General features: G+C 66.8%; 779 protein-coding genes, 11 tRNA genes and 6 pseudogenes (2 of these 796 only partly in view). 361 read left to right on the top strand and 435 right to left on the bottom strand.

The window, feature by feature from the left end:
• Together GQ674_RS07600 and GQ674_RS07605 are read right to left on the bottom strand one after the other, a co-directional pair.
• A protein-coding gene (locus GQ674_RS07600; RefSeq protein ID WP_159496569.1) for a discoidin domain-containing protein crosses the window boundary here: on the bottom strand, positions 1-1537 show its 5' end (the start). 1580 nt of this gene lie to the left of the window's left edge; 1537 of the gene's 3117 nt are visible here — the first part of the coding sequence; its start codon is at positions 1535-1537; the stop codon falls past the left edge of the window.
• 115 nt (positions 1538-1652) lie between these two features.
• A complete protein-coding gene (locus GQ674_RS07605) occupies positions 1653-2552 on the bottom strand; it encodes a LysR family transcriptional regulator (RefSeq protein ID WP_159496570.1) in 900 nt (299 codons plus the stop codon).
• A gap of 83 nt (positions 2553-2635) precedes the next feature.
• Between GQ674_RS07605 and GQ674_RS07610 the strand changes: the two genes are divergently transcribed.
• The 6 genes from GQ674_RS07610 to GQ674_RS07635 all read left to right on the top strand — a co-directional run bounded on the left by GQ674_RS07610 (position 2636) and on the right by GQ674_RS07635 (position 8864).
• Positions 2636-3415, top strand: a complete 780-nt coding sequence (locus tag GQ674_RS07610; RefSeq protein WP_159496571.1) for an NAD(P)H-dependent oxidoreductase — start codon at positions 2636-2638, stop codon at positions 3413-3415.
• A gap of 97 nt (positions 3416-3512) precedes the next feature.
• The gene (locus tag GQ674_RS07615) at positions 3513-4286 is read left to right on the top strand and encodes an APH(3')-II family aminoglycoside O-phosphotransferase (protein ID WP_236546220.1); all 774 of its coding nucleotides are present in this window, start codon (positions 3513-3515) and stop codon (positions 4284-4286) included.
• 139 nt (positions 4287-4425) lie between these two features.
• Positions 4426-4953 carry a DUF3592 domain-containing protein gene (locus GQ674_RS07620; protein ID WP_159496573.1) on the top strand — a complete coding sequence of 176 codons (528 nt, stop codon included), beginning with the start codon at positions 4426-4428 and terminating at the stop codon, positions 4951-4953.
• Between the two features lie 80 nt (positions 4954-5033).
• Positions 5034-6245 (top strand): hypothetical protein, encoded by a 1212-nt coding sequence (locus tag GQ674_RS07625; protein ID WP_159496574.1) that lies wholly within the window; start codon positions 5034-5036, stop codon positions 6243-6245.
• On the top strand, positions 6242-8449 hold the full coding sequence (locus tag GQ674_RS07630) for an ATP-binding protein (protein ID WP_159496575.1): 2208 nt from the start codon (positions 6242-6244) through the stop codon (positions 8447-8449). The genes GQ674_RS07625 and GQ674_RS07630 overlap by 4 nt, the downstream gene beginning before the upstream one ends.
• A gap of 115 nt (positions 8450-8564) precedes the next feature.
• A complete protein-coding gene (locus GQ674_RS07635; protein ID WP_159496576.1) occupies positions 8565-8864 on the top strand; it encodes a hypothetical protein in 300 nt (99 codons plus the stop codon).
• Here the strand turns inward: GQ674_RS07635 and GQ674_RS07640 are convergent.
• The 4 genes from GQ674_RS07640 to GQ674_RS07655 form a co-directional block, all read right to left on the bottom strand.
• Positions 8857-9294, bottom strand: a complete 438-nt coding sequence (locus tag GQ674_RS07640; protein ID WP_159496577.1) for a GNAT family N-acetyltransferase — start codon at positions 9292-9294, stop codon at positions 8857-8859. The two genes, GQ674_RS07635 and GQ674_RS07640, sit on opposite strands and share 8 nt — an antisense overlap.
• Positions 9295-9407: 113 nt before the next feature.
• A complete protein-coding gene (locus GQ674_RS07645) occupies positions 9408-9941 on the bottom strand; it encodes a tail fiber protein (protein ID WP_159496578.1) in 534 nt (177 codons plus the stop codon).
• 51 nt (positions 9942-9992) lie between these two features.
• Positions 9993-10526, bottom strand: coding sequence for a tail fiber protein (locus GQ674_RS07650; protein WP_159496579.1), 534 nt, complete (start codon positions 10524-10526; stop codon positions 9993-9995).
• 13 nt (positions 10527-10539) lie between these two features.
• Positions 10540-11043: a tail fiber protein gene (locus tag GQ674_RS07655; protein ID WP_159496580.1), complete on the bottom strand. Its 504-nt coding sequence runs from the start codon at positions 11041-11043 to the stop codon at positions 10540-10542.
• Positions 11044-11208: 165 nt separating this feature from the next.
• Here GQ674_RS07655 and GQ674_RS07660 point away from each other — a divergent pair, with 165 nt between their 5' ends.
• Together GQ674_RS07660 and GQ674_RS07665 are read left to right on the top strand one after the other, a co-directional pair.
• Positions 11209-18171 (top strand): putative Ig domain-containing protein, encoded by a 6963-nt coding sequence (locus GQ674_RS07660; protein WP_159496581.1) that lies wholly within the window; start codon positions 11209-11211, stop codon positions 18169-18171.
• Positions 18172-18308: 137 nt separating this feature from the next.
• Positions 18309-19328 carry an aminoglycoside phosphotransferase family protein gene (locus GQ674_RS07665; protein ID WP_236546221.1) on the top strand — a complete coding sequence of 340 codons (1020 nt, stop codon included), beginning with the start codon at positions 18309-18311 and terminating at the stop codon, positions 19326-19328.
• A 65-nt stretch (positions 19329-19393) separates the two neighbouring features.
• Here GQ674_RS07665 and GQ674_RS07670 read toward each other — a convergent pair whose 3' ends face one another.
• The 7 genes from GQ674_RS07670 to GQ674_RS07700 all read right to left on the bottom strand — a co-directional run bounded on the left by GQ674_RS07670 (position 19394) and on the right by GQ674_RS07700 (position 25880).
• Positions 19394-20263: an EamA family transporter gene (locus tag GQ674_RS07670; RefSeq protein WP_159499308.1), complete on the bottom strand. Its 870-nt coding sequence runs from the start codon at positions 20261-20263 to the stop codon at positions 19394-19396.
• Positions 20264-20313: 50 nt separating this feature from the next.
• Entirely contained in the window at positions 20314-21363 is a 1050-nt protein-coding gene (murB, locus tag GQ674_RS07675) for a UDP-N-acetylmuramate dehydrogenase (protein ID WP_159496583.1), read from the bottom strand.
• Positions 21360-22415, bottom strand: a complete 1056-nt coding sequence (locus GQ674_RS07680; RefSeq protein ID WP_159496584.1) for a quinone-dependent dihydroorotate dehydrogenase — start codon at positions 22413-22415, stop codon at positions 21360-21362. The genes murB and GQ674_RS07680 overlap by 4 nt, the downstream gene beginning before the upstream one ends.
• 9 nt (positions 22416-22424) lie before the next feature.
• Positions 22425-23195 carry a class I SAM-dependent methyltransferase gene (locus GQ674_RS07685; RefSeq protein WP_159496585.1) on the bottom strand — a complete coding sequence of 257 codons (771 nt, stop codon included), beginning with the start codon at positions 23193-23195 and terminating at the stop codon, positions 22425-22427.
• A 7-nt stretch (positions 23196-23202) separates the two neighbouring features.
• Positions 23203-23487 carry a DUF4190 domain-containing protein gene (locus GQ674_RS07690; protein WP_038688720.1) on the bottom strand — a complete coding sequence of 95 codons (285 nt, stop codon included), beginning with the start codon at positions 23485-23487 and terminating at the stop codon, positions 23203-23205.
• 87 nt (positions 23488-23574) lie between these two features.
• Positions 23575-24348: an SDR family oxidoreductase gene (locus GQ674_RS07695; RefSeq protein WP_159496586.1), complete on the bottom strand. Its 774-nt coding sequence runs from the start codon at positions 24346-24348 to the stop codon at positions 23575-23577.
• The gene (locus GQ674_RS07700; protein ID WP_159496587.1) at positions 24348-25880 is read right to left on the bottom strand and encodes an aldehyde dehydrogenase family protein; all 1533 of its coding nucleotides are present in this window, start codon (positions 25878-25880) and stop codon (positions 24348-24350) included. Before GQ674_RS07700 ends, GQ674_RS07695 begins: the two co-directional genes overlap by 1 nt.
• A gap of 186 nt (positions 25881-26066) precedes the next feature.
• Between GQ674_RS07700 and kdsA the strand changes: the two genes are divergently transcribed.
• A complete protein-coding gene (kdsA, locus tag GQ674_RS07705) occupies positions 26067-26912 on the top strand; it encodes a 3-deoxy-8-phosphooctulonate synthase (protein WP_159496588.1) in 846 nt (281 codons plus the stop codon).
• 28 nt (positions 26913-26940) lie between these two features.
• Here the strand turns inward: kdsA and galE are convergent, their stop codons facing one another.
• Entirely contained in the window at positions 26941-27972 is a 1032-nt protein-coding gene (gene galE / locus GQ674_RS07710) for a UDP-glucose 4-epimerase GalE (RefSeq protein ID WP_159496589.1), read from the bottom strand.
• A gap of 325 nt (positions 27973-28297) precedes the next feature.
• Here galE and GQ674_RS07715 point away from each other — a divergent pair, with 325 nt between their 5' ends.
• The 10 genes from GQ674_RS07715 to GQ674_RS07760 all read left to right on the top strand — a co-directional run bounded on the left by GQ674_RS07715 (position 28298) and on the right by GQ674_RS07760 (position 40250).
• Complete coding sequence (locus GQ674_RS07715; protein ID WP_328803876.1) at positions 28298-29782, top strand: undecaprenyl-phosphate glucose phosphotransferase; 1485 nt, start codon at positions 28298-28300, stop codon at positions 29780-29782.
• Between the two features lie 141 nt (positions 29783-29923).
• Positions 29924-30358: a low molecular weight protein-tyrosine-phosphatase gene (locus GQ674_RS07720; protein ID WP_159496590.1), complete on the top strand. Its 435-nt coding sequence runs from the start codon at positions 29924-29926 to the stop codon at positions 30356-30358.
• A 60-nt stretch (positions 30359-30418) separates the two neighbouring features.
• Positions 30419-32632 carry a polysaccharide biosynthesis tyrosine autokinase gene (locus GQ674_RS07725; RefSeq protein ID WP_159496591.1) on the top strand — a complete coding sequence of 738 codons (2214 nt, stop codon included), beginning with the start codon at positions 30419-30421 and terminating at the stop codon, positions 32630-32632.
• Between the two features lie 192 nt (positions 32633-32824).
• A complete protein-coding gene (locus GQ674_RS07730) occupies positions 32825-34105 on the top strand; it encodes an oligosaccharide flippase family protein (RefSeq protein ID WP_159496592.1) in 1281 nt (426 codons plus the stop codon).
• Entirely contained in the window at positions 34102-35490 is a 1389-nt protein-coding gene (locus GQ674_RS07735; RefSeq protein WP_159496593.1) for a Coenzyme F420 hydrogenase/dehydrogenase, beta subunit C-terminal domain, read from the top strand. The genes GQ674_RS07730 and GQ674_RS07735 overlap by 4 nt, the downstream gene beginning before the upstream one ends.
• The gene (locus GQ674_RS07740; RefSeq protein WP_159496594.1) at positions 35487-36602 is read left to right on the top strand and encodes a polysaccharide pyruvyl transferase family protein; all 1116 of its coding nucleotides are present in this window, start codon (positions 35487-35489) and stop codon (positions 36600-36602) included. Before GQ674_RS07735 ends, GQ674_RS07740 begins: the two co-directional genes overlap by 4 nt.
• Complete coding sequence (locus tag GQ674_RS07745) at positions 36599-37243, top strand: glycosyltransferase (protein ID WP_159496595.1); 645 nt, start codon at positions 36599-36601, stop codon at positions 37241-37243. The genes GQ674_RS07740 and GQ674_RS07745 overlap by 4 nt, the downstream gene beginning before the upstream one ends.
• A complete protein-coding gene (locus GQ674_RS07750) occupies positions 37243-38022 on the top strand; it encodes a WecB/TagA/CpsF family glycosyltransferase (protein WP_159496596.1) in 780 nt (259 codons plus the stop codon). Before GQ674_RS07745 ends, GQ674_RS07750 begins: the two co-directional genes overlap by 1 nt.
• On the top strand, positions 38019-39011 hold the full coding sequence (locus GQ674_RS07755; protein WP_159496597.1) for a glycosyltransferase: 993 nt from the start codon (positions 38019-38021) through the stop codon (positions 39009-39011). Before GQ674_RS07750 ends, GQ674_RS07755 begins: the two co-directional genes overlap by 4 nt.
• A gap of 93 nt (positions 39012-39104) precedes the next feature.
• The gene (locus GQ674_RS07760; RefSeq protein WP_159496598.1) at positions 39105-40250 is read left to right on the top strand and encodes a hypothetical protein; all 1146 of its coding nucleotides are present in this window, start codon (positions 39105-39107) and stop codon (positions 40248-40250) included.
• Between the two features lie 157 nt (positions 40251-40407).
• Here the strand turns inward: GQ674_RS07760 and GQ674_RS07765 are convergent, their stop codons facing one another.
• The 6 genes from GQ674_RS07765 to GQ674_RS07790 form a co-directional block, all read right to left on the bottom strand.
• Entirely contained in the window at positions 40408-42585 is a 2178-nt protein-coding gene (locus GQ674_RS07765) for a YjbH domain-containing protein (RefSeq protein WP_236546222.1), read from the bottom strand.
• Positions 42582-43352, bottom strand: coding sequence for a capsule biosynthesis GfcC family protein (locus tag GQ674_RS07770; protein WP_159496599.1), 771 nt, complete (start codon positions 43350-43352; stop codon positions 42582-42584). Before GQ674_RS07770 ends, GQ674_RS07765 begins: the two co-directional genes overlap by 4 nt.
• 3 nt (positions 43353-43355) lie before the next feature.
• Complete coding sequence (locus GQ674_RS07775) at positions 43356-44036, bottom strand: YjbF family lipoprotein (RefSeq protein ID WP_159496600.1); 681 nt, start codon at positions 44034-44036, stop codon at positions 43356-43358.
• Position 44037: 1 nt separating this feature from the next.
• Positions 44038-45147 carry a polysaccharide biosynthesis/export family protein gene (locus GQ674_RS07780; protein ID WP_159496601.1) on the bottom strand — a complete coding sequence of 370 codons (1110 nt, stop codon included), beginning with the start codon at positions 45145-45147 and terminating at the stop codon, positions 44038-44040.
• 82 nt (positions 45148-45229) lie between these two features.
• The gene (locus tag GQ674_RS07785) at positions 45230-45574 is read right to left on the bottom strand and encodes a hypothetical protein (RefSeq protein WP_159496602.1); all 345 of its coding nucleotides are present in this window, start codon (positions 45572-45574) and stop codon (positions 45230-45232) included.
• A gap of 99 nt (positions 45575-45673) precedes the next feature.
• Complete coding sequence (locus tag GQ674_RS07790; RefSeq protein WP_159496603.1) at positions 45674-46234, bottom strand: phosphatase PAP2 family protein; 561 nt, start codon at positions 46232-46234, stop codon at positions 45674-45676.
• 127 nt (positions 46235-46361) lie between these two features.
• On the opposite strand from GQ674_RS07790, the gene GQ674_RS07795 reads away from it, so the two are divergent.
• Both GQ674_RS07795 and GQ674_RS07800 read left to right on the top strand, forming a co-directional pair.
• Positions 46362-46438: transfer RNA gene (locus GQ674_RS07795), tRNA-Arg, on the top strand.
• A gap of 443 nt (positions 46439-46881) precedes the next feature.
• Entirely contained in the window at positions 46882-47919 is a 1038-nt protein-coding gene (locus tag GQ674_RS07800; protein ID WP_159496604.1) for an acyltransferase, read from the top strand.
• Positions 47920-48572: 653 nt separating this feature from the next.
• Here the strand turns inward: GQ674_RS07800 and GQ674_RS07805 are convergent.
• Together GQ674_RS07805 and GQ674_RS21495 are read right to left on the bottom strand one after the other, a co-directional pair.
• Complete coding sequence (locus GQ674_RS07805; protein ID WP_159496605.1) at positions 48573-49679, bottom strand: alpha/beta hydrolase fold domain-containing protein; 1107 nt, start codon at positions 49677-49679, stop codon at positions 48573-48575.
• 437 nt (positions 49680-50116) lie between these two features.
• On the bottom strand, positions 50117-50287 hold the full coding sequence (locus tag GQ674_RS21495; RefSeq protein WP_201290229.1) for a hypothetical protein: 171 nt from the start codon (positions 50285-50287) through the stop codon (positions 50117-50119).
• 148 nt (positions 50288-50435) lie between these two features.
• Between GQ674_RS21495 and GQ674_RS07810 the strand changes: the two genes are divergently transcribed.
• From GQ674_RS07810 to GQ674_RS07845, 8 genes are all read left to right on the top strand, one after another.
• On the top strand, positions 50436-51599 hold the full coding sequence (locus GQ674_RS07810; protein ID WP_159496606.1) for a zinc-dependent alcohol dehydrogenase: 1164 nt from the start codon (positions 50436-50438) through the stop codon (positions 51597-51599).
• A 13-nt stretch (positions 51600-51612) separates the two neighbouring features.
• Positions 51613-52578, top strand: a complete 966-nt coding sequence (locus GQ674_RS07815) for an acyl-CoA dehydrogenase (RefSeq protein ID WP_236546223.1) — start codon at positions 51613-51615, stop codon at positions 52576-52578.
• A complete protein-coding gene (locus GQ674_RS07820) occupies positions 52566-53324 on the top strand; it encodes a PIG-L family deacetylase (protein ID WP_159496607.1) in 759 nt (252 codons plus the stop codon). Before GQ674_RS07815 ends, GQ674_RS07820 begins: the two co-directional genes overlap by 13 nt.
• Entirely contained in the window at positions 53321-53908 is a 588-nt protein-coding gene (locus GQ674_RS07825; RefSeq protein ID WP_159496608.1) for a class I SAM-dependent methyltransferase, read from the top strand. The genes GQ674_RS07820 and GQ674_RS07825 overlap by 4 nt, the downstream gene beginning before the upstream one ends.
• Entirely contained in the window at positions 53905-54627 is a 723-nt protein-coding gene (locus GQ674_RS07830) for a glycosyltransferase (RefSeq protein WP_159496609.1), read from the top strand. The genes GQ674_RS07825 and GQ674_RS07830 overlap by 4 nt, the downstream gene beginning before the upstream one ends.
• A complete protein-coding gene (locus GQ674_RS07835; RefSeq protein WP_159496610.1) occupies positions 54627-54896 on the top strand; it encodes a PQ-loop repeat-containing protein in 270 nt (89 codons plus the stop codon). Before GQ674_RS07830 ends, GQ674_RS07835 begins: the two co-directional genes overlap by 1 nt.
• A 176-nt stretch (positions 54897-55072) precedes the next feature.
• Positions 55073-55522 carry a PA2169 family four-helix-bundle protein gene (locus GQ674_RS07840; protein ID WP_128097293.1) on the top strand — a complete coding sequence of 150 codons (450 nt, stop codon included), beginning with the start codon at positions 55073-55075 and terminating at the stop codon, positions 55520-55522.
• Positions 55523-55676: 154 nt separating this feature from the next.
• Entirely contained in the window at positions 55677-55964 is a 288-nt protein-coding gene (locus GQ674_RS07845; protein WP_128097292.1) for a hypothetical protein, read from the top strand.
• 4 nt (positions 55965-55968) lie between these two features.
• Here the strand turns inward: GQ674_RS07845 and GQ674_RS07850 are convergent, their stop codons facing one another.
• Both GQ674_RS07850 and GQ674_RS07855 read right to left on the bottom strand, forming a co-directional pair.
• On the bottom strand, positions 55969-56451 hold the full coding sequence (locus tag GQ674_RS07850) for a GNAT family N-acetyltransferase (protein WP_236546224.1): 483 nt from the start codon (positions 56449-56451) through the stop codon (positions 55969-55971).
• The gene (locus GQ674_RS07855; RefSeq protein ID WP_159496611.1) at positions 56448-57269 is read right to left on the bottom strand and encodes a hypothetical protein; all 822 of its coding nucleotides are present in this window, start codon (positions 57267-57269) and stop codon (positions 56448-56450) included. The genes GQ674_RS07850 and GQ674_RS07855 overlap by 4 nt, the downstream gene beginning before the upstream one ends.
• Positions 57270-57389: 120 nt before the next feature.
• On the opposite strand from GQ674_RS07855, the gene GQ674_RS07860 reads away from it, so the two are divergent.
• From GQ674_RS07860 to thrC, 5 genes are all read left to right on the top strand, one after another.
• A complete protein-coding gene (locus tag GQ674_RS07860) occupies positions 57390-58112 on the top strand; it encodes an AraC family transcriptional regulator (protein WP_159496612.1) in 723 nt (240 codons plus the stop codon).
• A 72-nt stretch (positions 58113-58184) separates the two neighbouring features.
• On the top strand, positions 58185-59132 hold the full coding sequence (locus GQ674_RS07865; protein WP_159496613.1) for a DMT family transporter: 948 nt from the start codon (positions 58185-58187) through the stop codon (positions 59130-59132).
• 353 nt (positions 59133-59485) lie between these two features.
• Positions 59486-62002, top strand: coding sequence for a bifunctional aspartate kinase/homoserine dehydrogenase I (gene thrA, locus GQ674_RS07870; protein WP_159496614.1), 2517 nt, complete (start codon positions 59486-59488; stop codon positions 62000-62002).
• Complete coding sequence (locus GQ674_RS07875) at positions 61999-62931, top strand: homoserine kinase (protein WP_159496615.1); 933 nt, start codon at positions 61999-62001, stop codon at positions 62929-62931. The genes thrA and GQ674_RS07875 overlap by 4 nt, the downstream gene beginning before the upstream one ends.
• A 34-nt stretch (positions 62932-62965) precedes the next feature.
• Positions 62966-64255: a threonine synthase gene (thrC, locus tag GQ674_RS07880; RefSeq protein WP_159496616.1), complete on the top strand. Its 1290-nt coding sequence runs from the start codon at positions 62966-62968 to the stop codon at positions 64253-64255.
• Between the two features lie 504 nt (positions 64256-64759).
• Here thrC and GQ674_RS07885 read toward each other — a convergent pair.
• Positions 64760-65512, bottom strand: coding sequence for a helix-turn-helix domain-containing protein (locus tag GQ674_RS07885; RefSeq protein ID WP_159496617.1), 753 nt, complete (start codon positions 65510-65512; stop codon positions 64760-64762).
• Between the two features lie 139 nt (positions 65513-65651).
• On the opposite strand from GQ674_RS07885, the gene hisS reads away from it, so the two are divergent.
• The 15 genes from hisS to GQ674_RS07960 all read left to right on the top strand — a co-directional run bounded on the left by hisS (position 65652) and on the right by GQ674_RS07960 (position 79590).
• Positions 65652-67049 (top strand): histidine--tRNA ligase, encoded by a 1398-nt coding sequence (hisS, locus tag GQ674_RS07890; protein ID WP_159496618.1) that lies wholly within the window; start codon positions 65652-65654, stop codon positions 67047-67049.
• Positions 67046-67339 carry a hypothetical protein gene (locus GQ674_RS07895; RefSeq protein WP_236546225.1) on the top strand — a complete coding sequence of 98 codons (294 nt, stop codon included), beginning with the start codon at positions 67046-67048 and terminating at the stop codon, positions 67337-67339. Before hisS ends, GQ674_RS07895 begins: the two co-directional genes overlap by 4 nt.
• Positions 67340-67508: 169 nt before the next feature.
• Positions 67509-67835, top strand: coding sequence for a YerC/YecD family TrpR-related protein (locus GQ674_RS07900; protein ID WP_159496619.1), 327 nt, complete (start codon positions 67509-67511; stop codon positions 67833-67835).
• Between the two features lie 13 nt (positions 67836-67848).
• Positions 67849-68760, top strand: coding sequence for an ATP phosphoribosyltransferase (gene hisG, locus GQ674_RS07905; RefSeq protein WP_137189353.1), 912 nt, complete (start codon positions 67849-67851; stop codon positions 68758-68760).
• Positions 68761-68771: 11 nt separating this feature from the next.
• Entirely contained in the window at positions 68772-70067 is a 1296-nt protein-coding gene (hisD, locus tag GQ674_RS07910; protein WP_159499320.1) for a histidinol dehydrogenase, read from the top strand.
• Complete coding sequence (gene hisC / locus GQ674_RS07915; RefSeq protein ID WP_159496620.1) at positions 70064-71155, top strand: histidinol-phosphate transaminase; 1092 nt, start codon at positions 70064-70066, stop codon at positions 71153-71155. The genes hisD and hisC overlap by 4 nt, the downstream gene beginning before the upstream one ends.
• Entirely contained in the window at positions 71152-72225 is a 1074-nt protein-coding gene (gene hisB / locus GQ674_RS07920; RefSeq protein WP_137189355.1) for a bifunctional histidinol-phosphatase/imidazoleglycerol-phosphate dehydratase HisB, read from the top strand. The genes hisC and hisB overlap by 4 nt, the downstream gene beginning before the upstream one ends.
• Positions 72222-72824 carry an imidazole glycerol phosphate synthase subunit HisH gene (gene hisH / locus GQ674_RS07925; RefSeq protein ID WP_159496621.1) on the top strand — a complete coding sequence of 201 codons (603 nt, stop codon included), beginning with the start codon at positions 72222-72224 and terminating at the stop codon, positions 72822-72824. Before hisB ends, hisH begins: the two co-directional genes overlap by 4 nt.
• On the top strand, positions 72821-73555 hold the full coding sequence (gene hisA / locus GQ674_RS07930) for a 1-(5-phosphoribosyl)-5-[(5-phosphoribosylamino)methylideneamino]imidazole-4-carboxamide isomerase (RefSeq protein WP_159496622.1): 735 nt from the start codon (positions 72821-72823) through the stop codon (positions 73553-73555). Before hisH ends, hisA begins: the two co-directional genes overlap by 4 nt.
• Positions 73549-74325: an imidazole glycerol phosphate synthase subunit HisF gene (gene hisF / locus GQ674_RS07935; protein WP_128097247.1), complete on the top strand. Its 777-nt coding sequence runs from the start codon at positions 73549-73551 to the stop codon at positions 74323-74325. Before hisA ends, hisF begins: the two co-directional genes overlap by 7 nt.
• Positions 74315-74938: a bifunctional phosphoribosyl-AMP cyclohydrolase/phosphoribosyl-ATP diphosphatase HisIE gene (gene hisIE / locus GQ674_RS07940; protein WP_159496623.1), complete on the top strand. Its 624-nt coding sequence runs from the start codon at positions 74315-74317 to the stop codon at positions 74936-74938. The genes hisF and hisIE overlap by 11 nt, the downstream gene beginning before the upstream one ends.
• 88 nt (positions 74939-75026) lie before the next feature.
• Entirely contained in the window at positions 75027-76625 is a 1599-nt protein-coding gene (locus GQ674_RS07945) for a calcineurin-like phosphoesterase family protein (RefSeq protein WP_159496624.1), read from the top strand.
• Between the two features lie 171 nt (positions 76626-76796).
• The gene (locus GQ674_RS07950; protein ID WP_159496625.1) at positions 76797-77801 is read left to right on the top strand and encodes a glucokinase; all 1005 of its coding nucleotides are present in this window, start codon (positions 76797-76799) and stop codon (positions 77799-77801) included.
• Between the two features lie 56 nt (positions 77802-77857).
• Complete coding sequence (locus GQ674_RS07955) at positions 77858-78856, top strand: N(4)-(beta-N-acetylglucosaminyl)-L-asparaginase (RefSeq protein ID WP_159496626.1); 999 nt, start codon at positions 77858-77860, stop codon at positions 78854-78856.
• A 2-nt stretch (positions 78857-78858) separates the two neighbouring features.
• On the top strand, positions 78859-79590 hold the full coding sequence (locus GQ674_RS07960) for a copper homeostasis protein CutC (RefSeq protein WP_159496627.1): 732 nt from the start codon (positions 78859-78861) through the stop codon (positions 79588-79590).
• Positions 79591-79752: 162 nt separating this feature from the next.
• On the opposite strand, the gene GQ674_RS07965 is transcribed toward GQ674_RS07960, so the two are convergent.
• A complete protein-coding gene (locus GQ674_RS07965; protein WP_159496628.1) occupies positions 79753-82842 on the bottom strand; it encodes a TonB-dependent receptor in 3090 nt (1029 codons plus the stop codon).
• Between the two features lie 616 nt (positions 82843-83458).
• On the opposite strand from GQ674_RS07965, the gene GQ674_RS07970 reads away from it, so the two are divergent.
• From GQ674_RS07970 to GQ674_RS07995, 6 genes are all read left to right on the top strand, one after another.
• Positions 83459-85924, top strand: a complete 2466-nt coding sequence (locus GQ674_RS07970; RefSeq protein ID WP_159496629.1) for a GH92 family glycosyl hydrolase — start codon at positions 83459-83461, stop codon at positions 85922-85924.
• Positions 85925-86029: 105 nt separating this feature from the next.
• A complete protein-coding gene (locus tag GQ674_RS07975; protein ID WP_038692249.1) occupies positions 86030-87076 on the top strand; it encodes a LacI family DNA-binding transcriptional regulator in 1047 nt (348 codons plus the stop codon).
• A 68-nt stretch (positions 87077-87144) separates the two neighbouring features.
• Positions 87145-88431 (top strand): L-fucose:H+ symporter permease, encoded by a 1287-nt coding sequence (gene fucP, locus GQ674_RS07980; RefSeq protein WP_236546282.1) that lies wholly within the window; start codon positions 87145-87147, stop codon positions 88429-88431.
• A 7-nt stretch (positions 88432-88438) separates the two neighbouring features.
• Positions 88439-89434 (top strand): carbohydrate kinase, encoded by a 996-nt coding sequence (locus GQ674_RS07985; RefSeq protein ID WP_159496631.1) that lies wholly within the window; start codon positions 88439-88441, stop codon positions 89432-89434.
• Complete coding sequence (locus GQ674_RS07990; RefSeq protein ID WP_159496632.1) at positions 89431-90624, top strand: AGE family epimerase/isomerase; 1194 nt, start codon at positions 89431-89433, stop codon at positions 90622-90624. The genes GQ674_RS07985 and GQ674_RS07990 overlap by 4 nt, the downstream gene beginning before the upstream one ends.
• Before the next feature lie 88 nt (positions 90625-90712).
• The gene (locus GQ674_RS07995; protein WP_159496633.1) at positions 90713-93385 is read left to right on the top strand and encodes a glycoside hydrolase family 2 protein; all 2673 of its coding nucleotides are present in this window, start codon (positions 90713-90715) and stop codon (positions 93383-93385) included.
• 129 nt (positions 93386-93514) lie between these two features.
• On the opposite strand, the gene mtnC is transcribed toward GQ674_RS07995, so the two are convergent.
• From mtnC to GQ674_RS08020, 5 genes are all read right to left on the bottom strand, one after another.
• Positions 93515-94213: an acireductone synthase gene (gene mtnC, locus GQ674_RS08000; RefSeq protein ID WP_159496634.1), complete on the bottom strand. Its 699-nt coding sequence runs from the start codon at positions 94211-94213 to the stop codon at positions 93515-93517.
• A gap of 3 nt (positions 94214-94216) precedes the next feature.
• Positions 94217-94780, bottom strand: coding sequence for an acireductone dioxygenase (locus GQ674_RS08005; RefSeq protein WP_159496635.1), 564 nt, complete (start codon positions 94778-94780; stop codon positions 94217-94219).
• Positions 94781-95006: 226 nt separating this feature from the next.
• Complete coding sequence (locus GQ674_RS08010) at positions 95007-95642, bottom strand: methylthioribulose 1-phosphate dehydratase (protein WP_137189368.1); 636 nt, start codon at positions 95640-95642, stop codon at positions 95007-95009.
• Between the two features lie 763 nt (positions 95643-96405).
• A complete protein-coding gene (locus GQ674_RS08015; protein ID WP_159496636.1) occupies positions 96406-97833 on the bottom strand; it encodes an amino acid permease in 1428 nt (475 codons plus the stop codon).
• Between the two features lie 66 nt (positions 97834-97899).
• Complete coding sequence (locus tag GQ674_RS08020) at positions 97900-99378, bottom strand: amino acid permease (protein ID WP_159496637.1); 1479 nt, start codon at positions 99376-99378, stop codon at positions 97900-97902.
• A 183-nt stretch (positions 99379-99561) separates the two neighbouring features.
• Between GQ674_RS08020 and GQ674_RS08025 the strand changes: the two genes are divergently transcribed.
• Positions 99562-100143 carry an NUDIX hydrolase gene (locus GQ674_RS08025; protein WP_201290230.1) on the top strand — a complete coding sequence of 194 codons (582 nt, stop codon included), beginning with the start codon at positions 99562-99564 and terminating at the stop codon, positions 100141-100143.
• Between the two features lie 81 nt (positions 100144-100224).
• On the opposite strand, the gene serA is transcribed toward GQ674_RS08025, so the two are convergent.
• Positions 100225-101466 (bottom strand): phosphoglycerate dehydrogenase, encoded by a 1242-nt coding sequence (gene serA / locus GQ674_RS08030; protein ID WP_128095852.1) that lies wholly within the window; start codon positions 101464-101466, stop codon positions 100225-100227.
• A gap of 186 nt (positions 101467-101652) precedes the next feature.
• Between serA and GQ674_RS08035 the strand changes: the two genes are divergently transcribed.
• From GQ674_RS08035 to GQ674_RS08045, 3 genes are read left to right on the top strand one after another with little or no spacing between them, the layout of a single operon-like run.
• Complete coding sequence (locus tag GQ674_RS08035; RefSeq protein WP_159496638.1) at positions 101653-103041, top strand: FAD-binding oxidoreductase; 1389 nt, start codon at positions 101653-101655, stop codon at positions 103039-103041.
• 59 nt (positions 103042-103100) lie between these two features.
• Positions 103101-103400: a DUF2388 domain-containing protein gene (locus GQ674_RS08040; protein WP_128095854.1), complete on the top strand. Its 300-nt coding sequence runs from the start codon at positions 103101-103103 to the stop codon at positions 103398-103400.
• On the top strand, positions 103400-105217 hold the full coding sequence (locus GQ674_RS08045; protein ID WP_159496639.1) for a DUF4105 domain-containing protein: 1818 nt from the start codon (positions 103400-103402) through the stop codon (positions 105215-105217). Before GQ674_RS08040 ends, GQ674_RS08045 begins: the two co-directional genes overlap by 1 nt.
• Here GQ674_RS08045 and GQ674_RS08050 read toward each other — a convergent pair.
• The gene (locus GQ674_RS08050) at positions 105195-106259 is read right to left on the bottom strand and encodes an ATP-binding protein (protein WP_159496640.1); all 1065 of its coding nucleotides are present in this window, start codon (positions 106257-106259) and stop codon (positions 105195-105197) included. The two genes, GQ674_RS08045 and GQ674_RS08050, sit on opposite strands and share 23 nt — an antisense overlap.
• On the bottom strand, positions 106259-107005 hold the full coding sequence (locus tag GQ674_RS08055; protein WP_159499324.1) for a response regulator: 747 nt from the start codon (positions 107003-107005) through the stop codon (positions 106259-106261). Before GQ674_RS08055 ends, GQ674_RS08050 begins: the two co-directional genes overlap by 1 nt.
• A 24-nt stretch (positions 107006-107029) precedes the next feature.
• On the opposite strand from GQ674_RS08055, the gene GQ674_RS08060 reads away from it, so the two are divergent.
• The 4 genes from GQ674_RS08060 to GQ674_RS08075 all read left to right on the top strand — a co-directional run bounded on the left by GQ674_RS08060 (position 107030) and on the right by GQ674_RS08075 (position 113374).
• Entirely contained in the window at positions 107030-108304 is a 1275-nt protein-coding gene (locus GQ674_RS08060) for an efflux RND transporter periplasmic adaptor subunit (protein WP_236546226.1), read from the top strand.
• A gap of 731 nt (positions 108305-109035) precedes the next feature.
• Positions 109036-112149: a multidrug efflux RND transporter permease subunit gene (locus tag GQ674_RS08065; RefSeq protein WP_159496641.1), complete on the top strand. Its 3114-nt coding sequence runs from the start codon at positions 109036-109038 to the stop codon at positions 112147-112149.
• 1 nt (position 112150) lies between these two features.
• Positions 112151-112540, top strand: coding sequence for a nuclear transport factor 2 family protein (locus tag GQ674_RS08070; RefSeq protein ID WP_159496642.1), 390 nt, complete (start codon positions 112151-112153; stop codon positions 112538-112540).
• A 99-nt stretch (positions 112541-112639) separates the two neighbouring features.
• Positions 112640-113374 (top strand): MliC family protein, encoded by a 735-nt coding sequence (locus tag GQ674_RS08075; protein ID WP_159496643.1) that lies wholly within the window; start codon positions 112640-112642, stop codon positions 113372-113374.
• Between the two features lie 189 nt (positions 113375-113563).
• Here GQ674_RS08075 and yeiP read toward each other — a convergent pair whose 3' ends face one another.
• From yeiP to GQ674_RS08105, 6 genes are all read right to left on the bottom strand, one after another.
• Positions 113564-114130 (bottom strand): elongation factor P-like protein YeiP, encoded by a 567-nt coding sequence (yeiP, locus tag GQ674_RS08080; RefSeq protein WP_128098065.1) that lies wholly within the window; start codon positions 114128-114130, stop codon positions 113564-113566.
• A gap of 66 nt (positions 114131-114196) precedes the next feature.
• Entirely contained in the window at positions 114197-114967 is a 771-nt protein-coding gene (locus GQ674_RS08085) for an SDR family NAD(P)-dependent oxidoreductase (protein WP_159496644.1), read from the bottom strand.
• Positions 114968-115045: 78 nt separating this feature from the next.
• Positions 115046-117613: an EAL domain-containing protein gene (locus GQ674_RS08090; protein WP_159496645.1), complete on the bottom strand. Its 2568-nt coding sequence runs from the start codon at positions 117611-117613 to the stop codon at positions 115046-115048.
• A complete protein-coding gene (locus tag GQ674_RS08095) occupies positions 117610-118503 on the bottom strand; it encodes a hydroxymethylglutaryl-CoA lyase (RefSeq protein WP_159496646.1) in 894 nt (297 codons plus the stop codon). Before GQ674_RS08095 ends, GQ674_RS08090 begins: the two co-directional genes overlap by 4 nt.
• A 191-nt stretch (positions 118504-118694) precedes the next feature.
• The gene (locus GQ674_RS08100; protein WP_159496647.1) at positions 118695-119081 is read right to left on the bottom strand and encodes a VOC family protein; all 387 of its coding nucleotides are present in this window, start codon (positions 119079-119081) and stop codon (positions 118695-118697) included.
• 10 nt (positions 119082-119091) lie between these two features.
• Positions 119092-119880 (bottom strand): enoyl-CoA hydratase-related protein, encoded by a 789-nt coding sequence (locus GQ674_RS08105; RefSeq protein ID WP_159496648.1) that lies wholly within the window; start codon positions 119878-119880, stop codon positions 119092-119094.
• Positions 119881-120004: 124 nt separating this feature from the next.
• Here GQ674_RS08105 and GQ674_RS08110 point away from each other — a divergent pair, with 124 nt between their 5' ends.
• From GQ674_RS08110 to GQ674_RS08120, 3 genes are read left to right on the top strand one after another with little or no spacing between them, the layout of a single operon-like run.
• Complete coding sequence (locus GQ674_RS08110; RefSeq protein WP_128098063.1) at positions 120005-120259, top strand: FeoA family protein; 255 nt, start codon at positions 120005-120007, stop codon at positions 120257-120259.
• Positions 120256-122115, top strand: coding sequence for a ferrous iron transport protein B (feoB, locus tag GQ674_RS08115; RefSeq protein WP_159496649.1), 1860 nt, complete (start codon positions 120256-120258; stop codon positions 122113-122115). The genes GQ674_RS08110 and feoB overlap by 4 nt, the downstream gene beginning before the upstream one ends.
• Positions 122115-122369, top strand: a complete 255-nt coding sequence (locus GQ674_RS08120) for a DUF6587 family protein (protein WP_159496650.1) — start codon at positions 122115-122117, stop codon at positions 122367-122369. The genes feoB and GQ674_RS08120 overlap by 1 nt, the downstream gene beginning before the upstream one ends.
• A gap of 343 nt (positions 122370-122712) precedes the next feature.
• Here the strand turns inward: GQ674_RS08120 and GQ674_RS08125 are convergent, their stop codons facing one another.
• Together GQ674_RS08125 and GQ674_RS08130 are read right to left on the bottom strand one after the other, a co-directional pair.
• Positions 122713-123294, bottom strand: coding sequence for an NAD(P)H-dependent oxidoreductase (locus GQ674_RS08125; protein ID WP_159496651.1), 582 nt, complete (start codon positions 123292-123294; stop codon positions 122713-122715).
• Positions 123295-123347: 53 nt separating this feature from the next.
• Positions 123348-123749 carry a MerR family transcriptional regulator gene (locus GQ674_RS08130; protein ID WP_159496652.1) on the bottom strand — a complete coding sequence of 134 codons (402 nt, stop codon included), beginning with the start codon at positions 123747-123749 and terminating at the stop codon, positions 123348-123350.
• 206 nt (positions 123750-123955) lie between these two features.
• On the opposite strand from GQ674_RS08130, the gene dapB reads away from it, so the two are divergent.
• The 5 genes from dapB to GQ674_RS08155 all read left to right on the top strand — a co-directional run bounded on the left by dapB (position 123956) and on the right by GQ674_RS08155 (position 130897).
• On the top strand, positions 123956-124696 hold the full coding sequence (gene dapB / locus GQ674_RS08135; protein ID WP_159496653.1) for a 4-hydroxy-tetrahydrodipicolinate reductase: 741 nt from the start codon (positions 123956-123958) through the stop codon (positions 124694-124696).
• Positions 124697-124977: 281 nt separating this feature from the next.
• A complete protein-coding gene (carA, locus tag GQ674_RS08140; protein ID WP_159496654.1) occupies positions 124978-126108 on the top strand; it encodes a glutamine-hydrolyzing carbamoyl-phosphate synthase small subunit in 1131 nt (376 codons plus the stop codon).
• Between the two features lie 148 nt (positions 126109-126256).
• On the top strand, positions 126257-129499 hold the full coding sequence (gene carB / locus GQ674_RS08145; protein WP_159496655.1) for a carbamoyl-phosphate synthase large subunit: 3243 nt from the start codon (positions 126257-126259) through the stop codon (positions 129497-129499).
• A gap of 8 nt (positions 129500-129507) precedes the next feature.
• On the top strand, positions 129508-129972 hold the full coding sequence (gene greA, locus GQ674_RS08150) for a transcription elongation factor GreA (protein WP_026069738.1): 465 nt from the start codon (positions 129508-129510) through the stop codon (positions 129970-129972).
• A 4-nt stretch (positions 129973-129976) separates the two neighbouring features.
• Positions 129977-130897 (top strand): phosphoglycerate mutase, encoded by a 921-nt coding sequence (locus GQ674_RS08155; RefSeq protein ID WP_159496656.1) that lies wholly within the window; start codon positions 129977-129979, stop codon positions 130895-130897.
• Positions 130898-130948: 51 nt separating this feature from the next.
• Here the strand turns inward: GQ674_RS08155 and GQ674_RS08160 are convergent, their stop codons facing one another.
• On the bottom strand, positions 130949-132019 hold the full coding sequence (locus GQ674_RS08160) for a DUF1176 domain-containing protein (protein WP_159496657.1): 1071 nt from the start codon (positions 132017-132019) through the stop codon (positions 130949-130951).
• A 135-nt stretch (positions 132020-132154) separates the two neighbouring features.
• On the opposite strand from GQ674_RS08160, the gene recJ reads away from it, so the two are divergent.
• A complete protein-coding gene (gene recJ / locus GQ674_RS08165; RefSeq protein ID WP_201290231.1) occupies positions 132155-133933 on the top strand; it encodes a single-stranded-DNA-specific exonuclease RecJ in 1779 nt (592 codons plus the stop codon).
• 36 nt (positions 133934-133969) lie between these two features.
• On the opposite strand, the gene GQ674_RS08170 is transcribed toward recJ, so the two are convergent.
• On the bottom strand, positions 133970-135028 hold the full coding sequence (locus GQ674_RS08170) for a DUF1176 domain-containing protein (protein WP_159496658.1): 1059 nt from the start codon (positions 135026-135028) through the stop codon (positions 133970-133972).
• 138 nt (positions 135029-135166) lie between these two features.
• Here GQ674_RS08170 and GQ674_RS08175 point away from each other — a divergent pair, with 138 nt between their 5' ends.
• Together GQ674_RS08175 and GQ674_RS08180 are read left to right on the top strand one after the other, a co-directional pair.
• Positions 135167-138088 carry a VIT domain-containing protein gene (locus GQ674_RS08175; RefSeq protein ID WP_159496659.1) on the top strand — a complete coding sequence of 974 codons (2922 nt, stop codon included), beginning with the start codon at positions 135167-135169 and terminating at the stop codon, positions 138086-138088.
• Positions 138089-138216: 128 nt separating this feature from the next.
• Positions 138217-139092, top strand: coding sequence for a LytTR family DNA-binding domain-containing protein (locus GQ674_RS08180; protein WP_159496660.1), 876 nt, complete (start codon positions 138217-138219; stop codon positions 139090-139092).
• Positions 139093-139150: 58 nt separating this feature from the next.
• Here GQ674_RS08180 and GQ674_RS08185 read toward each other — a convergent pair whose 3' ends face one another.
• On the bottom strand, positions 139151-139897 hold the full coding sequence (locus tag GQ674_RS08185; RefSeq protein WP_159496661.1) for a M48 family metallopeptidase: 747 nt from the start codon (positions 139895-139897) through the stop codon (positions 139151-139153).
• 204 nt (positions 139898-140101) lie between these two features.
• Between GQ674_RS08185 and prfB the strand changes: the two genes are divergently transcribed.
• From prfB to GQ674_RS08205, 4 genes are all read left to right on the top strand, one after another.
• A protein-coding gene (prfB, locus tag GQ674_RS08190) for a peptide chain release factor 2 (RefSeq protein WP_102100629.1) occupies positions 140102-141227 on the top strand; the annotation gives its coding sequence in 2 pieces (ribosomal slippage) (positions 140102-140176 and positions 140178-141227; 1125 coding nt in all).
• 126 nt (positions 141228-141353) lie between these two features.
• Positions 141354-142871, top strand: coding sequence for a lysine--tRNA ligase (lysS, locus tag GQ674_RS08195; protein ID WP_038688552.1), 1518 nt, complete (start codon positions 141354-141356; stop codon positions 142869-142871).
• Positions 142872-143068: 197 nt separating this feature from the next.
• Positions 143069-144208, top strand: coding sequence for a two-component system response regulator (locus GQ674_RS08200; protein ID WP_038688550.1), 1140 nt, complete (start codon positions 143069-143071; stop codon positions 144206-144208).
• 544 nt (positions 144209-144752) lie between these two features.
• Positions 144753-146927 (top strand): response regulator, encoded by a 2175-nt coding sequence (locus GQ674_RS08205; protein ID WP_201290263.1) that lies wholly within the window; start codon positions 144753-144755, stop codon positions 146925-146927.
• 12 nt (positions 146928-146939) lie between these two features.
• On the opposite strand, the gene GQ674_RS08210 is transcribed toward GQ674_RS08205, so the two are convergent.
• The 3 genes from GQ674_RS08210 to acnA all read right to left on the bottom strand — a co-directional run bounded on the left by GQ674_RS08210 (position 146940) and on the right by acnA (position 153010).
• Entirely contained in the window at positions 146940-147809 is an 870-nt protein-coding gene (locus GQ674_RS08210; RefSeq protein ID WP_128098049.1) for a crotonase/enoyl-CoA hydratase family protein, read from the bottom strand.
• 526 nt (positions 147810-148335) lie between these two features.
• Entirely contained in the window at positions 148336-150012 is a 1677-nt protein-coding gene (locus GQ674_RS08215) for a long-chain fatty acid--CoA ligase (RefSeq protein ID WP_128096851.1), read from the bottom strand.
• Between the two features lie 241 nt (positions 150013-150253).
• Positions 150254-153010: an aconitate hydratase AcnA gene (gene acnA, locus GQ674_RS08220; protein ID WP_159496663.1), complete on the bottom strand. Its 2757-nt coding sequence runs from the start codon at positions 153008-153010 to the stop codon at positions 150254-150256.
• A 287-nt stretch (positions 153011-153297) separates the two neighbouring features.
• Here acnA and GQ674_RS08225 point away from each other — a divergent pair, with 287 nt between their 5' ends.
• The 4 genes from GQ674_RS08225 to GQ674_RS08240 all read left to right on the top strand — a co-directional run bounded on the left by GQ674_RS08225 (position 153298) and on the right by GQ674_RS08240 (position 157118).
• On the top strand, positions 153298-153522 hold the full coding sequence (locus GQ674_RS08225; RefSeq protein ID WP_038688544.1) for an AbrB/MazE/SpoVT family DNA-binding domain-containing protein: 225 nt from the start codon (positions 153298-153300) through the stop codon (positions 153520-153522).
• A 7-nt stretch (positions 153523-153529) separates the two neighbouring features.
• The gene (locus GQ674_RS08230) at positions 153530-153928 is read left to right on the top strand and encodes a type II toxin-antitoxin system VapC family toxin (protein WP_128096849.1); all 399 of its coding nucleotides are present in this window, start codon (positions 153530-153532) and stop codon (positions 153926-153928) included.
• Between the two features lie 61 nt (positions 153929-153989).
• Entirely contained in the window at positions 153990-156575 is a 2586-nt protein-coding gene (gene acnB / locus GQ674_RS08235) for a bifunctional aconitate hydratase 2/2-methylisocitrate dehydratase (protein ID WP_159496664.1), read from the top strand.
• Positions 156576-156758: 183 nt separating this feature from the next.
• Complete coding sequence (locus GQ674_RS08240; protein WP_159496665.1) at positions 156759-157118, top strand: energy transducer TonB; 360 nt, start codon at positions 156759-156761, stop codon at positions 157116-157118.
• Between the two features lie 322 nt (positions 157119-157440).
• Here GQ674_RS08240 and GQ674_RS08245 read toward each other — a convergent pair whose 3' ends face one another.
• From GQ674_RS08245 to GQ674_RS08275, 7 genes are all read right to left on the bottom strand, one after another.
• Entirely contained in the window at positions 157441-158511 is a 1071-nt protein-coding gene (locus GQ674_RS08245) for a chemotaxis response regulator protein-glutamate methylesterase (protein ID WP_159496666.1), read from the bottom strand.
• The gene (gene cheD, locus GQ674_RS08250; protein WP_159496667.1) at positions 158508-159104 is read right to left on the bottom strand and encodes a chemoreceptor glutamine deamidase CheD; all 597 of its coding nucleotides are present in this window, start codon (positions 159102-159104) and stop codon (positions 158508-158510) included. Before cheD ends, GQ674_RS08245 begins: the two co-directional genes overlap by 4 nt.
• Complete coding sequence (locus tag GQ674_RS08255) at positions 159101-159964, bottom strand: CheR family methyltransferase (RefSeq protein ID WP_128096848.1); 864 nt, start codon at positions 159962-159964, stop codon at positions 159101-159103. Before GQ674_RS08255 ends, cheD begins: the two co-directional genes overlap by 4 nt.
• Before the next feature lie 54 nt (positions 159965-160018).
• A complete protein-coding gene (locus GQ674_RS08260) occupies positions 160019-162289 on the bottom strand; it encodes a methyl-accepting chemotaxis protein (RefSeq protein WP_159496668.1) in 2271 nt (756 codons plus the stop codon).
• 346 nt (positions 162290-162635) lie between these two features.
• Complete coding sequence (locus GQ674_RS08265) at positions 162636-165005, bottom strand: methyl-accepting chemotaxis protein (RefSeq protein WP_159496669.1); 2370 nt, start codon at positions 165003-165005, stop codon at positions 162636-162638.
• Positions 165006-165101: 96 nt separating this feature from the next.
• Entirely contained in the window at positions 165102-165485 is a 384-nt protein-coding gene (locus tag GQ674_RS08270; RefSeq protein ID WP_128095882.1) for a hypothetical protein, read from the bottom strand.
• 153 nt (positions 165486-165638) lie between these two features.
• On the bottom strand, positions 165639-166130 hold the full coding sequence (locus GQ674_RS08275) for a chemotaxis protein CheW (RefSeq protein WP_128095881.1): 492 nt from the start codon (positions 166128-166130) through the stop codon (positions 165639-165641).
• A 526-nt stretch (positions 166131-166656) separates the two neighbouring features.
• Between GQ674_RS08275 and GQ674_RS21720 the strand changes: the two genes are divergently transcribed.
• Positions 166657-166785: a hypothetical protein gene (locus tag GQ674_RS21720; RefSeq protein WP_268893881.1), complete on the top strand. Its 129-nt coding sequence runs from the start codon at positions 166657-166659 to the stop codon at positions 166783-166785.
• On the opposite strand, the gene GQ674_RS08280 is transcribed toward GQ674_RS21720, so the two are convergent.
• The 60 genes and pseudogenes from GQ674_RS08280 to GQ674_RS08575 all read right to left on the bottom strand — a co-directional run bounded on the left by GQ674_RS08280 (position 166782) and on the right by GQ674_RS08575 (position 236853).
• Positions 166782-167561, bottom strand: a complete 780-nt coding sequence (locus tag GQ674_RS08280) for a flagellar brake protein (protein ID WP_159496670.1) — start codon at positions 167559-167561, stop codon at positions 166782-166784. The two genes, GQ674_RS21720 and GQ674_RS08280, sit on opposite strands and share 4 nt — an antisense overlap.
• Positions 167562-167737: 176 nt before the next feature.
• On the bottom strand, positions 167738-169978 hold the full coding sequence (locus tag GQ674_RS08285; RefSeq protein WP_159496671.1) for a methyl-accepting chemotaxis protein: 2241 nt from the start codon (positions 169976-169978) through the stop codon (positions 167738-167740).
• Between the two features lie 711 nt (positions 169979-170689).
• Positions 170690-172672, bottom strand: a complete 1983-nt coding sequence (locus GQ674_RS08290; RefSeq protein WP_159496672.1) for a chemotaxis protein CheA — start codon at positions 172670-172672, stop codon at positions 170690-170692.
• A 57-nt stretch (positions 172673-172729) separates the two neighbouring features.
• Positions 172730-173095, bottom strand: a complete 366-nt coding sequence (locus GQ674_RS08295) for a response regulator (RefSeq protein WP_159496673.1) — start codon at positions 173093-173095, stop codon at positions 172730-172732.
• Positions 173092-173400, bottom strand: coding sequence for an STAS domain-containing protein (locus tag GQ674_RS08300; protein ID WP_128097726.1), 309 nt, complete (start codon positions 173398-173400; stop codon positions 173092-173094). Before GQ674_RS08300 ends, GQ674_RS08295 begins: the two co-directional genes overlap by 4 nt.
• A 226-nt stretch (positions 173401-173626) precedes the next feature.
• On the bottom strand, positions 173627-174991 hold the full coding sequence (locus tag GQ674_RS08305; protein ID WP_159496674.1) for a chemotaxis protein CheW: 1365 nt from the start codon (positions 174989-174991) through the stop codon (positions 173627-173629).
• Positions 174988-175770 (bottom strand): ParA family protein, encoded by a 783-nt coding sequence (locus GQ674_RS08310; RefSeq protein ID WP_159496675.1) that lies wholly within the window; start codon positions 175768-175770, stop codon positions 174988-174990. Before GQ674_RS08310 ends, GQ674_RS08305 begins: the two co-directional genes overlap by 4 nt.
• Positions 175771-175934: 164 nt before the next feature.
• A pseudogene (motD, locus tag GQ674_RS08315) lies at positions 175935-176765 on the bottom strand (flagellar motor protein MotD); the annotation flags it as partial.
• Position 176766: 1 nt separating this feature from the next.
• The gene (locus GQ674_RS08320; RefSeq protein WP_159496677.1) at positions 176767-177507 is read right to left on the bottom strand and encodes a flagellar motor protein; all 741 of its coding nucleotides are present in this window, start codon (positions 177505-177507) and stop codon (positions 176767-176769) included.
• A 113-nt stretch (positions 177508-177620) separates the two neighbouring features.
• Positions 177621-179429: a chemotaxis protein CheA gene (locus GQ674_RS08325; RefSeq protein WP_159496678.1), complete on the bottom strand. Its 1809-nt coding sequence runs from the start codon at positions 179427-179429 to the stop codon at positions 177621-177623.
• Positions 179430-179433: 4 nt separating this feature from the next.
• Positions 179434-180048 (bottom strand): protein phosphatase CheZ, encoded by a 615-nt coding sequence (locus GQ674_RS08330; RefSeq protein WP_159496679.1) that lies wholly within the window; start codon positions 180046-180048, stop codon positions 179434-179436.
• Positions 180048-180440, bottom strand: coding sequence for a chemotaxis response regulator CheY (gene cheY / locus GQ674_RS08335; RefSeq protein ID WP_038688505.1), 393 nt, complete (start codon positions 180438-180440; stop codon positions 180048-180050). The genes GQ674_RS08330 and cheY overlap by 1 nt, the downstream gene beginning before the upstream one ends.
• Before the next feature lie 16 nt (positions 180441-180456).
• Entirely contained in the window at positions 180457-181203 is a 747-nt protein-coding gene (locus GQ674_RS08340) for an RNA polymerase sigma factor FliA (protein ID WP_038688503.1), read from the bottom strand.
• Positions 181200-182087: a MinD/ParA family protein gene (locus tag GQ674_RS08345; protein WP_038688502.1), complete on the bottom strand. Its 888-nt coding sequence runs from the start codon at positions 182085-182087 to the stop codon at positions 181200-181202. The genes GQ674_RS08340 and GQ674_RS08345 overlap by 4 nt, the downstream gene beginning before the upstream one ends.
• Complete coding sequence (flhF, locus tag GQ674_RS08350) at positions 182074-183816, bottom strand: flagellar biosynthesis protein FlhF (protein WP_159496680.1); 1743 nt, start codon at positions 183814-183816, stop codon at positions 182074-182076. The genes GQ674_RS08345 and flhF overlap by 14 nt, the downstream gene beginning before the upstream one ends.
• Before the next feature lie 154 nt (positions 183817-183970).
• Positions 183971-186052, bottom strand: a complete 2082-nt coding sequence (gene flhA, locus GQ674_RS08355; protein WP_201290264.1) for a flagellar biosynthesis protein FlhA — start codon at positions 186050-186052, stop codon at positions 183971-183973.
• A gap of 23 nt (positions 186053-186075) precedes the next feature.
• Entirely contained in the window at positions 186076-187206 is a 1131-nt protein-coding gene (gene flhB, locus GQ674_RS08360) for a flagellar biosynthesis protein FlhB (RefSeq protein WP_159496682.1), read from the bottom strand.
• A gap of 55 nt (positions 187207-187261) precedes the next feature.
• A complete protein-coding gene (locus GQ674_RS08365; RefSeq protein WP_159496683.1) occupies positions 187262-188629 on the bottom strand; it encodes a hypothetical protein in 1368 nt (455 codons plus the stop codon).
• Positions 188626-194928 carry an AAA domain-containing protein gene (locus GQ674_RS08370; RefSeq protein WP_159496684.1) on the bottom strand — a complete coding sequence of 2101 codons (6303 nt, stop codon included), beginning with the start codon at positions 194926-194928 and terminating at the stop codon, positions 188626-188628. The genes GQ674_RS08365 and GQ674_RS08370 overlap by 4 nt, the downstream gene beginning before the upstream one ends.
• 4 nt (positions 194929-194932) lie before the next feature.
• Positions 194933-195592 (bottom strand): 4Fe-4S single cluster domain-containing protein, encoded by a 660-nt coding sequence (locus GQ674_RS08375; protein WP_159496685.1) that lies wholly within the window; start codon positions 195590-195592, stop codon positions 194933-194935.
• Positions 195589-197421, bottom strand: coding sequence for an AAA family ATPase (locus GQ674_RS08380; protein WP_159496686.1), 1833 nt, complete (start codon positions 197419-197421; stop codon positions 195589-195591). The genes GQ674_RS08375 and GQ674_RS08380 overlap by 4 nt, the downstream gene beginning before the upstream one ends.
• Positions 197422-197490: 69 nt before the next feature.
• Entirely contained in the window at positions 197491-199635 is a 2145-nt protein-coding gene (locus GQ674_RS08385) for a bifunctional diguanylate cyclase/phosphodiesterase (protein ID WP_159496687.1), read from the bottom strand.
• Between the two features lie 176 nt (positions 199636-199811).
• Positions 199812-200603, bottom strand: coding sequence for a flagellar biosynthetic protein FliR (gene fliR, locus GQ674_RS08390; protein ID WP_159496688.1), 792 nt, complete (start codon positions 200601-200603; stop codon positions 199812-199814).
• Positions 200604-200609: 6 nt separating this feature from the next.
• Complete coding sequence (locus GQ674_RS08395; RefSeq protein ID WP_038688486.1) at positions 200610-200879, bottom strand: flagellar biosynthetic protein FliQ; 270 nt, start codon at positions 200877-200879, stop codon at positions 200610-200612.
• 1 nt (position 200880) lies between these two features.
• Positions 200881-201666, bottom strand: a complete 786-nt coding sequence (fliP, locus tag GQ674_RS08400) for a flagellar type III secretion system pore protein FliP (RefSeq protein ID WP_038688484.1) — start codon at positions 201664-201666, stop codon at positions 200881-200883.
• Between the two features lie 2 nt (positions 201667-201668).
• The gene (gene fliO, locus GQ674_RS08405) at positions 201669-202088 is read right to left on the bottom strand and encodes a flagellar biosynthetic protein FliO (RefSeq protein WP_201290232.1); all 420 of its coding nucleotides are present in this window, start codon (positions 202086-202088) and stop codon (positions 201669-201671) included.
• Complete coding sequence (gene fliN / locus GQ674_RS08410) at positions 202085-202420, bottom strand: flagellar motor switch protein FliN (RefSeq protein WP_128097107.1); 336 nt, start codon at positions 202418-202420, stop codon at positions 202085-202087. The genes fliO and fliN overlap by 4 nt, the downstream gene beginning before the upstream one ends.
• On the bottom strand, positions 202417-203424 hold the full coding sequence (gene fliM / locus GQ674_RS08415) for a flagellar motor switch protein FliM (RefSeq protein WP_038688480.1): 1008 nt from the start codon (positions 203422-203424) through the stop codon (positions 202417-202419). The genes fliN and fliM overlap by 4 nt, the downstream gene beginning before the upstream one ends.
• A 9-nt stretch (positions 203425-203433) precedes the next feature.
• Positions 203434-203967 carry a flagellar basal body-associated FliL family protein gene (locus tag GQ674_RS08420; RefSeq protein ID WP_181406296.1) on the bottom strand — a complete coding sequence of 178 codons (534 nt, stop codon included), beginning with the start codon at positions 203965-203967 and terminating at the stop codon, positions 203434-203436.
• Positions 203968-204285: 318 nt separating this feature from the next.
• Positions 204286-205437: a flagellar hook-length control protein FliK gene (locus GQ674_RS08425; protein WP_159496689.1), complete on the bottom strand. Its 1152-nt coding sequence runs from the start codon at positions 205435-205437 to the stop codon at positions 204286-204288.
• Positions 205437-205895, bottom strand: coding sequence for a flagellar export protein FliJ (gene fliJ, locus GQ674_RS08430; RefSeq protein ID WP_038688476.1), 459 nt, complete (start codon positions 205893-205895; stop codon positions 205437-205439). Before fliJ ends, GQ674_RS08425 begins: the two co-directional genes overlap by 1 nt.
• A gap of 3 nt (positions 205896-205898) precedes the next feature.
• Positions 205899-207281 carry a FliI/YscN family ATPase gene (locus GQ674_RS08435; RefSeq protein ID WP_038688474.1) on the bottom strand — a complete coding sequence of 461 codons (1383 nt, stop codon included), beginning with the start codon at positions 207279-207281 and terminating at the stop codon, positions 205899-205901.
• Positions 207278-207916 (bottom strand): FliH/SctL family protein, encoded by a 639-nt coding sequence (locus GQ674_RS08440; protein WP_159496690.1) that lies wholly within the window; start codon positions 207914-207916, stop codon positions 207278-207280. The genes GQ674_RS08435 and GQ674_RS08440 overlap by 4 nt, the downstream gene beginning before the upstream one ends.
• Entirely contained in the window at positions 207913-208899 is a 987-nt protein-coding gene (gene fliG / locus GQ674_RS08445) for a flagellar motor switch protein FliG (RefSeq protein WP_038692227.1), read from the bottom strand. Before fliG ends, GQ674_RS08440 begins: the two co-directional genes overlap by 4 nt.
• 16 nt (positions 208900-208915) lie before the next feature.
• Positions 208916-210559, bottom strand: coding sequence for a flagellar basal-body MS-ring/collar protein FliF (fliF, locus tag GQ674_RS08450; RefSeq protein ID WP_159496691.1), 1644 nt, complete (start codon positions 210557-210559; stop codon positions 208916-208918).
• 12 nt (positions 210560-210571) lie between these two features.
• Positions 210572-210934, bottom strand: coding sequence for a flagellar hook-basal body complex protein FliE (gene fliE / locus GQ674_RS08455; RefSeq protein WP_038688468.1), 363 nt, complete (start codon positions 210932-210934; stop codon positions 210572-210574).
• Positions 210935-211358: 424 nt separating this feature from the next.
• Entirely contained in the window at positions 211359-212849 is a 1491-nt protein-coding gene (locus GQ674_RS08460; RefSeq protein WP_159496692.1) for a sigma-54 dependent transcriptional regulator, read from the bottom strand.
• Entirely contained in the window at positions 212846-213223 is a 378-nt protein-coding gene (locus GQ674_RS08465) for a response regulator transcription factor (protein WP_159496693.1), read from the bottom strand. Before GQ674_RS08465 ends, GQ674_RS08460 begins: the two co-directional genes overlap by 4 nt.
• A 14-nt stretch (positions 213224-213237) precedes the next feature.
• Positions 213238-214647 carry an RNA polymerase factor sigma-54 gene (gene rpoN, locus GQ674_RS08470; protein WP_159496694.1) on the bottom strand — a complete coding sequence of 470 codons (1410 nt, stop codon included), beginning with the start codon at positions 214645-214647 and terminating at the stop codon, positions 213238-213240.
• Between the two features lie 262 nt (positions 214648-214909).
• The gene (locus GQ674_RS08475; RefSeq protein ID WP_038688461.1) at positions 214910-215542 is read right to left on the bottom strand and encodes a response regulator transcription factor; all 633 of its coding nucleotides are present in this window, start codon (positions 215540-215542) and stop codon (positions 214910-214912) included.
• 118 nt (positions 215543-215660) lie between these two features.
• Positions 215661-216251 carry a PilZ domain-containing protein gene (locus GQ674_RS08480; RefSeq protein WP_137189423.1) on the bottom strand — a complete coding sequence of 197 codons (591 nt, stop codon included), beginning with the start codon at positions 216249-216251 and terminating at the stop codon, positions 215661-215663.
• A complete protein-coding gene (locus GQ674_RS08485; RefSeq protein ID WP_159496695.1) occupies positions 216248-216556 on the bottom strand; it encodes a hypothetical protein in 309 nt (102 codons plus the stop codon). Before GQ674_RS08485 ends, GQ674_RS08480 begins: the two co-directional genes overlap by 4 nt.
• Positions 216556-216972, bottom strand: a complete 417-nt coding sequence (gene fliS, locus GQ674_RS08490) for a flagellar export chaperone FliS (protein WP_038688455.1) — start codon at positions 216970-216972, stop codon at positions 216556-216558. The genes GQ674_RS08485 and fliS overlap by 1 nt, the downstream gene beginning before the upstream one ends.
• A gap of 133 nt (positions 216973-217105) precedes the next feature.
• A complete protein-coding gene (fliD, locus tag GQ674_RS08495) occupies positions 217106-218488 on the bottom strand; it encodes a flagellar filament capping protein FliD (protein WP_159496696.1) in 1383 nt (460 codons plus the stop codon).
• 451 nt (positions 218489-218939) lie between these two features.
• The gene (locus tag GQ674_RS08500; protein WP_159496697.1) at positions 218940-220115 is read right to left on the bottom strand and encodes a flagellin; all 1176 of its coding nucleotides are present in this window, start codon (positions 220113-220115) and stop codon (positions 218940-218942) included.
• Positions 220116-220194: 79 nt separating this feature from the next.
• The gene (locus tag GQ674_RS08505; protein ID WP_159496698.1) at positions 220195-221352 is read right to left on the bottom strand and encodes a flagellin; all 1158 of its coding nucleotides are present in this window, start codon (positions 221350-221352) and stop codon (positions 220195-220197) included.
• Between the two features lie 87 nt (positions 221353-221439).
• Complete coding sequence (locus GQ674_RS08510; RefSeq protein ID WP_159496699.1) at positions 221440-222636, bottom strand: flagellin; 1197 nt, start codon at positions 222634-222636, stop codon at positions 221440-221442.
• A 72-nt stretch (positions 222637-222708) separates the two neighbouring features.
• Positions 222709-223875, bottom strand: coding sequence for a flagellin (locus GQ674_RS08515; RefSeq protein WP_159496700.1), 1167 nt, complete (start codon positions 223873-223875; stop codon positions 222709-222711).
• A 712-nt stretch (positions 223876-224587) separates the two neighbouring features.
• Positions 224588-225790, bottom strand: coding sequence for a flagellar hook-associated protein FlgL (gene flgL / locus GQ674_RS08520; RefSeq protein WP_159496701.1), 1203 nt, complete (start codon positions 225788-225790; stop codon positions 224588-224590).
• Positions 225787-227667, bottom strand: coding sequence for a flagellar hook-associated protein FlgK (gene flgK, locus GQ674_RS08525; RefSeq protein ID WP_159496702.1), 1881 nt, complete (start codon positions 227665-227667; stop codon positions 225787-225789). The genes flgL and flgK overlap by 4 nt, the downstream gene beginning before the upstream one ends.
• Before the next feature lie 8 nt (positions 227668-227675).
• Positions 227676-228899, bottom strand: a complete 1224-nt coding sequence (flgJ, locus tag GQ674_RS08530; RefSeq protein WP_159496703.1) for a flagellar assembly peptidoglycan hydrolase FlgJ — start codon at positions 228897-228899, stop codon at positions 227676-227678.
• A gap of 1 nt (position 228900) precedes the next feature.
• Positions 228901-230085, bottom strand: coding sequence for a flagellar basal body P-ring protein FlgI (locus GQ674_RS08535; RefSeq protein WP_159496704.1), 1185 nt, complete (start codon positions 230083-230085; stop codon positions 228901-228903).
• A gap of 7 nt (positions 230086-230092) precedes the next feature.
• Positions 230093-230785 carry a flagellar basal body L-ring protein FlgH gene (gene flgH / locus GQ674_RS08540; RefSeq protein WP_159496705.1) on the bottom strand — a complete coding sequence of 231 codons (693 nt, stop codon included), beginning with the start codon at positions 230783-230785 and terminating at the stop codon, positions 230093-230095.
• A 23-nt stretch (positions 230786-230808) separates the two neighbouring features.
• The gene (gene flgG / locus GQ674_RS08545) at positions 230809-231594 is read right to left on the bottom strand and encodes a flagellar basal-body rod protein FlgG (protein ID WP_038688435.1); all 786 of its coding nucleotides are present in this window, start codon (positions 231592-231594) and stop codon (positions 230809-230811) included.
• A gap of 106 nt (positions 231595-231700) precedes the next feature.
• Positions 231701-232453 carry a flagellar basal body rod protein FlgF gene (locus GQ674_RS08550; protein ID WP_137189434.1) on the bottom strand — a complete coding sequence of 251 codons (753 nt, stop codon included), beginning with the start codon at positions 232451-232453 and terminating at the stop codon, positions 231701-231703.
• Between the two features lie 32 nt (positions 232454-232485).
• Positions 232486-233709 carry a flagellar hook protein FlgE gene (gene flgE / locus GQ674_RS08555; protein ID WP_128097572.1) on the bottom strand — a complete coding sequence of 408 codons (1224 nt, stop codon included), beginning with the start codon at positions 233707-233709 and terminating at the stop codon, positions 232486-232488.
• Positions 233710-233741: 32 nt separating this feature from the next.
• Positions 233742-234425: a flagellar hook capping FlgD N-terminal domain-containing protein gene (locus GQ674_RS08560; protein WP_128097573.1), complete on the bottom strand. Its 684-nt coding sequence runs from the start codon at positions 234423-234425 to the stop codon at positions 233742-233744.
• Positions 234426-234451: 26 nt separating this feature from the next.
• Complete coding sequence (gene flgC / locus GQ674_RS08565; RefSeq protein ID WP_038688429.1) at positions 234452-234859, bottom strand: flagellar basal body rod protein FlgC; 408 nt, start codon at positions 234857-234859, stop codon at positions 234452-234454.
• Between the two features lie 3 nt (positions 234860-234862).
• Entirely contained in the window at positions 234863-235258 is a 396-nt protein-coding gene (gene flgB, locus GQ674_RS08570; RefSeq protein ID WP_038688427.1) for a flagellar basal body rod protein FlgB, read from the bottom strand.
• Positions 235259-235902: 644 nt separating this feature from the next.
• Positions 235903-236853: a chemotaxis protein gene (locus GQ674_RS08575; RefSeq protein WP_159496706.1), complete on the bottom strand. Its 951-nt coding sequence runs from the start codon at positions 236851-236853 to the stop codon at positions 235903-235905.
• 105 nt (positions 236854-236958) lie between these two features.
• On the opposite strand from GQ674_RS08575, the gene flgA reads away from it, so the two are divergent.
• The 4 genes from flgA (at position 236959) to GQ674_RS08595 (ending at position 239674) form a co-directional block, all read left to right on the top strand.
• A complete protein-coding gene (gene flgA, locus GQ674_RS08580; protein ID WP_128096652.1) occupies positions 236959-237609 on the top strand; it encodes a flagellar basal body P-ring formation chaperone FlgA in 651 nt (216 codons plus the stop codon).
• A gap of 109 nt (positions 237610-237718) precedes the next feature.
• Positions 237719-238021, top strand: a complete 303-nt coding sequence (flgM, locus tag GQ674_RS08585; RefSeq protein WP_128096651.1) for a flagellar biosynthesis anti-sigma factor FlgM — start codon at positions 237719-237721, stop codon at positions 238019-238021.
• Positions 238018-238356, top strand: coding sequence for a flagellar protein FlgN (locus GQ674_RS08590; RefSeq protein ID WP_159496707.1), 339 nt, complete (start codon positions 238018-238020; stop codon positions 238354-238356). Before flgM ends, GQ674_RS08590 begins: the two co-directional genes overlap by 4 nt.
• Positions 238357-238450: 94 nt before the next feature.
• Positions 238451-239674 carry an ATP-binding protein gene (locus tag GQ674_RS08595; RefSeq protein WP_159496708.1) on the top strand — a complete coding sequence of 408 codons (1224 nt, stop codon included), beginning with the start codon at positions 238451-238453 and terminating at the stop codon, positions 239672-239674.
• A gap of 249 nt (positions 239675-239923) precedes the next feature.
• Here the strand turns inward: GQ674_RS08595 and GQ674_RS08600 are convergent, their stop codons facing one another.
• Together GQ674_RS08600 and GQ674_RS08605 are read right to left on the bottom strand one after the other, a co-directional pair.
• Positions 239924-241681, bottom strand: a complete 1758-nt coding sequence (locus GQ674_RS08600) for an EAL domain-containing protein (RefSeq protein WP_159496709.1) — start codon at positions 241679-241681, stop codon at positions 239924-239926.
• Positions 241682-241683: 2 nt separating this feature from the next.
• Positions 241684-243789, bottom strand: coding sequence for a PAS domain S-box protein (locus GQ674_RS08605; RefSeq protein ID WP_159496710.1), 2106 nt, complete (start codon positions 243787-243789; stop codon positions 241684-241686).
• A 153-nt stretch (positions 243790-243942) separates the two neighbouring features.
• Between GQ674_RS08605 and GQ674_RS08610 the strand changes: the two genes are divergently transcribed.
• Complete coding sequence (locus GQ674_RS08610; protein WP_159496711.1) at positions 243943-246735, top strand: bifunctional diguanylate cyclase/phosphodiesterase; 2793 nt, start codon at positions 243943-243945, stop codon at positions 246733-246735.
• A gap of 678 nt (positions 246736-247413) precedes the next feature.
• Here GQ674_RS08610 and GQ674_RS08615 read toward each other — a convergent pair.
• The 8 genes from GQ674_RS08615 to GQ674_RS08650 all read right to left on the bottom strand — a co-directional run bounded on the left by GQ674_RS08615 (position 247414) and on the right by GQ674_RS08650 (position 252914).
• Complete coding sequence (locus GQ674_RS08615; RefSeq protein ID WP_159496712.1) at positions 247414-247869, bottom strand: hypothetical protein; 456 nt, start codon at positions 247867-247869, stop codon at positions 247414-247416.
• On the bottom strand, positions 247857-248384 hold the full coding sequence (locus tag GQ674_RS08620) for a crosslink repair DNA glycosylase YcaQ family protein (protein ID WP_201290233.1): 528 nt from the start codon (positions 248382-248384) through the stop codon (positions 247857-247859). Before GQ674_RS08620 ends, GQ674_RS08615 begins: the two co-directional genes overlap by 13 nt.
• A gap of 17 nt (positions 248385-248401) precedes the next feature.
• On the bottom strand, positions 248402-248620 hold the full coding sequence (locus GQ674_RS08625) for a hypothetical protein (RefSeq protein ID WP_159496713.1): 219 nt from the start codon (positions 248618-248620) through the stop codon (positions 248402-248404).
• A gap of 203 nt (positions 248621-248823) precedes the next feature.
• Complete coding sequence (locus GQ674_RS08630) at positions 248824-250014, bottom strand: methyl-accepting chemotaxis protein (RefSeq protein WP_159496714.1); 1191 nt, start codon at positions 250012-250014, stop codon at positions 248824-248826.
• 225 nt (positions 250015-250239) lie between these two features.
• On the bottom strand, positions 250240-250854 hold the full coding sequence (gene hflD / locus GQ674_RS08635) for a high frequency lysogenization protein HflD (RefSeq protein ID WP_159496715.1): 615 nt from the start codon (positions 250852-250854) through the stop codon (positions 250240-250242).
• Positions 250851-251990, bottom strand: a complete 1140-nt coding sequence (gene mnmA, locus GQ674_RS08640) for a tRNA 2-thiouridine(34) synthase MnmA (protein WP_159496716.1) — start codon at positions 251988-251990, stop codon at positions 250851-250853. Before mnmA ends, hflD begins: the two co-directional genes overlap by 4 nt.
• Positions 251987-252448 carry an NUDIX hydrolase gene (locus GQ674_RS08645; RefSeq protein WP_159496717.1) on the bottom strand — a complete coding sequence of 154 codons (462 nt, stop codon included), beginning with the start codon at positions 252446-252448 and terminating at the stop codon, positions 251987-251989. The genes mnmA and GQ674_RS08645 overlap by 4 nt, the downstream gene beginning before the upstream one ends.
• Before the next feature lies 1 nt (position 252449).
• Positions 252450-252914: a hypothetical protein gene (locus tag GQ674_RS08650; protein ID WP_159496718.1), complete on the bottom strand. Its 465-nt coding sequence runs from the start codon at positions 252912-252914 to the stop codon at positions 252450-252452.
• Between the two features lie 82 nt (positions 252915-252996).
• Between GQ674_RS08650 and clpS the strand changes: the two genes are divergently transcribed.
• Positions 252997-253329, top strand: coding sequence for an ATP-dependent Clp protease adapter ClpS (clpS, locus tag GQ674_RS08655; RefSeq protein ID WP_159496719.1), 333 nt, complete (start codon positions 252997-252999; stop codon positions 253327-253329).
• On the opposite strand, the gene GQ674_RS08660 is transcribed toward clpS, so the two are convergent.
• Complete coding sequence (locus GQ674_RS08660; protein ID WP_159496720.1) at positions 253326-254147, bottom strand: APH(6)-I family aminoglycoside O-phosphotransferase; 822 nt, start codon at positions 254145-254147, stop codon at positions 253326-253328. The genes clpS and GQ674_RS08660 overlap by 4 nt on opposite strands.
• A gap of 139 nt (positions 254148-254286) precedes the next feature.
• Between GQ674_RS08660 and clpA the strand changes: the two genes are divergently transcribed.
• On the top strand, positions 254287-256566 hold the full coding sequence (clpA, locus tag GQ674_RS08665) for an ATP-dependent Clp protease ATP-binding subunit ClpA (RefSeq protein WP_159496721.1): 2280 nt from the start codon (positions 254287-254289) through the stop codon (positions 256564-256566).
• Between the two features lie 112 nt (positions 256567-256678).
• Here the strand turns inward: clpA and GQ674_RS08670 are convergent, their stop codons facing one another.
• From GQ674_RS08670 to trxB, 5 genes are all read right to left on the bottom strand, one after another.
• Positions 256679-257050: a hypothetical protein gene (locus GQ674_RS08670; protein ID WP_159496722.1), complete on the bottom strand. Its 372-nt coding sequence runs from the start codon at positions 257048-257050 to the stop codon at positions 256679-256681.
• 220 nt (positions 257051-257270) lie between these two features.
• On the bottom strand, positions 257271-257489 hold the full coding sequence (infA, locus tag GQ674_RS08675) for a translation initiation factor IF-1 (protein WP_005409596.1): 219 nt from the start codon (positions 257487-257489) through the stop codon (positions 257271-257273).
• A 190-nt stretch (positions 257490-257679) separates the two neighbouring features.
• Positions 257680-258414, bottom strand: coding sequence for a leucyl/phenylalanyl-tRNA--protein transferase (gene aat / locus GQ674_RS08680; protein WP_159496723.1), 735 nt, complete (start codon positions 258412-258414; stop codon positions 257680-257682).
• Positions 258411-259541 carry a GNAT family N-acetyltransferase gene (locus tag GQ674_RS08685; protein ID WP_159496724.1) on the bottom strand — a complete coding sequence of 377 codons (1131 nt, stop codon included), beginning with the start codon at positions 259539-259541 and terminating at the stop codon, positions 258411-258413. Before GQ674_RS08685 ends, aat begins: the two co-directional genes overlap by 4 nt.
• 108 nt (positions 259542-259649) lie before the next feature.
• Positions 259650-260621 (bottom strand): thioredoxin-disulfide reductase, encoded by a 972-nt coding sequence (gene trxB / locus GQ674_RS08690; protein WP_159496725.1) that lies wholly within the window; start codon positions 260619-260621, stop codon positions 259650-259652.
• Between the two features lie 267 nt (positions 260622-260888).
• Here trxB and GQ674_RS08695 point away from each other — a divergent pair, with 267 nt between their 5' ends.
• From GQ674_RS08695 to GQ674_RS08720, 6 genes are all read left to right on the top strand, one after another.
• Positions 260889-263255, top strand: a complete 2367-nt coding sequence (locus tag GQ674_RS08695; RefSeq protein WP_159496726.1) for a DNA translocase FtsK — start codon at positions 260889-260891, stop codon at positions 263253-263255.
• A 145-nt stretch (positions 263256-263400) separates the two neighbouring features.
• Positions 263401-265356, top strand: coding sequence for a DUF3857 domain-containing protein (locus GQ674_RS08700; protein WP_201290234.1), 1956 nt, complete (start codon positions 263401-263403; stop codon positions 265354-265356).
• A 113-nt stretch (positions 265357-265469) separates the two neighbouring features.
• Positions 265470-266108 (top strand): outer membrane lipoprotein chaperone LolA, encoded by a 639-nt coding sequence (lolA, locus tag GQ674_RS08705; RefSeq protein WP_159496727.1) that lies wholly within the window; start codon positions 265470-265472, stop codon positions 266106-266108.
• 313 nt (positions 266109-266421) lie between these two features.
• A complete protein-coding gene (locus tag GQ674_RS08710) occupies positions 266422-267723 on the top strand; it encodes a replication-associated recombination protein A (RefSeq protein WP_236546228.1) in 1302 nt (433 codons plus the stop codon).
• Positions 267723-268121, top strand: a complete 399-nt coding sequence (gene crcB, locus GQ674_RS08715; protein ID WP_159496729.1) for a fluoride efflux transporter CrcB — start codon at positions 267723-267725, stop codon at positions 268119-268121. Before GQ674_RS08710 ends, crcB begins: the two co-directional genes overlap by 1 nt.
• An 88-nt stretch (positions 268122-268209) precedes the next feature.
• The gene (locus tag GQ674_RS08720; RefSeq protein WP_137189459.1) at positions 268210-268482 is read left to right on the top strand and encodes a hypothetical protein; all 273 of its coding nucleotides are present in this window, start codon (positions 268210-268212) and stop codon (positions 268480-268482) included.
• Here GQ674_RS08720 and GQ674_RS08725 read toward each other — a convergent pair.
• From GQ674_RS08725 to GQ674_RS08740, 4 genes are all read right to left on the bottom strand, one after another.
• Positions 268475-270769, bottom strand: coding sequence for an ATP-binding protein (locus GQ674_RS08725; protein ID WP_159496730.1), 2295 nt, complete (start codon positions 270767-270769; stop codon positions 268475-268477). The genes GQ674_RS08720 and GQ674_RS08725 overlap by 8 nt on opposite strands.
• Positions 270766-271392: a response regulator transcription factor gene (locus GQ674_RS08730; protein WP_159496731.1), complete on the bottom strand. Its 627-nt coding sequence runs from the start codon at positions 271390-271392 to the stop codon at positions 270766-270768. The genes GQ674_RS08725 and GQ674_RS08730 overlap by 4 nt, the downstream gene beginning before the upstream one ends.
• A gap of 182 nt (positions 271393-271574) precedes the next feature.
• Complete coding sequence (locus tag GQ674_RS08735; protein WP_236546229.1) at positions 271575-272456, bottom strand: LysR substrate-binding domain-containing protein; 882 nt, start codon at positions 272454-272456, stop codon at positions 271575-271577.
• Between the two features lie 70 nt (positions 272457-272526).
• Positions 272527-273495 (bottom strand): YafY family protein, encoded by a 969-nt coding sequence (locus GQ674_RS08740; protein ID WP_159496733.1) that lies wholly within the window; start codon positions 273493-273495, stop codon positions 272527-272529.
• Positions 273496-273615: 120 nt separating this feature from the next.
• Here GQ674_RS08740 and GQ674_RS08745 point away from each other — a divergent pair, with 120 nt between their 5' ends.
• Both GQ674_RS08745 and GQ674_RS08750 read left to right on the top strand, forming a co-directional pair.
• Entirely contained in the window at positions 273616-274221 is a 606-nt protein-coding gene (locus GQ674_RS08745) for a glutathione S-transferase family protein (RefSeq protein ID WP_159496734.1), read from the top strand.
• A 144-nt stretch (positions 274222-274365) separates the two neighbouring features.
• Positions 274366-275811, top strand: coding sequence for an amidohydrolase family protein (locus tag GQ674_RS08750; protein ID WP_159496735.1), 1446 nt, complete (start codon positions 274366-274368; stop codon positions 275809-275811).
• Between the two features lie 57 nt (positions 275812-275868).
• Here GQ674_RS08750 and GQ674_RS08755 read toward each other — a convergent pair whose 3' ends face one another.
• Positions 275869-276456, bottom strand: coding sequence for an NAD(P)H-dependent oxidoreductase (locus GQ674_RS08755; RefSeq protein WP_159496736.1), 588 nt, complete (start codon positions 276454-276456; stop codon positions 275869-275871).
• Positions 276457-276532: 76 nt separating this feature from the next.
• Between GQ674_RS08755 and GQ674_RS08760 the strand changes: the two genes are divergently transcribed.
• From GQ674_RS08760 to GQ674_RS08790, 7 genes are all read left to right on the top strand, one after another.
• Complete coding sequence (locus GQ674_RS08760; protein ID WP_159496737.1) at positions 276533-277141, top strand: TetR/AcrR family transcriptional regulator; 609 nt, start codon at positions 276533-276535, stop codon at positions 277139-277141.
• Between the two features lie 275 nt (positions 277142-277416).
• Positions 277417-277605, top strand: a complete 189-nt coding sequence (locus GQ674_RS08765; protein ID WP_038692209.1) for a hypothetical protein — start codon at positions 277417-277419, stop codon at positions 277603-277605.
• Positions 277606-277790: 185 nt separating this feature from the next.
• Entirely contained in the window at positions 277791-278795 is a 1005-nt protein-coding gene (locus GQ674_RS08770; protein ID WP_159496738.1) for an alpha/beta hydrolase-fold protein, read from the top strand.
• A 128-nt stretch (positions 278796-278923) separates the two neighbouring features.
• The gene (locus GQ674_RS08775) at positions 278924-280300 is read left to right on the top strand and encodes an ATP-binding protein (protein ID WP_159496739.1); all 1377 of its coding nucleotides are present in this window, start codon (positions 278924-278926) and stop codon (positions 280298-280300) included.
• Positions 280301-280346: 46 nt separating this feature from the next.
• A complete protein-coding gene (locus tag GQ674_RS08780; RefSeq protein ID WP_159496740.1) occupies positions 280347-281393 on the top strand; it encodes an ABC transporter substrate-binding protein in 1047 nt (348 codons plus the stop codon).
• Positions 281390-282433, top strand: coding sequence for an iron ABC transporter permease (locus GQ674_RS08785; protein WP_159496741.1), 1044 nt, complete (start codon positions 281390-281392; stop codon positions 282431-282433). Before GQ674_RS08780 ends, GQ674_RS08785 begins: the two co-directional genes overlap by 4 nt.
• Positions 282430-283197: a heme ABC transporter ATP-binding protein gene (locus tag GQ674_RS08790; protein WP_159496742.1), complete on the top strand. Its 768-nt coding sequence runs from the start codon at positions 282430-282432 to the stop codon at positions 283195-283197. Before GQ674_RS08785 ends, GQ674_RS08790 begins: the two co-directional genes overlap by 4 nt.
• Positions 283198-283382: 185 nt before the next feature.
• Here GQ674_RS08790 and GQ674_RS08795 read toward each other — a convergent pair whose 3' ends face one another.
• Positions 283383-285584: a TonB-dependent siderophore receptor gene (locus tag GQ674_RS08795; protein ID WP_159496743.1), complete on the bottom strand. Its 2202-nt coding sequence runs from the start codon at positions 285582-285584 to the stop codon at positions 283383-283385.
• 258 nt (positions 285585-285842) lie between these two features.
• On the opposite strand from GQ674_RS08795, the gene GQ674_RS08800 reads away from it, so the two are divergent.
• The 4 genes from GQ674_RS08800 (at position 285843) to GQ674_RS08815 (ending at position 291182) form a co-directional block, all read left to right on the top strand.
• Entirely contained in the window at positions 285843-286595 is a 753-nt protein-coding gene (locus GQ674_RS08800; protein WP_159496744.1) for a hypothetical protein, read from the top strand.
• A gap of 431 nt (positions 286596-287026) precedes the next feature.
• The gene (fusA, locus tag GQ674_RS08805) at positions 287027-289069 is read left to right on the top strand and encodes an elongation factor G (RefSeq protein ID WP_159496745.1); all 2043 of its coding nucleotides are present in this window, start codon (positions 287027-287029) and stop codon (positions 289067-289069) included.
• Between the two features lie 425 nt (positions 289070-289494).
• Positions 289495-290415 carry a M14 family metallocarboxypeptidase gene (locus GQ674_RS08810; protein ID WP_159496746.1) on the top strand — a complete coding sequence of 307 codons (921 nt, stop codon included), beginning with the start codon at positions 289495-289497 and terminating at the stop codon, positions 290413-290415.
• 11 nt (positions 290416-290426) lie between these two features.
• Positions 290427-291182, top strand: coding sequence for a helix-turn-helix domain-containing protein (locus tag GQ674_RS08815; protein ID WP_159496747.1), 756 nt, complete (start codon positions 290427-290429; stop codon positions 291180-291182).
• A 47-nt stretch (positions 291183-291229) separates the two neighbouring features.
• Here the strand turns inward: GQ674_RS08815 and GQ674_RS08820 are convergent, their stop codons facing one another.
• The 3 genes from GQ674_RS08820 to GQ674_RS08830 form a co-directional block, all read right to left on the bottom strand.
• Positions 291230-292771 (bottom strand): sulfite reductase flavoprotein subunit alpha, encoded by a 1542-nt coding sequence (locus GQ674_RS08820; RefSeq protein WP_159496748.1) that lies wholly within the window; start codon positions 292769-292771, stop codon positions 291230-291232.
• Positions 292771-293199: a PAS domain-containing protein gene (locus tag GQ674_RS08825; protein WP_159496749.1), complete on the bottom strand. Its 429-nt coding sequence runs from the start codon at positions 293197-293199 to the stop codon at positions 292771-292773. Before GQ674_RS08825 ends, GQ674_RS08820 begins: the two co-directional genes overlap by 1 nt.
• 178 nt (positions 293200-293377) lie before the next feature.
• Positions 293378-293908 carry a hypothetical protein gene (locus GQ674_RS08830; protein ID WP_159496750.1) on the bottom strand — a complete coding sequence of 177 codons (531 nt, stop codon included), beginning with the start codon at positions 293906-293908 and terminating at the stop codon, positions 293378-293380.
• 371 nt (positions 293909-294279) lie between these two features.
• Between GQ674_RS08830 and proP the strand changes: the two genes are divergently transcribed.
• The 6 genes from proP to GQ674_RS08860 all read left to right on the top strand — a co-directional run bounded on the left by proP (position 294280) and on the right by GQ674_RS08860 (position 300196).
• Positions 294280-295767 carry a glycine betaine/L-proline transporter ProP gene (proP, locus tag GQ674_RS08835; RefSeq protein ID WP_159496751.1) on the top strand — a complete coding sequence of 496 codons (1488 nt, stop codon included), beginning with the start codon at positions 294280-294282 and terminating at the stop codon, positions 295765-295767.
• A 169-nt stretch (positions 295768-295936) separates the two neighbouring features.
• A complete protein-coding gene (locus GQ674_RS08840) occupies positions 295937-298231 on the top strand; it encodes a GH92 family glycosyl hydrolase (protein ID WP_236546285.1) in 2295 nt (764 codons plus the stop codon).
• 129 nt (positions 298232-298360) lie between these two features.
• A complete protein-coding gene (locus GQ674_RS08845; protein WP_159496753.1) occupies positions 298361-298699 on the top strand; it encodes a type II toxin-antitoxin system prevent-host-death family antitoxin in 339 nt (112 codons plus the stop codon).
• Positions 298700-298702: 3 nt separating this feature from the next.
• Complete coding sequence (locus GQ674_RS08850; protein WP_159496754.1) at positions 298703-299332, top strand: hypothetical protein; 630 nt, start codon at positions 298703-298705, stop codon at positions 299330-299332.
• A gap of 118 nt (positions 299333-299450) precedes the next feature.
• A complete protein-coding gene (locus GQ674_RS08855; protein ID WP_159496755.1) occupies positions 299451-299873 on the top strand; it encodes a host attachment family protein in 423 nt (140 codons plus the stop codon).
• Entirely contained in the window at positions 299870-300196 is a 327-nt protein-coding gene (locus tag GQ674_RS08860) for a thioredoxin family protein (protein WP_159496756.1), read from the top strand. The genes GQ674_RS08855 and GQ674_RS08860 overlap by 4 nt, the downstream gene beginning before the upstream one ends.
• Before the next feature lie 34 nt (positions 300197-300230).
• Here the strand turns inward: GQ674_RS08860 and GQ674_RS08865 are convergent, their stop codons facing one another.
• Together GQ674_RS08865 and GQ674_RS08870 are read right to left on the bottom strand one after the other, a co-directional pair.
• Positions 300231-300884 (bottom strand): YcxB family protein, encoded by a 654-nt coding sequence (locus GQ674_RS08865; RefSeq protein ID WP_159496757.1) that lies wholly within the window; start codon positions 300882-300884, stop codon positions 300231-300233.
• Complete coding sequence (locus GQ674_RS08870) at positions 300881-302104, bottom strand: MFS transporter (RefSeq protein ID WP_159496758.1); 1224 nt, start codon at positions 302102-302104, stop codon at positions 300881-300883. Before GQ674_RS08870 ends, GQ674_RS08865 begins: the two co-directional genes overlap by 4 nt.
• A gap of 211 nt (positions 302105-302315) precedes the next feature.
• On the opposite strand from GQ674_RS08870, the gene GQ674_RS08875 reads away from it, so the two are divergent.
• Positions 302316-303680 carry a hypothetical protein gene (locus GQ674_RS08875; protein ID WP_159496759.1) on the top strand — a complete coding sequence of 455 codons (1365 nt, stop codon included), beginning with the start codon at positions 302316-302318 and terminating at the stop codon, positions 303678-303680.
• Positions 303681-303687: 7 nt separating this feature from the next.
• Here the strand turns inward: GQ674_RS08875 and GQ674_RS08880 are convergent, their stop codons facing one another.
• The 6 genes from GQ674_RS08880 to GQ674_RS08910 form a co-directional block, all read right to left on the bottom strand.
• Positions 303688-306582: a type 2 lanthipeptide synthetase LanM family protein gene (locus tag GQ674_RS08880; protein ID WP_159496760.1), complete on the bottom strand. Its 2895-nt coding sequence runs from the start codon at positions 306580-306582 to the stop codon at positions 303688-303690.
• 83 nt (positions 306583-306665) lie between these two features.
• A complete protein-coding gene (locus GQ674_RS08885; protein WP_159496761.1) occupies positions 306666-306872 on the bottom strand; it encodes a DUF6229 family protein in 207 nt (68 codons plus the stop codon).
• Positions 306873-307367: 495 nt separating this feature from the next.
• Positions 307368-308954 carry an SDR family oxidoreductase gene (locus GQ674_RS08890; RefSeq protein WP_159496762.1) on the bottom strand — a complete coding sequence of 529 codons (1587 nt, stop codon included), beginning with the start codon at positions 308952-308954 and terminating at the stop codon, positions 307368-307370.
• A 304-nt stretch (positions 308955-309258) separates the two neighbouring features.
• Entirely contained in the window at positions 309259-310644 is a 1386-nt protein-coding gene (locus GQ674_RS21600) for a hypothetical protein (protein ID WP_236546231.1), read from the bottom strand.
• Between the two features lie 239 nt (positions 310645-310883).
• A complete protein-coding gene (locus GQ674_RS08905) occupies positions 310884-312548 on the bottom strand; it encodes a fatty acid--CoA ligase (protein WP_159496763.1) in 1665 nt (554 codons plus the stop codon).
• Positions 312549-312572: 24 nt separating this feature from the next.
• On the bottom strand, positions 312573-314411 hold the full coding sequence (locus GQ674_RS08910; RefSeq protein WP_159496764.1) for a 3-hydroxybutyrate oligomer hydrolase family protein: 1839 nt from the start codon (positions 314409-314411) through the stop codon (positions 312573-312575).
• A gap of 88 nt (positions 314412-314499) precedes the next feature.
• Between GQ674_RS08910 and GQ674_RS08915 the strand changes: the two genes are divergently transcribed.
• Entirely contained in the window at positions 314500-315174 is a 675-nt protein-coding gene (locus GQ674_RS08915; protein ID WP_159496765.1) for a response regulator transcription factor, read from the top strand.
• Between the two features lie 7 nt (positions 315175-315181).
• On the opposite strand, the gene GQ674_RS08920 is transcribed toward GQ674_RS08915, so the two are convergent.
• The 4 genes from GQ674_RS08920 to GQ674_RS08935 form a co-directional block, all read right to left on the bottom strand.
• The gene (locus tag GQ674_RS08920; RefSeq protein ID WP_159496766.1) at positions 315182-318514 is read right to left on the bottom strand and encodes a PAS-domain containing protein; all 3333 of its coding nucleotides are present in this window, start codon (positions 318512-318514) and stop codon (positions 315182-315184) included.
• A 69-nt stretch (positions 318515-318583) separates the two neighbouring features.
• Entirely contained in the window at positions 318584-319069 is a 486-nt protein-coding gene (locus GQ674_RS08925; RefSeq protein WP_159496767.1) for a MaoC family dehydratase, read from the bottom strand.
• A complete protein-coding gene (locus GQ674_RS08930) occupies positions 319066-319944 on the bottom strand; it encodes an alpha/beta hydrolase (RefSeq protein ID WP_159496768.1) in 879 nt (292 codons plus the stop codon). The genes GQ674_RS08925 and GQ674_RS08930 overlap by 4 nt, the downstream gene beginning before the upstream one ends.
• A gap of 11 nt (positions 319945-319955) precedes the next feature.
• The gene (locus GQ674_RS08935; protein ID WP_236546233.1) at positions 319956-322154 is read right to left on the bottom strand and encodes a TonB-dependent receptor; all 2199 of its coding nucleotides are present in this window, start codon (positions 322152-322154) and stop codon (positions 319956-319958) included.
• A gap of 157 nt (positions 322155-322311) precedes the next feature.
• On the opposite strand from GQ674_RS08935, the gene GQ674_RS08940 reads away from it, so the two are divergent.
• The 3 genes from GQ674_RS08940 (at position 322312) to GQ674_RS08950 (ending at position 326143) form a co-directional block, all read left to right on the top strand.
• Positions 322312-323715, top strand: coding sequence for a GntP family permease (locus GQ674_RS08940; protein WP_159496769.1), 1404 nt, complete (start codon positions 322312-322314; stop codon positions 323713-323715).
• 87 nt (positions 323716-323802) lie between these two features.
• Positions 323803-324807 (top strand): PHB depolymerase family esterase, encoded by a 1005-nt coding sequence (locus GQ674_RS08945; protein WP_159496770.1) that lies wholly within the window; start codon positions 323803-323805, stop codon positions 324805-324807.
• Between the two features lie 211 nt (positions 324808-325018).
• Positions 325019-326143 (top strand): serine hydrolase domain-containing protein, encoded by a 1125-nt coding sequence (locus GQ674_RS08950; RefSeq protein WP_236546234.1) that lies wholly within the window; start codon positions 325019-325021, stop codon positions 326141-326143.
• A gap of 30 nt (positions 326144-326173) precedes the next feature.
• Here GQ674_RS08950 and GQ674_RS08955 read toward each other — a convergent pair whose 3' ends face one another.
• Entirely contained in the window at positions 326174-326452 is a 279-nt protein-coding gene (locus GQ674_RS08955; RefSeq protein ID WP_159496772.1) for a hypothetical protein, read from the bottom strand.
• A 244-nt stretch (positions 326453-326696) separates the two neighbouring features.
• Here GQ674_RS08955 and GQ674_RS08960 point away from each other — a divergent pair, with 244 nt between their 5' ends.
• The gene (locus GQ674_RS08960; protein WP_236546235.1) at positions 326697-326963 is read left to right on the top strand and encodes a hypothetical protein; all 267 of its coding nucleotides are present in this window, start codon (positions 326697-326699) and stop codon (positions 326961-326963) included.
• Positions 326964-326996: 33 nt separating this feature from the next.
• On the opposite strand, the gene GQ674_RS08965 is transcribed toward GQ674_RS08960, so the two are convergent.
• Positions 326997-328028 carry a LacI family DNA-binding transcriptional regulator gene (locus GQ674_RS08965; protein ID WP_236546286.1) on the bottom strand — a complete coding sequence of 344 codons (1032 nt, stop codon included), beginning with the start codon at positions 328026-328028 and terminating at the stop codon, positions 326997-326999.
• Between the two features lie 406 nt (positions 328029-328434).
• On the opposite strand from GQ674_RS08965, the gene GQ674_RS08970 reads away from it, so the two are divergent.
• From GQ674_RS08970 to GQ674_RS09005, 8 genes are all read left to right on the top strand, one after another.
• Entirely contained in the window at positions 328435-331566 is a 3132-nt protein-coding gene (locus GQ674_RS08970; protein WP_159496774.1) for a TonB-dependent receptor, read from the top strand.
• 65 nt (positions 331567-331631) lie between these two features.
• A complete protein-coding gene (locus GQ674_RS08975; RefSeq protein WP_201290236.1) occupies positions 331632-332390 on the top strand; it encodes a SapC family protein in 759 nt (252 codons plus the stop codon).
• Positions 332391-332411: 21 nt separating this feature from the next.
• Positions 332412-333413 (top strand): cupin-like domain-containing protein, encoded by a 1002-nt coding sequence (locus tag GQ674_RS08980; protein ID WP_159499340.1) that lies wholly within the window; start codon positions 332412-332414, stop codon positions 333411-333413.
• Positions 333414-333465: 52 nt separating this feature from the next.
• Positions 333466-334956, top strand: a complete 1491-nt coding sequence (locus GQ674_RS08985; RefSeq protein WP_236546236.1) for a tryptophan halogenase family protein — start codon at positions 333466-333468, stop codon at positions 334954-334956.
• A gap of 65 nt (positions 334957-335021) precedes the next feature.
• Positions 335022-336515: a xylulokinase gene (gene xylB, locus GQ674_RS08990; protein ID WP_159496776.1), complete on the top strand. Its 1494-nt coding sequence runs from the start codon at positions 335022-335024 to the stop codon at positions 336513-336515.
• Positions 336516-336560: 45 nt separating this feature from the next.
• Entirely contained in the window at positions 336561-337895 is a 1335-nt protein-coding gene (xylA, locus tag GQ674_RS08995; RefSeq protein ID WP_159496777.1) for a xylose isomerase, read from the top strand.
• Between the two features lie 47 nt (positions 337896-337942).
• Positions 337943-339352: a sugar porter family MFS transporter gene (locus GQ674_RS09000; protein WP_159496778.1), complete on the top strand. Its 1410-nt coding sequence runs from the start codon at positions 337943-337945 to the stop codon at positions 339350-339352.
• Positions 339349-341913 carry an exo 1,3/1,4-beta-D-glucan glucohydrolase gene (locus tag GQ674_RS09005; protein ID WP_159496779.1) on the top strand — a complete coding sequence of 855 codons (2565 nt, stop codon included), beginning with the start codon at positions 339349-339351 and terminating at the stop codon, positions 341911-341913. Before GQ674_RS09000 ends, GQ674_RS09005 begins: the two co-directional genes overlap by 4 nt.
• A gap of 17 nt (positions 341914-341930) precedes the next feature.
• Here the strand turns inward: GQ674_RS09005 and GQ674_RS09010 are convergent, their stop codons facing one another.
• Positions 341931-342986, bottom strand: coding sequence for a LacI family DNA-binding transcriptional regulator (locus GQ674_RS09010; RefSeq protein WP_159499344.1), 1056 nt, complete (start codon positions 342984-342986; stop codon positions 341931-341933).
• 126 nt (positions 342987-343112) lie between these two features.
• On the opposite strand from GQ674_RS09010, the gene GQ674_RS09015 reads away from it, so the two are divergent.
• The 8 genes and pseudogenes from GQ674_RS09015 to GQ674_RS09045 all read left to right on the top strand — a co-directional run bounded on the left by GQ674_RS09015 (position 343113) and on the right by GQ674_RS09045 (position 356532).
• Positions 343113-345206 carry an alpha-glucuronidase family glycosyl hydrolase gene (locus GQ674_RS09015; RefSeq protein ID WP_159499346.1) on the top strand — a complete coding sequence of 698 codons (2094 nt, stop codon included), beginning with the start codon at positions 343113-343115 and terminating at the stop codon, positions 345204-345206.
• A 32-nt stretch (positions 345207-345238) separates the two neighbouring features.
• The gene (locus GQ674_RS09020; protein WP_236546238.1) at positions 345239-347215 is read left to right on the top strand and encodes a sialate O-acetylesterase; all 1977 of its coding nucleotides are present in this window, start codon (positions 345239-345241) and stop codon (positions 347213-347215) included.
• Positions 347215-348912 (top strand): glycoside hydrolase family 43 protein, encoded by a 1698-nt coding sequence (locus GQ674_RS09025; RefSeq protein WP_159496780.1) that lies wholly within the window; start codon positions 347215-347217, stop codon positions 348910-348912. Before GQ674_RS09020 ends, GQ674_RS09025 begins: the two co-directional genes overlap by 1 nt.
• 8 nt (positions 348913-348920) lie before the next feature.
• The gene (locus tag GQ674_RS09030; RefSeq protein ID WP_201290267.1) at positions 348921-351581 is read left to right on the top strand and encodes a glycoside hydrolase family 3 protein; all 2661 of its coding nucleotides are present in this window, start codon (positions 348921-348923) and stop codon (positions 351579-351581) included.
• A gap of 10 nt (positions 351582-351591) precedes the next feature.
• Positions 351592-353055 (top strand): annotated as a pseudogene (locus GQ674_RS21760) (MFS transporter); the annotation flags it as partial.
• Positions 353056-353088: 33 nt separating this feature from the next.
• On the top strand, positions 353089-354054 hold the full coding sequence (locus GQ674_RS21765) for a glycoside hydrolase family 43 protein (RefSeq protein WP_328803883.1): 966 nt from the start codon (positions 353089-353091) through the stop codon (positions 354052-354054).
• Positions 354044-354898 (top strand): aldose epimerase, encoded by an 855-nt coding sequence (locus GQ674_RS09040; RefSeq protein WP_159496782.1) that lies wholly within the window; start codon positions 354044-354046, stop codon positions 354896-354898. Before GQ674_RS21765 ends, GQ674_RS09040 begins: the two co-directional genes overlap by 11 nt.
• 242 nt (positions 354899-355140) lie before the next feature.
• Positions 355141-356532, top strand: a complete 1392-nt coding sequence (locus GQ674_RS09045) for an aldehyde dehydrogenase family protein (RefSeq protein WP_159496783.1) — start codon at positions 355141-355143, stop codon at positions 356530-356532.
• Positions 356533-356730: 198 nt separating this feature from the next.
• Here the strand turns inward: GQ674_RS09045 and GQ674_RS09050 are convergent, their stop codons facing one another.
• The 4 genes from GQ674_RS09050 to GQ674_RS09065 all read right to left on the bottom strand — a co-directional run bounded on the left by GQ674_RS09050 (position 356731) and on the right by GQ674_RS09065 (position 366913).
• On the bottom strand, positions 356731-356991 hold the full coding sequence (locus tag GQ674_RS09050) for a hypothetical protein (RefSeq protein ID WP_159496784.1): 261 nt from the start codon (positions 356989-356991) through the stop codon (positions 356731-356733).
• The gene (locus GQ674_RS09055; protein ID WP_159496785.1) at positions 356988-365699 is read right to left on the bottom strand and encodes a glycoside hydrolase family 94 protein; all 8712 of its coding nucleotides are present in this window, start codon (positions 365697-365699) and stop codon (positions 356988-356990) included. Before GQ674_RS09055 ends, GQ674_RS09050 begins: the two co-directional genes overlap by 4 nt.
• Positions 365700-365804: 105 nt before the next feature.
• Positions 365805-366587 (bottom strand): SDR family oxidoreductase, encoded by a 783-nt coding sequence (locus tag GQ674_RS09060; RefSeq protein WP_159496786.1) that lies wholly within the window; start codon positions 366585-366587, stop codon positions 365805-365807.
• Positions 366584-366913 carry a nuclear transport factor 2 family protein gene (locus tag GQ674_RS09065; protein WP_159496787.1) on the bottom strand — a complete coding sequence of 110 codons (330 nt, stop codon included), beginning with the start codon at positions 366911-366913 and terminating at the stop codon, positions 366584-366586. Before GQ674_RS09065 ends, GQ674_RS09060 begins: the two co-directional genes overlap by 4 nt.
• A 99-nt stretch (positions 366914-367012) precedes the next feature.
• Between GQ674_RS09065 and GQ674_RS09070 the strand changes: the two genes are divergently transcribed.
• Positions 367013-367927, top strand: a complete 915-nt coding sequence (locus tag GQ674_RS09070; RefSeq protein WP_159496788.1) for a LysR family transcriptional regulator — start codon at positions 367013-367015, stop codon at positions 367925-367927.
• 386 nt (positions 367928-368313) lie between these two features.
• Here GQ674_RS09070 and GQ674_RS09075 read toward each other — a convergent pair whose 3' ends face one another.
• The 9 genes from GQ674_RS09075 to GQ674_RS09115 form a co-directional block, all read right to left on the bottom strand.
• The gene (locus GQ674_RS09075; protein ID WP_159496789.1) at positions 368314-368508 is read right to left on the bottom strand and encodes a hypothetical protein; all 195 of its coding nucleotides are present in this window, start codon (positions 368506-368508) and stop codon (positions 368314-368316) included.
• Between the two features lie 248 nt (positions 368509-368756).
• The gene (locus GQ674_RS09080) at positions 368757-369452 is read right to left on the bottom strand and encodes a VIT family protein (protein ID WP_201290268.1); all 696 of its coding nucleotides are present in this window, start codon (positions 369450-369452) and stop codon (positions 368757-368759) included.
• Between the two features lie 123 nt (positions 369453-369575).
• The gene (locus GQ674_RS09085) at positions 369576-370955 is read right to left on the bottom strand and encodes an ATP-binding protein (RefSeq protein ID WP_159499354.1); all 1380 of its coding nucleotides are present in this window, start codon (positions 370953-370955) and stop codon (positions 369576-369578) included.
• A gap of 17 nt (positions 370956-370972) precedes the next feature.
• The gene (locus GQ674_RS09090) at positions 370973-371647 is read right to left on the bottom strand and encodes a response regulator transcription factor (RefSeq protein ID WP_159496790.1); all 675 of its coding nucleotides are present in this window, start codon (positions 371645-371647) and stop codon (positions 370973-370975) included.
• Between the two features lie 24 nt (positions 371648-371671).
• Positions 371672-372286 carry a hypothetical protein gene (locus GQ674_RS09095; protein WP_236546287.1) on the bottom strand — a complete coding sequence of 205 codons (615 nt, stop codon included), beginning with the start codon at positions 372284-372286 and terminating at the stop codon, positions 371672-371674.
• A gap of 34 nt (positions 372287-372320) precedes the next feature.
• Positions 372321-373157, bottom strand: coding sequence for an SDR family oxidoreductase (locus GQ674_RS09100; RefSeq protein WP_159499357.1), 837 nt, complete (start codon positions 373155-373157; stop codon positions 372321-372323).
• Entirely contained in the window at positions 373157-373831 is a 675-nt protein-coding gene (locus GQ674_RS09105; RefSeq protein WP_159496791.1) for an iron-containing redox enzyme family protein, read from the bottom strand. The genes GQ674_RS09100 and GQ674_RS09105 overlap by 1 nt, the downstream gene beginning before the upstream one ends.
• Complete coding sequence (locus GQ674_RS09110) at positions 373828-375324, bottom strand: AMP-binding protein (RefSeq protein ID WP_159496792.1); 1497 nt, start codon at positions 375322-375324, stop codon at positions 373828-373830. The genes GQ674_RS09105 and GQ674_RS09110 overlap by 4 nt, the downstream gene beginning before the upstream one ends.
• Entirely contained in the window at positions 375321-376001 is a 681-nt protein-coding gene (locus tag GQ674_RS09115) for a thermostable hemolysin (protein WP_159496793.1), read from the bottom strand. The genes GQ674_RS09110 and GQ674_RS09115 overlap by 4 nt, the downstream gene beginning before the upstream one ends.
• Before the next feature lie 414 nt (positions 376002-376415).
• On the opposite strand from GQ674_RS09115, the gene GQ674_RS09120 reads away from it, so the two are divergent.
• Positions 376416-377147 (top strand): hypothetical protein, encoded by a 732-nt coding sequence (locus GQ674_RS09120; RefSeq protein ID WP_159496794.1) that lies wholly within the window; start codon positions 376416-376418, stop codon positions 377145-377147.
• Between the two features lie 118 nt (positions 377148-377265).
• On the opposite strand, the gene GQ674_RS09125 is transcribed toward GQ674_RS09120, so the two are convergent.
• Both GQ674_RS09125 and GQ674_RS09135 read right to left on the bottom strand, forming a co-directional pair.
• Positions 377266-377529 carry a DUF3653 domain-containing protein gene (locus tag GQ674_RS09125; RefSeq protein ID WP_159496795.1) on the bottom strand — a complete coding sequence of 88 codons (264 nt, stop codon included), beginning with the start codon at positions 377527-377529 and terminating at the stop codon, positions 377266-377268.
• Positions 377530-377883: 354 nt separating this feature from the next.
• A pseudogene (locus tag GQ674_RS09135) lies at positions 377884-378632 on the bottom strand (serine hydrolase domain-containing protein).
• 229 nt (positions 378633-378861) lie between these two features.
• On the opposite strand from GQ674_RS09135, the gene GQ674_RS09145 reads away from it, so the two are divergent.
• A complete protein-coding gene (locus GQ674_RS09145; RefSeq protein WP_159496798.1) occupies positions 378862-379428 on the top strand; it encodes a hypothetical protein in 567 nt (188 codons plus the stop codon).
• 9 nt (positions 379429-379437) lie between these two features.
• Here the strand turns inward: GQ674_RS09145 and GQ674_RS09150 are convergent, their stop codons facing one another.
• The 8 genes from GQ674_RS09150 to GQ674_RS09185 form a co-directional block, all read right to left on the bottom strand.
• The gene (locus GQ674_RS09150) at positions 379438-380571 is read right to left on the bottom strand and encodes a hypothetical protein (protein ID WP_159499359.1); all 1134 of its coding nucleotides are present in this window, start codon (positions 380569-380571) and stop codon (positions 379438-379440) included.
• Between the two features lie 73 nt (positions 380572-380644).
• Positions 380645-381112 (bottom strand): hypothetical protein, encoded by a 468-nt coding sequence (locus tag GQ674_RS09155; protein WP_159496799.1) that lies wholly within the window; start codon positions 381110-381112, stop codon positions 380645-380647.
• Between the two features lie 4 nt (positions 381113-381116).
• Positions 381117-381716: a hypothetical protein gene (locus GQ674_RS09160; protein ID WP_159496800.1), complete on the bottom strand. Its 600-nt coding sequence runs from the start codon at positions 381714-381716 to the stop codon at positions 381117-381119.
• Entirely contained in the window at positions 381717-382205 is a 489-nt protein-coding gene (locus tag GQ674_RS09165) for a hypothetical protein (protein ID WP_159496801.1), read from the bottom strand.
• Positions 382206-382258: 53 nt separating this feature from the next.
• Positions 382259-382729, bottom strand: coding sequence for a hypothetical protein (locus tag GQ674_RS09170; RefSeq protein WP_159496802.1), 471 nt, complete (start codon positions 382727-382729; stop codon positions 382259-382261).
• 192 nt (positions 382730-382921) lie between these two features.
• Positions 382922-384304: an aldehyde dehydrogenase family protein gene (locus GQ674_RS09175; RefSeq protein ID WP_159496803.1), complete on the bottom strand. Its 1383-nt coding sequence runs from the start codon at positions 384302-384304 to the stop codon at positions 382922-382924.
• 35 nt (positions 384305-384339) lie between these two features.
• Positions 384340-385995 carry an acetolactate synthase large subunit gene (locus tag GQ674_RS09180; protein ID WP_159496804.1) on the bottom strand — a complete coding sequence of 552 codons (1656 nt, stop codon included), beginning with the start codon at positions 385993-385995 and terminating at the stop codon, positions 384340-384342.
• Between the two features lie 198 nt (positions 385996-386193).
• On the bottom strand, positions 386194-386784 hold the full coding sequence (locus tag GQ674_RS09185) for a hypothetical protein (RefSeq protein WP_159496805.1): 591 nt from the start codon (positions 386782-386784) through the stop codon (positions 386194-386196).
• 260 nt (positions 386785-387044) lie between these two features.
• On the opposite strand from GQ674_RS09185, the gene GQ674_RS09190 reads away from it, so the two are divergent.
• The 4 genes from GQ674_RS09190 (at position 387045) to GQ674_RS09205 (ending at position 391723) form a co-directional block, all read left to right on the top strand.
• Positions 387045-388193 (top strand): SPFH domain-containing protein, encoded by a 1149-nt coding sequence (locus GQ674_RS09190; RefSeq protein ID WP_159496806.1) that lies wholly within the window; start codon positions 387045-387047, stop codon positions 388191-388193.
• 21 nt (positions 388194-388214) lie between these two features.
• Positions 388215-389552, top strand: coding sequence for a TFIIB-type zinc ribbon-containing protein (locus tag GQ674_RS09195; protein ID WP_159496807.1), 1338 nt, complete (start codon positions 388215-388217; stop codon positions 389550-389552).
• Positions 389549-389800 (top strand): hypothetical protein, encoded by a 252-nt coding sequence (locus tag GQ674_RS09200; protein ID WP_159496808.1) that lies wholly within the window; start codon positions 389549-389551, stop codon positions 389798-389800. The genes GQ674_RS09195 and GQ674_RS09200 overlap by 4 nt, the downstream gene beginning before the upstream one ends.
• 270 nt (positions 389801-390070) lie before the next feature.
• On the top strand, positions 390071-391723 hold the full coding sequence (locus GQ674_RS09205; RefSeq protein ID WP_159496809.1) for a tyrosinase family protein: 1653 nt from the start codon (positions 390071-390073) through the stop codon (positions 391721-391723).
• A 78-nt stretch (positions 391724-391801) separates the two neighbouring features.
• On the opposite strand, the gene GQ674_RS09210 is transcribed toward GQ674_RS09205, so the two are convergent.
• On the bottom strand, positions 391802-392233 hold the full coding sequence (locus GQ674_RS09210) for a GFA family protein (RefSeq protein ID WP_201290238.1): 432 nt from the start codon (positions 392231-392233) through the stop codon (positions 391802-391804).
• A 137-nt stretch (positions 392234-392370) separates the two neighbouring features.
• On the opposite strand from GQ674_RS09210, the gene pip reads away from it, so the two are divergent.
• The 15 genes from pip to GQ674_RS09285 all read left to right on the top strand — a co-directional run bounded on the left by pip (position 392371) and on the right by GQ674_RS09285 (position 403442).
• Positions 392371-393336 carry a prolyl aminopeptidase gene (pip, locus tag GQ674_RS09215; RefSeq protein ID WP_159496810.1) on the top strand — a complete coding sequence of 322 codons (966 nt, stop codon included), beginning with the start codon at positions 392371-392373 and terminating at the stop codon, positions 393334-393336.
• Between the two features lie 169 nt (positions 393337-393505).
• Complete coding sequence (locus GQ674_RS09220; protein ID WP_159496811.1) at positions 393506-394162, top strand: hypothetical protein; 657 nt, start codon at positions 393506-393508, stop codon at positions 394160-394162.
• Positions 394163-394262: 100 nt separating this feature from the next.
• Positions 394263-394862 carry a DNA-3-methyladenine glycosylase gene (locus tag GQ674_RS09225; protein ID WP_159496812.1) on the top strand — a complete coding sequence of 200 codons (600 nt, stop codon included), beginning with the start codon at positions 394263-394265 and terminating at the stop codon, positions 394860-394862.
• A 269-nt stretch (positions 394863-395131) separates the two neighbouring features.
• Positions 395132-395434, top strand: a complete 303-nt coding sequence (locus GQ674_RS09230; protein ID WP_159496813.1) for a hypothetical protein — start codon at positions 395132-395134, stop codon at positions 395432-395434.
• Between the two features lie 405 nt (positions 395435-395839).
• A complete protein-coding gene (locus GQ674_RS09235) occupies positions 395840-396130 on the top strand; it encodes a RebB family R body protein (RefSeq protein ID WP_159496814.1) in 291 nt (96 codons plus the stop codon).
• A gap of 36 nt (positions 396131-396166) precedes the next feature.
• A complete protein-coding gene (locus tag GQ674_RS09240) occupies positions 396167-396436 on the top strand; it encodes a RebB family R body protein (protein WP_159496815.1) in 270 nt (89 codons plus the stop codon).
• Positions 396437-396465: 29 nt separating this feature from the next.
• Positions 396466-396735, top strand: coding sequence for a RebB family R body protein (locus GQ674_RS09245; protein WP_159496816.1), 270 nt, complete (start codon positions 396466-396468; stop codon positions 396733-396735).
• Between the two features lie 55 nt (positions 396736-396790).
• Positions 396791-397063 (top strand): RebB family R body protein, encoded by a 273-nt coding sequence (locus GQ674_RS09250; RefSeq protein ID WP_159496817.1) that lies wholly within the window; start codon positions 396791-396793, stop codon positions 397061-397063.
• Between the two features lie 64 nt (positions 397064-397127).
• Positions 397128-397364, top strand: a complete 237-nt coding sequence (locus GQ674_RS09255) for a RebB family R body protein (RefSeq protein ID WP_159496818.1) — start codon at positions 397128-397130, stop codon at positions 397362-397364.
• Positions 397361-397939: a RebB family R body protein gene (locus GQ674_RS09260; protein WP_159496819.1), complete on the top strand. Its 579-nt coding sequence runs from the start codon at positions 397361-397363 to the stop codon at positions 397937-397939. The genes GQ674_RS09255 and GQ674_RS09260 overlap by 4 nt, the downstream gene beginning before the upstream one ends.
• A gap of 39 nt (positions 397940-397978) precedes the next feature.
• Positions 397979-398326: a hypothetical protein gene (locus GQ674_RS09265; RefSeq protein ID WP_159496820.1), complete on the top strand. Its 348-nt coding sequence runs from the start codon at positions 397979-397981 to the stop codon at positions 398324-398326.
• A 20-nt stretch (positions 398327-398346) separates the two neighbouring features.
• Positions 398347-399414 (top strand): hypothetical protein, encoded by a 1068-nt coding sequence (locus GQ674_RS09270; protein WP_159496821.1) that lies wholly within the window; start codon positions 398347-398349, stop codon positions 399412-399414.
• Positions 399415-399602: 188 nt separating this feature from the next.
• Positions 399603-399932, top strand: a complete 330-nt coding sequence (locus GQ674_RS09275; RefSeq protein WP_159496822.1) for a hypothetical protein — start codon at positions 399603-399605, stop codon at positions 399930-399932.
• Between the two features lie 35 nt (positions 399933-399967).
• Entirely contained in the window at positions 399968-401479 is a 1512-nt protein-coding gene (locus GQ674_RS09280; RefSeq protein ID WP_159496823.1) for a hypothetical protein, read from the top strand.
• Between the two features lie 4 nt (positions 401480-401483).
• Complete coding sequence (locus GQ674_RS09285; RefSeq protein ID WP_159496824.1) at positions 401484-403442, top strand: DUF4135 domain-containing protein; 1959 nt, start codon at positions 401484-401486, stop codon at positions 403440-403442.
• 57 nt (positions 403443-403499) lie between these two features.
• On the opposite strand, the gene GQ674_RS09290 is transcribed toward GQ674_RS09285, so the two are convergent.
• The gene (locus tag GQ674_RS09290) at positions 403500-405008 is read right to left on the bottom strand and encodes a helix-turn-helix domain-containing protein (RefSeq protein ID WP_159496825.1); all 1509 of its coding nucleotides are present in this window, start codon (positions 405006-405008) and stop codon (positions 403500-403502) included.
• Positions 405009-405244: 236 nt separating this feature from the next.
• Here GQ674_RS09290 and GQ674_RS09295 point away from each other — a divergent pair, with 236 nt between their 5' ends.
• From GQ674_RS09295 to GQ674_RS09340, 10 genes are all read left to right on the top strand, one after another.
• Positions 405245-405937: a DUF3348 domain-containing protein gene (locus GQ674_RS09295; protein WP_159499363.1), complete on the top strand. Its 693-nt coding sequence runs from the start codon at positions 405245-405247 to the stop codon at positions 405935-405937.
• Positions 405938-405947: 10 nt separating this feature from the next.
• Complete coding sequence (locus tag GQ674_RS09300; RefSeq protein WP_159496826.1) at positions 405948-408509, top strand: DUF802 domain-containing protein; 2562 nt, start codon at positions 405948-405950, stop codon at positions 408507-408509.
• Positions 408506-409153, top strand: coding sequence for an OmpA family protein (locus GQ674_RS09305; RefSeq protein WP_159496827.1), 648 nt, complete (start codon positions 408506-408508; stop codon positions 409151-409153). The genes GQ674_RS09300 and GQ674_RS09305 overlap by 4 nt, the downstream gene beginning before the upstream one ends.
• The gene (locus GQ674_RS09310) at positions 409143-409802 is read left to right on the top strand and encodes a DUF2894 domain-containing protein (protein ID WP_159496828.1); all 660 of its coding nucleotides are present in this window, start codon (positions 409143-409145) and stop codon (positions 409800-409802) included. The genes GQ674_RS09305 and GQ674_RS09310 overlap by 11 nt, the downstream gene beginning before the upstream one ends.
• Positions 409803-410108: 306 nt before the next feature.
• Entirely contained in the window at positions 410109-410408 is a 300-nt protein-coding gene (locus GQ674_RS09315) for a hypothetical protein (RefSeq protein ID WP_236546240.1), read from the top strand.
• 95 nt (positions 410409-410503) lie between these two features.
• Positions 410504-413254, top strand: a complete 2751-nt coding sequence (mgtA, locus tag GQ674_RS09320) for a magnesium-translocating P-type ATPase (RefSeq protein ID WP_159496829.1) — start codon at positions 410504-410506, stop codon at positions 413252-413254.
• Positions 413254-413991, top strand: a complete 738-nt coding sequence (locus GQ674_RS09325; protein ID WP_159496830.1) for an MgtC/SapB family protein — start codon at positions 413254-413256, stop codon at positions 413989-413991. Before mgtA ends, GQ674_RS09325 begins: the two co-directional genes overlap by 1 nt.
• A gap of 84 nt (positions 413992-414075) precedes the next feature.
• Positions 414076-415134 carry an ATP-binding protein gene (locus tag GQ674_RS09330; protein WP_159496831.1) on the top strand — a complete coding sequence of 353 codons (1059 nt, stop codon included), beginning with the start codon at positions 414076-414078 and terminating at the stop codon, positions 415132-415134.
• Positions 415127-415762, top strand: coding sequence for a response regulator (locus GQ674_RS09335; RefSeq protein ID WP_159496832.1), 636 nt, complete (start codon positions 415127-415129; stop codon positions 415760-415762). The genes GQ674_RS09330 and GQ674_RS09335 overlap by 8 nt, the downstream gene beginning before the upstream one ends.
• Positions 415763-415903: 141 nt before the next feature.
• On the top strand, positions 415904-417472 hold the full coding sequence (locus GQ674_RS09340; protein WP_159496833.1) for a thioredoxin family protein: 1569 nt from the start codon (positions 415904-415906) through the stop codon (positions 417470-417472).
• A 620-nt stretch (positions 417473-418092) separates the two neighbouring features.
• Here the strand turns inward: GQ674_RS09340 and GQ674_RS09345 are convergent.
• Genes GQ674_RS09345 through GQ674_RS09375 form a run of 7 tightly spaced genes read right to left on the bottom strand, consistent with a single transcriptional unit; the run spans position 418093 to position 427740 of the window.
• On the bottom strand, positions 418093-418854 hold the full coding sequence (locus tag GQ674_RS09345; RefSeq protein WP_159496834.1) for a 2,3-dihydro-2,3-dihydroxybenzoate dehydrogenase: 762 nt from the start codon (positions 418852-418854) through the stop codon (positions 418093-418095).
• The gene (locus GQ674_RS09350; RefSeq protein ID WP_159496835.1) at positions 418851-422798 is read right to left on the bottom strand and encodes a non-ribosomal peptide synthetase; all 3948 of its coding nucleotides are present in this window, start codon (positions 422796-422798) and stop codon (positions 418851-418853) included. The genes GQ674_RS09345 and GQ674_RS09350 overlap by 4 nt, the downstream gene beginning before the upstream one ends.
• On the bottom strand, positions 422795-423061 hold the full coding sequence (locus GQ674_RS09355) for a phosphopantetheine-binding protein (RefSeq protein ID WP_159496836.1): 267 nt from the start codon (positions 423059-423061) through the stop codon (positions 422795-422797). Before GQ674_RS09355 ends, GQ674_RS09350 begins: the two co-directional genes overlap by 4 nt.
• Positions 423058-423693, bottom strand: a complete 636-nt coding sequence (locus GQ674_RS09360) for an isochorismatase family protein (RefSeq protein WP_159496837.1) — start codon at positions 423691-423693, stop codon at positions 423058-423060. The genes GQ674_RS09355 and GQ674_RS09360 overlap by 4 nt, the downstream gene beginning before the upstream one ends.
• Positions 423693-425345 carry an AMP-binding protein gene (locus GQ674_RS09365; protein WP_159496838.1) on the bottom strand — a complete coding sequence of 551 codons (1653 nt, stop codon included), beginning with the start codon at positions 425343-425345 and terminating at the stop codon, positions 423693-423695. The genes GQ674_RS09360 and GQ674_RS09365 overlap by 1 nt, the downstream gene beginning before the upstream one ends.
• Positions 425345-426544 (bottom strand): isochorismate synthase, encoded by a 1200-nt coding sequence (locus tag GQ674_RS09370; protein ID WP_159496839.1) that lies wholly within the window; start codon positions 426542-426544, stop codon positions 425345-425347. The genes GQ674_RS09365 and GQ674_RS09370 overlap by 1 nt, the downstream gene beginning before the upstream one ends.
• Positions 426541-427740: an MFS transporter gene (locus GQ674_RS09375; RefSeq protein ID WP_159496840.1), complete on the bottom strand. Its 1200-nt coding sequence runs from the start codon at positions 427738-427740 to the stop codon at positions 426541-426543. The genes GQ674_RS09370 and GQ674_RS09375 overlap by 4 nt, the downstream gene beginning before the upstream one ends.
• A 267-nt stretch (positions 427741-428007) precedes the next feature.
• On the opposite strand from GQ674_RS09375, the gene atpC reads away from it, so the two are divergent.
• The 6 genes from atpC to GQ674_RS09405 all read left to right on the top strand — a co-directional run bounded on the left by atpC (position 428008) and on the right by GQ674_RS09405 (position 434664).
• Entirely contained in the window at positions 428008-428469 is a 462-nt protein-coding gene (gene atpC, locus GQ674_RS09380) for an ATP synthase F1 subunit epsilon (RefSeq protein WP_159496841.1), read from the top strand.
• A gap of 27 nt (positions 428470-428496) precedes the next feature.
• Positions 428497-430002, top strand: a complete 1506-nt coding sequence (locus GQ674_RS09385; protein WP_159496842.1) for a DASS family sodium-coupled anion symporter — start codon at positions 428497-428499, stop codon at positions 430000-430002.
• 401 nt (positions 430003-430403) lie between these two features.
• Positions 430404-432776 (top strand): ribonucleoside-diphosphate reductase subunit alpha, encoded by a 2373-nt coding sequence (locus GQ674_RS09390; RefSeq protein ID WP_236546242.1) that lies wholly within the window; start codon positions 430404-430406, stop codon positions 432774-432776.
• A 56-nt stretch (positions 432777-432832) separates the two neighbouring features.
• Positions 432833-433873, top strand: a complete 1041-nt coding sequence (locus GQ674_RS09395; protein WP_159496844.1) for a ribonucleotide-diphosphate reductase subunit beta — start codon at positions 432833-432835, stop codon at positions 433871-433873.
• A 7-nt stretch (positions 433874-433880) separates the two neighbouring features.
• Positions 433881-434360 carry a flavodoxin gene (locus GQ674_RS09400; RefSeq protein WP_159496845.1) on the top strand — a complete coding sequence of 160 codons (480 nt, stop codon included), beginning with the start codon at positions 433881-433883 and terminating at the stop codon, positions 434358-434360.
• Complete coding sequence (locus GQ674_RS09405; protein ID WP_159496846.1) at positions 434332-434664, top strand: thioredoxin family protein; 333 nt, start codon at positions 434332-434334, stop codon at positions 434662-434664. The genes GQ674_RS09400 and GQ674_RS09405 overlap by 29 nt, the downstream gene beginning before the upstream one ends.
• A 170-nt stretch (positions 434665-434834) precedes the next feature.
• On the opposite strand, the gene GQ674_RS09410 is transcribed toward GQ674_RS09405, so the two are convergent.
• Positions 434835-435146: a DUF3817 domain-containing protein gene (locus GQ674_RS09410; RefSeq protein WP_159496847.1), complete on the bottom strand. Its 312-nt coding sequence runs from the start codon at positions 435144-435146 to the stop codon at positions 434835-434837.
• Positions 435147-435281: 135 nt separating this feature from the next.
• On the bottom strand, positions 435282-436043 hold the full coding sequence (locus tag GQ674_RS09415) for an SDR family oxidoreductase (RefSeq protein WP_159496848.1): 762 nt from the start codon (positions 436041-436043) through the stop codon (positions 435282-435284).
• Positions 436044-436146: 103 nt separating this feature from the next.
• Between GQ674_RS09415 and GQ674_RS09420 the strand changes: the two genes are divergently transcribed.
• The 4 genes from GQ674_RS09420 (at position 436147) to GQ674_RS09435 (ending at position 440045) form a co-directional block, all read left to right on the top strand.
• A complete protein-coding gene (locus GQ674_RS09420; protein WP_159496849.1) occupies positions 436147-437058 on the top strand; it encodes a LysR family transcriptional regulator in 912 nt (303 codons plus the stop codon).
• A gap of 157 nt (positions 437059-437215) precedes the next feature.
• Entirely contained in the window at positions 437216-437992 is a 777-nt protein-coding gene (locus GQ674_RS09425) for a DeoR/GlpR family DNA-binding transcription regulator (protein WP_159496850.1), read from the top strand.
• A 7-nt stretch (positions 437993-437999) separates the two neighbouring features.
• Positions 438000-439148: an MFS transporter gene (locus GQ674_RS09430; protein WP_159496851.1), complete on the top strand. Its 1149-nt coding sequence runs from the start codon at positions 438000-438002 to the stop codon at positions 439146-439148.
• A gap of 69 nt (positions 439149-439217) precedes the next feature.
• A complete protein-coding gene (locus GQ674_RS09435; RefSeq protein WP_159496852.1) occupies positions 439218-440045 on the top strand; it encodes an isocitrate lyase/phosphoenolpyruvate mutase family protein in 828 nt (275 codons plus the stop codon).
• A gap of 6 nt (positions 440046-440051) precedes the next feature.
• Here GQ674_RS09435 and GQ674_RS09440 read toward each other — a convergent pair whose 3' ends face one another.
• Together GQ674_RS09440 and GQ674_RS09445 are read right to left on the bottom strand one after the other, a co-directional pair.
• The gene (locus GQ674_RS09440; RefSeq protein ID WP_159496853.1) at positions 440052-440372 is read right to left on the bottom strand and encodes a multidrug efflux SMR transporter; all 321 of its coding nucleotides are present in this window, start codon (positions 440370-440372) and stop codon (positions 440052-440054) included.
• Entirely contained in the window at positions 440369-440740 is a 372-nt protein-coding gene (locus GQ674_RS09445) for an SMR family transporter (protein WP_159496854.1), read from the bottom strand. The genes GQ674_RS09440 and GQ674_RS09445 overlap by 4 nt, the downstream gene beginning before the upstream one ends.
• Before the next feature lie 251 nt (positions 440741-440991).
• Between GQ674_RS09445 and GQ674_RS09450 the strand changes: the two genes are divergently transcribed.
• Positions 440992-441855 (top strand): LysR family transcriptional regulator, encoded by an 864-nt coding sequence (locus GQ674_RS09450; RefSeq protein WP_159496855.1) that lies wholly within the window; start codon positions 440992-440994, stop codon positions 441853-441855.
• A 106-nt stretch (positions 441856-441961) separates the two neighbouring features.
• Here GQ674_RS09450 and GQ674_RS09455 read toward each other — a convergent pair whose 3' ends face one another.
• From GQ674_RS09455 to GQ674_RS09470, 4 genes are all read right to left on the bottom strand, one after another.
• Complete coding sequence (locus GQ674_RS09455) at positions 441962-442882, bottom strand: M14 family metallocarboxypeptidase (RefSeq protein ID WP_159496856.1); 921 nt, start codon at positions 442880-442882, stop codon at positions 441962-441964.
• 69 nt (positions 442883-442951) lie between these two features.
• Positions 442952-443605, bottom strand: a complete 654-nt coding sequence (locus tag GQ674_RS09460; RefSeq protein ID WP_159496857.1) for an SDR family oxidoreductase — start codon at positions 443603-443605, stop codon at positions 442952-442954.
• Between the two features lie 63 nt (positions 443606-443668).
• Positions 443669-444340 carry a class I SAM-dependent methyltransferase gene (locus tag GQ674_RS09465; protein WP_159496858.1) on the bottom strand — a complete coding sequence of 224 codons (672 nt, stop codon included), beginning with the start codon at positions 444338-444340 and terminating at the stop codon, positions 443669-443671.
• Positions 444341-444399: 59 nt separating this feature from the next.
• Positions 444400-444864 (bottom strand): cupin domain-containing protein, encoded by a 465-nt coding sequence (locus tag GQ674_RS09470; protein ID WP_159496859.1) that lies wholly within the window; start codon positions 444862-444864, stop codon positions 444400-444402.
• Positions 444865-445052: 188 nt separating this feature from the next.
• Here GQ674_RS09470 and GQ674_RS09475 point away from each other — a divergent pair, with 188 nt between their 5' ends.
• The gene (locus tag GQ674_RS09475) at positions 445053-445946 is read left to right on the top strand and encodes a LysR family transcriptional regulator (RefSeq protein ID WP_159496860.1); all 894 of its coding nucleotides are present in this window, start codon (positions 445053-445055) and stop codon (positions 445944-445946) included.
• A 135-nt stretch (positions 445947-446081) separates the two neighbouring features.
• Here GQ674_RS09475 and GQ674_RS09480 read toward each other — a convergent pair whose 3' ends face one another.
• Both GQ674_RS09480 and GQ674_RS09485 read right to left on the bottom strand, forming a co-directional pair.
• Positions 446082-447059 (bottom strand): zinc-binding dehydrogenase, encoded by a 978-nt coding sequence (locus GQ674_RS09480; protein WP_159496861.1) that lies wholly within the window; start codon positions 447057-447059, stop codon positions 446082-446084.
• Between the two features lie 89 nt (positions 447060-447148).
• The gene (locus GQ674_RS09485) at positions 447149-447922 is read right to left on the bottom strand and encodes a hypothetical protein (RefSeq protein ID WP_159496862.1); all 774 of its coding nucleotides are present in this window, start codon (positions 447920-447922) and stop codon (positions 447149-447151) included.
• 330 nt (positions 447923-448252) lie between these two features.
• Here GQ674_RS09485 and GQ674_RS09490 point away from each other — a divergent pair, with 330 nt between their 5' ends.
• Positions 448253-449077 (top strand): alpha/beta hydrolase, encoded by an 825-nt coding sequence (locus GQ674_RS09490; protein ID WP_159499365.1) that lies wholly within the window; start codon positions 448253-448255, stop codon positions 449075-449077.
• A gap of 530 nt (positions 449078-449607) precedes the next feature.
• On the opposite strand, the gene GQ674_RS09495 is transcribed toward GQ674_RS09490, so the two are convergent.
• The 7 genes from GQ674_RS09495 to GQ674_RS09525 form a co-directional block, all read right to left on the bottom strand.
• Positions 449608-451239: an MFS transporter gene (locus GQ674_RS09495; protein WP_159496863.1), complete on the bottom strand. Its 1632-nt coding sequence runs from the start codon at positions 451237-451239 to the stop codon at positions 449608-449610.
• Positions 451233-452528 carry an alginate export family protein gene (locus GQ674_RS09500; protein ID WP_159496864.1) on the bottom strand — a complete coding sequence of 432 codons (1296 nt, stop codon included), beginning with the start codon at positions 452526-452528 and terminating at the stop codon, positions 451233-451235. The genes GQ674_RS09495 and GQ674_RS09500 overlap by 7 nt, the downstream gene beginning before the upstream one ends.
• Positions 452507-454351 (bottom strand): amidohydrolase, encoded by a 1845-nt coding sequence (locus GQ674_RS09505; protein WP_201290239.1) that lies wholly within the window; start codon positions 454349-454351, stop codon positions 452507-452509. The genes GQ674_RS09500 and GQ674_RS09505 overlap by 22 nt, the downstream gene beginning before the upstream one ends.
• A 107-nt stretch (positions 454352-454458) precedes the next feature.
• Positions 454459-454884: a DoxX family protein gene (locus tag GQ674_RS09510; RefSeq protein WP_159496866.1), complete on the bottom strand. Its 426-nt coding sequence runs from the start codon at positions 454882-454884 to the stop codon at positions 454459-454461.
• Positions 454885-454886: 2 nt separating this feature from the next.
• The gene (locus GQ674_RS09515) at positions 454887-455543 is read right to left on the bottom strand and encodes a hydrolase (RefSeq protein WP_159496867.1); all 657 of its coding nucleotides are present in this window, start codon (positions 455541-455543) and stop codon (positions 454887-454889) included.
• Between the two features lie 25 nt (positions 455544-455568).
• Complete coding sequence (locus tag GQ674_RS09520) at positions 455569-455955, bottom strand: AraC family transcriptional regulator (RefSeq protein ID WP_159496868.1); 387 nt, start codon at positions 455953-455955, stop codon at positions 455569-455571.
• Positions 455956-456033: 78 nt separating this feature from the next.
• Positions 456034-456393, bottom strand: a complete 360-nt coding sequence (locus GQ674_RS09525; RefSeq protein ID WP_159496869.1) for a hypothetical protein — start codon at positions 456391-456393, stop codon at positions 456034-456036.
• A gap of 104 nt (positions 456394-456497) precedes the next feature.
• On the opposite strand from GQ674_RS09525, the gene GQ674_RS09530 reads away from it, so the two are divergent.
• On the top strand, positions 456498-459518 hold the full coding sequence (locus tag GQ674_RS09530; protein ID WP_159496870.1) for a sensor histidine kinase: 3021 nt from the start codon (positions 456498-456500) through the stop codon (positions 459516-459518).
• A complete protein-coding gene (locus tag GQ674_RS09535) occupies positions 459515-460177 on the top strand; it encodes a response regulator transcription factor (protein WP_159496871.1) in 663 nt (220 codons plus the stop codon). The genes GQ674_RS09530 and GQ674_RS09535 overlap by 4 nt, the downstream gene beginning before the upstream one ends.
• Positions 460178-460189: 12 nt before the next feature.
• Here GQ674_RS09535 and GQ674_RS09540 read toward each other — a convergent pair whose 3' ends face one another.
• Positions 460190-461383, bottom strand: coding sequence for an MFS transporter (locus GQ674_RS09540; protein ID WP_159496872.1), 1194 nt, complete (start codon positions 461381-461383; stop codon positions 460190-460192).
• A gap of 98 nt (positions 461384-461481) precedes the next feature.
• On the opposite strand from GQ674_RS09540, the gene GQ674_RS09545 reads away from it, so the two are divergent.
• The 3 genes from GQ674_RS09545 (at position 461482) to GQ674_RS09555 (ending at position 464211) form a co-directional block, all read left to right on the top strand.
• Positions 461482-462429: a LysR family transcriptional regulator gene (locus GQ674_RS09545; protein WP_159496873.1), complete on the top strand. Its 948-nt coding sequence runs from the start codon at positions 461482-461484 to the stop codon at positions 462427-462429.
• A gap of 151 nt (positions 462430-462580) precedes the next feature.
• Positions 462581-463852: an Nramp family divalent metal transporter gene (locus tag GQ674_RS09550; protein ID WP_236546243.1), complete on the top strand. Its 1272-nt coding sequence runs from the start codon at positions 462581-462583 to the stop codon at positions 463850-463852.
• Positions 463853-464028: 176 nt separating this feature from the next.
• A complete protein-coding gene (locus tag GQ674_RS09555) occupies positions 464029-464211 on the top strand; it encodes a hypothetical protein (protein ID WP_159496875.1) in 183 nt (60 codons plus the stop codon).
• Between the two features lie 210 nt (positions 464212-464421).
• Here the strand turns inward: GQ674_RS09555 and GQ674_RS09560 are convergent, their stop codons facing one another.
• Positions 464422-464817, bottom strand: a complete 396-nt coding sequence (locus tag GQ674_RS09560; RefSeq protein ID WP_159496876.1) for a MerR family transcriptional regulator — start codon at positions 464815-464817, stop codon at positions 464422-464424.
• A 157-nt stretch (positions 464818-464974) separates the two neighbouring features.
• Between GQ674_RS09560 and GQ674_RS09565 the strand changes: the two are divergent.
• Positions 464975-465728: pseudogene (locus GQ674_RS09565) on the top strand (class I SAM-dependent methyltransferase).
• A 36-nt stretch (positions 465729-465764) separates the two neighbouring features.
• On the opposite strand, the gene GQ674_RS09570 reads toward GQ674_RS09565, so the two are convergent.
• The 7 genes from GQ674_RS09570 to cyoA are packed head-to-tail and all read right to left on the bottom strand — an operon-like array spanning position 465765 to position 472264.
• Positions 465765-467258: an MFS transporter gene (locus GQ674_RS09570; protein WP_159496877.1), complete on the bottom strand. Its 1494-nt coding sequence runs from the start codon at positions 467256-467258 to the stop codon at positions 465765-465767.
• Between the two features lie 10 nt (positions 467259-467268).
• A complete protein-coding gene (locus GQ674_RS09575) occupies positions 467269-467835 on the bottom strand; it encodes an SCO family protein (RefSeq protein WP_159496878.1) in 567 nt (188 codons plus the stop codon).
• The gene (locus GQ674_RS09580; RefSeq protein ID WP_159496879.1) at positions 467835-468338 is read right to left on the bottom strand and encodes a copper chaperone PCu(A)C; all 504 of its coding nucleotides are present in this window, start codon (positions 468336-468338) and stop codon (positions 467835-467837) included. The genes GQ674_RS09575 and GQ674_RS09580 overlap by 1 nt, the downstream gene beginning before the upstream one ends.
• Positions 468335-468676: a cytochrome o ubiquinol oxidase subunit IV gene (gene cyoD, locus GQ674_RS09585; protein ID WP_128095403.1), complete on the bottom strand. Its 342-nt coding sequence runs from the start codon at positions 468674-468676 to the stop codon at positions 468335-468337. The genes GQ674_RS09580 and cyoD overlap by 4 nt, the downstream gene beginning before the upstream one ends.
• Entirely contained in the window at positions 468673-469311 is a 639-nt protein-coding gene (cyoC, locus tag GQ674_RS09590; protein WP_159496880.1) for a cytochrome o ubiquinol oxidase subunit III, read from the bottom strand. Before cyoC ends, cyoD begins: the two co-directional genes overlap by 4 nt.
• The gene (gene cyoB / locus GQ674_RS09595) at positions 469308-471287 is read right to left on the bottom strand and encodes a cytochrome o ubiquinol oxidase subunit I (RefSeq protein WP_159496881.1); all 1980 of its coding nucleotides are present in this window, start codon (positions 471285-471287) and stop codon (positions 469308-469310) included. Before cyoB ends, cyoC begins: the two co-directional genes overlap by 4 nt.
• A gap of 2 nt (positions 471288-471289) precedes the next feature.
• Entirely contained in the window at positions 471290-472264 is a 975-nt protein-coding gene (gene cyoA, locus GQ674_RS09600) for a ubiquinol oxidase subunit II (RefSeq protein ID WP_236546244.1), read from the bottom strand.
• 190 nt (positions 472265-472454) lie between these two features.
• On the opposite strand from cyoA, the gene GQ674_RS09605 reads away from it, so the two are divergent.
• Positions 472455-473822, top strand: a complete 1368-nt coding sequence (locus GQ674_RS09605) for a PLP-dependent aminotransferase family protein (protein WP_159496882.1) — start codon at positions 472455-472457, stop codon at positions 473820-473822.
• A 25-nt stretch (positions 473823-473847) separates the two neighbouring features.
• Here GQ674_RS09605 and GQ674_RS09610 read toward each other — a convergent pair whose 3' ends face one another.
• Both GQ674_RS09610 and GQ674_RS09615 read right to left on the bottom strand, forming a co-directional pair.
• Positions 473848-474117: a hypothetical protein gene (locus GQ674_RS09610; RefSeq protein WP_159496883.1), complete on the bottom strand. Its 270-nt coding sequence runs from the start codon at positions 474115-474117 to the stop codon at positions 473848-473850.
• A gap of 97 nt (positions 474118-474214) precedes the next feature.
• Complete coding sequence (locus tag GQ674_RS09615; protein WP_159496884.1) at positions 474215-474595, bottom strand: helix-turn-helix domain-containing protein; 381 nt, start codon at positions 474593-474595, stop codon at positions 474215-474217.
• Between the two features lie 86 nt (positions 474596-474681).
• On the opposite strand from GQ674_RS09615, the gene GQ674_RS09620 reads away from it, so the two are divergent.
• Both GQ674_RS09620 and GQ674_RS09625 read left to right on the top strand, forming a co-directional pair.
• A complete protein-coding gene (locus tag GQ674_RS09620) occupies positions 474682-475746 on the top strand; it encodes an SDR family oxidoreductase (RefSeq protein ID WP_159496885.1) in 1065 nt (354 codons plus the stop codon).
• Positions 475747-475878: 132 nt separating this feature from the next.
• Positions 475879-477201 carry an acetamidase/formamidase family protein gene (locus GQ674_RS09625; protein WP_159496886.1) on the top strand — a complete coding sequence of 441 codons (1323 nt, stop codon included), beginning with the start codon at positions 475879-475881 and terminating at the stop codon, positions 477199-477201.
• An 18-nt stretch (positions 477202-477219) separates the two neighbouring features.
• Here the strand turns inward: GQ674_RS09625 and GQ674_RS09630 are convergent, their stop codons facing one another.
• Positions 477220-478206 (bottom strand): MDR family oxidoreductase, encoded by a 987-nt coding sequence (locus tag GQ674_RS09630; protein WP_159496887.1) that lies wholly within the window; start codon positions 478204-478206, stop codon positions 477220-477222.
• A 180-nt stretch (positions 478207-478386) separates the two neighbouring features.
• Here GQ674_RS09630 and GQ674_RS09635 point away from each other — a divergent pair, with 180 nt between their 5' ends.
• Positions 478387-478992 (top strand): TetR/AcrR family transcriptional regulator, encoded by a 606-nt coding sequence (locus tag GQ674_RS09635; protein ID WP_159496888.1) that lies wholly within the window; start codon positions 478387-478389, stop codon positions 478990-478992.
• 105 nt (positions 478993-479097) lie between these two features.
• Entirely contained in the window at positions 479098-479790 is a 693-nt protein-coding gene (locus tag GQ674_RS09640; protein ID WP_159496889.1) for a type 1 glutamine amidotransferase domain-containing protein, read from the top strand.
• A gap of 77 nt (positions 479791-479867) precedes the next feature.
• On the opposite strand, the gene GQ674_RS09645 is transcribed toward GQ674_RS09640, so the two are convergent.
• From GQ674_RS09645 to GQ674_RS09675, 7 genes are all read right to left on the bottom strand, one after another.
• Positions 479868-481181, bottom strand: coding sequence for a sorbosone dehydrogenase family protein (locus GQ674_RS09645; RefSeq protein ID WP_159496890.1), 1314 nt, complete (start codon positions 481179-481181; stop codon positions 479868-479870).
• Positions 481178-481594, bottom strand: coding sequence for a DUF2231 domain-containing protein (locus GQ674_RS09650; protein ID WP_159496891.1), 417 nt, complete (start codon positions 481592-481594; stop codon positions 481178-481180). Before GQ674_RS09650 ends, GQ674_RS09645 begins: the two co-directional genes overlap by 4 nt.
• 116 nt (positions 481595-481710) lie before the next feature.
• Complete coding sequence (locus tag GQ674_RS09655) at positions 481711-482184, bottom strand: hypothetical protein (RefSeq protein ID WP_159496892.1); 474 nt, start codon at positions 482182-482184, stop codon at positions 481711-481713.
• Between the two features lie 87 nt (positions 482185-482271).
• Positions 482272-482466 (bottom strand): heavy-metal-associated domain-containing protein, encoded by a 195-nt coding sequence (locus GQ674_RS09660; protein WP_159496893.1) that lies wholly within the window; start codon positions 482464-482466, stop codon positions 482272-482274.
• Positions 482467-482556: 90 nt separating this feature from the next.
• Positions 482557-483045: a Cu(I)-responsive transcriptional regulator gene (gene cueR / locus GQ674_RS09665; RefSeq protein WP_159499369.1), complete on the bottom strand. Its 489-nt coding sequence runs from the start codon at positions 483043-483045 to the stop codon at positions 482557-482559.
• A gap of 124 nt (positions 483046-483169) precedes the next feature.
• Positions 483170-483712 (bottom strand): hypothetical protein, encoded by a 543-nt coding sequence (locus GQ674_RS09670; protein ID WP_159496894.1) that lies wholly within the window; start codon positions 483710-483712, stop codon positions 483170-483172.
• A 137-nt stretch (positions 483713-483849) separates the two neighbouring features.
• On the bottom strand, positions 483850-484197 hold the full coding sequence (locus GQ674_RS09675) for a hypothetical protein (RefSeq protein ID WP_159496895.1): 348 nt from the start codon (positions 484195-484197) through the stop codon (positions 483850-483852).
• A gap of 252 nt (positions 484198-484449) precedes the next feature.
• Here GQ674_RS09675 and GQ674_RS09680 point away from each other — a divergent pair, with 252 nt between their 5' ends.
• The 4 genes from GQ674_RS09680 (at position 484450) to GQ674_RS09695 (ending at position 489442) form a co-directional block, all read left to right on the top strand.
• Entirely contained in the window at positions 484450-486237 is a 1788-nt protein-coding gene (locus GQ674_RS09680; RefSeq protein ID WP_159496896.1) for an FAD-binding protein, read from the top strand.
• A 103-nt stretch (positions 486238-486340) separates the two neighbouring features.
• The gene (locus tag GQ674_RS09685) at positions 486341-488257 is read left to right on the top strand and encodes a DUF885 domain-containing protein (RefSeq protein ID WP_159496897.1); all 1917 of its coding nucleotides are present in this window, start codon (positions 486341-486343) and stop codon (positions 488255-488257) included.
• 87 nt (positions 488258-488344) lie between these two features.
• Positions 488345-488740, top strand: a complete 396-nt coding sequence (locus GQ674_RS09690) for an OsmC family protein (RefSeq protein ID WP_159496898.1) — start codon at positions 488345-488347, stop codon at positions 488738-488740.
• A gap of 114 nt (positions 488741-488854) precedes the next feature.
• Entirely contained in the window at positions 488855-489442 is a 588-nt protein-coding gene (locus GQ674_RS09695; protein ID WP_159496899.1) for a fasciclin domain-containing protein, read from the top strand.
• A gap of 218 nt (positions 489443-489660) precedes the next feature.
• Here GQ674_RS09695 and GQ674_RS09700 read toward each other — a convergent pair whose 3' ends face one another.
• The 3 genes from GQ674_RS09700 to GQ674_RS09710 form a co-directional block, all read right to left on the bottom strand.
• Positions 489661-490536 (bottom strand): OmpA family protein, encoded by an 876-nt coding sequence (locus tag GQ674_RS09700; RefSeq protein WP_159496900.1) that lies wholly within the window; start codon positions 490534-490536, stop codon positions 489661-489663.
• 97 nt (positions 490537-490633) lie between these two features.
• A complete protein-coding gene (locus GQ674_RS09705) occupies positions 490634-495061 on the bottom strand; it encodes a YadA-like family protein (protein ID WP_159496901.1) in 4428 nt (1475 codons plus the stop codon).
• A gap of 223 nt (positions 495062-495284) precedes the next feature.
• Positions 495285-496280 carry an AraC family transcriptional regulator gene (locus GQ674_RS09710; protein ID WP_159496902.1) on the bottom strand — a complete coding sequence of 332 codons (996 nt, stop codon included), beginning with the start codon at positions 496278-496280 and terminating at the stop codon, positions 495285-495287.
• A 787-nt stretch (positions 496281-497067) separates the two neighbouring features.
• Here GQ674_RS09710 and GQ674_RS09715 point away from each other — a divergent pair.
• The 14 genes from GQ674_RS09715 to GQ674_RS09780 all read left to right on the top strand — a co-directional run bounded on the left by GQ674_RS09715 (position 497068) and on the right by GQ674_RS09780 (position 511223).
• On the top strand, positions 497068-497274 hold the full coding sequence (locus GQ674_RS09715; protein ID WP_137189614.1) for a Flp family type IVb pilin: 207 nt from the start codon (positions 497068-497070) through the stop codon (positions 497272-497274).
• A 104-nt stretch (positions 497275-497378) separates the two neighbouring features.
• A complete protein-coding gene (locus GQ674_RS09720) occupies positions 497379-497924 on the top strand; it encodes a prepilin peptidase (RefSeq protein ID WP_159496903.1) in 546 nt (181 codons plus the stop codon).
• A complete protein-coding gene (locus GQ674_RS09725; RefSeq protein WP_137189616.1) occupies positions 497921-498409 on the top strand; it encodes a pilus assembly protein in 489 nt (162 codons plus the stop codon). Before GQ674_RS09720 ends, GQ674_RS09725 begins: the two co-directional genes overlap by 4 nt.
• A 31-nt stretch (positions 498410-498440) precedes the next feature.
• Positions 498441-499472 carry a Flp pilus assembly protein CpaB gene (gene cpaB, locus GQ674_RS09730; protein WP_159496904.1) on the top strand — a complete coding sequence of 344 codons (1032 nt, stop codon included), beginning with the start codon at positions 498441-498443 and terminating at the stop codon, positions 499470-499472.
• Between the two features lie 111 nt (positions 499473-499583).
• Positions 499584-500861: a type II and III secretion system protein family protein gene (locus GQ674_RS09735; RefSeq protein WP_236546288.1), complete on the top strand. Its 1278-nt coding sequence runs from the start codon at positions 499584-499586 to the stop codon at positions 500859-500861.
• Between the two features lie 24 nt (positions 500862-500885).
• On the top strand, positions 500886-502172 hold the full coding sequence (locus GQ674_RS09740; protein ID WP_236546246.1) for a fimbrial protein: 1287 nt from the start codon (positions 500886-500888) through the stop codon (positions 502170-502172).
• On the top strand, positions 502157-503509 hold the full coding sequence (locus tag GQ674_RS09745; protein WP_159496906.1) for a CpaF family protein: 1353 nt from the start codon (positions 502157-502159) through the stop codon (positions 503507-503509). Before GQ674_RS09740 ends, GQ674_RS09745 begins: the two co-directional genes overlap by 16 nt.
• 2 nt (positions 503510-503511) lie before the next feature.
• Positions 503512-504462, top strand: coding sequence for a type II secretion system F family protein (locus tag GQ674_RS09750; protein WP_159496907.1), 951 nt, complete (start codon positions 503512-503514; stop codon positions 504460-504462).
• Positions 504459-505409: a type II secretion system F family protein gene (locus GQ674_RS09755; RefSeq protein WP_159496908.1), complete on the top strand. Its 951-nt coding sequence runs from the start codon at positions 504459-504461 to the stop codon at positions 505407-505409. Before GQ674_RS09750 ends, GQ674_RS09755 begins: the two co-directional genes overlap by 4 nt.
• A 5-nt stretch (positions 505410-505414) precedes the next feature.
• Positions 505415-506272 (top strand): tetratricopeptide repeat protein, encoded by an 858-nt coding sequence (locus GQ674_RS09760; protein WP_159496909.1) that lies wholly within the window; start codon positions 505415-505417, stop codon positions 506270-506272.
• Positions 506269-506703: a DUF3613 domain-containing protein gene (locus GQ674_RS09765; protein WP_159496910.1), complete on the top strand. Its 435-nt coding sequence runs from the start codon at positions 506269-506271 to the stop codon at positions 506701-506703. The genes GQ674_RS09760 and GQ674_RS09765 overlap by 4 nt, the downstream gene beginning before the upstream one ends.
• A 4-nt stretch (positions 506704-506707) precedes the next feature.
• A complete protein-coding gene (locus GQ674_RS09770) occupies positions 506708-508876 on the top strand; it encodes a TadG family pilus assembly protein (RefSeq protein WP_159496911.1) in 2169 nt (722 codons plus the stop codon).
• A gap of 137 nt (positions 508877-509013) precedes the next feature.
• Positions 509014-509700, top strand: coding sequence for a DUF2968 domain-containing protein (locus GQ674_RS09775; protein ID WP_236546248.1), 687 nt, complete (start codon positions 509014-509016; stop codon positions 509698-509700).
• A 161-nt stretch (positions 509701-509861) separates the two neighbouring features.
• On the top strand, positions 509862-511223 hold the full coding sequence (locus GQ674_RS09780) for a serine hydrolase (RefSeq protein ID WP_159496913.1): 1362 nt from the start codon (positions 509862-509864) through the stop codon (positions 511221-511223).
• 11 nt (positions 511224-511234) lie between these two features.
• Here GQ674_RS09780 and GQ674_RS09785 read toward each other — a convergent pair whose 3' ends face one another.
• From GQ674_RS09785 to GQ674_RS09885, 21 genes are all read right to left on the bottom strand, one after another.
• Positions 511235-511744, bottom strand: a complete 510-nt coding sequence (locus tag GQ674_RS09785; protein ID WP_159496914.1) for a hypothetical protein — start codon at positions 511742-511744, stop codon at positions 511235-511237.
• Positions 511745-511881: 137 nt separating this feature from the next.
• Positions 511882-512337, bottom strand: a complete 456-nt coding sequence (locus GQ674_RS09790; RefSeq protein ID WP_159496915.1) for a GNAT family N-acetyltransferase — start codon at positions 512335-512337, stop codon at positions 511882-511884.
• A 171-nt stretch (positions 512338-512508) separates the two neighbouring features.
• On the bottom strand, positions 512509-515238 hold the full coding sequence (locus tag GQ674_RS09795) for a TonB-dependent receptor (protein ID WP_159496916.1): 2730 nt from the start codon (positions 515236-515238) through the stop codon (positions 512509-512511).
• Positions 515239-515936: 698 nt separating this feature from the next.
• Positions 515937-516701 (bottom strand): SapC family protein, encoded by a 765-nt coding sequence (locus tag GQ674_RS09800; protein ID WP_128095839.1) that lies wholly within the window; start codon positions 516699-516701, stop codon positions 515937-515939.
• 138 nt (positions 516702-516839) lie between these two features.
• Positions 516840-517727: a hypothetical protein gene (locus GQ674_RS09805; protein WP_159496917.1), complete on the bottom strand. Its 888-nt coding sequence runs from the start codon at positions 517725-517727 to the stop codon at positions 516840-516842.
• A 40-nt stretch (positions 517728-517767) separates the two neighbouring features.
• A complete protein-coding gene (locus GQ674_RS09810) occupies positions 517768-518553 on the bottom strand; it encodes a CDP-diacylglycerol diphosphatase (protein ID WP_236546250.1) in 786 nt (261 codons plus the stop codon).
• 128 nt (positions 518554-518681) lie between these two features.
• Complete coding sequence (locus tag GQ674_RS09815) at positions 518682-520379, bottom strand: DUF2235 domain-containing protein (protein ID WP_159496918.1); 1698 nt, start codon at positions 520377-520379, stop codon at positions 518682-518684.
• Positions 520380-520448: 69 nt separating this feature from the next.
• A complete protein-coding gene (locus GQ674_RS09820) occupies positions 520449-520955 on the bottom strand; it encodes a hypothetical protein (protein ID WP_159496919.1) in 507 nt (168 codons plus the stop codon).
• 46 nt (positions 520956-521001) lie between these two features.
• Positions 521002-521859 carry a DUF4123 domain-containing protein gene (locus tag GQ674_RS09825; RefSeq protein ID WP_159496920.1) on the bottom strand — a complete coding sequence of 286 codons (858 nt, stop codon included), beginning with the start codon at positions 521857-521859 and terminating at the stop codon, positions 521002-521004.
• Positions 521860-521862: 3 nt separating this feature from the next.
• Positions 521863-524652, bottom strand: a complete 2790-nt coding sequence (locus GQ674_RS09830) for a type VI secretion system Vgr family protein (protein WP_159496921.1) — start codon at positions 524650-524652, stop codon at positions 521863-521865.
• Between the two features lie 141 nt (positions 524653-524793).
• The gene (locus GQ674_RS09835; protein WP_201290240.1) at positions 524794-525426 is read right to left on the bottom strand and encodes a decarboxylase; all 633 of its coding nucleotides are present in this window, start codon (positions 525424-525426) and stop codon (positions 524794-524796) included.
• A gap of 55 nt (positions 525427-525481) precedes the next feature.
• Positions 525482-526084, bottom strand: a complete 603-nt coding sequence (locus tag GQ674_RS09840) for a hypothetical protein (protein WP_159496922.1) — start codon at positions 526082-526084, stop codon at positions 525482-525484.
• An 8-nt stretch (positions 526085-526092) separates the two neighbouring features.
• Positions 526093-528276 carry an SH3 domain-containing protein gene (locus GQ674_RS09845; protein ID WP_159496923.1) on the bottom strand — a complete coding sequence of 728 codons (2184 nt, stop codon included), beginning with the start codon at positions 528274-528276 and terminating at the stop codon, positions 526093-526095.
• Positions 528269-529678, bottom strand: coding sequence for a hypothetical protein (locus GQ674_RS09850; RefSeq protein WP_159496924.1), 1410 nt, complete (start codon positions 529676-529678; stop codon positions 528269-528271). The genes GQ674_RS09845 and GQ674_RS09850 overlap by 8 nt, the downstream gene beginning before the upstream one ends.
• Positions 529679-529680: 2 nt before the next feature.
• Positions 529681-530274 (bottom strand): hypothetical protein, encoded by a 594-nt coding sequence (locus tag GQ674_RS09855; protein WP_159496925.1) that lies wholly within the window; start codon positions 530272-530274, stop codon positions 529681-529683.
• Positions 530275-530276: 2 nt separating this feature from the next.
• Entirely contained in the window at positions 530277-532997 is a 2721-nt protein-coding gene (locus GQ674_RS09860) for a type VI secretion system Vgr family protein (protein ID WP_328803877.1), read from the bottom strand.
• Positions 532998-533267: 270 nt separating this feature from the next.
• Positions 533268-534959, bottom strand: a complete 1692-nt coding sequence (locus GQ674_RS09865) for a DUF2235 domain-containing protein (RefSeq protein ID WP_236546251.1) — start codon at positions 534957-534959, stop codon at positions 533268-533270.
• Between the two features lie 199 nt (positions 534960-535158).
• Positions 535159-535632, bottom strand: coding sequence for a DUF3304 domain-containing protein (locus GQ674_RS09870; protein ID WP_159496927.1), 474 nt, complete (start codon positions 535630-535632; stop codon positions 535159-535161).
• 131 nt (positions 535633-535763) lie between these two features.
• Positions 535764-536249 carry a DUF3304 domain-containing protein gene (locus tag GQ674_RS09875; protein ID WP_328803878.1) on the bottom strand — a complete coding sequence of 162 codons (486 nt, stop codon included), beginning with the start codon at positions 536247-536249 and terminating at the stop codon, positions 535764-535766.
• Positions 536250-536345: 96 nt separating this feature from the next.
• Positions 536346-537239 carry a DUF4123 domain-containing protein gene (locus GQ674_RS09880; protein WP_159496929.1) on the bottom strand — a complete coding sequence of 298 codons (894 nt, stop codon included), beginning with the start codon at positions 537237-537239 and terminating at the stop codon, positions 536346-536348.
• On the bottom strand, positions 537236-540031 hold the full coding sequence (locus GQ674_RS09885) for a type VI secretion system Vgr family protein (protein ID WP_159496930.1): 2796 nt from the start codon (positions 540029-540031) through the stop codon (positions 537236-537238). The genes GQ674_RS09880 and GQ674_RS09885 overlap by 4 nt, the downstream gene beginning before the upstream one ends.
• A gap of 233 nt (positions 540032-540264) precedes the next feature.
• Between GQ674_RS09885 and tssA the strand changes: the two genes are divergently transcribed.
• Positions 540265-541329: a type VI secretion system protein TssA gene (gene tssA, locus GQ674_RS09890; RefSeq protein WP_159496931.1), complete on the top strand. Its 1065-nt coding sequence runs from the start codon at positions 540265-540267 to the stop codon at positions 541327-541329.
• 20 nt (positions 541330-541349) lie between these two features.
• On the opposite strand, the gene GQ674_RS09895 is transcribed toward tssA, so the two are convergent.
• The 6 genes from GQ674_RS09895 to GQ674_RS09920 form a co-directional block, all read right to left on the bottom strand.
• On the bottom strand, positions 541350-542126 hold the full coding sequence (locus GQ674_RS09895) for an OmpA family protein (protein WP_159496932.1): 777 nt from the start codon (positions 542124-542126) through the stop codon (positions 541350-541352).
• 2 nt (positions 542127-542128) lie between these two features.
• The gene (gene tagF / locus GQ674_RS09900; RefSeq protein WP_038688038.1) at positions 542129-543112 is read right to left on the bottom strand and encodes a type VI secretion system-associated protein TagF; all 984 of its coding nucleotides are present in this window, start codon (positions 543110-543112) and stop codon (positions 542129-542131) included.
• Entirely contained in the window at positions 543109-546855 is a 3747-nt protein-coding gene (gene tssM, locus GQ674_RS09905) for a type VI secretion system membrane subunit TssM (protein WP_236546252.1), read from the bottom strand. Before tssM ends, tagF begins: the two co-directional genes overlap by 4 nt.
• A 14-nt stretch (positions 546856-546869) precedes the next feature.
• Positions 546870-548189, bottom strand: a complete 1320-nt coding sequence (locus GQ674_RS09910) for a hypothetical protein (protein ID WP_159496933.1) — start codon at positions 548187-548189, stop codon at positions 546870-546872.
• Between the two features lie 164 nt (positions 548190-548353).
• Positions 548354-548614, bottom strand: coding sequence for a PAAR domain-containing protein (locus GQ674_RS09915; RefSeq protein WP_128097823.1), 261 nt, complete (start codon positions 548612-548614; stop codon positions 548354-548356).
• Positions 548615-548719: 105 nt separating this feature from the next.
• Entirely contained in the window at positions 548720-549598 is an 879-nt protein-coding gene (locus tag GQ674_RS09920; RefSeq protein WP_159496934.1) for a M15 family metallopeptidase, read from the bottom strand.
• 50 nt (positions 549599-549648) lie between these two features.
• Here GQ674_RS09920 and GQ674_RS09925 point away from each other — a divergent pair, with 50 nt between their 5' ends.
• Positions 549649-550560 (top strand): hypothetical protein, encoded by a 912-nt coding sequence (locus GQ674_RS09925; protein WP_159496935.1) that lies wholly within the window; start codon positions 549649-549651, stop codon positions 550558-550560.
• A gap of 56 nt (positions 550561-550616) precedes the next feature.
• On the opposite strand, the gene GQ674_RS09930 is transcribed toward GQ674_RS09925, so the two are convergent.
• Entirely contained in the window at positions 550617-551561 is a 945-nt protein-coding gene (locus tag GQ674_RS09930) for a DUF6708 domain-containing protein (protein WP_159496936.1), read from the bottom strand.
• A gap of 71 nt (positions 551562-551632) precedes the next feature.
• Entirely contained in the window at positions 551633-552652 is a 1020-nt protein-coding gene (locus GQ674_RS09935) for a DUF6708 domain-containing protein (RefSeq protein WP_159496937.1), read from the bottom strand.
• Between the two features lie 191 nt (positions 552653-552843).
• Here GQ674_RS09935 and GQ674_RS09940 point away from each other — a divergent pair, with 191 nt between their 5' ends.
• Both GQ674_RS09940 and GQ674_RS09945 read left to right on the top strand, forming a co-directional pair.
• Positions 552844-553902 carry a hypothetical protein gene (locus GQ674_RS09940; protein WP_159496938.1) on the top strand — a complete coding sequence of 353 codons (1059 nt, stop codon included), beginning with the start codon at positions 552844-552846 and terminating at the stop codon, positions 553900-553902.
• Positions 553903-554004: 102 nt separating this feature from the next.
• Entirely contained in the window at positions 554005-554202 is a 198-nt protein-coding gene (locus tag GQ674_RS09945; protein WP_159496939.1) for a hypothetical protein, read from the top strand.
• A 573-nt stretch (positions 554203-554775) separates the two neighbouring features.
• Here GQ674_RS09945 and GQ674_RS09950 read toward each other — a convergent pair.
• From GQ674_RS09950 to GQ674_RS09960, 3 genes are read right to left on the bottom strand one after another with little or no spacing between them, the layout of a single operon-like run.
• The gene (locus GQ674_RS09950) at positions 554776-555852 is read right to left on the bottom strand and encodes a DUF6708 domain-containing protein (protein ID WP_159496940.1); all 1077 of its coding nucleotides are present in this window, start codon (positions 555850-555852) and stop codon (positions 554776-554778) included.
• A gap of 8 nt (positions 555853-555860) precedes the next feature.
• The gene (locus GQ674_RS09955) at positions 555861-556820 is read right to left on the bottom strand and encodes a DUF6708 domain-containing protein (RefSeq protein ID WP_159496941.1); all 960 of its coding nucleotides are present in this window, start codon (positions 556818-556820) and stop codon (positions 555861-555863) included.
• The gene (locus tag GQ674_RS09960; protein WP_159496942.1) at positions 556802-557872 is read right to left on the bottom strand and encodes a DUF6708 domain-containing protein; all 1071 of its coding nucleotides are present in this window, start codon (positions 557870-557872) and stop codon (positions 556802-556804) included. Before GQ674_RS09960 ends, GQ674_RS09955 begins: the two co-directional genes overlap by 19 nt.
• Before the next feature lie 732 nt (positions 557873-558604).
• Between GQ674_RS09960 and GQ674_RS21725 the strand changes: the two are divergent.
• Both GQ674_RS21725 and GQ674_RS21730 read left to right on the top strand, forming a co-directional pair.
• A pseudogene (locus GQ674_RS21725) lies at positions 558605-558832 on the top strand (sulfatase modifying factor 1); the annotation flags it as partial.
• A gap of 109 nt (positions 558833-558941) precedes the next feature.
• Positions 558942-559130 (top strand): SUMF1/EgtB/PvdO family nonheme iron enzyme, encoded by a 189-nt coding sequence (locus tag GQ674_RS21730; RefSeq protein WP_268893885.1) that lies wholly within the window; start codon positions 558942-558944, stop codon positions 559128-559130.
• Positions 559131-559327: 197 nt separating this feature from the next.
• Here the strand turns inward: GQ674_RS21730 and GQ674_RS09970 are convergent, their stop codons facing one another.
• The 13 genes from GQ674_RS09970 to GQ674_RS10030 form a co-directional block, all read right to left on the bottom strand.
• Entirely contained in the window at positions 559328-560296 is a 969-nt protein-coding gene (locus tag GQ674_RS09970; protein ID WP_159496943.1) for a DUF6708 domain-containing protein, read from the bottom strand.
• A gap of 74 nt (positions 560297-560370) precedes the next feature.
• Entirely contained in the window at positions 560371-563106 is a 2736-nt protein-coding gene (locus GQ674_RS09975; RefSeq protein ID WP_159496944.1) for a T6SS effector BTH_I2691 family protein, read from the bottom strand.
• Entirely contained in the window at positions 563093-563938 is an 846-nt protein-coding gene (locus GQ674_RS09980) for a DUF4123 domain-containing protein (RefSeq protein WP_159496945.1), read from the bottom strand. The genes GQ674_RS09975 and GQ674_RS09980 overlap by 14 nt, the downstream gene beginning before the upstream one ends.
• Positions 563939-563941: 3 nt before the next feature.
• Positions 563942-566683 carry a type VI secretion system Vgr family protein gene (locus tag GQ674_RS09985; RefSeq protein WP_159496946.1) on the bottom strand — a complete coding sequence of 914 codons (2742 nt, stop codon included), beginning with the start codon at positions 566681-566683 and terminating at the stop codon, positions 563942-563944.
• A 219-nt stretch (positions 566684-566902) separates the two neighbouring features.
• Positions 566903-567256, bottom strand: coding sequence for a hypothetical protein (locus tag GQ674_RS09990; RefSeq protein WP_159496947.1), 354 nt, complete (start codon positions 567254-567256; stop codon positions 566903-566905).
• A 25-nt stretch (positions 567257-567281) separates the two neighbouring features.
• Entirely contained in the window at positions 567282-570032 is a 2751-nt protein-coding gene (tssH, locus tag GQ674_RS09995; RefSeq protein WP_159496948.1) for a type VI secretion system ATPase TssH, read from the bottom strand.
• Positions 570033-570103: 71 nt separating this feature from the next.
• Positions 570104-571195 carry a type VI secretion system baseplate subunit TssG gene (gene tssG / locus GQ674_RS10000; protein ID WP_159496949.1) on the bottom strand — a complete coding sequence of 364 codons (1092 nt, stop codon included), beginning with the start codon at positions 571193-571195 and terminating at the stop codon, positions 570104-570106.
• Entirely contained in the window at positions 571159-572994 is a 1836-nt protein-coding gene (tssF, locus tag GQ674_RS10005; protein ID WP_159496950.1) for a type VI secretion system baseplate subunit TssF, read from the bottom strand. Before tssF ends, tssG begins: the two co-directional genes overlap by 37 nt.
• A gap of 1 nt (position 572995) precedes the next feature.
• Positions 572996-573487, bottom strand: coding sequence for a type VI secretion system baseplate subunit TssE (gene tssE, locus GQ674_RS10010; RefSeq protein ID WP_159496951.1), 492 nt, complete (start codon positions 573485-573487; stop codon positions 572996-572998).
• Between the two features lie 139 nt (positions 573488-573626).
• The gene (locus GQ674_RS10015) at positions 573627-574124 is read right to left on the bottom strand and encodes a type VI secretion system tube protein Hcp (protein ID WP_038687991.1); all 498 of its coding nucleotides are present in this window, start codon (positions 574122-574124) and stop codon (positions 573627-573629) included.
• A gap of 140 nt (positions 574125-574264) precedes the next feature.
• Positions 574265-575758 carry a type VI secretion system contractile sheath large subunit gene (gene tssC / locus GQ674_RS10020; protein WP_159496952.1) on the bottom strand — a complete coding sequence of 498 codons (1494 nt, stop codon included), beginning with the start codon at positions 575756-575758 and terminating at the stop codon, positions 574265-574267.
• 3 nt (positions 575759-575761) lie between these two features.
• Positions 575762-576262 carry a type VI secretion system contractile sheath small subunit gene (gene tssB / locus GQ674_RS10025; protein WP_159496953.1) on the bottom strand — a complete coding sequence of 167 codons (501 nt, stop codon included), beginning with the start codon at positions 576260-576262 and terminating at the stop codon, positions 575762-575764.
• A 36-nt stretch (positions 576263-576298) separates the two neighbouring features.
• The gene (locus tag GQ674_RS10030; RefSeq protein WP_185753497.1) at positions 576299-576922 is read right to left on the bottom strand and encodes a tetratricopeptide repeat protein; all 624 of its coding nucleotides are present in this window, start codon (positions 576920-576922) and stop codon (positions 576299-576301) included.
• Between the two features lie 302 nt (positions 576923-577224).
• Between GQ674_RS10030 and tssJ the strand changes: the two genes are divergently transcribed.
• The 8 genes from tssJ to GQ674_RS10070 all read left to right on the top strand — a co-directional run bounded on the left by tssJ (position 577225) and on the right by GQ674_RS10070 (position 587002).
• Positions 577225-577785: a type VI secretion system lipoprotein TssJ gene (gene tssJ, locus GQ674_RS10035; RefSeq protein ID WP_236546289.1), complete on the top strand. Its 561-nt coding sequence runs from the start codon at positions 577225-577227 to the stop codon at positions 577783-577785.
• Positions 577786-577971: 186 nt separating this feature from the next.
• A complete protein-coding gene (gene tssK, locus GQ674_RS10040; RefSeq protein WP_038687986.1) occupies positions 577972-579306 on the top strand; it encodes a type VI secretion system baseplate subunit TssK in 1335 nt (444 codons plus the stop codon).
• On the top strand, positions 579303-580097 hold the full coding sequence (icmH, locus tag GQ674_RS10045) for a type IVB secretion system protein IcmH/DotU (protein ID WP_181394032.1): 795 nt from the start codon (positions 579303-579305) through the stop codon (positions 580095-580097). Before tssK ends, icmH begins: the two co-directional genes overlap by 4 nt.
• A 353-nt stretch (positions 580098-580450) precedes the next feature.
• Complete coding sequence (locus GQ674_RS10050; protein WP_159496955.1) at positions 580451-583315, top strand: type VI secretion system Vgr family protein; 2865 nt, start codon at positions 580451-580453, stop codon at positions 583313-583315.
• On the top strand, positions 583312-583821 hold the full coding sequence (locus GQ674_RS10055) for a hypothetical protein (RefSeq protein ID WP_159496956.1): 510 nt from the start codon (positions 583312-583314) through the stop codon (positions 583819-583821). Before GQ674_RS10050 ends, GQ674_RS10055 begins: the two co-directional genes overlap by 4 nt.
• 11 nt (positions 583822-583832) lie before the next feature.
• A complete protein-coding gene (locus tag GQ674_RS10060; protein WP_159496957.1) occupies positions 583833-585737 on the top strand; it encodes a TIGR02594 family protein in 1905 nt (634 codons plus the stop codon).
• Positions 585727-586473: a hypothetical protein gene (locus GQ674_RS10065; protein WP_159496958.1), complete on the top strand. Its 747-nt coding sequence runs from the start codon at positions 585727-585729 to the stop codon at positions 586471-586473. The genes GQ674_RS10060 and GQ674_RS10065 overlap by 11 nt, the downstream gene beginning before the upstream one ends.
• Positions 586457-587002, top strand: coding sequence for a hypothetical protein (locus GQ674_RS10070; RefSeq protein ID WP_159496959.1), 546 nt, complete (start codon positions 586457-586459; stop codon positions 587000-587002). The genes GQ674_RS10065 and GQ674_RS10070 overlap by 17 nt, the downstream gene beginning before the upstream one ends.
• 13 nt (positions 587003-587015) lie before the next feature.
• Here the strand turns inward: GQ674_RS10070 and GQ674_RS10075 are convergent, their stop codons facing one another.
• A complete protein-coding gene (locus tag GQ674_RS10075) occupies positions 587016-587510 on the bottom strand; it encodes a DUF1543 domain-containing protein (RefSeq protein ID WP_159496960.1) in 495 nt (164 codons plus the stop codon).
• Positions 587511-587616: 106 nt separating this feature from the next.
• Here GQ674_RS10075 and GQ674_RS10080 point away from each other — a divergent pair, with 106 nt between their 5' ends.
• Positions 587617-587937: a hypothetical protein gene (locus tag GQ674_RS10080; RefSeq protein ID WP_159496961.1), complete on the top strand. Its 321-nt coding sequence runs from the start codon at positions 587617-587619 to the stop codon at positions 587935-587937.
• An 81-nt stretch (positions 587938-588018) separates the two neighbouring features.
• On the opposite strand, the gene dld is transcribed toward GQ674_RS10080, so the two are convergent.
• The 7 genes from dld to GQ674_RS10115 all read right to left on the bottom strand — a co-directional run bounded on the left by dld (position 588019) and on the right by GQ674_RS10115 (position 595332).
• Positions 588019-589746: a D-lactate dehydrogenase gene (dld, locus tag GQ674_RS10085; RefSeq protein ID WP_159496962.1), complete on the bottom strand. Its 1728-nt coding sequence runs from the start codon at positions 589744-589746 to the stop codon at positions 588019-588021.
• Positions 589743-590903 carry an FMN-dependent L-lactate dehydrogenase LldD gene (gene lldD / locus GQ674_RS10090; protein WP_159496963.1) on the bottom strand — a complete coding sequence of 387 codons (1161 nt, stop codon included), beginning with the start codon at positions 590901-590903 and terminating at the stop codon, positions 589743-589745. The genes dld and lldD overlap by 4 nt, the downstream gene beginning before the upstream one ends.
• Positions 590904-590908: 5 nt before the next feature.
• Entirely contained in the window at positions 590909-591673 is a 765-nt protein-coding gene (gene lldR, locus GQ674_RS10095; RefSeq protein ID WP_159499380.1) for a transcriptional regulator LldR, read from the bottom strand.
• A 39-nt stretch (positions 591674-591712) separates the two neighbouring features.
• The gene (gene lldP, locus GQ674_RS10100; RefSeq protein ID WP_159496964.1) at positions 591713-593371 is read right to left on the bottom strand and encodes an L-lactate permease; all 1659 of its coding nucleotides are present in this window, start codon (positions 593369-593371) and stop codon (positions 591713-591715) included.
• Positions 593372-593556: 185 nt separating this feature from the next.
• Positions 593557-593994: a VOC family protein gene (locus GQ674_RS10105; protein WP_159496965.1), complete on the bottom strand. Its 438-nt coding sequence runs from the start codon at positions 593992-593994 to the stop codon at positions 593557-593559.
• Positions 593991-594449: an MgtC/SapB family protein gene (locus GQ674_RS10110; protein ID WP_159496966.1), complete on the bottom strand. Its 459-nt coding sequence runs from the start codon at positions 594447-594449 to the stop codon at positions 593991-593993. Before GQ674_RS10110 ends, GQ674_RS10105 begins: the two co-directional genes overlap by 4 nt.
• A gap of 124 nt (positions 594450-594573) precedes the next feature.
• Positions 594574-595332, bottom strand: a complete 759-nt coding sequence (locus GQ674_RS10115) for an SDR family NAD(P)-dependent oxidoreductase (protein WP_159496967.1) — start codon at positions 595330-595332, stop codon at positions 594574-594576.
• Positions 595333-595541: 209 nt separating this feature from the next.
• Here GQ674_RS10115 and GQ674_RS10120 point away from each other — a divergent pair, with 209 nt between their 5' ends.
• Positions 595542-596639: an alkene reductase gene (locus GQ674_RS10120; protein WP_159496968.1), complete on the top strand. Its 1098-nt coding sequence runs from the start codon at positions 595542-595544 to the stop codon at positions 596637-596639.
• A 99-nt stretch (positions 596640-596738) separates the two neighbouring features.
• On the opposite strand, the gene GQ674_RS10125 is transcribed toward GQ674_RS10120, so the two are convergent.
• Together GQ674_RS10125 and GQ674_RS10130 are read right to left on the bottom strand one after the other, a co-directional pair.
• Positions 596739-598613 carry a hypothetical protein gene (locus GQ674_RS10125; RefSeq protein ID WP_159496969.1) on the bottom strand — a complete coding sequence of 625 codons (1875 nt, stop codon included), beginning with the start codon at positions 598611-598613 and terminating at the stop codon, positions 596739-596741.
• Positions 598614-598826: 213 nt separating this feature from the next.
• Positions 598827-600722, bottom strand: coding sequence for a CocE/NonD family hydrolase (locus GQ674_RS10130; RefSeq protein ID WP_159496970.1), 1896 nt, complete (start codon positions 600720-600722; stop codon positions 598827-598829).
• Between the two features lie 193 nt (positions 600723-600915).
• Between GQ674_RS10130 and GQ674_RS10135 the strand changes: the two genes are divergently transcribed.
• The gene (locus tag GQ674_RS10135) at positions 600916-601299 is read left to right on the top strand and encodes a hypothetical protein (RefSeq protein ID WP_159496971.1); all 384 of its coding nucleotides are present in this window, start codon (positions 600916-600918) and stop codon (positions 601297-601299) included.
• Between the two features lies 1 nt (position 601300).
• On the opposite strand, the gene GQ674_RS10140 is transcribed toward GQ674_RS10135, so the two are convergent.
• Both GQ674_RS10140 and GQ674_RS10145 read right to left on the bottom strand, forming a co-directional pair.
• A complete protein-coding gene (locus tag GQ674_RS10140) occupies positions 601301-601690 on the bottom strand; it encodes a DUF4440 domain-containing protein (protein ID WP_159496972.1) in 390 nt (129 codons plus the stop codon).
• Positions 601687-603042 carry an MFS transporter gene (locus tag GQ674_RS10145; RefSeq protein WP_159496973.1) on the bottom strand — a complete coding sequence of 452 codons (1356 nt, stop codon included), beginning with the start codon at positions 603040-603042 and terminating at the stop codon, positions 601687-601689. The genes GQ674_RS10140 and GQ674_RS10145 overlap by 4 nt, the downstream gene beginning before the upstream one ends.
• A gap of 107 nt (positions 603043-603149) precedes the next feature.
• On the opposite strand from GQ674_RS10145, the gene GQ674_RS10150 reads away from it, so the two are divergent.
• Positions 603150-604046, top strand: a complete 897-nt coding sequence (locus tag GQ674_RS10150) for a LysR family transcriptional regulator (RefSeq protein WP_159496974.1) — start codon at positions 603150-603152, stop codon at positions 604044-604046.
• 114 nt (positions 604047-604160) lie between these two features.
• Here the strand turns inward: GQ674_RS10150 and GQ674_RS10155 are convergent, their stop codons facing one another.
• The gene (locus tag GQ674_RS10155; RefSeq protein WP_201290241.1) at positions 604161-606980 is read right to left on the bottom strand and encodes a glycoside hydrolase family 3 C-terminal domain-containing protein; all 2820 of its coding nucleotides are present in this window, start codon (positions 606978-606980) and stop codon (positions 604161-604163) included.
• A 269-nt stretch (positions 606981-607249) separates the two neighbouring features.
• The gene (locus GQ674_RS10160; protein WP_159496975.1) at positions 607250-607693 is read right to left on the bottom strand and encodes a helix-turn-helix domain-containing protein; all 444 of its coding nucleotides are present in this window, start codon (positions 607691-607693) and stop codon (positions 607250-607252) included.
• Positions 607694-607768: 75 nt separating this feature from the next.
• Here GQ674_RS10160 and GQ674_RS10165 point away from each other — a divergent pair, with 75 nt between their 5' ends.
• The 5 genes from GQ674_RS10165 (at position 607769) to GQ674_RS10185 (ending at position 614897) form a co-directional block, all read left to right on the top strand.
• On the top strand, positions 607769-608956 hold the full coding sequence (locus GQ674_RS10165; protein WP_159496976.1) for an MFS transporter: 1188 nt from the start codon (positions 607769-607771) through the stop codon (positions 608954-608956).
• A gap of 176 nt (positions 608957-609132) precedes the next feature.
• On the top strand, positions 609133-609750 hold the full coding sequence (imuA, locus tag GQ674_RS10170) for a translesion DNA synthesis-associated protein ImuA (RefSeq protein WP_159496977.1): 618 nt from the start codon (positions 609133-609135) through the stop codon (positions 609748-609750).
• A gap of 9 nt (positions 609751-609759) precedes the next feature.
• Positions 609760-611175 (top strand): DNA polymerase Y family protein, encoded by a 1416-nt coding sequence (locus tag GQ674_RS10175; RefSeq protein ID WP_159496978.1) that lies wholly within the window; start codon positions 609760-609762, stop codon positions 611173-611175.
• Entirely contained in the window at positions 611172-614273 is a 3102-nt protein-coding gene (locus GQ674_RS10180; RefSeq protein WP_159496979.1) for an error-prone DNA polymerase, read from the top strand. Before GQ674_RS10175 ends, GQ674_RS10180 begins: the two co-directional genes overlap by 4 nt.
• A 117-nt stretch (positions 614274-614390) precedes the next feature.
• Positions 614391-614897: a hypothetical protein gene (locus GQ674_RS10185; RefSeq protein ID WP_159496980.1), complete on the top strand. Its 507-nt coding sequence runs from the start codon at positions 614391-614393 to the stop codon at positions 614895-614897.
• Here GQ674_RS10185 and ptsJ read toward each other — a convergent pair.
• Entirely contained in the window at positions 614864-616186 is a 1323-nt protein-coding gene (gene ptsJ, locus GQ674_RS10190; RefSeq protein WP_159496981.1) for a transcriptional regulator PtsJ, read from the bottom strand. The genes GQ674_RS10185 and ptsJ overlap by 34 nt on opposite strands.
• 89 nt (positions 616187-616275) lie before the next feature.
• On the opposite strand from ptsJ, the gene GQ674_RS10195 reads away from it, so the two are divergent.
• From GQ674_RS10195 to GQ674_RS10210, 4 genes are read left to right on the top strand one after another with little or no spacing between them, the layout of a single operon-like run.
• Positions 616276-617055 (top strand): YggS family pyridoxal phosphate-dependent enzyme, encoded by a 780-nt coding sequence (locus tag GQ674_RS10195; protein WP_159496982.1) that lies wholly within the window; start codon positions 616276-616278, stop codon positions 617053-617055.
• A complete protein-coding gene (locus tag GQ674_RS10200; protein ID WP_159496983.1) occupies positions 617052-617786 on the top strand; it encodes a glutamine amidotransferase in 735 nt (244 codons plus the stop codon). Before GQ674_RS10195 ends, GQ674_RS10200 begins: the two co-directional genes overlap by 4 nt.
• Complete coding sequence (locus tag GQ674_RS10205) at positions 617783-618031, top strand: hypothetical protein (protein ID WP_159496984.1); 249 nt, start codon at positions 617783-617785, stop codon at positions 618029-618031. The genes GQ674_RS10200 and GQ674_RS10205 overlap by 4 nt, the downstream gene beginning before the upstream one ends.
• Before the next feature lie 49 nt (positions 618032-618080).
• Positions 618081-618521 (top strand): hypothetical protein, encoded by a 441-nt coding sequence (locus GQ674_RS10210; RefSeq protein WP_159496985.1) that lies wholly within the window; start codon positions 618081-618083, stop codon positions 618519-618521.
• 17 nt (positions 618522-618538) lie between these two features.
• Here the strand turns inward: GQ674_RS10210 and GQ674_RS10215 are convergent, their stop codons facing one another.
• Positions 618539-619435: a LysR substrate-binding domain-containing protein gene (locus GQ674_RS10215; protein WP_159496986.1), complete on the bottom strand. Its 897-nt coding sequence runs from the start codon at positions 619433-619435 to the stop codon at positions 618539-618541.
• A gap of 99 nt (positions 619436-619534) precedes the next feature.
• On the opposite strand from GQ674_RS10215, the gene GQ674_RS10220 reads away from it, so the two are divergent.
• Positions 619535-619735 carry a hypothetical protein gene (locus GQ674_RS10220; RefSeq protein ID WP_159496987.1) on the top strand — a complete coding sequence of 67 codons (201 nt, stop codon included), beginning with the start codon at positions 619535-619537 and terminating at the stop codon, positions 619733-619735.
• Positions 619736-619773: 38 nt separating this feature from the next.
• On the opposite strand, the gene GQ674_RS10225 is transcribed toward GQ674_RS10220, so the two are convergent.
• Complete coding sequence (locus tag GQ674_RS10225; RefSeq protein ID WP_159496988.1) at positions 619774-621960, bottom strand: hypothetical protein; 2187 nt, start codon at positions 621958-621960, stop codon at positions 619774-619776.
• Positions 621961-622096: 136 nt separating this feature from the next.
• Between GQ674_RS10225 and GQ674_RS10230 the strand changes: the two genes are divergently transcribed.
• Together GQ674_RS10230 and GQ674_RS10235 are read left to right on the top strand one after the other, a co-directional pair.
• Positions 622097-622576 (top strand): hypothetical protein, encoded by a 480-nt coding sequence (locus GQ674_RS10230; RefSeq protein ID WP_159496989.1) that lies wholly within the window; start codon positions 622097-622099, stop codon positions 622574-622576.
• On the top strand, positions 622573-623004 hold the full coding sequence (locus GQ674_RS10235) for a hypothetical protein (RefSeq protein ID WP_159496990.1): 432 nt from the start codon (positions 622573-622575) through the stop codon (positions 623002-623004). The genes GQ674_RS10230 and GQ674_RS10235 overlap by 4 nt, the downstream gene beginning before the upstream one ends.
• Here the strand turns inward: GQ674_RS10235 and GQ674_RS10240 are convergent.
• Positions 623001-623423, bottom strand: coding sequence for a RidA family protein (locus GQ674_RS10240; protein WP_159496991.1), 423 nt, complete (start codon positions 623421-623423; stop codon positions 623001-623003). The two genes, GQ674_RS10235 and GQ674_RS10240, sit on opposite strands and share 4 nt — an antisense overlap.
• 132 nt (positions 623424-623555) lie before the next feature.
• Between GQ674_RS10240 and GQ674_RS10245 the strand changes: the two genes are divergently transcribed.
• Positions 623556-624482 carry a LysR family transcriptional regulator gene (locus GQ674_RS10245; protein ID WP_159496992.1) on the top strand — a complete coding sequence of 309 codons (927 nt, stop codon included), beginning with the start codon at positions 623556-623558 and terminating at the stop codon, positions 624480-624482.
• 35 nt (positions 624483-624517) lie between these two features.
• A complete protein-coding gene (locus GQ674_RS10250; protein WP_159496993.1) occupies positions 624518-624892 on the top strand; it encodes a hypothetical protein in 375 nt (124 codons plus the stop codon).
• Here GQ674_RS10250 and GQ674_RS10255 read toward each other — a convergent pair.
• Positions 624797-625210 carry a helix-turn-helix domain-containing protein gene (locus GQ674_RS10255; protein ID WP_159496994.1) on the bottom strand — a complete coding sequence of 138 codons (414 nt, stop codon included), beginning with the start codon at positions 625208-625210 and terminating at the stop codon, positions 624797-624799. The two genes, GQ674_RS10250 and GQ674_RS10255, sit on opposite strands and share 96 nt — an antisense overlap.
• A 141-nt stretch (positions 625211-625351) precedes the next feature.
• On the opposite strand from GQ674_RS10255, the gene gstA reads away from it, so the two are divergent.
• Entirely contained in the window at positions 625352-625981 is a 630-nt protein-coding gene (gene gstA, locus GQ674_RS10260) for a glutathione transferase GstA (protein WP_159496995.1), read from the top strand.
• 37 nt (positions 625982-626018) lie between these two features.
• Here gstA and GQ674_RS10265 read toward each other — a convergent pair whose 3' ends face one another.
• Both GQ674_RS10265 and GQ674_RS10270 read right to left on the bottom strand, forming a co-directional pair.
• Positions 626019-626339, bottom strand: a complete 321-nt coding sequence (locus GQ674_RS10265; protein WP_128095708.1) for a hypothetical protein — start codon at positions 626337-626339, stop codon at positions 626019-626021.
• A gap of 87 nt (positions 626340-626426) precedes the next feature.
• On the bottom strand, positions 626427-626795 hold the full coding sequence (locus tag GQ674_RS10270; protein ID WP_159496996.1) for a hypothetical protein: 369 nt from the start codon (positions 626793-626795) through the stop codon (positions 626427-626429).
• A gap of 183 nt (positions 626796-626978) precedes the next feature.
• Between GQ674_RS10270 and GQ674_RS10275 the strand changes: the two genes are divergently transcribed.
• Complete coding sequence (locus GQ674_RS10275) at positions 626979-628103, top strand: histidine kinase (RefSeq protein WP_159496997.1); 1125 nt, start codon at positions 626979-626981, stop codon at positions 628101-628103.
• Positions 628100-628876 (top strand): LytTR family DNA-binding domain-containing protein, encoded by a 777-nt coding sequence (locus GQ674_RS10280; protein ID WP_159496998.1) that lies wholly within the window; start codon positions 628100-628102, stop codon positions 628874-628876. The genes GQ674_RS10275 and GQ674_RS10280 overlap by 4 nt, the downstream gene beginning before the upstream one ends.
• A gap of 99 nt (positions 628877-628975) precedes the next feature.
• On the opposite strand, the gene map is transcribed toward GQ674_RS10280, so the two are convergent.
• Both map and GQ674_RS10290 read right to left on the bottom strand, forming a co-directional pair.
• Positions 628976-629746 (bottom strand): type I methionyl aminopeptidase, encoded by a 771-nt coding sequence (gene map / locus GQ674_RS10285; RefSeq protein WP_159496999.1) that lies wholly within the window; start codon positions 629744-629746, stop codon positions 628976-628978.
• A complete protein-coding gene (locus GQ674_RS10290; RefSeq protein WP_038687903.1) occupies positions 629743-629955 on the bottom strand; it encodes a ParD-like family protein in 213 nt (70 codons plus the stop codon). The genes map and GQ674_RS10290 overlap by 4 nt, the downstream gene beginning before the upstream one ends.
• 137 nt (positions 629956-630092) lie before the next feature.
• Between GQ674_RS10290 and GQ674_RS10295 the strand changes: the two genes are divergently transcribed.
• Positions 630093-630473 (top strand): hypothetical protein, encoded by a 381-nt coding sequence (locus GQ674_RS10295; RefSeq protein WP_159497000.1) that lies wholly within the window; start codon positions 630093-630095, stop codon positions 630471-630473.
• Here GQ674_RS10295 and GQ674_RS10300 read toward each other — a convergent pair whose 3' ends face one another.
• The 8 genes from GQ674_RS10300 to GQ674_RS10335 all read right to left on the bottom strand — a co-directional run bounded on the left by GQ674_RS10300 (position 630474) and on the right by GQ674_RS10335 (position 640486).
• On the bottom strand, positions 630474-630902 hold the full coding sequence (locus GQ674_RS10300; protein WP_236546254.1) for a Rid family hydrolase: 429 nt from the start codon (positions 630900-630902) through the stop codon (positions 630474-630476). It abuts the gene before it with no gap.
• A gap of 111 nt (positions 630903-631013) precedes the next feature.
• On the bottom strand, positions 631014-631916 hold the full coding sequence (locus tag GQ674_RS10305) for a cation diffusion facilitator family transporter (protein WP_159497002.1): 903 nt from the start codon (positions 631914-631916) through the stop codon (positions 631014-631016).
• Between the two features lie 24 nt (positions 631917-631940).
• Positions 631941-634229 (bottom strand): Orn/Lys/Arg decarboxylase N-terminal domain-containing protein, encoded by a 2289-nt coding sequence (locus tag GQ674_RS10310; RefSeq protein WP_159497003.1) that lies wholly within the window; start codon positions 634227-634229, stop codon positions 631941-631943.
• Between the two features lie 21 nt (positions 634230-634250).
• Entirely contained in the window at positions 634251-635600 is a 1350-nt protein-coding gene (adiC, locus tag GQ674_RS10315) for an arginine/agmatine antiporter (protein ID WP_159497004.1), read from the bottom strand.
• Positions 635601-635651: 51 nt separating this feature from the next.
• Positions 635652-637064 (bottom strand): DcaP family trimeric outer membrane transporter, encoded by a 1413-nt coding sequence (locus tag GQ674_RS10320; protein WP_159497005.1) that lies wholly within the window; start codon positions 637062-637064, stop codon positions 635652-635654.
• 503 nt (positions 637065-637567) lie between these two features.
• Positions 637568-638398: a thiol:disulfide interchange protein DsbG gene (gene dsbG / locus GQ674_RS10325; RefSeq protein ID WP_159497006.1), complete on the bottom strand. Its 831-nt coding sequence runs from the start codon at positions 638396-638398 to the stop codon at positions 637568-637570.
• A gap of 40 nt (positions 638399-638438) precedes the next feature.
• Positions 638439-639239, bottom strand: a complete 801-nt coding sequence (locus GQ674_RS10330; RefSeq protein ID WP_236546255.1) for a TlpA disulfide reductase family protein — start codon at positions 639237-639239, stop codon at positions 638439-638441.
• Between the two features lie 179 nt (positions 639240-639418).
• Positions 639419-640486 carry a helix-turn-helix domain-containing protein gene (locus tag GQ674_RS10335; RefSeq protein ID WP_236546256.1) on the bottom strand — a complete coding sequence of 356 codons (1068 nt, stop codon included), beginning with the start codon at positions 640484-640486 and terminating at the stop codon, positions 639419-639421.
• A 220-nt stretch (positions 640487-640706) separates the two neighbouring features.
• Between GQ674_RS10335 and GQ674_RS10340 the strand changes: the two genes are divergently transcribed.
• From GQ674_RS10340 to GQ674_RS10380, 9 genes are all read left to right on the top strand, one after another.
• A complete protein-coding gene (locus tag GQ674_RS10340) occupies positions 640707-641105 on the top strand; it encodes a heavy metal-responsive transcriptional regulator (protein WP_159497008.1) in 399 nt (132 codons plus the stop codon).
• Between the two features lie 159 nt (positions 641106-641264).
• Positions 641265-641340, top strand: a tRNA-Ala gene (locus tag GQ674_RS10345).
• A 53-nt stretch (positions 641341-641393) separates the two neighbouring features.
• Positions 641394-641469: transfer RNA gene (locus GQ674_RS10350), tRNA-Glu, on the top strand.
• 155 nt (positions 641470-641624) lie between these two features.
• A tRNA-Ala gene (locus tag GQ674_RS10355) sits at positions 641625-641700 on the top strand.
• Positions 641701-641752: 52 nt separating this feature from the next.
• Positions 641753-641828: transfer RNA gene (locus GQ674_RS10360), tRNA-Glu, on the top strand.
• A gap of 120 nt (positions 641829-641948) precedes the next feature.
• Positions 641949-642024 (top strand) — tRNA-Ala (locus tag GQ674_RS10365).
• Between the two features lie 48 nt (positions 642025-642072).
• Positions 642073-642148, top strand: a tRNA-Glu gene (locus GQ674_RS10370).
• A gap of 230 nt (positions 642149-642378) precedes the next feature.
• Positions 642379-642454, top strand: a tRNA-Ala gene (locus tag GQ674_RS10375).
• A 48-nt stretch (positions 642455-642502) separates the two neighbouring features.
• Positions 642503-642578 (top strand) — tRNA-Glu (locus GQ674_RS10380).
• A gap of 147 nt (positions 642579-642725) precedes the next feature.
• Here the strand turns inward: GQ674_RS10380 and GQ674_RS10385 are convergent.
• A complete protein-coding gene (locus GQ674_RS10385; RefSeq protein WP_159497009.1) occupies positions 642726-643142 on the bottom strand; it encodes a GNAT family N-acetyltransferase in 417 nt (138 codons plus the stop codon).
• Between the two features lie 110 nt (positions 643143-643252).
• Here GQ674_RS10385 and GQ674_RS10390 point away from each other — a divergent pair, with 110 nt between their 5' ends.
• A complete protein-coding gene (locus GQ674_RS10390; protein WP_159497010.1) occupies positions 643253-644209 on the top strand; it encodes an SOS response-associated peptidase family protein in 957 nt (318 codons plus the stop codon).
• A 9-nt stretch (positions 644210-644218) separates the two neighbouring features.
• Here GQ674_RS10390 and GQ674_RS10395 read toward each other — a convergent pair whose 3' ends face one another.
• Positions 644219-644599 (bottom strand): response regulator, encoded by a 381-nt coding sequence (locus GQ674_RS10395; RefSeq protein WP_159497011.1) that lies wholly within the window; start codon positions 644597-644599, stop codon positions 644219-644221.
• Positions 644600-644723: 124 nt separating this feature from the next.
• Between GQ674_RS10395 and GQ674_RS10400 the strand changes: the two genes are divergently transcribed.
• Both GQ674_RS10400 and GQ674_RS10405 read left to right on the top strand, forming a co-directional pair.
• Positions 644724-644810 (top strand) — tRNA-Leu (locus GQ674_RS10400).
• Positions 644811-645183: 373 nt separating this feature from the next.
• Positions 645184-645813 (top strand): response regulator transcription factor, encoded by a 630-nt coding sequence (locus GQ674_RS10405; RefSeq protein ID WP_159497012.1) that lies wholly within the window; start codon positions 645184-645186, stop codon positions 645811-645813.
• A 24-nt stretch (positions 645814-645837) separates the two neighbouring features.
• Here the strand turns inward: GQ674_RS10405 and GQ674_RS10410 are convergent, their stop codons facing one another.
• Together GQ674_RS10410 and GQ674_RS10415 are read right to left on the bottom strand one after the other, a co-directional pair.
• Positions 645838-646506 (bottom strand): response regulator transcription factor, encoded by a 669-nt coding sequence (locus GQ674_RS10410; RefSeq protein ID WP_201290242.1) that lies wholly within the window; start codon positions 646504-646506, stop codon positions 645838-645840.
• 142 nt (positions 646507-646648) lie between these two features.
• Entirely contained in the window at positions 646649-649255 is a 2607-nt protein-coding gene (locus GQ674_RS10415; protein ID WP_159497013.1) for an ATP-binding protein, read from the bottom strand.
• Between GQ674_RS10415 and GQ674_RS10420 the strand changes: the two genes are divergently transcribed.
• Positions 649254-651578 (top strand): autotransporter outer membrane beta-barrel domain-containing protein, encoded by a 2325-nt coding sequence (locus tag GQ674_RS10420; RefSeq protein ID WP_159497014.1) that lies wholly within the window; start codon positions 649254-649256, stop codon positions 651576-651578. The genes GQ674_RS10415 and GQ674_RS10420 overlap by 2 nt on opposite strands.
• 142 nt (positions 651579-651720) lie before the next feature.
• Here the strand turns inward: GQ674_RS10420 and GQ674_RS10425 are convergent, their stop codons facing one another.
• From GQ674_RS10425 to GQ674_RS10470, 10 genes are all read right to left on the bottom strand, one after another.
• On the bottom strand, positions 651721-653550 hold the full coding sequence (locus tag GQ674_RS10425) for a methyl-accepting chemotaxis protein (protein ID WP_159499388.1): 1830 nt from the start codon (positions 653548-653550) through the stop codon (positions 651721-651723).
• 319 nt (positions 653551-653869) lie between these two features.
• On the bottom strand, positions 653870-656074 hold the full coding sequence (locus tag GQ674_RS10430) for a PAS domain S-box protein (protein WP_159497015.1): 2205 nt from the start codon (positions 656072-656074) through the stop codon (positions 653870-653872).
• A 226-nt stretch (positions 656075-656300) separates the two neighbouring features.
• Positions 656301-658667: a Tex family protein gene (locus GQ674_RS10435; RefSeq protein WP_159497016.1), complete on the bottom strand. Its 2367-nt coding sequence runs from the start codon at positions 658665-658667 to the stop codon at positions 656301-656303.
• Positions 658668-658947: 280 nt separating this feature from the next.
• A complete protein-coding gene (locus tag GQ674_RS10440; protein ID WP_128096186.1) occupies positions 658948-659163 on the bottom strand; it encodes a hypothetical protein in 216 nt (71 codons plus the stop codon).
• A gap of 176 nt (positions 659164-659339) precedes the next feature.
• Positions 659340-659789: a hypothetical protein gene (locus GQ674_RS10445; protein ID WP_159497017.1), complete on the bottom strand. Its 450-nt coding sequence runs from the start codon at positions 659787-659789 to the stop codon at positions 659340-659342.
• A complete protein-coding gene (locus tag GQ674_RS10450; protein ID WP_128096184.1) occupies positions 659786-659989 on the bottom strand; it encodes a PspC domain-containing protein in 204 nt (67 codons plus the stop codon). Before GQ674_RS10450 ends, GQ674_RS10445 begins: the two co-directional genes overlap by 4 nt.
• 46 nt (positions 659990-660035) lie before the next feature.
• Positions 660036-660407, bottom strand: a complete 372-nt coding sequence (locus GQ674_RS10455) for a YfeK family protein (protein WP_159497018.1) — start codon at positions 660405-660407, stop codon at positions 660036-660038.
• Positions 660404-661471 carry a class III poly(R)-hydroxyalkanoic acid synthase subunit PhaC gene (phaC, locus tag GQ674_RS10460; protein WP_159497019.1) on the bottom strand — a complete coding sequence of 356 codons (1068 nt, stop codon included), beginning with the start codon at positions 661469-661471 and terminating at the stop codon, positions 660404-660406. Before phaC ends, GQ674_RS10455 begins: the two co-directional genes overlap by 4 nt.
• Complete coding sequence (gene phaE / locus GQ674_RS10465) at positions 661468-662568, bottom strand: class III poly(R)-hydroxyalkanoic acid synthase subunit PhaE (RefSeq protein ID WP_159497020.1); 1101 nt, start codon at positions 662566-662568, stop codon at positions 661468-661470. Before phaE ends, phaC begins: the two co-directional genes overlap by 4 nt.
• 61 nt (positions 662569-662629) lie before the next feature.
• Positions 662630-663244: a phosphatidylcholine/phosphatidylserine synthase gene (locus GQ674_RS10470; RefSeq protein ID WP_128096180.1), complete on the bottom strand. Its 615-nt coding sequence runs from the start codon at positions 663242-663244 to the stop codon at positions 662630-662632.
• Between the two features lie 385 nt (positions 663245-663629).
• Between GQ674_RS10470 and GQ674_RS10475 the strand changes: the two genes are divergently transcribed.
• Positions 663630-664274 carry a class I SAM-dependent methyltransferase gene (locus tag GQ674_RS10475; RefSeq protein ID WP_236546257.1) on the top strand — a complete coding sequence of 215 codons (645 nt, stop codon included), beginning with the start codon at positions 663630-663632 and terminating at the stop codon, positions 664272-664274.
• A 52-nt stretch (positions 664275-664326) separates the two neighbouring features.
• Here GQ674_RS10475 and GQ674_RS10480 read toward each other — a convergent pair whose 3' ends face one another.
• The 3 genes from GQ674_RS10480 to GQ674_RS10490 all read right to left on the bottom strand — a co-directional run bounded on the left by GQ674_RS10480 (position 664327) and on the right by GQ674_RS10490 (position 666278).
• Complete coding sequence (locus GQ674_RS10480; protein ID WP_128096194.1) at positions 664327-664815, bottom strand: 8-oxo-dGTP diphosphatase; 489 nt, start codon at positions 664813-664815, stop codon at positions 664327-664329.
• A 60-nt stretch (positions 664816-664875) separates the two neighbouring features.
• Entirely contained in the window at positions 664876-665388 is a 513-nt protein-coding gene (locus GQ674_RS10485) for a DUF1249 domain-containing protein (protein WP_128096178.1), read from the bottom strand.
• 68 nt (positions 665389-665456) lie between these two features.
• Positions 665457-666278 carry a pyruvate, water dikinase regulatory protein gene (locus GQ674_RS10490; protein WP_038687857.1) on the bottom strand — a complete coding sequence of 274 codons (822 nt, stop codon included), beginning with the start codon at positions 666276-666278 and terminating at the stop codon, positions 665457-665459.
• Between the two features lie 144 nt (positions 666279-666422).
• Here GQ674_RS10490 and ppsA point away from each other — a divergent pair, with 144 nt between their 5' ends.
• Both ppsA and GQ674_RS10500 read left to right on the top strand, forming a co-directional pair.
• Positions 666423-668801, top strand: a complete 2379-nt coding sequence (ppsA, locus tag GQ674_RS10495) for a phosphoenolpyruvate synthase (RefSeq protein WP_159497022.1) — start codon at positions 666423-666425, stop codon at positions 668799-668801.
• A gap of 604 nt (positions 668802-669405) precedes the next feature.
• A complete protein-coding gene (locus GQ674_RS10500) occupies positions 669406-669870 on the top strand; it encodes a transposase (protein ID WP_159497023.1) in 465 nt (154 codons plus the stop codon).
• A gap of 825 nt (positions 669871-670695) precedes the next feature.
• Here the strand turns inward: GQ674_RS10500 and GQ674_RS10505 are convergent.
• The 9 genes from GQ674_RS10505 to GQ674_RS10545 all read right to left on the bottom strand — a co-directional run bounded on the left by GQ674_RS10505 (position 670696) and on the right by GQ674_RS10545 (position 680248).
• The gene (locus GQ674_RS10505; protein ID WP_159497024.1) at positions 670696-671808 is read right to left on the bottom strand and encodes an alkene reductase; all 1113 of its coding nucleotides are present in this window, start codon (positions 671806-671808) and stop codon (positions 670696-670698) included.
• A gap of 126 nt (positions 671809-671934) precedes the next feature.
• Complete coding sequence (locus GQ674_RS10510) at positions 671935-672801, bottom strand: EcsC family protein (RefSeq protein ID WP_236546258.1); 867 nt, start codon at positions 672799-672801, stop codon at positions 671935-671937.
• 61 nt (positions 672802-672862) lie between these two features.
• Entirely contained in the window at positions 672863-673432 is a 570-nt protein-coding gene (orn, locus tag GQ674_RS10515) for an oligoribonuclease (RefSeq protein WP_038687851.1), read from the bottom strand.
• Positions 673433-673534: 102 nt separating this feature from the next.
• Positions 673535-674059 carry a tRNA adenosine(34) deaminase TadA gene (tadA, locus tag GQ674_RS10520; protein WP_159497025.1) on the bottom strand — a complete coding sequence of 175 codons (525 nt, stop codon included), beginning with the start codon at positions 674057-674059 and terminating at the stop codon, positions 673535-673537.
• Complete coding sequence (gene mntR, locus GQ674_RS10525; RefSeq protein ID WP_038687850.1) at positions 674052-674510, bottom strand: manganese-binding transcriptional regulator MntR; 459 nt, start codon at positions 674508-674510, stop codon at positions 674052-674054. Before mntR ends, tadA begins: the two co-directional genes overlap by 8 nt.
• Before the next feature lie 113 nt (positions 674511-674623).
• A complete protein-coding gene (locus tag GQ674_RS10530) occupies positions 674624-675739 on the bottom strand; it encodes a hybrid sensor histidine kinase/response regulator (protein ID WP_159497026.1) in 1116 nt (371 codons plus the stop codon).
• Complete coding sequence (locus tag GQ674_RS10535) at positions 675736-676320, bottom strand: chemotaxis protein CheB (RefSeq protein WP_159497027.1); 585 nt, start codon at positions 676318-676320, stop codon at positions 675736-675738. The genes GQ674_RS10530 and GQ674_RS10535 overlap by 4 nt, the downstream gene beginning before the upstream one ends.
• Positions 676320-677144, bottom strand: coding sequence for a CheR family methyltransferase (locus GQ674_RS10540; protein WP_159497028.1), 825 nt, complete (start codon positions 677142-677144; stop codon positions 676320-676322). Before GQ674_RS10540 ends, GQ674_RS10535 begins: the two co-directional genes overlap by 1 nt.
• Entirely contained in the window at positions 677141-680248 is a 3108-nt protein-coding gene (locus tag GQ674_RS10545) for a response regulator (protein ID WP_159497029.1), read from the bottom strand. The genes GQ674_RS10540 and GQ674_RS10545 overlap by 4 nt, the downstream gene beginning before the upstream one ends.
• 152 nt (positions 680249-680400) lie before the next feature.
• Here GQ674_RS10545 and GQ674_RS10550 point away from each other — a divergent pair, with 152 nt between their 5' ends.
• From GQ674_RS10550 to GQ674_RS10560, 3 genes are all read left to right on the top strand, one after another.
• Positions 680401-681558 carry an ATP-binding protein gene (locus GQ674_RS10550; RefSeq protein ID WP_159497030.1) on the top strand — a complete coding sequence of 386 codons (1158 nt, stop codon included), beginning with the start codon at positions 680401-680403 and terminating at the stop codon, positions 681556-681558.
• A complete protein-coding gene (locus tag GQ674_RS10555) occupies positions 681551-681919 on the top strand; it encodes a response regulator (protein ID WP_159497031.1) in 369 nt (122 codons plus the stop codon). Before GQ674_RS10550 ends, GQ674_RS10555 begins: the two co-directional genes overlap by 8 nt.
• A 131-nt stretch (positions 681920-682050) precedes the next feature.
• Positions 682051-682293: a DUF1653 domain-containing protein gene (locus GQ674_RS10560; RefSeq protein ID WP_159497032.1), complete on the top strand. Its 243-nt coding sequence runs from the start codon at positions 682051-682053 to the stop codon at positions 682291-682293.
• Between the two features lie 8 nt (positions 682294-682301).
• On the opposite strand, the gene GQ674_RS10565 is transcribed toward GQ674_RS10560, so the two are convergent.
• Positions 682302-683285 carry a GAF domain-containing protein gene (locus GQ674_RS10565; RefSeq protein WP_236546259.1) on the bottom strand — a complete coding sequence of 328 codons (984 nt, stop codon included), beginning with the start codon at positions 683283-683285 and terminating at the stop codon, positions 682302-682304.
• A 251-nt stretch (positions 683286-683536) separates the two neighbouring features.
• On the opposite strand from GQ674_RS10565, the gene GQ674_RS10570 reads away from it, so the two are divergent.
• From GQ674_RS10570 to GQ674_RS10580, 3 genes are all read left to right on the top strand, one after another.
• Complete coding sequence (locus GQ674_RS10570; protein WP_159497033.1) at positions 683537-684751, top strand: MFS transporter; 1215 nt, start codon at positions 683537-683539, stop codon at positions 684749-684751.
• Positions 684752-684818: 67 nt separating this feature from the next.
• The gene (locus tag GQ674_RS10575) at positions 684819-685085 is read left to right on the top strand and encodes a CD225/dispanin family protein (protein ID WP_159497034.1); all 267 of its coding nucleotides are present in this window, start codon (positions 684819-684821) and stop codon (positions 685083-685085) included.
• 12 nt (positions 685086-685097) lie between these two features.
• Entirely contained in the window at positions 685098-687800 is a 2703-nt protein-coding gene (locus tag GQ674_RS10580; protein WP_159497035.1) for a UvrD-helicase domain-containing protein, read from the top strand.
• Between the two features lie 36 nt (positions 687801-687836).
• Here the strand turns inward: GQ674_RS10580 and GQ674_RS10585 are convergent, their stop codons facing one another.
• Positions 687837-688424: a DUF4124 domain-containing protein gene (locus tag GQ674_RS10585; RefSeq protein WP_159497036.1), complete on the bottom strand. Its 588-nt coding sequence runs from the start codon at positions 688422-688424 to the stop codon at positions 687837-687839.
• Positions 688425-688555: 131 nt separating this feature from the next.
• Here GQ674_RS10585 and GQ674_RS10590 point away from each other — a divergent pair, with 131 nt between their 5' ends.
• Positions 688556-689638, top strand: coding sequence for an alpha/beta hydrolase (locus GQ674_RS10590; RefSeq protein ID WP_159497037.1), 1083 nt, complete (start codon positions 688556-688558; stop codon positions 689636-689638).
• 134 nt (positions 689639-689772) lie between these two features.
• A complete protein-coding gene (locus tag GQ674_RS10595; RefSeq protein WP_159497038.1) occupies positions 689773-690681 on the top strand; it encodes a hypothetical protein in 909 nt (302 codons plus the stop codon).
• An 11-nt stretch (positions 690682-690692) separates the two neighbouring features.
• Here the strand turns inward: GQ674_RS10595 and GQ674_RS10600 are convergent, their stop codons facing one another.
• Both GQ674_RS10600 and xth read right to left on the bottom strand, forming a co-directional pair.
• Positions 690693-695465, bottom strand: a complete 4773-nt coding sequence (locus GQ674_RS10600; protein WP_159497039.1) for an ATP-dependent helicase — start codon at positions 695463-695465, stop codon at positions 690693-690695.
• Positions 695466-695485: 20 nt separating this feature from the next.
• Positions 695486-696280, bottom strand: a complete 795-nt coding sequence (xth, locus tag GQ674_RS10605; RefSeq protein WP_159497040.1) for an exodeoxyribonuclease III — start codon at positions 696278-696280, stop codon at positions 695486-695488.
• Positions 696281-696448: 168 nt separating this feature from the next.
• On the opposite strand from xth, the gene GQ674_RS10610 reads away from it, so the two are divergent.
• The 3 genes from GQ674_RS10610 to GQ674_RS10620 all read left to right on the top strand — a co-directional run bounded on the left by GQ674_RS10610 (position 696449) and on the right by GQ674_RS10620 (position 698677).
• Positions 696449-697192, top strand: coding sequence for an SOS response-associated peptidase (locus GQ674_RS10610; RefSeq protein ID WP_159497041.1), 744 nt, complete (start codon positions 696449-696451; stop codon positions 697190-697192).
• A gap of 104 nt (positions 697193-697296) precedes the next feature.
• Complete coding sequence (locus GQ674_RS10615; RefSeq protein WP_159497042.1) at positions 697297-697707, top strand: response regulator; 411 nt, start codon at positions 697297-697299, stop codon at positions 697705-697707.
• A gap of 10 nt (positions 697708-697717) precedes the next feature.
• On the top strand, positions 697718-698677 hold the full coding sequence (locus GQ674_RS10620) for a cation diffusion facilitator family transporter (protein ID WP_159497043.1): 960 nt from the start codon (positions 697718-697720) through the stop codon (positions 698675-698677).
• 13 nt (positions 698678-698690) lie between these two features.
• On the opposite strand, the gene GQ674_RS10625 is transcribed toward GQ674_RS10620, so the two are convergent.
• The 13 genes from GQ674_RS10625 to glgA all read right to left on the bottom strand — a co-directional run bounded on the left by GQ674_RS10625 (position 698691) and on the right by glgA (position 716421).
• Entirely contained in the window at positions 698691-700631 is a 1941-nt protein-coding gene (locus tag GQ674_RS10625; RefSeq protein ID WP_236546261.1) for a response regulator, read from the bottom strand.
• Positions 700618-701475, bottom strand: coding sequence for an ATP-binding protein (locus tag GQ674_RS10630; RefSeq protein ID WP_159497045.1), 858 nt, complete (start codon positions 701473-701475; stop codon positions 700618-700620). Before GQ674_RS10630 ends, GQ674_RS10625 begins: the two co-directional genes overlap by 14 nt.
• The gene (locus GQ674_RS10635; protein WP_159497046.1) at positions 701475-702491 is read right to left on the bottom strand and encodes an ATP-binding protein; all 1017 of its coding nucleotides are present in this window, start codon (positions 702489-702491) and stop codon (positions 701475-701477) included. The genes GQ674_RS10630 and GQ674_RS10635 overlap by 1 nt, the downstream gene beginning before the upstream one ends.
• The gene (locus GQ674_RS10640) at positions 702482-702883 is read right to left on the bottom strand and encodes an ATP-binding protein (RefSeq protein ID WP_128096431.1); all 402 of its coding nucleotides are present in this window, start codon (positions 702881-702883) and stop codon (positions 702482-702484) included. The genes GQ674_RS10635 and GQ674_RS10640 overlap by 10 nt, the downstream gene beginning before the upstream one ends.
• Positions 702880-703245: an STAS domain-containing protein gene (locus GQ674_RS10645; RefSeq protein ID WP_159497047.1), complete on the bottom strand. Its 366-nt coding sequence runs from the start codon at positions 703243-703245 to the stop codon at positions 702880-702882. Before GQ674_RS10645 ends, GQ674_RS10640 begins: the two co-directional genes overlap by 4 nt.
• A gap of 1 nt (position 703246) precedes the next feature.
• A complete protein-coding gene (locus tag GQ674_RS10650) occupies positions 703247-704107 on the bottom strand; it encodes an STAS domain-containing protein (protein ID WP_159497048.1) in 861 nt (286 codons plus the stop codon).
• A 213-nt stretch (positions 704108-704320) separates the two neighbouring features.
• The gene (glgX, locus tag GQ674_RS10655; RefSeq protein WP_159497049.1) at positions 704321-706438 is read right to left on the bottom strand and encodes a glycogen debranching protein GlgX; all 2118 of its coding nucleotides are present in this window, start codon (positions 706436-706438) and stop codon (positions 704321-704323) included.
• Positions 706435-706593 carry a DUF2934 domain-containing protein gene (locus GQ674_RS10660; RefSeq protein WP_159499394.1) on the bottom strand — a complete coding sequence of 53 codons (159 nt, stop codon included), beginning with the start codon at positions 706591-706593 and terminating at the stop codon, positions 706435-706437. Before GQ674_RS10660 ends, glgX begins: the two co-directional genes overlap by 4 nt.
• 11 nt (positions 706594-706604) lie before the next feature.
• A complete protein-coding gene (treY, locus tag GQ674_RS10665; protein ID WP_159497050.1) occupies positions 706605-709160 on the bottom strand; it encodes a malto-oligosyltrehalose synthase in 2556 nt (851 codons plus the stop codon).
• Between the two features lies 1 nt (position 709161).
• Positions 709162-711063 carry a 4-alpha-glucanotransferase gene (malQ, locus tag GQ674_RS10670; RefSeq protein WP_159497051.1) on the bottom strand — a complete coding sequence of 634 codons (1902 nt, stop codon included), beginning with the start codon at positions 711061-711063 and terminating at the stop codon, positions 709162-709164.
• Positions 711060-712799 carry a malto-oligosyltrehalose trehalohydrolase gene (gene treZ, locus GQ674_RS10675; protein ID WP_159497052.1) on the bottom strand — a complete coding sequence of 580 codons (1740 nt, stop codon included), beginning with the start codon at positions 712797-712799 and terminating at the stop codon, positions 711060-711062. Before treZ ends, malQ begins: the two co-directional genes overlap by 4 nt.
• Positions 712796-715036, bottom strand: coding sequence for a 1,4-alpha-glucan branching protein GlgB (gene glgB / locus GQ674_RS10680; protein ID WP_159497053.1), 2241 nt, complete (start codon positions 715034-715036; stop codon positions 712796-712798). Before glgB ends, treZ begins: the two co-directional genes overlap by 4 nt.
• Positions 715033-716421, bottom strand: coding sequence for a glycogen synthase GlgA (gene glgA, locus GQ674_RS10685; protein WP_236546290.1), 1389 nt, complete (start codon positions 716419-716421; stop codon positions 715033-715035). Before glgA ends, glgB begins: the two co-directional genes overlap by 4 nt.
• A gap of 699 nt (positions 716422-717120) precedes the next feature.
• Between glgA and GQ674_RS10690 the strand changes: the two genes are divergently transcribed.
• The 3 genes from GQ674_RS10690 (at position 717121) to GQ674_RS10700 (ending at position 722043) form a co-directional block, all read left to right on the top strand.
• Positions 717121-721038 carry a hypothetical protein gene (locus GQ674_RS10690; RefSeq protein WP_159497055.1) on the top strand — a complete coding sequence of 1306 codons (3918 nt, stop codon included), beginning with the start codon at positions 717121-717123 and terminating at the stop codon, positions 721036-721038.
• A 34-nt stretch (positions 721039-721072) separates the two neighbouring features.
• Positions 721073-721429: a VOC family protein gene (locus tag GQ674_RS10695; RefSeq protein ID WP_159497056.1), complete on the top strand. Its 357-nt coding sequence runs from the start codon at positions 721073-721075 to the stop codon at positions 721427-721429.
• A 137-nt stretch (positions 721430-721566) separates the two neighbouring features.
• Positions 721567-722043, top strand: a complete 477-nt coding sequence (locus tag GQ674_RS10700; RefSeq protein WP_159497057.1) for a hypothetical protein — start codon at positions 721567-721569, stop codon at positions 722041-722043.
• 58 nt (positions 722044-722101) lie between these two features.
• Here GQ674_RS10700 and GQ674_RS10705 read toward each other — a convergent pair whose 3' ends face one another.
• On the bottom strand, positions 722102-722392 hold the full coding sequence (locus GQ674_RS10705; RefSeq protein ID WP_159497058.1) for a hypothetical protein: 291 nt from the start codon (positions 722390-722392) through the stop codon (positions 722102-722104).
• 221 nt (positions 722393-722613) lie between these two features.
• Between GQ674_RS10705 and GQ674_RS10710 the strand changes: the two genes are divergently transcribed.
• The 12 genes from GQ674_RS10710 (at position 722614) to GQ674_RS10765 (ending at position 736720) form a co-directional block, all read left to right on the top strand.
• Positions 722614-722784 carry a CsbD family protein gene (locus tag GQ674_RS10710; RefSeq protein WP_081797188.1) on the top strand — a complete coding sequence of 57 codons (171 nt, stop codon included), beginning with the start codon at positions 722614-722616 and terminating at the stop codon, positions 722782-722784.
• A 227-nt stretch (positions 722785-723011) separates the two neighbouring features.
• Positions 723012-723443: a hypothetical protein gene (locus tag GQ674_RS10715; protein ID WP_159499396.1), complete on the top strand. Its 432-nt coding sequence runs from the start codon at positions 723012-723014 to the stop codon at positions 723441-723443.
• A 187-nt stretch (positions 723444-723630) separates the two neighbouring features.
• Complete coding sequence (locus tag GQ674_RS10720) at positions 723631-725670, top strand: TonB-dependent receptor (RefSeq protein WP_159497059.1); 2040 nt, start codon at positions 723631-723633, stop codon at positions 725668-725670.
• A 1-nt stretch (position 725671) separates the two neighbouring features.
• Entirely contained in the window at positions 725672-727090 is a 1419-nt protein-coding gene (locus GQ674_RS10725) for a PepSY domain-containing protein (protein WP_159497060.1), read from the top strand.
• A 111-nt stretch (positions 727091-727201) separates the two neighbouring features.
• Positions 727202-727897: a response regulator transcription factor gene (locus GQ674_RS10730; protein WP_159497061.1), complete on the top strand. Its 696-nt coding sequence runs from the start codon at positions 727202-727204 to the stop codon at positions 727895-727897.
• A gap of 22 nt (positions 727898-727919) precedes the next feature.
• On the top strand, positions 727920-729149 hold the full coding sequence (locus GQ674_RS10735) for a sensor histidine kinase (RefSeq protein WP_159497062.1): 1230 nt from the start codon (positions 727920-727922) through the stop codon (positions 729147-729149).
• Positions 729150-729250: 101 nt separating this feature from the next.
• On the top strand, positions 729251-729643 hold the full coding sequence (locus GQ674_RS10740) for a diacylglycerol kinase (protein ID WP_159497063.1): 393 nt from the start codon (positions 729251-729253) through the stop codon (positions 729641-729643).
• Positions 729644-729739: 96 nt separating this feature from the next.
• The gene (gene eptA / locus GQ674_RS10745; protein ID WP_159497064.1) at positions 729740-731425 is read left to right on the top strand and encodes a phosphoethanolamine transferase EptA; all 1686 of its coding nucleotides are present in this window, start codon (positions 729740-729742) and stop codon (positions 731423-731425) included.
• A 184-nt stretch (positions 731426-731609) separates the two neighbouring features.
• The gene (locus GQ674_RS10750; protein ID WP_159497065.1) at positions 731610-732824 is read left to right on the top strand and encodes an acyltransferase family protein; all 1215 of its coding nucleotides are present in this window, start codon (positions 731610-731612) and stop codon (positions 732822-732824) included.
• Between the two features lie 56 nt (positions 732825-732880).
• Positions 732881-734146 (top strand): MFS transporter, encoded by a 1266-nt coding sequence (locus GQ674_RS10755; protein ID WP_201290244.1) that lies wholly within the window; start codon positions 732881-732883, stop codon positions 734144-734146.
• Positions 734147-734163: 17 nt separating this feature from the next.
• On the top strand, positions 734164-735411 hold the full coding sequence (locus tag GQ674_RS10760) for an arsenic transporter (RefSeq protein ID WP_159497066.1): 1248 nt from the start codon (positions 734164-734166) through the stop codon (positions 735409-735411).
• A 106-nt stretch (positions 735412-735517) separates the two neighbouring features.
• Positions 735518-736720 carry a hypothetical protein gene (locus GQ674_RS10765; RefSeq protein WP_159497067.1) on the top strand — a complete coding sequence of 401 codons (1203 nt, stop codon included), beginning with the start codon at positions 735518-735520 and terminating at the stop codon, positions 736718-736720.
• A 103-nt stretch (positions 736721-736823) separates the two neighbouring features.
• On the opposite strand, the gene GQ674_RS10770 is transcribed toward GQ674_RS10765, so the two are convergent.
• From GQ674_RS10770 to GQ674_RS10785, 4 genes are all read right to left on the bottom strand, one after another.
• Positions 736824-737180, bottom strand: coding sequence for a YkgJ family cysteine cluster protein (locus GQ674_RS10770; protein ID WP_038687801.1), 357 nt, complete (start codon positions 737178-737180; stop codon positions 736824-736826).
• A 305-nt stretch (positions 737181-737485) separates the two neighbouring features.
• Positions 737486-738667 (bottom strand): MFS transporter, encoded by a 1182-nt coding sequence (locus GQ674_RS10775; RefSeq protein WP_159497068.1) that lies wholly within the window; start codon positions 738665-738667, stop codon positions 737486-737488.
• A 101-nt stretch (positions 738668-738768) separates the two neighbouring features.
• A complete protein-coding gene (locus tag GQ674_RS10780; RefSeq protein ID WP_159497069.1) occupies positions 738769-739674 on the bottom strand; it encodes a LysR family transcriptional regulator in 906 nt (301 codons plus the stop codon).
• A gap of 757 nt (positions 739675-740431) precedes the next feature.
• Complete coding sequence (locus GQ674_RS10785) at positions 740432-741241, bottom strand: OBAP family protein (RefSeq protein ID WP_236546263.1); 810 nt, start codon at positions 741239-741241, stop codon at positions 740432-740434.
• 484 nt (positions 741242-741725) lie between these two features.
• On the opposite strand from GQ674_RS10785, the gene GQ674_RS10790 reads away from it, so the two are divergent.
• Positions 741726-742223, top strand: coding sequence for a ferritin-like domain-containing protein (locus tag GQ674_RS10790; RefSeq protein ID WP_159497070.1), 498 nt, complete (start codon positions 741726-741728; stop codon positions 742221-742223).
• Between the two features lie 250 nt (positions 742224-742473).
• Here the strand turns inward: GQ674_RS10790 and GQ674_RS10795 are convergent, their stop codons facing one another.
• From GQ674_RS10795 to GQ674_RS10825, 7 genes are all read right to left on the bottom strand, one after another.
• Positions 742474-742863, bottom strand: a complete 390-nt coding sequence (locus tag GQ674_RS10795; RefSeq protein WP_201290245.1) for a hypothetical protein — start codon at positions 742861-742863, stop codon at positions 742474-742476.
• Positions 742864-742921: 58 nt separating this feature from the next.
• Complete coding sequence (locus GQ674_RS10800) at positions 742922-743413, bottom strand: TetR/AcrR family transcriptional regulator (RefSeq protein WP_236546265.1); 492 nt, start codon at positions 743411-743413, stop codon at positions 742922-742924.
• A gap of 131 nt (positions 743414-743544) precedes the next feature.
• On the bottom strand, positions 743545-744822 hold the full coding sequence (fabF, locus tag GQ674_RS10805; protein WP_159497072.1) for a beta-ketoacyl-ACP synthase II: 1278 nt from the start codon (positions 744820-744822) through the stop codon (positions 743545-743547).
• A gap of 36 nt (positions 744823-744858) precedes the next feature.
• Positions 744859-747924 carry an efflux RND transporter permease subunit gene (locus GQ674_RS10810; RefSeq protein ID WP_159497073.1) on the bottom strand — a complete coding sequence of 1022 codons (3066 nt, stop codon included), beginning with the start codon at positions 747922-747924 and terminating at the stop codon, positions 744859-744861.
• The gene (locus GQ674_RS10815; RefSeq protein WP_201290246.1) at positions 747921-749033 is read right to left on the bottom strand and encodes an efflux RND transporter periplasmic adaptor subunit; all 1113 of its coding nucleotides are present in this window, start codon (positions 749031-749033) and stop codon (positions 747921-747923) included. Before GQ674_RS10815 ends, GQ674_RS10810 begins: the two co-directional genes overlap by 4 nt.
• A gap of 62 nt (positions 749034-749095) precedes the next feature.
• A complete protein-coding gene (locus GQ674_RS10820; protein ID WP_159497074.1) occupies positions 749096-749725 on the bottom strand; it encodes a TetR/AcrR family transcriptional regulator in 630 nt (209 codons plus the stop codon).
• A 156-nt stretch (positions 749726-749881) separates the two neighbouring features.
• The gene (locus tag GQ674_RS10825) at positions 749882-750463 is read right to left on the bottom strand and encodes a TetR family transcriptional regulator (protein WP_159497075.1); all 582 of its coding nucleotides are present in this window, start codon (positions 750461-750463) and stop codon (positions 749882-749884) included.
• Between the two features lie 175 nt (positions 750464-750638).
• Between GQ674_RS10825 and GQ674_RS10830 the strand changes: the two genes are divergently transcribed.
• The 5 genes from GQ674_RS10830 to GQ674_RS10850 all read left to right on the top strand — a co-directional run bounded on the left by GQ674_RS10830 (position 750639) and on the right by GQ674_RS10850 (position 755534).
• Positions 750639-751736, top strand: coding sequence for an alkene reductase (locus tag GQ674_RS10830; RefSeq protein WP_159497076.1), 1098 nt, complete (start codon positions 750639-750641; stop codon positions 751734-751736).
• Positions 751737-751795: 59 nt separating this feature from the next.
• Positions 751796-752584, top strand: a complete 789-nt coding sequence (locus GQ674_RS10835) for an SDR family oxidoreductase (protein ID WP_159497077.1) — start codon at positions 751796-751798, stop codon at positions 752582-752584.
• Between the two features lie 26 nt (positions 752585-752610).
• Positions 752611-753474 carry an alpha/beta hydrolase gene (locus GQ674_RS10840; protein WP_159497078.1) on the top strand — a complete coding sequence of 288 codons (864 nt, stop codon included), beginning with the start codon at positions 752611-752613 and terminating at the stop codon, positions 753472-753474.
• Positions 753475-753537: 63 nt separating this feature from the next.
• Positions 753538-754539 carry an NADP-dependent oxidoreductase gene (locus GQ674_RS10845; RefSeq protein ID WP_159497079.1) on the top strand — a complete coding sequence of 334 codons (1002 nt, stop codon included), beginning with the start codon at positions 753538-753540 and terminating at the stop codon, positions 754537-754539.
• A 311-nt stretch (positions 754540-754850) separates the two neighbouring features.
• Positions 754851-755534: a hypothetical protein gene (locus tag GQ674_RS10850; RefSeq protein ID WP_159497080.1), complete on the top strand. Its 684-nt coding sequence runs from the start codon at positions 754851-754853 to the stop codon at positions 755532-755534.
• Between the two features lie 56 nt (positions 755535-755590).
• On the opposite strand, the gene GQ674_RS10855 is transcribed toward GQ674_RS10850, so the two are convergent.
• From GQ674_RS10855 to GQ674_RS10875, 4 genes are all read right to left on the bottom strand, one after another.
• On the bottom strand, positions 755591-755746 hold the full coding sequence (locus GQ674_RS10855) for a hypothetical protein (protein WP_159497081.1): 156 nt from the start codon (positions 755744-755746) through the stop codon (positions 755591-755593).
• Positions 755747-755901: 155 nt separating this feature from the next.
• Positions 755902-756357, bottom strand: coding sequence for a hypothetical protein (locus GQ674_RS10860; protein WP_159497082.1), 456 nt, complete (start codon positions 756355-756357; stop codon positions 755902-755904).
• 106 nt (positions 756358-756463) lie between these two features.
• Complete coding sequence (locus GQ674_RS10865) at positions 756464-757822, bottom strand: EAL domain-containing protein (protein ID WP_159497083.1); 1359 nt, start codon at positions 757820-757822, stop codon at positions 756464-756466.
• 584 nt (positions 757823-758406) lie between these two features.
• Entirely contained in the window at positions 758407-758661 is a 255-nt protein-coding gene (locus tag GQ674_RS10875) for a type II toxin-antitoxin system HigB family toxin (RefSeq protein WP_201290247.1), read from the bottom strand.
• 290 nt (positions 758662-758951) lie between these two features.
• Here GQ674_RS10875 and GQ674_RS10880 point away from each other — a divergent pair, with 290 nt between their 5' ends.
• The 5 genes from GQ674_RS10880 to GQ674_RS10895 all read left to right on the top strand — a co-directional run bounded on the left by GQ674_RS10880 (position 758952) and on the right by GQ674_RS10895 (position 767117).
• Entirely contained in the window at positions 758952-761090 is a 2139-nt protein-coding gene (locus GQ674_RS10880) for a TonB-dependent receptor (protein ID WP_159497084.1), read from the top strand.
• 8 nt (positions 761091-761098) lie between these two features.
• A complete protein-coding gene (locus tag GQ674_RS10885) occupies positions 761099-762229 on the top strand; it encodes a PepSY-associated TM helix domain-containing protein (RefSeq protein ID WP_159497085.1) in 1131 nt (376 codons plus the stop codon).
• Positions 762226-762351: a hypothetical protein gene (locus GQ674_RS21735; RefSeq protein ID WP_268893887.1), complete on the top strand. Its 126-nt coding sequence runs from the start codon at positions 762226-762228 to the stop codon at positions 762349-762351. Before GQ674_RS10885 ends, GQ674_RS21735 begins: the two co-directional genes overlap by 4 nt.
• A 687-nt stretch (positions 762352-763038) precedes the next feature.
• Complete coding sequence (locus GQ674_RS10890) at positions 763039-764877, top strand: sensor domain-containing phosphodiesterase (protein WP_159497086.1); 1839 nt, start codon at positions 763039-763041, stop codon at positions 764875-764877.
• An 86-nt stretch (positions 764878-764963) separates the two neighbouring features.
• Positions 764964-767117 (top strand): methyl-accepting chemotaxis protein, encoded by a 2154-nt coding sequence (locus GQ674_RS10895; RefSeq protein WP_159497087.1) that lies wholly within the window; start codon positions 764964-764966, stop codon positions 767115-767117.
• 138 nt (positions 767118-767255) lie between these two features.
• Here GQ674_RS10895 and GQ674_RS10900 read toward each other — a convergent pair whose 3' ends face one another.
• The 6 genes from GQ674_RS10900 to GQ674_RS10930 all read right to left on the bottom strand — a co-directional run bounded on the left by GQ674_RS10900 (position 767256) and on the right by GQ674_RS10930 (position 773867).
• Positions 767256-767933, bottom strand: coding sequence for a ChrR family anti-sigma-E factor (locus GQ674_RS10900; RefSeq protein WP_159497088.1), 678 nt, complete (start codon positions 767931-767933; stop codon positions 767256-767258).
• Complete coding sequence (locus GQ674_RS10905) at positions 767930-768505, bottom strand: sigma-70 family RNA polymerase sigma factor (RefSeq protein WP_159497089.1); 576 nt, start codon at positions 768503-768505, stop codon at positions 767930-767932. Before GQ674_RS10905 ends, GQ674_RS10900 begins: the two co-directional genes overlap by 4 nt.
• Positions 768506-768962: 457 nt before the next feature.
• Entirely contained in the window at positions 768963-770312 is a 1350-nt protein-coding gene (locus tag GQ674_RS10915; RefSeq protein ID WP_159497091.1) for an alpha/beta fold hydrolase, read from the bottom strand.
• Between the two features lie 105 nt (positions 770313-770417).
• A complete protein-coding gene (locus GQ674_RS10920; protein WP_159497092.1) occupies positions 770418-771122 on the bottom strand; it encodes a LytTR family DNA-binding domain-containing protein in 705 nt (234 codons plus the stop codon).
• Positions 771119-772225 carry a histidine kinase gene (locus tag GQ674_RS10925; protein ID WP_159497093.1) on the bottom strand — a complete coding sequence of 369 codons (1107 nt, stop codon included), beginning with the start codon at positions 772223-772225 and terminating at the stop codon, positions 771119-771121. Before GQ674_RS10925 ends, GQ674_RS10920 begins: the two co-directional genes overlap by 4 nt.
• 397 nt (positions 772226-772622) lie before the next feature.
• Positions 772623-773867: an MFS transporter gene (locus GQ674_RS10930; RefSeq protein WP_159497094.1), complete on the bottom strand. Its 1245-nt coding sequence runs from the start codon at positions 773865-773867 to the stop codon at positions 772623-772625.
• A 104-nt stretch (positions 773868-773971) separates the two neighbouring features.
• On the opposite strand from GQ674_RS10930, the gene GQ674_RS10935 reads away from it, so the two are divergent.
• The 3 genes from GQ674_RS10935 (at position 773972) to GQ674_RS10945 (ending at position 776062) form a co-directional block, all read left to right on the top strand.
• Entirely contained in the window at positions 773972-774937 is a 966-nt protein-coding gene (locus tag GQ674_RS10935; RefSeq protein ID WP_159497095.1) for an AraC family transcriptional regulator, read from the top strand.
• A gap of 420 nt (positions 774938-775357) precedes the next feature.
• Positions 775358-775789, top strand: coding sequence for an H-NS family nucleoid-associated regulatory protein (locus GQ674_RS10940; RefSeq protein ID WP_159497096.1), 432 nt, complete (start codon positions 775358-775360; stop codon positions 775787-775789).
• A gap of 78 nt (positions 775790-775867) precedes the next feature.
• Positions 775868-776062, top strand: coding sequence for a hypothetical protein (locus tag GQ674_RS10945; RefSeq protein WP_159497097.1), 195 nt, complete (start codon positions 775868-775870; stop codon positions 776060-776062).
• 265 nt (positions 776063-776327) lie between these two features.
• On the opposite strand, the gene GQ674_RS10950 is transcribed toward GQ674_RS10945, so the two are convergent.
• The 7 genes from GQ674_RS10950 to GQ674_RS10980 form a co-directional block, all read right to left on the bottom strand.
• Positions 776328-777083 (bottom strand): hypothetical protein, encoded by a 756-nt coding sequence (locus GQ674_RS10950; RefSeq protein ID WP_159497098.1) that lies wholly within the window; start codon positions 777081-777083, stop codon positions 776328-776330.
• A gap of 183 nt (positions 777084-777266) precedes the next feature.
• Positions 777267-778169, bottom strand: a complete 903-nt coding sequence (locus tag GQ674_RS10955) for a hypothetical protein (protein ID WP_159497099.1) — start codon at positions 778167-778169, stop codon at positions 777267-777269.
• A 392-nt stretch (positions 778170-778561) separates the two neighbouring features.
• Positions 778562-779473, bottom strand: a complete 912-nt coding sequence (locus GQ674_RS10960) for a hypothetical protein (protein WP_159497100.1) — start codon at positions 779471-779473, stop codon at positions 778562-778564.
• A gap of 179 nt (positions 779474-779652) precedes the next feature.
• Positions 779653-780078: a GNAT family N-acetyltransferase gene (locus GQ674_RS10965; RefSeq protein WP_159497101.1), complete on the bottom strand. Its 426-nt coding sequence runs from the start codon at positions 780076-780078 to the stop codon at positions 779653-779655.
• Between the two features lie 322 nt (positions 780079-780400).
• Positions 780401-781252 carry an MBL fold metallo-hydrolase gene (locus GQ674_RS10970; protein WP_159497102.1) on the bottom strand — a complete coding sequence of 284 codons (852 nt, stop codon included), beginning with the start codon at positions 781250-781252 and terminating at the stop codon, positions 780401-780403.
• Positions 781253-781261: 9 nt separating this feature from the next.
• A complete protein-coding gene (locus GQ674_RS10975; protein ID WP_159497103.1) occupies positions 781262-781588 on the bottom strand; it encodes a hypothetical protein in 327 nt (108 codons plus the stop codon).
• Complete coding sequence (locus GQ674_RS10980; protein ID WP_159497104.1) at positions 781581-782141, bottom strand: sugar ABC transporter; 561 nt, start codon at positions 782139-782141, stop codon at positions 781581-781583. The genes GQ674_RS10975 and GQ674_RS10980 overlap by 8 nt, the downstream gene beginning before the upstream one ends.
• Before the next feature lie 125 nt (positions 782142-782266).
• Here GQ674_RS10980 and GQ674_RS10985 point away from each other — a divergent pair, with 125 nt between their 5' ends.
• Entirely contained in the window at positions 782267-783184 is a 918-nt protein-coding gene (locus GQ674_RS10985) for a LysR substrate-binding domain-containing protein (RefSeq protein WP_159497105.1), read from the top strand.
• Between the two features lie 36 nt (positions 783185-783220).
• Here the strand turns inward: GQ674_RS10985 and GQ674_RS10990 are convergent, their stop codons facing one another.
• The 4 genes and pseudogenes from GQ674_RS10990 to GQ674_RS11005 form a co-directional block, all read right to left on the bottom strand.
• The gene (locus tag GQ674_RS10990; protein ID WP_159497106.1) at positions 783221-784735 is read right to left on the bottom strand and encodes a serine hydrolase domain-containing protein; all 1515 of its coding nucleotides are present in this window, start codon (positions 784733-784735) and stop codon (positions 783221-783223) included.
• Positions 784736-785715: 980 nt separating this feature from the next.
• Positions 785716-788100, bottom strand: coding sequence for a DEAD/DEAH box helicase family protein (locus GQ674_RS10995; RefSeq protein WP_159497107.1), 2385 nt, complete (start codon positions 788098-788100; stop codon positions 785716-785718).
• Positions 788090-790033, bottom strand: coding sequence for a site-specific DNA-methyltransferase (locus GQ674_RS11000; RefSeq protein WP_159497108.1), 1944 nt, complete (start codon positions 790031-790033; stop codon positions 788090-788092). Before GQ674_RS11000 ends, GQ674_RS10995 begins: the two co-directional genes overlap by 11 nt.
• Before the next feature lie 371 nt (positions 790034-790404).
• Positions 790405-791981: pseudogene (locus GQ674_RS11005) on the bottom strand (MobA/MobL family protein).
• 261 nt (positions 791982-792242) lie between these two features.
• Between GQ674_RS11005 and GQ674_RS11010 the strand changes: the two are divergent.
• Positions 792243-792569, top strand: a complete 327-nt coding sequence (locus GQ674_RS11010; protein ID WP_159497109.1) for a hypothetical protein — start codon at positions 792243-792245, stop codon at positions 792567-792569.
• 103 nt (positions 792570-792672) lie between these two features.
• On the opposite strand, the gene GQ674_RS11015 is transcribed toward GQ674_RS11010, so the two are convergent.
• Positions 792673-792879 (bottom strand): hypothetical protein, encoded by a 207-nt coding sequence (locus GQ674_RS11015; protein ID WP_159497110.1) that lies wholly within the window; start codon positions 792877-792879, stop codon positions 792673-792675.
• 1139 nt (positions 792880-794018) lie between these two features.
• Here GQ674_RS11015 and GQ674_RS11020 point away from each other — a divergent pair.
• Entirely contained in the window at positions 794019-794441 is a 423-nt protein-coding gene (locus GQ674_RS11020) for a hypothetical protein (RefSeq protein ID WP_236546266.1), read from the top strand.
• 292 nt (positions 794442-794733) lie between these two features.
• Here GQ674_RS11020 and GQ674_RS11025 read toward each other — a convergent pair whose 3' ends face one another.
• Positions 794734-795159 (bottom strand): BLUF domain-containing protein, encoded by a 426-nt coding sequence (locus GQ674_RS11025; RefSeq protein ID WP_159497111.1) that lies wholly within the window; start codon positions 795157-795159, stop codon positions 794734-794736.
• 859 nt (positions 795160-796018) lie between these two features.
• On the opposite strand from GQ674_RS11025, the gene GQ674_RS11030 reads away from it, so the two are divergent.
• The gene (locus GQ674_RS11030; RefSeq protein WP_159497112.1) at positions 796019-796696 is read left to right on the top strand and encodes a response regulator transcription factor; all 678 of its coding nucleotides are present in this window, start codon (positions 796019-796021) and stop codon (positions 796694-796696) included.
• Between the two features lie 49 nt (positions 796697-796745).
• Here GQ674_RS11030 and GQ674_RS11035 read toward each other — a convergent pair whose 3' ends face one another.
• Positions 796746-797258, bottom strand: coding sequence for a BLUF domain-containing protein (locus tag GQ674_RS11035; RefSeq protein ID WP_159497113.1), 513 nt, complete (start codon positions 797256-797258; stop codon positions 796746-796748).
• 557 nt (positions 797259-797815) lie between these two features.
• Between GQ674_RS11035 and GQ674_RS11040 the strand changes: the two genes are divergently transcribed.
• Together GQ674_RS11040 and GQ674_RS11045 are read left to right on the top strand one after the other, a co-directional pair.
• Complete coding sequence (locus GQ674_RS11040; RefSeq protein ID WP_236546267.1) at positions 797816-799615, top strand: sensor domain-containing phosphodiesterase; 1800 nt, start codon at positions 797816-797818, stop codon at positions 799613-799615.
• A gap of 604 nt (positions 799616-800219) precedes the next feature.
• Positions 800220-801800, top strand: coding sequence for a sensor domain-containing diguanylate cyclase (locus GQ674_RS11045; protein WP_159497114.1), 1581 nt, complete (start codon positions 800220-800222; stop codon positions 801798-801800).
• 220 nt (positions 801801-802020) lie between these two features.
• Here the strand turns inward: GQ674_RS11045 and GQ674_RS11050 are convergent, their stop codons facing one another.
• A complete protein-coding gene (locus GQ674_RS11050; RefSeq protein ID WP_159497115.1) occupies positions 802021-804285 on the bottom strand; it encodes a methyl-accepting chemotaxis protein in 2265 nt (754 codons plus the stop codon).
• A gap of 731 nt (positions 804286-805016) precedes the next feature.
• Between GQ674_RS11050 and GQ674_RS11055 the strand changes: the two genes are divergently transcribed.
• Positions 805017-807290, top strand: coding sequence for an ATP-binding protein (locus tag GQ674_RS11055; protein WP_201290149.1), 2274 nt, complete (start codon positions 805017-805019; stop codon positions 807288-807290).
• A gap of 82 nt (positions 807291-807372) precedes the next feature.
• Entirely contained in the window at positions 807373-807675 is a 303-nt protein-coding gene (locus tag GQ674_RS21605; protein ID WP_236546292.1) for a hypothetical protein, read from the top strand.
• 252 nt (positions 807676-807927) lie between these two features.
• Here the strand turns inward: GQ674_RS21605 and GQ674_RS11060 are convergent, their stop codons facing one another.
• Positions 807928-810165 (bottom strand): AAA family ATPase, encoded by a 2238-nt coding sequence (locus GQ674_RS11060; protein WP_159497116.1) that lies wholly within the window; start codon positions 810163-810165, stop codon positions 807928-807930.
• 681 nt (positions 810166-810846) lie between these two features.
• On the opposite strand from GQ674_RS11060, the gene GQ674_RS11065 reads away from it, so the two are divergent.
• The gene (locus tag GQ674_RS11065) at positions 810847-812247 is read left to right on the top strand and encodes a site-specific integrase (RefSeq protein WP_159497117.1); all 1401 of its coding nucleotides are present in this window, start codon (positions 810847-810849) and stop codon (positions 812245-812247) included.
• Between the two features lie 89 nt (positions 812248-812336).
• Here GQ674_RS11065 and GQ674_RS11070 read toward each other — a convergent pair whose 3' ends face one another.
• Both GQ674_RS11070 and GQ674_RS11075 read right to left on the bottom strand, forming a co-directional pair.
• Positions 812337-812918, bottom strand: a complete 582-nt coding sequence (locus GQ674_RS11070; RefSeq protein ID WP_159497118.1) for a hypothetical protein — start codon at positions 812916-812918, stop codon at positions 812337-812339.
• A gap of 137 nt (positions 812919-813055) precedes the next feature.
• Positions 813056-813358 (bottom strand): helix-turn-helix transcriptional regulator, encoded by a 303-nt coding sequence (locus GQ674_RS11075; protein ID WP_236546061.1) that lies wholly within the window; start codon positions 813356-813358, stop codon positions 813056-813058.
• 168 nt (positions 813359-813526) lie between these two features.
• Between GQ674_RS11075 and GQ674_RS11080 the strand changes: the two genes are divergently transcribed.
• From GQ674_RS11080 to GQ674_RS21615, 3 genes are all read left to right on the top strand, one after another.
• A complete protein-coding gene (locus GQ674_RS11080) occupies positions 813527-814303 on the top strand; it encodes a hypothetical protein (RefSeq protein ID WP_159497120.1) in 777 nt (258 codons plus the stop codon).
• A 66-nt stretch (positions 814304-814369) separates the two neighbouring features.
• Positions 814370-814684, top strand: a complete 315-nt coding sequence (locus GQ674_RS11085) for a hypothetical protein (protein ID WP_159497121.1) — start codon at positions 814370-814372, stop codon at positions 814682-814684.
• Entirely contained in the window at positions 814681-815028 is a 348-nt protein-coding gene (locus tag GQ674_RS21615; protein ID WP_236546062.1) for a hypothetical protein, read from the top strand. Before GQ674_RS11085 ends, GQ674_RS21615 begins: the two co-directional genes overlap by 4 nt.
• Positions 815029-815235: 207 nt before the next feature.
• Here the strand turns inward: GQ674_RS21615 and GQ674_RS11090 are convergent, their stop codons facing one another.
• The 4 genes from GQ674_RS11090 to GQ674_RS11105 all read right to left on the bottom strand — a co-directional run bounded on the left by GQ674_RS11090 (position 815236) and on the right by GQ674_RS11105 (position 818293).
• Positions 815236-815445 (bottom strand): hypothetical protein, encoded by a 210-nt coding sequence (locus tag GQ674_RS11090; RefSeq protein WP_159497122.1) that lies wholly within the window; start codon positions 815443-815445, stop codon positions 815236-815238.
• A 45-nt stretch (positions 815446-815490) separates the two neighbouring features.
• A complete protein-coding gene (locus GQ674_RS11095) occupies positions 815491-816972 on the bottom strand; it encodes a site-specific integrase (protein WP_201290150.1) in 1482 nt (493 codons plus the stop codon).
• An 83-nt stretch (positions 816973-817055) separates the two neighbouring features.
• A tRNA-Ser gene (locus GQ674_RS11100) sits at positions 817056-817145 on the bottom strand.
• A 155-nt stretch (positions 817146-817300) separates the two neighbouring features.
• Entirely contained in the window at positions 817301-818293 is a 993-nt protein-coding gene (locus GQ674_RS11105; RefSeq protein WP_159497123.1) for a LysR substrate-binding domain-containing protein, read from the bottom strand.
• Positions 818294-818418: 125 nt separating this feature from the next.
• On the opposite strand from GQ674_RS11105, the gene GQ674_RS11110 reads away from it, so the two are divergent.
• Positions 818419-819000: an NAD(P)H-dependent oxidoreductase gene (locus tag GQ674_RS11110; protein WP_159497124.1), complete on the top strand. Its 582-nt coding sequence runs from the start codon at positions 818419-818421 to the stop codon at positions 818998-819000.
• Between the two features lie 197 nt (positions 819001-819197).
• Positions 819198-819548: a ligand-binding protein SH3 gene (locus tag GQ674_RS11115; protein WP_159497125.1), complete on the top strand. Its 351-nt coding sequence runs from the start codon at positions 819198-819200 to the stop codon at positions 819546-819548.
• A 111-nt stretch (positions 819549-819659) separates the two neighbouring features.
• Here the strand turns inward: GQ674_RS11115 and serS are convergent, their stop codons facing one another.
• Entirely contained in the window at positions 819660-820940 is a 1281-nt protein-coding gene (gene serS, locus GQ674_RS11120) for a serine--tRNA ligase (RefSeq protein ID WP_159497126.1), read from the bottom strand.
• 133 nt (positions 820941-821073) lie between these two features.
• On the opposite strand from serS, the gene GQ674_RS11125 reads away from it, so the two are divergent.
• Positions 821074-821703, top strand: coding sequence for an energy transducer TonB (locus tag GQ674_RS11125; protein ID WP_159497127.1), 630 nt, complete (start codon positions 821074-821076; stop codon positions 821701-821703).
• A 157-nt stretch (positions 821704-821860) separates the two neighbouring features.
• Entirely contained in the window at positions 821861-822439 is a 579-nt protein-coding gene (locus GQ674_RS11130; protein WP_159497128.1) for an energy transducer TonB, read from the top strand.
• Between the two features lie 345 nt (positions 822440-822784).
• Here GQ674_RS11130 and aroA read toward each other — a convergent pair whose 3' ends face one another.
• The 4 genes from aroA to GQ674_RS11150 form a co-directional block, all read right to left on the bottom strand.
• Positions 822785-824098 carry a 3-phosphoshikimate 1-carboxyvinyltransferase gene (gene aroA / locus GQ674_RS11135; protein ID WP_159497129.1) on the bottom strand — a complete coding sequence of 438 codons (1314 nt, stop codon included), beginning with the start codon at positions 824096-824098 and terminating at the stop codon, positions 822785-822787.
• 112 nt (positions 824099-824210) lie between these two features.
• Complete coding sequence (pheA, locus tag GQ674_RS11140) at positions 824211-825404, bottom strand: prephenate dehydratase (protein WP_159497130.1); 1194 nt, start codon at positions 825402-825404, stop codon at positions 824211-824213.
• 51 nt (positions 825405-825455) lie between these two features.
• The gene (gene serC, locus GQ674_RS11145) at positions 825456-826541 is read right to left on the bottom strand and encodes a 3-phosphoserine/phosphohydroxythreonine transaminase (RefSeq protein ID WP_038687731.1); all 1086 of its coding nucleotides are present in this window, start codon (positions 826539-826541) and stop codon (positions 825456-825458) included.
• Between the two features lie 171 nt (positions 826542-826712).
• Complete coding sequence (locus GQ674_RS11150; RefSeq protein ID WP_159497131.1) at positions 826713-827513, bottom strand: FHA domain-containing protein; 801 nt, start codon at positions 827511-827513, stop codon at positions 826713-826715.
• A gap of 120 nt (positions 827514-827633) precedes the next feature.
• On the opposite strand from GQ674_RS11150, the gene GQ674_RS11155 reads away from it, so the two are divergent.
• The 3 genes from GQ674_RS11155 (at position 827634) to GQ674_RS11165 (ending at position 829802) form a co-directional block, all read left to right on the top strand.
• The gene (locus GQ674_RS11155) at positions 827634-827909 is read left to right on the top strand and encodes a polyhydroxyalkanoic acid system family protein (protein ID WP_159497132.1); all 276 of its coding nucleotides are present in this window, start codon (positions 827634-827636) and stop codon (positions 827907-827909) included.
• Between the two features lie 87 nt (positions 827910-827996).
• A complete protein-coding gene (locus GQ674_RS11160) occupies positions 827997-828497 on the top strand; it encodes a phasin family protein (protein ID WP_159497133.1) in 501 nt (166 codons plus the stop codon).
• Positions 828498-828767: 270 nt separating this feature from the next.
• A complete protein-coding gene (locus GQ674_RS11165) occupies positions 828768-829802 on the top strand; it encodes a restriction endonuclease (RefSeq protein ID WP_159497134.1) in 1035 nt (344 codons plus the stop codon).
• 125 nt (positions 829803-829927) lie between these two features.
• On the opposite strand, the gene hutC is transcribed toward GQ674_RS11165, so the two are convergent.
• The gene (hutC, locus tag GQ674_RS11170; protein WP_159497135.1) at positions 829928-830656 is read right to left on the bottom strand and encodes a histidine utilization repressor; all 729 of its coding nucleotides are present in this window, start codon (positions 830654-830656) and stop codon (positions 829928-829930) included.
• Positions 830657-830686: 30 nt separating this feature from the next.
• The gene (locus tag GQ674_RS11175; RefSeq protein WP_159497136.1) at positions 830687-832066 is read right to left on the bottom strand and encodes a formimidoylglutamate deiminase; all 1380 of its coding nucleotides are present in this window, start codon (positions 832064-832066) and stop codon (positions 830687-830689) included.
• 63 nt (positions 832067-832129) lie between these two features.
• Here GQ674_RS11175 and hutI point away from each other — a divergent pair, with 63 nt between their 5' ends.
• The 4 genes from hutI to hutU are packed head-to-tail and all read left to right on the top strand — an operon-like array spanning position 832130 to position 837409.
• Positions 832130-833329: an imidazolonepropionase gene (gene hutI / locus GQ674_RS11180; RefSeq protein WP_159497137.1), complete on the top strand. Its 1200-nt coding sequence runs from the start codon at positions 832130-832132 to the stop codon at positions 833327-833329.
• Between the two features lie 23 nt (positions 833330-833352).
• Positions 833353-834894 (top strand): histidine ammonia-lyase, encoded by a 1542-nt coding sequence (gene hutH, locus GQ674_RS11185; protein WP_159497138.1) that lies wholly within the window; start codon positions 833353-833355, stop codon positions 834892-834894.
• The gene (hutG, locus tag GQ674_RS11190; RefSeq protein ID WP_159497139.1) at positions 834891-835745 is read left to right on the top strand and encodes an N-formylglutamate deformylase; all 855 of its coding nucleotides are present in this window, start codon (positions 834891-834893) and stop codon (positions 835743-835745) included. The genes hutH and hutG overlap by 4 nt, the downstream gene beginning before the upstream one ends.
• On the top strand, positions 835742-837409 hold the full coding sequence (hutU, locus tag GQ674_RS11195) for a urocanate hydratase (protein ID WP_159497140.1): 1668 nt from the start codon (positions 835742-835744) through the stop codon (positions 837407-837409). The genes hutG and hutU overlap by 4 nt, the downstream gene beginning before the upstream one ends.
• A 151-nt stretch (positions 837410-837560) precedes the next feature.
• Here the strand turns inward: hutU and GQ674_RS11200 are convergent, their stop codons facing one another.
• A complete protein-coding gene (locus GQ674_RS11200; RefSeq protein WP_201290151.1) occupies positions 837561-837974 on the bottom strand; it encodes a hypothetical protein in 414 nt (137 codons plus the stop codon).
• A 185-nt stretch (positions 837975-838159) separates the two neighbouring features.
• On the opposite strand from GQ674_RS11200, the gene GQ674_RS11205 reads away from it, so the two are divergent.
• The 3 genes from GQ674_RS11205 (at position 838160) to GQ674_RS11215 (ending at position 841821) form a co-directional block, all read left to right on the top strand.
• Entirely contained in the window at positions 838160-838585 is a 426-nt protein-coding gene (locus tag GQ674_RS11205; RefSeq protein WP_159497141.1) for a hypothetical protein, read from the top strand.
• A 143-nt stretch (positions 838586-838728) separates the two neighbouring features.
• Entirely contained in the window at positions 838729-839529 is an 801-nt protein-coding gene (locus tag GQ674_RS11210; RefSeq protein WP_159497142.1) for a restriction endonuclease, read from the top strand.
• Positions 839530-839712: 183 nt separating this feature from the next.
• Complete coding sequence (locus GQ674_RS11215) at positions 839713-841821, top strand: TonB-dependent receptor (RefSeq protein ID WP_159497143.1); 2109 nt, start codon at positions 839713-839715, stop codon at positions 841819-841821.
• Between the two features lie 32 nt (positions 841822-841853).
• On the opposite strand, the gene GQ674_RS11220 is transcribed toward GQ674_RS11215, so the two are convergent.
• From GQ674_RS11220 to GQ674_RS11240, 5 genes are all read right to left on the bottom strand, one after another.
• Positions 841854-842399 carry a hypothetical protein gene (locus GQ674_RS11220; protein ID WP_201290152.1) on the bottom strand — a complete coding sequence of 182 codons (546 nt, stop codon included), beginning with the start codon at positions 842397-842399 and terminating at the stop codon, positions 841854-841856.
• 24 nt (positions 842400-842423) lie between these two features.
• On the bottom strand, positions 842424-842795 hold the full coding sequence (locus GQ674_RS11225; RefSeq protein WP_159497144.1) for a hypothetical protein: 372 nt from the start codon (positions 842793-842795) through the stop codon (positions 842424-842426).
• On the bottom strand, positions 842792-843592 hold the full coding sequence (locus GQ674_RS11230) for a hypothetical protein (protein WP_159497145.1): 801 nt from the start codon (positions 843590-843592) through the stop codon (positions 842792-842794). Before GQ674_RS11230 ends, GQ674_RS11225 begins: the two co-directional genes overlap by 4 nt.
• Complete coding sequence (locus GQ674_RS11235) at positions 843589-843969, bottom strand: VOC family protein (protein WP_159497146.1); 381 nt, start codon at positions 843967-843969, stop codon at positions 843589-843591. Before GQ674_RS11235 ends, GQ674_RS11230 begins: the two co-directional genes overlap by 4 nt.
• A gap of 79 nt (positions 843970-844048) precedes the next feature.
• The gene (locus tag GQ674_RS11240; protein WP_159497147.1) at positions 844049-844633 is read right to left on the bottom strand and encodes a TetR/AcrR family transcriptional regulator; all 585 of its coding nucleotides are present in this window, start codon (positions 844631-844633) and stop codon (positions 844049-844051) included.
• Positions 844634-844703: 70 nt separating this feature from the next.
• Between GQ674_RS11240 and GQ674_RS11245 the strand changes: the two genes are divergently transcribed.
• Positions 844704-845246: a thioesterase family protein gene (locus GQ674_RS11245; protein WP_128095977.1), complete on the top strand. Its 543-nt coding sequence runs from the start codon at positions 844704-844706 to the stop codon at positions 845244-845246.
• 9 nt (positions 845247-845255) lie between these two features.
• Here GQ674_RS11245 and GQ674_RS11250 read toward each other — a convergent pair whose 3' ends face one another.
• From GQ674_RS11250 to GQ674_RS11265, 4 genes are all read right to left on the bottom strand, one after another.
• Positions 845256-846026, bottom strand: coding sequence for an SGNH/GDSL hydrolase family protein (locus GQ674_RS11250; RefSeq protein ID WP_159499414.1), 771 nt, complete (start codon positions 846024-846026; stop codon positions 845256-845258).
• Between the two features lie 39 nt (positions 846027-846065).
• Complete coding sequence (locus GQ674_RS11255; RefSeq protein ID WP_159497148.1) at positions 846066-847124, bottom strand: CDP-glycerol glycerophosphotransferase family protein; 1059 nt, start codon at positions 847122-847124, stop codon at positions 846066-846068.
• A gap of 91 nt (positions 847125-847215) precedes the next feature.
• Positions 847216-848217, bottom strand: a complete 1002-nt coding sequence (locus GQ674_RS11260) for a glycosyltransferase (RefSeq protein WP_236546063.1) — start codon at positions 848215-848217, stop codon at positions 847216-847218.
• A 120-nt stretch (positions 848218-848337) separates the two neighbouring features.
• Positions 848338-849015, bottom strand: coding sequence for an HAD family hydrolase (locus GQ674_RS11265; RefSeq protein ID WP_159497149.1), 678 nt, complete (start codon positions 849013-849015; stop codon positions 848338-848340).
• Positions 849016-849146: 131 nt separating this feature from the next.
• On the opposite strand from GQ674_RS11265, the gene GQ674_RS11270 reads away from it, so the two are divergent.
• A complete protein-coding gene (locus GQ674_RS11270; protein ID WP_159497150.1) occupies positions 849147-850124 on the top strand; it encodes a hypothetical protein in 978 nt (325 codons plus the stop codon).
• A 19-nt stretch (positions 850125-850143) separates the two neighbouring features.
• On the opposite strand, the gene GQ674_RS11275 is transcribed toward GQ674_RS11270, so the two are convergent.
• From GQ674_RS11275 to GQ674_RS11290, 4 genes are all read right to left on the bottom strand, one after another.
• Positions 850144-852420, bottom strand: a complete 2277-nt coding sequence (locus GQ674_RS11275; protein ID WP_159497151.1) for a patatin-like phospholipase family protein — start codon at positions 852418-852420, stop codon at positions 850144-850146.
• A gap of 101 nt (positions 852421-852521) precedes the next feature.
• Entirely contained in the window at positions 852522-852845 is a 324-nt protein-coding gene (locus tag GQ674_RS11280) for a hypothetical protein (protein ID WP_159497152.1), read from the bottom strand.
• A 138-nt stretch (positions 852846-852983) separates the two neighbouring features.
• Positions 852984-855446 carry a prolyl oligopeptidase family serine peptidase gene (locus tag GQ674_RS11285; protein WP_159497153.1) on the bottom strand — a complete coding sequence of 821 codons (2463 nt, stop codon included), beginning with the start codon at positions 855444-855446 and terminating at the stop codon, positions 852984-852986.
• 134 nt (positions 855447-855580) lie between these two features.
• A complete protein-coding gene (locus GQ674_RS11290; protein ID WP_159497154.1) occupies positions 855581-855949 on the bottom strand; it encodes a hypothetical protein in 369 nt (122 codons plus the stop codon).
• A 91-nt stretch (positions 855950-856040) separates the two neighbouring features.
• On the opposite strand from GQ674_RS11290, the gene GQ674_RS11295 reads away from it, so the two are divergent.
• Both GQ674_RS11295 and GQ674_RS11300 read left to right on the top strand, forming a co-directional pair.
• The gene (locus GQ674_RS11295; RefSeq protein ID WP_159497155.1) at positions 856041-856817 is read left to right on the top strand and encodes a HipA family kinase; all 777 of its coding nucleotides are present in this window, start codon (positions 856041-856043) and stop codon (positions 856815-856817) included.
• Positions 856795-857184: a DUF3037 domain-containing protein gene (locus GQ674_RS11300; protein WP_159497156.1), complete on the top strand. Its 390-nt coding sequence runs from the start codon at positions 856795-856797 to the stop codon at positions 857182-857184. The genes GQ674_RS11295 and GQ674_RS11300 overlap by 23 nt, the downstream gene beginning before the upstream one ends.
• A 227-nt stretch (positions 857185-857411) precedes the next feature.
• Here GQ674_RS11300 and GQ674_RS11305 read toward each other — a convergent pair whose 3' ends face one another.
• The 8 genes from GQ674_RS11305 to ligA form a co-directional block, all read right to left on the bottom strand.
• Positions 857412-857864 carry a transposase gene (locus tag GQ674_RS11305; protein ID WP_159497157.1) on the bottom strand — a complete coding sequence of 151 codons (453 nt, stop codon included), beginning with the start codon at positions 857862-857864 and terminating at the stop codon, positions 857412-857414.
• A gap of 248 nt (positions 857865-858112) precedes the next feature.
• Positions 858113-860635, bottom strand: coding sequence for a membrane-bound PQQ-dependent dehydrogenase, glucose/quinate/shikimate family (locus GQ674_RS11310; RefSeq protein ID WP_159497158.1), 2523 nt, complete (start codon positions 860633-860635; stop codon positions 858113-858115).
• A gap of 225 nt (positions 860636-860860) precedes the next feature.
• On the bottom strand, positions 860861-863578 hold the full coding sequence (gene gyrA, locus GQ674_RS11315) for a DNA gyrase subunit A (RefSeq protein WP_236546064.1): 2718 nt from the start codon (positions 863576-863578) through the stop codon (positions 860861-860863).
• A 292-nt stretch (positions 863579-863870) separates the two neighbouring features.
• Positions 863871-864932 (bottom strand): S-methyl-5-thioribose-1-phosphate isomerase, encoded by a 1062-nt coding sequence (gene mtnA, locus GQ674_RS11320; protein WP_159497159.1) that lies wholly within the window; start codon positions 864930-864932, stop codon positions 863871-863873.
• A gap of 41 nt (positions 864933-864973) precedes the next feature.
• On the bottom strand, positions 864974-865618 hold the full coding sequence (locus tag GQ674_RS11325) for a DUF3011 domain-containing protein (RefSeq protein WP_236546296.1): 645 nt from the start codon (positions 865616-865618) through the stop codon (positions 864974-864976).
• Between the two features lie 225 nt (positions 865619-865843).
• The gene (epmA, locus tag GQ674_RS11330) at positions 865844-866788 is read right to left on the bottom strand and encodes an EF-P lysine aminoacylase EpmA (protein ID WP_159497161.1); all 945 of its coding nucleotides are present in this window, start codon (positions 866786-866788) and stop codon (positions 865844-865846) included.
• On the bottom strand, positions 866785-867270 hold the full coding sequence (locus tag GQ674_RS11335; protein ID WP_159497162.1) for a GNAT family N-acetyltransferase: 486 nt from the start codon (positions 867268-867270) through the stop codon (positions 866785-866787). The genes epmA and GQ674_RS11335 overlap by 4 nt, the downstream gene beginning before the upstream one ends.
• A 51-nt stretch (positions 867271-867321) precedes the next feature.
• Positions 867322-869784, bottom strand: coding sequence for an NAD-dependent DNA ligase LigA (ligA, locus tag GQ674_RS11340; RefSeq protein WP_159497163.1), 2463 nt, complete (start codon positions 869782-869784; stop codon positions 867322-867324).
• A 137-nt stretch (positions 869785-869921) separates the two neighbouring features.
• Between ligA and GQ674_RS11345 the strand changes: the two genes are divergently transcribed.
• Positions 869922-871028 carry a pyridoxal phosphate-dependent aminotransferase gene (locus GQ674_RS11345; protein WP_236546065.1) on the top strand — a complete coding sequence of 369 codons (1107 nt, stop codon included), beginning with the start codon at positions 869922-869924 and terminating at the stop codon, positions 871026-871028.
• Between the two features lie 274 nt (positions 871029-871302).
• Here GQ674_RS11345 and zipA read toward each other — a convergent pair whose 3' ends face one another.
• The 6 genes from zipA to GQ674_RS11375 all read right to left on the bottom strand — a co-directional run bounded on the left by zipA (position 871303) and on the right by GQ674_RS11375 (position 878274).
• Positions 871303-872034 carry a cell division protein ZipA gene (gene zipA, locus GQ674_RS11350; protein WP_159497165.1) on the bottom strand — a complete coding sequence of 244 codons (732 nt, stop codon included), beginning with the start codon at positions 872032-872034 and terminating at the stop codon, positions 871303-871305.
• Between the two features lie 48 nt (positions 872035-872082).
• On the bottom strand, positions 872083-875586 hold the full coding sequence (gene smc, locus GQ674_RS11355; RefSeq protein WP_159497166.1) for a chromosome segregation protein SMC: 3504 nt from the start codon (positions 875584-875586) through the stop codon (positions 872083-872085).
• A gap of 898 nt (positions 875587-876484) precedes the next feature.
• Complete coding sequence (gene rplI, locus GQ674_RS11360) at positions 876485-876937, bottom strand: 50S ribosomal protein L9 (RefSeq protein ID WP_128096425.1); 453 nt, start codon at positions 876935-876937, stop codon at positions 876485-876487.
• A gap of 151 nt (positions 876938-877088) precedes the next feature.
• Positions 877089-877319 carry a 30S ribosomal protein S18 gene (gene rpsR, locus GQ674_RS11365; protein ID WP_002804494.1) on the bottom strand — a complete coding sequence of 77 codons (231 nt, stop codon included), beginning with the start codon at positions 877317-877319 and terminating at the stop codon, positions 877089-877091.
• Between the two features lie 11 nt (positions 877320-877330).
• Positions 877331-877768: a 30S ribosomal protein S6 gene (rpsF, locus tag GQ674_RS11370; RefSeq protein WP_038687655.1), complete on the bottom strand. Its 438-nt coding sequence runs from the start codon at positions 877766-877768 to the stop codon at positions 877331-877333.
• 167 nt (positions 877769-877935) lie between these two features.
• On the bottom strand, positions 877936-878274 hold the full coding sequence (locus GQ674_RS11375; protein WP_038687654.1) for an iron-sulfur cluster assembly accessory protein: 339 nt from the start codon (positions 878272-878274) through the stop codon (positions 877936-877938).
• A 129-nt stretch (positions 878275-878403) separates the two neighbouring features.
• On the opposite strand from GQ674_RS11375, the gene asnS reads away from it, so the two are divergent.
• The 12 genes from asnS (at position 878404) to GQ674_RS11435 (ending at position 889535) form a co-directional block, all read left to right on the top strand.
• Positions 878404-879798 (top strand): asparagine--tRNA ligase, encoded by a 1395-nt coding sequence (gene asnS, locus GQ674_RS11380; protein ID WP_128096421.1) that lies wholly within the window; start codon positions 878404-878406, stop codon positions 879796-879798.
• A 23-nt stretch (positions 879799-879821) separates the two neighbouring features.
• The gene (locus GQ674_RS11385) at positions 879822-880127 is read left to right on the top strand and encodes a hypothetical protein (RefSeq protein WP_159497167.1); all 306 of its coding nucleotides are present in this window, start codon (positions 879822-879824) and stop codon (positions 880125-880127) included.
• Positions 880124-880438, top strand: a complete 315-nt coding sequence (locus GQ674_RS11390) for a hypothetical protein (protein ID WP_159497168.1) — start codon at positions 880124-880126, stop codon at positions 880436-880438. The genes GQ674_RS11385 and GQ674_RS11390 overlap by 4 nt, the downstream gene beginning before the upstream one ends.
• A 6-nt stretch (positions 880439-880444) precedes the next feature.
• A complete protein-coding gene (locus GQ674_RS11395; protein WP_159497169.1) occupies positions 880445-881080 on the top strand; it encodes an FMN-binding negative transcriptional regulator in 636 nt (211 codons plus the stop codon).
• 76 nt (positions 881081-881156) lie between these two features.
• The gene (can, locus tag GQ674_RS11400) at positions 881157-881819 is read left to right on the top strand and encodes a carbonate dehydratase (protein ID WP_159497170.1); all 663 of its coding nucleotides are present in this window, start codon (positions 881157-881159) and stop codon (positions 881817-881819) included.
• Positions 881820-881845: 26 nt separating this feature from the next.
• Positions 881846-882373, top strand: coding sequence for a 3-hydroxyanthranilate 3,4-dioxygenase (locus GQ674_RS11405; RefSeq protein ID WP_159497171.1), 528 nt, complete (start codon positions 881846-881848; stop codon positions 882371-882373).
• 725 nt (positions 882374-883098) lie between these two features.
• Complete coding sequence (gene kynU, locus GQ674_RS11410) at positions 883099-884376, top strand: kynureninase (protein ID WP_159497172.1); 1278 nt, start codon at positions 883099-883101, stop codon at positions 884374-884376.
• Between the two features lie 38 nt (positions 884377-884414).
• Positions 884415-885779 carry an FAD-dependent monooxygenase gene (locus tag GQ674_RS11415; RefSeq protein WP_201290273.1) on the top strand — a complete coding sequence of 455 codons (1365 nt, stop codon included), beginning with the start codon at positions 884415-884417 and terminating at the stop codon, positions 885777-885779.
• Positions 885779-887218: an exodeoxyribonuclease I gene (gene sbcB / locus GQ674_RS11420; protein WP_159497174.1), complete on the top strand. Its 1440-nt coding sequence runs from the start codon at positions 885779-885781 to the stop codon at positions 887216-887218. The genes GQ674_RS11415 and sbcB overlap by 1 nt, the downstream gene beginning before the upstream one ends.
• Positions 887215-887901 carry a DUF2461 domain-containing protein gene (locus tag GQ674_RS11425; protein ID WP_159497175.1) on the top strand — a complete coding sequence of 229 codons (687 nt, stop codon included), beginning with the start codon at positions 887215-887217 and terminating at the stop codon, positions 887899-887901. Before sbcB ends, GQ674_RS11425 begins: the two co-directional genes overlap by 4 nt.
• 5 nt (positions 887902-887906) lie before the next feature.
• A complete protein-coding gene (locus tag GQ674_RS11430; protein ID WP_159497176.1) occupies positions 887907-888893 on the top strand; it encodes an aldo/keto reductase in 987 nt (328 codons plus the stop codon).
• Positions 888894-888956: 63 nt separating this feature from the next.
• Positions 888957-889535: a DUF2939 domain-containing protein gene (locus GQ674_RS11435; protein ID WP_128096739.1), complete on the top strand. Its 579-nt coding sequence runs from the start codon at positions 888957-888959 to the stop codon at positions 889533-889535.
• Between the two features lie 74 nt (positions 889536-889609).
• Here the strand turns inward: GQ674_RS11435 and GQ674_RS11440 are convergent, their stop codons facing one another.
• The 3 genes from GQ674_RS11440 to GQ674_RS11450 all read right to left on the bottom strand — a co-directional run bounded on the left by GQ674_RS11440 (position 889610) and on the right by GQ674_RS11450 (position 896825).
• Complete coding sequence (locus GQ674_RS11440; RefSeq protein WP_128096738.1) at positions 889610-890557, bottom strand: 5'-nucleotidase; 948 nt, start codon at positions 890555-890557, stop codon at positions 889610-889612.
• Between the two features lie 79 nt (positions 890558-890636).
• Positions 890637-891407: an NAD kinase gene (locus tag GQ674_RS11445; RefSeq protein WP_159497177.1), complete on the bottom strand. Its 771-nt coding sequence runs from the start codon at positions 891405-891407 to the stop codon at positions 890637-890639.
• 441 nt (positions 891408-891848) lie between these two features.
• A complete protein-coding gene (locus GQ674_RS11450; protein WP_159497178.1) occupies positions 891849-896825 on the bottom strand; it encodes an NAD-glutamate dehydrogenase domain-containing protein in 4977 nt (1658 codons plus the stop codon).
• Positions 896826-897090: 265 nt separating this feature from the next.
• On the opposite strand from GQ674_RS11450, the gene GQ674_RS11455 reads away from it, so the two are divergent.
• From GQ674_RS11455 to GQ674_RS11465, 3 genes are read left to right on the top strand one after another with little or no spacing between them, the layout of a single operon-like run.
• Entirely contained in the window at positions 897091-897750 is a 660-nt protein-coding gene (locus GQ674_RS11455) for a TetR/AcrR family transcriptional regulator (protein ID WP_159497179.1), read from the top strand.
• A complete protein-coding gene (locus GQ674_RS11460) occupies positions 897750-899024 on the top strand; it encodes an efflux RND transporter periplasmic adaptor subunit (protein ID WP_159497180.1) in 1275 nt (424 codons plus the stop codon). The genes GQ674_RS11455 and GQ674_RS11460 overlap by 1 nt, the downstream gene beginning before the upstream one ends.
• Before the next feature lie 15 nt (positions 899025-899039).
• A complete protein-coding gene (locus tag GQ674_RS11465) occupies positions 899040-902213 on the top strand; it encodes a multidrug efflux RND transporter permease subunit (protein WP_128098238.1) in 3174 nt (1057 codons plus the stop codon).
• Between the two features lie 243 nt (positions 902214-902456).
• On the opposite strand, the gene GQ674_RS11470 is transcribed toward GQ674_RS11465, so the two are convergent.
• A complete protein-coding gene (locus tag GQ674_RS11470) occupies positions 902457-902750 on the bottom strand; it encodes a hypothetical protein (protein ID WP_159497181.1) in 294 nt (97 codons plus the stop codon).
• A 163-nt stretch (positions 902751-902913) separates the two neighbouring features.
• Entirely contained in the window at positions 902914-904062 is a 1149-nt protein-coding gene (locus GQ674_RS11475; RefSeq protein WP_038687618.1) for an acyl-CoA dehydrogenase family protein, read from the bottom strand.
• 148 nt (positions 904063-904210) lie between these two features.
• Here GQ674_RS11475 and GQ674_RS11480 point away from each other — a divergent pair, with 148 nt between their 5' ends.
• The 5 genes from GQ674_RS11480 (at position 904211) to GQ674_RS11500 (ending at position 911693) form a co-directional block, all read left to right on the top strand.
• The gene (locus GQ674_RS11480) at positions 904211-905140 is read left to right on the top strand and encodes a metalloregulator ArsR/SmtB family transcription factor (protein ID WP_159497182.1); all 930 of its coding nucleotides are present in this window, start codon (positions 904211-904213) and stop codon (positions 905138-905140) included.
• Between the two features lie 8 nt (positions 905141-905148).
• Complete coding sequence (locus tag GQ674_RS11485) at positions 905149-906258, top strand: homocysteine S-methyltransferase family protein (RefSeq protein WP_159497183.1); 1110 nt, start codon at positions 905149-905151, stop codon at positions 906256-906258.
• A 57-nt stretch (positions 906259-906315) separates the two neighbouring features.
• A complete protein-coding gene (metH, locus tag GQ674_RS11490; protein WP_159497184.1) occupies positions 906316-909000 on the top strand; it encodes a methionine synthase in 2685 nt (894 codons plus the stop codon).
• A gap of 90 nt (positions 909001-909090) precedes the next feature.
• Positions 909091-910284 (top strand): MFS transporter, encoded by a 1194-nt coding sequence (locus GQ674_RS11495; RefSeq protein WP_159497185.1) that lies wholly within the window; start codon positions 909091-909093, stop codon positions 910282-910284.
• Positions 910285-910358: 74 nt separating this feature from the next.
• On the top strand, positions 910359-911693 hold the full coding sequence (locus tag GQ674_RS11500; RefSeq protein WP_159497186.1) for an amidohydrolase family protein: 1335 nt from the start codon (positions 910359-910361) through the stop codon (positions 911691-911693).
• A gap of 498 nt (positions 911694-912191) precedes the next feature.
• On the opposite strand, the gene GQ674_RS11505 is transcribed toward GQ674_RS11500, so the two are convergent.
• The 5 genes from GQ674_RS11505 to GQ674_RS11525 form a co-directional block, all read right to left on the bottom strand.
• Positions 912192-912905, bottom strand: coding sequence for a DUF2058 family protein (locus GQ674_RS11505; RefSeq protein WP_159497187.1), 714 nt, complete (start codon positions 912903-912905; stop codon positions 912192-912194).
• Between the two features lie 13 nt (positions 912906-912918).
• Positions 912919-913158: a SlyX family protein gene (locus GQ674_RS11510; RefSeq protein WP_038687608.1), complete on the bottom strand. Its 240-nt coding sequence runs from the start codon at positions 913156-913158 to the stop codon at positions 912919-912921.
• Entirely contained in the window at positions 913151-914500 is a 1350-nt protein-coding gene (locus GQ674_RS11515; RefSeq protein ID WP_159497188.1) for a UDP-glucose/GDP-mannose dehydrogenase family protein, read from the bottom strand. The genes GQ674_RS11510 and GQ674_RS11515 overlap by 8 nt, the downstream gene beginning before the upstream one ends.
• 23 nt (positions 914501-914523) lie before the next feature.
• Positions 914524-915504 (bottom strand): FKBP-type peptidyl-prolyl cis-trans isomerase, encoded by a 981-nt coding sequence (locus GQ674_RS11520; RefSeq protein WP_128097064.1) that lies wholly within the window; start codon positions 915502-915504, stop codon positions 914524-914526.
• An 84-nt stretch (positions 915505-915588) separates the two neighbouring features.
• Positions 915589-916197 (bottom strand): glutathione peroxidase, encoded by a 609-nt coding sequence (locus GQ674_RS11525; RefSeq protein WP_159497189.1) that lies wholly within the window; start codon positions 916195-916197, stop codon positions 915589-915591.
• A 410-nt stretch (positions 916198-916607) separates the two neighbouring features.
• Between GQ674_RS11525 and GQ674_RS11530 the strand changes: the two genes are divergently transcribed.
• The 7 genes from GQ674_RS11530 to GQ674_RS11560 all read left to right on the top strand — a co-directional run bounded on the left by GQ674_RS11530 (position 916608) and on the right by GQ674_RS11560 (position 921177).
• Positions 916608-916862, top strand: a complete 255-nt coding sequence (locus tag GQ674_RS11530) for a hypothetical protein (RefSeq protein WP_159497190.1) — start codon at positions 916608-916610, stop codon at positions 916860-916862.
• Positions 916863-916864: 2 nt separating this feature from the next.
• Positions 916865-917227, top strand: coding sequence for a GntR family transcriptional regulator (locus tag GQ674_RS11535; RefSeq protein ID WP_019185943.1), 363 nt, complete (start codon positions 916865-916867; stop codon positions 917225-917227).
• Complete coding sequence (locus GQ674_RS11540) at positions 917224-918099, top strand: ABC transporter ATP-binding protein (protein ID WP_159497191.1); 876 nt, start codon at positions 917224-917226, stop codon at positions 918097-918099. The genes GQ674_RS11535 and GQ674_RS11540 overlap by 4 nt, the downstream gene beginning before the upstream one ends.
• A complete protein-coding gene (locus tag GQ674_RS11545) occupies positions 918096-919127 on the top strand; it encodes an ABC-2 transporter permease (protein WP_159497192.1) in 1032 nt (343 codons plus the stop codon). The genes GQ674_RS11540 and GQ674_RS11545 overlap by 4 nt, the downstream gene beginning before the upstream one ends.
• A 23-nt stretch (positions 919128-919150) precedes the next feature.
• Positions 919151-920038 (top strand): DUF4097 family beta strand repeat-containing protein, encoded by an 888-nt coding sequence (locus GQ674_RS11550; RefSeq protein WP_159497193.1) that lies wholly within the window; start codon positions 919151-919153, stop codon positions 920036-920038.
• A gap of 24 nt (positions 920039-920062) precedes the next feature.
• Complete coding sequence (locus GQ674_RS11555) at positions 920063-920659, top strand: hypothetical protein (RefSeq protein ID WP_128097328.1); 597 nt, start codon at positions 920063-920065, stop codon at positions 920657-920659.
• Between the two features lie 92 nt (positions 920660-920751).
• Complete coding sequence (locus tag GQ674_RS11560; RefSeq protein ID WP_159499418.1) at positions 920752-921177, top strand: hypothetical protein; 426 nt, start codon at positions 920752-920754, stop codon at positions 921175-921177.
• Between the two features lie 229 nt (positions 921178-921406).
• On the opposite strand, the gene GQ674_RS11565 is transcribed toward GQ674_RS11560, so the two are convergent.
• Positions 921407-922746, bottom strand: the 3' portion of a protein-coding gene (locus tag GQ674_RS11565; RefSeq protein ID WP_159497194.1) for a class II fumarate hydratase. It continues 76 nt past the right edge of the window; 1340 of the gene's 1416 nt are visible here — the last part of the coding sequence; its start codon lies beyond the right edge, outside the window; the stop codon is at positions 921407-921409.

Raw genomic sequence — 922746 nt, forward strand, 5'->3', positions numbered from 1 at the left:
GCTGCACGCGATAGGCGAGCGCGGCGGCGGCCAGGCCGTCGGCATCGTCGGCGTGCTGGGCGGCCGGAAGCGTGCCGGTGGCGATGGCCGTGGTGATCTCGCTGCTGCCTTCGTTGCCGAACGGGGCCGCACCGGCGGCATCGACCGGCGTCAGCGACTGCAGCAGCGGTCGCCCATTGATGCGCACCGCGCGGCCTTCGATGGCCACCTCGCGGATCGGCGACAGGCCGCCGTTCTGCCACGGCGGATTCATCTGCATCGGGCGTACGGCCAGCGTCAGCGTGCCCATCACCGGCGTAGCGCCGGTATTGCGCAGCCGATGGCGCACGAACGTGACCGGTTGGCCGCCGCGCTCGATGGCGAAGGTTTCGCTCTGCAGTTCCAGCCCGGGTTGCGGCGACCAGGTGGCCGACGGCATCGGTTTCCAGCCATCGCGCAGGGCGTGTTTCACCGGCGCTGCGGCGGCGCCGGCCGTGGTGCCATCGGCGTTGCGCCAGATCGGCTGTACCAGCGGCGCACCCTTGAACGCTTCAAGGTTGCCGTACTCGTCGAAGATCGATTTCTGCCGGCCGGCGTGCACGCCCACGGCGGTCCAGTAGGTCTGCTGCAGGTGCAGCGAGGTGGGGAACAAGGCGCGTTGCGCGCCGCTGGCGGCGACCTGGTAGCGCTTCATCGGGGTCATCACCGCGGCCGGGCCGAGCAGGCGCAGTCGCCCGATCCGCGGAGCATTGCCGGCCACGGTCAGGCGCAGTGCCTTCGCGGTCACCGGTGCGTTGCCGGCCAACCAGCTCTGGGTACGGCTGCCGGCCTGGAGGTCACCGGCCAGGTCGATCCAGCGGCCGGTGGCGTCCTGGGCCTGCAGGCGGGCGGCGCCGTGGCCGCCGGCCCAGTCCACTGCCAGCCCGGTGGTGGGCTGCGCGCGTGGCAGTGAAATGTCCAGCCGCGATTGCCCGCCGGTCTGCGCGGGAAGGGCAACGCTGGCCCCGCCCTGCCAGAGCGACGCCGCCTGGCCCGGATCGAGCCCGGCCACGCGTGCCGCCGCCGTGGTATCCAGCGGCTCCAGCTCGAAGATCGATACGCCCCAGTCGGAGGTCTTGTCCGGGCTGGCCAGGCGTAGATAACGGGCCTGGCGGGGCGCGAAGAACAGCGTTTCGATCCCGCCCAGCGAATCGCGCATGGTGTAGGCGGGCTGCCACTGCGTGCCGTCCATTGAGGTCTGCAGCGTGTAGCCCTCCGGGTTGGAGACGTCCCAGGTGATCCGCGCGCCGCCCAACTGGGCGGGGGCGCCCAGATCCACCTGGAACCAGTGGCCCGGGCTGAAGGCGCCGCCGGTGACCGTCCTTGGGTTGCCGTCGATCAGGTGGCTGACCGCCATCGCCGGCACCTGCTGCGAGGAACTGCTGGCCTGCCACTGGGTGCGGGGCGGCAGGTTCTGCGCCAGGCCGGTGGCAGCCAGCGCCAGTGCGGGAAAGAGCAGGGCACGGGCCAGATGGCGGGGCGCGGGCGGAAGAGTCCAGCGTTGAGCATGCAGCCGCATCGATGCGCTCCCGGTCAGCAGGCCCCAACGGCGGGGCAGGGACACGCTAGCAGGGGTTGTAATCGTTTACATGACGCGTCGCAATATCAGGGTTCGGCGATCGCGGGCGGCCGCATCACCCCATCGCGGCCACGATCTGCTCGCGCAGCCAGCGGTGGGCCGGGTCCCGGTGTACGCGCGCGTGCCACAGCATCACCATCTCGAAACCGGGTACATCGATGGGCGCCTCCACGGCCTTCAGCGCGGGGTCCTGCGCCACCAGCCGCGACGGCATCATCGCCACCAGGTCGGTGTGCAGAAGCGCGCCGCGCAAAAACAGGAAGTGCGGCACCGACAGCACGACGTTGCGGCGCGCACCTGCGTGCGCCAGTGCGGTATCGGTATTGCCGTGGAAGCCGCCGCCGTCGGGCGAGACGATCACGTGGTCGAGCGCGCAGAACTGCTTGAGCGTGGGGCGGCGCTTGAGCCGGGGGTGGTCGCGGCGGCCCGCCAGCACGTAGCGCTCCTGGAACAGCGGCCGATGGTGCAGGCCGGGCGGCGCTTCGGAGGTAATGTGGATGGCCAGGTCGATGTCACCGCGCTCGCACTGCGGCACCATCTGCACCGGCGCCAGGCCCACCACGGCCAGGCGCGCTCCCGGCGCGGCCTGACGCAGCGCTGGAAGCGCGGGCAGCACCACGGTTGTTTCGCCGAAGTCCGATGCCATGATCCGCCACGTGAGCCGTGCCTGGCCCGGGTCGAAGGACTGCATCGGCGCCAACGCGCGCTGCAGGGCCGCCAACGCTTCTGCCAGCGGGCCGCGCAGGGTGTCGGCACGTGCGGTGCTGCGCATCCCGCGCGGACCCGGCAACAGCAGCGGGTCGTCGAACAGCGCCCGCAGCTTGGCCAGCTGCACGCTTACCGTCGGCTGGGCCAGGTGCAGGCGTTCGGCGGCGCGGGTGACGTTCTGTTCATCGAGCAGCGCCTGAAGCGTCACCAGCAGGTTGAGGTCGACACGTCGCAGGATATTGTCCATGGCAATGCCTGGGATTGCGGGAATTCATTTCCACTATATCGGAACGCCACACACCATCACCGCATTCCCCCACTGGAGTGCCCATGAACGTCCTGATTGTCTACGCCCATCCCGAATCCACATCGCTCAACGGCGCCTTGAAGTCCTTCACTGTCGACCGTCTGCAGCAGGCCGGCCACTCCGTCCAGGTCTCCGATCTCTACGCCATGCAGTGGAAATCCCAAGTGGATGCGGATGACCATGTAGGCCGCGATCCTGCGCTTCCCTTCCACGCCTCGCTGGATTCGCGCCAGGCATTTACAACCGGCAGGCAGAGCGCGGATATCGCGGCCGAACAGGACAAACTGCGCTGGGCGGACGCGGTGATCCTGCAGTTTCCGCTGTGGTGGTTCTCGATGCCGGCGATCCTGAAAGGGTGGGTCGATCGCGTGTATGCCTACGGTTTCGCCTATGGCGTCGGCGAGCATTCCGACAGCCACTGGGGCGACCGCTACGGCGAGGGCGCCATGACCGGCAAACGCGCCATGCTGGTGGTCACCACCGGAGGCTGGGCGTCGCACTATGGTCCGCGCGGCATCAACGGCCCGATCGACGACGTGCTGTTCCCCATCCAGCACGGCATCCTGTTCTATCCCGGATTCGACGTACTCCCGGCGCATGTGATCTACCGCAGCAGCCGCGTCGATGCCGACTCTTACCCGTATGAGCTGGAAAAGCTGGGCGCACGCCTGGATGGCCTGGCCAGCGATCCAGTCATTGCCTACCGGCGCCAGAACGGCGGTGACTACCGGATTCCCGAGCTGAGCCTGCGCGATGAACTGGCCGTGGGCCAGACCGGCCTTGCGGTGCATATCGCGTCTTGAGCGACCGGCCGGCGGCACGTCCCCTTGCATTTCGTGTGGCCGGCCGCACGATGGACGTATGCCGCCATCCACGATCCTTCCGCACGACACGGGCAAGGTGCCTTTTCCGAACCCGTGGCGCGAGCGGCTGGCCGGGTGCCGCATCGACGCCGAGGCAATCGGCGCCTCGCGCGCGGATGTGTACCGTGTGCAGGGCGGGCGCGGCTGCGATGTCTTCATCAAACGCGAGCCGGCCGACGATCCCTTCGGTGAGCTGCACGATGAGGTCGCGCGCCTGCAGTGGCTGCAGACGCAGGGCATGGAAGCCGCGCAGGTACTGGATACGCACGACGATGCCAACGGGCGCTGGTTGCTGATGCGCGCGGTGCCGGGCCGTGACCTGGCCTCGTCACCGGACCTCGCCCCGCTGCAGGTGGTGCACCTGATGGCGGACGCCTTGCAGGCGCTGCACAGGCTGCCGACGGATCGCTGCCCGTTCGATCACCGGCTGCCGCATCGCCTGGCGGCGGCGCGGGCGCGGATGGAGGCCGGCGTAGTGGATGCCGAGGACTTCGACGACGCACGCGCGGGGCAGACGGTGGAGCAGGTCTTCGCGGCGCTGCTGGCGAGCGTGCCGACCCGGGCGGACCTGGTCGTCACCCACGGCGACGCCTGCCTGCCCAACCTGATGGCGGCGCAGGGGCGCTTCACCGGATTCATCGACTGCGGGCGGTTGGGCGTGGCCGATCGCCACCAGGACCTTGCGCTTGCCGCGCGCAGCATCGCCAGCAACCTGGGGGGACAGTGGGTTGCGCCCTTCTTTGCGCGCTACGGCACCTTGCCGGATACCGCGCTACTGGCCTTCTACTGTCTGCTCGACGAGTTCTTCTAAGCCTGCCCACTTGACGCATCGTCAAGTGCACGGCCCGGCAACGTGACGCACTGCGGGTTCCGTCGCCGTCCGCCGTTGCCCAGACTTTCCCGGTGCCAGCGCAGTTCCGCTGCTGGCGATGACATAACCGGGGCCTTTGATGATCAGTATTCCTGTGTCGGACACGTCGCACGCACGCATCCGCCGTTTCTCGCGCTGGCTGTGCGCCATCGGCTATGCCGTGCTGGCCCTCGGGTTCGCATGGACCGCGCTGAGCGGTCACCGCAACGCCGAGGCCATCCTCAAGGACGCGGTGACCGTGCAGGCACCGGTACAGCTGGATCGCATCGACGAGCACCGGCGCAAGGGCCGGGTCAGCCACGAATACCAGTTCCAGTACCAGTTCAACGTCGATGGCGTAGCGCACACCGGCACATTCACCACCAGCGAAGACAATGCCGCGCCGTACCTGGAAGAGGGCGCGCAGGTGCACGTGGCATATTCGCGGGCGCAGCCAGCGCGCTTCGACCGGCTCGAGCGGCTGCAGAGCCAGCAACGCCTCGGTGATGTACTGGGGCGGTTGTCGGTAGGGGTGCTGCTGCTGGGTGTCCTGGTCTTCGTGGTGTACCTGCTGCTGACACGCAAGCTGTTCGTGCCGCGTGCACCTGCCGCTGCAGCCGCACCTTGACCCCGGCCGTTACGCAGGTGGTTGACAGTGCAGGCGGCCACGGTAGGGTGGCCGCTTCCCCTCCGTTCTGGTCGCTTCCGATGGCTGTTCCCGCATTCGCCGAGCTGCTGTCGCGCCACATGCGTCGCATCCGCGCCAGTGCGGGGGGCGTGGCCGCCGAGATCGGCATCAGCCGGGAAGCGGTCAACAACTGGCGCTCGGGCGCGTCGCTGCCCAGCCGCCGCCACCGCGACCGGGTGCTGGGCTGCTGCAACTACCTGCGCCTGACCGAAGCGGAAAGCAACGCGCTGTTGTGTTCGGCCGGTTTCGAGCCCGAGTTCCCGGTGGAGCCGGCCGTCGCACTGCCCGTGCGCAACGCGACGCCGCCCACGGTGCTGCACCTGCTGGACCGCCTGCAGCAGTTGCGGCCTTACCCGGTCTGCCTGCTGCTGACCCAGGCGCACTGGGGACAGCCGCCCGAACGCGAGGCGATCCTGGCCGAGGCTGTCGCGCGCTATGGCCACGACCGTGTGCTGCACCTGCAGCCGCCGTTCCGGGCAGGGGAGGGCGACGAGGATTATTTCGCGCGGCTGGCCGAACAATGCGGGCTGGAAGGCGTGACCTCCGATGCCGGCTTTGAAGCGGCGCTGGCGCGCCGACTGCAGCAGCCCGGCAGCCTGTTCTGCCTGGTGAGCCGCTTCGAGCAGGGCGCAGCCGGGCCGCGCGATGTGCTGGCTGGCATCCTGCGCAGCCTCAGCGAGATGTACAGCGGCAAGCTGCACCTGTTGATCTGCGGTGGCGCAGCGCTGGCGGACCTGAAGTACCAGGGCGGCGACCTGTCGCTGCTCAACATCGCGGCCAGCGAGCAGTGGCCGGAGCTGGTCGTGGACGACCTGCAGCGCACTGCGCCCGACGTACCCGACTACCTGCTGGCGCGCGCGCTGCACCTCTCCGGCGGCCATCCACTGCTGGCCCAGGCCGCGCTCACCTTGTTGACCACGCCCTCGCCAGAGGCAGTGCTGGACGACGAGGCCGTGATCACGACCTTGTCCACCCATCCGCGGTTGTGGGAGGCGCTGCTGCCGGTGCTGCGTGAGGTCCACGCACGCGCCGCGATCGGCAGCTGGCTGGATCGCGCGCGGCTGGCGCCGGCGCGACCGTACTTGATCGACCCGCTGCTGCGCCAGCTGTATTGGGACAACCTGCTGGCGGTGCGCGTGCATGCCGACGGCGCGTGGCTGGAATGGCGATGCGACGCCGTGCGGCGCTGCGCACGCCACGTCATCGACAGCCTTGCCGAGCTGCCCGCATGAGCGCGGCGGGCGGCATGCTGCTGCGCTGGCGCACCTGGCGGCTGCTGCTGATCGCGGCCGCGACGTGGTTCATCGCCAGCCTGTTCGTGGCGCCGATGCTCAATCCCTGGGTGGCGTGGAAGATCACGCACGATGGCCAAAGCATGATGCTGATGCAGCGTGCCCGCATCGACACGATGTTCCTGCGCGAAGAAGCACAGGGCTATTGGGAGCGCGAAGGCGCATGGCCCACCGCCGTCGCCGTGCCGGGTGTGCATGATCCGGCCGAAGCGGTCGTGGTGGCCGAGGTGCCCGCACCGTTCGTGCTGCGGCTGCGCTTCACCGCTAAGTTTCCGGCCAGTGCGGGCCTGGCCGGCACCGCGCTGGACCACACCCTGGATCCTGCCAACGGACACTGGCGTTGCCAGCCGGGCACCCCGGCACCGCCCTCGCGCTGGCTGGCGCCGGACTGCCAGTCCAGCGCGCCCTGGACCATCATGGAATGGCTCTGCCTACTGCTGGGCATCACCGCGCTGTTGCTGATCGTGCTGGGCCTGATCTGGTTCCGCGCGCGCCCCGCTGTGGCCAGCATCCTGCATGCCCCGCGGCTATTGTTGCAGCAGCCCTTGCAAGCGCTGCCCGCACTGGACCGCCAGTTGGGCTGGCTGCGGCTGCGCGCGCGCGTTCTGGCGGACGTGGGCGTGGCCGGTGTGCGCTGGCGCGAAACCTTGCGCCACGTAGAGGCGCCCGCCGACGCCCAGGCTGCGCTGCTGGCCGCACGCATCGGCGCGGCGGATGCACCGGCGCAAGGCTGGACACTGCCCGGCTGCGTGCGTGAGTGGCGCCTGCCCGACACGCTGCCATTGGCGCTGGAGCGCCTCTGGGTGTACCTGCCCGATCCGGAGATGACCGGCGACGCCATCGTGCAGCAGCTGCGCGGCATGCCCAACGGCCAGGACGTGGTGCTGCTGGTCAGTCCGTCGCTGCAGGCCGAGCCGGCACTGATGGCCTACGCCGACGACCCGGCCAACCTCTGCGCCTGCCTGGACCAGGCGGCGCAGACCCGCTGGCTGCTGCAACCGGGCGCGGTGGCGTTGCTGGTCGCGCTGCTGGCGCGCCAGCTGAAGGTAACCCGCATATCGCCCTACCAGACCCATGGCGGCATCACCCGCCCGGCGGCGTTCTTCGGGCGTGAATCGTTGCTGGCGCGCGTGCTCAACCGGGAACCGGGCAACTACCTGCTGGTGGGCGGGCGGCAGCTGGGCAAGACCAGTCTGATGAAGGCGATCGAGCGACGCTTCGTTGGGCATCCGCACGTGCATTGCCGGTATCTGTCCCTGCGTGACCATCGCCTCGCCGTGCGGCTGGCTGTGGAGCTTGGCTTGCCCGAAGACACCGGCATCGACGTGCTGGTCGCGGCGATCTCGGCCAGCGCCGAGGGCCGGCGGGTGCTGCTGTTGATCGATGAAACCGACCTGTTCCTGCGTGATGAGGCCCAGCACGGCTACCCGCAGTTGTCCGCGTTGCGTGCCATCAGTGAAGAGGGGCGCTGCCACTTCATGCTGGCCGGGTTCTGGGATCTCTACGAAGCGGTGACACTGGATTTCGCCTCGCCACTGCGCAACTTTGGCGAGGTCATTCACGTGGGCGGGCTGGAAGACGAGGCCTGCCATGCGCTGGCCACCGAGCCTATGGCGCGGCTGGGCGTGCACTTCGCGGCGCTGGACCTGCCGCGTACGCTGGTGGCGGCCTGCGGTCGCCGCGCCAACCTGGTGGCGATCGTCTGTCAGCAGCTGCTGTCGCAGCTGGGGCGGGGCGAGCGGGTGATCGATGCCCGCCAGGTGCATGCGGCGCTTGGATCGGAGCCGGTGTTCGATGCGTTGGCCGGCTGGGCGCGGTTGACCCCCGACCCGATGGCGAACCGGATCGACCGCATCGTGGTGTATCGCCTGGCGTGCGCACAGTTGGGTCCGGGTGCAGAGCGCGGGGTTGCCCTGGAAGACGTGCTGGCCGACTTCGACGCGGCCGGCGTGGTGGTGGAGGCCGAAACACTGCGGCGCGCGCTGGCGCGGTTGCAGCTGGCGTATGTGATCCGGCGCGACGACAGCGGTGCGCGTTTCGTGTTCGCGGTGCCGCTGTTTGCCACGCAGTTCCAGCTGGAGGAGGCACGTGCGCTCCAGCAGCGCGAACTGCAGGCGCTGGCGTCGGTAGCGACGTCCACGTGACCGCGCCAGGCGCGGTTGCTTGCCCGCCGTGGCGTGTGCGCGAATGGTGTTCCGCCCGCGATGGCTTTGTGCAAGACTCATTCCCTGACCCCGGCGTTGCAAGGACGGAAAGCGCATGCAGTTTTTTGCCCTGGATAATTTTGCAGGACTGGTAAACCAGACGTTCGAGGTGGCACTGGGCGATGTGGGAAACACCTCGTTCGTACTGGTCGAGGCGCGCCCGTTGCAGCCGGGTGAGTCAATGCCCGGGCAGGTGCGCGCGCCCTTCTCGCTGCTGTTCCGCCACGAAGCGGCGATCGTGTTCCCGCAGAAGACCTATCCGATGCAGCATGCAGCGCTGGGAGAGTTCGGCATCTTCCTGGTGCCCATCGCGCGTGATCGCACCGGGTTCATCTACCAGGCACTGTTCAACTGAGTGCCTGGCGCATTGCCAGGCGCAGCGTGTCGCCGCCAACGCTGGTAAAGCCCAATCGCTGATACAGCCGAAGTGCGCCCGCATTCTCACGCAGCACGCTCAACTCCACGGCGTTGCACGCGCCATCCCGTGCCAGCTGCTGCACATGTGCAAGCAGGGCGGTGCCTACGCCCTGTCCACGCACCGCCGACAACAGCAGGATGTCGATGATGTGCAGCGTATCGCGGTCGGCATGCAGGTAGAGCCGGCCCAGCGGGCTGCCGGCGCGCTCCACGATCAGAAACGCCGCATTGGCGTAATGCCCGATGTAGTGGCGATGTTGCAGGTCGAACTGGCTGTCCAGAAACGCACGGCGTGCCACGTCCGGCCAGGGCACCGTGGCAAGCTCCGCCGCACGCGACTGGTGGTACAGGTCACGCATGAACGGCATGTCATGTTCCAGGGCAGCGCGCAGCGTGATGCCATGGGCGTGCAACGGCGACGTCGCCGCCACGGGATGTGGCAGCGACGTCGGGAAGCCCGGCAGTGATGGGTGGCCGGATGTCACGGACGTTGAGGGAAGATGCCCCTCAGCGCGATGCAGAAGTTCACCGTCAGGTAGGGCTGCCGGTTTTCGTGGGGCAGACTGCCACCGGCCACGCCCACCATCGACGGCGCGAAACCTGCGTTGGCCGGCGTGGCGTCGGCAAAGGGCGCTGTGGCGGTGGGAATGGTCACGGCGTCGCCTTGGAGCGGCGTTCCATGCAGCTTGGTTGCGTCTCGCTGTGCGTAAATGGTCACCGCATGGCTGTGCCGCGGCATCTCGCTTTCCAGCAGGGTAACGCTGGTAGTGCCAAACACCTCGCCAAGCGTCCGATCCGAGAGCGCAGGACCCTGGCCCTGTCCGCAGGCGGTGAACCCCTGCAGGTTGGGCAGTGCGAAGGTGGTCCGCCCATCGCCGCCGTAGTTGGTGCCAAGCAGCGAAAAGAGCGCTGTATTCTGGGAGATGGGCAGCAGTTGGCCGGCGCACAGCGCCCATTGAGCCGGCGCGAAGTCGAAGCCGAACATCTGGATTTCGCCGAGAAACTGGTCAGACATAAGTGGAATTCCCTGTGGATTTGCGGCAGTCCATGGTGGTCGTGCGCGGGCTCAACTCTGTGACGGATAAATGCCGAACAGGCTGATGCAGTACCGCAGGGTCAGTGTCGGCATGAGGTTGTCGTGGGGCTGGCTGCCGCCGCTGAACGACAGCATGGTTGCTGCCAGCCCGCGACTGGCCACGCCGTTGATGTCGCTGGTGTACATGGTGTCTCCGCTGATCCCACCCAGGACGGTGCTGGTCGATGGGGCCTGCGCGGAGGCGGCGGCGTCGGTGGCCACCATGGGGTGGCTATGGGCCGGCAATTGCGTCAGTTGCAGCGTCACGGTTTCGCTGCCTGCCACGCTGCCCAGTGCACGGGGTGTACCACCACCGGGCATGGTGCCCTGGTGCAGCGGCACACGGCCTCGCAGGTCGGGTACGGCGAACGTGTTGATGCCGTCCCCGCCGTAGGTGGTGCCGATGAGGTTGAACAGGACGTCGTACTCGGCAATCGACAGCAGTGCGCCATTGCAGTCCTGCCAGCCGACCGGGGCGAAGGTAAAGGGAAGCAGCCGGATTTCGCCGACGTAGGGATTGCTCATTGCAGGTCTCCGGTCAGCCGCGCGAAGGAAAAATGCCCGACAGCAACATGCAGAAATTCAGCACGCTGTAGGGCTGCATGTTGTCGTGCGCCTGGTTGCCACCACTGCTGGAAACCGTGGCGGGATTCAACGTCACCAGGTGCCCGTTTGCCGGGCCATAAAGTGGACTGCCGGCCTTCGCGTACAGGTTGTCGACCGGGTTGCGCGCGGTGCCATCGGCGCCGGTGGCGGCGGCAACATGCGTGTGCATGGGTATCTGGGTCTGCTGGAGCGTTACCGTTTCCACCCCGCCGAGGCTGCCGATCGGATTCTCTGGACTTTGCCCGACCGGAACCCGGCCGCGCATGTCAGGCAATGCGAACGTGGTCTGCCCATTTCCTCCAAATCTGGTGCCCAGCAGGCTGAACAATGCCTGGTTCTGGTTGATCGGCAGCATCGCGCCATTGCATTGCGCAGTTTGCCTGGGCGGAAACCCAAACGAGTAAATGACTATCTGGCCAAGAAATGAATCGGACACCGTGAATATCCCCTTTCCTGTACTACTCCCGCTCCTGACCCCGAGCGTGGCTGTACTGTTCATCAAACAGGACATACTTGACAAGTGCTGCCGCTGGTTACCTACTACGCCCGCCGGGGGGCGTTTTCGTGGGGAAGTGCGGCCCTGGTTTCAGGGGATAAACTCATGGCACAGGGAACGTGGGTCCAGCGCGCTGCGCTGGCCGTGGTGAATCAGCTGTCGGCATTCAAACTGCGTCGCGTCATTATATTGACGCCGCTGTGGATGGCGTTGCTGTGGTCGGCCAGCGTGCATGCGGCCAATTGCCCGGACATGGTGGTTCCCGATTCGCGTACCAACCCGTCCACCTCGCCCATGGCCTCCGGCGGCACCATCGTCATCGATGCAAGCCACTGCGACTCCTTCGGCGGCATCGGGGGCAGTGGCCCGGGAGGCAATCCGAACAACTACGCCACCCCCCACGGCCAGGTGAGCGTGAACCCGCTGACCAACCAGGTCACCTACACGAACAACGGCAGTGGCGCGCCGGTGGACAATTTCACCTTCAAGGATGACAACGGCGACATCATCAATGTCACGGTGAGCATCGGCGCCGCATCGTCGCCGATCACTGTCACGCCGGCCAACGCCCCCAAGCCGGTCATCGGTGCCAGCTACACGCTGTCCATGGGCAGCAGCGGCGGCACCGCTCCCTACGTCTACACCCTGGGCGCGGCGTCGCTCCCGCCGGGCATCACCTTCAGCAACGGCACCTTCTCTGGTGTCGCCAGTGGCGGCGGCACCTATTCGGCCACGGTGAATGTCACCGATGCAGCCAGCCTGAGTACCAGCAAGACCTATACATTCGTGGTGGACACCCCGACCATCACATTGCAGCCCCCGCCGACGATGACCGTGAACGTGCCTTACAGCCATCAGCTGGTCGGGCAGGGCGGAACGGCGCCGTACACCACATTCGCCCTGGACACCGGCAGCCTGCCGCCGGGCATAGCGTTGAGTGCCGCCGGCGTGCTGGCGGGCACTCCCACGGCAGTGGGCAGTTACGCCTCCTCCATCAGCGCCTTTGACAGCAGCACCGGCACTGGACCATATCGCAACGCAACGAGCTTCACGATGGTGGTCTCGGCGGCCCCGCCGATTGTCATCGCGCCCACGACGTTGCCAGACGCGGGCGTGGCCACTGCCTATAGCACCGCGCTGACCGCCACCGGCGGCAACAGCGGGCCGTATACCTATGCGGTGACCGCTGGCGCATTGCCCGCAGGTCTCACGCTGGGCACCACTGGCACCCTGAGCGGCACGCCGACCGCAGGCGGTACCTTCAATTTCACTGTGCGTGCCACCGACAGTGCCAGTAATACGGGGTCGAGGGCGTACGCGCTGGTCGTGTCCGCACCGACAATTTCAATTGCGCCCACCACCTTGCCCACGCTTACCCGCAACGCCGCCTATAGCCAGACCATTACCGCATCGGGTGGCACGGGGACGTACACCTACGCTGTTACTGCTGGCGCGACGCCGGTGGGCATCACGTTGTCCGGGACGGGCGTGCTGTCCGGCACGCCCACCACCGCAGGTTCCTACGCGTTCACCATCACGGCTACCGACAGCAGTACCGGCAGCGGCCCTTACACCGGCTCGCGTGCCTACAGCGTCACGGTGCTGCAGGACGCCCCGGTGCTCGGGCCGGCAACGCTGCCCGGTGGCATTGCCGGAGCTGCCTACGCCCAATCCCTCACGGTCACGGGCGGAGCAGGGGCGCCGTATACGTTTGCGATCGTCGCTGGCTCCTTGCCGAGCGGTCTGGCTTTGAACACCAGCACCGGGCAGATCTCCGGCACGCCCACCGCCGTAGGATCGTTCCCGGTCACGATGCAGGTCACCGATGCCGGCGCCTTCACCGGCCAGCGGGCGTATACGATCACCATCGCCCCGCCCGTCCTTGCCATCGCACCGTCGAGCGCGACGCTGAATAGTCCTTACGGGTCGGCCTTCAGCCAGACCTTCAGCGCCAGTGGTGGCACGGGCCCCTATGCCTATTCGGTCAGTGGTGCGTTGCCCAGTGGCCTTATCTTCACTCCGGCCACCGGCGTGCTGTCCGGCACGCCAACCCAGACGGGTACGTTCCCGATCACGGTCAGCGTGACAGATGCGACAACGGGCGCAGGCGCGCCGTACACGGCCAGCCGCTCCTATACGCTCAATGTGGCCGCGCCAACCATTGCGATTGCACCGTCGACGCTGCCCGCCGGCGCAGCGGGCTCCTCCTATTCGCAGACCCTGACCGCCAGCGGTGGCGTGGCGCCGTACACCTTCCAGGTCACTGCGGGCAATCTTCCGGCCGGCGTGTCGCTGTCGGCGTCCGGGGTGCTGTCGGGCACGCCGACCGCGGCCGGCACGTTCAACGTGACCGTGCAGGCCCGCGATGCCAACCTGCAGGCCGGTCAGCGCGCCTACGCCATCATCATCGCTGCGCCCACGCTGAGCCTGTCGCCGACAGGCGGCAGCACCCTGTCGGCTGCCTACGGCGTGGCGTACAGCCAGAGCTTCACCGCCGTGGGTGGCAACGGGCCCTATGCCTACTCCTTGAGTGGCGCAGTACCCGCGGGTGTGAGCTTCAACAGCAGTACCGGCACGTTGTCCGGTACGCCGGTGCAGACCGGGAGTTTCCCGCTGACCGTCACCGCCACCGACAGCAGCACAGGCGCCGGTGCGCCGTTCAGTGTCTCGGACAATTACACGCTGGCTGTGGCCGCGCCTACCGTCGTGATTTCGCCGGCGACGTTGCCTCCGGGTAGTGTTGGGATTGCGTATGCACAGACAGTAACGGCCAGCGGCGGTATAGCGCCGTATACCTTTGCCGTCACCGCAGGCGCGTTGCCGGCCGGCATGACGTTGTCGTCCGCGGGCGTTGTCAGCGGCACGCCCACGGCGGGCGGCTCGTTCAACTGGACCGTCACGGCCACCGACGCCGGCAGCATGACGGGCGCGCGCGCCTACACCATGACGATCAGTGCACCCACCATCGGCATCACGCCAACGACGCTGCCCAACCCCACCCAGGGCGCGGCCTACAGCGCGGCGCTGAGTGCCAGTGGCGGCACGGCACCGTATACCTTCAGCGTCGTCGCGGGTGCATTGCCCGTTGGCATGACCCTCAACAGTAACGGCACGTTGTCCGGCACGCCCTCCAGTGCAGGTCCGTACGCGTTCACCGTGGAGGCCACCGACAGCAGCACCGGGATCGGGCCGTTCACCGGCAGCCGTAACTACAGCGGCACCGTGCAGCCCGGCATTCCGGTGCTCAATCCGGCCACTCTGCCCAACGGGGCGATCGGTGCGGCGTACACGGCGACCTTGTCGGTGACCCAGGGGGCTGGCGCGCCGTATACCTTCAGCCTCGTGTCAGGCGCACTGCCCAACGGCCTCACCCTGAGCAGCGGTGGCGTGATTTCCGGTACGCCCAACACGGCCGGCTCGTTTAACGCCGTGGTGCAGGTGACCGATGCCGCCGCACAGGTCGGGCAACGCAGCTACACCCTCACCATCGGTGCGCCGAGCCTGACCCTGTCGCCGGCGGCAGGCGCGCTCAACGCCACCTATGCGGCTGCCTACAGCCAGACGTTCAGCGCAGGCGGTGGTATCGCGCCTTACACCTACGCCGTGACCGCGGGTACGTTGCCGAACGGGATGTCGCTGGCGGCGGCCACCGGTGCGTTGTCGGGCACGCCCACCCAGACCGGTTCGTTCGCGGTCACGGTGACCGCGACCGATAGCAGCAGTGGCACGGGTGCACCCTTCAGCATCAGCCAGAACTACACCGTGATCGTCGCGTCGCCCGCCATCGCCATTGCGCCGACAACGGTGCCCGGCGGCACCGTGGCGATTCCGTACACGCAGGCCCTGTCCGCTACCGGCGGCATCGCGCCGTACACGTTCGCGATCAGCGCCGGCGCGCTGCCGGCCGGCGTGAGTCTGTCCGGCGCGGGTGTGCTGTCGGGCACGCCGACGGCCAGTGGCACGTTCAACACCACCGTGACGGCCACCGATGCCAACGGCCAGAGCGGCGCACGGGCGTACTCCGTGCAGGTCGCTGCGCCCACCATCGTCGTGGCCCCGGCAACGCTGCCGTCGCCAGCGCAGGGCCTGGCCTACAGCGCCACCTTCAGTGCAAGTGGCGGCGTGGCGCCGTACAGCTTCTCGGTCACCGGTGCGTTGCCGCCGGGTCTGTCGCTGACCAACGGCGGCGTGCTGTCCGGGACGCCGACCGCATCGGGCACCAGCACGTTCACCGTGCTGGCCACCGACAGCTCGGGTGGGGCAGGGCCGCATACCGGCGCACAGAGCTACACGCTGAGCACGTCGGCCGGTCCGTCCATCGACCAGACCAGCGTGCCGGCCGCCACCGTGGGCAGCGCATACAGCACCACGCTCTCGGCCACGGGCGGCACCGCGCCGTACAGTTTCGCCCTGGTTTCCGGTGCGCTGCCTGCCGGCATCGTGCTCAGCAGCGGCGGCGCCTTCAGCGGTACGCCGACCCAGGCCGGCAGCTTCGCCGTCACCGTGCGCGTCACCGACAGCAATGGCATCACCAACCAGCAGGCCCTGATGCTTGTGGCCGGTGCACCGACGCTGGCGCTGACCCCGGCCGCGGGCAGCCTGCAGGCCGACTACGCGGTGGCCTACTCGACCCCCTTCGCCGGCAGTGGCGGCACCGCGCCGTACACCTACACCGCCACCGGTGCGTTGCCTGCCGGGATCAGCCTCAATGCAGCCACTGGCGTGTTGTCCGGAACGGCCACGCAGAGCGGCAACTTCCCGATTGCAGTAACCGTGACCGATTCCTCCACCGGTACCGGCGCACCGTTCCAGCGGATGCAGAACTACACGCTGGAGGTGGCCGCACCCAACCTGGTGGTAGCGCCGGGCAGCCTGCCCAACGCGGTGGTGGGCGCGGCCTACACGCAGACGCTGACCGCCAGCGGTGCGGTGGCGCCGTACACCTACACGCTGCAGGGCGGCAGCTTGCCTGCCGGGTTGCAGCTGGATGCGGCAAGCGGCGTGATGTCCGGTACGCCGGTCAGCGCCGGGAGCAGCACGCTGACGGTGCGCGCCACCGATGCCAATGGGCAATCGGTGGACCAGGCCTACACGTTGACCGTGGATCCGGCCCAGATCGTGATCGATCCGGCGGTGCTGGCCGCGCCGCAGGTGGGCCAGGCCTACCGGCATGCGTTCAGCGCCACCCGTGGCAACGGCAGCTACACCTGGAGCGTGACCACTGGCAGCCTGCCGACCGGATTGGCGTTGTCGGCCGACGGTGTGCTCAGCGGTACGCCCACCAGCATCGGCACCAGCACCTTCGTGCTCAGTGCCAGTGATGGGCAGAACTATCCCGGCACCCGCAGCATCACCCTGACCGTCAGCCAGGCGCAGGCCGTGGCGGCGGCGCAGACGGTGACGGTGCTGGCCGGCCAGACCATCACCTTCGATGCCACCACCGGTGCCAGCGGCGGGCCCTTCGACACCGCCGCCATTGCGGCTGCACCGGCCACCGGCAGTGCCAGCGTCGCCGGCCTGCAGATCAGCTACACGGCGCCGTTGGAGGCCCGTGGCACGGTTGGGTTCACCTACACGCTGGCCAACAGCAGCGGCGTGTCGGCCCCGGCGCAGGTGACGGTCACCATCAACCCGCAGCCGATCGCTGCCGCGCTCACGGCCAGTGGCCTGGCGGGCACCACCATCAGCGTGGAGCTCACCGAGGGCGCGCGCGGTGGCCCGTTCACCGCAGCCAACGTGGTGTCGGTGATGCCGGCCAACGCGGGCACGGCCACGGTGAAGGCAAGCGATGTCGGCTACCGGCTGGAGTTTGCCGCGGCCGGGGGATATGCCGGCGTGGCGCAGCTGGTGTACACGCTCAGCAACGCCTATGCGACCTCCGCACCGGCCACGCTAGCGGTGACCATCACCGCTCGCCCCGACCCGACCAAGGACGTTGAAGTGATGGGCATCCTGGATGCGCAGGCCGATGCAACCCGGCGCATGGCCAGCGGCCAGATCAACAACTTCCAGCGTCGTCTGGAAAGCCTGCATCGCGGCGGTGGCGACGGTTTCAGCAACGGCATCAGCCTGTCGTCGGCTTCGTCGGGACGGGCAGGGCAGCGAGGTAACCTTTCGGCGGTGGACCAGAGTCTGGCCGATTCCCTGCGCATGAACCTGATCGAGCCTGCAGCAGACCCGGCCGATGCCAGGGCCGGGGATGCCACCGGCGGCAATGGCGGCCTGCCCGGCGGCATTGCGGTGTGGACCGGCGGCGCGCTCAGCTTCGGCAATGGCAATAACCGCAACGGCCGCAGCTCGGCGGACTTCACCACGTCCGGCCTGAGCATGGGCGCAGACAGGCGCATCAGTGACAGGTTCGCGCTTGGCGCGGGCGTGGGCTATGGCCACGACAGCTCCGATGTCGGCAACAAGGGCAGCCACAGCAGTGTGGACAGCTACAGCGTGGCCACCTATGCCAGCTGGCGGCCGAGCCGCAACACCTACCTCGATGGCCTGGTGGGGTACCAATGGTTGTCGCTGGACGCGCGGCGCTTCGTTACAGGCAACGGCAACACGGTGCAGGGCAGCCGCGACGGACGCCAGCTGTTTGCCGCGCTGGCACTGGGCTACGAACACCGCAGCGAAACCCTGCTGCTATCGCCGTATGCACGACTGGACGTGGCCGACGCCACGCTGGACGGTTACACCGAGCAGGGCCGGGTGGGCGACACGCTCACCTATGACGAGCAGAAGCTGCGCACCAGCACGGGCAACCTGGGCCTGCGCAGCGAGTACCTGGTGCGCACCGACAGCGGTACCTGGTTGCCCGGCGCACGCATCGAGTTCCAGCGTGATTTCCAGGGCAGCAATGCGGCCACGTTGCGCTACAGCGACCTGCTGTCCGGGCCGGCCTATTCGGCGTCGCTGCGCGACCAGTCGCGCAGCCGCACGCTGCTCGGCATCGGGGCGCCGTTCCAGTCCACCTCCGGCTGGTTGTTCCGGTTCGAGTACCAGTTCCTGTTCGACAGCCAGGCGGGCGACGTGCAGTCGATCCTGATCGGCGCAGAGAAGAAGTTCCTGCCGTAACCCAACGCGCGCTGCCGTCCTGACGGCAGCGCGCAGCGGCGTGGTTCGTGATCGGTTGCGCTGTGCGCCGCCCGTGTTTCTGACATAGTGATGGCGTGTGCGTGCGACACGGCGGAGCGATGCTGCATCCTCAGGAATTGTCTTCTTCCCAGATTGGCGTGGCGTTGTCGCATGCATGGGGCGTGCAGGCCAACATGGTGGTGCAACGGCCGACCGGCGCCGATGCGGGCGCCACCGTGTACCAGGTGATCGCACGCGATGGCGCGCGCTGGTGGTTGAAGTGCCGGCGCTATGCCGTCGATGACGCCGTTTGGAAAGTGCTGCAGTACCTGCGCAACCAGCGCGGCCTGGCCGAGATCGCTGCGCCGCAGCCCACACGCGAGGGCGCGCCGGCCCTGCGCCTGGACGGCCTGCAATGGACGCTCTTTGCCTACGTCGAAGGCCAATCCGGGTTCGAATCGGCGCTGTCACAGGCGCAGTGGCGACGGTTGGGCGCGGTGCTGCGGCAGGTACACGACACGCCGTTGCCCGATGAACTTCGCGCCGGGCTGGCGCAGCCGGACTTCGATGACGACACGGCGGTGGAGCGGGTAGGCGCATGGCTGCATCGCAATGATGCGCGCTGGCCCGTGCGCGATGACCTCGCCGCTCAGTTCCTGCGCGCCTGGCAGCAGCATCGGCCACGTATTGGCGAGGTCTGGCAGCGCTGTGCGCAGCTGCGTGAGCGACTGCAGGGTCGTGCATGGGCGCGGGTGCTGTGTCATGGCGACCTGCATGCCGGCAACCTGCTGCTGCGTGCCGACCACGGGCTGTGCCTGATCGACTGGGACGACATGCTGCTGGCCCCGCGCGAACGCGACCTGATGTTCATCGGTGCGGGTGTGGGGGGGCGCTGGGGGCGCGATGACCCGCCGGGGTTCGCTGAGGGCTACGGCGCCGTGAGCATCGACCGCGACCGCCTTGCCTACTACCGGCATTGGCGCATCCTGCATGACGTGCAGGAGTTTCATGACCTGCTGCTGGAACCAGGTGCGGCGTCGCGCCCGCCGGCGCAGCGGCGCCAGGCCCTGCGCTACATGGAGGAGCAGTTTGCGCCGGGGAACGTGGTGGACAGCGCGACGCGCAGCTGGATGGCGGCCACCGGGCTGCCGGGGTAGCGCCACCCCACTGGTGGTTGTTGTGTGATCGGGATCGTTGGATGTCAGCCACCCATGGGGTGGCTCTACTCCCCTGGTTTGGCGCCGGCCGATGCGGCCTGCGAGGCGGCGCGCCGCACCAGTACCGCTTCACGATGGGCGATGTAGGCGTTGGCGCCCAGGATGATGCCGGCACCGATCACGGTCCAGCGGTCCAGGGTTTCGCCGAACAGCAGCCAGCCCAGCACGGCAACCAGCGGCAACTGCATGAAGCTGATCGGGGTCAGTGCCGAGACCTCGCCCAGGCGCAGCGCTCGCGTCCAGAGCAGCTGGCCCACCGTGCCGAACAGGCCCGTGGCAGCCAGCCACAGCCAGGCCATGCCGGTGGGCCACACCCAGAGGAACACGGCGGGAATCAGCGACAGCGGCACCCAGAACACGTAGGTGTAGAGCACCACGGCATCCGCGCTGTCCACGCGGGTGAGCTGCTTGATCTGGATCGCCACCAGCGAACTGAGTACCGCGGCCAGCACGGCCACCAGTGTGCCGGGGGAGAAGCTGGTCGAGCCCGGGCGCACGATGATCAGCACGCCGATGAAGCCGATGATCACCGCCGCCCAGCGTCGCGCGCGCACGGTTTCGCCGAGCCACAGCACCGCGGCGATGGTGACGAACAGCGGCGTGGAGTACGACAGCGAGATGGCCTGCGACATCGGCAGGTGGCCGATCGCCCAGAACGCGCACAGCATCGACGCCAGGCCGATCGTACTGCGCAGCAGGTAGCGCGGCAGCTGCTGGGTCTTCAGTGACGCGCGCCCCGGACGCAGCAGCATGGGCAGCAACGCCATCAGGCCGAAGGCGTTGCGGAAGAACGCCACTTCCTGGGTGGGCACCGAGCGGGTGGCGTAGCGGATGGCCACCGCCATCAGCCCGAACGCCAGCGTGCTGCCCAGCATCAACAGTGCCGCACGCAGGGGTGTGGGGGCAGGCAGGGCGAGTGGCGGTGTCACCACTGCGCGCCGATCAGGCGCGGCTCCGGTTCGATCGGGACGCCGAACTTTTCCAGCACCGAGGCCGAGATCTGCCGTGCCAGCGCCAGCAGCTGCTCGCCGGTGGCCGTGCCATGGTTGACCAGCACCAGCGCGTGGTGCGGCGACACGCCTGCGTCCCCCTCACGGTAGCCCTTCCAGCCACACGCCTCGATCATCCAGGCCGCCGACAGCTTGCGCCGGGTGTCCTGGTCGGCCGGGTACACCGGCAGGTCGGGGAAATGCTGCAGCACCACCTCCACCTGTTCCAGCGGCAGCACCGGATTCTTGAAGAAGCTGCCGGCATTGCCCAGTACGTCCGGGTCGGGCAGCTTGCGGCGGCGGATGTTGATCACCGCGTTGGCCACATCGGCGGCCACCGGCAATTCCACGCCCATCGCCTGCATCTCTTCCGTGATGCCGGCATAGCCCAGGCGCAGCGCGTGCAGCAAGGGTAGGCGCAGTTCAATCGCGGTGATCAGGTAGCGCTCCGGCATCTGCTTGAACACGCTGTCGCGGTAACCGAACTGGCAGGCCTCGGGATCCAGCCGGACCCACGCAGCCGTCTCGCGGTCCCAGGCTTCGACGGTCTGGATGAACTCGTCCACCTGCACGCCGTACGCGCCAATGTTCTGGATCGGGGAGGCGCCGGCCGTACCGGGAATCAATGCCAGGTTCTCCAGCCCGGACAGCCCGTTCTGCAGCGACCACATCACCAGCCCATGCCAGCTGACCCCGGCGCCGGCACGGACCACGGTGTGGTCGGCGCGGTGTTCCAGGATCTCGATGCTGCGGTTGGCAAACACCAGGACCGTGCCGTCCACGTTGCCGGCCAGCAGCACGTTGCTGCCACTGCCCAGCACCAGCAGCGGCGCGTCGGCGACCTGGGGCAGCGCCAGTACGTCCGGCAGCAGCGACGGGTCGTGCAGCTCCAGCAGCTGTGCCGCGCTTGCCTCCACGTGGAAGGTGTTGAGCGCCTTCAGCGATGCGTTCTCAGTCAGGGTCCAGGCAGGCATTGCGTCACTCATAGGGGGGCAACCGCACCGCGGCTGGGGGCCTCGCGGCGTCGGCGGATGGCTTCAACGCAGTCCTGCACCAGGGCCGGGCCGCGGAAAATCAGGCCGCTGTAGCACTGCACGAGGGCCGCACCGGCGGACATCTTGGCCACCGCGTCGGCACCGGACTGGATGCCACCGACGCCGATCAGCGGCATCGACTCGGGAAGGCGTGCGCGCAACCGGCGCAGCACCAGCGTGGACTGGCCCAGCAGCGGCGCGCCGGACAGACCACCTGCCTCCTGCGCGCGCGGATCACCGGCCACCGCACTGCGGTCGATCGTGGTGTTGGTGGCGATCACACCGTCCACCTTCAATTCGCTGAGCACGCGGGCGGCCGCATCGATGTCGCGGTCGCTCAGGTCCGGCGCCACCTTGACCAGCATCGGCACGCGCCGGCCATGCTTGGCGGCGAGGTTTTCCTGGCTGTCGCGCAGCTGCGAGATCAGCTGGCGCAGCGCCGTTTCTTCCTGCAGCTCGCGCAGGCCGGCCGTGTTCGGCGAGGAGATGTTGACAGTGATGTAGTCGGCCAGCGGATACACCTTCTGCAGGCAGTGCTGGTAGTCGTCGAACGCCTGCTCGTTGGGCGTGTCCTTGTTCTTCCCGATGTTGATGCCGAGCAGCCCGTGGCGGCGCTTGGCCCGTTCAACATTGCGCACCAGTGCATCCACGCCGAGGTTGTTGAACCCCATGCGGTTGATGATGGCCTGGTGTGCCGGCAGCCGGAACAGCCGCGGTTTCGGATTGCCTGCCTGCGGACGCGGGGTGATGGTGCCGATTTCGACGAAGCCGAACCCCAGCGCCAGCAGGGCATCGATGTGCTCGCCGTTCTTGTCCAGCCCGGCGGCCAGGCCGACCGGATTGGGGAACTCCAGGCCGAAGGCCTTGGTGGGCAGCGGTGCGATACGGCCGGCCAGCAGGGGCGTGGTGCCGGTGCGGTAGGCCATCTCCAGGCCGCTCAGGCCAAGGCCATGGGCGCGCTCTGCGTCGAAGGCGAACAGGAAGGGGCGGGCAAGCGAGTACATGGCGTTCTATCAGTCCAGCGTGCCGACAAAGGCACGGGTGTGGTATTCAAAGGCAACCTGGCCGTCCACGGCGTGGGCATCGAACAACTGCTGCAGCGCCTCCAGCATCGGCCCATGGCGCGGGTGGCCGACCTGGGGCGCGTAGGACGAGGACAGCAGGCGGCCGCGCAGGCCATCGAGGTCCATGCGCTGCACGTTGGGGAAGCTGGACAGGCCACGCAGGCCCGCACCGAACCAGGCACGCATGGCGTCGTCATCCTGGTAGCGCTCGGCGACCTGGGTGTAATCGGTGCCGAACTCCAGCAGCAGCTGTTCGTAGCCGATCAGGAACGGCGAGGCGTCCAGCAGGCGGGAATTCCAGAACACCAGCGCCATCCCACCGGGATGCAGGATGCGCGACCACTCGCGGCGCACCGCCACGGTATCGAACCAATGGAAGGCCTGGGCGGCAGCGACGAGGCCAACGCTGTCGTCGGCCAGGGTGGTGGCCTCGGCGGTGCCGTCGACCAGTTTCAGGCGCAGGTAATCGGGGGTCAGCCACTGCTCGGCGGCGGCGCGCATGGCGGCATTGGGCTCCACCGCGATGACCGGGTGGCCGCTGGCCAGGAACAGACGGGTGGAAATGCCGGTACCGGCGCCGATATCGGCGACCAGGGTTTCGGTGGGCACGCCGATATCGTGATGCAGCCAGTCCAGCAGGGCCGGCGGGTAATCGGGGCGGTAGCGAACGTAGTCGGCGACGCGGTTGCTGAAGCGTTCGGTCGAATCCGATGCACTCATGGGGACCTCACGATTGGGATGCGGCAAACAGGGCCAATCCACCGAAAAAGAGCACGAAACCCACCACCACCAGGATGCTGCCGATCACCGCCAGCCAACCCAGCACCAGTCCGGCGACCGCCAGGCCGTCGCCTTCCAGCGCCTGCGGCTGGCGGCGGATTTCCGCGCGCGCCATGTGGCCGGTGACGATGGCAATGAGACTGCCGAGAAACGGAAAGACCGTCCAGCCCACGATGCCCATGATCAAGCTGACTACGGCCAGCGAGCTGGTCTGTCGATAGGGCTGGTTCATCCGTTTCCTCCATGGCAGAGCGCCCATGATAGTGCCTGCGCCGGGATTAGCCCATCGGCGCGGGGCGGCGTGCACCCGGGCAGGGCCTCAGCCCATCAGGACCTGGCCACCATCGACGTTCAAGGTGTGGCCGGTGATCCATCGCGCCAGCGGCGAGCACAGGAACAGGGCGGCATTGGCGATCTCCTTCGGCTGCCCGAAGCGGCCGAACGGAATTTTAGCCAGCGTGGCGTGGTACAGCGCCGGGTCCTGTTCGCGGCGGCGGGCCCACAGGCCGTCCTCGAACTCGATCGAGCCCGGGGCGATGGCATTGACGCGGATACGCTGCGGCGCCAGCGCCAGTGCCTGGGAGGTGGTGTAGTGCATCAGTGCGGCTTTTGCCGCGGCATACGGGGCGGCGCCCGGTCGCGGTTGCAACGCGGCGATCGAGGCCAGGTTGAGGATGCAGGCATCGCGGGACTGCTGCAGCCAGGGCAGGGCCAGCCGCGAGGCGCGGACCGCCGCCATCAGATCGATGCCGAGGCTGGCTTCCCAGCCGGCTTCATCGTCGGCCATGCCGTAGCCGGTGGCGTTGTTGACCAGCACATCGATACCGCCCAGTGCGTGGGCGGCGTCGGCCAGCCAGCGGCCGATGTCGTCGAGCACCCCCAGGTCGGCCGATGCGGTGTGGATGTCCAAGCCCAGGGCCTGGGCATCTGTGCGCAGCGCAGCGAGCCCGGGCTCACCGCGGGCGCAGACCGACACGCGGGCGCCCGCCGAAGCGAACGCCAGCGCCATTGCCCGCCCGATGCCCTTGCTGCCGCCGGCCACCAGTACCCGGCGGCCGGTGAAATCCAGCGATGGGGCAGCGGGCGCGGGCATCACAGGTCGAACTTGATGCCCTGGGCCAGCGGCAGCGAATCGGAGTAGTTGATGGTGTTGGTCTGGCGACGCATGTAGACCTTCCACGCATCCGAGCCGGACTCGCGACCACCGCCGGTGTCCTTCTCGCCGCCGAACGCACCGCCGATCTCCGCACCGGACGTGCCGATGTTGACATTGGCGATGCCGCAGTCCGAGCCGGCAGCCGAGAGGAAGCGCTCGGCGACCTTCAGGTTGGTGGTGAAGATCGACGAGGACAGGCCCTGCGGCACGCCGTTCTGCATGTCGATGGCTTCGTCCAGGGTGCTGTACTTCATCACGTACAGGATCGGGGCGAAGGTTTCGTGCTGCACCACTTCATCGCTGTTCTTCAGGCCGGTGACGATGGCCGGCAGTACGAAGTTGCCGGCGCGATCGATACGGGTGCCGCCGGTTTCCACGGTGCCGCCGCTGGCCTTGGCCTTTTCGATGGAGGCCAGGAACTGCTGCACGGCGCCGTCGCTGTTGAGCGGGCCCATCAGGTTGGCCGGGTCGATCGGGTCGCCGATCTTGCCTTCCACCTGCTTGTACGCCTTGACCAGCGTGGCCAGCACGTCGTCATGGATGGATTCGTGCACGATCAGGCGGCGGGTGGTGGTGCAGCGCTGGCCGGCCGTGCCGACCGCGCCGAACACGATGCCCGGGATGGCCAGCTTCAGGTCGGCGGTTTCGTCCAGGATGATGGCGTTGTTGCCGCCCAGCTCGAGCAGGCAGCGGCCCAGGCGGTGGGCGACCTTCTCGGCGACCTGGCGGCCCACCTGGGTGGAGCCGGTGAAGCTGATCAGCGGCACGCGCTTGTCGGCCACCATCTTCTGCGACAGCTCGGTGCCGGCGTCATTGATCAGGAAGAAGATGTCCGGGAAGCCGGCGCCGCGCAGCGCTTCATTGCAGATGCGCATCGAGGCGATGGCGGTCAGCGGGGTCTTGTTGGACGGCTTCCAGATGCACACATCGCCACAGATCGCGGCCAGGAAGGAGTTCCAGGCCCACACCGCGACCGGGAAGTTGAACGCACTGATGATGCCGACCAGGCCCAGCGGCTGGTACTGCTCGTACATGCGGTGGCCGGGGCGCTCGGAATGCATGGTGTAGCCATAGAGCATGCGGCTCTGGCCCACGGCGAAGTCGGCGATGTCGATCATCTCCTGCACTTCACCGTCGCCCTCGGGCTTGCTCTTGCCCATTTCCAGCGCGACCAGCGAGCCCAGCGCGTCCTTGTGCGCGCGCAGTGCTTCGCCGCACAGGCGCACGGCTTCGCCACGGCGCGGGGCCGGGGTGGTGCGCCATACCTTGAAGGCTTCCTGGGCGCGGGCCACGATGGTTTCGTAGTCGGCGTCGGTGGTGGCGTGGACCTGGGCGATCGCTTCGCCGGTGGTCGGGTTGACCGGGGTGATCAGACCGGCGCTGGTGGCGGTGGACCACTCGCCATTGCCGAGGTAGGTGCCAGCGTTGGTCGCGTCCAGGCCGAGGGCCTTGAGCAGATCAGAGGACATGCAAACTCCTGTTGCGTATCAAAAAGGGCGCAGCCGCTGGCAGGGTGGGGGTGCGGCATGCAGAACGCGGATTTTAGCAGACCGACGCCATATGCCCGTACCCGGGCCTGGCACGCAGCCGCTAGAATGGGCCATTGACCCCAAGCGGCTTCGGTCGTGGTCGGTCGTCTTGCCCCAGGAGTCTGAATGAACGTTACCGTTGCGGAAGGTGTGGTGGTCGGCAATCGTCTGCCGTTCGTGCTGTTTGGCGGCCTCAACGTGCTGGAAGACCTCGATTCGACCCTGCGTGCGGCCGAGCACTTCACCACGGTTACCGCCAAGCTTGGCATCCCGTATGTCTTCAAAGCCTCGTTCGACAAGGCCAACCGCTCGTCGATCACGTCCTTCCGGGGCGTTGGCCTGCAGGAGGGTCTTCGCATCTTCGAGGAGGTCAAGCGTCGCTTCGGCGTGCCCGTGATCACCGACGTGCACGAGGTCGCCCAGGCGGCGCCCGTTGCTGAGGTCGTGGACGTACTACAGATACCCGCGTTTCTCGCGCGTCAGACCGACCTGGTCGTCGCGATCGCCGAGACCGGTCGCGCGGTCAACATCAAGAAGCCGCAGTTCCTCAGTCCCACCCAGATGAAGCACATCGTGTCCAAGATCCGTGAGGCGGGCAACGAGAACATCATTCTCTGCGAGCGCGGGGCACAGTTCGGCTACGACAACCTGGTCGTGGACATGCTCGGTTTCCGCGAGATGATCGAATCGACCGGCGGGCTGCCGGCGATTTTTGACGTCACCCACAGCCTGCAGCGGCGCGATGCCGGCAGCGAGGCGTCCGGTGGTCGTCGCCGTCAGGTTGCGGAGCTGGCGCGTTCCGGCATGGCCCTCGGGATTGCGGGCCTGTTCCTCGAGGCGCATCCCGATCCGGACCACGCCCGCTGCGACGGCCCGAGTGCGTTGCCGTTGGCTGCGCTGGAAGCGTTCCTGGGGCAGATCAAGGCCGTGGACGATCTGGTCAAGGGCTTCCCGGCGCTGGATATCGGCTGATCCGGACCCGGCAAGGGCGGCCCTGGGATCAGGGCTGCCCTTCTGCAGTGGCTGCCTGCTCCTGCGGCGAGTGCCCCGGAGACCAGTCGGGTGGGTCGCGGTGCCAGCGCCACGCGCTTTCGATGATCGGGGTCAGCTCCGTCCAGCGTGGTCGCCAGCCCAGCAGTTCGCGCGCCTTGGCACTGGATGCCACCAGTGAGGCCGGGTCGCCCGCACGGCGTGGGGCCATGGCGCATGGGATGGGGACACCCGCTACGGCTGCCGCCGCAGCGATGACCTGCTTTACCGAAAAGCCGCGGCCGTTGCCGAGGTTGAAGGCATGGGCGCCCTCCTGGTGCTTCATGAATTCCAGCGCCAATGCGTGGGCCTGGGCAAGGTCCTGGACATGCACATAGTCGCGCACGCAGGTGCCGTCGATGGTGTCGTAGTCGCTGCCGAACACCTTCAGTGGCGGCCCCTTGCCCAAGGCGGCACGCAGGACGTTGGGTATCAGGTGTGTTTCACACGCATGCGCTTCGCCGATCCCGTGTTCGGGCAGGGCACCGGCGGCGTTGAAGTAGCGCAGGGTCACTGAGCGAAGGCCGTACGCTGTCGCGGCGTCGGCCAGGAAGCGCTCGGCCATCAGCTTGCTGGCCCCATAGGGGTTGATCGGCGCCGTGGGGTGCTCCTCGTTGATCACGGCGGTGGCCGGGTGGCCAAACACTGCTGCGGTCGACGAGAAAACCAGCTTCTCCACCCCGTGCTGACGCATCGCCTCGAGGAGGTTCAAGGTGCCGGTAACGTTGTTGCTGTAGTAGCCATAAGGATCGGCGACCGATTCGCCGACCAGTGACCGCGCACAGAAGTGCATGACCGCGTCGAAGCGTCGCCCGTGGAAGGCCCGCTCAAGCGCTGCGGGATCCATCAGATCCGCTGTAATCAGTTCACCCCAGCGCACGGCTGCGCGGTGCCCAGTTGAAAGGTTGTCCAGCACCGTGACCCTGTGGCCATGTTCGGCCAACCATTGGGCCATATGGCTGCCGATGTAGCCGGCGCCGCCGCAGATGAGTACGTCCTGCAAAAGAGCTCTTCCTTGAGTGCTGGAGGGCGCCGGGCAGTTACCCGGGCGTGCTCGGATCGTGGGGGGGGGGATGTTAACAGACCGACTTGCCCGCTTTTCAGGGCCGGGCTCAAGGATGGCATGCGTCGTGACGAGCTTCTCCTGAAGCGGCAGGCGCGTGCCTTTCAGTCGGCCCCTGCACAAACCGTGCCTATTCAGGCAGCCGGCTTCGCAAACGGCGAGAAATTCCGCTAAGTTCCGTCACAATCTGGTTACAATACTTGATTGTGTGCGCGCAAGACGGCCGATACGGAGCCTTTGGCGTCGGCTCGTATCAGGATGCGGAATGAGTGCGGAGAAAAAGGAGCGGTACATGCTACAAGGATCTGTAGAAAGGCTGGCCGACACGGGTAGTCGGATTCGAGCGCGCCGCGGTGAGGCGAGAGCCGCGCTTGAGCTTGGGTTGCGTCTGGGCGACTTCCTGGCGGTGCCGGCGGCTGCTGTTGCCACCCATTTCCTGCGTTATGGATGGGCGGCCCCCACCCATGAGCAGAAGGTCATCTTTGGCGCGGTGCTGCTGAGCGCCATAGTGTGCTTCTCCATTGCCCCGATGTATCGAAACTGGAGGGCCCGGGGATTGCTGGCCGATCTCTGGATCCTGCTGATGGCGTGGACCTCGGTGTTCGCGCTGTTCTCCATGTACGCCATGCTGATCGACGTGGCCGACGCCGTGCCGACGCTTTGGCTGGTGGGCTGGTTCGGTGCCGGCCTGTTGGCCATGACCGGCGTGCGGGTGGTACTCAGGGTGCAGCTGCACCGGCTGCGTGCGCGCGGGCTGGACAGGGAGCGAGTGCTGTTGGTGGGGTTGCGCGCGCCCGCGTTGAAGCTGCATCGACTGCTTCACGGCAAGCCGGAGCTGGGCAAAGAGGTGATCGGTTACTTTGCCGGCGCCCACGACATCGCCGGTGGGCGGCGCAATGGCTGGCCGCATCGCTTGGGAGCGGTGGAGGATCTGCCGGCGTACATGGCGGCCCATGCGGGAGACTTTGATCAGCTGTGGGTATCCATGCCGATGGGCAGCGCCGTCCAGATCAAGGCAATGCTGAAGGACATCGAGCGGTTTCCGGTTCCCGTCCGGCTGATCCCCGATACCACCGGCCTGGGGGCATTGAATCCGGGCGTGCACGAGGTGGGTGGCGTGCCGATGATTGGCGTTCGCCAAGGCCTGGTGGACCAGAAATTCAAGCTGGGCAAGCGGATCGAGGATCTGTTCGTTGCCAGCATCGCCGTGGTGCTGCTTTCGCCGCTGCTGGCGTTGCTCGCTATCGGGGTCAAGCTGAGCTCGCCGGGCCCGATACTCTTCCGGCAGAAGCGCCACGGGTTGGGTGGGAAAGAGTTCTGGATGCTGAAGTTCCGTTCCATGCGGGTACACGCCGAGCACGGCGAAAAGATCACCCAGGCCACCCGCAATGATCCGCGGGTAACGCGGTTCGGCGCGTTCCTGCGCCGCTCCAGCCTCGACGAACTGCCCCAGTTCTTCAATGTGCTCGGCGGCAGCATGTCGGTGGTGGGTCCCCGGCCGCACGCCATTCAGCACAACAATCACTATCAGCGGCTGATCGAGCGCTACATGCACCGTCATTACGTCAAGCCGGGCATCACTGGATGGGCGCAGGTGCACGGCCTGCGCGGCGAAACCCCCGAGCTACGGTCGATGAAAAAGCGGGTTCAGTACGACATCGACTACATTCGCCGCTGGAGCCCCACCTTGGATGCACGGATCATCGTGATGACGGTCTTCAAGGTCTTTGGGCAGAAGTCAGCGTACTAGGGTGAGGGGCGAGTTGGTGGCCTAAGTCGATGATTTGATGAAAAAAACTGTGCCACTGCGTGCGTCGTGCGGTAACCTGTGCGACTGGCTGGGCGTCGTAGGCACGCTGTGGCCTGCGCGAATTGTTATGGAATCCAGGTAGTGTTCAAAAACATTCTTTTTGTGTGTGTCGGCAACATCTGCCGTAGCCCATCGGCCGAAGTGATGCTGCGCCAAGCCGTCGCCGGCAAGGACATCCACGTCTCGTCCGCGGGGCTCGGCGCACTGGTCGACCACGGCATCGATGCCACCGCGCAGGAGCTGTTGCTGGAACGTGGGTTGGATGGGGCGGCGCATCGCGCCCGTCAGATCAACGGTGCGATCCTGGGCTCGGCCGATCTGGTGCTGACCATGGAGCGCAAGCACGTCCGCCGCATCGCGGAAATCGCGCCCGAGGCGTCCGGCAAGACCTTCCTACTGGGCAAGTGGCAGCAGGACCGGGAGATTCCCGATCCCTACCGCCAGCAGCGCCCCGCGTTCGAGCACGTGTACAAGCTGATGGCCGAGGGCGTGGAGAGTTGGTCGCGGCATCTTTAATGCGCGCCTCTTGCACGTTCTATTGCCTTTAACCCTTTTTGCCTTGATGCCTATTCCCCCATGACAACTGATTCACGCAGTTCCGCGCAAGACGACAACGACGAGATTGACCTGCGGCAGCTGCTGGGCACGCTGTTGGACTACAAGTGGTGGATCATCTCCATCACTCTCGCGTTCTTCCTCGTGTCTGCGGCATACGCGCTGCTGGCAACGCCGATCTACCGCGCCGATGCGATCGTGCAGGTCGAGTCGAAGGTGCCGTCGCTTCCGGGGTTGGCGGATGTGAGCCAGTCGCTGGGCATGAGCGGCGGCGCGGCAGAAGCCTCCACCGAAATTGCATTGATCACGTCCCGGTCGGTCGTCGGCAGTGCCGTTGACGCCCTGAAGCTGGATGTCAGCATTGAGCCGAACCGTTTCCCGCTGATTGGCAATTATCTTGCCCGCAAGGCGGCAGCCAGGGATCCGGAGGCCTTGGCCGACGTGCGCTTTGGCATGCGTCGTTTCGGCTGGGGCGGTGAAAAGCTCGATATCTTCCAGTTTGACGTCCCGCGCGCGCAGTTGGCGCGCGAGATGACGCTCGTTGTCGGGGAGAAGGGCAGCTACGAGCTGCTGGACGACGATGGCAACCGGCTCTTGAAAGGGCGTGTCGGTGAGCCTGCAACCGGCGGTGGCGTGAAAATGCAGGTTGCCCTGCTCCGCGCGCATCCTGGCATGCGGTTTGACCTGATGCGTCAGCGCCATCTGACCGTCGTCAATGATCTTCAGCGCGATATCGGCGTCAGCGAGTCCGGCAAGGACTCCGGCATCCTCACCCTCGCGTATGAGAGCGCCGATCCCGTACTGGCACAGAGCTTCCTGCAGCAGGTCGCACAGGCGTACGTGCGCCAGAACGTTGAGCGCAACTCGGCCGAAGCGTCGGCCCAGCTGGCCTTCGTGAAAGAGCAGCTGCCGAACGTTCGCAGCCAGGTGGATGCAGCACAGAAGGCACTGAGTGCTTACCAGACCAAGGCCAATTCGGTCGACCTTACCCTGCAGACCAAGGGCCTGCTGGACCAGGAGGTTGCGGTCGAGACCAGCATCCAGCAACTGCGCCTGCAACAGGCCGAGATGGATCGAAAGTTCACCCGCGATCACCCGGCCTACCAGGCACTGATGCGCCAGGTGGGCGAGCTGGAAGGTCGCAAGAGCAATTTCCAGGGCCAGGTGAAGCAGTTGCCCGAAGCCCAGCAGCAGTTGCTGCGACTCACCCGCGATCTGCAGGTGAGCAATGAGATGTACACGGGCATGCTCAATCAGGCGCAACAGCTGGATGTGGCGCGTGCAGGCACGGTCGGTAATGTGCGCATCATTGATGCCGCAGAAGTGGATGCAACCACGCCGGTGAAGCCACGCAAGGCGATCGTGGTGCTGATCGGTACGGCGTTCGGCGCCTTCCTCTCTGTTGCCATGGTGTTGCTCAAGCAGTTGCTGAATCGCGGCGTGGAAGACCCGGCGCAGATCGAGGAGCTTGGGCTTCCCGTATACGCCTCCATCCCGGTCAGCGTGCAGCAGCAGGGTGACTCGGTGCGGGGCAAGTTCCGCGCGGATGGGAAGTTGCATCTGCTTGCGGTGAAGGATCCTGCCGACCTGGCCATCGAAGCCGTGCGCAGCCTGCGTACCAGCCTGCATTTCGCACGGCTGGAGGCCAAGAACAACATCGTCCTGATCTCCGGTGCCAGCCCGAATGCGGGCAAGACGTTTGTTTCCTCGAACCTCGCCGCTGTCATCGCGCAAGCCGGGCAGAAGGTCCTGGTGATCGACGCCGACATGCGCAAGGGCACCCTGCACAAGGCGCTTGGCACCACACAGACGCCGGGCCTGTCGGATCTGCTGGTTGGGAAGGCCGAGCGTTCCGAGGTCATCCGCACGCTGCCCGGCTTGGACAACCTGAGCTATATCGCCCGAGGCGACGTGCCGCCGAACCCGTCCGAGCTGTTGATGCATTCCAACTTCACGCGTCTGCTGGAAGAGCTGGCCCCGCAGTACGACATCGTCATTGTCGATACGCCGCCGATCCTGGCGGTGACCGATGCGGCAATCATTGCCCACCACGCTGGCACCTGCCTGATGGTGGCCCGTTTCGGGCTGAACCAGGCCAAGGAGCTTGCGCTGGCCAAGCGCCGCTTCGAGCAGAACAACGTCCGCATCAAGGGCGCGATCTTCAACGCAGTGCAGCGCCGCGCAACCGGGTACTACAGCTACGGGTACTACGAGTACAAGTCCACCTCTTCCTGAGGCGGTGGCGCGGGAGGCCGGGGTGCGCGCCCGGCCTGACCCACGCTGTGTCCGGCCCCGTTGCTGAGGCGATGGCGTTTCATCGGCGGCGGCCGGTACTGAACCAGGCAACTGCATGTCTGCGCGTTAGTCGCGGCATCCTCTCTGGCAGGGCCTTGCCCCGCACGCATACGCGGTTTGAAGTCATACACAATGAAACGTTCCATCCAGCACGTTTCCGTCATCGGTCTGTTCACCATCGTGGGCGCCGGGCTGACGTTCCTCACCCAGATACTCGCCGCGCGCGTATTGGGGCCGCGGGAGTACGGCATCTTCATGGCGGCGTTCACAACGATCAACATCGTCTCACCGTTGACTGCCTTTGGCCTCCAAGCGTTCTGGTTGAAGGTATTCGGGCGCGAAGGTTGGCATGCCATGCGCTGGATCCGCCCCACCTTCATGTTCTGCGCGTTGAGCACGGTCATCACCATTGCCGGCGTGGCGGCTTGGGCGCTAGTCGGGCTGGGTGTTGAAGACCCGACGGCCTGGTGCCTGCTCATCCTGTCCACGAGTCTTCTGGCCGTGGCCAGCATCGAGGTCGTCACCACACGGTTCCTGCTTGAGGAAAAGCCTGTTCCGCTGATGGTCTGGCAGACGTTGCCGCAGGTGGTCAGGTTCCTCGTGGTGGTCGGCGTTCTGTTGGCAGGGCAAGGTCTGGATGCGGTTACCCTGGCGTGGTTGTACGCGCTGGTGGGCGGTTTGCTGGTACTCGCCGGCATTCCGAACATGGTCGCGCTTGCGACCGGACGCATGGGCGTGGTCGGGCACGAGCGACCCACCGACCCGGTGGTTCTGAAGCAGCCGGGCATTCTGGCCGTGGCATCGGAGACCTGGGCATTCGGTCTGGGCAACCTGTTCTTCCTGGTCTACTTCCAGAGCAGCATTCTTTTCATCAGCCACCACCTGGGGCCCGAGGCTACTGCGACCTTTGGCGTAGCGGTCACCATCCTGGCCGCGCTGTACCTGCTGCCCACCACGATCTACCAGAAGCTGATGATGCCGCGCCTTCATCGCTGGGCATTCCAGGATCGGGCCGCGTTCCGCGCCGCTTATCGTGCCGGCAACAAGTACATGCTCCTTCTAGGGCTTGCCGCGGCGGCCTGTACGGCCCTGCTGGCTCAGTACCTGGTGCCCCTGTTGTTCGGCAAGGAATATGCGAAAGCCGCGTGGGTGCTCATGTGGCTTGCACCGTGCATTCCGATGCGCTTCGTTGCCACCAGTGCCGGTGCGATTCTCAGCACGGGCAACCTGATGCGGGTGAAGATCCGGATCATGGGGCTGGTAGCGGTCTGCAATCTCGTACTGAACCATCTTCTGATCAGCCGGTTTGGCATGCAGGGCGCAATCCAGGCTGCCATTGCGACCGAAGCACTGTTGGTGGGCCTGTATTGCTACACCGCCCACCGTTCATTCAGCAAGAGCGAGCCCGCATGAGCCAGGCAATTACACTTGGGCAGATCGTCAAGGGCGGCTACTGCGTTGGCTGCGGCGGCTGCGCAAGGGCGGCTAGCGGTGTGCAGATGTCCATCAACGACGTTGGCATGCCACAACCGTCCCATGCGGCTCTGGAATCACTGTCTGCAGCAACGTGTCCGTTCGGGACCGACAGGAATGAGACGGTCCTGGCCGAGGAGCTGTTCGGCGGGCTGCAGGGCATCTCGCATCATCCTTCGACGGGCTTCTACTCGGATTTGCATGCCGGCCACGCGATCACCGGGCCGCATCGTCTTTCGGGCAGCTCCGGCGGTCTCACCTCCTGGGTGCTTGAAGAACTGCTCACTCGTGGTGAGGTCGATGCGGTCATCCACGTCGGGCGTGGCGCCAGCGACGGCATTTTCGAGTACCTGATTTCCAGTTCAGTGGATGAACTGCGGACGCGGGTCAAGTCGATCTACTACCCCACGGGGTTCCACGAGGTGCTGGAGCAGGTGCGCGCCGATACCACGCGGACGTTCGCCATTACCGGTGTTCCGTGCCACATCAAGGCGCTGCGCCTGGCTGCCGAGACCGATCCGCTGCTGCAGGGAAAGCTCAAGTACTTCGTGGGTATTTTCTGCGGTCATCTCAAGTCGCGAGGCTTTGTGGAGTCGTTCGGGTGGCAGTTGGGCATTCATCCCGACGCGGTGAGCGATGTGGACTTCCGCGTCAAGGACACGTCCCGCCCGGCCAATGATTACTCGATCGAAGTACGGTCCAATACGAAGGTTGCGCGCACGGAGAACTTCCGGCTGTACGGCTCGGACTGGGGGCTGGGCCTGTTCAAGCCGCTGGCCTGCGATTTCTGTGATGACGTTGCCTGCGAGACCGCCGATGTTGTCATGGGCGATGCATGGCTGCCGGAGTATGTGAAGGACAGCCTCGGCACGAACGTGGTGATCGTGCGCCATCCTGTCATCGCAGCGCTGCTCGCGGGCGCGAGCGCACGGGGCGAAATTTCGCTTGATCCGATCGACCCCGGCAAGATCCACCAATCGCAGGCGGCAACCTTCCGTCATCGCAACGAAGGGCTCCAGGTTCGCCTTGCCCATATGGATTCGCGTGGCATCTGGCGTCCCCGTAAACGCGTCCAGGCCGGCGACGGTGGGTTGGAGCCCATGAGAAGGCGTCTTTACGTCACTCGCATGCGCCTTTCCCAGGTCTCCCACCGGGCCCTGAAGGAGGCCAAGCAAGGGGGCGGGCTTGGATGGTTCTTCCTGCGCCTGTTGCCTTACGACGTGCTTTACAACTATCAGAATGGCCAGCTTCTGCGCAGGACGTACCGTACGTTGCGGGCCATGCTGCAGTCCCTGGTCCTCCGACCCTTGAGGAAGAAATCATGACTCGCCGAATCGGCCTGCTCACCCTCCCGCTGCATTCCAACTACGGCGGTATCGTCCAAGTTGCGGCGCTGTATGCATTCCTGAGCGAGCAGGGATACCAGCCTATTCTGCTGCGCAAGGAGCATCACAAGGCGGCGTGGAAGTTGGCTGCCATAGCCGCATTGAAGCGCATTCCGGGCCAGAACATAGCCAACTATCGCAGCCAATTCCTCAAGCTGCGCAAGCACGCCGGCTTCATGCAGGCGTTCTTGCCGAACCAGTCCGGGGTCAGTCGTACCCCATCGCAGCTCGCTGCGGAAAGCGCGCGACTTGGTCTGGATGCCGTCATTGTGGGAAGCGACCAGGTGTGGCGATTGGATTACATCGACGACGGGGCTTACGACGCCTATTTTCTGTCGTTCCTGCAGAATTCGTCTGTGCGACGGATTTCATATGCCGCTTCGTTTGGTACGGACCAATGGGCCGATGATGGAAAGGTGGGGCAGGTTACACGGCTGCTTGGGGAGTTTGATTCGGTGTCGGTCCGTGAAGATTCGGGCGTCGCGCTTTGCGGGCAACGCTTCGCAAGGAAAGATGCGGTGCATGTGCTGGACCCGACGCTGCTTGTCGAGCGGGCGTTCCATGAACGTGTGATCCAGCAGTTGGCACCGGGAAACAGCGCTGGGGGCTTGTACGCCTATGTGCTTGATCGATCCGCAGCGAAGCAGGGCGTCATCGAGGCCGTCCAGCGGGCGCAGCAGCTGGCTACGGTGACCCTTGCCGAACCGGAGACGGATCTGGCCGGGTACGTGAATATCGGTCAATGGGCGCGCCGATTCCGTGACGCCGATTTTGTCGTGACCGATTCGTACCATGGCATGATCTTCTCGATCATCTTCGAAAAGCAGTTCGTTGCCATCGGCAACGCCGGACGTGGACTTACGCGCTTCAAATCACTTCTGGCAATGCTCGGCCTTGAAGACAGGTTGTGCGACGCCTCGGTCAGCCCAGCCTTCGGGGCGGTTGAGCTTGAACCGATCGACTACCAGCGTGTGAATCAGCGTGTCGTGGAGCTTCGGGAGCACTCGAAGGCGTTTCTGCTTGGGGCGCTAGCAAAGGAGCCCGTATCGTGATTCCAAAGACCATCCACTACTGTTGGTTCGGGGGCAATGCGTTGCCGCCGCTGTACAGCCGATGCATCGATACATGGGCGGAGAAGCTGCCGGGCTATCGCATCGTGCGTTGGGATGAGTCGTCCACGCAGTTCGACACCCCCTTCCTGCAGCACTGCCTGAAGAAGAAACAGTGGGCCTTTTTGTCGGACTATATCCGGCTGCGCGCCATCGCCGACGAGGGTGGCATCTACCTTGATGCAGATATTGAGGTTGTGAAGTCGTTCGATCCACTTCTGGGCCATGGCTGCTTCCTGGGTCTGGAGGCACCTGGCCGGCCCACCACCGGCGTCATCGGATCCGTCCCGGGGCACTGGTTGCCTCGTGAGTGCATGCGGCTGATCGATGAGCGCTTTGCTGCCCGAAAGCCTTACCTGATCGCCCCTGAAGTGGCGATGGCGTCCGTTGCTGCCGGTGATCCTTCGACAGTTTCGATCCTGTCAGAAGAGCACTTCTATCCCTACAACCCATACGACGCCAGTCGTCCGGTCAAGGAGCTGATGTTCTCGAGCATCACCGAGAACACGTACGCAATCCATCACTGGGGCAAATCGTGGCGCCAGAGCTTTGCGTCCCGCGCCCTGAAGAAACTGGGATTCTGATGGCGGGCACCTCTGAAGCGGTCGCAGCGCTACAGCAGCTGACTGCCCTGTTGGGGCGGCGGCACGATGACTGGCGTACGTTCAAGGCCTACGGCGAACGCGCGTTGTTGATCAGCTTCGTCAATCCTCATGCAGTCCGCATGACGATCGACCGGCCTGGCTACGCCTCTGATCTGGCTGGCATGGATGTGCTGCTGCCCGATGGAAACCTGCTTGCAGCAAGTGCGAGCCGGCAACTTGGCCGCGTTATCGCCCGTGAGTCCTTCGATGGCAATTCCCTGGCCCCCGAAGTGTTTGCTTTCTGCCGCACGCATGCGCTCAAGGTTGCGCTCGTTGGGGGTGTGGATGGCGTCGCGGAACGAGCGGCGGCAGTCTTTGCAACAGAGTTTGACGTGGATGTCGCGTACGCGCGCTCCGGATTCTTCAATGGCGAGGGCGATGTCCATGCGTGCTACGACAGGCTGCGTGCGTTGAACGTGGATGTTGTGATCTGCGGCATGGGCGCGCCCCATCAGGAGCGTTTCCTTCTTGGCCTGAAGAACTCCGGATGGACGGGGCTAGGATTCACGTGCGGAGGTTATCTGGACCAGGCCCTCGATGGCGGGGTGAAGTACTATCCGGAATGGGTGAACCGGTTCAATCTGCGTGCTCCCTACCGGCTGTTCCGTGAGCCGGGCCGCCTCTGGCGGCGGTACCTTATCGAGTACCTTCCCTTTGTTGTTGCGGATCTTCGCCTGCGCATGGCGCGCGGCCCCGCATTGCCTGGGGCTGAGCCGTGAGCCTGCTGTCCATTGTTGTGCCCGTTTACAACGGTGAGGCATATCTCGACGCCTTCGTCTATTCGGTGGCGCCGTTGATTGCCACCGGCCAGGTCGAGCTCCTCTTCGTGAATGACGGATCCACCGATCAGACCGGCCGCCTGCTGGATGAGATGGCGCTCCATCAGCCTTCCGTCGCGGTGCTGCATGTGCCCAATGGAGGCCAGGGCAGAGCCAAGAACATCGGCGCGCTGGCAGCTGTCGGGCAATATCTATGGTTTGTCGACGTCGACGACCTTCTCATCGTTGCATCCGCCCCTGCATTTCTCCTGCAGCTCGCGGGAGACGCCGACCTGGTGCTGGTTGGCTACGAACGTGTGGATGTGGACTCGGGGCGCTCCCTGGGCCAGTACCTGCCGGCCGTGCCCGGTATCGACGGCACGCCGGAGGAGATTGCGCGATTCGATGTCTATGGTCATAGCGCCTGGAACAAGATTGTCCGGCGCGAGCTGTATCTTCAATCCGGTCACGCGTTCCTTGAAGGTGTGATCCATGAGGATCTCGCGGTCGTGCCGCTTTGGCTGTCCCGCGCGAGGAAGATCACGTTTGACCGGCAGGTTCGCTACAGATACGGGGTGCGTGCATCGTCAAGCATCCACGGAAACTTCAGCCGCCACCCTGACCTGATCGTGGCACTGTCGCATCTGATGGACAATGGCGACCAGGATGATGCTCGCATCGGTCCCTCGATCATCAAAGAGCTGTTCTTCTACTCCTTGCCGCGCTATGCAGGTGGCTTGGGCAAGGGATGCTCCTGGGCGAGCTACATGCAGTGCTACAGGGATTCGATGACGATGTACCGTCGGATTCCGGCGGCGCGTCGCTCCCGGTTCACCGCCCAGTTTTCCCCGGCGTCCAGAATCTACATAGGTGCCACCGCGGCAGGCTGCTTCTTCCTGCCGCTGGTCGTTTCCCTGGCAAAGAGGGTGCGTGATGCGCGCAATGCCTGACCGCTCGAGCGCGAGCCTGTTTCAATGCTGTTACGCCAGCCGTGTTGCTGAGCTGTATCCAGAGGGATTTGTATGCGTACGTTGAGGGCGCGCTTGTCGGCGCGCGTATTCTTTTACTCTTTTCTGCTCATTGGGTTGGTCGGTCTATTCAGCCCGCTGTCCTACAACGTCCTTCCCGCGAACGCGATGTTTGAATGCGTGCTGCTGGTGTGTGCCGCCCTGATCGTAAAGATACCAAAGCGTTCGGTGATCGCGTTCTTCATCGGCTCCGTCCTCTATGTCGGCATATCGTATGTACTGATGCTGCTTTTCCAGCCGGCGCACATCCTCGATTTTGCCCAAGCCTACAAAGCGTTCTTCTACATCGCGCCGCTTTGCCTGTTCTTCGGTGCCAATGTGTTTTCGCGCTCATCCGCGGTGAAACTGCTGAAGTGGCTGCTGGTGATGTTCCTGGCCAAGTACGCATACTCGATTGCGTTGGATCTCACGCCGCGCATGGGGAGCAGGCCGGGTTTGTACGTTGAGAACAACTTCGAACTTATCTTCCTGATGCTGATGTTCTACATCCTCCGGAATGATCTCGGCCGACGGATGGTTCTCTGGTTTGCGGTGCTGGTGGCGATCATCGGCCTGTCCGGCTCCCGTAGCTCGGTGCTGGCGCTGCTGGTGCTTTTCTACGGCGTGTTCCTGAACCGCTTGACCCTGCGAACCTTCTTCTACATGGCCGGCCTGCTTGCGCTGGGAGGCGTGGCAGTGGCAATTTTTGTGCTTCGGTCCGACGGTGGGGGCATCCAGTCCATCGACCGCTACAACTTCATGATGGTGTTCTTGGGCGAGGTGGCGCATTGGCCCGCGTGGAAGTTCCTGCTGGGCAGCATGCCGCTGACCCCGCTGTCGAGCTATTCCTGTCAGAGCCTGTCCTACTATGAGGACCTGTTCAGTTTCTCCGGGGACGGCCACTGTTATTCGGTGATCCTGCACTCCTACTTCCTGAGAGCGGTGTTCGATCACGGCATTCTCGGCCTGCTGTTCCTGCTGACATTCATGGTGATGGCGCTGAAGAAAAGCGGCTACAGCCGTATCGAGGTGGTGGTCGTCCTCGGTATCGTATGCAGTTCGGCGTTGTCTGTTTCGGCGATGAACAGTGTGTTCGTCAGCCTGGCGCTCGCGCTCGCAATGGGCCTTCGCCGACCGATGGAGGCGCAGCCCCATGATACTCAGCCACTGCAGACCCAATAAGCAGCTCGCTGGAGGCTGCGAGACTCGCGCCTGCCGCCAGTGGTTCGAGCGCCGGTCACGCTATGCCGGCGCTCGCTGAGTCCGTCGTTCGTGCGAAGGGTTGTGCTGTTGTTGCATGGCGCTGGGGCAGGGTGGGACTGCCCGCCATGCGGCCGACTCAGTCGGCCGCCGACTTGATGTTGTCGTAGAAGAACCGCTCGTCCCGCTCGCCTGTCAGGTTGTACAGAGGGTACTTGCGATTGAGCATGGCGCCACCGTCGCGGATCAACGGAGCCCAGTTGATCGTGGCCTGAGAGCGCGTCGAACGGGGCAGTACCGTGTCGAGCGGAATGCTGAAGTAGATGCCCTTGTCGAAGCTGCCCTCGCCAAATTCGGCCGCCGACACGTTTGTCTTGGTCGCGTAAGCGCCCATGGTCATGCCATTGTCGAACACACGGGCCAGGTTGATCGTGGCGCCGTAGTCACCGGCCAGATAGCGCCCGGCCGAGAGCGATCCGACCACACGCTCCTTCGCGTCGAACGTGTAGTACAGCGTGGCATGGCCGGTGGTGATGCTGTAATCACGCAGTCCGAAATGCTGGTCATAGTCGCGCTGGCGCACGTAGTTCAGATTGCCGCCCACCGCCCAGCTTTCGCCCATGGGGCGGTAGAGCAGCTCACCGCCGACGCCCGCGTACATCCACTCCAGGTAGCCTGCATACGCCATGCCATAGATGTCGCGTCCGAGCCTGCGTGCAACATTGAGCTGCAGGTTCGGCATCATCACGTCCGACGTCGTGGAGTACTGGCGCAGGTCGGTGCGTACGCGCGGCAGGTTGCTGGGCGCGTCGAAGCGGAACTTGTCGTAGTTGTTGATGATGTCCGCGCTGACGGTGCCGGTCAGCCAGACATTGGGCCGGAAGAACACGCTGCCGCTGAAATTCGCTGCGACCTGGTAGAGGATGAAGCCGTCGGGACCGCCAAGGTTCTGGCGGTAGCCGATGCTGTAACCGCCGCCCCACGGCTTCTTGGCTTGGGTGTAGAGGACTTCGCGTTCAACATCGGCAGGCACGGAAACCTCGGTGCTGCGGCGCAGATCATCTTCGGTTGCACGCCCGTCCAGGTAGGCTTCAAAGGTGTCTTGCTTCATCGACGCATCGATGATCGGCATGCCCAGTCGCGTAGTCCGGAAGGTATACCAGTCGTATTCGCTGCCCACCTCGTTGCCCAGGATGCGTGCGGCGCGCCCCATGCCTTTTGCGTTGTGGTAGTAGTTGGCCTGGTAGCCGTCGATGTACAGTTCACTGCCGCGACGCGAGATCTGCTCGATGCGGAGACCGGCATTCTGGCGCAGTTGGCGGGCGACGCTTTCCCAATCGACTTCGGTACCTTGCGCCTGCGCATTTGCCACCGCGGACTGCGGTAGCGCATCCGGCTGTGTCGGGACGCGCTGTTTCAGCTTGACCGGCGCAGGGTCGAATGGCTTCGCCGACGAAGCGGCCTGCCCTGGATTGCCCCGGAACGTCAGCGAGAACATGGCCGCATCGCCGCGTTCCCACGCGGCAGCCAGTTCGATGTTCCGGTTCGGAACATAGACCAGGCCGACGTTGATGGGCGTGGACTGATTCAGGTTGTTCCTGCGGGGCTCGCGCTTGTAGTCATTACCGTCGTACTCCACCTTGAGCAGGAGCGCATCCCAGGGGGTTTGGTAGGTAATGCCGCCGAAGATGCCCACCGGCCCCTTGAACATGTTGCTGGCACCAAACTTGCCGGCGTCGTTGATGTTGCTGCCTGCGATGGGGCGGCGATCCTTGAAGCGATCATCAATCGCGCCAAGGGGGTTTGAGAAGTCCCCGCGGTTGCCGATGTAGCCGGTGGCCAAGCCGATGGAGGCATCCACCGGGCCAAAGTTCTTGCTGGCGACAAGATACTCACTGGAGAAGAAGCCGGTGCCGCCAAGGTCACGCACACCGAAGGCAAGGTCGGGTGTCCAGCGCGTTTCCTGCCAGAGACGGACCTTGAAATCGATCGACTTGTCCTTGTAGTTCTGGTCGCCGCTTATATCGGTTGAGCCGTAGCGGATGTTGGAGACGTTGATGTAGCGGAACGCACCCTCCAGCCAGGGAAAAGGCTGCATGGTTAGGTTGTAGCGGCTGTACGGTGAATTGTGCGAAGCAGTGAAGGCGATGTCGCCATCAGCCGCCATCCGTGCGGTGGGCGTCTGCAACAGTCCTACGCCGCCCCATTCACTCGCGGTGACGGGTGGTGCTTCCTGTGCATGGAGGCTGGCCGACAGGGCCAGCGCAAGCATCGAGAATGCAAGCGTCGTCGGACGCGTCGTCTTACGGCAGATCACGGTGTCAAAGCCTGTGTTGCGATGAACGCAGCAAAATCGGTGTTGAATGACGGGTCGACCTTGTTGATCTCGCGCTCGCGCAGGGGCACGTAGATGACCCCGCCCGGTGCAACCGTCTGGGGGTCGGCGCGGTTCCAGAGCGCGATTCCGATCCGCTGGACGACCATGTCCGGCTGGATGACAAACAGGTCGCTGGGGTCGGCCGCCTTCGTGATGGAGCAATCCCGAAGATAGTCGCGGGCATCGCGTTCGGGTTGGTGCGGCAACTCGCAGGCAGCGCCGACGGCACCCATAACGGTGATCGTCGTCGGACGGGGCGGAAAGTGTAGTTTGTCACCGGGCGCCAGCACCGGGTCTGCCATAGGTTGGACCTGCATCAGGCGTACATCCGTGGTTGCCAGAGGGACGCGCCCCGTGGCGTCGCGCGCGTCGATCCACTGCAGGAGTTGTTCGGCGACCTTCGCTATCTCCGGGCGTTTGTGGTCCTGGAGGTCGATGAGGTCGTGCTCGATACCCGCACGCAGACGCACCTGTTCAAGGCGATCGTGTTCGCGGAAAAGAGCGGCACCGGGCAGGTAGGCCTGGGTGCCAGGGCGCGCGGTTGCAAGCAGGCTCGAAACTCGCGCGCCTGTAGCGAGCGTGTAGTCGCCCGGTGCATGGACCTGTCCGTCGACACGGGCTATCAGTGATGCGGATTGTGCCATAGCCGTCCAGGTGGTGCACGACCACACAAGCCCTGTCGCCAGGGCAAGGAAACGCAACTGCATGTCTCAGTCCTTCGATGTCCGGTAGGGCTTGAGCTGAACCAGCTCAACCTCATAGTCCGGGCTCAGTTGTTGGCGGCTTTTCCAGATGAAGCCCGTCGCAGGATCGGCCCAGTAGATATTGTGGGCCCGCATGCCACCGTCGAGGCGTTCATCGAATCGGATCAGGTCGCGCTTGCGGCCCAGGATCTCCACCGACTCCAGCGGACCTCGTTGGACGGTGCCATGCGCCTGGACACCCATCCGGTAGCCGGGGATCCAGTCGTATTCACGCTGCACGGGCGCACTGCCTTGAAGGTGTGCAAGGTTGCTGAAAGGCGAGGGGCCAACGATACGCGAGTGGAGCTGGCGCCCATTGCCCGTTGTCCCCGTCAGCAGCCCGTTGGCATCGAGCTTGAACACGGCATGGTTGCCGGCATACCAGGTCTGCTGCCCTTCATCGACGAAGCCCAGCACCATAACGGCCGCCATGTCCGGCGCCTTCAGCTGTGCCTGTGGATAGGGCGTGGCTGCCACCTGCGCGGGTGTTGCCTGTACCCGACCCTGGAACAGCAGGCGGAACGAATCACTGGTGGCGCGGCTGCCCGTGGTGCAGCTGGCCAGCAGCATTGTGCTGGCCAAGGCGATGCACGACATCAGCACCATGGGCGCCTTGTGGCGCCGTGCGTGCACGTCAAAGGCTGCCATGTCAGTTGTTCCCGACTTCGCTCTCCGTGCGCGCAGCGGTATACAGGATGTTGCTGAACGGCAACAGCTGGTTCACGAAGCGATTCCAGCGGGTCACGCCTGCGGCACCGACGAAGACCACATCGCCAGGCTGCAGCATGAACTGGCTGCCGACGGCGAAGGCGGTGGGGGAACGAGCCTCAAGCTGGAACACGCGCGAGGGTATCGTCTGCAGGTCCTTGCTGCCGCGGATCACATAGACCGCATTGCCGTTCGAGGTTTCCTGGGTCAGCCCGCGGGCGCGACCCAGTGCCTGGTTCAGCGATACGTCGCCTGTGCGGAAGCTGTAAGCGCCCGGCAGATTCACTTCGCCGACAACGAAGATTTCTTTTCGGTCAAGGTACGGAATGAAGATCGAATCACCGTCCTTCAGGTAGAGCTGCCGGCCGCCATACTGCGTGGCGAGCGTCTCCAGGTTGACAGTGAAGGTGGCACCGCCGCGGCTCAGCTTGACGCCCGACAGGTCGGCCTGACTCGGGTTGAGGCCCGCCTGGCTGATCGCATCGGACAAGGTGAGGGGAGAGGTGCCCAGGGCAATGGGTGCGGAACGTTCCGCAGCGCCGGTCACCCACACGCGTTGGCTGCCGTAGTTGAGGATCGAGACGTCGACCTGGGGCGATTCGATGTACTGCGCCAGGCGGCGGCTGATCTCTTCGCGCAGCGCCATCGGCGTCTTGCCGCGGGCCTGCACTTTGCCGATGTAGGGATAGAACAGGGCGCCGTCGCTCTGCACCAGGCGGCCGGCAAGGTTGCCCTGCTGCTGGGAGCCGGCGGGGACGGTCAGCTCCGGGTGGTCCCAGACCGTGATGTACAGGACATCGCCCGTCCCGACGGTGTAATCGGCAGGCTGGTAATCGAACAGTTCGGGCGGAAGGACCTGCTCATCCTGCGTCGCGCGATCCATCGCGATGAGTTTTGGAGTGATGGTGACCATCTCCAGGGTGCGATCATCGCTTTGCCGGCCAGCCGATACATCGCTGTGACGCAGGTACTGTCCTGGCGCAAGCATGCAGCCGGACAGGGTGGCAGTCGCCAACAGGGCGACCGCAAGGCAGGTGAACTTCATGGTCATGTAGAGTCTGATTTTTCGGCGGGCATAAAAAACCCTCGCCAAGCATGGCCCGGCGAGGGCATGGATTCAGGCTTTGGCTAAATCAGCCGCCGGTGCCGCCGGTGCCGCCGGTACCACCAGTGCCACCGGTACCGCCGGTGCCACCCGTACCCGGGCCGCCCGGATCGGTGCCGCCGTTGTTGCCGCCATCGTCGTTCGAGCCGCTGGAGCTGTCGCCGCCAATGCTGTAGAGCACGGCGCCGGTAGCGATCACGCCGACGGTGGTGCCGGCGATGGCAGCGGTCGAGTAACCGGCAGCTTCGGTGCCAGCGATTTCAGCAGAGGTCGTGGTTTCGGTAGCAGCACCCGTCTGCTCAACCTGAGCGTCCTGGGCGAAAGCCGGGGAGGACAGGCCTACCAGGGCGATTACGGCAAGCATCTTCTTCATAGAACGGGTTCTCCTACTCCGTTAGGGGGTAATTCATCCCTATGATCACGGCTGAGCGCTTTTGATGTCAAGTCGCTGTGTGACCAGGGGACGGGTGGTTCAGTGGGGCGGATGCCCGGTGGCAAGCAGTAATAAGGTGTGTGGGCGCACAGTCCAAAGAAGGGTCAGGCAGACGCTGCCAACGGCCAGTGCGGCAGGGGTCCAGTACGGTCGGTGAAAATCGGCAGGAGCAGCGCCGCGGACTGCCCAGGCCGCGGCCAGCGCGCCCAACAGCCAGCCGGCGATGACTTCGGTCCAGGAGTGGGTATGCAGTGGCGGCCGGGATGCTGCTATGAGCGCGGCAAGGATCAGGCCGGATGCAGCAGCCAAGCACGGTCGCCGAGGGGTTGCGGTGGCGAACAGAACGGGCCACACGGCGGCGGAAAATGCGGCATGTCCGCTGAAGCCGGTGAACTGTGGTGACGTCAAGCCGATTCCCAGCCCCAGGAAGGCCAGCTTGCTCGTCAGCACAGCCGCACCGACAGCGCCAAGCCCCCATGACCATCGTCGATAGGGTGTCCTGCCATCCAGGTAACCAAGCAGCATCAACGTGACCGCAGCCGGAAGGAGCAATCGGCTGTCGCCAAGCAGGGAGAGGGCTCTCCAGAAGTAAGGATCCATGGACGGACAAATGCTGCGGGCAGGTGTGGGCACGGAAGGATAGGGGAGAAGCGGCCCCCCTACGTGTACGGTGGCCAAGCGGGATGGCCGCGTAGCCGATCACGCTGTATCCTTCACACCTCTTCCAGGCCCCGTAGCTCAGCTGGATAGAGCGTCCCCCTCCTAAGGGGAAGGTCGCCCGTTCGAATCGGGCCGGGGTCACCACAATCAAACGCTTGGGCCAGTGCATAGGGCGTTGTTGCTCTACATCGACAGATTCCCTTGTGATGTTGGCAAGGGCGCGCCTTTACGGTCGGGCCACGCGCAGGACACGTCAGACGACGTGGTGGAAAGTCAGATCAGGGCGGCACTGCAATGCCGTCATTCGTACGGTTCAGAGTGTGAGTTGACCCGCGCATCCGTCCGATACTCACATTCAATATCGCCCCCCCCAAAAAAACAATGAGTGGTCACCCGAAAGGAGCAAGGCCCATGTTGCAGGCGCGATCGACGTACAGCCTTTGAGTCTGTGGAAGCGGGCAAGGGACGATTGGGCGTTGCGAGCGACGTACGACCGAGTGGAAGGGCGGAGTGCAATTTCATGAGGCTGTGATTGCGCGTGTGGCAATCGTGCTATAAGACCGGCCTTCAAATGGCGTGGGCAGGCTGTGAGGAATCTCTACTGGGACGTGTGGAAGGGGCTCGCGATCGTCGCGGTGGTCGCCATACATGCGTGCGGCAGCGCACTGGCTTTCCCAGATGGGAGCGGTAACCATACGTTTGGCATCGTGCTGAGGCAGTTCATCAATTTTCCGGTGGCGCTGTTTGTCTTCCTATCGGGCATGTTCGCCCTTCAGGGAACCGCTTCCAGGAATTGGGTGGCCGGCATTCAAAGCAGGGTGAGGCGCCTGCTGGTCCCGTATCTCGTGTGGGCGGCTGTTTACACCAGTGCGAAGGCGCTCACGGGCAAGCTGGCTGTTGCGGATTTACCAGAAATGCTCGCAACGGGCACTGTGATTTCCGTCGGCTACTACGTGATCGTGATGCTGCAGATAGCCGTCCTCTCCCCGGTTCTCGAACGCTTGTCGTCAAACGCGCTCAAGCTGGCAATCCCGGTTTCCATCGTGGCGTCCGTCACGTTCACCTACGGTATCCGAACCATTGGATTTGATGGGGTTTGGTCGCAATTCCCCTACAACGCGCTGCCATTCTTCCTCTGGCTGCCCTTCTATCTGGCTGGGTTGGCATTTGGCCGGAGCGGACCGGCATTGTCCTCCAGCAACTGGCCGCTTTTGCTTGTGATGGGGCTTGTGTCGGCGGCGGCTTCCGTTGCTGAGGCATTCGTGTGGATTCCTGGCGCGGCAGACTTGGCGATATCACAGTTGAAGCTCTCTTCGATGATCACGTCCTTGTGCGTGTGCGCTATTGCGATTGCGCTGGCTCGCACGTGGACGCGGGTGAGCGGTTGGCGACGCATGCTGAGCTGGCTGGGGGCACGCAGCTTCTATTTTTACCTTTCGCACATGCTCGTACTTGGCGTCGTTCAAGCGGGACTGCGTCGAATCCCCGGTATGGAAGCCATGCAGCCTGCATTCGTGAGTGCAACTGTGATCATCACCATCACGTTATGCGCAGCCGGGGCGATTGGCTTCGAGTTTTTGGTCAAAGGCCGCAGAAATGCTCTGCGCTGGGTGGGGATAGCTTGACGCCTGCAGAGTGTTTACGGCAGTGAAACGTCTCCCTTGACGAGCCCTCCTCACAGCCGGCTCGATGGCGATACAGGCGGGTGCTGCGACTTGATAGCCAACGGACCCAAGTGCCCGCACCTTCCGTGAAAAGCTCGTTTCAACTGAAGACGGCGGGAGGCTATTCCCGCCTCCGCAAGATGTCCTCAAACACCACGCTGCTGATGGCCTGTCTCGCCTTGCAGCCTGGGCAGCGCATTGCAATGCCCCCGGGCACCGCCAGCAATGTTGATTCGTCCGCGGCAGTGAAGTGGTGGTTGCACTTGAGGCAAGACGCGGTCACGGACGTGACACGCGCTGCGCGATCGCTGGAGGGCTCGCGATCGCCAGCAACTTCAATCAGATGGAAGACACCGGTGGAGGACATCGTTGACTGACCCGTTGTCTTGTGAAGGAGTGGGGCAAGTACACCAGCGCACGTGTACTGCGCCGGTGTAGCCATGGTCAACGCCAGGTGTAGAGCGGAGTTCGCCCAGTTACCGCATCGAACGAATACCATGTTGCCCGCGTTGCAGCTCGCGGCCTGCCGGTATTCGCTGGCCGTCACGGCCCTGCGCTGACTACGACTTCTTCCTGCGCGCGGCGCGAACAGTCGTCGCCCATTGTCCTCGTGATCATCTAGTCGCAGCCGCCGCTGCGGGGGCAGGGTGGCTGGCGGGCAGCGCCGTCCCCAGGTGCCGCGCAAAAAACCTCGCCATCACCCGATACGCCTGCTGGCTTTCCGGCAGCTTGGCATCCAGATGGAACGCGTGCCCCAGACCCTCCCACACATGCAGGTCCGACACGCGCTCCAGGTCCACCAGCCGGCTGTGCATGTAGGACACATTGCTCAGCTCCGCCGCGCGGGTGCCGGTGATGAACAGTGTGGGCGGAAACTGCGCCAGCAGCGGTTCGTAAAACACCGGCGAAACCAGCGGGTCGCGGAAGTCCACGTCGCCGTAGTAGAGGTCCTCCATGATGGGCAATGTGCCGTCGGCATGGGGTAGCAAGGCGTCGTTGATCGCGGCCATGACGTAGCGCGAGTCGCCGCCGTAACGCGCATCGCCGCCCGCGCAGAACAGGCCGGCAGCGCCGGGCATGGGCAGCTTCTCCTTGGCGAACCAGGCCAGTGATTCGCCGGTGAGCACGCCGCCGGCCGAGCAGCCGAAGATGCCGATATGCGCGGCGGGCATCCGCGCCAACGCCGCCCGGTACACCGCTGCGACATCCTCGCTGGCGGCAGGGAAGCGGTGCTCGGGACCCTGGCGATACTCCACGGCAAGCACGGTCATGCCCGTCATCGCCGCCACCGGGATCGCCTCGAGCAGGCCCAGGCTGTCGGCGCGGCCGAACACGAAGGCGCCGCCATGCAGTTCGATCAGCAGGCGTCGGTTTGCGGGGTCAGCCGGTGCGCTCTGCGGCTGCACGCGCACCACCGGAATGCCGCCCCAGGTTTCGTGATGCAGCTCTACCGCGAAACGCTTGCGCAGTTCGGCGATCTCGCCATACGCCCACTGGTCGGCACCCTTGCGGATACTGTCCAGCTGCGCAAGGACGGCCGCATTGTCCAGCTTGGCCGTGGGATCACCATGGATCACTGCGCCGCGTACGCTGTCCTGCGCCTGCGGGCTGAGGTAAGGCGACACGGGCAATGCGAAGCTGGGCACCTGGCGGACACCCTCGGCAGGTGTTTCGGCGTGCGCGCCGGCAGCCAGCAGCAGGCACAGCGGAAACGTTGACATCCATTTCGAAACAACCATGTGCAGGGTCCACGCTGGGGGAATGCCGTACAGGATAGCGCCCGGCGTGGCCAGGTACTAAGGGTCACCCTCCCGATACGTGCACGGTGCCGTCGCCGGTTGTTTACGCGCCACCGGTGATGCTGTGTCACCCCATCCGTTGGAGCTACCCGATGAGCGTATCGCCGCATTCGCCGCCCGGCGCGCCCACTACGCCCACGCCAGGGTCGCCTGTTGCGCCGCCCGTGGAAGTACCGGTAAGCCCGGAACCGCCGGTGCAGGAGCCACCGACCGAAGCGCCGCCGCAAGGCGATCCTCCCGCGCAAACCCCGCCGCTGGAGGCGCCGCCTGAAGGCGATCCGGCCCCTGCATCGCCACCGGTGGAAGCGCCGCCCGCGCCGCCGCCTGGGCAGCAGTAGGCGCACAACGGGTGCGTTGACTCAGTCCCGCGACGGGGGCGCCTCATAGTCGGACGGGGTGACCTTGCCGTCGTCCTGTTCCGGCATGTCCTTGTCCTTCCACCGGGCGTCGTCATTGCGGACGGTGTCAGGCGTGAACGCCTTCTGCTGATCGTCTTCAGGCGTGCCGCGTGGGTGGGTGGGTGTGTTCATTCGCTGACGCCTGTGCGGGTGAAGTTGGAGCATCCTGCCGCCCGGGTGAACGTACCGTCGCTCCCCCTCAACATGGCGCACACGGTTGAGTCACCCCCCCCGTACGCGGTACGGCGTAGCAATGGTGCATCCCTCACTGGAGCAGCATATGCGCGCTTTGACCTACCACGGCAGCAAGGACGTCCGTGTCGACACCGTCCCCGATCCGGTGCTGGCGGCCCCCGACGACCTGATTCTGCGCGTGACCGCCACCGCGATCTGCGGCTCGGACCTGCATCTGTACCGCGGCAAGATCCCCGACCTGCACAGCGGCGACGTGCTGGGTCATGAGTTCATGGGCATTGTCGAAGAGGTTGGCAGCGGTGTGAGCGACCTTCGGCCGGGCGATCGGGTCGTGATTCCGTTCGTGATTGCCTGTGGCGCCTGCTTCCATTGCCGTCTTGCCGAATTTGCCGCATGCGAAACCACCAACAGCGGCAAGGGGGCGGCGATCAACCAGAAAGGTATCCGTCCGCCGGCGGCGCTGTTCGGCTATAGCCACCTGTATGGCGGCGTGTCGGGCGGGCAGGCAGAGTTCGTGCGCGTGCCCAAGGCCAATGTAGGGCCGTTGCGGATTCCTGACGGGCTGTCCGACGAGCAGGTGCTGTTCCTGTCCGACATCCTGCCCACTGGCTACCAGGCGGCAATCAATGCCGGGGTCAAGCCCGGCTCCAGCGTGGCGATCTTCGGCGCAGGGCCGGTGGGCCTGATGAGCGCGGCGTGCTGTCGCCTGCTGGGGGCGGAGACCATTTTCATGGTCGACCACCTGGCGTATCGCCTCGACTTCGCGCAACGCACCTACGGGGTGACGCCGATCGACTTCACGCGTGTCGATGATCCGGCCGAGTACATCGTCACCCAGACCAACGGACGCGGCGTGGATGCCACCATTGAGGCGGTTGGCTTTGAAGCCGAGGGCAGTGCGCTGGAAGCCGCGCTGACCACGCTGAAGGTGGAAGGCAGCAGTGGCGTGGCGATCCGCCAGTGCATCGCGGCCACGCGCCGCGGTGGCACGGTGAGCATTCCCGGGGTGTATGCCGGCTTCGTGCACGGCTTCCTGCTCGGCGATGCGTTCGACAAGGGCCTGACCTTCAAGATGGGGCAGACCCACGTGCAGAAATTGATGCCGGAGCTGCTCGACCATATCGCCGAAGGCAACCTGGACCCCGGGGTGATCGTCACCCACCGGATGCCGCTGGAAGAGGCGGCCAAGGGTTACGAAATCTTCGACCGCAAGCAGGAGGATTGCCGCAAGGTGATCCTGACGCCCTGAGATGGCCGCGAGGATGGAGAGGGCAATCCCCACTGCGGAATCACCCGCGTTGATACAGCAGGCGCGTGCATGGCTGGCCAGCCATCACGCATTGCCGCCACCGGGAGGAGGCGACACGCTGGAGCGCTGGCGGCACCTGGCGCACCTCGGCGCGCGGGACCTGTGCCTGGCCAAGGTGCTTGAAGCGCATCATGACGCCGAGGCGATTCTGCAGGAGCTGCAGGCGCCACCGTTGGCTGCAGGGCAGCTCGCTGCGGTATGGGCCGCCGAGGGGCCCGCGGCGACGCTGGCCTTCGATGCACGCAGCAGCACGTTGAGCGGCACCAAACCGTGGTGCTCGGGCGCCGGGTGGGTGGATACCGCGCTGGTGACGGTGCGGACAGACGGGAAATGCCGCCTGTACCGTGCAGATCTACGGGGTGCACGCATCCAAAGCGACGTGCAGGACTGGCAGGCCACCGGGATGGAGCGGATTCCCAGTGCCACCGCCCACCTTGACCAGGTGCCTGCCGTGGAAGTCGGCACCGCCGACGCCTACCTGCAACGACCGGGCTTCTGGCACGGCGGCGCGGGCATCGCCGCGTGCTGGTATGGGGCGGCGACGGCGCTGGCCGAGCCGCTGCGGTGCAGCGCCAAGGCAGCCGAACCGGGCGTGGTGGCTGCGTTGCTGGGGCAGGTCGATATGACCCTGTCTGCATGCGCGGCGCTGCTGCGTGAGCTGGCCGCCCGGATCGACGCGGACCCCACGCGCGCCCACATGACCGACGTGGTGAGGGTGCGCAGCGTGGTGGAGCGCGGCTGCGTGCAGACCTTGGACCTGGTTGCGCGGGCGTTGGGACCGGGGCCCATGTGCATGGACCCGGCGCACGCCCGGCGCTGGAGCGACCTGACCGTGTTCATCCGGCAGAGCCATGCCGACCGCGACTGGCAGCAGCTGGGCATGGACTGTCACCGGGAGGGGCAGGGATGGACGCTGTAGCGCGCCACATCACCGGTGGCGGCGTCACCGAGGCCCAATGGATGGCGTGCGACTGGCTGGCTTCGCTGCCGGCATCCAATGTCGCGACGCTGCTTGCCGACCATGCACGGCTGGTGGTGGTGTCGCCGCATCCCGATGACGAAGTGCTGGCCTGTGGTGGGCTGATGGCGCAAACGCAGGCGCTCGGGCTGCCGGTCGTGGTGATTTCCGTCACCGATGGTGAAGCCTGCTACCCCGGTCAGCCGGCGTGGCCGCCGCATCGGCTGCGCTGCGCGCGTCAGCAGGAGCTTGCGCGCGCACTGGGCTGCCTGGGTCTGGTCGATGTGGATCATCAAGCCTGGCACATCGGCGACGGTGAGGTGACCGGCAGCGAAGCCGCGCTGGACGCGCGCCTGCACACCGTGCTGCGCCCCGGCGATCTGGTGCTGGGGCCGTGGCGCCTGGATGCGCATCCAGACCACGAAGCGGTGGGCCGTGCCTGCGCGCGGGCCGCAACGTCGCGTGGCTGCGCGCTGCGCGAGTACCCGGTGTGGGGCTGGCATTGGCTGGATCCGCGCGACGCGCCGGGCGTCTGGACACCGGCAACACGGTTCGCGCTGAGCCCGCAGGTCCTGCAGCGCAAGCGCGCAGCCATCGCGCAGTTTTCGACCCAGCTGGGTTCCGTGGACGGACTGGACTGCGACCCCATCCTGCCACCGGCGGTATTGCAGCGTTTCGAACGCGCCTACGAGGTCCTGATCGGATGAACACAACCGCCTACTTCGACGCGCTCTACCAGCAGGAAGATCCGTTCGAGTACCGCACCCGCTGGTACGAGGCGCGCAAGCGTGCGCTGACCCTGGCCAGCCTGCCGCGGGACCACTACCTGCGGGGCTGGGAGCTGGGCTGCTCCAACGGGGTGCTTACCGCTGCGCTTGCGCCGCGCTGCGCGCAGTTGCTGGCCACCGACCTGAGCGAGCAGGCGGTGACGGCGGCGCGCCTTGCCTTGGCCAGGCACGTGCATGTGCGGGTCGAGCGCGCAGAGCATCCGCGGCAGTGGCCCGATGGCACCTTCGACCTGATCGTGTTCAGCGAGCTGGGCTACTACCTGGACCCGCCGACGATGCAGGCGATGGCGGCGCGGCTGGCTGCGTCGTTGGACACGCAGGGCGTGCTCGTCGCCTGTCATTGGCGTCCCGACTTCGCACAGGCGCGGTGCTCGGCGGAATTCGTGCACGCGCAGCTGGACGCGTTGCTGCCGCGAGCGTTCTCTTGGAGCGATGCCGACATGCTGCTGCAGGGCTGGTCGCGCGACCCCCGCTCGGTCGCCGCGCACGAGGGCCTGCGATGATCGCCGCAATCGTTCCGGCGCATAACGAGGAGCGTCTGATCGGCCCGTGCCTGCAGGCGCTGCAGTCCGCCGCGCGGCATCCCGGGCTGGCGGGCGAGGCGGTGGCGATCGTGGTGGCGCTGGATCGGTGCAGCGATGCGACGGCTGCGGTCTGCCGGCGCTTCGGCGTGCACGTGGTACGGGTGGAAGCCGGGTGCGTCGGCGTGGCCCGGGCCGTGGCCAGCGAGCATGCGCTGTCGCTGGGCGCGCGTTGGATCGGCTGCACCGATGCCGACAGCCGGGTGCCGGCCGACTGGCTGTGGCGGCAGGTGGCCTGCGAGGCCGGCGCCTTCTGCGGGGTGGTCAGCGTGGATGACTGGCTGGACTACGCGCCTTCGGTACGGCAGCAGTTCCTGCTTGGCGAGCGGGCGCAGGATGGACATCCCCATGTGCACGGCGCCAACATGGGATTCAGTGCAGCGGCGTACCGCGACAGCGGCGGCTTCCTGCCCCTGGCCACCGGCGAGGACGTCGCGCTCATCGATGCAATCCAACGCAGCGGCGCGCGGGTGGCGCGGCTGGCAGCGCCCCAGGTGGTGACCAGTGCGCGTCGGCACGCGCGGGCAAGCCATGGCTTCAGCGATTTCCTCAAGCGCCTTGAGCGCAGCATCGGCGATGCACCCGCATCTTCCGGTCTGGCGGTGTGCGCCACGGGCACCAAACCGGCGGGGGCGTGCTGATGGCCGCTATCGATCTGCTGGGGTGGGCTGCGACGGCGGTGCTGGTGGCGACCTTGTGGCGCCAGATCTGGAAGCAGTGGCGCGCCGACGATGCCCAGGCGGTATCGACGTGGCTGTTCATTGGCCAGATGACCGCCTCGGTGCTGTTCATTGCCTACAGCATCGCGCTGCATTCCTGGGCATTCGTGGTGACCAACAGCCTGGTGCTGGCCACCGCGATTGCAGGGCAGTGCATGGCTTGGATGAAGCGCCGACGCGCGCTGTCGTGACGGAGCAATCGCGCATTGAACACGCCGAACAAACAACTGTATTTCGCCGTGCATACCTCGCTGAATCGTGTGTTTTCAGTGTCACGCCGACTTCATCGGCGATGCGGAAAAGTGGACCCACCCAAGCACGGGCACCCCGCAGAAGCGGGCATCCCGACACCACAGGAGCATCACCAGTGACTACCGAAACCAAGACCACCCACACCTTGAACGACCTGATTGAAATCGCCCGCGACGGCAAGGATTTCTACACCGAAGCTGCGGGCAAGGTGAAGGATGCCGAACTGTCTGCGCTGTTCACCCGCATCGCCGGGGTGAAGGACGAACTCGTCCGCTCGCTCAGCGCCACGGTTCTGGCCGCCGGTGGCAAGCCGGCCGACCACGGCACGGTGGTGGGTTCGATGCAGCAGTTCTACGGCAAGGTCCGCGCCACCCTGGGCGACACTCAGTATGGCTATGTTGCCGAACTGGAAGAGTCTGAAGACCGTCTGCTGAAGGCGTTCAAGGACACCCTCACCGACAGCGACACCACCCCGGCTGCCCGCCAGGAAGTGCAGCGCTTGCTGCCGCAGGTGCAGGAATGCCATGCGGTGATGCGCGACCGCAAACATGCGATGAAGCACTGACACCTGGCAATACGGGCGCGTTGACCGGCGCCAGATGAACACGCGCACACAGCCCCGGGATTCCCGGGGCTGTCTGCGTAAGGGGGCCGGACGCCGCCGTACGGGGGGTGGGGATTTGGTGCATACTCGATCGAAAGGCCTGACTGGATCTGTTATGGAACACATGCGTTGGCTGACACTTCGGCTTGGCAACAATCAATCCATCGGACCGAAGGTGCTGTCGGACCTGTGGTCCAATGCCTGTGAAACGAATCAGTCGTCGGTGACCCGCGATACGATGCCGGGCAAGTCCACGTCCTATGCGCTGCATGCGCCGCTGTCGCTGGCCTACCCGAAGCGCGCCGAACTACGCATGCGCAAGCTGCTGGAAGAGGCGGGCTACACGTTCACGCTGGGCTCGCTCGCCGACCGTCCCGCACCGCAGCCGGTGCGCGCGCGCTGACCCATCACGGCGGCGAAAGCCGTCGCACCATGATGCGCACCGGAAACCCGCCGGCGTGCTGGATCGACTCCAGCGGTTCCCATCCCAGCCGGCGGTACAGGCCGCCATCGTCGGCTTCGGTCTGCAGGTACACCTCGCGCACGCCCTCGCTGGCGGCACGTGCCATCAGGTCGGCGATCAGCGCCTCGGCGATGCCCTTGCCGCGTTGCGTGGCATCCACGTACACGCCGCCCAGCCAGTGAAGACGTTCCGGGCGTTCCTCGCGTTCGTGGAACTTCAGCTGCGCGGCCGCGACAGGGCGGTCACCCTGCATCGCGATCAACAACATCGGCAGGGCGTCGGGCTGCAGGAATACCTCCAGCCGTTCGCATTCGTCGGCCAACGTCCTACCAGGCACGTGGTGTCCCCACTGCGCGAAGTACCAGGCCGCGACCTCCGGCAGCAGCTGGGGCCGGTCGCTCAACGTCACCCGGAGCAGGGCGGTCACGGCGCAGCCGGGTAGACGGCGAGGATCGCGCAACGCGACAGCGTGCGGTTGATGGGCGGTTCCGGCAGGGGCCCACGTTCGGAGATTGCGACCAGGATGGGGTCCACCGTGGGGATCACTTCCAGCCGGTCGCCCGGGTGCCCGCAGATGACGCCGGTATTGAAACCGGAATGGAAGCGTACCTGCGGCGAATGCACCAGCTCGCCGCAGGACGACGCCACTTCAATGACGTAGTGCCGGTGGCCACCGGAATAGCGCGGGTTGGTTTCCACGGTGAAGCCCTGCGGGCTTTCGCTCCAGCTGCGCACGTGGCGGGTGTTGAAGCAGTACGACGGTGAACCGCGGAAGGTGCGCCGATGCTCGGTGACATTCACCGTGCCCAGCGTAACCGGGCGCGCAACGCCGCTCTGCTTTGCGTGCTGTGCGAATTCGCGGCGGCTGATCCGGTCCACCGCGGTGATGGGGCAGGCTGTGTCGCCGGCAACGACCCGTTCATTGCCGGTGCCACAGACCCAGCTGTCGACAGCGGCAATGCGCGGGTCTTCGGCGGCGAGCAGTCCCGGGCAGGCGGCGCTGAAGCGCAGCCGCCACGGTGACTGGTCGCGATCCAGCAAGGTGATGCTGTCAGGGCTGCTCTGGTTCATTTCCAGAAGGCCCTTGGCGTCCATGCAGTGCGGGCCCGGCGCAGTGCGCGCGACGGACACCGGGGCAGGGGATTCGGCGTGGGCGGTGGTCAAGGGAAGACCCACGGCCAGGAGCGTGAGCAGGGTCGGAAACCGGCGGCGCTGTCGCGTAGGCAGAGTGGAACGGGTCGTCACGGCATGCACTCCTTGCTGACTGGACGGTTCCGACTATATCACCGGCCCGCACAGCCCTTGTTGCACCGGGGTCATGTGGCGCGCAGACTGCTTGTTTCCCGGTTCCGCGCGCTTATCGCCATGTTCACCGCTGCCTTCAACCTGCGTCGCTACGGTCGCACGTCCAGCGTGGACCGGCATGACTTCGCGCAATGGGTGGTGCCGCTGCAGGGCGAACTGGCCTTCGAGCTGGAGGGGCGCGGCGCACGCCTGGACGTGTGGCAGGGCGCGTTCGTGGCGCCGTCGGCGGGGCACGCGCAAAGCGCGCTGCAGGATGACCGCTTCCTGATCGTGGATTGCCCGGCCGCGCTGCTGGATGACGACACTCTGCAGTGCCTGGCGCAGCAGCCGGTGTTGGCGCTGCCTGCGCCGGTACGTGCGATGGCGCGCCGGGTCTGCGTGGCGGGCGCCGGGCAGATCGACGCTGCGGTGGTGGCACGCGAAATGCCGCTGCTGCTGCACGCATTTTCGCTGGCCGGCAGTGCGACGCGCCTGCAGGCGGTATGCGCGCGCATTGAACGCCAACCAGGACACGCGTGGCCGGTGGAGCGCATCGCGGCCGAGGTGGGCGTCAGCGTCAGCCGCGCGCATGCCTTGTTCCGCCAGGCATTCGGGTTGAGCCCACAGGCCTGGCTGAGCAGCTGCCGGCTGCGCTGGGCGCGCGGGCAGTTGGCCACCACCGATGCGACCATCGCCCAGATTGCCCAGCACGCTGGCTATTCCGAGCAGAGCGCACTGACCCGGGCGTTGCGTCGCGAATGGGGCATGAGTCCGGCCGAGTACCGGCGCCGCCAGCGGCAGTAGCCTGGGTCAAGATTGCTACCGCGCCGATGCCTACACTGGCGCCTTCTTTCCGGCAGCGGTGCACGCACGCAGATGAATCGATCGATGGGAGTGGGCATCGCCAACGGGATTGCCGCCGGTGCGCTGTGGGGCGTGGTGTTCCTGGCCCCGGCGATGCTGAGCCAGTTTGGCGCGGTGCAGCTCTCGGCGGGCCGCTATCTGGTCTACGGCCTGATCGCCGTGGTGCTGCTGGCGCCGCGTTGGCGCGACCTGCGCACGCGTATCGGCATCGCCGAGTGGCGCGGCCTGCTCTGGCTGAGCCTGGCCGGCAATCTGGTGTATTTCGTGCTGCTGGCCAATGCCGTGCAGTGGGCCGGTGGCGCGGCGGCCTCACTGATCGTGGGCCTGATTCCGGTCGTGGTGACGCTGGCGGGCGTGCGCGAGAAGGGCGCCGTGCCGCTGCGCAAACTGGCGCCCGCGCTGCTGCTGTGCCTGGCCGGCGTGGCGTTGGTGGGTTACGAGGCGCTGCAGGCCGAGCACGCGCAGGGTTCCACCGGCCGCCGCCTGCTGGGCCTGCTGTGTGCGCTGGGCGCGCTGTTTTCGTGGGCGGTCTATTCGATCGGCAACAGCCGCTGGCTGGCGCGGCGGGCAGACCTGTCCGGGCACGACTGGTCGCTGCTGACCGGCGTGGCGACCGGCGCGCTGGCGCTGTTGTTGGTGCCCAGTGCCTTCCTGCTGCCGAACGCACCCCACGCCGTGGTGGACTGGGGCTGGTTCTGGCTGATCAGCGCCGGCGTGGCCGTGGTGGCGTCGGTGCTGGGCAACGCGTGCTGGAACCGGGCCAGCCGCAACCTGCCGCTGACCCTGACCGGGCAGATGATCGTGTTCGAGACCCTGTTCGCGCTGCTGTACGGGTTCGCCTGGCAACAGCGATGGCCCACGGCGATGGAGACGGTGGCGATCGTGTGCCTGGTTTCCGGGGTGCTGATGTGCGCCCATGCACACCGGCCCCCACGTGCAATCACCGAACATGCGGGCTGATCGCGTTGGCGCAGCTGCATGGTCTCATTCGCAACCTTTTTGCCGACGATGCAGGCCGATCGCCCCCAGGTTGATTTTGCACTGCAACACTTGACAAGCCCCCCGGCGGCGTAGTTTTCTTGCCCCATGGTCTTCGTCCCCGCCACCGCCCAGCGCTGCACCTCCGCCCTCGCGGCCGGTCGAGCCGTGCCTGCGCAGACCACCGGTACCACCACCATTACCACCGTCACCACTCGCCTGGTGCGGCCCGTCGTCTTCGCGTAATTTCCGAAAACAACGGCCCCGCACCCGGAACAGGTTGCGGGGGAGCGCCTTCAACCTGACCCGATGCGGGGCCTCGAATCGAGGTCTTCATGTCATCCGTCGCCGTCCTGCCTGCTGTCGCTGAACCCGCTGCCCCCGGACTTCGGGCCGCCACCTCCACCATCGTGCATAAATTCGGCGGCACCTCGGTGGCCGATGCCGAGCGCTACCGCCATGTGGCCCAGCTGCTGCTGGCACGCGAGGAAGCGGTGCAGGTCACCGTGGTGTCGGCCATGAAGGGCGTCACCGATGCGCTGATCGCGGTGGCCGGTCTGGCGGCCGACGATGCGCCGCACTGGCGCGACGCGTGGCATGCATTGCGCGCACGTCATCGCGGTGCCGCGGTGGCGTTGCTGGGTGAGCACGCCGGCCTGACGGTGGAGTGGCTGGACGCCCGGTTCGACCACCTTGCCGAGGTTCTCGGTGCACTGGCGGTGATCGGCGAGCTGCCGGTGGAAGTGCTGGACCGGGTGCAGGGGCTGGGCGAGGTGTACTCGGCGCAGCTGCTTGGCCAGTACCTGCAGAGCCTGGGCGAGGAATGCGCCGTGCTCGACGCACGGGATGTACTGGTGGTGGATCGTGGCGAGCTGGGCGTGGACGTGGACTGGGTGCAGAGCGCACAGCGCCTCGCACGCTGGCGTGAGGCGCACCCGTCGCCGCGGGTGGTCGCCACCGGTTTCGTGGCCCGCGACCGCCGCGACCGCATCACCACCCTGGGCCGCAACGGCAGCGACTATTCCGGCGCGATCTTCGCAGCGCTGTTCAACGCCGACGAACTGCATATCTGGACCGATGTGGATGGCGTGCTCTCGGCCGACCCGCGCGTGGTGCCGGAGGCCGTGCAGCTGGACGCCCTCAGCTACGACGAGGCCTGCGAGCTGGCGTACTTCGGGGCGAAGGTGGTGCACCCGCAGACGATGTCGCCGGCGATCGAGCGCGGCCTGCCGATCATCATCCGCAACACCTTCAATCCCCTCCACCCGGGCACGCGCATCACCGCCGAACGGACCGTTGCCGGGCCGATCAAGGGCCTGACGCTGAGCCCGGACCTGGCCGTGCTGAACCTGGAGGGCACCGGTCTGATCGGCGTGCCGGGTACGGCCGAGCGGGTGTTCGCCTCGCTGCGCAACGCGCATGTGTCGGTGGTGATGATCTCGCAGGGATCGTCGGAGCATTCGATCTGCTGCGTGGTCAAGCAGGCCGAAGCGGCGCGCGCGCGCGATGCACTGCTGCAGGCGTTTGCCCATGAACTCAACCTTGGCCAGGTGCAGCGCGTGCAGCTCACCGACAACGTCAGCGTGCTGGCGGCAGTGGGCGATGGCATGGCCGGGCAGCCGGGCGTGGCCGCACGCCTGTTTGAATCGCTGGGGCGGGCGCAGGTCAACATCCTGGCGATCGCGCAGGGCTCGTCCGAGCGCAACATCTCGGTCGCCGTCGACAGCCGGCACGCCACCAAGGCGCTGCGCGCCGCCCATGCCGGGTTCTGGCTGTCACCGCAGACCTTCTCGGTGGGCGTGATCGGGCCGGGCAACGTCGGCGCGGCGCTGCTGGACCAGCTGCAGGCGGCGCAGTCGCAGCTGCTCGGGCGTGCCAACGTCGACCTGCGTCTGCGCGCGGTGGCCTCGCGCAGCCGCATGGTGCTCGATCAGCGCGGCCTGCATGGCGACTGGCGCAGCGCGCTGGCCGCATCGTCCGAAGCCACCGACCTGGACGCCTTTACCGAACACCTGTTGTCGGCCCACCTGCCGCATGCGCTGGTCATCGACTGCAGCGGCAGCGCCGAGGTGGCCGACCGCTACGCCGGGTGGCTGGCGGCCGGCATCCATGTGGTAACCCCGAACAAACAGGCCGGCGCAGGCCCGCTGCCGCGCTACCAGGCCATCCGCGAGGCGGCCGCCGCCAGCGGTGCGCGTTTCCGCTACGAAGCCACGGTGGGAGCCGGCCTGCCGGTGATCACCACGTTGCGCGACCTGGTCGATACCGGCGACGAAGTGCTGGCCATTGACGGCATCTTCTCCGGCACGCTGGCGTGGCTGTTCAACAAGTACGACGGGCAGGTACCGTTCTCGCAGCTGGTGGCGCAGGCCCGCGGCATGGGCTATACCGAGCCGGACCCGCGCGATGACCTGTCAGGCGTGGATGTGGCGCGCAAACTGGTGATCCTCGCGCGCGAGGCCGGGCGTGGCCTGAGCCTGGAGCAGGTGCAGGTGGAGAGCCTGGTGCCCGAGGCGCTGCGTCAGGCCGGGGTGGAGGAGTTCATGGCCGGGCTGGATGCGGTGGATGCGGTCTTCGCCGAGCGCCTGGCCGCGGCCCAGGCGCGGGGCGCGGTGTTGCGTTACGTGGCACGGCTGTCGCCCGAGGGTGCGCAGGTGGGGCTGGTTGAGCTGCCGGCCGGGCACGCGTTCGCGAACCTGCGCCTGACCGACAACGTGGTGCAGTTCACCACGCGACGCTACTGCGACAACCCGCTTGTGGTGCAGGGCCCGGGTGCGGGCCCCGAAGTGACCGCCGCTGGCGTATTCGCCGATGTGCTGCGGGTGGCGGTGGGCGAAGGAGCGCGCCTGTGAGTCGTGGTGATGACAACGTGGCACGGGCGTTCTCGCCAGCTTCGGTGGGCAACGCCGCGGTGGGCTTCGACATCTTGGGACATGCCATCGCCGGTGTTGGCGACACGGTGACGGTGCGCCGTATCGACGCGCCGGAGGTGCGCATTGCGGCCATCCGCGGCACCCCGTTCGCGCTGCCGCTGCACGCGCCGGACAATACCGCAGGTGCGGCGTTGATCGCGCTGCGCGAGGCGCTGGCCTTGCCGTTCGGATTCGAGGTGGAGATCGACAAGGGCATCGCGCTGGGGTCGGGCATGGGCGGATCGGCGGCGTCCTGCGTGGCCGCGCTGGTGGCGGCCAATGCGCTGCTGGACGCGCCGCTGTCGCGCAAGGCGCTGTATCCGTTCGCGCTGGAGGGCGAGGCGGTGGCCAGCGGCGGGCGGCACGGCGACAACCTGGGCCCGATGCTGCTGGGCGGGCTGGTGTTGAGCACGGCCGAGCGGCTGGTGCCGATTCCCGTGCCCGACGCCTGGCACAGCCTGCTGGTGCATCCGGAGGCCGTGCTGGAAACGCGCCGTGCCCGCGCGGCGCTGCAGGGCAGCTACGCGCTGGGCGAGTTCGTTGAACAGAGTGCCAACCTCGCGCTGGTGCTGAGCGGCTGCTTCACCGCCGATGCGTCGCTGGTGCGTGCCGGGCTGCGCGACGTGCTGGTGGAGCCGCGCCGCGCGGGATTGATTGGGGGCTTCCATACCGCACGTGATGCGGCGCTGGCAGCCGGTGCGATGGGGGCCAGCATTTCCGGTGCCGGGCCGAGCCTGTTCGCCTGGTTCGAGCGGCGCGACGCCGCGCTGGCGGCGCAGGCGGCGGTGCAGCAGGCCTTCGCCGACGCCGGGTTCGACAGCCAGGGGTGGGTCTCGCCCTTGAACGCGCCGGGCGCGCAGTTGCTGTGAGTGTGGTGTTTATTACTTTCTTCCAGGATGACCGATGAATTTCGTTTCCACCCGTCACACCGCACCGCCCGCCACGCTCAGCCAAGCCATTGCCGCCGGGCTGGCTCCCGACGGCGGCCTGTATGTTCCGGCGCAGCGCCCGCAGGCGTCAGCGTGGCAGCCGCAGGGCTCGCTGGCCCTGGATGCCGCCGCGGTGCTGGCACCGTACTTCGAAGGCGATGCGCTGGCACCGTACCTGTCCAAGCTGTGCGCCGACGCCTTTGATTTCCCCGCGCCGCTGCGCGCCCTGAGCACCCCTGGCGACCATGTGCTGGAGCTGTTCCATGGTCCCACCGCAGCGTTCAAGGATTTCGGTGCGCGCTTCCTGGCGGCCAGCCTGGCCGAGTTGCAGCGCGACCGCGAGCAACCGCTGACGATCGTGGTGGCCACCTCCGGCGATACCGGCGCGGCGGTAGCGGCGGCCTTCCACGGCCAACCGGGCATCCGCGTGATGGTGCTGTACCCGGATGGGCGCGTGTCGCCCCGGCAGGCGCACCAGCTGGGGTGCTTCGGCGACAACATCCACACGCTGCGCGTGGCCGGCTCATTCGATGACTGCCAGGCGATGGTGAAGCAGGCCTTGGGCGACCGCGAGCTGCAGGCCCGCGTGCCACTGAGTTCGGCCAACAGCATCAGCCTGGGGCGCTGGCTGCCGCAGATGAGTTACTACGCCCATGCCGCGTTGGAACACCACGCCCGTACCGGCAACGTGCTCAACCTGGTGGTCCCCACCGGCAACCTGGGCAATGCGATGGCCGCGCTGCTGGCCCGGGCGATGGGCCTGCCATTGGGGCAGGTCGCACTGGCCACCAACGCCAACGACGTGCTGCCGCGCTTCTTCCAGGGTGGCGCGTACCAGCCGGCGACCAGCGTGGCGACCCTGGCCAATGCGATGGACGTGGGCGCGCCGAGCAACTTCGAGCGGCTGCGCTGGCTGTATGCCGGCGACGATGCGGCGCTGCGCGCGGACCTGCACGTGGAGGCGGTGGACGATGCGGCGATCCGTGCAGTGATCGTGCGGCGCTGGGCACAGGCAGGTGAAGTGTTCTGCCCGCATACCGCCACCGCGGTGGCGGTGCTGGAGGCGTTGCGTGCCGATGGCATGCAGGGGGATTGGGCGGTCGCGGCGACGGCGCACCCGGCCAAGTTCGAATCGGTGGTGGAACCGTTGATCGGCCGGGCGCTGGACGTGCCGCCGTCGCTGTCGGCGCTGCTGCAGCGGCCGGCGCACGCGCAGCCGTGCGCGCCGGAATACGCAGCGTTACGCGAACGGCTGCTCACGTAGCGCCGGGCTCTGCCCGGCTGCTGTTCGTTCCGGGGTCATGATGTCTGATACAAGCCGGGCAGAGCCCGGCTCTACGCGCCAATCGCCGCAGTGGCTGCTCACGTAGCGCCGGGCTCTGCCCGGCTGCCGTTCGTTTCGGAGGTCATGATGTCTGATACAAGCCGGGCAGAGCCCGGCTCTACGCGCCAATCGCCGCAGTGGCTGCTCACGTAGCGCCGGGCTCTGCCCGGCTGCCGTTCGTTACGGGTGTCATGACGTCTGATGCAAGCCGGGCAGAGCCCGGCTCTACGCGCCAATCGCCGGAGTGGCTGCTCACGTAGCGCCGGGCTCTGCCCGGCTGCTGTTCGTTCCGGGGTCATGATGTCTGATACAAGCCGGGCAGAGCCCGGTTCCACGCGCCAATCGCCGGAGGGGCCGCTCACGTAGCGCCGGGCTCTGCCCGGCTGCCGTTCGTTCCGGGGTCATGATGTCTGATGCAAGCCGGGCAGAGCCCGGTGCTACCAGTTACTCGCCGGAAAGCGTCTGCAGTGCGGCTTCGTCGAGGATCTCGACGGTGTTCAGGTGGGGCAGGGCGATCAGGCCCTGCTGGCGAAGCTTGGTGAACGTGCGGCTCACCGTTTCCATGGTCAGCCCAAGGTGGTCGGCGATGTCGCCGCGGCCCATGGGCAAGGTCACGCGCAGGCCGTTGCCACCCAGGCGGGCTTCGCGGGCAGCCAGGCGGAGCAGGAAATCGGCCAGCTTTTCCGCCGGTTGCAGGCGGGCCAGCGACATGGCCGCGTCCTGCGCCGCGTCCAGTTCCTGGCAGGCGCGCTGCAGCAGCTTGCGCTCCAGGTGCGGGTAACGCGCACGCAGCTCTTTCATCTGTGGCAGCGCCACCCGGCAGACGCGGCTGTCGGCGATGGCTTCGATGTCGTAGCGATGGTGGTCGTTGCCACTCAGGCCCAGGTAATCGCCGGGCAGCACGAACCCACTGATCTGGCGGCGGCCGTCGGCCAGTGTCCGCACCAGGCGCAGCGCCCCGGCGGTCAACGTATAGACATGTAGGCGCGGTTCGCCGCTGCGGGCGAGGGTGGCGCCCAGCGCCAGCGGCTGGGACACGGTCACCCGTTCCAGCGCCAGCACTTCGTCGGGCGACAGCGCCGAGCACACGGCCAGATGACGTACCGAGCAGTGCAGGCAGTCGCGCAGCGGCGAGCAGCCCGGGCTGGCGGGATCTTCAACGGCGGAAAGGGCGGTACCGGAGTGGGGCCGGGTCATGTCGAACCAGGGAGCGGGGCCTGCTTATGATACTTCATGCGGCCATTGGCCCGGACCGGCGCGATCAGCGCAGCCCGGCGCGCCGGCTGCGGCTAGAATATGCACCACGCTCATCCCCCGATTCGCAGGAGTCCCGCAAGTGATCAAGCCCCGTACGCCGCCCGGCATCATGGAATTGCTGCCGCGCGAGCAGATCGCGTTCCAGCGCATGCTGGACGTCATCCGCCGCAACTATGAGCGGTTCGGGTTCCTGCCGGTGGAAACCCCGGTGTTCGAGCTGTCCGACGTGCTGCTGACCAAGTCCGGCGGTGAAACCGAGCGCCAGGTCTATTTCGTGCAGTCCACCGGCGCGTTGGCCAACGCCGCCGAAGCCGGCGACAAGGCGCTGCCCGAGCTGGCCCTGCGCTTCGACCTCACCGTGCCGCTGGCCCGCTACGTGGCCGAACACGAGCACGACCTGACGTTCCCGTTCCGTCGTTACCAGATGCAGCGCGTGTACCGCGGCGAGCGTGCCCAGCGCGGCCGCTTCCGCGAGTTCTACCAGTGCGACATCGACGTGATCGGCAAGGACACCCTGAGCACCCGTTATGACGCCGAAGTCCTGGCGGTGATCCATGCGGTGTTCGCCGAGCTCAGCATCGGCGCCTTCAGCATCCAGCTGAACAACCGCAAGCTGCTGCGCGGCTTCTTCGAGAGCCTGGGCGTGGCCGATGGCGAGCGTCAGCTCGCGGTGCTGCGCGAAGTGGACAAGCTGGACAAGCGCGGGCCCGACTACGTGCGCGAGACGCTGGTGGGTGAGGGCTTCGCGATTCCGGCCGAGCAGGTCGAGCGGATCCTGGCTTTCGTGGCGGTGCGTTCCAGCAGCCACGCCGACGCGTTGGCGCAGCTGGACGCGCTGCTGGCCGATCCGGCCGCCAGTGACACGCTGAAGGTGGGCGTGGCCGAACTGCGCGAAGTGCTGGAGCTGGTCAAGGCGCTGGGCGTGCCGGAAACCGCGTACTGCCTCAACTTCTCCATTGCGCGCGGCCTGGATTACTACACCGGCACCGTGTACGAAACCACGCTGACCGACCACCCGCAGATCGGTTCGATCTGCTCCGGTGGCCGGTACGAAGACCTGGCCAGCCACTACAGCAAGTCCAAGCTGCCGGGCGTGGGTATTTCCATCGGCCTGACCCGCCTGTTCTGGCAGCTGCGCGAAGCCGGCCTGATCGCGGGGATCGAAGACAGCAGCGTGCACGCGCTGGTGGCGCTGATGGACGACGCCAGCCTGCCGCAGTCGCTGGACATCGCCCGTCGCCTGCGCGCCGGTGGCATCAACGCCGAAGTGCAGATGGAGCCGAAGAAGATCGGCAAGCAGTTCCAGTACGCGGCCAAGGCCGGGATTCGCTTCGTGGTGCTGGCCGGTGACGACGAGCTGGCCCGTGGCGTGGTAGCGGTGAAGGACCTGCTGCGCGAGCAGCAGTTCGAGGTGTCGCGCGAGGAACTGGCCAGCACCCTGCAGGTGGAACTGGAGCAGGCCAAGGTCATGCCGTGAGGCGGCTGGGGGCGGCGGCAACGCTGCTGCTCCTGCTGACCGCGTGCCGGACCGATCCTGCGCTGCATAGCCAGCGGATCGGTCCGGGCCAGTACCGGCTGACGGTCGACCGCTGCCACGTGATCGACCGGGAGCAGTTGCAGCATGACCTGCGCGGGTTGGCCGGGCAGAAGTGCCCGGACGGGGCAGGGGAGCTGCAAGCCATCCAGTCCATCCCGAGCCGCCAGGGCAGCCTGTTCGGCGAGTGCCTGCGCAGCGGCGCCCTCCGCGCCGAGGTCAGGTGCCCGTAGGTACCGACCGCTGGTCGGTACGCCCTTGAACGCCCCACACCCCAAACAAGCGCCCGCTCAGCGGGCGTTTTTCGTTCCCGCCCTGAACCAACCCGATCCGGGCACCAATCCGGTTTGACCCTGCCCCTTCATTTGCGCTAATGTAATAGCACGCTATTACATTGATACGATGAAACTACGTCCCGCCCCCCGAGAAAAAGACGCCCAGGCCGATCTGGCCTGCCTGGCGGCGGCCTTCGCCGCGCTGTCCAGCCCCGAGCAGGTCACCGCGTTCCTGCGCGACCTGTGCACCCCGGCCGAGCTGGAGGCGCTGTCGGACCGCTGGAAGGTGGTCCCGCTGCTGCAGCAGGGCGTGCCGTACCGCGAAATCCACGAACTGACCGGCGTCAGCGTGACCACTACCGGGCGCGTGGCGCGTTCGCTGGAGCATGGCCACGGCGGCTATGCCGCCGCCATCGCCGTCACCGCCACGCCTACGCCCCCCGAATCCGAGTAAGAGAGCCTCCCCCATGAGTGCAACCCAGAACGCCCCGGCCCGTGACCGGCTGCGGATCGCCATCCAGAAGAACGGGCGGCTGGCCGAGCCGGCGCGCAGCCTGCTCACCGCCTGCGGTCTGAGCTGGCGGCAGAGCCGCGACAAGCTGTTCTGCTACGGCGAATCGCTGCCGGTGGACCTGCTGCTGGTCCGCGATGACGACATCCCCGGGCTGATCGCCGACGGCGTCTGCGATTTCGGCATCGTCGGCCGCAACGAGCTGGACGAACAGGGCGCCGCGCGCCGCCGGATCGGCCTGCCGGACGCCTACCAGGCGCTGCGCGGCCTGAATTTCGGGCAATGCCGGTTGATGCTGGCGGTGCCCGAGGAATGGGAATGGACCGGCGTTGAGCAGCTGGCCGGCAAGCGCATCGCCACCAGCTACCCGGCAATCCTGGCCGACTGGCTGGCCGCGCGCGGCGTGGATGCGCAGGTGGTGGAACTGTCCGGGTCGGTGGAAATCGCGCCGCGCCTGGGCACCGCCGACCTGATCTGCGACCTGGTCTCGAGCGGTGCCACCCTGGCCGCCAACCAGCTCAAGCCGGTGGAAACGCTGCTGGAAAGCGAAGCGGTGCTGGCCGGCCCGGTGAAGACCCCCGACGACGCCCGCGCCGGCCTGATGGCGATGCTGCTGCGGCGGCTGGATGGCGTGGTCAAGGTGCAGGACAGCAAGCTGCTGATGTTCCGTGCCGCGCTGGACCGGGTGTCCGAACTGACCCGGCTGCTGCCCGATGCCGACCCGCTGGTGCAGCTGCCCGACGACGGCGGCCACCTGCGCCTGCAGACCATGTGCCACGGCGCCTTGACCTGGCAGCGGCTGGAAGACCTGGAGCGCGCAGGCGCCCAGGGCCTGATGGTATTGAGCGTGGAGCGTTCGCTGGCATGAACCGTCTTTCGATGAATGTAGTGGAGTGGTCCACCCTGGACGCCAGCGCGCAGGTGCAGGCGCTGCAGCGCCCGGTGCAGGCCGTGGCCGCGCAGACCCGTGATGCGGTGGCCGGGTTGATCGCCGCCGTGCGCGCTGACGGCGACGCCGCGCTGCGCGAGATCAGCCTGCGCTTCGATGGCGTGGCCCCCGAATCGTTTGAGGTCACCGAGGCCGAGTTTGCCGCGGCCGAACAAGCCGTCCCGGCCGACCTGCGCCAGGCGATGGTCGAGGCGGCCGCGCGCATCGGCGTGTTCCACAAGGCCGGCATGAGCGAGGGCTATGCAGTGGACACCGCGCCGGGCGTGCGCTGCGAGCGCGTGGTGCGGCCGATCGGCCGGGTGGGCCTGTACGTACCGGCCGGCAGCGCACCGCTGCCGTCCACCGCGTTGATGCTGGGCGTGCCCGCGCAACTGGCCGGGTGCCGCGAAGTGGTGCTGTGCACGCCGCCGCGCAAGGACGGCAGTGCCGACCCGGCGGTGCTGGTGGCCGCGCGCCTGACCGGCGTGCACCGCGTGTTCAAGCTGGGCGGTGCGCAGGCGATCGCCGCGATGGCCTATGGCACCGACAGCGTGCCGGCCTGCGACAAGCTGTTTGGCCCCGGCAACAGCTTCGTCACCGAAGCCAAGCAGCAGGTGGCCCAGGACGGTGCAGCGGCGATCGACATGCCGGCCGGTCCGTCCGAAGTGCTGGTGATCGCCGATGCCGGCGCCAACCCGGCCTTCGTCGCTGCCGATCTGTTGTCCCAGGCCGAGCACGGCCCCGATTCGCAGGTGCTGCTGCTCACCGACGACGCGGCCCTGCTGGGCCGGGTCGACGCTGAGGTGCAGGCACAGCTGGCGCGTCTGTCGCGCAGGGACATCGCCACCCAGGCGCTGCAGGCCTCGCGGCTGATCCTGGTGGATTCGCTGGCGCAGGCCTTCCAGATCAGCAACCGCTACGCACCCGAACACCTGATCCTGGCCCTGCGCGACCCTCGCGCGTGGCTGGAACAGGTCGAGGCGGCAGGCTCGGTATTCCTCGGTGACTACACGCCGGAGGCGCTGGGCGACTACTGCAGCGGCACCAACCACGTGCTGCCCACTGCCGGTGCCGCGCGTGCCTACAGCGGCGTCAGCGTGGCCAGCTTCCAGAACATGATCAGCGTGCAGTCGGCCACCGCGCAGGGCATTGCCGCGATCGGCGGCTGCGCGCGCACGCTGGCCCGCGCCGAAGGCCTGGACGCGCACGAAAATGCGGTGGCACTGCGCATGCAGGTGGCCGCATGAGCGCGCCCGCTTCGGTGATGTCGCTGGTCCGTGCGGACCTGCAGGCCTTTGTGGGCTATTCGTCGGCGCGCAGCAGCGCGCTGGTGGGCGATGTATGGCTGAACGCCAACGAGTCGGCCTGGGCCAATCCGGCCGACAGCGAAGGTCGCGCGCGGCGCTACCCGGATCCGCAGCCGGCCGCGCTGCGTGCACGCTTGGCCGAGCTGTATGGCTGCGCGACCGAGCAGCTGCTGATCGGCCGCGGCAGCGACGAGGCGATCGACCTGCTGGTGCGCGCGCTGTGCGAGCCCGGCCGCGATGCGGTGCTGGTGACCCCGCCGGTATTTGGCATGTACGCGGTCTGCGCGCGGCTGCAGAACGCGCCTCTGCTGGAGGTGCCGCTGCGTGACGACGGCGATGCGCTCAATGCCGATATCGACGCGGTGATCGCCACCGCACTGGCCGGCAACGCCAAGCTGGTGTTCCTGTGTTCGCCTTCGAACCCGGCCGGCAGCGCGATCGCGCTGGAACAGGTGGAACGGGTAGCCACGGCGCTGCAGGGCAGGGCGCTGGTGGTGGTGGACGAGGCCTACGCCGAGTACGCCGCGCTGCCGTCGGCAGTCACGCTGCTGCCGCGTTACGACAATGTGGCCGTGCTGCGTACGCTGTCCAAGGCGCACGCGCTGGCCGCGGCGCGCATCGGCAGCCTGATTGCCGCGCCGGCGCTGATCGCGCTGCTGCGCCGCTGCCAGGCGCCGTACCCGATTCCCGGCCCCTGCGCCGAGCTGGCCCTGGCGGGCTTGAGCGACAGCAACCTGCAGCTCACCGCCTCGCGCGTGGAGCGCATCAAGGCCGAGCGCGGACGCCTGCAGCAGGCCTTGGCGGTGTTGCCCGGTGTGCTGCGCGTATATCCCTCGCAGGGTAATTACCTGCTGGTGCGCTTCACTGATGCACAGCAGGCCTTCGATGCGCTGCTGGCAGCCGGCGTGGTGGTACGCGACCAGCGCGCCGCGCCACAGCTGCACGACGCCCTGCGCATCACCATCGGCAGCACCCTGGAGAACGACCGTGTGCTCAGTGCGCTGGCCGCGCGGAGGGTAGCGGCATGACCCCCATCCTGTTCGTGGACCGCGACGGCACGCTGATTGAAGAGCCGGCCGATTTCCAGATCGACGCCTATGAAAAGATCCGCTTCGTGCGCGATGTGATCCCGGCGATGCTCAAGCTGCGCGATGCCGGCTACCAGTTCGTGATCGTCAGCAACCAGGACGGCCTGGGCAGCGAAGGCTACCCGCAGGCCAGTTTCGACGGCCCCAATGACCTGATGCTGCAGATCTTCGCCAGCCAGGGCATCGTATTCCGTGACGTGCTGATCGACGGCACCTGGCCGCACGACAACGCGCCCACCCGCAAGCCGGGCATCGGCATGATGCTGCCCTACCTGCAGGACCGCAGCATCGACTGGGCCCGATCGGGCATGGTCGGCGACCGTCCCACCGACATCCAGTTCGCCGAGAACATGAAGATCCGCGGCTTCCAGCTGCGCACCGAACAGTTCGGCGGGCAGTGGGACTGGAACGGCATCGCCCATGAACTGGCCGATGCACCGCGCCGCGCCACCGTGCAGCGCAACACCAAGGAAACCCGGATCCGCGTCGAGGTCGACCTGGACCGTACCGCCGAGCCGCAGACCCACACCGGGCTGCCGTTCTTCGACCACATGCTGGAGCAGATCGGCAAGCACGGCGGCTTCGCGCTGAGCGTGCAGGCCGAGGGCGACCTGCACATCGACGAACACCACACCATCGAAGACACCGGCCTGGCGCTGGGCCAGGCGCTGCGGGAAGCGCTGGGCGACAAGCGCGGCATCGGCCGCTACGGCTTCACCCTGCCGATGGATGAAACCCTGGCCAGCGCGGCGCTGGATTTCAGCGGCCGGCCGTATTTCGTGTTCGAAGGCGAGTTCAAGCGCGAGCGCGTGGGCGATATGCCCACCGAGCTGGTGCCGCACTTCTTCCGGTCGCTGTGCGACGCCGCCGGGCTCAACCTGCACCTGAGCGTGCGCGGCGACAACGACCACCACAAGGTAGAAGCGTGCTTCAAGGCACTGGCCCGCGCCCTGCGCCAGGCGCTGCCGCGCCAGGGCACCGCACTGCCCAGCACCAAGGGGGCGCTGTGACCGAGGTTGCCCTGATCGATGCCGGCGGCGCCAACCTGGGCTCGGTGCGTTATGCACTGGAACGGCTGGGCGTGGAGGTGCGGCTGGTACGCGATGCGAAGGGCCTGCGGGGCGTGTCGCGGGTGATCCTGCCGGGCGTGGGCGCGGCCCCGCACGGCATGGCGCGCCTGCATGCGCAGGACCTGGTGCAACCGCTGCGCGACCTGCAGGTGCCGTTGCTGGGCATCTGCCTGGGGATGCAGCTGTTGTTCGAGGGCTCCGAAGAGGGCCACGTGGAATGCCTGGGGCTGATGCCCGGGGTGGTCCGCCACCTGCACCCGGCCACCGGCATCCGCGTGCCGCACATGGGCTGGAACCGGCTGCGGCCGTTGCGCGAATCGATGCTGCTGGACGGCGTGCCCGAGCGCGCCAGCGCCTACTTCGTGCACAGCTATGCGGCGCCACTGGGCGAGCACACCGTGGCCGCCTGCGACCATGGCGGCCTGTTCGCCGCAGTGGTACAGCGCGGCCTGCACAGCGGCGCCCAGTTCCACCCGGAGCGCTCGGCCGCCACCGGTGCCCGGATCCTGCGCAACTTCATCGAGAACGAACCGTCATGAGTTTCACCGTCTATCCCGCCCTGGACATCCGCGAAGGCCGCGTGGTGCGCCTACTGCAGGGCGATTACGCGCAGCAGACCACCTATGGCGACGACCCGTTGCCGCGCGCGCAGGCATTCGCCGATGCCGGCGCCACCTGGATGCACCTGGTCGACCTGGATGCCGCACGCGCCGGCGGTTACACGCTGGCCCCGCTGCTGTCGGCGATTGCCGGCCAGACCGGCTTGAAGGTGCAGACCGGCGGCGGCGTGCGCTCGCGCGACGACGTGGCGCGCATTCTCGATGCCGGCGCTACCCGCGTGGTGGTCGGTTCGGTGTCGGTACGCGCGCCCGAGACGGTGATCGGCTGGCTGGCCGAGTTCGGCCCGGAGCGGCTGACCATCGCGCTGGATGCCCGCCAGGCCGACGACGGCCGCTGGCTGCTGCCCGTGCACGGCTGGACCGAGACCGCCGAAGACACCCTGGACGTGCTGGCAACGCGCTATGCGCAGGCCGGCATGACCCACCTGCTGTGTACCGACATCGCCCGCGATGGCATGTTGTCCGGCCCCAACATCGACCTCTACCAGCACCTGGCCACTCTGCTGCCGGGCGTGGCGGTGCAGGCGTCCGGTGGCGTGCGCAGCGCTGCCGAAGTGGCCGAGGCCAGGGCGGTGGGCTGCGGCGGCGCGATCCTGGGCAAGGCGCTGCTGGAAGGCCGCATGACCCTGGCGGAGGCGCTGGCATGCTGAGCCGTCGGCTGATTCCCTGCCTGGACGTGCGCGACGGCCGCGTGGTCAAGGGCGTGCGCTTCCGCGACCACGTCGACATGGGCGACATCGTCGAGTTGGCGCTGCGGTACCGCGACCAGGGCGCCGACGAGCTGGTGTTCTACGACATCGGCGCCAGCCCCGAAGGCCGTGCGGTGGACGTGGGCTGGATCGAGCGCATCGCGCGCCTGATCGACATTCCGTTCTGCGTGGCCGGCGGCATTTCCGACGTGGAGACCGCCCGCCGCGTGCTGTATGCCGGTGCCGACAAGATTTCGATCAACTCTCCGGCACTGGGACGCCCGGCGCTGATCGAGGAACTGGCCGACGCGTTCGGCGTGCAGTGCGTGGTGGTCGGCGTCGATTCGGTGCGCGAGGCCGACGGCGAATGGCGGGTGCGGCGCTTCAGCGGCGACCCGGACAAGACCCAGGCCGTGCCGGTGCGCACGCTGGACTGGCTGGTAGAGGCACAGCGTCGCGGCGCTGGCGAGATCGTGCTGAACTGCATGGACAGCGACGGTGTGCGCCGGGGCTACGACGTAGCCCAGCTGCGCCAGGCGCGCGCGCTGTGCCATGTGCCGCTGATCGCCTCCGGCGGTGCCGGTGAGATGCAGCACTTCGCCGACGTGTTCGACCAGGCCGATGTCGACGGTGCCCTGGCCGCCAGCGTTTTCCACAGTGGCGCCATTGCCATTCCCGCGCTCAAGCAGTTCCTGCGCGAGCAGCAGATCGAGGTTCGAGATGTCTATTGAAGTACTGCCGTCGCGCGAGGCGCTGGACGGACTGGAGTGGAGCAAGGGCGACGGCCTGCTGCCGGTGGTCGTGCAGGACGCCGACAGCCTGACCGTATTGATGCTCGGCTACGCCAACGCCGAATCGCTGGAGCTGACCCTGGCCACCGGCCATATGACCTTCTACAGCCGCAGCAAGCAGCGCCTGTGGACCAAGGGCGAGTCGTCGGGCAACGTGCTGGCGGTGGTGGCGGTGCGCGTGGACTGCGACAACGACACCCTGCTGGTGAGTGCGCGCCCGGCGGGCCCGACCTGCCATACCGGCAGCGAAAGCTGCTTCGACCAGGCCCCGGGCAACTTCCTGGGCCGTCTTGATGCATTCGTGCGCCAGCGCGAGCAGCAGCGCCCGGTGGGCAGCTACACCACGTCGCTGTTCGACGGCGAGATCCGTCGCATCGCGCAGAAGGTGGGCGAGGAGGGCGTGGAAACCGCGCTGGCCGGGGTGGCGCAGGACGATGCGGCGCTGCTGGGCGAGTCGGCCGACTTGCTGTTCCATCTGATCGTGTTGCTGCGGGCGCGCGGCTTGTCGCTGGCCGACGCGGTGGCCGTGCTGGCGGCGCGCCACGCAGGGTGAGCGCATGAATCGCGTTTAACGTCGGTGAAACGCGGCACAAGCGATGATGTGCCGCTTTACAATCACCCACCCCGAACGGACCGTCCCGATGACCCGCACTGCTGCCTGGCTGGCTTGCCTGCTGTTGACTACCGCACCCGCCCTGGCCGCCGAGGTGACCGTGACCGGCAAGGTCTACCAGGAACGCGACGGCAAGCCGGGGCGCGGACCGACCGACCCGGGCATGGCCGGGGTGCAGGTGTCCAACGGCGAGGTGATCGTGCGTACCGCCGCCGACGGCAGCTACAGCCTGCCGGTGCGCGACGGACAGACGGTGTTTGTGATCAAGCCCGATGAGTACCGTTTCCCGGCCGCCAGCAATGGGCTGCCGTCGTACTGGCGCCACTACGCACCGCAGGGCTCGCCGCGGCTGAAGTACGACGGTATCCGCGCCACCGGCAGCAACGTGCGCAACTGGGACTTCGCGCTGGAACCGGCCAAGGGCAGCGACGCCGCGCGCGCCGGGTTCGAGATGCTGGTCTTCACCGATTCGCAGACCGCCAGCCGGCAGGACATCGACTACTACCAGCGCGCCATCGTCGACCCCATCATCGGCAAGCATCCGGCACGGCTGGGCACCACGCTCGGCGATATCGTCAACGACGACCTGGACCTGTACCCGACCATCAACAAGGCCACCGCGCTGCTGCAGGTGCCGTGGTTCCACGTGCCGGGCAACCATGACCTCGATTTTGACGCCGGCGATGACCGCCACTCGCTCGACAGCTGGCGCGCGGTGTACGGGCCCGATACCTACGCGGTGGAAGAGGGCGGGGCCAGCTTCGTGTTCCTCGACGACGTGGTCTACGACCCTGCCGCCAAGCCGAGCTACGTGGGCGGGCTGCGCCCGGACCAGTTCACCTTCCTCGGCAACTACCTGAAGGGCCTGCCGCGCGACCGCCTGGTGGTGCTGGGCATGCACATTCCGCTGTTCGATGCCGCGCCCGGCCGCGAAACCTTCCGCCACGCCGACCGCACGCGCCTGTTCGAGATGCTCAAGGTGTTCCCCAACGTGCTGGTGCTCAGCGGCCACAGCCACACCCAGCAGCACTACTACCATGGCGCCGCCGAGGGCTGGCAGGGCAGCAAGCCGTTGCATGAGTACAACGTGGGCGCCGCCTGTGGCGCGTTCTGGTCGGGCGTGAAGGACAGCAGCGGCATTCCCGATGCCACCATGAGCGACGGCACGCCGAACGGCTATGCGGTGTTGTCGGTCAAGCCCGGCGGCGACTACGGCCTGCGCTACTACGTGGCCCGCGCCCCGGACGACTACCAGATCGCCCTGCACGCGCCCAAGGTGCTGCGCAAGGATGCCTACCCGGCGTGGGGTGTGTACGCCAATGTGTTCATGGGCCAGGCCGACACGCTGGTGGAGTACCGCGTGGACAGTGGTGCCTGGCAGAGCATGAAGCGGGTGGAGCAGCCGGATCCGCGCCTGCTGGTGGAGAACGTGGCCGACGACCAGGCCGAGCGCCTGCGCGGTTTCGATCGCTCTCCCGAAGCGACGCCGTCGCCGCACCTGTGGCGCGGCGCGCTGCCCACCAACCTGGCGGCCGGCGAGCACAAGGTGGAAGTGCGCGCGGTTCACGCCGATGGCCCCACCGCCTCGGCCAGCACCAGCTACCGGCTGCAGGTCGGCAAGCCTTGACGAGGTGCCTGCCGCGCACCGTGCAGCAGCTGCATACGCTGCTGTACGGCGCTACGTGCTTTGCAAACCCGGGCGATCGCCGAAAATCGCACCGGGTTATTCGACCCCAGCCAAGGCCTGCGAGTGAGCGTTGCGGTACCGTTTCCGGAGCATCCTCCGGCCCCGTCCGATGTGTCCCTGCTGACACCCGGTCGGGCATCGTCTGTTGAAACGCTGCTTGTCGCCGACGTCGGGGGAACGTTCGCGCGCCTGGCCGTGGCCGAACTGCGTGCCGGTCAGCCGCCGCAGCTGGTTGGCCTGCGCCGTTACAGCTGCGCCGCGTTTGCCAGCCTGGCCGCTATCCTGGCCGATTTCATCGCCAGCGCCGGGCAGCCGCTGGACAACGCCGTGGTGGCGATCGCCGGGCTGCTGGAAGGCGACCACCTGGTCAACACCAACCTGCCGTGGCCGGTGTCGGTGGCCGACACGCGCACCCAGGCCGGCCTGCGTTCGCTGGCGCTGATCAATGATTTCGAAGCGGTCGCCTACGCGATCCCGCATGTGCAGCCCGATACCTTGGTGCCGCTCAACGGCGAGCCCGAGGGCGGCTCGCGTTGGCCGGCGCTGGTGCTGGGCCCGGGCACCGGGCTGGGCGCGGCGCTGCGTTTCCAGGGCGGGCATCAACCGGTGCTGGCCAGCGAAGCGGGCCATGCCGCGCTTACGGCCGGCACGGAACTGGAACTGGAGATCCTGCGGCAGATGCAGCAGCGCTGGGCGCACGTGGACCAGGAGCGCATCCTGTCCGGCAGCGGCCTGATGAATCTGTATCCGTGTCTGTGCGGCCTTCGTGGCGTGGCACCCCAATGGAACACGCCCGAACAGCTGATCGCCGCGGCGCATCTGGGCGACGACCCGGTGGCGGTGGAAACGCTGGAGGTGTTCAGCGCATGGCTGGGCAGCCTCGCCGGCGACCTCGCCATTACCTTCGGTGCGCGTTCGGTGTACCTGGTGGGCGGCATTCCGCCGCGCATCGCGCATTTCCTGCACGCGGGCGGCTTCCAGGCGCGGTTCCTGGCCAAGGGTGTGATGGGCCGGGTGCTGGCCCAGGTGCCGGTGTGGCGGGTGGAACATGGCGAACTGGGCATGCTGGGTGCGGCGGTCTGGCACGCCGCGCGCCACGGACGCGCCGTGGCATGACGCTTCCGCCCGGTTGGCGGGCGGCTCGATGACAGATCTTGCAGGGAGTGGGTGGGATGACCGATCGCAGGCAGTTCCTCCAGGCCGGTGTGCTGGCCGCAGGCGCGCTGGCCTTGCCGCGTGCGGGCGCGCGGGCGGCCAGTGGCGCGCGGGTGGTGTCCACCTGGGACTTTGGCGTGGGCGCCAACCAGGCGGCGTGGAAGGTCTTGGCGGGCGGCGGCAGCGCACTGGACGCGGTGGAAGCTGGCGCGCGCTGGGCTGAAAGCGAGTTGTGCAACCCCACCGTGGGCCGCTGCGGCAATCCCGATCGCGACGGTGTGCTCAGCCTCGATGCCAGCATCATGGACGGCGATGGCCGCTGTGGATCGGTGGCGGCGCTGACCGACATCCTGCATCCGGTGTCAGTGGCACGCAAAGTCATGGAAAACACCCCGCACGTGATGCTGGTCGGGGAGGGAGCGCAGCAGTTCGCGGTGGCGCAGGGCTTCGAGCGCCAGAAGCTGCTCACGCCCGCCGCCGAGAAGGCATGGCGCGACTGGTTGAGGACCGCGCAGTACACGCCGGAGATCAACGTCGAGCGCCGCGGGCGTCCGGGCGACAGCAGCAACCACGACACCCTGGGCATGCTGGCCATCGACGCCAACGGCCGTCTGGCCGGTGCCTGCACCACCAGTGGCATGGCCTGGAAGCTGCACGGCCGCGTGGGCGACAGCCCGATCATCGGCGCTGGCCTGTACGTGGACAACGAGGTGGGCGGGGCGACGGCGTCGGGGGTGGGCGAAGAGATGATGCGCAACGCCGCCTCGTTCCTGGTGGTGGAGCTGATGCGCCAGGGGCGCTCGCCCGCCGAGGCCTGCCGCGAGGCGATTGCCCGGCTGGTACGCAAACGCCCCGAGGCCAGCAAGACCCTGCAGGTGTGCTTCCTGGCGCTGGACAAGCAGGGCCAGGTCGGCGCGTATGCGTTGCACCGCGGCTTCGTCTATGCGGTCTGCGACACCGATCGCCAGGACGACCTGCGTGATTCCGCCTCGGTCTACGCCAGCGAGCAGACCTGAGCATGGTGCGGCGGCTGCTGGAAATCGCCTCCAATTCGGTAGCCTCCGCGTTGGCCGCGCAGGCCGGCGGGGCCGATCGCATCGAGTTGTTCGACAACCTCGCCGAGGGCGGCACCACGCCGTCGTACGGCAGCATCGCCGTGGCCCGCGAGCGCCTGCGCATTCCGTTGTTCGTATTGATCCGCGCGCGCCCTGGTGACTTCCACTACGGGGCGCTCGAGGCGGAAATCATGCTGCGCGATATCGCCCACTGCCGGCAGCTGGGCTGCGATGGCGTGGTGATCGGCGCGCTGGACGCCGACGGCAACGTGGATACGGTGCTGTGCCAGATGCTGGTGTCGGCTGCCGGGCCGCTGCAGGTGACGTTCCATCGCGCCTTCGATGCCGCGCGCGACCTGCCGGCCGCGTTGGAACAGGTGATCGCCCTGGGCTGCCAGCGGGTGCTGACCTCGGGTGGCCAGGCCAGCGCGGAAGCGGGCGCGGACACATTGGCCGCGCTGGTGGCGCAGTCGAACGCACGCATCAGCGTGATGGCCGGCGCAGGGCTCAACGCACGCAACATCGCCGCGGTGGCCGCACGCACGGGGTGCGTCGAACTGCACGCGTCGGCCAAGGCCGCGCAACGTTCGGCGATGCGCCACCACAACCCGGCCCTGGTGGGTCTGTCGCCGGATTGGACCGTTACCGAAGCCGGCGAAGTCGCCGCGTTGCGCGCCGCGCTGGATGCGATCTGACGAAGTGACGGGTGCAGCCACCCATGGGTGGCTGCTCGGTAAACGTGCCCGCCGCGGGACGGAGTCGGCACTGTGCGCCACCACAAAAAACGGCAGCCACCTGTACCAGCGCGGCTGCCGTGGAGGACCGTTGCCCCGCCCGGAGGCGGGGGCGGGTGACGCCTAGAACTTGTAGTTCACGCCGAAGTACAACTGGCGACCGGTGTAGGTGTTGGAGATCAGGCGCGCGGTGGTGTCGTTGCCCAGGTTGATGCGCTGCTCGGACTTGGTGGCATTGAGCACCGAAGCGGTGAAGGTCAGCGCATCGGTGAAGTTGTAGGCCACGTTGAGATCAAGCTGGTCGTAGGGTTCGAAGTACTGACTCATGCCGTTGACCGGACCGCCCACCACTTCGCCGCGCCGGTTGTAGGAGGCGCGTGCCAGGAACGTCTCGTTCTCGTAGAACACGGTGATATTGGCCTGGTTCTTGGCGCTGCCCACCAGCGGCGACTCGCCGATGTTCTCGCCGTCCAGCACGATGGCGGCCAGGTTGGTGTCGTTGTAGGTGTAGTTGGCCTGGATGCCGAAGCCCCTGTCGAAGGTGTACTGGCCATACAGTTCCACGCCCTGCGAGACGCCGTCGCGGCCATTGGCCTGCGTTTCGTACTTCTGCACGGTGACCGTTTCGCCGCCCACGGTCATCTGCTGGTCGCGGATCACCGGCACGGTGAAGTTGTCGACGTTCTTGCGGAACAGACCGATGCCAGCCACCGCGCCGGGCTTGAAGTACCACTCCAGGCCGATGTCGACCTGGGTGGCCTCGAACGGTTCCAGGTTCTTGTTGCTGCCATGGCCGTACCAGCCGGGGGTGTCGGTGCCGCCGGCCACGCGGCGGTCGTTGCTGTACTCCTCGCTGATGTAGTTCAGCGCACCCGGTGCGGCGATGCTGGTGTAGCTGGGGCGGGCGATCACCTTGGAGGCCGCGCCACGCAGCACCAGGTTGTCGGTGATGTCCCAGGCGATGTTGAAGCTCGGCAGGATGTCGGTGTAGGTCTTCTCCAGCGAGGTGAACGCGTAGGTCTTCTCGCGCGCCAGGCCATCGGGCAGGCGCACGAAACCGCTCTGGCACACATACCCGGTATTGGAGCCGATCAGCGCACCAGCCGCCGGGTCATTGCAGTCCATCGGCGCGCCGGCTGCGTTGTCCTGGAAGTAGTCGTTGAACTTTTCCACCGAATCGCTGGATTCTGCGAACTGCTTGGTCCTGACCACGCGCACGCCGACGTTGCCGCGCACGCGCTCGGTGCGGAAGTTGGCCTGGAAGTAACCGGCAAAGACCTTCTCGTTGACGTTGTAGACGAAGTCGTCTTCCTTGCGGCTGTATGAGCCGCCGTACTTGTCGTTGAGGTAATCGATGTATGCCGGGTAGTTGATCCCCGGGAACACGTTGGCATTGAAGCCGCCGGTGATGTTGCTGATCGGGTTGGACAGGAAGAAGCCCGGCTGGGCGACACCGGCGGTGGCATCGCAGCCGGCCTGGTACCGGTTGTTGTCGTAGTCGGCCGGGTCCTTGCCCTGGCACACCCAGTAGGTGTTGCCGGTGTTGCGGTGCACGTCGCCATCGCGGTACTTGGCGCCGAACTGGATGGAGTCCAGCCAGCCGCTTTCAAACAGCTTGGTCACATCGGCCTGGAAGTAGCTCTGCTTGACCTCGGTCTGCATCCACGACGAACCGGTGGACCCGGTATCGATCTCGGCCACGCCGTTCATCAGCTGCTGCTGCAGGTCCGGCGAGAAGGTCACCGACGGAGTGCCACTGACATCCCACGCGGTGTACTGGTTGCCGGACTGCCACACGCCATCCACCTGGCGGCGCGGCTTGGCCGACATGCCGAAGTTCATCGACGGGCCGCCTTCGGACCAGGTGCGACCGCCGGTGAAGGAGGCCTTCCACAGCGGGCTGATGTCCCACTCAACGCTGAGGTCGGCGGTCTGCGAGAGTGCTTTTTCCTTGCTGTAGGTACCGGTCAGCTGCGGGGTGGGGATGGTGCAGTCATCCGGGCCCCAGCCACCCGGCGGCAGGCCGGCGGCCGCGGCCTGCTGTTCGCTGCAGTAATAGGTTTTGCCGGCCAGCTTTTCATACTCGGCACCGGTGACGATGCTGCCGCTGGGATCGAAGGTCAGCCCGTTGAGCAGGCGCCCGCCGGCCCAGTTGCCGTCCCCGTTGAAGCGGGCCAGGTTCCACTCGGGCACCTTGAGCATGTTCTGGGTGTAGTTGCCTTCCAGCTCGAAGCGGAAGTAGTTCGCGGTCAGGGTGAGGTTGTCGACCGGCTTGAACTGGAAGGTGAACTGCCCGCCGGTACGCTGGCGGTCTTCTTCCTTCACCGCGAAGTTCACCGAGGTGGGCATGAAGAACTCGCTGTAGTTGCGCCCGCTCTGGTCATTGAAGCCCGACTGGCCCCACCAGTAGTGGATGCCGTCCTGCAACTGCGGGGTGCCATACGCATTCACCGCATCGGTGCCGTTGCCGTACCACTGGTAGTCTTCGGTACTGGCCTGCATGGTGCGGCTGGTGCGCTTCTGCTTGGTTGCGCCGACCAGCACGCCGAAGCGCTCGTCCTGGCTGTGCCAGGAGTACAGCGCCGAGGCCTGGGGATCTACGTCGTGGCTGGTGTCCGAGGAGGTGCCTTCCAGGTTCACGTAGCCCGAGTTGGCTTCCATGTCCAGCGGCCGCCGCGTGTGCAGGATCACCGTGCCGCCGATGCCGCCTTCGTCCAGGCGCGCCTCGGGCGATTTGAACAGCTCGGCGCTGGACAGCATGTTGGCCGGCAGCAGGGTGTAGTTGAACGAACGGCTGGCTTCGTCGTTGGTCTCCGACGTGGCCACGTAGTTGCCGTTCAACTGGGTCAGGGTCAGGTCCGGATCCAGGCCGCGCACGCTCACGCTTTTGCCTTCGCCACCGCTGCGCTCGATGATCACGCCCGGCACGCGCTGCAGGGCATCGGCCACGTTTTTGTCGGGGAACTTGCCGACGTCTTCGGCGGTGATCACTTCGACAACGGCGTTGGCGTCGCGCTTCTGCTGCAGACTCTTTTCGATGGCGTAGCGATAGCCGGTGACGTTCACGCTGTCGAGCGTGGTGGCCTCCGGCGACGAAGCGGGGCTGGCCTGCTGTGCGAAGGCACTGGCGGGCACCATCGCGGCGGCGAACAGCGTGGCGGTAATGGCGGCCGACAGCGTGTCGCGGTTGCGCATGCGGGACATCTTGTTCATTCCACTCTCTCCCTCTCCTGGATTGAAACGGTGGCGATACGTTGTTGAATCGATCTAATGTTTTGGGAGAGCTGTTGCCAGCGCTGAGCTCCCGTGCGTCCCGCATGCAGCCTGGTGGGCCCCCACCCACCGCTCCGGCAATCGTGACCGTTTGAAGTTGGATCGATCTAAACGATTGGCGGGGAATTTTTAGCACGGGTTCGGCAGGGAAGCATGCTGCTCCGCAATATGGCCAAGGCCGGCAGGGAACCGGGCTAATGAGGTCGAAGGAGTGAAAACGTTTTCTTGCGCAGGACGGCGGAGGCGGGGCCGTTGGTCGATCCTCCCAACGTAAAAAACCGCTTCTGCTGGAACTGCAGGCGCCGGTGGAGGCGGGTTCTCGGCGCCAGGCTCTGCAACGACGGCCTTGGCCGCCCTCCTGGACGAAAAAACAGCTCGCCATGTTGCGCCGCAGAATGCATCCGCCGAAATCTCCGTGCTTTACTTGAATCGATCTAAATTCACGTCAACGTGGATCTGGACAGGTGCCAGCGGGGGAGTGGCTGGCACGCCATGGCGGGCATCCGCCGTGCCTTTTTCCGTCTGCCGTACCGACATCGACCCACAGGATCCACGCATGCGCCGACTGCCGTCCGTCATCGCCGTTACCCCCTTGCGCCGCCCACTGCCGCGCCTGGCTTGCCTGCTCGCGCTGGCCTTTGCGCCGGTACTGCAGGCCGCCGCCCCGGTCGCGCTGGAGCGCGAGGTCAACACCTTCATCGGCAGCAAGGATGACGGCAACACCTTCCCGGGGGCATCGGCACCGTTCGGCCTGATCCAGGTCAGCCCGATCGGCGAGCACTACGCCGGCTGGCGCTACGACGACCCGAAGATCCGCGGGTTCGGCCATTCGTTCCTGTCCGGGGCCGGGTGCTGGGAGCAGGGCGGCCAGGTGTCGGTGCTGCCGGTCACCGGCAGCATCGGCAAGGGCGGCGACTTCAACACCGACGATGCCAAGAGCTTCGACCACAAGCGCTACGCGTCCCCGTACACCCACGATGGTGAGATCGGCCAGGCCGGCTACTACAAGGTGCGCCTGACCGGCTACGGCGGCATCGATGCCGAAGCCACCGCGCGTACCCGTGCCGCCGCCGAGCGCTACACCTTCCCGGTCGACGCCGGCACCGGCCACGTGCTGGTCAACGTGGGCCAGGCCAACGAGCGCCATTCGGTGATCGGCAGCGTGATCGACGTGGTGGGCGATCGCGTGGTGGAAGGCAAGCTGGTTACCAAGAGCTTCTGCGGCGGCCACCAGTACACCACCTGGTTCCGTCTCGAGTTCGACCGCCCGTTCAAGGCGTTCGGCACCTGGGGCGAAGAAGGCGGCCTGGCCGGCGCGCGCCACCGCATGGAGGGCGAACAGAAGCCCAGCGGGGCCTGGTTGAGTTTCGATACCGGCAAGAACCGCACGGTTACCGCGATCAGCGCCATCTCGCACGTGGACGCAGAAGGCGCGCGCAACAACCTGCGCAGCGAGGGCATGCAGGGCGGCAAGCTGCTCGGCTTCGAGCAGATGCGCAGCCAGTCGCAGCAGCAGTGGCGCCGCGAGCTGGCCACGACGCGCGTGCAGGGCGGCACCCCTGACGACCGCACCGTGTTCTATTCGGCGCTGTACCACGCGCTGCTGCAGCCGCTGACCGGCAGCGATGCCGACGGGCGCTACCGTGGCTACGACGACGCGATCCATCGCGCCGACGGCTGGACCTACTACGAGTATTTCTCGCTGTGGGATACCTATCGCGCACAGAACCAGTGGCTGGCCCTGACCCGCCCGCAGGTGGCGCGCGACATCGGCCGCAGCCTGCTGGCCATCAACGAACAGGGTGGCTGGCTGCCGCGCTGGGGTTACGCCAATTTTGAAACCAACATCATGACCGGCGACCCGGTCACCCCGTTCCTGGTCGACCTGTGGCGCTTCGGCGCGCTGGCCGGGCGCGAGGGCGAGGCCTACACCGCGCTGCGTCGCAACGCCTTCGAGCAGCCGCCGCTGAACTCGCGGCATGCCGGCCGGTCGGGCAACCCCGGGTACGTGGACAACGGCTACGTCGCCTACGACCGCGCGTTCCCCTCCAAGGGCATGGACGTGGACCCGCACCACGGCGGCTCGGCCACGCTGGAATACGCACTGGCCGACTGCGCGCTGGCGCAGATGGCCGATGGCCTGGGCCACGCCGACGATGCCAGCACGCTGCGCGCGAGGGGCGGCAACTGGCACAAGTTGTGGGACCCGCAGGTGCGCGATGAGGAGACCGGCATGAGCGGCTTCCCGCGTCCGCGCATGGACGACGGCAAGTGGTACGTGCCGTCCGACGGCCTCTACAGCCCGCGCTCGCACCATGGCTTCCATGAGGGCACCGCGTGGCAGTACCAGTGGCTGGCGCAGCAGGACGTGCCGGGGCTGGTGCAGGCCATGCACGGCCGCGAACAGGCCGGCAAGCGCCTGGATGCGTTCTTCGCCTACGACGCGCTGGTGCAGTCGCCGCTGACCGCCGCGCGCAAGGAATGGGTGGTGGGCCCGTACAGCTACTACAACCAGTACCGCTACAACCCCAACAACGAACCGGACCTGCATGCGCCGTGGATGTACACGCTGATCGGCCAGCCGTGGAAGACCGCCACCGTGGTACGTGCCGCGCAGCAGCTGTTCACCAACGCCCCCAACGGCGTCACCGGCAACGATGACCTGGGCACGATGTCGGCGTGGTACCTGTTCAGCGCGATCGGCCTGTACCCGGCGGTGCCGGGCAGTGGCCAGTTCCTGCTGCATACCCCGCGCTTCACCCAGGTGGAGGTGGACCTGGGCACCGGCCGCACGCTGACCTTGGCCGCCGACGGTGCCGATGGGCGCACGCTGCAGTATGTGCAGGGCGTGCGCGTGGACGGCAAAGACCATGCCCCGGTGTGGCTGGACTGGACCCGGCTGCAGCAGGGCGGTCGCATCGACTTCGCGCTGGCTGCGCAGGCGCCCACCCGTGGCTGGGGCACCCAGGTCGACGCGCTGCCGCGCTCGTTCTGCGCTACCCCGGGGGCGGTGCTGGAATGAAGCGTTGCATCGGCGGCGGTCGCCATCCAGCTGCGTGCAGGGGCGCGGTCCGCTGGCCGATGCGATCGTTTACGCTTGCCGGATGACAAGGACCGGGCAGACACCATGAACGACAAGGTCAAACCAGCGGGCAAGGGCACGCGCGCCGTCACCGTGACCGATATCGCCGAAGCCATCGGCGTGTCGCGGGCGACCGTGTCGCTGGTGCTGCGTGGCAGCCCGTTGGTCAATGTCGACACCCGCGCCAAGGTCGAGGCCGAGCTTCGCCGCCAGCGCTATGTCTACAACCGGGGCGCGGCCAACCTGCGCCGCCGCACCTCGTCCAGCGTGGCCCTGGTGATCAACGACCTGTCCAACCCGTTCTTCGCCGAATTCGCCTCCGGGGTGGACGAGGCCCTGGGTGCGAAGGGTTTCGTGACCCTCCTGGGCAGCACCGGCGAATCGCCGCAGCGGCAGCAGGCGGTGCTGACCACGTTGATGGAACACACCCCGGCCGGATTGATCCTGTCGCCGGCCGAAGGCAGCGATGCAGCCGAACTGCGCCAGGTGCTGGGCTTCAACGCCAACGTCCTGCTGTTCAACCGCGAACCGCCGGGTGCCGACTGGGATTTCCTGACCCTGGACAACCAGCAGGGGGCCTACCTGGCCACCCGCCACCTGATCGAGCGCGGGCACGAGCGCATCGCCTTCTTCGGTGGCCATGCCGATTCCAGCTCCTGCCACCAGCGCCGGTTGGGCTACGCGCAGGCACTGGCCGAAGCGGGCAGGGAGCTGCACCCGGACTGGCTGATCGAGTCGGCCCCCAGCCGCCTGGAAGCGGCGGCGCGCAGCGAAGAACTGTTCGCGCGCGTGCCGGCACCGACCGCGGCGGTCTGCTACAACGACAGCGTTGCACTCGGGCTGATGCTGGGCCTGGCCTCGCGCGGGGTGCGCCCCGGCGTGGACTTCGCCGTCACCGGTTTCGATGATATCTCCGAAGCGGCGGTGGCCTTGCCGCCGCTGACCACGCTCACCGTGAACCCGCGCGAGCGCGGCCGCCAGGCGGCCGAACTGCTGCTGCAGCGCCTGGACCACCCCGACGCCGCGCCACAACGCACCGTGGCGCCCGTACAACTGCGCATCCGCGCCAGCAGCGGCCCGGTGGCCGCGTGATGGCGTTTCCCTTTACCTGCCCGCGCAACGAGGCGCGTACCTGAATGCCCATTTCTCCAACGCCCCGACTGCCTGCCTCGTCTTCGTCCGCGCCCGTGGTCAACACGCGCATGGCCCTGGCCGTGGCCACCACGATCTTCTTCATGTGGGGCTTTCTGACCTGCCTCAACGACATCCTGATCCCGCACCTGAAGGCGGTGTTCGAACTGAACTACGCCAAGGCGATGCTGGTGCAGTTCACCTTCTTCGGCACCTACTTCCTGATGTCGCTGCCGGCCGGGCGGCTGGTGGCGCACCTGGGCTACAAGAAGGGCATCGTGGCCGGCCTGGCCATCGCGGGCGTCGGCGCACTCGGCTTCTGGCCGGCCGCCGAACTGCGCGTGTATGAAGCCTTCCTGGGCGCACTGTTCGTGCTGGCCACCGGCATCACCGTGCTGCAGGTGGCGGCCAACCCGTACGTGGCGCTGCTGGGACCGGAACAGACCGCTTCGAGCCGGTTGACCCTGGCCCAAGCGTTGAACTCGCTGGGCACGGCGATCGCGCCGATCTTCGGCGGGCTGCTGATCCTCGGCAACACGGTCAAGAGCGCCGATGAGATCGCCGCGCTGCCCTCGGCCGAGCAGATCGCGTACCGCGTGCAGGAAGCGCAGTCGGTGCAGGGCCCGTACGTGGGCCTGGCGATCGCGCTGGCGCTGCTGGCCATCTTCGTTTACCTGTTCCGCCTGCCGGCGCTGACCGAAACCACCGAACAGGCCGACAGCGGCACGCATACCCTGATGGATGCGCTGCGCCACAAGCACGTGTTGTTCGGCGTGCTGGCGATCTTCTTCTACGTGGGCGCCGAAGTGTCGATCGGCAGCTTCCTGGTGAACTACCTATCGATGCCGTCCATCGGCGGCTTCACCGAGCAGCAGGCCACCCATTACGTGTCGGCGTACTGGACGCTGGCGATGATCGGGCGTTTTGCCGGCTCGGCGATCATGACGCGGTTCTCGCCGCGCCTGCTGCTGACCCTGTTTGCGGTCGTCAACGTGCTGCTGCTGGCACTGACCATGCTCGGCTCGGGTCACGTGTCGCTGTATTCGGTGGTAGCGGTCGGCCTGTTCAACTCGATCATGTTCCCGACCATCTTCGCGCTCAGCATCGAGCGCCTGGGACCGCTGACCAACAAGGCGTCCAGCCTGTTGATCATGGCCATCGTGGGCGGCGCCGTGGTGCCGTACCTGCAGGGCGTCCTGGCCGACCATATCGGGCTGCAGCCGTCCTTCATCCTGCCGCTGGTCTGCTACGGCTACATCATTTTCTATGGCCTGTCGGGTTCGCGCCCGAGCGCCGCATTCCGCCAGGGAGCCTGAGGCCCGAATGAGCAAGATTGTCTGTTTCGGCGAGATTTTGATCGATCTACTTGCCCAGCCGCCGGCCACGCCGGACACGCCGCGTGCGTTCCTGCAATACGCCGGTGGTGCACCGGCCAATGTTGCCGTCGCGGCGGCACGGTTGGGGGCCGACACCCATTTCACCGGCATGCTCGGCCAGGACATGTTCGGTGACTTCCTCGCCGAAAGCCTGGCCGATGCGGGCGTGGCCACCGACTGCATCGTGCGCACCGACGCGGCCAAGACCGCGCTGGCGTTCGTGGCCCTGGACGCGCACGGCGAGCGCAGCTTCAGCTTCTACCGCCCGCCGGCGGCAGACCTGCTGTTCCGCAGCAGCCACTTCCATCCCAACTGCTTCGCCGGCACGCGCAGTTTCCATGTGTGTTCCAACAGCCTGACCGAAGCGGAGATCGCCGAAGCCACGCTGGACGGCATGCGCCGCGCGCGCGCCGCCGGCGCCATGGTCAGCATCGACCTCAACCTGCGCCCCGCGCTGTGGCCGGCCGGCGTGGACCCGCTGCCGCGGCTGTGGGAGGCCCTGCAGCTGGGCGAGCTGGTCAAGCTGTCGCGCGAGGAACTGGATTACCTGGCCGCCGCACACGCGGGTGGCGGCGACGCCGTCATTGCACGGCTGCTGGGCGCGCAGGCCCAGGCGGTGGTGATCACCGACGGCGCCGCCCCGATCCGCTGGCACACCCGCCATGCGGAGGGCGTGCTCACCGGCTTCCGCGTGCAGACGGTGGATTCCACCGCGGCAGGCGACGCGTTCGTGGGCGGTTTGCTGTTCGGCATCGGCGAGCGCGGTGGCGACGGCAGTGCCTTCGCCACGTTCTGCCAGGACCCGTCCGCCCTGACTGGGGCCATCCGCTTCGGTGCGGCGGTGGGGGCACTGGCCGTGACCCGCAAGGGCGCGTTCGCCGCCATGCCCAGCCTTGATGAAGTCCACCAGCTGCTGCAGCAACAACAGGAAGACGCCGCATGACCACGCCGGTTCCGCCGACCCCCGATTTCCGTTCGCCTGCGTTCCTGCGCGCCCATATCGCGCAGACCATGGCCTTCTACCAGCCGCATGAGATCGACCCTGACGGCGGCTTCTTCCACTACTACCGTGACGATGGCAGCGTGTACGACACCCGCCATCGCCACCTGGTAAGCAGCACCCGCTTCGTGTTCAACCACGCGATGGCCTACCGCGAATTCGGCAAGCCCGAGGATCTGGCGGCGGTCGAGCACGGCCTGCGCTACCTGCGCCAGGTGCACCGCAACCCGGCCACCGGCGGCTACGCCTGGACCCTGCGTGATGGCGTGGTCGAAGACGCCACCAACCACTGCTACGGCGTGGCGTTCGTGTTGCTGGCCTACAGCTGCGCGCTGAAGGCGGGCATCAGTGACGCGCGCGGCTGGATGGATGAAACCTGGCAGCTGCTGGAGCTGCGCTTCTGGGAGCCGTCGTTCGGCCTGTACAAGGACGAGGCAGACGCGAACTGGACCTTCAGCGACTACCGCGGCCAGAACGCCAACATGCACATGTGCGAAGCGATGCTGGCCGCCTTCGAAGCCAGCGGCGAACAGCGCTACCTGGAACGCGCGCTGCTGCTGGCCGACCACATGACCCGCCGCCAGGCCGCCCAGGCCGATGGGCTGGTGTGGGAGCACTACGACCGCCAGTGGCAGATCGACTGGGACTACAACCGCGACAACCCCAAGCACCTGTTCCGCCCGTGGGGCTTCCAGCCCGGCCACCAGACCGAGTGGGCCAAGCTGCTGCTGATCCTGGACCGCCACGTGCAGGCCGACTGGCTGGTGCCCACCGCCCGCCACCTGTTCGACGTGGCCGTGGCGCGCAGCTGGGACGCCGAGCGCGGTGGCCTGTACTACGGCTTTGCGCCGGACGGCACTGTGTGCGACGGCGACAAGTACTTCTGGGTGCAGGCCGAGTCGCTGGCCACCGCGGCGCTGCTGGCCAAGCGGACCGGCGAGGCGCAGTACTGGGACTGGTACGACCGGCTGTGGGGCTATGCCTGGCAGCACATGATCGACCACCGTTACGGCGCCTGGTACCGCATCCTGGATGCGGACAACCGGTCCTACAGCGACGAGAAAAGCCCGGCGGGCAAGACCGATTACCACACCATGGGCGCGTGCTACGAAGTACTCAACGTGGTCCGCTGAATCGGCAGAGCCGACCGTCGGTCGGCTGCTCCAACACCCCGGTAGAGCCGACCGTTGGTCGGCTGCTCCCACAACCAGGCAGGCCACCATGCGCGCGCACCGCCGTTTCCATGTCGTTGCACCGGCCCGCTGGCTGATGCTGGTTCTGCTGGCAGCATGGGCACTGCCCGTGGCTGCCGCGCCGTTGGCGGCGGACTGGTCATTCCGCCTGCTGCCCGGTGACGCGCGCGGTGCCGCGCATCCCGGCCTGCAGCAGTGGCGCCCGGCACAGGTGCCCGGGGCGGTGCACACCGACCTGCTTGCGCAGGGTCTGATCGCCGATCCCTACGTGGGCGCGCCGGAGGCAGGCCTGCAGTGGATCGGGCTGGCCGATTGGGAATACCGCGCCCGCTTCGACGTGGACGCGGCCACGCTGGCGCGTGCGCATGCCGAGCTGGCATTCGACGGCCTGGACACGTTCGCCACGCTGAGTTTGAACGGGCAGCCGCTGCTGCAGGCCAACAACAGCCACCGCACCTGGCGCGCGCGGGTGGACGGCCGGTTGCGTGCCACCGGCAATGAGCTGCGCATCGTGCTGCGGTCCCCGATCACCACGTTGCTGCCAGGCGTCCAGGCGATGCCGCACAAGATCGCCGGCAACTACCCCTCGCCGTACGGCGACGAGCCCAAGGACGCGATGGTCGGCAACTTCGTGCGCAAGCCCGGCTACCATTTCGGCTGGGACTGGGGCCCGCGTTACGTGACGGCCGGTATCTGGCGAGCGGTGCAGCTGGACAGCTGGAACGGGCAGCGCCTGACCGACGTGGCCGTGCAGACCCGCGCGCTGGACGCCGCGCAGGCCGACCTGGCGATCACGGTGCAGGTGGACAGCGCCGCACGTGGCTCTGCCGCAGTGCGCGTGGAGGTGCTGGATCCGGACGGTGTATCGGTGGCCCGCATCGATCGTGACGCCGCGCTGCAGGCCGGCGACAACGCCATTACCGTGCCGGTCGCGTTGAAACAGCCACGCCGCTGGTGGCCGGCCGGGCAGGGCGAGCAGGCACGCTATACCGTGCGGGCCACGCTGGGGCCGGGCGGTGCGGACGCGCGCCACATCGAACGGCGCATCGGCCTGCGTACCGTGGAGCTGCGCCGTGAGGTGGACCGCCAGGGCGGGCAGGGCTTTGCGTTCGTCATCAACGGCGTGCCGATTTTCGCCAAGGGCGCCAACGTGATTCCGTTCGACATGTTCCCGGCCCGCGTGGACGCCGCGCGGATCCGCCGCGAACTCACCGCCGCGCGCGACGCCAACATGAACATGCTGCGCAACTGGGGCGGAGGGTACTACGAGGATGATGTGTTCTTCGACATCGCCGACGAACTGGGCCTGCTGGTCTGGCAGGACTTCATGTTCGGCGGCGGCATGCAGCCCGGCTACGATCCGGCCTTCCGTGCCAACGTGGTGGCGGAGGCGCGCGACAACGTGCGCCGGCTGCGCCACCACCCCAGCGTGGTGCTGTGGTGTGGCAACAACGAAGAAGAAACCGCCTGGAAGGACTGGGGCCACGGCCGTGACCTGACCGCTGCCGACCCGGCCTTCGCGGCGAAGGTATGGCAGGGCTACGTGGACCTGTTCGGCAACGACCTGCGCCAGGTGGTGGCCGACGAAGGTCTGGGCGTGCCGTACTGGTCCAGCTCGCCCAGCAACGATCTGGACGACAAGGCCAACGATTCCACCCGTGGCGACAAGCACTACTGGCAGGTATGGGGCAACCCGGCGCTGCCGGTGACCGCGTACCTGCGCGAGACCCCGCGCTTCATGTCCGAATACGGGCTGCAGGCATGGCCGTCGCTGCGCACGCTGGAGGGTATCATTCCGGCCGCCGAGCAGCAGGTGGACAGCGCCACGGTACGCGCCCACCAGAAGTTCATGGCGGGCGAGGGCAACCAGCGCCTGATGAAGTACATCGAAGAGGAGTACGGCACGCCACGCGATTTCCCGGCGTTCGTGTACCTCAGCCAGGTGATGCAGGCCGACGGCATCCAGCTGGCCGCGCTGCACCACCGCGCGTCGCGGCCGTACACCATGGGCTCGCTGTACTGGCAGCTCAACGACGTGTGGCCGGGGGCGTCGTGGTCCAGCATCGACTACGCGGGCCGCTGGAAGGCACTGCACTTCCATGCCAAGCGCTTCTTCGCGGACCAGGCCGTGGCCGCACTGCGCGACGACGGCGTAACCCGGGTCAGCCTGCTCAACGACCGTCAACACGGGCTGCAGGCGACGTGGCGGATGCGGGTGATGGATCTCGATGGCGGGCTGCGCAGCGAGCAGCGGGATACCGTTGCGGTGCCGCCGTTGTCCGCGCTGGAGGTGGGCCGGTTCGCCGATGCGGACCTGTTGAAGGGGGCCGATCCCGCCGGCACGGTGGCGGTGGTCGAGTTGCTGGACGGCACGCAGGTGGTGTCGCGGCAGGTGGTCTATTTCGTGGCGGCCAAGGCGCTGGCGTTGTCGCCGGTGAAGATCGACAGCGCGCTGCGCGCGGACGGCGAGGGTGCCGTGCTGACGCTGCGTGCGCCGAAGCTGGTGCGTGCGCTGTGGATCGACTTCGACGGCCTGGATGCCACCCTGGACGACAACGCGCTGGACCTGGTGCCGGGCGAGACGGTCACCATCCGCCTGCGCAGTGAGGCGGACCTGGACACGCTGCGTGATGCGCTGCGCTTTACCTCGCTTGCGGATGTAATGCGACGGGCGCCTGGCATGGCGCCAGCCGACCGGTAGAGCCGATTCGGTAGAGGCGACCGGTAGAGCCGACTGTTAGTCGGCTGCTCTTCTTCGATCGGCATGGCGTCAGCCGACTAACAGTCGGCTCTACCCGTCAGGTCTACCGGTCGGGTCTGCCCGTGCGCTCTACAGCGTAATCTGCTGGAAATTCTCGACGCGGTCGTGGCCGTGGGTCGCCTCGCCGCTGCGCGGCAGCGGGTAGTCGTCCAGGCGGTCGAGCAGACGGGTCTGCAGGCCGGCCTCGCGTGCGGCATCCAGCTCTTCGACCACGTCGGACAGGAACACGATCTGGCCCGCCGGTACCCCGATCGCCTTGACGATGTGGCGGTAGCTGTCGGCGTCGCGCTTGCCGCCCACTTCGGTGTCGAACCAGCCCGACACCAGCCCGGTCAGGTCACCGGCCTCGCTGAAGCCGAAGAACTGCTTCTGCGCCGGCACCGAGCCGGACGAGTACACGTACAGCGGCTTGCCTTCGGCATGCCAGCCCTTCAGCACCGCTGCCACTTCCGGGTAGAAGTGCGCCTTGTAGTCGCCGTTGCGGTAGCCGCTTTCCCAGATCATGCCCTGCAGCGCCTTCAGCGCGGTGTGCTTGCGGTCCTGGTCGATCCAGCCCTGCAGCGTCTCCACGATCAGGCTGTCCTGGCAGGCGCCGCCGATCTCCGCGGCCACCGCGTCCAGCCAGCGGCGCACCTCCGGCTGCTGGCCATGGGCGGCGACGAACGCCGGCAGGGCCTTGCGCGCATACGGGAACAGCACATTCTTGACGAACGAAATGCTGCTGGTGGTGCCCTCGATATCGGTGAGGATGACGGTCGGATGCGGCATGGATCAGTCGGCCTGGTGCTGTGCGGGGTGGTAACGCGGGAACTGCTGGGCGATGTCGCTGCCGGTGAAATGGCCCACCCAGCCGTCGGCTTCGGTGAAGAAGCGGATCGCCACGAAGCTGGGCTCTTCGCCCATGTCGAACCAGTGGGTGATGCCATCGGGCACGGCGATCAGGTCGTCCTTGACGCACTCGATCTCGTAGACCTTGCCGTCCAGGTGCAGCGTGAACAGGCCGGAGCCGGCCACGAAGAAGCGCACCTCGTCTTCCTTGTGGAAGTGTTCGTCGAGGAACTTCTTGCGCAGCTCGGCGCGGTTGGGGTTGTCCGGGGCAATCGAGGCCACGTCCACGCTCTTGAACCCATGCTCGGCGACCAGCCGGTCGATGTCGGCCTTGTAGGCGGCGAACACCTCCTCCTGGCTCGCGCCGGGCGCGACCTCCTGGGTGGCTTGCCAGCGCTCGAAGGTGACGCCGATCTGCTTGAGTTCGGCGGCGATCGCCGCGCCTTCGCGGCTGTCGAACAGCGGGGCGTCCGGGGCGGTGTCGTCAAAAATGCGGAGTCGGCTCATGGCGGCGGCAGTGAGGCGGAGAAAGGGGGAAGGAAAGGGTACCAGCGCAGCGCCGGGGAAGGGGCCGCAGGCTGATGGTGAAGGGCAGAATACAGATTCCCTTCAGGAATCTGCATGGACCCGTGGCCACCGAGCGGCCGGCACTACCGGGTCCGGGGGGGCGTTGAGCCCGCCGGCGGTACCCGCTGTGCCCCGGAGATCGCGTGGAGCCGGGCGGCGGTACCGGTCAGCCGCGCAGTTTGCGCAGTTCCAGTTCGCAGTGGAACAGGAATTCGAAGGCTTCCAGGTGGCGGCGTGCTTCGGCCATGGTGCGGCCCCAGGCGTACAGGCCGTGGCCGTCGATCAGGTAGCCCCACAGGCATTGGGTGTCGAGCAGCGCGTCGACCTGGGCCGACAGCACGTCCATGTCCTGGGTGTTGGCGAACACCGGCACGTCGATGGCCATTTCGTGGGTGCTGTTGCCGTGGAAGGCCTTGAGCAGCTCATAACCTTCCAGGCGGATATGGCCCTGCGGCGCATACAGGCGCGAGGCGACGGTCTGCACGGGCGAGTGGGTGTGCAGCACGCAGCCGATTTCCGGGAACCGGCGATACAACTGGGTGTGCAGCAGGGTTTCGGCGGACGGCCGCAGCGGACGCCCCACGGCCTTGCCGTCGAAGTCGACCACCATGATGTCGTCCTCCACCAACCGGCCCTTGTCCTTGCCGGACACGGTGATCGCCGCATGGCGATCATCCAGACGATGGGAGAAGTTGCTGCTGGTCGCCGGCGTCCAGCCCGCCTGGGCCAGCTCACGCACGTTGTCGATCAGCACCTGGGCCAGCTCGCTCAGGCGCGCCGTATCGTAGGGGAAGGTGTTCATGGCTGGCATTTTAACGGGGTGGATCGGTAAAAGCAGGTACTACGTAGATCCGTTTTCCTGACTGGGCTGGGCTGGGCGGGGTGGGGTTTGCGGGGGACGCCGTGAATACGTCCTTGTAGGCTTGGTCGCCGCTTGCGCGCGTGCGCTCTCGTGCGCACACGGCAAGACCGGGGTTGGGCGTCCTGCCCAACCCGCCCGAGGCACGCCTCGGGCCCATGCGGCTCACACCCCCGCAAACCCCACCCCGCCCAGCCCCCCACACGCTGAGGCGCGTGCCAGCGTTGTGGGGTGGGGGGGAGAAAAAGCAAAGCCGGCCAGTGGCCGGCTCCAAGGCGTGACGACCAACGGTCGTCACCTACCGCGATTGCATTTTTGGTGGCCAATCACCGAACACCGAACATCGGCCATCAAGGACCACGCTGTCGAAAAGCGGCGACCAACAGTCACCCCTCATCAATTTTCATCCTTCCCCAGCGCCCCCGATCACCCGAAGCAATGAAACCAGGCAACAGCCACCCAGCCCTAACGCCGCGTTGGCTCCTGGCACCGTCACACGGAACCTGTCGAGGGTGGGGCGGGGTGAGGTTGCGGGGGTGTGAGCCGCATGGATGCGGCGACCAAGCCTACAAGGACGTACTTGCGGCGTCCCCCGCGGCCTCACCCCGTCCCGCCATCCCCACAGCACCCCCAGAGCCGCAGTTGCCGTTGCCGTTGCACTTGCAGTAAAAGCGGGCAGCCGGGCCGCAGGCCCGGCACCCCCCCCTTACTTCCCGGCAAGCCGACTATTCCGATACCCGTACCCGAAGTAGATCGCAAAGCCCACCGCCGTCCAGATCCCCATCAGCATCCAGTTGTGCGCCGTCATCGCCGTCAACAGCGCGATACAGCTCAGCACCCCCAGACTGCAGATCAACCACGCCATCGGCATCCGGAACGGACGCGGCAAGTCCGGCTGCGTACGACGCAGAATCAACACCCCCGCGCACACCGCCGCGAACGCAATCAGCGTGCCCATCGACGTCAGCTCGCCCAGGATATCCAGCGGAAACAGCGCCGCCAGCAGCGCGATCCCGATCCCCGTGATCACCGTATTGATGTGCGGCGTCCGGTACTTCGGATGAATCTTCGTGAACACCGGCGGCAACAATCCGTCGCGCCCCATGATCATGAAAATACGCGGCTGCCCGATGATCATCACCAGCACCACCGACGACAACCCGATCAGTGCCCCGATCTCCACCACGATCCGCAACCAGCCCAACTGCGGGTGCGCGGCCACCGCCGTCACCACCGGCTCGTCGGTGCCCAGCAGCTGGTACGGCACCAGCCCGGTCATCACCGCCGCCATCGCGATGTACAGCACCGTGCAGATCACCAGCGACAACAGCATGCCGATCGGCATGTCACGCTGCGGCTTGTGCGACTCCTGCGCCGCCACCGACACCGCCTCGAACCCGATGTAGGCGAAGAACACCATCGCCGCACCGCGCAGCACCCCCTCGAAGCCGTACTTGCCCGGTCCCGCGTTCTCCGGGATGAACGGCGTCCAGTTGGCGGGATCCACGTACTTCCAGCCCGCGACGATCACCAGGATGATCAGCCCGGTCTTGAGCACCACCATCGCCATGTTCATCGCCGAGGATTTGCTGATCCCCACGTAACACAGCCAGGTCAGCAGCAGCACCAGGATCGCGGCCGGAATGTTGGCGATCGCCCCGGTCGGGCGCAACTGCGCATCCAGCGGTGCGCTGACCAGCGCGGCCGGCAGGTGGATGTCGAAATGACTGAGCAGGCTCAGGAAATAGCCGGTCCAGCTGACCGCCACCGCCGAGGCCGAGACGCCGTATTCGAGCACCAGCATCCAGCCGATGAACCAGGCCGACAGCTCGCCGAAGGTGGCGTAGGTATAGGTGTAGGCGCTGCCGGAGACCGGCACCATCGCCGCGAACTCGGCATAGGCCATCGCGCAGAACGCGCAGCAGATCGCGGCGAGCACGAACGACAGCATGATCGCCGGGCCGGCGTGGTTGGCCGCGGCCTGGCCGGTGATCACGAAGATGCCGCCGCCGATCACCGCGCCGATACCCAGCGCGGTCAGCCCCCAGGGGCCGAGCGTGCGGCGCAGGCTCAGGCCGTTGGCGTCTTCGTGGGCGGCGTGCGGGTGCTTGGTGGCCCACAGTTGCTTGAACATGGTGTGGTTTCTTGTACGTGGAGCGTATGTGGAACGGGCCGGCGCTGGGCCGGCCCGTCAGGTGCATCAGGCCGACGGCGTATTGAGCTTGCTGTGGCGCATGCCGTAACCGAAGTAGATCAGCAGGCCCAGGACCGTCCAGCCCACGAACAGGTGCCAATGCACCACGAACGCCTGCCAGAACAGGAACAGGCACGACGCCGCGCCCAGCGGGCAGATCACCCACACCATCGGCACGCGGAACGGACGCGTCAGCTCCGGCCGGGTGTAGCGCAGGATCAGCACGCCCACGCAGACCGTGGCGAAGGCCAGCAGGGTGCCCATCGAGACCAGCTCGCCAAGCACGTTCAGCGGCACCAGGCCGGCCAGTGCGGCGGCGATCACGCCGACCACGATCGTGGCCCAGTACGGCGTGCGGAAGCGCTTGTGGACCTTGCCGAACACCTTCGGCAGCAGGCCGTCGCGCGAAATGGTGTAGGCGATGCGGGTCTGGCCCATCATCATCACCAGCACCACCGAGGACAGGCCGGCAATGGCGCCGATCTCCACGGCGGTCTTCAGCCAGGACAGGCTCGGGTAGGCCTCCAGCGCGGTGGCCACCGGCTTGTCGGTGCCCAGCAGGTGGTACGGCAGCATGCCGGTCAGCACCGCGCACACGATGATGTAGACGAGGGTGCAGACCGCCAGCGAGCCGAGCAGGCCGATCGGCATGTTGCGCTGCGGGTCCTTGGTTTCACCGGCAGCGGTGGAGACCGCATCGAAGCCGATGTAGGCGAAGAACACGATGGTGGCCGCGCGGAACACGCCGCTCCAGCCGAACTCGCCGGACACGCCGGTGTTTTCCGGAATGAACGGGTGCCAGTTGGCCGGGTCCACGTGGGCAGCGCCGATACCCACGAACAGGCAGATCACGAAGACCTTGATGGCCACGATGATCGCGTTGACGAACGCAGACTGGGTCACGCCCACATACAGCAGGCCGGTCACCGCCGCCACGATTAGCATCGCCGGCAGGTTGAACAGCTTGCCGGAGGCGGCGAACTCATGCCCGTTCCAGGCAATCGGTGCGGCGCTCAGCGCGTCCGGGAACGGCATGTGCAGCGTGGTGGTGATGAAGCTGATCAGGTAGGCCGACCAGCCCACCGCGACCGACGCTGACGCGAACAGGTACTCCAGCACCAGGCACCAGCCGATGAACCAGGCCATGCCTTCGCCGAGGGTGGCGTAGGAGTAGGAGTAGGCGCTGCCGGAGACCGGCATCATTGCCGCGAATTCGGCGTAGCACAGGCCGGCCAGCGCGCAGGCGAAGCCGGCGAACACGAACGACAGCATGACCGCCGGGCCGGCATGGTTGGCCGCGGCCTGGCCGGTCAGCACGAAGATGCCGGCACCGATCACCGCGCCGATCCCGAGCATGATGAGGTGTTTGGCTGTGAGGGTCCGTTTCAGTGTGGCTTCGCCGTCCAGGCTGCCTTCGATGGGTTCACCCGCGTCGACGTGGCCGGCGGGTTCAACCGGTTTGACCCTCAACAGAGACTTCAGCATGCAGTGCTTCCCTAAATGGACAAAGGTGAGGTGCGCGGTACATTGCCGGGCACCTTGATGGCAACTGGGCGCCCCAGCGTGCGGGGCCCGCTGTACCTTAGCCAAAGCTGAAGCCCGCGCACAAGCACAAATGCAGCATGGCCCGGCGATAATCGACAAATCCCGCCCGAACCCCCCGCCACCATGTCGCTGAACCCTGAATCCGTTGTCATTGCTGATGCTGAACTGCGTGCCCAACTGGCTGCGTATGCGCAGCGCCAGCCCGCCGACGCCGCCCTGGCTGACGAATTCAGCACACTATTGGACGATCCGGAGAACCCGTTCCTGCGTGAACGGCTGGCCGGTCATTTCACCGGCAGTGCATGGCTGGTCAGTGCCGACGGGGAGCGCGTGCTGCTCACCCACCACCGCAAACTGGACCGCTGGCTGCAGCTGGGCGGGCATGCCGACGGCGACCGCAACCTGGCCCGGGTGGCGCTCAAGGAGGCGGAGGAAGAGTCCGGGCTGAGCGGGCTCGTGCTGGAGGATGGCGCGCTGTTCGACATCGACAAGCACTGGATCCCCGAACGCAGGGACGTGCCGGGCCATTGGCATTACGACGCCCGCTACGTGGTGCGGGCGGTGGGCAGCGAACAGTTTGCGATCAGCGAAGAGTCGCTGGCGCTGGCGTGGCGGGAGATCCGTGACGTGGCCGCGGCAGTGATCGACGCCCCGGACAACGACGACTCGCTGCCGCGCATGGCCAAGCGCTGGCTCGCCCGGTAGGCGACGACCGTTGGTCGTCGCGTGGGGCGATCGGCTCCCGTTCGAAGGTGTATCGACCAACGGTCGATACCTGCCTGGGGGTCAATACAACACGCGCGTCCGCAGCGTGCCCGGGATCGCGGCCAGTTCGTCGCGCACCGCGCCGGCCTGTGCCTCGCTGGCGGTGATGTCGATCACCACGTAGCCCACCTTGGGGTCGGTGCGCAGGAACTGGCCGTCGATGTTGACGTTGTGGCGCGAGAAGATCTCGTTGACCTTGGACAGCACGCCCGGCACGTTCTGGTGGATGTGCAGCAGGCGCAGGCTGTCCTCGTGCTCGGGCAGGGTCACTTCGGGGAAGTTGACCGCCGACAGGGTGCTGCCGTTGTCGCTGTAGCGCACCAGCTTGGCCGCCACTTCAACGCCGATGTTGTCCTGCGCCTCCAGCGTGCTGCCGCCCACGTGCGGGGTCAGGATCACGTTGTCGTGCGCGGTCAGCGGCGACACGAAGGCATCGCCGTTGCCCTTGGGCTCGATCGGGAACACGTCCAGTGCCGCGCCCCCGATGTGGCCCGCATGCAGGGCCGCATCCAGCGCGTCGATATCGACCACGGTGCCGCGTGCGGCGTTGATCAGGTGCGCGCCGGGGCGCATGCGGGCCAGCTGTTCGGCGCCGATCATCCACTGCGTGGCCGGGGTTTCCGGCACGTGCACGGTGACAATGTCCGCACGCGACAGCAGGTCGTCCAGGCTGATGGCCGCGCGGGCATTGCCCAGCGACAGCTTGGTTTCCACGTCGTGGAAGATCACCTGCATGCCCATGGCCTCGGCCATCACGCCCACCTGGGTGCCGATATGGCCATAGCCGATGATGCCCAGCGTCTTGCCGCGCACTTCGTGGCTGCCGGCGGCGGATTTGGACCAGCCGCCGCGATGGCATTCGGCATTCTTCTGCGGGATGCCACGGGTGAGCATGATCGCTTCGGCGATGACCAGTTCGGCCACGCTGCGGGTGTTGGAGTAGGGCGCGTTGAACACCGGGATGCCGGCCAGTTCGGCCGCGTCCAGGTCGACCTGGTTGGTACCGATGCAGAAGCAGCCTACCGCCATCAGGCGCTTGGCGTTGGCCAGCACGTCGGCGCTGAGCTGGGTACGCGAGCGGATGCCGACGATGTGCGCTTCGGCGATGCGTGCCTTCAACTCGTCCTCCGGCAGCGCCTTGCTGTGCAGTTCGATCTGCGAATAGCCGGCGGCGGTGAACACGTCGATCGCGGTCTGGCTCACCCCCTCCAGCAACAGCACGCGGATATCCTGCTTCGGGAACGAGGTCTTCTTCGGCGACATGGGCGGGGCGCAGCTGTAGGGCGGGAGCGCCCAACTATGCCAGAACGGGCGGGGGATTGTGCAGTGCGCCAATCGGCGCGGCGATGGTTTCAGATGCATCCTTTGACACGCGCAACCGGACGCCGGCGGCCAAGCCCTCCGGGGTGTCTGCTACGCTTGGGAATTCCCTTGTCCTGCCGTGCCGCCATGACCGACCCGCGCCTTTCTTCGCTGTTGCAGGACTGCCCCGGGCTGCGGCTCACGACCGAACCGGCCGACCTGGAGCATTACGGGCGCGACTGGACCCGGCGCTGGACCCCGGCACCCCTGGCGATCGCCCTGCCAGGCAGCGTGGAGGAGGTGCAGGCGATCCTGCGCTGGGCGAGCACGCAGCAGGTGGCCGTGGTGCCCTCGGGCGGCCGCACTGGCCTGTCCGGAGGCGCGGTGGCTGCGCACGGCGAGCTGGTGCTCAGCCTGGAGCGGATGAACAAGCCGCTGGCCTTCGATGCGGTGGACCGCACTCTGACCGTACAGGCCGGTATGGCGCTGGAGGCGGTGCACAACGCGGCGCTGGAACACGGGCTGATCTACCCGGTGGACTTCGCCGCGCGGGGCTCCTGCTCGATCGGCGGCAACATCGCCACCAACGCCGGCGGCATCCGCGTGATCCGCTACGGCAATACCCGCGAGTGGATTGCCGGGTTGAAGGTGGTCACCGCCAGTGGCGAGCTGCTGGAGCTCAACAAGGGCCTGATCAAGAATTCCAGCGGCTACGATTTCCGCCAGCTGCTGATCGCCTCCGAAGGCACCCTGGGCGTCATCGTCGAAGCGACGCTGCGGCTGACCGATCCGCCGCCGGCCAGCAACGTGATGCTGCTGGCACTGCCCAGCTTCGAGGTGCTGATGCAGGTGTTCGCCGCGTTCCGTGAGCGGATGCAGCTGCAGGCCTTTGAATTCTTTACCGACCGCGCGCTGGAACACGTGCTTGCGCACGGTGCGCAGGCGCCGTTCGAGCAGGTGCACCCGTTCTACGTGGTCACCGAATTCGCAGCGGGCGACGAGGCCCAGGAGGCCGCCGCGATGGCGGCGTTCGAGGCCTGCATGGAGCAGGGTTGGGTCAGCGATGGCGTGGTCAGTGCCAGCGATGCGCAGGCCGCACAGCTGTGGCGCCTGCGCGAAGGCATCACCGAGGCGGTGGCGCGTTACAAGCCGTACAAGAACGATGTGTCGGTGCGAATCTCGGCGATGCCCGCGTTCATGGCCGAAACCCAGGCGCTGATCGGGCAGGCGTATCCGCACTTCGATGTGGTCTGGTTCGGCCACATCGGCGACGGCAACCTGCACATCAACGTGCTCAAGCCTGATGGCACCGAAGACGCGGAATTCCTGGCCCAGTGCGAACACGTCACCACGTTGCTGGCGCAGGTGCTGGCCCGGTTCGACGGCAGCATCTCGGCCGAACACGGCATCGGGCTGGTCAAAAAGGGCTACCTGGACAGCACCCGCAGTGCACCGGAAATCGCTTTGATGAAAGCGGTCAAACGAGCGTTTGATCCCGAAGGGCTGCTGAATCCCGGCAAGCTGTTCGACCTCTAGGACGCGACAGGTCTTCACACAGGCTATACGCTCTGCGCTTTCCCACTTCGAACGACACCATGACGATGCGTCCGATCCTGCTTCTTGCCGTCCTTGCCCTGCCGTTGCCCGCGCTGGCCTCCAGTTTCGCCGGCTCGTCCGCTGGCTCCGCCTCCGGTGCCTCGTCGGCCGGTTCGTCCAGCTCGGACGATGACAAGATCGTGCTGGATGCGCGCGAAGACGCGGCGGCGTTCGTCGCCAGCGACGGTGCCATCCGCGGCGCCCGCCTGGAAGCGGCCCTGCTGCACCTGCGCGAACACGATGCCGCGCAGCGTGATGCCAGCGACCTGGCGCTGGCCCGGACCCTGCTGGCACGCTGATGCAGGCGCGTCGCCGGGCCCGCCGCTGGCGTTGGGCGGCCCTGGCGGCGCTGTTGGCCAGTCCCTTCGCGCAAGCCGAACTGCAGTTCGAGCTGCAGCCGGACGGACTCGATGGGCAGCAGATCCTGGCCGCCGAACGCGCGCTGCAGGACGTGCAGCACGTAGTGCCTGCCGCCTGGCAGGCCCGTTTTGATCGCCCGGTACGGGTGCGCTGGTCGTCCACGCTTCCCGACCACGTGCATGGCCGCACCCGCCGTGGCGCGATCACCCTGCGCCGTGACCTGCTGGCTGACGTACGCGCGGGTGAACCACTGCCGCGCGCGCTGCAGGCCGCGCTGATTCATGAACTCGCCCATGTGCTGGACCGCGGCCCGGGTGGGGGCTGGTCGCAGACCGCGCGATGGCGCGACCTCAGTGGCTGGCAGCAGCGCCCCTGGCGGCTGGGCCGCACCGGCAATCATTTCAGCACGCGCAGCCCCGACGCTTACGAGCGGACCAGCCCGGCGGAGTACCTGGCGGTCAACGCCGAGCATTTCGTGCTCGACCCGGCGTATGCCTGCCGTCGCCCGGCATTGCACGCCTGGTTCACCGCGCAGATCGGTGCCAGCGGGCACGCGGCCGACTGCGACGCACGCCTGCCGTTGGTACAGGCCGACGACGCGTCCGGCGCCGCATCGCTGCTGCAGGTGGACCCCGCCCGCGTGTACGCGGTCGACTACCTGCTCGCCGAGGGCAACGACCAGCTGATGAGCCGCTGGGGCCATAGCATGCTGCGGCTGGTGATCTGCGCACCGGGCCGCGCGCCGGGGCCGGCCTGCAGGATGGACCTGTCGTACCACCGGGTGTTGTCGTTCCGCGCATTTGTCGGCGATGTGCAGATTTCCAGTTGGCGCGGGCTCTCCGGGTCGTATCCGTCGCGCCTGTTCGTGCTGCCACTGAACCAGGTGATCAACGAGTACACCCAGCTGGAACTGCGTGGTCTGTCGTCGGTGCCGCTGCGTCTGCAGCCCGGCGAGATTGCCAGCCTGCTCGAGCGCGCGGCCCAGGTGCACTGGAGCTATGACGGCAAGTACCTGTTCGTGAGCAACAACTGCGCGGTGGAAACCGGCAAGCTGCTGCAGGAAGGCGTGCCGGCCTGGGCCACGCCCGGCCTGAACCGCATCACCCCGCGTGGCCTGCTGACGCGCCTGACGCGAGAAGGGCGGGCCGATCCAACCGTCCTGCAGAACCGCGCAGAGGCGACCCGCCAGGGCTACTACTTCGCCTCGGCGAAGGATCACTACCAGCAGCTGTTCGAGGTGGCGCGGCGTGAACTGCCGCTGGGCACCCCCGAGGTGACCGCATGGCTGCTGCGTCCGGCAGCACAGCGGGCGCCGTGGCTGGATCAGGGGGGGCTGCGTGCCACGGCCGCGTTGCTGCTGCTGGAACAGGCAGCACGCCAACGCGAAGAACTGCGCGCGCGCGACCAGCTCAAGCGCACCCTGGGCAACCCCGCACACGGCACCGACCCGGCGCGCGACACCTTGATGGCGCTGCTGCACGACACCGGCCAGCTGGTCAGTCCGGCGGCGCTGCTGCCGGCCGGCGGCTACGGCCTGCCGCTGGGCAGCGAGCGGGCGGCCGCAGCAGCATCTACCGCAGCCATCAGCGCCCGCGCCGTACCGGCCTGGCAGCAGCTGCAACAGCAGCTGCGGGCGCGCCTGCCGGCGGCACAGCAGCAGGAACTGGTCACCATCGAGGACAACCTGGACCGGCTGGGCGCGCGCATGCGTACCCTGGCGCGCGAGGAAACCGCTACTGGCGCGGCAGTTCGATGACGAAGCGTGCGCCGCCGAGCGCGCTGGCGGTGCACGAGACGCGGCCGCCATGGGCATCGGCGATGGCCTTGACCACCGCCAGGCCCAGCCCGCTGCCGCCGCGCTGGCGTGAACGCGAGCCATCGCCACGCATGAACGGGTCGAAGATGTGGGCGCTCAGGGCGGGGTCGATGCCCGGGCCCTCGTCGTCGATGGAGACCTGCACGTGGGTGGCGGTGTCATGCACGGCGATGCGCACGCGCCCCGGCGTGGCGTAGCGGCGCGCATTCTCCAACAGCGCCATCAGGGCCTGGCGCACGCGGGTGGGATCGCAGTGGGCCGGATGCTCCTCGCGCGAGGTTTCCAGTTCCAGCACGAAACCGCCGCTGCGGAAGCCGGGGTCGACCAGGGTCATCACCGAATGGACTTCATGCACCACGTCGCTGCGCGCGCGGCGTACGTCGAGCCGGGCGCTGTCGGCCAGACTGAGCACGCGCAGGTCTTCGATCAGCCGGGACAGGCCTTCAACCTGGGCCAGCAGGCTGCGGAACTGCGCTTCATCAGGCTGGAACACGCCCTCGGCCAGGCCCTGCAGGCGGCCGCGCAGGATCGTCACCGGGGTGCGCAGTTCGTGGGCGATGGCGGCGTGCCACATGACCCGGTCGGCATCCATGTTCTGCAGGCGGCGGGCCATGGCGTTGAAGTCGTCCACCAGCAGCGCCACTTCGCCCAGCGAGCGGTCGCTGGCGGCGGCGCGCGCGCCGAGGTCGCCGCCGGCCAGCTTGCCGATGCTGTCCACCACCGAATTGAGCGGGGTCAGGATGCGCTGCGACAGCCGCACCGAGGCAGCCACGGCCACGGCCAGCCCGAGCAGGGTGACCGCGGCCACCCACACCAGTTCGGGGCCGGTGGGGGCCCAGCCGGTGGGTTCCTCGGCGTAGGGGTAGAAGTTCACCAGCACCGCATACAGCAGGTAGGAGCTGAGGATCACCATCACGATCACCGCCAGCACCATCAGCGACATCGATACCACGATGTGCCGGCTCAGGCCCGGGCGGCGCATCAGTGGTCGGCCGCCAGCCGGTAGCCCACGCCGCGCACGCTGGCCGGCACGTTGCCCAGGCCCACGTCGTCGAGCTTGCGCCGCAGCTTGCTGACATGGCTGTCCACGGTGCGCTCCAGGGCTTCGCTCTCGGGCAGGCACTCGTGCATGAGTTCGCTGCGGCTGAAGATCCGTGACGGGGCCAGTGCCATGCAGTGCAGCAGTTTGTACTCGGTCAGGGTGAGCAGCAGTTCATGGCTGTAGCCGTCGCCCTCGACGTGGACGGCGTGGGTTTCGGGGTCGATCACCAGTCTGCCGACGCGCAGGATGCCGGGTTTGGCCTGGCCACGCGCATTGAGCGTGCGGCGCAGGACGGCGCGCACGCGGGCGGCCACTTCGGCCGGGTTGAACGGTTTGACGACGTAGTCGTCGGCGCCCATGCGCAGCGCGGTGAGCTTGTCCAGGTCCTGGTCCAGGGCGGTGAGCATGATGACCGGCGTGTCGCCGCGCTGGCGGACGGTGTTGAGGACGGTCCAGCCGTCCATGCCGGGCATCTGTACGTCGAGCAGGATCAGGTCGGGGCGGGCGCTGCGGTGCATGGCCAAAGCGCCGATGCCGTCCTGCGCGCGCACCGTGCGCAGGCCTTCGCGATGCAGGTAGGCGGCCACGATGTCGGCGATTTCCGGTTCGTCTTCGACGATCAGGACCAGCGCGTTGAGCGAGCGGTCCCAGTGCGCGGCGGCGCTGGGCGAATCGGTGGCGTGCATGCGGGGCAGGGCCAGAAGGTGCTTGTGCTCCATCGTATCTCCACAGTTCCTCCATCGAAACCCCACGCAGGCGCCGCAGACTTCGCCATTCATGATTCTGGCCGCGCGTGCGGCCCTGTGCTGCTGATGAAAACCAACAGGATTCAAACCGCTGTATGGGCGGTGCTTGCGGTCATGCTTGCGGGATGTACCAAGGAAGAGGTGGCGTCGGTAGCGGTGCCGGAGGTGACCGTGGTGTCGCTTTCGCCTGCGACGGTGCAGCGTGACGACGAGTTGCCGGGCCGGGTGGCCGCGGTGCGTACGGCGCAGATCCGCGCGCAGGTGGGCGGGATCGTGCAGCGGCGGTTGTTCGCGCAGGGGGCGGAGGTGGAGGCGGGTACGCCGCTGTTCCAGATCGACCCGGCGGCGTTCCAGGCGGAGGTGGACAGTGCGCGGGCGTTGCTGCAGCGCAGTGAGGCGGCGGTGGTGCGGACGCAGGTGCAGTCGGCGCGGCTGGGCTCATTGGCGGCGGCGCAGGCGGTGAGCCAGCAGGCGCGTGACGATGCGCATGCCGAGCACCAGCAGGCGGTGGCGGATGTGGCGCAGGCGCGCGCGACGCTGGCGCGGCGGCAGCTGGATCTGCGCTATGCGACGGTGGCGTCGCCGATCGCGGGGCGTATCGATGAGGCATTGGTGACCGAAGGGGCGCTGGTGACGGCAAGCGATGCGACGCCGATGGCGGTGGTGCAGCAGGTGGACCAGGTGTACGTGGATGTGCGGCAGCCGGCGTCGATGCTGGAGGGTATCCAGCGTGCGGTGGTGGCCGGTCAGCTGGATGCGGCGAAGGGTTTGCCGGTGACGTTGCTGGGTACGGGCGGGACGCCGTATGCGGAGCAGGGTCGGATGCTGTTTTCGGGGATCAACGTGGACGCGGAGACGGGCGACATTGTGTTGCGGATCGTGGTGGACAACCCGGCGCGGCGGTTGTTGCCGGGGATGTTCGTGCGGGCGCGGGTGCCGCGCGGGGTGCAGGTGGGTGCGTTGCTGGTGCCGCAGCAGTCGGTGCTGCGGAGTACGGGCGGGCAGTCGTATGCGTGGGTGGTAGGGAAGGAGGGCAAGGCGGTGATCCGGACCATCGAGGTGGATGGGCAGGTGGGCCGGCAGTACGTGGTGAGCCATGGGCTGCAGGCCGGCGAGCGGGTGGTGGTGGAAGGGCAGGATCGGTTGCAGGAAGGGATGGCGGTGACGGCCCGACCTTGGCAGCCGGCTGCTGTTGCCACTACTACTGCCACTGCCGCGAAGGCCGTTGGCTCGCGCTAGGGCAAAAGCTGCTTTTTGCACCTGGTCTCTGGCTGGGCCGGGGTGGGTGGGTTCACGGGACACGCCGCAAGTCCCGCTCCGCGGCCCGGCCCAGCCGCTGGCGGCTGTGCGTTCGGTCGCATGCGAGGCAATGCCTCGCAAGCAATGCGCCCTCACCCATGTAGGCTCCGTCGCGCCATCCATGGCGCTCAGGGTCCCGTGAACCCACCCACCCCGACCCTCGACAGTGGGCTGGTGGCCTTGGGCGAGCGAGGAGCGAAGCAACGTCGGTATGCCTTCTGCGTCTATGCGCGGCTTGGCGAGGGCGGACTTCGGTTTGTACCAAAAGGCTGGCAGGGCGGAAGCGCTGGTCGCTTTGCTCTCCTGTGCGCACCGCAATCTGTCAGGGGCTGGTGCGGGTGGGGTTGCGGGACCCTGAGCCGCATGGATGCGGCGACGGAGCTTACAGGGGTGAGGGCGCATTGCTTGCGAGGCATTGCCTCGCTTGCGACCGAACGCCCAGCCGCCAGCGGCTGGGCCGGGCCGCGGAGCGGGTCTTGCAACGTTTCCCGCCAACCCACCCCCACCAGCCCAAACCAGTGCAGGCGCGGACAGTAGCTCTTGCTCTTGCTCTTGCTCTTGCATCGCAGTGGCGTGAGCAATCCCGCAGTACGACAAAGAACCTTTTTTGTGGATGACGATGCCACTGCACCGGCTGCTTTCGCCGCGGTGCGAGGGCGAGAGGATGTTGCATGCCGCAGTTTTTCATTGAGCGCCCGGTGTTTGCGTGGGTGCTGGCTATTTTCGTGGTGCTGGCCGGTGCGTTGGCCATTCCGCGCCTGGCGATCGAGCGCTATCCCAGCGTTGCGCCGCCCAGTATCAGCATCTATGCCAGCTATCCCGGGGCGTCGGCGCAGACCATGAACGATGCCGTGGTCGGGCTGATCGAGCGCGAGCTGTCCGGGGTCAAGCACCTGCTGTACTTCTCCTCGTCCACCGATACCTCGGGCGAGGCCTCCATTACCGCCACGTTCCGCCCGGGCACCGATCCGGAGCTGGCCCAGGTGGACGTCCAGAATCGCATCAAGGCGATCGAATCGCGGCTGCCGCAGGCGGTGCGCCAGAACGGGCTGGGCGTGGAGGCCGCCGATTCGGGCTTCCTGATGCTGGTCGGACTGCGCTCCACCGATGGCCGCCTGGACGAAGTGGCCCTGAGCGACTACATGGCGCGCAACATCGTCGAAGAACTGCGGCGTATCGAGGGCGTTGGCCGCGTGCAGCTGTTCGGTGCCGAACGTGCGATGCGTATCTGGGTGGACCCGGCGCAGCTGGTGGCCTACCGCCTGACCCTGGGTGATCTGACCACCGCGATCAGCGAACAGAACGCGCAGATCGCCCCCGGCCGGGTCGGCGATTCCCCGGCGGTGCCAGGCCAGCGGGTCACCATTCCGCTCACCGTGGAAGGCCAGTTGAGTACGCCCGAGGCGTTCGCCGCCATCGTGCTCCGCGCCAATCCGGATGGCTCCCGCGTGGTCATCGGTGACGTGGCCCGGGTCGAGCTGGGCGCCGAAAGCTATGCGTGGTCCACCCGCGAGAACGGCGCGCCGGCCACTGCGGCGGCCATCCAGCTGTCGCCCGGGGCCAATGCCGTGAAGGTGGCCGGCGCGGTACGCGCGCGCATGGCCGAACTCGAACCCACCCTGCCGGTGGGCATGCACGCCACGGTGCCGTTCGACACCGCGCCGTTCGTGGCGATCTCGATCCAGAAAGTGCTCATCACCCTGGTCGAGGCGATGGTGCTGGTGTTTGCGGTGATGTACCTGTTCCTGCAGAACATCCGCTACACGCTCATCCCGGCCATCGTGGCGCCGATCGCGCTGCTGGGCACCTTCGCGGTGATGCTGGCGGCGGGCTTCTCGATCAACGTGTTGACCATGTTCGGCATGGTGCTGGCGATCGGCATCATCGTCGACGATGCCATCGTGGTGGTGGAAGGCGTCGAGCGGATCATGGCCGAAGAAGGTCTGCCGCCACGCGAGGCCACCGCCAAGGCGATGAAGGAGCTCACCGGTGCGGTGATCGGCATCACCCTGGTGCTCACCGCCGTGTTCATTCCGATGGCGCTCGCGGATGGTTCGGTGGGCGCGATCTACCGGCAGTTCAGCCTGGCCATGGCGGTGTCGATCCTGTTCTCGGCGTTGCTGGCGCTGACCCTCACCCCCGCGCTGTGCGCCACGCTGCTCAAGCCGAGCACGCGTGGCCACCACGGGCGCGGTGGTTTCTTCGGCGCGTTCAACCGTGGCATGGCGCGCATGACCCGCGGCTACCAGGGGCGGGTGGTGCGCATCCTGCAGCGCGGCGGGCGCAGCATGGCCGTGTTCGCCGCGCTCGTGGTGGCGTTGGGGCTGGGCCTGCACCTGCTGCCCGGCGCCTTCCTGCCCGAAGAGGACCAGGGCTACTTCATGACCTCCATACAGCTGCCGGCCGACGCCACCGCCGAACGCACCCTGGAGGTGATGCAACGCTATGAAGCGCACATTGCCGCGCGCCCGGGCATCGCCTCCAACCAGGCGATCATGGGCTACAGCTTCGCCGGCTCCGGGCCGAACGCGGCGATGGCCTACACCATGCTCCACGACTGGGGCGCCCGCGCCGGTGCCACCGTGGCCGACGAGGTGGAACGCGCGCAGCAGGCCATGGCCGCCGCGCCGGAAGGGCGGGTGATCGTGGTGACCCCGCCGGCGATCGACAGCCTGGGCACCTCGTCCGGGTTCGACCTGCGCCTGCAGGCGCGCACCGGCCAGAGTCAGGCGCAGCTGCAGGCCGCACAACAGCAGTTGCTGGCGCTGGCCGCGGCCAGCCCGCTGCTGCGCGACGTGCATGCCGAAGGCCTGCCCTCGGGCAGTACCGTGCGGCTGGAGATCGACCGGCACAAGGCGCAGGCCATGGGTGTGGGCTTCAGTGCGATCAGCGACACGCTATCGGCGGCGATGGGCTCGCAGTACGTCAACGATTTCCCCAATGCCGGTCGCCTGCAGCAGGTGATCGTGCAGGCCGACGCACCGCACCGCATGCAGGTGGACGACGTGCTCAAGCTGCACGTGCGCAACGCCAAGGGCGGCATGGTGGCGCTGGCCGAACTGGTCACCCCGGTGTGGTCGCAGACGCCGTTGCAGCTGGAACGCTACCAGGGCTTCCCGTCGCTGAGCCTGTCCGGCAATGCGGCAGCGGGCGCGTCCAGCGGCCAGGCCATGGCCGAGATGGAGCGGCTGGCGCGGCAGCTGCCGGCCGGTTTCGCGCTGGCCTGGACCGGGCAGTCGCTGCAGGAGCGCGCCTCCGGTGCGCAGGCGCCGTGGCTGATGCTGCTGTCGATGCTGGTGGTGTTCCTGGTGCTGGCCGCGCTGTATGAAAGCTGGTCGATCCCGGCGGCGGTGTTGCTGGTGGTGCCACTGGGCCTGCTGGGCGCGGTGGCGGCGGTGCTGATGCGCGGGTTGCCCAACGATGTGTTCTTCAAGGTCGGGATGATCACCGTGATCGGGCTGTCGGCCAAGAACGCGATCCTGATCGTGGAGTTCGCGCGCCAGCTGCAGCTGCAGGGGCACGGTCTGGTCGAGGCCGCGATCGAGGCGGCACGGCTGCGGCTGCGCCCGATCCTGATGACCTCGCTGGCGTTCGCGCTGGGCGTGGTGCCGTTGATGCTGGCCACCGGCGCATCGGCCGAAACCCAGCACGCGATCGGCACCGGGGTCTTTGGCGGGATGTTGACCGCCACCGTACTGGCGGTGTTCTTCGTGCCGCTGTTCTACGTACTGGTGCAGGGCGCACGCCGCTGGCGCTGGCCATGGCGGCGACGCCGGGAGGAATGACATGAGCACGACCGTGCTTGAACACACCATCGCAACGGCCGAGGCGCAAGTGCTGCAGCTGCTGTTGGCGCAGGACGTGGACGCACTGCAGGCCTGGCTGTCGCCGTCGCTGTTTTTCAGCGACGGGGCAGGGCAGTGGTTGGGCGCCCATCCCTTCCTCACGGCATGGTCAACCGGACAGCTGCGGATCAGCGCGCTCGAACAGGGCGCGGTGGAGCCGTTGGTGTGCGGGCAGCTGACCTTGGTGTCCAGCGACGTGCGGCTGCGTTATGCCGACGCGGGCGGCGAACACGCGCGTGCGCTGCGCCTGCTGCGGGTATGGGCCACCGCATCGAACACGGCCGGCGTGCACCTGCTGTCGATCGGACTGCTGCCGCCGCGCTTGGTCTGAACCGATGCTGCAGCCCGTGGAGTCAGGGCTGCTTCACCTCCTGCTGCAGGCTGCGGGCTACGATGGTTCGCTGATCGCAACAACCGCAAGGAGTCCAACATGCGTGCATCCCCGTGGCTTTTCAGCCTGGCCATCGCCACCGGCCTGAGCGCCTGTCAGCCCGCGCAACGTGCCGAGGGCAACGCCAGCGAGGCGGGTGCGGGCGAGGCGCCGCCGCCCATGGCCGCTGCCACCTCCGACGAACGCAGCTACGCGTTCCAGTGTGGCGACGTCGCCGTGCAGGCCACCTACCGCGGCCAGGATTCGGCCAGTGTCGTGGTGGAAGGTCGCACCTATCCGATGGCATCGGAACCGGCGGCGTCCGGCGCGCGCTACGGTGACGGGCAGGGCAATGTCTTCTGGACCAAGGGCACCACCGAAGGCACGCTGCAGTTGAAGGGCGAGCCGGATCGCACCTGCACGGGCAGTGGTGAACAGGGCGCTGCGGCGCCGCTGCCGACCGCGCAGGACGCCACTGCGGCCGGCTTCCGCGCCACCGGCAACGAGCCGGGCTGGCTGGCCGAAGTGGCCGCCGGCACCACGCCGCACCTGCGCGTGGAAACCGACTACGGGCAGCGCACGCTGGAGATCGCTGCGCCCACCCAGGGCAAGGATGGCTGGTCGGGCAAGGCGGCCGATGGCACGCCGGTGAAGCTGACGTTCCAGCGCACCGTGTGCCAGGACGACATGAGTGGGCAGGCGTTCGGTGCCACGGCCATGTTGACCGTAGGCGCCCGCCAATATCACGGCTGTGGTGATTTTGCCGGGGCCCCGGCCCTGGCCGCCAAGCCGTAAAGCCGACCGTTGGTCGGCTGCGTTGTTGGCATCGGAAGCAGAAGCAGCTGACCAACGGTCAGCTCTACCGGCTTGCGTCACGAGCAGCTGACCAACGGTCAGCTCTACCGGTTTGCAGCACAGGCAGCTGACCAACGGTCAGCTCTACCTGTTTGGGTCAGCTCTACCCGTTTGGGACAGCTTTACCGACTAGTCGGCACGACCGGCGAACTCACCGGTGGCGGTGTTGACCAGCACGCGCTCGCCGTTGGCGATGTACTCGGGCACCATGATTTCAATGCCCGTGCTGAGCTTGGCTGGCTTCGGGCGCTTGGTGGCGGTGCCGCCCTTCATTTCCGGCGGGGTTTCGACCACTTCCAGTACCACGCTGGTCGGCAGCTGCACGCCCACCGGGGTCTCGTCGATCACCTGCACGTAGATGCCGGTCAGGCCATCGGTGATGTACCCGGCGTCATCGCCCAGCACTTCCGCGTCGACCATGTACGGGGTGTAGTCCTCGTCGTCCAGGAACACGAACGCGTCGCCGTCCTTGTAGGAATAGGTGGACTGGCGGCGCAGCAGTTCGACTTCGGGCAGGTTGTCGTCGGCATCGAAGCTGGCATCGAGCTTGTTGCCGCCCGGCACGCTGTACATGATGAAGCGGAAGCGGACGTTGCCGCCGCGACCCTGCGGCGAGCTGCGCTCGATGTCGCGGATCTGGTAGACGCCGTTGTTGTATTCGACGACGTTGCCTTTCTTGATGTCGTTGGCTTTCATGGAATGAAGGTCGGTTCGTGGGAGGTCAGGGTGCCAGTCCGGGCGCCCGGCGGGATGGGTATGTGTTTACTTCGGCGCCAGGCGCACGCCACCGTCCAGGCGGATGGTTTCGCCGTTCAAGTAGGTGTTGCCCAGGATATGGCCGACCAGGCCGGCGAAATCGTCCGGCTTGCCCAGGCGCGGCGGGAACGGAATCGAAGCGGCCAGCGATTCCTGCACGGCCGGCGGCATGCCATCGACCATCGGGGTCCAGAAGATGCCCGGGGCGATGGTCATCACACGGATGCCGAAGCGCGACAGCTCGCGTGCCATGGGCAGGGTCATGCTGACCACGCCGCCCTTGGACGCCGAATACGCGGCCTGGCCGATCTGGCCCTCGTAGGCGGCCACGCTGGCGGTGTTGATGATCACCCCGCGCTCGCCGTCGTCGCCGGGGGTGTTGTGCTGCATGCGGTTGGCCGCGGCCTTGGCGACGTTGAAGCTGCCCACCAGGTTGACCATCACCGTGGTCTGGAAGTTGGCCAGCGGCATCGGCGCCTCCTTGCCCAGCACGCGGCCGGCACCGAGGATGCCCGCGCAGCTGATGGCGACATTCAGGCCGCCCAGGAAGTCGTGTGCGGCATCGATCTGCGCGGCCACGGCCGCCTCGTCGCTGACGTTGGTGGTGAAGTAGCGCGCGTTGTCGGCGCCAAGCGCAGACACGGCGGCCGCGCCCTTGTCGTCATTGAGATCGAACAGGGCGACCTTGCCGCCCTGGGCAACCAGGAACTGGGCCACGGACAGGCCGAGGCCGGAGACGCCACCGGTGATGACGGCACGGACAGAAGACAGCTGCATCGCAAGGTTCCGCTGGATCAGGAACCGCCGATTCTAACGGAAGCCGGGGGTGCCGCTGTTGTGCGCTGCGCGCCGGGCTCAGTGGCGGGGTGTCAGGCGCCGGGCGAATTCATCCGGCGCCAGCCCGGGCGCGAACAGGAACCCTTGCCCGACCGTCACCCCCAGCGCCTGCAGGAAACGCCGCTGCGGCTCCGATTCGATCCCCTCGGCGACCAGCCCCAGCCCCAGGCTGCGGGCGATGCCGCAGACCGCCTCGCACACTGCTTCGTCGGAGCGGTTGCCCGGCACGCCCTCGACGAACAACTGGCTCAGCTTCAGCCCGTGGATTGGCAGCCGGCGCAGGTAGTTCAGTGCGCTGTAGCCTTCGCCGAAGTCGTCGATGGTCAGCTGCACGCCCATGTCGCGCAGGCGCGCGAAGGTCTGCAGGGTGTCCGGCGCGTCCTCGATCAGCACCCGCTCGGTGAACTCCAGCTCCAGCGCGCTGCCGGGCAGGCCGAACTCGTCCAGCACCTGACGCACGTGGCGGGCCAGGTCCTCGCCGACGAACTGCCGGTAGGACACATTCACTGCCACACGCACGATGCCCAGCCCGGCATCCTGCCACTGGCGCACCTGGCGGCAGGCCTCGCGCAGTACCCACAAGCCGATCCGCACGATGTCGCCGGTGCTTTCGGCATGTGCAATGAAGATGTCCGGGCGCAGTTCGCCCAGCTGCGAGTTGCGCCAGCGGATCAGGGCCTCGGCAGCCACCATGCGGCCATCGTGCAGGCTGACCTGCGGCTGGTAGACCAGGTGGAACTCATCGTCGTCCAGCGCGCGGTGCAGGCGGCTTTCGATCTGCAGACGGTCGTGCTGGCGCTGCGCTAGCTCCGGTGAAAACACCTGCCAGCCGTTGCGGGTACGGCGCTTGCAGTCGTACATGGCGATGTCGGCGTTCTGGATCAGCTGCTGCGGGCGCAGCCCGTCCTGCGGCGCGCGGGCGATGCCGATGCTGGTGGTGACCGCGAATTCGTCGCTGCCGAAGCGGAACGGGGTGCTGAACCCGCGCGTGATCGCCTCGGCCAGGCGCTCGGGCTGGTTGGCCTGGTCGCGGGTGTCGCAGACCACCAGGAACTCGTCGCCGCCGAAGCGCGCCAGCAGCCCTTCGGTGCCGATCGCGGTGGCGATGCGGCGGGTGGCGTCGATCAGCAGTTCGTCGCCGGCGTTGTGGCCCAGCAGATCGTTGACGGTTTTGAACCGGTCCAGGTCGATGTAAAGCACCGCCACCCGGCAATGGGTCGGGTTGGCCATGCGTGCGGCCAGGTCGTTGAGCACCGCATCGCGGTTCATGATGCCGGTGAGCGGGTCGGTACGGGCCTGGATGCGCAGGGTTTCCTCGGCCTGCTTGCGCGCGGTGATGTCCTGCACGGTGCCGGCGATGCGCGCGGCATCCACGTCGCCCGCTTCGGCCTCGCCGATCATGCGCACCCAGAACGAATGGCCGTCGCTGCGCTGGCCCTGCAGCTCCAGTTCGAACGGCGCCTGCTTGTCGATCACGTCCAGCAGCGCCTGCTGCAGCTGCGAGCGGTCGTCCACGCGCAGGCATTCCAGCAGGTGCGCCATGTCGTGCAGGGGCAGCTCCTGGCCGAGGATGCGGTTGGCCTCGTCGGTAAGGTACAGCCGCTGCAGGCCGCGGTCCCACTCCCAGCCGCCGATGTGTGCCAGCGACTGGGCGCGGTCGAACAGCGCATTGGTGCGCTTGAGTTCGGTGATGTCGCTGAACATGCCGAACACGTGGTCCGGGCAGTCGCGGCCGGTGCCGAACACCGGCACGTTGGTGGTGGAGATCCAGATCATGCGGCCGCGTGGGCGGTGGTACAGCCCGACGATGGTGCTGCGGATGATCCGGCCGGTACGCAGCGACACTGCCGCCGGCCATTGCTCGCGGGTGAGCGGGTGGCCGTGTTCGTCCACGCAGATCCAGTCGTCCGGGGCCAGCATCGCCTGCAGGCTGCCGCCGTTGCCGGCGGTGCCCAGGATGCGGTGCGCGGCCGGGTTCGCCGAGACCACGCGCAGGTGGCTGTCGAACAGGACCACGCCTTTGTCGATCGACTCCATCAGCAGCCGGTAGCGCGATTCTGCCTGCCAGCGGCTGCTCAGGTCGCGCGCCACCGCCACGATGCAATGCTCGCCCTGGTGCTCGAAGCCGGCCGAGTGCACCTCCACCGGAAAGCGGCTGCCGTCGCCGCGCATGTTGGTCACTTCGATGACGTAGGTTTCGCCCCGGTGCAGCGCTTCCCACACCGGGTCCAGGTGGTCGTTGGGCAGGTCCGGATTGAGCAGTTCGATCGGCTTCCCGACGATGTCCTCGCGCGGGCGGCCGTAGGCGCGCACGCCGGCCTTGTTGAGGTCCAGCACCACGCCCGTTTCGCTGAGGATGCTGACCGGGTCCGGCACGGCATCGAACAGTGCGGCATACCGGCGCAGCGCCAGCTGGCGATCATCCATCGCCTCCTGCAGCGCCTGCTGCACCTCCCGCAGCAGGGTGTGCAGGTCGGCTTCGGCGGGCGGACTGGCCAGCGCACGATCCATGGCGGCCAGCGCGTGAACGTGGGCGGTGAGATGGTCACCGACCGCAACGTTCCGGCGCGGGCCGCGGCGGCTCATGTGGCCGCCAGCGCCTTGCCGGCCTTGCTGCCGGTTTCGCGGCCCAGCCGCGCCGCCAGCCAGCGGCCGGTCGCGGCCAGCGCCGGCAGGTCGATGCCGGTGCGCATGCCGATCCCGTGCAGCAGGTACACCACGTCTTCGCTGGCCACATTGCCGCTGGCGCCCTTCGCGTACGGGCAGCCGCCGGCGCCGGACACGGCCGAGTCCACCACGCGCACGCCTTCTTCCAGGCACGCGTCGATGTTGGCCAGTGCCTGGCCGTAGGTGTCGTGGAAATGCACGGCCAGCGCCGACATCGGCAGTTCGGTGGCGACCGCGTGCAGCATCGCGCGGGCCTTGCGCGGGGTGCCCACGCCGATGGTGTCGCCCAGCGAGATTTCGTAACAGCCCATTTCGTGCAGGGCGCGCGCAACCCGCACCACCTCGCTGACCGCCACCTCGCCCTGGTAGGGGCAGCCGAGCACGGTGGAGACGTAGCCGCGCACCTTGACCCCGTCGGCCTTGGCGCGTTCGAGGATCGGGGCGAAGCGCGCCAGCGATTCGTCGATGCCGGCGTTGGTGTTGGTGCGGTTGAAGGTTTCCGAGGCGGCGGTGAACACCGCCACTTCCGAAACGCCCACGGCGCGGGCACGGTCGTACCCCTGTTCGTTGGGCACCAGCACCGGGTAGGCGATGCCGGGGCGGCGCTCGATGCCGGCGTAGACCTCGGCGGCGTCGGCCAACTGCGGCACCCAGCGCGGGCTGACGAAGCTGGTGGCTTCAATGGTGCGCAGGCCGGTCAGCGACAGCTGCCGGATCAGTTCGATCTTGTCGGCGGTGGCCACCGGCTGGGCTTCGTTCTGCAGGCCGTCGCGCGGGCCGACTTCGACGATGCGGACGACATCATCCATGGCAGGCCTCCCGGCGGACGGGACGGCGCACAGCAGGCTGCAGAAGGGGCAGGGGTCGGGTCACAGGGATACCAGGGAAAAGAGGGCGGCCCACGTTCCCCGGCGGGCCACGAAAGGGGGATACGCGGGCTGGGCGACAAAGCGGCCAGCCCGCGCGGAAGGATTGCGGTCGTCGGGGGCGACCGGGGCGCTCAGCCCGGGCGGTGGCAGACCGCTTCGATGTTGTTGCCGTCCGGGTCGAGCACGAACGCCCCGTAGTAATTCGGGTGGTAGTACTCGCGGATGCCCGGGGCGCCATTGTCCTGGCCACCGGCGGCGAGTGCGGCGCGGTGGAACGCATCCACCGCCTCGCGGTTGTCGGCACTGAAGGCCACGTGCACGCCGCCGTGGGCGCCGGGGGCGTTGCCGATCCAGAAGTCCGGCTTGCCGGTGCGGCCGAAGCCGGCATGGTCATGGTCGCCGGTCTGTTCGGCACTGACCTGCATCACTACCGTGATGCCCAGCGGGGCCAGGGCCTGCTGGAAGAACGACAGGCTGCGCGTGAAGTCGGTGCAGCGGATCCCGATGTGGTCAAGCATGTGCGTGTCCTCAGTCCTGGGTGACCCAATGCGGGGCGCGCTTGTCCAGGAAGGCGCCCAGGCCTTCCTGGCCCTCGGCCGACACCCGCAGGCGCGCGATCAGCGCGGCGTTGTCGCGGTCCAGCGCGTCGCGGTCGCGACCCACGCTGACCCGGCGCACCAGTTCCTTGGCCGAGGCCGAGGCCACCGGGCCGGCCTTGTCCAGCAGGCCCAGCTGGCGCTGGACCGCCTCGTCGATGCGTTCAGGTTCGATCAGCTGGTGTACCAGGCCGATCCGCAGCGCGGTCTCGGCATCGAAATGCTCGCCGGTGGCAAACCAGCGGCGGGCCTGGCGCGGGCCGATCGCGTCGATCACGTAGGGGGAAATCACCGCCGGCAGCAGGCCCAGCCGGCTTTCGGTCAGCCCGAAGCGGGCGGCGGTGCTGGCAATGGCGATGTCGCAGCAGGCCACCAGCCCCACCCCGCCACCGAAGGCGGCGCCCTGGACCCGTGCGATGGTGGGCTTGGGCAGCTCGTCCAGGGTGCGCATCAGCCGCGCCAGCGCCAGCGAATCCTCGCGGTTGTCTTCCTCGCTGGCGGCGGCCATCCCGCGCATCCACTGCATGTCCGCGCCCGCCGAAAACGACGCGCCCTGGCCGGCCAGCACCACCGCGCGGACCTGTTCGTCACGGCCGGCCGCCTCCAACGCTGCGGTGAGCTGGGCGATCAGGGCTGCGTCGAAGGCGTTGTGCAGGGTGGGGCGGTTCAGCCACAGCGTCAGCACCGAGGCGCTGCGTTCTATCCGTAATGCATCACTCATGGGGGCAGGGGACCTGTGGTTGCTCCATACATGTACAGATCATAGCGGGCCATGGGGCAGCGGCCATGACGCGACGCGGCGATGCTAGAATTGATAACCATTCCTATCAACCACAAGGCGCTCCGTGACGCTGTCCGATCTGCCCCTGCACAGCTCCGCCCTGGTGGAATCGGTGCAGGAACTACACGCCAACGATGCCATCGCCCGCCGGCTCAAGGAGCTGGGCTTCGTCAAGGGTGAAGATGTGCGTCTGGTCGCCCGTGGTCCGGTGGGCGGTGAGCCGCTGCTGGTACAGGTCGGGTTTACCCGCTTTGCCCTGCGCCGCAGCGAGGCCCGGCGTGTCCATGTGACCGCGTTGCCCGTCGGGGTGCCGGCATGAACGCGGCGACCGCACCCCTGCGCGTGGCGCTGGTCGGCAACCCCAACAGCGGCAAGACCGCGCTGTTCAACCAGCTCACCGGCAGCCGCCAGAAGGTGGCCAACTACACCGGCGTGACCGTCGAGCGCAAGGAAGGCCGCCTGCGTGCGCCATCCGGCCGTGAGTTCGCCGTGCTCGACCTGCCGGGCGCCTACAGCCTGCAGCCGGCCAGCCTGGACGAAGCGATCACCCGCGACCTGTGCCGGGGCTTCTACCCGGGCGAGGCCGCGCCGGATGTGCTGCTGTGCGTGATCGACGCCACCAACCTGCGCCTGCACCTGCGCTTCGCGCTGGAACTGCGCGAGCTGGGCAAGCCGATGATCGTGGCGCTGAACATGGTGGACGCGGCCGAGCGCCGGGGCATCAAGATCGACGTGCCGGCGCTGGAACAGACGCTCGGCGTGCCGGTGGTGGAAACCGTGGCGGTGCGCCGCAACGGTGCCCAGGCGCTGGTCGCGCGGCTGGACGCGATGGTGCCGCACCTGCAGGCGCCCGTGGCGGTGCCGGACGCGGCGGTGGATTACCACGCGCAGGTGCGCGGCATCCTGGCCGCGTCGGTCAGCATGCCCACCCGCACCGCGAAGATCGACGATGCGCTGGACCGCTGGCTCCTGCACCCGGTGTTCGGGCTGATCACTCTGGTGGTGGTGATGTTCCTGATCTTCCAGGCAGTGTTCGCCTGGGCCACGCCGCTGATGGACGGTATCGAAGCCGGCTTCGGCTGGCTGGGCGAGAACGTGGCCGCGGTGCTGCCCGAAGGCCCGCTGACCAGCCTGATCACCGACGGCATCATTGCCGGCGTCGGCGGGGTGGTGGTGTTCCTGCCGCAGATCCTGATCCTGTTCGCCTTCATCCTGGCCCTGGAAGAATCGGGCTATCTGCCGCGCGCGGCGTTCCTGCTGGATCGCATGATGGCCGCCGCGGGGCTGTCCGGACGCTCGTTCATCCCGCTGTTGTCCAGCTTCGCCTGCGCGGTGCCGGGCATCATGGCCACCCGCAGCATCCAGGACCCCCGCGACCGCCTGGCGACCATTCTCGTGGCGCCGCTGATGACCTGCTCGGCGCGGCTGCCGGTGTATGCGCTGCTGATCGGCGCGTTCATTCCGGCCAAAACCCTGTGGGGCTTTGTCAGCCAGCAGGGGCTGGTGCTGTTTGGCCTGTATATGGCCGGCATCCTCAGCGCGCTGGTGATGTCGTGGGTGATGAAGAAGTGGCGCCGCGACAAGAGCGAGCACCCGCTGATGCTGGAGCTGCCGTCCTACCGCATCCCGCACCCGCGCGACCTGGCCGTGGGCCTGTATGAGCGCGGCATGATCTTCCTCAAGCGCGTGGGCGGCATCATCCTGTCGCTGACCATCCTGCTGTGGGTGCTGCTGAAGTTCCCGGCGGCCCCGGCCAACGCGACCATGCCGGCCATCGACTACAGCTTTGCCGGCCAGATCGGTCATGCGATGACCACGATCTTCGCGCCACTGGGCTTCAACTGGCAGATCTGCATTGCCCTGATCCCGGGCATGGGCGCGCGTGAAGTGGCGGTGTCCTCGCTGGCCACGATCTATGCGCTGTCCGCCGCCGACGACGATGCGGCGATCCAGGCGCTGACCCCGGTGGTGGCCCATGGCTGGTCGCTGGCCACCGGCCTGTCGCTGCTGGTGTGGTTCATCTATGCGCCGATGTGCATTTCCACGCTGGCCACGATCAAGCGTGAAACCAACTCGTGGAAGCAGGTGGGCTTTGCCACCGTCTACCTGTTCGCGGCGGCCTATGTTGCCGCGCTGGTCACCTACCAGGTGACCGTGGCACTGGGCGGCGGCTGATGAGCACCGGCCTGCTGCTGCAGTACATCGTGGTGGTGCTGATCGTCATGGTCAGTGCCTGGGTGGTGCTGAAGAAGCAGTTCCCCGGCACCGTGCGCAAGGCGCGTGGGGCGATCGCGCTGGGGCTGGTGAAGCCGCAGCGCGCCGCCTGGCTTCAGGCACTGGGGCGGAAAATCGCGCCGCCGGCCAGCGGCGGCGGTGGCGCGTGTGGCGGCTGCGACAGCTGCGGCCCGAGCACCCCGAAACAGCACTGACGCAAGCCCCGTAGCGCCGGCCTCTGCCCGGCTGCTCTTCGGCCAATGCTGCGGTGATCTGACACAAGCCGGGCAGAGCCGGGCGCTACGGGGGTGCACTTCGGTCATTCGCGCGGCGATCTGGCACAAGCCGCGTAGCGCCGGGCTCTGCCCGGCTGCTCTTCGGCCAATGCTGCGGTGATCTGACACAAGCCGGGCAGAGCCCGGCGCTACGGGGGTGCACTTCGGTCATTCGCGCGGCGATCTGGCGCAAGCCGCGTAGAGCCGGGCTCTGCCCGGCTGCTCTTCGGCCGATGCTGCGGTGATCTGACGCAAGCCGGGCAGAGCCCGGCGCTACGGCGGGTCAGCGGGCCTGGCGGCCCAGCTGCTCGGCCTGCTGCAGCCAGGCCTCGCGCTGCGCCGCGGAGGCGCTGCGCACCGGCCCGAAGCCGCTTATCTTCACCGGCCGGATGCCGCAGAATTCAAGGATCGTCCGCCGGATCTGCTGGTGCCCCGGCATGCGGTAGACCCAGCGGTAGTACCAAGGCGGGGTGTCCAGGGTTGTGATCACCCGTGCGCTGCGTCCGGCCAGCAGGCGGTCCCACCACACCGAATCGGCGCGGTACCGGAAGGCAACGCCAGGCAGGAAGGCGCGGTCGAAGAAACCTCTGAGCAACGCCGGCATGCCGCCCCACCAGGTGGGATACACCAGGACCAGATGCTCGCAGCCGGCGATGGCGGCGTTGATCTGCTCCAGGCCCGGCTCCAGCGGCTGGATCTGGCGGTAGCCGTGGCGCAGGATCGGGTCGAAATCGATCTCGCCCAGCGCGAACAGCTGCACCGGGTGGCCGGCGGCGAGCGCGGCGTGTTGGTACCGCTCGGCCAGCGCACCGCACAGGCTGTCGCGGTCGGGGTGGCCAAGCAGGATGACGATGGATCGGGACATGCGGGCGCTCGTTGCCGGGCGGTGCAGGCTACGGTCTGCCCCATGGGGCAGAGTCAAGCGGCCACGCACGCGCCTTGGGCGAGGCAGGCATCGAGCGGGCCGCTGTGGCCCTCGGCGGCCAGAACGGCCACCTCGGCACGCAGGTCGGTCAAGGCGCTGTCCAGCTGCCGCAGCCGCGCAAGGTCGGCGCGCACCGCGCGCTGGCGTGACGCCAGCAAGGCCTGCACCCGGTCCCAGTCGATGCTTCCGTCGGGCCGTCGCAACGCAGCCACATCGGCCAGTCGGAAGCCCAGTACCAGCGCCTGACGGATCAACAGCACCAGGTTGAGGTCCTGTTCGCTGTAGTCGCGGTACCGGTTGATGCGCGGCACCGTGGCCAGCAGGCCACGCGCCTCGTACAGGCGGATCGCTTTCTGGCTGGCGCCGCTGCGCCGGGCCACCTCGGAAATGCGCATGTCAGTCGCGCACCGTGTCGCCGGTGACAAGAACACGTTGCTGCGAAAGCTGCATGGGCAAGGCCTGGAAAAAGCAGGTGCACAGGGTAGCAAGCGGGAGCGGGCGGGGCGGCGCGACAACGGTCTGGTGCCGTTGCATCGCGCCGGCCGGGATGTGCGCGGCATTTCCCCTTGTGCAGGCCTGCGCGCATCGCTAGCCTGCGGGCATGACCACTCCCCCTCTTCGTTTGCTCATCCACGGCGCGTCCGGACGCATGGGCCAGGCCCTGCTGCGGCTCGCCGCCGAGAATCCTTCCCTGCAGATCGTTGCCGCGGTGACCCGCCGGTCGCCGGCGCAACGCGTGGTGGACGGTGTGCCGCATTTCGCCAGCAGTGAACTGGCCGGTGCGCCCACGTTCGACGTGGCGATCGACTTCAGCCTGCCCGAAGGCTTCGATCCGGTCCTGGCACTGTGCGTCGAGCGGGGTGCCGGGCTGGTGTCGGGCACCACCGGCATCAGCGAGGCGCAACGCCAGGCGCTGATCCAGGCGGCCGCCGGCATCCCGCTGGTATGGGCGTCGAACTTCAGCCTGGGCGTGGCGGTACTGGACGAGCTGGTCGAGCGCGCCGCGGCGGCGCTGGCCGGCTGGAACTGCGACATCGTCGAGTCGCACCACGTGCACAAGCAGGACGCGCCCTCCGGGACCGCGCTGACGCTCGGTGCCGCAGCGCAGAAGGGTGGGGCAGACCCGCACTACGCCAGCCTGCGCGCCGGGGACATCGTGGGCGAGCACCTGGTCCAGTTCACCGGGCTGGGCGAGCGCATCGAGTTGACCCACCGCGCCACCAACCGGGACATCTTCGCCCGCGGCGCGCTGTTTGCCGCCACCCAGCTGGCCGGCCGCGCGCCCGGCAGCTACCGGGTCCGCGACCTGCTGGCCGGTGCCACGCCCGCTGCTGCTGGCTGAACGCGCTGGCTGAACAGGCCGGCCAGCCCACCCGGGCCGACCGGCCCAGCGGGGCCGGGAGCGGCGCGCTGGCTGAACCCCGGGCGCGGTGATTGCGCCCGTACGTCAGCGCATGCATGTAAACGCTGGCGTCGCAGCCCCCTTGCCTTTACAATTCCCGCTCGCTGAATCACGACAGCCGGACCGGTCCCGCACCGCAGTCCGCGCTTTTTTGCAGCCGCTTTTTCGTGGAGCGCAGGCGTGACTTCGGTGCCCCCATCGGTAGCCAAAGTGAGATCTCCGTGACCCAAGCCGCAATCCTCGTCCTCGAAGACGGCACCGTATTCGAGGGCGAATCCGTAGGCGCGCCCGGCCTGTCCGTCGGCGAGGTGGTGTTCAACACCGCCATGACCGGTTATCAGGAAGTGCTGACTGATCCTTCCTACGCCCGGCAGATGGTCACGCTGACCTACCCGCATATCGGCAACACCGGCATGACCGACCAGGACGACGAAGCCCACAAGGTGTGGTCGGCGGGTCTGATCGTGCGCGACGTGCCGCGCCGTCCCAGCAACTGGCGCAGCCAGGTGTCGCTGCAGGACTGGCTGCTGCAGCGCGGCGTGGTGGCCATTTCCGGCATCGACACCCGCAAGCTGACCCGCATCCTGCGCGAGCGCGGCGCCCAGAACGGTGCGCTGATGGCCGGTGACGGCATCAATGTGGACACGGCCCTGGAAGCGGCACGCAAGTTCCCCGGCCTGAAGGGCATGGATCTGGCCAAGGTGGTGAGCACCGACAAGGCCTACCCGTGGACCGAAGGCCAGCTGAACCTGGACAACAACGAGTTCGTCAGCGCCGCACCCAGGTTCAAGGTGGTGGCCTACGACTTCGGCGCAAAGCTCAACATCCTGCGCATGCTGGCCGAGCGTGGCTGCGACATCACCGTGGTGCCGGCGCAGACCCCGGCCGCCGACGTGCTGGCGATGAACCCGGACGGCGTGTTCCTGTCCAACGGCCCCGGCGACCCGGAACCGTGCGACTACGCGATCGAGGCGATCAAGGTGTTCCTGGACAAGAAGCTGCCGGTGTTCGGCATCTGCCTGGGCCACCAGCTGCTGGCGCTGGCCTCCGGTGCCAAGACGGTCAAGATGGGCCATGGCCACCACGGCGCGAACCACCCGGTGCAGGACCTCGACGATGGCCGGGTGATGATCACCTCGCAGAACCATGGCTTCGCGGTGGATGAAGCCACGCTGCCGGCCACCCTGCGCGTGACCCACCGCTCGCTGTTCGATGGCACCAACCAGGGCATCGCACGCACCGACGTGCCGGCGTTCTCGTTCCAGGGCCATCCGGAAGCCTCGCCGGGTCCGCACGACGTGGCGCCGCTGTTCGACCGTTTCGTGACCCTGATGGCGCAGGCCAAGGCCTGATCCGCCGCCGCCGGCGCCCCCGGCGGCATCGCGACGGAACGCGAGTCCCTGCAATGCCGCAGCCCTTGGCGCGGCGCTGCACCCCCGGAAGTTTCCTGATCGACAGCGTGCGATCACCCCGACACGCTGTACTGACTTAGAGAAGACAATGCCCAAGCGCACTGACCTTAAAACCATCCTCATCATCGGTGCTGGCCCGATCGTCATCGGCCAGGCCTGTGAGTTCGACTACTCCGGCGCGCAGGCCTGCAAGGCGCTGCGTGACGAGGGGTATCGCGTGGTGCTGGTCAACAGCAATCCGGCCACGATCATGACCGACCCGGAGATGGCCGACGCCGTCTACATCGAGCCGATCAACTGGCAGACGGTCGAGAAGATCATCGCCAAGGAAAAGCCCGACGCCCTGCTGCCGACCATGGGCGGTCAGACCGCGCTGAACTGCGCGCTGGACCTGGCCGACAACGGCGTGCTCGAGAAGTACAACGTTGAACTGATCGGCGCCAAGCGCGACGCGATCCGCATGGCCGAAGACCGCGAGCTGTTCCGCGTGGCCATGGGCGAGATCGGCCTGGAGTGCCCGTCCGCCGCGGTGGCGCACACGCTGGAAGAAGCGATCGACATCCAGACCCGCGTCGGCTACCCGACCATCATCCGTCCCAGCTTCACCCTGGGCGGCAGCGGCGGCGGCATCGCCTACAACCGCGAAGAGCTGGTCGATATCGTGACCCGCGGCCTGGAACTGTCGCCGACCACCGAAGTGCTGGTGGAAGAGTCGGTGCTGGGCTGGAAGGAATTCGAGATGGAGGTGGTGCGCGACACCGCCGACAACTGCATCATCGTCTGCTCGATCGAGAACCTGGACCCGATGGGCGTGCACACCGGTGACTCGATCACCGTGGCCCCGGCCCAGACCCTGACCGACAAGGAATACCAGCGCCTGCGCGATGCCTCCATCGCCGTGCTGCGCAAGATCGGCGTGGACACCGGCGGCTCGAACGTGCAGTTCGGCATCAGCCCGACCACCGGCCGCGTGGTGGTGATCGAGATGAACCCGCGCGTGTCGCGTTCGTCTGCGCTGGCCTCCAAGGCCACCGGCTTCCCGATCGCCAAGGTCGCGGCCAAGCTGGCGGTGGGTTACACCCTGGACGAATTGAAGAACGAGATCACCGGCGGCCTGACCCCGGCGTCGTTCGAGCCGTCGATCGACTACGTTGTCACCAAGATTCCGCGCTTCGCCTTCGAGAAGTTCCCGGCCGCCGATGCGCGCCTGACCACCCAGATGAAGTCGGTGGGCGAGGTGATGGCGATGGGCCGCACCTTCCAGGAATCGCTGCAGAAGGCCCTGCGTGGCCTGGAAACCGGCAAGATCGGGCTGGACCCGACCGGCCTGGACCTGGCCAACGAAGACGACATCACCACTCTCAAGCGCGAGCTCAAGGCCCCGGGCCCGGAGCGTCTGTTCTTCGTGGGTGACGCGTTCCGTGCCGGCTTCAGCGTGGAAGACGTGTTCGCGCTGTCGCACATCGACCCGTGGTTCCTGGACCAGATCGAAGAGATCATCCAGGCCGAAGCACAGGTCGCGGCCGATGGCATCGACGCACTGGACGGCGCACGCCTGCGCAAGCTCAAGCGCGCCGGTTTCTCCGACGCCCGCCTGGCCGAATTGACCGGCACCAATGAAGCGGCCGTGCGCGCGCTGCGCCGTGCGCACAAGGTGCGCCCGGTGTACAAGCGCGTGGACTCCTGCGCCGCCGAGTTCGGCACCAGCACCGCGTACCTGTACTCGACCTACGAGGACGAGTGCGAGGCCGCGCCGAGCAACCGCGACAAGATCATGATCCTGGGCGGCGGTCCGAACCGCATCGGCCAGGGCATCGAGTTCGACTACTGCTGCGTGCACGCGGCCCTGGCGCTGCGCGAGGATGGTTATGAAACCATCATGGTCAACTGCAACCCGGAAACCGTCTCCACCGATTACGACACCTCCGACCGCCTGTACTTCGAGCCGCTGACGCTGGAAGACGTGCTGGAGATCGTCGAGCTCGAACAGCCGAAGGGCGTGATCGTGCAGTACGGCGGCCAGACCCCGCTGAAGCTGGCGCGCGCGCTGGAAGCCAACGGCGTGCCGGTGATCGGCACCTCGCCGGACTCCATCGACCTGGCCGAAGACCGCGAGCGCTTCCAGCAGCTGGTGGAGAAGCTGGGCCTGAAGCAGCCGCCGAACCGCATCGCCCGCAACGACCAGGAAGCCCTGCTGCTGGCGCGCGAGATCGGCTACCCGCTGGTGGTGCGCCCGAGCTACGTGCTGGGCGGCCGCGCGATGGAAATCGTGTACGGCGAATCCGACCTGGCCCGCTACGTGCGTGACGCGGTGAAGGTGTCCAACGATTCGCCGGTGCTGCTGGACCGCTTCCTGGACAACGCGGTGGAAGTGGACGTGGACATCATTGCCGACAAGGACGGCAACGTGCTGATCGGCGGCGTGATGGAGCACATCGAAGAAGCTGGCGTGCATTCGGGCGATTCGTCCTGCTCGCTGCCGCCGTACTCGCTGTCGGCTGACACCCAGGCCGAGCTGCGTCGCCAGGTGGTGGAGCTGGCCAAGGCCCTGAACGTGGTCGGCCTGATGAACACCCAGTTCGCGATCCAGGCCGGCGAAAACGGCGAGGACATCGTGTACCTGCTGGAAGTGAACCCGCGTGCCTCGCGCACCGTGCCGTTCGTGTCCAAGGCCACCGGCATGGCGCTGGCCAAGATCGCCGCGCGCTGCATGGCCGGTAAGACCCTGGCCGAGCAGGGCGCCACCAAGGAAATCGTGCCGGACTACTACTCGGTCAAGGAAGCGATCTTCCCGTTCGCCAAGTTCCAGGGCGTCGACCCGATCCTCGGGCCGGAGATGCGCTCCACCGGTGAGGTGATGGGCGTGGGCCGCAGCTTCAGCGCCGCCTTCGCACGTGCGCAGGAGGCCGGTGGCATCAAGGCCCCGCCGCTGGGCAAGGCGTTCGTGTCGGTGCGTGACCCGGACAAGCAGCGCGTGCTGCCGGTGGCCAAGCTGCTGCTGGAGCGTGGTTACACGCTGGTGGCCACGCGCGGCACCGGTGCGTGGCTGCAGCAGCACGGCATGGACTGCGAGATCGTCAACAAGGTGGTCGAGGGCCGTCCGCACATCGTCGACTCGATCAAGAATGGCGAGATCGTGTATATCGTCAACACGACCGAAGGGCGTGCGGCGATCAACGACTCGTTCTCGATCCGTCGCGAGGCGCTGCAGCACCGCGTCACCTATTCGACCACCATTGCCGGCGCCAAGGCGCTGGTGCAATCACTGGAATTCCGCGGGACCGGCCCGGTCTGGTCGCTGCAGGAACTGCACAAGGAGTTGAACGCATGAGAGCACCGATCACGTTGAAGGGCGCGCAGCGTCTGCGCGAAGAGCTGGACCATCTGAAGTCGGTCAAGCGCCCCAAGGTCATCGCGGCGATCGCCGAAGCGCGCGAACACGGCGATCTCAAGGAGAACGCCGAGTACCACGCCGCGCGTGAGGAGCAGGGCTTCATCGAAGGCCGCATCAAGCAGCTGGAAGGCGAGCTCTCGCACGCCGAGATCATCGACATCACCAAGCTCAACGCCGGCAGCAAAGTGGTGTTTGGTGCCACCGTCGAGCTGTCGGACGTGGAAAGCGACGAGGAAAAGCGCTACCAGATCGTGGGTGACCTGGAAGCGGACATCAAGCTTGGCCTGATCGCCATCTCCTCGCCGCTGGCGCGTGCGTTGATCGGCAAGCTGGAAGGCGATGCGGTCACCATCGACGCACCGGCCGGCCAGCGCGAGTACGAAATCGTCAGCGTCCAGTACCTGGACTGAAACGATGGCCACCGCGACGCTGCTGCTGCCGGCCCGCAGCCGTTTTCCCGCCGCGCCCTTGCCCGATGACGTGGCAAAGGCGCTGGGGCGGGCCGAGCGCAGCAGTGTCCAGGCCGGCGAGCGTGCCCAGCTGCAGCGGCATTTCCAGCTGCAGCCGGCGCACTGGCCGGTGGCCGCGCTGACCCGCCAGCTGGACGTGGGCGATGCCGCCGATGCGATCTGGCTGCGTGCCGACCCGGCCAACGTGGTCCCGGACATGCAGGGCGCGCGGATGATGGGCCACGGCGACACGCTGCGGCCCGATGCACACGACGCGGCGCAGCTGCTGCCCGCCCTGCAGCCGCTGTTTGCCGGGTTCGGCTTCACCCTCGATGCACCGGTGCCCTCGCGCTGGTACCTGCGCCTGCCGCCGGGCACCCACCTTCCCGAGTTCGACACGCCCGACGATGTCCTCGGCGATGACCTGTTCGCCCACCTGCCCGAAGGCGACGCCGGGCGCCGTTGGCGCGCGCTGCTGACCGAGGCGCAGGTGGTGCTGCACACCCATGACTGGAACCAGCAGCGGGTCGCAGATGGCAAGCGGCCGATCAACTCCCTGTGGTTCTGGGGCGGCGGCGCGCTGCCGCAGGCGGTACAGACCCCGCATGCCCAGGTACGCAGCCGTGAGTCGCTGCTGCAGGCGTTGGCCCGCGCGGCCGGCGTGCATGCCGATGGCGAACAGCAGGTGGACGCGCTGGTCGACCTGCGCCAGCTGCGTTCGCTGGAGCAGTTGGGCAACGATGCGATCCGCCCGCTGCTGTCGGCGTTGCAGCGTGGCGAACTGCGTCGGCTGGTGCTGGATTTCGAGGACGGCGTGCGCTTTGAGATCGACAAGGGCCAGCGCTGGCGCTTCTGGAAGAAGCCGGTCCAGCTTCACGACGCCTGAGTGCAGCGCCGACCGAGGGTCGGCGTTCCTGCCTCTGGCCAGGGCCAGGGCTCAGCGCAATTCTGTCTCGAACGTGGCCAGGTGCCAGAAGCCGCCCGGCATGGCCCGGCACAGCCCGGTCACGTATTCGCGGCTCACCACGAACTGCGTGCCATCCCACACCCAATAGCGCCCGAACCCGCAGCGGCCCAGGGTCCGCTCGTCCCTCTCTTCGTAGAGCACCGCGTCCGGAGGCCGCAGGAACACGTGCGCGGTGGTGACCAGCGCCGGCTCGAACGGCGGTTGCGCGCGGATCACCCAGCTCGGCCCGCTCGCGTAGTAGCCCGGCCCGAGGCAGGTCATGGACGCCAGCAGGTGCTCCGGGTCCAGCCGGTGCACGTCCAGTGATGTCGATTCCACCCGATCCTCCTGCCATGCGCACACCGTCTGCATGTCACGGCCGGCCAACAGCGCGTCCATCAGGTCCTTGCGTTCGGCAAGCGCCGCATCGTTCGGCCGTGTTTCCGCCAGCGGTGGCGGATTCTTCAGCACCGGCTTGGGCAAGGCCGGCGGTACGCTCGACTCTGGCCGGGTGCCGCGCTGGATCAGCGCGCCGGGGGTGTCGAGCCGGTCCTGCGCCGCGTCCATCTTCAGCAGCAGGGCCTTGGCGCCGCGGTTGGAAATGGGCCAGGCGCTGCCGGCCGCATCCACGATCGCGATGGGCGCATCGCGCCGCAGCGCCACCAGCAGCGCGTCTACCTGTGCTTGGCTGAGTGTGGCCGGTGCCTCGGGCTGCGTGGGAACCACCGCACCCAGCGCACGGCCGTCCACGCGCAGCTGCAGCGCGCCGGTGGGCCTGGGCGCCGGCGTCTTCTCTCCGGCATCCCCGTATTGCGCGCCGTCCACGTAGCCCAACATCGCGGTGACGGGGGTATCCGGCCCGCCGGCACGTTCGAACAGCAGGCTGAAGGCCAGCGGTGCGTCGGCGCTGAATCCGGCGGCGCGGCAGGTCCGGGTGTTGTCACAGGCCAGCAGCCAATCGTGCTCGAAGAACGAGGTACCCAGTGAAGACGCCGTCGCGGCGGTGACCGGTGCCAGCGAGAGGGCCATGGCCAGGCGCCACGGCAATGCAGAGAAAGGCATGAAACAACCGGGTGGAAGCGGGCAGGGAGTATCCAGCATCGGCGCATGCACGGGAACGCACGTGTCGACCGATGTACCCGCAGAGCAGCTACCGGAGCCAGCCGGTATCATGGCGGCACTCTCTGCAACCCGGCGATGCCGATGTCTTCCACCGCCGCCGCTGCGCCGCTCTCCGCTTCCCCTGCCACCACGCACACCGTCACCCTGCAGCGCCGCCACGCAGCGCCGGTGGCCGGTTGGCCCGACGACATGCTGCCGCTGCTGCAGCGTCTGTATGCCGCACGCGGTGTCACCGATGCGGCGCAGGCGCAGCCAAAGCTGGCGCAGCTGCACGCGCCGGAGCTGATGGGTAGCATGCAGGCCGCAGTAAACCTGCTGGCCGAGGCGATTGCCAGCAACGCCCGCATCCTGGTGGTGGGTGATTTCGACTGCGACGGCGCCACGGCCTGCGCGGTGGGCGTGCGCGGGCTGCGCATGCTCGGTGCGCGCGACGTGGTGCACGCGGTGCCCAACCGCATCTTGCACGGCTACGGATTGTCGCCGTCGCTGGTGGCTGACCTGGCGCACCTGCAGCCGGGCCTGCTGGTCACCGTCGACCACGGCATTGCCTGCCATGCCGGCGTGACGGCGGCCAAGGCGCTGGGCTGGAAAGTGCTGGTCACCGACCACCATCTGCCGGGCGAACGGCTGCCGCCGGCCGATGCGCTGGTGGACCCGAACATCAGCGGCGATGCCTTCCCCAGCAAGGCGCTGGCCGGCGTGGGCGTGATCTTCTACGTATTGATGGCGCTGCGTCGCCACCTGCGCGAACAGGGGGCGTTTGCCGCGACCCGCGAGCCGGACCTGCTGACCCTGCTGGACCTGGTCGCGGTGGGCACCGTGGCCGACCTGGTGGCGCTCGACGCCAACAACCGGGCACTGGTTGCTGCCGGGCTGCGCCGCTTGCGTGCCGGTCAGGGCTGCGTGGGCCTGCAGGCCCTGATCGAGGCCAGCGGCCGTGATCCGGCACGGCTGAGCGCCACCGACATCGGATTCGCGCTGGGCCCACGTTTGAATGCCGCCGGGCGCCTGGAAGACATGGCGCTGGGCATCGAACTGCTGCTCACCGAAGACCGCGGCCAGGCCCGCGAGATCGCCCAGACCCTGGAACAGATCAACGCCGAGCGTCGCGCGGTGCAGCAGCTGATGACCGACGACGCCGAACTGGCGGTGTCGCGCGCGATGCTCACGGCCGAGGGCGAACGCCCGATCGCTGCATGTCTGTTCGATGCCGAGTGGCATCCCGGCGTGGTCGGCCTGGTGGCATCGAAGATGAAGGACCGCCTGCACCGCCCGGTGATTGCGTTTGCCCCGTCCGAACCGGGCAGCGATTCACTGCGCGGCTCGGCACGCTCGATCCCCGGCTTCCACATCCGTGACGCGCTGGCGCTGGTCAATGCCGCGCACCCGGGCCTGATCGACAAGTTCGGTGGCCACGCGATGGCGGCGGGGTTGAGCCTGCCGCATGCGCGCTTGGATGATTTCCACAAGGCATTCGTAGCCGTGGTCGAGTCGAGCATGGACCCGGCGTCGTTGCAGCAGCTGCTGCTGAGCGATGGCGAGCTGGCGGCGGGGGAACTCGATTTCCGCCATGCCGAAGCGCTGCGACTGGCCGGCCCGTGGGGGCAGGGCTTCCCCGAGCCGCTGTTTGACGGCCATTTCCAGGTGGCGCGCTGGCAGGTGCTGAAGGAAAAGCACCTGAAACTCAGCCTGCGCGTGCCCGGCCGTGCCGAACCGATCAATGCGATCCACTTCAGTGGCTGGAAAGGCACCGCCCCGGCCAACCACGTGCATATCGCCTACCGCCTGGTCAGCGATGACTATCGCGGAGGCGGCGCGATCCAGCTCATCATCGAGCACTGCGCCGACGCGTGAGTGCTGCGCGCGGGCGCGCAGCACCGGTGCCGCTGTTTACTCCTGCACCTTGGTCACCAGCGTGGGCATTTCCCAGGCGCCGCCGGCCGAGACCAGCCGGCACAGCCCGGTGCTGGAGACTTCGGTCTTCACGAACTGGGTGCCGGTCCAGCCCCAGGTGGTGCTGTAGAAGCAGTCGCCCAGGCCGCGGCCCTTGTGCGATTCGCCGATGGTGCGCACGTCATCGCCCGCGCCCGAGGTGGTCACCAGCCGCGGCTGGTAAGGGGCGCGGTCGTTGACCACCCAGTAGCCGTCACCGGTGTTGTAGGCCGCGCGCCAGCAGGCCTGCGAGACCAGCAGCTTGTCCGCGCTCAGCCGCTGCACGGTGATCTCCTGCGGGCCTTCATTGGAGATCATGCTGTCGCCCGGGTGCAGGGCCTCGCAGTCGTCGGCCGAGGTCGATGCGGCCAGCGCAGCGCGCAGTGCCTTCGATTCGCCCAGTGCTTCATCGGCGGGGCGGGTCGGCACCACCTTGGCCAGCTTCACCACCGGCATCGGCACGGCCGGCAGCACCGTGCTTTCCGCCTTGGTGCCCTTGCGGACCAGCGCGCCCGGCGTGCCCAGCCGGCCCTGGAATTCGTCCATCTTCAACAGCACCGCCGAGGCGCCGCGATCGGACACCGTCCAGCGCTTGCCGTCGTTGCCGGTCAGCACGATCCGGCTGGTGCCGGTCAGGGTGGACAGCAAGGTCTTCACCTGCGCCGGCGAAAGCACGGCGGTGCCGTCCGCGGCCTTGTACGCCAGCGCGCCCAGCTTCGTGTCGTTGATCTGCAGTGACAACTGCCTGGGCAGTTTGGTTTCGTCGTACTGGCCGAGCATGACCTCGGCCTTGACCGGCTGGTCGGGCCCGGCCAGCCGGGTCAGCAGGATCGACACCGGCGCATTGCCGCCGTCTTCGTCGTTCTGGTAGCCGGCCGCGCGGCAGGTGCGGGTGTTGTCGCAGGCCAGCGTCCAGTCGTTGTGGGTGAAGCTCAGGCCGCTGACGGCGGCGGGCGCGGCGTGGGCCGGCAGCCACGGGGCCAGCATCAGCAGGGGGAGCAGGGCGGACAGGCGCATGCGGGACATCCTTGTAATGACGCAATGGGGGAGCGGCATCTTGGCCCACTGCGGCGGACACGCCAAGCCTTGCATCGGCTCAACCCCGTTTGCCGGCATGATCCGTTCAACCTGCTGTCATCGGATAAGGAGCGTCACATGCAACGCACACTTCGTGGGATCGGCATGCTGGGCATGCTGCTGCTGGGCACGCAGGCAGCTCTGGCACCGGCGCGCACGGTGCCGCGTCCACCACCGGTGACGCCGGTGCTGCAGGTGGCCGGGGCCGAGGTGCCCGTGCAGCTGCGCCAGGTGCGCCTGGACAGCCGCGTGGTGGCCGGCCTGGGAGAGACCCGCATCGAGATGACCTTCTTCAACCCCAACCGCCGTGTGCTGGAAGGCCAGCTTGAGTTTCCGCTGGTCGACGGCCAGCAGGTGGCCGGGTTCGCGCTGGACATCGACGGCGTGCTGCGCGACGCAGTGCCGGTGCCCAAGGCAAAGGGCCGCCAGGTGTTCGAGGCCATCGAGCGGCGCCGGGTCGACCCGGGCCTGCTGGAGCAGACCGCGGGTAACCAGTTCCGCCTGCGCGTATACCCGCTCCCGGCCCAGGGCAGCCGCCGGATCGTGCTCACCTTCCGTGACACCCTGCCCGTGGATGCAAAGGGGTTGCGCTGGGCGGTGCCGCTGCAGTTCGCCCGGGGCGCCGAGGAGGTGGTGTTGCGCATGGAAGCGCGGGGCACGGGTGCACCGACAGCCATCCAGCCCTCGCCCTGGAAATTCGGTGCCGAACAGGGCGCCTATGTTGCGCAGTGGCAGGGGCGCGGTGATGCATTGCCGGCACAGGTGCTGTGGCGGCTGCCGCAGGTGCGGCAGCCCGACGTGGTCACCGGCCTGCACGAGGGGCAGCGCTATCTGCTGGCGCAGGTGCCGGTGCCGGCGCAGGCCACGCCGCGGGTGCTGCCCGGGCGCATCGGGCTGGTGTGGGACGCGTCCGGTTCGGCGCGCCAGCGGGACCGGGCCGCGGAGTTCGCGGTGCTGGACCGTTACTTCGGTGCGCTGGGCACGGGCGAGGTGGAGCTGACCGTACTGCGCGATCGCGCCGAAGCGGCGCGCCGCTTCCGTATCCAGCGCGGCGACTGGAGCGCGCTGCGGACCTACCTGACCGGCCTGCCGCTGGACGGTGCCAGCGCGCTGGGCGCGTGGACCCCGCGCGCCGACATCGGCGAGTACCTGCTGGTCAGCGACGGCCTATCCAACTACGGCACCCCGGCGCCGCCGACATTGGCCGTGGGGCAGCGCCTGTACGCGCTGAGCAGCGCCGGCGCGCGCACCGACGGTGGACGCCTGCGGGCGTGGACGGGGGCCCACCATGGCCAGGCGTTGGTGTTGTCCGGTGTGGCCGAGGTCGAGGCGGTGCTGCCCCTGCTGCTGCAGCAACCGGCGCAGATAGTTGCACTGCGCGGCACCGGCGTGGACCGACTGGTGGCCGATGCGAGCGCGGCCAGCCGGGGCTGGGTGCGGGTATCCGGCCGGGTGCAGCGCGACAATGGCGTGGTGGAGGTGCAGGTGCGCCTGGCCGATGGCCGCGACCACACCCAGCGGATCACGCTGGCCGGTGCCCGCGCACTGGGTGGTGGGCTGGTCGCGCAGGCCTGGGCCGGCGCCACGTTGGCCGGCTACGCCGCCGACCCGGTGGGCAATGCCGCGCGGATCGGCGCGCTGTCGCAGCAGTTCGGGATGGTCGGTGCCGACACCTCACTGCTGGTGCTGGAGACCCTGGACGACTACCTGCGCTATGGCATCCGCGCCCCGGCGCCGCTGCGCGCCGACTACGACCGCCTGCATGCCGTGCGCATCGGCGACGAAACGCAGGCGCGTGCACAGCGCCTGGACCAGATCGCGCTGCAGTTCGCCGAACGCGAGCGCTGGTGGAACACGCGCTGGCCCAAGGGCGCGCCCGCGACCCAACCGGTGCTGGCCAAGGCCGCCCCCATGGCGGTTGCCGCTGCGGATGCCCAGGTCTACATGGAGGCGCGCGTGAGTGACGTGGTCACCCCGCCTTCGCCGCCCGCACCGCCGGCGCCATCGCCACAGATGGCCCCGGCCGCCGCACCGCGGGGCAATCTGGAGAGAATGGCTGTCACCGGCAGCAAGCGCAGCCGCAGCAGCAACAGCGGCGCCATCGCCGTCACGCTGGCTGCCTGGGAACCGGATTCGGCCTATGCCCGCCGCCTGCGCGGTGCTGCGCCGGCGCAGCTGTACGCGCTGTACCTGGCCGAACGCGAGCAGCACAGCGACAGCAGTGCGTTCTATCTGGACGTGGCCGACCTGCTGTTGGCCGCCGGCCAGCGCGAACTGGGCCTGCGCGTGTTGTCCAACCTGGCCGAGATGCAGCTGGAAAACCGCCACGTGCTGCGCGTGCTCGGCTACCGCCTGATGCAGGCCAATGCGCCGGACCTGGCGGTGCCGGTGTTCCGCCAGGTGCTGCGGCTGGGCGAGGAAGAGCCGCAGAGCTTCCGCGACCTGGGTCTGGCGCTGGAGGCCAGCGGCCAGTACCAGCCCGCGCTGGACGCGCTCAACGAGGTAGTGGTGCGTCCCTGGGACAGTCGTTTCGATGGCATCTCGCTGATCGCCCTGGACGAACTCAACACCCTGGCCGCACGCGAACGCGTGGATGCCCGCGCCGTCGATCCGCGGCTGCGCCGGGCGCTGCCGCTGGACCTGCGCGTGGTGCTCAGCTGGGACAGCGACAACAGCGACATGGACTTGTGGGTGACCGACCCCAACGGCGAGCGCGCCTACTACGGCAACCGGCTCACCTATCAGGGCGGGCAGATGTCGCAGGACTTCACCGGCGGCTACGGGCCCGAGCAGTTCTCGCTGCGCGATGCCAAGCCCGGCAAGTACAAGGTGGAGGCGAACTTCTTCGGCAGCCGCGAGCAGCTGGTCACCGGCGCCACCACCCTGAGCCTGCGCCTGAGCACGCACTGGGGCACCGGCAAGCAGCGCGACCAGCAGGTCACGATGCGCCTGAAGGACAACGCCGAGACGGTGCTGGTGGGCGAGTTCGAGGTGCGCTAGCACGCCATTGCGGTTGGACAGGGAGCAGGGCAGGGCGACGCAGGTGACGTCGCCCTGTCTGTACTGGGGCGGGCGGCTACAATCCAGTGTCTGCCCCTTTTTTCCGGCCTTTCTGCATGGACCCTGTCATGGCCCCCGCCACGCCGGTGCGCTGGCGCCCCGCTACCCGTTTGCTGGTCTGGTCGGCGATCCTGCTCACGACTGCGGTCGCCAACGCCTTCGTCGAGGTGATGGATGCCCAGCGCCGCGGCGATGGCCTGGCCCTGTGGGAACCGATGATCTGGGAGCTCAGCAGTGTCGTCATGATCCTGCTGACCCTGCCGTTGCTGTGGTGGGGCTGCCAGCGCTGGCCGCTGCACGCCGATACCTGGAAGCGGCGGCTGCCGGCGTACCTGCTGGCCAGCGTGGTGTGGTCGTTGGTGCATGTGGTGGGGATGATGGCCTTCCGTCACCTGTCCTATGCGGCGCTGGGCCAGCACTACGAAGACGGCTCACCCTGGCCGACGCGGCTGGTGTACGAATACCTCAAGGACGTACGCGCGTTCTTCAGCTTCGTGGCGATCGAACACTTCTTCAGCTGGTTCGGCCGGCGACGGCAGGGCGAGGCGCATCTGCTGGCGGCGCCCGATGACGCGCCCACGGTGGAGCCCGCCGATGTGGCACGTCCCGAACGCTTCCTGGTGCGCAAGCTGGGCCGGGATTTCCTGGTGGCCACCGCCGATATCGAATACGCCCAGGCCGCCGGCAACTACGTCAACCTGCGCGTGCGCGGGCATGACTATCCGTTGCGCAGCACCATGGCGGCGCTGGAGGAGCGGCTGGATCCGGCGATCTTCGTGCGTGCCCACCGCAGTTGGGTGGTGAACGTGCGCCGGCTGGTCTCGATCGAGCCCCTGGACGGCGGTGAGGCGCTGCTGCACATGGACGATGGCGGGCGGGTGCCGTGCAGCCGCCGGCAGCTGCCGTCGTTCCGCCAGGCACTGGCGGCGCAGGCCACCGGCTGACGGCAGCGGGCCGCCAGCCGGCGTGGCACCCCGGATGCCCGGGATGCCGTCAGGCAGCTCAGCGCTTGCCGTCCTTCTTGATCATCGCGTCGATGCGACCGGCGCGGGCTTCCGAGCCCGGGTGCGACGACATCAGGCCACCTTCGCTGGACAGCTTGCGGAACATGCTGGCCAGCGCGGCCGGATCGTAGTTGTGGCGCTTCATGAAGCGGTAGCCGTACTCGTCGGCCGCGCTCTCTTCCTTCTGCGAGAACTGGGCGTTGACGAAGCCTTCGGCCAGCTCGCCGAGCTGGCCCTGGGTCAGCTCGGCGACGTTGGCGTTGCCGGAGGCGGCCAGGGTGTCGCGACCGGCCGAAGTCAGCATGGCGGTGCGCATCTTGGTCTTGCTGTGGCCCAGCTTGACGTGGCCGATTTCGTGGCCGATCACGCCACGCACTTCGTCGTCGGAGGCCATGTCCATCAGGCCCGAGTACACGCGCACGCAGCCGTTGGCCATGGCCCAGGCGTTGACGTCTTCGGTCAGGTAGACCTTGAAGTTGAGGTTCAGGCCGTCTTCGTTGGCCAGGCCCTGGGTGATCTTGGCCAGGCGCTGGGCATACGGGCTGTTGGCCGGTGCGATCTTGTTGTCCTTGTCCATGTACGCGCAGGCCTGGTCGGCGGCCTTGGCCACGTCGGCATCGGACAGGGTCAGGGCCTGGCCGGCCTTCATGCCGGTGCCGGCCAGCGACTTCAGGTCGATGGCCGAGGCGTTGCCAGCGGCGAAGCAGGCCAGGGCCAGCAGAACAGCGGAGGATGACTTCCTCATCGGGTAAAGCTCCATGTAGGTGGTATTGGGGGCGACCGCTGGCGGGGGCCACCGGGCGCGGCAGGAGTCTACCCTCTGGCCCGCCCGGCGTGTTCACCCATCGCTGACGCGGGCCGCCCGGGCGCCACCGCCGCCGGCCGTTGCGGCCTCAAAGCCCCGGATAGGCTATGATGGACAGTCTTTTCGCACGCACTAATTGCCGACATGATCGAGCTCAATCCTGTCCGCCAGCGCATCACCGATCTGACCGATCGCGTGCTGTCGCTCAGGGGGTATCTTTGACTACGACGCCAAGAAAGAGCGTCTGGAAGAAGTAACCCGGGAACTGGAAAACCCGGATATCTGGAACAACGCCGAATACGCCCAGAACCTGGGCCGCGAACGCGCCAACCTTGAAAAGACCGTGGGCGGCATCGCCACGATCCTGGATGGCCTGTCCGAGTCCGGCGAACTGCTGGAACTGGCCGACAGCGAACAGGACGAAGATACCGCCCTGGCCGTGGTCGCCGACCTGGACAAATACCAGAAGCACGTCGAACAGCTGGAATTCCAGCGCATGTTCTCTGGCCAGATGGACAACGCCGCGGCGTTCGTCGACATCCAGGCCGGCGCCGGTGGTACCGAAGCCCAGGACTGGGCCGAGATCCTGCTGCGCATGTACCTGCGCTGGTGCGAATCGCGCGGCTGGAAGACCGAGCTGATGGAAGTGTCCGGTGGCGACGTCGCCGGCATCAAGTCGGCCACGCTGCGCGTCGAAGGCGATTACGCCTACGGCTGGTTGAAGACCGAAACCGGCGTGCACCGCCTGGTGCGCAAGTCGCCGTTCGATTCGGACAACCGCCGCCACACCAGCTTCACCTCGGTGTTCGTGTCGCCGGAAGTCGATGACAACATCGAGATCGACATCAACCCGGCCGACCTGCGCACCGACGTGTACCGGTCCTCCGGTGCCGGTGGCCAGCACGTCAACAAGACCGAATCGGCGGTGCGCATCACGCACATTCCGACCAACACGGTCGTGGCCTGCCAGACCGGCCGCAGCCAGCACCAGAACCGCGACAACGCGATGAAGATGCTGGCCGCCAAGCTGTACGAGCTGGAAATCCAGAAGCGCAACGCCGAGCGTGACGCCGTGGAAGCCACCAAGTCCGACATCGGCTGGGGCAGCCAGATCCGCAACTACGTGCTCGACCAGAGCCGTATCAAGGACCTGCGCACCGGCATCGAACGGTCGGACACGCAGAAGGTGCTGGACGGCGACCTCGACGAGTTCGTCGAAGCCAGCCTGAAGTCCGGCCTGGCCGTGGGTGCCAAACGCACCGACGCCTGACCGTCGGGGCCGCCGCGCGCGGCCCCGATCCGGTGTGCCCGGGCCGCGCCCGGTTTCGCAATCCGCCCCGACCATCGGCATGATGGCGGGGACCGTACCTCCCCCCGACATACATAGACCCACGCCATGAACGATCAGACCGCCGCGCCGCAGCCCCCCGTCGACGAGAACAGCCTCATCGCCGAGCGCCGCGCGAAACTGACCGCCCTGCGCGGGCAGGGCATCGCCTACCCGAACGATTTCCGCCGCGAACAGTTCGCCGGCACCCTGCAGGCCGAGTTCGCCGACGCCGAGCAGTGGACCGCCGAAGCGCTGGAAGCCACCGACCGCCAGGTGAAGATGGCCGGCCGCCTGATGGCCAAGCGCGTCATGGGCAAGGCCAGCTTCGCCCAGATCCAGGACGAGTCCGGCCGCATCCAGCTGTTCCTGCAGGGCAGCACCCTGGGCGATGCCTACACCGCCTTCAAGGGCTGGGACGTGGGCGACATCATCGGCGTGGAAGGCGGGCTGACCCGCACCAAGACCGGCGAACTGTCGGTCAAGGCCACCAGCATCCGCCTGCTGACCAAGTCGCTGCGCCCGCTGCCGGACAAGTGGCACGGCCTGGCCGACGTGGAGCAGCGCTACCGCCAGCGCTACGTGGACCTGATCGTGACCCCGGAGTCGCGCGAGGTGTTCATCAAGCGCTCGCGGATCATCCGCGCCATGCGCGCCTGGCTGGACAGCCGCGACTTCCTGGAAGTCGAAACGCCGATGATGCATTACATCCCCGGCGGCGCCACGGCCAAGCCGTTCACCACCCACCACAACGCGCTGGACCTGGACCTGTACCTGCGCGTGGCCCCGGAGCTGTACCTCAAGCGCCTGGTCGTGGGTGGGCTGGAGCGGGTGTACGAGATCAACCGCAACTTCCGCAATGAAGGCGTGAGCACCCGCCACAATCCGGAATTCACCATGATGGAGCTGTACGAGGCCTACGCCACGTACACCGAAGTGATGGACCTGACCGAGGGCGTGATCCGTGACGTGGCCAGCAAGGTACTGGGCACCACCACGGTGGAGTGGGACGGTGCCACCATCGACCTGGCCCCGGCGTTCCGCCGCTGGCGCATGGACGAGGCGGTGCGCCACCACAACCCGGAGATCAGCGCCGCCGACTGCACCGACCGCGACGCGCTGGCCGCCCATTGCGAGCGCCTGAAGATCCGCATCAAGCCGTCCTATGGCTGGGGCAAGCTGCTGCTGGAGATCTTCGAGGCGACCGTCGAGCACACCCTGGTGCAGCCGACCTTCATCACCGACCACCCGGTCGAGGTGTCTCCGCTGGCCCGCGCCAACGATGACCAGCCGGGCTACACCGACCGCTTCGAGCTGTTCATCAACGGCAAGGAGCTGGCCAATGGCTTCTCCGAGTTGAACGACCCGGAAGACCAGGCCGCCCGCTTCCAGGCCCAGGTGACGGCCAAGGAAGGCGGCGACGACGAGGCCATGCACTACGACGCCGATTACATCCGTGCGCTGGAGTACGGTATGGCGCCGACCGGCGGCCTGGGCATCGGCATCGACCGCCTGGTGATGCTGCTGACCGGCAGCAGTTCGATTCGTGATGTCCTGCTGTTCCCCTACATGCGTCCGGAAAACTGAGACGTACGTCCGGGTGCCCGACACGGGCATCCCGGGCGGGGTTCCGCTGTCGTGGCCGCGCGCGTATCGTTTCTGCGTGGTCATCCGGGCAGTTCTGCGTGATGGCCAGGCAATGATCGAGCAGGGGGCGGGCGTGACGTCCGCCTCACACTGCGGCTACGATCATGAACCGGGCGATCGCGACGGGAGGCGGATCCATGCAAGGTGCCAGTGTGCAGAGTGGCGGAGTATCCTTTCCGCAGCATGTTCCAGTGTGGTCCAGGAAGACGGCGGAAGCAGCCTTGAATATTGTCATCGTTGACGATCAGACGTCCGCGCGCACCATGCTGCGTCATGTCATCGAGGACATCGCGCCCGAACTGAGCGTGCACGACTTCGGCGACCCGCTCACCGCGCTGGCCTGGTGCGAGTCGCACCCGGTCGACCTGCTGCTGCTCGACTACCGCATGCCGGAAATGGACGGGCTGGAATTCGCCCGCCGGTTCCGCCGCCTGCCCAAGCACCGCGACATCCCCGTGATCCTGATCACCGTGGTCGGCGACGAACCCATCCGCCAGGCCGCGCTGGAAGCGGGCGTGATCGATTTCCTGGTCAAGCCGATCCGCCCGCGCGAACTGCGCGCGCGCTGCTACAACCTGCTGCAGCTGCGCCAGCAATCGGAAAACGTCAAACAGCGTGCGCTGTCGCTGGAGCAGCGCCTGCTGGCCAGCATGCACGAAGTGGAAGAGCGTGAACGCGAGACCCTGTCGCGGCTGGCGCGTGCGATCGAGTTCCGTGATGCCGGCACCAGCGCCTACCTGGAGCGCATGGCGCACGTGGCCGGGCTGATCGCCGAACAACTCGGTCTGCCCGAGGAAGAGTGCAAGCTGATCGAAATGGCCGCGCCGCTGCACGACATGGGCAAGATCGCCATTCCCGATGCGGTGCTGCTCAAGCAGGGCAAGCTCAACGAAGAAGAGCTGGCGATCATGCGCCGGCACCCGCGGATCGGCTACGAGCTGCTCAGCGGCAGTCAGAACCGCTTCATCCAGGTGGGCGCGCTGATCGCGCTGCGCCACCATGAGCGATATGACGGCAGCGGGTACCCCGATGGCCTGATCGGCGATGCGATCCCGCTGGAAGCGCGGATCGTGGCGGTGGCCGATGTATTCGACGCACTGATCTCGCCACGCCCGTACAAGGAAGCATGGACGATGGAAGCCACCATGGCCTACCTGTACGCGCAACGCGGCCGCCTGTTCGACCCGCGCTGCGTGGACGCGCTGATGAAGGGCCGCGAGCAGCTGGAAGAAATCTGCGCCCAGCACTCGACCGCCTCGACCCGCCCGGGAATGTGAGATGCAGCCCCTGTACCCGTGGCTGACGCGCCGACTGGCGCAACGTCCGGATACCGAGCACGGCCAGGTGGTCGTGCGGATCGCGCTGATTTCGCTGATCCTGCTGTACGTGCTGCTTGCCGGAGCGCGCAACCATCTGCTGGACCAATACCACGGCGTGCTGGCCACGGCGCTGACCGGGCTGGGCATGTCGTTGTTGTTGCTGGGCTGGCTGCTATGGCGGCCGCAGCGTTCGCACCTGCGCCGGGTGGTTGGCATGTTGGCCGACTATGGGCTGATCGCGCTGGGCATGATCCAGATGGGCGAGCCGCTGGCCTGGGTGTATGCGGTGGTGATGTGGGTGACAGTGGGCAATGGGCTGCGCTATGGCAACCGGTACCTGGCCGCGGCCATTGCGCTGGCGATGCTTGGCTTTGGCACCACCGTGTTGCTGACTCCGTACTGGATGGACAACGCCAGGCTGGCTTTCTTCCTTTGGCTGGGGCTGGCAGTGGTGCCGATGTGCTGCTCGACCCTGCTGCGCCGACGCATGCGAGTGCCCCCCATGAACGACTCTCCCCGCACCGGCCACGCCGGCAAGCAGCACCTGCTGGCCCGCTTCAGGCAGCGCCTGTCCGGCCGGCCCGACAGCGAGCACGCGCAGAACCTGATCCGCATTGCCATCACCGCGCTGTTCATCATCTACCTGGGCTGGCGCTACCTGGAGAACCACGGCGATACGCTGCTGGCCACCTGGCTGATCCTGGCCTTCGAACTGACCGTGTCGGCCGGGCTGCTGGTGGCCATCCTGCTGCAGCCGGGCGTATCGCACGTGCGGCGGGTGATCGGCATGCTCACCGACTACTCCTGCATGGGGCTGATCATGACCATCCAAGGCGAGCCGGCCGCCCCGCTGTATGCGGTGTGCCTGTGGGTCACCATCGGCAACGGCATGCGCTATGGCAGTACCTACCTGCGCGTGGCCACGGCCATGGGCTGCGTGGCCTTCCTGTGCACCATCATGCTGGCGCCGTACTGGCAGCAGCACAGTTACCTGGCGTGGGGGCTGCTGCTGGGCCTGGCGGCGATCCCGCTGTACTTCGATTCGCTGCTGCACGCGCTGACCCGCGCGGTGGCCGAGGCGCGCCAGGCCAACGAAGCCAAGAGCCGCTTCCTGGCCAACATGAGCCACGAATTTCGCACCCCGCTGAACGGCCTGGCCGGCATGACCGAAGTGCTGGCCACCACCCGCCTGGACGAAGAGCAGCGCGAGTGCCTCAACACCATCCAGGCCTCGGCGCGCAGCCTGCTTGCGCTGGTGGAGGAGGTGCTGGACATCTCGGCCATCGAGGCCGGCAAGGTCCGCGTGGAGCGCCACGAATTCGCCCTGGCCGACGTGCTGCAGGCGATCAACCTGATCCTGACCCCGCAGGCGCGCACCAAGGCGCTGGAGTACCGCGTGGTGGTGGACGAGCACGTGCCGCCGCGCCTGTACGGCGATGCCGGCCACCTGCAGCAGATCCTGCTCAACCTGATGGGCAACGCGGTCAAGTTCACCGATGACGGGTTCGTGGAACTGCGCGTGTCGCTGCTGGACGGGCAGGCTGGCGAGCGGGTGATGCTGCGCTTTGAGATCCTCGACAGCGGCATCGGCGTGCCGGCCGCGTTGCGCGAGCGCCTGTTCGACGCGTTCGAGCAGGCCGACGTGGGCCTGGCCCGCCGCCACGAGGGCACCGGGCTCGGCACCTCCATTGCCAAGGGCCTGGTCGAGTCGATGGGCGGCCGCATCGGCTACAGCGCCAACAGTCCGCGTGGCAGCGTGTTCTGGGTGGAAATCGCGCTGGACGTGGCGATGACCCCGGTGCTGTCCGGTGATACCACCGAGAACGGCAACGTCATCGCGTTCTCCAATCCGTTCCTGCGCCACCGCGCCCGGGTGCGCAGCCTGCGCGTGCTGGTGGCCGACGACCATGCGGCCAACCGCATGGTGCTGCAGCGCCTGCTGGAAAAGGCCGGCCACAAAGTGGTCTGCGTCAATGGCGGCGAACAGGTGCTGGACATGCTGGAACAGTCCGACTTCGACACCGCCATCGTCGACCTGCACATGCCGGGCATGAGCGGGCTGGACCTGCTCAAGCAGCTGCGGGTGATGCAGGCCAGCGGCATGCCCTACATCCCGGTGATGGTGCTCAGTGCGGATGTTACCCCCGATTCGATCCTGCGCTGCGAACAGGCCGGTGCGCGCGCGTTCCTGGCCAAGCCGGTGGTGGCGACGCGGTTGCTGGACATCCTGGCCGACATCGCCGCCAACACCCGGCCCGAGCCGGGTATCCAGGCGGTGCCCGCCGCGCCGGTGGTGGCCGGCGCACTCGATCCGGCGGTGCTCGACGAGCTGGCCGCGCTGGGCATGGGGGAGGGGTTTGAAAAGCAGTTCATCGCCCAGTGCCTGAGCGATGTCGACGGCTGCATGGCCCGCATCCAGGCCAGTGGTGAACAGCAGGCCTGGGATCAGCTGCGCGAACACGCCCACGCGCTGCGTGGGGTGGCCAGCAACCTCGGCCTGGTACAGGTGGCCAGCGCCGGGGGTGAACTGATGCGCATGCCCGACTGGCAGCTCAAGGCCGAATGGACCCCGCGTGCGGCCACGCTGGGCAATGCGTTGCGGCAGGGAAGGAAGGCACTCGACGCCCGGGCTGTCGCCCTGCGGCAGTCCGATGGCGATGAGTGCACGCCCTCCTGAACATGGCCAGGCTCAGCCGGCATCACCATTGCGCCGTCCTTGTGCACGCACCAGCCGGTCCATCGTACGCAGCGACTTTTCGCCCAGCTGCATGGCCGTGTCGACCCAGATCTCGGTGATCCGCATCATTTCGTGCAGCGGCACCATGCTGGACACTTCCGACACTTCGCGCATGGCCGCCCAGGCGTGCGGAATGCGCTTGCTGTCCTTGATCACCCGTTCGACCGCGGCGACGCCTTCACCGACCGGCACCACCACGTCCACCAGGCCCATCTCGTGCAGCTGGCGTGCGGTGTAGAGGTTGCCTTCCAGCATGATCTTCTCGGCCAGGCGCGGGCTGATCCGCTGGCACATGAAGGAGTAGGCGCCCATGCCCGGGAACAGGTCGAACAGCACTTCGGGCAGGCCCATCAGCACGCCTTCCTCGGCCACGATGGTGTGGCAGCTCAGGGCCGCCTCGAAGCCACCGCCGAGCGCGTTGCCCTGCACCAGCGCGATGCTGTGCGCACGCACGCCCAGGCCGGCGTGGAACGCGTGCACCCCACGCACGCAGCGCTGGGCATAGTCGAGCAGGCGCGGGCGGTCGCCCTCGCGGATGAGGCGGCAGAACAGTTCCAGGTCGCCACCCAGGTTGAACACATCACTGTCCGAGGCCAGCACCACGTGCGGGGACAGCGCGTGGGAGATGCTCAGGCGCTCGCCGAGCTCGCGCTGGTAGCCCACGATATCGTCCACCAGCCGCGAAGCGAAGCAGGGGCGGCCGGGGTTGTCGACCAGGTTGGCGTGCATGTGGATCCAGTACACGTCACGGTGCGCTTCTTCGGTGATGCGCAGGGTCGGGTGCAGCTGCGGGCGGGGGGCAAAGGGATGGACTGCAGACATGGGAGTTCTCCGTAAGACCGTCCGGCCGACCGCATTGCGGACGGAGAATGAAGGGGGCGAGCAGAACGTGCGGCGGCGAGTGATTCTATGCGCGGGGTGTGAACCGCCCGCAAGCGGGGCTGGTACCGCCCGGCCGCCGCGCCGTCCCAGGGAGCACCCGGCACGGCCCGCCTTGGCAAGGCGAGGCCGGCAAACCCCTGCGGGGCGGGGCATCCTGCGGCGCGCAGGGGCTGGCACAGGGCCTGGCGCTACGTTTCGGAATTTGATAAATATGGAGGGTGGAGGCTGCGTACGTTACCGGTGGCCGGGGCGGGCGCGCCGATGCAGCGCGGGGTCCATGGCGCACTTCGGCGACGGCCATGCGTTCGCCGCGACGATCTGATGCATCGGCAGAGGTTGGGAGCCGACCCTACCAGTACCACCGCCCTTGGCAGCGGCATGTCGTCCTTCCGACCGGAGGCGCGCCAATCAAAAACCCCCGCCGTTTCCGGCAGGGGTCCTGTTCGTCATCGCTGTCCGCACATCCTTACGGGGCAGGCGTATCGCGCAGTTCGCGGCGCAGGATCTTGCCGACGTTGGTCTTCGGCAGTTCCTTGCGGAACTCCACGATCCGCGGGTGCTTGTAACCGGTCAGGTTGGCCCGGGCGTGTTCCTTGACCATCTCGGCGGTCAGGTTCGGGTCCTTCTTGACGATGACCACCTTGACCACTTCGCCGGACTTCTCATCAGGCACGCCGACTGCGGCCACTTCGAGCACGCCGGGCATCATCGCGATGACGTCTTCGACCTCGTTGGGGTACACGTTGAAGCCGGACACCAGGATCATGTCCTTCTTGCGGTCGACGATGTAGAAGAAGCCGTGCTCGTCCATCCGCGCCATGTCGCCGGTGTGCAGCCAGCCGTCGGCGTCGATGGCCTGGGCGGTTTCTTCCGGCCGCTGCCAGTAGCCCTTCATCACCTGCGGGCCCTTGATGCACAGCTCGCCCACTTCGCCCGGGGTCAGGGTCTTGCCGTTGTCATCCTTGACGCACGCATCGGTGGACGGGATCGGCAGGCCGATCGCGCCGTTGTACTCGGCCAGGTTGAGCGGATTGATGCAGGCGGCCGGTGAGGTTTCGGTGAGGCCATAGGCTTCCACCAGCGTCACGCCCGTGGCCTTCTTCCAGCGCTCGGCAACCGCGCGCTGCACGGCCATGCCGCCGCCCAGGGTGAACTTCACGGTCGAGAAGTCGATCTCGTCGAAACCGGGCGTGTTGAGCAGGCCGTTGAACAGCGTGTTGACGCCGGTGATGGCGGTGAAGCGGGTGGCCTTGAGCTCCTTGACGAAACCCTTCATGTCGCGCGGGTTGGTGATCAGGTGGTTGCAGCCACCGAACTTCATGAAGACCAGGCCGTTCGCCGTCAATGCGAAGATGTGGTACAGCGGCAGCGCCGTGATGATCACTTCCTTGCCCGGCTCGATGCCGGACGTGGACAGCCACGCCGAGGCCTGCTGCATGTTGGCGATCAGGTTGCGGTTGGTGAGCATGGCGCCCTTGGCCACGCCCGTGGTGCCGCCGGTGTATTGCAGGAAGGCCACATCCTCGTGGTCGATCTCGACCTTGGGCAGGGTATGGCGGCTGCCCAGCTTGAGCGCCTGGTTGAACCGCACCGCGCCGCGGATGCTGTAGTTGGGCACCATCTTCTTGATGTACTTCAGCACGAAGTTCACCAGCAGGCCCTTGGCGCCGAGCATGTCGCCCAGGCCGGTGGTGATGACCTGCTTGATCGGGGTGTCGGCAATGACCTGCTGGACGGTGTCGCCGAAGTTGTCGACCACCACCAGCACCGCGGCGCCCGAATCCACCAGCTGGTGCTTGAGCTCGCGCGCGGTGTACAGCGGGTTGACGTTGACCACGGTGAGGCCGGCGCGCAGCACGCCGAAGGTGGCCACCGGGTACTGCAGGCAGTTGGGCATCATCAGGGCGACGCGATCGCCCTTTTTGAGCTGCAGCTCGCCGAGCAGGTAGGCAGCGAACTGCTCGACCAGCGCGTCGGTTTCACCGTAGGTGAGCTGCTTGCCGAAACTGGAGTAGGCGGGACGGTCGCGGTACTTGGCCACCGAGGTATCGAACACGGCAGAGACCGAAGCGAACTCGTTGACGTCGATCTCGGCAGGTACGCCGTTGGGATAGCTCTGCAGCCAGGGACGTTCCAGACTCATATTCCCCCTCCAGGAATCGTTGATGAAAGTGTGTGCTGGCCCTGAGTATCCGCCAGTTCACGTCCGGGCAGCATACCGGGCCGGATGGAAAAGGCGAAGGGGGCGTGAAGGGGCGGCGATCCGCCGTGGGGGCGGCCGCATGCGGCCACGAACCGGTGGACCACGGCCGTGGCGCGCCACGACCGTTGGTCGTGGCGCTATCGCGGCAGCCCCGACCAACGGCCGGGGCCTACCGCTGGGGTCAGCCCTTGGCTGCCAGTTGGCGCAGCACGTACTGCAGCAGGCCGCCGTGCTTGAAGTACTCCACTTCCTTCGGCGTCAGCAGCATGACGTGGACCTCGAAGGTCTTCGCCGTGCCATCGGCCTTGGTCGCGGTCACCGTGGCCGTCTTGCTGGCACCATCGTTCAAGCCGGTGATATCGATGGTTTCCGAGCCGTCCAGGCCCAGGCTCTGCGCGTTCTCGCCGGCCTTGAACTGCAGCGGCAGCACGCCCATGCCCACCAGGTTGGAGCGGTGGATGCGCTCGAAGCTCTCGGTGATCACGGCCTTGACGCCCAGCAGGTTGGTGCCCTTGGCCGCCCAGTCACGCGACGAGCCGGTGCCGTATTCCTTGCCGGCGAACACCACCAGCGGCACGCCGTCGGCCTTGTACTTCATGGCCGCGTCGTAGATCGCCAGCTTCTGCGGCTCGCCACCGCCGGCGGGGAAGTACAGCGTGTTGCCGCCTTCCTCGCCCCCGAACATCAGGTTCTTGATGCGAATGTTGGCGAACGTACCGCGCACCATGACGTCATCGTTGCCGCGGCGGCTGCCGTAGCTGTTGAAGTCGGCCGGCTGCACGCCGCGCTCCTGCAGGAAGCGGCCCGCCGGCGAGTCCTTCTTGATGTTGCCGGCCGGGGAGATGTGGTCGGTGGTGATCGAGTCGCCGAACAGGCCCATCACCCGTGCGCCGTGCACGTCGTCGACGTGACCGACCTGCATGGTCATGCCGTCGAAGTAGGGCGGATTCTTGATGTAGGTCGATGCGCCGTCCCATGCGTACAGGTCGCCGTCCGGCGAAGCGATGGTGTTCCAGCGGGTGTCGCCCTTGAACACGTCGGCGTAGTTCTGCTTGAACATCTCCGGCCCGATGGTTGCGGCGATCACATCGCCGATTTCCTTGTTGCTCGGCCAGATGTCGCGCAGGTACACCGGGTTGCCGTCGCGGTCCTTGCCCAGCGGCTCGGTGGTCAGGTCGATGTCGGTTGTGCCGGCAATCGCGTAGGCCACCACCAGGGGCGGGCTGGCCAGGTAGTTCATTTTGACTTCCGGGTGCACGCGGCCTTCGAAGTTGCGGTTGCCCGACAACACCGAGGTCACCACCAGGTCGCCGGCGGCGATCCCGGCGCTCACTTCGGCCGGGAGCGGGCCGGAGTTGCCGATGCAGGTGGTGCAGCCGTAGCCGACCACGTAGAAGCCGATCTTTTCCAGCTCGGTGAGCACACCGGCCTTTTCAAGGTAATCGGTGACCACGCGCGAGCCTGGGCCAAGCGAAGTCTTTACCCACGGCTTGCGGTCCAGGCCCTTGGCGGCCGCGTTGCGCGCGAGCAGGCCTGCACCGATCATCACCGCCGGATTGGAGGTGTTGGTGCACGAGGTGATCGCGGCGATCACCACCGCGCCATCCTTCAGGCGGAATGTCGTGCCGTCCAGTTCCACATCGCTGTAGCCCTTGGCCAGCTGTTCGTTGCCGACCGCCGCGCCGCCGCCTTCGTTGACGAAGTTGGAGACATCCTCAGTGCGCTTGTCGCGGTTGGTGGTCAGCCCCACCAGGCTGTCGCGGTAGTTCTGCTTGACGTCTTCCAGCAGCACGCGGTCCTGCGGGCGCTTGGGGCCGGCCAGCGACGGCTTGACCGTGCCCATGTCCAGTTCCAGCGTGGCGCTGTAGCTGGCGTGCGTGGTCTGCGCGTCGTGCCACAGGCCCTGCGCCTTGGCGTAGGCCTCGACCAGCGCGATCTGCTCTTCGCTGCGACCGGACAGGCGCAGGTAGTTCAGTGATTCTTCGTCGATCGGGAAGATGCCGCAGGTGGCGCCGTATTCCGGGGCCATGTTGCCGATCGTGGCGCGGTCGGCCAGCGGCAGGTGCTGCAGGCCTTCGCCGAAGAACTCGACGAACTTGCCGACCACGCCATGCTTGCGCAGCTGCTGGGTAACGGTGAGCACCAGGTCGGTGGCGGTGGCGCCCTCGGGCAGCTTGCCGGTGAGCTTGAAGCCCACCACCTGCGGGATCAGCATCGAGGAGGGCTGGCCGAGCATGGCCGCCTCGGCCTCGATGCCGCCCACGCCCCAGCCGAGCACACCGATGCCGTTGATCATGGTGGTATGGCTGTCGGTGCCGAACACGGTGTCGGGGTAGGCGACCGGCGTACCGTCCTTGTCGGCGGTCATCACCACGCGCGCCAGGTTCTCCAGGTTTACCTGGTGGACGATGCCGGTGTTCGGCGGCACCACTTTGAAGTTGTCGAAGGCCTTCTGGCCCCAGCGCAGGAAGCCGTAGCGCTCCATGTTGCGCTGGAATTCGATCTTGCCGTTGAGGTCCAGCGCGTCGGGCGTGCCGAACACGTCCACCTGCACCGAATGGTCGATCACCAGCTCCGACGGAATCTGCGGATTGATCTGTTCCGGGCGGCCGCCCAGCTTGACCACCGCATCACGCATCGCAGCCAGGTCGACCACGCAGGGCACGCCGGTGAAATCCTGCAGGACCACGCGCGCGGGCATGAAGGCAATCTCGATGTCCGGCTCGGCGGTCGGGTTCCAGCGGGCCACCGCCTCGATGTGGTCGCGGCCGACCGTGGCGCCGCCGTCCTCGTGCCGGAGCAGGTTCTCCAGCAGGATCTTCATCGAGTAGGGCAGGCGGGAGATGTCGAACTGCTGTCCGAGCTTGGGCAGGCTGAAGTAGTCGTAGGTCGTGCCGCCGACGTCCAGCTGGCTGCGGGTGGAGAACGAATCGCTCATGCGGGGTGACTCCTCTTGCGGATGGCTTGCGTTGGCCCGCCCGAGGCAGGCCTGCTTGCGTTCGCCGTTGGCCCATAGGCCCGGTGACCGTTCCGAGTATGAACGATTCAGCCGGCCTTCGGCCTGCGGCATCGGGTCTCAGGGTACATAGAGATATGTATCGCTGATGTCATGGGGACCTGCGTATCCTTTGCCCGGCAAGGCTGGGGTGGGAAGTGGCGCGTCCTCGGGTAGAAGTATGCCCCCGGAAGTATGTATAATTTGTGCATACTTTGGAGGGCCTACCGATGGAAGCCACCGTTGCAGAACGCGGACAGATCACCTTGCCCAAGGCGGTCCGCGATGCGCTTGGCCTGACCAAGGGCACCCAGCTGAAAGTGGAACTGGACGGCAGCCGGATCATCCTGCGCAAGAGCGTGGACGACGCGATTTCGCGCGCACGCGGCAAGTTCGCCCTGGATGGCTTCGATTCGGCCCAGGCCGCCGTCGACGCGGTTCGCGACGCCGAGTGAGCCGCGCATGATTGCCGTTGATTCCCCGGTCCTGATCGAGCTGCTCAGCAACGGGCCCCAGGCCGATGCCGTGGAAGCCTGCCTGCGTCAAAGCCTGGTCGGGGGCCGCGTGGTGATCTGTGGCGTCACCCTGGCCGAGATCTGCGCCTCCCTGCGCGGCGGCGCCGAGGTGCAGGGCGCGCTGGAGGAAATGGGCATCCATTTCAGCCCGCTGGAAGCCAAGTCGGCGTTGCGCGCCGGCGAGATGCACCGCCGCCACCGCCAACGCGGCACCGGCAGGCGCGGGCTGGACGATTTCATGGTCGGGTCGCACGCGCTGCTGCAGTGCGATGGCCTGATCACCTGGAACGATACGTTTTACCGCGACTACTTCAAGGGCCTGAAGCTGATCGTGCCGCACGCTTGAGCCCACGTATTCCACCGCTGTATTCAATCGCAGTCTTTTCAAAGAAATCCCGGGAGTTGTCATGTTGGAAGCCTACCGCCACCACGTAGCCGAGCGCGCCGCGCTTGGCATCCCGCCGCTGCCGCTGAACGCCCAGCAGACGGCCGACGTCATCGAACTGCTGAAGAACCCGCCCGCCGGCGAAGCCGGGTTCCTGCTGGACCTGCTGACCCACCGCGTGCCGGCCGGCGTCGATGACGCGGCCAAGGTCAAGGCCTCGTACCTGGCCGCGATCGCGCTGGGCAGCGAAGTCAATCCGCTGATCACGCGCGAGCGCGCCACCGAGCTGCTGGGCACCATGCTCGGTGGTTACAACGTCGCCCCGCTGGTGCAGCTGCTGGACGACGCCACCGTCGGCGCGATCGCCGCCGATGCGCTGAAGAACACCCTGCTGGTGTTCGATGCCTTCCACGATGTGCAGGAAAAGGCCAAGGCCGGCAACGCGAACGCCCAGGGCGTGCTGCAGAGCTGGGCCGATGCGGAGTGGTTCACCAGCCGCCCGCAGGTGCCCGAGAGCCTGACCATCACCGTGCTCAAGGTGACTGGCGAAACCAACACCGACGACCTGTCGCCGGCCCCGGATGCCACCACCCGCCCGGACATCCCGCTGCACGCCCTGGCGATGCTGAAGAACAAGCGTGATGGCATCGAACCGGAAGAAGACGGCAAGCGCGGCCCGGTCAAGTTCATTGAATCGCTGAAGGACAAGGGCCACCTGGTGGCCTACGTGGGCGACGTGGTCGGTACCGGTTCCAGCCGCAAGTCGGCCACCAACTCGGTGCTGTGGTTCACCGGCGAAGACATTCCGTTCATCCCGAACAAGCGCTTCGGCGGCGTGTGCCTGGGTTCCAAGATCGCCCCGATCTTCTACAACACCATGGAAGACGCCGGTGCGCTGCCGATCGAACTCGACGTGTCGCAGATGAACATGGGCGATGTGATCGAGCTGCGCCCCTACGACGGCAAGGCCCTGAAGGATGGCGCGGTGATCGCCGAGTTCAAGGTCAAGTCCGACGTGCTGTTCGATGAAGTGCGCGCCGGTGGCCGCATTCCGCTGATCATCGGCCGCGGCCTGACCGCCAAGGCGCGTGAAGCGCTGGGCCTGGCCCCGACCGACCTGTTCCGCCTGCCGATGGACCCGCCGGATACCGGCAAGGGCTTCTCGCTGGCGCAGAAGATGGTCGGCCGCGCCTGTGGCCTGCCGGAAGGCCAGGGCATGCGCCCGGGCACCTACTGCGAACCGAAGATGACCTCGGTGGGCTCGCAGGACACCACCGGCCCGATGACCCGTGACGAGCTGAAGGACCTGGCCTGCCTGGGCTTCTCGGCCGACCTGGTGATGCAGTCGTTCTGCCACACCGCCGCGTACCCGAAGCCGGTGGACGTCAAGACCCACCACACGCTGCCGGAGTTCATCTCCACCCGTGGCGGCATCTCGCTGCGCCCGGGCGACGGCGTGATCCACAGCTGGCTCAATCGCATGCTGCTGCCCGACACCGTCGGCACCGGCGGCGACTCGCACACCCGTTTCCCGGTGGGCATTTCGTTCCCGGCCGGCTCGGGCCTGGTCGCCTTCGCGGCCGCCACCGGCGTGATGCCGCTGGACATGCCCGAATCGGTGCTGGTCCGCTTCAAGGGCAAGATGCAGCCGGGCGTGACCCTGCGTGACCTGGTCAACGCGATCCCGCTGTACGCGATCAAGTCGGGCCTGCTGACCGTGGCCAAGGCCGGCAAGAAGAACATCTTCTCCGGTCGCATTCTGGAAATCGAAGGTCTGCCGGACCTGAAGGTCGAGCAGGCGTTCGAACTCTCCGATGCCTCGGCCGAGCGTTCGGCCGCCGGTTGCTCGGTGCACCTGAACAAGGAGCCGATCATCGAGTACCTCACCAGCAACATCACGCTGCTGAAGTGGATGATCGCCGAGGGTTACCAGGACGCCCGTTCGCTGGCGCGTCGCATCGAGAAGATGGAAGCGTGGCTGGCCAACCCGGAGCTGCTGGCCCCGGATGCCGACGCCGAGTACGCCGCCGTCATCGAGATCGACCTGGCCGACATCCACGAGCCGATCGTGGCCTGCCCGAACGATCCGGACGACGTCAAGACGCTGTCGGACGTGGCCGGCGCGGCCATCGATGAAGTCTTCATCGGTTCGTGCATGACCAACATCGGCCACTTCCGTGCGGCGGCCAAGCTGCTGGAAGGCAAGCGCGACATCCCGACCAAGCTGTGGGTGGCCCCGCCCACCAAGATGGATGCCTCGGAGCTGACCAAGGAAGGCCATTACGGCACCTTCGGCACCGCCGGCGCACGCATGGAAATGCCGGGCTGCTCGCTGTGCATGGGCAATCAGGCACAGGTGCGCGAGGGCGCCACGGTGTTCTCGACCTCGACCCGCAACTTCCCGAACCGTCTGGGCCGCAACTCCAACGTGTACCTGGGGTCGGCCGAACTGGCCGCGATCTGCTCGCGTCTGGGTCGCATCCCGACCAAGGAAGAGTACATGGCCGACATCGGCGTGCTGGATGCCAGCAGCAAGGACATCTACCGCTACATGAACTTCGACCAGATCGAGGACTACCAGGACGTGGCCAAGACGGTCGCTGCCTGATGCGTTGCCGGCCGATGGCCGGCAACCGGTAGCCATCGACCGTGGGTCGATGGGCTGAAAACAAGAAACCCCCGGTGAACGCCGGGGGTTTTTCGTTGTGATGCGGATACCAAGCGGCGATCATGGCCGGCCCGAACGTTGAAGACCGCCATGCCCCGTTGCCGATCGTCCCTGCATTCCCTCGTGCGCCTCGCCGTGCGCGCGCTGCTGATTCCCGCGCTTCTGTGCACGGTTGCGTTCGCCGCGTCTGCGCAGGACGGACGCCTGGGCGCTGCAGTGGATATCGCCTCCAAGAACCGCAGTCCACCCATCTACCCACCCGCGGAATACCGTGCGGGCATCGAGGGCGAGCTGTTGATCGAGGTGCATGTCGATGCGCAGGGGCAGCGCACGGCCACCACGATCGTGCACAGCAGTGGCTCGGACGTGTTGGATCAGTCCGCCCTGCGGGCCAGTGCCACATGGACGTACATCGCCGGAACGGAGAACGGCCAGCCGGTGGCGGGCACGGTGCGGATACCCGTGGTGTTCAAGCTGCCCTGATCGGGTAGAGCCGGGCTCTGCCCGGCTGGGTTGGTGCGCGCAAAAGGCAGCGACGTAGAGCCGGGCTCTGCCCGGCTTGGTAGGTACGCGCGAAAGGCAGCGACGTAGAGCCGGGCTCTGCCCGGCTTGGTGGGTACGCGCGAAAGGCAGCGACGTAGAGCCGGGCTCTGCCCGGCTTGGTGGGTACGCGCGAAAGGCAGCGACGTAGAGCCGGGCTCTGCCCGGCTTGGTGGGTACGCGCGAAAGGCCGCGACGTAGAGCCGGGCTCTGCCCGGCTTGGTGGGTACGCGCGAAAGGCAGCCGGGCAGAGCCCGGCTCTACGTTATGCGCGGGCCATGGCCATCAGTCGTTCGGCGATGCGTTCCAGCGGCACCATTTCTTCGGTGGCACCGAGTTTGTAAGCCGCGCCGGGCATGCCCCAGACCACGCTGGTGGCTTCGTCCTGCACCAGGGTGGGAGCGCCGGCGTTGCGCAGTTCCAACAGGCCGCGGGCGCCGTCGTCGCCCATGCCGGTGAGGATCGCGCCGATCGCGTTGGCACCCGCGCTTTCAGCCACCGAGCGGAACAGCACGTCCACCGCCGGCTTGTGCCGGTTCACCGCCGGGCCGTCGTCCACACGGCAGCGCCAGCGCGCACCGTCGCGGATGATGCGCAGGTGCTTGCCGCCGGGCGGCAGGTAGGCGTGGCCGGGTAGCACCGCTTCACCGTCGCTGGCTTCGCGCACGGACATCGCCGAATGGCGGTCCAGGCGTTCGGCGAACGGGGTGCTGAAGGTGGCAGGCAGGTGCTGGGTCATCACCACCGCCGGGGCGTCGGCGGGCATGCCTTCCAGCACCACGCGCAGCGCTTCGGTGCCGCCGGCCGAGGCGCCAATGGCGATCAGGCGGTCGGTGGTGCGGAACTGGATCGCACGCGGCACGGCGGCCGGGGCCACCGCATCCAGGGTGATGCGCGGGGCGCTGGGGCGGGCGAGGGTACGAACGCGGGAGCGCGCGGCCATCTTGACCTTGCCGATGATCTCTTCGGCATAGGCCTGCAGCCCGCGGGCGACGTCGAATTTCGGCTTGGACACGAAATCCACCGCGCCCAGCGCCAGCGCCTGCAGGGTGGTGTCGGCGCCACGTTCGGTCAGCGAGGAAATCATCACCACCGGCAGCGGGTGCAGCCGCATCAGGTTTTCCAGGAACGCCAGGCCGTCCATGCGCGGCATTTCCACGTCCAGGGTGATCACGTCCGGGGCCAGGCGCTTGATTTTCTCGCGCGCCAGCAACGGGTCGGCGGCAGTGCCGACGACCTCGATATCGCGGTCGCTGGCGAGGATTTCGCTGAGCATCTGCCGTACGACCGCGGAGTCGTCGACGATCAGCACGCGACAGGGGCCGGTGTGGGTCATTCGAACAGCTCCACGCCACCGGTGACCGGGGCCTTGGACAGGCGGGCGCGCACGGCCGATTCGGTAGCGGCCACTTCGGCTTCGTGGGCGTGCGGCAGGCGCTGCACGACGACGCGGCCGGTATCGGCGAAGAACCACACCTTGCGCGGATGGATGCCGCACAGGTCCTCGGCCAGCACCGGGATGTGCTCGGCCTGCAGGTACTGGCGCACGAACTCGGCGTTGCGCGTGCCCACCGGGTTGCTGGTGAAGCCCTTGAGCACGTTGGCACCGCCGAACACCTTCGCTTCCAGGCGCTTGCGGTGTGCGCCGCGCTTGAGCAGGTCGTTGATCAGCAGTTCCATGGCATAGCTGCCGTAGCGCGCGGGCGCGCCGTCGCCGACGTTGCCTTCCGGCAGCAGGAAGTGGTTCATGCCGCCGATCTTCAGCACCGGGTCGCGCAGGCAGGCGGCCACGCACGAACCGAGCGTGGTGGTCAACGCGGTGTCGTCGTCCACCACCAGGTACTGGGTGGGCAGCAGCTTGGCGGCGGTCACCTTGAAGCGGCTGTCGAAGTAGCGCATCACATCGTCGGTGCGGACCACGGCGTTCATGCCGGGGCTCCGGGGGCGCGCTTGTACAGGGTGCGTCCGCAGGGCTGGATCAGGTCGGCGGCGTGCAGGTAGTTCTCCGAGTGGCCGGTGTAGAGCAGGCCGTCATCGCCCATGTGCTGGATCAGCCGCGACAGGATGCCGCGCTGGGTGGGCTTGTCGAAATAGATCATCACGTTGCGGCAGAACAGGGCGTCGAACGGACCGCCGACGTCGTAGCGGTTGCTGAGCAGGTTGAGCGGGCGGAAGTCGATCAGGTCGCGCAGGGCCGGGTTGACCCGGCAGCTGCCTTCGTTGGGGCCGCTGCCGCGCTGGAAATAGCGTTTCTTGATCGCCGGGTCGAGCCCGGACACGCGGTCGATGGCGTACACGCCGCGGCTGGCGGTGGCCAGCACCTGGGTGTCCACGTCGGTGGCCAGGATCCGTACCGGCGGCTTGAGCGTGCCGAACGCTTCGCAGGCGGTGATGGCCATGGAGTAGGGCTCTTCCCCGGTGGAGGCCGCGCACGACCACAGCTGCAGAGTGCCGTGGCCGGCCCGCGCGCGCAGTTCGGTGTCGAGCTTTTCGAAGTGGTGCGGTTCGCGGAAGAACGCGGTGAGGTTGGTGGTCAGTGCGTTGGTGAACGCCTGCCATTCGTCGCCGCCGTCGCGTTCGAGCTGGTCCAGGTAGTCGTGGAAGTTGCGCAGGCCCAACGCCCGCAGGCGCCGCGACAGGCGGCCGTAGACCATGTCGCGCTTGGCCGGTGCCAGCGAGATGCCGACACGCTGGTAGATCAGGTCGCAGACGCGGCGGAAATCACGATCGGCGAACTCGAATTCGCGGCCGTTCTGGGCGGTAGTGGCAGGGGCAGAAGGCGTGGACACGGGCGGACTCGAAGGAGGGTGGGGAGGCGGCGGCCGGGTGGCCGCTGCGGAGGCTCAGAACTCTTGCCAGTTGCCGTCGTCGGGCGTGGTGCGCGGCGCGCGCGGGGCGGGCGCGGCACGTACCGGACCGGGTGCGGCCGGGCGGGCGGCAGGCCGGGCCGGGCCGGGCACCACCACGCGCGCGGTGACCGCGCTGACGGCGGCGGCCACGTGGTTGTCCAGGCGGAAGATGGCCACGGCATCGGACAGCTGGCCGGCCTGTTCTTCCATCGCACGCGCGGCGGCGGTGGCTTCTTCCACCAGCGCGGCGTTCTGCTGGGTGGTTTCGTCCATCTGCACCACGGTCTGGTTGACCTGGTCGATGCCGGCCGACTGTTCCTGCGAGGCGGCGGAGATCTCGGCCATGATGTCGGTCACGCGCTGTACCGAGGCGACGATTTCGCCCATGGTGGTGCCGGCCTTGCGCACCAGCGCCGAGCCGTCGGCCACGCTGGCCACCGAGTCGTCGATCAGGCCCTTGATCTCCTTTGCCGCACCGGCCGAACGCTGGGCCAGGGTGCGCACTTCGGAGGCGACCACGGCAAAGCCGCGGCCCTGTTCGCCGGCACGCGCGGCTTCGACCGCTGCGTTCAGTGCCAGGATGTTGGTCTGGAAGGCGATGCCGTCGATGACCGAGATGATCTCGGCGATGCGCCTGGAGCTGGCTTCGATCGCGCTCATGGTGGTGACCACCTGGCCGACGACCTCGCCGCCCTGGCTGGCCACGCCGTGCGCGCCGATGGCCAGCTGGTTGGCCTGGCGGGCATGCTCGGCGTTCTGGCGGACGGTGGAGGTCAGTTCCTCCATCGAGGCGGCGGTTTCTTCGAGGTTGGCGGCCTGCTGTTCGGTGCGGCGTGACAGGTCGCTGTTGCCGCTGGCGATCTCGCCGGCCGCCTGGTTGATGCTGCCCGCCGCAGCCTGGATCTGGCCCACGATCTGGGTCAGCTGGGCGACGGTGGCGTTGGCATCGTCGCGCATGCTGGCGAACACGCCCTGGAAGTCGCCGTGCATGCGCACCGTGAGGTCGCCCTCGGCGATGCCCGAGAGCAGCTGCGAGAGCTTGCCCAGGTTGTCATCGCTGACCTGCATCATCGCGTTGAGGTTGGCGATCATCAGGCGGAAGTCGTGGTCGAAGCTGGCGATGTCGCCGCGCTGGCTGAAATCACCGGCCGCCGCAGCCGCGCCCAGGCGCTTGATCTCGGCATTGATGCTGGCCAGGTTCTGCTTGACCGCATCGACGGTGTCGGTGATGGCGGCCTTCTCGCCGGGGTAGCGCGCGATCTCGGCGGACAGGTCGCCCACCGCGTAGCGCTGCACCACCTGCAGGACGCTCTGCATGGTCTGCACGTGCGCGCCGACCAGGGTGTTGGTTTCGTGCACCATCAGCCCGTACTCGCCGGGGAAGGCGCTTTCGTCCATGCGGTAGCTGGTCTGGCCGGCGTCGTGGCGGTTGGCCATCTCGCGCTGGCCGCTGATCACCGCGTGCAGCTGCTGCTGCATGCGCGCCATGCTTTCCAGCAGGCGGCCGGGTTCGTCGTGGGCCTGGGTACCGATGCGGCTGTCGAGCTTGCCGGCGGCGATGCTCTCGGCCACCTGGGTGGCCTGGCGCAGCGGCAGGGTGATGCGGTTGCCGATCAGCCAGCTGAGCGCCAGCACGATCAGCACCACGGCGCCGCCGCTGGCGGTCATGATGGCGGTGAACACCAGCGCCTGCTGCTGTACGTCTTCCATGTACACGCCGCTGCTGATGACCCACTGCCAAGGCGCGTACAGGCCGGCATAGGACGACTTGTCGTACAGGCCTTCGGCGCCCGCCTTGGCCCACTTGTAGGACACCACGCCGCCACCCTGGCGCGCCACCTGCACCAGGTCGTGGAACAGCTGCACGCCGTCCTCGGAACGGAACGCCTGCATGTCCTTGCCGATCAGGTCCTTGCGGAACGGATGCATCAGCACGCGATACTGGGTGTCGTAGACGCTGTAGTAGTAGGCGTCGCTGTCGGCGCGCATGCGCTCGAGCGCTTCCAGCGCGGCGGCCTTGGCGGCCGGTTCGGTCAGCTCGCCGGTCTCGGCCAGGCGGTGGTAGTGGTCCAGGATGCCGTAGGTCAGTTCGACCTGGATCTTCAGGCTGTCCTTGCGGGTATCGGTGAGGTCCAGGTACTGCATGCGCGCAGCGATCACGGCCAGGGCGATGACGCCCACGGCGATGAGCGCGGTGAGCAGGTTGAGCTTGCGCCTGACGGACAGGTTGGAGAAATACTGGTTCCAGCGGCTGATCAGATTCATGGGCAGGGCATCTTTGGTCGACGAACGTGTCGCGGCAATGCTGTTATCGGCCAAAGGCAGCGGCTATTGAGGGCAGGTGACTGAGCGTATTCAGGTTCGACCGGCCCACGGATGGGTAGCGCCACCCCATGGGTGGCTGCACGCGGTACCGAAGCGGTAGAGCCGACCGTTGGTCGGCTGCACGCGATGCCCGCACACGGGTAGAGCCACCCCATCGGTGGCTGCACGCGGCGCCTAAGGTGCACAGCCACCCATGGGGTGGCTCTACCGGCGTTTGTGGCCACAAAAAAGGCCCCGGTGGGTACCGGGGCCTTTCGTCATGCAAGGTTGCAGGGCGCAGGTGCGCTTAGAACTCCTGCCAGTCGCCGTCAGCCAGCTCGGTGGCAACCGGGCGGGCCGCTGCACGGCGAACCGGGGTCGGCGCTGCGGCAGCCGGGCGTGCGGCACGCGGGGCCGGGGCCGCCACGGCTGCCGGCGGCAGCACCACGTCATGCGCGTCGAGCTTGAAGATCGATACCGCGTCGCTGAGGTGGCCGGCCTGTTCTTCCATCGAACGGGCGGCGGCAGTGGCTTCTTCCACCAGCGCGGCATTCTGCTGGGTGGTTTCGTCCATCTGCACCACGGTCTGGTTGACCTGCTCGATGCCGGCCGACTGTTCCTGCGAGGCCGCGGAGATCTCGGCCATGATGTCGGTCACGCGCTGCACCGAGGCGACGATCTCGCCCATGGTCGCGCCCGCCTTGTGCACCAGGGCCGAGCCGTCGTTGACCTTGCCGACCGAGTCGTCGATCAGGCCCTTGATCTCCTTGGCCGCACCGGCCGAACGCTGGGCCAGGGTACGTACCTCGGAGGCAACCACGGCAAACCCGCGGCCCTGTTCGCCGGCACGTGCGGCTTCCACCGCCGCGTTCAGCGCCAGGATGTTGGTCTGGAAGGCGATGCCGTCGATGACCGAGATGATCTCGGCGATCTTCTTGGACGAGGTCTGGATCGCGCTCATGGTGGTGACCACCTGGCCGACCACTTCACCGCCCTGGCTGGCGACGCTGTGCGCGCCGATGGCCAGTTGGTTGGCCTGGCGGGCATGCTCGGCGTTCTGGCGCACGGTGGAGGTCAGTTCCTCCATCGAGGCGGCGGTTTCTTCCAGGTTGGCGGCCTGCTGTTCGGTACGGCGCGACAGGTCGCTGTTGCCGGTGGCGATCTCGCTGGCCGCCGAGCTGATGGCCTGGCTGGAGTGCTTGATCTTGGTGACGATGCCGCTGAGCTGTTCGGCGGTGGCATTGGCGTCGTCGCGCATGGTGGCGAACACGCCCTGGAAATCACCGTGCATGCGCACCGTGAGATCGCCCTGCGACAGCGCGGTGAGCAGGCCGGAGATCTGCTCGATGCTGGCCGCGTTGGCGTCCAGCAGGCCGTTGATCTGCTGGGCCAGCTGCAGGAAGAAGCCTTCCTTGCCGTCGGCGCGGATGCGGCCGGACAGGTCGCCGGCGGCGGCCTGGGCAATCACGCGCGCCACTTCGGCCTCGACCAGCGCTTCCGGCGTACGGTCGCGCCACTCGACCACGTGGCCGACGCTCTCGCCTTCTTCGTTGCGGATGGTGGAGACCACCTGGGCGAACTGCGCATCGCCGAACTGCATGGCGCGACGGGCCACGCCGTTCGCCTTGAGGTTGTTCAGCAGGTTGGCATCCATCTCGCCGCGATGCTCCAGCACGGTCAGCGGACGGCCGACCAGCGAGGTGCCGGCATCGAAATCGGGCAGGTGCTTGCGCAGCTCATCCTGGTACTGGGACAGGCTCTGCTCGAGTGCGCGGTTGGCGTAGACGATGTTGAGCTGGTTGTCGGTCAGGTATACGCCGGTGGAGCTGTAATCCAGCGCGGTGCGGATGCGCAGGTTCTCGCGGGCAACGGCCTGGTCGGTCTCGGTGCGCTCGCGCAGGTCGCGCTGCATGCGCTGCATGGCCTGCATCAGGTCGCCGACTTCATCCTTGCGGGTGACGTCGATATGGCCGTCAAGCTTGCCGCCGGCCACGTCGTTGGCGACCGACACGGCGCCGCGCATGCTGCCCACCAGCGAACGGGCGAACAGGTATACCAGCACCAGGCCGAGCGCGGCACCGCCGAGCAGGGCGATGACGGTCAGGGTGGCCGAGGCGGCATAGGTCGATTCGGCTTCCTCGCGCGAAGCGCGGGCCAGGCGGTTGTCTTCGGCGATCAGCGCTTCGAGCGCCGAGGAGGCCTTCAGGTGCTTGGTGCGGGTTTCGCCGACGAAAGTATCCACGGCGTCATCGGGGAGATCCAGTTCCAGCATCTCGGTGACGGCATCGTAGGAGGCCAGCGAGTCTTTCCAATCCTTGGCGAAGGTGTCGAACAGCTTCTTCTGCTGGGGATTGTCGATCAATTCGGGGTATTTCTTGATGGACAGGTCGATCTTGCCGCGCAGTTCGGCGGCGCGCTTCTTGGCGTCAGCCTTGACGTCGTCGCTGGCGCGGATCAGGCCCTGGTAGGCCGAGTTGCGATATTCGCCAACCATGCCGCGGATTTCACCGGCGGTGCGGATGCTTTCCATCCGGTGGCCGGCCAGTTCGGTGGTGACGTTGTTGAGCGAGTACAGCCCGCGATACGCCACGATGCCCTGCAGCAGCATCACCAGCAGGAGGACACCGAAAGTCAGCATCAACTTCGGCATCAGTTTGAGGTTGTTGATCCAGGGCATGGGCGGTGCGATCTCCAGTGGCAAACGCGTCCGGGCATCGTGCCCGGTTGCAGCGACCACGCCGGCCAGTGCCGGCGTGGCATGGCGTACGACGGATTACTTGATGTTGGCGAGCTTGAGGCCGGCCGGCGAGCTGACTTCGATTTCAGCACGCGATGCGTCGCGGGCGATCTTGCCGATCACGCAGACGGTCTTGCCTTCCAGGGTTTCCAGCGGGAAGCTGAACTTGCCGCGGTTGGCGCCGGCGATGCGGGCCGAGAAGGTGTGGCGCGGGAACGCGCCGCCCATGTAGAGGAAGGTCGGCTGGCCTTCGGAGCCTTCGGCGTAGCGGGCCTTTTCGACCTTGCCGCAGACCATGCCGTCCTTGCCGACCGAGCGCGGCGCCATTTCCGGCGGGATCATCTCAGCCGACTGGGCGAAGGCGGACGAGGCAGAGGAAGCGAGGACGGCAACCGAGAACAGCGCAAGCAAGGACTTCATCGGGAAAAATCTCCGGGGGAAATTGGACGAGTTGGCCCGGCCTTGGGCAGTCCCACACAGCCGGGTCCTGAAGCAGCTATCGGCCGTCGCGGGGGGAACTGAAGAACTTTTTTCGTCATCCCGGTCGAATCGACCGGGATGGCGAGGGCGCGATCAGGCGGCGGCGTCTTCAACGTGGGCCGGCTGGCCCATGTCGGCGCTGTCGAGCAGGGTTTCGATGTCCAGCAGGATCAGCATGCGATCGTCCTGGGTGCCGATGCCGGAGATGAAGCGGGTATCGACGGCGGCGCCGAACTCGGGGGTGGGGCGGATCTGGTCGGCGTTGAGCGGGATGACGTCGGAGACGCTGTCGACGACGATGCCGACGACGCGGTCTTCGACGTTGAGCACGATCATGACGGTGAAAGCATCATACGTGGCCTTTTCCAGGCGCAGCTTGAGGCGCAGGTCGATGACCGGGACGATGGTGCCGCGCAGGTTGATCACACCCTTGATGTAATCGGGGGCATCGGGCACGCGGGTGACCGAGTCGTAACCGCGGATTTCCTGGACCTTGAGAATATCCACGCCGTAATGCTCGGCGCCGAGGGTGAAGCTGAGGTACTCGCCACCGCTGCTGGCGGCGTTGGGGTTGCTGTCGTTCATGGAAGGAATCCTGGGTCGGGCGTGGCGGTAAGGAAAAACCGGGCGTCACGCTCAATATCGGCCTGGAGTCGGGCGACTTTAGACGGGGTGTGGTTGGCTGTTTTCAGCTATTCGCTGCTGATGGACGGCGGGCGGTGCCAGGCCCTGCCGGGACACGCCGTGAATCCCGCTCCGCGGTCCGGCCCAGCCGCTGGCGGCTGTGCGTTCAGTCGCATGCGAGGCAGTGCCTCGCAAGCAATGCGCCTTCACCCCTGGAGGCTCGTGGGCGCCATCCATGGCGCCCAACGGTCCCGGCAGGGCCTGGCACCGCCCGCCCCACAGGTTCCGTGATCGGTTGGATAAAGCCGCGTGGGTGGGGAGGGGTAGTGCCGAGCGTTGCTCGGCACCTACACCCACTCCTCAAGCGCTGCGTGCTCGTGATCTCAACACAGCGAAAGCCATCTGCGCTGGGGCGGTACGGGTGGGTTGGCGGGACCGTTGGGCGCCATGGATGGCGCCCACGAGCCTACACGGACGTACTTGAGGCGTGTCCCGCCAACCCACCCGTACCGACCCACCCCAACAGACCGAACCGCCGCAGTTGCTGTTGCAGTTGCTGTTGCAGTTGCTGTTGCCGTTGCCGTTGCCGTTGCTCCAAAAGCAGCAGCCCGCCTAACTCTCCCCATTCTTGCGGGCGCTGCGCTGGCGGTCGATGCGGAAAATGTAGCGTTGGATCGCACTGTCGCCCCCGCGTGGCAGCGTGTCGAAACGCATCCCCACGCGCTTCATCTCCACCCCGTTGGGCAGCTTTACCGCCAACTGATTGCACACGATCAACGCAATCTGCAGCTGCCCGCCCTCCGGCACGTCCAGCCGCGCCTCGTACCGCTTCTGCAGCGCGAACACATTGCAGTCCACCGGCACCGTCACCGCCAGACCGCCGCCACTGATGTCCACCACCCGCAGACTCAACGCCTCGGTGCGGTCCTCGTTGATCGGGAAAAGCAGCTGCGGCGAATCCGTGATCGGCGTCTCCAGACGGTACAGCTCGCGACGCTGCAGGTGCACCAACTCGCTCGGAAACGCCACCCGGAACGCCACATGGTGCGTACTGCCCACGCGCTCCAGATGGTCCAGCCGGAACCGTACCATCACCTTGTCCAGCTGCGCGAAGCACAGCAGGTGCCCGGCTTCCTCCGCCGCCCGGTTGGCCGGCTCGGACGGACTGCCGTCGAGCAACAGCATGTCGTCGTCCTCGTCCAGCTCCAGGATCGCCGTCGGGAACGACTGGTCCCGCCCGCCCAGGTGGGCGTTGATCAGCGAACGCTGGTCGATCAGTGCCTGCAGCAATTGACGGATCTGCCGGGGATTGCGGACCAGGTAACGATCGTCCGTGCCATCGTCGTGCGCGGTGTGGGGATCGTCGTGTGCCTCAAGGCTGCCTTCGGACATGGATGCGTGCTGAATTGAGTGGGCGCCGCCGGCGGGTTTTACCAGGGCTCTGTCCGTTTATCGGCAGCAGTTCACATTAATGTAGGGCCAATCCGTGTAGCCCGCGTTGGCTGGCCCAAATGCACGACACCCCGCCGAAGCGGGGTGCCGTGGACAGACGTCACAGACGGGGCGGCTTAGAACTCCTGCCAGTCGCCTTCATTGGCCAGCACCGGCTCGCGCACCGCAGCACGGCGCACCGGCGCTGCCGCCGCACGCGCACGCGGTGCCGCAGCGGCCGGGGCACGGGCGGTGGCAGCCGACACGCTGGCCACCGACGCCGCCTGGTCGTCCAGCTTGAACAGCGCCACGGCGTCGGTGAGGTGGCCGGCCTGCTCTTCCATCGAACGGGCCGCGGCGGTTGCTTCTTCCACCAGCGCGGCGTTCTGCTGGGTCGTTTCGTCCATCTGCGTGATGGTCTGGTTGACCTGCTCGATGCCGGCCGACTGTTCCTGCGAGGCCGCGGAGATCTCGGCCATGATGTCGGTCACGCGTTGCACCGAGGCCACGATTTCGCCCATGGTCTCGCCGGCCTGGTTGACCAGCGCCGAGCCCTCGGCCACCTTGCCGACCGACTCGTCGATCAGGCCCTTGATCTCCTTGGCCGCACTGGCCGAGCGCTGGGCCAGGGTGCGCACCTCGGAGGCCACCACGGCAAACCCGCGGCCCTGCTCGCCGGCACGTGCCGCTTCCACGGCGGCATTCAGCGCCAGGATGTTGGTCTGGAAGGCGATGCCGTCGATCACGGTGATGATGTCAGCGATGCGGCGCGAGGACGCGTCGATCTCGTGCATCGTGCTGACCACGCGGCCGACCACATCGCCGCCCTGGCTGGCCACGCCGTGCGCGCCGATCGCCAGCTGGTTGGCCTGGCGGGCGTGTTCGGCGTTCTGGCGCACGGTGGAGGTCAGTTCCTCCATCGACGCGGCGGTTTCTTCCAGGTTGGCGGCCTGCTGCTCGGTACGGCGCGACAGGTCGTTGTTGCCCGAGGCGATTTCGCCGGCGGCGGTGCTGATGCTGGACGACGCGTGCTGGATGCGGCCCACGATCTGGGTCAGCTGGGCCACGGTGGTGTTGGCGTCGTCGCGCATGCTGGCGAACACGCCGTGGAACTGACCCTGCATGCGCGCGGTCAGGTCGCCGTTGGCGATCGACTGCAGCAGGTGCGACAGCTGCGACAGGTTGCCGTCGGCCACTTCCATCATGGTGTTGAGATGCTCGATCATCACCCGGAAATCGTGATCGAAGCGCAGCGCATCGCCGCGCTGGCTGAAGTCACCGGCCGCGGCAGCCTGGGCCAGCGACTGGATCTGGGTGTTGATGGCCAGCAGGCTGGCCTTCGCGGCGTCCATCGATTCGTGCAGGATCGCGCGGCTGCCGGGCAGGCGGCGGGCGTTGGGCGACAGGTCACCGGCGGCGTACTGGTTCAGCACGGCGATGGCGTCCTTGATGGCATCCAGGTGGTCGAACACCACCGTGTTGGTGCCCACGGCCAGCTCACCGTACACGCCCGGGAAGTCGGTGGGCATGCGGTGCGAAATATCCGGGCCGGCATGCATCGCGGCCATCTGCCGGGTTTCCTCGGAATAGCGGCGCAGCATGCTGGTCATTTCGCCGGTGGCGGCCAGCATCTGCCCGGCCTCGTCGGTGCTGGTGGCGCGCGTGGTGACGCTCAGGTCGCCACGGGCCACCGACTTGATGGCATGCACGGCCTGGCCCAGCGGGCGGGTGATGATGCGCGAGATCACGAAGGCCAAGGCGGCGGCCACCAGCGACAGCAGCACCATGCAGCAGATGATCGCGATCACGCTGGTGCGGTGAGTGGCATTGGCATCGGCGAGCTTGTCGGTCATCAGGCTGTTGCTGTAGACGCCCAGTGCTTTGAGGTCTTCGAACAGCTGCCGGCGGGCCGGGCGCGACTTGTTGTCGGAGACGTCGCGGGCACCGGCTGCGTCGCCGGCGGCAACGGCGGCCCGCAGGTCCGTGTTGGCCTTGAAATACGCGTCGGTGTCGGCGGCGACCTTGGCATACAGCGCACGTTCGCGGTCATTGGCCGGCAGTGCCGCATAGGCGGCCAGTTCATCACGAACCTGCTTGGCCGAGTCATCCATGCGCTTGTTGTAGTCAGCCACCTTGTCGGGCTGGTCCAGCATGCTCACCTGCGCCAGTTCGTAGGTGCGGAACTCGCCCAGGATGGCGCGTGCCTCGCCCAGGTGCTGCAGCGTGGGGATGTTGTTCTCGGCCATCGCGCCCAGTTCGGCGTTGGCGCCATTGAGGCGGACCAGCGCGAACACACCGAGCACGACGGTCATCAGGGTGGTGAGGGTAAAGCCCACGGCCAGCTTGCGGGCGATGGGCAGATTGTGGAACCACTTCATGGCAGGAACTCCGGGCAGGGCAGTGGCGCGCAGCCGTGGGGGCGCTGGGCGTGAGGTCGTGGCGAATGCGGAATGGGGCGAGGGGCACGTGACGGTGAAGTCAACGCTCTCCCGAAATAGCGGCGACGCAGCGCCGCAACTTGAGTGTTCGATGTCACATTTTTTCTCGGCATGCCGTCAGGCCACGCCAGCCCGCATTGGTTGCACAAGCAAGCAACCGCAAGGCATTCGATCCGCAGCCCACGCAGACGCCTCAGTACGCCAACGTATCGCCGCCGATCAACGTCACAGTTTCAAAAAGGGCCATAACGCACAGGCCCGGCCGAAGACAAATCACCCGATAGTGCCGGCCGCTGGCCGGCAACCAGGAAACCCCCAGCAATTGGTAGTGCCGGCCGCTGGCCGGCAACCCCATGGACCCCAGCCGACAGCGCGAGGAGCCGGCCAGCGGCCGGCACTACCGGGATGCAGACGAAGGTCGCAGACCCGCAAACGAGGAGCCCCCGCTAGTAGCGGGGGCGCGCCGACAGGCGGGGGGTGTTGGGAGGTGATAAGACGGGGCCCGCGTTCTGCGAAGCGGAACGTGGGGAGCCATCGCGCATGCGAGGGCGTCCCGGGGGCGCGCCGACGGCGGGGGGTGTTGGGTGCTGGTAAGCCGGGGCCCAGGGTTTGCGCAGCAAACCCTGGGGAAATCTTCGCGAATGCGGAGATTTAAGCGGCCTGTGGCATCCGCAACGACCGCACCAGGCCACCGATATCCACGATCAGCGACACCCGGCCATCGCCCAGGATGGTGGCACCGGAGACGCCACTGATGCGGCGGTAGTTGTTCTCGATGTTCTTGACCACCACCTGCTGCTGGCCGACCAGTTCGTCCACTTCCAGCGCGATCTTCTGGCCATCGCCTTCGACCACCACCACCAGCGAGTCGTCCTTGGTGCGCCCGCCGAACCCGTAGTACTCGCTGAGCGAGAGGATCGGCAGGTACTCGCCACGGACGCGCAGCACGCGCCCTTCGCCGGCCATGGTGCGTACGTCCTCGGGCTGCGGCTGCAGCGCCTCCAGTACGTAGGCCAGCGGCAGGATCACCGTTTCACCGGCCACCGCCACGGTCATGCCGTCGAGGATGGCCAGGGTCAGCGGCAGCCGGATCAGCACGCGGGTGCCATTGCCGGCCTTGCTTTCCAGCTGTACTTCGCCGCCCAGCGCCTGGATGTTGCGGCGGACCACGTCCATGCCCACGCCTCGGCCCGAAAGATCCGTGACGGCATCGGCGGTGGAGAAGCCCGGCTGGAAGATCAGGTCCCAGACCTGCGCGTCGGTGGGGTTGTCGGGCACGCTCAAGCCGCGCTCGAGGGCCTTGGACAGGATCTTGTCGCGGTTCAGGCCGCGGCCGTCGTCGCTGACTTCGATCACGATGTGGCCGCCCTGGTGCGAGGCCGCCAGGGTGATCGTGCCGGTCTCGTCCTTGCCCGCGTCGCGGCGGACGTCGGGCATTTCCAGGCCGTGGTCGATCGAGTTGCGGACCAGATGCACGAGCGGATCGGCGATCTTCTCGATCAGGCCCTTGTCCAACTCGGTGCCTTCGCCGATGGTGCGCAGGCGCACGTGCTTGCCCAGGCGCGAGGACAGGTCGCGGACCAGGCGCGGGAAGCGGCGGAACACCGCATCCACCGGAAGCATGCGCACGCCGATGACCGCTTCCTGCAGGTCGCGGGTGTTGCGTTCAAGCAGGTCCAGGCCGGCGAACAGCTGTTCGGCATGCACCGGGTCCAGTGCGTGCGAGACCTGCTTGAGCATGGCCTGGGTGATGACCAGTTCGCCGACCAGGTTGATCAGGGCATCGACCTTTTCCACGGCGACGCGGATCGAGGTTTCTGCTTCGTGTGCGGCCGGCGCAGCGGCTGCGGCGGGTGCCGCTGCGGCTGCGGGTGCCGGTGCCGGGGCGGCCACCGGGGCCGCTGGCGCGTGGGTGGCCAGGCTGGGCGGTGCGGCCGGACGGATGTCCAGTTCGCAGTCGTCCACGACCCAGGCGAAAGTGTCTTCGATCTTGCTGCGCGGCACCTTGCCGACCAGGCCGAGGTCCCACGCCAGGTGGGCTTCAAGCGGGTCGAGCTGGTCGAAACCGGGCAGGCGGTCCAGCCGCGCGGCCACCTGCAGCGAGCCCAGGTGTTCCAGTTCGCGGATGATGCGCAGCGGGTCGTTGCCGCTCATGAACAGCGAGGGCGAGGGCACGAAGCCGATCTGCCACGCTTCGGGGGTGTCATCCACCTTGGCCGCGGCTACCGGCGCGGCGGCTGCGACCTGGCCGGACAACACCGCTTCCAGGCGCGCCTTGATCGCGGCCACGGCCTGGGGGTCGGCGGGCTGGCCGTGTTCGGCTTCGCGCAGCAGGGCACGCAGCACGTCCACCGAGGACAGCATGGCGTCGACCGCGGTGGCTTCCAGGGCGCGCTTGCCGGCACGCAGTTCGTCCAGCAGGGTTTCCAGCACGTGGGTCAACGCGGCGATCGCGTCGAAGCCGAAGGTACCGGCGCCGCCCTTGATGGAATGCGCGGCGCGGAACACCGAATTGATGATTTCCGGGTCCTGCTGGCCCGATTCAAGCGCCAGCAGGCCAGCCTCCATTGCATCCAGCCCCTCGCGGCTTTCTTCAAAGAACGTGGCGTGGAAACGTTGCAGATCCATGCTCATGGTGCGTGGGGTCCGGTTGCGAAGGGAGGGAGGGTGGTGCGGTGGGGTGTGCCGGGATCAGCCCAGCACTTTCTGTACGGTGGCGACCAGCTGTTCGGGATTGAACGGCTTGACCAGCCAGCCGGTGGCACCGGCGGCCTTGCCTTCGGACTTCTTGTCGGCGGCCGATTCAGTGGTCAGCATCAACATCGGGATGAACTTGTAGTCCGGCAGCTGGCGCAGCTCGCGGATCAGCGAGATGCCGTCCATGTTGGGCATGTTGACGTCGGTCACCACCGCGTTGAAGCGCTGGCCTTTGGCCCGGCCCAGTGCGACGGCACCATCTTCGGCCTCTTCGACCGAGAAGCCGGCCGAGGTGAGGGCGAAAGAGACCATCTGGCGCATCGACGCCGAGTCGTCCACCACCAAGATTCGTGCGCTCATGCAGCGTTCTCCACAGATTTCAGGTTGTCATGGGTTGCGTCCAGGCCAAGGGCCTGGGTGAGGCCGAGCAGTCGCGCGGCATCACGGAAGGTGGCAGTGCAACCGTCGAATCCGGTCGGGTGGCCTGCCTGGCGGCGGGCGTCGACGAATGCGCACAGGACCTGCATTGCTGCGGTATGGATACGGCTCACCTGGCTGGCATCCAGCGTCAGTTCGCCGGCCTGGTCCACCAACGGGGCCAGGCGGGTTTTCAGCTCGGTGCTGGTCTCGATTCCGAGATCACCACCCAGGGCAACAGTGCTCATGTTTGCTCCGGACAAACGGTTCCGAGAGAGATAACGGCCTGAGCCCAAAAAGCTTTAGGGGAGGCGCGGGCGATCTTCATCATTCTGTCGGCCGGCCCGCCGGGGGTAGAGCCACCCCATGGGTGGCTGCGTAGCACGGCAGGACCCACACCCGCCGTCAGGTGGCCACGACGTCGGATCGGACGGCAGCCACCTATGGGGCGGCTCTACCGCGTGAGGGTTCCGGTCAGTTCAACAGCTGGGTGGCATCCAGCAGGATCATCGGCTGGGCGCTGATCCTGGCCACACCACGGAACAGGTCGTTGGAAATCTGGCAGATGCGGGCGGTATCGGGCGGCTCGATCTGCGAGTCGGTGAGGTTGGCCACGTCTTCCACGGCCGACACGCGCAGGCCCATGGTTTCGCCGTCTTCCTCGAGCACCACGATGCGGGTGTTGGCGTCTTCCTGGGCGGGACCGGCGCCCAGATGGATGCCCAGGTCCATCACCGGTACCACCTGGCCGCGCAGGTTCATGATGCCCAGCATGGCGTCGGCGGTACCGCGCAACGGCAGCAGCGGCACCGGCAGCACCACTTCCTGCACCTTGAGCAGTTCCAGTGCGTAGGCCTGGGCGCCACAACGCAGGCGCAGCCAGCGCGAGGTGCGCTCGCTGGCCCGACGGTTCTCGCGCGGGCTGGAGGCCGGATTGCGCGCCTGTGCCTGCAGCTCCTGCCAGCTGCCCGGCCGGGTGTGCGCCGGCGCCGGCGCGCTGCGGGCGCTGGGGGCACTCATCGGCATCGGGGTGGGCATGGCGCGGGCAGTGGGTATCTGGGTGGGGGCGGGGGCAGGGCGGGCAGGGGCCACCGGCGCTGCCACGGCGGCGACGGTCGGCGCACTATCGTGCAGCACATCGTCGGGAAGGTCGTCCCAGCTGGGCCTGGCCGCGTCCGCACCGGTACCTGCAGCGGAGAGAGCGGCGACCGGTGGGCCGAGCGCCGGATCGTTCATCAGCTCGTCGAGCAGGGCCAGGTTGGCCGGTGCGCCGGGCGAGGTGGGGGTGTCGTGGACGGGCGCGAGGGTCTCGACCGGTGGGCCGAGCGCGGGATCGTTCATCAGTTCGTCGAGCAGGGCCAGGTTGGCTGGTGCGCCGGGCGAGGTGGGGGTGTCGTGCACGATCGCGAGGGTCTCGACCGGTGGGCCGAGCGCGGGATCGTTCATCAGTTCAGCGAGCAGGGCCAGGTTGGCTGGTGCGCCGGGCGAGGTCGGGGTGTCGTGCACGGTCGCGAGGGTCTCGACCGGTGGGCCGAGCGCAGGATCGTTCATCAGCTCAGCGAGCAGGGCCAGGTTGGCCGGTGCGCCCGCGGCGGTGGGGGTGTCGAAATGCGCTGCGGGTGCGGGCGCGTCGCTGTCCGGATCAGTACCGGCATCGGCCAGCGCGTCGCGGGCGAACTCGGCGCTGATCGCACGCGCCACGCCATCGGCTTCGGCGTCGTCCTGCGCGGCCACCGCGGCGGTCGGCGGGGTCGATACGTCGGCCTGCACCGGTGCGGCCGGCACGGCATCGCCCAGCAGTTGTTCCAGGTAGTCGTCGAGCACGCCGGCGGTGTTCATGCCGCGCGCTCCATCTGCAGCGCGTCGTCGGCCATGATCCATTCCAGGGCACGGCGGTACGCGGCCAGGCCACGGCCAGGGTAGTCGTCCGACTGCGCCGGAATGGTCAGGCTGGCAGCATTGCAGATGCGGGTGTCGACCGGAATCGCGTCTTCCCAGACGCGGTGGCCGTGCGTGTCCTGCATCAGCTTGACGGTTTCGTTGCCGGCGCGGGTGCGGCGGTCGAACAGGGTCGGCAGGATCGACATCGGCAGCGGGCGGCGGCGCGAGCGTTCGACCATCTCGCCGGTCCGCACCATGCCGTCCAGCCCATGCAGGGCGAGCGGTTCGGCCTGGGTCGGAATGATCAGGCGGTCGGCGGCGGCCAGTGCATTGATCATCAGCAGGCCCAGCGTGGGCGCGCAGTCCAGCAGGATGTAGTCGTGCTGGCCCTGGTGGCGGGCAAAGGCGTTCTGCAGGGCCAGGCCGAGCCCGGGCTGGTTGGCGCTGCGCCGTTCCAGGGTGGCCAGCGCGGCCTGTGCGCACACGTAATCCAGGCCGGGAATAGTGCTGTGACGGCTGAGCGAGGACAGCTCGGCCGGCGGCGTCCCGAACAGCTCCAGCACGCCCTGCGGCGGCGGGTCCAGCGGCACGCCGAAGGCGCGGGTCAGCGACGAATGCGGATCGAGATCGATCAGCAGCACGCGGTGGCCCAGGGCGGCCAGGCCACGGCCGAGAGCCAGGCTCGTGGTGGTCTTGCCCACGCCGCCCTTCTGATTGGCGATTGCCCAGATGCGCATTCGGTTCACTCCTTCATTGCGGGGGAAACGGCGGCGCCCACGCGGCTGCCGGCCGGCACCGGTGGCAACTGCACCGGTGCGATGGGGGATATGGCGGGGGTCTTGCCGGGCGTGGCCGGGTCCGATTCGGCGGTCAACTGCGGCCCGATCGGATCCACGCCCTGCGCGGTGTCGGCCAGGATGATCACCATCACCCGCCGGTTGCGGTTGCGCCCTTCGGCGGTGGCATTGTCTTCGCGCGGGCGGAACTGGCCGTAGCCGACCATCGCCAGCCGCGACGGCTGCAGGCCCTGGTCGGCGAACAGGTGGACCACGCTGGCCGCGCGCCCGGCAGAGAGTTCCCAGTTGGAGGGGAACAACGGGGTGGCGATCGGAATGTTGTCGGTGTGACCTTCCACGCGCACGCCGTTGGGTGCCTCGCGCAGCACCTGGGCCAGCTTGGACAGGGTGTCGCGTGCGTGCACATCCAGCGTGGCCGAGCCGGTGGGGAACAGGATGTCGCTGTTGATCTCCACCTCGATCCACAGCTCGGTGCGGCGCACGGTGATCATGCCGCGCTCGATCAGCGGTGCCAGCGTGGCGGTGAGGCGGTCGGCGATGGTGTTGAGCTGGCGTTCGGCGCGCTGCAGCTGTTCCTGGTTGCGCACCGAAACGGGCATGCGCATCTGCGAGGCCATTGCCGGCAGCAGGGTGGGGTCGTTGGACGGCGCTGGCGCGGCCGGGCCGACGCGGTTGCCGGCCTTGATCACCGACGGGCTGTCCCAGCCGCCGCCCTGCACCTGCTGGTTGCCCACCTGCACCGGGTTGATGGTGCGCGGCGCGCCCCCGAAGGCGGTGGTCAGCGCATCGGCCATGACCCGGTACTTGCCTTCGTTGAGCGAGGAGATGGCGTACATCACCACGAAGAAGGCGAGCAGGAGCGTCATGAGGTCGGCATAGGGAATGGCCCAGGCCTCATGGTTGGCGTGCTCTTCGTGATGCTTGCGACGGGCCATGTCAGTGCAGGAACCCGGAGAGGTTGGTTTCGATGTTGCGCGGGTTTTCGCCCTGCGCGATCGAGATCAGGCCTTCGATGATCATTTCGCGGTCGCGGCTGTTGTGGTGGATCACGCTCTTCAGCTTGGCCGACACCGGCAGGAACAGCAGGTTGGCCGAGGCGATGCCGTAGATGGTGGCGGTGAACGCCGCGGCGATGCCGTGGCCGAGCTTGCTCGGGTCGGCCAGGTTCTTCATCACCGCGATCAGGCCCAGCACCGCGCCGATGATGCCCAGCGTGGGGGCGTAGATGCCCATTCCCTCGAACACCTTGGACGCGGCCAGGTCCTGGTGCTCCTGGCTGCTCAGTTCGATTTCCATCATGTGGCGGATGGTTTCCGGCTCCACGCCGTCCACCAGCAGCTGCAGGCCCTTGCGCAGGAACGGGTCGTTCTGCGCATCCACCTGGGTTTCCAGGCCGAGCAGGCCCTGGCGACGGGCGATGTTGCTCCATTCGACGATCTGCTTGATCAGTTCGTGGCGGTCGCTGCTGGGCGGCAGGATGACCCAGCGCACAATCTTGAAGGCATGCTTGAACACCGCCGGCGAGGTGTGCAGCAGGATGGAGGCGATGGTGCCGACGATCACGATCACGAAGGCGGCCGGCGACCACAGTGACGCCAGGCCGGCCCCCTTGAGGATGCTGCCGCCGACCAGTGAGGCCAGGGCGAGGAAAAGTCCGATGAGGCTGAGTCTGTCCATGGGTCCGTTATCGGCGTATGTGAATGGGACTTGAGATGCCGAAGGAATCCGGTGGGGCGGCGGTCACAGTTTTTCGGGGTAAAGCAGCCGACCAACGGTCGGCTCTACCGGCGTCAGCGGAGGCCGTCCACGTCGAGGATCAGCGACATGCGGCCGTCGCCGATCAGGGTGGCGCCGGCGTAACCGCGCAGGCCGCGCAGTGCCTTGGGCAGCGGTTTGATCACCACTTCCTCGCGGCCCCGCACCTGGTCCACCACCAGCCCGAAGCGGGCTTCGCCGGCCTGCAAAACCACGATGGTGAGCAGCGAGGAGGCAGCCGGTGCGACGGCGAGCCAATGGCGCAGGTCCACCAGCGGCAGCGTGTGCGACTTGCGGTCGAGCACGGCGCGGCCATCGAACCAGCCCAGCGAGGTGTTCGGTGCATGCAGCACCTCCATCACGCGGGCCAGCGGCAGGGCGTAGACGTCGTCGCCGGCCTGCACCAGCAACGTCGGCAGGATGGCCAGGGTGAGCGGGACGCGGATCATGAAGCGACTGCCACGGCCCAGCTCGGACTGGATCTGGATCTGGCCGCTGAGCTCGCGGATGCGCGACTGCACCACATCCATGCCTACGCCACGGCCGGAAATGTCGGTGACTTCCTGTTTGGTCGAGAAGCCCGGCAGGAACACCAGGTGCAGGCATTCCTCGCTGGTCAGGCGGGCGGCCGCTTCCGGATCGATCAGTCCCTTCTCACGTGCCTTCTGGCGCAGCCGTTCGGGATCGATGCCGGCGCCGTCGTCCTGGACTTCGATGCTGACGTAGTCGCCTTCCTGTTGCGCCGACAGCCGCACGTGGCCGCTGCGCGGCTTGCCCTGCGCTTCACGCAGATCGGGGGTTTCCACGCCGTGGTCGATGGCGTTGCGCACCAGGTGCACCAACGGGTCGGCCAGGGCTTCGACCAGGTTACGGTCGAGCTCGGTCTCGGCGCCGATCAGCTCCAGTTCCACTTCCTTCTTCAGGTTGCGCGCCACGTCGCGGGCGACCTTGGGGAAGCGCGAGAACACCTTGCCCACCGGCTGCATGCGGGTGCGCATCACCGCCGACTGCAGGCGTGCGGTGGCGATGTCCAGCGTGGAGACCGCGCGGTCGAGTTCTTCGTCGTGCAGGCGCGCACGCAGGGTCTTGAGCCGGTTGCGTGACAGCACCAGTTCGCCGATCAGGTTGACGATGGCGTCCAGGCGCTTGGTGTCCACGCGCACGGTGTGCTCGGCTTCGGCCACCGGCTTGTTGGCGGCCGGCTTGGCGGCCGGTGCTGCCGCTGCACGGGGCGGCGGTGCGGGCGCGGCCACCGGCTTGGCGCCGGGCACGGCACCGCCATGCAGCTGGTCGAGCAGCGCCTCGAACTCGTCTTCGCCGATCAGGCCATCATCGGCCTTGCCGGCTCCCGCCACGGCGGTGGGTGCGGCGCCGCCGTGCAGGGTGTCGAGCAGGGCTTCGAACTCATCGTCGGTGATCAGCTCGCCGCTGACCGGGGCGGCAACTGCCGCCACCGGAGTGGCCGGGCCGTTGACGTCGAACTGTGCGATCAGCTCCGGCGGCGCATACCCGGGCTCTTCGCCGGCCGACACCGAATCCAGCATCGACTGCAGGTAGTCCAGCGACTGCTGGGCCGCATCGAAGTGGTGGGCCTGCAGCGTGGCCTTGCCGGAGCGGGCCATGCCCAGGGTTTCCTCGGCGGCATGGCACAGCTCGACCATGGCCTGGATGCCGAGGAAGCCGGCACCGCCCTTGAGCGTGTGGAAGCCGCGGAACACCGCATTGAGCTGGTCGCTGTCCTGGGGCGACTGCTCCAGCGACACCAGCTGTTCGCCGAGGCGGTCCAGGATTTCCTGGGCCTCGAGGATGAAATCGGCGGCAATATCGTCTGGAACAGCGCTCATGGTGTTACAGCCCCAAATCCGAAAGCAGGTCGTCAGCATCCACCTGGGATACCTGGTGACGGTCCAGGCCACTCACGGCCGGGCCGGCCAGGCCGTTGTCCCGCTTCTGCGCGGTGTCGTCCTGCGGCGGCAGGCCGAGTGCGCCAAACCCTTCGTGCACGCGACGCACGATCCCCACCACGCGGCGGATGATCTGCCCGGTGAGGTCCTGGTAGCTTTGGGTAAGGGCGATCTCGGTGAGGTTGTGGCGGATCCGGTCCAGCTGCTGGTCCTGGTCGGCGGTGAGGCCATTGGCCCGCAGCTGTTCGGTCAGGGCCCGGCATTCCTCGGCCAGGTCCAGGGTGCGGTGGGTGGCCTGTTCGGTCATCGTCACCACGTGGTCCAGGCGCGCGCAGGCATCGTCCAGCTCGCCGGCTTCGCTGGGCAGGCTGGGCAGTTCGCCCAGGGCCTGGCCCAGTTCGCGGGCGAGCCGGTTCAGGCCGGCCATCATCGGCTGGGTGCGCAGGGCAGCCAGCGCGTCGATTTCCCGGCGCCAGCCGGCTTCATCGCCGCTTTCCAGCGCAGCCAGGGCGTCCTGCAGGCGCTGCACCAGCGCGGATTTGTCGCGAAGGGTTTCCATCAGGCGCTCGCTGCCAGGCGTTCGAAGATCTTGCCGAGCTTTTCTTCCAGGGTCTGCGCGGTGAACGGCTTGATGATGTAGCCGTTGACGCCGCACTGGGCCGCTTCGATGATCTGTTCGCGCTTGGCTTCGGCGGTGACCATCAGTACCGGCAGGGTCTTCAGCTTGGCGTCGGCGCGGATCGCCTTGAGCAGGTCGATGCCGGTCATCACCGGCATGTTCCAGTCGGTGACCACGAAATCGAACGGCTGGCTCTGCAGCAGCGACAGCGCGGCATGCCCGTCCTCGGCTTCGGCCGTATTGGTGAAGCCCAGATCGCCCAGCAAATTCTTGACGATACGACGCATGGTCGAGAAATCGTCGACGATCAAGATACGCATGTTCTTGTTCAAAGCACTTTCCTCGGTATCAAGTGTTCGCGAGGCCGGCGTCGGCCGCCTCGAAGATCTTCAATCGGCCCCGCAGGCGCAGCACGGCCTGGCCGTGGATCTGGCACACGCGTGACTCGCTGACGCCCAGTACGGCGCCGATCTCTTTCAGATTCAGTTCCTGCTCGTAGTACAGCGACAGCACCAGCTGCTCGCGCTCGGGCAGCAGGCCGATCGCATTGCCCAGTTCACGGCCGAACTCGCCGCGCTCCAGCACCTGCTGCGGGGTCGGGCCGCCCTGGGCGACGGTGTCCAGCTCGCCCTGGTCCTCGATCCGCGATTCCAGGCTCAACACCTGGCCGCGTGCGGCGTCTTCCATCAGGCGCAGGTAGTCCGGCAGCGGCATGTCCATGGCGGCGGCCACTTCGGTGGCGCTGGCGGCACGGCCGGTGCTCTGTTCCAGGCGGCGGATGGTGGACGCGGCGTCGCGGGCACGGCGGTGCACCGAACGCGGCACCCAGTCGCCCCGGCGGATCTCGTCGATCATCGAACCGCGGATGCGGATCGAGGCGTAGGTCTCGAACGAGGCGCCCTGGTCGGCGTCGTAGCTGCGCGAGGCCTCGATCAGGCCCATCATGCCGGCCTGGATCAGGTCATCCACTTCCACGCTGGCCGGCAGGCGCGCGGCCAGGTGGTGGGCGATGCGGCGCACCAGGTCCGAATGCTGGGCAATGCACTCGTTGGCGGCGGTGCGTTGCACCTCTTTGTATTGTGCGGCGCCTTTCATGCGGTCACCCCGCGTTGCTTGAGGATGCGTTCCAGGAAGAATTCGACCCCGCCACGCGGCTCGGTCGGAGCCTGCCAGCGGGCGGTGCGGCGGGCGATCTCGGTGATCGCCTGGGCGGCCGGGCTGGACGGGTAGGCCTTGACCACCGGCTGCTGGCGCTGCACCGACAGGCGCAGCCAGTCGTCCTGCGGCACGCAGCCGAGGTAGTTCAGCGACACATCGGCCAGGAACTTCTCGCAGACCCGGGTCAGCTTTTCATACAGCACGCGGCCTTCGTTGGGGTCGCGCACCATGTTGGCCACCACCTGGATACGGTCCACCCCGCGTTCGCGCGAGAGCACCTTGATCAGCGCGTAGGCGTCGGTGATCGAGGCCGGTTCGTCGCAGACCACCACCACGGTGTCCTGGGCGGCCTGGCAGAAGGTCAGCACCCCGTCGGTGATGCCGGCGGCGGTGTCCACCACCATGAAGTCCAGCTCACGCTCCAGTTCGGAGAACACGTTGACCAGGCCCACGTGCTCTGCCGGCTGCAGTTCGGCCATGTGGCGGCGACCGGATGCGGCCGGTACCACCAGCACGCCACCGGGGCCTTCCATGATCACTTCATCCAGGGTGCAGCGCCCGGCGACCAGGTCGGCCAGGGTCAGCTTGGGCTGCAGGCCCAGGATCACATCGATGTTGGCCAGCCCGAGGTCCGCATCCAGCAGCAGCGTGCGCTTGCCCATGTCGGCGAGCGCCACGGCCAGGTTGGCCGACACGTTGGTCTTGCCCACGCCGCCCTTGCCGCCGGTGACGGCGATGGTGCGCACAGGGCCCAGCGGCTGGCTGCGGGTGGCAGACAACGGGAAGGTCTTGGTCAGCTTGGCGTACTCACGCGACGGCATGGTTCAACTCCGGGTTGCAGGGCATATCGGCCGCGCGGCGCAAATCTTCAAGGCGAAGTACAAGATTGGCGGCACTGGCCCGGTGCAGGTCTTCGGGAACGTCCTGGCCATCGGTGACCCAGGTGATCGGCAGGCGGTGGTCCACGGCCACCGACAGGGCGGTGCCGAAGCGGCCGGTTTCGTCCAGCTTGCTCAGCACCACGCCCTGCGGGTTGGCGGCGCTGAAGCGGCGGACCACCTCGTCCATGTCGCCGAAGCTGGTGTTGGCCGGCAGTACCAGTAGCGTGCGGATCTGCTCGGCGGCGCGCAGCCACTGCAGCTGGGCGGCCAGGGCACGGTCACGCGGACCCAGCCCGGCGGTGTCGATCAGCACCAGCTTGTAATCCTGCAGGCGCTCCAGGAGCTGGTTCAGGTCGCTGCCGCTGTTGGCTTCGTGCACTGCGATGCCAAGCTGGCGGCCGAAGCCATACAGCTGCTCGCGGGCGCCGATGCGGCCGGTATCGGTGGTGACCAGGGCCACGTCGCGGGCGGCATGCTTCTCGGCGAAGCGCGAGGCCAGCTTGGCGATCGTGGTGGTTTTGCCGGCACCGGTCGGGCCGACCAGGGCGATCACGCCGCCGGACTCCAGCGGGTCGACCGGGGCGATCGGCAACTTGCGCGACAGCAGGCCCAGCGTCAGACCGCGGCCACGGTGGGCTTCGGTGTCCAGCGGGATCTGCATGGCCACGTCGCGGCTGATGCCGGCGTCGAAGCCATATTCGTCCATCAGGTCCAGCGCGGCGGCGCGGACCGGCGAGCCGCGGAGGCGCTCGTCGGTGAAGCGGTGCATTTCGCGCTCGATGACGTGGCGCATGCCGGCCACTTCATGGCGCAGCTGGCGGATCTCTTCGTCGTCACGCTGCACCACCACCAGTTCGGCGGCGGGCTGCGGCTGGGCCTGCGCCGGTTCCGTGACGGCAACCGGTGCCGGGTTTTCGGCGCGCACCTCGGCGACGGCGGCCAGCGGCTGCGGCATCACGGGGGCGACGGCCTCGGCAACCGGCAGGGCCGGCGGCACGGTCACGCTGACCGGCAGCGGCGGCATCGCCACGGCGGCGGCCGGCACGTGCATCTGGAAGTGCGGTTCGTCGTCCAGCGGCGGGTCGATGATGAAGCGGGCGCGGTTGATCGGCGGGGCGACGGTGGCGACGGCAGCGTCGGCGGCCACCGGCTCGGCCTGTGCCAGCGCCGGCGACGCGGCGGCGGCCTGCTCGACGTTGAACGGGGCGAAGATCTGTTCCGGCAGCGCGCTCATGCCGGCCGCCGGGGCGGTGGCGGCGCGGGCCAGGGTGGCCGCGAAGCCGCTGCTGCCCGGCGGCGGCACGATCTCGTTGGCGGTGTCCAGGGTACGGCCGGTGGCACCCACTGCGGCACGCGCCAGCGCGGCCACCGCGGAGGTGGTCGCGGCCACCGGTTCGGCCGCCACCACGGTCGGCTTGCGACGGGTCACCGCGGCGATCACCGCATCGGCGGCATTGCGCGGTCGCGGCGCCGGGGCGGGGGCCACGTCCTTGCGCGCTGCTTCCAGCGCACGCTGCACCGCACCTTCGTCGTAGTTCGCCGCGGCCACGATCTCGACGCCTTCCTCGATCCGCCGGTTCGACAGGATCACCGCATCAGGACCATGTTCCTTGCGCACCAGGTTCATGGCCGAGCGCATATCGGGAGCGACGAAGCGTTTGATTTTCATGCTGTGGTACCGGGACTGGGGCGGCGGGGTGGTGGAAGGGAAGCGCTGGTTGTCGGTGGTCTGCACGGTCCGGGTTTCCCTTTGTGTCCTGCTGCGTTGATATCGAAATGGGGGTGTGTCTGTTTTCTGGCGCATGTCCGTCGGCGTTCCGACGTCAGCTGATCGTGCCGACCAGCTTCAGTCGTTTGTCCTCGGGTACCTCGCTGTAGGCCAGCACCGACAGCGAGGGGACGCTGTGGCGTACCAGCCGTGCCAGCGCGGCACGCACCGGGCCGGGTACCAGCACGACCGCCGGCTCGTTCTTCGCTTCCTGCTTGCTGACACATTCGGCCAGGCTCTGGTGCAGTCGCTCAGCGAGTCCGGGTTCCAGCGCGGCGCCGTTGCCCTGTGTGGACTCCTGCAAGACACGTTCCAATTGCGGGTTGAGGGTGAACACCGGCAGCTCGGCCGACATGCCGGCGATCTCCTGCACAATGAAACGGCCCAGTGCGTTACGCACCGCGGCGGTCAGCGTGGCCGGGTCCTGGCTGAGCGGTGCGTTCTCCACCAGCGATTCGACGATCTTGCGCAGCTGGCGGATCGGAATGCGTTCGATCAGCAGGTTCTGCAGCACCCGCACCACCGCCGACAAGGGCAGCGACTTCGGAGTGAGGTCTTCGACCAGCTTGGGCGCGCTCTTGGCCAGGTTGGCCAGCAGCTGCTGCACTTCCTCGTGGCCGAGCAGTTCCGGCGCGTGTTCGCGGATCAGGTGCGACAGGTGGGTGGCGACCACGGTGGCCGGGTCGACCACGGTGTAGCCCATGGTTTCGGCGTGGGCACGCTGGTGCGGCTGGATCCAGGTGGCGTCCAGGCCGAACGCGGGGTCCTTGCCGGCAATGCCCTCCAGCGCACCGAGCGCGCTGCCCGGGTCCAGCGCCAGCTCGCGGTCGGGGTGGATCTCGGCGGTGGCCACCGGCACGCCGTGGATCAGCAGGCGGTAGGCGGTGGCCGGCAGCTCCAGGTTGTCGCGGATGTGCACCGAGGGAATCAGGAAGCCGATGTCGTGGGTGAGCTTGCGGCGCACGCCCTTGATCCGGGCCATCAGCTCGCCGCCCTGGTTTTTGTCCACCAGCGGGATCAGCCGGTAGCCCACTTCCAGGCCCAGCGGGTCGACCGGGCGCAGTTCGTCCCAGGTCAGTTCGGCGGTGGGCGAGGGCGTGGCACCGGGCAGGCCGAGGGTCTCGCCGCGGCTGGCGGCCGGCGTTTCGGCGGCGCGTGCGGCGGCGGTGCTCTTCTTCCAGGCCTTCCAGGCCACCACGCCGAGGATCGCGGCCAGCGTCAAGAAGGCGACGTTGGGCATGCCCGGCACCAGCCCGACCACGCCCATGATGGCGGCGGCGATGGTGAGCGCGCGGTACTGGCCGAACACCTGGCCCATCATGGCCTGCGCCATGTCCTGCGAGCGCGACGCGCGGGTGACCAGCATGGCCACCGCCGAGGACACCAGCAGTGCCGGCAGCTGCGCCACCAGGCCGTCACCGATGGACAGCAGGGTGTAGGTGGCGGCGGCGTCGCCGAACGGCATGCCGTGTTGGAGCACGCCGACGGCCAGGCCGCCGAGCAGGTTGATGAACAGGATCAGGATGCCGGCGATGGCGTCGCCGCGGATGAACTTGCTGGCACCGTCCATCGCGCCGTAGAAGTCGGCTTCCTCACGCACTTCCTCGCGGCGGGCCTTGGCCTCCTCGCGCGTCAGCAAACCGGCGTTGAGGTCGGCATCGATGGCCATCTGCTTGCCGGGCATGGCGTCCAGGATGAAGCGGGCGGTCACTTCGGACACGCGCCCGGCCCCCTTGGTGATCACCACGAAGTTGATGATGGTCAAGATGGCGAAGACCACGATGCCGACCGCGTAGTTGCCGCCGATCACGAACTCACCGAACGCGGCGATCACCTTGCCCGCCGCCTCGTGGCCGTTCTGCCCGTGCAGCAGGATCACGCGGGTGGAGGCCACGTTCAGCGCCAGCCGCAGCATGGTGGTGATCAGCAGTACGATCGGGAAGATGGTGAAGTCCAGCGGGCGCTTCACGTACACCACCGCCAGCAGCACCATCAGCGAGATGGCGATGTTGAAGGTGAACAGCGCATCCAGCACCGGCGGGGCCAGCGGCACCACCACCATGGCCAGCAGCGCCAGCACGATCAGCGGGGCGCCCAGCCCGTTGCGGATCATGTCCAGGACCTTGCGGGCGTTCATGCCGGCACCGACGGGCTGGGCGCTCATGCGCGGCCTCCCGTGCCGAATTCATCCACGTTGATGCTCGGGGCGGCCGGCATCGGGCCGCCGCGCCAGGTGCGCAGCTGGTAAACGTAGGACAGGACCTGGGCAACGGCCGAATACAGTCTCACGGGAATTTCCTTTCCAAGTTGACCTTCCCGATACAAGGCGCGTGCCAAAGGCGGGGCGGAGACGATGGCGACCTTGTTGCCGTCGGCTACTTCACGGATGCGCAGGGCGGTTTCATCCACGCCCAGGGCCACCACGGTGGGGGCGCCCATCTTGCCGCCCTCGTACTTCAGGGCCACCGCGTAGTGGGTGGGGTTGACCACCACCACGTCGGCGGTGGGCACCGCTTCCATCATCCGGCGGTTGGACAGCTGCTGCTGCAGCTGGCGGATGCGGCCCTTCACTTCGGGGCTGCCTTCGCTTTCCTTCATTTCCCGGCGCAGCTCTTCGCGGGTCATCTTCAGCTTGCGCATCCAGTTCCAGCGCTGGTAGGGCGCATCGAAGGCCGCCAGGAGCATCATCGCCCCGCCGGTGGCCAGCATCAGCTTCAGGGTGAAGCCCAGGCCATGCACCATGGCTGCTTCCAGTGGCTGGTTGAGCAGGTCGCGCAGCGAGCGGGTGCCATGCCAGACCACCAGCCCGGCGGCGGTGCCGACAAAAGCGATGCGCAGCAATGACTTGGTGAACTCGGCAATGGCTTCGGGTCCGTACAGGCGCTTCATCCCGGCCATCGGGCTGAGCCGCTTGAAATCGGGCATCAGCGACTTGTTCGACCAGCGCAGCCCGCCCATCAGCACCGGTGACAGGAAGCTGGCCAGCAGGCAGATCAGCACCAGCGGCCACATTGCCCACAGCAACTGCAGCAACAGCTCGCCGAAGTGGCCGAACAGGGCCTGGGGGTGCATGCGCAGACCGGGTTCCGGGCTCAGCGCCAGCTTCATCCAGGCCTTGGCACTGCTGCTGATGGTCCCGGCATAGGCCATCAGCGCCAGCACGCCGGCGCCGAACACCGCGGCGGTGGCCAACTCCCGCGAGCGCGGGATGTTGCCCTGCTCGCGGGCATCGCGCAGGCGTTTTTCGGTAGGTTGCTCGGTCTTTTCGCCGGCTTGTTCGTTCTCGGACATGGGCTGCACGACACGGGGGGATTACCCGGGGTCGTGCAAGAACCGTTCCGTGACGTCAGGTCGGGCCGCTGCGCGCGTGCGACACCGGCACCTGGTCGGACTGCGTCGCGGTGGGGATGTTCTCCTTCAAGGGCACCTCACCCACGCCCAGGGCCCGTTCGATCACCAGCGCGGTGCCTTGCCCGTGCAACAGCGCCTGCAGCCGGCCGAACTCGCCGCACCACAGGGTTTCGATGTCGCGGTCGCGATTGCGGTCACGGTCGGCCGCCAGCGCCACCGCCCGGACCTGCAGGCGCCCACCGTCGGCCTGGCCGCCCACCTCAACGCCATAGCCGGGGGTGGCCGCTTTCTTGAGGACCACCGCGCCAGTGTTCTGCCATGCGGTGGCCATGCCTTCGCGCACTTCATAGCCGAGGCTGGCCAGGCCGTCGAGTACGGCCTGGCGCCGGGAAACTGCCGCCAGCGCCTGCTGGTGGCTGGCAAGGGCGGTGTCGCACTGCAGGGTGAGCTCGGTGAGCAGTGGCAGCGCGGTGTCGGTACTGCAGGCGGCCACCCGGGTCAGCAACGGCGCATGCTCGGCCGGGTCCACGGCAGTCAGCCTGCTGGCCACATCCTGCAGCCGTTCCAGCTGCGTGCGGCGCTGGGCGAACGCGGCCGAGGCGGCGGCCAGTTCCAGTACCAGGCTGTCCAGCAGCAGGTTGCGCCGTTGCGGGGCGGTTTCCTGCTCGGCCTTGTGCAGCGCCTCCAGGTAGGGTGCAGCGACTGCCGCGCCCTGCAGCAACTGCAGTTCGGCGATATGGCGGTCCACGCGCAGCAGGCGCGCCTCGCGCTCGGGGTCGGCGGGCTGCCGGGCGGCCCAGTCGGCCAGCGTGGGGGTGGGCGTGGACGTGGCGGTCTGCAATGCGGCGGCCAACGCGCGCTGGTCATCGCTCAGTGTTGCCTGTGCGTCCGGCGGCGACAGGAGCGCGAAGGCACGGGCCAGCACCGCCTCTGCGTCAGTACCGGGGTGACCGTCGGCCAGTGCCTGCAGCACCTGCAGCAGGCCGGCGTCTGCATCAACGGATCGGTCCTGCAGGGTGTTGAGCACGGCGGCGGCGTTGTCGCGCTGCCGCCGCTGCTGCTGGCGGCCTGCGGCAGCGCGGTCGATGGCGCGCGCCTCGCGGTCGCGGGTGTCGGCCTGCAGGAAGGCCGTTTCGGCCTCGATCAGCATCGCATACCGCGTGTTGTCGCTGTCCGCCAACAGCGCCTGCAGCGCTTGGCGGCGCGCCACTACCGCGGCCACCGCCGATGCGTCGCGCTCGCCGACCCGCTCGCACTGGGCCTGCCAGCGCGCCACCGCCTGGTCCAGCCGGTGCAGCATCGCTTCGCGCAGCGCCAGCAGTTCTTCGGCAGTCACGATACGGACGACTTTGGGACCACTCATGGCAGGGTTTCCGGTTGTGCGGGGACAGGCGGGGGCGGCACCGGGGCGGGGGCCATGGCCGCCTCGATGGCAACGCGCAGGCGTGCCCGTTCGGCCTCGCCGTCGTGGTACCAGGCATGCGAGGACACCCGGTGGATGCCGCCGATGGCGCGACGCAGGACCGAGGGCCGCCAGATTTCACGGGCGCGGGCATGCGCCAGCAGCGGGTGGCTGGGCGCGTCGCACTCGATGCCGATGGCGAAGTTGCCGGTGTCGGGGTGTTCGATGGCGAAGTCCAGACCGAATGCATCGCCTTCGCTGGCGGCGGCCGCATCCCATCCCAGCGACTGCAGATAGGCACCGACGATCTGCGTGAAGCCGTCGGCGGGCGCCGCGTGGGTGCGGTTGGCCATGCTGCGGTCGGTCTGCAGGCGATCCAACAGCCGTGCGCCGCCGTCGAACTCGCCGGCACACAGGGCGCGGGCGTATTCCAGGTAACCCTGCAGGTAGTCGCGCGGGCTGGCCGGGGCGCGCTGGGTGTTGAACAGGTCGGAGATGTCGGCGATCGGCATCGAGGTGATCATCACCACCCGTTGCCGGGCGCGGGTGACGGCCACGTTGAGGCGGCGCTCGCCGCCGGTCTGGCCGAGCACGCCGAAGTTGCGCCGGAAGGTGCCCTGCGCGTTGCGGCCGAAGGTGGAAGAAAACACGATGATGTCGCGCTCGTCGCCCTGTACGTTCTCCACGTTCTTGACGAAGACCGCCATGTCCTCGCCCTCTTCGCTGCGCTCGCGTTCCTCGGCGAACGCGGCGCGGAAGGCGGGATCCTGTCCGGCGCGCTGCTCCAGGTGTTCCTCGATCAACTCGGCCTGCTTGCGGTTGAAGGTGACCACGCCCACCGAGGGGCGCTCGGCATAGGGCTGTTGCCACACCTGGGCCAGGTACTCGACCACCCGCGCCGCCTCGGCAGGGTTGCTCTGGTGCTGGTACACGCCGTCGACCTGGATCAGCTCCAGGGGCTTGATCCGCGCGATGCTGCTGCGCGGATGGCGTACCGGCACGTTGAGGCGGTTGCCGTAGAAGGCCGCATTGGAGAAGCCGATCAGTTCGCGGTACGCCGAGCGGTAGTGGATCTGCAGCGTGGTGCTGGGCAGGGCATTGCGGGCCAGCTGCAGCAGGTCCGGGCAATCCTTGATCTCGCGCCGATTCCAGGTTTCCTCGAAGGCGTCGCGCTGCTCGGCATCGACCTCGGCATCGGGCTCGTCGCCATCGAAGACCTCTGCTTCATCGCTTTCCACCCGGCTGGAGAAGAAGGCGGTGGGCGGCATCTGCTTCTCATCCCCGCTGACGACCGTGACCCGACCACGGAACAACGTGGGCAGGGCGAACTCCACCGGCATCTGCGAGGCCTCGTCGTAGATCACCGTGTCGAACAGCCCTGCCTGCAGTGGCAGCACGCGGCTGGCCACGTCCGGGTTCATCAGCCAGACCGGGCGCAGGTGCATCAGGCCCAGTTCGCTGCCCAGCTCGATGAACTCGCGCAGGCGGCGCGAACGGCGTCCGGTCAGCCGGGTGACGTCTTCCCACTGCTTGCGGTTGCCCAACTGCTGCAGGTCGATGTGGGTGCCCAGCATCTGGCGGTTCAGCCGGCGCATCTGCTGGTCGGCCGCGGCCAGGCTGGCGACCTTGGCCTGGGTTTCATCCTGACCGAACTGCAGCGCCGGGTTCGCCTGCTCCATGCGGTGCTTCCAGCCCAGCCGTGCTTCGCGATGCAGCAGGCGGCGCACGGCCGGCTCCAGCGCGTCGCTGGCAAGAGAATCCAACTGCGGTTGCAGTTGGCGCAGCAGTGCCAGCAGCTCCAGGTCTGCGCCCGACAGCTGCCCGGCGCGCCCGCGGAAGGCCTGGTAGGCAGCCAGATGGGGCAGGGCATCGTGCAGGTGCTGCAGCGCCTGGGCGTTGCTCTGGTTGTGGGCGATGGCGGTGGCCAATGCGTCGGCCAGCGCCTGCTCCAGCCAGTCGGCCAGCAATGCGAGCTGCTGCGCACTGGCATGGCGGGCGGCATGCCGGGCGAGCGAGGCATCCAGGTCCTGCAGCAGTGCATCCAGGTGCGCGCGGTCGCCCGCCAGGGCTGCGTCGTCGGTCTGCTGGGGGCGCGGCGACTGCGCCAGCGCCTGCGCCAGTGCCTGTACATGCAGCAGTTGGCGCCCGCTGGCGCGTGCCATCGGGCCCAGCGCGATGCCGGTCTGTTGGCCAACCGGGTCCAGCGCGAGCTGCTGGTGCAGGCCGGCCAGTTCGGTGCGCAACGGGCGCAGGCGCGCTTCCAGCGTCGCGGCGGCCAGCAGTGCTGCGGTGCCCGCTTCCCCCATCGCATGGGACTGCGCCTGCAGGACGCGGTTCACCCGTCGCCGGCGCAGCAGGTGCAGCGGGTTGATGCGCGCCAGCAGGCCGCGCGCGCCCAGTACGCGCGCGGCGTCGCGCTGCAGCTGCGCAAGCGTGCGCTCGTCGATGCCAGTGAGGGCCGGCGACAGCGTGCTGGAGACCGCGTCAAGGTCGAGCGCCGCCACGGCCTTCTCGATCTGCTGCAGCCGGTCCAGAGCGATGTCGCCCTGGCTTGGCTGCCCCGCGCGTGCGGTACGGAACAGCGGCAGCCAGCGTGCCAGTCGACTCCGTTGTGCGTCGTCCAGGCCGAGCAGGGTCGCCACGTGCGCCGACTTCCACGCATGGTATGGCGCGGGATCGTCCAGCTCGAAGCTGGCCGGGTGCGCCAGCAGGATCGCCTGCCGGTGCTGCTCGGCGGCGGTGAACGTCTGCAGGGCGGCAACGAATGCGGCGAGGGTGTCCGCGTCCGCCGCGAAGGGGCGCAGCTGCGCCAGCGGACTGCCCTCGTAGCGGGCCGGCAGCCACAACCGGATCAAGGGCGCGCAGGCTTCTTCGCGCTGCACCAGGGTGGGCAGGTCCAGTACCAGCAGGCGTTGGCGCAGGGCGGGCAGGACCAGCGGTGGCGTACCGGCGTCCAGCGCGATCAATTCGCCGAGCAGGCGCCGGTAGCTCAGCCCGGTGGCGTCGTCGATCTGGTGCAGGCTGTGCTGGTGGCGGTCCAGTTCGCCCTCCAGCGCCTCGATCCGCGCCGCCACCTGCTGGCGTTGCTGCTGCCACGCCGGTTGCGTAGTGCCGGCGGCAAACAGGGCGTCGAGCTGCTCGCGGATGCTGCGGATGACCGGTTCGCGGTCGCGGTTGACGTCGTTGAGCATGACCACGCGCTGGCCCAGCCCTTCGGCGACCAGGCGCTTGTGCACCACTTCCAACGCCGCATGCTTCTGGCAGACGATCAGCAGGCTGCGTTGCCGGCCGATCGCGTCGGCCACCATGTTCACGATGGTCTGGCTCTTGCCGGTGCCGGGAGGGCCTTCGATCAACAGGCCCGGTCCCTGCCGTGCCTGCAGCACCGCCGCCTCCTGCGAGGGATCGCTGGCCACGGTGAAGTAGCGCTGCAGCTCCGGCGTGGCAGGCGGGGTCGTGCCGTCGGCGTCGGTCGGCGGTGCCAGCCGCAACGCGGTTTCAAGACCGGTGCCGGACGGCGACAGAACCTTGAGCTGGCGCAGGTCTTCGCCGATGGCCTGGCCCATGAACGTGACATGGAAAAGTACCGCGGCGCACTCCAGTTCGTCCTGGTACGGCGCCACCTCCACGCTGCTCGGGGGCAGGCCCACCAGGCTGCGCGAGCGGATCGTGGCCAGCATCCCGAAGGCATCCATCACATCGGCGGCCCGGATCGCCGAGCGCCCCAGCAGTTCGTCGGCGGTGCTGCGCCAGCGCTTGCAGGTTTCGGTGCCCAGCACGCTTTCAAGGGCCGGGTTGAGCCGCACTTCCTCGCGTTCGCCATCGAAGGCCAGCCCGACCTGGCCGCGCGTGCCCGGTTCCAGCAGCAGCGTGACCGGCCACAGCAGCAGCGGAATGATGCGGGTGCGCGAGGTGCCGCGCGGATCGCGGCTGAGCAGGAACGGAAAGCCCAGATACAGCCCGTCGATGCCGGTGTCGCGCTTGTACAGCGCGCTCTGCCGTGCCAGGGCCATCAGGCGGGGTTCCAGCTGCGGGGTGCGCTGGAACGATTCGGGGTCCAGCTGGACGGCGCGCGCGTTGCGTTGCAACAGGTGATCGAGCAGCGCAGCGGCGGGGCGCCGGGCGCTGTCCACGTCGTGCATGTCCACGCGTGCGGTGGTCTTGCCGATGCTCATGCGCACCAGCGGGCCGCGCATCACCGCGGTGACCACCTTCTTTTCGAAGAAGTCCAGGATCTGCGACACGTACTGCTGCTTCTGCGGCTGCAGCCAGCGGCTGGCGGGCACGGCCAGCACCACCAGGGCGCGCGCCATCGGCATGCGCCGTTCCAGCCGGAACTGCTCGGCCCAGCCATCCACCACGGGCAGGCCGGAGCGGGCGAAGCCCAGGATGCGCGCGTCCACGCTGCGATACAGCTCGGTACGCGGGTGCTGCAGCAGGGCCGCCGCTGCGTCGCTGTCGAAGGCATCGAGACCAGCGCTTTCGGCGAGCGTGGCCGCCTCGGCAAGGATGGCCTCGGCGCTGCGGAACTGGCCGATTTCCGCACTCAGCAATACGATCAGGTCTTCTTCGGCCACCACCCTGCGCTCGGCCAGCGACAGCAGCCCGGGATGCGCGGTGTCAGGCAGCAGGCGCTGGCGTTCCTGCCATTGCGAGGCCAGCTTGGCCCGCGAGGTGGACAGCAGGTAGACGCGCAGGGATTCCTCGACCAGGGCGATGTGCTGGTGCAGCGCGCGCTGGCGTACGCTTTCCTCGCGCCGCTTGAGCCTGCACAGCCAGTTGTCGGTCTGCAGGTGGTCCAGCAGGTCCGGTACCGAACCGCTGATCAGCCGGTATCCCTCCAACGGGTGCTCAAGCAACCAGCCGGGCGTGACGATGTCGCCCCGATGGATCAACGGCATTTCCGGGTTGAGCAGCTTCAACGCCAGCATCAGCCGGAAATCGTCCTCGATGCCTTCGTGGCGGGCAATCTGGCGCAGCCCCGCGACGCGGGTGGCAGGCAGGCCGACCTGCTCGGCCCAGGTGACGATCGCCCCGCGCAGCAGGTGGTCCAGGGCCTGGTCCCAGCCGTCGGCCTGGGCGGCGGCCAGCGCGAACACGGCGGGGCGATGATAGCGGCGCGTGGCCAGCGGCAGGCTGGCGCCATCGCCCTCATCGTGCGCGTGCTGCGCCGCCGGCGGCGCCGGTACGGCGATGCCGGCCAGCCAGTCGGCCACCTGCGGCCATTGCCAGCGCTGGTGGCGGTCGCGGGCCAGCAGCCCGCGCAGCAGCAGCCCCAGCTCCGGGTCCAGCGTCTCCGGAATCGGGACACCATTGGCCAGCACGTGGATCAGGAACGCATTGGGATGGATGCCGTCGAAGCAGGCGCCGTCGGTGAGCTGTTCGAGCAGGATCATCCCCAGGCTCCACCAGTCCGACGCGGCAGCCACGCCACCGGCGATCGCCTCGGGCGCCATGTAGCGGCTGATCTCCAGGGGCGAGACGATGTCCAGGTCGAACTCGGACAACTGGGCCGAACCGAATCCGCTGATCACCAGGTCCAGTGGCGCGCGCGCTCGCACCAGCAGGCTGGCCGGGCGCAGGTCGCGGTGGCGCAGCCCGGCTTCATTGAACGCATGCAGCGCCTGGCCCAGTTCGCTGACGATATGCCGGACCGCATCGCGGTCGCCGATCACGCTGCCCAGCTCGGCCAGGGTGCCACCGGTGAGCATTTCCACCACTTCAAACGCGCGGTCATCCCATCGCCCGGTGGCGATGATCTCCGGCACGTGCGCGCGGGGCAGGCGGCGGATCACATCGTAGATGGCCGGGTCGGGCTCGGCACCGGGGCGGTACAGGGTTAGCACGGCCTGCACCGCTGTGGCGGCGTGTTCGGCCTGGTAGCGGTCACGCACGCCGTCGGTGCTGCTGATCTGGCGCAGCAGCCGCCAGCCATCGATGACCGTTTCGCTGCTGTCGGCCACCGGAGGCGGCAGGTCCGCCGCCGCCGTCCCATCGGTCGCGCTGGCGCCGCAGTGCAGGCACATCAGGTCGCCGGGGGTCATCGGGTGGCCGTTGTCGCAGACCACCTCCGCGGCAACGGCGCCGACCATCGATGCCTGCACCGTTGCCTGGGTGACCACGCTCTGCGGCCGCCAGCCATCGGGATGGATCGGCTCGCCGGCCAGATCCCAGCCGCACGCGTGCGCATCGACATGGCCTTCGCAGAACATCTCGGCCAGCGCGCGTTCGGTGTGGCAATTGGGGCAAAAACGAATCATGGACTTACTCGACTGGACGACGCGATGAAGTGTGTGCGCTGGTCTGTACCTGGTGGCCCTGCGCGCGCAGCAGCTCGCGCAGGCGCAGCAGGTCGCCGCGGCGGGGGATGCCGGCCATCCAGACGGTGCCGGTGGCATCGAACATCAGGTCAAGTGCCTTGTCGGCCGGCGTGCTGGCCCGCTCCAGGCTGGCCAGACGCGACCGACCCAGCGCGGTGAGCAGGGTGAGGCGCTGGTTGTCGCTACCCCGCAGCGCCAGCGACTGGTCCGCCTGTTCGAGGTAGGGGTCGCTGATCAACGCATCGATCAGGTCGCGCGCCTGGTCCAGCATGGGCTGCAGCTTTTCCAACGGGTGGCCGCTGTACACCAGGATGTCCGCGGCGGTGCGTTGGCGCAGTCCCCCCAGCATCTGCAGCAGGGCGTCGAACTGGTCGAACGGCTCGCCGCCGGAAATCGTGATGCCGTCGGCCTGGTCCAGCCACGGCGCCACCTGCTCGAGCAGCGTGGTCACGTCGGCGACCGTGCGCCCCGGCCCCCAGGTATCGGCTGAAATGCAGCCGCTGCAGCGGATGCTGCAGCCCTGGAACCAGATACCCAGGCGCTGCCCCGGCCCCAGCGTGGTCACCGGGAAATGCACGCGCGACAGCTGCAGGGGACGGTTCACCCGCGCGCCAGGTGGAGTACGTTGGCATCCACCGCAACGATGGTGAACTGCTGGCCGGGCTGCGCGTCCTGGTCGAACAGGGCACGCGCCAGCGGGTTGAGCAGGTGCGCCTCGAGCTGGTTGCGGATGCCGCGCCCGCCGTTGGACAGGTCCTTCAGGCAGAGCGACCGCAACGCCTCGCGGGCCGGCGCGGCCAGGGTCACGCGCAGGTGCTGGGCCTGCAGGTCGGCCAGGGTTGCGTCGACCATCTGGTCGAAGATCTGCACGGCGACCTCCTCGCGGATGAAATCGAACACGATGATGTTCTCGCCGATCCGGTTGAGGATCTCCGGCCGGTTCAGGACCAGCTTGAAGTGCCGGTCGATTTCGTCGTGCACCTTGCTCTGTACCTGCTCGAAGGGCTCGCCGGGCAACACGTTGGCCACGCGCTCGCCATGCTCGCCCTGACGGTAGATGCCCAGATTCGAGGTGAACACGATCAGCGCTTCGGAGAAGTACACGCGGTCGCCACGCCCGGAGGTGAGCACGCCGTCGTCGAGGATCTGCAGGAACTTGTCGAGGATGCGCGGATGGGCCTTCTCGATCTCGTCGAACAAGACGACGCTGAACGGCTTCTCGCGGATGGCGTTGGTCAGTTCGCCGCCCACGTCGTAGCCCACGTAGCCGGGCGGGGCGCCGATCAGCCGCTGGTCGGCATGCTCGGCGCTGAACTCGGACATGTCGAACCGGATGTAGGCGCTTTCGTCGCCGAACAGCAGGCTGGTGACGGTCTTGGCCAGCTCGGTCTTGCCCACGCCGGTGGGGCCTGCGAGGAACGCCACGCCGCGCGGCCGGTTGCCCTTGCGGCTTGCACCCACGCCGGTCATGGCGCGCTTGACGATGTCCAGCATGTGGGTCACCGCATGGTGCTGGCCCTTGACCCGCTCGTGGACGAACGCATCGCCCATGCGGATGCGCTGCCGGTCAATGCGCAGCCAGGGGTCTTCGGTGACCCCGACCTTGTAGCGGCGCACGGCGTCGCTGATCTGGTCCACCGCCACCCCTTCGACCCGGGCCAGCTGCGCGATGGCACTGAGGTCCAGCAATAGCAGCCCCTCGGTGCTCTGCACGAAGGCATCCACCGCCTGCGCGGTGGCCTCGGCGCTGGCGTCCGGGGCACCGGCCAGTCCCTTGAGCAGGGCCGGGGCCAGTGCGCGCCGGGTGAGCTGGTCCGGCTTGGCCACCGGAATGTGGCGGATGCGCGGGTTGCCGACCAGCAGCCAGTCGGGCAGGTCACCTTCCTTCTCCACCACCCAGAGCACCGTATTGAAGAACGGCTTGCGCTGCACGCCGCCCGGTCGGCTGCGTGCCTGGTGGGAGAGCACCAGGGCCTGGGTGAACAGCTGGTGTTCGGCGGCGCTGAGGGCGTCGCTGCGCACCGCCAAGCGCGAGGCGAAATCGATGATCACGGCCACCGGCTCGCCCGGACGGACCACCAGCCGTTGGAGCGTGGCGCTGAGCAGATCGATACCGGCGGGCGCGGCGCCGTCCACCGGGGTGAGTCCCAGCGATTGCAGCAGGGCGATGCCGCTGGCGGGATCGATGCCGGGGCGTTCCAAGGCGCGGAAACCGGCCAACGGGTCCCAGCCCAGCACCTGCGCGTAGCCTTGGTCGAGCAGGGTGTTGCACAGGGTCTGGTTGAAGCTCTGCGCGGTTACCGTGCCCGGCGCCACCTCGGCTGCCTGCAGGTCGCGGATGTTCCCGGAGAGCACGAACTGGCTCTTCAAGGGAAGAAAACGAACAAGATCGCGCTGCCAGCGCGGACCTTCAAACACATTCTTCCCTGACATCCTGCTGCCTGCTAATCCCATGGTATGGGCAGGGTATTGCGCGCAGCCGCCAATTTCCAGCGCGTGCCGCTAGCCCGTCGCCGCGCCCGGTCGTGCCTGCGCCTTCCATCCGGCGGCCATCTCCACCCGCGGGCGCGGGTGGTCGTGCAGCTGCATGAAACGCTCCGGGTCCACCGGGCGGCCCAGCAGGTAGCCCTGCAGGTAGTCGCAGCCCAGCCGCTCCAGGTACGCACGCTGGCCGGTGGTCTCCACGCCTTCGGCCACGATGTCCATGTCCAGCGCGTGGCCCAGCGCGACAATCGCCGAGACAATCACCACGTCTTCCGAGCTGGTCTCCAGGTCGCGCACGAAGGCGTGGTCGATCTTGATCTCGGTGGCGGGCAGCCGCTTGAGATACAGCAGGCTGGAATAGCCGGTGCCGAAGTCGTCGATGGAAATGCCCACGCCCAGGCTGGCCATGCCCTGCAGCAGGGTGAGGCTGGCCTCGGTGTCGCGCATGACCGTGCTTTCGGTGATCTCCAGCACCAGCCGCCGCGGTTCCAGCCGATGGGTCCGCAGCGCGTCGCGCACCTCCTGCAGCAGGTGCGGCGAACTGAACTGGATCGGCGACAGGTTCACCGACACCGTCCAGCTTTCGTGGCCGGCGTCCTGCCACTGGCGCAGCTGGCGACACGCCTCGCCCAGTGCCCAGCGCCCGATTTCGTTGATGACGCCGCTGCGCTCGGCCAGCCGGATGAAGCGGTCCGGTGGAATCAGGCCCTGCTGCGGGTGGCGCCAGCGGATCAGGGCCTCGGCCCCACTGACCCCTTGGCCGGCCACCCGGATCTTGGGCTGATAGTGCAGGAACAGCTGGTCGGTGCCGATCGCCCGGCGCAGGTCGGCCAGCAGCTGGAACTGCTGCTCGGCGCTGTCGTTCATCCAGTCGGAGAACACCGCGTAGGCGTTGCGGCCGGCCTCCTTGGCCTGGTACATCGCCGCGTCGGCAAAGCCCATCAGCTGGCGTTCGCTGGCGGCGTGATCCGGGCAGATCGCGATGCCGATGCTGGCGGTGACCTGCAGTTCGTGGTCGGGCAGCAGCGGGCCGCCGCCCACCGCCTGCAGGATGCGGCTGGCCAGCGTGGCGATGTCCTCGTCGTTGTCGATCCGCACCACCAGCACGAATTCGTCGCCGCCCAGGCGGGCCAGTACATCGGTCGGGCGCAGCAGCTGGCGGGTGCGCTCGGCCACCGCCACCAGCAGCGCGTCGCCGGTCTGATGGCCGTAGGCGTCGTTGACCTGCTTGAACCCGTCCAGGTCCATGAACATCACCGCGAAGCGGCTGCCGCGCTGCTCGGCCTCGGCCAGGGCCTGCTCGATCCGCTGCTGCAGCAGCAGGCGGTTCGGCAGGCGGGTCAGCGGGTCATGCAGGGCGGCCTGGGTGAGCTCGGCCTGGGCATCGTCCAGCGAACTGCGCAGGGTTTCATTGCGCAGGCGCAGCAGGTGCGCCTGCATGCGCTGGTCCAGCCAGGACACGATCAGCACCACGGCCAGGATCGCGGTGGTGAGTACCAGCACCAGCGCGGCCAGCCACTGCGCCTGCAGGCCATCGCCGGCGGCGGCGCCGCAGATGCTGCCGGCCGGGAACCGCGCGGCGGCCATGCCGGTGTAGTGCATGCCGACAATGGCGCTGCCCAGCAGCACGGCCGGCATCAGCCGGTGGCGCATGCGGCGCTGGCTGTGGCGCAGCCGGAAGGCAACGAACAGCGCGGTCCACGAGGCCGCCAGCGCGATCAGCAGCGACGCGGTGACCCAGCCGGGGTGGTAGTCGATGCCGGGCTGCATGCGCATCGCCGCCATGCCCAGGTAGTGCATCGAGGCGATGCCGCTGCCCATCAGCAGGGCGCCCAGCGCCAGCCGCGAGTGCGGCAGGGTGGGGCGTGACACCAGCCACAGCGCGAAGATCGAGGAGGCCATCGCGGCCAGCAGCGACACCGCGGTGCAGCCCAGGTCGTAGCCCAGTGGAATGGGCAGGCGGAAGGCGAGCATGCCGATGAAGTGCATCGACCAGATGCCCAGCCCCATCGCGCAGCCACCGCCGAACAGCCATAACGTGCTCAACCGCGCGCTGGGCGCGGTGGTGATCCGATTGGCCATGTCCAGCGCGGTGAACGACGCGAGCATGGCGACCAGCAGCGAAACCACGACCAACCACGGTGTGTAGCTGCCGTCGAGCATCGATGACTCTCCTTGGTCAGCACATCTGCAATGGCGTTGGGCATGCAGGCCGCACGTGCCTTTCCCCGGCGTGTGCGGCTCCCGGCCCCGGAATGCGGGCGGTGACTACAGCCTACCGCCAACGATGGGGGGGAGGGCAAGTGTCCGCGCGCACTTTTTCGTGAGGGCGGGGTGAATCAGTGGGTCACGCCGTCGGCGGCCTGGAAGGCGGCATCGAACAGGCGTTGCACCGGGGGGCCCATCTCGCCGGCCAGGACGGTCAGCAGGAACAGGCCCAGCAGCAGCGCCACCGGCAGGCCCAGCTGGATCGGGTTCAACGCCGGCGCGGCGCGGGCCAGCACGCCGAACGCCAGGTTGATCGCCAGCATCGCCACCGTCAGCGGCAACGCCAGGCTGAGCGCCCCGCGGAACACCTGCAGGGCAAACGTCGGTGCGGCACTGAGGAAGGCATCGATATCGGGCAGCGACGTGCCGATCGGCACCGCCTTGTAGCTGTCCATCAACAGCGAGATCAAGGCCAGGTGGCCGTTGGTGCTGAAGAACAGCAGGCCGAACAGCAGGTAGAACCACTGGCCGATCACGCCGGAGCTGCCGCCACGCAGCGGATCGCTCATCTGTGCGAAGGCCAGGCCGGTGCCCTGGGCGACCAGCTCGCCGGCCATGGCGCCGGCTTCGAACACCAGCCGCAGCAGGAAGCCGATCGACACGCCGATCGCCAGTTCGCGGGCGATGCTCAGTACGGTGGCCGCATCGAAGCCGGTCCATTCCGGCACCGGCGGCAGCAGCGGCGACAGCGCCACGGCCAAGGCGCCGGCCAGCACCACGCGCACCCGCGACGGCACCGCGCGGGTACCGATCAACGGCATCGCCATGAGCATGGCGCCGATGCGCAGCATGGTCCACAGGATGGTGCCGATCATGCCGAAGGCCTGCAGGCCGTCGGCAGCCATCTGGGTGGCGGAATCCATGGCCTGCTACCCGATCAGGTGCGGGATGCGCTGGAACAACAGCGTGGTGTACTCCACCAGCTGGCCGATCAGCAGGCTGCCCAGCGCGAACAGTACCGCGGTGAGCGCGGCGGCCTTGGCCACGAAGGCGATGGTGGGCTCGTTGAGCTGGGTGGCGGCCTGTACCACGCCCACCACCACGCCGACGATCAGCACGGTGAGCAGCAGCGGGCCGGCCACCCACAGCACCACGATCAGGCCGCCACGCAGTTCGGTCAACGCAAGTTCGGGCGTCATGTCACTGCACCGCGTTGAAGCTGGCGGCCAGGGTGCCGACCACCAGCACCCAGCCGTCGACCAGCACGAACAGCAGGATCTTGAACGGGGCCGAGACCAGCATCGGCGACAGCATCATCATGCCCATCGACATCAGCACGCTGGCCACGACCAGGTCGATGATCACGAACGGGATGAAGATCAGGAAGCCGATTTCGAAGGCGGTCTTCAGCTCGCTGGTGACGAACGAGGCCACCAGCACCGGGAACGGAATCGCGTCCGGACCGGAATAGGTGCCGTGCCCGGCCATACCGGCGAAGGTCATCAGGTCGGTTTCGCGGATCTGCGCCAGCATGAAGGCGCGCAGCGGCTGGGTGGTGAGCGTCCAGGCGGTCTGGAAGTCGATCTCGCCATTGAGGTATGGCGCCATGCCGCTGCCCCAGGCCTTCTGCCACACCGGCAGCATCACCATCGCGGTGAGGAACAGGGCCAGGCCCAGCAGCACCTGGTTGGACGGGGTCTGGCCGGTGCCCAGCGCCTGGCGCAGCAGCCCCAGCACGATGATGATGCGGGTGAAGGCGGTCAGCACCAGCAGCATCGACGGGATCAGGGTGATCGCGGTCATCAGCAGCAGGGTCTGCAGCGGCAGGCTGACCGGCTGGCCGCCGATCTTGCCGACATTCACGTCCGGCAGCGCCGGGGTGCCCGGCAGGCCGGGGGCGGCCATCGCCAGCGCCGGCAGCGCACACAACAGCAGGAGCAGCAGCAACGGCAGGTAACGGGTCCAGGAGGCGTTCGGGCCACGCATGATCAGGGTTCCTTGCGCAGCCGCTGTTGCAGCAGCTGGGCGAAATTCGGGAGGTTCTTGAGATTCGGCAGGTTCTTCAGGTCCGGCAGGCGCGCCGGCACCGGCGTCGGCAGCGGTTCGGGCAGGTGGTGCAGGGTGTTGATGCCGCCGGCGGTGACGCCCAGCAGCAGCTGCTCACCGTTGACCTCCACCACCACCACGCGTTCCTTGGCGCCCACGTTGAGGCTGGCCACTACGCGCATGCCTTCGGCCGGGCGGAAGCCGCTGCCGGGCATGCGCTTGAGCAGCCAGCCCAGGCCGACGATCAACGCCAGCACCGCCAGCAGCGCCAGCACCGCACCGAACATGCTCGGTGCGGCGGCCGCGTGCTGGCCGACCTTGGCCGCCGGGGTGCCGGCGGCGATGAGCAGCGATGCGATCAACGCAGTCTCCGGATCCGTTCGCTGGGGCTGACCACGTCGGTCAGTCGCACGCCGAAACGATCGTTGATGACCACCACCTCGCCATGGGCGATCAGGGTGCCGTTGACGAACACGTCCAGCGATTCACCGGCGCCGCGTTCCAGTTCCACCACCGAGCCCTGGTTGAGCTGCAGCAGGTTGCGGATCGGCAGGCGCGCGCGGCCCACTTCCAGCGACAGCGTCACCGGCACGTCGAGGATGACATCCAGGTTCAGTTCGGGCCCCAGGCTTTCATCGGACTGCAGTGTGGTGAACTGTGCCGGTGCCGGTTCGTTGGTTTCGATATCGTTCATTGCGGGTCTTCCTGGATAACGGGAACGCGTGGGCGGGTGCCCGGGGGATGGGTGGCGATGATCTTCACCGCGTTGCTGCCATTGGCGACGCCGAACTCGCCGGTGAACACCGGAATGTTCTCCACGCACACCGGCACCTGCGGCTGCAGGTCGATCGGCAGGATGTCGCCGACCTTCAGCCCGGTCAGTTCGCGCAGCGTCATGCGCTTGCTGGCGAGCACGCTGGACAGGGTGACTTCGGCGATGTTGAGCTGTTCGCGCAACATCACGCCCCAGCTGGCATCGCGGTCGTTGCGGTCGCTCTGGATGCCGGCATCGAGCAGTTCGCGGATCGGCTCCAGCATCGAGTAGGGCAGGGTGACGTGGATGTCACCGCCACCGCCATCGAGCTCGACATGCAGGCGGCAGACCACCACGTACTCGCGCGGCGTCACGATGTTGGCGAAGTGCGGGTTGATCTCGGAATTGATGTATTCCAGTTCCACGTCCATCACCGGCGCCCAGGCTTCCTGGAGGTCGGCGAAGGTCTGCTTGAGCAGCAGGTGGATCACGCGCATCTCGGTGGCGGTGAACTCGCGGCCTTCGATGCGGGTGGGGTAGCGCCCGTCACCGCCGAAGAAGTTGTCCACGATCGCGAACACCAGCGTCGGCTCGAACACGATCAGCCCGGTGCCGCGCAGCGGCTTGAAGCGGATCAGGTTGAGGTTGGTAGGCACGTACAGCGAGTGCATGTAGTCGTTGAACTTGATCAGCTCGATGCCGCGCACCGACAGCTCGGCCGAGCGGCGGATCAGGTTGAACAGGCCGATCCGCCACAGGCGCGCAAAGCGTTCGTTGACCATCTCCAGGGTCGGCATGCGCCCACGGATGATGCGGTCCTGGCTGGCAAAGTCGTAACTGCGCGCTTCGCCGGGGGTAGCCGCGTCCACATCGGTTTCGACCGCACCCGAATCCACGCCATGCAACAGCGCATCGATCTCGTCCTGGGAAAGCAGGTCATTCATGGTGTGCCCTTACTGGGTGACGAAGCTGGTGAACAGCAGTTCGTCGGCGCCCTTGGAGCCGGTTTCGGCCTTGAGCAGCTTCTGCACTTCGGCCAGCGAGTCGGCCTGCAGGCGTTCCTTGCCGGCGCGGTCGGCGATCTGGGTCGGCTCGACCTGCGAGAACAACATCAGCAACTTGGCGCGGATGGCCGGGGCGTGCAGCTTGATCGCCTCCAGCGCGGCCGGGTCGCGGGTCATCAGCTGCACTTCCACCTGCAGGTAGCGTGGGCCGTCGAAGCTGCTGTTGAGGTTGACCACGAACGGCGGCTCCAGCCCGAAGTACTGCGCCGGTGCGGGCATGGCCTTGCTGGCGGCCGGCTTGGCGGCCTTGGGATCGTGTGACTGGGACGAGGCGAAGTACCACGCACCGCCACCGGCGGCGCCGGCGGCGAGCACGGCCACCAGGGCGGTGATCAACAACGGACTACGCGGCTTGGCGGCCTTGTCCTTGTCGGCGGATTTCTTGGTTTTGTCGGCGGCTGCGGCCACGAGGGGAAGCTCCATTGGATTGCTTCCTGCCTACATGCAAAGGCCGTGCCTGAATGCCGGGGCGCGCCGGTGTCGGGTTTCTGGCGCCCGCGATGCCGAGGTAGAGCCGACCGTTGGTCGGCTTCACGCATAACCGTGATTCCCCCGGTAGAGCCGACCGTTGGTCGGCTCCACGTATACCCGTGATTTCCTGAGGAGCCGGCCAGCGGCCGGCACTACCGGGTGCGGGCGGTGCTTGGCGAGGAGGAAAGCCCCTGAGTCAGGGGGCGGCCGCGAATAAGACGGGGCCCACGCGTTGCGCAGCAATGCGTCGGAGCGTAAGCGCGCATGCGCCTACGCGTACGCGTCAACCAACCCGCGCTGGCGCATCAGCTGCGCAGGCGAGACGGTGATGTCGGCCAGCGTCGGTTCGCCGTCGCCGCCGGTCGCGCCGCCCTGCCCATTGCCGTCCTGGCCGCCCTGCGCGGTGTGTTGCTGGCCCACATCGGCGTTGCCGAGCTGGAAGCCCTGCTCGCCGAGCATCTCGCGCAGACGGGGCAGGCTGGTTTCCAGCGCGTGGCGGACCTCGGCATGGGCGCTGTTGAAGCTGGCGTGCACCTTGTCGCCGTCAATCTGCAGGCGCACTTCGATCTGGCCCAGGTCATGCGGGGTCACCCGGATGACCGCATGGCCGATCTTCTGGTCGGCCAACCAGCCGATGCGGGCGCTCATGGCATCGCCGAAGTCATCGGCGCCCACGTCCGGGGTGGCGGTCGGGCTGCCGGTGAATGCCCCCGTGACCGCACTGGTTTTCAGCTCGGCAGTGGCGTGCAGCGCGTGCAGCAGCGGGGTGCCCGGGGCATCACCATTGTCAGCGCCGGCCAGGGCGTCGGTCACGGTCTTGAGCAGCGCCGGGTCGTCGGCCACCGTGGCATCGGCGGGCAGCACCAACGCGGCGGCCGGTTCGCTGGCGGTAGCGGCCCCCGCCGCAGCGACCGCCAACGGCAGCGCCGGGGTGGGCAGCGGGGCAGCGGTAGCCAGCAGCGGGTCGGCACCGGTCGCCGCAGCGGCGGCCGGTTGCAGTACGGGCGGCAGCTGCGGCGGGGTGCCGGCCAGGGCGAGCCCGGCCAGGCCGAGCGGCGGCCACGGCGCGGGCTCGGTGTCGTCCGCATTGTCCTGTGCGGTCGGTTTCGCGGCGGCGGTGCCTTCGGTGGTTACTGCGTCGCCCGTCGCTTCGGTGGCGGCGTCGCTGCCCGGACGCTTGGGCGCATCGGCAGTGGCGGCGGTGTTCGGCTCGGTGCCGGATTTGGCTGACCCGTCGGCAGTGCCCGCGTTGCCGGTCTTGCCGGCGGGGCGCGTGGGCGCCTTGGCGGTGCTGGCGGCATCGCCGTTGAGCAGGGCGTCAAAGTCCCGGCGGGTATCGCCGGCCGACCCGTCGCTGCGCGGGGATGTACCGGTGGCCTTGGCAGCGCCGGTGGACGCGGTGCCCTGGAGTGCGGGGGGCATCACGGCGTGCCTCCGGTGTCGGTGTCTTCGCGCTGCGCCTGGCGGCTGCGACGCGCGCCCAGGTCGTCCATCTCGCGCTGGTCGCGGCGGTCGGTGACCACCTTCTCCTGCGCGCGGTAGCTGGCGGCCAGCTGTTCCAGCACCGCCTTGTCGCGGCTGGCCAGAATCAGGCGCGCGCGCTCGGCCTCGACCTTTTCGCGGTTGTGGTCCACGGTCTGGCGCTGCTGTGCCACGGCACTGTCCAGGCGGTCCAGGAACGCGCGCCGGTTGAGCAGCTGGGCCGGGCTGGTGGCCGCCATCTGCGCGTTGGCGTACTCGTCGGCGTAACGGCGCAGCTCGTCCAGGCGCGACAGGTGGGTGTCGAGCGTGCGCTGGCGTTCGGCCAGGTCACGGGCGACCTCGTCTTCGTGGTCCTGGGCTCGCTTGAGCAGGGGATCGAAACGCTTGGACTGGATCATGGCTTAGCTCTCAGGTTCCACCAGGCGCTTGAGTGCGGCCTGGCTGTGCGGCAGGTCGGCGGCCTTGCCGACGTCCTGGCCGAGGAATTCGGCGATGTCCGACCAGCGCTCCAGCGCTTCGTCGGTGGCCGGATCGTTGCCGCGCTGGTAGGCGCCGATGGCGATCAGGTCGCGGTTGGACGAGTACGCCGAGACCAGCCGCTTGAGCTTGCGGATGCGCAGGCGCCACGGTTCGTCGGCAATTTCAGTGACCACGCGGCTGACCGACGATTCGACGTCGATGGCCGGGTACAGGCCGCTGTCGGCCACCCGGCGCGACAGCAGGATGTGGCCGTCGAGAATCGCGCGGGCCGCGTCGGCGATCGGATCCTGCGGATCGTCGCCTTCGGTGAGCACGGTGTAGAAGGCGGTGATCGACCCCCGGCCCTTGGCGCCGTTGCCGGCGCGTTCCACCAGCGCCGGCAGCTTGGCGAACACCGACGGCGGGTAGCCGCGGGTGGTGGGCGGCTCGCCCACCGACAGGCCGATCTCACGCTGGGCCTGCGCGAAGCGGGTCAGCGAGTCCATCAGCAGCAGTACGTTCAGGCCCTGGTCGCGGAACCACTCGGCAATGGCGGTCGCGCGGTAGGCGCCGTGCAGGCGGGCCAGCGGTGGGCGGTCGGCCGGGCTGGCCACCACCACCGCGCGGCGCAGGCCTTCTTCGCCCAGGGTGCTTTCAACGAAGTCGCGCACTTCGCGGCCGCGTTCACCGATCAGGCCCACCACGATCACGTCGGCCGCGGTGTAGCGGGTCATCATGCCGAGCAGGGTGGATTTGCCCACGCCCGAGCCGGCGAACAGGCCGACACGCTGGCCACGGCCGATCGGCAGCAGCGCGTTGATCGCGCGCACGCCCACGTCCAGCGGCTGGGTGATGGGTTCGCGGGCAAGCGGGTTGATCGATACCCCGGCCATGCTCACGGTGCCTTCGGCGCGGATCGGGCCTTTGCCGTCCAGCGGCACGCCATCGCTGTCGATGACCCGGCCGAGCAGGCCTTCGCCCACTTCCACGCCGCCGCGGCCCAGCACCGGCACCACTCGCGCGTTGGGCAGCAGGCCATGCAGTTCGGCGCTGGGCATCAGGTAGGTGCGCTCGCCGGCAAAGCCGACCACTTCGGCATCCACCCAACCGCCGTCGGCCACTTCCACCTTGCAGCTGGCGCCCATCGGCGATTCGCAGCCCACCGCTTCCAGCGTCAGCCCGACCGCGCGGCGCAGCACGCCTTCGCGGATCAGGCCACGGCCGTGGTTGCCGTCGGGCTGGATGCTGTCCAGGCGCGCGGCCAGGCGCAGGTTGCGCGCGGGGGCCCACTCGGCGGCCGGGACGGGCAGGGGTTCGGTGTTCATGCACTGGCTCCGGATTTGCGCAGCACCGCATCCAGCGCGCCACGCAGGCGTGCCTCCAGGGTGCCGTCAATGCGCACCGCTTCAGCGTGCACGCGCAGGTCACCGCGGCTCAGGCTGACGTCGGGGGTAAGGCGCTGGGTGGACGACAGCTGCAACAGCGGGGTGAGCGCGGCGATGTCGTCCGGGTGCAGGCGCACTTCGACCTCGCGGTTGGCGCCGCCGACCGCGTCGACGGCCTCGCCCACCAGCTGCGCGAGCAGCGCCGGGTCGGCCTGGTACGCACGCCCGACCAGGGTGCCGGCGATGCGCACCGCCAGCTCGCCCAGCGCGGCCACCACTTCATTCTCCAGCCGCACCAGCGGCCGGCTGAAGTTGTCCAGAATGCCTTCGATCTGTGCGACCAGACGGCGTACCTCGGCCTGGCCCTGGGCCTGGCCGTCGGCATGGCCGCGGTCGAAGCCGTCTTTCTCGGCGGCGTCCTGGATCTGCTGGATTTCCTCCAGCGTGGGCAGCTGCAGCAGCGGTTCCGGTTCGTGCTCCGGATCCGGTTCGGTGAGTTCGAAACTCTCCTCCGCCGGCGCCGGTTCGGGCACCGCCAGCAGGTCCGGGGCAAGCCAGCGCACGGCGTTGTTCACAGCATCGCCTCCGCGTTGCCACCAATGGTGACGGTTCCTTCATCTGCCATGCGCTTGACGATGGCCAGGATCTCGCGCTGCGCCACTTCCACGTCGGACAGGCGCACCGGACCGCGTGCCTCCATGTCTTCGAGCAGGATCTCGGCGGCGCGCTGGGACATGTTGCGGGTGATCTTGTCGCGCACCTTGATGTCGGCGCCGCGCAGGGCCAGGCCCAGACGCTCGCCGCTGACTTCGCGCAGCACCAGCTGCAGTTCGCGGTCGTCCAGGTCGACCAGGTCGTCGAACACGAACATCAGGTCCTGGATGCGCCCGCTCAGCGGGGCGTCGATGCGGGCGATCTCGCCCAGGATCGCCTGGTCCTGGCCGCTGTCCATGAAGTTCAGGATGTTGGCCGCGCACTGCACGCCGCCGATGTTGGACGACTTCAGGTTCTGGTTGCCGGCGAACTGGCGCTCCATGATTTCGTTGAGCTCGTTCAGCGCGTTCGGCGGAATGCCGTCCAGGGTGGCGATGCGCAGCAGCACGTCCACCCGGGTACGCTCGGGCAGCAGCTTGAGCGCGTCGGCGGCCTGGTCGGTTTCCAGGTGGGCCATCACGATGGCGATGATCTGCGGGTGTTCGTTGCGGACCAGGTCGGCCACCGCACGCGGGTCCATCCACTTCAGCGCGTCCAGGCCGGTGGTGTTGCGGCCGAGCAGGATGCGGTCGATCAGGTTGCCGGCCTTCTCGCTGCCCAGCGCCTGCACCAGCATGTTGCGGATGTAGTCGTCCGAGCCCACGCCCAGCGAGGTCTTGGAGCCCAGTTCGGAACTGAACTGGTCCATCACCCCTTCGACCTGGGCACGGGTGATGTCGGTCATGGTGGCCATGGCGATGCCGATCTTCTGCACCTCCTTGGGCTCCATGTGGCGCAGCACTTCGGCCGCGTCCAGTTCACCCAGCGACAGCAGCAGCACGGCAGCGCGTTGTACGCCGCTCAGCGGCGCAGTGGTGGCGTCAGTCATTGGCCACCCAGCCCTTGACCACCTGGGCCACGCGCTTGGAATCGGTCTTTACAGCTTCACGCGCCATGCGCAGTCGTTCCTCGTAGGAGTCCACCGGCAGCGCCAGGGTTTCATGTCCGGCCGCGTTCAGGCGTTCGCTGCCCAGTGCGGGCAGGCCTTCGCCATCGTCGACCAGCTGTACATCGGCACTGTGCGGTTCCAGTGCCTCATCGCTGTCTTTTTTGGTCTGGCCGGTGATCGAGCGCAGCGCCGGGCGCAGCACACCGAACACCAGGGCCAGCACCACGATCGCGCCGAGCAGCAGACGCAGTGCGTCCTGCACCTGCGGCAGCTCCCACCACTTGGGCCCTTCGACCGGGGTGACTTCACGCACGAACGGGGCATTCATCACCGATACGGTGTCGCCACGTTCGGCATCGAAGCCGACCGCCTGCTTGACCAGGGCTTCGACGCGGGTCAGTTCGGCCGCCGACAGTGCCTGCTCGGTGGTCTTGCCGTTGGCGCCGGCACGCGGCACGTTGTCCACCAGCACCGCCACCGACACGCGTTTGATGCGGCCCGCCGGCTGGCGGGTGTGCTGCAGGGTGCGGTCCAGCTCGTAGTTGCGGGTGGCGTTCTTCGAGGTCTCGGTCGGCGCGGCGGCGGTGGCCGGCGCGGCGGTCGGGCCGGGCGGGGTGTTGCTGGCCGCACCGGGCACGCCCTGCGGGCCGGGCACGTTGCTGCTGTTCTCGCTCATCTGCTCGCTGCGCAGCTTCTGCGGCTCGCCGTTGTACAGCTCACGGGCTTCCTCGATGACCGAGAAGTCCATGTCCACGCTGGTTTCCGGATTGACCCGGCCCGGGCCGGTCATCGGCTCCAGCAGTTCGCGGATGCGCTGGTTGAACGAGGTTTCCTGGCGGCGCACCTGTTCGAACTGCGCGGCATTCATCGCCGCATCGCTGTTGGGGTCGGACACGCTGAGCATCCGCCCGCTCTGATCGACTACGGTGACGCGTTCGGGGGTCAGGTCGGGAATGCTGGCGGCCACCATGTGCACGATGGCATCGATCTGGCCGCGTTCCAGCTGCTGGCCACCGCGCAGTTCCAGCACCACCGAGGCGCTGGCCACGTCACGCTGGCGGGTGAAGGCGCTGGGCTTGGGAATGGCCAGGTGCACGCGCGAATCGCGCACCGGGCGCAGCGTGTTGATGGTGCGCGACAGCTCGGTTTCCAGCGAGTGCTGATAGCGGGCGTTTTCCATGAACTGGCTGACGCCGAAGCCCGGATCGCGTTCCATCAGCTCGAAGCCGAGCCGGCCGCTGTCGGTCAGGCCCGAGCCGGCCAGCTTCAGGCGGGCGTCGTGCAGGTTCTTTTCCGGCACGGTGATGCCACCGGTGGCCGGATCCAGCTCGAACGGAATCTGCGCAGCACGCAGCAGGTCGGTGGCTTCGGCGGTGGCCTTCTGGTCCAGGCCGGTGTACAGCGGCACCATGCCCGGCTTCTGCGACCAGAAGAACACGAACAGACCTGCCGCCACGGCCACGGCGATCATCGCCATCAGTCCGAGCCGACGGGTGATCTGCAGGCTTTGCAGCCGGTCGAACCACTGCCCAGCCTTTTCGGTGTTCAGCGATTCTTTGGAGAGCGACAGGGCCATGCGTTTCTATCCTTACAGCGGCATGTTCATCACGTCCTGGTAAGCCTGGACGAGACGGTTACGGACTTCCACGGTGGCGCGGAAGGCGATCTGGGACTGCTGCGAGGCGACCATCACCTTGGCAAGGTCGGCACCGGGTTCACCCAGTTCGAAGGCCTTGGCCAGGGCGCCGGATTTCTGCTGGGCATCGTTGACGCCGGCAATGGCGCCACGCAGGGTTTCGGTGAAGCTCGGGCCCTGCACTTCCTGGGGGGACACAAGGCCCTGGATGGCATTGTTCTTCGGCGCCTCTGTCAGCGGGCTGACGGCGGACTGCCCCATCTGGGTCTGGAAGGAGCGGATCTGGGAAAGGACGGAGGTGACGGAGTGCGACATCTGGAACGTTCCGAAGCTGGGATGGGGTTTCGAGTGAATACGTTGCAAGTGGCGTGCCGAAACCGTTTATCGGTTCAGTTTTGTTGGTGGCACAAGGGTTTGCGTGTTCACGGGGTGACGGCGTGCGGGGCGGCCGGCCGGTTGCGCGACGGAATGTTGCTGCGGCGGTTTGACGCGGCGTGCGTGCCGGAGCACCGGCGTCGGAAAACCGGCGGGGGGTGTGCAGCCGTCCATGGGGTGGCTCTACCGCCGTCGTGCGGTCTTCCATGGGGCGGTATCGGAGTGCCTTCGATGCTGGTCAGCGCGTGGCGCGTGTCTGTCGGAAAACGTGCAATCTCAAGGCAGGCCGATGCCGGTTCGGGCCGCCACAACGATAAAGCCCGGGACAGGCCCGGGCTTCTGCGTCATTCCAGAGGCGGTCGAATCAGCCGGCCAGTTGCTCCTGGTCGCGCTCGATACCGTACTTGCGCAGCTTTTCCACCAGGGTGGTGCGGCGCAGGCCAAGCAGCTGGGCGGCGTGGGCCACCACGCCCTGGGTGCGTTCCAGGGCTTCGTTGATCAGGTTCAACTCGATGTTGGCCATGTGGTTGCGCAGGTCCAGGCCGGCGTCGGGCAGGGCCGGGACGCGGGCGGTCGGGCCGCTGTCCATGGCGGTACCGTTGCCGGGCGTCGGCACGTGGAAAGAAAAGCTGCGCAGGTCCAGGCGCTCGTCGCTCACCGGTGCCGGGGCCACCACGGGTGCCGGGACGCTGACGCTGAAATCGCCGCGGTAGCGCGCCGGCAGGTCCTGCACGCGCACGGTGCCGCCGGGGTGCAGCACGGCAAGGCGCTCGACCAGGTTGGTCAGTTCGCGCACGTTGCCGGGCCACTCGTAGCTGGCCAGCGCCTGCAGGGCCTCGGCACTGAAGCGCACTTCGCCGCGACCGGTGCGTGCCAGCTGTGCGGCAATGGTGGTCACCAGCGCCGGCAGGTCTTCGCTGCGCTCACGCAGGGCCGGCACGTCGATCGGGAACACGTTGAGGCGGTAGAACAGATCCTCGCGGAACTTGCCGTCGGCGATGCGCGATTCCAGGTCGCGGTGGGTGGCGGCAATCACGCGCACGTTGCAGCGGATGGTCTGGTTGCCGCCCACGCGCTCGAAGCTGCGCTCCTGCAGCACGCGCAGCAGCTTGACCTGCATCGGCAGGCTCATGTCGCCGATTTCATCCAGCAGCAGGGTGCCGCCCTCGGCCATTTCAAACCGGCCCTTGCGCGCGCTCAGTGCACCGGTGAAGGCGCCCTTTTCGTGACCGAACAGCTCGCTTTCCAGCAGCTCGGCGGGGATCGCGCCGCAGTTGATCGCCACGAACGGGCCATCGCGGCGCGGCGAGCGCTGGTGGATCGAGCGCGACACCACTTCCTTGCCGGTGCCCGATTCGCCCAGCACCAGCACGGTGGTGTCGAACGCGGCCACCTGCTCGATCATCTGGCGCAGTGCGCTGACCGCCGCACCTTCGCCGGTGGGACCCTGTTCCTGCACGGCACCGGCCTGGTGCTCGGCGTCCAGCCGCTTCAGGCTGGCACGGCGCAGCAAGGCTTCCATCTGGGCGTGGCGCAACGGCGCTTCCAGCGGCCATACGTTGGCTTCGTGCAGGCCATGCTGCTGGGCGAAGCGCGGGGCATCGCCGTCGATCAGCATCACCGGCGGGGGCAGTGCGCCCTGGCCGGCCCAGGCGAACAGCGCATCGCTGCGCGCGCCGGCTTCCAGGCCGCCGATGATCACGGCCATCCAGTCGGTGGAGCGCTGGCGGGTGATGTCGAAGTCGGCTGCGTCGGCGACCCAGCGCGGGTTGAAGTCCATGAATTCGAGCAGGGCGACGGTGCGCTCGGCACGCACCGCGTCGCTGTCCAGTACCAGGATGCGCGACTCACTCATGACCCATTCCCCTTCAGACCTTCCAGGATCGGCATGACCTCCTGGATGTAGGACAGCTTGCTGACGAAGTTGTCGGCGCCGGCACGCAGGGCGTGATCGCGGTGCTCGACGTCGTCGAAGTGGCTGGCGATGACGATGTACGGGGCGTCGTCCTGCGACTTGATCAGGCGGGTGGCCTGCAGGCCACCCATTTCAGGCATCGCCAGGTCCATCAGCACCACTTGCGGGCGCAGCGTTTCCGAGCGTTCGATGGCTTCCAGGCCGTTGGCGGCGCTGCCGATCACGTCCAGCCAGTCGACCTTGCGGAAGTGGCGCATGGCGGCGTTGATGAAGCCCTCGTGGTCGTCGACCAGCAGGACGGTGAGCTTGTTCATGTCTTCCATTTCCTTCAGCCCACCCGGGCCAGTTGCGGAGTCCTGGCATTGATCCGGCGGCGTTCACGGGCCGGGGCGATGTCCAGTTGTTCGCGGTATTTTGCAACGGTACGGCGGGCGATGTTCACCCCCTGGCGCGACAGCAGGCCGGCGATGGCTTCGTCGGCCAGCGGGCGGCCGGCCGGTTCGGCGTCGATCAGGCGGCGTACCATGGCCTTGACGGCCTGGCCGGAGACGCTGGCGCCTTCCAGCCGCACCGCGAAGAAGTGCTTCAGTTCCAGGGTGCCGCGCGGGGTCTGCAGGTACTTGCCGGTGGTGATGCGCGACACGGTCGATTCGTGCATGCCGATCGCATCGGCCACTTCCTTCAGGGTCAGCGGCGCCATGGCCTCTTCGCCGCGGGTAAGGAAGCCGGCCTGGCGCTCGATGATCACCCGGGTGGTGCGCAGCAGGGTGTCATAGCGCATGGACAGGCCGCGGGTCAGCCAGCGTGCTTCCTGCAGCATGTCGCGCAGCGGCTGGGCCGCCTCGCCGGCATCGGCCAGCGCATGCTCGTAGCTGGGGTTGATGCTCAGGCGGCGGCTGGTGGCCGGGTTCAGCGCCACGCGCCACTGGTTGTCGGCGTGCCAGGCGATGACGTCGGGGATGACCACGCCGTTGTCCTCCGGGCGCAGGCTGTCGCCCGGGCGCGGCTGCAGCGACAGGATCAGGCGGACCGCCTCATGAATGTCGGCCACTTCGGCGTCGAGCTGGCGGGCCAGGGCGATGTAATCGTGCGCGGCGAGGCTTTCCAGCCCGTTGTCGAGTACGCGCTGGGCCAGGTGGCGGGCCGGAACGCGGCCGGGCAGGGCGCGCAGCTGCACGCTCAGGCATTCATGCAGGTCGCAGGCGGCCAGGCCGGCCGGGTCACCGTGCAGGATCTGCTGGCGCACGGCTTCCACGCCGGCCGCGTCCACGTCGTGATGGGCGCTGGCCAGCAGCTGCAGCTGGGCCAGCGGGGCGTCCAGGTAGCCGGCGTCATCGCAGTGCTCCAGCCAGAAGCCGGCAACCGCCAGTTCGCGTGCGTCCAGTTCCAGGCTCAGGCGCTGCAGGGCACGCAGCTGCGGGTCGCTGGACTCGTCGGCGGCAATGCGCTGCATGCGGTCGTCGTCGCCGTCCTGCCAGCTGGCGCCGGGAACATCCCACATCGCGCTTTCGGGCAGCTCGTCGAACGCGGCCACTTCCTGCACGGTGGTGGTGTCGCTGGTCTCGGCGGCGGGCGCGTCGGGCGCATCCTCGATCTCCAGCAGCGGATTGGTCTCCAGGGCGCGGCGGATCTCCATCTCCAGCTGCATGCCGTCCAGCTGCAGCAGCCGGATCGACTGCAGCAGTTGCGGCGTGAGGTGGAGCTGCTGACCCAGCTGGGTCGACATCGTCGGCTTCATGTGTGTTCCCCATCGCGCCGACTCCCCGACGCGTTATGGAACACATCTTGCTTGTGTTATCCCGACACCGTAATCAGGGGGTTCCCTAGTGCTGTCGTCAGGTTCCTGACAGTGAGTAAGGAAAATCCCTACACCGGCGCGGAATATTGACGCCCCTTGCGACTGGAACCCTTGTATCTGGTCGCCGGGGTGGCCCGGTGCCGTTCAAATTCCCGTCGCCGCCCCGCCTGAAGGCTTCAGACTGCCGGAGAACCGGCGCACTTCATTCCAGTTCGTGCTGGTGGCGCGCGGCAAGCAGCAGCAGATCATTGGCGCGGCGGCAGCCCAGCGACTCCATCATGCGCGCGCGGTGAGTTTCCACCGTCTTGACGCTGATGCCGAGGTCAGCGGCGATTTCCTTGTTGCTTTCGCCGCGGCCGATCTGGCGCAGGATCTCGCGCTGGCGGGGCGACAGCGCCGCCACCCCGACCGGTTTTTCCTTGCCCAGCATCGGCGCCAGCATCTTGGCCGAGATCTGCGGACTCAGGAACACCTGGCCGGCATGGGCGGCCAGCAGCGCCAGTTCCAGCTCCTGCGGGGCCGCGTCCTTGACCACGAAGCCGACCGCGCCGCGATCCAGCGCATCGCGGACGTGCACCGCGTCGTCGTGCATGGTCATCATCACCACCCGGGTGCCGGGCGCGCGCAGCAGGATGTCGCTCAGGGCTTCCAGGCCGGTACGGCCCGGCAGCGACAGGTCCATCAGGATGACATCGGGGCTGTGCTGGATGGCCATCTGCAGCGCCTGTTCGGCATTGCTGGCATCGGCGACCACCTCGACATTGGCAAAGCCCTGGAGCAGGCGGCTGAGGCCGGCGCGGACCAGGGTGTGATCGTCGACGATGAGAACGCGCACAGGCAGGCTTGGGGGGATGTGAAGAAGACGGCCACATTAACGGAGTGGCGGCCTACCGCCAAGCCGAACGCGTCACGGTGTGCCGGGCCGGACGGCGGCCGGCACCCTTGAGCCCCGGTTACGGGCGGCGATCGGCCAGGCGCGCCTGGGCAATCTGGCGCCGGTGCAGGCGGAACAAGTGGCGTTCCAGCGCCATTTCCAGCGCATCGCTCATCGGCTCGAAGCGCAGCCAGAGGAAGTGCGCGCCGGCGCCGGTGGCCGCTTCGGCCAGCACGGCGACCGGCAGGTCGATATGGTCGGGCAGCCAGTCGCAGGGCTGCAGCCGGATCACGCCCAGGCTGCCGGCGGCCGCGCCGCTGCGCGCACCCTGTTCCAGGCGGATGCCACGGCGCGACCAGCGCAGCGGGCGGAGGTCCAGGTCCTGGGCGCTTTGCCGCACCAGCCGGCCCAGCAGCACCATGGTCAGGTCCAGCTTGGCCTCCAGCCGCTGCATCTGCGCACTGGACTCGCCGCGGTCGTCGTGGCCGTCGTCGCTGCGCGCATCTTCCACCAGGGCCACGCTGCGCAGCAGGGTTTCGGCCGTGCCGGGACGTATCACCGCACTGCCCAGGCGGAACTCGGCCGGCAGCGCCACCTCGCAGCTCAACGTTTCATCGAACAGCTCGCTTTCGGCCGGATGATGGATCGCCGCGGGGCGCGCGTCGTTCATGCCAGCGACTCCGCAGTGAGGTAGGCGTGCGCCGCCCGGTTGGCGTTGGCGCCGTGGCGCAGGTGGCGGCCGGCTTCGTCGCGCTGGCTCATCATCATCACCATGATCCGCTGCTGGCGGCCTTCCAGGGCACTCAGGCCGGGCACATCGTCGAGGGCGCCGGGCTGGGCCAGGAACCGCGCCTGGTTGACGTGCAGCGTATCCAGGCAGTCGCTGGCGCGCTCGTGGTCATCGGCCAGCAGCGCGGTTTCCAGCGTGTCCAGCTCGGCATTGAGGTCGGCCAGGGTGAGCAGGGTGGTCGCCATTACAGCGCGGCCTGGGCAGGCACGCGCTGGTCGCGCGGGATCGCGTTCCAGGCGGCGTCGATTTCGCCCAGCAGCTCCAGCGATTCACGCAGGGCTTCGGGGTCGTTGTGCAGGTTGGCTTCGGTCAGCCGCTGCATCACATAGTCATACAGCGCCGACAGGTTGCCGGCGATCTCGCCGCCGGCCTCGTGGTCGAGCGAGCCGTTGAGGTGGCCCACGATCGCGCAGACTTCGCCGATCGCCTTGCCCTTGCGGGCCTGGTCGCCGCCTTCCAGGCAGGCCTGGGCCAGGCGGACGCGTTCCAGCGCGCCGGCCAGGAGCAGGGCGACCAGCTTGTGCGGATCGGCGTCGGTGATCGCGCTCTGCACGCCGACCTGCCGGTACTGCTCGGTGAATTGACGGTTCGAACCGTACATCAATCATGTCTCCTTCGTGCGGGGCCGCGTGCCTCGCGAGGTCTGCGGCACCGGGGGTGGAGCCTGCGTTGTTACTGCGTCGGTACCTGTATCGGCAGCGTGCGCGATTAACTTGAGCACGCTGCCGTAGGGATCAACCGGCCAGCTGGCTGAGCTGCGCGCTCAGCGAGGAGGTGGTCTGGCTGAGCTTGCCCATCAACGTATCCAGGGCCAGGAACTGCTTCTTGTAGCGCTCTTCGACACCGGCCATGCGCACGTCCAGGGCCTTGCGGCGCTTGTCGATGTCGGTGAGGGTGGCGTTGATGCTCTTGGTGCGCGAGACGAAGGCGCCTTCCTTGCCCACCGTGGTGCTGGTGTAGCCGTCCACCATGTTGAACAGCTTGGCGGCCGCGCCGTCGTCACCGGTCAGGGCTTCGCGCACGGCACCGGCCTTGTTGACCAGGGCCGCTTCGAACTTGGTGCCATCCAGCACCAGGCTGCCATCGGCATTGGGGTAGGCCCGGGTCTGCAGCCCCAGCGTCTTGGGATCCAGGCCGGCCGCGGCCAGGTCCTTGAGCACGCCGCCCATCATGGCGCGCAGTTGGCTGGACGCGCCACGCATCTGCGCATCGCCGGTCAGCGACGACGGCTCCTTGTTCTCGATGTCGTACTTGGTGGCGGTGTTGATCGCGCTGATGGCGCCGTTGTAGGCGGTCACGAAGTCCTGCATGACCTTGCGTGCGGCGGCCACGTCGGTGCTGACGGTGACGGTGCTCTTGCCCTTGGCCTTCAGGTTCAGGGTCAGGCCGGGAACCACGTCGGTGACGGTGTTCTCGCTGGCCACCACTTCAACACCATCGATGGTGAGCTTGGCATCGGCCGCCGGGGTGCGTTCGGACATGCTGGCCGCCAGGGCGGTCAGGTCGGCATTGCCGGCGCCGGCGCTGAGCTTGATGGCATTGGCGGTGCCGGACTTCTCCTGCGAGATCGACAGGAACTGGTTGTCGCCCGAGGCGATCAGGGTGGACTGCACGCCCAGGCTGCGGCCGGCCTTTTCGATCTTGGTGCGGATCGAAGTCAGGGTGTCATCGGCCTCGACCTGGATTTCCAGCGTCTTTTTCTTGTCGCCCACGCCGACGTCCAGCGTCAGGGTTCCGGCGCCGAAGGTCTTGGTCTTGGGCACGGAGGTGTCGGCGATCCACTTGTTGGCCGTGGCCAGCTGGGTGACGTCGATCTCGTGGCTGCCGGTTGCCGCGGCGTTGGTGCTGCTGACCGTCAGGATCTCCACGGTGTCGGCCTTGGTCGCACTGACCAGGCGTGCATCGAACGCGGTGGAGGCCTTGAGCGCTTTGAGCGAGGTGGTCAGCACGTCGAACGCGGACTTGACCGTGCCCACCGCCGACAGCTGCATCTTGGCCTTGGACTGCTGCAGGTTGAGCGCGTTGTCCGCCGGCTTGCGGTCGGCCGCGACCAGGCTGGCCACCATGCCGGAAATATCCAGTCCCGAACCGATGCCACCATAACCAAAGTCAGCCACGTTGTTTCTCCTGTCTGTGAGCCGCCGCGGGGGTGCCGCGTGGCCGTGCCGTCAACGAATGTAGCGGCCGTAGCCGCCGGGTCTTTAGAACCACGTTGATGCAGGAGTTGTGCCACTGGCTCGGCGCGGAAGAATGGCACGCGCTTTGCAGGGGTATCCGGGCGGGACGCAGTACTGGTCCGGCCAGGGGTCTGTAAAAAACCCTCCTCCAATGTAGAGGAGGGCTCAGGCTACTGAAAAAGCGGGGGGAGACGAAGCCACCCGGGATGTTCAGTCAAACTAACAGCGCTGATAACGGTTCTGCCGCAGGGGCGGGCCATGGCCACGGGGATGTGGCTGCCGGGAGAGAGAGTCCGGCCCATGGCCATGGCCCGTTCCTGCGTGACGTTTGAACGGATGTTTCGGGGTTTGCCCGCGCCGCCGGCGGTTGCCGGCGGCGTGGACGCGTGGATCAGCGCAGCAGGCTGAGCACGTTCTGCGGCACCTGGTTGGCCTGGGCCAGCATGGCCGTACCGGCCTGCTGCAGGATCTGGGTGCGGGTCAGCTCTGCGGTTTCCTTGGCGAAGTCGGTATCGCGGATGCGGCTACGCGATGCCGAGAGGTTCTCCGTGGAGGTCTGCAGGTTGGCCACAACCGAGGTGAAGCGGTTCTGGATGGCACCGAGGTCGGCGCGGGTGTTGTTGATCGAGCTCAGGGCCTTGTCGACAACTTCCAGCGCCTGCTGTGCACCCTTGACCGTGGAGATGTCGATCTTGTCGGCATACACCTTGGTCGGCGCGGCACCCGCGGTGTAGTCCGCGGCGGTGGTGGTGAACGCGGTGAATGCGCCGCTGCTGTTGACACTGTCCTTCACCGAGCTCAGCGTCACCGCACCGGCGGCGTCAGCTTCGGCATACACACCGGCTTCGCCGATCTTGGCATTGATGGCCGTTGCAATGGCCTTGCCGGTAGCGGCCTGGTTGGCCGCCTCATCGCCGACGCTCTTGACCGTCATCGCGTCGAACTTGACCACGGTGCCCTTGCTGTCGGTGATGGTGAACGCCGCAACGGCGGTGTCGGTGTCATCGGCGGCGGTGGTCGAGGCAGCGATGGTGCCGGTGGCGAACTGCGCGCCACCCAGTGCATTGGTCTTGGCGTCCACCACCTTGTCGATGGCAATGGCCTGGCCGGCGTTGGCGCCCACCTGGAACAGCTGGCTGGAGAACGAGCCGTCCAGCAGCTTGGTGCCGTTGAAGTCGGACTGCTTGGCCACGCGGTCGATTTCGCTGACCAGCTGGGTCACTTCGGCCTGCAGGGCCTTGCGGTCACTGGCCGAGTTGGTGGCGTTGGAGGCCTGCACCGACAGTTCGCGGACGCGCTGCAGGTTGTTGCCGATTTCGGTCAGCGAACCTTCGGCGACCTGGGCCAGCGAAATGCCGTCGTTGGCATTGCGGATGGCCACGTCGGTGCCGCGGATCTGAGTGCCGAAGCGCTCGGAGATGGCCAGGCCGGCGGCATCGTCCTTGGCGCTGTTGATGCGCGAACCGGACGACAGACGCTGGATGGTGGTGGCCAGGGAGCTGCCGCTGGTGCTCAGGTTACGCTGAGCATTCAACGACATCGTATTGGTGTTGATGACTTGTGCCATGGTGTTTCCTTCGGGCGTACGTGGAGCGTGGTGCGGTGGAAGCGGCGCCGGTTGCCCGGCGCCTTCGAATCACGCGGGATCAGCGCAGCAGGCTGAGCACGTTCTGCGGCACCTGGTTGGCCTGGGCCAGCATGGCCGTACCGGCCTGCTGCAGGATCTGGGTGCGGGTCAGCTCTGCGGTTTCCTTGGCGAAATCGGTATCGCGGATGCGGCTACGCGAGGCCGACAGGTTCTCCGTGGAGGTCTGCAGGTTGGCAACGACCGAGGTGAAGCGGTTCTGCACGGCGCCCAGGTCGGCGCGGGTGTTGTTGATCGAGCTCAGGGCGTTGTCGACCAGCGACAGTGCCTTCTGCGCACCGGTCACCGTGGACACGTCCAGGTTGGCGACATTGGCGGTGGTCACAGCGGCATCGGCCGTCTGCGCAAAGCCAGCCGCGCCGGTCAGGGTGATGTCGCCGTCGGCCATGGCCACGCCGTCCTTGACCTGGGTGACCACGATCTTGCCCGTGTCATCCAGCTCTGCCAGCACGCCGGTTTCGCCGAGCTTGGAGTTGATGGCGGTGACGGCAGCCTTGTTCTGGTCGGCCACGGTCGCGCCGCTCTTCAGTTCGATCTTGTCCAGCGTGACGGTGGCCGAACCGACCTTGATGGTGCCGGTCAGGGTGGCATCGGCGGTCAGGGCGGCCGTCGCATCAGCCACCTTGCCGGTAGCGAAGGTCGACGTACCCAGCTTGGCGGTCGTGGCATCGACGATCTTGTCGATGGCGATCGCCTGGCCGGCGTTGGCGCCGACCTGGAACAGCTGGCTGGAGAACGAGCCGTCCAGCAGCTTGGTGCCGTTGAAGTCGGACTGCTTGGCGACGCGGTCGATTTCGCTGACCAGCTGGGTGACTTCGGCCTGCAGGGCCTTGCGGTCACTGGCCGAGTTGGTGGCGTTGGAGGACTGCACGGCCAGTTCGCGGACGCGCTGCAGGTTGTTGCCGATTTCGGTCAGCGAACCTTCTGCAACCTGGGCCAGCGAGATGCCGTCGTTGGCATTGCGGATGGCCACGTCGGTGCCGCGGATCTGGGTGCCGAAACGCTCGGAGATGGCCAGGCCAGCCGCGTCGTCCTTGGCGCTGTTGATGCGCGAACCCGACGACAGGCGCTGGATGGTGGTGGCCAGCGAGCTGCCGCTGGTGCTCAGGTTACGCTGAGCATTCAACGACATCGTGTTGGTGTTGATGACTTGTGCCATGGAAGTTCCTTCAGGCGTGGGTGGAGCGTTGGACGTCGGTGTCGATGCCGGCGCCGGTCACGCCGGCGCCGGCACTGCAGGCGGGGATCAGCGCAGCAGGCTGAGCACGTTCTGCGGCACCTGGTTGGCCTGGGCCAGCATGGCCGTACCGGCCTGCTGCAGGATCTGGGTGCGGGTCAGCTCTGCGGTTTCCTTGGCGAAGTCGGTATCGCGGATGCGGCTACGCGAGGCCGACAGGTTCTCCGTGGAGGTCTGCAGGTTGGCCACGACCGAGGTGAAGCGGTTCTGCACGGCGCCGAGGTCGGCACGGGTGCTGTTGATCGAGCCCAGCGCCTTGTCGACGATTTCCAGCGCCTGCTGTGCACCCTTGACGGTGCTGACATCCAGGTCGCTGGCGAACTTGTTGGCCGGTGCGGCGGCGGCGGCCGTGGCGGTGAAGGTCGGTGCGGCGGCGCCGCCGGTCCAGGTGCCCGGAGTGGCCGTGATCGCCTTGAAGGTGCCGTCGGTGTTGACGCTGTCCTTGACCGAGGTCAGAGTGACAGCATCGCCTGCGGCGTTGACCTCGGCGAAGACGCCGGTTTCACCGATCTTGGCGTTGATCGCGCTGACCACCGCTTCGCGGGAGGCCTTGCCGGTAGCGGCCAGGTCGGCACCCTGCTTGACCTCGACATCGGCGATGTCCACGCCGTTGATCTTCATGCCGGTGATCTTGAAATCGGCATTGGCGGCCGGGTTGGCCAGGGCCAGCGAGTTGCTGTCGAACTTGGCACCGCCCAGGGCGTTGGCCTTGGCGTCCACCACCTTGTCGATGGCGATCGCCTGGCCGGCGTTGGCACCGACCTGGAACAGCTGGCTGGAGAACGAGCCGTCCAGCAGCTTGGTGCCGTTGAAGTCGGACTGCTTGGCGACGCGGTCGATTTCGCTGACCAGCTGGGTCACTTCGGCCTGCAGGGCCTTGCGGTCGCTGGCCGAGTTGGTGGCGTTGGAGGCCTGCACGGCCAGTTCACGGACGCGCTGCAGGTTGTTGCCGATTTCGGTCAGCGAGCCTTCGGCGACCTGGGCCAGCGAGATGCCGTCGTTGGCATTGCGGATGGCCACGTCGGTGCCGCGGATCTGGGTGCCGAAGCGCTCGGAGATCGCCAGGCCAGCCGCGTCGTCCTTGGCGCTGTTGATGCGCGAACCGGACGACAGACGCTGGATGGTGGTGGCCAGGGAGCTGCCGCTGGTGCTCAGGTTACGCTGAGCATTCAACGACATCGTGTTGGTATTGATGACTTGTGCCATGGGAAGAGGTCCTTGAGCGGTTGCACGTGATTTGGGTTAGACGCTCATGACGTGCTTCAGGAGCGGCTCATGTCAGCGCTGCAACAGGCTGAGCACGTTCTGCGGCACCTGGTTGGCCTGGGCCAGCATGGCCGTACCGGCCTGCTGCAGGATCTGGGTGCGGGTCAGCTCTGCGGTTTCCTTGGCGAAGTCGGTATCGCGGATGCGGCTGCGCGAGGCGGACAGGTTTTCCGAGGAGGTCTGCAGGTTTGCGACAACGGAAGTGAAGCGGTTCTGGATCGCGCCGAGGTCGGCGCGGACGCTGTTTACCGATTCCAGTGCCTTGTCGACAATTTCCAGCGCCTTCTGTGCACCGATGTAGGACGAGACATCCAGGTCCTGCACGAAGCTGGAGGTGGCGGTGGCGGCAACCGAGCTGGGCGCGGCGGCGGTGGAATCGGCCAGGCCGAGCTGGGCGGCGCCGTCGATGACCAGGTCGCGGTCGGCCTGGACCGAGGTGAGCTTCAGGCGGTGGGTGTCGGGGGTGCCGGCGGTGGTGACCACTTCGGCATAGACACCGGCTTCGCCGATCTTGCTGTTGATCTGGGCAGCGGCGGAGGCGGCAAACTCGGCGGTGGTCTTGCCGGTGATGGTGCCGATGGCGGCGCCGTTGATGGTGACGCCGGTCAGGTCGGTGATGGTGGCGACGTCGGCGGTGCTGTCCACGGGGGCGGCGAACTTGGCGTTGCCCAGCGAGCTGGCCTTGGCGTCGACCACGTTGTTGATGGCGATGGCCTGGCCGGCGTTGGCGCCGACCTGGAACAGCTGGCTGGTGAAGCTGCCGTCGAGCAGTTTGGTGCCGTTGAAGTCGGACTGCTTGGCCACGCGGTCGATTTCGCTGACCAGCTGGGTGACTTCGGCCTGGAGGGCCTTGCGGTCGCTGGCGGAGTTGGTGGCGTTGGAGGCCTGGACGGCCAGTTCGCGGACGCGCTGCAGGTTGTTGCCGATTTCGCTCAGGGAGCCTTCGGCGACCTGGGCCAGCGAGATGCCGTCGTTGGCATTGCGGATGGCGACGTCGGTGCCGCGGATCTGGGTGCCGAAGCGCTCGCTGATGGCCAGGCCGGCGGCGTCGTCTTTCGCGCTGTTGATGCGCAGACCAGACGAGAGGCGCTGGATGGTGGTAGCGAGCGAGCTGCCGCTGGTGCTCAGGTTGCGCTGAGCGTTGAGCGACATCGTATTGGTGTTGATTACCTGTGCCATGGGTCGTCTCCCTTATTGGAATCCCGGTGGTGAATGGAACGAAGCGCCGCCGTTTTTTTTTGTTTGGCTGTGTGCTTCGCTGTTGCCAAATCAATAACGGCGCTTTGTCAACAACCTTTAGGCGGAAATTTCGCTGGGGTTGCCGGTGCTGCCGTCCGGGGCCTTGGCTGTGCACCCCGATAGAAGGGTTAACGGCGCGGGAGGCGGAAATTGAAGGGGTTTTCACGCGTATCGCCGGGCGCGGCCGGGCTCGCGCCGTAGAGCCGGGCTCTGCCCGGCTTGCATCCACAGCTCGACGTAGAGCCGGGCTCTGCCCGGCTTGCATCCACAGCCACAGCCAAAGCCAAGCGCCGCATCGGCCACGTCCAGGGAGGCCCGGCCCGGGTGGGCCGGCGGGACACGCCGTAAACCTCGCTCCGCGGTCCGGCCCAGCCGCTGGCGGCTGTGCGTTCAGTCGCATGCGAGGCAGTGCCTCGCGAGCAATGCGTCTTCACCCCTGGGGGCTCGTGGGCGCCATCCATGGCGCCCAACGGTCCCGCCAACCCACTCGGGCCGGGCCGGGCCTTCCTGAGTAGGTCGGCGCGCAAGCAAGGGGCGGTAGAGCAGGGCATCGGCTGCGGCGCGGGCGCATTCGAAGACGCACAACAAAAAAAGGCCGCGATGCTGTTCGCATCGCGGCCTTCAGGCCTTCATGGCATTTCGTAACGCGCTGTCAGCGCAGCGTGTTGAACAACGACATCTGCTGCATCTGCGAGAACAGGGTCTGTGCAGCCTGCAGTGCAGTGCTTTCCAGCTGGTACTGGCTGATGGCGTCGGCGTAGTCCAGGTCGCGCATCTGCGAGAGCGTGCCCTTGAGGGTGACGGTGTTGGATTCGCGCATGTCCGCGACATTGTCCAGCGCCTTGAGCTGGGCCCCGCCTGCGGCGCGGGAGTCGATCATGCGTTCGGAGGCGCGGGCGACGTCGCGCAGGCCACTTTGCAGCAGGTTCTGCTGGGCGGCGGACTGGCTGGCGCTGCCGGTGTCCATTTTCAGCGAGCCGATCAGGCTGTCCAGGGTGCTGAAGATGTCGCGGCTGGTGGCGGGGCTCACGTTGAAGGTGTCGCCGGCGGCCGGCTTGCCGTCCACGTGCAGGCGCACGCCATTGAGGACCAGGTCGTCGCCGGCCTTCATGGTGCCGGTGGACACCACGGTGCCGGTGTCGTCGAGCAGTTCGTACTGGTCGGCGGCGGTGAAGCGCACGCTGAAGGCCTTTCCGTCCCAGCTGTTGCTGCCGTCGCGGGTGACGTTGGTCAGCACGCCGGTGCCGGTGTTGCCGGTGGCGGCCGCACCATCCACGTGGCCATCGCCGGTGCCGATGCGCAGGAAGATCTCGCTGCCGGGCAGGGCGTCGAGCACGTAGGTGTCCGGGCCCACTTCCACCTGGCGCTGGTTCTGGTCGCCGTTGTAGACCACCTTGCCGTCGACCTGGCTGAAGGGCGGGCTGCCGTCGGCGGTGCCGCCGAACAGGTAGCGACCGGTGCCGTCGGTGCTGTTGGCCAGCGCCAGCAGGTTGCTGCGGATCGCCTCGATTTCGGTGACCATCGACTGCTTGTCGGCCGCAGCCAGCGCCGGATTATTGGCGTAGATGGTCAGTTCGGTGATGCGGCCCATCATGTCACCGACCTGGGCCAGTGCGTTTTCCTGCAGGCCCAGCCGGTTCTGCACGTTGCCGGCGTTGAGCTGCATGCGGTCCAGCGAGGCCAGCGTGCGGTCCAGGCCCACGGCGGCGCCGGAGGCGACCGGGTCGTCCTTGGCGGTCACCAGGCGGCGACCGGTGGCGATCTGCTGTTCCAGGTGGCTCATCTTGGCCTGCTTGGCCATCATCAACGAGACCGACTGGCTGAACATCATGCCGGTGGAAATACGGTTGTTCATCGGCCTACGGCTCCGAGGATGGTCTGGAACATGGTGTCGGCGGTGGAGATCAGCTGCGAGGCGGCCTGGTAGGCCTGTTGCAGCCGCAGCATGTCGGCGGCCTCCTCATCCAGGTTGACCCCCGATATGGAATCGCGCGCGGACTGCGCCTGGTCGGTGATGACCTGCTGGGCCTGCAGGGAGTAGTCGGCCGAGCGTGCGGCGGCGCCCACCTGCGTGGTCAGCCCGCCGAGGGCGCCGCTCAGGGTAACGGTGCCATCGTTGAATGCCTTGGCCTGTTCCACCTTCGCCAGCAGCAACGCGTTGCTGTTGTCCGACGAGCCGGCCGGGGTCGGCCCGATGGTGAAGGTGTCACCGGTCTTGGGCGCGCCGTCGAGCACGAAGCTCCAGCCGTTGGCGCTGATGGTCTGGCCGGCGGTGTAGGTGAACGGGCCGGCGCCATCCAGCGTGTACTGGGTGCCGCTGGTGAACACGATCGCGGCCGGGTTGCGCAGGCCGGCATTGCCGTGGTCGGTCACCTTGACCCCGGTCAGCTTGCCCGTGCCGCTGTTGGACAGGGCGGCGGTGCCTTTGATCGGGGCGGCAGCGGCAATGCGCGAGGTGTCGGTGATGGCCACCGACATCGTGCCGGCCACGCCGGCGGTGGGCTGCAGCAGCATGCGGTCGTTCAGCGCCGGGGTGCCGGTCATCACCAGCTCCACGCCATTGAGCACCAGCGGGTCGGTGGCGGTGCCGGTGCCGGTCATGGCGATCGCCACGCCAGTGTCAGCGCGGCTGGCCTGCCACTGGGTGCCGTCGAACTTCAGCACCACGTTCTGCCCGTCCAGCTTGGACAGGTCGCCGAAGCTGGCGGTCATGCTGGCGGTACCAGCATTGCCGGCATGGCCGGTGATGCGCGGCGCGCCGATGTTGAAGAAGTCGCCGCCCAGGTTGCCGTACAGGTCCGCGCCCTGGCGGTGCACGTCGTTGAAGCTGCTGGCCATGCCGATCGCCAGCTTGCCCAGTTCGGCCTGGGTGGGGGTCAGCACGGTGTCGCGGAACTCCAGCAGCCCGCCGATCTGGCCGCCGAGCGTCTTCGATTCCAGGGTGAGCTTCTGGCCGGCACTTTCCAGCGCCAGCTGCAGGCGCTCGGGCATGTACGGGTCCGATACGGTGGTGACCTTGGACGCGGTGGTGCCCACCACCAGCGCCTGGCCGCCGGCCGTGTAGACGTTCATGATGCCGCCGTCCTGCATCACCGCGTTGCCGCCGGTGTAGCCGACCAGGTTGGCGATCAGTTGGTCGCGACGGTCCAGCAGGTCCGGCGCGGCATTGGCCGCGTTGCCGCCGATGGCGCCATTGAGCTGCGCGATTTCCTTGGCCAGCCGGTTGATCTCGCTGGCGCCGGCGATCAGGCCGTTGTTGACCTCGCCGTTGAGTGTGTTGAGCTGTCCGTTGAGCTGCTGGAAGCGGTTGGCCAGGGTCTTGCCCCCGTCCAGCATGTTCTGGCGGTCGGCGGTGCCGGAGGCGTTGGAGGACAGGCCGCTGACGGTGTCGAAGAAGCTGGACCAGACCCCGGATACGTTGGTGGCGGTATCGGAGAACATCGCATCGACGCGGTCGGCCATGCTGGACAGCTGCTTCAGCCGCGCCAGTTCGCCGCTGCCATCGAGCAGCCGCGAGATCGCCAGCTGGTCGGCTACGCGGCGGATGTCGCTGATGCGCGTGCCATTGCCCACGTCGCCATACCCGAAGTTCTGCGGGTTGGCGGTGGCGAAGTCGACCTTCTGCCGGCTGTAGCCGGGCGTGTTGATGTTGGCGACGTTATGGCTGGTGGTCGCCAACGCCCGCTGGAAGGCGAGCAGGGCGCTGGTGCCGGTGGAAAGTACGCTGGACATGGGTTACCTCAACGACGGATGACACCCAGCCCGGTCGGGCTGGCGGTGCTGGCAAAGGTGCGGCCCAGCTGCTGGCTGGCATCGCCCACGGCGGCGATGGCGCGCTCGATGGTCGGGCCGCCGGCAATCGCGGCGATCTTGGCCGCGTAACTGGGATCGGTGGCGTAGCCGGCCTTCTGAAGGCCCTGGGCAAAGCCGCGGACGTCGCCGCCAGCCTGCAGCGCGTTCTGGTAACGCGGGCTGTTCTTGAGCAGTTTCACGTAGTCGGCAAAGCTGTCGCCGACCGAGGTGTAGGCGCGGAAGCTGGCGGTTTCGTTGCGGCGCACGCCGTCCACATATTCATGCGTGCCGCTGCTGGCGCGCTCGCCGCTCCAGCCGGTGGCCTTGATCCCGAACAGGTTGTGCGAGCTGCCGCCGCCGTTGCGCTGCACCAGCTTGCGGCCCCAGCCGGTTTCCAGCGCGGCCTGGGCGACCAGCGCCTTGGCGTCCACGCCCAGTTCGCGCGCGGCCTGCTGGGCATGGCCCCAGATGCTGGCCACGAAGCCTTCCGGGGTGTGCGGGCCGAGCTTGGCGGCGGCGGTGTTGGCCGCCAGCGTGTCGACCGCGCCGGGGCCACGCGCGGTGTCGGTGACGCCGCTCCAGCGGTCGTTGGCCAGCGCCGCCCAGTTTTCCTGGGTGGGCTCGCTCACGCCCGGCGGCGTGGCATACGGATCGCTCCGACCGATCGCCTCGTGCATCTGGCTGCTTTCGCGGCCGGCGATCAGGTCCAGGGCGCGCTCCATTGGCTGCAGCACCGCCGACGGATCGGCGCCACGCAGCTGCTGCAGCAGGTCCACTTCGCTTGGCGCGCTGGCCGGGGCGGTGCCGGCGGGCAGCGCCATCGGCGTGGCGGCGGGCGCGTTGAGCCGGTAGGCACGCAGCGCGGCCGCCGGGTTCAGCGCGGTGTCGGTCGGTTTGGCCGCGTCGGCCTCGGCGCCGCCCAGCTGGCGGGTGATCATCGCCGACAGTCCCAGGCCGCGGCCCCGGGTCATTGCCTCGGCGATCTTCTTGTCGTACATCTCGCGGAACATGGTGTTTTCGGCGGGGAACAGCGAATCGCCGAAGCTGGCATCGCGCATGCTCTTGACCAGCATCTGCGCGAACTGGCCTTCCAGCTGGCGCGCCACCTTGTCGACCTTGGCCGGGCTGTTGGCCTGGGTCGGATTGAGTTCCAGTGCGGGAGTGATGCGCATGTCAGATCACCTCGAGTTCGGCGCTCAGCGCGCCGGCCTGCTTGAGGGCTTCCAGGATGGCGATCAGGTCGCCGGGGGCCGCGCCCACCGCGTTGACCGCGTGCACGATCTCATCCAGCGTGGTCCCGCCAGTGAACTTGAACATGCGGCTGCCATCGTTGGTGGCGGTGATGGTGGACTGCGGCGTGGCCACGGTCTGGCCATTGCCGAACGCGTTGGGCTGGCTGACGTTGGTGTTTTCGTTGATGGTCACAGTCAGCGAGCCATGCGAAATGGCCGCCGCGCCCACCCGCACCTGCGCGCCGATCACCACCGTGCCGGTACGCGCGTTGACCACCACCTTGGCCGGCGCACTGCCGGGGGTGAGTTCCAGGTTCTCGATGCGCGCCAGCAGGCCGATGCGTGCGCCCGGGTCGCTGGGCGACTGCACCGACACCGTCACGCCGTCGATCGCGCGCGCGGCGCCATCGCCGAAGGCGTTGTTGAGTGCGGCGACCATGCGCGACACCGTGGTGAAGTCGTTCTTGTGCAGGTTCAGGGTGATGTCGCCGCCGCCGTTGAACACGTCCGGCAGCGCGCGCTCGACAGTGGCACCGTTGGGGATGCGGCCCACGCTGGGCACGTTCACCGACACCCGCGACCCGTCCTTGCCCTGCGCGCCGAAGCCGCCGACCACCAGGTTGCCTTGGGCGATCGCGTAGACCTGGCCGTCGGCACCGCGCAGCGGCGCCATCAGCAGCGAGCCGCCGCGCAGCGACACCGCGTTGCCGATCGACGACACGGTGATGTCGATCGGCTGGCCCGGCTTGGCGAACGGCGGCAGCTCGGCATGGATGGCCACGGCGGCCACGTTTTTCAGCTGCGGGTTGACGTTGGCCGGCACGTTCACGCCCAGCTCGCCCAGCAGGTTCTTCAGGCTCTGCACGGTGAAGGGTGCCTGGCTGGTGCGGTCGCCGCTGCCGTCCAGGCCGACCACCAGGCCATAGCCCACCAGCGCATTGGTGCGCACGCCGCCCACCTGGGCCAGGTCCTTGATGCGTTCGGCAGACGCCGGGGCAACCACCGCGAACACGGCCAGCAGCGCCAGCACCGCGCGCATCGGGTAGAGCGTCGCCGCGCGTCGCTGCTGTGCCGCGTAGAGCGACGTCATACGTCGCTGCCCGAACAGGGAAAAGGAAAAGGTCATGTCAGGCTCAGAACGGCGTCAACGCCGAGTTGAAGAAGCGGCTCAGCCAGCCCATTGCATTGGACTGGGCAACCGGGCCGCGGCCGCCGTAGACGATGCGGGCATCGGCAACGCGGCTGGACGGAATGGTGTTGTCGGGGAAGATGTCCGCGGCGCGCACGATGCCCTGCACCTGCACCAGCTCGTTGCCCTGGTTCAGGCGCAGGTTCTTGGCACCCTGGACCACCAGGTTGCCGTTGGGCAGGCGCTGCACCACCGTGACGGTCACGCTGCCCTGCAGGCGGTTGCTCTGCGCGCTGGTGCCCTTGCCGGTGAAGTCGCGCGAACCGGCCGCGCTGGCGGCCAGGATGTCCTTGCCGCCCAGGGTCACCGGTGCGCCGAACAGGGTCGGGGTGCCGATGCTCAACTCCGATTCCTTGGCCGTGGTGGTGTTGGCGGTGGTCTGCGCGGTGGTGCTTTCGGTCAGGGTGATGGTCAGCAGGTCGCCGACATCACGCGCGCGGCGGTCCGAGTACAGCTGCAGGCCGGGGCCGGCGGCGTAGATCGCACCGGCGGTGGCCTGCGCGGTCGGCGCCACGATCGGGGTGATCGGCGCCATCGCGGGATAGGGCCGGACATCGCCGGCGATGACGCAGCCGCCGAGCAGGGCGACCACGGAGCTGGCAAGCAGCAGGCGAAGGGTAGGGCGCAGGGGCGACATGGCAGTGCTTCCGGTTCGGCCGATCAGACGTTCTGGTTGAGGTAACCGAGCATCGCGTCGGTGGTGGAGATCGCCTTGGCGTTCATTTCGTAGGCGCGCTGGGTTTCGATCATCGACACCAGCTCTTCGACCACGTTGACGTTGCTGCCTTCCAGCGCACCCTGCACCACGCCGCCCAGGCCGTTCAGGCCGGGGTTGCCGTTCTGTGCGGGGCCCGAGGCGGTGGTTTCCAGGAACAGGTTTTCACCGCGTGCCTGCAGGCCGGCCGGGTTGACGAAGTCGGTCAGGGTCAGCGCGCCGATCTCCACCGAGGCTGCGTCGTCGGCCATCTTCACGCTGATGGTGCCGTCGGTGCCGATGGTGAGCGACTGCGCGCCTTCGGGAATCTGGATGCCCGGCTGCACCGGGTAGCCGCTGTTGGTGACCAGTTCGCCCTGCTGGTTGCGCTGGAACGAGCCGTCACGGGTATAGGCCGAGGAACCGTCGGGCATCTGCACTTCGAAGAAGCCGCGGCCGTTGACCATCACGTCCAGCGCGCGACCGGTCTGCTGCTGGCTGCCCTGCTCGAAGTTCTTCGAGGTGGCTACCACGCGCACGCCGGTGCCCAGCTGCAGGCCGGTGGGCAGCTGGGTCTGCGCCGAGGATGCGCCTCCGGGCTGACGCACCTGCTGGTACAGCAGGTCTTCGAAACTGGCACGGTCCTGCTTGAAGCCGGTGGTGTTGGTGTTGGCGAGGTTGTTGGAAACCACCGACATGCGCGTCTGCTGCGCATCCAGTCCGGTCTTGGCGATCCACAATGCCTGGTTCATGGCGATGTTCCTTTGTCTGTTGCGGGTGGCCGCATGGGGCGGCCGTTACAGGAAGCGAATGCATGGCGCGTGCCAGAACCGCGCCGGAAAGCCGTCACCGGGGCGATCAGCCGCCCAGGCGCAGCAGGCTGTTGGCGCTGCGGGCGTTGTCGTCGCCGTGCTTGATCACCTTCACCTGCATTTCGTACTGGCGCTGCAGCTGGATCATCTGCACCAGTGCGCCGGCGGCATCGACGTTGCTGCCTTCCAGCTGGCCGCTTTCCAGGGATTTGCCCTGGGCCTGCACGAACGGCTGCTGCGGATCGGTGTTGCGCATCAGGCCGTCCAGGCCGCGTTCCAGGCGTTCGTCGGCGGCGGCGACCACGCGGATCCGGCCGATGTTGGCCATGGTCTGCGGGCCTTCGCCGAGCGGAATGATCGAGATCGTGCCGTCGTTGCCGATGTCCATCGCCTGGTGTGGCGGGATGGCGATCGGCGCGCCGTTCTCGTCCAGCACCGGATGGCCGCCGGCGGTCACCAGCTGGCCATTGGGCGTGATCGAGAGCGCGGCACCCCGGGTGTAGGCTTCACCGCCCCCGGCCGGCGCCTGCACCGCCAGCCAGTTGCCCGACTGCAGCGACAGGTCCAGCGGGTTGCCGGTGATCTGCTGCGCGCCCATGCGCCGGTTGAAGCCGGCGTCGACGTGCAGGGCGTCCACGCGCGAGGCATAGCCGGTGCCCTTGATCGGGAAGGCCTCGGTATTGGCGAGGGCTTCCTTGAAGCCAGGGGTATCGGTGTTGGCCAGGTTGTGCGAGAGCGTGCCCTGTGCCTGCAGCGACGCACGCGCACCGGTCATCGCTACGTAGAGCGCCTTGTCCATCGTCTTGTTCCCGTGATGCGATCAGTGGCTCATCAACGGATGTTGATGATGGTCTGGGTGATCTGGTCCATGGTCGAAACCATCTGCGAATTGGCCTGGAAGTTGCGCTGGGCCGTGATCATGTTGACCAGCTGCTCGGTCAGGTCGACCGTGGAGGCTTCCAGCGAACCGGCCTGGACCTTGCCCAGGTTGGAGCTGTCCGGCGCGCCGGTGCGCGGGGTGCCCGAGCTGAAGGTTTCCACCCACAGGTTGTTGCCCTTGGCTTCCAGGCCCTGGGTGTTGTTGAAGGTGGTCAGTGCCACCTGGCCTAGCGCCTTGTCATCGCCGTTGGAATAACGCGCGTAGACCACGCCGTCTTCGGACACGGTGATCTCGTTGAGCTTGCCGGCCGCGTAGCCATCCTGCTGAGTGTTGCGCAGCGCGAACTTCTCGCCGTACTGGGTGGACCCGGAGATGTCCAGGGTCAGCGCCAGCTGGCCGGCACCGGTGCTCGGAGTAAAGGGGGTCAGGGTGATCTGGCCGTTGGCCGGGGACGTCAAGGCGCCGGCGTTGTTGAAGGTCAGCGTGGTGGCGGCACCGGCAGCCTGGCCGTCGACGTAGTTGTAGACCTGCCATTCGTTGGGATTGGCGGTCTTGACGAAGTACGAGGTCTGGGTGTGGCTGACGCCCAGCGAGTCGTACACGGTGATGCCGCCGGTGGACTGGCTGTAGCTGTTGGAGTCGGTCGGGCTGAACGGGTTGACCGTGGGTACCTTGGCGTCGGCCGGCAGGGTGAAGCTGACGTTGACCTTGCTGGTCTGCTTGGGCGGGCTGTCGGTGGTGAGCAGCTGCAGGTCGACCAGGCGGCCGGCATCGAAGTTGGTGCCATCGGCGTTCGGCGCGAACACCTGCAGGCGCGCACCCTGCGGGTTGGTCACGTACCCGGCCTGGTCGGTCTGGAAGTTGCCGGCGCGCGAGTACACGCGGGCGCCGTTCATGGACATGGTGAAGAAGCCCTCACCGGAAATGGCCATGTCCAGGCTGCGCCCGGTCTGTTCGTTGTTGCCCTGCGAGAACTGCTGGGCCACGTTGGTCAGGCGCACGCCCTGGCCGATGGCATTCTTGGACAGGCCGTAGCTGGTGGCCGAGAACAGGTCGGCGAACTCGGCGCGCGACTGCTTGAAGCCGGTGGTGTTGACGTTGGCGATGTTGTTCGCGGTGACGTTCAGATCGGCATTGGCAGCGTTGATGCCGGACAACGAGACATTGAAGCCCATGGGATTGCTCCTGGTATGCGGGGTGGGGCGGCTCAGCTGATGCGGAGCACGTAGTCGATCGGGGCCGTGCCCAGGCCCTTGAGGTTGAGGTACAGCCCATCGGAGCCGACGGTGACGCTCTCCACCGGGGCTTCGACGTAGGTGTTGGCCTTGGTCTTGGCGCCGGCGCTGTCGGTGAAGGTGGCGGCGAGGGTGTAGCTGCCGGCCGGCATGCGGTTGCCGTTGGCGTCCTTGCCGTCCCATTCGAAGGTGACTTCGCCGGCGGCCTTGGCTTCCACGCTGATCGTGTTGACCTTGACCCCGTTGGCATCGGTGATGTCCACGTTGACGAAGCCGGCGCCGGGCGCGGCGACCATGCCGTTGGTGGCGCCTTCGGTTTCCAGCGACCACTTGGTCGAGGGAATCAGCACGTCGTGGCCCACCAGCGCCGCACCGCGCAGGATCTGGTCGCCGGACATCTGGTCCTGGAAGCCCTTCACGGTGGTGTTGAGGTCGGTGATGCCCTGCACCTGCGACAGCTGCGCCATCTGCGCGACCATCTGGGTGTTGTCCATCGGCTTGAGCGGGTCCTGGTGCTGCAGCTGCTCGGTCATCAGGCGCAGGAAGTCGGCCTGGTCCAGGGTGCTTTTCTTCTTGCTGGTGTCGCTGTTGGGTGCGTTGAGGCCGAGCGCGGAATAGATATCGCTGCCCTGGCCGACGCCGCTGGTGCTGCTCATGACGGTATGTCCTGTGGAATGAAGGGTCAGCGACCCATGGTCAAGGTGGCCAGCGCCAGTTCCTTGGCGGTGGTCAGCATTTCCACGCCGGCCTGGTAATTGCGCGAGGTGGAGATGAGATTGACCATCTGCGCGACCGGGTCGACGTCGGGCTGGTAGATGTAGCCATCGCCATCGGCGAGGGGGTGGCCGGGCTCGTAGCGCTTGATCGGCGCGGCGTCGCTCTGGCTGATTTCCTTGACCTGGACGGTGGTGATGTTGGGGTCGGTGCGGCTGGTGACCGACTGGAAGATGGGTTCGAGCGGCTTGTAGACGGTCTCGGCCGAGCCGGTCACGGTGTCGGCGTTGGAGAGGTTGGAGGCGATGGTGCTCATGCGCACGGACTGGGCCTGGAGGGCAGAGCCGGCGATGTCGAAAATGGGGAGGTTGCTCATGGCTTATTGGCCTGTGATGGCGGTGAGCATGGAGCGCACCTTGGATTCGACGAAGCTGAGCGAGGCGCGGTATTCGAGCGCGGCGCGGCCGTAGGCGGCCCGTTCGGCGTCGGGGTCGACGGTGTTGCCGTCGATGCTGGGCTGAACGCCTTCCTTGGCAATCTGGAAGGGGTTGAGGCCGCCGCCGATGGCGTAATGCTGTTCGTTGGTGGTTTTCATGAGGCCGTTGCTGTCCAGGCCCTGGGCATTGCGCAGGGCGGCATCGAAGTCGAGGTCCTGCGCCTTGTACCCGGGGGTGTCGGCATTGCTCAGGTTGCTGGCGATGAGCTTCATCCGCTGCTCGCGCAACGGCATGGCCTGGGCATGGACCCCCAGATAGTCGGAAATCAGATTGGGCATGGCGCGCTCCCACGGGACGATGGGGGGAGCGGTGCAAGGGCTGTGCCAGTGGGTGGGCGGTGACGGAGGCGGCGCTAGTCATTCCCGCGCGCGGCGAGAGGCGGTAGACCCTGCCGGGACACGCCGTAAATCCATCCCTGGAGGCTCGTGGGCGCCATCCATGGCGCCCAACGGTCCCGGCAGGGTCTACCGCCTCTCGCCCGGACAGGTCTGCATCGTCGGACGGAAATGCCACAGCCGGCTTCGGGAGGAGGGGTTGTGCCGGCCGCTGGCCGGCAACGCCTGCGACGCAGGCGACGTAGAGCCGGGCTCTGCCCGGCTGCGGGACCCTGACGCCCACAAAAAAGCCCAGCAGGGGCTGGGCGTGATGATGAATCGATGCCGCGTTGTGCCGGCGAAGGGAATGCAGCGGCGCCGAGGTAGAGCCGAGCGTTGCTCGGCTGCTTCACCTCAGCCCCAATAGACAAGCGGGCGCCGACCCACCGTAAGCAGGCCGGGGCGGATGGGGTTGCGGGACCGTTGGGCGCCATGGATGGCGCTCACGAGCCCCCAGGGATGGGTTCACGGCGTGTCCCGCAACCCCATCCGCCCCGGCCTGCCCACGGAAACGTGGCCGCCGCTTTTCGGGTGCAACCGCCCCGCGATCAAGCCGCCATCGCCACCTTGCGCAAACGATCCAGCACGAAATCGGCCAGTTCGTGCGGGGAATACTTGGCCACGAACGCGTTGGCGCCGACCCGCTCGACCATTGCGTTGTTGAATACGCCCGACAGCGAGGTGTGCAGCAGCACATACAGCCCGGCCAGGCCGGGGTGGCGACGGATTTCCGTCGTCAGCGTGTAGCCATCCATCGCCGGCATCTCGATGTCCGAGATCACCATCGCGTAGCGCTCGGCCGGGTTCTCGCCCGAGGCGTGGATCTGGATCAGGTGGTCCAGCGCCTGCTTGCCATCGGAGAGCAGCGTCGCGCCTACCCCCAGCTGGTCCAGCACGCTGCGGATCTGCTGGCGCGCCACCCGCGAATCGTCCACCACCAGCACCTGCAACTGCGGGCCGTGGGAGGGCAGCGACTGCGCCAGCGACGGGTCCAGCACCGCTTCGCCACGCACCTGGGCGATGTCGGCCAGCACGCTTTCCACGTCGATCACCTGGATCAGCTCGCCCTGGAACCGCGTGACCGCGGTCAGATAGCTCGACTCGGCGCCCAGTTCCGGCGGCGGGTGGATGTCTTCCACCGCGATGTTGACGATCCGTTCCACCCCGCTGACCAGGAAGCCCTGGATCGACCGGTTGAACTCGGTCACCACCAGGTAGCCCGGGGCCTTGTCCGCGTCCGGTTCCCGTTCGGGGTGGCCGATGGCCAGGCCCAGGTCCAGCACCGGTACCGAGCGGCCGCGTACATCGGCCACGCCGGCGAACTGGCTGGGCAGCCCGGGTACCTGGAACAGGTCCGGACGGCGCAGGACTTCCTGCACCTTGAACACATTCACGCCAAAAAGCTGGCGTCCGCCGAGCCGGAACAGCAGCAGGGCCAGACGATTGTGGCCGGCCAGGCGCGTACGCTGGTCGATGCGGTTGAGCAGGTCATGTGACATGGAAGGGGTATCGGCGCCAGCGCGGTCGACTTGAGGGTTCGGCAAAACCGCGTCCGGCACGCCGCTTGCAGGACGCTGCGCATGTGCCTTGCCCCTGGAGCCGCCATGCGTTGGATCATCCTTGCCCTGCTTGCCGTTGCCGGCGCGCCTGCGTCCGCCGCCGGTGCCTGGCAGCCGGTGGACAGCATCCGCGCCGCCGCGCTGTCGACCCTTCCGGCCGGTAGTGAAGGCGACACCACCCTCGATTCGGCGTTGCGCCTGCCCGTCTGCGGGCAGGGCCTGCGCGCCCAGCCCACCGGCACCAGCACTGTAGAGGTCAGTTGCCCCGATGCGGGCGGCTGGCGGCTGTTCGTGCCGGTCAAGATCCGCCGCAACCAGACCGTGCTCATCCTCAACCGCGGTATCGGGGCTGGAGAAACCATCGCCTTGGCCGATATCACCACTGCCCAGCGTGACGTGGCCCGGATTGCCGGTGCGGCGCTGGCCGATCCGGCCGCCGCGGTCGGGCGGGTGGCCCGGCGTACCTTGAGTGCCGGCAGCCTGCTCGCCGCCAACGACCTGGTCGCCCAGCGCCTGGTGCGCCGGGGCGACAGCGTGGCGCTGGTCTCGCGCTTTGGCGGGGTGGAAGTCCGCGTGGCCGGGAAGGCGCTGGCCGATGCCGGTGAAAATGAACGTGTTTCGGTGGAGAATCTGTCCTCACGCAAGGTCGTGCAGGGTACGGTGGCCACCAATGGCGACGTTTTTGTGACGCGCTGAGCACAATGCTGAACCTGCGGCGGAATTCGTCAAAAAAACCGCAGAACCCCCTAAAGATGGCGGTCCCCATGCCGTTATCCCTTGTGAACCGCATTCCCAGGACAACTTCATGAGCCAGAAAATCGACGGCAACCTGCAGGCCACCGCCCATCTGCGCAGCGTCGCGCTTGGCAGCAAGCCGGCAGCCAGCACCGATGCCCCGACCCGTCCGGTCGAGGCTGCCGACAGCCTGCGCCTGACCGGCGAGGCCACCAGCCTGCAGGCCATGCAGCGCGAACTGAGCACCGCCCCGGCCATCGATGCCGGCCGCGTGCAGGCCGTGCGCGAGTCGCTGCAGAACGGCACTTACAAGATCAACCCCGATGCCATTGCCTCGCGCATGCTCGAGCTGGACCAGCAGCTGCAGGGATGAACCTGGCGATGAGCGAGCCATTGCAGCGCCTCAGCGATGCCTTGGACGTCGAACGCCAGGCATTGGTGGAGCATGACGTGCAGGCGTTGATCCGCGCCACCGGGGCCAAGCTCGACGCGCTGCGTGCGCTGGAGACCACGCTGCCGGTCGGGCAGGGCGAACGCCTGCAGGAACTGGCCGAGCGCAACCGCGCCAACGGCGTATTGCTCTCGCGCCGCCGCCGCGAGGTCAACTGGGCGTTGCGCCAGCTGGGCCGCAGCGAAGCCTCCTCGGCATACGACGCCAAGGGCCAGGCCAACATCCTGCATACGCGGCGGCCGCTGGCCGTCGCCTGATCCGGCCCCCACACGGGCCGCTGTGCGTGCACGGGCTGCCGTCACGCGGGTCAACGCGTATATTGGGCGCCTGTTTAGACTGCCCGATGTGACCGTGACCGCTTCTTCCAACCTTGTCACCGCACCGCTGCCGCCGCAGCCGGTCCTGCTTGCCCTGTTCGAGCGGGTCAACGAAGGCATGCTGTTGTTCCGCGAGGATGGCAGCGTGGCGCTGGCCAATGCCGCGGTCAGCGAAATGCTCGGCCATGCCGAAGACGCCGCCGGCCTGGGCGCCGCGCAATGGCTGCGCCAGCTGCTGCCCCCGGACGCGCTGGAGCATGCCCGCCAGCACGGCCACTGGAACGGCAGCCTGCCGGTGGGCGAGCGCATGGTCATCGCCCACGTTTACCAGCACGAAGATGCGGGTCAGCGCCACTATCTGGCACTGTTCCGCCGCATCGAAGGCCAGGAAGACTACGAACGCGAACTGCAGCAGCGCCACGCCGAACTGCGCCAGGCCTACCTGCGCCTCAATGGCACCCAGGAAAAGCTGCTGCAGTCGGAGAAGATGGCCTCCATCGGCCAGCTGGCGGCCGGCGTGGCGCACGAGATCAACAACCCGATCGGTTACGTGCACTCCAACCTGGGCAGCCTGCAGGAATACCTGCGCAGCCTGTTCACCGTGATCGAAGCCTACGAGCGCGCCCTGCGTGCGCCGGACCCGAAGGCGCTGATCCCGGAAATCGACGACATCCGCACCCGTTTCGATATCGACTTCATCAGCCGCGACCTGCCGCAGCTGATGGCCGAGTCGCGCGAGGGCATCGAGCGGGTGACCCGGATCGTGCGCGACCTGAAGGATTTCTCGTATTCCGGCCGCGATGAATCCTGGAAACTGGTCGACCTGCACGCCGGGCTCGAGTCCACCATCAACATCATCTGGAACGAGCTCAAGTACAAGGTGACCCTGCAGCGCGAATTCGGCCAGTTGCCGCTGGTGGAATGCCTGCCGTCCGAGCTCAACCAGGTATACATGAACCTGCTGCTCAACGCCGGCCATGCGATCGCCGATCGCGGCACGATCACCGTGCGCACCGGGGTGGACGGCGACCATGTGTGGGTGGAATTCGAAGACACCGGCGGCGGCATCTCGCCAGACCTGCGCCAGCGCATCTTCGACCCGTTCTTCACCACCAAGCCGGTCGGCAGCGGTACCGGACTGGGCCTGTCGATCTCCTACAGCATCGTCAACAAGCACCACGGCCGCATCGACCTGGACAGCACCCCCGGCGTCGGCTCCAGGTTCCGCCTGGTCCTGCCGATCAAGCAGCCGCGCTGACCCACCCCGCCGCGTAGAGCCGGGCTCTGCCCGGCTGCCGACGCACGAGCCGACCGTTGGTCGGCTACCGACGCACCCCACCGGGGGTAGAGCCGACCGTTGGTCGGCTACCGCCGCACCCCACCGGGGGTAGAGCCGACCGTTGGTCGGCTGCATCGCGCGGGGGCGTCCTGAAGCAGCCGACCAACGGTCGGCTCTACCTCGATGAGGGGCGTCCTCGGTCGTCGTCCGGCGCGATGCTTGGCGCCCTCAGTCGTCGTCCGCCGCCGGCAGCGCGACCGGCGGCGCCGTGTTGGCCCGCCGCTGCTCCTCGTGCGTACGGAACGCCTGGTGGATGTGCTTGCGCAGCTCGTCGTCGTTCCACGGCTTGGTCAGGAACCGGTAGATCGCGCCGCGGTTGATCGCGTCGGTCACTGTGTTCAAGTCGGTGTAGCCCGACAGCACCAGCCGGATCGTGTCCGGGTACAGCATTTTCACCCGGCCCAGGAACTCGGTGCCGCTCATGTCGCTCATGCGCTGGTCGGACAGGATCACCTGCACGTCGTTGATCGCCAGCAGGTCGAACGCATCGCGCACGTTGCCCGCCGCCAGGATGCGGTAGCCATCGCGACGGAACAGCCGCACCAGCGAGCGCAGCACGTTCTCCTCGTCGTCCAGCAACAGCAGCGTGCGGTCGGGGCGGGTCTCGGCGAACGCTTCCGGGCGCAGGTAGCGGCGGCGCAGGGTCATGCCGGCCGCATCGGCCGACATCGGCTCGCCGAACAGGTAGCCCTGGAACACGTCGCAGTCGTTGCGGCGCAGGAAGCCCAGCTGTGCTTGCGATTCCACCCCGTTGGCAATCACCGTCATGCCCAGCTGGTGGCCCATGGCGATGATGGCGCGCGCGATCGCGGCCTCTCGGTTGCCGGCCGGCGCGCTCTTGATGAAGCTGCGGTCGATCTTCAGCTTGTCCACCGGGTAGCGCACCAGCGCGCTCAGGCTGGAGTCGCCGGTGCCGAAGTTGTCCAGGCTCAGGCTGATCCCTTCGTTGCGCAGGTTGACCAGGGTTTCGTGCACGAAATTGACGTTGTTGGTCAGCGCGCTTTCGTTGATCTCCAGGGTCAGCATCTGCGCCGGCACGCCAGCGGCCTGCATCACCGACATCACCTCGGCGAAGAAATTCGGACGCAGCAGCTGCAGGGTGGAGACGTTGACGGCGATGGTGAAATCATCGAAGCCTTGGTCGCGCCACAGCTTGGCCTGCTTGAGCGCGCCTTCCAGCACCCACGTGCCGATCTGCACGATGATGCCCAGCCGTTCGGCGGTGCGCATGAAGCGCTCCGGCACCAGCATGCCCAGCGTGGGCGACTGCCAGCGCAGCAGGGCCTCCATGCCCACCACGTGGCCGTCGCGCGCACTTACCAGCGGCTGGTAGCGCAGCTTCAATTCGCCATTGGGGATGGCGTCCACGATCTGGCGCGCGATGATGCTTTCGCTGTGCGCACTGGAGGGCGTGTCCACCGCATGGATGCGCACCGCATTGCCGCCTTCGCGGGCGGCCTGGTGCAGGGCGTCTTCGGCGTGGTCCAGCAGGCGCGAGGTGCCGGTGGCATGTTCCGGGCACAGGCTGACGCCCAGCTTGCCGGTCATGAACAGCGTGTACGGCAGCACCGACAACGGCAGCTCCAGCTGCTGGCGGATTTCCTCGGCCAGGTCTTCAGGCAGCGGTACGCCGGCGCTGCGCGGCACCGCGATCAGGAACTCGTCGCTGCCATGCCGCCACAGCTTGCCGCAGCCCCTCAGGTGGTGCTGCAGGCGCTGGGCCACCAATACCAGCGCCTGGTCGCCGACTTCGGCACTCATGTTCTCGTTGACCGACGCGAAATGGTCGATGTCCACGTGCATCAGCATCAGCGGCGTGCCACCGGAGGCGGCCTCGGTGACCATCGCCTGCAGCTCGGGGTTGCCCGCGCCCAGGCGCGGTGGCGCGTCCTCGATGCTGACCAGGGGCAGGGAAGGGTTCCACATGTTCAGTGTTCCAGAATTTCAGAAGTGGCCGCAGCGCTGCTGCGATAAGGCAGGTACAGGTCGATCAGGGTGCCGGCGCCGTGTGCCGACTCGATGCGCAGGGTGCCGCCCACGCTCTGCGCGCGCTCGCGCATCACGATCAGGCCCAACCCGCGCGGGCCTTCCGGGTCGAAGCCCTCGCCGTCGTCGCGCACCTGCAGGTGCAGGCCCTTGTCGCCGACATCGTGCAGCTGCAGGCTCACCTGGCTGGCGCGCGCATGGCGCAGCACGTTGGTCAGGCTTTCCTGGGCAATGCGGAAACAGGCCTGCTCGATATCGCCCTGCGGGCGGCGTGGCAGCGCCTGGATGTCGGCCAGCAGTTCGATTGCGGCCGAGCGGAACAGCATGCCGGCCTGCCAGCGCAGCGCGGCTTCCAGTCCCAGGGCATCCAGCTGCGGCGGCCGCAGCAGGGTGGAAATGTCGCGCAGCTTGCCAACGGTGGCATCGGCCAGCTGGATGATCTGTTCCAGGTCTTCGCTGCGGCGCGCGGCGTCGGCCTCGTCCTGGGCTGCATACGCCGACAGCTTCATGGCGGTGATTGCCTGGCCGATGTCGTCATGCAGGTCGCGCGAGATCGCGCGACGCTCATCTTCCTGCAGCGAGAACAGCCGCCCGGCCATCGCCTGCAGCTCGCGGTTGCTGGTCTCCAGGGCTTCGCGGATCCGTTCCGGTTCGCTCAGGTCGCGCACGATCAACAGCTTGCAGTTGCGTCCGCCATAGCGCACGTCGCCCACGGCCAGCCCGGCCTGGAAGCGCTGCCGGTCCAGCCGGCGCATGCCGATCACTTCACCGGCGCCGGTGCTCGGCAGCGGGATCGGCGCGAACAGCTGCGCCCGCACCCGCGCCAGATCAGCGGCGTCCACCAGCGCCGACAGCGGCTCGCCCAGCAGCGTGTGCTGCCCATAGCCGAACTGCGCCGCCGCGCAGGCGTTGGCATACAGCACGTATTCGTCGGACAGGATCACCACGCCATCTGGCAGCACCCGCACCAGCTCGCGGAACTGCTCTTCGCGCTCGCGCAGCAGCCGGCGCGACTGTTCGCGCTCGGTGACATCCTGCAGCGTGCCCAGCACGCGCGGCCGGCCGGCGTCGTCGTGCCCGCTTTCGGCGCGCAGGTGCACCATCAGTGCGCGCCCGTCCATCGCCAGCAGCGGCAGCAGCACGTCGATCTGCACCTGCTCGCCGGTCATGTCCTGCAGCAGTTGCTCGCTGAGTGCGGCGGTGGCCGGGTCGGCCGGCACCAGCAGTTCCTCGAAGCGGTGCCAGCGGCGTGCTTCCGGCGGGCGGCGGCCGAGCAGGTGGTAGACCTGGTTGGAATAGCGGCCCAGCCCCGTGGCCGGGTCCACTTCCCAGGCACCGATGCGGGCCATCTCGTGGGCTTCCTCGACCCGGGCCAAGGCCAGGTCGCGGCGGCGCAGGGCCTGGGTTTCGCTGGTACGGTCGATGGCGATCAGCAGCCGGGCGGGCCGGCCGGCGTAATCGATGGCGTTGCTGCGCATCTCCATGCGCCGGCGGCTGCCGTCACGCAGCTGCAGGTCGGCGGTCAGCACGCAGAGCTCGCCGGGCTCCGCGCGGATCTGCGCCAGCTTCTCGGCCAGCTGGTTCTCCTCGCCCGGCGGCCACAGCGCACTGATCGGCATGGCCATGAACGCCTCGCGGTCCCAGCCGAACAGGCTGCTCGCGGCCGGATTCACATCCAGGATCGCCAGCGAGTCCAGGTCGTACACCAGGATCGGCCCGGGGTTGCCCTGGAACATCTGCCGATGGCGGGTTTCCGAGCACTCCAGCCGCGAGTGGGCGTGCAGCACGTGCTGGGCCAGCGGGCGCAGCAGCAGATAGATCAAGCCGGCGCTGGCCACCACGAAAAACGCGCCCTTGGCGGTCTGCCAGCGGGCGGCGGTGGCCATGTCGGCCGCCAGCACCTGCACCGCGGCATCGCTGCACAGGATCCACACCAGGGCCAGCACCAGGTAACCGACCACCACCCGCCAGCGGTCGCGGCGCAGGGCCTGGGCGAGCGGGCGATCGGGTGCAGCGGGGTGGGGCAGGCCGGAGGGAGCGACAGGCATGGACGGGTCGGGGACCTTCGGGGCGGGCGAACTGCATCTTAGTGGGTGTCATGCCTTTTGGGGGCGCACGCCGCGCACCGCTCAATAATTGGCGAAATCCGCCGCTAACGATTGCGTTCCCGGTCGTCGGGTGCGTTATCGGAGTCTTACCGCGTGGACCAAGGGATTATCGCGAGTCTGCTGCAGCACCCATTGGCGTCGGCCTTGGTCATCCTCGACCGGGCCGGGCGGCCGCTGGCGGCCAACCCGGTCGCGCGCGAGCTTGGAGTGCCGGCAACCGTGGCGGCCTATGGCGAGCTGCTTGAAGACCTGCGTCTGCTGGCGGCCGACGGTGGCCTGGTGCCCTGCCAGCTGCCGGGCGGGCCACGTGGTCGCCTGGACGGCTGGATGCGTGCGGTGCACGACCCGGACGGCAACCTGCTGGCATTCACGCTGAGCGTGCCCGAGCCGGTCGCCAGCTACGCCGGCAGCCGCTGGGAGCTTGCCCTGGACCACGCCGGCCACGGGCTGTGGGACTGGGACCTGCCCAGCGATGCGGTGATCCGGTCGCGGCGCTGGGACGACCAGCCGCGACCGGCCGAAGAGGTCACCCGGGGCGATGTCGCCGCAGCGCTGCTCGCCCCGGTGCATCCGGAGGACCAGCCGGCGGTGCGCGCCGCGCTGGACGCCCACCTGCGTGGCGACGGTGAGGTTTATACCGCCCAGTACCGGCTGCGCCACCCCGACGGTGACTGGCGCTGGGTGCTCGACCGGGGTCGGGTGGTGGCACGTACCGCCGACGGCCAACCCCTGCGCATGGTGGGCACCCACACCGACATCCAGGCACAGAAGCAATTGGAGGCGCAGCTGCTGGAGCAGCAGGTGCACCTGCGCGAGGCCCAGCGCATCGCCAGCATGGGCAGCTGGTCGTGGGACCCGGCCCAGCGCCAGTTCTGGTGGTCGCCCGAGTTCCGCGCCCTGCTGGGCGTGGGCGAAGATCCGCTGAGCGGTCGCCGGCGTTGGCTGCGCCAGCTTGAACCGCGCTCGCGCAGCCTGCTTCGCCACGCCTGGCGGCGCATGCTGCGCGACGGCAAGCCGGCCACGCTGGAACTGGAGTTGCCGCGCGAGCGCGACGGCGCGCTGCACCTGCGCCTGTGGATGCAACCGCTGCTGGGCGCCGATGGCCGCATCCAACGGCTGCTGGGCCAGGTCCAGAACATCACCGAACAGCACCAGACCGATGCGCTGATCCGGTGGCGCACCGAACTGCTCAACCGCGTGTCGGCGCTGGGCCGCATCGGTGGCTGCGAAATCGAAGTGACCACCCGCCACATGCAGTGGACCGAGGAGTGCTATCGCATCCACGGCCTGCGCAAGGAGCCGATCAGCCTGGACCAGGCGCTGGCCCTGTACACCCAGGATTCGCGCAACGCCTTCGAGGCGGCACTGGAGCGCATCGCCGACGGCGGCCTGCCCGAGCAGCTGGACCTGTGCTTCTACCGCCAGTCCGGCCTGCGCATCTGGGTGCAGGTGCTGATCGAGCTGGACCGCCGCGACGGCCTGCCGACCCGCTTCGTGGTGCTGTTCCGTGACATCACCCGCGAACGCGAAGCCAACGAGCGCATCGAACTGCTGGCGCACTACGACCTGCTGACCGGCCTGCCCAACCGCATGCTGCTGCGCGAACAGACCGCCGATGCCATCGAAGAAGCGCGCGACCGCGGTGCACCGCTGGCCATGCTGTTCATCGACCTGGACGGCTTCAAGACCATCAACGACACCTTCGGCCACGCCACCGGCGATGCGCTGCTGAAGGCGGCGGCCACCCGCCTGCACCAGAACCTGCGCAACGCCGACCTGTTCGGTCGTTTCAGCGGCGACGAGTTCATCGTGGTGCTGCGTGACCTGGCCGACCCCGAGGACGCCGGCCACGTCGCCCGCAAGCTGATTGCCTCGCTGGCCGAACCGCTGCATCGCGGCGAGACCACGCTGAAGGTGGGCGCCAGCGTGGGCATCGCCATGCTCGACCAGAGCCATCACGACTTCGAATCCCTGCTGCGCGCGGCCGACGCGGCGATGTACGCGGCCAAGGAAGCGGGGCGCAACACTTACCAGTACTACAGCCAGGACGCGCTGGCCAAGATCCAGCGCAAGCTGGAGATCGAGCATGCGCTGCTGGGCGCGATCGAGCGCGAAGAGTTCACCCTGGCTTACCAGCCGCTGCTGCACGCCGAGAACGATCAGCCGCCGGCCATTGAAGCACTGCTGCGCTGGCATCGGCCCGGTATCGGTTACTGCAGCCCGGCCGAGTTCATTCCGATCGCTGAAAAGTGCGGCGAGATCGTCCGCATCGGCGACTGGGTCCTGGCCGAGGCCTGCCGCCAGGCGGCCGCCTGGGATGCCGCCGGCCTGGCGTTCGACCGCGTGGCGGTCAACGTATCGGCCGTGCAGCTGCGCGACCGCGGCTTCGCCGAGCGCGTCATCGGCATCTGCCACGCCCACGGCTGGCCCCCGCAGCGGCTGGAACTGGAGCTGACCGAGTCTGCGCTGATCCGGGATACCGATGTACTGCGCCACTGCTTCGACGTGCTCGAACGCCACGGCGTACCGCTGGCGGTGGATGACTTCGGCACCGGTTTCTCCAACCTGCATTACCTCAACCGCTTCCCGGTGGGCCGCCTGAAGATCGACCGCAGTTTCGTGCAGGGCATGCTGCACGACACCGGCACAGCTGAAGTCACCCAGGCCATCGTGCACCTGGGGCACGCGCTGGGCATGAAGGTCGTCGCCGAAGGCGTGGAAACCGAGCAGGAAGAGGCCATGCTGCGCCGCCAGGGCTGCGACGAGATCCAGGGTTACCTGTATTCGCGCCCGCTCACCCCGCGCGACCTGGCCCAGTGGCTGAGGACCGGCGGCACCCGCATCGCGCCACGCGAGGCGCTGGTCGCGCTGACCCACGCCATCTGATCGCGCGCGACCGCCCAGCGTGCGCGGCGTTCCGTTGGCCGCGCACCCCTGACGGGTAGAGCCGACCGTTGGTCGGCTGCTCCCGGTGCAGCCGACCAACGGTCGGCTCTACGTTTGTGGGACTTCGCGTGGATGGCCTTGTCCCAGCGGCCCCGGCTGTATTACCGGCTCGAGAGCTCTGACCGTCCGCGATCCCTCAACGTTCGCGGGGTTTCGTTTGTCGCGCACAATTGGCGGGTAGAGCCGACCGTTGGTCGGCTGCTCCCGGTGCAGCCGACCAACGGTCGGCTCTACGTTTGTGGGACTTCGCGTGGATGGCCTTGTCCCAGCGGCCCCGGCTGTATTACCGGCTCGAGAGCTCTGACCGTCCGCGATCCCTCAACGTTCGCGGGGTTTCGTTTGTCGCGCACAATTGGCGGGTAGAGCCGACCGTTGGTCGGCTGCTCCCGGTGCAGCCGACCAACGGTCGGCTCTACGTTTGTGGGACTTCGCGTGGATGGCCTTATCCCAGCGGCCTCGGCTGTATTACCGGCCCGCGAGATCTGACCGTCCGCGATCCCTCAACGTTTGCGGGGGTCCGTTTGTCGCGCACGATTGGCGGGTAGAGCCGACCGTTGGTCGGCTGCTCCAAGTGCAGCCGACCAACGGTCGGCTCTACCGCGGATCGCGTGGTTGCGCTTACCCCTGCGGACCCGGAATCTCCCCCACCGTATCGCCTTCGCAGGTCTGCACGGAGATGCGGTAGATGTCGGTCCAGCCATCGTCGGGGCCCGGTCCCAACCGGTGTCGCGCACCGAACATGTAGAGCGTTTCGCCCAGTGACATGTGGCCGATCAGGTGATGCGCGGCAGGGCTGACCTGGAACTGGTGCAGGAAGACCATCGGCTGCCCCTGGTGGTACAACCAGGCCGGCTCACCCACCCACTTCGGCTTGGCATCCATGCAGGGAAAGGCGTCTGCCAGCCGCGTGGCCAGCCATTTCTTGCGCGGCTTGGGTGCGCCCTGTTCCAGGTACTCGCGATAGAGCTGCTGGGCGAAAGCGTCGGCACCATCGGCCTGCATCGAAGCGGCATGCCGCTCCGCCGCCGCCATCGCTTCGCCCCAGAAAAGATGGAAATCTGTCAGTTCGGCCATGCTGTTCCTTGTGGGTACCCACCCTTGCAGGCTGGCGCAGCAACACAGGATAGCCCGCCAGCGGCGCATCCGGATCGACGGCCGATAGACGGCGGCGCCTCAGACAATGACGGGGCAGGGTGCACCAAACGTCGCCGGCCAACACCCGGCTGTCGCCGCTTCAGGCCGTGGGCAGGCAGGCAACCGCTACCGCAGCGCCATCCCGTCCACCGCGCGTGCGTTTCGCCCGTCCGTATCGCCTGCATCCGGCGCAGCGCATGGCGGTAATCGCGCATCGGAAGATAGGCAGCCGCGTGATACCGGTACTGGAAGATCTGCCGCTCGCCGACCAGGCGGTTCAAGTGCGCCAGGTCGTAATCGGGCACCCGATTCCACAGCACGTGGTGATGCGCGCGCTCCATCACCGACAGCGTATCGATCTGCACATAGCCCAGATGGGCGATGGCGCGGTGGGTGCCCGCCGGGCCTTGGCCGAACGGCGCCCGAGACGCCAGCCCCTGCGCGTGCAGTACCAAGCGTCTCTAACCAGAGGTCATGGACGGTGCGCGGGATGCTTCGGGTCCGGGGACGTGGTCACCACGGCATCGCCGCTCAGGCCGAGGTCCCAGGCCAAGCCGATCAGGGCCGGGTCCATGGCAGCGGCGCCCAACGACCCGGAAAGCCCGCCCTGTGCCGCCAGCTGCGCCAGTTCCCGCTGCGCCACCTGCTCAAGCTCGGCCAGCAATGCGCGTCCGCGAAGCGGCTCGGGCATGCGAACAGGCGAGGGCGGGGAGATGCGTTCCTCAGGCGCAGCCACTGCCTCGGGCAGGGGGACGGAAGAGGAGGGGGCGGCATGGGGGGTGTTCGTCAACAGCATGGGTCGATCATCTGCAGCCAGGACGGATCTTGCAAGCACGACGGCCCCGGGGAAACCGGGGCCGTCGTGGGCGCCGTTGCCGACGCGGAACATCTGGGTCAGAACAGCTCGACCGCGCCAGCGGCCATGCTCTGCTGGGCAACGGCCTTGTGCGGCGGGCGTTCCCACTCGCTGCGCATTTCACGCAGGCGGCTGCCGGTGCGCTGCAGGGCGCTGACGACTTCTTCGTCGAACACGCCGCCATTGCGGTGCAGCAGTTCCTGCAGGGCCACCGCTTCGCGGTTGATGGCGGTCAGGCGGTCCAGGTGGGTATGCACGCCGCCCAGGGCCTGGGTGGCGATGTCTTCGAACTGCAGCGCGCGGACCGCTTCGGCCACGCTGCTGTCGATGGCACGGCCGCACTCGGAGATCTCGCGCATGCCGTCGCCAAGCGAGGCGTTGATCTGGGCCACGTTGTCCAGCATCTGCGCTGCTTCGTGACGCGCTTCGCGGGAACGGTCCATATCGCGCGAGGCCATGTGCGACACCGTCTCGCGGACCTTGGCGATGGCGTCCTTGGAGCTGTGCGCCAGCTTGCGGATCTGCTCGTTGAACGTGGTGGAGCGCTCGGACAGGTTGCGCACCTCGTCGGCGACCACCGCGAAGCCGCGACCGGCCTCACCGGCACGGGCCGCTTCAATGGCCGCGTTCAGCGCCAGCAGGTTGGTCTGGTCGGCAATCGACTTGACGTCTTCCAGCAGGGCGAAGATGCCATCCAGGTGCTGCGCCATCTGGTCGATGTGCTGCACGGTGTTGCTGCTCTGGCCGCTTACCTGCTCCAGCGCCTCCACCAACTGTTCCATGCGGTGGCTGGCATGCTGAGCGAAGCGGGCGACGTCGACACCGGCGCCACCGTCTTCACCGGCACGGTCGACGATGCGGGCCAATGCCTGGCTTTGCTGGCGCGATTTGCGGTTCATGGCGTCGAAGCTGCCACCCAGGCCGCTGACCGCGTGGCGGATCAGGTCGCGGGCACGTTCGACTTCGCCGCGCGAGCCCTCCACTTCGTTGGCAACGAAGCTGCGCAGCTCGGTGAGCAGCTGGTCCTGCTCACGCAGGATGCGGGCGTGCTCGGGGGATCGCTGGGTCTGGGCCCGGGCGGTCCACCAGGCAAAGCCCAGCCAGCTGAGTGTCATCGTGGTCAGGATGGCCAAGCTCAGCGCGGCGGGCCATTCGAAACCGATGGCGAAAGGAAGAAGCAGGGTCAGGACCAGGGGGGCGGCCAGACGGATGAAGATGCGTGAGTACATGGACGTTCTCGGGAAGTGCACGGTTGATGTATCGGCCGTACCCCCATTTGCTTTAGTGCTGCACTGCACATTCCATCGAAAACCTCCCCAAGGCAGGGCCACCCCATGGGTAGCTGCGGGATTGGCGACCGCTCAGCCCAGCCACCCATGGGGTGGCTCTACCCGCATCCCCGAATGGTAGGGCGATCCCATGGGGGCTGCGCGCGGGGCTGGGCGCGCCGTGAATCAGCGTAGCTGGCGGTCCACCGCTTCGATCATCGCCTTGCGCGAGAACAGGAAGTCCCAATACTGGCCGCCGGTCTGGCGCCACAGCACCGCCGAGCGCACCGCCGCCAGCAGCAACGCGCGGATCTCGGCCACCACGCCGGCCTGGCCCAGGTAGTGCGGGTTGCCCTGCACCATCACCCGCGGCTTGAGATTGCTGATGGTGTCCGCATAGAGCCCGCCCAGGGCGGCCAGCACGTCGGGGTGGGCGCTGTCGCCCAGCTCGGTGGCCTGGCGCTGCGCGCGCGCGATGCCCTGGCTCACCTTGTCCACCACCGCATGCTCACGCACGAACCGGCGCTCCAGCTGCAGCACGGCCAGCGCCAGACGGGGCAGGGCGTCATCCTGGCCCTGATTGCGGAAGTAGTTGTGCAGCAGGCGCAGCCCCGGGGCCACGTTGGCCGGGCTGCCGTAGATGGCCTGCGGGCTGTCGGCATCAATGCGGAACACGCTGTCCACGGCGGTGCGCACCACGGCCGCTTCGGAGTGGCCGGTTTCGGCGATGCGGCGCACCTGCTGCAGGGCCTGGGCGATGCCGGCCAGTGCAAGAACGCGGTCGTCGACGGAAAAACTCATGCAGCAGATACCTCGAAAGGGGAAGGGGCAGTCCGCAGCCGCTGTTCCAGCGGCGCGTCGGTGGCGGCGATCACCGCGCCACCCAGGCAGACCTCATCGTCATACAACACCAGCGATTGACCGGGGGTGACGGCGCGCTGCGGGCGCACGAACAGCACCTCCAGGGTGCCGTCGTCGCGCACGGTCACCGTGCAGGGTTCATCGGGTTGGCGGTAACGGGTCTGCGCGGTGCAGTCGAACCGGCGGGCGGGCGGGGCGCCGGCGATCCAGTGGGCGGGCTCGGAATGGAGCCGGGTCGAGAGCAGCCAGGGGCTGTCACGGTCCTGGTCCACGTAGAGCACGTTGCTGGCCACGTCCTTGCCCACCACATACCAGGGCGCGGCCGGGCGGCCACGCACGCCGCCGATGTTCAGGCCCTCGCGCTGGCCCAGGGTGAAATAGAACACGCCGGGGTGCTCGGCGATCAGTGCGCCGTCCGGGTCGCGGATCTGCCCGGCCTTGGCCGGCAGGTAGCGGCCCAGGAACTCGCGGAAGTCGCGCTCGCCGATGAAGCAGATCCCGGTGGAATCCTTCTTGGCGTGGGTCGGCAGCCGCGCGTCGCGGGCCATCCGGCGCAGGTCGTTCTTCTGCAGGTCACCGATCGGGAACAGCGTGGCCGCCAGCTGCTCCTGGCCCAGCTGGTGCAGGAAGTAGCTCTGGTCCTTGCTGCGATCGGCGCCGCGCAGCAGCGCCCAGCGCCCAGCCACCTGCGCCACGCGGGCGTAGTGGCCGGTGGCGATGCGCTCGGCGCCCAGTTCGCGGGCCGCGTCCAGGAAGTGCTTGAACTTCACTTCGCGGTTGCACAGCACGTCAGGGTTCGGGGTGCGGCCGGCGGCGTATTCGGCCAGGAAGTGCGCGAACACGCCCTGCCAATATTCGCTGGAGAAATCGCGGAAGTGGAACGGGATGCCCAGCAGGCCGCAGACGGCCACCGCGTCGCGGCGGTCGTCCTCGGCCCGGCAGTCGCCGCTGCCGTCATCGGCCCAGTTCTGCATGAACAGCCCGGCCACCGGTTCGCCCTGCTGGACCAGCCGCCAGGCTGCCACCGAGGAGTCCACGCCGCCGGACACGCCGACCATCACCCGGGGAGTGCTCATGCGGTTTCCTTCAGGACCGAGAGGGAGTGGCGTTGGCCGCCCAGGTAGTCGGCGACGACCTCCCAGACCAGCGGGCTGCGCAGGCGTGCCGCGCTGGCCTGCAGCTCGGCCGGGGTCATCCACAGCGCGCGCACGATGCCCGCGTCCAGCGGCCGGGCCGGATCGTGCTCCACCGGGTCGGCAGCGAAGGCGAAGCGCAGGAAGGCCGTGCCGTCCGGCGCGGTCCACTGGTAGACGCCGATGAAGGCGCTCAGGCGCACCGTCCAGCCGGATTCTTCCAGGGTTTCGCGCACCGCTGCCGCGGCCAGGCTTTCGCCCGCCTCCAGGTGCCCGGCCGGCTGGTTGAGCACGTCGCGGCCGTCGATCCGCTCTTCTACCAGCAACAGGCGCCCGTCACGCACCACAACGGTGGCGACGGTGACATGGGGCGTCCAGCGCGGGTCCTGCACGGCATTCACCTCAGTACTCGTCCGTCTCGGTCAGTTCGTTTTCCATGGCATCGGCGGTGCGCATGGCCGCATCGATGGCATCGCTCAGCGCGGCCGAACTGGCATTGGCATCCACCTTGACCACGAACATGGCCAGCTGGTCCTGCTTGACCCAGGCGCCCAGCTTGGCGTCCTGCGAGTCTTCCAGCAGGCGGTTGGCCACCGCAGCGGGGAACTGCTTGCCGGGGGAGTTGTAGCCGGGCGACCAGATCTCGCGGATCTTGTGGCTGCCGAACTCTTCCACCGTCGAGCGCACGAATACCAGCTGGGTGCGGTCATCGCCGGCGTCGAAGACCAGCTTGTAGTCGCCGTCTTCGTCGATCTCGTAGGGGTAGTCCAGCTGCTTGAGCACGCGGCCGACAGCCTTGTCGGGTTCGGCTGCGTGGGCGCCGAACATCGTGGCGGTCAGCAACAGCGCGGTGACGATCCTTTTCATGAAATCCCTGTGAAAGTGTGGGGTGGATGTGCAGATTGTGAAGGGCGACAGAGGCGGCGTCCAATCCCGCTATAATGTGCGGATGCCCCGCGAGCCCAACCAAGAACCCCACCACGATCACGGCGTCCTGCTGGAACCGGCCCGGCCGGAGGTGGCGCCGCCGCCGTTCTACCAGGTGATGCTGTTGAACGACGACTACACCCCGATGGATTTCGTGGTGACCGTCCTGCAGAGCTTCTTCGCCATGGACCTGGACAAGGCCACCCAGGTGATGCTCCACGTCCACACCCGCGGTCGCGGCGTGTGCGGAGTCTTCACCCGTGAGGTTGCCGAGTCCAAGGTGGCCCAGGTCAACGAATTCTCGCGCATGAACCAGCACCCGCTGCTGTGCACGATGGAGAAGACCAGCGGCTAGCCGCCGGTGCGTGCCAGCCGACGCAGCGCCATGTCCGCCACCGCCAGGTCGACGTCGGCGGCGCTGCCATCTTCCAGGAACCACGCCGCCGACAGCCCGGCGCCGGCCGCGATCCAGCGCAGCAGCCGCGTGCGCTCCAGACCCGCCAGCGCGCTGACCTGGTCCACCCGGCGGTCAAAGACCTCCGGGTGGATGGCCACGTGGATGCCCGGCCCGCACAGGTCCGGGTTGCAGAACAGCACGGTGTAGTCGAATGCGCGGTCGCCGAGCAGGCGCTTGGGGTCGATTGCCAGCCAGCCGCGCGCGCCGCCGTCGACCACGTTGTCGTGGTGCAGGTCGCCATGCAGCGGGCGCACCTCGATCTGGGCGGCCAGCACTGTCGTCGCCAGCGATCTGCACTGTTCCAGCAATGGCGACAACGCGATCGTGGGCTGCAGCAGCGCGTTGAACCAGTCCTGCAGGTCCATCAGACCCTCGGGCAGGGCGCCGCGCGGCCGGTGGAGGCGTGCGGCGGTCTGGCACAGCAGCGCCGTGGCCTGCGCATCCTGCCCGGCGATGGACATCGCGCGCAGTGAAACGCCCGGTTGGGCCCGTTCCAGCAGGACCGCCTCGTGGTCGTGGGCCAGCAGCCGCACCGCGCCGTCGCCGTCCCACCAGCGCAGCAGTCGGTGGCCGTTGCGCTCCTCGGTCTCCGTGCTCACCTTCAACATGGCCGCGGAGCCGTCGGGGAGGCGGACCGGCCACAGGCGGGCGTGCGGGGTGCTGATGACGTCGCCATCACGGACAAGCTGCCATTTCGTGAGCTGGAGTTCAGGCATCATGGAGTTGCTGGGAAGCGCCTTGGGGAAACCGGGTGGGGTTGGACCGCTAACGCCGTCTGAACGCACCAATCCGCTAGGGTGATGGAAATTGCGCAGCTAGGCCGCATATTGTTCCCACCTGCCGCCGGAGTACAACATGTTCAGTAAAGACCTCGAACACACCATCGGTCAGTGCTACAAGCGCGCCCGTGAGGCCCGGCATGAATTCATGACGGTGGAACACCTGCTGCTGGCACTGCTCGACAACCCGTCCGCCCAAGCCGTGCTGAAGGCATGTGGGGCCGACGCCGAGCGCCTGCGCCAGGAACTGGAACAGGCCATCGAGGCCTCGGTCTCGCGCCTGGCCGAAGATGATGGTCGCGATACCCAGCCCACGCTCGGCTTCCAGCGCGTGCTGCAGCGGGCCGTGTACCACGTGCAGTCCTCGGGCAAGAAGGAGGTGACCGGCGCCAACGTGCTGGTGGCGATCTTCGGCGAGAAGGACTCCCACGCGGTGTATTACCTCAACCAGCAGGACGTGACCCGGCTGGATATCGTCAATTACCTGTCCCACGGCATCGCCAAGCTGGGCGAAGACGGCGAAGTGCCGCCGGCGGCCGATGGTGAAGGCCGCGCCGAGGGTAGCGAGGGCGAAGGCAAGGGCGATGCGCTGGCGGAGTTTGCCAGCAACCTCAACGAGGCCGCACGGAACGGTCGGATCGACCCGCTGGTTGGTCGCCGCGATGAAATCGAGCGCACCATCCAGGTGCTGTGCCGCCGCCGCAAGAACAACCCGCTCTACGTGGGCGAGGCAGGCGTGGGCAAGACCGCCATCGCCGAGGGCCTGGCCAAGCGCATCGTCGAAGGCTCGGTGCCTGACGTGCTGGCCGACGCGATCATCTATTCGCTCGACCTGGGCGCACTGGTGGCCGGCACCAAGTACCGGGGCGACTTCGAGAAGCGCCTCAAGGGCGTGCTCACCGCGCTGAAGAAGATGCCCAACGCGGTGCTGTTCATCGACGAGATCCACACCATCATCGGTGCGGGGTCGGCGTCGGGCGGCACCATGGATGCCTCCAACCTGATCAAGCCGGCCCTGGCGTCGGGCGAGCTGCGCTGCATCGGCTCGACCACCTTTCAGGAATACCGCGGCATCTTCGAGAAGGACCGCGCGCTGGCGCGGCGCTTCCAGAAGATCGACATCGTCGAGCCCACCGTGGGCGAAACCTACGAAATCCTGCAGGGCCTCAAGCCGCGTTACGAAGCGCACCACGGCGTGACGTACGCCGACGATGCGCTGCAGGCCGCAGTCGACCTGTCGGTCAAGCACATCGGTGACCGCCTGCTGCCGGACAAGGCGATCGATGTGATCGACGAAGCCGGCGCCCGCCAGCGCCTGTTGCCCGAGGGCGAGCGCAAGGAGCTGATCGACATCGAGGAGATCGAAACGATCGTGGCCAAAATGGCGCGCATCCCGGCCAAGCAGGTCAGCGCCACCGACAAGGACGTGCTGCAGCACCTGGAGCGCAACCTGAAGATGGTGATCTTCGGCCAGGATCCGGCCATCGAGACGCTGTCGTCGGCGATCAAGCTGGCCCGTTCCGGCCTGGCCAACCCGGAAAAGCCGATCGGCAACTTCCTGTTCGCCGGCCCCACCGGTGTGGGCAAGACCGAGGTAACCAAGCAGCTCGCCCTGCAGCTGGGCATCGAGCTGGTCCGCTTCGACATGAGCGAGTACATGGAGCCGCATTCGATCAGTCGCCTGATCGGTGCGCCCCCGGGTTATGTCGGCTTCGACCAGGGCGGCCTGCTCACCGAGAAGATCGTCAAGACCCCGCACTGCGTGCTGCTGCTGGACGAGGTGGAAAAAGCCCACCCGGACATCTTCAACATCCTGCTGCAGGTCATGGACCGTGGCGTGCTCACCGACACCAACGGGCGCGAAGCCAACTTCAAGAACGTGGTGCTGGTGATGACCACCAATGCCGGCGCGGCGCAGGCCTCGCGGCGTTCGATCGGCTTCACCCGCCAGGATCACGCCACCGACGCGATGGAAATCCTGCGCAAGAGCTTCACGCCGGAATTCCGCAACCGCCTCGATGCGGTGGTGCAGTTCCAGCCGCTGGGCTTCGAGCACATCCTGCGTGTGGTGGACAAGTTCCTGATCGAGCTGGAAATGCTGTTGCAGGAAAAGCATGTCAGCCTGTCGGCCACGCCGACCGCGCGGGACTGGCTGGCCCGCCACGGCTTCGACCCGCTGATGGGTGCCCGCCCGATGGCGCGCGTGATCCAGGACAAGGTCAAGCGCCCGCTGGCCGACGAACTGCTGTTCGGCAAGCTGGTCAACGGTGGCCGGGTCAGCATCGACGTGCGCAACGACGAGCTGTTCGTGGAAACACAGGCAGAGCCGGAGCGCCTGTTGCCGGCAACGGTGTAAGTCACGACCGTCGGTCGTGACGTGTAGCCCGGGTGCCGCCTGCTGCGGTGACGCCGCAGGCGGTACATGAAAAGGCCCCGCAAGGGGCTTTTTCATGTCCGCCTTCCTGCGGTCAGCGACGCGCGCGCGCCCGCGAGGTGAATTCCTGGACCGTGATCGTCTCCACCTCACGGACCACGCACTTCTGCGACTTGGTGCGCAGGCTGCTTACGCCGCCACCGCACAGCTGTCCGTCGCGTTCGGGGGTGACAAAGCGCAGGTCGGAGGTTTGCGCGGCGCTGCTGCAGCTGTCCTTGAAATGCACGATGTAGTGCTGGTCGGCGTTGCGCAGCAGGATGTTGCGATCGGCGCCTGCGCGCACGATCTGCTGGTCGGCCGACAGGGAGATGCACGCGGCATCGGTTGCGGGCGCCGGTTCGGCGGCCTGGACCGCAGTGGCAAGGCAGGTGCAGGCCAGCAGGCTGAGCAGGGACAAGGTCTTCATGGCAGGGGCCGGGGGATGGCGATCCGGATTGGATCGACAACCAGCGTGCCGCGGGAGGTGCCAGTGCGAATCTGCGGCAAGGCAGCCTTACCGATGTCAGGGTGCACAGGGTCAGGGTGCCGCTTGGCAGGGTCTGGCCGCTTTATCGCGGCCACGCAAAAAGGCCAGCTCCTGGCTGGCCTTCTGGCGGGGCTTCTGTTGGGAAGCCGCCCCGAACCGCTTACTTCATGCGGTACGTGATACGACCCTTGGTCAGGTCGTAGGGCGTCATTTCGACCTTGACACGGTCGCCCGTCAGGATGCGGATGTAGTTCTTGCGCATGCGGCCGGAGATGTGGGCGATGATTTCATGCCCATTTTCCAGTCGTACGCGGAAAGTGGTGTTCGGCAGCGTCTCGCTGACGGTGCCTTCGAACTCGATGGAGTCGTCTTTCGACATGTAGTCCTGTGCAGTTCTGTAAACGGCCGAGCTGGCCTTAAGAGCGGGCATTTTACGCGGGTTCGCCCGTTCATGCAAAGTTTGCGTTAAGCGGCCCGGTTTACCGGCCATTCACCGCCTCGCCGCAGCCACCGCAACGCGATTTACGGACCGTTAGTGCCGGCCGCTGGCCGCCTCCCCAGGATCTCGGCTACGCCAGCGCCGCAGCGGCCATCTCCCCAAACCGCTCCGTCCAGCTGCCGGCCGGTGCATCCCGGCGCACCTGCTCCCGCACCAGCGCCAGGAAGCGCGCACGCGGCCAATGTTCGGCGCCCATGCTCAGCAGGTGATCGTTCTCCACTTGAGCATCGATCAACGGCCAGCCCCGCTGTGCCAGATGATGGGCCAAGGCGGCCAACGCCACCTTGGAGCCGCCGCTGGCCGCACTGAACATGCTCTCCCCGAAGAACATCTGCCCGATCGCCACGCCGTAGATGCCGCCCACCAGCCGCTCGCCCTCGAACACTTCCACCGAATGCGCGTGCCCCATCCGGTGCAGGGCCACATATGCCTCGCGCATCGCATCGGTGATCCACGTACCGTCCTGGCCCGGGCGAAAGCTGGTCGCACAGGCGGCGATCACCTCGGCGAAGCGGGTATCGGCACGTACTACCCAGGGGTTGGCGCGCAGGCTGCGGCGGAACCGCGACGACAGGCGCACGCCGTAGGTGCGGAACACCATGCGCGGGTCTGGCGACCACCACAGCAGCGGCTGCCCGTCGGAAAACCACGGGAACACGCCGCCGGCATAGGCGTTGAGCAGGCGTACCGGGGTCAGGTCGCCGCCGACGGCCAGCAGTCCGTCCGGTTCGCGCAGCGCGGTTTCGGCAGGAGGGAAGGGGGCGTCGGCGCGCGCATCAAGCGCCCAGGGCAGGCGGCGGGTCATGCCGGGTCTTCGGACTTGAATGGACTGTGTGCGGACAGTGTCTGCGCATAGCGCGCCACCTCGTCGCGCTCGTGCCCACACCAGTCGGCCAGTGCTTCGGCAAAGGCGGGCTCGGCGACCCAGTGGCGGCTGCGCACCGTCTGCGGCAGGAAGCCGCGGGCCAGTTTGTGCTCGCCCTGCGCACCGGGCTCGAAACGGGCCAGGCCTTCGCGCAGGCAGTATTCGATGCCCTGGTAGTAGCAGGTTTCAAAATGCAGCCCGGGCAGGGTGGCCCCGCCCCAGTAACGCCCATACAGCGTGTCGGGTCCGCGCAGGCACAGCGCGCCGGCCACGGGCGCATCGTCGATCACGGCCAGGAAGATCACCAGCTGGCGCGGCATCCGGGCAGCCAGGTGGCGCAGGAACGGCAACGTGAGCGCCGGTGCATTGCCGTACTCGGCAAAGGTCTGCAGGTAGAAGCGGTGCATCGCCAGCAGGTCCTCCTCGCTCGCCTCGTCGCCATGCACGATCCGGTAGGCCACGCCGGTACGCGCCAGCTTGGCGCGCTCCTGGCGGATGTTCTTGCGGTGCTTGTGGTTCATCGCCGCAAGGAATGCGTCGAAGTCCCTCCACTGGCCGGTGTTGTGCCATTGGAACTGGATGTCCTGGCGCAGCATCCAGTCGGGTCCGAACGCGGCGTCCTCATCGGCGGGATGGAAGTTGATGTGCGCCGACGACCAGCCCATGCGCGCCACTTCAGTGCGCAGCCGCTCGGCGAGCACGGCACGGTCGGCATCGCCGCGCGCGAGCAGGCGCGGCCCGGTCACCGGCGAGTACGGCACCGCCCCCAGCCACTTCGGGAAGTAGTCCAGGCCATGACGCGCGTAGGCGTTGGCCCAGGCGTGGTCGAACACGAACTCGCCGTGCGAGTTGTCCTTCAGGTAGCCCGGGAGGGCGGCGACCAGCGTGTGGCCGTCCCACAGCGTGAAATGGCGCGGTCGCCAGCCCCATTCCGGACGCAGGCACCCATGGTCTTCCAGGCCGGACAGGAAGGCATGGCTGACGAACGGGTTGCTGCCGTCGTGGAGGGCATCCCAGGCCGTGGCGGGGACATCGGACAGGCGATGCAGGAAACGTGGATCGGGCATGTGGGGAGGATAGGGCAGAGTGGTGCGAAGCGGGCGTGCGGCGGTGGCCCATGAAAAAGGCCGACGCTTCCGCGCCGGCCTTTCGGTGTCATGCGAAGGTGGCCGGGATCAGCTGGCCATGCCCTTCGCGTCCAGGTAGCGCTCGGCGTCCAGCGCGGCCATGCAGCCGAAGCCGGCCGAGGTGATCGCCTGGCGGTAGTGCTGGTCGGCCACGTCGCCGGCGGCGAACACGCCTTCCACCGAGGTCTGGGTGGCATTGCCGCCCAGGCCCGAGCGGATATCCAGGTAACCGTTGTTCATGGTCAGCTGACCCTCGAACAGGCTGGTGTTGGGGTGGTGGCCGATGGCCACGAAGAAGCCGTGGGCCTGGATGTCGCGGGTGCTGCCGTCCAGGGTCGACTTCACGCGCACGCCGGTGACACCGGCTTCGTTGCCCAGCACTTCGTCCACCTGGTGGTGCCACACGGTCTCGATCTTGCCCGCGGCAACCTTGGCGAACAGCTTGTCCTGCATGATCTTTTCCGCCTTGAGGGTGTCGCGGCGGTGAACCAGATAGACCTTGCGGGCGATGTTGGACAGGTACAGCGCCTCTTCCACGGCGGTGTTGCCGCCGCCGACCACGACCACGTCCTGGTCACGGTAGAAGAAGCCGTCGCAGGTGGCGCAGGCGGACACGCCGCGGCCCTTGAACTCCTCTTCGGTCGGGATGCCCAGGTACTTGGCGGTGGCGCCGGTGGCGATGATCAGCGCGTCGCACGTGTATTCGGCGCTGTCGCCGATCAGCCTGAACGGGCGCTGGGCCAGGTCGGCGGTGTGGATGTGGTCGAAGATCACCTCGGTCTCGAAGCGCTCGGCGTGGGCCTGCATGCGCGCCATCAGGTCCGGACCCATCAGGCCATGTGCATCGCCCGGCCAGTTGTCCACTTCGGTGGTGGTCATCAGCTGGCCACCCTGCTGCAGCCCGGTGATGACCACCGGCTTGAGGTTGGCGCGGGCGGCGTAGACGGCGGCGGTCCAGCCGGCCGGGCCGGAGCCAAGGATGACGAGCTTCTGGTGGCGGGAGGGCGTGGAATTGCTCATGTAGACTCGCGTAAAGGTGACAGGGTGGGGCGCCGGCGGTGCATTGCGGGACGTCCGGGACAGGTCATAGAGTGGCGGCAGGGGCAGGGCGATTCAAGGTGAACGGTGGAACGGCGCAACCCGCAGGGCGTGTGATGGTCCCCGTGCCGGGGTTTTGACATGGCACGCGCCGGATGGGCGCGTCGCCCCGTGGTCGACACCTACCGGGGTGCCTGCCAGTCGTTTATTATCAAGCACTAACAGTGCATTCCCAAGGTGTGGTCTAAGGTGGCGAAGCGGCTCCCGGAACGATCCAAGTCTCCCGACAGCAAACCGTCGCGCAAAGCGGCAGCCGCGCCTGCGCCTGCCGATAACCCGCGTCGCCAACGGCTGTGGCGCGACCTCGGCCTGATCGCGATCGCCCCTGCGCTGCTGTATCTGGTGGCCAGTCTGTTCACGTATTCGGCTGCCGATCCCGGCTGGTCGCATACCGGCAGCGTGGTGGCCCCGGTGCACAACATGGGCGGCCGCGTGGGCGCCTGGATCGCCGATGTGCTGCTGCAGCTGTTCGGTTACATCGCCTTCGTGCTGCCCATCGTGCTCGGCGCGCTGGCCTGGATCGCGATGTTCGGCCTCAAGCGCGAAAGCAAGGGCGAGCATGACCTGGACCCGGCACTGCGCCTGGTGGGCCTGGTCGGCTTCCTGATCGCCGGTACCGGCTTCCTGCACGTGCGGCTGTTCACCGGCGACGTGGCGCATGCCGGTGGCATTCTGGGGCGGCTGGTGGGCAATTCACTCAGTGCCGGTTTCGGCGCGCTCGGCGCGAACCTGTTCGTGCTGGTGCTGCTGCTGGCCTCGATCACGCTGGCCACCGGCATCTCCTGGTTCGTGGTGATGGAGAAGATCGGGCGCTGGGTGCTGGCGCTGCCGCCACTGTTCAACAAGAAGAAAGAGCAGGCCACCGAGTGGCAGCAGACCCGCGCCATGCGCGAGGAGCGCCAGGAAGTGCGCAAGGTCGATGCCGAAGTGCGCGCCAAGCGCGAGCCGGTCAAGATCGAGCCGCGCCCCGAGCCGGTGCTTGAAAAGAGCGACCGCGCCAAGCGCGAAACCCAGATTCCGATGTTCCGCGGGGTCAATGGCGATGGCTCGGACCTGCCGCCGTTGGCGCTGCTGGACGATCCCAAGCCGCAGCCCAAGGGCTATGACGAAGACACCCTGGAAACGCTGTCGCGGCAGATCGAGTTCAAGCTCAAGGACTTCCGCATCGAGGCGCAGGTGGTGGGCGCGTACCCCGGCCCGGTGATCACACGCTTCGAGATCGAGCCGGCGCCGGGCATCAAGGTCAGCCAGATCAGTTCCCTGGACAAGGACATCGCGCGCGGTCTGTCGGTGAAGTCGGTGCGCGTGGTCGATGTGATTCCGGGCAAGTCGGTGGTGGGTCTGGAAATCCCCAACGTCACCCGCGAGATGATCTACCTGTCCGAACTGCTGCGCTCCAAGGAGTACGACAAGTCGGCCAGTCCGCTGACCCTGGCGCTGGGCAAGGACATCGCCGGGCGCCCGACCGTGGCGGACCTGGCGCGTATGCCGCACCTGCTGGTGGCCGGCACCACCGGTTCGGGCAAGTCGGTGGCAGTCAATGCCATGGTGCTGAGCCTGCTCTACAAGGCTTCGCCGAAAGACCTGCGGATGCTGATGATCGACCCGAAGATGCTCGAACTGAGCGTCTACCAGGGCATCCCGCACCTGCTGGCGCCGGTGGTGACCGACATGAAGGAAGCCGCCAACGGCCTGCGCTGGTGCGTGGCAGAAATGGAGCGGCGCTACAAGTTGATGAGCGCGGTGGGCGTGCGCAACCTGGCCGGCTTCAACAAGAAGGTCAAGGACGCCGAGGACGCCGGGCAGCCGATGATGGACCCGCTGTTCAAGCCGAACCCGGAGCTGGGCGAAGCCCCGCGCCCCTTGGAGACGCTGCCGTTCATCGTGATCTTCATCGACGAATTCGCCGACATGATGATGATCGTCGGCAAGAAGGTCGAAGAGCTCATCGCACGTTTGGCGCAGAAGGCGCGTGCAGCCGGCATCCACCTGATCCTGGCGACCCAGCGCCCGTCGGTGGACGTGATCACCGGCCTGATCAAGGCCAACATTCCCACCCGCATCGGCTTCCAGGTCAGTTCCAAGATCGATTCGCGCACCATCCTGGACCAGTCCGGCGCCGAAACGCTGCTGGGCCACGGCGACATGCTGTACCTGCCGCCCGGCACCGCGCTGCCGGATCGCGTGCACGGCGCGTTCGTGTCCGACGAGGAAGTGCATCGCGTGGTCGAGCACCTCAAGGCCAGCGGCCCGGCCGACTACATCAGCGGTGTGCTGGACGAAGTGCAGATGATGGGCGACGGCGTGGTGGTGGGGGCTGGTGGCCTGCCCGAAGCCAGCAGCAGTGCCGGCGATGAGTCCGACCCGCTGTACGACGAAGCGCTGCGCATCGTCACCGAGACCCGTCGTGCGTCGATCTCCGGCGTGCAGCGCCGGCTCAAGATCGGCTACAACCGCGCCGCTCGCCTGATCGAAGCGATGGAGATGGCCGGCGTGGTCAGCCCGCCCGAACACAACGGCGACCGCAGCGTGCTGGCGCCGCCGCCGCCCAAGTAACGCCGGGCTCTGCCCGGCTGCTCCATCCCCGGGCTGTCCCGGCCGCGTCATCACCCGGCTCCGTTCGGGTGCGCGCACCCGGCGACACACCCAACCAAGGCCTCGCCGGGCTCCGTCACCGGCACCCCCGTCCCAAGGAAGCGCAATGAAGCCGATGCTCTGGTTGATGGTGGGTGGACTGACCCTGGTCGCAGCCGCCGCGCATGCCGGCGTGACGCCGGCAGTGCCTGCCGCATCCCCGGCCGCCGCGGCACCTACAGGGCAGGGCGCCGACGCGCAGGCCAGCAACAACTACAGTTTCGTACGCTATCGCGCCGACTATGCCGTGCGGCCCGATGCGGGCAACGTGCAGACCGAAGAGTACGAGATCCTGCTCAAGACCAAGGCAGCGGTCGAGCAGTTCAGCCAGGTGCGCCTGAGCTACAGCGAGAAGATGGAAACGCTGGAGGTGCTGGCGGCCTACACGTTGACCGCCGACGGCCAGCGCCGCGACGTGCCGGCCGATCGCATCTACACACAGGAAAGCTACTCCAGTGCGGCCGCCGCCATGTATGCCGACCGCAAGGTGCGGGTGGTGGTGTTCCCCAACCTGGCGCCCGGCACCCGGGTGGTCTACCAGACCCGGCGCACCCAGAACACGCCCTATTTCCCCGGTTACTTCGGTCTGTGGGAGACCTTCAGCGTGTTCACCCAGTACGACGATGCGCAGGTGACGCTGTCGGCGCCGGCCACCATGCCGATGTTCGTGCAGCAGCGCGGCGTGCAGGGCAGCGATGTGCCGACGATCCGCAATGGCCAGGCCCGCTGGCAGTGGCGTTACCAGCGTCGCGTGCCGATGCAGACGCAGAACTGGTCGGCGGCCGCCTGGGAGTTCAGCCCGAACATCATGGCCAGCACGTACCGCGACTGGGCCCAGGTGGCCCGCGCCTACCAGCTCAAGGGCGGCGAGGCGGCAAAGGTCACGCCGGGCATCCAGGCGCTGGCCGACCAGCTCACCGCCGGCATCGGCGACCGCCGCGAACAGGCGGCGGCGCTGTACCGCTGGGTCTCGCAGAACATCCGCTATGTGGCGGTGTACCTGGGCAACGGCGGGCTGGAGCCGAACCCGGCGCAGAGCATCCTCGACAACCACTACGGCGACTGCAAGGACCACGTCGTGATCCTGGAGGCCCTGCTGGCCGCGCGCGGCATCCAGAGCACGCCGGTGCTGATCGGCGCCGGCGGCGGGCCGACCCTGCCGGCCATTCCCCTGCTGGGGCGCTTCAACCACGCCATCACCTACATTCCCGAGTTCGACCTGTACCTGGACTCCACCAGCGCCTACGCGCGCTTTGGCCAGTTGCCCGATGGCGACCTGGGCGCGCCGGTGCTGCTGACCCGCCAGGGCACCGTGGCGCGCACCCCGGAAAACGATGCCGCGCGCAACGGCAACGGGCTGGAGGTGGACTTCCGTTTCGATGCGGCCGGCAACCTCGGCGGGCAGACGGTGCAGCAGCCCAGCGAAATCAGTGAGATCGGCATGCGCGCCTCCTTCGCCCGGCTCAATGCTCAGAACCGCGCCCGCGTGGAGGAGTCGATCATGGCTTCGTCCGGCTTTGACGGCAGTGGTGCGCTGACGTTGCTGGGCGACCCGCAGGACCTGACCCGGCCGTTCAACTACCGCTACGATTTCCACGCCAGCGACTACGTGGATTTCAGCGTAGTCGGCGGCATGCCGCTGCCCGATGCGCCCGGTGGCGAGTCGTTCCGTGACATTTACGCCACCACCTCGGCGCCGGGCAACGACACGCCGTTCTACTGCACCGACAGCCTGCGCGAGGAAAGCTACCGGCTGCGGTTCCCGGCCGGCGTGCCGATCGTGGCCATCCCGCGCAGCCAGCAGTTCCGCAACGCCGCCGGGGAATACCAGCTCGACTGGACCCGCGACGGCCAGGTGGTCATTGCCCGGCATCGCCTGCACCAACGGGCGGTGCGCGGTCCGCAGGCGCTATGCCAGCCGCAGGACTACATCGCTTTCCGCGCGCTCTACCAGCAGGTGCGGCGTGGCTTCCGTGGGCAGGTGGTGTATGGCGACCTGAAGACGGTCCAGGCCGGCCCCTGACGGCGCAGTGGATAGGCGGGCGCGGCGGCGGGGCGCATACTATCCCTGATCGCCCATTCAGCTTTGGCTGGGCACACTGCTCTCCATCCTTCCCATCTGTTCGGATACCGCGCATGCACACCACTTTCCGTCGCTACCTGGTTGCCGCCACCCTGGTCATGGCCAGCGTGGGATCAGCGTCTGCCTGGGCCGGCGCCCGTGATGAGCTCAACCGCTTCACCCAGGGCCTGAAGGGCCTGGACGGGCAGTTCAGCCAGCAGGTGTTCGACAGCAAGGGCAAGGTCAAGGAAAACACCAGTGGCCGGGTCGCGCTGTCGGCGCCGCGCCTGTTCCGTTGGGAGTACATCAAGCCGCACGAACAGCTGATCGTGGCCGACGGCAAGAAGGTCTGGGTGTATGAAAAGGACCTGGAACAGGCCACGGTGCGCCCCCAGGGTGCCGAAGAGCAGAACAGCCCGCTGACCGCGCTGATCAACCCGGCACTGCTGGACAAGCAGTACGACGTCAGTGAAGAAGCGGCCGCCCGTGACGGCCTGCAGTGGCTGGCGCTGAGCCCCAAGCGTGAGACCGATACCGCCTTCCAGTACGCCGCGCTTGGCTTCAATGCGCAGGGCCTGGCCCGCATGGAAGTGGTGGATGCCGTGGGTCAGCGCACGGTGATCACCTTCACCGGCTGGAAGCGCAACCCGTCCTTCGCCGCGGGCACCTTCACCTTCGTGCCGCCCAAGGGCACCGACGTCATCGGCCAGTAGAGCCGGGCTCTGCCCGGCTTGGTAGGAACGCGCGAAAGGCAGAGACGTAGAGCCGGGCTCTGCCTGGCTTGGTAGGTACGCGCGAAAGGCAGCGACGTAGAGACGGGCTCTGCCCGGCTTGGTAGGTACGTGCGAAAGGCAGCGACGTAGAGCCGGGCTCTGCCCGGCTTCGTGGCCGCGCGCGAACGGCTGCCGGGCATATCCCGGCGCTGCGGGCAGGTCGATGCATGGCCGGCCACGGTAGAATAGGCGCGTGGCCAGAAACCGAACGACATTCAACGGGCCCGATCTGCTGACCGTGGATCGGGACAACATGCGTCCGCTCGCCGAGCGGATGCGCCCGCAGACGCTGGACGAGATGGTGGGCCAGAAGCGCCTGCTCGCGCCCGGCAGTGCATTGCGCCGCGCGGTCGAGTCCGGGCACGTGCACTCGATGATCCTGTGGGGACCGCCAGGCTGCGGCAAGACCACCCTGGCGCTGCTGCTGGCGCACTACGCCGATGCCGAATTCCGTGCGATCTCGGCGGTGCTGTCCGGGCTGCCCGAGGTGCGCCAAGTGCTGGCCGAGGCGGCGCAGCGGTTCGCCGACGGGCGCCGCACGGTGCTGTTCGTGGACGAGGTGCACCGCTTCAACAAGGCCCAGCAGGATGCCTTTCTGCCGCACATCGAGCGCGGCACCATCGTGTTTGTCGGCGCCACCACCGAAAACCCGTCCTTCGAACTGAACTCGGCGCTGCTGTCGCGCTGCCGCGTGCATGTGCTGGAAGCGGTGTCCCCGGCCGACATCGTGGAGGCGCTGGAGCGCGCGCTGGACGATGCCGAGCGCGGGCTGGCGGCCGAGCCGGTGCAGGTGGCGGCCGAGTCGCTGCTGGAAATCGCCACCGCTGCCGATGGCGACGTGCGCCGCGCACTGACCCTGCTTGAAATTGCCGCGGAACTGGCCGGCGGCGACGGCGGCACGATCACGCCGGACATGCTGCAGCAGGTGCTGGCCGACCGCACCCGGCGGTTCGACAAGGGCGGCGAGCAGTTCTACGACCAGATTTCGGCGCTGCACAAATCCGTGCGCAGCTCCAACCCCGACGCCGCGCTTTACTGGCTGACGCGCATGCTGGACGGCGGCTGCGACCCGTCCTACCTGGCCAGGCGCCTGACCCGCATGGCGATCGAGGATATCGGCCTGGCCGACCCGCGCGCGCAGTCGATGGCGCTGGAAGCCTGGGACATCTACGAGCGGCTGGGCAGCCCGGAGGGTGAGCTGGCCTTCGCCCAGCTGGTGCTGTACCTGGCCAGCACCGCCAAGTCCAATGCCGGCTATGCCGCCTTCAACCAGGCCAAGGCCGACGTCCGCGACAGCGGCACCGAAGAAGTACCCCTGCACCTGCGCAACGCGCCGACCAAACTGATGAAGAACCTCGGCTATGGCGCGCACTACCAGTACGACCACGACGTGGAAGGGGGTATCGCGCTGGACCAGACCGGGTTCCCGGATGCGCTGGGCGAGCGCGTGTACTACCAGCCGGTCGCGCGCGGGCTGGAAATCAAGCTGAAGGAAAAGCTGGACCGGCTGCGCGCCGCGCGTGAACAGGCCCGCGCCGACAAGGGCGGGCAATGATGGACGGCCTTACCCTCTGGTGGCAGCAACTGGGGCTGGTGATGGCTGGCGGTGCGCTGGGCGCGGCCCTGCGCTTCATGATCGGTGACGCGATGCTTCGCCAGTTCGGTCACGGGTTTCCGTGGGGCACGTTGACCGCCAACCTGGTCGGCGCGTTCGCCGCGGGCTACCTGATGATGTGGTTGCAGAGTCGCGGCAGCCAGGCGGCGTACTGGCGCGCGTTCCTGATCGTGGGGCTGCTGGGCGGGCTCACCACGTTCTCGGCCCTGATGATGGAAACGCTGGTGTTCGCCCGTGCCGGGCGCGGCGCACTGGTGCCGCTGTATCTGGGCGTCACCCTGGTGGGCGGGATGCTGCTGGTATGGCTGGGCGCGCGCCTTGCCGAAGCGACGCGCTGAAAGCAAAACGCAGAAAACCGCGCAAAAGGCTGGATTAAAGTGATGTCTCACGATATGGTGCGCGCCCCCGTTTGCATCTTCGTCCGTCATGCGCGATGAACAAGACCCCGGCACCCTGGAGCTGATGCTGCCGCGCAAGCGCGGCCGTCCGCCCACGTTCGGCTATGCGATGACCGATGCACAGCGCGCGGCACGTTACCGTGCGCGTCGCGCCGGCCAGGCCGATCACGCCGATGTGCGCAGTTGCAGCGACATGGTGCTGCTGGACAAGATCCGCGCGGCGATCACCAGCAAGGATCCGGAACTGACCGGGTTTCTGGTGCACGTGCTGTGGCAGCGGTATCCGTTGCAGCTCAAGTAGGATGCTCACGCTGCAGGGCGTGGGCGTGGGCGTGCGCACGCAGGTGGGCCAGCAGCCGGTCCGCTTCGTCCCAGTCGCTGGGCGCATCCAGCGGTAGTTCGTGCAGGTCTGCCGCGGTATCGGCCAGCGTCTCGCGTCCCAGCATGCGCAGCACCCCGGCCAGCCGATGGGCATGGCGGCGCAGCGCGGCGATCTGTCGCTGGTCGCGCGCCTGCTGCAACGCACACACCTCCTCCTGCAGAGATTGCACATACGACGCCCACATCGGGTCGTCGTTGTCCACGGCGTGGCTGCCGCCCGACCCCGGCGCGATCTCCACATCCAGCACTGCCAGCAATTGCGCCGGGTCCAGCGGTTTGTACAGCACCGCGTCCATGCCACTGCTACGGCAACGCTGCACATGCGCAGGCGAGCTGGAGCCGGAGAACGCCAACAGACATGCCGGCGGACCGGGCTGCAGGGCTTCGGCATCGCGCAGCCGGGTCGCCAGCTCATAGCCGCTCATGTCCTTCAGGTCGCAGTCGATCAACACCACGGCACTGGGCGCGGCACGCTGCGCGCGCAGGGCGCTGGCAGCATCGCCGCACGTCTGGACCGTGGCGCCGAGCGCGCGCAACTGCCGCGCGACGAAGGTCCGGTTCAGTCGGTGGTCTTCGATCAGCAGCAGGGTGCGGCCTGCAAGCGGGGCGGGAGGTGCAGCCGGCAGCGGCGGCCGGACCGCGGTGGGCAGGCAGACGTCGAAACGACTGCCCTGACCGGGCGCACTGTGCAGTGTGATCCGACCCTGCAGGGCGGCCACCAGATCGTGGCAGATCGACAGCCCCAGCCCGGTGCCACCCGCATCCGGCGCGTGGTCGGCATGGGACTGCGCAAAGGGTTTGAACACGCTGGCCTGGTGTTCGGCGGGAATGCCGATGCCGGTGTCGCGGATGGTCAGCTGCAGCTCGGCGCCACCGGCGCGCCGCTGCACCGACACCGCGACATCGATACGGCCCTGCGCGGTGAATTTCAGTGCATTGCCGAGCAGATTGTTCAGGATCTGGCGAAGGGCGGCGGCATCGATCCAGAGCGGTGGCAGCGGGTCCGGGCTTAGTGTCAGGTCCAGGTGCAGGCCCTTGGCGTGGACGCTCGGGCGCACCGCGGCGAGGCAGTCATTGGCCAGTTGCTGCACGTCGTGCCAGTCCGGCGCCGGTTGGAACTGCCCGGCGGCCATCCGCGAATAATCCAGTGCGTGGCCCAGCAGGTGGCGCAGGCCGGTACCGGCGGCGCGCGCCGCGTTGACCAACTGGCGTTGGCCGGCATCCAGGCCGGACTGGCTCAGCAGATCCACCGACGCCACCAGCGCCTGGGCGGCATTGCGCACCTCGTGGCTCATCACGCCAATGAAGCGCGCCTGGCGGCGCTCGTTGCGCTGGGCGGACTGCTGGGTCCGCAACAACCAGAAGGTGGCGGCCAACAGCAATGACAGCAGCGCGCCAGCCCCCAGCACCTGCCACTGGTAGTGCCGGACCAAGGTGCCCAGTGGCGGAATGCTGAGATAGGTGTTTCGGGCCAGCTGCTGCAGTATCTGGGCATGCTGCTGCGGGGTGATGGCCTGCATCGCCGCATCGATCTCAGCGATCATGCCGTCATCTGCGCCGCGCGCCACCAGGTGGATCGTTGCGGGCAGGTCGTCGGGGGCGCGTTGCAGCAGCAGGCTGCCGAACTCCCGGCGCGCCAATGGCCGCATCAGTACGTCCAGCCCCACCGCGGCGTCGGTGACGCCGTTCTCCACCGCCGACAACGCATCGGGCAGGTCGGTCACCGCGATCACCTGCAGTTGTGGGTAGTGCCGGCGAAGCCAGCTGCCATAGCGGCTGCCACGGACCACGGCGATGCGATGGGGCGCGCCGTCGCCCAGCACCACCTGCGCCCGCTGCGCGTGCCGGCTGGCAAGCAGCGCCTCGCCGCGGTAGTAGGCGGGCGAGGCGGCCAGCGCGCACGGCGGCTGCTCGGGCAGGCCGACCATCAGCATCAGGTCGGCGCGCTCATCGCACAACGCCTGCACCGCTGCCCGGCTGGAGGGCTCCATGTGCTCGTCGAAGTGCAGCCCGGTGTGCGCCGTCACCAGTGCGGCGTAGCCGTGCGCCAGGCTGGCGTGGCGGCCCGGCATGGCCTCGCGTGAGAGCGTGCGGTACTGCCCCGGGTCGAGCGCTACCCGCACCGTGCGGGGTGCAGGGGCCGCACCAGCGGGCAACGGTGCGGCCAACAGGGCGATCACCAGCAGGACGTGCCAGTGCCCGTTCACAGCGGTGCCAGTTGCGGGCGCAGGGTGAACAGGTCGCGATCGCTGCGCAGGCCCAGCTTGCGGAACGCGGCGTGCTTCTGGGTGCTGATGGTCTTGATGCTGCGATGGCGGTGCAGGGCGATCTCGCTCACGGTCAGGCCGGACAGGCACAGCCGCAGTACATCGCGTTCGCTGCGTGACAGGGTGACGTCGGGACCTGCCTCGCCGAACTCGGCCGGCACCCTGCAGTGGCCATTGGCCACCTCGGCGACGGCGTCGGACAGGGCATCCAGGCGCTCGGTCTTGGTCACCATGCCGGCCGCGCCGACGCGCAGCACCGACGACAGCAGCACGCGGCTGGCGTGGGCGGTGAACAGCAGCACACGCACGGCGGGAAAGCGGTCCCGCAGCAATGCCAGCAGGTCGTTGCCGGTCAGGTCATCGCTACCCAGCGTGTAGTCGACCACCGCCACGTCCACGGGCGTGCGTTGCAGTGTTTTGATCAGCTCGTCGCTGCGCGCGTGGCTGCCGACGACGTCGAACCGGGGGTCGGAGGAAAGGTGGACGAAGCTGCCGTGCCGGACAACATCGTGGTCGTCGAGCAGGGCGATCTTCAGGGTGCAGGGGGTGGCCTGTCCGCTCATGGGATCTGTTTGCTGTTGGACAAAGGAAAGCACGCTAGCGACAGTGTTTCGGAATTCTCCTCGCTTGGCTGTGCGGCAATGCCGCTTCCTTGCGTAATTGCGACGATTCCTATGGCCAGATCGCGAGCGCCGTCACTATCCAGTCGGATCGCTGTCACTCAACCCCGTGCCGCGCGCAGTGCTCAGCGACGTTCGCGATCGAGCAGCCGTGCGAAGCGTGCGGCCAGTTCACCCACCAGCGGATCGGCGTTGGGCCGATGCAGCAGGGCGATTTCCATGCTTTCCACCGGCGGCAGGCCCTGTCGCCGGGTGAGCACGCGATGGTCGCTGATGGTCGCGCGCGCGGGCAGCAGGCTGATGCCCATGCCGTCGGCAACCGCGCCCTGGATGCCGCTGAGGCTGGAACTGGTGAAGCTGATGCGCCAGCGTCGGCCCATGGCCTCGACGGCGGCGATCAGATCGTCGCGGTACAACCCGAGCGGCGGGAAGGTTACCAGTGGGATCGGGTCCAGGCCGATGCAGGGGCTGCGGGCGCTGTCGATCCAGCGCATCGGCTCGGGCCAGCAGGCCACGGCCTGCCGGCTGTTACGGCGTTGCTTGATGAGCACCAGGTCCAGTTCGCCGTGGTCGTAGCCATTGGCCAGGTCCCGGCTCAATCCGCTGGTGACCTCCAGTTTCACCTGCGGGTGGCGGCGATTGAAGCTGGCCAGCAGGCGGGTGGTGCGGGCATTGACGAAATCCTCCGGCACCCCAAGGCGCACGATGATCGCCACGGTCGCCCCGGCCAGCGCCTGCAGCATCTGCTCATTGAGGGCCAGCATCTGCCGCGCGATGCCCAGCAGGGTCTGCCCGGCATCGGTGGGGTGCACTTCGCGATTGCCGCGCACCAACAGCGGATGTCCGGCCATGTCTTCCAGGCGGCGGATCTTCTGGCTGATCGTCGACTGGGTGGAATGCAGGCGCGCGGCCGCCGTGGTGAAGCTGCCGCAGTCGGCGACGGTGACGATGGCGCGCAGCAGGTCCAGGTCGAACAGGCTGCGATTGGATGTGGCGGGGGAAGTCACGGTGCCATCCGCATCTGGCAGGGGCTGGAGTTCTAGCATGGCGCCGTGGGGGCGGCAAACGCGGCGCGTCTCAGCCGCCGCTGCGTGCCAGGCTGCGGGCCACCCGTTGCCCGGCATCGCGCAGCTTGTCCTGCAGTTCCGGCGGACCCAGCACCTCGAATTCCAGATCCATTGCCATCAGCCAGTACACGATGGCGCCCACCGGGTTGGCGCTACAGCGCAGCAGGCAGCGCTGCGCGTCGACGTGTTCCAGTTGTCCGGCCGTGTCGGGGATCTGTCGGCGCATCGCGGCCAACGGCGCGTGCAGGATGATCCGCGCCGGTTCGCTGGATTGGGCAAGCGACAGCGACTGGGCCACCCAGGTGCGCAAGTCACCATCGCCCGGGCCCGCACGCGGGCTGAAGTGCGCCCCGACCACCGGTGCGGCGGTGATGCGGTCGATGCGGAAGGTGCGCCAGTCTTGCCGGGTGGTGCACCAGGCCACCAGATACCAGCGCCGATCGGTATGCACCACGCCTTGCGGTTCCACCCGGCGCTGGCTCGCCTGATCGTTGCGGTCGGCGTAGGCCAGGTGCAGCTGCAACTGGTCGCGGCAGGCGCCCGCCAGCACGGCCAGCAGTCCGGCATCCACCACCGGGCCGGAAGGACCCAGCGGCAGGATCGCCGACCCAAGTGCATCCAGCCGCCGGCGCAGACGCGGTGGCATGACCTGTTCCAGCTTGACCAGCGCGGTGATCGCGGTCTGCTCGATGCCGCTGACGGTGCCGGTCACGGCGGTGCGCAGGGCCACGGCCGTGGCGAGGGCTTCGTCGTCGTCCAGCAGCAGTGGGGGCAGGGCGCGCCCCGCACGGAACGCATACCCGCCGGCCACGCCGCTGCTGGCCTGGATCGGGTAGCCCAGCTGGCGCAGGCGGTCGATGTCGCGGCGCAGGGTGCGCGGATGCACCCCGGTTCGCTCTGCCAAGGCGGTGCCGGGCCAGTGTGGCCGCGATTGCAGCAGGGACAGCAGGCTGAGCAGGCGGGTCGAGGCGGTGAGCATGGCGGCAGTGTGCGCGACGATCGCGGACAGAAGGTGTCCTCAATGGTGGCTAGCCTGTGGGTGTGGTGCAAGGCCCGCGCGGCAGCACCGTCCATCCAGTCCAACCACACGGAGTTCCGCATGTCCCTCGTCTTCTATTGGCACCCCATGTCCAGCGCCACCCCGGTCGCCTGCGCCCTCGCCGAACTGGCCGTGCCCCATGAACGCGTCCGGATCGACATCCGCACCGGCGAACAGCGCACGGCGCAGTACCTGGCCATCAACCCCAATGGCAAGGTGCCGTGCCTGGTGGTCGATGGCACGCCGTTGTTCGAGGGCCTGGCCATCCTGCAGTGGCTGGGCGCGCAGCATGGCGTAGCGCAGGGGCTGTGGCCGCAGGACGGTACGCCCGAACGCCTGGAGGCGCTGTCGTGGACCACTTGGGCCTACGTGACCTATGCCGCGTTGTTGAACCGGCTGTGGCTGGCCACCCGCGACGAGGCGTTGCGCAGCCATGAGCACGCCGCTGCGGCACTGGCCGGGGTCAACGAGCTGCTGGATCTGTTGGAGGCGCGGCTGTCAGGGCGTGAATGGATGCTGGGCGAGGCGTACTCGCTGGTCGATCTGGTGGTGGGGTCGGTGGTGGGCTACGGCGTTTACTTCGGGGCCGACGTCGAGGCGCATCCGCAGGTCAAGCAGTGGTTGGGCCAGCTGCAGGCCCGTCCGGCGATGCAGGGCGAGGTTTAAGGTTGCCGGCACTGCCCGGCCGCGTACGCGGCCGGGCAGTGCCTTGCATTCGATTGCTGCATGTCGAACATGCTGAGATTTAACTGGTGCATGTCATCGCCAGCGCCGTATGGTGGCGCTGACTTCCCTGATCGTGCCCCGCCAATGAAACCCTCGCTGTGCGCCTTGCTTCCGACCCTGTTGATGCTGGCTGCGCCGGCCTTCTCCGCCGAGCAGGCCGACCTGATCATCCGCCAGGCCACGGTGGTCGATGTGGAGCATGCCCGCACGCAGTCCAACCAGAGCGTGGTGGTGCGCGGCGCCGACATTATCGCTGTTGGCGAGGACAAGACAATCGCGCGGCAGTGGCGGGCGCCGCGCCAGGTCAATGCCAAAGGCCGCTACCTGATTCCCGGTCTGTGGGACATGCACGTGCATTTCGGCGGCGGCCCGGAGCTGATTGAAGAGAACAAGGCGCTGCTGCCGCTGTACATCGCCCATGGCATCACCACCATCCGGGATGCCTCCGGCGATCTCCCCGCGCAGGTGCTGCAATGGCGGGGGCAGATCCGCGACGGCAGCCTGATGGGGCCGCAACTGTTCACCTCCGGCGCCAAGATCGAAGGAGTGAAGCCGGTCTGGAAGGGCACCATCGAGGTCGGCAACCAGGCTGACCTGGATGCGGCCTTCGTGCGGTTGAAGGAAGACAAGGTCGATTTCGTCAAGATCACCGACAGCACGCTGAGCCCGGACCTGTTCCTGGCGGCGGTGCGCGGTGCGCGTGCCAACGGGCTGCGTGCCTCGGGCCACATTCCGATGGCATTGACCGTGCAGCAGGCAGTGGACGCCGGCATCAGCTCCATCGAGCACCTGGACTATGCGTACAAGGCCGGGGTCAAGAACGAAGCGGAGATTGCAGCAGCCTTCGCGGACAAGCGCATTGATCGCGCCGAAGCCAATCGGCAGCTGGACGCCGGCTTCGACCGGGACACGGCGATGGCGGCCTACCGCGGCTTCGCGGCCAAGGGCGTATACGTCACGCCCACGCTAAATGGCGGGCGCATCCTGGATTTCCTCGACCAGGACGACCATGCCAACGATCCCTACCTTGCCTACATCGGGCCGAAGCTGCAGGCGACCTACGCCTGGCGCGTCGAGCGCGCCGCCAAGGCGACGCCGGCGCAGATCGAGGCGCGTCATCGCGAGTATCACCAGGTAGCCGCGGTGCTGCCGATGCTGCAGCAGGCCGGGGTCACGATCATGGCCGGCACCGATGCCGGCTTCCTCAACTCGTTCAACTATCCCGGTATCGGCCTGCACGACGAACTGAGCCTGTTCGTCAAGGAAGGCCTGACCCCTGCGCAGGCACTGTCGGCGGCAACGCGGGCAGGGCCGTCGTGGTTCGGGGCGCTGGATCGCTATGGCGGCATCGCGGCGGGCAAGGCCGCCGACATGGTCCTGCTGGACGCCAACCCGCTGCAGGACATCACCGCCACCCGGCGCATCGACACCGTGCTGCTGCGTGGCCAGGTGTACGACCGCAAGGCACTGGATGGGCTGCTGGAACAGACCCGTGCCAAGGTGGCGGCGTGGCAGGCCGCAGCGAAGTGAGTGCGTCGTTCCGGCAGTGAGCGGCCGGGGCGGCGTGACGTTGCAGCGCGCCGTGCATCAGCGCGCGGCGATGGCGCGGCCCAGTGCCGCGCTGGCCTCCAGGTGCGCGTCCGGCGCGGAGGTGTCAACTTCCAGCAGCAACGTGGACGACACCACCGGTGCGCCGCAGTAGTCGAAGATGCCGGTGTCGATCTGGGTCTTCATGGCGGTCTCGTACCCGCGTTTGGTCCACGTGCGCTGGTCTGCGCCGCCGAGGCCGACCAGATGCACCTGCAGGCGTGAGAGCTTCTTCTGCACGCGGCCGCTGCTGTCGTCGTAGGCCCAGCCGTTGGAAAAGACCCGGTCGATCCAGCCCTTGAGCTGGGCAGGCATCGCCCACCAATACACCGGAAACACCAACACCAGCGTGTCGGCACGGTCCAGTCGGGCCTGCTCGGCCAACACGTCGGTGGGGAACGGCTGCCGCCGCTGGTGGCCGTCCAGGTCGGCCCGGGTGAAGCGCGGGTCGAAGCCTTCGCTGGCCAGGTCGGCCATTTCGACGGTCGCGGTGGGGTGGGCGCTGGTGATCCCGTCGCGGATGTGAGCGGCCACGGCGTGGGTGAGGGAATCCGGGCTGGGATGCGACGTGACGATCAGGGTGTGCATGGGGGAATCCTGCTGACGGGGGAGGGTGTATACTTTTGGTAAGTTACATCCAGTAAGTTACGATTGGTATATAGTCATGTCAAGCCGCCTGCCTGAACCTCCGGATGCCGCACCCCGCCGTCGGCTGAGCCGCGCCGACCGCCAGCAGCAACTGCTGACCGAGGCGTGGCGACTGGTGCGCGAGGAGGGCACCGATGCGCTGACGCTGGGGCGGCTGGCCGAGCGCGCCGGCGTGACCAAGCCGGTGGTGTACGACCATTTCGGCACCCGCGCCGGATTGCTCGCCGCCCTGTACCGCGATTTCGACGCGCGCCAGGACGTGGTGCTGCAGACGGCACTGGCTGCCGCCGGCCCGACCCTGCAGGAAAAAGCCAAGGTGATCGCGCAGGCCTACGTGGCGTGCGTGCAGACCCAGGGACGCGAAATTCCCGATGTGGTGGCGGCGTTGGCGGGCTCGCCGGAGCTGGCGCGCGTCAAGCGCGAGTACGAGACGGTGTTCCTCGAGCAGTGCCGCGCGCTGCTCGCGCCGTTCGCGCGTGATCAGTCGCTGCCGTCGGTTGGGTTGTGGGGAATGCTGGGCGCGGCGGAAGGGTTGTCGTATGCCGCCGTGAACGGCGACATCACCGCGGCGCAGGCGCAGCGTGAGTTGGCCGAGACGATCGTGTGGATGGTGACGCGCGCCTGAGCGCAGGGTTGCGACAAGGCGTGGCAGCGCGCGTTGCTTATGACGAATGCGTGTCTGCATATGCCACGCGGCGCAGCGGCGACACCGAAAAGGCGTGCGTAGTTCCCTGCTGCCTGTGTCATCGCGATGTCAGTCCCAGGCGACGTCATGAATTGTTTAGTGACATGCGGGCGGCGTCTACGCGCCATGCCCAACTTCGCACGCGTTGCTAACCCGCGCACGCCTACGGTGCAGTCACCGGCATCATTTCGTTGCCGAACACCGGAGATGCACAGATGGGTACCAACCAGAACCCGCAGCAGAACCAACAGAACCAGCAGGACAAGAACCAGCCGGGTCAGCAGGGCCAGCAACAGCAGCAGCGTGATCCGCAGCGCCAGGGCCAGCAGCAACAGCAGGACCAGGATCAGGACCAGAAGCGCGAGCGCGCCGGTCAGCAGGGCGGGCAGGACGAAGAAGAATAAGTCGGCTGCCGGTTGAACACTGCGCAGCGGCCCGGCCGGTTGGTCGGGCCGCTGCATTTTCAGAAGACGGAAACGGATACAGACCGTCACATTGATCTATGTGATAAGCATTCGCATTTGGGGTAGACTGCGTTGTCTCCATGTGAAGAGGGCGGCGTAGCCAAGGCTGCCGCCCCTGAGTGCCCATGACGTTGTCTTTTGCGGCCCGCCGCTTCTACGCCTTGCTGCCCGTTGCCGGTCTGATGGTGGGCATGGCCTGCACGCTGCCCAGCGCATCGGCACAGCAGCGCAACCCGCAGCAGCGGGTGAGCAACACCATCTTCGAGCAGAAGGCCGAAAGCTATCGCTTCGAGCGCTTCACCCTGGACAGCCCGGATGGCCAGCGCCGCTGGCAGGTCAACGTAGGCATCCCGCTGCGCGCCGGCAACGCGCCTGCACCGGTGCTGTACATGCTCGACGGCAACGCCGCCGCCATGGTGATGGACCAGCCGCTGCTGGCCGAGCTGGCCGCGCGCACGGCCGCGCCGGTGCTGGTGTTCATCGGCTACGACAACGACCTGCGCATCGATTCGCCCGCGCGCACCACCGACTACACCGCCTGGATCGACCGCGCCGACGATGAAGGTGGGCAGCCGACCGTAGTGGGCGGCGGTGCGTTTGCATTCCAGGACCTGATCGAACGGCGGATCAAGCCGGAAGTGGAGAAGCGCGCCACCATCGACCGCCAGCAGCAGGCGCTGTGGGGCCACTCGCTGGGCGGCCTGTTCGTGCTGAGCACGCTCTACACCCGGCCGGCGGCATTCCAGTACTACCTGGCCGCCAGCCCCTCGTTGTGGTGGAGCCAGGGTGCGCCGCTGGGCGACATGGAGCGCCAGTTCCTGGACAACCAGCATGGCCAGAAGGCCCGCGTGTGGCTGATGCTCGGGGGTGCCGAACGCGTTGGTGACCGCGGCAAGCGCGACATGAGCAATCCGCGCGTGGTCGCGCATCTGCGGCGCATCGGTGGTGCCACCCCGGACGCGGCGATGCAGCTCTCCCGGCGCCTGGCCAACGTGCCCGGCCTGGAGGTGCAGTACCGCGAATTCGATGGTCTGGGCCACGGCCCGATGCTGCCGGCCTCGCTGCAGGCGGCGCTCAGTGTGCTGTACGGCGTTGAAGACCGCAGCCGCACCGCGCCGACGCAACCCTGACCTTTTCCGTGACCTGCACGGCTTGGCCGTGCACCCCCGCTACCCAGGCTTTCCGTGCGCCTTTGCACCGGCCCAGGCAACCAATGAACCGCCGCGCGCTGCGCGGCACCCCGTGCAAGGAGCCTGTCATGTCATTCCGTTCTTCCCTCCGTCTCACCACCCTGGCCGCCGGCCTGCTGCTGGCCGTCGTCGGCAACGCGCAGCCCGTGTTCGACCAGCCCGCCAGTGTGTTCAAGGGCGAGGTTGTCTCGCGCGGTGAGAACGTCGTGCCGGGCAGCAGTGCCGAAGTGATCGGCCGCGGCTTCGTGCCGGGCCAGCAGGTCAGCCTGCTGCGCGGCGACACCGTGCTCAACGGGCAGCCGCTGACCGTGGATGCCGAAGGCAGCTTCAAGACCCAGCTGCAGATTCCCGCCGACGCAGTGCCGGGTACCCACCCGGTAGTGGTGCGCGCCAGCCAGCCGGCTGCAGCGACCGTGCTCAAGCTGCGCGTGTCGCCGCAGCTGCCGCTGTCCGGGCAGGAGCAGTTCACCACCCAATCCAACAAGCTGGTGCAGGGGCTGTACCAGTCGGCGTACAGCCCGGCCAGCAACGCGGTCTTCGTGACCTCGGCCGTGGGGCGCCCGCCGGTGACCCAGTCGCAGCTGCTGAAGGTGGACCCGAAGACGCTCAACGTGGTCAAGGCGATCACCCCGGCCCAGGTGCCCGACGCCAAGGGCGGCAGCGTGTTTGCCGTGTACGGCGTGGGCGTGGACGACGCCAATGGCACCGTGTGGGTGACCAACACCCGCCAGGACAGCGTTGCGGTCTACCGCCAGTCGGATCTCTCGCTGGTGCATCAGTTCCCGGTCGGCACGGTGCCGCACGCGCGCGACGTGGTGGTGGATGCCAAGCACGGCAAGGTGTTCGCGTCGGCGACCGGTGAAGACCATCTGTCGGTGTTCGATGCAAAGACCTTCAAGGCGCTGGCGCCGATCACCCTGGCGTCGGGTGTGGACGATGAGAAGTTCGTTCCGATGAGCCTGGTGCTGGACGAAGCCAGCGGCAAGCTGTTCACCGTCAGCATCGGCACGCCCGAAGCGGCGGTGATCGACGTGGCCAGCGGCAAGGTCGACAAGGTGATCGACCTGGGCAATTCGATCAGCGCCTCCGGCGTGGCCTACGACGCGCAGCAGAACCGGCTGTACGTGGCCTCGCAGGGCACCGACAACCTGCTGATCGTGGATGTCGCCAGCGGCAAGGTGCTGCACGACGTCGCGGTGGGTGCCGGCGCGCTGAACGTTGCCTTCGATCCGAAGGCGGGCCTGGCCTACGTGACCAACCGCGGTGCCGGTACCGTGACTGTGGTGGACCGCAGTGGCAGGGTGGTCGGCAACCTGGACGGCGGCACCTTCCCCAACCACGTGCGTGCCGACGGCAAGGGCAACGTGTTCGCGGTGAACAAGTCGCGCGGCACCGACGATGCCAAGGGCGACCGCATCACCCGCATCGCGCTGCGCCAGCGTTGAGTCAACGGGCAGGGCGGTCATCGGCCGCCCTGTCGAAGGAGTCATGATGAAATCCAGTACTTCCCTGCGGTTGTTGCCGCTCGCCATGGCCGTGGCACTGGCCGCGTGCAGTGGCCCGGCCACCCCGCCGGCCGCCGACGCGCCAGCGGCCACCACCGCGCCCGCTGCCGAAAGCGCTGCGGCCGACGCATTGCCTGCCGGCTGGACGCGGCTGGACGGCGGCGCATTGCCGAGCCTGGTTGGCCAGGCCGCCGTGCTGCCGGCCAAGGTGCGGTCCGATGACGGTGCCGAGGTCGAGGTGGATGACACCCGCCGGATCATCGTCGGCGGCGATGACGTGATTGCGGTGATCGATGCGCTGGGCCTGGGCAAGCAGGTGTTTGCCGCCCCGAAGAACACCACGACCGCGTCCGGCCGCGCTGCGCCGCACCAGTTCCTGTTCAACCGCACCACCGGCGTGGAAGGCGTGCTGAGCCTGCAGGGCTCGCTGTTCCTGGGCAACAGCCTGCGCCGCCACACCGAACTGGCGCAGAAGCTGCGCGCGGTGGGCGAACCGGCGGTGGTGGTGGACGACCTGCAGCCGGCCCCGGACAAGGTGCGCAAGATCGCCGCTGCGCTGGGCCTGGCCGAGGCCGGGCAGACGCTGGCCAGCCAGGTGCAAACGCAGCTGGACGAAGCGGCGGCGATCGGCAGGGCCAGTGGCCGCGCACCGCGCGTGATCCACGTATCGGCCACCGGTGCCGGCGGCGCGCCCACCGTGGCCGGCGCCGACAGTGCATCGGCCAAGCTGATCGCGCTGGCTGGTGGGCTCAACATCGGCACCGAAGCGGGGGTGTCCAACTACTCGGCGCTGAGCAACGAGGGCGTGGTGGCGGCAGCACCGGAGGTGATCCTGGTGACCGAGCACGACCTGGCCCTGTTCGGCGGCGCTGACGGCCTGTGGAAAGCCTACCCGACCTTGAAGCAGACGCCGGCCGGACAGGCCAACCGGGTCTGGGTGATGCCCGATGTGCAGCTCAAGTACGCCAGCGTCGGTTCGGGCGTGGGCGCACTGGCGTTGGCCAAGGCGCTGGCGGCGCTGCCCAAGGCATGAGTCCGGCCGATCGGCGCCGCCGACGCGGGCGCGGCATGTTGGTGTTGGCCGCCGTGGTGCTGCTGCTGGCGGTGCTCGCCTCGTTCGCGGTGGGGCCGTTGCGGCTGCCACCGCTGGAGGTGCTGCAGGCGCTCGGGGTGAAGCTGGGGCTGGTGGATCCGCAGGCGGTGAGCAGCCGTGATCTGGCGGTGGTCTGGCAGTTGCGCATTCCGCGCGCGCTGCTCGGGGCGATGGTCGGTGCGGCGTTGGCGATGGCCGGTGCCAGCCTGCAGGGGCTGTTCGGCAATCCGCTGGCCGACCCGGGCATCGTGGGCGTCAGCCAGGGGGCAGCGCTGGGTGCGGTGGCGGCCATCGTGCTGGGCGCGGCCGGTGCGGCCGGCTGGATCGTGCCGGTGGCCGCATTTGTCGGCGGTGCCGTGGCGATCAGCCTGACCTATCTGCTGGCGCGGCCGGGCAAGGGCAGCGGCAATGCGACGCTGCTGCTGGTGGGCATCGCGATGGCGGCGTTCTGTTCGGCGCTGATCGGTTTCCTGACCTATATCGCCAGCGAAAGCGAGCTGCAGTCGCTGGTGTTCTGGCAGATGGGATCGCTGGCCCGGGCCAGCTGGCGCGACGTGGTAGCGGTGGTGCCGTTGTTCGCCATCGGCGCGTTTGCGCTGAAGCGCCTGGCCACGCCGCTGGACATGCTCGCGCTGGGCGAACGCCAGGCGCAGCATCTGGGCCTGGACGTGGCCCGCACGCGGCGCCGTCTGGTGGCCTTCAGTGCGCTGCTGGTGGGAGCCGCCGTAGCGTTTGCCGGTTCGGTGGCGTTCGTGGGTCTGGTGGTGCCGCACGTGGCGCGCATGCTGGTGGGCCCGGGCCATCGCTGGTTGCTGCCTGTGTCTGGCGTGCTGGGCGCGCTGTTGATCGTGGTGGCCGATACGGCCGCACGCACCCTGGACCCGCCCGCGGAGATTCCGCTGGGCTTGTTCTCGGCCGCGCTGGGCGCGCCGTTCTTCCTGTGGCTGGTGCTGCAGCAGCGTCGCAAGGACAGCCCATGAGCGCGCTGTTGCGCCTGCGCGGGGTGATCGTGCGCCGCCAGCAGCGCGAGATCCTGCACGGCGTCGCGCTGGATTTCATACCGGGCACGGTCACGGCGCTGGTCGGGCCCAACGGTGCGGGCAAGTCGACCCTGCTGGCGGTGGCCGCGGGCGATCTGCAGGCCGATGCGGGCGAGGTGCTGCTGCAGGGCAGGCCACTGGCCGATTACAAGGCCGGGCCGTTGGCGCGCGAGCGCGCGGTGATGCCGCAGGAACACGGGGTGCGGTTCGCCTTCAGCGTGGAGGAAGTGGTGGCGATGGGGCGGTTGCCGCATCCGCCGGATCCGGTAGCCGACGATGCGCAGGTGGAAGCGGCCATTGCCGCGGCGGAACTGCAGGCGCTGCGCCTGCGCGAGGTGCAGCAGCTGTCCGGGGGTGAATCGGCGCGCACCACGTTTGCCCGGGTGCTGGCCCAGCAGACCCCCTTGCTGCTGCTGGATGAGCCGACCGCGGCGCTGGACCTGCGCCACCAGGAGCGCACGCTGCGCAGCGTGCGCGCGCTGGCCGATGCCGGCGCCTGCGTGATCGTAGTGCTGCACGACCTGAATCTTGCGGCGGGCTACGCCGACCGCATCGTGCTGCTGGAGCAGGGCCGGGTGGCCGCCGATGGCACGCCCGCCGAAGTGCTCACCGAAGCCCATCTGGGCCGCGTGTATCAGCAACCGGTGATCGTGCTGCAGCACCCGCAGCGCGGCGTGCCGTTGGTGGTGGTGGCCGACGCGTAGGTGCCGACCGTTGGTCGGCACGAAGGTCGCGCACCGGTAGTGCCGGCCGCTGGCCGGCTCCACGCAATCCCGCATCCAGAGCAGCCGACCAACGGTCGGCTCTACCAGGGGTTCAATGCCCCTCAGCCCACCATCGGTCGGCTCTACCGCGGGTGCGATTTTGCCCGCCGCGCGTCATCGTGCCGTTACCACCCCAGCGTCGCGGTCGCGGTCACCGTGCGGCCGCTGCCGTAGTAGCACGACGAGACCCCGGTGCAGGTGGACAAGAAGCGCTTGTCGGCCAGGTTGCTGGCATTGAGCGCCAGTCGCACCGTGGTGCTGCCGATCTGGCCCACGTCGTAGCGGATCGCCGCGTCAAACAGCGTGTATGAGGGAATACGATACAGATTGGCACTGTCGCCATAGCTCACCCCGTTGTAGCGCGCGCCGGCCGCCAGGCTCAGGCCCTGCAGTGCGCCGCCCTGGAAGGTGTAGTCGGCCCAGAACGAGGCGCTGTAGTCGGGCACCATCGCCAGCGCCTTGCCCTTGTAGGGCGCCGAACGGGTCATCTCCGCGTCCATGCGCGACGCCGCGCCGATCAGGCTGAAGCCCTCGAACGGGGTGATCCGGCCTTCCAGTTCGATCCCGCGCACGCGGCCCTCGTCGCCCTGGATCGAACAGGTGGCGGTGCCGGTAGCGCCGCAGGTGCGGTGGCTGGCCACCGGGTCGTCGACGATCATGTTCTGCTGCCGCAGGTCATACACCGCCAGCGTCACCAGCCCATCCACGCTGGCTGGCTGGTACTTCAGGCCGGCCTCCCACTGCGACCCGGTGACCGGTTCGAACGTGGCCTGGGTGAAGCTGTCCAGCGGCGACTTGGTCGAGGGCTGGAACGATTCGGCGTAGCTTACATAGGGGGTCAGGCCGTTCTCGAACACGTACAGCACGCCGGCGCGGCCGGTGAAGGCTTCGCTCTTGATCACGTTGCGCCCGCTAGGCGTGGAGATGCCGGTGCTGATGTTGCGGTTGGCGCTGCTGCTGTCGTCCTTGGTCCAGTCGTAGCGGCCGCCCAGCGTCAGGCGCCAGTTGCCCAGCGCCAGCTGGTCCTGCAGGTACACACCGCTCTGGCGGTTGACGCCGGCGGTGGGCGTTTCGGTGCTCAGCGTGGGCGCGTAGTTCGAGTACACCGGGGTGAAGATGTCGATCGGACGCGGGCTGCTCATCGCGCTGCGCACGCCTTCCCAGTCGGCCCGCTGCCAGTCCCAGCCCAGCAGCACGGTGTGGTCGACCGCACCGGTGGCGAAGCGGGCCTGCAGGCGGGTGTCGAACGTGTCGCCGTCCGAGTCGCCGGTACCCATCACGCCGCGGCGGTTCTGGGTGCGGCCGTCGGCGTTGAGCGCGCCGAAGGTGACCACGCCGCTGTACAGCGAATCCACATGCGTGCGGCGTGCGCTCTGGGTCAGGGTGAGGTGGTCGTTGAACGCGTGTTCGAACAGCCAGCCGGCCGTCCACAGTGTGCGGTCGAAGGTGTTCCAGCCCGGTTCGCCGATGAAGGTGCTGTTCTTCATGTAGCCGTAGCGGGTGGGGGCGAGCGTGCCGGCGGCCGGCAGGAACTGGTAGGTGGAGCCGCCGTCGTCCTTCTGGTACATGCCCAGCAGGGTCAGGCGCGTGCGCTCGGCGATCTGCCAGCTGTAGCTGGGCGCCAGGAACCAGTGCCTCTGTTCGGTGTGGTTGATCTGGGTGTCGCCGTCGCGGTACAGCCCGACCAGGCGGAACAGGTGGTCGTTGTCGGCGGTGCCGGTGCCCACGTCGAAGGCGGCGGTGTACTGGCCATTGGCATCCACACCCAGGCGCAGCTGCGGGGCCTGGTCCGGCGTGGGCGTCTTGCTGACCTGGTTGACCATGCCCCCCGGGGCGATCTGCCCGTACATCACCGCCGAGGGGCCCTTGAGTACTTCCACCCGCTCCAGGTTCCAGCTGTCGAACATGCTGCGGTTCCACTGGCTGCCCTGCGGCGCACGCATACCGTCCAGGGTGACGTTGTTGGACCAGCTGCCGGCGTCGAAGCCGCGAATGCGGAAGTCGTCCACGCGGTTGTCGATGCCGCTGCTTTCCAGGCTCACACCGGCCACGTAGCGCATCGCGTCGTTGAGCGACTGCACACCCCGCGCATCCAGTTCGGCGCGCTCGATCACCGACACCGACTGCGGCGTTTCAGCAATGCTGGTGCTGGTCTTGGTCGCGCCGCTGGTGCTGTTGGCGGTGCGGTAGGCGTTGACCTGCACCGCATCCAGCGCGGTGGCCTGCTGGGCGAGGGCATCGAATGCGAGCGTGGTGGTGGCCACGGTGCAGGCCAGGGACAACAGGGTGCGGCGCAGCCTGGAGGGAAGGGGGGCGGGAGAATGCATGGCGCGGCTCGGGACGAAGGGGGCGAGTGCCTGGCCGGTGGCGATGCGCAAGACTGCGGACGTCGATTCCAATCCAGGCAAGGGGAATCTGCACACCATTTTAACCGGCTGGCGCTCTGATGCAATTGCAACCCATTCGCATATGCGAGCTCGCGACATCCGGTCGCAGCGGGCCACGGAGCCGATTCGCCCGCGTATCATGCGCGGCCCTGTTCGACGTTGATCTCGATCGACGCGCTTAAGCAAAGGATGGATCCCATGACCCACACGCCCACCTGCATCGCGCTGGCCACCGCGCTCCTCGTTCTGGCTGGCGCCACCCATGCAGCGGCCGTCAGCACGGTGTCGTTGAGCAAGGCCAGCGAAGCTGCCGCCAGCATCGATGTGCAGCACCTGCCCAGCGCAGGTGCAGAGATATCGCGGATGCAGACGCAGCATTTCGCCGACGGCGACCAGCTGACCACCTGGGCCGACGGTGGGGTGATGATGCTGTGCCGCAAGGTGGGCTACATCAAGGTGCCCGCCGACAAGCCAGAGGTGGCCACGCTGCCGCTGGAGCAGCGGCAGATGCTGGTGTACGCCGCGATGATGGGCAGCGTGGGCGGCGTGGTGCAGGTGATGCAATGGACCGGTGAGAACGTGGAGGTGGCCGACGACGGCAGCGAAACCACGCGCAGCGCCGAATCAAAGTGGGCCTACGGCGTGGAGCGGGCCGAAGTGACTACCCAGCGCATGCCCGACGGTGCCTTGCGGGTACGGGCGCGCAAGACCGCCACGGAAGAATCCACGCCGCGTTCCGGGCCGGATGCCGACTTCAGCACCGACGACGACCGTGACGCGCGGATCGCCGAGCTGCCGGCCGTGGGCAGCTGGATGGAGGTGTTGATCGGTACGCAGCCAAAGGCGGCCCGCATCGATCCGGCGTTCTCCCTCGCCGGTTGGGTGTCCTCGGGCGAAGGCCATGCCGCGACGGTGGGCGAGGCGCGGGCGGCGGCGGGCTGCAAGGACTGACGCTCCAGCGCCATTGTTCTGCTGGCGGCGATTCGAATTGCATGTGGGCGTCAGTGTTCTGCTGTTGATACTTAAAAGCCCTTGCTGCCGGCCTGCACAGGTCTACAATGGCGCCATTCCTTCCAGGCTACCCCGATGCGTTCGCAACCGCTCCTGACGTTTTTTACCCAGACCCGCGCAAGCGTGGAACGGGCGCGTCTGCCCTGCGGCTCATCCGGCGGCTGATCGATATCCGATCCCCCTGAACGACCCAGACAGAGCGCCCCATCGGGCGCTCTTTTCGTTTCCGCGTTTCACTTCCGTCCCCTGTTACAGAACGCATCAAAGGAGAACGTGCCATGCACCAGATCGCCGAGCCCCAAACCTGGCCGCACGCCCGTTAGCCAACGGCGGCGTGCGGCTCCCCGATGTTGGCGATGCGAGTACCCACCATGAACACCCACACCCATACCCTTTCCCATTGGCGCAACCTGGGCATCATTGCCCACATCGACGCCGGCAAGACCACGCTCACCGAACGCCTGCTGTGGAAAACCGGCGAGATCCGCCGTGTCGGCGAAGTGCATGACGGCGCGGCCACCACCGATTTCTCGGCCATCGAGCGCGAACGCGGCATCACCATCGGCGCAGCCGCCGTGCAGGCGCACTGGGCACCGCGCGGTGGCGACGACCATCGGCTGACTTTGATCGACACCCCCGGGCACATCGATTTCGCGATCGAAGTGGAGCGTTCGCTGCGCGTGCTGGATGGCGCGGTCGCGGTGTTTTCCGCGGTCGATGGCGTGCAGCCGCAGTCTGAAACGGTCTGGCACCAGGCGCGTCGCCACGGCGTTCCGCTGATCGCCTATGTCAACAAGATGGACCGTGTGGGCGCCTCGTTCGAGCGCGTGCTGGGCCAGTTGCAGGACAAGCTGCAGGCGCGGCCCTGGGCGCTCGGCTGGCCGCTGGGCGATGAGAACCACTTCCACGGCTGGGTCGATTTCATCGCCCGGCAACGCGTGGAGTGGGACGACGCCGGCAACCCGACCCGCAGCGGATGGACCGCAGACGAGCAGGCGCAGTGGGAACCGTATCGTCTGCGTCTGATCGAGGCGGTGGCCAACCATGACGACGCGCTGGCCGACACCTGGCTGGCGGGCGAGGCCGTGGATGACGCGCTGTTGCGTGCCGCGCTGCGCCGGGCCACGTTGGCCGGTGCGGGCGTGCCGGTGCTGGCCGGTGCCGCGTTCAAGAGCAAGGGCATCGACACCTTGCTGGATGCGATCGTGGATTTCCTGCCTTCGCCGCTGGACCGCCCTGCGGTGGTGGCCACCCGTGGCGACAAGGAGGTGCTGCTGCCGCCGGATCCGAAGGGACCGCTGGCGGGCCTGCTGTTCAAGATCACCCACCAGAGCCATGCTGCGTTGAGCTTCGTGCGGCTGTACTCGGGCACCTTGAAGGTGGGCGACCAGGTGGCCAGTTCGCAGCACGCGCAGGGCCGGCGCATCAGCCGGCTGGTGCGGGTGCAGGCCGACCACACCCACGACATCACCGAGGCGGTTGCCGGTGAGATCGTGGCGGTGATCGGCTGGAAGGATGCGGTGAGCGGTGAAACGCTCAGCGCGCCGTCCGCGCCGCTGCTGCTGGACACCATCCATGCCCAGCACGCGGTGCTGGCATGGCGGTTGAATGCGGACAAGGCGTCGGACCTGATCCGGATGAGCCAGGCCCTGTCGAGCCTGGCCCAGGAAGATCCCTCGTTCCGCGTCGCGACCGACGCGGTGACCGGGGAGACCCTGATCTGGGGCATGGGCGAGCTGCACCTGGAGGTGATGGTCGAGCGTCTGCGCAGCGAGTGGAACGTGCCGGTGCGGGTGGGTGAGCCGCGTGTGGCCTACCAGGAAACGCCCGCCCGCGCGGTGCACGGCGTGGAAGGCAAGGTGGCCAAGCAGACCGGCGGCCAGGGTCAGTTCGCCCGGGTGCTGATCGAGGTGGCGCCCACCGGCGACGACGCGGTGCGCTTTGTCGACCGCACCGTGGGCGGCGTCATTCCGAAGGCGTTCGTGGCGGCGGTGGAGAAGGGCGTGCGCGCGGCCCTGGAAGAGGGCCCGCGTGGGTATCCGGTGGTCGGGATCGAGGTGACCCTGACCGACGGCCAGACCCATGCCAAGGACTCGTCGGAAATGGCGTTCCATCGCGCGGGCAGCGAGGCGGTGAAGGCGGCGCTGGCCACGGCGGGCACGCGCCTGCTGGAGCCGGTGATGGAAGTAGCGATTCATGCGCCGTCGGGCAACGTGGGCGATGTGGTGGGCGACCTCAACCGCCGGCAAGGGCGGGTGGCGTCCATCGAGGACCACGGTGCGCAGGTGGACGTGTTGGGTTATGCGCCGCTGGCGCGGCTGGCCGGTTACACCACGGCGCTGCGCTCGCTGACCCAGGGGCGTGCGTCCAGCGACATGCGCTTCAACGGCTACGAAGAAGTGCAGGCCGCATGACACGCTGGTAGGCACCGACCGTTGGTCGATGCATGAGGGGGCCGGGCAACCGGCCCCCTTTTTTTTATTTTCGCCTCGATCGCGCCAAACGCATAAGCGTGGTGCCGTTATCTGCCCTGCAGCCAGGCCGGGATGGGTCATGTGGCACGTGCCGGTCTGCACCCATGCGCGGATCTGCGCGGCGCGTCCGGGGTCATGACCGGCCACGCTGTCGAGGGCTACCAGGGCCTCCGGGTGATGGGGGCTGCAGGGGCGATGTCGATCACGCGTTAGCTTCCTTCCGGGGGTGTCAGGTGCCGGCGGGCACCTTGCCCATTCTGGCTTGGGCGGACGCCGCTGGGACCGGTCAGGCCTTCTGCATTTACACTACTGGGCTGGGTCACGCGTTTTCGCGCGGACCCGTTTCCCGACTTCTGGAGCCTCCGATGACCCTTGCGCATTTCTACCCGATCGGCACCCCCGGCCAGCCCTGGGGCGACGCCGAACGCGCGCAGTGGCGGGCCCGCCAGCAGCGCCAGCGCAGCTACCACGAGGACGTGGTGGCCGCGCTCGAGCGCCTGGGCGAGCGGTTCGAGGTGGTCCAGTATGGCCAGCTCGACTATGCCCCGGACCACTATCCGCTGTTTGCGGTGGTGAACCAGCAGTGGGACCCGGCGCTGCCCAGCGCGCTGGTGACCGGTGGCGTGCACGGCTATGAAACCAGTGGCGTGCACGGCGCGCTGCAGTTCCTGGACCAGCACGCCGACGCCTACGCCGGGCGCATCAACCTGATCGTGGCCCCGTGCGTCAGCCCGTGGGGCTATGAGCGCATCCAGCGCTGGAACCCCGACGCGATCGATCCCAACCGCAGCTTCCGTGACGGTGGCCAGATCGAAGAGGCGGCCGCGCTGATGCGCTGGGTGGGCGCCCGTGCAGATGGCCTGCTGGTGCATCTGGACCTGCATGAAACCACCAACAGCGACCTGGAAGAGTTCGATCCGGCCCGCTGCGCGCGTGACGGCAAGGACCTGGTGCCGGACATCATTCCCGATGGTTTCTACGTGATCGGCAACAGCGAAGACCCGCAGCCGGCGTTCCAGCAGGCGCTGGTAGCGGCAGTCGAAAAGGTCACGCATATCGCGCCGGCCGATGCCAAGGGTGAGCTGATTGGCATGCCATTGCAGTCCAACGGGGTGGTGTGGGGCGAATCCCGCTCGATCGGTGCCTGCGCCGGCTTCACCAACGCCCGCTATGCCACCACCACCGAGGTGTATCCGGACAGCCCCCGCACCAACCCACAGGAATGCAACGATGCGCAGGTGGCGGCCGTGTGCGCTGGCCTGGACTTCGCTCTGGCCCAGCCCTGATCATCGCCGTCATGTCGTCACCGGGCACCCCCAACCCCGCTGCCGCCGATGACGGCGATGCGCTGCATTTCTGCAGCACCTGCGCGTTTTCCGATGCGTGCATGTCGCAGGGCTACGACAAGACCGCGCTGGCCGAACTGCATGTGCTGGTGGACCACGTGGGGCCGTTTCGCGCGGGCGAGCATATCTTCCGCGCGGGCGATCCGTTCGATTCGATCGCCGCGGTGCGTGGCGGCATGGTCAAGACCTACCTCAACGACAGCCAAGGCAACGAGCAGGTGCTGGGCTTCAGCCTGCCCGGCGAGGTGATCGGGCTCAACGCGATCCACGGTGCGCGTTACCCCTGCAATGCCGTTGCGCTGGACACGGTGTACCTGTGCCGGTTCTCGTTCCCGCGCATGAGCCTGCTGGCCACGCGCATGCCCGGCCTGCAGGCCAAGCTGTTCAGCTTGCTCAGTGCCGAGATCGGCAAGGTGGCGTTGATGGCGGCCAACCATCGCACCGAGGCGCGCATGGCCGCGTTCCTGCTGGATCTATCCGAGCGCTATGCGCGCCGCGGCTTCTCGCCGCTGCGCTTCAGCCTGAGCATGAGCCGGGTAGAGATCGCCAACTACCTCCGCATGGCGCCGGAGACCGCCAGCCGGGTGCTGCGCCGACTCAGCGATGACGGCGTGATCGCCGTCAACCAGCGCGAAATGCAGGTGCTGCAGCCGGAGCGGCTGGCTGCGCTGGCCGCGGCAAGCGACGGGACCGGCGCGGCCGGTTGACGGGACGGCGTAGGCCGGGGCTGCGCAGCACTGCCCTGGCGGAGTGCTCAGTACAGTTCCCGATGCAGCCGGCCCTCCGCCTGCAACGTATCCCATGTACTACCGCCGTCTTCGTGGGCCGGCATGATCGTGTTGATCGCGTCCTGCACGGCAGCGCCCAGGTGCTGCTTGTTGCCGCACAGGAACACATGCGCGCCATGCTGCAGCAGGTTGCGTACCGTATCGGCCTGCTCAGCCAGCGCGTGCCGCACGTAATACTTGGCCACGCCGTCGCGCGAGAAGGCCGTGTGCAGTCCCTGCAGGCGACCGTCGGCGCGCCAGGCCTCCAGGTGCTGCTGGTAGAGGAAGTCGTGGTCGCGATGCTTCTCGCCGAACACCAGGTGTACCTCGCGCTCCTGACCGGCGGCGTCCAGCTCGTGCAACAGCCCCATCAACGGCGCGATCCCGGTTCCGGTGCCGACCAGCAGCAGTGGGGCGTGGGGGTCGCGGGGCAGGTGGAAACCCGGGTTGGCGCGGCAGTACACGCGGGCGCTGCCGTCGCCGTCCAGCAGCCAGCCGGTGGCGGTGCCGCGACGCTCGCGACCGCTGCGGGTGTAGCGCACCTCGCGCATGCACAGCGCGGCCTGCGCGCTGCCGGCGGCCGATGCGATCGAATAGGCGCGCGGCAGGCAGGGCGACAGCAGCTCCGCTAACCGCGCCAGTGGCACGCGGTCGGGGCTGGCGTGGTCGTTCAGTACATCCAGCAGGTCGGCGCCGTGCAGGTAGGCCTCCAGTGCGGGGCGCTGGCTGCTGCGCAGCAGGTCCTTCAGTGCGTCGCTGCTGCCCAGGCGTGCCAGCTCGCGCAGCACTGTCTTCCCGAGCAGTCGCAGCTCCTTGTTGCGCAACAGGTCGACCGCTTCGTCCTGGCCATACCAGCGCGCCAGTGCCTGTAGAAGCGTTGGGTCGTTCGGGGCCACCACATGCAGGGTGTCGCCCGCGCGGTAAGCGATGCCGCTGCCGCTCAGGTCCAGCTCCAGGTGCCATGCCGCCGGATCGCGTGCGCTGAGGCGACGACGCGTGGTAATCGGTGCCGCGAACGCATTGTCCTCGGCGTACGCGGTCACCTGCAGACGAAGGTTGCGGCCTGCCGCTTCGTTGCCGTCCAGCACGTGGCCCAGCACCGGCGCCCATTGGTCGAAGAAGTGCTCGTAGCCTGCATCGGCGTCAACCCGGTGCATGATCGGCCGTGCCTGCCGCTCACCGAGCAGGGTGTCGAGGGTCTTGCTGAAGCCGCAGAAGCGCGGGTAGCCGGTATCCCCCAACCCGAACACGGCGTAGCGCAGTCCGGGCAGGGCAGGGGTCTGGCGCAATGCGTCGGCGAAGCGTTCGCCATTGGCGGGTGGCTCACCGTCGCCGAAGGAACTGGACAGCGCCAGCAGCACGTCGCCCGCGCCAAGCGAGGCCACGTCGATGGCGTTGAAGGGCAGCACCTGCGGGGCGTGCCGCTGCAGGGCCGGGAACGCGCCCAGGCGGTGGGCCAGGGCGCGTGCGTTGCCGGATTCGGAGCCGTATCCGACCAGCACGCGTTGGATCGGGGAGGCAGCGTCCATCAGGCGGCAGCGTAGAAGTCGTCGAACTTTTCCTTGCTGAACTCCACCGCGTCGAAGTTGCTCATCAGATCGTTCACCACGCGGCGAATGCTGATGTAGGCGGTGATGGCGCCCTCGGCGTCGAACAGCGGCTGCACCGTGGTGTCCACCACGTACAGGGCGCCGCCCTTGCCCAGGTTGGGCACGATGCCGGTCCAGCTCCTGCCGGCCTTGATGGTGTCCCACATGTCCTTGTAAACCGCCTTGGGCACGTCGGGGTGGCGCACGATGCTGTGCGGCTGGCCGATCAGTTCGTCGCGGCTGAAGCCGGTGAGCGTGCAGAACAGGTCGTTGGCATAGGTGATGTTGCCCTGCAGGTCGGTGGTGGAGATCACCATGACGTTCTGCAGGGCATTCAACAGCTGGGCGTTGTCGGGGGTGTAGCGCATGGCCGGATCCTTGTGGAGGGGGGGGCGTGTCCCGTACAGGATCGGCGCGCCACGCCGGGGTGACCATGACAAAGATCAAGCGGGCCGGCGCCGTGGCTGCGACACTACGTCGCAGCGGAAACGCCGACGGCGCGGGAATCGCTTCCCGCGCCGTCGGTTGTGCCGCTTGCCAGATGCGTTACAGGATGTCGCCGTACGCGCAGCCCACGGTGACCCAACCCGGCGAATAGCTCAGGTCCACCAGCACGCGCGCGTTGCGGTTGCCACTGAGTGCCTTGCGGTAATCCATGCCCTTCCAGCCGAAGGTTTCTTCCATCGCGGCCTGGTCCGGACGCGGGGTCATCCCGCCGATGCGGTCCACGATCGCTTTGCCGCGGGCCAGCTCCTGCCCCGGCGTGACCTTGAAGGCCAGCAGCATCTCGGTGGTGCTGGACAGGTGCACCAGATCAGAGGTTTCGCCCCACGCGGTGATGGGCGCGTCACTCTTCCACAGGCTCAGCGCAGCGTCGCCCGAGGCGGCCGAACCGGCATGCGCGAAGTCGGTGATTTCCTCTGCGTTGATGCTGTCGGTGAATGCGGCGACCTGGTCGGCGGTCAGTTTGCATTCCAGCAGGCGCGACAGCGTGGCGGCGGTGCTGTCCTGGGCCATGGCGGCCGCGGGTGCGAGCAGGCCGAGCAGGGCGCACAGGGTGGTGGTCTTGATGGACATCGGGTGGTATCTCTTCGTGCTGATGGTGGGATGCCGCGCGCACGTTCCGTGTGAGCACGTCGCGGCGGCGGAGGGATTCTGCACGATTCCCGGTGTCCCTCGATAGCGCTGCAGTGCCGTAATGTGAAGATGAGGTAGGGATCACATTTTCGATGTGTAGTACCATGCGTCGCTTGATCATTGTCTCGGGCCGTTGCCCGTCTCTCGGTCACCCTTCCTGCAGCGCCGTGGAATTCCACGCGGCCGTCCGGGAACGCCTGTTGCCACCCCTTCTTCGCGCCTTGTGCCGCGTTCCTTCGAAGGCGGTTCTTTCCTGTGCCGTGCGCGGGACCTCGGGCGTGGTGGTGGCCATGCTTCCAGGAGAAAGCAGAATGCAGGACCTGCATGCCGCACACGCCCATTTCGGGTGGTTCAAACGCCGTCGCCACGTCCAGGTGGACGAAGTGACCGTTGTTGATCGCCCGATGCTCAAGAAGGCCGTGGGTGCCGCCGCCCTTGGCAACGCGATGGAATGGTTCGATTTCGGTGTGTACGGCTACATCGCGGTCACCCTGGGGCAGGTGTTCTTTCCCGCCAGCAATCCGACCGCGCAGCTGATCGCCACCTTCGCCACGTTCACCGTGGCCTTCCTGGTGCGCCCGCTGGGCGGCCTGGTATTCGGGCCGCTGGGCGACAAATACGGTCGCCAGAAAGTGCTGGCCTTCACCATGATCCTGATGGCGCTGGGCACCTTCAGCATCGGCCTGATTCCGTCCTACGACCGCATCGGATTGTGGGCACCGGCATTGCTGCTGCTGGCGCGGCTGGTGCAGGGCTTCTCCACCGGCGGCGAGTACGGCGGGGCGGCGACCTTCATCGCCGAGTACTCCACCGACCGCAACCGCGGGCTGATGGGCAGCTGGCTGGAGTTCGGCACGCTGGGCGGCTACATCGCCGGCGCGGGTACCGTGACGGCGCTGCACATGGCCTTGAGCAGCGCGCAGATGCTGGACTGGGGCTGGCGCATTCCGTTCCTGGTGGCCGGTCCGCTGGGTCTGCTTGGCCTGTACATGCGGATGAAGCTCGAAGAGACCCCGGCGTTCCGTGCCTACGCCGAAGAGGCCGACAAGCGCGACAACGAGCGTCCCGGGCTGGGTGCGCTGTTCCGCGTGCATTGGCCGCAGCTGCTCAAGTGCGTGGGCCTGGTGCTGGTGTTCAACGTCACCGACTACATGCTGCTCACCTACATGCCCAGCTACCTCAGCGTCACCATGGGCTATGCGGAGAGCAAGGGCCTGCTGCTGATCATCATCGTGATGCTGGTGATGATGCCGCTCAACGTGGTGGGCGGCCTGTTCAGTGACAAGCTCGGCCGCCGGCCGATGATCATCGGCGCGTGCATTGCGTTGTTCGCGCTGGCCATCCCGTGCCTGAAGCTGATCGGTACCGGCAACGACTGGCTGATCTTCCTCGGCCTGATGCTGCTGGGCTTGGCGCTGGTGTGCTTCACCAGCTCGATGCCCTCCACGCTGCCGGCACTGTTCTACACCCCGGTGCGCTATAGCGCGCTGTCGATTGCGTTCAACGTGTCGGTGTCGCTGTTCGGGGGCACCACGCCGCTGGTCACCGCCTGGCTGGTCGAGCGCACCGGCGACCCGCTGGTGCCGGCGTACTACCTGATGGGCGCGGCGGTGATCGGCGTCATTACCATGGTGTTCGTCAACGAAACCGCGCGCCTGCCGCTGCGCGGCTCGCCGCCGGCGGTGGCCAGCGAAGCCGAAGCGAGGGCCCTGCTGCGCAGCGACGCCCCGATGACGGTCGACAACGCACAGCCGACGTTGCCCGAGGCAGCCATCCCCGACGAAGCACGCCTCACGTAGTGCCGGCCGCTGGCCGGCTGCTGACCCTCCTGCCGCATCCCCATCGGCGCACTGCAGCATGCGACCGTCCCGCACCGATGCTAGGATCGACCCCACCTTGAATCGATCTAAATTCAACGCCATGACGAAAACGGGGACGTTACGCTGGTTGGGGCTCGCGGTGGGAGCGATGTTGGTGGCCGGCACGGCAGGGGGAGCGCCGGCGAAGGTCGGCGAGCGCGCTTACGCCGCCGTCGACCCCTTCATCGGCACTGGCGGGGAAGGGCACACCTATCCCGGCGCCACGGTGCCGTTCGGCATGGTCCAGCTCAGTCCGGACACCCGCATCCAGCCGCGCGAAAAGGCCTACGGCTGGGCTGCCGGGTACCGGCATGACGACAGCAGCATCGTCGGCTTCTCGCACACGCATTTCTCCGGCAGCGGCCATTCGGACCTGGGTGACGTGCTGGTGATGCCGTTCACCGGTGATCCCGGGCTGGAGCGCGGCGATCCGGACAAGCCGAAGAGTGGCTATGCCTCGCGGTTCCACCACGACAACGAGAAGGCCGAGCCGGGCTATTACGCGGTAACGCTGGACGACTACAACGTGCGTGCCGAGCTCACCGCCAGTGCCCGCACCGGCGTGCACCGCTATTCCTATCCGAAGGGCGAGAAGGCGCGGGTGCTGCTGGATCTGCGCACCAGCCTGTACGACTACCCGGGCAAGGTCCTGTGGTCGCGGCTGCGCCTGCAGCCCGATGGCACGGTCACCGGCTTCCGCGAAACCCGCGGCTGGGCGCCGGGTCGTCAGCTGTATTTCGCAATGCGCTTCTCGCGCCCGCTTACCGGCCACGCACTGCACAACACCGAAACCGACATCGCGTACAAGGGCTTCCCGCCGCCGGGCCAGAACGACCCCACGCAGCGGCCGCAGATCGAAGGACGGCAACTGGTCGGTACGTTCGATTTCGGCACGCTGGATGCGCCGCTGGTGGTCAGCGTGGCCATCTCGTCGGTGAGCGAGCAGGGCGCAATCGCCAACCTGGACGCCGAAGCGAAGGACCAGAACTTCGACCGCGTGCGCGCCGAGGCCAGGCAGCAGTGGACCCAGGCGCTGTCGGCCGTGGAGATCGAGGCGCCCGCGCATGACCTGCGCAGCGCCTACACCGCGCTGTACCACAGCATGCTGGGCCCGACCCTGTTCATGGATGCCGATGGCCAGTACCGCGGGTCGGACAACGCGGTGCACCGCGCCGAGGGTTACACGAACTACTCCACGTTCTCGCTGTGGGATACCTACCGTGCGCTGCATCCCCTGCTCACCCTGGTGCAGCCGGAAAAGCGCAACAGCGATTTCATCAACTCGCTGATTGCCCACCAGCAGCACAGTGCGTACGGCATGCTGCCGGTGTGGGCGTTCCACGGCCAGGAAACCTGGTGCATGATCGGCTACCACGCCGTGCCGGTGATCGCCGATGCCTACGTCAAGGGCATCCGCGGTTTTGATGCCGACAAGGCGCTGCAGGCCATGGTGGCGACCGCCAACTATGGCCCGTACGACGGCATCGCGCAGTACCGCGAACTGGGCTGGGTGCCGATCGATGAAGAGGGCGAGGCGGCGAGCAAGACGCTGGAATACGCCTTCGACGACTGGACCATTGCGCGCATGGCCGAGGCCATGGGGCGAAAGGACGTGCAGGCTACCTTCGACGGCCGCGCCGGCAACTGGCGCCACGCGTTCGACGCCGAGACCGGCTTCATGCGCGCCCGCAAGCGCGACGGCAGCTTCCGCACTCCGTTCGATCCGTCGGCCAGCGGGTACGGCACCGACTACACCGAAGGCAATGCCTGGCAGTATTCCTGGTATGTGCCGCAGGACGTGGCCGGGCTGGCCGCTGCACACGGTGGCAGCGAGAAACTGCTGGCCCGCCTGGACCAGGTATTCGAGGCCAAGGTCGATCCGTCGATCTTCGAGCACATGGAAGACATCACCGGCCTGATCGGCTGGTACGCGCACGGCAACGAGCCCAGCCATCACGTGGCCTACCTGTACGCCCATGCCGGGCAGCCGTGGCGCACCCAGGCGCGGCTGAAGCAGATCATGGACACCCAGTACGCCGACCGTCCCGATGGCCTGGCCGGCAATGACGACCTGGGCCAGATGTCGGCCTGGTATGTGTTCACCGCGCTGGGCTTCTACCCGGTGGCGCCGGGCAGTGGCGAATACATCATCGGCCGTCCGTTCCTGCCCAAGGCGACGCTGAACCTGCCCAACGGCAAGCGCTTCAGCATCGTCACCGAGGGAATGGGCAAGGGCCATCAGTACGTAGGCTCGGTTACCCTCAACGGACAGCCGTTGCAGCGCACGTTCCTGCGCCATGCCGAGATCCTGGCCGGCGGTGAGCTGCGCTTCACCCTGCAGGCCGAGCCGAACAAGGCCTGGCCGGGGGAGGGGGCCCAGGCGCCGTACTCGATGTCGCGCTGAGCCTTGGCAGGGACCCGTCCGGCCTTGCCATGCAAGGACTCCGGCTGGGGGTGGATGGCCAAAATGGGATTTATGCCCAATTTGGCCAAAAGGCGTATGATGCGCACATACCCCGCGCTGGAGCCTGCCATGACCCTGCCCCTGGACCTGCCCGGCCTTGAAAAGGCCACAGCATCGTCGGTGAAGACCCGCGGCTGGCCAAGCCTGATGCGCACTGTGCGTGAGAAACAGGCCTTGGTGATCACCAACCACAACCACCCTGAAGCGGTGATCGTGGATATCAAGGCCTACCAGGAGCTGCTGGCCAAGGCCGCCGAAGCCGATGCCGACGAGCGCGGCGGCGAGCTGGAACGGCTGCGCGCGCAGTTCGACGTGCAGTTGGCCAGCCTCAACCGCGACGGCGGGCTGGGCAAGGTGCTGGGCCAGCCAATCCGGCGCGGCAGGATCACCCCCGGCAAGTCGCTCTGACCGATGGGGCGGATTCTGGTGCTTGCCGGCGTCAATGGCGCCGGCAAGAGTTCGCTGCTGGGAACCTGGCTGGAGGCCGATGGCCTGACCTGGTTCAATCCCGATTCCTTCACCCGCGCGCTGGTCCAGGCGGGCTGGGCGGTCGACGAGGCCAACTCCGCCGCCTGGCACGAAGGCGCGCGGCGGCTGCGCACCGCCATGGCCGAAGGCAGCGATTTCGCCTTTGAAACCACCCTGGGCGGCAACACCATCGCGCGGCTGCTGCGCGCGGCGTGCGAAACCCACGACATGGCCATCTGGTTCTGCGGTCTGGACAGCGTGCAGCTGCATATCGAACGGGTGGCCGCGCGCGTCGCCAAGGGTGGCCACGACATTCCCCAGGACAAGATTCACGCCCGCTTCGACGCATCGCGTGAAAACCTGTTGGCGCTGCTGCCCCATCTGGCCGAACTGCAGGTCTACGACAACAGCGCACCGCTGGACGCACAGGGGCAGGCCGATCCGTTGCCCCTGCTGCACCTGGACCGCAAGGGCCTGCACTACCCGGAATCGGTGGCGCAATTGCTGCACACCCCGGACTGGGCCAAACCGATCGTGATGCGGGCGATGGAGCTGCACGGCAGCGCGCCCTGATCCTGCGCAGGGCGTGCGCTGCATACATCGCGAACACATTCGTATGCGCGGTCCTTACACCTAGCCGCCTACGGTGGACGTGGGTGCACTCGCACCCGTTTTTCCACAGGAGTTCACCATGCAGCAGCAGATCCCGGAAGGCACCTTGATTGTCGTCGCAGACGGCGGTTCGGCGCGCGTGTTCACCAACATCGGCAGCGGCCATACCCTGCAGCTCAAGCAGCAGGAAGCGCTGAAACTGCAGGACATCAGCGCACAGGGTGTTTCGGGGCAGGGTCCGTCCGGCTCGATGCCGCAGGACACCAGCATCGCGCAGATGAACGAAGCCACCTTCGCCAAGCAGCTTGCCGGACAGTTGAACGAGGACGCCCTCAACAACCGCTATGCGCACCTGGTGCTGATCGCCGACCCGCAGACCCTGGGACGCATTCGCCCGCAGCTGCACAAGGAAGTCCAGGCCCGCCTGCTGACCGATATTGCCAAGGACCTCACCAATGCACCGCTTGAAGACATCCAGCGGGCCCTTGAGTCACCGCGATGAGCTATACGCGGGCCTATGCCGCGCAGGAACCCAGCCGGGCCGCCATCGACGCGACTCCCGGCTGGCAACTGCTGGAATTTGGCGCGCCGTGGTGCCCGCACTGCAGTGCTGCGCAGGCCCCCTTGAAGGACTGGCTGGCGGTGAGGGACATTGCGCACCTCAAGATCGAAGACGGCAAGGGGCGGCCGCTGGGGCGATCCTTCCAGGTACGCTTGTGGCCGACGCTGGTGTTGCTGCATGACGGACAGGAAGTGGCGCGGATTGTACGTCCGCGTGCGGATGCGGACCTGGCGGCATTGGCGGCGGCCACGCCGACGACCTGACGCGCAGGGCGCGTTGGTTTGGCCCTTAGGTGGCTCAGACCATTGCCGCGGCTGCCCTGCAATGACCCAGCAAGCCCTGCATACCCTCGCGGTAGACCTCCGGGTCCATCGCAGCGCTGTGCTTCGGGATCCAGTAGGCCTGCCCGCGACGGTGCAGTGAGGTGCAGGCCACAACCAGGAAGGCCTCGGTCTCCCGGACATGCACCACGTCGCTCCAGCGCAACAACGCCGGTCGCTGTCCTGCCTGCGCAACCTGCATGCCTTGGGCATCGAAGTGCACGCGGTAGTCACCCTGCAGCCGCTTGAAGCGCGTCGTCAGGGTGAGCTCGGCGAGGGCGCGTCTGACCGGGCGCCCACCTGCCGTGCTGTCCGTCTGCTGTTGCGCCATCGTGCGGCGCAGGCGCGCGGTGAACGGGCGGGCAACTCGCCATGCGGGCACCAGCAGCAGCGCCGCCAGTGCCAGCGTCATCCACGTTTCGGGCGTGGCGCCGCGATGGATCAGCAGCCAACCCGCGCCGCATGCCGGCAGCAGCATCAGCATCGGCAGGACCGCCCGCTGCTGCATAGCGCCAAGACGCTCGGCCAGCGCATCGTCGCGGCGCATCTCGCGTTCCAGTGCCTCATCCACCCAGCGCCGGGTGTGCGCGGCCGTAATCGTGTAGCGCAGCTCGCCGCACGCGTCGCTCACCGTGCACGGGTCCTGGGCAGGAAGGCCGTGGCCAGCCCCAGTAGCGGCAGGTACGACGTGAAGTGGTAGATCCACACGATGCCATGCACGTCGGCCAGCTTGCCCAGGCCGGCGGCGCCCAGGCCGCCGATGCCGAACATCAGGCCGAACATCAGGCCCGACACCATGCCCACGCGGCCTGGCACGGCTTCCTGCGCGTAGACCACCAGGGCGGCGAATGCCGACGACATCACCAGGCCGATGGCCACGGCCAGCACTGCGGTGCCCATCAGGTTGGCGTAGGGCAGGGCAAGCGCGAACGGGGCCACGCCCAGGAAGGAAATCCAGATCACCGCCTTGCGCCCGATCCGGTCGCCCACCGGGCCGCCGATGAAGGTGCCCAGCGCGATCGAGGCCAGGAAGATGAAGAGGTACATCTGGCTCTGCTGCACGCTCAGATGGAAGCGCTCGATCAGGTAGAAGGTGAAGTAGTTGGTGAAGGAGGCGATGTAGACGAACTTGGCGAACATCAACACTGCGATCACCGCGATGGCCTGGATCACCTTGCCGCGCCCCAGCCCGACCCCTGTGTTGCGCGCCAGGCTGCTCATCTTTGCCTGCCCATGGCGGATGGTCCACCCGGTGAGCAGGAACAGCACGCCAACGGCCAGCGCAGCGGCCAGCATGAACCAGGCAATGGAGCGCTGCCCATACGGAATCACCACCGCGGCCGCCAGCAACGGACCGATCGCCGATCCGGTATTGCCGCCCACCTGGAAGGTCGACTGGGCCGTGCCGAAGCGCCCGCCGGAGGCCATCCGCGCCACGCGCGACGCTTCCGGGTGGAAGGTAGCCGAGCCCACCCCGACCATCGCGGCCGCGACCAGCAGCATGGGATAACTACCGGCCAGGGCCATCATTGCGATGCCGATGAGCGTGGCGATCATGCCGCACGGCAACAGGTAGGGCAGCGGGCGCTTATCGGTGTACATCCCGATCCAGGGCTGCAGCAGCGACGCGGTGATCTGGTAGACCAGCGCGATCACGCCGATCTGGCCGAAGCTGAGCTGGAACTCGCTCTTGAACATCGGGTACACCGCTGGCAGCACCGCCTGGATCATGTCGTTGAGCAGGTGTGCGAAGGCCGCCGCGCCGACGATATGGACCGCAAAGCCCTGGTGGGGCGCGGTGGCGCTGGCGGCGACGGGAAGCGGCGGTTGCGCGGGGGAAGGCGACGTCATGGGCGGTATCGGAACGAAGTACGGTCGACGGCACCACGCGTGCGCACCCGGGCGCCGCAGGGTCCCTGGCCCGTAGGTGAGGGGTCCTCAAGGATAGGCCGGTTGCAGGGTGCCGTCCTGTGCCGGACCGGGCGATTGGTCGGGATATGGGCAGCGCATCCACCGGCGCGGTAGCATGCGCCGGCCTTCTGTACTGCCAACGGGACATTCCATGGCCTTCCTTTTGCCCGCACTGGCCCTGGCCGTGGCGGGCAGCGCCGCCGCTGCGCCCGACCTGTTGCAGCCCGGGCTGTATGCGCTGCAGCCCGATGCGTACCTGCGTGCCGCCCCGACGATCCCGCCGACAGGAGACGCCTACCGGGAGCGCTACGCGCACGCCGTGCCGGCAGCGGCCGGGGTGCGCTATGCGTTCGTGTCGCGCGATCCGCAGGCCCGGCTCAACAAGCTGGTGTTCCTTACCGACCCGGCCTACCAGTACGACATCAACGGCGCCAAACTGCTGTGTCCGGCGTATGCGTTCCCCGAGTGGAACGCGTATTCGGAGGCGCAGCCCTATTGCCGCACCAACATCGGTGCCAGCGACCGGGAAGCAGCACTGGACTGGACTGCCACCGGGTTCTCGGTACGCTGGGCCGACCGCAAGCAGCTGCTGGGGGCGGTGCAGGTGCCGGCGCAGCGCGCACCCACCGCAGAGGAGGCCGGTGCCTGCGCCATCGCCGATGTCTGCGCGCCGGAGGCCTACGGGCGCCACATCAACCAGTATGAGGTGGTGCACTACCGCGACCAGTTCACGCTGCAACAGCCGCGGGCGTATGTGGATGTACTGCATGTGGACAGCGCGTTGCCGTTGCACGCCGAGGCCCGCGATGCAGGTGTTGTCGCGACGATTGCCGCCGGCAGCTATGTGGCGGTGCTGCGCCGGACCCCGGCGTGGTACCAGGTCGAGCAGATCGCGCAGGACGGCAGCGCCGTGCGCGGCTGGATCGACCGCGATGCCTTGTCCCCCCTTGCCTGGGTGGTACAGGCGGCCGCCACGCCCCAGAGCACGTTCCGCGCGGGGGTTGAGCAGGGCGAAGAAGGCGCCAGGTTGACGGCGATCGAGGTGCTGGACGCGCGCACCGGCCAGCGGCGTCAGGTCCTGCGTGATTTCGAGGCCGATCCGATCGGCGACGGCGACGGCGACGCGTTGCTGCAGACGGTGGACGCCAACTTCGACGGCCACCTGGATCTGCTCGCACCGGGCATGTCCGGCGGTGCCGGCCCAAACAGCACCTCCAACGTGTTCCTGTTCGACCCGGCCAGCGGCGCGTTCGTGTACGCCGCCGCGCTGTCGGCGCTACCACAGCTGTCGATCAACGCGCACGACCGCACCCTGACGTCCGCATCGCGGGGCGGATGCTGTTCGCATGCCGCGGAAACCTATCGCTACCGCGATGGCGCGTTGCAGCAGGTGGGCAGCTGGGAGGAGACGCTCTCCGCCGACGGCGAATATGTCGAGACTACCCGTGGCAGCTGGCGCAACGGGCGGATGCAGTACCGCACTACGCGGACCCGCGCCACGCCCGCCGAACCATGACGCCGGTCTAGCCGGCGTACGCGGGAACCGCTTCGCTGGTCGATGCCGCAGTCTTCTGGCTGGGCCGCACCGCGCCAGGAGCACGCTCCAGCAACAACGGCGATGGCATCGCGCATGCGGGATGCATCCGGCAGAAACCGTAGATCGCGCCGGCGAGGCCGATCATCAGGCCGGGCGTGAACGCGGCGCGGGTCAATCCGCCGACCATGCCGTGGTGCTCTTCGATCGAGGAGATGACCTCGATGGCCGCCGTGTCGATATCGTACGGGCAGGCCGGGTCCAGCTCGGCCGCGCGCAGCAGCAGCTCGCGGGTGGACAGGTCGCCATGGCAGAGCGTGTGGCTGAAGCCCCATTTGCCGGCGGCGTCCGCTACCGCCCGGCGCAGTCCGCGCAGATGCTGCTCGCTGCCCGTGCGCGCATACAGGTCGGCATGGGCCAGGCCGATGCCGACGCTGCCGTGGCACCAGGTCGGGAAGTTCTTCTGGCCGTCCTTCAGGTGGATGTCGCGCCAGCGCCCGGTGGCCGGCTCGAACAGTGCCTCCTGGAACGCGAATGCCGCCGCCGCCAGCTGCCGCCACCCGTCGCGTTCGGCGGCGGTCCCGGCGTCGGTCGCGGCCAGGCGCGCCAGCGACCAGCCGATGCCCATCGCCCCATGCGCGAAGCCGCCGATGGGTTCGTCGAACTGCGGGCTGGGCCAGCGGGCACCGCCACCGTCCACGATGGCGGCTGCCTGCACGGCGCCGGCGACACGTGCGGCCAGCGCGAGCCAGCGTGCTTCACCGGTGGCCTCGGCCAGGCCGATCAGCGGCAGGATGGCGCCGCTGACGCCATCGAGCACTTCGAACTTCGGTGACGCATCGAAACTGTGCCGTTCCAGCGACGCCGCGCAGTGCCGTGCGTCGTCGAGCAAGGCAGGGCGGTCCAGCATGTCGGCCAGTGCGAGCAGCGCCCAGATCCGCGAGCCGGCGCCCACGAAACCGCCGTCCATCTCGGAGTGGTCCAGCCGCGACATCCTCGCCAACACCTGGATCGATCCCTCCAGGGCGGACGCCAGGCCGGCTACCGCATCGGCACGCCCCGCCTGCACCTCAAGCCAGTATCCGGCCAGTGCGAAGGCGATGCCGCCCAGCCCGAAGTAGGTGTCCGGGCGGACGGGCTGTACGGTCCAGCCGTTGGGCGTGATCTCCGGTGTGATCCAGGTCATCGACCCATCGTCGCCCCGAACGGACAGCCGCAGCAGGCTTTCCACCGCAGCGGCGGCCAACGTGCGGCGGCGCGCGTCCAGGTCTTCAGCGCGGGGCGCACGTGCGGCATAGGAGTAGCCCTCGCGCGCCTCGGCCCGCGCCAGCGCATGCTGATTGAGGTCGGTCGCCACCAGCGTGCTGCGTATCGTGACGTCTTCCAGGTCGATGCGCATGTCACGCCAGTTGGCCACTACTGTGCGGATCCGTTCCGGCGCAACGGGGGCAGCGAAGATCGGGATGTCGCCGTGCCGCAGGTCGTCGATCTCGCCCATGATCGCGGCCGGCTCGGAGGGCGCGGCACGCACTACCTGCGCATTGCGCACCAGCAGATCCATCGCACGCGCGACCGCCTTGGGTTCGTCATGCAGGGACGCCGGGTGCCACAGCATCCGACCGATTTCGGCGTAGGCCATGGTGGGGCGGCGCACGTCACGCACCTGGCAGCCCTCGAAGGGCGCCAGCAACGGCATCAGCGCGTCGGCGGCATCCAGCTCGCGCAGCCGTTGGCTGGCCTGCATGAACCCCTCGCTGATCTGGTCCCAGTACTGGGACACGTCCGGGTGCGGGCACGGATGGTTCTGTGACGCCGCAAAGTCCGCGTCGACCATGCCCAGGCGCGGCCCGTCTGCCGCATCCTCGACAATCACCGGTACCCGCAGCCGCGGCTGCTCGCCGGGCAACGCGCCCGCGGCGGAGAGATCGACGCCGGCCATGCCCAGGCCGGCGGTGCGGAACGGCACGATGCCCGTGCGCAGGACCGAATTCATCATCAGCTTCACGGCGATGTCGTACGCCTGCCCGTAGCCGGATGTCTCGATCTCGATCACCGGGGCGAACACACTCTCTGCATCGACCACCACCGGCACCGGCCCGACCGCAATCAGGTTTTCCAGATGGATGTCGGTACCGCCGATCAGGCGCAGCACCGCCAGCCAGTGGCCGAGCCCGCGGTAGTAGGTCTGCAGCTCCTGGTCACCGTCGCAGTAGCGGTGCGCGGCAAACGCCGCCCAGCCATGACTGCCGCGATCGATCACGCGCGGCACCCGCACCCGGTCCGGCACGTCGCCGAACACGGCGCCAAGGAAGGCGTCCAGTGTGGCGTCGATGCGCAGCGAGCGCGGCTTGTACATCAGGGGGCCGCCTTCGAAGACCAGGCGGGCAACGGTGCGGCCCTGTGAATGCAGGTCGCCCTTGCCCAGCGACACGGACACCAGCTGGCCGGCCGGGCGCCCGAGCAGGGCAGGGAAGTCGTCGCGGTCGGCGACGATGCGCGTTGCCAGTTCTTCGACGGCATTGCATTGCGCGGCCAGCATCTGCTGGAACCTGGCGCGCAACGCAGGGTAGCGCTGGTCCAGGTGCGCGCTGAAATCGGGGTGGGTGGCGAGCTGCACGAACTGTGCAAACTGCTCCGCGTTGTCGGTCGCGGTGATGGTGCCGCTGCGGACGGCTGCGTGCAGCTCCAGCAGCAACAGCCGGTTGAGTTTCAGGTGGGCATGTTCGAGCAGTGCGCTCTCGGCCTGTGCGCGGATGAGCGCAATTTCCGCGGCATTCAGGCAGGGGGCCAGGCTGTTCAGGCGCCTGGACAGTGCGTCGCGCTGGTCTGCCGTGATGTGATTGATAACAAGAGCAAACGAATCGACTACGGTTGTGCCCGCCATTGCCTTCCCTGCGATAGTGTCCGGATGCGGCATTGCTGGAGACGGCGCGCAGCACGGTTGGCTGCGCGCCGGTACAGGCTAGATCAGCAACACATGCAGTGATTGACCACTGACATGGTGGTGGTGCAGTTGCCGGTGCCGCCGGTCGCCATGGTGGGGGCGATCGCGGTCAGGGCAGCATCGGTTGCTTCCTGGCCGTAGATGAAGAGCGAACCCGCCGGATTCTCGCAGCCGTCGACGCTGTCCGCGCCATTGAGCCAGCCTGCAACGACGTTGTCATTCAATTGCATTCCGCGTTCTCCTGTTGATCAACAATGAAGCGATCAAGGCGCCAGGACGAAGCTGGCGCCTCTGGGATACGGCCATTCCATGGCAAGGCGAGGACGCCCGGCAATACGGAGTGACGATGGTCAGGCCGCGTTTGTAGGGTGCACATAATTGTTTGTCAGGTCAAACTGAGAAATGGTGCTCAGAACCATTCCGTCTACGCTCATTACTGTGTAGGAAAATACCTACTCCCGACTGTGTAGGAAAATACCTACTCCCCGATGCGATGCGATGCGGTGCGGTGCTGCAGCATCGACGTGACAACGGCGGGCGAGGCGAGTATCCGCCTGCTGCATGGGATCGATGGCGGAAACTACACGCCAGAAAGGTGCCGCTGCGGTGACGCATTATGTTGCGTCTGTCAGCAGGCCACGTGCCTGCTGAAAAGTGAAACCGGGAACGGGTGCAGGATGCCCCGCAACCCGGTATGCCGGGCTGCGGGGAGTTTCAACGCGTCATTACCAATCGGTAGGCGCGTAGTCTTTCAGGAACTGACCCCAGACGTGCTCGCCGGTGTTGATCCCATGGATGATCGGGTCAACGATGCGTGCGGCACCGTCCACGATGTCCAGCGGCGGATGGAAGCGCTCTTCCTGCACTTTCTTGGCCGCAATGTCCGCCGGATCCTCGTCGGTCACCCAGCCGGTATCCACGCTGTTCATGTGGATGCCGTCGTTCTGGTAATCGGCCGCCGAGGTGCGCGTCATCATGTTCAACGCGGCCTTGGCCATGTTGGTATGCGGATGCCGGGTGGTTTTGAAGTTGCGGTAGAACTGGCCTTCCATCGCCGACACGTTGACGATGTGTTTGTCGCGGCCCGGCGTGCGCAGCATCAGCGGCTTCAAGCGCGCGTTGATGATGAACGGCGCGATGGCATTCACCAGCTGGGTTTCCAGCAGTTCCACCGACGGCACTTCGGCCATCAGCATGCGCCAGGAATTGCGGCCGCGCAGATCCACCTGCTGCAGGTCCTGGTCCAGGCGGCCGTCCGGGAACAGATGCTGCTGGGCCACCAGCTCATCTTCCAGCAGCGGCACCTGCGACAGTTCGGCGGCGCGGGTGAGGCCATTGGCACCGTTGAACCCCTGGTCCTGCACCACCGGCAGCGACGCGGTCGACGTTGCGCCCAGCAGCTCGGCGCTGCGCAGGCCTTCGTAGTCGCCGATCAGCTTGCGCAGCGTCTCCGGCACTTCGTGCAGTGCCGCGGTTTCGCCGGCCATCATGTGCGCGTAGAACTGCGGCGGGCGGCGGACGGTCTGGCAGGCGTTGTTGATGATGAAGTCCAGGCGCGTACGCGTGGCCAGCAACTCGTTGCAGAACGCTTCCACGCTGGGCGTGTGGCGCAGGTCCAGACCATAGACCTGCAGGCGGTGGCCCCAGTCGGCGAAGTCCGGCTCTTGGGCATAACGGGCGGCCGAATCACGCGGGAAGCGCGTGGTGACGATCAGCTCGGCGCCGGCACGCAGCAGCTTCAGGCCGGCCTGGTAGCCGATCTTGACCCGGCCACCGGTGAGCAACGCGACGCGACCGTGCAGGTCCGCGGTCTCGGTGCGCTTGATGAAGTTGAGCTCGGCGCACGCCGGGCACATCTGGTCGTAGAAGTGATGCAGCTGGGTGAACTTCTGCTTGCACACGTAGCAGTGGCGCAGCTCCGGCGAATGCACCGGCTCGGGCGTTTCGGCAGCGTTCCCGCCGTTGCTGGCGTCATGCAGCCCGGGCGCATGCGGGGGGAAGTAGTTCGGCGTACTGAACACCGGCTTGCGGCGCAGGGCGCGGATGCCGGTCTGCTCCAGCAGGGCCTCGGCCTTGGCCACCTTTTCCTGGTGGCGCTGCTTGGCCTGCTGCTTGAGCTTCTGCCGGCGCGCCTTCGGTTCGGGGTGGTACACCTTGGCCACCACCTGGTGCAGACGCACCCGGTCGGCTTCGGGCAGCGTGTCGAGCACGGTGCGGTCGGCCTCGATCGCCTCCAGCAGGTCCAGCGCGGCGCGCAGGCGGTCGGTCAGGGGCAGGTCGTCGGCGTCGACGGGCGTGGCAATGGTGTTCAAGTCAGATCCGGGAGCAGCGGCGGGAAGACAGCAGGGGACGGCAGAGCGATGACCGCCTCGATGCGGGTCCATGCTGTAGCGGACCGGAGGGTCCGGCCAGCCGCCATTGTCCCCGATCCGGGGGTGTTGGCGCCAATCCGGCCTCCCGCCGGAGGAGAAGGCGGCGCCGCGCGGTGTGGTGGACGGCGGGAAAGGGGGCGCGGCGACGCGGATTGTTCAGGTTTACCCGGCGCCTTATGACAGCGATAGACGCCGGCTGCTGTGCAGCAGGAAACCGCTGCGCAGCAGCCCGTCGTCCCCGCAGCTAGCGGTGACCCTCAGCACCGGTGTCGTCCCCGGCAGCGGCTTCATGAACACGACGCACCACCTCTTCGGCGGCGGCATCGGCGCGCCGCTCGGCCTCCCTGGCCGCTTCGATCGCCTGCTGGGAGCACTCCATCGCCCTGCGGACGGCCTCGTCCGTGGCGGCCATCGCGGCGTCTACCATTTCCTGGATGGTCTCCATCCGGGACTTGGGGGGCACGTACGCCTCCGGGGGCGAAGGAGGCGGCGCAGGACGCGATACAGGGCCGGCGCCGGCGGGTGACGGGGGAGAGGGCGACGGGGGCTCGGGCTGCGCGGGCGCGGCAGTCGGCTGGCGGGCCTGGTCGACGACCGTGGCGTCGCCAGCGTCATCGCGTCGTGTGGGGCTGTATCGAGCCAGGGAGACGCTGTTGTCCTCCACCTGCACCACCGCATGCCCGTCTGCGCCCTCTATCAGGCAGTGCATGCTGGCGCCGTCCTGGCCCAATCGACTGCTGTGGACCCGGTGGCTGCCCAGGAGCGCCTGTACGTCGCGCATTCGGCAACGTGCATACTCGGCGATTGCCTGTTCCCCCAGGTGTGCAGGCGGCAGGCTGATCGACAGCTGCTGGGCCGCCAGGGATAGCCGGGCGAACCCCACCGCCCTGCCGCTCGCCAGGGTCGCGTTGATCGCCTGGTCAACTTCCTTGGGTGTGGGAAGGTGGGTCAGCTGAGCGCCGTCCAGCATCTCGAACAGGTTGGGCAACAGCAGCTGGAGCGTGGACATGGCATCCAGCCGGCGCTGCTCGGCACGGTCCGCAGTGTGCAGGACCGTGTGGTAGAACCGGTAGTAATCGCAGAATTCGATGGGCCGGCGGGCGTTCGCCAGAGCGAAGTCGGCCGCCTCGGCGCGCGGCACCTCGGACGCCATGGCCGTGCCCTCTTCACTGGCCAGCTGGCACAGGGCCAGGCTCTCGTGGAAGTCCAGCTGCTGAAACAGCGGTGCGTCCGCCACCCCGATGCTGGCCAGGAAGGGATGGTAGGCCTGCAGCGCGGTGTTGGTGAGCAGCGCGTGCCGCGATAGCAGGTCGTGGAAGTCGAGGCTCAACGGGTGGCCATCCTCACCCGCCTCGATCCGGCGCAGCGTGTCGATGTCTTGCTGGCCCAGGCTGAGCAGTTTGACCGGTCCGATCTGCAGGCCCGCCTGGGGCAGCCATGCCATGCGCGCGCCATGCAGACCCTGCTGCACGTCCTGCAACAAACTGCCTTCTTCAGCGAAATAGTACCGATGCACGCCCGAGTCGATGGCCCATTGCACCCACTGCGTGCCACCATCCAGAAGGGAGAGCACCCTCTGGCCCAGCGTGCTGAGCTGGCGCGGGTGGACGATGGAACGACCAGCAATCATTAGACTCATCTGCGGTTCTCCTGATGGGCCCCAACCGGGGGGAGCGTCCCCGGTGGTGATGCAACGGGCGTGCCAACACGGTTGGCGCCTGCCCTTGCAGACCTTCAGTACCTTGACCGGAAGGAACGCGGTAGCTGCCGCGTCATCGCCAGCGTCAGGGGGCTTTCTGGCGTCATCAGGTGGTCGTGGCTGCCCTCCGAACCCAAGCGATGTCGCCACTGAACGGTGCCGCGCTTGCGTCAGCCGGGGACCGTAGCGGTGTGCGGGTCATGCAGGCTGCGCAGTTTCTTCTTGTTGATCTTGCCCACGCTGGTGCGTTCGATCGCATCCACGAAGCTGACGCGGTCCGGGATCGCGAAGCGGGAGATGTCGCCCGAGCGGCTGCGCGCGGCGACCAGTTCAATGATCTCCGCCTCGGATACCTCGCTGCCGGCATGCCTGACCACCAACGGCAGCGGTCGCTCGCCCCATTTCGTGTCGGTGATCCCGATGACGGCCACTTCATTGACCGCCGGATGCAGGGCGATGATGTCCTCCAGCGCGAGGGAGGAGATCCACTCGCCGCCGGTCTTGATCACGTCCTTGATGCGATCGGCGACGCGCAGGTAACCGCCGGCATCGATGTTGCCGATGTCGCCGGTATGCAGGTAGCCGCCGGCCCACAGTTCCGCCGACGCATCCGGGTTGTGCAGATAGCCCTGGGTAAGCCAGGGCGCGCGCACCACCACTTCGCCGGTAGCCACACCATCGTGGGCAACATCGTGCATGTCTTCGTCCACGATCCGCAGGTCCACCAGCGGCACCGGAATGCCGGCCTTGGTGCGTAGTGACAACGCCTCGTCCGACCCACCGAGGGTGGTGGCATCGATCTGGGCGAGGGTAAGCAGGGGGCAGGTCTCGGACATGCCGTAGCCGCCGAAGATGTCGATGCCACGGGCCAGCGCCTGCTGCGCCAGTGCGCGGGGCAGGGCGGCGCCGCCGATGACCACTTTCCAGCCGCTCAGATCGGTGTCGGCCGCGCTGGGATGGCCCAGCAGCATGTGCAGGATGGTGGGCACGCAGTGCGAGAAGGTCACCTTCTCGCGGGCGATCAACGCCAGCAGCTGCCCTGGCAGGTAGCGACCGGGGTAGACCTGCTTGACGCCCATCAGCGTAGCAACGTACGGCAGGCCCCAGGCGTGGACATGGAACATCGGCGTGATCGGCATGTACACATCGTCGCGGTGCAGGCGGCCCTGGCTGGCGGCACTGCCCAGCGCGGCCATCCCCGCCAGCGAGTGCAGGACCAGTTGCCGATGGCTGAAGTACACCCCTTTGGGCCGGCCGGTGGTGCCGGTGGTGTAGAACATCGTGGCGCGCGTGTTCTCGTCGAAGTCCGGGAAGTGGATGACCGGCGTGGCGGCACGCAGCCCGGCCTCATACTCGGTCACGAAACCCGCCGGCAGCGGTTGATCGACCTCGTCCTCCAGCAGGATCCGCGTGCGTAGATCCGGCAGCTGGTCGTTGATGCCGTCCAGCACCGGCAGGAATGCGCGGTTGGCAAGGAGTACGCGCGCGCCGCTGTGGTTGAGGGTGTAGGCGATCTGCTCGGGCGCCAGGCGGATGTTCACCATCATCAGTACCGCACCGAGCATCGGCACGGCGAAATAGCTCTCCAGATAGCGGTTGCTGTCCCAGTCCATCACCGCCACGGTATCGCCGTGCTTGACCCCAAGGGACGTCAGCAGCCCGGCCAGCTGGCCGATGCGCGTCTGCAGGGTGCGGTAGTCGAAGCGTACGCTGTCGCCGTAGACGATCTCCTGCTCGGGACGCACCGCCAGCGGCGTGAGCAGCAGCTGCTTGATCAGCAGCGGGTAGTCATGGGCTTCGGGGGCAGGTGCGTCTGCGGCGTTGGCAGGTGACATGGGGACTTCCTGGTGGGTCGAGTGTCAGCGGCCGCGGGCGGCGGGAATGGACAGCTGCTCACGCAGCAAGGGTGCGTCCACGCGTGGCGTTGGCTTGATGCGCGCATCCTGCGGCAGGGCGCGGGCGGGATCCTCAAGGTGATCCCACACCTGGTCCATCGCCGCGAACACGTAGGGCAACAGCGGCACATAGCGTCTGCGGTAGTCGGGGAAGGCCAGCAAGGAGTCGAAATGCTGTGCGTTTTCAACGCGCCAGTACGCAATCTGCGCCCCCGCCTTGCGTGCCAGCGGCACGTAGCGATCGCTGGTCATGCTGATCGGCACCAGCCCGTCGTCAAGGCCGTGAATCACCACGATGGGCAGGCCGCGACGCGGAGCCGTGGCGGCCGCCTCGGCGATACCGGCGCGTACCCGTCGGGCATCAGCGCTGTCGCCACGGCCGAGCGCGCGCAGGCAGTTGAGGCCCTCCAGCGTTTCCTCTGCCGCCGCGTTGCCATGCACCAGCACCACGCCGCTGCCCGGCGGGATGCCGCTGCCTTCGCTCCACCAGGTGGCACGCAGCGCCGCTGCGGCCGGGCCGGGTGTGCCGTCCGCACCCGCGGCGGAGAAGGCGTACGCGCAGGGGTGTTCGCCCGCCCCAAAGCGCCCATAGGCCGACGCATAGGTCACTGCGATCGCGCGCCACAGATCGAATCCGGTCGAAAACGCGCCAGCACGAAGCGCAGCGTCGCTCAGGCCAGCATCGGTCAGCTGCTGCCGCGCGGAGCGTGCCTGTGTTGCGCTGTCTTCGCCCTGCACCTGCCCCGCAGTTTTCAGCAGGGCACACCGCTGGCTCCCGGCCGCCACGGCCTGTGCCTGCAGCGGCGGTTGTGGCAGATCCTCCACGCCCAGCAACGCGCAGGGCATCAGCAACGCGGCCTGGGTGACGAAGTCGTACAGCGGTGGCGCGCCGGCCACCGAGACATTGGGCTCGCCGGCCACCATCGCATCGAACCAATCGCCGTCGATCTCCGCAGCACGCAGTACCGCGCCACCGCCATTGGAGACGCCGACGCCCAGCGTGCGCGTCGTGGCCGGCGTGAAGGGCGCCGCGTCGGGGTAGGCGCGGTCCAGTGCCTGCAGGCCGAACTGCAGCGCCTGCAGCAGATGCCGGCCCCAGTCGGCCTCCGGGTTGTCGCCCGAATGCGCGTGCTTGAACGCAATGCCGTGGGTAGCGCGTGGCGTGACGGGAACGAAGGCCAGCGCGCCCTGGGAGGCGGGCGTGCCGTCGGCCTGGGTGCCGACCTTGGCGTCCAGGTCGTAATAGTCGCTGCCGGTGCCCTTGTCGGTATACGCAACAGCGCAGCCGTGGGCCAGGCCCCAGCTGCCGGCCACCGCAATGGCACCGTAGATGCCCCGCGAGCCGGAGGAGGCGGCCACCACCACACACCTGCGTGCGGCATCGAAGGTATCGGGCACCTGCACCAGTACGCGATGCGGGTGGCGTGCACCGGGAATGCGCGCATAGGCCGAGAACTCGCGGCCGGGTACCGCCTGCAGAGTGCCGTAGACATCGCCGAACCCGCCGCCGGGGGTCAGGTCGGCAATCCCGCGCCAGCTGCTCCAGATCGCGCGGCGCCGGGCTTCGTCGGCCGTGGGCTCGGCCGGGTTGGCGAAGGTCGGCGCGGTGGTCGAGCGCAGGGCGTCGATTCCCAGCCCGGCGGTCAGCAGGTCATCGTTGCCGCGATGCCCGGTTTCCCGCCACTGCTCGAACACGGGCACTGCAGCGGTGGAGCGGGGCGCGGCCGCATCGGCGACGGGGATGCAGCCCGGCAACAAGGCCAGCGCGGCGCACAGCGGAGCAAGGGAGCGGTGGATGTTCATTGCGCCACCCTAGCAAGCCCGTCAGCGCGCGCCAGCGTACCTAGGTACCCGTGCCGAGCCGTAGGCGATTTGCTAACCTCGGCTGGACATGCCGACCCTGCTCATCGCCGATGACCATCCCTTGTTCCGCGCGGCGCTGCATCGCGCGGCCGAGGAAGCCGTTGCCGACCTGCAGATCAGCGAGGCCGATTCGCTGGACAGCGTGCTAGAGGCGATCGAGAGCCAGCAGATCGACCTGATGCTGCTGGACCTGCACATGCCCGGCAACCACGGGCTGGCCGGGCTGGCAACCATTCGTGCGTTGCAACCGGGCCTGGCGATCATCATCGTGTCGGCCAACGAAGAGCCCCACGTGATCCGCCGGGCCATCGACCTGGGCGCGGCTGGTTACCTCCCCAAAAGTTCGGGGCTGGCCGACCTGCAGTCGGCGTTGCTGAGCGTGCTGGAAGGGGAGCGCTGGATCCCGGCGCTGCTGCGCGAGCCGGTGGCCCGGGTGGCGCCCTTCAGCAAGGACGCCGACCTTGCCGCGCGCCTGTCCAGCTTGTCGGCGCATCAGTACCGCGTACTGAGTTTGGTGGCCGAAGGGCTGCTCAACAAGCAGATCGCCGACCGCCTGGGCGTGCAGCTGCGCACGGTAAAGGCGCACATGACCCGCATCATGGGCCGGCTGGGCGTACGCAATCGTGCGCAGGCCATCCGTGTGCTGCACGAGATGGGGTTGACCGATCCCGCACGGCAGATCGAAGCGGCGCAGGATGCCTGATCCTGCGTCAGGCGGTGGCCGGGCGCGGCGTGGCCAGCAGGTGATTGATCGCCCAGCGCAGCGCCAACGGCTTGAACGGCTTGTTCAACAGGGATAGCCCCACCTCGCGCACCGCTTCACGGGTGTCGCTGCCCGTGTCAGCACTGAGAATCACCGTTGGCCGCGGCCCATGCACGGCGGCAAGGCGCGTCCACAGCCCAACCCCGGTATCGCCCTCGTCAAGGTGGTAGTCGAACAGCCACAGCGCGGCCTCGTGCGCGGCTGCACCCACTTCACTGGCGTCGCGCACGGCGACGACCTCGCAGCCCCACGCAAGCAGCATCTGCCGCATGGCCTCCAGTGCGTCCGGGTCGTTGTCGACCACCAGCACGCGGATGCCTTTTAGGGTGCTGTTGCCGGTCGTGGGTTCAATCCGCGGCGCGGCGGGCGCAGCGGATTGTGTCACGGTGATGGAGAAGGCCGAGCCGCGGTCGAGCACGCTGTGCAGTTCCAGCGGTGCGTGCAGCAGGTCGGCAATACGGTGGGCGATGGTCAGGCCAAGGCCCAGGCCCTGGCCATTGCTGCGGTCGCCACGGTGGAACTCTTCGAACACCACTGCCTGCTGCTCCGCGGCGATGCCGGGGCCACTGTCATGCACTTCGATGGACAGCGTATGGCCAGTGCGACGCACCCCCAGCAACACGCCACCGCTGCGGGTGTAGCGGATGGCATTGGCCAGGAAGTTCTGCAGCACACGGCGCAGCAGCAGCGGGTCGCTGTGCACCCAGGCGCGGGTGCGCACGTGGCGGAACTGCAGGCCGCGCGCCGCAGCCAGCACGGCGAACTCCTGCGCCAGCGGATCGAGGACGCTGGACAGTGCAAACGGGCGTGGATCGGCCACCAGCCCGCCGGCCTCCAGTCGCGAAATATCCAGCAGGCCCGACAGCAGGTCATCGGTGGAATCCAGGGCGCCACGGATCTGGTGCAGGAAGCTGCCAAGGAAGTCGGAGTCGATGTGCTGCGACATGGCGTCGGTCAGCAGCTGCGCGGCATGCAACGGCTGGATCAGGTCATGGCCGACCGCAGTGAGGAAGCGCGTCTTCGCCACATTGGCCCGTTCGGCCTCCTGCACGGCGTGCTCCAGCCTGGCAGTGCGGTCCTGCACGCGGCGCTCCAGGGTTTCGTTGCTGCGCTTGAGTGCGTCCTCCGCACGGCGGAAGGCGGTGACATCGGTGAACGTGGCCACGTAACCGCCGCCGGGCATGGGGTTGCCGCGGATTTCGACGATGGTGTTGTCGGGGAAGATCCGCTCGGACAGATGCGGGGTGCCGCGCCGCATGTGCACCACGCGGCGCTGCAATGCCTTGTCCAGCGTGTCACCGGGGCTATCGCCGATGTTCAGCTGCCCCAAGGCCCACGCCGTGAGGTTGACCACCGGCTGGCCCACCTGCAGCAGTGCCGGCGGGAACTTGAACAGCGCGGCATAGCGGCTGTTCCAGGCCACCAGCTGCAGCTGGGCATCGACCACGCTGATGCCCTGGCTCATGTTCTCCAAAGCCGCTTCCAGCAGGCGCTGGTTGAAGCGCAGCACCTGGGTGGCTTCGCCGACAGCGCGGGTGACGGCGTCCAGTGGCGCGGCGCCGCCATCGCGTGCGGCCTCCACCAGCAGCCGTGCCATGCCCGCACCGACCACGGCGGTGAGTTCCCGTTCGATGGCGGTGACCCGGTCATCATCAAGCATCTGCCCGGCGTGGCCGTCCATCAACTGCCGGGCCCGTTCCTGGCCGAGGAAGCGACCGGCCGTCTTGCGCATCGACGCGGCGGCCACCGCGTCCCGCTGGAGGGGCATGGAGGGGCGTACCGCGCGCGACACCAGTACGACGGTCGCCAGGTTCGCCGCCAGACTGGCGCCCATGCTGATGGCGATGTGGCCCGGCTGCATGCGCAGCGAGAACATGGCCAGCCAGTGCAGCCCGTCGGGGCCGGACGACGGTGGCGGGGCAGGGACTACCATCGGCAGCAGCACCAGCCACAGCCACACCAGGGAGCCCAGCACGATGCCGGCGATGATGGCCGGGGAGGGCGTACGCGGGCGGTAGACGGCAAACAGCACCGCCGGTGCCAGCTGCGAAAGCGCGGTGAACGACATCAGGCCGAAATCGCTGAGCGCCTCGGTGCCGCTCATCGCACGGCTGTACAGCCACGACATCAGGAACACGGCGACGATGCCGGCGCGGCGGAAGGCGAGCACCCGCGGGCGCAGGTCGGCGCCGGAGTTGAATCCGTTGACGCCGCTCAGCAGGCGTGAGCCCACGCCGTGGTTGCCCAGCATGATCGACAGGGTCAGCCCCGACAGGATCATCATGCCGGTGGCGGCGCTCAGGCTGCCCAGGTACGCCAGCAGCGCCAGCACGTGATGACCGCGCGCCTGCGGAAGGGCCAGCACATACAGGTCGGGCGACACCGCGTGCGACAGCTGTGCGGCGCCGGACAACGCCATCGGCACCGACGGCAACCCGATCAGCAGCAGGTAGAGCGGAAACAGCCAGCGCGCGGTCTTCAGGTCCGACGGCTGGCGCAGTTCGACCACGCCCACATGGAACTGGTGGGGCAGGGTGAACGCGGCCATCGCACCAAGCGCCACCATGGTGAGGAAATCGGGAATGACCGCCGGTGGCGGCAGGTGCGCCATCTTGTCCAGCAGGGGCGTGCCCGCCTGGTGCACCGACAGCCCGGCATACAGGCCAATGGCCAGCAGTGCCGCCAGTTTCAATACCGATTCCAGCCCCAGCGCGACCACGATGCCGCGGTTGTGCTCGGTGGCCGACGCCTTGCGTGCGCCGAACAGCAGGGTGAAGGCCGCCATCGTCAGCGCGAACCAGAAGGACACGTCCAGCTGCCACCCGATGGGGGCGAACTGGTCCCCCAGCAGCGCGCCTAGGCCTTGGCTGACCGCTTTGAGCTGCAGCGCGATGTAGGGAATGATGCCGAACAGCGCGACCAGGGTGATGGTGACGCCCAACCCCTGGTCCGCATGCAACCGCGCGACCACCAGGTCGGCGATGGTGGCACTGTTGTGTTGTTTGGCCAGTCGCCCGAGCCGTGCCAGGAACGGCAGCCCGAAGGCGAAGATCAGCGCCATGCCGATCAGTGTCGGCGGAATGGGGAAGCCCCATTGCACGCCCTGCGAGGCTGCCCCGTAGTAGGTCCACGCCGTGCAATGCACGCCCAATGACAGGGCATAGATGGCCGGCCAGACCCTGGAGAGCCGATGCCCCCGGCGCTCCCCCCACAGGGCGACGCCGAACAGCAGCACGGTCCACGCGATGCAGGCGAGCAGGACAATGGTGGGCGTCAACATCGCTCCAGTGTAGAGAGAACCGCCGCCGTCGGGCAGTAGGCCGGCGCGATGGGGTGGGGCAGTGCTGCGCTAGGCGCCGAGCACGATCAGCGAGAGCTGCTCGGCGACCAGCGCCACCTCGCCCCCAGGGACCAGCTCGACCGTCTTGTGCTGGGTCAGCAACCATTGCCCCGGGCTGCGTGCTTCCAGTGACATCAGCCGCGAGCGCACCCGGACCTCGGCGCCGCTGGGCACTGGCGCCAGGAAGCGCACTTTGTTCAAGCCGTAGTTCAGTACGTGGGCGATGCCAGGGAAGCCGGTCAGCGCGGCCACATCGTCCTCGACGGTGAGGGAGAGCAGAAGGAAACCATGCGCGATGGTCTGCCCACCGGGCAGGCCGGCCTGTGCGCGGGCCGGATCGACGTGGATCCAGTTGCGGTCCCCGGTGGCCTCGGCGAACGCATCAATGCGTGATTGCGTGATGCGCGTGCTGCCGCCCAGTCGCTCCCTTGCTGCCCACTGTCCCAGCGCCTGCAGTGCGGTCGGCAACGCACCGATCCTTGCCGCGTCGGTCATCGCACGTCCGCCAGCAAGGCCAGGATCGCGTCACGCGCCACCGGCTCGGACAACGTGGGTGCGTGACCCACCTCCGGCACTTCAACCAGACGGGCGCTGGCCGATGTGGCGGCCATCTTCCGCGCGACATCGGGCGGCAGGATGTCCGACAACGCCCCACGCACCACCAGCACCGGCACGCGCGCCGTCAGCCCGCGCACCGCGCGCCATAGCACCGGGCGCAGCAGCCACAGCACCCACGGCCGCGTGGTGCGGATCACCGCCGGGTCGTAATCCAGCTCCAGCAGCCCATCCTCGCGTTGGCGGAAGGTGTTTGCGGCCATCGTCCGCCAGTCCTCGGCGGTGAAGCGCGGGAACGCCGCCTTGCCGATGGATTCCACATAAGCGCTGGCCTGGGCCAGGTCCATCGGGGGTACGGGCTTGCCGGCGTACTTGCCGATCCGTGCCAGGGCCTCGCGCGGTACCTTGGGGCCGGCATCGTTGAGCACCGCCGCAGCGATGCGGTCGGGTGCACGCGAGGCGAGGGTGATGGTGACCAGCACGCCCAGCGAGGTGCCGATGAAGACCGCCTTGTCGATGTTCTGCGACTGCAGCAGCGCCACCATGTCGTCAGCATATGCACGCGGGTTGTACCCGGACGGGTCCGGCGCCCGCGCCGAACGTGCACGCCCGCGCAGGTCCACGGCGAGCACGCGCCACCCGGCGGCGGTCAGGGATTGGGCAAGGGCATCAAAGTCGGCCGCATTGCGGGTCAACCCCGGAATGCAGACCACCGTGCCGCGGGGCGGTCGCCCCGCATCCGGCGCATGGTCGCGCGCATGCAGGCGCAGGCCATCGCTGCTTTTCCAGTACAGATCATCGTAAGCCGGCGTCATGCAGAAGCTTCCTAGAAATCGTAACGGACGCTGAGACTATATTGGCGCGGCGGCCCGTAGAAGCCAATCAGCGTGCCGACCGCCGGAATGTTGTAGCCGGTGGTGCGGTATTCCTTGTCGGCCAGGTTGGTGCCCTGCAGCGAGAAGGTCCAGGCGTCATCAAGCTTCCAGATGACCCCCGCATTGACCAGTCCGTACCCATCCTGGCGGATCACCGGGCTCAGGTCGGTGGTCGGCCACACCTCGCTCTGGTAGCTGTAGCTCACCCGTGCGGAGAGGTTGCCGCCGCTGGCCAGATCGGTGCGGTACTCCACGTTCAAGGCGCCGGAGAAATCCGGTGCGTTGGTGAACTTCATCTGGTTGGCCACGTTGACGCCACGGTCCATGTATTCATCGTACTTGGCGTCCAGCCAGGCCAGGTTGCCGGAGATCAACCAGTGCTGGCTGGGCAGGTACTGGTACTCGATTTCCAGCCCGTTGATGGTGCCGGCGCCGGCATTGGTGAAGTCGCCGAAGAAGGCATCATTGGTGCCGTCGCCATTGGTATCGATGCCGGTGAACACCGACAGCTGGATATCCTTGTACTTGTTGTGGAAGGCCGACAGGTTCAGGAATACGCGCTGGTCGAGGAAGGCCATCTTGCTGCCAACTTCGAAACTGTCGACGGTCTCGTCGTCGAACGGCTCGGCCGAGCGCGGCACGGCCACGGCGTTGGCGCGGATGTTGTAGCCGCCCGACTTGAAGCCGCGCGTCGCCAATCCGTAGACCATGATGTCCGGGGTGATCTGATAGTCCAGCGACACCTTCGGCGAGACGTTGGTGAAATTGGTTTTCTTGTCGAAATCCGCCGCCACTGCGATGGGTCTGCTGAAGGTCGCATCGGCGTAGAAGCGGTTCAACACGATCGCGCGTTTATCCTCGTCGGTGTAGCGGGCGCCGACGTCCAGCTTCAGCTTGCTGGTCAGGTCGAACGTCCAATCGGCATACAGCGCGATGCTGTCGGTCAGTACCTTGCCGCGGGTATCTCCGAACTGCAGGTTGAAGAAGTTGTTGCGGATCTGGCCACCGGCTTCACCGCTGAACTGGTAGAGGCCCACCACGCCGCGCACGCGGCCGCCGGCATCATAGTTGAGCTGCACCTCGTTGCTGACCTGGTTGTCGGTGTAGGCCCCGCCCACATCGGCCAGCTTGACCGGCGTGCTGTCGAAGTCGATGTTGGCATCGCTGTCCGACTCGCGCTTGGCCACCACGTACTTCAGTGCGAGGTCGTCGTTGGGCCGCCAGTTCACCGTTGCCGACGCGCCCTTGGTCTCGACGCTGTTGAGGTTGCGCATGCCCGACCGGATGTCGTAGCGGTCATCCATCGGCGGGTAGGCCGGGGTGAACGGGTTCGGTGCCAGCATCCTGGACCCGCGCATGCCGGACTGGTCGTCGATCCAGTCCAGGGCGAACTGCACGTCGATATCGTCGCCTGCGTAGGCACCCACGTTGAGGCGGGCGGCGTTGATCTGCTTGTCACTGACCGGCTGGCCATTGAACGTGTTCTCGCCGAATCCGTCGCGGTTCATGCTGGCCACCGCCACGCGAGCCCGCAGGCCGCTGTCGGCGCCGCCCACCGGACCGCCGATGGCGGCTTTGGCGTCCAGCTGACCGTAGTTGCCCACGGTGATCTGGGCGAAGCCCTCGTTCCGGGTGGGCAGGCCACGCGAGATGTACTTGATCGCCCCGCCGATGGTGTTCTTGCCATACAGCGTGCCCTGCGGACCGCGCAGCACCTCGATGCGCGATACGTCGAACACGTCCAGCAGCGCACCCTGCGGGCGTGCAATGTACACGTCGTCGAGGTAGATGCCCACGCCCGGGTCCGCACCCCAGGTGGGATCGGACTGGCCGATCCCACGGATGTAGGCGGTGACCGTGCTGCTGGCGCCGCGTGCGGCATAGATGGTGAGGTTGGGCACCTGGCCATCCAGGTCGCTGATGTCCTGGACATTCATCTTGTCCAACGCTTCAGAGGTGAAGGCGGTGACGGCCACCGGCACCTCCTGCAGGGTTTCCTCGCGCTTGCGCGCGGTCACCGTGATGCTGTCCAGGTTGGTGGCCGAAGCGGTCTTGCCTGCCGCCGGTGCGGCGCGTGGCGCCTCCTGTGCCAGTACCGGCCCGGAGGCCAACAGCGCGCCGATCATCAGGCTCAAGCAATTCCGTTTCATTCGGTCCTCCCCCAAGGCATGTACGTGGCGAATGGCCCATTGCCACCCATGCAACCTAGGCTAGCGGTGCCACGGCGCACCGGCGAGTGGACCTAGGTCCAGTCGGCAGCGACCGCCAGATCCGGATACTGGGCGCGTCCTCACCTGGAAGCGCCGTATGTCGTTATTGATCGTACTTGCAGCGCTGGCTTTCCTGATCCTGGTGGCCTACCGCGGTTACAGCGTGATCCTGTTCGCGCCCATCGCCGCGCTTGGCGCCGTGGTGCTGACCGACCCCTCGCTGGTGGCGCCGATGTTCACCGGCTTGTTCATGGACAAGATGGTCGGCTTCCTCAAGCTCTACTTCCCGGTGTTCCTGCTGGGTGCGGTGTTCGGCAAGCTGATCGAACTGTCCGGCTTCTCCCGCTCCATCGTGGGTGCCGCGATCCGGCTGTTCGGCCGCCAGCGGGCGATGCTGTCGATCGTACTGGTGTCGGGCCTGCTCACCTATGGCGGCGTGTCGCTGTTCGTGGTGGTGTTTGCGGTGTATCCGTTCGCAGCGGAGATGTTCCGGCAGAGCAACATTCCCAAGCGTTTGATCCCGGCGACGTTGGCCGTGGGCGGTTTCAGTTTCACCATGGATGCGTTGCCCGGTACGCCGCAGATCCAGAACATCATCCCGACCACGTTCTTCGGCACCGACACCTGGGCGGCGCCCGTGCTCGGCACGTTGGGCAGCATCTTCGTGCTTGCGGTGGGCATGTCGTACCTGGAGTGGCGCCGCCGCGCGGCGCTGCGCAGCGGAGAGGGCTACGGCGACCCGGCCACCCTGGTGAACGAGCCGACCCCCTTCACCGGTACCCATCTGGCGCATGCAGGCATCGCCGTGCTGCCGCTGGTACTGGTGTTCGTTTCCAACAAATTGTTCACCCTGGGCATCCCGCACTGGTACGGCGGCGCGCACAGCTTCATGCCCTCCATCATGGGCAACGCCGCGCCGGTGGTGCAGGACGTGGCGAAGATCGGGGCGATCTGGGCCGTGGTGGGCGCGCTGCTGGTCGGCATCCTGTCGGTGCTGGCGCTGGCCTGGCGGCCCGTGGTCGTCCAGTTTGCCGAGGGCACCCGTGCGGCGATCAGCGGTGCGGTGCTGGCGGCCATGAACACCGCATCGGAATACGGCTTCGGTGCGGTGATCGCCGCATTGCCGGGCTTCATGGTGGTGGCCAATGCGCTGGGCTCGATCCAGGATCCGCTGCTGCATGAAGCGGTCACGGTGACCGGCCTGGCCGGCGTCACCGGCTCGGCCTCCGGCGGCATGAGCATCGCCCTGGCGGCCATGTCGGAGACCTTCATCGCCAACGCGCAGGCGGTCGGCATCCCGATGGAGGTATTGCATCGAGTCGCCTCGATGGCGTCCGGCGGCATGGACAGCCTGCCGCACAACGGGGCGGTCATCACGCTGCTGATGGTGACCGGGCTGACCCATCGCCAGGCTTACAAGGACATTTTTGCGGTGACCGTCATCAAAACCCTCGCGGTGTTCGTGGTGATCGGCATCTACTACGCCACCGGCTGGGTGTGACAGCGGCGTCGCAGCACCCTCTGGCCGGCCGGACCCCGAGGATTCCCGGAACCACTTCATCCACGACTCACGCATGAGGATCTGGCTATGAACTCTGGAATCGATACGATCAAGGCGGCGCTGCTGGTGCTGTGCATCTGGCTGGCAACGGCGGGCAGCGCCTTCGCGGCAGGGCCCGCCGGTCACTGGGATGTGGGCCTGTTCGGCAACATTTTCGGCGCCCGCGAGTACCAGGTGTGGGTGCCGGCGGGCTACAACGACACGCAGCCGCTGCCCGTGCTGCTGGTGCTGCACGGCTGCGTGACCGGGCCAAACCTGATGGGTGAGGCCTCCGGCTTCAACGACGTGGCCGATACCGAAGGCTTTCTCGTGGTCTACCCTCGGCAGAACGTCACCGCCAACCCCGCACGCTGCTGGAACTGGCAGCTGCCGATCAATCAGGCCCGGGGCAGCGGTGAGGCCTCGATCCTGGCCGGGATCGTGGACCAGGTGAAGGGCAGCTACGCGGTTGATCCGCGCCGGGTCTACGTGACCGGCATTTCGGCTGGCGGCGCGATGACCTCGATCATGCTGGCCTGCTATTCCGATGTGTTCGCCGCCGGTGCGATCCATTCCGGCGGTATGTACAAAGGGGCCACCACCGTGTCCGGCAGCGCCTACGCGCTGTTGGCCGGCAGCATCTATTCGCCGGACAGCAACGGGCGGCTGGCCTGGCAGTGCTCCGGCTCGCCGACGCCGCGGCCGATCCCGGTGCTGGTGTTCCATGGCACCGCCGACAGCACGGTGAACCCGGTGAACGGCCAGCAGGCCGTGCGCCAGTTCCTGCAGACCAATGACCTCGCCGACGATGGCCTGGACAACGACTCGGTGAAGAACGTTCCGACCAGTACCTTCAACGGGCAGGTGCCGGGTGGGCGCGCGTATCGCGTTGACACGTATGCCTACGGCGGCAGGACGCTGGCCCAGCATTACGTGGTGCAGGGAATGGGCCATGCCTGGAGTGGCAGCCAGACGGGATTGCCGTTTACCGATCCCAACGGGCCTGATGCCACGTTGATTACGTGGGTGTTCCTGAAGGATCAGCTGCGCTGAGCCCATGGAATGAAAGGCCGGGGACATGGTAGAGCGGACCGTTGGTCCGCTGCCGCCCGCGGCATGGCCGGGAGCCGCCCAACCTCCCGCGACAGGCGTGCGCGCCGTCCATCCGCTATCTTAAGATCCCTTTCCGCCTCCCACCAAGCACCGACGCATGCGAGCTACTCCGATAGTTGTTCGACACAGGCTGTGGCTGAGTTGCCTCGTGGTGTCCGCTGCGCTTCTGGCCGCCGGATGCGCCGCCGAAAAGGCCCCCGCGAAGGATCTGACCACGGACATCGACGAGGTCGCTGCAACCCTCATCGAGCAGCCGTTGCTGCACTCGACCTCGATCGGGGTGGTGTACCGGGGCAAGGAGTTCATCCGGCATCGCGGTGACATGCAGGCAGGCAAGCCCGGCCCTCCGACCGACGCGACCCTCTACGAAATCGGGTCGTTGAGCAAGACCCTGGCCGGCACCCTGATGGCCAACGCGGTCCTGGAACACAAGGTGGGCCTGGACGACGATGTCCGGATGTACCTGCAAGGCGACTATCCGAACCTGCAGTACAAGGGCGAGCCCTTGCGCGTTCGCAATCTGCTCTCACACACCAGTGGTCTGCCGAACATGTTGCCGGCGCGTGCGAACACGGTGCTCGCGGACTTCACCGATCACCGTACGCCGGGCGAACTCAACGCCGTATACGCGGGTTATGGCCAGGCGGACTTCCTGAGGGATCTGCACACCGTCCAGATCGGCAGGCCGCCCGGAAAGGAGTACGCCTACTCAAGCGCCGGCACGGAGCTGGTGGCGCATATCCTGGAAGTGGTCTACCAGCGCGACTACGAAACACTGCTGCGCGACTTCCTGGGCGATTCTGCAGGGATGAGCGGCGCCAGAATCCGACTGGGCGACGCCGAGGTCCCGCGGCTTGCGATTGGCTACCACAGCGACAATCCGGTGCCGACAACGCCGATGCCACAGTTGCCCTGGGGCGCTTCCGGGAACGTGAAGGCGACCACCCCGGACATGGTGAACTACCTCAAGTTCCAGCTGGCCGGTGGGCCGGTCGTGACCGAATCGCACCGCGCCCTGGTCAAATTCGATCCCGAATTCAGCATCGGCTACTTCTGGAACATCGTCAGCAGCGACGCCGTGAAGGGCGTCTACTATGCGCACCATGGGGGCGTACCACGGTCGCAGTGCTACATCTACATCGTGCCCAAGTACGACCTGGGCATATTCGTGATCACCAACCAGAGCGGCGACGATACGGCCCACGCCATGGAGGCGGCGATCGATACGCTGGTCGAGAGAATCGCCGCGCGCGAGAAGGCGGCGGGTTCGACCTGAAACACCGGGCCGAACCCTGACCGGCTGACCTCAGCCCGGCAGCTCGCACTTCATTTTGCCGTCCACGTAGTAGGGCTTGGGCACATTCGGGTTGTCGCTGGTCTTTTCGAAAACCACTTCAAACGACTCGGCGTCGGGCGTGCCCTTGCGGTCGGTGCAGGCCTCCTGCAGTTTCTTCTTCACCGCCGTGATGCCCGCATCGCGGTTGGCGCCGTCCGCACTGTTGGTCAGGTTGACCGTCTCAGCGGACGCAACGGCACTGAAACCCAACAGGCAGCCGGCCATCATCAGCGTGTGCAGTTTGGTCATGGCGCTTTACCTCGTGGACGCGAAGGGGGCTCCAGCATAGGACGGCGCGGTGAAGATGCCGTGGTTGGATGGCTCGGGTCGGCGTGGGGGCCGCGGCTATCGGCGTGCTGACCAGCCTTGTCCCGGACCGGTGGCTTCCTGCGGATGTGGCCCTGATCGTAGTCGTGGGCTGCCTGGTCGTTGAGTGCGCCGGCCTCGCCCTTGGCGGCATGTCAGTACTCTGCGGACCACCCTGATTGATCGCATGGGCCTGATGTACGGTGGGCGACAGCGTCTTGGGCCGTTCCCGTTGCTGCTTGCCCTCTACCTGCAGTTCCGTGGCTGGAAGTGGGGAGAGTGGGGCGCTGTTTTCGATGTTGGCTGGGTGGGTGCCCTGCTCATTTTTGGACTGACGCTCTTGTATCTGCTCGGCTGGATGTTGATTGGGCAACGTATACGGCTGGATACCTACGTTGCCTTGCTGGAGGCTTCCATCCAGGAGCCCGAACCGGCGTCAGCGCCGCCGAAGTAATCCTGGAACAGGCATCGTCAGGCTGCTTCAGCGTCATGGCGCATCGATGTCGGTGAACCGGTCCGCTGCTTCCGGCCACGGCAGCGGTCCAGGCGTCAGTACAGGCCTCGATACGGAAGCGCGCGTGACCAGCTGGTGCGCAAGGACCTGGTTGACCGTGACGCGTTCGGAGGAGTCCGTGCGGCGAATCTCCCGCAACAGGATGTCTACCGCGCTGTCTGCCATCTCTGCCACCGGTTGATGGATGGTGGTCAGTTCTGGCCACACCATCGTGGCGGCGGAGGTGTCGTCGAAGCCCACCACCGAAAGATCACCCGGCACCTCCAGGCCGCGACGATGCGCCACGGAAACAACCGCCGCTGCCATGTCGTCGTTGCTGGCGAAGATCGCGCTGGGGGGCGGCTGCAGGCTCAGCAACCGCTCGGCCGCGTCCAGTCCCGAACGGTAGGTGAAGAAGCCGGGTTGGACGAGTGCCGGGGCATAGCCGATGCCTGCGTCCGCGAGCGCGTCCCGGTAGCCCTGCCAGCGGTGCGCACTCGCGGTCTGGTTCGGATCGCCCTTGATGTACCCGATGCGGGTATGACCGTGTGCGATCAGATACGACACCATGTCGTGGCTTGCCTGGCGATCGTCGATGCGCACGCAGGAAATCCTGTCGTTCAGATGGCTGGACGCAATGGAGACCACCGGGATGCCGGCACCGACGAACTGATCGACGATCGCCTTGGATTCACACAGGGGCGGTGGAAGAATCACGCCCGCCACGCTGGTGGACAGTTGCCGTGCCGCCTCGCACCGTGCCTGGGGGCCCAGCTCATCCCAGGTGGAGATGACCAGCTGCGCCGCCGCCCGCGTGGACCCGCGTAACGCGCCCACCAGCAGCTCGCGCAGGTAGCTGGAACTGGGATTGGTGTAGATCAGGGCGATGCAGGTGTGTTGCGCTGCCGCCAGGGCGCTTGCGGCAAGATTGGGCCGGTAGTCCAGTTCGCGCACGCTGCGCATGACCCGTTCCCGATTGGCGTCGCGCACGCTGGCATGGCCGTGGATGACGCGCGACACGGTCATCGCCGACACCCCGGCATGGGCCGCAACGTCTTCAATGGTGATGCCGCTCGCTTTCCGACGGGCCGCTTTGGGGCTGTTCTTCAAGGGCTCGGCTCCTTTGCTGCGCTGCATGATGACAAGCGTTATCCCGGGTGATTAGTCTGCGCCCGTGACGTGATGGTAGCGCTACCACTGTGCCAGGGTAAGGCCAGCGGGTACCCCCCCCTTTACCACGCGGCTGTTCTGGCAAGCCTGCAAGCGAGTTGAGTCGCAGCGAGCGCACAGCGCGCTGCGATGTTCGGTGTGGAAGACGGGCATCGCCCGTACGTGCCCCTGGAGGGGCGGTACATCCATTCGATCGTATGTCAGAGGGGAGAGTCATGAGCGCGTTTTCGATCCGTCGTACCGTAGGCCGGAGGGCTCGTTCATGAGCCGTACGCTGGCGAAGTTCACATCCAGGGCGATGTTCACCTTCGTAGGTGGCGTCCTGGTCATCAATCCCGCATTTGCACAGGACGCCTCGACGCCTGCGCCGGTTGCCCAACCGCAGGCCCAGCCCAGCCCGACACAGCTGGACACCGTGCAGGTCACCGGCATCCGCAACAGCCTCAGCCAGGCGATGGACATCAAGCGCGACTCGGCCGGCGTGGTGGATGCGATCAGTGCCGAGGACATCGGCAAGTTCCCCGATACCAACCTGGCCGAGTCCCTGCAGCGCATCACCGGCATTTCCATCGAACGCCGCGATGGTGAGGGCGCGCAGGTAACAGCGCGTGGCTTTGGTCCGCAGTTCAACATGGTGACCCTCAACGGGCGCCAGATGCCGGGCGCCGATGCGTTCGGTGCGTCGGGCCAGGTAGCCATCGGCGGCGTGGACGGCGGTACCCGTGCCTTCAACTTCGCCCAGTTGGCCGCCGAAGCGATCAATGGCATCGAGGTCTACAAGACCAGCCAGGCCAATGTGCCCAGCGGGGGTATTGGCGCCACCATCAACATTCTGACCGCGCGCCCGTTCGATCATGAAGGCACGGTCGCCAGCGTCGGCGCCAAAGCCGTCTACGACGAGAGCCAGCCGTTCGCTGACGATCTGACACCGGAACTCTCCGGCATCTTCAGTTACAGCAATCCGGACAAGACCTTCGGCGTCGGACTGAGTGCCAGCTACCAGAAGCGCAAGGGTGGCTCGGTGCAGGCCACCAACAATTACTGGAACATCCAGCCGTGGACCGGCACGATGCCCGGCAACCCGACCGTGATCAATGCACCGGCGGTGGGCGAGCTGTACGGTCGCCCGAACGACCTCCGCTATGCGTTCTCCGAGTTCGAGCGCGAGCGCATCAATGGCCAGGCCGTGCTGCAGTTCGCGCCGACGGACGCAGTGACCTTGACCCTGGACTACACCTATTCGACCAACGAGATCACCGAGAATCGTGGCGAGCAGGGCATGTGGTTGCAGAACAGCAACTACACCGATGTAACGTTCGACACCAGCGGTGCGGTCGCCACGCCGATCTATATCCGTGAAATCGCAGGTACCAAGGATTTCGGGCTTGAACAGCAGCGCAGCATGCAGAAGTACAAGCTGGGATCGCTCGGATTCAATGCATTGTGGAACGTCACCGACCGGTTCAAGTTGACTTTCGACGCGCACAATTCAAAGAACGAAAGCCGGCCGAACGATCCGCTCACCGGGGGCGGCTCCATCTTCAGCAGCATCGCCGGGACGAACAACTGCACCACCGGGCCGCACTGCGGTGGGTCATGGGTGCAGGAAATGAATTTCAACAACGGCCTGCCGGTGGGCACCCAGGTCTGGTACCCGAGTACGGCCGATGCCATCGCCAAGACCAACGGCGTGGTCAACCCGGGCTTCGTGCCGGGCGAGATTGGTTCGCAGGTGCTGCGCATCAATTCGCAGAGCCAGGTCAGCGAGATCAAGCAGGGGCGTGTCGACGGTGAGTGGAGCTTCGACAAGGGTCGCTTCCAGTTTGGCGTGGACTCGAGCAAGCAGACCACCCACCGCATCCAGGCCGCGGAATACTACAACACCCTGGGCGACTGGGGCGTGGCCAACGTGGACGGGGATGTTGCCAACGGGCTGATGGACCTGCTGCAACCGGTCAACATCGTCGGGTTGTTCAACGACTACAACGCCAACAGCTTCACGGCCTGGCGCGGCGATGCCGGCCGCCTGGCGCAATGGGCGGCGGACAACTATGGCGCCAATCTCGGCGTGAGCCCGCAGCGCGCCGCCGACAACCTGGTGGAGGAGAAGACCAAATCGGCCTATTTCCAGGTCGAGCTGGACGGCGAACTGGGCGGCCTGCGTACCAATACCCGCCTGGGCGTGCGCTATGAAACCACCGATGTGGTGTCGACGTCCGTCATCGCCATCCCGGAAGCCATCGAATGGCAGTCCAACAACGACTTCCGCGTGGTGTTGTCCGACGAGCAACAGCCCTTCACCGAGAAAAACAGTTACAGCTACATCCTGCCCAACCTCGACTTCAGCATCGACCTCATGGACGATCTGAAGGGGCGCGTCTCCTTCGGCAAGAGCATCGCGCGTGCGCCGATCGGCAACCTCTACGCAGGCCCGACCGCGCAACAGCCGTTTGGCTCGGTGCTGATCGATCCGTCGTCGCGGGCCAGCGGCACCGCACAGAACCCGCAGCTGAAGCCGCTGGAGTCGGACAACCTCGACCTGGCACTGGAGTGGTACTTCGCGGACGCCAGTTACGTTTCGGTGACGTACTGGAACAAGTCGGTCGACAATTTCATCGGCAACACCATCGTGCAGGAGAACCTGTACGGCCTGCGGGATCCCACCGCCGGCCCGGATGCGCAGGCCGCCCTGGCATTCCTCAACAGCGGCGCCTGTATCACCCAGGTGGGCGCAGCCAATGCGGCGGCGTGCTCGGCCAATGACACCGCGCTGTTCACCGCGCTGGCCCTGCTGCGCAACAACCCTGCCGGGTTGGGCGCCTACACCGGTACCGATGCCCAGGTGCTGGCGACCGAAGCGGCCTACGATCTGTACGGCAACGCCGCTGACCCGTTGTACCAGTTCAACGTCAACCGCCCCATCAACCAGAACAAGGCCAAGCTGCACGGCTGGGAGCTTGGCGGGCAGTACTTCTTCGGCGACACCGGCTTTGGCGTCCTGGCCAACTACACCATCGTCGACGGCGATGTCGGCTACAACAATGCGGGTGACCCGGGCATCGACCAGTTCTCGCTCACGGGCCTGAGCGACACGGCCAATGCGATGCTAATGTACGAAAAGTACGGCTGGTCGGTCCGCTTGGCATGGAACTGGCGTGACGAGTACCTGATTCTGGCCAACCAGGGGGCCAGCCGGAATCCGTACTACGTGGAAGCGTACGAACAGTGGGATCTCAGCGTGAACTACACTCTGGATGATCACTGGTCGTTCGGCCTGGAGGCGATCAATCTGACCGGTGAAGACGTCCGCTGGCGTTCACGTACGTCCCAGATGATCGTGAAGCTGGCAGATCAGAGTCCGCGTTACATGCTTGGCGTTCGTTACAGGTTCTGAACGGAGGGTGCCGCTGCACGTGCAGCGGCACCTGTTCACCGCTCCTGAGGGGATTGGACAGCACCATGCCGCGTTACGAAATGCTCAACAACATCGCCCATCGCGACCTGCGGGTGGCGACCGGCTTCGGGCCCGAATATGGCGATGCGGTGGGCATGGTCCCGGCCTACCCGAGCGAGTTTGCCGAACTGCAGCGTGAGTACCCCATCTTCCTTCGCAAGGACACTGCGACGGGCCAGTGGCAGTCGGTCGTTCTGCTGGGGTTTGAGCAGCACGAGAATCTGTTTCTGCAGGACGGTCGCTGGAATGCGTCCTATCTGCCCGGGGCGGCAGCCAAGGGGCCGTTCCTCATCGGATTCCAGGAGCACCAGGTCGACGGTGCGTTCACCCAGGAAGCGGTGCTGCACGTGGACCTGGATCATCCCCGCGTCAATGCGATGCAGGGCGAGCCGGTGTTCCTGCCGCAGGGCGGCACTACCCCCTACCTGGACCACATCGCAGGCGTGCTGCGTGGCATACATGATGGTCATGCCTTCGGGGCGGACATGTATGCCATGTTCGATGCGAAAGGCCTGATTCAACCCCTTGCCCTCGACGTGCAGATCGATCCGCAGCATCGGATCGGCGTCAATGGCCTGCACGCGATCGACCGTGACCGCCTGGCCCTGCTGGAGGGTGCTGCGCTGGCTGAGCTCAATCGCGCCGGGTATCTGGAGGGTGCGTATCTGATGCTGGCGTCACTGCACAACATGCGCCGCCTGATCGCCGAGAAGCAGCGACGCCTGCGCATGCACGATGCCGCCGTTGCGGCCGCGGGACACTGACCCGTGCTGGGCGGCGCCGCCATGCAGACCCTGGAAGGCCTGGACCCGGCCGCACTGCCGATGGACGCCTTGGTGGCCGCAGGAGTGCCGGTGGTGCTGCGGGGCATCGCGCGCAACTGGGAGGTGGTGCACGCCGGGCTGCGCTCCATGCACGAGGCGATGGACTATCTGCGCGGCTTCGATGTCGGCGTGCCCGTGCCGTATTCCTTCGGCGGCGCCGAGATCGATGGTCGTCCGTTCTACAACGCCGATTTCACCCGGTTGAACGTGGAGGTCCGGCGTGGACGGCTGACGCAGGTGCTCGACGAGATTGCCGACACCCTTGATGACCCGAAACCACCCACCTATTACGTGGCGTCGCTGCTGATTGATCGGGCGCTTCCCGGGTTTGCGCAGTGCAACGACGCCGGCCTGGCGGGGCAGGGCATCGAGGCCTCGGCCAGCATCTGGATCGGCAACCGCGTGACTGCTTCCTGCCATTTCGACACCCCCGAGAACCTGGCGTGCTGCGTCGTGGGCCGACGCCGGTTCACCCTGTTTCCGCCGGAGCAGATCGACAATCTGTACCCGGGGCCGCTGGAGCCCACCCCGGGTGGCCAGGTGGTCAGCGTGGTGGATATGGACCACCCAGACTTCGCGCGCCATCCCCGGTTCCGTGACGCGCTCGCCAGCGCGCAGACGGCCGTGCTGGAGCCTGGCGATGCGATCTTCATTCCGAGCATGTGGTGGCACCACGTGCGCAGCCTGATGCCGTTCAACGTGCTGGTGAACTACTGGTGGCGCAGTTCGCCGCACTTCCTTTCCTCGCCGCTGCCGGCGCTCCAGCATGCGATGTGGGCGCTGCGCGATTTGCCGCCACGCCAGAAGCAGGCATGGTCTGAGATCTTCGCGTACTACGTTTTCGGGCCCGGCGAACGCGCAGGGCAGCACCTGCCGGACGTGGCCCGGGGTGAACTGGCGCCCTTCGACGAGACACAGGCACGGCGCACCCGCGCTCAACTGCTGGCGCGACTCAACCGCTGATGGGAGCACTGCATTGAACGTGGCGGACACAACACAGACGCGGATTCGCAGGGTGGTCATCGCCGGCGGCGGTACAGCAGGCTGGCTGGCCGGCTGTGCGCTGTCCCACCAGTTCCGCGACCAGCTGGACATCACCCTGGTGGAGTCCGAGCAGATCGGCACCGTGGGTGTCGGCGAGTCGACGGTACCGCCCATCCGTACCTTCCACCGCTTTCTTCAGATCGACGAACAGGAGTTCCTGCGCGCCGTCGCCGGAACGTTCAAGCTTTCGATTTCGTTCGAGAACTGGCGTCGCCCCGGGGACCGGTTCATCCACCCGTTCGGCACCATCGGGCAGGGCACCTGGGCCACGCCGTTCCATCACTTCTGGCTGGACAGCCTGCGCCGTGGCATGCCGTCGGATCTGGGCGACTTCTGCCTGGAGAGCGTCGCCTCACGCGGCGACCAGTTCTCGCTGGAGACCCAACCCGCGGTCAACTACGCGTATCACTTCGACGCCGGGCTGTATGCCAGGTTCCTGCGACGCAAGGCCGAAGGGCATGGCCTGCGACGGGTGGAGGGAAAGATCCGTGAGGTCAGGCAGCAGCCCCACGACGGCTCCGTCGCGTCACTGGTACTCGAGGATGGGCAGGTCATCGAGGGCGACCTGTTCATCGACTGCACCGGGTTCCGCGGGCTGTTGACCGAGCAGACCCTGCATACCGGCTATGAGGACTGGCACGAATGGTTACCCAGTGATCGCGCCGTTGCGGTGCAGACCGAGGCGGTCGCGCCGCCGGTTCCGTATACCCGTGCGATCGCACACGAGGCCGGGTGGAGGTGGCATATCGCGCTGCAGCACCGGGTTGGGTGCGGGCTGGTGTTCTCCAGCCGGCACATGTCCGACGACGAGGCGCAGGCCAAGCTGCTGCGTGATGTTGACGGTCCGCCCCTGCGCGATCCCTGGTTGGTGCCGTTCCGCAGCGGGCGCCGGCTGAAGGCGTGGAACAAGAATGTGGTGGCGCTCGGGCTTGCCAGTGGCTTCATCGAGCCGCTGGAATCGACCAGCATCCACCTGACCATCAGTGCCGTGGTCCGCCTGATCCAGCTGTTCCCGATCGACGGCATCAGCCCGGCGCTGGTGGCGCTGTACAACGATGTCAGCCGCCAGGAAATGGAGCATGTGCGCGACTTCATCATCCTGCATTACCACGCCACCCAGCGCGACGAGCCCATGTGGAAGGCCTGCCGCGAGATGGCCCTGCCGGAGTCGCTCGCGATCCGGCTGCGCGCCTGGCGCGAACGTGCCCATGCCTGGCAGGACCCCGGTGAGCTGTTCCGGGTGGATTCCTGGACCAGCGTGTTGATGGGGCAGGGCATCCAGCCAGGTCCGCCGCACCCGCTGGCGGCGGCCATCAACGACGCAGACCTGCGGACGCTGTTGGCGCGGATCCGGCAGCCCGTGCAGCAAGCGGTCGCAACGATGCCGTCGCAGGCCGCCTTCATTGATCGCTACTGCAAGGCAACGGCGGACGTATGGCCACGGCGGTCCGCCGTGGTGTAGCAGAGCCGCATGCTGCGGCTTGCAAATGGTAGCGCTACCTTCAACAACAGGCGAGGTGGAAGACGATGGATCTGGTGGCTGGAATCGACGCGGGTACGCAGAGTCTGAAGGTCGTGGTCTATGACCCTGCCGGGCGGCGTCTCATCGCAAGCGCCAGCGCGCCTCTGGACTTGACGTCTGACGCCGATGGGAGCCGCGAACAGCGCCCGGCCGATTGGATCGTCGCACTGCATGCCTGCTTCGCCGCGGTTGATCCCAAGATACGGTCCCGCATCGCCGCACTGGCGGTGTCGGGCCAACAGCACGGCTTCGTACCGCTCGACGCGGCAGGAGAGGTGCTGGCACCGGCCAAGCTGTGGTGCGACACCAGCACCTCTGCCGAGTGCGTGCAGATCATGGATGCAGTGGGCGGAGCGGCGCGGACCATCGCACTGGCGGGCAATCCAGTGCTCACCGGTTACACCGCATCCAAACTGCCGTGGACAAAGGCCCACCGCCCCGAGGCTTACGCGCGTCTTGCCAGCATCCTGCTGCCGCACGATTACCTCAATTTCGTATTGACAGGCCAGCGCTTCTGCGAATACGGGGATGCCTCGGGCACGGGCTGGCTGGACGTGCGGACCCGAACCTGGTCTGCCGAGCTGCTGCGCGCGACCGATCCGGAGCGCGACCTTGGCGCGTGCCTGCCGCGCATCGCCGCGCCCGAGGAAGTATTCGACATCGACCCGTCCACCGCGGCGGCACTGGGCCTGCCCGCGACAGTGAAGGTTGCCGTTGGCGGTGGCGACAACATGATGGCCGCCATCGGGACCGGCTGCGTCGCACCGGGCCGCCTGACGGTGAGCCTGGGCACCTCGGGCACCCTGTTTGCCTACTCCGACACCCCGGTGGTTGACCCCGACGGGGCGTGGGCCGCGTTCTGTTCGTCCACCGGCGGCTGGCTGCCGCTGATCTGCACCATGAACTGCACCGTGGTGACCGAACAGGTTGCCGACGCCTTCGGCTTCAGCACCCGCTACGGCGACGGACACCTGCGCGCCACCGCGCCTGGCGCCGACGGCCTGGTGATGCTGCCGTTCCTCAACGGCGAGCGCACGCCCGACCTGCCGCTGGGCAAAGGGCTGATGGCGGGCCTGGATACGACCAATATGACCCCGGCGCACTTCTACCGCGCGGCCATGGAAGGGGCGACGTACACCCTGAAGTATGGCTACGACGCCTTCCTCCGCGCCGGCATGCGGTTTGAACGCATCGTGCTGACCGGTGGCGGAAGCAACAGTGCGCAGTGGCGGCAGATGGTGGCCGATGTGTTCGGCCTGCCGGTGGACGTGCCGATCCAGCCCGAGGGCGCAGCCTTCGGTGCGGCATTGCAGGCCCTGTGGGCCCTGGGCCGGGCGCGCGGTGACGCTGCCACCATCGCCGACATCACCGACCGGCACGTTGCGGTCGACCCGCTGCAGTCCGCACAGCCCGACCCAGCGCGTGTGGCCGCCTATGCCGCGGTCTATGCCCGTTATCTCCGACATCTGGATGCCATCACGCCGTTGTATCGCGGCTGATTTCCCTTTCCCCCGACACCTCGCACAACGACAGGAAGACGCACCATGAGCAATCAGCCCTTCATCGGCGGCAAGGAATACTTCCCCGGCATCGGCCGCATCCCCTTCGAAGGCCGCGGCTCGGACAACCCGCTCGCGTTCAAGGTCTATGACGCGAACAAGGTCATCGGCGGCAAAACGATGCAGGAGCACCTGCGTTTTGCAGCCTGCTACTGGCACACGTTCTGCAACGCCGGCCATGATCCGTTCGGCCCGGGCACGCGCCACTTCCCGTGGGAGGCCAGCTCGCCGATGGGCACCGCCGAGGCGAAGGTGGATGCGGCGTTCGAATTCTTCACCAAGCTCGGCGTGCCGTACTGGTGCTTCCACGATATCGACCTGGCGCCGGATGCCGAGGATGTCGGCGAGTACGAAAAGAACCTGAAGCACATGGTGGGACTGGCCAAAGAACGCCAGGACGCGACCGGCATGAAGCTGCTGTGGGGCACGGCCAACCTCTTCTCGCACCCCCGCTACATGAACGGTGCATCCACCAATCCGGATTTCGCGGTGGTCGCGCGTGCCGCCGTACAAGTGAAGGCGGCGCTGGACGCCACGGTTGAGCTGGGCGGCGAGCACTACGTGTTCTGGGGCGGCCGCGAAGGCTACGGCTCCCTGGCCAACACGCTGATGAAGCGTGAGGTCGACCACTTCGCGCGGTTCCTCACCATGGCGCGCGACTATGGCCGCAGCATCGGGCTGAAGGGCAATTTCCTGATCGAGCCCAAGCCGATGGAACCGATGAAGCACCAGTACGACTTCGACAGCGCCACCGTGGTGGGCTTCCTGAAGGAGCATGGCCTGGACAAGGACTTCAAGCTCAATATCGAGGCGAACCACGCCACGCTGTCCGGTCACACTTTCGAGCACGACCTGCAGGTCGCTTCGGATCATGGCCTGCTGGGGAGCATCGACGCCAACCGCGGCAATGCCCAGAACGGGTGGGATACCGACCAGTTCCCGACCGACCTGTACGACACCGTGGGCGCGATGCTGGTGGTGCTGCGCCAGGGTGGGCTGGAAGGCGGCTTGAACTTTGATGCCAAGGTGCGACGCGAATCCACCGATCTGGAGGACCTGTTCATTGCCCACATCGGTGGCATGGATGCGTTCGCCCGCGGGTTGGAAGTGGCCCATGCGCTGCTGAACGACTCGCCCCTGGAGCAGTGGCGCAAGGCGCGTTATGCCAGTTTCGACAGTGGGTCCGGCGAGCAGTTCGCGCGCGGCGCGCTCAGCCTTGCCGACCTGGCCGCACTGGGTGCCAAGGGGGGTGAACCCACGCAGATCAGCGGCAAGCAGGAGCGTTACGAGAACCTGATCAATCAGTACCTGCTGCGCTGAGCGTTGCAGCTCGCATTGATGACACCGGACCGGAGAAGGGCAGGGCAATGGACCAGGCAATGAAGGGCGGCGAGAATACCCGCCTGATTGTAGTGATCAGCGTGGTGGCGACGATTGGCGGATTCCTGTTCGGGTTCGACAGCGGAGTGATCAACGGCACCCAGGACGGGCTGCACCAGACCTTCAAATCCGGCGAGTGGATGCAGGGGTTCGAGATCGCCTCGATGCTGCTGGGCTGCGCGGTCGGTGCCTTCAGCGCTGGCCGTCTGGCCGACCGCCTGGGGCGCCGCAACGTGCTGATCGTCTCGGCAGTGCTGTTCCTGCTGTCGGCGATCGGCGCGGGTGCGGCGTCGTCCTCGGCCATGTTCATCGTTGCGCGGGTGATGGGCGGCTTTGCGGTGGGCGCGGCGAGTGTGATCTCGCCGGCCTACATTGCCGAAGTGGCGCCGGCGCGTTACCGCGGCCGCCTGGCCACGGTGCAGCAGATCGCCATCATCAGCGGGCTCACCGTCGCGTTCCTGTCCAACTATCTGCTGGCGGCCACGGCGGGTGCGTCCACCGAAGCGCTGTGGGGCGGGTACGCAGCGTGGCGCTGGATGTTCTGGATGCAGGCGGTGCCATCGCTGCTGTTCCTGGCGCTGTTGCTGACCATTCCGGAAAGTCCGCGCTATCTGGCGGTGAAGCGTCGCAAGGACGAGGCGCTGCAGGTGCTGACGCGGCTGTTCGGCGCTGCCGAGGCGCACGCAAAGCTGGCCGAGATCGACGCCTCGCTGTCGACCGACCATCATCGCCCGCGGCTGTCGGACCTCCTCAGCAAGGCGACCGGCCGGGTCCGCCCGATTGTCTGGGTCGGCATCGGTCTGGCCACCTTCCAGCAGCTGGTCGGCATCAACGTGGTGTTCTATTACGGCGCCGTGCTCTGGCAGGCGGTCGGCTTCTCCGAGAACGACGCGCTGATGATCAATGTGCTGTCCGGTGCACTCAGCATCGGCGCCTGCATCGTCACCGTGCTGCTGATCGATCGCATCGGGCGCAAGCCGTTGCTCTGGGCTGGCTCGGCCGGCATGGCGGTGTCGTTGGCGCTGTTGGTGGTGGCCTTCGCCAGCGGCTCCCTGGTCGATACACACCTGCAGCTGCCACCGGGCATGGGCACGTTGGCGCTGGTAGCGGCCAATGCCTACGTGGTGTTCTTCAACATCTCCTGGGGGCCGGTCATGTGGGTGATGCTGGGCGAAATGTTCCCCAACCAGATCCGTGGCTCGGGGCTGGCCGTGGCGGGGGCGGCGCAGTGGACCGCGAATTTCGCCGTCACGGTGACCTTCCCCATTCTGCTGGCGGGGACCGGGCTGGCAACGACGTACAGCCTCTACCTGGCGGCGGCCATCATCTCGATCTTCTTCGTGCTCAGGTACGTGCACGAAACCAAGGGCAAGGAACTGGAGCAGATGGAAGGATGAACACGATGACGAATCACGGCGCTTCCCTCGCCCGCAAGGGCGTGCTGCTGACCGCGCTGCTGCTGGTGCTGGCCGCCTGCGGGAAGGCTGACAAGGCGCCCGCAGCTGCGACGGCGGCCTCCAATCCATGGCCGGAGGTCACCTGGCCGCTGGCCGAGGACCCCGCTCTGGAAAAGCGCATCACCGACCTGATGGCCAGCATGACGGTGGAGGAGAAGGTAGGCCAACTGGTGCAGGGCGATATTGCCAGCATCACGCCGGATGACCTCCGCACGTACCGGCTCGGCTCGATCCTGGCCGGCGGCAATTCCGACCCGGGCGGCCGGTACGATGCGTCGCCGGCCGAATGGCTGGCGCTGGCCGACGCTTTCTATGCGGCCTCGATGGACACCTCGCAGGGCGGCAAGGCCATTCCGGTGCTGTTCGGCATCGATGCCGTGCACGGGCAGAGCAACATCATCGGCGCGACCCTGTTCCCGCACAACATCGGCCTGGGTGCGACCCGCAACCCGGAGCTGCTGCGGCGGATCGGTGAGATCACCGCGCTGGAGACCCGCGCCACCGGGATGGAGTGGGCGTTCGCACCCACCGTGGCCGTCCCGCAGGATGACCGCTGGGGGCGCACCTATGAGGGCTATTCCGAATCACCCGAAGTGGTGGCCAGCTATGCCGGTGCGATGGTCGAGGGCCTGCAGGGCAAGGTGGGCACGCCTGCCTTCCTGGACGGTCGCCATGTGATCGCGTCGGTAAAGCACTTCCTCGGCGATGGCGGCACGACCGATGGCAAGGACCAGGGCGATACCCGGATCAGCGAGGCCGAGCTGGTGCGCATCCACGCGGCCGGGTATCCGCCGGCGATTGCCGCCGGTGCGCAGACGGTGATGGCGTCCTTCAACAGCGTCAACGGCGAAAAGATGCACGGTCACACGCCTTATCTGACCGATGCGTTGAAGGGGCGCATGCACTTCGGCGGGTTCGTGGTGGGCGACTGGAACGGCCACGGGCAGGTCAAGGGCTGCACCACCACCGATTGCCCGGCCACCGTCAATGCCGGCCTGGACATGGCCATGGCGTCGGACAGCTGGAAGGGCTTCTATGACACCACGCTGGCCGCGGTGAAGGCGGGCATCATCTCCCCGCAACGCCTGGACGATGCGGTGCGCCGGATCCTGCGGGTCAAGATGCGGCTGGGCCTGTTCGAGGCGGGTACACCATCGTCGCGCGCGGTCGGTGGCCAATTTGCGCTTATTGGTGCCCCGGCGCATCGTGAGGTCGCACGTCAGGCGGTGCGTGAATCGCTGGTGTTGCTGAAGAACCAGGGCGGCGTGCTGCCCTTGTCGCCGAAGCAGCGCATTCTCGTCGCCGGTGACGGTGCCAACGACGTCGGCAAACAGGCGGGTGGCTGGACGCTGAACTGGCAGGGCACCGGCACCACCCGCAAGGATTTCCCGAATGCGGACACCATCTTCGAGGGCATTGCGCAGCAGGCCAAGGCCGCTGGCGGTCAGGCGGAGCTGGCGGTGGATGGAAAGTATGCGACCAAGCCGGATGTCGCCGTGGTGGTGTTCGGGGAGAATCCCTATGCGGAATTCCAGGGAGATCTGCCGACACTGGCCTACAAGCCGGGGGACGACGCCGATCTTGCGTTGATCAAGCGACTGAAGGCCGAGGGCATTCCGGTCGTTGCGGTGTTCCTGAGCGGGCGCCCGCTGTGGGTGAACCGGGAGATCAATGCCGCCGACGCGTTCGTGGCGGCCTGGCTGCCCGGATCGGAAGGCGGCGGCATTGCCGATGTGCTGCTGCGTGGGCCGGGGGGCGACGTGCAGCACGACTTCAAGGGGAAGCTGAGCTTCAGCTGGCCGCGGACGGCAATCCAGTACGTCAACAATGTCGGGCAGAAGGACTACGCCCCGCAGTTCGCCTTCGGTTTCGGCCTGACCTATGCCGATAACGGGGATCTGGCGGCGTTGCCGGAAGTCTCCGGCGTTACCGGCAATGAAGGCGCGGGCGGCGTATTCTTCGCGCGCGGCGATGCCGGCGCCGGCATGGCGCTGCGACTGGAGGGCGGCACGGGGCAGGGTGTGACCGTCACCAAAGTGCCGGAGTCCCTCGATGGGGGCCTGCTGCAGGTCACCGGCGTGGATCATCTCGCACAGGAAGACGGTCGTCGCCTTGCGTGGACGGGCAAGGGGGAGGCGATTGCCGCGTTGCAGTCGCACACGGCGCTGGACCTGCAGCGCGAGAGCAACGGTGACCTGATGCTGTTGACCACGCTCCGGGTGGACGCCGCGCCCCAGGGCGAGGCGTGGTTGTCGGTAGGCTGCGGTCCGGGCTGCTCGGCACGTGTTGCGCTTGGACCGACGCTGGCGAACCTGCCCAAAGGCCAATGGACTCGCGTGGGCGTGCCCTTGAAGTGCCTGGCAGCAGCAGGCGCGGATGTCGGCAAGCTGGATCGCCCCTGGTCCATCGGGACGGCGGGCGCGATGACGCTTTCGGTGTCACGTGTTGCGCTGGGTGCCTTGAACGAGGCGGAATCCACCCTCGCATGCCCGGGCGCGTGACAATGCGTCGCGCGCCATCAGCGCTTGGGTGGGCGAGCGACCGAGTCGCGCACCACCAGAAGGTGCGGCATGACGTGGTCGGTCAACACGCGCGTGTCCTCGCCCTTGCGGCGAATGGTGCGCAACAGGATATCGATGGCGGCGTCGGCCATCGCGGCGATGGGCTGATGGATGGTGGTCAGCTCGGGCCAGACGGTGGTGGCCGCCGAGGTGTCATCGAAGCCCACCACCGACAGGTCGCGGGGCACGTCCAGGCCGCGCCGGTGCGCGACGGAGATCACCGCCGCACCCATATCGTCGTTGCTGGCGAAGATCGCGGTGGGCGGCTGGTGCTGGGCCAGCAGCTTCTCGGCGGCGGCGAGCCCCGAGCGGTAGGTGTAGTCGCCCTGCTGCACCAGGCCGGGTTCAACGTCCAGCCCGGCCGCGTGCAAGGCGGTCACAAAGCCGTCGTAGCGCCGCGCACTGGCACTGAGGTCCTTGCGCCCGCAGATGAAACCGATGCGGCTGTGGCCGTGCTGGATCAGGTGTTCGGCCAGTTCCCTGCCGGCCTGGAAGTCGTCGATGCGCACGCAGGAGATGCCGTTACCCAGGTGGCCCGGTGCGATCGCGACCACCTGGATGCCGGCCTTGATGAGCTCGGTTACCGCCGGCTGCGACTCGCACAACGGGGGCGGCAGGATGACGCCATCCACACGGCCGGCCAAGGCACGCGCGGCCTTGCGCTCGGCGGCCGGCTCGAAGTCCTCCCAGTAGTCGACCACCAGCTGGATGGCGGCATTGGACGCCACACGCAGCAGGCCGACCAGCAGTTCGCGCAGGTAAGCGCCGCTGGGATTGGTGTAGATCAGGGCAATGCGCGTGTGCTGTGCGGCGGCCAGCGTGCTGGCGGCCAGGTTGGGCGTATAGCCCAGTTCGCGCACCGCGCGCATCACGCGTTCGCGGGTGTCATCGCGCACCTTGCCCTGGTTGATTGCCCGCGACACCGTCATCGGCGACACCCCGGCCAGGGCCGCCACCTCGTCGATCGTCACGCCACTGGTTTTGCGACGGACCGATTTCTTCGGCTTGTCCAATACGCGCTCCCGTTTCTCGTTGCGACGCTGGCGCATCGAAGGCACGTCCGGAGCTTACAAGGTTTGCTGTGCCCCTTGCGCTTCCGCTGGGATGTCGAGCGGTGTCATTGGAGGGTGGGTGCGGTGATGGCGTTGTTGGCGTGCACAGGCAATGCGCGCGCGGAGGATGGCTATGCGCTCTGGATGCGTTACGCCCCCCTCGAACCCGCGCTGGCGGCCGATTACCACGCGCGTCTGGCGGAGGTGGTCGCTCCGGATCAGACGCCCATCCAGCGTGCCGCGCGCGAGGAGCTGGAACGCGGCCTCACGGGTCTGACAGGCAGCGCGCCGCGGATGCATGTCGCCCCTGCCATCAAGCCGTCACTGGTCATCGGCACACCGCAGTCGTCGACGTTGATCGCGCCGCTACGCCAGGAGCTTGGCGCGCTCGGCGACGAAGGCTATCTGCTCCGGCAGACCCGCATCGACGGGCGCGAGGTAATGCTGGTGGCCGCGCCCCGGGACATCGGCGTGCTGTACGGCGTGTTCCATCTGCTGCGACTGCTGCAGACCGGCGCATCACTGGACGCGCTGGAGGTGCGCGAATCGCCGCGGATGCGGCTGCGCGTGCTCAACCACTGGGACAACCTGGACGGCTATGTCGAACGTGGCTACGCCGGGCGCTCGCTGTGGGATTGGCAGACGCTGCCGGAGTGGCACGACCCGCGCTACACCGACTACGCACGCGCCAACGCCTCGGTGGGGATCAACGGCACCGTGCTCAACAACGTGAACGCCAATGCGCAGAGCCTGGCGCCGGACTACCTCGACAAAGCGGCGACGCTGGCGGACATGTTCCGGCCCTACGGTATCCGCGTGTACCTCAGCGTGCGTTTCAGCGCGCCCATCGAGCTGGGCGGCCTGAAAACCGCCGATCCGCTCGATCCGGAGGTGCAGCGCTGGTGGCGGGACAAGGCCGGCGAGATCTACACGCGCATTCCGGATTTCGGGGGCTTCCTGGTGAAGGCCAATTCCGAAGGGCAGCCGGGTCCGCAGGACTATGGCCGCTCGCACGCCGACGGCGCCAACCTGCTGGCCGATGCGCTGGCCCCGCACGGCGGCGCGGTGATGTGGCGGGCGTTCGTCTACGCGCACGATGTTCCTGCCGACCGTGCCACACAGGCGTACACCGAATTCGCGGGGCTGGACGGCGCCTTCCGCCCGAACGTGATCCTGCAGGTGAAGAACGGGCCCATCGACTTCCAGCCCCGCGAGCCGTTCCACCCGCTGTTCGGGGCCATGCCGCGCACGCCGCTGATGATGGAAGTGCAGATCACCAAGGAATACCTCGGCTTCGCCACGCATCTGGTGTACCTGGGGCCGTTGTACGAAGAGGTGCTGCAGTCCCACACCCGTGGACAGGGCGCCACGGTGGCGCAGGCGCTGACCGGCATGGCCGGCGTCGCCAACATCGGCACGGATCGCACCTGGAGTGGCTCACAGTTCGATCCCGCCAACTGGTACGCCTTCGGCAGGCTGGCATGGAATCCGCAGCAGTCGGCGCGCGCCATCGCGGTGGACTGGGCGGCGATGACCTTCTCGCCAGACCCCGCGGTCGTGCAGCCCATCGTCGGCATGATGATGGCCTCGCGGGAGGCCGCCGTGAACTACATGACCCCGTTGGGCCTGCACCACCTGATGGCACGCGGACACCACTACGGGCCCGGCCCATGGGTCGACGGCGGCCCGCGCGCGGACTGGACGTCGGTGTACTACCACCGCGCCGACCGCGATGGCATCGGCTTCGACCGGACCGCCCTTGGCAGCAACGCGGTAGGCCAGTACGCGCCTGAGGTGGCCGCGCTGTACGGCGACCTGGCGCGGGTGCCGGAGCCGCTGCTGCTGTGGTTCCACCACGTGCCCTGGGAGCACCGCATGGCGTCGGGCAGGTCGTTGTGGGACGAACTGGTCGGGCGCTACGCGCACGGCGTGCGCCAGGTCCAGGACATGCAGGCGACCTGGGCCAGCCTCGGGGGCAGGGTGGATGCGCAACGGCATGCACAGGTCACCGCGTTCCTGCGCATCCAGCTGCGCGAAGCACAATGGTGGCGGGATGCGAGCGTGGCGTATTTCCAATCGGTGAGCGGCAGGCCCCTGCCTGCCGGCGAGATGGCCCCGCCGCACCCGCTGCACTGGCACCAAACCCTGCAGTTTCCTTCCGCGCCGGGAGATGGGCGATGAGTCATAGGGCGTGGATTCGCTGGATGCTGGCAATGGCGCTGGCTTGCTGCGCGGTGCCGTCAACGGCGCAGGAGCCGGTGACGACGCTGTTGCATCCGCTGTTCCAGGATCACGCCGTGCTGCAGCGCGACCAGCCGATTCCGGTCTGGGGCAACGCTGCACCGGGCACCACGGTGTCTGTGACATTGGCAGGGCAAATCGTCACCACGCGCGCCGATGCCAGCGGTCGCTGGCAGGCACGGCTCACGTCTCTCGCCGCTGGCGGTCCGTACGTACTGTCGGTGCAGGCAGGGAAGGGCAGCCAAGTGGTGCAGGACGTGCAGATGGGCGATGTCTGGTTGTGTTCCGGGCAGTCCAACATGGAACTGCCGGTGTGGCGCGCGCTCGACGCGGGCAGCGAGATCGCCTCGGCCACACACCCGACGATCCGCCTGTTCACCGTGCCCAAGGCGGTGGCCCCCGTGCCGCAAGAGCAGTTCGGCACGCCGGTTGCGTGGCACCCCGCGTCGCCGGAGGCGGTACGCGACTTTTCTGCGGCCTGCTTCTACTTTGCGCGCGAGCTGCAGAAAACCGTCACCGTTCCGATGGGGCTGATCCAGGCGGCGTGGGGCGGTTCGCGGATCGAGGCCTGGACCAGCGCCGATGCGCTGCGCGCACAGGGCGCCATGGACCCGGCACTCGATGTGCTCGCGCTGTATGCCCGCGATGCGGCCGCGGCAAACGCACGCTGGGGCGTGCAGTGGCAGCACTGGTGGGCAACGCGCGAGGGTGCGGTCGCGGACGACAGGCCCTGGCAGCCAGGTAGAGTTGGCAGGGGATGGCAAACGGCGCCGGCCATGCTTGGGGCATGGGAGCGCTGGGGTGTGCCGGCGCTGTCCACCTACAACGGCATGGTCTGGTACCGCACCCAGGTGACCCTGACCGCCGCGCAGGCGGCGCAGGGCGCACGACTTGCGCTGGGCCCCATCGATGAGACGGACATGACCTGGGTGAACGGCGTGGCCGTGGGCAGTCAGTACGGTCCGGGCGAGGCGCGATCGTATGTGCTGCCCACCGGTGTGCTGACCGCAGGTGCGAACACGGTGGTGATCAATGTGCTGGACACGTACGGCGACGGTGGCCTGGCAGGCCCTTCGGACGCCCACGCCGTGGCGCTCGACGATGGCACGCGGATCGTCCTGGATGCGCCGTGGCAGTACAGGGTCGCGCCGGGCGCGCAGGCACCGCCGTCCGCGCCGTGGCACGCCGCCACCGGCCTGTCGACGCTGTACAACGCCATGATTGCGCCGCTGGGTGCCTATGGTCTGCGCGGCATGCTGTGGTACCAAGGCGAATCCAACACCGGGGATGGCCTTGCCTACGCAGCACGGCTGCGCGGCCTGCGCGCGGACTGGCGCAGGCAGTTCGGTGCGCAGATGCCGCTGCTGGTGGTGCAGCTGGCCGGGTACGGTCAGCCGCCCGTGGCGCCGGTGGACAGTGGCTGGGCGCAGGTACGCGAGGCACAGCGGCGGGTCGCGGCCGAAGACCCGCGCACCGGGCTTGCGCTGGCCATCGACATCGGCGACGCCTACGACATCCATCCGCCCAACAAACAGGAACTGGGCCGGCGCCTGGCCCGGGTGGCGCACCACGTGGTGTACGGCGACCGCACGCTGGCACCCTCCGGCCCGACGGCGCGCACGGCGTCGCTCGCACAGGGCAAGGTGCGGGTGGTGTTCGATGGCGTCACTGGCCGCCTGGTCACGACCGGTGCGAACGGCCCCATAGGATTCGAGCTCTGCGACGCCGACGCACGGCACTGCGGCTATGCCGATGCGGTGCTGGAGGGGCATGACGTTGTGCTTTCTTGCGCGGATTGCGTGGAGCCGGCCAGCGGCCGGCACTACCGGGGCGCTGCGTTGCGTGTGCGCTATTGCTGGGCGGACGGTCCGGTCTGCACGCTGCGCGACAGCAGCGGTGCGCCGGCCGGGCCCTTCGAGCTTTCCCTTAACGCTGCGGAGGTTCGCTGATGCGTCTGCTGATGGCCACGATAGTTCTGCTGTTGTCGGCGACGGTGCCGCCACTTGGCGCTGCGCCTGCACCTGCGCCGCCGGTGTACTTCGACTGGTTCGAATATGCCGGTCACGACGCGGCCTTTGAAATACCCCTTCCAGCCGGTCACTATCGCAACCCGATCCTGGCCGGCTTCCACGCGGACCCCAGCATCGTCAGCGCGAACGGGCGCTTCTACCTGGTCAATTCCAGCTTCACCTACTTCCCGGGCATTCCGGTGTTCGAGAGCATGGATCTGGTGCACTGGAAGCAGATCGGCAACGTGATCGACCGTCCGGACCAGCTGGATTTCGATGGCCTGAGCGTGTCGCGCGGCATCTTCGCACCGGCGATCGCGTACCACGACGGCATGTTCTATGTGGTCACCACAGCGGTGGACAGCGGCGGCAACTTCATCGCGACCGCGCGCGACCCTGCCGGCCCCTGGTCCGACCCGCACTGGCTGCCTGGCGTGGAGGGCATCGATCCGTCGCTGTTTTTCGACGACGATGGCACCGTCTACCTGCTGAACAACGATGTGCCGCCCGGCCCGCCGCGCTACGAAGGCCATCGCGCCATCTGGATGCAGCAGATCGAGTTGGCCGCATTCGAGCCGGTAGGGCCGCGCAAGGTGCTGATCGACGGCGGCGTGGAGCCGGCGAAGAACCCGATCTGGATCGAAGGGCCACACCTGTACAAGCGCGATGGCTGGTACTACCTCTCCGACGCCGAGGGCGGCACCGGGCCACAGCATTCCCAGGTGGTGCTGCGTAGCCGTGACGTCTGGGGACCCTACCTGCCGTATGCGGGCAACCCGATTCTCACCCAGCGCGACCTGCCCGATGACCGGCCGCTGCCGATCACCAATGCCGGGCATGCCGATCTGGTGGAAGGGCCGGACGGCTCCTGGTGGGCGGTGTTCCTTGCCAGTCGCAATTACGACACACGCCACTACAACACGGGCAGGGAGACATATCTGCTTCCGGTGGAATGGCGGAATGGCTGGCCGGTGATCCTGCCGGCCGGCCAGGCCATCCCGTATGCGGTCAAGGCACCGGCGTGGATGCAGGGCGAGGCGTCGCAGGCACCGTCCACCGGTAACTTCGTCGACCGCGATGCGTTCGATGCCCCGGTGCTGGGCACGGGATGGGTGCACGTGCGCGTTCCCAAGCAGGCCTGGGCAGACCTGCGCGGGCGGCCGGGCAGCTTGGCGGTGCACCCGCTGCCGGAGAATCTGGACACGCTGCGCAACCCGGCCTTCCTGGGACGCCGCCAGCAGCATCTGCACTTCGAGGCCAGCACCGCGATGACGCGCCCGGCGGCAGGGGTGGCGGCCGGCCTGGCCGCGTTCCAGAGCGAGGCCTACTGGTACTTCCTTGGCGTGCGCAGCCTTGGCGGCGACCGTGTTGCGGTCTTCCTCGACGTGCGGGACGGCGGCGGGGTGACCAGGACGCTGGCGAGCCGGGAGCTGGACGCGACCCCGTCACTGCACCTGCGGATTGCAGGTGACGCAGGCCACTATGCGTTCGCGTTCGACACGGGCGACGGCCGTGGCTGGCAGACACTCGCCGACAACGTGGACGGCACCGTATTGAGTACTGATCGTGCCGGCGGTTTTGTCGGCGCCCTGCTGGGACCATTCGCGCGCGATGAGCGTGCCTTGAGGAGCAAATGATGACGCGCATGCCCATCGTCCGCACGCTGGCGCTATGCGCCGCCGCTGCCTTGGCGAACGTCGGTTACGCCGCCGGACCCCAGCCTTGGCTCGACACCTCGGCCAGCTTTGAAACCCGGGCCGCCGCGCTGGTGGCGAAGATGAGCCTGGAGGAGAAGGCGGCACAGATGCAGAATGCCGCCCCTGCCATCGAGCGCCTGGGCGTGCCGGCCTACGACTGGTGGAACGAAGGACTGCACGGCGTCGCGCGCGCAGGGCAGGCCACGGTGTTTCCTCAGGCCATCGGGCTCGCGGCCACGTTCGATGTGCCGTTGATGGGGCAGGTGGCGACCACCATCAGCGACGAAGCGCGCGCCAAGCATCACCAGTTCGTTCGTGAAGGATCGCATGGCCGCTATCAGGGGCTGACCTACTGGTCGCCGAACATCAATATCTTCCGTGACCCGCGCTGGGGGCGGGGCCAGGAGACCTACGGTGAGGACCCGTACCTCACCGCACGGATGGGCGTTGCCTTCGTGCAAGGCCTGCAGGGCGACGACCCGGTGTACCGCAAGCTCGACGCCACGGCCAAGCACCTGGCCGTGCACAGCGGCCCCGAGGCCGACCGTCACCACTTCGACGCCCGCCCGAGCAGGCGCGACCTCTACGACACCTATCTGCCGGCGTTTGAGGCGCTGGTGAAAGAGGGGCAGGTAGATGCGGTGATGGGCGCCTACAACCGGGTCTACGGCGAGTCCGCCAGCGCCAGCCAGTTCCTGCTGCGCGACGTGCTGCGCCGCGACTGGGGCTTCAAGGGCTACGTGGTATCTGACTGCTGGGCCATTGTCGACATCTGGAAGCATCACAAGATCGTGCCCACCCGCGAGGCTGCGGCGGCGCTGGCCGTCAAGAACGGCACCGAGCTGGAGTGCGGCCAGGAATACGCGACGCTGCCGGCGGCCGTGCGGCAGGGCCTGATCAGCGAGGCGGAGATCGATGACGCGGTGACGCGCCTGTTCACCGCGCGGATGCGGCTGGGCATGTTCGATCCACCCGAGCGCGTGCGCTGGGCGCGGATTCCCGCGTCGGTGAACCAGGCCCACGCACACGATGCGCTGGCGTTGAAGGCCGCCCAGGAATCGCTGGTGCTGCTGAAGAATGACGGCGTCCTGCCACTGTCACGCAGCCTCAAGCGCATTGCCGTGATCGGTCCCACTGCCGATGACACCATGGCACTGCTCGGCAACTACTTCGGCACGCCGGCAGCGCCGGTAACGATCCTGCAGGGGATCCGTGATGCGGCCCAGGGCGTGGAGGTGCGGTACGCGCGCGGCGTGGACCTGGTCGAAGGGCGCGACGATCCCGGGGCAACGCCGTTGATCGAAGCGGCCTACCTGCGCCCCTCGGCCGATTCCCCCGAACGTGGCCTGCGCGGTGAGTACTTCCGCACGGCCGATCTCTCCGGGACGCCGGCACTGGTCCGCACCGATGCACAGATCGGCTTCCGTTGGGACCGCGGTTCACCGACCGACAACCTGCTGGCCCGCGGCGAGGCGGCGCCAGGGCAGGGCATTCCCAACGACGGGTTCAGCATCCGCTGGCGTGGCCAGCTGCTGCCGCCGGTGTCGGGACGCTACCGGATCGAGGCGGCCGCCGACGACGGCTTCCGCCTCTACGTGGACGGCAAGCGGGTACTGGACCATTGGGCCAACAGCGATCGCCTGCGCAGCGATGGTGTGGAGCTGGACCTGCAGGCGGGCCGTGCGTACGACCTGAGGCTGGAGTACTACGATGCCGAGCGCGACGCCGGCGTGCGCCTGGGCTGGCGCATGCCGGGGGCAAAGCCGCCGTTCGAGGAGGCGGTGGATGCCGCCCGCAGCGCGGATGTGGTGGTGTTCGTCGGTGGGCTGACCGGCGACGTGGAGGGTGAAGAGATGACGGTCAATTACCCCGGCTTTGCCGGTGGCGACCGCACCGACCTGCGCCTGCCCGCGACGCAGCGCGCCCTGCTGGAAGCGTTGCACGCCACCGGCAAACCGGTCGTGATGGTGTTGACGGGGGGTTCGGCGTTGGCGGTGGAGTGGGCCCAGGCGAATCTGTCCGCGATTTTGATGAGCTGGTATCCGGGGCAACGCGGCGGCACGGCCGTGGGCAACGCGCTGTTCGGCGACGTCAACCCGGGCGGCCGGTTGCCGGTGACGTTCTACACCGCGGACCAGGCGATGCCCGCGTTCGACGATTACACGATGGAAGGCCGCACCTACCGCTACTTTCGCGGCACACCGCTGTATCCCTTCGGCTATGGGCTGTCCTATACCCGGTTCGACTACGGCAGTCTCCGCGCCGATGCGCCCCGGATTGCCGATAACGGCACGCTCAAGCTGCAGGTGGACGTGACCAACACCGGAAAGCGCGCGGGCGATGAAGTGGTGCAGCTGTATGTGCGACGCCTCGCCGCCGGAGCAGGGGACGCGCAGCAGACCCTGCGTGGCTTCCAGCGCGTTCACCTGGCCCCGGGCGAGCGTCGCACCGTGGCGTTCAACCTGGACGCGCACCAGGCGCTGCGCGAGTACGACGAAGCGCGCGGTGCCTATCGCGTGCCGCCCGGGGCGTACGAGGTGCGGATAGGCGGCTCAAGCGCCGATGCCCGCGTGCAGGCCCGCTTCAACGTGGAGGCGAATCGTGACTGATTCGCGATCCGTGGAGACCCCCGAGCACACGCTGTCGATCCGGGAGAAGCTGGGCTACAGCCTGGGCGACCTTGCGGCCAACCTGATCTTCCAGACGCTGATCACCTACCTGGCCTTCTTCTATACCGATGTGTACCGGTTACCGCCCGCCACGGCGGCCACGATCATTTTCGTGATCGGTCTGCTGGGCGCGTTTGTCTTCACGCCGCTGATCGGCATCGCGGCCGACCGCACCGCCACCCGATGGGGAAAGTTCCGGCCCTGGATCCTGTGGACGGCGATCCCGTTCGGCGTGTTGTCGCTCCTCGCGTTCAGTACGCCGGACCTCGGTGAGCACGGCAAGGTCGTCTACGCCCTGACCACCTATGGCCTGCTGATGCTGGTGTATGCGGCCAACAACCTGCCGTATTCCGCGCTCAGCGGGGTGCTGACCGGCAGCATGGCCCAGCGCAACAGCCTCTCGGCCTACCGCTTCGTGGCGGTCATGATTGCGCAGTTCATCATCCAGGTACTGCTGTTGCCGCTGGTGCTGATCCTGGGCGACGGCGATCGCGTGCAGGGCTTCGAGCGGGTGATGACCCTCTTTGCCGTAGTGGGAACCCTGTTCTTTCTGATCACCTTTGCCACCACGCGCGAGCGCATCGTGCCCGCCAGGGAGCAGACGGGCGGGGTGCTGCAGGATCTGACCGACCTGCTGCACAACCGGCCGTGGAAAGTGATGCTGGCCCTCACCGTGCTGGTCTTCATCAACCTGGCCCTCAAGGGCGGCACGTACATCTACTACTTCCAGTACTACATGAGCGAAGCCGCATTGGCGGGCTTCCTCGACACGTCCGGCTTCAACCACTTCATCGGAGGATTGAACGCGACGCTCAATGGATGGGGTCTGTCCGGCTTCACCTGGCCGGAGGATCCGGCGACCTCTGCGTTCAGCCTGTTCAACGCCTGCGGCATCCTGTGCATGATCCTGGGCATTGGCGTGTCCCGCCATCTCGCCGATCGCTTCGGCAAGCGCAGTGTCTTTGGCGGCGCGCTGTTGGTGTCCACCCTGTTTCTGCTTGCGTTCTACTTCCTCCCGCCTACGGCGGTTGCCGTGGGCTTTGCGGCCTTCATGCTGCACGGGTTCTTCTACGGCATCACCATCCCGCTGCTGTGGGCGATGATCGCCGACGTCGCCGATTACTCCGAGTGGAAGAACCACCGCCGCGCCACCGCGATCATCTTTTCGGCGATGTTGTGTGGCCTGAAGATCGGCCTGAGCATCGGCGGCGCACTGGTCGCCGGCATTCTGGCGCACCACGGCTACCAGGCGGGCGCGGAACAGCAACCCCAGGCCGTGGTGGACGGCATCCGCCTGACCGTGAGTGTGTACTGCTCCCTGCCGTTCCTGCTCGCGGTCGTGCTGCTCCTGCTCTATGAGATCGACAAGAAGATGGAAGCCCGCATCGAGCAGGACCTGCATGCGCGCCGGCAGGGCGGCACCGGGCATCACCTCACGGCACACGCGATCTCCCCGCCGCTGGTGACCCACATCTACACGGCCGATCCGTCGGCCCATGTGTTCGAGGGGCGCCTGTACATCTACCCGTCGCACGACATCGACAGCGGCGCACCCTTCGACGATGAGGGCGGTCACTTCGGCATGGAGGACTACCACGTACTGCGGATGGACACGCCCGACGGCGAGACCACCGACTGCGGCGTGGCGCTGCATGTCCGCGACGTGCCGTGGGCCGCACAGCAGATGTGGGCGCCCGACGCGGCCAGCCGGGACGGACGCTATTACCTCTATTTTCCGGCCAAGGACAGGCAGGGTATGTTCCGCATCGGCGTAGCCGCGTCACATCGCCCGGAGGGTCCGTTCACCCCCGAACCCGCGCCCATGGAGGGGACGTACTCGATCGATCCTGCCGTGTACGAGGACGACGACGGCACGCACTACCTCTATTTCGGCGGCATCTGGGGTGGTCAGCTGCAGAAGTATCGGGACAACCGTTACGACGCAGCGCACGAAGAGCCGACCGGAGACGCGCCTGCACTCGGCCCGCGGGTTGGCCGGCTGGATGCCAGCATGACCCGCCTTGCCGAACCCACGCGCGAGATCATCATCCTGGACGAGCACGGGCAGCCGTTGCGCGCCGACGACCACGCGCGCCGGTTCTTCGAGGGACCGTGGCTGCACAAATACCAGGGGCGCTATTACCTGTCGTACTCCACGGGTGACACCCATCTGCTCTGCTATGCCATCGGCGACAGCCCGTACGGACCGTTCACCTATGGCGGCGTGATCCTCACGCCCGTGGTGGGTTGGACCACGCACCACTCCATCTGCGCCTTCGAAGGGCAGTGGTACCTGTTCTACCATGACGCCGTGTTGTCCGGCGGGGTGACCCACCTGCGCTCGGTCAAGTGCACACCGCTGCACATGAACGCGGACGGCAGCATCCGGACGATTGATCCCTATGGCGCTTGAAACGGCCTCACCCAGGGACGATGCGCAGGCGCCGCTGCCTGCCGGCCGCCTTTACTGGTTGCGTGCAGGCAAGCTGGAGGTCGCGCTCGCCCCGGAAGCCGGTGGGCGCATTGCCCATCTGCGCTACGACGGCGTGGAGTGGCTGGTGGGCGAACACGAGGGTAGTGCGGCTGCCATCGGCTGGGGGTGCTACCCGATGGTGCCATGGGCGGGACGCATTCGGCAGGGACGCTTTGTCTTTGACGGCAGGGCAATGGAGTTGCCTGCGAACTTTGGGGCGCACGCTATCCACGGGGTCGGTTTTACGCGGCCCTGGCACATCGAGAGCATCGGCGCGGAGGCGGTGACGTTGTCGCTGGCGCTGCCCAAGGACGCTTACTGGCCCTTCGGCGGCAGTGCGACGCAGAGCATCCACGTACGGCCGGATCGCCTGGACCTGCACCTCTCCGTCCAGGCTGGCGACCACGCAATGCCCGCCGTGCTCGGCTTTCATCCCTGGTTCCGCAAGCCGGATCAGGTGCTGTTCTCGCCCAGTGCGATGTATCCACGGGACGGGGAGGGCATTGCCATGTTGCCTTGCGTCAGCCCCGCGCCCGGACCTTGGGATGACTGTTTCATCAATCAAGCCGAGGTGTCGCTGGTGTCTGGCACCCAGCGCCTGCGGCTGTGGGCGGATACGGATCACTGGGTGCTGTATGACGGTGCTGGACACGCGACGTGCGTGGAGCCTCAGACCGGTCCGCCGGATGGGTTTACCCTGGCGCCGCGGCGGCTGGTGCCAGGCCAGAAGATGGAGGTGACATTCACGCTGAGGTGGGAGAAGGATGGGACTGCGCAGCGATAGCACCGCGATGAAGTGGGTATCACCGGCACCCGTCGCAGCAGCGTCGCGTCCACCCTATAGGTAAGCGCATATGCGCCGCTGGACCCGGCGACACGCTCGATGCGTATGCCATCGAAATCAAGCGGCAGGAATGCGATTCAGTGAACCCGCAGTGATGCACGTCGTCCAGGAATTCACGGCCTGGAAACTGCACGACGGCGACTCTTTACCGACCCCCGTTTTGAAGTGAAGAGTCCTTTCCCATGCCCAACAGCCATCTCACCACGGTAAATCCGCTGACCGAAGAAGTGGTCGCCACCTATTCCTACATGTCTGACGCCGAAGCCGCTGCCGTCGTCAAGGCGAGCCATGAAGCCTTTACGCAATGGCGTCTCCGCAGTCTCGATGAGCGAGCAAAGGTGATTGCCGGCATTGCCAAGGCACTTCGCGAGCGGAAGGAGGAGTTCGCACAGCTGATGACCGACGAGGTCGGCAAGCTCATTGAAGACAGCCGCACTGAAATCGAGCTGTGTGCCAGCATCTGTGACTACACCGCCAAGCAGGGCCCTGTCGTTCTGGCTGATGAGGAGCGGGATGTGGAGGGCGCCACGGGCGTCGTCACCCACGCGCCGATCGGTGTGGTGTACGGCATCCAGCCCTGGAACTTCCCGGCCTACCAGGCGATCCGCTACTCCATCGCCAGCCTGATGGCCGGCAATGGCGTGCTGCTCAAACACGCCGAGAGCTGCACCGGCAGTGGGTTGCTGCTGCGTGACATCTACGAAAGTGCCGGGCTGCCCAAAGGGCTGTTTGGCGTACTGTTGATCAGCCACGACCAGTCCAATGCCATCGTGGAAAACGATCTGGTGCGCGCGGTGACACTGACCGGGAGCGAAGCGGCAGGGCGTACCGTGGCCGCGAAGGCGGGGGCAGCCCTCAAGAAGACGGTGCTTGAGCTGGGCTCCAACGATGCTTATCTGGTGCTGGACGATGCCGACCTGGATCTGGCCGTGGCGACCTGCGTCAAAGGCCGCCTGTTCAACAACGGGCAGACCTGCGTCAACGCCAAGCGCTTTATCGTGACAAAGAAGAACTACGAGGCCTTCGTCAGCGCCTATGCCAAGGCGTTCGTGGCGATCCGGATGGGCGACCCGAACGCCGACGACACCCAGCTCGGCCCCATGGTCTCCAAGGCGCAGCGTGACAAGCTGCACGAACAAGTGACCAAGAGCGTGGAGCAGGGCGCACGCCTGGTGGTTGGCGGTGAGGTGCCAGACCGCACCGGCTGGTTCTACCCCGCCACGGTGCTGGCGGATGTGGCACCGGGCCAGGTGGCCTACGAGGATGAGCTGTTCGGTCCTGCGGCGGCCATCATCCGCGCCGAGGACGATGAAGATGCGCTGCGCATCGCCAACGACAGCCGCTACGGCTTGGGTGGGGGCATCTTCAGCCGAGACGTCCAGCGCGCCCGGGAACTGGCGAGCACGTACTTCGACACCGGCATGGTGTTCATCAACACCTTCGACGTGGCGTCCCCCGCGCTTCCCTTCGGGGGTGTGAAGGCCTCCGGCTATGGGCGTGAGCACGGTCCCGAGGGGCTGAAGGAGTTTGTCAACGTCAAGTCCATCAAGATTCCCGCTGTCGTATCGGGTTGATCCGCGCCCGGCGGTTGGCGAGGCCACGTTGCGCACGCGCCTGGCCACGGATGGCCGGCGCAGACGACGCGAGGCCGTCGCCCAGCGCCAACCCCGCACACTGCTGGTCGGGACGGTTCCCAGCGACACCGGCTGAACCGGCTGCACACGCACGTGAAGTACAGCTTCTGATCTTGAGCCGGCACGGGCACTCCGCTATCACGCTCCCGGCGTCCCCGGCGGCGGGGTGTCGCCGCGTTCGAACCAGGACGGGAGTTCCAGCGCATGGCGTTCGAGCATGGCCTGGATGCACGCACACGCATGGTCCCTTTCCGCGTTCGCGCATTGGTCGAGAATCTCGCCAGCCAGCTGTTCAAACTGTGTCCAGAATTGCGCTGGGTGGCGCACGCGCGCCACCCAGTGGTCCAGCTTGTCGGCCAGCGCATCAAGTTGCACCTGTATCTCGGGACGAACGTTCATCCCGGCGGTGCACCCAGATCAAGCGCGACACGGTAGTAATGACCGTCGTCGCGGAGCAGGACGGTGAGGTCCGGCTGCAGGACGTCATCCACATGCAGGGTCGGCTGACCCTGCGCAGTGCGGGTCACCACGAACTCGTACAGGCTGCGCCCGAAGCGGTAGCTGAGCTCGAACGACGGCCAGTGATCGGGCAGGCAAGGTTCAAGCGACAGTCGATCACCGTCGCGACGGATGCCGAGCAGCGATTCCACCAGCAGGCGATACATCCACCCGGCCGACCCGGTGTACCAGGTCCAGCCGCCTCGCCCGACGTGCGGGGACACGGCGTAGACATCGGCAGCCAACACATAGGGTTCGACGCGGTAGGTCTGGACCGCCTCGGCGTCCAGCGTGTGGTTCAGGGGGTTGATCATGCCGGCCAGCTCCCAGGCACGCACCGCATCGCCCTGTTGGGCGAATGCCATCGCCGCCCACACCGCCGCGTGGGTGTACTGGCCGCCATTCTCGCGCACGCCCGGTACATAACCCCGAATGTAGCCGGGGTCCTCCGTGGTCTGGTCGAAGGGCGGGTCGAGGAGCTGGATCAGCTTGGCGTCCTTTCGCACCAGATGCGTGTACAGCGAATCCAGGGCTTGGCTGGCACGCTCAGGCGCGGCCACGCCTGACAGCACCGACCAGCTCTGGGAGATCGAATCGATGCGGCATTCCAGGTTCTGTGACGAGCCCAACATGGCTCCGTTGTCGAACCAGGCACGGCGATACCACGCGCCGTCCCAGGCATGCTGTTCCAGGTTCTGACGCAGGCGTTCGGCCTGTTCTTCGCACCATTGCGCACGGGCGGCATCGCCACGCGCGTTGGCCAGCCCGATGAAGCGGCGAAGCGTGTCATGCAGGAAGAAACCGAGCCACACACTTTCACCGCGCTGCTGGTCGCCGACGCGGTTCATGCCATCGTTCCAATCGCCGCTGCCCATCAACGGAAGCCCACGTTCGCCGAGCAACCGGCACCCGCGCTCCAGCGCGACGACGCAGTGCGCATACAGTGTGCCGCGCTGCGCCGAAAGGGTGGGCATGTCGTAGTAGCCTTCCTCCTCCGGGGTCACCGCGCGACCCTCGATGTAGCCCACCACTTCGTCCAGCACGCTGGCGTCGCCGGTGACCTCCAGGTAGCGGGATGCGCCCTGGGGCAGCCACAGATAGTCGTCCGAGCAGCGGGTGCGCACGCCGCGACCCTGCGGCGGGTGCCACCAGTGCATCACATCGCCTTCGGTGAACTGGTGTGCCGCGCAGAGCAGCAGGTGTTCGCGGGTCAGGTCCGGGCGCGCGTGTACGAGGGCGAGCGCGTCCTGCAGCTGGTCGCGGAAGCCGAACGCGCCGCCGGACTGATAGTAGCCACTGCGTGCCAGGTAGCGGCAGCCCAGGGTCTGATAGACCAGCCAGCCATTGGCCAGTGCATCGAACGCCGGGTCCGGTGTGCGGACCTGCACCGTGGCCAGCACATTGCGCCAGTGGATGCGCACGGCATCCAGCGCATCGATGGCTTCCTGATTGCCCTGGCGGCTTCGTGCCAACGCCAGCGTTTCCTCGCGGTCGCGCCCCGCGCCAAGGCGGAACGTGGTTTCACTGCGGTCGCCAGGCGCCAGCTCCAGCGGCACCTGGATCGCCGCGCAGGGATCAAGGCCCGCGCCGGCCCGGGCATCCAGACGCTCGCGACGCAACGCTGCAGGTGCGTGCAATCCGCCGTTGCGGCCGATGAACTCCAGGCGGTCACAGGTCCAGCCGCAGCCCTCGGCATCGGTGTCGAAGAAGGCCATCCGGCCGCCGAACTCGGTGCTGTAGCTGTTGCGCGCCAGCAGCGCCCCGGTCTGCGGGTCGCGTTCGGTCACCACGTGCATGCGTGACTTCGGGCGCAGGTCACCCATGACCCACTCCACGTAGCCGATGGCCGACAGGCGCCGTGGCCGCCCCGACAGGTTGTGCAAGCGCAGGACCGAGAACTTCAGCGGCGCGGTGACATCGACGAAGACCCACAACTCGCTGGCGATACCGTCTTCGACGTGCTCGTAGACCGTGTAGCCGAAGCCATGGCGGGTACGGTACGCACCAGTGCCCCGGCATGGCAACGGCATCGGCGACCAGACACGGCCGGTGTCCTCATCGCGCACGTAGAAGGCCTCGCCGCCGGTGTCGGACACCGGGTCATTTAGCCAGGGCGTCAAGCGGAATTCGTGTGCGTTCTCAAACCAGGTATAGCCCGGCGCACTCTCGCTGACGACCGTGCCGAGACGGGCGTTCGCGATCACGTTGGCCCACGGTGCCGGCGTCGGGGCACCTTCGCGCACCACCACCACGTACTCGCGGCCATCCTCGCTGAAACTGCCGGTGCCGTTGTCGAATCGGCCAGCGCCGCGGTACGGAAGGAACGGCCACGGGTCGTCCACCTCCTCGTCGTGCTCGACACCCGGGGGCAGCCCGGGTTCGGGTCCCGGGTCGGCGACGACGGGCAGCCCGGGCGTCGCGTCCATCGCCAGTGCCAGCTCCTGCTGCTCCGCCTGCGGCACCAGCGCCGGTATCCGTCGCACGGGCAGCGGCTGGCGCCCCACCTGCGCGGCCAGCGTGCCGTCCTCATCGCTGAGCACCACCCGTGCCACCGCCTGCAGCAGAACGCGGTCCTCGTGGCTCATGTTCTGCACCGGCCGCACGAAAATGCCGCCGGGGCGATCGAGCAGGCCCGTCTCCGAACTGGCGGCTACCATGCCCAGGATCTGGTCCTGCAGTTCCTGCCGGTAACCGGCCTTGCTGTCGTTCCAGATCACCAGGTCGGTGTTGAGTCCCTTCTGGCGCCAATACGCGTGCGCCTGCACCAGCTGCCTGACCAGTTCCACGTTCTCCGCGTCGGTGACCTTGAGCAGCACGATGGGCAGGTCGCCCGAGATGGCATGGCCCCACAGCCCGGATTGTCCGCGCTGGTTCTGCTGCAGGACGGCGTCGCCCGCGCGCAGGAGCGGATTGGCATACAGCACGTGGCTGGCCAGGCGCTCGTACAGAGAGGCCTCGGCCTGGCTGGCGTTGATCTGACGGCGCACCACCTGGCTGTGTGTCCAGGACAGGTCGAAGACACGGTCCGCCAGGCGGCGGTCACGGTATTTGTCGACCATCGCCTCGCAGCCGGTGCGGTCGGCGCCGATGCCATACACCATGTCCAGCTGCACGGTCTGCTCGGGCTCCAGCACCACGCGGACGCGGATCGCCACGATCGGGTCGAGCACCGAGCCGTCCGTGCCGGAGAGGTCGATATCGGTGGTCAACGCCTGCGGCGTCCGCGGCGTGTTGCCACGGCCCAGGAAGCGCGCACGGTCGGTTTCGTAGGAGATCGACACCACCTCGGCGTCATGCACCGCGACCAGATGGAACATCCACGGTGGCACTTCGTCGTGCGAACGGGGCCGGCGCGTGCAGAGCACGGCCTGCTTGGCGGCCAGGATCTCGCTCTGCACGAAGAGGTTGCTGAAGGCCGGATGCGCGTCGTCGGACGCTGCGGGGGCCAGCACCACTTCGGCATAGGTGGTGATTTCCACCGTGCGCTGGCGACGGCCGCGGTTGGTCAGGCGCAGGCGCCTGAGCTCGATGTCATCCTCGGCGGAAATGGCGACCTGCAGATGGCTCTCGCAGCCGCGGCGGGCACCACGGAACTCTGCCTTGGCGTCGGAGAAGATCGCCTCGTAATGCTCCAGCGCCACGCAGGTGGGCTGGTAGGCGGCAGACCAGAACTCGCCGCTGTCCACGTCGCGCAGGTAGCAGAACGTGCCCCAGGCATCGGTGGTGCCGTCTTCGCGCCAGCGGGTGAGCGACAGGTCGCCGTGGCGGCTGTAGCCGCCGCCGGCATGGGTCAGCATGCCGTGGTAGCGACCGTTGGAGAGCAGCTGCACTTCCGGGCGCGGGCCGGCCGGGTCGCGCAGGACGCGCAGGGAGGTCTCGTGCTCGGTCATGGCCGAGTGCTCGCCCAGGGCTTCGACCTCATGCGGATGGAATACGCCGATGCGCGGGATGCGTTCCTGCAGCAGCAACAAGGTCGCCTGGAACTCGGTATCGGCAACGAAACGGCGCTGCATCGGCTGGTCGCGCAACAGGTAATCCAGCGACAGCAGGCCCATGCCCTGGTGGTGGGCCATGAATGAACGCAGCAGGACGTGATCGTGCCCCGGCGGTAGCCGGGCAGGGGTGTAGTCGATCGCTTCGTACATGCCAAAGCGCCCGGAGAACCCCAGGCCTTCGAGTGCCTGGAGGTTCTGGCACGCCGCCTCCGGTGCCACCATCAGCGCCATCATGCTGGCATAGGGCGCGATCACCCGGTCCTGGCCCAGGCCGCGCTTGAGGCCCAACCCGGGCACGCCGAAGGCACGGTACTGGTAGTTCAGGCGGGCATCGACGGCGTTGTAGCCGGACTCGGAGACGCCCCACGGCAGATTCAAGCTACGGCCGTAGACGATCTGCGCCTCGACCGCATGCCGCGCGGTCTGGTCGAGCAGTGTGTCCGGGTAGCTGGGCATCACCAGCTGCGGCATGAGGTACTCGAACATCGAGCCACTCCATGACAACAGCGTCGGCGTGCCGTTGACCTCGGTGAGCATCCGGCCAAGTGCGAACCAGCTCTCCTGTGACAACTGGCCCTGGGCGATGGCGACGAAGGCGCACAGCCGTGCTTCGGAGGCCAGCAGGTCGTAGAAGCTATTGTCGAGGCGATGATCGTCGACGTTGTAGCCGATCGAGAGCAGGTTGCGGGTACGGTAGAACAGGAACCCGTATTCCATCAGCGAGAACTGCCCGGCGCGGTGCGCCAGCGCCTGCAGCTGCTCGATGCGCACGCGCGCGTCCGCACCGGCGGAACCGGGCAGCGCGGCCAGCTGGCGCAGGCTGGGCACCGGCGCCTCCACGTCCGCGCCGGCATCGGCAGGGAGGTCGGCGAGCGTCGCGTGGGCGGCATGGCATTCGGCAGCGAACAGGGCCGGCCAGTGCAGCGCACCTTCTTCGGGCGACTCCGGTGCCGGCCACTGCGCCAGCACGGCGTCGGCCAGAGCGGCCAGCTCCTGCAACCGGGCAAGCAGCTGTGCGGTCCCACGGGGGCGGTCGGTACGCGTTGATGCCAGGCGCTGGCGAAGATGGTTGAGCGCCTCGCCCAGTAGTGCGTCAGCGGGGCGATGGCGCTGCCGTTCCTCTTCCAGCACGCCGAGCGTATCGGCCAGGCCATCGAAGGTGTGTGGCGCCAGCACCGGCGCGTCCACCAGCGCGAGCAGGCCTTGGCGCAGCGTCAGCAGGTGGCCGGCCAGGTTGCCGCTGTCCACGGTGGAGACGTAGCGCGGCTGAAGCGGCGCCAGGGTTTCGGTGTCGTACCAGTTCAGGAAGTGGCCGCGATGGCGCGGGAGCTGGTCCAGCGTATCGAAGGTGAGGGCAGTACGTTCCGCGACCGCGCCCAGCTGGAGCCAGCCGAAATCCCACGCGGACAGATTGGCCAGCAGGGACAGGCCGATGTTGGTCGGCGAGGTGCGCCGCGCCACCACCAGCGTCGGGTGCTCCTGGATGTTGTCCGGCGGCAGCCAATGATCCTGCTCGCGCACCCACGCCTGGAAGAACGACCAGGTGCGCCGCGCCAGCCGGCCCAGGAACGCCCGCTGGGTCACGGACAGTTCGGCCACGCTCGCGGCCGGCGGCCGGCCCAGCCACGCCATCAACGCGGGCGCGAAGGTCCACGCCAGCAGCAGGGGCAGGGCGACCGGCAGGGCGTGCGGAGCCACACTGGCCACGACCGCTGCCAGCGCAACCGCCAGCACCGACGCCGGCGCCATCACCCGCCATTCCGCACCGCGGTCGCTGCCAAGGCGGCGCTCGACTTCGCTGGAGGGGTTCCATTGCAGCAGGTGGCGGCGGGTGACGGTCATGCGCCAGAGCGTACGCAGCACCGCGCCAGCGGCCAGCAACGCTTCGTAGGGCAGGCACGCGACCTGGGTGGCGGCACGCAGCAACGACTGCAGCGTGCCGCGCCCAACCATGATGTAGTGCGCTTCCAGCGGGGTGTCGTCCGGAACGCTCAGCGCATCGCGCAGCATGCCGATCAGCGGCGGCGCGAACCACAACGCCAGCACCCACGCCGTCCACGCGACCGGGCGTTCGGCATACAGCCAGCCCGCCACGAGCAAGGCCAAGGCAGCAATCGGCACCACGCTCCGGCGCAGGTTGTCCAGCAACTTGCCGCGCGACAGCAGGCTGAGCCGGTTGCGTTCCCACCCTGATCCCGGGCGCGGCGTCCACGGCATCAACCACGGCAACAGCTGCCAGTCGCCGCGGATCCACCGCGCACGGCGCTTGGCATCGGCGGCATAGCGTTCGGGATAGTCCTCGTACAGGCGCACGTCGCTGACCAGGCCAGCGCGTGCATAGCAGCCTTCCAGCAGGTCGTGGCTGAGGATGCGGTTCTCAGGCAGGCGACCCTCCAGCGCATGCTCGAACGCTTCGACGTCATAGATGCCCTTGCCCACGAACGAGCCTTCGTCGAACAGGTCCTGGTAGACATCCGAGACCATGCGCGAGTACGGATCGATGCCGGGCTCGCTGCCGAACATCCGGGCAAACCGCGAGGTGCGGCGCGTGCCCAGGCTGGTGCCGACGCTGGGTTGCAGGATGCCGTAGCCCTCCACCACGCGTTGCAGCGCCGGATCAAAGCGCGGGCGGTTGAGCGGGTGCGCCAGGGTGGCGACGAAGGCGCGTGCGGCATCCCGCGGGAGCTGCGTGTCCGAATCCAGGGTGATGACGTAGCGGACGCCGACCAAGGCCGCCGTGTCACCGACGGTGCGCATGAACGCGTCCGCATCGCCTTGGCGGAGCAGGGCATTGAGCGCTGCCAGCTTGCCGCGCTTGCGCTCGTGCCCCATCCACACCCCTTCGCCCGGGTTCCATTGCCTGGGGCGATGCAGCAGATAGAAGCGATCGCCGCGCTCGGCCGCGTAGCGGCTGTTCAGTGCCTCGATCCGTTCAACGGCGTGCGCGAGCAGGGTGTCGTCCGTCGGCGTCTCGACGGCCGGGGCGTCCAGGAAGTCCGTCAGCAGCACGAAGCGCAGCTGAGGATCGCGATTGGCCAGGAAGCGGACCTCCAGCGCTTCGGTCAGCACATCGATGCCGTCGATGCTGGACAGCATCGAGGGGACCGCGACCACGGTGGAGCAAGCCACAGGGATGCCTTCGCTGAAATCGAGCTTGGGCAACGGCCTGGGGGTGACCAGTACCGTCGCGGTCCAGTTCACCAGAACGATGCCCAGCTCGCTGAACACCAGCAGCCCGAACAGCGCGGCCAGCCACACGGGCACCGCGCCACTGCCCGAGGCCAGCAGGCCAGCGGTGGCCACCACGGCCAGCAGCGCGATCGGCAGCAGGTAGAGGGCAAGTGGCACGCGATGCGCCCGTAGCCGGGCCTTGCGGTGGCGCGGTGCTGCCTCGGCCACCGCGTCCACGGTGGCGTCCACGCCTTCGCCGACGAGCCAATAGCCCACGTGCGTGCGTGGCCCATCGACCGGTGTGGCCGCCCGTGCCAGATCAAGCGCAATGGTCGCAACGCGCTCTTCGGCGACGCGGCTACCGCGGGCGATCTTTTCCACGACATGGCGATAGGCGTCGCGGGTCCCGAAATCCATCTGCGGATAGACGCCCATGGGGTCCTCCTGCAGCCGCTGCTCGACCACGCTCATATCTTCGACAAAGGTGCGCCAATCCATGGTGGAGAGGAACCGCAGGCTGCCGATGCTGTTGCCGATTGAGACCTGATCCGCCGCTTGTTGCTGCCCCTCGGCGGCAACCAGCTCGTCGATGCGCTGCCCAGCCGCGGCAGCCCACTGTTCCAGCCAGGAGACGGGCATGGCCCAGGCGCCGCCGCGCCCTTGCAGCGAGCGGGTCAGCTCGGCGATGAACGCGCCGGTCAAGGGCGGCTCAGAGCGTGCCATGTCGGCCACCACCAGGACCACGTCGGTAGGGGTGTCGGAGGCGGCGCGATTGAGGTTGTCCGCCCATTGGGCCGCCAGGCCGCGGTCCGTCCCGTCACGCATCACCCGTGCCGCCATGCGCCGCAGATTCTCCAGCAGCGCCAGACGCAGCATGATGGGAACGGCCCACAGTTCGCCCAGGCTCAGTGGCGCAAGCGACTGGTACGAAGCGATGAAGCGGCTCAAGGTGTCTGCATCGATGCGGCCATCGCCGTGCGCGATGGCCTGCATCGACAGTTCATACACGCGCGGCAACCCGGCCGAGGGGCCGGCGACAAGCGACGGCAGCTGCCGACTGTAGCCACGCGGCAGGTGGCGGCGCGCGGTCTGGATCTGCTCCTGGATCAGGTAATAGTTGTCGAGCAGCCATTCCCCGGCCGGCGTCACCGGCCGCTGTTCGCGCACTACGTTGCTGAGCAGCGTGTTGGCGTCTTCCAGGACACGTTCGTTGGCCTGCAGGCGATCGAGCAGGCGCTCTGCGCCAGGACGCATCCGCACGCGATGCTGGCGCGCAAGCGCGCGGCCGTACACCTCCATCTGTTCAACGCTGTACAGCGCGGCCCGCAGTGGAACCTCGGCGGCTTCGATGGCCGGGACCGAGGCCTGGCGCTCACGCCAGCGCCAACGGACAAGACGACGCAGACGGAGCCAACGACCAAAGAGACGGCGAAAGTGGGGCATAGGTTACCGAGGGGGCAGGTCGCGTGCTTGCATAGTTGCATTCGGGGTGCCGTGGTAACTGTGAAGGCCGCGAGCGCGAGCGGCCCGGATGGTCGGGGCGCAACCTCAGGCGGTCGGTACCGTGCCGCCATCGATCGTGTACTCGGCCCCGGAGATGGACGCCGCCCGCGGCGAGACCAGGAACGCAATGAGATCGGCTACCTCGGCGGGCTTGGCCGGGCGCCCCAGCGGGATGCCGCCCAGCCCCTGCATGACCTGCTGTTTGGCGCGCTCATAATCTGTGCCTGCATTGGACGCAATCCGCTCGACGAATGCGATCGCAGCGTCTGTCTCGATCCAGCCCGGCGACACGCGGACCACGCGCACCCCCTTGGGGGTCACTTCCTTGGAGAGGGCCTTGCTGTAGGTGGACAACGCCGCCTTCGCTGCGGCATAGGCAATCGTGGCGTCATGCAGCGGCAGTAGCCGCTGGATCGACGTCACATGCAAAATCACTCCTGAGCCCTGGGCGATCATGGCGGGCAAGCAGGTGCGATCCATCCGCACCGCCGACATCAAGTTCAGATCGAGCGCTTTGGTCCACTCCATATCGTCCAGCCGAGCGAAGCCACCCGCCGGCGCCGACGACCCGCCCACCACGTTGATCAGAATGTCGAGGGTGCCGAGATGGCGTGTGGCTGCCTCCCACGTCTGGCGCACGCCTTCGGCGGTAGCGAGATCCGCCGCTACATAATGCACACCATCGACAGGGTGCTTCGGCGCCGACAGCGCAGCCGTCACGACACGTGCCCCCAGCCTCGACAACAGATCGACGACCGCAGCGCCCAGGCCACGGGCACCGCCTGTCACCAGCACCCGCTTGCCTGTCAATTGAAGATCGAAGGTCATGGGGCAATCTCCAGCGAGGCGATCTTGCGGCGTTCCAGAATGAAGATGTAGCGCAGGTCAACCGGGCTGCCCTGGAAGTTGCCTGACACTTCGGCGATCACGATATAGCTGCGATCCAGCCTCTCTACCGCTCGGGGGCGGGCGACGTAGGTGTATTTTGCCGAGGAAGCGTCTTTCCATGCTTCGATCGCCGCTGTACCTGAATGGGTATTTCTTTCATCCAGCACACGCCCGTTGGGCGTGAAGCATCGGGCAACCGCCCGGCCGTCGTGCTGGTCGGCGACAAAATAGGCCTTGATCGGTTCGGGAAGATCGAGTCTTTGCATGTCAGTTCTCCGTTGTGGTGGACGGGGCCAGAGTGACTCGTTCCTTGTGGTAAGAGAATCACCTACTATCTGAGCAGGCTATGTAGAAACGAGTGCACAATGCGCGGCTCTGAATTTGCAGAACTGAAGGCGTTCGTCGCCATCGTGGACAGGTCAAGCTTCGCCCAGGCGGCCGATCACCTGGGGCTCTCCCGGTCCGCGCTCAGTCAGACCATTCGCCAGCTGGAAGCGCGACTGGGCGTGCGCCTGTTGAACCGGACCACGCGCAGTGTTTCTCCCACCGAGCCGGGCAGGCGGCTGCACGAACGCATGGCGCCGATGCTGCGGGAAATGGACGCGGCCGTAGCGGAGGCGGTGGACACACGGACCCGTACCTCGGGAACGCTGCGCATCAACACGCTCAGCATGGCTGCCAAGCGTCTGATCGCGCCACGGCTTGGACGTTTCGCACGTGCCCATCCCGATGTGGTGCTGGACATCGTGATCGATGACGGCCTGAGCGACATCGCGGGCGAAGGGTTCGATGCCGGCATCCGCGTGGGCAATCGCGTGCAGAAGGATATGGTTGCGGTCCGAATGACGCCCGATGTCGAACTGCTTGCCGTCGCATCGCCGGACTATCTTGCCCGCCACGGTGAACCCAGGACGCCTGAGGAGCTGAGCCGACACGCCTGCATCCTTTGGCGCTTCCCCGGCAGCGGCAGGATTGCGGGCTGGGAATTCAGTAAAGCGGGGAAAACCGTCGAGTTCCTCGGCGAAGGAAACGTGATCTCCAACCACCAGGACATCATCGTGCCCGCAGCGTTGCAGGGACTTGGAATCCTGTATGCCTATAACGACGATGACATCGCCGAGGCACTGCGCGATGGCCGCCTGCGGCGCGTACTGGCGGACTGGTCGCCCAAGGTCCCTGGCCTTTACCTGTACTACTCGAGCCGCCGGCATATGCTGCCGGCGTTGCGGGCTTTCATCGACTGTATGCTGGATCGGGACTTGGGCGGTGAAGCAGATTGATCGGCGCTAAGTGGGCGATCAACGACCAGTTGGGAGGCTGACCTTCTCAATTAACCCGCTCTTCGTCCGAGTGCGGGCACGGGATAGGGCGGGCGATTACGGATCGTTATCAGGGGTAGGGCAAAGGTCTACTTCGGGCCGGCAGCGAACATCCGGTAGGGCAGGCGATCAGGGATCGCTATCGGGGGAGGAATGGCAGCTGCTAAGCCGTGTTGGTCTTAGCGACCTCTCGTCGGTACCTGGCGGGGCTACCAATTCGCTGGTGATGGGCAATTGGCGGCCCAAGCAGTGTGAAGACTACGGTCACCTTGGTTGGCCCATTGTGAATAAGTCATCTTTCTCAGTGCGTGCTCATGCATGATCCATCGTCAGGTCCATCGTCTTCACTAAGCGTTCTTGTGGTCGAGGACGACGCAGTCTTCGGCGAGATTCTTGAGGCTCTCTTTCTTGATCATGGATACCAAGTGCACTGGGCTAGAACTGTGAGCCAGGCTGTCCAGATGAGCAATGAGCAGACCTTTTCGGCTGCACTGCTGGACGTTCATGTCGGCAACGAGCTTGTCTTTGAGCTTGCTGACCATCTGAGAGATCAATCAGTCCCGTATGTGTTCATGTCGGGGCCGTTCATAGACTTGCTCCCTCAGTCTCACGCAGGGGTTTCGTTGGTGCGTAAGCCTCTTAGATTGAAAGATCTCTTGTCAGCAGTGGATCGGCTCACGGTCAGACCACACCACCTGACTAAATGAGCTGACGTTGTCTACCGGGCAATCTGGGCCCACTGGATGCAAGCGCTTGGATTTCGTCGAAGTGCGCAGAGTCGCCACAGCATTCAGCTTGTGGCGAGTGATTCGAACCATGTGCCAATCGCATACGTGCTTCCCATCGCCATTGCGCCCCAGATCACCACGCGTAAGGTCCCGCGCAATTGTGATGCGCCTCCGAGCTTGGCTGCGAGAGCTCCCAGGATGCCCAGGATGACGAGAGTCATAAGCACTATCGCCGCTGCCAAGCCGCTGTGGTTCAGAAGTGCGACCATGAGGACAGGTGGGAGCGCTCCGAGCACGAATGAAGCTGCAGAGGCGACCGCGGCCTCTAAAGGCCGGGCCTTGGTAAGCTCATGTATGCCAAGCTCGTCTCGAAGGTGAGCAGATAGGGGATCATGCGCAGTGAGCTCACGAGCCACCTCCGCGGCCAGTTGGCGGCTCAGTCCTCGCTTTTCGTAAATGGTAGTCAGTTCAAGCAGCTCTGCATCCGGCTGTTTGGCAAGCTCACCACGCTCTTTTTCTGTATCGGCTTTCTCCGCATCGGCTTGCGAGCTGACTGAGACATACTCGCCAGCAGCCATTGAAAGGGCGCCGGCAAGAAGTCCAGATAGTCCAGTGATGAGAACGGTGTGCGTCGCTGCCCCAGCACCGACCATTGCCACGATCAGGCTGCTGGTAGAAAGAAGCCCGTCATTCGCACCCAAAACGCCAGCGCGCAAGCACCCGCCACGCTGGCTTCGGTGAAATTCTCTGTGAATCATCACTTGTCCGATTATGAGTGGCGAGAGGTCGAAGCATCGCTGTTTCGGGTGCGCCCAATGAATGGGGCGCAAGTGGACGCCTTCAGGCTACCCATCAACCTACGGGGTCGATGAATATGGTTGCTACCTTGGCTGCTGCGCTCTGGAAGGTAATTGAACCGTCACCTTCAGCCCGTTAAGGCACTGCGAAGTGCCAAGGGTGATCGCTCCGTCATGTGCCTCCAGTGTCTCCTGTACGATAGATAGGCCTAATCCGCTGCCCTCCGCGCCACTTCCGATCACACGGTAGAAGCGGTCGAAGACGCGGCCTTGGAGGTCCTTCGGAATACCGGGGCCAGAGTCCTCCACCGTAAGGACGCATTGCTCGCCCGTCTGTTCGGTAGACACCACCACGACCCCATGCTCAGGGGTATACCGGATGGCATTCTCGACAAGGTTGCGTACCAGCAAGCCCAGCGAGAACTCGTCGCCGAAAACGTCAGCTCTATCGAGAACGAGGTTCATAACGTGGCTTTTTGAAGCTGCCAAGGCCCTGAGCTCTTCAACCTCGTTGCTCACCAGGGCGTCCAGGCTTAGCTTGGCAAACGCATCCTTTCCGATGCTGCGCTCGGTTCGGCTCAGCGACAGCAGCTGTGATACCAAGCGCTCAACCCGTTCGACCCCTCGGGCAAGCAACCGCTGTGACTCGTGGCGCTCCTCATCCAACAACGCCAGTCGCGCGTTGTCTGCATGAACCTTCACCGCGCTGATCGGCGTGCGCAGCTCGTGCGCAGCATCTGCGATAAAGCGACGTTCGCGTGCCAATGCCAGATCAAGCCGCTGCAGCAGCTCGTTCAACGCGCGAACCAGGCCGTGGACCTCCTCTGGGAGCTTCGTGTCATCCAAAGGTGTCATTCGGTCGAGGTCACGCTCACCGATATCGGTGGAGACTTTCCGCAACGAGCGCGTCGCCCAGGCGACCGTCAGCCAGATGACCAAGGCCATCACCGGAAGCGCAAGCAACAGCGGCAGCAGCGTGCCGACGGCAATGTCCTCGGCCAGCTCCTGGCGGATGTCCGAGCGCTCGGCGGACTGAAACCATCGACCCTGTGGAGAGCGCAGCGTGAAGGTGCGCCACTGCGCCCCTTCTATGTCGACATCCGCGTAGCCCGGCGACAAGCTCGCCATTGGCGCAGTGGGCGCACTGTCCGATCGGAGCAGCAGGCGACCCTCAGGCGTCCATATCTGAAAGGCCAGCTTACTTTCGTAGGCGTGCCCGTCTTTGAAGGCCAATGCCTCGCCAACGCCGTCGGCGCGCCCGTGCCAACCGCGCAGGACGATGGGATCGCCGGGAAACGCGCTCAGATCGCTGAGCGGCTCGTCCACCAGGCTCAACAGCACCCGCGAGGACTGCACCAGCCGAGCGTCGAACAGTTCCCCGGCCTCCTGCAGACCGGCCCGATAACTCAGACCGGCCGCCAGGAGCATGAGCAGGGAGAGCACCCCCAGCAACACGACCAGCAGGCGGCGACGGATGGACGTCATGCAGTAGCGTCCGAGGGGTCGCCCAAGGCGTAGCCGATCCCCCGCACCGTGCGGATGATGCCGGGATCCAGCTTCCTGCGCAGTTGGTGGACATGCACATCGACGGCATTGCTGGCCACGTCCTCATCCCAGCCATACAGGTGCTGCTGGATGGTCTCCCGCCCAAGCGGCCTGCCTTGTTGTTCCATGAGCAGTCTCAGCAGGGCGAACTCCCTGCGGGTCAAGTCGAGGGTGTGCCCTTTCCAGATGGCGGTCAGACGGGCCGGGTCCAGGCTCAGCGCACCCGCTTCCAACGTCGGTTTTGTACGGCCTACGCTACGGCGGAGCAGGGCGCGCACCCGGGCAAGCAGCTCGGGGGTGTCGAACGGCTTGCCCAGATAGTCGTCGGCACCCACATCCAGCCCAAGGGTGCGGTCGGACGCCCGCTCGCGGGCGCTGAGGACCAAAATGGGCACGTTTCCGCCCGCTGCGCGCACCTTGCGAATGACGTCGATCCCGTCCATTCGTGGCAGACCCAGGTCCAGCACAACCAAGTCGATGTCGCCGTCGCCGATGGCGGTCAGCGCGGAGGCACCGTCCTGCACCCAGTCCACGGCGTATGCCGCCCGACGTAGTGCGGTCCGGATGCCTTCCCCGAGTGATGCATCGTCTTCGGCGAGCAGGATGCGCATGCAGGCAGTCTCGTTGTCCCGGGCTTACTTGGCAAGGTGGCCCCGGACCTCGTTGAGTTTGGCGGTCGCTTCGGCACGCCGGCCGGCATCGGCGACTTCCCGGCCGGGGCGGGCAGGTGCAGCAATCGCCTTTTCGAGCGCTGCCCGGGCGCCTTGCCAGTTCTTCTGGTCGCGCAGGAAATCGCCGTAGAAGTAGTTGGCATCGATCCCGTTCGGATCCACGGCCAAACCCTTCTTCAGCATAGCCGCCGCGGTTTCGTCATTGCCGAAGCCCAACGGCCAGCCCGGAACCTGATAGTAAAGGGCACCCAGGCTGGTGTAGGCCGCACCCTGCAGTGCGTTGGGATCTATCTTCAGGGCGGCCTCGAAGTCCGCCCGTGCCTGTTTCACCAGGCTGAGCGCCCCCATGCCACCTTTCTCGCCGGCGAGGCTGGAGAGGACGATACCCTCCCAGATCAGTGCGCCGGCATCACCTGGCTCGGTCTGACGGGTCCTCGCTGCCTGGCTGGCCAAGGCCTCGAACGCGGTCTGTCGCTGCGGCTTGCTGGTCTGGTAGTTGATCTGGGCCCAGCGGTCGCGCAACTGGGCGACTGTCATGGGCGTTCCCGGTTCGGCAGCACAGGCAATGCCGACCAACATGACCAACGCGCTGATGAGCAGGATGAACATGGTTTTACCGTGACGTTGCTTCATGAGAGGAGTCCTCTTGGATGGGCTGCGCTTGAGAGGCGTGGCGCCTGATGATGGGAAGCTGGGCACGCAGGCTGCGGTCGACCAGCGCCGGGAACATGCCGTTGATGCGGGCGAACAGCTTCTCCGGCCAGCCGAGCTGGCGGCGCCGATCGCCTTGGACGATGGCCTGGACAAGCGCAGCGGCGACGGCCTTCGGCGCATCGCTGCCGACCTTGAGCTCTGCATTGAGCGCATCGACGGCAGGCGTATTGAAGGCGGTGCGCGTGGCGCGCGGAGAGAGATACTGGAAGCTCAGGCCGGTGCCGTCGTGTTCACGGGACAACGCCTCCATCAGGCCGCGCAAGCCGAACTTGCTGGCGCTGTAGGTGGCAAAGCCGGCAAAACCGATGCTGCCAAAGGTGGAGCCGATGGCGACCACGCTGGCCTGTTCGTGGCGGCGCAGCATCGGCAACAGGGCGTGGATGAGCAGCGCAGAGCCGACCAGGTTGGTCTGCAGCAGGTGTTCCAGTTCATCGGGGTGCTGGTCTTCGAACAGACCGAACGCGCTCTGGGCGTGGCCCAGCACCAGCACCGAAGGGGACACATTGGCCTGTCGGAGTGCGGCGATCAGGTGCGAGCGGCCCAGTGGCGTGGACAGGTCAGCGACCACGGTCTGCAAGCGCCCAGCCGGTAGCTCTGCGGCAAGTGAGGTGAGCCGGCTGCGGTTGCGCCCGACGGCCATGATCGAGGCGCCCGCCTGGACCAATGCGTGGCACAGCGCCACGCCGATGCCGCCACTCGCGCCGGTGACGATGACGGTCCTGCCGGCGAGGTTCATCACGCGGCCTCCGCCCAGCGCACGCCGTCCTGGCGAAGCGTGCGGAAGATGTCCCCGTACAGCACGTAGAAGCGCCGGGCGGCATGGATGACGGCCTGCTGGTCGGCGGGGTCGTCCAGACGGTCCATCAGCCCTTCGAAGAAGCCGACATGCTCGATGTCCAAGTCGCCGTGGGACAACAGGTAGCTGAAGGCATTGCGCGGCAGGTCGAGCGAGGTCTGGATGGTGTTGGCCGCACGGGTGGCCAGCGCCACGCTGGTTCCCTCCAAGACCAGCACCATGCCGAAGAAGCCGACCGGGTTGCCTCGGTGGATGGTGTCATAGGCGTAGCTCACCATCAGCTCGGTGGCCAGTGAGGGCAGGCTGGCGGCGGCTTCGGCGCGGTCGGCACCGCAGGCCGCCAAGTCGTCCAGCACCCACTCCTGGTGGCCCATTTCTTCCTCGATGTACTCGCCGATGGCGGTGCGCAGCCATTCAAGCCGGGCGGGCAGACGCGCGCCGCAGGCCATCAACAGCGGAACGGTGTGCCTGACATGGTGGTAAGCCTGCCCGAGGAAGGCGACGTAGTCTTCGCGGGCGATCTGGCCCCCCAGCGCGGACTGGATGATCGGCACGGAGATCAGGGTGGCTCGCTCCTGCTGGGTCTGGGCGAGCAGTTCGGAATGGAAACTCATGCGGATACTCCCGTGGAAGGAACGGAGGCGGGACGGCGATAGCTCGCATCGACCTCGGCCTGGAAATGGGACAGGATGGCGTCGCGACGCGGGCGCCCATTGGCGGTGAGCAGCCCGGCACCTGCAGTGAATGGTGCCGGTGCGCGCACGATGCGCGAGACGCGGGCGTAGTCGGGCAGGCCGGCGTTGACCTCGGCGACGGCGCGGGCGAGGGCGGCATCGTCCAGGTCGGCGCGACGCGGAACCAGCACGGCGACGTTGTCGGCCTGTGCTTCGCCCCATACCACCGCCTGGACAAGGTCCGGGTGGGAAAGCAGCTCGCTCTCCACCCATTCCGGCGAGACATTCCGACCGAACGCGGTGATGAAGACATTCTTGCGGCGGCCGGTGACGTGGACGAATCCGTCAGCGTCGACGTGGCCCAGGTCGCCCGTGCGGATGGGACCGTCGGGAAGCGGTTCGGCACCGAGGTAGCCCAGTGCGCGTGCCCCATCGACCTGGATTTCATTGTCGACAATGGCGATACGAGCGTGTGGAAGCGCTTTGCCGACGCTGCCATCCCGGCTCGCACCGGGTTGATTGAGGCAGACCACCGAGGCACATTCGGTCAGCCCATAGCCTTCGAAGACCGGCAGCCCCAGGGCGCGCGCCCGTGCAAGCAGCCCCGACCCCACGCGCCCACCGCCGACGGCGATGTAGCGCAGCGAGGCGGGCAGGGGAGCACCGCTTTCGGCGGCCATCACCACCGCCAGTAACAGCTGAGGCACCAGGATGACGCTCTCCGGCTGATAGCGGTGCAGGCACCGCAACAGCGTCGGCACGTCCAGGCCCGAGGCGCCGGTGTAGCCGATCTCCGCCAGCGATGGGAGCGCGATCTGCGCGTCCGAGAGTAGCGTTGCATACAGCCCGGCGACGTTCTCCAGGAGCGTGGAGAGCGGCATCAGGCAGAGGTGGCGGCGCGGGGCAATCGCAGACGATCCTTGCACCAGTGAACTGGCGACCGTGAGCAGCGTGTCGGCCGACAGGCACACGCCCTTGGGGCGGCCGGTGGTGCCGGAGGTGTAGGTCACGCATGCGGTGCTAGCGGGAAGGTCGACCGACGTCGCCGGACAGGTCCGCCACTGGGCGAGCGTCCCGCCGTCCAACGTCCCCAGTGTGCCCATGCTGCCCGTTGGCGCAGGCGCGCCCCGGGCGGTGACCACGCATTGGGCACCGCTGGACGCCAGGGCATGAGCGATCTGTTCGGGAGAGAAGAATGTGGGCAACGGCACATGCACGCCGCCGAGCTCGCGCACGGCAAGATCCAGGACCAGCCAGTGAATGCCGTTGTCCAGCTGGCTTGCGACGCGGTCGATGCCTTGCAGGTCCAGCCGACTAGCCAATCGCAATGCGCGTTGCCGGATCTGCTCATCGCCAATTTCCGCGCTGGAAGTGAGCACGCGTGCGTTGCGCCTGCCGAGACCGGCGATCAGGGGAGAGGTCAGCGCGTTCATTGCGCCCCCACCATGGCTTGCAGAGACGAATCAGGATCCGTTTTGGCGCGCGCATCGTGTTTTCGTGCTTGATGCAAGAACGCACGTCCGGCGGCGACATTCCCACAGACCACCTTCGGCCGGGCCTGGTAGTAGCTGCCCCACTGGGAGGCATCGCCGGTGAGTCGCTCTGGGCTTGCCTCGCCAAGTTCCACCGTCACCAGATGCAGTCTGTCGAGGGTGTTGCGCAGCTGTTGGGTGGCCGCGAACAGCACCCAGCGCACGCGTGCGGCATGCAGCATCTCGGTCAACCGGACAATCAGTTCACGGGCGATGCCGGGCGTGGTGGCGGCAAAGTTGCCGATCTCAGCGATGCGGTCGCGGCCCACATTGGCGATCTCCCGATGCGAGAGGATGGCCTGCACCGGTTCATCGAGATATTGCTCGACAAACAACGGGCCTTCGCTGCCCACGCGCATGCCGACCGCCGCCACCAGGTGCCCCTGTCCATCCCGGAACGCAAGCAGATGGGGCAGGAACGCGTGCAGGGTGGCACCGTAGCGCTCGCGGTATACGTGGGCGATGAACTGCTCCACCTCGCTGCGGTTTGAGTCTTGCTGGCCCACCACCTGCGACTGCGGCAGGTGGGAGGGGAACGTGACAGCGAGGGAGGTGGGGATCCAGGACATGGCGAGCATGCTGGCCGGCTTGGATTAAGGACCAATTAGCCGTTAGTTAAGCAGTCATTAGCTTTTGGGAAGACTTTCGTTGAGGTCGCCCGGTCCTCCTGACATCCCCCAAGCTCTCAGGAGCAAGTGCGCGTGCGCGATGGAATCTGATCAATCGCTGGCAGCGTGGAGGATTAGGGATGTTTATCGGGGGTAGGGCGGCTCCCGACCCAAAGCGGACTTGTGTCTGCCGGCTAGGGCCTCTCGAGGTCTCTTGCCTTAACCCTCGGGCCGGTTATACGCTGGGGTGTTAGTCGGTCGCGGCCACCCTAAGATCGAGCTATGCCAAAGGGGAAGCCCGCAATACGATGTTTTGTGGGGAAATCGTATAACCGGACCCACGGGTCCGACTGTTAGGTAGTTAGGCCTAGTTTGGAGAGTAAAGTGGAACTCGACTCAAAATCGGTCATGGACGTGCTCCGCAAGCTAGATATCGACACCCTGCATCACGCGAACACGATCCAAACATCCTGTGTTTTTCTCCAGCACGGTCGTTTGCTTTCACGTGGCACTGTTGATGAAAAGGGAATAGAGCAGACGCCGCAAAAGTCCGACGGTCTAGATAGGCGCTATGGAATCTGGTACGACATATTCCTAGATAGCGTCGACATACATGCCAGAGCAAGTTCGCGCAATTTTTACGGGCCCGTTCTCTTTCGCTTCAATCTAGACCTTCTCGGCGAAGATTGGTTGCCGTCCGTGTGGATTACCAAAAAAAACCCCACAGAATGGAAGGACGGCGAAACGGCCGCTGACCGTTATTACTCTTCAGTTGAAGAATTCAAGGCTCGCTACAAAAAGGGTAACTTTGGGTCCATGTTCATGCTTCGTCATGTAGGCGGCGTGCTCCGCCTTACGCCACACTTACGTGATATCGTTCTGGACGATCCTCAATGGGATTACCAAGACACAGACGTTTATAGTCAGGCCGTTGGCGCGCTCAGAGCTTCTGCATGGCAGGGCGGTCTCAAGTCATTAGACATTTTGAAGAGGCAGTGCCCGGACGCTTGCAAATGCAAGAAGCAGTACAGCGATGTGCTGAGTGACGCGGAAGCCAAGAAGAAGTACGGAAAGCAGACTGCAAAACAGTTCTTCTTCATGGCAGACGATGCCTAACAATTCGTCCAAGCCGACGCCGCTTCGCGGCGCGGCTTAACTCAGGCGCTGGGAATTTCCGCTACTGGCCGGAAGCGGACACGGGCGGGAGTAGGGGCACGCCCCTACGGTGGCGCTTTCATCCGGCAGACTTCCCGAAGTGGCGTTCCCTGAAATCGCCCAGATCCACGACAACGACCTTGACCATCTGACGCCGACCCGCGATTGCCTTACTGGCCTCGGCCTTGCGTCTGGAGGCGTAACCGGCCAGCCTAAGTTCCATCTTGCCGCGCCATGCAAGGCCTACAAGGCGTTCGGGGGTCATGCGGTCACCGTCAGGGCTGACGAGGTAGTTGCCGCGGATGCTCCAGCCTGCGAAGGGGCCTGTCAGGTACTGAGACATGCATCAATGCTCGCTTTGTCCTTGGAACCACGAATAGGCTAGAACGACGCCAGCACCAGCTTCAGCGGACCCAGGTAGTACCGGGCAGCATTTAACATAATATACATTATGCGAACTGGTAGATCTGTCCCAGACACGCTGTTTCAGGTGGCTGGGCCCCGCTTCAACGGTCGACCGGATCAGAATGTCCGCTGGCCTGATCCGGATCCGCCAGGCGCGCGTGCACCAATCCTGCGCCCCTGGCCGATCTGATCAGGGCGACTGTGATCGGCATGGAGATTCGTGAACACAGCAATCGAGACGCCCGTTCCCAGGTATCTGGCGAAGTACGACGTAAACCCTTGCCATGCGCCGTCATGCTCCACGATGGGACCCGATGGGTGGATGCGGACAAACCAGCCGAGACCGTAGCCTTCCTCGGGAACCACGCCGTCGACCGGATATGGTGTCCACATCTGCGCCAACGTAGCGGGAGCCAGGACGGAGCGCGCTGCACAAGGCGCGACCCCAGTGCTTCAGATCCCGACCGGTCAGGTACTGGGTGCCGTCGGCCGTGGAATTGAAGGTGGGCGATACCCAGGCCTGGTTGTACAGGGTCCCTCCCCTGCGTTCGTAGCCTGCGGCCCGATGGGGGACGATCTCCTGGTCGGATATCACCCGGGATGCGGTCATGCCGAGACGCCCGAAAATCTCCTCCGCCAGGATGTCGCCGTGGAATTTCCCGGTGATGCTGCGGATGACGGCACCAAGCAGAAGGTAATTTGCGTCGCGGTAGCTCCACGTTTCTCCTGGAGACGCCTCAACGGGCAGCTGGGAAACCTTCTGCACCAGTTCCGCTTCCGTAAAGTCCCGGCGCACGTAGAACGGCCCGTCGCGGCCGGTCAACTCGTCGCCGTCATAATCGGCAATGCCCGACGTGTGCGAGAGCAACTGGCCGATGGTGATCGCCTGCCACGTCTCAGGCAGTCCGACCACATGTGAGCGGATGCTGTCATCCAGGCGAAGACGGTATCCGGGGTGGCCGGCACGTCGTGCTCGATGTTCGAAAATCCATACCCCTTCAAGAGCACGGCGTGCCCATGACGATAGACGCCGAGCGTCAAGCCAGGGATCTGCTGCCGAGTCGCTTCAGACGCGACATAACGGTCAATCGCCTGCCTCGGGTTACAGGAAGTTCGGCCGGATAGAGTCTTCGCAGAAGTACATGGCGTGCAGAGCGTTACTCTGCAATCCTGGCAGACTAAGCTATGGCCCGTAGCCGCTTGGATAGGGCCAGGACAGGAATTGCACGAAACCGTACGTCAAGGTCCCACGAATGGAGAGCGATTTTAGATGAAGAATTGGCTGATCGGCGTAGTAGTCACCATGGCATGGACCAGCCCCTGCGCTGCTCAAATCGCCCCTGAGTTGCTCGGCGGCGCGGATCCGGGCAAGCCGATGTTCAGCGAATCCTTCTACAAGGGGGTTGAGGGCAATTGGGTGCTGGTACGCGAACCCGTCAACACCGGTTACCACTGCTCGGTTAATTTCATCACGCCAGATTCCACCTTTTCGCTTCGTGGCCCCGCCGACGCTGGAATGGCGCGAAAGGGTCATGGCGGCGTTTGGTTCATCAGCGAGGCGATCTCTCCGGTGACAAAGACCGAGATCGTTCCCATCACGTTGTCATCTACCAACCACCCCACGCAGAACGTCCAGGCCGCCCATGTGAGCATGCCGGGCCAGAGCAGTGGGGCGTTGTTGCTCACCATCGACGTGCGGAAATCGGTGAAGGAAAAGCCGGACAGCAATGAGCTCGCTATCCAGTTTCAGGGGAAAGAGGTGTTCCGCGCAAAGGTTGTCCAGCTGCAGCTGGCGTATCGCCAGCTTTCGGCTTGCATGAGCATGGCTCAAAAATAGGCCATGATTTCAGCCGTTTGGCACGTTCAAGATGTCGGCGCAGGCGTCACGTATCTTTCTTGTGTCGCCACTTGCTTCACCGAAGACATTCACATCGGCAACCCTCAGCATCCCGGCGCCGTCCGGGATCAGCACATAGCGGACGTTGCAGCTTTTATAACCGCCGCCGCCATACGTCGCGCCGGTCGCGAGGTTCTGCCACATGACGCGATTGTCAAAGGACTGCCCATAAGACAGCGTCCGCGCAATCCCGGCCTGACGGACAGCTGGGTTGCCGTTCGCGGCGACGACCTCTTGCTCGGTCTTGCCCGTCCACACCTGGATCAGGATCGATTCACTGCGTGATAAACGCCTTGCCCCCCGGTATTCAGCGGCGGCCTGAGTAAAATCCAGATCGGTCTTCATCGTCGCCAGACTGCCCTGTACCCTCCCCTGCGCTTCGGTTACTTTTTGCTGCATTTGCGCCAATTTTGCCTTGTGCGCTGCCGATTCTGCCGGCGTCAGCTTGCGGCCGTTGTTGATCGCAGGCTTCGGTACATCGGACCACAGCTTTTCCCAGGTAAAGTCGGCAAGCGAACTCATCGACAGTCCGTCCGGGACCAGTTCCAGTCCATTCAAACCAAGGGCTGCCAGTTTCGGTCGCAATGCTTCGGCCTTAACCACACGATTGACCGAGGCAGTTTCTTTGGCGCCGATAATGCTGTCACTGTTGCAGGCTACATTCCATGCCTGTCGCATCGTATGGCTGCTCGTACTTTGCCAATCGGTGGGCTGGAGATCAATGATCGTCGGATCCTGTTTCATGGACTTTGTTCCGCTGGCCACCCGGAATTCCACCGAATCCGGCGTGTCCAACATGCCGGTTGAGTCAGCCTTGTGCTTGGGCGCGCCACGGCCACGTTTGCTCGGCTTGGGGCATTTGAACTGGAGTTGATATTCCAACCATAGGGGTTGGTCGATCGCTTCATAGACCATTGTCAGGTCAATCTGACGGATCCGGTTTGGCCCGGGATTCGTGACATCATCGGCCGGCGTGTGGTCGGTCGCCGCGTCATTGGCGTACACATTGACACGCTTTCCGGCGGCACCCTGCACATCGATCAGAAACTCGCTGGCCCCGACTTGCGCCGCGATAGCCATGATGCCCGCGCCGATTACGAGTTTTGTGATTTGTCGTGTCATGAGCGCTTCCTTGTCCGTTTTACCAACTCGCGCTCTACCGCGCACGTACGCTACGCAACCTTTTGAGCTTCTGCCGGAACCAGGCACCACCTGGTCGATCGTGCTGCAGCGATGCTAAGCACCGGCAATGGCTCTGGCAACCCCCGGCCCCCTCCAGCGCCTGCGCCGCGACCAGGGTTTCGCCGATGGATTCTGTTGCCTTGGCTGCCATGCCGGCAGGAAGCCCGCCGGGTAGTTCGATGGCGTTGCGGTAGCTGGATGCCAGCACCAGCCCAAATCCGGTGATGCCCAGGCCCGTACCCAAGTCGTAGCGGGTGGCTTCCAGTGCCTCGGCCGACCCGGCTTTCTCTTCAGGTGCACTGCCCATGATCGCAATGGACGACGCAGTCAGGCCGACAGCACAGCCCGCTTCGACATGACCAAGGTCGATGGTCGCTACGCGCTCGCGCTTGACTCCATTCGCGCCATCTAGTGGAATCACCGGCTGAGCATGGAGAGCCATGAACTCATTGGCAGCTGAAGCGCTCCCAATGGGTTCCATCGAAGCGCAAGATCGCGTCATCGCCAACAGTCCACATTGCTCCCGCGGTGGCGGATGCGCTGTAGTAGGCCAGATGTCCTTCCAAGGGCACGATCACCCTTTCCACCGTGCCGCCCGACAACGCCAACAACGCCCGCTGCGCGCACAGGTAGAGCGTGTCCTGGAACAAGCAGGCATGTTCGATGCTGAGATGCGCCAATGCCGGCACAGTGAGCGTACGCCAGCCGTCCACGCGATTGCCGCGGAACACCGTGCCCGCATCCCCGGCCAGCACCACGCTGCCATCGGGCATGCAGTGCACTACACGAATGGTCCACACGGAAGGTGATGCTAGCGCCTGCCACTCCCGGCCATCCCAATGCCAAAGTGCACCGCCCTCGCCTGCGGCATATATGTTGTCCGCCCCAAAGCCATCCATCGCGTTGAAACCACAGGTGACCTGGTCCACCAATGGCGCGTGGCAACCATCATCCATCCGAACCCATCCGTCGGCGCTGCGATGGTGTACTTGTTGCTGCGTGCCGCACGCATACAACTCCCCTGCGATCTGCTGCAGGTGCAACACCTATGCATTGGGCAAGGTCAGCGTTTCATCGTGCGGTGCTTGGCCGGTCGGGTTGATCCGCAGCAGGCCTCGCCTGCCCAGCATGGCGAAGGCGAGCGGCTGCTCGTCCGTGGCCGGCAGCAACGTGGCGCCGTACGTGATGTCGGGCAGATCATAGACAAAGTAGAACGTGCCATCGCGTAGCAGCATCACCCGGGTGATGCTGGGGTCGTGGCCCTCCAGGTACAGGTGGCCCAAGAGCAGCGCGACGTTGGGCGCGCTGGATATCACACGGGTGAAATATAGGTCCGTGTCCTTCCGACCTTCGGTGCTGCGTTCTTCATTGTTCATGCTGAAGGATAATATGCCGCGCTCGCCCCTGACAGGCCCGTCATCCCGGCCGACCCCCGCGGAAGCATCCATTCGCCAACTCTGGATCCAGCGCTCGCTGCGCTGCACATTGCGCCATGCCGCCGCGGAGCGCGGACGGTTGAACCTGCCTGCACTCATCTATCCCCACAGCCTGCCCCCCGGCCGGCAAGCCAGGAAGGCTCACTGAGTAGTCAGCGGCATTGCTGTGCGACGTCGATGCCGTCCCGATGCTTCATGACGAAGGCCTCAAGCCCCGACGGGTCCACATGGACCCGGCCGAATTTGGCAGGCTTCCCTTCGGGCACGAAGGTCGTAACCATCTGGCTCTCAAGGTGTGCAATGCCTGGCGCGCGTTGGTCGGCATGTCCAAAAACATGAAGGGTGAGAAGGTCATATCCGTTCTCGACCAGCATCAAGGGAACGCTCTTGCATCGTAGTTCGAACACCTGAGACAGTTCATGCCCTGGGTTGATAACAATTCCCTTGGCGGCATTCTCTTGAGCGAACGTGATCGCACTGGCTCGGATCACCTTGAAATCCTCCGGCGACAATGCCCGGAAGGTCTTGAGCTCAGACTCAAGCACAGTGGGATACGTGATCCATACGATGCCTGCCGCAACCACCAAGCCCAGGAATGTGAGGAAGGACGTTGCCTTCTTCATTGGGGAGCTTTCACCTTGCCGACTTGAGCCTTGGCGGTTGCCACCATGCAGAACCCCGCTTCCCAATTGCCATCCATGGTTGCCATCCTCCTGAAGTCAGCACCTTGAAGGAATGCTAGCAGCACTCCCTCGTGACAAGAGGCAGCAGCGGTGTCGAAAGCACCCTGACCGCTGCCCTTCCCCACACCCCGCTCAACTCCTCCGCATCAGAATCATCTTCTCCTGCGACATATCCCGCATCGTGTAAGGAATACCCCCAGTGCCATAGCCGGACTCCCTGCGCCCTGCAAACGGCATCCAGTCGGTGCGGAACGCAGTCGGGTCGTTGATCATCACCGCCGAGGCATCCAGCCGGTTGGCGGCACGCATCGCGATGTCGATGTCCTGCGCGAAGACGCTTGCCTGGAATGCGGTAGGCAGGGAGTTGGCCCGCGCGATGGCCTCGTCAAGCTCCCCGTAGCGGTACACCGCCACCACCGGGCCAAACACCTCCTGCGTGGTCACTCGCGCGTCGCTGGCGGGATCGAGCAGTACGGTAGGCTGCAACGTCGTTTCGGAAAGGCGTTTGCCGCCGGTTGCACACTGCGCCCCGGCCTTCACTGCCTCCTCGATCCATTCGGCCACCCGGTCGGCCTCGCGGGGCTGGATCAGCGGCCCCACCTCGGTATCTTTCAGTGTGGGGTCACCGGTACGCAGCTTTTCTACGCGCGCGATCAGCGCCTGGGTGAAGTCGTCGGCGATGGCGTTGTGCACGAAGATGCGCTGGGTGGATACGCAGACCTGCCCGGCGTGGTAATAGCCGCCCTTGACGATGGGTTCGATGATCTTGGCCAGATCCGCGCTGCGGTCCACGATGGCCGGCGCGACGCCACCATGCTCCAGCGCCGAGCGCGCCCCGTGTGCCAGCTTGGCGTGCAGCGACCAGCCGACGCGGGCCGAGCCGATGAAACTGAGGAACGCAACGCGCGGGTCGGTAACAAGCGCCTCGGCCAGTTCGTTGCCATCCGGCAGGAAGCTTTGGCACCAAGGCTCCGGCAGGCCTGCCTCGTGGACCATCGCCACGAATTCCAGGCAGGACAACGGCGTGGTGGAGGCTGGCTTGATGATGACCGGGCAGCCCACCGCGATGGCCGGCGCCACCTGGTGGACGATCAGGTTCAACGGGTGATTGAACGCCGAGATCGCCGCGACGACGCCGATCGGCTCGCGGGTAGTGAACGCCCAACGATTCTCCGCTGCGGCCGAGAGACCCATCGGAATTTCCCGGCCGGCAAAGTTGCGTAGCTCATCGGCGGCGTTGTGGACGCCATCGATGGCACGGGTTGTCTCGACGATGGCATCGGGCAGCGGCTTGCCGCCCTCGCGCGCGATCTGCAGGGCCAGGTGGTCACGTTTGGCCTCCATCAGCGCAGCCAGCTTGCGCAGGATTGCGATGCGCTGGTGCGGCTGGAGCCAGCCGTCGCGGTTCTTGAACGCCCGCTGCGCGGCGCTGAGTTTGCGCTCCAGTGCCGCCGCGTCGTCGAACGGGATGTCGGCGATGGGCGCGCGGTCGAAGGCTTGTACGACGGTCAACATCGGGGATTCCTTGTATTGGGCGTCAACGTGGCCGCTTACGCACAGCCCACGTCGGGCGTGCGGTTGCGCAGTTCGTCGACCAGGACGCGGGTGTTCTCGGAGTAGTCGATGGGCACATCCAGCAGATGGACGCCACCGCCCGCAAGGGCGGCCTCGATCGTGGGCACCAGCTGCTCCACCGCCGTGATCCGGCTGCCTTTCGCGCCGTAGGCTTCGGCGTAGCGCACGAAATCGGGGTTGCCAAAGCGCATGCCGAAATCCTCGAAGCCGTCCACCGCCTGCTTCCAGCGGATCATGCCGTAGGCGCTGTCGTTGAGGACGATGACCACCAGGTTCAGCCCCAGCCTGACGGCGGTCTCCATCTCCTGCGAATTCATCATGAAGCCGCCGTCACCGCACACGGCCAGCACGCGGCGCTGCGGAAACAGCATCGACGCCATCATGGCCGACGGCAGGCCGGCGCCCATCGTGGCCAGCGCGTTATCGAGCAGCAGCGTGTTGGCCACATGCGTGCGGTAGTTGCGGGCAAACCAGATCTTGTACATGCCGTTGTCAAGACACACGATGCCGTCTTCGGGCATCGCCTGCCGCACGTCATGGACCAGGCGCTGGGGCGTCACCGGGAAGCGGTCTTCCTCGGCGCGGTCGTTGAGGCGGGACAGGATCTTCTGACGCAGCTCACCGGTGCCCGCATCTTCGACCACCCTGCCCTCCAGCCGTTCGGCAAGCGCGGTGGCACTGGCGCCGATGTCGCCGATCACCTCGATATCGGGGTGGTAGACCTGTTCGACCGTGGCCGACTGGAAGCCGACATGGATCACCTTGGGCCCGCCGTTGTGTTTCATCAGGAACGGCGGCTTTTCGATTGTGTCATGGCCGATGGCGATGATCAGGTCGGCACGTGCCACGGCCTCGTGGACATAGTCGCCTTCGGAGAGGGCAGCCGTGCCCATGTACAGGTTGGAGCCACCGGTAACGGCGCCTTTGCCCATCTGCGTATTGAAGAACGGCAGGCGCGTGCGCGCGACAAATGAGGAGAGCGCCTCGGTCAGCGAGGGACGGCTGCAGGCCGCGCCGATCATCACCAGGGGGCGCTTGGCGGCCAGGATCGCAGCGGCGGCCCGGTCGAGCGCGGCGGCAGTAGCAACAGGGCGATCCAGGGCGTGCACCGGAATCACCGGCACCGCGTCCACTTCTTCCCCGGCGATATCCTCCGGCAGCTCCAGATGCACCGGCCCCGGTCGTTCCTCCATGGCGACGCGGAAGGCATCGCGCACCATCGCCGGAATCGCCGCAGGGCTGACGATCTGGCGGGTCATTTTCGTGAGCGGTTTCATCGAGGCCACGATGTCCACGATCTGGAAGCGTGCCTGCCGGGCGCTCATCACCGCCTTCTGGCCGGTGATCAGGATCATCGGCCATGCCCCGAGATGGGCGTAGGCCGCGCCGGTGGAGAAGTTCAGTGCGCCCGGCCCGAGAGTGGCCAGGCAGACCCCGGGCCTGCCTGTGAGGCGGCCGTGGGTGGCGGCCATGAAGGCGGCGGCTTGTTCGTGACGGGTGAGGACCAGCTCGATGCTGGAATTTCGCAGGGATTCCAGGAAATCGAGGTTTTCCTCGCCTGGAACGCCGAAGATGCGGTCTACGCCCTCATTCTCGAGTGCGGCGACCAGTAAGTCTGAGCCCTTGGGCATTGCTTCGATCCTTGCGGTGATGAACTACGGAGAGTTCTGTGCCATGGGGAAAAGCGTGGAGCGTAGGACGACTATACGCCCGGCACTGTGCACACCCGTCGAAGAAACGGCATCACGCGATAGGACGGTGCGGTCCATGAGCCGGCACGAAGGTTGCGTCCTCGCCTCCCCCCGGGTCCTCGCGCGCCCGCAGTGCCCTCAGCAGCGCTGGCTGACGGTATGGAACCGCTGCTGCTGCGCGTCGAAGAATAGATAGGCCTGGCCGGTATCGTGGCCCAGCCCGCGGATGTCCAGTTGCCCGACGAACACCATCGGCACGTCGTCGGCGAGCGGCCATTCCGGCTCCTGCAGCCACTTCGGCGGCGCTTTCAGGTAGCGGAAGTCACGCGTGATCGCCGCCTTCAACGCCGTCTGCAGGGCCTTCGGATCCAGCGCATCGTGATCGGCCATGAAGCGGGCGATGTAGGCCGATGGCAGTGACAGCCATTTCGGCTGGGCGTTGAGGGCCAACGTGAAGCGACGTTCGTGGCTGTCGTCCACGGCATGCGCAATGCCCTGGCTGTCGAGCCGTTCGGAAAGCAGTGTCTGGACGTTGTAGATGCACGCCAGGCTCTCGTAGTCCTGGCTGATCAGGTACAGGTACAGATCGGGCTCTGCCACGTAGGCCGGCAGGTTCCGTTCGCCCTCAAGCAGGACCTGAAGCGCCGCGTCGGTGTGGAGGCACTGCTCGAACGCGCGCGGTGAGATTCGGCCTTCGACGAACTGCTTGATGATGTCCACGCCACTCATTCGGTGTTGCCTCCGTGCCGCAGACGCGCCGCGCCGCGCGCCGCCCCTGCCCTGCTGATGGCCGGCCATCGTGGCATCGGCAGTGGCGGATTCGCAATGCCATGCATGCGGGGTGCGCCTGTCCCGCCCGAACCGATCACCGCCGGGGCGGGGCCAATGCCACGCCCTCGCCCACTCCTGTGGCCCTCTTCCCGGTGCCTGATATAGTCCAGCAGGTACGGCGGGCACCCTGCCCGTCCACGAACGACACGGAGTTGGCCATGGGTCTGGTACAGGCGGTGAAGGGTGCAGTTGGCGGCGTTCTGGCGGACCAGTGGAAGGATTTCTTCACCGTGCCCGCCGGCCTGCCGTCCACGGCGGCGCTGTTCGCGGCGGTCCCGCGCGGCACCAATGCCGGGCGCGGGTCCAATACCAGCGCCTCGTCCAACATCATCAGCAACGGGTCGAAGATCGTCGTCCCCGAAGGCTACGGCCTGCTGCTGTTCCAGGACGGGGCCATCACCGGCTTCGTTGCCGAGCCGGGTGGCTACGAATGGCGCTCCGATGACCTGAATTCGCAGTCGATCTTCGCCGGCGACGGCGTGGTCACCCCGCTGATCAAGCAGAGCTGGGAGCGCTTCAAGTTCGGCGGCCAGCCCGGCGCGCAGCAGGCGGCGTACTTCGTCTCGCTCAAGGAGCTGCCCGACAACCGCTTCGGCACCCAGTCCGAGATCTACTGGGACGACGGTTTCCTGGGCACGCAGGTGGGGGCGGTCACGCGCGGCTCGTACACGCTGAAGATCGTCGATCCCATCCTGTTCGTGAAGAACTTCGTGCCGGCCAGCTACCTGCAGCCGGGCCAGGTGTTCGACTTCACCGATCTGGACAACGCCGCGGCCAGCCAGCTGTTCAACGAAGTGGTGGGCTCCCTGGCGCCGGCCTTCAGCCTGTATACCAACGATCCGGGCAAGGGCAACCGCATCACCAAGCTGCAGCAGGACTCGCTGGGCTTCGCCAAGAGCCTGTCCGACGCCGTCGAGCAGGCCTACCAGTGGAAGTCCGACCGCGGCCTGGCCATCGTCAAGACCGCCATCGTCTCCATCGAGTACGACGCCAACACCCGCGAACTGCTCAAGACCGTGCAGCGCGCCGACGCGCTGGCCGGTGCGCGGGGCAATTCCAACCTGCAGGCCAGCGTTGCCCAGGGCATCCAGTCGGCCGGTGAGAACGGCGGCGCGGCCGGCCTGGTGGGCGTGGGCATGGCCTCGGGCATGTTCGGTGCCGGCACCCTGCAGCAACCGGTCGCCCCGGCCGCGCCGGCTGCCGATGACCCGGTGGCCAAGCTGAAAAAGGCCAAGGAAATGCTGGATCTGGGGCTGATCACCCAGGACGACTATGACGCCCTGAAGGCCAAGGCGCTGGGCCTGTAACAGGCAAGGCGCCCAACGACCATGTCCGATTCCCGCACTCCGCCGCCCCTGCCGTCGGCGCCGCCACCACTGCCTGCGCAGCCGGTGACCGGCCCCGGTTCGCCGCAGGAGGTGCCGCCCCTGCCCGGCAGCTTCCCGGTCGACCCGGCCACACTGCCACAGCCCATCCGCGACGAGATCGAGGCGCCGGATCCGGTGGCCCTGGACACCCGTGCAGCCGAGCTCAAGGACGGCCTCAACCGCTGTCCCAAATGCGGCAGCACCGACGTCCGGCTCAAGCTCGGCACCGACGTGCTGGTCTGCCAGTTCTGCCGCAACGAATGGCAGGGCACCCGCGCCGAAGAGGCCTTCGGGCTGGGCGACGGCCTTGACCAGTTGCGTGGCACCGTTATCGCGTCCGGCGCACGGGACATCCAGGCCGATACCGCCAGCCTGATGAGTTTCAAATGCACCGGCTGCGGCGCCGAGGTCACGATCAATACCGAAAGCACGATGACGGCACGCTGCCACTGGTGCCGTCACGTATTCGGGGTCAATGAGCAGGTCGCCAACGGTGCCGTACCCGATGCGGTGTTGCCGTTCCGCATCTCCAAGGACGATGCGGTGGCGCGCATCCGCCAGTTCGTGGACAAGCGCCGGCTGTTTGCCTTGAAGGCCTTCAAGGAGCAGTTCACGCCTGAGAACGTGGTCGGCGTCTACCTGCCCTACATGATCGTGGACAGCAATGTCAGCGCGAGCGTCGCCGGCAAGGGTGAAATCAAGACGCGCGAGTACACCCGCGGCACCGGCGACAAGAAGCAGACCTACTACGATGCCGACGTGTACCAGGTGGAGCGGCATGTCGACTTCACCGTGGACGACCTGACGCTCGAATCCTCGGCCGAGCGTGGCAACCTGGATGCTCGGGCCAACACCAACAACATCATCAATACCATCCTGCCGTTCGACACCAAGAATGCGTTGAAGTGGAACGCCTCGTTCCTGACCGGCTTCACCTCGGAAAAGCGCAACCTCGACGTTGAGAAGCTGCGGCCGCGGCTGGAAGACCAGCTGTTGTCGATCGCCCGCGCCGAGGTCGAGGACTCCGTACGCCGTTATACCCGCGGCGTCCGCTGGGAGAAAGAGCGCCTGGACGTGCACGGCACGCGCTGGGTATCGATGTACCTGCCGGTGTGGCTGTACTCGTACCACCAGCCCGGAAAGAACGGCGGCATGCTGCATTACATCGCGGTCAATGGCCGTACCGGCGAAACCATGGGCAGCGTGCCGGTGCAGCAGTGGAAGATGCTGCTGGCTGCGCTGACCACCGGCACCATTATCGAAGCCCTCGTGCTTCTCTTCCTGGTAGCGTCCTCATGAGCGATGACAGTGGACTGTGGTTGCTGGCCGCCGGCCCCGCCGGCGCGTCGGCGTTGTACTGGGCGCTGTACCGGTATTACCGGAACACCGACAAGTCGCACGCGTTCGAGCGTGAAACCACCATCGACGCCAAGCCGGTGACCGGCTCGGACCGCAAGATCGATACGATCACCGGCACCCAGACCACCAGCATCGCCGGCAACAACGTCGGGGCGTACCGGTCACGGGTACAGCGCGACACGGGCTGAGCCCACCTGGCACCGCGGTTTCACATGGATATGTGCGGTGCCTCCCATAACCGAATATTGATGCCCGCACCGGGACCGCATTTCGCAGCGCCCGGTGTGCGCGGCGTGCTACTACTGCCCCGCCATCCCGCGCCTGGGCGGGTTTCCCCAACCGTCAACGCGTGCTGGCACGGGGCCTGGAGGCCCCGTCGGGCATGGCTTTGTGTAGTGGCATGTCCGCGCAGTGATTCGTAACCCATGCGGTTCCATCGATCACCAGGGAGTACCACCATGCGCTACACACGCCGTGATTTCCTTGCCACCGCCGCCAGTGCCTCGGTCGCCGCCTGGGCATCGAGTACTGCATTCGCCGGGGGCGCCACCGGCACCGACGCGACTGCCGCTGCCACCTTCCATCGTTACAACGTCAACACGCCGCAGGGCCAGCGCATGCTGGCCAGCTACGCGCGCGGCATCCAGAAGATGCTGGCGCTGCCGGCCGATCACCCGCACAACTGGTTCCGCAACGCGTTCGTGCACCTGATGGACTGCCCGCACGGCAACTGGTGGTTCTACGTCTGGCACCGCGGCTATGTGGGCTACTTCGAGCAGACCATCCGGATGCTCAGCGGTGATCCGCAGTTCGCCATGCCGTACTGGGACTGGACGTCGCAGCCGGAGATTCCGGCGACCATGTTCGACGGCGTGCTTTCGCCTACCGACCCGGCCTACGCGCCATACACCGGCAACCTGGCACGGTTCACAAGCTTCATCCAGCCGGCGTTGCAACAGTACTGGAACAGCCTCGACACCCAACAGCGCCGGCAGCTGGCCGCACGCGGCTATGCGGACTTCGGCGCCTTGTGGAACGATGTCACCGGCTACAACGCCGACGCGAAGACCGGCATCTCCGGCAATGCGGGCTATGCCATCACCTGTGGGGCGCGCTACCTGTGGCGCCAGAACGCCCGCCTCGATGCCAAAACCGCCGCCGCGGTATCGCCCGACACCATCCACGCCGGCCTGTCGCCGGTGGATTTCTACAACAGCGACGTCAGCCGCAGTTTCACCAGCTCGCGCACGGCCTCGCACGTGGACTCGCCGGACAAGAACACCCAGTTCTCGGTGCTGGAGGGCTTCCCGCACAACAAAGTGCACAACTGCATCGGGGGCGTCGGTGCGATCGATCCGGGCCCCTACGGGAATATGACCAACTTCCTGTCGCCGCTGGACCCGATCTTTTACCTGCACCACGCCAACATGGACCGGCTGTGGGACGTGTGGACCCGCAAGCAGCTGAGGCAGGGGTTGCAGATCATGCCGCCGCCGGGGCAAGCCCGCGATGCGTTCATGACCGAGCCCTTCCGGTTCTTCGTCAAGGCCGACGGGAAGTTTGCCGGGATGAAGCCCGCCGCGGACTTCTTCAGCACCCAGGCCTTCGACTACGACTACGTGGGCGAAGGGGCTGGCGCGCTGCAGAGTGCGGCGCTGGCGGTGAAGGCCGCAGGACCGGCCACGCTGGTGCGCGGCAAGCGCCGCGGTGCCGCCGTATCCGTGTCGCTGCCGGGCACGGCCCGAGGCCAGTTGGGTGCGACGGCAGCGCCCGCGCTGATTGCCGAAGTCACCGTGGAGCGGCCGCGCGGCCTGCACAACACGCGCGAGTTCGACGTTCTGGTGAATGCACCGGCAGGGGTCGAGACGGTGGATGCGAACAGCCCCTACTACGTGGGCACGGTGTCCTTCTTCGGTCCGCCGATGACCGGCATGGACCATTCCCACCCCACCACGTTCGCCGTACCGCTGCCACAACGGCTCAACCTGCTCAAGGCTGGCGCGGCCGACGCCAGTGGCAGCAAGGCGCTGGAGTTCCGGCTGGTGGCCTCCACCGGACAGGCCGCCGAAGCGTTCCCGGTCCTGGACGCGGCGGTGCTGGTGGTGCCCTGAGGGAGGCGCCAGGCGCCGTAGTACGTCACGCAGACAGGGCCGCCACGCGGTCCTGTCTGTGCTCGCGGGTGACGTGCGTCAGGCCGATGCGGCGTCGTAGGTTGGGCCATCCCAGCCGTCCAGGAATTTGGGCAGGGCGTCGATGACGTCGACAATGCGGTCACGGTAGAACAGGTGCATCGTGGGCGCGAAGGACTCCGTCAGCGCGCCACCCAGGGCACGGGCCACCAGCGCATTGGGCACCACGCGCATGCCCAGTCGATTGGTGCCGAACAGCACGTCCCCACAGCGGCTGCAGAACGTTTTTGAGAGCTGTTTGTGCGGATGCGGGAACACCGTTGCCGCGCCCTCCTCCACCTCGACCGCGTCTGCGTTCCAGGCCGTGGCCGAGAGCATGGCCGTGGCGTAGAAGTCCCGGCAGGTACTGCAGTGGCAGATGGCGCGCGCAACCGGCGCGCCGTTCAGGGTAAGTGTGGTGCGTCCACACAGGCAGTTGGCGCGAAGCATCATGCGTGTCTCGGCGTTCAGTAGGCCGGCATGTTACCGGCAACGGCGGCCCGCCAGCGCAGCACTGCCATGCACGCGGCAGTACTGTGGATTCAGTCCAGGCTGGCTATGCTTGTGTTCTCCGTCCACGAGCACCCGCCATGCGCATGTTGTATCCCACCATCGAACCTTACCGCGAGCATCGTCTGCCGGTGGATGCCGTGCACACGCTGCATGTCGAGGAATGTGGCGCAGCGGACGGCATTCCCGTGGTGTTCCTGCACGGCGGCCCCGGTGCGGGCGTGTCACCCACGCACCGTCGTTTCTTTGATCCCGCGCGCTACCGCATCGTACTGATCGACCAGCGCGGCAGCGGTCGCTCTACTCCGTTCGGCGAATTGCGTGACAACACCACCGCGCACCTCGTGGCCGACATCGAGTCCGTGCGCGAGCACCTGGGCATCGACCGCTGGCTGGTCTTCGGCGGCTCGTGGGGGTCCACGCTGGCGCTGGCCTACGCGCAGGCACACCCGGACCGCGCCACCGGCGTGATCGTGCGCGGCGTGTACCTCGGCCGTGCCGAAGAGAACCGCTGGTTCAACGAGGCCGATGGCGGCGCCCGCTGGATTTTCCCCGAACGGTGGGCGCGCTATGAAGCGCACATTCCCGAGGCCGAACGCGGCGAACTGATCGCCGCTTACTGGCAGCGCCTCGACAGTCCCGACCAGGACGTGGCCATCGCTGCGGCGCAGGCATGGCTGGGCTGGGAAGACCACGCGGCCACGCTGGTGCATGACGTGGAGGCGCGCTCGCACGCCGATCCCTTGGCGACGCTGGCCAAGGCGCGCATCGAAGCCCATTACTTCCGCCACCATGCGTTCCTGGAGCACGGGCAGCTTTTGCAGGGCGTTGATCGCATCCGCCACCTGCCGGGGGTGATCGTGCAGGGCCGCTACGACATCATCTGCCCCGCGCGCAGCGCCTGGGATCTCGCGTCTGTCTGGCCGGAGGCGCAGCTGGAGATGGTGCTGTCGGGCCATGGCGCAACCGAACCGGCCACCGCTGACGCGCTGGTGCGGGCCACCGACGCCTTCGCCGACCGCATCGCCGGTCCTGTCCGCGCCTGAAGCGGTCGGATGCAGTAGCAACACCCAGGCATCGCGCGACGCGGCGGTGCGCTGCATCGCCGGTCCATGGCACGGCGTTAACGGGGTGCGGTGCACGCTCGCAACCACGTTGAGCGAAGCAGGACCACGTATGCACCCCACCCTTCGAACCGTTCTGGCCGGCGCCGCCATGGTGGCGTTGGCCACGGCGTGCACCGCGTCCGATGCCGATGCGTCACGCGAGACAGCGGCGCCCTCGGCACTGCCGACAGCCACGCCACCGGACACGGACACGGTCGCGTCGGTGGCGGGCCGCGCCACACCACCCGCGCAGTCAGCGGATGCCTTCGCCGAATCTGCGCCGGGCATCGCAGTCCGACCGGTGGCAGGCACCACCGTGCACCGGGACTTCAAGCGCAGCTACCTGGCGATGGATACGTGGACGCTATACCCCGCCGAAGGCAGCACCGGCCGGCCGCTTGTGGCGCTGGTGCTGGATGGCTCCAACGAGATCACATCGGCAGAAATGCGGATCGGGCGCAGCGACGGCGCCGCAGACGTGAAGTCGTGCACCACGCCCCCGTCCGATGCGGCAGGCAAGGCGGATACGGCGGATGTAGACGGTGTGCGTACCACCCACTTCAGCAGCAGCGACGCGGCGATGAGTCACTACCTGTCGGCCGACAGCTATCGCGTCGTCCAGGGCGGCGCCTGTTATGCCGTCGACCTGATCATCGCCGGCACCCGTCCGGAGGTGTACGACCCGCCGCGCACGCCACCATTTACCGCGCAGCAGGCCAAGGCGGCGCTGGCGGCCATGCTCGCTGCGGTGCACTGGACGCACTAGCGGCGTAGCTGCGCGCCCGTTGATGTCGCCACCACGCATCAACGCTCACCATCCAAGGCAACGGCGCGCGCCACGGGCGCCCCTGTGATGAGGCCTCTGCATGCACGACTGGGCAACACTCCCTCGAACGTTCTACCAACGCCACCCCACCGAGATGGCACCGGCGCTGCTCAACAAACTGCTGGTGCGCGATGACGGGCGCGCGGGCCGTATCGTCGAGGTGGAAGCCTACGCGGGCAGCGAAGACCCCGCCGCGCATTCGTTCCGCGGGCAGACGCCGCGCACCGCCACCATGTTCGGTGAGGCCGGCCACCTGTATGTGTATTTCAGTTACGGCATGCATTGGGGATCGAACGCGGTCTGCGGCGAGGTGGGTCAGGGCTGGGGCGTGCTGCTGCGTGCATTGGAGCCGGTGCAGGGCCTGGCGTTGATACGTGAGGCGCGCCCGGCCATCCGCCACGACCGCGACCTGGCCAGTGGGCCGGGCCGGTTGTCACAGGCAATGGGCATCACCAAGGCACTGGATGGCGCGGACCTGGTGCGCAACGATCGCGGCGTACGCATTGTCTCCGATGGGATGGCGCCGCCCACCGAACCGGTGGTTGGCCCACGCATTGGTATCAGCAAGGCAACGGATTTTCCGTGGCGCTGGCACGTGCCCGGGCATGCGCACGTATCGGGTCGTTCCGCGCGGCGCTGATCCTGCCGCGAGCTGCGCTGGTATTCTGCTCGGCTGCCCGGCACCGGTTGACGCACGCGTGGTGATCGCGCGTCGTCGCCCGTTGTTGCATCACGAAATGGATGTCCCCCGATGAAACCCCTTCCCACCCTGCTGCTGGGTGCTGCCCTGCTGTGCGGCGCAGCGCCGCTGCGCCGCACAGCAGGGCACGTCTACTAGGTTGGCCTGGACATCCGCCTGGCCGGCCACGGCACGTTCCGGCAGCGTAGTCTCAACAGCCTTGCGTCAGCGTGGAACTCACCGGAACCGACGTGCAGGGTCGTGGCCGGCAGGTGCTGCAGCGTGCCGACGGCATGCCGATCGAGACGCGCATGCAGCTGACGCTGGCACCCCGCGACGACCTGCCCGCCACCGAGCAGCGGATGGATCTGGACCCGCTGCAGCGCCTGGAGAGCGAGACCCTCCTGAAGACGTATCCGGCGACGATCCAGGCCCACCTCGATGCACCGCCCTTTTCGGCGGTGTCGTCCAATGCCGACGATTACCCACTGTCGCCGCCGGAAGCAGGCGCTGCCTTGGCGCGAGAGAAGTAATTGCACCGCCTCGCGTAGCGCGTGGCGCACCGCAGAAAGCGCATCCGGTCGATTACCGCTACGGCGGGACGTGGTTAGTTGTTGATCGGCATCACACTTCCATCGAAGGCGACTGCCTTGCATGCAGGGCCGCCCTATCGTCGTGCACGCCCGGAATCCAGCAAAGTGCCCGGGTTTTTCCTGTCTACGGCAGGCGTCGCCACGTCCAGACGCAGGGGCGCCGCATTGGAGTAGCCAACCCGGTGCCGATGACGGCAGCGCAGCGCCCTTTCACACCGATGCCACCGCATTTTCCGTCGATTCCGCCAATCGGGATATCGCGCGGCGCCTTACTGTGGCCCCACGGTGAAGCGGTTCCACCGTCAGGAACACCCGCCCACTTCCACTCATCCGCAGGAGGACATGATGGCATTCCCTACATCGGTCAATGACCAGATCACCGATTCGGTCACCCAGGTCAACACCAAAGTGCTCGGCGACGGCCCGGCCGTGGCGATGGGCAACCTGTACCAGGCCACCGCCCAAGCGCTGGCGAACGCCGCCCACAACGCCACCAACGCGCAGCAACAGTCCTACGTGACAGCGCAGTCTGCCACCACCATGGGCGTGGCCACGCTGTACTCCATCGACACGGCCACCACCGGGGTGGCCACCAAGGACATCCTGAGTACGCGGGTCCGCGGCCTCGGTAACTGATCCCTTCCCTGATCCACGCCCGACAAGGATATCGACATGGCATTCCCGACCTCCGTCAACGACCAGATCACCGATTCGGTCACCCAGGCCAACACCAAGGTGCTTGGCGATGCGCCCGCCATCGCAATGGGCAACCTGTACCAGGCCACCGCCCAGGCGCTGGCCAACGCGGCACATAACGCCACCAATGCCCAGCAGCAGTCCTACGTCACCGCCCAGGCCGCCACCACCATGGGCGTGGCCACGCTCTATTCGCTGGATACCGCCACCACCGGCGTGGCGACCAAGCAGATTCTGGGCGCGTAACACCGCGACGACGTTCAAGGAGTTGAGCAATGGCATTCCCCACCGCCGTCAATGACCAGATCACCGACACGGTTTCGCAGGCCAACGTGTTGGTACTGGGCATCGCGCCCGCCACCGCCATGGGCAACCTCTACCAAGCCACGGCACAGGCCCTGGCCAACGCCGCCCACAACGCAACGATGGCGCAGCAGCAGATGTACGTCACCGCCCAGGCCGCGACCACGATGGGCGTTTCATTGCTCTACTCGCTCGATACCGGCGCCACTGGCGCCGCCACCCGGAAGATCCTCGGCGGCTGACCCCGGCCGTCGCCGATCTCCATACCGCTCCACCCACAGTTGAGGAGTCACTACCATGGCATTTCCAACCGCCGTCAACAGCCAGATCACCGATTCGGTTTCGCAGGTCAACACCAAGGTCCTGGGCGATTCGCCGGCGATCGCGATGGGCAACCTGTTCGTGGCGACGAGCCAGGCGTTGTCCAACGCAGCGCACAACGCCACCAACAACCAGCAGCAGTCCTACGTGACGATGCAGGCGTCCACCACCCAGGGCGTTTCAACCCTGTACTCCATCGACACCGCCTCGGCTGGTGTCGCTACCCGGGAAGTACTGGGCCTGCGGTGACCCACCCGGCCGCGGGTGCGCCTGTGGCCCACCGCAGCGCCCGACGTGACAGGCGCCCCCGCGCATGAGTAGTTCCCCCGCCATCGCCAGCCTGTTGCAGACAACCGCCGCAGGCTCGGCGATGGCAATTGCCCTGGCCCCGTCCTTTGCGATGTCGGCAACCTATCTGGTCGCTTCGGACACGCTGGGCCTGGCCATGCAGAACGCTGTCGCCCACCAGCAACGCGCCCAGGTGCTGGCAGGCGCATCGCTCGCCCAGGTCCTTGCCTTGATCATCCAGAAGGGAGCCGCTACATCATGACCGACGACAGCACCGTGAACAGCCAGCTGGTGGACAGCATCAGCAGCGTGGTGACGCTGACCGCCGGGCAGGCGCCAGGCCAATCATTTGGCATGCTCGACGTTGTACTGCTGGAGACACTGGGAACTGCCATGCACAACGCCGTCAATCGGCAGCAGAGTGCAGGCATGGTCAATGCCGCCGCGATCACCGCCGCGTGCGCCAAGATGATCTCCGCCCCGTTCCCGATGCCGCCCGCTCCCCCGCCGGTGCCCCCCGGCCCGCCGCCGGTCGTACTGCCGCTGCCGAGCCCGCCGCCGGCGCCGATGTCACCTGCGGCATTGATCGCTGCGGCCACCGCAGAAGCAACCACGGCCATCGACGTTCTCAAAGCGCAGTCGCAAGGCGCAAGCAGCGATGCAGCAACGGCGACCGCCGACCTGCAGCAGCTGGCCGCGGCTGCCACGGCTGCGCAGGCGCCGGCCACCCGTGCTGATCCATCGCCCGATCCGTCGCCCGACCCGGCACCGGTGCCGGTTCCCGCCCCGGCTCCCGCACCGACCACGCCGCCGGCGGGCACCGACGCGGCCACGTAAGCCCTGCCCGCCGCCACGCGTGCATTCCAAGGAGTTGTCATGGATCCCAGCAACGTCAACGCCCAGGTCATCGACGTCATCAACCAGGTGCAGATCGCGACGATGAGCCCGCAGGTCGTGCTGACCAGTGGCGCGGGAAAGGCCTACCAATCGGTCGCCCAATCGACCGCCATCGCGGTGCAGGACGCCACCGATGCCCTGCGCAATGTATCCACCATCGCTACCACGGCCGCCGGTGTCGCCATGGCGCAGTACCTGGCCACCGGCGATGACAAGTACGCCAAGGTGCTCACCCAGGCACAAACGATGATGCAGGGCGCCACCGAGGATTTCACCCGCATCGGCACCGCTGCTGCATCCGTGCTCAAGGGCTTTCCGGCCGGCTGAGCCCTACAGGAGAACTCCCCATGACCTTGTTCGTCGCCGAGCGCTCTGTCGCGTTGCCGCGCATGCTGTCCAGCCTGTGCCAGCAGGCGCTGTCCTTCATCGATGGCGGGATGCAATGGCTTGACTGGGCCATCCGCACGCCGCTCCACCGTTATCAGTTCGATGATGAAAGCCAGCTGCTGGATGCGATCCAGCAGGGCCTGCATGACACCCCGATGGCCTGGCTGCCGCAGATAGGCCTGCAGGTAAGCCCGGTAAAACTCTTCAGCCTGGGCAGCGATGGATTGGCCGCGCTGGCGGCGGCCGAAGCCGGCGACACCCGTCAGGTGCTGGCCTTGCAGGTGCAGCACGTGCTCGTTGACAACGGCCTGGTCACCACGGCCCAGCTCGGTGCGGCGTCGGCGCTGCCCGGCGAACTGGGCGTGGCGGACGCCCCGCTGCTGCAGGGGCTGGGGTTCGATGAGCGGCTGGCGCTGTTCCAGCTGGTGGCCACGCCGCCGGCTGCGGCACAGCCTGCCGTGACGCCGCAGGAGGCCGCCAGCTTCGCCGTGGCGCAGGCGCAGCATCCGTTGGAATTCTGCGATTACTACCGTTTCTACATGCAGTCCGCGGCTGCGGGAGAAACGGCCGACGCGCGCCAGCAGAACACCACGGTGGCCTTGCAGTCGCTGCTGCCCACGTTGTTTGGTGCACTGGACGGCATCCCCATCGCAACGCTGCCGTCGCCACAGCAGGTAGCACAGGCGCTGGCCAGCTACATGGCCGGCGGTCGCCAGATAGGGTTTCCGCGCATCAGCCTGGCGCTGCAGCAGACGGCCGCGCAGTCGCGCACGCCTGGCGTGGAGCTGGCCGTCAGCCCGGACGCCAGCGAGGCCTACCTGGCCGCTGCGCAGCGTTTCCTTGCCAGCCACCCGCCCCGCAACGGCCGTCTGGGTCAGGATGGCCGCAGCGTCCAGTTCCAGCTGGAGGGCGATGGTCGACAGGCACAGCTTGCGTTGCACAACGGCGTGCTCAGCCTGGCGGCCTTCGGCACGCAGGACACAGCCACTGCCAACACCCCCCCAGCGCCGACGGGAGCACCGCCGTGACGTCCGACCCGCCGCCCGATCCGCCTCCCGACACCCTGTCTGCGGCCGGCCCTCCCGCACCCACCGACGGTCAGCAGGCACACCGCGATGCCCCTGGCGACATCTCCCGTGGCAGACAGGTGTTCCGCGCCCTGCTGCAGGCGGTGCGCCGCCCTACCCCCTCATTCCCCGCTCCAGGAGACCATGCCATGCCTACCCTGCCCCCCGGCGTCCCCCTTCCCCCGACCACCGCACCGGACCCGGCGCCGCCGTCGGACCCGATGCGGGTCGCACAGACGCTGGTTGACCAGGCAATGTGCGCCAGCGACGCGCTGATCCAGGCCGCCATGGTCAGCACGCAGCAGTCCATCACCGCGGCCAACCAGGCGGTGCAGGCGGCCGATGCAGCCGCGCAGGCCGCCGTGCAGGCGGCAACGTCCGCCGCCGACGCTGCGGTGCAGGACGCCATGCGCCAGGCCAGCAGTGCCACCGACGGCGGCGCTGCATCCCCACCCCCCGCCGACGGCCCGGCCCGCTGACGCCGGCAGCGCCCCGCCGTAGAGGAGCCGCACGCATGTTGAAGATTCCCTACTCACCGCCGCAGTTGCCGCGGAACCAGGTCGAGAACGCAGACGCCTCGCGGGTCGCCATGACTGGCATGGTGACCCGGCTCGAACAGTGGATCGGCAACAACCCGGTCTATGCAGCCGGCAAACTGCTGCAGCCTGACGATCGCGCGCTTCTCGCCCAGACCTGGGGCCCCACCCTGGCCAGCACGGCCGTCATTTCCACCGCCGGTGTGCGTGAGCATGGCGACACCGGCTGGCGCGACGAACTGAGGGTCATGGCCGGCGTTACCTCGGCCGCCTTCGATGCGTCGCTCTATGCCAGTGCCGACATGAAGCAATGGCTGACCCACTCCCACCTGGGCCGGTGCGCCTACTGCGAATCGCTGGTCCAGCATGTCAGTTGGGGCGACGTGGAGCATTTCCGGCCCAAGGCCGGATGGGGCAAAGGGGAGGAACTGTATCGGCCGGCCTACTACTTCCTCGCCTACACACCGGACAACCTGCTGTATGCCTGCGTGATGTGCAACGAGGCATACAAGAAGAACGAATTTCCGATCACCGGTGTACGCGCCCGGGAGCGCGCGGACCTGGATGCCGAACTGCCCGTGCTGATCCAGCCGTATGTCGACGATCCGCGCAACCACATCCGCTTCAATCCGCTCAACGGCAGCGCCTATCCGTGGGATGTGGTCAAGGCGTTCTACAGCGATACCGCCCCGCAATGGACATCCGGTGAGATACAGGCGCGCATCTGGGCCGATCCGCGGCTCATTCCCCAACAATCCACTACCGCCCCCGGGGTCGACAGCGCGTTCGCACGCTGGGTAACCCAGCTCGATATCGGAACCGCCAACGGGCTTGCCCGCGGCGGGTCCAGCATCGCCATCCTGGGGCTGAACCGCGCCACTCTGCTGCGCGCACGCGTTGCGCATCTGCGCCAGTTGCGGGCGTTGGCGATTGTCAGCAACGGCGACACGCCGGAGGCGCTGTCGGCACGGCAGCTGATCGCCACCATTCTGCAGGGCGATGACAACGCCGTGCGTGCGGTGGTTCAGTACGCCTCAGCCTCCATTGACGCGCTGCGTTCATGGATGGGCGCCCCAGACGGCACGCTGCAGCCGCTGCAGGTGAACTGGCTGGATGTCTACAACCGCATCGTGGACGTATTCCCCGCGCCACCGGCGGGCGGCGAACCGATCCCGGCCAACGACGCGTTGTGCTATCTGCTCACCGCGGCAGACTTCGCCAACACGCGGTCGCGCCGCCTGGTGTTCATCACCGATGCCGATGCCGATGCCGAAGAGGTGCACGGTTACGTCGGTACGGACGCGTACTACACGCTCGCCGTCGATTGGGACGCCGACGCCGACAAGAACGTGGTGATCCGTCGTTCCGGAAAGCCGGACCAGGTGATCGCACTACGCGACTTCATCAAGCGCCGGATCACGCGCCGGACATTCAGGGGCGCGGAGATCACCGTCAATGGCACCTTCCCATCGTTCGACCCGAGGGTTTGAAGACATGGATACCTGGACGCTCCGCCCTTCCCGGGTATTTCCGTACCCGCGCCTGGCCGTCACCACCACCGTTCCGGATGCCCTGCGCGCCCGTCTGTACAGCTTCGAGCTGAGAGTGGTCTGGCGGTTGTTCGAGCAGTATGCCGAACAGCACCCGCGCCTTGCGTCGGCGCTGCTCGATCCTGCCCTGTTCGGCACCCTGGCGCGCCTGCTGGACGAACAGGTGGCGCCGACGGTGGTGGAGCTGGTCAGGGGCGAGGCCGCGATACGTTTCCCCGGTGCCGGCATCACCCGCGACATGTACCGGCAGCTGGCCGCAACGCTGGTGGCCAACCCGGAGGCATTCCTGGACCAGCACGACAGTGTCCGGCGACGGATCCACAGCACCGCGTTGAACTTCCAGCGCAGCATCCTGCGCTGCTGCGCGCGCCTGGAGGAAGACTGGGCCGATCTGCAGGCATACTTCTTCGCCGGCGTGGTGCAGGTGGCGCTGGTCCGCCTGGGCAGTTCCGGCAGCGACTTCCACAAGGGCGGCGGTCAGGTGCTGCTGCTGACCTTCCGCGACGCTGCAGGCAACGAAAGCCGCCTGGTCTACAAACCATCCGACCTGGAGCGCGACTTCCGCATCGTCGGCGATACCGCGGCACTGACGGCGGCGTTGAACGCCGCGCTGCTGAACGTGGTCACTGGCAAGGGCGTCACGGCAGCCGTGCTGCTGCAGGGCAACGGCAGCCTGTGCGAACTGTTCAACGACCAACAGCAGGCAGCTGCCGCGACCGGACCTGCGCTACCGGTGTACCGCATTCTGCCGGTGTGGCCCGGATCGGCGCTGGCGCTGCAGACCGATGCGGCGGGTGCGTCCGTGCTGCCGTTGCGCGACTCTTACGGCTATACCCAGTTCCTGACCAGCGGCGAACAGGACAACCGTTTTACCGCGGCGCAGCGTCAGATCTACTACAGCGCCTTCGGCGCGCAGGTTGCGCTGTGCTGGCTGCTGCAGATCACCGACATGCATCAGGAGAACCTGATCGTGCACCAGCATCTGCCCTACCTGATCGACTTGGAGGCGTGCAGCCCCGGCGTGCTGGAGGTACCGTCGGGCACGCAGTTGGACACCGCCTACAGCACCTTCTGCGCCGAGCAGCAGGACCGGCAGGTGATCGGGTGGGACACCCCAGACCTGCGCTATGAAACGCCCGGCACCGCCGCCAGGCAGCCGCTGCTCAATGCACTTTACGACCTGGATGGGCACCTCGCCTACCCCACCAACGTCGATCGTGCACAGCTGAGCGCCGCGTTCCAGAGTGCGGTCACGCTGATCCTGGCCAACGTGGCGGCCTACCAGACCTGGCTGACCAATGCAGCGCAGTTGGTGGCCCGCGTGCTGGTCATCTCCACCCGGTCGCTCCAGGGGGCGGAGCGCGCCATGGCCGACGCCGGCAACGTGGCCGATATCGTGCTCATGTGCCAGCGGGGTGGCGACATCGATCTATCCAGGTGGTCGCCGTTGTTCGCCGATGCCATTTCCCCCGCACAGGGCGATCCACCCACGCCCCAACAGATCGGTGCGCGCTATGCAGCGCTGCAGCCGGCCTTTGCGGTATGGAGCGATCCCCAGCTGGCGGCGGACTTCGCTGATGGCGACGTACCGACGTTCTACCAGCGCATGAGCGGCGTGGACCTGCTCAACTCGCGCGGGCGTGCCCTCACGGTGGATTATGGCCGGATGCTGGCCTCCCTGCCGGCGCCGAGGCAGCTGCCCGTGGCAACCGCACTTGTCCAGCAATGGGGCGCGCAGGCACCGCTGCAGCCCACCTGGTGGTTCGTCCAGCCGGTGCTGCAGACACAACGTCAGTACCTGCAACAGATGCAGGCACCCGGTGGCTTCAGTACGTTGCGCATCCAGGCTGCGCTGCAGGATCTGCAGCGTTGGCCCAATCGCCCTGACAGCCAGCCCGGATGATGGCAAGGCCGTGCGCAGCTCTCCTCTGCGCCAGGCCTGCGGGTTGGGACGGCAGGATCAGGTCGGCGGCAGCCGCCGGAAGGCGCGCGGACTGACCCCTACCACCCGGCGGAAGGTCTTCTCGAAATGGCTCAGGTCGCCGAAGCCTACCTGCAACGCGATATCGGTGATGCGCGGACGCAGGCTGGCCCGCAGCAGCTCCTTGGCCTTGCCGATGCGCATCCGCTGCAGCAGCGGCTTGAAAGTGACGCCCAGTTCGCTGCGGAACAGAAAACCGAGGTGGGACTGGCTCACGTGTGCCTGGCGGGCCAGATCGGCAAGCACCAGCGGCTCGGCGAAATGTTCGCTCATGTAAACCAGTGCCTTGCGCAGCGCATCGTGGAGGTCGCTCGACCCTGTCCGGTCCAGCGCCAGGACGTTGGTCACCCAGTCACTGTCGCGACGCCCGCCGCCGGGCGCGGGCATCGCTTCGGCCCCCGAGGCCCTGGCCGATCCCGCATCGCCACCGGCGACCGGCAGCGCCGCCGCCAGTGCCGGTGCATGCAGTTGGATGTCGGCGGCGCGGATGGGCCGACCGCCGGTCATCACGGCCAGGCGCGCCACCACGCGCTCCATTTCCAGCAGGTTTTCCGGCCAGCGATGCCGCCGCAGTACATCCAGCAGTTCGTCGGTGAGCGCGCGTTGCGGATCAAAGCCGTAGCGCTCCAGCGTCCGCGACACCAGTGCGGCGATATCGCCGGGACGCTCGCGCAGCGGTGGCACGTCGCCCACCAGGAATGCCAGCCCGGCCAGCAGCGCACGCGCGAAGCGCCCTTCGCGCACGCACGCCTCCAGGTCCTGGCTGGTGGAGGCCACCACCCGTGAATGGCGTTCCGGCGCCACCGTGATGGGCTGGATGCGCTGCGGCAACTGAGCCTGCAGGTGCGGCGGCAGTTCATCGATGGCATCCAGGTACAGCGTTCCTCCGGCGGCCTGTTCAAACCATGACGCCGGGTCGCCGGGTGGATCGGCGCAGTTGATCTCGATGAACGGCCCCTCCCGCAGCGGGCCGCAGGAGTGCAGTGCGACTGCGACCTCCATCTTCTCGGTGCCGAATTCGCCGCGCAGCAGCACCGGCAGATGACTGTGCGCGGCTTTTTCCACGAACGCGTCGACCCGACCCAAGGCGTCGCATACCCCCACCAGCAGGACCGGCCGCCGCAAGCGGGCGTCTGCCCAGGATTGTGCCTCATAGCGCTTGATCAGGTGCGCGCAACGCCGTGCGAATACTTCGCGCAGCCCCAGCGTGCTGTCCACGGTGGCCGCACTGCCCCCTTCCAGGTGCAGTTCGCCCAGCAGTTCGCCTGCATAGCGGATCGGGGTTGTCTGCCCATGTGCCGGGTTGCGGAGGGCGGTATCGCGCGGCACCCGGCGCGTCCCAGCGGAGGCACGGCGCTGCAGATGGAGCGTGCTGCCACGGAAGGCCTGGTGGCGGGAGAGCTCGTTGACCAGCGCGCCGAGCAGTTCGTGCAACGAACCGTAAGGGCGGTAGGCGCGATGCAGTACTTCACTGACTTGTCTGTACATTGAACGTCCTTCTAGGTTGACATCCTGACGCGCCGCTCCTGCGAGCGGCGCCATGCACGGCGAAGGAGCGCGGCAGCGGCGCATGCGTCAACGCTTTGACACGCGCATGCGCACGGCCAGGCTCCTGCCGGATGCTGCGCAATCCATGCCAATACCAGCCATCGCCAGGGGGGCAGGCCTCGTTCAGACAGGCCCGTTGTCTTTCCGGTGTAAAATTCAGCGTTTTAACCGGAACAATGGCGAAACCGCAGCACCGCCCGCCCCTGCCCGGCCCGGCCTTCATCCGTCTGTTGGCAGAATTTGCCGACGGCCAGGGGACCCCGACCAGCCCGGACCTGTCCGACCGCCTGAGCCAGTGGGTCGACTGGAACCGTGCGGTGGCGCTGTCGCGGGCGCTGGACGGAAGGGTGCCGCCCCCGCCTGCCGAGGCGGTCGCGTTCGATGCCGCCGAGGCGGCCGAATGCGTGCGGGTGCGCTCGGTACTGGCCGCCGCCATCGTTCAGCAACCTGACCCGCCAAAGCCCGGCGCCACGGACGATGCGACGGCGATCCGCCAACGCGTCGTTGCCCTGCAGCGTTCGATGCAGGCCAACACCGGACGGCTGCGTGGCCGCCTGCGCGACATGCTCAGCCTGGCCGGCCCCGAACTGGGGCGGCTGGCCGAGGTGGATGCGGTGATGGAACAGACGCTGAGCCCGCGCGAGCAGGCGTTGCTGGCCACGGTGCCTGCGCTGCTCGCCCAGCATTTCGAGCGGCTGCGCAACGCGGCGCTGCCAACGCATGTCGAAGGCGAGTCCGCCGACGCGATGCCTCCCGATGAGGGCTGGCGGCTGCGGTTCAACCACGCGATGCAGAGCGTGCTGCTGGCCGAACTGGATGTTCGTTTTCAACCCATCGAAGGCCTGCTTGCAGCGCTTCGCCCCCGATAACTGGGACGTCATGTTCAGAACTAGTCTTTATCTCGTCGTTTTCCTTGCAGGTCTGTTTGCCGCGTGCTGGATCGGCGTGGGATACATCGGGTCGAACCCGGTGGGTTTCGCGGTCGCACTGGTGATTGCCGCCTGCTACACCGCCGGGGGCGTCGAGCTGTTCCGCTACCGCCAGGCTACCGCTGGGCTGGGGCATGCGTTGGCCGATGTGTCGGCGGCCGAGCAGGACCTGGGCGCCTGGTTGCAGCGCGTGCCGGCCAGCCTGCGCAATGCGGTGCGCCTGCGCGTGGACGGCGAGCGTGTTGCCCTGCCCGCCCCGGTGCTGACGCCCTACCTGGTGGGGCTGCTGGTCCTGCTGGGCATGCTCGGCACCCTGCTGGGCATGATGGCCACGCTGCGCGGTACCGGGCTGGCACTGGAAAGCGCTACCGACCTGCAGGCCATCCGCGGCTCGCTCGGGGCACCGGTGGAAGGCCTGGCGGTGGCATTCGGCACCTCCATCGCCGGCGTGGCGACCTCGGCGATGCTCGGCCTGCTGTCGGCGCTGTGCCGCCGCGAGCGCCTGCAGACCGTGCAGCAGCTCGATGCGCGCGTGGCCACCGACCTGCACCCCCATTCACAGGCATGGCAGCGCAGCGAGACCTTCCGCCTTGCGCAGGCGCAGGCCGCGCTGATGCCGGCGCTGGTTGAACGCCTGCAGGCGATGACCGCGGCGATCGAGCAGCACAGCCTGCAGGCCAACCAGCAGCTGCTGTCCAGCCAGGAGACCTTCCATGCCAAGGCCGACGCCGAACACGTCCGTCTGGCGGGCGCGGTGGAGCTGGCGCTGAAAGACAGCATCGCCGCCAGTGCACGCGCGGTGGGCGAGGCCCTGCAGCCGATCATGGACAGCACCCTCCGCGGCATCGCCGCCGAAACCACCGCCCTGCAGCGCAGTGTCGGCGACGCCGTGCAGCGCCAGCTGGACGGCCTCAACGTCGGCTTCGAGGCCAGCCGCGCAGCCAGCGCGGACAGCTGGAACAGCGCGATCGCTGCGCAGCAGCAGACCAACCTGGCGCTCACCACCGACCTGCGCGCGGCGCTGGAGCACCTCACCGCCCAGCACGACCAACGCGCGCTCGGCCTGCTGGATGCGCTGTCGTCGCGTCTGGCGGCCAACGTGGATCACTGGGCCACCGCACAGGCGGCGCAGCAGCAGACCCATCAGGCGCTCACCGCCGACCTGCGGCAGACGCTACAGCAGTTCAGCGACAGCCATGACCAGCACACCCTGCGCCTGCTGGACGGGGTGGCGCAGCGCCTGGACGCCAGCGCCAGCAGCTGGACCACCGCCCAGGCCGCGCAACAGCGCACCAACGAAGCGTTGGTCGTGGAACTGCGCGACGCACTGGCCCGCTTCACCGACCAGCACCAGGAGCAGGCCGGCAGCCTGGCCGAGGCCCTGGCCAGCCGCCTGGACGCCACGGCCGAGCGCTGGAACAGCAGCCAGGAGCGCCAGCAGCAGGCAAACGCCGCGCTGATCGGCGGGCTGGACAGCACGTTGCAGGGCTTCACCCAGGCCCACGACGCACGTGCCAGCGCCCTGCTTGAGACGCTGTCCGATCGCCTGGACGCCAGCACGCGCAGCCACGCCGACGCGTGGCGTGATGCATTGGCCCAGCAGGCGGCCACGCATGCCAGCAGCGCTGCGCGCAACGAGCAGGCACTGACTGCCGTGGCCGGCAGCTTCGATACACACGCACGCACCCTCGCCGAGACGATGCAGCACGCGCACGCCACCCTGCAGGACGCGCTGGAAGCGCGCGACGCGCAGCGACTGGCGGCCTGGAGCGAGGCGTTCGGCACGCAGTCCACTGCGCTGGCCCAGCAGTGGGCGCAGACCGGCGAACATGTGGCGCGCCGCCAGCAGGACATCTGCGAGACGCTGTCGCGGACCGCGCAGGAGATCACCACCCAGACCCAGGCCCACGCAAGCGACACCATCGCCGAGATCTCGCGGTTGGTGCAGGTCGCCTCGGAGGCACCGAAGGCCGCCGCCGACGTGGTGGCCGAGCTGCGCCAGAAGCTGTCCGACAGCATGGTCCGCGACACCGCCATGCTGGAAGAGCGCAGCCGTCTGCTGGCCACGCTGGAAACGCTGCTGGATGCGGTCAACCATGCCTCCACCGAACAGCGCACTGCCGTCGATGCACTGGTGACCACTTCGGCCGACCTGCTCGACCGGGTGGGTACGCGCTTCACCGACCACCTCGCCACCGAAACCGGCAAGCTGGGCGAGGTTGCCGCGCAGGTCACCGGCAGCGCGGTCGAAGTGGCGGCACTGGCCGATGCGTTCGGCGGCGCCATGGAGGTGTTCGGCAGCGCCAGCAGCGGGCTGGGCGACCGCCTCGCGCAGATCAGCGGCGCGCTCGATGCCTCGCTGGCACGCAGCGACGAGCAGCTGGCCTATTACGTGGCCCAGGCGCGCGAAGTGATTGACCTGAGCGTGCTGTCGCAGAAGCAGATCATCGAAGAACTGCAGCAGCTGGGCGCGCGCCGCACGGCCGATGCGACCGGGACCGCCACCGCATGAGCGACGAGATCGAGGTCGATGGTGAATCCGGTGCACCGATCTGGGCCGCCTTCGGCGACCTGATGTCGGTGCTGCTGGGCGCCTTCGTGCTGATCCTGGTGGGCGTGGTGGCGCTGCAGCTGGAACTGTCCAACCGGCTGGACCACGAGGTCAAGCAGCGCCAGGCCGAAGCGCAGCGTCGCAAGACGCTGGAGCAGGCGCTGGCGGTGCCGCTGGCGGCCGGGCGGGTGACCATCGTCGATGGCCGCATCGGCATCCGCGGGAGCGTGCTGTTCGCTTTGAATTCCGACCAGTTGCAGCCTGAAGGCCGTGAACTGCTCAAGAGCCTGGCCGGCCCGTTGGCCGAGTACCTGTCCTCGCGCGAGGAAATCCTGATGGTGAGCGGCTTCACCGATGATCGCCAGGTGCGCGAAGGCAACCGCCAGTTTGCCGACAACTGGGCGTTGTCGGCCGAGCGCGCGCTTACCGTCACCCGGGCGCTGATTGCCGAAGGCGTGCCCGCCTCGGCGGTGTTTGCCGCCGCCTTCGGTGCCGAGCAGCCGGTGGATTCCAACGCCGAGGAAGCCGGGCGCGCGCGCAATCGCCGCGTTGAAATGGCACCGATTCCGCGGCCGAAAGCCACGGCGCCAGCCGATGCCCCGTAAGTCGTTGCCGGTGGCCGCACAGCTCGATGCTTGGCGCTTGCAGCAGCTGGACCGGATCGACCCGGTGGGCTTTGCGGTGATCGAGGCCTTGCAGTCGCGTGCGCAGGCATATCAGGGCGCAGTGCGACAGCTGCTGGATGCGCGGCTGGCCGCGCGGGTGGCGGCGTATGCGGCGCGCATTGCCGAGCAGACTGCGCGCACGCCACGCCACACGCGGGCCGCGCCTGCCGCAGACACCGACCGCGCACGTCCGCTGTCGGGCCTGCTGGCGACGTTGTCCGCGCATGCGGATACGCAGGCACCGTCGGTGCCGCACGACGCCCCCCTCGACACCGCGCCCACACCGGCATTCCCCGCGCTGCCGGCCATCAGCGAGTTCCGTGACCTGTGGGCCACGGTGCGCAATGAAAGCCAGAAGCGCATCTCGCTGGCGCAGGGGCCCGGCGACGGTGGCCCGTTGAATTCGGCGGTGCTGGTGCACCGCTCGCTCACCTTGATGAGCGAACTGTCCCCGGGCTACCTGCAGCACTTCCTGATGTACCTGGACAACCTGGCCTGGCTGGAACAGATGCAACCGCGCACTGCAACGCCGGCGCGTGACGTGGGACGTATCGCCAAGCCGCGCCGCGCCCGCGCCCCGAAGGCCTGACCGCCCCGCCGGCACGGCGCGCCCTGCGCTGCGCTGGATATACCAAGGTATATCGCCGCTAACCCACGGGCATCTAGGCCTGCGCGCAGCGGGCGCGGACAATACGCACACCGGCCAGGCGCACTGCGTCGCCGGCATCGCCCCTTCCACCACCGGACATTTCCATGGATCCCGACCCCGATCCTGCCGGGTGCCGCGCGCCCCTGGTTCCGCCCCTGCCCTGTTCCACCCCGGCGTCCGGCCGGCGGCGTCCGCACGTCTGAGTGCCGGGCGGCCGGCGGGCGCTGCCTGCCCGGAGGCCTTCCGATGCACTACAAAATCCTCTACATCACCCTGCGCCGCCTGATCCTTGATCGCGACGTGGCCGGCCTGCGCAGCCAGCTGCTGCAGCACGGCGCCCCGTTGTTCGCACGCGCCCTGGCCCTGGGCTCCGAGCGCGTCATCGCCGACGCCCTGAGCCTGCTGCCGATCTCCGAACGCCTGCGCGTGCTGCGCCACCTGCCGGCCGCCCTGCGTAGCGCGCTGCTGCCGCTGTGCTCGCGTGTCAGGCCCGGCCCGGCGCGCCCGCGCTGGTCGTTTCCCATCGCCAGCGTCCAGCACGCCTGATCTCCGCGCGGCCACGTCCTCACAGGCCGCGCGCAGCCCTGCATCCCGACCCGTGCCGCCCTGCGCGGTGTCGCCTGTCTTTCAAGGAGTTCCCCATGACCCTGCTCAATGCATGGTTCGATGCCTTCCTGCGCAGTCGCCGCGCCGCCAGCCTGTTCCGTCGCCGCGCCCTGCCCGACGCCGGGATGGGGCGCGGTGCGGCGGGCGCGGTGCCCACCGATTTCAGCGATGCGTTGCGGCGTCTGGCACAGGTGCCCGTGGCAGCCGCGCTGGCGGCGGTGGCGTCGCACCCCGACGGGCTGGCCACCGACGAAGCCGATGCCCGGCTCGCCCGCGTGGGTCCCAACGAGATCGATCACGAAAAGCCGCTGCCGTGGTGGCGCCACCTTTGGCAGTGCTACCGCAACCCGTTCAACCTGCTGCTCAGCCTGCTGGCGGTGGTGTCCTGGCTGACCGAAGACGTCAAGGCCACGGTGGTGATCGGCACCATGGTGGTGTTGTCCACGCTGATCCGTTTCGTCCAGGAGGGCCGCTCCAACCGCGCGGCGGAGCGGCTCAAGGCGCTGGTGGGCAACAACGCCCGCGTATTGCGCCGTCCCGACGGCACGGGCGCAACCGCGCAGGACGCCGGCGCCGAACCCCGCGCTCCGCGTCCCGCGCAGCAGCGTTCGCTGCCGATCCGTGCAGTGGTGCCCGGCGACCACATCGTGCTGTCGGCCGGCGACATGATCCCCGCCGACTGCCGCGTGCTGAACGCCAAGGACCTGTTCGTGGCGCAGGCGGCCATGACCGGCGAATCGCTGCCGGTGGAGAAGTTCGCCGCCCCCGACCCCGCCCAGGCCAACCTGCTGGAGCAGCCCAACCTGCTGTTCATGGGCACCAACGTGGTGTCCGGCTCGGCCACCGCCATGGTGCTGGCCACCGGCAACCGCACCTGCTTCGGCACCATTGCCCAACGCAGCACCGCCACCGCAAGCGCGCCCACCGCGTTCCAGGCCGGGGTCAACAGTGTCAGCTGGCTGCTGATCCGGTTCGCCTTGGTGATGGTGCCGTTCGTACTGCTGGTCAACGGCGTGACCAAGGGCAACTGGACCGAAGCCTTCCTGTTCGCGCTGTCGGTGGCCGTCGGGCTCACCCCGGAAATGCTGCCGATGATCGTCACCTCCACCCTGGCCAAGGGCGCGGTGCTGTTGTCGCGGCGCAAGGTGATCGTCAAGCGCCTGGATGCGATCCAGAACTTCGGCGCGATGGACGTGCTGTGCACCGACAAGACCGGCACGCTTACCCAGGACCGCATCGCGCTGGAGCGGCACACCGACGTGTTCGGCAACGACTCGCAGGACGTGCTGGCATTCGCCTACCTCAACAGCCATTTCCAGACCGGGCTGACCAACCTGCTCGACCGCGCCGTGCTGGAGCACGTGGAACTGCAGACCGAGCTGCGCCTGGCGCAGGACTACCGCAAGGTGGATGAGATCCCGTTCGACTTCGAGCGCCGCCGCATGTCGGTGGTGGTGTCCGAGCGCGACGACCACCACGAGCTGGTCTGCAAAGGCGCGGTGGAAGAGATGCTGGCCGTGTGCAGCCGCGTGCGCGAAGGGGGCCAGGACCTGCCGCTGGATGCGCAGCGGCTGGCACGGGTGCGCCAGACCACCGAGGAACTCAACGAACAGGGCTTGCGCGTGGTCGCGGTGGCCATGAAGGAAGTCCCGGCCACGCGCGAGGTGTATTCGCAGGCCGACGAGCAGGATCTCACCCTGCTCGGCTACGTGGCCTTCCTGGACCCGCCGAAGGAATCGACCGCGCAGGCGCTGCAGGCGTTGGCCGGACTGGGCGTGGAAGTGAAGGTGTTCACCGGTGACAACGAACTGGTCACCGCGCGGGTGTGCGCCCAGGTGGGGCTGCACGCCGACGGCATCGTGACCGGGCCGCAGATCGACCGCATGGACGAGGCTGCGGTGGCCGACGCGCTGGGCCGCCACCGCGTTTTTGCCCGGCTCACGCCCCTGCACAAGGAGCGGCTGGTGCGCGCCCTGCGTGCACAGGGCAAAGTAGTGGGGTTCCTCGGCGATGGCATCAACGATGCGCCGGCCCTGCGTGCTGCCGACATCGGCATCAGCGTGGACAGCGCGGTGGATATCGCCAAGGAGGCGGCCGACATCATCCTGCTCGAGAAGAACCTGATGGTCCTCGAGGAAGGCGTGGTGCAGGGCCGGCGCACCTTCAGCAACATGCTCAAGTACATCCGCATGACTGCCAGTTCCAACTTCGGCAACGTGTTCTCGGTGCTGGTGGCCTCCGCGTTCCTGCCCTTCCTGCCGATGCTGCCACTGCAGCTGCTGGTGCAGAACCTGCTGTATGACATCTCGCAGATCGCCATTCCATTCGACAACGTCGATGAGGAGCTGGTGCGCAAGCCGCTGAAGTGGAACCCGGCCGACATCGGGCGTTTCATGGTGTTCTTCGGCCCGATCAGCTCGATCTTCGACCTGACCTGCTTCGCGCTGATGTGGTACGTGTTCGATGCGCGCACGGCGGCCGACCAGAGCCTGTTCCAGTCCGGCTGGTTCGTGGTGGGCCTGCTGACCCAGACCCTGATCGTGCACATGATCCGCACGCCCAAGGTGCCGTTCGTGCAGAGCATCGCCGCCCCGCCGCTGCTTCTGATGACCGGCCTGATCATGGCCATCGGCGTGCTGCTGCCGATGAGCCCGCTGGCCGGCTACTTCAAACTGCAGGCACTGCCGCCCGGTTACTGGCCGTTCCTGGTTGCCATTCTGTTCGGGTATGCGGTGCTGACCACGCTGCTGAAGAAAGTCTACATCCGTCGTTACGGGTGGCAGTGATGGACTTCAACCCGCACCTGCCGGCGTTCAACGCCGGGGCCACGATCAGCACCCTGATCAGCCTGGGCACGGCCTTCGTGCTCGGGGCGGCGATCGGGCTGGAGCGGCAGCTGCGCCAGCGCACCGCCGGCCTGCGCACCAACACGCTGGTGGCGGTGGGCGCGGCGTTGTTCGTGGACCTGGCCGTGCGCTTCCACGACCTGTACGGCGGCCCGCCCTCGCCGCTGCACGTGGTGGCGTACGTCATCTCCGGGGTCGGTTTTTTGGGCGCCGGCGCGATCATGAAGGACGGTGCGCAGGTGTCCGGCCTGAACACCGCTGCCACGCTGTGGGGGTCGGCGGCCGTGGGTGCCTGCGCCGGCATCAAGCTGCTGCCCGAAGCGCTGCTGGCGGCACTGTTCGTGCTGGCGGCCAACACGCTGTTGCGGCCGGTGGTCAACCGCATCCAGCGCCAGCCGGTGGAGGAATCCTTCAGCGAGGCGACCTACGCGGTCACGGTGGTGTGCCAGCGCGAGCACCAGGCCGACGTGCTGGACCGGCTGCTGGGGCTGCTGGAACAGGCGCACTACCCGGTGCGCGCCGTCGATCCGCGCCCCTTCGGCGAGCGCGACGTGGAGATCGAGGCGGTGCTGTACGCGACAGCCGTGGACGCCGCCGAACTGGACGCGGTGCTGGCCACGCTCGCGGGCCTGCCGGGCGTTCTGCAGGCGTTCTGGAATGCCACGCTGGAGGACTGACACCGGCCGGCCACGGCCCCGATGCTATGCTCGGCCGCGTCGAACCACGCGGCCTTTGTCCACGTTTTCCACGGAACCGTTCCGATGCTGTCTACCTCCTCGCGCCGTACCGTTGCCCTGCTCGTGCTGGGCGTGGTGATGGCTGCGATCTTCGCCGCCGATACGCTCACCGACTATGCGGTGGCCGCCGCCTGCTTCTACGCGGCGGTGATCCTGGCCGCCTCGCGCGTGCTGTCCGGACGCGGGCTGGTGCGGTTGGCCGCCCTCTGCATCGGCCTCACCGGGCTCAGCTTCTTCCTGACCCGCTTCGGCACGTACCGCATCGGCCTGGTGAATTCGGGCATCGGCATGCTGGTGATCGGCATCACCACCTGGCTGGCGCTGAAGATGGAAGCGGCCAAGGCCGCCGTGCAGGACGCGCAGGCCCGGTTGCTGCGGGTGGCACGCGCTTCCACCGTGGGCGAGCTGACCACCTCCATCGCGCACGAAGTGAACCAACCGCTGGCGGCGATCGCCAGCAGCGCCGAAGCCAGTCAGCGTTGGCTGGCCCAGGATCCGCCCAATGTGGAGAAGGCGCGGCAGACGCTGGCGCGGATCCTGGCCGATGCGCACCGGGCCAGCGACGTGATTGCCCGCGTGCGCGGGTTGACCCGCGGCGCGGTGCCAGAGCGGCAGGGGTTCGACCTCAACCAGGCGGTGCTGGAAATGCTGGCGCTGTCGCAAAGCGAACTGGAACAGCATGCGGTGACGCTGAGCACCGAGCTGGATGACGCGCTGCCGCCGGTATTCGGCGACCGCGTGCAGGTGCAGCAGGTGATCGGCAACCTGATTCTCAACGCGGTCGATGCGATGGCCGAGGTGCCGGCAGGCAGCCGGCGGCTGGTGCTGCGCAGCTGGCGCGCAAGCCCGACGCGGGTGGCGATGAGTGTGCGCGACCACGGCAGTGGCCTACCGCTGGACGCGCCGGAGCGGGTATTCGATGCCTTCTGGACCACCAAGTCCGGCGGCCTGGGCTTGGGCTTGAGCCTGAGCCGCAGCATCCTGGAGGCCCATGACGGCCATATCCGGGCCGAGCCGATGGCCGCCGGTGGCGCCTGTTTCGTGTTCGAACTGCCGGTCGATGGCGGAGGTTCGCATGGTTAGGCCGACGCCGCCGGAGACGTCGCCTGCGCCCATCGTGTACGTGGTGGACGACGATCATTCGGTGCGCGCCGCTCTGGAGGACCTGTTGGCCTCGATGGGCATGCAGGTGCGTGCCTTCGACTCCGTGGCCGCCTTCCTGCAGCACCCCCGCGCGGACGCGCCGGCCTGCCTGGTGCTGGACGTGCGCATGCCGGGCCAGAGCGGGCTGGAGTTCCACCGGCAGATGGCCAGCCATGGCCTGCATCTGCCGGTGGTGTTCATCACCGGCCACGGCGACATCGCGATGGGTGTGGCGGCCATGAAGGAAGGGGCCATCGAGTTCCTGACCAAGCCGTTCCGTGATCAGGAGCTGCTGGATGCGATCCACCTCGGCATCGAGCGCGACCGCGAGCGGCGCCGCGATGACGCTGCGGTGGACGTGTTGCGGCAACGTTGGGCATCGCTCAACGACGGCGAGCGCGACGTGGTGGGCGGCGTCGTCCGCGGCCGGCTCAACAAACAGATCGCCGCCGAACTGGGGGTGAGCGAAATCACGGTGAAGGTGCGCCGCGCCAACGTGATGCGCAAGATGCAGGCGCGCACGCTGGTGGATCTGGTGCGGATGTACGACCGTCTGGGGATCGGCTGAGGCCCACCCGCCCCCGTGGCGGCCGTCATCACCAGCGCGACTGGGCAGATGAGCAATCGGCATCAGCGCGCCTGCGATGCGGGCACCGTCGCTTCCTAGAATGCGCCATGGCCGCTGCCGCGGCTCCCCTTCCTGCCGTGGATGCTGACCATGCGTGCTGCCCTGCCCTTCACTCTGCTTGCCGTGTGCGCCGCACTTGCCGCCTGCCAGCAGGCCCCGTCCGCCAGCCCGGTGGCCAGTGCGCAGGCCGCGCCCGTTGCCGAGGAAATCGCCTGGCGGCACGGTGATGTCGAAGACGCGTTTGCCGATGCGCAGCAGAGCGGCAAGCCGGTGCTGCTGTACTGGGGCGCGGTGTGGTGCCCGCCGTGCAACAAGCTCAAGGCCACCCTGTTCCGTGACCCGGCATTCATCGCGCTGACCCGGCAGTACGTGCCGGTGTACCTGGATGGCGACTCGGAAGGTGCCCAGGCACTGGGCGAGCAGTTCGGCGTGCGCGGCTACCCCACGCTGATCGTACTGGACCCGCAGCGCCACGAAATCACCCGGCTGGCCGGCGGCAACGACAGCGCCGAACTGACCCGGGCGCTGCGCCTGGCGGTGAACCGGCGCACCGCCGTGGCCGACGTGCTGCGGGTGGCGGTGGTGTCGCCGCAGCGCGTCTCCGAGGACGATTGGCGGGTGCTGGGTGATTACGGCTGGGAGGTGGACGCCAATCGTCTGGCCGGCCAACGCGATCCGGTGGCGCTGCTGCGGCAGCTGGCCGCCTCCGCGCCGGACCCGGCCCTGCAACGTCGTTTCGGGCTGCTGGCGCTGGGCGCCGGCAGCAGCGGGAAAGATGCGCCTGCGCCCAATGCGGCGGAACGCGCGGCAACCCGCACCCTGCTGACCACGGTACTGGCCGCGCCGGCCGAAGTGCGTGCCAACCGCGACCTGCTGGGCTACCAAGGGCCCGCACTGGTGGCACGGGCCGCGGCCACGCCGGAGCAGGCGCAGCAGCTGGGCACCCAGTTGCTGGCAGCATTGGAGCGCGCCGATGCCAGCCAAGACAACGCCGCCGATGCGCGGCTGTCCAGCGTGATCACCGAGTTGGCGCTGTTCAAACAGCAGCATCCGGGCACCGCCGTGCCGCCAACGCTGCAGGAAAAGGCACACGAACGCGTGGCCGCCGCCGATGCAGCGGCCACGACCGCGCACGAGCGCCAGGCCACTATCAGCAGCGCGGTGTATGTCCTGCGCGAGGCCGGCGATGATGCCGCGGCCGAGGCGTTGTTGCGGGCCGAGCTGGACCGCAGCCAGACGCCGTACTACTACATGCCCGAGCTGGCCGAACTGGCCGAGGCGCGCGGCGACAAGGCGGCTGCGGTGGACTGGCTGCGCAGGGCCTACGAGGGCGCGCAGGGGCCGGCCACGCGGGTGCAATGGGGCGTGTTGTATGTGGAAGGCCTGGTGCGGCTGACGCCGGGCGATGGCAAGGCCATCGAGCAGGCAACGGCGCAGGTGATCGCCGAACTGGACGCGCAGCCGGCCGGCTATCACCAGCGCACGCGGCAGCGCTTCGAGCGGCTGGGAACCACGCTGCAGGCATGGGGCCGCGCGCACCATGGCGCTGAAACGCTGGGCCGGTTGCAGGCCCGGATGGGCGAATCGTGCGCCAAGGCCGCACCGGGCGCGGACGCCGGCGCGGCGTGCAACCGCTGGTTGAAGGGCTGACAGGTAGAGCCGACCGTTGGTCGGCTGCAGATCTGGCCCGGTAGAGCCGACCGTTGGTCGGCTGAAGATCCGGCCTGGTAGAGCCGACCGTTGGTCGGCTGCAGAGCATCCGAAGCCATGCACGAAGAGCAGCCGGGCAGAGCCCGGCTCTACGCGGTGTCGTGCCACCGCGGTGTGGTGCGACCGTCGAGACGTCGCACGCCCCCGGACGTGTCGGGCGCGCCCGGCCCGGTAGAGCCGACCGTTGGTCGGCTGCACATCATCCGGTAGAGCCGACCGTTGGTCGGCTGCAGAGCATCCGAAGCCGTGCGCGAAGAGCAGCCGGGCAGAGCCCGGCTCTACGCGGTGTCGTGCCACCGCGGTGCGGTGCGACCGTCGAGACGTCGCACGCCCCCTGACATGTCGGGCGCGCCCGGCCCGGAGCCGACCGTTGGTCGGCTGCGGAGCATCCGGAGCCGTGCGCGAAGAGCAGCCGGGCAGAGCCCGGCTCTACAAGGTGTCGGACGATCGCGGTGCCCCCGGCGACATCGGGCGCCCCACCCCGGTAGAGCCGACCGTTGGTCGGCTGCAGATCATCCGAACGCGCGCATGACCAAAGCCGGGCATTGCCCGGCATCTTCTCAACCGCGCAACGTGGCGCCCCCGTCCACATACAGATCGCTCATCGCGATATGGCCGGCCTGGTCGGACAGCAGAAACATGACCGCCTGGGCGATATCGTCGGGGCTGGCCAGCTTGCGCAGTGGAATACCCGCCTTATAGGTGTCCAGGTTGCCCTCGATCACGCGCTGTGCGCCATCGGCGTCCTCCCACATGCCGGTCTGCATCGGGGTCAGCGTCGAGCCCGGGGCGACGATGTTGCAGCGGATGCCATGGGGGGCCAGTTCCAGCCCCAGGCAGCGGGTGAACATGGTGGCGGCCGCTTTCGATGCGGCATAGGCGGCCATGCCATGCCGCGGCACCCCAGCGGCATTGGAACTGACGGTAACGATGGCGCCCTTGCCGCGTGGCGTCATCACCCGCGCCAGGGCGCGCGACAGGTGGAACACGCCGTCGGTATTGACCGCGAACACGCGGCGCCAGTGCGCGTCATCGATCTGATCGACCGTGCCCACCTGCAGCACACCGGCAACGTTGATGCCGAAGCCTACCGGCCCCAGTGTTGTTTCAGCCCAGCTCACCAGCGCATCCACGGCACCCGCATCGCTGACGTCCACTGCTCTGGCGTGCAGGTTCGGGTGCGTCGGCAGCGCGGGCGCTGCAAGGTCCGTGGCGACCACCACGCACCCGCTGTCCAGCAGCTGCTGCACCAGCGCCGCGCCGATGCCGCCGGCAGCGCCGGTGACCACGGCCAGCGTGCCGTCGAATCCGCTGAGTTTCATATGGGCTGTTCCTGTGCGGGCATAGGGGTATGGATGGGGTCGCTGCGCTGCAGCCGCGCCGACACCCAAGGGGCGATCTGTGCGACGGCATCGCGGCCGGTCAGCTCGGCATGCACGAACGGCAGCTCGATTGCCTCGACCGTGGCCGCGTGCGGTGCCCAGAGGGACGCCTGCAGATACGGGCGCGCGGCGTGGTCGCGGCCCGCCCGCACATGGCTGAGCACGCCGCGGTACGGCTGGTGATGGTGTGCGCGGATCAACCGGTTGGTGCCGGTAACCGCGCGGACCACGCCGTCCAGCACCGGTTCGGGCAGGTTGCCCAGTGCGCTGTTGCCGCGGCGCAGGAACGCCATGATGCGCGCGCGGCTGTCCAGTTCGGGATGGGCGTCGGGGTCATGCCCGGCGATGGCCAGCAGCGCACGCAGCGCTGCGATCGGGTCCGGCTCGGGTTCGGCCCGCCAGCATTCGCTCGGATAGGCATCCAGCAGCACCAGTTCGCCGACGCTGCGGCCCAGCGCCTGCAGGCGCACGGCCATGGCCTGGGCGATGATGCCGCCCACCGACCAGCCCAGCAGGTGCACCGGTCCGTTCGGATGCAGGACCACCACGCGCGCCACATAGTCCGCGGCCAGGGCGTCGATGCTGTCGGGCAGCGGCTGCGCGGCATCCAGTGCAGGCGACTGCAGGCCATGGACGTCGCGAGCCGGCTGCAGCGCACGGGCCAGGTCGCGGTAGTTCCAGGCAATGCCGCCGGCGGGATGGACCACGAACAGCGGTGCCCTGCCCGGCTCGCCGCGCGCCAGCTGGATCATCGGCGACAGGCCGTGGTCGGTGCCGTGTTCCGGGGCGTCGAGCACGCTCGCCAGTGCGGCCACCGTGGGATGGGCGAACACCGCGCCCAGGCCCGGATCGCGCTGCCAGTGCTGCTGGATCGCCAGCAGCAGGTGCACCGCTGACAGCGAGTCACCGCCCAGACTGAAGAAGTCCGCATCGGCGGCGGGCGCGGCATCCAGGCCCAACGCCTGGGCAAACAGCGCGGCCAGCTGGCGCTCGCTGTCGGTGACGGGCGCGCGGCCCGATACCGTGCCCAGCGTTGGCACGGGCAACGCGGCACGGTCCAGCTTGCCGTTTGTCGTCACCGGCCATTGCGCCACCACGACCAGCGCGGCAGGCACCATGTAGTCCGGCACGCGTGCGGCCAGGCCGGCGCGCAGCGCCACCGGGTCCAATGCCACGCCGGAGACATACGCCACCAGCCGCCGCTCGCCGGGGCGGTCTTCGCGCAGCAGCGTTTCAGCGCGTTCCACGCCGGGCTGCAGGCGCAGCGCGGCATCGATCTCGCCCAGCTCGATGCGCAGCCCGCGCAGTTTTACCTGGTGGTCACTACGCCCGAGGTATTCCACGGCACCGTCGGCACGCCAGCGCGCCACGTCGCCGCTGCGATAGATCCGTTCACCGGCCACGTGCGGGTCGGCGAGGAAGCGCTCGGCAGTCAGGTCATCGCGGCCCAGGTAGCCACGCGCCAACTGCACGCCGCCCAGGTACAGGTCGCCGGGCACGCCCGGCGGCAGCGCCCGCATGCGCGCGTCGAGCACATACAGGCGGGTGTTCCAGACCGGGTAGCCGATCGGCACCGGCCGGCTGCGGTCGTCGCGGCCCGCTGGCCACCAGCTCACATCCACGGCGGCTTCGGTGGGGCCATACAGATTGTGCAGCTCGGCGTCGACGGTGGCATGGAAACGGTCGCGCAGGGCCGGTTCCAACGCTTCGCCGCTGGTGAATACCTGGCGCAGCCGCAGGCCGCGTGCGGCGGGCACGGCCAGGAACGCATCCAGCATCGACGGAACGAAATGCACGATGCTGATCCGGGCGCGGCGGATCAGATCGGCCAGCGCCAGCGGGTCGCGGTGCAGGTCGGGCGGCGCGATCACCAGCGTGGCCCTGCACAGCAGCGGCAGGAAGAACTCCCAGACCGAGACGTCGAAGGTGGCCGGCGTCTTCTGCAGGATCCGCGCATCGGCGTCGATGCGGTAATGGCTGCGCATCCACTGCAGGCGGTTGACGATGGCGCGGTGCTCCACCAGCACGCCCTTGGGCTCGCCGGTGGAGCCGGAGGTATAGATGACGTAGGCCGCATCCTGCGGCTGCACGCTGTCGGACAGCTCGCGGGCATCGCCCGCGCTCCACTGCGACGGTACCAGCACGCGATACCCGGCAAAGCGCGCTGCCGCCGTGTCGTCGGCCAGTACGCAGCTGGGCTGGGCCGACGCCAGGATGCGGGCGAGCCGCTGGTCCGGATGGGCCAGGTCAACCGGCAGGTAGGCTGCGCCGGCGCGCAGGATCGCCACCAGCCCGATCACCAGGTCCAGCGAGCGCGGCAACGCCACCCCCACACGGGATTCGCGGCCCACGCCCATCGCCTGCAACTGCAGTGCCAGTGCCCGGCTGCGCTGTTCCAGCTGCGCATGGGTCAGCCGCTGCCCATCGAACTCCAGCGCGATGGCATCGGGGTTGGCACGCATGCCGTCCAGCAGAAGCGTCACCAGTGAGACATCGGGCAGCGGCCTGGCCGTGGCGTTCACCTCGAACAGGTAGCGCTGCGCTTCGGCCGGCGTGGCCAGCGCGACGTCGTCCATGCGCAACCCGCGGTCATGCACGTCCAGCGCAGCCTCGATGAAGTGCAGCAGCCGTGCGGCATGCGCGTCCATCTGTGCGGGATCGTACAGGGCAGGATTCGCCTCGATCTCCAGGTCGAGGTGGTGCGCGCCGTCGCCACGGAAACCGAACGTGATGTCGTCCACCGGGCCGGTGCCCAGTACGTCCAGCCGCACCTGCACGCCCGCCAGCGGCAGCGTCCGGTAGAACGGCTGCACGTTGATCATCGGCCCGTGCAGACGGTGCTGGCTGCCGACCAGGCCCAGGTCGCGGCGCAGCTGTTCGCCACGATAGCGGCCGTGGCGGCGGGCACGGGACAGGTCGCGTGCGGTGGCCTGCACGGCCTCGGCCAGGCGGGCGTCGCGGGCGGCCACGCGCAGCGGCAGCACATTCATCACCATCGCCGGCACGCGCGCGGAGGCATTGCCCAGCCGGCCCATGAACGGCACGCCCAGCACCACTTCATCGAGGGCACTGAAGCGGCGGCAGTACTCGGCACCCAGCGTGGTCAACAGGTCCGGCCAAGGCTGGCCGATCTGCGTGGCCACCGCGAGCAGCCGGCTGCGCAGCGCCACAGGCAGCGCGCAGACGTGGCGCAGCGCATCGGCGGCCGCCGGCGCAGTGGCGCCCGCCAGGCCCTCGGCGGCCGGTGCACCGGCCATGTACTGCTGCCAGTAGGCGGCATCGGTGGCGCGGCGTTCGCCGTGGCGGTAGGCGAGGTCATCGGCCAGGACCGGTGCCAATGGCGCAAGCGCTGCCGCATCGGCATCCCCGCCGGCATACAGCGCGCTGACCCGTTCACTGAACAGCCCCATGCCGTAGCCATCGGTCGCCAGGTGGTGCACGCGCAGGTACCAGAGATGCCGCGCGTCGCGCAGCACGAACAGGCGCTGCTGTGCCAGCCGGTCGCGCGCCGGATCCACCGCGCGCAGGCGGTCCTGGTCCATTGCGGTGCGTGCGGCCGCCACCGGGTCCGGCAGCGCGGACAGGTCCACCACCTCCAGCAGTGGCACATGCGCGGACACATGCCATTGCTGCGGCATGCCGTCGGCGCTGTCGGCAATCCGCAGCGCCAGCGCCTCGGCCTCGTGCGCGGCGGCATTGGCTGCGGCCACGAAGCGTGGGACGTCCAACGGGCCGTCGATCCACAGCGCATGGGCGGTGTTGAATGCCGCCGGCGCAACGGCCAGTCGCTGCGCATACCACAGCCCGGTCTGCGCTTCGCTCAGGCCCTGCGGGTGCGTCTGCGCGTGTGCATCGGTTGCGTCCGCGCCCTGCCCTGCCTTCATGCGCGGGCAGCGCTGCCCTGCAGCCGCTGCACCACGCCCCACCAGCCGGCCAGCGTGGCGTGCTCGGCCAGGTGGCTGAACTCCAGCGCGATGCCGGTGTTGCTCCAGGCCAGCACCAGGCCCAGCACCCGCATCGAGTCCAGGCCCAGGTCGATCAGGTTGTCGTCGTCGCCGATGGTCTCGGGCGATTCGCCCAGCATGCCGGCCACGTCGGCACGCATGCGCGCCAGGTCAAGCGGGAGATCGTGTACGGGAGTATTCATGCCAGGGCCTTCAACAGCTGGTCGGTGGTCAGGGGCACGCCACAGGTGCGCGCGATCAGGTGCAGGGCCAGGTCATGGTCGGCGCGTGAGAAGTCGGCCACTGCATCGGCGGCGATGAACGCCTCGATGTCGCGCTGGAACGCCTCGGTCACGGTCGCCGCGCAGCCGATGTGCGCATACACGCCGGTCACCAGCAGCTGGTCGCGGCCACGTGCGCGCAGCATCGTGTCGAGGTTGCTGCGCTGGAACGCGCTGTAGCGGTGCTTCACCAGCACGTGGTCGCCGGGAGCCGGCGCCACGGCGGCAACGATGGTTTCGTGCTCGGCGGTGGCGCTCATGCCCGGACCCCACAGGTCGGCCTGCAGGCCGCGGTCACGGCGGTCCTGGTTGCCGCGTTGGGCGGTGTAAAACACCGGGATGTCACGCGCACGGCAGTGCGCCAGCAGGCGCGCGATGTTGGCCACGGCGGGCGCAAGCGGCGCGGCGTCGGCAGCAAACGCGGCCAGGAAATACTGCTGCATGTCATGCACCAGCAGCGCCATGCGCTCGGTGCGCGGCACCCAGGGGCCGCGCGGCGGCGGCAGTTCACCGGCCAGCGGCAACGGATACGGGGCAATCTTCGGCAGCGCCATCAGCGCGGTTCTCCTGTCTGTTCAAGGTAACGCGCGCGCAACTGCGCGCGCAGTTCGCGGCGGCTGATCTTGCCCACCGCGGTGGTGCCGAAGGCCGCCACGAATACCACCTGGTCGGGCACTTTGAACGCGGCCAGGCCACGTCCGCGCACCCAGGCCTTGAGGCTGGCGGCGGTGGGCGGGGTGCCGTGCGCAATCACGAACGCGCAGCTGCGTTCCCCCAGGAAGGCATCCGGCATGGACACCACGGCCGCATCGAATACGTCGGCGTGGGCAAGCAGATGATCTTCGATCTCCTCGGCCGAGATCTTTTCACCGGCCCGGTTGATATGGTCGCCCGCCCTGCCCTGCACTACCAGGTACCCACCGGGCAACTGCTGCACCATGTCGCCGGTGCGGTAGTAGCCATCTTCGGTGAAGGACCGTGCATTGGCGGCCGGGTCGTTGTGGTATGCGCGGATGGTGTACGGGCCCCGCGTCAGCAGGCGGCCGATGCCGCCTTCGGCGACCGGGTTGCCGTGGTCGTCCACCACCAGCACCTCGTCGTCGGGCGAGATCGGCCGGCCCTGGGTGCCCACCACCACGTCCAGCGGATCGTGCAGGCGGGTGTAGTTGACCAGGCCCTCGGCCATGCCGAACACCTGCTGCAGGCGGCAGCCCAGGCTGTCGATCACCCGTCGCGCCGCTTCTGGCACCAGCTTGGCGCCGCCCACCTGCAGCACCTGCAGGCTGCCCAGGTCGTGCGTCGTAGTGGCTGCGGCCTGCGCCCACAGCAAGGCCAACGGTGGCACCAGGCCCACGCAGGTGACGCGCTCGCGCGCAATCAGCGGGAAGGCCGCGTCGGGCCCGGGGCCCGGGCTCATCACCACGCGCGCGCCGGCATACAGCGCGCCCAGGAAACCGGGCGAGCTCATCGGGAAGTTGTGCGCAGCGGGCAGCGCGACCATGTACACGCTGTCGCGCGTGATGCCGCAGATCTCGTTGCTGGCGCGGAACGAATAGATGTAGTCGTCATGGGTGCGCGGAATCAGCTTGGACAAGCCGGTGCTGCCGCCCGACAACTGCAGGAACGCCACCGATTGTGGGTCCGGATCGGGCGGCAACAGCGCCGCGTCGCCCTGCAGGCTGTCTACCGCGCCGAACTCGGCGGCATCGCCGACGATCAGCACGTGCTGCAGCGTCGGCAGCAGCGCCTGCAGTTCGCGCGCCAGCACGCGGTAGTCGAAGCCGTCCTGCCTGTCCGCGGCAATGTACCCGCGCGCCTGCGCCTTGTGCATCACATGGCTGACCTCGGTGAGGCGGTGTGCCGGCAGCGCGTACACGGGGATCAACCCGGCCCGGAACAACCCGCAGACCACCGTCACGAAGGCCGGCGTATTGCCCAGTTGCACCACCACCCGATCACCCGGCACCAGACCGCGCGCCAGCAATCCCGCGCCGATGCGGCCGGCGTCCTGCCAGAGGGCTGCGTAACTCAACCGCACCTCGCCGCCCACCACGGCGATGTCATCAGCGAACTGCACGGCGCGCTCGCGCAGCACGCCCGGCAGGGTTTCGCCACGCCAGTAGCCAGCGGCGCGATAGCGCGCCACCAGGGCCGGCGGCCAGCTCTGGCGTAACGGCACCAGCGCGGGGGAAGCACTCTCGTTCATCAGGAACCAACTCCGTTAACGCGTATGGAAGGCAGCGCATCGACGCCCAGGGCGTTCAACACGGCGCCGAATTTGGCGTCTGTTTCGGCCACTTCCAGCGCGGGCTGTGAGCCGGCCACGATGCCCGCGCCGGCGTACACGCGCACCTGCGCGCCCTGCACGCGGGCGCAACGGATCGCCACGTACCAGTCGCCGTCACCGTCGGCATCTGTCCAGCCCACCGCGCCCGCATAGAAGCCGCGCGGCACCGGTTCCAGCGTGCGGATGGTAGCCAGCGCAAGCGCGCGCGGCGTACCGCACACCGCCGGGGTGGGATGCAGCGCCGCCACCAGCGCGGCAACCGGCGTGCGGGCGTCGGCCAGCGTGGCCTCGATACGCGTGCCCAGGTGCCACATGGTGGCGGTGGCATGCAGCGAGGGCCGCGGTTCGGCGTCGATGTGACTGCACCACGGCGCGAGTGCCGCAACGATGGCCTCGACGACATGACGGTGTTCGTCGTGGTCCTTGGCCGAGCCCAGCAGCGCCTGCGCGACCCGTGCGTCTTCGTCCGGGTCGGGATGGCGCCGGGCCGAACCGGCCAGCGGATGCGACAGCACGTGGCTGCCGCGACGCGACACCAGCAGCTCGGGGGTGGCCCCCACCAGCCACGCCGGTGGGTCCTGTGCATCGACCGGCAGCGACACCAGATACGTGGCCACGCTGGGATCGTGGCCCAGGCGCGCGGCCAGCGCGTGCGGATCAACGTCATGCGCACCGTGCAGCAGCAGGCTGCGCGCCAGCACCACCTTGTGCAGCGCCGGTGCCGGCTGCTGCAGGTGCTGCAGCGCTGCACCCACCGCGTCCGCGTACTGCGCGGCACTGGGTTCGGCGGCAATGCGACCGGTGAAGCGCGCGGCAGGCGGCGCCGACGGCAGTGCCGTGTCCGAAAGGGCCTGCGGCTGGTGCAGCGCGTCGTCACCGTCAGGATCGAACGGCAACGCGCCGACGAGCAGCGGCAGGCCGGCGCGCGGCGTAGCGAAAAATGCCGCCACACGCGCGGCCAGGGTGGCGGTGCCGCCGGACGGCAGCCGCGCCCGGCACCCCTGGGTGTGCAGCGAGCGCAATGGCGCCCGCAGCAGGAACGGCGCGGCCACGGCAGCATCGCCCGCCACAGCACTGTCGTCGTCGCGCACTACGCGTGCCTGCGTGCTGTCGTTCATGCCATCGCTCCATCGCGGTGGCGCACCGCGGCCACCGACAGCACCAGCAGCAGCGCACCCACCAACAGGTAGGGTGCGCTGGGCCGCCACTGGTACAACAGCGTGCCCAGCATCGGCCCGATCACCATGCCCAGGCCCTGCACCGAGGCCACGGTACCGGCAGCGGCGCCCTGCTCATGCGCTTGGACCGAATCGGCGGCGAGCGCCTGGAACGAGGGAAACACGAAGCCCATCCCGAACGCCGCCACGGCGTAGGCCAGCAGCAGTTCCCACCGTGCACCGACCAGCGCCACCGAGGCGAAACCGATACCCGACACCAGCGCACCCAGGGCGATCCAGCGCCGTGGCGGCACGCCGACCAGCTTCATCACCAGCACCTGCGCCAGGATCAGCCCAACACCCACCGCGGTGAGCGCCAGGCCGGCCGCACGCGCGCCGTCGGCCGGCGACAGGTGCAGGCGGTCGATGGCGAAGAAGCCGACGGTGACCTGCGCGATGGTGACCGACACCATGGCCGAGAAAACCGCCAGGATCGGCAGGCGAAGCCGTGCATCGGTCCAGCCCAGCCGCGCGCGCGGGCCGGTGGCGGCCGTGCGCAGCGGCGCATCCGGCGGCAGGCGCCAGGCGATGGCAGCGAGCGCCAGCAACGGCAGGAACGCCGCGATATAGAGGGTGAGCGACAACTGGTGGAAAGCGATCCACCCGGCGGCGGCCGGCCCGACCACCATGCCAAGCGCGTTGGCGGTGCCGAGCTTGGCCATGGCCGAGGCGCGTTGCCCCGGCGCGGCACCGTCAGCCACCAGCGCGGCAGCGGTGGGCGGCACGGCGGCATAGAACAGCCCCACCAGCGCCCGCGTCCCCACCAGTACCAGCACCGACAGCCACAGCGCCGGTGGGCGGGCCAACGCGGTATCCACGAAGATCGCCATCGCGACGTAGATCAGGACGTAGGCCGCCAAGGCGATCAGCAGCACACGCTTGCGGCCGATGCGGTCGCTCAGGCTGCCCCAGCGGCGCGCAGACAGCATCCACAGCACGCCGGCGGCGGTGACCGACAGGCCGGCATGCCATTCGGCCAGCCCCAGCAGGCGCACCACCGGCCCCACTACCGCCACGTAGGCCATCATCGCCATGGTGCCGGTCAGGGCCGCGAACACCATGGCCGGCAAGCCGGGTACTACCGAACGCTCATGCATAACACCACTGCCAATCAGGGAATAGGGCGCGCAGCCGTGCAAGGCGGCGCGTCGGATCGATCGGCTTCGACGATGCGGGGATCGCCGTGGCTATCCATTCAAATGATAACAGGTCGCATTCGCAGTTTCCTGCCCGCGTCGGCGCGGCATTCATCCGTGCACGATGGACAACACGGATGCGCCCCTGCGCGCGGGACATTGATGTCGATCAACCCGCGCACACACCGACCCGACTAAGCTGGCTCCACCCCCCCCACGGTCTCTGCAATGGCGTCATCTCCTCCCACAACCGCCCTGCCCGGCATCGTGGCCGATATCGCCCACGGCCTGCCGGTGCAGATCATCAGCCTTTCCGGCGAGATCTGGAGCGGCGACGTGCGCGAGATCAGCCTGCCGGGCAGCGAGGGGCGTTTCGGCGTGCTGGCGCAGCATGCGCCGCTGCTGGCCACCCTGCGCGAGGGCATGGTGTCGGTGTTTCCGGTCGGGGCCGAGCCGCCGCTGCACGTGTACGTATCGGGCGGGCATGTGGAGGTGCAGCCGGGCAAGGTGATCGTGCTGGCCGACCTGGGCCTGCGCAGCGAAAACCTGGATGACGCCCGCGCGCGTGCCGCGCGTGAGGCCGCCGCATCGCCGATGGCCATCGAACTGACCGACCCCGACAACGCAAAGGTGCATGCCGAGCTGGCGCTGCAACGCCTGCAGCAGTTGCGCTCGCTGCCTTTCAAGTAATTCCGCACCCGCCGCAAGGACCCCGCGATGCTCAAGCGACTGCAGGACCTGTTCCGTTACTTCAACGGGGCGGTGCCGTTCCGGCTCGTGCCGGCGCTGATTGCCACGGCGGTGCTGGTCACCCTGTTGCTGCTGCCCTGCCCGGCCGGGCTCACGCCCAAGGCCTGGGGACTGGTGGCGATCTTCCTGACCACCATCGTGGCGATCATCCTCAAGGTGATGCCGATCGGGGTGATGGCGATGATGGCGATCGTCATCGTGTCGCTGTCGCAGGTCACCTCGACCTCGTCCAAGGGCGCCATCACCGATGCACTCAGCAGTTTCGCCAGCCCGCTGATCTGGCTGATCGTGGTGGCGATCCTGATCTCGCGCGGCCTGAAGAAGACCGGGTTGGGCAGCAGAATCGGACTGATGTTCATTGCCCTGCTCGGCAAACGCACGCTGGGCGTTGGCTATGGCCTGGCGGTGTGCGAGCTGGTGCTGGCCCCGTTCACGCCCAGCAACACCGCCCGCGGCGGCGGCATCGTGCATCCGGTGATGCGCTCGATCGCCAACGCGTTCGATTCGGACCCGGCCAAGGGCACCGAGGGCAAGGTGGGCACCTACCTGGCGCTGGTGAACTACCACGCCAACCCGATCACCTCGGCGATGTTCCTCACCGCCACCGCGCCCAACCCGCTGGTGGTGGATTACGTGGCCAAGGCCACCGGCCAGCAGTTCCACCTCACCTGGACCACCTGGGCGCTGTGCATGCTGGTGCCAGGTCTGGTGTGCCTGCTGCTGATGCCACTGGTGATCTACCTGCTGTCACCCCCGCAGTTGAAGGCCACGCCGAACGCGGTGGACTACGCGCGCGCCGAACTGGCGCGGATGGGGCCGCTGGCGCCGAAGGAGAAGGTGATGATGGGCACCTTCGGCCTGCTGCTGGTGCTGTGGGCGAACGTGCCGGCGATGCTGTTCGGGCCGGCGTGGACGCTGGATCCCACCGTGGTCGCCTTCCTCGGCCTGTTCGTGCTGATCATCACCGGCACCATCGACTGGGACGACGTGCTGTCGGAAAAGAGCGCCTGGGACACCCTGGTGTGGTTCGGCGCGCTGGTGATGATGGCCGAGCAGCTCAACAAGCTCGGCGTCATCGGCTGGTTCTCCGAGGGCATGAAGGGGGCCATCGTCGCCAGCGGCATGGGCTGGGAAGCCATCGCCGCGGTGCTGGTGCTGGCGTTCGTGTTCTCGCACTACCTGTTCGCCAGTACCACCGCGCACATCAGCGCGATGCTGCTGGCTTTCCTCGGCGTGGGCGCCCTGTTGATTCCGGCCGACTACGTGGTGCCCTTCATGCTGATGATGACCGCCGGCTCGGCGATCATGATGACGCTCACCCACTACGCCACCGGCACCTCGCCGATCATCTTCGGCAGCGGCTACGTCAGCCTGGGGACGTGGTGGCGCGTCGGGTTCGTGATGTGCGTGTTCGAGCTGCTGGTGTTTGCCGTGGTCGGCGGTGCGTGGTGGAAGGTGCTCGGGTACTGGTAGAGCCGACCGTTGGTCGGCTGCCGTTCGCCTGATCGTAGAAAGACACACGGCGGCAACACGTTGCACACCGACGCAGCCGACCAACGGTCGGCTCTACCAGGGCGCGATCGGCTGCGGCGTTTGGTCACGCTGACGACCGCCTCACCCCAACATATGATGTTGACGATGAGGCAGACCCACACTATGTTGTGTTCATCGGCTCCCCGCTTCCGCCAGGCCCGGTTCCCCGTCACGCCCCTGCAGGCCTCGCCGGCCACGCGGCATGACCACCCGAACAGCGCCTGGAAGCGAGCGTATTACCCGGAGCCCTCCGGGGATGATCCCCCTGCCTCCATGACGCCCGCCCGGTCGTCGCGATGCCTGCATCGCGACGCGACACCTGCGCACTGCATGGACTGACGATGAGCACTGAAGACAGCACCCTCACCCGCACCGCCCCCGTCCACGACACCACCGCCAGCAGCAGCGATGGCGTGTGGATCAGCAAGGAAGGCGGCAACCGGCGCATGCCGTTCGAGCAGGCCCGCCTGGTGCGCTCGATCCAGGCCGTGCATGCCGAGTTTCCACAGCTCGACCTGGCCGATTACCAGCGCGCCGTGCTGGCGCTGGTGCATCGACGGGAACAGCTCAGCGCCGACGAACTGGTGGACCTGCTGATCCGCGAGGCCGAATCGCGCATCGACCTGGTGGCGCCGGACTGGGAACACTTCGCCGCGCGGCTGTACCTGCGCCGCCTGTACAAGCGCGCCAGCAAGAACCGCTTCTACGACGCCAGCCTCAAGTACGGCTCCTACGTGGGGCTGCAGGAAAGCCTGGCCGACCGCAACGTGTACTCGATCGACATCCTGAAGGCCTACTCCAAGGAAGAACTGGAGGAAGCCGGGACGATGATCGAGCCCGAGCGCGACCTGTTGTTCGCCTACAACGGCCTGTACCTGCTGGCCACCCGCTACCTGGCCACCGACCCGTCGCGGGCGGTGTACGAACTGCCGCAGGAGCGCTGGCTCACCATTGCGCTGTACCTGATACAGAACGAGCACCTCAGCGGCGACCGCACCCGCGCCCGGCGCATGCGCCTGGTGCGCGAGGCCTACTGGGCGCTGTCCAACCTGTACATGACGGTGGCCACGCCCACCCTGGCCAATGCCGGCAAGACCGGCGGGCAGCTGTCGTCGTGCTTCATCGACACCGTGGACGACAGCCTGCAGGGCATCTACGACTCCAACACCGACGTGGCCCGCGTGTCCAAGCACGGGGGCGGTGTGGGCGCATACCTGGGCTACGTGCGCTCGGCTGGGTCGGCGATCCGCGGCGTGGCCAATTCGTCCGGCGGCGTGGTGCCGTGGATCAAGCAGCTCAACAACACTGCCGTCAGCGTGGACCAGCTTGGCCAGCGCAAGGGCGCCATCGCGGTGTATCTGGATGTATGGCACCGCGACATCGAGAGTTTCCTGGACCTGCGCCTGAACAATGGCGACCAGCGCCTGCGTGCGCACGATGTGTTCACCTCGGTGTGCCTGCCCGACCTGTTCATGGAGGCGGTGGAGCGGCGCGGTGACTGGTACCTGTTCGACCCGTACGAGGTGAAGCGGATCAAGGGCTGGTACCTGCAGGATTTCCATGACGAACAACGGGGCCAGGGCAGCTTCCGCGACCGCTACGCCGAGGTGGTGGCCGACGAACGGATCAGCCGCCGCACGATCAAGGCCATCGACCTGTTCAAGCGGATCATGGTCAGCCAGCTGGAGACCGGCAATCCGTTCATGTTCTACCGGGACGAAGTGAACCGGATGAACCCGAACAAGCACGCCGGCAAGGTGTATTCCAGCAACCTGTGCACCGAGATCCTGCAGAACATGAGCCCCACCCGGCTGATGCAGGAGATGATCAGTGGCGACCAGATCGTCACCACCCGCCAGGCCGGCGATTTCGTGGTGTGCAACCTGTCCTCGATCAACCTCGGCCGTGCGGTCACCGCGGCGCCGGACCTGCTGTCCAGCGATGTGCTGGAGCGGCTGGTGCCGATCCAGGTGCGCATGCTCGACAACGTGATCGACCTCAACCAGCTGCCGGTGCCGCAGGCCACCATCACCAACCGCAAATACCGCGCGATCGGCCTGGGCACGTTCGGCTGGCACCACCTGCTGGCGCTGAAGCAGATCGACTGGAACGACCCCCAGGCCGAAGATTATGCCGACAGCCTGTACGAGCGCATCAACTACCTGGCCATCCAAGCCAGCATGCGCCTTGCCGAGGAGAAGGGTCGCTACAGCACCTTCGTGGGCAGCGACTGGCAGACCGGCGAGTACTTCCGTGCACGTGGCTACGACAGCCCGGCCTGGCAGGAACTGGCCGCGCAGGTCAGCGTGCACGGGCTGCGCAACGGCTGGCTGCTGGCGGTTGCGCCCAACATGAGCACCGCGCAGATCGCCGGCTCCAGCGCCTCCATCGACCCGGTGTACGGGGCGTTCTACTACGAGGAAAAGAAGGACTTCCGCCGCCCCGTGGCCGCGCCCGGGCTGTCGCTGGAGACCTACCCGTACTACGAAAAGGGCGCCTACCGGCTGGACCAGTTCGCCAGCATCCGCCAGAACGCGCGCCGCCAGCGCCACGTGGACCAGTCGATCAGCTTCAACCTTTACGTGCCCAGCACCATCCGTGCCAGCACCCTGCTCGCGCTGCACATGAGCGCCTGGCGCGAAGGCCTGAAAACCACCTACTACGTGCGCTCCAACGACATCGACATCGACGAATGCGAATGGTGCGGTAGTTGACGACCGTTGGTCGTCAACCACGGATACGTGCGCAACCCGACAACCAGGACACCCCCATGGCAACACCGCTCGAACGCATCAAGATTCTCGAACCGCGCCACCCCAACCGCTCCACCGGCATCATCAACGGCCGCACCAGCGGCATCCTGAACTGGAACGACATCCCCTACCCGTCCTTCTACCGGGCCTACAAGGAGCTGTCGACCAACTTCTGGATCCCCGACGAAGTGGACATGAAGGGCGACGCCCGCGGCTACGGCGAGCTCAATGCGCGCGAAAAGAACGCCTACGATTCGATCATCGGCCTACTTGCCACGCTCGACTCCCCGCAGACCCGCTTCATCTACAACGTGGCCGAATACATCACCGACCCGGCCGCGCACGCCAACGCGGCGATCATCGGCCAGCAGGAAGTGATCCACAACGAGAGCTACAGCTACGTGCTGGCCTCCATCGCCGGGCTGGCCGACCAGAACCGCGTGTTCGAGATCGCGCGCACCCATCCCACCATCCTGGCGCGCAACCAGCCGATCATGCAGTCCTACGACGACTTCATGCGCGAGAAGACCGCCGAGACCCTGATCCGGTCGCTGATCCAGTCGTCGATCCTGGAAGGCATCAACTTCTATTCCGGGTTCGCGTTCTTCTACAACCTGGTCCGCCAGAACCGCATGACCGGCACCGGCAAGATCATCAGCTTCATCAACCGCGACGAACTGGCCCACACCAAGTTCATCAGCGAACTGATTCGCGCCATCATCGGCGAGAACCAGCAGCTTCAGGGCGACCAGCTCACCGCCTACGTACACGACGCGTTCGAACATGCCATCGCACTGGAAACGCGCTGGACCAGCGAGGTGCTGGACGGTATCGACGGCATCGACGTGGACGAAATGATCCGCTACGTGAAATACCGCGCCAACAAGATGGCCGGCATGCTCGGCATCGAGAAGCTGTACAGCGACACCCACGTCAACGTGATGCCGTGGATCAAGGCCTACGCCGACAACTTCACCGAGACCAAGACCGACTTCTTCGAAATGCGCAACGCCAGCTACAAGAAGACCAATTCGGACAACGGCTTCGACGACCTGTGAACCGCCCGTGCGCATCCTGCTTGCCTACGCATCGCTGAGCGGCAACACGCGCGAGGTGGCGCGGCTGGTCGCGGCGCGCTGCCAGGCGCTCGGTCATCGGCTGCAGTTGCTGGACGTGGACGGCGACACCGCCGCCGCACTGGAGCAGCCACGCGATGCGCTGCTGCTGGGCTGCTGGACCGACAATGCCGGCCGTACCCCGGCGGAGATGAAGGCCTTCGTCGCCACGTTGCGCGACACCGCCGGGTTGCCGCCCGGCCCGGGCGTGGCCGTGTTCGGCACCGGCGAAACCCAATGGGGCCCGGAGTACTACTGCGGCGCCGCGCACCGGCTGGCGCGCTTCTTCGGCTCGCCGCACCCGGTGCTGGAAATCGAACAGATGCCGCATGGGCAGGCCGACACCCACGCCATCCACCACTGGACCGACACCGTGTTGGCCCGCATCGAGACCTCTACCCATGCAGACCCTGCACGCCGCCACGCCTGACGCGTACCACGCCGCCCTGCGCGACCATCCCACCGTGCTGGTGGATTTCCACAAGGACAACTGCCCCGGCTGCCGCATGCTGGACATGTCGTTGGCCAGCATCGCCGGTTCGCCCACCGCGGCGGGCATCGTGCTGCTCAAGGTGCACCTGGAAACCATCGGCGAGGCGTTCTTCCGCAGCCTGGGACTGCGCCAGACTCCGACCCTGCTGCTGGTCCGTGACGGTCACGAAGTGGCGCGGCTGGCGGGGTATCAGTCGCCGAAGCAGATCGGTGAAGCACTGGCGGCCGCCACGGCACCGTGAGGCCGTGAAAACACGCTCGCCCACCCCGGCAGGATCGGTTCCCGAACGATGGTCGATAACGGTGCTACGCGCATTGCACGTATGACCCCGAAACGGCGTCGCGGCTGCGGTCACCCATGAGGCGCCGATACGTGCAGCCGACCAACGGTCGGCGCTACCCGGCGACAGGGTTACGCGGGCCGACGGCCCAGCAACCCGCGCCGCTTGAACCACCACTCCAGCGGCAACGTCACCAGCGGCGGAACCGCAGCCAGCAGGGCAAGTCCTGCCGCCCACCACGGCCAACGCAGCCGCACCGCAGCCAGCCCCGTCACCACCACGTAGACCATGAAGGCGACACCGTGCACCGGCCCGAACACGCGTACGCCGATCGGGGTGGGATCGGCGGCGTGGTACTTGAAGTACATGCCGATCAACAGGCCGGCCCAGGTGAGCGCTTCGATGAACGCAACGGTGGCGAAGACGCGACCCATGGGGGTCATCGGTGGAGTGGCGTTCAAATCAGGCTCGGCACGCGGGAATCAGGAGCGCCATGATAGCCGCGAATTGCGAATGCGACCCGTTTGCAGCCGATCGACTTCCACAAGGCGTGCGCACGAGGGCGCACGTCCCGCCACTCAGACGAACATGCCGCCCGACGCTTCCACCCGCTGCGCATTGATCCACGCCGTGGACGGCGACAACAGCGCCGCGGCCACCGGCCCGATGTCATCCGGCTGGCCGGCACGCCCCAGCGCGGTGATCGAGGCCACCATCCCGTTGACATGCTCGTCGTCGCGCACACGGCCGCCGCCGAAATCGGTGGCGATCGCGCCCGGTGCAAGCGTGTTGGCGCTGATCCCGCGCGCGCCCAGTTCCTTGGCCAGGTAGCGGGTGAACACCTCGATGCCGCCCTTCATCATCGCGTAGGCCGAACTGCCCGCCAGCGAAAACCGCGCCAGCCCGCTGGACACGTTGAGGATGCGCCCGCCATCGGCGATCAGCGGCAGCAGCGCCTGGGTGAGGAAGTACGGCCCCTTCAGATGTACCGCCACGGCGTGGTCGAACTGTTCGTGCGTGGTCTCGGCGATGCTCGCGTACAAACCTTCGCCGGCGTTGTTGAGCAGGCCCTGCAACTGCGTGGCGCCCCACCCCTGCAGGGTGTCGCGCAGCTGGTCGGCGAACGCGGCGAAGCTGCCGCTGTCGGCGACGTCCAGCGGCAAGGCCGTGGCACGGCGGCCGAGCGCTTCGATCTGGGCGACTACCTGCCGGGCGGCGTCGGCCTGGCTGCGGTAGGTGATCACGATATCGGCGCCATCGGCGGCCAGCGCGAGTGCGGCGTTGCGGCCCAGCCCGCGGCTGCCGCCAGTGACCAGGACGATACGGGGGGAGCTGCTCATGATGTTTCTCCAGCGGTAGGGGTGTGGGGACAGCCTATTGATCTTGCGTAGCCGCATAAACCGCGCGATCCTGATTTGACTGTTCACCAACGACGAACAATCCATGGATCGCCTGGACCAACTGCGCAGCTTCCTGCGCGTCGCCGAACTCGGCTCGTTCACCGGCGCGGCCGACAGCCTGGGCCTGCCCAAGGCCAGTGTGTCGCTGGCCGTGCAGCGATTGGAGGCGGAGGTGGGCGTGCAGTTGCTGCACCGGACCACCCGCCGGGTACGGCTGAGCGCCGACGGCCTGCAGTTCCAGCACCGCGCCCGCGACCTGCTGGACGACATGGAAGAGCTGCAGGGCATGTTCCGCCGCGACACCAGCCAGCTCAAGGGCCGGCTGCGGGTGGACATGTCCAGCGGCCTGGCCCGCCAACTGGTGATCCCGCACCTGCCCGGCTTCCTTGCGCAGCATCCGGGGCTGGAAATCGAGCTCAGCGGCACCGACCGCCGCGTCGACCTCGTTCGCGAAGGCTTCGACTGCGTGCTGCGGGTGGGTGGCCTGGACGACAACACGCTGGTGGCCCGGCCGCTGGGCAACATGCAGATCGTCAACTGCGCCAGCCCGGCGTACCTGGCCACGCGCGGCACGCCGCGTACGCTGGCCGACCTGCACGCGCATGCCTTGGTCCACTACGTGGGCACGCTCGGCCAGCGTTCGCCGGGCTTCGAATACCCCGATGACGCGGGCGGCTATCGCAGCCTGCCGATGCGCGGCGCGATCACCGTCAACAGTGGCGAGGGGTACACCGCAGCCGCCCTGGCCGGCCTGGGCATCATCCAGGTGCCGCGGCTGGGGGTGCGCCAGGCATTGGCCGCCGGCACCTTGGTGGAAGTGCTGCCCGCGCTTGCCGCCGAACCGATGCCGGTGACGTTGTTGTACGCGCAACGCCGCCATCTGCCCCAGCGGGTGACCGCGTTCATGGACTGGGTGGCCGGGGTGATCCAGCCGGAACTGCTGCGGACGGACTGAGGGTTCCGTCAACACCGTGCACAATCACGCCGCCATATGTGCATGCTTCTACAACATAAGTGCATGGTGATGTATATTATCCTTTCCGACTGGGGGATTTCCTGCGTGTTCGTGCGTGGTTTCTCCCATCTCTCCCGAACGCCCCGAGCACCGTGCCATGCACCCCGAAGCCCTCCCCGGCGAACGCCAACAGACCATCCTGCAGCTGCTGCGGCAGCAGGGGCGCGTGTTCTCCGCCCAGCTTGCGTTGCAGATGGGCGTCTCCGAAGACTCGATCCGCCGCGACCTGCGCGATCTGGCCAGCCAGGGCCTGTGCCGCAAGGTGTATGGCGGCGCGCTGCCGGCGGCCCCGGAATTTCCACCACTGGCCGACCGCCATGCCCTGCAGCGCGAGCAGAAGCAGGCGCTCGCACGTGCAGCGGCCCTGCATGTGCGCCCGGGTGAGCAGGTGCTGCTGGACGCCGGTTCCACCAACAGTGCCATCGCTGCCTGCCTGCCCGACAACCAGGGCCTGCGGGTCATCACCAATGCCCCGGACATCGCGCTGCTGCTGATGGCGCGCAGCGGGTTCGAGGTCACGCTGATCGGTGGTCGACTGGATCCGCGGATCGGCGCCGCGGTCGGCGCGCAGGCGCTGGAAGCCATCGCCGCGTTGCGGGTGGACGTGTGCTTCGTCGGCACCTGTGCGGTCGATGCCGAAGCCGGGCTGTGGGCCGTGGATGGCGAAGAGGCCGCGCTGAAGCGGGCGATGCTCGCCGCCAGCAGCCGCTGCGTGGTGGTGGCCAGCAACGAAAAACTGGGCGCACAGGCATCGCACCGGATCGGCGCGGTCGAACGGATCGACGTGCTGGTGCTGGAGGCCGATGCCCCGCCCGCGCAGGCCGAGGCGTTCGCGCGCCGCGGCGTCGACATCCACCACGCCGCTGCGGAGTGAGCCGGATATGTCCACGCTGACCCACGCATCCCTGGCGGGTACCCGCGTCGAGCAACACGCCACCCGCGCCGCCTTCTTCCTGCCCGGCTTCGCCACTGCCGCCTGGGCGCCGCTGGTACCGTTCGCCAAGACCCGCACAGGGCTGGACGAGGGCTCCTTGGGCCTGGTGCTGCTGTGCCTGGGCGCCGGCTCCCTGCTGGCGATGCCGCTGGCCGGCATCTTCGCCGCCCGCCACGGATGCCGTGCAGTGATGATCGGCACGCTGTTGATGGTGATCGCCAGCCTGCCGCTGCTGGCCATCGCCCCCTCGCCCTGGACGCTGGGGCTGGCCCTGTTCGTGTTCGGCGCCGGGGTGGGCGCGTGCGACTGCACGATGAACATCCAGGCGGTCATGGTCGAGCGTGACAGCGGCCGGCCGATGATGTCCGGCTTCCACGCCTTCTACAGCATCGGCGGCGCGGTGGGCGCCGCGGCGATGACCGGGCTGCTCGCGCTGCACCTGCCGCCGTGGCTGGTGTGCCTGCTGGCGGCGGCGGTGATGGCCGCGCTGTTGGCCTTCTCGCTGCCGTACTGGCGGCGCGACAAGGCGCCCGCTGGCGCGCCGGTGTTCGCCGTGCCGCACGGCGTGGTGCTGGGCATCGGCGTGCTGTGTTTCGTGGCCTTCCTGGCCGAGGGCGCCATGCTCGACTGGAGCGCGGTGTTCCTGCACGAGGTCCAGCACGTGCCGCCGTCGCATGCTGGCCTGGGCTTCATGACGTTCGCCATCGCCATGACGGTGACCCGTCTGGTCGGCGACGGTGTGGTGGCCGCGTTGGGGCGGCACCGCGCCATCCTGCTCGGCAGCCTGGTGGCGGCCGGCGGTTTCGCACTGGTCACCTTTGCCACGTTACTGCCCCTGGCCTTGCTCGGCTACGCGCTGATCGGGCTGGGCTGCGCCAACACGGTGCCGGCGTTGTTCTCGATGGCCGGCAACCAGAAGGCGATGCCGGAGAGCCTGGCGATTCCGGCGATCACCACGCTGGGCTACGCCGGCGTGCTGGCCGGCCCGGCGTTCATCGGGTTCGTGGCGCAGGCCAGCAGCCTGGTGTTCGCCTTCTGCCTGGTGGCCGTTGCACTGGCGGGCATCGGGGTGGCCGCACGCTGGGTGCGGGCCTGAGTCGCGCCTGCTGCACGACTGGTGCAGCGCGGGCGGTACCATCGTGGTATCGCCTACCGGGTCCGCGCCATGAGCACCCTGCCCTTCGATCCCCGCCCGCGCCGCGCCGCCTTCCGCGCCCTGCACGAGGACGGCTGTTTCGTGTTGCCCAACCCCTGGGACGTGGGCAGTGCGCGCTACCTGCACGGGCTCGGGTTTGCCGCGCTGGCCAGCACCAGTTCCGGCGTGGCATGGAGCCAGGGCAAGCCGGATGGCCAGCTCTCACGGGATGAGACGCTGGCCCACCTGCGCGACCTGGCCGCTGCCACGCCGCTGCCGGTGAATGCGGATTTCGGCGATGGCTTCGGCGCGGATCCCGCCGCAGTGGAGCACGCCGTGGAACAGGCCATCGCCACCGGCGTGGCCGGCCTGTCCATTGAAGACGCCCGTGGCGATCCCGCCGCGCCGCTGCGACCGCTCGACGAGGCGGTGGCGCGGGTGCGCGCTGCACGGGCCGCCATCGACCGCAGTGGCGAAGACGTGCTGCTGATCGGCCGGGCCGAGAACTTCTTTGTCGGCCGCCCGGACCTGGACGATGCCATTGCCCGCCTGCGCGCCTACGCCACAGCCGGCGCCGACTGCCTGTACGCGCCGGGCATCAGCACGCGCGCGCAGATCGAGGCGGTGGTTGCCGCCGTGGCCCCCAAACCGGTGAACCTGCTGGTGGGCAGCGCCGTGCCGTTCACCCTGCAGGACATCGCCGCCATGGGCGTGCGCCGGGTCAGCGTGGGCGGCGCGATGGCGCGCAGTGCTTGGGGCGGGATGATGCGGGCCTCGACGCTGCTGGCCAACGAAGGGCGTTTCGATGGCTTCGCCGATGCCGCGTCCGGTGCGGCACTGAATCAGCTGTTCCGTTGAACGCCCTCAGTGGCTGGACAGCACCACCACCGCGCCGGTGACCAGCGCAATGCCGATCCAGCCAATCGGACGCAGGCGGTTGCCGAACAGCACGCGCCCGCAGACGGCAGTGCCGATCACCCCGATCGCGCCCCACATCGCATAGGCGGTGGCCAGGTCCAGGGTCTTGACCGCCTGGCCGAGCAGCGCGAAGGCCACCCACACCATCATGATGGCCGCGATTCCCCAGCCCAGCTTACGGAAGCCGTCGGACTTGGCGACCATCATGTTGGCGGCGATGTCGATCAGCGCCGAGCAGGTCACAAATAAAAAGGCGGTGAGGTTCATGCCGTGTGCTCCTCGCCCAGGGTGACGCAGACGATGCCAGCCGCCGCCATCAGCAGGCCGATCACCTGCTGCACCGACAGGCTGTCCTTGAACACGAACAGGCCGACCAGCGTCAGCAGGGTCAGGCCGAGGCCTTCCCACACCGCATAGGCGACACCGACAGCGATGGCGCGCACCGACAGCGCCAGGAAGTAGTACGAAATGGCCAGGGCCACGGCCATCACGACATAGCCCAGATAGCCGCCATGACGGGCGGCATCGGCCATGAACGAGGTGCCGACCACTTCGGCGACGATCGCCACGGTCAGGCAGGCCCAGGCGATCAGGCCGCCACGGGCACGGGGTTGCGAATGCACCTGTGTGTGCATGGAAAGCTCCTTGATTGCAGCCGGCGGGCACCGACGAAACGTCGGGCACCGAGGCATCGACCGGGATGGCCGATGCGCGTGCGTCGCTGCTGGCCGGGTGATGCGGGTGGCGACCTGGTCGGCACGTGGTCCGGCAGGTACCCATCGTTGGTCGGGAGGCAGCCGGGCGATGGCACCCGAGCGACGCGGCCATTATCATCGACATTTCCATCAGACCAAAGATGGAATCCATCGATAAAGGCGATATATCCATGCGTTATGGCCCCGAATCCCTCCACGCCTTCGTCGAGGCGGCGGCGCTCGGCTCCTTCTCCGCCGCGGCACGCCGCCTGAAGAAAACGCAGTCGACGATCAGTACGGCGATCGCCACGCTCGAGGCCGACCTGGGCCTCACCCTGTTCGACCGCAGCGGCCGCTATCCGGTGCTCACCGAAGAGGGCCGCAAGGTGCTCGGCCACGTACAGGAAATCCTGGCGGCTGCCGAGCGCCTGGAGCAGCTGAGCATCCGCCTGGGTGACGCGGTGGAGCCCCGCCTGACCGTGGTGTTTTCCGACATCTACCAGGTCAACCCCGACCACCACCTGTTGCTGCGGTTCGAGCAGCGTTTTCCGGACATCGAGCTGGAATGGCTGGATGCCGAAGGCAGTGACGTGCTCGATGTCGTGCAGCGGGGCCGCGCGCATCTGGGGCTGGTGCCGCAGCAGGCGCAGTACCCGTCGGACCTTACTGTGCGTGCGCTGCCGTTGCGCGCGGAAATGGCGGTGTTCGTGGCGCGGCAGCATGCGCTGGCGCAGATCGATGCCGCGGACGAATCCCACCTGGCGGGCCATCGCCGGATCTGCCTGAGCGGTGACGATCAGCGCAGCGGCCCGGCCCGTGGGCGCAGCTGGTCGGCGTCGGATTATCTGATGGTGCTGGAGATGGCCGAAGACGGCTTCGGCTGGGCCGAGCTGCCGCGCACCCTGGTAGCCCGCTACGGGCGCGGGCAGCTGGTGGAACTGGCCTTTCCCGGCTGGCCGAAGCTGGTGGCGTGCGACGCGGTGTGGCGCAAGGGCGGAACCCTCGGGCCGGCCGCGCTATGGCTGCTGGACGAATTCCTGCACCGCACCCCGTAGAGCGGGGCTCTGCCCCGCTGCGCTTTGCACCGAAATCCACGATTGCCGGGCAAAACCCGGCACTACGTGGCGCTGGGGTCGCCTTGGAGCCGGCCAGCGGCCGGCACTACCTGTGGGCGAGTGCGTAATCGATGGCGGCGCAGATCGCGGCTACCTGCGCATCGTTGCACTGCTGCGGGGTGGCGCGCGGGCTGTCTGGGTAGACCTCGGTGGTGGTGGTGTAGGTCGCACCGGTGATGCTGGCGCACAGGCCCAGCGTCTTGAGCGGGTACTCGATCACGCCCGGGGCCACCACCGGCGAGCCGATGATCTCGCCGTTGTCATCGGCCGGGGCGATGTGGGTCACCTGCTCCACCGCCGCATTCACGGCCGTCTGGAATGCGGGCTGCGGATTCTCGCTGTCGTCCACCAGGTAGAAGCCGTCGGGAATCAGGCCCGGTTCGAACGGCTTGCCATCGCGCGCGGCCAGCGCGGGACGGAACTCGGTTTCGTCGCTGTCGGTGGTTTCATGCAGGTCGATGTGCATCACCATGCCGGCGCGCAGCGGTGCCACCAGTGCCATCAGCGCCGCCGATTCCTGCGCCGGGCTGTTGGCTACGAATGAGCGGTTGGGGTCGATCGCATCGGCGTTCCAGCGCTGCACGCGCTCGTAGCCCCAGGGACTCACACACGGCGCCACCAGCACGTTCACGCGGCCGGCGTAGTCCTTGGCACGCGTGGACAGGAACTGCAGCGCGCCCTGCACGCCACTGGTTTCGTAGCCGTGCACGCCGCCGGTCACCAGCACGCTGGGAAGCGCTGGATTCCAGTTGCGGCTGCGTACGGCAAACAACGGGTACGCGTCCGGAGCGTAGTCCAGCGTGCCGTACTGCTCCACGTCGAAGTCCGCGCGCAAGGCGTCCACCGCCGTCACCACGTCGTCGGCATAGCGACGCTGCGGCACTTGCAGGGCACGCCACTGCGCCTTTTCCGCCGCGCCCCAGGGCTGGCCAGGGGTGCCGATGGGATGGAAGCGGGCGTCGGTCATGGCGTACTCGTTTGTGCAGTGGATCGGGACGCCGATTTTACCATCGCCGCCCGGGTCGCCTGTGCCACATCAGGCGGGCAGCTGCTGCAGTGCCGCGTCGATGGGCTGCTCACCTTCGGTGAGCTCGATGATGCGGTGCTTCAGCTGCGGGCGTTCGACCAACGCCACCAGCGTCGCGGCGACATCCGCACGCGGCACCTCGCCGTAGGCAATGGCCAGCCCGGCCTGTACGCGTCCACGGCCGGCGGCATCGGTGAGCGTACCCGGGCGCAGGATCACCCAGTCCAGGTCGCTGGCGGCCAGGTACACATCGGCTCGCTTCTTGACCGCCATGTAGTTCTCGAAGCCATCGCCCAGCGCCTTGCCTCGCCCGGCCTCGGGAAATGCCGAGACCAGCAGGAAGCGTTTGATGCCGGCCTGCCGGGCGGCCTGCACGGCCAGCTCCAGCCCGGCACCGTCGATGGCGTTGGTCAGTTCGATGCCTGCCCCGCCCGCCCCGGCGCTGAACACCACCACCTCGCTGTCGGCCATCTGTGCCGCCAGCGCCTGCGCATCGGTGTGGGTCAGATCGCCCTGCACCGGTGCGCCGCCCAGGGCGGCCAACGCGTCCGCCTGCTCCGGGCGACGATGCAGCGCCACCGCACGGTGACCGCGCGTGGCCAATTGTTCGACCAGGTGGCGGCCGACCTTGCCGGCGGCGCCGATGATGAAAACCTGGGCCATGCTGTTCTCCTGAGACGTACCGGCGATCAGCGTAGCCATCGCGGCGTGACCGCGCCGTCGCACTCACGCCAGCGCACGCCAGCCGCGGAATCCCAGGCCCTGGTAGAAGCTCTCGACGCCACTGAAACCGGCCTCGCGCAGCAGTGCCTCGTCCTGCGCCGGCGACAGGATATGCACGTGCTCGGCCACGGCGGCGCGCCCGTGTTCGGCCTGCTCCGGCGCGATGCCGGAGGACACCGCGAAGTCGGCGTAGCGTTGCAGCCAGCGCGCACGCGCGCCGTCGTGCTGGTCGAAGCTCATGTGCGCTACCACCAGCGGCGCGCCCGGGCGCAATCGCCGATGCAGCGCCGCCAGGGTCGACACGCGTTCCTGCGGCGGCACGAAATGCAGGGTGAGCAGGCAGGCAGCCGCATCGAACGGCCCGTCGGGCGCCACGTCTATATAGCCGTGGTGCAGGTGCGCGCGACGCGCATCCTCGCCCATCGTGCACGCCGCCAGCGCCAACATCGCGTCCGACGGATCCACACCGTCGAAACGCCAGTGCGGCTGCGCCTGCGCGAAAGTACGCAGCTCCAGGCCGTCGCCGGCGCCCAACACCAGCACGCGTGCATCGGCCGGCGCGGATTCGGCCAGCAGCTGCGCGCACATTCGGTTCAGATCGGCGAACCCCGGCACCAGCCGGGGTGGGCGTTCTGCGTAGCGCGCCACGGCATCGGGGTCGGCGTAGGCATCCATCGGGCGCACCTCATTTCATGTAACTGGCATAGTTACATTAACGTCCGTCGCGCGCGATGTCACCCGCCGGTGTACTGCGCCTCGCTGACCTGCTCCATCCAAGTCACCGGTGAGCCGTCGACTGCTTCGGCGAGGGCGATATGGGTCATGGCCACCGTCGCCTTGGCACCGTGCCAGTGCTTCACCCCCGGCGCGATCCAGACAATGTCGCCGGGGCGGATCTCCTGCACCGGCTTGCCCCACTCCTGGACGCTACCCACCCCGGCGGTCACGATCAGGGTCTGGCCGAGCGGATGGGTGTGCCAGGCCGTGCGCGCGCCGGGCTCGAAGGTCACCGTGGCGCCCCCCACGCGGGCCGGTGCGGCGCGCTGGAACGGTGCATCGATACGCACTGTGCCGGTGAAGTAGTCGGCCGGGCCGGCCGCCGATGGGGTGTTTCCAGCGCGGGCGATCTCGATCGGGGCCGGGTCCGCCGGTGCGGTGGCGGCCACCATCGACAGCAGCGTGCTGCTCAACAGGTTCATGCGGAACTCCTCGATGTGGAAGACGGACCGCCCCACTGTAGTCCCTGCCGCCCTCGCCATTGCCTACCGCGACGTGCATGCAGCGATGAACATCGCTCATCAATCATCACCCGTTGACGCCTTGTACTCACCAGTGACCCGGACTCATCATGGCCAGGCATGAATCGCATGCGTGCCGGACGCCGCCGATGGCCCGCGAGAATTTCAACGACCTGCAGGTATTCGTCGCCGTGGCCCGCGAGCACAGCTTCACTCGCGCCGCCGCGCAGCTCGGCGTCTCGCAGTCCGCGCTGAGCCACACCGTGCGGGGCCTGGAAGAGCGCCTCGGCGTGCGCCTGCTCACCCGCACCACCCGCAGCGTGTCGATGACCGAGGCCGGCGAACGCCTGTACGACACCGTGGCCCCGCGCATGCAGGAGATCGAGGCCGAGCTGGTGGCCATCACCGACTACCGCAACAATCCCGCCGGCACCATCCGCATCACTACCGCCGAACACGCGGCCAACAGCATCGTCTGGCCACGGCTGAGCGCGATACTGCCGGCCTACCCCGACCTGCACGTGGAGCTCACCGTCGACTACGGTCTGGCCGACATCGTGGCGCAACGGTACGACATCGGCATCCGCCTGGGGGGACGCGTGGCCAACGACATGATCGCCGTACCGATCAGCGGCCCGCAGCGCATGGCGATCGTGGCCAGCCCAACCTATTTCGTCCATCACGTCGCGCCGCACGCACCGGCGGATCTGGCCGCGCACAACTGCATCGGGCTGCGCCTGCCTACCCACGGCGGACTGATGGTGTGGGACCTGCAGAAAGACGGCCAGGAAGCCAACGTGCGCGTGGACGGGCAATGGACGTTCAACGGCAGCAGCGCCATGTTGCGCGCGACCCTGGCCGGCGCCGGCCTGGCCTACCTGCCCGAAGACATGGTGCTGGAGCACGTCCAGGCGGGTCGCCTGCGCCGCGTCATGGACGACTGGTGCGACGTGTTTGACGGCTATTACGCCTACTACCCCAGCCGCCGCCAATCCTCCAGCGCGATGCGCGTGGTGATAGAAGCGTTACGCGCAGCCCGGTAGAGCCGACCGTCGGTCGGCTGTCGCGGTGCCGGTAGAGCCGACCGTTGGTCGGCTGTCACGGTCCCGGTAGAGCCGACCGTTGGTCGGCTGTCGCGGTGCCAGATCAGGAGCAGCCGACCAACGGTCGGCTCTACCTCACGGGCGCAGCAGCACCTTGCCGTTGCGGCCGGGTTCCAGGCTCGCAGCGGCAGCAGCAGCCACCTCATCCAGCCCGAACACACCGTCCACCGGCAGGCTCAGCCCGCCGCGTGCGGCCAGCTGCAACAGCTCGCCGACCAGCCTGCGCTTGTCGTCCGCGGCCATCGCCTGGCTCACCTTGCTGCCCCAGAACCCCTTCACCGTGGCCTGCTTGAAGATCACGTCGCCCGAGTTGAGCTGCATCGGCTCGCCGGTCATCGAGCCGAACGATACCAGCGTGCCGCCGTCGCCCAGCAGGGTCATCAGCTCGCTGCTGGCACGCCCGCCCACCGAGTCCACCGCCGCGGCGATCGAGCCGCCGGCCACCCGCGCCTGGACCTGTGCCATCCAGTCCGACTGCGCGGTGGAGATCGTGTTGTCGATGCCCAGCGCCTCCATCTCCGCCACCCCGGCATCGCGCCGCACCAGGTTCACGCAGTGCACGCCGCGCGCCTTGGACAGCATCGCCAGCGCCTTTCCGACTGCGCCATTGGCCGCGTTCTGCAGGATCCACTGGCCCTCGCGCACCTGCAGGAACTCCAGCAGCATCAGCGCGCTCAGCGGCATCGCAATCAGCTGCGCCGCGGTTTCATCGTCGATCGCGTCCGGCATCGGAATGACCATCTTCGCCGGCGCGATGAACTGCTCGGCCCAGGTGCCATGCACCGACGCGGCGCTGACCCGCTGGCCTACCGTCAGGCCCTGCACGCCTTCGCCCAGCGCGTCGATCACGCCGGTCGCTTCACTGCCGCCGACGGCCGGCAACGTCGGTTTGTAGCCGTACCTGCCGCGTACGGTCCACAGGTCATGGTTGTGGATGGGGGCCAGCACGGTGCGGATACGCACCTCGCCCGCGCCCGGTTCCGGGGTGGGTACCTCACCACCGTGCAGCACGACGGTGGGATCGCCAAAGGTGTCATGCAACGCAACGCGCATGGGAATTCTCCTGTTGCCAGTTCAATGGGGGATTGCCGGGCAGCACCCGGCCCTGCATGGGCACACACGGTGCCCGGAGGTGCGTGGCCTCAGCGCCGATGGCGGTGCGCGGCCACCACCGGCACAGTCGGATGACGCCACGCCCGCGTGCGCAGCATCAGCGTCTGCAGCACCAGCAGCGCGGCCACCGCCAGCGCCAGCACCGACACCGTATCGGCGCCCGGCAGGCGCCAGCCGGACTGCTTCACGTACACACCCACCAGCGCCCACACCACGGCAGCCGGATAGGCGAAATGCCCGCGCAGGCGCTGGTTCATTGCCCAGGCCAGCAGCGTCGCCAGGGCCAGCAGCACCACGCTCCAGCCGAACATGTCGCCGGTGGGCAACCACTGGTAGGCCACGATCACCTGGGCCGTATTGAGGAAGGCCGCCATCGTCAGCCAGCCTGCATGCAACGCCAGCGGGTACGCCGCCCAGGCGCGCTGGCCGGCGGTGGCGTCGGTGGGCGCGGCGCGCACGGCGGCCATCAGCAGGCACACCAGCGCGGCCCAGATGATTGCCAGCGCGGGCAGGAACCACTGGTTGGAAAACACCGGCATCCATGCTGCCGTCAGCGCGAAGCCGGCCGCCGCCCATCCACGTACGCCGGGCAGGTCCGGGCGGCGCCGACGCAGCTGCCACAGCCCGAAGATCACGTCCCAGAGGAAGATCACGCCCCAGATCGCGAACGCATAGCCGGCGGCGACGAGCAGGGTCGGATAGCGGTCGGAGATCGCGCCATTGGTCGGGCCGAACGCGCCGGATTGCGAGAACCACGACACCACCGGCATGGCCAATGCGGCCAACAACACGATCCAACGCATGCATCCACTCCAACTCAAAGAGCGCTGACGATACGCGGTTACCGGTTAAGACGGTGGCATGGCCCCCGATGATCGGGCACACCGGTGCAATCGCGAGGGGGCGCGCCAGCGCTTTACTGGCGCCGCCCGGCGTTTCGCCGCGGCCCCCACTGGACCGATCCGATGTCGTCATTTCTTCCCGATCGCCCTGGCGATCCCGCCCGGCGGCAGTTCCTGGCCACCGGCATGGCCGTGTCGGCAGCGCTGATGCTGCCTGCCCTGCCGAGCCCGGCGCTTGCCGCGGCACCCGCTCGTTCCCACCCCTACCCCCACCCCACCGGAGATACCCAGATGAGCAGCTACCACACCGTCAACGACGGTACCCGCATTTTCTACAAGGACTGGGGCCACGGCCAGCCGGTCGTGTTCGCCCATGGCTGGCCGCTCAGCAGCGACGCCTGGGACCCGCAGATGCTGTTCATGGGCCAGCACGGCTACCGCGTGATCGCGCATGATCGCCGCAGCCATGGTCGTTCCACCCAGACCTGGGACGGCAACACCATGGACACCTACGCCGACGACCTGGCCTCGCTGATCGAAGCACTGGACCTGAAGGACGCCATCCTGGTGGGCCACTCCACCGGCGGCGGCGAGATCGCCCATTACATCGGCCGCCACGGCAGCAAGCGCGTGGCGAAGGCCGTGCTGGTGGGTGCCGTGCCGCCGCAGATGGTGGTCAGCGCCTCCAACCCTGGCGGCCTGCCCATGAGCGTGTTCGACGGCATCCGCGCCGGGGTTGCCGCCGACCGCTCGCAGTTCTACCAGGACCTGACCACGCCGTTCTTCGGCGCCAATCGTGACGGCCACAAGGTCAGCCAGGGTATGCGTGACGCCTTCTGGCTGCAGGGCATGCAGGGCGGTCACAAGGGGCAGTACGACTGCATCCGCGAGTTCTCCGAGGTGGACTACACGCAGGACCTGAAGAAGATCGACGTGCCCACGCTGGTGGTGCATGGCGACGATGACCAGATCGTGCCGATCGATGCGTCGGGCCGGCTGTCGGCGAAGATCGTGGCCAACGCCACGTTGAAGGTGTACCCGGGCGCGCCGCACGGCCTGACCGTGACCCATGCCGACCAGTTCAACCAGGACCTGCTGGCCTTCGCCAAGGCCTGACCCAACGCCGCGATGGCCACGCGGGGCGCCGGGTTCTGCCCGGCGCCTCTTTTTTGGCTCTTCCCCCCCTCTCAGCGGAGCGACTTGTTACACGGGCCGCCGAAGCGTGAGCACGACGGGCCGGGTGTGCAGGCGCCGTTTCGTTCGGCTGGCGTCTCCGATCCGGCCGGCCGCGAGCGTGAGGGCCCCGTAGCAGCCGGTAGGCCCCTGGTGCAAATGTCCCCCGGCCGCGTGGCGGCCTCCTCCTTTATTTTGCCCAGGGGCCTACCGGCCGCTACGGGGCTCGGCTTGCGGTAAGCAGGCAACGCCAGGCGTTTCTTGCGCCGTCGGTGGGTCGGGCGCTGGGCTCCCATGCCCTTGCAGGCGAAATAAAGGAGGAGGTGGCGGCCGCAGGCCGACGCCGGGGGACATTCGCCGGAAAGGGCATGGGGGCCCAGCGCCCGACCCGCCGACGGCCGCGCCTGAAAGGCGTCAAGGCACGTCTTTTCTTGCCCCGTAGATGGGCGAAGAACCTCTTTTGTTTCCGCCCGTCAGCCCAGTTCGTGGGAGTGCTTCAACGTCGGCAGCGCGCCATGACCACCCACGAAATGCCGCACGATCGGCGCGTGCTCGCCGCGGTGCAGCGCCCGCACCTTCTGCTGGTGATCGCGGTCTTCAGCGGTCACGCGCTCATGCTGGCGCAGGTGTTCCACCCACGAACTGGTCACGAAATATTCCAGGTGGATGCCCGGCGTGGCCACGTCCTCGGCCACGCCCCACAGTACCGCGCCATCCCGGCGCCGGGTGCGTCCCAGTTCCCCCATCAACGCATGGAAGGCCGCACGGTCGGCATCGGCGATGCGGTATTCCACCGTGACCAGTACCGGGCCCCGATCATGCGACACCGGCACTGCCAGCTCGGGCGCCGGCCAGTAGCCGGCCGGCCGCAGGTCCAGCTCCTCGCTGCCCGCGATGCGCACCCGCCACACCAGCAGCCCGGCGATTACCGCGCCAACCGAGGCGATCGTCAACGCCAGCGGGATCGAGGTGCGCTGGGCGATGCTGCCCCAGCTCAGGCCGCCGGCGGCCATGCCCAGCGAAAACACCATGATGTACAGCGACAGCGCACGTGCCCGCACCCACGGCGGCACCGCGGTCTGCGCGGCGATCTGCAGCGAGGACAGCACCGTGATCCAGGCAAAGCCGTTGACCAGCATCGCCAGCGGCAACAGCGCCATGTGCCGCAGCCACGCCAGCCCGAACAGGCTGAGCGCGCAGGCCAGCGTAGCCAGAAGTACCAGCAGGTCCCGGTCCATGCGCGCACGCAGCGTCGGCAGCACCAGCGCGCCAGTGACCGCGCCGATGCCGATGCAACCCAGCAGGATGCCGTACAGGCCCGCCCCGCCGTGCATTTCCCCACGCACCACCAGCGGCAGCAGCGCGGTCACCGCACTGGCGAAGAAGAAGAACCCGGCCGACTTCACCAGTACCGCCTGCAGGCGGCCGGCGCGCAGCGCATAACGCAGGCCGGCCCGCAGCCCCGCACCGAAACCTTCCGGCGGCAGCGTGGACGCCGTCGCATCCGGCGTCCAGCGGGTCAGCACGATCAGCATTGCGGCAAAGCTCAACGCGTTCAGACCGAACGCCCAGCTCGGTCCCAGCTGCGCCACGATCAACCCGCCAATGGCCGGGCCCAGAGAGCGCGCGATGTTGATCCCGATCGAATTCAAGGCTACCGCCGAGGCCAGCATCGGCCGTGGCACCAGCTCGGACACGATCGCCGCCTGCGCCGGCATCGCCATCGCCGCGCCGCAGCCCATCGCGAAGGTGAGCGCCACCAACAGCCCGGGGGTCAGCATCGACAACCCCGTCAACGTGGCCAGCGTGGCAGCCACCAGCAGCATCCAGCCCTGGGTGACCAGGAGATAGCGGCGCCGGTCGACGATGTCGGCCAGGGTGCCGGCCACCAGTGCAAGCAGCACCACCGGCACGGTAGTGGCCGACTGCACCAGCGCCACCATCAACGGCGACCCGGTGCGCTCGGCCATGACCCAGGCCGCAGCCACGTCATTGATCCAGGTGCCGACGTTGCTGCCCAGAATCGCCAGCCACATCGCGCGGAACAGGCCGATCTTGAGCGGCGACCATGCGCCGGGTGCGGCGCCTTCAGTGTTGCTTACCATTGCCACGCTCCTACCAACGATGCAAACAAGGTGTCGCGGCCACCGGCCGCGCGCAGGCCGGGACCGGCCTCGAACCAGGCCAACTGCGCCTGCCATTGCCACTGCGGGCTTGCCCGCCACGTGGTTTCCCACTTGAACTGCTGCCCGATGCGGCGCGGCGTGCCTGCACTGCCCGGCAGCGCGGCCAGCGGGGCGGGCGTGGTGTAGATCGCATCGGCGCGGCGGTGCTTCCACGCCAACTGCCAGCCGAGTTCGGTGGTGACCGCCGGATGCGGGGTCAGGGTCAGGGTCGGCTGGACATCCAGCAGGTTGGCCGGTGCCAGCAGGCTGGCCTCGCTGAAGTACGCCGCCTTGGGATACAGCGCATTGAAGGTCTGCAACCGGCCATCGCCGGACGTGCGGTCACCACTGGCGATGTCCACTTTCACGCCCAGCCGCGGTTGCCACGCGCGTTGCGGCCAGCGCACGCCGGTATCGCTGGCCAGCGTCCATGCCCGGATGGCCAGGTCGCCCTGCGCCCCGGACAGCGTGCCGCGCTGCCCCACCAGTTCGATGTTGGCATCCCAGCGTGGCTGCCGGGCAAACCAGCGCGCCCCCACCGTGGTGCGCCGCTCGTCGCCCTGGGCATCGGCAAAGCGGGCATCGTCGCGACCATAGCCCAACAGGTACAGATCCAGCCCACTGCCCGCGCTGCGTCCCTGCAGCGTTGCATACCCGCCCAGCAGGTACTGGCCAGGGTCGCTGCGGTCATCGAATGCACCCGGCCGGTTGTCCACCGGGCGCAGCGCTATCAGGTCCACCTGCAAGCGCGACGCGCGCCAGCGGCCGCGCACGCCGTCGAACGCCAGGCGGATGTTCGGCCCGTCGCGCACCGACAGCAGCCGCGAGCTGCCATAGCCGGCTTCCTGTCGGCCCAGCTGCCAGCCAACGTGTTCGCCCTGCCAGTGCACGTAGGCCTGCTGCACATCCAGCGCACCCCGATCGGTGCCACCGGCACCTCCGTTGCGGCCCTGCTCGGCATGCACAGCCAGTTGCGCCACGGCCTGCCAGCCGTCGCGTTGGGCGCGGATCGACGCCAGCGCCCGCAGCAGCCCGTAACCGTCCTCCTGCCCGCCCTGCACGCCGAAGCGGGTCGGGTCGTAATACAGGCTGCGCAGACGCAGCGACGCATCCATCTGCAGCGTGCCACCGCCGTCCAGCGCCGTGCACTGGCCGCGGCCGTCCGCCTCGCAGGCCAGCGCCGGCGACGCGGCGGCCAGCCCCAGGGTCAGAAGGCGAAGCACGAACATCCCAATGCACCCCAGAACGCGTTCGGCGCATCGGTCGGCACGGCGTGTGCGGCGGCATGGCCGTGCGCGCCATGGGTGCGGCAGCCGCCTGCCCCGTGGGCATGCGCGTGCGCGGTCAGTCCGGTGGCGGCGCCGCCCACGTGGTAGCCGCCAAAGCGGTTGACCGGCGACCAATCGGGCATGGCCGGCGGCAGGACCGGGGCCAGCGGCGCGAAGTCGCCTTCGCCGTATACCACCTGCCCGCCCACCACGGTCAGTAGACTGGTGATGTCGGCAATGGCGGCATCGTCCACCGCGAAGAAGTCCGACGACAGCACGCAGAAGTCGGCCAGCTGCCCTACCCCCAGGGTGCCCTTGTTGGCTTCGTCCCCCGAGAACCACGCGCTGCCTTGCGTCCACAGCCGCAGTGCTTCCTCGCGTTCCAGCAGGTTTTCCTCGCCATACAGCGCCAGACCGCCCACGGTGCGCCCGGTGACCAGCCACGACAGCGCCACCCACGGGTTGTAGCTCGCCACGCGGGTGGCGTCGGTGCCTGCGCCCACCGGCACACCGGCCTGCAGCATCCGCCGCACCGGCGGGGTGTGGCGTGCGGCTTCGCTGCCATAGCGCTGCACGAACGCCTCGCCCTGGTAGGCCATGCGGTGCTGGATGGCCAGCCCGCCGCCGAGCGCGCGGATGCGGTCGATGTTGCGCGGGGTGATGGTCTCGGCGTGATCGATGAACCAGTGCAGGCCATCGAACGGAATCTCGCGGTTGACCTGTTCGTAGACGTCCAGAATACGGTCGATGCTTTCGTCGTAGGTGGCATGGATGCGGAACGGCCAGCGCTTCTCGACCAGCAGCCGCACCACCTCTTCCAGCTCCGGCTCCATGCCGGGCGGCAGTTCCGGGCGCGGCTCGTTGAACAGCTCGAAGTCGGCTGCGGAGAACACCAGCATCTCGCCGGCACCGTTGTGACGCAGCAGGTCATCGCCCTGGCGCGGGGCGACGATCTCGCTCCAATGCTGGAAGTCCTGCTTCTCCTTGCCCTTGTTCTGGGTGAACAGGTTGTAGGCGATGCGCACGGTGAGCTGCCCGTCGCGGTGCAGCTGCTCGATGACCTGATAGTCCTCCGGATAGTTCTGGAAGCCGCCCCCGGCGTCGATCACCGAGGTGATGCCCAAGCGGTTCAGTTCGTGCATGAAATGCCGGGTGGAATTGGCCTGGTACTCCATCGGCAGGCGCGGCCCCTTGGCCAGCGTGGCGTACAGGATCAGAGCGTTGGGCTTGGCCAGCAGCAGGCCGGTGGGATTGCCCAGGCTGTCGCGCGCGATCTGGCCGCCCGGCGGGTCCGGCGTGTTGCGGTCATAGCCACAGGCCCGCAGCGCGGCGCCGTTGAGCAGCGCCCGGTCGTACAGGTGCAGCAGGAAGACCGGCGTGTCCGGGGCGATGGCGTTGAGCTCGGCCAGGGTGGGCAGCCGCTTTTCCACGAACTGCTCGGCAGTGAACCCGCCCACCACACGCACCCATTGCGGGGCCGGCGTGTTGTCCACCTGCGCCTTCAGCATTGCCATGGCATCGCTGAGCGAGCGCAGCCCGTCCCAGCGCAGTTCCAGGTTGTAGTTGAGGCCACCGCGGATCAGATGGGTATGGCTGTCGTTCAATCCCGGTACCACGCGACGGCCGCCGGCATCGATGACGGTGCCCACGTCCAGCCCTGCACGCACCTGCGCTTCGGTGCCGACGGCGGCGATGCGCCCGTCCACTACCGCGAGCGCGTCGGCCTGCGGGCAGCGTGGGTCAAGGGTGGTGATGCGGGCATTGCGGATGAGCAGCGTAGACATGCGTTTCTCCGGGGATGAGGCAAAGGTGCGGGCGCCTGCAGCGAGCGCCAGGCCTGCGCCGACGCCCAGCAGCAGGTCGCGGCGACCGGGATGGTGCGGACCGGCGGTCATGGCCATCCTGCCCCTGCCGGCGACGGCTGCAGTGCAAACGCGCCAGGACCGGCCAGGGCGATGGCCAGCAGCGTCAGCGTCCAGAACAGGGAGTATTCGGCACCGCCGCGCATCCAGAACCAGCCATGGGGCAGCGCCAGTAGCGCAGTGGACAGCAGGAACACCGCCGCGATCACCGCGCCGGGCCGAGTCTGCCAACCCATCAGCACCGCCAGCCCGCACAGCACCTGCACCGCCGCCAGCAGCAGCGGCATCGGCCGCGGTGCCGGAAGGCCGAAGCCGCGCAGTTCGTCGGCGAACCCGGCCAGCCCGGGCCCGCCAAACCAGCCGAACAGCTTGCCCAGCGCATGCGGGAGCAGGAACCCGCCCGCCGCCATGCGCAGCAGCAACAGCGCCAGGTCCAGGCCGGTGGCGCCGGCCATGCTCAGTGGCCGCCTTCCTGCGCGCCGAACATCGTCTTGGCGTACTGGATGCCGATGCCATAGCCGCCGGCATGGTCACGCGCGATGCCGGTGGTGAGGTCGTAGGTTGCGCTGCGTGCCCAGTCGCGCTGCAGTTCCAGCAGGTACTGCACCGCGGTGATCGGCACCGCGCCGGCCTGCACCATGCGGGTCACGGCGCGCTCGTGCGCTTCCACGCTGACGTCGCCGCAGGCGTCGGTCACCACGTAAACCTCGAAGCCCTGGCCGATCGCCGACAGCGCCGGGCCGACGATGCATACGCTGGTCCACAGGCCAGCGAGCACCAGGCGGTGCTTGCCGATGCGGTTGATCTCGTCGATCACCGGCTGGTCTTCCCAGGTGTTCATCGAGGTGCGATCGAACACCGTCTGGCCCGGGAAGATCGCCGGCAGCTCCGGGAACATCGGGCCGGAGAACGACTTCTCGGCAACCGTGGTCAGCACCACCGGCACCTTGAAGCCGGCCGCGCCCTTGGCAATCAACGCGGCATTGTTGCGCAGCGCGGAGATGTCGATGGTGTGGGTGGCAAATGCCATCTGCGACTGGAAGTCGATCAGGACCAGGGTGTGGTCGGTGGGCGACAGCAGTGAGGTACCGGCGGCGGCGGTGGCCTTGTTCATGGGCGTTCCTTGGGATCGAGGGGATTCAGGCGCCCGGGCGCAGGCTGCGCCGGGCGAAATGACGGGGGGTACAGCCGGTCACGGCGCGGAAGCTGCGCACGAAATGGCTCTGGTCGAAGAAGCACAGGCTGCTGGCGATCTGGCTGACCTTCAGTCCACCGGCGTGCAACAGCTGCTGGGCGTGTTCGATGCGGCGCTGGCGCAGGTACGCGGTCGGGCTCATCCCGGTCCCGGCACGAAACAGCCGTGCCAGGTGGAAACGGCTGACGCAGGCCGCGGCGGCCATCTGTTCGACCAGCACAGGTTGCTGCAGGTTGGCGTCGATATAGGCCAGGGCACGCCGCAGCGCCGCCACCTGGGTGGGCGGCAAGGTGGAAGGTATGGGCGGCGTCGGGCGGGACGAAACAGCCATCAGCGGGCTCCACGACGGGGTGTGCCATGGTCGCCGCGACACGCGCGTGGCCCTACCCTCCATCGGTGGGAGCGCTGATTACTCTTTCGGGTGATCGCGCCGGTCGTCGCCGCGGGGCGACCGCCGCAGCACGCGTCGGCCGAAACGCCGTGCATCCAGCGAGTAGGCGCCGGGTCCCAGCAGCAGCACCGCCACCGGCAGCGGCAGCCACGCCCAGTGCGATGCGGCGTGCAGCCCCATCATCAGCAGCACCGCAACCGCTGCCAGCGGGGTCCACGCGCCCACCAGCAGCAGGCATGCCGCAGCCAGCGGCGCAAGCTGCAGCCAGCCTGTCGGCGCCGTCGGCAGCGTAAGGACGGCCGCGCACAGGCCGAGCCGCAGCAACACCAGGCCAACGCCAGGCGCACGGTCGGGAAACATCACGAACAGTCGTTGCATGCAGGCGGTCCAGAACGGGCCCGGCAGGGGTACCGCACTGCAGGGCGCGGCGCCTGCCTCGAAAGAGTAAGCAGCTGCTGCCTCCATCCCTGCGAGAATGCGACATGCCCGTCGCCGTTTCCGCCCCCGTCCCTGCCCGCACGCGCCACCGCGTGGCCGGCGGCTGGCTGCTGCTTGGCTTGCTGCTGGCCGCATGGCCGGCGCTGGCGGCACCGCTGTCGGCGTACGAGCACACCGCCTGGGTGGTGGGCCAAGGCGCGCCTGGGGATGTGTGGGATATCGCCCAGCCCGCCGACGGCAGCCTGCTGCTGGCCACCGGCACCGGGCTGTACCGGTTCGATGGACGCCAGTTCGAGCGCCCCGCGCCGCCCAACGGCAGTACGTTCCCGTCCTCGAACATGACCACCCTCGCGCTGGATCCCGACGGCACGCTGTGGATTGCCTACTACAACGCCGGGATCAGCCGGCTCGACCGCCACGGCCTCACCCACTATGCGCAGGCACAGGGTCTTCCGCCCGGACTGGTGCCGCGGATCGAGCGCGATGGCAGCGGGCGGTTGTGGGCTGCGGCCGATGGTGGGCTGCGCTGGTTCGATGGTGAACGCTGGCAGGTACCCACCGCCGCGATGGGCATCGGCGATGTACCGGCCCAGTGGCTGCTGCGCGATCAGACGGGGACGCTGTGGGTGATCGCCGCCGGGCGATTATGGCGACTGCCAGCGAACGCCGCGCGCTTCGAACCGCTGGCGCTGCCGGTTGCACCGTTTTCATCGCTGGCCCTGCGCGACAACGGGCAGGTGTGGCTGGCCGATCGCCGACGCGGCGTCATGCCAGTGGCGGATGCGCGCGGCCTGCTGCCCGCCACAGAACGCGACGCGCTGCGTCGGCCCACATTGCTGGCCAAGCGGATCCGGTTCGCCGCCGATGGCAGCCTGTGGGGCAGTCTGGTCGACAGTGGCGGTATCTTCCGCCTGGATGTCACCGCATCGGCCTCCGCCCCGGTCGAGCGCTTCGATGCAGCCCAGGGACTGGCGTCGACCACGGCGGTGCCGGTGCTGGCCGACCGCGAAGGCACGCTGTGGGTCGGCACCAACCTGGGTCTCAACCGGTTCCGCCCCCATCAGGTCCGCAGCCTGGCGCTCTCGGGCCCCGCCGATCCGCTGCGCACGCTGTACCACGCACCCGACGGACAGGTGTTCGCCTACGGCGCAGACCTGCGCCCCATGGCATTGCGCCGTACGCTGCTGCAGGCACCGTCGACCGACCTGCACCGCGCCGCGCTCGCCAGCGACCAACCGCTGTGGGTGGTCGATTGGGAGGCGCTACTGCTGATACGCGATGGCCAGCCGCACGAACTGCATCCGCCAAGAGTTCCCGCCCCGCGCGAACTGCGCGCGGTGCTGCCGCTGGGTCGCGACGAAGCGTGGTTCTGCTTTGGCGACCAGCGCGTGATGCACTACCTTCGCGGCCGCTGGGACAGCGATCCGGCGCTGCCCGGACACGCCTGCACCACGTTGGCGGCCGGCCCGGCCGGGGCCGTGTTGATGGGCTATCCCGACGGCGAGCTGCGCGTACGTCGCCAGCAGGCGTGGCGGCATTACACCCGTGCCGATGGCCTGCAGGTGGGGCCGATCACCGCCACTGCCATGATCGGCGCGCGGATCTGGGTGGCGGGTGAGAACGGGCTGGCCCTGCTTGGCGACGACGACCGCTTCCATGCGGCCCAGACCGACACCCCCGGCCTGCTGGAGGGCATCACCGGCATTGTCCGCGACCGCACGGCTTACTACTGGTTCAACGGCAGCCGCGGCCTGCTGCGGATCGACGCGTCGACCCTGGAGCAGGCGGTACTGCACGGCAGGCCGGTGGAACCGCGGCTGTTCGACCGTGGCGACGGCATGCCCGGCATCGCCGTGCAGACCACCCCGATGCCCAGCGCGATGCTGGCGGCCGATGGCCTGCTCTGGTTGTCCACCAACCAGGGGCTGGCGTGGATCGACACCGGCGTGGCGCAGCGCGCCGGTGCTGCCCTGCAGCCGCGTATCGGCGACGTGTCCCATGGGCAGACGCAGCAGCCACTGCGCGACGGGATGGTGTTGCCCGCAGGCACCGCCCAGCTGCAGATCGACTACCTGGCCCTGGCGTTGAGCCGGCCCGAACGCACCCGCTACCGCTACCGGTTGATCGGGCTGGATGACCATTGGCAGGACGCGGGCACACTCACCCGCGCGTTCTATACCAATCTGCCCCCGGGTCGCTATCGTTTCGAGGTGATCGCAGCCAACCAGGACATGGTGTGGAGCCCTGTGGCCGCGACCCGCAGTTTCCACATCGCGCCGATGTGGTACCAGACGCTGTGGTTCAACGCCGCCTGCGTGGTGTTGCTGCTGGCCCTGATCCTGCTGGCCATGCGCCTGCGCAGCCGTCGCCTGACCCAGCTGGTGCGTGCGCGGCTGCAGGAGCGTCACGCCGAACGCGAGCGTATCGCGCGTGAACTGCACGACACGTTGCTGCAGGGCACCCAGGGCTTGATCCTGCGCCTGCATGCGGTCAGCCAGGCCAGCCACACCCCGCCGCCGGTCAGGGCCGCATTGGAAGCGGCCATGCAGCAGGCAGAAAGCGCGCTGGCCGAAGGCCGGGACCGGGTCAGCGCGCTGCGCGACGACAGCGACGGCTACCAGGACCTCGGTGCGGCACTGGTGCAGGTGTACGGCGAACGCGCCAGCGATGCCAGCAGCCCGGCGCTGCGCCTCAACGTGGAAGGCGCCCCGCTCCCGTTGCGGCGCGCAGCGGCCGAAGAGGTGTACCTGATCGGTCGCGAGGCCCTGTTGAATGCCCTGCAGCATGCCCACGCCGGCGCCATCGAGATCGAACTGGGTTACGGCATGCGCGGGTTGCGCCTGCATGTGCGCGACGATGGGCGCGGCCTGCCCGAAACCATGGCCGAAGGCCACTGGGGACTGGTGGGCATGCGCGAACGCGCCGAACGCCTGGGTGCCCGCCTGCGCTTGTGGTCACGCCCGGGGCTGGGCACCGAAGTGGAACTGTTCCTGCCGCGCCACCGCATCTACCGCCGTTCGCCGCGCCGCTGGCGTTGGCCGCGTTTGACTGGAGAGTCCGTATGACCCTGTCCCCTGCCCCGATCGGCGTGCTTGTTGTCGATGACCACCCCCTGCTGCGCGACGGCCTGGCCGCACTGCTTGGCATGCAGCCCGACATGCGGCTGGTGGGCGAAGCGGCCGACGGCGAGGAAGCGGTTGCCCAGTACCTGGCGCTGCGCCCGGACGTGGTGCTGATGGACCTGCAGCTGCCGCGCGTGGACGGTGTGGACGCCATCACCCGGATCCGCCGCCACGACCCGCGCGCACGCATCATCGTGCTCACCACCTACCGCGGCGACGTGCGGGCAGTGCGCGCCCTGCAGGCGGGCGCCAGCGGGTACCTGCTCAAGGACATGCTGCGCCACGAGCTCATCGACACCATCCGCACCGTGCATGGCGGTCGCCGGGCCGGCATCCCCGCCACGCTGGCGGCCAGCATCGCCGCGCACGTGGTCGAAGACAGCCTGTCCCCGCGCGAAACCGAAGTGCTGGGCCACGTGGCCGCCGGACGTTCGAACAAGGCGATCGGCGAGCAGATGCGGATCTCCGAGCAGACGGTGAAGGCGCACATGAAGAACCTCATGGAGAAGCTGGGCGCGCGCGACCGTACCCATGCCGTGACCCAGGCACTCAAGCGCGGCATCATCAGCCTGGACGATGCCCAGGCCGATGGCGACGGCTGACCGCCGCGCCGCTCAGCGGCGGCGCACCACCAGGCTCAGCGCCGCCGTAGCGGTGGCCAGCAACGCCACGCCGGTCCAGCCCCAGTGCGCGAGTGCCAGGCTGCCGAGCGCGCCGCCGCTGGCCATGCCCAGGAACACCCCGGTGAACAGCAACGCGTTGAGCCGGCTGCGCGCCTCCGGCACCAGGCCGTAGACCAGCGTCTGGTGCGACACCAACGCCGACTGGAAACCGAAATCGAACACCACCGCACTGACCGCCAACAGCGGCAGGATCGCCGCACGTGGCAGCCACGCCTCCAGCAACAGCATCGCAAAGCCCGCCAGCGCCACCAGGATCGCGATACGTGCCACCGCATGGCTGCCGAGCCGGTCGGCCCAGCGCCCGGCCAGGGGCGCGGCCAGCGCACCGGCAGCGCCGGCGATGCCGAATGCGCCGGCCACGGCGCTGCCCACCTGGTAGCGGCTGTGCAGCATCAGCGCCAGCGTCGACCAGAACGCGCTGAACCCTACTGCCAGCAGCCCCTGCGCGAACACCGCCCGACGCAGCGCCGGTTGCCCGCGCCACAAGGCCACCAGCGAGCCCAGCAGCGCCGGGTAGCCCAGCGTGGTGGTGGGTGCGAAACGTGGCAACGCGCGCGCCAGTGCCAGGGCAATGAGCACCACCGAAACTGCCGCCAGGGCGAACATGCTGCGCCACCCCAGCCACTGCGCGACCAGTCCGCTGGCCACGCGTGAGAGCAGGATGCCCAGCAGCAACCCGGTCATTACCTTGCCGACGACGCTGCCGCGCTCGGCCGCCGGTGCCAGGCTGGCCGCAGCGGGCACCACGTCCTGGGCCATGGTCGCGGTCACGCCGATCAGCAGGCTGGCCAGCAGCAGGGTCGGCAGGCTGCCGGCGAGCGCGGCCCCGGCCAGCATCAACGCCAGCAACACGGCCTTGGCCAGGATCAGCCGGCGCCGGTCGAAGCGGTCGCCCAGTGGGGCCAGCAGCAGGATCCCCAGCGCGTAGCCGAGCTGGGTCAGCGTGGGCACCATGCCGGTGGCGGCAGGCGCGGCGCCGAGGTCTGGGCCGATCACCCCGAGCATCGGCTGGCTGTAGTAGATCGAGGCGACCGAGAAGCCGGCCCCGGCCGCCATGGCCAGGATCAGGCGCGGCGCAACAGTGGGCGTGGCCGGTGCCACGACAGGGATATGCGTACTGGACATGATCAGTTCCATGCGGGGGAAGACGATGGCGCCAGCATCGGCCCTGAGGATCCGCCCGTGTAGTAGGCTGGCGCACATATCGCCCATACGCAGAACGCATGATCATTCCAACCAGCACCGCCGGTGCCGACCGGATCGACCTGCTGCGCACCTTCGTGCGCATCGTTGAAAGTGGCAGCCTGTCGGCAGCTGCTGTGCAGCTGGGCACCACCCAGCCCACCGTGAGCCGCCGCCTGCAGGCGCTGGAGCGGCTGTTCGGCCTGCAGCTGCTCAAACGATCCACCCATCGCATGACGCTGACCGACGACGGCCAACGCTGCTTCGTGCATGCGCAATCGCTGGTTGCCGACTGGGAGGCGATCCAGGCCGACCTGCGTGGCGAAGTGGACGTGCCGCGCGGGCGCCTGCGCGTGGTGGTGCCCCACGCCTTCGGGCAGGCCCAGTTGCTGGAGCCGATGCTGCAGTTCCTGGCGCGCTATCCGCAGGTCACCCTGGACTGGATGCTGGAAGACCGCCATCCCGACTTCATCGCCGAGGGCATCGACTGCGCGATCCGGGTGGGGACAGTGGACGCCCCGTACCTGGTCGCGGTGCCGCTCGCCGAAGTGCCGCGTATCGCGGTGGCCGCGCCGTCCCTGGTCGGCACGGCCGATGTGCGCGACCCGGCGTTGCCGGGCACGCTGCCATGGATCGCGCTGACCACGTACTACCGCGAGCGCGTCACCCTGCTGGCGGCCGATGGTGGTCCGGCGCTGCAGATCGACATCCAGCCGCGGCTGCTCACCGACAACCTGTTCGTGGTGCGCCAGGCGGCGCTGGCCGGATTGGGCGCGGCGGTGGTGTCGGCGTGGCTGGTGAGCGATGAGCTGCGCACGGGCCGGTTGCTGCGCCTGCTGCCCGAGCGCGAAGCACCGCCGCTGCCCGTGCACCTGGTGTACCCGTCTGCCCGGCAGATTCCGAGTCGGCTGCGGGCCTTCATCGACGCGATGAAGGCCTGCCTGCCGCACACCCACGGCATGCGCATCCCGCCTCCACCCCCGCGTTGAGGCGTGGCCGGCGGCCGTCATGGCATGGCCGGAAATTGCAAAGCCTTACTAACATAGCCTCTGCTATATTGCGGCCGTGGACATCCAACGCCGCCCCGACACTGCTTCTGCCTGGCCTTCTTCGGACGGCCACAGCCCCAGCCTGGGCGACATGAACGCCAGCGTCGCCGTCCCCCACGGCGGGCACTGGTGGTTCCGACTGTTGGCCTTCCTGGGCCCGGGTTACATGGTGTCGGTGGGCTACATGGACCCGGGAAACTGGGCTACCGATATCGCCGGCGGCGCCCGGTTCGGCTACCTGCTACTGTCGGTGATCCTGCTGTCCAACCTGATGGCCATCGTGCTCCAGGGGCTGTCGGCGCGGCTCGGCATCGCCACCGGGCGCGACCTCGCCCAGGCTTGCCGCGAGCACTACTCGCGCCCGGTCACCCTGGGCCTGTGGCTGCTCTGCGAAATCGCGATCATCGCCTGCGACCTGGCCGAAGTAATCGGCACGGCCATCGCGCTCAAGTTGTTGTTCGGCATTCCGCTGCTGGCCGGGGCGATCATCACCGCCATCGACGTGGTGCTGGTGCTGTGGCTGATGAACCGTGGCTTCCGTGCGCTGGAAGCGTTCGTGATCGCGCTGCTGCTGGTGATCTTTGCGTGCTTCGCGATCCAGATCGCCTTCGCCGCGCCGCCGCTGCAGGCCGTGCTCGGCGGCTTCATTCCCCGCGCCGAGGTGGTCACCAACCCGCATGCCCTGTACCTGGCCATCGGGATCATCGGCGCCACGGTGATGCCGCACAACCTGTACCTGCATTCGTCCATCGTGCAGACCCGTGCCTACCCGCGCACCGACCCCGGCCGTCGCAGCGCGCTGCGCTGGGCAGTGACCGACAGCACCATCGCCTTGATGCTGGCGCTGTTCATCAATGCCTCGATCCTGATCCTGGCCGCAGCGGTCTTCCACGCGCACGGGCGCACCGACGTACAGGAGATCGAGCAGGCCTACGAACTGTTGGCGCCCATGCTCGGCGTGGGGCTGGCCTCGACCCTGTTCGCGGTCGCCCTGCTCGCCTCCGGCATCAACTCCACGGTGACCGCCACGCTGGCCGGGCAGATCGTGATGGAGGGCTTTCTGCGCCTGCGCATCGCCCCGTGGGCACGCCGCCTGATCACCCGCGGCATCGCGATCGTGCCGGTGGTGATCGTCACCGCGATCTACGGCGAACAGGGCACCGCGCGGCTGCTGGTGCTCAGCCAGGTGCTGCTGTCGATGCAGTTGCCCTTCGCGGTGATTCCGCTGGTGCGGTTCGTCTCGGACAAGGCCAAGATGGGCGCGCTGGTGGCGCCGCGCTGGCTGATCGCGCTGTCGTGGGTGATCGCCGCGATCATCCTGGTGCTCAACGTGAAGCTGCTGGTGGATACGGTCGCGGGCTGAACCCGGACCTGTTCCCGGGCCGCGTACAGCGCGACGCCCAAGGACACATCCAGATCATCACCAATCAGTACGTCAACCCAGGGCGAGCTCGAAACGTCGGGTATCGACCTGGACATCAGCCGGACGTTTCGCAGGGTGCATCCTCTGCCAGCGATTCACAGACCCAAGGAACCTTCATGAACCAGATCTGCACCGCGGGCCTTCTCATCGCCCTCCTGGTCGCGCCCGCGCAGGCAGCCGGTCAGAAGGAGGTGGATACCCGTCGGCTGACGCTGGTCGAAGAGAACCACGCCGAGGTCACCCGGGAGGAACAGCGCTACACGGTCGACAGTTACATCATGCCGTTTCAACAGCCCTAGTACGTCCTTGTCCGCAGCGTCGCACACCAGCCGATCAAGAAGCAGGAAGCGGCGTCGATTGCGGTGGAGTACATCGCCCCACGGGGCTGCACCACGCCGATTTCCCGCTGGGAAGACCTGGGCGACGCCAACGCCGATGAAACCCAGTGGCTGATCGGGATTGAATGCTGGGCGAGCGCTTCCTGCCCTAGCCCGCGCAGCGGCGCGCGCTCACCCTGCACGCGTGGCCACCCGCATCAGGGCGCGGAACCGGCTGCACTTCAGGTGGCGGGCGGCGCGGCAGGCAGCCGCGTGGCGCAGCCCGTCGCGCATGGCGGTCATGCGCTGGATGCTGGCGTCCAGTTCATCGGCCTTGGCGGCCAGCCGTGCGCGATCGATGGCGGCGCCCCCCTCGACGGCCAGCATTGCCCCGATGTCGGCCAGCGACAGACCGGCCGCGCGCCCCAGCGCAATCAGCGCGATGCGCTCGAGCACGCTCGCGGCGAACACCCGGCGCAGGCCATGGCGGCCGATCGGCTGGATCAGCCCCTTCTGCTCGTAATAGCGCAACGCGGATGCGGCCAGGCCAGTGCGACGGGCCACCTCGGCAATATCCAGTTCCTGCATCGGCTTGACCTCAAGTGCACTTGAAGTGGCAGAGTGCGGGCATCCCTACCCGGCTGGCAAGGCCAGAACGCCCCTTATGACCGACACCACGCAACACGCCCTCTGGAATGGACCCGCCGGGGATGCCTGGGTACTGGCCCAGCCCGTGCTCGATGACATGTTCGCGCCGTTTGCCGATCACTTGGCCCAGGGCGTTCCGCGCGGTGCGCCATGGAAGGTGCTGGACGTCGGTTGCGGCACCGGTGCGGTCAGCCTGTCCATCGCGGCACGGCTGGGCGCTGGCGGCCACTGCACCGGGCTGGACATCTCCGCGGCCATGGTCGGAGATGGCGCGCGAGCGCGCACGCAGCGCCGCGTACCCGGTGGACTTCATCGCCGCCGATGCGCAGCGTCACGTATTCGCCCCGGCCGGAGTCGATCACGTGGTGTCACGCTTTGGTGTGATGTTCTTCGACGACCCGGTGCAGGCCTTCACCGGCCTGCGCGCGGCCACCCGCAGCGGCGGCAAGCTGCATGCGCTGGCGTGGCGCGCCCCGGCCGAAAATGCGTTCATGACCGCCGCCGAACGGGCCGCCGCGCCCCTGCTGGCGCTGCCCCCACGCTCGGCCGATGGGCCGGGGCAGTTCGCCTTCGCCGATCGCCAGCGCGTCCTCGACATCCTGGCCGACAGTGGCTGGCGCGATATCGAGGTGACGGCCGTGGACGAGGTCTGCAGCATCCGCACCGCCGACCTGCAGCGCTACGTGTCTTTGCTGGGGCCGGTGGGCGGCGTGCTGCGCGACCCGCGGATCGACGCAGCGCTGCGTGCGCAGGTACTGCAGGTGGTAGTGCAGGCCTTCGCGCCGTTCGTGCAGGGCGACCGCGTGGCATTCGGGGCGGCATGCTGGGCGCTGCGCGCGGTGGCGCCCTGACCGCACGTGCCGTGTCTGCGGCGGTGCCGCCCGGGGTCAGCGGGGCGGCACGCGCATCAACCACGCCGTTGCCAGCATCGCCAGCAGGGCCATCAGCGCGGCAGCGATGAACGCGTACCCAGCGCCCTGTGCATACGCCGCGCGTGCCAGCACGCCGAGTGCATCCGACGCGGTCGACAGCTCGCCGACCACCACCCGTTCCAGCAGCGCCGGCGACACCGGGCTGCCGGCGGCGGTCAATGCGGCGTCGGCAGCCGCCCGCACATGGCTGGACAGCACCGCGCCCAACGTCGCAAACCCGATCAGGATGCCGGAGAAGCGTGCGGTGGTACTGATGCCAGACGCCATGCCGGCCCGGTCCGGGGGAATCACGCTCATGATCGCCTTCTGCGTTTCACCGTTGAGCAGGCCGCCACCACTGCCCAGCACCGCCATCGCCAGCAACAGCCCCGGGCCGCTGTGCTGCCACAGCGACAGCGCGATGCCCAGGTTGCCAAGCACCGCCACGCCCAGGCCCAGCGCGAGGATTTTCCCCGAGTGCCAGTGCGCACCCAGGCGCCGACCGAGGAACGGCAGCAGCAGCATCGCCAGCGCGAACGGCAGCATGTGCAGGCCGGCCTGCAGCACGCTGTCGCCGCGGACGTTCTGCAGCAGCAACGGCAGCAGCGAGGCCATCACCTGCACTGCGGCCGCATAGGCGAACATTGCGATCACCGCGCCCACCAGCGCCGGTATCCGGAACAAGCGCAGGTCCAGCATCGGCTGCACACGGCGCCGTTCCACGCCGATGAAGGCGGCGCCCAGCACCACGCCGGATGCCAGCCAGGGCAGTACGGCGGTGCTGGTCCAGCCTTCCACCGGGCCGCGGATCAATGCCCACGTCCACGACAGCATGCTGCCGGCAAACAGCACTACACCGGCCACGTCGATGCGACGACGCACCGGGTCGCGCGACTCGGGCACGTAGCATCCGCTCAGTGCCGCGAGCAACAGGCACAGCGGCAGATTGATGTGGAACGCCCACCGCCAGCCCAGCCAGGTGGCGATGGCGCCGCCGATCAGCGGCGCCAGCACCATGGTCAGGCCCATGATCGCGCCCCATATCGCCCAGGCCCGGGCACGGCGCGCGGGGTCCTGGTGGGCATGGCCGATCAGCGACAGCGCCGGGGCCAGCATGAACGCAGCCGCCGCGCCCTGCCCGGCGCGCGCGAGATACAGCGCACCGGCCTGCGCGGCCAGCCCGCAGGCCACCGAGGCAAGCGCGAACAGCACCAGGCCGATCAGGTACAGGCGTCGCCGACCGATCCGGTCGGCCAGGGTGCCGGCCGGCAACAGCAGCGAGGCGAAGCACAGCACGTAGGCGCTGACCACCCACTCGATGTCGGCGAACGACGCCGACAGGTCGCGTGCAATGGTGGGCAGCACCACGCCGACCACGTTGGTGTCCAGCACCGTCAGCGCGCAGCCGGCCGATGCGAGCAGCAGCACGGCGTCGGTGCGCGACGCGGCCGCGTCCACGGCAGTGCTCATCCCCGGCGGCTCACGCGCCGGGGACCGTCAGTTTCGCGCGCAGCCGGGCATCCATCTCCGCATCGGTGAGCGCATAGCCCAGCACATCCTGCAGCGTGCCATCGGCACCCAGCAGGAACCACGACGCGGTATGTTCGAAGGTTGCCGCATCCCCCTCGCCCACCTGCCGGTAGCTGACCCGCAGGCTTTCTGCGATGGCGCGGGTACCGGCCTCGTCGCCGCTCAGGCCGATGAAGGTTGGATCGAAGGCGGCCAGGTACTCGCGCAGGTGGGCGGGCGTATCGCGCTTTGGATCGATGGTCACGAAGACCACCTGCAGGTCCGCACCCAGCGGGCCCAGCCGGCGTTTGAGCTGGACCGCTTTCAACAGGCTCAACGGGCACACTTCCGGACAGTGGGTAAAGCCGAAGAACAGCAGCGTGGGCTTGCCGCGCAGACCGTGGATCGACACGGTGCGGCCGTCGCTGGCCTGCAATGCCACCGCGTCCAATGCGGCCTGGCCCATGATTGGTGCGTCGGCGTTACCACAGCCCGCCAGCAGCACTCCGCCGAGCAGGGCCGCCAGCACGGCGCGCATCACCGTTCCGCTCCGTGCTGGCCGGCCTGCCCACCCATGCCATCACGCACCACGAAATCCACCGGGAGCGCGTCGCCATGGACGAACTGGAGGCGCACCCGCACCTGCTGGCCCTCTTGCAGCGGGCGCTTGGGCATCATCAGCATCAGGTGGTAACTGCCGGGCCGCAGCGAGGTGATCCTCCCTGCCGGCAGCGCCAGCCCATCGGGCAGTGCCTGCATGCGCATGACCTCGCCGTCCATGCGCATCGCGTGGATCTGCACCTGGCCGAAGCCTGCCGCGCTGGCCGCCACCAGACGGTTGGCGGCGCCCCCGTTGTGCAGCTCCACATAGCCGGCAGCCACGCCCGCAGCGGGCGGCGGCAACCGCACCCAGGCTTCGCTGGCGACCACGGCTGCGGGGGTGGATGGCGTGGTGGCGGCCGTTGCCGGCGGCGACGCCGCCAGCCACATCACGGCCGCCAGGCCAAGGCAGGACAGGCGGTGCACGGTGAGCGCGCTCATACCTGCATCGGCATCATGTTCTGGGTCGCGTTGTGCATGACCCACAACGACCCGGCGACGACAATGGCGATCAGGAACGCCGTGCACAGGAAGATGCCGGTGTTCTCGCGCTGGCTGCGACCCGCGCCGATGTGCAGGAACAGCACCAGCTGCGCCACCAGCTGCACCACGCACAGCACCACGATGGCGGTCAGGCGCAGCGGCTGCGGCACCCACCCGCCCATCACCACGCCGAACGAGGCACCGGTGAGCACCAGGCACAGCAGCAGGCCGATGATGTAGCCCTTGAGGGTGGCGTGGCCGCCACCGTGATCGGTTTCAGAAGCGCTCGGGCTCATACGAACTCCCGCAGGTAGACGAAGGTGAAGACACAGATCCAGATCAGGTCCAGGAAGTGCCAGAACAGGCTCAGGCAGGCCAGGCGGCGGCGGACGATGCCGTCCAGCCCGAACTTCAGCACCTGGTGGATCATGATCGCCAGCCACAGCAGGCCGAAGGTGACGTGCAGGCCATGGGTGGCCACCAGGGTGAAGTACGCCGACAGGTAGGCGCTCACGTCCGGGGTGGCGCCTTCATGGATCAGCTCGGCGAACTCATACAGCTCCATGCCGATGAACACCGCACCGAGCAGCCCGGTGGTGGCCAGCCAGCCGACCACCTGGTTGCGCTTGTTGGCCTGCAGCCCCAGCATCGCCAGGCCGAAGGTGAAGCTGCTCAGCAGCAGCACCACTGTTTCGGACAACGCGAAGCCCAGCTTGAACAGCTCCTTGCCCGACGGGCCGTCGGCGGTGCCGTTGAGCAGCACCCCGAAGGTGGCAAACAACACCGCGAAGATCAGGCAGTCGCCCATCAGGTACATCCAGAACCCGACGACGGTCTTGCTGCCGTCGTCGTGGTGCTCGTGGGCGTGGTCATGGTGACCGGCCGCGAGCTGCCCGTGCTGCGAAGCAGCGGTCAAGGTATCGCCGCTCATGCCTTGGCTCCTTCCATCTGCGCGAAATGCGCGTCTTCGATGCGCTTCACCTCGGCGGCGGGCACGTAATAGTCCACGTCACGGTCGTAGGAGCGCAGCACGAAGGTGGCGATCACACCGACCAGGCCAATCGCCGCCAGCGCCCACATGTGCCAGACCAGGGCAAAGCACAGCACCAGGCTGAACACCGAGATCACCACCCCGGCGCCGGTGTTGCGCGGCATATGGATGTCCTCGTAATGGTCCGGGCGCTGCCACGCGGTGCCGCGCTGCTTGTCGTCCCAATGCTGCTCCAGCGAAGTGATGACCGGCGTCCTGGCGAAGTTGTAGAACGGCGGCGGCGAGGACGTGGCCCATTCCAGGCTGCGCGCGTTCCACGGGTCGCCGGTCAGGTCCAGGTTGGCCTTGCGGTCGCGCACGCTCACGTAGAACTGGATGAACATGGCTGCGATGCCGGCTGCAATGACCAGCGCGCCGATGGCGGCCACGATCAACCAGGGCTGCCAGCCTTCCACCGCGTAGTGGTTCATGCGCCGGGTCATGCCCTTGAAGCCGAGCACGTACAGCGGCATGAAGGCCAGATAGAAGCCCACCAGCCAGCACCAGAACGAGATCTTGCCCCAGCGCTCATTGAGGGTGAAGCCGAACGCCTTCGGGAACCAGAAGGTGATCCCGGCCAGGCAGCCGAACACCACGCCGCCGATGATCACGTTATGGAAGTGCGCGATCAGGAACAGGCTGTTGTGCAGCACGAAGTCCGCACCCGGGATGGCCAGCATCACGCCGGTCATGCCACCCAGCGCGAAGGTGACCATGAAGCCGATCGTCCACATCGTCGAGGAGTGGTAGCGGATGCGGCCGCGGTACATGGTGAACAGCCAGTTGAACAGCTTCACCCCGGTGGGGATGGAGATGATCGAGGTCATGATGCCGAAGAAGGCATTCACGTTGGCGCCCGAGCCCATGGTGAAGAAGTGGTGCAGCCAGACGAAGAACGACAGCACGCCGATCGAACAGGTCGCGTACACCATCGAGCGGTAGCCGAACAGCGGCTTGCCCGAGAACGTGGCGATGATCTCCGAGAACGCGCCGAAGCACGGCAGGATCAGTACGTAGACTTCCGGGTGGCCCCAGATCCAGATCAGATTGACGTACATCATGGCGTTGCCGCCGGCATCATTGGTGAAGAAGTGCATGCCGAAGTAGCGGTCCATGGTCAGCAGCGCCAGGGTCGCGGTCAGCACCGGGAAGATCGCCACGATCAGGATGTTGGTGATCAGCGCGGTCCAGGTGAACACCGGCATCTTCATCAGGTCCATGCCCGGCGCACGCATCTTGAGGATGGTGACGATGAAGTTCAGGCCGGTCAGCGTGGTGCCGATACCGGAGACCTGCAGCGACCAGATGTAGTAGTCCACGCCGACCGTGGGGCTGTACTCGATCCCCGACAGCGGCGGATAGGCCACCCAGCCGGTCGCGGCGAAGTCGCCCACGAACATCGACAGCATCACCAGCACCGCGCCCACCGCCGACAGCCAGAAACTGAGCGAGTTGACGAACGGGAAGGCGACGTCGCGCGCGCCGATCTGCAACGGCACCACCAGGTTCATCAAGCCGACGATGAGCGGGGTTGCCACGAAGAAGATCATGATCACGCCATGCGCGGTGAAGATCTGGTCGTAGTGTTCCGGTGGCAGGTAGCCGGCCGCGTCATTGGCCGCGATCGCCTGCTGGGCGCGCATCATCAGCGCATCGGCGAAGCCGCGCACCAGCATGACCAGCGCCAGCAGGATGTACATCACGCCGATCTTCTTGTGGTCCACCGAGGTGATCCACTCGGTCCAGATGTAGCCCCACTTCTTGTAGTAGGTGATCGCCGCGACGATCGCCGCGCCGAGCAGCAGCGAGCCTGCCAGCGCCGACATGATGATCGGGTCGTGGTAGGGAATTGCTTCGAGGTTCAACTTTCCAAGCACGATCAGTTCTCCGCGGTACGGCTGGCAGGCACGGCCAGGCTCAACGTCTGAGGGGTGGCCCCGGGCTCTTCGCCCGGCAGGCAGATCTCGTCATCGGCCATGCCGTGGTAACGGGCGACGATGCTGTCGAACAGGCCGGTATCCACGCCACTGAAACGCTGCAACGGCGCGCCATGGGTAGGCACTTCCAGCGCGGCCAGGCGCGCGGCGCCGAGGTGGTCGTTGCTGCTGCGGGCCTGGTCCAGCCAGACCTGGAAGTCGGCATCGGTGACCACGCGGGCCGGGAACTTCATGTCCGAGAAGCCCGAACCGCTGTAGGCCGACGACATCCCGGCATAGGTGCCCGGGGTATGCCCGATCAGGTGCAGGCGCGTCTGCATGGCCGGCATGGTGTAGACCATGCTGCCCAGCTGCGGCACGAAGAAGGCGTTCATCATCGACTCGGAGGTGAGCTTGAAGGCCACCGGCGTATCCACCGGCATCACCAGTTCGTTGATCGTGGCCACGTTGTGGTCGGGGTAGATGAACAGCCACTTCCAGTTCAACGACACCACTTCCACGCGCAGCGGCGCCTTGTCCGACGCGATCGGCTTGTAGGGGTCCAGCGCGTGCGTGCTCTTCCAGATCAGCACGGCCAGCACCACGATGATCAGACACGGAATGGTCCAGATCACCACCTCGATGGCGGTGGAATGCGACCAGTCCGGGGCGTAGGTGGCCTTGGTGTTGGAGGCGCGGTAGCGCCAGGCAAAGTACAGGGTGAGGATGATCACCGGAATCACCACCAGCAGCATCAGGCCGGTGCACACCAGGATCAGCTGCATCTCCTGTTCGGCGATGCTGCCCATGGGGTTGAACAGTTCCAGGTTCTTGCACCCGGTGAGCAATGGCAGCAACGCTGCCAGTCCGAACCAGCGTCCGGCGCGGGCTGCACCGGCCATGGCGGCGCGGCGAGCGGTGTGTGTAGCGGGGTTCATGCGGGTCGGCCCTTCCAACGCAGTGCCGGGCCGGGCGGCCCGGATCATGAAAAGTGGCGAACACCCCCCTGCATGACCGATATGCATGGGGGGTGCCCGCCGCAGCCGCGTACGTTAGGCAACGACATGATCCATACATGATGCGACACACTGTCGCAGGGCGGCGCGCACCCGGGCGTAAGATGCGCCGATGCAGTGGAACACTCTCATCGCCGACGGCCACGGGCCGGTCTACCTGCGCATCGTGCAGGCCCTGGAGCGCGCGGTCTGGTCCGGCGCGCTGCGGCCCGGCCAGCGCCTGCCGGCGCAGCGCGTGCTGGCCAATGACCTGGGCGTTGACCTGACCACTGTCACCCGTGCCTTCACCGAGGCGCGCAAGCGCGGCCTGATCGATGCACGCGGGCCCCAGGGAACGTTCGTCGCCCCGCCCCAGGTGGAGCTGGCGCAGCTGGTGGACCTGAGCATGAACCTGCCGCCCAGCCCCGGCGGCGGACAGGTGGCCGACATGCTGCAGCGTGGCCTGGCCACCGTGCTCAGCCGCAGCGACGCCAGCAACCTGATGACCTACCACGTCGGCGGTGGCAGCCGCGCCGACCACCTGGCCGCACAGCAATGGCTCAAGCCGATCCTGGGCAGGCTGGACAGCGACCGGCTGGTAGTCACCGAAGGCGCGCAGGCCGCGCTGTCGGCACTGCTGCTGGCGCTCACCACTGCCGGCGATGTCATCCTGTGCGAACCGCTGGTGTATCCCGGCCTGCTGCACGCGGCGCGGGTGCTGCAGCGCACGTTGCGGGTGGTGGAGTGCGACGAGCACGGCATGCTGCCCAGCGCATTGCGCCGCCACGCGCGTGCCACGGGTGCGCGCGTGGTCTACCTCAACCCCACGGCGCAGAACCCGACCGCGCGCACCATGCCCGAAGCACGCCGGATGGCCCTGGCCGACGTGCTGCGCAGCCTGGACCTGCGCTTGATCGAAGACGACCCGTACTGGCTGCTGGTCGACGATGCCCCTGCCCCGCTCGCCCTGCTGGCGCCGCAGCACACCTGCTACATCTCCACCTTGTCCAAGTGCCTCAGCCCGGGCCTGCATACCGGTTTTGTGCACCTGCCCGACGGTGTGGCACGGCAGGACGTGCTCGATGCACTGCGCGCGGTCAACCTGATGGCGCCGCCGCTGATGAACGCGCTGGTGACCCAGCTGATCCTTGACGGGTCGGCGGCCACCCTGCTGAAGCTGGTGCAGGAAGAAGCCGCCGAGCGTCGCTATCTGGCGCAGTCCACGTTGTCGCCCCGCTTCCTGCAGCACTGTGCCGGCGTGCATGCGTGGTGCCGGCTGCCCGCCCAGTGGACCGACGCCAGCCTGACCCATGCGGCGCGGTTGCAGGGGCTGGGCATCGCCCCGTCGTCAGCGTTCACCCCGCAGGGCGTGGCGATCAATGACGCCGTGCGCATCTCACTGGGCGCGGCGGCGAGCCGGCAGGAGTTGCACCGGGCGCTGCGGCAGCTGGACCAGTTGATGCACGTGGCCAGCAGCGGCAGCACGGAATTGACCATTTGAGGTCCACGCGCATTGGGCGCGGACCTCAGCCGGAAACGGCCTTGGCGCGCTTCCAGACGGTTTCAAATTCGCTCGCCGTGATGCTGTCATCCGAATCCAGGTCCAGCCAGGACAGGGGTTGATCGGACAGCGGGAAGCGCTCATCGGCCTGTCCCCCCTTGTCGGCCCAGACCAGCACGCTCCGGTAGCTCTCGACCTGGCGGACGATCACATCGCCCTGTGCCTCGAGGTAAATCGTCCCGTGGCCGATGTCCGATTCGGCGGGGTGCTTGTAGTATTTCCGGGTCGTGCTCATGACAAACGCTCAGGGCGGGCGGTGGGGAGGGCGCGAAATATACCGCGATCGGGGCGTGGCGGGCATGTCGCCTCGCGCTCCCACCCATGGCGTGGCACTACCGGCGGCGTGATGTGGTGCGGGGTTGCAGTGCATCCAGGGCACCGGCGTTGCGCCGCGCCCAGTCGTAGATCAGCTCGATCGGCTCCACCAGTTGCCGGCCCAGCGGCGTGAGCGAATACTCCACCGAGGGGGGAACGGTGGGAAACGCCGTGCGCAGCACGATGCCCGCGCCTTCCATCTCCCGCAGGGTCTGGATCAACATCTTCTTGGAGATGTCCGGCAGGCTGCGGTGCAGCGCATTGCTGCGCGCGGTGCCGTCGTGGCGCACGGCCAGGGTGTGCAGCACCATCGAGGTCCACTTGGTGCTGAACAGCTCCAGCACCCGCCGTGGGGCGCAGTCTTCACGCCATTGATCTTCCTCGCTGCCGGTTTTCATTGCCTGGTTACCATTTGGTGCCTTCTTTCGAGGCGTGCGCGCCTATCCTACTGTGTGCGCCTGATAGTGGATGGAAAGGCGGCAGCATGAACAACACGGCACTTGTGGTGGGCGCAACCGGCATCGTCGGCAGCGCATTGATCCGGGAACTGCAGGGAGCGGGCTGGGCAGTACACGGCCTGGCGCGCTCGCCCGGCGCCCTGCCCGCCGGCGTCGGCGCGGTGGCGGCGGATCTGCGCGACGCGCAGGCCACGCGCGTCGCACTGGCGGGCCTGGCGCCGACCCACGTGTTCATCACCACCTGGTCGCGGCAGGCCAATGAGGCGGAGAACATCCGGGTCAACGCTGCGATGGTGCGGCACCTGCTCGATGCAGTGCGTCCGGCCGGCTCGGTCCGGCACGTGGCGCTGGTGACCGGCCTGAAGCACTACCTGGGGCCGTTCGAGGCCTACGCGCAGGGTGCGCTCCCACAGACCCCGTTCCGCGAGGAGCAGCCGCGCCTGGACGTGGACAACTTCTACTACGCGCAGGAGGACGAAGTGTTCGCCGCCGCCGCGCGCGATGGATTCAGTTGGAGCGTGCATCGCCCGCACACGGTGATCGGCCCGGCGGTGGGCAATGCCATGAACATGGGCACCACGTTGGCGGTCTACGCCACGCTGTGCCGACACCTGGGGCGTCCGTTCTACTTCCCGGGGTCGTCGGCGCAGTGGAACGGTCTGACCGACATGACCGATGCCGGCCTGTTGGCAAGGCACCTTCTCTGGGCCACGCAGACCCCGGCGGCGTTCAACCAGGCCTTCAACGTGGTCAACGGCGATGTGTTCCGCTGGCGCTGGATGTGGGAGAGGATCGCGGCGTGGTTCGATCTCGAGCCTGCCCCGTTCACTGGCGAGGTGCGGCCGCTGGAGCAGCAAATGGTCAACGATGCAGCTGCATGGTCGGCACTGGCTGCCGAGCACGGTCTGGTCGAGCCTGACATCCACCGACTGATTTCGCCCTGGCATACCGATGCCGACCTGGGGCGCCCGCTGGAGGTGATCACCGACATGTCCAAGAGTCGCCGGCTGGGATTCCTGGACTACCAGCCGAGCGACGATGCGTTCTTCGCGCTGTTCGCGCAGCTGCGCGCACGGCGGTTGATCCCCTGAGCTGGCGCGGCACGCACGCGCAACGCGGCGTGCCGCGCCCGGGTTACCTTCGACACTGTGGGCGCGCGGCGGCTACCGGCTAGGCTGCGGCATCCGCCCGCCGGGCCCTTCGTGACGCCGCATACCGTGACCATGTCCTGGAAAGTGTCTTCGTTGCTGCTCGCCGCGCTGCCGCTCAATGCACGTGCGGCCGAACAATGGATCGTGGCGACCGATCTGTGGGGCAACACGAATTACCAGACGCTGCAGCTGGACGTACAGGGAACCCGGCTCACCGGCACCCTCGACGGCGACCGCGTCAGCGGCACGCTGCGCGACCGCGACGTACGCTTCACCGCCACCGGCAACGACGGTCAGGTCTACCACTTCAGCGGCCGAATCGACGCTGCACGCATGCAGGGCCAGAGCGACCAGCCGGACACCAACAACCGCGCCGTGCGTGCGCAGCATGCATTCAGTGCCTGGCGGGTGCCCGCACGCACCGGCACGGCCGCGCAACGGCACGTGTTCACCCCGGTCGACTACTCCAACACCTTCAGCGCCGACCGTGCCCCGGTGCTGGTCATCCACCCCGGTGATTCGGTGCGGACCAAGACCCTCGACTCCGGCGGCGTGGACGAGCACGGCGTCACCCGCGCCCTGTTCGGCAACCCGCAGGTGGGGCCGTTCTTCGTGGTCGGCGCCGAGCCCGGCGACACCCTGGCCATCACCCTCACCTCGCTCAAACTCAACCGCGACTACGCCGACAGCCTGGACGGCGTGGTCGGCCGTCTGAAGACGCCACGGATAGCCGCCGAAACCACCGGGCTGGGCAAGCCGGTGCGCTGGGAACTGGACCGGGTGCGCGGCATGGCGCGGCCGAAGGACGCCAGCGGCGCCCTCAAACAGTTCGAAGTGCCGGTGAAGCCGATGCTGGGCGGGCTGGCGGTGGCGCCGGGCTTCGGCTACCCGCCGTTCTCCACCGGCGACACCGCCGACTTCGGCGGCAACATGGATTTCAACGCGGTGGTCGAAGGCAACACCGTGTACCTGCCCGTGCAGCAACCCGGCGCGCTGCTGTATCTCGGCGATGGCCACGCCCTGCAGGGCGACGGGGAAACCACCCAGTGGGCGCTGGAAACCTCGCTCGACGTCGAGGTGCAGGTGGGGCTGGTGAAGCGGCAGTCGATCGCCACGCCCCGGGTCGAGTCGCCGACACAGATCATGACCCTCGGCCAGGGCGGCTCCAGCGACGACGCGCTGCGCGTGGCCACCTCCGGCATGCTGCAGTGGCTGCGCCAGGGCTACGGGCTAAGCCTGTCCGAAGCGAGCCAGGTGCTGGGCGTGGCGGTGCAGTACCACGTGGCCAACCTGGCCGGCCGCAGCGTGGGCGTGGCGGCGAAACTGGACAAGGCCGTCTTGCGCACCCTGCCAGCGCCGGGACCGGCCGCGAACGCGCCAGCGCGCGACCGATGATCACCTGCACCTGCGCCGTTACGCGTTGACGTCGACCACGGTGCGGCCCTGCACCTTCCCCTGCAGTACCTGCGCGGCGATGGCCGGCACCTCGGCTAGGCTGACCACGCGCGTGGTGCGGGCGAGCTTGCCCAGGTCCAGGTCGCGGGCCAGGCGGCCCCAAGCCTGCTGGCGGACCGGCAACGGTGCGTTGACCGAATCGATGCCGGCCAGGGTGACATTGCGCAGGATGAAGGGCAGCACCGAACCCGGCAGGTCCGCGCCCTGGGCCAGGCCGAAGGCCGCGACCACCCCGCGATAGCGCGTCTGCGCCAACACATTGGCAAGCGTGTGGCTGCCCACCGAATCGATCGCGCCGGCCCAGCGCTCCTTGGCGATCGGTGCGCCCGGCTCGGACAACGTATGCCGGTCGAGCACCTCGGCCGCGCCCAGTTCCATGAGGTAGTCGGCTTCCTCCAGCCGACCGGTCGAGGCGACCACGCGGTACCCCAGCCCGGACAGCAGCGCGATCGCGATGGAGCCGGCGCCGCCATTGGCACCGGTGACCAGGATGTCGCCGTGGGCCGGCGTGAGACCGCCGTGTTCCAGTGCAAGCACGGACAGCATCGCGGTGTACCCGGCCGTACCGATCGCCATCGCGTCGCGGGTGCTGAAGGCGTCGGGCACCTTCACCAGCCACTCGCCGGGCACGCGCGCCCGCTGCGCGAAGCCACCATGGTGGGTCTGGCTCAGGCCGTAGCCGTTCACCAGCACGCGGTCGCCGGGCGCGATGCCGGCGTGGGTCGAGCGCTCCACGACGCCCGCCAGGTCGATGCCGGGGATCAGCGGGAAGGTCCGGATCACCGGCGAGCGGCCCGACACGGCCAGTGCATCCTTGTAGTTCACCGTCGAGTATTCCACGGCAACGGTCACCTCGCCGGGCATCAGATCGGTATCGGACAGAACGGCCTGCGCGGTGGAGATCGTGTCGCCGCTTCTGGTTGCCAGTAGTGCCTTGAACGTCATGCCAGTCTCCGTAGCGGAAAGGGTCAACTGTGCGGCGAAACGGCCGCGGTATCCAGTTGCGGGGTCGTCCGGATGCGGCGATCCCAGCCAGCCGGTCGCAGGCATGGCACCTGAACGCGTTGATCGCTTGCTGAAAACGCGCACTAGACGACCGGTCTAATCGGGCGTACAGTACATCCCATGACCGCTGCGACCTCCCCTGAACCCCTCGATGTCCGCGACAGGATCCTGGCCACCGGCGAGCGGATCATGGGCGGCAAGGGCTTCTCTGCGGTGGGCCTGAATGAGGTCCTCACCGCCGCTGGTGTGCCGAAAGGCTCGTTCTACCACTACTTCGGCTCCAAGGAAGCCTTCGGCGAGGCGCTGCTGGAGGGCTATTTTGCCGCGTACCTGGCCGAGATGGACGCCACCTTCCGCCAGCCCGGCCTGAGCAAGGCCCAGCAGCTGGATGCGTACTTCCGCGCCTGGCGGGACGCGCAGTCGTTCGAGGAGTGCCAGGGCAAGTGCCTGGCGGTAAAGCTCGGCGCCGAAGTGGCCGACCTGTCGGCCAGCATGCGCGCAGCATTGCAGCGCGGCACGGCCGGCATCGTCGAACGTCTGGCGCGGGCGATCCAGGCCGGCGTCGTCGACGGCTCACTGCAGGTCCACGGCGACCCCGCTACCGTGGCCCAGAGCCTCTACCAGCTGTGGCTGGGCGCGAGCATCATGGTGAAAATCACCCGTACCCTGCAGCCCTTCGATGCGGCGCTGAGCGCGACCCGGCAAGCACTTCACCCTTCGGCCTGACGGGCCGGAAAGCACCACAGGCACTTCAGGGCGACGTGCCTTTTCGTTCGCCCCCATCGTAGACGACTGGTCTACTCATCCCGTCCCATCCACCGGAGCCACCGCATGAAAATCCTCATCGTCCTTACCTCCCACGACCAGCTGGGCGACACCGGCCGCACGACCGGCTTCTGGCTGGAAGAACTCGCTGCGCCCTACTACGCCTTCGCCGATGCGGGCGCGCAGGTCGTGCTGGCCTCGCCCAAGGGCGGCCAGCCGCCGTTGGATCCCAAGAGCAACGAGCCCGACTTCCAGACCGACCTCACCCGTCGCTTCGAGGCCGATCCGGCCGCGACCGCGCAACTGGCTGCGACCGTGCGCCTGGACAGTGTCGACCAGAGCGACTTCGACGCCGCGTTCTATCCCGGCGGCCATGGCCCGCTGTGGGACCTCGCCAACGACCACCACTCGATCGCACTGATCGAATCGTTCATCGCCGCCAACAAGCCGGTCGCGCTGGTCTGCCATGCCCCGGGCGTGTTGCGCGACGTCAAGGCCGCGGACGGTTCGCCGCTTGTGGCGGGCAGGAAGGTCACCGGCTTCACCAACAGTGAGGAAGCCGGCGTCGGCCTTACCGACGTGGTGCCGTTCCTGGTGGAAGACATGCTCAAGGCGGCCGGCGGCCAGTACTCCAAGGGGCCCGACTGGGGCTCGTACGTGGTCAGCGATGGCCTGCTGATCACCGGTCAGAACCCGGCATCGTCGGCAGCAACGGCGGCCGAGCTGGTGAAGCACCTGAGTGCGTCGGGCAACGCCTGAGGCCTGACCGCGTCGAGGCCGGCGCGTAATGACGCGCCGGCCTTGCTGCATTCCGCTGGTCATGCCTTCCGGGCGCGTCAGCTACCCGCGGACGCCGCCACCGGAGTGATGCGCCAGATCGTATTGGCCAGGTCATCGGCCACGATCACCGCCCCACGCGGATCCAGCGAGACCCCGACCGGACGGCCGCGGGTCCGACCGTCATCGCCGCGGAAACCACTGGCGAAATCGATCGGTGCGCCGGCCGGGCGACCGTCACGGAACGGCACGAACACCACCTTGTAACCGACCGGCGGATTGCGGTTCCAGCTGCCATGCTCACCGACGAACACACCGTCGGCAAACGCAGGCCCCATCGCGGCCGACGAGAACGTCACGCCCAGCGCGGCCACGTGCGATCCCAGCGCATAATCCGGGGCGATGGCCGTGGCCACCTTCTGCGGGTTCTGCGGCATCACCCGCACATCCACGTTCTTGCCCCAGTAGCTGTAGGGCCAGCCGTAGAACGCGCCTTCGCGCACCGAGGTGAGGTAGTCCGGCACCAGGTTGGGGCCGATCTCATCGCGTTCGTTGACCACCGCCCACAGCACGCCCGTGCCCGGCTGCACGGTCAGCGCGGTGGGATTGCGCAGGCCCGTGGCATACACCTTGTGCGCGCCGGTCTGAGCATCCACCTGCCATACCTGGGCCCGGTCGATCTCCACGGCCATGCCACGTTCGGTGATGTTGCTGTTGGAGCCGATACCCACGTACAGGTGGCGCCCGTCTGCACTCGCCGCCAACGATTTGGTCCAGTGGTGGTTGATCGCCGCCGGCAGGTCGGTGACCTTGCTCGGCGCGCCGCTGGCCTTGGTCTGGCCCGGCTGGTAGGCAAAGCGCACCAGCGCGTCCTGGTTGGCCACATACAGCGCATCGCCGATCAACGCCAGGCCGTACGGCGCATTGAGGTGGTCGGCAAACACGGTCTTGAGTTCGTACACGCCGTCGCCATCGGCATCGCGCAGCAAGGTAAGGCGGTTGCCGCTTTTCACGGCGGTGTTGCCCTTCGACTTGATGCGGCCGGCAATGACGTCCTTGGGTTTCAGGTTCGGGGCGCTGCCGCCGCGACCTTCGGCCACCAGGATGTCGCCATTGGGCAGCACCAGCGTCTGCCGCGGAATGGCCAGCCCGGTGGCGATGGCCGAAATGCGGTAGCCCGCTGGCACCGTCGGCGTGCGATCGCCCCAGCTGGCCGGCTTGGCGATGGTCATGTCCGGCATCAGCGTGCGGTTGGGCGCGGGCAGTTCCGGGGTGGCGCCGTACTGTTCAAGCTCGGGCGCCTTGTTGCTGCACGCGGCCAGCGCGATGGTCAGCACCGATACGGTGAGCATGGCGGTGGGTTGACGCTTCATCGTGCACCTCCCACGCGCAGGCTGGAGAACCCGACCCAGGTCGCCAGCAGGGCCAGTACCGTGACGACCCCCGACAACACCAATGCCACCGGCATGATCGCCCAGGCATCACGGGCGTGATGCAGCGAGTTGAAGAAACCCGCCGCCCAGGTAAGCACCAGCAGCGCGGTGTAGGCACGCGCGCGGCTGCCGCGGGCCAGGCCCACCAGGGCGCACAACAACGCGAGGGTGGTGATCACCATGGCGCCCACCAGCAGCCAGGCCGCGAAGTTGCTCCATTGGATCTCGTAGCTGCTCCAGTAGGCGTAGTCGGCCAGCAGCGCGCCCAGGAACAACGGCAGCACGCCGCCCAGCACCGCGGCATGGAAAGGATGGAGGGCCCATGGGCGGGCCAGCGAGGCAGTCGAGTTCACGGCGGTCTCCAGATGGACGGATGTCCGGACCCCACCGATGCTGCCAGCCGACGGTGATACGCCATGTGATGCACGGGGACGGCGCGGCGCGGATCGCGCCTGCCGCGCCGAAGGGGTCAGGTGCGGGCGTCGGCCAGGGGCTGGTAGGAATCCTCGAAATCCAGGTAGTCCTCGTGCAGCCCGTCAACCCGCCGCCCTGTCGGCCCGTCGGGCCCGGTTTCCATCAGTTGCCAGCCGGGCATGCGCGGGTCGTCGCTCATGCCGCCCTCATCGAGCACCATCACGAAGTGATTGCCCAGCGCCTTGGCATACGCGCGCAGCAGCGCATGCAGTGCCTTCGGGTCCACCGCAGCACGCAGCGTCTGCAGGGTACCCTCCAGTTCGGGCTGCTCGTCGATGGCGTCGGACAGGACGTGCTCCACGTGGTCGGCCAATACGTGCACGTCGTGCAGCACGCGGAACCGGGCGAACTGCGCGATGTTCTCGGACAGCTCGCTGCTCACCCAGTCGCGCGGGGCAGTGCACCCCGCTGACTGCATGGCCGCGGTGAGTTGGGCACGGCGTTCGGTCTTGTCGTCGGTTGCACGCATGAAAGTGGCGTCCTTGGCGTGTAGCGTGGGAGTGGAGCGCCTATCCTAGCCAAGCGCTGCCGCAAATGCCTACCTCACATGCCCGGCTCAGCGTGCGTCCGGGAAACCTGCCTCGGCCAGCGCCGCCACGAACACCCCTTCGCTCAGGGTGCTGTCCACCCGCACCTCGCGCGCCGCCGGATCGGTCTCGATGCGCGCGTTGGGATCTGCGTCCATCAGTGCCTTGGTCACGGAGCGGGCACAGCCGCCGCAGGTCATGTTGGGAATGTTGAAACGGAACATGCAGGACGCCTCGTGGGAAAGTGTGCGCTTACTTTCCGGCCTGACAGCATGGCAAGGTCAAGCGGTGTCGTGCACGTGGCAAGGCAGGGTTCACTTTGCCGCACGACGGCGGGATGCCACCGGCCCATCGGTGCCGAAACGCGGTGCGCGATGAGGCACCACCGTGGCCGGTGCGGCGGCAGCGGCGTCGGTCTGCTCGGCGAGGTCGGCAATGATCGGACAATCCGGGCGATCGTTGCCGTGGCAGTGCTCGGCCAGATGCTCCAGGGTCTGCGCCATCGCCTCCAGTTCGGCAATCCGGGTGCGCAGGCCCGCCACGTGCGCCAATGCCACGGCCTTGACGTCCGCACTGGCCCGGCCGCGGTCGTTCCACAAGGTCAGCAGCTCGGCGATCTGTTCAACCGGAAATCCGAGGTCGCGCGCGCGCCGGATGAAGCGCAGGCTGTGCGCCTCCTGCGTGCTGTAGGTCCGGTAGCCCGCGGCGCTGCGTTCGGCCTGCGGAATCAGGCCGATCTGTTCGTAGTACCGGATCATCTTCGCCGACAGGCCGGAAAAGGCGGCCGCCTGACCAATATTCAACATGTTCTGCTCCTCGGAAACCTGCTGCCACACCGCACCACCGTGCCCATCATCGCGCCGATGGCGGCGTGGAGGTGAAGCGTCACACGGTACCTCCAGTCTGGGGATTCCCACCGTGGGAAGGTCAAGCCTGGGGCATTTGGCCGACCTGCAACCGTTCACGCAGGATCGCGTCGGCCGACGGTACTCCGCGCAGCTGCTGCTCGATCACCGTCGCCACGGCGCCGAACATCTTCTTCTGGACCAGATAGCAGACCAGGAAGAACGGCAGCATCAACAGCATCGGTGCCGCCGCCGGCCGCACCAGGACCACCGGAATGATCGACAGCGACATGCCCAGTGCTGACCAGTTGAAGCGCCCTTCCACCCTCACCTCGCGCCGCTTGGGGTCGGCGACCACCCGCCCGCGCATGATCGGGTAGAAGCGTTGGGCGAAGCTCTCGCGGAAGGCATAGCTGCCGTCGGGCAGCCGTCGGAACACCAGGTGGAGGTACTTTCCACGCGGCACATCGTATTCCAGGCTGCTCAGTGACAGTCGGGTGCGCCAGTCGGTCGGGGCAGCGATACGCTGGTTGAAAATGCGGATGCCCCAGCTGAAATAGCGGGCGTTCCAGAAGAACTGCAGCACCAGGTCGATCAGCAGCAAGGCACACAGGGCAAAGACCATCGAAACTCCATGGGCGGGCAGCGGCCAGCACCTCACGCACTTGGCGGCGGAGCGGGCGTCCAGTGAGACGGCGCAGCGCATCCCCGCGCTGCGGTGGCCAGCATACGCCAGCTGCCCCGCGGCCGATCAGCAGGCCGCTACCCCGGGCCAGCGCGGTACGCCACGCCCCCGCGCAAGGTAATGCGTCGCTCCCACCACCAGAACATCACCAGCAGCACCGCGCCCATGGCCAGGAACACCAGGCCGCTGAGCAGATGCACCTCGACGCTGGTCTCCAGCGCCTTCATCACCTTCAGTGCGACGTAGCGCTGGTAGTCGACCAGATCGCGCAGGGGGTGATCAACAAAGTAGCGGGCCAGGCTGCCGCGTACGTTGATCCATGAACCGCCGTGATCGGAACTGTCAAAGGTGTGCACGCCGAACGCCATCTGCGCGACACCGGCCAGCATGCAGAACAGGCCCATCACCAACAGCATCCAGCGCATTGTCGTTCCTCGACGATAGGGCCAGCCAGTGGCCGTCCAGCACAGGGGGAGGCAGGCCCGGTTGCCGACGCTGCCGGGCACCCAGCGTAATGCGTCATCCCGCCCTGCGCACGCCCGGCCGGGCCCACCGGCCCCGAGCCGGCCGCCGTTGGTCCCTTGCTGCCCCCTTTCGTCCCGCGCCCAATGACGACGGGCGGTAGCCGGCACACACTCGCTGGCATCGCTACCGGCCACGCGCCAAGGAATACCCCGATGAAACGACGTGACTGTCTCAAGGCCAGCCTGGCCCTGCCCCTGCTGCCGCTGGTCCTGGAAGCGACGGCCGCCGCGCCCCTGCCCGCCCCCCGGGTGCGGCCGGGCACCGCCGGGTGGCCGGCCCGCGCCGACTGGGCCCGACTGTCGCAGGCGGTCGGCGGGCGGCTGTCGGTGCCGCAGTCGCCGTTCCTGGTCGATGCCGCCACCCGCGATGAAGCGCTGGCGCAGATCCACAACCCCTTCTATATCGGGGACCAACCGGGGCTGACCCAGACCAGCGGTTACTTCGGCGCATGGCGCTCGGTGCCCAGCGCGCAGATGGTGGCCGCCGCCAGTAGCGCCGACGTCGCCGCGGCAGTGAACTTTGCCCGCACCCATCGGCTGCGGCTGGTGGTCAAGGGCGGCGGCCACAGCTACCACGGCACCTCGTGCGCGCCCGACTCGCTGCTGGTCTGGACCCGGGCGATGAACCAGATCCAGCTGCACGACGCCTTCGTGCCACAGGGCGCGCGCCCTGGCACGGCGCCACAGCCGGCGGTGAGCGTGGGTGCCGGGGCGATGTGGATCGACGCCTACACCGCCGTAACCACCCACGGCGGACGGTACGTGCAGGGCGGTGGGTGCACGTCGGTGGGCGTGACCGGGCTGGTCACCGGCGGTGGCTTCGGCAGTTTCTCCAAGACCTTCGGCAGCGCTGCGGCGGGCCTGCTGGAGGCCGAGGTGGTGACCGCTGACGGCCGGGTGCGTGTGGTCAATGCGGACAACGACGCGGACCTGTTCTGGGCGCTGAAGGGAGGCTGTGCCGCCAGCTTCGGCATCGTCACCCGGATGACCCTGAAGACCCACGCCCTGCCCGATACGTTTGGCGGCGTCTCCTTCAAGGTGCAGGCCAGCACAGAGGAACAATGGCGTGCGCTGGCGGCCCAGGTACTGCGTTTCTATCGGGACCACCTGTGCAACGCCCACTGGGGCGAGCAGATCACCTTCGCCGGTGAGCGCACCCTGTCGATCTCGATGGTGTTCCAGGGCCTCAGCCGCGAGACGGCGGCAGCCACGTGGCAGCCGCTGCTGGACTGGATCACCGCAAACCCGGGCTACACCGTGCGCGAACCGCTGCAGACCCTGGCGATGCCGGCGCGCGACTTCTGGGATGCGGACTTCTTCCGCCAGCACGCGCCGGCGATCATTGCCGAGGACACCCGTGCCGATGCGCCTTTCCACCACATGCTGTGGAAAGGCGACCAGGGCCAGGTGGGCTGGTTCCTGCACGGGTACGCCTCGGCGTGGATGCCGTCGGCGCTGCTGGGGGACGACCAGGTGGTGACCGCCGCAACGGCGCTCTGTGCGGCTGCCGCGCACATGGACGTGGGCCTGCACTGCAACAAGGGGCTGTTCGGCGCGCCCGCCGAGGCGATCGCGGCCAGTGCCGACACCGCCACCCACCCTGCCGTGCTGGACGCCTTCGCGCTGGCGTTGATCGGGACTGCCGGCGGCCCGGTCTATCCCGGCTGTGGCGGCAGCGTGGACGAGCCCGGCGCGCGCCGGGGGGCGCTACGGGTGCGGCGTGCCTACGAGGCCTTGTCGGTGCTGGTGCCCAAGGCCCCCACGTACGTGTCCGAGTGCGACTACTTCCAGGCCGATTGGCAGCAGGCCTTCTGGGGCCCGCACTACCCGCGCCTGCTGGCCACCAAGCAGCGCTACGACCCGGACGGGCTGTTTGTGATCCATCACGGCGTGGGCAGCGAAGCCTGGAGCGCGGACGGCTTCGCACCGCGCACCGTTTGACGCGCCGAGGCTGCCGCCGGGAGGGCGCGCGGGTGCCCCCTTGCACGTGCAGCCCGCGCCGACCTGGCGTAGCCTGCGCGCAGCCCGCCACTGGAGATGTCCCGTGCTGCCGAACCCGACCGCTGCCGCCCTGCCCGCCCTGTTGTCGCTCGCCATCGGCGCGGCGTTGGCGCTCGCCACGCCGTCCACGCACGCGCAGGCCACCGCCGCCACGCCGATGCCGCCGGCAACGGTGGCCGGCACACCGACGCCGGTGTCGTTCAACGGCCTGCTCGACGCACAAACCATGGCCGCGATCAACGCCGACCCGGAGCTGCGCACGATGCTCGGCATCAGTGGCGACGGCCAGGCCGACACGTCCGACCAGCTCACCGATGTCTCACTGGCACGGCGTGAGGTCAACCGGCGGTTCCTGGCCGACAACCTGGCGGCGATCACGCAGTGGCAGGGCGCCACGCTGGATGCGCAGCAGCAGTTGAGCCGTGGCCTGGCGCGCTGGTTCTACCAGACCCAGATCGACCTGATGGCGGTGCAATGGTCGGCGGCATGGCTGCCGGTGGGGGGCAGCACCTATGCGGTGGACCAGTTGTTCAGCCTGCCGGTGAACCTGCCGCAGTTCATGGACAACCAGCACGCGGTCACCGATGAGACCAGCGCGGCGCACTACATCGCCCGGCTGCAGGCGATGGGACCCAAGCTGGACCAGGTGCGCGCCAACGTGGACATGCAGGCCGCGCAGGGCGTGGTGCCGCCCGAAGTGGCGCTGCAGGGCGCCGCCGACCAGTTCCGCACGCTGCTCGAACCTGCGCCGAAGGACAGCCTGTGGGTGCAGTCGCTGCAGCGCAAACTGGAGAAGTTGCCAGCGATTCCTGCCGAACGCCGCGCCGCATTGATCGCGCAGGCCACGCGCGCGGTGCAGCAGTCGGTCAATCCCGGCTACCAGCGCCTGCTGGCCGATGTGCAGGGCCTGCAGGCGCGCCGCCTGGGCAACAGGGGCGTGTGGGCGCTGCCGCAGGGCAAGGCCTACTACGATACCGCGTTGCGCTGGTACACCAGCACCGACCTGGACGCCGACGCGATCCATGCGGTCGGGCTGGAGGAAGTGGCGCGGGTGGAGAAGCTGATGGATGCGCGGCTGGTCCTGCTGGGCCTGCGCGAAGGCAGCGTCGCCGCCCGCGTGCAGCAGCTGCGCCAGGACCCGCGCTACCTGTATGCCGACAGTGAGGCCGGGCGCAAGGAACTGCTGGGCGACATCGAACAGCGCCTGCGAGACCTCGACCCGATCCTGCCGACCTGGTTCGGCCACCTGCCGCCGCAGAAGCTGGTGGTTCAGCCGGTGCCGGCACACATGCAGAAGACCTCGCCCGGCGGCTACTACTATCCCCCGGCGATGGACGGCTCGCGACCGGGCACGTTCTTCATCAACCTGGGCGACATCGAGTCCAACACGCGCTGGAGCATCCCCACCCTCACCTACCATGAGGGCTCGCCCGGCCATCACTTCCAGATCTCGATCGGGCAGACCCTGGCCGATTTGCCGTTGCTGCGCCGCAGCCTCAATCCCAGCGCCTTCAGCGAAGGCTGGGCGCTGTATGCCGAGCAGCTGATGGCCGAGGCCGGCGTGTACAAGGACGACCCGGCTGGCGACCTCGGCCGGCTGCAGGCCGAGATGTTCCGCTCGGTGCGGCTGGTGGTGGATACCGGCCTGCACCGCAAACGCTGGACGCCCGAGCAGGCCGCCACCTACATGCAGGAAAAGACCGGCATGAAGCCCAGCGACGTGGGCGTGGAGATCAACCGCTATCTGGTCCAGCCTGGCCAGGCGTCGTCGTACAAGATGGGCCAGTTGCAGTTGCTGGCCCTGCGCAAACGGGCACGCAGGGAACTGGGAACGCGGTTCGACATCCGCGCCTTCCACGATCTGGTGCTGGGTAACGGCGCGATGCCGATGACGGTGGTGGCGCAGGCGGTGGATGGCTGGATTGCCGCCGGCGGTGGCGACCCGCGACGCACGCCCTGAGCGCGGCGCGCGCAGAGACGCGGCGTTCCGCCCGCGACGGCGGCGTGCGATGCTGCGCGCATCCCCACTCCAGCACGGCGCCGCCCCATGGCACAGGTCCAGATCGTTTCCGAAGGCCCCAACTACCGCCACCACATCCGCAGCGGCGTGCACGAGCTGATTGCAGACGAGCCGGCCCCACTCGGTGGCCAGGACGCAGGCCTGGCCCCGTTCGACCTGTACCTGGCATCGCTGTCGGCCTGTACCGCGATCACCCTGCGCATGTATGCAGAGAAGAAAGGGTGGGATCTGGGTACCTTCCGCGCCGAGCTGAGCTCCTCGCGCGATGCCGCCGGCAAGCTGATGGTGCACCGCATCCTGCATGCCAGTGGGGCGCTGAGCGATGCGCAGTGGCAGCGCCTGCTGGAGGTGGTCGAAAAGACCCCGGTGACCCTGGTAATGCGCGAGGGCGCCACCATCACCAGCGAACGCGGCCCCGCCTGATCACCCTCACCTGCCGATAACAAACGTAGAAAGCCGGCCGCCGCTGCATCCGCCACGCTGCTTCACGCGTAGATCCTGCTGCGTCACTTGGACGCTACTGCTGGGACTCTGCACATGAAAAGCTCGCTGACCGGTCTGCTTCTGATTGCCTGCCTGTCCACCGCTGCCGCGCCGCTGGCGTTCGCGCAGGCGCCGATGGCAGGCCACGACCACGCCATGGCCGCCAACCCCATGGTGGGCGGTGCGCCGATGTACGCCACCAAGGACATCATCGACAACGCCGTCGCCTCCAAGGACCACACCACCCTGGTTGCCGCGGTCAAGGCCGCCGGCCTGGTCGAGACGCTCAAAGGCCCGGGCCCGTTCACCGTGTTCGCGCCGACCAACGCGGCCTTCGCCGCACTGCCCAAGGGCACGGTCGACGGGTTGCTGAAGCCGGAGAAGAAGGCCGACCTGACCAAGGTGCTCACCTACCACGTGGTGGCCGGCAACCTCGACAGCACCGCGCTGCTGGCCCGGATCAAGCAGGGTGGCGGCAAGGCCGCACTGACCACCGTGCAAGGTGAAACGCTCACTGCCCGCCAGGTCGGCAAGGGCATTACGTTGACCGACAGCAAGGGCGGCACCGCCCGCGTCACCATTGCCGACGTGCGCCAGAGCAACGGCGTGATCCACGTGGTGGACAAGGTGCTGATGCCCTGACCCACCCGCCGCGCAACGGCAGGCGGCGACGCTGCAGGAACGGGCGTCGCCGCGGGACGGGTAAAGGATGACCTGGCCCGCCGCCCCGGTGCGATGACGGGGGAGACATCCTGCGAGGGCGACGAGCCAGGTCAAAGAACACCCCGGCCGATGCGGGAGAGATGCATCGACGCGGGGTACCAACGGGGGGAGATGCGTGGCCGTGCGCCACGTGGGGCTCAACGCGTCTGCGCGAGCCCGGAAATTTCGACGCGGCGGTTCGGCGCCAGGCACGCAATCACCGCCTGGCGGTTGCCCTGAGTGCAGTTCACCAGCGGGTCGGCCTTGCCGCGCCCTTCGGCCACGATCGCCGCCGCCGGCACCCCGCCCTGCACCAGCGCATCGCGAACGGCCTGTGCGCGCCGTTGCGACAACACCTGGTTGTAGCCATCGCTGCCGATCCGGTCGGTGTAGCCCAGCACCTGGATGGTCTGCACCTGGCTGGCGCTGCGCACCTGCTGCAACAGCGCATCCACGCTTTGGCGACCGGCCTCGGTCAGGGTGGCGCTGTCAAACGCGAACAACGCATCGGCCGACAGGCGCACCGGCTCGCTGGGCATCGGTGCCGGCGGCGGCGGCGGCGGCGGGGGCGGCGGAGGCGGTGCTGGCGGCTGCAGCAGCGCGGCGCAGGCCTGCGGCTTCCAGTAGCCGGCCTGGGCCACGCCCTTCGCATCGAAATGCACCTGGAACTGGCAGGTGAAGTAGTCGCCGCCGGGATTGCTGCGGAAGTTGAACAGGTAATTCCACTCGTGCACGCCCCACATGCCCTCGCCGAAGTGCGGCGTGCCCAGCAGGGTGTACAACTGGCGCTTGGTCATCCCGCGCGCGAACAGGCGCAGGCTGTCCAGGTCGACGAACAGGCCTTCCTTCAGCGTGGCCCGCTTCGGATCGGGGAACCTCACCTCCTCCGCCTCCGGCGTGACCGCGGTGCCTTCGGAGACATCGCCCTTGTGCTTGCCACCGCTGGCGCAGGCGCTGAACAGCAACACCGCCAATCCCAGCGACAGTGAGCGCAGCAACGGCGTGTGGTCGTGTGCAATCGATGATGCGGACATGGTTTCCCCCTGGTGCGCGACGCCGCGCTGGAATCCCCGGTGCGGCAGGCTGCCGGCACCGGGAACGAATCACTGGGAACGGTTCACTACGGCGTGCTTACCACTGGATGCCCGCACCAACCGACACCCCGCCCTCGCCTCGGCTGTTGGTGGTCCCGGCCACCTTGTAGATCCACCGCCCGCCCTCGGACACCCCGGAGATGCCCACGGCCACGCCGGACTCGCCGTTGTAGCTGCCAGCGGCCACCGCGGCCATGCTGCGCCCGGCCTCATACGGCTGTGGCAGCCCGGCCACCGCCATCGCCGCGGCCACGCCGGCCGAGGCACGGTCGTCGGTACGGCGCAGGTTGCGGTCGAACGAATCGAACCGCTCGTCGGTATAGGCCTTGGACCAGTCCAGGGTCTGGTTCATGCCGGCACGCAGCTGATCGACGTTGACCGCGTCGGTACCGGCGGTACCGGCCGCGACATTACGGACGGTGGTCGGCCCGGTGCTGGTGCTGCCCAGGGTGACGCTGTTGAGGTTGGTGGTGCCGTTGACGTTGCTGTCGTAGCGGATGGTGCCCTGCTGCGACGCCTGCAGCTGGCGCACATTCACCGCATCGGTGGCGGCGCTGCCGTCGCCGACGTTGGTGATCTGGCGTTCCGCGCCCGCGCTGCCCACCGACACCGTGTTGTCCCGCGTGGCCACCGACCCGGCGCCCAGGGCCACCGTATTGATGCCCTGTGCGCTGGCGCCGTTGCCCAGCGCGGTGCTGTTGGCCCCGGCCGCACTGGACCCGGCGCCGCCGGCGGCCGCATTGGCACCGGTCGCCGCGGGGGCGGCCAGGTTGTTGCTGTTGTTCACCTGGAACATGCCCGAGGTGCCGTTGTTGATGTTGTTGATCTGGGTATCGGTGTAGGCCTTGGACTGGTCAATGGCATAGTTCACGCCGTTCTGCAGCTGCCCCACGTTGACCGCGTCGTAGCGCTCGGAGCCATCGGCCACATGGGTGACCTTGCGTTCGCCGCCGGTGCTGCCCACCGACACTTCGCCGGCCGAACTGCTGCCGCCGACCGTGCCGAACGCACCGGTGTAGCCGTTCTGCGCGCCCACGCTGGCTACCGACCCGCTGCCCAGTGCCACGCTGTTGTCGGCACTGGCGGTAGCCCCATCGCCGATCGCGGTGCTGCCACTGCCGCTGGCCGAGGCCAGCGGACCGATCGCGATGCTGTCGGCGCCGGTGGCACTGGCCGCGGCCTTGGTCGAGTTGACCTGCACGAACGGACTGCCCGCACCCGGCTGGATCTGATCGATGCGGGTGTTGAGGTTGAGCAGCGAATTGTCCACTGCGGCGAAGGCCACGGTGACGTTGCTGTAGTCGTTGCTGAGCACGCTGCCGTCGGTGGCGATCGAGGAAATACTGAACGTCGGCGCGGTCCAGATGCTGGTGGCCGGGTCGAAGCTGGTGGTGCCACCGAAGTAGCCGATGATCGCGTTGTTGGTCTGGAACAGCTGGTTGCCGGTCACCGCATCGCGGCTGCCGCCCAGCACGCTGCCGTCGGCCAGGTTGGTCAGCGCCACCGCCGCGCCGGCACCGCTGCCGGTCAGGGTAATGCTGTCGGTGGCGTTGCCGGCGCCGTCCACGTCGTACTTCACCGCCAGCTTGTCCACCGCATCGGTCTGGTCGGCCACGTTGGCCAGCGACTGGCTGACCGCATCGAATGCACTGCCCACGTCATTGTAGTCGCCCGGGGTCACCTGGCCGGTGCTGGACACCGCGTTGATGGTGTAGGTCGGCGCACTGATCACGCCGTTGGCATCGACCGCGGCTCCGCCACCCAGGTGCGTGGCCAGCGCCTGGCTGGCATCGAACAGCTGGGCACCGTTGATCGCCTCGCTGCTGATGGCACTGACTGCACCCGCCCGCAGGTTGCGCAGGCTGGTGGTACCGGTGCCGTTGCCGAGCGTGGCACTCGCGTAGTTGACGCTGCCGTCGGGGTTCTCGTCATAGCGCAGCGCGCCCGCTTCAGAGGCCAGCATCTGGCCCATGTTGACCGCATCGGTAGCCTGCGTACCGGCGGCCACGTTCACCACCTGGCGCTCGCTGCCCACCGCACCGACCGACACCGTGCCATCGCGATCGGCCATGGCGCCAGCACCCACGGCAATGGCATTGGCCGCCGTCGCCGTGGCACCGGTGCCCACTGCAATGCTGTCGGCGCCGGTGGCCACGGCGTCCAGCCCGGTCGAGTTGATCTTCAGGAACCGGCTGCCAACCCCGTTGCGGATGTCGGTGATCTGCGTGTTGAGGTTGACCAGCGAACCATCCACGGCCGAGAAGGCATCGGTGGCGTTGTCGTACACGTCCGGGGCGATGGCGCCGCTGTTGGAGACGGTGGTGATGGCAAAGCTCGGCGCGGTCCAGGTGCCGGTGGCCGGGTCGAAGGCGGTCAGCCCGCCGAAGTAGTCGACGATGGCCTGGTTGCTGGCGAACAGCTGCGCGCCGTTGACCGCTTCGGTGCTGGCCGCGCCGATCGCGCCGGGGGCCAGGTTGGCCAGGGTGGTGGTGCCGGTGCCGCCGCCCAGGGTGATGCGTCGGTAATCGGCGCCGCCGGCACCGTCATCGTCGTAGGTCACCGCGAACACATCCAGCGCGTCGATCTGGTTGATAGCGCCCTGCAGCTGACGCACGTTGACCGCATCGGTAGCCGCGCTGCCGGCTGCCACGTTGGTGATCTGCCGCTCGCCGCCCGCAAAGCCGACCGATACTTCACCGGCCGAGATCTGCGGCGTGGTCAGCCCGTAGGCGCTGTAGCTGGCCTGCGCACCGCGGTTGGCCACCGTACGATAGCCCAGGGCCACGCTGTTGGCCTGACTGGAGGTGGCTTCGGCACCGAGCAGAACCTGGCCATTGGCCGTGCCCTTGGCACTGTCGCCGACCACCACCGAATGGCCCATGCGCGCGGCATAGTCGGCGGTAGGCACGCCGGTGGGATCGTTCGGGTCGTTCAGGCCTGCACCCGGGAACGCCACGTTGGCATCCACCTTGGCCAGCTCGTGGCGGGCGTTGGCACCGATCACCACCTCGCGCGAGCCGTTGGCATACGCGCCGTCGCCGACCAGCACCTGGTAGTCCTGCGCGGCGTTGACGGCCCAGCAATCCACGCTGGCCACCAACAGGTCCACGCATTTGTTCGACCAGCCCGGTGCCTGGTCGGGCAGCAGCAGGCCAAGCAACCCGTTCGGGTTGCCGTTGTTGATGTTGTAGATGTAGCTGTCCGAGGTCACCCCGCCAATCAGCGTCAGATGCGAACTGCCGCCGGTGGCCGCGCCGCCCAGCCCGTTGAGCAGGGTGCCTGCCGGGGTCAGGTTGACCAGCGGCACGCCCAGCACATTGGTGACCGAGTAGGTCTGCATGACGTTCGCGCTGCTGACGGCCAGCTTGCCGTTGCGCACGTACCCGTCCCCACCCAGCAGCCCCTGCGCCGTCGGGCCGACCAGGGTCGACAGCGAGCCGACCAGCCCGCCGGTGCCGATGATCAGCCCGGCATCGGGGTCCGGCGCCGCAGGGGCCTTGGGATGACCCGGCGGCAGCGACGTCGGCGCCGGGAACACCCCGCCCACCACGCCGCCCACGACGTTGCCGACCGTGCTGCCCACGCCCCCCACCACGTTGCCGAGGGTGTCGCTGACCCCACCGACGACGTTGCCGACGGTGTTGCTCACGCCGCCCACCACATTGCCCAGCGTGTTGCCGACGCCGCCGAGCAGATCGCCCACGCCGCCCAGCAACCCGCCGGATGCTGCGGTCGGTGACAGCGCCAGGGAACTGGTCTGCGCCACGGCCGCATTCGCATCGACCAGCTTCTGGTTGCGGTCGGCGGCCACGACGGCATGGGCCAGCGCATCTACCTTGACCCCGCCGGCGACGCCGGTGGCCAACGTGGAGGTGATCGTATCGTCGATCCCCTCGCTGACCGTTTCAGTGCTGCCCAGCGCCACCGTGGCATCTGCCACCACGCTGGCAGCCAGTTTCGGCGCGGCAACGGCCACGGCCGCGCCAACGTCGGCGTGCACGCCCGCATGCGCTGCCACCGATGTTGCGCGCTCCGGCGCCGCCACCTGCCGCGGCAGGGCCGCCTTGACCTTGACGCCCACCGCCACGGCCGCCTGCGCCGGGGTGGTCGTTGCCGGCTTGCCCAGCCCCAGGTTGAGGTTGACGTTGGCCGCCGCGCTCAACGCGGGGGTGCTGTCGCCACTGCGCACCATCGCGGCCAGCGCCGCCTCGGCGTCCACCTTCACCGGCAGCGGCGCGTACTTGGCGGTCAGCGCATCCAGATCGCTGCGGGTCTGGCTTTCACCTGCCCATGCCGTTCCGCCGCACAGGGCCAGTGCCAGGCCCATCGACAGCATCGACAGCGGCACCTTCAGGTGCACCACCACCGGGCCGGCCACCAGGCTGCCACGCGAGGTGGCCACTTCCGAGACGACCACCAGGGCATTCAGCCGGTGGCTCCATACGAGTCGAAAGATACGGTTCATCAGGTATTCCCCCGTGTACGAACGATATGGACTGCATCCATGCCTGTTGGCACTTGGAGGTCATTACAGTCGCCACGTCGTCGCTGGGGCACTTCATTCCGGCAGCACCTGCGTGCGTTCCGGCAAGACAAGAACGAAAACCGGCAGTGGCATGCGCAATTCCGGCAGATTGCCGGAAACGTGCATTTCAGGGGGCTGCAGGAGGCGGCGATGGCCGCCGTGGTCAGGCCGGGCTGCCGATCTGCGCCGGCGCACGCATCAGGGTGTCGCGCGGCAGCTCACCAAATACACGACGATAATTGTCGGCAAAACGGGACAGGTCCCACAGGCCGCAGCTCAACGCCACCGCCTTCACCGACTTGCGGCTGGAGTCGGCCATCGACAGCCCACGGCACGCCGCGCACAGCCGCAGCATCGACAGATACCGGTTCGGCGAGGTGCCAAACAGGTCTTCAAACGCATAGCGCAGTGCGCGCTCGCTGACCCCGGCCGCGTCGCAGATTTCATGCATGTAGATATAGCGACGCAGATTGAGCCGCATGAAATTCTCCGCACGTTGCGCAATCAGGTAGTGCGCGCGCCGTGCCCGGGTGTTGGACGGGCGATCTTCATTACCCGCCCCCAGCAAGGCCTGTATGTGGTCGTGCAGCAGCGATTCGACCGCGTCTGCGGCCAGGGCCGCGCCGGGGTCGGCAAGCGTGGCGTGCAGCCCTGTGTAGCGTTCGACCAGGCTGGCGCCGGCGCGAGAAACGTCGGGGTTGAACAGCGACAACGCCTGGCCGGAAGGCAGCGTGCTGCGCAGGCTCAGTGTCGTCAGCTTGCGCTGCACGCGCTGCATGGGGGCCAGCAGCAGGCTCAGCCGCGTGCCCGCGCTCAAGGTGAACTCGCTGATGCCTTCCGGCAGCACGGTCACCACCATGCCGGCACTGAGCGGAATGCCGTGGCACCAACTCCGTGCCTCGTCGGTGGCGTGGATGAACCCCAGCAGGCACCAGTCCTGCGGCAGCATGAACCGACCGCGGAAGTGGAACCCGCAGTGCGCGGCAAGGAAGAGCGCTTCGTCATGCACGCGGGAATGCAGCGCCGCGCGCGGGCCATTGCCATCCAGCAGCACGGTTTCCAGGTCGCAGACGCGCAACACCGCGCTCAGCGTGGCCAAGTCGTGGGACCGTAGCGCGCCGTGCTCATCTGCATTGCCGTCCACTGCACCATCCACCATGACAGTGATGCCCCCGTTGGCCTGGATGCGGGCAGCCCATTGCCGCCACCCGTGCTACTTCCTGTTGCTGCCAATCAACGCCACGCGGCGTCTGAACCTTCTGGCCCGCGCACGTGCGCAGGACACAGCATGTACATGAACAGTTTATCCGCGCGAACGGAGCTGATTACCCCGAATTATCGATGCGCATTTTCGGCAAGTATGCATGAACTGGGCGCGCGGTAAACCCGTCGCCAACAATTGAATCCACGTGCGTGCCCAAGGCCTGCAAACCGCTGTGATTGCGCCGCGAATGCGTCAGACAACCGCCATCACGCGGACTTCACTCTATAAACACGCCACCTTCACTTTATAAACATTAAATGGTTGTCAAAACACCCGGCGCGAATAGCGGGCGAAAGTGCAGGCGCTCAAGTTGGAACGACGTCTGCCGTTTATGTGTATTGAAGGACTTTGTTGGCGCCGATCATTACGGCAGGCATCACCCGGCAGCTCCGTGGCGGAAACCGGGAATGTACGACAGGGGGATCCTATGCAGACGCTCATTGCTACGTGGCTGGTTTCTTCCCCGCATGCGCAGGCGATCACGCCGCGCCTGTCGTTGCCGCCTGCTCCCCGCCATCCGAACCCGGCCGCCCTGGATGCATCCAGGTAGGCCGGCGGCTGCTTCGGCAGCCGCCCCCTGCGCAGGGATCGCGCAGATTACGGGATGGAACCGGCGGAGCCGGGACGCACCATCCACATGCAGGCAGTCCAATCGATTGAACGGAACAGGGAGTAGACCGTCATGAAAGGCTCAATCCGCACGTTTCTCACTGAAGAAGATGGTGTCACCGCGCTCGAGTACGGCATTCTCGCCGCCGTGATCGCCGGCGTACTCGTGGTTGCCGCGCGCACCGGCCTCAACGAGATGTTCACTACGCTGTTCACCAAGCTCAAGACGCTGGTGGACAGCGCCGGCGGCAGCGCACCGACCACCCCCGGCACCGGCTGACCTTCGCTTCACCCGGTTAATGGACGACCGCAGGCCCGCACCTGCGGCAACGCCAACGGCGTGCCTCGCACCCCGTATTCGATGCGCCATGGAGGAGCCCTCGGATGTCACTGCTGCCCGTACTGGCCGTGTTGTTGAGTGCACAGGTCGCCATCAGCGACCTGTACGCCCGGCGCGTGTCCAACCGCTGGTTGCTGTGCGTGGGCATGGTGGCCGTGGGCGGGTTGCTGTGGATGTGGGCGGTGCGCGGGGCACCGTTCCCCGGTATGCATCTGGCCGGCGCGGTGGTGGGACTGGCAGCTCTGCTGCCGTTCTATGCGCTGGGCTGGATGGGTGCCGGGGACGTGAAGTACTTCGCGGTGCTGGGCCTGCTGCTGGGGATGCCGGCCCTGCTGCCGATCTGGGTGGTGAGCAGCCTGCTGGCCGGCACGCACGCGGGCTGCGTACTGCTGGCGCCCAGCCTGCGCACCACGCTGCCGCTGCGCGTGCAATGGCTGCACGCACGTGCACAGGAGCAGTGGCAGGCGCGGCCGTTCGTGCGCCAGATCCACGCATCGCGCCAGGGCCGCGCCGGCATTCCCTATGCCGCGTACCTGGCCTTTGCCACCGTGGGTTTCATTGCCTACGGCACCTATGGAGCATCGTCATGACCGCGTACGCAAGGTTGCATCGCCAACGCACACGGCAACGCGGCGTGGTGACCCTCGAATTTGCGTTCATGCTGATCCTCGGCGTGGTCCCGCTACTGCTGTTGACCTACACCGGGGTGATGATCATGGCCGCCCAGCAGACCCTTTCACAGGCATCGGCCGAAGGTGCGCGCGCCTCGCTGCGTTATGCCAGCCCCAATGAACGCCGTGTGGCCGCCTGCCAGGCGGCGCAGCGCTCGATGCAATGGCTGTTGAACTTCGCCGGGCAACAGGCCAACTGCACTACTGCCGGTGCGCCGCCCATCGTGGTCAGTGCACCTGCGCCCTGCGCGGGCCTGGCCAGCGCGCAGTGCATGCAGGTGTCGGTCAGCTATGACTACCGCAGCAAGCCGTTCCTGCCGGGTACCGGCCGGGTGTATGGCTGGCTGATCACCGAACCCATCCGCAGCACCGCCGTGGCCCAGCTCGACCTGGGTACACCGTGATGCGCCGCACCGACACCGTGGAGGCTGTTGCATGCTCAAGCTGACCCGCATTGCCGCCGTCGCACTGATCGCGCTGGCCCTGCTGCTGGCGGTGGTGGCCTTCCTGGTCAGTCGGCGTGCCGCCCCCACCGTGGTGGCCGCGCCGCAGGTGGCTGGCCAGCCGCAACAGTGGCCGGTGGTGGAAGCCGCGGGCGAGCTGCCTGCAGGCCGCCCCATCAATGCCGCCGACCTGCGCATCGGCAGCGCGCCGCAGGCACCGCAGGGTGGCTACGCCAGCATCGCCGAGGCCACCGGCGCCGTGCCCGTGCACACGATAGCCGCGGGCACCCCACTCAACAGTGCCCTGATGGCACGCGGCTACGCGCTGCGTCTCAATCCGGGCGAGCGCGCCCTGGCCGTGCCGGTGGATGAGCTGGTGGCCGCAGGCAACCGGATCCTGCCGGGCGACTACGTTGACGTGTTCCTCAACCTGCGCGCCCCGCAGGGCATGGGCACCGAGGGCCAGGCGCAGGCACGCCTGTTGTTGTCGCGGATGCGGGTGCTCAGCTACGGCGCCGCAGACACCGCACCGGGCCAGGCCGCGCCCACCGACACCGCCGGCGAAGCCAGCACCGACGCCCGCGCGCAGGACATCCAGGGCAGCGCATCGACCACCAGCAACACCAGCAGCACCAGCACCAGCGCACCGGTGCGCAGCGCGGTACTGGCGGTGCCGGTCGCCGAGGCAAACCGCCTGTTGCTGGGCGCACAGCAGGGCCGTCTATTCCTGGCGCTGCGCAACCCGGCCGATGTGGGCCAACCCGACCAGGAATTGTTCGCCCAGCCCGGCGGCGTGCTGGATGCACGGCGCGAGCTGAGCCCGGAACAGCGGCTCGCGCTGCAGTCTCCCGAAAACGACGCCTACGCCGGCATCGACAGCGACGCACTGGCCGGCCGTAGCACCCGCAGCCCGGCCCGGTCGCCCGCGCCGGTACGCGCCAGTGCACCTCGCCAGGCACCGCGCCTGGACCGCGGTGTCGAAATCATCCGCGGCGATGTTTCCTCCCACAGCGGCTCGCGTTGAGCCATGCCGAGACTTTCCATGACCCAACGCCCTGCCCGCCTGCACCGTTCCCACCACTGGCCGACCCGCCTGCTGCTGTTGCTGGTGCTGGGCACCTGCCCGGTGCTGGGCATGGCCAATGCCGATGTGGTGCTGCAGACGCGCGAACAGCGCCCGTGGACGTTGCCGGCCGACCTGGACCGGGTCGCCATCGCCGATCCGGGGGTCGCCGATGTGGTGATGCTGCGGGGGCCGCGCCAGGCGTTGCTGGTGGGCAAGGCGCCGGGGACCACCACGTTGTTGCTGTGGCGACGCCAGCAGAGCGAGCCGCAGCGGATGCAGATCGAAGTGCGCAGCGCGATCCAGGGGGCGCTGCCACCGTCGGGGGACCTGCAGCTCACGCTGCAGGATGGCCAGGGCCTGCTGCAAGGGAGTGCGGCAGGCCTGTTGGACCATGAGCAGAGCCGCAAGGCGGCGACCATGGCACTGGGCAAAGAGGGTCAACTCGCCGATGTGTCCACCATCGCCAGCGGCGGCGTGGTGCAGGTGGAGGTGAAGGTGGTGGAGTTCAACAAGTCAGTGCTGCGCCAGATCGGCATGAGTTTTGCCAACAAGAATTTCAGCGGCAGCAACGGCTTCTTCTACGGCATCACCCGCCCGGGCGGCACGCTGCCGGGCGTACCGCCGGCCACCGACCCGGGCACCGGTCCGGACAATGTGGTGATCACCAATCCGTTGTCGTCCGCGTTCGGCCTGGTGTTCAAATCGCTCACCCACGGCTGGGACGCCAACATCGACCTGCTGCAGAACAACGGCATGGCCCGCGTGCTGGCCGAGCCCACCCTGGTGGCCCTGTCCGGGCAGAGCGCCAGCTTCCTGGCCGGTGGCGAACTGCCGATCCTGGAACCGCAGGGTCTGGGTACCACCACGGTCACCTTCAAGCCGTTCGGTATCGGCCTCACGGTTACCCCGACCGTGCTCGGCCCCGACCGCATCGCGCTCAAGGTGGCCCCCGAAGCCAGCGATCTGAACTACGCCGCGGGCATCTCCTACAACGGCGTGCAGATCCCCTCGATCACCACCCGTCGTGCCGATACCACGGTAGAGCTGGGCGATGGCGAAACTTTCATCATCGGCGGACTGGTCAGCAACACGGTCAGCTCCAGCGTCGACAAGATTCCGCTGCTGGGCGACCTGCCGATCATCGGCGCATTCTTCCGGAGCCTGAACTACAAGCGCGAGGAAAAGGAACTGGTGATCATCGTCACCCCACGACTGGTGCAGCCGCTGGCCCGCAACACGGTGGTGCCGCTGCCGGGCGACCGCGAGGCCAAGCCCAACCTGCCGGTCTGGGGCGCATGGCTGCTCAGCCCGGCCTCGTCGGACCAGCTGCCCGGCTTCTCGCGCTGACCCGATGCCAGGAGACCAGCCCGCATGTCCACCGCCACCCTCCACCTGCTGCAACCGATGGCGCCGCCGATGAGCCTGGTACTGGTCGCGCCTGACCGCAGCCTGCTGGACGTGCTCGGCGCCAAGCTGCCGGCCGGTACCCGCGTGCACTGGGAGGACAGCCGCGAGTCGATCGCCGCGCTGGAGGTGCACCGGCGCACCGGGGCCTGCGTGGTGCTGCTCGACTTCCGGCACGAACAGGCCAGCGCCACCAGCGACCTGACCCGTCACCTGCAGCGCGCCCTGCCCGAACTGCCGCTGGTGGCAGTCGGCTCCACCGCCAACGATCAACTCGACGGCGTGGTTGCCGCGCTGCGCGCGGGCATCCGCGACATCCTCGACCTGGACGCGCCCACCGCCGACATCGACGCCGTGCTGCGCCGCGCCGGCGGCACGCCCGGCATGCGCAGCGTGGCGCCCGAGACCGCCCGCAAGGCGCGCCTGGTGCTGGTGCTGGGCGTCCGCGCCGGGGTCGGCAGCAGCACCCTGGCCGCGCATGTGGGCGTGCTGGCCCAGCAGCTGGGCCATCCGGTGGCCCAGACCACCGCGAACGCAGACCCGGCCCCGCCCGACAACAGCCTGCTGCTGCTCGACCTCGGCCTGCCGGCCGGCGATGCCGCGCTGTACCTCAACCTGGACAGCCAGTTCCACTACACCGATGCGCTGCGCAACGCCACCCGCATCGATGCCACCTTCGTCCGCACCGCCATGACCCGCCACCCTGGTGGCCTGGCCCTGCTCGGCCAGCCGGCGGGCAGCGAAGCTGGCCCGATCCCCGACCCTGCCGTGCTCGTGCAGCGCCTGCGCGGCGTGTTCGAAAGCGTGTTGTGCGATCTCGGTGGCGCGCCCATCCGGCAGATCCCGCGCTCGCTGCTCAACAGCGCCGATGAAATCTGGCTCGTGGCCGACCAGGCCATCGGCACGCTGGTATCGCTGGACCTGGCCTTGAAACAGCTGGAGGCGCTGGGCGTGCGCGACGGCCGCCTGCAGCTGGTGATCAACCGCCATGACGAAGCCGGTGGCCTGGCACCCCAGCAGATCGCCGCGCGCTTCAGCCTGCCGCTGCTGGCCACCCTGCCCGACTGCAACCGCCTGCGCGCCAGCGCCAACCACGGCCACCTGTTGCTGCAGGATGCCCCGCGCGACCCGTACCTGCGTGCCCTCACCCCGCTGCTGGCGCGACTGGACCCGGCACTCGCCGGTGTCCTGCCGCGTGGCTGGCGGGAAAAACTCGTCCTCCGCCTGAGTGGTCTCCCATGGAAGACAAAGTGATGCCGTTCGCGCCGCCGCATGCCCGTGCCGATGCCGGCACGATGGCCGATGCCGTGGTTTCCCCGTTTGCCCAGTCCGACGAGTACCAGAAGGTACTGGTCGCCGCCCATGAGCACCTGCTCAACAGCATCGAAGACGAACGCATCGACATCGATGCCTGGGCGCCGGACACGGTGGCGCGCTACGTGTACACCCAGACCGCCATCTTCGTGCAGGAGTGGCGCATCCCGGTCAACGAATCGGAAATGGAGGTGGTGGCCGCGGCGCTGGTCAAGGAACTGACCGGGTTCGGCCCGCTTGACGACCTGCTGCACGATCCCAGCATCGAAGACATCCTGATCAACGGCTACAAGGACATCCATGTGTCCCAAGGCGGCCGCCTGCTGCGCGCGCCGCAGCGCTTCAGTGATGACAGCCACCTGCTGCGGATCCTGCGGCGGATCCTGGCACCGCTGGGGCGTCGGCTGGACGAGTCCAACCCGATGGTGGATGCGCGCCTGCCCAATGGCGGGCGCCTCAACGCGATCATCTCCCCGCTGGCGGTGGATGGTCCCATGGTGTCCATCCGCAAGTTCCGCAAGGACCCATTCACCCCCGATGAACTGCTGCGCATGGGCACCTTCGACCGCCCTATGCAGGCGCTGTTGCATGCACTGGTGCTGGGCCGCTGCAACATCCTGGTCTCCGGCGGCACCAGTTCGGGCAAGACCTCGCTGCTCAATGCGCTGGCCAGCTACATTCCGGCCGACGAACGTGTCATCACCGTGGAAGACACCGCCGAGCTCTCGCTCAACCACCCGCACGTGGTGCGCCTGGAAAGCCGCATCGGCGGTGCGGACGGCCAGGGCGCGGTGAGCATCCGCGACCTGGTGCGCAACAGCCTGCGCATGCGCCCGGACCGCATCGTGGTGGGCGAGGTGCGCGGCGCCGAAGTGCTGGAAATGCTGCAGGCCATGAACACCGGCCACGACGGCTCGATGGCCACCATCCATGCCAATTCGCCGCGTGACTGCCTGTACCGGGTCGAGATGCTGGCCGGCTTTGCCGGTTTCCAGGGCAGCGAAGACAGCCTGCGCCGGCAGATCGCCAGCGCGATCGACTTCATCGTACAGATCTCGCGCCTTGGCAGTGGCCGCCGCGTGCTGGTGTCCATCACGGAAATCACCGGGGTCAGCGACAACCTGATCAGCACCCAGGAAATGTTCCGCCACGAAATCCAGATCGATGCCGACGGCAAGGAGATCGACCGCTGGGTCGGCCTCGGCTTCCACCCGCATTCGCACAAGCTCGAGCCGTTCCGGCGGCAGCTGCGCGAGGCACTGGACGGAGGCTACTGAGGATGACCACGGTGCTACTGCTGTGCAGTGCGATCCTGGTGCTGGTGGCCGTGGCCATCGAGCTGTGGATGGGCGCGGCCCGCCGCGAACGCCTGCGCGCCTCGCTGCAGCACACCGAACAGCGGCTTGCCGCCACGCCGGCCACGCCGCAACTGGCCGGCATGCCGGCGCGGCCTGCGGCACCGGCCACCCTGTCCAGCGGGACCTCTCGCGCCGGTGGCCTGCCGTGGGACGCGCTGCTGCAACGCGCCGCGCTGCGTACCGGCTGGCGCCTGCCGATCCTGTGGCTGCTGGGCGCAACGCTGCTGGGCTGGGCCGCGGCCGCGCGCATCGGCACTGCGTGGATGTGGCCGATCACCCTGGGGCTGTGCGCGTTGCTGTTGGGGCTGTGGATCTCGCGCCGCATCCTGGCCCTGCAGCGCCGCCTGCTGCGCCAGCTACCCGACTTCCTGGACAACCTGGTGCGCCTGACCGCGCTCGGCAACAGCCTGCAGATGTCCTTCCAGACCGCCAGCCAGCAGGTGCCAATGCCGCTTCGCGGGCTGCTCGATGACACGCTGTCGGGCACCCGCAGCGGGCTCGACCTGGACCGCGCCCTGAGCCAGGCCGCGCAACCCTACCGCCTCGACGTGCTGGACGTGCTTGCCGTGGTGCTGGGGGTCAGCATCCGCATCGGCGGGCGCTCGGACCAGATCCTGCAGCGCATGAGCGACTTCATGCGCGATGTCGACCAGGCACGGCAGGAACTGATGGCCACCACCTCCGAAACACGCATGTCGGCGTGGGTACTGGGCCTGCTGCCGCCGTTGTCGGCGCTGCTGATGGCCATCGCCAGCCCGGACTTCTTTGCCCCGGTGCTGGAGGTGCCGCTGGGCCACCGCATTCTCGGGGCGGCGCTGTTGATGGAACTGATCGGCGGCTTCCTGCTGTACCGCCTGGCGCGCTCGCTATGAGCGCCAGCACCCTGCTCATCGTGGCCCTGCTGCTGCTCGCCCTGGGCGTGGGCCTGCTGGGCATCGCCGGGCTGTGGCTGAGCGGCCAGCAGCAGCGCACCGCTGCCACCCTGCAGGGCGCGCTGCGCAGCCGCGAGCCGCGCGCGCCGGCCGCGCCGGGCACGCCAGCGCCGGACGCGCCCACACCCCGCCGCTGGGCCTGGCTGGCCGCGCTGGGCGAGCGCTTCAACGGTGGACGCATCGAAGCGGCGCTGCTGGCACCGGAAGACCGCCTGCTGCTCGACCAGGCCGGCTGGCACACGCGGGTGGGCACCGCCACGTTCCTGGCCCTGCGTCTGCTGATCGCACTCGCCGGCCTGCTGCTGGCCGCCGTCTTCTACGACGGCGACGGACTGAGCCGGGTGGTGGTGATGGGGGCCGCACTCGGCGCCGGCGTGCTGGTGCCAAAGTTCGCGCTGCGGGCCTGGGCCACGCGGTTGCGCCGCCGGGTATCGGCCGAGCTGCCGCTGCTCATCGACCTGCTGCGGCTGCTGCAGGGCGTGGGCTTCAGCATGGACCAGAGCCTGCAGACGCTCGGCGACAAGCTGCGCAGTGCGATCCCGGTGCTGGGGCGTGAAATCCAGCAGGCCAACATCGCCTACATGCACGGCCGCAGCCGCCAGCAGTCGCTGCGCCGCCTGGCCGAATCCTTCGGCGACGAAGACCTGCGCAGCCTGGTGCAGTTGATGCTGCAGGTCCACGAACACGGCGGCGCGGTGCAGGAACCGCTGCGCCAGTTCAGCGTGCGCCTGCGCGAACAGCGCCGTTCCGCGCTCAAGGAAAAGGTGGGCAAGCTCTCGGTGAAGATGACCATCGTGATGATGTTGACGTTGCTGCCAGCGCTGATGCTGGTGTTGTCGGGCCCGGCGATCATCGCCCTGGCCAATGCCGTGAACCGTCTGGGGTGACCATCATGCCGATCCAGTTCCGCCACTGCGCCGTACTGCTCCTCACCGTGGCGGTGTGCACCGCCTGCGGGTCGGCGCGCAACGCCTACAAGCCGGACCCGCTCAGTCTTGCGCCGCTGGACACGCCGGCCCAGGACGACAAGCGCATGTACCTGGACCTGATCGGGCAGATGCAACGCCAAGGCGCCTACTACGCCTCGCTGGCACACGTGGAGGCCTACCGCCAGCGCTACGGTGACAGCCCCGCGCTGCGCCTGCTGCAGGCCGACGGCCTGCGCGAAACCCAGCAGACCGACGCCGCTCGCGCGCTTTACACCAGCCTGGCCAACGGGCCGCAGGGCGCGGCGGCCTGGCACGGCCTGGGGCTGATCGCCGCACGCGCCGGCGATGCCACGCAGGCCGAGGCCAGCCTGGCCCGCGCCGTGCAGCTGCAGCCGCTGAACACCGATTACCTGGGTGACCTCGGGTTCGCCCGACTGCGCGCGGGCGCGCTTGAACCGGCGCGCGAGCCCTTGGCCAAGGCGGCCGAACTGGCGCCGGGCAGCGTCAAGGCGAATGCGAACCTGGCGGTCTGGGCGCTGCTGCGCAATGACCCGGCCATGGCCGAGCAGATCATGCGCAGTGCCGCGTTGCCCGACACCGCGCGCCAGGAAGTGCAGCGGCTGGCGCAGCAGTTGCGGCAGACCCCTGTCGCGCGCCCGACACCGACGCCGCCAGCGGCGCTGCTCGCTGCGGAGACCCCGGCCAACCACGCACCGGCGGGTGCAGGCAGCGCCCGCACACCACGCGCCGATGCGCGTCTGGCCCCGTCAATGCTGGAACGCTTTGGCACCGCCCACCACGCCAACGAGAGCACGCCATGACATCCCTCATCTGCACCATGCGCGTCGCGTTTGTCGGCGTGGCCCTGCTCACCTGCGGCGCGGCACTGGCCCAGCAGCGGCCGCTGACCGGGCAGATGCTCGGCGACGCCCCTTCGACCACCACGCCTGCAGCGCCGATGCCCGGCCCGACCGCGCCGCCACCACCGACCTCGCTCCAGGTACTGCCGCCGTTGCCCGCCGGTGCTCCGCTGGCCCAACCGCTGCCCACGCGGCCGCAGATCGGCGATACCACCCGCGCCCTGCTGCAGCTGCAGGCCAGTGGCGCCAGCGCCGGCCCGCGCCTGCCCATCCTGGGCGACCAGGCCTCGCTCAGCTATGCGCGCTACCTGGAAAGCTTCACCCACCCGATCCCCGAATTCCTCGACACCAGCGTCCGCAAGCAAGTCACTGGTGACGGTAACGGAGAGTGATCCCATGAACCGGTCGCGACCGCCCTGCCCTGTCCTGCCATCGGCCTGCCGCCAGCGCGGCGGCATGTCGGTGACCATGATGCTGGTGATGCTGGGCCTGGTCACGATGCTCGGCCTGGTGGAAATCGGCTACCTGTACTGGGCCAAGCGCGACGTGCAGAAGATCGCGGACCTGTCCGCCCTGGCCGGCGCACAACGACTGGACCTGTGCACGGCCGATCGTGCCGACAATGCGGCGGCGCGCAGCAACGCGCTCACCGCCAATCGCTTCCCCGGCACCTTGCAGGTCAGCTGTGGGCTGTGGAACCCCAGCCACGCCAGTGCCGACCACTTCATCGGCACCGCCCCGGCGCCGGTCAACGCGGTCAAGGTCATCGCCGAACGCCCCGTGCTGCCGTTCTTCGGCCAGACCCGCGGGTTGCCGCAGGTGCGCGCACAGGCCGTGGCCACGCGCGCACCGCCCTTGGCGGTGTTCAGCGTGGGCTCGCAGCTGCTGCGGGTGAACGGCAACACGCCGCTCGGCGGCGTGCTGAAACTGGTCGGGGTGGACCTCGACCAGACCACACTCCTCGGCTACGACGGCCTGGCTCAAGCGAACGTCACCCCCGGCGGGTTGCTCCAGGCGCTGGGCATTCCGGTGGACGCCAACATCAGCGTCGGCGATTTCAACGCGCTGCTGGCCGCGCACAAGGTTTCGCTGGGGCAGTTGCTGGACGCCACCGCCAGCGTGCTCGACCAGAGCGGCGTGGCCCATGTGGATCTGCGCGCGCTCAAGGACGCGCTGGCGACCAAGCTGGACATCAACCAGCTCAACCTGCAGCTGGGCAGCAACGCGGCCGGCAGCGGCCTGTTCGGCAGCATCGTGGCGCCCGACGGTCCCGCGTCGGCGGCCCTTCAGGCCGAGGTCAACGCGCTGGACCTGATCACCACCAGCATCAGCATCGCCAACGGCGGCCGTGGCGTGGCAGTCAACAACCTCAGCATCCTGGGCCTGGTGCAGGCGCAGACAGCCGTCATCGAGCCGCCTTCGATCGCCATTGGCGGCGCCGGCGCCCGCGCCTACAACGCGCAGGTGCGGGTCAAAGTGGACATCGACAGCAACAACCTGTCGCTGGGCCTGGGCAAGGTACTGACAGCGCTTGGCATCCGCCTGCGCCTGCCGGTGTATGCCGATGTCACCAATGCCATGGGGACCCTGACCGGGCTGCAGTGCGCCGCCCAACCGGCAACAGCCACCATCCGCGTCGAGTCCTCGGTGCTGCGCGCGTGCGTTGGCAAGGTGGACGCCGCCACGCAGTTCTCCACGCGCAACGTCTGCGACGCCAGCCTGCAGAACGAACAGCTGCTCACCCTGCTCGGCGCGCCGTTGATCAACGACCAGATCAAGCTCAACGCGCTCACCCACGATGAAACGCTGACGCTGTCCCCGGGCGAAACCAGGTCGACCTGGATCAACGGCGCGCAGATCGGCACCGCGGTCAACGACCTGGTCCGCGAACTGCTGCGCGTGCTCAGCGGCATGCTCAACCCCGCGTCAAAGGGCATGGGCAACGCCGATACCGCCAACCAGATGGCCGACCGCTTCCTGAAGGCGGCCAACCCCGGCAACGGGCTGTATGACGTGGACAAGACCATCGCCCTGCTGCGCAACGGGTCGGCCGCGCAGGGCATCGAGGCGTTCGGCGACTGGCAGGTGCCCAAGGGCGTTCCGTATGCCTGCGGCCTGGTCACCTGCTACAAGGACGGACCGGCGTGGGACGGCTACCGCGCGGTGGTCACCGGCCAGGGCCTGGGCCTGCTCGATGGCCTGCTCGGCACCTTGCTGGGGGGACTGGTGATCAACCGCTGCAGCGGTCTGGTCAGCGCGCTGCTGGCTTACAACAGCTGCGTGAAGAACAACCTGGCCTCGTACCTGCAGACCGCCCCAACCGGCATGCTCGACAACTACCAGGGCAGCGGGAGCGTCACCGACCCGGGTACCAACAGCGTGGCCTGCAGCGGCCTGCTGTGCACGCTGTTGCGGCCGGTGCTGGAAGGCCTGCTCAAGCCCGTGCTCAACGGCGTGGGCACCTTGCTGACCCAGACCCTGGCACTGGTGCTGGGGCTGGAACTGGGCCGCACCGACGTGCACCTGCAGGCAGTGCAGTGCAACCCCGCCCAGCTGGTGTATTGAGGGCTGCCGAAGCGTGCGCGGGCGGGATGCAGCGCGCGGCGGGACACGCTAGACTGCGGCGGGGACTGGATTTTCACAGACGAAACTTCACCGATGCGCCACTCGTGGACGGCCTGATGATGCAAGAAAAAAGAACCGTGGGTTCCACCCGCCAGCGTCTGCTCGTGGGCAGCCTGGTGCTGCTGTCGCTGGGCCTGGTGCCGCAGGCACTGGCCGCGCGCGCGCCCAAGGGCGAGCCCACCGAGCCGGCGCGCAGCGCCCCTGTGGTCCGCAACACGGTGGATGAACTTCGCCAGCTGGTCGATTCCAAACAACTGACCGAGCTGCGCACCACCTACAACGGCAGCTACGGCGCCAGCCTGCTGTTCAACACCACCACGCTGCAGTATTACGCCGCCTTGTTCCACGACAAGGATTTCTGGCGCGTGATCAAGACCGATTCGGTGGACAACGCCGAAAAGGTGTACCGCACCTTCGTGCAGCAGACCGAAGAACTGGCCCAGGTGTACATCGACACCACGCGCCTGGAAGCCGGCAAGCGCTACACCGAGAACCTGGTGGCCTTCAACGAACAGCGCCTGCGCAGCCTGCAGCAGGAAGCCGAACTGCAACGCCAGCAGTCGCTGCAGGTCAGCAGTTCGATCCAGCAGGCCAAGCAGCAGGCGGTCTCGCTCAGCACCGACCTGCGTAGCAGCCACAGCCAGCTGGACGCGCTGAACCAGCGCATCCAGGCACTGCAGGCCCAGCAGGGCAACCCGGCGTTGTCGTTGCCCACGCCCGAAAGCAGCGCACCGGCGCCCACGGGCGAATCCAGCAACCCGTAAGCCACGCGGCTCCCTGCCCTGCAGGGAGCCTGCCGCCGGGCGGGGCGGTCATCGCGTCGTTCCGCACCCCTTCCTGTTGCTGCTCCCGTTCCCTGCCTGTACCTGCGCGCGGTGCAGTACCCTGTGCCTCTACGAACCCCGTAGCGCACAAGGACATGGCCATGGCGATTCGCACCCGCGTGTACTTCCCGCGCGCACAGTGGCGGTGGGCCGCCGCATGCGCGCTGCTGGGCGCCTTGGCGCTGCTGCCTGCCGCCCACGGCGCCACGGCTGGCGCAGCACCGCCGGACGTCACAGCGTCCGATCCGGGCACGCTTGGCTGGATGCAGGGCTTCCCGCCGCCGGAAGCCAAGCGCATCCGCTACACCGACAGCGACTATTTCGCCTTCCCCAAGCTGCGCTGGACCGCCTGCCACTTCCGCCAGTTGATGCCCACCGTAGGCGTCAGCCGCGGGCCGGGGGCGGCGATGCCGCTGCCCCAGCGGCTGGACGCGGCGATCGACGCGCTGCCGTTCACGCCCTTGAACTCGCCTACCCGCATGACCTGGGCGCAATCGCTGCAGGCCAACTACACCGACGGCATCATCGTGCTGCACGACGGCGTGGTGGTCTACGAGCGCTACGCCGGCTGCCTGCAGCCCGGCGGCCAGCACGGCGCGATGTCCGTCACCAAATCGATCACCGGCCTACTCGGCGAGATGCTGGTCGCCGACGGCGTGCTGGATGAGAACGAGACCGTGGGTGCAATCATTCCGGAGCTGGCGCGCAGCGCCTTCGGCGATGCCACGGTCAAGCAGGTGCTGGAAATGACCACGGCCCTGCGCTACAGCGAAGACTATGCCGACCCCAACGCCGAAGTCTGGCAGTACGCCGCCGCGGGCAGCACGCTGCCGCCCGCGCCGGGCTACACCGGTCCACGCAGCTACTACGACTACCTGCAGACCGTGCAGAAGCAGGGCCGCCACGGCGAGGCGTTCGGCTACAAGACAATCAACACCGATACGCTGGGCTGGATCATCGCGCGGCGCACCGGAAAGCCCGTTTCCACGCTGTTGTCCGAGCGCATCTGGACCCGGCTGGGCGCCGAGCAGGACGCGTACTACACCGTCGATTCCAGCGGCACGCCGTTCGCCGGCGGCGGCCTCAATGCCGGGCTGCGTGATATGGCCCGGCTCGGCCAATTGCTGCTGCAGGACGGTCGCAGCAACGGGCAGCAGGTCATCCCCGCCGCCGCCATCGCGCGTATCCGGGTAGGCGGTGACAAGCGCGCCTTCGCCAAGGCCGGCTACACTCTGCTGCCGGGCTGGAGCTACCGTGGCATGTGGTGGGTCAGCCACAACCCGCATGGCGCGTACATGGCGCGCGGCGTGCACGGCCAGGCGCTGTATATCGATCCTGCCGCCAAGGTGGTGATCGCCCGCTTCGGATCCCATCCCGTGGCCGGCAACAGCGCCAACGATCCCACCACCCTGCCCGCATTCGATGCACTGGCACGCTACCTGATGACCCAGCCGTCCAGATAGCCAATGCGAACTCAGCGGCACGCATCGAATACGGCGTCGTCCATGCGCCGGCTGAGGGCGAAGCTGCGCGACATGCCTGCCTTCCGGTAGGCGACATCGCGTTGGCGCTTCGCCTTCGCGCACATGCGCGGCTGATGATGAAGCGCGATGACCGCGCCCACCGGCCCGCGCGTTCGACCGCGTGGCGAAGTACTGCGGCGCGGACGCGGATCCGCCGGCGCCCGGCCCTGCGGTTCCTGCGCACGCTTGCGTGCCTGCAGTTCGCGCCGGATCGCCTCGATCCGGGCGGCGTGCTGGCGCTCGGCTGGCACTGCATCCACTTCCCAGGCCTGTTCGGCCTGCCCCTCGGCGCAGGCGTGACGCTGGAACGTGGCCACCCCGGCAACGCGGCATTTATGGATCTGCTGCACCTGGGGTACGGGTGGCAGGGACGATGGAGCCGCCATTGCGGACACCGGCAACAGGGCCAGCAACCACCACCCGTGGGCGCGCAACAGGGAACGACGAGGGACAGTTCGCATCGGCAGCCTCCAGAACCTGCCGCCAGCATCGCGTCCTTGCCGTGGGAAAATCGGGACACACGTTGCGCATCACCGTCACTGCGTGGTGTCCCTACCCACGCATGCGTGGAAGCAGCCATACCCGCGCAGTGTCGCGGTTACGCGCGCAGGTGCAATTCCAGTACCTCATCGCCCAGATCGTCGATCTCGCCGGTTGGTCGCCATCCCAGGTGCCGGTAGAAGCCGTGCGAGCGAACGGTCGGATCGGCGGCGCAGCCCAGGAACAGGCGCTCCATGCCCCATTCCTGGAAGTCGTCCACCATCCGTGCCAGCAACGCCTTGCCGATGCCCTTGCCTTCCCACGCCGGCAGCAGCGCCAACACGATGATTTCGCCACTGTCGCGGTCGCCGAAGCAGTAGCCCACCAGGGCGCCATCGGCCTCGGCCACGTGCCCGGGAAAGTCTCCCTGGGCGATGCCCGCGGCCCAGCTTTCCACGGTGATGCCCAGCGCGGCCAGCTGTTCAGCGGAAAACGCGTTCTCGCGCGTGCGCCCGCGCAGGTCGATACAGGCCGCGGCGTCAGCCGGTACGGCAGGTCGGTACACAACAGACATCATTACACTCCTTGTCCACGCCACGGCGCATCCATGGCAGCGACGCAGCATACGCCAGCGAGGCCGCAGCGCTGGCACACGCTGTCATCATCAGCCCCTGCGTGACCGCGCCGGCGCATGCAGAAGGGGCCCGGCAATGCCGGGCCCCGGTGCGCCGCACACGCGTCCGCGTTACAGGAAGCGATAGTCGAATTCCAGCCACAACTGGCGCCCGTAGGGGTCGTAGTTGCCGACCGGGTAGAACGGCCAGCCGCCGCCATTCTTGTCGGCCGGTGGGCGGCTGTCGCGCAGGTTGTTGACGATCAGGCCCACGCTCGCATTCTCGGTGAGCGTGCGGTACAGGCTGGCGTTGTAGGTCATGTACGGCGCGATCCGACCGCTGCCATCGGTCTTGGGCAGGGAGCCGTAGCGCATGCCGTACAAGGTGGCGGTCCAGTCGTTGATCGCCCAGGTCACGCTGCCGTTGACCTTGCTTCGCCACTGGTAGGAATCGAGCGAGTTGCGCTGGTCCACCACGTCATCCTCGGCGAACTGGCGGTACTCATGGTCGATCACCAGCGAGTAGGCCAGCCGCGTGGAGAACCGGCCATAGCGGCCCGCATCCCAGCGCGCGGTGGCCTTCAGGTCGATGCCGCGCACCGATTCGGATGCTGCGTTGATCGGGTTGATCAGCACGCGGGTCACCTGGTTGGGCTGCACCGCAGCGTCGGCCGGGTTGCGGATCACCCGCGCCAGCGCGTCCTGGCACTGTGCCGAGTTGATGTCGCGGACGTCGCCGCCCACCGTCTGGCCCAGGCGGCAATCGGCCTCATCGCGCAGGATCCGCGACGAATCCAGGTTGGTTACTTCATCGTCGATGCGGATGTCGTAGTAGTCGGCGGTGACGTCCAGGTTCGCCGTCGGCGACCACACCAGGCCCACCCCGTACGACTTGGCCGTCTCCGGCTGCAGTTGCGGATTGGCGCCGCTGGTGTAGTCGATCGAGAGGCCGCTGTAGTCGCAGTCGTCATACGCCTGCCCGGCGGTGCGGCAGCGCCAGTAGTCGGTCATGCCCGGGTTGTAGCCGCGGGTTTCGCTGGCGAACACATAGTTCATGTCCGGCGCGCGGAAGCTGGTGGCGGCACTGGCGCGCAGCAGCAGGCTGTCGAACGGGCGGAACTCCAGGCCGGTGCTCCAGGTGGCCTTGCCGATATGGTCACCGGCGGCGCGGTACTGGTCGTAGCGACCGGCCACGGTGGCGGTCAGGCGCTCCAGCAGGGGCAGCTGCAGCTCGACACCGGCGGCATAGCGGTCGCGCTCGCCACCGGACGGAATGCCGGCACTGGTGTTCCAGAACTCGCCGGTGGCCAGGGCCGGATCGGGACGGTTGCGGTAGCCCTGGCTGCCTGCTTCGACCACGGCGGCGAGCGCCGCACGGCCGCCCGGCAGGTCGAACAGCTGCCCGTTCACGCTGAAGGTGGCCGCCTGCAGCCAGGCCGCGTTGCGGCTCTCCTGGGTGGACGACAGGCTCTCGTACTCGTTCGGCGTCAGCGGCTGGTACAGCCGCGCAGGATCGGGCGCATACACGTCCACGCCATTGCGCGTGCCGAGCTTCGGCCCCAGCAGGTAGTCGTTGATGCCGGCCAGCAGCACCGGTCGGCGCGTGCGGTTTTCGTAACGCGAGCGGCTGTAGGCCGCTTCGTAGTCCCAGTCGCTGGCACCCAGGCTGCCGCGCGCGCCCACGTTGAACGACCACGACGACTCCAGGAAGCGGTTGGCATTGCGCTGCACGCCGCCGATCTCTTCGGGGGCGAAGCGGCGGTACCAGCTTTCCAGCTGCCCGCTGTTCTGGTTGTAGAAGTAGTTGCGCGACGAGGTCCAGCTGGGCGCGCGGGTGTTGTTGTAGATCCGCGCCGTGCCGATGGCCACGTCGGCGAACAGTTCCTGGCGGTCGTTGAGGTGCCAGGTCAGCGCGCTGTACGCGTCGATGTTGCGCTTCTCGGTCTGCACGGTCCAGAACGTGGCCGCTGCTTCATTGCTGCCGCAGTACCAGCCCTGGCGCGGATTCTGCGCACGGAACACGCTGCCGCCGTACAGGCCGCTGCTGGCGTCGCAGCCGGCGGCGCCGGGATCGATGTAGCTGTTGGTGCTGGCATTGCGCCGGTAGGCCACGCCGGTGGCCAGCGGGGTGACCCCGCGCGGGTCGTCGGTGAGGGAATCCATGAAGTCGCGCTGCGAGCCATAGATCGCCTTGCGGTTCGCGATTTCCAGCCCGAAGATCGCCTCCCACTGGTCACCGGCGCTGCCGCCCACCACCTGCAGGCGCTGGTTGTCGCCGCCACCCTGCTCGGTGGTACCGGCCTTGACGTTGATGCCAACGCCCTCGTAGGACTTCTTCAGGATGATGTTGACCACCCCGGCGATGGCATCCGAGCCGTACACGGCCGACGCGCCGCCGGTGAGCACCTCGATGCGGTCGATCAGCGCGCTGGGGATGTTGGCCAGGTTCACCACGTTGACCGAGCCTTCGTAGGCCAGCGGGTAGTCCGACTGCCGGCGCCCGTTGACCAGCACCAGGGTGCGGTTGGGGCCGAGGCCGCGCAGGTTGATGGTGTTGGCGGCCGGGGTGAAGGTGTTGCCGAAGTCTTCGCCCTGCACGCTGCCGGTGTTCTCGGTCAGCGCGCTGAGCGCTTCAAAGGCGCTGCGGTAGCCCTGCGCCTCGATCTGCTGCTGGGTGATCACGGTGACCGGCGAGGGCCCTTCCACGCTGGCGCGGGGGATGCGCGAGCCGGTGATCCGGACCGCCTCCAGTTCGGTGGGCGCCGGGCCATCGGCGGCATGCGCGAACGGGCTGGCGGCAAGCAGGGGCAACAGGGACACGACCAATGGCCGCAGGCGCAGCGGACGACGAAGCAGAGACATGCAGATTCCTGGGTGGGGGACAACGCTCCGGTGCGGCAAGCCATTGCCGCAGGGGGCCCGGAAGGCGCGCCAGTCTGCTGAATGCGACCCTGCCCGGGAAATGACCGGCCGGGATATGCATATCGGTTTTTTGCCTAAGGCCCGGCAGCACTGGGCCGCGACACAAAGAGGTTTCTCTTCCCTTTGAGGGAAGCGCGTTGTTGCAGGAAACCTTGCAGAGTGAGCAGGGCGCTACGCGGGTGGCCCGGTGTGCGGGCGGCGTCTGAATTGGCTGGCGTCTCCGATTGGGCCGGTCGCGAGCGTAAGGGCCCCGTAACGGTCGGTAGGCGCCTGGCGCAAATGTCCCCCGGCCGCAGTCGCGGCCTCCTCCTTTATTTTGCCCAGGCGCCTACCGGCCGCTACGGGGCTCGGCTTGCGGTGCGCAGGTGGACGCCACGCTTTTTTTTGACGGCCGTCGGTGGGTCGGGCGCTGGGTCCCCATGCCCTTTCCGGCGAATGTCCTCCGGCGTCGGCCTGCGGCCGCCACCTCCCCCTTTATTTCGCCTCCAAGGACATGGGGACCCAGCGCCCGACCCGCCGACGGCCGCGTCTGGAAAGCGTCAAGGAACGTTTTTGCCTGCCCCGCAGAGGGGCGAAGAACCAAACAAAAACGGCGACCCTGCGGTCGCCGTCGTGATGCATCCCCCTGGCTGGTGCGATCAGGCCTTGGCAGCGGCCTGCAGGCTCTGCCGCTGGACCAGCGCGTTGAAGCGCGACAGCGAGCTGAGGTGGTGGTGCACCAGCGCCAGGTAGCCATTGCGGTGCCAGGCCAGCACGATGTCATCGGGCAGCTTGGACAGCTTTTCCACGTCGACCACGTGGAACCCGTTCACCGACATCTGCTCGCCGTTGTTCAGGGTCACATCGATGCTGCGCTCCACCAGCAGGTCCTGGGCCAGGATCGCCGCGGTGAACTGACGGGTTGCCTCGTGTTCGCGGGTGAAATCGCCGCAGAAACGCATGGCGTTGTCGACCAGTTCGGTGGCCTTGCCGTCCACGAACAGGGGCTCGCCTTCGTCACTGGTGCCCTTGTTGACATGCTCGGCTTCGGCGTCGATGGCCAGCAGGTAGTCACCGTTGGTATCGGCCTGCATGAACACGAACGGGTACCGGCGCACGTAGGCGGGGGCGTAGGTGTCTTCGGCCCACTTGTCCCCGTCGATGAACAGGTTGCTGCGGGCAAGGCCCACGGCCACGATCGGCGCAGCGTCCTTGCCGGTGAACAGGATCGGGAAATGCTGGGCCGCCAGGCCGAACTCGCCCACCACGGCCGGAATGGCATTGGTTTCGGCCGCAAAGGCCACGGTGCCCTGCACCAGGCGCCAATTGGCGTGCTTGTCCGATTGCAGCGGCAGCGGCTGGCGGTAGAACAGCGGGCCGGCGGCCTGGGCCTGCGCCGGAGGGGTAGTGGTTTCAGCAGTCATGGAATAGGTCAGGTACGACGCGCCAGACAGCCCGGGCGCGAAAGCGGGCACCGCATTGATCGGTCACTATAGCGTGGCTCCATGACGATTTGCGCCGTGCCGGAAGGCATGGAGGGCAGCCGGCGCGGCGGTCATCGCCTAGAGCGCGGTGAACTCGCTGCACTCGGGCAGCGGCGTATCCGGCTGGTAGCGGCCGCCATCGAAGCGCAGCACCCGCTGGTAGGAGCAGGTCCGGTCGGTCTGGGTGCGCAGGTCCTGCTTGCGCAGCGGTGCGCGCGCCTGGGAATCCTGCAGCCGCGACGCCCCTGCCGGGAAACGGGTGGCGGTGGTGGTGTAGCGCAGCACCGGCATGCCCTCCCCGGCCGGGTCCAGGTGCAGCACGCCGGCGAAGCTGTACTGGTCATGGCAGGCGCCCGCGCGCCGGGCGGTGTCCTGTTCACCGAAGCAGGCACGAATCATGGCGTGGCCGTCCGCGGGAAGCGTCAGCACGTCCGGATCGATCTGGATGCCATCGTCCATGTGGCGGATACGGCTCAGCACCAGGGTGGACGCGCCGGCATCCCCGCCGGAGTACATCGTCGTCACACTGCGCTGTACGCCCACCAGGACGTTTTCCAGGGCCGCCTGCTGCGGGTCGGTCGGCCTCTGCCCCGCGTCGGCCCCGGGCGCCAGGCGCACGATGAACGGCCATGGCGTATCGGTGCCGGTGGCGTCGGCACCGGCGGTATCCAGCGGGATGAACCAGGCATGGGGCTCGGCCGCACCGGGCAGGTGGTGCTCGATCTCCAGCTGCGACGCCCGCTCGTCGCCCTCGCGGGCGGTGCGCACACACCACTGCCGGTCGGCCGTGCAGAAGCGTGCCGACGCGTCCTCAGCGCCCGCCTGCGCGGCGGGCTGCTCGATCAGCGCCTCCAGCCGGTTGCCGGCACGGTCGTGCACCGGTGCGGACGCCGCTGCGTTGCTGATGGCCGCCAACACCACCGCCATGGCGGCAAAACGGGTCCTGCGCTGCAACGTCCCTGGCATGTGCTGCATCCTGTCGTAAACGAACAGCATAGCGCAGAGTTCAGCGCACCCCGTCGAGCGCGTCCTGCGCGCCGGTCACTGCCGCACAGGCATGGTCCTGCAGTTCTTCGCCGCTGGCATCGTTGCCCTGTGCTGCATCCAGCTGCGTGGCCAGCAGCAGGAACCCAGGGCTGCCATCACTGGCGTGGGCCCCCGCCACCACCAGCGACCACTGGCCGAGGTCCTGCACACCGGCCAGTTCGCTGGCCAGAAGCCGCACCGGATCGACCGTCAACGTCTCCCCCGCCACCCGCCGCGCCTGGTAGCGGTGGCCCCGCAGCGGCTCCGGCAGCGGTTGCCAGCGCGTCTGGATGCCCGGCCCCATGCGCTGTAGCTGCGCGAGGACATCGGCGCGCAGGCAGTCCACGTGGATGTGCAGTTGGTGCTGCGAGCGCCCGTGCGGCGAGTTCAGCGCCAGGCTGGTGACCTCCCGTGGGAGCGGGCGCCCCAGTGCCTGTGCGGTGCGCCAGCGCTCCTGCCAGGCGGCCGCGAAATAGTTGGGCGCATCGGTGCGCATAAGCAACGGGCTTTCGATGCCGGTCACCCGGTCCAGCGGCAGGAGCAGGTACTGATACTGGCCGTGCGAGTCCTTCAGCACCACGTCGCGGCGTCCGGCTTGCGGGTTGACCGCCACGCAGCTTCCCTGCGGCGGTCCCTGCAGGCGGCAGTCGCGCTGCACGATCCCCCACAGCGCATCGGGATTAACCGGCGGCTTGGCCGGGGGGGGTGCGCTGGCACAGGCAGCCAACAGCAGCAGGACGCAGGGCAGGAACAGTCGGTGGATCACGGGCAGGACTCGGCTACGGCTACCGTCCGGCCCGCTCCGGGCCGGCTCGGCGCGTAGTGTACCCGCTCGCCTTTGACCGCCCTGCGACACGGCACCGCCCTGCTGCCCGTGCCCTCAGGGACCGGGCCTTACGCGGGCTCGGTCTCCGCCTGGGGCGCCGCAGCGCTCTCCTCGATGTCGCCGGGCTTGTACTTGGTATCGCCGAAGTACAGCACCCGCCACATCGCCAGGTTGCCGATGAACCAGTGCGAGATCGAGTCGTGGCCGTAGCCGTCGAAGAAGGTCTCCACCGCTTCGGGCAGCAGCTGCTTGTTGTCCCAGGCATCGAGCATGGTGCGCTCGGCCAAGGTGAGCCGCTTGCCGCGCTCGCGCTTGCGACGCAGGCTGACCATCTTGCCGACCAGGGTGTCGGTCTCGCTGGCCAGGCCCTTGCGCTGCTTCTTGACCTCCGACAGCGCATCGTTGCGTGCGCTCAATTCATCGGACACCCGGTTCCATTCGGCCAGTTGTTCGCTGCTCATGTCGCTTGGACCGCCATCGCGGGCATACGGGTCGCCCAGCTGCGCGCGGCGCCGGCGAAGGGTCTTCACCTCCGCATCCAGCGCATCCTGGCGCTCCTGCAGGCGCTGCATCGACGGCAGCTTGTCGCCGCGCGCCACCCGCACCTTCAACCAGCGGTGCAGCAGCTCCATGTGCGCGGCCTGCACGTCTTCCATGCGCCCCCGCTTCACCCGGACCGCCTGCAGGTAGGCGTTGTACGCCGCCTGCAGCTCGGGATCGGACTTGTCGAACTCCGCGAGAACCTCCGGGTCCAACCGGCTCATCGGGTGCAGCAGCACGCCGCCGGCCAGGGCGATGTCGTACATCTCGTTCAGGGCGAACCGCGCGATGCTGTTCTGGCGCCCCTGGTGCTGCGGATCGTAGCCACCGCCCACGTCGGAGTGCACGCCCGGATACCAGATCTCCTGGGTATTGTCGGGATAGCGTGCATCGTCGCGGGTGGAGTCCAGCGGGAACTGGCCACGCAGTTCGTGCGCGGCGGTCATGTGCACCGACTGCACCACCATCGGCGGGATGCGCATACCCTCGCCCCAGCCGTTATGGCCGTTGCCCGCATTGACGGCGGCGTGCGCCAGCGACGGCCACACCGACACCACCGTGTCGTACAGGCCGGCGAACCCTATCCGCATCGGCACGGTTTTGTTGTACATCCAGGTGCCATCGGGCTGGCGCTTGCACAGCGCCACCAGGTCGCGGATGAACCCACGGGCCTGCGCCGCGCCGCGGGAGAAGCCGAACACCGACACGTTCACCACCACGATACGCATCTGCGCCGCCTGCTGGGAGATGAAGGTATCCAGCTGCTCCAGCGCATGGTCGATTCGCTCGCGCCCGCCCTTGCCGATCGCCAGGCCCAACGTGCCACCGCTGTCGCCCACCTCCGGGCACGGGGTGCCGACCCCGGCCAGGTACGTGGACAGCACGTTGCGGTGGCCATCGATGCGGGCGTTGTATAGGCGGGCGATGTTGGACAGGGCGCGTTCGTTTTCCTGCTTGCCCATCTCGGCATCGCGGTTGTTGCCGGTGCCATCGAAATAAATGGTGACCTGCAGCGACTGGCTGCAGCCGGTGGTGGCCTCTTCCTTCTCGGGCAGCGTGCAGCTCTGCGCGGCCTGCCGCTGCTGGCGCTCGGCATCGGTCATCGGCCGGGTACCCCGGGCCAGCCGCGCAGTGCGCGCCGTGGGATCAGCGTCGGCCACCGGCTCGGGCGAGCCGGGTTCCAGGTCAACCTGGCCGGGGATGGCAGTGGGATCAGTTGCGGTCATCGGCAGTGCACTCCTTCATCTACCGGTGCGGGCACCGGATGGCTTCCTTGGAGAACGGGCAACACGTACTTACAGGCCCTGGTTCGCGATATGGCCCTCGGGGATCTTCTCGCGGCGCAGGTCCCAGGGGTCCTTGCCGCGCTCGAGCAGTTCGGCCTCGACGTGACCGTCCTGGTAGAAGTGCAGCAGCAGTGTGTGCGGGTCGGCCGGATACGGCTGGCGCACCGTCACCTGCGCCGACCTCGGCTCCAGTGGTCCGACCTTCTCATACGTATTGGACTTCAGGTCGTAACGGCCGGACAGCTCCCAGCTGACGTTGAGCGTGATCGGTTTGTCAGTGCGTGGCGCCAGCGGACCCATCACCGAACCACTGTTGGTATAGGCCGATATTCCGCCCATCCACTTGCCATCCACCCGCGTGTCGTACAGATAGCGGTCGCTGTAATTGAACGCGAACAGCGTCAGGTACGGCGACTTCGGTTTGCTCTTGGCCATCGCACGCGAGCAACCCGCGCCGATCAGCACGATGGCGAGCGCCGCGAGCGCGATCCAGGTAAACGACTTCAGACTCAACATGCACGCTCCACGAGAAACAGACCAACGGTGTACGAACGGGACGGCATCACCAGCTTTCCTCCATCGGCCAGACCGCATCGCCGATCTGCTTTGCGGTGCGGCGGCCATCGGCGAAGTCCTGCAATCGCTGCTGCCAGGCCGGGTCGTCGGCCAGGTCATCGCCAGCCAGCAACGCCCAGGTACACACCATCAGCACCCGTCGGCTGTCTTCGATGCCGAACCGGGCGGCCAGCGCCACCGCGCCGCGCAGGAACCGGTACCAGTTGGCCGATGGCAGGCGATCGAGCAGTTCCGGATCGGTCAGCTGGTAGTGCTCGATCAAGGTATAGGGGTAGGCGGAATCGATCAGCACACGACGCTGCTCGGCTTCCAACGTCCACGGCAGCAGGTGCGGATCGATGGCCGGACAGGTTAGCGCCAGGGTGTCCCAGCGATGATCGTGGGTCACGTAATGCCAGCGCTCCCCCACCGCGAGAAAGGCGTCGCGCTGCTCGGGGTCCAGCGCCTGCACCCACCAGGGCAGCACGCGCCCGTCGTAGAAGCGGGCCAGGAATTCCTTGCCGTTGGGGTACCGCGCATCCAGCCGGCGCGACAGGCGCTGCAGCAGCACGTCCTGCGTCAACCCGGACTCGATCACCGTGGCGGCTCCCAGTGCCCTGGCATGGCCGTCCAGGCGGAGCAGCACGGCCTCCGCCGGCAGCTCAGGGGGCAGCCGGGACAGATACACCGAGGTATCGGCGCTGCCATCGGCCAGCAGCCCATCGAACAGGCGCGACGCCGCATGCGGCAGGAACTGCAGCACGGCCTGTGGTGCATCGCACTGGGCGCCGTCGAGCAGTAGATAGCGATGCAGCCCCGTCGCCAAGGGCTGCCACTGCGTGCGCGGGAAGGTCGTCGGCACCATGGATCAGCCCTTCGGGGTCAACGGCGCGGCACGCTGCGCGGCCAACAGCAGGCATTCCTTGCACACCGACTGCGGGAACACCGGCAGCGGATAGTTGCCGCTGCCGCCGGGTTGGAACGACTTGCGCGCCGCATGCACGGTGATGGTGCCCGGCGCGGTGAAGGTGATGTTGCCCTGTTCGATGGTGAGACTGGCACCACCGGCCGTGGCCACATGGAGCGTGCGCCCGGCGGCCAGTTCCAGCGCGGCCTGGGCGCTGGCGCCGTGCAGCGCCGCCTGCGACTGCACCCGGATCTCGTCATTCTGCGCCAGCAGTTCCAGCGTCCCGGTGCCGCTGACCACGCTCAGCGTAGTGGCCTGCGCACCTTTACCGGTGCGCGCCGCCGCAAGCACGCCCAGCGCCTGGCGGCTGTGCCAGCGTGCCTGGCCCATCACCACGGTTTCGCTGGCCAGGCCGCTGCCCAAGGTGAGCGTCTCGCCCTGCGCCCACTGCAGCGACTGCCCGGCCACGTGCGCGATGCCCGCGGGTGCGGCGATGCCCAGCAACGGGTCGCCGGTGTGCGGCACGCGGCCGTCGCCGGCCGCGGCATCGCGGTCCGGGGCGGCCCCACGCGCATCGGGGTAAGCCGCGCCCGTTACCGCGGTACGGGTGCTGCGCAGCAACGCCTGCAGCGGCGCGGCATCGGTCACCAGCCGGGAGTGCGCCGGGCGCAGCACGCCTTCACTGTCGGCCAGACGCACCGTTTGATGCGTGCCGGCGGCCACCGCAAACGTACTGCCCAGCGTATCCAGCTGGGTCAGCAGGGCGACCGGCGCCGAGGCGGTGCCCGCGGCGCTGGTAGCGCCCGCATAGGCACTGAGCCACAGCCCGGCCTGCCCACGCACGCTGCCCCAGGCATCGCTGCGCAGTTCAAACCCTTCGCCGCGCAGGCTGCCGCGGTAGTTGTCGGCCTGGTGGACCAGATGGCCCAGGCTCAGGCCGCTGGACGCCTGCGTGGTCGCCAGCTGCAGCCGCAGCTGGGCATCGCTGTCGTCGAACAGCAGGCGGCTGTAACCCTGCCCGCCCCACTCGCGGGACTGCACGCCCCACATCGCCCCGGCATGTCGATGCGCATCCTCACCGCCGCCGGCGGCGTGCCAGGCCGGCGCATGGCCGCCGCTGAGGTTGCCCTGCGCGCTGGCCACGGCATCGCCGGCCTGCGCATAGGCACTGGTATCGGCCTCGGCGCTGCGGCCGCCCGGGGTCGGCACGGTACCGGCCTCACCCTGGCCGTTGTAGAGGCTGCCCAGTACCACCGGACGATCGATGTCGCCCTCCAGGAAGCCCACCAGGACCTCCTGCCCCACGCGCGGCACGAACTGGCTGCCAACGCCCGGCCCCGCATAGCGCTGGGCCACGCGCAGCCAGGTGCTGTCGGCACTCGCGCCCGCCGCGCTCTGGAAATGGAAACGAACCCGGATCCGCCCGAGGCTGTCGGCATGCACGTCGCGCGCGCCCTCCGTGCTGACCCCGGGCGCGGCCACCACCACGGCCGTCTGGTAGCCCGGTGCCAACGGCCGCGGGTTCAGTCGCGCACCACTGTCGTCGAACAACACCGGCCGCCAGGCCAGGTCGCGTGCCTGGGCGTCGAAGGTATTGGTGTAGCCGTGCGTCTGTGCGGCCCCGGAACTGTCTGCGGACGCCTCGGCGGCGTCCACCGGCTGAAGCCCTGCAAGTGCCTCGCGCAGGTCCACCGGCAAATTGTTGATTCCCACATGCCGCACCCGGGTCAACACGAGTTCGGCAGGCGCGTTCCCGGGCAACCCGGTCACCGTCATCCACTGGCCGGCCGTGGCGCTGCGCAGCGTGCTACGCCCCTGCCACTGCTGGGCCTGCGCCTCGCCCGCCTGGGCCATCAGCCCGGCGTAACGATCCGCTTCCACACTGTCGGCAAAGCTGTAGGCACCGGACGGGTCATAGACCTCACGCGCCTCCCCTTGGCCGCCGCCTTCCAACGGCACGCCGGCGGCGAGCGAACGGCTGGCCTTGTAATCATCACTGTGCAGCGTCAGGCGCTGGGCGCCCAGGCGACGCCGGCGGCCAACGGCCTGCACGGTGTCATCGGCTTCGGTGGCATCGGCACGGTGGAAACGCACCCCGCCGCCCGCCTGCGACACCGGGTCCTGTGCCTGCGCGGCCACATCGGCAAACAGCACCAGCACGTGGCCACCTGGATCCTGCCCGCTGTCTTCCACCCGCCAGCCCAGCCCTTCTTCGGCAAGCAGTCGCTGGATGAAGGCCAGGTCGGTCTCGCGATATTGCACGCAGTAGCTGCGCGGTCGCGCGCCCTTGAGAAAATCCGCCGCTTCCCCGCTCCAGCGCCACAGCAGCTGGCCAGCGTGGTCGCCCAATACGGTGTCGACGATCTGCTGCACGTCCATGTTCTGGAATACGCGGCTGCGGCGGCCGTACTCCAACCGGCAACTGGCGTCACGCAGCACCACGCGGTAGCGCGCCAGGCCGCCATCGTCCGCCAGCAGGTGCGCTTCGGTGATGAGGCCATGCCGGGGCAGCCAGCGACCATCGGCCAGCCGGGTCTGCAGGCAGGCAGCGCTGCCCAGCCACGTCTCCAGGGGCAGGTCGGCATCGAGCGCCAACAGCAGTACCTCGTAGCGGAACCCGTGCGAGAGCTGTTCTTCACCCTGCCAGCGGTCCACCAGCACCATCGGCGCATCCGGCAACTGCATCCGGTACAGACGTTCCCCATCCAACAACCGGGCCGCCTGTGTCATCAGGTTCCGCATTGCTTCCATGGCTCACCTTGGCTCGCGCGGCACCGGCATCGCCGGTGTCGCTTCCATCCCCTGTGATCCGACGGTAGCAGATGCAAAACCAACACGCACGCTACGCAAGGCAGCGCCCGTTAAAACTACGTCAACGTGCCGCCAACGTACTCAGTAGGTCGCGTAGGGAACCTCAACCACGACGGGGGCTCCGGGCGACCCCACCGGGCGCAGGGTGAAGCGATCCAGCGAGCCATCTTCGTCGGTGAAGGTGGTCGTCTGGAACTGCAGCGTGTAGCTGCGGCTGCCGGTCTTGACCGTGCCGGCGGCATCGATGCTGGCACCCGGAGGCAGCAGCAGCCCACCCAGGTCGCTGTAGGCCTCGATCGCGTCATGGAAAACGTAGGTGGCCAGTGCACCGTCACGTTTCATTTCGTACACGCGCGGTTCGTAGGGCGGCGGGGTGTCGTTGCCTTCATTGAGCAGGTCCGACACCCAGACGCCGGGCAGGCGGTACTGCGATTCCAGCACGCCCGCGTCCAGCCGGTCGCTGCTCACCACCATGCAGCACACCACGCGCTTGGCTTCCCGGTCCAGGATGGCAAAGCGCGTGCCTTTGGCCGCGCTCGTCGGCAGCATCGCAAACGCCAGGTCGTCCTGTGCCGGCTCGACCCCATTGGCCGAGTGCAGGTTGCGCCAGCCGCCAAAGACCGGGGCCGTGGTCGCGCCCTGTGCCGCGGCATCCAGGGCAACGGAAAGCCCCAGCGCCAACAGCAGCGCCTGCGTGATGTTTCTGCCCTGCATGGGTGTGGGTCCAGTGTTGAAAGCGCCGCCACTATGCGTCAGCGGCGCGGGAGGATCAATTGGTGCCGAAGCGTACGTCGACCGTCTGCGCCGCGCCACCGGTTTCAGGCGTGAGGCGGTAGGTTTCCAGCCCGCCGTCATCGTCGGGCAACGTGTCCACGGTGCGGACCACCGTGTAGGTAGCACCGCCGAAGCTCACCTTGCCCGCACCCGCCGCCTGTGCATCGGCCGGCAGCAACAGGCCGCCCCATTCGCCGCTCTCGGTGAAATGCCCCTCGAACCGGTAGCCCAGCAGGCGACCCACCGGGCGCGCGGCGAACACGTGCGATGCCCCGCTGGCGCCATTGTCCAGCCCACTGGTCAGATCCGATGCCCACACCCTGGGCACCTGGTAGGAATGCTCCAGGGTGGCCTGCTGCAGCCGCGGGCTGGAGACCTCCAGGCAGCAGACCGGCTGCCCCCGGGTCAGGTCCATCACCGTGAAACGGCTGCCTTTGCCAGCATCGGCGGGCAACATCACGAACGCGCTGCGCTGTTCGGACACCGAATACGCCGGCCCGATCGGCAGGCTGCGCCAGCCGCCCGCGGACGGCCCGGCCGCGTGGGCGCTGCCAGCGACGGCAAGCAGGGAAAACACAGCAGCGATGGCGCCTTTCATGGACATGCTCAATTACCTGTTTTGGACCAATGCGGTTCGTCGACCTTGTTCTTGGGGCCGTAGTAGGTCCAGTGATAGACCTTGTACGTGGCGCCTACTTCCTGCAGGTCGCGCTTGCTGGTAATGGCCACCGACACGCCACTGGCGTTCTTGACGGTCTTGCCGATGCCCCACGGGGGATCGAACTTCATGTCGATCGCCTCGCCCCCGTTGTGGTTGGAACTGTAGGGCTTGCCGATCGCACCAGCGGCCCCATACGCCTGGTCCATCTCACGCGCGCCCTTTTTGGCCGCGTCCAGGTCCGGCTTGCCGTTGGCGTCCAGGTGCTCCCAATCGATGTTGACCGGTTCGTCGCCATTCTGCGGCACGAACTTGGGTACCTTGCCCGGGGCCAGCCCCTGCACCACTTCGCGTGCGTAGTACATCAGGTAGGAGCGCTGCGGCGGACGCAGGGTGGTGTTGATGATCACATCGATGCCACCGGCCTTCATCGCCGCGATGAAGCTGCTGGCGCCCTCGCGGAACGGCGACTTGAGGTCGGCCACCTTGGCACTCTGCAGGAACCGGCCATGCCAGTGCTTGCCGCTCTTGCTGGTGGCACCGCCATCGGTGGCCGCGGCATTGGCCTCGCCCAGCGGCGAATAGAAATTGTTGAGCAGCGCGATCGGGTGGATGTGGTACACCTCGGGCGACACCGGGAAGCCGGGCACCTTCGGCTGTACCTTGTCCCACCAGCGCAGATGCTTGATGCGCAGCTTCTCGGCGCTCCACTCGGGCTGGCCACCCAGCATCAGCGGATCCAACGCGTCCCACTTGGCGTCGCTGCCGCCCCATTCGCTTTCGTACTTGGCGATCATCCGGCTCATGGCCTGGGCCATCAGCGGCTGTTCCATCGCCGTGCGCAGCTCGGCCTTGGACAGGTAGCCGCTCTTGTCGGTGTCCAGCTGCTCATAGAGCTTCTTGACCAGCGCGCTCTGGTCGACCTTGTCGGCGCGCATCTTGTAGTCGGTGACCTCATCTGCGCGCAGCGCGCCCATGTTCACCAGCGAGGCCGACAGCATGTCCACCGGCTGGATCTGGCCCTCTTCCACCCAATCGAAGCCCGGCCACGCCCACGGCGACTGCCAGCCGACCTTCGGCATGCCGCTTTCGCAGACCCAGCCGACGTGGATCTTGCCAGCATTCTGGCTGCGCACCGATACACGCCACCACGGCTTGCCATCGGCGTCGACAACGCGGTCTGCCGGCGGGTTCTTCTCCAGCTCGGCGCGGGTCATCACGCGGGCAAAGGCGGCTTCACCACCGGCATCGGGGCCATCCAGCCGCAACGGGAACTTCTTCCACACTTTCATGCCGTCGGCACCGCACGACACCAGCGCCGCACGCTCCACCCACACCGCGTCACCCTGCGGCATGCGCATCTCGCGCCGCTTGTAGTTCAGCTTCTTGGCCAGCTTTTCGTCCAGGGTGCGGTCGGTATCGGCCGGGCCGACGAACCAGCCGGTCCATTCGGCGTCGGGCGCCTTGGCGTAGCGCTTGCTCTTGGATGAGTAGGCGCCCAATGCCTCGCGGTCCATCACCACCAGGCCCGCCTTCTGGATCTTCGCCCACGGACCAATCGCGCCGTCCTTGCCCTGCACAAGTCGCGTATCGGCCGGCCAGGTGGTGTCGTGCGGCACCGGCAGCTTGAGCTTGGCCCCCTTGTCGATCAGGAACAGCGAGCCGGTGTTGGGCGGCAGCAGCGACGCATACTTGCGCGCCGTCTTGACGAACACCGGCAGGTCATTACCGGCAAAGGTCTCGATGTGCACCATCTGTCGCCAGCCACGCTTGGCGCGCGGCTGGGCATCCACGTACTGCTGGTACTCGCCCACGTGGCCGAGCAGCGCACCGGCACTGACCGGAATGGGCTTCTCCGGAATCACCACCTGGTCCAGCGTAAGCGGCGCCTTGGGGCCGGGGTCCAGCTCGGACAGGAACACCCAGCCCTGCGCGGCCGCCGGATCCACCGCCTCACCCGGACGCACCGGCGCGATCTCACCTTCCAGGATGCGGTCGATCTGCGCCCACTTGTCGCCGCGGTTCTTCACCGTGATGCGGGCATCACGCGGCAGCAGCCCGATGCGGGCGCTCTTGCCGCTGGCCTCCTTGCGGATGTTCAGGCCGATGATCGGCGCGGCGGCGTCACTCATGGACCAGCTCCTCGGACGTCACGTTGTCCCATTCCTTGGTCTCGGGTGGGAAGAACCCGAGCAGTTCATTGGCTTCGCTGGAGATACCGTGGCCGCAATCGCAGCCCACCTCTTCCACCTCGGCCGGCGCTTCCGCAGCGGCCTGCACCGGGGGCGGCGGCACCTCCTGTTTGTCCTTGGCGCGCTCGCCCACGACGAACTCGTTGCTGGCATCCCAGTACGCCGGCCGGGCACGCTTGGGATTCTCTTCGTAGCCCTGGAAGTCCAGCAGGTGCATGTACAGGCTGTAGAACACCATCTGCATGCCCGGATCACGCGGCTTGGGCGCATCCGCCGTGTCCGGTTCCTTCTTTGCCGTGCCCGGCGCCGCTGCCGCCGCAGCACCGGTGGTCGCCCCTGCGGCGCCCGCGGCGGCAACACCGCCGGACGGATTGTCGGGCGTGCAGGTCTTGGGCGCGTTCTTCTCGGCCTCGGCCTTGAACAGCGACTCGGCATTGGGCGGCAGCTCGATGCGGTGCCGCACCAGCGCGAAGCCGGACGAATACGCGGCGCTGCGCTGCACCTTCGGGAAGGTGATTTCGGGGTACTTGCGGTTCACCATGTAGGCGACGATCTCGCCATCCTTGATGCAGCGCACGCCATCGGTCTGGTTCAGCACGGTGCCGGTGCCTGCATCAAAATGGATGCCGCCATGCCACAGGCCGCTGGCGCCGATCGGGAAGAACCCGTCGTCGGCCTTGCTCAACGCGCCCTGCAGCGCCGGCAAGCCGATGTACGCGGCACCATCGAGCGCGGTGGTCTTGCCCTGCGGCGGAAACGGATACGACCAGGGCTGCTGCACCTCCACCGGCTCGCAGCAGCCCAGCGCATAGCCGGCGAACTTGGCCATGTACTTGCCCACCGAGGTACCGAAGGCGTCGGTGGCATTGATCGCCCCGCCGGTCTTCAGGAACGCCATCACCGCCGGGGTCTTGTATTTGCCGTCCTTGGGCGTGACCGTGCCGTAACCCTTCAGGTGGGCCGCGGCGATGATCCCTGATTCGGTGACCAGCACTCCGCCGATGGTCTGCCCGATGTACGCGTGCGCGCCATACTTCCGGCCCATGCTGCACAGCCGCCGCACCCAGGCCTGGCCCGCCTTGTCCTGGATGGCCTCGCTGTTGCGGAACACCTGCAGGCTGGTGGCGCCGTCCTTGCCGGTCCACGTGCCGTCCCAGTCCTGGAAGAACTTGCCGTCTTTTTCGTGCTTCTTGCCGTCGTGGTTGAAGTAGCCCAGGTCCATCAGCGCGTCTTCGCCGAACTGGTACTTACCCACGTAGCCGAACTTGTTGATGATCGACAGGTTGCCGCCGCCCTCGGAGGCGAACAACGCATTGAGGAATCCCTGCAGGTCCTTTGCCATGGTCAGTTCCCGGTGCAGAACGCGGTGTAGTCTTCGTCGCTGATCTGCACCGGTGCCAGCTCACTGATGCGATCCATCGCCTCGGCAGGCAGCGTACCCAGCCAATACACCTGACACTTGTCGACCAGGCGACCGGCCATGCGGCCAGTGGCCGGGTCATACAGCGCCACCAGGGTGGTCAGGTTGCACTGGTGCGCCTGGCAGGCGCGGTAGAGCCAGCGTTCGCCGGCCGCGGTCTGGATGCGCTCGCCCTGCGGCTGCGGGCCGCTGCCGATCCGCTCGCGCAGACGCGCATCGCCGAGCGACGCCGCGTCGTTCAGCATGTCGCTGAAGGCCTTGTCCACACGCGCGTCGTACTGCGGGCAGGTTTTACCGCAAACGGCATCCCCCACCAGGTTGAACAGTTCGGTGGCCAGCGGGTCGGTCGCCTCGGCGCCGGGTGCCGCAGCGGGCTCGGCTGCCGGTGTATCCACGGCCACTGCGGCCGCATCACCCTGGGCGGCGGCATCGGCCACCTGGTCTGCCGGCGGCTGTGCCTGGCAGGCGGCCAGCAGCATCGCGCCGGACAGCAGCGATGCGAGAAAAATCCTGTTCATGCTCATCCCGAGAATCCAATGATGCGTTGTTTCTTGAGGTCCCCATGGACCCAGCTCTTGAGCTCGGCCTGGTAATTGCTGGGACCGGTGAACGACTTCTTGCCGGCGTGCACGACGATGTTGCCCGGCGCGGTGAAGGTGATGTTGCCGCCTTCGATGGTCACGCTGGCGCCGCCGGCCGTGGCCACGTGCAGGGTCTTGCCGGCGGACAGGTCGAACTGCGACTGGGCGCTGGCCATCTTCAGCGCGGCCTGCGCCTGGATGCGCAGTTCATCCTGCTGCGCCTGCACGTCCAGCTCACCCTGCCCGGCCACCACGCTCAGCGCAGCAACCGTTGCCGCCTTGCCCTGCACCGCCGTTGCCAGCACGCCCACGCTCTGCGCGGCATGCAGACGCATCTGCCCCATCACCGCCGTTTCGCTGGCCTGCCCACTGCCCAGCGTCAGGGTCTCGCCGATCGCCCAGCCCAGCGCCTGCCCGGCCACATGCACCACGCCGTCGGGCGCGGCCAGGCCAAGCAGTGCATCGCCGACGTGCGGCACCTTGTTTTCACCGGCACCGCCATCACGCTCGGCGGCCTGGCCACGGGCCGGCGCGTACTCGACGCCCTCCACGGTGGTGCGCGCACTGGCCAGCAGCGCGGCCAGCGGTGCCTTGTCCTGCACCAGCCGCGAGCGGTTGGGTTGCTGCGCACCTTCATGCGCGGCCAGCTTGCTGGTCAGGTGGGTGCTGGCCGCCGTTGCGAAGGAGGTGCCCAGCGTCTGCAGCTGGGTCAGCAGCGCGACCGGCTGCGCCGCGTCGCCGGCCTTGCCCTGCGCGCCGCGCGCGTAACCGCTGAGCCACAGCCCCGAGCACGCGCGCAGCGCACCCCAGGCATCACTGCGCAGCTCAAAGCCTTCGCCGCGCAGGCTGCCGCGGAAGTTGTCGGCTTGGTGGATCAGGTGGCCCAGGTTGAGGCTGGTCATCGACTGGGTGGTCAGCAACTGCGCGCGCAACTGGGCGTCACTGTCGTCGAACAGCAGCGCGTTGTAGCCACTGCCGCCCCACTCCTTGGAGCGCACGCCCCACAGTGCACCGGGATGCCGGTGCGCATCGTCGCCGGCGGCAGCCGCGTGCCAGGCCGGGGCATGTCCGCCGGTCACATTGGCCTGCGCACTGGCGCGTGCATCGGCGGCCTGCGCATAGGCGGCGGTGTCACTGCGTGCCGCCTGGCCGGCCGGCGTCGGTGCCACGCCGGCTTCGCCGCGTCCGTTGTAGAGCGCGCCCAGCACCACCGGACGATCGATATCACCGTCGAGGAAGCCGACCAGCACCTCCTGACCGATCCGCGGCAGGAACTGGCTGCCCACGCCGGGGCCGGCATAGCGCTGGGCCACGCGCAGCCACGCACTGTCGCGCGCGGCATCGCCCTGACCGGACTGGAAATGGAACTTGACCCGGATACGCCCAGCCAGATCGGCGTGGACTTCGTGGCTGCCGGCGCCGGCAGCGCTGCCCTGCGCACCCACCACGATCGCGGTCTGGTAGCCCGGCGCCAGCGGGCGCGGGTTCAGGCGCACGCCGGTGTCATCATGCAGCACCGGCCGCCACGGCGTCGTGCGCTGGATCGCGGTGAAGGCATTGGCATAGCCCACCGCTTCGGCGCGCTCGTGCACGGCCGGATCGACCAGATGCGCGGAAGGTGCAGCGCCCAATGCCTGCGCAAGCGACGCCCGCAGGTCCACGGGAAGATTGTTGACGCCCAGATGCCAGACGCCTGTCAGCAGCACCTCCGATGGCGCCGACGCGGGCACCTGGCCGATCCGCAGCCACTGGCCCGCACACAGCGAGCGCACGCTGCTGCGTCCGCGCCACGCCTGGTTGCGTGCTTCGTGCGCCTCGGCCTGCAGACCCGCCAGGCGATCGCCCTCGCTGCTGTCGGCAAACGCATAGGCGCCCGCCGGGTCGTAGGCCTCGCGCGCGGACTGGCTGCCGCCGCCATTGACCGGCACCTGCGCGCCCAGCCCACTGCTGCGCTTGTAGTCACCGCTGAAGACCGTAAGCCGATTGCTGCCCAGCCGGCGCGACTGGCCCAGTGCCTGCACCGTGTCCTCGCTTTCCGTGGCGGCACTGCGATGGAAACGAACACCGCTGCTCGACGAGGTCACGTCTTCCGGCTGCGTCGCGCTGTCGGAGAAGATCACCATGCAGTGGCCTGCGGGCGCCTCGGCGTCGTTCTGCACGCGCCAGCCCAGGCCTTCCTCAGCCAGCAACCGCTGGACGAACGCCGCATCGCTTTCGCGGTACTGCACGCAGTAGCTGCGCTTGCGCTCGGCGCCGAGGAAACCGGCCACTTCATCGCTCCACTGCCAGCGGGCGATGTCCTTGTAGCCGTCGAACACCGACGACAGGATGTCCTGCACGCTGCGCTCCTGGAACACGCGGCTGTGCCGACCGTGCTCCAGCCACCACGTCCACGGGCGCAGGCCGATGCGGTAGCGCGCCACACCGCCATCGCTCCCGAGCAGGGTCGCATCGCTGACCAGCCCCACGCGCTCGATATCGGCACCGCTGGCGGCGCGCGTGGTCAAGGTCGCGCGCTGGCCCAGCCATGCCTCCAGATCGAGGCCGGCATCGAGCGAGAGGAAATCGATCAGGTAATCGAAATGCGTGGACAGCGATTCCTCGCCGCTCCAACGCTCGACCACCAGGTCGCCCGCCCCCGGCAGGGCCAGACGATGCAAGCGCGGGGCACCCGAAAGGCCCGCAACCTGTGCGAATAAAGAGTTCAACGCGTCCAATGCCATCTCTGCCAGCTGTCATCCCGCGGCGCGGGACGTCCTTTCCCAACCGAGAAATGTACCAGAAGCGTCAGAAACCCAACACCGTCGCGTTGGACTCCAGGGCAATCGCGATGGTCATCACACTTTCACGCGACGTACACGACCGAAATACGTCACTGCGCGCAGGTTGGCCAAAGGACATGCCGCTTCGCGCGGACCGTCCACTCACGCTTAGCCCCCCATCGCCATGCCCACCTGCTGGAATGCACCGCCAATGGATGGGACATTGCCGGGCGGCAACGTAGAGAGGCCACGGCACTCCTGTGAATCGATGCCGGCGACACTGAACACTTCGCGATAGCGTAAGTAGCCGTGCGTATTCAGCGCTGGGATATTGAGTTCCGTGTACCTGAGCATGTAGAAGCCGGCGAGGGAGTCATGGACGTAGTTGTCGAACAGAACGACGCTACATTCTGGTACCGGCGCATGCTCCAACACCATGTCCAACAACGCCCTGGTTTCGTCGGGAAGGGTCGCATACTTGTATCCCGCCGGCGACGCGCGAGGAGACGGCTCGAACACTGGCCGTCCGGTCCTACGCCCCTCCTCCATACGCTTATGCACTTCCTCCATTTGCTTGCGGTACAACGCCATTTCCTTCTTGCCCTGCGCAAGGGTTGCCATCAGCTTGCCAAAGTCACGCTGCGCATTACTCAGATCCACACGATCTTCTTCATCGGACTGCCTGTAGAAGGGCTGCTCCAGCATGCTCTCCGGCCCAGGCCAAAGGCGCTTCCCCTTCCACGCAACATACTGGTTGGCGTGATTGCGGATCTGCTGAGCATGCGCACCCGCTGCGACCCCGTGCCCACCCAGCCACGCGTTGTAATCGCGAATCAACTGCGGATGGCAGCCGAAGTAATGGTCTAAAAGAGGCTTCCGACTAATTTCCTCTCGCGTCCGAAGAAGGACGCCAGCCTTGATTGCCTCATGGTGCATGTCAATCAGGGTGATCTGGGACAGCTTGGCGGTCCCGTCAGCCTTCCCATTGACGAAGTCCTTGCCTTGACTCCCCGGCGAGTACCCTCCCCCTACGTCCGAATGCATGCCGGGATACAGCATCTCACGTCCGCCCGTGGCCAGATCCACCGGGAAATTAATGCGTTGCTCATGCAAGGCAGCGAAATGGACACACTGACGTGCCTCGGGATGGATGCTCATCATCTCACCCGCTGCCCAGTCCCATTTACCTTTCGACACACGGCTCATGGCTGCGATGCCGACCGAGGCGACAGTATCGAAAATGCCCATGAAGTTCAGGTACAGGGGTATCCCTGCTACGTTGTAGCCGCAGCCGCTGCCCCACATCTCGGAAATTTCATACAGCCGGTGTACGAATGCCCGCGCTTGGGCGGCGCCACGAGAGAAACCGAAAACTGAAACGTTAACTGACTTCACGCGACGCTGGTGTCCCTTGACAACACTCTCAAGGCGGTTGGCCACCGCACTCAAGATGGATCTGCGTGCCACCCCTTCAAGGATGCGGGCCTCACTCATTGCCGCGACGAGCGGTTTCAGCTCATCGGGAGGCAGCAGATCCGTGGCATTCAGGTACTGATGAACAGCATTGAAGATCTGCAGAATGGCCCAGTGAATTCGGTCCGCCCCGTACTTCGCCGCACCTCCGCCAAGGGTGTCGCCATCTTGGTTGGTATCCCCAACGTCTGAAAAAGGGGTGCCGACACCTGGGACGTAGAAATTGAAAAAGCCATTGTCGCGGTCCTGCAGAGCGACATCGTAGAGACGGGCAACATTGCTGTGTCCGTTGCGGGCCAGTTGTGTCTGAGTACTCCGTCTCTTGCCGGTGACAAACGTACCAGCCCACTCACGGTTGTTGCCTGTTCCATCAAAGTAGATGTTCACGTGCAACTGACCTTGGCACTCCGATCCAGTCTCACGAAGGCACGCCAATGCACGCGCTCGGCGCTGGGCTTCCGAGCCGGTCAGGGTTCGCCGGCCCTCCTGAGGCATGGGATACGCACCGGTGGCTGTACTTGCAGTCATGACACCCTCTCCTGCTATCAACGTCAACTCAACCCAGACAATCAGTGTCGCGCCTCAATCAGCCACCCGGCGCCGGACGCAGATGCTCCCACACCGGATCCTCTCCTTCCCGCAGACCCGCTTCGGGCCCCGTCAAGGGATATTTCGGATGCCCTAGGACCATGGACGTGACAAATACTCTGACCTGCCCATTGCGGAGAAAGTGCACCGCAAGATTGCCTATTCTCTCGTAACGGGGCACTGGAACGGTCGCCTGATGGTAGGTGGACAGGTCATTGGTCCACCGCACCTGCACGTCCATGCCCGGCTTCCATTGGTCCGGCATCAAGGCGCAGCAGACAGTGCCGCCTTCGGCGTGACTCCAGGCAGATCCACCGTTGCCACCATCAATGGTGAACTGCGGTATGTCACTGTCGGTATGGTTGTATCCGAGAATGCCAACTTCAGTAGTGGCCTCACGTGCACGACACGCTGCCAACAGCGGCACCACCAAAACGAGCACGCCCAGCAGCCAGATTGTCCTACCACGCATGATGTTCTTCCCTTGATCTTAGTGGAGTGATTGCCATTGCCCGCGCTGGCCTGCACGCACTTCGCTGAGCCGCAGCGCCCGAAAGCAAGCGACACCCATCTAACGGCATAGGTTGTGCACCGGTTGGTCCGCTAGGGCTCATCACTCCTCCTTTCAGGTTCTCCATTGAAGTCGAAACTTCCCGGATCCTTCAGACTGGCTTCGGGCCCCTTCAATGGGTAGTCCGGATGACCGAGACCCAGTGATGTTACGAAAACCCTTACATCTCCATTTCGCAAGAAGTGGACCGCCATCTGCCCGGCGCGGTCATCGTATTGCGGAACGCTCACAGACTTCCGCCTGAAGCTCTTCAGGTCCGCCGTCCACTCAACTTCGACCGTCAACCCAGAATGCCATTTCTTTGGAATCGACACACAACAGGCAGTGCCCCCGCGTTGGTGTGCATGAATAAAGCTCCCGCCCCCCGCTCCACTTACAAGAAACTGAGCGATGGTGGTGCCTGTATGGTTGTATCCCACAGCGCCTATCGAATCCGTTGCATCAGCTGCCCGAGAGGCGGACAGCAAAAGGCCAAACAGAACGAGCAAGCCCAGCATCCAGATTGTCCTACCACGCATGACACTCTTCCCTTGATCTCATTGGCGTGATTGCCAGTGCGCGCGCTGGCCCGCACGTACTGCAGGCCAGTTTACCGGCGACACCATCAGCTTCGATCATTGGGCTGCCTCCGCTGGGTCGGCACACGCAGTTGACCCCGTGGTGAGGGTCTCCCACAACGGCGCACCGGTCGACCATACATCGTCCGGCAGGTCCGCAACCCAGTCGGCAAACTCTACAGCATGGTCGTCGCCGCCGCGGGAAAGGCGCGCCTCCACGGCGGGGTGCGCCCTACACCCGCCGGAGGTGTAGAGCGCCAGCAGCAGGTACTGCACGTGGTCATCGACCTGGTCAACGCCATGCGCTACCGTCTCTTTCATATGGTGCACCACGAACGGGTGCAGAGCCCGATAAGGTAAACGGCGCATTTCATCAGGAATGACGCGCCGTAACTGCGCGATCGCGACATCCGGCTCACATGCATCCAGAAGCGCCGCATACTGCGCATCACTCAGCTGCAACGGTGTCAGCGCAGGGAGTTCCTTAGCTTCCAGTTCGGGCAATAGCCACGACTGCGAATCCCCGAAGCGATCATAGTACTCAAGCCGCTCGACGCCGGACAGAAATGCGAAGCGCTGTGCCGGGGTCAGGACCCGCAAGAGCTCAGGGAGAACACGGGTATCGTACCAGCGCAGCAGCATCTCGCGCCCGCCTTTTTCCGGCACCTTGATCAGGTGGAAAGCGTGGAAGTGGCGTGCCAGGAGCTCAGGCTCCAGCGCGGACCACCACACGCTCACTGCTGGCCTTGCGGCGGCCAGTTGGGCAATCTCGGCTTCCAGCCGAGGGTTGGGATCCGATTCCGGGTACTCCACCAGTAGTGGTGCTATATCGGTGAGACTGGACTCTGCATGGCCATCGAACAAGGATCGGTAGCGCACGTCCCAGCGCGTAAGCCGCTCATGAAAGTGCGGCCGCTGTGAGCTGTCGATGATGGCGTAGCGCCGGGTCATACCAAGACCCCAGGCGTCCCCAGCCGCATTGCATCCAGGATGCAGCTTTTGCAACTACTGCGCGGAAACTGCGGCAAGGCAATTCCGTGCTGCGCCGGTCCGGTGAACGACTTCTTTCCCGCGTGCACGACAATGTTGCCCGGCGCGGTGAACGTAATGTTGCCTCCCTCGATGGTTACGCTGGCACCGCCCGCCGTGGCAATGTGCAGGGTCTTGCCCGCACCGAGTTCAAGCGCCGCCTGGGCACTGGCCACTTTCAGCGCCTGCTGTGACTGAACTCGCACTTCATCGCGCTGCGCCGCCACCTCGATCGCTCCCTCGCCCGCCACCACGCTGAAGGCGACCGTCTGGGCATTCCGGCCTTGCACGGCAGTACTCAGCATGCCCAGGCGCTGCGCGGTGTGCAGCCGCAGCCCTCCCATCACGACCGTCTCGCTGGCCCGGCCACTAGCAAGGGTCAGTGTTTCTCCCACCGACCATGCCAGAGACTGGCCAGCTACATGGACCACGCCCGCGGGCGCAGCGAGTCCCAGCAAGGGATCGCCCAAGTGCGCTACCTTGGCGGAGCCTGCACTTCCGTCGCGCAGCGCAGCCTGACCTGAGGCGTCACCGTACGCTCCACCGTCCACCGTTGCGCGCGCACTGGCCAGCATCGCCGCTAGCGGCGCCTTGTCCTCGATCAGCCGCGACCGGTTCGAATGCTGTACGCCGTCCTGCGCCGACAGGATGCTGGTCTGGTGGGTCGCAGCGGCCGTAGCAAAGGACTGGCCAAGCGCGTGCAACTGGCCCAGCAGCGCCACCGGTTGCGCTGCATCACCTGCGCTTCCGCTTGGGTACCGCGCATAGCCGCTCAGCCACAGTCCTGAGCGCGCGCGCAGCGCGCCCCAGGCATCACTGCGCAGCTCGAAACCTTCGCCGCGCAGGCTGCCACGGAAGTTTTCGACCTGGTGGATCAGGTGGCCGAGGTTGAGGCTGGTCATCGACTGGGTCGTGAGCAACTGTGCCCGCAACTGCGCGTTGCTGTCATCAAAGAGTAGCGCGTTGTAGCCGCTGCCGCCCCACTCCTTGGAGCGCACGCCCCACAGAGCGCCCGGATGACGGTGAGCGCCCTCGCCTCCGGCCGCAGCGTGCCATGCCGGAGCGTGGCCGCCCGAGAGGTTGGCCTGCGCGCTGGCGCGCCCATCACCCGCCTGGGCATAGATCGAGGTATCGCTGCTGGCTGCTTGCCCGGCGGGCGTAGGCGCTACACCGGCCTCGCCGCGGCCGTTGTACAACGCACCTAGCACCAGTGGCCGGTCGATGTCGCCCTCCAAGAAGCCAACCAGTACTTCTTGGCCGATCCGCGGCAGAAACTGGCTGCCCACGCCCGGTCCGGCATAGCGCTGGGCCACCCGCAGCCACGCGCTGTCGCGCGCATCGCCGCCCTGCTCCGACTGGAAATGGAACTTCACCCGGATGCGTCCGGCGATGTCAGCGTGCACCTCCTGGCTGCCAGAGGTTCGGGTGGTCGCCTGTGCCCCCACCACAATCGCGGTCTGGTAGCCCGGCGCCAGCGGGCGCGGGTTCAACCGTGCCCCAGTCTCATCGAGTAGCACCGGACGCCAGGGCGCGGTGCGCTTGATCGCCGAGAAGGCGTTGGCGTAGCCCACCGACTCGGCCTGGGCCTTCAGCACCGGATCCACCGGGTGCGGTGGCGACGCGCCCAGTGCGTGGTCCAGCGATGCGCGCACGTCCACGGGAAGGTTGTTGATGCCCACATGCGTGACGGCGGTCAGCAGCAGTTCGGACGGCGCTGAGGCCGGCATCTGGCCGATACGCACCCACTGCCCGCTGCGCAACGACCGAACGCTGCCCCGCCCCCGCCACGCCTGGTTGCGCGCTTCCAGCGCTTCGGCCTGCAGACGGGCGAGGTGGTCGCCATCGCGGCCATCGGCAAACGCGTAGGCCCCCAGCGGATCATAGGATTCCCGCGAGGACTGGTCTCCGCCGCCATTGACCGGCACCTGCGCGCCCTGCGCGGCACTACGCTTGTAGTCAACGCTGACCAATGTAAGCAGGTTGCTGCCCAGCCGCCGCGACCGCCCAAGCGCCTGCACTGTGTCTTCGCCCTCAGTGGCCTCGCTGCGATGGAAGCGCACGCCGGCACCGGCGGAGGTTGCGTCCTCCGGCTGCGCGCCGCTGTCGGAAAAAATCACCATGCAATGTCCAGCCGGCGCTTCGGAATCGTCTTCGACGCGCCATCCCAGCCCCTCTTCGGCCAGTATCCGCTGCACGAACGCTGCATCGCTCTCGCGGTACTGCACGCAGTAGCTGCGCTTGCGGTCACTGCCGAGGAAACCGGCGACCTCGTCGCTCCAGCGCCAACGCGCGATTCCCGCATAACCTTCGAACACCGCCGCCACGATCTCCTGCACGTTGCGTTCCTGAAACACCCGGCTATGTCGGCCATGTTCCAGACACCACGTCCAGGGGCGCAGGCTGATGCGGTAACGTGCGACGCCACCGTCGCTGCCCAGCAGGGCCGCATCGCTGACCAGCCCGGCCCGTTCGATATCCGCGCCGCTGGCGGCGCGCGTAGACAACGTCGCGCGCTGGCCCAGCCATGCCTCCAGGTCAAGGGCGGCGTCGAGCGAGAGGAAATCAATCACGTAATTGAAATGCGTCGAAAGCGATTCCTCGCCGCTCCAGCGTTCGACGACCAGGTCGCCCGCGCCCGGCAGGGCCAGACGATGTAACCGCTGCGCGCCTGAAAGCGCCGCCAGTTGCGCAGATATAGTGCTCAATGCATCCATTGCATCTCCGTCGATTGCCGCCCCGATTCACCAGGACTTCCGTGCCCACGCCAGAAACGTTAACAAATCGACGGTGGCCCCGGTACCGGGGAATTCCTACACACAAGCGCGCTTAACATCACAATTTCACACAGTCGTGATCTTTCCGGTCGCAGCCAACTGTCACTGCCGTGATCCCCGCAGCCCACCATCACCACGCTAGAATCACCGCAGTTCCCATCTCGAGATTTGCCATGCTGGATCAGGATGCCCTGCTGGCCCCGATTGCCGACCATTCGCCCACCGGCGAAGACCTGTCCTTCTCGCCGGAGTTCGACCGGATCCAGGAGAGCCGGCGTGCCGATGACCCCACCCTGGACCAGGGCGAGTGGCAGACCGACATCAAATATGCCGACTGGAGCAGCGTCGCCCGCGAATGCGCCGACCTGCTGCAGACCCGCACCAAGGACCTGCGCCTGGCCGGCTGGCTGACCGAAGCGGCGACCCAGGTGGAGGGCTTCCGCGGCCTTACCACCGGCTACCGCGTGGTCGCCGGGCTGTGCGACCAGTACTGGGACGATGTGCATCCTGTGGCCGTCGATGATGACCAGGAAGAGCGCATCGGCAACCTCAGTTGGCTGCTCAGCAATTCGCTGCAGTGGCTGCGCAACGTGCCGATCGTGTCCGCGCCGCAGGGCCGCTTCAGCCTGTCCGATTTCGAAGTGGCGCATTCGCGGGCCAGCAATGGCGGCGACTACCACGACGATCGCCCTGGCCTGGAACAGCTGGAAGCGGCCCGCCGCGATACCCAGCATGAGTTCTATCGCCAGCTGGTCGAGGTTCTGCCGGAATGCGCCGACGCGCTGGCCGCATTGCAGGCCGCGGTCGACAACCGCCTGGGCCTGGATGGCCCCAGCTTCAGCGCGGTGCGCGAGCAGATCGAACACCTGCAGCGCACGGTGATGCGCTTCGCGCGCGACGCGGGCGTGCTGCTGGACGGCGACATGGCCGAAGAAATCGCCGCCGATGACAGCTTCGCGGTAGAGGTCAGCAGCACCGATAACGCGGCGGCCCCTGCGCCCCGTGGCCCGGCGGGCGCGCCCACCAGCCGCAAGGAAGCGCTGCAGCAACTACGCCAGGTGGCCGAGTTCTTCCGCCGCACCGAACCGCACAGCCCGGTGGCCTACCTCGCCGAAAAGGCCGCGCGTTGGGGCGAGATGCCGCTGCATGTGTGGCTCAAGCGGGTCATCAAGGATTCCAGCGTGCTCGACCAGATGGAAGAGATGCTGGACATCAACCAGAACCTCGACGGGCAGTAAGCCCGTCGAGCGTCACCGGTTTACTGGATCTTGAACTCGATACGGCGGTTGCGTGCGCGACCGTCGTTGGTGGTGTTGTCGGCCACCGGCTCGTCCGGGCCCTTGCCCAGCACGTCCAGGTGGTTGCCGGCGATCCCCTTCTGCACCATGTAAGCCTTCACCGCCTGGGCGCGCGCATGACTGAGCGCCAGGTTGCTTTCGCGCTGGCCAACGTTGTCGGTATGGCCGATGATGACGAAGCTGGTGTCGCCCATCAGGGCCATCTTGGCCACCATTTCGTCCAGGATGCTCATGCCCAGCGGGGTCAGCTTGGCGCTGCCGCTCTGGAACTCGATGATGCGGTTGGCCAGGGTCTGGTCGAGCAGCTTCTGCTGCGAACCCACCTTCAGCGCGTTGGTGACCGTGTACGAGGTATTGCTGGCCAGGCTGAGGTCGCTGGCCACCTGCTGGCGCAGCGCTTCGTTGCCCACTTCGCCGGTCACGCGCACGGCCTGGCCGTTCACTTCCAGCTTGCCGGGGGATACCCGCTTCAGCCCCGGGGTGATCATGCCGGCCACGTACTCGCCCCAGTTCGGGGGCGTGGCGATCGATTCCACCTGGATGCGGTCGACCACGCGATCAGCGCCGTAGACCTCCCGCAGGTTCTTCAGCAACCGCGCCTTGGTCGCCTGGTCGGGCACCACGCCTTCGATCACGACCGGCCGCTCGGTGGCGGCCGCTGCCGGGGCCTGCGCGAAGGCAGTGCCGGTGACTGACAACGCGGCCAGGGCAACAATGAGAGTAGAGCGGAGGCGCATGGTCAGGTTCCCAGGAAAGTCTCGCCGAACAGGCTGCGCGCCGTGCTCAATGCCAGATCGTCACGATCGAGGTAGCTGGCAAGGCGGTTGAGGTTGTAGTCGCTGTGCAGGTATTCCTCGACCCACTGGGCCTCCTGCAGGCGGATCAGGAAGTCGCCGGCTTCGGCCGGGTCGAGCACCGCGCGCAGCGCATGGCGGTCGGCACCGTTGAAGCCCACCAGCATCGACGGCGCCGCATCATTACGGATCAGCACCGCCAGTTCGAAGTCGCCGCGGGCCACGAAGCAGGCCACGATATCCAGCCAGAACGCGGCCACCAAGGGCCGGTACAGCGGATCGCGGACCAGCGGGAACACCAGGGCGCGGTCGACGTTCACATCGCCGCCGCCCAGCACCGGCTGAAGCAGCAGCCCCAGCGCCAGCAGCGCGTTCTTCAGCGAGATGTCCGGATGACCGGCGTCGCGGAGCAGGCGCTCCATCGAGCCGATGGTCTGCCCTTCCAGGAAATCACGGAAGGTGGCGTTGTAGGCGCTGGGATCGGTGCTGATGCTGAAGCGCGCATCGGCCAGTTCGTTCAGTGCATTGCCTGCGTCTTCATCGTTGAACGCCTGCCGCGCCATCCGCGACAGACCCGACCAGGCGTTGGACATCGCCAGCGGGCTGCGACCGATGAACGGCAGCGGTTCGGTGGCTTCCAGGCGCACCGCCGACAACAGCGGGAACCGCCGCTGCGAGGCATCGCGACTGGGCAGGAAATGCCCGCACAGCACCAGCTTGCTGCGCGACCCCAGGAACGCATAGTGGATTTCCGGGGAGTCGTCGTAGACGCGCTTCCAGTCCGGATTCTGGCTCAGCAGTTCCACGCTCTCGCCCGCCCATCGGTCCAGCCAACCGAGCAGCTGGTGGTTGTCGGCGGCACGGACGAAATCGCCGCGCGAGGGCACCTTGCCGAAGTAGGACACGCCCGCACTGACCACACGACTCATCGCGAACCTCCGCTCTGCTGGGTAGCGGCCGGCGCTGCCGCGGGCGCAGGTGCCGCGGCAGGTGCCGTGCCAGCCGCCGCCGGTGCGGCGGTGGCCGGCGCTGCACCACCGGCCACGCGGGCCGGCAACTGCGCGCCGCGCTGCCAATCGCCGCCGCCGGAGGACTCGCCCGCGCGGCGAACCACGCGCATCTCCACCGTGACCTCCACGTTGTCGGCCTTCCAGGTCACGCGGCTGCTGCCGCCTTCCAGGCGCTCGAACGAGCCTTCCCGCATGAGGCGGGTGAAGCCGTTGCTGCCCGGCGCGTTGAATACCTCCACGGTGCGGCCATCGGATGCCACGGCCGTGATCTTCACGCCCGGCACCTGGCCCACGTTCGGGTACTGCATGGTGGTCCACTGCGGCGGGGTGTTGCGGTAGCGCAGGGTCTGACCATCGATTTCGATCGTGTACTCCAGCGCGCCGGTCGCCGGCGCCGGCAGGATCTCGAAGATGGTGGTGTCCTGCGCGGCCGCACCAGCCGCACTGCCACTGACCCAGTTGCCGTAGTTGGCGACCAGATCGGCCGACAGGTTGATGCCCATCCCCGCCCAGCGCCGCGCTTCCAGCAGGTTGCCCCGCTGCAGTACCAGCGTGCCCAGCTGGTCCTTGTTGAACGCAGCGATGCTGCCGCTGGCGCCGAAGATCGCAGCGATGTCGCTCGGGGCGGCGTCCACGTCGGAGTTAAGGTTGAACGGGAACTGCTTGCCGATGCGCTCGGAGAACGGCGTGTACACCTGCGCCGTCCAGCTCTTGTTGACCTCTTCCTCGGTCGGCTCCACCAGCGCCATGAAGGTCTGGGTAAGCGGGCGCAGCAGCAGCGGACGCAGCGCTTCGCGCTGGCCGGCATCCAGCCCGGTCAACACCTGCTCGTCCACCAGCGCCACCGCCGTGCTCAGCTCGGAGCCTTCATTGCTGAAGGTGTCCTGCATCAGCTTGCGGGTGCCCACGCCCAGGTCGCCCTGCCCCTTGATCGCGTTCAAACGTGCCCGCAGCTTGGCCAGGGTCTCGAAGTACGCATCGATCACCGCCGGCTGGTCGCCCCGCTTGGTGGTCAGCTTGGCGATGCCTTCGAAGGCCTTGCCAATCGGTCCCACCGGCTGCTGCTGGGCCACCGCTTCGGGGTCCTTGCGCAGGATGGTCTTCTGGAACCAGGCCACGAACCCGCCCTTGGCCTTCTTCGAGCGCGCCTCGGCGGCCGGGTTGTCCCAGATGGTCTGCTCGTTGATTTTCTCCAGCAGCGTGCGCAGCGGCGAGTTGTTGGCATCGCCAAGGGCGTTCATGCGCGCGGCGGCTTCATCGAAGCTGTCGAACTGGGCAACGCTCAGGCCCTGCAGGAACTTGGTCCACTCGGCGGCGTACTCCTGCTTGTACAGGGTCACCAGCTCACGCGCGATGTGCTCGGGGCTGCCGGCCAGCGACAGATCGCTCTGCTCGGTGGTGTCCAGCACCCAGTCGGTGGTGCTCAGCTGGGTACTGGCCGCCTCCTTCACCGCATCCTTGACGTAGTCTTCCCAAGCCTTGCGCGAGAACGCCCCGGAAATGGCGTAGCTGCCGGTGATCAGGCTGCCGTTGCGCTCGTTGCCGATCAACGCATCCACCGTGACGGTCGGGAAGCGTGCCGCGGCGCGTGCCTTGATCTGCGCGAACACGCGCTGCATGGCCGGCTGGCCCTTCATCACGCGGGTCAGTGCCTGGCGGCTGTCGCTGACCAGGGTGACCTTGTTCTGTACCTGCGGCCACGCCGGGTCGGCGGACTGGGCCACGTAGAAGTTCATCAGCTTCTCGGCCGCGCGCACCATTTCCTCACGCGTCATCTGGCCGCGGTTTGCGTCCAGCCAGTTGCGCCAGAACAGGGTGAGCTGCTGCGACAGGTGCGCGCCCTCCACCTGCTTGCGGTTGCCCAGCATCAGGTAGGTCTTGAGCGCGTTATAGGCGTCATTGGTGTTGGTGGGCGAGGCATTCTGGTACAGCACGTCGCTTTCGGCGGCCACCGGGCCAGCCTGCCCCAGCTTCTCGCGCTCGTTCACCACCTGGCCCAGATAGGCTTCCAGGCTGGCCACGGTCGGATCCAGCATCACCTGCTGCATGCCGTGGTAGTACTCCTTCATCAGCTTGGCGCGGATGTTGTCGCCCTGGTACAGGCCCAGGCTGGTGGTGATGCCACCCTCCTTCTTGTACCGGTCCAGCTGCTCCATGCGGTCCTGCAGCAGCAGAAGCGCATCGATGCGCGACTTGAGGTCGACGCGATCCTTCTGCACGCGGACGGCCTGCTCCAGGTCCTTGGTCGCGTTGTTCACCAGCTGCACGTTGGTGGTGTAGGACCAGGTCCACAGGCCCAGCGCCAGTGCCAGCACGCCTACCGCGCCCAGGAACACGCCGTAGCGCAGGCGGTTCTGGTGCGGGCTGGAGTACTGCCGGACCAGCTCGCGGTCGGAGAAGATCACCTTGCGGAACAGGTCCTTCAGGAAGAACGCGGTCTGCCCGGTCGGCGCTTCATCGCTGTTGTGGCCACGCGAGGACAGCGAGAACTGGCGACCGACGCGATCGGACGCATGGTGCACCGAATGGCCTTCCTGCAGCGCACTGCTGAAGTAGAAGCCGCGGAACACCGGCTTGAACTGGAACGGGTTGTCTTCAAACAGCGTTGCGATGAAGGTACGCAGCGCCGGCTTGATGCCCACGAACTCCAGCGGCAGGGTCAGCAGGCCCGGCGACACCTCGCGCCCGCGTTGCATGGCCATGTGCGACAGGCTCATTTCCTTGATGCCTTCGGCCAGCTGGTCGAAGTGCGTGTCAAACGCGGTCAGCGCATCGCCCTGCGCATGGACGTCGAAGGGAAGTGTCGCGCCCCAGACATTTTCGCGCTCGGCCGGATCGAGGCTGCGGAAGAACTCGCTGAACCCGGCGATCAGATCGGCCTTGGTGAACAGCACGTACACCGGCGCGAACACTTCCAGCCGCTCGGTGATTTCCTGCACGCGCTGGCGCAGGTTCTTGGCCAGCTCGATGGCGAACTCGGGCTTGCTGCCGGACAGCTCGGCGATGCTCACCGCGATGATCACGCCATTGATGGGCGCGCGCGGCCGGTTCTTCTTGAGCAGGCCCAGGAAGGTGAGCCACTCCATGCGGTCTTCCACGCTGACCGAATACCGGCCGGCGGTATCCAGCACGATACCGGTAGTGGTGAAGTACCAGTCGCAGTTGCGGGTGCCGCCAATGCCCTGGATGACATTGCTGCGATTGTCCTCGAACGGGAACTGCAGCCCGGAGTTCAGGATCGCGGTGCTCTTGCCGGCCGCCGGGTTGCCGATGATCACGTACCACGGCAGCTCATACAGCGCCGCCTTGCCCTTGAGCACGCCCAGGCGCGAGGACTTGATCTGCTTGACCGCGTCCATCATCCGCGTGCGCAGCGCCTCGGTGTCGGCACGCTGGGCCGACGGCGCGGCCGCGACGGCCTGGTCCGCCTGCGTCTGCACCATCGCTTCCACGCGCTTGGCCGCACGCCGGGCCAGGATGCGCTTGATCACCCATACCACCAGCGCCAGCAACAGCAGCGCCGCCAGTGCGATGGCCACCCAGATACCGATCTGGCGGGCTTCGGCCGCGCCGAAATACGCCAACGAACCGGCACCGATCAAGCCAATCACCATCCACAGGCGGTAATCGCCGAGGAAGTACCTGAAATTACTCAACATCATCTAGGCGTCCAGGGTTATGCCGCCGACACAGTGTCGGTCGACGGGTCGTTCAAAACGGGAATATCGAGGATCGCGGCCACGCGCTGGGCCGGCGCGCCCACCGACAGCACCAGTGCGGCGCTCTGGCCACGCGCGGCATGCGCATGGGCCAGGGTCAGCAGAGCCAGCGGCAGCACCGGGCCCAGCTCGCCGGCACACACCGGCACGGCCAGCGTCTGCTGGTCGATTTCAATATCGGGATTGGCGGCCACGGCCGCGGCGCAGGCCTCAACCGCCACCTGGCTGCGCTGGTCCGCATCGTGCAGCGCAAAGCCGACGCGCTCGGGCGCAATGGCCGCGTCGGCCAGCATAGCGCGGCCCAATGCCTCGGCCTGGCGGCGCGATTCGGCATTGCTGAGGCCTTCGGCCAGTTCCATGCGGTGCGGTCGCCACAGGTGCGGGGTGGGCACGGTGGTCAGCCTGGCCGAGGCCAGCAGCAGGCCCGCGGCGCCTTCGCCGGGGATCTGCCCATCCTTGTTGCGCCGGTGCAGGATGCGATTGCTGTCCAGCCACGCGGCAATGGTGCCGGGGTCCACCGCCGAGCTGCACGACAGCAGCAGGTACCAGCGTGGCTCGCCCTGGGCCAGCGCGTCGGTGACGCGCTGCAGCCGCGACCAGACATCCGCCGCGTGGCTGGCGACCGCCACGCTGATGGAGAAGCGGCGCGCGTCCAGGCCGTTGTAGACCGCCCGTGCATGCAGCCAGTCGGCGCAGTAGGTGCGCAGTGAGGCCGACCAGTCGGCCGGCACCAGCAATTCAATGGTCAGCACCTGCTCCACCACCCGCTCGTCGCGGCGGCGCAGACCGGCCACCACCCGCTCTTCGGCCACCTCAAGCTCGGGCAGCGCCAGCAGCGCCTGACCCATCAAGGTATCGGCCACCGGTTCCAGCAGCGTCATGGCGCGGCGTTCGCCGTCGCGGGTGGTGAAGCCGGGCATCTGCACCTGCACCACCGCGGTATCGTCCAGGTCCTTGTCCGCGCTGATCAGCAACGGCAGCCCGTCGCGATCATGGAAGCGCGCATCCAGCGACGGCCGCGGCGGCGCGGCGGCCATGTCCAGCAACGCATCGGCCTCGAGCATCACGCCCAGGCGCATGTCTGCGCCCAGCACGGCCACCGACGGCACGGTCCGCGTTGCGTTGGCTTCGGCCTTCGGGCGAGTTGCACTTGCGTCCCCGTCGCTGCTCGCCGCATCGACGGCTTTGTCCAGCATGCTGCGCCCGGCGTTGCGCAGCATGAAGCCGGCACCGCTCAGGCCCACGGGCACCAGGCCCAGGTAGGCGAGCATTTCCATGCCCGACGGAACCGTGCCAGTGCTGCGCCAATAGAAGATTGCGCCACCCCATGCCACCGCGAAAACCGCGATTACCGAGAACGCCTTCCCAAGTATCCCGGACATCTAGCGTCCTGCTCCCTGAGTCATCAAGCCATCCTGCTGATTCAAACCTGCGCTGTCCGTCAACCGATGCCGGTCGTGCCCTGTGACGCGATCAAGGTGGCGCCGCACGCTGTGCGGTCCCCATCACGCGCCACCGGGTTGCCGTCGACCACCACGGTGGCATCGCCACTGACGATCGTGGTCGGCCCATGGGCCACGCACACGGCCTTGTCACCGATGCGGGCCACGGGCTTGCCACCGATATCGGTCTGTCCCGATCCGGTGACCACGCTACCGCCGTGACTCAATTTATCCCCGACAACTACGAATGGTCGTGACATCAATCATGCTCCTTGATTGCTTCCGCATCCGGCGACTCCATCGCCCCCGCTACACTGGGCTGATCCGGATCGTCTGCCAACGATATCAGCTGACTGGTGAAAGTATCATCCTTTTGCCAATTCAGCTTTCTTCGCCGCGCGCGCCGCACGGCACTGCTGCGCCATCTCCACGTGCACGTAGTCCTTGATGCTGCGCCAGTTGCCGCCCCACTCCAGCCCCGCCTGCTCGGCCAGTTCGCCGTACAGGAAGTAGCCGCGCCGGGTCCACGGGTCGCCCATGTCCCATTGCAGCTTGCCGTCACGAATCGGCGCACTGTCCACCCCCAGCCCGTACTGATGGCAGCTCTGCCAGGCACCGGCGCGCGTGGCCTTGCCGCCACTCATCAGCTCGGCCTGGCGTTCGGGGCTCCGATAGCCCTCCACCAGCACCATCTCATAGCCATATTGTCGGCGCATGACTTCATAGATGGCCAGTACGCGTTGCTGCAGATCCGGGTCAATCTGACCCCATTTTCTGTCAGCCGTCACAATTTCGGGTCGCGTCTTGCGGATTTCTTCGGTTGTGAAGACTTCCGGCGGCGGCGGCGCCGGCGGGGTCAGGCGCTCACCGCGGAGGAGCTGGGCGACCATCGAGCCCGACTCGGACAGGTCATCCCCTCGGAACTCGTCGAGCACCACGTTCTGCCGCGTCAGCAGAATCACCGCCGGCGGCACCAGCAACAGGAAGCCGGCCGCGGCCAGCACCATCCAATGCCGGCGCAGCGCGCCCTGCGCCGCACCCAGCTCTTCACGCACCCCGCCCTGCAGGCGATCGGTGCGCTGCGAGACCCGCCGCCCCGCACGACCGGCAGCGTTCCCCATCCGCCCGAACACGCGCCCCAGCGCGGCCTGGATGCGTTCGAAAGACTCTGGAAACATCAGCACCCAACCGACCGCGGCCGTGACCAGCACCAGCAGCACCGCTCCCCCGATAATGACGACCACCGATCCTCCATGTATTGTTCGTTGTTGACGGTCCTGCCCCAGTCACTAGAATGGGGCGGTTCGCTTTCGGCAGATGCCGACCCAACAAGGGCTGGATGCACTTGAATAATGGCGGAATAAATCGACCAAGTCTGCTCTCAGGGGGAGCGCAGACGAAGAACGCGGCACCGGCAACGGGCCGCATCCTGGCAGACATGGAAGGACGTCCGGTCGCCGGCGCTGCACGCGCCGCCGCAGCCCCAGGCACCCGATCACGTCGATGGCTGTGGCTGGCACTGCTGGCAACGGCAGTTGTCGTGCTGGGCGCGTTCGCGGCATGGCGCCTGTCTGCCGACAGCGGCGAAGAGCCGATGGGCTACTCGTTGCCACCCGAAGCCAGCGTCCATCCGACGTCGACCCCGGAGGCAGCGTCCACGCCCGGCGGCGCCACCATTGTCGATGCACCTGTGGATGCCAACGGCACGGCGCCTGCGGCAGATCCCCTGGAAGGTATCGGCGCTGCGGCAGAACCCACACCGGGTGCGCACGCTGCGGCCGCCACTGCAGCGGTTGCGACTGCGCCTGCTGCTGCAACTGCAGCGGCCGCGCGCAAACCGGCCGCTGGCACTGCGGCTGCACGCACCGCGCGCGACAAGCCCAAGGGGGACGAGAACCTGCTTGGGACGCTGATGGGCATCATCAAGGAAGACGAAAAGGCCAAGCCCAAGTCGAAAGCCAAGGCCGCCCCGGATTCCATGGACGCGCTGATTGCGCAGATCCAGGCCGAGGAACGCCAGCAGGCCGCCGATGCCGACAATGTGTTCGACAACATCAGCGGCCGCAATGCCACCGCGTCCACCAAGTCGAATATTCAGGCCAAGCTGCGCAGCTGCGGCAGCGCCACCACGACGGCCGGCCTGAACTGCCGCAAGAAGATCTGCGCCGCGGCCGCGGGTAAAGACCCGGCCTGCCCGGCGATGTGAGGTCGCGCTGCGGCGGTGGCCGCAGCGCTTGATCCTGCTACTGAAGCCGCGTGCACTCAGGACGCGCGACCGTCCGCCTTCTCGTCGAACTGACCGATGTACTGCGGTTCCGGCCATCGGTGCGGATCTTCGGCATCAATGACCGATTCGTCCAGGATCCGCTGCGGCCACACCGGCTGCCGACTGCTCTTCAGCACCAGCCAGCGGCAGGCCACCAGCGGCAACAGCACCGGCATCAACAGGCCACGCAGGGGCAACAGTGCTTGCCCCAGGCTGATCACGACGGTGGCATGGCAGTTCTTCCAGGTATCGGCAACCGACAGGTCCACCTGGGGCTTCGCTGGCGCGTCGAGCACGGACGCCGGGCCTTCATCCATGTAGCGCCGGATGAATTCCCAGACCTCCCGGATCTTGTCTTCGTCATGGAAGTAGTGGCCCACCGCGAAGGTGTGCCGGATGATCTCGCCGTCCAGCACGTGGCAGCGGATATCGCGCAGGTACCGCTCGCCCTTGCCCTCCCCCACATGGAAATGCGCCTCCTCCCAAGGCACGCTGATGACCGCGTCCGGCCCGCCATCCGTGTAGGCGTGCACCATGCGGGTGCGCCGGTTGAAGCGGATCGGGTAGTACTTATAGGTGAAGAAGTCACGGCGGAGAATGAGCCAGTACAGCAGCGCGAACTGCACCAGCAGAAGCAGGGCGAACAACACGTAGGCCGGTGCATCGCCTGACGGACCACCAAGCACCTCGGGCACCCGGTTCGACCACCTGCGCAGGCCCCAGGCTGCCAGGCCCGCGTTGATCAGCAGAACGGTGGTCGTGAGCACCATGCCGCGCAGCCTGAAGCGACGGTCGATCATGTCCATGTAGGTCGAATTCAAGCGGATCAAGCACAGACGCTGCCTGCTCCGGCCCGCATGAGAGCGCGACAGCGTTGCATAACGCTCTCGCGGATCCATTTCACGATCCACCTTGAACGCTCTCATCCAGCCGGTGTACATCGTCGCATCTCCTTTGCGGCCGCCTATCCCCCGACGGCCAAGCCTATCCTGTCGGCCAGAAAAGCCGCGCGTCAACGGAACAAACTGGACAGGGCCTGGTCGTGTTGCCGGGCCTTCGCTTCCGCATCCCCCCAGTACGCCATGAACGCGGCCTCACCCTTCTCGCCCCCCGGCAGCCCCCCGTAGACCGCCGGCTCACGGAAGACCGGTGATGTCGAAGGAGGCGCACACGCGGCGTCGACCGAGCTCGGCCAGATCGGACGGCGGCTGGTGGCCAGCGCAATGTAGCGGCAGAGGCCAATCACGATGAGGAAGGGCGACAGGATCCAGCTCAGCACCCCGGGCAGCGCAGCGAAGGGGACGACCAGCGCGTTTTTCACTGACACACGCGAGGAAGCAAAGATGCCCAGCGGCGGAAATGGCAAAGCAGCAATGCCCTCATCCATGAAGCGTCGGATCATCTCCCAATGCGCCAGCACGATGCCCGGGCTACCACCGCCATCGGAGCCGATGGCCACCGTGTGGATCACCCTTCCGTCGCGGAGGATGTGCATCCGCAGGTCGTAGGACCGTGCGTTGTTGGCTGCGCTGCTGCCGTCCTCGTGGATGAAGAAGAAGGCCTCGTCGAACGGCACCTCCACATACCCCTTGGCACCGCCGGTAAACACGTACACGGTTCTGTTGGCACGGTTGAACCGCACGGGATAGTGGGTATAGCGGAAGACATCCTTGAGCACGAAAAGCTTGAGTACCACCAACGACGGCAGTCCGAACATAAGCGCCACTATCACGATTCCCCAGAACACCGGCTCTACCTCGCCATGTGAGCTCTGCAGGAAACCATAGATTCCCAGCGCTCCCAGCGTCACACAGAACAGCGCGAGGAAGCCACCGCCCAGCAGCGCCCAGCCGCGGAGCAGGAAGAACCGATCAAGGTACTCCAGCCGGGTCGCATCCAGATGGATCGCGCCCTTGTTAAGGGGATCCAGCCGCGGAAGACCCTCGGCACGCAGATCCGCCTTGCGTTCTTTTGGCAATAGCTCCCGCCCGAGTTTGTAGGGGTTGATCAACCAGCCGGAGAAACTGCCCATGCGCACTCCTTTGTTTGGTTGCCGGCGCAAAAGCCCGGGACAGATGCTCAAGCCTACATGATGCCTGCGAACCCCATCTCCAGACGAGAGAATCACCGGATGACATCGCGCCCCGCCCTGCCATTGACGGAAACCGCACGTGAGACATAATCCGGCCGATGCCATGCATGGCGCCCAATGAGACCCCATCCGTGAGTGAACTACCGCCATCGGAGATCCATGAAGGGGAGCTGCCGCTGCGCAGCAACGCCGAGCCCGGCAGCGTGCGGGACATCATCCGCCTGGATGAGGAAATGATGGTGTGGTCCGACGATGGCGCAGCGGCGGTCATCGAATCGATCATGCCCTTCTTCGCCATTGCAGGCGTGATCATCTCACTGGGGGGCATCGGCGCAGGTGTTTCGGTGCTGAGCGACCCGATGGACAGTTTCGGCATGCGCGCACTGAGTGTATCGCTGGCTGCACTGTTGGCCGTCGGTGGCGCTACGGGCGCCTACTTCGCCTGGCGCATCAGCTTTGGAAGCAAGCACAGCGACGTCTACTTTCTCAGGAAGCAGCGCAAGATCTTCCACTACACCAACAAGACGGCGTTCGTTCTTGATTGGGACAACGTCCGTCCGAACGTGCGAATTGGCTTCGGCCCGCCTCAACTGGGTTCACGCCCCTTTGTGGCGCTGGAACTGGTGGAGTACCTCAAGAACGACCCGCAGACCTGGCGCGCGCGCTTCGTTGTGGAGGCACCCATGCCGGGGCGTGAGGCATGCCAGCAGAGCTGGGAGCTGATCCGCCGCTACATGGATGAGGCGCCTGCAGCGCTCCCCATGCAGACGGTGGTGAATCCGCGATCATGGACGTCAGCGCTGCTGGAATTTGGCCCCTTGTCCGGGGGTGGCGACGCACATGGGTTCATCCAAGGGTTGCGGGATCACAACTGGCAGCCCTTCTGGAGTGGGGAGCATCTCCTGGCGGTACTGGTCTGGGTCGCGTTCTGGCCAGACCAGGTATTCCGGATGGCGTACGCACGCTTCAGGCCCCGGGTGCCGCTGCCGGCATCGCTTGCGGGGGTGTCGGCTGGCCAACAAGCCAGTGGGGCGTCGCCGTACGCCATTACGCCAGCGTCGGCGGGCGAGCTGCGCGGCAGGCGAAAAGCCGCCCTCATCGTTGCCATTGTCTGCGGGGCGTGCACGCTGATCAGCGTTGCCGCATGGTCAGTGGTGGCACGGCAAATGCTGCACGCGGTATTTGGCTGAGGCGACCACGCGACTGGAACACCCGCATTTGGCCTGCATGACCACTCGACGCTCGCACCGGTCCGGCTTACTCTAGCCGCCCTCTGAAGCTGGATGCATCGAGTGAACTGGACCTGGACTTACATCGTGTACTTCGTGCTGGTCATGGCGATCTGCTATGGCTTTGTGCGAGCGGTTTACCGCTATCTGGGCCGATTCGCCGGGTGGCAATCACCGCTGAAGCGACTGCTGGCCATCAGCCCCGTCCTGCTCGCCATGCTCTTCGCGCTGTCTGGTTTCCTGTTGGTCGGGCTCCGCTGATTCCCTGGAGACGGCGACGCTGGAGCCGCCAGCCCTAGGCCTGGCGGCTAACGACGTGTTGCCGTACGAAGGCTGTACCCGCGCAGTGCGAGCGCCTCCATGACAGACAGCCAGACATTGAATCCCTTGACCGGATACCAACGGTCCACGAGCTCAATGCGGGTCGAGTTGAATTTGACAAAGGACAACCCGATCCGAGGTGCGACACCCGTAGATCGGGTCGGATCCAACTGCGCCATCCTCTCTGCCTCGGTCAAGGGGCGATTGACCGGGAACCTGAGATTTCGTGCATCGATACCCGCGTAATCCATTTCAATCCCTCAAGTCCCCTTGCCGCCCCTCTCTCTGCGCAGCGCTATGCACAGCGGTTCTCTGGCCGCACACTCGGGAGGAGAGTCAGCGACCGCCGCCCAAAATTACCCAGGAACTTTCGTGAGTGCCCGCTATCCTTACACTGGAGTGCGCATTGTCCGTCACGACCCGCATCAACCAGGCGCCACCGGCGCTGGCTGCGTAGAGCCCAGCCTATGCGCGCGCGCGCCATGTCGCCCGTGAGCAGTCATCGCCTGAACCCTAGAGCCACGGCGGGACACCTAGAACTGCAAACATCGTTAGGACAAATATCGTGGAGATGCCACCGAGCACCATCCAACGCCGTCGCATGTGCGGCAGCGCGTTCTCGTTGGCCAGGCGTTGTGCCGGTGTTGGTGCACGAATCTTGTAGGCGCTGGAATCAACGGGCAGCGCCATTTCTTCCGCAATCTCTTCGGGCCACTGAGGTCGAGGCGCCGTACGGGATATCCATAGTCCAGCGCGCTCGAACCAATACATGGTGCCCCCGACAAAGCCAACATAGAGCCTCGAGAATATTCCGGGAACCACACGGTGGTTCTCATCAACCAAACTGCCAAAGAGAAAGCGGTCCATGCGCGCCAGATCCGCCTTCGGATCGTCTATTGCAGGCAGCGCCTCAACGGGCGGAAGCTCCTCTGGCGTGCGGTCCATGTAGCAACGGATGAACTCCCAAATTCGTTCCGGCGTCTCGATACTACGCTGCGGCTGTGAAAGCGGCAGGTACCAGCGAATACGGCGACTACCCGGCACGAGGTCGACAATCGCCAACACGTATGCTGTCGATCCACCTGCCGTGCTATACATCCTGGCAATCATGCTTACCGGCTGAACATCATCGTAGGGCAGGGAAATCCACCCGTCCTTTCTATTCATCCAGTAATAAAAACGACGAAACTTCTTACTGAGTACGACAGGGGGCGACACCTTGCTGCGAAGGGAGATATACGCCCAGCCGAAGAAGCCAGACCCTAGAAATGCGATTATGATCAATGCAAACAGCTGCTCAACAACAAACCCTGAGTCATTGTACAGGCTATCCAGGATCAAAGCGGAACCAAGCATGCTTAGAATGGCAAATCCAATTACTGAGCCAAACACTAAGCCAAAACCTCTATTCGATGCTTGAAGATTTGGAGTAAACAGAATGTACCTATCATTCACAGACTGAAATGCCTTCGCCGAAGCTGGCTCCAGACCTACGGAGCTAGTCTTCGTATTGAGCAGAAGTCCCCAATACCCTCCCTTCTCAGGAAGCTCTTTCATCCCGAGGACGAGATCACGCACTGCCTTCTTCATATCGCCCCTTACCTCTCTAGGCGTGCACAGCCATCAGATGCCGTGAACTCATGGAACTGTCCGACATACGCCGGCTCTGGCAACTGGTGCGGATCGGCTACGTCGACGCTGGATTCTGCCACCACGTACGCCGGCCATTGAGGCGCTTTGCTGCTCTTCAACACCAACCAGCGGCAAGCTGCCAACGGCACCAACAACGGCATCAGCACCGCGCGATAGGGAAGCAACCCCTCACCCAGGCTGATGATCACCGTGAGGTAGCAGTTCTTCCAGGTATCCGCCACGGACAGGTGCAACTGCGCCGACGCAGGCACGTCAAACACGTGCTCCGGGCCTTCATCCATGTAGCGCCGGATGAACTCCCATATCTCGCGGATCGTGGCGGGATCGTCGAAATAGTGGCCGACGGCGAACGTTTTCCGGACCATCTCCCCGTCCATGACGTGGCAGCGAATATCCCGCAGGAACGTCTCGCCCTCACCGTGTCCCAGATGGAAGTACGCGTGGTCCCACGGAACGCTGATGACGCCGGATGGGCCGGCGTCGGTGTAGGCGTGCACCATCCGGGTGCGCCGATTGAAGCGAATCGGGTAGTACTTGTAGGTGAAGAAATCACGCCCAAACGTGTAACGCCACATGACGGGAAACTGGCCAATGAACAGCGTCAGTATGATCGCGACCAGCCACCCGTCGATCTGGCCGTCCGGTCGCGCGTTCGGAACCCACATCGCCAGCAGCCATATGCCGAACAACGCCATCATGGTGCACACCAGTGTCCCCACCGTTGTTGCCACCATGCCGCGCAGCCGGTATCGACGATCAACGACGTCCATGCAGGTGGAATTCAGGCGGATCACACAGTGGTGTTCGTTGCTACGCTCACTGCGATTCCGCGGCAGTGCCTCATAGCGCTCTTGCGGCTCGAGCAGCCTGTCTACCTTGAACTTCCTCAACCAGCCGGTGTACATCGCTCACGCTCCAGCATTAAATGGCTTTTTTGGCGGCGCCGCCGATGCTTGGATCCCTTGCTCGGCTTCCCCTTTGCATCTGTCAGGGCCAAAGCGCTCAACTGTTCATGGGTCAGCGCGGGGCCACCGAGACTGGCAAGAATGTCCCTGCCCCACACGGGTTCCCGTTTCAGGCGGTAGCTGAGATAGCGTACCAGCCCCATGTAGGCGGTGAACGGCAGGAAGAACAACATGCCCACGCCAGCCATCCAGGCCAGAATTCCTTTTCGCCGCCACGCGACTGCGCGATCGTCGAACAGGGGTTGAAGCAACCAGAACGAGGGCCAGAACGCGACGCCCCAGTCCTCATAAAGGCTGTCCATCAGCGTCCAGGCAGCCCCCTCATAACGCATGAAGCGTCGAATATGCTCCCAGCGCTGAACCGGGGATTCAAGATCGCCGTAGCCGAAGCTGGGACCCACCCCAAAGCGCTGCACCACGTCACGCCCACCCGGTACGTCGGTAATCGCAAACACCAGGCCAGACTCCCGTCGTGAAATCTGACCGGTGAAAATGGTGAACTCCACGACCTCCGCGCGGACGCATGACCAGTCGTACGTGTCTATCTCGTATCGGCTATTACCCCACAACTTCCATCCCCACTGCCACCATGGCAGACCCATGGCCTTGAACACATACACCTTTCCCAAGGCACGGTTGAGCAGCACCGGCTCGTAGCGGAACCCCACCCAGTCCACCTGGATGAACAGCAACGCCAGCCATAGCAAGATCACGACCATGATCAAGGGCAGCCACCAGCCGTTGCTGATCCCCATGATGAGCATCGCGATCGCCAGCGGAAGGGCCAATAGGCCGAAAGAGCTCAGGTAGCCCCGCATGGCGCCCAGCTGATCCACGAACGCCAGGCCGTCCGGGTAAACACGCACTACCCCGCCCCCCGTATTAGCGCGATGACTGCTCTGCACGCTAGCCGCGGGCAGCAGGCCCACGGCCTGTCCGTTTGGCGGGTTCAAATCATCCGGAAATGCTCCGGCTTGCTCGTCCGATTCCAAGATCACTCATTCCATTGTGCGATATCAACTCATTATCTCCGCTTTCCGGCGAGCTTTCAGCCAAGCGCGGCATCGGCCAGCGACCCGAACACGCTCACCCAGAGCACCGTTCCGATGGCAAGCGCAGCCGGGATGCATCTGCGCGCAGGCGCGACCGCAGCCGCATGCCTACGCGCGGGACATCGTAGCGTGGCGCGGCCTGCAGTGCGTCAAAGCGCTTCAGTCGCCGCACCAAATGCTCTCGCCATACGGCCCCAGTGAAATCCGGGCGGCCCGCGATTCCGGCATCTGCCACGGCATTGCCAAAGCAGTGCTGAGCACACTGCCCGCGCCTACCAGCGGCGACCACGGTCGCTTACCAAGCCATTGCGGTGCGAGACTTGGAAAGGTCCAGATGCTCAATGCAATGCATCCAACCGGATCTGGTCGGCACGAACGGGTAGATCTGGCCGCCGCCCACCGTATTCACTACGCGGACGGTCCGAAGGAAGGGCCGCTCCATGCCAGTTGCTACCATTAGACTTTACCCGGTCAATGGAATTTCGCATGCCCTTGAATCGCTCCTTGCTGTTGGCCCCACTGACATTGATGCTGATGCTGGGGACGGCAGCTTGCCATGCGGACGATGGAATGCAGGCTTCGAGGGGTCCAGTTGGTTCGGCTGCGGCTATCGATGCCCTGAAGGCCAAGACCAGGAAACAGCTGGTGGACGTTCCCGGCGGCTCATTCCTGATGGGCGACTTCGGCCCTGTGCACAACGAGGAAAAGCTGCCCTATACCGGCGCCTTCGATGATGATGTACTGCGCACGGTTGAGCTTGATGGGTTCCGGATGCAGGCCTGGAAGGTGACGTATGCCGATTTTGATACGTACTCCGATGCGGTTGGTCAGCCCCGAGTGGCACAATCCAAGGTCGACCAGAGCTACCGCCATCTTCCGGACATCGCCGCCGGCGTCAGCTGGACGCAGGCGGTGGCGTATTGTGAGTGGATCGGCAAACAGATCGACATCCCCATGACACTGCCGAACCGAGGCCCAGTGGGAATACGCAGCCCGGGCAGGTGGAAAGATGCGCGTCTACGCTACCGACAATGGCGAGCTGGACAACGGCCGCAACGTATCCAGCATCGCCCAGTACAATGCGTTCGCGAGCAAGCATGGTCAGCGTACTTACGTAAGCTCACTCGGCGCGTTTCCACCCAACCCGCTAGGTCTGTATGACATGGTCGATCATGGCAGGGAGTGGGTCAGTGGATAGCTATCACCCACATCGCTGGGTTTGTATTGCGACAGAATATCCACTTGCTTGAACACGGAATGTCGGCCTGATCATCGCAATGGCAATCACACGCCCCATCGCCTATTCCGTGCGTCGTCGGTTTCCGATGCCACTGGGGGCGAGCCATTCGAACCCCACCAATTGGCTCGAGAATACGTCGCCGATACAGGCGCCGGTTAAAGGCGCGTGGGCAGAGGGAACATCGAACTCAACTCCTTGTCCACCAGCCTTGCCCGTGCCTCCGCCTTCTTCCAGTAGTCCATGAATGCAGCCTCGCCCGCCTGCCCGCCCGGAAGATCGCCATACATGACGGGTTCCTTAAAGACCCGCCCACCATTAGCAGGCCTGCACTCGGCGTCAACTGCCTTCGGCCAGACCGGGCGCTTGCTGGTACCCAGGGCAATATATTTTGTTATACCAATCAAGATGAGAAAAGGGGACAGGATCCAGCGAAGTGGTCCATTGAACACGGCAAAAGGAATAATGAAAGAATTCTTCAAAGACACGCGCGAGGACGCAAAGATACCCAGCGGAGGGAATGGCAGTGCGTCCAGACCCTGATCCATGAATCGCCGGATCATCTCCCAATGCGCAAGAATGATGCCGGGACTTCCACCACTATCAGATCCGATGGATACAGTGTGAATAATCTTCTCATCCTGGAGCACGTGCATCCGCAGGTCGTACACCGGCACAGTGTTCCCACCCGCACCTGCATCTTCATTGATGAAGAAAAAGGCATCATCGAATGGCACCTTCAACGTCTGTCGCGCCCCACCGGTGAAGACGTAGACCATCCGATTGTCCCGATTGAATCGAATCGGATAGTGCGTATAGCGGAAAGCGTCCTTGAAGAAGAACGCCTTCAGTGCATACAGGGCAGGCAACCCACACATCAGCACCATGATCGCAATGCCCCAGAATACTGGCCCAACCTGCCCCTTTGAGCTCTGGAGAAAACCATACGACACAGCGGCGGCAAGCGCCACGGCGAACAGCGCGAAGAACCCACCTCCTAGCACCCCCCAGCCTCGAAACAAGAAGTATCGGTCGTGATACTCCAAGCACGTGCCATCGAGATGGATAGCGCCCTTGTTCAATGGATCAACGTTCGGCAATCCATCAACACAAAGATTGGCACTCATCTCGGCATGCGAGACGGGCCTATTCAACTTGAAGGGCTTTATCAGCCAACCAGACATGCTACTCATTAATCTTCCTAATTTGACTGCAATGCGACATAAGCCTTTTCCTGATCCTCCATGGATTCAAACTGGCCGTGATTGTGCGCACCGAATGGCGTCATGTTGATCCAGACTTCTATCTTGTCGTCGCGAATTAAATTGATAAGGTATTCACCAACAAACCCTATGATTGCAAGAATTATCATTATGACGAAGCCCACGCCTGCGGTAATCGTACCGAACAATACGCAGAGTGCCACGATGGTCCCACCCAAGGCAGTTGCCCCGAACAGGATTGCCATGGGAATGTCACCGCTCTTGGCCGCGTCGTAAGCCTTCCAGCCGTCCACGACGGCGCCAAATATTGCCCCGAGCGTACCAACCATCTTGCCCAGCCACCCGATCACCATCGACGTTGTCGTCAAGTCCACTGACGCAATGCGCACGGCCCTCGCAACCTGTCCGTAGGCGGTTCGTTCAAGCGCGATTGCTGTCAGCTCGACACTGGTACCCGTCAGTCCCAGCAACGCACCACTCAACGCGATGCCGCGCCGCCACTGACTACCCTGCTTCTCATCATCCAGTTTCGAGAACGCATCAGCAGCATTCCACGTATCAAGCAGAAGCCCAACAACCCCAAAGCCCACATCGGCTCGTATGTTCATGCTCGCAAACGACGCCGCGCGACTGCGGACGACTCCTCGCAACTGCTCCTCACTTAGCAGGACGCCATCGAGATTGGCGATGTTCGTGTTGCGAAGAGCACGCATCGCGTCATCATCCCAGTAGACAGCCCACTGAAACACCTGCCGATTGCGAGCATTGCGCTGTCCAGTTGCCGTCCTTGCGCCGGACCGCTCTGAAAGCTCCTGCTGGAGGTGGGCATCAACACGCTGACGAACGCGCGCCTTCTCTGCGGTCGACTGCCCAGAACTAAGCGCTTCGACAATAAAGTGCGCCAACTCTGCCTCGGAGGCACGAATTGGAAGGCGGGTAATCTGGCGGCCGGAAACAGCTCCCATCAGCGCCATCATTCTGTATCTGACGGCTACGCTCAACGCCACACTCGCCGCACCCTTCTTGACGCTTTGACCTGCTTTCGATAGCGCAGTAATTATAGCGCCGGCCGTCTCGTGCATGAAATTGGCCGCAATGCCAGTGGGAGTTGTCCACTCAGATGCGGGCGTTCGAGGGTTTTTCTTTTTCTCGTCGACATAGGCAAATGCTTTGAGAATATTACTCCAGGCACCTGCATTCTTTGCCAGATCCAGACTAGGACCTGCGCCTTGTTCAAGATACTTTGCGACTTCACTATCATTGAGCACCAACGCACGCATTGTGATATTGCGCTTCTCGTCAAAACGACCATTGAGATCTTTGAGTAGCGCAACTGCAATTTCGTCATGCGCGGACACACCTTCCACGCAACGCTGGACGATGACAGTAAAGGCACCACCGCCCGCGTCCAATCTCTCGTGGTGATTGCAGACCAGCCAGTCCCGCAGGAGGTCTGACTGGTACCAACGCACGAACGCAGTGGCAAGAGGTGTTAGATGGCTTGCGGTGAACGCTTTCGTATCCCTTTCAAGATCGGCTTCGAACTTGGTGACTTTCGCCTCCGAGTAGTCGTCGCTGTATCGGCCCCACGCCGAGTCCCGGGCCTTTCGATCCTGTTCGGCCGTCAGGGAGTCGGGCATCTTGATGACGCCAGCGGCATAGAGTTCAGCTGACGCCTTGCCAGTGACTGCTGATGACCTTCGATCCCGCAGCTCCTTTGCTGCCGCCTGGTCTTCGATGGCTTTTCGAAGGCCTTTAATGCCCGTGGCTGCGGCGAGCTTCCAATCGCGGTCATCACTGACCTCAAAGTCTCGCACCAACTCCCGCATCAAGGCCGACACGTCCTGCGTAAGACCGGCGGGATCGTTCAAGGCCAGCATCATTGCCGGCACCTCCGGAGACGCCTTCCTGACCCACTCCTCCATGCCAACAACCTGCTGTTTGCAACGGCGGAATGGGAAGGTGGTGAAGTCAAACGCAGGGTTGCCGGCGATCGTCACCCCCTCGAGATTGACCTGCTTGATCATCTTTCCTGTCGCTGGGTCAAGCACCATCTGCGACGCTGGCTGGCTCGGGTCTCGAGGCTTCGCGGCCGGCTCCTCATAGGCGAACTCACTGACCAGACGCTTGGCCTCGCTCACTTCTCCGGTGTGATCGAAGCGTGCGCCGCCAACCCATGCTTTCACATCAACCGAGCGCATGTGCTTCTTCCGCTCGGAGGACAGCCGATTACGCTTCAGTACCTCCGGTGCCCAAGGTGCCTCACTGTAACCAAACCAAACCTTGCCAGCCCTCGACGGGTCAGGGATGGTGACGAACCGCGCCAGCTGCGAAGTCGCCATGCGCGCACAGCTGGGCGCGAACTCCTCCATCGGCGGCGCATCGGCGTGCACATCAAACTCAAGCAGGTAGGCATCCTCCGTGACGAAGTACCCCTTCCATTCGCCGCGGGCCTCGTTGAATACGTAAAGATAGCCCTGCCGTGCCAGTCGCAGGGTGTATTGAGCACGCGCACCCGGCAAGACGATGTCCTTGACGCCCGCGCCGAATTTTCCTTCCAGCGGCGGCATGGTGAATCCTGCCCGCACATCGGTACGCGCAAGCGAGTAACGCAGGGGAAGAATGGGCAGACCGCGCTGGTCGCACATCTGGCATTTCTTGCTCGGATCGCAGGCCCCAAGGCCACCCGGCTGTTTGGTGTCAGTTGTTGCCACGTTCGTCCAACTCCTCTGCATTCAATTCCATTAATTGGCTGTACTCGTCCATCCATGCCGACAAGTACCCGCACTCCCCCGCGACAGCCAGATCGATCATCCTTCGCTCCGCAGGCTGGTCATGCACCTGGGGAGATCTGACAAGCGAGAGGAAGGCGAAGAACTCCACATCTTCATCGGTGCTCAAGCCAAGTGCCTGGGCCCTCATCATCTCGTTGAACGCGGCCCTTCTTGATGCGTCGGTGTCCTGCACCGGGGAGCCGTCGCGCGCCAGCCTGGCAAAGACGCGATTGACCGACCCCGTCATGGACAACGCCCGCATCTGCTCGATATCCAGGTCAAGCCGTTGCGCGGCCGCTCGCTCACTTGTACTGGCCGTCCAGCGCTCACTGCCAGGCACCGGCCAGGACCAGTGGCTGATTGGGCCCAACAGGACGTCGATCTGGAGAGGTTGCAGAATCCAGCGAAGGTTGAGCCACACCCGCGGATCGTGCAGACGCAGCCACATCGCTTCGCCGCCGATCTTCTGCACCATCGCGCTCTGCACATGCCTGGCTACCCGGCTGGGCGACGCCTGGCTCCGCAGCAAGCCGCAGAAGGGGGCTTTGTTGCGCGCGCTCCCATAGTTCATGGTCTGATCCAACCGATACAGACGATCATCCTCGTCCAGTTCGGCCAACGCGATCAGCCGCGGCATGTGCTTTTCTTGTCCCTTCAGTGCATCCGGAACAATCGGCTCACTTGGCCAAAGCGCTACGATGTCAGCATCGATCTGCATCGGATTAATCAACGCGAAATCTTGGGACATGAAGAAGCGGTGGCTGAACTCCATGCATCAGCTCCCCAGCGGCACAACAGCCGCACCACTCTGCTCGGCTGCTCTCACGCGGAACTGGCACGGCCCGTGGCTTCCGGAAGGCAAGGTGGGCGCCGCAAGCTTCAACGCCTTGGCGCCCGTCCACTCCCGCTGCGTGCCCTTGAACTCCACCTTCCCGGGCGCGCCCAGCTCGATATTGTCGCCCTCGATCCGGATGTAAGCGCCGGCCGCCGTCGCCAGCAGATGCTTGCTCGGCGCCGAGAGCTGCACATCGGCCTGGGTACTGGTGATCTTCACGTTGGTCTTGGCTGCCAGGATCGCCTGGTTCTTGTGCGCGCGTGCACTCACCTTACCCTGCGCGGCGTGCAGCGCGATGCCGCGTTCCTGATTCGGGCTTTCGGGCTTCGGCTCGGCACCGGCCGTGTACAGCACCAGCCCGCCGGCCACCGCCATCGTGATCGAGCCCTGGCTGAGCCAGTTCAACGCCACGCCCGAAGCCAGCGTGGTGTGCGTACCACTTACCCAGACCTGGTCGGCCGGGGTCAGGCTCATCACACCGGCCACGCCGCTGCCCATCAGCACCGGCTTGTCCCAGCCCGGGGCATCGCCGTCGCCGCCGCTGATGCTGCCCGCCGCGCTGCCGCTCTGGGTGGCGCGCAGGCTTTCCTGCAGCTGTTCCAGGGCGTCGTGGGCCTGGAGCGTGGTCGGCTCCTCGGGCAGTTGCGCCTGCTGGTTCACTGCCGATTCGTTGAGCGATTGCAGCAGCTCGGCACTTTCCTGCAGTTGGGTCAGTGCCTGGTTGGCGGCCAGCTGGGGTTCGCCCGGCTCGGTGCTCAGCAGTAGGCCTTTGCCTCCACGCAGTGACCCAAAGGCCTGCGTGGAAAGCTCGGCGCCGAAGCCACGCTCGGTCTCGCGCACGTTGTCTTCGCCGCCCTTCAGGTGGCCCAGGGTCAGCGTGGTGGCGTGTTGGGTGGTGGAAAGCTGCGCGCGGCCCTGGCCGGGCGTGTCATCCAGGCGCATGTGCTGGTAACCGCCCTGCCCGCCCTGGCTGTCGGCCAGCGCCTGGCTCTTGAAACCGGTGTAGACCGCAGCGTGTTCATTGCCGTCGAACCACGCCGGCGCATTGCCGGTCGCGTTGGCACCGCCGCTGGCGACCTGGTTATGGGCGGCGTCGGTCTGGCCGCGGCCGTTGTAGACCGCGCCGACCACGACCGGGCGGTCGATGTCGCCCTCGAGGAAGGCCACCAGGACTTCCTGGCCGCGACGGGGCAGCACCACGCCGCCCCAGTTGTCACCGGCCCAAGGGGTCATCACCCGCACCCAGGTCCACGCTCCACCGTTGGCCGGGGCGTTGTCGTCGCCGCCGGGATGGGCCAAACCGGTGCTGGAGCTGCCGCCGCGCTGCCACGGGAACTGCACTTTGATGCGGTGGTCGCGGTCGGACTGCAGCGGCTCACCGTCGGTGACCACGATGGCGCTGAGCGTGCCGGTGATCGACGGGCGCGGATGCAGGCGGGTGCCGTGGCCGTCCTCGGTCTGCGGGCGGTACACCACGTCGGCCGGGATGGCGACGAAGCGGTTGTCGTAGAAGGTGGTGGTGAGGTCCGGCGCAGTGGTGGCCACGGACAAGCCCGTCAATGCGCCCGGCAGGCTGAGCGGCGCCTGCGCGGCCGGCCCTAGCTGCTGCTCCAGCGCGTCGAACACATCGGCCTCGAAATTGTTGCGCGCCTGGTGCTGCACCGACAGGCACAGGAAGGCGGTGCCCGCGTCCACGCCCGGATGCTGCCCCAGCTGGAACTGCGCCCCGGGCGTGAGCTGCCGCCATTTGCCCTGCCCTTCAATCGTGTGCGCGCGCACACGCAACGCATCCAGGTGCTGCTGCGCGCGGCGCTGGCCACGCGCGTTGTCCTGCCAGCCGTACGGGCCGCAGGTGTCGGCATCTTCGCCGGTCGCCTCGTGCGCGGCCTGCGCTTCCGCGCTGGCCTGCCGCAGTTCCAACGTGCGGTGATCCCAGGTATGCCGGGAGACCTTGGTGGTGAGCCAGCGGCGCGCGGTCGACCACTGCTGCACGCTGTCATCGCGCTCGGTCACATCGCCACGGTGGAAGCGCACCGCGCCGAGATCCTTGGCGCCATGGTGGTTGTCGGCCAGCACCAGCGTGTGCGCACCAAACGAGTCGCTGCCCGGGTCTGCGGCATGCTCGAACCAGTAATAAATGCCCTCCTCGGCCAGCAGACGCTGCACGAAGGCCAGGTCGGTTTCCTGGTACTGCGTGGTCAGGCTGCGCCTGGCGTAGAGGCTGCGATCGGTCAGGTCCCAGCGCCATGCCGGTACCAGGCCGCTGTAGTCGGCAAACACGTTCTCGACGATGTCGACCACGCTGGCGTCATGGAATACATAGCTGTCCACGCGCTGGCCCAGGAAGGCCAGCCACGGCTGCAGGCGCAGGCGATACCGCGCCAGGCCGCCGTTGCTCCCGATCCGCTCGGCGGCGGTGATCCGGCCATGGAACGGGCGGGCGTTGCCGATGGCCTGCATCTGCAGCAATGCCGGCTGCCCCAGCAGGCCGTCCAGCGACAGGTTGGCATCGGCCGACAACGCAATGACATCGAACACGAATCCGATGCCGTCGATCTGCTCGGCGCCATTGAGCGACTCGGCCACCAGCACGTCGCTCCCCAGCGAGGTGCGCAGCTGCAGCAGGCGCTGTGCCTGCCCGGGTGCCGCAAGCGCGGCGAGTATCTTGGTTACGGAATCCATGATGCTTCCCCGCATTCATTAGCCCAGTGAATTCGACTGGGACGATCCATCGTCAGCATAAATCAGCGCAAGCACCACGCGGTTCGCCCGAGCTGGAACCCGGGCGAGCATCGCGCCACATGCGTCACATTTTGCAAGCCAAATCACACTTTAAAGGCGATATGTCACCCCTCAGCGCCTGCCACACTCCTGTGCAGCAGACGCTCCGGGCGGCCTCTATCAGGCCGACTGCGTAATACGTTCCAGCTGCAGCTTGGCACCTTCGTTCAGCAGCAGGCGGTAGTCGCGGCCGCCAGCGGTGACCGAGACTTCACGGGCATTGCTGACCAGCTGGTTGGCCTTGCCCTGCGCCGGCGCGTGGTTCTGGATGCGCCAGGCACCACGGCTGATCTGTGCGGCCAGGTTGCGGGCATCCTGGCGGGCGTCGGCGGCGGCACCGTGCAGCAGCTCGACGATGTGCTCCGGGCGCAGGCGGTTCCAGGCGCGCACGTTGTTGGTGTCGCGGGCCAGGCCCAGTTCCAGGCTGCCACAGTTGGCAATGGCCTTGGCGCGGTTGAATCCGTAGAAATCCATATTCGTATCTCCTTCCAGTCGACAATCAGGACAGCTTGTATTTGAAGGCGCCGTTCTTCCCTGCGGTCACCTTGATGGTGTTGATCCGGTTCCCCTCGGCCATGGCCGCCAGGACGCTTTCCGCGACCTCCGGCAGCAGCGTACCGTTGAGGATGTGATCAACATTGCGTGCACCCGAATCCACCTCGGTGCAACGCGACAGCACGGCCTCGACCAGGCTGTCGTCCCACAAGAACGTGGCCTTGTGGTTACCCGCCACTCGGTCGCGGATGCGGCCGAGCTTGAGCGCGATGATCTGGGCCAGCACGTCGTCGTTGATCGGGAAGTACGGCACGACTTTCATGCGGCCCAGGAACGCGGGCTTGAAACTCTTCATCAACACCGGGCGCAGGGCTTCACCCAGTGCTTCGGCAGTGGGGATCTCCTCGGCCGGCTTGTTCAGGCAGGCCTGCATGATCTGCGAGGAGCCGATGTTGGAGGTCAGGATGATCAGCGTATTGCGGAAGTCGATCTCGCGACCTTCGGCGTCGTCCATCTGGCCCTTGTCGAACACCTGGAAGAACATCTCCAGCACGTCCGGATGGGCCTTTTCCACTTCATCCAGCAGGACCACGCTGTAGGGGTTGCGGCGGACCGCTTCGGTCAGCACGCCACCTTCGCCGTAGCCCACGTAACCCGGGGGCGAGCCCTTGAGGCCGGAAACGCTGTGCGCTTCCTGGTACTCGCTCATGTTGATGGTGATCAGCTTGCGCTCGCCGCCGTACAGGATGTCGGCCAGCGCCAGCGCGGTCTCGGTCTTGCCCACGCCGGACGGGCCGACGAACATGAACACACCGCGCGGCTTGTTCGGGTCTTCCAGCTTGGCCGTGGCGGTGCGCACGCGCTGGGCGATGGCCTCCAGCGCATGGTCCTGCCCGATCACGCGGTCGACCAGCAGGGTGCCCAAGGTGCGCACCGTGCGGATCTCGTCCTTGACCATCCGGCCCAGCGGGACGCCGGTCCAGGCCGAGACGATTTCGGCCACCACGCCGCCATCCACCTGCAGCGGCACCATCGGGGTGTCGCCCTGCAGCTGGCGCAGTTCGGCCAGCAGGCGGTCCAGCTCGGCCTGCTGCGGCGACACTGCGGCGGCGGCGGCCTTCTTGCCGCGCGCCGCAGGCTTCCCGGCGGCGCCGGCGTCAGCCGGAGTTGCCTCACTGCCAGCCGCCTCGGCGCCGCCATTCTCCATCTGCTGGCGCAGCTGGCGGATCTGGTCGGCCAGGGCACGCTCCAGCGAGAGGCGCTCTTCATTGGTGGCCAGCACGGCCCGGGCATCGGCCTGCAGCTGCTGCAGTTCGGCCAGACGCTCGGCATGGTGGTTGGCGCCGCCGGCGGTTTCGCGCTGCAGCGCGGCCAGTTCGGCATCTAGGCGATCGAGGTGCTTGCGGGTGTCTTCGATGATCGCCGGGGTGGCGCTCTGGCCCAGTGCCACCTTCGCGCACGCGGTGTCGAGCACGCTGACGGCCTTGTCAGGCAGCTGGCGACCGCTGATGTAACGGTGCGACAGGCGCACTGCTTCGGTAACGGCTTCATCCATCACGCGGATGTTGAAGTGCGCTTCCATCAGGCCGACCATGCCGCGCAGCATCGCGGCGGCCAGGGCTTCGGTGGGTTCTTCCACCTTGACTACCTGGAAGCGACGCGCCAACGCGGCGTCCTTTTCGAAGTACTTTTTGTATTCGCTCCAGGTGGTGGCCGCAATGGTGCGCAGCTCGCCACGGGCCAGGGCCGGTTTGAGCAGGTTGGCCGCGTCGTTCTGACCCGCGGTGCCACCGGCACCGATCATGGTGTGGGCTTCGTCGATGAACAGGATGATCGGATGCGGGCTCTTCTTGACCTCGTCGATCACGTTCTTGAGGCGGTTCTCGAACTCGCCCTTGACGCTGGCACCGGCCTGCAGCAGACCCATGTCCAGGGTGTGCAGCTCCACGCCCAGCAGCACGTCGGGCACATCCTTGTCGGCGATGCGGCGGGCCAGCCCTTCCACCACGGCGGTCTTGCCCACGCCGGCCTCACCGGTGAGGATCGGGTTGTTCTGGCGGCGTCGCATCAGGATGTCGATCACCTGGCGGATCTCGCCGTCACGGCCGATCACCGGATCGATGCGACCTTCGCGGGCACGCTCGGTCAGGTTGGTCGTGAACTGGTCCAGCGCCGGCGTCTTGGACAGCCCGCCCTTGCCGCCGTCCACGGCCGCGGCGGTCTCGCCACCGAGGTCGCCCTCGCCTGCGCCCGCATCGGCGTTGCGCACGGTCTGGGTGGCTTCCTGCGAGCCCTCGGTGAGCTTGGCGAAATCGTGCTTGAGCTCGTCCAGCTTGAAGCGCACGAACAGCTTGGAGCCGCGGTAGGCCAGCTGCGACAGCTCCGGCTCGGTCATCAGCGCCAGCAGCAGGTGGCCGCTGCGGATGCGGCTGGTTTCCGAATCGAGCGAGGCGATCAGCCAGGCGTGCTCGAACAGCTTGGGAATGTGCTGGGAAAACACCGGCGTGCGGCTGTTGCCGGTCTTGAACTGGCTGATTTCGTCGGAGAGGTCGCGTTCCAGCGCATCCGGCGAGATGCCGCAGCGGCGGGCGATCAACACGAAATCGCTGTGCGGCTGCTCCAGCAGCGCCAGGAACAGATGCTCCAGATCAACCTCGTAGTTGCCGCGCGACATGCACAGGTTGGCGGCACGCTCGGCGGCCAGACGGCAGGTGTCGTCCAGCTTGCTGATCAGGGTCTTGAGATTGATGCTCATGCGGGAAAACGCGCTCCTTGCTGAAACCTGTTGATGAAGGGCAGCGGCCGGTCAGCCCTGCCCCGACCTGTTCATTGCAGTGTATGGATGCCGTAGGTGGTGTCCGACCGCGGGCCGTCGGCGGCGCGCGAGCACATGTAACTGTCCCAGCCCAGCCGCGCGCCGACGCCGGCACCCAGCCCGGCGCCGCGCACGTCTTCCTGGCGCAGCACCAACCGCACTTCGTATTCCAGCGTGCCGCCGGTCAGCAGCGACAGCCACTTGGCCAGCGCCTGCTCGGCGCTGCCGCCGGGCAGGAAATCATCGAACTGCTCCCGTCGCAGCGGGCCGATGCTCAGGCGCATGCGCAGGTCGCGTTGCCAGACCCGGTCGCCGGCCAGCGCACTGGCGCCGAGCGTGGCGTTGGCCTGGCCCAGGCGCGTGGACTGTCCGGCCGGCACCCGGTACCAGGCGCCCACGAACTGCTCCAGCGCCAACGGCACCAGGAAGTAGTCCGCCAGCACCCGCTGCATCAGCGCCGCCGACACCGGGCGTTGCCGCACGGCCCCTGCGTAATAGGCAAACGCCTGGTCGAACACGTCGCCGTGCCCATCCACCAGGCGGTCGCGCAGTTCGTTCATGCCCATGCCGAACAGCGACATGATCAGCGGCAGGAAGCGCTCGCGCCGGTCGATCTCATACTGCAGGGCCAACCGGTGCTTCTTCCAGGCCGCGTAATGCAGCGACACCGCACGCGTGGAGAAGATGTCCAGGAACGCGCGTGCGGTGCGGTCGCGGTCGTACAGCTCGCGGATCTGCAGGGTTTCGGTGTAGTGCAGCGGCAACGCGCCGGAGGTGCCCAGCAAGCCCATGAAGTGCGGGGTCAGGTGCACCTCGGCCAGGGTCTCGTGCTCGAGCGCGTGGTCGATCGCCGCGGCGTCTTCCAGCTTGTCGCCCTTGAGCGAGTACGCCACGCATTCCGAGCTCAACTCGGTGGCCGGGAAACCCAGCGACAACGGGTTGCGGAACCGCACCCGCATGGGCACGGCCTGGCCTGCCTTCACGCCCTGGCGCTGGAACACCTGCTCCAACAACCGCGCCGCCTGGAAGAACTCGAAGCGGTGCGGTTCGGCGAGCAGTTGCTGGGCTACGCCAGGATCGATTCGCCGCTTCGCGCCGGGCATCGGACGATCTCCTCACCGCTGTCGCTGGACACCAGCACCAGCCGGGTGAAACTGTTGGCATGCACGTACAGTGCAAAGAAGTGATCCATGACCTGGGCGAACGCGGCAATGCCGGCGCCCACGAAATGATTCTCGTTGATGGTCAGGCGGATCTCCAGCCCGCGTACGACCGAAGCAAACTGCTTGCCGGACATCCAGCTGGTCACCGGGTGCTGCTCCAATGCCAGGATGCCGTCGATCTGCCGGGCCGACACGTTGTTGCCGGACAGGTCGTACAGCCGCAGCATCTCCTTCAGCGCGGTCAGCCCGCTGCCGGTCAGCGACAACTGGTTCAACGACAGGTGCGAAATCAGCCGCCATTGGGCGTTCTTGCCCTGGCGGAAACGCAACGGCCGGGTCGGTTTACGCAGCAGGCTGATCGCCCGCGCGGGCGTACCGCCTTCCAGGGTAAGATCGCCGCCGGCCACGCCATGGGCAAGGTGGCTGGGCAGGTCCCGGTTGCTGCAGGTCAGCTCCAGGCTGACCGTATCGGTCTGCGGCAGGGTCGGGTTGAAGGCCAGGTCGACGAAGCTGATCTCGGTTTCAAAGCCCGGGCTCTGCCGCGCGATGTCCTCGTCGCGGCGCGACACCCAGTACTGCCCCGTGCGGTCCGGATCTTCGCCATGGTGCAGGGAATAGAATGGACGGAAGGCCTGGATAACCTCGCCTTGCGGCGTCTGCCGGATGCGATGGACCGAGTCGATCGAATGCACCTCATAGGCAAACGCACGCCGCGCATCGGCCAGCACCGCGTAGCTGACCGTACGATGGGTCACGCGGATCGGCTCGCCGGGCTGGGTGAACAGGTTGACGATCGGCGTGCAGCCCAGGCGGACGTTGCTGGCGCTCAGGTCTTCCAGGACCAGCTGGTTGCCACGCTCGGGGGCGCTGGCCTGCAGGATCAGGTGCAGGGTGAAGCTGCGGCTGGCTCCGGCGGTAACCGGCTTGAGCAGCAGGTCGACGAAGCCGAACTTTTCCGGGTAGGCAAACAGCTCGGTCAGCAGGCGATAGGCCGGGTGCGAGCGCGCGGGGAAGTCGACCAGCGATTCGTTCTCGCTGAAGCCGACCTGGCGCAGCGGCACCTCGTCCAGGCGGCGCCAGCGGCCGCTGTTGTCGGCCTCCACGTAGGCCACCTTGACCCCGAGCGCCAGCGCATCGCGCAGCGACGCGCGCAGCGAGGGCTCACCGTCCAGGAACAGGCGCAGGGCGTCGGTGCCCAGCGTGTCGAAGCTGGCCTGGTCGGACACCAGGCGGAAACTGAGCGACACCTGCGCGCCGCTGCCGGCCGGCAGGCTGGTGGCCATCGGCGCTTCGGCCACGCCCCGGTACACCGCCGACTGCACCGCGATCGGTGCCAGAACCACGTCGAAGGCGGTGCGGAAGCGGCAGGACACGCCGCGCACCGGGCGCGACTGCAGGGCCGTGCCGCGCGCCACGGTGATCGGCGCGCTTAACTTGGACGACACCCCGTCCATGTCGAAATGGGCGATCGAGCACGACGGGAACGGCCGCAGGTAGTGCGGATACAGGACGTCCAGCAGGGCGTCGGTGAATTCGGGGTAATCGTCTTCGATGCGCTTGGAAACGCGTGCGCTGAGCAGCGCGAAGGCTTCGATCAGGCGCTCGACGTGCGGGTCCTGGCTGCCTTCAGCATTGAGCTGCAGGCGGCCGGCAATCTTGGGGTAGCGGTCGGCGAACTCGCGGCCATAGCGGCGCAGGTAAGCCAGCTCGCGTTCGTAATAGGGCAGCAGATCCTGCATGTCAGCTGGTCGCCTGCTGGCGACGCGTGCGGCTGACCTGGTACTGCAGGGTCGACGGCTGCAGCATCGCATCGAAACTGACCGGCTCGCGGGCCGGCTCGAGGTCGAGCAATGCGCTGATGGTGAAGTGCAGGCCGCCCCCGAACTGCGAGCCAACCTCCAGGCTGACGCCCACGTTCTTCAAACGGCGCTCATGCCGGGCCACGGCCTGCTCCAGCGAGCGACAGATGGCGGCACGGTCATAGGCGTTGGCCAGGCTCATCGCGGAAAAATCCGCCAGGCCGTAGGTGAGCAGCGATTGTTTGCAGTTCGGGAATTCGGCCATGTCTTCTTCCTGGAACGCTGCTCGGGAATTGAGCAGGCCTTCCAGGTCGCGGGCGATTGATTCCTTGTACTGGTCCAGCGATATGGACTTGAACACATGCCCTCCCCCATTGGACTTGGGGGCATCGTCAAACAGTTTCTCGAGCAAGCTGGGTTCGAGTCCCTTCATTGGTCATTCCGGTCTGTCTGCGTCCCTGCATCATGCAGAGGGGCAACACGCGCTGCGGCCGTTCCTGGCCACTCCCGATGTACTGCCAGGTGATTTCAGACTGCGATGGCGCACAAGGCGCCATCGCAGCGACACTACATCAAACGGCGTAGTTCGGAATGTTCTTGGTTGCACTCCACTGCGCCACGGCCTTGCCACCAACGCCGCCTTCCGGCTTCTGCTGCTGGTAGGTCCACTTGATCGCACCAAAGCTCAACTGAATCACTTCCTGCGGCATCCCCTCGGAATCAACCGTGGTGGTGACGCGGTGAACCAGGACGTTCAGCAGCTCGACCGTGTAGTAATTGATCGCGTTGCCGTCCTTGTCAGCGCGCATGAATTCAATGCGAGCCTTCGGGAAGGTGGTGCCATTGCTGGCCGCCTGGTTCAGGGCAGTGGTGGCGAGATCGATCGTCTTGGTGATTTCGATCGGCGACAGATTCACACGAGCTGCGGTGGTGCCACCCGAGGTCGACGCGGTGGCCGAACGCGGCTGCAGCAGATCCTGCGAGAAGGACTGGATTTCAATCCAATCCTTGTGCTTGTCGTCGTGGGACTCGCCCTTGATGGTGTCGATAGAGAGGAAAGCGTGCTGCATATCTGGTCTCCTAAGTTCCGGTCTTCCGTGAGATTGGGTGCCGGGATCGCTCCCGGCGGTTCAGGGGGGTTTAACCCTCTTGGAAAAACGTCGCTGCAATCAGGGCATCCGCCCCTTGGCGCTACAGCAACATCAATGCGTTACGACTTTTTTGCAGTTGCCGGCAATTCGGCAACCAATCGCAACGAAACAGACAGCTCATCGAGCTGGAAATGCGGCCTGATGAAGGCCACAGCGCGGTAGACACCAGGTTTCCCCGGCACTTCCGAAACGTTCACAGCGGCTTCGCGCAGCGGGTACTGGGCCTTGGCTTCCTGGGAGGCGTTGTCGTCCAGCAGTACGTACTGCGAGATCCAACGGTTCAGGAACTCCTCGACATTGCCTGCCGAAGCGAAGCTGCCAATCTTCTCGCGCATCATCGCCTTCAGGTAATGGGCGATACGCGAGACGGCGAACATGTACTGCAACTGGGCAGACAGGATCGCATTGGCATTGGCCGAATCGGTGTTGTACTTCTTCGGCTTCTGTGCCGACTGGGCGCCGAAGAACGCGGCGTAGTCGGTATTCTTGCAGTGGACCAGCGGAATGAAACCGAGGTCACTGAGTTCTTTTTCGCGACGATCGGTGATCGCCACTTCGGTCGGGCACTTCAGTGCCACTTCACCGTCGTCGGTGCGGAAGGTATGGGTGGGCAGGTCCTCGACCAGGCCACCGCCTTCAACGCCGCGGATGGCCGCACACCAGCCGTAATCCTCGAACGCGTGGGTGAGACGCGCGGCCATGGCATAGGCGGTGTTGCACCACAGGAACTTGCTGTGGTCGGCGGCTTCCACTTCCTCGACGAAGTTGAAGCCTTCGACCGTGGTTCCGTCCTTCGGGTTGTACGGCAAGCGACCCAGGAAGCGCGGCAGGGTCAGGCCCACGTAACGGCTGTCCTCGCTTTCACGGAACGACTTCCACTTGGCGTATTCGACCGTGTCGAAGATCTTCGCCATGTCGCGCGGCTTGCCCAGGTCGGTGAAGGTCTCCAGGCCGAACATGCCCTCGGACGCAGCCGAAATGAACGGCGCATGGGCGGCAGCGGCCACGTGCGACATCTGCTCGACGAAGTACATGTCTTCCGGCTGGCGGCCGATGAAATAGTCACCGACCAGCGCACCGAACGGCGCACCACCGAAGGTGCCGAATTCTTCTTCGTAGACCTTCTTGAACAGCGCGCTCTGATCGAAGTCGATCGCCGACTTGAAGTCCTTGACCAGGTCCTTCTTTGGCGCGTTGAAGACCTTGATCTTCATGTTCGGGCCGGTGGAGGTCTGCTGGCACAGGTAATGCAGGCCGCGCCAGGTGCTTTCCAGCTGCTGGAACTGCGGGGCATGCATGACCGCGCTGAGCTGCTCGGAGATGATCCGGTCAATCTCGGCGATGCGCGCATCCAGGGTCAGGTTGAGGTTGTCGGACACCACCACGGTGCCTTCCAACACTTCCCTGGCCAGCTCGGAAATGATGTCCTTGGCACGCTGGTGCTCGGTCTCGGACTTGGCGACCTTGCTCTTCTCGACGATCTGGTCGAGCAGGCCGATTTCCTCGACGGCTGCGGCCGACTGTTCGGCTACACCGGTAGCTTCTGCTGCCATGGCTTATTGCTCCTTGCCCGTGCCCAGCTTCTTGAGCTGTTCGGTGTTGTTCAGGACATCGGTCAGCAGGTCTTCCAGCTTCTCGTTGCCGGCCAGCTTGTTGCGCAGGTCGGCCAGCTTGGTGCGCGATTCCAGCAGCTTGCGCAGCGGTTCGATCTGGTCGACCACCGATTCGGGGCGGAAATCGTCGATCGAGTTGAACTTCAACTCGACGCCGAACTCGCCGCCGGCATCACTGATCTTGTTGGCGACGCGATAGACGGCGCGCGGAGCGACGCCTTCCATCACTTCGTCGAAATTGTCCAGGTCGACGTTGACGAACTTGCGGTCCTTGACCTTGGGCAACGGCTGTTCCGGGTTGCCGCTCAGGTCACCGAGCACGCCCACCACGAACGGCAGCTCCTTCTGTTCGATCGCATCACCCTTTTCCACGTCGTAGGTCAACTGCACGCGCGGGGGGCGGATCTTCTGGAGCCGCTTCTGAATACTGTCCTTCTTCGCCATCGGTGTCTCCTGACTGGGGGCGTTACTGCGTACGGATCAGTTGCCGCCGAGGTTCTGGAAGGGATCGCCGCCGTTGGACGACGCCGGACGTGCAGCAGGCGCGGCAGCAGGTGCTGCGGCCGGTGCGGTGGTTCGACGGGTGCCCGTGCGACGGGCCGGCGTGCGCGGCTTCGGCTTGGGATCTTCAAGCACGGCATCGCCCATGGTCTTGCGCAGCGTGTCGGCCAGGGTCTTGGCTTCCTTGCGCGCGGTTTCCGATGCCAGTGCGCCGCGGCCCTGCAGGCGCGTCAGCGAGGTGTTGGCGATGCGGAAGCCAGCCACGGTGATCACGCCATCGGCGACCAGGTCGTCCGGATCGCGCTGCAGCACTTCTTCGGCGGCAACGATGGCGCGCGCGTACTGGCCCTGATCGAACTGCAGCTGCGCGATGCGCACCCACGGTTCCTTGCGGGTCGGATCGGCGCGTGCGGCGTCTTCAAAACTCTTGATGGCGGCTTCGGAACCCACCGTGGTGACCTGCGTCTCCGCCGTGGTCATCGTTGCATCGTACGGAGGGACCGCGCCCTTCTTCGGCGCCGACGAACAGGCCGCCAGACCGGACAGCAGTGCCATTGCCAACAACGGCCGATAGACAGCCTTCCCCATTACCTTCACTTTCATGCCAATCCCTCATGGAAACTTCTAAAGGTGAGTCCGGTCCCCGCCGATACAACACACGGGATTCCCTTCCCTAACCGTCGCAAGTGTACAACTGCAAATACGCAGGGGTATAGTGAAGCGCATAGCGTGTTTCAATGCAACGTTGCTGTTTTTCACACCGTCTTCCGCGATCTTGACGTACACGCGGCTTCGCAACGCCCCGCTGATCACCACCCCCATCCTCCGTCCGAGAATGCATGAAACCCCTCATGAGCCGAAATTTCTGGTTAGGGCGCCACACTGTTATATGTCTTGTCACGGCGATGTCATTGTCCTTGTCCGGCTGCGCGAGCGGCGGACTGGGAAAGGCCATGGACAAGACGCTGCAGGCGGTCGGGATCCGTGATGCCCAACCGGAGGCCCCGCCGGTCGTTCCCCTGCGACTGCTGGCTGGCATCAACCTCAACGCCGGCAATGACAAGCGCGCCACTGCCGCGGTAGTGAAGGTCTACCACCTGCGCAGTGCACAGCGTTTCGAGCAGGCCCCCTTCAATGCCTTCCTCGACCAGAGTGGCGAACAGGCCGCGCTGGGTGCGGACCTGCTGTCGGTCAACGAGATCGTACTGACCCCGGGCAACCGGCAGGAGCTCAAGGAACAACTGAGTGAAGGCACCGCGGTGCTGGGTGTGGTTGCCCTGTTCCGCGCGCCGGCTGAAGGCCGCTGGCGGTTCGCGTTCGACAGCAAGCACAAGAACCTGGCCAACGAAGGTATTACGGTCGGAATCCATGCCTGCGCACTGACCACTGACAGCCAGGCCCTGGTCACGCGCGTGTCAGGGGACCCGGGCAGTCTCGCTTCCGTGCGCTGCGTCTCTCCTCGTTGAAGATGCCTGCATTCTGACGTCAGAATCCCGGCATGCGGTAGTATTGTTGTGTAGCCGGGCATCAAAAACGTGATGCATCTCGCACTTTCACGTTCCTGTCTTGGGACTGTGTGTGGAACCCTAGTGTGTATCGGGCGGGGTTGGCCCGAGATTTCCAAGGATTGAAATGTGGCATATGTAAGCAGGATGTCCAAAGTTCTCTGGGGTGAAGGTCTGTTCCTGAGGCCCCAGCATTTCCAGCGCCAGGATGCGTATCACGAGGCGCGTCTGCAGGACCTGTCACTCACGCTGCACCCCTATGCCTGGGGCTGCCGTCGCGTGCGTTTCGATCCGCAGGCCCTCGGCAGCGGCACGCTGCGTCCGCTGGACATTTCGGCCGTGTTTCCCGATGGCGAAAGCTACGACGCACCGGTGCACGACGCACTGCCCGACGCGCTTTCGCTGAAGGACCTGCCGCCCGGCGTGCAGTCCACGGTGATCCACCTCGCCCTGCCGTTGCTGCGCGATGACGGCGACAACTGCGCCGACGCGGAGTCCAGCCAGCTGGCGCGCTATCGCCAGATCAATCGCGGCGCCAACGACCTCTACACCGATGCGGTGGAAGCCGAACTCGGCTTCCTCGGCAAGGCGGTGAAGCTGCTGACCGACGAGAACCCGCGCGACCCCTATTCCACTGTGGCGCTGGCGCGCATCCGCCGCACGTCCACCGGAGGCTTCGAGCTCGACGACGAGTTCATTCCGCCGTGCGCGCACCTGGAAGCCTCACCGACCCTGCATCGGGAACTGCGTGGCATCCTCGATTCGCTGCAGGCCAAGGTGGACGCGCTGTACGGCCTGCACCGCGAGCCGTCGAAGAACATCATCGAGTTCCGCTCCGGCGACATCGCCTCGTTCTGGCTGCTGCACACGATCAACTCGTCGTTCAGTTCGTTGGCGCATCTGTACCACCACCCGCAGCTGCATCCCGAACGCCTGCACCAGGAACTGCTGCGCATGGCCGGGGCGATGCTGACGTTCTCCAATGCCTACGCGCTCAACGATCTGCCGCGCTATCTGCACGCGCAGCCCGAAGCCGGTTTCCGGCAGTTGTTCGAGATCATCCGCACGCTGCTGGACACGGTGATTTCGGCGCGTTACTTCAAGATCGCACTCAACGAAGTCAAGCCGTCCTACCACCTGGGCCGGCTGGACTCGCAGCGCATCGATGGTGATGCCTCGTTCTACCTGGCGGTGTCGGCCGACGTGCCGGCGCAGGAGCTGGTGCAGACGGTGCCGGTGCGCTTCAAGATCGGTGCGCCGGACGACGTGGAGAAATGCGTGCTGTCGGCCCTGCCCGGCGTCAAGCTCACCCACGCCAACCAGGTGCCGGCCGCTATCCCGGTGCGCCCGGGCAGCCACTACTTCGAACTGGATACGCGCGGCGCGCTGTATGAGCGCATGCTCAAGTCGCAGTCGCTGATGGTGTACGTGCCGTCCGGCATTGCCGACCTCAAAATGGAACTTGTTGCGGTGACCTCATGATGAATTCGCCCCTGCCCCCTACCCCGGGCCCGATGCCCTCGCTGAGCTCGCATGGCGGCCTGGCTGCGCCTGCCCCGCAGGCCGCCAATCCGCAGAGTCTGCAGGACCTGATGGCCGATGGCTTCTACCTGCTGTTGCTGCTCAAGCGTGGGCAGCTGCCCTCCGACGGTGAAGCGTTCGTGTCCACCGTGCAGAAGTTCCTGGACGGCGTGGAGCGTAACGCCAACCGCATGGGCATCGCCTCGGAAGATGTTTACGCCGCCAAGTACGCGTTCTGCGCCGCGGTGGACGAAGCGATCCTGTCGCAGCCGTCGTCGCTGCATGAGTCCTGGGAGCGCAACCCGCTGCAGCTGCGCCTGTTCGGCGAGCACCTGGCCGGTGAACACTTCTTCGACCGGCTTGAAGAGCTTCGCCGCCAGGGCGCCCCGCGCCTGCCGTCGCTGGAGGTGTACCACTTCTGCCTGCTGATGGGCTTCGAGGGCAAGTACCGCCTGGAAGGTACCGAGAAGCTCGGCTACCTCACCGCCCGTCTGGGCGATGAGATCGTCTACCTCAAGGGCAAGCGCCACGGCTTCGCGCCCCATGCACTGCCACCGGACAACGTGCGCCACAGCCTGCGCCGCGTGGTGCCGCTGTGGATGCCTGCGGCACTGGTCGCCGGGTTCGGCCTGCTTGGATTCTTCGGCCTGCGCTTCTATCTGGGTCACGAAACCCAGCAGCGGATGGCGGCGTACAACGATGTGGTGCAGATGCCGCAGCGTACGGCGCACATCACCATTACGCTGCCCTGAGCCACGCACCCCGGATGGGCACCGACGCACCAGGGCCAATCCCCCCGTTTCGGCCTGCCGCCTTGCAGTGACGTACTGCGTGCCGCACACCGTTAATTAGAGATGTTAGTCACAGTTTTCGCCGTTGCCGGTTCGCTATTCCGCCCTCCGTCACGGTATGCAGCACAATGCGTGGATTCCTTCGCCTGCCGTGCAGCAGGCCACGTCAGGGGGCGTGCTGGAACCAGCGGTGAAAGGACCTGTCAACACGGTTTGCTACTGTTGCCAGGCAGGCGCGCGCGTCCGCACCGAAGCGCGCGTTGCGACTCACGCCGATTCACGCTTCATCACAACCCTGATATGAGCCCGTCGATATGGATGTCTCCCGCTCTCAGTTGTTGGCTTCACTGGCCACGCCTTCCCAACAGGCGCGCCTGATCCAGTTGCAGGGGCCTGCCCCGGACCTGGTGGTCGAACGCTTCGACGGCCAGGAATCGGTCTGCGGCAGTACCCGCTTCGAGATCGATTGTCTGTCCACCGATGCGTTCCTGGATATGGACCCGTGGCTGGAACAGCCGCTGACCCTGCAACTGCGGCAGGCCGACGGCGGCCTGCGCCAGTGGCATGGCCTGTGCACCGAGGTGGCCCAGCTGGGCAGCGACGGCGGCCTGGCCCGCTACAGGTTGACCCTGGAGCCGTGGACGGCGCTGCTGGAGCTGCGCCGCAACGCGGTGATCTTCCAGGACCTGGACACCCGCACCATCTGCGAGCAGATCTTCGGCGACTACCCGCAGGCGGTATTCCGCTTCGACGTGCAGTCGGCCCTGCCCGCGCGCGCCATCACCACCCAGTACCGCGAGAGCGATTGGGACTTTGTGACCCGGCTGCTGGCCGAGGCCGGTCTGGCCTGGCGCATCGAGCAGGCGCAGGGCGGCGAGGCCGCGCACACGCTGGTAGTGTTCGAACCCGGTGCCGAGCTGACCGATCTGGGCGCGCAGCGCTTCCACCGCGCCGACATGGCCGAGGCGCTCGACGGCATCACCGCCTTTGCCGAGCAGCGCCAGCTGGTGCCCAACGCCAGCAGCGTGGCCAGCTGGCACAGCGAGCAGCTGCAGGCGGTGAGCGGCCAGAGCCAGGCCGAGGCCGGTGAGCTGCCCGCGCTGGAAGTCTATGTGCAGCCGCGTGCTGGCCGCTTCGGCAAGGGCGCCTCGGCCGACGATGAGGCCCAGGCCCGTCTGGATGCGCTGCGCGTGCCGATGACCCTGTTCCAGGGCAGCGGCAGCGTGCGCGTGCTGGCCGCCGGCAACCGCTTCACCCTCACCCAGCACCCGCAGCACCAAGGCCAGACCTTCCAGTTGCTGGCGGTGGCGCACGTGGCCGTCAACAACCTGGGCCATGGCATCGTTGAACTGCTCGGCGAATCGGCACTTGAGAACGGGAGCTACCGCAACCGCTTCCTGGCCGCACCCAGCGACGCGCCGATCCGCGCCCTGCCGCAGGACCGGCCCACCCTGCACGGCCCGCAGACCGCGCGCGTGGTCGGCGTGGCCGACAGCGTGGTCACCCCCAACCGCGAGCACCAGGTGCGCATCCAGTTTGGCTGGCAGCGCGGTACCGCACCCAACCCGGGCGGGCTGACCGACACCGGCAGCAAGCTCACCGGGCATGCGCCCGGCGACCAGACCAGCGGCAGCTGGGTGCCGGTGGCCGAGTGGGTGGCCGGCCCCAACTGGGGCACGCACTTCCTGCCGCGCATCGGCAGTGAGGTACTGGTGGAGTTTCTGCACGGGGACATCGACCAGCCGCGCATCACCGGCCAGCTCTACAACGGCGAGGTCGCCCCGCCCTTTGGCGGCGGCATCGACGAGAAGGCCCAGCACCCCGGCGTGCTCAGCGGCCTGCATACGCAGTCCCACGATGGCGGCGGCACCCAGCAGTGGGTGATCGACGACACGCCCGGGCAGCTGCGCACGCGCCTGCAGACCTCGCTGGCCGACAGCCGGCTGGAACTGGGCTACCTGATCGAGCACGGCGACACCCGGCGCGGCGCGCTGCGCGGCCAGGGCTTCGAGCTGGCCACCCAGGGCTGGGGAAACGTGCATGCGGCCAAGGGCCTGCTGATCTCCACCACGGCGCGCAGCAATGGCGCCTCCACGGTGCTGGACAGCAACGAGGCCGTCGCCCAGCTCAAGGGCGCCGAGCGCAGCCTGGAAGGCATGCACGACACCCTGCGGCAGCAGAACGTGCCGGCACTGACGGCGCTGAAAAGCACCACCCAGCTGCGCGAGAAGATCGACCCGCAGGTGGACGGCAAGTACGACGGCGAGGTCAACGGCCAGTCGGCAATGAAGCCCGACGATGGCCGCACCCCAGGCAGCAACCCGGTGGAGCGCTTTGCTGCGGCCCTTCTGCTGGCCGAATCGCCCGAGCAGATCTTCTGGACCACGCCGGCCAGTGCAGTGGCCTACGCCGGGCAGAACCTGCAGATGACCGTGCAGCAGGACCTGCACATCAGCGCCGGCGAAACCGTCTCCACCGTGTCCGGCGAGCACACCGCGCTGTTTGCGCAGGAAGGCCCGATCAAGGTCATCGCCGCCCAGGGTCCGGTGAGCCTGCAGGCGCACACCGGCGAGCTGGAGCTGCTGGCCGACCAGGCCATCACCATCACCGCCACCGACGACCGCATCGACGTGCTGGCCCAGCAGAAAGTGGTGCTGCAGGCCGGTAACAGTGCAATCACGCTGGAAGGTGGGGACATCACCTTCAGCTGCCCCGGCACCTTTACCGTCAAGGCTGGGCAGCATCCCTTCCTGGGCGGCGCCAGCGACGCCGCCGCCGTTCCTGCCCTGCCCGACCAGACCTTCGCCTTTACCGACAGCCTGCGCTTCGCGGTGGAAGGCGCGGACGTGCTGGCCGGCGACCTGGGTTGGACCAACCTGCCCTTCAAGATCGTCGACCAGGACAACAAGGAAGTGGCCGCCGGCACCGTGGGCGAGGATGGCCGCCTGCCGCGCGTGATGTCCGAGGGGCTGGGCAGGACGCTCACCCTGCAGGTCGGCGAGGACAAGTGGGAGAAGATCACCGCCGCTACCGGCGCGCCGCCGGAAGAAGACGGCGACAACGATGACGACCCCGATGGCGACCGCTACCGCGGCGAGCTGGATGCCGCCGCGCAGACGGGCGCCCTGACCCCGGAGCAGATCCTCGAACTGCTCGGCAACGAGAACGATCACGCATGAAAACCCTGTCGTATCTGCTGCTGGCCGCCGCGATCGCCGCCGCCCCGGCGCAGGCCCAGCAGTACAAGCCCGGTACCGCCACCATCGCCAGCGCGCAAGGCACGCTGCGGGTGAACTCGGGCCTGGTCAACCATTTCAACGCGCACAGCTTCTACGTCTACAGCTTCCAGTGGCAGCCGCAGGGCAAGGACGCGGTGTGGAACCAGGTGCCGCTGCTGGCCAAACCGGATGCGGCGCCCAGCGAATTCGTATTCAAGACCACCGCGACCGCGGACTTCCCGTTGAGCGACGCCCGCGTGGTGCAGGCCGGCGGAAAGACCTGGCTGTCCACGGCCCAGCTCAAGTATGAGGACACGCCGTACGACGACAACGCCAGCGTGGAGCTGAAGCGCTATGAGCTGGTGCGCCAGCCGGACGAAGACCGCTGGGTGTTCGTGCTGCGCAGCACCCGCAACGTTGGCAAGAAAACCGTCACCCAGGCGCTGGCAGCGCCACCGTCCCCCTGAGCGTCGAGCCCATGACCACGTACATCAGCGCGGTATTTCACAAGGACATCCGCACGGTGGAATTCACCGCTGCGAACGGCGACAAGATGTTGCGCACCGGCGGTACGTTGGCGTGGCTGCTCAACAACCCGGGCAACCTGCGGCCAGGTGGCAAGTACGTCAGCATGATCGGCCAGGCCGACACGGCCAGCGGCAAGTTCGCCATCTTTTCCAGCGTCGAGGAAGGCCGCAAGGAGAAGCGCGCCCTGCTGCGCCGCAAGTACAACGACATGACGCTGTACAACGCGATGCACACCTACGCCCCGGAAGGCGAGAACGACACGGCCAAGTACCTGGCGTTCGTGCGCAAGAAGTCTGGCGCCACCGACCAGACCGTCATCAAGGACATGACCGACGAGCAGTTCAACGGCATGGTTGCGGCGATGGAGCAGTACGAAGGCTTCAACGCGAATGCGGACACCCGCAAGGAAAAGATCGTGCACGCCACCCAGGTGTCGCTGTCCGATGGCGCCAAGCCGCTGCCATCCTTCCCCGTGGTGGCCAAGACCAGCACCGGAAAGGAGAAGAAACTCACCACCAACGCCTATGGCGTGCTGCCGGCCTTCATCACCAGCAAGCCGGGTGAGATGGTGCAGCTGTTCGCCGAAGAGGCCGGCAAGGTCGGCACCAAGATCGGCGAGTTCGTGCTGGACCAGGCGTCGGCGTCGCTGCTGTTCGCGCGACCGCTGGTCACTGCGCTGGCCGGCTCGCAGCCGCACAACCCGGACGGCGGTCCGCGCGACGCCAAGCGCGCGCCGATCCGCTATGTGATCCAGCCAAAGGACACGCTCGGCACGGTGGCCAGCAAGTTCAAGACCAGCGTGGACGAACTGGTCAGCAACAACCGGATCCGGGACCGCAACAAGGTCTTTCCGGGCGAGGTGATCTGGATCTACGGCCCGGCACCGCAGGGCAGCACGTCCGGCGCGGCCGCCAACGATGCCGCGTCAGCCGCTGCCAAAAACAGCTATGCGATCAAGCGCGGCGACACGCTGTCGGGCATCGCCGACCGCCACGGCGTGTCGGTGGACCAGCTCATGGCGGCCAACCCGGCGATCAAGGACCGCAACAAGATCAGCCCCGGGCAGTCGATCAACCTGCCGACCGGCGCGAAGAAGGCCGAACCGGCCTCCACCGCCGTGACCAAACCCAAGACCGGCCAACCGCCCGCCTCGAGCAAGCCGAGCGGGCCGGCACCCAGCCTGGTCAAGCCGCCGCCGGTCGCCCCGCCCAAGCAGCCGGCCGTGAAGCCGCCGGCGGCGGTGGACACCCGGCCGGTGCGCAGTGCGGAGAACCAGGCCCATCCGATCGCGTTGGTGCCGTATTCCCAGCAACGGGCGCCGTGGATCGAGCACGCTTACGCGCAGGCCAAGAAGTGGTCGGGCAAGAAGGAAGGGGTCATCACCAAGACGATCAACTTCCACGAGGAAATCGGCTACGGCAAGCAGTTCAAGACCATGGCTGGCGGAGACAACGCCTGGTGTGCCTCGTTTGTGAACTACTGCATGCGCAAGGCCGGGTACCCCATCTCCAGCCCGCATCCGTACCGCGCCCGCTCGTTCGCCGCCGATACCACCAACTACGTGCAGATCGATGCACCGGTATTCGGCGCGATCGCGCTGGTCAAGACCAGCCACGTGGGCTTTGTGTACGCGCTTGATGGCAGCAGCCCGATCCTGCTGGGCGGCAACCAGAGCGACCAGATCAACTTCGTCAAATACAATCCTGCGTCGCTGCGCTATTACGTGCCCAAGGCCTACCTGGCCTTCGCCAACAAAGAACTGAAGGACCCGAAACTCGATGCGACCCACGCCAAAACCCTCAATGACGCCCTCGGCATCGTCGTCGTCACCAAGGCCAGCGGCAATGAGCGTTGACCGCAGCGGCTGGCTCGCCGTGGCCTGCGCGCTGGCGTTGGCCGCATGCGGCGGGCCTGGCAAGGCGGCGACGGATACCGCTGCCGCCCCTGAAGGCCCCGCCGCAACCGCAGCGACGGCAGCGCCCGCGCAGCCGGCTGCCGGTGGGTTTGCCGTCCTGCCCGCCCTGCCCGGCAGTGAAACCGACGGCCTGGGCATCCGCGAGCCGCTGAAGCTGGTGCATTACCGAGACACCGCCGGTGAAGGCCTGCTGGTGCTGACGCGTACCGATACCCGCACGCACGACGCCGACAGCGACCAGGACATGGACGTGGCCACCTTGACCGCCACCCTGTACGGCCGCGCCACCGCCGACGCCCCCTTTGTGCAGCGTTGGCAGAGCGAAAGCCCGACCGAGTGCGAAGGCCTCGACCTGGACGCGGGCTACTTCCTCGACCAGGTGGGCGCCAGCGACCTGGACGGCGATGGTGTGGCCGAGCTCACCCTGGCCAGCCACAGCTTCTGCGGCGGCGGCGTGGACCCGCAGCAGATCGTGATCGAGCTGCGCCGCGACAACGATGTCTACCGCATCGACGGCGAATCGCTGGTCACCATCGAAGGCGACGCGCCGTTCGGCGGCGAGCGCCAGGACAGCGCGTCCTACAAGGATGCCCCGCCGCTGTTCCAGAAGCACATGGATGCCGTCTGGAAGGCCGTCTACGCGCGGCGTGGCGGACAGGATGAAGCGACGCCGTAATCGCGCGGACACACGCCTTCGTGTGCCCCGGAGCGGCGGGCTTGCCGTTATCTGGCTACTGGTGTCGACCACCAGCGGTGTGGCGGCAGGCAGCACGGAACGCCCGCCGCTGTCCCACCGCAGCCCGGCCTCGATCAGCGACGTCGCGGGCCGCGGCGATGACGTGATTTTCAAGCGGGACACCCGTACGGTCCGGATATGGCTGGGATCGGCGGTCGATGGCTGGCGGGTGAACTGCGCCCACACCCGCGCACTTGCCTGGGGCCGCCCCTGGGACCAGATGCCGCCCGGCACCACGCCCTACTCCACTGTGTTTCTGTTGGACCTGGAGCAGGAGCGGATTCTGGCGCGTTTCTCCATCGTGCACGGTCCTTACGAGACCGCCTTCAGCGCGGACGGGCGTTGGGCGCGGGTGGATGACATCGTCCTGCGCCAGCGTGATGGCGAACGCGCCACGGTCACGGTGGCCGCAGCGGAGCAGGCCGAAAGTTGCCCTTCCATGCACCGGGAGCCGTCGCCCACGGGCTGAGGTACGCCCGCGCTCAGCCGATCACGATGTAGTCACTGACCAGCGCGATCTCCGCATGCGCGCCTGGCTCCAGCTGCACGTAGCGGCCGCCCACCTGGTCGATGGCGATGCAGTCGTCCACGTCCAGCACCGCGTCGGTATGCGGCATGATCCAACTGGCGTCGCGCAGGCCCTTGGCCTTCTGCCTGGCATCGGCCACGTCAGCGGCGACCAGCAGCAGGTAGTCGTGCGCCTCGCCCAGCGCGCGTGGCACGTAGCCGCCCAGGTTGACGAAGAACAGGCGCGGCGCAGCCGGGCCCGGGGCAACATCGCCGAAACGGACCTGATGGCCGTCGACCCCGTCCACCGCCAGCCAGCCGTCCACGTGCAGGCCCTTGGCGTCACCGAACCACTCCCGGCGCAACTGTGGGTAGGCATCCTCGGGGCGGTCGACATTGGCGAAGGCCACGTCATGGACTTCGATGCGCGCACGCGCATGGCGCCCGCCCAGCATGAACACGTGCAGCACTGCCCTCTCCCACTCTTTTGCGACGGCGTGCAGTGTAGCGTTGCCACCACGCGAAGATCGCGGCGGCAGTGGTATCGTCAGCGCCTGAATCCGCAGGAGCGACCCCATGACTTTCCATTCGCGCAGCGTTACTTCCGGTCGCCTGGCCGCCACGCTGGCCCTTGTCGCCAGCCTGGCGCTCGGCGCCTGCGTCAGCACCCCCGGCCCGCAGGTGAAGGGTCCGGGCCTGTGCAAGGCCGAGGGACTGGACTGGGCGGTGGGGAAGACGGCCGACGAAGCCACCATGCGCAAGCTGTCGGCGCAGAGCGGTGCCGGGCTGGTCAACCCGATCGGCCCGGAAACGATCACCACCCGTGACCTTCGCCAGGATCGCCTGCGCGTGTTCATCGACAAGCAGAACGTGATCACCGCCGTCCGCTGCGAGTGATTCCCCACCGGGTAGAGCCACCCCATGGGTGGCTGTGCCATCAGATCGCGGGTTTTCCGTGCAGCCACCCATGGGGTGGCTCTACCCCGTTCCGGTTCCGGTGCAGTCGCAGCCGTTCCAGTGGCGCGTTTTGGGCGTCTGGCCGATGCCCGGGTTGAACGTGTTGCTGGGATCCAACTGCTGATAGAACGCGACCAGTGCCGGCTTGGCCGGGTACAGGTGGCCCACGTTGTGTTCGGCCGGGTACTCGGCACCACGCGCGTCCAGCAATGCCCACATCGCATGCTCGATCGCCAGCGGATCTTCGCCTTTGCGCACGATGTAGTCCTGGTGGAACACGTGGCAGAAGAAGTGCCCGTAATACAGCTTGCCGGCCAGCTTGGCGTCGATGTCCGCCGGCAGCTGTTCCACCCACTGGCGGTCATCGCGGCGCAAGGCCACGTCCAGCGCGACGATATCCTGCACTGCATCGCGGTGTACGTCGCGATACCGCACGGCCGCGCCTGCCACCGCAAAGCGATGCAGGAATGCCTTGCGGCCTTCATCGGCGGTGCATGCGAAGAAGTCACCCTCGCCATCGGCGAAGTGCGTGCGCAGGAAGGTCTCGGTGGCGGCCGCATCCCCTGCCGATACCTTCAGCAGCAGGTGGTGCTCGTAACGGTCACGGAACTGCTTCATGCGGGGCGGCAGGTGCCCCGGCAGCAGGCGCATCATGGCCTGGATGACCCGGTCGGTGGCCCCAAGCAGCCCGACCATTTCGAACCAACCGTCGATGCGGCTCTTCAGCGCGAATGCAGCCGGTACCCGCGCGGTGCCCAGGCGATCGATGAGCAGGAAGGTGTCCTTGCCGTAGCGCTCGCCGATATCAAACGCGTCGCGATGCAGGTACTCGCCGGAAATCGGCAGGCGCTCAAAGGCCGTCAGCAGGTGTCGGCGGACCGCGGTGAGATCCTCCATCGCGTTGCTGCCGATGTAGAACACCTCGGCCGGTTCGCGCGCGAAGGTATCCAGCCGCACCGCGAACACCGCCAGCTTGCCGGCCGAACCGGCCGCTTCGTAGTGGCGTGAGGGATCGGCGTTATAGCGGGCCGGGGTGGACGCATCGACCTGGCGTACCTGCTCGGCATAGCGCGGATCGGAGGCGGCGCGGTCCGTGCGGTTGTCCACGTCGGTGCGTGCGTAGTCGCCGCGCTGCAGCCGCTCCAGGATCTGCTCGGGGGTGTCGCCCAGCGCGATGCCGAGATGATTGACCAGCTGCAGTCGCCCGTCCGCGTCGACCTGGGCGAACAGCGCCATCTCGGTATAGGCCGGGCCTCGCCGCACCAGCGCGCCGCCGGAATTGTTGCAGACCCCGCCCAGCACCGAGGCACCAATGCACGACGAGCCGATCACCGAGTGGGGTTCGCGGTCCAGCGGCGCCAGTACCTTCTCCAACCGGTCCAACGTCGCCCCGGGCAGGCAGACCACCTGTCGGCCCTCGTTGATCAGCTGCACGCCAGTCAGGCGCAGCGTGTTGAGGATCACCACCGGCCGGTCGTAGTCCGCGCCGTCGGGCGTGGAGCCGCCAGTCAGGCCGGTGTTGGCGGCCTGCATGATGACCACGGCATCGGCAGCCACCACCGCCTGCAGCACGCGCCACTGCTCCAGCAGCGTACCCGGGCGGACCACCGCCAGCACCGGGCCGTTACCGAAGCGGTAGCCCTTGCGGAAGCGCCGGGTCGGCTTGTCGCCGCACAGCACGTGCGCATTGCCGACGATCGCACGCAGCTGCGCCAACAGCGTGGCCGGGCCCTGGGATGCAGCGTTCATGGCGCGGCCGCGAGGCGACGGGTGGCGTCCACCAGCGAATCGCGGCTGATGTCGGCGATGGTCTTCGCCCCGGTGAGCGTCATCGCCACCCGCATTTCCTTGGCCATCAGGTCCAGCAGATGGGCCACGCCGGCCTCGCCCTGCGCGGCCAGTGCATAGACGAACGCACGGCCCAGCAGCACGCTGTCGGCGCCCAGCGCGAGCATGCGCACCACGTCCAGGCCACTGCGGATGCCCGAGTCGGCCAGGATCTTCAGTTCGCCCTTCACCGCATCGGCAATGGCCGGCAGCGCACGCGCGGTGGACAGCACGCCATCCAGCTGGCGGCCGCCGTGGTTGGAGACCACGATGCCATCGGCGCCGAACCGCACCGCGTCGCGCGCGTCGTCCGGGTCGAGAATGCCCTTGATCACCATGGGTCCTGACCAGAATTCACGGATCCACTCCAGGTCTTTCCAGGAGATGGAGGGATCGAAGTTGGCACCCAGCCAGCCGATGTAGTCCGCCAGCCCGGTCGGACTGCCGCGATAGGTGGAAATGTTGCCCAGGTCATGCGGGCGGCCGCGCAGGCCCACGTCCCACGCCCAGCACGGATGGGTAGCGGCCTGCAGCATGCGCCGCAGCGGCGCGTTGGGGCCGCTCATGCCCGAGTGGGCGTCGCGGTAGCGCGCGCCGGGGGTGGGCATGTCCACGGTGAACACCAGCGTGGTGACCCCGGCGGCCTTGGCCCGCTCCAGCGCATTGCGCATGAAGCCGCGGTCCTTCAGCACATACAGTTGGAACCACATCGGCCGATCGATGGCCGGCGCCACTTCTTCGATCGGGCACACCGACACCGTCGACAGGGTGAAGGGGATGCCGCGGCTGGCCGCCGCGCGCGCCGCCTGCACCTCACCGCGTCGCGCATACATCCCGGTCAGCCCGACCGGCGCCAGCGCCACCGGCATCGCCAGGCGCTCGCCGAACAGGGTGGTTTCCAGACTCAGCTCGGCCATGTTGCGCAGCACGCGCTGACGCAGCGCGATGTCGGCCAGGTCGGACACGTTGCGCTTGAGCGTGTGTTCGGCATACGCGCCGCCATCGATGTAGTGGAACAGGAACGGCGGCAGCCTGCGCTGCGCAGCCGCGCGGTAATCGGTGGAGGCGGAGATGATCATGGGAATCAACCGTGGGCGGAAGGAAGCCGCGAAGCGCGCGTGCGCCGGGCCTCGTTGTCGTCGAGCGTGCGCAGCGAGGTGTGCACGAATTCCAGATGGGCGTGTGCGGCGGCGCGCGCGCGTTCGGGATCGCCGGACAGCACCCCGTCCATCATTTCCCGGTGCTGCACCGACAACGGTTCGAACGTGCGTGGCGAGGTGTAGAGCTTTTCGCGGCTCTGCGAGATGTTGGTCTGCAACAGCTCGAACAGGCCGCGCATCACCTGCAGCAACACCAGGTTGTGCGAAGCCTCGGCGATGGCCAGGTGGAAGGCCGCATCGGCGCGCGCCTCACCGGCCGGATCGTCCTTGCCGTGTGCGGCCATCATGGTGTTGAAGGCGTCGCGGATCTTCGCCCGGTCCGCATCGGTGGCGCGCAGCGCGGCGTGCCAGGCGGTGGCGCCTTCCAGCGCGTGGCGGATCTCCAGCACGTCGAAGCGGTACTCCGGGTCGCCCTGGAACAGCGGCAGGTACGGCATCAGCGGTTCGTCGATGGCCTGCCGGGCCCGCGCGGCGGGTTCGGCTACGTAGGTGCCACCGCCTACCCGCGCGGTCAGCAGGCCCTGGCTGGCCAGCTGCGCGATGGCCTCGCGCAGGGCGGTGCGTGACACCCCCAGCTGCACGGCCAGCGCCCGCTCGGCCGGCAACCGATCCCCCGGCTGCAGGTTCTGCGTGCTCACCAGGCCACGCAGCTGCGCGGCCACTTTGTCGGACAGGCGTTCGTTCTTCATGCCGTCATTGTCGCCCGCGTGGCGTGATCCGCGCATGGCTCAGGGAATCATCCAGGTGAGCCAGTACGCCTGCAGCGTGGTGATGATGCCCACCATCACCGTGAAGATCAGGCTGTGCTTGACCGTGAAGCGGAACAGGTCGGACTCCTTGCCGGCCAGCCCCACCGCCGCGCAGGCGATGGCGATGGACTGCGGGGAAATCATCTTGCCGGTCACCCCGCCGGTGGTGTTGGCCGCCACCAGCAGCACCTCGGACACGCCGATCTGCTGGGCGGTGGTGGCCTGCAGCGCCGAGAACAGCGCGTTGGAGGAAGTGTCCGAGCCGGTCAGGAACACGCCCAGCCAGCCCAGGAACGGCGAGAAGAAGGTAAAGGCCTTGCCTGTATGGGCCAGGGCCAGCGCCAACGTGGCCGACAGCCCCGAGTAGTTGGCGATGAAGGCAAAGGCCAGCACCATGCCGATCGAGTAGATGGGCACCTTCAGCTCGTTGGCGGTCTCACCGAAGGTGCGCAGCGCCGCGGCCGGGCGCATCTTCAGCAGCACGATGGCCAGCACCGCGCCAAGCATGATGGCGGTGCCGGTGGCTGATACCGCATCGAACTTGTACACCGCCTCGTAGGCGCTGGGCGATGGGACGATGGGCGGCATCTTCTGCACCAGCTGGTCCAGCCCCGGCACCGGCAGCTTCAGCACCCAGTGCTCCAGCGGCCCGCCAGCGGCGAACAACGCCTTGAACGGCTTGATGCTCCACACGGTGACCATCGCGGTGAGGATCAGGAACGGCGACCACGCCTTGATGATCTGCCCGGTGCTGTAACGCGGGGCGTCCACTGCCTGCGCTGCGGCCTCGGCACTGGTTTCGGTATCGAAGCGGAAGATCCGCACCGGCTTCCAGCGGCGCAGGAACAGGGTCAGGCACACCAGCGAGGCCAGCGAGGCGGTGATGTCGGGCAGTTCCGGCCCGATGAAGTTGGAGGTCAGGTACTGCGCGATGGCGAACGAGCCGCCGGCCACCAGCACTGCCGGCCAGGTTTCCTTGACGCCGCGCCAGCCGTCCATGATCGCCATGATCCAGAACAGCACGATGATGGTCAGGAACGGCAGCTGGCGGCCGGCCATCTGCCCGATCTCGAACGGATCCAGGCCGGTGACCTGCCCCGCCACGATGATCGGAATGCCCATCGCGCCAAAGGCGACCGGTGCGGTGTTGACGATCAGGCACAGCCCGGCCGCATACAGCGGCTTGAAGCCCAGCCCGACCAGCAGCGCGGCGGTGATCGCCACCGGCGCACCGAAACCGGCCGCCCCTTCCAGGAACGCACCGAAGGCGAAGCCGACCATCAGCATCTGCAGGCGCTGGTCTTCGGTGACCGACAGGATCGAGGCGCGGATGATGTCGAACTGACCGGTCTTGACCGAGACCTTGTACAGGAACACCGCGCCCAGGATGATCCAGGCGATCGGCCACAGCCCGTAGATGAAGCCGTACGCGCCGGCCGCGAACGCCTGCTGCAGCGGCATGCGGTAGAACAGCAGCGCCACCGCCAGGGCGATGGCCACGGTGAGCGTTCCAGCCAGCCAGCCCTTCATGCGCAGCACGGCCAGGGCGACGAAGAAGAAGGCGATCGGCAACAGCGCGATCAGGCTGGACAGCCACAGGTTGCCAGCGGGGTCATACAGTTGTTGCCAGGGCTGCATCGGCGGATCTCAACGGAACGGACGGAAGGCCGCGCACGGGAGGTGCGGGCCGGCATGCATTCCTCCACCTCACCATTGGTATGACCAATGGCTCAAGAAGGGTCAGGAAGTGTCCGCATTGAAACGCCAATTGCGTGACAGGCCTATTAGACCATAGCTCTATGCCTCGCGTTTTGGTATGACCATTAGCTGCAGCCGCAGTCGCTGGCCGGGCCCTTCAGCTCCACCCCGTTGCCGTCCGGGTCGTACAGGTACACCGACAGGCCATCGCCCTCGGCGCCGAAGTTGTTCGCCGGTTTGCCGCGCAGTTCCACCGCGTGCATCTGCAGGTGCGCCCTCAGCTGTTCAACATCGAACGGCTCCACCCGCAGGCACAGGTGCTCCAGGTTGCGTCCCTGCGTACCCGCCGCCGCGCCACCGGGGGTGCCGAGCTTTCCGTCCACGGCGACCAGATCGATCATCGACGTGCCGGCGTGCATGTGCACCATGCCCAGCGACGGTCGCTCGCGCGCCACCGTGCAGCCGAGTACATCGCGGTAGAACGCCACCGCACGCGGCAGGTCCTGCACGCGCAGCACGATGTGGTCGATATGCTGGATCTGGAAGGGACGGTCGCTGCTCATGATGCCTCCAGTTTCTTGGCGATCCGACTGAACACCGCCAGCACGATCAGACACAGGATGCTGACGCCGATGGCGATGACGTACTCGCCGATGCCGACCGCGATGCCGATCGACGCCGACATGATCAGGGAGCTGGCCGTGGTCAGGCCGCTGACCTGGTCATCGCGCGTCCCGCGCAGGATGGTGCCGGCCGCTACGAAACCTACGCAGGCCACTACCGCCTCGATGAGACGGACCGGATCGACCTGCAGCAGGTCGCGATAGCGCTCCTGCTGGAAGTGTTCGGCGATGCTGTCGCCGAGGCCCACAATCAAGGCGGCCGCGCCGGCAATGAGCATGTGGGTGCGCAGACCGGCCGCGTGTTTGCCCATCTCGCGTTCGATGCCGATCAAGCCACCAAACACCATGGCTGCGGCAATCCGCAGCAGTATCGATAGATCCTGTTCCAGTCCCATCCGTACATCCTCGCCTGTTCGACCCAGCCTTGCGTGGGGCACGTGGCAGCGCCGTGAAGAGGCGCGTGAGGCGGATGTGCACGGTCATGCGGCAGTGGGTTGCCGCATGACCGCCAGGCACCGGTTACTGCGCCAGGTAGCCGCCATCGATGGCGTAATACGTGCCGGTCGCGAACGAGGCATCGTCGCTGGCCAGCCAGGCCACCAGCGCGGCGACCTCATCGGGCTGGCCGAGACGGCCCAGCGCGTGCTTGCTTTCCAACGCCTGCCTGACCGTCGGGTCCATCTTGTCCAGCAGCGGGGTGGCGATGAAGCCGGGGCCGACCGCATTGACCCGGATCCTGTCGCCGGCGTGCTCCCACGCCGCGGTCTGGGTCAACCCGACCACCCCGTGCTTGGCGGCCACGTAGGCAGCGGAATTGTTGAACCCCACCTGCCCCAGGATGGAGGCCATGTTGATGATGCTGCCGCCCTTGCCGCCGCCGCGCATGGCCTGGATCTGCGCTCGCTGGCACAGGAACACACTGGTGAGATTGACGTCGATGACGCGCTTCCAGCCGTCCACCGGGTAGTCGCCGCTGGTCGCCGACGGTCCGCCGATGCCGGCGTTGTTGACGGCGATGTGCAGGCCGCCCAGTTCCTGCACGGTGCGCTGTACCGCCGCTTCAACGGCCTTTTCGTCGGTGACGTCGACCGCGATGCCGATCGCCTTGACACCCTTGCCGCGCAGCGCCTCGGCGGTCTCCTGCACCGCATCGTCCTTCAGATCCCACACCGCCACCGCTGCGCCGGATGCTGCGAGCAGTTCGGCCGCGGCCAGGCCGATGCCGGACACACCACCGGTCACGATCGCCACCTTGCCCTTAAGCTGATAATCAATCATCGCGTTGTACCTCTGGTTGGAACATGTCGCAGGAAACACCTGCATCCGGCACTACGCTACGCCGGCCGTGCGTTACGCAACGTGCACACAGACGCCCGCAACAATGCTTCCCATCGCTGCAACGCACCTGTGCCTATGCTGGCGGTCGTACGTCCACATTCTGTTTGTCCAGGCTGCATCGACGCAGCCCTCCCCCCAAAGGTATGCCCATGACTTCCACCAGTGACGGCCCATTGTTCACCCCTACCCGGCTCGGCGCGATCGCGGTGGCCAACCGCATCGCGATGGCCCCGCTCACCCGCAACCGCGCCATTGAAGGGCGCGTGCCCAATCCCCTGGCGATCCAGTACTACGAACAGCGCGCCAGCGCCGGCCTGATCATTGCCGAGGCTACCCAGATCAGCCCGCTCGGCCAGGGCTACCTGGACACCCCCGGGATCTACAGCCAGGACCAGATCGACGCCTGGAAGAAGGTCACCGACGCGGTGCATGCGCGCGCCGGCAAGATCGTGCTGCAGCTGTGGCACGTCGGCCGGATCTCGCACACCAGCCTGCTGCCCGACGGTGAGGTGCCGGTGGCGCCGAGTGCGCTGCCGGCCAAGGCCAAGACCTTTACCAGCAAAGGCTTCGAGGATGTCTCGGCACCCCGCGCACTGGAACTCTCCGAGATTCCCGGATTGATCCAGGACTACCGCCAGGCAGCGCGCAATGCGATCACCGCCGGCTTCGATGGCGTGGAAGTGCACGCGGCCAACGGCTACCTGATCGACCAGTTCCTGCGCGACGGCAGCAACCAGCGCACCGACGAATACGGTGGCAGCATCGAGAACCGCACGCGCCTGCTGGATGAGGTGGTCCGTGCCATCGCATCGGAGATTGGCCCCGAGCGCACCGGCGTGCGCCTCTCCCCGGTGACCCCGGCCAACGACGCTGCCGACTCCAATCCCCAGCCACTGTTCGAACGCGCCGTGGAGCGCCTGGATGCGATTGGCCCGCTGGCCTTCATCCACGTCATCGAAGGCGCCACCGGCGGCCCGCGCGACAACATCGCGTTCGACTACGCCGCGCTGCGCGCGAAGTTCAAGGGGGCGTGGATCGCCAACAACGGCTACACCAAGGACACCGCCGAAGCCGCCATCGCCTCCGGCTACGCCGACGTGATCGCCTTCGGTCGTCCGTTCATTGCCAACCCCGATCTGGTTGAACGCCTGCGCCTGGGCGTTGCATTGTCCGACCTCGACCCGGACACCCTGTACGGCGGCGGCTCGCGCGGCTACACCGATTACCCGAGCGTCTCGGGCGCATGACACACGCACCGACCCGGTAGAGCCGACCGTTGGTCGGCGGTGCTTGGTAATACCGACCGTTGGTCGGCTGTCGTGGGTAATGCCGGTCGCTGGCCGGCATTACCGCATCGCGGGCGTGACGTTGCCGCCCTGCAACACCGGCATCAACGCATCTGGCAACCGGCAGGGTTGCTGCGGCGTGCTGTCCTGCCGCCATCCCTTGCCCAGCATGACCCCTGCTCCCCGTGCGAGCACGTCATCACCAGGCGCCGGGCAGCTGACGTCACTGACCAGCACCTGCCCGTCGCGATCCAGCCACTGCTGCACGAAATACGGGCCATCGGCCAGCTGCATCGTGCCCAGGTTGAGCCGGACCACTGCCTGCCCCTGCACGTTTCCCTGCCAGATCGTTTCCAGCGCCATGCCGGTGAAGGCCAGGCGTCGCCGCATCAAGACCCTGTAATCCGCACCCAGCAGGGTCAGTTCCTCATCGCCGTCCTCCAGAGAACGCCGCGTCAGTGTGCGGTCTTCGCCCCACGGCAGGATCTCCAGGTACCGGGGAGGCAGCGGCTCGCTGCCATCGGCCAGCATCAGACCCTGCTGCCCCTCGCGGCGGAACACCACACGCCGTGCATCCATGTGCTCGACCCCATCGACAGCGCTCCCGATCACCTTGCCAAGCGCGATGTTGTACGGCTGGTTCTGGCCGATGGCCTGGTTCCACAGCAGCAGCAACGGCGGCACCACGTGATCGTCATCGATCGCCAGACCTTCGGGCACCGTGTGTGCGGTGGTGCCATCCCACCACAACCGCGGCGAGGACTCGCCCACGAACGTGCCCAGCAGGCCCCCGGCCACCGCGTCCAGCCTGTCGACACTGGACGGGGCGAACATCACCTGGCCCTTGCAGTCGAATACGGCAGCAGTGCGACCGTCGGCAGCAGCCCGAACGCGCCACGCGGGTGCCTGCCGTTGCTCGGCATCGGGCGCGTCCAGCACCGCAACCAGCGCGGCCGACACCTCGGTGGGCGGCGAGGCATCGTCATCCTGCACCCCCCACCAGCGACCCCCGCAGTAGTCCATCCGAACACTGCCGCGGGGCGTGGGCAGTGGGGCGAAGCGACCGTCGGCCATCAGCCAGCCGGGTTCGGGGGTGTCGTGCTCGCTGCCGGTGGCGTAGCGGCTGACCTGCCCGGGCCAGTCGCGCCGGCCTGCGCTGCCGCCGTACTGGCGATAGCGTGGGTACAGGCCCTGTTGCCGGTAGCGGGCCGCATCTGTTGCCCTGCCCTGCGCATCTACCCGCCGCCACAGCTCGCCCTGACGCAACCACCAGCCGCCGTCGCTGAGCGGCAGCAGCGCGTCAATATCGTCGGCAAACAACGTGGCGCCGGCTTCGTTCTGCACGTTGCACTGCGTGGGCACCTCGACACTGCAGGACACATACACGTGGCGGCCGACGAAGGGCCCGGCCACCCACTGCGCCTTGCGTTCGTCCAGCAGCATGACCGGCTGCCCCTCCAGGTCATGGAAACGCAGCGGGCCGCTGCGGGCGTTCCACACCACGCGATCGGGCACCGCAAGCGGCAGCCACTCGCCATCATTCAGGGCCGGTAGACGCACGTGGCCCAGTGCATCCACCACGCCCCAGCCACCCACCGGGTCGCCGTCGGCGCGGATGAACGCCTTCCATAACGGGTCGCCGGGGGCGGCCTGCGGCAGCACGAAGGGCGTGTGGTACTCAGTGTAACCGTGGTCCTCGCGCAGCAGCCGTCCTGCATCGTCGTACCACTGCTGGGGCGTGGCGTCGCCCTGTGCGCGCATCCAGCGATCGGCAGCCAGCCGCACCATGCGCTCGCCGTTGGGTGCCACCAGCAGGCGGCCATCGGCGGCTACCAGCGCATCGGCGCCGAAGCGGTGGCCCAGCACGGTGAACGACTGCGCCTGCACCGGCGTGGCCAGCGCGGCCAGCGCCGTCAGCACGAACATCCTTTTCATCGGTCACATCAGGAGAAACGGAATCGCACGCTAACGCCTGTGCACGGGCGACGCAATGCGGGTAGAGCCGACCGTTGGTCGGCTGCCCATGCAGCCGGATCCGCGCGAAGGCAGCCGACCAACGGTCGGCTCTACCGGTGTGGGGACGATCTGCGTGCAGCCGACCAACGGTCGGCTCTACCCGGGCGTTGAAGGTTATCCGTGCGTCCGCGGTCAATACACCGGCAACGAAATGAAGCTCGCCTGCTGCGGTGCGTGCCACACCTGCTGCGTCGCCTTCTGGTAATCGCCCGGCTTGGCCAGGTAGATGTTCGGCACGAAGGTCTGCGGGTTGCGGTCGTACAGCGGGAACAGGCTGGACTGCACCTGCACCATCACCCGGTGGCCCGGCTGGAACACATGGTTGGCCGTGGGCAAGCCGAACCGGTAGTCCAGCACCTGGTTGGCCGCGATCGCCTTGGGCGCGCTGAAACTCTCGCGGTAGCGCCCGCGGAATATCGCCATCGACACCGCCAGTTCATAGCCGCCCATCTCCGGCGTGGACGGGGTCTGGTCGGGGTACACGTCGATCAGCTTCACCACCCAGTCGGCATCGCTGCCGGTGGTCGCCGCGGCGAGGTTCACCTGCGGCGCGCCGCCGATGCGCAGCGGTTCGGTCAACGGTTCGCTGACGAAGGTGAGTACGTCGGGCCGCCCGTCCACGAAACGCTGGTCCTTCACCAGCCAGCTGGTCCACATGTCGCGGTCGGCGAAGCGCACCGGGCGCGGTACGAACGGCACCGGCTTGGCCGGGTCCGCCACGTATGCCTCGTAGGTGGCTTCGCCTGGCTGCGGCGCCTCGAACGACAGCTTGCCGCCCGCACGCAGATACAGCGGCTTGCTCTTTGCCACCGTCCGCGGCCACTGCTGCAGCTTGTCCCAGTGGTTCTCGCCGGTGTTGTAGATCAGCACCGGCGGCGTATCGGCCTTGGCCGCGCCGTCCACGAGGTACTGGTCGAAGAACGGCTTGAGCACGTCGCGGCGGAACTGCAATGCGGTGTCACCGTCGAACTTGAGCGCACCCAGGCTGCTGCCGTCGTAGTTCACCTGGCTGTGCCGCCACGGGCCCATCACCAGGTAATTGAGCGTGTTGCTGCTGTCGCGCGGCTCCATCGCCGCATAGCTGTGCACCGCACCCCACATGTCTTCCTGGTCCCACAGGCCTTGCAGCCACATGGTGGGCACCTTCAGCGGGGTCTTGGCCATCTGCGCGTCCAGCGCCTGTTCCTGCCAGAACGCATCGTAGGCCGGGTGCTCGATCAGCTTGTGCCACCACGGCAGCTGATCCAGCCCGTTGGCGCGCGCGTAGTCGCCGGCCGAGCCGGCACGCAGGAAGGTGGTGTAGTCGTCATAGCCAACGCTGGGAATCGACGGCCCCTTGCCGCGTTTGGCCAGCTGGCCGGTGAAGTAGCCGAAATTGACCTGGCGGAAGGCGCCGTAGTTGAGCCAGTCATCGCCCATCCAGCCGTCGATCATCGGACTCTGCGGCGCGGCAACCTTCAGTGCCGGGTGCGGGTTGGTCAGCGCCATCACCACGGTGAAGCCTTCATACGAAGAGCCGAGCATGCCGACCTTGCCGTTGCTTTCGGGCACGTGTTTGACCAGCCAGTCGATGGTGTCCCACGCATCGGTGGCATGGTCCACCTTGGTGCTGTTGAGTGGCCCGCGCAGCGGCCGGGTCATCACGTAATCGCCTTCGGAGCCGTACTTGCCGCGGATGTCCTGGAACACCCGGATGTAGCCGCCGTCAACGAATACCTCGTCGCCCTGCGGGAGGATGTCGCGCATGTTCGGCGAATCGATGCGCTTGGCGCGGTTGGCCGCGTCATACGGGGTGCGGGTCAACAGGATCGGGGCATGCTTTGCGCCCTTGGGCACCACGATCACCGTGTAGAGCTTGGTGCCGTCGCGCATCGGCACCATCACCACGCGCTTGTCGTAGTTGTCGGCAGCGGTGGGGGTCACAAATCCCTTGGCCGGGATATCCGGGGTCATCGGCGCGGTCTGCGCCGACACGCTGGCGGCAATCATGAGGCTCAACAACACGACAGGCACGACACGGACACGCATGGGCTCTCTCCCGGCAGGTGGCGGCGAACAACCCCTGAAGCCTAGCGCCGCCCGCGCCGCGCCAGTAGGTGCCGTTTGTCCCTGCCGCCCGCATTCAGCCATCAACCACCGGATCGTGCAAAGCCACGCGCGGCACCCCAGAATGGGCCCCGGGGTCCACAGGGGCACGCTCCACCGGACAAGGCGGCCGATGATGAAGAACCCCTACACACTGCAGGCACTGGTGCGCGCCGAGCTGGCGTCGCGGGAGGAAGAGCAGCGCATCTATTTCCAGATGCGCGATGCCGTTGTTGCTGGCGCGCCATTCCAGCCCATCGCCGACCTGGAAGCGCTGGCTGACGTCCTGCAGGACGCCAGCTGCTACGTGGCGCATAACGTGGTGACCTGGAAGGGGCGCACCGCCCTGGTCGGCGGGCGCACCTTCCTTGCCACGGCGGCCAATGTGGTCGCCTTCCTGCGTGGCGCAATGCAGGCCGGCGATGTGCGGCCGCTGCTCATCGCGCCCTGCTTCAGCGCGCGACCCGACCGCGTGGTGTTGGTCGACGAAGACCAGCTCGGCCTTTACCACGTGCGCTGATTCAGGCGCTGGCTGTTTCATGCAGCGCCAACCAGCGCCATTGCCCGTGCTCCTGGCGAAGCACGGCCAGCGATTCCCGCCAACGCATCGCGCCCTCCTCCACGCCCTGGCCTTCGCGATAGCGCAGCAGGGCCAGCGGCGACGGCAGGGCCGTGGCCTGCACCGATTCGATGGCGATCACCAGCCCGCGGCGTGCGCCGTGGCTGCCGGCGAACAACACCTGCACGGCATCGCGATCCAGGCGCTGGCCGGCGACGCCTACCATGCTGAAGTCTTCGCTGAAACGCGCCATCAGCGTGTCCAGTGCGGACACCGGGATGCGCGCGTTGAACCAGTCTTCGATCAGCACATGCAGTGCGTGGATTTCATGCAGGGCGGAGGTGTCGGTCATACAGAGATCCTCAAGGTCAGGGTGGACGCCGGCAGGCGCCAGAGCAGAAGCAGCGGCAGCAGGGTCATGCCGGCGGCCAGCAGCAGGGTCAACGTAAAGGCGCGGTCAGGCGTCACCGACGACAGCGCCGCCAGCACGCAGGCCAGCACCGCGGCGGCCAGGCAGAAACTGAGTTGGCGGTTGAGATTCCAGAGCGCGCTGCCCGGCAGCAGTTCGTCGTCGGCCATGCCTTGGAATGCGAGCGTCTGCGCGCTGCTGCTGCACAGGCTGCCGCCCAGCCCCATCAGCGCGAATGCCAGCATGGGCATCCCCGGCTGGCCAGGATGGATGCCGATCAACAGCACGATGCCCACGGCCTGGCACAGCATGCCCGCGCTCAACAGCGGCCGCGCACCGATGCGCGGCAGCCAGTGCCGCGTAGTGGCGATCGCGCAGGCCGAGGCGAGCGCCCAGGGCAGCATGAAACCGCCGATGGCGGCCGGGGTGTAGCCCTGCCGGTGCAGGAGCAGCGTTGCCACCAGCTGGGTCCCGATGAACGTGCCCGGCACCAGCAGGTACACCACCATGGCCAGGCGCAGCGTGGGGTGTCGCAGCAACGTCCAGTGCAGCACCGGCTGCGCGGTGCGTCGCGCGGTACGCGCATAGACCACGAGCACGGCCGTGGCGGCCATCAGCAACCCGATGCCCAGCGTGCGCTGCTGCGCCTCGGCGATCTGGCTCAGGGCCACCAGCAACAGGCTCAGGCCCAGCGAACCCAGCACCAGGCCGCGCCGGTCCAGCCGCGGCAGCGCCCGCGGCGCCTCGTAGCGGACCCACGCGGCGGCCAGTAGCAGGGTCAGCGCGGCCATTGGCACGCTGGCCAGCAGTACCCAGCGCCATGACCCCAGCCCGACCAGCCAGCCGCCCAGGGTCGGCGACAGCGCCGGCACCAGCAGCGCCACGGCCATGATGCGCGCGGTGAGGCGGCCACGTTCGGCCGGTGGGCAATGCCGGTAGGCCATCGCCTGCCCGACCGGAATCAGCAACCCGCCACCCAGCCCCTGCAGCAGCCGCCAGCCGATCAGCGCTTCGATGCTGGGCGCAGTGCCGGCCAGGATCGCGCCCAGCGCGAACACCGCCAGCGACAGGCACAGCAACCGGCGCTCGCCCAGCCGCGCAGCCAGCCAGCTGCCCAGCGGGATCACCAGGGTCAGGCCCAGCATGTAGGCGTTGCCGATCCACGCCAGCTGCGGCACCGAGGCGTGCAGGTCGGTCGCCACGGCCGGATAGGCCACCGTGCCGATGAACATGTTGACCAGGTCCAGCGAGAACCCGAGCAGGTACAGCAGCTCCACTTTGGCGCGATAGGTCATGCGGCACTCCCGTTGCGAGGCGGCAGCATGCGCGCTGGGCGGCGCTGGATAAACCGAACATCCAATGCAAGACTGTCAAACAATTTTTGACACAAGAGGCGTGCGCGATGGTCAGCCTGGACCGCTTCGAGACCTTCAAGGCCGTGGTCGATGCCGGCAGCCTCACCGCGGCCGCGCAGCGCCTGGGCCAGAGCAAGGCTGTGGTGAGCTTCAACCTGAAACGGCTGGAGCAGGAACTGGGCGTGACCCTGCTGGTGCGCAACACCCGCAGCCTGGCACTGACCGAGGCCGGCGAGCGCTTCCACCAGCACTGCGTGGCGATGCTGGCCACGGCCGAACAGGCCATCGAAGAGGCGCGCAGCGAACAACTGCAACTGCGCGGCACGCTGCGCCTGACCACCACGCCCGAATACGCGGCGGCCAAGCTGGTGCCGCTGCTGGAGGGGTTCCGCGCCCTGCACCCGCAGCTGCGGCTGCACCTGTCGACCACACCGGCGCATGCCGACCTGATTCCCGAGCGTTTCGACCTGGCCATCCGGTTGGGGCGCATGGCCGATTCCGAGCTGCGCGCCACCCTGCTTGATGAGCACGCGTTGTGCGCAGTGGCTGCGCCGTCGGTGTTGGCGGGGTTGCCCGATGAGGCCGCGCGTGACGACCCGGAGTGGGTGCGTACGCTGCCGCGGTTGGGTTATCCGCGTCTGGCGGACCTGCCGTTGATCGCCCCCGATGGCAGCGACCAGATGTTTGCCAGCAACCCCGCCGATGCGGTGGTCACAGTGGACAATGCGTCCACGCTGCGTGCATTCGCGCTGGCCGGGGCCGGGGCGACGGTGCTGCCGCAGTGGTTGATTGCCGAGGATCTGGCGTCAGGCCGGCTGGTGCTGATCCTGCGCGGGCACCGCTTTCCGCGCCAGGGGGTGTATGCGGTGTTTCCCAACACCGCACATCCATCGCGACGGGTGCAGTTGTTGCTGGCGCACCTGCGCCAGCATCTGCCCGGTTGAGCTGCGGCAGGCACGACCAACGGTCGTGCCCTACCAGGTTGCGTACGGGGTTGGCCGTCATGGCGGCAACCCCCTGCGGGTAGGTACCGACCGTTGGTCGGTAGCCGCCGTCGCTTAACGCACCACGCCACCGCTGAGCACGACCGGACTGGTTTCCACCGGCTCGTTGGCCGAGCGCGACAGCTGCAGTTCGTAGCGGCCTTCGGCGATCTTCCACTGCTTGTCGGCGGTGTCGAAGCTGGCCAGCGTCTTCGGCTCGGCCTCGATGCGGATCCGGCGCGATTCGCCCGGCTGCAGCGTGACCTTCTGGAAGCCGATCAGGCGGATCGGCGTGGCGCTGCCTTCCGGCATCTTCAGGTACAGCTGGGCCACGTCCGCACCGGCAACCTTGCCGGTGTTGCGGATGTCCACCGTGGCCACCAGGCGCTGGCCCATCGAGGTGGCGCTCAGGTTTTCATACGTGAAGGTGGTGTAGGACAGGCCGTGGCCGAACGCGAACTGCGGGGTCAGGCCCTTGGCCGCGAACCACTTGTAGCCAACGTTGGCGCCTTCGATGTCGTAATCGATGGTGTCATCCGGCTTGTGCTTCGGGTTGAAGCCCAGCCCGTTCACTTCCGGGCGCGGCAGCTGGCTGGCATCCACCGGCCAGGTCACCGGCAGGCGGCCGGACGGGTTGACCTTGCCGGTCAGCAGCGCGGCGATGCCTTCGCCCCCTCGGATGCCCGGGTACCACGCCTGCAGTACCGCCGGCACCTGCTGCAGCCACGGCAGCTCGACCGGGCCGTTGGTTTCCAGCACCACCACGGTCTTCGGGTTGGCCTTGGCCACCCCGGCGATCAGCGCGTCCTGGTTGTCGGGCAGCTTCATGTGCGGCAGGTCGACCGATTCAGCCGACCATTGCGTGGCAAACACGATCGCCACATCGGCGCCGGCGGCAGCGCGAGCGGCGGCGGCCACATCGCGGCCGTCCACGTATTCGATGCTGGCGTCCGGGCGCTCGGCACGCAGGGCTTCCAGCGGCGAGGACGGATGGAAGATCACCGGGCCCGGCCAGGTGGTCGGCAGCACGCCCGGCACCGCGTTGGTGCCCTTGGCGGTCCAGCCCACCATCGACGAGCCACCGCCGCCGATCACACCCTTGTCGGCGTGGCCACCGATGATCACGATGCGCTTGATCTCCGGGCCCAGCGGCAGCAGGTTGTTGGCGTTGCGCAGCAGCACGCTGCCCTCTTCGACGGTGCGCTGCGCGGCGGCGAAACCGGCGGCGTCGTCGATCGGCTGGTGCTGCGGCGGCAGGTCGAAATTGCCGTTGGCGAACATCGCACGCAGGATCCGCGACACCATGTCATCCAGACGCGCACGCGGCACCACGCCGCCATTGACAGCCAGGCGCAGCGGTTCATCGAAGTACACGGCCTTGTCGAACACTTCGCCGGCCGACTGCTGGTCCAGACCGGCCAGCGCCGCCTTCGAGCCGCTGTGCACGCCACCCCAGTCGGACATCACGAAACCGGGGAACTTCCACTCCTGCTTGAGCACCTGGTTCATCAGGTAGTCGTGCTCGCAGCCGTAGATGCCGTTGATGCGGTTGTAGGAGCACATCACCGAACCGGGCTTGCCGATGTCCAGTGCGATTTCGAACGCCAGCAGGTCCGATTCGCGCATGGCCTGCTCGCCGATCTCGGCGCTGTGGAAATTGCGCGAGGTCTCCATGTCGTTGAGCGCGAAGTGCTTCATCGTCGACACCACGTGCTGGCTCTGCACGCCGCGGATCGACTCGCCGACCAGGCGACCGGCCAGCAGCGGATCTTCGCCGGCGTACTCGAAGTTGCGGCCGTTGCGCGGATCGCGCTGCAGGTTGACGCTGCCGGCCAGCAGGATGTTGAAGCGCTGCTGCCAGGCCTCGCGGCCCATGGTGGCGCCACCGGCGAAGGCGACCTCCGGGTTCCAGCTGGACGCGGTGGACGGGCCGGACGGCATCGCCGTGGCGTGGTCGCCCTTGCGGATGCCGCCCGGGTTGGTCACGCCCACACCGGCATCGGCCGACTGCTGCGATGGAATGCCCAGGCGTGCCACGCCCGGTACGAAACCGGCCGAACCGACCGCGCCTTCCGGCAGCGGGCCGCCATCCTTGCCCAGCCCGAAGTAGCTGTGCAGCATCTGGAACTTCTCGTCGTCGGTCATCTTCGCCACGATCAGCCGCGCGCGTGCGTCGGCGTTGAGCGAGGTGTCCATCCACGGCGTATCGCCGCCGACCGGCGCGGCGTAGCCCAGGGTCAGCAGCTTGCCGGCGATCGCCGGGCTGTCGGCATCGATGCGCAGCTTGACTGCGGTGCTGGAGGCCGACTGGAAACCGTTGGAGCGGGCCACGTCGCCGTTGGCGTCGAAGCCGGTCACGGCGGCATCGTTGGCACCCAGCAGCACGGCCGGCGCGCCCACGCGCGAGGCGTCGATGAGCTGTTTGAAGCGCGCGCCATCGGCGGCGGCGGTATGGGTGTACAGCGCCACCACGTGGCGGCCGTCATTCAGGCGCAGGTAGTTCATGCCCGGGGCTTCGATGCCCGACTCCGCTTCCACCGGCAGACGCGAGATCACGATGCTGCCACGGCGCTCGGCCGACGCCGGGTCGGCACTGACGAAGCGGTAGGTGTAACCCAGCTGGTCGGCCAGCGCTTCCAGCGGATCCGGGACGTGGCTGGTGCCGCTGGTGTCCGCTTCGCGGTGCACGTTGCCGATGGTCAGCGCGTCCACGTTCATGGCCTGCAGCTGGGCCGCAACGTCGGCCGCATTGAGCCATTTCGGCGCCTGTTCCAGGCTGAGCACGGTGAAGGCGTCGGCTCCGCCGGTGGCGGCGGTGGGCGCGGCCCAGGCCGAGGCGGCCAGCGAGAGCGTGATGGCGGCCGTCAGGGCCAGTGGCTTTGTAATCGTTTTCATAAGCGGGCGAAACACCTTTGCTTGCGCAAAAAATCCAGGGAGTCGTGCCGCAGAAGGGTGCAGCGCCAAGATGGCGGATGCCGGCGCCTTGCAGGCCGGTATCGGGTATTACCAGTCAATGCAGCTACGACCAGGCCCCTCCGCCCGTCGATACAGCCGCCCTGCCCGGTGGGTGCCGCAGGCGGCACCCATCCGGTGAAGAGTCGTCCACCCTGTTCATCCCTGTCAACAGCGTGTTCAGTTTCGACGGCGCAGGGCCGCCTGGTCGATCACGACGCGGCGGGCTTGACCACGTGCGTTGCCTCGGGCGACAGCACGCGCCCTGCCCTGTCCTGCGGCAGCAGCGGCGCCAGCGGCTGGCCATCGGCCAGAGTGAGCAGCTGCGAACGTGGTTCATGTTCGGCGAACAGGAACGCTTCGCCCCACTGCCGCAGCGCCACTACCAGCGTGAACAGCGCCTGCCCTTTCGGTGTCAGGACGTAGTCGTGGTACCGGCTGCCATCGGCCGCCGGCTGCTGGGCGAGCACGCCGGACTCCTGCAGCGCCTGCAGGCGCTGACTGAGCATGCTGCGCGACATGCCCAGGCTGCGTTGGAAATCACTGAACCGGTGCACCCCATCGAAGGCGTCGCGCACGATCAGCAGCGACCAGCGGTCGCCGATCAGGTCCAGCGCACGGGCCACCGGGCAGGTGGCGTTGGGATCGTCGTGCATGGGGCACCTCCATAATTGGTTTTATTTTAGAACCAGATCATCCAGAATCAACTGGTTCTATTTTGAGACCATACGATGTCCATCGCCGCACCCCTGCCCCGTACCACCACGCCCCTCCTGGTGTTGTTCGCCTGTGCCGCCGGGCTCAGCGTGGCCAACGTCTACTACGCCCAACCGCTGCTGGATGCACTGGCCGCCGACCTGCACATCGGCACCGCCCGGATCGGCGCGGTCATCGCCGCCACCCAGCTGGGCTCGGTGATCGCGCTGCTGTGGCTGGTGCCGCTGGGCGACCGGTTGGAACGCAGGCGCCTGATGGCGGCGCAGAGCGTGGGGCTGGTCGTGGCCCTGTTGGGCGTTGCCCTGGCCGGCAACGCCACCGCGCTGCTGCTGGGCATGCTGGCGGTGGGCCTGCTCGGCACCGCGATGACCCAGGGGCTGATTGCCTATGCCGCCGCTGCGGCGGGCCCGCATGAGCGTGGCCGCGTGGTCGGTGCCGCGCAGGCCGGCGTGGTGATCGGCCTGCTGCTGGCCCGGGTGGTAGCCGGTGGCGTGGCCGACCTGGGGGGCTGGCGTGCGGTGTATGTGCTGTCGGCGGTGCTGATGGTGGTCAGCGGCGCGGTGCTGTGGCTGCGCCTGCCACGGCTGCCGGTGGCCGATGCCGCGCCCCGGATCGGGTTGATCACTCTGCTGCGCCAGCAATCGGTGCTGCGCCAACGCGGCGTGCTCGGACTGCTGCTGTTCACCGCGTTCGGGCTGTTCTGGAGCAGCATGGCGCTGCCATTGAGCGCGCCGCCGCATGCGCTCAGCCATACCGCCATCGGTGCATTCGCACTGGTCGGCCTGCTCGGCGCGTTGGCCGCCGCGCGCAGCGGGCACTGGAGCGATCGCGGCCATGCCCACCGTGTTTCCTTTGCTGCGCTGCTGCTGTTGCTGTTGAGCTGGGCCCCGCTGGCGGCGTTGCCGCTGCACCTGGGCTGGCTGGTACTGGGCGTGCTGTTGCTGGATCTGGCGGTACAGGCACTGCACGTGACCAACCAGAGCCTGATCCTGGCCGCCGCGCCCAACGCGCAGGCGCAGGTGATCGCCGCCTACATGCTGTTCTATGCGGCCGGCAGCGGGATCGGCGCGCTGCTGGGCAGCAGCCTGTATGCCGCGTATGGCTGGAGCGGTGTCTGCACTGCCGGCGCCCTGGTTTCGTTGCTTGCGCTGGGCGCGTGGTGGACGGTTTCCGCCCGCGACCACCGGCGGGCCACTGACTGAAGCATTCATCACCCCGGCTGCGTTCAAACTGCCGGCGCGTCAATCGTTAGCATTTTTACTAATTGCCGGTAGGATTGGCGGTCTCAGCCCCTGACACCGACCCTGCCGATACTGCCCGCCATGCCCCGCCTTGCCGCCCCTGCCCACCTGCGCCAGCCCTCCCGGGAGGTGCGTTGATGGGCGCGGTCGTCGCCCTGGACCAGTTGCTGGAAAGCCGGCAGGTCTGGCGCGGCAGGCCGCAGGCCACGCCGCCGGCCACCGCCCCGCACCCTACCGGCCACCCGGCGCTGGACGCCCGCCTGCCAGGGGGCGGCTGGCCGCCGGCGGCGCTGTCGGAGGTGCTGCTGGCTGGGCCTGGGCAAGGCGAGCTGGCGCTGGTCTGGCCCACCCTGGCGCGGCTGAGCCAGCAGCAGCAGACCATCGTGCTGATTGCCCCGCCCTACCTGCCGCATGCGCCGGGCTGGGCCGGTGCCGGGCTGGCCTTGAACCAGGTGCAGGTGGTGCGGGCAACGCCGCGTGATGCCCTGTGGGCCGCCGAACAGTGCCTGCGTTCTGCTGCCTGTGCGGCCGTGCTGTGTTGGCCGCAGCAGGCCGACGACCGCGCCCTGCGCCGGCTGCAGGTGGCCGCCGAAACCGGCCAGTGCCTGGGGTTCGCCTTCCGCGACCTGCGCCAGGCACGCAACGCCTCGCCGGCGCCACTGCGGCTGCAGCTTGAGCATGGCCAGGTGCGCGTGCTCAAGTGCCGCGGCGGCATGGCCCCGGCGCAGCCGTTGCCGCTGGCCCTGGCGCATTGAGCGGCCGCCGTGCACTGGGCCTGCCTGTTGCTGCCACAGCTGGCGCTGGATGCCGCCCTGCGCCAGCAGCCCGATCCGTCGGTGCCGCTGGTGCTGCTCAGCGGTCCGGCGCAGCGTCGCGTACTGCATGCGGTGAGTCCGGCGGCGCGCCAGCTTGGGCTGCGCCGCGGCATGCTGCTGTCGGCTGCGCAGGTCCTCACCCGCGACATGCGCACCGTCGAGCACGACCCGCACGCCGAACAGGCCACCCGGCAGTTGCTGGCCAGTTGGCTGTATGGCATCAGCTCGCAGGTCAGCCTGGCCTTCCCGCATGCGCTGGCGCTGGAGATCGGCGCCAGCCGCGCGCTGTTCGGTGACTGGCCCGCGATCGAAAAGCGCCTGTGCGAGGGCCTCAAGGACCTCGGCTTCCGCCATCGCCTGGTGGCCGCACCCAACCCGCATGCGGCCTGGGTGCTGACCCGCGTGCATGCACGGCTGGGGGTGGAGGCCCAGCAGCTGGAGGCCACATTGGCACAGGTGCCGATTGAACACAGCGGGCTGCCGGCCGAGGCAGCCACGGTGCTGGCACGCTCGGGCCTGCGCACGCTGGGAGCGGCCTTCCAGTTGCCGCGCGACAGCCTGGCGCGGCGTTTTCCGCCGACGGTCCTGGCCCATCTGGATGCACTGCGCGGGATCAGCATGCCGCCGCTGCGCTACTACCAGCCGCCGGACCGCTTCGACGCACGCATCGAGTTCGAGTACGAGATCGAGTCCACCCAGGCGCTGCTGTTCCCGCTGCGCCGGCTCACCGGCGACCTGGCGGCCTTCCTGTGTTCGCGCGATGGCGGCGTGCAGCGCTTCACGTTGTGGTTCGAACACGACCAGCACCCGGACACCTGCCTGGCCATCGGCCTGCTCGCGCCCGAGCGCGATGCGGCCATGCTGTTCGAACTGGCGCGCAACCGGGTGGACCACCTGCAGCTGCCCGCCGGCAGCCGAGGCCTGCGCCTGCAGGCCGACCACCTGCCCCCGTTCGTGCCGGCCGCGCGCGACCTGTTCGACCCCCGCCCGCAACAGGCAATGCCCTGGGAACAGGTGCGCGAGCGGCTGCGTGCCCGGCTGGGCGATGACGCGGTACAGGGCCTGGGGCTGCGTGCCGAACATCGTCCCGAACGTGCCAGCGGCGATGCCCACGGTGCGCCCAAAGGCCCGCCGCCGGTCCTGCCCGTGCGCCCGGGCTGGTTGCTGCCACGCCCGCAGCCGCTGCTCGACCCGCACCTGCGCATCGTGTCCGGGCCGGAACGGATCGAATCGGGCTGGTGGGATGAAGGCGATATCCGCCGCGATTACTACGTGATCGAAACCGGCCAGGGCCAGCGCGGCTGGGCCTATACCAGCGCCGATGGGCGCGGCGGGCCGTGGATGCTGCACGGCTGGTTTTCATGAGCACCGCCCTGCCCGACTACGCCGAGCTGCATTGCCTGTCGGCCTTCAGCTTCCAGCGCGGCGCGTCGATCGCCGAGGAACTGTTCGCACGCGCCAAGGGCCAGGGCTACCGCGCGCTGGCGATCACCGACGAATGCTCGCTGGCCGGCATCGTGCGGGCCTGGCAGGCAGCGAAGAAGCACGACCTGGCGCTGATCACCGGCGCGGAGTTCCAGCTCGACGACGGCCCCAAGCTGGTGCTGCTGTGCACCGACCTGGCCGCCTATGCCGGCCTGTGCCAGCTGATCACCACCTGCCGCCGGCGCGCGCCCAAGGGCGAGTACCGCTGCCTGCGCGAGGATCTGGATACGCTGCCCGACAGCCTGCTGTGCCTGTGGCTGGACCGCGTGCCCAACGCCGATGACGCCGCCTGGCTGCAGGCCCGCTTCGCACAGCGGCTGTGGCTGGCGGTGGAGCTGCACCGGGAGGCCGATGACAGCCAGCGCCTGGCCGCGCTGCAACGCTTCGGTCGCGAGCATGCCATCCCGCTGGTGGCCAGCGGCGATGTGCACATGCACGTGCGCCGCCGCCGCGCCCTGCAGGACACCCTCACCGCGATCCGCCACCACTGCACCATCGCCGATGCCGGCTGGCGGCTGTTTGCCAACGGCGAACGGCATGTGCGCACCCGCCAGGCGCTGGCCGCGCTGTACCCGCCGGCCTTGCTGGCCGAAACCGTGCGTATCGCCGACCGCTGCCACTTCGACCTCAAGCAGCTGCAGTACACCTACCCGCGCGAACTGATCCCGGCCGGGCACGACCCGGCCAGCTGGCTGCGCACGCTGGTGGAGGACGGCATGCAATGGCGGTGGAAAGAAGGCGCCACGGCAAAACAGCGCACGCAGATCGAACACGAACTCGACCTGATCCACACGAAACAGTACGAGTCCTACTTCCTGACCGTGCACGACATCGTGCGCTTCGCGCGCAGCCAGAAGATCCTCTGCCAGGGCCGCGGCTCGGCCGCCAATTCCTCGGTGTGCTACGTCCTGGGTGTGACCGAAATCGACCCCAGCGAGATGGAACTGCTGTTCGAGCGCTTCATCTCCGCCGAACGCGACGAGCCGCCGGACATCGACATCGACTTCGAACACGAGCGCCGCGAGGAAGTGCTGCAGTACGTGTTCAACCGCTACGGTCGCGAACGCGCTGCATTGACCGCGGTGGCGATCAGCTACCGTGGCCGCAGTGCGGTGCGCGACGTGGCCCGCGTGCTCGGCCTGCCGCCGGACCAGGTCAACGAACTGGCCGCCTGCCTGGACCGCTGGAGCAGCCATGAACCGCTGCCCGAGGCCCTGCGCGAGCGCGGCTTCGACCCGGACACGCCGCTGATGCGGCGGGTGGTGGCGTTGACCAGCGAACTGGTCGATTTCCCGCGCCACCTGTCCCAGCACCCGGGCGGTTTCGTGATTTCCGAGCACCCGCTGTCCACCCTGGTGCCGGTCGAAAACGCGGCCATGGCCGACCGCACCGTGATCCAGTGGGACAAGGACGACCTGGACGCCACCGGGCTGATGAAGGTGGACTGCCTGGCACTGGGCATGCTCACCGCCGTGCGCAAATGCCTGGCCATGCTGCACGCGCACGGCGCACCTTTGATGGGCATGGCCGATATTCCTCCCGGCGACACGAAAACCTACGACATGATCTGCCGCGCCGACACCCTGGGGGTGTTTCAGATCGAATCGCGTGCGCAGATGGCCATGCTGCCGCGCATGCAGCCGCGCTGTTTCTACGACCTGGTGATCGAAGTGGCGATCGTGCGCCCCGGCCCGATCCAGGGCGACATGGTCCACCCCTATCTGAACCGGCGTAAAAAGCTCAAGGAAGAAGGCATCGAGGAAATCGACTACCCGCCCGCGCTGGAGAAGGTATTCAAGCGCACCTTGGGCGTGCCGCTGTTCCAGGAGCAGGTGATGCAGCTGGCGGTGGCCGCGGCCGGCTTTACCGCAGGCGAGGCCGACGCGCTGCGCCGTTCGATGGCGGCCTGGAAACGCCATGGCGGGCTGGAGCCGCACCGCGACCGCCTGCTCACCGGCATGGCCGCCCGTGGCCACAGCCGCGAATACGGCGAACGCCTGTTCGAGCAGATCAAGGGCTTCGGCAGTTATGGCTTCCCGGAAAGCCACGCGGCCAGCTTCGCGCTGATCACCTATGTCAGTTGCTGGCTCAAGTGCCACCACCCGTCGGCGTTTGCCGCCAGCCTGATCAACAGCCAGCCGCTGGGGTTCTACACCCCCGACCAGATCCTGCAGGACGCGCGCCGCCACGGCGTACCGGTACTGCCGGTGGATGTGCGCCGCAGCGACTGGGACTGCACGCTGCTGCCGCCCACGGCGCCCGACCGCCCGTTCGGCATCCGCCTGGGCCTGCGCCTGATCGATGGCTTCAGCGAAGATGTCGCCACCGCGCTGGTGCAGGCACGCGCGCGGCAGCCGTTCGACAGCGTGGCCGACCTCAGCCAACGCGCGCGGCTGGATCGCCGCCACCAGGGCCTGCTGGCCGATGCGGGGGCGTTGAAGGGGTTGAGCGGCCATCGCCATCGCGCGCGCTGGGAAGTGTCGGGCGTGGAAAAACCGTTGCCGCTGTTCGACACCGCACGGGCCACCGTGGAAGCCAGCGTGCCGTTGCCGCCGCCCAGTGCGCTGGAGGACATGCAGGCCGACTACAACAGCACCGGCACCACCCTGGGCCGGCACATGGTGGCCTTCATCCGCGCGCAGCTGCGCCAGCGCCGCTGCCAGCGTTCGGACGAACTGGCCGCCCTGCCGCATGGGCGCGCCGTGCGGTTTGCCGGGCTGGTGCGCATGCGCCAACGCCCGCAGACCGCCAGCGGGGTCACCTTCCTGACCCTGGAAGACGAATGCGGCATGGTCAACGCCGTGGTCTGGCGCAAGACCGCCGACCGCCAGCACCGGGTGCTGGTGGAAGCGCGGATGATGCAGATCGACGGCCGCCTGGAACGCGTGGATGGCGTGCAGCACCTGATCGTGCGGCAGATGTACAACATCGACTCCCTGATCGAAGGCGTGCGCACGCACAGTCGGGATTTCCATTGATGCCGCGCAGCAACACGTGACCAACTTCACGATCACTGCAAATACAGACTTTCCCGACTGGTGTCGCAATCAACCATTGCGGTATGGTCGCGAGCTTCCAAGGATCTGGAGCCGCCAATGTCACGCGCACTCACCCTCACCACGCTGGTTGTCTCCAGCCTTGCGCTTGTCGTTTCCGCCTGGACCGGCATCCGCCTGCACCAGAGCCAGGCCCACGACCGGGTGATCACCGCACGCGGGCTGGTCATCCAGGACAGCACCGGCCAGGCCCGGGTGATTCTTGGCGCACCGGTGCCCGACCCGCTCAGCAAGGGCATCTCGCAGGGGCCGCGCGCATCGCCGTTGTCAGGGCTGATCCTGCTCGGCGCCGACGGTTCCGAACGCGGCGGCTACGGCACCGCCGATGTCGGGGATGAAGCCATGCTCACCCTGGACGATGCCAGTGGCACCACCGAAGTATTCAAGGTCACCGCCAATCCGGATCGCGGCGCCACCCTGGTGATCAAGCACCAGAACAGCACCGGCGCCATGCTCACTTCCTGGCAGGGCAAGCCGGAGTTGATCTTCGTCGGCGACAACGGCCAATCGCACTACGTGCGCCCGAGTACCCCCAGCGCGCCGTGATCCTCCAGCGCCTGGCGTAGATCAAGCGCAACGCGGCGCGCGTCGCCGGCGGCCAGCATGGCGGTGGTGATGCGCAGGCCGTGCACGCCCGGCTGCACGGCAAACACTTCGCCGCCGCGCAGCTGCCACCCGCGCTGGGCCAGCGCCAGCACCAGCGCCTGGCTGTCGGCGGCAAGCGGCACCCACAGGTTCAGCCCGTCCATCACCGCAGGGGTCTGGATGCCCTGCTCGCCCAGTGCCTGCTGCAACACCTGGCAACGCTGCGCATAGTCGCGCCCGGCCTTGGCCACGCGCGCCATCACCCGCGCCGAGCCCAGCGCCGCGGCTGCCGCATCCTGCAGCAGGTGGCTGACCCAGCCGGTGCCGGGGGCCATGCGCAGGCGCAGGCGTGCGGCGGTGTCGGCATCGCAGCCCAGCACCGCCAGGCGCAGGTCAGGCCCGAGCGCCTTGGACAGCGAACGCACCAGCACCCAGCGCCGCGTGCGCGCGGCGATCACCGAGTGGTACGGCTGCTGCGACAACAATGCGAAATGATCGTCCACCAGCACCAGCACCTGCGGATGCCGTTCCAGCACCTGGCGCAGTTCGCGCGCGCGGCGTTGGCTGAGGCTGGCGCCGGTGGGGTTGTGCGCACGCGGGGTCAGCAGCACCGCACGCGCACCGGCATCCAGCGCCGCCGCCAGCGCCGCCGGCACCATGCCATGTTCATCGATGGCCACCGCCAGCGTGGCGTGCCCGCCCGCGCGCAGGGTGTTGAGGCTGCCGAGAAAGCATGGATTCTCCACCGCCACACGGTCGCCCGGCACCAGCCAGCTACCCAGCACCCGCTCGATCGCATCGACCGCGCCATGGCTGAGTTCCAGCGCATACCCGGGCGGGCAATCCGGGTCCAGCTGCGCGCGTGCCAACCGCTCCAGCTGCGGGTCGATGGTGGGGGTGCCGTACAGGCGCGGAGCCCGTTCCGGCAACAACCCCCGCAGGTCCGGCAGCCATTGCGGGTCGGGGTTGCCACTGGACAGATCGTGCAACGCCGAACCGCCCGTACTGCCCTCCTGGGCACCGACCGCCGGCGGCGCGGTCACCACTGTGCCGCGCCGGCCCTGGGTCTGCGCCAGCCCGGCCGCGTCCAGCCGCTTGTAGGCGGCGGCCACCGTATTGCGGTTGATCTGCAGCTGCAGGGCCAGGTCGCGGACCGGCGGCAGCAGCTGGCCCGGTACCAGCGCCCCACTGAGGATCTGCTGGCGGATGCTGTCGAACACCGCGCTGGCGGTCTGGCCGGTGATTTTCATTTTGTCCTATGCCAATATACGGATCGTCCCGGGACAGTGTTGCACGTGCCGGACCGCCCGTGCAGCCGCCCTCGCTTCAGGAGTTCCCCATGCCCATCGCACGCCCCGACTGGCCGCAGGCCACCACCGTCGACACCATCGCCCACAACCTGGCGGCCGTGCGCCAGCGCATCGCGCGTGCGTGCGAACGTGCCGGCCGCGATCCGGCCGGCGTGCGCCTGCTGCCGGTCAGCAAGACTGTCGACCAGGCACGGCTGCGCCTGGCCTGGGAAGCCGGCTGCCGCGAACTGGGCGAGAACAAGGTGCAGGAGGCCCAGGCCAAGGCCGACGGCATGGCCGACCTGCCGATCCGCTGGTCGGTGATCGGCCACCTGCAGACCAACAAGGCCCGCGACGTGGCGCGCTTCGCCAGTGAATTCCAGGCACTGGACAGCCTCCGCGTGGCCGAGGCACTGGACCGCCGGCTGGCGCTGGAGCAGCGCACGCTGGACGTGTTCGTGCAGGTAAACACCTCCGGCGAGGCCAGCAAGTACGGCCTGGATCCGATCGCGGTGGCGGACTTCATGCAGCAGTTGCCGGCCTTTCCCCGGCTGCGCGTGCGCGGACTGATGACGCTGGCGGTGTTCTCGTCCGACCCGGCGCAGGTACGCCCGTGCTTCGTACGCCTGCGTGACCTGCGCGACCGCCTGCGGCCCACCCTGCCGGACGGGATCCTGCTGGACGAGTTGTCGATGGGCATGTCCGGCGACTTCGACCTGGCCATCGAAGAAGGTGCCACCGTGGTGCGGGTCGGCCAGGCCATCTTCGGCGCGCGCGCCACCCCGGACAGCTTCTACTGGCCCACCAGCGCCGCCGAGGGCACCCCATGAAGGCGGTGGCGATCCAGCACGTCGCATTTGAAGACACGGGAATACTCGCTCCGTTGTTGGCCGCACGCGGTTGGCAGCTGCAGACACTGCAGGCCGGCATCGACCGCCTGGACGACGCCGAGACCGCCGATCTGCTGATCGTGCTGGGCGGGCCGATCAGCGCCAATGACGTGCAGGCCTACCCGCATCTGCAGGTGCTGCATGCCCTGCTGCGCTCACGCCTGGCCGCGGACCGCCCGACGCTGGGCATCTGCCTGGGCGCGCAGCTGGTGGCCCGCGCACTGGGCGCCAGCGTGACGCCGATGGGCGCGAAGGAAATCGGCTTCGCGCCGTTGTCGCTGACCGATGCCGGCCTCGCCTCGCCCCTGCGCGCCCTGGTGGGCATCCCGGTGCTGCACTGGCATAGCGAATCCTTCACCCTGCCCGACGGTGCACAACGCCTGGCGGCCACGCCCGCCTGTGCGCAGCAGGCGTTCGCCATCGGCCACCACCTGCTGGCCCTGCAGTGCCATCCCGAGGTCGACGCCACCCGCATCGACACCTGGCTGATCGGCCATGCCGACGAACTGCAGCGCGCGGGTATTGATCCCCGCACCCTGCGCGAACAGGCTGCCCGTTACGCCGCGCCACTGGCGGCCGCCGCACGCGACCTGTTCGCCGCGTGGCTGGATGCACTGCCGACGCCGGCGCCTGTTACCGATGCGCCCCTTGCCGGGACGGTGTCCGCATGAGCAGCCATCGCCTGATCGTGCACCAGCACGGCGTGCTGCTGGGCCACTTCGATAGCGCCGGTCCGCAGGCCCGCCATCACCTGCATACCCTGGCCACGCAGTTGCCGGCCGCCGCCGGGTTCCAGCTGCAATGGCAGCAGGCCATCGGCGAACAGCGGCTGTTGAGCAGCGGCCCGGCGGGCCTGAAGGTGCTGGGCAGCGAAGTGGTCTATCAGGACATCGCCACGCCTGTGGACAGCGGCTGACCCACCAGCGATAGAATCAGCAACGACACACCACTGCTTCGGGGGGATGATGAAGAAGATTTTCCTTGCGGTCGGCATCACCATCGCCGTTTCTGCGTGCGCCACCACGCCCATCAACACCAGCACGGCACGTTCGACGCCACCGGAGCGGATCTTCGCACCCGAGCTCATGCAGCCAGGCCAGGACAAGGTGGTACTGATCGTCGCGCGAGACGCAGGCTTCATGGGAAGCGGCTGCATGACGGCGGTATACCTGGACGGCCGCAAGGTTTCCACCATCGACAACGCCGAGAAGGTCACCTTCCATGTGGCGCCGGGCAGGTACATTCTCGGCACCGGCCCCAATCCGGAAGGCAAGGCGCTGTGCCGGTTCGGCGCGGAAAGTGCACGGCGAGAGACCGAGATCATCGCCGAGCTCGGCAAGCCGTTGAAGTACCGCCTGGCGCTCAGCGCCAACGGTGAAATCTCGGTCGCGCCCACCGCGTTCTGAGCTACGTCATCCGCCGGTCATCCGGGCTGGCGCATGTGCTCTGCATGTTCCTGCGCCTGCGCATGCAGCCATTGGCGGAAGTCCAGAAAGCCCTGGTGGCGGGCCGAGCGCGGCGGATACACCAGCCAATGCGACCAGCGCGTCTTCAAGCGGTGCGGTGACAAGGCCACCAACTGGCCCGAATCGAGCAGCAGCCGCGCCCGCGTCACCCGCCCCAGCGCTACCCCGAAGCCGTCCAGCGCCGCGCGATGGTGTGACTCCGAATCGTTGAGCATGGCCACGTAGCGGCGCGGCGGGTCCTGGCCGATCTGTGCGAACCAGCGCTGCCATTCGCCATCGGGATCCCCCAACAGCGGCCATTCCGAGAGCGGGCGCGCATCCACGCCGCCCATGCGCTCCACCAGCGCGGGGCTGGCCATCGGCATCAACCACTCATCGAACAACGGCTCGGCGTGCACACCCACCCACTGCCCGGCACCCACGCGAAGCGCGGCATCGCACTGCACGTTGCGGTCGAAATCGGTCAGGCGTTCGCTGGACTCCAGGTTGAACTCGACCTCCGGATGCGCGGCCACGAACGAGCCCAGCCGCGGCACCAGCCAGTTGGAGGCCATCGAGGGCAGCGCGCTGACCGTGAGCACGCGGTCGTGGCGTGCGCCGAACGGCTGGAAGACCTGCTGGATCGCATCCAGATGCGGCCCCACCTGCTCGAGCAGGCGCTGGCCTTCAGGCGTGACGCCCACCCCGCGCGGTTGCCGCAGCAGCAGCGGGTAACCCAGCCGCTGTTCCAGCTGGCGCATCTGGTGGCTGAGTGCGCTGACCGTCAGGTTCAACGACTCCGCCGCCCGGGTGAGGTTGCCCAGGCGCGCGGCGGTCACGAAATTCTGCAGGGGCTGCAGGGGCATGCGGGACATGTCGACTTGAATCCTGTTCAAGACCAGGTTGCGGAAATGTCGCTTTTTCGCCCCGCATCCTGCACCTATCGTCAACGCTCCTCAAGTGGAGCGTGGACCATGAACATCTACAGCGGCCTGTTGTTCCTGCAGGGGCACATCACCCATGTCGACCTGGCGCGCCAGCTGGCGGGTGGGGAAACGGCACCCGCGGCGCCCTCCCCAACGGGTAAGCGGGAGGCGGCATGTGGCGCAGCCAGCACTGGCGAGGAGGGGTGTGCGGGTGCGCCACTGCAACCGGACCCGTGCGCCAATGCCTGAGGGTGCGGGCGCGTCTTGCAGCCACACATGGCGTGGCTCTACCGGGGAGCGGCCTTGGGGGCCGGCAGCACGCGGGGTTGCTGGTCGTACCAGTCGCGTGCGCCCGCCAGGTGCCACTTGCGCTGCTCGCCGTCCAGTTCGATGCCCGCGCCCAGAACGCCCCAGCGCAGGTACAGGTTGCCGCGGCGCCTGGCCTGGGCCAGGTCCAGCCGCGCGCGCAGCGACAGCCGCTCGTTTTCGGCTTGCAGGTCATCCACCCACATTTCGCCACTGCGCCAGCGCAGCTTCCCGCTGGCCTGCACCTCGCCGGAATCGAGCATGCCCAGCACCCAGCGCGGGTACGCGCTGCGCTCGGCGAACACCCCCAGCAACGGCCCCGCATCGCGCAGGCGCAGATCGGCCTGGGCGGTGACTTCAAACGGTGCGGCTGCATCGACGTGGCCCTGGCGCAGCGCCACCGTGCCCCACCAGTTGTTCTGTCCGGCGCCGTCGCCGACCTGGATGTTGCGCAGCGCCACCGTTGTGCCGCCCAGGTCAAACTGCTTGGCATCGAAGTCGGCACGCTTTACCCGTGCCTGCAGCTGCGCATCGCCGCGCAGCGCGATGCCGGCCACCTGCAGTTGTGCGCCGCGCCCGCGCAGGTCGGCCCGGCCGGTGCCCACGCGACCGGCCGAGTCCATTTCGACATCGCCACTGAGCAGGCCGGTACCGCCCAGCAGGCGCACATTGCCGGTGCCGCCGCCCAGGTAGCGGTTGTACGCGGTGAGGTCGGGCACGCGCGCGTCGTTGAAGCGCAGGTGCGCGCGCATGCCGTCACGCAACTGCTGCAGGCGGGCGTCGCCACGCAAGGTCAGGGCCATGGCGTGGCCGTCGAACAGCAGCGCCTTGGGCGCGTCGGTCGGTGCGGCGCGGAACGCGGGGATCTTGACGTCCAGCTGCGCCTGCGCCGGCTCGCCGGCCACGATGCTGCCGTGCGCATTGGCCTGCCCGAGCAGCCGCACCCCGGCCACCTCGGCCACGGCCGCCACCTGCGGGATGTCCAGCGTACTGCCCGCAGCCAGCTGGCCATCGGCGATCTTCAGGTCGCCTTCCAGCAGGCCGCCGCCATCGAGGTGGAACCACGGCTTGCGCACGAACAGATCGGCGATCCAGTTCAAGGACTCGAACTTCCATGCGCCCTGCACCTGCCCTGTCAGCCGCGGCAGCAGTTCGGCCGGGGCGCGGAACGGGATCTTACGGCCGGTTATACGCAGGTCGGCATGCAGTTCGCTGCCGGTTTCCGGGTCGCGGGGCAACCGCGCCTGCACGCGCATGTCCTGTGCCACATCCAGCTGCAGCGCCAGCAGCCCGCGATCGTCGGCGTTCACCCCGGCATGCACCGGCACCCTCCATACCATCCGGCTGCCGGGTTGCAGCGCGCCCCGGTCCAGCACCACGTCGCCGATAAGACGGGCGTTCGACGGCGCGCTGCCGACGCTGACGTGCGGTCCGCCGGTGTCGATTTCCACGGCGCGGCTGCGCGCATCCACCTGCAGTTGTGCCCAGGTGATGTCCAGCTTGCGCAGGCCCGGCGCTTCGTCGCGGTAGTGGCGCGGGAAATGGAACCGCGCCGCAAGGTGGGCCTCATCGAGCACCCGTACCCCGCCCACGGTCACCTCGGCCTTCTCGAAGCCGGCCGTGGAGTCGAACAATTCAGACGGCCCGCCCTTCAACTGCTTGAGGAAGCCGACCGTGCCGTGCCCCTGCCCGGCAATGAAGAGCGTGCCGAAACGGCCGCTGCGGATACTGTCGCTGTGGATCGCATCGAAGCGCAGCGTCCAGCCACGGTCACTGCGCGGCGGTGGCGGAATGCCCTTGTCCACGCGCTCGACCTCGGCCTCCACGCCCGTGGCATCAATCCGCGGTATGCGCACCTCACGGCGGAACAGCGCCGGCAGGTCGATCCAGGCGCCTGCGCGGTCGGCACGGAAAATATAGACGGTGTGTCCGGCCTGGCCGCGCATGCGCAGGTTCCAGACCACGGCATGGCCGGGCAGCAGGGTCAGCGCGGGCCCGGTCTGCATGCTGAATTTCTCAGGCTTGCGGTTGGTGACCGCATCAAACAGCGGCGTATTGAGGAACACGTTGCCGGCGATCAGGTACAGCGCATACAGCGCCAGCAGCGAGAGCAACGCCACGCGCCATGACCGGGGCCAGCGACGGACGCGCTCGGGAATCAGGGGCATGTAGATACGCGCGCGGAAGCAGAATGACCCTCACACTATCGGCAGACGGCTGGCGCAGCCGCGTGAAGACAATGCGCGACAGCGAGCGACAGGTCACTCCGCGCGGGTTGCGGGCACCGTTGCGGCGACGCTCTGCTTGCCGCTACTGTTCCATCGCGCCGGCATCGATCGCTGCCGGACCGAAGACAGCAAGGAGCGTGCCGGCATGATGCAGGTCGTGGAGACCTTCGGCCTTGAACTGATGGCCTGGATGGGGGGCGTGGCGGCGGGGTACCTGGCGTGGGCGTCCGCCCCGTTCTGGTGGCCCGCGATGCGGGCGTTCGGCGGCCGTCGCCGGCTTCCGCGCCCGATGCTGTTCAGTGCCTGCGCCGGGTGCCTGGCCTATGCGGCGTACCTGGCGTGCCTGGTCGCCCTGCGCCTTCTGATCCTCGCGGCACCGCCGGTTTCCGCCGCGCTGGATCAGCTGGCATCACACCCCGGCATGGCCGCGACGCTGCTTCCCGCACTCGTGTACGGCATGCCACTGCTGGTGTTTACCGGATGGGCTGCGCGCTTTCTCGGCACACGCTGGGCGCGGCTCCTGCCGATGCCCCTTGATGCGCGGCCCACACCATGATCCCTGACGACGCGATCTTCCATGGTCTGGAGCTGCTCTGGGTGTCAGTACCCTTGTGGGCGCCTGCCCTGCGCGCCTTCCTGCCCTGGCGTCGCCTTCCCTGCGCCGGCAGGTTCACCCTGAGCGTCGCGGCGCTGGTCTACGGCGCCTTCGCCGCCTGCGTGGCGCTGGTGATGCTGCCGGCAGAGGTGCTGGCCACGTTCATCGGCCCACAACTGCTCGAGCTGGGCGCACCCGGCGGTCGCTGGGTGAGCGCGCTGCATGCCGATGTCGTGATGCCGGTGTTTTGGGCCTTCATCCCGGCGCTGCCCGGCGTGACCTGGGTGGTCATGCTGTTGCTGGCTAGGCGCTGGCCGGTCATCTGCGCCCGACTGGGCCTGCACGTCCTGCCTGTCCCTCAGCCCTCCCCGGACAGCACAGGCGCCTAGCGGGCGACTGCCGTTCCGTGCGCCGCCGCGTCCGGCAGCTTGGCGATCACTTTGATTTCCACGTCGAACCCATACAACCAGGTCACCCCGATGCCGGTCAGGGTCGGATACGGCGCCTGGCCCCAGTACTCGGGCACGATCGCCCAGACCCGGTCGAAGATCGCCTCGGGATCGACCAGGAACACGGTCACGTCGACCACATCGTCGAACGTGCAGCCGGCCGCGCCCAGCACCGCGTTGAGGTTCTCGAACGCGCGTCGCACCTGGTCCTCGAGCACCGGTTCGGGCGAGCCGTCCTCGCGGCTGCCGACCTGTCCTGACACGAACAGGAAGCCATTGGCGCGTACCGCCGGCGAATAGCGGTTGCGTTCGTACAGGGCCTGCCGGCCCGGCGGGAATACTACGTCACGGGTTGCCATCGTCTTCTCCAACGGCCATGCGGCCGATTCATTGCACTGCCGCCACGGTAGGCCGACGCGGCCCGGTGATAAACGCTCCACACCAGCCATCACTGTTTGTAGAATCCAAACAATTCCTCCCGGATGCCCCGCATGGACCGGTTCGACGCAATGCAGGCCTTCGCCCGGGTGGTGGAAACCGGCAGCTTCACCAAGGCCGCGCAGAGCCTGCACATGAGCAGGACCACGGTCACCCAGCTGGTACAACAGCTGGAGGCGCGGCTGCGTGTGCGCCTGCTCAATCGCACGACCCGGCAGGTCAACCTCAGCGCCGACGGCGCGGCCTACTACGAGCGCGTTGTCCGCCTGCTGGCTGACATCGACGATGCCGAAACCAGCCTGTCCGGTGCGGCCGCCACGCCGCGCGGGCGCCTGCGCGTGGATGTGCCTGCGCCTTTGGCGCGCCTGGTCCTGGTGCCGGCGTTGCCCAGCTTCCATGCGCGTTACCCGGAGATCCAGCTGCACCTGGGCGTCAGCGACCGCCACGTCGACCTGATCGACGAGCGCGTGGACGCGGTGATCCGCGGCGGCGAGATCACCACGCCGTCGCTGGTGGCCCGTCGCATCGGGGACCTGCAGGCCGGCCTGTACGCCGCGCCAGCCTACCTGGCGCAGGCCGGCACGCCGATGGACCCGCACGACCTGGAAAGCAGCCCCCACCACATCGTCGGCTACCTGCGCGCGCGCAGCGGCACGGTGTTGCCCTATGCCCTGCGCCGCGACGACCAGCAGCGCCAGGTGCACGGGCGGTATCTACTGGCGGTGGATGATGGCAACGCCTATCTGGCTGCGGGGCTGTCCGGGTTGGGCGTGCTGTGGCTGCCCGACTACATGGCCGCCGCGCACGTGGCCAACGGTGAACTGGTGCGCGTGCTGCCGGACTGGCAACTGGCGCCCATGCCGCTGTATGTTGCGTTTCCGCCGAACCGCCACGTCAGTGCCAAGCTGCGCGTGTTCATCGACTGGGTGGCGGCGCTGCTGGACACGGTCGCCCCGGTCCAGACGCTGGCCCTGCGCTGACCGTGCCGTCACTGAACGACCCCACCGAGATCGCCATGCCCCGTCGCTTCCGTGCCGCCCTGCTCGTCACCCTGGCCCTGGGTGCGCCGGCCGTGGCACAGACCAGCGCGCCCCCGACAACGCAGGACCCGGCGCTGACCGCCTTGTTGGACTGTCACTTCGGCTACGCCCAGCAGCACTTCCGCAGCAGCGCCAGCGCCACCGAAATCGCCACGGCGGCCGCCTCCTACTGCGAGCCGGCCTTGCAGGCGGCTGGCCTGGGCACCTACCTGCGCGCGCTGGATGCCGGGCTGCCGGCAGACAGCGCGGAGGCCTCACGCATCGGCATGCTCGACGAACTGCGCGGCATGCTGCCCGGCTTCACCATCGACAAGGTCCTGCAGTTCCGCGCCGCCAACGACGCGCCCTGAGCCGGCGCGCGCCTTCACCCACAACCCGAACTCCTTCATCACCTCGACCACCGGCTGCAGCCGACGGCCGTCGTCGGTGAGGGCGTATTCCACCTTGACCGGCACGGTGGCATACACGGTGCGGCGGATCAGCCCAGCCTCTTCCAGCGCACGCAGGTCCAGGGTGAGCATGCGCTGGGAGATCGCCGGCATGTCGCGGCGCAGGTCGTTGAAGCGCTTGGCACCGTCGAGCAGATAGGACGCAATGAGCAGGCGCCAGCGTCCGCCCAGCAGGCGCATCGCCTCTTCCACCGAGCAGCCCGATACGTTGTCTTTCATGGTGGGGCTCCGCGTGTGCCAACAGGTATACATTATGTACCTACACCACGAAATAGTGCCTTCTTCCGTTTTTATACCGGGCCCCTAGAATGCGCCGGGACGCCTCCCATCGAGGCCCCCGCCCTGCACCTGGATCCCGCGATGAAGCTCTACTACCTGCCTGCCGCCTGCTCGCTCGCCCCGCATATCGTGCTCAATGAACTGGGCCTGGATGCCACCCTGGTCAAGGTCGACCACCGTAACCATCGCACCGAACACGGCGAGGACTACCTGCAGGTCAACCCGCTGGGCTATGTGCCGGCGCTGGCCCTGGACGACGGCAGCGTGCTGCGCGAAGGCGCTGCGATCCTGCAGTACCTGGCCGACCAGAAACCCGAACGCGGCCTGGCCCCGGCCATCGGCAGCCTTGATCGCTACCGGCTGCAGGAATGGCTCGGCTTCCTTGGCACCGAGATCCACAAGGGCTTCATCCCGCTGCTGTACCCGGTGGCCGCCGGCAAGTACGTGGACACCGCACGCCCGAAACTCGAACAGCGCGTCGCTTGGATCGACCAGCAGCTGGCGGACCGCGACTACCTCATGGGGGATCGCTTCAGCGTGGCCGATGCCTATCTGTTCGCCTTGATCGGCTGGGGACAGGCGGCGTGGCTCACCTCGTACTACAAGGCGGACATCCATTTCGACCGGTTTCTGCATCTGCAGCGCTGGTATGCCCGCGTGCGGGCGCGCCCGGCCGTGCAGCAGGCCTTGGCCGCCGAAGGACTGCAGTAACGGCCTGCGTGGCCGCATGCCAGGTCGATTCGTGGCGCTACGGACGCCACATCAGGATCAACACCAGCATCAGCAGCATGGCACCCGCGCCGATGCCCAGCAGGCCAAGCTGGATATCGGCCATCCGCGAGATGCGCGCATCGCCCAGCTGCCGGTGGCGGCGCAGGAACAGGAAGCGTGCGTAGTCCGCATTGCCGTGATGGTGCCGGCCCAGCCCGAAGGTGTGCGGTTGCCCGAGCGCGGTGAAGACCTCGGGATGATCCCGGCGCAGCCACAGCAGCATCACCACATTGAACGGCAGGCTGGCGATGATCAGCAGAAATGCGATCAGCAGCAGCCGCCCCAGAACCTCTTCCATGCCTGCTCCCCCGAGCGTAGTGCGCCTGGCCATCCCCGATGGCGCTGGCGCGATGATAGCCCCGGGGTGAGGCAGGTCGAACCGCTATCAGCGGCCGGCCACCGTGGCCGGGGTGCGCGACCGCGGCAACGGCTGGATCGCCAGCGTATCGCCACGGCAGACATCCACCGCGTGATACACCGCGCGGCGGCCGTTGCCGAAGGTCATGCGCAGGTCGAAGCGGCAGCCCTGGTCGCCCAGGCGCACCACGCCGCTGCCGCCACCGCCGGGCAGCACCTCGATCGGGCGCACGACGAACGCATCGCTGCCGGCCGGCGCCACTTCCAGTGCCACTACGCTGTCATGGGCGCGGTTGAGCAGGCCCAGGTATCGCGCGTCCCCGGCGTGGGCGTCGGACGCGGCGAGGAGTGAAACGTGCAGCAGCGTGCAGATCAGGACGAGGCGGATCAGATTCATGGCGGCATCTCCGGGGTGGTGAAGGACACCCGCATCAGGCGCCTCCCGCCCACTGCCGCCAACCGATCCGGGACCAATCGTCGCCACGCGCGGGTCAATCGTAATGGGCCGTCATGGCGCTTTCCGGCCCCTCCCCCCACGCCTAAGATGGCCCTGCCGCACACGCGCGGCGCAGGACCGACCATGCTCATCCGCCTTGGCAGCACCCAGATCCGCCTGTCCCGCTACATCGCCCTGTGGACGATGGTGGCCCTGGTGTTCGCCATGCAGAACGCCATCAACGTGGGCATGCCCCGCACCGACTGGCCCTTCTGGGACCTGGCGCGCTGGTCGCTGATCCAGTGGTACACGTGGGCGGCGCTGGCCCCGACGGTGTTCCGCCTCGCCGAACGTTTCCCGATGCGCGGCACCGGGCGTTTCCACGGGCTGGGCGCGCAGGTACTGGCCAGCCTGTGCGTCACCTTCGCCGCGATGATGCTGGGCGCACTGGTTTCCACCCTGTTCGAGCCCAGCGGGTTTGCCGAGCAGCTCGGGTATTTCCTGGAGCAGCACTTCGCCATCGGCCTGTTGACCTACTGGACGTTGTTCGCGATCCAGCAGGCCCTGCATTTCCACGCTGAAAAGGCCCGGCGCGAACTGGAGGCCAGCCAGCTGGCCACCGAACTGGCGCAGTCGCGCCTGCTGTCGCTGAAGGCACAGCTGCAGCCGCACTTCCTGTTCAACACGCTGCACGCGATCATCACCCTGCTGGACGAAGACACGCTGTCGGCCGAAGACATGCTGCTGCGCCTGAGCGAACTGCTGCGTGCCTTCCTGGAAGACTATGACGGCCAGGAAATCACCCTGCGCCAGGAACTGGACCTGATCGAGCTGTACCTGGGCATCCAGCGCATCCGCTTCAAGGACCGCCTGACCACCCGCACCTATATCGCCCCGGACACGCTGGACTGCGCCGTGCCCAGCCTCATCCTGCAGCCGCTGGTGGAGAACGCGTTGCGCCACGGCATCGGCCAGCGCGTGGGCAGTGACACCATCGAAATCGACGCGCGGCGCGACGGCGACGCGCTGTGTATCGAGGTGCGCAACCGCAACAGCACGCTGTCGACCGAGCCGCCGGTGTCGGCCGGGCATGGCATCGGCATGTCCAACACCCGGCTGCGCCTGAAAGAGCTGTATGGCGATGCCGCCGAGGTCCGGCTGGACATGCTCTGGCCCGAAGGCGTGGCCTGCCGCATCCGGGTGCCGTTCCGGGTACTGGAGAGCGCCGACGATGCACCCGAGTTCACCCCCGGGGTGGCGCCGGCATGACCCTGACCGTACTGGTGGTCGACGACGAACCGATCGCCCGGCATGCCATCGTGCGCCTGCTGCGCGACGATGCCGACATCGAGATCGTCGGCGAGTGCGGCGACGGCGTGTCCGCGGTGTCGGCCATCCGCAACCAGTCGCCGGACCTGGTGTTCCTGGACATCCAGATGCCCGCCATCAACGGCATGGACGTGGTGGCCACGGTCGGTGCCGAGCGTATGCCGGCCACGGTCTTCGTGACCGCCTACGAGCAGTACGCGGTGAAGGCGTTCGAAGCCAATGCGGTGGATTACCTGGTCAAGCCGTTCAGCCGCGAGCGGTTCGCCGCCGCGCTGCAGCGGGCCAAGGCCCGGTTGTCGGCCGGGGCCGGGGTGGGCGCGCAGGCATCGGCGCAGATCCTGCAGGCGCTGGATGCACTGCGCCAGCGCGACGACTACCTGCAGCGGCTGCCGGTGCGCGTGGACGAGCACGTGGTACTGGTGGCGGTGGATGACATTGTCTGGATCAAGGCGGCCGGCAACAACGTGGAAATCCACCTGGCCGACCGCGTGCACGCGCTGCGCGACACCATGGCCAGCCTCGCCGCGCGCCTGGATCCGCGCCACTTCGCGCGCGTGCACCGCTCGGCCATAGTCAACGTGCGCCGGGTCAAGGCGATCCATCCGTGGTTCAACGGCCACCATGTGGTGACCCTGGATACCGGCCAGCAGCTGCGCATGAGCCGCTACCAGAACGAGGCGTTCCTCAAGCTCGTCTCCACACGCACCCCGTAGAGCCGGGCTCTGCCCGGCTGCGAGACACCCGCGCCCCGTAGAGCCGGGCTCTGCCCGGCTGCGGAACCACGGCACCCGTCCGGCCACGCACACCATCCATCACGCAACCAGCCCATGCTCCTCGGCGCGCAGGGTCAACACCTCCACCCCGTCGGCGGTCACCAGCACCGTATGCTCGGCCTGCGCCGACAGCTTCCCGTCGCGGGTGGTCACGGTCCAGCCATCCTCGCTCATGTCGATCGCCGCGCGGCCCTGGTTGATCATCGGCTCGATGGTGAAGGTCATGCCCTGCTCCAGCACCAGCCCGTCACCGCGCCGGCCGTAATGCAGCACCTGCGGCTCTTCGTGCATTTCCTGGCCGATGCCGTGGCCGCAGAATTCCTTGACCACGCTGTAGCCGTGCGCCTTGGCGTGCTGCTGGATCGCAAAGCCGATGTCGCCCAGCGTGGCGCCGGGCCGCACCACGCCAATGCCTTTCCACATCGCCTCGCGGGTCACCCGTACCAGCCGCTTGGCCGCATAGTCGACCTCGCCGATCAGGTAGGTCTTGCTGGAATCGGCAATGTAACCGCCCTTCTCCAGGGTGATGTCCAGGTTGACGATGCTGCCGTTGCGCAGCACGGCATCGGCCGAGGGCACACCGTGGCAGACCACGCTGTCGATCGAGCTGTTGAGTCCGTAGGCAAAGCCGTACTGCCCCTTGCTGGCCGGCCGCGCGTGCAGTTCGTCCACGATGAATCGCTCCACCCAGTCGTTGACCTGCAGCGTGCTCATCCCTTCCAGCGGCAGCCGGTCCAGTGCCTCGAACAGCTGCGCCAGCAGACGGCCGGAGGCGCGCATCAGGGCCTGTTCTTCCAGCGTCTTGATCATGCCTCTGCCACCCGCAACGCCCCGGGCGCGACCCCGGCCGCACGCAGTTCGCGGCTGACGATCTCTTGATAGCTCATGCCGGGGTTCATCTCGCACAGCATGCCGATCTTGATCCAGAAGCCGGCCTGGGCGTTGATCGAGCGGCCGGAGACGCCGCTGGCGCGGCGCAGGTTGTCGTGCAGTTCGTCGTCGATATTGACGATGCCCATGGGCTGACGTCCGAGTAGGTGATATACATAGCATATATGATTCATATATCCGCGCCAACCGCGACCCTGTCCATCGACTGCGGCAGGCGTGAGAAGATCCACGGTCTTGACCCACGATGCCAACAAGGACGCCGGAGATGGGAAGGATCGCCATAAGCACGTCGGTCGTGATTGCCGTGATCACCGGCGTGGCGTTGTTGGGCTTCTCCCCTGCGGGCTGCAGCTGTATCAGCCCGGTCGACATGCTGTCGTTCCAGGCCGGCTACAGTGCGCCCGGCACCTTGCTGAGCCCGGCGGCGCTGGAAGCCGGTCTCGACAAAACCCTGCACGGCAGGCCGCTCGCGCCGCACGTCCTTGGAGACGATCACTGCCGGCAGACAACCCCCGAGCGGGTGGTCTGCCGCATCCCGGTGCACACCTCGCCCTTGCTGGCGCGTGGGCTGGATGTCACCTACCAGGCCAGCGGAGGGCACATCACCCACGTGTCGGTCGCGCGCGCCGTCTGGCTGAACTACTGATCAGCAGTACGCCGTCGCCTCGATCTCGAACAGCATGCCGTCCAGCGCCAGCCGCGGCACGGGAATCAACGTGCAGGTCGGTGCCCGGCCCAGCGGCCAGCGTTGGCCGATCTGCGCGGACAGGACGCCCAACCGGTCCTTGTCATGGTCCACCACCAGCACCGTCAGCTTGGCCACGTCGGCCAGGCCCGCACCCGCCGAGGCCAAGGCGAGAGCCAGGTTGTCCAAGGCCTGCGCCACCTGCACCTCGAAGCGCGGCGAGAGCGTACCGTCGGCGGTTTCCCCGCCCTGCCCGGCCACGTGGATCACCCGCGCCGGCAAGCGCACCACCGCCACGTGCGAGTAGCCGTTTGCACTGGGGTCATACAGACCGGCGGGATTGATGAAGCCGAACAGGCCGGCCGGTGCAACGGGGGTGTCACTGAACACGGGGCATGCATCCATGGAGGGAGCACGCAGTGTCCGACCTCAACTGACGTTGAGGTCAACGACAATCGTTGAAATGCTGCGGTCCACGCCGAGCGGGTAGTTCGATGCCGTCTAGGTCCAGGCCGGATCGGCGGTGAAATCGATGGTCAGCCAGAACTCGCTGCCGCGTGCGTCCAACCGTTCAGCGATCTCGTCACGCAATGCATCCACGTTGTCGATGGTGCCGATCACGGTGTCCGGGCGGGTCAGGATGTGGATCTCGACGAACCGCATGCGCCCCATCTTGGCCACATGGCTGGTGAAGTCCAGATAGCCGTGCTCGGCCACAAAAGCACTCATCACCGCCTGCACGCGTGCGTCCAGCGTGTCGGGTGCCACCTGCAGCACCTCGCGCATGGCCTTCCAGGCACTGCGCAGCGGGACCGGCAGCACCGCAGCGCTGATGGCCGCCAGCACCAGCGGGTCCAGGTAGGGAATCCAGTACGCATGCGCACCACCGCGCAGCACCAGCGCGATGCCGAAGGCCAGCACCACCGCCAGGCTCATCAAGCCACTCAACAGCCAGGCCCGCACGTCCAGCCACAGCAAGGAGGATTGCAGGCGCAGCGCACGGGTCCGCACGAAGGCTGCCATGGCCAGGTTGCTCACACACAGTACCGCCGCCCACGCCAGCGCCGGACCGGCCTTGACCTCATGGCCGCCGGTGGTCAGCCCGATGATCGAATTGGCCAGCGCGTAGATGCAGGCCAGCGACAGGATCGCCCCGCCCAGTGCCTCCACCATCGGCTCCAGGTGCCAATAGCCGTACTGGAAGCGCGGGCTTTCTTCCCGCGCTACCAGCCGCAGCACCGACAGCGCCACCAGGGTCAGGGCCACGTCGACCAGGCTGTACACGCCGTCGAACAGGATGGCCTGCGACCCCACCAGCAGGCCACCGGCAAAGCCGGTGGCACTGACGGCCAGGGTCACCGCGATCGAGAATGTCAGAACCCGCTGCTCGCGTGCTGTATCCATCGCTTGCCGAGGGCCTGACCGCACTCAGACCTTCAGCACCTCCACCTTGTAGGTTGGCGTAGCGCCATCGCGGTCGATGATAAGCCCATGCACATCCGACTCGAAGCCCGGGAAGCGGGCGTTCTGCTCGCGGGCGATCCGCAGCGACTGGATGATCGGCTCGTCGCTGGCCCCGAAGCGCTCGCCCGGCATGATGGTCGGAATGCCCGGCGGGTACGGCACCAGCATGGTGCCGGCGATGCGGCCGCTGATCGCCTCGATGTCGACCCGTTCGATCTGCCCGCGCACCAGGTGGTCGTAGGCCTCGGCCGGGGTCATCACCGGCTCGGGCAGGTCCACGTACATCTCGCGCATCACCTTGGGCACGGCGAACTCACGGTTGAATTCATGCAGCGCCTGGCACAGGTCGCGCAGGCCCCAGCCGGCATAGGCCACCGGGTAGTCGGCGGCCAACCCCGGCAACGCCCGGCTCAGCGGCGCATTGGCGTCGTAGAGCTCCTTGAACGCCATCAGCTCGGTGACCAGCGTGCTCCACTTGCCCTTGGTGATGCCCATCGAGAACAGGAACAGCACCGAGTACAGGTTGGTCTTTTCCACGGTGATGCCGCGCGTCCACAGGAACTTGCTCAGCACCGCGGCAGGAATGCCGCGCTGGCCGATTTCGCCGTCGATCGACAGCCCCGGGGTCAGCAGGGTCACCTTGATCGGGTCGATCAGCACGTAGTCTTCGACCAGCCCGTCAAACCCATGCCAATGTGCGTCCGGCTGCAGGTACCACTCGCTGCGCTTGGCCACCATCGGCGCCGGCGCATCGCCCTTGGCCAGCGAGCGCTCCAGCTTGTCCGGCTGCCAGACGCTGAACCACCAGTCATCGCGGCCCAAGTCCTCGCGTACATGCAGCATCGCGCGACGGAAGGCGATTGCCTCGTCGTGCATTTCCTGCACCAGCGATTCGCCGGCCGCGCCCTCCATCATCTTGGAGGCCACGTCGCAGGCCGCGATCACCCCGTAATGCGGGCTGGTGGTGGTGTGCATCATGAAGGCTTCGTTGAACCGCTCCGCATCCAGCTCGCGGGTGGCCGCGTTGCGTACGTGGATCATCGAGGCCTGCGAGAACGCGGCCAGCAGCTTGTGCGTGGAATGGGTGGTGAAGATGATCGCGTCCTGCTCGCGCGGCTTGCCCTTGGCCATGCCGTAGTGATTTTCGTAGAACGGATGGAACGCCGCGTAGGCATACCAGGCCTCGTCGAAGTGCAGGAAATCGACCGCGCTGCCGATCTCCTCGGCGATCTTCTCGGCGTTGTAGCACAGCCCGTCATAGGTGGAATTGGTGACCACCGCGATGCGCGGCTTGGAGCCGGCCTTGAACGCCTTGCTGGCCAGCGGGTTGGCGGCGATGGCCTGGTGCAGCGACTCGGGCGTGAACTGGTCCAGGCTGATCGGGCCGATGATGCCGTGCGCGTTGCGGCTGGGGGTGAAGTACACCGGGATGCCGCCGGTCATGATCAGCGAATGCAGCAGCGACTTGTGGCAGTTGCGATCCACGAACACTACATCGCCGCGGCCCACGGTGCCGTGCCAGACGATCTTGTTGGCCGTGGAGGTGCCGTTGGTGACGAAGAAGGTGTGGTCGGCGCCGAAGTTGCGCGCCGCCTCGTTCTCGGCCTCCTTGATCGGGCCTGTGTGGTCGAGCAGCGAACCCAGCTCCGGCACCGAGATCGACAGGTCGCTGCGCAGCGTGTTCTCGCCGTAGAACTGGTGGAACGCACGGCCCACCGGCGACTTGGTGAACGCCACACCGCCGGCATGGCCGGGCGTATGCCAGGAGTAGTTGGATTCGGCCGTGTGGTGGATCAGCGCCTTGAAGAACGGCGGAAGCAGGTTGGCCATGTAGTCCTCGGCCGCCCGCATCACCTGGCGCGAGATGAAGCTCTTGGTGTCTTCGAACAGGAAGATGTAGCCGTGCACGAACTTGAGCAGCTTGCTCGGCACCTTCTCGATCGTGCGCCGTTCGCCGTACAGGAACACCGGCAGGTTGGCGCGCCGGGCCGTCTGCTCGCGCAGGAAGCCCAGCAGGCGCTGGAACTGCTCCGGGTTCTCCTCGGTGCCATCGATGGAGATCAGCACCGCCGAGGCCGCCACATAGGTGCGCGCGCCGGCCTGGGCGTCGGCCAGGGTCAGGCCGCACAGAACGCGCTGGTCGTTCTTGCGCAGCTCCTCGACCAGCGCACGAATCAGGATGCCCCCGATGCGCGGCGACTCGTAATCGTCATCGATGACGATGATGGGGTAATCAAGCGACTTGAAGTACACAGGCATTCTCCTGGGGGAAGATCACGAAAGCGTCGTGCGGACGGCGGCGTCCAGCGCGGGCAGCTGGCCACGCTGGCGGCGGCGCTCCTCGCTGAAGAACGGGTAGAACACCGTGATGAACAGCACGAACAGGAAGGCGTACTGGACGATGCTGCCCGACGACCCGAAGATCGCCCACAGGCAGTACACCACCGTGACACTGGTGAGCAGCCAGAACGCGCCGGTATGCACCAGCGCGTGCGAGCGCTCGACCACGAAATAGCAGGCCACGCACGAATAGATGTAGGGCAGCAGGGTGAGCACCACCGCAGCGGAGGTGATCACGTCGAACTGTGCCGACGCGGTTTCCGACGTCGAGGTGACCAGCACCGCCAGGGTCATCAGCACTGCCACGATCAGCACGCCCTTGACCGGCACGTCATCCTTGTTGGTCTTGCTGAAGATGCTCGGGAACAGGCCGTCATCGGACGCGGCCTTGGCGCTTTGCGCGGTCAGCAGGATCCAGCCACCCAGCGAACCGGCCGCGCCGACGAAGGCGCACAGGCTGACCAGCGCCCCACCCCACCCGCCCACCGCATTGGCGGCGGCCAGTGCGAACGGCGCATCGGACACCTGCAGGTCGCCATTGGGCACCATCCCCATGATCACCGAGGAGCTGGCGATGTAGGCAATGGCCGCCAGGAATACGCCGGCCAGAGTGGCACGGGCCACGTTCTTTTCCGGGTTTTCCACCACGCCGGCGGTGACCGAGGCCGACTCCACGCCGATGAACGCCCACAAAGTGAGCGCGGCGGCGCTGGAGATCGCGCCGAAGTTGGATTCGCCGGAGACGTTGTAGGCACCCTTGAAGATCGTCGGGTCGAAGAAGAACCAGCCGAAAATGGCGATGCCCAGGATCGGCACCAGCGCGAAGCTGGTAGTTACGGTCTGCAGCTTGCTCACGAACGACGGGCCGATCACGTTGGCGAAACTCAGTGCCCAGACCAGCGCCAGCACCGCCAGGCAGCGCGGCAATGGCTCGGACAGAATCGGAAAGAAGTAGCTGAAGTAACCCACCGCCGCGATCGGAATGGCCACGTTGCCGATCCAGTTGGCGAACCAGTAGATGGTGTTGGTCTGGAAGCCCATGTACGGGCCGAACCAGTCGCGCGCATAGGCGTAAGGGCCACCGGCCTTGGGCGCCAGCTTGCCCAGCTTGGCGAACACGAAGGCCAGCAGCAGCGCGCCGGCGGTGGTGATCAGCCACCCCCAGATCGACGCCGTGCCGATCTTCGCCAGGCTGGAGGGCAGCAGGAACACCCCCGAACCCATCATGTTGCCGGCCACCAGGAAGGTGGCACCGACCACCCCGATTTTCTTTGCTTCTGCCATGACGGTTTCTCCTTTGCCAGGCATGGGCCCGGTCGCGCCGGGCGGTAGGGTCTACTTGATGAAGTTGTATTGCAGGCTGCCCTGCAGCCGCACCGTGTCGCTGCGTTGCCCGCGTTGTTGTTCCAGTTGGCCGTACAGCAGTTCCATGCCCATGGTCCAGGACGGCGCCGGGCTCCACAGCAGGTTGAACACGCCGTAGCGGCTGCGGCGGAAGGCGTCGTCGGCCAGCGCCGCGTTGTGCTCGCCACTGAGCTGGCCGTAGATCAGGTTGGAGCGCCACATCGGCGTCCAGTAGTGCGTGTAGCCGACGAAACCGCCGCGCAGCCGCAGCAGCGCCAGGCGCCCATCGCCGGCCACCACCGCATCCATGCCCGAACCGGTCAGGTCGGCGGTATAGCGGGCAATGCCCTTGCCACCCAGCGCGCCGAACAGCAGCAGGTCCTGCTCGCCCACCGCGGCCGAGCCACTGAGCTGCAGGCCACCGCCGATGCGGCGATCATCACCGGCGTCGCCGTCGTAGGCCAGGCTGCGCGCCACCAGGCCGACCTGCAGGTGTCCCCAGTCGCGCTCCATGCGCGCGGTGAGGGTGACGTCCGGGGCCTGGTCCACCGCGCGGACGCCCTCCGCCGGCGCGCTCAGCTGCGTGTCGGGATCTTCGGCGGCCAGGGTCAGGGTGTTGCCCTTGCCAAGCGGAAAGCTGTGGTGGATGCCGGCCACCAGCAGGTAGCCAGCCGCGCCGGGGCCGGCGAAATCCAGCGTGTCGGGCAGGCTGTCGGCGTCCATGAAACTGGAATAGCCGTAACCGGCGTAGGTATTGCCCAGCTGCCCGTAGGCGTGGCGCAGGCGGAACTGATAGCTGTCGCTGCTGCCGAAGAAATCGTTTTCCAGGTAGAAGCGCAGGTTGCCGTGGGTAGTGGGGCGACGCGCCTCGAAGCTGAAACGGGTCTGCTTGGCATGCATGTTGAAGTTGGACACATCGCGGTGCGCGCTGCCCACGGGGATCGACGACGGGATGAACTGGTCCTCGTCACCGGCCGCGCGTGCATCGGCGATGGCATCCAGCTTGGCGTACCCGCCGATGCGGATCAGCGTGTCGGTGCCTGGAATGGCGAAGAACCCCTTCAGCTCGGGATCGGTCGGGCCGGCGGCACTGTCCGGACGCGACGCCGCCGAGGACGGGTCGGATACCGAATCACGTGGCGGCAGGATGGCCTGCCCCCCGCCCGGCACCTGCACTGCCGCGGGCGATGGCAACGCGGCCGGGGTGGCCTGTGCTATCGCGGCAGGCGCGGGCGTCGGCGCTCCCGGGGCGGATTCCAGCGCATCCAGGCGCTTTTCCATCTTTTCCAGTGTCTGCCGCAGGGTGCGGATCTCCTGCCGCAACGCGTCGGCCGAATCCTGTGCACGGGCAGGCGCAGCCACCACCACCGCGGCACACGCAAACGTCAGTACAGCCAGGCGCATCACGTTCTCCATGAACCGCGAACAGCCTTGCCAACCGGCTCCGCTGCGCCTGCGCGCGCGGACCTGCTCGGCAACCCGGTGCTGCAACGCAGGCGCATCACATATGCGGCGTGCGCCGGCGAACCGATCGCATGCACAGCATCGTGGACACACCCGCCCGGGATGCCCTCCTCATCCCGGGCGACAGGACGGAAACAGCCCGTCTGCCAGCGCCCTGAGTAACAATGGTCAGGTGAGCACGTCGTGAAGTCTGCCGGTCGTTGTGATGACAACGACGCAGGCACGCGCATGCCGCAGCGAGGAGTGAAGACAGAGGAATACATGCGCACAGGCTAGTCCGCCTGTCGTTTTCGACCTTGATTCAGATCAAGTGCACCGCATCGCCCCTGCGCATCCCCCTGCAACACTCGCCGGGCGTGCGTACATCCTCCCTACATGGGCAGGCCTAGCGGCGCGCGCGCCGGCGTTGCACCGGCGCGCGTTTCAGTCGATCGGGCAGCGGCTCAGCGCTTGCCCATCACCAGGTCCATGTCCTGGCCCTGCGGCATGCCGGAGCGGCGCTGCAGCATGCCCTTGTCGTCCTTGAACAGGATGCCCGGGGTGCCCTGGAACCCCATCTCGATCATCAGCTCCTGGTTGGCATCAAGCTTGTTCGCTACGTCCGGGCTCAGCTTCGCCACCGGCTTGATCCCGCCCTTGTCGAAGGTGTGCTCGTTTTCCAGCAGGGCCGCGCTCGGGTTCGGTGCGGTCAGGATGGCAGCGGCCTTGGCCGGGCTGTCTTCACGGATCACGCCGACCATGATGTGTCGCAGCTGCACCTTGCCGCTGTCCACCCACGGTCGCGCGGCGTCCCAGAAGCGATGGCAGTACGGGCAGTTGGCGTCGCTGAAGGTGTACACCACCCGCGGCGCATCGGCACGGCCGTCGCGCACCCAGGCGCTGGCAGCGAGCTTGTTCCACATTTTCTCCGACATCGGCTTGGCCGCCAGCTTTTCCAGTGGCGCCGCGCTGACATCCTCGCCAGTGGCATCGAACAGGCTGCCGACCAGAACGTGCTTGCCATCGGGAGTCACGTAGGCCGCGGCGGGCTGCTGGCCGCCCACCACGCCGGCGAAGCCGCGCAGGCCGCCCGGCGCATCGAATTCACCCACCACCTCGAAGCCGTGTTTCTGAATGCCCTTGAGCACGTCCGGGTATTCACCAGCCTTGGCGGCGGCAGCCGGTTTGGCCGCGCCGGAGGCCTTGGGCGACTGGGCCTGGCTGCACCCGGCCAGGCCCATCAGCAGCGCGGCGGCAAGCAGCGAGCCCGGTGCGGGCAGCGATTTCAACAGCATGGCAACTCCTGGTAGCAACAGAATGGAAGGCACCGCGCGTTCAGCGCAGCGCATCGAGCCGGGCCTGCAGGCCGGCTGCACTGAGTTCCCCCATGTGCAGCCCCTGCAACCGGCCACGTGAATCGAAGAACAGGGTAGTCGGATATGCGTGCACCTGCAGCCGTTCGGCGGTGAGGCTGTCCGGGTCAAGCAGCACATGCTGCAGCGCCAGCTTCTGGCTGGACAGGAACTGCTGCACGTCTTCCGCGCTTTCGCCTTGGTTGACGAACACGAAACGCACGTTGGCTTCGCGCTGCTGTGCCGCAGAGAAGATCGGCATCTCGCGCCGGCAGGGTGCGCACCAGGTGGCCCACAGGTTGACGACCACCGGCTTGCCTGCGGTCGCGGCCAGTGCGACCGGCTGCCCCTGCAGCGATTGCAGGGTCACGGCAGGCAAGGCGATGCGCGACTGCTGCAGGTGGGCCATGCCAAGCGACAACCCCACCCAGCACAGGATGCCCGCCACTGCCCCGGCCCATACCGGCCTGCGCAGTGCCGGCCAGCGGCGCAGCCGCCATGCCGCCCAGCCCATGCCGACCAGCACCGCCACCACCGGCAGGAAACCGCCATCGCCCAGGCGCACCAGCGCCCACGGGTCGTCCGCGTATGCGCGCCAATGCAGCACTACGAACCCCAGCCGCCCGCCTAACAGCCCCAGGAACACCATGTCCAGCAGCATCGCCGCCGGTTTTGGTTGCCCCTCCTGCGGCGGCGGCTGCCACCACCGCGCCACGCCGATGGCCAGCAGCCATCCCAGCAACACCCACACCACGCCCAGCGGTACCGGGCCAACACTGCTCATCATCCAGCCGTCTCCACCGCACCTGCGTACAACGCATGCGCGGTCATGTTGCTGCAACCCCGGCGGCATGGTCACAGCCCATCGCGCATCCGGCAAGCCGCAACCGCACATGCGCCAACGGCAGGCCGCGTGCGCGTGTGGGCCGTTGCTTCCATTCGACAGGGCCGCGCGCGGTCCGGCTACGCGGCCGAGCGCATTGGCTCGGCTGCCGCAGCGTCGGTCGCGGGGAGGTCTGTGCGTTGGCGTCGCTGCGTAGCCAGCTGCCGCCGGTAGCGCGACGGCGTGAGCCCGACAATGCGCAGGAACAGGCGGCGGAACGCGCTCTGATCGGAGTAGCCGACCGCCCAGGACACTTCATCGATTTCGCCACCGGCCTGCAGCAACAGCTGCGCCTTGGCGATGCGCAGCCGCTGGCAGTACTCGATCGGGCGCAGGCCGGTGGCTTTCAGGAAGCGGCGCTGCAACGTGCGCGGCTCCAATCCGGCCGAGTTGCAGATGTCCTGCAGGGACACCCCGCGCGCGGCAATGGTATGCAGCCAGCGTTGTGCCTTGAGAATGCCGCGATCGCCATGGGCGAAGTTGGGGCTGAAGCGCTCCAGGTCGTCCTGCACCGCGCGCGGGATCGTCAACTGCAACTGCTGGATGGTGGCGGCCATCACGGTCTGGCCGTACACGCGCGCCAGCAAGCGCAGGCTGAGATACTTCCACGCGTCGGGCCCGGAGGCCGTGAGCAGGTCGCCGTCGTCCACCAGTGAACGCTCGCCCAGGTTCCAGCTGGGTACCACGGTGGCCAGCGACGGGCAGCGCGCCAGGTCGGGCAAGCTCACCGTGCGCCCGGCCAACACGCCACTGCCGGCCAGCACCAAGCCGCCTTCGTCGCAACCGGCCAGCACGCTGCCGCCTTCATGGCTGTCACGCAGCCAGGCAAGCAGGCGCTCGTCGGGCGGCGGCAGCGGCCAGCTGGGTTCATTGCCGGGCACGACGATCAGGGCCGGCAGCGCTTCGCCGAACAACTCCGCACCCGCCACCCGCTGCACGCCGCGCGGGGACAAGGTCCAGCGCGTTACCAGCATCCGCGCGCCCTGTCGCTTGCCCGCCGCCGCGGTGCGGTTGCAGCGCTGGGCCAGTTCGGACAGCACCGGCGCTGCGGCCCGAAGGCTGCCCGGGTATTCCAGTACGGCAACTTCCATCAGCGCCGACGACGCCGGACGCGGCACGGGGGACAACGGGGTGAACGGTGCATCCATGGAAAAGCTCCTCAAGCGACGTCTGGGACCAGCAAACCCAGGCGGCGCAAGGGCTTGCAGCGAACCCGTCCGAGCCTACGGAGGCAAAAGCGCGGTAGCTATGAAACTAGTTGTATCTTTCGGCCCGACAACGACATCCGTCGACGCGCCTTCAGCAGCCCTTGACTCTCGACCAGACTCCAGGGTTTACCCTCGCCACCGGGTCTTCATCGAGGTGGGCATGAACATCGGACAGCTCGCACGCCAGGCTGGCGTGCCGATCGACACCGTGCGCTATTACGAACGCCAGCAGTTGCTGCCCACCGCACGCCGCAGTGCTGGCGGCTATCGCGTGTTCGGCGATACCGACCTGACCCGGCTGCAGTTCATCCGCCGCGCCAAGGCACTCGGCTTCACCCTGGACGAGATCGCCGACCTGCTCAGCCTCAGCGACCAGCGCGGCGATGACATGGCACGGGTACGCCACACTGCCGTAGACAAGCTGACCGACATCGAACAGCGCATCGCCGAACTGCAAAGCATGCATGCCGCACTGAAGGTGTTGGTGGATGCCTGCCCCGGCCACGGCGACGTGGTGCACTGCCCGATCCTGACCGCGCTGACCAGAGCGCGGCAGTAAGCACACCGTGTGTGCGGATGCCGATTTGGCCGCGTCCACACCCCATGCGACGTGCAACGCGCCTGCGCCACCAACGCACGATCATCAAATGACGTATTTCGTGCATTTTTCGCTTGCCAATCGAAAACGTCGTCGCTATGATTTCGCTCCTCACGACGTGGGGCCATAGCTCAGCTGGGAGAGCGCCTGCATGGCATGCAGGAGGTCGGCGGTTCGATCCCGCCTGGCTCCACCACTTCAATCATTAGGCCGATTGGAAGTGCAGTGACAAAATTTGAAGTTTCGTGCGTCCCCATCGTCTAGAGGCCTAGGACATCACCCTTTCACGGTGGCGACCGGGGTTCGAATCCCCGTGGGGACGCCAATCAAGAAGCAGAACGCCCTGACCTCGGTCGGGGCGTTTTGTTTTTGCGGCGTGGCATTCGACCTTCGTTCGCAGCGAAAGATATTCATCGCGATGTCACACAAAACACTTGGCGAATCCTTCACATCCGCGTAGAATTGCGCCTCCAGCATCGTGGGGCCATAGCTCAGCTGGGAGAGCGCCTGCATGGCATGCAGGAGGTCGGCGGTTCGATCCCGCCTGGCTCCACCACTCCGGACCTTAGGCCGTTCGGAGGTGCTGAAAACATTGATGAGTTTTATGCGTCCCCATCGTCTAGAGGCCTAGGACATCACCCTTTCACGGTGGCGACCGGGGTTCGAATCCCCGTGGGGACGCCACTCATCAACGACATCAGGCCCGGTCCGCCGGGTTTTTTTGTCACCGCTGCCCGCCGTTTTCGTCGTGGTCTTCCACAAACGTGAACAGGCAGGTATACTAGGCGGCTTGCGGTACAACGTGGGGCCATAGCTCAGCTGGGAGAGCGCCTGCATGGCATGCAGGAGGTCGGCGGTTCGATCCCGCCTGGCTCCACCACTTCTCCGGACACAGGCCGTCCGATAGAAGAAAAATTCGGTTTAACGCGTCCCCATCGTCTAGAGGCCTAGGACATCACCCTTTCACGGTGGCGACCGGGGTTCGAATCCCCGTGGGGACGCCAGCTACAAACAACAGCCCCCGGCATTGCCGGGGGTTTTTGTTTATGTGCCCCGGTAAATGTCGGCCATTGGCCGAAACGGCACATACCGGTAGATGCCGACCGTTGGTCGGCATGGCGCATGCAGGACACCCTCGGCGCGCCGTCCAACAATCGGCATGCACCGGAACGAAATAAAAAGCTTCCCATCCAGCAAAACCATCGCTATGATAGGCGGCTCGCAGCATCAACGTGGGGCCATAGCTCAGCTGGGAGAGCGCCTGCATGGCATGCAGGAGGTCGGCGGTTCGATCCCGCCTGGCTCCACCACTTCTCCGGACACAGGCCGTCCGATAGAAGAAAAATTCGGTTTAACGCGTCCCCATCGTCTAGAGGCCTAGGACATCACCCTTTCACGGTGGCGACCGGGGTTCGAATCCCCGTGGGGACGCCAGCTACAAACAACAGCCCCCGGCAATGCCGGGGGTTTTTGTTTGTGCGCCCCGGTAGGTGCCGACCGTTGGTCGACACGGCGATTCGCCAACGCGTACCGACCAATGGTCGGCATTCACGGCCTTTCGTACCGACCAACGGTCGGTACCTACCGCACCACCTTGGCCATGCCCACCGATCGCGGCGCGGTCAACGCAAAGCCGAACTGCGCATACAGGCGGTGCGCGTCGCCATCGGCGATCAGGCTCACGTAGGCCCCCACCGCATTGGCCTGCAGCCACGCATCCAGTTCGCCCATGACCGCCTTGCCCAGGCCCTGGCCCTGCCGTTCGGGCACCACCGCAATGTCCACCACCTGCAGGAAGCAGCCGCGGCCGCCCACCAGCCGGCCCATCGCCAGCAGCTGTTCGCCCTCACGGATACTGACCCCGAACACCGTATGAGGCAGGCCCAGCGTGGCCGCCTCCAGTGTCTTGGGGCTCAGCCCGGCGCGCACCCGCAGTTCGCGGTATTCGGCCACGCTGGGCGGATGGGGAATGCACGTCAGACCCGCCGGCAGAATCATGGACCACCTCGTACACGTGAACAGGTGGCCAGCATGCCGCATCGTTTTCTCATGCGGTGATACCAACCGGCCTATGCTGTTCCCCTGCCCCTTTTGTCCGCCCCTGCCCCATGTGTTACTCCGCCCAGATCCGCGCCGATTACACCAAGCTGGTGCGCGAGTACGGCGCCATGATGTCGCTGGACGAGTTCGCCCGGTTGTACGCCCATGATGCCGGCAAGCAGCGCCCGAAAACGCCCAAGGCGATGGATGACGGCTTTGCCGGCGCGCGCACCGCGCAGGGCCAGGACATCGTCGCGAAGATCCAGCAGTGGCATGCCGAGGAAATGCAGGCGCTGGACGCGGAGATCCGCGTGCAGGGCGAACGCCGCGATGCCGCCCACGCCAGCCTGGCCAGGCGCCCTACGCAGAAGGCACGCAACGATGCGCGCATCGCCAGCAACCGCGTCGAACGCGCGCAGGCACGGCTGGACGACCTGCGTCGCACCGGGCTGCTGCCGCGCGACAGCCGCATCTTTCCGGGCGTCTATGCACCGGTGATCGTGTCCGAGCGCGGCCAGCGCGTGATCAAGCCGATGCGTTATCAATGCCGCCTCCCGGACACGCCGGCCCGCAATGACACGCTGTACCCCGGCACCTACAACGCGCGCCGCGACAGCCTGGGCGGGTACTGGAAGCCCGCGTTCGGACATTGCCATGGCGTGGTGGTGGTCCAGTCGTTCTACGAACACGTGCCCCGGCATGCGCTTGAGCAACGCGCCCTGTCCCCCGGCGAGAAGGCCAGCAACGTAGTGCTGGAGTTCCGCCCACAGCCGCCACGCGACCTGCTCATCGCCTGCCTGTGGTCGGAATGGGAAGGACCGGAGGGCCGGTTGCTGTCGTTTGCGGCCATCACCGACGAACCGCCGCGCGATGTCGCCGCGGCCGGCCATGACCGCTGCATCATTCCGATCCGGCCGGACAACCTGGATGCCTGGCTGAATCCGGACCCGAACGATCTGGAGGCGCTGTATCGCATCCTGGACGACCGCGAGCCGGTCAGTTTCGCCCACACCGAAGCGGCGTGAGCGCAGGGGTCAGCTGGCGACCGATGCGATCTGCAGCGCGCGTTCCAATGCCGCGTTCAGTTCCGCGGTGAGGTACGGCTTGGTCAGCATCACGCCGGTGCGGAAGACCGCCGGCAGGTGGTCCGGCGCCATGCCGGTGGCCAGCACGAATGGAATGCCACGGGCGCTCAAGGCGGCCGCGACCGGTTCACTGGTTTCGTTATTGGCCAGCCGGTAATCCAGCAGGGCCACCTGGGGCTCGGAGTCACCGAGCAGGCGCAGCGAGTCGGCAACCGACGCAGCGGGGCCGACGACGACCGCGCCGGACTGGCCCAGCTGCATCTGCAGCAGGGCCGCGCTCATTTCGTCGTTCTCGACCACCAGTACCCGAAGATCCTGCAATGCACTCATCCCGGCTCTCTGTATGGTTCAGCCCGGTGAGTATAACGTCCTGCCCGGATGAAGGCCGAACATCACATGAAGCATTCAGGGCTGCACAGATCTCCACAAGTTGTATACACTACGCGGCCAGCCAGCCGAAGTGGCGGAATCGGTAGACGCAGCGGACTCAAAATCCGCCGCCCTTAAAAGCGTGTGGGTTCGAGTCCCACCTTCGGCACCAATGGTTTGCGGGGTTTCTGGAAGGTCAGAGCCGCTCCGCAAAAAACGATACGCTCCGCACTCCCGGAGATGAGACCCCGCTTCGGCGGGGTTTTTCGTTTCAGGGCTGGGGCGGCTTCAAGGCGTCGCGCAGCCGATGCAACTGCTGCGCCTCGCGCCGCAGCCGCTCCTGGTGCCGCTCGACCCACATCTCCGCCCCTCTCCCAGACCGCTCGCGCCTGCGCACGCCGATGCCATGCGCGTCGGTCAACGCGTGCTGTGAGGCATCGCCGGTGTGACCGCGGCGCCGGGCCGAGTTTCGAATTAGTTCGACGGGCGCGCTGCAAGCAAGCACCTACAGTAGATCGGCCGGCAGAGCTGCCCGAGGAGCGAAAATGAGGTCGAATGCGCGCATTGTCGTCATGGACCGCCACGACCTGGTGCGGGTGGGCCTGCGTCGCTACCTTGCGCCGCTGGCCGGCGTGAGCGTGGTGGCCGATTTCGATGCGCCTGCCCCGCTGCTGCCCTACCTTCGCGCACATGCGGTGGACGTGCTGGTGCTCGATTGCTTCCAGCGCGAACACGACGGGCAGGCCGAACGCCTGTTGGCACAGCTCCAGCGCCTGACCGCAGCCAGGGTGGTGGTGTTCACCGCCGAATGCAGCGCCAGCGCCCATGCCATGTGCAAACGGGCCAGCGCCTACGCCTTTATCGACAAGCGCACGGCGCTGGATGAGGTCGTTGACACGCTGCGCAACGCCGCCCTGTCACGACCGGGTCCACCACGCGATGACGATGCAGCCTTCCTGCAGGCCGGGCTGCGCCGGCTGAGCGTGCAGGAGTTCCGCGTGCTCGGCCTGGTGGCCAGGGGCATGGGAACGGCGCAGATTTCTGACCGCCTGGCGCGCTCGCGCAGCACCATCAGCACCCACAAGTGGAATGCGCTGGGCAAACTCCAGGTAGGCAGCGAACTGGAGTTCCTGCGGTTGCTGCCGCCGGATTTCCAGTGGCCGGAAACGCCCTGACGAGGCCGCCGGCTCGCCGCATGCCTAACCCTTCTCGATCAGGCTGCGGACCTTGAACAGCTCGGCGTCGGTGCGGATGCCCAGCTTCTGGAACCCGGACTTCTTCTGCGTGCTGATGGTGCTCATCGCACGCGAGAACTTGGCCGATATCTCGCTCGTGGACATGCCCTCCAGCGTGCACCGCAGCACCTCGTACTCGCGCGGGGTCAGCGTCTCCTGGACCTGGCCGGGGACACTGCCGCGCGCCGGGGCACGGTCGCTCAGCTCGGCCAACTGCTGGCGCATGTCCGCCGGGAGGTAGGTCTTGCCGCGGGCGACCTGGCGGATCGCATCGATCAGTTCGTCCGCTCCCTGGCTCTTGGACAGGAAACCGCTCACCCCGGCCTGCAGGGCAAGGGAGACCGTGGCGGGATTGAAATGCGAGGACAGGACCAGCACGGCCGTGCGCGGATACCGCAGCCGAAGGGCCCGCAACAGGTTGATGCCATCCACATCGTGGGGGCCCAGCGAGAAATCGACGATGGCCAGATGCACCGTTTGAGTGGTCGTGGCCAGTGCGTGGATCAGCTCACGCGCGGTGCTGTAGCTGCCGGCGATCTGAAACGCGGGCACACCTTGCAGGCGCCTTTGAATGCCCTCCAGCACGATCGGATGATCGTCCAGTAGCAGGATGCGGATAATGTCGTCGGGCATGACGGCGCGCCTTGGGCAGGAGGGCTGATGCGGGGAACCTACACCAATTTGTGATGTACATCATGCAATGCGGAAGACAGCCCTCACCTGACGCGGGGTCACAGGGGGCACGGGCACAAGAATCTTGCCAGATGCGACATCCCTACCGCTTGACCAGGCGTTCACCGACCGCACCCAGGGTCTGCGCCAGCGCCTGCACCTGTTCCGCGTCCGGCCGTGCACCGGCCTTCCAGCACGACTCGATGCCCAAGGCCTGGGCGGCAAGCGCATCGCAGCCGAGCATCAGTGCCGCACCGCCGAGCCGATGGGCGTGGTGCTGGCCGGCCGCTGCGTCGTCGGCGTGCAGGGCGCGCTCGATGCCCGCCAGGTCTTCGCGCAGCAGTGCCACGTGATCGATAACAGCATCGGCTGCCGGCGCCGAATGCACACCGACCGGCGCATTGGGCGTGACCGGCCACAGCGCCAGGGTGCTGTTGAGTTCCTCCAGGCGCAGCGGTTTGCGCAGCACCCCGTCCATGCCGCTGGCCAGGCACGCCTGTAGATGCTCGGCACCGGTCGAGGCGGAAATGGCAATGATCGGCAGGTGGCTGCCGTGGGACGGCCGGGCGCGGATCCGGCGGGTGGTCTCGTAGCCGTCCATGCCCGGCATGTGGCAATCCATCAGGACCATGTCGAAGTCGGCGCTGTCCAGCGCCCGCAACGCGGCCTCGCCACTGTCCACCAAGGTCGGACGCACGCCCAGTTCCAGCAACTGCTCGCGCACCAGGGCGCGGTTGCCGGGGTGGTCCTCCACCACCAGCACACGCGCGCTGGCCGGCGCGACATCCGTACCTGGCCCGGATGCCGCACCGCCCCCGTCGCCGCCGTCCTGCAACTCCGGTGATCTGGCCATCAGCCCCACTGGCACCGTGAAGGCGACCGTGGTGCCGGTGCCGGGAATGCTCTGCAGGGTGATCGTGCCCCCCATCAGCTCCACCAGCTCCCGGCAGATGGTCAGGCCCAGTCCGGTGCCGCCAAACTCGCGCGTGGTGGATTCATCGGCCTGCGAATAGGCATTGAACAGCCGCGCCTGCTGTTCCGGTGCGATCCCCACGCCCGTGTCGCTGACCTGCACGTGGAGCACGGCACCGTCTTTGCCGCGATCCAGGCGCGCATCGACATTGATGCAGCCGCGGCGGGTGAACTTGACAGCGTTGCCAAGCAGGTTGTTGAGCACCTGCCGCACCCGAGTCGGGTCCAGCACCACCAGTTGGTCGGTGTCCAGCGCCATCGCGAGTTTGATCGACAAGCCCTTGCTTTCCGCCCCGGGGCGCGCCAGGGCCACGGCCAGCGCCAGCAGCCGGGGCAGATCGGTCGGCAATCGCTCCAGGGTGAGCTTGCCGGCATCGAGTTTGGACAGGTCCAGCACGTTGTCGAGCAGATCGACCAGGGCCTCGGCGGCGAACGCAGCGCCCTCGGTGAACCCGCGCTGCCGGGCATCCAGCTGCGTCCGCGCGAGCATCTCGATCGAGCCCACCATCGCATTGATCGGGGTGCGGATTTCATGGCTCATCGTGGCCAGGAAGCGAGCCGTCGCGCGCTCGCTGCGCACCGCGCGGCGGCGTGCCATGCGCGCGTGCCAGGCAAAAATGGACAGCAGGATCATGCCGAGGGTGGCCAGCAGCAGCTCGGTCCGGCGGTAATGGAGGATGGACCAGATCGAGGGCGCGCCGTAGTCGGCCTGCGACAGGTGGCGCTCGTACAGCACATCGCTTTCATGGGCGCTGATCGAATCGAGCGCCTTTTCCAGGATCGAATGCAGGAGCGGCTCGCTGGCGCGCACCCCCATCTGGGCCCGGTAGGGCGGCAGGTTGAGCATGCTGGCCACGCCCAGGCTGCGGCTGTATTTGCGCTGTAGCAGCGGCAACAGCGTGGACTCGGTCCCCACCGAGGCGTCGGCACGGCCGCCCAGCACCGCCTGCAGGCTCTCCTCCGGGCTGCCCACCTCGATCGGGATGACCCCCGGACGCAGATCGGTCAGGGTCTTCTGCACGTCCGGGCCACCACGGATGGCAATGCGCTTGCCACGCAGTGATTCTGCGCCGAACGTGGAATTGGCCTCGCCCTTGGTGACGAAAATCAGCGGACTGGCAAAGTACGCCTGGGTGTAGTGCAGCTGGTGGTTCACCTCGCTGCGCACGGTGGTGGGGCTGGCGTTGGGAAAGAAATCGACCTTGCCGGCAGCGAAGAGATCCTGCGACTGCTGCCAGGTCTCGGTGGGGATCAACTGGAAGCGCAGCCCGGTACGCTTGGAAACAGCATCCAGATAGGCCGCGATCAGGCCGCGATATTCACCATCGACAATATCCTCCAACGGGCTGATATCCGGCGCGCCGGCGTAATAGACCACCGGATGCCGTGCCATCCAGGCCCGCTCTTCGGCGCTGAACTGCGGCACCCCCGCGCGCGCGGGAACCGCTGACGAAAGCGCGCCCAGCACTGCCAGAACGGTGGCCAGGCGCACTCGCCGGGCGTTCTGCGTGGATGGCTGCATGCGTATTACTCCGGCGGGGATCCCAACGTTACTGCCCGGCCCGGCCAGCTGCAATCGATGCGCATTTATCCGCTCGCATACCTGCCCCGCGCCCGTGCGCAGTTTAGAAGTATTTCTAGATCCTTTGCTTCGGGCACCTCCTAGCATTCTCGCCATCGATACCGGCGCTGCTTTCCACCGCGCCAGCCGACTTTCCCAAACGAGGATGATCAACATGAATACCCCTCTCAAGGTTGCACTGATCGCCGCCGCGGTGTCGCTGGCAATGGCCGGCGCAGTCCAGGCCGCCAACGTCGGCCCCGGCCAGACCAAGGTAATCGCCGCCGGCGATGCCACCAACTGGTGGCACGTAAACAATGGCGTGCTGATGGTGGGACCCGGTGCGAAGACCCGCAACGTCTCAACCAGCGACGGTGCGACGATCCGGTTTGACCATGCCGACGCCGAGCTGGACGGTTACTTCGGGATCAGTATTTCCGACGCGAGCACGCTGGAGATGGTGGGGTCGACGGCCTACAACGGCGTCGAGCGCGCGCTGACCCTCGGTGTTGGCTACAGCCCCATCCACGGCTACCGGGGGGGTACCGCCAGCATTATCTCCAGTACGCTCAGCGGCCTGGGCCTGGGCGCAAGCGTCAACAACGGCACGCTGCGCCTTGCCGACACCACCCTGGAAGGCCGGGCCGATCCCACCACCACCGACATGTTCTCCGGCAACGGCCTTTGGCTGGTCTCGGGCGGCAAGGTGGATATCACCGAGGGCAGCCAGGTGGTCGGCGACAATCACGGCATCTGGTCCGAGTTCAACCTGGCCGGCGGCGTGAATCCCACCGGGATGGAGGTGGTGATCGATGCCTCCACCGTGGAAGGCCGTACTGGCGCAGCGATCTTCGTGCCGGACGATGTCAACCACCAGTCCGACCCGAGCGAGGTCAATTTCACCGTGCGCAACGGCGGGCAGCTCAAGGCCGGCAATGGCAACCTGCTCCAGGTGGACGCGACCGACGCCACCGTGGGCCTGCGCCTGGAAAACACCGCCCTTGTGGGCAACATCGTGAGCGCGGCAGGCAGCATCGTGGACGTCGCGCTGGCCGACGGTGCACGCCTGCAGGGCCGCATCCAGGGCGCCACCTCGCTGGCGCTGGCCGATTCGGTGTGGGCGCTCACCGGTGACAGCACGATAGGCGCACTTGCCAATGGCAGCGGCGGCCACATCGTGCTGGGCGATGGCAGTGCGCTGCACACCCTCACGGTGGCAGGCGATTACCACGGCGACGGCGGCGCCATCACCTTCAACACCGTGTTGGCCGGCGACGATGCCGCGTCCGATCGCCTGGTGGTCGGCGGCGACACCAGCGGCCAGACCCAGGTCGTGGTCAACAACCTTGGCGGCCAGGGCGCCCAGACCGTGCAGGGCATCGCCCTGGTCGACGTGGGCGGCGCGTCCAACGGCACGTTCGACCTGGCCGGGCGTGCGGTCGGTGGGCAGTACGAGTACTTCCTGCGCAAGGATGCCGGCAATGGCAACTGGTACCTGCGCTCGGAACTGCCGACCCCGCCCAATCCGTGTGACGCCGATCCGAGCCTGCCCGACTGCACCACGGTCGTGCCCGTGCCGGTGCTCCGTCCCGAAGCAGGTGCCTACCTGGCCAACCTGCAGGCGGGCGGCAGCATGTTCGGTATTGGCTTCCAGGCGCGCAACGCCGGCCGCAGCACCGGCCGCGCCTGGGCGCGGGTGGACGGTGCACGCACCGGCTTCGATGCGGTGGAGCGCCAGCTGGATGTGCATGGCAACCGCCAGTCGCTCAACGTGGGCGTGGATCTGCTGAGGGGCCAGAACGGCAGCGCCGCCGGCGTCATGTTCGCCACCGGCAATGCCAGCAGCACCGCCACCAACGCACTGACCGGTTACTACGCCCGCGGCAAGGTCCGCGGCAACGCGGCCGGTATCTATGCGACTTGGCGTGCCGGCAACGCAGAGGATGCCAATGCCGGCTTCCACCTGGACGGTTCGCTGCAGCGTGCCCGGTTCCGCAACAGCGTGGACGGCCTGGCACTTGCCAGCGAACGCTACGATAGCGGCGCGTGGCAGGGTGCGATCGAGGCCGGTCAGGCCTTCGGCATCCATCGCTCGGCCACCGCGCGCCTCTACCTGGAACCGTACCTGCAGGTCGGCCGTACCCGCTGGGACGATGTGCGCCATACCGAGGCCAACGGCACGGTGGTCACCGCCGGCGACGCAGACGGCACCTTCGGTCGGGTCGGGCTTCGACTGTCGGGCGTGTCCCAGTGGGGCGAGGGCGCGGTCCAGGTGCAGCCCTATGTCAGCGCCAACTGGCTGCACGATGGCACCAACCGCACCGTGCATATGGATGGTCAGGCCATCCAGGCCCGCATTCCGCAGGGTCGCGCGGAATTCAGCGGCGGCGCATCCCTGCGCTTTGGCAACGGCTGGAGCGCGTCGGCCGGCCTCACCCTGCAGCACGCGGCGGGCTACCACCAGACCAGCGCTCAGCTGGGCATGAGCTACACCTGGTAATCCGCGAACCGTCCGCATGCGTTCGACATGCGGTCGTCGGCGGGCCTTCGCCGAGGGACAAGGGTGTCCCACGCTGATTGAAGCAAAACGGCCGGATCGTCGACCCGGCCGTTTTGTGTTCATGAGCCCGGCGCCGCCCAGCTCACACTACCCGCAACGTGGGCTGCCCGGGGCTGGGGCGGGCCGCCCCCCTGGTCGCCTCCACCCGGAACGCCGCCACTGTGTGCAGCAACTGGGTGGCCTGCTCTTCCATGCTGCGCGCGGCGGCGGATGCCTCTTCCACCAGCGCGGCATTCTGCTGCGTGCCTTCGTCGATGTGGTCGACCGCCTGGTGAATCTGCCCGATGCTCTCGCTCTGCTGCTGGGCCACCGCACTGATCTCGCTGATCAACGCACTGACCCGCTTCACGTTGACCACGATCTCGTCCATGGTGCGCCCGGCGCTCTCGACCTGGCCGGTGCCGGCGCCGACCTTCTCCACCGAATCGGCGATCAACTGCTTGATCTCCTTGGCCGCGCCCGCCGAACGCTGCGACAGCGACCGGATCTCCGAGGCAACCACCGCAAAGCCACGGCCATGCTCACCGGCCCGCGCCGCTTCCACCGCCGCGTTGAGCGCCAGGATGTTGGTCTGGAAGGCGATGCCGTCGATGACCGCGATGATGTCCACGATCCGACGCGACGACTCGTTGATCAGCGCCATCGTACACACCACTTCGTGCACGACATGGCCGCCCTGCGCGGCCACGTCCACCGCGCCGCTGGCCAGTTCGCTGGCCTGACGGGCGTTGGTCGCGGTCTGCTGCACGGTGGCGGTCAGACCCTTCATCGAGACCGCGGTTTCTTCCAGCGATGCGGCCTGCTGTTCGGTGCGCACCGACAGGTCGCTGTTGCCTTCGGCAATCTCGCTGGCGCCCACCGCGATGGTGTCGGCAGCGAACTTGATCTGCGCGATGATCGCCGCCATCGCCTCCACCAGTGCATTGATGCCCTCGCACAGCTCGGCGATCGGGCCGTTCTTGTCCTCAGTGGCGATATGCCCGGTGAGGTCGCCACCCTTGGCTGCGGCCACCACCTCGCGGGTCTGGGCCACGGCCTGCTGCATGGCCAGGCTGTCACGCACCTGGGCGGTGATGTCGGTGGCGTACTTGACCACTTTGAACGGGCGGCCGCTCATGTCCAGGATCGGGTTGTACGACGCCTGGATCCACACCTCGCGGCTGCCCTTGCCGAAGCGGCGATACTGGCCTGCGTCATACTCGCCACGGCCCAGCTTTTCCCAGAACTGGCGGTACTCCGCGCTCTGTCGGTAGTCGGGTTCAACGAACATGGCGTGGTGCTGGCCACGCACTTCATCCAGCGTGTACCCGGTGGTGGCCAGGAAGTTGTCGTTGGCCGAGAGGATGCGCCCGTCCAGGCTGAACTCGATCACCGCCTGCGACTTGTTGATGGCCGCCAGCTGGCCGGAGAAATCGGCCGCCTGCTGCATCTGCGCGGTGATGTCTGTGGCGAACTTCACCACCTTGTAGGGACGCCCGTTGCCGTCCAGCACCGGGTTGTAGGACGCCTGGATCCAGATCTCGCGGCCGCCCTTGCCCAGCCGGCGGTACTGGCCGGCGTCGAATTCGCCGCGCCCGAGCCGCGCCCAGAAGTCGCGGTACTCCTGGCTCTGCGCAAGGGCCGGGTCGACGAACATGGCGTGGTGCCGGCCCTGGATTTCATCCAGCCGGTAGCCCAGGGTCTGCAGGAAGTTGTCGTTGGCCTGCAGGATGGTGCCGTCCAGGTCGAACTCGATGACCGCCTGCACCCGGTGCAGGGCAGCCACCTGGGCTTCCAGCTCGCATTGGCGTCGCTGGGTGGCGGCGGTGGCCGACTGGCGTGCCTGGGCGGGCGCGATCACGCTGGCTTTCAGGGCCTGCCACAGTGAAGGGCGGGAAGCGGCGTCGGTACGTCCTTGCACATGCGCGTGCATACCTGAAGTAAGCATCATCGTGATCCTCGGTGCCCGTTGGCGATTGGGATCCGACGGGGAGCAACCCGCCGGCACATCATTGGCTTGGGGACTTGCGCAGACGTCAGCCGTGCATGACGTCGCTCCAGCGGCTAATACAACGGCGGTACTGCGGCGTGCAGACGGCATGTTGCAAAGTCACGCGATCGGGGGCCGCAAAGGGAGCGCAGCCAATGTCCAACCTGGCCCCGCCCTGGTCGCGTTGCCCTAGACGGTATCGACCCGACCCGATGAACCTTTAGCCCTTCCGGAGACTGGCGTGGCCCGGATCCCAGCAGGTTCAACCCTCGCCACCTTCGGTGGTTTCGCCGGTGTCGAGGGGATCCAGGCCCTCCATCTGCGCGGTTTCGACCTGGACGTTGTTCTTGCCCAGCGCCTTGGCCCGGTAGCACTGCGCATCGGCAGCGGCCACCGCGTCGTCCACGCTCATGCTGCCGCCGATCGAGGCGATGCCGATGCTGGCGCCGACGCTGAGCCGTTGCAGGTCCCACGGGATGGTCAGGGTGCGCACGCCGTCCAGCAGGTCGCTGGCGATGCGGCGTGCGCGCTTGAGCGAGCAGCCGGCCAGGATCACCGCGAACTCGTCGCCGCCCAGCCGCGCCACGATGTCCGAATCGCGCACGCCGTGGCGCAGCACGTTGGCCACCGCCCAGAGCATGGCATCGCCGGCGAGGTGGCCATGGCTGTCATTGACCGGCTTGAAGTTGTCCAGGTCGATGAACATCAGCGAGGCCGACTGCCCGGTCCGCGCGACGCGGGTGATGGCCTGCTGCAGATGGGCTTCGAACCCGCGCCGGTTGCTCAGTTCGGTCAATGGGTCGACCTCGGCCAGGTGGCGCGCTTCACGCTGGCGGGCACGCTGCTGGGTCACATCGCGGATCACCCAGACCGCACCGCCCACCTGCCCGTCTTCGGCGCGCAGCCACGCACGGGTAAGGTCCACGGGCAGCAGCTGCGCGCCCACCGAGAGCAGCAGGTCCGAATGCAGGTCCACCGCGTTGCTCTCCGGGTCGAGCAGCACGGCGATGTCCAGCGGCGAGCGCGGCGCGTATTCGGTGGTCAGCTCCATCACGTCCTGGACCTGGCCACCGGCCAGGGGCGAGGCGCCCTCCCCGGCAAGCGCGCGGGTGGCCGCAGCGTTGGCGTATTGGATCAGCCCCTGCAGATCCAGGGTCAGCACCATGTCCGCCACCGCATCCAGGGTGACGCGGGTGCGCTGCTCGGATTCGCGCAGTTGCAGGCTGCTCTGGCGTTGCGCCGTGACGTCCTGGATCTGCGACACGAAATGCAGTGGCTCGCCATGCTCCGAGCGCACCAGCGACACCGACAGCCGGCCCCACACGATGTTGCCGCGCTTGCCTACGTACCGCTTGTCCATGTGGTAGTGGTCGCGCCGCCCGTTGAGCAGGTCGGCCACCAGCGCCAGGTCGGTATTGAGATCGTCCGCGTGGGTCAGGGTCTGGAAGTCGACCGCCAGCAGTTCGGCGCGGGTGTAGCCCAGGATGCCGCACAGCGCTTCGTTGACGTCCAGCCAGCGCCCTTCCAGCGACACCAGCGCCATGCCGAGCGCGGCGGAAGAGAACGCACCGGCGAATTTCTCGGCGGCCAGGTAGGCCTGCTCGCGGACTTCCAGAAGCGGGGTAATGTCCACGGCCATGCCGACGTAGCCGATCCGATGACCGCCGCTGGCATCCAGTGGACTGATCGACAGCCGCACCTGGCGGCGCTCGCCATCCTTGCGCACGTATGTCCACTGGTGCGACCAGGTACCCTCCGCCGCATGCGCGGTGAGCGCCTCGAACACGGTAGGTACGCGCCCGTCGGCATCGGCCTGGGGCCGCAGGTACTCCATCATTTCATCCGGGTCATGGAACAGGCCCGGGGTGACCCGCCCGATCACCTCGTCGGGCGTGTAGCCCAGCAGTTTCTGCGCGCCGCTGTTGAACAGGTTGACCACGCCGTCGATGTCGGTGGCGATCACCGCCACTTCATCTGAAGCATCCACCACCGCCTGCAGGCGCTGGCGCATGTTGGCCGCGTCCTGCCGCGCGTTCTGCAGGTCGGTGACATCGGCATGCGCGCCGGCCATCCAGATCGGCCGTCCCTGCGCGTCCCACTCGTGGACGCGCCCGCGATCCTGTACCCAGATCCAGTGGCCGTCCTTGTGGCGCATGCGGCACAGGCTGTCGTAGTGCGGCGAGCGCCCTTCCAGGTGTTCGCGCAGCAGCGTGTTGGACTGGGCCAGGTCGTCGGGGTGGACCAGCCGGAAGAAGGTGTCGGGGGTAATCGGGGCCAGTTCGTCACGGGTATAGCCGACGATCTGCGCCCAGCGTTCGTTGACCCACATCCGGCCGTCCTGGACATTCCATTCCCAGGTGCCGGCACCGGTGCCGTCGATGATCATCTGCAGGCGACGGTGGCGCTCGGTGATGTCACGCAACGCCGCGTCGGCGGCGTGCGCGGTGCCGGCCGGATCGTGGCTCATGCCCACGGCCACGCACGCAGCCGGATGCCGCGCCTTATGGCATCTGGCCCCGCCCGAACTTCTGGCCCTGCCTGGTGCGTTGTCATGTGGCCTCCCCGGCGCGTGCCCAGCCTACGGGCATTTGAGGGGAAGTGTGAACAACGGGAAGTGAAACCAGAAGTGCCCTGCCCGCCACACACGCCAAGGGCCGCACGCGGCGGCCCCTGGCGGGTGGATCCAGGCCGGTTCAGCCGCCGCGTTTGGCGCGGGCGAAGGCGTCGGCCAGGGCGTTGTTGGCCGGCGGCGCGGCACTGCACGGTCGCGGGCCGGGGGCGGCCCCGCGGCCACCATTGCGCTGGCCACCGCCGTCGCGGCGCCCGCCACCGGCAGGCCGGGCATCGCGCTCGCCGGGGGCCTTGGCCGGGGCCGGGGTGTCGTCCAGGCGCCGGGTCAGGGCGATGCGCTTGCGCGCCACGTCCACCTCCAGCACCTTCACCTTGACGATGTCGCCGGCCTTGACCACGTCACGCGGGTCCTTGACGTAGGTGTCCGACAGCGCCGAGATGTGGATCAGGCCATCCTGGTGCACGCCGATGTCGACGAACGCGCCGAACGCGGCGACGTTGCTGACCACGCCTTCCAGGATCATGCCCGGCTGCAGGTGCTTGAGCTCTTCCACGCCCTCGGCAAAGCGCGCCGCCTTGAATTCCGGGCGCGGATCGCGGCCGGGCTTTTCCAGTTCCTTGAGGATGTCGCGCACGGTCGGCACACCGAAGGTGGCGTCGGTGAACTGCTCGGCCTTCAGTCCGCGCAGGAAGCTGCCATCACCGATCAATGCCTTGATCGGGCGTGCGGTGGCGGCCACGATGCGCTCCACCACCGGATAGGCTTCCGGATGCACCGAGGACGCATCCAGCGGCTGGTCGCCATCGGCGATGCGCAGGAAGCCGGCGCACTGTTCGAAGGTCTTGTCGCCCAGGCGCGGCACCTTGAGCAGGTCCTTGCGGCGCTTGAACGGGCCGTTCTCGTCGCGATGACGCACGATGTTCTCGGCCACCGTGGCCGACAACCCGGACACGCGCGACAGCAGCGCGGCCGAGGCAGTGTTGACCTCTACGCCGACCGCGTTGACGCAGTCTTCGACCCGCGCATCCAACGCGCGCGCCAGGCGGTACTGGTCCACGTCGTGCTGGTACTGGCCCACGCCGATCGCCTTGGGTTCGATCTTGACCAGCTCGGCCAGCGGATCCTGCAGGCGACGGGCAATCGAAACCGCGCCGCGGATCGACACGTCCAGGTCCGGGAACTCCTTGGCGGCGAATTCGGAGGCCGAGTACACCGACGCGCCGGCTTCGCTGACGACGATCTTCTGCAGTTTGCTGTCGCCGAGTGCCTTGATGGCCTCCCCGGCCAGCTTGTCGGTTTCGCGGCTGGCGGTGCCATTGCCGATCGCGATCAGTTCCACGTTGTGCTTGAGGCACAGCTGCTTGATCGTCTGCAGCGACTGGTCCCACTGCCGGCGCGGTTCGTGCGGGTAGATGGTGTCGGTGGCCACTAGCTTGCCGGTGGCATCGACCACGGCGATCTTGCAGCCGGTGCGGATGCCCGGGTCCAGTCCGAGCACGCTCTTGGGCCCGGCCGGCGCGGCCAGCAGCAGGTCCTTGAGGTTGTCGCCGAACACCGCGATCGCTTCAGCTTCGGCCTTCTCGCGGGCCTGGTTGAACAGGTCCAGCAGCAGGTGCATGTGCAGCTTGGCGCGCCAGGTCAGGCGGCAGGCGTCGAGCAGCCAGCGGTCGCCGGGTCGGCCGGCGTCGGCGATGCCTGCCTTGTAGGCCACGCGGCCTTCGGCATACACGTGGCCCGCTTCGGCGTCGGTGCCGGGGTCCAGTTCCAGGAACAGGATTTCCTCGCGGCGCGCGCGGAACAGCGCCAGCAGCCGGTGCGAGGGGATCTTCGCCAGCGATTCGGCGTGTTCGAAATAGTCGCGGTACTTGGCGCCCTGCTCTTCCTTGCCCTCGGCGACGCGGGCACGGATGACCCCGTCTTCGCCCAGCCAGCTGCGCAGCTCGCCGACCAGCGCGGCGTCTTCGCCCCAGCGCTCCATCAGGATCGCGCGGGCGCCTTCGAGTGCGGCCTTGGTGTCGGCCACGCCCTTGTCGGGATCAACGAAGGTGGCGCCGAACACCTGCGGATCCAGGCTCGGATCGGCCAGCAGGCCATCGGCGAGCGGCTCCAGCCCGGCTTCACGCGCGATCTGGGCGCGGGTGCGGCGCTTGGGCTTGTACGGCAGGTACAGATCTTCCAGGCGCGACTTGGTGTCGGCGCCGAGGATCTCGTTGCGCAGTTCGTCGGTGAGCTTGCCCTGTTCGTCGATGCTGGACAGCACGGCGGCGCGGCGGTCTTCCAGCTCGCGCAGGTAGGTCAGGCGGGTTTCCAGGTTGCGCAGCTGGGTGTCGTCCAGGCCGCCGGTGACTTCCTTGCGGTAGCGGGCAATAAACGGGACGCTGGCGCCTTCGTCCAACAGGGCGATGGCGGCACGCGCCTGGGCAGGCTGGGCACCGATTTCATCGGCGATGGTCTGGGCGATCTGCTGGGCGAGCTTGATGTCAGGCATTGCTTCCGGCCGGAGCCGCAGTACGGAAAGTCCCGATTGTGGCAACGCAGGGCGACGGGGGGAAGGCGTTGACAGCGGGGAGCGAACCTGTCGGCCGTGGTGGCCTCGCGCTGCCCGGCTACGCGGGGCAATCGCATCACCCACGGTGGTGGTGGCCACTGGTGCGCGCAGCCGGGCAGAGCCCGGCTCTACGGCGGTCGGGATATGTGCAGCCGGGCAGAGCCCGGCTCTACGGCGGTTGGAATATGTGCAGCCGGGCAGAGCCCGGCTCTGCGGTGCTTCAGCGGTAATGCTGGGCGGTGCGCTGGTGGACGATGTCGTCGCGCAGGGATTCCAATGCCATTACCCGGATTTTGCCGATTCCCTGCAGTTCCATGAACCGCTCGGTGTAGATCTCCGGCCCGGTGTCGGTATCGGCCCGGGACTTGCTGAAGCCGTGGGGGACCAGGCCCTTGTCGCCATCCTTGCTACCACCGACATAAAGAACGATTGCCATGTGATGTGTTCCTCCTGTGACGCATCGTGCAATTACAACGGACACCAGTTTAACGTGGGGAACCTGACTGGTTCGTCATGCAGGCTAATAACCTTTGTTTGCATGCAGATGACGTCGCGTTGCACGACGTTTTATTCACATTGATTTAACGCTGAAGTAACGCGTGGCGCGGCCCGTTACCCGATGCCGGGCCACCAGCCGCGGCCGGTCATGGCATACACGTCCGCCGCGCGTTCAAACGGGTTCCGCGCGCTCACTCCACCACAGGCCAGGTATACCGGCAGATACAGCGGGCCGAGCACCAGGTACTGGAAGACATGCGCGCGCTCGTGATCATGCAGGCCGATCACCGGCTCGGTGCAGTACCCGGCCTGGTGGGCGTAGGTGCGGCAGGCCACGTCCAGCACCGGCCCGGTGTGCAGGATGACGTTGCCCAGCGTGATCGCCCCGCCCGGCCCCCACGGCCAGTCACGGAACACGATGGCCAGGTCGCGCCGGTTCCAGGACGGGCGCGCGCCGGCCACCATCCCGGTTAGGCCGCCGATCAGACCGATCAGGGTGTTGGGCGCAGTCCACAGCGCGCCCAGCCCCTGCAGGACGCGCAGCGCCAGCGATGGCAGGCTCAATCGGCCTCGTTGGGGATCAACAGCCACAGGATCAGGTAGACCAGGATGCCCGGGAAGGCCGCCGACAGCACCGAGACCAGTACGAACAGCACCCGCACCAGGGTGGAACTCCAGCCGAAACGGTGCGCGATGCCGCCCATCACCCCGGCGATCATGCGGTCGTTGAGCGAGCGCGACAGCGTGCGGGGCGTGGCGTTCATGGCAGCGGTCTCCGGGCGGGATGGCGGACTGTAACGCGGGCGGTGTCTACAGGGTGCGTTGGCGCAGGGCCTTCAGGCGCGCGCCGAACCATACCGCAGCGGTCTGCTCGGGCTGGCCCGGGCAGGCAATCCGGTAGGGCTTGCCGCTCATGCTGCTCTGGCTGGCGGCACGCTCGATGAACTGCTCGGCAGTGTCCACCTTGTCCTTCTTGAGCAGGTAGTCGTACTTGCGCTGCAGGTGCGCACGCGCCTCGGCGGCGTCGTGCCAGCTGCCATTGCGCTGGAAGCGGCAGCTGGAGCCATCCAGCGCACCGATCAGGCCGGCGATCTCGCGGCGGGCGGTATCGCTCGGGGCGGCCAGCGCACTGCCGGGGATGATGAGGGCCAGAGCCAGGGCTGCGCGGAGGCGATGGTTCATGCGGAACGTTCCTTCAACCAATCGGTGATCGTACCGGGAACTTCGCGCTGGGCGCGACCCGACACGTAAATGCCGATGTGGCCGCCACGGAAACTGCTTTCGGTGTAGTCGGCGCTGCCGATCCGGCCGCGCATCGCGCGTGATGCATCCGGCGGCACGAGGTGGTCCTGCTCGGCGTAGATGTTCAGCACCGGCAGCGTCACCTGCGACAGCTGGACGGTGTCGTCGCCGATCCGGATGCCGTCGTGCATCAGGCCGTTGCCCTGGTAGAACTGCTTGATGAAATCACGGAAGGTTTCGCCGGCGAGGTCGGGCGAATCGAAGATCCACTTTTCCATGCGCAGGAAATCCTGCAACGCGGCCTTGTCGTCCAGGATGTCGAGCAGGCCCACGTATTTCTGCACGTTGAGCCGGAACGGCTTGAGCATCAGGTAGCTGGCATTCATCAGGTCGGCCGGGATGTTGCCCAGCGTGTCCACCAGCAGGTCCACGTCCACCTGCCGCGCCCAATGCGACAGCATGTTGTCGGGGGTCTGGAAATCGACCGGGGTGACCATGGTGATCAGGTTCGCCAGTTTGTGCTGGCGCAGCGCCGCGTAGCACAGCGCGAACACCCCGCCCTGGCAGATGCCGAGCATGTTGATCGGTGCGCCCGACCGCGCCTGCAGCTGGTCCACCGCACCATCCACGAAGCGCAGCAGGTAGTCCTCCAGCGTTTGGTAGCGCTCGGAGCGGTCCGGGTAGCCCCAGTCCAGCACGTACACATCGTGGCCGAGGGCGAGCAGGCGCTGCACCAGCGAGCGGTCGGCCTGCAGATCCACCATGTACGGGCGGTTGACCAGCGCGTAGACGATCAGCAGTGGCGTGCGCTGGACCGGCGCATCGTCGCCGACGAAGCGGTACAGCACGACCTTGCCGTCGCGCCATACTTCCTCGCGCGCGGTGGCGCCGTAGTCCACGTCCTCCACCGAGGGCAGCAGGGTCAATCCGTCCAGCAGCTTGCGCTGCATGGCCAGGGTCTCCTGCAGCAGGTCCTCGGCATTGAAGCCCAACGGCCCTTTCATGGCGTGCGCTTCCGCGGCTTGGCCGCCTTGCGGGCCGACGCCTTGGGTGCGGTCTTTTTCGCGGGGGCCGATGCGGCCTTCTTCGCCGTTGACTTGGCCGCTTTGGCCGCCGTCCTGACCGGGCCAGGCGTGGGCGCTGCAGCGCCGCGTGGCGCGCGCGGGCGCGGCGCCGCTTTCGGCGTCCCAGCCGGTGCGGGCCCGGGCGCGGCGCTGGCGGCCATCCGGCGTACCAGCCGCTCCAGGTCGGTGATGCGGCGGTGCGCGGCATCCATTTCGGTGCGGGTGGGCATGCCGATCGCCTCGCACACCCGTTCGATCTCATGTTGGGTGGCCGCGCGCAGGCGCATCTGCGCGTTGCCCAGTTCGGCATACACCTGCTGGAACGGCTCGGACATCGCCACCTTGGCGTACGCCTCTTCGGCCGCCTCGATCCACAAGTCGAACATCGCCCGCGCGCTGGTCAGCTGGTTGCCCGGCTGCTCGTGCTCGGCCAGGCGCTGTTCGAACAGCTTGAACGCATCGTCCAGCGCCTGCTTGATCTGGTCCACGTAGTCGCGCGAGTGCGCCTGGTAGTCCTGCTGGGCGCGCAGCAGCGCCTGCCAGCGGGCCTGGTGCTCGCGCCCCGGGCCGAACGCCGGACTCTGCAGCCACGGGCCCAGGTCGCGCTGCAGGGTTTCCAGCAGCTTCAACAGGTCCGGGCCGCCGGCCTGGGTGTGGCCACGCGCACCCTGCAGCATCCACTGCAGCAGCCCGTCACCCTGGCCCTCCACGGCCTGCTTCCAGGCCTGGGCCACATCGGCGCTGCTGGCATCGCGGCCGGCGAACTGCGCGGCCACCTGCTGCATGGTGCCGTACCAGCCACCGGCCTGTTCGCGGAAGCGGTGCACCGCGTCGTCGGCCGGGCTGCTGCCGCCGCTGGGCATCATCTGCGCCCACCAGTCGATGGCCTGCTGCCAGCTGCCCTGCCCGGGGCCTTGTGCGCCAGGCGCACCGGGCGGCACCGCGGCATGCCGCAACGCATCGCCCCAGGCGCTGAAATACTGCCGCGCCAGGGCTTCAACGTCGCCCGCGTTGCCGCCGCTGCCGGCCGTGCTCATCGGCGCGCTCCCTGTGGCAGGCCGGGCAGGTTCGGAGGCAATGACAGGGTCAGGCGCAGGTTCATGGCTTGGGAATACGCAGGGTCTTGCTGATCATCAGCGAACCGGACAGGGCGAACAACAGCACCATCGGGTGCAGCTGCCACGGACCCAGCTGCCACTGGCCCAGCCACAGGTCGTGACCGATCGCGCCCATGCTGGCGGCCACCGCCAACACCACCACCAGCGCCAGGCTGGTGGGAATGGGCGTGCCTTCGAAGTACGGCACCTTGTCGCCCTCGCCCGCCAACGCCTCGGCGGTGACGTTGTAGCGCGCCAGGCGGCTGACCCCGCAGCACACGAAATAGCTCAGCACCAGCCAGTCCCAGCCGCCCTGCATACCGCAGGCGTAGGCCAGCGCGGCCGGGGCCACGCCGAAGGAAATGATGTCCGACAGCGAATCCAGCTCGCGGCCCAGCGTCGAGCTGGACTTGCGCCAGCGCGCGATGCGACCGTCCAGCGCGTCGAAGATGAAGGCCAGCGGGATCAACGCCATGCCGAACAACAGGTAGCTGCGCTCGCCATCCTGCAGGAAGCGCATGGCGGCAAAGACCGCGCCGGTGCCGCAGAACGCGTTGGCCAGGGTGAACCAGTCCGCCAGGTGGAACTCGCGCAGCATCGAGAAATGACGTTTCATGGGTGATCTGTAGACGGCAATCGCAAGAGAGTACCGCGAGGGGCCACACCGCGACAGGGCACGGTGCGCACCGCCGTGGCAGGGCCTTCACAGGACAACGACCTGCGGTGAATTTTTGGCCACCCATCTTGACAGCGAGAACCGGCGGGGGCTGCCGGCGCTTATCCACAAACTTGCGCACCAGTCATCCACACCCCCTGTGGACAACTCCGTCTCAATAGACGCGACGCTGGTTATTTGTTGATCACCCGTGGCTTGTTGACAGGGTCGGCGCGCAGCACCGCCACCGCCTGGCAGTGCCCGCCGTGGCCCGTCCCCGGGTATGCTGGTGGGTGGACCCCGCCGCCGCTACGTCCTGCCCGCCCTTGCGACAGGAGTTGCCTGCGTGCTTTCACCCGAACATCTTGCCGCCCAGCTGCGCCATCCGCATGGGGACCATGCGCTGGCGATAGCCGAATCGATGAACCGCAGCAACGGCGCGCTGAACCAGGCGGCCATCGCCCTGCTGGCCGTCGCCGCGCGCGAACAGGTGCTGGAGATCGGCCCCGGCAACGCGGCCTTCGCGGCTGACCTGCTGCGCGCGCCATGCAGCCGCTATCTGGGTATTGAAGTGTCGGCAGACATGGTCGATGCCGCGCAGGACCGCCTGACCGCCGCCGACCTGCACGACCGCGCCAGCGTGCGCCTGGGCGATGTGCAGGCGCTGGATCTGGACGACGCCTGCATCGATGCGGCGCTGTCAGTGAACACCCTGTACTTCTGGGAACAGCCCGCGCTGGCCCTGGCCGAACTGGCCCGGGTACTGCGCCCCGGCGGCCGGCTGTGCCTGGCGTTCGGCGATGCGGCGTTCATGCGCACCCTGCCCTTCACCGCCCATGGGTTCCACCTGCATGAGCTGGCCGACGTGGAGCTGGCCCTGCGCAGCAGTGGGCTGCGGGTCTGCGGGTGGCGTGCGCACCGGGAAACCGGCACCAGCAATGACGGGCGCCAGGTGGAGAAGCACTTCCATCTGTTGCTGGCGCGGCGGTGATGGCACGGGGTTGCCGGCCAGCGGCCGGCACTACCGGGGTGACGGGTGGCGGTTACAGGCGGGTGTAGGTCCAGGACTGCATCGCGCCGTCGCGGTAGGGCATCACCCCGTGGAAGGCGCGCGGGTCGTCGCCGAACACCAGCGGCAGGAAGCTGCGGTCGCCTTCCCAGAGGGGCAGCGTGTCCAACTTGTCCAGGTCGACCCATTCCAGGGTGCCCTCCGGGTTGGAGGTGAGCGGCGTGCCGGTGAAATCGTCGATCACGAACACGAACCCGAACCAGTCTTCGCCATGCTTGCCGAAGCCCGGCCAGCTGATGGTGCCGCGCAGACGCATGGTGCCGCACTCGATGCCGGCTTCCTCGCGGATCTCGCGGCGCATGCAGGCCGCGGCGTCTTCGTCGCGCTCCATCTTGCCGCCCAGGCCGTTGTACTTGCCCAGGTGCAGGTCGCCCGGACGGGCGTTGCGGTGGATCATCAGGGCTTGCGTGCCGTCGGGCGAAATCACGTAGCCGAGGGTGGCCATGATCGGGGTATAGGGCATGAGGCAGGGGCTCAACAGGCACAAACCCCGATTATGCGCGATCGGCGCGGCGCGGTTGGCTCAGCTGGCCACGCGGGAGCGCTGGGTGTCGGCCGGGGCCGGCAGGGCGTCGCCGTCGCGGCGCAGGGTTGCCACGCCGTGGCCGCGCTCGGCCAGATACTCCAGCCACTTGCCCAGGAAGGTGTTCATGCGCATGCGGTGGCTGATCAATTCCGCCGGCGGCGGGTACATGCCCACCACGTCCTGCCAGCGCCGCCCCACGTAACAGTGCGTGGTCTCGGCCTGCCGCGCGTCACGGTACAGCCGCACGTAGGCCGACGGATCCGGCTGCCCGGTGACCGGGTCGGCGAAGTCGTAGGTCAGGCGCAGTTCGACCGTGTAGCGGTGGCACTCGATGACGTCCAGGCGGACATCCAGCCCATCGCCCACCGACGACACGTAGCTGCCGGCCACCAGTTCTGCCGGTGCGAAGAGGCGTACCAGGTGCTGGTAGTTTTCCGCGTACAGGCCCATCAGCCAGCTCAGGCGGCTGAGCCTGGGGATGCGTTCGATGCGGGGCGTTGCCTGGGCCATGGGGTCGATCCTACACGTTGATCCTTCAACGTGGGGGCGGCCAGGCCCCGGCCAAAGGGGCGCGCCGGTCAATACAGCTCGCGCTGCAGCCCCAGGGTGGTCAACACCTTGCTGGAAATCTCCTCGATCGAGGTGTGCGTGGTGCTCAGGGTCGGGATCCGTTCCATGCGGAACATGGTCTCGGCCGCGGCCACTTCGCGCTTGCAGGTTTCCAGGTTGGCGTAGCGCGAGTTCGGGCGGCGCTCCTGGCGGATCTGCTGCAGGCGGTCCGGGTCGATGGTCAGGCCGAACAGCTTCTTGCGGTACGGGCGCAGCCGGGGCGGCAGGCGGTCCTGCTCCAGGTCTTCGTCGGTAAGCGGGTAATTGGCCGCGCGCACCCCGTAATGCAGGGCCAGGTAGATGCAGGTGGGGGTCTTGCCGGCCCGCGACACCGCCACCAGGATCACGTCGGCGTCGTCGTAGTTGATGGCAATGCCGTCATCGTGGGTCAGCGCGAAGTTCATCGCGTTGATGCGCCGGTGGTAGGTCTCGAAGTCCACCATGCCGTGCGCCTGGCCCACCCGGGAGTGGCGGTTGACCGCCAGCTCGCGCTCCAGCGGCTCGATGAAGGGGGCGAACACGTCCAGCATCAACCCGCCGCTTTCGGCCAGGATGATGCTTAGTCCGCTGTCCACGCAGGAACTGACCACGATGGGCCGGACCTGGTAGCGCTCCCCGGCTGCACGGATCCTTTCACACGCTTCGCGGGCCTTTTCCGGATCATCGATGAACGACATCCGGTCGGTAATGAAGCTGAACCCGGAGAACTGGGTCAGCAGGCTATGCCCAATGGTTTCAGCGGTGATACCGGTTCCATCGGACACGTAGAACACCGGACGGATCGTCGACATACGGCTTTTACCCCCTACGAAGCTTAAAAAGGCCGTCGATACAAGCTTGTGCCGACAGCGGTCTGCCCGGCATCATATCGGCTTCTTCCTACGGACGTGGCCATCCAAGCCCGCCTCGGGCGATGGCCAAACGGAGCATCGCGCTTGAACGAGAATATCCTGTGGTTGCACGAACTGCGCTTGGCCGATCTGGCCCGCGTAGGCGGCAAGAATTCGTCGCTGGGCGAAATGATCGGCAATCTTGCCGGCCTGGGGGTGTCTGTCCCCGGCGGGTATGCAACCACCGCTGAAGCCTTCAAGGACTTCATCGCGCACAACGATCTGTCCAAGCGCATCTTCGACAAGCTGGCCACGCTGGACGTGGAAGATGTCGCCGCGCTCACCGAGGCGGGCAAGGAAATCCGCGGTTGGGTCATCGACGCCCCGCTGCAGCCGCAGCTGGACCAGGACATCCGCAGCGCCTACAAGAAGCTGTGCGACGAGAACGGCGGCGGCGACGTGGCTGTCGCGGTGCGCTCCTCGGCCACCGCCGAAGACCTGCCCGATGCCTCCTTCGCCGGCCAGCAGGAAACCTTCCTCAATGTCACCGGCGCCGACGATGTCGTGCTGAAGGTCAAGGAAGTGTTCGCCTCGCTGTACAACGACCGCGCCATCGCCTACCGCGTCCACCACGGTTTCAAGCACGAGGACGTGTTCCTGTCCTCGGGCGTGCAGCTGATGGTGCGCTCGGGCGTGGGTTCGTCCGGCGTGCTGTTCACCCTGGACACCGAGTCCGGCTTCCGCGACGTGGTGTTTGTCACCTCCTCGTTCGGCCTCGGCGAAATGGTCGTGCAGGGTGCGGTCAACCCCGACGAGTTCTACGTCTACAAGCCCACCCTGAGCGCCGGCAAGCCGGCGATCCTGCGCCGTTCGCTGGGCAGCAAGGCCATCCGCATGGTGTATTCGGATGTCCCCGGTGAGCGCGTGCGCATCGAAGACACCCCGGCCGAGCAGCGCAACGTCTTCTCCATCAGCGACGAGGACGTGCAGGAACTGTCCAAGCAGGCGCTGGTCATCGAAAAGCACTACGGCCGCCCGATGGATATCGAGTGGGCCAAGGACGGCGTGAGCGGCAAGCTGTTCATCGTGCAGGCGCGCCCGGAAACGGTGAAGTCGCGTGGCCATGCCACCCAGATCGAACGTTTCGCGCTGAGCCAGAAGGACGGCAAGGTGCTGGCCGAAGGCCGCGCCGTGGGCGCCAAGATCGGCGCCGGTACCGCCCGCGTGGTGAAGTCCCTGGACGACATGGCCCGCGTGCAGCCCGGCGACGTGCTGATTGCCGACATGACCGACCCCGATTGGGAGCCGGTGATGAAGCGTGCCTCGGCCATCGTGACCAACCGCGGTGGGCGCACCTGCCATGCGGCGATCATCGCCCGTGAGCTGGGCGTGCCCGCCGTGGTCGGCTCGGGCAACGCCACCCAGCTGATCCAGGATGGCCAGCAGGTCACCGTGAGCTGCGCCGAGGGTGACACCGGCTTCATCTACGACGGCATCCTCGAGTTCGAGCGCACCACCACGGACCTGGGCAACATGCCGCCGGCGCCGCTGAAGATCATGATGAACGTGGCCAACCCGGAACGTGCCTTCGACTTCGGCCAGCTGCCGAACGCCGGCATCGGCCTGGCCCGCCTGGAGATGATCATTGCCAGCCACATCGGCATCCATCCCAACGCGCTGCTGGAATACGACCGACAGGACGCGGCGACCAAGAAGAAGATCGACGAGAAGATCGCCGGTTACGCCGATCCAGTCAGCTTCTACGTCGGTCGCCTGGCCGAAGGCATCGCCACGCTGACCGCGTCGGTTGCGCCCAACCCGGTGATCGTGCGCCTGTCGGACTTCAAGTCCAACGAGTACGCCAACCTGATCGGCGGCAGCAACTACGAGCCGCACGAAGAGAACCCGATGATCGGCTTCCGCGGCGCCAGCCGTTACGTCGACCCGAGCTTCTCGGCCGCCTTCGCGCTGGAATGCCAGGCCGTGCTGCGCGTGCGCAACGAAATGGGCTTGGAGAACCTGTGGGTCATGATTCCGTTCGTGCGCACCCTGGAAGAAGGCCGCAAGGTCGTCGAGGTGCTCGAACAGAATGGCCTCAAGCAGGGCGAAAACGGCCTGAAGATCATCATGATGTGCGAAGTGCCGTCCAACGCACTGCTCGCCGATGAGTTCCTGGAGATCTTCGACGGCTTCTCGATCGGCTCCAACGACCTGACCCAGCTGACCCTGGGCCTTGACCGCGATTCGTCGATCGTGGCGCACCTGTTCGACGAGCGGAACCCGGCGGTGAAGAAGCTGCTGTCGATGGCGATCAAGTCTGCACGCGCCAAGGGCAAGTACGTGGGCATCTGCGGGCAGGGCCCGTCCGATCACCCGGACCTGGCTGAATGGCTGATGCAGGAAGGCATCGAGTCGGTGTCGCTGAACCCGGACACCGTGGTCGACACCTGGCTGCGCCTGGCCAAGCTGAAAGCCAAGGGCTGATCCAGCAGGACCGGCAGCAAACAGAACCCCGCGCAAGCGGGGTTTTGTTTTGTGTGGCCCTTGGTAGAGCCGACCGTTGGTCGGCTGCCGCCCACAGCGCGGCCTGCCGATAGGCGTGGTATCGGATCGGAGGGCAGCTGACCAACGGTCAGCTCTACCCGTCGGCGGCCGTGGGCGATTTGTCCATCTGGGCCGTGTCATTGCGATCCACCGGGCGGCTGCGCCCGCCCGGTGGATCGCGGGCGGCATCCATCCGCAGCCCGTCGACACATCCCGGGTAGAGCCGACCGTTGGTCGGCTGCCGCGCAGGGCGCGGCGGATCCTTCCGGCATGCATGGTGTCGGATCGGAGGGCAGCTGACCAACGGTCAGCTCTACCCGTCGACGGCCGTGGGCGATTTGTCCATCTGGGCCATGTCATTGCGAACCCGGGCGGCTGGGCCCGCCCGGTGGATCGCGGGCGGCATCCATCCGCAGCCCGTGGACACATCCCGGGTAGAGCCGACCGTTGGTCGGCTGCTCCGGCTGCATCGCCCCGTCCCCCCACATCCAAATGGGACATCACCTGATAGCCACCCCATGCACCCAACGGCCACCCTGCAGGCATGCCCAGCCCACGCCTCCACTACGGCCGCCATTCGTGCATCGGCATCGTGTACGCGCTGACGACCATCACCCATGCGCGTATACGCCACTTCCACCAGCCCGACCTGGCCGTGCACGTCATGCAGGTGCTGCACGCCGTGGAGCATGAGCACCGCGTCTGCAACCTGGCGTGGGCGGTCATGCCGGACCACGTGCACTGGCTGATGCAGTTGCGGCAGGGCACCCTGGGTGCCTGCCTGCAACGTTTCAAATCACGCAGCAGCCTGCACATCAATCGGCACCTCGGCCGCAGCGGGCCGGTCTGGCAGCCCGGCTATTTCGATCACGCGCTACGCAAGGACGATGACCTGAGACGCCAAGCCACCTACATCCTCGCCAACCCGGTCCGTGCCGGTCTGGCGGAGGCGATCGGTGAGTACCCCTACGCATGGTGCCGCTGGCCCACCGACGACCTACCCCGGTAGAGCCGACCGTTGGTCGGCTACCGCGCATCGCGCGGCGGATCCTGCCGATTTGCATGGCGCCGGATCGGAAGGCAGCTGACCAACGGTCAGCTCTACCCCATGGACCGCGGGTGATTCGTCCATCCGAATGGATCGCGGGCGAGGTTGTTGCGAACCCCATCGCTCCGCTCGCCCGGTGGATCGTGGGCCGTGTCCATCCGCGCCCCGTGGACACATCTTGGGTAGAGCCGACCGTTGGTCGGCTGCCGTGCATCGCGCGGCGGATCGTGCCGATGTGCATGGCGCCGGATCGGAAGGCAGCTGACCAACGGTCAGCTCTACCCCTATGGACCGCGGGTGATTCGTCCATCCGAATGGATCGTGGGCGACGTCGTTGCAAACCCCACCGCTCCGCTCGCTTGGTGGATCGTGGGCGGCGTCCATCCGCGCCCCGCGGACACATCCCGGGTAGAGCCGACCGTTGGTCGGCTGCCGCGCATCGCGCGGCGGATCGTGCCGATGTGCATGGCGCCGGATCGGAGAGCAGCTGACCAACGGTCAGCTCTACCCCCATGGTCCGCGGGTGATTCGTCCGTCCGAATGGATCTTCGGCGAGGTTGTTGCGAACCCCACGGCTCCGCTCGCCCGGTGGATCGTGGGCGGTGTCCATCCGCGCCCCGTGGACACATCCCGGGTAGAGCCGACCGTTGGTCGGCTGCAGTGCATCGCGTGGCGGATCCTGCCGATTTGCATGGCGCCGGATCGGAAGCCAGCTGACCAACGGTCAGCTCTACGCAACGGTCAGCTCTACGCAACGGTCAGCTCTACCCCGCTGGGTGCGGGCCTTCAGGCTTCGGCGGTTTCTGCCACCGGGTAGTCGGTGAACCCTTCCGCGCCGCCGCCGAAGAAGGTGGCCTTGTCCGGGGCGTTCAACGGCAGGCTCTGGCGCAGGCGCTCGGGCAGGTCGGGGTTGGCGATGAACGGTCGGCCGAAGGCGATGAGGTCGGCCCAGCCCCTGGTCAGCGCCTCTTCGGCACGGTCAACGGTGTACTTGCCGGCATAGATCAAGGTGCCCCGGTAAAGCATGCGCAGTGCTTCCTTGAATGCCACCGGCATCACCGGTGCATCTTCCCAGTCGGCTTCGGCGATGTGCAGGTAGCCCACGCCGATGCTGTCCAACAGGTGCGCGGCCGCCAGGTAGGTTGCCTGCGGGGTATCGTCCACCGCGCCCTGCAGGGTGGTCAGCGGGGCCAGGCGCACGCCGACGCGCTCGGCGCCGATCTCCTCGGCCACCGCCTCGACCACCTCACGCAGGAAGCGCAGCCGGTTCTGCAGCGACCCACCGTAGGCGTCAGTGCGCTGGTTGGCCTGCGAGTCGATGAACTGGTTGATCAGGTAGCCGTTGGCGCCGTGCAGTTCAATGCCATCGAACCCGGCGGCGATCGCGTTGCGCGCCGCCAGCGCGTAGTCGCGCACGATGCCGGGGATTTCCTCGATGGCCAGCGCGCGCGGCATCGAGTGCTGCACCATCTCGCCCACCCCGCCCTGGGGACCCCTGCCCTGCGGGTCGACGAATACCTTGACGCCCTCGGCCTGCAACGCCGACGAGGAGACCGGCGCGGCACCGTCAGGCTGCAGTGCGGTATGCGAGACGCGGCCGACGTGCCAGAGCTGGGCCACGATGCGGCCACCGGCGGCGTGCACGGCATCGGTCACGCCGCGCCAGCCGGCGATCTGCGCGTCATCGTGGATGCCCGGGGTCCAGGCGTAGCCCTGGCCCTGCGGGCTGATCTGGGTGCCTTCGCTGACGATCAGGCCGGCCGACGCACGCTGCGCGTAGTAGTCGGCCATCAACGGGGTGGCGACATTGCCGTCGGCCGCGCGCGAGCGGGTCATCGGCGGCATCACGATACGGTTGGGCAGCGTCAGCGCGCCCAGGCGGTAGGGGGTGAACAACATGGACAATCATCCTTGGGAACAGGTCTGCCCGAAGGATGGGGGCTGGCAGGCAGCGGCAACAGCGCGGCCACGGCAAAACAGTTGTGACCCCAGCGCAACGATCCGCCGCGCCCCGCCGCGGCAGGCTCAGTCGCGCTGGCCGGCCAGCATTGAATAGGCCGCACGCACCGTTTCATAGCCGTAGGTGCGCTCGAGCCGGCGCACGATGAAGTGGCCGCGCGCCATGTCCTGGTAGTAATCGGTGAACATGGTATTGAGCGTGGCGCCGGTGACCGCGCCGATGATCGGCACCGCCTGCGCGGCGAACTTCTCGGTGACCACCACGCCAAAGCGCGCGGCCACCTTCTCCACGATCTTGGCCAGCCACTTGCCGGCCTCCTTCGGGGTCAGGCCGATCATCACCCCGCCCCCGCTGGCGGCGCGCCCGGCCAGTTCGGCCGACAGGTGCCGCATCACTTCGGCGGTGAAGCCGCGGGTGATGTAGTAGCCGGTCTCGCTGGCGTCGTCGCCGGTGGCATTGCCGCCCAGCGCGAATACCTCCAGGCAGGCGTGCCGGGTACTGAGGTCGCGCAGGTCGAAGCCTTCGCTGCGCGCCACATCGGCAACCGACCGCATCATGATGGTGGTGGAGACCGGCAGCTCGATGAACAGCGAGGTGAAGCCGAACGCCCCGCCGACCGCCCCGCTGGTGGCGGCCGCCAGCTTGTGCCAGCGCGTGGACGCCGCCTTGCCGGGCGTGTTGTCCATGCTCCACAGCGCCGCCTGGGCGGATTTGAACAGGGCGGCCTCGACCGCCCCGTGGATCCGTTTGGACACCACGTTCGGCAGCTTCTTCACCGCGAATTCCAGCGGCGAGCCGATCAGGTTGGCCATCTTGGCGGTGATCGTGGGCGACTCGAGCAGCGTGACGGCACGTTGCAGGTCGGCCCAGTCCTGCGAGGTGGGCAGGATCTGAGTGTCCAGCGGGGGTGGCATGCGGGAGATGGCGTTCATGGCCCGGATCATAGCGCCGGGCGGTTGAACGAAATGTGCGCCCCGCGTCGAGGCGCGGCGGTCAGCCCGGCAGGCCCGACAGCGCGCCCATGAACTGGCGGTAATGGCGCAGTTCGGCGATCGAGTCGTGCACGTCGCTCAGCGCGGTATGGCTGGCGGTCTTGGTCAGCCCGGCCGCCACGCTCGGCGCCCAGCGCTTGGCCAGCTCCTTCACCGTGGACACGTCCAGGTTGCGGTAATGGAAGTACTTCTCCAGCCGCGGCATTTCGCGGTGCAGGAACCGGCGGTCCTGGCAGATCGAGTTGCCGCACATCGGCGAGGCACCGGCCTTGATCCACTGCGCCAAGAAATTCACCGTCTGCGCTTCGGCCTGGCCCAGCGTGACCTGGCTGTCGACCACGCGCTGCCACAATCCTGAACGGCGATGCTGGGTGCGGTTCCATTCGTCCATCGCTTCCAGGCGCTCGACCGGATGGTGGATGGCGAACTCGGGGCCTTCGGCAAGCACGTTCAACTGCGCGTCGGTGACCACGGTGGCAATCTCGATGATCGCGTCGTTGTCGGTATCCAGACCGGTCATTTCCAGGTCGATCCAGATCAGTCGTTCGCCTTCTGCGCCGTTGTCAGCCATGTCTACGCCTTGTGCAGGGGGCGGCGCCGCAGCGCCGGCCGGGATGAGAATGACCGATATGATACCGCCCCGGCGTCGTGGCCCCGTCGTGGATGGCGCCGGTTATTCCAACAGCAGCGGCGGTTTGCCGCGCTTGGCGCGGAAGTAGTTGGTCAGCCGGGTGCTGGCATCCTTGGCCAGCACGCCGCCATGGATCTCGACGCGGTGGTTGTGGCGCGCGTCGCCCAGCAGGTCGAACACGCTGCCACAGGCGCCGGTCTTGGGATCGCTGGCGGCGTACACCACGCGTGCCACGCGCGCATGCACGATCGCCATGGCGCACATCGCGCACGGCTCCAACGTCACATACAGCGTGCTGCCGACCAACCGGTGATTGCCTATCGCCTGGCCCGCCCTGCGCATCGCCACGATCTCGGCATGCGCGCTGGGATCATGGTCGGCGATGTTGAGGTTCCAGCCTTCGCCCAGCAGCTGGCCGTCGGCGCCGACCAGCAGTGCACCCACCGGAATCTCGTTGAACTGGCGTTCGGCACGCTCGGCCAGGGCCAGCGCGTGGCGCATCCAGTGTTCGTCCTGGTCGTGCACCGGCACACCCAGCGGCGGCGGCGCGGGCAGGTACTCAACCATGGCCGTTGGCCTTGCGCACGAACGCCTCGAATGCGGCCAGGGTCGCTTCGCTCACATGGTGCTCGATGCCTTCGGCGTCACGTCGCGCCGAATCGGCGTCCACGCCCAGGGCCAGCAGAAATTTCTCCACGGTCTGGTGCCGCGCGCGCATCTCCACCGCGAGCGCCTCGCCGGCCGGGGTCAGGAACACGCCCCGGTACGGCCGCTGCACCGCCCAGCCCTCCTTGACCAGTCGCTTCAGCGCCTTGGCCACGGTCGGCTGCGCCACGCCGAGCCGGGTGGCGATATCCACCTGGCGCGCCTCGCGGCCGTCAGCAATCAGGTCGGCGATGAGCTCCACGTAATCTTCCACCAGCTCCGAGCGGCGCGCTTCGCGCACCTGCACAAAGCCCTCCGCATGGGCTTCGGCGGCGAGCAACGGGGATTTCCTGGACAGGGAGGCTGGCGGCATGGGCGCGCGGATCCAAGGCGGCCGACGAACGGCAATGCGGCCATTCTACCCGCTCAACACGGCCGGGGCAGCGGCGGCCCGCACTGAGGCCGTCTGCCTGGGCGACGCCGGCGTCAGCGCGGACGACGCTGCAGCAGCGTCTCGAACACCACCGTGGCATCCAGATTCTGCGCCACCAGGGTGCCGCCATGGGCCCGGGCGAACTCACTGGCGATGAACAGGCCCAGACCCAGCCCACGGCTGTCGTGGAAGCTGGCCTTGAACGGTTCGAACAGGCGTGGCAGCAATGCGTGCGGAATCTGCCCGGCATTGCGTACCTGCAGCCGTAGCGGCACATCGCGGTCGCCTGCCAGGCGTACCAGCACCGGCGCGTCGCCACCGTGCAACACGGCATTGCCGATCAGGTTGGACAGCAGCTGCGCCAGCCGGTCCGGATCGCCCTGCAACTGCGCACAGCCGTCCACCTGCAGGTCAATGCGCGCCTGTGGGTATGCCCGCGCAATTTCGGCTACCACTGCGGTCGCCAGTTCCGCCAGGTCGCAATCGGTGGCGTGCAGGCGCAGGCCACCGGTACGGATCTTCGAAAAATCCAGCAGCTGCTCGACCATGCGTGCCATGCGCTGCGCGCTGTTTTCCAGATGGCCCAGGGTACGCTGCACCGGGCTGTCATCGGGCAGGTCCAGTGACAGCTTGTCGGCGCACAGCAGGATGGCCGCCAGCGGCGTGCGCAGGTCGTGGGTCAGCACCGCCATCATGGTTTCGTTGAGCTTGAGTGCATGCTCCAGCGCGTGGTTGCGCGCCTTCAGCAGCTGCTTCTGCTGGTACATCTCGATGAACACGTTGACCTTGCTCATGATCACCTGCGGCTCGATCGGCTTGTGCAGGAAATCCACCGCACCGGTCTCATAGCCCTTGAAGGCACGCACGGGATCATTCGGCGAGGCGGTGAGGAAGATGATCGGCACATCGCGGCTGCGCTGCGAACCGCGCATCAGTTCGGCCAGCGAAAAGCCGTCGATCTCGGGCATGTGCACGTCCAGCAGCGCCAGCGCCACCTCGTGCTCCAGCAGCAGTTCCAGCGCCTGCGCGCCGGAGCCGGCGCACAGGATGTTCAGGCCATCGCGGCGCAGCAGCGCTTCCATCGCCACCAGGTTCTGCGGCACGTCATCGACGATCAGCAGGTTGACGCGTTCATCGGTGGGCACCCCGGCGGGGTCGATCAGGTTCATCGGATAAGGCCTTTCATGCGCACGCACAAGGAAACAAGCGGAAGCACCACATCGGCACCGGCATGGGCCAGTGCCGAGGCAGGCATCAAGGGGGAATAAGCGTCGTCGGGGGATTGGATCCAGGCCTGCCCACCGGCCTGGCGCACGGCGGCCACGCCCGCACTGCCGTCGCTACTGGCGCCGGTGAGCAGAATGGCCAGCACGCCGGCGCCGAACACCTCGGCGGCGCTTTCGAACAACGGGTCGATCGCCGGGCGCGAAAACAGCACCGGCGCATCCACCGACAGTGCCAGGGTAGACCGGTCTTCGACCAGCAGGTGGTAGTCCGGCGGGGCAAAGGTCACGGTGCCCTCCTGCAGCGGTTGCTTGTCGTGCGCCTCGCGCACCGGCAGCGGGCAGCGCACATCGAGCAGGTCGGCAACGCGGCTGGGACGGTCGCGTGGCAAGTGCAGCACGGCCAGCACCGGCATCGCCAGCCGTGGCGGCAGTGCCGCCAGCAGCGTCTGCAACGCGCTTACGCCCCCGGCCGAGGCGCCTACCACCACCAGGTCGAAGCGCGACCGCTCGGGCGCCGCGTCCATCAGGCCAGTTTCCGGTACAGCCGCTGCTCGCGCGCGCAGGCTTCGAAGTCGACGGCGTGGTCGCCGAACTGCAGCGACTCCTTGCTGCCCAGGCCAAGGAAACCACGGTGCACCAGGGCCTCGTGGAACAGGCCGATGGCACGATCCTGAAGGGCACGCTGGAAGTAGATCAGCACGTTGCGGCACGACACCAGGTGCACTTCGGAAAATACGGTATCGGTGGCCAGGCTGTGGTCGGCAAATACGATATTGCGTTTCAGGCGGCGGTCGAACACGACGCTGCCGTAGCCGCTGCTGTAATAGTCGGACAAGGAACCGGAGCCGCCAGCGGCCAGATAGTTGCGGCTGAACTGCGCCATCCGCTCCAGCGCGAACGCACCCGCTTCAGCGGCCTGCAGCGCCTCGGGGTTGATGTCGGTGGCATAGATGATGGCGCGGTCGAGCAGCCCTTCCTCGTGCAGCAGGATCGCCAGCGACCACACTTCCTCCCCGGTGCTGCAGCCGGCAATCCACAGCTTGATCGACGGGTAGGTGCGCAGCACCGGTACCGCGTGTTCGCGCAACACGCGGAAATAGGCCGGGTCACGGAACATTTCCGACACCTGCACGGTGAAGAACTGCATCGCTTGCGCGAAGGTGTCCGGCTCATGCAGCAGGCGGTGCTGCAGCTGGCCCATGCTGGCGCAGTCGAAGCGCGCCATGGCATGGCGCATGCGCCGCCGCAGCGACGCCTGCGCATAATCACGGAAATCGTAGTGATAGCGCTGGTAGACCGCCTCCAGCAGCAGGCGCAGCTCCAGGTCGAACAGCTCGGCCTCATTCATCGGCGCGAACACCACACCCGGCACAGTGACACCAGCTTGTCCACGTCGATCGGCTTGGCAATGTAATCGTTGGCGCCGGCCTGCAGGCAGTGTTCGCGGTCATCAGGCATGGCCTTGGCGGTCAGGGCGATGATCGGCAGGTCGCGCCAGCGTGCGTCGGCACGGATTTCGCGCATGGCGGTCAGTCCGTCCATCTCGGGCATCATGATGTCCATCAGCACCAGATCGATATCCGGGCGCAGCTTGTCCAGTGCTTCGCGACCATTGCGGGCGATCTCCAGGGTGACGCCGAGCGGCTCGAGCACGCTGGACAGCGCGAAGATGTTGCGCACATCGTCCTCGGCCAGCAGCACGGTACGCCCGTCCAGCACCGCGTCACGGCGCCGCGCTTCACGCAGCAGGCGCTGCTGGTCGGTGGGCAGGGAGGCCTCCACGCTGTGCAGGAACAGGGTCACCTCGTCGAGCAGGCGCTCCGGCGAGCGCGCGCCCTTGATGATGATGCTCTTGGAGTACCGGCGCAGGCGCTGCTCTTCATCGCGGGTCAGTGCGCGCCCGGTGTAGACGATCACCGGCGGGAAGGCCACCGCGTCGTTGCCGGCCATACGTTCGAGCAGGTCATAGCCGGTGCCGTCGGGCAGGGCCAGGTCGGTGACCATGCAGTCAAAGGTGGAGTCGGCCAGTTCGGCCAGCGCCTCGCTGATGGTGCCCACCCCGGTGATCTCCAGCTGGTCACGTCCCAGCAGCAGTTGCAGGTTGGTGCGCAGTTCGCTGTCGTCTTCCACGATCAGCAGGCGCCGCACGTCACGCTGGCTGGTGGCCTCCAGCTGCTGGATCGCGCCCACCAGGCGTTCGCGCGTGGCCGGTTTGATCACATAGCCGATCGCACCCAGTTCCATCGCCACCTGCGACCGCTCCAGTCCGGACACCACGTGAACCGGAATATGCCGCGTGGCCGGGTCGCGCTTGAGCCGTTCCAGCACGCTCAAGCCGGACACATCGGGCAGCCCGATATCGAGCAGGATGCCGTTGGGGCGCAGTTCGGCAGCCAGCGCCAGCGCCTCCTCGGCGGTACCGGCCACCACGCAGTCGAAGTCCAGCTCGTGGGCCATCGATACCAGGGCCTCGGCAAAGCGGACATCGTCTTCCACCACCAGGATCATGCGCGCGGCCCGGTTGCGCCGACCGCGGTCATCGGCCACCCGCGCGGGCAGCGGCACAGAAGCCTGCGGTGCCTGCGCGATACCGCCATTGGACGCCGGCACGGGGGCGGGCAGCGGCGCTGGCGCCAGGCGGACGTCCGGCGCCGCGCTGGCCACCGGCACCCCGTCGCCGCTGGCCAGCAGCGGCAGGTCCAACGTGAAACAGCTGCCACGTCCGGGTTCACTGGTGACGGTGATGCCGCCGCCCATGCGCAAGGCCAGGTCGCGCGAGATGGACAGCCCCAGCCCGGTGCCGCCGTAGCGGCGACGGGTACTGCCATCGGCCTGGCGGAACGCTTCGAAGATGACCGCGGTCTGTTCTTCAGGAATGCCGATACCGGTGTCGCTGACCGCGAACTGGACCCGCCCTGCCCCGGCCGCGCGCACGGTCAGACCGACGCTGCCGTGCTCGGTGAACTTGACCGCATTGGCCATCAGGTTCTTCAGGATCTGCTGCAGTCGCTGGCTGTCGGCCACCAGCTGCAGGGGGGCGCCGGGCGCGCTGACGATCTCCAGCTGCAAGCCCTTCTGCGCGGCCATTGGTTCAAAGGTGTCCTTCAGCCGCTGCAGCACGCTGGAGACGGCCAGGTTCTCCTCGACCAGCTCGACATGGCCGGCCTCGATCCGCGACAGGTCGAGAATGTCGTTGATCAGTGCCAGCAGGTCATTGTTGGACGAATGGATGGCCTGGGCGTACTTGACCTGCTCGGGAGTGAGCGTGCCGTCCTTGTTGTCCGCCAGCAGCTTGGCCAGGATCAGCGCACTGTTGAGCGGGGTGCGCAGTTCGTGGGACATGTTGGCCATGAACTCGGACTTGTAGCGCGAGCTGGCTTCCAGTTCGTTGCTGTTCTGCACCAGCTGTGCCTGCGCGCGAAGCAGGGCCTCCTGGCGCGATTCCAGTTCATGGGTGCGCTCTTCCAGCTGCACGTTGGTCTGCTCCAGCTCGGCCTGCTGCTGCTCCAGGCTGACCTGGGAATGCAGCAGGCTGCGGCTCTGCTCTTCGAGTTCCTCGTTGGCCACGCGCAGTTCTTCCTGCTGGGTCTGCAGCTCTTCGCTCTGCCGCTGGGTTTCCTCCAGCAGCTCCACCAGCTGTGCGCGCATCAGCGCCGCGCGCAGTGCCACGCCTACTGGCTCGGCGCATTGCAGCAGCAGGGCCAGTTCCAGCGCGCGCGCCGGAGATACCCCGGCACGCCCCAGTTCGACCACGCCCACCACCACGCCGTCGGCGGTGATGGGGCCCAGCAGGCGCTGGCGCACGATGCTGCGTCCCAGCGGCGTGTCAATATCCAGCGGCGAGAGGTGGTCTTCCAGCCGGCGCGGCACGCCAGCGCGCAGCACTTCGCTCCACTGCCCGGACGCCGCCGGCAGGGTGTCGGGCAACTGCGAGGGCAACGCCGCACCGCCCACCAGCACCAGGCGGTCGCCCTGCAGCCGGTACAGCGCGCCCACTTCGGCGTGCAGCTGCGCGCATAGCGCACGCATGGCCGAATCGGCCAGCGCGCGCGGGGTCGGATCGCCGCGCAGGCTGACAGTGATGGCGTTCTCGCCCTCCTGCAGCCACAGCGCGTCGGCGGCCACGCGCCGCGACTGGATCGCCTTCATCACCGTCAACGCCATCAGCAGGAACGACACCCCGCCGATGCTGCGGTTGACGAAGGAAAATGCCGAGTTGCTGCTGGCCGGCGCCACGTTGTACCCCACCATCAACAGCACGCAGGAGACCACGGCCACCAGCAGCGGCACTTCCAGCCGACGCTGGAACAGGGTCACCCCAACGGCCATGAAGTACGTCAGCCACACCGCGTACCCCAAGGGCACCACCAGCTCCAGGGCCAGGGTCATTGCCATCAGGGCGGCCGAGACAACCCAGATCCAGCGGTCGCGTGCGGTGGGCACAGCAGTCATGCGGAATTCCAGCTCAAAAGGGGCCCGATGGTACCTGAACCCGCGATGCGGCGTTATCCGTCAAACGTTGATCGGTTTCGGCCCGCTCTATACACATTCTTCACGCCTGCGCCCCTACGGTTCGGCGCCTGACAGGGGAGTGAATTGCCGTGGTGGCCGAGGTCGTATCCAGCGTCGCACCGCTTGCCGATGAACGTCGGCAGCTGAAGCTGTTGATCGACCATGTGTCCGACCACGCGATCTCCCTGCTGGACCCTGACGGGCACATCTGCAGCTGGAACCGGGGCGGCGAGCGCGTCAACGGCTACACCGCCGCCGAAGCGATCGGCCAGCACGTGTCGATCTTCTACACCGCCGAAGACCAGCAGCTGGGCCTGCCACAGCAGACCCTTGAACGGGTCCGGGAGCAGGGCCGGCTGGTGGGCGAAGGCTGGCGGGTACGCCGCAACGGCGAGCAGTTCCGCGCCAGCATCGTGATCGAGGCGGTGCGCGAGAACGGCGTGCTACAGGGCTTTGTCAAGGTTACCCAGGACATTACCGAGCGCTACCAGGCCCAACGCCTGTTGCAGGACGCCCAGCGCGCGCGCCAGCACCTGCAGCAGTTCGAGGGTGTCGGCCGCCTCACCCGTGGCCTGGCCCATGAATTCAACAACCTGCTCACCACCATCGGGAATGCGCTGGACCTGGTCGCGCTGCGCCCCATGGCCGATGCGCGCACCCACGAACTGGTGGAGCTGGCCCAGGCCGCGGCCGATCGCGGTTCGCTGCTGACCCGCCAGCTGCTGGCGTTCTCGGCCGACCAGACCCTGGTGCGTGAGCCGGTGAGCGTGCCGCAGTTGCTGGAGGAAGCCTGGCCGTCGCTGCAGCGTGCGTGCGCACCGTCCAACCGGATCCGACTGGATATCGCGCCGGCGCTACCGTCCATCTCCACCGATGGCGTACAGTTGCACAGCGCCGTGCTGAACCTGGTGCTCAACAGCTGCGAGGCGATGCCGCACGGCGGCACGGTGACCATCACCGCCCGCCTTGAAGAGCTGCTCGCGCCTGATCTGGCCCATCCCACCCGCCGCCGTTACGTCGCCCTGGCGGTGACCGACGAAGGCGGTGGCATGCCGCCGGAAGTTGCTGCACGCGCCAGCGAACCCTTCTTCACCACCAAGGAAGTTGGCAAGGGCAGCGGACTGGGATTGAGCCAGGTGTTCGGCTTCGTGTCCCAGTGCAACGGCTTTGTGGATGTACAGACCGCCCCCGGACACGGCACCACGGTCCGTTTATTGTTACCTGCCATTGAGGAAATCGAGTATGCCTGAGCCCCTTCGCGTTTTGATGGTCGAAGACCAGCAGGATCTACGCGAGCTGATCGGCCAGGCACTGGAGGATTTCGGCATCGAAATCCACACTGCCGACGATGGCCAGACTGCATTGCGCCTGTTGCGCGAACCCGGCAATTTCGACGTGGTGTTCAGCGACATCAGCATGCCCAATGGCATCAGCGGGGTGGAACTGAGCGCGCACGTGGCCGAAGCCTTGCCCAACGCGCGCATGATCCTGGCGTCCGGGTATGCGCGCTCGCAGCTGCCGCCGCTGCCCGATCACGTGGAATTTCTGCCCAAGCCGTACCGCCTGCGGCAGCTGGTGGCACTGTTGCAGGCCCCTGCCCCGGCGCACTGATCGACCGCGACGCGTTTCCGGCGTTTGGTAGACGGTGTATTTCCCGGCGCGCCTGGCAGCGCAGGAAGGCGGGTATCCCGCAGGGACGGCGACGGCGCGATAATGCAGCGCAATCCCTTCCCGTGATGCCCATGACCGATCTCAGCCCCCTGCCCGCATTGCCCTTGGGCCACTACCGCCACTTCAAGGGCGGCAACTACCAGGTGTTGGGCGTGGTGCGCCACAGCGAGACCCTGGAGCCGATGGTGCTGTACCGCCCGCTGGACAACGACGTCGGCGCCTGGGTGCGCCCCCATGCCATGTTTGTGGCCGACGTCGAAGTAGACGGGCAACGGCAGCCGCGCTTTGCACGCGTAGACGACGCCCGCCGCTAGGCCGCCCGTCAGCCCGGCAGCAGGCTCAATGCACGGATCCGCTGTGCGGCTTCCTGAAGTGGCGACGATGGCTGCGCGCTGGCGGCGATGCCGGCGGCAGCGTCGGCCACCGCCTGCAACGCAGCCTGGAGGGTCTGTGACGCATCGCCGCCGACCTGCGCATCATCCAGTTCCATCTGCGCGCCAATCCACGCGGCCAGCACTTCAAAGCACTTCACACTGAGGGCATCCAGCTGCGACGGGCGCGGGTCCAGCGCACACAGCGTGCCGAAGAAGCTGCCGTCACGCCGGAACATCGGTACCGACAGGTAGCTTTCAAAGCCGTAGATCGCCGGCGTGGGATGGGTGGAGAACACCGGGTGGGCACTGGCGTGGTCGAACTGCACCGTGCGCTGGTGCTGGCGGATCTCGTCGCAGATGGTGGTTTCCAGCACCAGGTCCTGGCCCGGTTGCAAGCCGAAGCCCAACAGATCGTGCACGGCGCACGCCGTCCAGCGCTCGGCGGTGACCCGCGCGACCGCGACAAAGCCCATGCCGGTCAGGCGGCTGGCCAATTCCAGCAGGGCCGGCAGGGCCGGCAACTGCAACAGCGCGGCGACATCGGCCATGCGCGGATCCTGCGAGACCACCATTGGCGCCAACGGCGGGGCCGCCAGTGCGAGGTCGTCCATCGGATGTTCGAGCGCGGCCATGCGTGCAGACAGCACCCTGGCCGTGACCAGGTCGAACAGTTCCCGAACGGCGGCCGACAACCCGCGCCCATCGCGGATATCCCCGACAAAGTGGATGCCCTGCCCCACCAGGCGCAGTTGTTCGACGCCGTGGTCCAGCCGCAAGGTCGGCCAGGCCAGGCGATCCAGGACCCGCATCCAGTCATCGCCAGGGGTCGTGTCGAGCAACGCACTGACGATCACCCGCGATGGCCCCGGACCGTCCTTCAGGCCAGGCAGGTCAAAGCCGACCACAGTGGGAAAGCCAGAGGCTGTGTACATCGCGTTCCTCGATGGGGCGGCGTGGGCCCCGGTGCAGGCGCACCCGCCACATCGGGGGTGCAGGCGGTCTATTGTCGCACGATACTGCGAGACAGCTCGTGCGGCGCCTCACATTCCTGCTTCACGTCCGCGCATGGAGCGGCGGCGCATCACAGTATCCCACCCGGCCGCACGACAGAATCACGGAATTGCTGCGTCGCAGCAGTACAATGCCCGGCTCCCCGTTGCAACGCACCCGCCAACGCACTCGCATGAGCCTTTCGATTGCCCCCCTGGCCGCGCGCCTGTCCCCGCGCGAGCGCACCTTCATCCTGCTGGCGCTGTCGCTGGGCGGGTTCGCCATCGGCACCAGTGAGTTCGCCAGCATGGGCCTGATGCTGGAGATCAGCCGCGGCCTGTCGATCAGCGAAACCCAGGTGGGGCACCTGATCAGTGCCTATGCCATTGGCGTGGTGGTAGGTGCACCGGTATTGGCCTTCGCCGGCGCCGGGTATGCCCGGCGCACGCTGCTGCTGGGGCTGATGGGCTTCTATGCGGTGGGCAACCTGGCCAGCGCGCTGGCCCCCAATTACAGCACCATGCTGGTGGCCCGGTTCGTGGCCGGGCTGCCGCACGGCGCCTATTTCGGCGTGGCGATGCTGGTGGCCGCGGCCATCAGCCCGCCGGCACAGCGCGGCGCGGCGATGTCCAAGGTGCTGCTGGGCCTGTCGGTGGCGATCCTGGTGGGCAACCCACTCACCACCTGGCTGGGCCAGCAGTTCAGCTGGCGCACCGCCTTCGCGCTGGTCAGCGTGCTGGCCAGCGCCACCGTGGTGATGATTGCGCGCTACCTGCTGCCCGACCCCGATGAAGTGCGCACCTCGCCGATGCGCGAACTACGCGCGTTCAACCGCACGCAGGTGTGGCTGGCGCTGGCGATCGGCTCGGTGGGCTTTGCCGGCATGTTCTGCGTGTTCACCTACCTGGCGCCGACGCTGGTGCAGGTAACCGGCCTGGCCGAATCCTGGATGCCGCTGGCGGTGGGCATCTTCGGCATCGGCGCGATCATCGGCAACGTTGCCGGTGGCTGGCTGGTGGACCGCTTCCACTTCCGTGCGGCGGCGCTGGTGCTGGTGTGGTCGATCGTGGTGCTGCTGGCCTACCCGTTGGCGGCGCAGTCGGTGTGGACCATTTTCCCGATGATCATCGCCGTGGGCACCATGGGCGCCCTGGCCGCGGTGCTGCAGACCCGCCTGATGGACGTGGCCGGCGAAGCGCAGACGCTGGCGGCCGCGTCCAACCATGCCGCGTTCAATACCGCCAATGCACTGGGCCCGTGGCTCGGTGGCATGGCCATCGGCGCCGGCTTCAGCCCTGCCACCACCGGTTACGTCGGTGCGGCAACGGCGTTGGGCGGCCTGCTGCTGTGGGGCGTTGCGGTGCTGGTGGACCGTCGTTCGCGCAGCGCGGTGGCCTGCGAGGGCTGACCCCAGGCCGCGCAAGAGGAAGGCGCGCCCGGGTAAACTCCCGGGCCCTTCGAATATGGATGGTGCAATGAACACGGCTACGCCACCGGCCAACGCGCCCAAGGACCACATGGCGCTCGCGGTGATCAGCATCATCTGCGGGTTCCCGCCGTTCGGCATCGTCGCCACGATCCACGCCAACCGCGTGGGCTCGCATCGACTGGCCGGCAACATGGCCCTGGCCACCGCCGCTTCGCGCAAGGCGCTGCGCTGGTCGATCGCCTCGCTGGTCGCCATTCCCCTGCTGGGCGTAGTGCTGATCGGGTATGGTCTGCTGCTTCGCGTAATGGGTTGAGGCGTTGGCGGAATGACGCAGTACTGGGAGCCCTCGCCGCAGGGACGACGCATCACACAGTCGCCCGCGTGGCGGCTGCAGCTGGGCGCATCGCAGATCACGCTGGAGGTTGACGGGCACCTGCACCGGGCGCCGCTGCGTGCCACGTCCATAGCGTTCAAGCGCGGTCTGTTCTGGACCGGGCTGACCCTGTTTGCCGACGATGCAACGGTGCAGGTGGACGGGCTGCCCAATGCGCAGCTTGCCCCACTGCAGGCCGCGCTTGCGCAGCGCCTGGCCCCCGATGCCGCTGACCACCCGGTGCAGGTCATGCGCGACGCGCTGGTGCGCATTGGCGACTGGCTCGACGAGGCCGATGCCGCATTGGCGCAGGCCGACCACCAGCACCGCTGGTTCACCACCGAACACCAGCACGCCCTGCTGCAGCGGCGCCCGGTGTTGGCGTTGGATGATGATGCGCTGTGGGCGGTGTTCGACGATCCGGACCTGCGCAGCCGCCTGCCCGGCGAGGCGTCGCGGATCGAAGACGACCTCAGCCGCTGGTGCAGCGACTGGCCCGCATTCTGGGCGGCCCGCAACGCAGCCCACGTCCAGCGCGAAGGCGCTGCGGCCGCATCCCTGTTGGACAGCGTGGAACAGCGCCCGCTCACCGGCGAACAGCGGCAGGCGGTATTGTGCTTCGACAGCCGCGTACTGGTGGTGGCCGCCGCCGGCTCGGGCAAGACCGCCACGATGGTGGCCAAGGCGGCCTATGCGGTGGACCGTGGCCTGGTGGCCGCCGAGCAGATCGTGATGCTGGCCTTCAACAAGGAGGCTGCCAGCGAACTGCAGCAGCGGGCCGACCAGGCCTTCCAACGGCTGGGACTGGACGGCGATGGCGTGCAGGCGCGCACCTTCCACGCGCTGGGCCGGCAGATCATCGGCCAGGCCACCGGGCGCTTCCCGAACGTGCCCGACTGGGCGGTGGACGCCAGCCAGGGCCTGGAGCGGCTGGCCGACCTGGTGGACCAGCTCAAGGACCGCTCGCATGCGTTCCGGACCCAGTGGGACCTGTTCCGGTTGGTGTTCGGGCGCGATCTGGTCACGCAGGGCAGCGCGCCCGTCGCCGATGGCTGGGAGGCCGATGGACGCGGCTACGTGCACAGCCTCAACGGCGAGCGCGTGCAGGACATCGAGGCCTGCCTGGTGGCCGACTGGCTGTTCTACAACGGGGTGGGCTACCGCTACGAACGCGGTGATCATTTCGACCCCGGCACCGACCGTCACGTGGCCGGCGCTGCGAGCTTCCACTACGCCGGTACTGCGCTGCGGCACGAACACCGCAGCGGCGGGCAGGACACCACCGCCCGCGACCGCACCGACACGCTTCACACCGATTCGGCCGCGTTGCGCAGCGGCGCGCTGTTCGACCTGCTCGGCCAGGCGCTGGGCAGGCACGGGGTGCTGCTGGATCCCAACCCCGACCGCGCGCTGCCCGAGAGTGGCGCGCGGCCCATGCCCGATGCCGAGCTGATCGGTCTGGTGCGCACCTTCATCAGCCATGCAAAGAGCAACGGACTGGACGTGGAGGACATGGCGCAGCGCCTGCGTGCGATGCCCGAGGACCAGTTCAAGCACCGGCATCGCCTGTTCCTGGCGCTGGCCGCGCCGATCCTGCAGGCGTGGGACGACGCGCTGGCGGCCGAGCATGCCATCGACTTCGAGGACATGCTCAACCAGGCCGCCGAGCTGCTGGAAAGTGGGCGTTATGCATCGCCCTACCAGCTGGTGATGGCCGATGAATTCCAGGACGCCTCGCGCGCCCGTGCGCGCCTGTGCCGGGCGCTGGTGCAGGCGCCGGGACGGCACCTGTTTGCGGTGGGCGACGACTGGCAGTCGATCAACCGGTTCGCCGGCGCGGATGTGTCGGTGATGACCGGTTTCGTGGACTGGTTCGGGCACGGCCAGGTGCTGAAGCTGGAGCAGACCTTCCGCTGCCCGCAGGCGCTGTGCGATGTGTCCAGCCGCTTCATCAGCCGGAACCCGGCGCAGATCGGCAAACAGGTGCGGTCGCAGACCCCTGCCCAGGGACCGGCACTGCAGGCCTTCCAGGTCGCCAGCCGCGACCAGCTGCGCGATGCCGTGGGCCAGTACCTGCAGCAGCTGCAGCGCCAGCTGCTCAGTGGCGAGCGCACGCCGGGACGCAGCGGCAAGCTGTCGGTGTTCGTGCTGGGCCGGTACAACGCCGACCGCGCCTTCGTGCCGCCCGATTGGCAGGCGCGCTTTGGCCAGCAGCTGGAGGTGCGCTTCTTGACCGCGCACCGGGCCAAGGGCGCCGAAGCCGATGTGGTGATCCTGCCGGCCATGCTGGAGCGCAGCTTCCCCAACGCCCGCGCCGACGACCCGGTGCTGGCGCTGGCCATGCCTCACGCCGACACCTGGCCGCTGGGTGAGGAGCGCCGCCTGTTCTACGTGGCCGTGACCCGCGCGCGGCGCACGGTGGCGATGTTCAGCGTGCGTGGCCGGCGCTCGGCGTTCCTCACCGAGCTGGTGCAGGACGGCGCGGTGCAGGTAACAGCGCTGGATGGCAAGGCGATCCACGAACAGCCCTGCCCGGCCTGCGATGGCGGGGTGATCGTACAGCGCAGCGGTGCCTACGGCAGCTTCCAGTCCTGCTCGGGCTACCCACGCTGCCAGTACAAGCCGCGCCAGCCAGCGGGGCCCGTCACGCGCTGACGGGCCGCCGGCCGGATGCGGCGCAGCCAGGCCGTGCTAGCGAAGGCCGTCGGTTGCGGTGTCGCTTGGCGCGCGCTCCGGTGCGTACTTGCGCTCGATGCTCGCTTCTCGATCCCGGCGCTGCTCGGAACAGCGTTGCTGTGCCGTGGCAAGGCTGGTGTCCGCACTGCGGCGTTCGGCGCTGATCGACTGCTCCAGGCTGGCCACCTGCGCGCGCACGCCGGCCTCGCGCGTGGCCGCGGCCAGTGCATCTTCATCGGTTTGGCCCAGCTGCTGATTCAGCGCGGCCACCTGGCGCTGGTAGGTCTGGATGCGCCGATCGGCCGCTCCCTGGATGTTCGACTGCCCTGCGTTAAGGCAGTTGCGCTCGGCAATGAAGGCATCGGACAGGTCGGTGGAACGGAATACCGCCGCGTGCGTTGCCGTCTCGCCCGGTGTACGGGTGGCCGCCCGATGCGCGCGTACGGTGACCTCCTTGGCGCCGGCGCCGCACGGCTGTTGCGCGTACACGGTTTCACCCTTGCTGCCGGTGCACTTGTACACCTGGGCCTGGGCAGGGGCGGCCGCCGCGAACGCCCCGGCCGCGCATGCCAGCGCCGCGCCCCACCATTGCTTTCCGTCCATGAATGCACTCCGCCGTGCTTGTTGGAGGACCATTCTTGACCGCGGGCGCGCGAACGCACCAGTACCGTCGTCCCGATTCGTGCGTGCGGTTATGCTCCAGCCAGACAGCCCTGCCCACCAGGACAACCGCGATGCGCAGATCGATCTCGCTGGCACTGTTGATTGCGGTGGCCTTGCCGCTGCCCGGTTGGGCGAAGGCCCCGCCGGGCGACGCACCGCCGCCCGCGCAGACCGGCCAGCTGCAGGGTGCGCCCTGGCGCATCGACGTGCCGACGCGCTGGAACGGGGAACTGGTGATGCTCGCGCATGGCTTCGAGCCGGCCGGAACCCCGCGCGCGGCAGTGTGGCCGGCTAACGACGCCACCCCCGCCCTGCTGAAGGCCGGCTACGCCGTGGCCCAGAGCGGCTACGCCAGCCAGGGCTGGGCGGTAAGCGACGCCATTGCCGACACCGAACGCCTGCGCCAGCACTTCCTGAGCGCGCACCCGCGCACGCGGCACAGCTGGGTGCTGGGGTTCTCGATGGGCGGCGCGGTCGCCATTGCCACGCTGGAGCGCTACCCGCAGCACTACGCCGGCGGTGTGGCATTGTGCGGGGCCAACCTGCCCGGGGAGGTACTGGCCCGCGAAATGCTGACCACGCTGCTTGCCTTCGACACCCTGTTCCCGTCGGCTGCGGGGCTGCCGGCGGACGGGCTGGCCTCGACGGCCGCAGCCACGCTGCCGCAACAGGCGCTGTACCCGGCGATCGAGGCCGCCGTGCAGTCCCGACCGGCGCTGGCCGCCACCTTGGCCGCGCGCTTGGAGGTACCGGCCGACCAGCTGGCCGGCACCGTCAGCCTGCACGCGCTGATCTGGCACGACCTGGTCCGGCGCAGCGGCGGCGTTCCGGTGGGCAACCGCGCCACCGTGTACGCGGGGTTCGGCGATGACGCCGCGTTCAACGCCAGCGTCCGCCGGGTGGATGCCGACCCCGCCGCACAGGCCCGCCTGCGCCGCCAGCTGGGGTTGAGTGGCGCGCTGCAGCGCCCGCTGGTGATCCAGTACAACCACGATGACCCCACCATCAGCGCGCGCTTTGAAGGGGTGTACCCCGCGCTGGCCGTCAGTGCCGGGGCCACGCCCCCGCCCACGGTGCTGCCGCGCGCCGGGGAAGGTCATTGCGGCTTCGCCGATAGCGAGGTGGTGCGTGCGCTGCAGGCCGTGCCGCGCTGACGGGTGGCGGTGCGGCCCGGCCTCAGGGTAGTGCCGGCCGCTGGCCGGCTCCCGGCGATGCGTGGAGCCGGCCAGCGGCCTGCGCGGCCAATACCGCTACCATGTAGGGCCCCGGTTGGTGCAGTTGGTTCCAGATGAGTCGCGCAATCACGATGTACACCGCCGTCGGGTCGCATGGCACCGCGCATGGCATCGCCGGCCTGCAGCAGCGGGTGGACGCGGCGCAGACCTTGCCGGCGCTGTTCTGCGACGGCGAAGGCTGCACCGCGCAGGTCCGGTTCGTGCCCGAGCACACCCGCACCGGTGCCGATCGCGTGCCCGTCACGATTCCGGCCGGCATCCACCTGGACAAGGACGCCGAGCATGCGCCGACCTGCCGCTACAACGTTCCCGGTCGCCTGGATGCGCTACTCGCCGGCAACCTCGACCCGGCGCTGCTGCATCGGCTGGACGACGGCCGCGTTGAACTGCGCATGCTGCCGCTGCACCAGGATCTGAAGCGGGGCGGCGGGACGGCGCTGGAGGCCCACCTGCGCACCGTGAACGCGCTGCTGGTGCTGCGCGCGATGTGCGACGACGACGCGCTGCTGGATGCCCACGTGGTGCTGCGACTGGGCAAGAAACGGGTGGCGTGGGATGCGTTCTTCTACCCACTGGACCACTACGATGCGGCCTGGGAGCGAGTGGACGCGGCCAGCAATGAGATTCCGCTGGCACTGTCCGGCACCGTGCGTTCGCACCGGCCAGCGCAACCCGGTGCGGAATTCAGCACCACGTTCCTGAACTGCGCACCGAAGTACCAGCACACCGGCGTCATGGACGAGCGCGTTTTCGTCGAGGTCAGCGTGGGCCACGACGATGCAGCGTGGCTGCAGTCGTTCCCGGTGGGCACGCAGGTCGTCATGCTGGGGCTGTGGCGGTTGGGCAGGACCAGCGCCGCGACCCGCCCGCACCCCACCGACCCGCGCCGCACCATCACCAGCATCACCTACAAACTCGCATTGCGCCCGGTATCGAAACAGCAACTGCTGGCGGTCAGGTAAACCGCGCTCGATCAGCCTTCCCAGTCCAGCCCCCGGGGCGCGCCGCGGAACCCGGCGGCCCGCAGCGCGTCGGTCAATGCGTCGCGACCGACCGGTGCATCATTGAGCAGTTCCAAGGTGAAGCGCCCTCGCCGCCCACGCCGCAGCGCGGCCACCAGCGCCTGGCAGGCGGCCTGGGTGAGATCGGCGCCGGCTTGCGCCGGGTCGAACCACGTGAGCAACTGGCGCCCGCCCTGTGCCAGGTACATCGACGGGCGTCCGGCACCGATCACCACCAGCGCGCCTGCGCGCCGCACCGGGCGCAGGGTGGCCGCGTGTGCGGGCCACGGCAGCACGCTGCCGAAGGGGTTTGCCGGGTCCAGCGCAGACAGCCCCACGACCAGGTGTGACGGCGTCGCCTGCAGCGTGTCGGCGATGGCGCGCAGCCGGTCCACCGTGGACCGTTCGGCGAACTGTGCCCCGCCCAGGCCGGTTACGAAGCGGCCGCGCAGGACGCGGCCGGCATCTTCCATGCTGCGATACACCTGCTGCAGCGCCGGGAATCCTCCCACTATGCCCTCGGCCACCGCCGCGCCACGGGTGACGATGGCATGCCGGTCGAGCAGGCCATCGGCCAGTGCCACCGCGCGCACGGTGTCGCTGGCGGTCTCGCGCGGCAGCAACGACCAGCGCCCTGCCAACGTGGGTGCGGCGAAACTCGCGGCCGCTGCCGACAACGGACCTGCGGGGTCCTGCGGCCCGGCCATGTCGATCCAGCGCGGATCGCGCTGCCGTCGGGTGTGCCGCACCGGCCGTGGACGCGGTGCGCGCGTGCCGGCCAGCCCGCGCAACGGCGACCAGATGTCGGTGGTGACATGGCCGGCCCAGACAAGGTCCCACAGCGCCGCGTGCAACGTGTCTGGCGTGACCACAGGGGCAGGCTGTTCCGATGCGGTTGCGGCCAGACGGCCCTGCACGGCCGCCGCCAGGGCGCGTGCGAAGTACGCGCCGCCATCGCCCAGCACCGCCACGATGGCCTGCTGCAACGGCGAAAGATCGCCCACCGCAGTGGGCGTCGGCAGGGTCTCGAATGCGACCTCCTGCAGGTGCAGTGACACCAGCCCGTCGTCCTCGCCGATTCGCGCATGCCCGGCCCACAGCACGCTGCCGGTGGCGAGCAGCTCATCGAGCATGCCCGGTGCGTAGTCGCCCACGCGGGCCGGCAGGATCTGGCTCTCCCACACCGACGCTGGCGCGGCGACACCGGCCAACAGTTCCACCACCCGCGCCACGCCTTCGATGCCGTACAGGGCGGGTGCCGAGGCATGGGCCAGGCGCGCCATCGGCGCCGCGTCGGGCACCAGGCCCTGCCGCTCCAGCAGCATCAGCACATAGGCGTGCTGCGCGACGGGCCGGGTGGCCGCGCGCGCGGCCTGCAGCGAGCGCATGCGCAGCCGACGCAGCACGTCTTCGCCCACCCATTCGTGACGTGCCAGTGGCAGCGCTGCGGGCACCGGGTCGGGCCGTTCCTCCCCGTCACGGGCAAGCCCGAAGCTACCGCGCAGCACCTTGCCCTGCGCCTGCAGCTGGTCCAGCGCGGCATCGGCCACCACCACGCCCACGCCAAATGCGGTCGCCACCTGTGCGGTGGTAAAGGGCCGGTGCGTGCGCGCGTAACGGGCCAGCAGGTCCCCCAGCGGGTCGGTGGATGGCGGCAGCACCGCATGCGGTGGCAGCGTCGGCAACACGATGCCCAGTGCGTCCCGCAGCCGCGTGGCGTCTTCCGCCGCCGCCCAGCGTTCGCTGCCGGCCAGCGTGACGCGCAGCGCGCGATGCTCGCCTTCCAGTGCCTGCAGGTGGTCAAGGGCCGCGTCGTCGTCCACCAGCCGCCGCGCCACCTCCGGCAGCGCCAGCGGCCCCAGCTCGCGCAGCAGGTCGGCCACGCCTTCCCTGCCCTTCGCGCGCCGCGCCGGTGCAAGGCGCTGCAGCTCCGCGTCGACCTGGTCGACCACGGCCGCGTCCAGCAGTTCGCCCATGTCCACCTGCCCGAGCAGGTCGGCCAGCAGGGCGTCATCCAGCGACAGCACCGACGCGCGGCGCTCGGCCAGCGGCACGTCGGTGCCGTACATGAACTCGGCGACGTAGCCGAACAACAGGTTCGCCGCGAACGGCGACGGCACCTCGGTGGTGACTTCGGCGATATCCACGCTGCCCTCGGCCAGGCGCTGCATCAGCGCGCCCAGCGCCTGCAGGTCGTACACGTCCTGCAGGCACTCGCGCGCGGCTTCGATCAGGATCGGGAAGTCGGGGTAGCGCTGTGCGATGGCCAGCAGTTCGGCCGCCCGCAGGCGTTGCTGCCACAGCGGCGAACGCCGGCCCGGGCTGCGGCGCGGCAGCAGCAGCGCACGCGCCGCGCATTCGCGGAAACGGGCCGCGAACAGCGCCGATGTCCCCACTGCACGCGCCACCTCGCGCCGCACCTGTTCCGGATCGAACAGGAACAGGTCCGCGCCGGGCAGGCGGCCGGCGGTATCGGGAATCCGCGCGATGATGCCGTCGTCGCTGGCCACGACCGCCGGGTCGACGCCCCAGCGTTCGCGGATGCGCGCGGCCATCGCCAACGCCCACGGGTCGTGCACGCGCCGCCCGTACGGCGAATGCAGCATCAGCCGCCAATCGCCGTTTTCGTCGCGGCAACGCTCCACTACCAGCCTGCGGTCGGTGGGCAGCACGCCGGTGGCCTGGCGCTGCTCGTCCAGCAGCCCGAAGATGTTGGCGATGGCATTGCTGGCCAGCCCGCAGGCCTGCAGGCGTTCGGTCACCGCGGTGGGCCGGTCGCCTTCGTCAGCGGGAGGCTCCAGCGCGGCGATGAACGCCCCGACCGCCTCGCCCAGTTCCGCCGGCCGCCCCACGCCTTCGCCGCGCCAGAACGGCAGCCGCGCCGAGCGCCCGGGGGCCGGCGTTACCACCACCTGGTCGTGGGTGATCTGTTCGATGCGCCACGACGACGCACCCAGCGTGATCACGTCATTGACCCGCGACTCGTGCACCATTTCCTCGTCGAGCTCGCCCACGCGCCGTGACCCGGCACGCTCCTCGCCTTCGGGCAGCACCACGCCGAACATGCCGCGGTCGGGAATGGTGCCGCCGCTGGTCACGGCCAGCTGTTTCGCGCCCGGCCGCGCCTCCAGCGTGCCAGCCTGCCGGTTCCAGACCAGGCGCGGGCGGAAGCCGGCGAAATCATCGGAAGGGTAGCGACCGGCCAGCATGTCCAGGGTGGCATCGAAGGCACTGCGTGGCAGCGTGCGATACGGCGCGGCGCGGCGCACACGGGCGTACCACGCGTCCACCTGCAGGGTGTCCATGGCGGCGGCCGCCACCGTCTGCTGGGCCAGTACATCCAGCGGGTTCTGTGGCGGATCCACCGCTTCGATGCGCCCGGCCAGCATGCGCTCGATGGCCACGGTGGCGTCGATGAGGTCGCGTCGGGTGCGCGGGTACACCAACCCGGTGGAGGTGCCGCCGACCTGGTGGCTGGCGCGCCCCACCCGTTGCAGCGCGCTGGCCACCGACGGCGGCGCTGCCACCTGGATCACCAGGTCGACCCGCCCCATGTCGATGCCCAGCTCCAGGCTGGAGGTGGCCACCACGCAGCGCAGTTCGCCGGATTTCAGCGCCTGTTCGATCTCGCGACGCTGCTCCTTGGACACCGAGCCGTGGTGCGAACGCGCAATCAACGCCGGCGCGCCGGACGCACGCCCGGCAGTGCCGCCGTTGAACGAACCGTAATGGCCATCGGCAGGCAGCGCATCCTGCGCGTCTTGAGGAGGCAAGTGCAGGCCCGGTTCGCGTGCGACGCGGTCGGCATACAGCTCGTTGAGGCGCGCGGTGAGTTTTTCGGCCACGCCGCGGGAGTTGGCAAACACGATGGTGGCGCGTCGCGACAGCACCTGGTCCAGGATGCTGGCTTCCACATGCGGCCAGATCGAGCCGACCCGGCCCGCCAGCGCATTGCCGCCCTCGCCCGCCGGCGAGGGAATATCGGCCATGTCCTCCACCGGCACCACGATGCGCACGTCCAGCTGCCGGTCCGACGGCGGGTTGACCACGGTGACCGGCCGGTCGCCGCCCAGGAAGCCGGCCACCTGTTCCACCGGACGCACCGTGGCCGACAGGCCGATGCGCTGAACGGGTTGCCGCGCCACTGCATCCAGGCGTTCCAGGCTCAGCGCAAGGTGGGTGCCACGTTTGCTGCCGGCCACCGCGTGGATTTCGTCGATGATCACCGTATGCACGTCGCGCAGGCTGTCGCGCGCCTTGGAGGTGAGCATCAGGAACAGCGATTCGGGCGTGGTGATCAGGATGTCGGGCGGCCGCCGCAGCAGCCGCGCGCGTTCGGCGCTGGTGGTGTCGCCGCTGCGGATCGCCACCGATAGCGCCAGCGCCGGGTCGCCACGCTGCTCGCGCTGTGCGTTCACGCCCTCCAGCGGTACCTGCAGGTTGCGGTGGACATCCGCGCCCAGCGCCTTGATCGGCGAGATGTAGAGCACGCCGGTGCCGTCGCCGGGCATGCGCGGCTGCTGCGCGCGCAGCCGGAACAGGCGGTCGATGGCATGCAGGAACGCGGCCAGGGTCTTGCCCGAGCCGGTCGGCGCGATCACCAGCGTGTGGTCACCGGCCCCAATGGCAGCCCACGCGGCTGCCTGCACCGGCGTGGCGGCGTCGAACGTGGACGTGAACCAGGCGCGGGTGGCTGGTTCGAAGGCAGCCAGTGAGGGCGTGGCGTGGGGCGTGGAAGTGGGCATGGGCGGAACAGATGATCGCCTCAAGGCGCGTTCACCACCACCCATGTGGGCGCATGGTCGCTGGCCTTGTCCTGCAGACGCACGCAGCGATGCACGCCCGCATCCTTCAGGCCGGCGGCCAGTGCGGGGTTGAGCAGCAGGTGGTCGATGCGCAGGCCACGGTCGCGCTCGGCATGCTGGCGGAAGTAGTCCCAGAACGTGTAGATCGTCTCTTCGGGATGGCGTGTACGCAGCGCGTCGGTCCAGCCTTGCGCCAACAGCCGCGCGTAGGCATCGCGCACCGCAGGTTGCAGCAGTGCATCCTTGCGCCAGGCCTTGGGGTCGTACACATCGGCGTCGGTGGGAATGACGTTGAAGTCGCCCATGATCACCACCGGGTGCGGCAGCGCGACCAGGCTGCGGGCGTGTTTGATCAGGCGCTCCATCCAGCGCAGCTTGTAGTCGAACTTCGGGCCCGGTTGCGGGTTGCCGTTGGGCAGGTAGAGACCCGCCACCACGATGCCGTGGATGGCCGCTTCCAGGTAGCGGCTCTGGGTGTCGGCCGGTTCGCCCGGCAACCGCCGGCGACTTTCAATCGGCGTCACGCCGCGGCCCAGTAACGCCACGCCGTTCCAGCGCGCCTCGCCCTGCCACAACGCGCCATAGCCCGCCTGTTCCAGCTCGGCGACCGGGAACGCAGCGTCGGTCGCCTTCAGTTCCTGCAGCGCCACCGCATCGGGCTTTTCGGCCTCCAGCCACGCCAGCAAGTGCGGCAACCGTGTGCCGATGCCATTGACGTTGTAGGTGGCCAGGGTCAGGGTCTTGCGGCGCGCCATCAGGCGATCCTCGCCAATGCACTGAAGGTGCGGCAACGCCACGCCACTGCGCGCGCGTCGGGTAACAGAGGCCGGGGACCGTTGATCATGTGTCGATTAGACGCCCCTGCATGTCATCGGCGCGTCACCCTGACCGGCGGCTCACAGCCGCCTCGGTACCCTGCAGGGATGCGCCGCTTCGCCCAAGCCATCGCCGACCCTTCCTCACTGCCCGACGGACTGCCGGCCTCGCTGGCCGACGCACTTGCCAACGCCCCGGACCGCTACAACATCGGCAAGAACGGCAGTACCACGGTGCTGGCCCGCGACGGCGATGGCAGCCTGGTGGCGGCGGAGATGCGCTGGGGCCTGATACCGCGCTGGTCCAAACAGCCGTCCACGCCCTACACCACCGTGACCGCGCGGCTGGAGCGCGCCGCCAAGAGCCGCATCTTCGCCCAGGCCTGGCAGCAGCGGCCCTGCGTGGTAGCCATGACCGGCTACTACAAATGGGATCGGCAGCGCCGCCCGCCGTGGCCGTTGTTCGTACAACGCACCGACGGCCTGGCGCTGCTGGCCGCGGGTCTGTGGGAACACTGGGCGGGCGAGGAGGGCGAGGAGATCGACAGCTTCACCGTGCTGACAGCGCCGAACCGTGGCATCCCTGCCCCGCTCACGCCCGATGGGCCGGTGTTCGTTGATGCACCGGTGGCCATGGCGTGGCTGTCCGGTGCCTTGCATACGCCCGCCGCCCTGCAGGCGCAGGCGGCCACGCCGCCCCTGGAGGCCTACCCGGTGAGCCGCGCGTTCCGTGATCCTGCGCGCGACGATTACACCCTGCTCGAACCGGTGGACCCGGCCGCGGAAGGCGCCGACAACAGCCCGGCCGCGTGGGATGGCGACGGCCTGGACGATGAAGAAGGCGCCGACTAGCATCCGCCTTGCCCGCATGCCGTTGTCAACGGCGACGTAACACAACTTGGCGCTGCGTTGACATCAGCAGGCACAGGATCAAGTTCCACCTCAGTAAAAACCTCATGAACGGTAGTATTCGCATTCCCCCATCGCGTGGCGTCGTCCTGGTTGTGGAAGACGAGATCGACGTTTCCCGGTTGTTCGTCGAAGTGCTCAGCCAGGCCGGTTATGACGTGGTACCGGCGTACTCGGTCACCGACGCACTCGGCACCCTGGTGTATCAGCGTTTCGATGCCGCCGTGCTGGACATCGAACTCGGCGACGGGCCGGTGTTCCCCGTGGCCGATCGCCTCGCCCGCACCGGTACGCCGTTCCTGTTCGCTTCGGCGGTGTACATCCAGATGGTGCCGAAACAGCATCAGGGCGTACCCTTCATCGGCAAGCCGTTCAACATCAACGAACTGGTGGCGCGCGTCGAGGACGCGGTCCAACGCGGCCGCAGCGGCCCGCCGTCCAACCGCGCAGCAGACTGAGCCTCCCGCCATGGCCGCGCCGTCCGGTTCCCGCTTGGTCATCTACGCCGCGCTGGCCGGCAACCTGTGCATCGCCGTCGCCAAGTTCGTGGCCGCCGGCCTCTCGGGCAGCTCGGCGATGCTCAGCGAAGGCGTGCACTCGCTGGTGGATACCATCAACGAGGTGCTGTTGCTGTATGGCCTGCGCCGCTCGGAGAAGAAGCCCGACACCGTGCATCCGTTCGGATACGGGCGTGAACTGTATTTCTGGAGCTTCATCGTGGCCCTGCTGGTGTTCGCCGCCGGCGCCGGCGTATCGGCGTATGAAGGCATCCAGCACATCCGCCACCCCGAGCCCGCCACCAACCACCTGATCAGCTATTCGGTGCTGGGCATCTCCATTGCCTTTGAAGGCGCCTCGTGGTGGATCGCGCTGCGCGAGTTCCGTGCCACCAAGGGCACGATGGGCTACTTCGAGGCGTTCCGCCGCAGCAAGGACCCGACCACCTTCACCGTGCTGCTGGAAGACAGCGCCGCGCTGCTGGGCCTGGGCTTTGCGCTGATCGGCCTGCTCGCCGCGCAGCTGCTGGACATGCCGGTGCTCGATGGCGTGGCCTCGCTGTGCATTGCCGCGGTGCTGGCCGTGACTGCCTTCCTGCTCGCCCGCGAAACCAAGGGCCTGCTGGTGGGTGAGCCGGCTCACCCCAGCGTGGCCAACCGCATCCTGGCGGTGGCCAACACCGACCCCGACCTGCGCAACGCCAACGGCGTGACCACCATGCAGATGGGGCCCGACCAGGTGGTGGCGATGCTGAGCGCGGAGTTCGAAGACGACCGCACCACCCCGCAGATCGAGGCGTGCATTACCCGCATCGAGAAGGCAGTGAAAGCCGAGTACCCCGAGCTGGTGGCGTTGTTCGTGAAACCGCAGACGCCGGAGGTGTTCCGGGCGCGACGGGCGGCACTCGGCGAGCCTCGCCCGTCGCCCTGAACCGGCCCGTCGATCAGACGCCCGGCAGCATCTGGCGCACGCTGCGCAGCAGTTCGTTGACGCTGAACGGCTTGGGCAGCAAGGCCATGCCGGTGCCCAGGAAATCGTTGCGCACGACGGCGCTCTCGGTATAGCCGGTGATGAACAGCACCGGCAACTGCGGGCGCAATGCACGCGCCGCATCGCCCAGCTCGCGGCCATTCATGCCAGGCAGGCCCACGTCGGAGAGCAGCAGGTCGATGCCGCGCTCGGAATGCAGCTCCAGCAGCGCCTGTTGCGCGTTGATCGCCTCCACCACCTGGTAGCCCGACTCCACCAGCATCTCGCGCACCATCATCCGCACCGAGTCAGTGTCGTCCACCAGCAGGATGCGCTCGGACCGTCCGCGCGGCACCTGGGTGGGCTGCGGCGTCTGTTCGGGGCTGAGCAGCTGGCCCTCGGGCAGCAGAAGTTCAATCTCGGTACCTTCCCCCGGCTCGCTGGCGATACGCGCACTGCCACCGGACTGCCGGGCAAACCCGTATGTCATCGACAAGCCCAACCCGGTGCCCTCGCCCTGCGGCTTGGTGGTGAAGAACGGCTCGAAAACCTTGGTCAGCAGCTCAAGCGGAATGCCAGTGCCGTTGTCGAGCACCTTCACGCTGATGTAGTGCCCGGGTGCCAGCTCATGGTCGCGCTCCACCAGGGTGCGACCGGCCCGGATCCGGATCAGTCCCTGGCCAGCCAGCGCATCGCGCGCGTTGATCACCAGGTTGAGGATCACGTTCTCGAACTGGTTCGGATCGGCCACGGCCACCATGGGCTGCGCGCCCAGCTCCAGTTCCAGCTCGATGTTCTCGCCGATCGACCGGCGCAGCATGTCTTCCAGCGAGCGGATCCGCGCCACCACGTCGAAGGTCTGCGGATCGAGCGGCTGCTTGCGTGCGAACGCCAGCATGCGCTGGGTCAGGGCGGCGGCGCGGTGCGCCGAGGCCGTGGCGATATCGACATAGCGCGATGCCTTGTCCCAGGTGCCCCGGGCCACGGCTATCTCGATCATGTCCAGGCCGGAGATGATCGTTGTCAGCAGGTTGTTGAAGTCGTGCGCGATGCCCCCGGTGAGCTGGCCCAGCGAATCCATCTTCTGCGCCTGCAGCAGCTCGACCTCGGTGCGCTGGCGTTCTGCGATCTGGAAGGCCAGTTCCGAGGTGGCGCTTTCCAGTTCCTGGCGCTGCTCGGTCTCGCGCGCGTGGCGTTCGGTGGTGTCCTGGATCAGCACCAGGCCCTGGCCCGGCGCACGGTACGGCGTGACGCGCCATTCGGTGATCCGCGTCGATGCACCCGCGCGCAGGGTGAAGGTGCCCTGCCAGCGCTCGCCCTCGGCCAGCGCAACCTTCAGTGCGCTCAACGGCATGATCTGGTCGGCCAGCAGCGCATCCAGTCGGCCCGGCGCGCGGTCTTCACCGAGCAGCCGCACGAAGGCGTCGTTGGCATCAAGGTAGCGCAGGTCGGCGTCCAGTACCGCGATCGGCGCGTTGATCTGGCGGAATATTTCGCCAAAGCGTGCTTCGGCCTCGCGCAGTGCTTCTTCCGAGCGGCGCGCGCGCAGCAGCGTGCGCAACGTGGCCAGCAGCACGTCAGGATCCACCGGGTGGATCAGGTAGGCGTCCGCGCCGGCGTTCAAGCCGGTGATGAGGTCCCCGGTGGCGATAGAGGCCGCCGACACGTGCACCACCGGCAGCAGCCCCATGCGCGGGTCGTCGCGCAGCTGCCGCACCACGTCGAACCCGCTCATGTCCGGCAGGTTCACGTCCAGCACCAACGCGCCGAAATCGTGGCGGGCCAGCTGTGCCAGCCCTTCGCCGCCGGTACCGGCCTCTTCGACCCTGTAGCCGTGGTGCTCCAGCACGCGCCGCACCGAGTAGCGGGTTGCGGCGTTGTCATCCACCACCAGGATGCGATCAGAGTTCGGCACGGGGCGCCTCCTCGGCAAGCTTGTAGGGCAGCACAACATAGAAGTCCGAGCCTTCGCCGACCACGCTGTCCACGCCTACATGGCCGCCCAGCAGCTCGGCAAACCGCTTGCACAGCGACAGCCCCAGGCCGGTGCCGCGCAGGCGCTTCTGCAGCGGGGTATCCACCTGGACGAAATCCTCGAACAGGGTGGATTGCAGCTCGGCCGGAATGCCGATGCCGGTGTCGCGCACGCTGAAGCGCACTGAATCGTCGCCCTGCATGCGGGCCGAGACCACCACCTGCCCGTTGGGCGTGAACTTCAGGGCGTTGGAAATAAAGTTGCGCAGGATCTGCGCCAGCTTCTTGTCATCGGTGTACAGCATGGGCAGCGCCGGCGGGTCCTCGAACAGCAGGTCCAGCCTGTCCCCTTCCACCAGCGGGCGGAACATGCCGCGCAGCGCCGAGAACAGGTCCATCAGGTCAAACCAGGCCGGCGAAATGGTGATGCGGCCGGCCTCGATCTTGGCCAGGTCCAGCAGGTCGTCCACCATCTCGCGCAGCTCGCTGGTGGAGGCGCTGATGAAGCGCACCTGGCGGCGCTGTTCGTCGGTAAGCGGACCGTCCATGCCGTCTTCGAGCAGGCGCGTCATGCTCAGGATCGAGCCCAGCGGCGTGCGGAATTCGTGGCTCATGTAGGACAGGAACCGGCTTTTCAGCTCGGAGACCTCGCGCAGCTGCTCGGCCTGCTGGTCCAGCTCGGCGTACAGCGCCAGCACGCCCTGGTTGGTTTCGTCCAGCTCGGCGCGCAGCGCATCGGCTTCCATGCGCAGCTGCTGCAGCTGCTGATCGTTGGCAGTGGACATCAATGTATATCTCCAAGACGCAGCGCAACGATGCCGACATCGTCGCGGCCGCGGTCGAAATCACGCTGCAGCACCGCCACGATCAACGCCGGGTGGCGGTGGACCAGGCCGGGATAGTCGCGCAGGCTCCATCGCGCCTGCAGTCCGTCACTGTGCATGACCAGCAGCGTGCCCGCAGGGGTGTGGAAGTGGAAGGGTTGTGCCTTGCGGAACTGCACCCCGACGATGCCCGGGTGCGAGGCCATCCCGCGCGAGCCGGTGGGCTCGCACAGCGAGGCGGCAATGTTGCCGATGCCGGCGAACTGCACGTTCTGCCCCCCCTGCCCGACACAGGCCACGGCGGCTGCACCGCCGCGGCCGCCGGACATACCGGCATGCATCGCGCCGATCAGCGTGGCGGCTTCGAAGCCCGAGGCGGCGGCCATGGCGGCGGTGCCGGCCTGGGCGGCATCGGCCGCCGGCAGGCCATGGCCCAGTCCATCGATCAGAGTCAGTGCGGTGGTGTGCCCGTCGGCGCGCAGGTGCCAGCCATCACCGCAGGCCACTTCATGGCGCATGGGGATGCGCAACGCGCCGTAGGCCAGGTCGATGTCCGGCGCGGACCGGCTCGGGTAGATGCGGGCCACGATCACCGCGCCGCGTGCATCGGACCAGGCATCGAGCACCGTCGCCTGACGGCGGATGGCGCCCAGCCCCAGCCCCTGTGTTCCGCCGGTGGAGACGCCATCGGGGAGGCATTCGGAGAGCGAGAAGCCGGGGCCGGCATCGAGCGTGCACAGTTCCACGCCGCGACCAATGCGGCCGAAGACCAGCGACAGGTACATGCGCCCGCCGCGACCATGCTTGATCACGTTGGTCGCCAGTTCGGTAGCGGCCAGCGCCACGCGCCCGGCATCCATCTCGTCAAACCCGGCATGTTCGGCCAGGGCCAGCGCTTCGCGCCGGGCCTGCCCCACCTGCGAGACCTCCTCGACCGCCACCACCCGGGTCACCTGGCCGGTGAAGTTCAGGTCCATTTGGTGATGGCAATGCGCGTGCCTTCGCCTGGTGCGCTGTCCAGCTCGAAGTCGTCCACCAGCCGGCGCGAACCGGACAGCCCCAGGCCCATGCCCGAGCCGGACGACCAGCCATCGGTGAGGGCCTGGGCCAGGTCGGGAATGCCGGGGCCCTGGTCGGTGAAGACCAGGCGCACGCCCTTGCGCAGGCCGCTTTCCAGGATTTCCCAGGCCATGGTGCCGCCGCCGCCGTAGATCACCGCATTGCGTGCCAGCTCGCTGGCAGCGGTCACCAGTTTGGTCTGGTCGATCAACCGCAGCTTGCAGGCCACCGCCACCTGGCGCGCAGCCTGGCGTGCCAGCACCACATCCTGCTCAACGCGGATCGGCAACACCCCGGTCGGCGCGGTCATGACAGGTCTTCGTCGGTGCGCTGCAGCAGCTTCATGCCGCGCTCGACGTTGAGCGCGGTACGCACGCCGCTGAGGGTGAGCCCCAGCTCCACCAGCGTGATCGCCACCGCCGGCTGCATGCCCACCACGACGGTGGTGGCATCCATGATCCGGGCGATGGAGGAGATGGTGGAGATCATGCGGCCGATGAAGGAATCGACGATATCCAGTGCCGAGATGTCGATCAGCACGCCGCGCGCGGAGGTGCGGCGGATCTTCTCGCTCAGGTCGTCCTGCAGGGTCAGCGCCAGCTGGTCATGCATGTCCACCTGGATGGTCACCAGCAACAGATCGCCCATTTGGAGGATCGGAATGCGTTCCATATCAGCGCTCTGCCCGTACCACCGTCTGCCCGGTGCGCTTGAGCGCCAACGCCAACGCGTCGGCCAGGTTGGCCTTGGTCACGATGCCCTGCAGGTCCAGACCGAGGTGCACGATGGTCTGGGCAATCTGCGGCCGCACACCACTGATGATGGCGTCGGCGCCCATCAGGCGGATGGCGGTGACCGTCTTGAGCAGGTGCTGTGCCACCAGGGTGTCCACGGTGGGCACGCCGGTGATGTCGATGATGGCGATTTCCGAGCCGGTATCGACGATCCGCTGCAGCAGCGATTCCATCACCACCTGGGTGCGTTGCGAATCCAGCGTGCCGATCATCGGCAGCGCCAGCACGCCTTCCCACAGCTTCACCACCGGGGTGGACAGCTCCAGCATTTCTTCCTGCTGGCGCTGGATCACGTCTTCGCGGGTCTTCTGGAAGGCCTTGACGCTGTGCAGGCCCAGCAGGTCCAGCAGTTCGGAGATCGCCCACAGCTGGTCGCCCAGCAGCGCCGTGTCGTCGGCATACCCCTGTTGGATGAGGTCGAACAACGGGCGCTTGAGCGAGAACAGGAAGCGGGCGGTTTCGGCCGAGTCGAAGCCCTTCAGAACGCGGTCGCGCGAGAGGTCTTCAAGGAAGCGGCGGGTTTCCTGCCAGTCGGCGCCGGTCAGGCTGCCCGTGTTGGCCACCGACAGCGCCTGCAGGAACAGGCGCCAGAACTCGCGGGCCTGCGTATCCAGTTCCCGGGCGGACAATCGCCCGTCCTGGGCCTGGCCGCCACCGGTAAGGCTGTCCATCCACTGGGCCAGCAGGGCCTCCTGGTGGCTTCGGATGAGGTCGATCGTGCGCTGCTGCAAAGCCGCCATGCGGAGTTCCTGCAAAGAGAGGTGGAGAGCCAGACCGGCGCGCCTGAATGGGCGCCGGGACGCGAGCTTAAATCAATTCAGGTTGCTGAGGAGCGTACGGTGAAGCGTCTGATGTGAAGCAATTACCCACATAGCTGACTCGTTCATGCAAACCCCCTCGCACCCTGCCCGCATCGCGCCCGATCCGATGCCTCCGCCCCCTGCCGGCGCGGCTCAACCGCGCATCGGACGGCTGGCCAGCAGGGCCACGCTCCGGTCAGGCAGGGTAAGCCCACCCCCTTCGTCGAGCACCGGTGCCTGGCCTGCTGTGGTGGACAGCAGCACGCGCCAGTGCCGGTCGCCCGGCGAAGGTACCGCGAAGCGGACCTCGGCATGGCCGGCGTTGACCACCAGCAGCAAGGTGTCATGTTCGGGGCGGTGCTCACCGTCATCGACATCGCTTCCGCCCATCTTGAGCATCAGCACGCGCGCCTCCGGATCGTTCCAGTCGGCCTCGCCCATGGCTGCCCCATCGCTGCGCAGCCACTCCACCGAACCTCCATCGCCCCCGTCGCGCGCGTCCAGGAAGCGTCCACGGCGCAATTGCGGATAACGACGGCGCAGCTTGAGTGCCTTGCGCACGAACGCGATCTGCAGGGCGCCCTGCTCTGAGCCGGCCTGGTCCCAGTCCAGCCAGGTCAGCGCATTGTCCTGGCAATAGGCATTGTTGTTGCCCTGCTGCGTGCGGCCGAATTCGTCGCCGGCCAGCAGCATCGGGGTACCCTGGGAGAACAGCAGGCTGGCCAGCAGGTTGCGCATCTGCCGCGCGCGCAGCGCAGTGATGCCCGCGTCGTCGGTGGGGCCTTCGGCACCATGATTCCAGGCGATGTTGTGGTCGCTGCCATCACGCCCTTCTTCGCCGTTGGCCTCATTGTGCTTGTCGTTGTAACTGACCAGATCATGGAGGGTGAAGCCATCGTGCGCGGTCACGAAATTGACCGACGCCGCCGGGCGCCGTCCCTTGTGGTTGAACAGATCCGCCGAGCCCATGATGCGCGTGGCGAACTCGGGCAGCTGGCCGCCGTCACCGCGCCACAGTGCACGCACGTTGTCGCGGAATTTGTCGTTCCATTCGGCCCAACCGGGCGGGAACTGGCCCAGCTGGTAGCCGCCCGGGCCGATGTCCCACGGCTCGGCGATCAGCTTGGCCTGGCTCAGCACCGGGTCCTGGCGCACTGCATCCAGGAAGCTGCCCGACGGATCGAAGCCCTCGCGCTCGCGGCCCAGGATGGTGGCCAGGTCGAAGCGGAAGCCGTCCACATGCATGTCCTGCACCCAGTAGCGCAGGGAGTCCATCACCATGCGCAGCGCGCCGGCATTGGTGAGATCGAAGGTGTTACCGGTGCCGGTGTCGTTGACGTAGTAGCGCGGATCGTCGGCCAAGCGGTAGTAGCTGGCATTGTCGATGCCCTTGAACGACAGCGTCGGGCCCAGCTCGTTGCCCTCGGCAGTGTGGTTGTAGACCACGTCCAGGATCACTTCCAGCCCGGCCGCGTGCACTGCAGCCACCATCTGCTTGAACTCGGCCACGGTGCTGGTGGACAGGAACCGAGGTTCCGGCGCGAAGAAGGCCAGGGTGTTGTACCCCCAGTAATTCCTCAGCCCGCGTTGCAGGAGGTGCTGGTCGTCCACGTGCGCATGCACCGGCAGCAGCTCCAGCGCGGTGGCACCCAGACCCTTGAGGTGGTCCAGCAGCCCGTCGTGCTTGAGCGCGGAGAACGTGCCGCGCGCGCGCTCGTCCACGCTGGGGTGCAGCATCGACAGCCCGCGGACGTGTGCTTCGTAGATCACCGTGTCTTCCCACGCCACGGACGGCGGCTGGTCACGACCCCAGGTAAAGGCCGGGTCCACCACCGCACACCGCGGCATGAACGGCGCGCTGTCGCGCTTGTCGAAGCTGAGGTCTTTGTCCTTGTGGCCAATGGTGTACCCGAACAGGGCCGGCGCCCATTTCAACTGGCCCACGATCTGCCTGGCATAGGGATCAAGCAGCAGCTTGTTGGGGTTGAACCGGTGCCCGGCGTCGGGCGCGTACGGACCGTGCACCCGGTAGCCGTAGCGCTGGCCGGGGCGCGCATCGGGCAGGTAGCCGTGCCAGATTTCATCGGTGTACTCGGGAAGGACGATGCGCTCCACTTCCCGGTCACGTTCGTTGAACAGGCACAGTTCCACCTTGGTGGCATGCCGGCTGTACAGCGCGAAATTGACGCCCAGGCCATCCCAGGTGGCGCCAAGCGGGAACGGGCGGCCGGCGCGCACGCGCGAGGCTTGAACCGAGGGTCGCGGGCTCACTGCTCATGCTCCCTGTGGGCGGCCTGCAGTTCGGCATCCAGCAGCCGCTCGGCCATCAGCCAGTGGCGCACGCCTTGACCATCCGGGCGTCCTTCGGCTTCCCAGATCTGCCGCGCCAGTTCTTCGATACGCGTGCGTCGTTCGTTCTCTTCCATCGTTCCAGGCTTCATGGGGTGATCAACAGGGTCACGGGGCTGTCCTTGGACAGCGCCCGCACGGAGACAGCGGACTGCTCGATTTCTACAGTCACGCCGGTGAGTACATTGCGATAGCGGCCGGGCGGAACGCGCACCCGCGCGCCGCCCCAGAAATGGGCCGGCGTAGCCACCGTGGCGCGCGCAGCCGGCCCGGCGCTGGTGCCGATGGCCGCCACCAGCACAAGCGTGGTGCCGCCATGGGTGCGCGCACAGGCAAGCACCTTCGCTGGCGCGGTAGTGGGCAAGGCCACGTAGTGCCCCTCGGCGAACAGCGCCGGCACCGTGCGGCGCAGGTGCAGCAGCTGGCGTACCAGTCGCGCCTTCAGCGCACCGTCGTGCCACTGCAGCAGCAGCGCCTGCCAGGGGCGCGGGTCGCAGACCCAGCGACGGCGCTGCGGGTAATCCACCGGCCGCCGGTTGTCCGGGTCTACCAGCGACAGATCCCAGCCTTCACCGCCCTGGTACAGATCGGGCAGGCCCGGCACCGTCAGGCGAAGCGCCGTCTGTGCCAGGCTCAGTCGCGCCCCGGCCGGTGCGAGGCGGCTCACCACGGCACGCAGCGCGTGCCGCAGCGGTGCGGCGGCAGGCGCCCGCAGCAGTGCCTCGAGCACAGCGGCGGCACGCGCCTCGTAGGCGTCGTCAGGGTCACTCCAGCTGCTGCGCAGGCCGGCCTCGCGCAGTGCCTTGCGCTGCCATTGCTGCAGCCGTTCAACGAACTCCCCTGCCGTGTCCGCCCCGTCCACCGGCCATGCCGCCACCAGGGTCTGCCACAGCAGTTGGCGGTCGACAGGATGCAGCGCAGCGGCCCCCACCGGCCGCGCCAGGCGCTCCAGGCGCTGAACGCGGCGTTGCCACCACTGTGGCCAGCGGGTCAGCAGCGCCAGGCGCATCCGGGCATCCTCCCCGCGCTTGTGATCATGGGTTGCCGTGGCGAGCAACGCACGCGGGTAGCGCCGCCCGCGCGCTGCGGCCAGCACATGGAAGTCAGCCGCCGACAGCACCGGTTTGGCCGGATGGGTGCCTACTTCGTTGCGCGACAGCGGGGTGGCAAGCCGGTAGAAGCTGCAATCCTCCACCGCCTTGGCGTTGAGCGGTGCGCTCAACAGCTGGAACTGCTGCCGCAGGCGCACGCACTGGGCCGCCAATGCAGGCCGATGCGGATGCGCGGTTTCCGGCACGTACAGCAGCCAGTCCAGAATCTGGTCGATGGCCGCCTGCTCTGCCGGCGAGGCGCCGGCGCGGGCGGCGTGCGCTGCCTGGCGCCACCAGGCGCTGTCCGCGGCGGTCGCCGGGCCATCGTCCAGGTAGCTGCGATATACAGGGAAGTGGACGAGCAACCGCGTCGCCGCCGCGGCCAGCAGCGGTTGGCCAAGTTCAACCACGGCACCGCCTGCCTCGGCCGCCGTTGCCACCAGCAACGCCACCAGCGCGTCGAACTCGGCGCGCAGGCCATGCTGGAGCACCTCACGGCGCGCGGCCTGCTCAACCTGGGCCATGTCGTGTACATCATCGGTGTCGTTGCGCCACTGCTCGAGCAGCCGCGCGCCGCCGGCGGCGTCATGCATCACGCCGGCGACCTGGTCCATGAAGTCGTACCCGGTGCTGCCATCGCACGCCCAGCCGGGCGGCAGGGTTTCCTCCGGCCCAAGGATCTTCTCGACCCACAGACAAAGGGCGCCGGGTGACAGACCCCGCGACACCCCTGCCACGTCCAGCGCCGTGCGCAGGCGCTGCAGGTAGGTACCAGGGCCGCGCAGGCCGTCCACATGGTCCACCCGGACGCCGTCGATCACGCCCTGCGCGGCCAGCCGCAACGGCAGCGCGTGGACCGCATCGAATACCTCGTCGCGCTCGACCTGCAATGCCGCCAGCGACGCAATGGTAAAGAAGCGGCGGTAGTTGATCTGCGTGTCGCCGCTGCGCCACCAGGCCAATTGGTACGCCTGGGCGTCCAGCAGCGCCGCCAGCGCTGCGGCGTCCATGCCGGGCCGGGCCTCGGCCTGAGTCTGCGCCGCAAGCGGGTAGCGCTGGCCGTGCACGACCAGCCCGGCAACGCCGTCGGCATCGCGCTGTATCGCGACCTCGCCCGCCGCGATCGCGGCCGGCAGCGGTTGCCCCAGCACCGGCAGCCACAGCTTGCCGCCCCGGCCGGGCGCACGCCAGTTGATATCGAACCAGTCGGCGTGGCGGCTGTGGTGCCCATTGGCCAGTACATCGGCCCACCACGGGTTGGCCGGGTGGGCGGCCACGTGGTTGGGGACGATATCCAGCACCAGCCCCATGCCGTGACCACGCGCGGCCGCGGCCAGCGCCTGCAGCGCCGGCTCGCCGCCAAGCGCGGGGTTGACGACGGTCGGGTCGATCACATCGTACCCGTGGGTCGACCCGTCCACCGCGCGTGCAATCGGCGACAGGTACAGGTGGCTGATGCCCAGGTCGGCGTAGTAGTCCAGCTGCGCGCGCGCATCATCAAAGGTGAATCCAGCATGCAGCTGCAGGCGTACGGTGGCGCGGAAAGGCACCATGTCAGTGCGCCACGTCGCGCGCGCCGGCGAAGCACCGCAGCGAAGCGTGCAGCACGCGGCGTGGCAGCGGCTGCGGCAGGCGGTGGCGCCAGTTCGGGTATACGGCCACCGTGCCCGGCAGGTTCACCTGCTCACGCAACGCCAGTGCGTCCTCCACCGGCAGCAGCGCCAGAGGCGCGGGACCCGCCGCCACGTGGGCCATCGCAGCCATGCGCAGATCGTCAGCCGCCGCACCCTCGCCTCCCACTGTGTGCGCCAGCCGCGCCACATCACGCTGCCGTTGCTGCACCGCCAATCGGGTCGCTTCAGCGGTGGCGTATCCCAGCCGTGCGCGCACGGCGATGTCCTCACCGCGCTGCCATCCGGCCAGGGTCGGCAGGTCGTGGGTGCCGGTGGTGGCCACCGCCACCGACCGCCATCGGTTCGGCGGCAGGAATGCGCCGTCGGCGTCGCGTGCGAACGCCAGCACGTCCATGCCCATCACCCCGCGTTCGGCCAGCGCCTGGCGGATACCGTCGGGCACTACGCCCAGGTCTTCGCCGATCACGATGCAGCGATGACGCCATGACTCCAGCGCGAGCAGGTTCAGCAGGTCTTCCAGCGGATACTGCAGGTAGGCGCCGGTGTCGGACGCAGCGCCTTGCGGCACCACCCACAGACGCTGCAGGCCCAGTATATGGTCGATGCGCACCCCGCCCCGGTCGCGCATGACCGCGCGCAGCAGCGCGATGAACGGCGAAAAGCCGGTCCGGTGCAGGCCGTCGGGGGAATAGCTGGTCACGCCCCACACTTGGCCCTGCGGCGCAAACGCGTCCGGCGGAGCGCCCAGCACAAGTCCGCGCAACGCAGTGTCGCCAGCGGCCGCGGCCTCGGCGCCATGCGGATCGAAGCCCACCGCAAGGTCGGCGATCAGCCCCAGCGCCATGCCCTGCCGGCGTGCCCGGTGCTGCACGCTGGCCCAGCTGTCGTGCGATACCCACTGCGCCAGGCACTGCAGCGCGGGGTCTGGCGGGTCCAACGCAGGGGCGTTGAAGCCGGCGAACTGCATCAATGTCGCGCCCCCATCCTGCCGAAAGCGATCGAATGCCCGGTGCACCGACTCTGGCGCGTGCTGCAGCTGGCGCTGCCAATGTGCCAACCGGGCCCACTTCAGCGCCGCCGAGCCGGCCCAGTCGATCAGCCCATCCGACGCGGGTGCCGGTTGCCATTGGCTGGCATCGTCGTCGCCCGTCCAGGCAGGCGGCGCGGTGTACACCGGTTCGAGAAAGCGTCGATCCGAGGGCGAATAGGGGCTGAAGCCATGGCCGATCCTGCCCGCTGCGTGCAGCGGGCTCAGCGCCAGCGCATCGCCGCCTGCGGCGCCGATCCGACGGCACCACGCTGCAGCCCCGCGGCTGTCGCCGATACCCGCATCCGTTGGCGAACGGCCGGCGTACACCTGCAGGCTTGCTCCCCAGCATCGCGGCTGGGCGCTTCCAGTGGCGTCGGCGACGCTGAAGCAACGCGCCGGCGCGATCGCGACCGCGTGCTCCTCTTCGCCCACGCGCAGCGTCCAGTACCCCGGGCGCTCGGGGCATTGCCAGCGGCCATCGGGCTGCCGGCGGGCCGACACGGTGTTGCCCGTTTCGTCACACCATTGCGCCACGCCTGCACCGGCAGGCCCAAGCATGACCGCGGCACCCGCCCGCGCGGTACGCAGCTGCGGTCGGGCCTGCCCCTCCAGACAGCGCTGCAGGCTGTCCTGTCGCTGTGCGGCGGTTGCAGCGGGCCAGTCCAGCGCTGCCAACACGGCCAGTAGACTGGGGGCATCCACAGTGCGGGCGTTGCCGTCCACGTCGTGCCAGTGCACCCGCACGCCGGCTGCGTTGGCCAATGCATACAGGTCAGGCGCGAGCGCGGTCATTGCGCCACCCACCGCACCAGCATCGCGCCGGGCGCGAGCATCCCGGTAGCATCCACGTCACCCAGGGCAAGCACGGTGTCGCCGTCCGGCAGCGATGCAGCCACCCTGCCGGTGCCCAGATTGAATGCCAGCCACCATTGCCCGCCGGGCAACTGCCACCCCGCGCGCACGGCATGATCGGCCAGCACCGCAGCGCCCAGGCTGCGCGCCTGCGCTGTGCCGTCGGCCAGGTAGCGACGGCGCAGGGCCAGGTTGGCCTGGAATGTCCCAAGCCAGGCGTTATCCGCCAATGCGTCCGGTGGCGGCAGCGGGCAGCGCGAGGCCTCGAAGGTTTCCAACGCGTTCGGGTCGGGGATCGACGCACGCGCGTGCGGGTTGGCGAACGCGGCGAAATGGCTGAATTCGGCGCGCCGGCCGTCGCGCACCGCAGCATCCAGGGGCGGCGGGAAGTCGGTGAAGAACAGGAACGGCTCGCGCGCACCCCAGGGCTCGCCCATGAAGAACAGCGGAATCATCGGCGTCAGCGCCGTCAGCGCCTGCGCAACCTGCAGGCGCGCTGGCGCCACCGATACCTGCAACCGGTCGCCAAACGCGCGGTTGCCGATCTGGTCATGGTTCTGCGCAAACACCACAAAGTGGTCCGGCGACAACCCGCCACTGGGTTCGCCGCGTGGATGCCCGCGCCGGGTAATCTCGCCCTGCCAGGCAAAGCCCTCCGACAACACCCGCGCCAGGCGGGCCGCCGGAGCGGCGGCAAAATCGGCGTAGTAACCCTCGTGCTCACCGGTCAGCACCACGTGCAATGCGTTGTGGAAGTCGTCGTTCCACTGCGCGGCGTACCCCTGGTCCAGTAGCGAGGCCGCGTTGTTCTCGTTCTCCACCACCAGGTAGACCGGGTGGCGCGGGCCGTCGTCATGAATGGCCTCGCGCAGCGTCTGCAGGAACGTTTGCGGGTGGATGGCGTGCACCGCGTCCAGGCGCAGGCCATCGAAACGGTAGTCGCGCAGCCACATCAGCGCATTCTCGATGAAGTAGCGCTGTACCCACGGCTGCCGGAAGTCGATGGCCGCGCCCCACGGCGTGCGCAGGTCCTCGCGGAAGAAGGCCGGCGCATAGGCGGCCAGATGGTTGCCTTCCGGCCCGAAATGATTGAACACCACGTCAAGCAGGACCAACATGCGCAGCGCGTGCGCCGCGTCCACCAGCGATTTGAGTTCATCGGGACTGCCGTAGACCGACGTGGGCGCATACGGCAGCACGCCGTCGTAGCCCCAGTTGCGGCTGCCGGCGAAGGTTGCCAGCGGCATCAGCTGGAGCGCGGTGATGCCCATGGCCGCCAATGCAGGCAGTTGGGCTTCCAGCGCGCGGTATCCGCCCACCGCGCCCACGTGCACCTCGTACAGCACCGCCTCGGACCAGGCCCGTCCTGCTCCGCCGGTGGTGCGCCAGGCATAGGCGTCCTCATCGGGGATCGCGCTGGCACCTTGGACACCTTCGGGCTGCCACCGCGACGCCGGATCAGGCACGCTCAGGGTGCCGTCCATGCAGTAGCGGTAGCGCATGCCAGGCGCGCAGGCGTGCACGCAGACATGGCAGCCGTCCCCCTCCTCCAGCATCGGCAGCACCTTGCCTTCCAGTATCAGCGCCACGCTGCCTGCTGCCGGTGCCCACACGCGGAATTCATACGTACCGTCCTCCTGTCGCCACGCGCCCAGACGGCGCCGCACAGGCGTCATTCCATGACCTGCAGGTAAAGCGTGGACAGCGGCGGCAGCGTCAGTTCGAGCGACTGGGCATGGCCGTGCATCGCCACGGGCACGGTGTGTACCTGCCCATGGTTACCCACGTCGCTGCCGCCATAGAAGTGGCTGTCGCTGTTGAACACCTCGCGCCAGTGGCCGCCATGCGGCACACCCACCCGATAGCCGTGGCGGGCCACCGGCGTGAAATTGCTCACCGCCAGCAAGGCTCCTGCCGAACCGCGCACGTCGTGGCGGATGAAGGCCAGCACACTGTTGACGTGGTCATCGCCCACGCTCCATTCAAACCCCGCCTCACTGCGGTTGCCGTGCCGCAGCGACGGCAGGTTCTGCAGCAACCGGTTCAGATCCGTCACCAGCCGCGCCACCCCGGCATGTGCCGGATCGGCGGCCAGTGCCCAATCCAGTTCAGCGTCGTGGTTCCACTCGCGGGTCTGGGCAAACTCCCCTCCCATGAAGAGGAGTTTGCTGCCCGGATGCGCCCACATGAAGCCCAGGTACGCGCGCAGGTTGGCCAGCTGCTGCCAACGGTCGCCTGGCATCTTGCCCAGCAGCGATCCCTTGCCGTGCACCACTTCATCATGCGACAGCGGCAGCACGAACTGCTCGGAAAACGCGTACATCGCGCTGAAGGTCATTTCGCTGTGATGGTGAGACCGGTGAATCGGATCGCGCTGCAGGTAACTCAGGGTGTCGTGCATCCACCCCATGTTCCACTTGTGCGAGAACCCCAGGCCGCCATCGGCTGCCGGTGCGGTGACGCCCGGCCACGAGGTCGACTCTTCGGCGATCACCAGCACGCCGGGGTAACCGGTGGCGATGGCGGTGTTCAGCGTGCGCAGGAAATCGACCGCTTCCAGGTTCTCGCGCCCGCCGTGCACGTTGGGAATCCACTGGCCGTCTTCACGGCTGTAGTCGCGGTAGAGCATCGAGGCCACCGCGTCCACGCGCAGCCCGTCGATATGGAAACGATCGATCCACTCCAGCGCGCTGCCGACCAGGAAGCCCACCACTTCCTTGCGACCGAAGTTGTAGATGAGCGTGTTCCAGTCCGGATGGACCCCCTGGCGGGGGTCATCGTGTTCGTACAGTCCGGTGCCATCGAACCGTTGCATGCCATGCGCATCGGACGGAAAGTGAGCGCCCACCCAGTCCACGATCACGCCCAGCCCGCGCTGGTGGCAGCGGTCCACGAAGCGCGCGAAGCCCTCCGGATCGCCATGCCGTGCGGTGGGCGCATACAGGCCCAGTGGCTGGTAGCCCCACGACCCACCGAACGGGTGCTCGTTCACCGGCAGCAGTTCAATGTGGGTGAAGCCCAGCGCCTTCACATACGGAATGAGCGCGTCGGCCAGCTGGTCCCAGTCCAGCACGCTGCCATCCTCGCCCCGCCGCCAGGAGCCGGCGTGTACCTCGTAGATGGAGATGGCGCCTGCATCGGCACGCGCACGTGCGTTCATCCAGTCCCCGTCCTGCCAGGCATGGTCCGCAGTCGATCCCACCACCGACGCCGTGCCCGGCAGTACTTCGCATTGACGGGCCATGGGGTCGGCCTTGTGGGTCAGGCGCGTGCCGTCGGCCGCGGTGATCTCGTACTTGTAGCACGCGCCCGCGGCAACGCGCGGCAGGAAGATCTCCCACACGCCGGCCTCGTGCCGCAGACGCATCGGATGGCGGCGGCCATCCCAGTCATTGAAGTCGCCCACCACGGCCACGCGCCGTGCATTGGGCGCCCACACCGCAAAGCGCACGCCCTCCACGCCCTGGTCAGCCCGCACCTGCGCGCCCAATGCGGCACGGATACTGTGCGGGTCGCCGGAGACGATGCCCGCCAGCAGTCCGTCGCCGAGCTGGGTCCCGAAACTGTACGCATCTTCGATCTCTTCCTGGCGCGTGCCCCAGTCCACCCGCAGCACGGCAATGCCCTCACCTTCGACGACCGCGTCGAACACGCCCTCGCCCTGCGCAGCCATGGGCTGCCAGCGGCCCGCCCGGTCGCGCCGCTGCACCGCGTGCGCGCCGGGAAACAGCGCACGCAACCGCCACACGCCCGACGCGTCGCGATGCGGTCCCAGCAACAAAAAAGCGTCCGCCGGTTCGCCCGTGGCCAGCGCGATCAGCGCCGGGGACAACGGCTCGTCCACCGCAGGCGTCGGCGCCGCGCCATCGGGTGCTTCACGGTCCTGCAGTTCATGCGCGCAGGCACCGCTCATGCGCGTGCCTCCGACGTACGCTGGTAGAGATTCATGTAGTGCATGCCTGCCACGTCCCAGCCACTGGGCCGCAGCATCGCCGCACGGCGCATGGCAAGCATCAGGCGGGGCTGGCGGAACGTACGGAACGCGCGCTGCACGCATCGGCGCAACATGTCCGACTCTGGACCGTTGAACAGGAACCCGGTGACGCCATCGTCCACGGTGTCGATCAGGCCACCGGTGGCGTGGGCGATCGGCAGGCACCCGAACCGCTGCGCATACATCTGGCTCAGGCCACACGGCTCGAAGCGCGACGGCATCAGCAGGAAATCGGCCCCGGCGAACATCCGCCGCGCCAGCGTTTCATCGAAGCCGATGTAGGCCGCCACGCTGCCCGGGAAGCGGCGGGCCAGCGCCAGCACCTGTGCCTCGACCTCCGGTTCGCCGCCGCCGATGATGACCAGCTGGCCACCGGCGGCCACGATCTGCGGGGCCACATCGCAGGTCATGTCCAGGCCTTTCTGGTGCACCAGCCGTGACACCACCGCAAACAGCGGACCGCGGCTTTCGGGCAGGCCGAAGGCACGACGGACGTGGCGCGCGTTATGGTCGCGGCCGTCGACATTGCGCACATCGAAATGTGCCGGCAGGTGCGAATCGGTGCTGGGGTCCCAGCTGGCGTCGATGCCATTGACGATCCCGCTCAGGTGCCCCAGTGCGGCGCGGCCGGACAGCAAACCGTCCAGGCCGCAGCCTTCGGCCGGCGAAGTAATCTGCGCGGCATAGCTGACGCTCACCGTGTTGACCCGGTCGGCGTGTACGATGCCCCCGCGCAGGAACGACAGCTGCCCGTGGAAGTCCAGCGCCTCACAGTGCGACGGCGCAATGCCCAGCTCGGCGGCCAGCTCCGTCGGAAACAGCCCCTGGTAAGCCAGGTTGTGGATGGTCAACAGGCACGTGGCCGCGCAGCCCGTCCAGCGCACATACGCAGCGGCCAGCGCGCACGGCCAATCATTGAGATGCAACAGGCCGGGCTGCCAGGTCAGGCCCGCATCGCCAGCGGCGATCAATGCCGCCGCACGCGACAGGGTGGCAAACCGCACGGCGTTGTCGGCCCACGGCTGACCGGCGCGATCCACATAGGGCGAGCCGTCGCGCTCGTACAACGCGGGGCAGATCAGTACGTACACCGGCAGCCCGTCTTCCAGGACGGTGTGGCCGATCGCGCAGGCCGGCAGGCCCGCATGCGCTTCGGTCTGCCCCACCACCTCGATCGGCCCGGTGCGCTCGAGCACTTCGCGGTAGCCGGGTATCAACACGCGCATGTCCGCACGGTCGCGCAGCGCACGCGGCAGGGCGGCTGCCACGTCGCCCAGGCCACCGGCCTTGACGAAGTCCGCCATCTCCGAAACGACGAACAGCACCCGGCGCGCGGCCTCGGGCGCAGGCGTGAGCAGACCTGTCAGCCCCAACGGCGTCGCGGGGCGTCGATGTCGGCGCGCTCGAAGGGCATCACTCTGGGGAACGGCTTCAGCACTGGCGGCTGAAGACGCGAGGGGGAGATGGCGCGTAGACATGGGCGACTCGATGGCAAAGAAACGCGACGCAGCAGGCTCAGCCTCGCACCGGCCACGGCCGGCGCAAGAAACAGTCAAGAGATCACTGCGAAGAGGGGGAAACCCCAGCACGTGCCTGGGGTGTGATCGGAATCTACACCGGGCCTGAATCAATGCACCGTGAACCCGCGACGACAATGGCGTGAATCACCGTGCCGAAATGGCATGTGCTTATACAAATGCGCGGGCGTGTCTGATGCACCGCCAACACTGAACAATTAATATTTTTTTCCGCATGGGTCGAACATCCGGATGTGCCGCCGATCAATGGACGTGGATCGGCGCCGCATGGCGCCGGCGCATCCCACGTCACCGCATGCGTTGAACTGCGCATGGGCGATACGGCGCGTGAGCAATGACGTACCCGGCAGTATTGACCTCTCCACGCCATCAGCCTCTAGAATGCCCCGGCGGCACAAGGCGTGTCGCCGCATGCACCCGCGCCGGCAGGCACACGCGCGGCCGCCTTACCCACACGGACGTACGATGGATTTCATCGCCTCACTGTCGCGCTTCTATGCGCTGCCTGTCACCGCCGCCATTGCCGCGGCAATCGATACGGATGTCGCCGACACCCAGACCCGCGACCTGGTCCACGCGCACCTGTCACGCAACCCGCTGTATTTCGGCGGTATCGACAAGACGCTGTCCGGCTTCGTGGTGCTCGATGACGCCGGCGACAATTACACCCTGCTCGATCTGCGCGGCGGCGGCCAGGTGTGGTGGCAGGACCATGAGACCCGTCAGGTGGAGCCGCGCTTCGCCAGCCTGGACGAGTACGTGGCGTTTCGCGCCCGGCTCTCCCAGGACCCGGATGACGAAGCGTCGCTGCTGCAGGAGTATGCCCTCACCCCGAACGACCGCGATACCGGCACCGCCGCGCTGCTGGACCGCTACCAGTGGGTGATGCATGCGCTGGCGCTGTCAGCGCGCCTTGATGACCAGGTGCTGCTGAGTGCTGACACCTTAGTGGCGGATGCCTACCAGCGTTACATCGGCACGTTCCCGGAAGATGGCAGTGAGCAGCGTTGCTTCGACAGCGAACTGCCGCGCCTGGGTCAGGACACCCACCTGGCCCTGTACTGGCTGCTGCACGCCAGCCTGCTGGGCCAGGACGACCGCCTGGCCCAGGTGCTGGCCGCCATCGGTCACACCGAAATTCCGCTGTTGCAGGCATTCGTGGCCACGTTCGGCGATCTGCACAACGACGCCGCCCTCACCGTCGTGGACGACTTCGCCCACCGCCGCGCCAGACTGCTGATCATGGCCCAGGCTGACACCGGCGGCCCGGTGCAGCTGCTGCTGCGTGCGCTCGCGGTGTCCCCGCGCACAGTCGGCCTGGAGATGGTGGACAAGATCACCCTCGCGCTCGAGCACGATCCTGCGGCCATCGATGCGGCGGTGGCATTGCAGCTACTTGACGGTATCGCGGACCGCGACGCACCCGCCGTGTGGGCACTGCGCGCCTTCCTGCAGGCACAGCAGGGGCTGCCGGCCCAGGCGGCTGCCGACCAGGCCACTCGCCTGCTCGCTGCCAGCCCGCATGCGCCGCTGGAGACCGTGCTGGCCCTGCACCCCATCCGCCAGTGCATCGGCGATGGCCGCGCCTTGTTGGACGTGGTCACCCCGCTGCTGGCCTGGGACGACCTGATGACCCGCGTGCTCGACCTGCTCGAGCACGCGCAGCACCTGTGTGGCGAACAGGTCATGCCAGCCGATGCACTGGCCCGGCAACGTGGCCTGGCCCAGGACGTGCTGGCCATCTGGGACGCGCCCAGCTTTGCCGAAGGCGTGGCCGCCGCCACGCCTGCCACGCGCGAGGCGATGGCCATCCGTCTGGCCCGCACTCCACGCCTGGCCGACACCGACGCCGACCGCGTCTGGGCACTGCATTACCTGCTCGACGGCGCCCTGCCCGGGCGCTGCGCTCTGTTGCAACGCGCCCTGCCGCAATTGAGCCCATCGCTGCAGCGGCAGGTAGTGCCCGCCATCTGCCAGACCGTCACCGACGCCGGTGACCCGCTGGTGCCAATGCTGGTGGCGCTGGCCGGCCAAGAGCCGGCCCCGGGCGACATCGCCGCCGAGCTGGATGCTGACGCCCGCGCCGACGCCATCATCGCCGGCCTGCTGCCGTTCTGGGGCGACCCCCGCCTGTTCGACCCGCTGATGGCCATGCTCGAGCGGGCGCCGCTGAAGAGCGTGCTCGTGGACCGGCTCGGCAACACCGTCGGCGCGGTGCTGCCCGTGCTCGACACCGGGCAGCGACAGCGGCTGCTGCACTGGGCGGTGCCGCGGGTGCAGAAGCAGGAGGACGACCACTGGACGCCACGCATCCTGTCCCGGCTGGAATCGCCCGACCTCGCCCCGGACCTGTGTGCGGTGCTGGAAGCCGAATCCAATGCACTGACCGCCGGTCAGCCGGCCAGCGAAACCGTGCTCAAGGCGATGTACGACAACCTGGGCGAGATCGCCAGGCACCAGCCCGACATTGCCAGCTACCTGGTTCAGCGGCTGTGGCAGGAACACGCCTACCCGCGCGGCCTGTGCTGGGCGCTGTACATCTGCCGCTCGCCCGCCGTGCATGCGCAGGTCATGCAGGCGCTGCAGGCGCGGCCGTCGGTGACCGCCGCCGCCACCTACTGCGCCAGCATCCACAGCTGGGACAGATACCCCGAACAGGTGCTGGAGGTGGCCGAGCATGCGCTCGCGTGGCCATTGCCGGACAACGGCGACGAACGTGGCTACCTCAATTACATCCTGCTGCTGGGCAGCACCGCTGCCCTGACCTGTCAGCAACCGGCCCTGGCCCGCGCGTTGTACCAGCGCGCCGCCGATAGCGACGTGCCCGCACGTGAAGTCGGCAGCAGCAGCAGCGCGGTGTTTGATCCCTACCGCGATGGAGCGCTTCGCGCGCAGCTGCAGGATGCACTGGATGGCAAGGCCGAAAAGCAACGGGCGGCGCTGCACGCACGCCTGTACAAGGCGCGCGCCAAGGGCGTCCCCGATACCCGCATTCCCCTGGCGGCGCTGGGCCAGCTGGCCGGGGGAACGGCCACGTTCGCCTGGTTCCGCCATCCCGTCACCGGTGCCACCCTGTTCCAGGACGCGCTGGGCAACACGCATTATTTCGACGGCCATGCCATCGTCGCGCCGCCCTTCCAGGTGCAGGGGTACACCCTGGCCGACACCGGTCCGACCCTCTTCGACGACGCCACCGAGGTATCCGAGCGCTGGATGTGCTGGAAGGGCGACACGTTCTACGACTGGGCCCGCCTTGGCGCCGCCATCAACGTCGTCCACGGCGCAAGCAATGCACACAACCAGATCCACCTGGCACTGCGCTGTGCCACCGCGCAGGAGGCCGCAGAGGTGCTGGCAGGCATCCGGGCCCACCCGCTCACCGGGTACGTTGCCTGCGACCCCTGGTACCTCGCCGGGGGCGGGGAGATTGCCCGCACCCTTTACCACCCCGGGCAGGGGGGTGGGCTCAAGCTCTTCGTCAGCAACGGCACCTGGCTTGACCGCGACCGTACCCCCGTGCCCGCCGATATCGCGCTGGCCACCTTCGACACGCTGGAAGCGGCGGCCCGCCGCGTCGGCGGTTTCACCTACGGCATCGAATGCCTGGACAACCACAAGCGACCGCAGGACCAGCCTCTGCTGGAGTGGTTTGTCGACCTGGGGCGGCGGCACGCCAGCAACGTGACGCAGGCGCTCGAACAGACCACTGAACCGCTGCAGCGCTACCTGGCCGCACATGCCCTGCTGCCACCCGGCACCGCCCTGCACATGCACCGCGAGGCACCCGTGGCACAGGCCGACATCGACGCACTGGCCGCCGCCCAGACCCATCCGCTGCCGGACGTGCTGGTGTCCTGCTGGCAGCACCATGCCAGCATCGGCTGGCACTTTGCCGACCAGGGCATGCGCCTGTTGACGCCAGGCGAGCTGCTTGCCATCACTGCGATGGACGGTCGCCGCCCCCTGCTGGTGGACGCACGCGGTACGCCACGCTGGATGCTGCACGACACCGACGACAGCGACCGCCAGGTGATCCCGTCCGACCACGACGCCGACGTCGACGTGCCGGCCGATGAGGCCTTGCCCAGCGCATTGATCGCCACATTGCTGGGCACCATGGAGCGCGCCATACCCAACGCAGACCTGCTCTGGTACGGCCAACGTGGTGACGCCGACGTGCAGTTCCTGCAGTTGGCCAGCGCCTCCCATGTCACGCAATTGCGGTTGGACCGCGACGCCGCCATCCTGGCAGTACGCAAGGGCGAGCGCGGCCAGGACGGCAAAGTACGCATTGACAGGTTCCAGAGCCTGGCCAAGGCAGAGGCGGCGTTTACCAAGGCGCGCAAGGCGGCTGAGGCTGGCGGCGCTGCGCCGCACCCGTAACATCAGACAGTTGACGCCACCCACGGAGCGCCCCATGCAACAGACCGTCATTCCCCAGCTGCGCATGACCCAGGCCACGGTGAGCGTGCCGTTCTACCAGCAGCTGGGTTTCACCATCGACTGGGAACACCGTTTCGCGCCCGGCATGCCGCTGTTCGTGCAGATCAGCCGTGAGGGTCAGCAGCTGTTCCTGAGCGAACATGCCGGGGACTGCGAACCTGGCGGCGCGGTGTATTTCCATGTGCCGGATGTGGATGCATTGCATGCCGCGTTTGTGGCCGCCGGAGCGGCCGTGTTCCGCGCGCCGGCCGATGTGCCGTGGGGCGGTCGCGAGATGATGGTGGTGGATCCGGACCACAACCGGCTGCGGTTTGCTACGCAGGGCGCGTGACACCGCAGAAGAATGTGGAGACAAAGCGCCCTGCTTGATGAACGCGTCAGGCGCGTTCGGGCGCCAGCGATTGAATCCTCCCCAACGGCCCGCATTGACAGGGGGCGCCCGCGGTTGGGCGCTCTCAGGAGAAATGCATGCCGCACCATGAAAAGGTCGCCCTCGCGGGCGTCATCGAACACGTCTTTGCGCATCGGTTCACCCTGATCTGCAACGAGCAGGCCTACCTGGCCGATCTGGGCCCCAAGGGTGTCGAGGCGTTCCCACTCAAGCAGGGCCAGGCCGTCAGGCTTGAGGGGGAACAGCGTCCCTCGGAAATCAAAGTCGCACGCATCGCCAGAAAGGGCGGCGCTTTTGTCGCGGTGGAACACAAAAAGCCGCATCACGGCCCGAAACACGCCCACGCCGACGCGCCAGCAGACGCGGGCATCGTACTGGCGGCGGTGAAAAAGGCAGGCTGGACCGTCAAGGGCAAGCCCGAACGCAAGCCCAAGCACTTTGAAGTCCTGGCCCGGCACGATGCCGGTGAGTGGACCGAGCTGCATGTGGACTTTGCAGGCGTGATCTACAAACAGAAAGCTGCCGACCACGGAAAGTGGAACGTGCCCGCCTGACCTGCCCGCACCACGTATCGCCAGCGCCCCGGCGTCTCCCCGGGCGCTGCTTCAGCCGCTAGGCAGATTGCAGTTGCCGCTGCCGCAGGGCCGCGCCTTTCAGCGCCTGCTCGCCGCACCCGGTGGGGCAGCGAAGCACGCGCGCCGCTGAGGTGCTGACGAAGCCCTGCCCTTCCTGCGCCTTGAAAATCACCTCACACGACAGGCAACGCGCCACCATCGAATACAGGTGGATGATGCGTCCGCTGCTTGGGTCCTGCAACGCGTTCACTTCCAGCAGATCGAAGTGGCAGCTATCGGGCATCGCGCGGCGGGGAAGCGGATGGGAAACAGAGGTCTGCAGGTTCACGAGCGCGCGCCATTGGTGTAATGGCCAAAACTGTAAGGCGCCGGATGTGGAGCGCGAGTGCAGACGCCGTGCAGCCACCGCGATGCGCGTCGGTCGTCATCGCACGACCATTGCATCCCTGAACCGTTTGGTATGGCACGGCAGAATTTCACTTACGCCACACCCCCCGTGCAAGCAGCATGGCCACGCCCACTCCGGGGCGACATAGCGAGGCATTGAACATGGACAAGAACCGTACCGAAGGTGCAAAGAACCAGGTCAAGGGCACCGTGAAGGAAGTGGCTGGCAAGGTCACCGGCGACAAGGCCCAAGAGCTTGAAGGCAAGGCCCAGAAAACCGTTGGCAAGGTGCAGAGTGAAGTGGGCAAGGCCAAAGACAACGCCCGTCATTGACATGAGCGCGCTGCTCCTGAGCTGTGGCGAGGGAGCAGTAGCGACCCATCTGATGAGATGAATGGCCATCCGTGCCCCGTCGGGGGCTGGCCGCAGGTGCGACAAACCGTCGCAATCACGCGGAAACCGGGCACCCTCGCCGCGGGAATTCCCCGATATGGCCTAGAATCCGGGCCGTGCGCTCCCCCGTTCTCCACCGCTGGCTTCACGCCTGGGCCTGCCTGGCCATGCTGCTTGTGGTGCTCGCACCGCTGGTAAGCCGGGCGCTGGCGCATCCGCCCGTCGCTGTCGTGCAGCCCGCGCACGCGCATGCCGCGCATTCCCAGCCGGTCGAAACTGCCGCAGCACATGCGCACCCCATGCATCACGATTCGGCCCATGGTATGGATCACGCCATGACGCATCCGCCGGGGCACGCCGAATCCGCACCCGCTGCCGCACCCACGCCTGCCGATCCCCATGCACAGCACGACATGGGCGTGGACTGTGACTACTGCCTGATCGCGGCGCGGATGATCAGCCTGCTGGTCGCCCTGCTTCTGTTGATGACCATCGGGCCGGTGCACTTCCGTGCCTTGGCCGGTCTGGTGGCTATGCGGCAATCTCCCTCACCGGGAACCCTCGGCGCACGCGGTCCACCGCACGCCCTCGCCTGCTGATCCAGCGTAGACCTCAAGGCGCGCATCGCGCCACGCCGTCATTGCTCCGCCAGACACGCCCGGCCCTTGCGCGGGTGCACCCGCGTGGCGCTGGATCCAGCCCGTCTCCTCCAACCACCGGCTCACACGCCGGCGCCTTTGCCTGTCTCGACCCCACGAGGGTCGCGGCATTTCGATGTTGTGCACAATGAACCCACCTCCCGCTCCACACCGGCTTTCCCGCGCCCTCCTGGCCGCACTTGCCTGCGCAGCCACCGTCCCATCGGTCGCCGCCGCACAAGACGGCACCGTGCTCACCCTCGGCACCGTGCAGGCCCGCGCCACCGCCGAACGCACGCTCCCGGCGCGTTCGGTGTTCAGCTCGGTGGACATCATAGGCGGCGACCTCCTGCAGCAGCAGAAGGTGGACCACAGCTGGGAGCTGCTGATGAACGCCCCCGGCGTGCAGGTCACCCAGTTCAAGATGGGCACCGATGCCGGACGCTTCTCCTTCCGCGGCTTCAACGGCGAAGGCCGCATCAACGCGGTCAAGCTGCTCATCGACGGCATTCCCAGCAACGACAACGCCGGCGGCATGCCCTATCTCGACGCCGTTTTCCCGCTGGATGTCAGCGCGATCGAAATCGTGCGCGGCACCAACGATGCCCGATATGGCCTGCACGCCATCGCCGGCGATGTGAACGTGCTCACCCGCCAGGGCGGCAACGATGGCCAGCTGAGCGTTACCGTGGGCAGCTTCGGCACCCGGGACGTCCAGGTGGCCAAGGGATTGGAGAACGGCGCGTGGTCGCAGAACTACTTCATCGGCTGGCGCAGCGCCGATGGCGAGCGCGATCATGCCGACGGCACGCAACGCAGCGTTGCCGGCAAATGGTTCTACACCGATCCCGATGGCCGCTGGCACGCGGGCCTGACGAGCCGCTATTACAAAAACGCCGCGCTGGAAGCCGGCTACCTGAGTTACGCCGAGGTGCAAGCCAACCCCAACCAGTCGCCCGCCTACGCCCGCGATGACCGCAGCGAGCGCGAAACCCTCCAGACCGCCCTACACCTCGACGGCACCCTGGGCACCAACGGGAGCTGGAATGCCAAGGCTTATCAGAATGCCTACCGCAACCAGCGCTGGGTAACGTTCACCGCCGGCGGCGCGCAGCAGGAGCGCTTCAACGACGAAACCCACCGCGGGCTGATGCTCACCACCACCTGGCGCCCCACCACGGCCCTGACCGAGTTCGTGCTGGATGCCGGCGTGGACGGCCAATGGCAGGACAACACCGCGCGCCGCTTCCGCACCGTGGCGCGCGAGCGCCTGGCCACCCTGCGCGACTGGGATTTCGACCTGGACACCCGCGGCGCCTACGTGCAGGCCGTGATCCGCCCCACCCCGGCACTGAAGATCGTGCCCGCCTATCGCGTGGACCACATCGAGGGCGATTTCCACAACGTGGATGCCAACACCCGCGCGCCGGTATACGACTACGGCCTGATCAAGCAGCCCAAGCTCAGCGTGTCCTACGACCTGGCCAGCACCACGGTGGCCTACGCCAACTGGGGCCGCACCTTTCAGATCGGCAGCGGCAACGGCGCCTACCGCACCCAGGCCGGCAACCTCCTGCCCTCCATCAACGAAGGCTGGGAGACCGGCCTCAAGTGGGCACCCACCCTCGGCCTGCAGACCCGGGTGGCGTACTGGGAACAACGCGCGTCCGATGAAGTGGCCACCATCCTTGGCGTCAACGGCAGCGTCGGCAGCAACGAAGTGGGCAACGTGGGCAAGACCCTGCGCCGCGGCTGGGACGCGCAGCTGACCTGGCAGGCCAACCCGCACTGGCGCGCCTGGGCCTCGTACTCGCGGCAGAAGGCCGTGATCCAGGTACCCGACCCCACCGCGCCGAGCACCCGTGGGCGACAGATCGAAAACGTACCGAACTGGCTTACCAGCGCCGGCGTGGAATACACCCCCACCCAGGACTGGACCTTCAGTGCCTGGGGCAATGGCCAGGGCGATTACTTCGTGGAGCGCACCAACACACTCGGCCGTTACGGTGGCTACGCGCTGTTGAACCTCAGCGCCCGCTACAGGGTGGACGCGCGCAACCAGCTGGCCCTGCAGCTGAAGAACGCGACGGACCGCTTCTACGTGTATGCCTGGTATGACACTGGCTCGTCCGGCTACTCGCCGGGCGATGGCCGCGCGCTCTACCTGAGCTGGACCCGGGAGCTCTGAGATGGACACCACTCCCACCCCGCGCACCCCAGGCCGCTGGCGCTTCTACCGCGCGGTGTGGCGGTGGCATTTCTATGCCGGCCTGTTCGTGCTGCCCTTCATCGCCTGGCTGGCGCTGACCGGTGCCGCCTATCTCTACCAGAAGCCGATCGACCGCTGGGTGCACCCTGACCTGAAGGTGGTGGCACCCTCGCCGCAGGCGCGTGCGCTGCCCAGCGCCCAGATCGCCGCAGTCACCGCCCTCTCCACCGGGGACGTGTTCCGCTACACCACGCCCGAACGCGCCGATGGCAGCGTGGAAATCGGCGTGCTGCGGCCCAACGGGCGGCGCGAGGTCTACTACGTTGACCCGAGCAGCGCGCTGGTGCTCGGGCACCTGCCCGACAAGGGCACGTTCTCCGGCGTCGTGCGCCGCCTGCACAGCCTGGACCTGCTGGGGGACTACGCCAGTGCACTGATCGAGATTGCCGCAGGCTGGGCCATCCTGCTGGTGCTCACCGGCCTCTACCTGTGGTGGCCACGCGGGCAGAAAGGCGGCATCACGACCCTACGCGGGCAGCCGCGCCAGCGCCTGTTCTGGCGCGACCTGCATGCTGTCACCGGCGTCTGGGTGGGTCTGGTGCTGCTGTTCCTGGCCGTCACCGGCATGCCGTGGTCGGTGGTGTGGGGCAAGCAGGTCAATGCGTGGACCAACGGCCAGGACTACGGCTATCCCGCCGGTGTGCGCGTGCAGGTGCCGATGTCGCAGCAACGGTTGGCCGATACCACCTCGCCCACCTGGTCGATGGAGCAGGCGCGGCTGCCAGCGTCGGCCCTGCCCCATGCGCACCACACCGCTGCCGAAAAGCACGACGGGCACGAAGGCCACGGCGGCGGCGCACTGGGCGACCTGTCACCGCAGCCGGGCGCCATCGGCATCGACGCGGCCGTACAGCGGTTCAACCGCCTTGGGCTGACGCCCGGCTACAGCGTGGCACTGCCGCGTGGCCCGATGGGCGTGTACACCGCCTCGGTGTACCCGGAAGACGTGGCCAGCCAGCGCGTGGTGCACCTGGACCAGTACAGCGGACGGGTGCTGCTGGACATGGGATACGCCGACTACGGCGCGCTGGGGCGCGGGCTGGAATGGGGCATCAACGTACACCTGGGCCAGGAATACGGCACGCTCAATCGGCTGTTCCTGCTGGTGGCCTGCGCTGCCATCGTGATGCTGTGCGTGAGCGGCGTGGTGATGTGGTGGAAGCGCCGGCCGCTGGGCGGCATCGGGGTGCCGCCACTGCCCAGGGAACGGCGCACGGTCGCCATCGTGTTCGCGCTGCTGTGCGTTGGCGGGGTGCTGTTCCCGTTGGTAGGAGTGTCGCTGCTGGTGGTGGGCGTGCTGGATTTCATTGCCAGTGGTGGGTGGCGTAGCCCGAACTGAGACATGGCGTGTTGCACCGTGCCAACAGGTCAGCCCCCAGGACCAACGGCGCTTGGCAACGCGGCCAAGATCCCGCAGAGTTCCCGGCACGTATCACCCTGCCCCTGAGTCATGACACGCCTGCTCATCATTGAAGACAACCCGGAGTTGGTCGCCAACCTGTACAGCTTCTTCGAGCCGCTCGGCTATGTGCTCGACGACGCGCGTGATGGTGCCACCGGGCTGCGCCTGGCCACGCAGAATGATTACGACGCCATCCTGCTGGACCTGATGCTGCCGCGGCTGGATGGCATGACGCTGTGCCAGAAACTGCGTCAGGAATTCCAGAATCCCGTACCGATCATCATGCTGACCGCACGTGATCCGGTTGACGACCGGGTGCAGGGGTTGGCGCTGGGGGCCGACGACTACCTGATCAAGCCTTTCTCGCTCCGGGAACTGGATGCGCGCATCCAGGCGCTGGTGCGGCGCGCCCAGGGTCGACAGGTGCAAGGCACCCTGGCATGGGAAGACCTGCAGGTGGACACGCGTGCTCCCCAGGCCTGGCGGCAGGGCCAGGCCATCAGCCTGACCCCCAGTACCCACAAGCTGCTGCTGTGCCTGATGCGCGCCGCACCTGCCGTGGTCAGGAAGCAGGAAATGGAATACCTGCTCTGGGGCGACGATCCGCCCGACAGCGGCGCACTGCGTACGCACATCCATGAACTTCGCCAGCACGCCGACCGGAACTTCCCGTCCCCGCTGATCGAGACGGTTCACGGCGTCGGCTGGCGCTTGAGCAAACCGCAGAAGGCCAGCGTGCAATGACACGGGGAGCAGCACTGCGGCCATGAGATCGATCTACCGCCAACTCACCCTGCGCACGCGCATCATCATTTCCTTCGTGCTGCTGATGGTCGCCGTGATGGGCTTCATCGTGGCCGCAGAGCAGCTGGACTATGACGAGCTGCGGGCCTACGTGATCTCAAAGAGCCTGCACAGCGAGATGCATCGGCTGGAAGCGGAGATGGCCAACGGCATCCTCCCCACCCTGCCCGATGGCAGCCAGCTCTATGATGCCACTACCGTACCCGAGGCGTTGCGCAGCTATACGCCCGGCTACTACAGCGCCAAACATCCCGACGTCTGGCACATGCTGGTGTTCGACCGCGACGGACAGCGCTACTACCTGCGCCAGGACGCCAAGCGCTACCAGTACCTCGAGCACGTCATCGACGCGTACGCGTTGGTAGTCATCCTGTCATGCATTCTGTGCGCATTCTGGATCGGCCGGCTGACGGCGGCGCGCGTCATCGCGCCCATCACGCGCCTGGCCGATGCGGTGGAGCGCAAGGAAATGCCGTTTCCGTTCCAGGACGCCCGGGACGAAATCGGCGTGCTGGCACGCGCCTTCGCGCAACACAGCGATGAAGCGCAGCAGTTCCTGCAACGCGAAAGGTGCTTCGTCGGCGATGCCAGCCATGAACTGCGCACGCCCCTGGCCATCATCGCCGGCGCGGCCGAGACCATCGCGCACCAGCTGCCCGACGGCAGCCACCTGCACGCCAGCGCCGAGCGCATCATGCGCACCACCCAGGAGATGCACCGCCAACTTACCTGCCTGTTGTTGCTGTCTCGCGACCCGCAGCGGCTTGAGAAGGAAGACGTCGCGCTGCGCACCTTGATCGAAGAGTGCATTTCCCGTTGCCCGCCCTGGCTGGCCAACAAACCGGTGGTGGTGGTGCTGGACGCGCCGCAGGATCCACGCGTCCACACCAACGCCGAACTGGCGCGTAGCGTGGTCTGGAACCTGCTGCGCAATGCATGCCAGTACACCGACGAAGGTCAGATACACATCCGCGTGGAGCACACCACCCTGGTCATCGCCGATACCGGCCCAGGGCTGCCATCCAGCATCGATCCCCAGCAGTTTCAGCGCTTCACCCCCAGCGCGCGCCAGAGTGGCGAAGGGCTTGGCCTGTCCATCGTGCAGCGGATCGTGGAACACCTGGGGTGGCACATGGCCGTCGAGAGCTCGGCGCATGGCTGCCGCTTCACCTTGGACATGTCGGCAGCGTAGTGACCGGGCGCGGTCACATCCTGCAACAGGGGCGAATCCTGACAGCTTTCTGACGCCCCCTTCCCAATGCTCTGCAGCGACCCATTCCCTGTGAACTCCACATGCACCCCCAAAACTCCACTGGAACCGGCAAATATCGCCACGGCAAAACCGGGCTGAGCCGGATCCTGCACACCCTGATTTACTCCCGCGATGGCTTCATGGCCACCGTCCGCGGCGAGGCCGCCTTCAGGCAACTGCTGGCCCTGCATGGCGTGCTGATGGCCGTGACCTTCCTACTGAACCTCAGCGCCATAGAACGTGCCGTGATGCTGGCCGTCAGTTTCATCAGCCTGTTGGTGGAGCTGCTCAACTCCGCCATCGAGGCGGTGGTCGACCGCATTTCGCTGGAGCGCCACCCGCTCTCCAAGAACGCCAAGGACATGGGCAGTGCCGCCCAGACCGTGTCACTGCTCATGGTCGGCGCGGTATGGGCCGTGGTGCTGATGGCGTAGGTCGCCGCGCAATGCGCGCGACTGGCTGCAGGCAGACCTGACAACTTCCTGATACTTGCCTTCTGATACTTCGCGCACTTTTCGCTCCCCGGAAGAATGCGCGTGATTCAACGTCTTGTTTCTTTGCGGCTCAACCCGGTGCACCTCACCTGGATAGCCGCACTGTTCTTTGCCACTGTGGGCAACTTGGCACTGTGGCAAACGCTCTGGACCCACGTGGAGATCGACAGCCTGCGCAGCGTGTTGTTCTTCATCAGCCTGCCCGTTTTCCTGTTCTGCGCGTTCAACGTGCTGCTTACGCCGGTACTCGCGCTGCCTTATCTGCGCAAGCCGCTGCTGGCACTTCTGGTACTGGTCAGCGCGGCCTGTACGTACTTCATGCTGCATTACGGCGTGCTGATCGATCGCAGCATGGTGCAGAACGCACTGGAGACCAACCAGGCCGAGCTTGCCTCCTACTTCTCCGCCCCCCTGCTGCTCACCGTGCTGGCGCTGGGCGTTCTGCCGGCGGCTGCAATGGTGTCCTTACCCACCCGGCGCATCGCCGGCGCCCTGCAGACCGTGTCCTGGTGGGTCATCAACCTGGTGGCGGCACTGGTGATCCTCTCCGTCGTGTCCCTGGCGTTCTACAAGGACTACGCTTCCCTGCTTCGCAACAACCGCCAGCTCAAGGACCAGCTGCTGCCCGTCACCGTCGTGCGCAACGCCAATGGCTACCTCAAGCGCAAGTACATCGCTGTCTCGCGACCGTTGCAGACCGTCGCCGAAGATGCCCGGCGGCCGGTGCCGGTGGAAGGCCGGCGGCCCCGGCTCGTCATTGCCGTCGTGGGTGAAACCGCGCGGGCCCGGAACATGCAGCTCAACGGCTACTCCCGCGCCACCAATCCGGTGCTGTCCAAGCGCGGCGACGTCATCGCGTTCAAGCACGTCGCCTCGTGCGGCACCGCCACCGCCATTTCAGTGCCCTGCCTGTTCTCCCGCATGGCACGGGCGCAGTACGACGAGGTACGCGCGGCGACCGAGGAGAACCTGCTGGACATCCTGCAGCGTACGGGTGTGGGCATCCTCTGGCGCAACAACAACAATGGCGGCTGCAAGGGCGTGTGCGCGCGCGTGCCTACCGAGCACATGCCGGCGCTCAAGGTGGCCGGGCAGTGCGTCAACAAGGACGGCACCTGCTACGACGAGGTCCTGCTGCACCAGCTCGGGGCCCGCATCGATGCCCTGCAGGGCGACGCGCTGATCGTGCTTCACCAGCTGGGCAGCCATGGCCCCACCTACTTCGAGCGCTACCCCCCAGACGCCAGGGTGTTCAGCCCCACCTGTGACAGCAACCAGATCCAGACCTGCACCAACGAGGCGCTGACCAACACCTACGACAACACCCTCGTCTACACCGACCGGATGCTGGGCAAGGCCATCACCCTGCTGGAGAGCTACGCGGACCAGCGCGACGTGGCGATGATCTACGTGTCCGACCATGGCGAGTCGTTGGGCGAGCGCGGCATGTACCTGCACGGCACGCCGTACCTCATTGCGCCCCCGGAGCAGACGCACGTGCCGCTGCTCATGTGGTTTTCGCCGCGCTTTGCGGAACAGGCCCACCTCAGCCTTGCGTGCCTGCGCGAGCGCGCCGAGGACGGGCGCTACAGCCACGACAACCTCTACCACTCCCTGCTGGGGCTGTTCGATGTGCAGTCCCGCGTCTATCGGAAGGAGCTGGACCTGTTTGCGGGCTGTCGTCCGGCTGAGGCCGCCATGACGCCGGGGATGACCCACTGACGCGGTCACCGGGCTTTGCATCCAACCCACCCGCGCGGTGCCGGTGCCGGTGTACCTCCACGGCCCCTCCCACTCGCCCCTCAGGCCCCGCCACTGGTCCCTTTCCCTTGTGCGGCGGTCCCTTCCGGCCTGTAACCGATCCGCCTGCCCCGCATGCTGCGGCACCCCCATCCCGTCCCTTCGTATGACCCGACGACACGATATCGACGCCCTGCGCGTCATCGCCTTCGCACTGCTCATCCTCTATCACCTGGCCATGGCCTATGTGGACGGCTGGGGCTTTCACCTGAAGAGCACCCACACCACGCCCGAGCTGCAGTGGCCGATGCGCCTGCTCAACGGCTGGCGCATGTCCCTGCTGTTCCTGATCTCCGGGGTGGCCATCGCCCTGCTGGGGCCGCGCCTGGCGGCCGGGCGCTTTGCGCTGCTGCGCACGTGGCGACTGCTACTGCCGCTGGTATTCGGCATGTTCTTTGTGGTCCCGATCCAGCCCTACTGCGAAGCCGTCACCAACGGCTATGCGTCGCCCGGGTTCGGTGCGTTTCTCCTGCGCTACTGGCAGGTCCGCCCCTGGCCGGAGGGCAGCTTCGCGGGGGCCCCGTTCGGCATCACCTGGAATCACCTGTGGTATCTGGCCTACCTCTGGTGCTACAGCATGGTGCTGGTTCTGCTCAAGCCGCTGCTGGATTCGGCCCCGGTTCGTCGGCTTACTGGACGCATGGCACGGTCCCATGGCCTGTTCCTCCTTCTCGGGCCGACGGCGGTGCTGCTGCTGTGGCTGGTCTGGCTCGCCCCGGCGCATCCGGCAACCAACACCCTGGTGAACGACACCTACCAGCATGCCAAGTACTTCACCGTGTTCCTGATCGGCTATGCACTCGGGCGGGAGACAGCGTTCTGGCAGCGCGCTGTCGACTTGCGCTGGGCCAGCCTTGTTGCCGTGTGCCTGGCGGTCTGCTGGTACTTCCTGCTGGAAGCGCTGGGTCGATGGCTGCCGGCAGACTCGTCATTGCGCACCTGGCCGGAAGGGTTCTGGAGCCTGCAATCCCGGTTCTGCGAGATGCTCTATGTGTGGGGTGTGATGCTGACCCTGCTGGGCTGGGCCAAGCGCTACCTGGATCGTCCGTTCCGCTGGCTGCCTTACTGCACCGAAGCGGTGTACCCGTGGTACATCCTTCACCAAAGCCTGCTGATTGCCGCCCTGTTCTGGTTGAAGCCGCTGCACCTTGGCCCCGTGCTCGAACCGCTGCTGGTCCTGATCGCCACGGTGGCCGGCTGCCTGCTGCTGCACGAATACCTGATTCGTCGCGTGCGCTGGATCCGCCCGCTGTTCGGGCTGAAGGCGGCCAACGGCGACATTTCCCGGCGCCACGCCGCCGTCACGAACGCACGCGCATAACGTGCCAACCCCCCCGAGCGTCGGGGCAGATCGTCCCGACCTTCGAGCCTGTGCACGTGAATCCATCGCCCCCCGTACTGCAGCCGTCCCGCTCGCCCGATCGCGCGCTCGACGCGGTCAACTTCTTCCTGGCCGATGTGCGCGACGGACTGGGGCCCTACCTCGCCATCTACCTGCTGGCCGTCCACAAGTGGGAACCGGCCAGCATCGGCGCGGTGATGACCGTGGCCGGGCTCGCCGCCCTGGTCGCGCAGACGCCGGCAGGCGCCTTGATCGATCGGGTGAACGGCAAGCGGGCGACAATCGTGATCGCCGCGATGCTGGTCACCGTGAGCTGTCTGGTGCTGCCCTGGACCGCCTCGTTCACGCTCGTGGCGCTTACCCAGGCGCTCGGCGCCATCGCCGGTACGGTCTTCGCCCCGGCCATCGCGGCCCTATCGCTCGGTATCGGCGGGCCGCGGGTGTTCGCGCGGCGCATGGGCCGTAACGAAACGTTCAATCATGCGGGCAATGCCGTCGCGGCGGTGCTGGCCGGCGGGCTGGCCTATGTGGGCGGGCCCGTGGTGGTGTTCTACCTGATGGCGGCCATGACACTGGCCAGCATCGCCGCCGTGCTGATGATTCCCTCCGCGGCCATCGACCACGAGCGTGCACGCGGGTTGCCGTCGCCCGGGCAGGACGCGCCCGCGCCGGCCTCGGTCCGCCTGCTGCTACAGAACAGAACGTTGGTGATCCTGGCCGCCTGCTGCGCCCTGTTCCACCTGGCCAACGCGGCGATGCTTCCGCTGGTGGGCCAGAAGCTGTCCCAGACCAGCCCCGCGCTGGCCACCACGCTCACCGCCGCATGCATTGTCGCGGCCCAGCTGGTGATGGTGCCGGCCGCGCTGCTGGTGGGTTCCCGGGCCGACGCCTGGGGGCGCAGGCCGCTGCTGCTGGCGGCGTTTCTCATCCTGCCGATCCGTGGCGTGCTGTATCCGCTGTCCGACGCGCCCGCGTGGCTGCTCGGCGTACAGTTGCTCGATGGTATCGGGGCCGGCATCTTCGGCGCCCTGCTTCCGGTCATCGTCAGTGACCTCACCCAGGGAACCGGTCGCTTCAATGTCACGCTCGGCGCGGTGTCCACCGCATTCGGGCTGGGCGCCGCCTTCAGTCCGGGGCTGGCCGGGATGATCGTCCAGTTCGCTGGGTATGATGTCGCGTTCCTGACCCTGGCAGCGATCGCTGCCCTCGCCTTCGTCTTGGCCATGGCCATGCCCGAGACGCGGCCCCAGGCCAGCAATGCCACCGAATCCGCGACACCGCCGTCCGACACCCGCCTTTGAGTTTCCCCGAGCAATCGATGCAGATCCCCACCACGTCCCTGATCATCTGGACGGTAACCGCCGTCGCCACCTGCGGTGTCATCTTTCGCCCCTGGCGCATTCCCGAGTACGCTTGGGCACTGGGCGCGGCCGCGCTGCTGACCGTCACCGGGCTGCTGCCGTTGAACACGGCCATGGCCGCCGTGGCCGAAGGGGGCGATGTCTACCTGTTCCTGATCGGCATGATGGTGCTGGCCGAACTGGCACGGCAGGAAGGGCTGTTCGACTGGCTGGCCGCGTACGCCGTGCAGCACGCCAAGGGCTCGGGGAAACGCCTGTTTGACCTGGTGTTCCTGGTGGGCACCCTGGTCACGATCTTCCTGTCCAATGACGCCACGGCCGTCGTGCTCACGCCGGCGGTCTACGCAGCCTGCAAGGCCGCCCGGGCCAACCCGCTGCCGTATCTGTTCGTCTGTGCGTTCGTGGCCAATGCCGCCAGTTTCGTCCTGCCCATTTCCAATCCGGCCAACCTGGTGGTCTTCGGCGATCACATGCCCTCGCTGCCCGAATGGCTGCGGCAGTTCACCCTGCCTTCGCTGGCTGCCATCGGCATGACCTACCTGGTACTGCGGCTGGCGCATCGCCGCCAGATCGCGCAGCCGCTGGTGGCGCTGGCCGAACAGCAGCCACTGTCCGAGGGCGGCCGTTTGTGCGCCATCGGCGTCGGCGTCACCGGCAGCGTGCTGCTGGTCACCTCGGCCATGAACGGGCCGCTGGGTCTGACCACCTTCTGCGCCGGTGCAGTCACCCTGGCCGCCATCCGTCTGCGCCAACGCCGCAGCCCGTTGCCGATCCTGCGGCATGTGTCCTGGGGCGTACTGCCTTTGGTGGCCGGGCTCTTCGTACTGGTCGAGGCCGTGGCGCACACCGGGGTGATTCGCCTCGCCGCCGACGCGCTGGAGGCCTTTGCACGCACATCGCCCGGCGAAGCGAGCTGGCTGGCCGGTGGCGCGGCCGCCGTGCTGAGCAACCTGGCCAACAACCTGCCGATCGGCCTGGTGGCCGGCTCGGTGGGCCAGATGGCCGACCTGCCCACACAGACCCGCGCCGCGCTGCTGATCGGCGTGGATCTCGGCCCCAACCTGTCGGTGACCGGCTCGCTCGCGACCATGCTCTGGCTGGTGGCGCTGCGCCGCGAAGGCGAGCACGTCAGCGCGCTTGCCTTCCTGCGCCTGGGCATCCTGGTGATGCCGCCGGCCTTGCTTGCCGCGCTCTGGCTGCTGTAGCCACGTTGTGCATAGCGCATTGGTGTGCGTGACTACAACCAATGGCACAGGAAACCCGGGTAGTGCGCACGCTACGTTGGACCCAAATGGAATGGAAGGAGCGCAGGTGAAGCGTCTATTTTTCTCGGTGGCGTTGCTGCTCATGTCTGGAATGGCCGGAGCAGCGTCGAAGGCAGTGGATGGGAAGACCACCGTCATCGTGCTGGGCGTGGACCACGCGTCGCAGCTGGTGGCCCGCAATGATCGACCTGCCCTGCTTGCCGCTTTCCTGGCGCATGCCAAGCCCGATGCCATCTGCATCGAGCGGTCGCCCGAGGCCTTCGCGCGCAACGACTACTACGAATTCACCTACGAAGTTCAGGACGTCGTGGTTCCCTTTGCCCGGCGCAACGGCATCGACCTGTGCCCCATCGACTGGGAGCCGCCCGTGGAAGACGCCCGGCTCGGGTTCGGCCTGGACCTGGGCACGGCGCCGGAACTGCGTCCCGCCAGCGGATTCCAGCAATTCCTTTCGTTCCCGTCGCCGAGCCACCTCACCCGCGATCTCTTCCACGCCGACGACGCAAGGAACGTGGAGCGCATCGCGCAGTGGGCCGCCACCCCGGCCAAGCGCGCAAAGGACGATCTGCCGCGCAGGCTGTATCTCTATCGCACCTATCTGCAGGCCCAGCGGGTGGCCGCGGCGGCGAAAGCACATCCTGGCGGCACGCTGGTCGTGGTGGTCGGCGAGTTCCACAAGCGGGATATCGAAGCGATCCTGGGCGATGCCGCGGACATTCGGATCGTTCAGCCGTCCAGTATCGGCAAGCCAACCGAGCAGCAGGTGCGCCAACAGGAGCGCCGTGAGTATCGCGTGGCTGTGGCCAGCTTCAACCTTCTGGGCGTCCAATCCACCACCGGCAACATCGATCGCGCATTCGTCCGCGAGACGGTGCACTTACTGAAGGCCGAACAGAACTCGCCCGAAGTCCGGCTGCTGGAAACCTGCCTGGATCTGCTCGAAACACGCATCACGCCCGCCGTTGCGGTGGACCGCTATCGCAGCATCGCCACAGACGCCGGCGATGCCCGGTTTACCTGGACCGGCGTGACCGACGCCACGCGCCTGGATTCGTACTTTGACCCCTTCGGTAACCTCACCGTGCGGCAGCGCGCCGTGCTTGAAACGGCACGTGAGCTGCATCGTGCCGGGCGCGGCGAGGAGGCCACCGGACTGCAAAAGACCCTCGACAGCGAACTCGGCCAGCGAAAGCAGGCCCAGCTTGCCGGTTACTGGGAACGCTATATCGTGCCATCCGCAGCGCCGTAAGCCGCCACGGCTCCTTCAGCATGCCCGCTGGAGTGGCGGAGCAGGACACCGACGTACTGAAGAGGGGCATCCCGTGGGTGCCCTTGGTTGCACTCCTGTTGGGCTAGAGCAGCACCTGGCGCGTGCTCCCAAGATAGCGATGGATCTCCTCTTCCACTGCCTCATCGATCATATAGACCGGCCGCTGGCCATTCGGACAGCGCAGGCGCGGGGTCGTCCCGAACAAACGGCAGATCAACGGGCGCTCCGCGTAGATCTCGCACCCCTGCTCACCCAGGTAGGGGCAACTGAGCTCGGCCAGCGCAGCATCGTGCTCGGCCTCGCTTTTCACAGGCAGACGCGCCATCTCCTCGCTCGACACCGTGACCGGGCCACAGCAGTCGTGGCACCCGACGATGCACCGGAAGGAAGGGATCTGATCGCGCAGCCGCAGGAGTGTGTCGCTGTTGGTATAGGGCATTGCGATGAGCCTCGGCCACGCATCGGCGGAAGGAGCATTTTACTCCCCCGCGGTCTCGATATTGCCGATCACTGAGGGAGGCGTCAGCAGACTTACTGCCCCAGCACGCGCGCGATCACGGCCGTCAACAACCTCCGCAGGGTCTCCCTGGCCAGCCAGGGGCGCGCACGCCCCGCATCGCCAGGCCCTCCACCAGCACCCGCAGCAGCAGCAGGGTGCGGGCGTCGATGTCCCGTTCATCCGGGCTGCAACTCCCCCGCGCGTCAGTCAATCAGGGCAGGTGCCATCCAGCGAGTCGCTACCGATCAGGAGAACGACGATCCCACCTCCTTCGTGCGTCGCCCCTGCAGGTACAGCACCATCACTGCCAGCGCGGATGCCGACGCACCCGTCAGCGGGATGAACGCCAACGACGCATAGCTGATTGTGAGGCCGCCCAATGCACCGCCCAGCGCAGTCCCCAGATTGAAAGACGCGATGTTCAACCCCGCCGCCACCGAACTGTAGGCGGGAATGAAGCGCTGGGCCTGCCTGAGCAGTCGCAGCGTCAGCAGGGTCACGATGGCAAAGAAGCAGATGCCCAACGTGCCGATCAGGATCATCATCGGCACCGGCATGCTTGCCACGCCGTACAGACCGAACAGGTTCAGCGCCAACGCGACCAACGCCAACCGGATGCTGCGATCCACGTCCATCGCGTCGGCAAGGAAGCCTCCCAGGAGATTGCCGGCGATCGCACAGATACCGAACAACAGCATCCCCATGCTCAGCCACTGCACCCCCACCCCAGTGACCTGCTGCAGGTAGGGCGAGACAAACGTAAAGAACGAGAACGTGGCAATGCTGACGAGCGCGCCGATACCGGCGGTGATCAGCAGCTGGGGATGGGTGATGGCCTTAATGCCCTTCCATGCGCCAGCGCCGGTTGACGCCACCCCGGCCGCGCCGCGCGGCATGCACAGCGCCAGGCCAAGCATGCCGCCGACACTGAGCACGCCGATAGCCATGAACACCACCCGCCAGGACCACAGGCTTCCCAGATAGGTGCCGAGCGGAACGCCGATGGCCAGTGCGAGCGTCAGCCCGATCCACACCACCGACAGCGCCCGACCGGATCGCTGCGGGTCCACCAGCCGGGTGGCCGCGTCGGAGGCCACCGCCATGAACACGCCGTGGCCCAGGCCGACCACGAAGCGGACGGCCAGCAGAACCATCAGATTGGGCGATGCACTCATCAGCAGGCTGCCCACCCCGAGCAAGGCCGTAGCCAGCAGCAGAATGTGTCTGTCCCGCCAGTGGGCGACCAGCGCGGTGATGAACGGTGCCCCGATGGCGGCACCCACTGCGTAAGCGGCAATGGCCGTACCGACGAGGGAGATCGACGCATCCAGATCGTCAGCAATGGCGGTCAACAGCCCCGCGACGACGAACTCGGAGAGACCGAACGCGAATGCGCACAGCGAAAAGACATAGATGGCGGGGGGCATTGCAGATCCTCAACAGCGGGGCTGCCGAAGACTAGTGGCTTGCCTGGTGCGGGTGAAGGACTGTCTGCATACCGCACCAAGACGCAGCGTGTCTCATCCGCTCAGGCCGATGGCAAGGTCTCCAGGACCGTCTGTATCAGCCGATCGCGGATAACAGATGTCCGGGTCTCGTTCCACGCCATGAGCAGGTCCAGGCGGGACAGCCCATCGGAAGCGTCCACCTGGAGCGGGCGGAACACCACGTCCGTCCGGTCATTCGTCGCCAGGGAAGCGGGCAACAGCGCGACACCGAACCCAGCGGCCACCAGGGCGATCAGGGTCTGCATCTGTCGGCCGTGTTGCACGATGTTGGGAACAAACCCCGCTGCGTGGCACAGACTGATGAGCTGGTCATGGAACCCCTTGCCGAGCGTCCGCGGTGAGGCGACGAACGCGTCCTCCTTGAGCAGTTCCAGCGCAATGGTCGGGGCCGCTTCCAGCCGATGGCCGGCAGGCAGCGCGACGACAATCGGCTCGCTGGACACGGTGGCCAGGCGCAGGTGCGGCACAGACGTTCCGGGCGTCCGCATGAACCCAATATCCGCCCTGCCCTGCTCCAGCGCGATCACCTGCTCCTGGGTCGTGGCTTCCACCATGGTGAACGAAATGCCGGGGGACGCATGTCGGAAATCACGAAGCGCGCGTAGCAGAGGGGCGTAGGGTGCAATGTTGATGAAGGTCAGCGTGAGGTGGCCCTCGATCCCCTGCGCCACCCGTTGCGTCTGCGCCACCCCTTCCTCCAACGCGCGCAAGGTGCTGCGTGCAGTCACAAGGAATGCCGCCCCGGCCGGGGTCAGCGCCACACTGCGGTTGGTGCGCACGAACAGAGGCGCACCGACGGCACTCTCAAGCTTGCGGATCGCCTGGCTCAGCGGGGGCTGGGCCATGTGCAGCCGCTCGGCGGCACGATTGAAATGCAGCTCTTCGGCAACGGCAACGAACTGTTGGAGCAGGCGGGTCTCGATCACTGAAACGCCACACCTCTTGTTTCCCCTGGATTGGGCGTGGTCAACATAGCAAATCACTGCGCCCGGGGCGCCGACGCGATCTCGATCTCGACGCCCCGGGGGTGTATGCGGCGTTGCGCGAACGGCTGGCAGCGTTGGAGGCAAACCGGGCGATCACCTGCGCCAGGGACATGGACAGGTAGACGCGAGCTACACCGTGCGACCGGCATCGGGGGTAGAGCCACCCATGAGCGGATGACGCAACACGCGGCCTGGGCGATCCCAACCGGCCACCGGCGTGGCTGTCAATCGTCGCGGCAGTGTTGACGGAACGACACTGCGGCCCATCACGACAATCCCGTCACGGGTTTCCGGAGATGCTCTGCTCATTCCCCCTGTTCAGGAGCAACGATGCCCACCTCAGCATCTTTTGTCATTCGCTCCTTTGAAGCGAACTATGCGTCTTCCGGCGACGTAGATCGCATTCTGGCGCTCACTGTCGAATGCGGCCATTGCAGCACAACCACTGCCTCAACCCTAGGCTCCCTGATGGAGCTTCCAGGTGGTGCGCTTTTTCGCTGTGGGCAGTGCGGCTCGCATCACGCCGTCAGCAACGCGCGGCTCTCGGCTATTGGCGAGCCTTCCAGGCGTTCTGCAGAGTACGCGTTGGCACGGGAAATGCAGCTCAACCCAATGATGCCAGTGGCCCATCGGGCGTTGGCCATCGAAACGAGACAGTAGCGGGCGGACGTCCTGGCCTTGGCCTCGACGTCCACTCTCACCGCCCTGAACTGCCCTTGGACGTCGCATTCTTGTCGCCGTCGGACGGCGCGTCGGGGTCTTCCTTCCCGGCGTGAGCATGTCCACCCGTCGGGTCTTCGATCTGGATGACCTTGCCCTTCTGCCACGCATCGGCGCCTGCATCGATTGAGGGCGCGGCGATGTCGGCACGGCGCTTTCGCTTGTCCTCACTACTGACCCCGAGCCGCGCGTCACGGGCAGCGACCATGGCCGGATCGGCCTGGCCATCGGCGGTGAATCCCATCATCAGCTGTGGCATGCCTCGGGGCAGGTCATTGTCCAGGTCTGTGTGCCAGGTGTGCCAGGTCTTGCCGTACGTATGGATGAGCTTCTCCATCAGCGCATGCTCGGCCACCTCGGGGATCCCTGGCGCGATGAGCTGCCCGGATTTCACCTCTTGAACGTGGCTGTGCCATAGCGCCTTTTCCTGCTCGGGAAGGCCTGCAAAGAGCGTCTCACTGATGATGTATTCCACCCCCATCAACTTGGCGTCTTTCACGTTGCCGTCGTAGATCGTGCACTGGATGACATCCTCGTTGAGGATGGCGCAGTAGTGATGGGCTTCCATCTGGACCTTCATCTGACCGTTGTAGAAATGGAATCCGTCCAGATAGGCGTTGATGACATCGACTGGCGGCCGGTCCTGCAGCACGGCTGCCCCGGCCTCGAGCGCTTTGGTCTTCGCGGTTTCTTCTGCCCCGGGCGCTTGGACGCTGGATGCTGTGTTGCCGCCTCCGCACCCGGACAAGGTGAAGATGACCGCGGCACATACGACGGCTCGATGCATTGCGGCTTCTCCTGAACGTCCCAAACGATCCGACGTTGCGTTCCAGACGCCGGACGTACGGCGATTTTCAGTGCGGAATATGCCCACCGACCGTCACTTGCCCAGATGCTTGCGCACCGCTACCAAGGTCGGCCTACGGCCTTGACCGCGTCCTTGAGTTGGGCAGCGGTCACGCCCCGGGCTTTGGTGCACTACTGGACTTCTTTCTAGCCCCCCAACGGTGGGTCACTCGTGAACATGCACTGCATCCCCTTTCACACCTTCCATCCTGAATTGCGGACTCTGGGCCAAGCGCGTGAGCGGGTTCCACCACGCGTGCGAGCCGGTCATCAACACCTGAACGAAGCAGGGAACGAAGTGCGCATGCCGTGCGCCATGGGCGAGGTGGCACGCGTGTAGCAGACCTTCACGGATCTGCGCACGCCCCTAACGAGAGTGCGCCTAGCTTCAGGGTTCCACCCCACCACCCACCCGGAGCACCACCATGGCGATCAAGACCGCTGAAGACCTGTTCATCCACGAACTGTCGGACATCTACAGCGCGGAGAAGCAGATGGCCAAGGCGCTTCCCCGCCTTGCGCGCGCTGCCACCGACCCGGACCTGGCCGCCGCCTTCGAAACCCACCTGGAAGAAACCCAAGGCCAGATCGAGCGCATCGACCAGGTGATCGAACTGTTGGGCATTCGGCTCAAGCGCATCAAGTGCGCCGCCATGGAGGGGCTGGTTGAGGAGGGCAAGGAAGCCATCGACAGCATCGAGGAAGGCCCCGTGCGCGATGCCGCGCTTATCGGCGGTGCCCAGAAGGTTGAACACTACGAGATCGCGTCCTACGGCACCATCGCTGCCCTCGCCAAGCAGCTGGGTTACAAGGACGCGCTTCCGCTCCTGCTGGAAACGCTGGAAGAAGAAAAGGCAACCGATGAGAAGCTGACGATCCTGGCCAAGTCCGGCGGCAACGCCAGGGCCGCGAAAGCCGCTTGAGGCCCTTGGCGATCAACAGGGACGGAGACGTTCTGCCGGACATTCCTTTTCCGGCGAGCTGAAGTGGCTGGACAGAGGAGCGGCATGGACTGCCGCTCCTTCACCAGACTTTGCCCGGCACCGGACGGGTATCGAGAAGAATACTCCGATGCCTTCCAGCCCCGGGAACGACGATGGCCCGACATAATGCCGGGCCATCATGATGACAAGAGTCCTGAATGTACGCGTCACACCCTGCCGCTCATCTCCATCAGGGCCTCATTTCGCCTCGCGGTGAAAGCGGCACTTGCCGGGAAGCAGCCGGATGCAGAGCATCGTCAGCGGCTGGGTCGCTGTCGGGAGAACCAGTGCCTTTCTGTTCAAGACCCTCCTGCACCGCTGCAAGCAGCCGGCTGGCACAGCGAACGGCGCTCCCCAGGGCCGGATCCAGCCCCACAAGGTAGACGAAGCAGCCGTCGAACTTCGCCGACGCCGTCTCCAGGCCCTCTGAATAGGTCATCTCGCGCTTGAGCGCCTTGAACCAGCGCTTGGGCGGTTCGGCGTCCAGCTCGATCACGACGGCGGCTTCGCCGAAGTCCAGCGGCATCGCTTCGATCCTCACCACCTTGGGGCTTGACGGGGTCTTTTGTCTGGCGGCCATTGCCCTTCTCCTCTGGAACAATGACGGAGAAGTATCCGCAGCACGCGCCAAGACCGCGTCAAAATTCGCGCGTGCCTGGCAGTGGCGCCGCATAGGCCCGCAGGAAAAGCGCGACGGTTGCGTCGGGCCCGGACACCGGCCTGTCCCCTTGGGGTAAGCCATGTTCTGTGAGAAGCAGCCTCAGGAACTTCTCGGCGTCCGCGGCGTGGGTCGGGCGGCTGGACGCCTTCGTGAATGCGTCTTCTGCAAGCCTGAAATACGGTGCAAGCATCGCGTTCCAGTGTTCCCTGTAGCCATCACTGGCCGGACCAGAGTGCGCCAACGCGCGGCAGAACGCCTGGCACGCACCATCTGTCGCCAATCGCCCGATGCCGTCAGTGATACGCCTCAGCGCGTCGCCGAGATCGGCAACCCCGTGCATGTCCAGCACGCCTGACGGCATCGATGCCAGGTGGCCGTCCATGACCGCCCTGTAAAGCCGCTCCTTGTCACGATAGTGCGCGTAGAGGGTGACCTTCGTGACGCCACACACCGCCGCGATGCGCCTCATCGTCGCCCGCTCAAAGCCCTCCTCCGCAAAGACAGTGGCCGCTGCTTCACAGATGCACCGCCTGGCGCTCTCCCTCGCCCTCTCCCAGCGCAGGCTGGTTTTGCTTGCGCAACGGGTGGAGGCCGCGGTGTTCACAGGCGCCGGAACAGCGCGCTGGCATTCACGCCGCCAAACCCGAACCCGTTGGTCAGGGCGAACGCGATCTCTGCCTTCCGCGGTACGCCGCCTACGATCGACAGTCCTTCGGCCAGCGGATCCGGACGCATCAGATTGAGTGTCGCCGGCGCGATCTGGTCACGCAGCGCGAGCACGGTGAAGATCGCTTCGATGCCACCTGCTGCCCCGAGCAGATGCCCGGTGCTGGACTTGGTGGCAGAGATCAAAAGATCGGGTCGGGTACCAAACAGCGCGCGCATCGCCGCAAGCTCTGCCCGGTCACCCACCTGGGTGGAGGTGGCGTGCGCATTGATGTGATCGACCTGCGCCGGCGTAATGCCCGCCTGCGCCAGCGCGATCTCCATCGCCCGGCGCGCCCCGCTGCCGTCCTCGGGCCCGGCCGTCAGATGGTAGGCATCGGAGGTCGTGCCGTAGCCAACCAGTTCGGCCAGCGGTTTGGCGCCCCGCGCCAAGGCGTGGTCCAGCCGCTCGATCACCAGCAACCCTGCCCCTTCGGACATGACAAACCCATCGCGCTGCGCATCAAACGGGCGAGAGGCTGCGTGCGGTGTGTCATTGAACGACGTGCTGAGCGCCTTGGCCGCTGCGAATCCCCCCAGGCTGACCCGATGCATCGCCGCCTCCGCCCCACCGCAGAGCGCGATGTCCGCCTCACCGGACCGGATGAGACGCGCCGCATCACCAATGGCCTGGACGCCCGCCGCGCAGGCCGTGACGGGCGCGCCCTGCGGGCCCTTGAACCCGTAACGGATCGACGCCTGCCCCGCCGCCATGTTGGCCAGGAAGGTCGGTGCAGTGAACGGCGACAGCCGGCCAGGCCCGCGGCTGTCGGTGGTGTGGACCGCATTGACGATGGATCCAAACCCGCCGATCCCGGTGGCAATCACGGTCGCCGTTCGCAGCAGCCCGCGGGCATCGGCGTCCTGCCACCCCGCCTGCTCAAGCGCTTCGTGGGCGGCGACCAGCGCGAACTCCACGAACCGGTCCATCTTCTTGAGATCTTTCGGCGCGATGATCCCGGTGGAATCAAAGCCTGCCTCCGGGTCTTGAACGCGGTCAGGCACGCGGCCGCCGACGTCACAGCCGGTGCCCGCCGCAAGCTCGGCCCCCAGCGACCCGATCCCGGAGCGCCCCGCCAGGAGGCGCGACCAGACGGTCTCAACCCCGCAGCCGAGTGGACTGACCACGCCCATTCCGGTCACCACGATGCGATCTTTGTCGGCACTGCTCATACATCACTTCCCATATAAAAGAGGCCCGGGCCAGTGTCAGGCAACGGGGGTCTTTTCCGCTCGGACCTTGAACCAGATGGCATACATCGCCGGCAGGAACACCAGCGTCATCACGGTGCCGGCAATGGTGCCGCCGATCAGCGTGTAGGCCAGCGTTCCCCAGAACACCGAATGGGTCAGCGGAATGAAGGCCAGCACCGCTGCCAGCGAGGTCAGGATCACCGGGCGCGCCCGGTGAACGGTCGCCTCGATGATGGCGTGGAAGGTGTCCATGCCGGCTTCTTCGTTCTCGTGGATCTGACCGATGAGGATGAGCGTGTTACGCATCAGGATGCCCGACAACGCAATCAACCCCACCAGCGCATTGATGCCGAACGGCTGCTGGAACAGCAGCAGGGTGGGCACCACGCCGATCAGCCCCAACGGACTGGTCATGAACACCATGATCATCGCGGAGATGGACCGCACCTGCAGGATGATGATCAGCAGGGTCACCGCCAGCATGATCGGGAACAGCGGCAGCATGGCGCTCATTGCCTTGCCCGATTCCTCGATGGACCCGGCCTGGGCAATGGCGTAGCCCTCGGGCAGCGCGGCAATGAGGGGCTCAAGCTGCTTGCTGATCGCGGCCGATACGTCCGGTGGCTGCAATGCGTCGTCAATATCACCGCGCACGGTGATGGTGGGTACACGATCACGACGGCGCAGCACCGGCTCTTCCATCCGGACCTCGACCGAGCCGATCTGGGACAGCGGCACGCGCTGGCCCGCAGCACCGACCAACGTGAAGTCCGCAATCCGCGCAGGATCCAGGCGCGTACCCCCGCCGGACCGAGCGACAACCTCGACGGTGCGGATGTCCTCGCGCACGGCAGTGACCGGCACCCCGCTCAGGAAGAACTGCAGTTGCTGCGAGACAGAGGCCGACGTCATTCCCATCGCTTGCAGGCGGTCCTGATCCAGCGTGAAGTGCAGCGTCGGGGTGCGCACGCCCCAATCGGTGTTGACCGTACGCATCATCGGGCTGGCGTGCAGGGTCTGCTCGACCTTGGCCGCAATGCCACGGATGACGTCCGGATCCGGACCACTGACCCGATACGCCACCGGGTAAGGCGAGTAAGGCCCGAACACCAGCTGGGTCACGCGCACACGTGCCTCCGGTGCCAAGCCCTCCGCCACCGCCTGACGCAGTCGTGCTTTCAGGGCGTCACGCTGTGCCTGGCTGTCGGTACGCACCACGATCTTGGCAAACGCCGGATCGGGCAGTTCCGGGGAAATAGCGAGGTAGAACCGGGGCGCGCCCTGACCGATATAGGCCGTGACGATCTTCGCTTCTTCCTGCCCAGCGAGCCACTGCTCCACCTTTCTGGTGGCCAGGTTGGTCTGTTCGATCGCCGTGCCGTAGGGCATCTGCACTTCGACCAGCACTTCCGGGCGATCGGAAACGGGGAAGAACTGCTTTTTCACCTGCCCCATGCCCACCACAGCAAGCACGAACAGGCCGATCACCGAACCCGCCGCAAGCCACTTGCGTGCAATCACCCGCGCCAGGATCGACCGGAAGCGGTTGTAGCGCGGCGTGTCGTAAAGGCTGCTGTGCCCGCCTTCCACAGTCTTGAGTTCAGGGAGAAGCTTCACACCCAGGTAGGGCGTAAAGAACACCGCGACCACCCACGACACGATCAGCGCGATGCCCACGATCCAGAACATGTTGCTGGTGTATTCGCCGGCGGTGGATCGGGCAAAGCCATTGGGCATGAAGCCCACCGCAGTCACCAGGGTGCCGGCCAGCATGGGCGCCGCCGTATGGCTCCATGCGTAGGCCGATGCCTTGACCCGGCTATAGCCCTCTTCCATCTTCACCACCATCATTTCGATGGCGATGATGGCGTCGTCCACCAGCAGGCCCAGCGCCAGGATCAGCGAGCCGAGCGTGATGCGGTCAAAGTTCTTGCCGGTTGCGGCCATCACCATGAACACAGCCGCCAGCGTCAGCGGCACCGCGGCCGCCACCACCACACCCACGCGCCAGCCCATGCTGACAAAGCACACCAGCATCACCACCAGCAGCGCGGCGAAGAACTTCATCATGAACTCGTCGACCGACGCGCTGATGTTCACCGCCTGATCGGTCACCTTGTCCAGCGCCATCCCGACCGGGAGCCCTGCGTTGATCTTCTTGACCTCCGCATCGAGTGAGGCACCCAGATCCAGGCCGTTCCAGCCGTCCCGCATGACGATGCCCAGCAACAGGGCAGGCTCGCCACCGTTGCGGATCATGAAGGTCGAGGGATCTTCATAGCCACGCTTCACGGTGGCGATGTCCTGCAGTTTCAGGGTCTTGCCCTGCGCGACGATGGGCGTATCGCGGATCTTTTCCAGCTGATCCAGCGCGCCATCCAAGCGAATGAAAATCTGCGGGCCCTTGGCCTCGACTGAGCCTGCCGGGGTCAACGCGTTCTGTCCGTTCAGCGCCCCGAACACGTCCTGCGGTGTTATGCCCAGGTTCGACAGCCGTTCGTGTGACAGTTCCACGTAGATGCGCTCGGACTGCTCACCGATGATGTTGACCTTCTTTACCCCAGGCACGTGCAGCAAGCGCTGGCGCAGGGTTTCGGCATCGCGCGCCAATGCGCGGAAGGGTTCGCCCTTCGCCTTCAACGCAAACAGCGCAAACGTGACATCCGCGTACTCGTCGTTGACCATCGGGCCGATCACGCCTGCGGGCAGGTTTGCCGCTTCGTCCGCCATCTTCTTGCGCGCCTGGTAGAACTCTTCCTGCACCTGCGACGGAGGCGTGCCGTCCTGCAACGTGAGCGTGGTAAAGGACAAGCCGGGCCGGGTGTAGGTTTCGCTGCGGTCATACCAGCGCAGCTCCTGCAGACGCTTTTCCAGCTTCTCGGCGACCTGGTGCTGCATTTCCGTGGGCGTAGCGCCAGGCCACGCCGTCACGATGGTCATGACTTTGACGGTGAACGCGGGGTCCTCTGCCCGGCCAAGCTGGAAGAACGACACAATGCCGGCAACCGAGATCAGGAAGATCAGAAAGACGGTGATGGCGCGCTCGCGCACCGCAAGCGCCGACAGATTGAACCCACTCACCGCTGGGCTCCGGTTGCCACGGCGCGCTTGGCCGTGTCGGCCAGACGAACCACCTGCCCTTCGCGGAGCAGGTGAGCGCCTAGAGCCGCCACGCGATCCGATGCCTTGAAGGCCCCCTCAACCAACGCCTTGTCGTCGCCCAACTGCTTGACGGCTACCGGCGTCCACGTGGCCTTGAGCGGCTCACCCCCGATCACCCAGACCCCGGGTCCGGTGCCAGGATCGAACAGCGCGCCCAACGGCACCTCCACGCCTGCCGACGCACCGGCAGCTGCTGCACCGCCAAGTTCAACCGTCACCGTTGAACCCAGCGGCAGCGCCGTGCTGCCCTCTTCCAGGGTGTAGCGGGCTTCAAACGTACGGGTTGCGGGGTCCGCCGATTCAGAGAGGACGCGCAACCGCGCGGGAATCGTGCCGCTTCCGCCGAACGACGACGCCAGGGCCACCGAACCGATCTGGGGACGAAGCGTCTCGGGCAGTTGGACGACCGCCTCCCGGCTGCCCGCACGGGCAAGCCGGGCAACCACCTGCCCCGCCGCCACAACCTGACCGGGCTCAGCGTTGATGGTCATGACCACCCCGTCGGCATCGGCAACGAGCGCGGTGTAGTGGCTGGCATTGCGCGCAACCCGGGCCTGGGATTCGGCCGCGTTGAGCGTTGCAGCCGCCGCGTCGGCCGCCGCTTTGATCTGGTCGTAAGACGACCGTGACACCACGCCCTTGGCCGCCAGATCGCGATACCGCGCTTCATCCGCCGTGGCCTGCACGCTTTGCGCACGGGCCGCGATGACAGCCTGCTGCTGGGACGCCGCGGCCAGGTTCAGGTCGTTGGGATCGATCCGGTAGAGCACATCCCCGCGCTTGACCGTCTGCCCGGTCTCCACGAGGCGCTCAGTGACCTTGCCGCCGACCCGGAAGGCCAGATCGCTCTGCACCTTTGCGGCGATGGTGCCCGTAAACGTGCGCGCGTTTCCCGCGCCCGGTTGCACATGGGCAACCCGGACGATGGGCGGCGCAATCCGGGGGTCGATGTCATCCGACGTTCCGCAGGCCGCAAGGAACAACGGAACAACACAGGAGATGGCTGTGAGTACAGAACGGCGCCGCATACGGTCTTCCGGAGTGTGGTATCCGGAGGCATTTTGTTCCTAGTGACCATTTCCGTCAATAGTCACTTTCGTTGCGGGGCAAGACTCCTGAGCACCAGGTCCTGCAGGGACGTAGGCGCTTCCGCATGCAGAGCCGACAGGTGTGGAAGCGTCACTGGGTTCAGATAAGGAACCAGGACCTGATAGACCGCCTGGCTGGTCGCTTCGAGCGGCGTCGCACGCTCAAAGAGGCCGGACGCACGCCCCTCTTTCAGGATCTCTTCGACAAGCTGCCGGATGCGGCCCTTGTAGGCCTGGGTCGAGGGCCATTCATCCGTCGCGGCCGCCACGGCGATTTCATAGAGGCGGCGATCCTGGAGGAACAGGCGAAGACTGGCCTCCACGATCACGGTAAACAGCACCCGCAACCTGTCGGGCGGCGCTTGAACCCCCTCCAGGGCCGCATGCACCTCGCCTTCGATCTGCGCCAGGCAATTGGTGCAGATGACCTCCCCGATGGCCTGCTTGGAGGCAAAAAACTTGTAGATGTACGCCTTGGAGAAGCCGATGGCCTTGGCCAGGTCGGACACCGTGGTCTTGTCGTAGCCGTAGTGACTGAAGTGCGCGGTGGCCGCCTCGATGATCTGCGTGCGCACGTCGTGCTCAGCGGGGCCACGCCCGGCGTCGAGCGCTGCGGAGGATGAAGTAGACATCGGTGAAGCGTAGCGCTGCGTGGTGACGCGGGCAAATAGTGACCGATCGGGTATGGGTTCACCCACGGCCGTTGTTGATTCCCGTCCGGCTTCTCAAGTCGCCATCCGCACAGGGGCCGCGCGCTTACCTGCGCAGCCCACCCCTGAAGCACGGCCTCAAGCCGCAGGTGCGTCCGGCAGCCGCGCCAGTATGTCGTTCCGACAGGCGTCCAGAATCTCGTCGGCCAGTGCCGCATCGTCCGGGCAGGACCGCGACAACACCACCGCGCCCACCGCCTGCGCAATCAGCGCGATCCGCCGCGCACGGCTGCGCTCGGCGGCGGCAGCATCCATCTGGCCATCGCGACCTGAGCCGTCTTCCAGCTGCGCTTGGATACCGGTTGCAAACGCAGCCTTGACCGATGCCGGCTGACGCGCGGCATCCGTGCACAGCGCCGCCATCGTGCAGCCTTGCCCCGGCGTATCCCGGTGTTCGCGGGACAGGTAGTAGGTCAGGAAGGCACGCAGATCGGTCCCGGCCAATGCTTCGGCGGATGTCGCAAAGCCACAGGCGGCCGCTTCCGCCATCAGGTCGGCCTTCGACCCGAAGTGCTTATAGAAGCCGCCGTGCGTAAAGCCCGCGGCCCCCATCAGGTCTGCCACGCCCACGCCGTCGTATCCCCGCTCCCGGAACAGGGTGGAGGCGGTTTCGACGATGTGCGCCCGGTTGGCCTGCGCCTGTGCCTTGGTGACCTTCATGAACGATGCCCTGCAACGCGGTGCTGCGGAAGTACGGCACTTTACCACACTTAGATTACGTGCATCATCAAACCATTGACATCTAAGATTATGGTCATCATCATTGCGCCACCCGCCATCCCGGAGCGGGCTTCCGCCCTCCGCAGCGACCCCTCAACGACCACGACCCACACCCATGACGACCCCGACGCTCTTCCAGCCCTACCCCCTTGGCCCGCTGACGCTGGCCAACCGCATCGTGATGGCCCCGCTGACGCGCAACCGCGCCGGCGCCGGTCTGGTGCCCAGCCCGCTGGCCGCCACCTACTACGCCCAGCGCGCCTCGGCCGGCCTGATCATCACCGAGGCCACCCAGATCTCGGCCCAGGCCCAGGGCTACCAGGACACGCCGGGGCTCTACACCCAGGACCAGATCGACGGCTGGCGCGCGGTCACCGATGCCGTGCATGCCCGCGGCGGGCGCATCTTCGTGCAGCTGTGGCACGTGGGCCGCATCTCGCACGTGGATCTGCAGCCCGGCAATGCCGCACCCGTCTCCGCCTCGGCCATTCGCGCGCAGACCAAGACCTTCGTCCACAACGGCTTTGTCGATGTGTCCGAGCCGCGCGCATTGGCGATCGACGAGCTGCCGGCCATCGTCAACGACTTCCGCCAGGCTGCCGCCAATGCCATCGCCGCCGGTTTTGACGGCGTGGAAATCCACGGTGCCAACGGCTACCTGCTCGAACAGTTCATCAAGGACGGCGCCAACCAGCGCACCGACGCCTACGGCGGCTCCATCGAGAACCGCGCGCGCCTGCTGCTGGAGGTCACTACCGCCGTGGCCGAAGAGATCGGCGCGGATCGCACCGGCGTGCGCATTTCCCCGGTCTCCCCGGCCAATGCCATTGCCACGGTCAGCGACCCGCAGCCGCAGTACGACTACATCGTCGACCAGCTCAGCGCGCTGGGCATCGTTTACCTGCATGTGGTTGAAGGCGCGACAGGCGGTCCACGTGACGTGGCGCCCTTCGACTTCGATGGGCTGCGCGGGCGTTTCAAGGGGACCTATCTAGCCAACAACGGCTACGACCTGGACCTGGCCAGCGCACACCTCGCCGAAGGCAAGGCAGACCTGATCGTGTTTGGCCGTGCCTTCATCAGCAATCCCGATCTGGTGGAACGCCTGAAGACCGGCGCGCCCTTGAACGCATTGAACCCCGCCACGTTGTACGGCGGCGGCGCGGAGGGCTACACCGACTACCCCGCATTGACCGATACGACGCCGGAGTAATTCGTTCGACAGCGTCGCACTGCACCCCTTCTCGCCCACCCCATTCCAAGAGACACACCATGAGCCTGCTTCCCACCGTCCTCATCACCGGCGCCTCCAGCGGCATCGGCACCGTTTACGCCGAACGCTTCGCACGCCGGGGCCACGACCTGGTGCTGGTCGCGCGCGACAAGACCCGCCTGGACACGCTGGCTGCCCGCCTGCGCCAGGACACAGGAGTCGCCGTAGACGTCCTGCCGGCCGACCTCACCCAGCCCACCGATCTGGCCACCGTGGAAACCCGCCTGCGCGACGACGCGCGCATCGGCATCCTGATCAACAACGCCGGCGTCGCCCAGTCCGGCGGCTTCACCGCGCAATCGGCCGACAGCATCGACCAGCTGGTGACGCTGAACACCCTCGCCCTGACGCGCCTGGCCGCGGCCGTTGCACCCCGCCTGGCCGACGCCGGCGAAGGCGCCATCGTCAACATCGGCTCGGTGGTGGGTCTGGCGCCCGAGTTCGGCATGTCCGTCTACGGCGCGACCAAAGCCTTTGTCCTGTTCCTGTCGCAGGGGCTCAGCCTGGAGCTGTCGCCCAAGGGCGTCTACGTGCAGGCCGTGCTGCCCGCCGCCACGCGCACCGAAATCTGGGAGCGCGCCGGCATCGACATCAACACGTTGCCGGAGGTGATGGATGTCGGCGAGTTGGTGGATGCCGCCCTGGTCGGTTTTGATCGTCGCGAAACCGTGACCATTCCGCCGCTGCATGTGGTCGCACGCTGGGACGCGCTGGAAGCATCGCGCCAGGGCCTGCTCTCGGACGTCCGGCAGGCGCAGGCCGCAGAGCGCTATCGCAGCGCCGATTGAAGCATCGACGATAGAGGTGGTCGACCATGACGATTTCCGACACCCGCCCCGCATCGGGCACCGCCTTCCAGAACGCCGCGACCCGGTTGCTCGACGTTGGCGGTACTGCGTTCGCCTACCGCGAACTTGGCCCGCCAACGGGCGTCCCGCTTGTCATGCTCAACCACTGGGGCGCGGTGCCCGATAACTTCGATCCGCGCATCGTGGACGGCCTGGCCAGCAGGCATCGCGTCATCGCCATCGACTACCGGGGCATTGGAAGATCAGGGGGCACAGCACCGTTGACCGTGGCGGAGATGGCCCAGGACACCATCGCGCTGATCCGCGCGATGGGCGTGGGGCGCGTCGATCTGCTCGGCTTCTCGCTGGGCGGTTTCGTCGCCCAGCAGGTCGTGCTGGACGCACCCGACCTGGTGCGCAGGCTCATCCTGACCGGAACCGGGCCTGCAGGTGGCCGCGGCATCGACCGGGTGGGCCGGGTGTCGGGGCCGTTGATCGCCAAGGGCCTGCTGACGCGGCGCGATCCCAAGTACTACCTGTTCTTCACCGCCAGCGCCCGCGGCCGGCAGGCGGCCAACGACTTCCTGCACCGGTTGAAGGAGCGCACGAGCGATCGCGACAGGCCTGCTTCGCCCGGCGCATTCCTGCAGCAGCTGAAGGCCATCACCGCCTGGGGCAGACAAGCGCCCCAGGACCTGAGCGGCATCCGTATCCCGGTACTGATTGCCAATGGCGACAGCGACATCATGGTCCCCACGCCCAACAGCGCCGACCTCGCCCACCGTATCCACAATGCGACGTTGGTCATCTACGACGACGCCGGTCATGGCGGAATATTCCAGTATCACGCCGAGTTCGTTGCCGAAGCGCTAGCGTTCCTCAGCAGCTGACGCGCGCACCTTCCTACCGGCCGCGCAACCGCGCGGCATCACCCAACCAGAGACACACCGTCCATGAAAGCCTTCCTCATCGACCGGTACGGCAAGAAGGAAACCGGCCATATCGATGACGTGCCAACGCCGGCGCTGCGCGACGACGATGTGCTCATCCGCGTGCATGCGGCCAGCGTCAACGCGCTGGACACGAAGATCCGGCGGGGCGAGTTCAAGGTGATCCTGCCATATCGCCTGCCGCTGATTCTGGGCAACGACCTGGCCGGTACGGTGGAGCGTGTCGGCGCCGGGGTTTCCCAGTTCAAACCGGGCGACGAGGTATATGCACGCCCCGACGATGACCGCATCGGGACGTTCGCCGAGTTCATCGCCGTCAGCGCCGTATCCGTGGCACTCAAGCCCGGCAACCTAACCATGGTGGAGGCCGCCTCGCTGCCGCTGGTCGCGCTGACCGCGTGGCAGGCACTGGTGGAAACCGCCCAGCTGAAACCGGGTCAGAAGGTCTTCATCCAGGCGGGCTCCGGCGGCGTCGGCACCGTGGCGATCCAGCTGGCCAAACACCTTGGCGCGTTCGTTGCCACCACCACCAGCACCCCCAACGTGGCGTGGGTAAAGGACCTGGGCGCGGACGTGGTCATCGATTACAGGCAGCAGGATTTCGCCACGGCACTGCGCGACTACGATGTGGTGCTCAACAGCCTGGGCAAGGAGGAACTGGAGCGCTCGCTGCAGATCCTCAAGCCGGGCGGCCATCTCATCTCCATCTCGGGCCCGCCCACGCCCACCTTTGCGACCGCGCGCGGGTTGGCCTGGCCGCTCAAGCAGGTCATGCGCCTGCTCAGCCGTGGCATCCGCAGCAAGGCAAAGCAGAAGGGGGTGACGTATACCTTCGTCTTCATGCGAGCCGATGGGGCGCAACTGAGCACCATCGCATCGCTTGTCGAGTCCGGCGCAATCATCCCGGTCATTGATCGGGTGTTCCCGTTCGAGGAGACGCAGGGCGCGCTGGCGTATGTGGAGAGTGGGCGGGCAAAGGGCAAAGTGGTGGTGGAATTGCCGTAGTTGGATTGCCTCGCTGCACGTGCCATCCAGCGCGTAGATGCCGATCACGCCACCACTGCCGCGGCCCCGCCTAGGCCGGTGAACATCCCGGGGGTGCGCGGTTCCGGAGTGCCCGGCGGGCGGCAGTCGTCAGGGGATCTCGGCGCCGCGTTTCGTGGCGTTTTTGCAACGGTTGCCTGGCCCTTGGCCTGCCGCAGGCCGCTGGCGTCGCCGACGCTCCCATTCTGAAGCCATGCGCTGTTCTCCCGCGCGATCGACGCCGGGCGTTTCACAGTATCCAAGCGGGTCAATGGCGATCATGCAGCTAGCGCGTGTCCCTGCGTCGGCCCTACGGAATCCAGCCCATCGTGCTTCAGAACCTGCTTCATTTCGCCCCGCTGATAACCGCCGCCATGACCTGCGTGACGGCGTTGATCTGGGTGGTTTACCTGAGTTTTTTCCTGCGCAGCTACCTTCGTCAGCAGCGTCCGTCCATTCTGATCACCTCAGGCGCGGGCAAGGACCTGGACGCGCACTGCTTCGTGACCAATCTGGGATTGGAACCGGTGTATCTGCTTGACGTCGTCATCGACCTGATTGAGCCGGATGGCAAGGTCGTTCGCGCGGTGATACCCGAACGCACTGAGCGCTGGAACCAGGATGTTCCCGGCGACGACGACGATGTCCGCCGTGCGACCAACGTCGGCTCGCTCACCAGCGGCGGCGAACGAGACCTGGGCCGGTTCCGTACCCTTATCGAGCGCGCCAGCAAGGAGAATCCGGAGATCGCGTCCGATGCAGACTTCACCAGTCTGGAGGTGACCGTGGTGACGGTCACCGCGAGCCAGGCAGAGTTGTGCGGGGCGTCGCGCTGTTACCGGATCGACCACCGTACCGATGGTCGCCCTCAACTGAGGGCAACGACCATCAAGGCCAGGCAGCTGCAGGGGTACTTCGCGCGCCGCAGTCTGACACGCCTGCTGACCGCCCAGCTCAGATCAACGGCTATGGGGTGATCGTTGATGCAGCCATGGCGCGTGGGAAGCGCTGCCAGATCTGGGGCTGGCGCACACTATCTGGTCGCCTTGCGCCGCACGTCCAGAAGCAATGCGTCCTGCTCCTTGCCAGACAGCTTGCCGAACTCATCAATGAGCTCGGCAAGCTGGTCCGTTTCCGCAAAAGTCGCGGAGATGGCGGCAAATTCGGAACTAAGAAGGAACTCGCTCACGCCAAGACCGCGCCAAAATTCGCACGCGCGTTGCAAGTGCCAGCGCCGCCCCTGGCCAGGCACGCACTACCGCACCGATCCGCTGCGCGTACGCACACCCAGCATGCCCTTGCCCTGGCGGCACCACGGACCGGCTGCCCCGGGAGCGTCCCTGATCAGCGAACGCGATACAACACCGTCGCGCCCTGGCGCGGGTTGAACGCTGGCACCGTCTGCTGGGTCAAGGCGGTGCCCGTTGCATCCCACACCATCGTCTCCACCGGAAACGCGTCTTTTCGGGTCATCGCATCGATCTGACGTGCAATCAACGCACCACTGGCAGGCACGTCAGGGTTCCAGGCATACACGCCCACGCGGCCGTAAAAGACCGCGGGCGCCGCGGCGTCCAAACGGCGGTCCGGACACATGACCAAGCCACGCTCGAGCATCACGCGCAATGCGCCAACGGGCACCTTGCGGACAACAGGGGTTGTGCTCTCTGCGCTGTGTCCCGGGCAGACATTGGCAGAGCGCGTCACCATGTCATCCACAACCTGGCGGTCGGACTGGGCGAAAGCGGAGAATGCACACACCGACAGGGCCAGCGCACAAACAGAACGTTTCCAGATCACGGCGACATCTCCTTCCAGGCATTTTTGTGAAGTGCGTGGACAGGATCATGTCCGACGCGTGTTGTAGGGAAAGTGAAGCGCGCCTTGGCAGGAGGGGGCGAGAGAATCAGCCAGGCAGCCTGTCCACACGTTTCTCAAGCCACGCCTGCAGGACGGCGGCGGGCATCGGTCGGGCGAAGAGATAGCCCTGAAAGTGGTCACATCCCATGCCGACCAGAAGATCTCGCTGCGCGACGGTCTCCACGCCCTCCGCCAGCGCGCTCATGTTCATGACCTGTGATATCTCCACGATCTTGCCCAGAAGCCGCAGCGCACTTTCCTGGCTGGCCGCCTCCTGCACAAAATGCCGGTCGATCTTCAGCTTTCGCACCGGCAGCGTCCGCAGGGTGGACAACGACGAATATCCCGTACCGAAGTCATCCAGCGCCCAGGTCACGCCCAGTGCTTCCAGCGCCCGCATTCTCTCGACCATCGCGGTGATGTTCGTGGACAACGCAGACTCGGTGAGCTCAAGTTCAAGCAGCGAAGGATCGATGTCCATCTGACGGATGACCGCAGCCACGGCCGGCACAAAGGCCTCGTCCAGCAGCTGCACCGGACTGATGTTCACCGCCATGCGAAGTTGTGAGGTACACGGGCTGTCTGACCATAACTTTAGCGTTGCGCACGCCTGCCGCAGAACCTCCAGACTGATCTCACCAATCAGCGCGCTCTCCTCCGCGAGCGGAATGAACGCGTCGGGTGACAGCAAGGCGCCCGACGGGCGACGCCAACGCACCAGCGCTTCGGCGCCTGAAACCGCGCCCCCACCTCGCACCTGTGGCTGGTAATGCACTTCGATTTCGCCGTTACGCACCGCTCTTCGCAGCTCCCGCTCCATGCGCAAGCGCCTGCCAATGTCGGCACGGTGAATGGCGAAGATGGCCGCCAGCAATATCATCGACAACGTAACGTTGGACCTGGCCCCCCATGCGCGCACTTCCACGGGCGGAGAAATGCCCGGGGCCAGGGGATCGAGCGCTCCCACAGCAAACGCGGCGAAAGAAACAAGGCAGATCAGAGGGAACACAAGCGAACCGTAGCGCTCGCGTGCCTCAAAGGTGAAGGCTGCGCCGGCTGCCAAAGGAAGCATGAATAAATGGACCGATCGCGGCACCCATGCAATGGGAGCATCGATCAGCGCAATGGCATACACCGCCAGGAAAATGCAGTGGGCCACGATCAACAGCGACGCGCCGTCACTGCGCTTGCTTCGGAGCAGCGCCAGCACGCCGACGGCGATGAGGGCGACAAACACGATCGACAGTTCCGCACGGCCAAAATACAAGTAGCACAGCGCCCATCCAAGGCCCAGAACGATGCACGACACGCCTGTAAGCGAAAGAATGCCTTCCACCTTCTCGCGCCGCGCCGTGCCATTGAACTTCTGCAAACCGTAGTGCTTTCCGACTGCGTTGCCGGCCATCCTTGTGATCTACCTTTGGCTGCCTATGGATCGCTGTCCCCTCCCCGCGTCCTCGGGGATGGAGGCGACTGGCAGAAGGCACAGCGCGCGCGCAACGCGGCGCGCTCAAGCCTAGCAGAGCAGATCAGCAATCCAAATAGCGTCGGTTTTCCGTCGGGTGCGATGACATTTTACTGGCGAGAACCGCGCTGCGTGGTCCATCTGGATATCCTGGAGCGTGCGTCTCTCGCGCCTCACCGCTGTGCATGTGTGGACACACGCTAGACGGTGCTGCGCTCACCCCGTGCCAAACGGACAGCTGTGCCACCCCTCCTGCCGCTGCGCCATCGCGTCCAGATCCCGGTCCGCGCCTGCAGCGACCTGCGCCTCCCCTGCCCCCGGATGACGCGCCACATACTCCCGCATCCAAGATCTTTCGGCTCAAGCCCGGCCTGCTCCATCCTGAACTTGATTGCCTGCATCGGATCCGGCGCCTCTATGGGGAACGGCTTGGCTTCATACGCCTGGATGAGCGTGGCCATCACGTCCAGGTACTCACCTTCCGGGCTATCAGGCGAGGGGTCAGCCTCCACAAGCTTGGAGATCTACTTCAGTGCAGCCTTGTCATCCGTAGGGGTACGAATGGGGGAGATGTTCATCTCAGTCAACCCGATGGTTGCGGCATCTATCTGCTCGTATTCGGCGTGCGTGCCGATGAACTTCACGTACACAATGCCTACTTGGTAAGCGACCGCCACGATCAGCCATTGGTCGTTGCCCTTGATGTTGAACACCACGCGGTTATTGGCAACGAAGCTTGCATTCCGGTAGGCGTTCTTAATGTCCTGCGCGATTTCCACGTGGCCGCCTTCGCCTCGTCATGCCACGCTTTCAAGGGCTGCTCGGCCTGCGGGTTCGCCTCCCAATAGTCCCTGAGCGTGGCAATGGCGATGACCCTCATGTCGCAATCACAGTCCCATTTTGGGACTTGTCAAGACGACCTACCACTGCGCAAGGCGGGTTACGCCGCCACCTCAGCCAATACGCGGCGGAACGGTTGGTGCGAAGCAGGTCGGATCTCAGCCGCAGCGCTACCAACCACCCCACATGTTAATCTTTCTCATTCGCAGCTACTGCCATCCCCGCCCCGATGACCCGCCCGTCGCTTCGCCCCTCTGCCCTGGGCCTGTCCCTGATCCTGGCCTGCCTTTCGGCCCACGCCGCTCCGCCCTCTTCCCCCGATGTGCAGCAACTGGACGCAGTACAGGTGCTCGGCCGCGCCCAGACCCTCTACCGGGTGGACGACGCCACGGTGGGCACGCGGACGGATACGCCGCTGGCGCTGGTGCCGCAGTCCATCCAGGTGGTCCCGCGTGAGCTGATTGAAGACCAGGCGGCCCGCCAGATCACCGACCTGTACCGCAGCATCAGCGGCATCAGCTTCTTCAGCTACGCCGGTGTGACCCTGCGCGGCTTCCGCCAGGAAAACGTGCTGTATGACGGCCTGCGCGGCGACCCCTATGCCGGCTTTTCCGTGCCGCAGCTGTTCAACATCGAGCGCGTGGAAGTCCTGAAGGGACCGGCCGGCGCTCTGTACGGCGGCGGTGATGCCGGGGGCGTCATCAACTACGTGACACGCAAGCCCAAGGCCACACCCGAGCGCCGCATCGAACTGCAGGCCGGCAACAACGATTTCCGGGCTGCGTCGATCGAGGCCACCGGGCCGCTGAACACCGCGGGCAGCGTGCGTTACCGCGCCGGGCTGTATGGCGACACCGAACAGGGCGTGCGCTGGAACGCGGACAGCGAAAGCGTGATCGGTGATGCGTCGTTGGCCTTCGACGTGGGCGACACCGGCGAGTTGACCCTGCAGTTCACCGACATCACCCAGAACCTGGGCGGCAACCGCCTGCGTGGCGTGCCGGTGGACGACAACGGCAGTTTTCTGACCGACCGTCGCTGGAACCATAACGAAGCCACCGATTTTCTCGACATGCGCGCCAAGGTTGCGCTGGCGCAGTACCGCTTCTCGCCCAGCACCAACCTGGACGTGGATGTGGGTGCACGCTGGTTCGAGAACAACGAGCATCAGATCTACCACGAGCCGATGGGGCTGATCGACCGCAACCGCGATGGCGTGCCCGAGTGGATGACCCGCCAGCTGCGCAACCAGATCCGCGACAACGATGCATTCACCGCCAACGGCAACGCGGTGTGGCGCGTCAGCACCGGCAGCATCGAGCACAAGGTGCTGTTCGGCGCCGATGTGTACCAGCAGGATGCCGACTTCACCGCGCAGACGGCCAACAGCGCGGACCTGCCGCGGGGTGCCGGCCCGGTGCCGGGCATCGACCTGTTCAACCCGGTGTATGGCGCAAGTTCGTGGCGCGACTACAACCTGGCCGCCCTGCCCTGGCGCAGCACGAGCACGCGCAGCAAGCGCTATGGCGGCTACCTGCAGGACGAACTGACGCTGACCCCGCGCTGGCATGTGCTGGCCGGACTGCGTTGGGATGGTTTCCAGGATGATGACCGTATTGCCGGCACCCGCGTGGACGGCAACGACATCAGCTGGCGGCTGGGCAGCACGTACACCGTGCGGGAAGGCGTCAATGTCTACGCCAACATCGCCAGCGGCTTCATGCCTCAGAGCGCGGCCAACCAGAGCGCCGAGGCGGGCGGCCCGTTCGATGCCGAGCGCAGCAAACAATGGGAAGTGGGGTTGAAATCCCTGCTGGCCGAGCGCGTCACCCTGAACCTGGCCGCGTACCGGATCGACCGCAGCAATATCGTGCAGGCCACCGGCGAGATCGTGGACGGCGTCAACCAGCTGGCCGCCCTGGGCCTGGTGCGCAGTACGGGCATGGAGCTGGATCTGCTGGCCGATGTCACCGACCGCTGGGTACTCAACCTGACCTACGCCTACAACGATGCGCGGGTGAAGGATGCCGGCAGCAACGGCATCACCAATGCCTCCGGCGACCGCTTCGCCAATGCGCCGCAGAACAAGCTCGGCCTGTGGACGCGCTACGACCTGCCGGCCATCCATTCGGCCATCGGCTTCGGCGCCGATTACGTGGATGAGCGCGTCAGCCTTGATGGCCAACGGGTCAAACCGTACACCGTGTTCGACATGAGCTGGAAGACGCAGTGGCAGCAGTGGCAGTTCCAGGCCAACGTCAAGAACCTGTTCGACAAGGTCTATGCGGCCAGTGGCTTCACCGAGCGCACCGGCCACTTCCCGGGTGAGCCACGCCGCGTGTACGTGCAGGCGGCGTACACCTTCTGAGCCCGCCCATGCGCCAGCCTACGCCAGCGCATCCTGACCGCCCTGCGCGCAGCGGGAGTGGGCGCCGCGTATGGTTCGACCTGCACAGTTGGCTCGGCCTGAAGCTCTGCCTGTTCATGGGCTTTGTCTGCCTTACCGGCACGCTGGCGGTGTTCTCGCAGGAGATCGACTGGCAGCTGCACGCCCCCATGCGCGTGGCCGATGGGGGTGAACACGCCGGCTGGGGGCCGGTCATTCATGCCGCGCAGGCGGCGCATCCGGACTGGGAGCTGGAAGGCATCTCCGCCGGCCACACCCGCCTGTTCGCGGCGCGCGCGCAGATGCGCCTGCCTGATGGCAAGCGACGCTTTGTCTGGATCAACCCCTACACCGCGCAAGTGACCGGCGACACGGGCTGGTTCAATACACAGCGGCTACTGCGCAACACCCACCGCCACCTGATGCTGCCGGTGGCCTGGGGCGTGCCACTGGTGGCGGCGCTGTCCATCCCGTTGCTGCTGTCGCTGTTGAGCAGTCTGTACATCTACAAGAAGTGGTGGCGCGGTTTCTTCAAACGGCCCGACCCCTCACGACCGCGCCGCCTGTGGGGCGATGTCCATCGCCTGGCCGGGGTGTGGTCACTCTGGTTTCTGCTGCTGATCGGGGTGACCGGGGCGTGGTATCTGATCGAATCCCTTGGCGGCGATGCACCGGCCGCGCCGACCATACGACTGGCCAAGGGCGATGACCGCGCTGCCGCCGTCGATCCGGCCGCCGTCGACGCCGCGGTGCAGACCGTCCGCCAGCACTGGCCCCGCCTCGACATCCTCGGCGCCATCCCCGCACGCGATGGCGGGAGCATTCTGTTCCTGGGGGAGGCCGACGCCTGGCTGGTGCGGGAACGGGCGAACAATATCGCCGTAGACCTGCACACCGGGCACGTGATCGGCATGCATGACGGCCGTGCGCTGGGGGTCCATCAGCGCATCGCCGAAATGGCCGACCCCCTGCACTTCGGCAACTTCGGCGGCTGGCCCATCCGACTACTCTGGTTGCTGGCCGGCACGCTGTTGACCGGGCTGTGCGTCACCGGCGTGTATCTCTACGGACTTCGCACAGTGGATTCGCTGCGATCCGCAGCCAAAAGGCGGCAGACATGAGTCATGAAAAGCTACCCGGCCCCTGGCGCGCGGCGTGGCACGGCATGGGTCGCTGGCGCTGGCTGTGGCTGGCCCTGCTGCTGGTGTGGGCGTCGCTGGTGCCGTTTGAGGCCATGAAGTAGTAGCGCTCACACAGCCCCTTTGCTCGACAGGATAAGCACGCGCATCGGCCGGCCCTCGGTCCACGTCGGTTGCCGGTGCGCTGACCCGCTGGCATAGGCCCGGCCATACCCCGTGACCTAAACGGGGCGGTAACACATCGAATCAAACCCATCACGGTTAGCCAGAAATCCGACACCTTCGGCATCAGGAACAGACCAGGGAAGAATGACCTCAGGGTTGGTCCTTGGTCGCCTGGAGAATGACGGCCAACTCGCCTGGCTCCTTGAAGCCTGCCGCCACAAAATGCAGACGTAAGGACCGCAGCCGCCACTCGCGTAGCGGCGCGAAACGCCACTGGTAAGCAACGAGTACCCTGCCCACGTATCGCCGATGCCCATTCCGGCCCATGCGCCGCCCGACATTCTGCGTCACCACCCTGACCTGGTGCGTCAATACCATGACCCACTGCGTCACCCATACGTCGCGCACGCCGCAAGGGCTGCTGTAAAACCGACGCCCCTCCTGAACATCTGACAGCGCAGATGCAAAGCACTGAATCCAAACGCCCACTGCGTTCGTACAACGGTGCTGTCGAGGGAAACACGGAATGCAACCCGTGGGTGCCTTGACCATCCCCCTCCTGCGACCGAGCCCCGATGTGCCCTCCAGTTACCCCAGAAGACGAACGACGGGCAGCCCTCAGCGCGATGCAGGTCGCTGACGTAGACACCGTACCGTCGCTGGACCGAATCACGCGCCTTGCGAGCTACGCCTTCAACGCACCCGTCGCGTTCGTCTCCATCCTGGGGGATGTGAAGCAGCGCTTCGTCTCGCAGATTGGATTGCCGGCGCAGGAAACAAGCATCCGCGCCTCCATCTGCGCGCACGCGATGACGGCCAATGGCGTGCTTGTGGTCTCCGATCTGATGGCCGATCCGCGCTTCCGGAACAATCCGCTGGTCACCCACGCGCCGCATCTTCGTTTCTATGCAGGCGCCCCCTTGATCGCAAAGAACGGGGTGACCATTGGCGCGCTCTGCATCATGGACAGGGAGCCCCGCGACTTCCCGCACATCGACCAGGAGCAATTGTCGGCGCTGGCGCACCTTGTGATGGCACAGCTGGAGCTGCGCAACATGTCCGGCCGCCTGGATCCTGTCAGCGGCCTGCCCAGCCGCCACCAGCTTCATGCCGACTATCCCGGGATCCTTGCGCGCACGCCATCTGAAACACGCTACGCAGTAGCGATAGATGTCCTCGACCTTCCACGAGCGACGGAGGTAGGGCAAGTCCTCGGGCTGCAACCCATGGAGGTCCTGATCCGGCGCGCCGGCGTACGACTGCGCACGGCCCTGGAGGGCATTGCCACCATCTACCACGTGGGCGTCACCCAGTTCGCGTTCGTGGTCAACGTGCCCTCAGCCCAGCACCTCGAATACCTGGTTCTGGAGCTGAGGGACAAGATGCTGCGCCCGCTCATGGCGGCTGCAATCCCCATGTCACCGAGCTTCCACGCCGGCATCTGCGCTGTTGTCGATGACGATCAAAGCAGCCACGACCTCCTGCGCAAGCTGCTTGTCAGCGTCCATGGCGCGTGCGATGCCCGACATTCGTTTCTCTGGTACTGCGAAGGTCGCGACGCGCAGATTCACCGTGGCTACCAGCTTGCGTCGGACGCGAAGCAGGGACTTGTCGATGGCGACTTTCATCTCGAGTACCAGCCGCGGTTCCGCGCGAAGGGGCTCAAGCCGGTCTCGGTGGAAGTGCTGATCCGTTGGACCCACCCTACCCTCGGTCCCATCAGCCCCCGCGAGTTCATACCGATTTTCGAGCGAACGGCATTGATGGACCTGGTGACGGACTGGGTGCTGGACACTGCGCTGGATCAGCTTCAGGCGTGGCTGGCGCAGCGGCGGGAGATTCCCCTGTCCATCAATATCTCCAGCGGCTTTCTCTCCAGTGTCGGCGCGTGGGACACCATCGCCGAGAAGCTCTCCAGCAGGGCCATCCCGTTGTCGATGATCGAGTTCGAGATCACCGAGGGTGAGTGGCTCAGCCCGAACTCCGCTGCGGTTGGACAGATTGCCGCCATGGCCGGTGCTGGGGTCAGAATATCCATAGATGACTTCGGCAGTGGCTACAGCAACTTCAGCTACCTGTCCGACCTTCCCGTACATACGATCAAGCTCGACAAATCGCTGATCGATTGCGTTGCCACGGATCCGCGTTCGAGAGCCAAGGTCTCCGCCATCCACCACTTGGCCCACGAACTGGGCTACCTCACGGTTGCCGAGGGGGTCGAACGCCAAGAGCAGCTCGATGTCCTGAAGGGCCTGGGCTTTGATCAGATTCAGGGCTACCTGCTAGCCGCGCCTGCGTCCGCCCTGAAGGTAGCGGCGCTGTTCGAGCCCGTCGCTGAGCACGTCAGTCCTGCTGGCCACGCCCAGACGCGGAGCGAAAAGGTGCCCCCCGTCCAGCAGCACCGTTCGGTCGCAGGTGAGTTCACCCCACGCCAGCAGCGCGCTACACGTCGCACCTACACGTAACACCCTCCAGGCAATGCGTTGACATGCAGCGCTGCAGAAACGACTACCCACCTCCCTGACTCGTACGTTCGCCTTAGGACTCAACCATGCAATTCGTAAGGAATGTGCGCATTGGCCAGCGCATGGCACTCGGCTTTGCTGCTGTCATTGGCCTGATCGTCATCATCGCCACCATCGGAATCCACAGGGTCAAACTCATCGAACGGGACCTGCATTCGATCAACGAGGTCAACAGCGTCAAGCAGCGCATGGCCATCAATCTCAGGGGCAGCGTGCATGACCGCGCCATCGCCCTGCGCGACGTGGTGCTGTCCGACGACAGCCGGGGAAGGACGGAATCCATCCAGGGCATCGACGCGTTGGCACGTGACTACGCCGCTTCTGCGGCCCCCATGTCCGCGATGCTTGCTTCAAGCACAGATGTCAAAGAGACCGCGTTGTTGAAGCGGATAGAGGCCAATGAAGCCAACACGCTGCCGTTGCTCACGCGTGTCATCGCGCTGCGCGATGCGGGTGATGTTGAAGCGGCGAAGTCGCTGATGCTCAGCCAGGCCAAGCCGGCATTTGTGGCGTGGCTGTCATCGATCAACGCATTCATCGACCTGCAGGAATCAAAGAGCGCTGCCACCTCCTCGCAGCTGACGGCGACGGCGCGTGGATTTACGATGCTCATGATCGGCGCGACGCTTCTGGCATTGGTGCTGGGCAGCCTCATTGCCCTCGCGTTGACGCGCAGCGTGGTCCGCCCGATGGGCATGGCCCTACGGGCCGCAACGGACGTCAGCGAAGGCAGGCTGGATACCCCGCTGGTCTCCGATCGACGCGACGAAGCAGGCCAACTGCTGCACGCCATGGAGCAGATGCGCCAGCGTGTCAGAAGCGTGATCTCTGACCTGGGGGAGATGACTCACCGCCATGAGCTTGGCGAGATCAGCCACCGGATGAATCCCGACGCCTACCCGGGCGAGTTTGGTGTCATGGTCCGTGACACCAATGCCATCGTTGCCGCGCATATTTCCATCAAGATGCAGCTGGTGCGTTTGATTGGCCGCTACGCTGTGGGCGACCTCTCCGGCGATATGGAGCGTCTTCCCGGCGAGAAGGCGATCATTACCGAGACCATGGACCAGGTGAAAGCCAACCTGTCCTCCATCAGCCGGGACATACGTGAGCTTACCCAAGCGGCGTCCGAGGGAGACTTCTCGGCACGTGGCACGCCCAGCGACTATCAGTATGACTTCAGGACCATGGTGGAGAACCTCAACGGCCTCATGGGTATTGCCGAGCAGAATCTCGCCGAGCTCTCCGCATTCCTCAACACGGTGGCCTCCGGGAACCTGGGCGCGCGCATGGAGGGAGACTTCAGAGGCGTGTTCGCCACCATGGGCGCGGATGCAAACAAGACCGCGACCAACCTGGCCGACATCGTCCGCCGTATCCACAGCGCATCGGAGGCGATCACTGGCGCAGCGACCGAACTGTCCAACGGCAATCGGGACCTGTCACAGCGAACCGAGCAGCAAGCCGCAAGCCTGGAGGAGACGGCCGCGTCGATGGAGGAGCTGACCTCCACGGTCAAACAGAACGCATCCTCTGCCGATCAGGCCCATCGCCTGGCGATAGAGGCGGCGGCGGTCGCCGGCCGCGGTGGTCGGATCGTGGGTGAGGTCGTGAGCACGATGGCGGGCATCGAATCCTCTTCCCGGCGGATCGCGGAGATCACCTCGGTCATCGACAGCATCGCCTTCCAGACCAACATTCTTGCCCTGAACGCAGCCGTGGAGGCCGCACGTGCAGGTGATGAGGGCCGGGGCTTCGCGGTGGTGGCATCGGAAGTGCGCAGCCTGGCGCAACGGGCGGCCAGTTCGGCCAAAGAGATCAAGGACCTCATCGATGATGCCGGCGCAAGGATCGCCGAGGGCTCCAGCCTTGTCACCACGGCAGGCTCCACAATGGACGAAGTGGTTTCAAGCGTTCAACGGGTCACGAGCATCATGCAGGAGATTTCGTCCGCGTCGCGGGAGCAATCGTCCAGCATCGAACAGGTCAACGGGACCATCGGCCGTATGGATGAGACCACGCAGCAGAATGCGGCTCTGGTGGAAGAAGCCGCCGCAGCGGCCACAGAGCTGGAGACCCAGGCGACCGGGCTTCGCGAGGCGGTGTCGGTGTTCAAGATCGATGGGGCGAAGGCGCCTCGAGCTACGGCACCTTACCTGCGTGCTGTCGCTGCGCAGTAGCGCGAAGAGCGCTCCCCCCGCCTCCTGACCATGGCGACCGACCATCGTTCCCTATCAAGGGCCGCTCCGCAGCGGCCCTTGATGCTCTATTGGTCAAGGCGGTTCCAGGCTGGCAGCGCCTCGTGAACCTCGGCGGGACTACAGGTTCAGCACCTTCTGCAGCTTCCGGGCAATCCATCCCCTGAAGACCAGCGGGGCATCCAGCGCGCAGACACAAATGCAGGCGACACCCGGGGTCGTCACGGGCTGGTGCTCCACATCGTCGCCCAGGTCTGCCGCATCCCCGGGTGCGAAATGCCCAAGCGCGTCGTCGTAGGCCCCTTGCAGAACCTGCGTCAGCTCACTGTTTCCGTGGCTGTGGATGGGCAGGGATGTGCCAGGGGCTATCTTCATCATCATGAGAGAAGGAAGGCCGGGTGCCCTGATGCAGTGCACGCCAGGTGCCATCCAGTTCCATTTCAGTGACCGGTAGGACGATCCAAAATGGGGCTGAAGCGCTGCAGGCAGACGGTCCGCGTCATCGCGTGCCGAGCTCGCCCCCATCAGGGGGAGCCCTTGCCCAGCTATCGAGGCGGGAATACGGTCGAGCTTGTCCACCATCGCCTGGCGCAAGGCGGCTTGCGTGTCTTTCCCGGGCACGGGGCATGCCTGCTGATCCAGGAGCAGGCCACCGATCCTTTCAGCCAACCGCAACTGCTGACGGCAGTGGCCGCACGACTCCATATGGACCGATGCAACAACGGACATCTCAGGACCCAGTGAACCCGCCGCGAAACCCAGGACGGTGGCCGGATCCAAATGGTGACGGGGACTCATCGCTGCTCTCCCATGGATGACTGAAGCTGAAGAAAGGCACGGCGTAGGTGCGACTTGACGGTTCCTAACGGCATGCCGAGTTCTTTGGCAATCTCAGTGTGGGTTTTTGCTTCGAAGTAGGACATGCGGATCAACCGGGCTTGCGCGGCAGACAGTTCGCCCAGGCACTGCCTGAGCCGGACCTGTTCTGCGTGCAGCTCCGCCAGAGAATCCTGCTGAACGTCATGCTCCGCAGCCTGATCCACGACATCCTGGGCATGCACCCATATATGTTCACGCCGGACCCGATCAATGTGCAGGTTCCGCGCGACGCGATAGAGCCAGGTACCCAACCCGCTTCTTGCGGGATCGTAACGCTCGGCGCCATTCCACAGCTTGAACATCGCTTCCTGGGCCAGGTCTTCTGCGACAACCGGGGGCGCCCCCAACCCACTCAGGTATCGGCAAAGACGCGGCATGAAATGGTCGTAGATCCTCATGAAGCACTCGCGATCCTGGCGTCTGGCCACGCCATCCATTTCGGCGACCCATTGCTTCAGCGCGTGGCTTTGTGAGGGAGGAACGGAGATCATTCGAGTAACCTGAAAGGGCGATGTCCTTGGCGTGAGGGGCGCTGCGGGGTTGGCAGTCGACGGCCGAAGGAGCAGCGCATTCGAATTCAACCCCTTTATACGATCAGGACGCTTTTCTGGATGCAGCTTGATGGACCGGAATGACGGCCAGAGCTGCCGTTTTGTTCACCTTCATAAACTGCCCGCCCCGCTGCAATCTGACTGCGCAATCAACATTGCCCGGTCCACCCTCCTCCATTTTCCGGCCAGCAGGTCAGTGCTCTCATCACTTTTCAGGTGTCCACCCTTCAACGGCCCCCACTCGCTCCAAGCTTCACCATTGCATCCAGGGTTTGATGCATCTCCTCAATGCTGGCGGCCTCTGCCACACCAAGCACATCGCCGGACTCCGGCACGTTGGGAGTGACGAACGTGCACAGCGGGAGCAGCTCATCCCTCAACACCGCAATCGCTTCGTTCACTTCGACGACGGGAGCGATTCACGGTCACTTTTCAGTGCCGACCGCAGGAACCGGATGATAGCCGCACCGCCTTCGCGATCCGCGCGCGCGTACCCCTCAGGAGTGCCGCCCACTTGCAGGTAAGGACCCAGGTCGTGTCGATAGGAGGTTGGCTGCCAGAACGGGGAGATCAAGTGCCCGGCATCACTGAAATAGACGATTTCGTCCGACGTATCACGATGATGCTTCGCCAAATAGCGACTCGCCACCGCCGCCATCTCACCAGACGAACCAAGCCGATCGTCTCCCGCCGCTACAAGCATGAGCGGGCCGTTGATATTCTCGATCGGCAACATGGCAGATTTCAACGCCGACTGCGCCGTAGCGTCTTCCTCATCAAGCCATCGCAAATCCTCTCTATACGGCAGGAAGGGCAGATCTTTCCCCTTCAACGTCAGACCGGGCTCATCGACCGCACGGAAGTCAGCCGGTGCGATATCGCGCCGTATACCTCGGAAGGGGGCGGGACTTCCCACTATCGAGACCACAGCGCGCAGGCGCTGGTCATGCGACGCGGCCGCCATGGCAATCGTGCCGCCCCAGGACCCTCCCAACACACCTATTCCAGACGCGTCCACGTAGCGTTGCTCTTGCAGCCAATCCACGGCCACCGACACAGGATCAATCGGAACCCGCACGAGGTCGGTAGGCAAGCCAGGCATGCGGTAGTAGGCCACTGACATGGCCAAGAACCCATGCGAGGCAAGCCACGCGGCATACATGTTTGCGCTCTCGATGCCACCCTCGGAGCCACCGAGCGTAATGACGACGGGATGACGGCGACCGTCTGTCAGCACTCCCCTGGGTGCATAAATGTTGGCGACCAGGCCCGGAGACTTCACAGTGAACGCGGAGACGTCCTCGCCGTCGATCCAGCGACGGAGTTCGATGGTTTCCACGACCTTTCCTTCAATAACCATGTCGAGCGTGAAAATCGCAGGCTCGAATCGCAGGTCTCCCTCCCGCCTTTTGACGAGGAAAGGCGAAGGCCTTCCTGGACCGTCCGGTTTCATCGACCAGAACAGTCCCGTCTGATCGACCCCCGTATAGCTACCGGCCTCGGCGGCCGTCGTCGAGGGGTCAACCCTGCCCTCCAGATCCGCTCGATAAACCGCGTTGGAGCGCCAGCGGGTGCCCTTGGAGTCACGCATGGCCAGCCTGAGCTCAACGACATCCGTGGGCCGCATGCCTGAGATGGACACCCCCAGTGGGGCGTCAGCGCGACTGTCTGCCGAGAGGATGTTCAGTGTCGCGGCATGACTATTGGCGCACGCCAAAAGAAGCGATAGGAGGGCGAATCGACGCATCCAGGTGGCACTCTGAGGGGGACCTCAAAGCCTGCGAGCAGGACGCGTACCTGAGACGGACGTTGGCGTGAGTCGTGCTCTACGTGGCACCAATCGTGCAGACATCTACGGCAATCGCGGCAAATTGGCGTCGAGTTGTGTGCGGAACTGTCGACTGACCCGAAGGGTCGTGCCGTCAATGAGTTCCAATAGAGCGTCCTGGTTTCGCGCGGAACGAAGTGCTGCGATGCGCCTTACATTCACCAATGAGGATCGGTGGATACGGAGGAACCCGCTCGGCTCCAACGCCTCCGCAAGACTTGCCATGCTATCGCGGCGCAGATACGTGTCCTTCCCCACGTGGATGCACACGTAATGGCCAGCTACGTCGACATAGTCAATGTCTGCCGGCAACAGATAGACCGTCCGATCGCCCGATTGAACCGCTACGCGCACGGTGTGCTCGACCTTACCCCCCAAGCGCTCCCGGACACGACGCATGGCCAACTGTAGCCGGTGGGGATCCACCGGCTTTAGCAAGTAGTCCAATGCCCCGATCTCGAAGGCGCGAACGGCGTGTGCACTGTAAGCGGTGATGAAGACGATGTGCGGCACCCGTTCCTCAAGATGCTGCACGAGATCCACGCCGCTGCCATCCGGCAACCCGATATCGAGAAGAATGAGATCGACATCCCCAACGTTCGCACGCTCAACCGCAGCTTCCAACGTTGATGTCTCCCCTACGATGGTGACGTCAGGTTCGCTCGCCAGCAGCCGAATGAGTCGCCCTCGCGCAAGAGACATGTCGTCAACAATCAACGTGCGAATCATGGTTGATAGTGTTCCATCAGCGGAAGACGGATTGAAGCAGTGAACCGATTTTCCCCATATTGGGTCGTCAAGGATGCACCAGCCCCGTGCGCCAGTACCAATCGTTTCCGGAGGTGGTCCAAGCCAATGCCCAGACCGCCAGATGAGCTTCCATTGACTGAGTTCACCACACTGATGACAAGGTCCCCGTCTTGAAGGTTGGCCCAAATTTTGATCCCGACTGCCCCGTCAGTATCCGCGCCGTGTTGGATGGCATTCTCTAAAAGCGGCTGCAACACCATCGAAGGGACGGACGCATCCCAAGCACCAGGCTCGATCTCCGCAATGAACGTAATGTTGCCGGACAGCACCTGATGCAACTCGATGAATTCAGCGCATACCCCGATCTCGTCCCTCAACGCCACCGCAGGCGCGCTTTCCAGCAATGCTCGAAGCAAGTTTGCAACATGTCCCAACGCCCGGTCGGCTTTGGGAGCATCACGATATCCAAGCTCGCCGATGGCATTGAGCGCATTGAAGATGAAGTGCTGGTGTAGCCGTGATCTCAATGCTTCTTCGTTCAAACGCGCCAGAAGCCGCTCACGCTCGCTTTTCAGGGCCGTATGGGCCAACAGCTGCCCTACCCCCATGACAGCCAGGTAAAGCGGTATGGAAAATAGAGCGGTGGCCACCAAAGCACGCTGACTGCTGTGCAGATCCAACGGCCCTTGCCCAGCAAATCCGAACATACTCAAGACGCCATGCCCCAATCCCCATCCCGCCCCTGTTAGAAGGAGAATCGCTGGAAGACCGAACAATGCAACCCAGATCAGGTGGTACGCAGACCGGCCAGATCCGATGATCCATCGTTCCGAGAGACCGAACAGCATGGGGGTGGCCAATGCCCATGGCGTGTAGCTGCCGACGAGAAACAAGAAGGCATGCAGGAGATCCGAAGCGCTACGCGCGCCATCTGATCGGCTCGTCAAGACAACGGCAGGTGTGTAGGCAAACGCAAGCACGAGCCAAGACAGTCCAACCCAACGCCATCGAACTCTCAAGATGGACTGATTGCCAGGCATCCAAGTGTTTAAGCGCGTGGGGATGGTGTTCGACTTGCTCAAAGGCGCTGCGGGGATCGAATCATCCAGACCATTTTCTACTCCCCTGGACAGAATGCAAGGAGTACGCCATGGCACTCCAGGAAGTGGATACGCCCGGCTCTTTATGACCCCTCATGGCCAAGCAGCCAAGGACAAGCACGCCGGGCGCAGGGAACATGCTCGTCACCATCACTGTATCGCCGCGCCTGTCTTTGTCGCCGGCGCCTGGGCTCTGGACGATGCCGGATTGGCCGGCGCGATTTCGGTCCACCTGCGCAACCGCGTCGCACGTTACATGGCAACCTCTACACAGCCTCTGACCTCGTTGAGGGCCATCCGTCCGGGATAGTCAGCGTACTGCCCAGTCTCCTTTTCGCCCTTCGGGTTAATCCACCCTGCGACTCAGGGCGGAGGACGGCTAGATGTGAAACGCCGGACCCGCCGAGACCGTCGCCGAGCTCACCCTGACCCGGAGCGCGATGAGTAGGCTGGCCAGCAGCATCACCGTCGCGGCTACAGTAAGGACAGCAACAATGCCCCCCAGCCCGAACACCAGGCCACCCAAGGCGGCCCCCGCGGCGATGGAGGACTGCACGGCAGCGACCACCATCCCGCCGGCACTCTCGGCCTGATCGGGCACCGCACGCGCAACCCAGCTCGACCAGGCCACAGGCACGCCACCGAAGGCCAGGCCCCAGAGCGCGACCAGGATCGCCAGCCCGCCCACGCCCACCGGCAACAGGAGCATGCCGAGCGCGGCTACGCCCACCAGGGCAGGCATGATCACCAAGGTGACTTTCAAACTGCGCTCCATGAGCCAGCCGGCCAGCAGGGTACCAACGAAATTCGCCACGCCGAATCCGAGCAGAATCAGGGCCAGGCCATCGGCGCTCATCTGCCCCAGGCTCTCCAACGTCGGGCGGATATAGGTGAAGAGCGCGTACTGACCGGTGTGCGCCAGAACGCAGCCGAGCATGCCGACCGCAACGCGGGGCCTGCGCAGGAGCCCCACCACCGACTCGGGAACTGCCGCCTTGCGAGGGGCCATTCGGGGCAGCGTGAACCACTGGAACGCTAACGTGAGTCCACCTACCGCCGTCGCCGCCCAGAAGGCACTGCGCCAGCCCAGCAGCCCGCCGAGGTAGCTCCCCAACGGAACCGACACCACCGTGCCCACCGCAATGCCGCTGAAGATGATGGACAGCGCGCGAGGCACGCGCTGTGGCGGCACCAACCGCATGGCCACGGCCGCTGCCATGCTCCAGAAGCCGCCCAGCGCGACACCCAGCAGGACGCGCATCACCAGCAGGACGCCCATGCTGGACGATAACGCCACCAAGGCGTTGGAGAGGATCATCAGACCCGTGAAACTCAACAACACCAGGCGCCTGTCGATCGAACGGGTCAGCCGCGGCACCAGCAGGCCAGCGAACAGGGCCACAACCGCGGTGACCGTCACGGCTTGACCGGCCAGCGCCTCCGACACCGCCAGGTCGGCCGCCATCGGCGTCAACAGGCTGGCAGGCAGGTACTCGGCCGTGAGTAGCCCGAAGACACCCATGGCCAGCGAAAACACGGCCACCCATGCCGATGAAGACGGCTCCCCGCTCTCCCGGGTCACAGAATCAGGCGCGCTTGCGACATCCACTACGTTATTGCTCATCAAAGATCCCAGTGCATTCGTGCAACCGAGAGTCTAGGGAGCGATGTCAGGATGATCTATGATTGTCCAACCTGTATTTTTGATCGAAACCCCGGATCGTCTCCATGAGCCACGTTCCACCCCAGCCCTCCCACCTGATCAGCGAGCTGCTGACCGGCATGCGGCTGCATGGCGTTCAATACCGTCGCATTCAGACCGGGCCGACCTTTGGGCTTGGATTTCCGCCGAAGCCAGGCCATGCCTATTTCCATTACCTGGCAGTGGGCACCGCGATCCTTCGCGGCGCGGACGGCAGCCAACACCTTCTCTCTGCCGGGGATGTCGTGCTTCTTCCGCGCGGAGAAGGCCACGCGTTGCTGTCGGGCGAGGACCATCCCGTCCAGTTCCTGGACACGATAGACGCCGCCCCATTGGGTGACACGGTGAGTGGCATAGACACATGCCCGAGCACCCATGCCGTGCCAAGCGCCGTGCTCTTCCACGGATGCATGGTGGTCGATCTGGGGGGCATGCAAGGGTTGAGCAAGGTGATGCCGGCGGTGATGTTGGTCGATGGCGACGGCAATCGGTTCCCCGGGCTGTTGCCGATGGTCGACGCGATGAAGCGCGAGGTGTGCTCCGGACGCATTGGCTTTGCAGGCATACTCGCCCGGCTGGCGGATGCCGTTGCCGCCATGATCGTCCGCGACTGGATCGAGCGCGGGTGCGACGGCGCCTCCGGCCCGGTCATGGCCCTGCGCGACCCCCGTCTATCGCTGGCGTTGCTTGCCCTGCACAGGGACCCTGGGCGTGACTGGACCGTCGAAGCGCTGGCGGCAGAATCCAACATCTCACGCTCTGTTTTTGCAGACCGGTTCCAAGCCGTCATTGGCACCGCGCCCCTGCGGTACGTGACTGAGCTGCGCATGCAATTGGCCAGCCAATGGCTGACGCACCAGAGCCTGTCCATCGAGGTCGTGGCAGAGCGTCTCGGCTACGCGTCGCAGGCAGCGTTCAGTCGCGCGTATAAGCGCGTCATGGGGCACTCTCCTGGAGCGACTCGGCGCGGGCGCGCCTTGGCCTCGCCATAGGGGGCAGCTTGGCGATCGCTCAAGCCGCCTGAGGGTCGTCAAGGGGCTGCAGCCGATTGGCGATCCCATCGAAACGCGCCGCCTCTGTTCGAAGCTGATCGGCGGCAGTGCGTCGACTCGCCCTCGCCCGCCAGTCGCCACCGCGCCGAAGGTCCAGTGCGTCGGCCTGCTGCCACAGCGAAGCCGCCCGTGCGCGCGCCCAGCGCGCCTTTCCGATGTCTGCTTTCGTCATGGGTCCATGGTGAATACGGGGCGTCGCATGGCGCGATACGGAGGCAACGCTGGCTGACTGTCGTCCTGTCGCCTGACCAGGAACGGTTTGCCGATGCCCAGCTTGCGGTCCAGTCACTGAGGCCGTCTGACGTGATCCTCCAGCCATTTGGTATCTTGGGCGCCAGCTCTGCACAGATCCCGACCCCCATGCCCCGCAAGACCTCGAACAATTCCTCCGCGTCGCTGCTGGACCTCCCTGCCGGCGCGACCCCGTCGGGAACAGCAACGGACAAGGCACTTCTCCGTGCAGCGACCAAGGAAGCCTACAAGCGCGTCAACCTGCTCCTGAGCGCTTACTTCGAGGATTTCAGCCCGGCGCAGCAGCGCAGGATCCGCGAAGCGATCGGAGCGAGCGCCCGTCCGACGCCATCTAAACAGGCCAAGGTTCCCAAGGTTCCGAAGGCACCCAAGGCTCCAAAGGAAGACCTGCCGCCCCGGTTCTGGCTGCCCTTCAGTGGTGAGACGTGGTCGGGACGAGGACGCCCCCCAGCCGCCTTCCTCGCCTGGGAAGGCACCGTTGCCCATACCGAGTGGAAGAAGCGGCACCCCGGCGAGCGATTCCCGACCTACCCAGGCTGATTGCGGCTGCAAGGGCGCAGGCGTTCTGCAGCGCCAGCGTCTTCCTTCCCCGTCCAACCCTTTAAACAGGAGCTGGAAATGACGCCTCTCGACAAAGCGATCCGTAGAGAACTGCAGGTCGGCGACGACACGTACACCCTGACCATCGACCCGAGCGGGCTCAAGCTCGTATTGAAGGGGCGGAGAAAGGGAGTGGAGCTGCAGTGGAGGGAGTTGGTCAACGGCGACGCCGCGTTGGCTGCGGCGCTTCAGGCATCACTTGGGGCCAGGTGAATCGCGCCTGGCGATTCGCAGATGACTTCCAGCAGGCGGGCTCACATGGCGGGGATGCGCAAGCGATCATCGCCTCTGCCTGCCTGATGCACTCGTTCCTTCCCCAACGCTGCCGAAGGTGGCCCCGTGCTCCACGGTCGCCCCAAGTGATCGGCCAGAAGCGGACATCGTCAGGCCATCTCCTTCGCCTACAAGAGCATTCCTCCCAGGGCCTCAATGCGCTGGCCGGAATCCAACGACTGCCTCCCGCCAGGCCGTCAGTGCTCTAGAATTCCGCTTCCTTGTTGGCAGCAGGTTGCAGCACTTGCTGCCCTAGATCATTGCCGATGTTGAGGAATCCGATCCCGCCCGACAGCCCTTGTGCTCGCATGGCCTGCGTTCGCACGACCGACGAATAATCCGCAAAGAAATCGGGCTTGCGCCATTGCGCGGAAATCGAATCGCGACTGCCACCCAGGTCGTTGTTCCAGGTCACGGCCTTCTGCGAACCGGGCGAACCGAACTTGCGCTTGAGCAGCTCCATCACGCGCGGCTGCGCCTCGAACCCCGTGGTATTGAAGCGCAAGGCGATCACACGTCCGTTGCGCAGCAAAACCAGGCCGCCCGCACCTTCCAGAGAAAAAGCGTCACCTGCGCCCGCGCCGATCGACATGCCGATGGGCGCGACCCACGCCGGGGCCTCGTCCGTGGCGAAGACCAGGTAACCGTATTCGCCTGGCCCGAACTCGGTACTGCCTACGGCCATATTTGTCGTGCCGGGCGCGACGCACAACCCTGTTGCCGGTGGCATGGCCTTCAGCGGCTCCGGCGGCGGGGCCATCAGCTTGTTGAACGCCCTAGCCCCCAATCCGATGTTGCTCCTGGCGGCAGCTGGAGCGGGTGAGGATAGTTCGCAAACAGGCAACGTTAGCGGCGCCCCTAACGTGATGCCGAATATGTCAGTTTCCGTCGCAGATACCGGGACGGTGGTCGATATGGTCAGTAAAACGACAAGAGAACCGGCGGCTGCAGTGAAACGCATGGGGCTGTAATCCAAGCTGGATCATGGTTGATGCGAAGTATATGCCCTGTTGCTGCTCGGCGCTGCGCTCGGCTGCCAGGGCGTCGCCGACGACCTACCGAGTGTCCGCTTTCGGCCAAGCGCGGACGTTCCCAAATCTGAGGCCAGTTAGCGTAGCCCAGCGGAGCCCTCAGCGACGAGTTGCTATGCCTCAACCCCGCCAAACTCAACCTCTTCAAAACCATTAGCTCTAAGCTCGATATTGAGGAGATCAACGGCCTGTCTCCTGAGATCATTCAATTGCTCAGCGACATCAAACGACCTTATTTCGATCACATTCTCGTGTTCCACAACCGAGCCCTCGGCCAATGCGGCCGTCGCAATCTGACGCGCCTTCTGCAGACACTTACCCGCTTTTACTATTCTCTTGATCTTTGGCGTAGGAACCTTGCACTCATCAACAACACGCCCATCCCGATCTTTCAAGCGGCCGGTAGCGATGGCTTCCTGCGTATCAGACATGGCTTGGATGAAATCCTTAGCCCTATTCTCAAGATGGAACGGCGTTCGAAGGGCGGGCCTATCGAATGCCATGATGAGCAGAAGCAGGTAGTGCTGAATGGGGTTGTACTTACTTCGGTACTCCAAGACTTCCTTGTAGTACCGATACAACAACCTGACGTGATCGTTTAGAAACTCCTGATAGTCCTCCCAAAACATTAAATGGACCTTGAAAGGGAGCCCCGCCTGATTCAAATCACGGACGTGAGCCTGCAGAATCGCATCTCTCGGCCCGGTTGTTGCAATTATAAAATGATCCAGCTTTGGAGAGAACGTCCTCGCAGCACTGACTTCAGTATCGATCTCCCCAACTGTCAATCTTTTAGACGGGATTTCTGACTGACCCTTCTTCTTGCACTGAATCCCGATGTGAGCCCGCGAATCATAGTTGTATCCAAAGACGTCAACACCTGCCTGCGCCTGTCCCTGGCGGCCATGCCTTTCGGCATAGTCGTCCTTCCACTGCACTTTCGCTACGTCAAGAGTGAGTCGTTCGAAGTCCTGCCAGTTCACAGGCGGAGCGATTTCCACTTCAATGTCTGGCATACATCCTCCTTGAAACATAACTACCGAATGGGAGACCGCTTGGATCGGTTAGACGTTCTATCCAAAGCGCACCGCTTGGTGTGCCCTGCTCTTTACACGGATTGATCTTAGGGCGGCCGGGACCGGCTAACAAGTCTGTTTATACTCGGAGCGATAGTGCGGCCAAAGTCGCGCGCAATTGAATCATGCAGATACACGCGAGGAGTGCTATTGCGCAGAGAATCAAGCCGAGCGCGGTGCACACTGCAGCGTTGAACAGTAGGATGGGGCGTATGGCGAGCTAGAGCTCGCTGACACCCAGGGGACAGGACCCATAATTGCCAGCCGATCTCGAGCGCCCTCTCGCCAAGATCGAAGTATTCCTGGAAAATCGAGAGATACGCCAACATTTATCATCCGATGTCACATAGCGACAGAGTCAGATTAAGTGCCAACTGAAACCCCCTGTCCGCCTTGCGTTCAATCTCGGAATGTTCTTTAATGTTAATAGAGAGTCGCGAATCATTGCCGTGTACTAACTCGGATCGCAACTTATAAAGTTCACTGAATTCCTCCGCAGCCCCATCGCCGAGCATTTTTTGGACCAGACGTTTCCCAGCCGTTCCAATTGACTCTTTCTTGGCATCGCCTAACACCATCTTGAGCTGCCGCTTTACGTCGTCGGCGACCTGGATCTCCGAAACTTTACTCTTAAGAGCATTGAGCGCACCTTCAACATCGCTATCTACGCGCCCCCGGACACTGAGAATCTCCACTGCAGTCACTGCCAAAATCAGCTTCGACCTAGCGTGGGTATCCGCCAGAGCAAGTCCAAGCACATTTAATGCTTCCACTGTGCGTAGAGTTTCGAACCTTAACGCTCTATCAGGAAGAGCGATCTCTGCAAGGGCCCCAAGATCAAAATCCGGGCCTGCTGGTATGGCACCAGGCCAATGTTGAAGGCGCTGGGTTTCATAAGCTTGGGGCACGTAGCTGACTGGCACAATGTTCACTTTATCAAAAATGCTACCGATATCGATCGTCGCACGTCGCTGAGTATCATTGAAGGACCACCAGTCAAGATGGGGGATATTGAGCTTTAGGAGCGCAACTTTAGTTCTCATCAGCGTCGCAGCAAGTTGCTGCTGCGCATCCTGCAAACTTGAGTAACCATCGGAGGAGACAAGAAGCACGCTATCCTCTTTGCGCAGAATCCTCAGCACGTGACCCTCAAGATCGAACAGGGCTTCTGGGGTTTGTGCGCTAATGCTGCGATCAGTGAGCTTCACCGCGAAAGAGTAAGAAAACACTACTTTATCCTTCAAAACTAGAGTTCACAACCAACTGCTCACCCCGTGTGCCGAGGATGCAGCTCAACCTCACAATCTCGCTGCAGTTCATTCGAAATGTTGAAATCGAAATCTGCCGTTTTTTGTTGGGATTATGCCCTTGCTGGCTGAAATTTGGCGCATGGCTGCCAACGGCCGAATGTGGTCATCCGCGCCTACGTATGGCTGAGCGAATCAGTCGCAGGATCGGTCAGCAGCGCTTTCTTCATCGTCGGCGCTTCTGAGTCAGCACCCGTGAAGCCATGGCTACCGTACCAATCGTGCAAATTTGAGTTACTCATGAAATCCGAATCGAGACTACGGGCTGTCAGCTGAAGGGAGCTGCATCCATGATCCAAGGCATACCTCTCAGCGAACGCAAGCAACTTCGTGCCCACCCCTCGTCCTCTAAAGGCTTGTAGGACGTAAATCTCGTGAATGATGCCAACATTGTTGGATGGCCAATGGTCAAAGATGAGCAAGCCGACTTCGCCTCCGCCCTTAGTAGCCAGAAACTCTACAGTTCTATTATCAAGCCGACCTGCCACGACGCGATCGCGCAATATCGCATCGACAGGTAGATCAGGATGGGCAAGTTTCATTACACGCATTTATTGATCTCTAGCCTTCAGGTACGCACTTCTTCAAATATCTACACGCTGTCGAATAGGTAGCCCAGAGGGGCTGCTTGCGTTTGCAGTTCAGAGTGAACCGTACGACGCGTCGCATCTCCCATGCCACCTGATCTTAGGGTGGCCGGTTCCGGCTAACAAGCCTGCACATGATCAACGTCCGGCTCAGCGACCGTGCCAATGTCCGTTAAGGGCCGCAAAGTCCCGCAAATTTCCGCAGCACGAGTTCTTCTCGTGCGCAGTCCGCTTCCGGCCAAGAGCGGACGCTGCCCTTACAACAACCAGTCCTTCTTCATCCGGCGTAGGTGAAGGCATAACGCCTTCCGATGCGCTGGATGCGAGCAAACCCCAGCTCACCCAAGTGCATGCCGGCCGCGATCAACCGATCTGCACTGACCATATCCAAAAGCGCTGAACGGGCCGCTGCAGCCCGCTGCGGATCCTGGTCGAACGCGATGGATACGTCGGGCCGGGCAATTTGGATGTGGGGAAAATGCACGATGTCACCCCAGATCAACGCACTGCGGCCCTCCGATTCCACCCGATAGCCGGTGTGACCTGGCGTATGGCCTGGCAGCGGAACCATGCTGATACCGGGGAGTACATCGCCCTCGGCCAACAGGCGCAAGTTGCGGCGATATCCGGCGAACACCTGCCGTGCGAGGAGGAAGTTGCCCCGGGCACGATCATTGCTGCGGGCAAGGTTGCCGTCGTCCTCCCAGAAGGACAGCTCGCATGGGTGTATGAGCAGCTCCGCATTGGGGAAGACGGGGTGACCTTGAGCATCGAGCAGACCGCCAACATGATCAGGATGCGCATGCGTGAGCAAGATCGTATCCACATCCGTGGGCTGCACACCGGCTCGCAATAGATTGCCCCTCAACTCCCCTCCCCAGCCCTTGATCCCCCCGGCACCGGCGTCGATGAGGATCGTGCGGTCCTTCCCCCGCACCAGGTAGGTGTTGATGTGGATCGAGGACGGGTCGCTGACCCCTGCCTTCAGCTGTAGCTGCGCGGCCTCGGCCGGATCAATGTGGGAGAGCAGATCCAAACTGGCGGTCAGATGGCCATCGCTGATCGCTTGGATCAGGAAGCCACCGATCTGGAGGGTGGGCAGAGCCCGTTCAACGATGGATGCGTTCATGGCCGCTCTTCAGTTTCGTGCGTGGAGGGAATCATTGGCGTAGCCAAAGCAACGGATTCGCGCCGTCAGCCCTGCATGGTCTTGGATGGCCAGATCGAGCTGCTGCATGAATTCGTCCATGAGCTCGGGCGTCCTCTCCGGACCCAGTCGGTAGGCCAGCTCCGCAGACGCCGGATGGCCCCGCCCCTGACGCGCAGCCACGTAAAGGATGTGGACGTTGTCCAACGCAGCACCAAGCACGTCCGTACACAGCACCGCGCATCGCTCAGTGAGCGCGTCGAGACTGTCCTTCGCCGGCATCCGCTCCTCGGTGAAGTAGATCGAGAGCCTAGGCATCTGGGTGCGTCTCCGCCCCTGACCGGCCTGCATCGGACACGCTCTTGAGTTGTGCGGTCATGGGCGCATACGCATGCACCCCACTGGGAAAGGACTCCCTGGCTGGAACCATCCCGGCCGGAAGGCGCGCAAGCCAGAGCGCTGCCGGCGCGTGATCCAGCGCAACCGCATGCAAGGGCTCGGGGGCAATCCCCATCGCAATGATCGGCTCAGGGCCGACGCGACTCACCAGCAGGTAATCGGCCTGTTCGACGGTGGGGGCCCGATCCAAGCCACCGTATAGGTTTCGATGCCAGTCCGTGATGTGCTGCTGCCAGCGCGCGAAGTTGCCCCCTCCCTTCCGGGCATACTCGTCCCCCTGCAGGACGTCCAGGCCGTCTATCGAGTGAAGGGCAAGGTAGGTCGGGCACCCTGCACCACATGCCCTGAAGCGCTGCGAGGTGTGGAACCCCCGCACGGAAATGAGCGCAGGCAGTTTGTGCAGGCTGTAGAAATCGTTCCATTCCTCCTCGCTGGCGGAGTCGGAATAGCTGCATTCGACGGTGTAGATCATGGGAGCACTCCTGGGCCGGCTTGCGCGCGCCCCTTGTTGATGTCCCATCATGCTAGGCCTGCATTAGCTCTCATCAAATCGATGTTTCGGTATGCTTCAGTGACAAAAGATCACGCTGGATCCCCATGCGCCGGAAGATTCCCAGCAGCACCGCCCTGACCGCTTTCGAGGCCGCCGCCCGCCACGGCAGCTTCGCGCGGGCAGCGGAAGAGCTTTCCCTCACCGAGGGGGCCATCAGCCGCCAGATCGGCAGGCTGGAGTCCTTCCTGGGGGTCCCCCTATTTGAGCGGGTCGGCAATCGCGTCCGCCTGCTGCCCAATGGCGAGCGATACGCCGCCCAAGTCCGCGAGTCGCTGGACCGCTTGGACCGGGACAGCCAATACCTGATGGGCCAACCGAAGGACGCTGCAAGCCTGGACATTGCCGTAACGCCCACCTTCGCGTTGCGATGGCTTATCCCTCGCCTGCCCGCGTTTAGCCGCGCGCATCCGAACATCACCGTGCACCTCTCCGAGCGCACTGACCCGTTCGCGCTTGCCGGCAGTGGATTCGACGCGGCCGTGCACTTCGAGCACCCAGCCTGGGCGGGTATGCGCACTTACCCGCTGCTGCAGGAAGTGCTGGTGCCGGTGTGCCATCCCGCGCTCATCAATGGCGCAAAGGCTCGCGTTTCGCTGGACCAACTGCCGCGGCTACACCGACGACAAAGCCCCGATGCCTGGCAGCGCTACGCCAAGGACTCAGGCATAGCCCTCACCAACCCAGCGGTGGGGGCACGCTACGACCTTCATGCGATGCTGATTGAAGCAGCGCTTGCAGGCCTCGGGGTTGCCCTGGTGCCACGCCTTTACGTGGAGGCAGAGCTGGCGCAAGGTCGGCTGGTGGCGCCATGGCCGCAAGGCGAGGCGGTGTCCAAGACGTTCTGCCTGGTGCTGTCCGAACCGATCGGTTTGACTGCCGGTCCAGTGCAAGCGTTTGCACACTGGCTGCAGGACGAAGCCCGCGCGGCTCGGATGGAGGCTGACTTGCCCGCCACGCCGTGAGGACTCGCTGTGGCATGCACGGGTGCTGGCGCACACTTATTCCGCGGATACGGCGACATACGTGCTATTCCCGCGTCCAAGCGAAAAGCTGCTCGGTTTTTCGCGGCCCACCTGCTGGAACTCGACCGTCATATCCTGTGCAGTCATGAAGAACCGGGTTTTCGACTCCGGAAACAGCTGCATCGGCTGCTTGGCGAACAGTTCGCTCTGGAGATAAAGACGGTCTCCTTCGGCGATGATCTGCGCGGGTTTGCCCGCCAGGATGTAGTGGCCCGCAAACGTCGCGTTGGTCGCGGGGTCAGAGTCCAACGCAACCTTCTCGGTAATCTGAAACTCGGGCCAGCCGTATTCGGCTGCCACGCTGACAAGAATTTCATCGATCAGAGCTGCGCCGTTGTCGCTATTGGTCATCAGCACGATGCCTTGTCCGGTGTGGGTGTAGCCATACAACTGCGAGCGGAACCCGTCCGTCCCCCCCGAGTGCGAAAAGCTGGTGCCTCCGCCCAGCTTCTCTACATATAGCCCCAGGCCATACTCACCCAACCCTCGGCTCAGCATCGTGGAGGTCATCGCACTGGACAGCACCTTGCCAGGCTTGCCGGAGTAAGCCTGTTGGATGTCGACCACTACCTTGGCCAGATCGGTCGGAGTGGTCCACAGCGCCGCCGCCGCCGATTGCGGATAAACGTGCCAACCGCCGGCGAGGGGCCTTCCGTCGCTGTCGTGGGCGGTAGCAGCCCGCGGGTGCCACGCCGACGGCAACGTCAAGGCGAACGTACTGTCCTTCATGTCCAGGGGGGTGAAGACCAAGGCCTGCATCAGTTCGGGAAACGAGTGTCCCGCTGCTTCCATCATCATCAACTGGACAACGCTGTAGCCACCTCCGGAGTACTTCCACTCGGTGCCAGGCGTGGCCTCGACACGGACTGCCTCGGATTTCGCTGGCGCCACACCATCCAGCACCTGCAGCAAAGACGGTACCGGCTCGCCCTGTGCGTAGCCGTAAAAGCCATGGACGTTCATGCCGGCACTGTGGTTGAGCAGGCCACGTAGCGTGACAGGGCGTTGCCGGGTGAAGTGGTTATCCGGAATCTTCCAACCATGGAGCTGCCCGTTGGCTGGAGCATCAAGCGACAACGTGCCCTGCTCAACAAGGCGCAGAGCGCCTAGGGCAGTGATCGGTTTGCTGATCGAGCCAGCCTGAAACAGGCTTGCAGGCGTGGCAGCGCCTTGCTCATTCGTGTTGAGTACGCCATAGGCGCGAGCCCATTCGATATGCCCATCGTTGATGAGGGCAATGCTGACCGATGGAACGTCGTAGAAGGCCATGCGCGCGGCAATCGACGCCTTTGCATCGGGAGCGCCCTTGACGACTACGCGCGTGGAAAGACCGTGTTCCACCCGAGCAATCCGGGACTCGATTGCAGGGGACAGCGACTGCGCAGCTGCCAATGGCGCCAGGGCCATCAGTGCGAGGGATGCAACGATGAGACGGGTACTGAGCGGGCCGGGAAACAGGCTTCCCGGCACGATGCGGTGGATGCTTGGCATCAGTGAGCCTTCCATAGAAATGCAGACATGAGGACCCGAAAGCCTCGCTCGATTCCCCCGAGCGACGATAGCCAACGATATGGCACGCGGGCCACTTCCGGCCAACAGTAGATGCGGCCTTACAACAATCAGACCTTCTTCAAGGTCAACAGGAACGCGCTGGACGAAAGACCAGCGACCGGTCTCGGACCGACTCAAATGGTGAGGGATGCGCATGCGATTGTCGCCTCTGCATGCTTTCCGCCTACCAATCAGGAAACATCAAAAATCCATATTAAGAATCAATGAGTTATGCATGATTGGCGGAGAGAGTGGGATCGGATCACCTTCGACCCTAGCCCTTCTCACCTTTGCAGAAAGCCTGCCAGGCAAGTTTCCTTTCAATGTTTCCTCGATCATAGCCGGATCCTTGGACCTGCAGCCACCGCGCGATCGCCCCTAGTCGGGAGCGGGAAAGCATCCGCGAGGACCAGTATTCATTTTTGTGAGGTGAGCCTCATTCCTCGGTATTGCTATTGAGCAGCTGCGCGCTTTGATGGGTGCACCCTCTACGCTCAAAGGAGCAATCATGTTGTCCAACCCCCAGTTCCTCGTTGCAGGCCAAATCCTCACTGGGTTGATGTGCGGCCGGCAACCACGGGAATCAGGCGAGTGCGCTCAGGAAGTGAGGTATGCCTTGGAAGCTTCAGCAGAGCTGATTCGTCAATGGCAAGGCCTCGCCGTTCCCACCCTCGATTACAAGCCGCCAACACCCGCAGCCGCTACTCGAACTCGGGAAGCCTTGGTAGACCGTGCCTTCGTGGCCACGGAGCAATGGCGACGGGAGCGAACGGCCAGAGCCTCTAATCCTCCGTCCGCCTTGAGTTCAGGACCAGCGCTCCACTGATGACATCGATCCAAGTGAGCAAAGGCCCCGCGAAGCGGGGCCTCCGGAGCCCAAGAACAAGGTAAAGACCAGCAGACCATGGCTGCGACTCGAACTATGCCTTCAAGCACTCCTTCACCGCTTGGTCCAAAGACGAGACATGGATGGGAGTCGGCGAACCAGCTTTCATCTTCCAGACGGTGTAACCGCCTTGGATGGCCTTACCTCCAATAGTCTTCTGCGTTCCTTCGGAGATAAATCGTGTCAGCAGCTTAGTCGTCCCCTCGTCCTGGATATCGAAGAGTTTTCGTGCGACTGCGTCGGTAAGCAGATGCGAGCCCTTGGTGTCCAAACAAAAAACGTATTTCCCCTTCCAGACCAAGAAGTCAGGAGAGAACGAAGCACTATCACCTTCCGATAGCAGCGGAATTCGGAATCCGCCATTGCTAGGGTTTCGATGCCAGGGAAGACCTAACTTGTCCAACGCGATTGCGAAGGGCGCTTCAAACTTGTTCAGACCGGCGTATCGGGCATAGAGACCATTGTCAAATGCCTGCGCCTTCTTAGGCACCCGCATCGTCGAGAAGGTGAACTCCCGCTCAGACTCGTAAACCAGCGAAGTGAGCTGGTAGTAGGACGACACGATGTCCCTGGCCAGATCGTCCGCAGCCGCAGCCGCATTGCTGCCTGCCTCCACACGAACGTCAAACTTGGACGCCTTCAGATCAACTACGGCTAAGGCAGCACGAGAGCGGCTTCGGATTGCATTGCTCACCAACCAACGCAACCGCACGCGGTTGGCATGCCCATTCACCATCCAGTCGTGCCCGCTCTCCTTGTCGAGATCCGAAATAACCACCAGCTCCATCTTGTTGTGGGCTTCCCCCTGGGTATCCTCTTCTCCTTCCTTGAAGGTGGGAAATTTGGCCACAAGCTGAGCAATGACCGCCACAGCATCGCCTGCGTCGGCGTGGACTTGGTGAAGGACGACCGACGAGTCTTCTTTCGGATAGATGTCCTCGGCTCCCCCGTCACCGCCACCATATGTATGAACAATCTCAATGGCAGCCCCATCCTCCTGAAGCTTGGCACGCACCGCCTCAATGGATTCCGTAAAAACGTTCTTCTTATCGACGCGCAGGAAGAAATGGGCGCTGTTTAGCAACGGGGAGTCGTAGTGCTTTGCATCATATTGACGCAGCACACGGCCGATGATCTGCTCCACCCTGATCTGGGAACCCATGGACTTATCCACGTAGCCCAAGTAACAAGCCGGATCATCCCACCCTTCCTGAAGCCCTTGATTGAAGATGATGTGCTGAAAATCTCCAGCTTGGAACTCATCAAAATCGCTCTCGCCTCGCGAGAACAGATTCACGGCATCTGGCCTGTTGCCGTCAGAGAACTTCAAGTCGGCGTAGATGGCCACTTTGGCAGGATCCACCTTCTTCTGCTCGACTAAGTAGCGCCAGATGCGAATTGGCGGCGCGTTGCGATGCTCAAACGGCTTCGTGTGGTCGTCCTTATCGCCGTCGTCTGTGATGTTGGTCTTACACACATAGATGGCCTTGGGGGTAAACCCAAGCGCGCGCGCCTGGATTTCCTGCTCAATCAGCTCCAGCCGATCGTAAAGGTCGTCAAGGCAACGCTCCATTGGCGCAGTGGTGCCGTCGAACTGGATCGAGGTTTTGATCAGCTCGGACTTGATGACAGCATTGCTATCCACAACCGTAACGGCAAATGCGCTGGCATCGGGAGTCCCAGCGTCTCCAACAGCACCCAGCTGAACGAAGCGCTTTAGGCTGTCGTCATCCTCTCTCGCATCATCAATCCAGGCTTCTTGGGGACCGATAACCGACTTGGCAAATCCCGAGGGAAGCCTGAGCGTGGCACTCGCGAGCAGGTAGGCCTCGGGCTCCAACTCGGCAAGAATCTGGGTCTGCTGATCGGAAAGGTTGTGCCCTTCGTCATAGACGATGATAAGGGGACGCCGAACGCCGCCAGCGTCCCGGGCGATCAGCCGCTCCCAGGGCGATTGGTCACCGAAGAGGTCCTGGTCCTTCTTGTAAATATTCAGAGCACCGTCGGACTGTTCCTTGTTGTTGAACAGCCCCGTGGTTGCCAACACAATGAGCGGAGAGCTCCCGTCTGCGATCAGGCTTGGCTCTAGCTGGGCCGCACGAATGACCCTGAATTCCTCGACTAATCCAGCATACTTCCCACCGCCAGAAAAGTTTGCGTAAGTCTGCTGGACAACCGACTTGGCTTTGCTCATCCAAAAGACAATGGGCTCCACGACCATGTGCATTCGCATCAGAGTCACAGCTTCCGCGAGCACGGGGGTCTTGCCCGCGCCCGTGATAGCCGACAACGCCTGATAGAAGGGCCGCCGGAGCTTCCCCTTGTAGGTGGGCCGATAGGCGTGCCCAGCAAAGAAGGCGTAACGGTTAACAATCTGCTGTGCCGCTCGAACCTGGAAAGGTTTCAGCTCAATCTGCATCCATGCCACCATCGTTGTTGTAAGCATCTGCCCGGGCGTTGAAACCAATGTGCTCCAGCACCTTGTCGGGAATCTGATAGAACTCAATATCGTTGCCGGTGTAAGGAGCCAGCGCGGCGTAGACGTGGTAACGGCCTGCCAAATCGGCAGCCTTGGCTTCTTGGATGATCTCCTTGAAGACAGTCCGCGTCAGAGCTGAGGGTTCATCAGGCGCACTCCACACCAAGAAGAAACCCTCGTCGCGGTTGTTGACAGCAAATAGGTGCTTATAACCGCCCGCAGGAAGCCGCCGAAGGTATGACTTGGTCTTATCGTTGCGATCCCAATAGCTCACCAAGAGCAGGTCCATCATCTCTTCGCGGGCCAGAGCATTCACTGCATTGGCATCGACCTTCTCGCGCCTGACAGTGAAGTAGCGGAAACCGCCTCCCGAGGGCTCTCTTTCCCCAGACTTCCATTTCCCTGTAATAACACGCTTGATGCGATCTGCGGTCAGCGTCTTAGCGTAGTTATCGCCTTTGGCATCGTTGCCCTGTTCGATGAGGATGAACCGCCTACTTGCATCCTGCTCTTTGTTTAGCTCCAAAACGGCATGTCCAGTCGTTCCAGATCCTGCGAAAGGGTCTAGCACGATGCCGTCCTTCCGACACCAAATTTGGATGATTTTCTTGATAAGACGCAGCGGCTTCACGGTTTCGAAGTTATGTCCTTTACCCACAACCGCATCCAGCTCCTCGATACCATCACGGGACCTGCCACTTAGTGTTCGCAACCACGAGACCGAATCGATGGCGGGGGGAGCTTCATCATCATCGAGCCAGAATGTTGTTGGAACCCCACCCTGACGAACCAAGCTCTTGTAGACCTTACGAACTGGCTTCTGCTGGCCATCCACACCCCAATAAAGATACGGCCACCCGCCTTGCTCCAGGCGCTTCGATGAAGTGCTTTGGGACTTCGCAAGTAACTTCTGTCGCTGGCTTTCGGTTGACGCCGCCCACCCCTTCAGTGCGAGAGCCTTGCCCCGCCCGTCCCCAATATCGAAGTCTTCGTAGTCAACGCCCCACTCTTCCAGCCATTTCTTCATGGCGGCCCGCTTGTTCGCCCAGTGACGTTCGCCTGGGTTGTGAAACTCACCAGTGAACGGTGATTGGATAGCATAATTGGCTAGCTTACTGGCCCCTTTACCCGTCAAATCGCCTTGCTTCCAGTCAGAGAGCGCATCATTGTCGATATTACCGAAGCGTGCATCAGCAAGTGCCGATCGTTCCACCAAACCTGTTTTTGCGAGCTCCGCGGACTTGGCATAGACCAACACATACTCGGTCGTCAGAGACAGCTTTGATGACTGGTTCTTGGGCGTCGTCTTCTGCCAATTGATGATTCCGAGACGATTCTCCTCGTGGAAAATCTCATCCATCAGCATGCCTAATCGGTAGAGCTCACGATGGTCAATGCAGATGGCGATCACGCCGCCGGGCTTCAGCATCTCCCGCATCATCCACAAACGAGGAGTCATGAAGCGCAGCCATTTGCTGTGGCGTGAGCCGTCGTCCTTAGCGACCAAATCTCCCATGTCGGGATCGTTTGGATCCTTATCCCACTTGTCGTTGTAGCGGAAATCCTCGCCTGTGTTATACGGCGGGTCCGTCAAGACCAAGTCCACTTGGCCACGGTATTTGTAGAGCGTAACCATCGCTGCAAGATTTTCACCATCCCACAACTCGTTGACGGCCTCTTCCGCGGCGTCCCCAACAGATGCGCGCTTATTGATCTCGCACATCCTCGGTTTGACTTGACGTGCGATCTGCCACGGAGCTGTCCGCCCTGTGTAGTTCAGGACAATGCCATCCTTTCCTGACTCAAGACGCTCGGCGTCGTGATCCTGCAGGAGCTTGATGAGCGCAGCTCGGGACAGCTCTTCGTATTTCATGCGATTGCCTTGTGTTCGTAAGTCGCGGACCAGCCGCCAAAATGACCGCTCTTGGCCGTAGGGAGTGTGCGCCCTGAAGCAGCCCCAGACGCCAGCATGAAACGTAGCTGGGCTTCGTCTCACAGACTGCGCCGCCGGAAAATACTGCGTGGCACTGGTCGCAACCATCCCCGCAACATTCTCGCCGCGACCAATACGATCAGCAAGTTAAGGCACTCCAGAGGCCCCTGGCCGGCCGCAAGCCGTTGAGCTGCAAGGGCTCCCTTCAAAAACTATCGAGGTCGTCCGTCATCCTTGCGCAGTATCATTACGGATGGGCGGCGTCCAAGCACCGCGGCAACATATGCTTTGGACATCGGGTCCCGCCGGCTTCAGTGAAGCCGGGGACCCCGTGCGGCCCGTGCAGGTTTTGGCTGATCAGGCTCAGGGGCTGGACTGTTAGGGATGGCTGGGGCACGCCGCATCCCCTCACACTTGATTGTGCGTCGTCCGGCTATACCCGCGCTTACCCCTTCCAGATGCTCAGCCCGAGCGGCCAGCTCCCGGGCGCATGCCATTTCTTCTTCTGGCGTCGCGGCCGCCTGGGCCCTCGCAAGCTCTGCTGAGCGTTGCTCCAGCGCAGCGAGGCGACGGCCCCGCCTCTTTGCCCAGTCGCCGGCCGTCCAAGGCACACCGGGCTCTGGATGGTTCGCGACAAAGTCATGCCAAGATTGCTCGGCCATGTGCCGGAGACGAACGGCACGACGGACGGCCTCAAGGCGGCGTGGGAAGCGGGCCAGTGCCGCGGCAAAACGGCGCAGGCCCACCAGGAGGCGACTGAGAATGGAGCGGTAGTCCTTGCTGTCATCTGGCGGTAGCGGATTTGCAGCCAACACCTGGAGTGCGTTCAACGTCGTGTGGAGCCCCTGGACAGCCAGGTCATCCCTCAGTGTCGCGCCTAGTTGAACCACCTGCTCCCTAATGGATTCAAGAGTCACGGTGGCCTGTCCTGACTTTTCACCCTCCCCCTGTCGCCCCGCGCTCGCGACCCGGGCCATCCCTTGCGACATCTCGATGCGACCATCAGAGAACGTCAGCGTCGCCGGTGAGGATCGGCGGGACTCACGGCGAGCCTGCCGACCGCAGTGCCCAGCAGGCGTCTGCATGGCCCTGTCCTCCTGCTCGAACTGCGCCAACATTTCATTGAACGACTCCTCGTTGTCTTCCTCAATGAGCCGGTTCATCTCGCCTCGTTGAGATCTTCCCCCGCGTCGCTCGATGGCCGAAGCTTTTTTCCCATGTGCCTTGTGGGCTCGCGCGCCAACACAGCCGCACCGACCAGGTCACCGTTCGCTAGTGCCTCATCCGCCTGGGCCTTCAAGCTGCGATGATCGATCCGGATGTCGAAGCTGGCCGCTTCCAGGTGTGCGTTGGTGACTCGGGCGACCAGTTCCCTCACCCATTCAACTTCCGCCCTACCCGATGGTCCGCCATCCAGTTCCTTCGTTTTGTCTGTAAAGCCTTCAGGCCCCAAACGCCGGGTGGTGGCCAACACGTGGACATGCCAGTTAAGCCCGTCCTTGCTGCCCGGGCTGTGGATGCTCGCCTGCGCAGCGAACCCGTAGCGATCCACCAGGGCACGTGTGACTTCGCCGGCCAAGGCAGAACGTTGCTCGTCACCGAGCTCGTGGGGCAACGCGAACTCGAACTCTCTGGCGATGGTCGAATCCTTTCGCCGCTCGGCAGCTTCGGCCTGGGTCCAGAGCGCAGCCGGAATCAGGGCCCAATCGGGTGCACCATCGGGAATGACGCACCGCGTCTCGACCACGCCATCCCGCCGACGATAGTCGTGGCGCTGACCCGTGCGCTCATCCTCGAGCAAGAGACCAGCGCGATAGGCGGCCGCTGCGATGGACGAATGTCCTTTGGCTCGGCTGAAGGTTTTGACGTTGGCGTGGTAAATGGCCATGAGGCTCCAAAGCAGTGGACGTTGCTTTGTTTATGCCGTGGCTTTCGATTTACGCAAGCGCTGAAAGCGATTGGGGTTCAAGGGGCATGGCCCCTTGCGCACGTGTTCCCCCGGGAACACCTAGGTGCGCTATTGCTTCCTTCTTCAGAAACATTTTTGTTGAACCCTTCTAGCTTGAACGGAGTCCACTTCACTCAAAGTGGCGTGAACTTGACGCGGGCCATTTCTTTGGTTGACTCGTAGAGCCCATAGGAGAAAAACATGGCTGAGCCAACCCACTACCACCAGCGGATTCAGCGTGCCACCGAAAGACTGGCTCAGCTTCAAGCGCGAGAGCTTCTTGCCAGCCAGCGCCGAGCGCTGAAGGCAAAGGAAAACCAACGACGTGAGGAAGCCAAGCGGCGCTCGCGTGTTGCAGAGCTTGTGTTCTTGGCCGGGGCAGAAGCGCTAGAAGATGCGGAGCTGGTCGGCACGCTATTGCTGCACTTGGAAGGTCGAAGTGACCACGACATCCGTAACCGAGCACGTTCTCGCGGCGTCTATCGGCTGACAACGTCAAACGCAGTCAACAGCCAAGTGCGGCACTGACCAGTCCTTCAGACCGCCAATCCAGCGGCCTGATTGGACGGGCGGCTTGAGACCAGCGATGTTGATTCAGGGCAGCGGCCCGTCCGCGCGCGCCCCAGAGCGGCTACCGCGCCGAGCGGGCGCAGTTTGCGGCGGTGGATGACTCGGCCTTGTCTAGAACAACGAAGTCGATCACGAGCCACCCATGACGATCACTTAACGCATCCGCGATATCGGCTTCGTCGGCGCATTCCACCATAACGTCGTTTGGCAACACCGGGCATTCTCCGCCGGTTTCCCATTTGATGTTTCCAACTCGGAAGATCGCCATTTTCGCCCTCATGCCCGGAAGTTGATGCTACTTCCAATCCTACCGCGCTGCCTCCATAGCAGCCACCGAGAGCGCTTGGCCATCTATAGCTTGCGCTAGGCCGCCACACCTCCCTCCTACCTTCCGCCGCGTTCGGTTACGTAGAAACCGTCCATCTGGGCCAGGCTACCCAAGACACCCATGGGCCCACGCTGCACGGCCCACCTTTCAAGCCTTGCCGAGCTAGCCTGGCGGCATACACGGCCACAACTCCACCCCTCTCAGACCGGCCGCCTTGATGACCTTGACTACGTCAGCGCGCACGATCATTTGATTGGTGGCCTGATGCTGGACGCCGAAGCGCTGCACGCTGTGAAAGAGAGGGGCGTTCGGCGGACTGATCGGAGCGGGAAAGAAAACTCGGTCGTGCCATGGATAGAGCTCTCTCCGGCATCTCTCACAACGGATTCCTTCCGCGCCGCCCATGGAGAGCGGAACCGCGGGTCCCGGCTCTAACTGAACAACGTCATCCAGCCACTTACCCTTCGTGTCTTCCACAGGAAGCGTCCCGACACCAAGGTCGTTAAGGTGCGTTTTCCAGACAGAGGTTTGCATGAAGCACGCTTCCTCAATCCAGTGGAGCTTCAAGAAGGAGTTTCTGCCCCACTTCAGGCTCTTCCTAACTCTAAAAGGCGCCACCTGCACCGCCCCCTCACCGCACTTGGCGCAGCACCTGGTCAAGTCGTAAGTCGCTTCGCGAAACGAAAGTCGTGCTCTGGCTGGGGATAACCGCTCGCATGCACAACAACCATCGCACAGTGAGAAGCAGAGTCCACTTCGGACGGAGTGAACTCCGTGGTCACCGTGGCCCGTCCATCCCACGAGCGAACCAAGCCGCACGCCCCGCTCCAGCCGATGGCCCCTTCCACCGCGTGAGCTACTCCGACACCCCCCGTCTGCGGCGAAGGTCCACTCGGGAGCTCAACCTTAAGGCCCAGGGCAGAAAGTTGGGAACCTCGGGCTTCAGTCAATGCGAACGTGAAACGGTATTTGATGTTCATGAGGTGATGCTGTCACCCCAACAGGGCTCTATGTCGCGTATCTAAGCACGTATCCCAGAGCTGTGGGACACTCCGGCCATCTTCAGAGGCGCCTAAACCATGCGAATCGAACAACAAAAAGCTGACTTAGCCTTTTGGATGAGACCCGGGGCACTTTCAGCGCTGATGGCGATATCACTTGTAGGGTGCGCCGCGGCTGGTCCGGTGGCACGCACTCCAATTGAAGGCCCTGTGCGCCTGGGCGAGATCGCAGCGGTCGACGGACCCAGGGTGCGGCCCGACCGCGTCATCGAGGACAGCCGGTGCCCAGCCGACGTTCAATGCATTCACGCCGGACGACTCATCGTCAGCGCGACGCTGTTCGGCGGCGGCTGGTCCAAGCCGATGGACCTTACGCTGGGCGTGCCAGCCCCTGTTGCCGATGGCACGCTGACGCTGGTCGACGCCACGCCCAAGCCCATCAATGGGGAGACGGGCACGTCTGCCGCTCGCTTCACCTTCAAATTTCAGGGCGGTCGCTAGCCTCCCATCGGAAACGCCGAAAGGCTCAAGCCTGTCTACCTCGACGGCCTTGACTATGCGTTTGAGCTCTTCTTCTTCAAGGCAATGGTCGTTCTAGCCATGCTTGGCTGCTCACCTCTGGGATGGGCTGAGCGAGCCAAAGACTAGACAACCCGTAGCTCAGGCGGCCACCCATCAACAAAGATGCGCTGAAGTGGACCGGGCAGTAAGACGCCGGTCTGCCAGAAGGAGACTCGGCCTCCTCACCTGCTGGTTCCTTTGCGGCGCCGACTCCGACCATTGGAAGTTGAAATCAGTCTCCCGCGGTCAGGACAAGCGCAACTAAGCGGTCCAGACCCATAGGAACCTGGTAGACATCTTCCACTCTTCGTTGCGCAAGTCCCCGCCAATCACTTGATAGGGCAATTCTTAGGTCGACCCGGCTGACCACAACCAAGTGCATAGACCACCACGGGAAGTGGCGCTCCCCGCCATTGCGGCGACCCAACTCTGTAATGCCACTGTGGCTCTTTGCGCAACGGATACGATCATACGCCGGAGCGATGGCGTCCTCAGGCCCCTCAAGCATCTGCAGGAATCGTTCACCGTCGTAGAGCAGGACGCCGGTGAGGCTCGCCATTTCGTTATACGCAGCGGCATCCAGAACGAGTCCCGATAAATGCCTAAGGGACAGGCTAGGGGAAGCGTTGCTGACGTAGGCGATGGATTGCAAAGGCATACTCGCACTCCTGCTGCGACTAACCATGGCATTGACGCTCGTTCGGAAGATTCAGGGTGCCGAGGGCATTGCCCGTGCGAGCTGCAGCTGTTGTCGCCGGCAGGCCGGCTCAATCATGCGCCAAAGGCAGTTTGGAGTCGCGAGACGCCACTGAACAGATTCAGCGAAGCCAGCAGGCGAGACTCGGTCAGACGCCGTGCGGGCGGCGGTCTTTCGTTAAGAGCAAACCGGAGCCTAACAAGGATAACCTTGGCAAGCCAAAGGGGAGCCACTCTTCGGACCGGGCAGCAATTACACCAAGGGTCTAGGGCGCTACAGCCGGGCGATAAGACCCCCCCCCTATTGCCACGGGTAGCCGCTGATGGCACATTTTCGCCCAGAACGACAAGCTCAACACTGGATCGACATTGGACCCTCAAAAGCTACGGTTGATGGCAGATCTGGTCATGGCTGTGCAAGGCTTTCGGCCTCCTCGTGCGAAAGCGGCTCAGTTTGTCTCTGAGGGCTTAGCATGGTCCTTGGCCGACAAGCCACCGAAGTATGGTCTCACCTCGCGCGGCAAGCTCGCACTCACCTCGTTAGCCTTCGAAGGCAGTCAGCACGAGCTCTCCGCTTTGATGGCAGCAGCCAGACGCTTCACCCCCTCAGTGACTGAATTTGCCGACGGGACGGTTTTCTTGGACGACCTAGAGTCAAAAGCCAGATCGGGGCACAAGCTGGCGCCAACGTTCGAGCAGGCGGTATTTTTACTCTGGATCCTATCCGAAATTCCAAGCCTACCCCCCAATCCATCGCACCCCGCGAAACACCTGGGCGAGGGTTAGCTCCACGCTCGCCTTGGCAATATTTAGGAAATCTCATGAAGCGACCAGTGCAAGCGGAAAACGCCAACGGAATTGCGGGAACTGCGCGCCAACTCAAACTCTTGATCGCCGATGAGCATGCACTGTTTGCTGAAGGCATTGCGAAGCTTGTCGAAAAGCGCTTTTTCGAAACTTCCATCGTGTCAACATATGCTGACTTCTTAGAGGCGATGGCTGCATCGCCCCCACATCTTGTAATAGCAGACCTTTACCTCTCCGGCATGAGCTGCATTGATGCCATCAATCAAGGTAGGCAGCGTCCAAATGCGCCAGCCTTCCTACTTATTCCTCCAGATGCTGAGCCGGATACCGTGCGCAGGGCCATGACCGCTGGCGCAAGAGGAATCATCCACAGACGTTGCACCGCTCGCGAGATGCGCCGAGCCGTGGACTGTATCCTGGACGGTTGCACATACGTCGCGGCAAGCCTAATCTCCTCGCAAGTGGCCGGCGATCGGAAATTAAAGCCCATTCTTACGGTCAAACAGCGTCAAATCCTAGAGCATGTCGCCCTCGGAATGAGGGCGCGCGACATTGCTGAGAGACTGAACCTCTCTGTTCGGACCGTCGAATCTCACAAGTTTGCCATCATGCGCCAACTCGGCGTCCGAAGCTCGATTGACATGGTCCGACTTGCCGTCGCTGCGGGAGTTCTTAATTATCGTCCAGCCTAAAAAAGGAACGCCCTCGAGCGCGCTCCTCGACCACGTCACAAACCAAATCTCACTCACCTTCGTCCGTCAAATCCGCTCTATTCGCAGAGTCGCGTTTGTCGTTCCGAGCCTGCTGCTGTTCTTGGTGCTGGACTACAGAAGACCAGAAATCAGCGAGCAACCGCAGTCCCGGGTTCTGCTCACCATCTACCTCAAGGTGGGGGTGTGTTCGCTCACCCCAACGAGCAGCTTCAATCCGCTGGATCATAGACGCATCGGCGTGCGCGCACGCCATTGACCAATTCCAGAAATACCGTTCCGGAACCTCACCACTTGTGAGCACGCGAATGTCCTTATGTCGTTTGGAGCTCTTTATTCGATCAAACACCGATGCAACCGCCTCTTCCGGACCCTCCAAGTATTGAAGGAAGTTCACGCCGTCGAAGAGAAGAACGCCCGTAACATCCGCCATCCGATTGTGTGCAGATGCGTCCACAAGGATTTCGTCTAAATCAGAGTTGAGCACATCAGCTGAACAACGACTGGAATACGCCAGGGCATAGATGTTGGAAGTCTCGATCATTCCCCATGATATCGCAGCAAATAACGGTCATAGCATGCTCATGCTGGAACCCGCCTTGAAAACTGAATTGTTCATCTAAGCTCCTCTGGTGATTGAGAGCCAATGCGCCATGCCATCATCGTGGCGCCCGCGTGCCCTTGCGCGCCTAGACGCCTAGCGAAACCTTGACCGTCGTGCTTGCCAGTGAGCTCTCGGCTTGCTTCATAGAGGTCAACTCGCCGATGGTCATTGCTCCATGAGGCGGCACTACTTAGCAGGGTTCGAAGGATGCGCCTTTCGATGCTTATCCTGCTGCGACCCTCCCTCCTGGCCGAGTGGGACTGTGCGCTGTGGGGGAGCGACTAGCCGGAGTCGCCGCGACACTTCATCCTGCTCGCTCATAGCCAGACAGCTCCGACCCGCCATGAACGGCAATGCTCTACACACCGGGCTAGAACACATCGCCCTTTGGACCTGACTAGAGCAAGAGACAGATCAGCTAAAGATCTCGTATGAACTCTGTCAAATTGGTGGTATAGAGCTACACAACGCCCTACCACTTTCGCAAAGCTGATGCTATGACCGCCTCTATTACCGAAGCCCAAGAACGAATGGCGGTGTTGGGCGCAATGCACGTGTTGGACTCGGAAACAGGCCCTTCCTTGGATCGCATCACTGCGCTGGCTGCCTTCGCCTTCGACGCCCCCGTGGCGTTTGTGTCTATCGTGGAGGAAGAAAGGCAACGCTTCATCTCTCGAATTGGCCTACCCGTTGCAGAAACGGATATCCGCGTCTCAATCTGCGCGCACGCCATTGCCTGTAATGAGGTCATGGTCGTCCCCGATCTCAGCCGAGACCCTCGCTTCCACTCCAACCCGCTCGTTGTCGGCCCCCCGCACCTTCGATTCTATGCCGGTGCTCCCCTGATGGCTAAGAATGGAGTTGCCATAGGGGCCATGTGCATCATGGATACCCAAGTCCGAGCGTTCTCAGACGCAGAGCGCGCCCAACTTACCACTCTTGCACAGCTAGTTATCGGACAACTCGAGCTCAGGCGCATGACGGGCCGCTTGGAGCCCGTCAGCGGATTGCCCAATCGCCACCAGTTTCAAATCGACTACGATGGGCTGTCTCGGCGACATAGCGGCCAACGGATGTTTGCCGTGTTGGTGGACGTCTTTGACATCCCGCGTGCCAATGAAGCCGGACAAGCGCTAGGCATGCGTCCCCTCGAAGTGTTGATTCGGCGGGCGGGTGTCAGACTCAAGCTCGCACTAGAAGGCTTGGCGGACGTCTACCATGTTGGCGTGACCCGGTTTGCCTTCCTGGTGGACTTGCCGAGCGCCGAGGAATTGGATTCTCTTCTCACCGAGCTGCGTCATCGGATGTCTCGCCCCCTGATGGCGTCGGCCGTCCCAATGTCTCCTCGATTTCATGCAGGCATCTGCGCGGTCACTCTGGGGGAGGACACCAGTGACGATGCTATCCGCAAGGTCTTGATCGGGCTTCATGCCTCATTTGAAGCGCGACACCCTTGGGCTTGGTATTCGGAGCAGCGGGATGCGCAAATGCGGCGAGGCTATCGCCTGGCTGCTGATGCCGAGAGAAGTCTTCGCAAACAAGAGTTCTACATGGAGTATCAACCCAGATATCGCGCCTCAGATCTGGTCCCGGTCGCCGCAGAAGCACTCCTCCGCTGGACACACCCTAGACTTGGCCCCATCAGTCCAGGGGAATTCATCCCGGTTTTTGAGCGAACGGCGCTGATGCAAACGGTCACTCCTTGGATGCTTGATGCTACGTTGGACCAACTCGCCACTTGGCGGGACTTGGGACACTCTTTGACGTTGTCGGTCAATCTCTCCGGTGCTGATTTGGCCTCTGAGGATGCTTGGCCTCAACTCTCCGCAAAGCTGCATGCTCGCTCCCTGCCCTTCGACAGCATTGAGATCGAAATCACTGAGGGAGAATGGCTCAGAGCTAATTCTGTCGCAGGCCAGCAGATCAAGGAAATGTCGGAGGCAGGTATCAAGATTTCGATTGACGATTTCGGCAGCGGATATAGCAATTTCGGATATCTATCCGACCTTCCCATCGATACGATCAAGCTGGACAAATCCCTTATCGACAACCTGGAGACAGACCCCAAGGCAAAACCCAAAGTGACCGCCATCATCAACCTTGCGCGCGAACTGGGTTATCAGACCGTCGCTGAAGGCGTGGAGACGGCAGAGCAACTAGAGTTCCTCCAAGCAAAAGGGTGCGATCAGATCCAAGGCTATCTTCTTTCCAAACCACTCGGACCAGCTGCGCTGCTCGATGTATTCTTGAATGCTCAGGGTATAAGCGAAGCGGAAGATTCTACGAGCAATCCATAAGTAACGGACCCGTCATCACTGAGCACAATGATGCCTGTCGTGCAACCATCCCGACCTCGGGCTAATTACACCCTCGAGGCGGGTTAGTCAGTGCATCCTCCACCAATGCTTCGGCAAAGAGTAGCGCGGCCTCCAAGCACGAAAATGATCGCTGCAAACCAGCAATAGAAGTCCCTACATCTGGAACCACAGCGAGAAGCACCCAGCTGGCGGGCGAATCGCGCCAAAGTTCCACTGTGTATCCGACGCCTTTAGTCGCCAAGCGAACGGCGTAAAACCTCTCGTCCCGTTGATCAGTGGCCATTCGCCTCTCCGATAGCAAGCTCTGAGCGGGCCCCTCCCCTCGAGAGCCGGCCGCCCCAACATTTTAACGATCGCAACACCCGGCGTAAAAGCGTGACGGCATATATGCAACCCGGAAGTAGCTGAACCATTCAAGGTAAGCGTCGCTGCGGGTCGTGCCGATGAGCCGTCTGTTCACCGCCTATGGCCCATCGTAGGATCTGGCATCGAAGGAGAACGCTGAGGGCTATCCGACCGAGCGGAGCTTGGTGCACTTACTCACGAGACCAGATGTGGCTGCCCACGAAAGGAAGCAAATGACATGAGGAAGTTTGCTAAACATCTCAACCTCCAACGATTGATCGTCGGCTTAGCAATTTTAGCAGCCGGGGTAATGTTAGCGAACGCTGTTTTCGCGGCGTATCAGGTTCAGCGTCAGCAACTGATTGACAACGCGCTAGAGTCCAACCGCGTCTATGCCCACAAACTCGCGCAGACAACACACAACTTCCTTATATCGAGCCAGCAGCAGCTCGAATACAGTGCTCGCTCCATTGCCCGCAGCGGAATTAATCCGGACGCAGTCCGCGAAGAGGCCCACCGACTGCAATCCCAAACGAATGCGTTCAACTCCGTGATTGTTGTGAACGAGCAAGGCCGGGTGACAGCCTCTTCCCCAACCCTGCGAGAGATTGACGGGCGAGTTCTCTCAAGCTTGGCGAATTCATTGGCGATCGCCAGCCGCGCGCCATTGGTGAGCAACCCCTATATCTCTGCGACGGGCAAGCTCGTCCTCACCATCTCGCAACCCATCTTTGACGCAACCGGGGCCTATAGAGGCTACATCAGCGCTTCCATCCATCTGAAGGAGCCTAACGTTCTTCACAGCCTGTTGGGAACGCACTACTACCGAGACGGATCTTATCTTTACGTCGTCGGCCAGGACGGCAAGCTCCTCTATCACCCCGAACCAAACCGCGTGGGTGAGTCTGCTCTAAAGAATGAGGTCGTTAGAGCTGTGTCACGTGGCGAATCGGGCGCTATGCCCACTACAAACAGTCATGGCATCCACATGCTTGCCGGGTATGCCCCGATCCCTGCTGCTCATTGGGGCATTGTTTCCCAGCGACCGGTTGACGCAACGCTACAGCCGTTGACACATTTGATGAACACGGTTTTGCTCAATGCCGCGCCACTCGGTGTTCTTTGTCTTCTTCTGATTTGGATTGTTTCACGACGCATCTCAAAGCCACTGTGGCAACTGGCATCGACAGCCCAAAACAGCGATGTGTCTCAGGCAATACTGACAGTGACCGCCGTAGACACGTGGTATTACGAGGCAAACGAGCTTCAGAAAGCGGTGCTCACCAGCTTTAATGCGTTCAACGATCGAATGGATAGGCTGGACCAAGCCGCCTTGACAGATCCCTTGACGGGGTTACTCAATCGGCGTGGGTTGGAAAGAGCGCTCGATCACCTGAGCAGCTCACGCGGACGATTCGCTATCATCGCCCTAGACATCGATCATTTCAAAAGAGTCAATGACCGTCATGGCCACGACGTAGGAGACGGCGTAATTGCCGGCGTGGCGGAATTGATGCGGCAGAACTCTCGCGCAGAGGATGTCTTGTGCCGCATAGGGGGCGAGGAGTTTCTACTGCTACTGCCTGATGTGAGCGAGGAGACTGCTGCGTTCGTTGCCCATCGGCTTCGAAAGAGCATTCAGGAGAAATGCTTCCCTATCGTGGGAAGCATCACTGCTTCCATGGGCGTCAGCCACTTCCCAGAGACCCACACCGATCCCGACCATGCCATCCGGCAAGCTGACAAAGCTCTATACAAAGCCAAGGAGGAAGGGCGCAATCGAGTAGTTAGCTACCGTCTCCGGAAGACAGCGCTCTAGTGGCTGCCGGGGCTTGCCAAAGGCCTGCGCGCACCACGACGACAGTCCGGACGCTCACCAGCAATGAGAAGAGCCGCGTGATGCGGCTCCTCTCTCACCGCATCACGCGCTGAAAAGCTGCGCATTGGTTCGACATCACATCTTGCGTGCTTTGTCGTGTCTCACTTTCAGTGATGTCTGACCGGCGATAGGCAAGCCAGGCCCACAATCATTTGGTCCGTCAGAATTCCTCCCAGTGGGGTGAACTGTTCGCGGATACGGCGGCAGCCTTACTTACGTTGACCGATGACGGCGGTCGGGAGCCTTGCGCACGCGCCGGCGCTCTCGGAGGCACCATCCCACCGCCACGGGCGACGGTGTCGAGCATGCGGCTCACATCGCCTGTGCTAGACGGCGCGGACACCTTAAATACGGCAACCGCATCGGCAAGCTGGACCGACTGGTCCTCCATCGATCGGGCGGCTGCGGTGGCTTCTTCAACGAGGGCTGCGTTCTGCTGCGTGGTCTCATCCATCTGAACCACGGCCTGGTTGACCTGCTCGATTCCAGATGCCTGCTCTTGAGATGCCGCAGATATCTCGCCAATGATGTTCGACACACTTTCCACAGAACTGACGATCTCCGTCATTGTCCGGCCCGCCTGGCCTGCAAGCGCTGAGCCGTGCGCTACCTTGGCCACCGAATCCTCGATCAACGACTTGATCTCCTTGGCCGCAGCGGCAGAACGCTGGGCCAAGGTGCGGACCTCCGATGCGACGACGGCAAAACCTCTGCCCTGATCTCCTGCGCGCGCCGCTTCGACCGCAGCATTGAGGGCGAGGATATTGGTCTGGAACGCAATGCCATCGATCACCGAGATGATGTCACCGATGCGACGCGAGGAGGCCTCGATCTCGGTCATAGTCATTACCACTTGCCCGACCACCCCACCGCCTTGGCCCGCTACCGCAGAAGCGCCGCTAGCCAGCGCACTGGCTTGCCGTGCATGTTCGGCATTCTGCCTCACGGTGGAAGTCAGCTCTTCCATGGACGCGGCTGTTTCCTCCAGGTTCGCCGCTTGCTGTTCGGTGCGACGCGACAGGTCATCATTGCCGGTCGCAATCTCCGATGAGGCGGTATTGATCGCCGAAGACGCAACTTGGATGCGCGAGACGATTCCCGTCAGCTGCGCGACCGTAGCGTTTGCGTCCTCGCTCATGGTGGCGAACACACCACGGAAGTCGCCTTCCATACGCTGGGTAAGGTCACCGGCTGCAATGGCGCGAAGCAACCTGGAAACAGCATCCAAGCTATGGTCTGCCGTCTCCATCAGTTGATTGAGGTCACCCACCATGATTGCGAAGTCGTGCTGGAAGGCGGACGAATCACCGCGTGCTGAAAAATCTCCATTGGCAGCAGAGACTGCCAAGCGCTTGATCTCGGTGTTGACCGCGAGCAAGCTGCCTTTCGCCGCGTCCATGGATTCGTGCAGCACAGCGCGTGATGCAGGCAGGCGTCGTGCATCCCGTCGCAGATCACCCACGGCGTATTCATTAAGCACGCCAACAGCGTCCAAAATCGCGTCCAGGTGCTCAAACACCATCGTGTTCATACCCTTCGCCAGCTCACCATAGACGCCGGGCAGGTCTTCGGGAATACGATGGGAGATATCTTCGGCCTCGTGCTTCTTGATCATCACCTTGGTGTCGTTGGAGAACCTCTCCAAGGTCGTGACCATTTCACGCAACGACACCAGCATCTGTCCGGCCTCGTCCCGGCTGTGATAGTCGGTGCGCACGTTGAGATCGCCCTTGGCAACGGAACGGATGGCCTCCAGTGCTTGGCCGATGGGGCGAGTCACGGAGCGGCTGATCGCCCAGCCCAGCAGACTGGCCACCAGACACAACACCACCGCAATTACGCCAGTGATTGACATCAAGCTGTTCAAGCTGGCCGCGTTGGTGGCCAACTCGGTCTTCATGCCTTTGAGGTTGAACTGGCTGACCTCTTCCATGGCTTGGAACAACGCCACTCGCTTCGCCCGGGATTCGGTGGTCGAGATCCTCTGGGCCTCTTCGGCGTTTCCAGCGGTCAGCGCTTCCTTGAGCTGATCATGGATGGAATAATACTCCGCGAGGGCTTGTGTGACGGGCTTAAACAGCGCCTCGTCCTCTGAATTGGCGAATGACCCCCGATACTGAAGAACCAACTGATCAATTTTTTCCTTGCTAGCCGCAATGCGCTTTTCATACTGCGCAACGGCTTCAGGCGATCCAATTTCGTTGACCTGAGAAATCTCGAAGATTCGCAGATCACCCAACTGAGCCCGCATTTCGCCGATGGCATAATTCCCCGGCGCCCAGACGGTTTCAATTCTCGAAAGTTCCTGCTTTGAATACGCCGCACGAACAAGCGTGAACGCGCCCAACACCAATGTCATTGCGGTGGTGATCGCAAAAGCCAGCGCCAGCTTCTGAGAGATTCTCAAATTTCTAAACCAGTTCATCATTATTTCCTGCTCGTTGAGGTTGCGATGTGCCTACCGAATCATTTTTTTGGTTTTCGGTTGAGTCGCATCCATCGCATACCAAAACCAGCGTCCGAAACGTCCTTCTTGCTGGGCACCAGCGCGGTGACCATCAAGCACTGCAAATGAGCGTTCAACACGCCCATGCTCCCCATACCCGTTCGCCAGCTCTTACCAGACGGCCTGATGAGGCCCGATCTAGGCTTATGGCCTGACTCGTGATCCCTGCCCTGAGTCAGCCTCCAACAGGGCTGCCAGGGCGCGGATATCCGGTGCGCGTCAAGCCGTCCAGGCTTAGGAGGCGATCGGCATACGAGCGAGCGCAAGGTCCAAGGAACAGCGCCTCACGTGAGCGATTGGAAAGTAGCGGCACCGATCAGCGGGACTGAAGAGGACGCTTCAAAGTTTTTGCCTATCGCTAGGCGCACATCTCCAAGTCACCGGCTGTCGAAGCCGCCCATAGAAGGCGTGAAAAACTGGTGAAACTTCTAAGCTCAACCGTTGATTCAGATCCTTTATCTCACCCAAGCCCTAAGGGTTAGACCGGCGTAGTCAGATTGCTCCGAGCGCTAGTTGGACGACATCAACTCGAGCGGGTCACCGTTCCGGCGCCTGGCCAGCAAGCCCCCCCTCCCTTGGAGAGGGGCGCAGCCCAATCAGGCTGCGGCGGCATCCCCGAGGCAGCTCATCGCGTGAGACACTGGGGCTCAATGACCCCGCTGGTATGCGCCCACGTGATGCCCCCCTCCCATAGCCTGAATGCCAGCACCCTCAGCTTCCTCCTCGGCGGCGGCGAGATGGGAGAGCTCTTTCGCTCCCATCCCTGGGAGCAAACGCCATTGGGCACTCCCGACACGTGGCCGCAGTCCCTGCGCACATCCTTGGGATTCGTACTCAATTCCACGCTACTTGGGGCGGTGCTGTGGGGCCCCGAGCTTCTCCTCCTCTACAACGATGCCTACCGTGAGATGCTTGGGGACCGGCATCCCGAAGCGCTCGGCAAACCCGTGGCGGATGTTTGGGGAGAGACCTACGCCCCCATCGCAGACGACTTTGCGAGGGTCATGACGACCGGGAAGGGATTCGGGAGCAGGGAAATCCAGCTCCCCATGACGAGGTGGGGGTTGCGCCAGACGACCTACTGGAATGCGACAGCTTCCCCGATCTTTGGAGAGGATGGCTCCATACTGGGCATTCTCAATGTCGCGATCGAGACCAGTGAGCAGGTCGTGGCAAATCACGCCAGGGATGAACGTCAAAAGCTGCTTAACCGAAAGAACCTGAGTCTTGCACAGGCGGTCGACGCAAGAACTGTAGAAAGAGACAAAGCCATTGCTGAAAAGTTGATCGCCGCGCGAGATGCCGAACGCGTGCAGCTAGCGCTAGCTGCTGGCGCGATTGTTGGAACATGGAGCTGGGATCTTACCCAGGACTGCTTCACTATTGATGAGGGATTTTCCGAAAGCTTCGGGCTTGAAAACCTCAATCGGCTCACTGATATTCCGCTTGCCGGCATTGTTGCCAACGTTCACCCTAACGACCTCGACGGCCTGACGACGGCCATCAAACACGCGATCATACGGGGCGGCGCCTATGCCCACCAATATCGGGTGCGCAGGCAGGACGGAGACTATCATTGGGTCGAAGCAAACGGACGGGTCGAGCATGATGCTGATGGCACCCCGCTTCGCTTTCCGGGAGTGATTCTCGATCTTGACGAAAAGCGGCAGCTGCTCGCCCAGCGCGACCAGGCCATCGAAGAGCTGCGCGCGTTGAACGCTGCCTTGGAGCAACGCATCGAGGAGCGGACACGCGAGCTGATGCAGTCAGAAGAGGCGTTGCGGCAGTCCCAGAAAATGGAAGCGGTGGGCCACCTTACGGGCGGATTGGCACACGACTTCAACAACTTGCTGGCGGGCATCTCCGGAGCCTTGGACTTGATCTCACTTCGGATTGAACAAGGCCGGATCGAAAACCTCGGGAAGTATGTGAGCACGGCGCAGGATGCAGCTGACCGTGCGGCCGCCCTCACCCATCGTTTGTTGGCCTTCGCGCGCAGGCAGACGCTGCTGCCTGTTGCGACGGACGTGAACAGATTGGTGCTAGACATGTTGGACATGATTCAGCGCACCGTGGGCCCAGGGATCCGTGTTGAAAATGTCGGCGCGGCGGGGCTGTGGACGGTTCTTGTTGACCGCTCTCAGTTAGAGAATACATTGCTCAACCTCTGCATCAATGCCAGAGATGCCATGCCGGGCGGGGGACGGCTGACCGTCGAAACCTGCAACCGCTGGATTGACCGCGAGATGGGCAAGGAGCTGTCGATTCCGGAAGGTCAATATCTCTCGATGTGCGTGAGTGACAATGGATCGGGCATGTCGCCAGAGGTGGTGGCCAAAGCATTCGACCCCTTCTTCACTACCAAGCCGCTGGGCGCAGGCACAGGGCTGGGGCTTTCCATGATCTATGGATTTGCCAAACAATCTGGCGGGCACGTCCGAATCTACTCGGAAGTGGGCGAAGGAACGACCGTGTGCATCTATCTGCCGCGCCATAGTGGAACAGCCGTAGACCATGATGACAGTGCGGAGGCGTTGCGCTTAGTGCCGACCGATGCCGGGGAAACGGTGATGATTGTCGACGATGAGCCGTCCATAAGGATGCTGTTCGCCGACATCCTGCAGGAAATGGGTTACCACGTCATTCAAGCCGCAGATAGCTTGACGGGGCTAAGCATACTGCAATCAGATGTTCGACTGGATCTGCTGATCAGCGATGTCGGTCTCCCGGGAGGGATGAATGGGCGTCAAATGGCCGATGCCGCGCGAACGACCCGCCCTGACCTTAAGGTCTTATTCGTCACAGGCTTTGCCGAAAACGCGATGTTGAACGAGGGCCACTTGGAGCCCGGCATGGCCGTGCTGACTAAACCCTTCAACATTGGCATCTTGACTGAACGAGTAAGAGACTTGATCGCACTATAAACGTCAAGAGGAAGCACTTGAAGTGCTAATGACCATATCACTTGGAGGGTGAGCTGCAGCAGGCCCAGTCGCACGCGATGCCATTGGAGCTCCTGTGCGCTTGGGAGAGATCGCGGCAGTCGACGGGCCAAAGGTGCGCCCGGACCGGGTTATCGAAGACAGCCGTTGCCCGGCCGAGCTTCAAGGCAATCGGGCCAGCCGGCTGGTCGTCAGGTCGACGGTGCTCTGTGGCGGTTGGTCGAACGAGCTTAACCTCACGCTGGGCGTCCCGGTCCTTGTAGCCGATGGGATGTTGACGCTGGTCGATGCCAAACCTGTGCCATTCCCTAGGGCGTCCTCTAGGTCCGAGGCCCGCTTCACCGTCAATTTTCAGGGCGGCCGCTAGCCCCGCCATCGAAATACCCAAAGAGATTTCCCCGGGAAAGGCGGAATGGAAGAAATCTCACTCATTGTTAGCCAAAATATCCTTTGGCACTTAGGCAAACCTCTCGATGTTCCCAACTTAAGCTAACACCAACATCCATGACATTTAATTGAAGTTCAGCTAATTATCCATATTAAGGCCGTCTTGTTAGGCTAAATTTTTTTAAACAGTATGGCAAAGATGCGCTGCCTTGCACTTTGTTCGAACCCAACTTCAGGCTTGGCTCTCTTGAGCAGGCTGGAGCCCCATGTTCGCAGCGTAGTGTTCCGGAAATCCTGCTGCGTCAAACACAGCCCTAAACTTCTCGAAGTAGTAGTTCAAGTCGTAGTGATTGAAGTCCATCACGGTGATGTTGATGCCATCCCTGTGAGACCCCCTGTCCAAGAAGCGCGCCAACGGCGTAAAGGATGCATCGGCGGCAGCAACCTTCTTCAGAGCTTCTTTGAACTTCCCTTCTTGGTGGGTGAACCAGAAAAAGTGTTCGAGAATGCATCGCATGGCATTGGGAACCATGATCGCCGGCGTATTGGAATCGCGTGCATCACGAAGCACCTGCCACAAGGCCTGGTAGTCGTTCATCATCTCCGATGCCCTCATCGGGACGACCTTCGTATGGTCTGACTTCACGACCCGGAGCAGCTGGCATCGCTTGTCCTGATTCGCCAACTCTGGCCCCACGGTCTGCCTGAGCATCTCGTGTAGAAAGAACAGGTTGTGGGTCAGCACGATCACCTGACGCAATCGCGGCACGCCCTCGGGTGGCTTGATGAGTTCTTCTTGGATGATGGAAGCAATGTCGAACACGAAATTGTGCGACAGGCTAGAAATCGGGTCGTCGATGACGGCAATCGTTCTGCCCAGGTCGACCGGACCAGCATCTTCCTCATCAGAGCCCGTCAGGCGCTCGAGGAAGTAGAGGAACGAGATGAGTGTCTTCTCACCCTCACTGAGGGAGTTCATGTCGCCCTCTGACTGCCCAGGACGGCTCAAGCAATATAGGTGACCCTCTCCTTTACTTGAGATGGAGTAGGAGGTGACACCCATGCCCGCTAGACGCGCATTGATCTTCTCGACAGCTGCTCCCACGCCCGTCTGGAGCTGCCCCAGCTCCTTAAGACGAACGGAAACGTCCAGCAGGCTCTTGTCAACGGCGACCTTCTCGGCACGATCTTCCGTCAGCGCATGCACCAGAGGTGCCTTGGCCGCATGGTAGGCATCGTAGACGGGTGCCCTCTCACGGCGCATCACCTGCCAGAGCATCGTTCGAATACGCCCTTGTTCGGCCGCCCGGTCTGCGATTCTTGCGTTGAACTCTGTGACTCGCTGGTTGATGGTGCCGATGGCATTCTTCATTGGCTCAACGTCGCTAACCGTGACTTCATACGGCTCTCCAGGCTTGTCGACCTTGGATTTCATTAACGCACTGTTCGCCTTGAGCCGTGCCAGCAACAGTTCCCAAGCCTGAGACAGGGCCGCATCTTTCTGGGCAAAAGTGTGCTTAAAGACCTGAGCTACCGACACCTCTATCTGTCCGATAGTCGCTTCATAGCGTTCAGCAAGCAACTTTACTTGGTCGACACGGACTTGCCTGTCTCCGTCAAGAAGCTTGGCCAAGTCCTCGGCGAAGTTCTCCGGCAGCTTCTCCTGACAGAAGGGGCAGTTGTCGCCGTGTGGGATGTCGCGCCCCCGCCCAACCCAGTCGCTGTTTCCCCATTTCTCAATCAACGGAGCCAGCCGGCTGGCAGACGACACGACAATCTTCTCAGCCCAGATTGAATTTGACTCGATGGAGCTCAAACCTGAGAGGTCAACCGAGACTTTTGCCTGAGCAGTTTCGGTGCTGGTTGCGTCGGCTAGACGCTCCTGTAGACGATCCAAGCTATCGAGCTCGACATCGTCTGCCACAGCATACTTCTCTAGCTCTTCAAAGAACTTCTTGCGGTCACTGTGCCAACCGCTCAACAGATCGCGAAACGGGGGCTTGTTGTAGTCACTATGGGCCTTCCACGCCCCGGTTATCGCGGCTTCTTGGACTTTCTTGCCGGCCTCGATCGACTGCTCGATCTTCTTCTTGACCGCTTCAAGCTGAGCCTCAAGCGCTTCAGCCTCGACCTTCTTTCCTTCGATCTCAGCCTGGGCCTCAGCGTCCAAGGCACCTATGGTGAAGATGCCAGGAACCCCCTCTGCCGTCCGGATCACCTTGTCTACGAACCGCTGGTTGTAGACAAGCACGCGATAGGCGGCGTTGTTGGAGGTGTGCATCTGGCAGTGAGAGAACTTCCCATCGCCGCTGCTTACGCCTTGAATCACCTCCCCGATTGCACTCTTTCCAGCCCCGTTGGTTCCGTAGAGGAACACTGGCTTTGGAGGTGTTCCAGGTTCAAAGCTGATGGGCGGAGCCAACGTAGGATGGAAGCTCTTGTATCGATGAATCGACAGACCGGTAATCAAGTTGCCCCCTTGGCAGCTCGCCCACAGACAAAGCCCACATTGACGTAGTGATGTGACCAAAGGTCACACGCTCTCAACCGATTCCCCTAAGTGCGCCCAGGGTCTACGGGCAACAAGGTGCTGCCCTCAACCACGAAGCTGCTGACAAGCCACCCATGCAGGCGGCTCAGAGTATCGGCAATCTGGTCCTCGTCCTCGCACTCGATCGCGCACTGGGTGGGAAGGACAGGGAGAGTCCCGTCTGTCTCCCATTCGATGTCCCTTAACCGGAAATGCATCATCATCAAGCCTCATCCATGAAAAGTATTCGGGGCACCACAGGCCCGTGGATTCGCCGAGCAGGAAAGGTCTGCTCGCCGATTTTCCATCCATCTAAACTAACACGCCGACGCGACATTCACCATGCGTTCAGCATTCACGGACCCCGATGAGGAGGAGCTTGTTAGTTAAAAAACTGCAAACAGTACAGAATTGACTGCGATAAATCGGCAAATAGTCCGCTGAAACGCTTTGTTTTAAAGGGTTTCGCAAGGATAACGGATCTGACGCTCCCCGAGAGCTCACCCCGCCATCAACCCAACGCCTAGGGACGTTGCCCGGCACGCAGATTTTTCTATCAACCGGGTTGACGAAATGGCCGCTTGTTTTATCCCTACTTCCATCTACTGATGGAAGTGAACCGTGACCACCCTACCCTCCGCAGCACTCACTGATTACATCGCCTCGCCATTTGGCACTCTGCATCTGGAAGGCATCCACATCGGCCGCTTCCGAATCGACAGGGCTATCGTTCAAGGCCGCGAGGCTGCCATCAATCTCCAGGAATGTATTTTGGCGGCCTTGGACGAGACAGGACGTAAGCAAGACATGAAGCGCGGCACTCGGTATCCAGAGCCGTTGCCTATGGGAACCCCGGCTCGCCCCCTAGCCAAGGAGATTGAGGACCATTTGGAAGACATGCGCCGCCGGGAACTGGACCCAAAAACCGTGCTCGCCACCGAGCGCACGCTCAAGCTATTGCTACGCACCTGCGGCAATATTTCCGCAGCTCGAGTGGACTATCACCACATCCAAGATCTCTGGAAGCTGCTGCGCTGGGCTCCGAGGAACTTGGTGTCGGACCCACTACTGAAGGATCTCACCTTCGACGAAGCCATCGCCCTCGGCAAAGAGCAAGACGTGCCGCCACTGGCCGCCGCCACCAAAGAGCGCCACAGGCGCTTCTTGGTGGCGTTCTTCAATCACCTAGTGAACGGACAAGCCATTGTCTCTTCGCCCATGAAGGCCTTCCGGAAGCCCAAGGAGGATCACACCATCGATCCGGAGAAGGCCATCCGCCTGTTCGAAGACGCAGACCTGCAGGCTATCTTCGACCCCGCAACCTTCATTTCCTGGGCGAAAAAGCCGCAGCACTGGTGGGCGCCCATGCTCGGCTTGTATACCGGCGCCAGGGTCAATGAAGTCTGTCAGTTGAAGCTGACCGACATCATCGAGGAGCGCGGCGTTTGGTGTATTGCCTTCCAAAAGACGCTCGACCCAGACCTGGCCGCGGATCCAAAGCGGCAGCGGCGTAGCCGGCAAAGCATGAAAGGGGCGGGTTGCATGCGCATCATCCCCATCGCCACGCCTCTATTGGAGGCAGGCTTTTTGGAGTTCGTGGAGGACATAAAAGCGACCGGGCACCCCCGCTTGTTCCCCCTGCTCTCTGCTGGTGTGAACCGCGCTACAGGGGAGACCAATGCGCGCTACAGCCAGCAGTTTGTCGTGGACTTCGGCCGCTATCTGAAGAGCCTAGGCTTCGCGAAAGGGATCGGGTTCCATGCCTTCCGCCACACACTGGCAACAGAGCTCGACGTCAACGATGTTCCTGAGAAGGAGATTGCCCTGGTCACGGGCCATGCGACTGACAAGCGGGACCGAGTCCAGGTTCTCCGCACGCACTACCTCCACAAGAAGCCGCAGGTGACTCGTAGCAAGCAAATCAGCGCCCTGGAGCTGTATCAGCCCGCCGTGGAGTTGCCGCGCTACAAGAGGGGGCAGTTCGCAAAGTGCCTGGCCGAACCGAAAAAATTCTTTCCGTAATCGTTGGCTGATCATCCACTCCAAGATGCCCCCTGCCCAACCCACATATTATCATTGCGGGCCAGGGGCCTGTCAGCGAACAACCAACTTCAAGATATCTCCGTGATATCGCCAGGAGGAATTATGCCCTTATATTCAAAGCTCTTCTGTTGCCCAGCAAGGACAGTCGCAACTCCAGTCCCAAGCTCGTTTAACAGCTTTTGAGGGTCATAGTTATCGACCCTGATGACCAAAGGACCGGATGAACTGAGTTCGTCTCGCAACGCTAGGACTCTGGAAAACCTTTCGTTATGGTTAGCCAATCCGTGGGAGGACAGAAGATCGTGCATTCGGAATCCAAAGCGGATTGACTCTGGCAAAGAATCCGCGTAACTCCTAGCCCTAACAATACTTGATGTTAAATAAACGCCACCATAACGAAAGTTTCTTGATTTTGTTGGAGCACCTTTCGCAGCAGCTGCCATGAAATCGATTTCATCTATGCACTGAATAGAATCCGGATAAAAGACAAGCGATGCACGCCAATCAAATGAAAGCCGATCTCCAAGAATATCAAAGGATGAGGAAAGGTAGTCGATCACCCCATTATCCTCGACAGGAATGGGCCTTAATCCCTCCTTGAAGATGGTCTCTCGATACAGCGCCCTTGTTCCGTGATAGAGCTCAATCATTTCCTGACCTCATGTCTCACTCCACTAAAACCCCTCAAAAATCGTGGACTACCCAGATTGAGGAACCCCCAGACTCCGCATTAGAAGCGCTGCGTTTAGCACTTTAAGTAAGATCGATGCTTCGAATAGAGCGTTGATTAACTATCCTTAACGCAAGCACCTTCCCGGAGGTTCTTCGCAATCTCTCTAATGCGCTGAACGAGCGCCTCTTGGTCCTCCTCACCGAGTTGAGACATTACAAGAATCGCCTCGGCCATTGGTTCACTAACGGCATGGAAGTAAGCCACGGGCAGTTCCAAGGCTTCCGCCAGCTTTGCCATGCTCTCGTTGTCTGGCATCCGGTCCCCTCGCTCGTATCGCGAAATCCTAGGAGCGGCAGTGTTCTCCTCCTCCAGTCCCAACACCGCTCCCAGCGCGGCCTGGGTGAGACCCTTGCTCAACCTAGCCTCTCGCAAGCGACGGCCGAAGGTGGATGCGGGAGGAAGCGCTGCGGGCATGAAGAAAACCAACGGATGCTGAATTGACCCGCTAGTCTGCCGCTTCCAATCTTGCCCTGCATTTGCCATATTTGCAAACGTCGCCAGACGGGCGGCTTTGCAGGGGTTTTCATGAAGAAGAATCGGACGTGGGCTGCCGCTGGACTGGCCACCGCGCTCTTGCTGACTGCATACGGAGTTGGTGCGCAGACCCATCCGGAGCATGAAGAAGCACCCAACAGGCCCGGCTTCTTCCGGCAGTTGGGGAAGAGCCTGAAAGATGCTGGCGGCCAGATGATCGGGGTAAAGCCCACTGGGGCCAGCGGAGCTCAGTCTGCCAGCTCCGATGCCATCTACACCCCGGTCAGCGGCGCGGGGAAGCTGCTCGGGCTCTTCAAATCGGATAACCACCAGCTAGCACAACAAGGCCGACTGGACTGGCCTCGGGTGGCGTTGACGTTCCAGGAATGGGGTGCGTCCCTCCCGTGCTGGACGATTGAAGCGCGTATCTGGACCAACCCCTCCGCGTCGACCACGGAGACCTTCCGGAGCTGCTCTAACGCTGCACTGACTGAAGTCGACGACCTGGGCGACATGGCCGAGCTCAACACAGCCGCGTTGTGGAAGGGCCGCGACAGTCTGACGGGCGTTCGAGTGCCCGTAGGCAAGCCGAATACTGGGGCCAGCCGGTCTACCGGCCCCAATCCGCCCAGCCAACCGTTTGTCGTCAATGTCAGCCGCCCTGGCGTGTCCGACCGCGCCGTCGACGTGGCCCTGAGGGTGGCTTGGGTCTCTGGGCTCATCCAGACCTCGGATCTCCATCCGGGGGCAAGTGGCCTGCTCACGCCCTTCAAGGACTCAAGGATGTGGATCGCTGGGTTCAAGACGGAAGGCAATCGAGACCGGTAAGCCGTCTCCTTCTCTACTCGTCCAGGGCGGCCCACTGCCGCCCATCACCACTCCCAAGGAATGATAATGAAAGCACCGAAGCTTATCTTCGCCGGCTTGGCGATCGCTTTTGCACTGACCGCCTGTGGTGGTCCGCCGTCTACTAACGATGCCGAAAGGGCACTCGCTACCCTTCTTGAGGAAAGCGGGGCTGGACGGGTCGGCGACATCCGTGACTTCGAACTGACCGGATGCGTCGAAGCCCAAGAGGCGAAGGGCTACCGCTGCGACACCAAGGGGAAAGTTTCCATCGATGTCGGTGGCCGCCAGGTGCCCATTCCGGTCAGCAAAAATCTTCGATATGCGAAGGAGTCCGGGACCTGGAAGGCCTACGCCAAATGAGCGCGCCTCCTCCCCTGCTTGGCCAGTCCACACACACGCGGCGCAAGTTGCTCACCCCCCGCGATAGGTTTTTCTGGTGGTATGCACTGTCTCTGCTTCTCCTGGGCCCTTTCGGGTTCATTGTCGGGCCGCTTATGGCCCGGCGAGGAACACGGAAGGTAGGACGCCTCTACCCCGTCGAGGCCCGAGTGGCCCAAGCGGGGGACAAGGGCTTTGCATGGTGGCAGTGGTGGGCCATGACCGTCCTGACTCTGATGGGCGCTGCTGGAGCGTTCGCCGTGCTCAGCGGGCTCCCCATGTTTATCCTGGTCATTTATTCAAAGTTGATGATCCCACAGGCTTAAGTGGAAACAGTAATAGACAGTGTAAAAAATGGCCCCATGGGGGGCCATTTTCTTTACAACCACATCACTTCACTGCTCAGGTCCGGACTAGTTTTTTTTCTGATGCCAGGACCATAAGATCGTCAGCGAGAACTACCAACGTCACTATCAGCGTTGGCACAATCAACGCAGCAACTTGAGGAATGGCGACCCATCCCATTGCACAACTTAAGAAGGCAACAACTTGCGCAAACAAAACGACGCGTAGGCGCTTCCGAGACCGGCGAGAGAGAGTGCGAACATTATCCATGGGGTTTTTCCTGCTTGGTCGAATCCGAAGAATGGAATCACCCAAGCAGCTATAGCAACAACTGAGAGATTGTCAAGGATTCCCGCCACACCTTTGATCTGCTCATCATTCTTCCAAATGCGATCCATGAAAGCACGCTCCATTCGTTGTTAGTTAATACCGCTGATAAGAACCTAGCCGCCACTACGCGTGGGCATAAAAGAAATTTCTCCCAGCCCCACCGATTTACCACCTATGCCTCTCAGCTTCTCAGCTACCGTAAAGTCCCTACTATAAGTCGAGTGATGCTCATCATCGATCTCGTGCCCGACAATCTGGGCTCTCAGTTCCGACACGACCCCGGCCCCCTGCAGTTCTTGAATAAACGTCTTCCTGAGCGAGTGGAACCCTCTTTTTGCTGGCTCCCAGGCCTTCCCCACCTCGGCCAGATGCCGACTGAAAGCCTTGGTGATCCAGTTCCCCTGCCCGTTCACCGCCGTGGCCTTGGCAGCCGGGAACAACCTCGTCTGACCTGCCTCGCGCTTCGCATCGACCCAGTCCAGGAAGCCCATCTTGAGGAGCTCAGGATGGAGCGGGACCGTCCGAAGGCTGACCTCGGTTTTCACTTTCTGGTGCTCGCCTTCGTCTGAGATACGGAGGCACGGAATGCCGTCCTCCTCGAACACGTCTCGGACCAGCAACTGGCCGACCTCTGACGCCCTCGCCCCCGTATAGAGTCCAAGGAGGGAGGCCCAGCGGGCCGACTCGGACAGCTTGGCAAGCGCCTCGGGGGCAAACAGGGCTTGGATCTGGGCCCTGTCGTAGGCCTTGAACCCCAGCTTCTTTCGGGCCCGCTTCTCACGCTGGGAATAGCTGACATGGCCGGAGGCAGGATTGTCGCCCCTCGGGTAGTAACCCGACGCCATGGCCCACTCAAAAAAGCCTCCCCGCCCACCGATATACGACTGCTTGTTCGTGAGGGTCGGGGTCGAAGCGCCCTTCTCGCGCATGTCTTGATACCAACGCGCCAAATCTGAGCGAGTGATGGCATGGACCTTTGCCTTCGGACCCAAGAAGCTCACCAGGGATTCGATCGCCGTTTTTTTGATCGTGTAGGTTTTGGGAAGCGTCGAGGATTTGAGGGTTGCCAAGAACGCGTCCCGAGCCTTTCCCAGCGTCATCGTCTCGATTGCCGCCGCAGAGGCTTGCCGCACCGGATTCACTGGAGGCGAAGCTCCGAATGTGGTGTAGGCGGCCACTGGGAGGCGCGAGTTGGCGGTGGCCCCATCCCTTGCTTCCAGTTCCATCAGCTGCCGATACAACTTCAGGTCTTTTGGGCTGTCGATCTGCCACTGCTCGATCATCGTCCCATCGGGTTGACGAGTCCGATTGAGCGTCAGTTCTTGAAGGTTCTCAGCGCTTGTCAGGCGAGCGATGAGGAGGTCAGCGTCCGTTTTGCTCAGCTTGGCCACGCGTTGATCCTTCAACTGTGCGAAGAGCCGAGCATAGCCCGCCCCAAGCACGACTGCACGCACGTGGGCTTGGGCGAGATCTTTGGTTTTGAGAGTCCGCTTGATAAGCCGGCAGTCGAGCACGGCTTGAAGATCAACAGGAACGCGCTGAACGAACGACCAGCGGCCGGTGGACGACCGGCTCAAATGATGGGGGATGCGCATGCGAGTGTTTCCTCTGCATGCTTCCTGCCTTCCAATAGGCTCAAATCAGGATTTCAATTTAAAATCAATGACTTAAGGACTATTGGCGGAGAGAGTGGGATTCGAACCCACGGAAGGTTTGACCCTTCGCCGGTTTTCAAGACCGGTGCCTTAAACCGCTCGGCCATCTCTCCGTATCGGTAGCGCTGTCCGCGCCCCGCGTGCCCAGGTCATTGCAACCCGGGCATCCGATCGGGGCAGCGCCCCGTCCGGCATGGCTCCCCGGCACTGGCCGGGGGTCGCATTCTCGCATTTCAGGTGAGGTTTGCCCACCCGGCCGCTGTCGGGCTCAGCCCGCATCCACCGCCAACGCACCCAGCGCGCTGGCCCGGATTTTCTCCTTGGCCCGCTCGCAGGCGCCACCGCAATCCAGGCGCGAGGCCTCCAGCTGCGGCGGCAGGTGTTCGGCCAGGAAGTCGATGAACACACGCACCGCCGGCAGCAGGCCGCGGCGCGAGGCGAACACGGCGTGGCAGATGCCCTGCGGCAGCGACCACTCCGGCAGCACCACTTCCAGCTCGCCGCTGCGTACGGCGTCGGCGCAGACGGTTTCGGGCAGCATGGTGATGCCAAACCCGTCCTTCACCATGCTCTGCAGCAGGGGGAAATCGAACCCGGCCACGCGCGGCTGCAGGTCCACGCGGCGTACCGCGCCTTCCGGGCCGTGCAGTTCCCAACGTTGGCGGGCTTCGTCTTCACTGATGCTCAGGGTGACGTGGTTGGTCAGCTCGTCCGGGTCCTTGGGGCGGCCGGCGCGGTCGAGGTACTTCGGGCTGGCCACCAGCAGTTCCTGCACCTGGCCAAAGCTGCGCATGACCAGGCTGCCGTCGTCGTCCAGCCGCGAACGCACGCGCAGGGCGACGTCGTAGCCTTCGTTGATGATGTCCACGCGGCGGTTGCTGATGTTCAGCTGCAGGCGCACCTTGGGGTACTGGGCCAGGAACTTGGGCAGCAGCTTGGGCAGCTGCATCTGCGCCAATGAGACCGGCACGCTGGCGCGCACCAGGCCGCGCGGCTCGGCGCTCAGGCGGTCCACCACCTCGCGCGCGGCCTGCGCCTCGGCCAGCATGGTCTGGGCATGGCGGTGCACGCTGGTGCCCACGTCGGTCACCGCGAAGCGGCGCGTGGAGCGCTGCAGCAGGCGCACGCCCAGGTCGGTTTCCAGCTGGCTGATACGCCGGCTCAGGCGCGATTTGGGGATGCCCAGCGCGCGTTCGGCCGCGGCAAAACCGCCGTGGTCGACCACCATGGCGAAGTAGTAGAGATCGTTTAGGTCGTGCATACCGAAGTTCCAGATATAGAACAATACGTGGTATTCAACCACCTTTATCCCAGTCAAGCAACAACCTAACCTGTTCTCCGTCGGCGGCGCCTTGCCCGCCCCTTCCCAGATAACAGGTGATTGCCATGAAGCTCCTTCACATCGATGCCAGCGTCCTTGGCGACAACTCGGTTTCCCGCCAGCTCTCGGCCGCCGTGGTCCAGCAGTGGCGCGACCAGGTGCCGGGCCTGGAAGTGACCTACCGCGACCTGGACGCCCAGCCCGTCGCGCACCTGCGCAGCAGCTCGTTGGCCCAGACCGACCCGGCTGAAGTGGCCGACGCGGCGCTGGTGCTGGAACAGTTCCTGGCCGCCGACGTGGTGGTTATCGGCTCCCCAATGTACAACTTCAGCGTGGCCTCCACCCTCAAGGCGTGGATCGACCGCCTGGCGGTGGCCGGCAAGACCTTCAAGTACACCGACACCGGCCCGGTGGGCCTGGCCAGCGGCAAGCGCGTGATCGTGGCCAGCAGCCGCGGCGGCCTGCACACCGGCGCCCCGACCGACTTCCAGGACCCGTACCTGCGCCAGGTGTTCGCGTTCTTCGGGATCGACGATGTGGAATTCGTGCGCGCCGAAGGCATCGCCTATTCGCCGCAGCACCGTACCGACGCCATCGCCCAGGCGCTGGCCGCGCTGCCGCAGCCGCGTGAGCTGGCTGCTGCCTAAGGGGTAACACCACGCCGTTCCTCCTCGTCGTGGCGGCGTGGCGCGCAGCACCGGTTCTCCCTCCCCCGCCGGTGTTGCGCCTGATGGCCCCTTTTGGGGCCATCTTCTTTTTCAATGGCGCAACTGCGACGTTAGTGCTGGGCGGGCCGTGAGCGATTTATTACGCTGGTCGCCTACCAAGTTCAGGACGGGCCCGCATGCGCTATCTGGTCGTTGCTCCGCACCGGAGCGAATTCCCCCACCCCATCACGCTGGTGCGCGGCCAGGCGCTGCAGGTGGGCGAGCGTTATGAAGGCGCGGAAGGCTGGGACGACTGGTACCTGTGCGAAGCCGCCGACCAGGCACCGGGCTGGGTGCCGGCGCAGGTGATCGGGCGGGATGCGCAGGGCGATGCGTTTGCGAAGGAAGACTACTGCGCGCGCGAGCTGGACGTGGACCCGGACCAGGTGCTGCTGGGTGGGCGCGTGCTGAACGGCTGGGCGTGGTGCGCGCCGGTGGACGGCGGTGTTGAAGGATGGGTGCCGTTGCGGGTGTTGCAGGCCACTTAAGAGCCACCCCATGGGTGGCTGAACGCAAACCGCCGAACCTGCCCGGTAGAGCCGCCCCCGCCGAGGTGATGCACAAACAAAAAACCCGCCGTTCGGCGGGTTTTTCGTGGATCAGGCGATGGTGTCCAGGCCGCCCATGTAGGGCTTCAGCGCATCCGGCACGGTGATGCTGCCGTCGGCGTTCTGGTAGTTCTCCATCACCGCGATCATCGCGCGGCCCACGGCCACGCCGGAGCCGTTGAGGGTGTGCAGCAGCTCGGGCTTGCCGGTGTCCGGGTTGCGCCAGCGGGCCTGCATGCGGCGCGCCTGGAAATCGCCGCAGTTGGAGCACGAGGAAATCTCGCGGTAGGTGTCCTGCGAGGGCAGCCACACTTCCAGGTCGTAGGTCTTCACCGCGGCGAAGCCCATGTCGCCGGTGCACAGCAGCACCTTGCGGTACGGCAGGCCCAGGGTTTCCAGCACCACTTCGGCGCAACGGGTCATGCGCTGGTGTTCGTCTTCGCTCTGCGCCGGGGTGCACGCGGCCACCAGTTCCACCTTCTCGAACTGGTGCTGGCGGATCATGCCGCGCACGTCGCGGCCGCCGCTGCCGGCTTCGGCGCGGAAGCACAGCGAATGGGCGGTCATGCGTAGCGGCAGCTGGTCGGCGTCGATAATCTCGTCGCGCACGATGTTGGTGAGCGGCACTTCCGAGGTCGGGATCAGGTACCGGGTGGATTCGCCCACGGCGGTCTTGAACAGGTCGTCCTCGAACTTGGGCAGCTGGCTGGTGCCGCGCAGCGAGTCGGCGTTGACCAGCGCCGGCACGTTGGTTTCCTGGTAGCCGTGGGTGTCGGTGTGCAGGTCCAGCATGAACTGGGCCAGCGCGCGGTGCAGGCGGGCCAGTGGGCCGCGCAGCACGGTGAAGCGCGCGCCGGACAGCTTGGCCGCGGTTTCCGCGTCCAGCCAGCGGTTGCGGGCGCCCAGCTCCACGTGGTCCAGCACCGGGAAATCGAAGCTGCGCGGGGTGCCCCAGCGCTTCTGCTCCACGTTCTCGGTTTCGTCCGCGCCGGCCGGCACGTCGTCGCCGGGCAGGTTGGGAATGCCCAGGGCAATGGCTTCGATCTTGTCGCGCAGTTCGTCCAGGGCCACTTCCGAGGCCTTCAGCTCGTCGGCGAACGCGGCCACTTCGGCCATGATCGCCGAGACGTCTTCGCCCTTGGCCTTGGCCTGGCCGATGGCCTTGGAGCGGCTGTTGCGCAGGCTCTGCAGTTCCTGGGTGCGCACCTGGATGCGCTTGCGGTCTGCTTCCAGCGACTCCAGCCCGGACACATCCAGCTCGAAACCGCGCGAGGAGCGCAGGCGTTCGGCAAGGTCGGCGGGGTGTTGGCGAAGCAGGGCTGGATCAAGCATGGCGTGTGCGATGGGGTGGGGACTGGAGGGGGATTATCGCCTGTTACGCGGATTTCTGCCGCCCGGGGGCCGCCATGTACCCCTCAGTCATTGCGGGCGTGGCAGAATCGGGGGGTCCACTACGGTATGGCTCATGTCCGCTTCCCGCTCTTCGTCTGGCAAGAACATCACCTTCCACCTGCCCCGGCGCAGCCTGATGATCGCCGGCATCGCCTTCGGCGTTGGTGTGCTGCTGTTCCTGGTGGTGTGGCTGAGCAGCCGCAACGACGACTTCTACAAGGCCGGCCCGGCGGCGACGCCGCAGCAGGTGGCCGACATCGAGCCGCTGCCCGAGCCCCTGCCCGCCGCAGCCGGCTCCAGCGACATGCCCGACGCCAAACCCCTGCCGCCCGGCGAGGACGCCCCGCAGCTGGTGGAAACCGCGCCCCCGCCGCCGCCCGCCGCAGCCGCTGCTCCGCCGACCGAGGCCCCGGTGGCCGCCGCTGCCGGCGACCGCCCGCAGCCCATCGCCGACCAGTCGCCACCGCCTTCGTATCCGCCTGCCGCGCTGCGTCGTGGCGATGCCGGCACGGTGGTGGTGCGCGTGGATGTGGATGCCACCGGCTACCCCTCCAACGTAACCATCATCGAACGCAGCGGTTCACGCGATCTTGATCGGGCCGCAGCGGATGCGGTACGCCGTTGGCGCTTCCAGCCGGCGCAGAGCAATGGCCAGCCGGTGCCGGGCAGCATCGAGGTACCGTTCGACTTCAAGCCGCAGTAATCCGCGGCCGCCGGATCATCACGCAACGCTGATTCGGCAACGGCTCATCAAGCTGAACCTCGATGGCAATGCAGTCGCCGCGTTGACGGTGCGCTGACACATCCACAACCGGGTACGGGCAAGACTGCGGGTGTCAAAACGACATCAGGAGTTCGCCATGAGTGTTACCCATGCCCATGACATGCACGCTTCGCCGCAGCATCAGCGCGACGTGACCGATGAACCGGCCCGCCGCGGCACTTCGCCGTGGTTGTGGATGGCGCTGATCGTGGCGATGTTTGCCGCCGCGCTGGTCTGGTTGCGCTACGCCAACCCCAGCGAAACCAGCACCGCACCAGTAGGCGAGCGTATGTTGCCGGCTACCGAAACGCCGGTTGCTACCACTGCACCCGCTCCTGCGACGCGCCAGGCTGCACCGGCCACCACCCAGCGCAAGCCGGCCGCAGCCGCGCGTAACCGCGAGGCGCGCCCGCTGGCCAGCAATGCCAAGCCGACCTATCCGCCGAGTGCGCTGCGCAGTGGCGTGCAGGGCAGCGTAGTGGCCAGCCTTAGCGTGGACCCCAGTGGCCACGTGACCGATGCCAGCATCGTGCAGCGTACGGGTTCGCGTGACCGCGACCTGGACCGCGCCGTGCTGACCACCGTGCGCAACTGGCAGTTCGAGCCAGCCATGAACAATGGTCGTGCGGTGGCCAGCGTGGTGCGCGTGCCGGTGGATTTCCGTACCGAGCGCTAAGTTGCGGCGCTGAGGCGGGAACCAAAAAGGGAGGCCAATGGCCTCCCTTTTTTGTGCGCGTAGTGCCGGGCTCTGCCCGGCAACCAAGCACATGCGACGGCAATCACGCATATTCCGACGCAAAGGGCAGCCGGGCAGAGCCCGGCTCTACGAGAAGCAATCCTGCATTTGCCGGCGCAAAGTGCAGCCGGGCAGAGCCCGGCTCTACGAGAAGCAATCCTGCATTTGCCGACGCAAACGGCAGCCGGGCAGAGCCCGGCTCTACGAGCAATCATGCACCACCGTAGTGCCGGGCTCTGCCCGGCAACCAGGCAACGGCCGCCGGGCAAAGCCCGGCGCCGCGCGTCAGGCGCTGCGCAGCCCGAAACCCGCCCCGGTGGACAGGCCATCGAAATCCGGGAACGAGGTGGCGACGTTGGCGATGTCGTTCACCCGCACTTCGCCACTGCTGAGCTGGCCGGCAATGGCGAACGCCATGGCGATGCGGTGGTCGCCGTGGCTTTCGATGGTGCCGCTGCCCAGCGTGCTGCCGCCGTGGATGGTGGCGCCGTCGTCGGTTTCGTCCACCTGCACGCCCAGCGTGCGCAGGCCGGTGGCCATGGCCGCCAGGCGATCGGATTCCTTGACCCGCAGTTCGGCGGCGCCGCGCACCACCGTGTTGCCTTGCGCGGCGGCCGCAGCCACGAACAACGCGGGGAACTCGTCGATCATGTCCGGCACCAGCGCTTCGGGAATCTCCGCACCGTGCAGCGGGGCGTAACGCACCACCAGGTCGGCCACGGCTTCCCCGCCCTGCTCGGCATGATTTTCTTCGGTGATGTCCGCACCCATCAGCCGCAGCGCGGCCAGCAGACCGGTGCGGCGCGGGTTGAGGCCCACCGCGCGCAGGCGCAGTTCGGAGCCGGGAATGATGCTGGCGGCCACCAGGAAGAACGCCGCAGAGGAGAAGTCGGCGGGTACCACGATGTCGGTGGCGCGCAGGCGCTGGCCGCCGCGCAGGCGGGCCTTGCCGGGCGAGAACTCGATGTCCACGCCAAACGCGCGCAGCATGCGCTCGCTGTAGTCGCGGGTGGGGTGCGGTTCGTTCACCGTGGTCTCGCCGTCGGCATACAGGCCGGCCAGCAATACCGCGGATTTGACCTGCGCGCTGGCCACCGGCGAGGCGAAGTCGATGCCCTTCAGCGTCTGGCCGCCATGCACGTGCAGCGGCGGCGTACCGTCGCTTTCGGTGTCGATCTTGGCGCCCATCAGCGCCAACGGGCCGGTGACACGGCGCATCGGGCGGCGCGAGAGCGACTCGTCGCCCACCATCACGCTGTCGAACGGTTGCGCGGCCAGCAGGCCGGCCAGCAGGCGCATGCCGGTGCCGGCGTTGCCGCAGTCCAGCGGTGCGGTGGGGGCCTTCAGACCATCCACGCCGACGCCATGCACCACACGCTGCGACGGCGACGGGGTGTCGATGCGCACGCCCATCTGGGCAAAGATGGCGGCGGTGGCGCGGGTGTCCTCGCCTTCCAGGAAGCCATCGATGTGCGACACGCCGTCGGCCAGCGCGGCGAACATCACCGAGCGGTGCGACACGGATTTGTCACCGGGGATGGTCAGGGTGCCCTGCAGGGGCTGGCCCTTGTGGGCAATCCAGTACGGCGTAGCGGTCATCGAAGGATCCTGTCAGGCAGCCGCGCGGGCGGCGATGCAGCGGTGTACGGGAAAGCGGCGCGCCGGGCTGGCGACGCCACCGAAGGCGCAGCACAGGGCTGCGCCGAGGCGATCAGGGCACGGCGACCGGGTAGGAACCCAGCACCTTGATCTGTGCAGAGTGCGCTTCCAGTTCGGCCAGCGCCGCCTGCATCGCGGCATCCTCGATGTGGCCGGCCAGGTCGATGAAGAAGCCGTACTCCCACTTGGCGTTGTGCGAGGGCCGCGACTCGATGCGGTTCATGCTGATGCCGTGGCGCGCGAACGGGCTGAGCACGTCGAACAGCGCGCCGGGCTTGTCGTGGATGAACACCAGTACCGAGGTCCGGTCGTGGCCGGAGGTGGGGAAGATGTTGCGGCCCACCACCAGGAAGCGGGTGGTGTTGTCGGCATCGTTCTGGATGGGCTTGGTCACCACCTTCTTCAGGCCGTACACGTGCCCGGCGCTCTCCCCGCCAATGGCGGCGGCGTCGTCGGCATTGCGGGCGCGGCGCGCGCCTTCGGCATTGCTCGACACCGGGATCTTCTCGGCCTTGGGCAGGTTGGCGCGCAGCCACGAGGAGGTCTGCATGAACGACTGCGGGTGGCCATACACGCGCTCCACATCCTCCAGCCGACCACTGCGGGACATCAGGTACTGCTGCACGCGCAGTTCCACTTCGCCGCAGATTTTCAGGTTGGAGGTCAGGAACATGTCCAGGGTGATCTGGATGGTGCCTTGCCCAGAGTTTTCCACCGGCACCACGCCGAAATCGGCATTGCCCGCTTCCACTTCCTGGAACACTTCTTCAATGCTGGCCAGCGGCAGGCCCAGCGCGGAGCGGCCGAAGTGCTTGAGCACGGCCTGCTGGCTGAAAGTGCCTTCCGGACCCAGGTAGCCAATCTTCAGCGGCTCCTGCTGGGCCAGGCAGGCCGACATGATTTCGCGGAACACATGCACCAGCACTTCATCGCTGAGCGGGCCTTCGTTGCGGTCCACCACCATGCGCAGCACCTGCGCTTCGCGCTCGGGGCGGTAGTAGTCCACGGCGGCGGCGAGCTTGCCCTTGGCCTTGCCCACCTGGTGGGCGAAGTTGGCGCGCTCGGCGATGAGCGCCTGGATGCTGCGGTCGATGTGGTCGATCTTGGCGCGCACGTCCGACAGCACCGGTGCGGGCGTGCTGGCAACGGCAGCGGCCTTGCCGGGGGCGGCCGCCGCAGGTGCGGCGGCCTTGGGCTTGGACGGCGCCTTGGCGGCGGCCTTGGGCTTGGCGGGTTTGGTGGCCATCTGGGTTCCAGGTGCAGTGGGGCGTCGCGCGCCCCGGGAAATACGAAAACGTCAGCCGTGGCGCTGCTGGAAATCGGCCATGAAGGCGACCAGCGCCTGCGCGCCTTCCACCGGCATGGCGTTGTACAGCGAGGCCCGGATACCGCCCACGGCGGCATGGCCCTTCAGCGCGAGCAGGCCGGCGGCCTTGGACTCGCTGACAAAGCGCGCGTTGAGGGTGTCGTCGGGCAGGAAGAACGGGATGTTCATGCGCGAACGGGCGGCCGGCACCACCTCGTTGCGGTAGAACCCGCCGGAGGCATCGATGGCGCCATACACCAGCGCGGCCTTGGCGGCGTTGCGGCGGGCGAATTCTTCGACGCCGCCTTCGGCCAGCATCCACTCGAACACCAGCCCGGCCAGGTACCAGTTCCAGGTGGGCGGGGTGTTGAGCATGGAATCGCGCGCCACGTGCGAGCGGTAATTGAAGATGTCCGCGCGCGGCTGGCCGGCCCGTTCGAGCAGGTCGCGGCGCACGATCACCACCGACACGCCCACCGGGCCCAGGTTCTTCTGCGCGCCGGCGTAGATCAGCCCGTACTTGCTGACATCGAGCGGTTCGCTGGCGATGGAGGAGCTGAAATCGGCGAACAGCGGTGCCTGGCCGACGTCGGGGGTGTCACGGAACTCGACGCCGTGGATGGTCTCGTTGGCGGTGATGTGCACGTAGGCGGCATCGGCCGAGAGCTGCCACGTGTCGCGCGCGGGGATGTCGTGGAAGCCGTTGGCTTCGCTGCTGGCGGCCACATTGACGTTGACGTAGGGCGTGACCTGCTTGATGGCGGTCTTGCCCCAGTGCCCGGTGAGCACGTAGTCCACGGTCTGGCCGGGCTGGGCGAAGTTGAGCGCCAGCAGGGCCTGCTGGGTGGTGGCGCCACCGGCCAGGAAAAGCACGGCGTAGTCGTCGGGGATGCCGATCAGGCGGCGCAGGTCGGCGTCGGCCTTGGCCGCGACGGCCATGAACTCCGGGCCGCGGTGGCTCATTTCGACAATGGAGGCGCCAGCGCCGTTCCATTCCAACATCTCTTCCTGCGCCTTGCGCAGGACCGATTCCGGCAGGGTTGCAGGGCCGGCACTGAAGTTGAACGCGCGCGTCATGTCACACCTATGGGGCAAGACCCCTAGTATGCCGCAGCGCACCAGGCTTTAGGCCTTGCAGGACAAGGCGAATTTGGTTGCAAACGAATCTATCGAGATCGACACCCAGCCAGCCCCGGCGCCCCCGGGTGGTGCCGGCCGCTGGCCGGCAACGTCATGTGCGATGACCCTTTACCGTGCACCGAACCAGAGCAGGCCGCTGATCACCGCAGCCAGCAGCAGCGCGCTGGCCAGCAACCACGGCCAACGGCTCACGCGCACGGGCTTGACCGGCGCTGCATCGTGGGTGGGCAGGTCCAGCAGGTCGTCCTCGTCTTCGCTGACGATCCGGGTGCGGGCGTCGTGCGGCACTTCCAGCACGAACCGGTGCTGGGTGTCGAACACCAGCTGGTCGCCGGGCAGCAGCCAGCAATGGCGAACCGCCACGCCGTTGACCCGGGTCGATTCGCCCGCGCCGAGGTCGCGCAGCAGTACGCGGTCGCCGTGCAGCTCCAGCCGTGCGTGCTGCTCGGCAAACGCAGGGTCGTCGATGGCGATGTCGGCCTCGGCGCTGCGGCCGATCAGGCGCGGACGGTCCAGCGTGAAGCTGCGCCCGTGGTGCTGGCCGCCCAACCCACGCAACAGGCGCAGTTCGTCGCTGCCGGCGTCACTGCGTGGCGGCGCCTGGGCGAGCGCGTCGCTCTCCCCCTGGATCACCATCTCCACGCCATCCACGTACACCGCGTCGCCCGCACGCAGCATGGCCATGCGCCGCACGGGGCGGCCGTTGACGTGGATGCCGCGCGTGCCGGTGGCGACCTGCAGCCAGAGGCCGCGGTCGTCCAGGCAGAACTGTGCAAGCAGCAGGGTGCCGGTGGCGTGACCGCCCAGCCGGACAGTACCCGAAGCGTGGCGCACGATGCGCTGCACCCCGGGCCGCAGCGGCTGGTCGGGGTGTTGGCGTTGGGTGAAGTGAACTAGCAGGTTCTGCACGCGGCGAAAGCCTAGCAGGTTGCATGTCATCGAAGAAGAAGTGTGATGCAGTCCTTGGAGTTGGGCGCAAGGATGCGCACAATGCACGCCCTTCCCCGCTGCCGCCCGCCAGGAGCTCCCATGTCCAGCATTGATATCCGCCACGCCCATTCCCTGCCCATCGATGGCGCCCGCAAGGCGATCGAAGAGGTGGCCGCCAAGCTGTCCGAGCGCTTCGGCCTGCAGAGCAACTGGGTGGGCGACGTGTTGAACTTCAGCGGCTCCGGCGTGGACGGTGCGATCGAACTGCAGCCGGGCCAGGTGCACGTGACCGCCAAGCTGGGCTTCCTGCTGTCGGCGATGAAGGGCATGGTCGAGGGCGAGATCCAGCGCGTGCTGAAGGAAAAGCTGGGCTGAATCGCGGCGCGTCCGCAGGCGCCGGCCATCACATGGCGCAAAGCTGGCGCTGATTAGCATCGGGGTGTCCATCCACAGGATCGCCCCATGACCGCACACGACGACTTCGACGACCGCGACACCCGCAGCCCCGACGACAAGCCCTCGCTGGGCGAACAGGCCGAACGCTTTTCGCGCCGGTTGACTGGTTCGGCCCAGCAGGTATGGCTGGCCGGCCTTGGCGCCTTGGGCCGCGCCCAGGCCGAAGGCAGCCGCGTGTTCGACACGCTGGTCCGGGAAGGCGAAACCATCGAGGCCCGCAACCGCGAGCAGAGCGGCGATGCCCCGCGCTGGCGCGACAACGTGGAAGAACAGCTGGGCGAGGCCCGCGAAAAGGCCGCCGGCACCTGGGACAGGGTGGAAAAGGCCTTCGATGACCGGGTGCAGGGCGTCCTCAAGCGCCTGCACATCCCCACCGCCGAGGACGTGGCCGCCTTGAACGCCCGTATCGATGCGCTCAATGCCCGGGTCAACCGCGCCGAGGCCCGTAATGCCTCACCCAATGCCGACCCGTCCCCCGGCACGCACCAGGGTCCGGGCGGCGCCTGAGCCCGACTTGGGGGCCATCAGCGCCGGATGTTGCAAAGCAGCACGGCATTGATGACAATCGAAACCGACCCGCCAATCGCTTCTTCGCCGTTTGTTCCCTCCCCTCACGGCTACGGATTGGCGGGTTTTCTGTGTCTGCTGCTCCAAAGTGAGACGTCCGTCACCGGCTGGGGCGCTGACTTCCGCGCGTTCGGATTGAAGTGCCCCCGCAGACGCCTGCGAGCGCATATAAACTGTCAATCGCACATCCGTGTTCATCTCTAGCGCCTCATGTTCTCCTGGATTCTGGCTTTACTGTTGGCCCTCATTGTCTGGACGCTTGCCGCGGCCTGGTTCTGGCTGGTGAAGCGTCGCCGCAAGGAGACCCGGCTTGGGCTCAACGCCCTGGCTGGCATGCATTGGCGTGACTTTTCCGAGATTGTCCGGCGTGCCATGCGCGAGCAGCGCGGGCTGCAGGACGTGCCCGGCGAGGTGGACGACAGCCGCGAGCCGCGCAGCGATTTCCTCATGCACGACGCCCAGCACCGCTGGCTGCTGTCGTGCAAGCATGGCCGCGCCTACCGGATTGGCACCGCGGCGGTGAACGAACTGGGCGCCGCCGCGCGCCTGGCCGGTGCCCGCGGCGGCATCCTGATCACCGAAGGCATGGTCGAGCGCGATGGCCGCGTGGCTGCCGAGAAGCAAGGCGTGGAGGTGCTCGACGGGCACCTGCTGTGGCCGCTGCTGCAGCCCTACCTGCCCGGCGACATGGAAGCCCAGGTCAAGAACGCGGCGCGCCGCGAGGCGATCCGGCGGATCTCGATCGCCGCGCTGGGGTCGCTGACCCTGGGGCTGCTGGCGGGCATGGGCTATTTGACCTCGCGACTGGACCAGCAGGCCGCCCCGGTTGCGGTGGCTCCGCCCACCGCGACACCGGCCCAGCCCGCCGCAGCCCCGGCGGACGCCCCGGCTGCGGCAGATGCCTCGGTCCCCGCCACTCCCGCCGCGCCTGCCGCTTCCAGGCCGGCCGCTGCTACTGCGGCACCTGGCATCCTGGGCGATGTGGCCGACCCGGACCCTGCGACGCTGGCCCGGTATCAGAAAGAGCTGGCCGCCACCCTGGCCCGCCAGCCCGGCGTGCTGAGCGCGTTCTGGCTGACGCGGCAGACCCTGGCGGTGAACCGCAGCGACGAGATCGATGCGATCTGGCCGTTGGTGTGCACCGAGGTGAAGCGTTACCCCGCGCTGCGCACCGTGCGTATCCAGTTGAATCCGCGCCTGGGCGTGGACGAGCCGGTGCGTTGGCGGCAGTGCGCTACGCTTTGATTTTGTTTGGTTTTTTTAAGAGCAGCCGGGCAGAGCCCGGCTCTACGACCTTGCAATAGCGATAGATTCCGCGCGCATGGCGATGCGTTCGTCGTAACGGCGCCCGCCGGTCATGGGGCGCGGCTCTACCTCGCGCCGGGGGCGAACTTTGCGACCAGGTCCCAGGCGTCGCCGAGGAACATCTGGCGCACGCAGGTGATGGGCTGGTCGCCACGCCAGGTGAGGCGGTCGATGACCAGGCAGGCCGTGCCGGGCTTGACCTCCAGCAACGCGGCGGCCGCGTCATCGGCGCCCCAGGCGCTGATGCGGTGCTGGGCGCGGGTCCAGGACACGTTCTGCAGCAGCCAGCTGCCCGGCGCGGTGGTCTCGAAATCCACGTCCAGCACTTCCGGCACGCCCACCGGGCTGATCAGGCGGTGTTCCAGCGCGAACGGACGCCCATCGGCACGGTGCAGGCAGCGGATGGCCAGCAGCTTGTCGCGGCCCGACAGCGCCACCTCTTCGGCGGCCTGCGGGCGCGGCGCCCGGTAGGCCCGCTCCAGCAACTGGTAACCGTAGACGTGGCCGCGTGCGCCCACCGCCATGGCGATATCCGGAATTTCCAGCGCCACCTGTTCCAGGTGCGGCGGCTGCCGGGCCACGAACGAACCGGCGCGGCGGCGGCGCTCGATCATGCCGCTTTCGGCCAGCGCGGTCAGCACCTTGTTCACAGTCATCCGCGAGCAGCCGTACTGCTCCATCAGTTCGTGCTCATAGGGAATGCGGAACCCCGGCTCCCACTGCCCGCTGAGGATGCGGCTTTCCAGATCGGCGCGGATGCGCTGGTTGAGGGTTTCTGCTTTCTTGCCCGTCACTCGGGAGTCCTGGATGGATGCGACCGGCACTCAGCCGGCCGACAACAACGTCTGCAATGCGCGGGCGAAACGGGCGGCCACGGCATCACGCTGCAGGTGACGGCCCTGATGGACCAGCTGGCGACCCTGGCGCCACACCGAACGCACCGCACCATTACGTGCGGCGAACACCCAGCTGTCAAGCAAGGCGTCGCCGTCGCGGGCAATCAGGGCCGGGTGCGTCGGGTCCAGTTCGACCACGTCAGCCGGGGCGCCTACCTGCAACCCGGTGGCCACGCCCAGCGCCTGCCCGGCGCCGTGCAGCGACTGCTCGAACAGCCAGCGGCCGCTGGACTGGCCATCGCCCGGCGCCAGCACGTTGCGCCCGCGCAGCTGCAGGCGCTGGCCGTATTCGAGCAGGCGCAATTCTTCGGCCGCGTCGATCAGCACGTTGGAATCCGAGCCGACGCCGAAGCGCCCGCCTGCGCGCGCGAAGGCCTGCATCGGGAACAGCCCGTCGCCCAGGTTGGCCTCGGTGATCGGGCACAGCCCCACCACCGCGCGGCTGGCCAGCATGCGCTGCACCTCGTCGTCGTCCACGTGGGTGGCGTGCACCAGGCACCAGCGCTCATCCACGGCGGCGTGTTCGTGCAGCCAGCGCACCGGGCGCAGGCCGCTCCAGGCCACGCAGGCCTCGACCTCGCGGGTCTGCTCGGCGATATGGATGTGCACCGGGCCGGTGGTAAGCGGCAGCAGTGCATTGAGTTCCTCGCCGGTCACCGCGCGCAGGCTGTGCGGGGCGATGCCGAGCACGGCGTCCTCCAGGCCCGAAAGCGCCTGGGTGCAGCCCTGCAGCAGCGCGGCGAAACCGTCCACGTCGTGGATGAGCCGGCGCTGCGCGGGGTTGGGCGCGGCGCCCCCGAAATCGGCGTGGGCGTAGAACACCGGCAGCAGGGTCAGGCCGATGCCACTGCCCTGCGCGGCGGCGGCGATGCGCTCGGCCATCTCGGCGCGGTTGGCATACGGGGTGCCATCGGCGGCATGGTGCAGGTAGTGGAACTCGCCCACGCGGGTGAAGCCGGATTCGAGCATTTCCACGTAGGCCTGCTCGGCGATGGCCTGCACCGCGTCCGGCTGCAGGTGCGCCAGGAACCGGTACATCAGCTCGCGCCAGCTCCAGAAGCTGTCACCACTCTGGCCGCCGATCTCGGTCAGCCCGGCCATGCCGCGCTGGAACGCGTGGCTGTGCAGGTTGCCGAGCCCCGGCAGCGCGATGGCCAGCGCGGTGTCGCCGGGCTGCGCAGGCACGCCGGCATTGACCTCGCTGAGGCGGCCGCCGACGCAGACCATGCGCACATCGCGGGCCCAGCCCTGCGGCAGCAGCGCGTGGGTGGCATGGAAAACAAGGGTTGCGGCGGGGGTGGCTGGCATCACTGGACATCCCGGAAGTGGCGCCTATATTGTATAGACATATAAGCCGATGTGGTTGCTGCCATGCACTGTGACACCCTCTGGTACCACGCCCACCTGATCACCGTCGATGGCCCCGGCCTGGGCGTGATCGAAAACGGGGTGATCGCCGCCACGGGCGGCCGCATCGTGCACGTGGGCGCGGCCGGCACCGAGGCGCACCTGCAACCGGGGCAGCGCATCGATTGCGGCGGGCGCTGGATCAGCCCCGGCCTGGTCGACTGCCACACCCACCTGGTGTATGCCGGCAACCGCGGCGGCGAGTTCGAGCAGCGCCTGCAGGGCGTGAGCTACGCCGACATCGCCCGCGCCGGCGGCGGCATCGTGTCCACAGTGCGCGCCACCCGCGCCGCCAGCGAGGCCGAGCTGATCGCCGCCAGCCTGCCGCGCCTGGACGCGATGCTGGCCGAAGGCATCACCACGCTGGAAATCAAATCCGGCTACGGGCTGAGCCTGGACGATGAAACCAAGCAGCTGCGCGTGGCCCGCGAACTGGGCCACCTGCGCGCCGTGGAGATCGTACCGACCTTCCTGGGCGCGCATGCGATTCCGCCCGGCCGGGATGCGCAGGAGTACATCGACGAAGTGTGCAACGCGATGATTCCGGCGGTGGCCGCGCAGGGTCTGGCCGAAGCGGTGGATGTATTCTGCGAGAACATCGCCTTCAGCGCTGCGCAGGCCGAGCAGGTGTTCGTGGCCGCCCGCCAGCACGGGCTGGCGATCAAGATCCACGCCGAACAGCTCAGCAACCAGCACGGCGCCGCGCTGGCCGCACGCCATGGCGCCTTGTCGGCCGACCATATCGAACACCTGGACGCCGAGGGCATCGCGGCCATGGCCGCCGCAGGCACCGTGGCGGTGCTGCTGCCGGGAGCCTTCTATTTCACCCGCGACACCACCCTGCCCCCGATTCCGGCGCTGCGTGCGGCCGGCGTGCCGCTGGCACTGGCCACCGACTCCAACCCCGGCACCTCGCCGCTGACCAGCCCGCTGCTGGCCATGAACATGGCCGCCACCCTGTTCCGCATGACCGTGGACGAGTGCATCGCCGGCTTCACTCGTGACGCGGCACGCGCGCTGGGCCGTGCCGATCGCGTGGGCCGGCTGGAGGTCGGCCTGGACTGCAACCTGGCCCTGTGGAACATCGAGGCGCCTGCCGACCTGGTGTACCGCATGGGCTTCAACCCCCTGCACGCGCGCGTGATGCGCGGCGTATCCGTCTGATTCTTGTGATGTCTGGAGATTCCATGAGCACTACCCTGACCCTGCAGCCCGGCGCGGTGACGCTGGCGCACTGGCGCGCGATTTACGACGGCGCGCGCGTGCGCCTGGACCCGTCCTCCGCCGCGGCGGTGCTGCGCAGTGCGCAGACCGTGGCCGATATCGTGGCCAAGGGTGCGCCGGTCTACGGCATCAATACCGGGTTCGGCAAGCTGGCGAGCGTGCGCATCGAGCGCGAAGACCTGGCCACCCTGCAGCGCAATATCGTGCTGTCGCACGCTGCCGGCGTAGGTGAGCCGATGCCGGCGCCGGTGGTGCGACTGATGATGGCGCTGAAGCTGACCAGCCTGGCCCAGGGCGCGTCGGGCATCCGCCCGGAAACGCTGGCGCTGCTGGAGGCCTTCCTGCAGCACGACATCGTGCCGGTGATTCCGTGCCAAGGCTCGGTGGGCGCCTCCGGCGACCTGGCCCCGCTCTCGCACCTGGCCAGCGTGATGATCGGCGTGGGCGAGGCCTTTGTGGGTGGCGAGCGCCTGCCGGCGGCCGACGCGCTGGCCCGGCTCGGCCTGGCGCCGCTGGTGCTGGGTGCGAAGGAAGGCCTGGCCCTGCTCAACGGCACCCAGTACTCCACCGCCTACGCGCTGGCCGGCCTGTTTGCGATCACCACCGTGTTCCAGGCCGCGCTGGTCACCGGGGCGCTGTCGGTGGAAGCGGCCCAGGGCTCGGACACGCCGTTCGACCCGCGCATCCACAGCATCCGCGGCCAGCGCGGGCAGATCACTACCGCCGCCACGCTGCGCACGCTGATGCAGGGTTCGGCCATCCGCGAATCGCACCGCGACAACGACGTGCGCGTGCAGGACCCGTACTGCCTGCGCTGCCAGCCGCAGGTGATGGGCGCGGCGTTCGACGTGATGCGCCAGGCGGCCACCACGCTGGCGATCGAAGCCAACGGCGTGTCCGACAATCCGCTGGTGTTCACCGACACCAACGAAGCGCTGAGTGGCGGCAATTTCCACGCCGAGCCGGTGGCCTTTGCCGCCGACATGCTGGCCATGGCCATCTGCGAAATCGGCTCGATCAGCGAACGCCGTACCGCGATGCTGGTGGATCCGGCGCTGTCCGGCCTGCCCGCCTTCCTCACCCCGAAGCCCGGCTTGAATTCGGGCTTCATGATTCCGCAGGTGACCGCCGCCGCGCTGGTCTCGGAAAACAAGCAGCGCGCCTACCCGGCCAGCGTCGATTCGATTCCGACCTCGGCCAACCAGGAAGACCATGTGTCGATGGCCGCGCACGGTGCGCGCCGGCTGCTGGCGATGGCCGAGAACGCGGCCAACGTGGTCGGTATCGAACTGTTGGCCGCTGCGCAGGGCTGCGACTTCCATGCCCCGTTGCGTTCCAGCGACGCGCTGGAACGCGTGCGTGCGCGGCTGCGCGCGCAGGTGCCCACGCTGCAGGACGATCGCTACTTCCATCCGGACATGGTCGCCGCCACCGCGCTGGTGCGCAGCGGCGCGCTGGCCGAAGGCCTGGCCGACGTGCTGCCGCAGGTGGAGCCGCTGGCATGACCGCCCCCCCGGACTGGCTGCAGGTACATGAGGGCGACGCGCCGCTGATTGTCAGCTTCCCGCACACCGGCAGCGAGCTGCCGCATGACCTGATCGACCGCTACCAATCGCCCTGGCTGGCACGTCGTGATGCCGACTGGTGGGTGCACGAGCTGTACGACTTCGCGCGCGGCATGGGGGCCACTACCGTGCGCTCGGCGATCTCGCGTTCGGTGATCGACCTCAACCGCGACCCCAGTGGCGTGTCGTTGTACCCGGGCCAGAACACTACGGGCCTGTGTCCGCTGACCACCTTCGACAACCAGCCGCTGTACCACCCCGGCAGCGAGCCGGACGAGGCCGAGATTGCACGCCGCCGCGACACCTATTTCGCGCCGTACCACGACGCACTGGCCGTGCAGATCGCGCGGCTGCGTGCGCGCCACGGCGCCGTGGTCGTGTATGACGCGCACTCGATCCGATCGCATATTCCGCACCTGTTCGACGGCGAGCTGCCGCAGTTCAACCTGGGCACCGCCGGCCCGTCGGGCGCGGTCGATACGTCCTGCGACAACACGCTCAGCGACGTGGTGGAGAACCTGCTGAAGATCAGCGGCCTCTCCCACGTGCGCAACGGCCGCTTCAAGGGCGGCTGGATCACCCGCCACTACAGCAATATCCCCGCCGGCGTGCACACCCTGCAGATGGAGCTGGCCTGCCGGGGCTACATGCACGAGCCGGCACCGGACCAGGTGGACGAACACAGCTGGCCCACCCCGCTCGACCCCGACCACGCCGCACCGTTGCGCCAAACCCTGGCGCAGGTGCTCACCGCCTGCCTTGCATTCGCTACGAACCGGAGCGCCGCATGACCCGCAACGACCCGTCCCGCACCATCATCGCGCCCACCGGCACCACGCTCACTGCCAAGAGCTGGCTGACCGAAGCGCCGCTGCGCATGCTGATGAACAACCTGCACCCCGACGTGGCCGAGCGGCCGCAGGAACTGGTGGTGTACGGCGGCATCGGCCGCGCCGCGCGCGACTGGGAGAGCTTCGATGCGATCGTGGAAACGCTCACGCGCCTGGACGACGACCAGACCCTGCTGGTGCAGTCGGGCAAGCCGGTGGGCGTGTTCCGCACCCATGTGGATGCGCCGCGCGTGCTGATCGCCAACTCCAACCTGGTGCCGCGCTGGGCCAACTGGGACCACTTCAACGAACTGGATAAGAAGGGCCTGGCGATGTACGGCCAGATGACGGCCGGTAGCTGGATCTACATCGGCGCGCAGGGCATCGTGCAGGGCACCTACGAAACCTTCGTGGAGATGGGCCGCCAGCACTACAACGGCAGCCTGGCCGGCAAGTGGCTGTTCACCGGCGGGCTGGGCGGCATGGGCGGCGCGCAGCCGCTGGCTGCGGTGATGGCCGGTGCCTCGTGCCTGGCGGTGGAATGCCGCAAGAGCAGCATCGAGATGCGCCTGCGCACCGGCTACCTGGACACCTGGACCGACAACCTGGATGAGGCGCTGCGCCTGATCGAGGAATCGTGCACGGCCAAAAAGCCGCTGTCAGTGGGCCTGCTCGGCAACGTCGCCGACGTGCTGGACGAACTGCTGCTGCGCGGGGTCAAGCCGGACCTGCTGACCGACCAGACCTCCGCACACGACCCGGTCAACGGCTACCTGCCGCAGGGCTGGACGGTGGAAGAGTGGGACGACAAGCGCGTGTCCGCGCCGAAGGTGGTGGAGAAGGCCGCACGTGCCTCGATGGCCACCCACATCCGCGCCATGCTCGCCTTCCACGCGCTCGGCGTGCCGACCGTGGACTACGGCAACAATCTGCGCCAGATGGCACTGGAAGAAGGCGTGGAAGACGCGTTCGATTTCCCCGGTTTCGTGCCCGCCTACATCCGCCCGCTGTTCTGCCGCGGCATCGGCCCGTTCCGCTGGGCCGCGCTGAGCGGCGACCCGGAAGACATCGCCAAAACCGATGCCAAGGTGAAGGAGCTGATCCCGGACAACCCGCACCTGCACCGCTGGCTGGACATGGCCGCCGAGAAGATCAAGTTCCAGGGCCTGCCGGCGCGCATCTGCTGGGTAGGCCTGGGCGACCGTGACCGCCTCGGCCTGGCCTTCAACGAAATGGTCGCCAACGGCGAGCTGAAGGCCCCGGTGGTGATCGGCCGCGATCATCTGGACAGCGGCAGTGTCGCTTCGCCGAACCGCGAAACCGAGGCGATGGCCGATGGGTCCGATGCGGTCTCCGACTGGCCGCTGCTCAACGCCCTGCTCAACACCGCCAGCGGCGCCACCTGGGTATCGCTGCACCACGGCGGCGGCGTCGGCATGGGCTTCTCGCAGCATTCGGGCATGGTGATCGTCTGCGATGGCACCGAAGCGGCCGCCAAGCGGATTGCACGGGTGCTGTGGAACGACCCGGCCACGGGTGTGATGCGGCATGCCGATGCCGGGTATGAGATCGCGGTGGAATGTGCGAAGGAGAAGGGGCTGGATCTGCCGGGGATTCTGGGCTGATCCCGGTGCGTCCCGACCAACGGTCGGGACCTACCACTCGTGATGCGTCCCGGCCAACGGTCGGACCAACCGCTCCTGATGCGTCCCGACCAACGGTCGGGATCTACCGCGGGCCGCGTAGAGCCGGGCTTTGCCCGGCTGCTCCTGTTGCCTAATCGTCCAACGGCACGTCACCGTCCCAATGGAACGACGGCATCCACTTCGCCACATCCTCCACCGGCTGCGGCAGCCGACCTTCCAGCCAACCCAGCAGATCATCCGGCGAGAATCCTGCGTCGCTGGATTGAATCCGCCATGACAGAAACTCGCTGGCCGGACCATTGAGGTACGGCGGCGGCGCGACGGGCATGAACGTCGTCGGCAACGCTTCGGTCACCGACAACCCGTTGATCACGTAGGCAAGCTCCTGCACGGCACTCCAGGCCAGCGGATGCGCAAGATCCAGCGTGAACCCCACGTACCAGGTGCTATCCCCGCCCCTACCCCAGTGCATCGGCGACGCCGACATGGCCGGAATCTTCTGCAGGTAGTCCAGCAGTTTCTTGAATTCGCCTTGCTTGGCCAAGCGGTTCTCCTGTTCTGGTCATTTCGTTTTCAAGTATCGCGGAAACCTCCATTGATCGCCCGCCGGTTGACCCTACTCGGCAAGGACGTGTCACCCGGAGTAATGTATGGCCAGATTCCACAGTCACGCTTCACATCAGCGTCAGGCAGGCCACCATGCTCACAGGGGGACAGATTGTGCGAACCATGATCACGAGCCGGATCACGTCAACCACGCTGATATTGGCGACCTTGCTGTTTGCTTCGCATACGCAAGCTCAGGACAGAACCTTCCCGGATAAGTCGGTGTTGGTCATTTCCACGCCCGGCTATTCGTGGGCTGCGGAAGACATCGCAAAAGTCCTTGGTGTGCGCGCCACAGCGCTCGATATCGGTTTGGTAGACGCTACAGACCTCACCCGCAATGATCCACGGCTGGTGGGATTGGTCGAAGTGGAAATCAACGTCGCGCAGTATTTCGAAACCGTCTACGCCATCTGCCGGGACAAACAAGGACAAGAGGTGTGGCGCGAGAAGCGGGTACTGAACTTTGGGGGCGGGCCCGATCGTTTGGCCAGAGACATGGTGGCCGGGCTAATGAAGAAGGTGAAAGGCAGGAAGTGTCCAGCGTGAACACAGACCATCGATCGCTAACGAAAGGGTAGAAGAGCCTTAAGCGGACTGCTCTACGTACAATCGCATGCGACTGCCAAACGTGCGCGCCAAGCTCGCGCCGGCCCGGCCTACAATGTCCATGTACACAGGAGGAAGTACGCATGGGACGCAGGCGCACGCATGTTATCGACGTCATGGCCACATGGCCTTGGTACATCAATGTCGCCGCAGGCGCGCTTGGCTTCGCCGCATTGCGCATGCTCGCACCGCAGTGGCACGAGCGCGTCGCGGGCACTCCGACCGCGTTGATTGCAGGCATAGCAGCACAGGCGGCGGTTGCATGGCTGTGGCTCGGCCTCTGCCTGCTGGCGGCAATCGTGTCATGGGCCGGTGCGAGTCGGCGGCGCCGGTTGCTGGACACGCGCACCGGGCTGGAGAGCCTTTCCAGCAACGGTTGGCGTGACTTCGAACGGCTTGTCGGCGAGGCCTACCGGCGACAGGGTTATACCGTCGAGGAAACTGGATTGGGCGGTGCCGACGGCGGTATCGATCTGGTGCTGCGCCGCGATGGCAAACGCACGCTGGTGCAATGCAAGCAATGGCGGCGTCAGCAGGTGGGCGTGTCAGTGGTACGCGAGATGTATGGCCTGCTGGCGCATCACCGCGCAGACGCCGTGCTGATTGTCAGCAGCGGGGCCTTCACCCGCGACGCGCAGAATTTCATTGTCGGAAAACCCATCACGCTGGTTGCGGGTGAAGACCTCTTGGGGATGATTCAAAAGGTGCAGGCACGTGGGACGGCGATGCCTGCCGCAAGGATCGAGCCAGAGCTGAGGGAATCGAAACCTGCCTCGGAGCGGTTGACCTGCAAACGCTGCAGCGCCCCGACGGTGGAACGTCGTAATCGCAGAACGGGTGACGTATTCATGGGCTGCAGTCGCTTTCCCGCTTGTCGCGGCTGAAAGCGGCAACCTCTAGTCGATCGCATTCGGGTTCACGGGCGGCGGAACGGGGAGCAGCCGACCAACGGTCGGCTCTACCGGAGGCAGAACAGGCGCCCCTTGCAGCCGTACGGCACGACGGGTGACGCGCTGCGCCATACCTGTTAACTTGCGCGCCATCTTTTTGGTTTACAGCCCTTACGCATGTCGCTTTCGCCGTACCTCCCCTGCCCCGCCCTGCTGTCCCTGGCCGTCGCCCTCGGCCTTTCCGCTGCCGCCCACGCCGCGCCCCAGGCCACCACTCTCGACGCGGTCAACGTGACCGCCGCCAGCGAGACCGAGCAGGCCCGCGCTGCGCTCAAGCGCGTTCCCGGCGCCAGCAACGTGGTGGACCTGACCAAGGCCGACGGCCGGCTGTCGACCAGCGCCGATGTGCTGGCCTACCAGCCCGGCATCAGTGCGCAGTCGCCGGGCAACGAAGGCGCCAAGGTGTCCATTCGTGGCTCGGGCATCAACCGGGGTCCGGGCGCGCATGCGTCGGGCATTGCGGTGTCGCTGGATGGGTTGCCGTTGAGTGGCCCCGGTGGCACGCCGTATGAGCTGCTTGAACCGCTGTGGCTGAGCCGGGCCGAGGTGCTGCGCGGTGCCAACGGGTTCGAGCGTGGCGCCTTGGCGCTGGGCGGTGCCATCAACTACGTGAGCCGCAGCGGGCGCGATTCGGCCGGGCTGGAACTGCAGTACGAAGCAGGCAGCCGCGGGTACCAGAAGCGCAGCGTCGGCTATGGCGGGGTGAGCGGCGATGTCGACTACTGCCTGGCCTACACCGATACCGAATCGGACGGTTACCAGCGCCACGCCGCCAGTGACGGCAAGGGCGCGATGGCCAACCTGGGCTGGCAGATCACCCCGACCCTGGAAACACGCTTCTTCGTGCGTTACCGCGAGACCAATCACGAAACGCCCGGGCGCCTGACCCGCGACCAGATCCGCAACGACCCGCGTGCGGCCAACCCGGCCAACCTGGCCATCGACGCGCGCCGTCCGCAGCCGGGCAGCACCTGGATCGGCAACATGACCACCTGGCAGATCGACGAAGCGTCCTCGCTGCAGGCCGGGCTGGTGTATCACAAGTACCCGATGGACTTGAACGAAAGCCTGTACCGGCAGCAGCTGGACTACAGCAACCTCAACGCCACCGTGGATTACCGCCACCGCCACCTGCTGTTGGGCCGCACCAGCGTGACCACGCTGGGCCTGCGCGTCACCCACGACCTGGACGCGGATGTGCGCGAGACGCTGCGCTTTGCCAGCAACGGTTACGTCGCCGGTACCCACACGCGCGACTTTTCGCACCACGGCACCGACAGCACGCTGCACATCGGCAACGACCTGGCCCTGACCGACGCGCTGCACCTGCAGACCGGGCTGGCGCTGATCAACACCCGCCGCGATGTACAGGTGACCTGGCCGGCCACACCCGAGCGCCTGAGCGAGCACCAGTGGGACTATGCGCCTCGGCTGGGCTTCACCTGGCAGCAGACACCGCAGACGCAGTGGTTCGGCAACCTGAGCCGTTCGGTGGAGCCGGCGCACCCGTGGTCGATGATCTGGGGTTCGAACCAGTACTTCGCGGCAGGCAATGGGGCATCCACCGGTCGCCAGCGCGCGCCGGTGCAGCTGGACAACCAGACCGCCACCACGCTGGAACTGGGTGCACGCGGCGACAGCGTGCTCGGCCGCTGGGAGCTCACCGGCTACTACGCCCGCGTGCTGCATGAACTGCTCACCGTGGAAGTGATGCCGGTACCGAACCTGTTTGTGGCCGAGAACAACGCCAGCCCGACCGTGCACCGCGGCCTGGAAGCCGGGCTGGACAGCACGCTGTGGCAGGGGCGCGATGGCCGCCTGTCGTTGCGCCAGGCCTACACCTTCAGCGACTTCCACTACCGCGATGACGCGCTGTTCGGCAGCAACCGCCTGCCCGGCCTGCCCCGCCACTACTACCAGGCCGAGCTGCGGTACGACCATCCCACCGGTTTCTACGCCGCGCTCAACACCGAGTACGCCTCGGCGATGTTCGTGGACTACGCCAACAGCGTCCGCGCCGACAGCCACGCCATCGTCGGCAGCCGGGTCGGGTTTGATGCCCCCAGCGGGCGCTGGCAGGCGTGGGCGGAGATGCGCAACATCGGCGACCGCCACTACGCGGCGACGGTGACGCCCGGCTACAACGATGCCGGCAAGGACGTGGCCCGCTCCACCCCGGGCGAAGGCCGCGGGGTGTATGCCGGCCTGCGCTGGCGTTTCGACTGAGCACATCGGCCAGCTGAGGACCACCGCATTGCTCACAGCGCCTGCGCGGCCTGCCGGCGCTGCTGCCATTCGGCCCAGAACAACGCCCAGCCGCGTGCCTCTTCGGGATCGGTCGCGCGGTGTTTTGGCCTGCACCGCGCGTAGAAGTCCTCCACCGCGTCCACGAACGCAAGCACCGCCTTCCGCCACTCCAGCAGGGACACCCGGCGAGGGCCGTCACCGGCGTCCAGCAGCACCTCATTGCCCTGATGGGTAACCGTGACATCGCGCCCGCCGGGGCAACCGATGCAGAACACCGGAAACACGCCGCTGGACGGCAACGCGATGTAGCCACAACACGGAAACAGCGCGTTGCCGTCGCTCACGGTGTCCGCAGGCGCGTGGTCATGCTGCAGCGTACGCAGCAGATACAATCCGGCCGCGCTCAAGGTGAAGCTGCCATCGGCGGGCGTGACCAGCGCATGGCCGTCCACCGCCAGCATCACCGTGCCGTGCGCGCAGGGGTCGTCCGCATCATCGGCCTCGCCGCTGATCCAGCCTGATTCAAGGATCCGCAATTCAAGCACCGAACATTCCATTCCATTCCACTCCTGCCGGCGCGGTCAGACGGCGGCGGCCTGGACGAACAGCGACAGGTACATCGCCACCACCGCGAAGCTGCCCCATAGCAACATGCTGGCCACACCCACCACGCCAGCCATCCAGAAACGCAACCCGCGACCAAACACCGCCACCATCACCACCAGCACCGGGCCGGACCAGACCCACGGGTAGGCGCTGGCGAATGCCGCGGAGAGTGCAGGCGGTGCCATGCCCGCCTCCAGCAAGGGCGCCAACAGGCGCGGCAGCAGTGCAGCGCCCATCGCTGTCACCAGCACCGCGGTCACGCCGCTGCAGACCAGCCCCAGCACCAGTGCGCCCAGCCCTACCGCGCCGCCGGTGGCGCCTTTCAACATGCGCTGCAGCAGGCTCATCGGCTGCGCACCGTCTGCAGCACATCGGCCAGGGTGTCGGCGTGGGGCGCGATTTCCTGCGCTACCCAGCCCAGCCCGGCGGAAAACACCAGCACGCCGATCAGCGGCCAGAAGGTATGGGCCAGGCACAGCCGCCACCAGCCCTGCGCGCGCATGCCCTGCATGCGCCGGTACAACCCGCCTGCAATGGCCGCATCGACCAGCAATTCGGCCATCAATACCGGCGCCGACCAGATCACCCAGCTGGCGGCCACCAGCGTGCCGGCGGCGATGGCCAACACTGCGCCAATGGCCAGAACCGGCAGGCCGGCCTCGCCGTCGGCGAGGTCCAGTAGCGAACCGTCGCTGCTGGTGGTGCGGGCACTGGAACTGGAACTGGAACTGGATGCCGACGTCCACGACGCCGATGCGCCTCCACCGCCGGAGTGACCTCCGCCACCGGCCCAGTTCGGCCCACCTCCGGGCGCAGAACGACTCCCGCCCCCGCCGACGGCATCGGGCAGCGCGTCCACCACGCTGTCCCCGCGCCAGCGCAGCCAGGCCCACATCAACAACAGGAACACCAGGTAGGCCAGCAGCACCGCCAACGGATACCGCAGCAGCATCGTGTCCAGGCCGCCCAGGCGCAGCAGGTGCGCCGCCAGCAGGCCCGCCACGGCCGTGACCATCACGATTACGGCCATCTGCAGTCGCGGCCAGCCGCCCCGCTGCAGTTGCTGGCGGGCGCGGGCAATTTCGCTGCCGCGGGTCAGCGGCAGCAGCAGCGGCCTGGGCGGTCGCACCACCCGCCGGTTCATGGCTGCACCTGCTTGGTGACCGCCTCGATGCGATGGCCATCGGGGTCGATCACGAACGCCGCGTAGTAACGGTCACCGTAATCCGGCCGCAGTCCGGCGGGGCCGTTGTCATGCCCGCCGGCCTGCAGCGCGGCGCGGTGGAACTCCTGCACGGCCGTGCGCGTGGGGGCGCTGAAGGCCAGGTGGAAGCCAGGCCCGGGCGCGGCGGCATCGTCGCGCAGTTTCAGGCACAGCAGGTCTTCGTCATCGACCAGCCCGTATCCGATGGCAGTGTCATCCTCGAATACGCGGCGGTAGCCCAGCGCGCCGAGTGCGGCGTCGTAGAACGCGCCGGCCGCAGCCAGGTCGCGGACTCCAAGGGACAGGTGATGCAGCATGCGGACGTCCTTGCCGTGGAATGCGGAATGCACGGCAACAGTGTAAAGGCGCGTCGCGCTCAACGGCGCTTGCGGGTGCTCATCCGCGCGCAGGCAACGCCACCAGCGCCTGCAGCTGCGCCGCTACCCGGTCGAACGGTGCGATGTCCTGCATCGCCCGGCACATTGCCACGGCACCTTCCACGCTGGCGATGATCAACGTGGCCTGCGCGGCGGCCTGGGCCGGCGCATGGCCAGCGGCAACCAACGCGCTGCCCAGCCGGTGTTCCCACTGCGCGAACACCGCCGCCGCGGCACCGCGTGCCTGGCTGGCCACCGCGTCCACCGGTTCTTCGACCGCCGCCGCCAGCACCGGGCAGCCAGCGGCGAACTGCGTTCGCAGCAGGCGCGCGCGCCACATCTGCAGAAACTGCTGCAGGCCCGGCTCCGCGCCGTCCCGCAAAAGTTCGGCCAGCAGTGCATCCACCTTGTCCCCGGCCTGGGTGGTGGCACGCGCCAGCAGCTCCTGCTTGCCGCCCGGGAAATGGTGATACGTGGAGCCCAGCGGTGCATCGGCCGCCTTGGTCACCTCGCGGATGCTGGTGGCATTGAGGCCCACCCGCGCCAACATGTCCGCCGCCGCCGCGATGACGCGCTGGGGTGCATCGGTAGGACGAGGCGACATGGCGCGATTCCTTGCTAAGACAGTCGTCATACATTAGCGTATCCGAACTATAACAGTCGTCATATTCCGCATGAATCTCTGGTTCCGCCTGCTGTACCTGCTGCTGTGCAGCTTCTTCCGGCCACGGCTGGCCGCCCCGTTCGGGGTGTCACGGCTGCCGTTCCGGGTGCTGCCCAATGACCTGGACAGCAACCTGCACATGACCAATGGGCGCTACTGGAACATCTTCGATCTGGGCCGCCTCGATCTGATCCTGCGGATGGGCCTGGGCCGGGTGGCACTGCGCGAAAAATGGGCACCGATCGTCGGCGCCGGCACCATCCAGTTCCGTCGCGAACTGAAGCCCTTCCAGCGCTTCACGCTGGAAACGCGGCTGGTGGGCTGGGTCGGCACGCGGGTGATCATGGAGCAGCGCGTGCTGCTGGGCGAAGAGAAGATCGCCACCCGCGCCCTGCTGGTCACCGGCATCTACGACCGCCGCCAGCGCCGCTTCGTGGACATGCCGCGGATGATGCAGTCCATCGGCGCCGACGACGTGCCCTCGCCGCCGCTGAGCAAGGCCGCCGACGCGCTGCTGGCGGCAGACGCCGCACTCAAGCAGGATGACGCCTGAGCGCGCCGCTCAGCGCGGCTGCGACAGCGCCTGGGTGATCGCCGCCTCGGCCAGAGGCGCCATCCGCGCGTAGCCGGCTGGCGTGGGGTGCACGCCGTCGGCAGCCAGCGCCTTGTCCAGGCCACCGTCGCGATTGGCCAAGGGCGTGTGGTAATCCAGATACACCACGTTGTGCGCGCTGGCGTACCGCTTCAACGCCGCATTCAACGCGCGCACCTTGGGCGCCGGCTGCACGCCGCGCTGCCATGGGTAGTCGCTAACCGGCAGCACCGAGCTCAGCACCACCGCGATGCGGTGCGCCTGCGCCAGTTCCACCATCGAATGCAGGTTGTCTTCGATCATCGCCTGGGTCGCCGCCCCGGTGTTGCCGGCAATGTCGTTGGTGCCGGCCAGGATCACCACCACCGCCGGCTGCAGCGCGATCACATCCTGGCGGAAACGCAGCAACATCTGCGCGGTGGTCTGCCCACTGATGCCTCGGTTGAGATAGCCCTTGCCGGGGAAAAAGCTGTCACTGCCGGTGGGACCCCAGCCTTCGGTGATGGAATCGCCGAACAGCACCACGCGCGGCCTGCCGGGAGCCGGGGCTGCCAACGCGGCATTTTCATCCCGGTAACGCTGCAGCTGCGGCCAATCGAGCAGGCGCTGCTGCAGTTCAGCGACCTGACGCTGTTCCAGCGTATCGGCAGGCTGCAGCAGCAGCGGATTGACCGCCTCATTTGCCTGCGCGGCAGGCAACAGCAGCGCAACCAGCGCCAGCGGCAGCGCGGCGTGCAACATCGAAGGCATCGTGCAGTCTCCCTGGGTGACCCGGTCAGCCTAGCATGCACCCCGCAGACGCTTGCCGGGCAGCAATGAACGCCACAATCGCCACGAGCGCCACAGCCGTCGGAACACGCGCCGGCTGCGTCGGCGCAGCCCCGGCGAGCCGCTGCGCAGCCGGTGTTCCACCGCGTCCAGCACGCGCTCGGCGGCCCGTCCATCAGGCTGCGGGTGAATGCTGGCCGCATAGGCGTGACGTGCATCGGACAGCGCGTGGGGCGCCGCCAACGCCCGCTGGATGGCCGCATCAATGTCCGCTGGTGCGCGAACATCCTGCATGCAGGGCTGCGGTTGGCGGTGGCACACCGTCACGACGGGCTTGTCGAGCAGCACGAACTCTTCCACCACCGACGAGGTATCGCAGACCAGCACGTCGGCGGCGTGCAGCATCGCAGCCAGGTGCGCCGAATCCAGGAAGCAGGCATGCGGGCCGGCCAATGCCTGGTAACGCTGGCGCAGGTCGGCGGGCGCCAGGGGATGCAGGGTGAGCAGCCAATAGCGATCCCCGCGCGCGATCAGCGCCTCCAGTACCGGCAGGCAGTCGCGGGCCTGGCTCAAGGGCGCATTGAAGGTGGAGGCAAACATCACCGTCGGCCGGCCCGCGGCGGCCGCGCGCAGGGCGTGTGCCTGCGCGCAGGGCCCGGCAAACAGGGTATCCAGCTTCGGCCACCCGGTCTGGACCACGCTGAAATCGCGCCGTTGCCCCGCCAATGCCTGCAGCGGCCCGGTCGTGGCCGGGCCGTGCGCGCAATACAGGTCGAACAGCCCGAGCATGCGGAACTGGCCTTGGCGCGGATCCCGCTTATGCAGGTTCAACCCGTGGAAGAGCTGCACCTGCAGGCCGGGAAGAAACGGCGGAATGCGGTTGACCGTGGCGAACACGGCGTGCGGCCGGAACCGCCAAAGTGCGCGTGCGCTGCACAGGCGCGACTCGTCCGCGCGCAGCCCGGCGGCAACCGCGTCCGGTGCCAGCCAAGCCACGCGGTGGCCACGTGCCTGCGCCTGTGCGGCAAGCGGGCGCAGGATGGCCGGCGCGTACGGCTCCGATGCCAGCATTACCCAACGTCGAGGTGCGGAGGCGTCCGGGGCCTCCGCATCAATGATGGCCTGCGCATCTGCTGTGGCGTGCAGGCCCGCCCTGCCCGCCTCACGCATGCGGGTGATCTGCGTCCTGCGCCTGCACGGATGCAGGCACGCTGCACAGTACTGCGGCAAGGCGTTCGCGGAACGCCGCATCGCGTTGCACGAAGCGTGTGCGTGCCCGCTGCCCCAGCTGCACGCACTCGGTGGATGACAGGCGCAGGGCCCGGGCAACGCCCGCTTCGATCGCGTCGACCGACACGTGGTAGCGCCGGCCCAACCCCATCTGCGCGCCCGGGGTGCAGGCCAGCAGCACCCCGCAGGCAGGATCGACCAGCTCGTTCATGGGCGCCGCGTCAGTGGTCAGCACCACGGCACCCACGCTCATTGCCTCGGCGATGGAATGCCCGAAGCCCTCGACCTCGGAAGGACAGATGTGGAACCGGTGCGCGTTCTGCAATCGCTGCAACCCCGCATCGTCGAGGTAGCCGGCCAGCATCACGATGTTGGGCGCGGCCGGTCCCGGGCGGGCATGTCGCTTGCGCTGCACCACGGTCAGGCACGGCCATTCGGGATGACGCCGCCAGGCATCGATCACGACATCGGTGCCTTTGGCGGTGCTGCGCCCGGCCAGGTGGAAGAACGCGGCCTGCCGGGGCACGCTGGGATCGAACCGGTCGGCGCAGGTAAAGCCGGTGTAGAGCGTCGAACAGCCCAGCTGCGCGAACAACGGCTCGGCGTGCCGGGTCTTGCACAGTACGTGCTCGAATCGCGGCAGCAGCGCCACCCATTCCGGCTTGAACCATTCGGGATTGGGGATCAGCAGATTGCGCCCCGCGCAGTCCAGCGTGGGGGCGTAGACCCGCTCCAGCGACAGCTGCGCATCGTAGCGGCCGCGCAGGCGGCAACGCGCGCGCGTCCACCAGTGCCGCAACCGGGCGCCGAGCCGATGGCTCCCCAGCCCTACTGCAGACACCTCGTGGTGGGCACGCAGCACGTCGGCCACGATGGCGAGATCGCGACTCAGCCCTGCCCCGTTGTCGCGGGTAATGACACGCACCTTGCCCACTTCGCCATCCTCGGGCGCCGCAGCACCGCCAACATGGTCGGTGCGGGTCGTCCTTTCCCCGCCCCCATCATCGGCTGGCGATGGCCGGCCACGCAAGCACGGCAGGTGGCGGGGCGCGACTCACTGCCGCCAGGCCAGCACCTGCGCCCGGGTTGCCAGTGCCGTTTCGATCCGCTGCAGGCAATCGGCCGTGGGGCTGACCAGGCACCACTGCGCGCTATGGCGCAGCAGCGGCAGGTCGGCGTGGTGGTCGGTATAGGCCATTGCCCACGGCGGTGCGAAGCCACGCGCGGCCAGCATCGGGATCTTGTTCGCGCCCAGGCAGTGCTGGTCGCTGACCCACCCGCCCCGCCACGGACGCAGCGTGGAGGCCACCAGGGGCACGTCGCCCAACCCGCCATGGACCAGCAGCGCGCGGGCCAGCGGCTCCCAGCAGCCGGTGGCGATGACCACCCGGTCACCCTGCGCCAGGTGCTCGCGCAGGCGTGCAACCGCCGGGGCGATGAACAGCGCCTCCCCCGCGGCGAACACCGCATCGGCATGTGCCTGTGCCAGCGCATGCATTGCCTCACGGCTGCGCCCGAAGGTGGCCAGCCATACCGCACACCGCGTAGGCAGGCGGCGCGTGCGGGGGATCAGCAGCAACGACGCAAGCAGTGGCAGCAGGACCAGCAGCAGGCCCAGCCGCGCTGGCTGGCGCCGCAGCAGGCCCTTGAAGAAGCGGCGCGCCGTTTCCCAGCGGGTCAGGGTCAGATCGAAATCAAACACCACCACGTTGGCGTCATGTGCGTCGGGCATCCGCGCAGTCCCTTATGCGGTGAAGGGGCGATCATAACGGCACTTCATCCCCTGCGCGTCCCGGGTGCTGCCGTGCAGGTGCACACCATGGCAGACTCCCCTGCGCCCCGATCCATCGCACAAGGATGTCCATGATCGTTCCCGAGTACTGGGCAGAAGCCCGACGCGAAGTCCGACACAACCGCAAGCAGCTGATCGTGCGCCGATTCGGCTGGTCCGATGACAGCGTGGGGGCCGCGCAGGCGCATGCCGACGCGCGTGCACAGGAAGCACTGCATGCCATCGCCGCCGGCCAATCCCTGCCGCGCAGCGAACGCCGCACCAACTACGGGGTGGAGGGCGTGCCGATCCGCGAGCAGATCGTCGAACGCCATGGCGATATCGTGATAACGCGCAACAGCTACGGCGCGCTCTGCCTGAACACCCCGGACGTGCTGTTTGCCGACATCGACCACCGCCCTGCGCCGGCCGGCTGCGTCATACCCACCCTGCTGGCATGCGCGCTGTGGGTCGTGGTGGCCATCGCCGCGGGCAACGTGTGGAACTGGGTCGCCGGTGTGGCGTTGGCAAGTGCGGTGCTGGTCGCGGTGAACGCCGTGGTGCTCGTGGTCAAGCGCGTCCGCCACCGCGACGAACAGCTGGAAGCAGGCGCGCTGGCCCGGGTCGAGCAGTTCACCCGGCAGCACCCAGACTGGCACCTGCGCGCCTACCGCACCCCGGCCGGCATGCGCGTGCTGGCAATGCACGCCACCTTCTCCGCGCAGGACCCGGTCGTACAGCGCCTGTTCGATGCCCTGCAGACCGACGCACTGTATGCACGCATGTGCCGGGTGCAGCATTGCTTCCGCGCGCGGCTCACGCCCAAGCCCTGGCGCATTGGCGTGCGCCGGCGCATCCGCCCACCGGTGGCGGCGTGGTCGGCCGAGCAGGCGTTCCTGCCCGCTCGCCTGCAATGGATCGCTGAGTACCAACGCAAGGCGCAGAGCCATGCCGCGTGCCGCTTCCTGCGCGCCTTTGGCGACGAGCGAAATGTGGATCCCAGGGCCGAAGCCGTACGCGCCCTGCACGACCGCATCGCCCGCGCCTACGAGCCACTGCCGCTGGGCTGAAACCCGATGGCGGGGCCGCTCAGAAGCCGTCCAGCGTACGCAGCAATGAGCCGAAGGTGAGGTAGAACGAATCGTGCCCGCCCTGGGCACGGCCATAGCCCAGGAACACCGGGCCCAGGAAGGTGTCGGCACCAACGAAGAGGCTGCCGGCGCTCTGCATGCCGTCGATGTCGACCTGGTTGCGGCTGCGCCAGAAGCCGCCCCATTCCAGGCTGCCGCCCACGTACAGCGGAATGGTCAACAGCGAGTCGGCGTGCGCGACGCGGCGGTAGTACACCACCCGCGCCAACGCAGTCTGTGGCGCGAAGATCGCCTCTTCAGGATACCCGGACAGGTTGCCCAGCCCGCCCAGGAAACCATACGTCGCCAGGACGTCATCGCCGCCATGCGCCGACGATGCCCGCACGCCACCCAGCCAGCGGTTGCGGCCGTGCGACCACGCACCATCCCATTGCAGTCGGGTCACCGCGGCGGAATCGTCGGTGCCCAGGCTGTCCAGGTAGTGCTGCCGGGTCAGCGACAGGCGCTGGCCACGGCTGGGAAAGGCCGAGCTGTCGATCGAATCATGGCGCAGCTGCCAGCCGATGCTACCCATGTCGGCCCGGTAGTTGCCCAGTTCGCTCGGGTTGCCCACGTCCAGCCGCAGCCGCTCCTGGCCACGTTCGAGGAACGCGGCGACCTCCCAGTCCGGGTGTGGCGAGTACGTCCAGCGCAGCCCGCCCAGCCACTGGCTGTAACGGAATTCGGCCAGCGCGCCGCCGCCCATCAAGGCCAGGTCCAGGTCGGTGGCGCGGTACTTGGCATAGGCCGACAATGCATGCCGGCCACTGTGGCCGAACGGACGGTAGTACTCGGCGAACGCCTCCTCCACTTCGCCCAGCCCGATACGCAGCTTCAGCTCGGCGCCCTGGTCGCTCAGCCCGGTGCGGGTCAGCTCGCTGATCAGCTGGTAGTTGCTGCTGCCGTCGAAATCATCGGACAGGCGCAGCGCGAAGTGCAGGAAGTCCGGGCCCCAGCGCTTGTCCTGCGGCGCCAGCACCACGCCCTGGCGCCCTTCCCGCTCGTCCAGCCGCCACTGCACCTGCTCGTAGCGGCCCTCGCCGTAGGCCGTGGCCACCTGCTGCTCCACTTTCTCCGGTGCCAGCGGCTGGCCCACCTGCGGCTGCAGGCGCTGCTCGAGGTAGCGCGCGGTGCGCGTACCGTCGCGCTGTACCTCGACGAAGGACACCAGCGGTGCCTGGTAATCCGGCGCCCGGTGCTGGCGCTGGAACGCGGCGTACCGGCCAGCATCCACCTGGAAGCGGCGTACCTCTGCCACGCTGGCCTGTGCCGCCTGTTCGCCGATGCCCACCGCCTGCGGCGAGCGATTGAACTCCTGGCTGCCCATGTCGCCCAACGGCGGGGTCACCAGCAGATCCTGCGGCCCCAACGTGGCCAGCTGCGCCAGCACTTCGCGCTGCATCAGCACGCTGGCCATCTGGTGGCTGATCGCCAGCGGCGAATCCAGCTGGGCCTCGGTCATCAACGGCGTCCCCACGCGCGACACGATCAGGCGCTGGGCCCCCAGCCGGCGCGCCTCGTCGATGGGCACGTTGTCGACCACGCCGCCATCCACCAGCAGGCGCCCCTGGTAACGCACCGGCGCGAACACGCCCGGCACCGACATGCTGGCGCGGATGGCCAGCGGCAGGTCGCCATGCGCGAACACCACCTTTTGCCCACTGACAATGTCGGTGGCGATCGCCCGGAACGGAATCGGCAGCTGGTCGAAATCATGCACCTGCCAGGTCGGCAACAGCAGGCGGCGCAGCAGCATCTCCAGCTTCTGGCCCTGGATCAGCCCTTGCGGAAACGCGATCTTGCCGTCACTCAGGCCTACTTCCACGCCCCCCAGCAGGCGCAGGTCGTCCTCCTTGCGGCGCATGCTGCGCTCGTTGCGCGGCGGCTTGTCGTGCAGCACCTCGGCCCAGTCGATACGGTTTAGCACCGCTTCGATCTCGTCGGCGGTGTAGCCGGAGGCATACAGCCCGCCCACCACCGCGCCCATCGAGGTGCCAACGATGCAGTCGATCGGCACGCGCTCGCGTTCCAGTACCTTGAGCACGCCGATATGGGCTGCACCGCGCGCGCCGCCACCGCCAAGAACCAGGCAGGTGCGGGGGCGTTCGGGGTCGTGAGGGGCGTCCTCGAGGGCGGGCGCCTGCGCGCCTGCCAGAGCAGGCAAGATCGCCAGCATGCACACCGCCAGCACCCTGCGCACGCGTTCACCGCGCCGTGCTGCGCGTCCGATCTGCATCAGGCTTCTCCCCGGGTGCGGCCATGCACCGCGTCACCCGCGCACTCTGCCTGCCGGTCGCGTCCGCGTCCAGATAGGCAGCGCGCGCCTGCGCGCTCAGCTCACTCGGCCCCCAACAGCCGCAGGTGGCCGTCGGCCGCCGGGTCCATGGCCAGGTAGACCACGTTGTCGCCCTTGCGATACCCCACCGAGCACACCGCCTGCCACCCTTGGCCGCAGTCGACCTCGGGGTACCTGGCGATGGGTGGCGCGCCGTCGTAATCGTGAGGTTCGGCGGTCCAGCCGTGCTGAAGCAGCGCGCTGCGTACCGGTGCGTAATCCATGCCGGTGCGGAGGCCGAGCGACGCCAACGGGGCAGGCAGCGGGGGTGCAGATTCGGCGGCCGGCGCGACGGCCAGCAGCAGGGATATCAGGAGAGCATTCATTGCGGCGCAGGATAACGCATGCCTGGGTCGTTCCCGGCATGCGCCGCAAAGACGATCGGCCGCCTTTTTGAAGGGCGGCCGATCGAGGTGGAGCAAGAACAGTCGACGGACATCAACAGCCGTCGACCAACGGTCACGTTACCGGGCGTTCTTCACGTAGGTGTCGAACCAGGTGAGCATCTCGTACACCAGCTGCTCGTTGGATTCCAACGCGGTGTACCAGTGCGGCTCATTGGGCAGCATCACCAGACGCGTGGTGCCGCCGTTGCCGCGGATGGCCTGGTACAGCTTGCGCGACTGGAACGGTTCGGTGCCCGGGTTGGCGTCGTCCTCGCCGTGGACCAGCAGCAGCGGCAGCTTGATCTTGTCGGCATAGAAAAACGGCGACGCCTTCAGGTACACGTCCTGTGCCTGCCACACCGAGCGCCGCTCGTTCTGGAAACCGAACGGGGTAAAGGTCTTGTTGTACGACCCGCTGGTGGCCACGCCGGCCTTGAACAGGGTGGTGTGCGCGATCAGGTTGGCGGTCATCAGGCCGCCATGGCTGTGCCCGGTCACGCCGATCCGGTTGCGGTCCACCACGCCCAGGTCCACGGCCTTGTCCACCGCAGCCTTGGCATCGGCTTCCAGCTGCTCCAGGTAGGTGTCGTAGGCATTCTTCGGGTCGCCTACGATCGGGAACGAGGCGTTGTCGATGATCGCGTAGCCGGCCAGCAGCATCAGCCGGTACGGTGCCAGCCGCGTAAAGGTCTGCTGCGAACCGGACACCTGCCCGGCCTGCGCGGCGCTGGCGAAATCGGCCGGGTACGCATACAGGATGGCCGGCACGCGCTGGCCTTCCTTGTAGCCCGGCGGCGTGTACAGGGTGAACGACAGATCCACGCCATCGGCGCGCTTGTAGGTCACCAGCCGCTTCTGGATCTGGCGCACTTCCGGGGTCGGGTCGGTGAGTCGGGTCAGCGCGGTGGCGGTGGAGGCGTACTGTGCCTCCCCTTCCTTCGCTGCGGCGTTGCGCTCGCCCTGCTGGCGCACGAACGCGTTCGGCGGGTCCATCACCGACTGGTGCCAGGTGAGGTAGCGGCCGGGCGTGGCGGTCAGGCCGAGGATCTGCTCATACGCATCGGCGTCGCTGCGGAACAGGCGCTCGGTTTTCAGCGAGCCCAGGTCCAGACGGTCCAGGAACGGGCGGTCGCCCTGCGGCGAAGCCCCCTGCCCGCGCAGGAACACGAACGCGCCGTCCTGGCGCACCACCGACGCGCCGTTGGGCAGGCGCGTGAACACCAGGTTGCCCGGGTCGGCGTACTGCTCGTCGCTGGACAGATCCCACAGCAGGCGGCCCTCCTTCTTCGGCTGGTCCACATCGACGATGCGGGTCTGCCGCCAGTGGCGGTTCTCGTCGTTCTCGAACAGGAACGACACCGCCGGATCGGCGCTCCACGCGATGCCTTCGAAGCGCTGCGCGGTGCGCGCGATTTCCTGCGGCTTGCCGTTGAACGGAGCCTTCAGCGACAGCACGCGGTCGCGGTGCGGCACCGTCACCTTCCAGTCGCCCTTGTCCATTGCCTCGGCATAGACCAGCGTGGCCGGGTCGGTGGCGCGCCAATCAAAATCACGCGGGCCTTCCGGCACGCCGTGCACCGGCACGCGGTCTGCCAGCGGCAGGCTGGCGATCGCGGCCGCGCGGCCCGTGGTCAGGTCGAGCACGGCCACGTCGTTGGCGAAGCGCTGGTAGGTCACGGCGTGGGAGAACGGCGCCTTCAGGGTCTCGGTCAGCACGTGCACGCCATCCGGTGCCGCGTTGACCTCGTTGTACAGCGCCGGCGTGCCGACGTTGCGCACCTGGCCGGCGGCCACATCGACCACCGCCAGCTGCGACAGCCCGTAGTAGGCAAACAGTTTTTCATCGTGCGCGCTGGTCAGCGTATCGCGCGCTTCGTAGGTACTGCTCTCGCCGCTGCTGCCGAGCGATTCCTGCACGTCCGGGCCACCGGGTCCATTGCCGCTGGTCGGTGCCGGGCCCTGGTTGGCCGGCACCCGCTTGACCAGCAGCTGCTGCCCGCCGCCCAACCACTGCAGGGTGTAGCCGAAGATCGGATTGAGCTGCACATCGGGCACCTGCTTGACCTGGCCGGTCACCGCATCGCCCACCCACAGCTGCACCGAGGTATCCACGGCGTTCTGGAACGCAAATCGCTGGCCATCGGCAGACCACTGCGCCGCACCCGCACAGCCCTGCGGCAAGGCCACCTTGGTGTGCTTGGCAGTACCCACGTCGACCAGGGTGAAGTCGGCCACGCAGGCCGGGATGCCATAGCCGCCCTGGGTGTCATGGCGGCTGCGGTTCTTCGGCTCCAGGCGCACGCCGGCCAGCTTGAGGTACGGCTGGGCCACGCGCTCGATCGAGGGATAGGTCTGCGCGGTGGTCAGCAGCAGGCGCTGCCCGCTCGGGTCCAGGCTGGGCGCCGGCGGCGGCGGGGCCTTGAGCACCTTGAGCAGGTGCTCCGGCGGCTTGGCGTAGTCCGCGAAGGCCGGCGCGGTAGCGAACAGACTGACGGTGGCAACAGCAACGGCTGCGGCCAGGGTGGTACGACGAATCGGCATGTGGGTCCCCTTGCGATGGTGGGCACCCGACGGCAGGGACGTCGCCGGGCAAACGTCGAATCTAGCACCGGGCGTCCGGGTCGGAATGGGCCGAAAGCACTGGCACGTCGCCGCAGGCGCGCGTCGGCGCGCCGTCACTCCAGCGGGCGCGGGGTGCTGGTGAAGGTGTGCAGGCGGTCGCCGTAGAACATGAAGAACAGCTGCAGGGTCATCGGGTGGGTGGCGGTGCCGCCTCTGGCCTGCGGATCGTCGGCCAGGCACTCGATGAGGTCCGAACCGGCGGGAACCGCGTCGCACTGCAGGGCCAGCTGATGGCGTGCGGCAAACCGCTCGACCGCTGCGCGGGAGCCGCCGTCGAGTGCAGCGGCCTGTACCTGCTCGCGCCAGAACGTTTCCCGTGCCTGCAGGTTGCCGCCCGCGCGGAATTCATCCAGCAGACCGCTGTACCACAGCGCCAGCGCGCCCAGGACGACTAGCACCAGATATGCCATTCCCTTGCCCACGTTTCCTTCCTTTGCCGCAGCCTGTACCCGGTTCCGTACCGGACTGCCGGCCACGGTAAGATGACGCTGCAGCCTCGTCAATGGACGCTCCGTGCGCACACTTCACGCCCTTCGCTACATCACGCCCCTTCGCGAGGGCGGCTCCCTGCCCGCCGTGGTCGAGACCGACGACGACGGCATGGTCGTGCTCAAGTTCCGCGGCGCCGGGCAAGGCCCCAAGGCGCTGATCGCCGAGCTGATCGCCGGTGAGATGGCGCGCAGCGTCGGCCTGCCGATCCCGGAGATCATGTTCGTCGAACTCGACCGCGAGTTCGCCCGCACCGAACCGGACCCGGAGATCCAGGACCTGATTCGCGCCAGCGAAGGCACCAATCTCGGCAGCGATTATCTGCCCGGCGCGATCAATTACGACCCGGCGGCCATGCCGGTGGATGCCGAGCTGGCCTCGCGGATCGTGTGGTTCGACGCACTGACCAGCAACGTCGACCGCACCGCGCGCAACCCCAACCTGATGGTGTGGCACCGCACGCTGTATCTGATCGACCACGGTGCGGCGATGTACTTCCACCATGACTGGGCCAACGCGGGCGAGGCCTGCGAAAAGCCGTTCGTGCTGATCCGCGACCATGTGCTGCTGCCGTTCGCCACGCAGATCGCCGAGGTGGACGCGGCACTGGCCGCGCTGCTGCCCGATACCGAGATCGAGCGCATCGTCGGCCTGGTGCCGGACAGCTGGCTGGTTGACGAACCCGCCTTCGACAGCCCGGCGCAGTATCGCCAGGCGTATATCGACTATCTCAAGCGCCGCCTGCAGGTGCGTGCCGTCTTCGTCCAGGAGGCCGTCCGTGCCCACGCTGCACACGTATGACTACGCGGTGATCCGCGTGGTGCCGCGGGTTGAACGCGAAGAGTTCATCAATGTCGGAGTGATCGTGTCGTGCCCGGGTGCCAAACACCTTGAAGCGGCGATCGAAATAGACCCGACGCGGATGCACGCATTCGCCCCGTCCCTGGACCTGGACGCCCTGCAGCCGTGGCTGGATGCCATCGTGGCCATCTGCCGTGGCGACGCGGGCGCCGGCCCGATCGCACAGCTCCCGGCCCGGGCGCGCTTCCACTTCCTTACCGCCAAGCGCAGCTCGGTGGTGCAGATGTCGAGCACGCACGTAGGCCGCACTGCCGACCCGGCCGGCGTGGTCGCGCACCTGCTGACAAAGATGGTACGGGTACCGTAGCGCCGGGTTCTACCCGGCTGGCTTTCTAGGGAGCTGCCTTTCGTTACGGTCCACGCATATCTGAGCCCAGCCGGGCAGAGCCCGGCTCTACGGGGCTGGCTTTCGTTGCGGTCCATGCATGTCTGAGACCAGCCGCGTAGAGCCGGGTTCTACCCGGCTGGCTTTCTACGGGGCTGCCTTTCGTTACGGCCCATGCACCTCTGCAGCCAGCCGGGCAGAGCCCGGCTCTACGGGGGTGGCCAGCGACACCAGGCGAAGGGATAGTCGTTCGTGCCGGCCGCCAGTCCGGCACGCACGGGGTTGGTAAGGATGTAGGTTGCTTCGGTCATCAGTTGGCGCTCGTCACGCTGCAGCTGGTCGTAGTAGCCCGGCTGCCACAGCGCGCCCTGGGTCTTGTTCAACTGATTGATCGCTTTTGCCGATCGTGACTTGAACGTGCGCATCACGATCGCTAGCGGCGTTTGGCGCAGGTAGAACATCCAATGGATGTGGTCCGGCATCACCACCCATGCCACGGATTCGGTCCGCCCTTGATCATCCGAGGCGCGCAGCCAGTGGATGACCTCCTGTGCATTCGCTGTATCGACGAACAGGCGGGCGCGTCCTGCTGTCACGGTGGTGACCACGTAGCAGTTGCCGGTGCTGGAAATGCGTCCACGCTGTAGAGAGGGGCTGGCCATGTCTGCATCGTGCGCGCCGTTTCCAAGGCGATGAAGCAGAAGCGTCCGCGGTGGCATGTCAGGGGTTTCCGCGGCGCATTCTCTCCGTAGAGCCGGGTTCTACCCGGCTGCCGTCGATTCCATACACGCCTGACACAAGCCGGGTAGAACCCGGCTCTACGGGGATTGTGAGCAGCCGGGCAGAGCCCGGCTCTACGGGGCTTGTGAGCAGCCGGGCAGAGCCCGGCTCTACGTTACCGGTGGTGCACTCACTGCTTCGGCAGGGCGTAGGCAATCACGTAATCGCCCGCGGGGGTTTCCATGAAGTGGTGGCCGCCGGCCATGATCACCACATACTGGCGCCCACCGAAGGCGTAGATCATCGGGTTGGCCTGGCCACCGGCGGGCAGCTTGGCGTGCCAGAGTTCCTTGCCGGTCTTCAGGTCGATGGCGCGCAGCAGGTCATCGGTGGCCGCGGCGATGAAGATCAGGCCGCTGGCGGTGACCACCGAGCCGCCGTTGTTGGGCGTGCCGATCTCGATCGGCAGACCGGAGCGGATGCCGAACGGGCCGTTGCCGCGGGCACTGCCGAACGGGCGGTCCCACAGGGTTTTGCCGGTGCGCATGTCCACCGCGCGGATGCCACCGTAAGGCGGCTGCTTGCACAGCAGCTTGGTGAACGGCAGGCGCCAGCCGGCGTTGACGTCGATCGCGTACGGCGTGCCGGTCTGCGGGTCCCCTGCCCCTTCGGCGCCGCCCTTGTCGGCCCGCACGTCTTCGCGCGGCACCCAGCCCAGCTTGTCGGCGGTGGCACGCGGCACCAGCAGGTTGTAGTTGGGCATGTCGTTGTAGTTGGCCACGATCACGCCACGACGCGGATCCACGGACACACTGCCCCAATCCGAGCCACCGTTGTAGCCGGGGTACTCGATGGAATGCCGGTCGGCGGTGGGCGGCGTGTAGAAGCCCTCATAGCTGGCCTTGCGGAACTGGATGCGGCACACCAGCTGGTCGATCGGGGTGATGCCCCACATGTCGCGCTCGGTGAGGTCCGGCTTGCGCAGCGTGTGGTACAGCGAGAACAGCTGGGTGGGCGAACGCTGCTCCGGTTCGACGCCGCCGGTGGGCACCTTGCGTTCTTCGGCCGGGGTGAGCAGCTTGCCGGTGCGGCGGTCGAGCACGTACATGTCGCCCTGCTTGGTCGGCAGCAGGATCGCCGGCACCTTGCCGGCGGCGGTCGGGAAATCGACCAGCGTGGCCTGCGAGCCCATGTCGTAGTCCCACACATCTTTGCGCACCGCCTGGAAGTGCCAGACCGGCTTGCCGGTGTTGACGTCGATGGCAACCAGCGAGGTGGCGTACTTGTTCTGGTTCTCCGTACGCGACCCGCTCCAGTAGTCGCCTGCCGAATTGCCCATCGGCAGGTACACCAGGCCCAGCTGGTCATCGCCGGTGGCGGTGGTCCACATGTTGGGGGTACCGCGCGTGTAGGTCTTGCCCTGCGACGGCAGGCCGGTCAGTTCGGGCTGGTCCATGTCCCAGGCCCAGCGCAGCTTGCCGGTGATGGCGTCGTAGGCCTGGATCACGCCGGACGGTGCGTCGCGGCGCTGGCCGTCCAGCACCTGGTGGCCGGTGACGATCACGCCCTGCACGATCGCCGGCGGCGAGGTGATCGACACATAGCCGGCCGGGCTGTCGCCCATGCCCAGGGTGATGTCGACCTGGCCGTTGTTGCCGAAGCCCGCGCACGGCTTGCCGGTGGCCGCGTCCACGGCGATCAGGCGGCCATCGAGGGTGCCTTCGATGATGCGGGCCGAACAGGCGCTGCGCGGCAGTTGGGTCAGCACCGGCACCTGCGACTGCCCCGAGGCGAGGTCGGCGGCGACGTCGGCATCGGCGGCCTGCTGCGCGGTCGCGGGTACTTCGTAGTACGACACGCCACGGCACGCGGCGGTGTAGGGAATCGACTTGTCCTTGATCTTCGGATCGAAGCGCCAGCGCTCGGTGCCGTCGGCAGCGTTGAGCGCCACCAGCTGGTTCCGTGCGGTGCACAGGTACAGCGTGTCCCCCACCTTCAGCGGCGTGGTTTCAGCGCCCCAGCGCTTCTGCGGCAGATCGCCGGTACGGAACAGCCACGCCTGTTCGAGCTTGGCCACGTTGTCCGGGGTGATCTGCTGCAACGGCGAGAAGCGGGTGGCCGCGTTGTTGCGACCGTACGCGGCCCAGTCGTCGTCGCCCGGCTTGTCGGCGGGCTGCAGCGGCGCGTCGGCGGTGGGCGCCAGCCCGGTACTGGTCATCGCCTCGGGGAAGCTGCCGCTGGCCGCGGTGACCCCATGCGGGACGAACGCCAGCGCGAAGGCGGCCACGAACACCAGCGCCAGCACGCCGGCGATGCTGCGCGAAAAGCGACGCGAGAACGGTCGGTCCAGCGTCGGCAGCAGCAGTGACAGCACCAGGCCGATGCCGACGATCAGGCCCAGCCGCGGCACCCAGCGCCAGTAGTCGCTGCCCGACTCCCACCACGTCCACAGCAAGGTGCCCACGAACACCGCGCCGAACCACAGCGCACCGGCGCGCCGGTTGCCCCACAGCAGCACGCCGGCCACCAGCAGGCCAACACCGGCCAGCACGTAGTACCAGGAGCCGCCCAGGCTGGCCAGCCATGCGCCCAGCCCGCCCAGTACCAGGCCGAGCAGCATCAGGACGAGGGACAACACGGTCACCAGCGCATGGCGCGGGCGCCGGGCGGTGGACGAAGGATCGGGGCGTGCGGCGCGGGGGGCGGCGGACATCGTGGTCTCCATGCGGCGTGGCGCGAACCGGGTCCGGCCACTGGTGGACTGTCATCGCGGACGCGAATGTCCGCTGGTTCGGGAGCCGTTATCCCACCGCCGCCGTGAAGCACATGCGTTCTTTCAGCGGGCCGCCACGATAGGCAAGGTGCCGTCCCGGAAAGCTGCAGAAACGACGACGCCGGCACAAGGCCGGCGTCGTCGTGGTAGTGCCTGTCAGCGCGATCAGCCCTGCGGGGTCTGCTCGTCGGTGGCGGCAGGTTCGGCCGCAGCGGCCTCCCCGGCAACCGGCACCACGTCCGCCGGTTCGTCGTCACCGATCGACGCGTCCATACGTTCAACCGCCTGCAGCTTCTCGTCCTTGGACAGACGGATCAGGGTGACGCCCTGGGTGTTGCGGCCCACGCGGCTGATTTCCGAACCACGGGTACGCACCAGGGTGCCGCCATCGGAGATCAGCAGCACTTCATCGGCTGCGCCCATCAGCACCGCGCTGACCAGCTTGCCGTTGCGCTCGGTGGTCTGGATGCCGATGACACCCTGGGTGCCGCGGCCCTTGCGCGGGTAATCCGGCAGCGGGGTGCGCTTGCCATAGCCGTTCTCGGTGGCGGTCAGGATGTACAGCATGGTGTCGTCGTCGCCGACCTCGATCACGGCATCGCCGTTCTCGATCACGGTTTCTTCGACGCTGCCGTCGTCCTCGCTCTCGTCCTCGTTGCCGCCGGCACTCTCGGCCACGATCAGACTCACGACCTCTTCGCCCTTGGCCATCTTGATGCCGCGCACGCCGGTGGCGGTACGGCCCATCGAGCGGACCTTGTCTTCGCCGAAGCGCACGGTCTTGCCGTTGGAGGCGAACAGCAGGATGTCGCGCTCACCGTCGGTCAGGCCGACGCCCACCAGCGCATCGCCTTCGTCGAGGTTGATCGCGATCTTGCCGCGCGCCAGGCGGAAGGCGAACTCGCTGAGCGGGGTCTTCTTGACGGTGCCGTTGCGGGTGGCGAAGAACACGAACTGGCGTTCGGCGTACTCGCGCACCGGCAGCACGGCCTGCACCCGCTCACCGGGTTCCAGCGGAATCCAGTTGATGATCGGGCGGCCACGCGCATTTGAACCGGCTTCGGGCAACTGGTGCACCGGCAGCCAGAACACCTTGCCGGCGCTGGTGAAGGTCAACAGCGTGTCGTGCGTGTTGACCAGCCACAGCTGCTCGATGAAATCCTCTTCCTTGGTCGAGGCCGCGCTGCGGCCACGGCCGCCACGACGCTGGGCACGGTAGGCGCTGACCGGCTGGCGCTTGACGTAACCGGCGTGCGACAGGGTCACCACCACGTCTTCCGGGGCGATCAGGTCGAGGATGTCCAGGTCTTCTTCGCTGTGGCGGATCTCGGTGCGGCGTTCGTCGCCGAACTCGGTACGCACGTTGATCAACTCTTCGCGGATGACCTGCAGCAGGCGGTCCGGATCTTCCAGGATGTGGATCAGCCCGGCGATGGTTTCCAGCAGCAGCTTGTACTCTTCGGTCAGGCGGTCCTGCTCCAGCCCGGTCAGGCGGTGCAGGCGCATTTCCAGGATCTGGGTGGCCTGGATCTCGGTCAGCTGGTAGCCGCCGGTGATCAGGCCCACGCCCTTGGGCAGGTCTTCCGGACGCGAGGTTTCCGCACCGGCAGCGCCCAGCATCGACCCGACCAGGCCCGGCTCCCACAAGCGCGCCAGCATGCGCTCGCGTGCTTCACCGGGATTGGGCGAGGTCTTGATCAGTTCGATCATCTCGTCGATGTTGGCCAGCGCAACGGTCAGGCCTTCCAGCACGTGGGCACGGGCGCGCGCCTTGCGCAGCTCGTACACGGTGCGGCGGGTGACCACTTCGCGGCGATGGCGCACGAACGCCTCGAGCATCTGCTTGAGGTTCAGCAGCTGCGGGCGGCCATCGACCAGCGCCACCATGTTTATGCCGAACACCGACTCCATCTGGGTCTGCTGGTAGAGGTTGTTCAACACAACTTCCGCCGACTCGCCGCGCTTGATCTCGATGAAGATGCGCATGCCGTCCTTGTCGGACTCATCGCGCAGTTCGCTGATGCCTTCGAGCTTCTTTTCCTTGACCAGCTCGGCGATCTTCTCGATCAACCGGGCCTTGTTCACCTGGTACGGGATCTCGGTGACGATGATCGATTCGCGGCCGTTGTCGGCCACTTCGATCTCCGCCTTGGCGCGGATGCGCACCCGGCCACGCCCGGTCCGGTAACCGGCAACGATGCCGGCGGTACCGTTGATGATGCCCGCGGTCGGGAAGTCCGGGCCCGGGATGTACTCCATCAGGCCGTCGACGTCGATCTCGGGGTTGTCGATCAGCGCGATGCAGGCGTTGATGGACTCGGTGAGGTTGTGCGGCGGGATGTTGGTCGCCATGCCCACCGCGATACCGGCCGAACCGTTGACCAGCAGGTTCGGGAACCGGGTCGGCATGACCGTCGGCTCCAGTTCCTTTTCGTCGTAGTTGGGCTGGAAATCGACCGTTTCCTTGTCGAGGTCGGCCATCAGCTCATGGGTGAGCTTGGACATGCGGGCTTCGGTGTATCGCATGGCCGCGGCGGAGTCGCCGTCGACCGAACCGAAGTTACCCTGGCCATCGACCAGCATGTAGCGCAGCGAGAACGGCTGTGCCAGACGCACCAGCGTGTCGTACACCGACTGATCGCCATGCGGGTGGTACTTACCGATGACGTCACCGACGATACGGGCCGACTTGAAGTAAGGCTTGTTGCTGTGCGCGTTCAACTCGCTCATCGCGAACAGCACGCGGCGATGCACCGGCTTGAGGCCATCGCGCGCATCCGGGAGGGCGCGGCCCACGATCACGCTCATCGCGTAATCGAGGTAACTCTTGCGCATCTCGTCTTCCAGGTTGACCTGGATGATTTCCTTGGCGGTTTCTGCCATTCGGGTTCCGTTGTCTGGGAGCGGTCCAGTCCGTCGCGCCAGCCCTTTCGGGGCGATCGCGCCGGAATCTCGATTAACCGGTGAAGTCTACCACAACGGGCCGTTTTCCGCCTGCTTTTACGGGCGTTTTACCGGCAAGAATCAGGAACTTACGGGGGCGTTGCGGGTATGGGCGGGGCGGGGCCGTGAAAGGCGTACCGGCCAGCGACCGGGACCTGCCCGGAAGGGGGCCAGGCCACCCTCCCGATCCCGGTAGGCCACGACCGTTGGTCGTGGCACATGGCGGCGGAAATCAGCCGAACGCGGCCTGCATGTTGGCCACCGTCGGGCTCAGGATCACCCCGCGCTCGGTCACGATGGCATCGATCAGGCTGCCCGGGGTGACGTCGAACACCGGGTTCCACGCGGCGATGCCCTCGGCCACGGTGCGCGTGCCCCCTACCCCATATAGCTCGCCCGGATCGCGCTGCTCGATCTCGATCTGCTCGCCGTCGGCGGTGTCCATGTCCACCGTGGAGGACGGGGCCACCACCATGAACTTGACCCCGTGGTGGCGGGCGGCGATGGCCAGCTGGTAGGTGCCGATCTTGTTGGCGGTGTCGCCGTTGGCGCAGATGCGGTCGGCGCCGACGATCACCCACTGCACCGCGCCGGTCTTCATCAGGTGCGAGGCGGCCGAATCGGCGATCAGGGTGGCGTCGATGCCGTCCTGCTGCAGCTCCCAAACGGTCAGGCGCGCGCCCTGCAGCCACGGCCGGGTTTCGCCGGCAAAGACCTTGGCGATGCGGTGCTGGGCCATGCCGGCGCGGATCACGCCCAGTGCGGTACCGAACCCGGCGGTGGCCAGCGAGCCGGTATTGCAGTGGGTGAGCACGCCACTGCCGGCCTCGATCAGGCCGGCGCCGAGCGCGCCCATGTGGCGGTTGGCGGCCAGGTCTTCATCGGCGATGGCCTGGGCCTCGGTGGCCAGCACCTGCTGCCAGTCGGCACCGGCCGGGGCCAGCGCGCGACGCATGCGGGCCAGCGCCCAGGCCAGGTTGACGGCGGTCGGGCGGGACGCGTTGAGCCGCTGCAGGGCCGGTTCCAGCTTGGCCAGCGCCTGCGCGCCATCGTCGGCCTGCACCCCGGCCGCGGCCAGCACCACGCCCCAGGCGGCGGCAATGCCGATCGCCGGCGCGCCGCGCACGGTGAGCGCATGGATGGCCTCGGCCACGGCGTCACTGTCGCGGCATTCCACGTGCTCCACCACGAACGGCAGCTTGCGCTGGTCGAGCAATTGCAGGGTATCGCCGGTCCACAGGATCGGGCGGATATGGTCGTAGCGGGCGTAATCGATGTCGGTGGATGCGTTCATCGCGCCATTGTAGCGGCGCACGCCCAAGCCGCCAAAGCGGCTCAGTTGACCTGGAATTCGGCGCGGCAGCCGTTGTCCACCCAGACCCCGCGCGCATCCCAGCCCCAGCCGCGGCCTTCCTCGCACGGGCTGCCCGACAACTGTTTGGACAGGCGCGCACCCCTGCCGATGGTCGCCCCGCAGAAACGACGCTGGCGCGACTTGGATTCGCACACCAGCGTGCGCGGCGCATCCAGGAAACCGGAGCCGTCGGCGGCCCCCACTTCGAAGTCGCCCTGGCAGCCGCGCGTCACCCATACTTCGTTGCGCCGCACGCCCCAGCTGTGGTTTTCGCGGCACGGCATCGCCGACAGCTGGCGCAGCAGCCGTACCGGTGCGCCCTGCAATGCCACCGGGCAGCTCTGCGGCCGGCCACTGGATTCGCAACGCAGCACCCGGCGCACCTGCCGTGCAGCGCCGGCACTGGCGCCGCCTGCCGGTCGGCTACGGAATTCGGCACGGCAGCCCAGCGTCACCCACACGCCGGACCGATCCGTGCCCCATTCGGTGCCACGGATGCAACTGCTGTCCGACAGCTGGCGCACCAGGTCCACGCCGTTGGCCACGGGCATGTCGCAGTGCACCCATTCCATGTCACGCGACTGGCAACGCACCACCTGCGCTTCGTACCCGGTCTGGTCTGCCATCGCCGTGGCCGGCAGCACGCTGCTGCACAGCACCAGCGTCCACCACGTCCACGTCCAGCGCGGCGCGCTCCATGACGGCAGTTCGGCAACTTCCCACAGCTTCATCAACGCATTCCCCGCCGCAACTGAACGATCACGCGCCTACCTTCAGGCATGCGCTGTGATCAGAGCATCATCGTGCAGGTCGCGCAAGGCGTACACGCGACAATCACGCAGCTTACGGGTTCAGGCGTGGGCGAAATCGATTGCCAGTACGTCCGCAATCCGCGTGGTGCGGTTCATCGCCATCAACAGGCGGTCCACCCCGACCGCAACACCGGCGCAATCGGGCAGGTGAGGCAAGGCCTGCAGCAACGGCTCGTCCAGCGGCGGCAACACGGCTCCACGCGCTGCACGCACGGCATGGTCGCGGATGAAGCGCGCGCGTTGTTCAGCGGCGTCGTTCAGCTCGTGATAGCCGTTGGCCAGTTCCACCGCGCCGAGGTACAGCTCGAAGCGCTCGGCCAGCGGGGGCGTGCCCGGGCGAATACGCGCCAGCGCGGCCTGGCTGGCCGGCCAGTCGTGCACGACGGTCATGCGGTCGTCATCGAACGTGGGCTGGATGCAATGGGTCATCAGCAGGTCCAGCCAGTCGTCGCGGGTGAGGCCCTCGGCATCGATGCGCACCGACGCCAGCGGTGCCTGCAGCTGTTCCAGCGGCGCGTCGAACGGGTCAACGCCCAGGTGCTGCTGGTACAGGCTGCGGTAGTCGACCACGCGCAGATCGGCGGTGCGCTGCACCAGGCCGAGCGCGGCGCGGACCAGCGCAACGGTTTCCTCGATCAGGCGGTGGTGGTCCCAGCCCACCCGGTACCACTCCAGCATGGTGAACTCGGGGTTGTGACGGCCACCGGCTTCGCCGTTGCGGAACACCCGGCCAAGTTCGTAGCAGTCGCCCACGCCGGCGGCGAGCAGGCGCTTGAGCGGGTACTCGGGCGAGGTGCGCAACCAGCGTTGCGCGCTGCCGGCGTCAACGTGGCCACTGAAGCGGGTGTGGAAGCTGTCGATGTTCGGCTCGGTGTTGCCGGCCGCCGACAGGATCGGCGTTTCTACTTCCAGCACATCGCGCGCGGCGAAGAACGCCCGGATCAACGCGTTCAGCGCGGCGCGCTGGCGCAGCGCGGCGATCATGCGCGCGCGTCCTTCAGCCGCTGCGCGAGTGGCAGGGTGAGCAGGTCGCGGGTGTCGTCGACGTAACCGGTGGCCAGGTACAGCCGCCGTGCCAGTTCATTGTGGTGGTTTACTTCCAGCCGCATGCGCGCCACCCCGCGCGCATTGGCGCGCTGTTCCAGGATGGCCAGCGCCTGCTTGCCGCGCCCACGTCCGCGCGCGGCATGACGCAGGTACAACTCGTCGAGCAGCGCGAAATGACCGCCCTGCTCCAGGCTGAAGCCCATCGCCAGCGCCGCATAGCCCACCACGCTGCCCGCCTCGTCCAGCCACAGCAGCACTTCGCCGTTGCGCGGGTCTTCCAGCAGCGCGGCCAGCGCAATGCGAACCCGCGCGTCGTCGAAGTCGAGCTGGTCTTCGGCGTAGAACTCGCGCATCAGCCCGATCAGCAGGTCGGTGTCGGCCACGGTGGCCAGGCGGAAGTCGAGGACGGCAGTGTGCATGGGGTTCTCCGGTGATGCGGGACGGCGGGGCGCAACGGCCCCGCCGTGGGTTCAGTGCTGCGCCAGGAACGCGACAAGGCGGTCTTCGTCCCACACCTCGACGCCCAGTTCCCCGGCCTTGGTCAGCTTGGACCCGGCTTCGGTGCCGGCCACCACGAACGCGGTCTTTTTGGAGACGCTGCCGGACACCTTGGCGCCCAACGCTTCCAGCCGCGCCTTGGCCTCGTCACGGGTCATCTGCGCCAGCGTGCCGGTCAGCACCACGGTCTGGCCATCCAGCGGGCCGTCCACCTGTTCGGTCTGCTCCGGCGCGCGGGTCAGCAGCGTGCGGCGGTAGTCGTCGGCCTTGAGCAGCATCTGTGCATGGCCGTCGCGGTCCAGCCAGTCGGCCAGGCCAAGCGCCACTTCGTTGGGCAGCCCGGCCGCCACGAAACGCACGGGCTCGGCGTCGACCAATGCGGCCGCATCGGGCAACACGGCGGTGAGCTTTTCGGCACGCAGGCGGGTGATGCCGGGAATCTCGGCCTCCACCAGCACCTGGGCGAAATCCAGGCCGTCGCGCAGCTTGGCCGACGGCGCGTGCGTATCGCCAATGCGCACCTGGCCGACCTGCAGCAACGCATCGATGGCGTCCTGGTTGCCGGACTGCTCGAAGAAGTGACCGAGCGAGCGCGCCACTTCCCCGCCGATGTCCGGCACGCGCTTGAACAGCGGCCACGGCAGGTGGCGGATCAGCTCGAGGTCGCCGAACCAGGTCGACAGCCCCTTGGAGGTGTTTTCACCAACGTTTTCGATGCCCAGCGCGAACAGCAGCCGTTCCAGCGTGGTGTCGCGGCTGGCGTCGATTGCCGCGATCAGGTTGTCGGCCCAGCGCGTGGCGATCTTCCTGGTGTTCCAGGCAAAGGCGGCCGGCATTGCCAGTGCCGTGGCACGCCAGCCGGCGTCGTTGCCATCAAGCTGCAGGATGGCGCGCAGGTAGTCGCCGCTGCCTTCCGGCGGCAGGTGCAGGCCGATCTGCGCCGCAAGGGCCTCGGGCGTTTCAGCGTCCAGCACCAGCTTCAGGTGCAGCAGCTGGTCGCGGGTGAGCCGGTACAGGTCGGCCACGCCGCGCACGATGCCGGCGTCCACCAGGGTTTCGATGTACTTGCCGCCCAGGCCGTCGATGTCCATGGCGCGGCGCGAGGCGAAGTGCGCGATGGCTTCCTTGCGCTGCGCCGGGCAGCTCAGTTCACCCGAGCAACGCCACACGGCCTCGCCCTCTTCGCGCACGATCTCCGACCCGCACACCGGGCACTGCGCCGGCATCTGCCAGGGCGTGGTGCCGGCCGGACGACGCTCGGCGATGACGCTGACCACTTCGGGAATCACATCGCCGGCACGGCGCACGATCACCGTGTCGCCCACGCGCACGTCAAGGCGCTGGATCTGGTCGGCGTTGTGCAGGGTGGCGTTGGAGACGATCACCCCCGCCACGGCCACCGGATTCAGGCGCGCCACCGGGGTGGCCGCGCCGGTGCGGCCGATCTGGATCTCGATCGCCTCCACCGTGGTGGTCTGTTCCTGGGCGGGGAATTTGTGCGCGATCGCCCAACGTGGCGCGCGCGACACGAACCCCATGGTTTCCTGCCCGGCGCGGTCGTCCAGCTTGTAGACCACGCCGTCGATGTCGAAGGCCAGCCCGTCGCGGCGTTCGCCGATGTCACGGTAATAGGCCAACAGGCCTGCGCTGCCTTCCACCACCTGGCACAGGTCGCTGACCGGGAAGCCCCACGCGCGCAGCTGCGCCAGCGTGGCCGAATGGGTGGGCGGCAATTCACCGCCCTCTACCTGCCCGGTGCCGTAGGCGTAGAAGCTGAGCTTGCGCCGCGCGCTCATTTTAGGGTCCAGCTGGCGCAGCGAACCGGCCGCGGCGTTGCGCGGGTTGGCCAGCACCTTGCCGTCGTGCAGGCGCGCCTGCGCGTTGTAGGCCTCGAAATCGGCGCGCGCCATGTACACCTCACCGCGCACCTCCAGCACGTCCGGCCAGCCGGCGCCCTGCAGCTCCTGCGGAATCACCGCGATCTGGCGCAGGTTGGCGCTGACGTCCTCGCCGGTGCTGCCATCGCCACGGGTGGCGCCCTGCACGAAGCGCCCGTTCTCGTAGCGCAGGCTGATGGCCAGGCCGTCGAGCTTGGGTTCGGCGGAGAAGTACAGCGCATCGCGGCGCAGGCGCTCGCTGATGCGGCGCACGAAATCCTGTACTTCCTCGTCGCTGAAGGCATTGCCCAGCGACAGCATCGGCACGGCATGGCGCACTTCGGCAAACCGCGACGAGGCCTTGCCGCCCACGCGCTGGGTGGGGGAATCGGCAACGGCCAGTTCCGGGTGGGCCAGCTCCAGTGCTTCCAGCTCGCGCACCAGGCGGTCGTACTCCGCATCCGGAATCAGCTGCTCGTCGCGCTCGTGGTAGGCCGTGCCGGCATCGTCGATCTGGCGGCGCAGTGCCTCGGCACGTTCAGCGGGGCTGGGGCTCATCCGGGAGGGATCCTGAAAGGGCTGTTGATTTTATGGCCTGCGGTGCCCGGCAGCCACCCCGCACCGGTGCCGCGTGGCTATTGCCGGCAACCCGGCACAGGGTTAGCGTGCGCCAAGTCCCTCTGTGCAGGTGTTACGTGACCGTTGCCGCCCCTTCCCGCCGTTCGTTCCTGCAGTTGGCCGGCACCGGCCTGGCCTTGTCCGGGCTGGGCGTGTCGACGGTGTCGGCCGCCACGCCGCGTGCCAGCGCCGGCGGCGGCCCGGTGCTGCTGAACTTCAACGAATGCCCGTATGGCCCGGCGCCGGTGGCGCAGGCCGCGGCGCGCGAGATCGTGGCCCGTAGCGGGCGCTATCTGTTCGCGCTGGCCGGTGAGCTGCGCGACCTGTTCGCCAGCCAGGAAGGCATCGGCAAGGACCACGTGCGGCTGTACCCGGGCTCCAGCGAGCCACTCAACCGTGCCGCGATGCTGTGGACCTCGGCCAGCGCCGGGCTGGTGGTGGCCGACCCCACCTTCGAAGCGCTGGGCGACCTGGCCGCCGCGCGTGGCGCCACCGTTGCCAGGGTCGCGCTGCGCGAGGACGGCGCGCATGACGTGCGCGCGATGGCCGCTGCGGCCGCACAGATCAATGCCGGCCTGCTGTACCTGTGCAATCCGAACAACCCCACCGGGTCGATCACCCCGGCCGCGGACATCGCCTGGCTGCTGGCCAACAAGCCCCGGCAGACGCGGGTGCTGGTCGACGAGGCCTACCTGCAGTACAGCGAGCAGCGCTCGGTGATCGCCCAGGTGACTCAGCGCGATGATGTGATCGTGCTGCGTACGTTTTCCAAGCTGTACGGCATGGCCGGGTTGCGCCTGGGCGTGGCCGCGGCGCACCCGGACCGACTGCGCGAACTGGCCAGCCTGGGCGACAACCCGCTGCCGGTCACCGCGCTCGCGGCCGGGCTGGCCAGCCTGCGCGCGCCGGGCCTGGTGGCGCAGCGCAAGGCCGAGAACACGCAGGTGCGGCAGGCCACCGTGGCCTGGCTGGCCGCGCGCGGATTCGCCTGCGTGCCGAGCGAAGCCAACTGCTTCGTGGTGGACGTCAAGCGCGACGGCAGTGCGTTCGCTGCGGCCATGGCCGAACACGGCGTGGTGATCGGCCGCAGCTGGCCGATCTGGCCGCAGCGGGTGCGGGTAACGGTGGGCACGGCGGCAGAGATGGCGCGGTTCCGCGACGCGTTCGCGGCGATCACCGGGTAGAGCCGACCGTGGGTCGACTGTTCTTCGTTCCGGATATCGTGGTTGCCGGCCAGCGGCCGGCACTACCGCAAAGCGCATTGACCAACGGGCGATGCCTACCGCCGCATCGTAGGTTGGGCCACAAAGGGCATCGACCAACGGTCGATGCCTACCGGCTCATCGCGCGTTGGCCGCAAAGCGCATTGACATCGCGCTTCGGGCCGCGATCCGCATCGAGATCGCGCATCGCGCCGCCCTCGCGCATCGACCAACGGTCGATGACCACCGGGTGGCGTTACCAGCGCGGGGCTTTGGTCAGCGGCGGCGCCTGGTGCTGGCGATCGTAGGCGCGCAGTTCGTCACGGATGTGCGCGATGCGCTGGCGGCCCAGGGCATTGCGGCTGTCGTCCAGCACCACACCGTCGAGCAGTTCGCCCATGCGCTGCACGGTCGGCAGCATCTTTTCCCACGCGTCCAGCGCGGTCAGCGGCGCCGGCAGGGTGAGGAAGAAGGCGATCGCCGGCGTTTCCATCTCGCGGATGTTGGCCATGTCGAAGCTGCCCGGCTTCATGATGCTGGCCATCGAGAAAATCGGACCGCGCTCGGGATGGCCTTCGACCAGGCGGTGGAACACGTTCATGTGGCCAAACACCAAGCCGGTCTTTTCAGCGGCCACGACGATGTCTTCGCCACGCAGCTGTTCACCGGCGCGGGCGGCCACGAACAACGACACGATCTTGTCGAAATCCTGGCTGGCGCGCTTGCCCAGGTCGCTGGCGGCGCCATCGACGTCGGGCAGACCCAGTTCGGGCTGGGTCACGCCGTCCTCGCCAGTGCTGCCAGCGGCGGCATCGCTGCCCTCGCCTTCGCCCAGGCTCGGCTCACGGCGCGCGCCGGTACCGCTCTCGGCGGTGTCGACGCGACGACCCTGCGATTTTTTCTTCGGACGGCCAAACAGGAAGATCGCGGCGATCAACAGCAGGCCGGCGGCCAGGATGCCGATGCGGAGCAGTGCCATGTCGGACATTCGGTGGGGGTCTCCGGCTAAATACGTTCAGGTACTAAGGATGGCACGTCAGGCGGCGCCCGCCAATCGTGCCGCCTCCTCCAGGTCCACGCTGACCAGGCGGCTGACGCCCGGTTCGCGCATGGTCACGCCCGACAACTGGTGCGCTGCTTCCATGGTGGCCTTGTTGTGGCTGACGAACAGGAACTGCACCTTTTCACTCATTTCCTTGACCATGTTGGCCAGGCGGCCGACGTTGGCTTCATCCAGCGGCGCGTCCACCTCGTCCAGCAGGCAGAACGGCGCCGGATTGAGCTGGAAGATCGCAAACACCAACGCCACCGCGGTCATCGCCTTCTCGCCACCGGACAGCAGCGAGATGCTGGACACGCGCTTGCCAGGCGGCCGCGCCATGATGGCTACACCGGTGTCGAGAAGGTCTTCACCGGTCAATTCCAGGTACGCATGGCCACCGCCGAACAGGCGCGGATAGAGCTGCTGCACGCCGGCATTGACGCGGTCGAAGGTGTCCTTGAAGCGGCCGCGGGTTTCACGGTCGATCTTGCGGATGGCGTCTTCGAGGGTTTCCAGCGCGGTGGTCAGGTCGGTGTTCTGCGCATCCAGGTACTCCGAGCGCTGCGACGCTTCGCCGTATTCCTGGATGGCGGCCAGGTTGACCGGCTCCAGGCGGCGCATGCGGCCATCGATCTGGTGCACCGTCTGTTCCCAGTCGGTCACGCGGGCGTCTTCGGGCAGCGTGTTGATCACGTCCTGCAGCACGAAGCCGGCCTTCTCCACCGACGCCGACAGCTGCTCGGCGCTCAGCACCAGCGCCTGCTGGTCCAGCTTGCGCTGGGAGATGCGCTCGCGCTGGGCCAGTGCCTGCTCGTCGCGCTTGTGGCGGGTCTGTTCAAAATTCCGTAGTTCGGCGTCGATACCGTCCAGCAGGGTGCGCGCTTCGCCCAGTACGCGGTCGGCGCGCACGCGTTCGCTGAGGGCATTCTGGTGCTCGGCCTGCAAGGTCTGCACGGGCGAATCGCCCTGGTCCAGCTGCGAATGCAGCTCGCCCAGGCGCGTGTCGAGCTGGCCACGCTGGATGCTCATGCGCTCCAGCGCCTGGCTCAGCGAGGCTATCTGGGTGCGCTGCGATTCCAGCGTCAACGCCAACGAATGCGCGCTCTCACGCACGTTGCGGGCCTGGTCACGGGCCTGGTCGCGGGCATCGGTGAGCTGGCGACGTTCGCCTTCCAGCGCCGCACGCACCGCCTCCAGGTCGCCCATGCTGGTGACCGCATCGTCCAGCCGCGCACGGGCCTCGCGTACCTGTTCGCGACCGGTATCCAGGGTTTCCTGCAGCTGCAGCAGTTCGCCTTCAATGCGGTCGATGCGGGTCCGCGCCGCTTCTACCTTGCCCTGCTGGCTCTGCAGCTGGCCACCCAGTTCGGACACGCTGCGATGGGCCTGGTACAGCTGCCGCTGCGCGTCTTCGCGGTGTTGTTCGCCGGCCAGCAGCTGCTCGCGGAACGCGGACAGCTGCTGTTCCAGTTCGGCCTCGCGCTCCTGCAACGTGTCGATCTGACCGCGCAGGGTGACAATCTCGCGCTCGCGCAGCAGCGCGCCCTGCTTGGCCGCGCCGGAGCGCGAGACGCGCACCCAGCCGTCACCCAGGCGCTCACCACCGCGGGTGATGACCGAGTCGCCCTCGTCCAGCGTGGCCTGCAGGGTGCGCGCGGCGTCCAGGTCTTCGGCGGCATGCAGCCGGGCCAGCAGTCGGCGGATCGCGGAGGGGCCCTGCACCTTGGCCGCCAGCGAGGTCGGCGCCACGCTGAGCGGCGCCTGGCTGTCGGAGACCAGCGCAATGCGGCCCTCGCCCAGCTCGGCCAGTTCGGCCACCAGCTGTTCGGGGGCGTCTACCAGCACGCCTTCGATCAACTGGCCAAGCGCGCTTTCCACGGCGTTTTCCCAGCCGCTTTCCACGGTCAGGCGTTCGCCGACGCGCGCGCCCGAATCCAGCCCGCGCGCCTTCAGCCACGCCACCGCCGCGCCCTGCTCCTGGCCCAACGCGGCCTGCTGCAGGGTTTCCAGCGACGACAAGCGGCCGCGCGCGGCCTGGGCCTGCTTGCGGATCTCGGCCAATTCGGTCTGCCCGGTGCGCTGGCGGTCCTGCAGGACGGCCACGGCCTGCTTGCGTTCTTCAACCTGCTCGTTGAGGCCGTCCAGCGCCTCTTTCTGGGTCTGGTGCTGCAGGTGCAGTTCTTCGAACACCTCGGCCAGCGCGTCCAGGTCCAGGCTGGCGCGTTCGGCGCTCAGCGCTTCGCGGCGGCGGTCGGCTTCCAGCACCTGGCGGTCGAGGTAGTCGACGCGGGTGCGTTCGACTTCACCGGCGCGCGAGGCTTCGGAGGTGCTGCGGGTGTGGGCTTCCCAGCGCTGCTGCCAGTCGGCCAGGCGGGCCTCGGCGTCACGCAGGGCTTCCTGCTTGATTTCGTTTTCTTCCTGCAACTGTTCCAGGCGCGGCTCGGCCTCGTCCACGGCGTCGCGCAGGACCATCAGTTTGGCTTCGTCGCCGCTGATGTGCTGGCCCAGTTCGGCCAGGGCCTGCTGGGCTTCATCGCGCGCCTTGTTGAGGCGCTGCGACATTTCGCGCTGGTGCTGGATCTGCTGTTCGAGGCGGGCCAACGTGCTGCCCACCTGGTACACCTCGGCCTGGGCGGTGCTGAGCGCATCGGCGGCTTCTTCGCGGCGCACGCGGCTGGTTTCGATGCGGGCTTCGGCATCGCGCTGTTCGGCGATGAACTGCTGCAGGCGGGTTTCTTCCTGCGAAAGCGCTTCGCGCAGGCCGCCGAGGCGGCCATCGAGGCCGCGGTATTCCAGCGCCTTCCACTCGGCATCCTTGACCCGGCGCTCTTCCTGCAGGGCCTGGTATTGCTCGGCCTGGCGCGCCTGGCGCTTGAGGTGCTCGAGCTGCTTGCCGATTTCCTCGCGCAGGTCGCCAAGGCGGTCGAGGTTTTCGCGGGTGTGGCGGATGCGGGTTTCGGTTTCCTTGCGGCGTTCCTTGTACTTGGAGATGCCGGCGGCTTCTTCCAGGTACACGCGCAGGTCTTCGGGGCGGGCTTCGATGATCTGGCTGATCATGCCCTGTTCGATGATGGAGTAGCTGCGCGGGCCGAGGCCGGTGCCGAGGAACAGGTCGGTGATGTCGCGGCGGCGGCATTTGGTGCCGTTGAGGTAGTAGTTGCTGCTGCCGTCGCGGCTGACCTGGCGCTTGACCGAGATTTCGTTGAAGGAGGCGTACTCGCCGGTGATGGTGTGGTCGGTGTTGTCGAAAATCAGTTCGACAGTCGCCTGGGACACGGGCTTGCGTGCGGAGGAGCCGGAGAAGATGACGTCGGTGAGGGAGTCACCGCGCAGGCGGCTGGCCGAGCTTTCGCCCATGACCCAGCGGACGGCGTCGATGATGTTGGACTTGCCACAGCCATTGGGCCCCACCACGCCGGTCATGTTGGTCGGCAGGTGCAGGGTGGTCGGGTCGACGAAGGATTTGAAACCGGACAGCTTGATCGTGGACAGACGCATGGCGGGATTGGTTTCCGGGGCAAGGGCCTGAAGCGACCCCCGCCAGGGTGGATGTCGGAGCGATTCCCACCCTCAAGCCATTGATGTTGCTGGATTTCAATGGCCCCAAGGGCGACGCGATAGCCTGAGTATAACGGGGCGGGTGTTCCACGGGCTGTGGGGGTGGGTTGGGGTTGGTTAGAAGCGAAGGGCGGGAGCCGGGGCCAGAGCAGGAGCTGGAGCCAAAGCCTTTGCGTGCTGGCTCCGTCTGGGCGGTCGGGGTGGGCGGGGTCGCGGGACACGCCGTAAATCCATCCCTGGAGGCTCGTGGGCGCCATCCATGGCGCCCAACGGTCCCGCGACCCCGCCCACCCCGACCGTCGATAGTGGGTCGGTGCGCAGGGGAAGTGCCGAAGCCGGCTTTCTGGCGTTTCGTTGCGCTGCGATTTGTTCCGGAGCGCCCGGGTAAGGAGCGTCAGGGTTAAGGGTGAGTTGAGGGGTAGAGCCACGCCATGCGTGGCTATCGAGGTGCAGGAACGAAGAGCAGCCACGCATGGCGTGGCTCTACCCGCCCGCGGTGGAAAAACTGGCAGAGGGTGTCGGGTGGCCTTGGCCGGGACCGTTGGGCGCCATGGGTGCGGCGCATGCGCCGGACGGGTTGGGCAGGACGCCCAACCCCGGTCTTGCCGTTTGTGCAGGACTGCACAAACGAGCAAGGCGTCCACGAGCCTCCAAGGATGGATTTACGGCGTGTCCCGGCCAAGGCCACCCGGCACCCTCTCACCGGACGAACCAAAGCGCCAGCACCTGCCGTTGATCTGGCTTCAAGCTTCTAAGCTTTTAAAAAACCAACCCCCAAACACAAAAACGGGCACCCTTGCGGGCACCCGTTCTGGTGACGCCAGCCTTTCGGCCGGAATCAGGCCTTTTCGGCTTCCACAACCACCTTGACGGTGGTTTCCACGTCGGCGTGCAGGTGAACAGTCACCTCGTACTCGCCCACGTTGCGGAAGGCGCCTTCGCCCAGGATCACTTCGCTCTTTTCCAGCGGCAGGCCGGCCTTGGTGAAGGCTTCGGCGATGTCGCGCGGGCCAACCGAACCGTACAGCTTGCCTTCCGTCGACGCGTTGGCGGCGATGGTGACGCTCTTGCCTTCCAGCTGTGCCTTGCGGGCTTCGGCGTCAGCGTGGATCGACTGGGCCTTGGCTTCGTAGTCGGCGCGCTTGGCTTCGAACTCGGCAACGTTGGTGGCGGTGGCCGGAACGGCCTTGCCGGTCGGGACGAGGAAGTTGCGGCCGTAGCCCGGCTTCACGTCGACCAGATCGCCCAGACCGCCGAGGTTGGTGACCTTCTGGAGAAGAATCAGCTTCATGGTGTAGCTCCAAATATGTATTCGTTAGCGAGGCGTGGCCCCGCAGCGATGGCTGTCCGAATATCCGAACGGTAGACCGTGAAACCGCCCGACGCTTTGCAGCGCGGGCGGCCAGGTCCACGAAAGCGGCGACCGAAGCCGCCGGCTTTCATCAGACGTCGTGGTTGTCGGTGTACGGAATCAGGGCCAGGAAACGGGCGCGCTTGACGGCCGTTGCCAGCTGGCGCTGGTACTTCGACTTGGTACCGGTGACGCGGCTCGGCACGATCTTGCCGTTCTCGGTCAGGTACTGGCGCAGGGTGTTGAGATCCTTGTAATCGATCTCCTTGACACCTTCGGCCGTGAACTTGCAGAACTTGCGGCGACGGAAGAACTTGGACATGTCAGTGCTCCTTAAGCGGCCGAAGCGGCGTCTTCGCCGGCATCGGTGTCAGCGGCGGGGGTGGTTTCACCTTCTTCGTCATCACGACGACGACGCTCGCCACGCTCGGGCTTGTCACCCTTCTCGTCCTTGCTCTTCATGATCAGCGACTGCTCGGTGTCGGCTTCGTCACGCTTGATGACGAGGTTGCGCAGCACGGCGTCGTTGAAGCGGAAGCTCTCCACCAGCTCGCTCAGCACGGCCTGGTCGCACTCGATGTTGAGCATGACGTAGTGGGCCTTCACCAGGTTCTGGATCGGGTAGGCCAGCTGACGACGGCCCCAGTCTTCCAGACGGTGGATGGTGCCGTTGCCGTTCTCGACCAGCGCCTTGTAGCGCTCGATCATGGCCGGGACCTGTTCGCTCTGGTCCGGATGGACCAGGAACACGACTTCGTAATGACGACTCATGTGTTTTTACCTTTCGGATGTGGCCCTTTGGGGCCGGACAGCCCCCCGCAGATGAACGCGGTGGGGCAAGGGTCCTGCCCGGAATCAGGCAGGAAGCCGCAAAGTATGGCAGCAGCAGCGCCCGCAGGCAAGCAGCAGCGGGGCCAGCCGCCCCGCCGCGGCCCGGATCAGGCCTTGTCGGCTTCGGTGGTGAAGCTCTCGCCGCAGCCGCATTCGGCGGTGGCGTTCGGGTTCCTGAACGTGAACGTCTCGCTCAGCCCGTGCTTGCCGAAGTCGATCTCGGTGCCGTCGACCAGGCCCAGGCTGTCGGCATCCACGTAGATGCGCACCCCGTCCTGCTCGAACACGGTGTCGCCCTGGCGCTCGTCGCGGGCCAGGTCGGTGATGTGGCCCCAGCCCGAACAACCGGTACGGGTGACGCCGAAACGCAGGCCCAGCGCGCCCGGGGTCTGGGCGACGAACTTCTGCACACGGGCAAAGGCAACAGGGGTAAGGCTTACAGCCATGACAGGCAACTCCAGCGGATCGGGGTCATTATAGGAGTCCACGGCGGCTAAAAATGCCTCGCAAGCAGAACGCTGCACCCGTTAAACTCCTCGTTCAGAGATCGAGTCGATCAATAGAGGATTCAAGTCATGACGGTGGTCAGCGTTGAACATGCGCTTGCCGGGAAGATCCCGGAAGGCGGCGAGGCAACCGTACGCGGTTGGGTGCGTACGGTGCGTGGGTCGGCAGCACTGGCCTTCGTCAATGTCACCGATGGCTCCTGCTTTGCCCCCATCCAGGTGGTGGCCAATGACACCCTGGACAACTTCGACGCGATCAAGGCCCTCACCCCCGGCTGCTCGGTGATCGCCCGCGGCACCCTGGTCAAGTCGCAGGGCAAGGGCCAGTCCTTCGAGATCCAGGCCAGCAGCATCGAGATCGTCGGCCTGGTCGAAGACCCGCTGACCTACCCGATCCAGCCCAAGCCGATGAGCGCCGAGTTCCTGCGTGAAGTGGCGCACCTGCGCCCGCGCACCAACCTGTTCGGCGCGGTCACCCGCATCCGCAACTGCCTGTCCCAGGCCGTGCACCGCTTCTTCCACGAGAACGGGTTCAACTGGATCAGCACCCCGATCATCACCACCTCCGATGCCGAAGGCGCCGGCCAGATGTTCCGGGTCTCCACCCTGGACATGGCCAACCTGCCCCGCAACGACAAGGGCGAGGTCGATTTCAGCCGCGATTTCTTCGGCAAGGAAACCTTCCTGACCGTGTCCGGTCAGCTCAACGTCGAGGCGTACTGCCTGGCCCTGAGCAAGGTGTACACGTTCGGCCCGACCTTCCGCGCCGAAAACTCCAACACCACCCGCCACCTGGCGGAGTTCTGGATGATCGAGCCGGAAATCGCCTTCGCCGACCTGGCCGAAGACGCGCGCCTGGCCGAGCAGTTCCTGAAGTACCTGTTCCGCGCGGTGCTCGACGAGCGTGGCGACGACCTGGCGTTCCTGGCCGAGCGCGTGGACAAGAACGCGATCACCAAGCTGGAGGCCTTCATCAATGCCCCGTTCGAGCAGATCGACTACACCGAGGCGGTGAAGCTGCTGCAGAACTCGGGCAAGAAGTTCGACTTCCCGGTCGAGTGGGGCCTGGACCTGCAGACCGAGCACGAGCGCTGGCTGACCGAGGAGCACATCGGCCGCCCGGTGGTGGTGACCAACTACCCTGAGCACATCAAGGCGTTCTACATGCGCCTGAACGACGACGGCAAGACCGTTGCGGCGATGGACGTGCTGGCCCCGGGCATCGGCGAGATCATCGGCGGCAGCCAGCGCGAAGAGCGCCTGGACGTGCTGGACGCGCGCATGGCGCAGTTCGGCCTGGACCGCGAACACTACGGCTGGTACCGCGATTTCCGCCGCTACGGTTCGGTGCCGCACGCCGGCTTCGGGCTGGGCTTCGAGCGCCTGGTGGTCTACGTCTGCGGCCTGGGCAACATCCGCGATGCGATCGCCTACCCGCGCGCACCGGGCACCGCCGAGTTCTGATCCACCTACGGAGGCACTGACCCATGACCTTGTTCTTCGCGCTGTGCTTCGTCGGCGTGGCGATCGCCGGGTTCAGTGCCTTCGTGATCTTCTGGCCGCTCACCCTGGTCCACATCCGCGACCGCCACCCGCTGCTGGCGCAACGCTTCGGCAACGGCGCGTTCCTGCGCCCGGACGCGCTGCGCTGGCTGCTGGGCCGTGATTACCGGCAAACCCCCGACCGGGCGCTGTCCGGGCTGGCAACGCCGGCCTGGGTATCGCTGCTGACCCTGCTGGCCGGGCTGGGCATGGCTGCCCTGCTCTGGCTGCTTTCGATGGTACTGATATGAACGACACCTCCCCCGACCGCGACGAGTGGTTCCTGGCCAGCCTGGGCAACACGCTGATCTGGGCCCGCCTGCGGGTCCGCCCGGCGGGCACCGCCGAAGTGCTGGACAGCGACGGCAACACGCTCAGCTACGACAGCGAGGACACCGCGCGCTCGCAGCTGTTCGACGCCGAATTCGTCTCCTATGACGGGCTGGACGAGGAAGACGCGCTGATCCGCGGCTTCTCGCTGCATGAAGTGCAGCCGCCGCAGGGCGCCAGCGACGCCGACCTGCACGGCCGCATGGTGCAGAGCCTGGGCGCCCGCGCGTAACCGACGATGTTCATTCCGTCCGCCTTCGCCGAGACCGATCTGATCTGGCTGGACCGGCTGCTGGCGCGCGATGCGTTCGTCACCCTCGTGACCAACGGAGCCGACGGCTACCCGCAGGCCACGCGCCTGCCGGTGGTGTATACGCGTGGTGCGGGCGGCATCCTGATCGAGGGCCACTGGGCCAAACCGAATCCGCAGGCCGGCCACGCCGGCCCGGCCACGCTGCTGGTGAACGGCCCGCACGCGTATGTGTCGCCGGGCTGGTATCCGGACAAGGTCGCGCAGGCGCGCGTGCCAACCTGGAACTATGCCGCGGCCGAACTGCGCGGCGTGCTGGAGCCGGTCACCGACCCGGACGCGCTGGTGGCGATGCTGGACGCACTGAGCATGCATTACGAAGGCACGGTGGGCGGCGATTGGGACCTGCTGCCGATCGAGCCGCGCCAGCAGCGCATGCTGGCCGGCATCGTCGGCTTCCGCTTCCGGCCGGCCCAGGTACAGATCAAGCTCAAACTGAGCCAGAACCACCCGGAGGCGAACCAGCGCAGCGTGATCGACGCGCTGTCGACGCTGGACGCCCCGGCTTCCCGCGAGCTGGCGCAGTGGATGCGCTGGCGCCGCGACGGCGACGCCGCCGGCTGACCCTCCCCGTTTTCCGCGACGTTGCGGCCAGGCTGGCCGCGCCTTGCCCCCACCTCACGTCAGGGACACCTGCCCCATGAAAGACATCCACAAGCTGCTGCAGAACAACCGCGAATGGGCGGACCGGATCGAGAAGGAAGACCCCGACTTCTTCCACCAGCTGGCCAAGCAGCAGCATCCGGAATACCTGTGGATCGGCTGCTCGGATTCGCGCGTGCCGGCCAACCAGATCATCGGGATGGCGCCGGGCGAAGTGTTCGTGCACCGCAACGTCGCCAACGTGGTCGTGCACACCGACCTCAACTGCCTGAGCGTGATCCAGTACGCGGTGGACCAGCTGAAGGTGAAACACATCCTGATCGTGGGCCATTACGGCTGCGGCGGCGTACACGCCAGCCTGAACAACACGCGCGTGGGCCTGGCCGACAACTGGCTGCGGCACGTGGGCGATGTGGCGCAGAAGCATGCCGCGATCATGGACGCGATCGAAGAGCCGGAGCTGAAGCATGCGCGGCTGTGCGAACTGAACGTGATCGAGCAGGTGGTGAATGCCTGCCGGTCGACGATCGTGCAGGACGCCTGGGCGCGCGGGCAGAAGCTGATGGTGCACGGCTGGGTCTACAGCCTGAAGGACGGCCGGGTGCGCGAAATGGGCATCGACGTGGGCGCACCGGAAGACCTGCAGCCAGCCTACGAGCGGGCGCTGGCGCACGTACCGCGCCGCGGCAAGCGCGACTGACCCTTCCCCACTACGGACATCGCACCATGCTCCCCATGCCGATCAACCTGCTGGGCTGGATCGAAGAACACCGGCACCTGCTGAAGCCGCCGGTGGGCAACAAGATGATCGAGAACGGGGACTTCATCGTGATGGTGGTGGGCGGACCGAACAGCCGGACGGACTACCATTACGACGAAGGCCCGGAGTGGTTCTACCAGCTCGAAGGCGAGATGGTGCTGAAGGTGCAGGAAGACGGCGCCGTGCGCGACATTCCGATCCGCGCGGGCGAGATTTTCCTGCTGCCGGGCAAGGTGCCGCATTCCCCGCGCCGCCCGCCCGGCGGCGTGGGACTGGTAGTGGAGCGCAAGCGCCTCGCCCACGAACGCGACGGCCTGCTGTGGTTCTGCGAACGCTGCAACCACAAACTGTACGAAGAATTCTTCGCGCTGGAAAACATCGAAACGGACCTGCCGAAAGTGTTTGCGCGGTACCAGGCATCGGTGGAGATGCGCACGTGTGAGGCCTGCGGGCATGTGGACCCGTTGCCGGGGGCTGTTGCGGTTGAGGATTGAGAAGCGCCGAGCTGCACGCGCGCGTTTGCGCTGAAAGCAGCCGACCAACGGTCGGCTCTACCCCCGGGTGACGTCACGTGGCCCCGCGTCACCTCGACCCTGGCAGGGACCATCCTCGATCGACGGCCGATAGCCCTGCGTCGTTCGATGGCAGCATGACCGCTGAGCGGAGAGCAGCCGACCAACGGTCGGCTCTACCAGCGTGTCCCGACGACACCCCGCGTCGCCCCGCATCACTCCGCATGACCCCGCATTGCCCCGCGCCATGCCGCCTCATCCCGCACTACCCCGCTTCACCCGCTTCACCCGCTTCACCCGCATCACCCGCATCACCCGCATCACCCCACTTCGCCACGGCATTACCCGCGTTTCCCGTGCGCACCGACCCTGTGTCAGGGCGTGGTGCGGGTGGGTGGCCGGGACCCTCCACCGCATGGATGCGGTGGCGGAGCCTCCACGGACGGATTTACGGCGTGTCCCGGCCACCCACCCGCACCGCGCCGGCCCACCCACCGCACAGCCACCCCGCTTCTGCCGTTGCCGTTGCCGCTGCCGTTGCCGTTGCCGCTGCCGTTGCCGTTGCCGTTGCCGTTGCCGTTGCCGTTGCCGTCGCCGTCGCACTTGCCGCACGCCTCGAAAAAACAAAAACCACCCCAACCACCGGATTCAGCCCACGCCCCCACCACACGGATAAACTGTCCGTCACTGTCACCGCTGGTTGCACCATGTCCGAACTTCTCAGCCGCACCCACGCTGTTGCCCTGGACGCCGCCGACCCACTGCGCACCCTGCGCAGCGAGTTCGTCTTCCCCCAGCACAACCACCGCGACCAGACCTACTTCGTCGGCAACTCGCTTGGCCTGCAACCGCGCGGCGCCCGGGCCGCGGTCCAGGACGTCATGGACAAATGGGCCAGCCTCGCCGTCGAAGGCCACTTCACCGGTGATACCCAGTGGCTGCGCTACCACCGCCTCGTCAGCGAACAGCTCGCCCGCATCGTCGGCGCGCTGCCCAGCGAAGTGGTCGCCATGAACACCCTCAGCGTCAACCTGCACCTGATGATGGTCAGCTTCTACCGGCCCAGCCGCGAGCGCCCCGCCATCCTCATCGAAGCCGGCGCGTTCCCCACCGACCGCCACGCCGTCGAATCGCAGATCCGCTTCCACGGCTTCGACCCGGCCACCGACCTTATCGAAGTCCAGCCCGACGAACCCAACGGCACCATTTCACTGCAGGCCATCGAGCGTGCCATCACCGAACACGGCCCGCGCCTGGCGCTGGTCCTGTGGCCCGGCGTGCAGTACCGCAGCGGCCAGGTCTTCGACCTTGATGCCATCACCCGCATGGCCCGCCTGCAGGGCGCCCGCGTCGGCTTCGACCTAGCCCACTCGGTCGGCAACGTACCCCTGCAGCTGCACGACATCGCCCCCGACTTCGCCGTCTGGTGCCACTATAAATACCTCAACGCCGGCCCCGGCGCCGTGGCCGGCTGCTTCGTGCACGAACGCCACCACCGCGACACCAGCCTGCCGCGCTTCGCCGGCTGGTGGGGCCACGAGGAAGCCACCCGCTTCAAGATGGCCCCGCAGTTCGTGCCCGCCGTCGGCGCCGAAGGCTGGCAGCTCAGCAACCCGCCCGTGCTCGGCCTGGCCCCGCTACGCGCCGCGCTCGACGTCGTCGACAAGGCCGGTGGCATCGCTGCCCTGCGCGAAAAGTCGCTGCGCCTGACCGGCCTGCTCGACGCGCTGGTGCGCGCCCGCCTGACCGGCGTGCTGGAGGTGCTCACCCCCAGCGAGCCGGACCGCCGCGGCTGCCAGCTCTCGCTGCGCGTGGTAGGGGGGCGCGAGCGTGGCCGCAGCCTGTTCGAATACCTGCAGACCGTCGGCGTGCTCGGTGACTGGCGGGAACCGGACGTCATCCGCATCTCGCCCACGCCGCTCTACAACCGTTACCAGGACCTGCACCACTTCGTCGACGAAGTGGACGCCTGGGCAGGGCTGTAATCATCCCCGCCCTCCCCGCCCCCACGGACATCGATGTGATCGCACCCCCTTCCCGCTCGCTGAGCATCATCGGCGCTGGCCTGGCCGGCTCCCTGCTCGCCATCCTGCTGTCCCGCCAAGGCTGGCGGATCACCCTGTACGAACGTCGCGGCGACCCGCGCATCAGCGACTACGAGTCGGGACGCTCGATCAACCTGGCCCTGGCCGAACGCGGCCGCAATGCGCTGCGCCAGGCCGGGGTCGAAGACGCGGTCATGGCCAAGGCGGTGATGATGCGCGGGCGCATGGTGCACCCGCGCCAGGGCGAGCCGCAGCTGCAACGCTACGGCCGCGACGACAGCGAAGTGATCTGGTCGATCCACCGCAAGGACCTCAACACCACGCTGTTGCAGCTGGCCGAAGATGCCGGTGCGCAGGTGCATTTCCACCGCCGCCTGCACACCGTCGATTTCGATGCCGGCTATGCCCGTTTCATCGACGACCGCGACGACCAGCCGCACGACATCCGGTTCGACACCCTGATCGGTGCCGACGGGGCCGGCTCGGCGCTGCGCGCGGCGATGAACCGCAAGCAGCCGCTGGACGAGCGCACCGAGTTCCTCGACCACTCCTACAAGGAACTGGAGATCCCGCCCACCGCCGACGGTGGCTTCCGCATCGAAGCCAACGCGCTGCACATCTGGCCGCGCGGGCACTACATGTGCATTGCGCTGCCCAATGACGAAGGCACCTTCACCGTCACCCTGTTCCTGCCCAACGAAGGCGACCCGAGCTTTGCCACCACCACCACCGGTGCCGAGGCCGAAGCGCTGTTCGCACGCGACTTCCCCGATGCGCTGGCCCTGATCCCCAACCTGCGCCGCGACTGGGAAGAACACCCGCCCGGCCTGCTCGGCACGCTGCACCTCAAACATTGGCACCTGCACGGCCGCGCCGTGCTGCTCGGCGACGCCGCGCACGCGATGGTGCCCTTCCACGGCCAGGGCATGAACTGCGCGTTTGAAGACTGCGTGGCGCTGGCCGGCCACCTGCTCCAGCAGGACACGCTGGCGGCAGCCTTTGCCGCCTTCGAGGCCGACCGCAAGCCCAACGCCGAAGCGATCCAGCAGATGGCGTTGGACAACTACCTGGAAATGCGCGACCGCGTCGCCGACCCGGCCTTCCTGCTCCAGCGTGAACTGGAACAGGCCCTGCAGGCGCGCTGGCCCACGCGTTTCGTGCCGCACTACACCATGGTGACTTTCCTGCACACACCGTATGCGGTAGCGCATGCGCGCACCGAACTGCAGCGTCGCATCCTCGAAGATGCCACCGCCGGGCACGACAGCCTGGACCACATCGACTGGGCCGCCCTGGAGCGCATCGTGCATGCGCAGCTGCCCGTGCTGGAGGGCGCGCACTGATGGCTGACAGCTTCCTGTTCTACGACCTGGAAACCTTCGGCCAGGACCCGCGTCGTACACGCATCGCGCAGTTCGCCGCGATCCGCACCGACGCCGACCTAAACATCATCGACGAACCGGTCAGCTTCTACGTCAAGCCCGCCGATGACCTCCTGCCTTCGCCGGTGGCCACCCTGATCACCGGCATCACCCCGCAGCATGCGCTGGCCGCCGGCGTCAGCGAAGCCGAGGCGTTCGCGCGCATCAACGACCTGATGGCGCGCCCGGCCACCTGCTCGCTGGGCTACAACACGCTGCGCTTCGACGACGAGTTCGTGCGCCACGGGCTGTTCCGCAACTTCTACGACCCGTATGAGCGCGAGTGGCGCAACGGCAATTCGCGCTGGGACCTGCTGGACATGATGCGGCTGCTGCATGCGCTGCGTCCGGAGGGCGTGGTGTGGCCGCAGCGCGAAGATGGCGCCACCTCGTTCAAGCTCGAGCACCTGGCCACCGCCAACAACGTCCGCCAGGGCGACGCCCACGAAGCGCTGTCGGACGTGCACGCCACCATCGGCCTGGCGCGCCTGTTCAAGCAGGCCCAGCCGCGCTTGTGGGACTACGCACTGAAGCTGCGCGACAAGCGCTTCGTGGCCAGCCTGCTCGACGTGGACGCCCTGCAGCCGGTGCTGCACATTTCGATGCGCTACCCGGCCCAGCGCATGTGCGCCGCCCCGGTGCTGCCGCTGGCCCGCCACCCGTACATCAACAACCGCATCATCGCGCTCGACCTGGACGGCGACATCGACGCGCTGCTGGAACTGCCGGCCGAGACCCTCGCCGCGCGCCTCTACACCCGCGCCGCCGACCTGGCCGAAGGCGAGCAGCGCGTGCCGCTCAAGGAAGTGCACCTCAACAAGGTGCCAGCACTGGTGGCCTGGAACCATCTGCGCCCGGCCGATCACGCACGCCTGGGCATCGACCCGGCAGCGATCGAGGCCAAGGCCGCCCGCCTGCGCGAGCTGGGCCCGACCCTGGCCGAGAAGGTGCGCCAGGTGTTCGGCGGCGAGCGCGTGCTGCCCCCCAGCGACGTGGACGCCTCGCTCTATGACGGCTTCCTGGCCGACGGCGACAAGGCGCTGATGACCCGTATCCGCACCAGCCCGCCGGCCGAACTGGCCAGCTACGCTGAGCGCCTGCGCGACCCGCGCATGCCCGAGCTGCTGTTCCGCTACCGCGCGCGCAACCACCCGCAGACCCTGGATGCGACCGAACGCTCACGCTGGAACGATTACCGTCGCCAGCGCCTGCTTGGCGACACCGCGCTGGGCGAGCAGACCCTGCCGCAGTTCCGCGCGCAGCTGGACGCACTGGCCACCGAGCATGCCGCCGATCCGGCCAGGCTCGCCCTGCTGCAGCAGCTGCGCGACTGGGGCACCCACCTGGAGCAGAGCCTGTGAGCACGTATTTCAACCCGAAGAGCTTTACCTTCCTGCGCGGCCTGGCCCGCAACAACGACAAGACCTGGTTCAACGAACACAAGCCGCAGTACGAAGAGCACGTGCGTCAGCCGTTCCTGCGCCTGATCGCCGACCTGCAACCGGACCTGGCCGCGGTCAGCGAGCATTTCCGCGCCGACCCGCGTGGCGTCGGCGGTTCGCTGTTCCGCATCTACCGCGACGCGCGCTTCTCCAACGACAAGTCGCCGTACAAGAGCTGGCAGGGCGCGCGGCTGTTCCATGAGCGCCGCAAGCAGGTACCGGCCCCGTCGTTCTACATCCACCTGCAACCCGGCGAGAGCTTCGTCGGTGCCGGGCTGTGGCATCCCGAGCCGGCCACCCAGCGCAAGGTGCGGCACTTCATCGTCGACAACCCGGGCAGCTGGAAGGCGGCCGCGCATTCGCCCGTGCTGCGCAGGAAGTTCGACTTCGAGGAGAGCGAAAAGCTGGTGCGCCCACCGCGGGGCTTCGAGCCCGACTTCGAATTCATCGACGACCTCAAGCACCGCAACTGGGTGTTCTGGCGCTCGCTCGACGATGCGGTGATGACCGGCCCGCGCCTGCGCCAGACCATCGCGGCGGACCTGGTCACGCTGGGGCCGTTCGTGGACTACCTGTGCGCGGCGCTGGACTTGGAATTCTGAGCACCATGCCCACGCATACCGCCATTCCGACGCGCCCGCTGGGGCGCAGCGGCCTGCAGGTATCGCAGGTGGCGCTGGGCTGCTCCGGCTTCTGGGGCAACCATCGGTTCGCCGAAGGCCAGGCCGAACGCATCGTGCGCCGCGCGTTGGAGCGCGGCGTGAACCTGTTCGACACCGGCCACAACTATTCGGCGTTCAACGCCGAGCCACGGCTGGGCCGCATCCTGCAGCGCGCCTATGCCAGCCACCCGCGCGACGGGCTGGTGATTTCCAGCAAGGCCGGCACGCTGACCGGCCAGGCCGGCATCAGCGGCGCCGAGCAACGCGACTTTTCGCCGGCGAACATCGAGCGCAGCTGCGCCGCCTCGCTGCGCAACCTGCACTGCGACCACCTGGACATCTTCCAGCTGCACGGCATCGGCCTGCACGAACTGAGCGACGAACTGCTCACCGCGCTGGAGCGCATGCGCCGCAACGGCATGTTCCGCCTGCTGGGGATCAACACCCATACCGGCGCGATCATGCAGCACATTGCCGACCACCCCACCCTGTTCGACGTGGCGCTGATCGACTACAACGTGCTGCAGCAGGACCGCGAACCGCTGATCGCCGCCATGCACGCGGCGGGCATCGGCGTGCTGGCCGGCACCGTGCTGGCCCAGGGCCACCTGCTGCCGGCGCGGGTGCGGTTGCCGCGGCTGGCCGACGCCTGGTACCTGGCGCGTGCGTGGCTGAAGCCCTCCAGCCGCCAGCTGATGCGCAGCGCGCGCACCCTGCGGAAGGCAGTGGCCAGCGTGCACTCGCAGTTGCCCGGGCAGACCGCGTTTGCCTACGTGCTGCAGAACCCGGGCATCGCCAGTGGCGTGCTGGGCACGACCCGGGTGGGCAACCTCGACCAGATCCTGGACACCCGCGTGGACGCGCTGCAGCCCGACGAACGGGCGCGGCTGGTGGCCGCGTTCCAGCGCGCCGGCAGCTCGCCCAGCCAGTAGCGTTCACACTTCTCCACCGGCGCTGCGGCAAGCTCGGGGCAGTCTCCTGCAGGTACCGGATCGATGAAGAAACTTCCGTGGTTGCTGCTGGCCCTGCTGCTGGTGCTGGCAGGCCTGTTTTTCAGCGGGCCCTACCTGACCGTGCGCGGCCTGGCCCAGGCCATCGAAACCCGCGACACCGCCAAGCTGGACCGCTACGTCGACTTCCCGCTGCTGCGCGCCAACCTGCGCGCCCAGCTCAACGACTATGTGGTGCGCCAGGCCGGCCCGGAGGTGCAGTCCAACCTGCTGGGTGCGCTGCTGCTGTCGGCCAGCGAGAAGCTGACCGGGACCGCCGTGGATGCGATGGCCACGCCCACCGGCATCGGCGCACTGCTGGAAGGCCACACCTTGTGGAAACGGGCCAGCAACGACCTGGAAAGCAACGACGCCTACGCCGCGCCGCGCAAGCCGCGCCCGCTGCGGGGCGCCGAGCACCATTTCGAATCGCTGTCGCGCTTCACCGCCACCACGCATACCGCCAGCGGCGCGCCCATCGTGTTCGTCCTGCAGCGCTTCGGGCTGCGCTGGAAGCTGGTGGACATCCGCCTGCCACTATCGGACGACGCGCCCCAACAGCCGACAGGCCTCCCCATCCGGTAGGGACCGCCCGTTGGCAGGTGCGTTGAGGTGGGTGGGTGCGCCAAATGCCTCCGGCCATGGCCCACGGTCATGACCTACCCGTCGTTGGCGACGCCGTGGGGTACGTGCCCGGCGGCCACGCTCTGGTGCTGGCGGGCGCTGTCGATGTTGTGCTGCGAATCGTCGAAGAAGATGTCCGCGCCGAACGCTTCCAGGAACGGCCCCTTGTGCCGCCCGCCCAGGAACAGCGCCTCGTCCAGGCGCACGCCCCACTCGCGCAGGGTGCGGATGACCCGCTCGTGTGCCGGCGCCGAACGCGCGGTCACCAGCGCGGTACGGATCGGCGCATCCTCGCCCGACGGGAACACCGCCTGCAGGGTATGCAGGGCAGACAGGAAGTTGCGGAACGGGCCGCCGCTGAGCGGCTCGCGCGCATTCTCACGCTCATGCCGGCCGAACGCTTCCACGCCCTGCTCGCGCGAGATGCGCTCGCTTTCGTCGCCGAAGATCACCGCGTCGCCATCGAAGGCAATACGCAGCTGGCCCAGTGGCCGGCCCAGGTCGACCTGCTCGGCGGCGGCGATGGTCTCGCCCGGCGGCTTGGGCAGGATGGTGGCCGCGGCAATGCCGTGCAACAGCGCGCGGCGCACCGACTCGGGGTTGGCCGACAGGAACAGGTCGGTGCCGAACGGCTTCACGTAGGGCCAGGTAGGCTCGCCGGCGGTGAAGGTGGCGCGGATGATGCCCAGGCCGTAATGCTGGATCGAGTTGAAGATGCGCAGACCGGTGTCGGCCGAGTTGCGCGACAGCAGGATCACTTCCACCCGTGGTTGTTCGGGCGACTGTCCCTGGTTGAGCGCCAGCAGCTTGCGCACCACCGGGAAGGCCACGCCCGGGCGCAGCACGTCGTCCTCATGCTTGCGCTGGTATTCGGCGTAGGCATCCACGCCCTCGGCCTCGAACAGCGCATGGCCTTCTTCGAGATCGAACAGCGCGCGCGAGGTTACCGCGACGGTCAGCAGACGGGGGGTGTTGTCGCCCATGGCACTCAGCAATCCAATGCGGCCGCAGCGGCCGGCCAGCCATTGTCCCACAGTGGATGGCTGTGACGGCCCGGCCCGTTCAGAACATGAACTGTTCGCTGAGGATCCGGTCTTCCAGGTTGTGCTCGGGGTCGAACAGCAGGGTGACCCGGCGCTCGCGCGATTCGCGGATGGTCACTTCGACCACGTCGCGGGTTTCGTGGGAGTCAGCGGTCACACTCACCGGGCGCTTGTACGGGTCGAGCACGCGGAAGCGCACCTCGGTGTCGGCCTTGAGGATCGCCCCGCGCCACCGGCGCGGCCGGTACGGCGCCAGCGGGGTCAGCGCGATGGTATGCGAGCCCAGCGGCAGGATCGGTCCATGCGCGGAATAGTTGTAGGCGGTGCTGCCAGCCGGGGTGGCCACCAGCACGCCGTCACCGATCAGTTCGGCCACGCGCTCCTGGCCATTGAGATCCACGCCGATATGCGCGGCCTGGCGGGTCTGGCGCAGCAGCGAGACGTCGTTGTAGGCAAGCGAGCCGGTGGTGGTGCCCGACTCGGTCAGTGCAAGCATCTCCAGCGGCCGCAGGTGCGCGGGCTCGGCCGCCGCGAGGCGGGCCGGGAGGTCCTCGTCACGGAACTGGTTCATCAGGAACCCGACCGTGCCCAGCTTCATGCCGAACACCGGCTTGCCGAGCGCGGCATGCCGATGCAGGGTCTGCAGCATGAAGCCATCGCCCCCCAGCGGGCACAGCACATCGGCCTGCTCGGGCGTGCAATCGCCATAGCGGGCCAGCATCTGCGCCAGCGCCTGCTGCGCGGGCTCGGTGTTGCTGGCCAGGAAGGCGATACGGGGGGAAGCGCTCATCGGTGGATCCGGTGCGGCAGTTTGTTGCACAGAGCATACCTGCCGCACCACGGCAAAGCAGCCGTCGCTCTTTGTTCCTGGGCTGGGCCGGGGGGTGTGGGTTCACGGGACCCTCCACCGCATGGATGCGGTGGCGGAGCCTACAAGGACGTACTTGCGGCGTGTCCCGTGAACCCACACAGCCCCGCCCAGCCCAGGAGCAAACGGCACGCGCTGCCGTTCGCCTTTGCCGCACCAAGCCAAACAACCAAACAAAAAAGGCCCCGCGTGAGCGGGGCCGTTGGTTTTCATGCACGTGCCAGGCACGCGCCTGGAGCAGAGCCCCCCTGAGTCAGGGGGGCGCGCCGAAGGCGCGGGAGTCTGGAAGCATCGTTTGCATGGGCCCCACGGTTTGCAAAGCAAACCGTGGGGCGTCAGCGCGAATGCGCTCACGCACCATGCTTACGCACCATGCGCGGCCAGCTGACCCAGGCGCTGCACCGCGACCGAGACGGTCGGGTAGTCCAGGGTCTTCTGCTCGGCCAGTTCGGCCAGCATCGACAGGGTGAAGCGCAGGCTGCTGTCGTCACGGCCGATCCAGGCCGCCACCTTGGCTTCGGCGCTGCTGCCCTTCATCGACAGCACCTGGGCAGCCAGGTTGCGATGGTGGGCGGCCAACTCGTCGCGCAGCACGCCACGCGCCACTGCATGCCAACGGCCGTTGACCTCCAGCGCGTCGATCTGCTCGAACAACCACGGCAGCTGCAGGGCGTCGCCCAGGCGGAAGTGGATCTTGGACACGTCCACCGGCTTCAGCTTGCGGGTCCGGGCCAGTTCGATGATGTCGAACGCCGGTTCCAGGAACTGCAGCTCGGACAGCTGCTGTGCCAGTGCCGGCGGCAGGCCCTTTTCCTTCCACTCGGCCACGCTCGCCTCGTAAGCCGGGCGCTGCGAATCGGGCAGCACGCCCGATGCCACGCGGATGTCATTGAAGGCGGCCTGGTAGCGGTTCACCGCCTCGGTGATGCCCGGCATCGTGCCCGGGCGCGACAGCAGCCAGCGCACGAACGAACGCTGCAGCTTCCAGATCACTTCCAGCGCATCGATCTGCACCGATTCCGGCAGCGTGCCGTCGAGCGCATCGATCTGTGCCCACAGGGCACGTGCGTCCAGCGTTTCACGGCTGATCGTGTAGGCCTTGGCGACCTCGGCCACGCTGCGGCCGGTGTCTTCCTGCATACGCATCAGGAACGTGGCGCCCATCCGGTTGATGGTCTGGTTGGTCACGGCCGTGGCGATGATTTCGCGCTTCAGGCGGTGACGCTCCATCGCATCGGCATACTTCTTCTGCAGCGGCGTCGGGAAGTAACGCTGCAGCTCCTTGGACAGGTACGGATCTTCCGGGATGTCCGAATCCAGCAGTTGGGCAAACGCAACCAGCTTGGAGTAGGACAGCAGCACCGACAGTTCCGGACGGGTCAGGCCCTGGCCGCGCGCCTTGCGTGCCGACAGCTCCGCATCGGAGGGCAGGTACTCGATCTGGCGATCCAGCAGGCCCTGCTGCTCCAGCGTGCGGATGAAGTGCTGCTTGGAGCCCAGGCGCTTGACCGCCATCCGCTCCATCAGGCTCAGGGCCTGGTTCTGGCGGTAGTTGTCGTTGAGCACCAGCGCGGCCACTTCGTCGGTCATCGACGCCAGCAGCTTGTTGCGCTGTTCAACGGTCAGCTTCTTGGCCCGCACCACATCATTGAGCAGGATCTTGATGTTGACTTCGTGGTCGGAGGTGTCCACACCGGCCGAGTTGTCGATGAAGTCGGTGTTGAGCAGCACGCCGGCCTGGGCCGCTTCGATACGGCCCAGCTGGGTCATGCCCAGGTTGCCGCCCTCGCCCACCACCTTGCAGCGCAACTCGCCGCCATTGACGCGCAGCGCGTTGTTGGCGCGGTCGCCGACATCGCTGTGCTGCTCGCTGGCGGCCTTGACGTAGGTGCCGATGCCGCCGTTCCACAGCAGGTCCACCGGGGCCTTGAGGATGGCGCTCATCAGGTCGTTGGGCGACATCGCCTTGACGTTCTCGTCCAGGCCCAGCACCTCACGCACCTGCGGGGTGATCTCGATCGACTTCAGGCTGCGCGGGTATACGCCGCCGCCCTTGCTGATCAGCTTGGCATCGTAATCGGCCCAGCTGGATCGCGGCACGGTGAACAGACGCTCGCGCTCGACGAAGGTCGTGGCCGCATCCGGGTTCGGGTCCAGGAAGATGTGGCGGTGATCGAACGCGGCGACCAAGCGGATGTGGCGCGACAGCAGCATGCCGTTGCCGAACACGTCGCCGGACATGTCGCCCACGCCGACCGCGGTGAAATCCTGGCTCTGGCTGTCACGGCCCAGCGCACGGAAGTGGCGCTTGACCGACTCCCACGCACCGCGCGCGGTGATGCCCATGCCCTTGTGGTCGTAACCGACCGAGCCACCGGAGGCGAACGCATCGCCCATCCAGAAGCCATGCGCGATGGCCAGGCCATTGGCGATGTCGGAGAAGGTCGCGGTGCCCTTGTCGGCCGCCACCACCAGGTACGGGTCGTCCATGTCGTGGCGGACCACGTCCACCGGCGGCACGATCTTGTTGTTGACGATGTTGTCGGTGATGTCCAGCAGGCCCTGGATGAACAGCTTGTAGCAGGCCACGCCGTTGGCGAACACCGCATCCCGGTCGCCGCTGGCCGGCGGTACCTTGGCGAAGAAGCCGCCCTTCGCGCCGACCGGCACGATGACCGTGTTCTTGACCATCTGCGCCTTGACCAGGCCCAGCACTTCGGTACGGAAGTCTTCGCGACGGTCCGACCAGCGCAGGCCACCACGGGCCACCGCGCCGAAGCGCAGGTGGGTGCCTTCCACGCGCGGGCCGTACACGAAGATTTCGCGGTACGGACGCGGCTTGGGCAGGTCCGGCACCAGCGCCGAATCGAACTTGAAGCTGATGACATGGCCGTGCTGGCCGTTGGCATCGGTCTGGTAGTAGCTGGTCCGCAGGGTGGCGTCGATCACGCCCATGAAGCTGCGCAGGATGCGGTCTTCATCCAGGCTGGAGACGCGGTCCATCAGCTTCAGAAGCGCGTCGCGCGCGGCATCCATCTGTGCCGTGCGGTCGCCCTTGCGGGCATCGACCACGGTCTTGAGCACCTTCAGGGTGGCCTCGTCGCCGCCGGCCAGCACGGTCAGGTGCTCGCGCAGCTGGGCCTGGCCCTCGGCGATGGCGTCCTTGCTCTCGTGGCCGGTTGCCGGGTCGAAGCGGGCTTCGAACAGTTCCACCAGCAGGCGGGCCAGCAGCGGGTAGCGGGTGAAGGTGCCTTCCACATAGGCCTGCGAGAACGGCACGCCGGTCTGCAGCAGGTACTTGCAGTAACCACGCAGCATCGCCACCTGGCGCCAATGCAGGCCAGCGGCCAGCACCAGGCGGTTGAAGCCGTCGTTCTCGGCATCGCCGTGCCACACGCGGGCGAAGGTTTCACCGAAGGCGGCATCGACGCTCGGAGCGTCGATCGCACCGGCTACCGATTCCACTTCGAAGTCCTGCACGTACACGGGCGCGTTGTCCACCGTGAGACGGTATGGACGCTCGGCGATCACGCGCAGGCCCATGTTTTCCATCATCGGCAGCGCGTCCGACAGCGGAATGTCGTCCAGCTGGCGGTACAGCTTCAGGCGCAGGCCATCGCCGCCTTCGCGCTGCACGGCCTGCAGGCTCAGGCGCAGGTCGTCCGGACCGGTCAGCGCGTCGAGCTGGCTGACGTCGTTGGCCGCGATCTCGGTGCTGGAGTCTTCGATGTAACCGGCCGGCAGGGCCTTGCCGATTCGGGCCGCAATGCGCAGGCCTTCGCTTTCACCATGGCGGGCCACCAGCGCTTCGCGCAGGTCGTCCTGCCAGTTGCGCAGCACCTGGGCCAGCTTCTGTTCCAGCGCGCTGGTGTCCACTTCAAGGGTCTGGCCAGCCTTCGGGCGCACGATCAGGTGCACCTGGGCCAGCGGCGACTCACCCAGTACCACCGAGCTGTCCACGTACTCGCCCTGCAGGGCGTCCTTGAGCATCGCTTCGATGCGCAGGCGCACGTCGGTGTTGAAGCGTTCGCGCGGCAGGTAGACCAGCGCGGAGATGAAACGGCTGTACTTGTCGCGGCGCAGGAACAGGCGGCTGCGCACGCGCTCCTGCAGGCCCAGCACGCCCATGGCGGTGCGGAACAGTTCGTCCTCGCTGGACTGGAACAGTTCTTCGCGCGGCAGGGTTTCCAGGATGTGGCGCAGGGCCTTGCCGCTATGGCTGCTCGGCGCCAGGCCGGAGTGGCTCATGACATATTCGTGGCGCTGCCGCACCAGCGGGATTTCCCACGGGCGGCGGTTGTAGGCGCTGGAGGTGAACAGGCCCAGGAAGCGCTGCTCGCCGATGATCTTGCCCTTGGCGTCGAATTCCAGCACGCCGATGTAGTCCATGTAGCCTGCGCGGTGAACGCGCGAACGGGCATTGGTCTTGGTCAGGATCAGCGCGTCCTTCAACCCGGTGGTGGCGTTGAGGCCCTGCGCAGCGAGGGTCTTGACCGGACGGGCGGCGGACTTGTCCTTGCCGCGCATCAGGCCCAGGCCGGTCTCGTTGAGCGGCGCCAGCACGTCTTCCTTGCCCTGCTTCTCCACGCGGTATTCGCGGTAGCCGAAGAAGGTGAAGTGGTTGTCGGCGGCCCAGCGCAGGAATTCCTGTGCTTCGGCGCGCGAAGCCGCATCGATCGGCAGCTGGCGGGTGCCGAGGTCGTCGGCCAGGCTCTTGGCCTTGCTGCGCATCGCGTCCCAGTCGCCGACGATGGCACGCACCTCGTCCAGCGCCTTGACGATCGCCTGCTCGACGTCGGCCATGGCTTCGGCCGGCTGGCGGTCGATTTCCAGCAGCATCACCGATTCGGCATTGCCGTCGCTGACACCGCTCAGCTTGCCGGCCTTGTCGCGCGCGAAGCGGATCACCGGGTGGCCCAGCACGTGCACGCCGATGCCATGCTCGGCCAGCGACATGGTCACCGTGTCGACCAGGAACGGCATGTCGTCATTGACGATCTGCAGCACCGTATGCGGCGACTCCCACCCGTTGCCCTTCAGGGTCGGGTTGAACACACGCACATTGGCCTTGCCGGATTTGCGCACGCGGGCGAACTCCAGCGTGTCGGCCGCCAGGGCGGCCCACTCCTCCGCGGTGTGGTGCGGGAACTCGTCCGCCTCCATGCGCTTGTAGAAGTCGGCGGCAAATGCGACGGCCTCGGCCTGCCCGGCCGCCGGGTAGCGCTTGCGCAAGGCCGTGTACACCGGCTCCAGCGAGAAGCCCACTGGCGAAACAGTCTGCGTATCGGCTGGTTTGGATTTGTTTTTCACGGTCTTGGCTGCTGGTTTCTGCGATTTCATGACGGAGCGGTGCGTGTTGCTCAGTTGGGAAAATGAAATTGTAGGCCTACCGCACAAAAATACCTTGCTGCAGGACGGAATAAGGTGATTCGGGTTGGGTGGCGTTTACGTCGCGATGGTCAATCCGCACGGGTACGGACGTTGGCGTGGGAGATCCACACGCAGCCAAGCATCGGCCACGTTCGTGGCAACTTGACGATGGGTATCAGATCCCGCGCAAATACAAGGCTTCTCCAATTCTGAACTGGACGGTATAGTCCACCGCGTGAATCCCCCCCACCCCGCCGCCAGCACCCTGGATGCGCGCGACCAGCGCGTGTTCGATGCCGTGCGCGACCTCTTCGCCACCCAGGGCATGCAGATCAGCATGGATGCGGTCGCCCAGCAGGCCGGGTGTTCCAAGCAGACCCTCTACAGCCGCTACGGCAGCAAGCAGGAACTGCTGCGCCGGGTGATGCAGCGGCACGTCAGTCGCGCCACCGCCGGGTTGCACAGCCTGGAGCAGGGCGACCTGCGCGGCAGCCTGCTGCGGTTCGCCACCGAGTACCTGGAGCACTGCAACCAGCCGCACGTGATGCAGGCCCGCCGGCTGATCGCCACCGACACCGCCCAGTTTCCGCAGGAGGCGCGTGCGCTTTACCGGGACGGGGCCGGCGCACTGGTTCTTCACGTGGCTGAATGGCTTGCCGTGCGCAGTGAGGAAGGCCAGCTCAGGCATGACGACCCGCACTTCATGGCCGAACTGCTATTGAGCATGATCGCCGGCGTGGATTTCGAGAAACAACGCTTCCATACCCCCCATCGCGCCGACGCCACCGAGCGCCGCCGCTGGGCCGAATTCTCCGTTGACAGCTTCCTGCGCGCGTTTGCCACGCCGGAAACCGCCGCGGCATTGCATTCAAACCAACACCGGAGTTTTTCCTGATGATCGCCCCACTCCGCAGCCTTGCCCTGACCTGCGCAGTTGCTGTTGCACTGACCGCTTGCAAGAAGCCAGAGCAGCAGACGCCCCCGCCGCCGGAAGTGGGCGTGATCGATGCCAAGCCGCAGACCCTGCCGTTGCAGCGTGAGCTGGTCGGCCGCCTGTCGCCGTACCGCAGCGCCGATGTGCGCGCCCGCGTGCCCGGCGTGCTGCTCAAGCGTGTCTACCAGGAAGGCGCCGACGTCAAGCAGGGCCAGGTCCTGTTCCTGATCGACCCGGCCCCGCTGCGCGCGTCCTTGAACGCCTCGCAGGCCGAACTGGCCTCGGCCCAGGCGTCCTACGCCAACGCCAAGGCCGCGGCCAACCGCGCCCGTTCGCTGGCCCCGCAGAAGTATGTGTCCAAGTCCGACCTGGACGCAGCCGAAGCCACCGAACGTACCGCCGCTGCCGCCGTGCAGCAGGCCCAGGCCGCCTTGACCAGCGCTAAGATCAACCTCGGGTACGCCGAAGTGACCTCGCCGATCAGTGGCCGCGCCGGCAAGCAGCAGGTCACCGAAGGTGCGCTGGTCGGCCAGGGCGATGTGACCCTGCTGACCACCGTGGACCAGCTGGACCCGCTGTATGTGAACTTCTCGATGAGCGTGGACGAACTGACCCAGATGCGCGCCGCGCAGGCCAAGGGCCAGCTGGCCCTGAGCGGGGACGGCAAGTCCACCGTGCAGGTCAAGCTGTCCGACGGCACGGTCTACGACCAGCCGGGCACGCTGGACTTCTCCTCGACCACGGTGGACCCCACCACCGGCGCGGTGTCGCTGCGCGCGGTGCTGCCCAACCCGCAGCAGATTCTGCTGCCGGGTGCCTTCGTCAGCTTCCAGGCCACCCTGGGTGAGCGCAACAACGCCTACCTGGTGCCCCTGCAGGCGCTGCAGCGCGATACCACCGGCGGCTACGTGCTGGTGGTCGGCAAGGACGGCAAGGTGGCGCGCAAGAACGTCAAGAGCGAAGGCCAGCAGGGCAGCAACTGGCTGGTCAGTGGCGGCCTCGAAGCCGGCGACCAGGTGATCGTGGCCGGCGTGCAGAAGGTCAAGGAAGGCGCCCCGGCCAAGGCCACCCCGTGGAACCCGGCGGCCGCCGCTGCCAATGGCAAGGCGCCTGCGGGCGCTGCGCCGGCCGGTGCCGCACCGGACGCCGCGCCCAAGCCCGATGCCGCCGCCCCGGCCGACGCCGCCGCCAAAACGTCCGACGCCGCTTCGGCTGCCGAACCGAACAAGCAATAACGGGAACCCTCCGTCATGCCTAAATTTTTCATTGAACACCCGGTATTCGCCTGGGTGGTCGCGATCCTGATCTCGCTTTCGGGCGTGATCTCGATCCTGGGTCTGGGCGTGGAGTCCTACCCGAGCATCGCACCTCCCCAGGTGACGGTGAGCGCCACCTACCCCGGCGCCAGCGCCGACACCACCGAAAAGTCGGTCACCCAGGTGATCGAGCAGCAGCTGACCGGTATCGATCACCTGCTGTATTTCAGTTCGTCCTCGGCCTCCAACGGCCGCGCCTCGATCACCCTGACCTTCGAGACCGGTACCGATCCGGACATCGCCCAGGTCCAGGTGCAGAACAAGGTGTCGCTGGCCACCCCGCGTCTGCCCACCGAAGTGACCCAGCAGGGCGTGGTGGTGGCCAAGGCCAACGCTGGCTTCCTGATGGTGGTGGCCCTGCAGTCGGACACCCCCTCGATCGACCGTGACGCCCTCAACGACATCGTCGGTTCGCGCGTGCTCGACCAGATCTCGCGCATCCCCGGCGTTGGCAGCACCCAGCAGTTCGGTTCCGAGTACGCCATGAACATCTGGCTCAACCCGGAGAAGATGCAGGGCTACGGCCTGTCGGCCAGCCAGGTGCTGGCGGCGATCAAGGCCCAGAACGTGCAGTTCGCGGCCGGTTCGCTGGGCTCGGACCCGTCGCCGGACGGCCATTACTTCACCGCCACCGTGTCGGCCGAAGGCCGCTTCAGCTCGCCCGAGCAGTTCGAGCAGATCATCCTGCGCGCCAATGCTGACGGCTCGCGGGTGATGCTCAAGGACATCGCCCGGATCGCCTTCGGTGCAAACAACTACGGCTTTGACACCCAGTACAACGGCAAGCCGACCGGTGCCTTCGCGATCCAGCTGTTGCCGGGCGCCAACGCCCTGAACGTGGCCAATGCGGTCACCGCCAAGATGGACGAACTGTCGCCGAGCTTCCCGTCTGGTGTCAGCTGGTTCTCGCCGTACGACAGCACCACCTTCGTCAAGATCTCGATCGAGGAAGTGGTCAAGACGCTGATCGAAGCGGTGGTGCTGGTGTTCCTGGTGATGCTGATCTTCCTGCAGAACTTCCGCGCCACCCTGATCCCCACCCTGGTCATCCCGGTGGCCCTGCTCGGCACCTTCCTGGGCATGAGCGTCATCGGCTTCACCATCAACCAGCTGACGCTGTTTGCGATGGTGCTGGCGATCGGCATCGTGGTCGATGACGCGATCGTGGTGATCGAGAACGTCGAACGCATCATGACCGAGGAGAAGCTGCCGCCCAAGGCCGCTACCCAGAAGGCCATGACCCAGATCACCGGTGCGGTGGTCGCCATTACCGTGGTGCTGGCGGCAGTGTTCATTCCGTCGGCCCTGCAGGGCGGTGCGGCCGGTGAGATCTACAAGCAGTTCGCGCTGACCATCGCCATCGCGATGGGCTTCTCCGCGTTCCTGGCGCTGGGCTTCACCCCGGCCCTGTGCGCGACCTTCCTCAAGCCGACCCACTCCGACAAGCCCAACGTCGTCTACCGCACCTTCAACAAATACTACGACAAGATCAGTGGCACCTACGTGGGCCACATCACCTCGGCGGTGCGTCATGCCCCGCGCTGGATGATCCTGTTCGTGGTGCTCACCGTGCTGTGCGGCTTCCTGTTCACCCGCATGCCGGGCAGCTTCCTGCCCGAGGAAGACCAGGGTTATGCGCTGGCGATCGTGCAGCTGCCCCCGGGCTCGACCAAGTCGCAGACCAACCAGGCCTTTGCGCAGATGCGTGGCGTGCTCAAGGACCAGGAAGGCTTCGAAGGCATGCTGCAGGTGGCCGGTTTCAGCTTCGTCGGCTCCGGTGAAAACGTCGGCATGGGCTTCATCCGGCTCAAGCCGTGGGCCGACCGCAAGGTGACCGTGCCCGAGTTCATCCAGAAGATGAACGGTGCTTTCTACGGCATCAAGGAAGCACAGATCTTCGTGGTCAACCTGCCCACCGTGCAGGGCCTGGGCCAGTTCGGCGGCTTTGACATGTGGCTGCAGGACCGTGGCGGCGCCGGCTATGAACAGCTGACGCAGGCACGCAACGTGCTGCTGGGCAAGGCGGCCGAGGAAAGCGACCTGCTCACCGGCGTGCGCCCCAACGGCCTGGAAAACGCCCCGCAGCTGCAGTTGCACGTGGACCGCGTGCAGGCCCAGACCATGGGGCTGTCGGTGTCGGACGTGTACAGCACCATCCAGCTGATGCTGGCCCCGGTGTACGTCAACGACTTCTTCTACGAAGGCCGCATCAAGCGCGTGACCATGCAGGCCGACGGCCCGTATCGCACCGGTGCCGAATCGCTCAACAGCTTCTACACGCCCAGCAGCCTGCAGACCAACGCAGACGGCACCCCGGCGATGATTCCGCTGAGCACCGTGGTGAAGTCCGAGTGGGTGTCCGCACCGCCGTCGCTGAGCCGCTACAACGGCTACTCGGCGGTCAACATCGTCGGTTCGCAGGCACCGGGGCGCAGCTCGGGTGAAGCGATGCAGGCGATGGAGCGGATCGTCAGCGACGACCTGCCGGCCGGCTTCGGCTACGACTGGTCGGGCATGAGCTACCAGGAAATCCTGGCCGGCAACGCGGCAACGCTGCTGCTGGTGCTGTCCATCGTGGTGGTGTTCCTGTGCCTGGCCGCATTGTATGAAAGCTGGTCGATCCCGGTGGCGGTGCTGCTGGTGGTGCCGCTGGGCGTGCTCGGTGCGCTGGCGTTCTCGCTGGCCCGCGGCCTGCCCAACGATCTGTACTTCAAGATCGGCCTGATCACCGTGATCGGCCTGGCCGCCAAGAACGCCATCCTGATCGTGGAGTTCGCGGTGGAACAGCGTGCGGCCGGCAAGACGCTGCGCGAGGCCACCATCGAGGCGTCCCGCCTGCGCTTCCGTCCGATCCTGATGACCTCCTTCGCCTTCATCCTCGGCGTGGTGCCGATGGCCATCTCCACCGGTGCGGGCGCCAATGCCCGCCACGCCATCGGTACCGGCGTGATCGGCGGCATGGTGTTCGCCACCTTCCTGGGCCTGCTGATGATTCCGGTGTTCTTCATCGTGGTCCGCCGCATGCTGGGCGACAAGCTGGACGAGCCGTCCAAGGAGTTCGTCGAGCGCCAGAGCGAAGCCAACGCGACGCACCGTCCGGATCGTTGATCCGGCGGTGATGCGACCCCGCCGGTAGGTGACCACCGCTGGTGGTCACGCTGAAACGAGGAAGCCCCGGCGCGAGCCGGGGCTTTTTTGTGGGCGGTGCATTGCCAAGTGGTACAGCCTTTCATCGGCGGGCGCGTGTTCGGATGCATGCCTCGATCCGGTAGTGCCGGCCGCTGGCCGGCTCCTCCGGATACGTGCCATGCACGGACCGCCTGGTTGCCGGCCAGTGGCCGGCACTACCGCTCAGCGCAGCAGCGCCACCGCCGCGCAGACGACCACGATCACCAGCGACGGCCACTGCATCGGCACGAAGAAGAAATGATGGCGGGCACGCTCGCCCGGCGCACGTGGGCCGCGATTGAGCACCAGGCCCAGCACCACATTGATCGCTGCGCCGATGCCGAATCCGATCAACAGCTGCGCCAGCGAGGTGTTGCCTTTGGCGACACTCGGATCCGGCCACAGCCACATCAACAGCATCAGGGCCGCGATGGGCGTGAGCAGCGTCAGGAACCCTGCGCCTCGATAGATCACCATGGAATCTCCTGCAGAACGGAACCGTACATTCTGCACCACCCCGCGTGCCGACCAACGGTCGGCACCTACCAGGATGCGACGCTAAAGCGTCCGCAACGCATCGAGGCCGCTCAAAGGCCCCGGATGGAGCAGCGGCGCCAAACTGGCGCCGCTGCCCTGTAAATCAGCGCAAACCAGTCTCGTTGCGCGCAATCACCAGCCGCTGGATCTCTGAGGTGCCCTCGTAGATCTCGGTGATCTTGGCATCACGGAAGTACCGCTCCAGCGGCATTTCCTTGGAATAACCCATGCCGCCGTGGATCTGCACGGCCTGGTGGGTGATCCACATTGCCGCTTCGGAGGCGGTCAGCTTGGCGATGGCCGCTTCATTGCTGAAACGCTTGCCCTGGCCCTTCACCCATGCCGCGCGCAGGGTCAGCAGCAGCGCTGCGTCCAGCTTGCACTTCATGTCGGCGATCTTGGCCTGGGTCATCTGGAAGGTCCCGATGGCCGCACCGAAGGCCTTGCGGTCCTTCACGTACTCCAGGGTCGCTTCATACGCCGCGCGGGCAATACCGATTGCCTGCGAGGCGATGCCGATGCGGCCGGCATCCAACACGCCCATGGCGATCTTGAAGCCCTCGCCTTCCTTGCCCAGCACGTCGTCGGCGCTGGCCACGTAATCCTGGAACTCGATCTCGCAGGTGGCCGAGGCACGGATACCGAGCTTGGGCTCGGTCTTGCCACGGTGGAAACCAGCGTTGTCGGTGTCGATCATGAAGGCGGTGATGCCGCGCGCGCCCTGGTCGGGGTCGGTCATCGCAAACAGCACGATGTACTTGGCGACCGGGCCGGAGGTGATCCAGCTCTTCTTGCCGTTGATCACAAACGTGCCGTCGGCCTGCTTGACCGCGCGGCAGCGCATGGCCGTGGCGTCCGAACCGGACTGCGGCTCGGTCAGCGCGAACGCGCCGATGGCCTCACCTTCGGCGATGGCGCGCACGTACTTCTGCTTCTGCGCTTCGCTGCCATGGGTCAGGATGCCGTTGCAGAACAGCGAGTTGTTGACCGACATGATGGTCGAATGCGCAGCGTCACCGGCGGCGACCTCCACCATCGCCAGCACGTAGGCAATCGGGTCCATGCCCGCGCCGCCGTATTCGGCCGGCACTTCGATGCCCATCAGGCCGTTTTCACCCAGCAGGCGGATGTTGTCCAGCGGGAATTCGCCGGTACGGTCGTGATGTTCGGCGCTCGGGGCGATCTTTTCCTGCGCGATCCGGCGCGCAACGTCCTGCAGCATCAGCTGCTCTTCGGTAAAACTGAAATCCACAACACCCTCCCGGGAACATGGTTGTTTTATGGCCACGCAACGCGCGTCCAAGTGGGGCGATTGTACCGGGGGGCAGGCAATACCGGCTGACTTGACCCCACCCGGCCCAGGGACGAAAATATCTCTATATCGCGATAGGTAGATATTTATGGATCTTGAGGACTGGTCGATCCGGCTGAAAGTGTTCGCCGACGCCACCCGCGTACGCCTGCTGGCACTGCTGGAGCAGGAAGAACTGACCGTGGCCGAGCTGTCGGCCATCACCACGCTGGCCCAGCCACGCGTGTCCACCCACCTGGCCCGGCTCAAGGAGGCCGGCTTGGTGCGCGACCGCCGGGCCGGCGTGTCGGCCTACTACCGCTTCGACGACGCCGCCCTGGACCCCGCGCAGCGTGCATTGTGGCACGCGCTCAGCACCGGTAGCGACGACCCGCTGCTGCGCCAGGATGCCGAACGCGTGGCCGCCGTGCTGGCCAGCCGCGCTGCCGACCAGAACTGGGCCGACAGCGTCGCCGGCGACATGGAGCGCCATTACTCGCCCGGTCGCACCTGGGAGGCACTGGCGCGCACCGCACTGCCGCTGCTGGAAACCGGCGACGTGCTCGATATCGCCTCCGGCGACGGCGTGCTGGCCGAGCTGGTCGCCCCGCATGCCAAACGCTACGTGTGCATCGACACCAGTGCGCGCGTGGTGGCCGCCGCCAGCGAGCGCCTGCGCCGCCTGGCCAACGTGGAAGTGCGCGAAGGCGACATGCATGCCCTGCCGTTCAAGGACCGCAGTTTCGACCTGGTGGTGCTGATGCACGCCCTCACCTATGCGACCAAGCCCGCCCAGGCCGTGGCCGAAGGTGCGCGCGTGCTGCGCTCGGGCGGGCGCCTGCTGCTGTGCAGCCTGGCCCGCCACGAGCACAAGGCGGCCGTGGACGCCTACGGCCACGTCAACCTGGGCTTCTCGGACAAGGAACTGCGCAAGTTCGCCGAGAAGGCCGGGCTGGTGGTCTCCAACCTGGAAACGGTGACCCGCGAAAAGCGCCCACCGCATTTCGAAGTGATCTCGCTGATCGCCACCAAACCCTGAGGCCCGCCATGTCGTCCCTGCCCTGGTTGCACCCCGATCGCGTCCACGCCCTGCAGGAAGCGCTTGCCCGGCGCATCCTGATCATCGACGGCGCGATGGGCACGATGATCCAGCGCCACGGGCTGCAGGAAGAGGACTACCGGGGCGCTCGCTTCGTCGACGGCTACGACAGCACCCACGCGGCGCACGTGCATGGTGCCGGGTGCGACCATGCCGTCCCCGAAGGCCACGACCTGAAGGGCAACAACGACCTGCTGCTGCTCAGCAAGCCGGAGGTGATCGCCGGCATCCACACCGCCTACCTGGAGGCGGGCGCGGATCTGGTGGAAACCAACACATTCAATGCCACCTCGGTCAGCCAGGCCGATTACCACCTGGAGCACCTGGTCTACGAGCTCAACAAGGCCGGCGCGGCCGTCGCCCGTGCGTGCTGCGACGCGGTTGCCGCGACCACCCCGGACAAGCCGCGCTTCGTGATCGGGGTGCTGGGCCCCACCAGCCGCACCGCCTCCATCAGCCCGGACGTGAATGACCCCGGGTTCCGCAATACCAGTTTCGATGCGCTGCGCGAGACCTACCGCGAAGCCATCGACGGGCTGATCGACGGCGGCGCCGACACGCTGATGGTGGAAACCATCTTCGATACCCTCAATGCCAAGGCCGCCCTGTACGCCATCGAAGAAGCGTTCGACGACCGGGGCGCGCGCCTGCCGATCATGATCTCCGGCACCATCACCGATGCCTCCGGGCGCACCCTGTCCGGGCAGACCGCCGAGGCGTTCTATGCCTCGGTGGCGCACAGCCGGCCGCTGTCGGTCGGGCTGAACTGCGCACTGGGCGCCGACGACATGCGCCCGCATGTGGAAACCCTGTCGATCGTGGCCGACTGCCTGGTCAGCGCGCATCCCAACGCCGGCCTGCCCAACGCGTTCGGTGAGTACGACGAGACCCCCGAGGAAATGGCCGGCACCCTGCGCGAGTTCGCCAGCGCTGGCCTGCTCAACCTAGTGGGCGGCTGCTGCGGCACCACCCCCGCGCACATCCGCGCCATCGCCGAGGCGGTGGCTGGCCTGCCGCCGCGCGCCCTGCCCGGCCCCGCCCTGGAGGATGCCGCGTGAGCGCATCCGCCGCCCGTTGTCGTTGACCCTCCCCCGCCAGCACGTGCCAGCCCGCCCATGACGACTCCCCGCCCCACCCGCCTGTCCGGCCTCGAGCCGCTGGTGATCACGCCGGACCTGCTGTTCGTCAATATCGGCGAGCGCACCAACGTTACCGGCAGCGCGCAGTTCCGCAAGCTGATCAAGGAAGAGCGCTACGAAGAGGCGGTGGACGTGGCGCGCCAGCAGGTGGCCAACGGCGCGCAGATCCTTGATGTGAACATGGACGAGGGCCTGATCGATTCCGAAAAGGCGATGACGCGCTACCTCAACCTGATCATGTCCGAACCGGACATCGCCCGCATTCCGGTGATGGTCGACTCCTCCAAGTGGAGCGTGATCGAGGCCGGGCTGAAGTGCCTGCAGGGCAAGAGCGTGGTCAATTCGATCTCGCTCAAGGAAGGCCAGGCGCAGTTCATCGAGCACGCGCGCAAGGTGCTGCGCTACGGCGCGGCCGCGGTGGTGATGGCCTTCGACGAGGACGGCCAGGCCGATACCTGCGCGCGCAAGGTGGAGATCTGCACCCGCGCCTACCGCATCCTGGTGGACGAGGTCGGCTTCCCGCCGCAGGACATCATCTTCGATCCGAACATCTTCGCCGTCGCCACCGGCATCGAGGAACACGACAACTACGCGGTCGACTTCATCGAAGCCACCCGCATCATCAAGCGCACCCTGCCGCACTGCCATGTCTCCGGCGGCGTCTCCAACGTGTCGTTCTCTTTCCGCGGCAACGAAAGCGTGCGCCAGGCGATCCATGCGGTGTTCCTGTACCACGCCATCGCCGCCGGCATGGACATGGGCATCGTCAACGCCGGCGCCATGCCGATCTACGACGAGCTGGACCCGGAACTGCGCGAACGCGTGGAGGACGTGATCCTCAACCGTCGCCGCGACGGCACCGAGCGCCTGCTGGAGATCGCCGAGCGTTACAAGGGCAAGAAGGGCGAGGTCAAGGGCGAAGACCTGGCCTGGCGCGAGAAGCCGATCGACGCGCGCCTGGCGCATGCGCTGGTGCATGGCCTGGACGCCTGGGTGGAGGCTGATACCGAAGAAGCCCGCGCCCGGTCCAGCCGCCCGTTGGACGTCATCGAAGGGCCGCTGATGGACGGCATGAACATCGTGGGCGACCTGTTCGGTGCCGGCAAGATGTTCCTGCCGCAGGTGGTCAAGTCGGCGCGGGTGATGAAGAAGGCCGTGGCCTACCTGCTGCCGTACATCGAAGCGGAGAAGGCACGCAGCGGCGACACGGCCAAGAGCAACGGCAAGATCATCATGGCCACGGTCAAGGGCGACGTGCACGACATCGGCAAGAACATCGTGGGCGTGGTTCTGGCCTGCAACAATTTCGAGGTGGTCGACCTCGGCGTGATGGTGCCGGCCCAGAAGATCCTCGACGCCGCGCGCGCCGAGAATGCCGACATCATCGGCCTGTCCGGCCTGATCACGCCGTCGCTGGAGGAAATGAGCCACGTCGCCCGCGAAATGCAGCGGCAGGGCTTCACGATGCCGCTGATGATCGGCGGCGCGACCACCTCGCGCGCGCACACCGCGCTGAAGATCGACCCGCATTACAAGGCGCCCACGGTGTGGGTGAAGGATGCCTCGCGTGCGGTCGGCGTGGCCCAGTCGCTGATCTCCAGCGAGCTGCGCGAGGCCTTCGTGGCCGCCAACGAGGCCGACTACGCCGACATCCGCCAGCGCCACCGCAACCGTGGCGACGCCAAGCGCCTGGTGACGCTGGCCAAGGCCCGCGCGCAGCGCTTCAGCGGCGACTGGGCGGCCTACACCCCGCCCACGCCGCACAAGCCCGGCCTTCACGTGCTGCACGACTACCCGCTTGCCGACCTGGTCGATGTGATCGACTGGACGCCGTTCTTCCAGGCCTGGGAACTGGCCGGCAAGTACCCGGCGATCCTCACCGACGAGATCGTCGGCACGCAGGCCAGCGAGCTGTACCGCGACGCGCGCGCAATGCTCGAGCGCATCGTCAGCGAGAAGTGGCTGACCGCCAAGGCGGTGTTCGGGTTGTGGCCGGCCAACAGCGTTGGCGATGACGTGCACCTGCGTACCGATGACGGTCCGGCCGTGCTGCACTTCCTGCGCCAGCAGGTCGACAAGCCGGTTGAGCGCCCGGACTTCTGCCTGGCCGATTTCATCGCCCCGGTCGACAGCGGCAAGCAGGACTGGATCGGCGCGTTCGCGGTGACCGCCGGGATCGGCATCGACGCGCACGTGGCACGCTTCGAGGCGGATCACGACGACTACAACGCGATCCTGCTCAAGGCCCTGGCCGACCGCTTCGCCGAAGCCCTGGCCGAGCGCCTGCACCAGCACGTGCGCACCGACTACTGGGGCTACCAGCCCGACGAACAGCTGGACAACGAGGCGTTGATCGCCGAGAAATACAGCGGCATCCGCCCGGCCCCGGGTTACCCGGCCTGCCCCGAGCACAGCGAAAAGGCCACGCTGTTCCGGCTGCTCGACGCCGAGCGCAACGCCGACATGCAGCTGACCGAGAGCTTTGCGATGCTGCCCACTGCGGCGGTGTCGGGCTATTACTTCAGCCACCCGCAGAGCCAGTATTTCGTGGTGGGGCGGGTGTCGCGCGAGCAGGTGGCCGATTACGCCAAGCGCAAGGGCGTGGATCGCGCACAGGCCGAACGCTGGCTGGCGTCGAACCTGGACTACGATCCGGAATAAGGGCGTCACCCGACCAACGGTCGGGTGCTACCGGCATAATGTCGCGGTTGGTACCCACCGTTGATGGGTGCGCGCGCACCGAGATTCCGCATGACCGCCCCCACCCGCGACGCTGTACCGGTCGTCCGCCTCTCCTCGTTCTACCTGGTCTACTACGCCGCGCTGGGCGCGTTCACCCCGTACTGGTCGCTGTTCCTGACCTCGCGCGGGATGAGCGTCACCGCGATCAGCGTGATGATGGGCATCTGGTATGCCACCCGCATCGTCGCGCCCACCACGTGGACCTCGCTCGCCGCCGCTTCGCCGCGGCCGATTTTCTGGCTGCGGCTGGGCTGCGCGCTGACCCTTCTCACGTTCTGTGCCTTCCTGCTGCCGCTGCCGCAACCGTGGCTGTACCCGGCGATGATCGCGTTCTGCTTCTTCTACAACGCGGTGATGCCGCAGTTCGAATCGATCACGTTGACCCACCTGGGCAGCGACAGCCATCGCTACGGATTGATCCGGGTCTGGGGCTCGCTGGGCTTCATCGCGGTGGTGATGCTGTTTGGCTGGATCATCGAAGGCGACGGCGGCGCGGGCAACGCACACCTGCTGCCATGGCTGATGCTGCCGCTGTTCGGCCTGCTCGCCGCCTCGGGGTTCGCCAACTCCTACGCGCGCAACCTGCCGCGCAGCGACGGCGACGCGACCGGCTTCTGGCAGATCGTGCGCAAGCCGCAGGTGCTGGCGTTTTTCCTGGCCGCGTTCATGGAGCAGCTGTCGTTCGGGCCGTACTACACGTTCTTCTCTGTCTACATGGACCACCACGGCTATGCCACCTCTACGCTCGGGCTGCTGTGGACCATCGGGGTGGTGTTCGAAGTAGGCGTGTTCTTCACCATCGGTCGCTTCTTCCGTCGCTATGACGCCAGCTGGATGCTGCTGATCGCGCTGCTCAGTTCCACCGTGCGCTGGGCGATCACCGCGTTGTTCCCGGACAACCTGCCGGTGATGCTGCTGGCGCAGACCGCGCACGCCCTCGGGTTTGCCGCATTCTTCGCGGCCGCGATGCAGATGCTGGCCACCTATTTCCCCGGTCGCCTCAACGGCCATGGCCAGGGCCTGCTGTACGGCTTCTCCTCCGGCGTGGGCGGCGTGCTGGGCGCACTGATCGCCGGCCAGCTGTGGGGCATCGACCAGGGCCGTACTGCCTTCCTGGCAGGCAGCGGCTTCGCGCTCGTCGGCGCGCTGCTGTGCTTCTTCGCCATCAGCCTTCCCCTGCTGCGCGCCCACAGGCGCAGATGATCGCAGGCCGCTGGCCGGCAACGCGACCCGCCCGATGGGGTAGGCTCAACCTTCCCCCAAGACTGGAGCCGCCGATGCGAACGAGCCGCCTGTGGGCACTACTGCTTGCCACCGTCGCCCTGCCTGCCGCCGCCGAGCCGATCCTGCTGGAGAACGCGCGCGTCTTCGATGGCCAGCGCGATCGCGGCATCACCCCGGTGCTGATCGATGGCGCCCGCATCGTGCATATCGGCACGCCCCTGCCCGCTGCCGCCACCGGCGCGCGCCGCATCGATTACACCGGCAAGACGCTGCTGCCTGCGCTGGTCAGCGACCACGCGCATGTGGGCAACACCCAGGGACTGGAGCACGGCGACCGCTACTACACGCGCGACAACGTGGTGCGCGACCTGCGCCAGTTCCAGCGCTACGGCATCACCACCGTCACCGCGCTGGGCATGAATGGGGCGGATTTCTTCGCCATCCGCACGGAAGTGAACGCCGATCCCGCCCTGGGCGCGCAACTGTACGGTGCTGGCGGCGGGATCGGCGCGCCCGATGGCGCACCATCTGCGGACAGCATGGGCCTGCGCCACGACCCGGTCGCGCGCCCGCGCACCGCCGAACAGGCGCGCGCGGCGGTGGCCACCCAGCACGCCGACGGCGTGGACCTGATCAAGCTGTGGGTGGACGACCTTGGCGGCAAGCGCCCGATGATGACCCCGGAGGTATACCGCGCCGCGATCGCCGAAGCGCACGCGAGGGGCCTCACGGTGGCCGCGCACATCCACGACCTCGATCAGGCCCGCGACCTGGTCGATGCCAAGGTGGACATCCTGGCCCACGGCATCCGCGACCGCGCGGTCGACCCGATGCTGGCCAGGAAAATGCGCGACCAGGGCACGTGGTACATCCCGACGGTGGCCATCGACGAGGCCAACTACTGGTACGCCGAACACCCGCAGGCGCTGCAGCAGCCGTTCCTGCGCCAGGCCCTGCACCGCGACGTGCTGGCCCGTTGGTCGCAGCCGGCGTGGCAGCGCGCGCAACTGGCCGGCAGCGGCATTCCGGCCGCGCGGGCGGCCGTGGCGACCAACCTGGAGAACGTGCGCCGCCTGCAGGCGGCCGGGGTCAAGCTGGGTTTCGGCACCGATGCCGGTGCGATGCCGCAGCGGGTGATCGGCGTTGCCGAGCACCGCGAGCTGCAGTTGCTGGTGCAGGCCGGGCTTACGCCTGCGCAGGCACTGCAGATCGCCACGTCGCAGGCGGCGGACCTGCTGGGCCTGGCCGACCGTGGCCGGATCGCCGCCGGCAAGCGCGCCGACCTGCTGGTGCTGGACGCCGACCCGCTCACCGACATCGCAAACACCCAGCGCATCGGCGCGGTCTGGCAGGCCGGGCAGGAAGTGGCCGGTCCGATCACGGAGTAATCCCCGGGTTCTTCGCCCCTACGCGAGGTAAGCAGAAACTGCCTTGACGCTTTCCAGGCGCAGCTGTCGGCGGGTCGGGCGCTGGGCCCCATGCCCTTTCCGGCGAATGTCCCCCGGCGTCGGCCTGCGGCCGCCACCTCCTCCTTTATTTCGCCTCCAAGGGCATGGGGCCCAGCGCCCGACCCACCGACAGCCATCCCAAAAGCGTGGCTTCCATCTGCGCACCGCAAGCCGAGCCCCGTAGCAGCCGGTAGGCGCCTGGGCAAAATAAAGGAGGAGGCCGCCCCGCGGCCGGGGGACATTTGCGCCAGGGGCCTACCGGCTGCTACGGGGCCCTCACGCTCGCGACCGGCCCGATCGGAGACGCCAGCCGATCCAAACGGCGCCTGCACACACGGCAACCCGCGTCGCGTCATGCTCACTCTGCGACGGCTCGGGAAAAGAACCACAAAAAGAAGGGCGCCGTTCGGCGCCCTTCTTCGTCGCGCGATCGACCGCTTACCAGACCAGGTCGTCGGGCACCTGGTAGGCCGGGTCGGCGTACGGGTCGGCATCGGCGGTGGCATTGGGATCCACGCGCAGCGCCACCGACGGCGCGAAGATGGCTTCGGCCTCGTCGAGCACGGCCGCGGTTACCAGCAGGTAACGGCCGTTCTGCTGCAGCACGCCCAGCTCGCCGGCGTTGAGCGCCTTGAGCTGGTCGGCGGTGACGTACACGCGCTTGATCTTGCCGCCGTAGTTGAAGTGACGGGCAATCTCGGCGCCGGCGTCATTCAACGACTTGCCGTCCAGCAGCACGTCCAGCTTGGCCTTGGCTTCGCGGCGCAGGCGCGCTTCTTCCTGCTTCAGGCGCTCGGCTTCGATGCGGTCGTCTTTCTCCTTCTGCGCACGGATCGCGTAGGCCTTGGCCAGGTCGATGTCCTCGCGCGAACGCGGCTTGCCCTGGCCGGCGTTCTGGCCCTGGCCGGGACGCGGGCCACCGCCCGGGCGGCCCTTGCCGTGCGGTGCGCGGCGCGAGGCATCGCCCTCGCGCGGCGGACGCCCCGGGGCACCCTCACGCGGCGGGCGCGCTTCGCCGGGCTTGCCCGGGGGACGTGCACCGTGGGGTTTGTTGCCCGGCCGGCCGTCACGGCGGGCATCGGGTTTGCGTTCTGGCTTGGGCGCGGATTTGAAACCCAGGCCCAGCAGCTGGTCGCGGAGTGTATCGCTCATGACGTGGAATCGATCAGTAGTGCGGGGGCGGCGGTTCTTCGCCCGAATCGGAATACAGCGCGTTGCGGACCTTGCCCAGGTCCTCCAGCAGCAGGCGGGTCAGGTCGGCGTTGCGGCTGCCTTCGATGCGTGCATCGGCCAGTGCTTCACTGAGCTCGGCCAAGGCCTGTTCCTGGAAGGACACGCGCATTTCCAGCTCGATCAGGCGCGCTTCCAGCGCCTGCTCACGCGGTGTGGGGGTGGAATCATGCATGCAGCGAACGTCCCCGGCCAATGCCGTAGTAGGCCAGGCCCGCGGCTTCGATTTCCTGCGGGTCGTACAGGTTGCGGCCGTCGAACACGACCGCATCGTTGAGCACCTCGCGCAGGCGGACGAAATCCGGGCTGCGGAACTGCTTCCATTCAGTCACCACAACCAGCGCATCGGCGCCGTCCAGCGCGTCGTAGGCGTTGTCGCAGAACACCAGGTCATCGCGCTCACCAAAGATGCGGCGCGCTTCGTCGGTGGCTTCGGGATCATAGGCGCGCACGCTGGCACCGCCTTCCCACAACTGGGCCAGCAGGCGCCGGCTGGAGGCTTCGCGCATGTCGTCGGTGTTGGGCTTGAAGGCCAACCCCCATACCGCAAAGGTCTTGCCACGCACGCCTTCGTCCTCGCCACGGTCATAGTGGCGCTGGATCAGCTGGTAAAGATGCCCCTTCTGCGCTTCGTTGACCGCCTCCACCGCGTTCAACAGCGTCGGCTCATGGCCATGCTGCTGCGCGGTGCGGGCCAACGCCTGCACGTCCTTGGGGAAACACGAGCCGCCGTAACCGGCGCCCGGGTAGATGAAGTGCCAGCCGATGCGCGGATCCGAGCCGATGCCCTGACGGACCTGCTCGATGTCGGCACCGACCTTCTCGGCGATGTTGGCAATTTCGTTCATGAACGAAATCTTGGTCGCCAGCATCGCGTTGGCGGCGTACTTGGTCAGCTCCGCCGAGCGCACGTCCATTTCCACCACGCGGTCGTGGTTGCGGTTGAACGGTGCGTACAGGCGGCGCATCAGCGCCACCGAATCGGGGTTGGAGGCCCCCACTACGATGCGGTCGGGCCGCATGCAGTCGGCAACCGCGTCGCCCTCCTTCAGGAATTCTGGGTTGGAGACCACGTCGAACGCGATCTCCACCCCACGCGCCGCCAGCACCTCGGCAATGGCTGCACGCACCTTGTCGGCCGTGCCTACCGGCACGGTCGACTTGTTCACCACCACGGTCGGCACGGCCATGTGCGTGCCGATCGTGCGGGCCACCGCCAGCACGTACTGCAGGTCGGCGCTGCCGTCCTCGTCCGGAGGCGTGCCCACGGCGATGAAGATCACCTGGCCATGCGTGATCGCGCTGGCGGCATCGGTGGTGAAGGCCAGCCGCGATGCGGCGTGATTGGCCTTGACCATCGGCTCCAGGCCCGGTTCGTAGATCGGGATGACGCCACGGTTGAGGCCGTCGACCTTGGCCTGGTCGATATCGACGCAGACCACCTGGTGGCCGACATCGGCCAGGCAGGTACCCGTGACCAGACCGACGTAACCGGTACCGAAAATCGCTACACGCATGTCCGTGGGGACTCCAGTTTCGCTTACGGCAGGACGTTGAGCAGTTCGACGTCGAAGGTCAGCGTCGCGTTCGGACCGATCGGACCGCCCGGCGTGCCCTGTTCGCCGTAGGCCAGCTCGCCCGGGATCCAGAAGCGGTACTTGGACCCGGTCGGCATCAGCGAGACGCCTTCGGACCAGCCCTTGATCACCTGGTCCAGGCCGAATTCGATGGGCTGGCCACGCTCGTAGCTGCTGTCGAAGACGGTGCCGTCCAGCAGCTTGCCTTCATAGTTGACGCGGACCTTGCTGGTCGGCATCGGGCGCTCGCCCGAACCCGGACGCAGCACCTGGTACTGCAGGCCCGAAGCGGTGGTGACAACGCCCGGCACGGTCTTGTTCTTGGCCAGGAACGCATTGCCTTCGGTGCGGTTGGTACCGGCCTTGGCGGCCGCCTGGGCCTGCATTTCAGCCTGCTTGCCGGCCATGAAGCCTTCCAGCGTGGCCTTGGCCTGCTCCGGGGTCATCTTGGCGGTGCCACCGTTGAAGGTGGTGGTGACGGCGTCGAACAGCGCGTCCAGGTCCAGGTCCGCCTTCAGCGGGGCCAGCGACGGACCCACGGCGTAGGTGCCCAGCATCAGGCCGACCTTCTCGCGGTCCACCTTCGGCGGCGGGGTACCCGGGGCCACGCCCGGCACCGGCTGGCCGCTCTTGGCCATCATCGCCTGACGCAGGGCGGCGTCGGTCTTCTGCGCCTCGTCCTGCGACATCAGCGGCGGCTTGCCTTCAAAGGCATTGGTCACGCCGCGGCGCAGCGCAGCCAGGTCGATCTCGCTGGAGATCGGGGCGAACGAGTTGGCCACGTCGATACCGATGGCGTAGCCGAGCTTTTCCCGTTGGGAGTTCAAAGCGGAAGTCTCCTTGACGGCCGCACGCGCGGCCGGTTGTTGCGACATCACGGTACCGGTGGCACCCATCGCCAGAATCAGAACCGACGCCGCGGCGCCGCGCATTCCCATCTTCATTCGCTACTTTCCTGGAAGTGACTGGACGCCGACGTCGGCGCGAAAGCGATCATTGTCGCACGCACATGCGAGATGTCGAGGTTGTCAGTGTTTGGCGGGTATGACAGACAGCTCACGTTCGATCGCGGCGACCAGCGCCTTGTCGTCCGGCGTGACCTTGCTGGGGAACTGCGCCACCACCCGGCCGTCCCGGCCGACCAGGTACTTGTGGAAATTCCAGCCCGGCGCCACCCCGGTCGCGGCGGTCAGCCGCTGGTACAGCGGCGTGGCCTGCGGCCCGGTGACCTGCACCTTCTGGAACATCGGGAACTTGACCCCGTAGGTCAGCGTGCAGAATTCCTGGATCTGGGTCTCGTCGCCCGGCTCCTGGCCCTTGAAGTCGTTGGAGGGGAAGCCCAGCACCGAGAACCCGCGCCCGGCGTACTTCTGCTGCAGCGCCTCCAGGCCTTCGTACTGCGGGGTGAAGCCGCACTTGCTGGCGGTGTTGACCACCAGCAGCACCTTGCCGCCGTACTGCTTCTGCAGGTTGACCTGGGTCTTGCCGGCCAGCGGTCGATAGGACACGTCCAGCAACCCGGCCGCCTGGGCCCCGCTGGCAGCCAGCAACCCGCCCAGCAGCAGCGTCACGCCCCAACGGCGCACCCGCACGGTGGCCGCACGGCGCGGGGACGACTCAAGGTGGGTCAGGGGCATCGGAACACTCCAGGAAAGGGATCAAAAGGGTTGTTTCGGACTATATCACCGGCACTTTTGCCGCTGCGTGGCGTGGCCGCAGCGCCCTGCCCTGCTACAGGCAGGCAGGCCTCTCGACCCGGCATCCAGCGGTCGCCGAGCCGCCGATCCGCACCGGCTTGCCGAGTGTGGCGGTCTGCCGCATTACCTGAATAGAGGTGTCAGCTCACCTACCATTGACCAGACTGAATGGACGATGGCCCACCGAGCCGTCAGGAAACCAGAACATCGCTATAGAAATCAATCAGTTGAAATCACAGCGCGTCCGCTGTCATACCCCTGCCATCAGTTGGGGGTGGTCAGCTGTTGCACTCCGGCGTGCCGGTGTTATAGTTGCATACAACACCAGTCACCTGATGCAGGGGAAGCCCATGAACCGCATGCGCCGCCGCCAGTCCGCCAAAGCTGTCACCGCCGCCTCCGCGCTGTTGCTGCTCGGCTGGCTTGGCACCCCCGCCGGTGACATAGGCAGCGCCGCTGCCACCGGTGCGTTTGAAAGCCCGCAGGACGCAGGCGTACTCCAGGCAGGGAACGCCAACGGCGCCCCCACGCCCCCCCGCCGGCTGCACAGCTCCCTGTCCATGCCTTACTTCTCATTCGCACAGTCGCTGAACCCACGGAGCTGACCATGAGCGATATCCAATGGAGCGATGGTGCTCCGATCTACCGTCAGCTGAAAGAGCGCGTGATTGCCATGATGCTTGACGGCATCATCAAGCCTGGCGACGCCCTGCCTTCGGTCCGACAGGTCGCCGCCGAATACCAGCTCAACCCCATCACCGTTTCGCGCGCCTACCAGGAACTGGCTGACGAAGGCCTGGTCGAGAAGCGCCGCGGGCTGGGCATGTTCATGACCGAGGAAGCGGCCACGCAGCTGCGCAGCAGCGAGCGCGACCGGTTCCTCAATGAAGAATGGCCACTGGTGCTGGAGCGCATCCAGCGCCTGGGCCTGAATCTCGACGAATTGCTGCCCCAGGGGAAATCCTCATGAATGTCGTTGCAAGTGATGTCGTCATTTCCGCCCGAGGCCTGCGCAAGGCCTACAAGCAGACCGTGGCGCTGGACAACACCAGCTTCACCATCGCCCCGGGCCGGATCACCGGCCTGATCGGCCCCAACGGCGCCGGCAAGACCACCCTGCTCAAGGCGCTGCTGGGCCTGACCACGGTGGAAGGCGAACTGCAGGTGCTGGGGCTGGACCCGGCGGTGCAGCGCAACGCGCTGATGAACGATGTGTGCTTCATCGCCGACGTGGCGGTGCTGCCGCGCTGGATGAAGGTGCGCGAAGCGATCGACTTCGTTGCCGGGACCCACCCGCGCTTCGACCGCGCCCGGTGCGAGCGCTTCCTGGCCTCGACCAAGCTGCAGCCCAAGCAGCGCGTGCGCGAGCTGTCCAAGGGCATGATCGTGCAGCTGCACCTGGCGCTGGTGATGGCCATCGATGCCAAGGTGCTGGTGCTGGACGAGCCGACCCTGGGCCTGGACATCCTGTACCGCAAGGAGTTCTACCAGCGCCTGCTGGAGGATTACTTCGACGAGCAGAAGACCATCATCGTCACCACCCACCAGGTGGAAGAGATCGAGCACATCCTCACCGATGTGATGTTCATCCGCGACGGCCGCATCGTGCTCACCACCGACATGGAAGACATTGGCGAGCGCTACAGCGAAGTGCTGGTGTCGGCCGAGTCGCTGGACGCCGCCCGCGCCCTGCAGCCCATCGACGAGCGTGCCCTGCCGTTCGGCAAGACCGTGCTGTTGTTCGACGGGGTGCCGCGCGCCCAGCTCACGCCCCTGGGCGAGATCCGCAGCCCGGGGCTGGCGGACCTGTTCGTGGCCATCATGAAGGGAACCTACGCATGAACACCGTCCACTACCACCCCATCAGCAAGGCCAGCACCTTCAAGTGGATGCTCAAGCGCGAGTACTGGGAGAACCGCGGTGGGTTCCTGTACGCCCCGCTGATCGCCGGCGCGATTTCGCTGGTGATGAGCCTGATCGGCATTCTGTTCGGGCTGCTGGCCATGAACCGCGCGGCCAAGAGTGGCAGCCTGGTGATCGACAATGAAAGCGTCAACGTCAACGGGCTGGACCTGGCCCTGCTGACGAAGAAGCTGGACGCCGAGGCGCTGCACAACCTGGCCAACGGCCTGGACCTGACCCTGCTGCTGAGTTCGCTGTGGCCGTTCATCGTGCTGGCCTTCGTGGTGTTTTTCTACTGCCTGGGCGCGTTGTACGACGACCGTCGCGACCGCAGCATCCTGTTCTGGAAGTCGCTGCCGCTGTCGGACACCCAGACCGTGCTGTCCAAGGCATTGAGCGCATTGCTGGTGGCACCGGTGATCGCGGTGATCGCCTCGATCCTGACCATGTTCGGCTTCCTGCTGATCATCAGCGTGGTGGTGCTCAGCCACGGCGGCGACCCGATGACCCTGATCTGGGGTCCGGCCAGCCCGCTGGCCATCGCGGCCGGTCACCTGTCCTGGCTGCCGGTGTACCTGCTCTGGGCACTGCCGAGCGTGGGCTGGCTGCTGATGTGCTCGGCCTGGGCCAAGACCAAGCCGTTCCTGTGGGCGGTGATGCTGCCGCTGTTTGCCGGCATCATCGTCAGCAGCACGCACCTGATGAATGCCTTCGACAGCACCAGCGGCTGGTTCTGGAAGCACATCGTCGGCCGCCTGTTGCTGGGCACTCTGCCGGGAAGTGACGTGTTCTACCGCGCCGATGAGCTGCGCGCGGTGATCGGCGACCGTGACAACCTGGTGGCCGCGCTGGCCCCGGCCAACCAGCTGACCGCGTTGAGCCTGCCCGATATCTGGATCGGTGCCGCAGTGGGCGTGGTCTTCATCATCGTCGCCATCCGCCTGCGCCGCCGCGCCGGCGAGATCTGATCGATTCACTCAAGGAGCCGCACATGATCCGCATGCTCGCTGTTGCTTCCCTGCTGTTGCTGCCGCTGTCGGCCCTGGCCGAACAGCCGCAGTGCAAGTTCAATGAACCGCGTGACCTCAAGCTCGACCTGGCCGGTGCCAAGGCGGTGGTGTTCGAGGTCAACCAGCACGACCTGGTGCTCACCGCCGGGGGCGGTGCCGCACAGCTCAGTGGCCGCGCCTGCGCCTCCAACGCGGACTGGCTGCGCCAGCTGACCGTGACCCAGCAGAAGGTGGGCGACAAGCTGGTGGTGCGCCTGCAACGCGAGAAGCAGAACCTCAGCATCAACATCGGCGGTAGCAACTACGCCTACCTGGACCTGCGCGGCAGCGTGCCGGATACCCTGCTGGTGCAGCTGAAGGTCGGCTCGGGCGACGTCAGCGTCACCGGTGCGCACTCACTGAGCGCCGACGTCGGCTCGGGCGACATCGCCCTGCACAACATCAAGGGCCCGGTCACCGCCGCGATCGGCTCCGGCGATGTGACCCTGGACGGCGCCGGTTCGCTCAACCTGTTGTCGGTGGGTTCGGGCGACTTCAAGGCACGCAACCTGCGCGGCAACGCGAAGGTCGGCACGGTGGGTTCGGGCGACCTCGAACTGGACGGCGTGCAGGGCAACGTCACGCTGGAAACGCTGGGTTCCGGCGACGCCGACGTGCGCCAGGTCAAAGGCAACGTCAGCATCGGTAACGTGGGCTCGGGCGATGTCGAACTGCGCGGCGTGGGCGGCAACGTCAGTGTCGAACGGCATGGCTCCGGTGACGTCACCGCGCGCGATGTCAGCGGCGACCTGACCGTGGCCCACAGCGGCAGTGGCGATGTGAACCACAGCGGTATCGGCGGTCGCGTGCAGCTGCCGCGCGGCAAGTAATCCCCCCCTTCCAGGAACCTGCGCATGACCACCCGACTGCTGCTGCCCACCCTGCTGCTGTGCCTGCCGCTGGCAGCCTGCAACAACCACGACGCCGCCCGGACCGACCCGGGTACCGGCAAGGCCACGTCGCCGGCCGCTGAAGCCAGCACCGTTGGCAAGACCGTGCAGGACGCCACCGACAAGGCCCGCAAGGAACTGGCGGAGAGCAATATCAGCGTGTCCAACGGCCAGTCGATCAAGGCCGAAATCACCCCGCAGGGGGAACTGCTGATCAACGGCACCGCCGTGGCCACCGACGCCCACCAGCGTGAACTTCTGCTGGACTACCGGAAGCAGGTGGAAGCGGTGGCCGGCGCCGGCATGGAGATCGGCGTGGCCGGGGCCAACCTGGGCGTGAAGGCGGCCGGCGAGGCGCTGAAGGGCATCTTCTCCGGCGATACCCAGGGCATCGAGGGGCGGGTGAACGCCGAAGCCAGCAAGATCGAGGCCCAGGCCAAGCAGCTGTGCACCCTGCTGCCGGGCATGATGGCCAAGCAGCAGGCGCTGGCCGCCGCCGTGCCCGAGTTCAAGCCCTACGCCACCATGGACCAGAGCGACATCGACGACTGCGGCAAGTAATTGCCGGGCCTGCGACGTTCGGTCGCAGCCGGGTCCGCACGCACGGGGGGAGGACTAGAATGGTCCTCCCCCTTTTCATGCCTGCGCTCACCATGAAGAAGCTGTGCCTGCTGCTGTTTGCCCTGTTCTGGCTGGCCGCCACCGGCTGCGACCAGGAATACCGCAACCATCGTGCCGAGCGCGGCAAGCCGAAGATCACCGTCAGCGACGGCATGCTCACGGTGCGCCGCGCGCCGGCGCCGAACATCATTGTGCTGCCCAACGGCCACATGAAGATCGACGAGATCGAAATTCCGCTCGATCCCAGCCAGCAGGCCCTGCTGCAGGGCATGTTCGGCCAGTTGCAGGTGCTGCGCCAGAACACCCTCACCGACGCCCCGCCGGACCCGGCCAAGCGTTCGGTCAAGATCCAGGTGCCGGCCGGCATGCAGCCGATCCCGCCGGACCTGGTGCAGCGCATCCCGGAGTTCAAGGACTACACCGAGACCTTCGACAACCTGCAGGCCGATCGGCACTGACGATTGACGGCGCGGCGCGTCGATGGGTCGGGCGCTGGGCGCCCGACCCACCGACGGCCACTGAGCCAGTCCCCGTAGAGCCGGGCTCTGCCCGGCTGCCCCTGAATTTCCGGCCACCGAACGGCTTGCTCGCGGCGGGAACGAAGCGCCGGCCAGCGGCCGGCACTACCGGCGGAACAAAAAACGGGCCTTTCGGCCCGTTTTTCGTTGTTGCCGCTACCTGTATCGATCAACCACCGCCACCGCCGCTACCCGCATGGATACCACCGGCCGTCAGCGCCGCCGGGTCCAACAGCTTGCGCAGCTCCGCCTCGGACAACCCGCTGTCTTCCAGCGCCACGTCCAGCACCGGGCGCTGCTCCTTGTAGGCGCGCTTGGCAATCGCTGCGGCCTTTTCATAGCCGATGATCGGGTTCAGCGCGGTCACCAGGATCGGGTTGCGGTCCAGCGCCTCGCGCACCCGGTCTTCGCGCACCGTCAGGCCGGCGATCGCAGTATCGGCCAGCAGCCGCGAGATGTTGGACAGCAGGCCGATCCCATCGAGCAGGTTGGCCGCGATCAGCGGCAGCGTCACGTTCAACTGGAAATTGCCGGTCTGCCCGGCCACCGTGATCGCGGTGTGGTGGCCGATCACCTGCGCGCACACCATCACCGTGGCCTCCGGAATCACCGGGTTGACCTTGCCCGGCATGATCGAGCTGCCCGGCTGCAGCGCCGGCAGTTCGATTTCGCCCAGGCCAGCCAGCGGACCGGCATTCATCCAGCGCAGGTCGTTGGCGATCTTGATCAGGGCCACCGCCAGCGCGTTGAGCTGGCCGGACAGTTCCACCGCATCGTCCTGCGCAGCCAGGCCTTCGAACTTGTTCTCGGCGCTGTCGAACTTGACCCCGGTCTGCTGCTTGAGCAGTTTGGCCACGCGTTCGCCAAAGCGCGGATCGGCGTTGATGCCGGTGCCGATCGCCGTGCCGCCCAGCGGCAGCCGACGCAGGCGCTTGAGGCTGTCTTCGATACGCTCCTGCGCCGAGGCCAACTGCGCCGACCACGCACCGAACTCCTGCTCGAAGGTCAGTGGCATGGCGTCCATGAGGTGGGTGCGCCCGGTCTTGACCACCTTGCGCAGGCTGCGGCCCTTCTTGTCGATGGTCTTGCGCAGGTGCACCAGCGCCGGCAGCAGCTGTTCGTGCACGCCCAGCAGCGCCGAGACGCGCAGCGCGGTGGGAATGACATCGTTGGAGCTCTGGCCCTGGTTGACGTGGTCGTTGGGATGCACCGCCAGCTTGCCCGCCTTGCCCGCGCGGTTGGCCAGGGTGGCAATCACCTCGTTGGCATTCATGTTCGACGACGTGCCCGAACCGGTCTGGTAGACATCAATCGGGAAGTGCGCATCGTGCTGGCCGTCGGCCACTTCGGCCGCGGCTGCCTCGACCGCCTTGCCGATGTTCTTCGGCAGATGACCCAGCTCGACGTTCACCGCCGCCGCTGCGCCCTTGACCAGGCCCAGCGCGCGGATGAAGCCGCGCGGCATGCGCTGCCCGGACACCGGGAAATTGTTCACGGCCCGCTGCGTCT

It is taken from the genome of Stenotrophomonas sp. 364, from assembly GCF_009832905.1.
GTDB classification, from domain to species: domain Bacteria; phylum Pseudomonadota; class Gammaproteobacteria; order Xanthomonadales; family Xanthomonadaceae; genus Stenotrophomonas; species Stenotrophomonas maltophilia_AP.

Bases quoted from the DNA above. Each gene is read 5' to 3' on its own strand.
- GQ674_RS09850 (WP_159496924.1), bottom strand. From the start codon at position 529,678: ATGGCAAAGGACCTGCAGGGATTCCTCAATGCGTTGTTCGCCTCCGAG.
- GQ674_RS08825 (WP_159496749.1), bottom strand. From the start codon at position 293,199: ATGCGCTACACCCCCGACAACGCCCAGCTGTTGAATGCCCTGCAGAAC.
- GQ674_RS09040 (WP_159496782.1), top strand. From the start codon at position 354,044: ATGGCGCTTGAAACGGCCTCACCCAGGGACGATGCGCAGGCGCCGCTG.
- dld (WP_159496962.1), bottom strand. From the start codon at position 589,746: ATGAACGCTGCATCCCAGGGCCCGGCCACGCTGTTGGCGCAGCTGCGT.
- flgK (WP_159496702.1), bottom strand. From the start codon at position 227,667: ATGTCCAGCGTACTTTCCACCGGCACCAGCGCCCTGCTCGCCTTCCAG.
- GQ674_RS10535 (WP_159497027.1), bottom strand. From the start codon at position 676,320: ATGGACGCGGCGCCCGAGCGGTCGCGCTTCGACCTGGTGGTGGTAGGC.
- GQ674_RS08780 (WP_159496740.1), top strand. From the start codon at position 280,347: ATGAAATCCAGTACTTCCCTGCGGTTGTTGCCGCTCGCCATGGCCGTG.
- GQ674_RS11535 (WP_019185943.1), top strand. From the start codon at position 916,865: ATGAGCGATATCCAATGGAGCGATGGTGCTCCGATCTACCGTCAGCTG.
- GQ674_RS10615 (WP_159497042.1), top strand. From the start codon at position 697,297: ATGAACGGTAGTATTCGCATTCCCCCATCGCGTGGCGTCGTCCTGGTT.
- GQ674_RS10570 (WP_159497033.1), top strand. From the start codon at position 683,537: ATGAGCCTTTCGATTGCCCCCCTGGCCGCGCGCCTGTCCCCGCGCGAG.
- GQ674_RS07725 (WP_159496591.1), top strand. From the start codon at position 30,419: ATGACAACTGATTCACGCAGTTCCGCGCAAGACGACAACGACGAGATT.
- GQ674_RS09190 (WP_159496806.1), top strand. From the start codon at position 387,045: ATGGGTCTGGTACAGGCGGTGAAGGGTGCAGTTGGCGGCGTTCTGGCG.
- GQ674_RS08710 (WP_236546228.1), top strand. From the start codon at position 266,422: ATGCGTCCGCTCGCCGAGCGGATGCGCCCGCAGACGCTGGACGAGATG.
- GQ674_RS09855 (WP_159496925.1), bottom strand. From the start codon at position 530,274: ATGAACAGGATTTTTCTCGCATCGCTGCTGTCCGGCGCGATGCTGCTG.
- GQ674_RS10920 (WP_159497092.1), bottom strand. From the start codon at position 771,122: ATGATTCGCACGTTGATTGTTGACGACATGTCTCTTGCGCGAGGGCGA.
- GQ674_RS10510 (WP_236546258.1), bottom strand. From the start codon at position 672,801: ATGAACGCCATCTCCCGCATGCCACCCCCGCTGGACACTCAGATCCTG.
- GQ674_RS07680 (WP_159496584.1), bottom strand. From the start codon at position 22,415: ATGTACTCGCTTGCCCGCCCCTTCCTGTTCGCCTTCGACGCAGAGCGC.
- GQ674_RS10595 (WP_159497038.1), top strand. From the start codon at position 689,773: ATGAGTCGCGCAATCACGATGTACACCGCCGTCGGGTCGCATGGCACC.
- ptsJ (WP_159496981.1), bottom strand. From the start codon at position 616,186: ATGAAAATCACCGGCCAGACCGCCAGCGCGGTGTTCGACAGCATCCGC.
- GQ674_RS09145 (WP_159496798.1), top strand. From the start codon at position 378,862: ATGAAGAATTGGCTGATCGGCGTAGTAGTCACCATGGCATGGACCAGC.
- GQ674_RS09700 (WP_159496900.1), bottom strand. From the start codon at position 490,536: ATGTCCGCATCATCGATTGCACACGACCACACGCCGTTGCTGCGCTCA.
- GQ674_RS09050 (WP_159496784.1), bottom strand. From the start codon at position 356,991: ATGAACGTTCGTCCCGAGATACAGGTGCAACTTGATGCGCTGGCCGAC.
- GQ674_RS11090 (WP_159497122.1), bottom strand. From the start codon at position 815,445: ATGGATCGCATTTGGAAGAATGATGAGCAGATCAAAGGTGTGGCGGGA.
- GQ674_RS08615 (WP_159496712.1), bottom strand. From the start codon at position 247,869: ATGGCCGAACTGACAGATTTCCATCTTTTCTGGGGCGAAGCGATGGCG.
- GQ674_RS09300 (WP_159496826.1), top strand. From the start codon at position 405,948: ATGTTCAGAACTAGTCTTTATCTCGTCGTTTTCCTTGCAGGTCTGTTT.
- GQ674_RS10740 (WP_159497063.1), top strand. From the start codon at position 729,251: ATGCACCCCCAAAACTCCACTGGAACCGGCAAATATCGCCACGGCAAA.
- tssE (WP_159496951.1), bottom strand. From the start codon at position 573,487: ATGAAGGGACTCGAACCCAGCTTGCTCGAGAAACTGTTTGACGATGCC.
- GQ674_RS08760 (WP_159496737.1), top strand. From the start codon at position 276,533: ATGTCAAGCCGCCTGCCTGAACCTCCGGATGCCGCACCCCGCCGTCGG.
- GQ674_RS08795 (WP_159496743.1), bottom strand. From the start codon at position 285,584: ATGCATTCTCCCGCCCCCCTTCCCTCCAGGCTGCGCCGCACCCTGTTG.
- GQ674_RS08270 (WP_128095882.1), bottom strand. From the start codon at position 165,485: ATGAAGTCCTTGCTTGCGCTGTTCTCGGTTGCCGTCCTCGCTTCCTCT.
- GQ674_RS08465 (WP_159496693.1), bottom strand. From the start codon at position 213,223: ATGAACAAGCTCACCGTCCTGCTGGTCGACGACCACGAGGGCTTCATC.
- GQ674_RS09030 (WP_201290267.1), top strand. From the start codon at position 348,921: ATGCCCATCGTCCGCACGCTGGCGCTATGCGCCGCCGCTGCCTTGGCG.
- GQ674_RS09545 (WP_159496873.1), top strand. From the start codon at position 461,482: ATGATCATTCCAACCAGCACCGCCGGTGCCGACCGGATCGACCTGCTG.
- GQ674_RS08245 (WP_159496666.1), bottom strand. From the start codon at position 158,511: ATGACCCACACCGGCCCCTGTCGCGTGCTGATCGTCGACGACTCCGCG.
- GQ674_RS10710 (WP_081797188.1), top strand. From the start codon at position 722,614: ATGGACAAGAACCGTACCGAAGGTGCAAAGAACCAGGTCAAGGGCACC.
- GQ674_RS09460 (WP_159496857.1), bottom strand. From the start codon at position 443,605: ATGGCCCAGGTTTTCATCATCGGCGCCGCCGGCAAGGTCGGCCGCCAC.
- clpS (WP_159496719.1), top strand. From the start codon at position 252,997: ATGCCCCGCGAGCCCAACCAAGAACCCCACCACGATCACGGCGTCCTG.
- GQ674_RS07635 (WP_159496576.1), top strand. From the start codon at position 8,565: ATGCAGTTTTTTGCCCTGGATAATTTTGCAGGACTGGTAAACCAGACG.
- GQ674_RS07645 (WP_159496578.1), bottom strand. From the start codon at position 9,941: ATGTCTGACCAGTTTCTCGGCGAAATCCAGATGTTCGGCTTCGACTTC.
- recJ (WP_201290231.1), top strand. From the start codon at position 132,155: ATGCCGATGTCTTCCACCGCCGCCGCTGCGCCGCTCTCCGCTTCCCCT.
- GQ674_RS09935 (WP_159496937.1), bottom strand. From the start codon at position 552,652: ATGGGCAGTTTCTCCGGCTGGTTGATCAACCCCTACAAACTCGGGCGG.
- GQ674_RS08260 (WP_159496668.1), bottom strand. From the start codon at position 162,289: ATGAATCTGATCAGCCGCTGGAACCAGTATTTCTCCAACCTGTCCGTC.
- GQ674_RS09210 (WP_201290238.1), bottom strand. From the start codon at position 392,233: ATGATGCTTCGCGCCAACTGCCTGTGTGGACGCACCACACTTACCCTG.
- GQ674_RS10060 (WP_159496957.1), top strand. From the start codon at position 583,833: ATGACCACGTACATCAGCGCGGTATTTCACAAGGACATCCGCACGGTG.
- GQ674_RS09075 (WP_159496789.1), bottom strand. From the start codon at position 368,508: ATGGTCAGCAAGCTCAAAGACAAGCTCGTTGCCGACATGAACGTCCAG.
- GQ674_RS08290 (WP_159496672.1), bottom strand. From the start codon at position 172,672: ATGAGCATGGATCTGCAACGTTTCCACGCCACGTTCTTTGAAGAAAGC.
- tssJ (WP_236546289.1), top strand. From the start codon at position 577,225: ATGTCATTGTCCTTGTCCGGCTGCGCGAGCGGCGGACTGGGAAAGGCC.
- GQ674_RS08025 (WP_201290230.1), top strand. From the start codon at position 99,562: ATGTCGCTGAACCCTGAATCCGTTGTCATTGCTGATGCTGAACTGCGT.
- flgB (WP_038688427.1), bottom strand. From the start codon at position 235,258: ATGCCCAATCTGATTTCCGACTATCTGGGGGTCCATGCCCAGGCCATG.
- GQ674_RS08380 (WP_159496686.1), bottom strand. From the start codon at position 197,421: ATGTCAGGGAAGAATGTGTTTGAAGGTCCGCGCTGGCAGCGCGATCTT.
- rpoN (WP_159496694.1), bottom strand. From the start codon at position 214,647: ATGAAGCCGACGATGTCGACCCAGCTGGGTCAGCAGCTCCACCTCACG.
- GQ674_RS07820 (WP_159496607.1), top strand. From the start codon at position 52,566: ATGGACGCTGTAGCGCGCCACATCACCGGTGGCGGCGTCACCGAGGCC.
- GQ674_RS11305 (WP_159497157.1), bottom strand. From the start codon at position 857,864: ATGGCCAGCCCCTCTCTACAGCGTGGACGCATTTCCAGCACCGGCAAC.
- kynU (WP_159497172.1), top strand. From the start codon at position 883,099: ATGTCCGAACTTCTCAGCCGCACCCACGCTGTTGCCCTGGACGCCGCC.
- GQ674_RS09065 (WP_159496787.1), bottom strand. From the start codon at position 366,913: ATGCAAAGACTCGATCTTCCCGAACCGATCAAGGCCTATTTTGTCGCC.
- GQ674_RS09090 (WP_159496790.1), bottom strand. From the start codon at position 371,647: ATGCGCATCCTGCTCGCCGAAGACGATGCATCACTCGGGGAAGGCATC.
- GQ674_RS08485 (WP_159496695.1), bottom strand. From the start codon at position 216,556: ATGGCGACCACCCTGCTCACCCTGGCCGACCTCAATGCCGAGCTGGAC.
- GQ674_RS07610 (WP_159496571.1), top strand. From the start codon at position 2,636: ATGAACGTCCTGATTGTCTACGCCCATCCCGAATCCACATCGCTCAAC.
- cyoD (WP_128095403.1), bottom strand. From the start codon at position 468,676: ATGAGCCCGAGCGCTTCTGAAACCGATCACGGTGGCGGCCACGCCACC.
- GQ674_RS08975 (WP_201290236.1), top strand. From the start codon at position 331,632: ATGCCGCGTTACGAAATGCTCAACAACATCGCCCATCGCGACCTGCGG.
- GQ674_RS09475 (WP_159496860.1), top strand. From the start codon at position 445,053: ATGGCCCGCGAGAATTTCAACGACCTGCAGGTATTCGTCGCCGTGGCC.
- GQ674_RS10905 (WP_159497089.1), bottom strand. From the start codon at position 768,505: ATGATCTCCGTTCCTCCCTCACAAAGCCACGCGCTGAAGCAATGGGTC.
- GQ674_RS11310 (WP_159497158.1), bottom strand. From the start codon at position 860,635: ATGTCCGCCGCCCCCCGCGCCGCACGCCCCGATCCTTCGTCCACCGCC.
- GQ674_RS10070 (WP_159496959.1), top strand. From the start codon at position 586,457: ATGAAGCGACGCCGTAATCGCGCGGACACACGCCTTCGTGTGCCCCGG.
- GQ674_RS09350 (WP_159496835.1), bottom strand. From the start codon at position 422,798: ATGAAGGCAGGGCAGGGCGCGGACGCAACCGATGCACACGCGCAGACG.
- GQ674_RS09835 (WP_201290240.1), bottom strand. From the start codon at position 525,426: ATGCAGGGCAGAAACATCACGCAGGCGCTGCTGTTGGCGCTGGGGCTT.
- GQ674_RS10050 (WP_159496955.1), top strand. From the start codon at position 580,451: ATGGATGTCTCCCGCTCTCAGTTGTTGGCTTCACTGGCCACGCCTTCC.
- phaC (WP_159497019.1), bottom strand. From the start codon at position 661,471: ATGAAAGGGCCGTTGGGCTTCAATGCCGAGGACCTGCTGCAGGAGACC.
- GQ674_RS07660 (WP_159496581.1), top strand. From the start codon at position 11,209: ATGGCACAGGGAACGTGGGTCCAGCGCGCTGCGCTGGCCGTGGTGAAT.
- GQ674_RS07625 (WP_159496574.1), top strand. From the start codon at position 5,034: ATGGCTGTTCCCGCATTCGCCGAGCTGCTGTCGCGCCACATGCGTCGC.
- GQ674_RS11385 (WP_159497167.1), top strand. From the start codon at position 879,822: ATGACCTTGTTCTTCGCGCTGTGCTTCGTCGGCGTGGCGATCGCCGGG.
- GQ674_RS10640 (WP_128096431.1), bottom strand. From the start codon at position 702,883: ATGACCGCGCCGACCGGGGTGTTGCCGATCCGCGTTGAGCAGGATGTG.
- GQ674_RS07815 (WP_236546223.1), top strand. From the start codon at position 51,613: ATGGAGAGGGCAATCCCCACTGCGGAATCACCCGCGTTGATACAGCAG.
- rplI (WP_128096425.1), bottom strand. From the start codon at position 876,937: ATGAAGCTGATTCTTCTCCAGAAGGTCACCAACCTCGGCGGTCTGGGC.
- hisB (WP_137189355.1), top strand. From the start codon at position 71,152: ATGACCCCCATCCTGTTCGTGGACCGCGACGGCACGCTGATTGAAGAG.
- GQ674_RS10385 (WP_159497009.1), bottom strand. From the start codon at position 643,142: ATGATTCTGCCGGCGGGTCTGACGTGCATTCCCCATCCGCCCAGCGTG.
- GQ674_RS10405 (WP_159497012.1), top strand. From the start codon at position 645,184: ATGAGGTCGAATGCGCGCATTGTCGTCATGGACCGCCACGACCTGGTG.
- imuA (WP_159496977.1), top strand. From the start codon at position 609,133: ATGGGCGCGGTCGTCGCCCTGGACCAGTTGCTGGAAAGCCGGCAGGTC.
- GQ674_RS10790 (WP_159497070.1), top strand. From the start codon at position 741,726: ATGGCGATCAAGACCGCTGAAGACCTGTTCATCCACGAACTGTCGGAC.
- GQ674_RS09750 (WP_159496907.1), top strand. From the start codon at position 503,512: ATGACCACGGTGCTACTGCTGTGCAGTGCGATCCTGGTGCTGGTGGCC.
- sbcB (WP_159497174.1), top strand. From the start codon at position 885,779: ATGGCTGACAGCTTCCTGTTCTACGACCTGGAAACCTTCGGCCAGGAC.
- pip (WP_159496810.1), top strand. From the start codon at position 392,371: ATGCGCATGTTGTATCCCACCATCGAACCTTACCGCGAGCATCGTCTG.
- GQ674_RS07865 (WP_159496613.1), top strand. From the start codon at position 58,185: ATGAATCGATCGATGGGAGTGGGCATCGCCAACGGGATTGCCGCCGGT.
- GQ674_RS07845 (WP_128097292.1), top strand. From the start codon at position 55,677: ATGGAACACATGCGTTGGCTGACACTTCGGCTTGGCAACAATCAATCC.
- GQ674_RS09465 (WP_159496858.1), bottom strand. From the start codon at position 444,340: ATGGATGCCTACGCCGACCCCGATGCCGTGGCGCGCTACGCAGAACGC.
- GQ674_RS10235 (WP_159496990.1), top strand. From the start codon at position 622,573: ATGATCCCTGACGACGCGATCTTCCATGGTCTGGAGCTGCTCTGGGTG.
- crcB (WP_159496729.1), top strand. From the start codon at position 267,723: ATGGACGGCCTTACCCTCTGGTGGCAGCAACTGGGGCTGGTGATGGCT.
- GQ674_RS11025 (WP_159497111.1), bottom strand. From the start codon at position 795,159: ATGCCTTTGCAATCCATCGCCTACGTCAGCAACGCTTCCCCTAGCCTG.
- tssK (WP_038687986.1), top strand. From the start codon at position 577,972: ATGTCCAAAGTTCTCTGGGGTGAAGGTCTGTTCCTGAGGCCCCAGCAT.
- GQ674_RS09275 (WP_159496822.1), top strand. From the start codon at position 399,603: ATGCCTACCCTGCCCCCCGGCGTCCCCCTTCCCCCGACCACCGCACCG.
- GQ674_RS09055 (WP_159496785.1), bottom strand. From the start codon at position 365,699: ATGCCCCACTTTCGCCGTCTCTTTGGTCGTTGGCTCCGTCTGCGTCGT.
- GQ674_RS07775 (WP_159496600.1), bottom strand. From the start codon at position 44,036: ATGGCAGCCTTTGACGTGCACGCACGGCGCCACAAGGCGCCCATGGTG.
- tssM (WP_236546252.1), bottom strand. From the start codon at position 546,855: ATGATGTTGAGTAATTTCAGGTACTTCCTCGGCGATTACCGCCTGTGG.
- GQ674_RS10130 (WP_159496970.1), bottom strand. From the start codon at position 600,722: ATGCGTGTCCGTGTCGTGCCTGTCGTGTTGTTGAGCCTCATGATTGCC.
- GQ674_RS11220 (WP_201290152.1), bottom strand. From the start codon at position 842,399: ATGGAATGTTCGGTGCTTGAATTGCGGATCCTTGAATCAGGCTGGATC.
- GQ674_RS09115 (WP_159496793.1), bottom strand. From the start codon at position 376,001: ATGCTCGCCATGTCCTGGATCCCCACCTCCCTCGCTGTCACGTTCCCC.
- clpA (WP_159496721.1), top strand. From the start codon at position 254,287: ATGTTCAGTAAAGACCTCGAACACACCATCGGTCAGTGCTACAAGCGC.
- GQ674_RS08345 (WP_038688502.1), bottom strand. From the start codon at position 182,087: ATGCCGTCGCGTGAGTACGCCAAGCTGACCAAGACCTTCCCGTTGTCT.
- GQ674_RS09425 (WP_159496850.1), top strand. From the start codon at position 437,216: ATGCACCCCGAAGCCCTCCCCGGCGAACGCCAACAGACCATCCTGCAG.
- GQ674_RS08730 (WP_159496731.1), bottom strand. From the start codon at position 271,392: ATGAGCGGACAGGCCACCCCCTGCACCCTGAAGATCGCCCTGCTCGAC.
- GQ674_RS08180 (WP_159496660.1), top strand. From the start codon at position 138,217: ATGGCCCCCGCCACGCCGGTGCGCTGGCGCCCCGCTACCCGTTTGCTG.
- GQ674_RS08395 (WP_038688486.1), bottom strand. From the start codon at position 200,879: ATGACGCCCGAACTTGCGTTGACCGAACTGCGTGGCGGCCTGATCGTG.
- yeiP (WP_128098065.1), bottom strand. From the start codon at position 114,130: ATGAAAGCCAACGACATCAAGAAAGGCAACGTCGTCGAATACAACAAC.
- GQ674_RS10660 (WP_159499394.1), bottom strand. From the start codon at position 706,593: ATGGAAGAGAACGAACGACGCACGCGTATCGAAGAACTGGCGCGGCAG.
- GQ674_RS08500 (WP_159496697.1), bottom strand. From the start codon at position 220,115: ATGGCACAAGTCATCAACACCAATACGATGTCGTTGAATGCTCAGCGT.
- GQ674_RS10270 (WP_159496996.1), bottom strand. From the start codon at position 626,795: ATGAATCTGATCCGCCTCGTCCTGATCTGCACGCTGCTGCACGTTTCA.
- GQ674_RS11510 (WP_038687608.1), bottom strand. From the start codon at position 913,158: ATGCATGATTCCACCCCCACACCGCGTGAGCAGGCGCTGGAAGCGCGC.
- GQ674_RS07640 (WP_159496577.1), bottom strand. From the start codon at position 9,294: ATGCCGTTCATGCGTGACCTGTACCACCAGTCGCGTGCGGCGGAGCTT.
- GQ674_RS09170 (WP_159496802.1), bottom strand. From the start codon at position 382,729: ATGAAGAAGGCAACGTCCTTCCTCACATTCCTGGGCTTGGTGGTTGCG.
- GQ674_RS09790 (WP_159496915.1), bottom strand. From the start codon at position 512,337: ATGTCTGTTGTGTACCGACCTGCCGTACCGGCTGACGCCGCGGCCTGT.
- GQ674_RS09220 (WP_159496811.1), top strand. From the start codon at position 393,506: ATGGTGGCGTTGGCCACGGCGTGCACCGCGTCCGATGCCGATGCGTCA.
- GQ674_RS11545 (WP_159497192.1), top strand. From the start codon at position 918,096: ATGAACACCGTCCACTACCACCCCATCAGCAAGGCCAGCACCTTCAAG.
- GQ674_RS09405 (WP_159496846.1), top strand. From the start codon at position 434,332: ATGCAGACCCTGCACGCCGCCACGCCTGACGCGTACCACGCCGCCCTG.
- GQ674_RS11175 (WP_159497136.1), bottom strand. From the start codon at position 832,066: ATGCCAGCCACCCCCGCCGCAACCCTTGTTTTCCATGCCACCCACGCG.
- GQ674_RS07685 (WP_159496585.1), bottom strand. From the start codon at position 23,195: ATGAGTGCATCGGATTCGACCGAACGCTTCAGCAACCGCGTCGCCGAC.
- GQ674_RS08120 (WP_159496650.1), top strand. From the start codon at position 122,115: ATGAGCACCGGCCTGCTGCTGCAGTACATCGTGGTGGTGCTGATCGTC.
- proP (WP_159496751.1), top strand. From the start codon at position 294,280: ATGCAGGACCTGCATGCCGCACACGCCCATTTCGGGTGGTTCAAACGC.
- GQ674_RS10575 (WP_159497034.1), top strand. From the start codon at position 684,819: ATGAACACGGCTACGCCACCGGCCAACGCGCCCAAGGACCACATGGCG.
- rpsF (WP_038687655.1), bottom strand. From the start codon at position 877,768: ATGAGTCGTCATTACGAAGTCGTGTTCCTGGTCCATCCGGACCAGAGC.
- GQ674_RS11405 (WP_159497171.1), top strand. From the start codon at position 881,846: ATGCTCCCCATGCCGATCAACCTGCTGGGCTGGATCGAAGAACACCGG.
- GQ674_RS08075 (WP_159496643.1), top strand. From the start codon at position 112,640: ATGCGTGCATCCCCGTGGCTTTTCAGCCTGGCCATCGCCACCGGCCTG.
- mnmA (WP_159496716.1), bottom strand. From the start codon at position 251,990: ATGAGCACTCCCCGGGTGATGGTCGGCGTGTCCGGCGGCGTGGACTCC.
- GQ674_RS09175 (WP_159496803.1), bottom strand. From the start codon at position 384,304: ATGTTGACCGTCGTACAAGCCTTCGACCGCGCGCCCATCGCCGACATC.
- GQ674_RS08765 (WP_038692209.1), top strand. From the start codon at position 277,417: ATGGGTACCAACCAGAACCCGCAGCAGAACCAACAGAACCAGCAGGAC.
- GQ674_RS10185 (WP_159496980.1), top strand. From the start codon at position 614,391: ATGTCACGCGCACTCACCCTCACCACGCTGGTTGTCTCCAGCCTTGCG.
- GQ674_RS07730 (WP_159496592.1), top strand. From the start codon at position 32,825: ATGAAACGTTCCATCCAGCACGTTTCCGTCATCGGTCTGTTCACCATC.
- smc (WP_159497166.1), bottom strand. From the start codon at position 875,586: ATGCGTCTGTCCACGATCAAGCTGTCCGGTTTCAAATCCTTCGTCGAC.
- GQ674_RS10435 (WP_159497016.1), bottom strand. From the start codon at position 658,667: ATGCCTGACATCAAGCTCGCCCAGCAGATCGCCCAGACCATCGCCGAT.
- GQ674_RS08820 (WP_159496748.1), bottom strand. From the start codon at position 292,771: ATGGACGCTGCCTCCCCGATCCAACGCGTGCTGGTCGGATACGGCTCC.
- GQ674_RS07900 (WP_159496619.1), top strand. From the start codon at position 67,509: ATGAAACTACGTCCCGCCCCCCGAGAAAAAGACGCCCAGGCCGATCTG.
- GQ674_RS11115 (WP_159497125.1), top strand. From the start codon at position 819,198: ATGCGCTATCTGGTCGTTGCTCCGCACCGGAGCGAATTCCCCCACCCC.
- GQ674_RS09740 (WP_236546246.1), top strand. From the start codon at position 500,886: ATGTCCACCGCCACCCTCCACCTGCTGCAACCGATGGCGCCGCCGATG.
- fliJ (WP_038688476.1), bottom strand. From the start codon at position 205,895: ATGATCCAGTCCAAGCGTTTCGATCCCCTGCTCAAGCGAGCCCAGGAC.
- GQ674_RS09395 (WP_159496844.1), top strand. From the start codon at position 432,833: ATGGCAACACCGCTCGAACGCATCAAGATTCTCGAACCGCGCCACCCC.
- GQ674_RS11070 (WP_159497118.1), bottom strand. From the start codon at position 812,918: ATGATTGAGCTCTATCACGGAACAAGGGCGCTGTATCGAGAGACCATC.
- fliF (WP_159496691.1), bottom strand. From the start codon at position 210,559: ATGGCCCTGTCGCTCTCCAAAGAATCGCTGAACACCGAAAAGGCTGGG.
- GQ674_RS10450 (WP_128096184.1), bottom strand. From the start codon at position 659,989: ATGAACGCCACGCCCCGCACGCTGTCGCGCTCGCTCAACGACCGCATG.
- GQ674_RS07945 (WP_159496624.1), top strand. From the start codon at position 75,027: ATGACCCGCACTGCTGCCTGGCTGGCTTGCCTGCTGTTGACTACCGCA.
- GQ674_RS10155 (WP_201290241.1), bottom strand. From the start codon at position 606,980: ATGAAAACGATTACAAAGCCACTGGCCCTGACGGCCGCCATCACGCTC.
- GQ674_RS11265 (WP_159497149.1), bottom strand. From the start codon at position 849,015: ATGCCCGACGCACATGACGCCAACGTGGTGGTGTTTGATTTCGATCTG.
- GQ674_RS11085 (WP_159497121.1), top strand. From the start codon at position 814,370: ATGAAAGCACCGAAGCTTATCTTCGCCGGCTTGGCGATCGCTTTTGCA.
- GQ674_RS09660 (WP_159496893.1), bottom strand. From the start codon at position 482,466: ATGTTCCGTTTCAACATTCCCAACATGACCTGCGGCGGCTGTGCCCGC.
- GQ674_RS10970 (WP_159497102.1), bottom strand. From the start codon at position 781,252: ATGAACGCATCCATCGTTGAACGGGCTCTGCCCACCCTCCAGATCGGT.
- tssH (WP_159496948.1), bottom strand. From the start codon at position 570,032: ATGAGCATCAATCTCAAGACCCTGATCAGCAAGCTGGACGACACCTGC.
- GQ674_RS10725 (WP_159497060.1), top strand. From the start codon at position 725,672: ATGGACACCACTCCCACCCCGCGCACCCCAGGCCGCTGGCGCTTCTAC.
- ligA (WP_159497163.1), bottom strand. From the start codon at position 869,784: ATGAGCCCCAGCCCCGCTGAACGTGCCGAGGCACTGCGCCGCCAGATC.
- adiC (WP_159497004.1), bottom strand. From the start codon at position 635,600: ATGGCAGAAGCAAAGAAAATCGGGGTGGTCGGTGCCACCTTCCTGGTG.
- tagF (WP_038688038.1), bottom strand. From the start codon at position 543,112: ATGAGTCGTGTGGTCAGTGCGGGCGTGTCCTACTTCGGCAAGGTGCCC.
- GQ674_RS07860 (WP_159496612.1), top strand. From the start codon at position 57,390: ATGTTCACCGCTGCCTTCAACCTGCGTCGCTACGGTCGCACGTCCAGC.
- GQ674_RS09165 (WP_159496801.1), bottom strand. From the start codon at position 382,205: ATGAGTGCAGGCAGGTTCAACCGTCCGCGCTCCGCGGCGGCATGGCGC.
- GQ674_RS07955 (WP_159496626.1), top strand. From the start codon at position 77,858: ATGACCGATCGCAGGCAGTTCCTCCAGGCCGGTGTGCTGGCCGCAGGC.
- GQ674_RS07965 (WP_159496628.1), bottom strand. From the start codon at position 82,842: ATGAACAAGATGTCCCGCATGCGCAACCGCGACACGCTGTCGGCCGCC.
- GQ674_RS08755 (WP_159496736.1), bottom strand. From the start codon at position 276,456: ATGCACACCCTGATCGTCACGTCGCATCCCAGCCCGGATTCCCTCACC.
- GQ674_RS08785 (WP_159496741.1), top strand. From the start codon at position 281,390: ATGAGTCCGGCCGATCGGCGCCGCCGACGCGGGCGCGGCATGTTGGTG.
- GQ674_RS10985 (WP_159497105.1), top strand. From the start codon at position 782,267: ATGCGCCGGAAGATTCCCAGCAGCACCGCCCTGACCGCTTTCGAGGCC.
- gstA (WP_159496995.1), top strand. From the start codon at position 625,352: ATGAAGCTCTACTACCTGCCTGCCGCCTGCTCGCTCGCCCCGCATATC.
- GQ674_RS09020 (WP_236546238.1), top strand. From the start codon at position 345,239: ATGGCGCTGGCTTGCTGCGCGGTGCCGTCAACGGCGCAGGAGCCGGTG.
- GQ674_RS10150 (WP_159496974.1), top strand. From the start codon at position 603,150: ATGGTCAGCCTGGACCGCTTCGAGACCTTCAAGGCCGTGGTCGATGCC.
- tssC (WP_159496952.1), bottom strand. From the start codon at position 575,758: ATGGCAGCAGAAGCTACCGGTGTAGCCGAACAGTCGGCCGCAGCCGTC.
- GQ674_RS08310 (WP_159496675.1), bottom strand. From the start codon at position 175,770: ATGCGCATCTGGGCAATCGCCAATCAGAAGGGCGGCGTGGGCAAGACC.
- GQ674_RS08915 (WP_159496765.1), top strand. From the start codon at position 314,500: ATGCCGACCCTGCTCATCGCCGATGACCATCCCTTGTTCCGCGCGGCG.
- GQ674_RS11055 (WP_201290149.1), top strand. From the start codon at position 805,017: ATGACCCCGCTGGTATGCGCCCACGTGATGCCCCCCTCCCATAGCCTG.
- GQ674_RS09205 (WP_159496809.1), top strand. From the start codon at position 390,071: ATGCGCTACACACGCCGTGATTTCCTTGCCACCGCCGCCAGTGCCTCG.
- GQ674_RS10505 (WP_159497024.1), bottom strand. From the start codon at position 671,808: ATGTTGTTCACCCCCTACCGCCTGGGCGCGCTGACGCTGCCCAACCGT.
- zipA (WP_159497165.1), bottom strand. From the start codon at position 872,034: ATGTCCGACATGGCACTGCTCCGCATCGGCATCCTGGCCGCCGGCCTG.
- GQ674_RS10650 (WP_159497048.1), bottom strand. From the start codon at position 704,107: ATGGCGGCTTTGCAGCAGCGCACGATCGACCTCATCCGAAGCCACCAG.
- GQ674_RS09335 (WP_159496832.1), top strand. From the start codon at position 415,127: ATGGTTAGGCCGACGCCGCCGGAGACGTCGCCTGCGCCCATCGTGTAC.
- GQ674_RS08045 (WP_159496639.1), top strand. From the start codon at position 103,400: ATGCAGGCGCGTCGCCGGGCCCGCCGCTGGCGTTGGGCGGCCCTGGCG.
- GQ674_RS09755 (WP_159496908.1), top strand. From the start codon at position 504,459: ATGAGCGCCAGCACCCTGCTCATCGTGGCCCTGCTGCTGCTCGCCCTG.
- GQ674_RS09645 (WP_159496890.1), bottom strand. From the start codon at position 481,181: ATGAAGCGTCAACCCACCGCCATGCTCACCGTATCGGTGCTGACCATC.
- GQ674_RS07630 (WP_159496575.1), top strand. From the start codon at position 6,242: ATGAGCGCGGCGGGCGGCATGCTGCTGCGCTGGCGCACCTGGCGGCTG.
- GQ674_RS07960 (WP_159496627.1), top strand. From the start codon at position 78,859: ATGGTGCGGCGGCTGCTGGAAATCGCCTCCAATTCGGTAGCCTCCGCG.
- GQ674_RS08550 (WP_137189434.1), bottom strand. From the start codon at position 232,453: ATGGACAAGGCGCTCTACGTAGCGATGACCGGTGCGCGTGCGTCGCTG.
- GQ674_RS10165 (WP_159496976.1), top strand. From the start codon at position 607,769: ATGTCCATCGCCGCACCCCTGCCCCGTACCACCACGCCCCTCCTGGTG.
- GQ674_RS10825 (WP_159497075.1), bottom strand. From the start codon at position 750,463: ATGAAGGTCACCAAGGCACAGGCGCAGGCCAACCGGGCGCACATCGTC.
- GQ674_RS09005 (WP_159496779.1), top strand. From the start codon at position 339,349: ATGAACACGATGACGAATCACGGCGCTTCCCTCGCCCGCAAGGGCGTG.
- GQ674_RS10160 (WP_159496975.1), bottom strand. From the start codon at position 607,693: ATGCACGACGATCCCAACGCCACCTGCCCGGTGGCCCGTGCGCTGGAC.
- trxB (WP_159496725.1), bottom strand. From the start codon at position 260,621: ATGAGCAATTCCACGCCCTCCCGCCACCAGAAGCTCGTCATCCTTGGC.
- GQ674_RS09525 (WP_159496869.1), bottom strand. From the start codon at position 456,393: ATGCAACGACTGTTCGTGATGTTTCCCGACCGTGCGCCTGGCGTTGGC.
- GQ674_RS21730 (WP_268893885.1), top strand. From the start codon at position 558,942: ATGCGCGTCTACGCTACCGACAATGGCGAGCTGGACAACGGCCGCAAC.
- cyoC (WP_159496880.1), bottom strand. From the start codon at position 469,311: ATGAGCGGCGATACCTTGACCGCTGCTTCGCAGCACGGGCAGCTCGCG.
- GQ674_RS08050 (WP_159496640.1), bottom strand. From the start codon at position 106,259: ATGCGCCGCCCGGGCCTGAGCCGGCACATCGTGGTATCGATGTCGCTG.
- thrC (WP_159496616.1), top strand. From the start codon at position 62,966: ATGAATTTCGTTTCCACCCGTCACACCGCACCGCCCGCCACGCTCAGC.
- GQ674_RS10645 (WP_159497047.1), bottom strand. From the start codon at position 703,245: ATGGAACGCATTCCGATCCTCCAAATGGGCGATCTGTTGCTGGTGACC.
- GQ674_RS08065 (WP_159496641.1), top strand. From the start codon at position 109,036: ATGCCGCAGTTTTTCATTGAGCGCCCGGTGTTTGCGTGGGTGCTGGCT.
- GQ674_RS11390 (WP_159497168.1), top strand. From the start codon at position 880,124: ATGAACGACACCTCCCCCGACCGCGACGAGTGGTTCCTGGCCAGCCTG.
- GQ674_RS08810 (WP_159496746.1), top strand. From the start codon at position 289,495: ATGACCCTTGCGCATTTCTACCCGATCGGCACCCCCGGCCAGCCCTGG.
- aat (WP_159496723.1), bottom strand. From the start codon at position 258,414: ATGACCCGCCGCCTGCCCTGGGCGCTTGATGCGCGCGCCGACGCCCCC.
- GQ674_RS07790 (WP_159496603.1), bottom strand. From the start codon at position 46,234: ATGGATCCTTACTTCTGGAGAGCCCTCTCCCTGCTTGGCGACAGCCGA.
- GQ674_RS09415 (WP_159496848.1), bottom strand. From the start codon at position 436,043: ATGAGCAGCTCCCCCCGTATCGTCCTGGTCACTGGCGGCAGCCGCGGG.
- GQ674_RS11550 (WP_159497193.1), top strand. From the start codon at position 919,151: ATGATCCGCATGCTCGCTGTTGCTTCCCTGCTGTTGCTGCCGCTGTCG.
- GQ674_RS11440 (WP_128096738.1), bottom strand. From the start codon at position 890,557: ATGGGCGACAACACCCCCCGTCTGCTGACCGTCGCGGTAACCTCGCGC.
- GQ674_RS10980 (WP_159497104.1), bottom strand. From the start codon at position 782,141: ATGATCTACACCGTCGAATGCAGCTATTCCGACTCCGCCAGCGAGGAG.
- GQ674_RS09615 (WP_159496884.1), bottom strand. From the start codon at position 474,595: ATGAAAACCGGCAGCGAGGAAGATCAATGGCGTGAAGACTGCGCCCCA.
- mtnC (WP_159496634.1), bottom strand. From the start codon at position 94,213: ATGCCGCATCCGACCGTCATCCTCACCGATATCGAGGGCACCACCAGC.
- GQ674_RS08160 (WP_159496657.1), bottom strand. From the start codon at position 132,019: ATGCCTTTCTCTGCATTGCCGTGGCGCCTGGCCATGGCCCTCTCGCTG.
- GQ674_RS08775 (WP_159496739.1), top strand. From the start codon at position 278,924: ATGTCATTCCGTTCTTCCCTCCGTCTCACCACCCTGGCCGCCGGCCTG.
- GQ674_RS10055 (WP_159496956.1), top strand. From the start codon at position 583,312: ATGAAAACCCTGTCGTATCTGCTGCTGGCCGCCGCGATCGCCGCCGCC.
- hutI (WP_159497137.1), top strand. From the start codon at position 832,130: ATGCACTGTGACACCCTCTGGTACCACGCCCACCTGATCACCGTCGAT.
- hisF (WP_128097247.1), top strand. From the start codon at position 73,549: ATGCTGAGCCGTCGGCTGATTCCCTGCCTGGACGTGCGCGACGGCCGC.
- GQ674_RS10930 (WP_159497094.1), bottom strand. From the start codon at position 773,867: ATGAGCAATAACGTAGTGGATGTCGCAAGCGCGCCTGATTCTGTGACC.
- GQ674_RS10775 (WP_159497068.1), bottom strand. From the start codon at position 738,667: ATGCCCCCCGCCATCTATGTCTTTTCGCTGTGCGCATTCGCGTTCGGT.
- GQ674_RS21495 (WP_201290229.1), bottom strand. From the start codon at position 50,287: ATGAACACACCCACCCACCCACGCGGCACGCCTGAAGACGATCAGCAG.
- GQ674_RS11040 (WP_236546267.1), top strand. From the start codon at position 797,816: ATGACCGCCTCTATTACCGAAGCCCAAGAACGAATGGCGGTGTTGGGC.
- GQ674_RS09875 (WP_328803878.1), bottom strand. From the start codon at position 536,249: ATGCGTGGTAGGACAATCTGGATGCTGGGCTTGCTCGTTCTGTTTGGC.
- GQ674_RS10795 (WP_201290245.1), bottom strand. From the start codon at position 742,863: ATGGCCGCCAGACAAAAGACCCCGTCAAGCCCCAAGGTGGTGAGGATC.
- GQ674_RS08945 (WP_159496770.1), top strand. From the start codon at position 323,803: ATGAACTCTGGAATCGATACGATCAAGGCGGCGCTGCTGGTGCTGTGC.
- GQ674_RS08295 (WP_159496673.1), bottom strand. From the start codon at position 173,095: ATGAGCGCACGAATCTTGGTGGTGGACGACTCGGCGTCGATGCGCCAG.
- orn (WP_038687851.1), bottom strand. From the start codon at position 673,432: ATGGCTGACAACGGCGCAGAAGGCGAACGACTGATCTGGATCGACCTG.
- GQ674_RS09620 (WP_159496885.1), top strand. From the start codon at position 474,682: ATGAACAACACGGCACTTGTGGTGGGCGCAACCGGCATCGTCGGCAGC.
- GQ674_RS10275 (WP_159496997.1), top strand. From the start codon at position 626,979: ATGCTCATCCGCCTTGGCAGCACCCAGATCCGCCTGTCCCGCTACATC.
- GQ674_RS21735 (WP_268893887.1), top strand. From the start codon at position 762,226: ATGAGTCATGAAAAGCTACCCGGCCCCTGGCGCGCGGCGTGGCACGGC.
- GQ674_RS07740 (WP_159496594.1), top strand. From the start codon at position 35,487: ATGACTCGCCGAATCGGCCTGCTCACCCTCCCGCTGCATTCCAACTAC.
- GQ674_RS08800 (WP_159496744.1), top strand. From the start codon at position 285,843: ATGACCCACACGCCCACCTGCATCGCGCTGGCCACCGCGCTCCTCGTT.
- GQ674_RS10945 (WP_159497097.1), top strand. From the start codon at position 775,868: ATGACGCCTCTCGACAAAGCGATCCGTAGAGAACTGCAGGTCGGCGAC.
- lysS (WP_038688552.1), top strand. From the start codon at position 141,354: ATGAACGATCAGACCGCCGCGCCGCAGCCCCCCGTCGACGAGAACAGC.
- GQ674_RS09370 (WP_159496839.1), bottom strand. From the start codon at position 426,544: ATGAACGACAGCACGCAGGCACGCGTAGTGCGCGACGACGACAGTGCT.
- GQ674_RS11240 (WP_159497147.1), bottom strand. From the start codon at position 844,633: ATGTCGCCTCGTCCTACCGATGCACCCCAGCGCGTCATCGCGGCGGCG.
- GQ674_RS10220 (WP_159496987.1), top strand. From the start codon at position 619,535: ATGAACATCTACAGCGGCCTGTTGTTCCTGCAGGGGCACATCACCCAT.
- GQ674_RS10915 (WP_159497091.1), bottom strand. From the start codon at position 770,312: ATGCGTCGATTCGCCCTCCTATCGCTTCTTTTGGCGTGCGCCAATAGT.
- serS (WP_159497126.1), bottom strand. From the start codon at position 820,940: ATGCTTGATCCAGCCCTGCTTCGCCAACACCCCGCCGACCTTGCCGAA.
- GQ674_RS08015 (WP_159496636.1), bottom strand. From the start codon at position 97,833: ATGTTCAAGCAACTGTGGGCCACCAAGCACCCGCACGCCGCCCACGAA.
- GQ674_RS11255 (WP_159497148.1), bottom strand. From the start codon at position 847,124: ATGCTGGCATCGGAGCCGTACGCGCCGGCCATCCTGCGCCCGCTTGCC.
- GQ674_RS08460 (WP_159496692.1), bottom strand. From the start codon at position 212,849: ATGAGTGAGTCGCGCATCCTGGTACTGGACAGCGACGCGGTGCGTGCC.
- GQ674_RS08340 (WP_038688503.1), bottom strand. From the start codon at position 181,203: ATGAAAGGCGCCGCACAATACAAAGAGGTGCAACGCACCGCCGCCAAC.
- GQ674_RS08720 (WP_137189459.1), top strand. From the start codon at position 268,210: ATGCGCGATGAACAAGACCCCGGCACCCTGGAGCTGATGCTGCCGCGC.
- GQ674_RS09870 (WP_159496927.1), bottom strand. From the start codon at position 535,632: ATGCGTGGTAGGACAATCTGGCTGCTGGGCGTGCTCGTTTTGGTGGTG.
- mntR (WP_038687850.1), bottom strand. From the start codon at position 674,510: ATGCCGCCAGCCTCCCTGTCCAGGAAATCCCCGTTGCTCGCCGCCGAA.
- GQ674_RS07670 (WP_159499308.1), bottom strand. From the start codon at position 20,263: ATGCTGGGCAGCACGCTGGCGTTCGGGCTGATGGCGGTGGCCATCCGC.
- GQ674_RS09605 (WP_159496882.1), top strand. From the start codon at position 472,455: ATGCAGTGGAACACTCTCATCGCCGACGGCCACGGGCCGGTCTACCTG.
- GQ674_RS10395 (WP_159497011.1), bottom strand. From the start codon at position 644,599: ATGAGTGCATTGCAGGATCTTCGGGTACTGGTGGTCGAGAACGACGAA.
- GQ674_RS09430 (WP_159496851.1), top strand. From the start codon at position 438,000: ATGTCCACGCTGACCCACGCATCCCTGGCGGGTACCCGCGTCGAGCAA.
- GQ674_RS10800 (WP_236546265.1), bottom strand. From the start codon at position 743,413: ATGAGGCGCATCGCGGCGGTGTGTGGCGTCACGAAGGTCACCCTCTAC.
- GQ674_RS11560 (WP_159499418.1), top strand. From the start codon at position 920,752: ATGAAGAAGCTGTGCCTGCTGCTGTTTGCCCTGTTCTGGCTGGCCGCC.
- GQ674_RS09505 (WP_201290239.1), bottom strand. From the start codon at position 454,351: ATGTCTACGCTGCTCATCCGCAATGCCCGCATCACCACCCTTGACCCA.
- GQ674_RS11520 (WP_128097064.1), bottom strand. From the start codon at position 915,504: ATGAAGATGGGAATGCGCGGCGCCGCGGCGTCGGTTCTGATTCTGGCG.
- GQ674_RS08055 (WP_159499324.1), bottom strand. From the start codon at position 107,005: ATGCACGCCACCGATTCGCCCAGCGCCGCCGCGCACTGGGACCGCTCG.
- GQ674_RS10250 (WP_159496993.1), top strand. From the start codon at position 624,518: ATGCCCCGTCGCTTCCGTGCCGCCCTGCTCGTCACCCTGGCCCTGGGT.
- GQ674_RS11045 (WP_159497114.1), top strand. From the start codon at position 800,220: ATGAGGAAGTTTGCTAAACATCTCAACCTCCAACGATTGATCGTCGGC.
- GQ674_RS10830 (WP_159497076.1), top strand. From the start codon at position 750,639: ATGACGACCCCGACGCTCTTCCAGCCCTACCCCCTTGGCCCGCTGACG.
- GQ674_RS10635 (WP_159497046.1), bottom strand. From the start codon at position 702,491: ATGGACCTGAACTTCACCGGCCAGGTGACCCGGGTGGTGGCGGTCGAG.
- GQ674_RS11095 (WP_201290150.1), bottom strand. From the start codon at position 816,972: ATGCGCATCCCCCATCATTTGAGCCGGTCGTCCACCGGCCGCTGGTCG.
- GQ674_RS11015 (WP_159497110.1), bottom strand. From the start codon at position 792,879: ATGGCGATCTTCCGAGTTGGAAACATCAAATGGGAAACCGGCGGAGAA.
- GQ674_RS08840 (WP_236546285.1), top strand. From the start codon at position 295,937: ATGTTGGTGGCCGGCACGGCAGGGGGAGCGCCGGCGAAGGTCGGCGAG.
- GQ674_RS09720 (WP_159496903.1), top strand. From the start codon at position 497,379: ATGTCACTGCTGCCCGTACTGGCCGTGTTGTTGAGTGCACAGGTCGCC.
- GQ674_RS07785 (WP_159496602.1), bottom strand. From the start codon at position 45,574: ATGAAGAAGATGCTTGCCGTAATCGCCCTGGTAGGCCTGTCCTCCCCG.
- GQ674_RS10835 (WP_159497077.1), top strand. From the start codon at position 751,796: ATGAGCCTGCTTCCCACCGTCCTCATCACCGGCGCCTCCAGCGGCATC.
- GQ674_RS11155 (WP_159497132.1), top strand. From the start codon at position 827,634: ATGTCCAGCATTGATATCCGCCACGCCCATTCCCTGCCCATCGATGGC.
- GQ674_RS09520 (WP_159496868.1), bottom strand. From the start codon at position 455,955: ATGGCTGTTTCGTCCCGCCCGACGCCGCCCATACCTTCCACCTTGCCG.
- GQ674_RS10330 (WP_236546255.1), bottom strand. From the start codon at position 639,239: ATGAGCAGTGTTGGCCCGGTACCGCTGGGCGTGGTGTGGGTGTTGCTG.
- GQ674_RS07770 (WP_159496599.1), bottom strand. From the start codon at position 43,352: ATGCAGTTGCGTTTCCTTGCCCTGGCGACAGGGCTTGTGTGGTCGTGC.
- GQ674_RS08770 (WP_159496738.1), top strand. From the start codon at position 277,791: ATGACGTTGTCTTTTGCGGCCCGCCGCTTCTACGCCTTGCTGCCCGTT.
- lolA (WP_159496727.1), top strand. From the start codon at position 265,470: ATGCACACCACTTTCCGTCGCTACCTGGTTGCCGCCACCCTGGTCATG.
- GQ674_RS10425 (WP_159499388.1), bottom strand. From the start codon at position 653,550: ATGCACGCGCATGTGCAAGGACGTACCGACGCCGCTTCCCGCCCTTCA.
- GQ674_RS08965 (WP_236546286.1), bottom strand. From the start codon at position 328,028: ATGACCGTGTCGCGCGTCATCCACGGCCATGCCAGCGTGCGCGACGCC.
- phaE (WP_159497020.1), bottom strand. From the start codon at position 662,568: ATGAGCACGGCCGGCAGCGGCGGCAACGCGGGCGACGTTGAAGCCCTG.
- GQ674_RS09340 (WP_159496833.1), top strand. From the start codon at position 415,904: ATGCTGACCATGCGTGCTGCCCTGCCCTTCACTCTGCTTGCCGTGTGC.
- GQ674_RS09490 (WP_159499365.1), top strand. From the start codon at position 448,253: ATGAGCAGCTACCACACCGTCAACGACGGTACCCGCATTTTCTACAAG.
- mgtA (WP_159496829.1), top strand. From the start codon at position 410,504: ATGACCCTGCTCAATGCATGGTTCGATGCCTTCCTGCGCAGTCGCCGC.
- GQ674_RS09640 (WP_159496889.1), top strand. From the start codon at position 479,098: ATGAAAATCCTCATCGTCCTTACCTCCCACGACCAGCTGGGCGACACC.
- GQ674_RS09955 (WP_159496941.1), bottom strand. From the start codon at position 556,820: ATGTACACCGGCTGGTTGAGGAAGTTCAAGGTAGACAGGCTGCTCGAG.
- GQ674_RS07885 (WP_159496617.1), bottom strand. From the start codon at position 65,512: ATGACCCGGCCCCACTCCGGTACCGCCCTTTCCGCCGTTGAAGATCCC.
- GQ674_RS10140 (WP_159496972.1), bottom strand. From the start codon at position 601,690: ATGACCGACACCTCCGCCCTGCATGAAATCCACGCACTGCATGTGCTG.
- GQ674_RS10715 (WP_159499396.1), top strand. From the start codon at position 723,012: ATGCTGCTTGTGGTGCTCGCACCGCTGGTAAGCCGGGCGCTGGCGCAT.
- GQ674_RS10240 (WP_159496991.1), bottom strand. From the start codon at position 623,423: ATGGCAACCCGTGACGTAGTATTCCCGCCGGGCCGGCAGGCCCTGTAC.
- GQ674_RS10720 (WP_159497059.1), top strand. From the start codon at position 723,631: ATGAACCCACCTCCCGCTCCACACCGGCTTTCCCGCGCCCTCCTGGCC.
- malQ (WP_159497051.1), bottom strand. From the start codon at position 711,063: ATGACCGCGCTCGCGCCTGACCTGTATGCATTGGCCAACGCAGCCGGC.
- GQ674_RS09895 (WP_159496932.1), bottom strand. From the start codon at position 542,126: ATGCGCCTCCGCTCTACTCTCATTGTTGCCCTGGCCGCGTTGTCAGTC.
- GQ674_RS08510 (WP_159496699.1), bottom strand. From the start codon at position 222,636: ATGGCACAAGTCATCAATACCAACACGATGTCGTTGAATGCTCAGCGT.
- GQ674_RS11050 (WP_159497115.1), bottom strand. From the start codon at position 804,285: ATGAACTGGTTTAGAAATTTGAGAATCTCTCAGAAGCTGGCGCTGGCT.
- treZ (WP_159497052.1), bottom strand. From the start codon at position 712,799: ATGACGCCTGTGCGGCGCCGTCTGGGCGCGTGGCGACAGGAGGACGGT.
- GQ674_RS09485 (WP_159496862.1), bottom strand. From the start codon at position 447,922: ATGCGTTGGATCGTGTTGTTGGCCGCATTGGCCATGCCGGTGGTGTCG.
- GQ674_RS08365 (WP_159496683.1), bottom strand. From the start codon at position 188,629: ATGAGTGGTCCCAAAGTCGTCCGTATCGTGACTGCCGAAGAACTGCTG.
- GQ674_RS10455 (WP_159497018.1), bottom strand. From the start codon at position 660,407: ATGAACCATCGCCTCCGCGCAGCCCTGGCTCTGGCCCTCATCATCCCC.
- GQ674_RS10785 (WP_236546263.1), bottom strand. From the start codon at position 741,241: ATGCATCGAGCCGTCGTATGTGCCGCGGTCATCTTCACCTTGTCCGGG.
- GQ674_RS11450 (WP_159497178.1), bottom strand. From the start codon at position 896,825: ATGAAATCGCAGAAACCAGCAGCCAAGACCGTGAAAAACAAATCCAAA.
- GQ674_RS07975 (WP_038692249.1), top strand. From the start codon at position 86,030: ATGAACGACAAGGTCAAACCAGCGGGCAAGGGCACGCGCGCCGTCACC.
- fusA (WP_159496745.1), top strand. From the start codon at position 287,027: ATGAACACCCACACCCATACCCTTTCCCATTGGCGCAACCTGGGCATC.
- GQ674_RS08670 (WP_159496722.1), bottom strand. From the start codon at position 257,050: ATGAAGACCTTGTCCCTGCTCAGCCTGCTGGCCTGCACCTGCCTTGCC.
- GQ674_RS10965 (WP_159497101.1), bottom strand. From the start codon at position 780,078: ATGAAACTTGCCCATCCTGATCTACCTGTCGATGCGATATTGCGCGAT.
- infA (WP_005409596.1), bottom strand. From the start codon at position 257,489: ATGTCGAAAGACGACTCCATCGAGTTCGAAGGCACCGTCAGCGAGACG.
- GQ674_RS09540 (WP_159496872.1), bottom strand. From the start codon at position 461,383: ATGTCCAGTACGCATATCCCTGTCGTGGCACCGGCCACGCCCACTGTT.
- GQ674_RS11230 (WP_159497145.1), bottom strand. From the start codon at position 843,592: ATGAACCGGCGGGTGGTGCGACCGCCCAGGCCGCTGCTGCTGCCGCTG.
- epmA (WP_159497161.1), bottom strand. From the start codon at position 866,788: ATGATCGCCGCGCTGCGCCAGCGCGCCGCGCTGAACGCGTTGATCCGG.
- GQ674_RS09500 (WP_159496864.1), bottom strand. From the start codon at position 452,528: ATGTTCGTGCTTCGCCTTCTGACCCTGGGGCTGGCCGCCGCGTCGCCG.
- GQ674_RS08305 (WP_159496674.1), bottom strand. From the start codon at position 174,991: ATGAACACCGCCGGCGTGCTCGACGACTACCTGGAACAACTGCTGGGC.
- GQ674_RS10545 (WP_159497029.1), bottom strand. From the start codon at position 680,248: ATGACTGCTGTGCCCACCGCACGCGACCGCTGGATCTGGGTTGTCTCG.
- GQ674_RS07970 (WP_159496629.1), top strand. From the start codon at position 83,459: ATGCGCCGACTGCCGTCCGTCATCGCCGTTACCCCCTTGCGCCGCCCA.
- tssB (WP_159496953.1), bottom strand. From the start codon at position 576,262: ATGGCGAAGAAGGACAGTATTCAGAAGCGGCTCCAGAAGATCCGCCCC.
- GQ674_RS09345 (WP_159496834.1), bottom strand. From the start codon at position 418,854: ATGAAACTCAGCGGATTCGACGGCACGCTGGCCGTGGTCACCGGCGCT.
- lldR (WP_159499380.1), bottom strand. From the start codon at position 591,673: ATGAAGAACGAACGCCTGTCCGACAAAGTGGCCGCGCAGCTGCGTGGC.
- GQ674_RS09830 (WP_159496921.1), bottom strand. From the start codon at position 524,652: ATGGAAGCAATGCGGAACCTGATGACACAGGCGGCCCGGTTGTTGGAT.
- GQ674_RS07715 (WP_328803876.1), top strand. From the start codon at position 28,298: ATGAGTGCGGAGAAAAAGGAGCGGTACATGCTACAAGGATCTGTAGAA.
- GQ674_RS09815 (WP_159496918.1), bottom strand. From the start codon at position 520,379: ATGACCGCAACTGATCCCACTGCCATCCCCGGCCAGGTTGACCTGGAA.
- icmH (WP_181394032.1), top strand. From the start codon at position 579,303: ATGATGAATTCGCCCCTGCCCCCTACCCCGGGCCCGATGCCCTCGCTG.
- GQ674_RS08980 (WP_159499340.1), top strand. From the start codon at position 332,412: ATGCAGACCCTGGAAGGCCTGGACCCGGCCGCACTGCCGATGGACGCC.
- GQ674_RS11375 (WP_038687654.1), bottom strand. From the start codon at position 878,274: ATGGCTGTAAGCCTTACCCCTGTTGCCTTTGCCCGTGTGCAGAAGTTC.
- GQ674_RS08910 (WP_159496764.1), bottom strand. From the start codon at position 314,411: ATGAACATCCACCGCTCCCTTGCTCCGCTGTGCGCCGCGCTGGCCTTG.
- GQ674_RS10540 (WP_159497028.1), bottom strand. From the start codon at position 677,144: ATGAATGAGGCCGAGCTGTTCGACCTGGAGCTGCGCCTGCTGCTGGAG.
- GQ674_RS09445 (WP_159496854.1), bottom strand. From the start codon at position 440,740: ATGCACACACAGGTGCATTCGCAACCCCGTGCCCGTGGCGGCCTGATC.
- GQ674_RS09420 (WP_159496849.1), top strand. From the start codon at position 436,147: ATGGATCGCCTGGACCAACTGCGCAGCTTCCTGCGCGTCGCCGAACTC.
- GQ674_RS09725 (WP_137189616.1), top strand. From the start codon at position 497,921: ATGACCGCGTACGCAAGGTTGCATCGCCAACGCACACGGCAACGCGGC.
- GQ674_RS08100 (WP_159496647.1), bottom strand. From the start codon at position 119,081: ATGCTTGACCACATCGGGATCCGCTGCACCGACTTCACGCGCAGCCTG.
- GQ674_RS10255 (WP_159496994.1), bottom strand. From the start codon at position 625,210: ATGAAAGACAACGTATCGGGCTGCTCGGTGGAAGAGGCGATGCGCCTG.
- GQ674_RS07690 (WP_038688720.1), bottom strand. From the start codon at position 23,487: ATGAACCAGCCCTATCGACAGACCAGCTCGCTGGCCGTAGTCAGCTTG.
- GQ674_RS09330 (WP_159496831.1), top strand. From the start codon at position 414,076: ATGCTGTCTACCTCCTCGCGCCGTACCGTTGCCCTGCTCGTGCTGGGC.
- GQ674_RS09450 (WP_159496855.1), top strand. From the start codon at position 440,992: ATGCGTTATGGCCCCGAATCCCTCCACGCCTTCGTCGAGGCGGCGGCG.
- GQ674_RS08590 (WP_159496707.1), top strand. From the start codon at position 238,018: ATGAACCTGGCGATGAGCGAGCCATTGCAGCGCCTCAGCGATGCCTTG.
- GQ674_RS09250 (WP_159496817.1), top strand. From the start codon at position 396,791: ATGGCATTTCCAACCGCCGTCAACAGCCAGATCACCGATTCGGTTTCG.
- GQ674_RS07810 (WP_159496606.1), top strand. From the start codon at position 50,436: ATGCGCGCTTTGACCTACCACGGCAGCAAGGACGTCCGTGTCGACACC.
- GQ674_RS08205 (WP_201290263.1), top strand. From the start codon at position 144,753: ATGAACGACTCTCCCCGCACCGGCCACGCCGGCAAGCAGCACCTGCTG.
- GQ674_RS09000 (WP_159496778.1), top strand. From the start codon at position 337,943: ATGGACCAGGCAATGAAGGGCGGCGAGAATACCCGCCTGATTGTAGTG.
- GQ674_RS08175 (WP_159496659.1), top strand. From the start codon at position 135,167: ATGCAACGCACACTTCGTGGGATCGGCATGCTGGGCATGCTGCTGCTG.
- GQ674_RS09630 (WP_159496887.1), bottom strand. From the start codon at position 478,206: ATGACGTTCAAGGCACTACTGGCAACCAGAAGCGGCGACACGATCTCC.
- GQ674_RS10210 (WP_159496985.1), top strand. From the start codon at position 618,081: ATGAAGAAGATTTTCCTTGCGGTCGGCATCACCATCGCCGTTTCTGCG.
- GQ674_RS09910 (WP_159496933.1), bottom strand. From the start codon at position 548,189: ATGGAAATGCTCGCCTACCTGGGCCTGGTGCCCGTGGGCCTGAGCGGT.
- map (WP_159496999.1), bottom strand. From the start codon at position 629,746: ATGATCAAGACGCTGGAAGAACAGGCCCTGATGCGCGCCTCCGGCCGT.
- GQ674_RS11445 (WP_159497177.1), bottom strand. From the start codon at position 891,407: ATGAGCGCTTCCCCCCGTATCGCCTTCCTGGCCAGCAACACCGAGCCC.
- GQ674_RS09290 (WP_159496825.1), bottom strand. From the start codon at position 405,008: ATGTACAGACAAGTCAGTGAAGTACTGCATCGCGCCTACCGCCCTTAC.
- GQ674_RS10630 (WP_159497045.1), bottom strand. From the start codon at position 701,475: ATGTCCACTGCCAACGATCAGCAGCTGCAGCAGCTGCGCATGGAAGCC.
- GQ674_RS09690 (WP_159496898.1), top strand. From the start codon at position 488,345: ATGGCACAGGTCCAGATCGTTTCCGAAGGCCCCAACTACCGCCACCAC.
- GQ674_RS09930 (WP_159496936.1), bottom strand. From the start codon at position 551,561: ATGTACACCGGCTGGATGAGAGCGTTCAAGGTGGATCGTGAAATGGAT.
- GQ674_RS11165 (WP_159497134.1), top strand. From the start codon at position 828,768: ATGTTCTCCTGGATTCTGGCTTTACTGTTGGCCCTCATTGTCTGGACG.
- GQ674_RS10225 (WP_159496988.1), bottom strand. From the start codon at position 621,960: ATGCCCCTGATTCCCGAGCGCGTCCGTCGCTGGCCCCGGTCATGGCGC.
- GQ674_RS09480 (WP_159496861.1), bottom strand. From the start codon at position 447,059: ATGCGCGTTGCGTTGCATGACACCTTTGGCGATCCCACCGTCGTGCTG.
- GQ674_RS08280 (WP_159496670.1), bottom strand. From the start codon at position 167,561: ATGTCCGAAGGCAGCCTTGAGGCACACGACGATCCCCACACCGCGCAC.
- GQ674_RS07620 (WP_159496573.1), top strand. From the start codon at position 4,426: ATGATCAGTATTCCTGTGTCGGACACGTCGCACGCACGCATCCGCCGT.
- GQ674_RS10690 (WP_159497055.1), top strand. From the start codon at position 717,121: ATGGATTTCATCGCCTCACTGTCGCGCTTCTATGCGCTGCCTGTCACC.
- GQ674_RS10935 (WP_159497095.1), top strand. From the start codon at position 773,972: ATGAGCCACGTTCCACCCCAGCCCTCCCACCTGATCAGCGAGCTGCTG.
- GQ674_RS08685 (WP_159496724.1), bottom strand. From the start codon at position 259,541: ATGCCCGATCCACGTTTCCTGCATCGCCTGTCCGATGTCCCCGCCACG.
- GQ674_RS11525 (WP_159497189.1), bottom strand. From the start codon at position 916,197: ATGCCCCTGACCCACCTTGAGTCGTCCCCGCGCCGTGCGGCCACCGTG.
- GQ674_RS08420 (WP_181406296.1), bottom strand. From the start codon at position 203,967: ATGGAGCTTCCCCTCGTGGCCGCAGCCGCCGACAAAACCAAGAAATCC.
- GQ674_RS10470 (WP_128096180.1), bottom strand. From the start codon at position 663,244: ATGAAACGTCATTTCTCGATGCTGCGCGAGTTCCACCTGGCGGACTGG.
- GQ674_RS10290 (WP_038687903.1), bottom strand. From the start codon at position 629,955: ATGGGCATCGTCAATATCGACGACGAACTGCACGACAACCTGCGCCGC.
- GQ674_RS08155 (WP_159496656.1), top strand. From the start codon at position 129,977: ATGGCCACCGCGACGCTGCTGCTGCCGGCCCGCAGCCGTTTTCCCGCC.
- GQ674_RS11325 (WP_236546296.1), bottom strand. From the start codon at position 865,618: ATGGCAGACCAGACCGGGTACGAAGCGCAGGTGGTGCGTTGCCAGTCG.
- GQ674_RS09045 (WP_159496783.1), top strand. From the start codon at position 355,141: ATGCCCAACAGCCATCTCACCACGGTAAATCCGCTGACCGAAGAAGTG.
- GQ674_RS11275 (WP_159497151.1), bottom strand. From the start codon at position 852,420: ATGCAGATCGGACGCGCAGCACGGCGCGGTGAACGCGTGCGCAGGGTG.
- GQ674_RS10840 (WP_159497078.1), top strand. From the start codon at position 752,611: ATGACGATTTCCGACACCCGCCCCGCATCGGGCACCGCCTTCCAGAAC.
- GQ674_RS09925 (WP_159496935.1), top strand. From the start codon at position 549,649: ATGGGGCGGTTCGCTTTCGGCAGATGCCGACCCAACAAGGGCTGGATG.
- GQ674_RS09705 (WP_159496901.1), bottom strand. From the start codon at position 495,061: ATGAACCGTATCTTTCGACTCGTATGGAGCCACCGGCTGAATGCCCTG.
- GQ674_RS11210 (WP_159497142.1), top strand. From the start codon at position 838,729: ATGGGACGCAGGCGCACGCATGTTATCGACGTCATGGCCACATGGCCT.
- GQ674_RS08040 (WP_128095854.1), top strand. From the start codon at position 103,101: ATGACGATGCGTCCGATCCTGCTTCTTGCCGTCCTTGCCCTGCCGTTG.
- GQ674_RS11020 (WP_236546266.1), top strand. From the start codon at position 794,019: ATGCGAATCGAACAACAAAAAGCTGACTTAGCCTTTTGGATGAGACCC.
- GQ674_RS08905 (WP_159496763.1), bottom strand. From the start codon at position 312,548: ATGTCACCTGCCAACGCCGCAGACGCACCTGCCCCCGAAGCCCATGAC.
- feoB (WP_159496649.1), top strand. From the start codon at position 120,256: ATGAACGCGGCGACCGCACCCCTGCGCGTGGCGCTGGTCGGCAACCCC.
- GQ674_RS11130 (WP_159497128.1), top strand. From the start codon at position 821,861: ATGAGTGTTACCCATGCCCATGACATGCACGCTTCGCCGCAGCATCAG.
- lldP (WP_159496964.1), bottom strand. From the start codon at position 593,371: ATGCAGCCCTGGCAACAACTGTATGACCCCGCTGGCAACCTGTGGCTG.
- GQ674_RS09070 (WP_159496788.1), top strand. From the start codon at position 367,013: ATGCGCGGCTCTGAATTTGCAGAACTGAAGGCGTTCGTCGCCATCGTG.
- GQ674_RS08575 (WP_159496706.1), bottom strand. From the start codon at position 236,853: ATGTCACATGACCTGCTCAACCGCATCGACCAGCGTACGCGCCTGGCC.
- asnS (WP_128096421.1), top strand. From the start codon at position 878,404: ATGACGGTGGTCAGCGTTGAACATGCGCTTGCCGGGAAGATCCCGGAA.
- fliE (WP_038688468.1), bottom strand. From the start codon at position 210,934: ATGTCGCACTCCGTCACCTCCGTCCTTTCCCAGATCCGCTCCTTCCAG.
- glgA (WP_236546290.1), bottom strand. From the start codon at position 716,421: ATGGCGGACTTCGTCAAGGCCGGTGGCCTGGGCGACGTGGCAGCCGCC.
- GQ674_RS07995 (WP_159496633.1), top strand. From the start codon at position 90,713: ATGCGCGCGCACCGCCGTTTCCATGTCGTTGCACCGGCCCGCTGGCTG.
- GQ674_RS10390 (WP_159497010.1), top strand. From the start codon at position 643,253: ATGTGTTACTCCGCCCAGATCCGCGCCGATTACACCAAGCTGGTGCGC.
- GQ674_RS09980 (WP_159496945.1), bottom strand. From the start codon at position 563,938: ATGGAGTTCAGCCACCGCTTCTTCATGTCCCAAGATTTCGCGTTGATT.
- GQ674_RS08750 (WP_159496735.1), top strand. From the start codon at position 274,366: ATGAAACCCTCGCTGTGCGCCTTGCTTCCGACCCTGTTGATGCTGGCT.
- GQ674_RS08425 (WP_159496689.1), bottom strand. From the start codon at position 205,437: ATGCCCCCCGCACTCCAGGGCACCGCGTCCACCGGCGCTGCCAAGGCC.
- GQ674_RS11460 (WP_159497180.1), top strand. From the start codon at position 897,750: ATGATCGCCCCACTCCGCAGCCTTGCCCTGACCTGCGCAGTTGCTGTT.
- GQ674_RS10415 (WP_159497013.1), bottom strand. From the start codon at position 649,255: ATGTTGATCATCCTCGTTTGGGAAAGTCGGCTGGCGCGGTGGAAAGCA.
- tssF (WP_159496950.1), bottom strand. From the start codon at position 572,994: ATGCAGGATCTGCTGCCCTATTACGAACGCGAGCTGGCTTACCTGCGC.
- kdsA (WP_159496588.1), top strand. From the start codon at position 26,067: ATGAACGTTACCGTTGCGGAAGGTGTGGTGGTCGGCAATCGTCTGCCG.
- GQ674_RS09885 (WP_159496930.1), bottom strand. From the start codon at position 540,031: ATGGATGCATTGAGCACTATATCTGCGCAACTGGCGGCGCTTTCAGGC.
- atpC (WP_159496841.1), top strand. From the start codon at position 428,008: ATGGCGTCATCTCCTCCCACAACCGCCCTGCCCGGCATCGTGGCCGAT.
- GQ674_RS10500 (WP_159497023.1), top strand. From the start codon at position 669,406: ATGCCCAGCCCACGCCTCCACTACGGCCGCCATTCGTGCATCGGCATC.
- GQ674_RS10180 (WP_159496979.1), top strand. From the start codon at position 611,172: ATGAGCACCGCCCTGCCCGACTACGCCGAGCTGCATTGCCTGTCGGCC.
- GQ674_RS08855 (WP_159496755.1), top strand. From the start codon at position 299,451: ATGCAGCAGCAGATCCCGGAAGGCACCTTGATTGTCGTCGCAGACGGC.
- GQ674_RS09265 (WP_159496820.1), top strand. From the start codon at position 397,979: ATGGATCCCAGCAACGTCAACGCCCAGGTCATCGACGTCATCAACCAG.
- GQ674_RS21615 (WP_236546062.1), top strand. From the start codon at position 814,681: ATGAGCGCGCCTCCTCCCCTGCTTGGCCAGTCCACACACACGCGGCGC.
- hisA (WP_159496622.1), top strand. From the start codon at position 72,821: ATGAGTTTCACCGTCTATCCCGCCCTGGACATCCGCGAAGGCCGCGTG.
- GQ674_RS08130 (WP_159496652.1), bottom strand. From the start codon at position 123,749: ATGCGCATTTCCGAGGTGGCCCGGCGCAGCGGCGCCAGCCAGAAAGCG.
- GQ674_RS08885 (WP_159496761.1), bottom strand. From the start codon at position 306,872: ATGCAATTGAATGACAACGTCGTTGCAGGCTGGCTCAATGGCGCGGAC.
- GQ674_RS08860 (WP_159496756.1), top strand. From the start codon at position 299,870: ATGAGCTATACGCGGGCCTATGCCGCGCAGGAACCCAGCCGGGCCGCC.
- GQ674_RS10865 (WP_159497083.1), bottom strand. From the start codon at position 757,822: ATGGCCGGCAACGCAGTCGGAAAGCACTACGGTTTGCAGAAGTTCAAT.
- GQ674_RS10480 (WP_128096194.1), bottom strand. From the start codon at position 664,815: ATGCCCTATACCCCGATCATGGCCACCCTCGGCTACGTGATTTCGCCC.
- GQ674_RS07825 (WP_159496608.1), top strand. From the start codon at position 53,321: ATGAACACAACCGCCTACTTCGACGCGCTCTACCAGCAGGAAGATCCG.
- GQ674_RS10590 (WP_159497037.1), top strand. From the start codon at position 688,556: ATGCGCAGATCGATCTCGCTGGCACTGTTGATTGCGGTGGCCTTGCCG.
- GQ674_RS09760 (WP_159496909.1), top strand. From the start codon at position 505,415: ATGCCGATCCAGTTCCGCCACTGCGCCGTACTGCTCCTCACCGTGGCG.
- GQ674_RS08930 (WP_159496768.1), bottom strand. From the start codon at position 319,944: ATGACGCCGGCTTACGATGATCTGTACTGGAAAAGCAGCGATGGCCTG.
- GQ674_RS10105 (WP_159496965.1), bottom strand. From the start codon at position 593,994: ATGAGCAGCGACCGTCCCTTCCAGATCCAGCATATCGACCACATCGTG.
- GQ674_RS11270 (WP_159497150.1), top strand. From the start codon at position 849,147: ATGATCGTTCCCGAGTACTGGGCAGAAGCCCGACGCGAAGTCCGACAC.
- GQ674_RS08515 (WP_159496700.1), bottom strand. From the start codon at position 223,875: ATGGCACAGGTAATCAACACCAATACGATGTCGCTCAACGCTCAGCGC.
- GQ674_RS10600 (WP_159497039.1), bottom strand. From the start codon at position 695,465: ATGCCCACTTCCACGCCCCACGCCACGCCCTCACTGGCTGCCTTCGAA.
- GQ674_RS11495 (WP_159497185.1), top strand. From the start codon at position 909,091: ATGACCGCCCCCACCCGCGACGCTGTACCGGTCGTCCGCCTCTCCTCG.
- GQ674_RS09195 (WP_159496807.1), top strand. From the start codon at position 388,215: ATGTCCGATTCCCGCACTCCGCCGCCCCTGCCGTCGGCGCCGCCACCA.
- GQ674_RS09060 (WP_159496786.1), bottom strand. From the start codon at position 366,587: ATGACCTTCGATCTTCAATTGACAGGCAAGCGGGTGCTGGTGACAGGC.
- GQ674_RS11035 (WP_159497113.1), bottom strand. From the start codon at position 797,258: ATGATCGAGACTTCCAACATCTATGCCCTGGCGTATTCCAGTCGTTGT.
- GQ674_RS08815 (WP_159496747.1), top strand. From the start codon at position 290,427: ATGTCGTCACCGGGCACCCCCAACCCCGCTGCCGCCGATGACGGCGAT.
- GQ674_RS10975 (WP_159497103.1), bottom strand. From the start codon at position 781,588: ATGCCTAGGCTCTCGATCTACTTCACCGAGGAGCGGATGCCGGCGAAG.
- GQ674_RS09695 (WP_159496899.1), top strand. From the start codon at position 488,855: ATGAAAAGCTCGCTGACCGGTCTGCTTCTGATTGCCTGCCTGTCCACC.
- mtnA (WP_159497159.1), bottom strand. From the start codon at position 864,932: ATGAACGCATCCACCGACATCGATTACGCCCGCTACGACCATATCCGC.
- GQ674_RS09880 (WP_159496929.1), bottom strand. From the start codon at position 537,239: ATGACCCGGCGCTACGCCATCATCGACAGCTCACAGCGGCCGCACTTT.
- GQ674_RS11225 (WP_159497144.1), bottom strand. From the start codon at position 842,795: ATGAGCCTGCTGCAGCGCATGTTGAAAGGCGCCACCGGCGGCGCGGTA.
- GQ674_RS10580 (WP_159497035.1), top strand. From the start codon at position 685,098: ATGACGCAGTACTGGGAGCCCTCGCCGCAGGGACGACGCATCACACAG.
- GQ674_RS09095 (WP_236546287.1), bottom strand. From the start codon at position 372,286: ATGTTGGTCGGCATTGCCTGTGCTGCCGAACCGGGAACGCCCATGACA.
- GQ674_RS09560 (WP_159496876.1), bottom strand. From the start codon at position 464,817: ATGCAGGAACTGGATATTGCCGAGGTGGCCCGTCGCACTGGCCTGGCC.
- GQ674_RS11215 (WP_159497143.1), top strand. From the start codon at position 839,713: ATGTCGCTTTCGCCGTACCTCCCCTGCCCCGCCCTGCTGTCCCTGGCC.
- GQ674_RS09100 (WP_159499357.1), bottom strand. From the start codon at position 373,157: ATGAACCTCGCCGGCAGGACCGTCATCGTCACCGGCGCGAGTGGCGGC.
- cyoA (WP_236546244.1), bottom strand. From the start codon at position 472,264: ATGAACCCCGCTACACACACCGCTCGCCGCGCCGCCATGGCCGGTGCA.
- GQ674_RS08230 (WP_128096849.1), top strand. From the start codon at position 153,530: ATGATTGCCGTTGATTCCCCGGTCCTGATCGAGCTGCTCAGCAACGGG.
- GQ674_RS10205 (WP_159496984.1), top strand. From the start codon at position 617,783: ATGAGCAGCCATCGCCTGATCGTGCACCAGCACGGCGTGCTGCTGGGC.
- GQ674_RS21600 (WP_236546231.1), bottom strand. From the start codon at position 310,644: ATGATTGCTGGTCGTTCCATCGTCCACCCGCGCCAGCTCAGCACGCTG.
- GQ674_RS10955 (WP_159497099.1), bottom strand. From the start codon at position 778,169: ATGCCAGACATTGAAGTGGAAATCGCTCCGCCTGTGAACTGGCAGGAC.
- GQ674_RS09510 (WP_159496866.1), bottom strand. From the start codon at position 454,884: ATGGCCGGCGCCACCGGCCTGGACCTGGCGCTGTTGCTGCTGCGCATG.
- GQ674_RS09455 (WP_159496856.1), bottom strand. From the start codon at position 442,882: ATGACCGACGCCCGCTTCCATCCCATCGGCACCCCTGGCCAGCCCTGG.
- GQ674_RS10245 (WP_159496992.1), top strand. From the start codon at position 623,556: ATGGACCGGTTCGACGCAATGCAGGCCTTCGCCCGGGTGGTGGAAACC.
- dsbG (WP_159497006.1), bottom strand. From the start codon at position 638,398: ATGCTGTTGAAATCGCTGCCCGCACCGGGCTCGCTGCTTGCCGCCGCG.
- GQ674_RS07835 (WP_159496610.1), top strand. From the start codon at position 54,627: ATGGCCGCTATCGATCTGCTGGGGTGGGCTGCGACGGCGGTGCTGGTG.
- GQ674_RS09765 (WP_159496910.1), top strand. From the start codon at position 506,269: ATGACATCCCTCATCTGCACCATGCGCGTCGCGTTTGTCGGCGTGGCC.
- GQ674_RS11110 (WP_159497124.1), top strand. From the start codon at position 818,419: ATGAAGCTCCTTCACATCGATGCCAGCGTCCTTGGCGACAACTCGGTT.
- GQ674_RS08005 (WP_159496635.1), bottom strand. From the start codon at position 94,780: ATGAGCCGACTCCGCATTTTTGACGACACCGCCCCGGACGCCCCGCTG.
- GQ674_RS10940 (WP_159497096.1), top strand. From the start codon at position 775,358: ATGCCCCGCAAGACCTCGAACAATTCCTCCGCGTCGCTGCTGGACCTC.
- GQ674_RS10885 (WP_159497085.1), top strand. From the start codon at position 761,099: ATGCGCCAGCCTACGCCAGCGCATCCTGACCGCCCTGCGCGCAGCGGG.
- GQ674_RS09670 (WP_159496894.1), bottom strand. From the start codon at position 483,712: ATGGTCTTTGCCCTGTGTGCCTTGCTGCTGATCGACCTGGTGCTGCAG.
- GQ674_RS11205 (WP_159497141.1), top strand. From the start codon at position 838,160: ATGATCACGAGCCGGATCACGTCAACCACGCTGATATTGGCGACCTTG.
- GQ674_RS11160 (WP_159497133.1), top strand. From the start codon at position 827,997: ATGACCGCACACGACGACTTCGACGACCGCGACACCCGCAGCCCCGAC.
- GQ674_RS09515 (WP_159496867.1), bottom strand. From the start codon at position 455,543: ATGAACAAGGCCACCGCCGCCGCCGGTACCTCACTGCTGTCGCCCACC.
- fliS (WP_038688455.1), bottom strand. From the start codon at position 216,972: ATGTACGGTTCGAACCGTCAATTCACCGAGCAGTACCGGCAGGTCGGC.
- GQ674_RS10845 (WP_159497079.1), top strand. From the start codon at position 753,538: ATGAAAGCCTTCCTCATCGACCGGTACGGCAAGAAGGAAACCGGCCAT.
- GQ674_RS11000 (WP_159497108.1), bottom strand. From the start codon at position 790,033: ATGAAATACGAAGAGCTGTCCCGAGCTGCGCTCATCAAGCTCCTGCAG.
- GQ674_RS09235 (WP_159496814.1), top strand. From the start codon at position 395,840: ATGGCATTCCCTACATCGGTCAATGACCAGATCACCGATTCGGTCACC.
- GQ674_RS10730 (WP_159497061.1), top strand. From the start codon at position 727,202: ATGACACGCCTGCTCATCATTGAAGACAACCCGGAGTTGGTCGCCAAC.
- GQ674_RS11540 (WP_159497191.1), top strand. From the start codon at position 917,224: ATGAATGTCGTTGCAAGTGATGTCGTCATTTCCGCCCGAGGCCTGCGC.
- GQ674_RS09315 (WP_236546240.1), top strand. From the start codon at position 410,109: ATGCACTACAAAATCCTCTACATCACCCTGCGCCGCCTGATCCTTGAT.
- GQ674_RS08300 (WP_128097726.1), bottom strand. From the start codon at position 173,400: ATGAGCACTGTTGCCCTGGGTGGTGATCTCGGAATCGAGACCAGCACC.
- GQ674_RS09680 (WP_159496896.1), top strand. From the start codon at position 484,450: ATGAAACGACGTGACTGTCTCAAGGCCAGCCTGGCCCTGCCCCTGCTG.
- GQ674_RS09080 (WP_201290268.1), bottom strand. From the start codon at position 369,452: ATGATTCACAGAGAATTTCACCGAAGCCAGCGTGGCGGGTGCTTGCGC.
- flgE (WP_128097572.1), bottom strand. From the start codon at position 233,709: ATGGGCTTCAATGTCTCGTTGTCCGGCATCAACGCTGCCAATGCCGAT.
- GQ674_RS09255 (WP_159496818.1), top strand. From the start codon at position 397,128: ATGAGTAGTTCCCCCGCCATCGCCAGCCTGTTGCAGACAACCGCCGCA.
- GQ674_RS10440 (WP_128096186.1), bottom strand. From the start codon at position 659,163: ATGGCAATCGTTCTTTATGTCGGTGGTAGCAAGGATGGCGACAAGGGC.
- flgA (WP_128096652.1), top strand. From the start codon at position 236,959: ATGCGTTGGATCATCCTTGCCCTGCTTGCCGTTGCCGGCGCGCCTGCG.
- GQ674_RS08085 (WP_159496644.1), bottom strand. From the start codon at position 114,967: ATGCAGCTGTCTTCTGTCCGTGCCGTCATCACCGGTGGCGTCTCCGGC.
- GQ674_RS08170 (WP_159496658.1), bottom strand. From the start codon at position 135,028: ATGCGCCTGTCCGCCCTGCTCCCCCTGCTGATGCTGGCCCCGTGGCTG.
- GQ674_RS09435 (WP_159496852.1), top strand. From the start codon at position 439,218: ATGAGCACCCTGCCCTTCGATCCCCGCCCGCGCCGCGCCGCCTTCCGC.
- GQ674_RS08370 (WP_159496684.1), bottom strand. From the start codon at position 194,928: ATGATTCGTTTTTGCCCCAATTGCCACACCGAACGCGCGCTGGCCGAG.
- flgH (WP_159496705.1), bottom strand. From the start codon at position 230,785: ATGTCGCCCCTGCGCCCTACCCTTCGCCTGCTGCTTGCCAGCTCCGTG.
- GQ674_RS11105 (WP_159497123.1), bottom strand. From the start codon at position 818,293: ATGCACGACCTAAACGATCTCTACTACTTCGCCATGGTGGTCGACCAC.
- GQ674_RS09950 (WP_159496940.1), bottom strand. From the start codon at position 555,852: ATGAAGAAGGCAGTGCGTGATCTCGTCCTCGGGATGAAAGAGCTTCCT.
- GQ674_RS09385 (WP_159496842.1), top strand. From the start codon at position 428,497: ATGCTCAAGCGACTGCAGGACCTGTTCCGTTACTTCAACGGGGCGGTG.
- GQ674_RS10125 (WP_159496969.1), bottom strand. From the start codon at position 598,613: ATGAAAAGGATGTTCGTGCTGACGGCGCTGGCCGCGCTGGCCACGCCG.
- GQ674_RS11555 (WP_128097328.1), top strand. From the start codon at position 920,063: ATGACCACCCGACTGCTGCTGCCCACCCTGCTGCTGTGCCTGCCGCTG.
- GQ674_RS08660 (WP_159496720.1), bottom strand. From the start codon at position 254,147: ATGCCTGAACTCCAGCTCACGAAATGGCAGCTTGTCCGTGATGGCGAC.
- GQ674_RS10410 (WP_201290242.1), bottom strand. From the start codon at position 646,506: ATGCCCGACGACATTATCCGCATCCTGCTACTGGACGATCATCCGATC.
- GQ674_RS08020 (WP_159496637.1), bottom strand. From the start codon at position 99,378: ATGCTGAAGTCTCTGTTGAGGGTCAAACCGGTTGAACCCGCCGGCCAC.
- GQ674_RS09550 (WP_236546243.1), top strand. From the start codon at position 462,581: ATGAACGCCAGCGTCGCCGTCCCCCACGGCGGGCACTGGTGGTTCCGA.
- GQ674_RS10950 (WP_159497098.1), bottom strand. From the start codon at position 777,083: ATGCGTTTCACTGCAGCCGCCGGTTCTCTTGTCGTTTTACTGACCATA.
- GQ674_RS09325 (WP_159496830.1), top strand. From the start codon at position 413,254: ATGGACTTCAACCCGCACCTGCCGGCGTTCAACGCCGGGGCCACGATC.
- GQ674_RS10695 (WP_159497056.1), top strand. From the start codon at position 721,073: ATGCAACAGACCGTCATTCCCCAGCTGCGCATGACCCAGGCCACGGTG.
- GQ674_RS09530 (WP_159496870.1), top strand. From the start codon at position 456,498: ATGCCCGTCGCCGTTTCCGCCCCCGTCCCTGCCCGCACGCGCCACCGC.
- GQ674_RS09200 (WP_159496808.1), top strand. From the start codon at position 389,549: ATGAGCGATGACAGTGGACTGTGGTTGCTGGCCGCCGGCCCCGCCGGC.
- GQ674_RS08535 (WP_159496704.1), bottom strand. From the start codon at position 230,085: ATGACCTTTTCCTTTTCCCTGTTCGGGCAGCGACGTATGACGTCGCTC.
- GQ674_RS09015 (WP_159499346.1), top strand. From the start codon at position 343,113: ATGGCGTTGTTGGCGTGCACAGGCAATGCGCGCGCGGAGGATGGCTAT.
- GQ674_RS08125 (WP_159496651.1), bottom strand. From the start codon at position 123,294: ATGTCCCGATCCATCGTCATCCTGCTTGGCCACCCCGACCGCGACAGC.
- metH (WP_159497184.1), top strand. From the start codon at position 906,316: ATGACGACTCCCCGCCCCACCCGCCTGTCCGGCCTCGAGCCGCTGGTG.
- GQ674_RS11285 (WP_159497153.1), bottom strand. From the start codon at position 855,446: ATGCCGATTCGTCGTACCACCCTGGCCGCAGCCGTTGCTGTTGCCACC.
- hisG (WP_137189353.1), top strand. From the start codon at position 67,849: ATGAGTGCAACCCAGAACGCCCCGGCCCGTGACCGGCTGCGGATCGCC.
- GQ674_RS08605 (WP_159496710.1), bottom strand. From the start codon at position 243,789: ATGCCTGTCGCTCCCTCCGGCCTGCCCCACCCCGCTGCACCCGATCGC.
- GQ674_RS10135 (WP_159496971.1), top strand. From the start codon at position 600,916: ATGAAGAACCCCTACACACTGCAGGCACTGGTGCGCGCCGAGCTGGCG.
- GQ674_RS07750 (WP_159496596.1), top strand. From the start codon at position 37,243: ATGGCGGGCACCTCTGAAGCGGTCGCAGCGCTACAGCAGCTGACTGCC.
- GQ674_RS09110 (WP_159496792.1), bottom strand. From the start codon at position 375,324: ATGAACGCGCTGACCTCTCCCCTGATCGCCGGTCTCGGCAGGCGCAAC.
- xth (WP_159497040.1), bottom strand. From the start codon at position 696,280: ATGGCGCGCCGCAAGACCCTGACCCTGGCCACCTACAACGTCAATGGC.
- GQ674_RS10900 (WP_159497088.1), bottom strand. From the start codon at position 767,933: ATGAGTCCCCGTCACCATTTGGATCCGGCCACCGTCCTGGGTTTCGCG.
- GQ674_RS08070 (WP_159496642.1), top strand. From the start codon at position 112,151: ATGAGCACGACCGTGCTTGAACACACCATCGCAACGGCCGAGGCGCAA.
- serA (WP_128095852.1), bottom strand. From the start codon at position 101,466: ATGTCGCCGAAGAAGACCTCGTTCCCGAAGCAGGATATCCGCGTGCTG.
- GQ674_RS08225 (WP_038688544.1), top strand. From the start codon at position 153,298: ATGGAAGCCACCGTTGCAGAACGCGGACAGATCACCTTGCCCAAGGCG.
- GQ674_RS10015 (WP_038687991.1), bottom strand. From the start codon at position 574,124: ATGCAGCACGCTTTCCTCTCTATCGACACCATCAAGGGCGAGTCCCAC.
- GQ674_RS08700 (WP_201290234.1), top strand. From the start codon at position 263,401: ATGAAGCCGATGCTCTGGTTGATGGTGGGTGGACTGACCCTGGTCGCA.
- GQ674_RS09390 (WP_236546242.1), top strand. From the start codon at position 430,404: ATGAGCACTGAAGACAGCACCCTCACCCGCACCGCCCCCGTCCACGAC.
- rpsR (WP_002804494.1), bottom strand. From the start codon at position 877,319: ATGTCCAAGTTCTTCCGTCGCCGCAAGTTCTGCAAGTTCACGGCCGAA.
- hutG (WP_159497139.1), top strand. From the start codon at position 834,891: ATGACCGCCCCCCCGGACTGGCTGCAGGTACATGAGGGCGACGCGCCG.
- GQ674_RS09970 (WP_159496943.1), bottom strand. From the start codon at position 560,296: ATGAGTGCCAATCTTTGTGTTGATGGATTGCCGAACGTTGATCCATTG.
- GQ674_RS08265 (WP_159496669.1), bottom strand. From the start codon at position 165,005: ATGCCCTGGATCAACAACCTCAAACTGATGCCGAAGTTGATGCTGACT.
- GQ674_RS11030 (WP_159497112.1), top strand. From the start codon at position 796,019: ATGAAGCGACCAGTGCAAGCGGAAAACGCCAACGGAATTGCGGGAACT.
- GQ674_RS09105 (WP_159496791.1), bottom strand. From the start codon at position 373,831: ATGAGTTTCCATTCCGAACTGCTCGCCCAGACCCAGCAGGAGCGAGCC.
- GQ674_RS10620 (WP_159497043.1), top strand. From the start codon at position 697,718: ATGGCCGCGCCGTCCGGTTCCCGCTTGGTCATCTACGCCGCGCTGGCC.
- flgM (WP_128096651.1), top strand. From the start codon at position 237,719: ATGAGCCAGAAAATCGACGGCAACCTGCAGGCCACCGCCCATCTGCGC.
- GQ674_RS09245 (WP_159496816.1), top strand. From the start codon at position 396,466: ATGGCATTCCCCACCGCCGTCAATGACCAGATCACCGACACGGTTTCG.
- GQ674_RS08845 (WP_159496753.1), top strand. From the start codon at position 298,361: ATGACCCTGCCCCTGGACCTGCCCGGCCTTGAAAAGGCCACAGCATCG.
- GQ674_RS09710 (WP_159496902.1), bottom strand. From the start codon at position 496,280: ATGGTGGATGGTGCAGTGGACGGCAATGCAGATGAGCACGGCGCGCTA.
- GQ674_RS07780 (WP_159496601.1), bottom strand. From the start codon at position 45,147: ATGACCATGAAGTTCACCTGCCTTGCGGTCGCCCTGTTGGCGACTGCC.
- GQ674_RS08090 (WP_159496645.1), bottom strand. From the start codon at position 117,613: ATGAGCCGCCGCGGCCCGCGCCGGAACGTTGCGGTCGGTGACCATCTC.
- GQ674_RS08960 (WP_236546235.1), top strand. From the start codon at position 326,697: ATGGGCCTGATGTACGGTGGGCGACAGCGTCTTGGGCCGTTCCCGTTG.
- GQ674_RS07830 (WP_159496609.1), top strand. From the start codon at position 53,905: ATGATCGCCGCAATCGTTCCGGCGCATAACGAGGAGCGTCTGATCGGC.
- GQ674_RS11435 (WP_128096739.1), top strand. From the start codon at position 888,957: ATGAAGAAACTTCCGTGGTTGCTGCTGGCCCTGCTGCTGGTGCTGGCA.
- GQ674_RS08560 (WP_128097573.1), bottom strand. From the start codon at position 234,425: ATGAGCAGCACCAGCGGCGTCGGCCAGGGCAGCGATATCTATTCCGCG.
- GQ674_RS10030 (WP_185753497.1), bottom strand. From the start codon at position 576,922: ATGAAAGTGAAGGTAATGGGGAAGGCTGTCTATCGGCCGTTGTTGGCA.
- hflD (WP_159496715.1), bottom strand. From the start codon at position 250,854: ATGAGTTTTTCCGTCGACGACCGCGTTCTTGCACTGGCCGGCATCGCC.
- GQ674_RS11430 (WP_159497176.1), top strand. From the start codon at position 887,907: ATGCCCACGCATACCGCCATTCCGACGCGCCCGCTGGGGCGCAGCGGC.
- GQ674_RS11470 (WP_159497181.1), bottom strand. From the start codon at position 902,750: ATGGTGATCTATCGAGGCGCAGGGTTCCTGACGCTGCTCACGCCCATC.
- GQ674_RS09745 (WP_159496906.1), top strand. From the start codon at position 502,157: ATGGAAGACAAAGTGATGCCGTTCGCGCCGCCGCATGCCCGTGCCGAT.
- fliP (WP_038688484.1), bottom strand. From the start codon at position 201,666: ATGCGTGGCCCGAACGCCTCCTGGACCCGTTACCTGCCGTTGCTGCTG.
- GQ674_RS08630 (WP_159496714.1), bottom strand. From the start codon at position 250,014: ATGTACTCACGCATCTTCATCCGTCTGGCCGCCCCCCTGGTCCTGACC.
- GQ674_RS09555 (WP_159496875.1), top strand. From the start codon at position 464,029: ATGAACCAGATCTGCACCGCGGGCCTTCTCATCGCCCTCCTGGTCGCG.
- GQ674_RS08745 (WP_159496734.1), top strand. From the start codon at position 273,616: ATGTCCCTCGTCTTCTATTGGCACCCCATGTCCAGCGCCACCCCGGTC.
- GQ674_RS09715 (WP_137189614.1), top strand. From the start codon at position 497,068: ATGAAAGGCTCAATCCGCACGTTTCTCACTGAAGAAGATGGTGTCACC.
- GQ674_RS10305 (WP_159497002.1), bottom strand. From the start codon at position 631,916: ATGGATACAGCACGCGAGCAGCGGGTTCTGACATTCTCGATCGCGGTG.
- GQ674_RS11515 (WP_159497188.1), bottom strand. From the start codon at position 914,500: ATGCGTGTAGCGATTTTCGGTACCGGTTACGTCGGTCTGGTCACGGGT.
- GQ674_RS09285 (WP_159496824.1), top strand. From the start codon at position 401,484: ATGGATACCTGGACGCTCCGCCCTTCCCGGGTATTTCCGTACCCGCGC.
- GQ674_RS09360 (WP_159496837.1), bottom strand. From the start codon at position 423,693: ATGGCGCTGCCGAAGATTGCCCCGTATCCGTTGCCGCTGGCCGGTGAA.
- flgL (WP_159496701.1), bottom strand. From the start codon at position 225,790: ATGAACAACCGTATTTCCACCGGCATGATGTTCAGCCAGTCGGTCTCG.
- GQ674_RS11335 (WP_159497162.1), bottom strand. From the start codon at position 867,270: ATGCACACTGCCGTCCTCGACTTCCGCCTGGCCACCGTGGCCGACACC.
- flhB (WP_159496682.1), bottom strand. From the start codon at position 187,206: ATGTCCGAGAACGAACAAGCCGGCGAAAAGACCGAGCAACCTACCGAA.
- GQ674_RS08505 (WP_159496698.1), bottom strand. From the start codon at position 221,352: ATGGCACAAGTCATCAACACCAACACGATGTCGTTGAATGCTCAGCGT.
- GQ674_RS09535 (WP_159496871.1), top strand. From the start codon at position 459,515: ATGACCCTGTCCCCTGCCCCGATCGGCGTGCTTGTTGTCGATGACCAC.
- GQ674_RS07985 (WP_159496631.1), top strand. From the start codon at position 88,439: ATGAGCAAGATTGTCTGTTTCGGCGAGATTTTGATCGATCTACTTGCC.
- GQ674_RS10280 (WP_159496998.1), top strand. From the start codon at position 628,100: ATGACCCTGACCGTACTGGTGGTCGACGACGAACCGATCGCCCGGCAT.
- flhA (WP_201290264.1), bottom strand. From the start codon at position 186,052: ATGAACGCCCGCAAGGTCCTGGACATGATCCGCAACGGGCTGGGCGCC.
- fliN (WP_128097107.1), bottom strand. From the start codon at position 202,420: ATGAACGATATCGAAACCAACGAACCGGCACCGGCACAGTTCACCACA.
- GQ674_RS09155 (WP_159496799.1), bottom strand. From the start codon at position 381,112: ATGGCTCTCCATGCTCAGCCGGTGATTCCACTAGATGGCGCGAATGGA.
- GQ674_RS11125 (WP_159497127.1), top strand. From the start codon at position 821,074: ATGTCCGCTTCCCGCTCTTCGTCTGGCAAGAACATCACCTTCCACCTG.
- GQ674_RS09770 (WP_159496911.1), top strand. From the start codon at position 506,708: ATGAACCGGTCGCGACCGCCCTGCCCTGTCCTGCCATCGGCCTGCCGC.
- GQ674_RS10215 (WP_159496986.1), bottom strand. From the start codon at position 619,435: ATGTCCCGCATGCCCCTGCAGCCCCTGCAGAATTTCGTGACCGCCGCG.
- GQ674_RS08010 (WP_137189368.1), bottom strand. From the start codon at position 95,642: ATGAACACCTTCCCCTACGATACGGCGCGCCTGAGCGAGCTGGCCCAG.
- cheD (WP_159496667.1), bottom strand. From the start codon at position 159,104: ATGAACGCCGTGGTCCGCACCGACGATGTGATGCGCTACTTCGACAGC.
- GQ674_RS09990 (WP_159496947.1), bottom strand. From the start codon at position 567,256: ATGGATTTCTACGGATTCAACCGCGCCAAGGCCATTGCCAACTGTGGC.
- GQ674_RS10115 (WP_159496967.1), bottom strand. From the start codon at position 595,332: ATGATTGATTATCAGCTTAAGGGCAAGGTGGCGATCGTGACCGGTGGT.
- GQ674_RS07805 (WP_159496605.1), bottom strand. From the start codon at position 49,679: ATGTCAACGTTTCCGCTGTGCCTGCTGCTGGCTGCCGGCGCGCACGCC.
- hisD (WP_159499320.1), top strand. From the start codon at position 68,772: ATGAATGTAGTGGAGTGGTCCACCCTGGACGCCAGCGCGCAGGTGCAG.
- GQ674_RS07990 (WP_159496632.1), top strand. From the start codon at position 89,431: ATGACCACGCCGGTTCCGCCGACCCCCGATTTCCGTTCGCCTGCGTTC.
- GQ674_RS10340 (WP_159497008.1), top strand. From the start codon at position 640,707: ATGAACATCGGACAGCTCGCACGCCAGGCTGGCGTGCCGATCGACACC.
- GQ674_RS10145 (WP_159496973.1), bottom strand. From the start codon at position 603,042: ATGACCTATCGCGCCAAAGTGGAGCTGCTGTACCTGCTCGGGTTCTCG.
- GQ674_RS08105 (WP_159496648.1), bottom strand. From the start codon at position 119,880: ATGAGTGATGCATTACGGATAGAACGCAGCGCCTCGGTGCTGACGCTG.
- hutH (WP_159497138.1), top strand. From the start codon at position 833,353: ATGAGCACTACCCTGACCCTGCAGCCCGGCGCGGTGACGCTGGCGCAC.
- GQ674_RS10585 (WP_159497036.1), bottom strand. From the start codon at position 688,424: ATGGACGGAAAGCAATGGTGGGGCGCGGCGCTGGCATGCGCGGCCGGG.
- cpaB (WP_159496904.1), top strand. From the start codon at position 498,441: ATGCTCAAGCTGACCCGCATTGCCGCCGTCGCACTGATCGCGCTGGCC.
- GQ674_RS08955 (WP_159496772.1), bottom strand. From the start codon at position 326,452: ATGACCAAACTGCACACGCTGATGATGGCCGGCTGCCTGTTGGGTTTC.
- GQ674_RS10110 (WP_159496966.1), bottom strand. From the start codon at position 594,449: ATGGGACTGGAACAGGATCTATCGATACTGCTGCGGATTGCCGCAGCC.
- GQ674_RS10200 (WP_159496983.1), top strand. From the start codon at position 617,052: ATGAAGGCGGTGGCGATCCAGCACGTCGCATTTGAAGACACGGGAATA.
- GQ674_RS07700 (WP_159496587.1), bottom strand. From the start codon at position 25,880: ATGTCCTCTGATCTGCTCAAGGCCCTCGGCCTGGACGCGACCAACGCT.
- GQ674_RS10815 (WP_201290246.1), bottom strand. From the start codon at position 749,033: ATGCGGCGCCGTTCTGTACTCACAGCCATCTCCTGTGTTGTTCCGTTG.
- carB (WP_159496655.1), top strand. From the start codon at position 126,257: ATGCCCAAGCGCACTGACCTTAAAACCATCCTCATCATCGGTGCTGGC.
- GQ674_RS09840 (WP_159496922.1), bottom strand. From the start codon at position 526,084: ATGAAAGGCGCCATCGCTGCTGTGTTTTCCCTGCTTGCCGTCGCTGGC.
- GQ674_RS08215 (WP_128096851.1), bottom strand. From the start codon at position 150,012: ATGAGTCTGGAACGTCCCTGGCTGCAGAGCTATCCCAACGGCGTACCT.
- GQ674_RS09440 (WP_159496853.1), bottom strand. From the start codon at position 440,372: ATGAACCTCACCGCCTTTTTATTTGTGACCTGCTCGGCGCTGATCGAC.
- GQ674_RS09355 (WP_159496836.1), bottom strand. From the start codon at position 423,061: ATGAATACTCCCGTACACGATCTCCCGCTTGACCTGGCGCGCATGCGT.
- GQ674_RS07735 (WP_159496593.1), top strand. From the start codon at position 34,102: ATGAGCCAGGCAATTACACTTGGGCAGATCGTCAAGGGCGGCTACTGC.
- GQ674_RS09800 (WP_128095839.1), bottom strand. From the start codon at position 516,701: ATGACTGCTGAAACCACTACCCCTCCGGCGCAGGCCCAGGCCGCCGGC.
- GQ674_RS09225 (WP_159496812.1), top strand. From the start codon at position 394,263: ATGCACGACTGGGCAACACTCCCTCGAACGTTCTACCAACGCCACCCC.
- GQ674_RS08435 (WP_038688474.1), bottom strand. From the start codon at position 207,281: ATGAACACCGAACCCCTGCCCGTCCCGGCCGCCGAGTGGGCCCCCGCG.
- GQ674_RS09785 (WP_159496914.1), bottom strand. From the start codon at position 511,744: ATGCGAACTGTCCCTCGTCGTTCCCTGTTGCGCGCCCACGGGTGGTGG.
- GQ674_RS10610 (WP_159497041.1), top strand. From the start codon at position 696,449: ATGCGCCGCTTCGCCCAAGCCATCGCCGACCCTTCCTCACTGCCCGAC.
- GQ674_RS10490 (WP_038687857.1), bottom strand. From the start codon at position 666,278: ATGTCGACGATCCGTCCGGTGTTCTACGTGTCCGATGGAACCGGTATC.
- GQ674_RS10530 (WP_159497026.1), bottom strand. From the start codon at position 675,739: ATGAACCTGATCGACCCCGCCGGGGTGCCCACCGATGAACGCGTCAAC.
- glgB (WP_159497053.1), bottom strand. From the start codon at position 715,036: ATGAGCGGTGCCTGCGCGCATGAACTGCAGGACCGTGAAGCACCCGAT.
- GQ674_RS11485 (WP_159497183.1), top strand. From the start codon at position 905,149: ATGTCGTCCCTGCCCTGGTTGCACCCCGATCGCGTCCACGCCCTGCAG.
- eptA (WP_159497064.1), top strand. From the start codon at position 729,740: ATGCGCGTGATTCAACGTCTTGTTTCTTTGCGGCTCAACCCGGTGCAC.
- GQ674_RS10990 (WP_159497106.1), bottom strand. From the start codon at position 784,735: ATGCCAAGCATCCACCGCATCGTGCCGGGAAGCCTGTTTCCCGGCCCG.
- fabF (WP_159497072.1), bottom strand. From the start codon at position 744,822: ATGAGCAGTGCCGACAAAGATCGCATCGTGGTGACCGGAATGGGCGTG.
- GQ674_RS08385 (WP_159496687.1), bottom strand. From the start codon at position 199,635: ATGCTCGACGGCAGCTACACACCGTGGTTGGTCGTGGTTTCGCTGCTG.
- GQ674_RS07695 (WP_159496586.1), bottom strand. From the start codon at position 24,348: ATGCCCGCGCCCGCTGCCCCATCGCTGGATTTCACCGGCCGCCGGGTA.
- xylB (WP_159496776.1), top strand. From the start codon at position 335,022: ATGGATCTGGTGGCTGGAATCGACGCGGGTACGCAGAGTCTGAAGGTC.
- GQ674_RS10760 (WP_159497066.1), top strand. From the start codon at position 734,164: ATGCAGATCCCCACCACGTCCCTGATCATCTGGACGGTAACCGCCGTC.
- murB (WP_159496583.1), bottom strand. From the start codon at position 21,363: ATGAGTGACGCAATGCCTGCCTGGACCCTGACTGAGAACGCATCGCTG.
- GQ674_RS09495 (WP_159496863.1), bottom strand. From the start codon at position 451,239: ATGGTAAGCAACACTGAAGGCGCCGCACCCGGCGCATGGTCGCCGCTC.
- GQ674_RS09185 (WP_159496805.1), bottom strand. From the start codon at position 386,784: ATGAGTGGCGTGGACATCATCAAGCAGTTCGTCGAAGGCCGAATCTCA.
- GQ674_RS08325 (WP_159496678.1), bottom strand. From the start codon at position 179,429: ATGAGCGCTGTTCCAGACGATATTGCCGCCGATTTCATCCTCGAGGCC.
- GQ674_RS08320 (WP_159496677.1), bottom strand. From the start codon at position 177,507: ATGGACAGACTCAGCCTCATCGGACTTTTCCTCGCCCTGGCCTCACTG.
- GQ674_RS09470 (WP_159496859.1), bottom strand. From the start codon at position 444,864: ATGAACCTGTTGAGCAGCACGCTGCTGTCGATGGTGGCCGCCACCGCA.
- GQ674_RS10700 (WP_159497057.1), top strand. From the start codon at position 721,567: ATGCCGCACCATGAAAAGGTCGCCCTCGCGGGCGTCATCGAACACGTC.
- GQ674_RS08870 (WP_159496758.1), bottom strand. From the start codon at position 302,104: ATGACGTCGCCTTCCCCCGCGCAACCGCCGCTTCCCGTCGCCGCCAGC.
- GQ674_RS10880 (WP_159497084.1), top strand. From the start codon at position 758,952: ATGACCCGCCCGTCGCTTCGCCCCTCTGCCCTGGGCCTGTCCCTGATC.
- GQ674_RS10065 (WP_159496958.1), top strand. From the start codon at position 585,727: ATGAGCGTTGACCGCAGCGGCTGGCTCGCCGTGGCCTGCGCGCTGGCG.
- GQ674_RS09825 (WP_159496920.1), bottom strand. From the start codon at position 521,859: ATGGTGCCGACGACCTTCCCGCGCACGCAGTGGCAGCCCTTGGCGACG.
- GQ674_RS09240 (WP_159496815.1), top strand. From the start codon at position 396,167: ATGGCATTCCCGACCTCCGTCAACGACCAGATCACCGATTCGGTCACC.
- GQ674_RS10770 (WP_038687801.1), bottom strand. From the start codon at position 737,180: ATGCCCTATACCAACAGCGACACACTCCTGCGGCTGCGCGATCAGATC.
- GQ674_RS08920 (WP_159496766.1), bottom strand. From the start codon at position 318,514: ATGTTGACGCCCACCATTGTCCTGCTCGCCTGCATCGCGTGGACCGTG.
- GQ674_RS08880 (WP_159496760.1), bottom strand. From the start codon at position 306,582: ATGGCGGGCACAACCGTAGTCGATTCGTTTGCTCTTGTTATCAATCAC.
- GQ674_RS09365 (WP_159496838.1), bottom strand. From the start codon at position 425,345: ATGAACGAGAGTGCTTCCCCCGCGCTGGTGCCGTTACGCCAGAGCTGG.
- treY (WP_159497050.1), bottom strand. From the start codon at position 709,160: ATGGTGCCTTTCCGCGCCACCGTACGCCTGCAGCTGCATGCTGGATTC.
- GQ674_RS08875 (WP_159496759.1), top strand. From the start codon at position 302,316: ATGGCCTTCCTTTTGCCCGCACTGGCCCTGGCCGTGGCGGGCAGCGCC.
- serC (WP_038687731.1), bottom strand. From the start codon at position 826,541: ATGACGCGCGCGTTCAACTTCAGTGCCGGCCCTGCAACCCTGCCGGAA.
- GQ674_RS08625 (WP_159496713.1), bottom strand. From the start codon at position 248,620: ATGCCCGAGCCGCTTCGCGGACGCGCATTGCTGGCCGAGCTTGAGCAG.
- tadA (WP_159497025.1), bottom strand. From the start codon at position 674,059: ATGGTTGAGTACCTGCCCGCGCCGCCGCCGCTGGGTGTGCCGGTGCAC.
- hutU (WP_159497140.1), top strand. From the start codon at position 835,742: ATGACCCGCAACGACCCGTCCCGCACCATCATCGCGCCCACCGGCACC.
- GQ674_RS10750 (WP_159497065.1), top strand. From the start codon at position 731,610: ATGACCCGACGACACGATATCGACGCCCTGCGCGTCATCGCCTTCGCA.
- flgC (WP_038688429.1), bottom strand. From the start codon at position 234,859: ATGAGCAACCTCCCCATTTTCGACATCGCCGGCTCTGCCCTCCAGGCC.
- GQ674_RS09260 (WP_159496819.1), top strand. From the start codon at position 397,361: ATGACCGACGACAGCACCGTGAACAGCCAGCTGGTGGACAGCATCAGC.
- GQ674_RS09915 (WP_128097823.1), bottom strand. From the start codon at position 548,614: ATGTCACGACCATTCGTAGTTGTCGGGGATAAATTGAGTCACGGCGGT.
- GQ674_RS09025 (WP_159496780.1), top strand. From the start codon at position 347,215: ATGCGTCTGCTGATGGCCACGATAGTTCTGCTGTTGTCGGCGACGGTG.
- GQ674_RS08185 (WP_159496661.1), bottom strand. From the start codon at position 139,897: ATGAGGAAGTCATCCTCCGCTGTTCTGCTGGCCCTGGCCTGCTTCGCC.
- GQ674_RS09625 (WP_159496886.1), top strand. From the start codon at position 475,879: ATGTCCTGGAAAGTGTCTTCGTTGCTGCTCGCCGCGCTGCCGCTCAAT.
- GQ674_RS10265 (WP_128095708.1), bottom strand. From the start codon at position 626,339: ATGGAAGAGGTTCTGGGGCGGCTGCTGCTGATCGCATTTCTGCTGATC.
- GQ674_RS09635 (WP_159496888.1), top strand. From the start codon at position 478,387: ATGACCGCTGCGACCTCCCCTGAACCCCTCGATGTCCGCGACAGGATC.
- GQ674_RS09655 (WP_159496892.1), bottom strand. From the start codon at position 482,184: ATGCGTGCAACCGACGACAAGACCGAACGCCGTGCCCAACTCACCGCG.
- GQ674_RS10295 (WP_159497000.1), top strand. From the start codon at position 630,093: ATGGGAAGGATCGCCATAAGCACGTCGGTCGTGATTGCCGTGATCACC.
- GQ674_RS09795 (WP_159496916.1), bottom strand. From the start codon at position 515,238: ATGTCTCTGCTTCGTCGTCCGCTGCGCCTGCGGCCATTGGTCGTGTCC.
- GQ674_RS11505 (WP_159497187.1), bottom strand. From the start codon at position 912,905: ATGAGCGATACACTCCGCGACCAGCTGCTGGGCCTGGGTTTCAAATCC.
- GQ674_RS10565 (WP_236546259.1), bottom strand. From the start codon at position 683,285: ATGTACACAGCCTCTGGCTTTCCCACTGTGGTCGGCTTTGACCTGCCT.
- GQ674_RS11395 (WP_159497169.1), top strand. From the start codon at position 880,445: ATGTTCATTCCGTCCGCCTTCGCCGAGACCGATCTGATCTGGCTGGAC.
- GQ674_RS11280 (WP_159497152.1), bottom strand. From the start codon at position 852,845: ATGAATGCTCTCCTGATATCCCTGCTGCTGGCCGTCGCGCCGGCCGCC.
- GQ674_RS09410 (WP_159496847.1), bottom strand. From the start codon at position 435,146: ATGACCCCCATGGGTCGCGTCTTCGCCACCGTTGCGTTCATCGAAGCG.
- GQ674_RS11500 (WP_159497186.1), top strand. From the start codon at position 910,359: ATGCGAACGAGCCGCCTGTGGGCACTACTGCTTGCCACCGTCGCCCTG.
- gyrA (WP_236546064.1), bottom strand. From the start codon at position 863,578: ATGGCAGAAACCGCCAAGGAAATCATCCAGGTCAACCTGGAAGACGAG.
- GQ674_RS09575 (WP_159496878.1), bottom strand. From the start codon at position 467,835: ATGCGCGCCGTGCTGGCGGCCCTGCTCGGCGGAGTGCTGCTGGCGGGC.
- tssG (WP_159496949.1), bottom strand. From the start codon at position 571,195: ATGCCCGGCGCGAAGCGGCGAATCGATCCTGGCGTAGCCCAGCAACTG.
- can (WP_159497170.1), top strand. From the start codon at position 881,157: ATGAAAGACATCCACAAGCTGCTGCAGAACAACCGCGAATGGGCGGAC.
- GQ674_RS10560 (WP_159497032.1), top strand. From the start codon at position 682,051: ATGACCGATCTCAGCCCCCTGCCCGCATTGCCCTTGGGCCACTACCGC.
- GQ674_RS10335 (WP_236546256.1), bottom strand. From the start codon at position 640,486: ATGGATGCACCGTTCACCCCGTTGTCCCCCGTGCCGCGTCCGGCGTCG.
- GQ674_RS10485 (WP_128096178.1), bottom strand. From the start codon at position 665,388: ATGGCCCAGGCAACGCCCCGCATCGAACGCATCCCCAGGCTCAGCCGC.
- GQ674_RS11465 (WP_128098238.1), top strand. From the start codon at position 899,040: ATGCCTAAATTTTTCATTGAACACCCGGTATTCGCCTGGGTGGTCGCG.
- GQ674_RS08095 (WP_159496646.1), bottom strand. From the start codon at position 118,503: ATGGATGATGTCGTCCGCATCGTCGAAGTCGGCCCGCGCGACGGCCTG.
- lldD (WP_159496963.1), bottom strand. From the start codon at position 590,903: ATGATCATCTCCGCCTCCACCGATTACCGCGCGGCTGCGCAGCGCAGG.
- GQ674_RS08330 (WP_159496679.1), bottom strand. From the start codon at position 180,048: ATGGAAACCCTTCGCGACAAATCCGCGCTGGTGCAGCGCCTGCAGGAC.
- aroA (WP_159497129.1), bottom strand. From the start codon at position 824,098: ATGACCGCTACGCCGTACTGGATTGCCCACAAGGGCCAGCCCCTGCAG.
- GQ674_RS09310 (WP_159496828.1), top strand. From the start codon at position 409,143: ATGCCCCGTAAGTCGTTGCCGGTGGCCGCACAGCTCGATGCTTGGCGC.
- GQ674_RS08285 (WP_159496671.1), bottom strand. From the start codon at position 169,978: ATGAAGTGGTTCCACAATCTGCCCATCGCCCGCAAGCTGGCCGTGGGC.
- GQ674_RS11010 (WP_159497109.1), top strand. From the start codon at position 792,243: ATGGCTGAGCCAACCCACTACCACCAGCGGATTCAGCGTGCCACCGAA.
- GQ674_RS08035 (WP_159496638.1), top strand. From the start codon at position 101,653: ATGACCGACCCGCGCCTTTCTTCGCTGTTGCAGGACTGCCCCGGGCTG.
- GQ674_RS08935 (WP_236546233.1), bottom strand. From the start codon at position 322,154: ATGAAACGGAATTGCTTGAGCCTGATGATCGGCGCGCTGTTGGCCTCC.
- GQ674_RS11530 (WP_159497190.1), top strand. From the start codon at position 916,608: ATGAACCGCATGCGCCGCCGCCAGTCCGCCAAAGCTGTCACCGCCGCC.
- GQ674_RS08600 (WP_159496709.1), bottom strand. From the start codon at position 241,681: ATGTGGAACCCTTCCCTGCCCCTGGTCAGCATCGAGGACGCGCCACCG.
- GQ674_RS08790 (WP_159496742.1), top strand. From the start codon at position 282,430: ATGAGCGCGCTGTTGCGCCTGCGCGGGGTGATCGTGCGCCGCCAGCAG.
- GQ674_RS10995 (WP_159497107.1), bottom strand. From the start codon at position 788,100: ATGCAGATTGAGCTGAAACCTTTCCAGGTTCGAGCGGCACAGCAGATT.
- GQ674_RS08970 (WP_159496774.1), top strand. From the start codon at position 328,435: ATGAGCCGTACGCTGGCGAAGTTCACATCCAGGGCGATGTTCACCTTC.
- GQ674_RS10320 (WP_159497005.1), bottom strand. From the start codon at position 637,064: ATGCGCCTGGCTGTACTGACGTTTGCGTGTGCCGCGGTGGTGGTGGCT.
- flhF (WP_159496680.1), bottom strand. From the start codon at position 183,816: ATGAAAATCAAACGCTTCGTCGCTCCCGATATGCGCTCGGCCATGAAC.
- dapB (WP_159496653.1), top strand. From the start codon at position 123,956: ATGACCACTCCCCCTCTTCGTTTGCTCATCCACGGCGCGTCCGGACGC.
- hisIE (WP_159496623.1), top strand. From the start codon at position 74,315: ATGTCTATTGAAGTACTGCCGTCGCGCGAGGCGCTGGACGGACTGGAG.
- GQ674_RS08275 (WP_128095881.1), bottom strand. From the start codon at position 166,130: ATGAACGACAGCAACCCCAACGCCGCCAGCAGCGGTGGCGAGTACCTC.
- GQ674_RS11250 (WP_159499414.1), bottom strand. From the start codon at position 846,026: ATGTTGCACGCCGCGCTGCCGCTGGCGCTGGTTGCGCTGCTGTTGCCT.
- GQ674_RS07650 (WP_159496579.1), bottom strand. From the start codon at position 10,526: ATGAGCAATCCCTACGTCGGCGAAATCCGGCTGCTTCCCTTTACCTTC.
- hisC (WP_159496620.1), top strand. From the start codon at position 70,064: ATGAGCGCGCCCGCTTCGGTGATGTCGCTGGTCCGTGCGGACCTGCAG.
- GQ674_RS08740 (WP_159496733.1), bottom strand. From the start codon at position 273,495: ATGCTCACCGCCTCGACCCGCCTGCTCAGCCTGCTGTCCCTGCTGCAA.
- GQ674_RS11480 (WP_159497182.1), top strand. From the start codon at position 904,211: ATGGATCTTGAGGACTGGTCGATCCGGCTGAAAGTGTTCGCCGACGCC.
- GQ674_RS08925 (WP_159496767.1), bottom strand. From the start codon at position 319,069: ATGACCGACGCGGCAAGGATCGGTGCGTTGCCGACCGCACTGCAGGCG.
- GQ674_RS09845 (WP_159496923.1), bottom strand. From the start codon at position 528,276: ATGAGTGACGCCGCCGCGCCGATCATCGGCCTGAACATCCGCAAGGAG.
- GQ674_RS08200 (WP_038688550.1), top strand. From the start codon at position 143,069: ATGCAAGGTGCCAGTGTGCAGAGTGGCGGAGTATCCTTTCCGCAGCAT.
- pheA (WP_159497130.1), bottom strand. From the start codon at position 825,404: ATGGCCACCAAACCCGCCAAGCCCAAGGCCGCCGCCAAGGCGCCGTCC.
- GQ674_RS10895 (WP_159497087.1), top strand. From the start codon at position 764,964: ATGCAATTCGTAAGGAATGTGCGCATTGGCCAGCGCATGGCACTCGGC.
- GQ674_RS08210 (WP_128098049.1), bottom strand. From the start codon at position 147,809: ATGTCTGCAGTCCATCCCTTTGCCCCCCGCCCGCAGCTGCACCCGACC.
- GQ674_RS09280 (WP_159496823.1), top strand. From the start codon at position 399,968: ATGTTGAAGATTCCCTACTCACCGCCGCAGTTGCCGCGGAACCAGGTC.
- GQ674_RS08850 (WP_159496754.1), top strand. From the start codon at position 298,703: ATGGGGCGGATTCTGGTGCTTGCCGGCGTCAATGGCGCCGGCAAGAGT.
- GQ674_RS11080 (WP_159497120.1), top strand. From the start codon at position 813,527: ATGAAGAAGAATCGGACGTGGGCTGCCGCTGGACTGGCCACCGCGCTC.
- GQ674_RS09985 (WP_159496946.1), bottom strand. From the start codon at position 566,683: ATGGATTCCGTAACCAAGATACTCGCCGCGCTTGCGGCACCCGGGCAG.
- GQ674_RS10890 (WP_159497086.1), top strand. From the start codon at position 763,039: ATGCAGGTCGCTGACGTAGACACCGTACCGTCGCTGGACCGAATCACG.
- xylA (WP_159496777.1), top strand. From the start codon at position 336,561: ATGAGCAATCAGCCCTTCATCGGCGGCAAGGAATACTTCCCCGGCATC.
- GQ674_RS07605 (WP_159496570.1), bottom strand. From the start codon at position 2,552: ATGGACAATATCCTGCGACGTGTCGACCTCAACCTGCTGGTGACGCTT.
- GQ674_RS09570 (WP_159496877.1), bottom strand. From the start codon at position 467,258: ATGAGCACTGCCGTGGACGCGGCCGCGTCGCGCACCGACGCCGTGCTG.
- GQ674_RS08830 (WP_159496750.1), bottom strand. From the start codon at position 293,908: ATGTCCATCAAGACCACCACCCTGTGCGCCCTGCTCGGCCTGCTCGCA.
- GQ674_RS09735 (WP_236546288.1), top strand. From the start codon at position 499,584: ATGGCCAATGCCGATGTGGTGCTGCAGACGCGCGAACAGCGCCCGTGG.
- GQ674_RS09805 (WP_159496917.1), bottom strand. From the start codon at position 517,727: ATGCCAGGGACGTTGCAGCGCAGGACCCGTTTTGCCGCCATGGCGGTG.
- tssA (WP_159496931.1), top strand. From the start codon at position 540,265: ATGCTGGATCAGGATGCCCTGCTGGCCCCGATTGCCGACCATTCGCCC.
- GQ674_RS09580 (WP_159496879.1), bottom strand. From the start codon at position 468,338: ATGAGCGCGCTCACCGTGCACCGCCTGTCCTGCCTTGGCCTGGCGGCC.
- GQ674_RS09295 (WP_159499363.1), top strand. From the start codon at position 405,245: ATGGCGAAACCGCAGCACCGCCCGCCCCTGCCCGGCCCGGCCTTCATC.
- GQ674_RS08650 (WP_159496718.1), bottom strand. From the start codon at position 252,914: ATGAAAAGGATCGTCACCGCGCTGTTGCTGACCGCCACGATGTTCGGC.
- GQ674_RS10080 (WP_159496961.1), top strand. From the start codon at position 587,617: ATGACTTTCCATTCGCGCAGCGTTACTTCCGGTCGCCTGGCCGCCACG.
- GQ674_RS11245 (WP_128095977.1), top strand. From the start codon at position 844,704: ATGAATCTCTGGTTCCGCCTGCTGTACCTGCTGCTGTGCAGCTTCTTC.
- GQ674_RS10735 (WP_159497062.1), top strand. From the start codon at position 727,920: ATGAGATCGATCTACCGCCAACTCACCCTGCGCACGCGCATCATCATT.
- GQ674_RS10420 (WP_159497014.1), top strand. From the start codon at position 649,254: ATGAATACCCCTCTCAAGGTTGCACTGATCGCCGCCGCGGTGTCGCTG.
- GQ674_RS09305 (WP_159496827.1), top strand. From the start codon at position 408,506: ATGAGCGACGAGATCGAGGTCGATGGTGAATCCGGTGCACCGATCTGG.
- GQ674_RS09375 (WP_159496840.1), bottom strand. From the start codon at position 427,740: ATGCATGAGCGTTCGGTAGTACCCGGCTTGCCGGCCATGGTGTTCGCG.
- GQ674_RS10195 (WP_159496982.1), top strand. From the start codon at position 616,276: ATGCCCATCGCACGCCCCGACTGGCCGCAGGCCACCACCGTCGACACC.
- GQ674_RS08940 (WP_159496769.1), top strand. From the start codon at position 322,312: ATGTCGTTATTGATCGTACTTGCAGCGCTGGCTTTCCTGATCCTGGTG.
- GQ674_RS09125 (WP_159496795.1), bottom strand. From the start codon at position 377,529: ATGTCTCAGTACCTGACAGGCCCCTTCGCAGGCTGGAGCATCCGCGGC.
- flgG (WP_038688435.1), bottom strand. From the start codon at position 231,594: ATGAACCAGGCATTGTGGATCGCCAAGACCGGACTGGATGCGCAGCAG.
- fliR (WP_159496688.1), bottom strand. From the start codon at position 200,603: ATGGATTCCGCCACCCAGATGGCTGCCGACGGCCTGCAGGCCTTCGGC.
- GQ674_RS09180 (WP_159496804.1), bottom strand. From the start codon at position 385,995: ATGCCCAAGGGCTCAGACTTACTGGTCGCCGCACTCGAGAATGAGGGC.
- GQ674_RS09270 (WP_159496821.1), top strand. From the start codon at position 398,347: ATGACCTTGTTCGTCGCCGAGCGCTCTGTCGCGTTGCCGCGCATGCTG.
- GQ674_RS09780 (WP_159496913.1), top strand. From the start codon at position 509,862: ATGGCGATTCGCACCCGCGTGTACTTCCCGCGCGCACAGTGGCGGTGG.
- acnB (WP_159496664.1), top strand. From the start codon at position 153,990: ATGTTGGAAGCCTACCGCCACCACGTAGCCGAGCGCGCCGCGCTTGGC.
- GQ674_RS10120 (WP_159496968.1), top strand. From the start codon at position 595,542: ATGACTTCCACCAGTGACGGCCCATTGTTCACCCCTACCCGGCTCGGC.
- GQ674_RS10820 (WP_159497074.1), bottom strand. From the start codon at position 749,725: ATGTCTACTTCATCCTCCGCAGCGCTCGACGCCGGGCGTGGCCCCGCT.
- thrA (WP_159496614.1), top strand. From the start codon at position 59,486: ATGTCATCCGTCGCCGTCCTGCCTGCTGTCGCTGAACCCGCTGCCCCC.
- acnA (WP_159496663.1), bottom strand. From the start codon at position 153,010: ATGAGCGATTCGTTCTCCACCCGCAGCCAGCTGGACGTCGGCGGCACG.
- GQ674_RS10555 (WP_159497031.1), top strand. From the start codon at position 681,551: ATGCCTGAGCCCCTTCGCGTTTTGATGGTCGAAGACCAGCAGGATCTA.
- GQ674_RS09610 (WP_159496883.1), bottom strand. From the start codon at position 474,117: ATGAGCACGACCCGGAAATACTACAAGCACCCCGCCGAATCGGACATC.
- fliM (WP_038688480.1), bottom strand. From the start codon at position 203,424: ATGAATGACCTGCTTTCCCAGGACGAGATCGATGCGCTGTTGCATGGC.
- GQ674_RS11235 (WP_159497146.1), bottom strand. From the start codon at position 843,969: ATGCTGCATCACCTGTCCCTTGGAGTCCGCGACCTGGCTGCGGCCGGC.
- GQ674_RS10430 (WP_159497015.1), bottom strand. From the start codon at position 656,074: ATGAGCCACGATCCGGCCGGCACCGCGCACGCCGCCGACGCGGCGTTG.
- GQ674_RS09820 (WP_159496919.1), bottom strand. From the start codon at position 520,955: ATGTTGAGTCTGAAGTCGTTTACCTGGATCGCGCTCGCGGCGCTCGCC.
- GQ674_RS08480 (WP_137189423.1), bottom strand. From the start codon at position 216,251: ATGAACGACGCGCGCCCCGCGGCGATCCATCATCCGGCCGAAAGCGAG.
- flgJ (WP_159496703.1), bottom strand. From the start codon at position 228,899: ATGCGCATCACTCCCGCACTGGAACTCAATCCGACCCAGGCCAACAGC.
- GQ674_RS09675 (WP_159496895.1), bottom strand. From the start codon at position 484,197: ATGCGCTGGATGCTGTTGGTGATGGGCCTGTTCTGCATGCTGGCCGGT.